The 771411-nt window shown below is 59.5% G+C and carries 732 protein-coding genes, 8 tRNA genes, 2 pseudogenes and 3 riboswitches (1 of these 745 cut by a window edge); of the genes and pseudogenes, 344 read left to right on the top strand and 398 right to left on the bottom strand.

Annotated elements, in window-relative coordinates; all coding sequences use genetic code 11:
* Positions 1-97 precede the first annotated feature (97 nt).
* Positions 98-409 (top strand): hypothetical protein, encoded by a 312-nt coding sequence (locus AACL53_RS08285; RefSeq protein ID WP_339084021.1) that lies wholly within the window; start codon positions 98-100, stop codon positions 407-409.
* A gap of 3 nt (positions 410-412) precedes the next feature.
* Here AACL53_RS08285 and AACL53_RS08280 read toward each other — a convergent pair whose 3' ends face one another.
* The 4 genes from AACL53_RS08280 to AACL53_RS08265 all read right to left on the bottom strand — a co-directional run bounded on the left by AACL53_RS08280 (position 413) and on the right by AACL53_RS08265 (position 5875).
* Positions 413-1867: an aminotransferase class V-fold PLP-dependent enzyme gene (locus AACL53_RS08280; RefSeq protein WP_339084020.1), complete on the bottom strand. Its 1455-nt coding sequence runs from the start codon at positions 1865-1867 to the stop codon at positions 413-415.
* On the bottom strand, positions 1864-3402 hold the full coding sequence (locus tag AACL53_RS08275) for a hypothetical protein (protein ID WP_339084019.1): 1539 nt from the start codon (positions 3400-3402) through the stop codon (positions 1864-1866). The genes AACL53_RS08280 and AACL53_RS08275 overlap by 4 nt, the downstream gene beginning before the upstream one ends.
* 25 nt (positions 3403-3427) lie before the next feature.
* Positions 3428-4666, bottom strand: coding sequence for a RimK family alpha-L-glutamate ligase (locus AACL53_RS08270; RefSeq protein ID WP_339084018.1), 1239 nt, complete (start codon positions 4664-4666; stop codon positions 3428-3430).
* A gap of 216 nt (positions 4667-4882) precedes the next feature.
* Positions 4883-5875: a VacJ family lipoprotein gene (locus AACL53_RS08265; RefSeq protein WP_339084017.1), complete on the bottom strand. Its 993-nt coding sequence runs from the start codon at positions 5873-5875 to the stop codon at positions 4883-4885.
* A 485-nt stretch (positions 5876-6360) separates the two neighbouring features.
* On the opposite strand from AACL53_RS08265, the gene AACL53_RS08260 reads away from it, so the two are divergent.
* Together AACL53_RS08260 and AACL53_RS08255 are read left to right on the top strand one after the other, a co-directional pair.
* Complete coding sequence (locus AACL53_RS08260) at positions 6361-6774, top strand: hypothetical protein (RefSeq protein ID WP_339084016.1); 414 nt, start codon at positions 6361-6363, stop codon at positions 6772-6774.
* 172 nt (positions 6775-6946) lie between these two features.
* Positions 6947-8086, top strand: coding sequence for a GNAT family N-acetyltransferase (locus tag AACL53_RS08255; protein WP_339084015.1), 1140 nt, complete (start codon positions 6947-6949; stop codon positions 8084-8086).
* A 30-nt stretch (positions 8087-8116) separates the two neighbouring features.
* On the opposite strand, the gene AACL53_RS08250 is transcribed toward AACL53_RS08255, so the two are convergent.
* Positions 8117-9328 carry an NAD(P)/FAD-dependent oxidoreductase gene (locus AACL53_RS08250; protein ID WP_339084014.1) on the bottom strand — a complete coding sequence of 404 codons (1212 nt, stop codon included), beginning with the start codon at positions 9326-9328 and terminating at the stop codon, positions 8117-8119.
* A 362-nt stretch (positions 9329-9690) separates the two neighbouring features.
* Here AACL53_RS08250 and AACL53_RS08245 point away from each other — a divergent pair, with 362 nt between their 5' ends.
* On the top strand, positions 9691-10887 hold the full coding sequence (locus AACL53_RS08245; protein WP_339084013.1) for a glycosyltransferase: 1197 nt from the start codon (positions 9691-9693) through the stop codon (positions 10885-10887).
* Between the two features lie 13 nt (positions 10888-10900).
* Here AACL53_RS08245 and AACL53_RS08240 read toward each other — a convergent pair whose 3' ends face one another.
* The gene (locus AACL53_RS08240) at positions 10901-12334 is read right to left on the bottom strand and encodes a lipopolysaccharide biosynthesis protein (RefSeq protein WP_339084012.1); all 1434 of its coding nucleotides are present in this window, start codon (positions 12332-12334) and stop codon (positions 10901-10903) included.
* 124 nt (positions 12335-12458) lie between these two features.
* Here AACL53_RS08240 and AACL53_RS08235 point away from each other — a divergent pair, with 124 nt between their 5' ends.
* Both AACL53_RS08235 and AACL53_RS08230 read left to right on the top strand, forming a co-directional pair.
* Positions 12459-13670, top strand: a complete 1212-nt coding sequence (locus AACL53_RS08235; RefSeq protein ID WP_339084011.1) for a glycosyltransferase — start codon at positions 12459-12461, stop codon at positions 13668-13670.
* Positions 13671-13673: 3 nt separating this feature from the next.
* Positions 13674-14486, top strand: coding sequence for a polysaccharide deacetylase family protein (locus AACL53_RS08230; RefSeq protein WP_339084010.1), 813 nt, complete (start codon positions 13674-13676; stop codon positions 14484-14486).
* An 8-nt stretch (positions 14487-14494) separates the two neighbouring features.
* Here the strand turns inward: AACL53_RS08230 and AACL53_RS08225 are convergent, their stop codons facing one another.
* From AACL53_RS08225 to eno, 6 genes are all read right to left on the bottom strand, one after another.
* Positions 14495-15832, bottom strand: coding sequence for an O-antigen ligase (locus AACL53_RS08225; RefSeq protein WP_339084009.1), 1338 nt, complete (start codon positions 15830-15832; stop codon positions 14495-14497).
* Between the two features lie 17 nt (positions 15833-15849).
* Positions 15850-16887, bottom strand: coding sequence for a glycoside hydrolase family 5 protein (locus AACL53_RS08220; protein ID WP_339084008.1), 1038 nt, complete (start codon positions 16885-16887; stop codon positions 15850-15852).
* Positions 16877-19216, bottom strand: a complete 2340-nt coding sequence (locus AACL53_RS08215; RefSeq protein ID WP_339084007.1) for an exopolysaccharide transport family protein — start codon at positions 19214-19216, stop codon at positions 16877-16879. The genes AACL53_RS08220 and AACL53_RS08215 overlap by 11 nt, the downstream gene beginning before the upstream one ends.
* Before the next feature lie 162 nt (positions 19217-19378).
* Entirely contained in the window at positions 19379-19891 is a 513-nt protein-coding gene (locus AACL53_RS08210; protein ID WP_339084005.1) for a hypothetical protein, read from the bottom strand.
* Between the two features lie 94 nt (positions 19892-19985).
* Positions 19986-20285, bottom strand: a complete 300-nt coding sequence (locus tag AACL53_RS08205; RefSeq protein WP_339084004.1) for a hypothetical protein — start codon at positions 20283-20285, stop codon at positions 19986-19988.
* A gap of 544 nt (positions 20286-20829) precedes the next feature.
* Complete coding sequence (gene eno, locus AACL53_RS08200; protein ID WP_339084003.1) at positions 20830-22116, bottom strand: phosphopyruvate hydratase; 1287 nt, start codon at positions 22114-22116, stop codon at positions 20830-20832.
* Between the two features lie 290 nt (positions 22117-22406).
* Here eno and queC point away from each other — a divergent pair, with 290 nt between their 5' ends.
* Entirely contained in the window at positions 22407-23120 is a 714-nt protein-coding gene (gene queC / locus AACL53_RS08195) for a 7-cyano-7-deazaguanine synthase QueC (RefSeq protein ID WP_339084002.1), read from the top strand.
* 12 nt (positions 23121-23132) lie between these two features.
* On the opposite strand, the pseudogene AACL53_RS08190 reads toward queC, so the two are convergent.
* A pseudogene (locus tag AACL53_RS08190) lies at positions 23133-23249 on the bottom strand (PaaI family thioesterase); the annotation flags it as partial.
* A gap of 97 nt (positions 23250-23346) precedes the next feature.
* On the opposite strand from AACL53_RS08190, the gene queE reads away from it, so the two are divergent.
* The 3 genes from queE to queF all read left to right on the top strand — a co-directional run bounded on the left by queE (position 23347) and on the right by queF (position 24917).
* On the top strand, positions 23347-23976 hold the full coding sequence (gene queE, locus AACL53_RS08185; protein WP_339084001.1) for a 7-carboxy-7-deazaguanine synthase: 630 nt from the start codon (positions 23347-23349) through the stop codon (positions 23974-23976).
* Positions 23977-24062: 86 nt separating this feature from the next.
* The gene (locus tag AACL53_RS08180; protein ID WP_339084000.1) at positions 24063-24449 is read left to right on the top strand and encodes a 6-carboxytetrahydropterin synthase; all 387 of its coding nucleotides are present in this window, start codon (positions 24063-24065) and stop codon (positions 24447-24449) included.
* Positions 24450-24455: 6 nt separating this feature from the next.
* A complete protein-coding gene (gene queF / locus AACL53_RS08175) occupies positions 24456-24917 on the top strand; it encodes a preQ(1) synthase (protein WP_339083999.1) in 462 nt (153 codons plus the stop codon).
* Between the two features lie 47 nt (positions 24918-24964).
* On the opposite strand, the gene AACL53_RS08170 is transcribed toward queF, so the two are convergent.
* From AACL53_RS08170 to AACL53_RS08160, 3 genes are all read right to left on the bottom strand, one after another.
* Positions 24965-25246: a hypothetical protein gene (locus AACL53_RS08170; protein WP_339083998.1), complete on the bottom strand. Its 282-nt coding sequence runs from the start codon at positions 25244-25246 to the stop codon at positions 24965-24967.
* 151 nt (positions 25247-25397) lie between these two features.
* On the bottom strand, positions 25398-26321 hold the full coding sequence (locus tag AACL53_RS08165; RefSeq protein ID WP_339083997.1) for a pirin family protein: 924 nt from the start codon (positions 26319-26321) through the stop codon (positions 25398-25400).
* 77 nt (positions 26322-26398) lie between these two features.
* Entirely contained in the window at positions 26399-26857 is a 459-nt protein-coding gene (locus tag AACL53_RS08160) for a thiol-disulfide oxidoreductase DCC family protein (RefSeq protein WP_339086914.1), read from the bottom strand.
* Between the two features lie 182 nt (positions 26858-27039).
* Between AACL53_RS08160 and AACL53_RS08155 the strand changes: the two genes are divergently transcribed.
* The 3 genes from AACL53_RS08155 to AACL53_RS08145 all read left to right on the top strand — a co-directional run bounded on the left by AACL53_RS08155 (position 27040) and on the right by AACL53_RS08145 (position 28803).
* Positions 27040-27465, top strand: coding sequence for a lysozyme inhibitor LprI family protein (locus tag AACL53_RS08155; RefSeq protein WP_339083996.1), 426 nt, complete (start codon positions 27040-27042; stop codon positions 27463-27465).
* 228 nt (positions 27466-27693) lie between these two features.
* Positions 27694-28188 carry a DUF992 domain-containing protein gene (locus tag AACL53_RS08150; RefSeq protein ID WP_339083995.1) on the top strand — a complete coding sequence of 165 codons (495 nt, stop codon included), beginning with the start codon at positions 27694-27696 and terminating at the stop codon, positions 28186-28188.
* Positions 28189-28395: 207 nt separating this feature from the next.
* Positions 28396-28803, top strand: a complete 408-nt coding sequence (locus AACL53_RS08145; protein WP_339083994.1) for a hypothetical protein — start codon at positions 28396-28398, stop codon at positions 28801-28803.
* 6 nt (positions 28804-28809) lie between these two features.
* Here AACL53_RS08145 and AACL53_RS08140 read toward each other — a convergent pair whose 3' ends face one another.
* The 3 genes from AACL53_RS08140 to speB form a co-directional block, all read right to left on the bottom strand.
* Positions 28810-29529, bottom strand: a complete 720-nt coding sequence (locus tag AACL53_RS08140) for a ParB-like protein (RefSeq protein ID WP_339083993.1) — start codon at positions 29527-29529, stop codon at positions 28810-28812.
* Between the two features lie 103 nt (positions 29530-29632).
* On the bottom strand, positions 29633-29944 hold the full coding sequence (locus AACL53_RS08135) for a hypothetical protein (protein ID WP_339083992.1): 312 nt from the start codon (positions 29942-29944) through the stop codon (positions 29633-29635).
* 102 nt (positions 29945-30046) lie between these two features.
* Positions 30047-31102: an agmatinase gene (speB, locus tag AACL53_RS08130; protein WP_339083991.1), complete on the bottom strand. Its 1056-nt coding sequence runs from the start codon at positions 31100-31102 to the stop codon at positions 30047-30049.
* 220 nt (positions 31103-31322) lie between these two features.
* On the opposite strand from speB, the gene AACL53_RS08125 reads away from it, so the two are divergent.
* Positions 31323-31619: a hypothetical protein gene (locus AACL53_RS08125; RefSeq protein ID WP_339083990.1), complete on the top strand. Its 297-nt coding sequence runs from the start codon at positions 31323-31325 to the stop codon at positions 31617-31619.
* 154 nt (positions 31620-31773) lie between these two features.
* Here the strand turns inward: AACL53_RS08125 and AACL53_RS08120 are convergent, their stop codons facing one another.
* Entirely contained in the window at positions 31774-32019 is a 246-nt protein-coding gene (locus AACL53_RS08120) for a hypothetical protein (RefSeq protein ID WP_339083989.1), read from the bottom strand.
* 138 nt (positions 32020-32157) lie between these two features.
* Between AACL53_RS08120 and AACL53_RS08115 the strand changes: the two genes are divergently transcribed.
* Positions 32158-32505 carry a DMT family protein gene (locus AACL53_RS08115; RefSeq protein ID WP_339083988.1) on the top strand — a complete coding sequence of 116 codons (348 nt, stop codon included), beginning with the start codon at positions 32158-32160 and terminating at the stop codon, positions 32503-32505.
* Positions 32506-32532: 27 nt separating this feature from the next.
* Here AACL53_RS08115 and AACL53_RS08110 read toward each other — a convergent pair whose 3' ends face one another.
* Positions 32533-33474 (bottom strand): hypothetical protein, encoded by a 942-nt coding sequence (locus AACL53_RS08110; RefSeq protein ID WP_339083987.1) that lies wholly within the window; start codon positions 33472-33474, stop codon positions 32533-32535.
* Between the two features lie 344 nt (positions 33475-33818).
* Here AACL53_RS08110 and AACL53_RS08105 point away from each other — a divergent pair, with 344 nt between their 5' ends.
* Positions 33819-34190 carry a YidB family protein gene (locus AACL53_RS08105; RefSeq protein ID WP_339083985.1) on the top strand — a complete coding sequence of 124 codons (372 nt, stop codon included), beginning with the start codon at positions 33819-33821 and terminating at the stop codon, positions 34188-34190.
* Positions 34191-34228: 38 nt separating this feature from the next.
* On the opposite strand, the gene AACL53_RS08100 is transcribed toward AACL53_RS08105, so the two are convergent.
* Entirely contained in the window at positions 34229-35851 is a 1623-nt protein-coding gene (locus AACL53_RS08100) for an isovaleryl-CoA dehydrogenase (protein ID WP_339083984.1), read from the bottom strand.
* A gap of 190 nt (positions 35852-36041) precedes the next feature.
* Between AACL53_RS08100 and AACL53_RS08095 the strand changes: the two genes are divergently transcribed.
* The 3 genes from AACL53_RS08095 to hspQ all read left to right on the top strand — a co-directional run bounded on the left by AACL53_RS08095 (position 36042) and on the right by hspQ (position 38201).
* A complete protein-coding gene (locus AACL53_RS08095; protein ID WP_339083983.1) occupies positions 36042-36314 on the top strand; it encodes a hypothetical protein in 273 nt (90 codons plus the stop codon).
* A 439-nt stretch (positions 36315-36753) separates the two neighbouring features.
* Positions 36754-37815: a CoA ester lyase gene (locus AACL53_RS08090; RefSeq protein ID WP_339083982.1), complete on the top strand. Its 1062-nt coding sequence runs from the start codon at positions 36754-36756 to the stop codon at positions 37813-37815.
* Between the two features lie 53 nt (positions 37816-37868).
* Positions 37869-38201, top strand: coding sequence for a heat shock protein HspQ (gene hspQ, locus AACL53_RS08085; RefSeq protein WP_339083981.1), 333 nt, complete (start codon positions 37869-37871; stop codon positions 38199-38201).
* Between the two features lie 76 nt (positions 38202-38277).
* On the opposite strand, the gene AACL53_RS08080 is transcribed toward hspQ, so the two are convergent.
* Positions 38278-39150 carry an invasion associated locus B family protein gene (locus tag AACL53_RS08080; protein WP_339083980.1) on the bottom strand — a complete coding sequence of 291 codons (873 nt, stop codon included), beginning with the start codon at positions 39148-39150 and terminating at the stop codon, positions 38278-38280.
* Positions 39151-39496: 346 nt separating this feature from the next.
* Between AACL53_RS08080 and AACL53_RS08075 the strand changes: the two genes are divergently transcribed.
* Both AACL53_RS08075 and AACL53_RS08070 read left to right on the top strand, forming a co-directional pair.
* The gene (locus AACL53_RS08075; protein WP_339083979.1) at positions 39497-41287 is read left to right on the top strand and encodes an extracellular solute-binding protein; all 1791 of its coding nucleotides are present in this window, start codon (positions 39497-39499) and stop codon (positions 41285-41287) included.
* On the top strand, positions 41284-42825 hold the full coding sequence (locus AACL53_RS08070; RefSeq protein ID WP_339083978.1) for a class I adenylate-forming enzyme family protein: 1542 nt from the start codon (positions 41284-41286) through the stop codon (positions 42823-42825). The genes AACL53_RS08075 and AACL53_RS08070 overlap by 4 nt, the downstream gene beginning before the upstream one ends.
* 139 nt (positions 42826-42964) lie before the next feature.
* Here AACL53_RS08070 and mfd read toward each other — a convergent pair whose 3' ends face one another.
* Together mfd and AACL53_RS08060 are read right to left on the bottom strand one after the other, a co-directional pair.
* Positions 42965-46450, bottom strand: coding sequence for a transcription-repair coupling factor (gene mfd / locus AACL53_RS08065; RefSeq protein ID WP_339083977.1), 3486 nt, complete (start codon positions 46448-46450; stop codon positions 42965-42967).
* Positions 46451-46460: 10 nt separating this feature from the next.
* Positions 46461-46817 (bottom strand): succinate dehydrogenase assembly factor 2, encoded by a 357-nt coding sequence (locus AACL53_RS08060; RefSeq protein WP_339083976.1) that lies wholly within the window; start codon positions 46815-46817, stop codon positions 46461-46463.
* Positions 46818-46936: 119 nt separating this feature from the next.
* Between AACL53_RS08060 and recG the strand changes: the two genes are divergently transcribed.
* The gene (gene recG / locus AACL53_RS08055) at positions 46937-49051 is read left to right on the top strand and encodes an ATP-dependent DNA helicase RecG (RefSeq protein WP_339083975.1); all 2115 of its coding nucleotides are present in this window, start codon (positions 46937-46939) and stop codon (positions 49049-49051) included.
* An 8-nt stretch (positions 49052-49059) separates the two neighbouring features.
* Here recG and AACL53_RS08050 read toward each other — a convergent pair whose 3' ends face one another.
* From AACL53_RS08050 to glmU, 4 genes are all read right to left on the bottom strand, one after another.
* Complete coding sequence (locus AACL53_RS08050) at positions 49060-49884, bottom strand: DUF502 domain-containing protein (RefSeq protein WP_092869250.1); 825 nt, start codon at positions 49882-49884, stop codon at positions 49060-49062.
* Positions 49885-49928: 44 nt separating this feature from the next.
* Positions 49929-51245, bottom strand: a complete 1317-nt coding sequence (locus AACL53_RS08045; protein WP_339083973.1) for an SPOR domain-containing protein — start codon at positions 51243-51245, stop codon at positions 49929-49931.
* 119 nt (positions 51246-51364) lie between these two features.
* The gene (glmS, locus tag AACL53_RS08040; protein WP_339083972.1) at positions 51365-53185 is read right to left on the bottom strand and encodes a glutamine--fructose-6-phosphate transaminase (isomerizing); all 1821 of its coding nucleotides are present in this window, start codon (positions 53183-53185) and stop codon (positions 51365-51367) included.
* 139 nt (positions 53186-53324) lie between these two features.
* The gene (glmU, locus tag AACL53_RS08035) at positions 53325-54689 is read right to left on the bottom strand and encodes a bifunctional UDP-N-acetylglucosamine diphosphorylase/glucosamine-1-phosphate N-acetyltransferase GlmU (protein WP_339083971.1); all 1365 of its coding nucleotides are present in this window, start codon (positions 54687-54689) and stop codon (positions 53325-53327) included.
* A gap of 365 nt (positions 54690-55054) precedes the next feature.
* On the opposite strand from glmU, the gene AACL53_RS08030 reads away from it, so the two are divergent.
* On the top strand, positions 55055-55921 hold the full coding sequence (locus tag AACL53_RS08030; RefSeq protein ID WP_339083970.1) for an SPOR domain-containing protein: 867 nt from the start codon (positions 55055-55057) through the stop codon (positions 55919-55921).
* A 127-nt stretch (positions 55922-56048) separates the two neighbouring features.
* Here the strand turns inward: AACL53_RS08030 and AACL53_RS08025 are convergent, their stop codons facing one another.
* Both AACL53_RS08025 and AACL53_RS08020 read right to left on the bottom strand, forming a co-directional pair.
* On the bottom strand, positions 56049-57002 hold the full coding sequence (locus AACL53_RS08025; RefSeq protein WP_339083968.1) for a neutral zinc metallopeptidase: 954 nt from the start codon (positions 57000-57002) through the stop codon (positions 56049-56051).
* A gap of 141 nt (positions 57003-57143) precedes the next feature.
* The gene (locus AACL53_RS08020) at positions 57144-58586 is read right to left on the bottom strand and encodes a malonyl-CoA decarboxylase (protein ID WP_339083967.1); all 1443 of its coding nucleotides are present in this window, start codon (positions 58584-58586) and stop codon (positions 57144-57146) included.
* A gap of 86 nt (positions 58587-58672) precedes the next feature.
* On the opposite strand from AACL53_RS08020, the gene AACL53_RS08015 reads away from it, so the two are divergent.
* From AACL53_RS08015 to AACL53_RS08005, 3 genes are all read left to right on the top strand, one after another.
* Positions 58673-59170: a hypothetical protein gene (locus tag AACL53_RS08015; RefSeq protein ID WP_339083966.1), complete on the top strand. Its 498-nt coding sequence runs from the start codon at positions 58673-58675 to the stop codon at positions 59168-59170.
* A 397-nt stretch (positions 59171-59567) separates the two neighbouring features.
* Positions 59568-61016, top strand: a complete 1449-nt coding sequence (locus tag AACL53_RS08010; protein WP_339083965.1) for a YcjX family protein — start codon at positions 59568-59570, stop codon at positions 61014-61016.
* Positions 61013-62050, top strand: coding sequence for a YcjF family protein (locus AACL53_RS08005; RefSeq protein ID WP_339083964.1), 1038 nt, complete (start codon positions 61013-61015; stop codon positions 62048-62050). Before AACL53_RS08010 ends, AACL53_RS08005 begins: the two co-directional genes overlap by 4 nt.
* Positions 62051-62071: 21 nt before the next feature.
* Here AACL53_RS08005 and mdoH read toward each other — a convergent pair whose 3' ends face one another.
* Together mdoH and AACL53_RS07995 are read right to left on the bottom strand one after the other, a co-directional pair.
* Positions 62072-64045: a glucans biosynthesis glucosyltransferase MdoH gene (gene mdoH / locus AACL53_RS08000; RefSeq protein ID WP_339083963.1), complete on the bottom strand. Its 1974-nt coding sequence runs from the start codon at positions 64043-64045 to the stop codon at positions 62072-62074.
* Positions 64030-65619 (bottom strand): glucan biosynthesis protein G, encoded by a 1590-nt coding sequence (locus AACL53_RS07995; protein WP_339083962.1) that lies wholly within the window; start codon positions 65617-65619, stop codon positions 64030-64032. The genes mdoH and AACL53_RS07995 overlap by 16 nt, the downstream gene beginning before the upstream one ends.
* Before the next feature lie 750 nt (positions 65620-66369).
* On the opposite strand from AACL53_RS07995, the gene AACL53_RS07990 reads away from it, so the two are divergent.
* From AACL53_RS07990 to AACL53_RS07965, 6 genes are all read left to right on the top strand, one after another.
* Complete coding sequence (locus tag AACL53_RS07990; protein ID WP_339083961.1) at positions 66370-67671, top strand: porin; 1302 nt, start codon at positions 66370-66372, stop codon at positions 67669-67671.
* A gap of 388 nt (positions 67672-68059) precedes the next feature.
* The gene (locus tag AACL53_RS07985) at positions 68060-69385 is read left to right on the top strand and encodes a porin (protein ID WP_339083960.1); all 1326 of its coding nucleotides are present in this window, start codon (positions 68060-68062) and stop codon (positions 69383-69385) included.
* A gap of 109 nt (positions 69386-69494) precedes the next feature.
* Positions 69495-70670 carry a VWA domain-containing protein gene (locus tag AACL53_RS07980; RefSeq protein WP_339083959.1) on the top strand — a complete coding sequence of 392 codons (1176 nt, stop codon included), beginning with the start codon at positions 69495-69497 and terminating at the stop codon, positions 70668-70670.
* A gap of 163 nt (positions 70671-70833) precedes the next feature.
* Entirely contained in the window at positions 70834-71361 is a 528-nt protein-coding gene (locus AACL53_RS07975; RefSeq protein ID WP_339083958.1) for a hypothetical protein, read from the top strand.
* 33 nt (positions 71362-71394) lie between these two features.
* Positions 71395-71775, top strand: coding sequence for an ABC transporter permease (locus AACL53_RS07970; protein WP_339083957.1), 381 nt, complete (start codon positions 71395-71397; stop codon positions 71773-71775).
* A gap of 110 nt (positions 71776-71885) precedes the next feature.
* Complete coding sequence (locus AACL53_RS07965; RefSeq protein WP_339083956.1) at positions 71886-73136, top strand: GNAT family N-acetyltransferase; 1251 nt, start codon at positions 71886-71888, stop codon at positions 73134-73136.
* A gap of 4 nt (positions 73137-73140) precedes the next feature.
* Here AACL53_RS07965 and AACL53_RS07960 read toward each other — a convergent pair whose 3' ends face one another.
* The 3 genes from AACL53_RS07960 to AACL53_RS07950 form a co-directional block, all read right to left on the bottom strand.
* Positions 73141-74223 carry an NAD(P)/FAD-dependent oxidoreductase gene (locus AACL53_RS07960; RefSeq protein ID WP_339083955.1) on the bottom strand — a complete coding sequence of 361 codons (1083 nt, stop codon included), beginning with the start codon at positions 74221-74223 and terminating at the stop codon, positions 73141-73143.
* Between the two features lie 30 nt (positions 74224-74253).
* Positions 74254-74574, bottom strand: a complete 321-nt coding sequence (locus tag AACL53_RS07955; protein WP_045837936.1) for a 2Fe-2S iron-sulfur cluster-binding protein — start codon at positions 74572-74574, stop codon at positions 74254-74256.
* A 159-nt stretch (positions 74575-74733) separates the two neighbouring features.
* A complete protein-coding gene (locus AACL53_RS07950; RefSeq protein ID WP_339083954.1) occupies positions 74734-75129 on the bottom strand; it encodes an Hpt domain-containing protein in 396 nt (131 codons plus the stop codon).
* A 378-nt stretch (positions 75130-75507) separates the two neighbouring features.
* Between AACL53_RS07950 and AACL53_RS07945 the strand changes: the two genes are divergently transcribed.
* Together AACL53_RS07945 and dgcA are read left to right on the top strand one after the other, a co-directional pair.
* Entirely contained in the window at positions 75508-78270 is a 2763-nt protein-coding gene (locus AACL53_RS07945; protein ID WP_339083953.1) for a hypothetical protein, read from the top strand.
* Between the two features lie 65 nt (positions 78271-78335).
* Entirely contained in the window at positions 78336-79313 is a 978-nt protein-coding gene (gene dgcA / locus AACL53_RS07940; protein ID WP_339083952.1) for an N-acetyl-D-Glu racemase DgcA, read from the top strand.
* A 10-nt stretch (positions 79314-79323) separates the two neighbouring features.
* Here the strand turns inward: dgcA and AACL53_RS07935 are convergent, their stop codons facing one another.
* Positions 79324-80535, bottom strand: coding sequence for an MFS transporter (locus AACL53_RS07935; protein ID WP_339083951.1), 1212 nt, complete (start codon positions 80533-80535; stop codon positions 79324-79326).
* 157 nt (positions 80536-80692) lie between these two features.
* On the opposite strand from AACL53_RS07935, the gene AACL53_RS07930 reads away from it, so the two are divergent.
* Positions 80693-81241: a hypothetical protein gene (locus tag AACL53_RS07930; RefSeq protein ID WP_339083950.1), complete on the top strand. Its 549-nt coding sequence runs from the start codon at positions 80693-80695 to the stop codon at positions 81239-81241.
* 84 nt (positions 81242-81325) lie between these two features.
* On the opposite strand, the gene AACL53_RS07925 is transcribed toward AACL53_RS07930, so the two are convergent.
* The 10 genes from AACL53_RS07925 to AACL53_RS07880 form a co-directional block, all read right to left on the bottom strand.
* Positions 81326-82564 (bottom strand): OmpP1/FadL family transporter, encoded by a 1239-nt coding sequence (locus tag AACL53_RS07925; protein WP_339083949.1) that lies wholly within the window; start codon positions 82562-82564, stop codon positions 81326-81328.
* A gap of 387 nt (positions 82565-82951) precedes the next feature.
* The gene (gene thiD / locus AACL53_RS07920; RefSeq protein WP_339086912.1) at positions 82952-83767 is read right to left on the bottom strand and encodes a bifunctional hydroxymethylpyrimidine kinase/phosphomethylpyrimidine kinase; all 816 of its coding nucleotides are present in this window, start codon (positions 83765-83767) and stop codon (positions 82952-82954) included.
* 56 nt (positions 83768-83823) lie between these two features.
* Positions 83824-84621, bottom strand: coding sequence for a cytochrome c biogenesis CcdA family protein (locus AACL53_RS07915; protein ID WP_339083948.1), 798 nt, complete (start codon positions 84619-84621; stop codon positions 83824-83826).
* A gap of 47 nt (positions 84622-84668) precedes the next feature.
* Positions 84669-85868: a phosphoglycerate kinase gene (locus tag AACL53_RS07910; protein ID WP_339083947.1), complete on the bottom strand. Its 1200-nt coding sequence runs from the start codon at positions 85866-85868 to the stop codon at positions 84669-84671.
* Between the two features lie 41 nt (positions 85869-85909).
* Positions 85910-87922: a transketolase gene (tkt, locus tag AACL53_RS07905; RefSeq protein ID WP_339083946.1), complete on the bottom strand. Its 2013-nt coding sequence runs from the start codon at positions 87920-87922 to the stop codon at positions 85910-85912.
* A 160-nt stretch (positions 87923-88082) separates the two neighbouring features.
* Complete coding sequence (locus AACL53_RS07900; RefSeq protein WP_339083945.1) at positions 88083-89942, bottom strand: monovalent cation:proton antiporter-2 (CPA2) family protein; 1860 nt, start codon at positions 89940-89942, stop codon at positions 88083-88085.
* A 241-nt stretch (positions 89943-90183) separates the two neighbouring features.
* Entirely contained in the window at positions 90184-90780 is a 597-nt protein-coding gene (locus AACL53_RS07895; protein ID WP_339083944.1) for a PQQ-dependent catabolism-associated CXXCW motif protein, read from the bottom strand.
* 111 nt (positions 90781-90891) lie between these two features.
* Positions 90892-91812 carry a substrate-binding domain-containing protein gene (locus tag AACL53_RS07890; RefSeq protein ID WP_339083943.1) on the bottom strand — a complete coding sequence of 307 codons (921 nt, stop codon included), beginning with the start codon at positions 91810-91812 and terminating at the stop codon, positions 90892-90894.
* Between the two features lie 185 nt (positions 91813-91997).
* On the bottom strand, positions 91998-92819 hold the full coding sequence (locus tag AACL53_RS07885; protein WP_339083942.1) for a c-type cytochrome, methanol metabolism-related: 822 nt from the start codon (positions 92817-92819) through the stop codon (positions 91998-92000).
* Positions 92820-93083: 264 nt separating this feature from the next.
* Positions 93084-94904: a methanol/ethanol family PQQ-dependent dehydrogenase gene (locus tag AACL53_RS07880; RefSeq protein WP_339083941.1), complete on the bottom strand. Its 1821-nt coding sequence runs from the start codon at positions 94902-94904 to the stop codon at positions 93084-93086.
* Between the two features lie 445 nt (positions 94905-95349).
* Between AACL53_RS07880 and AACL53_RS07875 the strand changes: the two genes are divergently transcribed.
* Complete coding sequence (locus tag AACL53_RS07875; protein WP_339083940.1) at positions 95350-96318, top strand: quinoprotein relay system zinc metallohydrolase 2; 969 nt, start codon at positions 95350-95352, stop codon at positions 96316-96318.
* A gap of 110 nt (positions 96319-96428) precedes the next feature.
* Here the strand turns inward: AACL53_RS07875 and AACL53_RS07870 are convergent, their stop codons facing one another.
* From AACL53_RS07870 to AACL53_RS07855, 4 genes are all read right to left on the bottom strand, one after another.
* Positions 96429-96800 (bottom strand): hypothetical protein, encoded by a 372-nt coding sequence (locus AACL53_RS07870; protein WP_339083939.1) that lies wholly within the window; start codon positions 96798-96800, stop codon positions 96429-96431.
* Positions 96797-97486 carry a hypothetical protein gene (locus AACL53_RS07865; RefSeq protein ID WP_339083938.1) on the bottom strand — a complete coding sequence of 230 codons (690 nt, stop codon included), beginning with the start codon at positions 97484-97486 and terminating at the stop codon, positions 96797-96799. The genes AACL53_RS07870 and AACL53_RS07865 overlap by 4 nt, the downstream gene beginning before the upstream one ends.
* Positions 97487-97724: 238 nt before the next feature.
* Positions 97725-98654 carry a beta-propeller fold lactonase family protein gene (locus AACL53_RS07860; protein WP_339086911.1) on the bottom strand — a complete coding sequence of 310 codons (930 nt, stop codon included), beginning with the start codon at positions 98652-98654 and terminating at the stop codon, positions 97725-97727.
* 46 nt (positions 98655-98700) lie between these two features.
* The gene (locus AACL53_RS07855; RefSeq protein ID WP_339083936.1) at positions 98701-99243 is read right to left on the bottom strand and encodes an SRPBCC family protein; all 543 of its coding nucleotides are present in this window, start codon (positions 99241-99243) and stop codon (positions 98701-98703) included.
* Between the two features lie 356 nt (positions 99244-99599).
* Here AACL53_RS07855 and AACL53_RS07850 point away from each other — a divergent pair, with 356 nt between their 5' ends.
* The 5 genes from AACL53_RS07850 to AACL53_RS07830 all read left to right on the top strand — a co-directional run bounded on the left by AACL53_RS07850 (position 99600) and on the right by AACL53_RS07830 (position 104459).
* A complete protein-coding gene (locus AACL53_RS07850; RefSeq protein ID WP_339083934.1) occupies positions 99600-100751 on the top strand; it encodes a formylmethanofuran dehydrogenase in 1152 nt (383 codons plus the stop codon).
* A 19-nt stretch (positions 100752-100770) separates the two neighbouring features.
* Positions 100771-102435, top strand: a complete 1665-nt coding sequence (locus AACL53_RS07845; protein ID WP_339083933.1) for a formylmethanofuran dehydrogenase subunit A — start codon at positions 100771-100773, stop codon at positions 102433-102435.
* The gene (gene fhcD, locus AACL53_RS07840; RefSeq protein WP_339083932.1) at positions 102432-103337 is read left to right on the top strand and encodes a formylmethanofuran--tetrahydromethanopterin N-formyltransferase; all 906 of its coding nucleotides are present in this window, start codon (positions 102432-102434) and stop codon (positions 103335-103337) included. The genes AACL53_RS07845 and fhcD overlap by 4 nt, the downstream gene beginning before the upstream one ends.
* Positions 103337-104149: a formylmethanofuran dehydrogenase subunit C gene (locus AACL53_RS07835; protein WP_339083931.1), complete on the top strand. Its 813-nt coding sequence runs from the start codon at positions 103337-103339 to the stop codon at positions 104147-104149. Before fhcD ends, AACL53_RS07835 begins: the two co-directional genes overlap by 1 nt.
* 109 nt (positions 104150-104258) lie before the next feature.
* Positions 104259-104459 (top strand): hypothetical protein, encoded by a 201-nt coding sequence (locus AACL53_RS07830; protein ID WP_339083930.1) that lies wholly within the window; start codon positions 104259-104261, stop codon positions 104457-104459.
* A 19-nt stretch (positions 104460-104478) separates the two neighbouring features.
* On the opposite strand, the gene AACL53_RS07825 is transcribed toward AACL53_RS07830, so the two are convergent.
* The 3 genes from AACL53_RS07825 to AACL53_RS07815 all read right to left on the bottom strand — a co-directional run bounded on the left by AACL53_RS07825 (position 104479) and on the right by AACL53_RS07815 (position 108179).
* Positions 104479-105276 (bottom strand): DUF1194 domain-containing protein, encoded by a 798-nt coding sequence (locus AACL53_RS07825; RefSeq protein ID WP_339083929.1) that lies wholly within the window; start codon positions 105274-105276, stop codon positions 104479-104481.
* A 124-nt stretch (positions 105277-105400) separates the two neighbouring features.
* Complete coding sequence (locus tag AACL53_RS07820; protein WP_339083928.1) at positions 105401-106684, bottom strand: O-antigen ligase; 1284 nt, start codon at positions 106682-106684, stop codon at positions 105401-105403.
* Positions 106674-108179: an undecaprenyl-phosphate glucose phosphotransferase gene (locus AACL53_RS07815; protein ID WP_339083927.1), complete on the bottom strand. Its 1506-nt coding sequence runs from the start codon at positions 108177-108179 to the stop codon at positions 106674-106676. Before AACL53_RS07815 ends, AACL53_RS07820 begins: the two co-directional genes overlap by 11 nt.
* A 391-nt stretch (positions 108180-108570) precedes the next feature.
* Here AACL53_RS07815 and AACL53_RS07810 point away from each other — a divergent pair, with 391 nt between their 5' ends.
* The 3 genes from AACL53_RS07810 (at position 108571) to AACL53_RS07800 (ending at position 111134) form a co-directional block, all read left to right on the top strand.
* On the top strand, positions 108571-108945 hold the full coding sequence (locus AACL53_RS07810; RefSeq protein ID WP_339083926.1) for a hypothetical protein: 375 nt from the start codon (positions 108571-108573) through the stop codon (positions 108943-108945).
* A 235-nt stretch (positions 108946-109180) separates the two neighbouring features.
* On the top strand, positions 109181-110836 hold the full coding sequence (locus AACL53_RS07805) for a L,D-transpeptidase family protein (RefSeq protein WP_339083925.1): 1656 nt from the start codon (positions 109181-109183) through the stop codon (positions 110834-110836).
* Between the two features lie 124 nt (positions 110837-110960).
* Positions 110961-111134: a hypothetical protein gene (locus AACL53_RS07800; RefSeq protein WP_339083924.1), complete on the top strand. Its 174-nt coding sequence runs from the start codon at positions 110961-110963 to the stop codon at positions 111132-111134.
* A 24-nt stretch (positions 111135-111158) separates the two neighbouring features.
* Here AACL53_RS07800 and AACL53_RS07795 read toward each other — a convergent pair whose 3' ends face one another.
* The gene (locus AACL53_RS07795) at positions 111159-111740 is read right to left on the bottom strand and encodes an N-acetyltransferase (protein WP_339083923.1); all 582 of its coding nucleotides are present in this window, start codon (positions 111738-111740) and stop codon (positions 111159-111161) included.
* Between the two features lie 399 nt (positions 111741-112139).
* Here AACL53_RS07795 and AACL53_RS07790 point away from each other — a divergent pair, with 399 nt between their 5' ends.
* On the top strand, positions 112140-113021 hold the full coding sequence (locus AACL53_RS07790; protein WP_339083922.1) for an HlyD family secretion protein: 882 nt from the start codon (positions 112140-112142) through the stop codon (positions 113019-113021).
* A 28-nt stretch (positions 113022-113049) separates the two neighbouring features.
* A complete protein-coding gene (locus AACL53_RS07785; RefSeq protein WP_339083921.1) occupies positions 113050-114555 on the top strand; it encodes a DHA2 family efflux MFS transporter permease subunit in 1506 nt (501 codons plus the stop codon).
* A 10-nt stretch (positions 114556-114565) separates the two neighbouring features.
* Here the strand turns inward: AACL53_RS07785 and AACL53_RS07780 are convergent, their stop codons facing one another.
* The 10 genes from AACL53_RS07780 to AACL53_RS07735 all read right to left on the bottom strand — a co-directional run bounded on the left by AACL53_RS07780 (position 114566) and on the right by AACL53_RS07735 (position 126290).
* Complete coding sequence (locus AACL53_RS07780; protein ID WP_339083920.1) at positions 114566-115627, bottom strand: aminotransferase class I/II-fold pyridoxal phosphate-dependent enzyme; 1062 nt, start codon at positions 115625-115627, stop codon at positions 114566-114568.
* 954 nt (positions 115628-116581) lie between these two features.
* Positions 116582-117208: a HupE/UreJ family protein gene (locus tag AACL53_RS07775; protein WP_339083919.1), complete on the bottom strand. Its 627-nt coding sequence runs from the start codon at positions 117206-117208 to the stop codon at positions 116582-116584.
* Between the two features lie 11 nt (positions 117209-117219).
* Positions 117220-118347: an agmatinase family protein gene (locus AACL53_RS07770; protein ID WP_339086910.1), complete on the bottom strand. Its 1128-nt coding sequence runs from the start codon at positions 118345-118347 to the stop codon at positions 117220-117222.
* Positions 118348-118790: 443 nt separating this feature from the next.
* Positions 118791-120419, bottom strand: a complete 1629-nt coding sequence (locus AACL53_RS07765) for an APC family permease (RefSeq protein WP_339083918.1) — start codon at positions 120417-120419, stop codon at positions 118791-118793.
* A gap of 206 nt (positions 120420-120625) precedes the next feature.
* On the bottom strand, positions 120626-121576 hold the full coding sequence (locus AACL53_RS07760; protein WP_339083917.1) for a LysR family transcriptional regulator: 951 nt from the start codon (positions 121574-121576) through the stop codon (positions 120626-120628).
* 469 nt (positions 121577-122045) lie between these two features.
* Entirely contained in the window at positions 122046-122543 is a 498-nt protein-coding gene (locus tag AACL53_RS07755) for a c-type cytochrome (RefSeq protein ID WP_339083916.1), read from the bottom strand.
* Positions 122544-122582: 39 nt separating this feature from the next.
* Positions 122583-124376, bottom strand: coding sequence for a PQQ-dependent dehydrogenase, methanol/ethanol family (locus tag AACL53_RS07750; protein ID WP_339083915.1), 1794 nt, complete (start codon positions 124374-124376; stop codon positions 122583-122585).
* A gap of 187 nt (positions 124377-124563) precedes the next feature.
* Positions 124564-125046 carry an inorganic phosphate transporter gene (locus tag AACL53_RS07745; protein ID WP_339083914.1) on the bottom strand — a complete coding sequence of 161 codons (483 nt, stop codon included), beginning with the start codon at positions 125044-125046 and terminating at the stop codon, positions 124564-124566.
* 516 nt (positions 125047-125562) lie between these two features.
* Positions 125563-125865: a hypothetical protein gene (locus tag AACL53_RS07740; protein WP_339083913.1), complete on the bottom strand. Its 303-nt coding sequence runs from the start codon at positions 125863-125865 to the stop codon at positions 125563-125565.
* 340 nt (positions 125866-126205) lie between these two features.
* Positions 126206-126290, bottom strand: a tRNA-Tyr gene (locus AACL53_RS07735).
* A gap of 112 nt (positions 126291-126402) precedes the next feature.
* Here AACL53_RS07735 and rlmB point away from each other — a divergent pair.
* Positions 126403-127335 carry a 23S rRNA (guanosine(2251)-2'-O)-methyltransferase RlmB gene (gene rlmB / locus AACL53_RS07730; protein WP_339083912.1) on the top strand — a complete coding sequence of 311 codons (933 nt, stop codon included), beginning with the start codon at positions 126403-126405 and terminating at the stop codon, positions 127333-127335.
* A gap of 82 nt (positions 127336-127417) precedes the next feature.
* Here the strand turns inward: rlmB and AACL53_RS07725 are convergent, their stop codons facing one another.
* From AACL53_RS07725 to AACL53_RS07715, 3 genes are all read right to left on the bottom strand, one after another.
* On the bottom strand, positions 127418-127744 hold the full coding sequence (locus AACL53_RS07725) for a hypothetical protein (RefSeq protein WP_339083911.1): 327 nt from the start codon (positions 127742-127744) through the stop codon (positions 127418-127420).
* A 311-nt stretch (positions 127745-128055) separates the two neighbouring features.
* On the bottom strand, positions 128056-128388 hold the full coding sequence (locus AACL53_RS07720) for a hypothetical protein (protein ID WP_339083910.1): 333 nt from the start codon (positions 128386-128388) through the stop codon (positions 128056-128058).
* Between the two features lie 164 nt (positions 128389-128552).
* The gene (locus tag AACL53_RS07715) at positions 128553-129956 is read right to left on the bottom strand and encodes an exopolysaccharide biosynthesis polyprenyl glycosylphosphotransferase (RefSeq protein WP_339083909.1); all 1404 of its coding nucleotides are present in this window, start codon (positions 129954-129956) and stop codon (positions 128553-128555) included.
* Positions 129957-130437: 481 nt separating this feature from the next.
* Here AACL53_RS07715 and AACL53_RS07710 point away from each other — a divergent pair, with 481 nt between their 5' ends.
* A complete protein-coding gene (locus AACL53_RS07710; RefSeq protein WP_339083908.1) occupies positions 130438-131274 on the top strand; it encodes a WecB/TagA/CpsF family glycosyltransferase in 837 nt (278 codons plus the stop codon).
* 11 nt (positions 131275-131285) lie between these two features.
* On the opposite strand, the gene AACL53_RS07705 is transcribed toward AACL53_RS07710, so the two are convergent.
* A complete protein-coding gene (locus AACL53_RS07705) occupies positions 131286-131474 on the bottom strand; it encodes a hypothetical protein (RefSeq protein WP_339083907.1) in 189 nt (62 codons plus the stop codon).
* Positions 131475-131913: 439 nt separating this feature from the next.
* Between AACL53_RS07705 and AACL53_RS07700 the strand changes: the two genes are divergently transcribed.
* The 4 genes from AACL53_RS07700 to AACL53_RS07685 all read left to right on the top strand — a co-directional run bounded on the left by AACL53_RS07700 (position 131914) and on the right by AACL53_RS07685 (position 135397).
* Positions 131914-132210 (top strand): hypothetical protein, encoded by a 297-nt coding sequence (locus AACL53_RS07700; protein WP_339083906.1) that lies wholly within the window; start codon positions 131914-131916, stop codon positions 132208-132210.
* Between the two features lie 208 nt (positions 132211-132418).
* A tRNA-Thr gene (locus AACL53_RS07695) sits at positions 132419-132493 on the top strand.
* Positions 132494-132816: 323 nt separating this feature from the next.
* Positions 132817-134037: a TonB-dependent receptor plug domain-containing protein gene (locus AACL53_RS07690; protein ID WP_339083905.1), complete on the top strand. Its 1221-nt coding sequence runs from the start codon at positions 132817-132819 to the stop codon at positions 134035-134037.
* Positions 134038-134047: 10 nt separating this feature from the next.
* Positions 134048-135397, top strand: coding sequence for a TonB-dependent receptor (locus tag AACL53_RS07685; protein WP_339083904.1), 1350 nt, complete (start codon positions 134048-134050; stop codon positions 135395-135397).
* 810 nt (positions 135398-136207) lie between these two features.
* On the opposite strand, the gene AACL53_RS07680 is transcribed toward AACL53_RS07685, so the two are convergent.
* The 5 genes from AACL53_RS07680 to AACL53_RS07660 form a co-directional block, all read right to left on the bottom strand.
* On the bottom strand, positions 136208-136564 hold the full coding sequence (locus AACL53_RS07680; protein WP_339083903.1) for a heavy metal-binding domain-containing protein: 357 nt from the start codon (positions 136562-136564) through the stop codon (positions 136208-136210).
* A gap of 214 nt (positions 136565-136778) precedes the next feature.
* Positions 136779-137225 carry a cupin domain-containing protein gene (locus AACL53_RS07675; RefSeq protein WP_339083902.1) on the bottom strand — a complete coding sequence of 149 codons (447 nt, stop codon included), beginning with the start codon at positions 137223-137225 and terminating at the stop codon, positions 136779-136781.
* A 504-nt stretch (positions 137226-137729) separates the two neighbouring features.
* On the bottom strand, positions 137730-138179 hold the full coding sequence (locus tag AACL53_RS07670; protein WP_339083901.1) for a DUF1810 domain-containing protein: 450 nt from the start codon (positions 138177-138179) through the stop codon (positions 137730-137732).
* Positions 138180-138352: 173 nt separating this feature from the next.
* Positions 138353-139258 carry an MBL fold metallo-hydrolase gene (locus AACL53_RS07665; protein ID WP_339083900.1) on the bottom strand — a complete coding sequence of 302 codons (906 nt, stop codon included), beginning with the start codon at positions 139256-139258 and terminating at the stop codon, positions 138353-138355.
* A gap of 47 nt (positions 139259-139305) precedes the next feature.
* Positions 139306-139998: a TetR/AcrR family transcriptional regulator gene (locus AACL53_RS07660; protein WP_339083899.1), complete on the bottom strand. Its 693-nt coding sequence runs from the start codon at positions 139996-139998 to the stop codon at positions 139306-139308.
* 225 nt (positions 139999-140223) lie between these two features.
* On the opposite strand from AACL53_RS07660, the gene AACL53_RS07655 reads away from it, so the two are divergent.
* The 6 genes from AACL53_RS07655 (at position 140224) to AACL53_RS07630 (ending at position 145753) form a co-directional block, all read left to right on the top strand.
* The gene (locus tag AACL53_RS07655; protein ID WP_339083898.1) at positions 140224-141108 is read left to right on the top strand and encodes an ABC transporter permease; all 885 of its coding nucleotides are present in this window, start codon (positions 140224-140226) and stop codon (positions 141106-141108) included.
* 4 nt (positions 141109-141112) lie between these two features.
* Positions 141113-141943, top strand: a complete 831-nt coding sequence (locus tag AACL53_RS07650) for an ABC transporter ATP-binding protein (RefSeq protein WP_339083897.1) — start codon at positions 141113-141115, stop codon at positions 141941-141943.
* A 35-nt stretch (positions 141944-141978) separates the two neighbouring features.
* Positions 141979-142989, top strand: coding sequence for an ABC transporter substrate-binding protein (locus AACL53_RS07645; RefSeq protein WP_339083896.1), 1011 nt, complete (start codon positions 141979-141981; stop codon positions 142987-142989).
* Between the two features lie 109 nt (positions 142990-143098).
* Positions 143099-144460, top strand: coding sequence for a type III glutamate--ammonia ligase (glnT, locus tag AACL53_RS07640; protein WP_339083895.1), 1362 nt, complete (start codon positions 143099-143101; stop codon positions 144458-144460).
* Positions 144461-144470: 10 nt separating this feature from the next.
* Positions 144471-145238 carry a creatininase family protein gene (locus tag AACL53_RS07635; RefSeq protein ID WP_339083894.1) on the top strand — a complete coding sequence of 256 codons (768 nt, stop codon included), beginning with the start codon at positions 144471-144473 and terminating at the stop codon, positions 145236-145238.
* Between the two features lie 233 nt (positions 145239-145471).
* The gene (locus AACL53_RS07630; RefSeq protein WP_092869337.1) at positions 145472-145753 is read left to right on the top strand and encodes a hypothetical protein; all 282 of its coding nucleotides are present in this window, start codon (positions 145472-145474) and stop codon (positions 145751-145753) included.
* Positions 145754-145827: 74 nt separating this feature from the next.
* Here the strand turns inward: AACL53_RS07630 and AACL53_RS07625 are convergent, their stop codons facing one another.
* Positions 145828-146145 carry a hypothetical protein gene (locus AACL53_RS07625; protein WP_339083893.1) on the bottom strand — a complete coding sequence of 106 codons (318 nt, stop codon included), beginning with the start codon at positions 146143-146145 and terminating at the stop codon, positions 145828-145830.
* A gap of 151 nt (positions 146146-146296) precedes the next feature.
* Positions 146297-146370, bottom strand: a tRNA-Gly gene (locus tag AACL53_RS07620).
* Between the two features lie 258 nt (positions 146371-146628).
* On the opposite strand from AACL53_RS07620, the gene AACL53_RS07615 reads away from it, so the two are divergent.
* The gene (locus AACL53_RS07615) at positions 146629-148320 is read left to right on the top strand and encodes an OFA family MFS transporter (protein WP_339083892.1); all 1692 of its coding nucleotides are present in this window, start codon (positions 146629-146631) and stop codon (positions 148318-148320) included.
* Between the two features lie 225 nt (positions 148321-148545).
* Here AACL53_RS07615 and AACL53_RS07610 read toward each other — a convergent pair whose 3' ends face one another.
* Positions 148546-148851, bottom strand: a complete 306-nt coding sequence (locus AACL53_RS07610; protein ID WP_339083891.1) for an ETC complex I subunit — start codon at positions 148849-148851, stop codon at positions 148546-148548.
* A gap of 243 nt (positions 148852-149094) precedes the next feature.
* On the bottom strand, positions 149095-149385 hold the full coding sequence (locus AACL53_RS07605) for a hypothetical protein (RefSeq protein WP_339083890.1): 291 nt from the start codon (positions 149383-149385) through the stop codon (positions 149095-149097).
* 393 nt (positions 149386-149778) lie between these two features.
* On the opposite strand from AACL53_RS07605, the gene AACL53_RS07600 reads away from it, so the two are divergent.
* From AACL53_RS07600 to AACL53_RS07590, 3 genes are all read left to right on the top strand, one after another.
* Positions 149779-150825, top strand: a complete 1047-nt coding sequence (locus AACL53_RS07600) for an FkbM family methyltransferase (RefSeq protein ID WP_339083889.1) — start codon at positions 149779-149781, stop codon at positions 150823-150825.
* 343 nt (positions 150826-151168) lie between these two features.
* Positions 151169-151402 carry a hypothetical protein gene (locus AACL53_RS07595; RefSeq protein WP_339083888.1) on the top strand — a complete coding sequence of 78 codons (234 nt, stop codon included), beginning with the start codon at positions 151169-151171 and terminating at the stop codon, positions 151400-151402.
* Complete coding sequence (locus tag AACL53_RS07590) at positions 151377-152066, top strand: YceI family protein (protein WP_339083887.1); 690 nt, start codon at positions 151377-151379, stop codon at positions 152064-152066. Before AACL53_RS07595 ends, AACL53_RS07590 begins: the two co-directional genes overlap by 26 nt.
* 85 nt (positions 152067-152151) lie before the next feature.
* On the opposite strand, the gene AACL53_RS07585 is transcribed toward AACL53_RS07590, so the two are convergent.
* On the bottom strand, positions 152152-153843 hold the full coding sequence (locus AACL53_RS07585; protein ID WP_339083886.1) for a hypothetical protein: 1692 nt from the start codon (positions 153841-153843) through the stop codon (positions 152152-152154).
* Between the two features lie 126 nt (positions 153844-153969).
* Positions 153970-155853 (bottom strand): multiheme c-type cytochrome, encoded by a 1884-nt coding sequence (locus AACL53_RS07580; RefSeq protein WP_339083885.1) that lies wholly within the window; start codon positions 155851-155853, stop codon positions 153970-153972.
* 484 nt (positions 155854-156337) lie between these two features.
* Here AACL53_RS07580 and AACL53_RS07575 point away from each other — a divergent pair, with 484 nt between their 5' ends.
* From AACL53_RS07575 to AACL53_RS07555, 5 genes are all read left to right on the top strand, one after another.
* Positions 156338-157414, top strand: coding sequence for a 2Fe-2S iron-sulfur cluster-binding protein (locus tag AACL53_RS07575; RefSeq protein WP_339083884.1), 1077 nt, complete (start codon positions 156338-156340; stop codon positions 157412-157414).
* A 28-nt stretch (positions 157415-157442) separates the two neighbouring features.
* Positions 157443-158501 (top strand): cytochrome c family protein, encoded by a 1059-nt coding sequence (locus tag AACL53_RS07570; RefSeq protein WP_339083883.1) that lies wholly within the window; start codon positions 157443-157445, stop codon positions 158499-158501.
* A gap of 112 nt (positions 158502-158613) precedes the next feature.
* Positions 158614-159483 (top strand): hypothetical protein, encoded by an 870-nt coding sequence (locus AACL53_RS07565; RefSeq protein WP_339083882.1) that lies wholly within the window; start codon positions 158614-158616, stop codon positions 159481-159483.
* Positions 159483-161876 (top strand): hypothetical protein, encoded by a 2394-nt coding sequence (locus AACL53_RS07560; protein WP_339083881.1) that lies wholly within the window; start codon positions 159483-159485, stop codon positions 161874-161876. Before AACL53_RS07565 ends, AACL53_RS07560 begins: the two co-directional genes overlap by 1 nt.
* Positions 161877-162019: 143 nt before the next feature.
* On the top strand, positions 162020-162916 hold the full coding sequence (locus AACL53_RS07555) for a tetratricopeptide repeat protein (protein ID WP_339083880.1): 897 nt from the start codon (positions 162020-162022) through the stop codon (positions 162914-162916).
* A gap of 143 nt (positions 162917-163059) precedes the next feature.
* On the opposite strand, the gene AACL53_RS07550 is transcribed toward AACL53_RS07555, so the two are convergent.
* The 6 genes from AACL53_RS07550 to AACL53_RS07525 all read right to left on the bottom strand — a co-directional run bounded on the left by AACL53_RS07550 (position 163060) and on the right by AACL53_RS07525 (position 171887).
* On the bottom strand, positions 163060-163350 hold the full coding sequence (locus AACL53_RS07550) for a hypothetical protein (protein WP_339083879.1): 291 nt from the start codon (positions 163348-163350) through the stop codon (positions 163060-163062).
* Between the two features lie 811 nt (positions 163351-164161).
* Entirely contained in the window at positions 164162-165286 is a 1125-nt protein-coding gene (locus AACL53_RS07545; protein ID WP_339083878.1) for a ribonucleotide-diphosphate reductase subunit beta, read from the bottom strand.
* 26 nt (positions 165287-165312) lie between these two features.
* On the bottom strand, positions 165313-168171 hold the full coding sequence (locus AACL53_RS07540; protein WP_339083877.1) for a ribonucleoside-diphosphate reductase subunit alpha: 2859 nt from the start codon (positions 168169-168171) through the stop codon (positions 165313-165315).
* 102 nt (positions 168172-168273) lie between these two features.
* Positions 168274-168494: riboswitch (cobalamin riboswitch) on the bottom strand.
* A gap of 95 nt (positions 168495-168589) precedes the next feature.
* Positions 168590-169774 carry a 2-methylcitrate synthase gene (prpC, locus tag AACL53_RS07535; RefSeq protein ID WP_339083876.1) on the bottom strand — a complete coding sequence of 395 codons (1185 nt, stop codon included), beginning with the start codon at positions 169772-169774 and terminating at the stop codon, positions 168590-168592.
* A gap of 173 nt (positions 169775-169947) precedes the next feature.
* Entirely contained in the window at positions 169948-170445 is a 498-nt protein-coding gene (gene rraA / locus AACL53_RS07530) for a ribonuclease E activity regulator RraA (RefSeq protein WP_339083875.1), read from the bottom strand.
* Positions 170446-170468: 23 nt separating this feature from the next.
* Positions 170469-171887: a short-chain fatty acyl-CoA regulator family protein gene (locus AACL53_RS07525; RefSeq protein WP_339083874.1), complete on the bottom strand. Its 1419-nt coding sequence runs from the start codon at positions 171885-171887 to the stop codon at positions 170469-170471.
* A gap of 150 nt (positions 171888-172037) precedes the next feature.
* Between AACL53_RS07525 and aceA the strand changes: the two genes are divergently transcribed.
* The 10 genes from aceA (at position 172038) to AACL53_RS07475 (ending at position 183314) form a co-directional block, all read left to right on the top strand.
* Complete coding sequence (gene aceA, locus AACL53_RS07520) at positions 172038-173327, top strand: isocitrate lyase (protein ID WP_339086908.1); 1290 nt, start codon at positions 172038-172040, stop codon at positions 173325-173327.
* Between the two features lie 40 nt (positions 173328-173367).
* Entirely contained in the window at positions 173368-173610 is a 243-nt protein-coding gene (locus tag AACL53_RS07515) for a hypothetical protein (RefSeq protein WP_339083873.1), read from the top strand.
* A gap of 4 nt (positions 173611-173614) precedes the next feature.
* Positions 173615-173989, top strand: a complete 375-nt coding sequence (locus AACL53_RS07510; protein ID WP_339083872.1) for an acyl-CoA thioesterase — start codon at positions 173615-173617, stop codon at positions 173987-173989.
* A gap of 42 nt (positions 173990-174031) precedes the next feature.
* On the top strand, positions 174032-176392 hold the full coding sequence (metE, locus tag AACL53_RS07505) for a 5-methyltetrahydropteroyltriglutamate--homocysteine S-methyltransferase (RefSeq protein WP_339083871.1): 2361 nt from the start codon (positions 174032-174034) through the stop codon (positions 176390-176392).
* Between the two features lie 74 nt (positions 176393-176466).
* Positions 176467-177069 carry an NAD(P)H-dependent oxidoreductase gene (locus AACL53_RS07500; protein ID WP_339083870.1) on the top strand — a complete coding sequence of 201 codons (603 nt, stop codon included), beginning with the start codon at positions 176467-176469 and terminating at the stop codon, positions 177067-177069.
* Between the two features lie 106 nt (positions 177070-177175).
* Positions 177176-177375, top strand: a riboswitch (cobalamin riboswitch).
* Positions 177376-177783: 408 nt separating this feature from the next.
* Positions 177784-179844 (top strand): TonB-dependent receptor, encoded by a 2061-nt coding sequence (locus AACL53_RS07495; RefSeq protein WP_339083869.1) that lies wholly within the window; start codon positions 177784-177786, stop codon positions 179842-179844.
* 54 nt (positions 179845-179898) lie between these two features.
* Complete coding sequence (locus AACL53_RS07490; RefSeq protein WP_339083868.1) at positions 179899-181398, top strand: PepSY domain-containing protein; 1500 nt, start codon at positions 179899-179901, stop codon at positions 181396-181398.
* 698 nt (positions 181399-182096) lie between these two features.
* A complete protein-coding gene (locus AACL53_RS07485; protein ID WP_339083867.1) occupies positions 182097-182360 on the top strand; it encodes a hypothetical protein in 264 nt (87 codons plus the stop codon).
* A gap of 251 nt (positions 182361-182611) precedes the next feature.
* The gene (locus AACL53_RS07480) at positions 182612-182776 is read left to right on the top strand and encodes a hypothetical protein (RefSeq protein ID WP_339083866.1); all 165 of its coding nucleotides are present in this window, start codon (positions 182612-182614) and stop codon (positions 182774-182776) included.
* A 76-nt stretch (positions 182777-182852) separates the two neighbouring features.
* On the top strand, positions 182853-183314 hold the full coding sequence (locus AACL53_RS07475) for a hypothetical protein (protein ID WP_339083865.1): 462 nt from the start codon (positions 182853-182855) through the stop codon (positions 183312-183314).
* Between the two features lie 111 nt (positions 183315-183425).
* On the opposite strand, the gene AACL53_RS07470 is transcribed toward AACL53_RS07475, so the two are convergent.
* The 7 genes from AACL53_RS07470 to AACL53_RS07440 form a co-directional block, all read right to left on the bottom strand.
* A complete protein-coding gene (locus AACL53_RS07470) occupies positions 183426-183689 on the bottom strand; it encodes a hypothetical protein (RefSeq protein ID WP_339083864.1) in 264 nt (87 codons plus the stop codon).
* Between the two features lie 42 nt (positions 183690-183731).
* Positions 183732-185312 (bottom strand): hypothetical protein, encoded by a 1581-nt coding sequence (locus AACL53_RS07465; protein ID WP_339083863.1) that lies wholly within the window; start codon positions 185310-185312, stop codon positions 183732-183734.
* 180 nt (positions 185313-185492) lie between these two features.
* Positions 185493-185738: a hypothetical protein gene (locus AACL53_RS07460; RefSeq protein ID WP_339083862.1), complete on the bottom strand. Its 246-nt coding sequence runs from the start codon at positions 185736-185738 to the stop codon at positions 185493-185495.
* Positions 185735-186541: a lysozyme gene (locus AACL53_RS07455; RefSeq protein WP_339083861.1), complete on the bottom strand. Its 807-nt coding sequence runs from the start codon at positions 186539-186541 to the stop codon at positions 185735-185737. The genes AACL53_RS07460 and AACL53_RS07455 overlap by 4 nt, the downstream gene beginning before the upstream one ends.
* Complete coding sequence (locus AACL53_RS07450; RefSeq protein ID WP_339083860.1) at positions 186538-186909, bottom strand: hypothetical protein; 372 nt, start codon at positions 186907-186909, stop codon at positions 186538-186540. Before AACL53_RS07450 ends, AACL53_RS07455 begins: the two co-directional genes overlap by 4 nt.
* Positions 186896-187195, bottom strand: coding sequence for a hypothetical protein (locus tag AACL53_RS07445; RefSeq protein ID WP_339083859.1), 300 nt, complete (start codon positions 187193-187195; stop codon positions 186896-186898). The genes AACL53_RS07450 and AACL53_RS07445 overlap by 14 nt, the downstream gene beginning before the upstream one ends.
* Positions 187196-187209: 14 nt before the next feature.
* A complete protein-coding gene (locus AACL53_RS07440) occupies positions 187210-188568 on the bottom strand; it encodes a DUF2793 domain-containing protein (RefSeq protein WP_339083858.1) in 1359 nt (452 codons plus the stop codon).
* A 16-nt stretch (positions 188569-188584) separates the two neighbouring features.
* Here AACL53_RS07440 and AACL53_RS07435 point away from each other — a divergent pair, with 16 nt between their 5' ends.
* Positions 188585-188755, top strand: a complete 171-nt coding sequence (locus AACL53_RS07435) for a hypothetical protein (RefSeq protein WP_339083856.1) — start codon at positions 188585-188587, stop codon at positions 188753-188755.
* Between the two features lie 2 nt (positions 188756-188757).
* Here the strand turns inward: AACL53_RS07435 and AACL53_RS07430 are convergent, their stop codons facing one another.
* From AACL53_RS07430 to AACL53_RS07330, 21 genes are read right to left on the bottom strand one after another with little or no spacing between them, the layout of a single operon-like run.
* The gene (locus tag AACL53_RS07430; protein ID WP_339083855.1) at positions 188758-190419 is read right to left on the bottom strand and encodes a hypothetical protein; all 1662 of its coding nucleotides are present in this window, start codon (positions 190417-190419) and stop codon (positions 188758-188760) included.
* Positions 190416-191819, bottom strand: a complete 1404-nt coding sequence (locus AACL53_RS07425) for a hypothetical protein (RefSeq protein ID WP_339083854.1) — start codon at positions 191817-191819, stop codon at positions 190416-190418. Before AACL53_RS07425 ends, AACL53_RS07430 begins: the two co-directional genes overlap by 4 nt.
* Position 191820: 1 nt before the next feature.
* Positions 191821-192444 (bottom strand): hypothetical protein, encoded by a 624-nt coding sequence (locus tag AACL53_RS07420; protein WP_339083853.1) that lies wholly within the window; start codon positions 192442-192444, stop codon positions 191821-191823.
* Between the two features lie 31 nt (positions 192445-192475).
* The gene (locus AACL53_RS07415; protein WP_339083852.1) at positions 192476-193120 is read right to left on the bottom strand and encodes a hypothetical protein; all 645 of its coding nucleotides are present in this window, start codon (positions 193118-193120) and stop codon (positions 192476-192478) included.
* Positions 193117-193572: a transporter gene (locus tag AACL53_RS07410; protein WP_339083851.1), complete on the bottom strand. Its 456-nt coding sequence runs from the start codon at positions 193570-193572 to the stop codon at positions 193117-193119. Before AACL53_RS07410 ends, AACL53_RS07415 begins: the two co-directional genes overlap by 4 nt.
* A complete protein-coding gene (locus AACL53_RS07405; RefSeq protein WP_339083850.1) occupies positions 193572-195014 on the bottom strand; it encodes a hypothetical protein in 1443 nt (480 codons plus the stop codon). The genes AACL53_RS07410 and AACL53_RS07405 overlap by 1 nt, the downstream gene beginning before the upstream one ends.
* A complete protein-coding gene (locus AACL53_RS07400) occupies positions 195011-195244 on the bottom strand; it encodes a hypothetical protein (RefSeq protein ID WP_339083849.1) in 234 nt (77 codons plus the stop codon). The genes AACL53_RS07405 and AACL53_RS07400 overlap by 4 nt, the downstream gene beginning before the upstream one ends.
* Before the next feature lie 10 nt (positions 195245-195254).
* Positions 195255-195845 (bottom strand): hypothetical protein, encoded by a 591-nt coding sequence (locus AACL53_RS07395; protein WP_339083848.1) that lies wholly within the window; start codon positions 195843-195845, stop codon positions 195255-195257.
* Positions 195829-196035, bottom strand: coding sequence for a hypothetical protein (locus AACL53_RS07390; protein ID WP_339083847.1), 207 nt, complete (start codon positions 196033-196035; stop codon positions 195829-195831). The genes AACL53_RS07395 and AACL53_RS07390 overlap by 17 nt, the downstream gene beginning before the upstream one ends.
* A gap of 59 nt (positions 196036-196094) precedes the next feature.
* A complete protein-coding gene (locus tag AACL53_RS07385) occupies positions 196095-197342 on the bottom strand; it encodes a P22 phage major capsid protein family protein (protein WP_339083846.1) in 1248 nt (415 codons plus the stop codon).
* Between the two features lie 31 nt (positions 197343-197373).
* Positions 197374-198222, bottom strand: coding sequence for a hypothetical protein (locus AACL53_RS07380; RefSeq protein WP_339083845.1), 849 nt, complete (start codon positions 198220-198222; stop codon positions 197374-197376).
* Between the two features lie 38 nt (positions 198223-198260).
* Positions 198261-200288, bottom strand: a complete 2028-nt coding sequence (locus AACL53_RS07375) for a portal protein (RefSeq protein WP_339083844.1) — start codon at positions 200286-200288, stop codon at positions 198261-198263.
* Positions 200288-200566, bottom strand: a complete 279-nt coding sequence (locus AACL53_RS07370; protein WP_339083843.1) for a hypothetical protein — start codon at positions 200564-200566, stop codon at positions 200288-200290. The genes AACL53_RS07375 and AACL53_RS07370 overlap by 1 nt, the downstream gene beginning before the upstream one ends.
* Positions 200563-200688: a hypothetical protein gene (locus AACL53_RS07365; RefSeq protein ID WP_339083842.1), complete on the bottom strand. Its 126-nt coding sequence runs from the start codon at positions 200686-200688 to the stop codon at positions 200563-200565. Before AACL53_RS07365 ends, AACL53_RS07370 begins: the two co-directional genes overlap by 4 nt.
* A 15-nt stretch (positions 200689-200703) precedes the next feature.
* On the bottom strand, positions 200704-202125 hold the full coding sequence (locus AACL53_RS07360; protein WP_339083841.1) for a hypothetical protein: 1422 nt from the start codon (positions 202123-202125) through the stop codon (positions 200704-200706).
* Entirely contained in the window at positions 202064-202480 is a 417-nt protein-coding gene (locus tag AACL53_RS07355) for a DUF5681 domain-containing protein (protein ID WP_339083840.1), read from the bottom strand. The genes AACL53_RS07360 and AACL53_RS07355 overlap by 62 nt, the downstream gene beginning before the upstream one ends.
* Positions 202481-202485: 5 nt before the next feature.
* Entirely contained in the window at positions 202486-204318 is a 1833-nt protein-coding gene (locus AACL53_RS07350; protein WP_339083839.1) for a hypothetical protein, read from the bottom strand.
* A 3-nt stretch (positions 204319-204321) separates the two neighbouring features.
* On the bottom strand, positions 204322-204708 hold the full coding sequence (locus AACL53_RS07345; RefSeq protein ID WP_339083838.1) for a hypothetical protein: 387 nt from the start codon (positions 204706-204708) through the stop codon (positions 204322-204324).
* Entirely contained in the window at positions 204701-204862 is a 162-nt protein-coding gene (locus AACL53_RS07340) for a hypothetical protein (protein ID WP_339083837.1), read from the bottom strand. The genes AACL53_RS07345 and AACL53_RS07340 overlap by 8 nt, the downstream gene beginning before the upstream one ends.
* Entirely contained in the window at positions 204862-205023 is a 162-nt protein-coding gene (locus tag AACL53_RS07335) for a hypothetical protein (protein WP_339083836.1), read from the bottom strand. The genes AACL53_RS07340 and AACL53_RS07335 overlap by 1 nt, the downstream gene beginning before the upstream one ends.
* The gene (locus AACL53_RS07330; RefSeq protein ID WP_339083835.1) at positions 205023-206093 is read right to left on the bottom strand and encodes a hypothetical protein; all 1071 of its coding nucleotides are present in this window, start codon (positions 206091-206093) and stop codon (positions 205023-205025) included. The genes AACL53_RS07335 and AACL53_RS07330 overlap by 1 nt, the downstream gene beginning before the upstream one ends.
* Before the next feature lie 388 nt (positions 206094-206481).
* On the opposite strand from AACL53_RS07330, the gene AACL53_RS07325 reads away from it, so the two are divergent.
* On the top strand, positions 206482-207096 hold the full coding sequence (locus AACL53_RS07325) for a hypothetical protein (protein ID WP_339083834.1): 615 nt from the start codon (positions 206482-206484) through the stop codon (positions 207094-207096).
* A 3-nt stretch (positions 207097-207099) separates the two neighbouring features.
* Here AACL53_RS07325 and AACL53_RS07320 read toward each other — a convergent pair whose 3' ends face one another.
* Complete coding sequence (locus AACL53_RS07320; RefSeq protein ID WP_339083833.1) at positions 207100-207399, bottom strand: hypothetical protein; 300 nt, start codon at positions 207397-207399, stop codon at positions 207100-207102.
* A 298-nt stretch (positions 207400-207697) separates the two neighbouring features.
* Between AACL53_RS07320 and AACL53_RS07315 the strand changes: the two genes are divergently transcribed.
* Positions 207698-207859 (top strand): hypothetical protein, encoded by a 162-nt coding sequence (locus tag AACL53_RS07315; protein ID WP_339083832.1) that lies wholly within the window; start codon positions 207698-207700, stop codon positions 207857-207859.
* A 65-nt stretch (positions 207860-207924) separates the two neighbouring features.
* Here AACL53_RS07315 and AACL53_RS07310 read toward each other — a convergent pair whose 3' ends face one another.
* Positions 207925-208230, bottom strand: coding sequence for a hypothetical protein (locus tag AACL53_RS07310; protein WP_339083831.1), 306 nt, complete (start codon positions 208228-208230; stop codon positions 207925-207927).
* 269 nt (positions 208231-208499) lie between these two features.
* Here AACL53_RS07310 and AACL53_RS07305 point away from each other — a divergent pair, with 269 nt between their 5' ends.
* The gene (locus AACL53_RS07305) at positions 208500-208703 is read left to right on the top strand and encodes a hypothetical protein (RefSeq protein WP_339083830.1); all 204 of its coding nucleotides are present in this window, start codon (positions 208500-208502) and stop codon (positions 208701-208703) included.
* 136 nt (positions 208704-208839) lie between these two features.
* Here AACL53_RS07305 and AACL53_RS07300 read toward each other — a convergent pair whose 3' ends face one another.
* The 8 genes from AACL53_RS07300 to AACL53_RS07265 all read right to left on the bottom strand — a co-directional run bounded on the left by AACL53_RS07300 (position 208840) and on the right by AACL53_RS07265 (position 212090).
* Positions 208840-208977, bottom strand: coding sequence for a hypothetical protein (locus AACL53_RS07300; RefSeq protein ID WP_339083829.1), 138 nt, complete (start codon positions 208975-208977; stop codon positions 208840-208842).
* 1 nt (position 208978) lies between these two features.
* Positions 208979-209146 carry a hypothetical protein gene (locus AACL53_RS07295; RefSeq protein WP_339083828.1) on the bottom strand — a complete coding sequence of 56 codons (168 nt, stop codon included), beginning with the start codon at positions 209144-209146 and terminating at the stop codon, positions 208979-208981.
* Positions 209143-209295, bottom strand: a complete 153-nt coding sequence (locus AACL53_RS07290) for a hypothetical protein (RefSeq protein WP_339083827.1) — start codon at positions 209293-209295, stop codon at positions 209143-209145. Before AACL53_RS07290 ends, AACL53_RS07295 begins: the two co-directional genes overlap by 4 nt.
* On the bottom strand, positions 209292-209564 hold the full coding sequence (locus AACL53_RS07285; protein ID WP_339083826.1) for a hypothetical protein: 273 nt from the start codon (positions 209562-209564) through the stop codon (positions 209292-209294). The genes AACL53_RS07290 and AACL53_RS07285 overlap by 4 nt, the downstream gene beginning before the upstream one ends.
* A gap of 169 nt (positions 209565-209733) precedes the next feature.
* On the bottom strand, positions 209734-210357 hold the full coding sequence (locus AACL53_RS07280) for a hypothetical protein (protein ID WP_339083825.1): 624 nt from the start codon (positions 210355-210357) through the stop codon (positions 209734-209736).
* Positions 210350-211240 (bottom strand): hypothetical protein, encoded by an 891-nt coding sequence (locus AACL53_RS07275; protein WP_339083824.1) that lies wholly within the window; start codon positions 211238-211240, stop codon positions 210350-210352. Before AACL53_RS07275 ends, AACL53_RS07280 begins: the two co-directional genes overlap by 8 nt.
* A 64-nt stretch (positions 211241-211304) precedes the next feature.
* The gene (locus AACL53_RS07270) at positions 211305-211658 is read right to left on the bottom strand and encodes a hypothetical protein (RefSeq protein ID WP_339083823.1); all 354 of its coding nucleotides are present in this window, start codon (positions 211656-211658) and stop codon (positions 211305-211307) included.
* Between the two features lie 204 nt (positions 211659-211862).
* The gene (locus tag AACL53_RS07265; RefSeq protein WP_339083822.1) at positions 211863-212090 is read right to left on the bottom strand and encodes a hypothetical protein; all 228 of its coding nucleotides are present in this window, start codon (positions 212088-212090) and stop codon (positions 211863-211865) included.
* 85 nt (positions 212091-212175) lie between these two features.
* On the opposite strand from AACL53_RS07265, the gene AACL53_RS07260 reads away from it, so the two are divergent.
* Positions 212176-212757 (top strand): hypothetical protein, encoded by a 582-nt coding sequence (locus tag AACL53_RS07260; protein WP_339083821.1) that lies wholly within the window; start codon positions 212176-212178, stop codon positions 212755-212757.
* Here the strand turns inward: AACL53_RS07260 and AACL53_RS07255 are convergent.
* Positions 212735-213208, bottom strand: coding sequence for a hypothetical protein (locus tag AACL53_RS07255; protein ID WP_339083820.1), 474 nt, complete (start codon positions 213206-213208; stop codon positions 212735-212737). The genes AACL53_RS07260 and AACL53_RS07255 overlap by 23 nt on opposite strands.
* 46 nt (positions 213209-213254) lie before the next feature.
* Here AACL53_RS07255 and AACL53_RS07250 point away from each other — a divergent pair, with 46 nt between their 5' ends.
* The 19 genes from AACL53_RS07250 (at position 213255) to AACL53_RS07160 (ending at position 222655) form a co-directional block, all read left to right on the top strand.
* Positions 213255-213524, top strand: a complete 270-nt coding sequence (locus AACL53_RS07250; protein WP_339083819.1) for a hypothetical protein — start codon at positions 213255-213257, stop codon at positions 213522-213524.
* Positions 213521-213919, top strand: coding sequence for a hypothetical protein (locus AACL53_RS07245; RefSeq protein WP_339083818.1), 399 nt, complete (start codon positions 213521-213523; stop codon positions 213917-213919). Before AACL53_RS07250 ends, AACL53_RS07245 begins: the two co-directional genes overlap by 4 nt.
* Positions 213920-214119: 200 nt before the next feature.
* Entirely contained in the window at positions 214120-214260 is a 141-nt protein-coding gene (locus AACL53_RS07240; protein WP_339083817.1) for a hypothetical protein, read from the top strand.
* Between the two features lie 94 nt (positions 214261-214354).
* Positions 214355-214825, top strand: a complete 471-nt coding sequence (locus AACL53_RS07235; protein ID WP_339083816.1) for a hypothetical protein — start codon at positions 214355-214357, stop codon at positions 214823-214825.
* Positions 214819-215274 carry a hypothetical protein gene (locus AACL53_RS07230; RefSeq protein WP_339083815.1) on the top strand — a complete coding sequence of 152 codons (456 nt, stop codon included), beginning with the start codon at positions 214819-214821 and terminating at the stop codon, positions 215272-215274. Before AACL53_RS07235 ends, AACL53_RS07230 begins: the two co-directional genes overlap by 7 nt.
* Entirely contained in the window at positions 215271-215648 is a 378-nt protein-coding gene (locus AACL53_RS07225; protein WP_339083814.1) for a hypothetical protein, read from the top strand. The genes AACL53_RS07230 and AACL53_RS07225 overlap by 4 nt, the downstream gene beginning before the upstream one ends.
* Positions 215645-216253 (top strand): hypothetical protein, encoded by a 609-nt coding sequence (locus AACL53_RS07220; RefSeq protein WP_339083813.1) that lies wholly within the window; start codon positions 215645-215647, stop codon positions 216251-216253. Before AACL53_RS07225 ends, AACL53_RS07220 begins: the two co-directional genes overlap by 4 nt.
* Entirely contained in the window at positions 216250-216435 is a 186-nt protein-coding gene (locus tag AACL53_RS07215; protein ID WP_339083812.1) for a hypothetical protein, read from the top strand. Before AACL53_RS07220 ends, AACL53_RS07215 begins: the two co-directional genes overlap by 4 nt.
* Entirely contained in the window at positions 216432-216773 is a 342-nt protein-coding gene (locus tag AACL53_RS07210; RefSeq protein WP_339083811.1) for an HNH endonuclease, read from the top strand. The genes AACL53_RS07215 and AACL53_RS07210 overlap by 4 nt, the downstream gene beginning before the upstream one ends.
* 34 nt (positions 216774-216807) lie before the next feature.
* Positions 216808-217458 carry a hypothetical protein gene (locus tag AACL53_RS07205; RefSeq protein ID WP_339083810.1) on the top strand — a complete coding sequence of 217 codons (651 nt, stop codon included), beginning with the start codon at positions 216808-216810 and terminating at the stop codon, positions 217456-217458.
* Positions 217459-217687: 229 nt separating this feature from the next.
* Positions 217688-218080, top strand: coding sequence for a hypothetical protein (locus AACL53_RS07200; protein ID WP_339083809.1), 393 nt, complete (start codon positions 217688-217690; stop codon positions 218078-218080).
* A 5-nt stretch (positions 218081-218085) separates the two neighbouring features.
* A complete protein-coding gene (locus AACL53_RS07195; protein ID WP_339083808.1) occupies positions 218086-218376 on the top strand; it encodes a hypothetical protein in 291 nt (96 codons plus the stop codon).
* Positions 218373-218996: a hypothetical protein gene (locus AACL53_RS07190; protein WP_339083807.1), complete on the top strand. Its 624-nt coding sequence runs from the start codon at positions 218373-218375 to the stop codon at positions 218994-218996. Before AACL53_RS07195 ends, AACL53_RS07190 begins: the two co-directional genes overlap by 4 nt.
* A 3-nt stretch (positions 218997-218999) precedes the next feature.
* A complete protein-coding gene (locus AACL53_RS07185) occupies positions 219000-219245 on the top strand; it encodes a hypothetical protein (RefSeq protein ID WP_339083806.1) in 246 nt (81 codons plus the stop codon).
* A 290-nt stretch (positions 219246-219535) separates the two neighbouring features.
* A complete protein-coding gene (locus tag AACL53_RS07180; RefSeq protein WP_339083805.1) occupies positions 219536-219865 on the top strand; it encodes a hypothetical protein in 330 nt (109 codons plus the stop codon).
* A gap of 110 nt (positions 219866-219975) precedes the next feature.
* A complete protein-coding gene (locus AACL53_RS07175; protein WP_339083804.1) occupies positions 219976-220245 on the top strand; it encodes a hypothetical protein in 270 nt (89 codons plus the stop codon).
* A 12-nt stretch (positions 220246-220257) separates the two neighbouring features.
* On the top strand, positions 220258-220692 hold the full coding sequence (locus tag AACL53_RS07170; protein ID WP_339083803.1) for a hypothetical protein: 435 nt from the start codon (positions 220258-220260) through the stop codon (positions 220690-220692).
* 2 nt (positions 220693-220694) lie between these two features.
* Positions 220695-221117 (top strand): hypothetical protein, encoded by a 423-nt coding sequence (locus AACL53_RS07165; protein ID WP_339083802.1) that lies wholly within the window; start codon positions 220695-220697, stop codon positions 221115-221117.
* Between the two features lie 440 nt (positions 221118-221557).
* A complete protein-coding gene (locus AACL53_RS07160) occupies positions 221558-222655 on the top strand; it encodes a tyrosine-type recombinase/integrase (protein ID WP_339083801.1) in 1098 nt (365 codons plus the stop codon).
* Here AACL53_RS07160 and AACL53_RS07155 read toward each other — a convergent pair.
* From AACL53_RS07155 to AACL53_RS07145, 3 genes are all read right to left on the bottom strand, one after another.
* Positions 222656-222732: transfer RNA gene (locus AACL53_RS07155), tRNA-Pro, on the bottom strand.
* Between the two features lie 75 nt (positions 222733-222807).
* Positions 222808-223329: a DUF192 domain-containing protein gene (locus AACL53_RS07150; protein ID WP_339083800.1), complete on the bottom strand. Its 522-nt coding sequence runs from the start codon at positions 223327-223329 to the stop codon at positions 222808-222810.
* A 22-nt stretch (positions 223330-223351) separates the two neighbouring features.
* Positions 223352-223951, bottom strand: a complete 600-nt coding sequence (locus tag AACL53_RS07145) for a cold-shock protein (RefSeq protein ID WP_339083799.1) — start codon at positions 223949-223951, stop codon at positions 223352-223354.
* A 585-nt stretch (positions 223952-224536) separates the two neighbouring features.
* Here AACL53_RS07145 and gloA point away from each other — a divergent pair.
* The 7 genes from gloA (at position 224537) to AACL53_RS07110 (ending at position 231710) form a co-directional block, all read left to right on the top strand.
* On the top strand, positions 224537-224977 hold the full coding sequence (gene gloA, locus AACL53_RS07140; protein WP_339083798.1) for a lactoylglutathione lyase: 441 nt from the start codon (positions 224537-224539) through the stop codon (positions 224975-224977).
* The gene (locus AACL53_RS07135) at positions 224971-226206 is read left to right on the top strand and encodes a TIGR03862 family flavoprotein (RefSeq protein WP_339083797.1); all 1236 of its coding nucleotides are present in this window, start codon (positions 224971-224973) and stop codon (positions 226204-226206) included. The genes gloA and AACL53_RS07135 overlap by 7 nt, the downstream gene beginning before the upstream one ends.
* A 171-nt stretch (positions 226207-226377) precedes the next feature.
* Positions 226378-227082 carry a sulfotransferase family 2 domain-containing protein gene (locus tag AACL53_RS07130; protein ID WP_339083796.1) on the top strand — a complete coding sequence of 235 codons (705 nt, stop codon included), beginning with the start codon at positions 226378-226380 and terminating at the stop codon, positions 227080-227082.
* Positions 227083-227499: 417 nt separating this feature from the next.
* The gene (locus AACL53_RS07125) at positions 227500-228309 is read left to right on the top strand and encodes a phosphoadenylyl-sulfate reductase (RefSeq protein ID WP_339083795.1); all 810 of its coding nucleotides are present in this window, start codon (positions 227500-227502) and stop codon (positions 228307-228309) included.
* The gene (gene cysD / locus AACL53_RS07120) at positions 228306-229211 is read left to right on the top strand and encodes a sulfate adenylyltransferase subunit CysD (RefSeq protein ID WP_339083794.1); all 906 of its coding nucleotides are present in this window, start codon (positions 228306-228308) and stop codon (positions 229209-229211) included. The genes AACL53_RS07125 and cysD overlap by 4 nt, the downstream gene beginning before the upstream one ends.
* Complete coding sequence (locus AACL53_RS07115) at positions 229211-230746, top strand: GTP-binding protein (protein ID WP_339083793.1); 1536 nt, start codon at positions 229211-229213, stop codon at positions 230744-230746. Before cysD ends, AACL53_RS07115 begins: the two co-directional genes overlap by 1 nt.
* A gap of 163 nt (positions 230747-230909) precedes the next feature.
* Complete coding sequence (locus tag AACL53_RS07110; RefSeq protein WP_339083792.1) at positions 230910-231710, top strand: sulfite exporter TauE/SafE family protein; 801 nt, start codon at positions 230910-230912, stop codon at positions 231708-231710.
* Between the two features lie 601 nt (positions 231711-232311).
* Here AACL53_RS07110 and AACL53_RS07105 read toward each other — a convergent pair.
* Together AACL53_RS07105 and AACL53_RS07100 are read right to left on the bottom strand one after the other, a co-directional pair.
* Positions 232312-234033, bottom strand: a pseudogene (locus AACL53_RS07105) (NADPH-dependent assimilatory sulfite reductase hemoprotein subunit); the annotation flags it as partial.
* A 68-nt stretch (positions 234034-234101) separates the two neighbouring features.
* Positions 234102-235886, bottom strand: coding sequence for a sulfite reductase flavoprotein subunit alpha (locus AACL53_RS07100; RefSeq protein ID WP_339083791.1), 1785 nt, complete (start codon positions 235884-235886; stop codon positions 234102-234104).
* A gap of 575 nt (positions 235887-236461) precedes the next feature.
* On the opposite strand from AACL53_RS07100, the gene pqqA (AACL53_RS07095) reads away from it, so the two are divergent.
* The 6 genes from pqqA (AACL53_RS07095) to AACL53_RS07070 all read left to right on the top strand — a co-directional run bounded on the left by pqqA (AACL53_RS07095) (position 236462) and on the right by AACL53_RS07070 (position 240466).
* Complete coding sequence (pqqA, locus tag AACL53_RS07095) at positions 236462-236551, top strand: pyrroloquinoline quinone precursor peptide PqqA (protein WP_041921595.1); 90 nt, start codon at positions 236462-236464, stop codon at positions 236549-236551.
* Positions 236552-236695: 144 nt separating this feature from the next.
* Positions 236696-237628 carry a pyrroloquinoline quinone biosynthesis protein PqqB gene (gene pqqB, locus AACL53_RS07090; protein WP_339083790.1) on the top strand — a complete coding sequence of 311 codons (933 nt, stop codon included), beginning with the start codon at positions 236696-236698 and terminating at the stop codon, positions 237626-237628.
* Entirely contained in the window at positions 237625-238407 is a 783-nt protein-coding gene (gene pqqC / locus AACL53_RS07085; RefSeq protein ID WP_339083789.1) for a pyrroloquinoline-quinone synthase PqqC, read from the top strand. The genes pqqB and pqqC overlap by 4 nt, the downstream gene beginning before the upstream one ends.
* Positions 238404-238706: a pyrroloquinoline quinone biosynthesis peptide chaperone PqqD gene (gene pqqD / locus AACL53_RS07080; RefSeq protein ID WP_339083788.1), complete on the top strand. Its 303-nt coding sequence runs from the start codon at positions 238404-238406 to the stop codon at positions 238704-238706. Before pqqC ends, pqqD begins: the two co-directional genes overlap by 4 nt.
* Positions 238707-238735: 29 nt before the next feature.
* Positions 238736-239896, top strand: a complete 1161-nt coding sequence (gene pqqE / locus AACL53_RS07075; protein ID WP_339083787.1) for a pyrroloquinoline quinone biosynthesis protein PqqE — start codon at positions 238736-238738, stop codon at positions 239894-239896.
* A gap of 213 nt (positions 239897-240109) precedes the next feature.
* The gene (locus AACL53_RS07070) at positions 240110-240466 is read left to right on the top strand and encodes a cytochrome c family protein (RefSeq protein WP_339083786.1); all 357 of its coding nucleotides are present in this window, start codon (positions 240110-240112) and stop codon (positions 240464-240466) included.
* Between the two features lie 80 nt (positions 240467-240546).
* Here AACL53_RS07070 and folK read toward each other — a convergent pair whose 3' ends face one another.
* Positions 240547-241074, bottom strand: a complete 528-nt coding sequence (gene folK / locus AACL53_RS07065) for a 2-amino-4-hydroxy-6-hydroxymethyldihydropteridine diphosphokinase (RefSeq protein ID WP_339083785.1) — start codon at positions 241072-241074, stop codon at positions 240547-240549.
* A gap of 24 nt (positions 241075-241098) precedes the next feature.
* The gene (locus AACL53_RS07060) at positions 241099-241476 is read right to left on the bottom strand and encodes a 4a-hydroxytetrahydrobiopterin dehydratase (RefSeq protein WP_339083784.1); all 378 of its coding nucleotides are present in this window, start codon (positions 241474-241476) and stop codon (positions 241099-241101) included.
* A gap of 114 nt (positions 241477-241590) precedes the next feature.
* On the opposite strand from AACL53_RS07060, the gene AACL53_RS07055 reads away from it, so the two are divergent.
* From AACL53_RS07055 to fae (AACL53_RS07025), 7 genes are all read left to right on the top strand, one after another.
* Complete coding sequence (locus AACL53_RS07055) at positions 241591-242595, top strand: beta-ribofuranosylaminobenzene 5'-phosphate synthase family protein (RefSeq protein WP_339083783.1); 1005 nt, start codon at positions 241591-241593, stop codon at positions 242593-242595.
* Between the two features lie 5 nt (positions 242596-242600).
* A complete protein-coding gene (locus AACL53_RS07050; protein ID WP_339083782.1) occupies positions 242601-243506 on the top strand; it encodes an NAD(P)-dependent methylenetetrahydromethanopterin dehydrogenase in 906 nt (301 codons plus the stop codon).
* A 10-nt stretch (positions 243507-243516) separates the two neighbouring features.
* Complete coding sequence (locus AACL53_RS07045; protein WP_339083781.1) at positions 243517-244647, top strand: ATP-grasp domain-containing protein; 1131 nt, start codon at positions 243517-243519, stop codon at positions 244645-244647.
* A gap of 14 nt (positions 244648-244661) precedes the next feature.
* On the top strand, positions 244662-245621 hold the full coding sequence (gene mch, locus AACL53_RS07040; RefSeq protein WP_339083780.1) for a methenyltetrahydromethanopterin cyclohydrolase: 960 nt from the start codon (positions 244662-244664) through the stop codon (positions 245619-245621).
* Positions 245605-246576 carry a RimK family alpha-L-glutamate ligase gene (locus AACL53_RS07035; RefSeq protein ID WP_339083779.1) on the top strand — a complete coding sequence of 324 codons (972 nt, stop codon included), beginning with the start codon at positions 245605-245607 and terminating at the stop codon, positions 246574-246576. Before mch ends, AACL53_RS07035 begins: the two co-directional genes overlap by 17 nt.
* Positions 246573-247436, top strand: a complete 864-nt coding sequence (locus AACL53_RS07030) for a triphosphoribosyl-dephospho-CoA synthase (protein ID WP_339083778.1) — start codon at positions 246573-246575, stop codon at positions 247434-247436. Before AACL53_RS07035 ends, AACL53_RS07030 begins: the two co-directional genes overlap by 4 nt.
* 230 nt (positions 247437-247666) lie before the next feature.
* Positions 247667-248179 (top strand): formaldehyde-activating enzyme, encoded by a 513-nt coding sequence (gene fae, locus AACL53_RS07025; RefSeq protein ID WP_339083777.1) that lies wholly within the window; start codon positions 247667-247669, stop codon positions 248177-248179.
* Positions 248180-248365: 186 nt separating this feature from the next.
* Here fae (AACL53_RS07025) and AACL53_RS07020 read toward each other — a convergent pair whose 3' ends face one another.
* Positions 248366-249073: a HisA/HisF-related TIM barrel protein gene (locus AACL53_RS07020; RefSeq protein WP_339083776.1), complete on the bottom strand. Its 708-nt coding sequence runs from the start codon at positions 249071-249073 to the stop codon at positions 248366-248368.
* A 59-nt stretch (positions 249074-249132) separates the two neighbouring features.
* On the opposite strand from AACL53_RS07020, the gene AACL53_RS07015 reads away from it, so the two are divergent.
* The gene (locus tag AACL53_RS07015) at positions 249133-250143 is read left to right on the top strand and encodes a hydantoinase/oxoprolinase family protein (RefSeq protein ID WP_339083775.1); all 1011 of its coding nucleotides are present in this window, start codon (positions 249133-249135) and stop codon (positions 250141-250143) included.
* Between the two features lie 54 nt (positions 250144-250197).
* Here the strand turns inward: AACL53_RS07015 and AACL53_RS07010 are convergent, their stop codons facing one another.
* The 10 genes from AACL53_RS07010 to AACL53_RS06965 all read right to left on the bottom strand — a co-directional run bounded on the left by AACL53_RS07010 (position 250198) and on the right by AACL53_RS06965 (position 257236).
* Positions 250198-250497, bottom strand: a complete 300-nt coding sequence (locus tag AACL53_RS07010; protein ID WP_339083774.1) for a hypothetical protein — start codon at positions 250495-250497, stop codon at positions 250198-250200.
* 116 nt (positions 250498-250613) lie between these two features.
* Positions 250614-251852 (bottom strand): SAM-dependent methyltransferase, encoded by a 1239-nt coding sequence (locus AACL53_RS07005; protein WP_339083773.1) that lies wholly within the window; start codon positions 251850-251852, stop codon positions 250614-250616.
* Positions 251792-252373 (bottom strand): DUF447 domain-containing protein, encoded by a 582-nt coding sequence (locus tag AACL53_RS07000; RefSeq protein ID WP_339083772.1) that lies wholly within the window; start codon positions 252371-252373, stop codon positions 251792-251794. Before AACL53_RS07000 ends, AACL53_RS07005 begins: the two co-directional genes overlap by 61 nt.
* Positions 252373-252987, bottom strand: coding sequence for a uridylate kinase (locus AACL53_RS06995; protein ID WP_339083771.1), 615 nt, complete (start codon positions 252985-252987; stop codon positions 252373-252375). Before AACL53_RS06995 ends, AACL53_RS07000 begins: the two co-directional genes overlap by 1 nt.
* A complete protein-coding gene (locus AACL53_RS06990; RefSeq protein WP_339083770.1) occupies positions 252980-253435 on the bottom strand; it encodes a dihydroneopterin aldolase in 456 nt (151 codons plus the stop codon). Before AACL53_RS06990 ends, AACL53_RS06995 begins: the two co-directional genes overlap by 8 nt.
* Complete coding sequence (locus tag AACL53_RS06985) at positions 253432-254169, bottom strand: (5-formylfuran-3-yl)methyl phosphate synthase (protein WP_339083769.1); 738 nt, start codon at positions 254167-254169, stop codon at positions 253432-253434. The genes AACL53_RS06990 and AACL53_RS06985 overlap by 4 nt, the downstream gene beginning before the upstream one ends.
* A gap of 35 nt (positions 254170-254204) precedes the next feature.
* Positions 254205-254963 carry an ABC transporter ATP-binding protein gene (locus AACL53_RS06980; RefSeq protein WP_339083768.1) on the bottom strand — a complete coding sequence of 253 codons (759 nt, stop codon included), beginning with the start codon at positions 254961-254963 and terminating at the stop codon, positions 254205-254207.
* Complete coding sequence (locus AACL53_RS06975; protein WP_339083767.1) at positions 254951-255763, bottom strand: ABC transporter permease; 813 nt, start codon at positions 255761-255763, stop codon at positions 254951-254953. The genes AACL53_RS06980 and AACL53_RS06975 overlap by 13 nt, the downstream gene beginning before the upstream one ends.
* The gene (locus AACL53_RS06970) at positions 255726-256712 is read right to left on the bottom strand and encodes an ABC transporter substrate-binding protein (protein ID WP_339083766.1); all 987 of its coding nucleotides are present in this window, start codon (positions 256710-256712) and stop codon (positions 255726-255728) included. The genes AACL53_RS06975 and AACL53_RS06970 overlap by 38 nt, the downstream gene beginning before the upstream one ends.
* Positions 256709-257236, bottom strand: a complete 528-nt coding sequence (locus AACL53_RS06965) for a DUF3280 domain-containing protein (protein WP_339083765.1) — start codon at positions 257234-257236, stop codon at positions 256709-256711. Before AACL53_RS06965 ends, AACL53_RS06970 begins: the two co-directional genes overlap by 4 nt.
* Positions 257237-257566: 330 nt before the next feature.
* Between AACL53_RS06965 and AACL53_RS06960 the strand changes: the two genes are divergently transcribed.
* The 6 genes from AACL53_RS06960 (at position 257567) to AACL53_RS06935 (ending at position 262822) form a co-directional block, all read left to right on the top strand.
* Positions 257567-258802, top strand: a complete 1236-nt coding sequence (locus AACL53_RS06960) for an ABC transporter substrate-binding protein (protein WP_339083764.1) — start codon at positions 257567-257569, stop codon at positions 258800-258802.
* Positions 258803-258915: 113 nt separating this feature from the next.
* A complete protein-coding gene (locus AACL53_RS06955; protein ID WP_339086907.1) occupies positions 258916-259854 on the top strand; it encodes a PQQ-dependent catabolism-associated beta-propeller protein in 939 nt (312 codons plus the stop codon).
* Positions 259855-259915: 61 nt separating this feature from the next.
* Positions 259916-260695 carry an ABC transporter ATP-binding protein gene (locus AACL53_RS06950; RefSeq protein ID WP_339086906.1) on the top strand — a complete coding sequence of 260 codons (780 nt, stop codon included), beginning with the start codon at positions 259916-259918 and terminating at the stop codon, positions 260693-260695.
* A complete protein-coding gene (locus AACL53_RS06945; protein WP_339083763.1) occupies positions 260695-261714 on the top strand; it encodes an ABC transporter permease in 1020 nt (339 codons plus the stop codon). Before AACL53_RS06950 ends, AACL53_RS06945 begins: the two co-directional genes overlap by 1 nt.
* 8 nt (positions 261715-261722) lie before the next feature.
* Positions 261723-262388, top strand: a complete 666-nt coding sequence (locus AACL53_RS06940; RefSeq protein ID WP_339083762.1) for a hypothetical protein — start codon at positions 261723-261725, stop codon at positions 262386-262388.
* 197 nt (positions 262389-262585) lie between these two features.
* Entirely contained in the window at positions 262586-262822 is a 237-nt protein-coding gene (locus AACL53_RS06935; protein WP_339083761.1) for a hypothetical protein, read from the top strand.
* A 301-nt stretch (positions 262823-263123) separates the two neighbouring features.
* Here the strand turns inward: AACL53_RS06935 and kdsA are convergent, their stop codons facing one another.
* Together kdsA and pqqA (AACL53_RS06925) are read right to left on the bottom strand one after the other, a co-directional pair.
* Complete coding sequence (kdsA, locus tag AACL53_RS06930; RefSeq protein ID WP_339083760.1) at positions 263124-263990, bottom strand: 3-deoxy-8-phosphooctulonate synthase; 867 nt, start codon at positions 263988-263990, stop codon at positions 263124-263126.
* A gap of 111 nt (positions 263991-264101) precedes the next feature.
* Positions 264102-264191, bottom strand: coding sequence for a pyrroloquinoline quinone precursor peptide PqqA (gene pqqA, locus AACL53_RS06925; protein ID WP_045836478.1), 90 nt, complete (start codon positions 264189-264191; stop codon positions 264102-264104).
* A 363-nt stretch (positions 264192-264554) separates the two neighbouring features.
* Here pqqA (AACL53_RS06925) and AACL53_RS06920 point away from each other — a divergent pair, with 363 nt between their 5' ends.
* A complete protein-coding gene (locus tag AACL53_RS06920; RefSeq protein ID WP_339083759.1) occupies positions 264555-264794 on the top strand; it encodes a hypothetical protein in 240 nt (79 codons plus the stop codon).
* An 85-nt stretch (positions 264795-264879) separates the two neighbouring features.
* On the opposite strand, the gene AACL53_RS06915 is transcribed toward AACL53_RS06920, so the two are convergent.
* Positions 264880-265371 (bottom strand): polymer-forming cytoskeletal protein, encoded by a 492-nt coding sequence (locus AACL53_RS06915; RefSeq protein WP_339083758.1) that lies wholly within the window; start codon positions 265369-265371, stop codon positions 264880-264882.
* 137 nt (positions 265372-265508) lie between these two features.
* Between AACL53_RS06915 and AACL53_RS06910 the strand changes: the two genes are divergently transcribed.
* Positions 265509-266735 (top strand): hypothetical protein, encoded by a 1227-nt coding sequence (locus AACL53_RS06910; protein ID WP_339083757.1) that lies wholly within the window; start codon positions 265509-265511, stop codon positions 266733-266735.
* On the opposite strand, the gene AACL53_RS06905 is transcribed toward AACL53_RS06910, so the two are convergent.
* From AACL53_RS06905 to tpiA, 5 genes are all read right to left on the bottom strand, one after another.
* Positions 266732-268360 (bottom strand): CTP synthase, encoded by a 1629-nt coding sequence (locus AACL53_RS06905; protein WP_339083756.1) that lies wholly within the window; start codon positions 268358-268360, stop codon positions 266732-266734. The genes AACL53_RS06910 and AACL53_RS06905 overlap by 4 nt on opposite strands.
* Before the next feature lie 105 nt (positions 268361-268465).
* Positions 268466-269047, bottom strand: coding sequence for a hypothetical protein (locus AACL53_RS06900; RefSeq protein ID WP_339083755.1), 582 nt, complete (start codon positions 269045-269047; stop codon positions 268466-268468).
* Positions 269048-269147: 100 nt separating this feature from the next.
* Positions 269148-269531 (bottom strand): preprotein translocase subunit SecG, encoded by a 384-nt coding sequence (gene secG, locus AACL53_RS06895; protein WP_339083754.1) that lies wholly within the window; start codon positions 269529-269531, stop codon positions 269148-269150.
* A gap of 156 nt (positions 269532-269687) precedes the next feature.
* Positions 269688-270443, bottom strand: coding sequence for a hypothetical protein (locus AACL53_RS06890; protein ID WP_339083753.1), 756 nt, complete (start codon positions 270441-270443; stop codon positions 269688-269690).
* A complete protein-coding gene (gene tpiA, locus AACL53_RS06885) occupies positions 270443-271219 on the bottom strand; it encodes a triose-phosphate isomerase (RefSeq protein WP_339083752.1) in 777 nt (258 codons plus the stop codon). The genes AACL53_RS06890 and tpiA overlap by 1 nt, the downstream gene beginning before the upstream one ends.
* A 218-nt stretch (positions 271220-271437) precedes the next feature.
* Between tpiA and AACL53_RS06880 the strand changes: the two genes are divergently transcribed.
* The gene (locus AACL53_RS06880; protein WP_339083751.1) at positions 271438-273327 is read left to right on the top strand and encodes a SurA N-terminal domain-containing protein; all 1890 of its coding nucleotides are present in this window, start codon (positions 271438-271440) and stop codon (positions 273325-273327) included.
* A gap of 64 nt (positions 273328-273391) precedes the next feature.
* The gene (trpE, locus tag AACL53_RS06875) at positions 273392-274912 is read left to right on the top strand and encodes an anthranilate synthase component I (RefSeq protein ID WP_339086904.1); all 1521 of its coding nucleotides are present in this window, start codon (positions 273392-273394) and stop codon (positions 274910-274912) included.
* 17 nt (positions 274913-274929) lie between these two features.
* Here the strand turns inward: trpE and AACL53_RS06870 are convergent, their stop codons facing one another.
* Positions 274930-275325: a hypothetical protein gene (locus AACL53_RS06870; RefSeq protein ID WP_339083750.1), complete on the bottom strand. Its 396-nt coding sequence runs from the start codon at positions 275323-275325 to the stop codon at positions 274930-274932.
* Between the two features lie 110 nt (positions 275326-275435).
* Here AACL53_RS06870 and AACL53_RS06865 point away from each other — a divergent pair, with 110 nt between their 5' ends.
* The 7 genes from AACL53_RS06865 (at position 275436) to AACL53_RS06835 (ending at position 281235) form a co-directional block, all read left to right on the top strand.
* Entirely contained in the window at positions 275436-275948 is a 513-nt protein-coding gene (locus AACL53_RS06865; protein ID WP_339083749.1) for a histidine phosphatase family protein, read from the top strand.
* Positions 275949-276076: 128 nt separating this feature from the next.
* Positions 276077-276673, top strand: coding sequence for an aminodeoxychorismate/anthranilate synthase component II (locus tag AACL53_RS06860; RefSeq protein ID WP_339083748.1), 597 nt, complete (start codon positions 276077-276079; stop codon positions 276671-276673).
* A 54-nt stretch (positions 276674-276727) separates the two neighbouring features.
* Entirely contained in the window at positions 276728-277726 is a 999-nt protein-coding gene (trpD, locus tag AACL53_RS06855; protein WP_339086902.1) for an anthranilate phosphoribosyltransferase, read from the top strand.
* A gap of 3 nt (positions 277727-277729) precedes the next feature.
* Positions 277730-278533 (top strand): indole-3-glycerol phosphate synthase TrpC, encoded by an 804-nt coding sequence (gene trpC, locus AACL53_RS06850; RefSeq protein WP_339083747.1) that lies wholly within the window; start codon positions 277730-277732, stop codon positions 278531-278533.
* Complete coding sequence (moaC, locus tag AACL53_RS06845) at positions 278530-279006, top strand: cyclic pyranopterin monophosphate synthase MoaC (protein WP_339083746.1); 477 nt, start codon at positions 278530-278532, stop codon at positions 279004-279006. The genes trpC and moaC overlap by 4 nt, the downstream gene beginning before the upstream one ends.
* 47 nt (positions 279007-279053) lie before the next feature.
* On the top strand, positions 279054-280265 hold the full coding sequence (gene glp / locus AACL53_RS06840; RefSeq protein ID WP_339083745.1) for a gephyrin-like molybdotransferase Glp: 1212 nt from the start codon (positions 279054-279056) through the stop codon (positions 280263-280265).
* A gap of 130 nt (positions 280266-280395) precedes the next feature.
* On the top strand, positions 280396-281235 hold the full coding sequence (locus AACL53_RS06835; RefSeq protein ID WP_339083744.1) for a transglutaminase family protein: 840 nt from the start codon (positions 280396-280398) through the stop codon (positions 281233-281235).
* Positions 281236-281259: 24 nt separating this feature from the next.
* Here AACL53_RS06835 and efp read toward each other — a convergent pair whose 3' ends face one another.
* Positions 281260-281829, bottom strand: a complete 570-nt coding sequence (efp, locus tag AACL53_RS06830; protein WP_339083743.1) for an elongation factor P — start codon at positions 281827-281829, stop codon at positions 281260-281262.
* Positions 281830-281980: 151 nt separating this feature from the next.
* Here efp and epmA point away from each other — a divergent pair, with 151 nt between their 5' ends.
* The 7 genes from epmA (at position 281981) to AACL53_RS06795 (ending at position 288816) form a co-directional block, all read left to right on the top strand.
* Positions 281981-283033: an EF-P lysine aminoacylase EpmA gene (gene epmA, locus AACL53_RS06825; protein ID WP_339083742.1), complete on the top strand. Its 1053-nt coding sequence runs from the start codon at positions 281981-281983 to the stop codon at positions 283031-283033.
* 6 nt (positions 283034-283039) lie between these two features.
* Positions 283040-283516, top strand: coding sequence for a GFA family protein (locus AACL53_RS06820; protein ID WP_339083741.1), 477 nt, complete (start codon positions 283040-283042; stop codon positions 283514-283516).
* On the top strand, positions 283513-284583 hold the full coding sequence (locus tag AACL53_RS06815) for a lysine-2,3-aminomutase-like protein (RefSeq protein ID WP_339083740.1): 1071 nt from the start codon (positions 283513-283515) through the stop codon (positions 284581-284583). The genes AACL53_RS06820 and AACL53_RS06815 overlap by 4 nt, the downstream gene beginning before the upstream one ends.
* Positions 284584-284729: 146 nt before the next feature.
* Positions 284730-286877 (top strand): molybdopterin-dependent oxidoreductase, encoded by a 2148-nt coding sequence (locus AACL53_RS06810; RefSeq protein ID WP_339083739.1) that lies wholly within the window; start codon positions 284730-284732, stop codon positions 286875-286877.
* Between the two features lie 196 nt (positions 286878-287073).
* Positions 287074-287460, top strand: a complete 387-nt coding sequence (locus AACL53_RS06805) for a DUF3307 domain-containing protein (protein WP_339083738.1) — start codon at positions 287074-287076, stop codon at positions 287458-287460.
* Between the two features lie 160 nt (positions 287461-287620).
* A complete protein-coding gene (locus AACL53_RS06800; protein WP_339083737.1) occupies positions 287621-288178 on the top strand; it encodes a sigma-70 family RNA polymerase sigma factor in 558 nt (185 codons plus the stop codon).
* Positions 288175-288816: an NrsF family protein gene (locus tag AACL53_RS06795; protein ID WP_339083736.1), complete on the top strand. Its 642-nt coding sequence runs from the start codon at positions 288175-288177 to the stop codon at positions 288814-288816. Before AACL53_RS06800 ends, AACL53_RS06795 begins: the two co-directional genes overlap by 4 nt.
* Before the next feature lie 10 nt (positions 288817-288826).
* Here the strand turns inward: AACL53_RS06795 and AACL53_RS06790 are convergent, their stop codons facing one another.
* From AACL53_RS06790 to AACL53_RS06770, 5 genes are all read right to left on the bottom strand, one after another.
* Positions 288827-290104, bottom strand: coding sequence for an FAD-binding oxidoreductase (locus tag AACL53_RS06790; protein WP_339083735.1), 1278 nt, complete (start codon positions 290102-290104; stop codon positions 288827-288829).
* Between the two features lie 55 nt (positions 290105-290159).
* Positions 290160-290984 (bottom strand): ABC transporter permease, encoded by an 825-nt coding sequence (locus AACL53_RS06785; RefSeq protein ID WP_339083734.1) that lies wholly within the window; start codon positions 290982-290984, stop codon positions 290160-290162.
* Positions 290981-291883 carry an ABC transporter permease subunit gene (locus tag AACL53_RS06780; RefSeq protein ID WP_339083733.1) on the bottom strand — a complete coding sequence of 301 codons (903 nt, stop codon included), beginning with the start codon at positions 291881-291883 and terminating at the stop codon, positions 290981-290983. The genes AACL53_RS06785 and AACL53_RS06780 overlap by 4 nt, the downstream gene beginning before the upstream one ends.
* A 9-nt stretch (positions 291884-291892) precedes the next feature.
* Positions 291893-293089 carry an ABC transporter ATP-binding protein gene (locus AACL53_RS06775; RefSeq protein WP_339083732.1) on the bottom strand — a complete coding sequence of 399 codons (1197 nt, stop codon included), beginning with the start codon at positions 293087-293089 and terminating at the stop codon, positions 291893-291895.
* A gap of 97 nt (positions 293090-293186) precedes the next feature.
* Positions 293187-294296 (bottom strand): polyamine ABC transporter substrate-binding protein, encoded by a 1110-nt coding sequence (locus AACL53_RS06770; RefSeq protein ID WP_339083731.1) that lies wholly within the window; start codon positions 294294-294296, stop codon positions 293187-293189.
* A 483-nt stretch (positions 294297-294779) separates the two neighbouring features.
* Here AACL53_RS06770 and AACL53_RS06765 point away from each other — a divergent pair, with 483 nt between their 5' ends.
* The 7 genes from AACL53_RS06765 (at position 294780) to AACL53_RS06735 (ending at position 305546) form a co-directional block, all read left to right on the top strand.
* Positions 294780-296180, top strand: coding sequence for a glutamine synthetase family protein (locus AACL53_RS06765; protein WP_339086900.1), 1401 nt, complete (start codon positions 294780-294782; stop codon positions 296178-296180).
* Positions 296181-296506: 326 nt separating this feature from the next.
* Positions 296507-297628 carry a response regulator gene (locus AACL53_RS06760; RefSeq protein ID WP_339083730.1) on the top strand — a complete coding sequence of 374 codons (1122 nt, stop codon included), beginning with the start codon at positions 296507-296509 and terminating at the stop codon, positions 297626-297628.
* A gap of 138 nt (positions 297629-297766) precedes the next feature.
* A complete protein-coding gene (locus AACL53_RS06755) occupies positions 297767-299164 on the top strand; it encodes a class I SAM-dependent methyltransferase (protein ID WP_339083729.1) in 1398 nt (465 codons plus the stop codon).
* A 4-nt stretch (positions 299165-299168) separates the two neighbouring features.
* Complete coding sequence (locus tag AACL53_RS06750; protein ID WP_339083728.1) at positions 299169-301808, top strand: ATP-binding protein; 2640 nt, start codon at positions 299169-299171, stop codon at positions 301806-301808.
* Positions 301789-303039 (top strand): response regulator, encoded by a 1251-nt coding sequence (locus AACL53_RS06745; RefSeq protein ID WP_339083727.1) that lies wholly within the window; start codon positions 301789-301791, stop codon positions 303037-303039. Before AACL53_RS06750 ends, AACL53_RS06745 begins: the two co-directional genes overlap by 20 nt.
* 559 nt (positions 303040-303598) lie before the next feature.
* Complete coding sequence (locus AACL53_RS06740; RefSeq protein ID WP_339083726.1) at positions 303599-305020, top strand: coniferyl aldehyde dehydrogenase; 1422 nt, start codon at positions 303599-303601, stop codon at positions 305018-305020.
* Between the two features lie 85 nt (positions 305021-305105).
* Positions 305106-305546: a diacylglycerol kinase gene (locus AACL53_RS06735; RefSeq protein ID WP_339083725.1), complete on the top strand. Its 441-nt coding sequence runs from the start codon at positions 305106-305108 to the stop codon at positions 305544-305546.
* Between the two features lie 94 nt (positions 305547-305640).
* Here the strand turns inward: AACL53_RS06735 and AACL53_RS06730 are convergent, their stop codons facing one another.
* The 3 genes from AACL53_RS06730 to AACL53_RS06720 all read right to left on the bottom strand — a co-directional run bounded on the left by AACL53_RS06730 (position 305641) and on the right by AACL53_RS06720 (position 310034).
* Positions 305641-305874, bottom strand: coding sequence for a general stress protein (locus tag AACL53_RS06730; protein WP_339083724.1), 234 nt, complete (start codon positions 305872-305874; stop codon positions 305641-305643).
* Between the two features lie 309 nt (positions 305875-306183).
* Positions 306184-306870 carry a DUF2076 domain-containing protein gene (locus AACL53_RS06725; protein ID WP_339083723.1) on the bottom strand — a complete coding sequence of 229 codons (687 nt, stop codon included), beginning with the start codon at positions 306868-306870 and terminating at the stop codon, positions 306184-306186.
* 626 nt (positions 306871-307496) lie between these two features.
* Entirely contained in the window at positions 307497-310034 is a 2538-nt protein-coding gene (locus tag AACL53_RS06720; protein ID WP_339083722.1) for a TonB-dependent receptor, read from the bottom strand.
* A gap of 609 nt (positions 310035-310643) precedes the next feature.
* Here AACL53_RS06720 and AACL53_RS06715 point away from each other — a divergent pair.
* The 3 genes from AACL53_RS06715 (at position 310644) to AACL53_RS06705 (ending at position 312894) form a co-directional block, all read left to right on the top strand.
* Positions 310644-311621, top strand: a complete 978-nt coding sequence (locus AACL53_RS06715) for a polysaccharide pyruvyl transferase family protein (RefSeq protein WP_339083721.1) — start codon at positions 310644-310646, stop codon at positions 311619-311621.
* 166 nt (positions 311622-311787) lie between these two features.
* Positions 311788-312309, top strand: a complete 522-nt coding sequence (locus AACL53_RS06710; protein WP_339083720.1) for an MOSC domain-containing protein — start codon at positions 311788-311790, stop codon at positions 312307-312309.
* 222 nt (positions 312310-312531) lie between these two features.
* Complete coding sequence (locus AACL53_RS06705) at positions 312532-312894, top strand: hypothetical protein (protein ID WP_339083719.1); 363 nt, start codon at positions 312532-312534, stop codon at positions 312892-312894.
* Positions 312895-312996: 102 nt separating this feature from the next.
* Here the strand turns inward: AACL53_RS06705 and AACL53_RS06700 are convergent, their stop codons facing one another.
* On the bottom strand, positions 312997-313302 hold the full coding sequence (locus tag AACL53_RS06700) for a hypothetical protein (RefSeq protein WP_339083718.1): 306 nt from the start codon (positions 313300-313302) through the stop codon (positions 312997-312999).
* Between the two features lie 646 nt (positions 313303-313948).
* Here AACL53_RS06700 and AACL53_RS06695 point away from each other — a divergent pair.
* The 8 genes from AACL53_RS06695 (at position 313949) to AACL53_RS06660 (ending at position 322763) form a co-directional block, all read left to right on the top strand.
* Positions 313949-315415 (top strand): tetratricopeptide repeat protein, encoded by a 1467-nt coding sequence (locus AACL53_RS06695; RefSeq protein ID WP_339083717.1) that lies wholly within the window; start codon positions 313949-313951, stop codon positions 315413-315415.
* Positions 315416-315469: 54 nt separating this feature from the next.
* Positions 315470-316786 carry an NtaA/DmoA family FMN-dependent monooxygenase gene (locus tag AACL53_RS06690; RefSeq protein WP_339083716.1) on the top strand — a complete coding sequence of 439 codons (1317 nt, stop codon included), beginning with the start codon at positions 315470-315472 and terminating at the stop codon, positions 316784-316786.
* Positions 316787-316831: 45 nt separating this feature from the next.
* Positions 316832-317896, top strand: a complete 1065-nt coding sequence (locus AACL53_RS06685; protein ID WP_339083715.1) for a putative urea ABC transporter substrate-binding protein — start codon at positions 316832-316834, stop codon at positions 317894-317896.
* Between the two features lie 10 nt (positions 317897-317906).
* Entirely contained in the window at positions 317907-318728 is an 822-nt protein-coding gene (locus AACL53_RS06680) for an ABC transporter permease subunit (RefSeq protein WP_339083714.1), read from the top strand.
* A complete protein-coding gene (locus AACL53_RS06675; RefSeq protein ID WP_339083713.1) occupies positions 318725-319498 on the top strand; it encodes an ABC transporter ATP-binding protein in 774 nt (257 codons plus the stop codon). The genes AACL53_RS06680 and AACL53_RS06675 overlap by 4 nt, the downstream gene beginning before the upstream one ends.
* A 96-nt stretch (positions 319499-319594) precedes the next feature.
* Positions 319595-320995, top strand: coding sequence for a selenium-binding protein SBP56-related protein (locus tag AACL53_RS06670; protein ID WP_339083712.1), 1401 nt, complete (start codon positions 319595-319597; stop codon positions 320993-320995).
* Positions 320996-321001: 6 nt separating this feature from the next.
* Positions 321002-321661, top strand: coding sequence for a hypothetical protein (locus AACL53_RS06665; protein WP_339083711.1), 660 nt, complete (start codon positions 321002-321004; stop codon positions 321659-321661).
* Between the two features lie 217 nt (positions 321662-321878).
* Positions 321879-322763 (top strand): glycosyltransferase family 2 protein, encoded by an 885-nt coding sequence (locus tag AACL53_RS06660; protein WP_339083710.1) that lies wholly within the window; start codon positions 321879-321881, stop codon positions 322761-322763.
* Positions 322764-322808: 45 nt separating this feature from the next.
* On the opposite strand, the gene AACL53_RS06655 is transcribed toward AACL53_RS06660, so the two are convergent.
* Positions 322809-324770 (bottom strand): glycoside hydrolase family 5 protein, encoded by a 1962-nt coding sequence (locus AACL53_RS06655; protein ID WP_339083709.1) that lies wholly within the window; start codon positions 324768-324770, stop codon positions 322809-322811.
* A gap of 294 nt (positions 324771-325064) precedes the next feature.
* Here AACL53_RS06655 and AACL53_RS06650 point away from each other — a divergent pair, with 294 nt between their 5' ends.
* A complete protein-coding gene (locus AACL53_RS06650; protein ID WP_339083708.1) occupies positions 325065-326060 on the top strand; it encodes a glycosyltransferase family 2 protein in 996 nt (331 codons plus the stop codon).
* A gap of 30 nt (positions 326061-326090) precedes the next feature.
* Here the strand turns inward: AACL53_RS06650 and AACL53_RS06645 are convergent, their stop codons facing one another.
* Positions 326091-327161, bottom strand: coding sequence for a glycosyltransferase family 4 protein (locus AACL53_RS06645; protein ID WP_339083707.1), 1071 nt, complete (start codon positions 327159-327161; stop codon positions 326091-326093).
* A gap of 607 nt (positions 327162-327768) precedes the next feature.
* Here AACL53_RS06645 and AACL53_RS06640 point away from each other — a divergent pair.
* Genes AACL53_RS06640 through AACL53_RS06630 form a run of 3 tightly spaced genes read left to right on the top strand, consistent with a single transcriptional unit; the run spans position 327769 to position 331414 of the window.
* Positions 327769-328482 (top strand): sugar transferase, encoded by a 714-nt coding sequence (locus AACL53_RS06640; RefSeq protein ID WP_339083706.1) that lies wholly within the window; start codon positions 327769-327771, stop codon positions 328480-328482.
* A gap of 41 nt (positions 328483-328523) precedes the next feature.
* Positions 328524-330191 carry a hypothetical protein gene (locus AACL53_RS06635; RefSeq protein ID WP_339083705.1) on the top strand — a complete coding sequence of 556 codons (1668 nt, stop codon included), beginning with the start codon at positions 328524-328526 and terminating at the stop codon, positions 330189-330191.
* A 2-nt stretch (positions 330192-330193) separates the two neighbouring features.
* Positions 330194-331414 (top strand): polysaccharide biosynthesis/export family protein, encoded by a 1221-nt coding sequence (locus AACL53_RS06630; RefSeq protein WP_339083704.1) that lies wholly within the window; start codon positions 330194-330196, stop codon positions 331412-331414.
* Between the two features lie 21 nt (positions 331415-331435).
* Here AACL53_RS06630 and AACL53_RS06625 read toward each other — a convergent pair whose 3' ends face one another.
* Genes AACL53_RS06625 through AACL53_RS06615 form a run of 3 tightly spaced genes read right to left on the bottom strand, consistent with a single transcriptional unit; the run spans position 331436 to position 334600 of the window.
* Positions 331436-332704 carry a hypothetical protein gene (locus tag AACL53_RS06625; RefSeq protein WP_339083703.1) on the bottom strand — a complete coding sequence of 423 codons (1269 nt, stop codon included), beginning with the start codon at positions 332702-332704 and terminating at the stop codon, positions 331436-331438.
* Positions 332694-333470: a WecB/TagA/CpsF family glycosyltransferase gene (locus AACL53_RS06620; RefSeq protein WP_339083702.1), complete on the bottom strand. Its 777-nt coding sequence runs from the start codon at positions 333468-333470 to the stop codon at positions 332694-332696. The genes AACL53_RS06625 and AACL53_RS06620 overlap by 11 nt, the downstream gene beginning before the upstream one ends.
* Positions 333471-333487: 17 nt before the next feature.
* The gene (locus AACL53_RS06615; RefSeq protein ID WP_339083700.1) at positions 333488-334600 is read right to left on the bottom strand and encodes a glycosyltransferase family 4 protein; all 1113 of its coding nucleotides are present in this window, start codon (positions 334598-334600) and stop codon (positions 333488-333490) included.
* A gap of 322 nt (positions 334601-334922) precedes the next feature.
* On the opposite strand from AACL53_RS06615, the gene AACL53_RS06610 reads away from it, so the two are divergent.
* Positions 334923-336233, top strand: coding sequence for a lipopolysaccharide biosynthesis protein (locus AACL53_RS06610; protein WP_339083699.1), 1311 nt, complete (start codon positions 334923-334925; stop codon positions 336231-336233).
* Between the two features lie 160 nt (positions 336234-336393).
* Entirely contained in the window at positions 336394-337134 is a 741-nt protein-coding gene (locus AACL53_RS06605; protein WP_339083698.1) for an adenosylcobinamide amidohydrolase, read from the top strand.
* 3 nt (positions 337135-337137) lie between these two features.
* Here AACL53_RS06605 and AACL53_RS06600 read toward each other — a convergent pair whose 3' ends face one another.
* The 3 genes from AACL53_RS06600 to AACL53_RS06590 all read right to left on the bottom strand — a co-directional run bounded on the left by AACL53_RS06600 (position 337138) and on the right by AACL53_RS06590 (position 341128).
* Positions 337138-337689: a hypothetical protein gene (locus AACL53_RS06600; RefSeq protein ID WP_339083697.1), complete on the bottom strand. Its 552-nt coding sequence runs from the start codon at positions 337687-337689 to the stop codon at positions 337138-337140.
* An 82-nt stretch (positions 337690-337771) separates the two neighbouring features.
* A complete protein-coding gene (locus AACL53_RS06595) occupies positions 337772-339820 on the bottom strand; it encodes a TonB-dependent siderophore receptor (protein ID WP_339083696.1) in 2049 nt (682 codons plus the stop codon).
* Between the two features lie 241 nt (positions 339821-340061).
* A riboswitch (cobalamin riboswitch) is annotated at positions 340062-340288 on the bottom strand.
* 111 nt (positions 340289-340399) lie between these two features.
* The gene (locus AACL53_RS06590) at positions 340400-341128 is read right to left on the bottom strand and encodes an HWE histidine kinase domain-containing protein (protein WP_339083695.1); all 729 of its coding nucleotides are present in this window, start codon (positions 341126-341128) and stop codon (positions 340400-340402) included.
* A 364-nt stretch (positions 341129-341492) separates the two neighbouring features.
* Here AACL53_RS06590 and AACL53_RS06585 point away from each other — a divergent pair, with 364 nt between their 5' ends.
* Complete coding sequence (locus AACL53_RS06585) at positions 341493-342320, top strand: LssY C-terminal domain-containing protein (protein ID WP_339083694.1); 828 nt, start codon at positions 341493-341495, stop codon at positions 342318-342320.
* A 209-nt stretch (positions 342321-342529) separates the two neighbouring features.
* Here AACL53_RS06585 and AACL53_RS06580 read toward each other — a convergent pair whose 3' ends face one another.
* A complete protein-coding gene (locus AACL53_RS06580; protein ID WP_339083693.1) occupies positions 342530-346258 on the bottom strand; it encodes an autotransporter outer membrane beta-barrel domain-containing protein in 3729 nt (1242 codons plus the stop codon).
* A 480-nt stretch (positions 346259-346738) separates the two neighbouring features.
* Between AACL53_RS06580 and AACL53_RS06575 the strand changes: the two genes are divergently transcribed.
* Both AACL53_RS06575 and AACL53_RS06570 read left to right on the top strand, forming a co-directional pair.
* Positions 346739-347539, top strand: a complete 801-nt coding sequence (locus AACL53_RS06575; RefSeq protein WP_339083692.1) for a pentapeptide repeat-containing protein — start codon at positions 346739-346741, stop codon at positions 347537-347539.
* A 787-nt stretch (positions 347540-348326) separates the two neighbouring features.
* Complete coding sequence (locus AACL53_RS06570) at positions 348327-348782, top strand: c-type cytochrome (RefSeq protein WP_339083691.1); 456 nt, start codon at positions 348327-348329, stop codon at positions 348780-348782.
* Positions 348783-348839: 57 nt separating this feature from the next.
* Here AACL53_RS06570 and AACL53_RS06565 read toward each other — a convergent pair whose 3' ends face one another.
* Positions 348840-349289: a host attachment protein gene (locus tag AACL53_RS06565; RefSeq protein ID WP_339083690.1), complete on the bottom strand. Its 450-nt coding sequence runs from the start codon at positions 349287-349289 to the stop codon at positions 348840-348842.
* 37 nt (positions 349290-349326) lie between these two features.
* Complete coding sequence (locus tag AACL53_RS06560) at positions 349327-349860, bottom strand: hypothetical protein (protein ID WP_339083689.1); 534 nt, start codon at positions 349858-349860, stop codon at positions 349327-349329.
* Between the two features lie 188 nt (positions 349861-350048).
* Here AACL53_RS06560 and AACL53_RS06555 point away from each other — a divergent pair, with 188 nt between their 5' ends.
* Positions 350049-351959, top strand: a complete 1911-nt coding sequence (locus AACL53_RS06555; protein ID WP_339083688.1) for a PAS domain-containing sensor histidine kinase — start codon at positions 350049-350051, stop codon at positions 351957-351959.
* Between the two features lie 4 nt (positions 351960-351963).
* On the opposite strand, the gene AACL53_RS06550 is transcribed toward AACL53_RS06555, so the two are convergent.
* Positions 351964-352680 (bottom strand): response regulator, encoded by a 717-nt coding sequence (locus AACL53_RS06550; protein WP_339083687.1) that lies wholly within the window; start codon positions 352678-352680, stop codon positions 351964-351966.
* 126 nt (positions 352681-352806) lie between these two features.
* Between AACL53_RS06550 and AACL53_RS06545 the strand changes: the two genes are divergently transcribed.
* The 3 genes from AACL53_RS06545 (at position 352807) to AACL53_RS06535 (ending at position 354827) form a co-directional block, all read left to right on the top strand.
* Complete coding sequence (locus AACL53_RS06545; protein WP_339083686.1) at positions 352807-353493, top strand: Crp/Fnr family transcriptional regulator; 687 nt, start codon at positions 352807-352809, stop codon at positions 353491-353493.
* A 90-nt stretch (positions 353494-353583) separates the two neighbouring features.
* The gene (locus AACL53_RS06540) at positions 353584-354402 is read left to right on the top strand and encodes a universal stress protein (RefSeq protein ID WP_339083685.1); all 819 of its coding nucleotides are present in this window, start codon (positions 353584-353586) and stop codon (positions 354400-354402) included.
* 68 nt (positions 354403-354470) lie between these two features.
* On the top strand, positions 354471-354827 hold the full coding sequence (locus AACL53_RS06535; protein WP_339083683.1) for a cytochrome c: 357 nt from the start codon (positions 354471-354473) through the stop codon (positions 354825-354827).
* 34 nt (positions 354828-354861) lie between these two features.
* On the opposite strand, the gene AACL53_RS06530 is transcribed toward AACL53_RS06535, so the two are convergent.
* Together AACL53_RS06530 and AACL53_RS06525 are read right to left on the bottom strand one after the other, a co-directional pair.
* Positions 354862-355926, bottom strand: a complete 1065-nt coding sequence (locus AACL53_RS06530) for an ABC transporter ATP-binding protein (RefSeq protein WP_339083682.1) — start codon at positions 355924-355926, stop codon at positions 354862-354864.
* 41 nt (positions 355927-355967) lie between these two features.
* A complete protein-coding gene (locus tag AACL53_RS06525) occupies positions 355968-357269 on the bottom strand; it encodes an ABC transporter substrate-binding protein (protein WP_339083681.1) in 1302 nt (433 codons plus the stop codon).
* Between the two features lie 127 nt (positions 357270-357396).
* Here AACL53_RS06525 and AACL53_RS06520 point away from each other — a divergent pair, with 127 nt between their 5' ends.
* From AACL53_RS06520 to AACL53_RS06490, 7 genes are all read left to right on the top strand, one after another.
* Entirely contained in the window at positions 357397-358170 is a 774-nt protein-coding gene (locus AACL53_RS06520; RefSeq protein WP_339083680.1) for a DeoR/GlpR family DNA-binding transcription regulator, read from the top strand.
* A gap of 58 nt (positions 358171-358228) precedes the next feature.
* Complete coding sequence (locus tag AACL53_RS06515; RefSeq protein WP_339083679.1) at positions 358229-359059, top strand: sugar ABC transporter permease; 831 nt, start codon at positions 358229-358231, stop codon at positions 359057-359059.
* Positions 359049-359879, top strand: coding sequence for a carbohydrate ABC transporter permease (locus AACL53_RS06510; protein WP_339083678.1), 831 nt, complete (start codon positions 359049-359051; stop codon positions 359877-359879). The genes AACL53_RS06515 and AACL53_RS06510 overlap by 11 nt, the downstream gene beginning before the upstream one ends.
* Positions 359876-360688, top strand: a complete 813-nt coding sequence (locus AACL53_RS06505; RefSeq protein ID WP_339083676.1) for a choline kinase family protein — start codon at positions 359876-359878, stop codon at positions 360686-360688. Before AACL53_RS06510 ends, AACL53_RS06505 begins: the two co-directional genes overlap by 4 nt.
* Positions 360685-362064 carry an NAD(P)/FAD-dependent oxidoreductase gene (locus AACL53_RS06500; protein ID WP_339083674.1) on the top strand — a complete coding sequence of 460 codons (1380 nt, stop codon included), beginning with the start codon at positions 360685-360687 and terminating at the stop codon, positions 362062-362064. The genes AACL53_RS06505 and AACL53_RS06500 overlap by 4 nt, the downstream gene beginning before the upstream one ends.
* Positions 362061-363170, top strand: a complete 1110-nt coding sequence (locus tag AACL53_RS06495; RefSeq protein ID WP_339083672.1) for an NAD(P)/FAD-dependent oxidoreductase — start codon at positions 362061-362063, stop codon at positions 363168-363170. The genes AACL53_RS06500 and AACL53_RS06495 overlap by 4 nt, the downstream gene beginning before the upstream one ends.
* A 159-nt stretch (positions 363171-363329) precedes the next feature.
* Positions 363330-363596, top strand: coding sequence for an acyl carrier protein (locus tag AACL53_RS06490; protein WP_339083670.1), 267 nt, complete (start codon positions 363330-363332; stop codon positions 363594-363596).
* A 7-nt stretch (positions 363597-363603) separates the two neighbouring features.
* On the opposite strand, the gene AACL53_RS06485 is transcribed toward AACL53_RS06490, so the two are convergent.
* Positions 363604-364542, bottom strand: coding sequence for a hypothetical protein (locus tag AACL53_RS06485; RefSeq protein WP_339083668.1), 939 nt, complete (start codon positions 364540-364542; stop codon positions 363604-363606).
* Between the two features lie 125 nt (positions 364543-364667).
* Here AACL53_RS06485 and AACL53_RS06480 point away from each other — a divergent pair, with 125 nt between their 5' ends.
* Positions 364668-365888 carry a hypothetical protein gene (locus tag AACL53_RS06480; protein ID WP_339083666.1) on the top strand — a complete coding sequence of 407 codons (1221 nt, stop codon included), beginning with the start codon at positions 364668-364670 and terminating at the stop codon, positions 365886-365888.
* A complete protein-coding gene (locus AACL53_RS06475; RefSeq protein ID WP_339083664.1) occupies positions 365885-366781 on the top strand; it encodes a hypothetical protein in 897 nt (298 codons plus the stop codon). Before AACL53_RS06480 ends, AACL53_RS06475 begins: the two co-directional genes overlap by 4 nt.
* Here AACL53_RS06475 and AACL53_RS06470 read toward each other — a convergent pair.
* From AACL53_RS06470 to AACL53_RS06445, 6 genes are all read right to left on the bottom strand, one after another.
* Positions 366753-368432 (bottom strand): FAD-dependent oxidoreductase, encoded by a 1680-nt coding sequence (locus tag AACL53_RS06470; protein ID WP_339083662.1) that lies wholly within the window; start codon positions 368430-368432, stop codon positions 366753-366755. The two genes, AACL53_RS06475 and AACL53_RS06470, sit on opposite strands and share 29 nt — an antisense overlap.
* Before the next feature lie 70 nt (positions 368433-368502).
* Positions 368503-369492, bottom strand: coding sequence for an alpha/beta fold hydrolase (locus AACL53_RS06465; RefSeq protein ID WP_339083660.1), 990 nt, complete (start codon positions 369490-369492; stop codon positions 368503-368505).
* Between the two features lie 34 nt (positions 369493-369526).
* Positions 369527-370330, bottom strand: a complete 804-nt coding sequence (locus AACL53_RS06460; protein WP_339083658.1) for an anti-sigma factor — start codon at positions 370328-370330, stop codon at positions 369527-369529.
* Positions 370327-370869 carry a sigma-70 family RNA polymerase sigma factor gene (locus tag AACL53_RS06455; protein WP_339086899.1) on the bottom strand — a complete coding sequence of 181 codons (543 nt, stop codon included), beginning with the start codon at positions 370867-370869 and terminating at the stop codon, positions 370327-370329. The genes AACL53_RS06460 and AACL53_RS06455 overlap by 4 nt, the downstream gene beginning before the upstream one ends.
* Before the next feature lie 29 nt (positions 370870-370898).
* On the bottom strand, positions 370899-371282 hold the full coding sequence (locus tag AACL53_RS06450; protein ID WP_339083656.1) for a cytochrome c family protein: 384 nt from the start codon (positions 371280-371282) through the stop codon (positions 370899-370901).
* A 4-nt stretch (positions 371283-371286) separates the two neighbouring features.
* Positions 371287-372231 (bottom strand): metallophosphoesterase, encoded by a 945-nt coding sequence (locus tag AACL53_RS06445; RefSeq protein WP_339083654.1) that lies wholly within the window; start codon positions 372229-372231, stop codon positions 371287-371289.
* A gap of 406 nt (positions 372232-372637) precedes the next feature.
* On the opposite strand from AACL53_RS06445, the gene AACL53_RS06440 reads away from it, so the two are divergent.
* The 3 genes from AACL53_RS06440 (at position 372638) to AACL53_RS06430 (ending at position 378516) form a co-directional block, all read left to right on the top strand.
* Positions 372638-373195, top strand: a complete 558-nt coding sequence (locus AACL53_RS06440) for a cytochrome P460 family protein (protein ID WP_339083652.1) — start codon at positions 372638-372640, stop codon at positions 373193-373195.
* 860 nt (positions 373196-374055) lie between these two features.
* The gene (locus AACL53_RS06435; RefSeq protein ID WP_339083650.1) at positions 374056-376296 is read left to right on the top strand and encodes a polysaccharide pyruvyl transferase family protein; all 2241 of its coding nucleotides are present in this window, start codon (positions 374056-374058) and stop codon (positions 376294-376296) included.
* Positions 376297-376314: 18 nt separating this feature from the next.
* Entirely contained in the window at positions 376315-378516 is a 2202-nt protein-coding gene (locus tag AACL53_RS06430) for a hypothetical protein (protein WP_339083648.1), read from the top strand.
* A 66-nt stretch (positions 378517-378582) separates the two neighbouring features.
* On the opposite strand, the gene AACL53_RS06425 is transcribed toward AACL53_RS06430, so the two are convergent.
* The 15 genes from AACL53_RS06425 to AACL53_RS06355 form a co-directional block, all read right to left on the bottom strand.
* The gene (locus AACL53_RS06425; protein WP_339083646.1) at positions 378583-381675 is read right to left on the bottom strand and encodes a N,N-dimethylformamidase beta subunit family domain-containing protein; all 3093 of its coding nucleotides are present in this window, start codon (positions 381673-381675) and stop codon (positions 378583-378585) included.
* 99 nt (positions 381676-381774) lie between these two features.
* Positions 381775-383580, bottom strand: coding sequence for an HlyD family type I secretion periplasmic adaptor subunit (locus AACL53_RS06420; RefSeq protein WP_339083644.1), 1806 nt, complete (start codon positions 383578-383580; stop codon positions 381775-381777).
* Entirely contained in the window at positions 383581-385872 is a 2292-nt protein-coding gene (locus AACL53_RS06415) for a type I secretion system permease/ATPase (RefSeq protein WP_339083642.1), read from the bottom strand.
* Positions 385873-386318: 446 nt separating this feature from the next.
* Complete coding sequence (locus AACL53_RS06410) at positions 386319-387032, bottom strand: acyl-CoA acyltransferase (RefSeq protein WP_339083640.1); 714 nt, start codon at positions 387030-387032, stop codon at positions 386319-386321.
* Positions 387033-387260: 228 nt separating this feature from the next.
* A complete protein-coding gene (locus tag AACL53_RS06405; protein WP_339083638.1) occupies positions 387261-388031 on the bottom strand; it encodes a class I SAM-dependent methyltransferase in 771 nt (256 codons plus the stop codon).
* Positions 388032-388095: 64 nt separating this feature from the next.
* Positions 388096-389310: a cellulase family glycosylhydrolase gene (locus tag AACL53_RS06400; RefSeq protein ID WP_339083636.1), complete on the bottom strand. Its 1215-nt coding sequence runs from the start codon at positions 389308-389310 to the stop codon at positions 388096-388098.
* Positions 389311-389320: 10 nt separating this feature from the next.
* Entirely contained in the window at positions 389321-390625 is a 1305-nt protein-coding gene (locus tag AACL53_RS06395; RefSeq protein WP_339083634.1) for a lipopolysaccharide biosynthesis protein, read from the bottom strand.
* Positions 390622-391596 (bottom strand): glycosyltransferase family 2 protein, encoded by a 975-nt coding sequence (locus AACL53_RS06390; protein ID WP_339083632.1) that lies wholly within the window; start codon positions 391594-391596, stop codon positions 390622-390624. The genes AACL53_RS06395 and AACL53_RS06390 overlap by 4 nt, the downstream gene beginning before the upstream one ends.
* The gene (locus tag AACL53_RS06385; RefSeq protein ID WP_339083630.1) at positions 391583-393166 is read right to left on the bottom strand and encodes a hypothetical protein; all 1584 of its coding nucleotides are present in this window, start codon (positions 393164-393166) and stop codon (positions 391583-391585) included. The genes AACL53_RS06390 and AACL53_RS06385 overlap by 14 nt, the downstream gene beginning before the upstream one ends.
* Entirely contained in the window at positions 393163-394404 is a 1242-nt protein-coding gene (locus tag AACL53_RS06380; protein ID WP_339083628.1) for a glycosyltransferase family 4 protein, read from the bottom strand. The genes AACL53_RS06385 and AACL53_RS06380 overlap by 4 nt, the downstream gene beginning before the upstream one ends.
* Positions 394404-395207, bottom strand: coding sequence for a DUF1616 domain-containing protein (locus tag AACL53_RS06375; RefSeq protein WP_339083626.1), 804 nt, complete (start codon positions 395205-395207; stop codon positions 394404-394406). The genes AACL53_RS06380 and AACL53_RS06375 overlap by 1 nt, the downstream gene beginning before the upstream one ends.
* On the bottom strand, positions 395197-397134 hold the full coding sequence (locus tag AACL53_RS06370) for a hypothetical protein (protein ID WP_339083624.1): 1938 nt from the start codon (positions 397132-397134) through the stop codon (positions 395197-395199). Before AACL53_RS06370 ends, AACL53_RS06375 begins: the two co-directional genes overlap by 11 nt.
* Positions 397131-398264 (bottom strand): glycosyltransferase family 4 protein, encoded by a 1134-nt coding sequence (locus AACL53_RS06365; RefSeq protein WP_339083622.1) that lies wholly within the window; start codon positions 398262-398264, stop codon positions 397131-397133. Before AACL53_RS06365 ends, AACL53_RS06370 begins: the two co-directional genes overlap by 4 nt.
* 28 nt (positions 398265-398292) lie before the next feature.
* Positions 398293-399093 (bottom strand): glycosyltransferase family 2 protein, encoded by an 801-nt coding sequence (locus AACL53_RS06360; protein WP_339083620.1) that lies wholly within the window; start codon positions 399091-399093, stop codon positions 398293-398295.
* Between the two features lie 47 nt (positions 399094-399140).
* Complete coding sequence (locus AACL53_RS06355) at positions 399141-400454, bottom strand: SLBB domain-containing protein (protein ID WP_339083618.1); 1314 nt, start codon at positions 400452-400454, stop codon at positions 399141-399143.
* A gap of 900 nt (positions 400455-401354) precedes the next feature.
* On the opposite strand from AACL53_RS06355, the gene cydD reads away from it, so the two are divergent.
* From cydD to AACL53_RS06325, 6 genes are all read left to right on the top strand, one after another.
* A complete protein-coding gene (gene cydD, locus AACL53_RS06350) occupies positions 401355-403019 on the top strand; it encodes a thiol reductant ABC exporter subunit CydD (protein ID WP_339083616.1) in 1665 nt (554 codons plus the stop codon).
* Positions 403016-404704 carry a thiol reductant ABC exporter subunit CydC gene (gene cydC, locus AACL53_RS06345; RefSeq protein WP_339083614.1) on the top strand — a complete coding sequence of 563 codons (1689 nt, stop codon included), beginning with the start codon at positions 403016-403018 and terminating at the stop codon, positions 404702-404704. The genes cydD and cydC overlap by 4 nt, the downstream gene beginning before the upstream one ends.
* Before the next feature lie 75 nt (positions 404705-404779).
* Positions 404780-406357 (top strand): cytochrome ubiquinol oxidase subunit I, encoded by a 1578-nt coding sequence (locus AACL53_RS06340; protein WP_339083612.1) that lies wholly within the window; start codon positions 404780-404782, stop codon positions 406355-406357.
* 4 nt (positions 406358-406361) lie between these two features.
* On the top strand, positions 406362-407519 hold the full coding sequence (gene cydB, locus AACL53_RS06335) for a cytochrome d ubiquinol oxidase subunit II (RefSeq protein ID WP_339083610.1): 1158 nt from the start codon (positions 406362-406364) through the stop codon (positions 407517-407519).
* A 24-nt stretch (positions 407520-407543) separates the two neighbouring features.
* The gene (gene cydX / locus AACL53_RS06330; protein ID WP_339083608.1) at positions 407544-407687 is read left to right on the top strand and encodes a cytochrome bd-I oxidase subunit CydX; all 144 of its coding nucleotides are present in this window, start codon (positions 407544-407546) and stop codon (positions 407685-407687) included.
* 289 nt (positions 407688-407976) lie between these two features.
* Positions 407977-410475: an EAL domain-containing protein gene (locus tag AACL53_RS06325; RefSeq protein WP_339083606.1), complete on the top strand. Its 2499-nt coding sequence runs from the start codon at positions 407977-407979 to the stop codon at positions 410473-410475.
* 642 nt (positions 410476-411117) lie between these two features.
* On the opposite strand, the gene AACL53_RS06320 is transcribed toward AACL53_RS06325, so the two are convergent.
* Entirely contained in the window at positions 411118-411582 is a 465-nt protein-coding gene (locus AACL53_RS06320; protein ID WP_339083604.1) for an SRPBCC family protein, read from the bottom strand.
* A gap of 133 nt (positions 411583-411715) precedes the next feature.
* On the opposite strand from AACL53_RS06320, the gene AACL53_RS06315 reads away from it, so the two are divergent.
* The 4 genes from AACL53_RS06315 to AACL53_RS06300 all read left to right on the top strand — a co-directional run bounded on the left by AACL53_RS06315 (position 411716) and on the right by AACL53_RS06300 (position 414274).
* Complete coding sequence (locus AACL53_RS06315; protein WP_339083602.1) at positions 411716-412105, top strand: YciI family protein; 390 nt, start codon at positions 411716-411718, stop codon at positions 412103-412105.
* A gap of 1 nt (position 412106) precedes the next feature.
* Positions 412107-413360, top strand: coding sequence for an RNA polymerase sigma factor (locus tag AACL53_RS06310; protein WP_339083599.1), 1254 nt, complete (start codon positions 412107-412109; stop codon positions 413358-413360).
* 70 nt (positions 413361-413430) lie between these two features.
* Positions 413431-413841 carry a glyoxalase/bleomycin resistance/extradiol dioxygenase family protein gene (locus AACL53_RS06305; protein ID WP_339083597.1) on the top strand — a complete coding sequence of 137 codons (411 nt, stop codon included), beginning with the start codon at positions 413431-413433 and terminating at the stop codon, positions 413839-413841.
* 79 nt (positions 413842-413920) lie between these two features.
* Positions 413921-414274 (top strand): hypothetical protein, encoded by a 354-nt coding sequence (locus tag AACL53_RS06300; RefSeq protein WP_339083595.1) that lies wholly within the window; start codon positions 413921-413923, stop codon positions 414272-414274.
* A 37-nt stretch (positions 414275-414311) separates the two neighbouring features.
* On the opposite strand, the gene AACL53_RS06295 is transcribed toward AACL53_RS06300, so the two are convergent.
* The 4 genes from AACL53_RS06295 to AACL53_RS06280 form a co-directional block, all read right to left on the bottom strand.
* On the bottom strand, positions 414312-414638 hold the full coding sequence (locus tag AACL53_RS06295) for a plastocyanin/azurin family copper-binding protein (RefSeq protein ID WP_339083593.1): 327 nt from the start codon (positions 414636-414638) through the stop codon (positions 414312-414314).
* A gap of 12 nt (positions 414639-414650) precedes the next feature.
* Positions 414651-415178 (bottom strand): DUF4142 domain-containing protein, encoded by a 528-nt coding sequence (locus tag AACL53_RS06290; RefSeq protein ID WP_339083591.1) that lies wholly within the window; start codon positions 415176-415178, stop codon positions 414651-414653.
* A gap of 85 nt (positions 415179-415263) precedes the next feature.
* Positions 415264-415962 carry an RNA polymerase sigma factor gene (locus AACL53_RS06285; RefSeq protein WP_339083589.1) on the bottom strand — a complete coding sequence of 233 codons (699 nt, stop codon included), beginning with the start codon at positions 415960-415962 and terminating at the stop codon, positions 415264-415266.
* 106 nt (positions 415963-416068) lie between these two features.
* The gene (locus AACL53_RS06280) at positions 416069-416518 is read right to left on the bottom strand and encodes a group III truncated hemoglobin (protein ID WP_339083587.1); all 450 of its coding nucleotides are present in this window, start codon (positions 416516-416518) and stop codon (positions 416069-416071) included.
* 98 nt (positions 416519-416616) lie between these two features.
* Between AACL53_RS06280 and AACL53_RS06275 the strand changes: the two genes are divergently transcribed.
* The 3 genes from AACL53_RS06275 to AACL53_RS06265 are packed head-to-tail and all read left to right on the top strand — an operon-like array spanning position 416617 to position 418462.
* Positions 416617-417066, top strand: a complete 450-nt coding sequence (locus AACL53_RS06275) for an Rrf2 family transcriptional regulator (RefSeq protein WP_339083584.1) — start codon at positions 416617-416619, stop codon at positions 417064-417066.
* An 11-nt stretch (positions 417067-417077) separates the two neighbouring features.
* The gene (locus AACL53_RS06270) at positions 417078-418049 is read left to right on the top strand and encodes a nitronate monooxygenase family protein (RefSeq protein ID WP_339083582.1); all 972 of its coding nucleotides are present in this window, start codon (positions 417078-417080) and stop codon (positions 418047-418049) included.
* Positions 418050-418054: 5 nt separating this feature from the next.
* Positions 418055-418462, top strand: a complete 408-nt coding sequence (locus AACL53_RS06265) for a group II truncated hemoglobin (protein ID WP_339083580.1) — start codon at positions 418055-418057, stop codon at positions 418460-418462.
* A 101-nt stretch (positions 418463-418563) separates the two neighbouring features.
* Here the strand turns inward: AACL53_RS06265 and AACL53_RS06260 are convergent, their stop codons facing one another.
* The 5 genes from AACL53_RS06260 to AACL53_RS06240 all read right to left on the bottom strand — a co-directional run bounded on the left by AACL53_RS06260 (position 418564) and on the right by AACL53_RS06240 (position 423228).
* Positions 418564-419187 carry a HupE/UreJ family protein gene (locus tag AACL53_RS06260; protein WP_339083578.1) on the bottom strand — a complete coding sequence of 208 codons (624 nt, stop codon included), beginning with the start codon at positions 419185-419187 and terminating at the stop codon, positions 418564-418566.
* An 11-nt stretch (positions 419188-419198) separates the two neighbouring features.
* Positions 419199-420326, bottom strand: coding sequence for an agmatinase family protein (locus AACL53_RS06255; protein WP_339086898.1), 1128 nt, complete (start codon positions 420324-420326; stop codon positions 419199-419201).
* A 165-nt stretch (positions 420327-420491) separates the two neighbouring features.
* Positions 420492-421637 carry an ABC transporter substrate-binding protein gene (locus AACL53_RS06250; protein WP_339083576.1) on the bottom strand — a complete coding sequence of 382 codons (1146 nt, stop codon included), beginning with the start codon at positions 421635-421637 and terminating at the stop codon, positions 420492-420494.
* A gap of 60 nt (positions 421638-421697) precedes the next feature.
* Entirely contained in the window at positions 421698-422504 is an 807-nt protein-coding gene (locus tag AACL53_RS06245; protein WP_339083574.1) for an ABC transporter ATP-binding protein, read from the bottom strand.
* Position 422505: 1 nt separating this feature from the next.
* On the bottom strand, positions 422506-423228 hold the full coding sequence (locus AACL53_RS06240) for an ABC transporter permease (protein WP_339083572.1): 723 nt from the start codon (positions 423226-423228) through the stop codon (positions 422506-422508).
* A gap of 10 nt (positions 423229-423238) precedes the next feature.
* Between AACL53_RS06240 and AACL53_RS06235 the strand changes: the two genes are divergently transcribed.
* The gene (locus AACL53_RS06235) at positions 423239-423601 is read left to right on the top strand and encodes a hypothetical protein (protein WP_339083571.1); all 363 of its coding nucleotides are present in this window, start codon (positions 423239-423241) and stop codon (positions 423599-423601) included.
* 17 nt (positions 423602-423618) lie between these two features.
* Here AACL53_RS06235 and AACL53_RS06230 read toward each other — a convergent pair whose 3' ends face one another.
* The 3 genes from AACL53_RS06230 to AACL53_RS06220 all read right to left on the bottom strand — a co-directional run bounded on the left by AACL53_RS06230 (position 423619) and on the right by AACL53_RS06220 (position 427525).
* On the bottom strand, positions 423619-424587 hold the full coding sequence (locus AACL53_RS06230; protein ID WP_339083569.1) for a LysR family transcriptional regulator: 969 nt from the start codon (positions 424585-424587) through the stop codon (positions 423619-423621).
* Positions 424588-424787: 200 nt separating this feature from the next.
* Complete coding sequence (folD, locus tag AACL53_RS06225) at positions 424788-425699, bottom strand: bifunctional methylenetetrahydrofolate dehydrogenase/methenyltetrahydrofolate cyclohydrolase FolD (RefSeq protein ID WP_339083567.1); 912 nt, start codon at positions 425697-425699, stop codon at positions 424788-424790.
* A gap of 149 nt (positions 425700-425848) precedes the next feature.
* Positions 425849-427525: a formate--tetrahydrofolate ligase gene (locus AACL53_RS06220; protein WP_339083565.1), complete on the bottom strand. Its 1677-nt coding sequence runs from the start codon at positions 427523-427525 to the stop codon at positions 425849-425851.
* Between the two features lie 506 nt (positions 427526-428031).
* Here AACL53_RS06220 and AACL53_RS06215 point away from each other — a divergent pair.
* The gene (locus tag AACL53_RS06215; protein ID WP_339083563.1) at positions 428032-428661 is read left to right on the top strand and encodes a flavodoxin family protein; all 630 of its coding nucleotides are present in this window, start codon (positions 428032-428034) and stop codon (positions 428659-428661) included.
* A 4-nt stretch (positions 428662-428665) separates the two neighbouring features.
* Here the strand turns inward: AACL53_RS06215 and AACL53_RS06210 are convergent, their stop codons facing one another.
* Entirely contained in the window at positions 428666-429529 is an 864-nt protein-coding gene (locus tag AACL53_RS06210) for a DMT family transporter (protein WP_339083561.1), read from the bottom strand.
* A 101-nt stretch (positions 429530-429630) separates the two neighbouring features.
* Between AACL53_RS06210 and AACL53_RS06205 the strand changes: the two genes are divergently transcribed.
* The 4 genes from AACL53_RS06205 to AACL53_RS06190 all read left to right on the top strand — a co-directional run bounded on the left by AACL53_RS06205 (position 429631) and on the right by AACL53_RS06190 (position 433709).
* Positions 429631-430548 carry a LysR family transcriptional regulator gene (locus AACL53_RS06205; protein ID WP_339083559.1) on the top strand — a complete coding sequence of 306 codons (918 nt, stop codon included), beginning with the start codon at positions 429631-429633 and terminating at the stop codon, positions 430546-430548.
* Between the two features lie 191 nt (positions 430549-430739).
* Entirely contained in the window at positions 430740-431660 is a 921-nt protein-coding gene (locus tag AACL53_RS06200) for a LysR family transcriptional regulator (protein WP_339083557.1), read from the top strand.
* Positions 431661-431904: 244 nt separating this feature from the next.
* The gene (locus AACL53_RS06195) at positions 431905-433104 is read left to right on the top strand and encodes an NAD-dependent formate dehydrogenase (RefSeq protein ID WP_339083555.1); all 1200 of its coding nucleotides are present in this window, start codon (positions 431905-431907) and stop codon (positions 433102-433104) included.
* 65 nt (positions 433105-433169) lie between these two features.
* Complete coding sequence (locus AACL53_RS06190) at positions 433170-433709, top strand: HPP family protein (RefSeq protein WP_339083553.1); 540 nt, start codon at positions 433170-433172, stop codon at positions 433707-433709.
* Between the two features lie 19 nt (positions 433710-433728).
* Here the strand turns inward: AACL53_RS06190 and AACL53_RS06185 are convergent, their stop codons facing one another.
* From AACL53_RS06185 to AACL53_RS06155, 7 genes are all read right to left on the bottom strand, one after another.
* Positions 433729-435945 (bottom strand): family 2A encapsulin nanocompartment cargo protein cysteine desulfurase, encoded by a 2217-nt coding sequence (locus AACL53_RS06185; protein ID WP_339083551.1) that lies wholly within the window; start codon positions 435943-435945, stop codon positions 433729-433731.
* On the bottom strand, positions 435932-436843 hold the full coding sequence (locus AACL53_RS06180; RefSeq protein WP_339083549.1) for a family 2A encapsulin nanocompartment shell protein: 912 nt from the start codon (positions 436841-436843) through the stop codon (positions 435932-435934). The genes AACL53_RS06185 and AACL53_RS06180 overlap by 14 nt, the downstream gene beginning before the upstream one ends.
* A 92-nt stretch (positions 436844-436935) precedes the next feature.
* Positions 436936-437922 carry a serine O-acetyltransferase EpsC gene (gene epsC, locus AACL53_RS06175; protein WP_339083547.1) on the bottom strand — a complete coding sequence of 329 codons (987 nt, stop codon included), beginning with the start codon at positions 437920-437922 and terminating at the stop codon, positions 436936-436938.
* A 167-nt stretch (positions 437923-438089) separates the two neighbouring features.
* Positions 438090-439139 carry a cysteine synthase A gene (locus AACL53_RS06170; protein WP_339083545.1) on the bottom strand — a complete coding sequence of 350 codons (1050 nt, stop codon included), beginning with the start codon at positions 439137-439139 and terminating at the stop codon, positions 438090-438092.
* Between the two features lie 289 nt (positions 439140-439428).
* Entirely contained in the window at positions 439429-440151 is a 723-nt protein-coding gene (locus tag AACL53_RS06165) for an HAD family hydrolase (RefSeq protein WP_339083543.1), read from the bottom strand.
* An 80-nt stretch (positions 440152-440231) separates the two neighbouring features.
* Positions 440232-441539, bottom strand: coding sequence for a glycosyltransferase (locus AACL53_RS06160; RefSeq protein ID WP_339083541.1), 1308 nt, complete (start codon positions 441537-441539; stop codon positions 440232-440234).
* Between the two features lie 54 nt (positions 441540-441593).
* Positions 441594-442478 carry a polysaccharide pyruvyl transferase family protein gene (locus AACL53_RS06155; RefSeq protein WP_339083539.1) on the bottom strand — a complete coding sequence of 295 codons (885 nt, stop codon included), beginning with the start codon at positions 442476-442478 and terminating at the stop codon, positions 441594-441596.
* A gap of 87 nt (positions 442479-442565) precedes the next feature.
* Between AACL53_RS06155 and AACL53_RS06150 the strand changes: the two genes are divergently transcribed.
* Positions 442566-443636: a hypothetical protein gene (locus AACL53_RS06150; RefSeq protein WP_339083537.1), complete on the top strand. Its 1071-nt coding sequence runs from the start codon at positions 442566-442568 to the stop codon at positions 443634-443636.
* 390 nt (positions 443637-444026) lie between these two features.
* The gene (locus AACL53_RS06145) at positions 444027-444608 is read left to right on the top strand and encodes a hypothetical protein (protein WP_339083535.1); all 582 of its coding nucleotides are present in this window, start codon (positions 444027-444029) and stop codon (positions 444606-444608) included.
* Positions 444609-444682: 74 nt separating this feature from the next.
* Here AACL53_RS06145 and AACL53_RS06140 read toward each other — a convergent pair whose 3' ends face one another.
* From AACL53_RS06140 to AACL53_RS06120, 5 genes are all read right to left on the bottom strand, one after another.
* Positions 444683-445735 carry a phenylacetaldoxime dehydratase family protein gene (locus tag AACL53_RS06140; protein WP_339083533.1) on the bottom strand — a complete coding sequence of 351 codons (1053 nt, stop codon included), beginning with the start codon at positions 445733-445735 and terminating at the stop codon, positions 444683-444685.
* Between the two features lie 314 nt (positions 445736-446049).
* Complete coding sequence (locus AACL53_RS06135) at positions 446050-447729, bottom strand: globin-coupled sensor protein (RefSeq protein WP_339083531.1); 1680 nt, start codon at positions 447727-447729, stop codon at positions 446050-446052.
* 476 nt (positions 447730-448205) lie between these two features.
* Positions 448206-448463 (bottom strand): EF-hand domain-containing protein, encoded by a 258-nt coding sequence (locus AACL53_RS06130; RefSeq protein WP_339083529.1) that lies wholly within the window; start codon positions 448461-448463, stop codon positions 448206-448208.
* A 267-nt stretch (positions 448464-448730) separates the two neighbouring features.
* Positions 448731-450083, bottom strand: coding sequence for an NADP-specific glutamate dehydrogenase (gene gdhA, locus AACL53_RS06125; RefSeq protein WP_339083527.1), 1353 nt, complete (start codon positions 450081-450083; stop codon positions 448731-448733).
* A 240-nt stretch (positions 450084-450323) separates the two neighbouring features.
* Positions 450324-450977 carry an SDR family NAD(P)-dependent oxidoreductase gene (locus AACL53_RS06120; RefSeq protein WP_339083525.1) on the bottom strand — a complete coding sequence of 218 codons (654 nt, stop codon included), beginning with the start codon at positions 450975-450977 and terminating at the stop codon, positions 450324-450326.
* 146 nt (positions 450978-451123) lie between these two features.
* On the opposite strand from AACL53_RS06120, the gene AACL53_RS06115 reads away from it, so the two are divergent.
* The 3 genes from AACL53_RS06115 (at position 451124) to AACL53_RS06105 (ending at position 452416) form a co-directional block, all read left to right on the top strand.
* Entirely contained in the window at positions 451124-451783 is a 660-nt protein-coding gene (locus AACL53_RS06115; RefSeq protein WP_339083523.1) for a LysR family transcriptional regulator, read from the top strand.
* Entirely contained in the window at positions 451770-452000 is a 231-nt protein-coding gene (locus AACL53_RS06110) for a hypothetical protein (protein WP_339083521.1), read from the top strand. Before AACL53_RS06115 ends, AACL53_RS06110 begins: the two co-directional genes overlap by 14 nt.
* Positions 452001-452092: 92 nt before the next feature.
* On the top strand, positions 452093-452416 hold the full coding sequence (locus AACL53_RS06105) for a hypothetical protein (RefSeq protein ID WP_339083519.1): 324 nt from the start codon (positions 452093-452095) through the stop codon (positions 452414-452416).
* Between the two features lie 328 nt (positions 452417-452744).
* Here AACL53_RS06105 and AACL53_RS06100 read toward each other — a convergent pair whose 3' ends face one another.
* The 4 genes from AACL53_RS06100 to AACL53_RS06085 form a co-directional block, all read right to left on the bottom strand.
* Positions 452745-453365, bottom strand: a complete 621-nt coding sequence (locus AACL53_RS06100; RefSeq protein WP_339083517.1) for a c-type cytochrome — start codon at positions 453363-453365, stop codon at positions 452745-452747.
* A 410-nt stretch (positions 453366-453775) separates the two neighbouring features.
* Positions 453776-454486, bottom strand: a complete 711-nt coding sequence (locus AACL53_RS06095; protein WP_339083515.1) for a type 1 glutamine amidotransferase domain-containing protein — start codon at positions 454484-454486, stop codon at positions 453776-453778.
* A 275-nt stretch (positions 454487-454761) separates the two neighbouring features.
* Complete coding sequence (locus AACL53_RS06090; RefSeq protein ID WP_339086896.1) at positions 454762-455394, bottom strand: uracil-DNA glycosylase family protein; 633 nt, start codon at positions 455392-455394, stop codon at positions 454762-454764.
* Between the two features lie 149 nt (positions 455395-455543).
* Positions 455544-455918: a DUF488 domain-containing protein gene (locus AACL53_RS06085; protein ID WP_339083513.1), complete on the bottom strand. Its 375-nt coding sequence runs from the start codon at positions 455916-455918 to the stop codon at positions 455544-455546.
* A gap of 295 nt (positions 455919-456213) precedes the next feature.
* Between AACL53_RS06085 and dinB the strand changes: the two genes are divergently transcribed.
* The 3 genes from dinB (at position 456214) to AACL53_RS06070 (ending at position 460939) form a co-directional block, all read left to right on the top strand.
* Positions 456214-457299, top strand: a complete 1086-nt coding sequence (gene dinB, locus AACL53_RS06080) for a DNA polymerase IV (RefSeq protein ID WP_339083511.1) — start codon at positions 456214-456216, stop codon at positions 457297-457299.
* Positions 457300-457538: 239 nt separating this feature from the next.
* Positions 457539-458486, top strand: a complete 948-nt coding sequence (locus AACL53_RS06075) for a PepSY-associated TM helix domain-containing protein (protein ID WP_339083509.1) — start codon at positions 457539-457541, stop codon at positions 458484-458486.
* 128 nt (positions 458487-458614) lie between these two features.
* Positions 458615-460939 carry a TonB-dependent siderophore receptor gene (locus AACL53_RS06070; RefSeq protein WP_339083507.1) on the top strand — a complete coding sequence of 775 codons (2325 nt, stop codon included), beginning with the start codon at positions 458615-458617 and terminating at the stop codon, positions 460937-460939.
* A 132-nt stretch (positions 460940-461071) separates the two neighbouring features.
* On the opposite strand, the gene AACL53_RS06065 is transcribed toward AACL53_RS06070, so the two are convergent.
* Positions 461072-461230, bottom strand: a complete 159-nt coding sequence (locus tag AACL53_RS06065; protein WP_339083505.1) for a hypothetical protein — start codon at positions 461228-461230, stop codon at positions 461072-461074.
* A 284-nt stretch (positions 461231-461514) separates the two neighbouring features.
* Here AACL53_RS06065 and AACL53_RS06060 point away from each other — a divergent pair, with 284 nt between their 5' ends.
* From AACL53_RS06060 to AACL53_RS06050, 3 genes are all read left to right on the top strand, one after another.
* On the top strand, positions 461515-462021 hold the full coding sequence (locus AACL53_RS06060; RefSeq protein WP_339083503.1) for an MBL fold metallo-hydrolase: 507 nt from the start codon (positions 461515-461517) through the stop codon (positions 462019-462021).
* Between the two features lie 29 nt (positions 462022-462050).
* Positions 462051-462944 (top strand): alpha/beta hydrolase, encoded by an 894-nt coding sequence (locus AACL53_RS06055; protein ID WP_339086894.1) that lies wholly within the window; start codon positions 462051-462053, stop codon positions 462942-462944.
* Positions 462945-463074: 130 nt separating this feature from the next.
* Entirely contained in the window at positions 463075-463350 is a 276-nt protein-coding gene (locus AACL53_RS06050) for an SH3-like domain-containing protein (RefSeq protein WP_339083501.1), read from the top strand.
* Between the two features lie 81 nt (positions 463351-463431).
* On the opposite strand, the gene AACL53_RS06045 is transcribed toward AACL53_RS06050, so the two are convergent.
* Entirely contained in the window at positions 463432-465405 is a 1974-nt protein-coding gene (locus AACL53_RS06045; protein WP_339083499.1) for a right-handed parallel beta-helix repeat-containing protein, read from the bottom strand.
* 389 nt (positions 465406-465794) lie between these two features.
* Between AACL53_RS06045 and AACL53_RS06040 the strand changes: the two genes are divergently transcribed.
* Positions 465795-466760 carry an AraC family transcriptional regulator gene (locus AACL53_RS06040; RefSeq protein ID WP_339083497.1) on the top strand — a complete coding sequence of 322 codons (966 nt, stop codon included), beginning with the start codon at positions 465795-465797 and terminating at the stop codon, positions 466758-466760.
* Between the two features lie 552 nt (positions 466761-467312).
* Positions 467313-467939, top strand: coding sequence for a DUF2092 domain-containing protein (locus AACL53_RS06035; RefSeq protein WP_339083495.1), 627 nt, complete (start codon positions 467313-467315; stop codon positions 467937-467939).
* A gap of 9 nt (positions 467940-467948) precedes the next feature.
* Here AACL53_RS06035 and AACL53_RS06030 read toward each other — a convergent pair whose 3' ends face one another.
* From AACL53_RS06030 to sulP, 5 genes are all read right to left on the bottom strand, one after another.
* Positions 467949-471128 (bottom strand): efflux RND transporter permease subunit, encoded by a 3180-nt coding sequence (locus AACL53_RS06030; protein ID WP_339083493.1) that lies wholly within the window; start codon positions 471126-471128, stop codon positions 467949-467951.
* A gap of 4 nt (positions 471129-471132) precedes the next feature.
* On the bottom strand, positions 471133-472254 hold the full coding sequence (locus tag AACL53_RS06025; RefSeq protein WP_339083491.1) for an efflux RND transporter periplasmic adaptor subunit: 1122 nt from the start codon (positions 472252-472254) through the stop codon (positions 471133-471135).
* Between the two features lie 47 nt (positions 472255-472301).
* Positions 472302-473126 (bottom strand): polyphosphate kinase 2, encoded by an 825-nt coding sequence (gene ppk2, locus AACL53_RS06020; protein ID WP_339083489.1) that lies wholly within the window; start codon positions 473124-473126, stop codon positions 472302-472304.
* A gap of 149 nt (positions 473127-473275) precedes the next feature.
* A complete protein-coding gene (gene cax / locus AACL53_RS06015; RefSeq protein ID WP_339083487.1) occupies positions 473276-474337 on the bottom strand; it encodes a calcium/proton exchanger in 1062 nt (353 codons plus the stop codon).
* Positions 474338-474362: 25 nt separating this feature from the next.
* A complete protein-coding gene (gene sulP / locus AACL53_RS06010) occupies positions 474363-476150 on the bottom strand; it encodes a SulP family inorganic anion transporter (RefSeq protein WP_339083485.1) in 1788 nt (595 codons plus the stop codon).
* Positions 476151-476866: 716 nt separating this feature from the next.
* Between sulP and AACL53_RS06005 the strand changes: the two genes are divergently transcribed.
* The gene (locus tag AACL53_RS06005; protein ID WP_339083483.1) at positions 476867-477262 is read left to right on the top strand and encodes a hypothetical protein; all 396 of its coding nucleotides are present in this window, start codon (positions 476867-476869) and stop codon (positions 477260-477262) included.
* 512 nt (positions 477263-477774) lie between these two features.
* Here AACL53_RS06005 and AACL53_RS06000 read toward each other — a convergent pair.
* From AACL53_RS06000 to AACL53_RS05970, 7 genes are all read right to left on the bottom strand, one after another.
* Positions 477775-477850: transfer RNA gene (locus tag AACL53_RS06000), tRNA-Lys, on the bottom strand.
* A 196-nt stretch (positions 477851-478046) separates the two neighbouring features.
* On the bottom strand, positions 478047-479183 hold the full coding sequence (rodA, locus tag AACL53_RS05995; protein ID WP_339083481.1) for a rod shape-determining protein RodA: 1137 nt from the start codon (positions 479181-479183) through the stop codon (positions 478047-478049).
* Positions 479180-480970 carry a penicillin-binding protein 2 gene (gene mrdA, locus AACL53_RS05990; protein ID WP_339083479.1) on the bottom strand — a complete coding sequence of 597 codons (1791 nt, stop codon included), beginning with the start codon at positions 480968-480970 and terminating at the stop codon, positions 479180-479182. The genes rodA and mrdA overlap by 4 nt, the downstream gene beginning before the upstream one ends.
* Positions 480967-481482 carry a rod shape-determining protein MreD gene (mreD, locus tag AACL53_RS05985; protein WP_339083477.1) on the bottom strand — a complete coding sequence of 172 codons (516 nt, stop codon included), beginning with the start codon at positions 481480-481482 and terminating at the stop codon, positions 480967-480969. Before mreD ends, mrdA begins: the two co-directional genes overlap by 4 nt.
* Positions 481479-482399: a rod shape-determining protein MreC gene (gene mreC, locus AACL53_RS05980; protein ID WP_339083475.1), complete on the bottom strand. Its 921-nt coding sequence runs from the start codon at positions 482397-482399 to the stop codon at positions 481479-481481. The genes mreD and mreC overlap by 4 nt, the downstream gene beginning before the upstream one ends.
* Positions 482400-482438: 39 nt before the next feature.
* Positions 482439-483479, bottom strand: a complete 1041-nt coding sequence (locus AACL53_RS05975; protein ID WP_339083473.1) for a rod shape-determining protein — start codon at positions 483477-483479, stop codon at positions 482439-482441.
* Positions 483480-483681: 202 nt separating this feature from the next.
* A complete protein-coding gene (locus AACL53_RS05970) occupies positions 483682-485253 on the bottom strand; it encodes a 2-isopropylmalate synthase (protein WP_339083471.1) in 1572 nt (523 codons plus the stop codon).
* 463 nt (positions 485254-485716) lie between these two features.
* Here AACL53_RS05970 and AACL53_RS05965 point away from each other — a divergent pair, with 463 nt between their 5' ends.
* A complete protein-coding gene (locus AACL53_RS05965; RefSeq protein ID WP_339083470.1) occupies positions 485717-486283 on the top strand; it encodes a cytochrome b in 567 nt (188 codons plus the stop codon).
* Between the two features lie 4 nt (positions 486284-486287).
* Here the strand turns inward: AACL53_RS05965 and AACL53_RS05960 are convergent, their stop codons facing one another.
* The 3 genes from AACL53_RS05960 to ilvC all read right to left on the bottom strand — a co-directional run bounded on the left by AACL53_RS05960 (position 486288) and on the right by ilvC (position 489715).
* Positions 486288-487199, bottom strand: coding sequence for a PhzF family phenazine biosynthesis protein (locus AACL53_RS05960; protein ID WP_339083468.1), 912 nt, complete (start codon positions 487197-487199; stop codon positions 486288-486290).
* A gap of 141 nt (positions 487200-487340) precedes the next feature.
* Positions 487341-488084: an NUDIX hydrolase gene (locus tag AACL53_RS05955; RefSeq protein ID WP_339083466.1), complete on the bottom strand. Its 744-nt coding sequence runs from the start codon at positions 488082-488084 to the stop codon at positions 487341-487343.
* A 611-nt stretch (positions 488085-488695) separates the two neighbouring features.
* On the bottom strand, positions 488696-489715 hold the full coding sequence (gene ilvC / locus AACL53_RS05950) for a ketol-acid reductoisomerase (RefSeq protein ID WP_339083464.1): 1020 nt from the start codon (positions 489713-489715) through the stop codon (positions 488696-488698).
* 269 nt (positions 489716-489984) lie between these two features.
* Here ilvC and AACL53_RS05945 point away from each other — a divergent pair, with 269 nt between their 5' ends.
* Positions 489985-490467 (top strand): DUF1190 domain-containing protein, encoded by a 483-nt coding sequence (locus tag AACL53_RS05945; protein WP_339083461.1) that lies wholly within the window; start codon positions 489985-489987, stop codon positions 490465-490467.
* 17 nt (positions 490468-490484) lie between these two features.
* Here AACL53_RS05945 and AACL53_RS05940 read toward each other — a convergent pair whose 3' ends face one another.
* The 8 genes from AACL53_RS05940 to AACL53_RS05905 all read right to left on the bottom strand — a co-directional run bounded on the left by AACL53_RS05940 (position 490485) and on the right by AACL53_RS05905 (position 498218).
* The gene (locus AACL53_RS05940) at positions 490485-491090 is read right to left on the bottom strand and encodes a LysE family translocator (RefSeq protein WP_339083459.1); all 606 of its coding nucleotides are present in this window, start codon (positions 491088-491090) and stop codon (positions 490485-490487) included.
* 81 nt (positions 491091-491171) lie between these two features.
* Positions 491172-491717 carry an acetolactate synthase small subunit gene (gene ilvN, locus AACL53_RS05935; RefSeq protein WP_339083457.1) on the bottom strand — a complete coding sequence of 182 codons (546 nt, stop codon included), beginning with the start codon at positions 491715-491717 and terminating at the stop codon, positions 491172-491174.
* A gap of 34 nt (positions 491718-491751) precedes the next feature.
* Positions 491752-492426 carry a glutathione S-transferase family protein gene (locus tag AACL53_RS05930; RefSeq protein ID WP_339083455.1) on the bottom strand — a complete coding sequence of 225 codons (675 nt, stop codon included), beginning with the start codon at positions 492424-492426 and terminating at the stop codon, positions 491752-491754.
* A 5-nt stretch (positions 492427-492431) separates the two neighbouring features.
* The gene (locus AACL53_RS05925) at positions 492432-492920 is read right to left on the bottom strand and encodes a hypothetical protein (RefSeq protein WP_339083453.1); all 489 of its coding nucleotides are present in this window, start codon (positions 492918-492920) and stop codon (positions 492432-492434) included.
* Between the two features lie 50 nt (positions 492921-492970).
* Positions 492971-494737, bottom strand: a complete 1767-nt coding sequence (locus AACL53_RS05920; RefSeq protein ID WP_339083451.1) for an acetolactate synthase 3 large subunit — start codon at positions 494735-494737, stop codon at positions 492971-492973.
* Between the two features lie 82 nt (positions 494738-494819).
* Complete coding sequence (miaA, locus tag AACL53_RS05915; protein WP_339083449.1) at positions 494820-495758, bottom strand: tRNA (adenosine(37)-N6)-dimethylallyltransferase MiaA; 939 nt, start codon at positions 495756-495758, stop codon at positions 494820-494822.
* An 81-nt stretch (positions 495759-495839) separates the two neighbouring features.
* Positions 495840-497162 (bottom strand): carbohydrate porin, encoded by a 1323-nt coding sequence (locus AACL53_RS05910; RefSeq protein WP_339083447.1) that lies wholly within the window; start codon positions 497160-497162, stop codon positions 495840-495842.
* Positions 497163-497423: 261 nt separating this feature from the next.
* Entirely contained in the window at positions 497424-498218 is a 795-nt protein-coding gene (locus AACL53_RS05905; RefSeq protein WP_339083444.1) for a hypothetical protein, read from the bottom strand.
* Between the two features lie 269 nt (positions 498219-498487).
* Between AACL53_RS05905 and AACL53_RS05900 the strand changes: the two genes are divergently transcribed.
* Positions 498488-498673, top strand: coding sequence for a hypothetical protein (locus tag AACL53_RS05900; RefSeq protein WP_339083442.1), 186 nt, complete (start codon positions 498488-498490; stop codon positions 498671-498673).
* A 31-nt stretch (positions 498674-498704) separates the two neighbouring features.
* Here AACL53_RS05900 and AACL53_RS05895 read toward each other — a convergent pair whose 3' ends face one another.
* Entirely contained in the window at positions 498705-500612 is a 1908-nt protein-coding gene (locus AACL53_RS05895) for an ABC transporter ATP-binding protein/permease (RefSeq protein WP_339083440.1), read from the bottom strand.
* Between the two features lie 42 nt (positions 500613-500654).
* The gene (locus AACL53_RS05890) at positions 500655-502331 is read right to left on the bottom strand and encodes a LysM peptidoglycan-binding domain-containing protein (protein ID WP_339083438.1); all 1677 of its coding nucleotides are present in this window, start codon (positions 502329-502331) and stop codon (positions 500655-500657) included.
* 196 nt (positions 502332-502527) lie between these two features.
* On the opposite strand from AACL53_RS05890, the gene AACL53_RS05885 reads away from it, so the two are divergent.
* Entirely contained in the window at positions 502528-503181 is a 654-nt protein-coding gene (locus AACL53_RS05885; protein WP_339083436.1) for a TIGR00730 family Rossman fold protein, read from the top strand.
* Positions 503182-503197: 16 nt separating this feature from the next.
* Here the strand turns inward: AACL53_RS05885 and AACL53_RS05880 are convergent, their stop codons facing one another.
* On the bottom strand, positions 503198-505207 hold the full coding sequence (locus AACL53_RS05880) for an acyltransferase family protein (RefSeq protein WP_339083434.1): 2010 nt from the start codon (positions 505205-505207) through the stop codon (positions 503198-503200).
* A 149-nt stretch (positions 505208-505356) separates the two neighbouring features.
* Between AACL53_RS05880 and meaB the strand changes: the two genes are divergently transcribed.
* Both meaB and AACL53_RS05870 read left to right on the top strand, forming a co-directional pair.
* Positions 505357-506331, top strand: coding sequence for a methylmalonyl Co-A mutase-associated GTPase MeaB (gene meaB / locus AACL53_RS05875; protein ID WP_339083431.1), 975 nt, complete (start codon positions 505357-505359; stop codon positions 506329-506331).
* 127 nt (positions 506332-506458) lie between these two features.
* Positions 506459-506839: a hypothetical protein gene (locus tag AACL53_RS05870; RefSeq protein WP_339083429.1), complete on the top strand. Its 381-nt coding sequence runs from the start codon at positions 506459-506461 to the stop codon at positions 506837-506839.
* Between the two features lie 156 nt (positions 506840-506995).
* Here the strand turns inward: AACL53_RS05870 and AACL53_RS05865 are convergent, their stop codons facing one another.
* Together AACL53_RS05865 and AACL53_RS05860 are read right to left on the bottom strand one after the other, a co-directional pair.
* On the bottom strand, positions 506996-507997 hold the full coding sequence (locus AACL53_RS05865; RefSeq protein WP_339083427.1) for a magnesium transporter CorA family protein: 1002 nt from the start codon (positions 507995-507997) through the stop codon (positions 506996-506998).
* Positions 507998-508229: 232 nt separating this feature from the next.
* Entirely contained in the window at positions 508230-509630 is a 1401-nt protein-coding gene (locus tag AACL53_RS05860) for an APC family permease (protein ID WP_339083425.1), read from the bottom strand.
* A 395-nt stretch (positions 509631-510025) separates the two neighbouring features.
* Here AACL53_RS05860 and AACL53_RS05855 point away from each other — a divergent pair, with 395 nt between their 5' ends.
* Positions 510026-510268, top strand: coding sequence for a CDGSH iron-sulfur domain-containing protein (locus AACL53_RS05855; protein WP_339083423.1), 243 nt, complete (start codon positions 510026-510028; stop codon positions 510266-510268).
* A 186-nt stretch (positions 510269-510454) separates the two neighbouring features.
* Here AACL53_RS05855 and AACL53_RS05850 read toward each other — a convergent pair whose 3' ends face one another.
* Positions 510455-510688: a hypothetical protein gene (locus AACL53_RS05850; protein ID WP_339083421.1), complete on the bottom strand. Its 234-nt coding sequence runs from the start codon at positions 510686-510688 to the stop codon at positions 510455-510457.
* 408 nt (positions 510689-511096) lie between these two features.
* Between AACL53_RS05850 and purB the strand changes: the two genes are divergently transcribed.
* From purB to AACL53_RS05825, 5 genes are all read left to right on the top strand, one after another.
* Positions 511097-512404 (top strand): adenylosuccinate lyase, encoded by a 1308-nt coding sequence (gene purB / locus AACL53_RS05845; RefSeq protein WP_339083419.1) that lies wholly within the window; start codon positions 511097-511099, stop codon positions 512402-512404.
* Between the two features lie 101 nt (positions 512405-512505).
* Positions 512506-513276: a phosphatase PAP2 family protein gene (locus AACL53_RS05840; protein WP_339083417.1), complete on the top strand. Its 771-nt coding sequence runs from the start codon at positions 512506-512508 to the stop codon at positions 513274-513276.
* A gap of 17 nt (positions 513277-513293) precedes the next feature.
* Positions 513294-514172 (top strand): phosphatase PAP2 family protein, encoded by an 879-nt coding sequence (locus tag AACL53_RS05835; protein ID WP_339083415.1) that lies wholly within the window; start codon positions 513294-513296, stop codon positions 514170-514172.
* Positions 514166-515335: a glycosyltransferase family 2 protein gene (locus tag AACL53_RS05830; RefSeq protein ID WP_339083413.1), complete on the top strand. Its 1170-nt coding sequence runs from the start codon at positions 514166-514168 to the stop codon at positions 515333-515335. Before AACL53_RS05835 ends, AACL53_RS05830 begins: the two co-directional genes overlap by 7 nt.
* Entirely contained in the window at positions 515332-516861 is a 1530-nt protein-coding gene (locus tag AACL53_RS05825; RefSeq protein WP_339083411.1) for a glycosyltransferase family 39 protein, read from the top strand. The genes AACL53_RS05830 and AACL53_RS05825 overlap by 4 nt, the downstream gene beginning before the upstream one ends.
* Before the next feature lie 72 nt (positions 516862-516933).
* On the opposite strand, the gene AACL53_RS05820 is transcribed toward AACL53_RS05825, so the two are convergent.
* Positions 516934-517422 carry a ferritin-like domain-containing protein gene (locus tag AACL53_RS05820; RefSeq protein ID WP_339083409.1) on the bottom strand — a complete coding sequence of 163 codons (489 nt, stop codon included), beginning with the start codon at positions 517420-517422 and terminating at the stop codon, positions 516934-516936.
* A 203-nt stretch (positions 517423-517625) separates the two neighbouring features.
* Here AACL53_RS05820 and AACL53_RS05815 point away from each other — a divergent pair, with 203 nt between their 5' ends.
* Complete coding sequence (locus AACL53_RS05815; protein ID WP_339083407.1) at positions 517626-518210, top strand: alpha/beta hydrolase; 585 nt, start codon at positions 517626-517628, stop codon at positions 518208-518210.
* A gap of 61 nt (positions 518211-518271) precedes the next feature.
* Here AACL53_RS05815 and AACL53_RS05810 read toward each other — a convergent pair whose 3' ends face one another.
* A complete protein-coding gene (locus AACL53_RS05810) occupies positions 518272-518598 on the bottom strand; it encodes a DUF1476 domain-containing protein (protein ID WP_339083405.1) in 327 nt (108 codons plus the stop codon).
* 377 nt (positions 518599-518975) lie between these two features.
* On the opposite strand from AACL53_RS05810, the gene purC reads away from it, so the two are divergent.
* From purC to AACL53_RS05785, 5 genes are all read left to right on the top strand, one after another.
* Complete coding sequence (gene purC, locus AACL53_RS05805) at positions 518976-519791, top strand: phosphoribosylaminoimidazolesuccinocarboxamide synthase (RefSeq protein ID WP_339083403.1); 816 nt, start codon at positions 518976-518978, stop codon at positions 519789-519791.
* Between the two features lie 59 nt (positions 519792-519850).
* A complete protein-coding gene (gene purS, locus AACL53_RS05800) occupies positions 519851-520090 on the top strand; it encodes a phosphoribosylformylglycinamidine synthase subunit PurS (protein WP_092866429.1) in 240 nt (79 codons plus the stop codon).
* 3 nt (positions 520091-520093) lie between these two features.
* Entirely contained in the window at positions 520094-520543 is a 450-nt protein-coding gene (locus AACL53_RS05795; protein WP_339083398.1) for a hypothetical protein, read from the top strand.
* A gap of 85 nt (positions 520544-520628) precedes the next feature.
* Positions 520629-521333, top strand: a complete 705-nt coding sequence (gene purQ / locus AACL53_RS05790) for a phosphoribosylformylglycinamidine synthase subunit PurQ (RefSeq protein ID WP_339083396.1) — start codon at positions 520629-520631, stop codon at positions 521331-521333.
* A 424-nt stretch (positions 521334-521757) separates the two neighbouring features.
* Complete coding sequence (locus tag AACL53_RS05785; protein WP_339083394.1) at positions 521758-522009, top strand: hypothetical protein; 252 nt, start codon at positions 521758-521760, stop codon at positions 522007-522009.
* A gap of 446 nt (positions 522010-522455) precedes the next feature.
* Here AACL53_RS05785 and AACL53_RS05780 read toward each other — a convergent pair whose 3' ends face one another.
* The gene (locus AACL53_RS05780) at positions 522456-522845 is read right to left on the bottom strand and encodes a hypothetical protein (RefSeq protein WP_339083392.1); all 390 of its coding nucleotides are present in this window, start codon (positions 522843-522845) and stop codon (positions 522456-522458) included.
* Between the two features lie 586 nt (positions 522846-523431).
* On the opposite strand from AACL53_RS05780, the gene AACL53_RS05775 reads away from it, so the two are divergent.
* The 4 genes from AACL53_RS05775 to AACL53_RS05760 all read left to right on the top strand — a co-directional run bounded on the left by AACL53_RS05775 (position 523432) and on the right by AACL53_RS05760 (position 527111).
* Entirely contained in the window at positions 523432-523845 is a 414-nt protein-coding gene (locus AACL53_RS05775; protein WP_339083390.1) for a DUF305 domain-containing protein, read from the top strand.
* 213 nt (positions 523846-524058) lie between these two features.
* A complete protein-coding gene (purL, locus tag AACL53_RS05770) occupies positions 524059-526287 on the top strand; it encodes a phosphoribosylformylglycinamidine synthase subunit PurL (protein WP_339083388.1) in 2229 nt (742 codons plus the stop codon).
* Between the two features lie 25 nt (positions 526288-526312).
* Positions 526313-526540, top strand: a complete 228-nt coding sequence (locus AACL53_RS05765; protein WP_339083386.1) for a hypothetical protein — start codon at positions 526313-526315, stop codon at positions 526538-526540.
* 136 nt (positions 526541-526676) lie between these two features.
* On the top strand, positions 526677-527111 hold the full coding sequence (locus AACL53_RS05760; RefSeq protein ID WP_339086893.1) for an FKBP-type peptidyl-prolyl cis-trans isomerase: 435 nt from the start codon (positions 526677-526679) through the stop codon (positions 527109-527111).
* A 108-nt stretch (positions 527112-527219) separates the two neighbouring features.
* On the opposite strand, the gene AACL53_RS05755 is transcribed toward AACL53_RS05760, so the two are convergent.
* The 4 genes from AACL53_RS05755 to AACL53_RS05740 all read right to left on the bottom strand — a co-directional run bounded on the left by AACL53_RS05755 (position 527220) and on the right by AACL53_RS05740 (position 529485).
* Positions 527220-528005, bottom strand: coding sequence for a glycosyltransferase family 2 protein (locus AACL53_RS05755; protein WP_339083384.1), 786 nt, complete (start codon positions 528003-528005; stop codon positions 527220-527222).
* 168 nt (positions 528006-528173) lie between these two features.
* Positions 528174-528446, bottom strand: coding sequence for a hypothetical protein (locus AACL53_RS05750; protein WP_339083382.1), 273 nt, complete (start codon positions 528444-528446; stop codon positions 528174-528176).
* A gap of 21 nt (positions 528447-528467) precedes the next feature.
* Entirely contained in the window at positions 528468-528782 is a 315-nt protein-coding gene (locus AACL53_RS05745) for a hypothetical protein (RefSeq protein WP_339083380.1), read from the bottom strand.
* Positions 528783-529191: 409 nt separating this feature from the next.
* Complete coding sequence (locus AACL53_RS05740) at positions 529192-529485, bottom strand: hypothetical protein (protein ID WP_339083378.1); 294 nt, start codon at positions 529483-529485, stop codon at positions 529192-529194.
* Between the two features lie 151 nt (positions 529486-529636).
* Here AACL53_RS05740 and AACL53_RS05735 point away from each other — a divergent pair, with 151 nt between their 5' ends.
* Positions 529637-530629, top strand: coding sequence for a DUF2147 domain-containing protein (locus AACL53_RS05735; RefSeq protein WP_339083376.1), 993 nt, complete (start codon positions 529637-529639; stop codon positions 530627-530629).
* Positions 530630-530791: 162 nt separating this feature from the next.
* Here AACL53_RS05735 and pqqA (AACL53_RS05730) read toward each other — a convergent pair whose 3' ends face one another.
* On the bottom strand, positions 530792-530881 hold the full coding sequence (pqqA, locus tag AACL53_RS05730; protein WP_015598411.1) for a pyrroloquinoline quinone precursor peptide PqqA: 90 nt from the start codon (positions 530879-530881) through the stop codon (positions 530792-530794).
* Between the two features lie 194 nt (positions 530882-531075).
* On the opposite strand from pqqA (AACL53_RS05730), the gene AACL53_RS05725 reads away from it, so the two are divergent.
* Both AACL53_RS05725 and grxD read left to right on the top strand, forming a co-directional pair.
* Positions 531076-531312, top strand: a complete 237-nt coding sequence (locus tag AACL53_RS05725; RefSeq protein WP_339083369.1) for a BolA family transcriptional regulator — start codon at positions 531076-531078, stop codon at positions 531310-531312.
* Positions 531313-531394: 82 nt separating this feature from the next.
* Positions 531395-531739 carry a Grx4 family monothiol glutaredoxin gene (grxD, locus tag AACL53_RS05720; protein ID WP_339083367.1) on the top strand — a complete coding sequence of 115 codons (345 nt, stop codon included), beginning with the start codon at positions 531395-531397 and terminating at the stop codon, positions 531737-531739.
* Positions 531740-531800: 61 nt separating this feature from the next.
* Here the strand turns inward: grxD and AACL53_RS05715 are convergent, their stop codons facing one another.
* Positions 531801-532907, bottom strand: coding sequence for a P1 family peptidase (locus AACL53_RS05715; protein ID WP_339083365.1), 1107 nt, complete (start codon positions 532905-532907; stop codon positions 531801-531803).
* 147 nt (positions 532908-533054) lie between these two features.
* Here AACL53_RS05715 and AACL53_RS05710 point away from each other — a divergent pair, with 147 nt between their 5' ends.
* Together AACL53_RS05710 and AACL53_RS05705 are read left to right on the top strand one after the other, a co-directional pair.
* Positions 533055-534158 (top strand): paraquat-inducible protein A, encoded by a 1104-nt coding sequence (locus AACL53_RS05710; RefSeq protein WP_339083363.1) that lies wholly within the window; start codon positions 533055-533057, stop codon positions 534156-534158.
* A 115-nt stretch (positions 534159-534273) separates the two neighbouring features.
* A complete protein-coding gene (locus AACL53_RS05705; RefSeq protein ID WP_339083361.1) occupies positions 534274-534915 on the top strand; it encodes a glutathione S-transferase family protein in 642 nt (213 codons plus the stop codon).
* 221 nt (positions 534916-535136) lie between these two features.
* Here AACL53_RS05705 and AACL53_RS05700 read toward each other — a convergent pair whose 3' ends face one another.
* The 4 genes from AACL53_RS05700 to AACL53_RS05685 form a co-directional block, all read right to left on the bottom strand.
* Positions 535137-536855, bottom strand: a complete 1719-nt coding sequence (locus AACL53_RS05700) for an MFS transporter (RefSeq protein ID WP_339083359.1) — start codon at positions 536853-536855, stop codon at positions 535137-535139.
* Between the two features lie 278 nt (positions 536856-537133).
* Positions 537134-537751 (bottom strand): 30S ribosomal protein S4, encoded by a 618-nt coding sequence (gene rpsD / locus AACL53_RS05695; RefSeq protein WP_092865383.1) that lies wholly within the window; start codon positions 537749-537751, stop codon positions 537134-537136.
* Between the two features lie 209 nt (positions 537752-537960).
* Positions 537961-538602: a hypothetical protein gene (locus AACL53_RS05690; RefSeq protein ID WP_339083357.1), complete on the bottom strand. Its 642-nt coding sequence runs from the start codon at positions 538600-538602 to the stop codon at positions 537961-537963.
* Positions 538603-538746: 144 nt separating this feature from the next.
* Entirely contained in the window at positions 538747-540027 is a 1281-nt protein-coding gene (locus AACL53_RS05685; RefSeq protein ID WP_339083355.1) for an RNA methyltransferase, read from the bottom strand.
* A 204-nt stretch (positions 540028-540231) separates the two neighbouring features.
* Between AACL53_RS05685 and AACL53_RS05680 the strand changes: the two genes are divergently transcribed.
* Together AACL53_RS05680 and AACL53_RS05675 are read left to right on the top strand one after the other, a co-directional pair.
* Positions 540232-541452, top strand: a complete 1221-nt coding sequence (locus AACL53_RS05680) for an NADP-dependent isocitrate dehydrogenase (protein ID WP_339083353.1) — start codon at positions 540232-540234, stop codon at positions 541450-541452.
* A gap of 271 nt (positions 541453-541723) precedes the next feature.
* On the top strand, positions 541724-542086 hold the full coding sequence (locus AACL53_RS05675; protein ID WP_339083351.1) for a nuclear transport factor 2 family protein: 363 nt from the start codon (positions 541724-541726) through the stop codon (positions 542084-542086).
* 190 nt (positions 542087-542276) lie between these two features.
* Here AACL53_RS05675 and AACL53_RS05670 read toward each other — a convergent pair whose 3' ends face one another.
* From AACL53_RS05670 to recA, 5 genes are all read right to left on the bottom strand, one after another.
* Complete coding sequence (locus AACL53_RS05670; RefSeq protein WP_339083349.1) at positions 542277-543341, bottom strand: calcium-binding protein; 1065 nt, start codon at positions 543339-543341, stop codon at positions 542277-542279.
* A 350-nt stretch (positions 543342-543691) separates the two neighbouring features.
* Positions 543692-544180, bottom strand: a complete 489-nt coding sequence (locus AACL53_RS05665; RefSeq protein WP_339083347.1) for a hypothetical protein — start codon at positions 544178-544180, stop codon at positions 543692-543694.
* 122 nt (positions 544181-544302) lie between these two features.
* On the bottom strand, positions 544303-545025 hold the full coding sequence (locus AACL53_RS05660) for a class I SAM-dependent methyltransferase (RefSeq protein ID WP_339083345.1): 723 nt from the start codon (positions 545023-545025) through the stop codon (positions 544303-544305).
* A 19-nt stretch (positions 545026-545044) separates the two neighbouring features.
* Positions 545045-547759: an alanine--tRNA ligase gene (alaS, locus tag AACL53_RS05655; RefSeq protein ID WP_339083343.1), complete on the bottom strand. Its 2715-nt coding sequence runs from the start codon at positions 547757-547759 to the stop codon at positions 545045-545047.
* 284 nt (positions 547760-548043) lie between these two features.
* Positions 548044-549180 (bottom strand): recombinase RecA, encoded by a 1137-nt coding sequence (gene recA / locus AACL53_RS05650; protein WP_339083341.1) that lies wholly within the window; start codon positions 549178-549180, stop codon positions 548044-548046.
* Positions 549181-549394: 214 nt separating this feature from the next.
* Between recA and AACL53_RS05645 the strand changes: the two genes are divergently transcribed.
* Positions 549395-549922, top strand: coding sequence for a hypothetical protein (locus AACL53_RS05645; protein ID WP_339083338.1), 528 nt, complete (start codon positions 549395-549397; stop codon positions 549920-549922).
* A 142-nt stretch (positions 549923-550064) separates the two neighbouring features.
* Positions 550065-550637 (top strand): formaldehyde-activating enzyme, encoded by a 573-nt coding sequence (gene fae, locus AACL53_RS05640; RefSeq protein ID WP_339083336.1) that lies wholly within the window; start codon positions 550065-550067, stop codon positions 550635-550637.
* Positions 550638-551632: 995 nt separating this feature from the next.
* On the opposite strand, the gene AACL53_RS05635 is transcribed toward fae (AACL53_RS05640), so the two are convergent.
* Positions 551633-554194: an ATP-binding protein gene (locus AACL53_RS05635; RefSeq protein ID WP_339083334.1), complete on the bottom strand. Its 2562-nt coding sequence runs from the start codon at positions 554192-554194 to the stop codon at positions 551633-551635.
* A gap of 217 nt (positions 554195-554411) precedes the next feature.
* Here AACL53_RS05635 and AACL53_RS05630 point away from each other — a divergent pair, with 217 nt between their 5' ends.
* Positions 554412-554801, top strand: a complete 390-nt coding sequence (locus AACL53_RS05630) for a hypothetical protein (RefSeq protein WP_339087028.1) — start codon at positions 554412-554414, stop codon at positions 554799-554801.
* Positions 554802-554807: 6 nt separating this feature from the next.
* Here the strand turns inward: AACL53_RS05630 and AACL53_RS05625 are convergent, their stop codons facing one another.
* Together AACL53_RS05625 and dksA are read right to left on the bottom strand one after the other, a co-directional pair.
* Entirely contained in the window at positions 554808-555083 is a 276-nt protein-coding gene (locus tag AACL53_RS05625; RefSeq protein ID WP_339083332.1) for a hypothetical protein, read from the bottom strand.
* Positions 555084-555191: 108 nt separating this feature from the next.
* Positions 555192-555629, bottom strand: coding sequence for an RNA polymerase-binding protein DksA (gene dksA, locus AACL53_RS05620; protein ID WP_339086892.1), 438 nt, complete (start codon positions 555627-555629; stop codon positions 555192-555194).
* A gap of 611 nt (positions 555630-556240) precedes the next feature.
* Between dksA and AACL53_RS05615 the strand changes: the two genes are divergently transcribed.
* The 3 genes from AACL53_RS05615 to asnB all read left to right on the top strand — a co-directional run bounded on the left by AACL53_RS05615 (position 556241) and on the right by asnB (position 559870).
* Entirely contained in the window at positions 556241-557086 is an 846-nt protein-coding gene (locus AACL53_RS05615) for a MoxR family ATPase (RefSeq protein ID WP_339083330.1), read from the top strand.
* A gap of 179 nt (positions 557087-557265) precedes the next feature.
* Positions 557266-557517, top strand: coding sequence for a hypothetical protein (locus AACL53_RS05610; protein WP_339083328.1), 252 nt, complete (start codon positions 557266-557268; stop codon positions 557515-557517).
* Between the two features lie 313 nt (positions 557518-557830).
* Positions 557831-559870, top strand: a complete 2040-nt coding sequence (gene asnB, locus AACL53_RS05605) for an asparagine synthase (glutamine-hydrolyzing) (protein WP_339083326.1) — start codon at positions 557831-557833, stop codon at positions 559868-559870.
* A gap of 25 nt (positions 559871-559895) precedes the next feature.
* Here the strand turns inward: asnB and AACL53_RS05600 are convergent, their stop codons facing one another.
* Positions 559896-560582: a TetR/AcrR family transcriptional regulator gene (locus AACL53_RS05600; RefSeq protein WP_339083324.1), complete on the bottom strand. Its 687-nt coding sequence runs from the start codon at positions 560580-560582 to the stop codon at positions 559896-559898.
* A 154-nt stretch (positions 560583-560736) separates the two neighbouring features.
* Here AACL53_RS05600 and AACL53_RS05595 point away from each other — a divergent pair, with 154 nt between their 5' ends.
* Both AACL53_RS05595 and AACL53_RS05590 read left to right on the top strand, forming a co-directional pair.
* Positions 560737-562020, top strand: coding sequence for an HlyD family secretion protein (locus AACL53_RS05595; RefSeq protein WP_339083322.1), 1284 nt, complete (start codon positions 560737-560739; stop codon positions 562018-562020).
* A 26-nt stretch (positions 562021-562046) separates the two neighbouring features.
* On the top strand, positions 562047-563633 hold the full coding sequence (locus tag AACL53_RS05590) for a DHA2 family efflux MFS transporter permease subunit (protein WP_339083320.1): 1587 nt from the start codon (positions 562047-562049) through the stop codon (positions 563631-563633).
* 21 nt (positions 563634-563654) lie between these two features.
* Here AACL53_RS05590 and AACL53_RS05585 read toward each other — a convergent pair whose 3' ends face one another.
* Positions 563655-564869 carry an MFS transporter gene (locus AACL53_RS05585; protein ID WP_339083318.1) on the bottom strand — a complete coding sequence of 405 codons (1215 nt, stop codon included), beginning with the start codon at positions 564867-564869 and terminating at the stop codon, positions 563655-563657.
* A gap of 341 nt (positions 564870-565210) precedes the next feature.
* On the opposite strand from AACL53_RS05585, the gene AACL53_RS05580 reads away from it, so the two are divergent.
* A complete protein-coding gene (locus AACL53_RS05580; RefSeq protein WP_339083316.1) occupies positions 565211-565609 on the top strand; it encodes a hypothetical protein in 399 nt (132 codons plus the stop codon).
* Positions 565610-565992: 383 nt separating this feature from the next.
* A complete protein-coding gene (locus AACL53_RS05575; protein WP_339083314.1) occupies positions 565993-569043 on the top strand; it encodes an EAL domain-containing protein in 3051 nt (1016 codons plus the stop codon).
* Between the two features lie 308 nt (positions 569044-569351).
* Here AACL53_RS05575 and AACL53_RS05570 read toward each other — a convergent pair whose 3' ends face one another.
* Positions 569352-569720, bottom strand: a complete 369-nt coding sequence (locus AACL53_RS05570; protein ID WP_339083312.1) for a hypothetical protein — start codon at positions 569718-569720, stop codon at positions 569352-569354.
* Between the two features lie 218 nt (positions 569721-569938).
* Positions 569939-570217, bottom strand: coding sequence for a hypothetical protein (locus AACL53_RS05565; protein WP_339083310.1), 279 nt, complete (start codon positions 570215-570217; stop codon positions 569939-569941).
* A 107-nt stretch (positions 570218-570324) separates the two neighbouring features.
* Here AACL53_RS05565 and AACL53_RS05560 point away from each other — a divergent pair, with 107 nt between their 5' ends.
* The 4 genes from AACL53_RS05560 to AACL53_RS05545 all read left to right on the top strand — a co-directional run bounded on the left by AACL53_RS05560 (position 570325) and on the right by AACL53_RS05545 (position 572961).
* Positions 570325-570609, top strand: coding sequence for a hypothetical protein (locus tag AACL53_RS05560; RefSeq protein WP_339083308.1), 285 nt, complete (start codon positions 570325-570327; stop codon positions 570607-570609).
* A 310-nt stretch (positions 570610-570919) separates the two neighbouring features.
* Positions 570920-571723 carry an SPFH domain-containing protein gene (locus AACL53_RS05555; RefSeq protein ID WP_339083306.1) on the top strand — a complete coding sequence of 268 codons (804 nt, stop codon included), beginning with the start codon at positions 570920-570922 and terminating at the stop codon, positions 571721-571723.
* Positions 571724-571834: 111 nt separating this feature from the next.
* Positions 571835-572113 (top strand): hypothetical protein, encoded by a 279-nt coding sequence (locus AACL53_RS05550; protein WP_339083304.1) that lies wholly within the window; start codon positions 571835-571837, stop codon positions 572111-572113.
* A gap of 257 nt (positions 572114-572370) precedes the next feature.
* A complete protein-coding gene (locus tag AACL53_RS05545; protein ID WP_339083302.1) occupies positions 572371-572961 on the top strand; it encodes an NADPH-dependent FMN reductase in 591 nt (196 codons plus the stop codon).
* Positions 572962-573056: 95 nt separating this feature from the next.
* Here AACL53_RS05545 and AACL53_RS05540 read toward each other — a convergent pair whose 3' ends face one another.
* The 5 genes from AACL53_RS05540 to AACL53_RS05520 all read right to left on the bottom strand — a co-directional run bounded on the left by AACL53_RS05540 (position 573057) and on the right by AACL53_RS05520 (position 580839).
* The gene (locus AACL53_RS05540) at positions 573057-574427 is read right to left on the bottom strand and encodes a hypothetical protein (protein WP_339083300.1); all 1371 of its coding nucleotides are present in this window, start codon (positions 574425-574427) and stop codon (positions 573057-573059) included.
* Positions 574428-574463: 36 nt separating this feature from the next.
* On the bottom strand, positions 574464-575504 hold the full coding sequence (locus AACL53_RS05535; RefSeq protein WP_339083298.1) for a hypothetical protein: 1041 nt from the start codon (positions 575502-575504) through the stop codon (positions 574464-574466).
* Positions 575501-577540, bottom strand: a complete 2040-nt coding sequence (locus AACL53_RS05530) for a hypothetical protein (protein WP_339083296.1) — start codon at positions 577538-577540, stop codon at positions 575501-575503. The genes AACL53_RS05535 and AACL53_RS05530 overlap by 4 nt, the downstream gene beginning before the upstream one ends.
* 15 nt (positions 577541-577555) lie before the next feature.
* Positions 577556-580171 carry a glycosyltransferase gene (locus AACL53_RS05525; protein ID WP_339083294.1) on the bottom strand — a complete coding sequence of 872 codons (2616 nt, stop codon included), beginning with the start codon at positions 580169-580171 and terminating at the stop codon, positions 577556-577558.
* A 593-nt stretch (positions 580172-580764) separates the two neighbouring features.
* Positions 580765-580839: transfer RNA gene (locus AACL53_RS05520), tRNA-Lys, on the bottom strand.
* 285 nt (positions 580840-581124) lie between these two features.
* Here AACL53_RS05520 and AACL53_RS05515 point away from each other — a divergent pair.
* Positions 581125-581322, top strand: a complete 198-nt coding sequence (locus AACL53_RS05515; RefSeq protein ID WP_092865326.1) for a hypothetical protein — start codon at positions 581125-581127, stop codon at positions 581320-581322.
* Between the two features lie 124 nt (positions 581323-581446).
* Positions 581447-582349: a DMT family transporter gene (locus tag AACL53_RS05510; RefSeq protein ID WP_339083292.1), complete on the top strand. Its 903-nt coding sequence runs from the start codon at positions 581447-581449 to the stop codon at positions 582347-582349.
* Here the strand turns inward: AACL53_RS05510 and tgt are convergent.
* The 10 genes from tgt to AACL53_RS05460 all read right to left on the bottom strand — a co-directional run bounded on the left by tgt (position 582318) and on the right by AACL53_RS05460 (position 589883).
* The gene (tgt, locus tag AACL53_RS05505; RefSeq protein WP_339083290.1) at positions 582318-583508 is read right to left on the bottom strand and encodes a tRNA guanosine(34) transglycosylase Tgt; all 1191 of its coding nucleotides are present in this window, start codon (positions 583506-583508) and stop codon (positions 582318-582320) included. The genes AACL53_RS05510 and tgt overlap by 32 nt on opposite strands.
* Before the next feature lie 75 nt (positions 583509-583583).
* Positions 583584-584759, bottom strand: coding sequence for an alpha/beta fold hydrolase (locus AACL53_RS05500; RefSeq protein ID WP_339083288.1), 1176 nt, complete (start codon positions 584757-584759; stop codon positions 583584-583586).
* Positions 584760-584844: 85 nt separating this feature from the next.
* Positions 584845-585945 carry a tRNA preQ1(34) S-adenosylmethionine ribosyltransferase-isomerase QueA gene (queA, locus tag AACL53_RS05495; protein WP_339083286.1) on the bottom strand — a complete coding sequence of 367 codons (1101 nt, stop codon included), beginning with the start codon at positions 585943-585945 and terminating at the stop codon, positions 584845-584847.
* Positions 585946-585967: 22 nt separating this feature from the next.
* Entirely contained in the window at positions 585968-586375 is a 408-nt protein-coding gene (locus tag AACL53_RS05490) for a DUF423 domain-containing protein (protein ID WP_339083284.1), read from the bottom strand.
* Entirely contained in the window at positions 586375-586842 is a 468-nt protein-coding gene (locus AACL53_RS05485) for a peptidylprolyl isomerase (protein ID WP_339086891.1), read from the bottom strand. The genes AACL53_RS05490 and AACL53_RS05485 overlap by 1 nt, the downstream gene beginning before the upstream one ends.
* Before the next feature lie 150 nt (positions 586843-586992).
* Positions 586993-587532, bottom strand: coding sequence for a peptidylprolyl isomerase (locus tag AACL53_RS05480; protein ID WP_339083282.1), 540 nt, complete (start codon positions 587530-587532; stop codon positions 586993-586995).
* Between the two features lie 140 nt (positions 587533-587672).
* Entirely contained in the window at positions 587673-588074 is a 402-nt protein-coding gene (locus AACL53_RS05475; RefSeq protein ID WP_339083280.1) for an MGMT family protein, read from the bottom strand.
* A 9-nt stretch (positions 588075-588083) separates the two neighbouring features.
* A complete protein-coding gene (gene coaD, locus AACL53_RS05470; protein ID WP_339083278.1) occupies positions 588084-588587 on the bottom strand; it encodes a pantetheine-phosphate adenylyltransferase in 504 nt (167 codons plus the stop codon).
* Between the two features lie 157 nt (positions 588588-588744).
* Complete coding sequence (locus AACL53_RS05465) at positions 588745-589143, bottom strand: cytochrome c family protein (protein ID WP_339083276.1); 399 nt, start codon at positions 589141-589143, stop codon at positions 588745-588747.
* Positions 589144-589289: 146 nt separating this feature from the next.
* Positions 589290-589883 (bottom strand): PRC-barrel domain-containing protein, encoded by a 594-nt coding sequence (locus AACL53_RS05460; RefSeq protein ID WP_339083274.1) that lies wholly within the window; start codon positions 589881-589883, stop codon positions 589290-589292.
* 323 nt (positions 589884-590206) lie between these two features.
* Here AACL53_RS05460 and gyrA point away from each other — a divergent pair, with 323 nt between their 5' ends.
* Positions 590207-592951 carry a DNA gyrase subunit A gene (gyrA, locus tag AACL53_RS05455; RefSeq protein ID WP_339083271.1) on the top strand — a complete coding sequence of 915 codons (2745 nt, stop codon included), beginning with the start codon at positions 590207-590209 and terminating at the stop codon, positions 592949-592951.
* Between the two features lie 212 nt (positions 592952-593163).
* Here the strand turns inward: gyrA and AACL53_RS05450 are convergent, their stop codons facing one another.
* Positions 593164-593916 (bottom strand): Crp/Fnr family transcriptional regulator, encoded by a 753-nt coding sequence (locus tag AACL53_RS05450; protein ID WP_339083270.1) that lies wholly within the window; start codon positions 593914-593916, stop codon positions 593164-593166.
* Between the two features lie 261 nt (positions 593917-594177).
* Here AACL53_RS05450 and AACL53_RS05445 point away from each other — a divergent pair, with 261 nt between their 5' ends.
* The gene (locus AACL53_RS05445; RefSeq protein ID WP_339083268.1) at positions 594178-594858 is read left to right on the top strand and encodes an OmpW family protein; all 681 of its coding nucleotides are present in this window, start codon (positions 594178-594180) and stop codon (positions 594856-594858) included.
* Positions 594859-595017: 159 nt separating this feature from the next.
* A complete protein-coding gene (locus AACL53_RS05440) occupies positions 595018-596001 on the top strand; it encodes a cation diffusion facilitator family transporter (protein WP_339083266.1) in 984 nt (327 codons plus the stop codon).
* A gap of 285 nt (positions 596002-596286) precedes the next feature.
* On the opposite strand, the gene AACL53_RS05435 is transcribed toward AACL53_RS05440, so the two are convergent.
* On the bottom strand, positions 596287-596808 hold the full coding sequence (locus AACL53_RS05435) for a single-stranded DNA-binding protein (protein WP_339083264.1): 522 nt from the start codon (positions 596806-596808) through the stop codon (positions 596287-596289).
* Between the two features lie 448 nt (positions 596809-597256).
* Between AACL53_RS05435 and AACL53_RS05430 the strand changes: the two genes are divergently transcribed.
* Both AACL53_RS05430 and AACL53_RS05425 read left to right on the top strand, forming a co-directional pair.
* Positions 597257-597625, top strand: a complete 369-nt coding sequence (locus AACL53_RS05430; RefSeq protein WP_092865282.1) for a YkgJ family cysteine cluster protein — start codon at positions 597257-597259, stop codon at positions 597623-597625.
* Between the two features lie 642 nt (positions 597626-598267).
* Positions 598268-598660 carry a GFA family protein gene (locus AACL53_RS05425; protein WP_339083261.1) on the top strand — a complete coding sequence of 131 codons (393 nt, stop codon included), beginning with the start codon at positions 598268-598270 and terminating at the stop codon, positions 598658-598660.
* Positions 598661-598679: 19 nt separating this feature from the next.
* Here AACL53_RS05425 and AACL53_RS05420 read toward each other — a convergent pair whose 3' ends face one another.
* Both AACL53_RS05420 and AACL53_RS05415 read right to left on the bottom strand, forming a co-directional pair.
* A complete protein-coding gene (locus AACL53_RS05420; RefSeq protein ID WP_339083259.1) occupies positions 598680-600230 on the bottom strand; it encodes a DHA2 family efflux MFS transporter permease subunit in 1551 nt (516 codons plus the stop codon).
* On the bottom strand, positions 600230-601273 hold the full coding sequence (locus AACL53_RS05415; RefSeq protein WP_339086890.1) for an HlyD family secretion protein: 1044 nt from the start codon (positions 601271-601273) through the stop codon (positions 600230-600232). Before AACL53_RS05415 ends, AACL53_RS05420 begins: the two co-directional genes overlap by 1 nt.
* 619 nt (positions 601274-601892) lie before the next feature.
* Here AACL53_RS05415 and AACL53_RS05410 point away from each other — a divergent pair.
* Positions 601893-602510 carry an AAA family ATPase gene (locus tag AACL53_RS05410; RefSeq protein WP_339083257.1) on the top strand — a complete coding sequence of 206 codons (618 nt, stop codon included), beginning with the start codon at positions 601893-601895 and terminating at the stop codon, positions 602508-602510.
* Here AACL53_RS05410 and AACL53_RS05405 read toward each other — a convergent pair.
* On the bottom strand, positions 602503-603120 hold the full coding sequence (locus AACL53_RS05405; RefSeq protein WP_339083255.1) for a hypothetical protein: 618 nt from the start codon (positions 603118-603120) through the stop codon (positions 602503-602505). The two genes, AACL53_RS05410 and AACL53_RS05405, sit on opposite strands and share 8 nt — an antisense overlap.
* A 314-nt stretch (positions 603121-603434) precedes the next feature.
* On the opposite strand from AACL53_RS05405, the gene uvrA reads away from it, so the two are divergent.
* Positions 603435-606353 carry an excinuclease ABC subunit UvrA gene (gene uvrA, locus AACL53_RS05400; RefSeq protein WP_339086889.1) on the top strand — a complete coding sequence of 973 codons (2919 nt, stop codon included), beginning with the start codon at positions 603435-603437 and terminating at the stop codon, positions 606351-606353.
* Positions 606354-606512: 159 nt separating this feature from the next.
* Here the strand turns inward: uvrA and AACL53_RS05395 are convergent, their stop codons facing one another.
* Positions 606513-608606, bottom strand: a complete 2094-nt coding sequence (locus AACL53_RS05395; RefSeq protein ID WP_339083253.1) for an AAA family ATPase — start codon at positions 608604-608606, stop codon at positions 606513-606515.
* 1369 nt (positions 608607-609975) lie between these two features.
* Between AACL53_RS05395 and AACL53_RS05390 the strand changes: the two genes are divergently transcribed.
* On the top strand, positions 609976-610455 hold the full coding sequence (locus AACL53_RS05390; protein ID WP_339083251.1) for a VOC family protein: 480 nt from the start codon (positions 609976-609978) through the stop codon (positions 610453-610455).
* Between the two features lie 59 nt (positions 610456-610514).
* Here AACL53_RS05390 and AACL53_RS05385 read toward each other — a convergent pair whose 3' ends face one another.
* The 3 genes from AACL53_RS05385 to AACL53_RS05375 form a co-directional block, all read right to left on the bottom strand.
* Positions 610515-610745 carry a hypothetical protein gene (locus AACL53_RS05385; RefSeq protein ID WP_339083249.1) on the bottom strand — a complete coding sequence of 77 codons (231 nt, stop codon included), beginning with the start codon at positions 610743-610745 and terminating at the stop codon, positions 610515-610517.
* A gap of 150 nt (positions 610746-610895) precedes the next feature.
* Positions 610896-611180, bottom strand: a complete 285-nt coding sequence (locus tag AACL53_RS05380) for a hypothetical protein (RefSeq protein ID WP_339086888.1) — start codon at positions 611178-611180, stop codon at positions 610896-610898.
* 239 nt (positions 611181-611419) lie between these two features.
* Positions 611420-611650: a hypothetical protein gene (locus AACL53_RS05375; RefSeq protein ID WP_339083248.1), complete on the bottom strand. Its 231-nt coding sequence runs from the start codon at positions 611648-611650 to the stop codon at positions 611420-611422.
* 127 nt (positions 611651-611777) lie between these two features.
* Here AACL53_RS05375 and AACL53_RS05370 point away from each other — a divergent pair, with 127 nt between their 5' ends.
* Complete coding sequence (locus AACL53_RS05370; RefSeq protein ID WP_339083246.1) at positions 611778-612158, top strand: hypothetical protein; 381 nt, start codon at positions 611778-611780, stop codon at positions 612156-612158.
* Between the two features lie 23 nt (positions 612159-612181).
* On the opposite strand, the gene AACL53_RS05365 is transcribed toward AACL53_RS05370, so the two are convergent.
* Positions 612182-612508 (bottom strand): cytochrome c, encoded by a 327-nt coding sequence (locus AACL53_RS05365; protein WP_339083244.1) that lies wholly within the window; start codon positions 612506-612508, stop codon positions 612182-612184.
* Positions 612509-612809: 301 nt separating this feature from the next.
* Here AACL53_RS05365 and AACL53_RS05360 point away from each other — a divergent pair, with 301 nt between their 5' ends.
* Both AACL53_RS05360 and AACL53_RS05355 read left to right on the top strand, forming a co-directional pair.
* Positions 612810-613982, top strand: coding sequence for a serine hydrolase (locus AACL53_RS05360; protein WP_339083242.1), 1173 nt, complete (start codon positions 612810-612812; stop codon positions 613980-613982).
* Between the two features lie 132 nt (positions 613983-614114).
* A complete protein-coding gene (locus tag AACL53_RS05355) occupies positions 614115-614309 on the top strand; it encodes a hypothetical protein (RefSeq protein WP_339083240.1) in 195 nt (64 codons plus the stop codon).
* A gap of 64 nt (positions 614310-614373) precedes the next feature.
* On the opposite strand, the gene AACL53_RS05350 is transcribed toward AACL53_RS05355, so the two are convergent.
* Positions 614374-614661, bottom strand: a complete 288-nt coding sequence (locus tag AACL53_RS05350; protein ID WP_339083238.1) for a hypothetical protein — start codon at positions 614659-614661, stop codon at positions 614374-614376.
* A 198-nt stretch (positions 614662-614859) separates the two neighbouring features.
* Here AACL53_RS05350 and AACL53_RS05345 point away from each other — a divergent pair, with 198 nt between their 5' ends.
* The 3 genes from AACL53_RS05345 (at position 614860) to AACL53_RS05335 (ending at position 617173) form a co-directional block, all read left to right on the top strand.
* Positions 614860-615213, top strand: a complete 354-nt coding sequence (locus tag AACL53_RS05345) for a polymer-forming cytoskeletal protein (protein ID WP_339083236.1) — start codon at positions 614860-614862, stop codon at positions 615211-615213.
* Positions 615214-615378: 165 nt separating this feature from the next.
* On the top strand, positions 615379-616086 hold the full coding sequence (locus AACL53_RS05340) for a carbonic anhydrase family protein (protein WP_339083233.1): 708 nt from the start codon (positions 615379-615381) through the stop codon (positions 616084-616086).
* 241 nt (positions 616087-616327) lie between these two features.
* Positions 616328-617173 carry an SDR family NAD(P)-dependent oxidoreductase gene (locus AACL53_RS05335; protein WP_339083231.1) on the top strand — a complete coding sequence of 282 codons (846 nt, stop codon included), beginning with the start codon at positions 616328-616330 and terminating at the stop codon, positions 617171-617173.
* Between the two features lie 68 nt (positions 617174-617241).
* Here the strand turns inward: AACL53_RS05335 and AACL53_RS05330 are convergent, their stop codons facing one another.
* From AACL53_RS05330 to AACL53_RS05310, 5 genes are all read right to left on the bottom strand, one after another.
* Entirely contained in the window at positions 617242-617502 is a 261-nt protein-coding gene (locus AACL53_RS05330) for a hypothetical protein (protein ID WP_339083229.1), read from the bottom strand.
* A gap of 302 nt (positions 617503-617804) precedes the next feature.
* Positions 617805-619040, bottom strand: coding sequence for a diguanylate cyclase (locus AACL53_RS05325; RefSeq protein WP_339083227.1), 1236 nt, complete (start codon positions 619038-619040; stop codon positions 617805-617807).
* 331 nt (positions 619041-619371) lie between these two features.
* Positions 619372-620643, bottom strand: coding sequence for an MFS transporter (locus AACL53_RS05320; RefSeq protein ID WP_339083225.1), 1272 nt, complete (start codon positions 620641-620643; stop codon positions 619372-619374).
* Positions 620644-620687: 44 nt separating this feature from the next.
* On the bottom strand, positions 620688-620975 hold the full coding sequence (locus AACL53_RS05315) for a hypothetical protein (protein ID WP_339083223.1): 288 nt from the start codon (positions 620973-620975) through the stop codon (positions 620688-620690).
* A 20-nt stretch (positions 620976-620995) separates the two neighbouring features.
* Entirely contained in the window at positions 620996-621598 is a 603-nt protein-coding gene (locus AACL53_RS05310; protein WP_339083221.1) for a hypothetical protein, read from the bottom strand.
* Between the two features lie 190 nt (positions 621599-621788).
* On the opposite strand from AACL53_RS05310, the gene AACL53_RS05305 reads away from it, so the two are divergent.
* Together AACL53_RS05305 and AACL53_RS05300 are read left to right on the top strand one after the other, a co-directional pair.
* Positions 621789-621920, top strand: coding sequence for a hypothetical protein (locus AACL53_RS05305; RefSeq protein ID WP_339083219.1), 132 nt, complete (start codon positions 621789-621791; stop codon positions 621918-621920).
* 198 nt (positions 621921-622118) lie between these two features.
* Positions 622119-622241: a hypothetical protein gene (locus AACL53_RS05300; protein WP_339083217.1), complete on the top strand. Its 123-nt coding sequence runs from the start codon at positions 622119-622121 to the stop codon at positions 622239-622241.
* 82 nt (positions 622242-622323) lie between these two features.
* On the opposite strand, the gene AACL53_RS05295 is transcribed toward AACL53_RS05300, so the two are convergent.
* On the bottom strand, positions 622324-623361 hold the full coding sequence (locus AACL53_RS05295; RefSeq protein WP_339083216.1) for an energy transducer TonB: 1038 nt from the start codon (positions 623359-623361) through the stop codon (positions 622324-622326).
* Between the two features lie 220 nt (positions 623362-623581).
* Between AACL53_RS05295 and AACL53_RS05290 the strand changes: the two genes are divergently transcribed.
* Positions 623582-624436, top strand: coding sequence for a DUF72 domain-containing protein (locus tag AACL53_RS05290; RefSeq protein ID WP_339083214.1), 855 nt, complete (start codon positions 623582-623584; stop codon positions 624434-624436).
* A 106-nt stretch (positions 624437-624542) separates the two neighbouring features.
* Here AACL53_RS05290 and msrB read toward each other — a convergent pair whose 3' ends face one another.
* Entirely contained in the window at positions 624543-624980 is a 438-nt protein-coding gene (msrB, locus tag AACL53_RS05285) for a peptide-methionine (R)-S-oxide reductase MsrB (protein ID WP_339083212.1), read from the bottom strand.
* A 625-nt stretch (positions 624981-625605) separates the two neighbouring features.
* Here msrB and AACL53_RS05280 point away from each other — a divergent pair.
* Positions 625606-625890, top strand: a complete 285-nt coding sequence (locus AACL53_RS05280; RefSeq protein ID WP_092865184.1) for a hypothetical protein — start codon at positions 625606-625608, stop codon at positions 625888-625890.
* A gap of 98 nt (positions 625891-625988) precedes the next feature.
* Here AACL53_RS05280 and AACL53_RS05275 read toward each other — a convergent pair whose 3' ends face one another.
* On the bottom strand, positions 625989-626426 hold the full coding sequence (locus AACL53_RS05275) for a hypothetical protein (RefSeq protein WP_339083209.1): 438 nt from the start codon (positions 626424-626426) through the stop codon (positions 625989-625991).
* A gap of 304 nt (positions 626427-626730) precedes the next feature.
* Here AACL53_RS05275 and AACL53_RS05270 point away from each other — a divergent pair, with 304 nt between their 5' ends.
* Positions 626731-627201 carry a hypothetical protein gene (locus tag AACL53_RS05270; protein ID WP_339083207.1) on the top strand — a complete coding sequence of 157 codons (471 nt, stop codon included), beginning with the start codon at positions 626731-626733 and terminating at the stop codon, positions 627199-627201.
* A gap of 4 nt (positions 627202-627205) precedes the next feature.
* Here the strand turns inward: AACL53_RS05270 and AACL53_RS05265 are convergent, their stop codons facing one another.
* Positions 627206-627487, bottom strand: coding sequence for a hypothetical protein (locus tag AACL53_RS05265; RefSeq protein ID WP_339083205.1), 282 nt, complete (start codon positions 627485-627487; stop codon positions 627206-627208).
* Positions 627488-627671: 184 nt separating this feature from the next.
* On the opposite strand from AACL53_RS05265, the gene AACL53_RS05260 reads away from it, so the two are divergent.
* Both AACL53_RS05260 and AACL53_RS05255 read left to right on the top strand, forming a co-directional pair.
* Positions 627672-628082, top strand: coding sequence for a thioesterase family protein (locus tag AACL53_RS05260; RefSeq protein ID WP_339083203.1), 411 nt, complete (start codon positions 627672-627674; stop codon positions 628080-628082).
* Between the two features lie 80 nt (positions 628083-628162).
* Positions 628163-629368 carry a DUF1134 domain-containing protein gene (locus tag AACL53_RS05255; protein WP_339083201.1) on the top strand — a complete coding sequence of 402 codons (1206 nt, stop codon included), beginning with the start codon at positions 628163-628165 and terminating at the stop codon, positions 629366-629368.
* A 63-nt stretch (positions 629369-629431) separates the two neighbouring features.
* Here AACL53_RS05255 and AACL53_RS05250 read toward each other — a convergent pair whose 3' ends face one another.
* The 3 genes from AACL53_RS05250 to AACL53_RS05240 all read right to left on the bottom strand — a co-directional run bounded on the left by AACL53_RS05250 (position 629432) and on the right by AACL53_RS05240 (position 633678).
* Positions 629432-630292: a L,D-transpeptidase gene (locus AACL53_RS05250; RefSeq protein WP_339083199.1), complete on the bottom strand. Its 861-nt coding sequence runs from the start codon at positions 630290-630292 to the stop codon at positions 629432-629434.
* A gap of 207 nt (positions 630293-630499) precedes the next feature.
* The gene (locus AACL53_RS05245) at positions 630500-631966 is read right to left on the bottom strand and encodes a deoxyribodipyrimidine photo-lyase (RefSeq protein ID WP_339083197.1); all 1467 of its coding nucleotides are present in this window, start codon (positions 631964-631966) and stop codon (positions 630500-630502) included.
* Positions 631967-632001: 35 nt separating this feature from the next.
* On the bottom strand, positions 632002-633678 hold the full coding sequence (locus AACL53_RS05240) for a tetratricopeptide repeat protein (protein ID WP_339083195.1): 1677 nt from the start codon (positions 633676-633678) through the stop codon (positions 632002-632004).
* A 181-nt stretch (positions 633679-633859) separates the two neighbouring features.
* Between AACL53_RS05240 and AACL53_RS05235 the strand changes: the two genes are divergently transcribed.
* On the top strand, positions 633860-634420 hold the full coding sequence (locus tag AACL53_RS05235) for a thioesterase family protein (protein ID WP_339083193.1): 561 nt from the start codon (positions 633860-633862) through the stop codon (positions 634418-634420).
* Here AACL53_RS05235 and AACL53_RS05230 read toward each other — a convergent pair.
* Positions 634417-635982 carry an NAD(P)H-hydrate dehydratase gene (locus AACL53_RS05230; protein WP_339083191.1) on the bottom strand — a complete coding sequence of 522 codons (1566 nt, stop codon included), beginning with the start codon at positions 635980-635982 and terminating at the stop codon, positions 634417-634419. The two genes, AACL53_RS05235 and AACL53_RS05230, sit on opposite strands and share 4 nt — an antisense overlap.
* A 305-nt stretch (positions 635983-636287) precedes the next feature.
* Here AACL53_RS05230 and AACL53_RS05225 point away from each other — a divergent pair, with 305 nt between their 5' ends.
* Together AACL53_RS05225 and glnA are read left to right on the top strand one after the other, a co-directional pair.
* Positions 636288-636626, top strand: a complete 339-nt coding sequence (locus tag AACL53_RS05225) for a P-II family nitrogen regulator (protein ID WP_045838054.1) — start codon at positions 636288-636290, stop codon at positions 636624-636626.
* A gap of 101 nt (positions 636627-636727) precedes the next feature.
* Complete coding sequence (glnA, locus tag AACL53_RS05220; RefSeq protein WP_339083187.1) at positions 636728-638137, top strand: type I glutamate--ammonia ligase; 1410 nt, start codon at positions 636728-636730, stop codon at positions 638135-638137.
* Positions 638138-638203: 66 nt separating this feature from the next.
* On the opposite strand, the gene AACL53_RS05215 is transcribed toward glnA, so the two are convergent.
* Positions 638204-638512, bottom strand: a complete 309-nt coding sequence (locus AACL53_RS05215) for a hypothetical protein (RefSeq protein ID WP_339083185.1) — start codon at positions 638510-638512, stop codon at positions 638204-638206.
* A 69-nt stretch (positions 638513-638581) separates the two neighbouring features.
* Positions 638582-639778 carry an MFS transporter gene (locus AACL53_RS05210; protein WP_339083183.1) on the bottom strand — a complete coding sequence of 399 codons (1197 nt, stop codon included), beginning with the start codon at positions 639776-639778 and terminating at the stop codon, positions 638582-638584.
* A gap of 79 nt (positions 639779-639857) precedes the next feature.
* Between AACL53_RS05210 and AACL53_RS05205 the strand changes: the two genes are divergently transcribed.
* Entirely contained in the window at positions 639858-640544 is a 687-nt protein-coding gene (locus AACL53_RS05205) for a TetR/AcrR family transcriptional regulator (RefSeq protein ID WP_339083181.1), read from the top strand.
* A gap of 5 nt (positions 640545-640549) precedes the next feature.
* On the opposite strand, the gene AACL53_RS05200 is transcribed toward AACL53_RS05205, so the two are convergent.
* From AACL53_RS05200 to AACL53_RS05190, 3 genes are read right to left on the bottom strand one after another with little or no spacing between them, the layout of a single operon-like run.
* Positions 640550-641656 carry a pyridoxal phosphate-dependent aminotransferase gene (locus AACL53_RS05200; protein ID WP_339083179.1) on the bottom strand — a complete coding sequence of 369 codons (1107 nt, stop codon included), beginning with the start codon at positions 641654-641656 and terminating at the stop codon, positions 640550-640552.
* 26 nt (positions 641657-641682) lie between these two features.
* Positions 641683-642120 carry a DUF1489 family protein gene (locus tag AACL53_RS05195; protein WP_339083177.1) on the bottom strand — a complete coding sequence of 146 codons (438 nt, stop codon included), beginning with the start codon at positions 642118-642120 and terminating at the stop codon, positions 641683-641685.
* A 56-nt stretch (positions 642121-642176) separates the two neighbouring features.
* Positions 642177-642719 carry a hypothetical protein gene (locus AACL53_RS05190; RefSeq protein WP_339083175.1) on the bottom strand — a complete coding sequence of 181 codons (543 nt, stop codon included), beginning with the start codon at positions 642717-642719 and terminating at the stop codon, positions 642177-642179.
* Between the two features lie 69 nt (positions 642720-642788).
* On the opposite strand from AACL53_RS05190, the gene AACL53_RS05185 reads away from it, so the two are divergent.
* From AACL53_RS05185 to AACL53_RS05165, 5 genes are all read left to right on the top strand, one after another.
* Entirely contained in the window at positions 642789-643247 is a 459-nt protein-coding gene (locus AACL53_RS05185; protein ID WP_339083173.1) for a hypothetical protein, read from the top strand.
* A 51-nt stretch (positions 643248-643298) separates the two neighbouring features.
* Entirely contained in the window at positions 643299-643784 is a 486-nt protein-coding gene (locus AACL53_RS05180; RefSeq protein ID WP_339083170.1) for an isoprenylcysteine carboxylmethyltransferase family protein, read from the top strand.
* Positions 643785-643797: 13 nt separating this feature from the next.
* Positions 643798-644535: a hypothetical protein gene (locus AACL53_RS05175; RefSeq protein ID WP_339083168.1), complete on the top strand. Its 738-nt coding sequence runs from the start codon at positions 643798-643800 to the stop codon at positions 644533-644535.
* Between the two features lie 95 nt (positions 644536-644630).
* The gene (locus AACL53_RS05170; RefSeq protein ID WP_339083166.1) at positions 644631-645971 is read left to right on the top strand and encodes a hypothetical protein; all 1341 of its coding nucleotides are present in this window, start codon (positions 644631-644633) and stop codon (positions 645969-645971) included.
* An 81-nt stretch (positions 645972-646052) separates the two neighbouring features.
* A complete protein-coding gene (locus tag AACL53_RS05165; protein WP_339083164.1) occupies positions 646053-647066 on the top strand; it encodes a DUF6232 family protein in 1014 nt (337 codons plus the stop codon).
* 8 nt (positions 647067-647074) lie between these two features.
* Here the strand turns inward: AACL53_RS05165 and AACL53_RS05160 are convergent, their stop codons facing one another.
* A complete protein-coding gene (locus AACL53_RS05160) occupies positions 647075-647515 on the bottom strand; it encodes a GNAT family N-acetyltransferase (RefSeq protein WP_339083162.1) in 441 nt (146 codons plus the stop codon).
* Positions 647516-647754: 239 nt separating this feature from the next.
* On the opposite strand from AACL53_RS05160, the gene AACL53_RS05155 reads away from it, so the two are divergent.
* Positions 647755-648864 carry a polysaccharide deacetylase family protein gene (locus tag AACL53_RS05155; RefSeq protein WP_339083160.1) on the top strand — a complete coding sequence of 370 codons (1110 nt, stop codon included), beginning with the start codon at positions 647755-647757 and terminating at the stop codon, positions 648862-648864.
* A 111-nt stretch (positions 648865-648975) separates the two neighbouring features.
* Here the strand turns inward: AACL53_RS05155 and AACL53_RS05150 are convergent, their stop codons facing one another.
* Positions 648976-649536, bottom strand: a complete 561-nt coding sequence (locus AACL53_RS05150; protein WP_339083158.1) for a DUF1269 domain-containing protein — start codon at positions 649534-649536, stop codon at positions 648976-648978.
* Positions 649537-649863: 327 nt separating this feature from the next.
* On the opposite strand from AACL53_RS05150, the gene AACL53_RS05145 reads away from it, so the two are divergent.
* Complete coding sequence (locus AACL53_RS05145; RefSeq protein WP_339083156.1) at positions 649864-651384, top strand: Do family serine endopeptidase; 1521 nt, start codon at positions 649864-649866, stop codon at positions 651382-651384.
* A 151-nt stretch (positions 651385-651535) separates the two neighbouring features.
* Here the strand turns inward: AACL53_RS05145 and AACL53_RS05140 are convergent.
* Positions 651536-651622, bottom strand: a tRNA-Leu gene (locus AACL53_RS05140).
* Positions 651623-651874: 252 nt separating this feature from the next.
* Between AACL53_RS05140 and lipB the strand changes: the two genes are divergently transcribed.
* A complete protein-coding gene (gene lipB / locus AACL53_RS05135) occupies positions 651875-652582 on the top strand; it encodes a lipoyl(octanoyl) transferase LipB (protein ID WP_339083154.1) in 708 nt (235 codons plus the stop codon).
* 105 nt (positions 652583-652687) lie between these two features.
* Here lipB and AACL53_RS05130 read toward each other — a convergent pair whose 3' ends face one another.
* The gene (locus AACL53_RS05130; RefSeq protein WP_339083152.1) at positions 652688-653068 is read right to left on the bottom strand and encodes a hypothetical protein; all 381 of its coding nucleotides are present in this window, start codon (positions 653066-653068) and stop codon (positions 652688-652690) included.
* 242 nt (positions 653069-653310) lie between these two features.
* Between AACL53_RS05130 and AACL53_RS05125 the strand changes: the two genes are divergently transcribed.
* Positions 653311-654159: a LysR family transcriptional regulator gene (locus tag AACL53_RS05125; RefSeq protein ID WP_339083150.1), complete on the top strand. Its 849-nt coding sequence runs from the start codon at positions 653311-653313 to the stop codon at positions 654157-654159.
* A 157-nt stretch (positions 654160-654316) separates the two neighbouring features.
* On the opposite strand, the gene AACL53_RS05120 is transcribed toward AACL53_RS05125, so the two are convergent.
* The 11 genes from AACL53_RS05120 to rpoZ form a co-directional block, all read right to left on the bottom strand.
* A complete protein-coding gene (locus AACL53_RS05120; RefSeq protein ID WP_339083148.1) occupies positions 654317-656335 on the bottom strand; it encodes an acetyl/propionyl/methylcrotonyl-CoA carboxylase subunit alpha in 2019 nt (672 codons plus the stop codon).
* A gap of 215 nt (positions 656336-656550) precedes the next feature.
* Positions 656551-657528, bottom strand: a complete 978-nt coding sequence (locus AACL53_RS05115; RefSeq protein WP_339083146.1) for a hypothetical protein — start codon at positions 657526-657528, stop codon at positions 656551-656553.
* A 639-nt stretch (positions 657529-658167) separates the two neighbouring features.
* Positions 658168-658887: a DNA repair protein RecO gene (gene recO, locus AACL53_RS05110; protein WP_339083144.1), complete on the bottom strand. Its 720-nt coding sequence runs from the start codon at positions 658885-658887 to the stop codon at positions 658168-658170.
* A gap of 21 nt (positions 658888-658908) precedes the next feature.
* On the bottom strand, positions 658909-659847 hold the full coding sequence (era, locus tag AACL53_RS05105) for a GTPase Era (protein ID WP_339083142.1): 939 nt from the start codon (positions 659845-659847) through the stop codon (positions 658909-658911).
* Positions 659840-660547 (bottom strand): ribonuclease III, encoded by a 708-nt coding sequence (rnc, locus tag AACL53_RS05100; protein WP_339083140.1) that lies wholly within the window; start codon positions 660545-660547, stop codon positions 659840-659842. The genes era and rnc overlap by 8 nt, the downstream gene beginning before the upstream one ends.
* 21 nt (positions 660548-660568) lie before the next feature.
* Complete coding sequence (gene lepB, locus AACL53_RS05095; RefSeq protein WP_339083138.1) at positions 660569-661327, bottom strand: signal peptidase I; 759 nt, start codon at positions 661325-661327, stop codon at positions 660569-660571.
* A 199-nt stretch (positions 661328-661526) separates the two neighbouring features.
* Complete coding sequence (gene acpS / locus AACL53_RS05090; RefSeq protein ID WP_339083136.1) at positions 661527-661943, bottom strand: holo-ACP synthase; 417 nt, start codon at positions 661941-661943, stop codon at positions 661527-661529.
* Positions 661940-662755, bottom strand: a complete 816-nt coding sequence (locus AACL53_RS05085; protein WP_339083134.1) for a pyridoxine 5'-phosphate synthase — start codon at positions 662753-662755, stop codon at positions 661940-661942. The genes acpS and AACL53_RS05085 overlap by 4 nt, the downstream gene beginning before the upstream one ends.
* 49 nt (positions 662756-662804) lie before the next feature.
* Positions 662805-663359 (bottom strand): DUF2062 domain-containing protein, encoded by a 555-nt coding sequence (locus AACL53_RS05080; protein WP_339083132.1) that lies wholly within the window; start codon positions 663357-663359, stop codon positions 662805-662807.
* Between the two features lie 56 nt (positions 663360-663415).
* A complete protein-coding gene (locus AACL53_RS05075) occupies positions 663416-665641 on the bottom strand; it encodes a bifunctional (p)ppGpp synthetase/guanosine-3',5'-bis(diphosphate) 3'-pyrophosphohydrolase (protein WP_339083130.1) in 2226 nt (741 codons plus the stop codon).
* 101 nt (positions 665642-665742) lie between these two features.
* Complete coding sequence (gene rpoZ / locus AACL53_RS05070) at positions 665743-666207, bottom strand: DNA-directed RNA polymerase subunit omega (RefSeq protein ID WP_339083127.1); 465 nt, start codon at positions 666205-666207, stop codon at positions 665743-665745.
* A gap of 391 nt (positions 666208-666598) precedes the next feature.
* Here rpoZ and AACL53_RS05065 point away from each other — a divergent pair, with 391 nt between their 5' ends.
* Positions 666599-667240: an NYN domain-containing protein gene (locus AACL53_RS05065; protein ID WP_339083125.1), complete on the top strand. Its 642-nt coding sequence runs from the start codon at positions 666599-666601 to the stop codon at positions 667238-667240.
* A gap of 45 nt (positions 667241-667285) precedes the next feature.
* A complete protein-coding gene (locus tag AACL53_RS05060) occupies positions 667286-667933 on the top strand; it encodes a uracil-DNA glycosylase (protein ID WP_339083123.1) in 648 nt (215 codons plus the stop codon).
* Here AACL53_RS05060 and AACL53_RS05055 read toward each other — a convergent pair.
* Genes AACL53_RS05055 through dapA form a run of 3 tightly spaced genes read right to left on the bottom strand, consistent with a single transcriptional unit; the run spans position 667914 to position 669877 of the window.
* Complete coding sequence (locus AACL53_RS05055) at positions 667914-668471, bottom strand: peroxiredoxin (RefSeq protein WP_339083121.1); 558 nt, start codon at positions 668469-668471, stop codon at positions 667914-667916. The genes AACL53_RS05060 and AACL53_RS05055 overlap by 20 nt on opposite strands.
* An 18-nt stretch (positions 668472-668489) precedes the next feature.
* A complete protein-coding gene (gene smpB, locus AACL53_RS05050) occupies positions 668490-668963 on the bottom strand; it encodes an SsrA-binding protein SmpB (protein WP_339083119.1) in 474 nt (157 codons plus the stop codon).
* 23 nt (positions 668964-668986) lie between these two features.
* Positions 668987-669877: a 4-hydroxy-tetrahydrodipicolinate synthase gene (dapA, locus tag AACL53_RS05045; protein ID WP_339083117.1), complete on the bottom strand. Its 891-nt coding sequence runs from the start codon at positions 669875-669877 to the stop codon at positions 668987-668989.
* A 283-nt stretch (positions 669878-670160) separates the two neighbouring features.
* Here dapA and AACL53_RS05040 point away from each other — a divergent pair, with 283 nt between their 5' ends.
* Both AACL53_RS05040 and AACL53_RS05035 read left to right on the top strand, forming a co-directional pair.
* Entirely contained in the window at positions 670161-672368 is a 2208-nt protein-coding gene (locus AACL53_RS05040; protein WP_339083115.1) for a transglycosylase SLT domain-containing protein, read from the top strand.
* 30 nt (positions 672369-672398) lie between these two features.
* Positions 672399-673382 carry an alpha/beta fold hydrolase gene (locus AACL53_RS05035; RefSeq protein ID WP_339083113.1) on the top strand — a complete coding sequence of 328 codons (984 nt, stop codon included), beginning with the start codon at positions 672399-672401 and terminating at the stop codon, positions 673380-673382.
* Here the strand turns inward: AACL53_RS05035 and AACL53_RS05030 are convergent.
* From AACL53_RS05030 to AACL53_RS05000, 7 genes are all read right to left on the bottom strand, one after another.
* Positions 673322-675163, bottom strand: coding sequence for a hypothetical protein (locus tag AACL53_RS05030; RefSeq protein WP_339083111.1), 1842 nt, complete (start codon positions 675161-675163; stop codon positions 673322-673324). The genes AACL53_RS05035 and AACL53_RS05030 overlap by 61 nt on opposite strands.
* Before the next feature lie 187 nt (positions 675164-675350).
* Entirely contained in the window at positions 675351-677453 is a 2103-nt protein-coding gene (locus tag AACL53_RS05025) for an OmpA family protein (RefSeq protein WP_339083109.1), read from the bottom strand.
* Between the two features lie 405 nt (positions 677454-677858).
* Positions 677859-678881, bottom strand: coding sequence for a siroheme synthase (locus AACL53_RS05020; protein ID WP_339083107.1), 1023 nt, complete (start codon positions 678879-678881; stop codon positions 677859-677861).
* Between the two features lie 146 nt (positions 678882-679027).
* A complete protein-coding gene (locus AACL53_RS05015; protein WP_339083105.1) occupies positions 679028-680362 on the bottom strand; it encodes a cytochrome c in 1335 nt (444 codons plus the stop codon).
* A complete protein-coding gene (locus AACL53_RS05010; protein ID WP_339083103.1) occupies positions 680359-682512 on the bottom strand; it encodes a xanthine dehydrogenase family protein molybdopterin-binding subunit in 2154 nt (717 codons plus the stop codon). The genes AACL53_RS05015 and AACL53_RS05010 overlap by 4 nt, the downstream gene beginning before the upstream one ends.
* Before the next feature lie 11 nt (positions 682513-682523).
* Positions 682524-682976 carry a (2Fe-2S)-binding protein gene (locus AACL53_RS05005; RefSeq protein ID WP_339083101.1) on the bottom strand — a complete coding sequence of 151 codons (453 nt, stop codon included), beginning with the start codon at positions 682974-682976 and terminating at the stop codon, positions 682524-682526.
* A gap of 165 nt (positions 682977-683141) precedes the next feature.
* A complete protein-coding gene (locus tag AACL53_RS05000) occupies positions 683142-684065 on the bottom strand; it encodes an alpha/beta fold hydrolase (protein ID WP_339083099.1) in 924 nt (307 codons plus the stop codon).
* A gap of 403 nt (positions 684066-684468) precedes the next feature.
* On the opposite strand from AACL53_RS05000, the gene AACL53_RS04995 reads away from it, so the two are divergent.
* The 4 genes from AACL53_RS04995 (at position 684469) to AACL53_RS04980 (ending at position 688463) form a co-directional block, all read left to right on the top strand.
* Complete coding sequence (locus tag AACL53_RS04995) at positions 684469-685134, top strand: DedA family protein (protein WP_339083097.1); 666 nt, start codon at positions 684469-684471, stop codon at positions 685132-685134.
* Positions 685135-685326: 192 nt separating this feature from the next.
* Positions 685327-686787, top strand: coding sequence for a phenylacetate--CoA ligase family protein (locus AACL53_RS04990; RefSeq protein ID WP_339083095.1), 1461 nt, complete (start codon positions 685327-685329; stop codon positions 686785-686787).
* Between the two features lie 94 nt (positions 686788-686881).
* Positions 686882-687151: a hypothetical protein gene (locus AACL53_RS04985; protein ID WP_339083093.1), complete on the top strand. Its 270-nt coding sequence runs from the start codon at positions 686882-686884 to the stop codon at positions 687149-687151.
* Positions 687152-687455: 304 nt separating this feature from the next.
* Positions 687456-688463 (top strand): NAD(P)-dependent alcohol dehydrogenase, encoded by a 1008-nt coding sequence (locus tag AACL53_RS04980; RefSeq protein ID WP_339083091.1) that lies wholly within the window; start codon positions 687456-687458, stop codon positions 688461-688463.
* On the opposite strand, the gene AACL53_RS04975 is transcribed toward AACL53_RS04980, so the two are convergent.
* From AACL53_RS04975 to ccoN, 9 genes are read right to left on the bottom strand one after another with little or no spacing between them, the layout of a single operon-like run.
* Positions 688460-689155 (bottom strand): sulfite exporter TauE/SafE family protein, encoded by a 696-nt coding sequence (locus AACL53_RS04975; protein ID WP_339083089.1) that lies wholly within the window; start codon positions 689153-689155, stop codon positions 688460-688462. The genes AACL53_RS04980 and AACL53_RS04975 overlap by 4 nt on opposite strands.
* Entirely contained in the window at positions 689148-689333 is a 186-nt protein-coding gene (ccoS, locus tag AACL53_RS04970) for a cbb3-type cytochrome oxidase assembly protein CcoS (protein ID WP_339083087.1), read from the bottom strand. The genes AACL53_RS04975 and ccoS overlap by 8 nt, the downstream gene beginning before the upstream one ends.
* Positions 689330-691525, bottom strand: coding sequence for a heavy metal translocating P-type ATPase (locus AACL53_RS04965; RefSeq protein WP_339083085.1), 2196 nt, complete (start codon positions 691523-691525; stop codon positions 689330-689332). The genes ccoS and AACL53_RS04965 overlap by 4 nt, the downstream gene beginning before the upstream one ends.
* Positions 691510-691998: a FixH family protein gene (locus AACL53_RS04960; RefSeq protein ID WP_339083083.1), complete on the bottom strand. Its 489-nt coding sequence runs from the start codon at positions 691996-691998 to the stop codon at positions 691510-691512. Before AACL53_RS04960 ends, AACL53_RS04965 begins: the two co-directional genes overlap by 16 nt.
* Positions 691995-693464, bottom strand: a complete 1470-nt coding sequence (ccoG, locus tag AACL53_RS04955; protein ID WP_339083081.1) for a cytochrome c oxidase accessory protein CcoG — start codon at positions 693462-693464, stop codon at positions 691995-691997. Before ccoG ends, AACL53_RS04960 begins: the two co-directional genes overlap by 4 nt.
* Before the next feature lie 5 nt (positions 693465-693469).
* The gene (gene ccoP / locus AACL53_RS04950) at positions 693470-694393 is read right to left on the bottom strand and encodes a cytochrome-c oxidase, cbb3-type subunit III (protein ID WP_339083079.1); all 924 of its coding nucleotides are present in this window, start codon (positions 694391-694393) and stop codon (positions 693470-693472) included.
* Positions 694390-694599 (bottom strand): cbb3-type cytochrome c oxidase subunit 3, encoded by a 210-nt coding sequence (locus tag AACL53_RS04945; RefSeq protein WP_339083077.1) that lies wholly within the window; start codon positions 694597-694599, stop codon positions 694390-694392. Before AACL53_RS04945 ends, ccoP begins: the two co-directional genes overlap by 4 nt.
* Entirely contained in the window at positions 694580-695317 is a 738-nt protein-coding gene (gene ccoO / locus AACL53_RS04940) for a cytochrome-c oxidase, cbb3-type subunit II (RefSeq protein WP_339083075.1), read from the bottom strand. Before ccoO ends, AACL53_RS04945 begins: the two co-directional genes overlap by 20 nt.
* A gap of 14 nt (positions 695318-695331) precedes the next feature.
* Positions 695332-696996: a cytochrome-c oxidase, cbb3-type subunit I gene (ccoN, locus tag AACL53_RS04935; RefSeq protein ID WP_339083073.1), complete on the bottom strand. Its 1665-nt coding sequence runs from the start codon at positions 696994-696996 to the stop codon at positions 695332-695334.
* A gap of 146 nt (positions 696997-697142) precedes the next feature.
* Between ccoN and AACL53_RS04930 the strand changes: the two genes are divergently transcribed.
* Positions 697143-697775 carry a hemerythrin domain-containing protein gene (locus AACL53_RS04930; protein ID WP_339083071.1) on the top strand — a complete coding sequence of 211 codons (633 nt, stop codon included), beginning with the start codon at positions 697143-697145 and terminating at the stop codon, positions 697773-697775.
* A gap of 4 nt (positions 697776-697779) precedes the next feature.
* On the top strand, positions 697780-699114 hold the full coding sequence (gene hemN / locus AACL53_RS04925) for an oxygen-independent coproporphyrinogen III oxidase (protein WP_339083069.1): 1335 nt from the start codon (positions 697780-697782) through the stop codon (positions 699112-699114).
* Positions 699115-699204: 90 nt separating this feature from the next.
* Here the strand turns inward: hemN and AACL53_RS04920 are convergent, their stop codons facing one another.
* The 5 genes from AACL53_RS04920 to AACL53_RS04900 form a co-directional block, all read right to left on the bottom strand.
* Positions 699205-700749, bottom strand: coding sequence for a glycosyltransferase family 39 protein (locus AACL53_RS04920; protein WP_339083067.1), 1545 nt, complete (start codon positions 700747-700749; stop codon positions 699205-699207).
* Positions 700750-700893: 144 nt separating this feature from the next.
* Positions 700894-701262, bottom strand: a complete 369-nt coding sequence (locus AACL53_RS04915) for a hypothetical protein (protein ID WP_339083065.1) — start codon at positions 701260-701262, stop codon at positions 700894-700896.
* Complete coding sequence (locus AACL53_RS04910; RefSeq protein ID WP_339083063.1) at positions 701255-701950, bottom strand: class I SAM-dependent methyltransferase; 696 nt, start codon at positions 701948-701950, stop codon at positions 701255-701257. Before AACL53_RS04910 ends, AACL53_RS04915 begins: the two co-directional genes overlap by 8 nt.
* Positions 701910-702953, bottom strand: a complete 1044-nt coding sequence (locus AACL53_RS04905; protein ID WP_339083061.1) for a glycosyltransferase family 2 protein — start codon at positions 702951-702953, stop codon at positions 701910-701912. The genes AACL53_RS04910 and AACL53_RS04905 overlap by 41 nt, the downstream gene beginning before the upstream one ends.
* A 374-nt stretch (positions 702954-703327) precedes the next feature.
* Positions 703328-703419 (bottom strand) — tRNA-Ser (locus tag AACL53_RS04900).
* A gap of 183 nt (positions 703420-703602) precedes the next feature.
* Here AACL53_RS04900 and AACL53_RS04895 point away from each other — a divergent pair.
* Entirely contained in the window at positions 703603-704208 is a 606-nt protein-coding gene (locus tag AACL53_RS04895; RefSeq protein ID WP_339083059.1) for a hypothetical protein, read from the top strand.
* 46 nt (positions 704209-704254) lie between these two features.
* Here the strand turns inward: AACL53_RS04895 and AACL53_RS04890 are convergent, their stop codons facing one another.
* Positions 704255-704524: a sel1 repeat family protein gene (locus tag AACL53_RS04890; RefSeq protein WP_339083057.1), complete on the bottom strand. Its 270-nt coding sequence runs from the start codon at positions 704522-704524 to the stop codon at positions 704255-704257.
* 405 nt (positions 704525-704929) lie between these two features.
* Here AACL53_RS04890 and AACL53_RS04885 point away from each other — a divergent pair, with 405 nt between their 5' ends.
* Entirely contained in the window at positions 704930-705199 is a 270-nt protein-coding gene (locus tag AACL53_RS04885) for a hypothetical protein (protein WP_339083055.1), read from the top strand.
* Positions 705200-705218: 19 nt separating this feature from the next.
* On the opposite strand, the gene AACL53_RS04880 is transcribed toward AACL53_RS04885, so the two are convergent.
* A complete protein-coding gene (locus tag AACL53_RS04880) occupies positions 705219-705863 on the bottom strand; it encodes a glutathione S-transferase family protein (RefSeq protein WP_339083053.1) in 645 nt (214 codons plus the stop codon).
* An 8-nt stretch (positions 705864-705871) separates the two neighbouring features.
* A complete protein-coding gene (locus AACL53_RS04875) occupies positions 705872-706840 on the bottom strand; it encodes a quinone oxidoreductase (RefSeq protein WP_339083051.1) in 969 nt (322 codons plus the stop codon).
* A 157-nt stretch (positions 706841-706997) separates the two neighbouring features.
* Here AACL53_RS04875 and AACL53_RS04870 point away from each other — a divergent pair, with 157 nt between their 5' ends.
* From AACL53_RS04870 to AACL53_RS04850, 5 genes are all read left to right on the top strand, one after another.
* Entirely contained in the window at positions 706998-707456 is a 459-nt protein-coding gene (locus AACL53_RS04870) for a hypothetical protein (protein WP_339083049.1), read from the top strand.
* 108 nt (positions 707457-707564) lie between these two features.
* Complete coding sequence (locus tag AACL53_RS04865; RefSeq protein WP_339083047.1) at positions 707565-708095, top strand: DedA family protein; 531 nt, start codon at positions 707565-707567, stop codon at positions 708093-708095.
* Positions 708096-708231: 136 nt separating this feature from the next.
* The gene (locus AACL53_RS04860) at positions 708232-708396 is read left to right on the top strand and encodes a hypothetical protein (RefSeq protein WP_339083045.1); all 165 of its coding nucleotides are present in this window, start codon (positions 708232-708234) and stop codon (positions 708394-708396) included.
* 64 nt (positions 708397-708460) lie between these two features.
* Entirely contained in the window at positions 708461-709828 is a 1368-nt protein-coding gene (locus tag AACL53_RS04855) for a cytochrome P450 (RefSeq protein ID WP_339083043.1), read from the top strand.
* Positions 709829-709998: 170 nt separating this feature from the next.
* On the top strand, positions 709999-710145 hold the full coding sequence (locus tag AACL53_RS04850; RefSeq protein WP_177228041.1) for a hypothetical protein: 147 nt from the start codon (positions 709999-710001) through the stop codon (positions 710143-710145).
* A gap of 27 nt (positions 710146-710172) precedes the next feature.
* Here AACL53_RS04850 and gatB read toward each other — a convergent pair whose 3' ends face one another.
* The 5 genes from gatB to gatC are packed head-to-tail and all read right to left on the bottom strand — an operon-like array spanning position 710173 to position 714094.
* On the bottom strand, positions 710173-711654 hold the full coding sequence (gene gatB / locus AACL53_RS04845) for an Asp-tRNA(Asn)/Glu-tRNA(Gln) amidotransferase subunit GatB (RefSeq protein ID WP_339083040.1): 1482 nt from the start codon (positions 711652-711654) through the stop codon (positions 710173-710175).
* Positions 711651-711959: a hypothetical protein gene (locus AACL53_RS04840; protein WP_339083038.1), complete on the bottom strand. Its 309-nt coding sequence runs from the start codon at positions 711957-711959 to the stop codon at positions 711651-711653. Before AACL53_RS04840 ends, gatB begins: the two co-directional genes overlap by 4 nt.
* Positions 711952-712266, bottom strand: coding sequence for a chorismate mutase (locus tag AACL53_RS04835; RefSeq protein WP_339083036.1), 315 nt, complete (start codon positions 712264-712266; stop codon positions 711952-711954). Before AACL53_RS04835 ends, AACL53_RS04840 begins: the two co-directional genes overlap by 8 nt.
* Positions 712267-712303: 37 nt before the next feature.
* Positions 712304-713803, bottom strand: a complete 1500-nt coding sequence (gene gatA / locus AACL53_RS04830; protein WP_339083035.1) for an Asp-tRNA(Asn)/Glu-tRNA(Gln) amidotransferase subunit GatA — start codon at positions 713801-713803, stop codon at positions 712304-712306.
* A 3-nt stretch (positions 713804-713806) separates the two neighbouring features.
* Positions 713807-714094, bottom strand: coding sequence for an Asp-tRNA(Asn)/Glu-tRNA(Gln) amidotransferase subunit GatC (gatC, locus tag AACL53_RS04825; RefSeq protein WP_339083034.1), 288 nt, complete (start codon positions 714092-714094; stop codon positions 713807-713809).
* Positions 714095-714298: 204 nt separating this feature from the next.
* On the opposite strand from gatC, the gene ruvX reads away from it, so the two are divergent.
* The 5 genes from ruvX to dprA all read left to right on the top strand — a co-directional run bounded on the left by ruvX (position 714299) and on the right by dprA (position 719104).
* On the top strand, positions 714299-714793 hold the full coding sequence (ruvX, locus tag AACL53_RS04820) for a Holliday junction resolvase RuvX (protein WP_339083033.1): 495 nt from the start codon (positions 714299-714301) through the stop codon (positions 714791-714793).
* Positions 714794-714946: 153 nt separating this feature from the next.
* Positions 714947-715921, top strand: coding sequence for an aspartate carbamoyltransferase catalytic subunit (locus tag AACL53_RS04815; protein ID WP_339083032.1), 975 nt, complete (start codon positions 714947-714949; stop codon positions 715919-715921).
* Entirely contained in the window at positions 715918-717249 is a 1332-nt protein-coding gene (locus AACL53_RS04810; protein ID WP_339083030.1) for a dihydroorotase, read from the top strand. The genes AACL53_RS04815 and AACL53_RS04810 overlap by 4 nt, the downstream gene beginning before the upstream one ends.
* Positions 717250-717300: 51 nt before the next feature.
* Entirely contained in the window at positions 717301-717933 is a 633-nt protein-coding gene (gene plsY / locus AACL53_RS04805; protein ID WP_339083028.1) for a glycerol-3-phosphate 1-O-acyltransferase PlsY, read from the top strand.
* On the top strand, positions 717917-719104 hold the full coding sequence (gene dprA / locus AACL53_RS04800; protein WP_339083026.1) for a DNA-processing protein DprA: 1188 nt from the start codon (positions 717917-717919) through the stop codon (positions 719102-719104). Before plsY ends, dprA begins: the two co-directional genes overlap by 17 nt.
* Here dprA and AACL53_RS04795 read toward each other — a convergent pair.
* Positions 719101-719424, bottom strand: coding sequence for a hypothetical protein (locus tag AACL53_RS04795; protein WP_339083024.1), 324 nt, complete (start codon positions 719422-719424; stop codon positions 719101-719103). The genes dprA and AACL53_RS04795 overlap by 4 nt on opposite strands.
* Positions 719425-719511: 87 nt before the next feature.
* Here AACL53_RS04795 and topA point away from each other — a divergent pair, with 87 nt between their 5' ends.
* The 5 genes from topA (at position 719512) to rpmG (ending at position 726041) form a co-directional block, all read left to right on the top strand.
* Positions 719512-722280 (top strand): type I DNA topoisomerase, encoded by a 2769-nt coding sequence (gene topA, locus AACL53_RS04790; RefSeq protein ID WP_339083022.1) that lies wholly within the window; start codon positions 719512-719514, stop codon positions 722278-722280.
* Between the two features lie 20 nt (positions 722281-722300).
* Positions 722301-724571, top strand: a complete 2271-nt coding sequence (gene rnr / locus AACL53_RS04785) for a ribonuclease R (protein WP_339083020.1) — start codon at positions 722301-722303, stop codon at positions 724569-724571.
* A 59-nt stretch (positions 724572-724630) separates the two neighbouring features.
* Positions 724631-725083, top strand: a complete 453-nt coding sequence (locus AACL53_RS04780; RefSeq protein ID WP_339086886.1) for a DUF983 domain-containing protein — start codon at positions 724631-724633, stop codon at positions 725081-725083.
* Between the two features lie 13 nt (positions 725084-725096).
* Entirely contained in the window at positions 725097-725798 is a 702-nt protein-coding gene (locus tag AACL53_RS04775) for an NUDIX hydrolase (protein WP_339083018.1), read from the top strand.
* Positions 725799-725873: 75 nt separating this feature from the next.
* Positions 725874-726041 carry a 50S ribosomal protein L33 gene (gene rpmG / locus AACL53_RS04770; RefSeq protein WP_045836778.1) on the top strand — a complete coding sequence of 56 codons (168 nt, stop codon included), beginning with the start codon at positions 725874-725876 and terminating at the stop codon, positions 726039-726041.
* Between the two features lie 579 nt (positions 726042-726620).
* On the opposite strand, the gene AACL53_RS04765 is transcribed toward rpmG, so the two are convergent.
* Positions 726621-727991 carry a PleD family two-component system response regulator gene (locus AACL53_RS04765; protein WP_339083014.1) on the bottom strand — a complete coding sequence of 457 codons (1371 nt, stop codon included), beginning with the start codon at positions 727989-727991 and terminating at the stop codon, positions 726621-726623.
* A 23-nt stretch (positions 727992-728014) separates the two neighbouring features.
* Positions 728015-728449 (bottom strand): response regulator, encoded by a 435-nt coding sequence (locus tag AACL53_RS04760; protein WP_339083012.1) that lies wholly within the window; start codon positions 728447-728449, stop codon positions 728015-728017.
* 117 nt (positions 728450-728566) lie between these two features.
* Here AACL53_RS04760 and AACL53_RS04755 point away from each other — a divergent pair, with 117 nt between their 5' ends.
* Positions 728567-728863, top strand: coding sequence for a DUF3572 domain-containing protein (locus AACL53_RS04755; protein WP_339083010.1), 297 nt, complete (start codon positions 728567-728569; stop codon positions 728861-728863).
* Between the two features lie 39 nt (positions 728864-728902).
* Here the strand turns inward: AACL53_RS04755 and AACL53_RS04750 are convergent, their stop codons facing one another.
* Entirely contained in the window at positions 728903-729772 is an 870-nt protein-coding gene (locus AACL53_RS04750) for a cell envelope integrity EipB family protein (RefSeq protein ID WP_339083008.1), read from the bottom strand.
* 126 nt (positions 729773-729898) lie between these two features.
* Between AACL53_RS04750 and AACL53_RS04745 the strand changes: the two genes are divergently transcribed.
* The 4 genes from AACL53_RS04745 to AACL53_RS04730 all read left to right on the top strand — a co-directional run bounded on the left by AACL53_RS04745 (position 729899) and on the right by AACL53_RS04730 (position 732875).
* Positions 729899-730360, top strand: coding sequence for a RidA family protein (locus tag AACL53_RS04745; RefSeq protein ID WP_339083006.1), 462 nt, complete (start codon positions 729899-729901; stop codon positions 730358-730360).
* 4 nt (positions 730361-730364) lie between these two features.
* Positions 730365-731114: a glycerophosphodiester phosphodiesterase family protein gene (locus AACL53_RS04740; protein WP_339083004.1), complete on the top strand. Its 750-nt coding sequence runs from the start codon at positions 730365-730367 to the stop codon at positions 731112-731114.
* A gap of 114 nt (positions 731115-731228) precedes the next feature.
* Complete coding sequence (locus AACL53_RS04735; RefSeq protein ID WP_339083001.1) at positions 731229-732401, top strand: GNAT family N-acetyltransferase; 1173 nt, start codon at positions 731229-731231, stop codon at positions 732399-732401.
* Between the two features lie 54 nt (positions 732402-732455).
* Positions 732456-732875: an HIT family protein gene (locus AACL53_RS04730; RefSeq protein ID WP_339082999.1), complete on the top strand. Its 420-nt coding sequence runs from the start codon at positions 732456-732458 to the stop codon at positions 732873-732875.
* 48 nt (positions 732876-732923) lie between these two features.
* On the opposite strand, the gene AACL53_RS04725 is transcribed toward AACL53_RS04730, so the two are convergent.
* The 4 genes from AACL53_RS04725 to clpS form a co-directional block, all read right to left on the bottom strand.
* Complete coding sequence (locus AACL53_RS04725) at positions 732924-733604, bottom strand: GNAT family N-acetyltransferase (RefSeq protein ID WP_339082997.1); 681 nt, start codon at positions 733602-733604, stop codon at positions 732924-732926.
* A gap of 183 nt (positions 733605-733787) precedes the next feature.
* Positions 733788-734015, bottom strand: a complete 228-nt coding sequence (locus tag AACL53_RS04720; RefSeq protein WP_339082995.1) for a hypothetical protein — start codon at positions 734013-734015, stop codon at positions 733788-733790.
* 82 nt (positions 734016-734097) lie between these two features.
* On the bottom strand, positions 734098-736554 hold the full coding sequence (clpA, locus tag AACL53_RS04715; RefSeq protein WP_339082993.1) for an ATP-dependent Clp protease ATP-binding subunit ClpA: 2457 nt from the start codon (positions 736552-736554) through the stop codon (positions 734098-734100).
* A gap of 7 nt (positions 736555-736561) precedes the next feature.
* A complete protein-coding gene (gene clpS / locus AACL53_RS04710) occupies positions 736562-736915 on the bottom strand; it encodes an ATP-dependent Clp protease adapter ClpS (RefSeq protein ID WP_092866355.1) in 354 nt (117 codons plus the stop codon).
* A gap of 823 nt (positions 736916-737738) precedes the next feature.
* Here clpS and AACL53_RS04705 point away from each other — a divergent pair.
* Complete coding sequence (locus tag AACL53_RS04705; RefSeq protein ID WP_339082991.1) at positions 737739-739469, top strand: serine hydrolase; 1731 nt, start codon at positions 737739-737741, stop codon at positions 739467-739469.
* 108 nt (positions 739470-739577) lie between these two features.
* Entirely contained in the window at positions 739578-739916 is a 339-nt protein-coding gene (locus AACL53_RS04700) for a cupin domain-containing protein (protein WP_339086884.1), read from the top strand.
* 53 nt (positions 739917-739969) lie between these two features.
* On the opposite strand, the gene putA is transcribed toward AACL53_RS04700, so the two are convergent.
* Positions 739970-743152, bottom strand: coding sequence for a bifunctional proline dehydrogenase/L-glutamate gamma-semialdehyde dehydrogenase PutA (putA, locus tag AACL53_RS04695; RefSeq protein ID WP_339082989.1), 3183 nt, complete (start codon positions 743150-743152; stop codon positions 739970-739972).
* Positions 743153-743318: 166 nt separating this feature from the next.
* On the opposite strand from putA, the gene panC reads away from it, so the two are divergent.
* On the top strand, positions 743319-744170 hold the full coding sequence (gene panC / locus AACL53_RS04690; RefSeq protein WP_339082987.1) for a pantoate--beta-alanine ligase: 852 nt from the start codon (positions 743319-743321) through the stop codon (positions 744168-744170).
* A gap of 170 nt (positions 744171-744340) precedes the next feature.
* Positions 744341-746350 carry a DNA topoisomerase IV subunit B gene (parE, locus tag AACL53_RS04685; protein ID WP_339082985.1) on the top strand — a complete coding sequence of 670 codons (2010 nt, stop codon included), beginning with the start codon at positions 744341-744343 and terminating at the stop codon, positions 746348-746350.
* Between the two features lie 57 nt (positions 746351-746407).
* On the opposite strand, the gene AACL53_RS04680 is transcribed toward parE, so the two are convergent.
* Positions 746408-747817 carry a fatty acid desaturase gene (locus AACL53_RS04680; protein WP_339082983.1) on the bottom strand — a complete coding sequence of 470 codons (1410 nt, stop codon included), beginning with the start codon at positions 747815-747817 and terminating at the stop codon, positions 746408-746410.
* A 370-nt stretch (positions 747818-748187) separates the two neighbouring features.
* On the opposite strand from AACL53_RS04680, the gene AACL53_RS04675 reads away from it, so the two are divergent.
* Positions 748188-748865 (top strand): aquaporin, encoded by a 678-nt coding sequence (locus AACL53_RS04675; protein WP_339082981.1) that lies wholly within the window; start codon positions 748188-748190, stop codon positions 748863-748865.
* A 298-nt stretch (positions 748866-749163) separates the two neighbouring features.
* On the top strand, positions 749164-751032 hold the full coding sequence (locus AACL53_RS04670; protein ID WP_339082979.1) for a DEAD/DEAH box helicase: 1869 nt from the start codon (positions 749164-749166) through the stop codon (positions 751030-751032).
* A 9-nt stretch (positions 751033-751041) separates the two neighbouring features.
* On the opposite strand, the gene AACL53_RS04665 is transcribed toward AACL53_RS04670, so the two are convergent.
* The 7 genes from AACL53_RS04665 to AACL53_RS04635 all read right to left on the bottom strand — a co-directional run bounded on the left by AACL53_RS04665 (position 751042) and on the right by AACL53_RS04635 (position 756137).
* Positions 751042-751458: a TfoX/Sxy family protein gene (locus AACL53_RS04665; protein WP_339082977.1), complete on the bottom strand. Its 417-nt coding sequence runs from the start codon at positions 751456-751458 to the stop codon at positions 751042-751044.
* Positions 751459-751490: 32 nt separating this feature from the next.
* Positions 751491-751847, bottom strand: coding sequence for an iron-sulfur cluster assembly accessory protein (locus tag AACL53_RS04660; protein WP_339082975.1), 357 nt, complete (start codon positions 751845-751847; stop codon positions 751491-751493).
* Positions 751848-751952: 105 nt separating this feature from the next.
* Positions 751953-752273, bottom strand: a complete 321-nt coding sequence (locus AACL53_RS04655; RefSeq protein WP_339086882.1) for an SUF system Fe-S cluster assembly protein — start codon at positions 752271-752273, stop codon at positions 751953-751955.
* A 185-nt stretch (positions 752274-752458) separates the two neighbouring features.
* Complete coding sequence (locus AACL53_RS04650) at positions 752459-753742, bottom strand: cysteine desulfurase (RefSeq protein WP_339082973.1); 1284 nt, start codon at positions 753740-753742, stop codon at positions 752459-752461.
* Between the two features lie 4 nt (positions 753743-753746).
* Complete coding sequence (gene sufD, locus AACL53_RS04645) at positions 753747-755084, bottom strand: Fe-S cluster assembly protein SufD (protein WP_339082971.1); 1338 nt, start codon at positions 755082-755084, stop codon at positions 753747-753749.
* A gap of 1 nt (position 755085) precedes the next feature.
* The gene (gene sufC / locus AACL53_RS04640) at positions 755086-755841 is read right to left on the bottom strand and encodes a Fe-S cluster assembly ATPase SufC (RefSeq protein WP_339082969.1); all 756 of its coding nucleotides are present in this window, start codon (positions 755839-755841) and stop codon (positions 755086-755088) included.
* Positions 755842-755855: 14 nt separating this feature from the next.
* Positions 755856-756137: a hypothetical protein gene (locus tag AACL53_RS04635; protein WP_339082967.1), complete on the bottom strand. Its 282-nt coding sequence runs from the start codon at positions 756135-756137 to the stop codon at positions 755856-755858.
* A gap of 206 nt (positions 756138-756343) precedes the next feature.
* Between AACL53_RS04635 and AACL53_RS04630 the strand changes: the two genes are divergently transcribed.
* A complete protein-coding gene (locus AACL53_RS04630) occupies positions 756344-756751 on the top strand; it encodes a hypothetical protein (protein ID WP_339082965.1) in 408 nt (135 codons plus the stop codon).
* A 116-nt stretch (positions 756752-756867) separates the two neighbouring features.
* Here the strand turns inward: AACL53_RS04630 and sufB are convergent, their stop codons facing one another.
* The gene (gene sufB, locus AACL53_RS04625) at positions 756868-758337 is read right to left on the bottom strand and encodes a Fe-S cluster assembly protein SufB (protein WP_339082963.1); all 1470 of its coding nucleotides are present in this window, start codon (positions 758335-758337) and stop codon (positions 756868-756870) included.
* Between the two features lie 53 nt (positions 758338-758390).
* A complete protein-coding gene (locus AACL53_RS04620; protein ID WP_339082961.1) occupies positions 758391-759962 on the bottom strand; it encodes an aminotransferase class V-fold PLP-dependent enzyme in 1572 nt (523 codons plus the stop codon).
* A 301-nt stretch (positions 759963-760263) separates the two neighbouring features.
* Here AACL53_RS04620 and AACL53_RS04615 point away from each other — a divergent pair, with 301 nt between their 5' ends.
* On the top strand, positions 760264-761046 hold the full coding sequence (locus tag AACL53_RS04615) for an alpha/beta hydrolase (RefSeq protein ID WP_339082959.1): 783 nt from the start codon (positions 760264-760266) through the stop codon (positions 761044-761046).
* Between the two features lie 56 nt (positions 761047-761102).
* Here AACL53_RS04615 and AACL53_RS04610 read toward each other — a convergent pair whose 3' ends face one another.
* Positions 761103-762224, bottom strand: a complete 1122-nt coding sequence (locus tag AACL53_RS04610) for an anhydro-N-acetylmuramic acid kinase (protein WP_339082958.1) — start codon at positions 762222-762224, stop codon at positions 761103-761105.
* Positions 762225-762313: 89 nt separating this feature from the next.
* On the opposite strand from AACL53_RS04610, the gene tyrS reads away from it, so the two are divergent.
* Positions 762314-763573: a tyrosine--tRNA ligase gene (gene tyrS, locus AACL53_RS04605; protein WP_339082956.1), complete on the top strand. Its 1260-nt coding sequence runs from the start codon at positions 762314-762316 to the stop codon at positions 763571-763573.
* A 7-nt stretch (positions 763574-763580) separates the two neighbouring features.
* Here the strand turns inward: tyrS and AACL53_RS04600 are convergent, their stop codons facing one another.
* On the bottom strand, positions 763581-767381 hold the full coding sequence (locus AACL53_RS04600; RefSeq protein ID WP_339082954.1) for an AsmA-like C-terminal region-containing protein: 3801 nt from the start codon (positions 767379-767381) through the stop codon (positions 763581-763583).
* A 167-nt stretch (positions 767382-767548) separates the two neighbouring features.
* On the opposite strand from AACL53_RS04600, the gene AACL53_RS04595 reads away from it, so the two are divergent.
* Positions 767549-768016 (top strand): peroxiredoxin, encoded by a 468-nt coding sequence (locus tag AACL53_RS04595; protein WP_339082952.1) that lies wholly within the window; start codon positions 767549-767551, stop codon positions 768014-768016.
* Between the two features lie 236 nt (positions 768017-768252).
* Positions 768253-768777, top strand: a complete 525-nt coding sequence (locus AACL53_RS04590; RefSeq protein WP_339082950.1) for a polymer-forming cytoskeletal protein — start codon at positions 768253-768255, stop codon at positions 768775-768777.
* Positions 768778-768841: 64 nt separating this feature from the next.
* On the opposite strand, the gene AACL53_RS04585 is transcribed toward AACL53_RS04590, so the two are convergent.
* Positions 768842-771097 (bottom strand): ATP-binding protein, encoded by a 2256-nt coding sequence (locus AACL53_RS04585; protein ID WP_339082949.1) that lies wholly within the window; start codon positions 771095-771097, stop codon positions 768842-768844.
* Positions 771094-771411, bottom strand: the 3' portion of a protein-coding gene (locus AACL53_RS04580) for a metallophosphoesterase (protein WP_339082947.1). The gene runs 852 nt beyond the window's last position; the window shows 318 of its 1170 coding nt (coding positions 853-1170); its start codon lies beyond the right edge, outside the window; it ends in the stop codon at positions 771094-771096. The genes AACL53_RS04585 and AACL53_RS04580 overlap by 4 nt, the downstream gene beginning before the upstream one ends.

Below are 771411 nucleotides of genomic sequence, written 5' to 3'. Positions count from 1 at the left end.
TTCGGCCTGACCCTCGCCATCATATGCTTGATGACGCTCGCTTGGGTCGTGTTTGCGCTGTTCCATTGATCGGCTTCCCGGGGACAATTTCTCATCAATGAAAACGCTTATCGCGCTCGCTGCATTCGCGGCTGTGGGTCTCACTGCATCATCCGCGTCGGCCGCGGATTTCGGTGGCAGCTACCCGCCGCCGGACGACGCCTACTTTGAAGAGGTCTTGCCGCCCCCGGTCATCATCTCGCAGCCTTACAACAATCTTTACGAGGCAAACGGCTTCATCTACGCGTCGCCGTATCCGCTTCCCTACTTTGGCCTGTTTCCGAATTGGCGCCGGCCTTATGGCGCGGTCGAAGTCAATTCGCGCGCCCGCTGGGATGCTCGCAGAGGGCGCCAACCCCGCCGTTGGTAGTACCTAAGCTTCGCTCGCCAAGCCGCTAATCGCGTCCATAAACTGATCGACATCGGCGCGCGTCGTCCGGTGATTGAATATCGCGCAGCGGATCACGAGTTCCCCATCGATCGTCGTCCAGGAAGGCGCGGCCGTCCCGGCTTCCTGAAGATCCATCACGAGTTGGCGGTTCACCTCGCTGCTTCCGCCTTTAACACCGAAGCAGACGATGTTGAGAGCGACCGTATGCTTCAGCTCGAAGATCGGGCTCTGTCTCACCTGCTCCGCAAGATAGCTTGCCAGCTCGCAGGTGTGGAGGATGGCGTCGCCAATCCGCGCCGTACCTAACGTTTCGATTGTCATCCACGTCTTGAGCGCTCGGAACCCGCGCGAGAGATCGGGGCCAAGGTCGCACGGCCAAGTTTCGCCTGCCGCGAGTCCCCTCTCCCCGCGTTGGAGATAAGCAGCGGATTCGGCAAAGGCTTGCCTATGCGCCGCGCCGTCTTTCACGAGCAGGAAACCGGCCTCGTAGGGAACGTGACCCCACTTATGAAAATCGAGCGCCACCGAGTCCGACATCTCAATTCCCGCACAGACGTGCCGAAGCGGCGGCGCGAAAATCGACAGCGCGCCGATTGCGCCATCGACGTGAAACCATAGCTTTTCTTCCGATGCGACCCGAGCAATGTCCGCAAGCGGATCGATCGCCCCGGTGTTCACAGTTCCGGCAGTCGCAACCACAAGGAACGGCAAAAATCCCCGAGCCCGATCGACTGTGATTGAAGCCTTCAAAGCTTCAGGCCGAAGCCTCCCCGCGGCATCGACCTCGATCCTCCGCAAATTCGCCGATCCGATGCCCGAAAGTTGCATCGCCTGCGCTATGCAGCTGTGAGCCTCGGCCGACGTGTAGGCGACGAGCTGACCGTCCGCGCTTCTGAGACCCGTCTCTCGGCTCTTGGGCCCCATCGCGTTGACCTTGGCGATGGTGACCGCCAGAAAATTCGCCATCGACGAGCCCGTGAGCAGCAACCCGCTCGCGCCGTCCGAATACCCGAACGCCTCGGCCATCCAGCGAACGATCTGACGTTCGACCTCGATGCCGATGTGGTCCCGGCCACCGCAATTCATGTTCAAACCGGCAGCCACCATGTCCGCCACCATGCCGACCGGTGTGCCCGCGCCCTGCGCCCAACCCATGAAGCGCGGATGCAAATTGCCGGAGGCGAACGGCAACACCTGCGTTCGGACGTCCGCGAGAACGTCGCTCAGATCTCGCGGGCTGACCGGCAACGAACGAGCGAACCGATCGCGCGTTTCATCGGGCATCGGCTGCCAGACGGCACTCTCTCTGATGGTTTGGACATGCGTGATGACGTCGTCCAGCGCAGCGTGAGCGAGCCGGCGAAATTCTGCCCAGTCGGCCGGATCGAGATCGCGCGATCGACCGGCAGGACAAGTCTCGCCGTCCGGGCCGGTCATGCGCTTCCGGGATGCCGGCGGATACCCGACCACTTCGCGAAGACCGTATCGAGATCGGCCTCGATGGGCTTGAACGCGTCCTGCAGAGATTGACCCGAAGCCATACGAGCGGCGACACCGGCAATATCAGTCGCCGACGCTCCAACGCGAAGCGCTACACGGGGGCCGATACGCACGGCTTGGCCGATATGGCAAATGGGTCCACCGGCAGCACTTCTCAGCGCCACCTGATCGACCTGCGCTTCATCGAAGGACGCGAAGCCCCCGCTGCCGCCGAGAACCGTCAGCGGAACGATGCCACGCGACGCCAGATATGCGCCCTCATCGTCCGGATGGAGCGCGATGCCCTTGATATCCGTTACACGAGCGATGACGGCGTCGACGAAGTGCTGTTTGATCTGAGCTTGAAACATTTCATGGACGGCTGCGTAAGGCGCAAGGTTCGCGAGCGCCGCCACCCATCGCAAGCTGAGCCCGATATTCATTTCCGATTTGAAACCGAAATCGGTCCGTTGACGAAGGGACGCCGGCCAATCCTGCGCCGCTGTGTATTCTGCGAGACCGGCCGGAATATTCCGGCACTGAGCCAGTTCGTCAGCGATTACAGCCGGGATCAACAAAGCGCCAGAAAAAGGCGGACCTCCAGCGAGCTTTGAACCCGTCACGGCAACGAGAAAACCGTCCTTCAGATCCTGCCGCAGCTGACTGATGGGACAACGCAGCTGGCAAGCATCGATGAGAATGCGCACGCGGCCGGGTGCGGCTGCCGCAAGCTGGCGCGCCGCTTCCCTCGATACGCCTTCCAATCCCGTCTTCGAAGTATCGAGCACGTGCACGAGAACATCGTGCCCGCGCCTCAATTCCTGTTCGGCGAGTTCAGCGACGGCGTAATCAATCGCCTCCCGCGTACGTTGCGCGCCCGTTTCATTTCGGATCGGAACCGTCCGGACCTCGATGCGACCCGCCGACAGCCCCTCGAGAAGCTCGCCGTTATCGACAGCGCGGCCGAGCGCGGTCAGATCTGAAAAATGACGGCCCGCCGCTGCAAGCGGAATTCCGTTTCCGGTCTCGTCAGGCGCGATGAAGATGTTGGTGATGGGCCGCGCCGACAGCCCCGCGACGAGGCTGAGCGCAAGAATTTCCGCGTCCGTTCCCGATGCCGCCAGAATCACCTCGGCGTCCGCCACGGCAAGGCTGCGGCGAACCCCATCGCGCACGTCGTCGAACCATTCGTCGTATGGAATTGGAGTAACCGCATCCGTGCCGACGAGACGCTTCAGTGCGCGGTCGGCAGCAGCGTATCCGTCTGCCGATACGTTGCTTGCCGTCGTCGACGAGAATGAGATTTCGTCGCTCGCAGGTTTTGTCAGCGTCCCGTAGCGGTTGCGGCCGGTCGCGGCATCGGACCAAATACGTCTGTCGCCACCGCTTCCGAGCAATAGCGAAACAGAGGAAAGCGGCTGCCCTGCGTTCGTATCGGAAACAGAGCCAGTGTTCGCAAACCCGTTGTGAAAAGTGCGCAACGTCGCGACCATCAAAATCTCCGGAAGTGATTGTCGCTCATGCCGCGCTGATCATTTTGGGTTGGATGCGCCGTTGCAGCGCATTTTCGAACGCATCGAACAGCTTGCTCATCGCCTGCTTTTTGTAGGGAAACGTAACGTCTGAATCCATCGAGTGAACGATCATGGCGACGTCGGCTTCAAACAACAGGAGGCGGCCATCGGGAAGCTCCGCGCAATCGATCGCGAAATAATCCAAGCCCAACCGTCTATGCAGCGCGTCGAACGCGACCGCATGGCGAGCCGCGAAATCGCTATCGAAATCGCGCATCCACGCCGCCTCTTCGGCACGCCGATCCGCATATTTGGCCATGCCTGCACTGAGGTAGTGCACCATCCAATGATCGGAAACGGCGAGATGACTGGCGTATGCCTTGCCGTCGATGAATGCGATTCGCTGCTTCCGGAATTTGCCGTCCGGCCCGCTGTAGTCGATGAAAGGCGCGATATAATACTCAGCCTCCGATTGGCCATCGAGGTAGCGGCTGAGTTCTTCTTCGTTCGTGATTTTTTCCATGGATTTGCCGGCGTGCGTTCCGACAGGCCGCACGATGATCGGATAATCCATCCCGCCGGGCGGAAATTGACGCGCCGCTATTTGCTCGAGCGTATTGCGCGAGACGCCGACTGTCGGAGGCGCCAAGATCGACGGCTCGTCGACGAAGCTCTCCGCGACACCATCCCGAGTGAGCGCCACGATCCGCAACGGCGCATTGTTCATGATGGGCATCGCCCACCCGATCAGGAGCCGTTCGAGCCTCTGAAGGACAGGCCGATTGGCCGGAGACTCGCCGATAGCGACGAACGCCACATCGTGATCGGGCACGCCCGAAAGATCTTTCGTACCGGCGTCGACATAGTGCAGCAAAACGTTCGCGTCCGAAGCCTCCAGAAGAAACTCGATCGGCGTGTTGGCCATGAAGTCACCAGCAGTCACGAAAACGAGAATTCTCGGCCCCGTCCCTCGCCCATTGCGGATGTGAAAAGTCCGGCGAATGTCGAGCGCCGCTGTCTGCGCAAGCACCGCCTTATCGGGCTGGCCCAACGTGTACAAAATCGTTGAAAGGTCGAGGAACGCGGCAGCGTCGTTCGCGTCCGCGGTCACACGCGCCAACAGGTCGTTCCAAATCGGCGTAATGTCTCGTCCTTCATAAAGATGACGAACCAGCGGAGCCTTGCCGATGATGAGCGGCTGCTCATTTTCGTCGTCGACCTGAGCAATTGCTCTTTTCAACATATCGCACCTTGCCACGGAGGCTCGCGTCGGACCGCGCGCAGGAACGCCGAAAACGTTCGCGCAAGCAGCTCGATTCCTGGCGTCCAATTTCTGTGCGTGGCCTTGTGCCAATCTGACGGCGCGACCCGACGCGGCAAATAACCGTCGACGGCCAAGCGCGATTCGTTATTGCGTCAACGTGAATGCATCAATGGAAATGACGTGTCGTGATTCCGATCACCGCGCGACCGGCGCTTCCGCCGGCACCGGCGGCCCGATGATCACCATGGTGCCGGTGGCGGGACTTGCGGTCTTGGACGCATCGACGACTCGCCGCACTTCCAGCATCGTCGGCGACGACACGAGCACGGTCACAGGCTCGATTGCGTTCGGATCCGGCGCGGGCGGCGTGCTCGTCAGAGCGCTCGTATCCAATGCTTCCTGCAGTTCCGCCTGACGCTTCTGATCCGTCACGCTTCTGAGCATCGTATAGAAGTCGAGCGAACTGTCCTCGAGCGTCTCCATATCCTGTGCTTTGCTGAGATTGGTGAGCGGGCTCGACACGGTTCCCGCCACACCGACGGCATTTGTCACGGGTTGAACGTCTTCAATGAAATCCGCGACGCTCTTCATCGACAAAAGCGATGCGGGGAGGAACGCACCCGAATCCAACTGAGCCGCAAACTCGATAGTACTGCCCATCGCGTCTCTGACGTTTGTCGGACCGACGATCGGCAGCACCAGGTAGCTGCTGTCACGATACCCCCAGACATACATGGTCTGGCCGAAATCGCCCGACTGGCGATCGAGACCTTGCGTCGCCGCAACGTCGAACAGGCCGCCAATTCCGAGCGTCGAATTCAAAGCGAAACGTCCGAACGTGGTTGCGGCCGCCTGCGGACGGAGCTGCAGAATGTCGTTCGCAAACACCATCGGCTCAGAAAGGTTCGTCGAGAAGGCTTCGACCCGGTCGCGCACCGCCTGGGGAACGTTCTCGTTGTAAGCTTTGGCTGCGGGATAGAGAACGGCGTGATTGAATTTCTGATTGTTGTCGAAGACGGCGCGGTTGAACGCTTCGTTCGGATCCGAAATCGCCTTCGGCTCTTCGTCTTTTTCGGGCGATGCGAGATATTGGGCAGACGGCAAAGACGGCGCCGAACCGGCGCACGCGGACAATCCCGCGGCGACCAGCATGCTGCCGGTCAAATTGAAGATTGCACGAAACTTCACGTTCCGAATTCCCCCTGCCCCACGCCCCCGCTGAGCCCGGCAAATTTATCGGAACTATTTCTGGGAATCTAGTTGCTCGGCCCCCGGCATCGAACAGCGTCCACTTTTTTCAATCCCGGGATTGCTCCGGGACCACAGACGAGCCGGGCTGTCTGCCTGAGCATTTCGAAACTGTATGAATTCGCCGACCCAAGGTTGTGTCCGAGCACAACAGCGCCAGAATCACTGATGTAAATCATAGGCCTCGCCCCGTCGCCCGGAAATGCCGCTGAGCGCCATAAGACGCTGCGCGAATCTCGCAAACCTCGTCTGCGCCTGGCGCTAGGTGGCTCGCCACCGGCCCGTCCTATTTGCCATGTCTAATACGCCGCGATCGATAGCGGCCCTTCAAACATCGCCGAACGCCGCATTTCGCAAATATTCCGCCTGCGCTACTTTTGCGAAACGCGACTCGCTCGACCACGAATGCTCAGACGCGGAATTTGATGCCGACACACCCTCCCACGAACCGTCTTCGCCTAGCCGCCCTTGCGGGCGTCGCGTTGATTTACGGCCTCATCGGGTTGCCCGCAGAAAGTTCGGCGAAGCACCACAAAGCTCCGGATCAATCATCCGGCGATCCTTGCGCCGAGCCGACAGCATTCGTCCAGCAGCATATCGCAAAAATAAAGCAGCTGCAGGGTTCGCTTGAACTGGGTTCCGACAACCTCGTCGGCTGGATCCAGCATCTGGAAGGGCAGAAAAACCTCGATCCCGATAAGGTCGCAAAATTGGCGGAACTGCGCCGCGACGCCGATCGCGTCAATGAATTGCTCCGCGCGGGTGGATGCAAATCCATCGACATCGACAACGAGTTGAGCCCGGCTCACGCAACCAGCAGCGTATCGCCGTCAAAATGACGAGCCTGCGCCTGGCGACGCTCAAATTGTGGTGCTCTCGAGCGAGCCGCTAGCAGAACGTTAGTTTTTGAATGACATAAATTCTTCCTGCGAGACAGCGGGCTGGCATCCATTGTGCAACCTTCGGACGGCGCGGTTCGCCGTGTCGTATCCCCTCGCCCCGGATTTACTCGTGACCGCTGCCACCAATCCAAATTTCACCATCGAAATCGCCTCGACCTGGAGTTCCATTTCCGATCGCTGGCAGGCGCTTGAACGGCACGCATTTGCATCGCCCTTTCAAACGGCCCATTGGATCGGAAATTGGTACGAATCCTTCACGGCCACCGGCATCGAACCCGTCATCGTCTGTGTTGTAGAGCGAAGTTCCGGCCGTGACCTCATGATGATCCCGCTCATGCGGCACTCTCAGAGCGGGATCAGGCGGATCGAATTCGCCGATCTATGGATTACGGACTACAACGCCCCCCTCGCGCGCTCGGACTACGATTTTCGGGGCTTTACCGACGACATTTGGCCGGCCATTCTGCGAGCGCTTCCGCCGGCGGACGTCCTGACGCTGCAAAAAATGCCATTGTCGCTAGGCTCTAACGTCAACCCCATGACGACGCTTTCCGGCATCGGAAGCAGTGATCTGAGCGGCCATATCGTATCGCTCGGCGACGATTGGAACGAATACCTGTCGACGCTCAGTAAATCCGCGCGCCGGGAACTGCGCCGCCGCGCAACCAAGTTCACTAACGAGAACGGAGGGCGGCTGCGACGCATCACGAACAACGATGAGGCGGTGGAAGCCCTCCAAGTGCTCCAGGAACAACAAACCTCGCGCTTGGCCGCCCGCGGCGCCAAGCATGTGTTCAATGAACCGGTCTACCAAGAGTTCTATCGCCGTCAGCTTTTGCGTGGTCTCGTGACCGGGCACGCGGTGATGTTCGTACTCGCGGCTGATGCCGAAATCGTCGCGACATTCTTCGCCCTCAAGAATAACGATCACACCACGCTCATACGGATGAGCCAGTCGCAAGATCCCTCATGGCGGCCGCTCGGATTGGGCAAGATGATCATACATCAGGCTCTCGAAGCGCTGCATTCCGAAGGCTGCCGTACCTTTGATCTGTCGGTGGGCGCGCACCGGTATAAGGACGAGTTCGGCGTTTCGCCCGTGCCGATGGCGGAATTGACGACACCGCTGAGTTTGCGCGGCACGCCCTTCATCGCTCGCAGAAAAGCCATCGCCTATATTTCGCGGAAGCCCAAACTGATGGCGCTCGCGCGCTCGATTGCCGATAGGCTCCCGCGCATTGCGTCGTAAGTCTCGGCCAGAAGCTATTCGGTCAAGACGCTATTGGATCAAAAATGCCGACAGCAGGCTCAATCGCTCCCCGAGAGAAGCTTCCATGATGTTGAAGCGAGATCGCAGAACCGTTTTGATGCGCCGCAGATCCCAGCTCAGGCTCCGGTCGGTCGCGAATTTGCGCGCATAATGGGCTGCATAAGTCGCATGATCATCAACCGACGTCTTCCGGCGATCGTCGTAGAATGACGCGAGTTTGCTCCGGCTCATGCCGGGCGCCGCAAGCCAATCGTCGATGTGCTCCGACAAACGCGCGACGTCGTTCATGCACCGGGTCAATCCCGTGCCGGTCGCAGGGCATGACGTCTGAAACGCATCGCCGATCAAAACAACGCCGTGCTGACGGTGGTTCGCCACACGATCGAGGTCGATCATTCTGATCCGAACGCCATCGGTCACCTCGAACGATCCGAGAAATTTCTCGAGCCCAGGCATTGCACTGTAAAGCGCCGAAATCGGATCGTTTCTGATCTCGGCGACAAACGTATCCTGATAGCCGTGATAGGTGAAGAGATTGGCGCGCATCACGTCGCCCATCGGAAACAGCGTGATGTAGGCAATGCTGCTTTCAAGGCGCTCGCTGTAATACGTCAGCGCCGGAAAATTGAATTTCTGTCCTGCACCTGGTCGCACCGAAAAGCCGACGCAGAGCGAGTGATGATGATGAACAGTATCGAGCGCCATTCCGAGGTTTTGACGTAGTCCCTGCGCCAGCCCGGTCGCCAGCACGACGAGACGCGTCGAAAGCGTTTCGCCATTGGCGAGTTCGATGATCTGTGTCTCTTCGCCGTTACGAATCTTTGCAACCCGCTCGTTGATGAACCGCACGCGTCCGGGAAGGTTCGACCGCAACGAATTGATGAAGTCCTGATAGCTGAAGCCGTATTCGGTCGTTTTACGCAGCTCCTGAATGTTGCCGGGCCGCACGACCAGCATCCGGTCGACGCGCGTTGAAATCTGCTTCAGGAGGTCGAGAAGTTGAAGTTGCTTGATCAGCTCGAGTTGGTCGTCGACAATTTTTTCGCAGCGAAATTCCGGAGGATGTTTGGCACGCATGTCGACAAGCGTGACGGAAATTCCTCGCCGCGCCAGAACGATCGCAGCCATCGAACCGGCGGCGCCCGCACCGATGATCGTGACGTCGGAGACGGAATGGTCGCCTTCCTCCGCTGGCTCCCGCGCAGCGGCGATGTCGAACATTGGCACTAGCGGTCACCCGAGACAGGAAGTGCCGTTTCAAATTGAACACTGTTCCAAATCGGAACGCGATACTGCGAAATTCGGTCAATCCGGCCGGCGTCTGGAGAGGACTGAGATGATGGTTGGAGAGACACGGGGGTTACACGAAGCTCCGATGTAGTGTCGCGAAGGCACGTGACGCTAAGCAAGGACAGCGCCAACTCTCATTCACGGCCTCTCCTGTGGCGACTGCGCATCTCCTGCTCTCGAATGATCCAGAGTCCGCAGAGTTGCCGCCCCAACGCATGCCGATTGGCTGCTGGTTTGCAACGGCATGCCCCAACGAACCAAAAAGCATGGCCTGCCGAGGGGGAGCACCACCGTTGCAACAAACCAAGTTCCAGTTTGGGGCATCGCGAAAGAATTTGTTAACCGACGCGCGTCTCGCGACGGCGGGCGCAACTGCTCATCCGGAAGAAGACATTCGACGGCTTGAGCCGCGCTCCGCACAACATGGCCGAAGCGGCAGCAGAATTTCCGTCTTGCAACTCGTTCACAGCAACGAAGGCGGCGGCGTCGAAGCGCTCGCCCAGATGATCTCGGACGGACTTCAAAGCGGCGGCGCCCGCGTCGAGACGCGCTTCATTTACCCCGGCATCAGCGCCACCACCGCTCAGAAGCTGCGCGGCATTGCAGGCGCGATCATGACAATCGCGAGGACGAGGCCCGACACGCTTATCGCCTATCAATCGACGGCGTCTGTCATCGTCGGCCTCATTGGAGCTCTCGTCGGCTGCAAACGGCGTATCGTGCACCAAACCGCGATGCCGGAAGAAATTCACCCCGCAGTCCGCCTGCTCGATGCAGCCATGGGGTCGGCGGGGCTCTACAGCGTCAACATCGCGAACTCCGCCGCAACCGAGCACGCCTTCCGTCATTATCCGCAGCGCTACCGCAGAAATCTGCGCAGGATCGATCACGGCCTAGATGCACCAAAAGCACGTCACCCCCGCGCCGAAGTCTTGCCTCGACATGCCATTCCGGACGACGGCCTGCTGCTTCTGAACGCCGGCAGACTTTGCGATCAGAAGGGCCAGCACCAGATCGTTCGCGCTCTGACCCATGTGACCGGCGCCCGGCTTATCCTTGCGGGCGGCGGACCGAACGAGAACGACCTACGCGAACAGGCACGCTCGCTTGGAGTTGCAGATCGAATCCACTTCTTGGGAATTGTCTCTCGGGAGACACTCGGCGATCTTCTCGGCGCCGTCGACGTGTTCGTGTTTCCGTCCAAATGGGAAACGTTCGGGCTTGCGGCGGTGGAAGCAGCGATGGCCGGCGTAGCGATTGTTGCAGCAGACCTTCCGGTCTTGCGCGAAGTCCTCTCCGTCGGCGGCAGCGAACCCGTAAGCTTCATCGACCCCGATGACACGCTGGCATTCGCCGCAGCGATCGGAGCCCAACGCCCGCGAACGCAAACAAACGCCGATCTCGATAAGTTCGCTCAGGCAATCCGCGCCAAATATTCGCGCGGCCGGATGCTCGCCGCCTATAACGAACTGGTCGTTGCAGCCAAATAGCGCCGCGCGGCTCTTAGACCAATCGGATAGCGGCAAGCTTGCGGAGCGTGAGTTGCCGCGTCCAGACGCCGATACCGAAGATATCGTACAACGCGATCACGAGGCACGCCCCAAGGCCGAGTGCAGCAAGCTTAAGCGCCAATATCACCACATGAGCCGCTGGCAGCAGATCAGCGGTATCGGCCAGGAACGCCGCGGCTGCTGCAATGCCAGCAATGCCGAAAAGATCGAGAATGGGAAGCGGCATGGCTTGCCACCGTCGCGCCGCGAGTGCCGCAACGAGACAACCCGCTCCCTGCGCCGCGAGCATGGCCAAAGCCGCGCCGGCCGCACCATGAGATGGAATGAGCAGAAGCGCCGTTGCGGCACCCGCAGCCACTGTCGCAGTCGAAGCATAGAGTTCGGCCGATGAGCTCTCCAGGAAATAGATCGCCTGCCCGAAGTAGAACGCCCGGAAAACGTAAAGGGCCGTCGCCAACGTAAAGATTGGAACCAGAGACGCGGCGGCCTCGGCGTAAGCCTCGCCGAAAAGCACGTGGACCAAGTCGGGCGCAAAGCACAGAATAAAGGCCGATCCAAAGGCCGTTATGAACGAATACGCGCGGAACGCTTCCGTTAAAATGAGCCTCGTTCGCGCGCTGTCGCCATCGCTCGCGGCGCGTTTTGCGTGCGGCATGTAAGATCCGGCAACCGCCTCGGATACCACGACGAGGCTTTGCTTAATGAGATCGCTGACCGCGCCATACGGACCGACCGCCCCGACGCTGTCGAATTTTGCGAGAAGCAATCGATCGCCGCTTTGTCCGGCGGCATTGATGCCGAAAGCCAGGATCAGCGGCGAGCCGTACTTCAAATATTGACGCGCAATACCGGCGGAGAACTTCTCTCTAACCGCCGGCCAACCCTCGCGGATCAAAGGCGCCGCCGCCAAAACGTTAGCGAGCGCAACGCCGGCTGCAAGGCCCGTCGCGGTTCCCGTTAACGCGAAGGCGACCGCCCCGCCGACCGGAACGAAAAGCGCCCGAAGAAGCACGGCGACCCCAACCAGTTCCACCTTCAGGCGCGCACGTGAGATCTCATAGAACGTCTCGAATACAGCGAGGCCGACCGTCGGCAGGACGGTGCCCGCCACAGCATCGCGGCTGAAGATGCCCGCCCAAACGGTCAAGCCCCCTATGACGGCGACCAAACCGACCAAAACAGACATCGTGCGAATGAACGTGCCGACGATCGAAAGCGAATGGTCCGCCGTATAGACGGCAAAAAACGACATCCTGAGCCATTGAATGGCGAAGCCGTAAATGATGTACGCCGAAGCGAGGTAGAGAAGATAAGCGCCGAACGTCTCGGGCCCTGCAAGACGCGCAAAGAGGGCGACCGAAAGCAAGTTGAGCGCCGCAGCAAACACTCGCGAACCGATGTAGATCACAGCGTGGCGCAAAATCATTACGGGAAAGCCTTACTGCACCACTGAACAACTGCCCGATTTTGGGACACGTCTCGTTTTCTTTTTCGACGGACCGCGCCCAATCGTTGTCGATTCAGGCACGCTTTTGGCATGGACCGTCCCCATGATGCTTCATGGGACAAACCGGAAATCCACTTTCCATGCCAACCTCGCAGGCGATGTTGGCCAAGCGACTGACACCGCGGACGCCGATGCGATCGAGGCCGTGACCTCTCGACCGCACGTCGCATTCTTCATCCGTGCACTCCACGGCGGAGGCGCTCAGCGCGACGCCATCTTGTTGGCGAACAGCCTTTTCGAAACGGGCATCGAGGTCAGCATTCTCACGCTCGTTCCCGAAGGCCGGCTGAGGCAGTTCGTGGCGGACGGCGTCCGCATTGTTCACGTCTCCGCGAAGCGCCTCGCAACGGCAGTCATCCCTCTCAGCAACGCGATCCGCCAGTTGCGGCCGACGGTGCTCTTCAGTTCTGAAGCCGCCCCCAACGTCGCGGCGTTCGCCGCCACCCGATTGCTCTCGCCGAAAACACGCCCGCGCCTCGTGCTGCGCGAAGTGACAGCGCCCTCGATTGCGAAAGACCTCGACCCGTATCTTCAGAACCGCCTCGCCTTCCGCGCCGCCGGATACGTCTACAGTCGCGCCGATCGCGTCCTCACCTTGACGGAAGGCGCTCGCCGCGACCTCATCTTGAATTTCGGCGTACCGGCCGAACGGATCAGCGTCATGACATCGAACGCTGTCATCGATCCACCGACGGCTGCGCGGTTGGCACTCGGAAAAGAAACCCCCGAAACGCGCGAAAAAGGTTTGCTCGTCGCGATTGGCCGCCTGTCACCCGAAAAAGACCATCTGACATTGATCGAAGCATTCGCCGATCTCGTGAAGCGCGTGCCCTCGCGCCTCGTCATTGTCGGCGAAGGCCCGATGCGTCCGACGCTCGAAGACATCATCGCGCGCCTTGAACTCGAAGATCGCGTAACGCTCACGGGCGCAACAAACGATCCATTCGAATGGCTTCTGAAGGCCAACGTGCTCGTCAGCTCGTCGAAGTTCGAAGGGCTCGGCAACGTGCTGATCGAAGCTCTCGCCTGCGGCACCGCCGTCGTTTCAACCGATTGCCCTTATGGACCTCGGGAAGTTCTCGAAGGCGGTCGCCTCGGCGGCCTCGTGCCGGTCGGCGATACGAAAGCGCTCTCGACCGCGATCGAGCTTGCTCTCAATACGCCGACTGACAGAGCTGCGCTGAGACGCGCCGCCGAACAGCATACCACGCGACAAGCAGCGGCATATCTCATCTCCAATCTGGAACTCGGGTGAACCATGGACGGCATCAACGCGATCGGCAGACCGGTTCAAGGAAGTCGCGCCGAACTAACACCGAAGCGCGTTACGGGCCTTTGTGCCAGCGCCTCGCGCTATCTCGCGCGTATCGTGCCGACGAAGCCGATCTTCGCGAAAAACACCCATCCGATCGTGAGTTTCACCTTCGACGATGCACCGGATTCCGCTCGGACGAATGGTGCGCGGATCCTTGATCGCTATGGCATACGTGGAACCTACTACATCGCGCCCGGTATCTGCGGAAACCGAGACGAGCATTGGACCGTCATCGACAAGCGCGACGTCGGGGCGCTCGCCCGCGCAGGCCACGAAATCGGCTGCCACACGTACAACCACGTCAAAGTGCAGAGCTTGACGCGATCCGCCCTCGCACGCGAAACGCAACAGTGCTTCAATGCCCTTCGCGACATTTGCGGCAACGCAGTGAGCAAAAATTTCGCCTATCCATTCGGGAATGTTTCGTTCCCGCGGAAGTTCGACCTCGACAAAACGTTCAGCAGCTGCCGCAGCATCTACTGTGGTTTGAACTCGGGCCTGATCGATCTGGCGATGCTTCGATCAGTAGAACTGTATGATCGAACGAGCACCGAGCAATCCATCAACGCAATTCTCGACCAGGCGATCGCGACAAACGCATGGGTCATTTTCTATACCCACGACGTGACGCCCAGTCCAAGCTGGATCGGCTGCTCCCCCGCTCATCTCGAAATGGCAGTGAAGGCAGCAATGGCGCGCGGAATTCCATGCCTGTCGGTCGACGAAGCCTTGCACGGCATCGGCGTTCGCGCCTGACCGGAAGATCAGCGGCGATCCTCTTTGGCGACGGGGAAACGCGCAAGCAGATGCATCCCGACAATCGCCATCAGAGCCATGAACCAGACCGGATTGTTGCGCGAGACGAGCACGGTCTCCAGCGACGCTGTGAAGAGGACGTAGATCCACAGCCTCAGGAAATAGCGCACGAGAGCCGGATTGTTCGACAATCGTGATGCAACCCCGAAGTCCCGCAGCGGAACATAGATCACGGCGATCAGCAGCAAAGCCAAACCGGGAATGCCGAATTGAAGCGCCGCTTCGAGATAGCTGTTGTGAGAATCCGTTCCGAGTTCTTCGACCCAGCCCGAAATATCCTCCGGTTCCGCCGGCAGCTTGTCACGGTACATGAGCTCGTTCGTCCGCCACGGCCCCGTAAGCCCGTAGCCGAAAATCGGATGCTCGGCCGTCTGCTCGAGAGAGAAGCGCCAAAGATCCGTTCGCCCCGTGAAGGTGGCATCCGGAAGCACGAGGGCGACGAGTGATCTGATCGGACCCGGCCAGCTCGATCCGACCGTTGCAACGTTCAGAAAAACAAGCGGCAGCAGGACGAGGACGGCGCGAAACCAACCACTCCGCGCCCGGTAGACCAGCGCCGCTAGGAAGAGCGTAAACGGCACCAGCGCAATCGACGTCTTCGACACCGAGAACAGCAGGAACACAGACGCCGCGCCGACGATCAGCCAGCCGGCCCAAGTCTTGCCGGCCTCAGTGATGAATAACCCCGAGAAGATGAGGACGACCATCATTGCCCCAGCTTCATTCTTGTGACTGAAGAACCCGCGCCAGTTGCCCGCGAGTTCCCTCTCCAAGGTGTCGCCCGTCGAGTGGATGGAAAGCGACGGGAGAAACGCAACGCCCACGTAGCAAAGAACGAGCACGGCGAAAGCCGCGATCGCGAGTTGATTTGCGAACTGACGCGGGCTCTGTGGCAGTCCCACGGCCATCGCCGCAATCGTCATCGAGATGACCTCGAATAGGCCGCGCTTCAAACCCGTCGCAGGATCGCCAGAGACCATATTCGTGATCAGCAGCCAAACCATGAACGCAACAAACGGAAACGCCGCGACGTTGCGGAAGTGGTTCGGCTTCGTAGCGAGCGTAAAGCCGGCCAACACGATGAACAGCAGCGGGAAGGCAATCTGATTGGCGATATTTCCGCCCTCGAGCGGCCCGGCGAGATCGGCGCCCGAGCGGTCATGGAACGGCTCGAACGAAATCCAATAGACAAGCAGCACGACGAGCAAAAGGAATGGACGAAAGACGCGCACGAGATCGCTGGCATCCGGTGCAGCAGCGCCAACTTCCCCCTTTATCGATGCCATCTTTGTTCGCTCTCGGATCAAGTCTCGGGACGCCACGAACGCGCCAGATAGTCTTTGACGAACGCGCCGTACTCGGTCGTTGAGACACCATCCGGCGCGAGCATCCTCGGGGTCGCCCCGGAAGAGAAGCACCACGCCATTGAATGCAGCTTAAGGGGTTCTAGAATATCGCGCGTGAACGGAATGCCGAAGTCTTCCGGCGTGCCCCTGATTACACCATCCCCGTCCCTGCTGAAGCCCCACTCGGTGACGACGACAGGTTTGACGGCCGGAAGACCGTCGAGGCTATCCGGCCAGCGTGAAGCGACGCCGCGGTCTTCATTCGGATAGCAATGCCAGGAATAGATGACCCGCTCGTCATCGATCAGGTCCTTCGCAACGCCCTTGAGATCGTGGGCCCACCGCCCGCCCGCAACGATGAGGATCGCGTCGGATCGCGATCTGATTTCGTTGATCAGGCGCACCCACAGCGCTTTGAGAACCGGCCAATGTTCACCGGTGCTTCGCCACAACTTGCCGTCGTAAACCGGTTCATTCCAGAGTTCGAAAAGAACACCAGGATCTTTGCCGAAACGCGCAGACACTCGCCGCCAAAAATCCAGAGCCAGCACATCATCGGAAGCGAATGCGTCAAGCGGCAGACCCCAACTGGGATCGACCGGCTCCGCGTACCGCCCGGGAAAGCCGATCACATGCCAATCGATAATAACGAAAAGTCCAGCGGCTCGTGCAGCGGTCACATCGCGCTCGAGCACTGCGAGTGTATGCTGTCGGTCGTGACGCCAATGTCCGGGATGAACGCTGATCCGCACGGCGGTCGAGCGCCAATCGCGGGCAAGCACTTCATAATCGCCAATGGGTCGTTCGCCGCGCACGTACACCGGGTCACCGACGCCGACACCCAGCAAACGAATGGGACGGCCGCCGAAACGGAGCTGATTGCCCGCGACGTCGAACCTCGATTGATCACCCGCGCGCGCCAACTTCGATGCCGGAAAAGCGCCAGCAGCGGCCACCCCGGCGATGAACCTGCGGCGGCTAAGCTCAGACGGCATGCGCAGCGACCGCCGCAGTAGGGCTTGCGAGCCCCTTTGCCGTGAGGATCGCGCCGCAGAGACGCGGCATATCCTTCGTCAGGCCATCAACGCCGGTGTCGAACGCGACGGTGTCGTTGGGCCGATTGGATGAAACGAAAAGTACTTGGTTCGCGGCATCGAGATCCCGCGACAAGGCATCGGCCCTCGCATCGATGATGACCACATCGTAGGATCGCTTAGCTTCATCCAGCGACGCGAGGATCGAAGAAGCATCTGGGTTGTCGACGATGAGGAGATCGAGGTTCGAATCTCGGGTCTTGCTGATCTTCCCTCTCGCCGCCTGAGCTGTGCTTGCGCTCAACGCGCCATCGGCGACCAGCAAGCGGGTAAGTCCGGGTGTCCGCACGTCACCGTCAACGATTAAAACTTTTTGGCCTTCCGCGACACACGCGTGCGCGAAGGCAAGCGCGATGACAGGCTTTATCGGCACGCCATGATTGGAGACGAACCAAACCGTCCGCACCGCATCGGAACTCGCTCGGCCGCCGAGGTAAGCGTGGAGCGTCCGGATGTGATCGGCGAACGCCGTATCCGGCGAGACCGCAGCAATGCGCGCGAGCGATGCCATTGCCGAAGTGCCGTCGCGTAGCCACACCGTCTGCGCCGCACGCGAAGCGGCGCGCATGTCGCTGACCAACCGGCGAGGCGACAGCGGAGCCACGTCATTGTCTTTGGAAACGCCGTTGCTCGCTCTGACGAGTGTAGGCGCCCTCACGGCCCCTCTGGAGATTTCGTCGGCACTGGCGTCAACGGCCACCTCGACCTTGCTCACGGTTTGAGCGTTTTGCGTTGTATTTAGCGAAGCTTCCTTATCCCGCTCGCGTGCTGACCGCAACGTGCTGTCGCTGCTGGCTCCCGGCGCACCTGCGGTGTTGGGCGCCTCGAAAAGGCCTCGCACCAAAGGAAGCAAGATGGCCGCGGCCGCCAATGTCTGCCCGATCAGGAAGCCGAGGATCGCCAGGACGACACCGCGAGGCGGAAACACGCGCGCCGGAAGCGGCATCGCTGACGAGATGATGCGCACGTTCGTCGTGTTGAGCCGCGACTGCTCGCGCGTCTCGCGCGATCGCGCGACCGACTGCTGATAAAGGCTCTGCGTAACCTCGAAATTGCGCTCCAATTCGCGCAACTCGATTTGTGCCTTCGCCGCCTCGTTCATTTCGCCTTTGAGACGTTGAACAGTATCCGCCAACGATTGCTCATTGGCCTTGGCTCGTTCGTAGTCATGGCGGATGCTCCCGAGGACGCGAAGGATCTCGCGGTCCATTTCGGACCTGACGGCGCGCTCCTGTTGAGCCATCGTCACCATCACGGGATGTTTCGGCATCAATTGCGCGGCAAACCGGGCACGCTCTGCCGAAACTGTCGCGAGCTGCTTTTTCAAATTGATCAACGTCTGCGAAGCCATGATCTCCGGTATCGACTCGGGCGTCGCGCGCGATGTTTGAATATCATCGATCTGCGCTTTGATGCGGTCCGTCGCGGCCCGTGCCAGAGCCAACTGATTGTTCGCATCGGTCAGCTGCTGTTCGACGACGAGTTTGCCGCTTGCGAGGCCAAGGTCGTTCGCCGCCTTGTAGGCAGCAATTTTTTCTTCCGCGGCGTTGACCTGTTCCTTCATCGCCATGAGGCCCGAATCCAGAGCCTCTGCAGCACCCTCATTGCTGGACGAACGATATTGCGCCTGATCCTCGAGATAGGCGGCGATGATGGCGTCGGCTATGCGCGCCGACTTACTCGGATCGTTTGAGCTGACTGACAGCTCGATGACAAACGTCCGCTCCGGTCTCTTGACGCCGATCCGCTGCAGCAACGTCTGCAGGGCCGCAGTTTCTCGATCGCCCTTCGGCTCGGAACTCAAATACCCGGCGAGCCCGGGCAATGCGGTCGTCAAAACGTTGCCTTGGGTGCCATTGAACTCCGGGTCATTTTGAAGAGCCAAGGCCTTGATGGCTCGTTTTAGAACACTGTTCGACGACAGCACCTGAACCTGGCTCTCGACAACCGTGATGCCGGAATCGGACTCGCCGGCTCGTGGCATGACCTCCTTATCGAGGAGGCGAAGGTCCCGCGGATCAACGAGAAGCTCGGCCGTGGCGACGTACCGGTGCGGAACGAACTTTGAAAGCGTCACGGCAAAACCGGCGCCTAAAAGCCCGCAAATCAGCAGGAAAAGCTTACGCCGCCAAAGTGCTGCGAAAATGTCTGCGGCATCGATCCCGCGCTTCGTCGACGGCGCGGCGAGCCGATCCTGAACGGCCTCGGCATGAGGTTTATCCAAAAACACGTCTATCTCCGCCCGCATCTCGTCATGAAAAAGCGACCCACCCCGGCCCTATCGAGCCGGGGGGACCGCCGATAACGAGCAAACGACATGCCAGCGGCTGACATGATTAATATCGATTAACGAATTGACCCCAAGACCACGGGGTCTCCGTATGAAAGCCAGCTAGCGGCTGCCACCGTGCGACCCGCCCGACGAACTGCTGCCCGAGCCCGATGCAGCCCCGGTGCGCGCAGACCCGGCAGCCGATGATCCTGGCGCCGGAAGCCCGGCGCCGGATGTCCCCGTGCTCACGCCGTTATTCGATGGAGCACCACGCAGGATCATATTGTAGGAGCTTCCGGACGAGCCGGAGGCCTGCCCGCTCGCGTCCGGATTTTTCCGGATCGCTCCGCTCACGCCATCATCGATCTGAAGACGTTGCGAGTTGGGAGCAGCCGGATCGATACGCTTTGTTTCCACCGGTGCGCCGAAACTTCCGGGAGCCTCAGTCGACGTGCGGGAATTTTGTTGAAGTGCGCGCTCCGCGTCGCGCGCATTCTGTTGCGTCACGCTTTGCTGAATTCGCATGCTCTCGGGGAGCGATTGATCCGCTGACTGAGCCGTTGCCGCCTGAGCCCATGAAACCGTCACGCTCGCGATGAGCAGCGTCGCGGCCAATGCCATATCAACGCGCATTCCCGGAAATCCTTTCTTCAAAAGAGCACGGGGCCCCGCCGACCGTTTTAACCTATGAAAAAAGGCCCCGGAATCCGGGGCCTTCAAGTCGCTTTTACTTAGACGTATCGCCGGGCTTCTTATTGGACGGGCCGTTAGTGCTGTCCTGCGCACCCTTCACACCAGTCGCGTCCTGGGAAGGTGACATGCCCTGTTCGCCAGTGCCGGCGCCGCTGTTAGAAGTGTTGCCGTTCGCGTCCATCGCGGGACCATTTTTCCCGCCCGGGTCACCCTTGACGCCGGGCCCCGAACTCTGCGGCGAGCTCGGCTGGTTATCCGTGGACGTATCAGCTGCGATTGCCGGCGCAGCACCGAACAGCGCTGCGAACGCGCATGCCGCAATGAATTTCTTCATGGGGTTTCCATCCTTTGGTTTCTTCGTTGCCAAGGTGAAACGAATCCGTCCGCATCGTGTTCCGCTGCTGCGACACGAGCCCCAATCACATTCAGGAAATCAGTCTTCGCCGCGCAGCACGCGCCGGACGAGGCGATAGAGGAACCAACCGGCAAAAAACGGCGCAGCAAGAATGAGTACAACCAGATCCGACGCCAGACCGACGCCGCGGCGAAGCAAGGCCCACGCTTTGGATTTCGGCGGCTCAGGAAATTCGCCGGGAATATACTCGCCCGTTGGCCGCGGCGGCTCGACGTTTTGCCCGGACGCTCGGCGCTGTACCCAAGCACGGCGGCGGAAATCATTGATCCTCCGCGCGTGACTCGCCCCGCGGAAAGAAACTGGTCTCGTTTGACGCATCACGTTCACACTCATGGGAACGAAACGCGCGGAACGTAGTAGCGTTCCGGCGTCACATTACCGCGAGGAAAAGCAATAAAAAGCCATATTAACGGGCTTGAGAGCGACAGCTCGCACAACGAGCTGCCACCTCATTAGGGCTCCGCTATCGCGACGTGCGCTTCAGGATCGACCGGCCCGCATAAACTGCGACGGCGCCGAGTTCTTCTTCGATCCGGATGAGCTGGTTGTATTTCGCCAAACGGTCAGAGCGCGACAACGATCCAGTCTTGATCTGACCGCAGTTCGTCGCGACCGCGAGATCGGCGATCGTCGAGTCTTCCGTTTCGCCCGAACGATGCGACATGACTGCGGAGTACCCAGCGCGCTGCGCCATGCTCACAGCGTCCAGCGTCTCCGACAATGAGCCGATCTGGTTGACCTTCACGAGGATCGAGTTCGCGATGCCTTTCTCGATACCTTCGGCGAGGCGCTCCGTATTCGTCACGAAGAGATCGTCGCCAACCAGCTGAACGCGCTTGCCGATGAGGTCGGTCAAGATTTTCCATCCGGCCCAATCGTCCTCGGCCATACCGTCCTCGATCGAGATGATCGGAAAACGGTTCACGAGATCTTCGAGATATTTGGCGTTGCTGGCGCTGTCGAGCGACTTGCCTTCGCCGGCGAGCTGATACTTCCCGTTCTTATAATATTCGGTCGAGGCGCAATCGAGCGCCAGCATCACGTCGTCGCCCGGCTTGTAACCGGCCTTCTCGATCGATTTCATGATGAAGGTGAGAGCTTCGTCGGCGCTCTTCAGGTTCGGTGCGAAGCCACCCTCGTCTCCGACCGAAGTATTATGGCCAGCGTCCTTGAGGTTCTTCTTCAAGGTGTGGAAGATTTCAGCGCCAATGCGGATGGCGTCCGCGCATGACTCGGCCGCAACGGGCATGATCATGAATTCTTGAATGTCGATCGGATTGTCGGCGTGAGCTCCGCCGTTGATGATGTTCATCATCGGCACGGGAAGAATGTGCGCGTTGACGCCGCCGATATAGCGATAGAGTGGAAGATCGTTCGAACGCGCGGCTGCCTTCGCGACGGCAAGTGAGACGCCGAGAATGGCATTGGCGCCAAGGCGGCTCTTGTTGTCCGTTCCATCGAGCTGAAGCAACGCCGCGTCGATCCCACGCTGCTCTTCGGCATCCATGCCCGAAAGCGCATCGAAGATCTCGCCATTGACGGCATCGACTGCTTTCCAGACGCCCTTGCCCTGGTAGCGCCCGTTGTCCCCGTCCCTGAGCTCGATCGCTTCATGAGCCCCGGTCGACGCACCCGACGGTACGGCCGCGCGTCCCTCTGATCCGTCTTCGAGAAGCACATCTACTTCGACCGTCGGATTGCCTCTGCTGTCGAGGATTTCGCGGCCGATGATGTCGACGATAGCGGTCATGTGCGTTCCTGGTGTTGGATCTTGTGTCGGGAAGGGGCGTTTTCGGGAGTTTCGCGCCCGGTTATTAAACCCTAATGTCGGTGCAGCAAAGTCCCGCTGGGCGGTCTGCGACTACCCTATGGGCCAGGTGACTGTCGAGAACTGTCAGCGAGATCGACTGAGATAACGTGTTCGACGATAAAAGAGAAACACACCCGAGATGCCCGGGTTGCGCTAAATAAGCGGTCCCGGAGGGTTTTCATCCCAACTCGGCGCCATCCACAGCCCTTCTGAGAAAGTTTAGTCACCCCGTGCCGGAAACTTCTGCTCTTGTTCTTTTTTCGGGTGGCCAGGACTCGACTGTATGCCTGGCCTGGGCGCTTGATCGGTATGATCGCGTCGAAACCGTCGGATTCAGCTACGGCCAGCGCCACAGCGTCGAACTCGAGCAGCGCGACATCATACGCTCGAAGCTCGCGCACCTCGGTGCCGCCGGACGGCGGCTCGGCGGCGATACGGTCCTCGAGTTGCCCGCCCTCCAAAGCATCAGCGATACCGCGCTCACCCGCGAGACGGAAATTACGTTTGCGGCCACCGGATTGCCGACGACGTTCGTGCCGGGGCGCAACCTACTATTCCTGACCTACGCCGCCGCACTCGGATACCGGCGCGGTATCGCCACACTCGTCGGCGGCATGTGCGAGACGGACTTCTCCGGCTATCCCGATTGCCGCAATGATACGATACAGGCGATGGCACAGTCCTTGTCGTTAGGACTGGCGACACCCGTCGCCATCGAAACCCCGCTGATGTTCATCGACAAGGCCGGAACTTGGGAACTGGCTTCGAAGCTCGGTGGCGACGACCTGATCCAGATCATCCTTGAAGACACCCACACCTGCTACTTGGGCGACCGCACGAACCGTCATGAGTGGGGCTATGGCTGCGGGGCGTGCCCGGCTTGCGATCTTCGCGCCAAAGGCTGGACCGAATGGCGGACGCGCGCAAATCGCGAATTGTCTTAGAGCGGGAAGATCTCAGAACGGGTAGATCAGGCACGTCGTCGTCGCGTGCGCGATGAGCTTGCCTTTGGTGTCCGTCAATCGCCCTTCGGCCGCCGCACCCCGTCGTCACCCGCGGGACAGCAGCGTTCCGGCGCGACCGAGCCGAAACAGCGACAGGATCGCGGTTCGGTCACCATCTGCCCCGGCCGGACTTGACTTGCACGCGGCGCTTCGTAGGTATCCCAGCATGTATGCGATCAAGGAGATTTTCTACACGCTGCAAGGCGAAGGCGCGAACGCCGGCACGCCCGCCGTGTTCTGCCGATTTGCGGGTTGCAACCTGTGGACCGGGCGCGAGCAGGACCGCGCCAAGGCCGTCTGCCAGTTCTGCGATACGGATTTCGTCGGCATGGACGGAGAAGGCGGCGGACGCTTCGAGACGGCAGCCGCCCTCGCGGACGCCTGCCGGCGAGCGGCGCCTCAGTCAAACCATTCGATACTCGTGGTTCTGACCGGCGGAGAACCGATGCTGCAGGTCGACCAGCAGCTGGTCGACGCGCTCCACGCGCAGGGATTCAGGATCGCCATCGAAACCAACGGCACCCTTCCGGTCCTTGAAACGATCGATTGGATCTGCGTCTCGCCAAAAGTTGGCTCCGACCTGAAGCAGCGCCACGGCCACGAGTTGAAGCTCGTCTTCCCGCAAGAAGGCGGCGACCCGGCCCGGTATCTCGAACTCGACTTCGAGGAACGCTTTCTCCAGCCGATGGACGGGCCCGACCAACACGCCAACACGCTTGCGGCCATCGCTTACTGCAAAGCCAATCCGGCATGGCGTCTGTCCGTCCAAACCCATAAAATTCTCGGAATCCCTTAACGAATGGGCCTTCCGCGCCGGTTTGGCGCGGTTTGAGCCCCCCGGCGGGGGTGGCGCCTCGGGGCGAAATCCCGTAAGGAGCGGCCATGCAAATCTACAAGGAATTCAGGTTCGAGGCGGCCCACTTCCTGCCGTCGGCTGCACCCGGCACGCCGAATGCACGCGTGCACGGACACTCGTTTCGCGCGCGCATCGTCGTCGAAGGCGAACCCGGCCCCGCGACCGGCTACATCTTCCATTTCGACGAATTGTCCGCAGCACTCCGCGAAACGGAAGACGCACTCGATCATCGCATGTTGAACGATATCGACGGTCTGGCCGCGCCGACCCTCGAACGCATCGCCGTGTGGATCTGGAACCGGCTTTCGAACCGCATCCCCGGCCTTTGCCAAGTCGAAGTCCATCGGGATAGCTGCAGCGAAGGTTGTATATATCGCGGACCTTCGCCCGAAGCACGTTTGGCTGCGGAGTAACCGACAATGGCAGCGGAAAAGCCGGGCGCAACTCAGCTCGGCAAGCAAGTCGGGATACCGGATAGTCCAGAGACGGCTCAGCTCGATCGCGTCGCCAATCCCCACGTTGATACGAATTACTTAGCGCGCTTCACCGCTCCCGAATTCACGTCACTCTGTCCGGTAACGGGCCAGCCCGACTTTGCACATCTCGTCATCGACTATGTGCCGGGCGCGTGGCTGCTCGAAAGCAAATCGCTGAAACTCTATCTCGCGTCGTTCCGCAATCACGGCGCCTTCCATGAAGACTGCACCGTTGCGATCGGCAAACGCATTGCGAACCTCATCGAACCGAAGTTCCTGAGGATCGGCGGCTACTGGTACCCGCGCGGCGGCATACCGATTGACGTCTTCTGGCAGACGGGAACGCCCCCGAAAGACGTATGGCTGCCGGATCAAGGCGTGCAGCCTTACAGAGGACGGGGCTAAGCCCGTCCCCTATAACGATTTCCGGTCAGCCCGAACGGCCGAACGAATTACCAGCGATTGCGGTGGTGGTGGCGCCAGTAACGGTGATGGCGATAATAGGGGCGATAGTACCCATATCCGTAATACGGACGATAATAGCGCCGCCCATAATAGTGGTTGTGGCGATGGCGCCAACGACGATAGTGCGTCTTCTCTACGACACTGTTGCCGCTCTTCGCAGCCGATTCAACGGCCGCAAGACTGCCGCCGCCGATTGCAGCGGCTTGAGCTCCGGTCGCGGCAAAGCCGATCCCGAGTCCCAGCGCCACTGCCAAAAGTAGATTTCGCATTTCGGTCTCCCAAGCTATTGCCTCCCAGTAATTCGCAATTGCGATTTCTGGTTCCGGCTTTTGAACTTTAGGAGTCGAAGACTGAACGGCAGCTGTACGGCGCACGCAATCTCCGGTGGCGAATTGGAATGAATTACGGCGAAATCAGGGATTAGCGATTTTCGGGGAGCGGAATAAATTCCGTTTCATCGCCTGGAACGATTGCAAAGCGGCCCTGCCGCCAATCCTCTTTGGCGCTGTCGATGCGCTCTTGCGAGCTTGAAACGAAATTCCACCAGATATGCCGCGGTCCATCCATCGGCTCACCACCGAGCAGCATCAGCCGCGCATTCGTTTCCGCGAGAATTGAAATGCGATCGCCGGGCTTGAATACGAGGAGCTGACCTCCCTCGAATGTCTGGCCGCCGATATCGACGCGCCCCGACGCGAGATAGACGGCACGTTCGTCGTAATCCGGATCGAGCGGCAGAATAGCCCCCGGCGCCAGAACGGCCTCTGCATAAAAGCAGTCATGCGGAAATGCGGCGGGCGACGTCTCACCATAAAGACTGCCGACGATGAGCCGAACGCGCTTCCCCTCGCCTTCGAGCCTCGGCAGCGCGCTCACGTCATGATGCGCAAAGGCCGGAGCGCTCTCCTCGTGAGATTTCGGAAGAGCCATCCATGCTTGAATTCCAAACATATCCTGACCGGACATTCGCGTGTCGGGAGCCGTTCGCTCGGAATGCACGATGCCGCGCCCCGCAGTCATCAGGTTGACTTCGCCAGGACGGATCGCAAGCGACGACCCGAGGCTGTCCCGATGCATCATCTCGCCTTCGAAAAGATAGGTGACGGTCGCAAGCCCGATGTGGGGGTGGGGTCTGACGTCGATCCCTTGCCCGGATAGAAATTGCGCCGGGCCCATCTGATCGAAAAAAATGAACGGCCCGATCATTTGTCGCTGCGCCGACGGCAGCGCGCGCCGCACTTCGAATCCGCCAAGATCGCGAGCGCGTGGCACGATGACTTGCTCGATCGCGTCGCAAGACCTGCAATCGCCCGGAATGGGATCGTTATCCTTGAGCCAACTCATCGAGCGTCTCCTCTGCTTTGCCGATCATGGCGGTAACGATCACCTGCCGCAACCGGCAGCGATCCATGTCGAGCAATCTATGTAACCAGAAATCGCAACTTCTCGGCGACACTCGGACGCCTGCATGTATCACGACTGCCGAACCACCTGAGCCGGTTCCGCTGAACCCAATCGTAAATCGGGTCGCCGATGGCACTGGGAATAATCTGGCCCGCGAACCCCAATCCACGCCAGGGTTGAGGCAGCGTCTGCGCTGCAGCCAACACGCCCGCCCATTTCGTGTAAGGCCGCCCCTGGCTCAACACCATGAAGGTATCGAATGCCTCCGCGTCGAGGTTGTAATGGCGGTAAAGAGCGGCCGGCAGCGCGTCCTGGATCACCGCGAATTGGCTTTGGCCGCCCGGATCGCGATCGAGCATCCACTGCACGCCGCTCGAACAGAGAACGCAAAGACCATCGAAAATGATCAACGGCCGGCTGTCGTCAAAGTTCGGAACCGCCGGATCATCGCGGTAGCTATAGGCCGTGAAGGGCATCACGGATCATGTCCTCTCAAATTCATGACCGGTCTATGAAGGCGGAGAGCTGACGCAATCATGAAGCAAATTGGGTTTCCGTCCCAATGCTGAATTGTTCCGGATAAAAGCCTATCGGCGTGGACGCGCGCCGCGTACAAATTTGCACACACTATACTCAGCGCCACTTGGAGTTCAGAACGATGCCCCGCCGTGCCGCACACATCCCTTGCCTTCTCCTCTCTCTCGGCCTCGCAAGCCTATGGCTCACCAGACCCGCCGTCGCCGAAATCAATTGCGCCGACGCTGGAACGACGGTGGAATTGAACTTCTGCGCCGACAAAGACTATCAAGCAGCCGATAAAGCTCTCAACGCCGCCTACGCAAATGCGGTTGATTACATCCGAACGCGCGGCGACGACGAAAAGCCCTACGACACGGCGAGCTTCGAGAAAGCGATGCGCAACGCTCAACGCGCCTGGGTCGCATATCGCGATGCCGACTGCAAAGACCTCGTGGCCCAGGAGTGGTCAGGCGGCACCGGCGCGACGGCGGCAATCCTCGGATGCATGACACAAAAGACCGTCCAGCGGACCAAAGAACTCAAAGACCGGTATTCGGAGCACTGAGAGGGCGCACTGAACGCGGCTCAAGACGTACCCCAGGACAGCCGTTCACCATATCCTTCACCCGCGCGTGACTGTAACCGCGCGAACTGCCACCGAACCGTCGCTTTGGGACTTTAGACCTCCGCGACTGCAGGGGGCCTGAACGTCACGCATGTGCAGAGTTTTTGTCCTTATGTGCACGCGCCCGGACATGCCCGCGCGCGACAGTCGATGTCGGGAGAAAAGACCATGATTTCATCACCCCCAATTGCACGCGTTCTTGCCGGATGCGCAGCATTCGCCGCGATGGCCGCAACGCCGCTTTCGCCATCCATCGCCGCGCCGAAAATCGCGGTCGGCACTTTGACCTGCTACGGCAAGGGTGGCGTCGGGCTCATTTTCGGCTCGAAGCAAAACCTGCGGTGCAATTTCGAAACGCCGATCAGCGGGCGCACCTATCGTTACGCCGCAACGATCACCAAAGTCGGGATCGACATTGGCGTCAAAGGCGATAGCACCCTCGTCTGGACGGTTCTCGGACCGACGACGGATATCCCGAGCGAAGCTCTCGAAGGAAGTTACGGCGGCGTCACCGCGGGCGCCGCAGTCGGCATCGGCGCCAGCGCCAACGCACTCGTCGGTGGCTCGAGCCAGTCCATCATCCTCCAGCCTGTGAGCGTCGAGGGACAGACTGGCCTGAACCTTTCCGCTGGGGTCGCCGGCTTGACGATCTTCAAGCCATAAGTCCGAGCCGACCAGAACAACGGCGCGCTGCAATTCGACATGCAGCGCGCATAACTCCCCCCGATAATCATCAGTCGGCTGATATTTTGCGCTCAGGAAATTGCTGAGCCTTGCGCACCACTTAGCTCGCATTCCGAGCATAACGTCATCACTTTTTGGCCATGAGAATCGCACGGTATCGGACCTCTAAGCCGCGAGGAGATAACCATGGCCGCACTATCCAAAAACGTCGAAGAAATGCTGATGCGCCTTGCGGATAATGCGCGCACCGAACAGGATTTCGTGATGACGTTGTCCGACGCGATCCGCCGCGTCGACGAGCAGTTGCTGCGTGACGTTCGCAACGTCGCGATCCAGCACGAACTACGCCGCGAAGCCATTCTCGGAGAACTGCAGGATCTTGCTTCGCGGCTTTGCGCTCTTCCTGTACGCACGCCGATCCAGCCGGTTACCGCGATTGATCAGCAGGGCTATCAGCAGCAGGAACCAGGCCATCAAGCACGCGCCGAAATCGAGGCCGCGTTGAATGGTCAGACCGGAGCCGATTGGCGCCAGGCCGCGCAGAATATGCACGACGAGTTCGAGTTCACCTTCAACGGTCAGCAGCGGCACTAGGCGAGCTTACCGCCCAATATATCCGGGCATCCGCACGGCCTCACGAGAGGCAGAGAGGCGCATGGCGTGTCTATGCGCGTACTCGAAATCACGGCGCACGGTCACCCTCGGAATGCGCGCCCGGAAAAAATCGGCCCATCGAAATTCCTCAAAGGGCTTGCCCGATTTTGCAAAGCCGCCGGCTTTGCGAACGGACCAAGCGAGGTCGCGATAGGGATCGGCGCGCAATTCCTTCAACGTCTCGGGAAGTTTTGACGGGCACACCGGTTGCCCGTGCGCATCGTAAGGGTGCAACAGCCCGAGCGTTGTCATCTGCCGCAGGAAGCGCTTGCGCGGCAGATGCGAGAGATCGGCGACCACATCGATCCATGCCTCTTCCACGTCGCTCTTCAAAAGCGCCAGGCTCAAGTGATGATGATCGATGATGAAAAAATCTTCGCCGGGGCCGAGCACGGCAGGTATCGGACGCTCCTCGAGAAAACATTTGAGCTTCCGTCGGCTTCTCGCGCGCCGTTCGACTTTTTCTCGCTTGGCCGCAACGGCCCGCATTCCCACCGCCATTTGCGTCGGACGCAAGTCCTCGATGGCAACCTGAACGAGCTTGGATTTGCTGCGCGTATGAACGCCAGAACGTGGCAACCGCACTTGGAAGCCCTGGGCGAGACGCAAATCGGAAGCCGGTTCAGACCAAAGATCAAGCGGCGGCATGACTTCCCACAAAGCCAACTAAACACCGCTCAACGTTTTCGCCTTTATGGTTAAGATTTGATTTAGGATATCCAATATCTCAGCCGCGAACGCGACCGGATGAGCAAATTTTGCGAAAGACTTACTTCGCCGCAGTCTTCGATCCGCCGCGCCGCCGCGAAACTTCTGCAACCGAAACTTCGCCAGCCGCAACCAATGCATCGACACAGCCCTTCGAGAGACCAACGCCGACCGCGCGCATGCACGATCTGACCTGCGGGCTGTTCGGACTGTAAGCGCTGCAATGCGCGTAATAATCGCTGGCGCACGCCATTTGTACGCGCAGGCTGACGGCCGAGGCCGTGCCCGCCATCAGCGTGACGCTGGCGAGAGCGAGGGCCGGCGCGAGAACAGCGCGGAAAGCATTCCGGGGGATCACAACAAGAGTAGTCATTGCAGGTCTCCATCTCTTCTAGCGGCAAGCCCCTATGGGCCGTTGTCGCGAGAAGAAATAGCGTGTCTCGGGATGCTTCCGCTGTTCCGGCGGGAACCGGCCTTACATTCGGTTCAGCTGCCCTACCCGTGCGTCATCGCGTTTGGGTACGCCGCGGCCCGGCCACGGATAGACGTCCGCCTGCGCCCCGTTTTTGCGAGCCAGCCGGCACGCCTGCTCATACACGACAGTTGCCGCAGCAAGCGCCGTGATGCCTCCATGATCGTAGGCGGGCGCCACTTCGACGACATCGCATCCGATGATCCGAAGATCGTCGAGACCGCGAAGCATGGCGAGCAGTTCGCGCGGCGTGAGTCCGCCGATCACGGGTGTGCCGGTGCCGGGCGCAAAGGCCGGATCGAGGCAATCGATGTCGACGGTCAGATAGCAGGGAGAATCCCCCGCAAGTGCCTTCACCATCGCAACGATCTCACTCGGCCCTCTATCAGCGACGGCGAGGCTATCGAAAATGTTCATGCCCATCGGATCGTCGACCCAGGTTCGAATACCGATCTGCGATGACGTCTTGGGATCGATCAGGCCATCGTGAATGGCTTGCGCGAACATCGTGCCGTGATTGATCTCGACTGAACCGTCAGGCCCGGTGCGCGGCGTCCACGTATCTGGATGAGCGTCGAAATGAATGAGCGTCAGCGGCCCGTGTATCCGGGCATGAGCTTTGAGCAGCGGATAGCTGACGAAATGATCGCCGCCGAGAGCGCACAAGAATGCGCCGGCCGCAACGACATCGAATGCAGCGGCTTCGATCGCCGCAGGGATCGTTTGCGGAAACCCGAAGTCGAGCAAAGCATCGCCCAGATCGACAATCCTGACGTGCGATAACGGATCGAAACCGCCGGGGTATGCTTTCAGCTCGGCGAGCTGAGCGGACGCAGATCTCACCGCATCGGGCCCGAGCCGCGCGCCCGGCCTGTTCGACGTTGCGATGTCGAGCGGAATGCCGAGAATTGCGAAATCGCCCGCCCGCGCCCGGTCGACGCGTGGCGCCCGCAAAAAAGTGTGGGTGCCGGAATAAGTTTGTTCGGAAGCGATGGAGGAAGGAGACAGCGCGCTGAGCTTATGCTGCGCGCGCACGCCGGATGTAGCGCCGGAAAGCATGACGACCTCGATTGTTGCGATGTCGTCCGGCCGACACCTTCACAACCAACCGGGCAATCCCGGCGCCTCCGTTTCGCGGCTCTCCCCAGGATGCCGATCCAAATGCCGCAGTCAAGCCCCCGAAAACCGAGAGGAAACGCCTCGTCAGGACGCACGCAATGAACCTGAACCCTTTCCGCGCGTTACCACCTTCGACGATCACACAACCGGGCGTGAAACCATGTCAAAACTTGTACAGCTGACCACTGAAAGGGCTGCACGAACCGAGCGCGACGCGGAGCTTCTGCGCGAAGACCTTTTCGACAAGTGCAACTCCGCAGTCGACGGACTGGGAAACAACGTCGCGGGATTTGCACTGATCGTTTGGGGTAAGGATGGCGACATGCGGACGGCATATAATGCCGCTCATGGACCTATTGGACCGGGTCTCGTTCCAACACTCGCAGCCGACGCATTGAACCGTCATGTCGCGGTCATGCTGGCGAAAAAGGAAGAACCGGACGACTCTGCAAGCTGAAACAACCGTCCGCAGAACAAAGAAAACCCAGAGCCAGGGCTCCGGGTTTGCGTTTTGAGGTTAGTGCAGGAAGCCGAACAGATGCAGGCCGATGATCACGACCAGCGGAACGCCTGCGAGCCAAAGAATTACGTCACGTGCCATGATGCTCTCCTCAATGTTTGATCGACGGGGGAATACCGGTTTCGGGCGACTGCTCTGAACGGCCTTCCGCGGATGAATCGTAAGCACGCACAAGGTTCAGCAATTCATCGAGATGTTGTCGGGCCTCAGCCAAATGTTGCTTGGCTTCCTCGCGGCGAAGTATCACCCCGTCCCGCGCAGCGCCGCGCAATTCATTTTCAAGATCCCAAAGGGTCTTTAGAACCTTGGGAACAGTCTCCCTGATGTTTTCCGGCATCGCAGCCTCGCCAGTTTCAACTGCTCCCTGAACGCGTCTCATCGAATTCCGGTTCCGCTTTTGCCTTTAGGCCGTGCGGCGGTTATTTGAGGATGGGCGCTACCTATCAGGCGCAATCAATTCGGACCCTCGAGCAACATGATCCCACAAGCAGTATTACCCATCGTCCTCCTGACGATGTCGAACGTCTTCATGACCTTCGCTTGGTACGGCCATCTGAAATTCACCAACAAACCGCTTTGGATTGTTGTGATCGTCAGTTGGGGAATTGCATTTTTCGAATATTGTCTCGCCGTCCCCGCAAATCGCTACGGAGTGGCGGTCTATTCGCCAGCGCAACTGAAGACGATGCAGGAGGTTATCACCCTGATCGTATTCGCGGGTTTTTCGGCGACCTATCTAGGCCAGCCGATCACGATCAATCAGGGAGTCGGGTTTGGCTTTATCGCGCTCGGAGCGTTTTTCGTCTTCAAGGCGCCGTTGTGAGCCAAGACCCCCACAACCGAGACGCCGTTACCTGATCGGCACAGAGAGCTGGAACTTGCTGCTCAGGCTTTGCGGCTCAGCTGTCATTCCGACATTGTCGACGTCTGCCGTAACGCTCAGCGAGTAGGCGTCGGGCTTGGTGTAGGTCACGCCGGCACCGGCCGACGCCGCGTCGAATGACGTATCCGCCGCATCCTTCCGGCTCGTCGATAAATCGAAGGCCCGCTTGTAGGTGACGAACGGCTCGAGCGTCGTTCCACCTTCGAGCGAGAACGAGTGATTGATCTTCGGCGCGAGGATGACGGAACTCTTTTGAGCAGCCCCTGTGCTCGCCGCGAATTCGCTGTTCCCCGCCTGCCATTCGGTACGCGCGTCCAGGCTCAGCATCGGCGCTGCCTGCATCGTGACGTAAGCAGACGCCTTCTGATCCTGCTCGACGCCCGTCGCCGGCGAGGAACGAGCATCGCCTTTCTCCAACGACACGCCGACACTCGTCGCTCTGTTGATCTTGTAGTCCGCCCCGAAACCGACGCGCGAGGAATGCGATTCCGATCCATTGTAGCCGCTAAGATCGATGTTGCTCCAAACATCAATCGGAGTATTTGGCCCGGAGCCCGCTTTGGGAAGCTTCACCGCGTAAGCATCTGCAGCCGCGTAGTCCGGCCTTTGCACGGATACGGTCCGCGCATTGTAATCGCGCAATGTGCCTAAGCTCGTGCGAACCGAAACACTGCCATCGTTGGCGTTGAACTTGGATGGAATGGTGCCTTTGCTCAGCGCGATCCACGGCATGCCGTCCGACGCAGCAGGAGCCGACGCGAGCGGCAAGCCCTGCTCTGCAAGGGCCGTATCCAAATCGAACTCGAGTTCGTCGTCGCAAGCCGTAAAATCGGGTTCCGTGGTCGTCGACTGCACCTCGACGCAATCCTCGGCACGAGCCTCGGGAGCGAGGCAGAAAAGAAGTGCCAAGCATGCAATACTCGCACGCGCGGCACCGCTCTCGCAGATGAATCGAATGTGTTTGATGATCATAGTCGCCTGTTAGCTATGAACTTTGATCATGATATGGCGAAGCATCTGAATCGTCCACCGTCGTCGCCGTTCGGTGCCGTCATAGATCTTTCTGGCTGACATCCCTGCATTTACGGCCCTGTCACGTGAGCCTAGTATCTGCGTGCTCAGGTCACACGAACGCCGGTTAACAGCCGGAGATGCGTGATGCATGGGTGACGCCCGCCACGTCGCGGACGCCCTGGACAGAGGTCAAAAAGCAATCACGCTGGATGACGAGTCGAAAAGAGAAAGGGCAGACCATGAGCTGGAGCGATACACTCAAGGGAGTTGTCGGAAACATCGTCGGACAAGCCGAGCAAGGAGCCTTGCCGGACATCCTGAAGGGCGTCCTCGGAACCGAAGGCCTCCAGTCGATCCTCACGAAACTTCAAGACGCGGGCTTCGGAGCTCAGGTCTCGTCATGGTTGGACAAGAACAAAAGCAATCTGCCGATCACGCCTGAACAAATTCAAGCCGCCCTCGGCGACGAACATGTTCAGCAGATCGCGAGATCTCTCGGAATTCCCGTGGATACGATCCTCGCCGGCATGGCGAAGATGCTCCCTGAGATCGCAAGCGCCGCGGGCCCCGCCGCCGATCCCAATACGACTCCCGATCCCAAGTCCGGCTGAGAGTTCACAACTCCAGCATTCGCTTAATCCGACGCTTATCAACGGAACGCTGGGGCCGCCCGGTCGACGATGGCCCTCGCGTTGGTGCCGGCGGGAAGAAGACCGAACGCTCCACCGTCACCTGCCAATCGCGTAGCACAAAACGCATCCGAAACGTCCGCTGACGAATAGCGAATGAGCAACGCCGCCTGTAACGCGAGGACGAGATCGCGGACGAACGAACGCGCTCCCGCTTCATCCAGCTGCTTCGCTTCCTTTTGTAGTCGGACGAGGTGCGCCCTGAGCCGCGGATCAGCCGTCGCAGGTTCGACGACCTCATCCAGAAGCATCGCGACAGCGGCGGGCGTCCGCGTCAGCGCGCGCAACACGTCGAGACACATGACATTCCCCGAGCCCTCCCAAATCGAATTGAGCGGCGTTTCCCGATAAATGCGGGCCAGATTGAACTCTTCGACGTAGCCGTTCCCCCCGAGCACCTCCATCGCTTCGGCGGCAAAAGCCGGACCGCGTTTGCAAATCCAGAATTTCGCGGCCGGCGTCACGACGCGGCGAAACGCCAACGCCGCCTCATCGTCCTCGTCATACGCCCGGGCCAACCGCATCGTCAGAACGGTTGCGGCCTCTGATTCCACTGCGAGGTCGGCCAGAACGGACGTCATGAGAGGCTGATCAATCAGCACTTTCTGAAATGCGCGGCGATAGCGCGCGTGATGTACTGCCTGCGCCAGACCTTGCCGCATCAGGCCCGAGGTGCCGATTGCGCAATCGAGGCGCGTGTAATTGCCCATTTCGATGATTGTGGGAATTCCGCGGCCTTCCTCGCCGACGAGTTCCCCATGCGCACCATCGAGTTCGACCTCGCTCGACGCGTTCGAGCGGTTCCCGAGCTTGTCCTTGAGGCGGCGAATATGGATTGCATTCTTTTTGCCCTCCGGCGTCCACCTCGGCACCAGGAAGCAGCTCGGCCCGGCTCCTGTCTGCGCGAGGATCAGGAACGCATCCGACATCGGCGCCGACATGAACCATTTGTGCCCGTTGATCCGATAGAATTGGCGGTGCACCTCACTAGCGTACGGGATGGCGCGCGTGACGTTCGCACGTAAATCCGATCCGCCCTGATTTTCGGTCATCCCCATACCAATCAGCGCGGACGTCTTCTCAGGCGCTGGCTTGAAGCTCGGATCGTATGCACGCGAATAAATACGCGGGAGCCATTCGGCTGCGAGCGGCGGCGAATGCGAGAGCGTCGCAACGGCCGCGTACGTCATCGAGACAGGGCAGTAAACGCCGCTTTCGATCTGGGCCAGCATGTAGCAACCGGCGGCGCGGGCGACATGCGCGCCCTTTCGCGGTTCGACCCATGGGCCGGAATGCAGCCCGGCATTCAACGCGAGGCCCAGCAGTGTGTGCCAGCTGCCGTGAAACTCGACCTCGTCGATCCTGTGACCGAACCGGTCGAACGATTTGAGAACGGGCGGATTGCGATTGGCGTCCGCCCCGGCGCCGATCATCCCGGCGGTGCCGAGCAGCCTTCCGAGCGTTGAAAGATCGTCCAATGCCCAGCCCGCGTTCTCGCGGAACAGGGCCTCGCGGAGGACGGGATCGCTCGACAAGAGATCGTAGTTCTCGAGCGGCGGCGGCTGATTGGTGACTTCGATCATCGATGCACCATTGAAATGCTTGCAGCGTGCCGCGCCTTAGCGCCGCTATCCGGACGTTGCATTTGTCGGCGCTCTTACGGTCGATTTCAAGCCGCGGCACGACAGCGGAGCAGAAGGCAGAGGCCGGCCTGGAATAAAATTCGCGGTCCTCGAGTCTCAACTGACGACAACAAAGTCAGGAGACGACGCGATGATCAGGAATTTTCTATTTTCCATGCTGACTGCCGCTCTGGTTCTGCCTGCGGCGGCAAACGCACGCATTCTTTGCGATGGCGCATTCCAGGTGTTGCCGACCGGTCAACTTTCTACGCCGTACTGCCAAGATGAAGACTTGGCGCGGCGGGCACAGAGCCAAGGCGTCAAGGTCTCGGGCGATGCAGTTCGTCGACACCCGAGCCTGAAGGCCAGCCTTTGCGCGGGATCGCAGGAGTCGGCGGCGTGCGCGAGTTCTTCCAATGACTGAGGACACCCGAAATATCAGGGAGCTTACGAGAAATTGGCACAGCGGGGGCGATGAGTTTGCCTGTTGTCCTGACTTGTGCGAGCGCAACGCTCGCACAAGTCCAGATGGCTCGCCACGTCCTGAGTTTGGATGCCGCCATGGACACTGCGAACGATGCAATCTAGCTCAGCTGGAGAAGCCTTTGCCGTCGGAGGACTAAGGCACCCCCCCACGCCGGACCGGTCGATCAGAACCCGCCTGCGGAGCGCGCCAATGCGCCGTTTCTTTCTTCGGATCGACGGCACCTGGTTCCGGCGCGCGAACATGGATCCCGCGCGGGCGGCCGGCGCCCCGGGCGTATCGCCCGCGCCAACGAGAAACTCTGTCCCGTTGACACAGGGACATCGACCCCACAAAGGTGGCGGCCTCTCTTCCAAGCCTTTGAATAGGATAGCTGCCGATGGCTTCGACGCGCACACCCGCCAAGCATTTCTCGCCCCTCGCCATCGGCGCTCCGGAACCCTTCCGGGCCCTTCCCGTCACGCTCGAGCGCATGATCCACTTCGTGCCGCCGCATAACGAGAAGATCCGGGCCAAGATCAAGGAACTGGCGTCCCAGGTCGACGTGGTCCTCGGCAACCTCGAGGACGCGGTGCCCGTCGATCAGAAGGAAAACGCTCGCAAAGGCTTCATCCAGATGGTCCGTGAAAACGATTTCGGATCGACCGGCGTTTGGACGCGCATCAACTGCCTCAACTCGCCCTGGATGCTCGACGACGTCACCGAGATCGTCGCCAGCGTCGGCAACAAGCTCGACGTCATCATGCTGCCGAAGGTCGAAGGACCTTGGGACATCCACTATCTCGATCAGCTTCTGGCCCAGCTTGAAGCGAAGCACGGCGTCAAGAAGCCGATACTGATCCACGCCATTCTCGAGACGGCCGAGGGCGTGAACAATGTCGAGGCGATCGCAGCCGCCTCTCCGCGTATGCACGGTATGAGCCTCGGCCCGGCCGATCTCGCAGCCTCGCGCGGCATGAAAACGACCCGCGTCGGCGGCGGCCATCCCGATTACGGCGTCCTCGCGGACGCACAGAAGGATAACCCCGGCGCAGCGCGCGCCTTCTACCAGCAAGACCTTTGGCATTACACGGTCGGCAAGATGGTCGACGCTTGCCTCGCCTACGGTCTGAAGCCGTTCTACGGCCCGTTCGGAGACTTCTCGGATCTCGCCGCCTGCGAGGCCCAGTTCCGGAATGCATTTCTGCAGGGTTGCCTCGGCGCCTGGTCGCTGCACCCGTCACAGATCGAAATCGCCAAGCGCGTGTTCTCGCCGGATCCGGCGGAGGTCAAATTCGCGAAGCGCATCATCGACGCCATGCCCGACGGAACGGGCGCCGTCATGCTCGACGGCAAGATGCAGGACGACGCGACCTGGAAACAGGCCAAGGTCATCGTCGATCTTGCAAAGATCGTCGCATCAAAGGACCCGGAGCGTGCGGCGCTTTACGGCGCGCTCTAGTCTCCGTTGTTGGACTTGCGTCGCGACCTTCGCCGCCACACATTAAAAACGCCATGAACGATATCAAACACGCCAAGTTCTCGATCGGCCAGGTGGTCCGGCATCGGCTCTATCCATTTCGCGGACTGATCTTCGATATCGATCCGGAGTTTGCAAACACCGAGGAGTGGTGGCTATCCATCCCCGAGGAAGTCAGGCCCCGGAAAGATCAGCCCTACTATCATCTGTATGCAGAAAACGCCGAAACGACCTATCTCGCATACGTCTCGGAACAGAACCTGCTGCTGGACGACAATGCCGCCCCGCTCCGTCACCCCGACATTGGTGAGCGTTTCATCAAGGACGGCAATGGCGGCTATCGCCTTCGTCCCGGCTCAACGAACTAGATCAGCAAAACGCCGATAAAAAAAACCGCCCCGGATTTTCATCCGGGGCGGCTCAAAACTTGAAAACCAGAAGACCTTACTGCTTCGGCTTGGCAGGTGCCGCTGCCGGCGCCTTCGTCGAGCTGGTCGTGGTCGGAGGAGCGCCCGGCGCATCGAGCGGCAGGTTCTTCAGCTGGTCTTCCTTCCACTTCTCGGCCATCTGCGCCTGACGCTGACGGATCTGCTGCATCAGCTGGCTGCGCGCCTCGGCATACTTCTTGTTGTCGACCGGAGGTCCAGCGGCAGCTTCGTTATAGCCATCGAGAGGAACCGGGAAGCCGATAGGCTGTGCTGCGGCGTTCATCGCCAGCACCATCAGTCCGCCGCCCTTCGACATCTGGGCGAGGATATCGGGCGTAGCTTCCGTCTCGGCCGTGCACCCAGCCGGATGGCAAAGCGCATAATGAAGTTCGATGGGCTTCAATGCCTTCTCATCGATCTTCTCGTTCTTGGACGCAGCCGCCCACTGTTCTTTCGTATAGATCGCAGCGCGGACACCCGGAGGGATCGCCATCCCGAGCGGCACCATGATCATCAGAGATTTCTTGTCGGAGCCTTCGACTTCGCGAATGGCCGCCGAAACGAGAACCATTCCGGTGTTGCCGTCGAGACGCTCATGGTGCGTGAGGCAGAGAGACTTCTCTTCCTTCACTTCCTTGCCGTCTGCGCCCTTCTTTTCGATAGGCGCTTTCTCGCAAAGCTTCACCCAGGCGCTCTTGGGAGAAGCAGCCGCCGCTCCGTTGACTGCAGGCGCTCCTGCCGCCGGGGCAGCAGCAGCCGGCTGAGCTTTCTTCGGTGCAGCCGGTTTTGCTGCATCTTGGGCCCAAGCGGGCGCAGCGGACATCACCGCCGCAACCGCTACGGCCGATACGAGCGCCCTGCCGCCCGCGCGCAATAGTGCGTTTGCCATCAACCTAAAAATCCTCGCTTTATTCGTTGTGCCGGCCTCACCGGCGCCTACCCCTAAGTTCATCGCCGTGCGTCAAAAGCTCGCCACCAAGCCTGCGCAGACCCGGCACTGTACTGCCGATCCGGCGCCGAGTAAGGCTCGGATTACGGCAATCACGTGACCGCGGTCCAGCACAATTGGGGGCCGCAGTTCGCTATCTGCCATCGTTGCTCGTCGGCCACTGCGACAAGCTGGACAGCCCCCGCTCGGCCCCGTTAGAAGACCTGAAGTCGCGCTGGCCGTTAGCGCCACACTGCCGGGATTATCGCGTAGTAACAAGCCGGTGAAAGCATTTCAGGTACCGGCAATGTCCTTCGGGAAGTTTATCCTCATTTTCTGGGTAGTGTTGACGGCGGGCCTCCCGGCCGTGGCCGCTCCGCAGACCTCAATCGCACTTCATGGCGCCCCGGCACTCGGTGATGGCTTTAAGGCCTTTCCCTACGTGAACCCGCAGGCCTCGAAAGGCGGCACGCTGACCTTGGGTGTGCTGGGCTCCTACGAGAGCGTGAACCCCCTGATCGTGCAGGGAACGCCCGCGTCAGGCATCCGGGAATTCGTCGTCGAAGCGTTGATGGCGCGCAGCCTCGACGAACCGTTCACGCTCTACGGCCTCTTGGCCGATTCAATCGACGTCGCCGACGACCGCAAATCCGTGACCTTCACGATCAATCCCGCGGCGCGCTTTTCCGACCGTCAGCCGGTGACCCCGGAAGACGTCGTAAAATCGTTCGCGCTGCTCAAAGAAAAAGGCCGCCCGAACCACCGAACCTATTTTGCAAAAGTCACCGGAGCCGAGAAAGTCGGCGAGCGCGGCGTCAAGTTCACGTTTCAGGATGCAACCGACCGCGAGCTACCGCTGATCCTCGGCCTGATGCCGGTTTTCGCTGCCCGCGACATGACGCCGGAACAATTCGAAACCGCCGGCATGAAACCCCTCCTCGGCTCCGGCCCCTATACGGTTTCAAACATCGATGCGGGAAGATCGATCAGTTTTCGCCGCGATCCCGACTATTGGGGCAAAGACCTTCCCGTCAATCGCGGCCGCTTCAATTTCGACGATATCCGCTTCGACTATTTCCGCGACGCCTCTGTCATGTTCGAAGCCTTCAAGTCCGGCAACATCGATTTGAGGCTCGAAGACGACCCAGGCCGTTGGGCTGGCGGCTACGACATCCCGCCTGTCCACGACGGCCGCATCGTCAAAGCTGAATTCGACATCGGCCTCCCGGCCGGCATGACGGCATTCGTCTTCAACACGCGCCGCCCGATCTTCGCAGACCAGCGCGTGCGCCGCGCCCTGATGATGCTCTTCGACTTCGAATGGAGCAATCGGGTCCTTTACAACGGCCTGTTCAAGCGGACCGAGAGCTATTTCGAACGCTCGTATCTGGCGTCGACCGGCCACCCGGCGGATGCTCGGGAACGCGCGCTTCTCGCACCCTTCCCGGACGCCGTCCGGCCGGAATTCATGGAGGGCACGTACCGGTTTCCGGCGAGCGACGGCAGCGGCCAAAACCGGCAGAACCAAAAAGCGGCCTTTGCGCTGCTGACGGAAGCGGGCCTCGTTCTCAAGGATGGCCGCTTGATCGACCCCAAGACCGGCAAGCAACTCGCATTCGAAATTCTGGCGAACAGCAACGCGCAGGAAGCCCTGCTGCTGAGCTACGCGCGCAGTCTTGCGCCGCTCGGCATCGCCGTCCGAGTGCGCGTCGTCGACAGCGCCCAATATCAACAGCGCCTGTCGAGCTTCGATTTCGACATGATCCAGAATTCGTGGCCTTCGTCGCTTTCGCCTGGCAACGAGCAGCTGTTCCGATGGTCGGCCAAGACGGCGGATTCCAACGGTTCTTATAATTTCGCGGGCGTCCGCAACCCCGCGGCCGACGCCATGATCGAGAGCATGCTGGCGGCCGACAGCGAGACCGATTTCGTATCGTCCGTCCGCGCCCTCGATCGCGTACTGCTTTCGGGTGACTACGTCGTTCCCCTGTTTTATACGCCGCGGCAGTGGGTTGCCTTCTGGGCGCGTCTCAAGCATCCGGATAAGACGCCGATCTTCGGATATGCCGTCGATACGTGGTGGATCGAGGGAAAATGACATCGAGCTCCAGCAATCCGTTCAACATGGCGAAATACGCCATTGGTGGAGCCGCGCAGCAAACCCCTGCTAAGACCGCCCTTCTCGTCTGCGATACCCGCAATCCTGAAAGCCCTTTGGAAACATGGTCGTTCGCAGAGATCGAGGATGCCATTCTTCGTCTCTCAGCCGGACTGGCCGCACACGGACTGAAGCCCGGCGAACGCGTTGCGATCCGCCTCGGAAATTCGAGCCAATCAGCACTTCTGTTCTTCGCGGCCATCGCCGGCGGCTTCGTCGCGTTGCCGCTTTCCGATCAGTTGACCGCTCCCGAACTCAAGGCGCTGCTTGAGGATAGCGGCGCCTCGGCCATCGCAACGTCGGAACCGTTGACGGTCGGCATCGCCCCCGGCGTCAGGGAGTTCTCAGCCGAGGATATCGGGTGCCTCATCCGCACCTCCGGGCGCGCCGAGTATGCAGCGACCAATGCGGACGATCCGGCCTTCCTGATCTATACGTCGGGCACGACCGCGAAGCCCAAAGGTGTTCTGCACGCCCATCGCTCGGCCTTGGGACGCAGTCCCATGTATCAAGGCTGGTTCGGCATCACCGCTGATGACCGAATGCTCCACGCCGGCGCGTTCAACTGGACGTTCACGCTCGGTGTCGGTCTGACCGACCCATGGGCGAACGGCGCGACAGCCATCGTTTGCACCGGAGAGAAATCGCCCGAGCTTTGGCCGGCTATCATTGCGGCAACGGGAGCGACACTTTTCGCGGCCGTTCCCGGCGTATTCCGTCAGATATTGAAGTACGCTCGCCCGACACCTAGCTCTCTCGGGCAATTGCGTCACGGCCTGATGGCCGGAGAAACGCCACCGCCCACTCTCGTCGAAGATTGGACCAAATCAACGGGCCTGCCGCTCTACGAAGCGCTCGGCATGAGCGAAATATCGACGTACATCTCGACCGGACCCGACGTTCCATATCGTCCGGGAGCCGTCGGCAAGGCTCAACCTGGACGGCGCGTCGCGATCATCCCTGCCGACGAAGCGAACGGAAACGATCCTCTTCCTCCGGGACAGGAAGGTCTGATCGCCGTCCACCGTTCCGACCCGGGTATGATGCTCGGCTATTGGAACCGCCCCGCAGAAGAAGGTGAAGTGTTCCGCAGCGAGTGGTTTGTCGGCGGCGATCTGGGTTCCCTCGACGCCGATGGCTACATCACGCACCTCGGCCGCGTGAATGAGCTGATGAACGCGGGCGGCTATCGCGTCTCGCCGCTCGAGATCGAATCCGCGCTCGCACCATGCCCCGGCGTCGCCGAAGTCGCGTGCACTGAAATCCGCGTCAAAAGCGGCGTTTCGATCATCGGCGCCTTCGTGGTTCCGAGTGAGGGCGCACCGAAGAATGCCGCGGCGGTCAAGGCATTCGCCAGCGAACACCTCGCCGCCTACAAGGTCCCGCGTGAAATCGTTTTCATCGACCGGCTCCCGCGGACACCCAATGGCAAGGTGCAGCGCAAGGCCCTCGCTCCGCTGCTCATCGATTCGAAGTAGGCTCGGCCATCAATGCTCGTCATCCCGGCGAAGGCCGGGATCCGTCCAAGACAACCGCGAACACGTCGAACCAAAATGCTTGGGCGGATGCCCGCCTACGCGGGCATGACGGTGCGTGAAGAGGCTTAGACAAGCGAGGCTAAGCCGCCTTCTTCGTTTTCGCCGCGATGTCGGCGAACTGCTGGACGACCGCCCTTACGCCCTTCAACCGCATCTCGGGCAAATCCCAGTCGGAGCGATAGACGAGGCGCTGATCCGGCTGAACCTTGAGTGCCCCACGTGAATTCTGCACGAATGCGATGAGCCCTTCCGGGTTCGCGAACTTCGCCTTGTGCAGCGTGATGACGGCGCCCTTCGGCCCCGCATCGACCTTCGCGATGCCTGCCATGCGGCAAAGACCCTTGATCTCCATGACGTCGAGAAGATGCTCGACCTCGGGTGGCAGCGGACCGAACCGGTCGACGAGCTCCGCGGCAAAAGCGTCGATCTCGGACCGCTTCTCCAAACTCGACAGTCGCCGGTAAAGGCCGAGCCGAAGTTGTAGATCCGCAACATAAGGCTCCGGAATCATGATCGACGTGCCGAGCTGGATCTCCGGGCTCCACTTGTCGTCGGCTTCGAGATCGCCACCCTTCATTGCTGAAACGGCCTCTTCCAGCATCGACTGGTAGAGTTCGAAACCGACTTCCTTGATGTGGCCGGACTGCTCTTCGCCGAGAAGATTGCCGCCGCCGCGAATATCGAGATCGTGCGAGGCAAGCGAGAATCCCGCACCAAGCGTATCGAGCGACTGCAGAACCTTGAGGCGCTTTTCCGCGCCTTCGGTGAGCTTCTGTCCCGGCGGCGTCGTTATGTAGGCATAAGCCCGCGTCTTCGATCGGCCGACGCGGCCGCGAAGCTGATAGAGCTGCGCCAAGCCGAACATATCGGCGCGGTGAACGATCAGCGTATTCGCGTTCGGAACATCGAGACCGGACTCGACGATCGCCGTCGAAAGCAGAATGTCGTACTTGCCCTCGTAGAAGGCAGTCATCACGTCCTCGAGCTCCGTCGGCGTCATCTGGCCCGTCGCGCGCGCGAAGACGAGATCGGGCACGGCCTCACGCAGGAACTCCGACATCTCATCGAGATCGGAAATCCGCGGCGCCACGTAATACGTCTGCCCGCCACGGAAACGCTCGCGCCGCAGCGCTTCTTTCAGAATGACCGGATCGAACGGCGAGATGAACGTCCGCACCGCCAAGCGGTCGACCGGTGGCGTGGTGATCAGCGAAAGCTCGCGCACGCCAGTCAAGGCAAGTTGCAGCGTACGCGGGATCGGCGTCGCAGACAGCGTCAGCACATGCACGTCTTCGCGCATCTTCTTCAGGCGTTCTTTGTGATTGACGCCGAAGTGCTGCTCTTCGTCGATGATCAGAAGGCCGAGCCGCGCGAACTCGATCGATTTGCCGAGCAAAGCATGCGTGCCGACCACGATATCGATATCGCCGGATTTCACTCCGGCCTTCACTTCGGCCAGCTCCTTCGTCCCGACCATGCGCGACGCCTGCGCGATCTTCACGGGCAGGCCCTGGAACCGCTGTGTGAACGTGCGGAAATGTTGCCTCGCAAGGAGCGTCGTCGGAACCACGACCGCAACCTGCAAGCCGTTCATAGCCGCGACGAACGCCGCGCGAATGGCGACTTCCGTCTTCCCGAAGCCGACGTCGCCGCAGACGAGCCGGTCCATCGGCTTGCCCGATGCGAGATCGCCGAGCACCGCATCGATGCTGGCCGCCTGATCCTCCGTCTCCTCATACGGAAACCGCGCAACGAACTCGTCGTAAGCGCCTGTTGGCGGAACGAGTACCGGAGCTTCCCGCAACGCTCGGAGCGCCGCGATCTTGATGAGCTCGTTCGCGATCTCGCGAAGACGTTTCTTGAGCTTCGCCTTGCGGGTCTGCCAGCCGACGCCACCGAGACGGTCGAGCTGCGCGTCGCCTTCGTCGGCGCCGTAACGTGTCAGAAGCTCAATGTTCTCGACAGGCAGGAACAGCTTGTCGCCGCCGGCATATTGCAGTTCGAGGCAGTCGTGCGGCGCGCCGAGCGCCGTGATGGTCTGCAAGCCCGCGAACCGGCCGATGCCGTGATCGCTGTGAACGACGAGATCGCCGACCGAGAGGCTCGTGGCTTCCGTCAGAACGTCTGCCGCCTTGCGGGCGCGACGGCGCTGGCGCACCAGCCGGTCGCCCAGAATGTCCTGCTCGGCAACGACGGCGAAATCGGGTGTCTCGAAACCTTCCTCGATGCCGAACACCGCGAACGCCGTCTGACCCGGCGGAAGTGCCAGCACTTCCGCGAAGTTCTCGACCTTCACGGCGTTCTCCAGGCCATGATCTTCGAGGAGCGTAATCAGGCGTTCGCGCGCCCCCGGCGTCCAGGCCGCAAGAATGACCCTGCGGTTTTCCGCGTGAACGCGCCGGATATGAGCCACCGCCGCATCGAAGACGTTCGCGTCGGGATTGGCGCGTTCGGCAGCGAACGTTCGCCCGCGCTTGCCGTGCATCGAATAGACGTTCGTCGCACCGGGCTCGTCGAAGGGCGTCAGACGTGAGACCGTTCGCGAGCCGAGTCCGGCCGCCCAATCCTTGGCGTCGAGAAACATCTGGTCGGGCGGCACGGGCTTGTAAGGCGGTGCTCCAAATCGCTGGCCCTCGAGTGAATCGACACGCGCCTCGTAGTGTTCGCGGATCTGCTCGAACCGCTGCTCGATCGCTTCGTCATCATGATAATCGAAACTGATGCCGACGCCCGGCAGATAGTCGAAGAGCGTCTCGAGGCTCGGATGAAAGAACGGCAGCCAGTGCTCCTGGCCGACGTAACGCCGGCCGCTGCTGACCGCTTCATAAAGCGGATCATCGCCCGTATTGCCGCCAAAGAGCGCGACGTAGCGCGTCCGGAACAACGCCGTCGCCGCTTCCCCGAAGGCGACTTCGCTGACCGGCATCAGCGAAAATTTCGGAACCGGCTTCAGCGAGCGTTGCGTTTCCGCGTCGAAGGCCTTGATGGACTCGAGCGTATCGCCGAAGAAATCGAGACGGATCGGGTTGCTCCGCCCAGGCGGATAAAGATCGATGATACCGCCGCGCTGCGCATATTCGCCGGGTTCCATGACCGTGCTCGACCGGTCGTAGCCGTAGGATTCGAGCCGCTTGATCAGATCGGCCGGATCGAGCCGCGTCGCCGGCGCGATCGTCTTGACGGCGCCACGAATGAAACTCCGCGGCGGCAGGCGCTGCAAAATCGCATTGATGGTCGTCAGCACCAGCGTCGGCTTTTTACGCCCGCCGACGGCAAGCTTTCCGAGCGCCGTGATCCGCTTCGACACGATTTCCGGATTGGGGCTCGTCCGGTCGTAAGGAACGGTATCCCACGACGGAAACGGCACGATGGCGATGTCGGGAGCAAAAAAGGCTACCGCCGCCTGAAGCTCGTCGAGCCGGCGGTCGTCGCGCGCGATGTGGAGGTGAAGGCCGGGCTGGTCGCCGGTGCGCGCAGCCTTCGTGATATCGGCGACGACGCGGCCGTCAAAACCTTCCGGAACACCCGAAAATACGGCGCGAGAGCTGTGCACTTTTGTTGTCATCTAATGCGTCTTATCTCGTCTCTGCCGTAAGGCCATGGAAGGCCCGAATATCGTTCAGCAGGTCCTCGAATTCGATGCCGCTGTAACCCTGGCCGGAGAAGATCCACTGCTGGAGTGAGGGATCGGGAATTGTCATGAAACGCTCGAAGCGCTCGATCTGTTCAGGAGTATAGGAGGGAAGCCGGTCATCGGCATAGCGCCCGACCAGCACGTCCATTTCCTTGGTGCCGCGGTGGTGAGCGCGATAAGACGCACGCCGCCTCTTCGCCTCGAGATCGTCCGTCATATGAAGTCCGGGTTGCATGGCAATGGTAAAAGCGTCGGCAGCAGCTTGACTGAGCGCCGGACGGCCGTCACGGTGCGCCATTCGCGAAGGGTTCCTATACCGCCCACTGCTCCCCGCGCCTAGCGCACCCGGCGATGCTTATTGCCGCGACCAACGGTAGCGGCCCCGCGACACCTGCCAACGGCGAGCCTAATTCTACGATGCGACCAGCCTTTCTCAATCCGCTTTTCGCGTCGGCGCAAACCCTGGCCGGGATCGGCCCGCGCCTCATTCTGCTTTTGAAAAAATGTCTGGCCTTACCGCCGGGCGTTTCCGAGCCTCGTGTCATCGATGTGCTGTGGCACATGCCGACCGGCGTGATCGACCGGCGCAGCCAGCCCCAGCTCGCAGCAGCCGTCCCCGGAACCATCGTCACGCTCGAACTGAGAGTGCTGAAACACAAGCCCTCGCCGCGAGGAAATACCAAAGCCCCGTACAAGGTGACGTGCGAAGACGACACGGGCCGCATCGACCTGATCTTCTTCCACGCCGAGCATAAATTCATCGAGCGTCAGCTGCCCGAAGGCGAAATCCGCTACGTCTCAGGCCGCATCGAACGCTACGGCGAGCGGCTTCAGATGTCGCATCCCGATTACATCGTCTCGCCGGAAGCCCGTCACGAGATGCCGTTGCTCGAGCCAGTCTATCCGCTGACTGCAGGGCTCTCCGGAAAGATCGCGCTCAAAGCTGCGCGCCAGGCCGTCGAACGCGTTCCTGAACTTCCCGAATGGCAGGAAACGAGCTGGCTCGAAGCGCGCTACTGGCCGAAATTCAACGAAGCGGTCGTCCGCGTCCATCGGCCGGGCGAGGCGCAAGACGTCTCTAACGGCGCCATGTTCTGGCAACGCCTCGCCTATGATGAACTCCTCGCGGGTCAGCTCGCGTTCGCGCTCGTACGGCGAAACCTGAAGACGGAACGCGGACGGCGCCTGTCGGGCAACGGCAAAATTCGCGCGAAGATCGCAGCCGCACTCCCGTTTTCGCTCACCGGATCGCAAACGGGCGCGCTCGCCGAAATCACCGATGACCTCGCAGCGCCCCACCGGATGCTGCGTCTGCTCCAGGGCGACGTCGGCTCCGGCAAAACCGTGGTCGCATTGATGAGCATGGCCGTCGCCGTTGAGGCTGGTGCGCAAGCCGCGTTGATGGCTCCGACCGAAGTGCTCGCCCGCCAGCATATCGAAACCATCGCGCCGCTTGCCGACGCGGCAGGCCTCCGGATCGCCCTGCTCACGGGACGCGAAAAAGGCAAAGCCCGCGACGCCGTGATATCGCGCCTCGCGACCGGCGAGATCGACATCCTGATCGGAACGCACGCGCTCTTTCAATCGGACGTGCAGTTCAAAGACCTCGCCGTCGCGGTCATCGACGAGCAGCACCGCTTCGGCGTTCACCAGCGCATGGCGCTGCAATCCAAAGGATCGAACGGCGACACAAACGTCCTCGTGATGACAGCGACGCCCATTCCGCGGACGCTTTTGATGACGCACTACGGCGATCTCGACGTATCGAAGCTCACGGAAAAACCAGCCGGACGCAAACCCGTCGTCACCAAAGCGGTGCCGCTGGAATTGCTGGAACGCCTGATCGATCGCGTTCGCGTCCAGCTCGAAGAAGGCGCGCAGGTCTACTGGGTCTGCCCGCTGATCGAAACGTCCGAAATTTCGGATCTCGCCGCCGCGGAAGAACGGTTCGCATATCTCCGCCAGATCTTCGGCGACAGCGTCGGCCTGTTGCACGGCGGACTGACGGGCAAGGAGAAGGACGAGACGATGTCGGCATTCGCCGCCGGCCATCTGAGAATTCTCGTCGCGACGACCGTCATCGAAGTCGGCGTCAACGTTCCGAATGCCAACATCATGGTGATCGAGCACGCCGAGCGCTTCGGCTTGGCCCAGCTTCACCAGCTGCGCGGCCGCGTCGGCCGCGGCACGCGTGAATCGTTCTGCATGCTGCTCTACAAAGCGCCGCTCGGTGAAACCGCCGAAGCGCGATTGAAGATGATGGAAGAGACCGAGGACGGCTTCAAGATCGCGGAGAAGGATCTCGAACTTCGCGGCGGCGGCGAAATCCTGGGAGCTCGCCAGAGCGGCGCGCCGGGCTTCCGGATTGCAGAGGTTCCCGGCCGGGACGCGCTGCTCGAAGCCGCCCGCGACGACGCCGAACTCATTCTTCAGAAAGATCCAAACCTCGTCTCACCGCGTGGTCAGGCACTCAGAACACTGCTCTATCTCTTCGAATGCGATGAAGCGGTTCGCCTGTTTCGCGCAGCCTAGTCAGAAGGCTAAGCAGCAGGCTTGTCGCTGCCCAAACGGAAACGCGACGCCTTCTTCTCCGCCGCCGCAAGCCGTTTCATTTTCTCCGCGACGTCCGGCATGACGATGCCGCCCGAAAGAACGATCTTCGCTGCTTCCTCGACGGTCATCGATAGAAACACCACGTTCGCCCGCGGCACGAAGCAGATGAACCCAGTCGGCGGCACAATGCCGGTCGGCATGAAAACGGTGAGAAGATCTTCGGCGCCGCCCGGCTTCGCGTCTTTGATCTCGCCCGTCGTCTCGCCCGTGACGAACACGAGGCTCCAGATTTCCTTCGACGGGAATTCGATCATCCCGACCTTTTGAAAACTGGAATTCGGTCCGGTCGTCGAGATGACGCTCTCGAAAATCTGCTTCAGCGCCCCATAGACGTTGCGCACGATCGGCGTGCGCGACATCATGAGTTCGCCCGAGGAGACGAGCGTCCGCCCGAGCAGGTTGGCAGCGAGCGCGCCGATCAGCGTCAGCCCGACGATGGCAATGACGAGACCAAGCCCCGGCAACGGAAACGGCAGGTACGTATCGGGATTAAAGGTCGTCGGCAGCAGCGGCTTGATCCAGGCGTCAATCCAATGGATGACACCCCACATGATCCAAAGCGTGATCGTGACGGGGCCGACGATGACGAGACCGGTCAGAAAAGCGTTGCGGATCCGCGATCCGAGTCGCCATCCCGTTTTGCCGTCATCGCTAACCAGCCGCTTGAGCCCAGCGGTCAGCTGTGCATCCGTCTTCGCGTCGGCGCCCAAAGAACTGCGAGGGCCGGGGTCGTGAGCAGACGGTGGGGCCATTCTCTCCTACTCGAGCTGATAGCCCGATGGAGACCGGGCGAGCCTCAGTTTGTCACGACCAGACAATCAAGGCCACTGCTTCGAAGTTTGTTGCAGAGACCGCGCGGCTCTTCCTGCGAAGCATAGCCCCCGATCCGCACGCGATAAAACGTCCCCATGCTGCCGATGACGGCCTCATCGACGGTCGGCACGTGATTGGAAAGTTCGGGGCCATGCTGGGCGATGAGGTTCTGCGCCAATGCCTCGGCATCTGCCCGCGACCTGAGAGCAGCGATATGAATCTTATACTTGCCCTTCGTCGCGACGGACTTTGGGTTGGTCTCGGCCGCGAGCGCAATTTTCGTGGGCTTAGCGGCAGCACCCGGCGCGACGACCGTCGCGTTGCTCCAACTCGACGTTTCGGGAGCGCCGGATGTTGAGGCCGTTGTCACCGCTTCACTACTCGCAGGCGGAGCTGCCGCAGGCGTCGATCCACCCCCGAACATGTTGGAGAAAAAGCCCGTGACGTTGCCGGGTATGGCGCTGACAGTCTGCCCGAACGAAGACCCGCCAGACGGCGGCGGCGCCGGGCTAGCGTCTGACGGCGAAGCAATCGATTGAAAGCTCGAACTCTCTCCCGCTGCGGTAGCACGAGCGCGCGCCGCATCCATCGCGGCCTCGCTGTTGGCGTCCTGCCGCGTAATCGTCGCCGACGTGCCGTCTCCGGAGCTCGCACCACCCTGGCTGCCGGCCGCTTCGGCAATCGCCGCAGCGGAAAGCCCGGCCGAACCGGCATTGGGCCCCGGCGCTGGATTTGCGACGACCTTAGCGCCCGGAGCGCCGGCTGCCGGCTTTGCGGCCGCGATGACGCGCTGATCCGGCGTGCTGCCCGTGTCTTCGAGGCCCGCCATGCGATAGGCTTCCGAGCGCTCCGCAATCGCCGACTTTTGGTCGCTCGGGCTGAGCCCGTTCTTCAACCAGATCGCGCTTGTGAGGTCCGAAATAGCGAGGCCGGGCTTGTTATCTCGTTTGTAGGCAAGGCCGCGGGTATAAAGGGCTTTCGCCATTTCGGAGGCCGAAAGCACGCCCGCCTTGACGGCAATCGTCAGCTGGCCGATCGCATTTTGGTGACGGCCGGCGGCATATTCCTTGAGCCCGGCATCGTAAGCCTTTTTCGCGGCCGCGATGGCCACGGCCTTCTGTTCGGCGTCACTGTCGCCGCCACCGCTTTGGCCAGCTTTCGGCCCCTGCGTCGCCTGGCTTGCGGACTTTGCTTTGGCAGCTTCGCCCGCGGATGGCCAGCTGGCGAGGCCGCCGGCAAATACGCACGTCACGATGGCAGCGAGCGCCATGGGGCGCGCCAACGCCTGGAACTGCGTCATTGTACGTACCTTCCCCAATGGTCACGTTCTAGATTGCGCAACCTCCCCTCAAGGTATTGCAATCATTTGAACGAGGCAAATTGTGGGCCCCCGCCCTCTTATACCGGCTTTTTTGCCGGTTATTCCACCGTGACGGACTTCGCCAGATTTCGCGGCTGATCGACGTCCGTACCCATCAATACCGCCGTCTGGTAGGCGATGAGCTGAGTCGGCACAGCATAAATCATTGGCGCAACAAAAGTGTCGACGCTCGGCATTTGGATGTGGGCAGCGAGTTTACAACCAGCTTTTTCAGGCGCCGCGTCCGAAATGAGGATCACCTGGCCCCCGCGAGCCGCCACCTCCTGCAAATTGGACACCGTCTTCTCGAAGAGATCGTCCTCGGGAGCGACCACGACGACCGGCACGGTTTCATCGATCAGCGCGATAGGACCGTGCTTCAGCTCGCCTGCGGCGTAGCCCTCGGCATGTATATACGAGATCTCCTTGAGCTTCAGCGCACCTTCCAGAGCGATCGGGAAACTCGAACCGCGGCCCAGATAGAGAACGTCACGGGCCTTGGCGAGTTCGTGAGCAACCGCGATGAAAGACTCGTCGTTCTTCAAAATCGAAGCAATGTGACGGGGCACCTCCATCAACGATGTGACGAGCGCCATTTCCTGTTCGACCGTGATCTTGTCACGTGCCCGGGCGATTGCGATCGCCAAGCAAGCGAGCACGGCAAGCTGGCACGTGAATGCCTTCGTCGAAGCGACCCCGATTTCCGGCCCCGCCAGCGTTGGCAGCGCCGTGTGCGATTCACGCGCAATCGTCGAGGTGCGAACGTTGACGATGGAGGCGATGCGTTGGTCATTGGCCTTCGCATAGCGAAGCGTCGCCAGCGTATCGGCCGTTTCCCCTGACTGCGAGACGAACACCGCGAGACCGTGCTCGGGCAACGGCGTTTCGCGGTAACGCATTTCCGACGCGACATCGATGTCGACCGGCAATCGCGCGTAACGCTCGATCCAGTATTTGGCGACGAGCCCGGCATAATAAGCCGTGCCGCACGCTGATATCGTAACGCGGCTGATTTTCGAGAGATCGACGCCCAAATCCGGAAAACGCACGCGCGCCGTCGTCATATCGAGGTAGTTCGCGAGCGTGTGCGAAATGACTTCCGGCTGCTCGTGAATTTCCTTCGCCATGAAGTGGCGATAGTTGCCCTTATCGATCAAAAGAGCGCTCGCTACGGCTTTGACGAGTGGGCGCTCCACGCGCTCACCATCAAGATTGAAGATCTCGGCGCCCGAGCGGTGCAGAACCGCCCAATCGCCCTCTTCAAGATAAGTGATAGCGTCCGTGAACGGCGCAAGCGCGATGGCGTCCGAACCGAGGTACATCTCGCCCGAGCCGTGGCCGATGGCGAGCGGCGAACCCTTGCGGGCCGCGATCATCAAATCGTCCTCGCCCGCGAAAATGATGCCGAGCGCAAAAGCGCCCTCCAGATGCTGCAGGGCATTACGAACGGCGGCGACAGGCTCCGCACCCTGATCCATTTCGTCCGTGATCAGGTGGACGACGGCTTCGGTGTCCGTATCGGTCTCGAATTTGTGTCCCTTGGCCTCGAGACGCGCCCTGAGCTCGCGGAAATTCTCGATTATGCCGTTGTGCACGACCGAGACCTTAGCCGTCATATGCGGGTGCGCGTTGCGCTCCGTCGGACGGCCGTGCGTCGCCCAGCGCGTATGGCCGATGCCGGTGCGGCCCGCGAGCGGCTCCGAGATCAGCCGCTTTTCCAAGTTCCGTAGCTTGCCCTCGGCGCGGCGGCGATCGATAGCGCCGCCCTCGACCGTTGCGATGCCCGCCGAATCATAGCCCCGGTATTCGAGCCTCCGCAGGGCGTCGACCAGATTGGTCGAAACCGATGATTTTCCGAGAATTCCTACGATCCCACACATTGGATCGGCTCCCCCAAAGAAGGTTCCCCCAAATCGAACGATGGGGGCGGTTAACAATCATCTCAAGTCACAGAGTGTTTCAGACGAACGCACTCTTTGTGTCCTGTCGCTCTCGGCAAAGTCCCGGCGTGGTTAACAATCATTTTTTTTGAGCGGCTTTTCGGCGAGACATCACCGCCCGAAATTTCTCGGCCCACCCCGGCCGCTCTTCTTGCGCGCTCCGTTCGATCGCCAGAGCACCCGGGCTGACGTTCTTGGTAATGACGCTACCTGAACCGATATACGCGCCCGCGCCGATTTTGACGGGCGCAACGAGCGACGTATTTGAACCGATGAAGGCCCCGTCGCCAATCTCGGTCTTCTCTTTGTTGTAACCGTCATAATTGCAGAAGATCGTGCCCGCGCCGATGTTTGCACCGGCCCCAACGCTCCCGTCGCCGAGATAGGAGAGGTGGTTGGCCTTCGCGCCCTCGCCGAGGGTCACATTCTTGACCTCGACAAAATTTCCGATGTGAGCGTTCGCCCCGATCCGGGCACCGGGCCGGAAGCGGGCGAACGGTCCGATTCGCGCCCCCTTCCCGATCGTCGCGCCTTCGATGTGGCAAAAACCTAGGATCTGAACGCCCTCTTCCACCGTCACGCCCGCAGCAAAGATCACGTTGGGCTCGATCGAGACATCGGACGCGATTCGCGTGTCGAAATTCAACCAGACAGTCTCCGGCGCGATCATCGTTACGCCGTCGCGCATGAACGCCGAACGGGCGCGCGCCTGCCAAATTCCTTCCGCGACAGCCAGTTGTTCCCGCGTATTGACGCCGAGAACATCGCTCTCGTCGCACTCGACGACAGTAGCCTTGAGCCCCTGCTGACGCGCAATCTCGATCGCGTCGGTCAAATAGTATTCGCCCTTTGCGTTGGCGCTACCGATCCGCGACAGAAGTTCGGAGAGCCGCGGCACCCGGAATGCCATGACGCCCGAATTGCAGAGCCCGATGGCCCGCTCGGCCTCGGTCGCATCCTGCTCCTCGCGTATCCCTGTCAGCGCGCCATGATCGTCGATCAGAAGCCGGCCGTAACCGGTTGGATTATTCGGCCTGAAACCGAGAACGGCAATGTTCGCGCCCGAATCGAGGGCTGCGCGTAGCCGCGCGATGACCTCACCCCGGACGAGCGGCGTATCGGCGAAGAGAACGACGACGTCACCACCATCCTGCTCATCGAGAGCGGGCTTGGCGGCGAGCACCGCGTCCGCGGTCCCGAGTTGGGCCAATTGCTCGAACATCCGCGCGCCGGGAACCACCCGCACCGCTTCCGCCCCGACGGCATTCATTCCGGGCCCGGCAACGACGGCAATCTTGCCGCCCTCGATGCGTGATGCCGTGGTCAAGACATGCGCCAGCATCGACTGCCCCGCAATCGTGTGAAGCACCTTCGGCAGGGACGACTTCATGCGCGTGCCCTTGCCCGCAGCTAGCACGACGAAGAGACAGGGCCGGACACTCATGGAAAACCTTGCTTTGTCATTGCAATGAGCCGAAGGGCGAGCGCCGACGCCGTGCGTTCCCCCGATTGCCCATCATGCCATACCGCCAGCGATCCATCGGGGGCAAGTACTGCTCGAAGTATCGATTTGCCCGACAGCGACGGGACGCCTCATGCATCGTTGCGGATAGCTCTTTGTTAAAGAGTTCCCGAAGGATAGGTGGCTCGCGACAACTCTGCATTCGTCCACAGGTTCTAGCGCCGAACACACGCGCTGGCATTGCGGCAATCGCACACCGGACCCAACCTCATCCACACGGTGAAAACGATTCGGGGCAAACGGACCGGCATGCGGACCGGCCCCTAAGGCATCAGGACGAAAGACCAATGACCAAGACTGCAAGCGACAAGCCGATGCGCAGGAACACCGGTGCCACGCCATATGCAGCGATATGGTTCACTCTGGGGGCCGCCGGCCTCGGCTATCTCTGCATAGCGTTTCTGGCGCCGCACATCCTCCCCGACTTTTCGGGTGGCCGCGTCGCCGAACGCATGCTGAGCGAAACGCAAGTGATGAAGGTGTCGGCCGACGTCGACAGTCTCAAATCATCGCTCGAAAAACTTCAGATCGAGGTCGACAGCGTGAAGGCGAACGCCGTCGCTCATCAGACGCAAACCGATCAGCTGAGCGCGCACCTCGCCGCGCTGGACGAGAAGGTTCGCGGCCAAGACACGGCGAAGACGGCGTCAGCCGCTCCGCTGCCACCGCCGACGCCCGACGTACCGGACTTCGCCTCGGGCGCGTCACAAGCGCAAGCTGTAGCCGACGGACCGCCACCCACCAAGGTCATCAACGCGGCTCCCCAGGTCGGCCCGAAAGTTGGGCCGCCAGTCGGCGCGCCGATCGTGACGGGCAGCATCTCGAAGAGCACGCAGACGGCAAATGCGGGTGATGCGATCAGCTTCGGCCCGGCCGTCGTAAAGCCGGCGCCGAAACCGGTCGGAATTCAGATCGCCACGGATTCCTCCGTCGACGGCCTGCGGATTACCTGGAGTGCACTTGCCCAGGTACACGCCGAGCAACTCGGAACACTGAGCCCGCGCTATGCCGACCTCGGGACTGCAGCAAACCCGAGCTTTGGACTGATTGCAGGCCCGATCAAATCGAAGGCCGATGCGAAGAAACTCTGCAAGGAACTCGCGGCCCAATCGGTCAGCTGCAAGATCAGCGACTTCAAGGGCGCCGAGCTATAAGAGCCGCTTGATGACGGACGGGATTGCGTTCGGCAATCCCGTCCTCCGGCTCATTTAATATGAGCCCGCGCAATATGTGCACGCGCCAGTCAGATTATTCTGCAGCGAGACCGCCACTCACTCGCTTTCACGGGCTGGAGGTATTGAACGTGTCGCAGGCGTCCATCTTGCCGGATTCCAGACCAGCTTTGAACCAGCGAACGCGTTGCGCGGCCGACCCGTGCGTAAACGCATCGGGGACCACACGGCCCGTCATCTTCTTTTGAATCATGTCGTCGCCGATCTGCGATGCAGCGTTGAGCGCGTCTTCGACGTCACCCGGCTGCAGGCGCTTCTTCATCTGATCGTTGAGATTGGCCCAGACGCCCGCAAGGCAATCAGCCTGTAGCTCGGTGCGAACCTGAATCTGGTTGGCGGTTGCTTCGTCGTCGGCCCGCTCTTTGAGCTTTTGAACCTGGTCGAGGATCCCGAGCTGCTTCTGCACGTGATGGCCGACCTCGTGCGCAATAACGTACGCCTGCGCGAAATCCCCGCTGACGTTGAACTTCCGCTTCAGCTCGTCATAGAACGCGAGATCGATGTAGACCTTCTGATCGAGCGGGCAATAAAACGGCCCCATCGCCGCCTGCCCTGCGCCGCAGGCCGTGCGGGTAATTCCCGTATAGAGAACGAGAGGCGGATCCGGATAATCCCGCCCGAAGCTCTTGAAAACCGACGTCCACACATCCTCGGTATCGGCAAGCACGCGTTTGACGAAGACCGCTTCTGCGTCGTTGCCCGCCGCCTGCTTCTGCGGCGAACCCGGAAGCCCAGGAATGTCGGCAGGCGAACGCGACGGCCGATCCGAATGCGGCATCTGCGGCATGCCGATCTGTCCATTGGTACCAAGCAGAACGTCGAGTGGGTTGATGCCGAACAGCAGCAAAACGGCGCCGATGATCAGCAACGACGTGATACTGAAACCACCCCTGCCCCCGAGAGGGATTTGAATGCCGCCACCGGGAAATTGAAAACCGCCGCCGCCTTGACCGCGCCGATCCTCTACGTTGCTGCTTTCACGGTCGTCCTGATCGTAGCGCATGTCAGCCTCAAAAAATGACGAAGCATCGCGGCTCGGGGCGCACAGCCTCAACGGGTGCGCCGGCCGCAATCCAATGCCGCATACTGCACGCGCGAGAGGCCTTTACAAGGTTCGTGTAGAGTCGATCCGAAACGATATCCGCTACGGCTTGGTTTCCTCCGGACGGCCCTTTTTTGCCTTCCCCGTACCCGGTAAGGCGAGAAGATCCGGCATCGTCGAAAGCCCCTTGGGCTTGGCCACCGGTTTCAATTGGGATCGAACGGCGCGTGATGCCGCTACCGTGCCATCGTAAGCGTACGCCTCATGATTGCGTTCGATCTCGGCCAGATCGTACCGGTAGTTGACCATCAGGCCGTGCGCCTCGCGGAGCCCCTTCTCGGACGGGTCCGCCAGCCAATTCAACCGCTCGAGCCGCGCGCCGTTGCCAAGATGAAAGCGCGCGACCTGATCGACAGGCCGATCGTCGCTCGACCGGGCGACAAGAAAATAATGCGCCGCGAGGCCCATCAGCGCCGACTTGAGCTCGTCCGTTCCAGGTGCGTCTTTCGCCGCCTCCTCGACCCAACGCGGGTCGCGCAACCGCGATAGAGCCTGCCGGTCCGCGGCCGATATGGGCACGTCGCTTCCGCCCGCGAGCGCCCGGTCAACCCAGCGCGCGAAGCTTGGAACCGGAGAAAGCGTAACGAACGTCTTGAGACTCGCCACATCCCGCGCGAGATCCTCGACCACCTGTTTCAAGAGGAAGTTGCCGAACGAAATGCCTTTGAGGCCTTCCTGGCAGTTGGAAATCGAATAGAAGACCGCGGTCGTCGGCGGCGCATCGTCCTCCGAGCGGCGCCCGTCGAGCACGGTCGCGATGGCGTCCGGCATGTCGCGCATCAAGGCGACCTCGACGAAGATCAACGGTTCGTCGACCAGCGCCGGATGGAAAAAGGCGAAGCAGCGCCGATCCTTGGGATCGAGACGGCGGCGCAAATCATCCCACCCGCGGATCTCATGCACCGCTTCGTATTCGATGATCTTCTCGAGAATAGCCGCCGGCGTCTGCCAGTCGATGCGGCGAAGAACGAGGAAACCCCGGTTGAACCACGACGTCAAAAGCCTCTCGAGGTCGGAATCGACGGCAGCGAGCGCTTCGTCCGACTTGATGTGGCGAACGAGATCGCTACGCAGCGCGACGATTTCCGCGGTCGCTCCAGCCGCCAGATTCAAGCGGCGGAAGAACTCGAGCCGCGGGCTGTATGAAGCCTTCTGCAGCTTTGCGAGCGTCTTGTCACACGGGTAATCGAGATAGGCTCTGGCGGCGTCCGCGACCTGCACGGGATTGGGTTGTAGATCGTCAGCGAGAAACCGGAAGAACTGCAGCCGTTCCTCACTTGTCGCTTTCTTGAGCTGATTGAGAAGCTGGCGAGCAATCGCCACGCCGGAAGCTTCACCTCGTCCCGACATCAGCGCCCGCGACAGAACCTCGATCGATTCTCCGCCGGCCTCGCCGAACAGCGCTTTCGGCAGCAGCGCACGGCCCTGCTCGGCAACCGCTGCCATCAATTCCTGAAAGAAAGAAACGTTCACGCGTTCGGCCATGGATGGGGAGAGCTCCTGGATCGTTAACGTTTGCTTAACCGTATCGAACGAGCATCCCGTCGTTACTTGTATAGGGCATTTTCGTTATGGATGATCGCTTTTCAACCGTCTGGCCGGCGTCGAGCCTCGACTCGGCGAAGAACGACACCGGGCGGGTCGCATTCTGCGGGCCATATGTCCTATCCGCGATTACAGGCTTCGGCATCGCCAAGATCGAGGACGTCATTCGCGAAGGCCGCGAGTTGCCGCCGCACCGAAAACCTGTCGTCAAAGGAACCTACGCCGACGAGGTTGAAGCTGCCCTTTCCTATTTCGGCTACCGCATGGAGCTCAAGGAAAGCCACATGCATCGCGCCCGCAAGGAACGCCCGACGTTCTGGACCTGGATGCAGAAGCCGCGGAACGCCTGGGCCTATTACATTCTGGCGATCCATAAGGGCAAAGAAGGGCACTGGATCCTCGTGAAGGGCGTTAAGATGTGCGACACCTTCACCGAAGGCAAATGGACCTTCGTCGTCGATGGCCCGCATCGCGGCTGCCGCATCATGGAAGTTTTCGAAGTCCGAAAGGCCCACGACGCCTGAGCCCGGGCAAGCGCAAAGACGGGCAGCAACGCATCCTCTCGCCATCGGTCAGATGAACGCGCGACGAATGAACGTTGGCTGAACTCCTGCTTCACGGCCTATTCAATCCCTGAGCCTATTCTGGGGCCCAACACGAGTTGTGAACCAGACTGAGGGAGAGAGGTCCGTGGCTGAGTTTCTTCGATCGAGCGCCATCATGTTGATGGCCGTCGTTGTGCTGGCGGCAGGCGTCGCCGTCGTTTTTTACGGTTGAGCCTTTTGCAGATGAGCGGCTTTCGCGGATTAGCCGCTCCAACCCACCGGGCTCGTCCCGGAAGCGCCTTGTCGACGCCCGCAAGTTACGCCACTTAAAGGGGGCTTTCCGCTCCCTTTCTCTTTGGCTCATGCGCGGCACCACTTGGCAGAGATCTCCTATTCCGAACTTCTGAGAGACGCGCAGGCGCGTTTCGCCGATTACCTGACGCCGTCGGTGCGTCTCGGCGTGACCGGACTATCGCGCGCCGGCAAGACGGTTTTCATCACCGCTCTCGTTCGCAATCTCGTTGCGGGAGGACGCCTGCCGTTCTTCGCGCCCGACGCAGAGCGCCGCATCGTCCGCGCCTACCTGGAGCCACAGCCCGACGACAGCGTTCCCCGCTTCGACTACGAAGCCCACCTCGCTGATCTCTTGTCCTCTCCGCCATCATGGCCTGAGAGCACGAAACGCATTTCGGAATTGCGGGTCACCATCGAATATCGCTCGGCTTACGCCCTGAAGCGCGCCATCGGCCTTTCGAAGCTGCACGTCGACATTGTCGATTATCCCGGCGAATGGCTCATCGACTTGCCGCTTCTCGAGCAGGACTACCGCGCATTTTCGAATGAAGCACTGGGCTTCGCCAGTGCGCCATCGCGCGCCGAATTCGCGAAACCCTTTCTCGGTTTCCTCGCCGGCACCGACCCCGCCGCAGCGGAAGACGAGCAGATCGCCATGACGGGCGCCAAGCTCTTCACCGCCTACTTGCGCGCAGCGCGCGACAGCGGCGCACAATCGACGCTCGCCCCCGGCCGCTTCCTGCTGCCCGGCGAATTGGAAGGCTCTCCTCTTCTGACGTTCTTTCCGATGCCGCTCGCGTCGGACGAGCGGCTGCCGCGCGGATCGCTCGCGGCGATGATGGCGCGCCGCTTCGAAAGCTATAAGTCGTCCGTCGTCAAACCGTTCTTCAACGATCACTTCGCGCGCCTCGACCGCCAGATCGTGCTGATCGACGTTTTGACGGCCCTTCATCGCGGCGCCGAAGCCGTGGGTGATCTCGAACACGCCATGACCGACATCCTGAAGGCCTTCCGGCCCGGTGCCAATTCGTGGCTCTCGATGTTTCTCGGGCGCAAGATCGATCGCGTCCTCTTCGCTGCGACGAAGGCCGATCATCTTCCCGCTTCAAGCCACGACCGCCTCGAAGCCCTCTTGAAAGCAATCGTCGACGACGCCGTCACGCGCGCCCAAACCGAAGGCGCCGGCGTTCACGCATTGGCCCTCTCGGCCCTGCGTGCGACGCGCGAGGCGACGGCCAAACAAGGCGGAGAAATTCTGCCCTGCCTTCGCGGCACGCCGATCAAAGGCGAGCGGATCGGCGGCGTCACCTTCGATGGCGTCAAGGAAGCAGCAATTTTCCCCGGCGACCTCCCGGCCGATCCGGCAGCCGCCCTCAACGCGGCGCGACATGCGAAGTCCGCGTCCCTCGAACTTGTCCGCTTTGCCCCGCCCAAGCTCGTCGACACGCTTTCCGATGGCAAGACGGCCGCGTTTCCGCATATCAGATTGGACCGCGCGCTCGATTTCCTGATTTCGGATTATCTCGCATGACATTCGAGAACGATCAGCCGCCGCCGAGAAAGCCCCGCGTCTTTACGCTCGACGATATCGCCGACGAACCGGAACTCGACGAAGCCGTCTCCGGCGGCGGCGCGGTCACATCCAGACGCGCCTCCGTTCCCGCACGGCGCCTGACGGTGGGTGATATCAACCGCGGCTTCCGTTTCGGCAGCATTCTCTTTTCCGCGATGGCGGCCCTCGCGTCGTTGGCCGCAGGCGTGTGGTTCACGCGGTTCGTCTCAATCGCGCTCGAACGTCAAGACTGGGTCGGCTGGGTCGCATTCGGGTTGATGACGATCATCGCTCTGGCGCTGCTCGGCATCGTATTGCGCGAGCTCTTGGGTTTCCGCCGGCTCGCACGGCTTGCGAAACTCCGCGCGCTTGTCCGCGACACCATTGCGAAATCCAACCTTCCGGGTGAGCGGAAGGCCGTCGCCGCGCTTCTCGCTCACTACCGGGGTCGCCCGGATCTGGCGTGGGGCTTAGCGCGCGTAAAGGACCATACTGGCGACGTGCTCGAACCGGGCGAGTTGCTGCGTCTGGCAGACCGCGAACTTCTCCGCCCCATCGATGGCGAAAGCCGGCGTGTCATCCTGAAATCAGCGAAACGCGTCGCGACCGTAACCGCGCTGTCCCCGATCATGTGGATCGCCATGGGCTTCGTCCTCGTCGAGAATGTTCGGATGTTCCGCGCGCTCGCAGGGCTCTACGGCGGCCGGCCGGGCGTCCTCGGCGCGCTACGCCTCGCCCGACTCGTCGTCGGCCACATCATCGCGACCGGCGGCATCGCGATGACTGACGATCTTCTTGGCCAGTTCGTCGGCCAGGACGTGTTGCGAAGGTTGTCGCGGCGACTTGGAGAAGGCGCGTTCAACGGCGCTTTGACCTCCCGCCTCGGGGTCGTCGCCGTCGAGGTGATCCGTCCTCTTCCCTATCTCGATGCCGAACCGCTGCGGGTCCGCGAAATCTTCAATGAGTTGCTGCGATCGCTGCGCGGATCCGACAAGTCTGAGGAACAAGTCTGAGAAGTAAGACGCGCCCCTCTACTACGCCGCGGCCGCGTCCGGCTGCTGCGTCAAGCCATTTGGCATCGCGATCTTACGCGCCCAATCGCGCGACCGGTGGCCGGCGTCGACGAGCACCGCCGGCGGCTTCCGGTCTTCATTCGTCGCGAGCGCCCATCGCTCGAAGGCTCCCGCCCTCAACGACGTCAGCCAGCTGACGGGACCCGCCAGAACGAGCCCCAGAATCACCGGTGACATCCAGGCGAGCAATGCGGGCGATACGGTCCAGGCAATCGCGCCGACGATGCCGCCGATCGCCGTGTGCCAGCGCGCGAACCACATCGCATCGTCGAAAGTCAGTGCGCCGTCGCTACGCTTCTGCGCGTTCCAGCCCGAATCGCGCCCTGCCAGAATTTCAGCCGCGCCGACCGTCTGCGTCACCATGAAGATCGGCGCAATCAGCACCGAGTAGACCGTCTCGACCAAAACTCCGATCGTCACGCGGATCGCCCCGAAGAAAGTCCCTTCCCGCCGCGCCTGCTGCCAGGCGAGCAACAGACCGAGCGCTTTCGGCAGCAGCACGACGATCATGGTCGCCATGAAGAGACGCAAGGCAGCGCCCGGATCGATGGTCGGCCAGATCGGGAAAAGAGTCTTATCGTCCCGGAAATAGCTCGGGATCATCTGCTGGCCCTGGAGCGCCAGCACGACGCCGACGATGAGCGACATCGCCCATACGCCCGAGATCAGGTACGAGGCCGCTCCCATGCCGAGGTGCAGACGGCCCATTGGCGTCAGACCCGGCTGCGAGACGATGGCCAGATGCTGCAGGTTGCCCTGGGCCCAGCGCCGGTCCCGCGCAACCACGTCGATTATGTTGGGTGGCATCCCCTCGTAGGAACCTTCGAGCGACGGCATCATGTGCACGCCGTAGCCGGCGCGCTGAAGCAGCACGGCCTCGACGAAATCGTGGCTCATGATATGGCCGCCGAACGGCTTGCGGCCAGGAAGCTCCGGCAGCCCGGCAGCCTCGGCGAACGCGGCCGTACGAATGATGGCGTTATGGCCCCAATAGTTGCCCTGGTCGCGATGCCAGAACGCGAGGCCCGCCGCAACCGATGGACCGTACGTGTTGGAGGCGAATTGCTGAAGACGCTGTAGCAGAGTCTCGCCGCCGACGAGTCGCGGCACAGTCTGAATGAGACCGGCCTTGGGATCGGCTTCCATAGCCGCGGCGAGCGAAACCAGAGTTCCACCCGACATGACGCTGTCGCCGTCGAGAATGATGAACGACTCATACGCGGCGCCGAACCGCTCGACCCAGTCGGCGATGTTGCCGGCTTTGCGCCCGGTGTTTTTGATGCGGCGCCGATAATAGATCGATGCGATCTCGTCGAGTTGCCCGCTGAGAGCACGATAGACCGCCGCTTCCTTTGCGCCGTCCTCATCTCCGCGCGTATCGGAGAGGATGAAAACATCGAAATTCTGATTCCGACCGAGGTGCTCGAGCTCCCGCACCATCGCTTCGACGGCGCCCGCAATCCGCGCCGGATCCTCATGATAGACCGGAAACAGCAGCGCGGTTCGCGACGTCAAAGGTGACGTCGGGAGCGGCGGCTCGATGGAGTCTGGCCTATCGCCCGTGAAGAGCGGAAGAAAACCGAGAGCAGCACTCAAGCTGCCGATCGCAATCCATCCGAAGGCGATCGTCGAAAGAATCAGAAAGAGGAACTGAACCGGCGTGATGACGACGAACGACAGGATGCTGAAGAGCTCCTGCGCGAAAGCTGCCGTCAGCACCGCGGCGCCGGCGAAGATCGCCGTGCGAGGCACCCAATATCCCCGCCGCCTGATTTCGGCGACCACCTCAACCGGCTTCGCGAAATCCTGGATAGGCATGTCGAGCGGCGCCGAATGTGGCAAATGCCGCCACGGACCGGCGTCGCGACGATGACTGGAATGGGGAGATGCGGGAAGCACCTCGCCGATGAAGTTCTCGTTTACGGCTTCGTCCATCGATAGAGCCAAGTCTCCGAAACCGCCTGATCGCCTGCCTTCAACACACAACGTAGCTCGACGAGTTGGCTGTCGCCGGGCGCCAGTTCGAACGTCACTCGAACACCAGAGATTTCGAGATTCCGCTGGACAGAAACGTTGGAAACCTTGCCCGCGCTCGCCGAGAGGTCGACAGCGGGCAAGTCCTTCGCATCTTTGACCAAAGGTCCTGTCAAATCGATGACGAAGACGATACTGCCTGGCTTTTTCCCCGCTCCAACCCGCGTCTTGACGACGCGGGCGCCCGACCACGACGTCGGCACATCGGGACCCCAATAGATTTTGTAGTTGAAGAGATGCGGGCCGCCGGCGGCGAGTCCCTTCGATGGCTTCCAGTAGACCGCAATGTTGTCGTGGATCTCATCCTCGATCGGAATCTCGATGAGTTCGACGGAACCGTCGCCCCACGGTCCTTGAGGTTCCACCCACACCGACGGGCGCCGTTCGTAACGGCTCTCGAGGTCTTCGTAGTTGTGAAACGAACGATCCCGCTGCCAAAGCCCGAATCCCTGCGGATCTTTGTCCATGAAAGCGCTGAGTTGTAGCGTCTTGGGATTATTGAGAGGACGCCAGAGCCGCTCGCCGCTGCCATTCACCAGCGCAAGCCCCTCGCTGTCGTGGACGGCTGGACGGAAGTCTTCGGTCCGCCGTTGGCTCGACTGCCCGTGGAAAAACATGCTCGTCAAAGGGCCGATGCCGACATGACTGAGCGCCACTCGCGGATACAAAGTCGCTTCGACATCCATAACCGTCGTCTCTCCGGGTGCGATCGCAAACCGGTAAGCGCCGGTCGTAGATTGACTGTCGAGCAACGCATGGACGACGATTTCGGTTGCGAGCGGTTTCGGTCTTTCGATCCAGAAGCTTCGAAAGAACGGAAACTCTTCGCCTGCCGGCTGCGCGGTGTTGAGAGCTAAGCCTCTTGCGGAAGCGCCATAATTCTCTCCCCGCCCAACGGCACGCAGATAGCTCGCGCCCTGGAAAACCGTATATTCTTCGAAAGCGTCAGCACGGTTGATCGGGCCGTGAATCCGAAATCCCGAAAATCCGAATGGCGCGGCATCCGGCCCGGGACCGATGAGCGGACCGAAGGAAAACATGTTGCTGTCGGCGACGAGACGAGTCGCCTTGCCGTTCTCGACGACCCAGAGATCGACAGGAACATCGTACAGCCACCCCATCGCGAACGGCTGAACCTGAAAGCCGAGATGCTCTCCCTTCCAGATCGCTTTCTCCGGACGAAACCGGATGTCTCTATATTGATCATACGAGAGCTTGTTGAAGGGCGCCGGTAGAGCGTCCATGGTCGGTTTGGAAAACGGCTGATCTGCCAGCCTCTTCGCTTCGGCCTTCAACGTGGTCTGCCCGAACGCCATGCCCTGAGGGCTTGGTTGTGCCTGTGCCGGCGCTGGCGCGGATTCCCCTTCGGCGTGAGACTCAGTGACTGCCAGGGCCAACTTAGCGAGCCCAAGGGCAAAACTTCCCGCCACCGCCCTTTCGAGCAATGCGCGGCGATCAACGAAATTACCTGTCATTTCCGATATCAGCCAACCCCTGCGGTGCGTAAGTACCGCCCTCTCGCTGTTCACAAGCGCCCCCGGCGGCCGGTCTCAAAAATGGGGTAGCCGACGATTGTGGCAGATTTTCCACGCAAGCCCTCGACGCCTGTGACTTTCACGTTGAGGATAATTAGGTCGACACTCACTTTTCAACCGGTCTTACACTGCCCGAAATGGTTATTTCGGAAACGGAATTTCCCTTTTAACTTTAATGCACTAAGCCGTTTTCGAATGGCGGAATTAGCCCGAATCACCCCCGACTCACTGATGCAACCCACACACAGTCAAAATCTCTTTTTAGAATACTCTTGGCGTACCCAAAGTGCTCCACTAATCAAGCACCGTAGATCGGATCGTCTTTATGATAATGCTTGTGCTCGGCGCACACGTTGCAGCGTTTTAAAATTGCAACCGCTTGCTTGCCCAACAAAATCAATTCGTCCGAAATTCGGTTCACGAGTGACCATCGTGTGGCAACTTCAGCGCTCGTGACCTTTCAGTCACAATCCCACGCCATTCCACCGCCAACACGTCTAATCCTGTTCACGGACGGAAACGGATCTGCTTATAGATACGGCCTGAGCGGCAATTCGGGGGGAAGCCCGTACGCCGCTGAAGACGGGTTTGAGGACGGTTAACAATAAGCACTACGTGAAGAAGAGTGTTGGGCTGAACAGTCTGTTCCGTCCGTCATTCCTCAAGTCGAAGCAGACGGGAGCTAAATTCATGAACAAATATCGTCTGAGTGCGCTGGTAGCAGCAGGCCTGGTTGCAGGTGGCCTGTCGGCTGGCAGTGCATCTGCGGCTGATCTCGGGGGGAACTGCTGCGCAGACCTCGAGGAGCGGATCGCAGAACTAGAAGCAACGACGGCCCGTAAGGGTAACCGCAAGGTTTCTCTCACGGTCTCTGGCTGGGTTGGCCAGCAGGTTATGTTCTGGGACGACGGTCGCGAGTCCAATGCGTACGTCACAGATCTCGGCTCGACGCTCGCCAGCCACGTGAAGTTCACGGGCCAGGCGACCATCCTTCCGGGCTGGACGGCTGGTTACGTTCTGCACCTCGAAGCCACTGGCTCCGATAGCTTGACGACCAATCAGGACCGGGCAGATGGCCCCAACGCTCTGACTAACACGCCAAACGGCGTCAGCACGCTGCAGTCGTTCTGGTTCCTCAAGAGTGACCAGCTCGGCAAGGTCTCGGTCGGTAAGCAGTCCGACGCGGCCGACAACTCCGCAATCCTTGTTGACGGCTCGGGCTCGCTCGTTCCGGCCAACTGGGTCGCGTTCGACGTCAACAGCTTCGGTATCCGTCAGAAAGACGGCGATCTGTTCGGGCACTGGGGCGGTGCTTACTGCCAAGGTGGCGGCGGCGCTTGGGGTGACTGCGCGGGCGTTCCTCGCAACACCGTTCGTTACGACTCACCGACGTTTGGCGGCTTCTCTGTGTCGGCATCGTGGGGCGAAGACGACATCTGGGCCGTCACGACGCGTTACGCTGGCGAATGGGCTGACTTCAAGGTTGCTGGCGTAGCATCGTACTTCGAAAGCACCGACGAAGGCATCAACTTCATCAACAACTCGACCTATCGCTACTTCCAAGCTGGTGCATATGTTGAACACGTCCCGACGGGCTTGTTTGCATACGGCGCATACGGCCATGGCGATTACGATGTCGACGCCGGTTCGAACGAGACATGGTACGGCAAGGCAGGTATCCGTCAGCGTTGGAACCCGCTTGGCCACACCGTTCTCTACGGCGAGTATGAGAACGTTAAGGGCTCCGGTATCTTCTCTCAGTCGGCGATCGCTGGCGTTGCCCAGGACATCTTGAACGACGGCGGTCCTCAGAGCGGTTCAACACGCGATCGCACTCAGGTCTGGGGCGCGGGTATCGTCCAGGAAATCGACGCGGCTGCCATGTCGATGTGGATCAAGTATCGTCACCTTGATTACGAAGATAACAACACTGAAGGCACGCGCTACGACAACTTCCAGTACGTCGGTGTAGGTGCTCTGATCAACTACTGATCCGACCACCACATTCCAGAAATAGGAAGGCCGCCCAATTTGGGCGGCCTTTTTTTGTGTCTCACAATTTCGCCGCTGTGGCATAGACGCAACAAGCACATGTTGCGATCCGATCATTGCCGAATTCACCAACGCTCTGTTTTAAAGCTCGGATTTTCGTCCGCACTCGGACAATTGAATTAAATGAGGTTTTCTTGCACCTGCCAAGAATAAACCTGCGAATCGCAAACCTGAATTGTTGCGCAGTCGCGAATCGCTAATCTCCCCCTCAAGCGGCGAAGTCACTTGCCGGTGTCCCGCAACGGGCTCCTCCATCAGTGGCCGACTGCGGCAAACGCCGAAGTACCGCGTCCAGGACTAGAAGTGCTGAAGACGGGAGAAGGGTGAAATGACGAAATTTCGGGTAGGCGCTCTGGTCGCTGCAGGCGTCCTCGCTGGCGGTCTCGCCACGAGCGCCTCTGCTGCGGACCTAGGCGGCAACTGCTGCGCAGATCTCGAGGAGCGAATCGCAGAACTAGAAGCAACCACGGCGCGGAAGGGCAACCGCAAGGTCTCACTCACGGTCTCCGGCTGGGTCGGCCAGCAGGTCATGTGGTGGGACGACGGCCGTGAGACGAATACATACGTCACTGACCTTGGTTCGACGATTGCCAGCCACGTGAAGTTCACGGGCCAGGCAACAATTCTTCCGGGTTGGTACGCTGGTTACGTTCTACATCTCGAAGCTGTCGGCTCAGATAGCTTGACGACAAGTCAGAACGTCGTCGACGGTCCGAACGCTCTGCTCAGGCCCGCCACGGTCAATGGCGTCAGCACGCTGCAGTCGTTCTGGTTCGTCAAGAGCGATCAGCTGGGTAAGGTCTCGGTCGGTAAACAGTCAGACGCGGCCGATAACTCGGCAATCCTCGTTGACGGTTCGGGCACTCTCGTTCCCGCCAACTGGGTGGCCTTCGACTACAATAGCTTTTTTATCCGCGAAAAGGGTTCGGGCTCTCTGTCGCCCGCGGTCTGGGGTGGCAATTACTGCCAGAGCTGGGGCGGTGCTTTGGGTGACTGCGCGGGCGTCCCGCGTAACGTCGTTCGCTACGACTCGCCGACCTTCGGGGGCTTCTCTGTATCCGCATCGTGGGGTGAGGACGACCTCTGGGCCATCACCGGTCGCTACGCTGGCGAATGGAACAGCATCAAGGTTGCAGCCGTCGCGTCCTATTCCGAAAGCACCGACGAGCTGTGCTGCAACACATCTAGCGGTTTCGTCGTCCTGAATAACACACAGCAGTACTTCCAGGCTGGTGGGTACGCCGAGCACGTTCCGACCGGCTTGTGGATCTACGGCGCCTACGGTCACAATGACTACGACGATCCGACGAACTTGACCGGCAGCAGAGGCCAGTCCGAAACCTGGTACCTGAAGGGTGGCATCCGCCAGCGCTGGAACCCGCTGGGTCACACCATCCTCTACGGCGAGTATGAGCACGCTCACGGTGAAGGCATCTTCGCTTCGTCGGGTGTCGATGGTTTCACCGCTCTCGGGGACTTCAGCGCTGCGAATAAGGACACCACCAAATTATGGGGCCTCGGTATCGTCCAGGAGATCGACGCTGCAGCAATGTCGATGTGGATCAAGTATCGTCATCTCGAATATGATGACAACAGCGATATTAGGTTCGACGACTTCCAATACGTATCGTTCGGCGCTCTAATCAACTACTGATCTCCCGCCGTAACTACTCAATACGAGAAGCCGCCCACTGGGCGGCTTCTTCGCGTTTTGGGCCCCTTGGCGCATTGTCCCGGCGCGCAAAAGTGCTTATTTCTCTAACATGTTCGAGACTTTCTTCACTGAGCTCCGCTCAGCCAAACTTCCGGTGACGCTGAAAGAATACCTGACGCTGCTCGAGGCTGTCGGCACCGGTATCGCAGGCGGCCGCGTCGAGGATTTCTACTATCTCTCCCGCGCAACCCTCGTGAAGGACGAACGCAACCTCGATCGCTTCGACCAGATCTTCGCGCACGTATTCAAAGGCATCGACCTTTTGCCCGAAGCAATCGAAGCTGAAATCCCCGAGGAATGGCTCCGCCGTATCAGCACGCTGCACCTCTCCGAAGAGGACAAAAAGAAGATCGACGCGCTCGGCGGCTGGGACAAAATCATGGAGGAGCTGAAGAAGCGCCTCGCCGAACAGAAAGAACGTCACCAGGGCGGCAACAAGTGGATCGGCACCGGCGGGACGTCGCCCTACGGCGCATACGGATATAATCCCGCCGGCATTCGCATCGGTCAGCACGAGAGCCGGCACCGCCGCGCCATCAAGGTTTGGGATAAGCGCGAATTCAAGGATCTCGCCGGCACTGCCGAAATCGGCACGCGCACCATCAAGGTCGCGCTTCGCCGCCTACGCCAATTCGCACGTTCCGGAGCCGCTTCCGAACTCGATCTCGATGGCACGATCCGCGGCACCGCCGAGAAGGGCTATCTCGACGTTCGTCTCCGCCCCGAGCGGCACAACACCGTAAAGCTTCTGATGTTCTTCGATAACGGCGGCTCGATGGACGATCATGTGCGCGAAGTCGAAGACCTGTTCTCCGCGGCGCGCGCGGAGTTCAAGCATCTCGAATATTATTACTTCCACAATTGCCTCTATGAAGGCGTCTGGAAAGACAACGCCCGACGATACACCAACAAGATCGACACCTGGCAGGTGCTCCACACCTACCCTGCCGACTACAAGGTCATCTTCATCGGCGATGCCTCGATGAGCCCCTACGAAATCACGGTTCCCGGCGGCTCGGTGGAGCATATGAACGAAGAGCCCGGAGCCGTCTGGCTGAAAAGGGTCGCCGATATCTACAAGCACGCCATTTGGCTGAACCCCGTCGACGAACGGCATTGGGACTGGACGCCATCCATTGGTATCGTGCGGCAGCTCCTCGACGGCCGAATGTTTCCCCTGACACTCGACGGTCTCGATGCCGGAATGCGTGCGTTGATGCGTTAAGAACGCTGTTCGGACGTACTTTGGTGCGTAAAGTTGCGACGGGCCTATCGAGTTGTGCCACAAACAATTAGGCTCCGAATGTGGCTAACTCGATTCTAATTATTGACCTTGGGCTTGGCCTGGGGACAATGGCTTAGAAATCCGGGGTGGGGGGAACATCCCAATGAAACACGTCAAAATCTTTCTCGTAGCTGTGTCGACTGCGGCCCTTGGGGGCTGCGGCGCATCGCTGCCGAGCCTATCGACCGGCTCCCTATTGGGAGGCGGCTCGAAAGCGGCTGCAGAAAACGCCAATCCAAACGATCCGGTCGCGCGAACGATGGATGTTGCAGCGACATCGGCTCGCGCCCTCAAGTGCGGATATAATTTCGATCCAGCGAAACTTAAAAATCAGTTCCTGTCGTCCGAGGCTGCCGCCAATCCTCCGGATGCCGCGAAGCTCACGCAGGTTTACGACACGGCTTTCAACGGTGTCTCCAAGTCACTTGCCGAAAAAGGCGCAGATTATTGTTCGGAACTGAAAGTCGCGAAGATCAAACTCGCGCTGACGCGTCATCTTGCAGGTGACTACACGCCCTCGCCGCCCGAACCCGTCGAGGAAGAAGGACTGCTCAGTGGCTGGGGCGGCGGCGGCGGTTCGAACAGTTCTGACGAGGGCGGCGCCCGCATGAAGCAAGTCTTCGAGAACTGAGACGAACCAATCCTCTGATCTCGAAATCGCGCTTTGACGGATGTTCGCGTGCAGCAGATCCTCTGGGCCGAAATCGTCATCAAAGGTATCGCTGGGTTCGTACTTTTGATCGTTCCGCTCTCGGCACTCGCAATTGCCGGACTTGCGCGACCTGCCACCGGACTATGGCCTCGCCTCGTCGGCGCTCTTTCGGTGGCTATCGCGGCCAGCATCTGGATCGGCCTGGAGTATCCGGCGAGCCGCGGATCGGTTGGCCCGGCGGCACTCGTTCCGATCAATCTTTTATCGGCAGCCGTATTCATCGCAGCGCTGGTAATGGGAACCGCAGCCCCCACACGGCGTGGCAAAGTCCTCATCGCCGCGAGCGCTATTTTATTGATTGTACTGGCATTTCTCGAAATCGCACACGCGTAAGGACATCGGTCAGAATTGCGCGTAACGCTCATCTAACGTTTGCCCGTTACACCGTCAGAAGGAAATCCTGAAACAGCGGGCCCGCCCCGCCACCGAGATCGCGCTGGCCCATGATGACCACTGCCGCCCGCACGCTGACGTCTTTCGAGCGGCCAGCCATCGAGAAATCCCGCGCCGTCGCGGCCGTGCATCCAACGTTTTGCGAATTTGATCTCATAACGGATCGTGCGGCGTTCGATGCTCTCGAAACAGAGTGGAATGATCTCTTCGCGAAATCCGGCAAGCCGACGAACGTATTTCAAACCTTCAATTTCTGCTGGCACTGGGCCAATCATTATCTGCAAGAGCGAGACGGCCGGCCGAGTCCCCTGAAACTTCTGATCATCACAGCGCGCCGCGACGATCGCCTCATCATGGTGTTCCCTCTCGTTTCCGAGCGCATGCGCGGGATTACGCAAGTCTTCTGGATGGGAGGATCTGCAAGCCAATACGGCGACGCCCTCATCGAGAACGTTCCGGATAAAGATGCGATCCTGCGCACTGCCTTCGATTTACTGCGCACGCAATCCGGTGCCGACATCCTCCGCCTACGCCGCGTCCGCGACGACGCGAACGTCACTCCGCTGATGAACGAACTGGGCGCAACGGCCGCCGAACGCCTGGTCGCGCCCTACATGGATCTGACGTCGGCTGCGGATTTCCCCGCCTTCGAACAACGCTATTCGAGCAAGACCCGAAAGAACCGCCGCCGTCTCTTCCGCCGGCTCGAAGAAAAAGGCCCGATGCAATTTCTCCGCCTCCGTGGCGGAGAGGAAGCACGTCAACTTGCCGTCGAGGCTGTCGCACTCAAATCCGAGTGGCTCAAATCCCGCGGCCTGCTGTCGAACGCAATCGCCGATCGGCGCTTGGCGGATCTATTCGCCGATCTAGCCGAAGGCAAGACGAAACCGGCCGGATGCATCGTCTCGGCTCTCAAATCGAACGGCCAGATCGCGGCACTCGAAGTATCCTTTGCCTGCAAAGCGCGCATCGCGATGCATTTGATCGCCTTCAATCTCGAGTACGAAAAATCCGGCGCCGGTGTTTTGCTTCTCGAGCAGAGTCTGAAGGACGGATACGCTGAAGGCCTCGAAGCCTGCGATATGCTGGCCCCGGGCGACGACTACAAATTCGATTGGTGCGAGAAGGCAGATTCCGTCGTTGATTGGGTGATGCCGCTCACGCTCAGGGGCGAAATCTACGCAAGGGTCTACCTTGGATTTCTCCGCGCACGCATCAAGACCGCGCTCAAAAAGCTGCCGAAACCGTTGCGGCAGCTCATGCGCGACGGCGCGAAAATCGCGGCCGTCGCTGAGAAATAACGCGTTATTTTACGCCGAGCTTCTTCTGCAGGCTCGATGACGACGTCGTGTACTGGAACAGCAGCTTCTTGTCCGGATAGACGATCTTATGAGCGGCCTGCGCCATCAGCGCACCCTCATGGAAGCCCGACAGGATGAGCTTCAGCTTACCCGGATACGTGTTGATATCGCCGATGGCGAAGATGCCGTGTTCGCTCGTCTCAAAACGCTCGGTATCGACGGCAATGAGGTTCTCATGAAGATTGAGCCCCCAGTTGGCAACCGGCCCGAGCTTCATGGTCAACCCGAAGAAGGGAAGCATGGCCGAGCAGGCAATACGCTCCGTGCCTGACGCAGTCTTGACGTCGAGCGCCGTCAGTTGACCGTTCGAACCTTCAAGCGCGGTGACCTGACCGATCATCAGACGGACGCTCGCTTCCTCGACGAGCTTGCGCATCTTCTCGACCGAATGCGGCGCCGCGCGGAATTCGTCGCGACGATGGATCAGCGTCAAGCTCTTGGCAACCGGCGCGAGATTGAGCGTCCAGTCGAGAGCACTGTCGCCGCCGCCGACGATGACGATATCGTGCCCGCGCATCGTTTCGATTTTGCGCACAGAGTAGAAGACCGATTTGCCTTCATACTCTTCGATGCCGTTGAGCGGCGGCCGCTTCGGCGTGAACGATCCACCACCCGCAGCGACGACGACTACTTTAGCCAGGAACTCGGTTCCGGCGTCGGTCGTGAGACGGAAGCGGCCGTCCGCCTCGCGGCTCAGGCCGTCGATGCGCTCGTTGAAATGGAACTGCGGACCGAAAGGCTTGATCTGCTCCATCAGCCGGTCGGTCAATTCCTGCCCTGTAACGACCGGAAGCGCCGGCACGTCATAGATCGGCTTCTCGGGATAAAGCTCCGCGCACTGCCCGCCGGGACGGTCCAGGATATCGATGACGTGCGTCTTGATATCGAGAAGACCCAATTCGAAAACGGCGAAGAGGCCACACGGTCCCGCACCGATAACGACGGCATCGGTTTCAATCGGCCCGGACGTTTCAGACGCTTCGGAGATGTCGGAAACTTCGAGCGCGGCGGAAGTAGTCTCGATCATTGCGATCGTCCGTTTTAAAATGAGGATGCGTCAGAACTGCTTCGCCGGTACGCGGACGACGAGACCGTCGAGAGCGTCCGTGATCTTGATCTGGCAGCAGAGCCGGCTGCCTTCGCGGACATCGAACGCGAAATCCAGCATGTCCTCTTCCATGTCGGCAGCTTTGCCGGTTTTGTCCCGCCAAGCTTCGTCCACGTAGACGTGACACGTCGCGCAAGCGCAGGCGCCGCCGCACTCAGCCTCGATCCCCGCAATGTCGTTAAGCTTAGCAGCTTCCATGACGGTCAAACCGTTTTCCGCCTCCACCGTTTGACTCTCGCCGTCGGGTTGGATGAACGTTATTTTCGTCATGGTTGCGTGCGCGTCCTTGTGGCTTGAAAAGGCTGCCATTCGGCAGGTTCGAGCGAATTGGGTTGATTAGCTAGCGCGCACACTTAGATCGACGCCGCTTCTATTTCAAGCCGAACGGGCGCGCGTCCCTGCGACGCGCAAATGCTGTTGCCCCGATGCTTAAGCTAATTTGCTGGATTGGTGGAAAAACGTACTGGCCTCGGATGCCGCAGCTTCCAGTTTGGATATCGCGTCCGAGCACGCTTCGGGCTCGACGCTGCAAACAAGTGCCTCAGCTTGCTGGGCCAATCGCGCTATCCGCCATGCCCCGACCGCCCGGCTCGAGCCCTTGAGGGTATGCGCGGCCATCTTCCAGTCACGCTCGGTAGCGGCCGACCTGAGAGCCGCTATCGTCTCAGGGAGTTGCGCAAGGAAAAGCCCGAGAACCTCGTCTTCCAGCGCTTTATCCCCAAGCGTGTAGCGCCGCAAATGGTCGAGATCGACCGGCAATTCGTTCGAACAGCCCTGGTTTTCCGGGGCCTGAAGGTCGAACGCGCGAGCCGGTCGGATATCCATGATACGCATTCCGATGCACTTAGCATTGCTGCGGTCATAGCTTCGCCATGCCCGACCTTTGAATAATCATGGTCGCAAATGCGCAATAACTCTGAGTAAAGCGGGCCGCGGTGTTTCAGCCATCGTCGTAAACCGCTACTTAACCTACTGGCGTGAGGCCGCAGGGGTTGTCCGGGCGACCCCGCGGCCGCAATCCGGCCGCAATGCGCACCTCAAACTCGCTAAGTCTCTTAGATGCATAGACATTCCGTATGGTTAACCATGTGTTTCCATTTTGTAACCAATTAAAAATCTTATAGGGTGCGAAATGGGAGTTCCGGTGGGCCTGAAGCGCACGGGCTTGTGTCGCGTACCGGATCGAGTGGGGGGCATTGCGCAATGTCGCAGGATCAGATTGCGAAGCTCATGGCTATCGGCGGCAGGACGCAGCCGGCATCGACGGAGCCTACCTTGAGCGCTCCCGACGGTTTGCGCCAAGCAACCGCTCAGCCCGCCGGGCAAGCATCGATCCAAAAGGGCTCCATCGATACGCCTCTCGCGCTTCCCCCGCCGCTCCTCGGCGACGATCAGCAGCGCTCTGCGGCAACGGCACAGCCGAAGGCCGACAACGAAGCCGCCAGCGATGATGCCCCTTCCCGCCGCGTTGCGCGCCGTCGCCCCGCAGGCCCCGTACGCGGAAAGATCGCGGCCAACGACGACGTCCCGAGCATCGGCGGCCTGATCTACGCGCTTGAGCAAAAGCCCTCGAGCAAAGTCTTCCGCTTCGCCGCCATCGGCAGCGCCGTCTGGGCGGTCGTCGGACTGACCGTCGGCGCACTGACGATGGCACCCGGTTGGCAGGCAGGCGAAGCCTTCTCATCGCTGCTGCTGCAGCCGGCGACGTTCTACACCATCACGGCCATTGTCGCGCCAATCGGAATTATCTGGCTGCTGGCTCTGCTGAACTGGCACATCGCGTCGCTCGCGCTCAAATCCGCGACGATGAGCGAAGTCGCGATCCGCCTCGCAGAACCCGACAGAACCGCCGAGCAATCGATCGCGAGCCTCGGCCAAGCGGTCCGCCGCCAAGTCTCGTTCATGAACGACGCCGTATCGCGAGCACTCGGCCGTGCAGGCGAACTCGAAGCCCTCGTCCACAACCACGTCGCGGAACTCGAGCGCTCCTATGAGCACAATGAGCGCCGCATCCGCGAGTTGATCAACGAGCTCGGCGGAGAACGTCATGCGCTTCTCGATACGTCTACCAACGTCACCGAAACGCTGAAAACGCTCGGAACCGAAATCCCGACGCTCATCGAAAAGCTTTCGCAGCAGCAGCTGACGCTGCGCGGCATCATTTCGAACGCGGGCGAAAATCTCGCCAACCTCGAAGGATCCTTGGCAACCGCGACGGGCCGCTTCGAAAACGCCGTCGGATCGCGCACGCTGCAACTGCAGTCCGTCCTCGAAGACTACACATCGGCATTCTCGACTGCCCTCGGCGCCCGCACCGAACAGATGCGCGTAACGTTCGACGGCTATATGCAGACGCTCGATACCACGCTCGGCAATCGCACCGAGAATTTGCAGACCGTGTTCGAGGAATACGCCCGCGCACTCGATACGACACTTTCAAACCGCGCCCAGGCGCTCGACGGCCAGCTCGTCGAACGCACGCGGTCTCTCGATGAAGCCTTCCAGCGGCGGCTCGAACTCTTCGACGATCAGATCATGCGCTCGACGACGGCAATCGATCACGCGGTCAGCGAGAAGGCCTCCCTGCTCACCAATGCACTCGAACTGCACTCCCGCACATTCCGCGATACGATTGCCCATCAGGCAGCCGAACTCGACGATTCCGTGATGAACGGCATCAACGCCGTGCGCCGCACCAGCGAGAACATCACGCGCCAGACGATGAAGGCCATCGACGGACTCTCCAAACAGTCCGGCGTCCTGCAAAACGTCGCCGAAAATCTGTTCTCGCAAATTCATGGCGTCACCGATCGCTTCGAGAACCAGGGCCAGCAGATTCTCAACGCCGCGAACGTGCTCGACAGCGCGAACAGCAAAATCGAAACGACACTGCAGTCGCGGCACGCTGAACTCTCGCACACACTCGACCGCCTCTCCGGCAAGGCCGACGAATTCGGACGGACCATCGCCGGATACTCGACGAACCTCGAAGGCTCGTTCTCGAATATCGAACTCAAGGCGAGAGCCATCGCCGAAGAGCTCCGCGACAGCGCCGAGAACCGCTCGCGCGCACTCATGGCCGAACTCGACCGCGTCAAGCACGAGACGGAAGCCCAGGGTGACCGGGCGCTCTCCGACTTGAGAAACCGCTTCCAGAACGTATCGGGCGAACTCTCGCGGGAATTCGAAAACCTGACCACCCGCTTGTCGTCGGCATCCGACGAAACGCGCCTGCGCGCGGCGGAAGCGGCAGCGACCCTTGCCCGCGAGCAGGCCCGTATCCGCGAGGAAGCCGCACGCCTGCCGGCGAGCACGCGCGAAACCGCGGAATCCATGCGCCGCGCGCTGCAGGATCAGTTGCGCGCGATCGAACAGCTGACGCAGATTTCCCAGCGCGCCAACGCGCCGCGCGAAATCATCCGGCCGGATCTGGCCCGCCACGACCCGGCTCCGGCCCGCCTCGGCGGATCGTTGACCTCATCCCTCGTTCAGCAGGAAAGCGCACCGAGCCGCGGCAGAGGCGCATCACAGCAGGAAGTACGCGAAGGATGGTCGCTGGGCGATCTATTGGCCCGCGCCTCTCACGAGGACGAGGCGCCCGCACAGGCCCCGGAGCCACCGCCTGCACCCGCTCCCGTTCGCCTCGACGTCGGCATGATCGCGCGCGCGCTCGACCAGGCAACGGCAGGCGCCATTTGGAATCGCATCCGTGCGGGCCAGCGCAACGTCCTGGTACGCAGCATCTATGCGCCGGAAGCACGAACGCTCTTTGACGAGATCTCGACGCGCGTCAAAACCGATAACGATCTTGCCCAGTCGATTTTCCGTTATCTGTCCGACTTCGAACGCATCATCAAGGAAGCGGAAGCCCGCGACACATCCGGCCGAACGGCGCAAACACATCTCGTTTCGGAAACCGGCCGGGTATATCTGTTCCTCGCCCACGCCGCCGGCCGCATCCGGTAGCGGGCTTGCCTTTCTCCTTCGATCACCCGATGTCGGTACGATCGATGCCAATCTGGCGATGACCGATGACCGCGCTGACCATTGAAGCCCGAGCCGAAGTCTGGCCGCTTCGGGAAGCTTTCATCATTTCACGCGGCGCCAGAACGGCCGCCGAGGTCGTCGTCGTCGAAGTCTCCGACGGCACGCATCGGGGTCGCGGCGAAGCGGTGCCCTATACCCGGTATGGCGAAAGCGTCGCCGGCGTACTCGAAGCCATCCGTTCATTGGCCGGCCGCGTTTCGACCCGCACCGATCTCGCGCAGCACGTCAATCCTGGCGCGGCACTCAACGCGCTCGACTGCGCATTCTGGGATCTCGAAAGCAAGCGCATCGGCATCCGCGCGTCGAGGCTCGCCGGCCTCGCGCCGCCAGAGGCGAAAGTAACGGCGTTTACGATCAGCCTCGATACGCCGGAGACGATGGCGGACAAGGCAGCGCGCGTGCCGAACCTTTCGCTTCTGAAACTCAAACTTGGCGGTGAAGGCGACGACAGCCGCATGCGGGCAGTTCGTGCTGCCCGTCCCGATGCGCGCCTCCTCGTCGACGCGAATGAAGCATGGACAGCCGAAACGGTTCAGCATCTCGTGTCCGTCGCCGCCGAGTGCGGCATCGAGTTGATCGAGCAGCCGCTTCCCGCTGACAGTGACGAACCCTTACGCCGCATCCAGCGTGCGGTTCCGATCTGTGCCGATGAGAGCGTACATACGGCCACCGACATTCCGCGCCTCGCCGGCCTTTATGATGCGGTCAACGTGAAGCTCGATAAGGCCGGCGGATTGACCGGCGCGATCAGCCTCGTGCGGGCTGCTCAACGGCAGAACTTCAAGATCATGATCGGCTCGATGGTCGCGACCTCGCTTGCCGTCGCCCCTGCGATGCTGCTCGCCTCCGAAGCCGATTGGATCGATCTCGACGGTCCTCTGCTTCTCGCACGCGATCGAGAATTCGGAATGCGGGTAGAAAACGGGATCATGTATCCCCCCGAGCCGCAACTCTGGGGCTGAGTTCGCGCGGTTACGCGGTTTCCACTTTCGCCGCGCCGAACACCGTGCCCTTGCGCGACTTGACGAGCCATAGTCCGGCGGCAAGCGAGATCATCGAAATGGCAACCATCGCGAGATACGACATCGATCCGCCACGCGCGTAAGCCCAGCCCGCGATCAGCGTCGAACAACCCATCGCGACCCCGGAAGACATCGTCGCATAAAGCGCCTGTGCCGTACCCTGCTTCTCCCGATCGACCGTATTGTGGATGAAATGGATCGCACCGATGTGCGTCGCGCCGTACGTCAAGCCATGCAGGATTTGCAGCGGCAGCAGCACGGCGAGAGGCGGATCGAACGCCATCACGAGCCAGCGCACGATCGCAGCGGCAGCACCGGCTGCAATCAATTGCGCTGCGCCGAATCGCTGAATGACGGAACCGGAAACCGAAAACAGCAAAACCTCGGCAAAGACACCGATGGCCCAGAGACTTCCGCTCCACGCGGCCGAAAGACCTTGCTGGCTCCAGATCAAAATGCCGAAGGTGTAGAACGCGGCATGGGACGCGATCGCAAGCCCCGCCGCAACTAGGAAAACGAGGAACGCCCTCTGCCTCAGCAAATCGCGAAGCGCCTCGCCTTGCCAAAGCGGCACCGAGGGCTTCGCTGGCACGACCGGCCGGTCTTCCGCTGGCAAGAAGTGACCCGCAAGGACCGTCAACCCGCAGCCGAAAGCAATCAACCAAACACCGGCGCCACCTCCGAATGCATTGATGACCACCCCACCGGCGAAAGAGGCAGCGACGAACGACAAGGAACCCCAGAGACGCACACGGCCATAATGAAGCCCCCGTTGGCGCATGCCGTTCACCGCAATCGTCTCGATCAACGGCATGATCGTCGAGTTGCACAGCATGAGGAGCGTCGCGAAGATAAGAATGCCGCCGAAGGATCGGGAGGCAGCAAGCGCCAGCACGAACCCCAAAGTGAGCCAGGCGAGAATGATCAGGTATCTTCGGTGAGCACCCTCGCGATCGGCCGCCATGGCGATCACCGGGGTGACGAACAGGCGAAGAAAGAGAGGCGTCGCGACGATGACGCTGATCTCGGCGGGTGATAGCCCACGCCAGTCCAGCCAGACCGGCATGAAGGGCACGTTCATTCCGTAAACGACGAACAGCGCCGCGTAGAACAACGCGACCGGCACCGCGAAGCTCCACCTCGCGTGTGTGACCGCGCCCATACCTCGGTCCCTCATGCTCAAATGCTCACGTCACCGTATAAGGCCGAACTGCTCAGCATGATCTCTAAGTTCCGTTCGGTTCACCCGGAGGTTGTGTCTACGCCGTGCGAGAATCGCGTAACCCATTAAGCTGATTTTTGCGGAGCACAATACGGCCATGCAGGCTCTTCCCTCGGTCATCCCAAGCGACACCGAAACCGAATACCGGGCTATCGAAACGACGCTGCTGGAAACCGCCCGCGGACGCTGGTTTTTGGCGGAGCACGGACGCCGCGCGCGCCGGCTCGACAGCGCTCTGCTCGAAGACGCGATCAAACGTCTGCAAAGCTCCCTGCGCGAACCGCCTGCCCTTCTCGGCCAGCTCAAGGCGGAAATTGAAGCGATTAAGGAGAAGATGGCGGAAACGCGGGCTGCACTGCTCGCGAGACCTGCGGTCGACGAAAGCATTCTGCCGTCGCACGCAATCCTGAAGGCTGCGGAAGATATTCACGACATTGCCTGGTCGCTTCAGGCTAATCCGTTCGATCCGAAGGGCTGCGAGGAAATCGCACGCAACGCCGGCCGGCTTTACGCGATGAGCCAATCTCAGGCCGCCCAATCGAACCGCGTCGTTTCAGCGGCAAGCGCGCTCGAAACATCCGCGAACAAGCTCGAAGGCATTCTCGAAAGCATCATGCACGAACTGAAAGTCGACGACGCCGCATAAGCCTTTCTTCGATCCGCAGACACCAAAAAACCGGGCTCGTTGGGCCCGGTTTTTTTTATTCTTATTCTTAGATGAAGTCGCCGCCTACCACTTCGTGCGCACGCCGACCGAGAAGAGATCGATCGATGCCTGGGCCGTTCCGATGTATGGCCCGGGTCCGATCGCTGGCTCCAGGTTGACACCGCCATCCTGGACAAAAATGTGTGAGTACCCCGCATCGAGTGTTATGGAATCGCTCCACTTGTAGCTAGCACCGATGCTCAACCAAACGCGATTGTTATCCGGTATTTGAACGAGCCTGCCGGTGGCATCATCGATGGGCGACATCTCGTAAGCGACACCGCTGCGAAGTGTGAGCAGCGGAGAATAATCGTATTCACCGCCGACCGAGAAGAACCAGCCATCCTTCCAATTCGCATCAAGCGCCAAAGAACCGATGGGCGTCGAAAGCGGAAGATCCTTGAACCTGCTCCAGTTCGTCCATTGGGCGGTGCCCAGAAGCCGCGTCGTCGGCGTCATGACCTGCCGCAAGCTCAACGTCACGATATCAGGGAGATTCAACGTCCCGACTGCAGGCACATTTGTCCCGCCAGTGAGCAGCGCCGAATGAAAGGTGCCTTCGAGATCATGCGTCATCTGCGAGCGATAACCGAGGCCGATGGTCGTGCCATCTCTGGGCTCGAGTGTAATGCCGGCCGTGCCGCCGAACGCCCAATCGGTGCCGCCGAATTGGGCTATACCTGGACCCGCGGGATCACGGAATTGCACCTTCGCTTGGGCCCATTCGATCTGCACACCGGCACCGATCGTGATACCCGGCGCGATACGGTACGCAATCGTCGGATTGGCGTTCACCGTGAGGAGCTTGCTGGTGACGCCCAAGTACGAGCCGGGGTAACCGACATTATCGGGCTTCGACGCTAAGCCGAACGGCGAGTTGATTGCGATGCCGAGCCAAACATCTTTCGAAATCTGATAGGCGCCATAGCTCGCGCTTGTCGTCGCGTCGATGCCGATGTTGCCGCTGCTGCCCGGACCGTGTGGCGAGCTTGTAATGTCGACATTGGCGTACGGCAAAATCAGCGTGTAGGACGATTCCGAATTCAGCCCCGGAAACTGCGCCGTAGCTGCTGGGTTCCAGAACATCGAACCGAGGCTGCCGCCAGCCGCCGCGCCTGCCGAAGCCGACCCGAGAAAGACAGTAGACTGCTCATGAATGTCGAAACCGCCCGCCGACGCCGCGCTCGACCAAGTCGCAGCAGCAACTGCGCCAATGACTGCGAGATGGAGCGGTTTCCCTGCTCTCTTTTTTGAGTGTCGCATGTACTTGCCCCCGACGCCTCAGACGGCGTTTACCCTAGTCCTCACAATACTTGTATCTTTGCCTACCTCCACGCGGGGAAACACTCAACGGGATCGAAACCTCTCTCCTGTGCCACTTGAGCAACAAGAACAGCGGCAACAAAAAACCGGCCCGCCGTAGGCGGACCGGTTCTTGCCAAGCCCCGTTTCAATCCCTCGAAACTTAGCTTGGCGCTCCCCCCGGAGTCTGTGAACGGCGTTATGCCAAACTCGCGCGCAAGCTGCCAAAGTCCTAGATGGGGCGCAAGCCTTGACGCTCCCCCTGACGTGCGAGTCGAAGCGCTTAGATGCTCGCTCGCAACAGGCCTTGAAGGCGCGACTAGGAAGTACGCGCCCCGAATGGAGAAGCTACGCTTTCCTCAGCGCAAAATTATGGTCGACCGGCCCGTTGCCTTTGCCGATATGCATCTGTGCACCGGCAAACAACGCATGCCAGACGAAGAGCTTTGCGTTTTCCACTGCGTCTCGCATCGATTTCCCCTGCGCGAGGCCGGCAGCTATCGCCGCCGATAACGTGCAACCCGTGCCGTGCGAATTCCGCGTCGCGACGCGCGGCCGGCGAAAAACATGATGCTCTTGTCCGTCGAAGAAAACATCCACGGCTTCCGCCCCAGTTCCATGACCGCCTTTGAGAAGCACCGCGGCGCAACCGAATTTCATCAACGCTTCGGCTTGCACGCGCATATCTGCTTCGGTCTCAGCCAGCGGACCATCGAGTAATCGGCTGGCTTCAGGAATGTTCGGCGTAATCAGGCGAGCCCTCGGAAGCAACGCACCGCGTACCGCGTCGATGGCATCGGGCGAGAGAAGAACATCCCCGCTCGTCGCGACCATGACCGGATCGACGATCACGGGCACAGCCGGAACATCCGCGAGAAGGCGCGCGATCGTTTCCACGGTCGCTGCGTCGCCGAGCATTCCTGTTTTGATGGCCGACACGACGAGATCGGAAACAACCGAGCGAAACTGCGCCGCAATGAAGTCGAGTGATATCGGAAAAACGCCCGTCACTCCGAGCGTGTTCTGCGCCGTCAACGCCGTGATGACAGTCGCACCGTAGATTCCGAAAGCGGAAAACGTTTTCAGATCGGCCTGAATACCGGCGCCCCCGGAAGGATCGGACCCAGCGATGGTAAGCGCGATCGGAACAGTCTCGGCGGCCATCATCTTCATTCCAATGGCTTCATTTGATTAGCTGGGTGACGAGCTGGGGTCCCGCGTCAGGGCGTTCCCTTTTTCAAAATCTCCGAACTGAGATCAGAGGGCGTGACCAGGGACTCAATTCTGCCCAGCGCAGGGAAGTTCTCGATCATCCATTGGCTGAACCAGTTCTGTGCACCAAACACGAACAGCAGGCCCGTTACGACCAGCAGCAGCCCCATGACTTTTTCGAGCGTTGCGAAATGGCGCTTGAACCGCTTCATGAACCCGAGGAAGGGCCGTATCGCGATAGCGGCAAGGATGAACGGGATACCGAGACCGAGCGAATAGGCGAGAAGCAGACTGACGCCAGCCGAGAGGTTCGACTCGCTCGCGGCAAGCGTCAGAACCGTCGCAAGCACCGGTCCGATGCACGGCGTCCACCCGAATGCGAACGCGAGCCCCATGACGTAGGCGCTGAGGAAGCTCGATTCCTTTGCGGCGGTCGAATATCGCGCTTCATTGTAGAAAAGATGGATGCGGAAAATTCCGAGGAAGTGCAGACCGAACAGAATGATGACGATACCGGCAAGCGTACCGAGCGACGCGCGATAAGAGAGCAGCACCTGACCGATCGAACTCGCTCCGGCGCCCAGGCTGACGAATATCGTCGTGAACCCCAGGACGAAAAACACCGCGGAAATGACGACGCGCATCCATACGGCGCGGTCTATCTTTTCGTCGCCCGTTAGCTGATCGAGCGTCGTCCCGCCGATATAACCGAGATAGGGCGGCACGAGCGGCAGCACACACGGCGACAGGAAGCTCGCGAGACCCGCCAGAGCTACGCCGAGATAGATATGAGCATCTGCGAGCATTACAGCCTACTTCCTAACGCTTGGCTCTCTCGCGGGCCGATCAGCCGTCAGCGCGCGAGCGCCGCGACGCCTGGCAATTCGCGGCCCTCGAGCCATTCCAGGAAAGCACCACCCGCGGTCGAGACATAGGTGAAATCGTCCGCCACACCGGCCGAATTCAAAGCCGCGACCGTATCTCCGCCGCCGGCGACCGAAACGAGCTTTCCTGCTTTCGTCAATTGAGCGGCAGCGCGGGCCAGCGCAAACGTACCCTCGCCGAAAGGCGCAATTTCGAACGCTCCGAGCGGGCCGTTCCAAAGCAGCGTTTTGGTGTGATCGAGGAGTTCACTGGTGCGCGCAACGGATTTCGGACCGACGTCGAGGATCATCGCATCGCATGGCACGCTATCGATCGGAACGATCTCACTAGCAGCGCCTTCCTTGAATTCGCGCGCAACGACCGCATCGACCGGCAGCACGATTTCGCAGCCCTTCTGCTTCGCGGCAGCCATGATGTCTCGCGCGGTGGCATGAAACTCCGGTTCAGCAAGAGATTTGCCGACGGCCACGCCCAGCGCTTGGAGAAACGTGTTCGCCATGCCGCCGCCGATAATCAGGCTGTCGACCTTCGCAACGAGGTTCGTCAAAACCGGAATTTTCGTCGAAACCTTGGCGCCGCCGACGACCGCAGCTGTCGGCCGTTGGGGCTTTTCGAGTGCGGTTCTGAGGGCGTTGATCTCTTCCATGAGAAGCGGCCCGGCGTATGACGGAAGAAAATGCGTCAATCCTTCGGTCGACGCATGCGCGCGGTGAGCACACGAAAACGCATCACCCACGAAGATGTCGCCAAGCTTCGCAAGCTCTCCCGCGAAGGCCGGATCGTTCTTCTCTTCGCCCTTGTGAAAACGCAGGTTCTCGAGAAGCGCGACATCGCCGTTCTTCAGCTTGCCGACGGCACTCGCGGCTTCCGCACCGATGCTGTCGCCGCCGAATGCAACCGGCCGCCCGAGCAGGCGCTGCATCATCTCGGCGACAGGCTTCAACGATAGCTCGGCTTCAGGACCATTCCTCGGCCGTCCAAAGTGCGAGATCACGATGACCTTCGCGCCACGATTGGCCAGGGCATTGATGCCGGGCAGCAGCCGCTCCAGGCGCGTCGCGTCCGTAACTTTCCCGTCTCTCACCGGAACGTTGAGATCGGCTCGAACGATAACCCGTTTACCTTCGACGTCGATCCCATCCGTCGTCTTCAGCTTGTCGAGGTTCATTCCGCGTCCATTCCGGTATCAAATGCGTGTTTGTCAGCTCGTCATGCGGATTTCGAAATCGCGCCGCGCGCCGCTTCTGCTACGTGCGAAGCGGTGATGCCGAAATGCTCATAGAGCTTGCCGGCGGGCGCCGACGCGCCGAAACCATGCATGCCGATGAAGACGTCGGACGGATTGCGAAGCCATTCGTACCACGACTGTGCGGTGGCCGCCTCGACTGCAATCCGCGGCACGTCGCCAAGGACTTCGCGTTGATAGGCCTCAGACTGAGCGCGGAAGAGTTCGAACGACGGCATCGAGACGACGGCGGCCTTGATGCCATCCTTTGCGAGAGCCGCAGCCGCTTCGACCGCGAGGCCAACCTCGGAGCCGGTGGCGAGCAACGTCACGTCGCGCTTGCCTTCTGGGGCCTTCAAAACATACGCGCCCTTCGCGCTGAGGTTTTCAGCGCCGACAGCACGAAGATTTGGAACCGCTTGCCGCGACAGGGCAAGAACCGACGGCGCCGCTTCGGACGCAATCGCAAGCTCCCAGCACTCTGCCGTTTCGACGCCGTCAGCCGGACGAAACACATTCACGTTCGGGATCGCGCGGAGCGAACTCAGGGTCTCCACGGGCTGATGCGTCGGCCCGTCTTCACCAAGCCCGATGGAGTCGTGCGTCAGCACGTAAAGCACGCGCTGCTGCATCAAAGCCGAGAGACGAATGGAAGGACGGCAGTAATCCGCGAAAACGAGGAACGTCCCGCCGTACGGAATGAACGACCCTGAGAGCGCGAGCCCGTTCATCGCCGCGGCCATGCCGTGCTCGCGAACGCCGTAATGGATGTAATTGCCTGAGAAGTTCTCGGGCGTCACGGAGTTGTGTTGCTTCGTCCGCGTGCCGTTCGATCCCGAGAGATCAGCGGATCCACCGATCAATTCCGGCAGAACCGGCACGAGCCGCTCGATCGTCAACTGCGACCAGACACGCGTCGCGCGTTTTGCGGTATCGCTCGTGAAAGCGGCCTTCGCCTCTGCAATCGCCTTCGCAACGACGGCTTTCGTATCGCGCCCCGCGATCAGTGCGTTCGCTTCCGGGCTCGCAGCGGATACGCGCTTTGCCCACTCGGCGCGGGACTTCTCGTGCGCCCGGCCAACACCGCGCCAGGCGGCGAGGATGTGATCAGGAACCTCGAACGGCCCATACGGCCAGCCGAGCTTCTCGCGCGTATTCTTGATCTCCTCGGCGCCAAGCGGTTCGCCGTGAGCGGACGATTTACCGGCCTTGTTCGGCGAGCCGTATCCGATCTGCGTCTTGCAGGCGATGAGCCACGGCTTCGACGGATCGGCCTTGGCCGCTTTGATCGCCGCCGAGACGGCCGCCGCATCGTGGCCGTCTACCTTCGCCGTGTGCCAGCCCGAAGCTTCGAAGCGCTTCACTTCGCTATCTGAGACCGAGAGGCTCGTGGCGCCGTCGATGGTGATCGAGTTATCGTCCCAGAGCACAATCAGCTTGCCGAGCTTCAGATGCCCAGCGAGCGAAATGGCTTCCTGGCTGATGCCTTCCATCAGGCATCCGTCACCGGCGATGACGTACGTATGATAGTCGATGAGTTCGGAGCCGACGCGCGCCGCGAGCAAACGTTCCGACAGCGCCATACCGACGGCGTTGGCGAGCCCCTGCCCGAGCGGGCCCGTCGTCGTCTCAATTCCGGGTGCGTGGCCATATTCGGGATGACCCGCGGTCTTCGAACCGAATTGACGGAAGTTCTTGATCTCCTCGATCGTCATGCCGGGGTAGCCGGTCAGATAGAGGAGTGAATAGAGAAGCATTGACCCGTGACCGGCCGACAGGACAAATCGATCGCGGTTCGGCCATTCGGGCGCACTCGAATCGAACTTCAGCGCTTCGGTGAACAAAACGGTCGCGACATCGGCCATGCCCATGGGCATCCCGGGATGACCGGAATTGGCCGCCTGAACGGCATCCATCGCCAGGGCGCGGATGGCGTTGGCCATTTCCCCGAGGCTTGCTGCCGGCGCCGTGTCGGCCTTGATCTGGGCTTTACTCATTCGATTGGTGAATCCGTTTTCTTGAGCGCCGCTGGCGCCGCCGTAAGGTCGAGGGGACATTTACCGGGGGATTACGGCCCCGTCTACCGCAGCGAGACCCCTGGTGCACGGCAAAAACCGCCCCCCCGGACCCAATCCCGGAGGGGACCAAGTGTCACGCTTAAGGGTCGATGACGTCGGCCTTGGCCTTGGCGTCACGGGAACCCTTGCCCTCACGCTGGCCCTTCTCGGCGTGGGCGAGCTTTGCCTCTTCGACCTCGTCCTCGCGGAATAGCTTATCGAGCATCGCCTGCGACGTGCGCGCCCGCTCCAGAAGCTTCTCGACGTCTGACGACAGCTTGTAGTCTTCGTTGAGACGTCGCTCGTCATGATCCCGGAAGGTCTTGACGATGCGGCTCGCGACCCGTTCGGAATATCCGAGACCAAGCATCAACGATCGTGTCAGATCCAAAGAGGCCAAAAAGGTCTCGCGCCGGATCGCTGCAACGCCGAGGTCGAGCAACCGGTACGCGTGCATGCGGTCGCGCGCACGCGCGTAGATCGGCACGTGCGGATACTGCTTCTTGACGTATTCCGCCGCACGCATTGAGGCTTCGACGTCGTCGATCGCGAGCACGAACGCTCGCGCCTTGTCCATCTGCGCGGCCTCCAGCACCTCGGGCCGGCTGGCATCACCGAAGAAGGCCTTGTTGCCGAAGCGTCTGACGAAGTCCACCTGCTCCACGCTGATGTCCAGCGCCGTGAAAGGAATACCTTTCGCGCGCAGCACGCGGGCCGTGATCTGTCCGAACCGTCCAAACCCGGCGATCACGACGTGTCCGTCGTTTTCCGGCAACGTATCGAAGGGGCGCGTCGGCGCCTTCGCCTTCGCCGAAAGCCTGCGGTCGAGCAGCAGCAGCACCGGCGTCATCGCCATCGACAACGTGACGACAACCGCGAGAATTTGCGATGGGTTACCGCCGAGAACGCCGGCCGCTTGCCCGACCGACAGCAACACGAACGCAAACTCGCCGCCTTGCGACAGGGCAAACGCCAACCGGCGCGCAGGTCCGGCCTCAAGTCCCTGCCAACGCCCCAACAGGAACAGAACGATCGCCTTGACGACGATTAGCGTCAGCGTCAGCGATATGATCAGCACCGGCTCGGCGACCAGAAGTCCAAGGTTCAGCGACATGCCGATTGCCGTGAAGAAGATCCCGAGCAGCAGGCCTTCGAAGGGACCGATGTCGGCCTCGAGCTCATGGCGATAACTGCTCTCGGCAAGCAGAGCACCCGCAATAAAAGCGCCGAGCGACGCCGATAGGCCGACGGCTTCCATGATCAGCGTGACGCCGACGACCGTCAGAAGCGCGGCCGCCGTCATGGCCTCCTTCACGCGCGACAACGCGACGAGACGCAAAAAGCCGTCAAGCACGTAACGCCCGACGACGACGACCAGAACGATTGTGCCGAGCCCCTTGGCGAACGCAAAGTAATCGATGACCGGCACCGCCTTGGCAGCCGTCACCGCGAAATAGGGCGCAAGCGCAATCAGCGGAATGGCGGCAAGATCCTGGAACAAAAGCACCGAGAAACCGAGCCGGCCGTGGCGGGTCGAAAGTTCGTTGTTCTCTTCGAGCACCTGAAGAGCAAAGGCCGTCGACGAAAGCGCTAGAGCCGCGCCCGCAAACAGCGAAGGCTGCCACTGGCTTCCGAAAAACAGCATGCCAACGAACGCGAGAGCGACCGAGGTGATTGCCACCTGCAATGTGCCGATGCCGAAGATGGCCTGGCGCATTGCCCAAAGTCGCTTGGGGCGCAGCTCCAATCCGATCAAAAACAGCAGGAGAACAACGCCGAATTCCGCAAAGTGCAAAACTTGCTGCGCGTCATGCTCTGAGAAGAGCCGCCCGACGCCGTATGGCCCGAGGAGAACACCCGCGACCAGATAGCCAAGAACAGCGGCGATACCGAAAAATCGCGCGAGCGGCGCGGCTAGCGCCAAGGCGGCCAGAAGGATCGCCAGTTCGTTAAGTGTCACTCTATCCCCGCTTCTCTGGATGAGAGATTGCGTTCTGCGCGAAATCTACACCGCGCTGCGCAATACACCACCCCGTCGCCTCGTATAACAACCCGCAACCGGATCGCACCCGAAGCCGTTAACATCCGATCCACCTCGAAACGGTGGCACCGGGGTGGCAACCGGTGCGACACATTGCGATCAAATTGACTTCACGGCGCCGGCGATTGCAGCAAGAGCCCGCCTCGGCGCTGCTCGAAGCTCAAGGCAATGGGTGAGCGTCGACGACGAGGCCGCCGGCTTCCTGCCAGCCGTCGCTGCCGTCGCGATACCAATCGACGTTGGTATATCCGTAGCTCAATGCGCGCTTTGCGGCGTTCCAGCTCATCCAGCAATTCTTCAGGCAGAAAAAGACGAGCGGTTTCGTCTTATCGCCCTTCGACAGCATCTCGAGGTTTCGTTGAAAATAGCGAGCCGCATCTACCGACAGAACGCCGTAGCCGACGTTCGGAAGCCATACGGCGTCTTCGATTGTCATGTGCGACGTGTCCCGCCAGATCGTACCGGCAGGCAGGCCCTCCGGTTTCGGCGCATGCGGATAGACGTCGATGAAAACGGCAGTCTTCGCAGTCCAGATTTTCATTGCCTCGCTGTCGGACAGCACCGTCGCGCCTTTGAGCGTCAGTGGAACGGGCTTGCGATAATTGTCCGTCCGGTAGGACTGAGGCTCAGGCGGCGCCTCGCCGATGGGTGCAGGACCGGAAACATCCTCTTCCGCCGACACGGCGAGGGTGCCTGCAACCGGCATCCAAAGCGCTGCAGTAACGATCAACGCGACGATCATCAGCGCGCGAGGCATCAGCATCTTTGACGGGAAACTTTCAAATTGCCCGGAGTAAGGGAGTAAGAAGTGGAACGATCGGGAAGCGGCGAATAAATCCGCCGCTTCCGAGTTGGCGTCTCGCGTCTTTTAAGGCGTAGTCGGCGCCGGAGCCGGCTCAGCCGAAGCCGACGTTCGGGGCTTTGTGATCATCTCTGTCGACGTATCGTCATCGACCAACAGCGGCACGCCGTAATCGAGCAGCACCTTGTCGATATCGCCCTGCCGTTTGCGAATGACGTCGTTGAGCTGTCGCTTCCAGGCATCGTCGCCGTTACGCACACCCATCGTAATGCGGAATGCGATTCTGGCTGCACCGGAGTCTTTGACAAGAGGAATGACAACGAGCGGCTCGCCGTCCCGCGACGCCCAGTAAGCAGCGATCGGCCCCCACAAAATTCCAGCGTCGACTTCGCCTTTGCGAATGTCGTTGATCATGTCTTCAGCGGGGTTTGCGTAGCGGCGATCGACCATCAACGGGTAGCCGTGCACGTTGGACATCAGCCCGTACTTTGCAGCGAGCGTTGCCCCTGCCGAGGCCTGCTGGGCGCCGATTCTCTTGCCCTGGAGGCGAGGATCGGCGAGCGAGTCGACGCCGTCGAGTCCGGTGCCTTTCTTGTAGATGAGCGCCGACGTCGAACGGTAGATCGCGTTCGTGTTCAGCACCATGTCATCGCCCTGCCCCCATCCGATGACGAGATCGCATCGTTTGGCGCCAAGTGTCATGCGAACGAAGCCCGTTGCCTTGGGAAACCAAGTATAGACGACCGGAAGCTTCAGCTCCTCGCCGATGATGTTGGCGATCTTGTTTTCAAAGCCCTCCCCCTTGTCGTTCGAGAACGGGAGATCGGCCGGATCGGCGCAAACGCGAAGCTGTTGCCTGTTGACCAGATCTGCCTTCGGCACGTCGGCGGCGTTTGAACGAACGGGAAAAGCAAATATCGAAACGGTAATTCCCAGAGCCAATGCAGGCGCTGAAAAGAATGAAACGCTGAGCGCTTGTTTCCTCACGTTGATAACCTTTTTGTTATAGCGGCGTGAACGTCGCGGCTCCCGATATGGAGGGGGGGCACGTCGCAATCGCGACCCGCCCCCCTGAATCTTCTCAATGACCTAATTTACTGTCAGCCCGGAGCGACGCCGACGCGCTCCAGACTAACAATTATATGATGAGGACTGGATGAAATTCCAGATCCTCAGCCCGTGCATTCTTCCGCAGCCTTTTTGGCTTCGGGCGAGATATCTTCACGGCCATTCGGACGGCCGGCAGGCATACCCGTGTGGCTGTCGATCGAGTTCTGCGAACGTGCCTTGATGTACGTGTAGATATCGTCGATGTAGCACATGATGTTCTTGTCTTCGCCGAACGCCGGCATGACATATTCCGTACCGGCGCGGTTGACGACGCGGCCGCTCGAGACCGTCCCGATGAACGTATTGTAATCCATCGTCTTCAGGCTGTCGGCAAGCGATGGAGCGAAGGTGCTGCCGAGAGCATTCGGGCCATGGCAAACGTGGCAGGCATCGTGATACCGGCGGAAGCCGTTCCAAGTGCCCCAGTCGACCGTGTAGTCCTTCGTGACAACCGGCACGGGATCGCCGTCCTTGTTGCGATAACGGCCATCTTCGAACTTGATGCCTTCGCTCTTGGCGAGTTCGCTGACCGGATTCGGAAAGACGGCATCACCATCAGGCTTACGCGATCCAGGGGGGGCTTCCTCCGCGGGAGCGGCAGCGTCGGCGGCCGGAGCAGCAGCGGGTTCAGCTTGCGCGACCTGCTCCGGCTGAGCCGGGGCCGGCGCGGCAGGTGCTTCTGCCTTCTTCTCGGGCTCGGCGGCGGGCGTCGCGGCAGCCTCAGGCTTGGCTTCTGGCGCCGGAGCAGCTTCCGTTGTCTGAGCCGGTGCGGGTGTCGAAGCGGCAGCCTTTTCTTCGGGCTTGTTCTGCTCCTGGCAAGCAGCAGCTCCGGCAGCGGCACAAGCCACCAGCGCGAATGCCAATCTCTTACTGAACTTGTTCACGATGTTCCTCTTCATCCTGTCGTTTGAATCGCGTGGGTCACCACCGCACTGACCGTTCCTAAATCCGTCTTAATGAGATCGTGGATGGTGAGCCGCCGTTCGCCGAACGCTTCCTGCTTCTTGCGCCGCGTTCCAGGGCGAAAGAATATCGCCACTTGTCGCGCCGTTCTTTTGAAAAGCCAGGGTTGGCTGATGTGTGGCCGCACGGCAAAGAGCCGGCGCAGGTTTCCCTGCACCGGCTCCCCTATTTCTAAGGCGAGCGCCCTATGGGAGAGCGAACACGGTGAGCGAGCCACCAAGGTTCGTGTACTCAGAGAGGCCAGCGTAGCCACCGACTGCACCGAGACCATCGGTCGGGTTCGTCAAGCCAGCAGCAAGACCGATACCGGCCCAACCACCAACGCCCGAGAACACTGCAACGTACTGCTTACCGCCGTGGCTGTAAGTCATAGCGTTGCCGATGATGCCCGACGGCGTCTTGAACTTGAAGAGCTCCTTGCCATCCTTCTGATCGACGGCTTTGAAGTAGCCCTCGAGCGTGCCGTAGAAGGCAACGCCGCCAGCGGTGGTCAGAGCGCCCGACCATACCGAGAACTGCTCAGGCTTCGACCATACGATCTTGCCCTTTGTGCCGTCCCAAGCAATGAAGTTACCCATACGCTTCGGTTCATCCGGACCCGGGAACATGGAGAGCGTGGCGCCAACGTAAGGCTGACCAGCCGTGTACGAAACCTTGAAGGGTTCGTAGTCCATGCAAACGTGGTTGGTCGGAACGTAGAACAAGCCGGTCAGCTTCGAGTACGAAGCAGGCTGCTGGTCCTTAGAGCCGAGAGCTGCAGGGCAAACGCCCTTCGTGTTGAAGTCTGCGCCGTTCTTGAACGTCGAGTACTTCGCAACGCGGATCGGACGGCCGTAGTCCTTGGAGGACTTGTCCATGTCGATGCCGGTTGCCCAGTTCGTGGCGAGGTCATACTTCTCAGCGACGAGAAGCTCACCCGTTGCACGATCCCAGGTATAGCCGAAGCCGTTACGGTCGAAGTGAGTTGCCGTTTTACGCTTCGTGCCATCGAAATCGAGTTCAGCAAGGATCGGCTCGTTGATGCCGTCATAGTCCCACTCGTCGAACGGCGTCATCTGGTATGCCCACTTGGCCACACCGGTGTCGACGTCACGAGCGAACATGGTCATCGACCACTTCTGGTCGATCGGCTTGCCATCCGGTCCCGCACGCTGTGCAGGGTTCCAGGTAGATGGGTTGCCCGTCCCGTAGTAGATCAGGTTGAGTTCAGGATCGAAGGCCATGTAGCCCCAGGTCGAACCGCCACCGATCTTCCACTGATCGCCGTTCCAGGTCTTGAGCGAGGAGTCCTTGCCGACCGGCTTGCCGAGCGACGTGGTCTTCTCGGGATCAACGAGGATGTCAGAATCCGGGCCCATCGAGTAGGCGCGCCAGACCTTCTTACCACTGTTGATGTCGTAGGCAGTCACGTGGCAACGAACGCCGAACTCAGCGCCCGAGATACCGATGATGACCTTGTCCTTCGTGACGAGCGGAGCACCTGTGCCCGTTTCGCCCTTCTTGGGATCGCCGTCGATCACCTTCCACAGTTCCTTACCGGTCTTCGCGTCGAGAGCGACGAGAGCGGTGTCGGCCTGATGGAGGAAGATCTTGCCTTCGGCATACTGCACGCCACGGTTAACCGTGTCACAGCACATCACGGGGATGACCGAGGGGTCCTGCTTCGGCGTATACTTCCAGATGATCTTCTGCTCGTCGGCGAGGTTCAAAGCGAACACAATGTTCGGGAACGCCGAGTGAAGGTACATCGTGTCACCGATAACGAGCGGGCCGCCTTCGTGACCACGAAGAACGCCCGTCGAGAACGTCCACGCCACTTTCAGCTGACCAACGTTTTCAGTGTTGATCTGGTCCAGGGTCGAATACCGCGTACCGGCATAATCGCCGGACTGCTGGGCCCAGTTATTCGGATCGCTCGACAACTTGGACACGTCATCGTTCGCCCAGACGGGCGCCGAGAACGCGGCTGTTGCGAGCAAACCGTATGCGAATGCACTTTTGCGCATCGCGCTTCCTCCATTTTGAGAAAAGTCTTGCCACGCTTGCAAGTCGAACTCGAGGACTGCCGATATCTCCCGGCTCCGATCTCAGGAATTGCGGGATTTTCTCCCGTCTTTGCCCCGTCGGAGAAGGAGTGCTTCACGAAACCGTGTAGGAACCGGTAGTCCTCGTGAACGAGGCGCATGTAGACACTTTTTTTTTCAGGCCGCAACACGAAGTGCGACGATCATTCCGCTGCGGCAAATTAGGACAACACCTCTGACCCAAATTATCCCTTTATTCACGGGAAGAAATTGCAATGCACAAAAAATGCTGCGGTGCACGTCAAGTTGTTATTGACGCGTAAAAATTGGGCGTAGCGATTACGAATTTGCGCACTTTCGAGAAAAGTCGCTGGCCGAACGTGGTTTAAGACCATCGATGTTGCACGATTTCAGAGGTCAGGCCTGAATGTCCAAAATTTCGCCTTTGAATGCAAAACCTTCCCGGAAAGAGTTCCTGCGCGGTGTGACCTTGGCGGCGCTCCTGCCGCTACTACCGCGCGTTTCCCAGGCTGAAGCCGAGCAAATCGGCGTCATTGAGATCGCCCCCGGAGTTTTCGTTCACGTCGGCAAATATGAATTGGTTAACAAGGAGAACCGCGGAAATATTTCAAATGCCATCTGCATTGTCGGTACTTCGGCCGTCGCCGTGATCGACACGAGCGGCTCCTACGCGGCCGGTAAGGATCTTCATGAGGCTATCTCGAAGATCACTAAGACGCCCATTCGCTACGTCATCAACACCCACATGCATCCCGATCATGTTCTGGGGAACGCCGCCTTCAAATCGGCAGGGTGCGAGTTCGTCGGCCACCACAAGCTTCCCGCAGCTCTCTATGCCCGCAAGGACAGCTATCTGACGAACACACGTCAGCGCATCGGCGATGAAGCTTTTGCCGGCACCGAAATCATTCCGCCGAGCTTGCTCGTGACCGACACGCTCGAACTCGATCTCGGCGGCCGGACACTGACGCTCAAAGCGCGACCAACGGCGCACACCGACAACGACCTGACGATCTTTGATTCAGCAACCGGCACATTTTTTCTCGGCGATCTTCTTTTCTCAAATCATGTTCCGACGCTCGACGGGTCACTCGTCGGGTGGATCAATCTCATTCCAGCACTGATGCAGGAAAAAGCCGATCGCGCCGTTCCCGGCCACGGACCAGACACGATGCCCTGGCCCGATGCGATCAAGCCCGTAGAACGCTATCTCAAAGTTCTGGCGAGCGACGTTCGCAAGATGATCAAGGACGGCAACACGATCGAGCAAGCCGTCGCGACGGCCGGGCAGTCGGAACGGGGCAATTGGGCATTATTCGACGAGCATCACCCGCGCAACGTCACCGCCGCCTTCACAGAACTCGAATGGGAATGAAATCTCTTCCGCGCTCGGCGGCCGGCTCGCGGAACGCGAGTCGCCGGGCGCAAACGTGAAAAGCGCGCCGGGCGGCCGGCTCCCCGGAGGGGAGTCGCCCGGCGCAAATATTAAAAGCAGCGCAACTCGCCTTCGACTTGCGCGCGCCGCAGATTCTTCACCTTTTCCTGGAATTCCGGCGCGTGCGTCCAGGCGACGTTTTCTCCGCCCTTCAGACCGACGGACAACAACGTCTCCGCCTCCTCATATTCGGCGTACGGCAAAATGGCCGCGATTTCATCGATCGAGCACGAGCACTTGTCGAGGTTGGTGCGATTCTGGCCGTTGACCGCCATGCACGCATAAACATAATCGGCGCGCGCCGTTGTTGGGTAATCGTTGGGCGGTAATTCCTGCGCCGCGACGGGCGAACCCACGGCAGAAATCATAACAGCCGCCACGAAAAGCCCGCTGAATACGAGGTTCGAGAAGCCCTTCATCATTTTACCTCTCCTACACCTTCAAGCGTCGTCGTCTCTTCCAGCGTCGGCGAGTTCTTGTCCGTATTGTTGTACTCGGCCGTCATCTTCGCGAAGTAACCGGGGATCTTGTCCGACAGCGCTATCGTAAACGTCGCGCCCTCGAAACCTCTCATCTTTGCGCGCGCGGGGTCGTTTGCGAACGGCGTCGCGGTTACGCGAAAACCTTCGACCGTCTGGCCCTTATAGACGATCGTTGCCGGAGCAATCGTTGCGCCGTCGCCGAGATACCGACTGAACATGCCCTTGAGATATGCACTGTCCCCACCTGCCAGCTCGCGGAAATGCGCAACTGCATTGTCGAGATAGATGATGAGCATCGGATTGCCGTCCATGTCGGTGATCCGTTGCGGCTCGCGGGCTCTATCCCCCGAGTACATCTTGACCAGAACATTCTTTTTGCCGGGCGCGCCGTCGCTTTCCACCTTCACGACAATGTCATCGGCGTAGCCCTCGCCGAGGGCCTTGGGATTGGAAGGCTTGCGCTCGAACTTGTATACAAGGTCGGTACCCGGAGCGACCGCAGCAATGTGCGGCCGGTCGAACAGGATTTCGGCCGGCTTCGGCGCCTCGGCCGCAACGCTTACTGCACTCAGGCAAGTGACCGCGAACGCCGCAAGACCGGCTTTGCGGAAGGGAAAATTGAACATGGGGGGCGATCCTCCAGATCGTCTATGCGAAACTTTTTTCCCGGCTGTGTAGCGGGACAACGGCAGCTTGACCAGAAGCGTTGCGAATTTCAGTCAATGACGCGGGCCACGGACCGAATGCAAGGCATTCCGAAGGATGCCGGAAGATCGGAAAGTCTCAACTTACAAGGCAGTAACCCGAGCGTTTATCGCCCAACGCGGCCCAGGCCGTCAGCACCGAGCTTTCAATCCCAAGCCATTATCGTATGAATTTGCCGAACGCCCGAGGCCCGGCGCCGACCGCGGCCTTGCCCGTTATGGCGAGACTTTGGGAATCGATGCGCAGAAGAACGTCGTCACCCCAGCAGGCCACATAGACGTTCGCTCCGTCCGCGTCCGGCTCGATGCCTTCGGGATGATCACAAGCCTCGATCCGCTTGATGGGTTGCAGCGTCGACTGGTCGAACACGGTGACGGTCCCGCCGTACTGATCCGTGACGAACCCCCTCCCCTGGGCCAAGGCGACCGCGTAAGGACGCCGCCCCGCTACCACACGGCCGATCACCTTTCTGGTGGCGATCTCGATCACGGTGACGTCGTCACTCTTGACGTTGGCGGTGAACGCCCTCTGGCCCGCAGCGTCGATCGTGATGCCGAAGGGACGGCTACCGACATCGACCGACGCTAGCCGCGTCCGCGTCCCGATATCGACAATTGAAACGGCGTCGCTATCGCGATCGGCGGATAGGAGCAAACGCCCATCCGGCGTCACAGCGAGCCCCGACGGAGATTGCCCGACGGCAATTTCGCCTGAGACAGAGAGTGTCCCGGCATCGACGACGATCACCTTATGCGCGTACCAATCAGCCACATAGACTTCGGGCCGGGTCGGATGCGCCGCGATCCCGAGGGGCGCGCCGCCGAGAACGAGACGCCGCTTGATCGCGCGCGAAACGGCGTCGATCTCGATCAGCTCTTTTCCGTCCGGTGCGGTGACGTAAGCCGTCGCCTTGTCGGGGGAAAGAGCAATGCCGGCGGGTTTGCCGCCGGCATGAATGCGCCCAGTCTCTTTCATCGTCGTGAGATCGACGAACGAGACGCTATCGGAAGGTTGCCCCGTTACGATCGCCTCGTGCGCAGCGACCGCCCCGCACAGCCCGGCCAGCGCGAACACGATGAGTGCTGGCAGGAAAAGACCGAGCTTTCGTCGAACCCGCGAGGCCTTCAATCGTCCCTCAGCTTCCGCCTTCAATCTTCTTCTTCAACGCCGCGAGGGTCGAGGTGTAGAGATCGGTGATGGCCTTGAGCGCAACTTCGTCGGAAAGCTCCGGCGGCGGGTCGTTAAGCATATAGCCGCGGTAGAACGCACCCTTCCATTCGACCGTCGTCTTGTCGCCGTTCGCAGTCACCGTAATGCGCGAGGAGTAATCGTTGATCGGCAGGACCTTCACGTCGACCTTGGTGATTTCGTACCCGTAGGATTTGTCCTCGGCGTCATACTTATCGAGCTGTTCCTCGACCGTGCCACCGCTCTGGAGCGTCAGCGTGCGGGTCGCGCCGACGTCGTTGCCCCCCTTGCCCTCGGTCTTGGCGACGGCGGGGATCCAGCTCGCATCCTGGAAATTGCCGATCACGGCCCAGACCTTATCGGCAGGCGCATTGATCTCGACGGACTCAACCACTTTCTGGCGCGACGGCCCGTGCGCCCATGCGGCGCCGGTCAGAGCCAGCGGCACGAGGCCGAAGATCGTGGCGGCGATCAGCAACCGTTTGAGCATACATTTCCTCCGGAAATTATTGGTGCGTTGGGCAGGTCCTTGGCCCGGGATCGAGCGGCGGGACAATAGGCAGGTTCATCGTCAACGGAAAGACGGCAAAATGTGTCGCATTCAATCTGTACGTTCGGCACGCTTGACCGCCCCGGTAACGTTGTCTTACCTGCGGCCGCGTGCTTTGGTCGAATCCCGCCGGTTGCGAGACCAGGGACCATGAGGAGCAGGATTTGGAATCCGAAAAGTCGAGTCACGGCGCAAACCACTATCAGAACGTCGCCTGTCCTTTTTGCGGCATTCTTTGCGACGATCTTGAGATCGGCCCTTCGAGTGAAGGGCTTAAAGTCTTAAAAAACGGCTGCGTGAAATCAGTAGCGGGCTTCGAACGAAAGCTCGCGGAACCGTCTCCGCAAGTCGACGGAAAAGATGTGTCGCTGGACGAGGCCATAGCAGCCGCGGCCCGTCTCATCCGTGAAAGCCGCCTGCCGATCTTTGGTGGCCTCGCGACCGACGTCGAAGGCGTCCGCGCGATCATGGCCCTCGCAGAGAAGGGCGGCGGCGTCGTCGACCATGCGCTGAGCGACGCCCAGTACCGCAATTTCAAGGTACTGCAGACCTCCGGCTGGGTGATGACGACGCTCACCGAGGCGCGCAACCGCGCCGATCTCTTCATTATCGCCGGCAGCGACGTCCACAAACTTCATCCGCGTTTCTTCGAACGCATCGTGTGCAACGAAGCCTCGATGTTCTCCGATAATCCCCCGAAGCGAACGGTCGTGTTTCTCGGCGAAGGCCTCGATCAGTCTGCCGTTAAGGGCAAGCGCATCGGCGAAGTCCTGACGCTTCCGGTGAAACCCGATCGCATCGGCGAAATTTTCGATGCCATGCGTGCGCAGAACAAAGGCGCGACGATCACCGGCGACAACATCGGCGGCCTGCCGCGCGCAACCGTCGAAGATCTTCTCGAGCGTTGCAAGGCCGCGAGCTACGGCGTCGTCGTATGGGCACCGCCGAGCCTCAGCTTCGCGAACGCCGACTTGACGGTCCAGGCGGTCTCCGAGTTCGTCAAAGACATCAACCTGACATCGCGCTTCGCGGGTCTCGCCCTCGGCGGCAACGAAGGCGCCGTTTCGGCGGGCGCCGTTTGCGGCTGGCAGTCCGGTTTTCCGCTGCGCGTCTCGTTCGCGAGCGGCAAGCCCGACTACGATTCAGAGCGCTATGCGATGAGCCGCATGCTCTACGCCAAGGAAAGCGACCTGCTCCTGTGGCTCGCTTCGCTCACACCTGACCTTTCTCCGCCGGATACGGATATTCCGATGATCCTTCTCGGCACGCCGTCGATCAAGCCCGCGCGGACTCCGAAGGTCTACATTCCCGTCGGCACACCCGGCGTCGATCATGCGGGCATCATGGTGCGCGTCGACAACGTCGTATCGCTGCCATTGCGCAAGCTCCGGCAGTCGACACTGCCTCGCGCCGCCGACGTACTCGAAAAAATTGAAGCTGCCCTCTAGGCCCAATACGAGACCGAGAATGCTCATCAAGCTCACTGGCGGCAAAGTCTACGACCCGGCGAACGGGGTCGACGGCGAAGTTCGCGACATCTTCATTGAGAACGGCCGCATCGTCTCTCCTGAGCCGACCGCCAAGGTCGATCAGGAATACCCCTTGCACGGCCGGGTCATAATGGCGGGCGGCATCGATCCCCATTCCCATATCGGCGGCGGCAAGATGACGATCGCCCGCATGATGCTCCCCGAGGATCACATCGGCAACGAAGTGGCGCGCACGGAATTGACGCGCGCCGGCGTCGGCCACGCCGTGCCGTCGACGATGACGACCGGCTATCGCTACGCCGAGATGGGATACACGGCCGCTTTCGAGCCTGCCATGTTGCCCGCGAACGCCCGGCAAGCGCACATGGAAATGGGCGATACGTCGATCATCGACAAGGGCGCCTTCGTCATGCTGGGATCGGACGACTTCTTCCTGCGCCAGCTCGCCGGCAAAGCCGATTTCGCAGCGATCAAGGACTACATCGCCTGGACGATGCACGCCGCGCAGGCGATCGCCGTCAAGGTCGTGAATCCGGGCGGCATCAGCGCTTTCAAGTTCAATCAGCGCAAGCTCGATCTCGATGAGAAGCACGTCCATTACGGCGTCACCCCGCGCGACATCATCGTGACGCTGGCCCGCGGTCTGCACGAGCTGGGCGTCGTGCATCCCCTGCACATTCACGGCTGCAACCTCGGCATACCGGGCGGCTACGAGACGACGCTTGATACGATCAAGGGCGCGGAAGGCCTGCCGATCCATCTCACGCACATTCAGTTCCACAGCTACGGCACCGAAGGCGACCTGAAGTTTTCATCCGCCGCCGCCCCGATCGCCGAAGCCGTCAACGCCAACAAGAACGTGTCGTGCGACGTCGGCCAGGTCATGTTCGGCCAGACGTGCACGGCCTCCGGCGACTCGATGCGCCAGTTCGTCAACACCCGTTCCGCCGATCCGAAGAAATGGGTCGTGATGGATATCGAGTGCGACGCGGGCTGCGGTGTCGTTCCCTTCAAGTATCGCGACAAGAGCTTCGTCAACGCGCTGCAGTGGGCCATCGGCCTCGAACTGTTCCTGCTCGTCAACGATCCGTGGCGCCTGTTCCTGACGACGGACCATCCGAACGGCGGACCGTTCACTTGGTACCCGCATCTCATCCGGCTGCTGATGGACAAGGAGTTCCGCCGCGACCGGATGCAGACGATCAATCAGGACGCGCTGAAGTATTCGACGCTCGCCTCGCTCGACCGCGAATATTCGCTCTACGAAATCGCAATCATGACGCGCGCCGGCCCGGCTCGCAGCCTCGGCCTTCACGATCGCGGTCATCTGGGCGTCGGCGCTTGGGCGGACATCACCGTCTACGACGACAATCCCGATCGCGAGGCGATGTTCACGACGCCGGAACTTCTGTTCAAGAACGGCGAACTGATCGTGCGCAACGGCAAGATCGTCAAGGTCGTCAACGGCGGAACGCACGTCATGCGCCCGTCCTACGATCCGGGCATCGAGAAGTCTTTGAAGAGCTACTTCGAAGATTATCATACGGTGCGCATGGAGAACTTCCGCTTATCCGATGATGAAATCGTCAACGGCGGCCGCGGCTCGCTGATCATCCAACCGACCAGGGCACGCGCAGCATGAGCAAGACGGTCAACGGCGTCGCCATCGACGATACCTTCGCCGAAGCTTTTGGCATGAGCGGAACCGGCATCATCATCACCGCCGATACGCTGAAATGGGCACGCATCGCAGCAACCGTCGCGACAGGCTTCGGCACGTCGGTGATCGGCTGCGGCGCTGAATGCGGCATCGACAAGGAATTGTCGCCCGACGAAACGCCCGACGGCCGCCCCGGCGTCCGCATCCTTATCTTCGGATTTTCGCCCGACTCGCTCGTTCCGCAAATCCGCAACCGCATCGGCCAGTGCGTTCTGACGAGCCCCGGCTCCGCCTGCTTCGCCGGCCTGAAGTCCGATAAGTCCATCGGTCTCGGCAAGGGACCGCGGCTGTTCGGCGACGGGTTTCAAACGGCAAAAAAACTCGGCGGCACTCGCTACTGGCGCGTTCCCGTCATGGACGGCGAGTTCGTGATTGAAGAGGACACCGGCCTGACGACCGACGCCGTCGGCGGCGGCAACATGCTGATCCTCGGCACCGACCGCGCCGGACTTCTCGAAACCGCGGAAGCCGCGGTCGACGCGATCGCCAAGGTCGATGACGTCATCACGCCCTTCCCCGGCGGCATCGTACGCTCGGGCTCGAAGGTCGGCGCGAAATACGCAGGCATGTTTGCATCGACGAACGACGCCTTCTGTCCGACGCTTCGCGGCACGGTCAAGAAGACCGAGCTGGCGCCCGACACGCTCGCGGTCCTCGAAATCGTCATTGACGGCCTGACGTCCAAAGCCGTCGCCGACGCCATGCGTGTCGGCCTGAAGGCCGTCACCGACATCGGGGCGAAACGCGGCGTCACGCGCATCACTGCCGGCAACTACGGCGGCAAGCTCGGCCAGCATCACTATCATCTGAAGGATCTGATCTGATGAGCGGCCTCACGCTGCGCCTCAAGGCGCCCGCGAACGAGCGGATGACGCTCAAGGACATCACGCCCTCGAAGCTCGCCGTTCTGTCGTCGCATGAAATCGCACGCCTGAACGTTGGTATCGAAAAAGGCGGCGTTGCCCTCGCCGACGCATTCGATATTTCAGGAACCCCTGGCGACGTCCTCACCATCGAAGGCGCAACGCCGACCCTCGATTTCGTCGCTTTCGGTCTCGACAGCGGCACCATCCGCGTGATCGGCGACGTCGGTCACTATGCCGGCCGCAAGATGACCGGCGGCAAACTCGAAGTGCATGGCAGCGCAGGCTCGCATCTGGCGTCCGGCGCGACCGGCGGCATGATCCATGTCCTGGGCAACGCCGGCGATAATCTTGGCGGCATCGTTTCCGGAGACCGCTTCGGCCTGATGGGCGGCATCACCGTCGTTGAAGGAAATATCGGCGCCCGCGCCGGAGAAAAGATGCGCAGAGGTACCGTTGTCGTCCGTGGCAAGACGGGTGTAGGTACGGGCACGAGAATGATCGGCGGCACCATCTGGGCTGAGGGTGGGCTCGGTCCGGAGCCTGGCCTGATGATGCGGCGTGGCACGCTGATCGCTCCTTCGGTCGACAGCCTGCTTCCGACATTCGTCGATACCGGCAAACACGATCTCGTGATCGTGCGGGTAATATCGCGCTACCTGAAAGCTGCCCTCGGTCAGCTTGCACCGAAGCCTATGCCATTGTTCGTACAGAAGATTGGCGGCGACACGGCGACGATCGGGCGGGGCGAAATCCTGTTGCCCGCCGCCTGACGCGGCGTTTTGCAAACTATTTTGCAAGGAAGTGCGTCTGAAACAAATCCCCGGCACCTAGCGTCAGCGTACTGTCAAGTATCGCTGACATGCAATCCGGGAATTCGCCATGCTTGCAATCGTTCTATCCGCCTGCCTTACGAACGATCCGAATGTTTGCCGGGACTACAAGATCCCGATCGATGCCAACATCGACGCGATGACGTGCATGGCCGAGGCCCCGCCGCACTTCGCGAAATGGGCCGAGGAACATCCCGGCTGGCAGGTCACCCGGTGGCGCTGCGCCCCCGCAACCGAAAACGACATCTGAACTTCGAACGGCTAACGAGCTATCGGGCCAGATTTGTCATCGAGTTTGTCATCGTATAGCTGGGTGAAGCGAGACCGCTCACCTCGATGACGAATTTTTGCCGGATGGCTCGTTCGAAATCGCTATAGCCCTGGGCAGGCAGCACGAAACTGCCTGGCCCGCCCATGACGTGCTCGCGATACCACTGCTCGAGCGGAGGCGGCCCGCCCGGAACGGCTTTCGGCAACAGCGCTGAATCTTCCGGCGTGTCGAGCAGGATCGGCAAACCGTTGATCGTGACACCGTTGGCCACGAGCTCGTCGCGCACGGTTTCAATCGGCTCATCGGCGTTGCAGTTGTCGGGACCGTCTCCCGACACGTCGATGATGATGCGGGCAGCCTTCGCCGGAACTTGCGGAACGATCTTGTCGTTCGCCGACCGCAGCATGCGGGTCATGCAGGTGAACTCGCCGCCTTGCCGCTGCAGCGAACGAACCCGCTTTGCCGCCGCCAACGCATCGGCCTTGTTAGCGATCCTGATCCAGGGAATGACGAAGGACGGCGTGTCCGCCCACGTGACCATCGAGAACAGGATACCGCCCGCTGATCCCCCAGTAATCGCCTCGATCACACCGGGGTCTTCGAGCGCCTTGGCGATCCCTTCCATCTGCAGCCGGTAACGGGCGTCGTCGACGGAATTCGAGACATCGACGGAAACGACCAGGGCTGTATCGACGGGCGGTCCCTCCTGCGCTCGCACGGTGAGACAGCCAAGCAGGAAGGCACCGGCGGCCATGAATGCGGCAATCGCCGCACGCCGCTGTTTAAGGATGCTCAAAATGGAGAGAACTCCTGGTCGACGGGCACGGCACCAGATGCCGAACCTATAGGCAATACGTAGCAAACGGATTTTTTCCCGCCAAGCCAGCGATTACCGCGAACCGGCACGAGCGTGCACACGGCTAAGCCTCGATGTCATCGGCCCGCTGTCGCGGGTCAGTCGCGGAAGGAGTTGCATCCGCCAGCCCCCAAATCAATCCGGCCATAAGGAAGAAGTGCCGCCAGTGATCGCTATCGATGACGAACCCTTCGAAGGCCAACCCCGCGAATGACGCGAAGGCGATCACAGCCGGTCCCTGAAGACGCGTCCTTTGCAGCGCCGTGCGAAACCCCAGATAGAGCGTCGCCGCCACCGTCATGATGTAGATCAGGCCGCCAAGCCACCCGGCATTCAGAAACTGGGTGAGATAAACGTTATGCGGTTCCTCGTGGTGATAAGTATCGCGGAACGTATGCGTCCCGATCCCGAAGGGATGCTCGACGATCAGCGCACGCGCCTTTTGCTGCCCTCCGAAACGCCCGTTCGGACCCTCGTCGTAACTCTGATCGAGGTTGGCGCGCTGACTGAGCAGGTCGCGAACCTGGTCGATTTGTGTTGCAACCGCAAGCGCGCTCATCAAACCGACGAAGCCGATGATGGTGACTTTCCCGAAGCGATTGAAATCCGAGCTGCGCCGCGACCGAAAGAGAACGATGCCGATCAAGATGAAAACGGAAAGTATCGTCGACACCCAGGCGCCGCGGGAAAAGCTGATGAGCAAGCCGATGACGAGCGGCAATGCAACGGCGGCCGCCATGAGCGCGTGCGTCGGCCGTCCCCGCAACATTACCCAAACGACGCTGACGATCGCAGGCGCTACCGCCGCGCCATAGACGTTCGGATCTTTGAAGGTGCCACGCGCGCGGTCGTAGTTTGTGAAGAGGTCGTATGTTGAAGGAATGAGGCGAAAGTACCCGGCGAACGCCGCTGCTGTGGCGATGAGACAGGCCGCGACGTAGCAGACGAGCACGAGCTTCGCCCGCGGCTCTGGGTCCTTCGCGATATAGCCCGCGATCACGAACGCGCCCGTTGCGAGAAACAGCGTGACGAGCTGATGCACGAAAGCGGTCTGGAAGGTCGTGGAAAGCATCGTCCCGGCAAAGCCCAGCGCGAAGAGCGCGATCCACGCAGAATAATTGACGAATGCCGCGTTGCCGAATTTCAGCACATGCAGAACCGGCAGAAGGCCGATGACCATCACCATCAAGCCGTCGGCGACCGCAGGCTCCGAGAAAACGATCGTGCTGAGCATCGTCGCAATCGCAACGAGCACGCCCGCGAGCGTGCTCGCCCGAATGCTGAGCGAAATCGGAGCCGCAGGAGCAAGGAGCGGCGCTGTTTCGGCTGCTTCGGCGCTAGTAGGCATTCTTCCCCGTCAGCAGCGAGACCGGCGTCATCGCGATGATGTAGAGATCGAACAGAACCGACCAGTTGTCGATGTAATAGAGATCGTGCTCGACACGGCGGACAAGCTTCTCGTGGGTATCCGTCTCGCCGCGCCAGCCGTTGATTTGCGCCCAGCCCGTGACGCCCGGTTTCATCCGATGGCGAGCGAAATAGCCCTGCACGACGTTTTCATAGAGATCGCGCTCGGCCTTGGCGCCCGTCGCGTGCGGCCGAGGCCCAACGAGCGACATCTCCCCTTTCACCACATTGATGAGCTGTGGGAGTTCGTCGAGGCTCGTGCGCCGAATGAAGCGGCCAACCGGCGTCACGCGCGGATCGCCCCGCGTTACTTGTTTGCTGGCTGTCGCATCCTCCATCTCGACGTACATCGAGCGGAACTTCAACACTTCGATCAGCTCACTGTTGAAGCCATAGCGTTTCTGGCGAAAGAATATCGGACCCTTACTATCGAGCCGCACGGCAAGCGCAACGAGCGCCATGACCGGCGAAACGAGCAGCAGCAGTAGTGCTGCGAGCACACGATCCTCGACGTTCTTGAGAACCCTGTCCCAGTCGCTCAGCGGCTTATCCATCACCGCCAGCATCGGCACCCGCCCAATGAAACTGTAGGCGCGGGAATTGAGACGGAGCTTCGAGTTCAACGCGGAAATCCGCACGTCCACTTGCAGCGTGAAAAGCTTGTACAGGATCTGCATCAGCCGTTCTTCGGCGCGCGTCGGAACGGTGACGATGAGCAAGTCGACGCCAGCGTCGCGGCAGAAATCGGTGAGCGTCTCGAAAGTCCCGAGCCGCGCGATGCCGCCATAGCTCCCCGCAGCGCGCGCGTCCTGCCGGTCGTCGAATACGCCGAGGATGCGCATGTGATTTGTCGGATCCGCGGAAAGCTCGCGGATGAGATCCTCCGCATCCTGCCCGCCGCCGACGATGACCGTCCGCCGGACCAGACTTCCGGTGCGCGTCAGCCTGTCTATCGTCCACGCGGCGAGCGAGCGAACGAAGCAAAGAAATACGGCCGACAATTCCATCCACGCCGCAATCTCGCGTGGCGCGACCTCATCGTGATCGAACAGAAACGCAACGCCCGAGATTCCAAGCGCGACGGCGCCGAGCGACGTCAGCACCTTCAGGGCTTGGGACGTGAACCCGCGAAGCGACGGAATGGAATAGGACCATTGACGGCGCAGCACGTAGACCGCCAGCATCGCAACCAATGTCGTCGCAGCAAAGCTCCGCCACGATGGCTCGAAGGGATTTCCGAGCAGGGCATTCGCGAGCGGCCACGCGACAACGATCGACACGAGATCGGCGATCGTCACCGCCAGAAGGAGTTTAGGCCGCGAGGCGCTGCCGAGCCTGTCGAAAAAGAGTGACTTGGCCCAAGCGGCCGCGCGCTCCCATCGGGGATCGGCGTTTTCGAGGATGATATGGGAGGAGGAATCCGACTTCTGGGGCATCTGCGGAAGGGCACCTTGGAATGGAATTTAATTCCATAGAGGCGCTCAGATGAGGCGACGGTAAACGTCGTCCAGTCGGGCCCGAGATTGATGACTTCAACCCGCAATAGGGTCAACAACGAGTTGTCCGCCGTCCCGTGATGGCGCGAACCGGCAGGCCTCTTCCTGCCCCTCAGCATATTTTGCACCGCTCGCGCTGTTCCCGGGGGAACACATCGCGCAATGCCCGCTCGGTTAAAATAGGGTTAACGGCGATGATGTCCCGTTCTTCCGGTACGCAAATGCGACGCGACCCCTCGTGACGCCTCAGGTCACGACCCTGATCGAGCCCGCATTCCCCGTCCATGTACGGCATTCAGGCCGAATGCCTTTGCACACCAAGGAGAGCACCATGTCTAAAAAGCTGCTTTCTCTATTTGCCGGCGGAGCGCTTGCGCTCTCGGTGGCAGCCTATGGCGCGGCAGCTGCGCCGATCAACCCAGGCGGCTTTTCCCGTTCGACGAGCCGCCTGGAGATACCGGTCCGCTCCGGCGGGGGCGGAATGCATGGGGGCTTTGGAGGCATGCACGCCGGTCACATGATGGGCGGACCACGCTTCGCGGGCCCTTCCAGCCATCGACACATCGCCGACCGTCACCGGCATCACCATAACCGCTTCTTCTTTGCCGGTTACCCCTACTATTACTATGATGACGGCTATGACGACGATTACGATGGAAGCTGCTGGTGGAGCCGTTCGCATCGGCGCTGGATCTGCGGCGACTGACGACCGAAACTCGTAATCAAGTCATCACGATAGGCCCTCAACACTCAACGCTTGTTGAGGGTCTTTGCTTGATTTTTATGCGCGAGCCCGGTGATCCGAGCAATACGGAGGGCTATTGAAACGAAACGTCCACGATGACATCAATCGTGGAGCATGCGCTAATCAATGCTCAACCATCTTCAGACTACGCTGCACTCTCTCATTTCCGCCCGCCAGCATACTCAAGGTCTGTAAAATGTACCGCCTGCTCTCCGAGCGACAGCGCCCCCTGACGGGCCTTGCCATGATGGCGCTGATTGCACTGGCATCGAGTTCGACGATCGATAGCGCCGAAGCCGCAAGCCGCCGATCGCGCAATATCGACGACGTATCGCAGGATACTTTGACCGGCCAGCCAATGATGGCGATCGTGTCCCTCAAGGATCAGCGGGTCAGCATTTACGACGCTGCGGGCGGGGTCATGCGCGCGCCGGTTTCAAGCGGGCGAACGGGCTACGAGACCCCGGTCGGCACCTACAGCGTTCTTCAAAAAGAAGAGGAGCACTATTCGAACGTCTACGATGACGCGTCGATGCACTTCATGCAACGCATCACGTGGTCAGGCGTAGCGCTTCACGCAGGCGCTCTTCCGGGCTACCCGGCATCGCATGGATGCGTCCGGATGCCGGACGGCTTCGCCCAGCGCCTCTTTCCGCTGACCAAGATCGGCATGCGCGTGATCGTTGCCTACGACGACGTCGCGCCTGTCGAGATTTCCCACCCGATGTTGCTGAAGCCCACGCCGCCGCCTGCCATCGAGTCTGCTGTCGCGATCCCGATGTCGTACTATGACCAGGACAGCGACGATAGCGCGAGCCCGTTTGAACCCGACGTGAAGCGTTGGCCGGCGCGCAAAGCCCAACTCGAAGCCCTGAAAGCTATTGCAGCCGGCAAGCGGATTGAAGCCGATGCCGCAAATGCCCAGGCCGACGAGATGAAGCAGATCGTCGACGAAAAGAAAGAACCTCGCGACAAAGCCGCCAAGATTGTCCGCAAAGCCGAAGCCGCAAAAAAGTCCGCCGACGATCGAGTTGCAAAGGCTGACAAAGGACTGGCGGCCGCAAAGTCCCCCAAAGCCACCAAGAATTGGGAAGACACGAAGGCGAAAGCGACGAAAGCCGCCGAAGAAGCCGCGGCCAAATTGGCTGTCGCGGCAGCCAATTTGAAAGCGGCCGAAGACGAATTTCAGGCGGCCGAGAAACAAGCCGCGCCCTCTGAAGCCGCAAGAGCCATCGCGGTCGCTGCCGCAGACGACGCCAAGCACAAGACGCAACCGGTTTCGATATTCATCAGCCTCAAGACGCAACGGCTCTATGTGCGCCAAGGCTACGAGCCCGTATTCGAAGCCCCTGTCACAATCAGCGAGCCCGATCGGCCGATCGGCACGCACATCTATACCGCCGTCGAATATACGAACGACGGCAAGGATCTGCGCTGGCACGCGGTGACGTTGGAGCACAAGGAAGCCGATTACGCCTACAACGACGACGACCGCCTCCAGCAGACGAGCGATGCCGTCAACAACACGCCCCAGACCGACCTTGCCAAAGCCGCCGCCGCGCTGGACCGGGTCACAATTTCGCCGGAAGTCATCGCGCGCTTTTCCGAGGTCGCCTGGCCCGGCTCATCGCTTATTATTTCCGATGAGCCGATGAGCAAAGAAACGAACAAGGCGACGGACTTCATCGTACTTGTTAGCACCGAACCTCAAGGCGGCATCAAAAAGCGGCCGAAGCAGTTCTTCCCGTCCGACAACTTCTATCGCGATAGCTCCGACGATTACTATTACGGCTACGACCGTTACGGACGGCGGGCATATCCACGGCAGAAGTCTTTCTTCGGCTGGTGGTGATGCGCGGGGAGGCCCCCTCCCCGCCGCTTTTTCAGCAACGAAAGATGCGCAGGAAGCCCTGGCTTCCTTGAAAATGCCGCGAGGACGTTATTGCTTCCGAACAATCGAATTCGGAGGATCCGTCATGAATGCGCAACCACGCCTTGCAAGCGACATCTCGACACTCGGAGTGATCGAGCAATTGCGCGACGCGCTGAAATACGCCGACAGCGAGCTTCAGCGCCGCTGCGTCATCTCGAGCAAAGTTCGGGAAGCCCTGAGCGTCGCCGAGCGCTTTCTCGCAAACGCCGGACCCTGAAGCGCCGCGATCCGGCCCCGAAGCTCAGTCAAGCGGCAGACCGCACACCCACTTGAACCGGGAAACGAGCGCGTGGAAATAGGTGCGCACCGTCTCCCTGACGGCGCGCCTGGGCGTGGCGCCGTCGAACAGCTCCTCGAATTCGAAGCGTGGCCTGAGACCAAGCCGGTGTCTGTGCGGATAATAAAAAACCAGCACCGGCGACCGGCGCCACCAGACCTTGAACTCAGCGTCTGACATTTGCCGCGGCGACACCGGCCACAGCAGCCCTCCGGCTTGGATCATGTCGGCCGAAATCAAGTCATAAACGGCAGTCGCTATACCCTTCCGCTGAAATGATTTCTGCACCTCGGCTTTTGTGATGACCGCGATACCGTTGACCATGCGGCCCACCTCGCAAAATCCAACGGCCTCCTCGCCGATCACAGCCGACAGTTCCGTGCGGAAAATGCGATACGACATCCCGGCGTCCGTCAGAGCCCGTCGCAGGAAGAACACGCGACCGCTTTTCGTCGTCAGCGGAACGATGGGATGATCGAGTACCCGCGCCCGCAAGAGCGTCTCCGCCTCCATCGGATCGAAGTCCGATTTAGCCTGCTGCGCCATCAATCTCGAGTAAGAGGCTTCGGCTTTCTGTAATCGCTCGGGCACGACCACCACCTAGCTATCCGGATACTTCTCCAAGAAGAATTCGGCAGAAGGAGTTAACAAGCGCCCAATTCTGCCCCATGCCAAAGCGCCGAAATGTGAAGCACACCGCATTTATTGATCCAGTAGCGGAAAACCCGGAGTTTACGCTGCGCATGCGCCGCATTCCGGACTGGGAGTTCAGCCGGTAAGCCATCGGTGAGAATTGCTATCGGGCGGGTGATGTCATCGTGATATTTCAGTCGCCCGCACGGCAGGCTGCAAGTATAGAGCCTGCAGCCGTTCGTTCCGTCCAGCCTTGATGGCAACCTTAAGGGGTCATGGAAGTTGCAGCCTACGAATAAGCGGAAAAAATCCATGCAGGATCGATTGCAAGAGAAGAAGCCGTTGACCAGTGCTGTCCAGAACAGCGCCCCGGCATCCGCACGTGAGCCGCTTCTTTCCAAGCGTGCGCTTTCCGTCATCGGTACACTCGCCCTCATTGGTCTGATCGTCGCCGGATATTTCTACTGGCAACATTCGACACTTTATCCCTCGACGGATAATGCGCAGGTCCAGGCCAACATCGTCCAGATAACTCCGCTCGTCAGCGGGCTCGTGACAGAGGTCAAAGTCGAACCCTTTGCGTCCGTGAAATCCGGCGACGTTCTGGTTCAGCTGGACCCCGCACCCTACGAGTCGGCGCTAAAACTGGCACAGTCGCGCCTCACCGTCGCGCAACAGCAGCCGACCGGAACCGGCCCACAGGCAGTCGCCGCGAAGGCGAACGTCGAGCAAGCGCAATTGGCCGTCGATCAGGCCCGTCTCGATCTCGATCATGCCACCATCAAAGCCCCCGTCGACGGAACCGTCGGCAAGGTCCGCACGCAACCGGGCGAACTCGCCAAAGCCGGCATGCCCCTCTTCCCGCTCGTCGATACGGCGCATTGGTGGGTCGATGCGAATTTCAAGGAAACTGATCTTGCCCGCATCAAGGTGGGCCAAACCGCCAATATCACCGTTGACGCGTTCCCGTCACTGAAGTTCACCGGCAAGGTCGAGGCCATCAGCCGGGCCAGCAATGCCGCGTTCTCACTGATGCCGTCCGAGAACGCCACAGGCAGCTGGGTAAAAGTCGTCCAGCGGTTCCCCGTGCGCATCGGACTGACGCTTCGTCCGGACGATCCCCCGATCGGCGTCGGCGCTTCGGCATCCGTGACGGTCGACACTGCCGGAGAAAGTGACAGTGGCGGCAAGTGATCAAGTAGTGGATCCGGCAAGCCTGCCGATGACAGACAGGCTCCTGACTTCGCTCGCCGTTCTTCTTGCCGTTCTCATGGTCATACTCGACATGACCGTGGTGAATGTCGCGTTGCCCGAATTGATGGGCGCTCTCGGTGCCACACCCGATCAGATCACGTGGGTATTGACGTCCTACATCGTCGCCGAAGCGATCGTCATCCCGATGAGCGGCTTTCTGGCCGAACGGTTCGGGAGAAAGCGCGTTCTCATCATCAGCGTCGCGGGCTTCGTCGTCGCGTCGATGCTCTGCGGCCAGGCCCGCACGCTCTTTCAGATGGTGTTGTTCCGCCTCCTCCAGGGTGCCTTCGGTGCGAGCGTCATTCCCCTGTCCCAAGCAACGATGGTCGACAGCTTCGATGCGCAAAGCCGCGGCAAGGCGATGGCCGTTTGGGGGATCGGCGTACTTCTCGGGCCCATCATGGGTCCGACGGTCGGCGGGTTCATCACCGATCATCTGGGCTGGCCGTGGGTATTCTACATCAATCTGCCGATCGGGATCGTCAACCTCGCGCTTCTCGTCGCCTACCTCAGACCGACGAAGCCGATCCGCATACCTATCGATTGGTTGGGCGCCGCCCTTTTGGCGATCGGTATCGGCAGCCTTCAGATGCTGCTTGATCGCGGCAACGTCGAAGACTGGCTGCAATCGAACCTGATCGTCATCTTGGCTCTCATATCGATCGTTTGCATCACGACCTTCGTCTACAGAAGCTTCAATCGGCCGGACGCGGTCCTCCAGCTCAGCCTGCTGAAGGATCGAAACCTCGCCACATCGACGTTTCTCATCATGGCGTTCGGCGTCGGAATGCTGAGCACCATCGCGCTGCAGCCGCTCTTTCTGGAGCACCTTCTCGGCTATCCCGCGAGCACGGCAGGGCTCGTGATGGCTCCGCGCGGCATCGCCGTGATGTCGGGAATGATCATCGTCGCCGCGCTGATCTCGCATATCGATTCACGCTGGCTCGTATTCCTCGGCCTCGTGTTGTCTGCCGGCGGCACGTACGTCACGACGACGACGTATAATCTCGACATCGACAAATTCTGGATCATCGCGCCGACCATCGTTCAAGGCATCGGCATGGGCATGATATTTGTGCCCCTTTCGACGCTCGCCTATCAGACCTTGCCGAAGAGCGCCTCGGATCAAGCCGCAAGCATCTTCAACATCGCACGAACCATCGGGGGCTCCGTCGGCATCGCGATCGCCGCAACGATTTTGACCCGCACGGCGCACCAGAACTGGCAATCGCTCGGCGGCGCGATGGACCCCTACAATCCCGCAATGCGCACCTGGCTCGAAGCGACCGGCGTCGCGCCGTCCAGCCCGCTTGCACAGCAAATGCTCGGCGCTGAGCTCATGCGTCAGTCGATGATGATCGGGTTCGTTGAAGCCTTTGGCTTCATCACGCTGAGCTTCCTCATTCTGATCCCGTTCGTGCTTCTGCTGAAGGACACCGGCGCCGGCTCGCCCTACGCCGTGGAAGGGAAATGAGCGCGGCTGATTATCGGCTCAATGCTTCCGCGCAGGATTGAAGTTCATCGACGGAGTGTTCCGACGAAATGAAAAATCTCAACCGGCCCGCGTTGATCCGCACGCCGGGATAGATGATCGGTGACGGGTTGAAGCCCTGCTCATACATGCGCTCCAGAAGCTTGCCTGTATTCTTCACTGATCCGACAATGATGGGGACCATTCCAACCCCGATGCTCGTCCCCGTATCGAACCCGCGCGCGCGGCAGTCTCTGAAAAACAGCTGGCAATTATCATGGAGGCGCTGAACACGCTCCCGCTCACTTTTGAGAATGCGCAGGCTTGCGAGTGCCGCGGCGGTCATTGCGGGGGGAAGGCTCACCGAATAGACGAAAGCCGGTGACGAATATTTGAGAATTTCGATCAGTTCCGCATTGCCAGCAATAAACCCGCCGCAGGACGCGAGGGACTTGCTCAGAGTGCCCATGAAAACGTCGATTTTCCTTGCATCAACTCCGGTATATTCCGCGACGCCCCGGCCGCTTTCGCCCAGAACCCCGACGCCGTGGGCATCATCGACCATCAACCAACAGCCGAACTTCTCTTTGATCTCGATGAGGCTGGAAAGATCGACACAATCGCCCTCGGTCGAATAAAGCCCCTCGATGATAATCAATACGTTTCTGAAGCTGTCGCGATTTCGGAGAAGTAGCCGAACAAGCGATTCCAAATTGTTGTGCTTGAAAGTCTTTATTTCAGCGCCGGATAGCCGTGCGCCGACGATGGCACTGTTGTGCACGAACTCATCATGAATAACGAGGTCACCCTTGCTCACAAGCGTGGCGATTGTTGACACGTTGGCGGCGTGCCCGCTCACAAACATCAGCGAATTTTCGAAGCCGAAAAACTCCGCAAGCTCCGCTTCGAGCTGCTGATGCATGTCCAGGCTTCCCGAGATCATGCGGCTTGCCGATATACAGGAACCAAACGCGTCGATGGCACTTCGCGCCGCCGACAGAACTTCGGGATGATTACTCAGGCCGAGATAATCGCACCACCCGAAGTTTACGAGCTGTCGTCCCTCAATGGTCACCAACCTCTTCGAACGGCTTTCCTGAATCTTGAAGAAAGGATTTTCTATCCCCCAGGACTGCGCCAACATTTTATATTGCCGGATCGACCGAGATCGTGACGACTCGGAAAATGCAGCGGCCTCTCGATAGCCGAACCTTTGAGCTTTTTGGAAACCAAAGGCGGGTCTCAAGGCGCGAGTGGTATTCGATGCCATGGGCTTGACCTTTCCATCCTGCAAGAAAGGATGCGCACCTGCGTTAATCCGTCCGAGGATCGATCTCGATGCATGGCTCATTCCCCATTGTGGGCGGAGGGCGTCGCTCGAGATCGCGCAGCTATCATAAATATACAACGGCCCGGACAAGCGACGGTGCCCCTCCTTGCGGGCCAATTCAGTGTCGCCAGTTGAACTAGCTGAATGGCCTACCCGCTTCGCCGGGTGAGGAGGAATCCGAGCGAACACGGCCGATCCTATCCGAACGATCGATCTTTGCCGATGAGTACCGTGAGTTTCTTCGAGGACGAAAAACTGCGGGTTCAGCGCTTCCCCGTGAAGTTCGGCTAGGGGATCGTGACCCGTTTCGCTCTCGCCCCCCTCGCTGACGTGAAGATCGGTCTCGAACAATGAGCGAGATCCGTGAACGCGCCGGCGCGGCGATCACGGGCGGACGCTCTCTCGATTATTTTTTATCGGCGCCGCGAGCGCGCTGGCGGCGAGTTCCGGAAACACTTCCGCGAACGGCCGCGCGCTTGCCGGTTGCTCGGAAGAAAGCCGCTTGAAAATGGCTGGGAGCGTCGGCTCCCAGCCCAGTTCGCGCACATCACTCGTTGCACAAACGACTTCTTGAGCAACCGAAGACTTGTCGAGGCTCACTCAAACGTTGGTTGTTGCCTCGTATCGACAATTGCCGCATCAGGAAGCGGTGACATCTGCAGACGCAATTTAATTCCGCGCCCGCGACAACTACAAACACTAGGCTGCCAGAAGCCCCATTAATAGGGATATTCCAGCAATCGTCCCGAAGCTGCCCGCAATCTTATTCAAAAGGCTCGATTGCGCTGCGCCGAGGCGATTGAAGCTGGCCCCGAGAGCGAGTCCAGAAGCGTGAAGCAGGGCCGTCGCGACGACAAAGCCAACTGCGTACGGCAAGAATGCAATGGCGAGGCCTGCACCTTCATTGCCGTGCGCGTGCCCGTGGAAAAGTGCAAAGGTTCCGACAAGCGTCATCGCCGCAACGGTTGGCAGGCGCACACCAAGAGCGATTGCCATGCTCATGACGACAACTGAAAGGCCGATGCCAGCCTCGACCATGGGCAGCGGCCACCCATAGTAACCCAACACGCCGCCGAAGATCATTGTGCCGACAAATGCCAATGGTACGAGCCAAAGCGCCCGTCCGCCAAGCTTCGCTGCATAAAGGCCGACCGCCACCATTGCGATGATATGGTCGATGCCGCTCATCGGATGCAGAAAGCCCTGACTGAACGTGTGGACCGCACCGAGCCCGACGTGAGCCGAGGCTGGAGCGGCCGCAACCACCATCAGGATCGAGCCCGCGCCGATGGCCTTTAGAACGTTTTGCACGCGTGAATGTCTCATCGTACGCCCTCCTATTTCATGACTTTGCTGCGATGGCCGAGCTTGCCATTCGCCACCAGAGTTCCAAGCACATCGAGCACGACCCGGCAGGCGAGCTGCGCGGTGTTGTCGTTGACGTCGTACGGCGGCGACACCTCGACGACTTCCATGCCGCATAAGCCTTCGGCTGCGATCGTGTGGATCATCTCGAAAGCTTCGCGCGGCAGCAGCCCGCCGGGCTCCGGCGAACCGGTGCCGGGTGCAAACCCCGGATCGATCGAGTCGATATCGAACGACAGGTAGACCGCCTTGCAGCCTTCCCAGGCCATCTCGAGCGCAATTTCGGCGGCCTTCTTCGGGCCGAAATGCTGCACGTCGTGCATCGTCAGCACGCTCGTTCCGCGGCGCTTCGCAACCGCCGTTCCCGGACGATTGCCGTACCAGCCGCCGATGCCGATCTGCACGAGATTCTTCGGATGGCAGTTGGGCAAACCGACATCGTGCATGTGGCTATGGTCGCGATGCGAGGTGTGCGTTCCCTCGTTCGTCGTCCAGAACCAAGGCGTCGTGTGCATACGCTCATCCATATCCTTCTCTTGGATATCGATGTGCCGGTCGATGTGGATGATGCCGACATTGCCGTCGATATGCGGAGCAATGCCCCGCACGTTGGGGAAGCCCAAGCTGTGATCGCCGCCGCAGATGATCGGGAAAACGCCCGACGTGTAAATGTGCGAAACGGCCTTCGTCACCTGGTCGAACGTCTTCTCGATGTTGCCCGGAATGACGAAGATGTCGCCGGCGTCGCAGAGATCGAGTTCCTCATAGATATCGACACCGCCATCGAACCAGTAGCCGTCGTAGAGCGCCGAGATCCGGCGAACGGCTTGCGGCCCAAAGCGCGTACCGGGCCTGTAGGTCGTCGCCGAGTCGAAGGGCGCGCCGACAAAAGCCGCCTGGTAGTCGCCGATCTTGCGGATGTCTTCGCAGTACGGCGCCTTCATGAAGGTATTGATGCCGGCGAACGCCGGCTGATGGCCACGGCTGAACAACGAGATGTTGCGATCGACGACGGATGAGGCCGCCTCGAGCCCGTACTGAAGTGATCGAGACACTTCTTCGTCCTGCTTGATCTGGGAGATGCGAGACAACGTCTCCATGCTCTTCGCGCCATGCGTATCTTCGCGTTTCACCCCATGTAGATGATGTCTGTGCTTGTGGTGGCCGCCGCCATCACCACTCTTCCTATCGTCGGTCATTTCGTGTTCCCTTCGAAACAAGTTGTGACGATAAGGATTCCGCAAATCGCAAATTATAAACACTCTCGAAATATCAATCGAAAGCATTGCTTATTTCAATGGATGGAACTCCCGCAAACGCGCATCCATCGACATCGCAAAGACCTTGCGCAGCTCTAGAGCGAGTAGGCTTGCCGACAGAGCAATCTCCTCTGCCGCTCTCAAAAATGACTGCGATTATTCAACTGCTGCGCAATGAGGCGTGCGGCGCCCTGAAGTTTGCTCCTCGAATATCCGCGAAATCGGATGGCGAGGTGCCATGGTTCTTAGCCGCGGCACCTCACCGATTTCTGACTCACTGATCGTCAAGGTTGATTGTAAGCCGCCAGTAGGTGTCCGGCGTAGATCGTCAAACCGCCAGCAAGTAACGTTATGTAAGGCAACAGGCCGGCGCGACGAGCGATTGGCTTGCCTCTTTCCTCCAGGTCATCTTGCATCCAACGCGGGAAACTCCCCCCGTCGGTCACATAATGGCGGTAGGCAAAAATGGGGATGATACCAGCAACGATAACAAGACTGGTCAGTAGAACGCGCTGCCCCCAGAAGTCCGCACCCCAACCCATGATGAGAAGATTGAGGAAGCCACAGCCTGCGCCTACGGCCAGCAGCCAAGCCGGTGCACGATAAGGCCGCTCTTGGTTTGGGCGATCAATGCGATGAAGCCATCCGGCCTGCAGATTGAGGAACACGAAGACCATATAGGTCGTGTTAGCGAGGACGATGAGAAAAACGTAATCCGATATCGACAGAAGCGCAGCGTTGAACACGAGGTCCGTCCACATCGCCGCTACTGGAGCACCGTGACCATTGACCCGCGAGAGATACTTGGGCAGCCAACCATCGTGGGAACCTTGATAGAGCGTGCGTGATGAGCCGGCCATCGCGGTCATCACCACCAGACAGATCGATAATGTCAACGTTGCGATGACGATATTGCCCAGGATGGGTCCTGCACCGATCATCTGGGTCATCACTTTGCCCACACCGGTGCCATCGTAAATTGCTGGGTCGAGAAGACCGTTGAGGCCCAGATATCCTTGAAATGCGATGGGAACGAGCGTGTAGAACGCGATGCATAGCAGGCCAGAATACACCAGCGCCCGAACAGTATCGTATCCCGGGTTCTTAAACTCGCTCACATAGCAAACCGCCGTCTCGAATGGATAGGTTGACCACGCTGCCAGCAACAGACAGGCCATCAAAGTCGTGATTCCAACCATGTCCCAGGCGCCATTTACTGGCTGTCCGGAGGCGTTTTGGATAAGAGGCACAAAGGGCGTGAAGTTTTCCGAACGCACGTCACCCGTGATCAGCGGCACGATCCCAATCAGCAAAAGCGGCAGCAGCACAGCGACGGCGACAATCATCTGCACACGCGCCGCTTTTAAAATTCCGCGATGTTGAATCGCGAAAACTGTGAGCATCAACGCCAAACCGAGAAAAAAAGTCGCGTTGAGTCGGACAACGACACCGTCTTTAATGAAGTTCAGATCGAATAATGTGATCTGCCAAGTTCTGATTACAGAATCAGCGGGAAACAGCAGATTTAGGACGTAGCCTGCGGCAAGTCCTGAACCGATCGCGAGAACGGGCGACCAAGAGAACCAGTTTGCCCAAACAGAAATTGGCCCTAGCATTTTGCCATAGGGAACCCAGGCAATGGCACCGTAGACGGAGGCTCCGCCGGACTTTTTCGGAAAAAGGCCCGAGATTTCCGCATAAGTAAAACACTGGACAAAGCCGATGAGCATCGACAGCATCCATACAGCGGACGAGATATTGCCCGCGGCGGATGCAACGGCGCCGATAGAGAACAGCACCAGCACCGGCGTGCCGGACGCAATCCAAAACGCATGCTTCCAATTCAATGTGCGGCGCATCGTGCCCGTAGATTCGGACACTTCCGGTGCGGCCGTTAATGCCATCTCCGACATCCCGTCTCCCTATATGTTCTTTTTTTGACGGACCCGCACCTCGACGCACAAGATGCAAAGACCCGCAATAGGAGATCATAGGGACGCGGCCTAGTGACCTCCCTTCAAACTATTTTATGCATTGAGTAGGCCGATGCTTGTCCGGGAAGGTCGGATAGGAACGCGCCCGGCAAATCTGAATTCTATCGCTCGCAAGTAACGCTGAACTAGGGATTCTCGTCCTTTTGCTCGGACAAGATTTGAGCGCCGTGCTTGAGCTTCCGGCCCACTTCTTCCATGAAGATTTCGGTCACAAGCCGCTTCGGCGCATGCTTGTTTGAAACCGCATAGATATCGCATCCGGTGCCCAACGATTTAGGAGTCAGGGGACGAAGAGTTCCCTTTTTCACGTCTCCTGCAGCCATACGTTCAGGGAGCAGACAAACTCCCAATCCGAGAACGGCGAGCCGCTTTGCCTCTTCCAGATTGGGCGTTGACGCTGCAATGCGTTTCCCAAGCCCGTGGCGCAACCTATAATTGGCCAGAGCGTCCGGCTCATCGGCCCCCGTTAAAATCAACGGCTCGTCTGACAAAGACTCGACGGAATCAACCGAAGTCCCGAAAAGGTGATGGCGCTTCCCGCAATACACTAAATGCACTTCACGCGTCAGAAACTCGTATCGCAGCTCTGTGTGTTTCGTATGAACCGCAGTGATACCTACATCAACCTCGTTTCGAAGCACTGCCAAAGACACCGTTTCCCATGGAGCCACTTTGATCTGGAGTTCAACAAGTGGACATAACGTGCTGTATGCGACCAGAAGCTTATCAAATTTCGCGTCGATGAAGTTGCTAATGGTAGAGAGTCGAAGTCGACCCCGAAGGTCGCTCGATGCATTATCGAAGCTGTCCGGAATGCGGTCAAACTTCGCATAAACTTCGCTCACGCAGTCGTACAGAATCCGTCCCTCATCAGTCAGCTCGAAACCGGCAGGCCCGCGATGGCACAGGGTTTTGCCGAGTTGCTTTTCAAGCCTTTGGAGGGCGAGGCTAAGCGTGGACTGCTTTCTCCATAAGACGTTTGCAGCGGATGACACGCCATTCGCTTCCACGATGCCGTAGAATATTTTGAGGAGATTCCAATCCAGATCTAGACAAAAGTTTTGACGCAATGTCATGCCGGCCTCCTGCGATACCACCGTCCCCGTTCGTGCAAGAGGGATCCGTAAGGCGCGTCGACAAAATGTCCGATGACGGGACGGTTCAGCTCGGTCCCCCGAAGGATGCGGAATTTTAAATCGGCCACGCCGTAGCGTCGCAAACTAGCCGGCATCGTTCGCTCCCGCGATAAGCAGGAGGCTAGCCAATCGGCCAATGCATAAACGCGCAACACCGCCATCTCCAAGTTGAGATGGGGTCGTCCCCGGGAATTGTATGGGAGTGACGCTAGCCGTCTAGCGCCTCACTTTTGTAACAACATCAAAGCCGCCGCGCAACCGTTGCGTCTTGGTCTCGAGGCTGGAAGACGAAAAACTGAACGCGGAGCCGATGAAATTGCGAGCAAAGAAGCGTGCGCGTCGTGGCTAAACGCACGGCTTTGAGGTCGTAGCTCTAGAGCAGCAGCCTTTCAAAGCATCATTTCTCGCATTATTTCCCAACCCAGGATTCCGTTGGCTCGTCGTCGGGAACGGGAAGGGATTTGAGATAAGTCACGACTGTCCATACGTCGTCAGCGGACATCAGTCCGCCAAACGCAGGCATACCTTTCGGTCTGCCGAAATAGATCGTCTGAAAAAGTTCATCCTCTTCGCCGCCATAACGCCAGCGCCCGTCAGCGAGACTAGGAGCGGCGAAACCAGTCGCTCCTCCACCGTGACATCCGTCACAGTTCATGGCCGAAAACATCTGCTCGCCAGCCGCCGCAACCTTACTGTTGCCGGAAAAAGGATTGACGAGCTTTCCTCCCACGGGCGGCGCCCCGCCGGCTGCAATATGAGATTCGTATCGGATTGCCGGCGGGATGTTTTCCGACGTGCCGGATTGAGCCTTGGGCGCTTTTTCGTCAGCGGCCGTCGCTAAACCAATCTGTATTGCGAACAAAGCCATCGCCCCCGCAGCGACGACCGGTGCGATTGTCTTATTCATAGCTTTCTCCCGGTTCAATCGCATCGCGCGACCACCGCGTCAAAGACCGAATATCCAAACGATTCCGCCGTGACTCGTATGGCGTGCGAGGTCCGGCATGAAGTCGGCGGGCGGGCGCACGTCGGTAGCATCAGCTGAGGTATCATTGGCAAATAAAGCCAAGTCTCCGCCGATACCGGCATAAACCGCGACGTATTGCTTACCGTCAGGGCCGCGATAAGTGATCGGGTTGCCGACAATGCCCGAGCCGATTTTAAACCTCGACAGCACTTCACCCGTCTTGGCGTTTACGGATTTGAACCAACCGTCGAGCGTCCCGTAAAAAGCGACGTCACCGGCTGTCACGAGCGCGCCGCTCCATGAAAGAAACTCTTCTTTCGTTTCCCAAACCCGCTTGCCGCTCCCCGCATCCCAAGCAATGAACCCGCCGAGGTTCTTACCTGCGGGCCCGACATGGTAGGGCGTGTTTCCGCCGATGAATGGCGTGCCGGCGAAGCGCGCCGCCGGCGTCGCTGCATAATCCATGCAGAGATTATTGACCGACGTGAAGAACAACCCGAGCTTCGGCGAATAGGCAGGCGGAGCTGCAGGGCTGACCCCGCCTTCAAGGCTCGGACACACGTTTTTAACGAGGCCCTTCGAGGCCCCCGTCTGCTTATCCGCAACGAACGCGGGACGCCCTGTCGCTAGGTCGACACTTGTCGCCCAATTCACATCGACGTACGGCTTTGCCGACAGCAATTCTCCCGTTGCACGGTCGAGCGTATATTGAAAACCGTTCTTGTTGAATTGGACCAATACCTTTCTCTGCTGACCTTCAATAGCCAAGTCGGCGAGAACCACCGCCGAAGTTGCGTCATAGTCCCAGCCGTCGTGTGGTGTGACTTGATAGGCCCAGATCAGCGATCCGTCGGACGGTCGGCGCGCGATTATGCTGGCGGTCCAATTATTGTCTCCCAATCGCTGTTCGGCGTTATAGGGGGAAGGATTGCCAGACCCGTAATAGAGCAGGTCGAGTTCGGGGTCGTACGAAATCCAGCCCCAGACGGGCCCACCGCCCGTTTGCCAAGTGTCACCATCCCAGCTCTTGGTGCCGATATTTTCTGCGTCCTTGACGTAGTGCGGCTTGAATGTTCCCGGCTTCGCCAACATGTCGGAATCCGGTCCCATGTTGTGCCCGGTCCAGACGATTTCTCCCGTTTTTGTGTCTAGTCCTTTGAGCCACCCGTAAATCCCGAACTCCCCGCCCGAAGCACCGACGATGACACGATCTTTGATCACAAGAGGAGCCATCGGCGTTGTTTCGCCTTGCCCCATATCGGCGATCTTCGTCTTCCAAATCTCTTTGCCGGTTTCCGCGTCGATGCAGACCGTGTGTCCATCAAGCAAATTGTAAATAATCCGTCCGTCCACAAACGACGCTCCACGATTGATGGAATCGCAGCACGCAACGCCAAGCGCATTTGAGCTGATTGCCGGACGGTATTTCCACTTCAGCGGGTAGCCGTCTTTCGTCAAATCGAAAGCGTAGAGAACGTTGGGATAGGGGGTCACGACGTACATCGTGTTGTTGACGACAAGGGGCTGCCCTTGGTGGCCGCCGAGAACGCCAGTAGAAAATGTCCACACCGGATGCAGACCCTTGGCATTGTCGGAGGTTATGTCCGTCAGCTCGCTGTAGCGAGTTGAAGCATAATTTTTACCCGGCAGTGTCCATTGACCATCATCGGCTGATCGCGCGTTCGTCGAAAATCCAATAACAGCCGAAGCGAAAAACGTTATCAATCCGAAAAATGCAGCTGTGAGCCGGGCAGTTCGATACGTGATGGTCATGACAACCTCATCAACGATCAACACCCTACCACGACGCTAGGCGTGTTGCTTCAGCAGGTCAACGAACAGGCTTTGCGCGCGTTCACGCGGCACGCAAATTTAATTACTCGCAGGGAACGTAAAATTGAAAATAAGCCAAACATCTTTCTAAAGCAGGTGTGTCGTTCCCCGCTGACGAGGACGCTGTCTATGCCGCCAAAAGTGCACTCCCTTGGGAGGGGGAAGAGGTCGAGAGCCGACAACCCGTCGCGCGTTTAGGCGGCGCGTGTCGCGTGGTCAGCGCAGGGTCGTTCCGGGTGAAGCGAATGATCATCACACCGATCAAGAAGGAAACCAGACCACCCAGCAAAAGAGAAAGTCGTAGGCCCAAAATCACCTTCGACCAGCATTGGCATTCAAGCGCTTCCCACCCACCTCCGGCAAATGCTGCCCCCGCCAAGCCTGCGAGAAGAGCGTGTGACTTGCCGATCGGCAATCCAGCCCAAGCCGCGAAAGCACCAGAGGCAATGATACTAGGCATCGCTGCCGTGATGGCGTGAAGTGTGATGGCGCTCGGGTCGACAATGCCGACGCCAACCGTTGCTGCCACTGCCGTGCCAGACATTGCACCGGCCATGTTCATGATCACCGCCATGACGACGGCAGCGCGCGGCGACAGAGCGAAGCCCATGCGCGACGAATTTCAGGTAAGTCTTTTCTAGGATTTGTTCTCGCGATGCTTGATCGGTTTCACTCGAACGCGAAGTGGCTTTTCAGAGCCGGAGTGGTGAATGCCAATTTAAAGGAATTCAGCGCGTGAATGTTCTTCGATCTCTGAAGTTTGCAAAGCTAGGCCGACAAACGATGTGCCGGGTTCCAGAACATGGGGCACGATGTTTCCCTGCGTGCCATTGGTGTTGATTATGCCTTGGAAGACAGAACGGCCGCGAATTCTCTGAAACCAATTTGCGTAGCCGTCGACGAATGAGTGCGTGACGGTGCAGGTGAGATGACCACGATTGTCGACGTTGAGAGAAATCCAACGCTAGCCACCACCCGAGAAGCCGGGACCGACAAGTAAGGCGTCGGTCATGACACGACCAGACAGCAGAACGCCTGCTCCACTTGTAGACATCCCAAAGCAGTACGCCCGTCGCCACGACAGCGGCGTATGTCGCGATGATATCGGTGGGCGTCATGTGGCGCCTCAATCAAGAGCCGCCGCTGGGGCAAACAGTCGTTCGAATTCTATCTGGTCACCCACCAGTAAACTTGTCACTGCTGCCGGGACGGTCGCTTTCTCGTAGCCGGGGAAGAGGTGTTTGCAGGCTTCCGGCAGAAGAAGATAGACGTGCTCGGTCTTGAAGGGCTCACCATCCAGAGTGACCATCAAAACCTTCCGGTAGTCGTCAGTCCCATTCGAAGCGAGAGACATCATCATCGCTACGAAACGATCCTCATCAGCCGACCAGTGCGCGCCAAATGGAAACGTCTTGGTGAGCCAAATCATTCCGCACCATTTGATAGGGACGCCAGCACCCGTAGATTTCCTACAGACGCGCACGAGGATGGGCAGAATTCCGATTCGAGCGGCTCACCCCGCGCCGTTCCACAGTCGGAGCCGACAGGGCGAAAAGCTCAAGCATTGGGAACGCCTTACGAGTGCGGCTTCACATAACCGCAAAAAACCTCACTAAAAGCAATCCGTATCCCGACGTTCCTATTCTCGTTCCTATTCGTGATCGCCGCTCAGGCCCCATTGACCGTAAAGCGAAAACTCAAATGAACCAGACAAGCTGCAGATTTTCAGTAATCTTTTGGACGCCTGCGGATACGGGCAGATGGGAGGTTGGTGGAGAGGGCTGGATTCGAACCAGCGTAGGCGAAGCCAACGGATTTACAGTCCGTCCCCTTTAGCCACTCGGGCACCTCTCCCCAGGCCGGTATTTCGCGGCCGTAGAAATGAAAGCGCCCTGCCAACCGGGCAGGGCCTTCGCTCCGCGTTATCTTCATGGGGGCCTTTCATGTCAATCGGAAAAGCGGCAATGTGCGCTTCGGCCCCCATCCCGTTGCCGAACTGGGTATCCCGAGCGGGCCGATAGCGATTAATTTTTCGAGGCAAGCCCTGCAGAAACCACGATTCAACAAGCCGTGGCGCGATAAGAAGCGCTCGAGCGACTTTTCATCTCGCCCCGGCGGACGGCCAGAAAATAGCCGAGGAAACGATCGAGGGTACGCCCGCGGCCACACTGAGAACGAGGACGGCCCGATTCGGCTGTTCGGGCTCCATGCGGTCGAAGCGGCGCTGAAGAACCCAGCGCGCAAGGTCCTGCGCGCGCTTTTGACCGAAAACGCCGAGCGCCGCCTCCTGGAGGCCGTCGGCAAGATCGAACTGCCGATCGAGCGTGTGTCACCGCGTGACCTCGATAAGCTCCTGGGCGCCGATACCGTCCACCAGGGGGCCGCCATCGACGTCGACCCGCTGCCCGAGCCCGACTGGCACGATCTCGCCGAAGCCGCAGGCGGACGCCCCCTCATCGTTCTCGATCAGGTGACGGACCCGCACAACGTCGGCGCAATCTTGAGGTCGTCGGCCGTCTTCGGTGCCAGTGGCCTGGTCATGACGCGCCGGCATAGCCCTCCCCTCAACGGGGTACTCGCCAAGTCCGCGTCCGGCGCGCTCGAACTCGTTCCCGTCGCCCTCGTCGCCAATCTCTCGCAGGCTCTCGCTGAGCTGAAGGAGGCGGGCTTCGCCGTCATCGGCCTCGACAGCGGCGGCGAGCAACGCATCGAGACCCTCGACTGGTCACAGCCGACGGCGCTGGTGATGGGCTCTGAAGGCAAAGGGCTACGCGAGCTGACCCGCAAGACCTGCGACAGCCTCGCCCACATCACGACCGACGATACGCTCGCCAGCCTCAACGTCTCGAACGCGGCCGCGATAGCACTTCACACGGCGCTGCTCGCCCGGAAGAAATAAAAGCCGAAAATGAAAGCTCAAAAATGAAAACGGCCGGCGCGTTCCCGCGCCAGCCGCTAATTCTCAACCGAACTGATCCGGCCTAATCGCAGATCAGCGGCCGTTCGCAGAGATATCGTCCGCCGCGGCAGACCGTATCGCCGAAGTCGTTTTCAAAGCACCGGCGCCCGGACCAGCGGCACTCTTCGCGGCCACGGTAGCAACGGCCCTCGTCATAGCGCGAATAATAGCGGCGGTCATAATCACGGGAAGCCGCAGCGGCGCCCAGAATGCCAAGGCCAATGATGCCGGCAGCGACACCAACGCCAACGCCTGAGCCCCGGCGAGCCTGCGCCTCTGGAGCGACGGCAAGCATCATTGAAGTCGCGACGGCAAGCGCCATCATCGCGTTACCAATTCTTTTCATCATGGGTTGTATCCCCTCACCAAATTACTCGAACGCCTGCATGTCCCGCTAGCAGGGGGATATTCTCAAAATACCAATGAACATGTTCTGAACGAGCACTGCGAATACTCCGCACGAGCACCCACGCATGCTTTCGCGGTAAATCAATGGGGCCGGAACGTCACAAAATAAGAACCCAACAGACACAGACGAAAACGCCCAGTTCGAACTCGGACCGGGCGCTTCAAATGCTCATGGGATCTGACGATGTCGACCCAAGGCCAAGCCGGCGGCTGGGTCCGCGCAGCGGATTAGCGGGCGCCAACCGAGCGAGATTACCAGTCGCCGCGACGATGGCCACGGTAGTGCAAGCGATGCCATTCGACGTGATGATACCGCCGGTTCGGCGCGCCCCAGGAGGCGTAATAGGGCGGCAACGGCCCCTTGAAGCGCTTGATGATGGGGGGACCCCACTCGCCGGAGTTGTAATAGGGATAGTAGCCGCGCGGATCGTAATAATACGAGTAATAGTTCTCAAGCGCCGGATTGGGACGGTAGACGTGCGGCCGAAGATCGGGGCTGTCCAAACCCCACGCCGCCACCTCGCCAGTCGGCACTGCAGTAGCCGCAACAAGCGCGGCGAGCGCCATCAAGGATTTAAAGCGCATTGGGTGACCTCCCCCTGTGGGTTCCAGCTGCCTTCGCGGAACACTACGCAAAAGGTCCGAGAATCGTTGCCCAGAGTATCTTAAGATCGGTTGAAGACCATCCGCCGAAGTCTCCGCAGTGCGGAATCCGCCGCCCCCGTTACATCTCTGCAAGACCCCCGAAACTACCGCGCGTTGCGCTTGGCCTTCGGCGAGATCAACGTGAGCAAGAGAATGTAGAGGTCGAAACCAACCGAACAATTGTCGATGTAATAGAGATCGTGATCGACGCGCTGCCGCATCGCCTCCTCCGTGCGGGTCTCGCCGCGGAAGCCATTGACCTGCGCCCATCCCGTGATGCCGGGCTTCACGTTCAGCCGCCTGGGGTAGCGTTCGATATGTCTCTCGAAATAGCGGTCGTGCGCGACGGCATGCGGCCGCGGACCGACGAGCGACATTTCGCCCTTGAGAACATTGATGAGCTGGGGAAGCTCGTCGAGAGACGTCCGCCTCAGGATATTCCCGAGAGCCGTCACGCGACCATCGTTTTCCGTCGCCTGAACGATCACGTCGCCGTCGTCGAGAGACGTCATCGTACGAAACTTCCAGATCTGGAATTCCGCGGTGTTGTATCCGCGCCGCCGCTGTTTGAAGAACACCGGTCCACGGCTATCCAACTTGATCAGGACCGCGATCACCGCGAACAGCGGGCTGAGAAGAGTGAGCGCGACACCCGCAGCCACCATATCGAACCAGCGCTTCGTGGCAGCTTCCAGCGGTCCGAGGGGTGGCCTTGTCAAAGAGATGGTCGTGGTTTCGCCGAAACGCTCGATGCGTGCGTCCTTGAACCCGCGCACGAAGCCGCTCGTGCTCAAGTGGAGAGCGACGGGCAGAACACTGAAAGCATTGACGGCCCGCTCCAGGAACTGGCTGCGCACGAGCTCGTGCGAAATGATGACGTCTTCGACGCCGAGCATTCGCGCCTTTGCGATGGCCGCATCCAGAACGGCGTCGATCTCATTGGGCTCTTGCGCAAGATTGGGAACAGTCGTCCGCGCGATGACCCAGAACCCCGCCGCAGCGCCGTTGATCTCTCTTTCGAGCGCGGAGACGTCGCTGTCCGTCGCCACGATCATCACCTTCCGCCAGCGAATCCAGCCGCGCGACATGATGTGAACCGCGGCGCGGCTGAGCGCCGAATTGAACAACAGCACACTGGCAAGCCCCGATACGAAAAAGACAGCCAGCCACCCGTGCGAAAACTCTTTCGTGCTGTTCGTCAGAAAACCGATGACCGCGAGACCAATGAACACGAGGCTCCACGTCAGAAAAACGCGCCCAGGGCTACGTCGTCCCTCCAGCAGCACCTCGATGGCGTATTCGTCGCGAATGAGAAACGCCAGACTGTAGCCGAGCCCCGCGAGGATCCCGGCCGCCGCGTAAGTTTGGCCGAAGCCGGCCTCGCCATTGACCACCCAGTCGTAGGACATCCCGGTCGCGATCGCGATCAGCACGATGCCGGCAAGCTCGGTTAAAAAAGCTGCCGCACGGAAACCCGATTGCGTCAGAGCAAATCGCGAGAACCTCATGAGGTTCGGCGAAGCAAGTTGTCGAACAGTTCCAAGCACTGAGAAGCGTCCTGTCACACCGGCAGGCAAAGCCAAACGTCCCGCCGCATGACAACAATGCATTTGCCGGGCCGTTGCGGCGCGGCATGCGGTTTCCCTTCGAGCAATGCCCGATGAAGTCCGCAGCAGCTCAATGGTTGCAGAAACATCAAAGTGCCAAAAAACCTCGTGAAATCCGTCTATTGCGAGAGGTTTATGCGGCTCTTAACCGGATTGCGCGGGCGTCCCGGAAAACATCACGGCACTCGGCTCTTTCAACGAGCGCTCCTCGGACGGAGCGTTTGGAAGCGCGGCGCGCATGCCGTGCAATATCGGGACGACCGGCAACAAAATGGAACAGATCGGCTCCGCGATCCCCGCCGACCGCGCCCGGTTTTCGCGAGGCACGGGAATTGCTCCGGCACTGCCCTCAGGGACATGACAGCCGGATCAGAGATACGAAGTGCAACAGAAGAATACCGCCGCCCGCGCATTGGTGGATCTGCAATCCGAGCGCATCGCAGAACCGCCGAGCCCGCCCCTCGCACACGTTGGCGGCTGGCCGATCAACACGCCCGACATGGATACGGCGATTGCCGCGGTCATCAAGCGAGCGAAAGCGAGAGAAGCCTTCACCGTCTTCACTTTGAATCTCGATCATCTCGTGAAACTTCGCAGCAACGAACGATTTCGCCTGGCTTATCGCGAGGCGGACATCGTCACGGCCGACGGAGCGCCGGTCGCTTGGCTCGCGCGCATGCAAGACCGCAGCATCGTTCGCGCCACCGGCTCCGACATGCTCTTGCCGTTGCTCGATGCGGCCGCAGACACACATCTGCCCGTATTTCTTTTTGGTTCGACGGAAGATGTCCTGGCGAAGGCCGCGCACGAAATCGCCGACCATACCGACGGACTTCTGAAAATCGCAGGCATGCTATCTCCCTCTCGCGCATTCGATCCGGAGGGCGCGGAGGCTGACCGCGCTATCGAAGCCATTAGAAGGTCGGGAGCCCGCATCTGCATTGTCGCCCTCGGCGCGCCGAAGCAGGAAATCTTTTCCGCACGCGCCCGCGCCAAAGGATTGGCGTGCGGCATGGTCTGCGCAGGAGCGTCCCTCGACTTCCTTGCTGGCGCGCAAGTACGGGCGCCAAAACTGTTCCGCAAACTCGGCTTCGAATGGATCTGGAGGCTAGCGACGAACCCGCGCCGCCTTGCGAAGCGATACATCGAATGCGCAATCGTGCTCGCGGGCCTCGTCATCGCCGGACGGCGCCTTCCGCGGCAGAGATCCGGAGCGTGATCTGATCTAAATCAGTTCGGCGAAAGAGCTGGCAACGGCGGATGACGATTGTCCCCGCGCCGGTTTCGCGGCCGTACATACATGATGGTCGCCGCTGGACACTTGGCCTTCAGTTTGAGCGCGGCCACGAGGGCATCGTCACCGTCGATGAGGACATGCCCGAGCTTTCCTTCCGACTTGAAACCCACGGTGAACTGCATGCCCTTACCTCCTCTCGTCAGCTTGATTGTACCACGTTCCGAACTAGCTTCGCACTGCCGGTCTGAACAGGAAGCAAAGCATCGCACAACCGCTTGATTTTCTTCGGCAAGCGGCCCCTCCGCAATTGCAATCCGCCTGCTTTGCCGCTCTAAAAGCGCGGCTGTGCCGATTTCGCCGAACTGATCGATCTGGTTCGCGGCAAAATTCTTCTTCGGTCGAATGGGGCGATTGCCGACAGCGATGGGTTCGATTCGATGCTGTTGAAATCGATGTGCTCATAGTCGACGCCAAGAATGATGCTCTGCGTCAGTGTCCAATTCGGAATGAGTTGATATTCCGCGCACGTATCCCGTATGGCGTCAGTCAGGTTCATAACGGAACCAAAGAGAACCTAGCGCGTTGAGGCAGGTTCGTTATGTGGAAATCGGGAGAACAACCTTGGGTATCAAAAGCATCGCGCTGTCGGCGGTGGCTGCGTCGATAATTTCGGCGACATCTGCATCGGCAATCACAGTAGGTGCACCTGCACATGTCGCAGCTTCAACTGCGATCCAGCACGTCGACTACCGGAACGATCACGGAAACGTTCACGGCAAAAATTACGGGAAAAAGCCCTACTATCATAAGCGGCACCGCAAGGGTCCTCCCCATGGGTGGCATCGCTATAACAAGCGCCCTGGCGACTGGAGCCGTCGTGGTTGCATGGCGATCGGACCGGTCTGGTGGTGCCCGTGAGGGCTCGCTTCCAACGGTAAGCAGAGGAAGCAGAGAGCGATCTCTGCTTCTTTTTTTGTCCGATCGGCCCGCGTCACCGGAGATGCGGCAGGGCGCTTGCACACCACCCTCCCCGTCGAGTATCAAGCGCCTGCGCGACGTCAGACATCTCCTGACACGACGCAGCCAAAATGACGCGCCCGCCCGGGCGACGCCGTAACGTTGGCAAGCCGGCTTAGCACAGTGGTAGTGCACCTGATTTGTAATCAGGGGGTCGTAGGTTCAAATCCTACAGCCGGCACCAGTGATTTCAATAATTCAGGCTGCTCTCCGAAATTGCCGAAAATGGCTTTGAACCGACGAGTGCGATTTGCGTCGTCGTACGCTGAACGGCTGACGTTCGTTCTGTCGGGATTTTTTCCCGATTAACATCAGCCGTTTTCCTGCATCGGCTCGAAAGTAGCAATTCCGCAACACCTTCAATCGGAACAAGTTCTGCAGGGTGCCGGGAAGATTGACCTAATATGCTCAAGAACTTTTCCTGATACTGGGAACAAGAGTCGCGATTGCCGGGTCACTGCCGAGGCAATGGTCCAGTGATACGGCTCCTGGAGCAGGGGGTCGTTGATGTCAACGCGCATGGTCACCATGGCGCCAGCAGTGGCGCTCGCATGCGTGATGTTCGGATCATCCGCCGTTCTGGCTCAAGACACTGGCGGGGCAACGACGACCGCCAATCCTCCGAGCAGCCAGACGCCCCCCGCACAAGCGCCATCGGCCGGATCACCGGCTTCGCAATCGACAACGCCAGGACAAGCCGCCGCTCCGGGCACGACGTTGCCGGATGTGGAAGTGATTCAGCAACAACCCAAAGCCCAACCCAAGCCCGTCAAGCAGGCCGCCAAACCAAAGAGCGAGCCGACCACGCCACTGCCTCCGCCAAGCCCAGCCGCGATCGAAGCGGCTGAGCCATCTCAGATAAAGATGTCCCCTGTCGTGGGAAGCGAAATTCCTCTCGAAAAAGTTCCGAACGGCGTCGCCAGCACGACGGCAGCGGATATTCAACGCACTGGCGCGGTGACCGCTCAGGACGTTTTGCAAGCACGCGTGCCTGGCGTGATCGTCAGCGACCTGCAGGGCAATGAGTTTCAAACCGATGTGCAATATCGTGGATTTTCATCCTCGCCTGTCAACGGTGTGCCGCAAGGCTTAGCCGTCTATCAAAACGGCGTCCGCATCAACGAGGCGTTCGGCGACATCGTCAATTGGGATTTCCTGCCATCGAACGCCGTTTCCAGCATGACGGTGATGGGCAGCAACCCGGTGTTCGGATTGAACGCCATCGGCGGTGCGATCAGCGTCGACATGCGAGACGGCTTCAATTTCCAGGGCGCGGAATTCGACGTTCGCGGCGGTTCGTTCGGGCGCATCCAAGGCTCGGGAGCGGCCGGCGCGCAAAGCGGCAACTGGGCCATGTTCATTGCGGCCGAGGACATCAATGACAACGGCTGGCGCCAATTTTCACCCGCCGAAGTTCACCGCATGTACGCCGACCTCGGATTCAAGAATCGTGAGGCCGAGTTCCATGTCAATTTCACTGGCGCCGATAACTTCGTTGGCGCTGTAACAGCTGCGCCCGTTGAATTGCTCGATGAGGGCTGGAATCGCGTCTATACCAATCCGCAGACCACCCAGAACGACATGGAGATGGTCTCGATCAATGGGTCCGTGAAGGCAACGAATACGCTCACGTTCTCCGGCGTCGCCGTATTACCGCCATTTCCAGCAGGCCCATACCGACGGCAATATTTTGGAGTTGGAGGCGTGCGGCAACGTTCTTTGTCTTGATGGCGAACCGTTGACCTCCACAAGCGGTCCGGTGCCTTCGTCCGTCGGCGGCGGCGCTCCGTTGGGATCGCTGGATCGGACATCTCAAAATGCCGACAGTTTCGGCGGGTCGCTGCAGGCTGTCGAAAAAGCAAAGCTTTTCGACCACAACAACCAGTTCCTGATCGGCGGCAGCATCGATCACGGTCATGTCGCTTACGGGGCAAGGAGTAGCCTTGGCGCATTCGGACCGGACTTCACCATCTCGCCTCTTGGCATCGACTTGACGGGGCCGGATGATATCTCGCCACGCAGTCTGACGACGACCAACGATTATTACGGCGTCTATTTCACCGATACCTTTGACGTCACTGATCGGCTCAGCCTGACTGTCGGCGGACGCTATAATTTCGCAAGAGTGACTTTGGAAGACAAAACCGGCGACGATCCGTTCTTGAACGGGTCGCATACGTATCAGCGCTTCAACCCAATGGGCGGCCTAACCTACCAGCTGTCAAAAGGGCTGACCTTTTACACGAGCTACGCCGAGGCTAACCGCGCACCGACGCCGGCAGAACTTGCTTGCGCCGACCCTGACAATCCATGCCTCATCGAGAGCTTCCTTACCGGCGATCCTCCGCTGAAACAGGTGGTGTCGCGTACGGGCGAAGTCGGATTCCGCGGCGAAACGTCAAACGCGCTGAGGACCGACAAGATCGACTGGAGCTTCGGACTCTTCAGAACGCTCAATCAAGACGATATCATTAGCGTTGCCTCCCCGACGTCCGGACGTGGCTTCTTCCAAAATGCCGGCGACACGCTGCGTCAAGGCATTGAAGCTTCGATCAGCTACCAGACGCAGCGACTGTTCCTCTATGCAAACTATGCGTTCATCGATCCGACATTTCAGTCGTCGCTGGAACTCGCGTCGCCGAACAACCCATCACCCGACGTTGTGCCCTGCTCCGGCGATGCGACCGAGAACTGCATCAATGTGCGTCCGGGCGACAGGCTCCCTGGCGTACCTCGCCACCGCTTCAAAGCGGGGTTTGATTATTGGCTGACGCCGAAATGGAAATTCGGTTCGGACCTCGTCGCGGCAAGCGATCAGGTCTTCTTCGGTGACGAGTCGAACCTGAACAAACCACTGGCAGGATATGCGCAGGTCAACCTTCACACGTCATATGACATCACCAATCACATCCAGATTTATGGGTTGATCAACAATCTCTTCGACCACCACTACGGAACTTTCGGAAACTATTTCGACACGGAGGAAGGCTCCGAAGCCTCTCTCGGCACGATCGATTTCACCGACGCACGAACCATCGTCCCCGCAATGCCATTCGCGGCTTACGGCGGCATGAAGCTCAAGTTTTAGGGTCGCGTCCAGAATTCCGATGAAGGTGATGCGTGGCCAACGCAGGAGTTAATCAGCGTGCGACGCATCATCACCACAACCTCGCTTGTCGCAAATGCTACACGAAAATGTCGTTTGATGTGGCGTGAGGGGGGATGGTTCGGCGCGAGAATATTTAGTGTTTAATTGATTTAAAGGTAGCCCATTCAATGTCTCTCCCAACCACCTCCGTAATTATCGTGTCTACGCCTGGCTGCGTTCCCCACATCAGAAACGCGCTTCTCGATAACGGAGCCACAGCCCACGTCTTCAACACCTATGCCGCTGCATTGACGCTGCTGCGACGGAAGAAAATTGATACCGTTGTGATTGAGTTCGCTCGCGACACAGCCACCGTCGATTTCTGCGAAGCCGTACGGTCTCTAAATGTACCGTTGGTCTACGCTTCGCCGCCCGCGAACTGAGACATCAAGGTCGGCCACCCGATAGTGGCCGGCTTAAATCTCGGAGCCTCGGATGATAACCGGAGCAAAGACGCCGGTTACTCGGCGAGCTCCGCGCTATCGAGCAACCTCGCTGCTTCGTGTATGTTTCTCAATTGAGAAGCCGTTGGTCCACTTTAACAGCAGAAGGATCGAACCCGGCAAAGTTATCCACAGAAGTTGACAGTTTGTCAGTTGAACGTGACAGCACGAGGCATTACAGCAATCAGCATACTGTATTAATATTTCGGCACGTGTCTATATTGCAGACAGGGGGTATCTTTTTAGATATCCCCTTTTGGCTGATCTGAAAGCTCCAGACAAACCAACCGCCCCGCTGGTAGGTTTCCTATTCTAGATACTTCACGGCCAAGCCCGTCCCACTCACGCTGCCCCAGTCCCACAGCCCCATTGGTGCGTCATCGTACTTGACGTTGATTACGGCATCGGCGCCCAAGGCCAACGCCTGTTTTTGCATTTCCCAGCGAACATTGTTTGAGTCTGCGTAGGCGTATTGTGGATGGCCCTTCTTGATCGAAACGGCGAGCGCTTTGATGACCTTGTATTTCCGCGATGGGCTGCCCTCGACAATCTGAATTTTATCAGCCGCGGTTTGACCGATCGAAGCCAGACCGGCGCATCCCGCGGAAAGAAAAACAACCAGTCCAGTCGCGGCTAAACCAGCAGCCAACGTGCGTCGCATCATTCCCCCCCCAAATTCTCCGGGAAAGAATTAGCACGAGGATAAGGCGGCCGGAATTGACGCCGCCTCCGGATGATCCGCCACCTCACGGATTGATCGCACTTGTGACACGGCAAACACAAATTCCGCCGCAAACGGAACCAACAGCCGCCTGCGAGCGAGGCCGGAGTGCAGGCCCAACCCGCTGTCTTCAGACAGAATTCAACCGTGCAGTTGATCAATCACGATCGTCTCGACGATCGCTTCTGTTACGTGGATCGTCGTTGGGATCCAAATATTCCAGACCCAGCGGACCGACGGCCGTTACCTGAGTGACGTATTCACCGGATTTTGCCCAATGAAAGTGAGATGTGTCACCGGGTAGAACAACGACGCTGCCAGGCGGATAGGCTTGCAACTTGTCGTCGTCGAATTGGTCACCGAGGCCTATGTAAAAAATACCCGAGATGACCGTGTAGACTCGGTCCTCCGGATGCCGATGCGGCATCAGCTTTATGCCGGATGGGACCTTCACCCTTATCACGTACGGCGCTGCCTCCGCAGGCTGCCCAACGACGACAGCAAGCCGGACCGATAACGGAAACGCCGCGAAAGGCTTCCAGTCGATATCTTCAGGCAGCGTCGCTTTGAATTCGCTCTGTCCTGGCTGGTGGGTCCGGCCCATTGCAGCCTCCGGCGTTTGCTACTGTTCTCGCACGATCGCTCTTCACACAAGAAAGACTCGCGGTGATAAAGATAATCTAAAAGCGGGCTTTCTCTATTGATGCAAACATTGGAGCGCGCTCCGCGTGCCCCACTGCCGTCTCGGATCGCCAAGTGTCAACGTGAGGATCAACGAGCCTGACCGAAATAGCCTTGGGGTTGGTCGACCATGGACGAGCACCTTTACGGAGATTTTCCCCGGAACAGCTCGAACTCTCGCCGGACCTATCGGCATCCCTCAACGCCTGGGCGGATGCCTCCACTTCGTCATTGAACGGTAATGATCCCTATGGTCGGATGAGCAGCATCGAACCCATCAGGCCGAGGCGCGGCCTCTCGCTCTTCGCATCGCGAGGGAGCGACCCGATCTCAAGGTCTACGTGGCAGACAGCGCAGGCGATTTTGTCGAGGTCCAATCCAATCCCTAGGAAGAGTCTGAGCGATGCCGCGCCACTCAGCCTGCTCATCATCCTGCGTCTCTGCTTATTTTACCCAGAAGCGCGAGTGTCTTTCGGTCGGGCCCGTTGCAGAACGTATAGAGCGCACGCGCGTAGATACTCTCGTGACTCGTCACCGACGCGAACAGCGTCATCGACGAATGGAACTTTAGATTGTCGGGCGTGCCCAGAATATCGATCAGAGATTTGTCTCTGTGATCGAGCATGAGGGCCGTCACCTGAGCAAGGCGCGGCCCGAGGACCGGATGGCCAATGTAGGCCAAAGCTTCCTCATAACTTCCAATGCCGAATTTCTCCGACATAGCGCTTGAGCCGAGCCCGCGCAGCTGCGGAAAAACGTACCACATCCAGTGCGACTGCTTTTTGCCGGCTGCGAGCTCCCTGACCGCACGCGCGAAACTGTCCGCTTGAGCATTGACGAACCGTTCGAGGTCGAAGGGATCGGCGCGAGTCTCCATTTACGGTCCCCAACGAAAGCATGGCAAACAGCAGCTCGAGGATTCCTCCAATCGGCTCTATAATGACAATATTATCGGAGATCTGCAAAAGCTCGCATTTTTCTACATCAACCCCGCACGCGACGATCATCCACGCGCGAAACATAAGTAGACGGCCGACCTTGCTTCCGGCGTCAGCCGCCTGCCCGTGTTAACGCCCGAACCTTCGCAATGTTCGTCCGATGAACAGCCTCATAAGGTTCGAAATAGCTGATCGCACCATCCGCCAATGGCTCGGCGAGAAAAGCTTTGAGAGGCAGCACCGCGAGATGGTCGTCCTCCCCGGCCGCGATCAGACGTTCGACATAAATGCGCGTCGCGTCGATCAAACCAGCATCGTAGCCCGCCCCAAGAATACGTTCGGGCGCACCGTGGTTCGGAAGAATGCGCGAGAAATCCCAAGTCGCCAGCTCTGCTAGCCCATCAAGATGCTGCACCAGACGGTCAGGCTCGTCGACATACGTGACCGTATCTTCGAGCGTGTCCCCGGCGAGCAATGTCCCGTCTCCTGGCAAGCACATCGCGACGCCGTCACGGCTGTGAATATCGAGCGGCCGCAATTCGATTCCGACATCGCCGCAGCTCAAATCAAATCCGCCGGAGAACGTCGTCGTCGGCAGAACGAGCGGTGATATTCCCGGCAACCCATCGAGCGTTCCGTCCTCGATCGCTTTCTTCTTATCGATCAGCAAACGCGCGGTTTCCTCGCACGCGATAATTTCACAGTCATCAAAAACTGCGTTGCCCGCGACGTGATCCAGATGCCAATGGCTCAGCACAACTCGGATATCGCGAACACCGCGAGCTTCGAGCTCCTGCCTGATGGCCCGTGCATGCGCGAGAGAAAGATGCGTATCGTAAACAACCGCCGACGCGCCATCGACAACCGCATAGCTGCAAATGCCAAGCGCGTAACCGCCGTCATCGAGCCAATTCGGCTCAGACGAATGGTAGCGCCTGCCCGGCACGCGGCCATCATAGAAGGCAACCAGATTCTTGCCGAGTTGCAGTACCCTCAGCGTCTCAGGCACTGTCTCCATCGGTCCCTCTCCATCATGCAACAGCGAGTTACCTATGCGCAGAACGCTCACTTTTTCCGCTTCAAATGCGTATTCAAGAACGACCGGAGCTCTCCAATCGCGACGATCGGGTCGAAATCCTTCAGTATCATCGCACGCGCACAAACGCCGTCGAGAAAAGTCGAGATGAAGCTCGCCGTCTCTTCGACATCGACATTGCGGAAATCGCCCCGCGCAATGCCCGCGGCAAGCGCCGCCTTCAACACATCCCTTTCGTCAAGATAGAACCGCCTTATCGCCTCGTCGATTCGCACGTTGCGTTTCGATATCTTGGCATAGTCGATAGCGATCTTGATGAGATTCGATATCGTTCTGTACTCCTTCACGTGAATATCGAGCCACCCGTAGATGATGTCGCGAGGACGCTCCAAGCCTTCCCGCGACAAGCGAAACTGCTCGAACGCCCTTTCCACGGCAAGAGTTACGGCACGGCGGAACAGCTCTTCCTTGCTTCCGAAATAATAATAGATCAGCGCGGGATTGAAGCCGGTCGCATCTGCGATGTCCTTCGTCGTGACCAATGAAAACCCGCGATCGGCAAAAAGATCGAGCGCAACCGCGCAGATCTTCTTCTCCGCATCGGGTGAAGCAACATCGAATCTCGGACGTCCTGCGCGAACAACGCGCTGTTGGCTCGGCGCTTTTGACGCCGGTTTCCGACGTTTCCGCGCGGTAGCCGGCGAACTGCTTTCAGTGCTCAACGTCGAGTCTCCCTCGATCTCAATTATTCCGACGTTCCTATCAAACTCAAACGCCCGGTGTCAGCCCTGCCTCAAGAATGTGCGCGCTGGTGCAAAGATTGTTCGAAAATGCTGCACTTTACACGGCACAAACACTTGCCCCCGGATATTAATCCCACGTTTAATTAGGGAAGCTCAAGCGCAACTTTGGCAGCAGACAAACCAATTGCCCGTGAGCCCCGATTGATGAGCGTTTCAACGACACGGACAATTTGGATGGATGCTTCGCCTCTGAAACTTGAAGCCCAGCCGGCAACCAAGGTTGCAAGCGAACGCTCCAGAGCAAAGCGTCAGTGGTCTCTGCGCGGCACACTGACGAGCCGCCAATATGCGCTTTACGCTTTCCTCGGCGTTGCCACGCCGATCCTTTTATGGGCATTCGTCAACGAAGCCGGCATCGTGCCGAAAATGTTCATGCCGGGGCCGCTCGACGTTCTCAAGCGCTTCTGGTCGTGGATCGCGAATGAAGGATTCGCCGGCGATCTCACGATCAGTGTCCAACGCGTTTCGCTCGGCTTTCTCGCATCTCTCCTTGTCGCGCTTCCGCTCGGGCTCGTTGCCGGCACGTTCAAACCGGCCGAAGCGTTCCTCGAACCGGCCATGGATTTCATCCGGTACATGCCGGCCGTCGCATTCGTTCCACTGATGATGCTGTGGTGCGGCGTCGGCGAGAATTCGAAAATCGCAATCATCTTCGTCGGCACCTTCTTCCAAATGGTGCTGATGTTTGCCGATGACGTTCGCAAAGTGCCGATGCAGCAGATAGAGGCGGCCCAGACGATGGGCGGCACGCGGCGGGAAATTCTGTACAAGGTCATCTTGCCCTCCGCCGCACCGGCACTTCTGACGACCTGCCGCATCACCCTTGGATGGGCGTGGACGTATCTGGTGGTCGCCGAAATCGTCGCCGCCAACTCCGGCCTCGGCTACGCGGTGCTCAAGGCCCAACGCTTTCTGCAAACGGACAAGATCTTTGCAGGCCTGATCGTCATCGGCTTTCTCGGCCTGATCCAGGATCAGCTTCTCCGCGCCCTCCACCACGCTCTCTTCCCTTACCTGCGGAGGCAATAGGCGAATGACCAACGCCATCGAGATCAAGCACGTCTTCAAAAGCTTCGACGGAAAGCGAGGCCGCAACCTCGTCCTCGACGACGTGAGCCTGTCGATAGCAGCCGGAACGTTCGTCACGATCGTCGGCGCGTCGGGCTGCGGAAAATCAACGCTCCTGAGGATCGTTGCGGGCCTCGAGTCCGCCGATGACGGCATCGTTCTCGTCGGCGGCAAAGAGATTGACGGCCCGGGCGTCGATCGCGCCATGGTGTTTCAGGACTACAGCCTCTTCCCGTGGCTGACGGTTGAACAGAATGTCCTTTTCAGCCGCCGTCTCGGCGCCAATAAATACGACAATCTCGCGCTCGAGCGCGACGCTGAAGAAAAGCGCGCGGCGTCGCTCATCTCGCTCGTCGGCCTATCCGCATCCCAGGATCTTTATCCCTCGCAACTTTCGGGCGGCATGCGTCAGCGCATCGCGATCGCGCGCGCGCTCATGTCGAAGCCGTCGATCATACTGATGGACGAACCGTTCGGTGCGCTCGATGCGCAGACCCGCGAGGTCATGCAGGATCTCGTACTGGACGTCGTCGAGCAGGAGGGCACGACGATCATGTTCGTGACCCACGACGTCGAGGAAGCTCTCTATCTCGGCACGCAAGTGGTGCTCATGTCACCGCATCCCGGCCGGATCGACACGATCTATGACGTGCCGCTGCCGGACAAGCGCGACGCGGACATGCGCGTCGACCCCAAGTTTCTCAAGCTCAAGCGGACCGTGATGGACCGGATCCGCGAGACGGTTGGCCTGTCGCTCGACAGGTCTGCATCGCGAAGCGTGGAAGCCGGTGCATGACGCCCGGCGGCCTTAACGGAGGAGTATCAGAGACCATGCGTAGGCTTTTGTCACGGCTACGGACTGTTGGAATAGGCAGCGCATTGGCGTTGGCCGGAATGGCGTCCATGCACGCGAGTTCGGCCCGCGCCGAAGAGGTCAACCTCGCGACGGTCGCTTGGATCGGCTATGCGCCATTCTACGTCGCCGCCGAAAAGAACATGTTCGAGAAATACGGCATCAAAGTCGCTCTCAAGGACTTCGCCGACCCCGCACTCATTCCGGCCGCGCTTCAGAGCGGCGGCATTCAAGGCGCGATGTACACCTACGATCAGGTGATCAATCTCGTCGCCAACGGCAACGCCTATCGCGTCGTGATGCCGATCGACTATTCCAACGGCGCCGATGCAATCCTCGCCGAGAAGTCGATCAAGTCGTTGGCCGACCTCAAGGGTAAGAAAGTCGCCTACCCATTTGCAACGTGCGACAACCTTCTCGTCGCTTATGCCTTGCAGCAGGCGGGCTTGACCGAAGCCGATGTCGAAGGCCTCGACACGACACCCGAAAGCGTTGCCGCGGCCTTGATCGGCGGCGCGGTTGCGGGAGCGACCTACGAACCCAACGTCAGCAAAATTTTGAAGCTCGACGCCAACGGCGGCTATCACGCGCTCTACACGTCGGCGTCCGCTCCCGGTCTGATCACCGACGTCCTCTACTTCTCGGCCGACTACATCGACAAAAATCCGAAGACCGTCGATGCCGTGATCAAGGGCTACATCGACGGAATGGCGTTTCTCAAGGAGCATCCCGACGAAGCCTACGCGATCGTTGCGAAATACTTCTCGACATCGGTCGATGACGTGAAGGAACAGGCGAAGGGCGCTTATAATATTCCGGTCGCCGAGATGGCCGGATACTTCGCTCCGCGCGACGATGCAAAATCGCTCTTCACGTCGGGCAAGTTGATCGCTGACGTGCTCATCAAGCGCAACCAGATCAAGGCGGCGCCGAAGGTCGAGGACACCTTCGACGCGAAATTCGTCAGCGCCCTCGTCGCCGCGAAATAACGAACGATCAAACGAACGAACCGGCGCGACTTACGTATGGCCATCGGCTTTGCCGCGCCGGCTCGACACGCCCCTCAAAGCCAAAACGAACATCGGAGACGATAAGAAAATGGACGCCGTCGTCAACAAAGGGCGCACGCCGCTTGAAGATCAGCTCGTATCGAAAGGCGTGAAATATCTGCTCGCCAGCTACGTCGACATGCATGGCGTGTCGAAGGGCAAGGCTGTGCCGGTATCGCACCTCGACCGGATGCTCGGCGGATCGGAGCTATGCACGGGCGCCGCTCTCGAAGGCATCCCGCAGGATGTGAGCGACGAAGAAGTGGCAGCCCACCCCGACGCCGCCTCGTGCACCGTCCTTCCCTGGAAGGACGACATTGCCTGGTTCGCAAGCGACCTCTGGTGCCGGGGCCAACCCTTCGAAGCGTGCAGCCGCAATATCCTGAAGCGCGCGCTCGCAAAAGCCGACGCCATGGGATACGGCATGAACCTCGGCATGGAAGCCGAATTCTTTGTGCTGAAAGACGACCCAGCGCTCGGGTTCAAGCCGCTATCGGATCGCAAGCATCTCGAAAAGCCCGCCTACGACGTCACGCGCACGCTCGACAACATGGATTGGATCGGCGAACTCGTCGACGCCATGAACGGCCTCGGCTGGGACGTCTACAGCTTCGACCACGAAGACGGCATCGGACAGTTCGAAATCGACTTCCGCTATTTCGATGCGCTCTCGATGGCGGACAAGTTCGTGTTCTTCCGTCTCATGGCCCACGAGATCGCCCGCAAGCACGGCGGCTTCGCAACCTTCATGCCGAAGCCCTACGCGGACCGCGCAGGCAGCGGCGCGCATTTCAACATGTCGCTCTCGGATAAGAAGACGGGCAAGAACCTGTTCGCAGATCCGGCCGATCCGCGCGGCTGCGGCCTTTCCAAGCTCGGCTATCAGTTCCTCGCCGGCGTCATGAAACATCTCCCCGCGATCTGCGCCGTCGTTGCGCCGACCGTGAACAGCTACAAGCGCCTCGTCTTGAAGGGTTCGATGTCGGGCTTCACATGGGCGCCGGTTTGGGCCTGCTACGGCAACAACAACCGCACCAACACGCTGCGCATTCCGCAGGGCGGCGGCCGCGTCGAGTTGCGGGCCGCAGACAGCGCCTGCAATCCCTATCTCGGTGCCGCGCTCGTCCTCGCTGCGGGTCTGGAAGGCATCACGAACGAAATGGATCCGGGCGATCCGCACACCGAAAACATGTATCTCAAGAGCGAAGCCGAACTCAAAGCGATGGGCATCCATCATCTCCCGCGCACGCTCGACGAAGCGGTCTCCGCCTTCGACGCCGATCCATTGAGCGAAGCCGTGTTCGGCGCCGCGATGAAGAAGACGTGGGTCGACTACAAGCGTGACGAGTGGCTGAGCTACCTCAATCACGTCTCCGACTGGGAACGCGCCCGCTACCTGAAGTTCTACTGAAGGCGCGCCGATGAATTGGGCGGAAAGAACCTGGACCGAATTGCCGGGCGACTTGGCGAATGCCAGCCACGCGGCAATTCTACCCGTAGGCGCGACCGAGCAGCACGGACCGCATCTCGGCACAGGCATGGACTACGTTTTGGCGGACCGTCTCTGCCAGAAAGTTGCAGAGCGGACGAGCGTTCCGATGCTCCCCGTTCTGCCCTACGGTTGCTCCATCGGTCATAGCCGCCGCTGGCCCGGTACGATCGCCCTTCAGCCGATAACGCTGATCAATATCGTGAAGGAGATCGGCGACTGGGCCTATCACAGCGGCGTGCTGCGGCTCTTCATCGTCAACAGTCACGTGACGAACGCCGCGCCGCTCAGATGCGCTCTGGAAATGCTTCGAGCCGAGCACGACGATATGATGATCGCGCTCATCAACACGGCGACGATCAGCGACCGGGTGCGCGCCGCGCATTTTGCTGACGGTGACGACTGGCACGCGAACGCCGCCGAGACGTCGCTCATGCTCGCGGCGGCTCCCGAAATCGCGAGGCCCGATTTGATCGCAAGCTCGGATGATCCAGATCGCACAGACGGCCTCGTCTTTTCACACCCGGTGAACAGAACGAGTCTCAACGGCGTCACGGGAAAACCGAGCCTCGCGAACGTCGAACAGGGACGCGAGCTTTTCACCTGGATGGTCGAAGACCTTGCCGCGATCATAGAGCGAGGCAAATCCGAGCGGCCGCCGATTGACGCGTCTTATTTCGGCTGTCCGGCCAGGAGTTGATCGGACGAATTGATCGCCCGGCTTGATTGGCCGAGAGTGGCGACATGGGCACCCCCCGCCGCCACATACCTCCTCGCTTCTGAAGGGGCGTGCGCCGCTTTCTCCGCCATGCTAGCCTCGCGTGGGCGGCCGAGTTCTCTCTCAGATGATGACAACATCAGGCGCCTGAATGGGCCGGATTGCTTCGAAAGAACAAAGCCGCTGGCTCGTCCTTTCGAAACCAGGAGGGTGGTATGCCGAACTTTGGAATTCCTCGCCGGGTCGCGTCGGATTTCAAGGCCGAATCCGTGTCCGTCAACTGGAGACGCGGCCTGTTTCGAGTCTGGATGCTGATCTCGGCAGGCTGGATCATGGGATGGACGATCTACCTTATACTCGAAGGCGTCCAAGGCAGCCTGAGCACGAGGGGCGATTTCATCGAAGTCCCGATATTGCTCTTCGCCCCGCCGATTGCGCTTTGGCTATTCGGCTTGGCCGCCGCCTGGGCGATCCGCGGATTCGAAGTCGAGAGATAAAAACCGCGGCGCCCAATCCACGACGTCGCAGCGACGAACGAATTAGGAAATCTGGCCGGCGCCAGCCGGCGCGATCACGTGGCGTCGGATTGCGCGCGTGCGTGGTCGGGCGAACCTTTCGTCTTCCAGAACCGGTGAGCGCGCGCTTCCTCGTTGTCGCTCTTTGTGAGCGTCAAATGCTCTGCGAGTGCTTTCGAATCCTTGATGACGTCTTCCCAGGTCAGGTCGGCAGCCTGCAACATTTCCGAAGCCTTCAACGCCGCCGACGACCGCTCGCCTTCATTGGGAGAGGCGAGCATTGCGCAGAGTTTCATGAAGCGGGAAACGTCGAGAGCAACGGGACGCCGCTCGGCCGAACCGACGGATTGACTGCGACGACGCCACTTGGCCATGTCACCCTCTGAAAGCCGCGCCTCAAGTCTCAGGCGTACCCAAAGTCTTGTACTCTGCGTTTCGCGAGCTTGGTAGTCACTTGCGCGACGCCCCGCGAAACAGCTGAGGTTCTCATACGCCTTTGAATTTGTGAAAGAATGTTGGCGATGTTGGAGCGGGTGATGGGAATCGAACCCACGTATTCAGCTTGGAAGGCTGCTGCTCTACCATTGAGCTACACCCGCGCCGCGGCGAATTCCGGGTTTTGTAGCGAATTTTTTCTGATCCGCAACGGCCTTTGACGAGGGCCACGATGTTGACCACACCTTGACCGACCGCCCTCTACCATCAGGGCCACGGCAAAACGCTGTCATAACGGACAAGATTCAGCCTCCGGCTTGCACAATAGCACGCGACCCGTGTTGATTGTGTCGCGCCCCCCATGCAAAAAAGGCGGCAAAAAAAGAAGCGACGAACTGCCGTATAATTTTGGGGGAACAACGATGACAGTAACGAGCCCGGCGGATGCGTCCGCTCCCGGTTTGCTTGATCGAGAACGTATCGTCGCGAAGGCCGGCTTCAATCGCTGGCTCGTCCCGCCAGCGGCTCTGGCCATCCATCTCTGCATCGGCATGGCCTACGGCTTCTCGGTTTTTTGGAAGCCGCTGCAATCAGCGCTCCTCGGCGCCGACGGCAAACCTCTCCCGGAATGCTCCGCCGGTGCAGTCACCTTCAGCGAGAAGGCGGCAGGCACGCTCAAAGCCCTCTCCGCCACCGACTGCAATTGGAGCCAGTTCGATCTCGGCTGGATGTTCACATTCTTCTTCGTCCTGCTCGGCGTCTCCGCCGCTATCTGGGGCGGGTGGCTTGAACGGGCGGGCCCGCGCAAAGCAGGCGTCGTCGCGGCAATCTGCTGGTGCGGCGGTCTCGTCATTTCCGCCTTCGGCGTCCACCAGCATCAGCTGTGGCTGATGTGGCTCGGCGCCGGCGTCATCGGCGGCGTCGGCCTCGGACTGGGTTACATCTCGCCGGTATCGACGCTGATCAAATGGTTCCCCGACCGTCGCGGCATGGCAACTGGCCTCGCCATCATGGGCTTCGGCGGCGGCGCAATGATCGGCTCGCCGCTCGCCACGCTTCTCATGAGCCACTTCAAGACGGCAAGCGATCCCGGCGTCTGGCAGACGTTCCTCGTCATGGCCGCCATCTATGCCGTGTTCATGCTCATCGGAGCGTTTGCCTATCGCCTGCCGCCGGCCGGATGGAAGCCGGAAGGCTGGGCCCCGCCGGCGTCGACGAACGCAATGATCACGTCAAACCAGGTCCATCTCGCCAACGCGCACAAGACGCCCCAGTTCTGGCTTTTGTGGCTGGTGCTCTGCCTCAACGTTTCGGCCGGTATCGGCATCATCGGGGCCGCGTCTCCCATGTTGCAGGAAACCTTCGGCGGCGCCTTGATCGGTCACCCCGAACTTGCATTCGCCGATGTCAAAAAGGACGCCGCTCTCGCAGCTCAAGCTGCGGGCGTCGCGGCCGGATTCGTCGGCCTCATCTCGCTCTTCAACATCTTCGGGCGAATTGCGTGGGCTTCTTCGTCGGACGCGCTCGGCCGGAAGCAGACTTACTTCATCTTCTTCGTGCTCGGAGCGGCCCTCTACGCGCTCGCGACGCAAGCGGCCGAATGGAAGTCGCTGGCGCTCTTCGTCGCCTGCTTCTGCATCATTGCGTCGATGTACGGCGGCGGCTTTGCGACGATACCTGCCTACCTCGCTGACATGTTCGGCACTCAGTTCGTCGGCGCCATACACGGCCGTCTCCTCACCGCGTGGTCGACAGCCGGCATCGTGGGTCCCGTGATCGTCAACTACCTGCACGACACCCGGCAAGCTGAGGGCATTCCTGCCGATCAGATCTATGGACCCATATTCTACGTGCTGGCCGGGCTGTTGGTCGTTGGCTTCATCGCCAACCTGCTCGTGCGTCCGGTTAATGCGAAATGGAACATGACGGACGCCGAGATCGCCGAAGAACGCGCCAAACTGCATGAGAAGGGCGGCGCCAAAGCCTCCGGCTCGTTCGGCATCGGCAAGGGCGGCATCGATGCGAAGGCCGTGCCGTTCTGGCTCCTCGTCCTGATCCCGCTCGGCTGGGGAATCTGGATCACGGTGCAGAAAACCGTCGCACTATTTGGCTAGAAGCTTAGTTGGCGCGTGCGGCCTGCTCACCGAAGGCAGGTTGCATGCGCCATCAAAGTTGATTGGTTCGAGCGCCCGCCACGTAGCCGCGCCAGGCAGCCGACTCCGCGCAACGGAATCGCCGGCGCCAAACGTCGAAAACGCCAAAAATCTGATTAGCTCAGAAGCCGCCACAAAGCCGCGCCGGCGGCCGGCTCGCGGAACGCGAGTCGCCGGCGCCAAACATCAGTGCGTCCAGTTCGTCGTCCGGCCGTAGCGGAAGTTATCGGCGTAGGCCTTGCGGATCGGCTTGCGCGGCTTCGGCTCCGTCAACGTGTAGGCAAGCCCGGCGCGCGTCGCATACGCAATCGCCTCTTCCTTGGTGTCGAACTCGAGCCGTACCTGCGATTGCATATCGCGAGAACTCGTCCAGCCCATCAGCGGATCAATATCGCGCGGGCTCGCCGGTCCGAACTCGAGCACCCACTCCTTAGTGCGCGCTTCTCCCGACTGCATGGCAGTCTTGGCGGGCTTGAAGATCCGTGCCGTCATGGTGGCTCCGCATGGAAATCGACGATTGACCGGGGCAACCTCAAACGAACACGTGAGAAAGGCCCAGACTGCCGCTTGCCTGCCGAACCCACCTTGGAAGGTCGACGGCTGGCAAACGTCAGATGTGCCATTTAGCATTTTGAATTGAGGTTTTCGACCCCAATTTCGGACGACGACATCCTGCCGCTCCAGGGCCCCCGGACCGGAAAAAAGCCGTCTCGGCTGAGGATCTCAGATGCCCGCTTATTTGATCTGGTTCTTTTCCTCAGTGGTGATCGACTGACTAGGACCCGTCTGCGAAGAATCCGGCAGCACATCAGGAGACGCCGAATTGTTCATCTGGTTCTTTTCCTGTTGTGGAATCGACTGACTGGGCCCTGTCTGCGATGAATCCGGCAGCACATCAGGAGCCGCCGAATTATTCATCTGGTTCTTCTCCTGCTGCTCAACGGACTGCGCGTACACCGGTGAGACGCCAAGCAGTGCAACGGCGACCAACATCGCCAACACCCTATGCTTGCTGATGATCGTCATGAAATGTGCCTCCAAAAATCAATTATCTTCATGGATTCCGCGACATCAAAAACGAGCATCCCTTTGAACGCTCAAAGCGATCCGGTCGACATTTTGTCAGGATCGAACCACCGTTCTACCGGCCGGCCGTTGACGGAAGCTCTCGAAAACTCCGACAAGACGTCTCGAACTGGATGATTTACTCCGCACTCGGCATAGGCCGGCCGGCTGGTCCCGCGTCGAGGGAATCGAGACGGCGCAATATTGCGCCCGCACCTACGCTCGTGGTTGCAGAATGCTCGCGTTCGACGAGCGAAGCTGGTGCAGGCGAAGCAAAGCCTGTCTAAAGCTAATCCGACGCTGGCCGGCTGCCACTCAATTGGCGAGCCCAACCGCGGCGCGCACGGGGGACCAATGGAACTGACTTATGCTCAAAACATGGAGGATTATCATCTTTGGCAGGCGCTAGGGCGCAAGACTTCGGGATTCTATATCGACATCGGCGCAGGACACCCTGTCGCGGACAGCGTTTCGTTCTGGTTTTATGAGCGCGGATGGCGAGGCATCTGCGTTGAGCCTCAGCCGCATCTTGCTGCCCTCTATGGTCAGATCCGCCCCCGGGACGCCATACTGGAGGCCCTCGTTGGCGACCACAGCGGCGAAATGGATTTCTACGTCGTGAACCGGCTACACGCCCTCTCCACTACGGTAAAATCTCACGCAGAAGCTGCAGCAAAATTTGGCGCGAGCCATCGCACGGTGTCGATGCCGGTCGTAACTCTGGCCCAGTTATGCGAGCGCTACGGCGTTACAGAGATCGACTTCCTCAAGATCGACGTTGAAGGCGCCGAGGCCAACGTTCTGGCCGGCAATGATTGGAACCGCTTTCGTCCCAAGGTGATCGTAGCCGAGGCGGTGTCGCCCGCAAATGGCGCACCTTCCTGGCTCGAATGGGAGCCCAAACTCCTGGCGCAAGGTTACGTGTTCACCCTTTTCGACACTCTAAATCGCTTCTACGTCGCGCAAGAGGCAAAGGACGCGCTCGCAGCCGCCCCCCGCGAGCGAGCTCAATGGGATGCCGTGCCACACCTCTATCAAGTGGGCCGCGCTCCTGAGTATGCCGGCCATCCCGACAACGACCTGGCCAGCGAGCTGACCCACGGATTTTGGGCCAGTCTACCTTCGATCGATAAGCGTCACCTTGCGTCGCTGCTCGCCCGCGGCCGTGGGATCACAGATCCGGTCGAGGTTGGTCAACTCGTCATCGACCTTGAAACAGATCTGATGCGTGCCGCTCTCGGGCGCATCGCCTGCGGATACGATGGTGGTCAGCTCTGGCCGATAACTTCCGACGAAAAAAGCTCCCGCATAGCCAAGTTGCAGTCGTCGGTCACGGCGCGGCTACGTTCAGCGCGCATTCGTTTGGCAGCGAAGAAGCGGCACCTCACGCAAGAAGCATGATCCATGTGAAGCACCGCGGAAATCATGACATGAAATGTGATCTCCGCCCGCTTTCGCACGTGTCGCGCCCCGGATTCATTCCGCCACCCCAATAAATTCGGTATTTGCCGGCGGCCAATAGCGCCCATTGAAGCATTGATTCAAAGAGAATGAGTATTTCTCGAACCCAATTTCGCCATTCCTCAATCGAATTGTGCAATTGGGGAAATCGAAGGACGGGATTGGCGCACCTTATTTATTGGATTCGCCGTTTGGAATAATTGCGCCGACTGCCGACTCATATTGACCCTCGGCGCCTTCACGACGCCGTCCCGCGCCGCGTACGAGACCGGAAGAAAGCACGATGGCGACTACAATTATCGGATTGATCGTCGTGTTGCTGTACCCCCTCGTCTTGTCGGCCATTGCCTGGATTATTTTCAGAGCCGCAATCACCGGCAGAGACGGCATTTCTGAAGTCGTTGAAGCCTTGATCCATACAAATGGGCTCGGGGAACGCGCAAAGCGCGCCACAGGCTTCTCCCAGAATACAAACGGCGAAAGGCCACTCAATGAAAAAACCGCGTCGCGGCAATGACGGTCACCCAAGAAATGCTGAAATTCAAGACAAATCGGGCGACCGCGAAATCTCAGAGGGTGAGAAGCCGCTCAAAGCGCCGCCCTCATTGCGAATGGCATGTCTCGCACTGCTTGTTGCAGAGCTGACAGTCGCCGGCGCATCGGCCGCCCACGCCCGTCGCTTTGAATTCGACCAGCGCCGAACCGAGGTTCGCTTCGCTTATAAAATGGCTTACGCGACACACCGCGGCCGCTTCACCAAGGTTAGCGGTACGCTCGACTTTGACGAAGCCGCTCCAGGAAAGAGCAAGGTCAACGCCTCGATCTCCGCTGCGAGCCTCACGACCGGCGAAGACTTCATCGACAACGAGTTGAGAGGGGCGGATTTTTTCAACGTCGAGCGCTCGCCCGTCATCGCCTTCAAGAGCGTCGGCGTCCGAACAGGCTCCCAAACCGCCGCAGAGGTTTTGGGCGAGATCACGGTCAACGGCATCACCAAGCCGGTAACACTCCAAGTCAGCATCGAGTCACACGACGATCCCGCACTGAAGTACGACGCCGGCGCACGCAGATTTATCGCCAAGACACGCATTCAACGCAGCGCATTCAACATGACGAACTACCAAGCGATGGTCGACGATGACGTCGACATCGAGATCGACGCCATCGTCCGGCCGAGATAAGACGGCAGACGTTCCGGCCCCAGTTCAGCAACAATCCGAACAGCTTTCGCCGTCGTCCCCGACGGCGAAAGCTTTTGGCCGTTGCTCAGAACTTGCTGCGCAGCTCCGTACGGAACCCGAAATTATCTTCGGCGCCTTCTTGGATCTGATAGGTCGCATCGGCGCGGAACAGCCACGACCGGGTGAGCGGGATCTGATAGCGAGCGCCGAAGCCGTACTGCGCGCCCTTGGCACCGATATTGTCATTCTCGAAGGGCTGCACCGTCGCCACCTCGAAGACGAGCTGCTGATCCAGATTGAAGAGATACTGCACGCCGAGCGCGCCACCAAAGGTATTGGAGGCGGTGTCGTCGAGCTTCGGATAGCCCGTCAGCGCGTCGGTCTCGAAGTTGATGCCGACGTTCTTCAGTATGCCCGCGTTGTTGCCATCGACCAGCGGCTCGGGATTCCCGGCCCCGATAAAGAAGTTCGCATAGGGAAGAAGCGTGCTCGGCAAAGATGTGATCAAACTGTTCTCTGAAATCAAAGCAACGCCGTCGCCATTTCCGTGCCCATCCTCCCCGAAGTTCGCGAACACGCGGGTCGAGTTTGAGATCGTGTTGGCATAGCGCCGGGTATACGCGGCCGTCAGGAAGTGTTGCTCGACGCCGGCCTGAACACCGGTGCCCTGCAGAAAGCCATAACCCGCTTCGACATAGCCGTTGAAAGCGTCGGCGAAGGTCGTGACGCCGAAGAGGTTGGCATTGTTGTTGTCCACCTTGCCGTTGGCTTTGACGAAGCTCGCGTTGTCGATGTTATCGAAGCCGGCGAAGAAGGTGACGTCGAAGTTGGAGAGACCAAGCGCCGCCGAATTCCGCGCAGGCAGCGTCACCGCACCGCCGAGGATCGCGTCGTTCGCCCAGATCCCGTTCTGCAGGAACAGCGGGAAGAGACCGACGGTGAAAGGCAGGTCGAACCCGGCATGCTGTCCGGTCATGCCGGAATAGATGGAGCCCGCATCACCCTCGAAGTACAGAACCTGTGGAGTGAAATCGAACTCACCGTTGAACTTCTGATCGCCATCGCGACCGCCAAACTCAAAGCGAGTGAACTTTGCGTTGCCATCCTGAAGCGGCGTGAAGAACGCATGTATGCGCTCCGTTGCGGTAAGCTTGAAATCGACGTCGAGATTCAACCGCGTCGCAACCTGCGCGATATCCTTGCCGTTATTGCGATTGTAAGCGATCGCTGTCCGCCAATCCCCGTAGACGGAGAGCCCCGGAAGCAGCGGGTTCAATTTCCCGAAGATTGTGCTGCTCTCATCGTATATTCCCGAGGTGTATTGCTCGCGGCCTAATTCGAGCAGCGGGCGCGGCGGCTCGATGGCGGTTTTGCCGCCATATATGTCGGACTGTTCTTTGGCGTCGTACTTGTGCGCGTACTGCGGATCGGAGCGGAAGGCGCCTTCGGTCGATTTTTCTTTCTTGCGAGCTTTGGCTTTTTTGCCGTCTTCTTTTGCCGCGTTCGATTTGTCGGCGTCGTCGACATTCGCTCCGAGGTACTGCTTCGGAACGACAGTCTCGTTTTCGCGTTTCCCTACGGACTGGGAAGCGGCGGCAGACTCGCTGGACAAAGCCGTAATCCAGTTCTCGTCTTTGCCGGCCTCGGCGCCACTTTCACGGGGTTCGGTTTTTGCGGTCGTGCCTGACATCGTCAGATAGCTTCCGGCCATCAGAACAATTGCAGCAGTCGTCACACTCGTTCGGTATCGAAGGTTGCCCTTCGCATCGCAAGTCATATGGAAGCTCCCACATCATGCCCCTGGCTCGTGCGTTCGAGTTTCAGGAGGCTTCAGAGAGGCTTCGGACCCGCTATTTTGGTGCCCATGGCGGGACCAAATCCGAAACACTCGGCTCTTTGATTTTTATCCTTTCACGTCGACATCGACGGCGAAGTCATGGAAGTTCATGATCCGCTCATTCATGCTCTGCTCCATGGCCTTGGTGGCTCCGACGAAGCGCATGAAATAGATAGGCTCGGCACGGCTACGCATGCGGAAGGCAAGGCGGTATTTGCCAGACTTTTTGATCAATTTTCCCGGCACCGAATATTTGGCCACCCTCTCCCCTAGCGGCGCCATTGAATGGTTCTCCATGCGCACGAGCGGCGGATGATTGAGAACCGTAGTCGGGATTTGCGGCGGCCGAAGCTGCGGAAGTGGATCGATGTCGAAGTTTACCGGCAGGTACATCTCCCGGTCGGTGCCCTTGACATTGGTCGTGAGAAACTTGGTCTGAAAATTCACCAGCATTTGATCCGTGTCGATGCGGCCGGCTGCTACGTCGAGACTATGTAGATCCGCCATGTCCCCGTTGCTGTCGACGTAACCCGACTCCCAGATGTTCTTCCCATCGGGATCGACGAGGGCGACATTGACCCAAAGCTGCGGTTGCGCGCCGAGCGAGCCCGAAGGCAGGTTGTGCCCCGTATTGATGTTCTTGATCTTGTAGGAGAACGCCAGCTCTGCACCGATCCGCGGCGTGCCTTCGAAGTAGGGACCGTCGACCTTGCTGCTGTTCTCCATCACCTCACGCCTGAGCTTGTCACGCTCGTCGAGCTTCTTCAGATTTTCATCGATGATCTCACGGGCATCTTCGCGATCGCTCGCATCGGCCCATCGCTTTGGAAAATTGACCTTGATCTTTCCAGCCGCAACCTTGTCTTCGAACTTGCGGCTACCCCAACCGGCGCGCCAGTCGAACTCCAGCCAGTCCTTGATACTCGTGGTCTGCGCCTTCGTGTTGTGCGGGAAAATACCAGGGTGCGCGATAGAATAACCCGGACCGATAAACCGGTGGTTTGCATGCTTGCGCCCGGGGTTGACCTCTTTGCCGCCGACGATCGCAGAAGGCGCGGTCGCATAGCCGTCCGGCTTTCCCGGAGTCTTGCCCATGTGGCAATCCTGACAGCTGACGCCGGCTTTACGTGCCGGGCTGTCGCGATATTGATCCCAGACGATTTCCAACTTGATGCCGAGGTTGACTGCAACCTGGTGGCAGCTGACGCAGAACTCCGACTTGGTGATCTGATCGTTGGTAATCATGCCCGCGTGAATGTCGTTGCCGCGCCCGTCGGCACCCGTTTTGACCGAGTAGGTATCCTTATTGGCGAGAACGTCTTTGATGACGCTCTTTTCGCCGCTGCCATATACAGGCTCGTAGATTTTTCCGGGCTCGATCCGGCGCTCACCGTTGACCTTGCCGTACTGTTCCTTGACCCGGTGACAGGTGATGCAGGTTACACCCTCACGCGAGATCTGACTGCGCTTCCAGAGTGGCGCTTCGCGGGCTTCGCCGAGCTGCGTGCCGACCTGTTGATGGCATCGAACGCAAAAGGTGCCGACCGTTCCTTGAGTGAGCGATTGGAACTTCTGCTCGAACTTGTGGAACATCGGAGATATCGACGCATAGGCATGCTGCGACGACGACCACTCTTCATAAATTTGCTTGTGACATCCACCGCATTGCGCGGCAGTGGGATATAGAGACTCGTCGACGCCCTGGCCGCTATGCGGATCGGACTTGGACTTTACGATCTCGATGCTCGTCGCTTTGGCGGCCTGGCCTCCGCCGGCTGCTTCGCCATTCTGAGCGAATTTCTGTTCGGAACGGCTCTGTTGAGTTTGACTTGCTGTCTCGGCTAAAGCGCGAGATCCTGCGACGGCATCTTGCCGAGAGAACATTGCGCAGACCAGCATCGTGCCCGCCCATGCGCAGGCAAGCAGTGAAACACGCGAAACTTGTACCATCGCCCCCAGTCCAGACTGCCCATACCCCTGGGCAGAACTCAAAATTGCATGATCGCGCGAAATGCAGTCCGATTTATGCGATCCCCCGTCGAAAACAAATCAATACACAAAACGGGGCAGCGATATGGCCGGATTAAATGGCGAGCCAAATTGGCTATGGTTAATTCGGAATCGAAAAAACATTTCCATTCCACTCGATACAAATATTAAAGGAATTATGCTCTTCTAAATGATTACGAACGCCGCACACAACCCTAGGAAACGGCAGCAACTTTCCAAGAAGTGGATTGTTGTCGCGGGGAGCAAAACAGGCTCATTCGCGGGCGCAATGCTTAATGCATAATTCGAGTTTATGGAGCGAAATATTTCGCCTTCAATCCATGTTTCATTTTATTCGATCCGCCGTGGGTCATTGTCTAACCATAATAGCTGGATAGCTCCCAATTCCGAATTGCTTGAAACGGCACGAATTGCAGGACAGGTGATGGCAAAAAGCCATAACATTACGATCGATGGAAAAAGCTTTGAGGCACGCCCTGGTGAGTTGCTGCTCGACGCAGCTCTGAATAACGGCATCGACCTGCCTTACGATTGCCGCGCCGGACACTGCGGCACATGCTGCGTTCGGCTGATTTCCGGCGACGTGGAGGGCGGAGAAGGCGCCGAGCCAAGCATCGTTCATGCGTGCCAGTGCCGCATCGCCAGTAACGCGGTCGTGGAGAGCAATCGCCAGACAAATATTCGAACCGTCGAAGGCGTGTTGAGTTCACTGCGCCCTCTGTCGGCCGAGGTGATCGAGGTCGGCATCAAGACGGATCGCGCGCTGCCGCATCATGCTGGTCAATATGCGCAGGTGTGCTTCAGGGGCTATCCGCGTCGTCCCTTCAGCATTACGCATCCGCTCTGCGGCGATCCCAACAAGAGCTCCATCTGGTTTCATGTCCGGCGCATGGACGGCGGCCGCGTTACGTCATCGCTCGGCAAGCGCATCACGCCGGGACACCGGGTGACTTTGACCGGGCCGTACGGCTCGGCACATCTGCGGCCCAATCTGGAAGGCCGCCTCATTCTCGTCGCCACCAATACCGGCTTCGCGCCGATCTGGTCCATCGCCGTCGCCGCTTTGCGAGAGAAGCCGGAGCGAAGGATGATGATCATCGCCGGCGGCCGCACTGTCGAGTCTCTATATATGGGCCAAGCCCTCGTGAAGCTCGCACGTTTTCCCAATGTCCTCGTCGTGCCCGTCTGTAGTGCGCCGCAGGCTTTGCCGAACGCCATCATGCCCGGCCGGCCGACCGACTATCTGCCGCGACTGTTGCCGACCGATGTTCTCTACGCCTGCGGCGCGCCGGGGATGGTCGAGTCAGTCAAATCCATCGCCGCGCACGTTGGTGCGACCTGCCATGCAGATCCTTTCCTACCCAACGCCGATGGCGCGAGCGAAGGCGGCGTTCTGACCCGGGCGATGAAACGGCTTGCTGTGCCCCTCGGTCGCCCGCTGCGCAAAGCCGATTTCGATCGCTCCCGCGACCTCGCGATCACACTCGATACGAGCGCGTAGGCTCGCCGAAGCAAGGCTCGACAGCACTGTGGTTTCAGATCGTTTGAGTTTCAGTCCCTCGCATTTCGGCACACGGCGCCTCTCTCGCCTCGCCTGCTTTCTCTCCGGCTCGCTGATCATGTTTTTTGTCGCGTGCGGTGCGGCAGCATCCGATCCCGCCCAGGTCGTCGGGCCGAATGCCTGCGCCGAGTGTCACAAGCAGGAGACCGAAGCCTGGAAGACAACGCATCATTTCAAAACGTTTCGAGATCTTCCGCGCAACGCCGAGGCGAAGAAAATCGCGGACAAAATGGGAGTGAGACGCATCAAATCGGAAGGGCTGTGCGTCACCTGTCATTTCACGGTTCAGCAGAAGGACGATGGCAAAGAGCCGGTCGCGGGCATCTCCTGCGAATCTTGCCACAGCGCCGGCAAAGATTGGATCAAAGTTCACAGCGGCTACAGCGGCAAGACCGCAAAGACAGAGACGAAAGCCGAGGCGGCGGCGCGCTGGAAACTCGCCAATTCCAAAGGAATGATAGGGACCAGCGCGATCTATCAGCTGGCGAAGAACTGCTACGGCTGCCACGTCGTGCCGCAAGAAGAACTCGTGAATAAAGGCGGCCATCGCGCCGGCAGCGCCTTCGATCTGGTGTCCTGGTCGCAGGGTGAGGTCCGCCACAACACTTGGTATTCCAAGGGCAAGGACAACGCTGCCGCGAACGCGACGCGCAAGCGGATGCTCTATCTTATCGGCCTTGGCGTTGAACTCGAGACTTCATTGCGCGCCGTCGCAAAGGCGACGGTTAGAAAGCCCTATGCGTTCTTCATGGCCGAGCGGGTCGACCGGGTACGAAAGCAACTTGCCGCTGCGGCGAAAGCTGCGCCGAACGTGCCCGAAATCGCCAAGTTGATCGAATATGCACATTCGGCATCGCTGAAGCTCAACAACGAGCGCCTGCTGACCGCTGCTGCCGACAGCGTTTCCAAGCTGCTCACGGGCCTCACCGAAAAATACGACGGCAGCACAATGGCCGGGCTCGATGCGCTCATTCCGGGACCGGAAAAGTACGTGGGGAAGGTGAGGCCACCGAGTGCAATCAATTGATCGGGTCGCGATGCCGACAGCAGCTGTCTGACACGCACGATGGGGGAACGACGATGAATAATCTTGGCGGGCCGCCTTGAAATTGCTGGCGCGGCGCGCGGCAAACGTGTCGATGGGAGCACGCTCTCCGGGCCCGACGCGAGGGGGCAGCGGCCAGACAATCACTGCGATACTGATCGTTGCCATCTCCGGCGGCCTATTCTGGCTTGTCCAAATCTACACCGATGCACTTCGCGATCCACGCTATCTCGACGGCTGGCTGCTGGCTGGTGGAATGAGCTTGCAGCTCTTCTTTCACGTCGCCACCAAAACGGGCAGGCTTCCGCCAAAATCCATCATGCGGTGGCGGACGTTCCATATTTTTGTGGGCTACCTGCTGGTCGCGGCATTCCTTTCCCATTCAAATTTCGCCCTTCCGAACTCTGTTTTCGATTGGGCGTTGTGGTCCGGCTTCATGCTCGTGACTCTGAGCGGCCTTTTCGGTACCTATCTGGCTTGGTCGCTTAAAGCCAAGAGCCGCGTCGACGAGCGCGTAGGCTATGATCGCATTCCCGTTCGCGTCGCTGAACTCGCGCGCGATGTGAAAGCGATCGTGGCAATGCCCGATCCGTCGGCCGACGCGATCGCCTTGCCCGCGGCGCCTTATGATGCCTGGATAACCGATCTCTACACCAACCACTTGCGGGATTTTTTCGAGGGCCCGCGCAATTTCTCGTCCCACCTGATCGCTTCGCAACGCCCACTCAAGCGGCTCATCGACGAACTCAACCACCTCGCTCCCTACGTTGACGCCCAGGGCCAGGAAAGGCTTTCCAGAATCTGGAACCTCGTAGCCGAAAAGGACGCCCTTGATTTCGCGCGCGTCCATTTCGGGCTTACCAGGGCCTGGCTATTTGTACATGTGCCCGTCACCTACGGGCTGCTCGTCCTCTCGGTGCTGCACGTCCTCGTCGTCTACTCATACGCGTCGGGGGCTCTGTGATGTGGCGCTTTTTCTGGCCGCTAGAGAGCCACAGTCCGAAGCCTCCGAGCTTCCGGCGCGACCGCATCGCGCTGCTCGTGGCACTGATCACGGCGGCTTCCACGTTCACCGCCTACTTTCTCTCGAAGGGCACGCAGTTGCTCATGCCCGGGCCGCTGACGAGCGCTCACGCTTCGATTGAAAATTGCTCTTCGTGTCACAGCAAAGGCGGCGACGGAAAGTTGAGTTGGATTCACGGCCTTGTCGCCGGCAACCCGATTGATGATAGCAAGGCCTGCATCACCTGCCACAAGATGCCGGCAACGGCTTTTTTCCCACACGGCGCTTCGGCCAATGTGCTGTTAGCCAGCACCAAACGGCTGACCAAGATTGCTGCGTCGACGCCCGAGCCGCTATCGGCTCGCGCACAAAACGCCGCCTTCCCATCCCACGATGTCGTCTCACCCGGCCTCACTTGCGCAACCTGCCACCAGGAGCACAAAGGCGCCAATTTCAAACTGGGCAAGATCTCCAACGAGCAGTGTCGCTCGTGCCATGTCGTAAAGTTCGATAGCTTCGACGGCCATCACCCGCAATTCGAAAACTATCCGTTCGATCGCCGCACGCGGATCGTCTACGATCATGCGAGCCATTTCGATAAACACTTTCCAGAAGTCGCGAAGAAGGATGCGGCGAAGCGTATTCCGGACTCCTGCTCGACCTGTCACGACAGCCAGAAGGACAGGAGGATCATGGCGGTCGCGCCATTCGAGAAGACCTGCACCGGCTGCCATCTCGATCAGATCACAGGGAAGGAACGGGCGACAGGCCCGAAAGGTATTGCCTTCCTCGCGCTCCCTGGCCTCGACCTGGAAACCCTGAAGAAGCGCAACGCCGCAATTGGCGAATGGCCGGAGGCGTCCGAAGCCGGGCTAACACCCTTCATGAAGGTGATGATCAGCCGGACCGAGAAGGGCCGTGCGCTTATCAAGACCGTTGACAAATTGAACCTCCAGGATCTGACCAACGCAAGCGACGATCAGATCACGGCCGTGAAGGATCTCACCTGGGAGATCAAGCGGCTGCTTTATTCGCTTATCTCCGGCAAGGCTTCGGACGTTCTCGGCGACCTCAACATCGGCAGCGGCGGAAAGCTGAGTGCGTCTCTCGTTGCCGATCTGACCGCGAGCATACCGCGTGATGTCGTCGTCGGTGCCCAGCAGCAATGGCTGCCCAATCTTGCGAGAGAAATCACCGGCGGTCCGGTGACCTCCGACCCGCAACCCGCCGTCAATGATCCCGAACCAAGCAATTCGAGCGCGGCGACAACCGAGGAGCCTGCTGCCGCGGACGCGCCGGCGGCTTCGGACCAACCTCAGGCATCGACCGAGGCTGACGAAAAAACTGACGAGAAAGAGGCGCCGAGCGAAAATGCCAGCGGCACCAAATACGATCCGCCCGCATGCCTCATGCGCGTTCTTGGTCAGTGCCTCATGCCCGCAGGACAGGAGAAGAAAGCTTCGGGGGCCGATGCTCAAGGAGCCGCCGGAAAGGACGACAGCGCAAATGCGAAATCGAACGGCGGCAAGGAGAAACGCGCCGCCGGCAGCCTGCCCGAACCGATGAGAGCAGGTTTGCAGGACGCACGTCCGGCGGAGAATGCTCAAGTCGCCGGCGACAAAGCGACGAGCCAATCTGACGACCTGCTCCGACCCACGGAGGAAGAGCTTCGCGAAATGAAGTCCCGCGGCAATGACCGCGGCAGAGCGCCAGAGCCTCGCGCAATTCCGTCGCAACCGGACACAGCCTCTGCGTCTCCGGCGAAGACCGCGCCTGTGATCAGCATAGAAAGCAATATCGATCCGGAAAGCTGGGCCGAATACGGCGGTTGGTACCGGCAGGATTATGCGATTTTCTATCGCCCGGCAGGTCACAAGGACAAATTCATCTACTCATGGCTCTTCCTGACCGGCCCGCAGGCGCCGAAGGGTGACCGAGGCCCCGCAGCAGCCGTCTTCGATTTCCTGACGAGCAAAGACGCTCAAGGGTCCTGCACGAAATGCCACAGCGTGGACGACAATCAAGGCAAGGGCCGCGTGGTCAACTTCTCACCGTCATCGGCTGAGACGAAACTCGGACGCTTCACGACTTTCATCCATGAGCCGCATCTCGGCGTCATGCAAAATCGCGGCTGCCTGACCTGCCATAGCCTCGACAAGAGCCGCCCCTACCTGAAGAGCTACGAACAGGGCAATCCGCATAGCTTTGCCTCCAACTTTGGGGCCGTGAACAAGGACCTTTGCCAGAGCTGTCACACCGCCAAAAAGGTGCGCCAAGACTGCCTCACCTGCCACAAGTATCATGTGAATGGCGTGATCACCCCGATCATGCAGACGAAAATCCCGATGCAGTAGCGCCGAGCGTTCTACTCCGATCAAGCCGATGAAGATGAAACATCGGCGCGGGGTTCATCATCTTTTGTCGCGCAAAACCATTGTGCTGATGCCTCATTTTGCGACCCATTCCTCGGCGAAAAAGCACTTCACGAGGATGGGACATGACACAGCACTACATGATGGTCGCCACTGGGACAGCCGCAACGCTGCTGGCGACGGCGCTACTTGTCTTGCGCGTTAGACTGCATGGTCACCGGCCGGCAGTAGCGCTCGTCAGACGGTGGATCGCGACAAGCCTTCCCTCATCCGGTCTCGTATTGCTTCCGCTCGCTGCTATCGCCGCCGTCTGTTTTGCAAGCGTCGCGCAGAATGAGTTGAACTCGTCTAGCGTTGGAACAGCCATAAGTGATACGCAGTCTGCACCGCATTCGGCATTCGCCTCTGATGATGGCTCGGATACGTCGCAAGCATTGGACTCTCTTCGCGCGTATGCGAACGCGATAGACGCAAATCCGGAATCGGCGGCAGCTCAGTCGCCCGCCTCCAACGCGGTCGAGTTGCCTGACGTCGATACGATGATCGTGAAGCTCGTGACGAGGCTCGAACAAGATCCGAACGATGTGAACGGTTGGAAAACGCTCGGATGGTCTTACCTCAATACCGATAAGCCAGACGATGCGGCTAAAGCCTACGAAACAGCCCTGAAGCTCGACCCCGGCAATGAGGAAATCAAGAAGGCCCTCGAGCAAGCAAAGTCGGCACAGATCGCGGCAAGCAATTCGCCGTCCGCTTCAGCATCAGAGCCAGTGGCAGGGGACACCGCTTCTCAGCGTGACGACATGATCCACGGCATGGTCGACAAGCTCGCAGCACGGCTCGAAACCAATCCAAACGACGAGAACGGCTGGCTGCGTCTTATGAGTTCGCGCATGACCCTTGGCGAGAAGGATGCTGCAAAAGCAGCACTGACGAAAGCCCTCGCGGCCTTTGCAAACGACGCCGGCGCAAAGACCCGCCTGACCTCCGCGGCGCGCGAACTCGGCATCGGCACCGAATAGACGACGAGCGAGCGCGCCGGGCAAACCTTGCCCAGCGCCTGGCACCAATCGAAGAGCATCGTCTGTCCGCCCTTGAACCCCAGCTTCTTGAAGTCCAATTCGAACCGCGTCTCTTCGAAAGACAGAGACGGAGATTGGGACGATCAGCGCTTCTTTTTTCGAAGGTCGAGATAATAAAGATCCAGCCCGTAGATCTCTTTTCGGCGCGAGTTCAGCTGCGCGATGAGAGCAATCATCGAGGCCGTGTTGAAGAGCAGCACAAGCCCGCCTGAAATCGCAAGAGCGAGATTGACTTCATCGGAAAACCCCCAGACGCGCATTTCGTAGAAAATGAACCCGTAAAGCGCCCACAGCACAACGACACTGACTAGGGACCAATTCCGATCTGCAGCGAATTCGCGCTCAATTCGGGGATCTTCCTCGGGTGGTTTCAAGATAACCTCCACGGTTGATTATTAATTGTGTGAGGGACTTAAAAACAATCGTCATCAAATGAAGGGCGTTCGTGCACTGAAAGCAAGCGAAAGGGTTTTGTAATTTTCGGCGAATTGCATCGCCGTCCGGGAAGGAAGGGTCTCTTGCAACGCAAGTTCGAGATTAACGTATACAGATCAAATCTTCTAGGCATATTTCACAAAGAATCGCCCTAGAGTTGAGCGGCGGGCACCGGTAGGGCGCACACTGTATGCCTTCAAAACCATGCGCACACGCATCGCGAGTCGCTTGTTGGATCTTACATATAACGAAATTACTGAGCAAATTGGTTAAAGGATTCCGGCAGCAGTTTCATACCCTTACGACGGCTCCATCGAGCGGCATTGTTATATTTTCGTTCTGGGATCTTATCTCGACGTCGAAGCGCTGCGATACGCACGTCGCTTGATCATCTACCCGTAAATCCGCAGTGTTGTTTTGAGTTGAACTTTCGGCGCAATTTCAGCGACTACAGGATCCTCAGAGTGCCAAAGGATGCTTGTCGCCTCAATGCCGTGAAAGTCTCTCGACGTTACAACAATCGACCTGCGCTGTCGCAAGCACTTATCGATCTCGTCAACGTCCGGGATCGGCGTCGGGTAAGTCCGATTTCCGTTAGGCAGTATGACGCTCATGGCCGACAAGTCCTCCTCCAGAGATGTACGTGAAATCAAGAGCCAGTTGTTCGATCGAGCAACTTTTGCATAGTCGCCGGTCACTGCAAACTTTCATCCGCAGTGACCGTTTTGCAGACAGCTAGAGCCAGGCAGCTCATTCCCAGCTCAGCGCTCCGCCGTTCTGATATTCGATGACGCGTGTTTCGAAGAAATTTTTCTCCTTCTTCAGATCCATCGCTTCCGACATCCACGGAAACGGGTTTTCCCGTTCCTTGAACACCGGCATAAGGCCAAGCTGTGCGCAACGGCGGTTGGCGATGAATTCCATATACTGTTCCGTCAGCGCGGCGTTGAGACCGAGAAGGCCGGTCGGCATCGTATCCCGGCCGTAAGCGGCTTCGAGACCGGCGGCATCGTGGAGCATCTGACGAATTTCATCCTGAAACGCCTTCGTCCAGAGGTCGGGATTTTCAGCCTTGATCTGGTTGATGACGTCGATACCGAAGTTGAGATGAATGCTCTCGTCGCGCAGGATGTACTGATACTGCTCGGCGATGCCCACCATCTTGTTGCGCCGTCCCAGCGACAGGATTTGAGCAAAGCCAGTGTAAAACCACATCCCTTCGAAGACGACGTAGAACGCGACGAGATCGCGAAGGAACGCCTGATCCGTTTCCTTCGTGCCGGTCTTGAAAGCCGGATCTTCCAGATGCTTGGTGTACGCCAGCGCCCAGGCGGCCTTGTCCGTGATCGAAGGAATTTCCCGGTACATATTGAAGAGTTCGCCTTCATCGAGGCCGAGACTTTCAACGATGTACTGGAAGGTGTGGGTATGCACCGCTTCCTCGAAAGACTGCCGCAAGAGATATTGCCGGCACTCCGGATTGGTGAGGTGGCGATAGATTGCCAGCACGATGTTGTTGGCGACGAGCGATTCCGATGCCGCGAAGAAACCGAGGTTGCGCTTGACCATGCGGCGCTCGTCCTCCGTCAAGCCATCCTTGGCTTTCCAGAGCGCGATGTCGGCCTGCATCGACACTTCGGTCGGCATCCAATGATTGTTGCAGCCAGCCAGATATTTCTCCCACGCCCAGCGATACTTGAGCGGAAGGAGCTGATTGACGTCGGCGTGGGCGTTGATCATCGCCTTGTCATCGACGCGTACGCGGCCGCCATGACGATCGATATTGCCGAGGCCGGTCGCAACTTCCGGATCAATGATCGGGTGAGGTTTGCGGACCGACGGCGAATGGGCGGCTGGCTCTGACCAGTCGAGCATGAGATGTCTCCGTTTCTAGAATTTCCTTACTGGCAGGCTTCGCAAGTCTGATCGTCGATCGAGCAGGCTTTGCCTTCGGCCGGCGACGAAAGCAAAACCGGGCTAGCGACTGCGTTGAGCTTGCCGTCCGTACGCTTGAGCGTCGACTTCTCGACGTGCGTGGCCGATTGGGCCCGCAGATAATAGGTGGTCTTGAGGCCACGCTCCCATGCAAGGCGATAAAGTGCATCGAGTTTACGCCCATTCGGCGCCGCGAGGTACAGATTGAGCGATTGGCCCTGGTCAATCCATTTCTGCCTCCGCGCAGCCGCATCCACGAGCCAATGGGCATCGACTTCGAAGGCTGTCGCATAAAGCTCTTTGAGATCGTCCGGGACCCGGTCGATAGTGCCGAGCGAGCCATCGAAGTACTTGAGGTCCGACACCATCACCTCGTCCCAAAGACCGCGCGCCTTGAGATCGCGAACCAGGAACGCATTCACGACCGTGAAGTCGCCCGACATGTTGGACTTGACGTAAAGGTTGCGGAATGTCGGTTCGATCGACTGCGCGACACCACAGATGTTCGAGATCGTCGCGGTCGGCGCGATCGCCATGACGTTGGAATTGCGCATTCCAGTCGTCCTCACGCGGTCGCGCAGTGCAGCCCAGTCCAGAGTAGCGGACGCGTCGAGCCGAAGGTCTGCGCCTCGCGCGTCGCTGAGAATGCCAATCGAATCGATCGGCAGAATGGCCCTGCTCCACAGAGAGCCTTCGAACGACGGATACCTGCCACGTTCCGCGGCGAGATCAACCGACGCCGAAATGGCATCATAGCTGATCGCCTCCATGCTGCTATCGGCAAACGCTACGGCATCATCCGAGCCATAAGGAATGCGAAGCGCATGCAGCGCATCCTGGAACCCCATGAGCCCAAGACCGACGGGACGATGACGAAGGTTCGAGCGCCGCGCTTCCGGGATCGTGTAGAAATTGATGTCGATGACATTGTCGAGCATGCGCATCGCCGTCTTCACGGTGCGGGCGAGCTTGTCGTGATCCAGACCTTGCGGCGTGACATGCGCGGCGAGGTTGATCGAACCCAGGTTGCAGACTGCGACCTCGTCGTTCGAGGTGTTGAGCGTGATTTCCGTGCAAAGGTTCGACGAGTGCACGACACCGCAATGCTGCTGAGGCGAGCGTAGGTTGCAGGGGTCCTTGAACGTGATCCACGGGTGGCCCGTCTCGAAGAGCATCGTCAGCATCCGCCGCCAAAGATCGACCGCGCGAACGCGCCGCGCAATCTTCATCTCCATGCGTTCGGCCTTCTTCTCATACTCTTCGTAACGCGCCGCGAACGCTGTGCCGTAGAGATCGTGCAGGTCAGGAACCTCGTCGGGCGAGAACAGCGTCCAGGGTCCGTCTTCTGCGACGCGCTTCATGAAGAGATCCGGGATCCAGTGAGCCGTGTTCATGTCGTGCGTTCGCCGGCGGTCGTCACCGGTATTCTTCCGGAGATCCAGAAACTCTTCGATGTCGATGTGCCACGTTTCGAGATAAGCGCAGACCGCACCTTTGCGCTTGCCGCCCTGATTGACCGCGATCGCGGTGTCGTTGGCGACTTTCAGGAACGGCACGACTCCCTGGCTTTCGCCGTTTGTGCCTTTGATGTGGGCGCCGAGGCCGCGCACGCGCGTCCAGTCATTGCCGAGGCCGCCTGAGTATTTGGCGAGAAGCGCGTTGTCCTTAATGGACTTGAAGATGCCGTCGAGATCGTCCGGCACCGTCGTCAGGAAGCACGAAGACAATTGCGGACGCGGGGTTCCGGAATTGAAAAGCGTCGGCGTGGAGCACATGAAGTCGAACGACGAGATGAGATCATAGAAGGCGATGGCCTTCTCCTCGCGGTCGATCTCACGCATCGCGAGGCCCATGGCGACGCGCATGAAGAAGGCTTGCGGCAGCTCGAAGCGGATACCGTTCGTCTGCAAGAAATAGCGATCGTACAGCGTTTGAAGGCCAAGATACTGGAAGATGCCGTCGCGCTCTGGCTTCAACGCGCGCCCAAGACGCGCCAGATCGAACCGCGCCAGTTCCGGATCGAGCAGTTCGGCCACGATGCCTTTCGCGACCAATGCCGAGAAGTACTCGGGATAGCGTGCCCCCATCTCCGATTGACGCGCCGAGTCTTCCCGACCCCTCACGAACGACAGTGCCTCGCTGCGCAACCGATCCATGAGCAATCGCGCCGCGACGAATGTGTAGTTCGGCTCTGTTTCGATGAGGGTGCGCGCGGCGAGCACCGGCGCTTCCGCCAACTCATCGACCGTAATTCCGTCGTAGAGATTGCGTTGGCTTTCGGAAAGCACGGACTCTGCGGTCACATCCGGCAAGCCATCGCAGGCTTCGACAATCAGCAGGCGCAGCCGGTCTATGTTGAGCGGAGACAGACGGCCGTCCCTTGCCTTGACGTTCATCGGCGAAACGGCAGCGACCTTCACAAGTTCAGCAGACGTTGCGCGTTCGCGCGCGCGCTCTTCGCGATAAAGGACGTAAGCTCGCGCAACTTTGTGGTTTTCGCTGCGCATCAGCGCAAGCTCGACCTGATCCTGGATCTCTTCGATATGGAACGTGCGGCCCTGAGCGCCGCGGCGCGTCAACGCCGAAACGATCTGCTCAGTCAATTCCTCGACGGTCTCGTGAACGCGCCGCGATGTAGCCGCGCGCCCCCCTTCAACGGCGAGGAATGCCTTGGTGAGCGCCACGGTGATCTTGCTGGCGTCGAATAGCGTGACGCCGCCGCTGCGCCGGATGACCTGGAACAGCTGTTCCGTCGAGGCCTTCGGTGCGCCGATGCCTGAAACGTGATTGGATTGAGAGCTTCGTGCTTGGAGTACGATAGACATCGGCAAACCCCTGAAAAAAGGGGGCTTGGGCCGCATGGTACGCGCATTCATCCGCGCGCAATGGCGGGATGAACCAATCCATCAGGACACCCCGCCCGAGGACGTGAAAACACCATCACAGGCAGGTCTCCTGACTCGCGGGTCGCTGCTCTCTGTCTGGCCTTCCCGACACGCGAAGCATCAGTGACCTTTATCCGACAGGAACTCGCCGCTCACAGTTGCGGGGGCAGTCCCGGGATTGCACCGCTCGAAAAGCGATGCGCACCGGGTTCCCTCTTAGCGCTGAATGTTGAAATCCAGCGACCTATGATGTCCTCATAAAGACAGATTCCAATGGGCATGCGCAATATGTGGTGGCGCGAATTCTAAAGTTACCCCAGGTGTTGTTGCGCTTCTCCAATGGCAAGACGTCGCGCACTCAGGCGGCGCGCCAGCGGGCCGGCATCCCGCGCTCGGAAAGCGAGACGAAGACACGGCTTTCCGGGCCGACGTAGTCGGCGGTCGGACGAATGATCTTGTTGTCCTCGCGCTGCTCGATGATGTGAGCGCTCCAGCCGGCTATGCGGGCCATTGCGAAAATCGGCGTGAACATCGAGGCCGGGATACCCAGAAGATCGTAAAGCACGGCGCTATACCAATCCACATTGGCGAACATGTTCTTGGAGTCGGCCATCACGACCTCGATCCGTTCGGCGATGGACATCACTTTGTGATCGTTCGAGCGATCGGCCAGTTCATTCGCCAACGTACGCAGGACTTCAGTGCGCGGGTCCGAAATCCGATACACCGGATGGCCAAACCCCATCACGACCTGCTTGTTGGCCACCCGCTCGCGCACATCGACCTCGGCTTCGTCCGCCGTTCTATAGCGCGTGATGACCTCATACGCGGCCTGATTGGCGCCGCCATGCTTGGTGCCACGCAGCGCACCGATGGCTCCGCTGATTGCGGAATAGAAATCAGAGCCCGTCGCCGCAATCGAGCGCGCGGTGAACGTCGATGCGTTGAACTCATGTTCGCCGTAAAGCACCAGTGAAGCCTGTAGCGCGCGGACTTGGTGGTGGTGCGACGCCCGTCCGTGCAACAGCGTGAGGAAATGCCCGGCGACGGTGTCATCATCCGTCTCGACGTCGATGCTGCGGCCGCTGCCCGAGAAATGATACCAATAGAGCAGCATCGAGGGCGCCGATGCAATCAGGCGATCAGCGATAGCGCGCGCGTTCTCGGCCTTTTGATCTGGCGATTCCGGAAAGACGCATCCGAGCGCCGACACGCCAGTGCGCAAGACATCCATCGGGTGCGCGGCGGCGGGCAGAGCTTCGAGGGCGCGCCTCGCGGCGAGCGGAAAATTGCGCTGAGCGCGCAATTTCCTCTGGTACGTCGCGAGCTCTTCCGCCGATGGCAGCGTGCCGTAAATGAGAAGGTGCGCCACCTCTTCGAACGAGCAGCCCATCGCCAGGTCACGAACGTCATAGCCGCGATACCTGAGGTGATCGCCGCCGGGGATGACCGAGGATACGGCGGTCGATCCGGCAACGACCCCCGAGAGCGCAACCGACTTTTTCTGAGCCGGTCTTTCAAGGTTAGCGAGATCAGAAGCCATCGATGTTCTCCAAGAGCTGTCGTGACGTTCGGCAAAATTGCCCGCCGCAAGCACCCCGCGGCGCTTGCGTTCCACGAAGTATCAAGGGACAGCGGCAATTTACGAAAGCGCTGAAAATGCGAAGATTTGCGAAGCCGGCTCGGTGAATCGGCAAACGGGAGAAAAGCGAACGCTCACTTCGCTATCAGTTCTTCGCCTTGCTCAGGCGCTAGAATGACGACGCCGTCCTCGTCGCCGATGACCATATCGCCAGCGTTTATCGCTGTACCCGCGATGGTTATTGGAATGTCGCGCGTGCCTTCATCACGGCGGGTCGAACGGCGTGGCGTCGCGCCGAGCGCCTTGATGGCAATATTCAATGTCTTCAACACGGCGATATCGCGTACGCACCCGCTTATGACGATACCTTCCCAGCCGTTGGCGACCGCATCCCTCGCAATCATGTCGCCCAACAACGCGCAACGTTTGCTCGCACCGCCATCGACGACAAGAACCTTGCCGTGACCGGGAGAAGCGAGCGTCTCCTTGATACGCGAGTTATCTTCGAAACATTTGATCGTGACGGCGGAACCGCGAAAGCGCGTTCTGCTGCCGAAATCGAGGAGATTGGGCCCTAATACGCGCGCCTCGTCACCGAAACGATCACTGATATCGGTCGTCGCTGAAAGCATCGTAATCTCTCGATGGGCAAGAACTAGATAACAGGATATGGCGTAAAAGGCCTCTCATTCTCATCCACTGCGGTTCGACGCCCGATGGGAGGGAACGCACGCTGCGGACAATTCGGCCGCTCGCACACCTTGCAGCCGGCGCCGATCGGAACTGCCGCATCCGCATCAGAAAGATCCAGGCCTTTCGCATAAACAAGGCGGCCCGCGTGGCTCAAGTCGCAGCCAAGACCGATCGCAAAGGTTTTGACGGGTGTCCCGTAACCGCCGTGTCCGCGCGAGACGGTGCGGGCAATCCAAAGATAGGTCCGCCCGTCCGGCATTCGCGCAAGCTGGGTCAGAATGCGCCCCGGTGTCGAGAAGGCCTCATAGACATTCCACAGCGGACAAGACCCGCCGACTCGCGAGAAATGGAAATCGGTCGCCGACTGACGTTTTGAAATGTTTCCGGCGCGATCGACGCGGACGAAGAAAAAAGGTACGCCGCGCGCTTCCGGACGCTGCAATGCACTGAGACGATGGCAAACCGTTTCAAAGCCGACGCCGAACCTTTGGCCAAGCAGATCGATATCGTATCGCAATGTTTCTGCCGTTTCGAGAAACGGCTTGTACGGCATCGACAGCGCGCCGGCGAAGTGGTTCGCGAGGCCAATGCGCGCCAGGCGCAAAGTCTCTTCGCTTCCCGACGCCGCATCCTCGGCGAGCGCATCGAGGACATCTCCCATCTCGATGAAGGCAAGCTGTGTTGCCATCTCGAAAGCCTGTTGTCCGGGTGTGAGGTTTGCCGCAAGTTCGAGCGTTCGCTGGGCGCGATGGAACCGCCGCTGTGGTGAAAGTGCATCCATCGCGGGCGCAACGATGACGTCAACACTGTGCTTGGCGCGAAGATAATCCTTGAGCCCGGACGCCACGTCGCCGATGACAAGCTTCGCCCGACCAAACAATTTCTCGGCGGCTTCGTCCAACTCCGCGATGTAATTGTGATGAGCGTAGAAATAATCACGCACCTGTTCGTAGGGCATCAGAGGTGCAGGCTCGATGTCGCTCGCCTCAAGTCCAAAACGTGACGCAAGCGCATCGGCTCGCTCGGATGCCTGCTGGCCGCGCGTGTGGAGAGCGACAAGCGCCCGCCCAATAGCCGGCATGTTCGATGCAATCTCGCGAATTTCCGTCAACGCGATCTGTTCGCCAAGTCCCGGATCTGCCAGCACCTCTTTCAGGTCGGCAATCAAGCGCGCCTCTTCGTCTTCCGAGAAAAGCTGCACATCGACGCCGAACACGGCGTTGATCTTGAGCAGGATCGGAACCGTCAGCGGCCGCTGATTTTTTTCGAGCTGATTGAGATAGCTCGGAGAGAGTTCCAGCGCCCGCGCCAACGCGACCTGCGTCAGGCCACGCTCCTCACGCAGCCGCTTCAAGCGGACGCCCATGAAGGCTTTTCTCATGCGAGCCTCCGCATTCGCAAAATTTGCAAATTCGCATCCATTGCCTTGCAAATCTCCACAAATTCAGGCGTTTCGCGCGCTTCCGGAATGCGGATATTGCGAACATCGGATCATTTGGCAAGCGAGGATCAAGCCATGAATACGTCGGAAATGATTCAACTCGGGATCGACGCCGCCCCCGACCGGTTCAATGGCATCGAGCGTCCATACTCAATTGATGACGTCAAAAAGCTGCGAGGCTCCGTTCCGATCCGTCACACGCTCGCTGACATCGCCGCCAAGCGCCTGTGGCATCTTTTGAATGCGGAGCCCTACGTCCATGCGCTTGGTGCCGTCACCGGCAATCAGGCGATGCAGATGGTGCGAGCCGGTCTGAAGGCCATTTACCTCTCCGGATGGCAGGTCGCGGCCGACGCCAACACAGCGAGCGCCATGTATCCGGATCAAAGCCTCTATCCGGCGAACGCTGGGCCGGAGCTGGCCCGTCGCATCAATCGGACGCTTCAGCGCGCCGATCAGATCGAGCACATGGAAGGCAAATCCAGCGTCGCCACTTGGTTCGCACCCATCGTCGCCGACGCCGAAGCAGGCTTTGGCGGCCCGCTGAACTCCTTTGAGATCATGAAGGCTTATATCGAGGCCGGTGTCGCCGGCGTTCATTTCGAGGATCAGCTCGCGTCAGAGAAAAAGTGCGGCCACCTTGGCGGCAAAGTCTTAATCCCGACAGCAGCGCACATTCGCAATCTTGTCGCTGCCAGGCTTGCGGCCGACGTCATGGGCGTAGCAACCCTCATCATCGCGCGAACGGATGCGGAATCTGCGAAGCTGATCACCTCCGACATCGACGAACGCGACCGCGAATTCATCGTCAAAGGCGAGCGCACGCCGGAAGGCTTCTACACATTGCGCAACGGCGTCGACGCCTGCATTGCGCGCGGCTTGGCATATGCGCCCTACGCGGATCTGTTATGGTGGGAGACGTCCACGCCGAACCTCGCCGATGCCCGCCGTTTCGCCGAAGCGATTCATGCGAAGTTCCCCGGCAAGAAGCTCGCTTATAACTGCTCGCCATCCTTTAACTGGCAGAAAAAACTCGATCCCACGACCATCGCAAAGTTCCAGAGCGAACTCGGCGCCATGGGTTACAAGTTCCAGTTCGTCACGCTCGCCGGATTCCATCAGCTGAACTACGGCATGTTCGAATTGGCTCGCGGCTATCGCGACCGCGGCATGGCTGCTTATTCCCAACTCCAGCAGGCGGAATTTGCAAGCGAAGCCGAAGGCTACACGGCAACACGGCATCAGCGCGAGGTCGGCACGGGCTATTTCGATGCCGTTTCACTTGCCATCACGGGCGGCAAATCTTCGACGACCGCGATGTCGGAATCGACCGAAACGGCGCAATTCCATACCGAGCGAATCCTGCCGGCTGCGGAATAGCGCAGCCTTTCGCCCCAACAAAACCCGAGAGAGCCATCCCGTGAAAACCGCAGAAGTGATCAATATGCCTGAGCCATTCAACGGTCCGAAAGCCCCTGACGTCGACGTGGCGATCCGCAAGGTGGCCGATACGGTTCATCGCCTCAACTTGCAAATCCATCAAGCAGTGGATGCGGGAGCGTCGATTGAACTGATGCGAGTTCACCGAGTTCACAACGGTCGTGGGCAATGGGGCGATCAGATGATCCCTATCGTCAAGCTCGTCGAACGCTCCAAGGACTGAGCAAATGATACCCGATCCCGCCGAGACGCGCTTTGTCGAGATCGTGTTTCCCGAGCAGGCCAACCATTACGGCACGCTGTTCGGGGGCACGGCCTTGAACCTGATGAGCAAGGCGGCAGCCATCGCCGCCGCCCGGCGCGCCGGCGGCAGCGTGGTGATGGCGCGATCGGACCGCGTCGATTTCCATATGCCGGTCGCCGTCGGTCAGCTCGTCGAGTTAGTGGCGCGCGTCGAACGGGTCGGCCGCACTTCGATGACGGTCAAGGTCGACGTGATCGCCGAAACGCTCGGCAAGTCGGACGGGAAGCTCGCCATGAGAGGCAGCTTCGAGATGGTCGCAATTGATGAAGACGGCCGCCCGATCGCGATCGACCGCTAAAACGCCGCTGAATTTCACCTACTCCCGAAAGGCACGCATACGATGGTTCAATCCGCAAACCTTGGCTTCCCCCGCATTGGCCTCAAGCGCGAGCTGAAAAAGGCGACGGAATCCTACTGGAAAGGCGAGATCGATTACGTGACGCTCCGCAAGACCGGAGCAGAGCTTCGTGAGCGTCATTGGCGTCTGCAACGGGACGCCGGAATTGAGATTGTTCCGTCGAACGATTTCTCCTTCTACGACCAAGTCCTCGACACCACCGCGATGGTCGGAGCCATACCCCCGCGATATCGCTCCAGCGCCGCTGCGAACGGCGGGCGAATTGCCTTGTCCGTGCGCACCGCGAATGCCTACGCGATGATGGCCGATGTTGCCGAAGCCGCCGAAAGCCTTGGCTCAGTCGATCTCGATACCTACTTCGCCATGGCGCGAGGGTCCGCCGTCGCTCCCGCGATGGAAATGACGAAATGGTTCGATACCAATTATCATTACATCGTGCCCGAGTTCTACGAGGGTCAGGAATTTCGTCTTGCATCGCGCAAGCCCATTGATGAATTCAAGGAAGCCAAAGCGCTTGGCATCCACACGCGTCCGGTTTTGATCGGACCCGTGACCTATCTTTCTCTTGGGAAGGCAAAGTGTCCCGATCTTGAGCCGCTCACGCTTCTTGATCGTCTGCTTCCTGTCTACGGCGACGTACTTGCAGCTCTCGCAGATGCGGGTGCCGACTGGGTGCAAATCGACGAGCCGATACTTGCGCTCGATTTGACCGATGCACAGCGCAACGCACTCGGCGCGGCCTATCAAGCCCTCGCCGGCAGCCGCGTGAAGATTCTCCTCGCGACCTATTTCGAAAAGCTCGGCGATAATTTGTCACTCGCGGCCTCGCTGCCTGTGCAAGGCCTTCATGTCGATCTCGTACGCGCGCCCGAGCAACTCGATACCGTACTGTCCGTCTGGCCGCGCACGCGAGTCCTTTCGCTTGGCGTCGTCGATGGCCGGAACATCTGGCGCGCCGATCTCAGCGAGGCATTCAAGCTCGCCGAAAAGGCGATCACATCACGCGGCCGCGACAATCTACAGATTGCGCCATCATGCTCGTTGCTGCACGCGCCCGTCGATCTCGCTACCGAAACCAAACTCGACGCCGACTTGAAATCCTGGCTCGCTTTCGCAAAGCAAAAGCTTTTGGAGATCGAGGTGCTGACGCGTGCCGCGAGCCAGTGCAGGTCAGCCGCCGCCGAGGCCTTCGATGCGAGCGACGCCGCTGTGAAGTCACGTTCGACATCGCCTCGCGTTCACGATGCCAATGTTGCGGCGCGGCTAGCGGCCGTCACGCCACGAGATGCGCAGCGATCAAGCCCGTATGCCGCACGGCACGATACGCAACGGAAGCGACTTTCGCTGCCAAAATTCCCGACAACGACGATCGGATCATTCCCTCAAACCGAGGAGGTTCGCAAAGCCCGGGCGGCACATCGGCGCGGCGATCTCGTTGACACCGCCTACGATACGTTTTTGCGCGAGGCGACCGAGAAGGCCATCCGCATCCAGGAAGAGCTAGACATCGACGTGCTCGTTCACGGCGAGTTCGAGCGCAACGATATGGTTGAATATTTCGGCGAGCAACTTTCCGGATTTGCATTCACCCAGAACGCATGGGTGCAGTCCTACGGCACGCGCTATGTAAAGCCGCCGGTCATTTTTGGCGACGTCTCCCGCCCGAAGCCAATGACCGTCGGCTGGTCGGCTTACGCCCAGTCGCTCACGAACAAACCTGTCAAGGGCATGCTGACAGGTCCGGTGACGATCCTACAATGGTCGTTCGTACGCGACGATCAACCTCGTTCGGTGACGTGCAGGCAAATTGCACTCGCGATCCGCGACGAGGTTGCCGATCTCGAAAAAGTCGGGATCGGAATTATCCAGATCGACGAGCCCGCACTACGCGAAGGCCTGCCGCTAAGGCGCGCGCATTGGGATGCTTATCTCCGCTGGGCGGTCGAGTGCTTTCGACTGGCAGCAGGCGGCGCGGCCGACCAGACGCAAATTCACACCCATATGTGCTACTGCGAGTTCAATGACATTATGCCAGCGATCGCTGCACTCGACGCCGACGTCATCTCGATCGAAACCTCGCGGTCGCAGATGGAATTACTCGAAGCGTTCTCGGATTTCCGGTATCCGAACGAGATCGGCCCTGGGGTGTACGACATCCACTCACCCCGCTGTCCCCATGTCCACGATATGACGGACCTGATCGGCAAAGCGCGCGCTCATCTCGTACCCGAGCAGATTTGGATCAATCCTGATTGCGGCCTCAAGACCCGAAAGTGGGAAGAAGTGCTGCCTGCGCTCAAGAATATGGTTGAAGCAGCCAAGACGATGCGCGAAAGCGCGTAGACAGAAACTCATGCCCTGCGGATCGAGACCGATCCTTCTGTCTCTATCCGCACGGCTTCCAATTGACGGACGCTATGACTGGTTCCCCAAGCACCTGCCTTCTTGTGACGTGTCACCCGGAGCCAAACAGTCTTTGCGGGCAGATTGCGGAACGCGCAATCGCGGCGCTTGCAGCACGGAACACGACGGCCGTCGTCAATGATCTCTATCGTTTGAACTTCAACCCCGTAACCTCGGGACACGAGTTTTCATCTTATCCATCCGGCGGCATTCCTGAAGATATTCGTAGGCTCGTTACAGATCTCCAGTCGGCACACGAATTGATTTTCATTTTGCCCATTTGGATGTTCGCAATTCCGGCGATGCTGAAGGGCTATTTCGACCGCGTCTGGCGCCCGGATGTGGCATTCACCTTCGACGGCCAAAACCTTCAGCCGCTGCTCAGGAGCATTACGCGCATGACCGTCATCGTCACGCATGGGCGAAGCGAAGCCGAAACGAATGCCACAGGCGATGGTAGTCGCGTGTTTTTCGAAAGTTCGCTGCCAGCGCTATTGCCGAACTTGGCGAGCAACGAGCGCTTCGATTTTTATGCGCTCGACGATGGCGATTCCGGCGCTGTAACTCGGCAACTGAACCAGCTCATGGATTTTATATCTCAGGGCTATAAAGCCTAAGCGACCGCTCACAGAGTCAAATCAGCGCTGACCAACAAACATTGTGTCGTTGCGAGCACATATGTTTCCAATTCGGACTCAATCGATTGACTCGGTCAGCCAAGTAGAGAATTTAAACCGTGTCGGTTCCCGCAAGGGATCAATAGGGAATGCGGTGCTGGCACAATGCCAAATGCCGCGGCTGCCCCCGCAACTGTAAGCGGCGAGCCCTCGACCCCAATGCCACTGGAACACCATTTCCGGGAAGGCTGGTCGAGACGCTAGGACCCGCGAGCCAGGAGACCTGCCGACAGTCGTGGTCACACGCGAGCACGCATCAGACGGGGTGTTCTGATCGTTGACGACTTGAGTGCAGAACAGCACTCGGGACGGCTTCGTTCGCGGTGACGTGCCACAACCGTCGACCGCGCAGGATCTATGTCAAATCTCATTGTCGAATTGCCGCCCCAGCGGGCCGCGAATTCACGTCGTTTCGTCGTCTCCACACGCGTCAGCCTGTTCGCCCTAGCGATGACTTCGAGCTCGCTCGCGCTGTGCGCTCAAGAGGCAAAACCTTCGGAAAACTCGCAAAATCCTGGCAATTTGCCGCCCATCACGGTGCTCGGTGGACAAGAGTCGACCACGTCTTCAAAGAAAAAGAAGAAGACCTTATCGCAACAAAAGCAGACTGGTGAAGGGAAACAGGGCGCCACGGATACACCCGCGGAGCCGGTGGTGGATCCCGCACGAACCGGCGTCAACACACCGACCAAGCCTGGGCTCAATCTCAACGTGCCGACAACTGCCGGCAGCAGGCTTGATCTAACACCACTCGAAACTCCGGCCAGTGTTTCTGTGATCTCAGGCGAGATGGCCCGCGACCGCGGCCAGGACACGGTGACGGATGCGATAACCCATAATGCGCCGGGATTCAGCAGTGTCGCCAATCCGGTCTATGGGCAAGCCTTTGCGAGCCGCGGCTATCAGGGCAACGGGTCCGTCGTGCGCTTGTATGACGGAACGCGCATATCGCCCGGCCGCGGCAACGTTACATTTCCGTTCAACATGTGGTCCGTCGATCGCATCGAAGTGTTGCACGGACCCGCCTCCGTTCTTTACGGTGAAGGCGCGATTGGCGGCGTTATCAACGTTGTTCCGAAAAAGCCGATTACGACAGGCTTTGAGAATGAAGCGCAGGTCTACGTCGACTCGAACATGACGCGGCGCCTGTCACTCGACAGCGCGGGTCCGTTGAACGAAGCGCTCTCCTATCGCTTCGACGTGAGCGGCGACGCTTCGGAAGGCTGGGTCGATCTCGGGCATTCAGAAAACTTCGGGATTTCCGGCGCGTTGAGGCTGCAGGCCGCGCCGAATCTCGTGTTCACTCTTTCAACGGACTACGGCGATCAGAAGCCGATGCGCTACTTCGGAACGCCGTTCCGGGACGGCGAAATCGACGAAAGCCTGCGCGAGAAGAACTACAACGTCTACGACAGCCGCATTCGGTTCAAGGACAATTTCACCCAGTTCAAGACCGAGTACACGCCGAGCTCCGCGCTGTCGTTCCGCAATATCGCGTATATATCGAGCAGCAATCGCGAATGGCGCAACGCGGAAGACTACTTCCTCAATCCGGTCACCGGCGACGTCGACCGCAGCGGTTATATCCATATCGTTCAACAGCAGGATCAGATCGGATCGCGAAGCGACGCAACGTTGCGAACCCGTGTGCTCGGATTCGCCAATGAATCCGTGGTCGGGGTTGACGTGACGCGAACGCGCTTCGGATATGCCAACTACATTCCGTTCGAGTCCAACTCGCTCGATCCCTATCATTTCGACCGCGGTCTCTTCCCGAACCCCAATCAGCTCGACCCGAAATACAAGTCCGAGCTGACCGAGTATGGCGTATTCGCGGAAAACCGCATTCATCTTCTCGACAACCTGACCGTCGTCGGCGGTGTCCGCTTTGACGCGCCAACAATCGAACGCGAAGACGTCAGCCTTAGCCAGAGTTTCGAAAAGACTTTTGGCGCCCTTGGGTGGCGCGTCGGCGCGGTCTTTGAGCCGGTGAAAAACTTCGCGATCTACGGGCAATATTCGGTTGCGTCAGACCCGATCAACGTACCGCTGCTCGATCTGGCGAAGAACTTCGCGAATTTCAACCTCACAACGGGCAACCAGATTGAAGTTGGAGTGAAGCAATCGTTCTGGAACGGAAGGGGCGAATGGACGCTCGCTGGATATCGTATCGAGAAAAACGATCTTATCGTGCTCGACGCTTCCTATCAGTTTCAGCAGATCGGCCAACAGTCGTCGTACGGCGTCGAAGCATCGGGCGGACTTGAACTTGGGTATGGGTGGCGAGTCGATGCAAACGCGGCGTGGCTGAAAGCTCAGTATGACGATTTCCAGTACATCGATTTCTCAACGTTCGCGGTGACCGACTACAGCGGCAAAACGCCGATCCTTATCCCTGAACAAACAGCCAATCTCTGGCTGACCTGGGCGTTCGCGCGTGGCTGGCAGGCCAGCGGCGGCCTGCAGTATATCGGGTCGTCGTTCGAGAACTTTGACAACACAGTGAAACGCCCCGCCTACACGATCGTCAACGCCGGCCTGCAGTGGAAACCGACAGATTGGACGACAATCGATTTCCGCGTGCAGAACGTGTTCGATAAGGTCTACGCACAATACCTGAAGTACGACGACCCGGCTTCGGGCGGTTACGGTGGCCTGCAAGGCTATCTCGGCCAACCCCGCACGTTCTCCGGCGCGATGACCGTCAAGTTCTGATTTGGCTGGTGGCGCGAGCCACCACCCACTTCCGGTGCAAGAGGAAGTCGCCCCATGACCGGAGAAGCCACCAACGCTTCATCTCCAGTAATCAAAATCGGCCTACGCTGGTTGAGCATCCTGCACCGCTGGGTCGGCGTTGCCGCGTGTCTTCTCTGCGTGATGTGGTTCACGTCCGGCCTCGTGATGATGTACGTCCCCTATCCGGCCTGGACGGATGCCGATCGCGTGGCAACGCTCCATCCATTAGACGCTTCGCGTATCGCGGTGACGCCCGGCAATGCGTTCGAGACAGCGAATGTGCCAAGCCTCCCCGCCCTCTTCCGATTGGAGATGTGGGGAAGCGAGCCTGTCTATCGTATTGCGGGCATTACGACGTCCGTCGCTGTCTCGGCTCTCGATGGCAAACTCATCAATGCCGTGAGCGTCGAAGACGCAAGATCACATCTTGCCGAGATGTTTCCCGGACAAGCTATTCGCTACGAGGACACTGTCGATCGCGATCAGTGGACCACGACGTCGACCTTCAACATCCATCGCCCTCTTTATCTTTTTGTGCTCGATGACGGCGCCGGGACGGAGATTTACGTCTCCTCGCACACCGGTGAGATCGTCCAGAGGACGACACGATCTACGCGGTTCTGGAATTATCTCGGCTCAATCCCGCACTGGATTTACTTCACAGCCATTCGCTCGAACGGCGAGCTTTGGCGCCAGGTTGTCATGTGGCTGTCAGGCCCGGTGATCATCGTCGCCGTCGCTGGATTATGGCTCGGTATCGTCCGTCTCCGCGTGTTGCAACGTTATGCACACGGCCGCATCACACCCTTCCGAGGCTGGTTGAAATGGCATCATCTCTCCGGCTTGATCGGTGGCCTTTTCTTGACCACCTGGATCGCGACAGGTTGGCTGTCGGTCGGTCCATTCGGTCTGTTCAGCACGCTGCCGCCGTTGTTCGGAAACATTCCGTCGTACTACGCCGACCAGCCTGAGCCGTTTCGCCTAACGATCGCGCAACTTCGTGGTCTTCTTCCCGCTGGAGCAAAGGACGTTTCGTTCAGCTGGCTTGGAAATGAGCCCATTGCCGTAGTGAGCGATGGGAAACACCGCACAGTGGCGCGCGGATCAGACGGCGCACCGCTCGCTCTTGGCGATAATCAGATCGCGCACGCGGCACAGCGGCTACTGCCAGAAAGCCGGATCGTTCTTCGCGAGCGACTGGAAGAGGAAGACGTCTACTGGTATTCGCATCGCATCGTTCGGCAATTTCCGGTTCTCCGCGTCGGCTTCGACGATCCCGGCTCGACCTGGGTGCATCTCGATCCAGCAAACGGAAAAATCCTCTCGATCCAGGATCGCAGCCAGAGAACGTACCGGTGGGTCTTCAATCTATTTCATGATTTCGACTTGCCGATCCTTCTGCACAACCGTCCCTTGTGGGACCTTATAATGTGGTCTCTTATTTCTGCAGGTCTCGTCATATCAGTTACGGGTACGGTTATCGGCTGGCGAGTAATTCGAAAGCAGGTTAGCGGACAAAGACCGTCGGGCTAGTCCGCAAGCGGCGCGCTTCGTCGAAGTCCTCATTCCATCCTGTATTTTATCTCGGCGTCGCGCCGGCGAGAGAAGAGCTTGGTTGCATAGCCATGGAGTTGTGTCGGTCACCCAAGAGAAGACAGACGCTCGGGTTTGGATTCCGATCCATCGTGCGCTTGCCCAGATACTGGCAGAGGTACCCCGCCGGTCGATCTACATCGCGACTAACTCGCATGGCACCCCATGGACCCAGGATGGCTTCAGGACGTCATGGGGCCGAGTTCTTGAAAGGATGGCGCTCCCGGAACGGCTGGCCTTCCGCGGGCTCCGGAAAAGCGCGGTGGTGATGCTGCTGGAGGCTGGATGCACAACGGCCGAGGTAGCATCGATCACAGGCCAGAGCTTTGAGATGGTCGAACACTACGCCCGAGAGGTCAGCCAGAGAAGACTGGCGGTGGTTGCGATCGCGAAGTGGGAGAACGCAGAGCGAACCGAATTTGTACAACAAGACCGCTCATCTTGTACAACGCACCCGGGCGCCGAACAGCAAGTCTCTGAAAAGATTGGTCGGGGCGACATGATTCGAACACGCGACCCTCTGCTCCCAAAGCAGATGAATTGGACCTATGATCTTGGAAATCTTGTAGAAAGTGTTTGCACCGGGTCCGGAACGCATTGAGACTCTTTAGGGAACTTGCAAACACTAGAAGTGGCCCATGACCCTCACCGCCAAGCGCACCATAGGCGACCTCGAAAATCAGCTGACTAAGAATTGGAGAAGGACGGTCGCCATGGAAAGCACCGAGAATTGGGCGATTAACGCGCCGGGATTTTGGGGGAGCATTAAACAGCTGACGTGCTGTGGGAAGTGCGGCGAGCTTCTGCGCGGTGGACGCGATAAGCCGCGCAGAGTGGCTGACATGTTCAAGCCCACAATGCACTTCCTCTGCGATGGCTGTTACGACGGCCTACCGGAATAACCAGTGAACCTCAACGCCAAGAAAACAGTCGGTGATCTGATAACGAGCGGTCGCATCCTCTACATTGAGTGCAAATCAGATCGTGATTACCCGTGCCTTCCAAAACGAGTTGTTGATCTCTCTGGGTTCCCTAGAGAGCTACCCTGGGAAGAGATCGCAAATCGGTATGTGTTCCGGTGTGAGCAATGCGGGAAGACGAAGGTGCGATTGTTTTTGGAAATTGAACGAGAGTGGAAAAGGAGACTGAGGCGATGACGGCAGAGGAAGCAATGGCAAAGCTCAAGCAAGCTCAGGAGACCGGGGACACTGAGAGGGCGCACGCTGATGCTGACGACGTCCTGTGCGAATTGTTGCGCTCTCTCGGATATGAGAACGTCGTGGCCGAATGGGAGAAGGTCGATAAGTGGTACGCATAATTCAGACATCTGACCTTCTCACCGCCCTAACCACCCTCCGACCCTATCTAGAAAATGGAAAAGGAGAATTGTGATCATGACCAATAAAGCAGGCGGTTGGGGATATGTCCCGGCAGGTGGCAGCGGCAGAGTCAGCAGCGGTGGCGGGTCGTCGCTTGACCCTAAAGTGCCTTGGTCTGAAGCCGCTTATAGGATGGAGGCGGAAGAGGCGGCCAAGCTTGGGGTAGTCCAAGCAACCGATCTCCCTGGCGGCAATGGCCAGTTAAGTGTCGTTTACGGTGGGATCTGTGGGGGACAGGGCGGCATTCGCAATGCCAGTGGTGGCAACGGCGGGACCGGTTTTGCTTACCTGATCGATCCGAACCTTGAACCAGAAACGCGTGACATCATGCGCGCGATGGGAGGTCGTCAGCCGACAACTTCGGAGTGGGCGTACCTTTTTGACAAGTCTTGGCGTGGCGGGGCGATGGATCCGGATATAGTTGAGAAGATGAGGATGGCGCACAATCTAGCGATAGCGGGCTTTCGGCGGCCGTAAAGAAGAAGAGCTAAAGGCTATCAGTGACGTGCTGGATGCGATGTCAGGTGCTCAGGCTCCAAACGATCTGCCACCCGACATAGGCGCAGGTCATAAAGCTGAACGCCCATCCTAGTGACCAGACCCAGTGGCGCCGAGAAACTGGAGCCACGTTATTTTTCCGAGCAAGGCCAGGAGCAGAGCGATCGCGCCAGGTAGGAAACTCGCGAGGTCCTTCACTTCGAACCGGGGGCGCTCCGGCTTCCGCTCCATAAGGGTTTCCACGAGAGTTTCCGTGCTCGAAATCCGCCCCTCGTGGTTGAGGAGCACCCCAGGCACATCCATCTCTGTTCCGTTGAACGGCTTGGGCGATGAGCCCGTCCAATCTCGTTTCATAGTTCATGGTCTTTCGTCCGGGTTGGGGACGCATGCACGCGGTTAGTAATTGAAGAAAGAATTTCTCGGGTCGTTTTGATCTTGTGAGAGGGCATTGCCCCAGAGGGATGGCGTGGGGCCGCCGCTGTAAAGCTGCTGATCTCCGCGCCACTTGTGGAGGGTGTCCACAAGGTTGTCATCGAAGACGACGTAGTTGTGAGAGGCGGTCCCGCCCTCCCGCGACCCCGAGTCGAGATAGCGGACGCCCGGAATGCCCGCCTCCTTCATGGCGCTCGCCATTGCGGGTTTATCTCGAAAGGACGCCATCAGGTACGGCGCATTGTAATCCGCGAAGCTGCGTGCTGCGTTCGCTTTACTTCGAGCTTCTTCCATATAGGTAAGGGCGTCGGCCTCCGTTCTAAAGCCGCCACTCGAACCGCCGGGTGTTTTGACATAAAAGCCGTCCCCGCTAGGATAGGCGTGGCTGCTGTACATATCTCGAATTGCTGCCGTGACCGGCTCCGACATCAGAGCATTCCGGACGCTCTCCGGCTGCTCGCTCAGTGCCTTATCGAGATCCATGAATTGATCTGGATTTGTAGCGACGCGCGCCTGATACAGATAGCCCGGGTCATCTCCCGATAGCGCGGCCTGATATTCCTTTGCAACGCTAGGATGCTCCGCGAAGTAGAGGCCGTGGCCGAACGCTTGATTGCCCTCTCCGGTCCCGATCTTAGACAGATCGAACTTATCGAAGTCATGCGGCGAACCATGCCAAACATCAAAGCCCGGTCTCTCCGCCCCAGCAACAGCAGCACCTAGTATTGAAGGCTTACCGGTGTCGGAGAAGAGGGTTTCTCCGGTGAGTGGGGAAGTGACGGTGCCGGGTTTAGTGGCAATGTAGGACGGGCCTACGCCTTCGCCGAGCATGGCATTGTGGTATTTAATGCCGTCGATGCCATGATCATTGAGAGCTTGGAGAAATTCCGCCTTCTGAGCCTCATGCGGGGCGGACAGCACGCGGTCCTCAAGCCCAGCATATTGCGGATAAAGCCCCTCGATTGTTCGCGCCACCTTCCACGGTTGCCAAGTGTATTGATCTGGCAATTCCACCGGGTTCTGAAAGTGCAGATCTGCGGGATAGACAGTCCCTTCATTGCCCTCTCGATCCGAACGACGTAGTGCAAAGTTGTTTGCCTGCTCAGGAGTGCCGAAATGGGGGCCGATATCCTTTGAAAGCGCAGCGTCGAACTTGTCTCCGGTGATCGGAGCACCCGTCCCGTGATACGCTCGGATTGCAGTTGGCGTCTCAGGCAACGCATGAGCCGCTGCGCTCTCTACCGTCGCTCCAGCCCCACGCGTTGCATTCCCTCCAAAGAGAGATTCAATCAGCGTTGCCGTATCATGCTGGTTATCGAGGTTCTCAGGGTTTGGGATACCGAGCCTTCCGTCGTCAAATCTTGAGTTTTGACCAAGCCGCATGAGGGCGTTGATGGGCTCCTGAATCATTCCAGGCATGGCGAAGCCGAGATGCTCTCCCTGCCCGTCTGCGTTCGGATAGGTCCCGAAGGGCAACATCGACATGCGGTATGTCGGGTCACTTTCTTCAGGGTGGTATTGGTCGAGAAGTTGGCGGGGGATCATTCCTGGCATCTAGCGCCTCACGGATAAATGGATGCTGTCTGCTTGGGCGCCGGGCATATCGCGAGATACGCCTTGTTGTGGGCGACCACCGCGCGCTGCGTTGGTTCGGTGTCTTTCTTCGACCAACCGATCGGGCCAAATGACTTGCACCCGGAATCGACCGGCACCGATGCGCAGCCGCTAATCCCGGCGGAACTGATCATTAAGCCGATCAGCAGGAACGCTCTCGACAGACTTGCGTGCGGCAGTAGCTTTCTCGACATTTTGCGTGGTCCGTTGTTCGATCTTCGCCAATACGCGGGACTCGCCTTTCTTTTCGTAGTGCCATGCAAACCCAAGCCATGCGCCGGCCAGCGCTGCACAGATGCCGCCCGCAACCGCAGCACGGCCCCAGAGCGTGCCAAAGAACGTGATGAGCCCGATCATGATGGGGTTCCTTGTTTGCTCGGCAGGTAATGGCACAGGAACCAGTAGAGGCCACCGGCCGCGACCGCTCCGCCCAGGAGGTACGGCCAGTCAGCAAGCGAGAACGCCCACATGCTGAGTTCGTGAGAGCCGCGGGCGACGCTACGGACGCGGTTGCCGGTCGAGAGCGCCTGCTCTGCTGTTCCAACGGGATCGGTCGATGCGACCTGAGAGACCGCTGCTACCGCAGACCCGGCGAGCACCGCGACCTTGGAACGGGAAGGCTTCTCTTTGCTCTCTGACACGGTCTGCGGCATCGACGGTTTAGACGGCGCTGAGACGGGCTTCTGAAACAGGGATGCTTCCGACGCGCGCCGCTGCACCAGTCCGTCGACGACTCCACCACCAGCCTTGTTCCAAAGGTGGAAGGCCTTGGCAGCGCCTACACGGTCACCCTTGTTGAGACGAGAGAGAACGCTCGAGGTCGAGAACCCCGGCTTCTCACCCTTCCCCTTCCCACCAATCCCGATGTTGTACGCAAGCGAAACGAGCGCATCGAATTCGTTCTGGGTCATCGGCACCGTGACGAGCCGGGTCACCGCGTCTTCGAACTTCGAAAGCTCTTTGCTGAAAGCGTCTTCGGCCTGCTGACGGGACCAAATCATCCCCATCTTCACGCCCTCGGTGCAGCCCCAGCCTATTGTGGGAACATCGAGCTTGCCGTGATAGACGCGCTGGTAAGCCTTGCAGGAGCCATCAGGAAGAGGATCGTGATAGCCCTCGTATCCCTGGATACGCTCGCGGCCGGAATCGCTGATCTTCATCCCTGCTTATCCCCAATGCCTTCAGTCACCTGTGCGATGGCTGCTGCGGTATTCCGTTTGATCTCGACAAAGGTTTTCTCGTGCTTGTCGTGGAGATCCGCATGTTCAAGGATCTGCTCTTTGACCCTTGCGATGTCGTCGAGGACGGGTTGCAGATCGACGGGCTCGTGCTCCGGGATCGGGCCGGTTGCGAGCTGCTTGATCTCTTTGACCTCTCGTGCGCGGACCTGGGCTGAAATCTCCCGCGCCTGGGCTTCCGTGATCTCTACAGATCCTTCCGGCATCAGATGTTTAATGCCGTGCACCGCACGGGGCTCACCGTCTTCGCCAAGCTCCGCGTACCAGCCCATCTCTTCAGGTTCTCTCATAGGCGTCCCACATCCTTTGTTCGTCGATTGCTTGTGCGGCAGTCTCGCAAATCCAGATCGGACCGCCGTTGGCTGACCTTCTCCAAGCGTTCCGATGCGTGCGATCCGTTGGGATCTCATCCACGTCGACGATCGCGATGGCCGTCCCGAGATGGCGACAATCCCGCTCCGCGATGAATTCGATGGCCTCTCGCCGCCCCGCTGCGAGACGGTGAAACAGCAGCAACCCGATGAATTCCTCAGCCGGGCACGTGATCGCAACGCCTCCTGTCGGAAGCGTCGTCAAGATCCTCTCCCGCGTCATAGATCGCCAAAGAGGATGAAGCTGTAGCCGGTCGACGGGTCTCTATGCGAACCGTTCGAGGCGATCATGTTTTCAACCCGGACAGACGTCGTGGTGATGGCCGTGACGCGGCACGGGCCGAGATCGGTTCCGGTCGTGTCGAATGTAACCACCTGAGGAATCGCAACGCCAGCCGCAGACAGCGTGATCGAGAGGTTGACCGTCGCATCACCGGTGCCGTTGTCGGTCACGCTCGTCACGCCAAAGCTCGAATTCGAAACGATGTCGGCTGAGTTGCCGAATCTGGCCCCGGCCTTGGCGACGCCAGGATGAAATTTCATCCGGTTGGGCGTGACGGTAGTGGTGGTGGAGGAGGCCGCCTCCATATCCGCCTGGACGGCATTCTGCTGGATGCCTGGCGCGCTATCGGTTGCGCTGTCGATCGTCCAAGTCGAAGTGATGTACGTATACCGGCGGTTCTCACCCTGAACCCATGCGATCCACCCGCAGTTTGAATAGGGTGTGAAGTTCACCCAGGCGGCGCCGGTATAAAGCGCGAGATCACCCGTCGCGAACGACGACCACGATCCGCCCGTACCGGTGAGGAGATAAATCTGCCCCGCAGAGGGTGAGCCGGGCGACGCCGCCAACCTAGAAACGACCGGAATGACACCCTGGGCATTCACGAGGAATGGCGGCGTATGGGACGACACGCGCCAATTGCCGCCATCGGATTCGAGTTCGATGTCTTCGCCATTGAGCGAGAGAACATATTGACCGCCGAAGGATTTGGATCCTTCCGAAATGGTCTGGCCTGACCCTGACGCGACGACGATGATAACCCGGTTTGCCGACCCGGCGTGCTGGATCTTGATCCCCCAGCCCGCCGCCGAAACGTTGCCAGTTCCTGTGCCCGGAACGGCGGATGGCAAGGTGATCGTGACGTTGCCGCTCGAGCAGTTGACGGGGAAGATCGTATTCTGATCGGTCTGGAGGACGGTGTAGTTCAGGGACTTGGTAACGACGGGAAAGAGCGCCGTAACAGCGACATTGACCGACGCCGCGGAAACAACGGCGCCCGGCCTATTGTCCTTGGTTTCGATGACGACACCGCTGGCATCGGTAATCACAGCCTTATAGGAGGCCGTGCCCACGAAAATATCTGTCTTTGCTGAACCATCCGAGGTCGGACACCCAAGCGCATCTGTAACGACGGATGTTCCGAGCGGGACGGTGAGATCCTTGTCCGCAAATACCGGCTGCGGATTGGTTGTCCCAGCATCGAAGAATGCTATGGTTGCACCGGAGATCGGCGCACCGGTTGCAGAGTCGGTTAATCTGTAACCAGGGGGAAATACCGCTACCGAGTCTGCCATGGGATGGGGGTCCTAGATGTTCGATCGAATCGCAGAGGCTCTCGGAAGGGCTCTGGGGTACGCCGTGCTCGCGGGGCTCGCGTGGTATTCCTTGGCGCCGTTCTTTGAGGCGCCGGCAGAGTTTCAGAAAGGCCTGATCAGTGGGCTGGTGATCGCCTACGTCGCGTCACTGATATTCAAAGCCTGATCTCAATGACCTGGCCGGAGATTGCCGTTCTCGTCGTAACGGGGACCGATGCCGCCTCTCAGGCTGTTCTGCGGCCGGCCTGCGAGCGCGTTCACGATGTAACCAGCCTTCACCGCATCCGGGATGTATTGCGCCGCTGGCATCAGGGCATTTCCCACGCGGCCGCCGGCGTAGGCTGCTTCTCCTACCAGTCGTGGCGAAAAGAACGGAAGAGCGGCTAACGTTCCTGGGTTTGCAAGGGCCGGCAGACCGTGCATCGCTACGCCGCCCCCTCCGATACCGATAGCACCCAGTTTCGCTAGCCCGCGCGGCGTTGGCGAGCTCAGCGATTGCCCTGCCAACGCGTTTGGCAAATCCGGCTCATATTGAGCGAGATCGTCCAGCAGCCTGGTGCGCTCTCCGTAGTTGGTATTGACGTTGTTGCGCGTCGTAGATTGGAGCTTGCGGAGAGCCGTGTCGGTGCTGGCCTTCTCCCCGAGCGAGAAGGTCTTGGTCAGCTCATCGATCTTATCGGAGGCTGTCGCATAACCCTTCATCGCCGCCGCATATTCCGGCGCCTGTTCTACAATGGATGATTTGGTCGCGTTATAGACGCTATCTGCGACCCGTCTCTCTAACGTTCCCGGCTTGGTTGTCTGCCGGATTTCTCCGATGGCTTGTTTCAGAGCGTCGACGCCCTCAACCGATCGGTACTTCCGAGCAGCTTCGACCCATTCCGGCCCCTTCGCCTGCATCGCTTCACTGCCCCAGCCGCCGCCCCATTCGTCGATCTTGGACCTAATTTTGTTGAGCGTTTCGGCCGCGGCGTCGCTTTTCGAGAGGCCGTTGAAATAGACCATATCGTGCGCCTTCGTGACGGCGTCATCGATAGGTTTGTAGCTCAGGATGTACCCGTATTTATCGCCTTCATCGATGGCATCCATGTTCTTGCGATACGCCGCTCCTCGGTCACGGCGCATCTGCCCGACCGCGTTCTGCGCCATATCGACGGTATCCGACATCGGAACGTTGCCGCGCATGTTGTCGGTGAATGTCGTGTTCCCTTCGTACCCCGCGCGCGCGGCTTGACGAATAGGAGCCGCCCCAACGCCCGTCGTCTCGCCAATAACGGGCGCGATCACCCGGTCGCCCACGTTGGAAACGACCTTGCTCGCGAGGTTTACCGGGTTCGTAACCCGTGCCGCATCCCCCACCGCATTCGCCGCTCGCGTCGCGCCAGGAAGGCGTGCGAGCACGCCTTCCCCGCCCGTCAGGATGGTTGAAAGATCCATCGCTACGCCCGCCGGATCGGTCGCCAGCGTATGCTTGAAGTTCTCCACCCCGCCGTAACGGTCCTTGAAGAAATCGATGACACCGTTCAGGGCTTGCTCGCGCTGTGCCTTGGCCTCGGGATCTTGTGGAACACCGACGGCGCCGGCAGCTTTCGAAACCGCGCCCTTGCCGACGTCATAGAGGCCCTGTGCCGTATCGATCGGATGCATGACGGTGTGGGCAATCCCGGCCGCCATGTTATAGGCTGAGCCAGGCAAGTTGCTGATCGCCTGTCCGGCGACGCTCCCCCATGACATGGGCTCGCCGCTCTCGGGATGAAACTGCGACCATGGCCCATCGGCTTTGGGATCGGCAGCCGGCGCGTCCTGAAAGGCTTCCCAGGGTCCGGTCATTGCACGGGCTCCCAACTGTTCCGATCACCCGGGTTGCCACCCTTGAAGCGAAAGCCGTCGCGAACTTCCCCGGGCTGCGGAACCGTGGCGCGGGGGGCGCCGCTCGCCGCCGGCTGCTCGGGTTCTGCATCGGGGTTCCATTTTTTCCAGGTCTTCTGCGCCTTCGACGACAACAGCTTCACCGGATCGGCCGTCGTCCCCATCCCCTTGCTGTATTGCTCGCCGACGGAATCGATGCGGCTGGCCAGCAGGTTCACCGCTGTTTTTACTGTCTGCTTCAGAGCGGCCGGCGAGGCCTTCGGGTCGATCAGCTTTTCCCACTCCTGCACTTCCGTCAAAGAGCCGCCTGTTCCCTTGAACGCGCGCGTCAGTTCCTCGACGACGGCGTTTCTGGCGGTGTTGAAAGCAGCAAGCCTCTTGGCGCGATCTGCATTGACACCCGACGTGGCGTTGGTCGCGGCATTGACCGCCGTATAATCCGAATTGTCGAGGCCATCGATTGCGTGGTCGAGTTCGTCCAAATGCCCGATCGCGGTGTTAAACGACGTGATGTTCTGTGCGCTCTTGCCTGACGTGAAATCGTTCCGCGTCTTCGCGCGAGCGTTATAGTTCACAGCGTCGAACGTTGGGTCGTACTGGCTGATGTGCGTCATCATCTGCTGCCAGTAGGGCGTTTTCAGCGCGAAGCCGCCCGGGATCGGAATGCGTCCTTCCGCGATCGCCTTGACCTGATCGGCCATCGGCTTCGGTAGGGTTTTGAGATAGTCCTCTCCCGACGCGCCTTGCGGGGTTGGCTGCAAGGGTTGCCCGGTTGCCGCCTGCTGCTGCGGTAGGCCGCCGTTCGGCTTGGTAAGATCGACCACGCCGTAGGTCGGCTGACCGTAGACATCGCGTCCGACGGTCGTGAACTGCTTGCCGCGCATGGCGTTCTCACCTTCGGCGCCAGCGATCTGCGCATTGCGCAACCGGACATCCTGAGGGTTCTGATACCCTTGCGCTTCTGAGGTGATGAACTTCAGGGCGTTGTCGGTATCGTTTGGATCGATGCCGTGCTTCGTCAGGGCGCTCCCGAATTCCGGGTGGGAGTCGAACATGGCCTTAGCCATCGTCGCGCGCGCGGTCGGGTCTGGATTACCTGCAATCGTCTGTGCCCATCCTCCGTAGGCCTTGGCTAGGTTCTGCTCGTACTCGAGGCCGGAGTTCTTCAGCTGAGCGGCCGTCGTCTGCTTTTGCAGGCCGAGAGATTCATCCGCGCGCTGGCTCGCCTTTTGTTCGAGCCCGAACTGCCTGTCCGCATTGCCTTGGGCACGCCAGCCATCGAGCGCATTATTGACCGGAGAGAAGTCGACGAGCGCGTTGCGGATCTGCGGCGCGGCGAGCGGAGCGAAGTAGTTGGCCAAGTTAACGCCCTCCCTGCGCTGCGGTCGTACCGGTATAGCCGCCAGAGAGTGCGTTCATCGGATTGACGAACCTTGACGCTGTCCCGAGCACGCCTAGGATGTTGTTCAGACCTGTGTTCCGGTTGGCCGCGAGTGCATTGCCATACTGAATGGCCTGATTGGCCTTCGTCGCGCCGTAGCCGTAAGCGTTGTCGCCCTGCCCTTGCAGAACGCCTGCTTTTGCACCGGTTGCCTGAAGGCCTTGCGCTCCGAGACCGGCATAACGATCCAGAGCATTGCCGTAGTTGGCATAGAGCTGGCGTTGACCCGCGAGAGCCGCTGCGCCCGAGCCATTGAGGCCCCGCGCGTTCATGCTTTTGAGAACGTTGTTTGAATCTTGCGCGAACTGTCCCGACCACAAGGGATCGGAGGTTATCGTGTTCTGTGCACCGGCTCTCGCTTCGTCACCGTTGAGCCCGAGCGCGTTGCCATAGAAGGTGTTCGCGGCCTGGCCAGTCTGGACATAGGGATCGTATGAACCCGCGGCTTGATCGTAATAGCCCTGCGACTGGTTGTAACCGTTATCGAGAGCGGTCGTGGCTTGTCTGTTAGCGCGGGAGATGTCCCGTGCCTGATCAGAGCCCATGAATGACCCGAAAAAGCCCATGTGAATTGTCCTATCTGAAGGAAGCGGAGAGACCGAAGCAGCCGTTGGCCGAACGCGTGACCGTGACGCTCAACGGCGACTGCGCTCCCGTGGCGGTGTACGTCGCGACTGTGTGGCTGATGGAGGAAATGGTAGTGTCGAGCTGTTCGGTCATGCCGGTCCAAACGAAGGTCCCGGACGTATTGAATGTTGCGTATCCAAAGGCGACGCCATTCGCAGCGACGTTGAGGCTGAGATCTGCTGTCGGCGAGCTCGCGCCCGAATACACGCCATTGGTAGCTGTCGGCGTCGTGCTCAACAGATCGTAGGCTGCTGCGACTGCGATGAAGACGTCGCCCGAAGCATTTGACGTGGTGACGATCGTCGCCGTGGTTCCTGTCGGAACGTTGAGCGCGAATAAACGGAGATGGGTCGCAGTCCCGAGACTGAACGACGCCACGAGGGTCGCAGCATTACCGCCGATCGTGCAGCTAAACGTGGTGGATGTCGAAGAATATCGTGCGAGTACGAGAACGGTCCGCGTCGGCGACGCCGCTCCGATCGACTTGCCTGTGAACGTATGCGTCGTGACAGCGCCAGCATCTTGACCGTTATCGGTATAGACGATGCTCGGGATCGCCCCGCTGTAGACAATTGACCTGCGGCGAACACTCACGTGCGCGTAATCCACAACACCAGCCGAAGCCGGTTGCAGGCACTGTTGGAACTGATCGTCACCTTCGTCGTATTCCCCGCAGCGACGACGTTTGCCGACGTTCGCGGCTGGCTTTGCAGAGAGGTCGAAACGCTATTAGCTGTGCCGCCGAGCGCCGTTGTCCCGATCTTGACGGTTGCTGTGCAGGAACCCGAGGCGCAATAGCTATCGACCTGCGTGATCGTATAACCATAAGGCGCGTTGATCTCGATCGGATAGTCTTGGTTCTGCGGGTACTCTATCGAGACGTCGATGGCTTCTTGCGAGGCCTGAACGACACCGAGGCCCGACAGAGCGGCCGCGGCACCTTGATAGAGCGATTGCAGGAACTGATAACCTGCCGTCGATAGACCGCCTTCCTTGGTCGTAAACCCTTGTGGGGTTGGAAGCGGGTTGACCTTTGGCAGAGCCATCAGACTGTATTCTTCTCAATATCGGCGCTACACTGATAAAGCGCGCGCGCGACTTTCGCCGACCACGAGGCTCGATACACTCGGCCATTCGGACCCGCTTGTCCCAATCGCATCAGCGGCTGAATGCGTTTGAGCTTCGAGCCCTGTTGTCCGAGGCTGATCGTTCGCGGTGTCTTGAACGTGTTGCCGTCGTCGTCCGACCAGTCGACAATCATCTCCGGGTCGACGTCTTGCGGCCGTCCCTGACCCGATCCCACATTGCGTTCTGCATCGATATAAAGCGCGTGATGCGTCGTCTTGTAGGGAAAGGCATGGACCGGCGGCAGAACGACGGTCGAGATCAGCGGATCGCCCGCATCGTCGAAAAACGCCGGGCTCATTTCATAGAGGATCGGCCGGTCTGCATCGCCTGCGATGAGCTTTTCTCCGAGCTGCACCACGAACGACACCCGCCAGTCCGGGCGCCCGTTGGTCTGTCTCTTATGCCAGACCGGCTCGCCGAATTTAGCGCTCACCGTGGTATCGTAGACCCAGGTCCAATCCGGGCAGGTTATCTTGTAGAACGTGTGCCCGTTTGAAACCCAGGACGTGGCGTTGATCTTCGAGGGGTCTTCGACCGATTGAATGTCCCGCTCGACTGCCGCCGTGGAAATTCTCTGTGCGTCATAGCCCTGTCCGAGCATACGTACGGTCCGGTCATGGGCCACCCAGCAAAGGGATTGTTCAACCGTTGCAAGAGAGTTCGAAGCGCCTGGCAGCATGCCGATTTCAAGGACCGGGCCACGTGTGTAGGCGAAATCCGCATTGCCGACATCGGACCAGATTTCCGTTGAGCGCTCACCGAACAGCATGACATTGCCCTGCATGGCGCCGACCCTGACGAGAGAGTCAGGATTGGAATCCGCCGTTGCTACGTCAAGACCGTCCCAGTTCGCCGCGTCGTCTATTGAGCCGATAGCCCACTGCGACAGCGCGCTCGAGATGACGAAATACCCGTCAGAGAAATCCATCGTGATGGCGGCGAGAAAATCCGGATCCGTGATCTGCGAGAGAACACCAGCCCTCGAATAGTACCCAAGCCCACCGCAGACGACCATGACATCAGGCGGGACACGGCGATTGCGCTGGATAAACACCGGCGCTGCGATATCGATGTTCATGGACCCGATAAGGGTGTCTGTGCCGTTCAGTTGGAACGTATGCAGCTGGGTTCCGCAAACGAAGTAGAGAACGCCGTCGACGGCGATGCCCGCCCGGCATCCACCGTTACCTCCCTGCACCTGCAAAAGACCCTGCAGGCCATCAGAGGCATAGATCGCCCACGGGACTTTGCCTTCCTTGCCGATCTCCTCGACGTAGCAGTTCAGAAGCTGAGCCGAGCCGCCCTGCTTGAACCGTGCCGGGTTCGATTTGTTGGTGAGGGAGAGCGGGACGATGCTCATGCTTGAGAACCGGCCTCATCGGCGGCAATTGCGGCCCGGAGTTCATCGGCACGCGCCGCCCATGCTCGTTTCCAAGAAGCAAGGTCGTCTTCAGGGTTTTTAGAGGCTTCTAGATCCAAAATTCTTTCATCCGGAAAACGCAATACCTGCACTCCAGACTCCAATGTTAATGATTGGGTTTGTTCCGCCCTCGCAAGCTGACCGTCCCAATCTTCGGAAAACCGGCTCATCCTAACTCCCTCAGTTCACCGTGATCAGGTAATCGTTGCGCGTGCCGTCGACACGCCGCCAGACCCAGACGACGGTCCCGTCCGTAATGCTGTCTCCAGTGCCGCTTGGGCCGCCGGACGAAGCAGACATGCCGGCCGTCGTGCATTCGTAAATGTTGAAGCCGTTAGAGACCGTCTCTCTCAGCGAATACGATTTGTTCGCCCGCCATACGGGTACCGGCAACGAACTGCGCCCGAGCAGATAGCCGCTGGCAATGCTCGTCGTTACTCTCAGCGACCTATCGAACGTCGACTGAGGAACAGCGAAGAAAGCCCCCTGTAACGCCGCCCAGCCGTTAGCCGCATCTCGCATCAAGACCGGCCCCGGCGACTTGCCGAAGTCCTCTGCCAAGCGAACGGCAAGCAATGCGATGATGCCCTGCTCGAACCGCTTGTCCAATGGGAGTGTATCGCCGGAAAGCCCGTCCGCTTCCCAGGACGCAATCATCGCATTGAGCGCGTCAATCGAGTCCGCGAGATCGGGGGCAGCCGGGGTTTCACCCGCACCGATCACGTTGATGCGCTTCAGCGCCTTGGTGGCGATCTCAGTTGCCGTCGACATTGCCGTCCTCGGCTACGGTTTCAGCTGCTTTTTTCGCGCTCGGCTTCTTTTTCTCGACAGGCGCCGCCACTTCCTCGAGCTCATATGGCGCGTCTTTCCAGCCTTCACCTTCCGGAATTTCTTCCGGGGAATTGAACAGTCGCGCTTCCGTGCCGCGGTACATGAAAACGCGGGTGTCTTTGTCGCTCATTCGATGGGTCTCCGGTTGCGTGAAAAAGGGAGGCAGAAAACCCGCCTCCCTCTCGTTCATCAGGTGCCGGACAAGCGCGTGATCAATCGGGGATCGATCAGCTTGCGCCCATAGAGGCAGTCCAGTCGCCATTTGGAGATGTCGTTCGTCCCGTCGTAGACCGGGATGACGCGAACGCTCATGCCCTTGTAGGACTCACGCGCGGCACCATAGGCGCCCGGAGGCATATCCATCGGCACCATTGCCAGAGCCATCGCGGTCTTGTGATATGCCAGGTTCTGCCGACAGGGCGTCGATGGCGTTCCGAGGAACGTCAGGGCCGCGTTGTCGGCCGGCGCCGCGTTCACGGTCTGGTATGGTCCCGACGTAATGATGGGCGGGGAAACAGACATCGTCAGATTGCCAGAGCCATCGGACGAACCGTCGGCGTTGACGACGAACTGCTGCAGGATGTTGGTTGCAGCCTTCGTCTTCGGGTTGACCATGTAGACGTTGGCGATCGTGAACACGTCGCCCTGCTTGACGCGAGCAGCCGCAGCCGCCGTCCAGCCATCGGTGATGAGCGACGACGCCCACGTGTTCTTGGCCGTGTCGTAGGTCACGTTCTGCGACGCGCCATTGACCAGCGGAGTGCCGCCCAGCGGGCCGACCGTGTGCGTCGGCGTCAGCTGGCTCATCATTGTCGGCATGCCGCAAAGATCGCCGACAACCCCGTCGCGCACAGCTGAATTGACGATGCCGGGATTGTAGAACGCGGTGTTCGCGCCGAGCACCCCGTAGTAGTCGTTCGGGCAGAGCACGTTGGTACGGCCGTCCGACGGGGCAGCCATCTCATCGAGACGTTCTGCGCCCTTCGTGAAACCAAGGAACGTCGTCAGACGCGTGCCCGGCGTGCCAACCCAGTTATATGCGCCGCGATAGGCCTGAGTCAGAACGTCATTAGTGATGTAGTTGATCAGGTTCGACATGGCCGGCTTGATGACACGTTCGGCGACGTCGGTGCTGCTGTTGAGCAGGAGGGTAAGCTCAGTCGACGTAAACTGGAAGTCGACGCCGACTTGCTGGTCGACGGTCAACGGCACCGTGCCTTCGATGACGTCCTGCACCGAGAGTGTAGCGCCGGATCGAACGGTGAAATCCGCAGGGCGCCGGATGTTGATCGTGGCGCCCTTCATATAGCCGTTGACCCTTTGATCGAACTCGCTTTCGTGAGCCCGATAGAAGGTCTTGAAGACTTCGAGATTGTTCTCGAGCATCGCAAGCGATTGCTTGGCAATAACGCTCGCGACGACAGCTGTGTTCGCCATTGTAGGTCTGTCCTATGAGGAGAGGCTCCGCTTAGCGGATGAGGCCGGCCTTCCTGAGCGCGGCCTGCACGTCCGCAACACCGGACTTCGCGGCATCGAAGCCCAACGGGCTTACGCCACCGGCGAGGATCGGTGCGGGTTTGGGAGCGGTTGAAACGGTTTTGGCAGCGGGAGCACTGAGGCGTGCTTCGATGCGGCCAAGTTCGCGTTCTGCTAAGCGCGGAGACGTCTTAGAAAGCCTGTCGAGTTCATGAGCTACGTCTGGATGAGAGCCGAGATAGTAGGCAACTTCGCCGCCCTTGTCGGAGTCATAGATAAAGTCGGCAACCTGCTGTGAAATCGGAACGCTCATCACCTTTTGTTCGAAGTCAGGAATCTTGGCCGTCATCTCTTCTTTGATGACAGACCATAACTGCTGATCAGCAACAGCCTTGGCGTTCTGAACCTGCTGATACTGGACCTTATGGTCTTCGATTTGGTGTGAGCGCTGCCGTGCAGCTACTTTTTCTGCAAGCAGATCGTCGGGGTCAGTGATCTGAGAAGGATCGACTTTTTGCTGTGAAAGCCGCTGTACTTCGGAAATGAGAAACGCTTCCCGACGCCTGCTTTCGTCTCTATCACGCTTCATCTGACGGTAGCGTTCAGCGCTGCGCTCTTTGAGTGCAGTGAGCTTATCGGCCGCCGCCTTTTCCTGGGCTTCATCAAGCCCGGTTTGCTCTGTCTTCTCGATGCCAGCGGGCTTTTCAGCCTGCGGAGATACTGATTCGTCTGCGCTTGGTGCAACCGTTTCCGCCGGTGCCGCGGGAATATTCGTGATCGAAGGGTTCGTGACTGATTCCGACATTCCCGCTGTCGGCGCGGAGGTAGCGACGTCTGCCATGGTTTTCCCATTAAAAAACCCGCCTAATTGGCGGGGTGTTAGGTTCCAGCGTTGGCCTCTGCGCGAGGCTGCGGCGGTGGTTCTTTCAACTTCTTGAGCTTCAACGCGTTATCGATGTGGACGCCACGCAACTTCTCTTCTTCCGCTTGTGTGCGGAACTGTTCGGCCTCGGCCCTGGATTTCTCCTGCTCCAGCTTGAACTGACCGGCCTGTTGTTCCATCTGCATGGCCTGTTCGTGGGCCTGCTGCTGTTGCTCCATCGCCTGCTGTTGAGCCTGCTCTTCCGGACTCGGCTGCGGCGGTGGCGGCGGCTGTTGTCCCGGCTGAGGGCCGCCCTGTTGGTTCTGCTGTTCGAGCGCGAGAATGGGCGGTGGCAATAGCGTATGGAGACGCTCGGCGAGTTCGTCCGCTTGATCGATATCGAGGTTCTTGGCGATGATATCGCCTGCGACCTGCCAGATGGCCGGGTTCGATTGCGTCAACGCCATCAGGGTCTGTGCTGTTTGCGCCTTCCTGGATGCGAAGTTCTGACCGAGGATGACGCGCACCGAATTGAACGACATTTTCGCGACGTCGTTGTGGACCATCTCTTCGCCCCCGTAACTCATCAGGGGCTGATTGATCTTGACGGACTTCTCCTTTGCGGCGCCCGACTTGATCTTGATCGTGCGAGCAGTGTCATAAACTTTAGGAATCATGTCGAGCAGAACCCGGCCGAGATGCTCCAGCCCGTGTTCGAGGTTGTCGACGTAGTGGAACGTCGCTTGATCGCCCTGCTGCACGCGCTGGCCGATCGCGACGCCGGAGGTCTCGTTCGATTTGGCGCCGAGAGCGGCATCATAAATGCCTGTCGTTGCCTTCATGTCGTCAGCCATCATCTGGCCGAACTGAACGAATCCGGTTGGGAAAGCCGGAGGTTCCAAGCGTATCGGCCGACCGCCATCTGGTGCACCCTGCACAACGTCGTAGGGCAGATATGGCGTCGGCACGCGGTTGGTGTTGTCCCAGACCGATTTGTAATTCTTGATCGCGCTAGCAACGACCGCATATGGGGCATTGGGTTGTTGCCCGAGCAATTCCGCTGCCTTCGACATAAAGTAGTTGTGGAGTTTCTGCGGCTCTCGCTGGAACCGGATCAGACCGTGCCGATAAACGCCCCGTTCGAGCGGTATTTCCGCGCCGATAACGGGAATGAGCGGAATCCATTTCGAGGGGAAGGCAACCGGCTCTTCGAGGATCTCGTTGCCCGAGACCAAGTTCATCTCGACCGTATAGCCGTCGACCTCGCGCACGTTGACGACGATGCCCATTTCCTGGAGCATCTTCAGCTGGCTGCGGCCCTCATCGGTGATTTCTACAGCTCGGCCGTCTTTCAACTGCGCCAGGGTCTTCTTTGCGGGCTTGCGGCGCCAGTATTCTGCAACGCGCACGCTGTTGTTCTGCGACCACCCCATGGCCCGCGTCTGGGAGCCGCCGGCTGATGGAACTTCGAATCCTTCGGTCGACTTGCCGGGCCATTTCTTCTTGAACGCCTCGAGCGGCCACATCTCAGAGACGAGGCACCAGTTCATGTCGCTGCGATCAGGTTCCCGGGAAGAGGGATCGGGATAAACCGACATCGGATTGAAAATCCGCTTGATCAGGATTTCCTGGTCGAAGCTGTCGTCCGAGAGATAGTCGGTCGCGACCCGCCACCAGCCAATACCGCAGGCAACCATGTGTTCCACCGCGTTCGCGTACACATGCGCCGCAGATGAGTTGTACTGAATGCGCCGGATCAGGCCGTCCGCCAGCTCCGCCATGTCGGAGTTGTCATCGCTGTCTGGCTCAACCTTGATCGTCGGCATGTTCTGCCGGATCGGGTTGGCGACCTGGCGAATGAACTGCCCGGAACGATTGATGGTGATGGTCGGGCGGCCGGCGCGCTCTTCGCGTTCCGCGTCCGACCATTGGTAACCTGCCACGAACGACAGGTCCGCGTTGGCTTCCTCGCGATTGCTTCGATCGTGCTGAAACGACAGATCGAGGGCGTCGCGGGCCTCTTTGACGATATCTGTATCGGACATCAGTCTGCCTTCGGCCCCTTGCGGATCTTCAGAAATTTCGTGAACGGATCGACGATGTCCATGAACGACCCGTTCTTGGTGTGCTGAATGACATCGCCGGGCTTGAGCTTTGGCGTGACGCCTTCACGGTCGAGCTTCATCACCACTTCGCCGATCGTGTCGTTGTTCGCGTCATAGGTTGGGATGACGGCCACCTCGACACCGTTGCGGATTTGGATTTCCGCGTTCGGATGCGAGAGCTTGATGATCTCGAAGCGCTCGGGCGTGATGGTCTTCATGCGCGCTCCATCCATGTGATAAGCGCCTTCACCCTATCGCGAAGGCGAAGCGTGGCGCCGAGATTGACTCGCTTGCCATCAATGCCCTTGAGCGATTTGGCGATGAAACGATCGAGCTTCATACAAATTTTCCTTGCTCAAACCCACGGCGATGCATTGGGGCCTGGCTTGCCGAACGTCCAATCGACTGCCCTTTGATCCGGGAACGGCAGTCCGTTCGGGTAAAGATCAAACACGCGCGCCAAGCTATCGAGCATGTCGTCGTGCAGCCCGACCGGGAAGGCCTTGTATTCTTCCTCAATGAACGAGGTGATCAGATCGCGCGCCACGCCCTGATAATCGGTGCGATAGAGCTTCTTCGGTAGCCAGATGCGGCCCTGGTCGAAGTAGGGCATCAGCCGGCGAATGCGGTCATTCTTCGGCATCGGGCCGCCAAGCTCAGTGATGTTGAAGCGGTAATTGGTCCGCTCCATCTCCGAGTGCATGAACTCGACGTCGGCCATCATGCCGTATTTTTCGTAGCCGACATCGTTCGGCTTGTACTTCTTGTGCAGATCGAACAGTGCCGCGGCGCGCTGCTTCAGATTGAGCCGATCGCGAATGAGATCGAGGCAATAGACGTTCTGATCGCCGTTGAAGCCAAGAACCCAGATCGAAGTGTAATCGCTCGACTTTTTCTTCTCGCTCGCGGCGTCCGCCAAGATGCAGACGTTCTGACCCTCGCGCTGCGTGTTCTCGTATTGCCTCAGCCATTCGACCTTGAAGGCCTGTGTCTCGTCGGCTTTCGGGTTCTGCAGCATCTGGCAGCCGAATGTGTAGGGCCCCATGTCGCGGTACTTCTCGTCGAGCTTGGCGCGCGTCAGCAGCACCGGCTCGCCATCGATCGTCCCATCCTTCGTCGCAGCGTGAATCCGGGGCTCGACACCGCGATCCATGATCGTCTTGTAGGTGTCATTGAAATGGTAGCGCGTGCCGATGTAGCGCGTGCGTGCCGTTTCGGATCCGAGGTTGCGTGACAGTTCCCAGGCCTCCGTCACTTTGGCGATCATGTCGGGCGTCGTCACGCTCTCGCGGGTCACGACGTCGTCGTAGACCATCAGCTTGTAGTGTTTGGACGTCGGCTGACCGTCGACCAGGCCCCAGGCCTCAATCGTCGCTTCTTTCGGGTTCGACTTGCGCTTGACCGTCAGGCCTTCGTCTTCCGACCACTTCGGGCTTTCGGCGCCCGGGTTGGCATAGAGGATGTCGGGGAAGAGGCTTTGGAGCAGCTTGTTCGTTTCGAACTCGCGCTTGATCTGGCGCAAGAAGGCTTTGGCGATAGGACGCGTGTGCGAGAAGATGCCGACCGTGATCTCCGGATCGAGCAAGATCTCGCGAATGGTGTTTGCCATCGTGATGATGGTCGATTTGTAGTGACCTCGAGCCCAGAGATCCAAACGATTGTCGGGGTCGGCTTGGATTTCACGGCAGCGGAGAAAGATCCAATCGCGGTCGGCGTCAGTGCGTTTGAGCCCGTAGACCAGAAGGAAGAACAGATCCGTCTGGCAGAGACCCCGCATGATCGGGGCCGCTTCCTTCTTCGGCAAACGCGCTAAGAAATTCAGCAACCGCGTGTAGTCCGTCCGCGAGGTCGGCAACTGAGCTGTCGGCTTTGACATCGACTTGTTTCGGAAGAACCTTTGCTATGACGTTGAGGTAGACATCGGGCTTGTCTGCACGGCAGGCGGTAATCGCTGCGACGCCACCTGCTTTGAAGTCTTCATAGAGCGCCTTGAGAAAGGCCTCCTCGAGCTTGTTACGAGAACCTTTCGGCCGGCCGTTAGGGTTCGGACTCTTGCCCGCTTCCCACTTGAATTTCTCCAATTCGCGGGGGAGCTGTTTTTTAGGTGTAGAAACACCTTTCGTAATCGCCATTGTTCCTAAGCCGTTATCTGCTTTGATGCTGATGATGGGGTGGTGATGTCGGTGTTGTCCGAAACGTCCGTCGTGATCTGATTTCCCGGGGCTGATCCTGATGTGATCTGCACTCCGGTGCTTCTCGATGTCGTGATGTACTTGCCGCCAGCGTTCGGGGTCGTGATGTAGCGAAACCGAGCCCAGATGATTGCGACTAGGCCCGTTGCTGTGATACGGACCGTCTGCGCCATGCCCTTGACGAAGCTGACCGCGGCCGTCGATCCGAGGACGATGACCTTCAGAGCTTGGCGTCGAACCGAAACAGTTCCAACTGCCGTCAACGCGATCATGACCACCCGGCCGGCACGAACCGTGAGGCTGACTGCGCCGGATGCTGTTCTCGTGATCGTCTTTCCGGCGCGCTTTAGGACACTGACTGTTCCTGTCGAAGCAATCGAGCGAAGCGTTGCAATGGCCTTCCGAACAGAGACCGTCCCGGTGCTCGACGGCGATACGATCTTGCCTATGCCTCTCGGGCCTTGCGTGACAGAGCCCGTAGACGATGGACTGATGATCTTTCCAGCGCGGCGGATAAATGAAGCGGTTCCACTTGCAGCAATCGAAATGGTTTGAAGCAGCGCGCGGCCCGCTGCAACCGTGACACTGCCCGTAGAACTTATGCCACCAATGAGACGGGCAACGGTCTTTCTGAAAGACGGCGTTCCGGTCGAAGTGATCGAGGCTGTTTTTTGAGCGGCTTTCGTGATGCTGGCCGTACCCGTTGCGCTTCGGCTGACGGTCTTTCCGGCGCTCTTGATGATGACCAGTGTTGCAGTCGAAGTGATGTTGACGCCTTGCGAATACTGAATGTTCGTAAGCGGCGTGTAGGTGATGATGATGAGGCCCTGACGTCCGGAACCTCCCGAGGCATTGCCTGAAATGCCATTGTTATTAGCCCCGCCTCCGCCGCCAGCGCCATAAAGGCCGCCATTGCCGCCTGTTATGTTACCAGCGTTTCCATAGTTCCCGCCGCCACCGCCACCAGATCCGTGCGTGGCATCCCATTCGGTGCCTGCGTTGCCAGCGCCGCCACTACTCGCACCGCCCGTGCCGCCAGAGGTACCGTCGCCCCGGCCACCGGCCGTGGATGTTGCAGCAGTCGAACTGTTGGTGCCATTCACGCCAGCCGCGTTGGGACCAGCAGCGCCACCGCCGCCCGTGGCGGTGGCGACGTTTGCGGTCACATCTCCGCCGTTGCCGCCACTGAACTTCGTTGCGCCGACGCCAGAGGCCGATGCGCCGCCCGATCCGCCGCTGAGCGAAGCGCCTGACGATGCTGTGCCGCCGTTGCCGCCACCTTTCGCAAGGAGCGTGCCGGACGAGACGAACCACGTATCCCCGGCAGCGGCACCGACGGTGTAGGACGTCGTTCCTCCCGGGGTCAGACCCGAGATTGTACTAGCGCTATAGCCACCGCCGCCGCCACCAGTCGCGCGAGCGACACTCGTTCTTAAGCCGCCACCGTTGCCGCCGCCGCCAAGACACTCAACCGTGTTGACGCTGTTGTTCCAATCGCTCGGAACCGGCCAGGTGTTAGCGCCCGTTGTCGCGAGAAAGACAACAGTCGCGAGGGCGAATGGTTCGTGGCGCTTGCCGTTGGTCGAGACGACGCTTTGCCGGACCGTCAGCGCCCCGGACTTATCGAGGCTATAGGATGTCTCAATCGTCTGCGTGAGGCCGAGAACGGCTACGGCAGAAATGTAGAGAAGCGGACGCCCTTTGCGCTTAAGCTTCTGGGTTAGATCCGGAATCGAGCGCGGCAGGTATTCCCATTGGCCCTTGGGCTCGAAGGCCATGCGTCACGAGAACTGCAGCTTGACTGTGAAGGCGATGGAATCTCCAGACGCAAGGTTGATCACCGAGAAATCACCGTAGAGCCCCATGTTGCCGCCTGTTGGAGGCGAGCCGGATCCAGCTGCATCGTGCACGCCGACTTCGGTAATGGCGCGTGAACCTGCTGCGGTGATCGTGCCGACGATCTGGGCCGTGTCATTGGTGACTGAGGTCGTCACGCTCGACATCGTGCCCGCAACGCGCGCTTCCGTCGTGGTCGAGGTCGAGTTGACCGTGGTGCTTGCGGCCGTCTGACCGGAGCCGACGCCCCATTGCAGGTATTTCAAGGCGTTGGCGGTGACGAGCGCAGCTGCTGCTGCTGCCTTACCCGCGTTCGTGAATACGCTAGCCATTGAGCAACTCCTTCAAGCGCCAGAGCCAGCGGCGAAGCGGGTTTTTATGGAAGTAGGAGATCGTTCCGAGATCCTCGCGCGAACCGTCAGCACGAATGACGACGGCCTGGATCTGAGCTTCCTTGACGTTGCTCGAGGCGGTGATGCTGCCCATCAAACCCCCTGCAACAGCCAGCCGGCGAGCCCAATTTCCCACCACGCGTGATTGAAGGGAATGTTCGCTCCGAAGAAGACAGCAAGGCCCACGATGATGAGGACCTTGCCAAGAAGCTGTGTGATGGGCCGAATGGGGGCCAGAGAGGCGTTGAGGTCCATCAGGCGAATGCTCCGTCTTGGAAGCCGAGCTTCTTCAAGGCCTCGACCCGGTTAGACGCCAGCTTTCGCGACTGTTCCTGTTGGCGCTTCAGAGCTTCCGCTCCGTGCGGATCGATGATCGTCGTGTGGTTGTTGATCACCTGATGGTCGGACCAGGAAGGCAAGGGACGGAACGACATGGCCGCCGTCACCCAATGGAAGAAGAAGCCGACCCGGCGCCAGTTGATCCAGGGTTTCTTGACCATCTTCCGAGCCTCTTCGTTGGCCAGAAGAATGCCGCCAAGGATCAGAATGGCCTGCACGAGGCCGGGAAACGTCATGCTGTCGATCTGGCGGGCTTCCGCCTTGTTGCCGGTGTAGTTGGCAAGGAACAAGATTGCAGGGCTGTCCTCAGAGACGACGGCTTTTGCGGTCTTGCGCTCTTCGCGAACCTGCTTCAGCTGGGCTGCAGCTACCTTGCGTTCCTCGATTAGTGTCAGAGAGTTCGTCGCGTTCGACTTGTTGGCGACAGCAGAGGCGTAATCCGAGCACCAAGCGCGGGTTTTCGGACCCTTGGGGGCGCGGCATTCGTCCGTTGCAGTCCACCACTTATGCGCCTTGAAGTTCTCGATCTTGGCGTCATAGGCGTCAGCGGTTTCGACCGGGGCGAGCTTCAGCCGGGCGTCAAGGTCTTCCAGCTTACGAGTGAGCTCGCGTTCGGTCTTGGCGCTATCGTCGTAGGTGTTGAACGCGGTCTGCTGAACAGCGGAGTTTTCATCCTGGTTCAGGGCCGACGTCGAGAAGTTCGTGTAGAGCGTGCCGCCCGAGCAGATGCAGCCAAGCAAGGCCCAGGTGAACATCGAGCCAGCGCGGCGCTCATGGAAGGCCATCGCAGCGTTATGCCAGGAGAGGATTTCACCGATGACGACACAGACGAGGCCGAGCGCGATTGCGGGCACCAGATACCAGTGCGCGGCGCGCGCGACGCCAAGGTCCACGGCATAGCAGACAGCGGCGAAGATCGCGCCACCCACCATGATCTTCGCAAGGCGAAGCGACAGGGTGTCGGGCTGTTTCACGGTTTCGGACATGGGGGTGTTCTCCTTCACGGGGGAGGAAGGTGATTCATTTTCAATCGGTTACGATATGGAAACCCCTCAGCCCGCGCGTCTCAGGAGAGGATATTGGGCGGGAGCACAGCTTCGTCGTCCCATCCCGCTGGGGAGGAAATCGAAGGCTGAGGGGATTTCGGAAATGAAAAAGGCCCCACGCATTGGGGGCCTAGAAAACGTGGCTGTCCTCTGTTCGCAGGAACGCCACCATACATGAAGCACTGACTGATTTGTTAACGCGATACAAGAGGGTAGTTTGCGGAAGTTCGCAGCAAATTGAGAAAGAGAGTCCTTCTGGCCACGCCGGTAGAATTGGGGTTATGCTGCGCACGGTTCAAAGCGCCGGAGAGCGTTGATCGGGGGCAGCGTGTCAGACAGGAAATTCGCAAGCTTCGGCTATGACTGTCGTGCTGGCTTTCAGATACGCCGCTATTTCGGGAAAGAGAAATGCGCGCCGACGATCTTTGATCGGCAGGTGACGCCTCCGGATGCGATCTGCGCTTATCTCGACAATGACTTCGAGGGCATGTTTGAGGCCGGGGATGTCGAGAGGGTCGGCGGCTATCTGTTCAACATGCGCTACGGGGTCCGGTACTCCCACGAGGTGGAGGATGCGTTCAAGGTTGGATATGAGGCTGGCGCTGCTGAGCACGAGCGCCTGTGCCAACTCACCCGCGAAGCTCTCCTCGGAACAGTGCCGCTGCTCTTAGTCATCCATAAAACAAAAGCCTTCAGACGGCCTGAGGACCTCGGTCGCAAGGTCGGAAACTATTCAACTGCGCATGAGGTCCTCGTTATCGAGGATGCCAGCCCTGTTCCCCCTGGGCAGGCTGCATGGCGGGGCAATAACGACTTCTGGGATTTAGTTTTGGCACCCTACGGTGAAAAGCTGCACGTCTCTCCGTGGGCGACCCAGACGAAGCGCCTTAAGCGGCACTTCAAGCGCTTTATGGGCGGGAGCCGCAATAAGTGGGAGGGTTAGGGGTCAGTTGTCTTCAACCAATTCAACGTCGTTAGGCTCTGTCCAAAATTTCTCGCCACCCTTCGACAAATGGTGCCGAGTCCAGAAGACCTGATAATCTTTCGCAGGAATTTTCGGGTCGCGGACCTCAACAATGGTCATTATGGCTCCAGCACTCCACGCCCACTCTTTTCTCTCTAGCGTGCGAACCTTCTGGCCGACACGCCAGAAGTCCGGCAAAGGCCGATCATTAAAGGCCTCGCTCCTGAGAAGCCGCGCTTCGGCTTCGAGGGCGGCCGCTTTACTAAGCTTGTCCTCGTTCATTTCCGCCCCTTCTTTTCCGATGCCCGTTCGATGAGCCGCCGGATCATTTCCGCGCGCGAGGGCAAGTCATCCTCTTGTTTTCTCAGTTGATCCAACGCTGCGAGCGCCTGCGTCGAGATCCGAACAGCGATCTGGGTATCCTGTGTCATGGGGATATACATGCATTAAATTGCATCCCATGTCAATTATCTGCTTGACGCATCCCATGGGATGCAATACATACATAAACGAGGCCCGCAACGGTCACTACCCGCGGCGAGCCTCTTGAACCGAACCTTATCAGAGAAGGAACGATCCCATGGACTACCTAGCATTTTTCGTACTGCTCGCAATCCTCGCACTCTTCATCATCGGCGGTGGCCTGTTGATGCTGGCCGCACTCTTCGAAGACGTCGTCGTACGACCAATCACCGAGGACGAGTTCTCAAGATACCTCTCTCGTCCTCCAAACTCGATCTAGAATTCCTCACGGTGTCTCTGCAGGACATAGGTTAGTTGGAAGGGCGGCTTTAGGGTCGCCCTTTTTCAGTTTCCAAAGTTTTTCCCCAGCCACACACCAAATGCCAAAACGCCAAGCGTGGCAGGAATTAAAAAAGTGAATGGTATAAACACTTGTGGCTCCTTGGTTGACTGGCTCCCCTCCCGGAGTTGCACCGGGAGCCTGACAGATTGACGGTCTATCTGGCGCCTCTCAGGGTCGCCCTTTTTGTTTGCGTCATTGTCATTGGCAGCGATCTTGTTTGGGTTCTTAGGATCGTACTTGTCCTTCCAATCGCCCTTCTGGGCAGGAACGCCGCGCAGTCGAAGCAGAATTTCATCGTTGGAGTTCACTTCGCAAACCCCCAATGAAACGCTAGCCGCTCAAGCCCTAGCGATACCAGCATCAGCCCTTGTGACCGCGCTATCGTTTTCGTCCCAACAGCGCGCCACTTCCGGCCGATCGATGCTAGGTCTTCGGTCTCTTGCAATAGGCACTGTAACGCCAGCCATTCCCTCGGGAGAAGCTCCAGACGGGCTCTTTCCACCATCTGGGCATGATAGGACCGGGGGTATTCAAGACGCTCTCCTGAGCCTCCTGTTTCGTCTGAGAGGCGCACGTCATGCCCCTGCGCGCCGTACCAGTGCTGTTCGAGCTTTTCTGCGGCCCGGAACTGAAAGTATTCGATCTCGCTGCGGCGGTAGAGCTGATCGAAGAGGGCGAGCTTTCTCCAGGCACGCCGATCTGTTTGCTGATCGACCTGGGGCGGCTCGTAAGTGGCTCTGCGAAGCTGTTCGCGAGTTGGGGAAAGCGCGTCTTCCATTAGGCCTTACCTTTTTTCACAACGCGCACTTTCTTACTGGTCCGCTGTTTTATTTTCTGGCTCGCATCCAAGCCGAACCCTGGAATCTTCTCTATCTTTCCAGACTTTGATATGCGGTAGCCTTTGATGGATTTGGTGGTCATCGCGCAATTGCCGCGGCGATGATGATGACCCAAAGCGTCGTCCACCCTGGATGCTTCGCTAGAAAGTCGCCTATGGTCATGCTGCCCTCACCTTCTTCGCTCTGATCACGGTACTTGAGCGCCTTCTCGCTCATCTCAATTTGTGGCCGCCAAGAACCCCGCAAAACCGAACCCGAAATAAAGCGGGATGAATAACCAGAACGCGAGGCTGCTCTGCGTATCCAAGCCGAGAAGCCAGCACAGCAGTATCCACGATAGACAGCCGCAAAGACCGCCGAGGAAAATTCCTGCAATTGCCCTCATGCTGCCCTCCGTCTGCGTGGCCTGATCACGTACTTAAACAGCGCGATCTCAACGTCGCTTTCCTTAAGCTCCATCTTCTTCGCAATGTCGAAGCTGTCCTGGCCTTTTCTCCAGCGGTAGGAGATCTCGAATATCTGTTCGTTGGTCATGCTCGGATGAGATCCGGTAGATGCTCGTCTGCTTCTTCCTCGGTGAGGTCTGCATCCAGACGAATTTTGTAGCGGGTGATCATGACGGCTGGCCCGTTGGGCGTGCGCATGCGCCAACACGGATGCCCCTTATGGCTCGCGTCGATCTGCCCTTCTTTCGTCCACACGTTCCTCTCCCGGTTCACGAACTCCATCAGCACATACGTCCCTGGGAGAAGCTCTTGGCCGGGAATATGCTGTATCCAATCTGTCCACGCGTATTCCGTCATGCTGCCTCCTTCTTCGCAAAATCCAGGAACCGAATTTCCTGCGTGTGCCAATGTCTCTCAACGGAGAGCCCGCAATACTTGCAGGTCTCACGATCCCAAGCCCCTGGACAGTTCTCGTCCGTGACTTCCATGTCGTGCATCGAGAAAACTCTGCAGAGAAAGCGGCGGATCATGCTGCGCGGCCCCTCACCTGAAATGATTTTGGATCATTGAGATAAGCGCGGAGTTCTGCGTCCGAGCGAACCCGGCCGTGAACGACCTCACCGAGGAACGCGCGCATGCGGAGCATGCTGTCGCCTAGATCGTTCAGCGCCGCGTGCAGCCGGGAGCCCTTTTCCTTCTCAATCGAGTTGCGGGCGTAAGCCTCGTCGAAAGCTTTCGCTTCCGCGATGCATGCTCCGATCTCGCGGTCCATCGGCAAGCGCCGGTGCTTGCGGCAGAACGTGTGCAGCGCGAACACCCAGCCCTCTTCGGCAGCACGCTTCCCCAAGCCGCTGCGAATGAGCTCATCGGCCTTGGCGATCGCTTCAGGCGTCCATTCTGGGTACTTAGGCGGCGTCGGCTTGTGGTCGATCCCCATCTCTCGCGCATCGGCACAGGCCGTAAGCAGTTCGGAGACGCTCGGGAACCGGTTCCCACGATGCGTGCGCAAAACGATGTCGGCAGCTTTGTCGAGCTCTGAACGGGAATAATTTTTGACGAGATTGTCCATCTCGTCGAACCAAGCCTTCGGATCGTCGGTATCCGGCTTGCCGTACATCACGGCCAAGCGCGCCACGAGGTGGTTAGCCATTGAGCGTTTCCCCCCTTGCCATAGCGAGAAATTCGCTGCGCTTCCTGCGCTCTTCGTCGAACCATGTGGGGGCTTGCTGCGCCCGGGTTGCTGGGCGTTCTTTTGCCGTCCGGCAGTAGCCGTAGAACGCCTTGTGCGTCAGCGCGCGAACCTTGCCATCAGCGTGGTCCGCCTTGAGCTCGGCGAAGGCATCGCGAACGATCGTCGGCCCGTAGATCCGGCATGCTTCGGCGATCGATTTGTGGGCAGCTGGGTAGTCGGGCGCCCAAGGGTTCAGCCAATGGGCCATGCTTTCGACGATCAATCCCGTCGAACCATTCAAACCCGAAATTTCGTTCGGCCCGCCCGCAGCAACAGAACTAGTATCTGCTATCTGGCAAGAATCTAGATTGGTAGTATTGGTATTACTGGTAAGAGTCTGGTTAGGCTCTGGTTGTTGACTGGTTAAGCTCTGGTTATTTGACTGGCCGCGCTCTGGTTGAGCTGTCTGGTATTTCTCGTAATTGCAAATGGTTGCGATATTGGCGAAGTGGCCGTTGCTCTGGTTGATTTCGAGCATGCCGTCTTCACATAACCGGAGCACGAAGGTGCGGACCTTCTGCTCCGTCCAGCCCCATTTTTCAGCGAGAAACTTGCGCCCGATGAGGACCTGGCCGCGCTCAAGAACGAGCCGCGCGCCCTTGTGATTTATTTCGCGTGCTTTCCAAGCCGCATTCGCTATCAGCCACATCCATGCCGAGCGGCGGTCATATGGCCCGAAATTAAGAGATGGATGCTCGAACATTTCCACAGATGTTCTGATCCAACGAGTCTTTATTTCGCCACGCAAATCAGTGAGATTCAAATCATTGACCGGTTTTGAGTTTGTCGCGTCGCTGGTCATTCAAGTGCCCCCAAGAATTAGCGTCTGACCTGGATCTCGATTAGCCCTCGGAGATCCAGGTCTTTTAGTTTGCGGATTGGGATTGCTCGGCTTTGCGGGCGTGGTAATACCGGAGAGAACTGATGCGCTTGCGCTCGCGGTACTCCGGATCATTCTGGTAGCGCTTGCGACTATGTTCGCGCTCGTACTCTCGATATTCCGGGTCGGTCGCGCGTCTCTCGCGCTTGTAATCCCGCATCCACGCTCTTCGTTCGGCCTTGTGCGCCTCATCATAGCGGCGCTGGACTTCCCGCCCGTTTCCGAACGCCCGCGCCTTCGTCGCCCGAACGTATCCATCCTTGCACCCGAGCTTCTTCGCGATCTGCTGCGGATTGAGCCCCTTCTCTAGGAGCTTTAGGACTTGGTCTTTCGTTGCCATGCTTCCCTCAGTCAGAAATGGCCGGAGCGGTGTGAAAGCTCCGGCCGCAGTTGCAGTTGTTTAGGGACGCACACGGCAGGCGACAGGACTGGGGCACCTCACCCTCACGCGCCGAGGGGAAGACATAAAACGGCGCGCAAAGGCTCCTGTCGCCAGCGGTAAGCGCTGACAGGACGCTAGAAACGCAACGCTTACTGATGAATGCTAGGCGGCGCGGGCCTCAGCCCGACGCTTAGGGTTTGCAGGGGGCTTCCACCCCCTCATGAAGTCTCGGAGTTTCTGTGCGGTCTCGGTGCGCACGTCACCGCCAGCCCTCAGCCGCTTGACCAAAGCCGGATCGTTCATGGCAAGCAGGCCGAACCGCGACGCGGCGAGACCGGACTTGTCAATGAAACTCTCGATGTCCTGCAGAAGCTTCTGTCGTTCGCTCATGACCAACAGATATTTGGAAATATCCAACTGTGCAACTGGAAATTTCCAACGGGACGGGTAATCTGTGGATCAGTAAAAGAAGGCCATGGAAATATGGCGCCAAAGAATTCTGGATCGGATTCAAGAGCTAGGCCTGGACGATCAAGAGGTCGTCAGAAGGTCAAAGGTCAATCGATCCTTCATGACTGCATTCCGAAACGGAACCGTGCCGTCGATAGAGAATTTGCAGAAAGTCGCGCGCGCGGTGCGCCTCGAACTTTCGAATCTCTTTCAAGATGAAAAAAAACAGAGTATAACTTTGGAAGTAGTGTACGAAATTCTAGGTGGGGAAATGTGGGCACCCGCTCGACACGCGTCGAGGGAGTTTCCGCTGAGCGTACTTGATGAAGATCTTGTCTCCCTCGAAGTGACTACAGATCAGTACAGAAGTCGGGGCTATCGCCTGGGAGACATTCTGTCAGGACCTAAGCAATCAAGAAACTTCCATAATCTCATCGGTCTGGACTGCATCGTAGAGTCGAAAGACGGAAAAAGGTACTTCAAGATTCTGGGGAAGCGTGATGCCAAGGGCAACTACACGCTTCGCTCGTTTGAACCTGAAGGTGAAGAATTGTCCGGCGTCGAACTAAAGTGGATCGCGCCGATCAAGATGATTTTCCGGAATTGATACGGCGATGGATCCTCGAGATAGAGACCTCGACAATCCTCGCCACCGGCATGATGCACTGCTCGACGAATTTCGATGGGTGCGCGAAAGCATCCGCGAGAAGAAGATATTTCTTGAAGTATTTTTCGGCGCGCTCGCTGCCGGAATAGTCCTCCACTACCTCATTCGCTTTCTTCCCTAGTCCGCCTGCACCGCGAATGCAGGGCGGACAACGTTTTGCACAGAGAGTTGGAAATTTCCAAATTTCATGTTGACGCGTTGGAAATTTCCAATTAACAAGTTGGACATCAGCACGGACGAGACGCTTCGCAAAGGTTCCCACTCTTCCACGCTGATCCTGCTGCTGCAGGAGCCAATAACGGCCCCTCATGATGAGGATACCCACCTGCAGCAGCAGCTTCCAGAATTCAGATCTCGGCGCGGGGTCGAGAGGGGAGGAACCGGCAGGCATCCAGACTTCGGCCTGCCGGTTTCAAAACTCAAAGAGGGCAAAGCAGATGACCGATACAGCTTTTACGCCGGGGCCTTGGAAGTGGGACGCTGGCGATGTCGGGCAAGACTACGCCGTCCCTTACTGCGACGTGTACGCCGACGACAGAGATGCAGTCATCGCTTCGGTGAGCAACCCCGATGACGCTCCACTCATCGCAGCGGCTCCTGATCTCTATGAGGCACTGAAAGCTCTTGATGACCGCGGGCACACGATGGCGACTTGGGAATTAGCCAAGCGCGCTCTCGCCAAAGCCCGTGGGGAGGTCTCCCAATGACCTGCGGTGTGATCCCTATCGAGCGTCTTCCGGTTGAAAACGATTACGCCGTTACCTTCGAATTCGAAGAAGTCGGCATCGACGATCACGGCGCGGAAGTCGGCTTGTATTCCGGCGTTGCGCATATCGATCAAGACGGTGCCGTAGTTGGGCTGATGCTCGACGCATACGCGACAGACAAGACGAACCCTCTCGGGCGGCCAAAACAAATCCTCAGGTATTACCCGGTTCCATTGCGGAACAAGCAGCTGTCAAGCTTGGCCGAGTTTCGAGCGCGCGGCATCGCGGACGCCCTCGAAAAGGGTTTCCCAGTCGAGGGCGTCCGCGGGAAGGTCGACAACTGGCACGTCTCTATTGCAGAGAGCGGATGGGAACAGAGGGAAGCTGCGGAATGATCACCTTCCTCCTCACCATCATCTGCGTGGCTTTGGTGTTCGGCCTCGCACGTTTCGTCGACGGTCTCATGCGAAGCGACGACGACTGATGGACCCGGTCCAAGTGTATCTGTTCGAAGCGTGCCGGTGTGAAGAGCTTGCGCAGCAGTGTTGGCGCGAGAGCAAAGATAGTTTGGCTCGATTTTGGTGGAGAGTTCGGGATGAAAAATACGCAGACGTGCGCCGCGACCGCGAGAAGCGACAACGACAGGCCGAATGTGAGGCTCGCATTGTTCTTCTGCTTCGCGGTTCTCGCAGTGGGCGTGGTGTTCATGATGCCGAGTGGAATAGCGGGAGGATAGATGGATCGAAGGCTACTCGAAGCAATAGGACTGGCAATCGTAGCGAGTAGTCCGGTGATCTTGGCGCTGATTTGGATTTGGTTTGGGGGATGAGATGAGCGAAGCCATTGGCATCACAGACGACGACATTTTCGAGGGCATAAAGAGAGATGTTCTTGGTCCCGCCTACTTCGCTTCACAGCGCGTGGTTCAGCGCTATGTGGAGCACTTCAAAGCGGAGCAGTTCCAGCCGCTGATCGATGACATCACCAAAACGGCAACGGACAAGATCCGCGAGACCATTTGGGATGACGTTCAAACGTTCTTGCTTTCGGACGTAGAAAGCAACCTGCAAGGGGCGATGTGGCGTCAGATCGACGACAGCGTGGAAGCTCTACTCGGCGGCAAAGAGTGGGCGCTGAATCGGTATGCCCTTCGCGACCGGTATGACTCTGGAGCGATCCGAGAAGCCGTCGCCAAGCATATCCCGCTGGAGCTTCAGGAAAAGCGCGTTGCCGATCTCGAAGCTGAAAATAAGCGGCTTCGCGACGATCTCGAATTCTATCGGAGGGCTCGGTCATGCTGAACAAACTTCTCGGCCGCACCGAAGGCCATCAAGCACAAGGCGCAAGCTGGCGAGACGCCGTTCCAAACGCAGAGAAGACAGAACCTCCAGCTGGATTGCTCGCCTCTGTCAGAAAGCTTCCACTCGACGTAGCTGCGAAATCCGCCAAGCGCGCGAATGATCGGCTGACGACGGCTGAAGCTGAACTGATGCGCGCCGAAATCGCTCTCGAGCAAGTCCGCAAGGAAAACCAAGAGCGGGAAGACCTCCATCTTTCCTACGTCGAGAAGCGCGCCAACGCGGTGACGCTCGCGGCGGAAGAGCTTGGGAAAGCCCAGATGCATTTCCTTCGTGAGGCTCAAGACTGCGGAGCCTTAGAGCGCACAGGACCATTGGTCGATCTGTTGAACGGCTTACGCGAGACGAAAGACGACGACAAGGTTCCGACGGTACGAGTCGACATCGAATGAGAACGCCAACGCCGCTCGATCAGCAACTGGCGTGGTGGCGCGCAAATCAAACGGGGGCCGTGCACACCGATGGTCCGGAATGCGGGTACTTCAAAAGGAGACTGGAAGCATGGAGCAAGATCTGGATTCCGGCTCGCATCTATCTGAGCCAGGAGATCGACTGGACAACGGGGGAGCTAACGGAGCCCGAAAGGTTCCGGCTCGAAACCCGCGGGCGCGTGCTGACCGACCATTGGGAGATATGGGAGGCGTGGCTGAGGCTCCGTCCAGTGACGATGGACGAGTGGAAGTGGCTGACAGCGCGGCAAGCACTCAGAAATGGAAGTCAGACGACAGCGTTTATCTCCGACTGGCAAGAGCACAATCTGATGTGAAGGTCATCACGCTTGACGCCGACATAAAGGGCAAGACGAAAGACGGCGCGTCCTTCTCCTATAAAGGCGTGTCGTCGGCGCAGGTCGTGACGTTTGCCAAGTCGGCGCTTCTAGCGAACGGCATCGTCTTCTATCCCGTGATGAAGCGCGATGGGGTGCAGGTGACCGGCAACAAGACGGCGGTCTACATCGACGGCCACTTCGTATCGGTTGACGACGGCGAAGATCGTATCGTCACTGGGGCGTGGGGCGCCGGCACGGACTTCAACGACAAGGACTACTCCAAGGCCTTCACGAACGCGGTGAAGAACTGTCTGGCCAAGATGCTGGGCATGTCAACGCTTGAAGACGACAGCGCCGAAGCAACGCCGCATGAGCCCGAACACAAGCCGCGCGCCATCAAGAACGCTGAAGCTCTGACCGACGTTGTGATCAAGTCGTGGGCTGACAACTACAAGGCTGCGCTCGATAGCTGCAAGACGGCAAAGCAATTGCACCAACTCCGCGCCGACAACGCCCACATGATGAAGAACCCGGGCGTTCCTCAGGTCACGAAAGATTACTTCCTCGACAAGATTGAAGCCTTGGAAGGAACGCTCGAATGACCGTCGAATACGTCCGAGCAATTGCTCTCGTGGTGGCATTCGTTCTCGCGTGGATCATCATTGCGAAGTGGATTTCACAGCCGGTTGGCCATCCTCTGAACCAGTTCGATATACGCAAAGAAGTACGCTTTCAGGTGATCGACGTCGACGATGAGATTGAAAAACAGCGGGGTTGGAGATGAGCCGTCAGGAGTTCTCCAAGAAAGTGAAGCTGGCGGCATGGCAGCGAAGCGGCGGCATTTGCGAATGCGGCTGTGGCGTCAAGATCATCGCTGGGGACGGCCCGGAATACGATCACATCAAAGAGGACACGATTGGCGGCGAGCCGACGCTTGAGAACTGCCGTGTGATGCGCAAGCGCTGCCACGATGCGAAGACTCGCAAGCGCCGGCCGGAGATCGACAAGACGCGTAGCGGATTTGAGAAGCGCATCAACGCTCGCAAGAAGTCCCGTCCCATACCCGGCTCAAAGGCAAGTGGCTGGAAACATAAAGCCAATGGCGATTGGGTAAAGCGATGACGGGTGAAGCACCAATAGGGGAACGGACGGGGATATGAGCACGAGGCGGCCAAAAGCATTGGATCTCTTTTGCTGTGCCGGCGGAGCCTCAGAGGGGCTGCACCGCGCGGGTTTCGATGTCATCGGTGTGGATATCGAGCCGCAGCCGCACTACCCCTTCCCTTTCATTCAGGCAGACGCGACGGCAATCAACGTCCGTGGCTTTGATTTCATTTGGGCATCGCCACCGTGCCAAGCCTACACGCTCTGCCAGCGCATTCAAGACAACGAGCACCCGGATCTTATCGCGCCGACGCGGGCCATTCTAAAAGCATCCGGCATTCCGTACTGCATAGAGAATGTCGTCGGAGCGCCGCTCATCAACCCAATCGAACTCTGCGGCGCGATGTTTGGCTTACGCACCTACAGGCACAGGCTGTTTGAGTGCTCTTGGCCCATCACGGCGCCACCGCACCCGGAACACGTCGCACCGCTCCGCAAGATGGGACGGCCCGTTCGGGACGGTGAATTCATCCACGTCGTCGGGAACTTCAGCGGTGTGCAGCTCGCCCGCGATGCGATGGGCATTCAATGGATGCCGCGCGACAAATTACGCGAAGCCATTCCGCCGGCGTTCTCCGCCTACATCGCGCGCGACGCGCTCTACACCTGTATCCGCAAAGAGATCTTCGAAAACATCGAATGAAAAGGAACGTGACGCCTATGACGCTCCGTGAATTCTCCCTGCTGGCAGCAGAGAAAGCGCTCGCGGACGAGACGTCAACGATCTTCGATTACCAAAAAGCTGTTGATGCTTGGCGGCTCTGGGAGCGCGGAAGGGAGACGGAATATGAAAACTGATCTCGCGGGCCACGCCATGTGCTTCTTCGAAACCATGAACGCTCCTGCTCTCGCTCTTACTACTGGAGGACGAAATGGTTCATTCTTCTGAATCACCCGAGGCAACGACCTCACGGTCATCGGACCAGCCTGCTGCTGAGCTTTCAATCAGCGTACGTCGCTATGACCTTCCAACTGGCCCGTTCTATATCGCGACATCTCACGATTTACGGGGCGCTACAGGGACCGGTCATACGCTTCGTGAGGCCGTCGGAGAGTTTACAGCCTGCCTGCCAGATCTCTGGTCAGTGATGTCCGACGATGTTCGGTCCGGCAAGCCGCCGACAGAGCAATTCAAAGCGTATGAGCGACTGCTGACGAACGGTGACCGTGAGTTCGAAGAGCCAAGCGACGCTGTCAGCATGAACCAACCTTCCCTCTCAAAAGAGAAGGAAGCTCTATCTCAGTCATCAGAAGGAGCGCTCTAGCAGCCATGGCAGAGCCCATTTCAGATGAAGAGCGCATTATTGCCGCCGCTGTGAAGATTGGCGACGTGGCGCTAAGTATGCCGCCACCCGCGCGACACTGGACGATCATCAACACGCTTTGCGGCACGCTTGATAAGCCGGATGCCACGCGGTACGCGCAGCCGGATGACCAGGGCTTCCTGACCGACCAAGGGCGCTTTGTGTCTCGCGTCGAAGCCCTTGGCATTGCGTGGGCCGCCGGACAACTCAAGAAGGCTCCAACGATGCGGGAACTTTACACGGAGGATCTGTGGTGAGCACCATGGCTGAGACAGTGCTGCAACCAGCGGAACTCGTAGCGCTCCTGAGAAAGAGCGTGGGTCTGGCGCGAGAAGCGGGATGTCTCGGAATTTCTGAGATGGAGTTGCAAGCCGCCGACCTTATCGACTCGCTCATCAAAGAGAGAGATGAAGCGAGGGCAACCATTAACCCGGTGCGAGTTGCAGAGCCGATTATCGTCGAAGGCGAAGGCCAAGCTGACGACGTAGGCCGAACAGGGAGTGACGACTCTCCCGACCGGGCCCCAATGACCGAACTTCAAGCCGCCCTTACGCAGCTTCAGTCCGAGAGAGACAAGCTGATCAAAGAACGAGATGAACAATACGACGGCATATGCTGCCGCGACGAGGCAATCAGGCTTGTCAAGGCTCACAAAACCGAATTGGCAGCCGCCCTCACGAAAGCACTCGCAGAAAGAGACGCGCTGCTAGAGGTGGTGAAGCCGTTTGCAGATCTGGCCGAACAGTACCGCGATGATGTGCCCGACAGCTTAGGCTTCGGGAGCGTCAACGCGCATCCGTTTGAGGATTTCTCGCTCGCCGATCTCCGCAAAGCCCGCGATGTACGCAATGAGATTGATGCTGGGAAGGGGAAGTGAATTATGGACACGATTTCTGTAACTCTGAACATTCCAAATTCGCCGTTTGCGACGACGCAGGAGTGGTGTGACGCGATCGTGCAAAACATCTCTGTCTGCTCAGCGCGAGGCGACATGATTACGACGCAGTCCCTTTCGCGGCTGCTGGGGCTCCTGAACACGGCGGCGGCGTACCAAGTTCAAGTCTATCCGCATAGTTCAGCAGGTGCTTCACCCCTCCCCACTTCAGGAGAGAACAAAGATGCCTGAGACCGTGGAATACAGCGAGGGCGTTTGCAGCGACGGTGCCGCGATCCTTCGTAACGGGGAGCCGATCGCAATCCCCGACATTCTATCAGCGCTTGAAGACCGTGACCGTCTATCAGCAAGAGTGGAAGAGCTGCAGACTGCGATGCTCATAAAGGTCCGCGGAGACAACGAGTGCGGGGTTCTTCTCGGGAGACTGCCGTGTGCGGGCCCATCGTGGGACAGCAACGTATGTGGCTGCGCGATTGAAGCGCGATCCTATCTCACTCCCAGTAAGAATAAGGAATAAGGGAATGGTTCATTCTTCTGAATCACTTGCGGACCCGACCTCACGGTCATCTGACCTTTACCGCAAGTTGAACGGTCGCAAGATTTCGATGACACTTGAGTTCATTGAGGAGGGCGGGATCGCGCGATGGGTGGCTGACGGGAAAATTATCGGAACACGCGTCAACGTCTTCATGTGGATGTCCGATCTAGATCAGTTCAAGGAGCAAGTGGAGGCCCAAATCCTTTTGCTTCTGGATGTAGAGGCCGAAGCTAAAGCGGTCAAAGAGCGGCGCTCAAAACTATCTCTAGTGAATTTGAACCATGCTTCGCCCCTGGCGGCCGAGGAAGCATGAGAGGGAACCACCAGCGCCTGGCAAACAACTCCTCGTACGGCGTGCGGGGATGTGGCTACCCGAAAGGATGCCGAGCGGCGCTGGTGGCCTTTATTTTCTGAGGAGAGGCTATGGCTGACAAATTCGATGAGATGGCTCAGATCGCTGGCAAAGCGGGAGGCCTAGACGAAGCGCAATGGTCCGGGCTTGCCCACATTCTGCGGTCAGTTGCGCGCGACGCCATCAAAGAATGCGACAACGCGATGGTTGAGACCGCCATGGACGACCGCTCTCGGCGCGCTGCTCGGAAGGCCATCAAAGCGCTTCTCGCCTCACTCGGAAGCCTAGGTGACCGTTCTGACGAACCCGAGAGCGACCCTGCTCACATGAACCAAATATGAAGGAATAAGGTAATGGTTCATTCTTCTGAATCACTTGCGGACTCGACCTCACGGTCACCTGACTTCCCGCAATTTACTCCGGGACCTTGGTCCTGGGATAGCGGCGAACTGGTCGCCGATGGCGGGTTCCTCGTCTTAGGCGCTGGTCTGGCTAAGAATGGTGCCAGCTACGTGTCGGTGAAAGACGAAGACAAGCCAATCATCGCAGCGGCTCCAGATCTCTATGAGGCGCTGGAGGCGTTGGTGCTCACCGTCATCGGATACGAGCGCATTAACAACCTCGCTCCGAACCCTGGTCGGAAATACTGCTGGGACGCCACTGAGCGCGCCATTGCAGCTCTCGCGAAAGCTAATCCGCCGTCGATCGGTGACCGTGACGTAGAACCCGAGCGTCCCGCTGCTCACATGAACCAAATCCCTTCCTCAACAGACCTAAAGGGAGAGTGAGAATGACTGATAATATCAAAATGTTCGCCGCCGGTATCGGATCATTCGCGGAGGGCGAGCTAGAGCGCCGCGAATTTGTCGGGGTCAGGCAACCGAATGGCGACAAGCGCCTCGTTTGCGGAACGCCGGAATGGGAAGCCGTAAACAAATGGCGCGACGCCGTCGAGGCGGAGATCGTGGCGCGCCTTCAGCCGTCGAAAGACGCTGAGATCACCGCGCTCCGTTCTCAACTCTCCACCATCCGTACAGAGACCATAGAGATGTGCGCGAAAGTGGCGGAGTCCAACCGCTCGCTCTGGCAAGAGTTTGCTGACAGAGCAATTGCGGAAGGCCGCCTCGACGACCACGGCCCGTATGCTTATCAAGCAGACGCTTGCGATGCTGTCGCCAAGTCCATCCGAGCACTGTCTCAGGGAGAGAAGTGATGAACTGCGCTTGCGAGACCGCGCCTGATAGCGGCGAAATTCTGAAGATTTGCGACGCCCATTTCAAACTGATGGAAGCGTCTACGGCCTCCACCATAGAGATGTGCGCGAAAGTGGCGGAGACGATGAAGAGCGGGCCAGTCTATTTCGTTGAAGGTAGACCCAATGCAGGAGTCGTGGTCGGGGGCGATCACATAGCGGCGGCCATCCGAGCCCTGTCAAAGACACAAGAGGTAGGGAAGTGACCTGGCCTGATTATTTGAAAAAGGAGACGCTCGCCCGCCGGCTCGATCTGGAGCCCGGCGCGGTTGACCAATACGTTAAGCGCGGCCTGCTTCCCGTGCCGCACAAAGTTGGGGAAGCATTGCTGTTTTGCTGGGCTGAGGTGGACTCTTATCTGAGGGGCGGCAAGACTGCCGATTCTGTGACCGATGATCCATATGACGCTGGAGCCCGTCGTGCCGCCCAAGCTGCCGCCGCACGTCGTACAGGTCAAAAACAAGGTGGGAAGGCCCTACCTGTACCTCATGAAGTTCCGGGGGACCCCGCGCGCCGAGAAGGCCATTAGGCTTCCGGACGACCCAAAGTCCTCCGAGTTCTGGGCGGAATATGCCAGGGCCATGCAGCTGCCGCCGGCAGCGAAGAAATCCGATACGTTCGAAGACCTTGTCGGCGCATGGCACGCCTCTCCGGAATGGCGGCAGCTTTCGGAGAAGACCAAGATCGATTGGAAGCGCTATAGCGAGCGCATCAAGGCGTCGTGGGGAGAACTACAGGTTCGGGGGATCGGGCCGCCAAACGTCCTGACGCTCCGCGATCTCTACGCCGACACGCCGGCCTCTGCCAACAATCTCATCCGCTGCCTCTCCGCAATGCTGGCATGGTCAGTGCCGCGGGGCTGGCGCCTGGACAATCCATGTCGCGAGATAAAACCCCTCAAGGGCGGCTCTGAGTATGCCCCCTGGCCGTGGGAGGCGATCAAAGAGGCGGAGGACAGGCTTCGAGAGGATCTTTGGCAGGTCGCTGCTTTGGCGCTCTACACCGGCCAGCGCGAGGACGACGTGCTTTCCATGCTGAAGACATCGATTCACGCCAACGTCATCAGCGTGCGTCAGGAAAAAACCGACAAGCAGCTTTGGATACCGATTCATCGGGATCTGAAGCCGATCATCGAAAAGGCCTTGGCGCGTTCTCCAAAAACGTCGCTGACGATCCTGACGAACACACTCGGCCGGCCGTGGACGGCAGATGGCTTTCGAACGTCATGGGGGAAAAATAAGCCGCCGCTGGTGAAGAAGCGCGGGCTTGTGTTCCACGGGCTCAGAAAGTCCTCCGTGGTGATGCTGCTCGAGGCCGGTTGCTCAGATGCCGAAGTTTCCTCGATCACCGGACAGAGCCGAGAGATGGTCGAGCACTATGCGAAACAGGTCAATCAGGCCCGCTTGGCGGCGTCGGCAATCCTCAAGTGGGAGAACGCCTCGGAAACGGAAATTGCAAACACCGTTGCAAACACCGTACCTTCGAAACGAGCTAAGTAGTGGTCGGGGCGACATGATTCGAACACGCGACCCTCTGCTCCCAAAGCAGATGCTCTACCAGGCTGAGCTACGCCCCGACTTGGGCCATCATCTGCCGCTTTCGCCCGCTAAGGTCAAGTCGGGGCTTGTGAAAGGAGTGCGGCATCCCGCTTTCATGGCCGGGCCGCACCAGAAAAAATCGGATAACGCACTTTGTCGCCGGCTTTAATGCCGAGCCGCGACGCCGTACCTCCCGCAATTTCCAGAACGGCGAGCACGGTAGCACCGGACGAGATCACGCGATCCGACAGCGGCTCAGCACCCTCCTCGATCCGCGCAATCGTACCGTCAGCACGAATGAAAAGCATATCGAGCGGGATGTACGTGTTGCGCATCCACATCTGCAAACCGCGCTCGGCCGGATAGGGAAAGAGCATGCCCTCGCCGTCCCCGAGCGACGTGCGGAACATGAGCCCCAGCGCCTTCTCCTGTTCCGTCGACGCGACCTCGATCGCAAACGGATGCTCGGCCCCGTCTTGAGCGGAAACGATCGTCAACTTGTCCTGACGCATTTTAGCGTATGCGGCCGGAACGAGATCAATCAACCGGTTGAGGCCTGGGAAGCTCGCCGCAAACATGGGCAGCAAAATAAAAAGGGCCACGCAAATCGCGGCCCCCTTCGTTGAACTCGACATGACTGTCGCCATTGTTCCCACGTCAGTTACGGGACGGCAGCCCCGTCGGCACACCGTCCGGCCTGAGTTCCGCAGCCATGCAGCCCTTAGATCCATATCCCCAGCGGACTTGGACGATCTGGCCCGGCCGTAGCTCAGTGAAGCCGAAGCGGCGCAACGTTTCCATGTGGCAGAAGATATCGGGTGTGCCCTCGCCGCGGGTCAGGAACCCGAAACCGCGTACCCGATTGAACCATTTCACGTAAGCACGGCACCAATCGCTTTCCGGCTGCACAATGACGTGGGTGCGTTGCGGAAGCTGCGACGGATGGATAGCCGAACTTTCGTCCATACTGAGAATGCGAAATGCCTGCATGCCTTTTGGCCTGCGCAGAACTTCGCAGTGAAGGCGCGCGCCTTCGTAAGCGGTTTGAAATCCACCGGCTCGGAGGCAGGTGACGTGCAGAAGTATGTCCGGCAGACCATTGTCAGGAACAATGAAGCCGTAGCCTTTCGAAGCATCGAACCATTTGATTGTTCCGGCGACCTCGAAAACTTCGGCCGCCGCGTCGTCGAGCGCCTCGGGACCAATCGGACCCGGTTCAAAATATTCTGAAAGCCCGGGACGTTTAATATCCCCCATACTTGCTTACCCCGCGTGTACTGTGCGTCAAACGATAACGAGCATTCCGCGGTTGTCGTCCTCGCGTCCGTTCTGGAAGAGCCCTCTTCAGAAGCGAACGCTGAAACGCAACTGCGCAACGGCGTAAACCATAACACTGGCTCTGCCCGGAACTAGGGGCAATATTTTGGCCACTCCCCCTTGACCGCGAGTTGTGGTGCCTCAATCCACATCGTTTGTCACACATTAAGCCAATGAAAACGTGCAAAAAAACGTTGTCGCGATTCATCCCCAGTTTCGATTGCGTGCGGAGTTTGGTGCAGAATTCCTCCACATGCGTTCATAAGTTTTGCACCGCGAATCATCCCGAGGTGATTCGCTCATCTCGCCTTGATTCCCATGAGCTTCCGAGATGCAGTCGCCCATGAAGAAGCGAAAGTCTTCAATGCTCATCCACAGTTACGCAAAAACGCGGGATAAGGCGACTCGGTGCCGCGAGACGTTTAGAGCCGCACTGTGGCACAGCTGCAGCGCCTGCATTCCGGCGCGCGAACTTTGCCACTGACGACTTGCAGCAACATCAGAATTTCGAAGGAAAGGGGACCGATGCGCTACTTGGACACGATGGTTCGCATCAAGGAGATCGCGCCGAGCCTGAAGTTCTACTGCGATGCTCTAGGGTTGAAAGAAATCCGTCGCATGGACAGTGAGAAGGGCCGCTTCACGTTGATCTTCCTCGCGGCGCCGGAGGACGAAGCCCGCGCCGTGAGCGAAAAGGCGCCGATGCTCGAGCTCACCTATAACTGGGACCCCGAAGACTACGATGCGGGCCGCCACTTCGGCCACATCGCCTTTCAGGTGGACGACATCTACGCGACCTGCGAGCGGCTCCGGGCGGCCGGCGTCACGATCAACAGGCCGCCGCGCGACGGACACATGGCGTTCGTCCGCTCGCCCGACCTCGTCTCGATCGAGCTTTTGCAGAAGGGCGCACCCCTGCCCCCGACTGAACCGTGGTCATCCATGCCGAATACCGGGACATGGTGAGCACCTCAGCCGCCCCCCGTGACGTCGCTGTCATCGGTGCGGGACCCGCCGGTCTCTATGCCGCCGAGATCATCGCGAATGCCGGACATCGCGTCACCGTTTACGAGCGCATGCCGACGCCCGCCCGCAAATTCCTGCTCGCCGGGCGCGGCGGACTGAACCTCACGCACAGCGAACCGCTCGAAAATTTCCTGACGCGGTACGGGACCGAGTCAGAAAACGTTCGCGCCATGGTCGAAAGCTTTCCGCCTGCGAGCCTCATCGAATGGGCGAACGGGCTCGGCGCTGACGCATTCATTGGTTCGAGCGGCCGCGTCTTCCCCCGCGCGATGAAAGCCTCTCCTCTTTTGCGCGCATGGCTGCGCCGTCTGGGCGAGCTCGGCGTCGCGATCAAAACGAGGCACCGCTGGATCGGCTTCACGCCCGAGCGCGGTCTCCTTTTTGAAACGCCGGAAGGAACCGTCACGGCGACGCCTGATGCAACGCTCTTCGCGCTCGGAGGTGGAAGCTGGCCGAAGCTCGGCTCGGACGCGCTCTGGGCCGGGACGTTCAGCGCGGCCGGCATCCAGGTAACGCCGCTTGCTCCCGCCAATTGTGGCGTGCGCATAGCATGGTCCGAGATCTTCAAATCACGCTTCGAAGGCGCCGCGTTGAAGCGCATCGCGCTCACATGCGCGGGTGTCACGTCGCGGGGCGAAGCCATCGTAACCAGCGACGGCCTCGAAGGCGGAGCGATTTACGCGCTCATACCGCACATCCGCTCTGCGCTACGCACTGAAAGAAGCGTAACGCTCTCGATCGACCTGAAGCCCGATGTCGACCGGTCCGTTTTGGCCGAACGGCTCACCAAACCGCGCGGCAAGGAAACGCTGACGAACTTTCTGCGTAAGGCAGCTCATCTCGATCCGGCCGCGCTCGCCCTCATTCGCGAAGCGGGCGCAAGCCTTCCCGATGGAGGCGACGCTCTGGCGGCCCGCATCAAGTCAGTTCCGCTCTCGGTCGTCGGCGTTGCCGGCATAGAGCGCGCCATCTCCACCGCCGGCGGCATCGACTGGGCCGCCATCGACGATGACATGATGATCAAGACGCGCCCGGGCTTGTTCGCTGCCGGCGAGATGCTCGACTGGGAAGCACCGACCGGGGGCTATCTGCTGCAGGCAACATTCGCAACCGCGACGCGGGCGGCAAATGGATTGGTCGCTTGGCTCGCACGAGATGGCGCTCGTTAGAACGCTCTCCCGCCTGGAAAGGGAACATCCGGTGCTATGGCGGCGCGATCGCCCATCGTACCGAAGGCCGGCCCAAGCACGAAGCGCCTATCGATCTTGCCATTCGCGGGTCAAGACTTTAACCGATCCCGACACACGCAGAGTATCCGGGAAGCACACGGGATATCTTCAATGATCGTTTCACACGCTCGACGCTTCATATTCGTCAAGACCAGCAAGACTGCCGGCACAAGTGTCGAGATATCCCTTTCTGAGCTTTGTGGACCCGACGACATCATCGCGCCGGCGAGAGAATCCAAGGATCCCAAATACCCGTCCTACCGGGCCCGCAATCTTGTGATTCCCCTTCATCGCGCTGCGTACGTCTCGCTGCCGATTCCGCCGCTCACCCCCGTCGCCAAACACTTTCGGTTTCGCAAGACTTTCTACGAACACATGCCCGCCGTCCGAGTACGGCGCGCGCTGCCCAAATCGGTCTGGGACAACTATTTCAAGTTCACCATCGTTCGTAATCCATACGACCGGGCACTGAGCCAATACTTCTGGAACAATCGAAAGACCGGCACCCACACCAAGGAAACGATCAACGAGTATATTTTGGAGAAGTCGAGTCCTTCCGTGCTGACCAACTGGTTCATGTACGCGTCACGCGGCAAAGTGCTGGTGGACCATTTCATCCGCTACGAGGAGCTGGAGAGCGGCTTTCAAACGATATTGTCTCGATTGGGCATCGACGAACCGCTCGCACTACCAAACGCTAAGGGCGGCGTGCGTCCGAATGAAATCCATTATCGAGAAGTTATCAGCCCTGCGGCCCGGCAGCATATTGAACGAAATGCACGCGCCGAACTGGACCTCTTTGACTATGCGTGGTGATTGAAAAGCGAAGCGATTACCCGTGCCCCCGGACCGGGCGCTCTCCCAAGAAGCGAACGGACACTCGTTCGGTCGGGCGTGCCGGCTTTGGAGGCGGGTCTTCCGCCTCGAGACGCGGCAGGCGCAGCCCTCGGAGGTTACGACACGAAGCTGTAATCCCTCCACGACGCCGGCGCTGCTCTGGCGGCGCGCGCCTCCAGACGATAACCCGCCCCCTTTCGCCCCGGATCCCGACCAGAATAGAGCCCCCCGGCACGGTCTGTCGCAGGGCTTAACGCATCCGGGTTCTACGGACCTCGACGGCGACAAAAACGTCTTCCAGCCTTAGATCCCGGAATAATATCCTATTCTTATTTGCGAAAATGGCTTCTCAGGGGAATGATTTACCCCTATGTATCGCAGCACTGGAGGCCTTCCATGACGCTGTTCGAAGCAACCCCGTCCGCTCCTGGCGGACCGGCAAGTAATGATCATTCCGCGCCGCAGCATGCGGTTGCGGCCGACCTTGACGCGAAACTCGCGAGCTTGGCGACGCTCGAGGAGCGTCTCGCCGCGATCCGTGCGGCCATCGACGGCACGATCGCATTCTCGACCAGTCTCGGCATCGAGGATCAGGCGATTACGCACGCCGTGGCGACGACGGCGACGGACATCGACATTTTCACCCTCGATACCGGCCGGCACTTCCCCGAGACGCTCGACACACTGTTCGAAACCGAAGGTAAGTACGGCATCAAAATCCGCGTAATGTTTCCGGACTCTGCCGAAGTCGAAGAGCTCGTGTCGAACGACGGCATCTACGGCTTCCGCTATTCAGTCGAAGCGCGGAAAGCCTGCTGCGAAATACGCAAGGTCCGCCCGCTCAATCGCGCGCTCGAAGGCGCAGCCGCCTGGCTGACCGGCCTCCGCCGCGAGCAATCGCAAGGCCGCTCGCACGTGCACTTCGCCAGCTACGACGCCGGCGCCAAACTCATCAAGCTGAACCCCATCGCCGATTGGACGCTAGCTCAGCTCGAAGACTACGTGGCGGGGAACAAAATTCCCGTCAACGCACTCCACGCCCAAGGCTTCCCGTCGATCGGTTGTCAGCCGTGCACGCGCGCCATCAAGCCCGGCGAAGACATTCGCGCCGGTCGCTGGTGGTGGGAAAACGAGAACGGTAAGGAGTGCGGACTTCACACGCAGTCCGAAGACCCCGGCTTTGAACCAAAGGACCGCGCCGCATGACGGCATCGCCTTCACATCTTGATCTACTCGAATCCGAGAGCATCCACATTTTCCGCGAGGCGGCGGCGCAGTTCCGCAAGCCCGTGCTGATGTATTCGATTGGCAAGGATTCAACCGTTCTCCTGCATCTCGCGCGGAAGGCATTCTTCCCGCAAGCCGTGCCTTTCCCGCTGCTTCACGTCGATACGACGTGGAAGTTCCGGGATATGATCGCATTCCGCGATCGCACGGCCCGTGAACTCGGATTGAACCTGATCGTCCACACCAACGAGGAAGGCATCAAGCGCGGGATCAATCCGATCGATCACGCGCCCTCGATCCACACCGACGTGCTGAAGACGCAGGCTTTGAAGCAGGCACTCGACAAGTACGGCTTCGATGCTGCGTTCGGGGGCGCCCGCCGCGACGAAGAAGCAAGCCGTGCCAAAGAGCGCGTCTTCTCGTTTCGAGCCTCGGGCCACCGCTGGGACCCGCGCAGACAACGCCCCGAGATGTGGCACCTGTTGAACGGCCGTCTCGGAACCGGAGAGACCGTCCGCGTCTTCCCGATGTCGAATTGGACCGAAAAGGACGTCTGGCGCTACATCCTCCGCGAGAAGCTCGAGGTCGTGCCGCTCTATTACGCCGCCGAGAGACCGACGATCGTCCGCAACGGACAAATCCTGATGCAGGACGACCATCGTCTCCAGCCGCGAGACGGTGAAAAAGTCGAGATGCGAAAGATCCGCTTCCGCACCCTCGGCGATTATCCTCTCACCGCCGCCGTCGAGTCTGACGCTGATACGATCGAAGCCGTCGTTGCGGAAACGATCAACGCGCAGACTTCGGAACGCCAGGGCCGCTTGATCGATCACGATCAGGTCGGCGCAATGGAAAAGAAGAAGCAGGAAGGCTATTTCTGATGTCGGTGCACGCACTGCATAAAACGGAAGCCGCGCAAAAGGCTGCGCCCCGTCTCGAAGTCGTGCCCAATCTCGTGCACGAGCTTGGCGGCATTACGCATCTTCTCACCTGCGGCTCCGTCGACGACGGCAAATCGACCTTGATCGGCCGGCTGCTCTGGGATGCGTCCGATCTCTACGAGGATCAGCGCGAGAACGTTCGCCGCTCGGGCCGCAAGGCCGCGGGCACCGATCTTCCCGATTTCTCGATGCTGCTGGACGGCCTCGTCGCCGAGCGCGAGCAAGGCATAACGATCGATATCGCCTGGAAGTATTTCGATACCGAAACGCGCCGTTTCGTCATCATCGATTCCCCCGGTCACGAGCAATACACGCGCAACATGGCATCGGGCGCGTCCCATGCCGACGTCGCGATCGTGCTCGTCGATGCGCGCTCGGGCGTGAAGAAGCAAACGAAACGCCACACGGCGATCCTCGATCTCGTCGGCGTGAAGCACGTCGTGCTCGCTGTAAACAAGATGGACCTCGTCGGCTGGTCGGAAGACGTGTTCCGCAAAATCGAGGCCGACTTCCGCACGCTGTGCTGGAAATTCAATTTCTGGGACGCAACCGCGATCCCGCTGTCCGCCGTCTTTGGCGATAACGTCTCGGCGGCCTCAGATAATATGTCCTGGTACTCGGGCCCGACGCTGATCCAGCACCTGGAGAAAACGCCGAGCCGTGTCAGCGAAGCAGGTTCCGTCTTCCGCTTTCCCGTACAGACCGTCCTGCGCGACGGCCAGGATTTCCGCGGCCTTGCCGGCACGGTCACGTCAGGCTCGGTGAAAATCGGCGACGTCGTGGTCGATGCCCTGAGCAACGCCAGCGGTAAGGTCATCCGCATCGCGACGATGAACGGCGACCTTCCAAGCGCCTCCGCCGGTCAGGCCGTCGCCCTTCAGCTCGACGTCGATATCGACGTGTCGCGCGGCGCCGTGCTGTCCGCGCCCGAGATGCGCCCCGTAGCGGCGCAAACGGTCGAAGCTCGCTTCGTCTGGCTCTCGGAAGATCCATTCAGCCCCACGGCTGGCTACCTCTTGCGAACGTCGACCGACCTCATCCCGATCTCCAACATCGAGATCAAGGCACTCCTCGATCTCGAAACGATGGCGTCGCGTCCAGCTCGTAGCTGCAGCGCGAACGATATCGCGATCGCGAAAATTTCGCTCGGCCGCGCGGCCTCAATCGACGTCTTCTCCGAGACGCCGGAGACCGGAACGCTGTTGCTCGTTGATTCCGTCACCGGCGCAACGATGGCCGGTGGCATCGCGACATCCGTCAACGCCAAGGCAGAACAACCGGCCGAGGGTCATTTCGTGTTGAAGCGCGATATGCTCGCAAACGGCCTCAATCGCGACCTGTCGATGAGTTCGAGCGATCGCGAAGAGTTCATGCGCCGCGCCAACGAGGTTGCGATCCTTCTACGCTCGGCTGGCGTCTCCGTGGCGATCGAACCGCCGCCTCCAGTCGACGACGGGATGGACCCGGGACTCTAAGCCCCCGACACCTACATAGCTTCGCGCACGGCGGCCGGAACGCGAGTCGCCGCGCGCAAACAAACCTCCGCGGATAACGCTCCGTCATAAAGACGAGAAATCCGCAATTGCAGATCGGGGTGATCTCGCGTAGGTCAATCCGTCAACCGCACGACGGAATCCCATGCCCGAATTCGATTTGCAAACCCTGTGGCCAATGGTGATTACGGGCGGCTTCGTCGTCGGCTTCCTCGTCGGGATGACGGGCGTCGGCGCGGGCTCGCTGATGACTCCGTTCTTGATTACGAACATCGGTGTGCCGCCCGCCCTGGCTGTCGGCACGGACTTGCTGTTTGCCTCGATCACCAAGGCGTCGGCCACCTGGCCTCATCACAATTTCGGAAACGTCAATTGGCGCCTTGTCGGCTGGCTCGCATTGGGCAGCGTTCCGGGCTCCGTCGCGATGCTTATCGTTCTGCACCTTCTCAATCCCGACACTGCGGCGCTTGCTCATTTCATCAAGCAGGCGCTCGTCGCGGCACTTGTGCTGAGTTCGATCGCGATCCTGATCTATCCGTTCGTCGTTCGCGGCCATGCGAACGCGGGCGAACCGGCGGAGATCAAAGTCCGCCGCTTGCCGACGCTGCTGCTCGGCCTGACGCTGGGCTCGATCGTAACGCTGACGTCGGTCGGCGCAGGCGCCATCGGCGTCGTCGTCTTGACGCTGCTCTATCCGATGCTCCGCACACGCCGCCTGATCGGCACCGACATCGTGCACGCAGTGCCGCTGACGCTCGTATCGGGCCTCGGCCACATGTCGATCGGGAACACGAGTTTCGCGCTGTTGGGATTGCTTCTCGTCGGCTCGATTCCAGGCATCGCGCTCGGATCGCGCCTGACCGGGGTTCTACCCGATCAGCTGCTGCGCATCTTCCTGGCGGTGATCCTCTGCTTCGCCGCCTACCAGCTCTCGCTGAAGCTCTAAAAATTCAGTGCCTCCCTGTCATCCTCGGGCTTGTCCCGAGGATCCATTTATCCCCAAACGCCGCAGTCCGCGGCGCGATGGATCCTCGGCCTAAAGCCGAGGATGACATTGTGTGAGACAATTGTGAGATCCTCGAACGCGCATCGCTTCGCTCGCGCGCTCGAGGATGACGAAGAAAACCAAACCAGCTTCACGTCGGCGTGCATTCTGCGCGACTGGTTGCTGCGCTACCAACTCTACAGAAACTAAAGTCGGCCGGGAAAAGCCCCCACAGAACGTCATCCCCGCGCAGGCGGGGATCCGTCCAGGCTTCTGTTCTTCGCCATTCAGGCTTGGATGGATCCCGGCCTTCGCCGGGGGATGCCGGAGTTGGCGAATTCGCGTCGTCGTTACTTCTGTATCATCCACGCAGAGACGCGGAGTAGCTGCGCATTGCCGCCGCGCGCCGACGAGCTGCACGCCGATGACGCGTAGACATACCTACCCAAGCAACGTCATCCCCGCGCAGGCGGGGATCCCACCAAGCTTCTGTTCTTCGCTATTCAGGCTTGGATGGATCCCGGCCTTCGCCGGGATGCCGAAAGAAACGGTTTAGTGCCCCTCAAACCAGCTTCACATCCGCGTGGAATTGGTTGCCGGCCGGCGTGATCGCCACGGCGCCATGCCGGATCGCGAAGTCGCCGAAGTGCTCGCCCTTCTCCCGCTCTTTCGAATAGGCGATGAAGAGCGGTTCGAGCAGCGAAACGATGCGCTGCTTGTCGACATCCTGCGCGTAAAGCTTCGAGAGCCGCGAACCGTTGAACGCTGCGCCGAGGTAAAGGTTGTAAAGCCCCGGATTGCGGCCGACGAGGCCGATCTCGGCAAGATACGGCCGCGCGCAGCCATTCGGGCAACCCGTCATGCGAATGACGATGTCGTCGTCGTTGAGACCGGCCTTGTCGAGACTTTCCTCGAGCGCGGTAACGAGATCCGGAAGAAAACGCTCCGCTTCCGCCAATGCCAAACCGCACGTCGGCAGCGCAACGCACGACATCGCATTGCGCCGAAGTCCCGACGATACGTCGAGTGAAACGCCGTGAGATTTGAAGATCGCTTCGATCTTGGTTTTCGCTTTCGCCGTCGCGTTGGAGAGTATGACGTTCTGGTTGGCCGTGCAGACGAAATCGCAGATGCCGAGTTCGGCGATCTCGCGCAGCGCCGTCCGCAACGCATAGCCGGGGCGATCCTTGATGCGGCCGTTCTCGACGAAGAGCGTCAGATGCCACGCCTTCTCCGAACCCTTCTTCGCATCGACCGTTTGCCGCCAGCCGATCTTGTCGCCCGTTCCGGTTAACTTGAACGGTTTCGGTTTCTCGAACTTGAACCCGAGACGCTTTTCGACTTCTTCACGGAAATTATCGAGCCCGCGATCTTCGATCGTATATTTCAGCCGCGCCCGCGCGCGGTTCTCGCGATTACCCCAGTCGCGCTGAACGGTGACGACCTTTTCGGCAACGTCGATCGCCTGCTCCGGCTTGCAGAAGCCGAGCAGATCAGCAGCGCGCGGGAAGGTGTTGAGATCGCCGTGCGTCATGCCCATGCCGCCGCCGACGGTCACGTTCCAGCCGACGAGTTCGCCCTTCTCGACGATGGCGATATAGCCGAGGTCGTGCGCGTAAATGTCGACGTCGTTATCCGGCGGCACCGCCACGACGACCTTGAACTTACGCGGCAGGTAATGAACGCCGTAGATCGGCTCCTCGTCCTTCTTCGCGGGCCGCGACGCATCCTCGACCTTCTCGCCGTCGAGCCAGATCTCGTGGTAAGCGCCCGTTCTGGGAAGCAAGTGCTCGCTGATCGCCTTGCCGAGATCGTAGGCTTGCCGGTGCGCCTTCGACAGATGCGGATTGGCGGCCGTCATCACGTTGCGATTGACGTCGCCGCAAGCAGCCAGCGTATCGAGGCAGATGTCGTTGAACGACTGCATCGTGCGCTTGAGGTTCGACTTGATGACGCCGTGAAACTGGAATGTTTCGCGCGTCGTCAGCCGCATCGTGCCGTTCGCATACGTGCTCGCGATGGTATCGAGGCCGATCCACTGCTTCGCCGTCACGACGCCCCCCGGAATGCGCAGGCGGATCATGAAGGAGTAAGCCTTCTCGAGCTTCTTCTTTCCCCGCTCGCCGCGAACGTCGCGATCGTCCTGAATGTAGGAGCCGTGGAACTTGATCAGCTGCTGATCGTCTTCCGCGATGGCGCCTGTTTCGACTTTGAGCAGCCCCTCAGCCAGCGTACCGCGCAGCTGATGACTGTGCTCTTTGATAATCTCGTTCTTCGAACGCTTGTCGGTCATTTCGTATTCCCCGGCTCCCTTCAGCCTCGGCGGCCGCGAAGGGATTTCGTGCAATTGAATTAGTAGATGTCGCGTTGATAGCGACCGGCTTTCGTCAGCTCCTTGAGCTTCGCGCGGCCCGCCTCTTCATCGCCCTTCAGCGGCTCGGCCAGAACCTTGACGAGCATCGCATCGACGTCCTTCGCCATGCCCTTCTCGTCGCCGCAGACGTAAATGTGTGCGCCTTCCTGCAGCCAAGCATTGATGTCCGTGCGCCGCTCCCAAATGCGATGCTGGACATAGATCTTTTCCGGCTGATCGCGAGAGAATGCAACATCGATCCGAGTGAGATCGCCCGACGCGAGATAGTCCTGCCACTCGAGCTGATACAGGAAATCGTTGGTGAAGTTCCGCTCGCCGAAAAAGAGCCAGCTCTTACCTTTGGCGCCGTCGGCGATCCGCTCTTCGACGAAGCCGCGATACGGCGCAACGCCGGTTCCCGCGCCGATCATGATGATCGGTGTATGCCCGTCGGCCGGCAGACGGAAATGCCGGTTCGGCTTGACGTAGATGCGGCCCGTCTGGCCGATCTTGCGGCGCTCGCCGAGGAACGTCGAAGCGACGCCCTTACGCTCACGGCCATGCGATTGCCAGCGAACCGCGCCGACGAGAAGATGCGCTTCACCCGGATGCGCTTTGAGGCTCGACGCGACCGAGTAGAGCCGTCCCGGCAACGGCCGCAACAGACTTGTAAGTTGTTCCGGCGTGAGCTTCTCCGGGTATGCCAGGAAAAGGTCGATGAGCTGCCGGTCGGACGCAAACTTCGGATAAGCCTCGCCCTCGAGCAGCGCCTTGACGTCGGCGCGGCCGGTCAGCTTCGCGTAGTTCTCGACGGCCGCTCGCGACAGCGTCGTCACGTCGAATGACTTTTGCACCTTCAAGAGCAGCGCGGCATCCGAGCCGAGCCCGACCGTTTGCAGAAGATCGTCGACGAGAGCCGGATCGTTCTCCGGCAGCAGGCCGATCGCGTCTCCCGGCTGATAGGTGAATGCGGGATCCTCGAACGTAAATTCCGTGTGCCACGTCTCGCGCGTCGAGCCGCTGCCGTTCAAATTGACGAGCGCCGAGATCTCGGCTTCGAGAGGCTGCTCCGCGGTGAATTTCGGTTCGTCATCGTCGGCCTGCGGGAAGGCGCCGCCGAAATCGACATGCACGACCGTACCGCCGGCCGCCTGCGTGTCTTCCGGCGCCAGTTTGGCGAGCGCACCTTCCGTCCACTCGGCAGCCTTCTTGGCATAGTCGAGATCGAGATCGACGCGATCAAACGTCCGCACACCGCCCAATTCCTCGAGCCGCTGATCGATAGCTTTTCCGGTCGCGCAAAACTGCGTGTAGGCCGTATCGCCCAGCGCCAGAACCGCAAAGCGGACGCCGTCGATGCGCGGCGCAGCATCGCTCATCAGCGCTTGATAGAAATCGACGGCCCGGGCGGGCGGATCGCCCTCGCCCCAGGTCGCTGCGTACACGACGATGTTCTTCGCCTTGGCAAGCAGCGCCATGTCGGCGTCGGCCATATCGAAGACCTTGGCATCGAGGCCGTGCTTCTGGGCGGCTTTCTTTGCCTTCGTTGCGAGGGCCTCTGAGTTACCGCTTTCGCTCGCATAGAGAATAGTGAGCGGCGCGCGCGGCTTGGATGCCGGCACCACCTGGGCAACACCACCACTTTGCGCGGCCTCGAAACCCGCAAAAAAGCCGGCAAGCCACGAACGCTGCTGCGGAGTTGTCCGCGCAACCACTTTGTTCAACAGTTCGATGTCTTCCGGCAGAAAAGGCGCGTTGCGCGGAAGCAGTGGGGTCGCGGTCACTAAATGCTCTCCTCGTCAGGGTATCAGCCCGGCGTTCAAAGGCGCGGACGTAGCGCGCCTCCGGGCTCCGGAAAAGCCCAAACATGCCAGCCGGCCCCGGGAGCCGGTCATGCATTCTAAAAGATCAATCCTTAACACCCGACCGAGAAAGCCGGACGTCACGCCGCCAAGCCCGATTCCATACGATATTGTAGGACAATTTTCTACGCACCTGCGGCATTTCAACCGAAGATAAGAATAATTTTCTAATATCCCAGATCCAGTCGGCAAAAAATCGGGGTCGTGGATCGTCCGCCGAAATGCACGCACATCTGGCGAGCAGGAGGTCCAAATTCCACAACGGCTCCCACCCCCCAGGCGCCCGTCAATTCGATCACACGCAGACGTGAAGCGCATTGATTTGAAAAGAAGACCCGGAACATGATCTACATCAGTGGACAGCGGCAACCAGCCTTGACTTTGGTCAGCTGATCCGCAGATTGGAGCGGCACGACAAAAGTGCCTGCACCGATCTGGTGGGCCCTCGGCGGGGTCTGCAAAGAACGTAAGCAGTTTACCGCTTTGGAGGAAACACTATGAAGATTTGGACCAAGCCCGCAGTGCGCGAGCAGGAAGTTGGCCTCGAGGTTACGAGCTACCTGCCGGCCGAGATCGACCTCATCTAACCGATGAAGTCTTCGGTCTCGCAAGGTTTGTGAGACACCGGCGCGGCGGTCGATGTATCATCGGCCGCCGCGGCCGTTTCATATCGAATAATTGAGAGCGCTTCCGGCTTCGGCGATCCGTCGGCGCAACCACGTTCAGCTCACATGATCATCAAAGTACTCGGGTCCGCCGCTGGGGGCGGATTCCCGCAATGGAATTGCAATGGCTTTCACTCATCCAGCGTGAGGGCCGGCGTAGCGGGATATAAGGCAAGGCTGCAATCGTCTCTCGCCGTCAGTGCTGACGGCTCGAATTGGGTATTGCTCAACGCCTCGCCCGACATCCGCCAGCAGATCAACGAAACGCCGGAACTGCAGCCTGCGAAGGCGGGCGCACTGCGCAATTCGCCGATCAAGGCCGTCGTCCTGACGAACGCCGACGTCGACCACATCACCGGCCTCTTGAGCCTCCGCGAAGGCCAGCCCTTCTCGATCTACGCCGCAGACCGCGTTCTGGCGACGCTGGACTCCAATAGCGTTTTCGAAGTGCTGGCCCGGGACAAGGTTTCCCGCAACACCTTCGCGCTCGACCAGCCGACGCGCCTCGAAGGCGCCGGCGTCGACACCGGCCTCGTCGTGGAAGCCTTCGCCGTACCCGGCAAAGTCGCGCTCTTTCTGGAGAAGGGCGACGCCGGCAACAATTTCGGCAGCCGCGACGGCGACACCATCGGCCTCAAAGTCACCGATGCAAAAACCGGGAAATCGTTTTTCTACATCCCAGGCGTCGCCGAGATCGACCCGCCGCTCGCTGACAAAATCCGCGGCGCTGATTTGATTTTCTTGGACGGCACACTCTTCACTGACGATGAAATGCTGACCCAGGGCCTGCTGAACAAGACGGGCAAGCGCATGGGCCATATCTCGGTCTCCGGCCCCGAAGGGTCGATTTCGGCATTGCGACAGCTCAATGTGAAACGCCGGATCTACGTGCACATCAACAATTCCAACCCAATCCTGGACGAGAACTCAGAAGCCCGTAAAGTTGTCGACGCCGCCGGATGGGAAGTCGGCTTCGACGGCATGGAGGTCCGCTTATGAACCCTGTCAGCCTCGAAAAGAAAAACGCCGAACGCCGTGAAAACGAGCCGCCGATGTCGCCCGCGGAATTTGAAGCCGCGATCCGCGCCGTTGGACCGGAGCGCTATCACGACCTGCACCCCTTTCATCACCTGCTGCACGGGGGCAAACTCAATCGCGGCCAGGTCCAAGCCTGGGCCTTGAACCGCTTCTGCTACCAATCCGCGGTGCCACGCAAGGATGCGGCCCTCATCAGCCGCGCCTACGATCGCGAGCTGCGCCGGGAATGGACGCATCGCATTCTCGACCACGACGGCCTTCCGCCGGACGAGCCGGGCGGCATCGAGCGCTGGCTGATTTTGACGGACGGTCTCGGTCTCGATCGTGAATATGTGATCTCGCGGCGCGGCGCGCTCCCTGCCACCATTTTCGCCGTCGAGGCCTACGTCACGTTCGTCCGCGAGCAGCCGTTGACGATCGCCGTCGCATCGTCGCTGACCGAACTCTTCGCGCCGAAGATCCATAAAGAGCGGATCGCCGGCATGCTCGAGAACTACGATTTCATCGACGACAAGGTGATGACCTACTTCAAGCGCCGCCTGACCCAGGCGCCGCGCGACGCCGACTTCGCGCTGCAGTACATCCTGAAGAATGCCAAGACGCGCGACGAACAGGAAGCCTGCGTCGACGCCGTGCGTTTCAAATGTAACGTGCTTTGGGTGCAGCTCGATGCGCTCCACCATGCTTACATTGATGGACACATTCCACCCGGCGCATTCCGGCCAGAGGCTGATCGATGAGCGGCGAAGCACATCGCACACGTGTGATCATAGTGCCGGCTTCAAAGCCGGCGCTGCCACCCCACATTAAGTTACGGCACGATCCCGGCCGGGGTCGCTGGCACGTGCTCGCGCCTGAACGCGTCTTCGAGCCCGACCCGATCGCTATCGAAATCTTGAAGCGTTGTGATGGCGTGAACTCGGTCGAACAGATCGCGTCGGAGCTTGCGAAAGAGTACAACGCGCCACTGCAGGAAATACTCGCAGACACGATATCCATGCTCCAGGAGCTTTCGGATAAGGGCGTGATCAGAGCCTAAGAACTCGGGACAAAACGGAGCTGACGTCAATGAACGAAGTAGCACCGATGGAGCAGTTCTCCGAGAAGCCCCTGGTTGAGGCTTGCGCCCGCGCGCCGGTCGGCCTGCTTGCTGAGCTGACTCACCGCTGCCCGCTGCAGTGCCCTTACTGCTCGAACCCGCTCGAACTCGACCGGGTCAACAGCGAGCTGACGACCGCCGAGTGGCAGGACGTCATGCGCCAGGCTGCCGACCTCGGCATCCTGCAAATCCATTTGTCCGGCGGCGAACCGACCGTTCGCAAGGATCTCGAAGACATCGTCGAGGTTGCAGCGAAGGCCGGTCTTTACACCAACCTCATCACCGCCGGTGTGACGCTCACCCGCGACCGCCTGAAACGTCTGAAGGAACTAGGGCTCGACCACGTCCAGCTCTCGATCCAGGACGTCGACGAAGCGAACGCCGAAAAGATTTCTGCCTACAAGAACGGCCTCGCCAAGAAGCGCGAAGTCGGCAAGTGGGTGCGCGAATTCGAAATGCCGCTCACCATCAACGCCCCGATACATCGCCACAATATCGAGAACCTGCCGAACATCATCAATTTCGCCGTCGAGATGGGCGCCGGCCGCATCGAAGTGGCAAATATCCAATACTACGCCTGGGCGTTGAAGAACCGCGCGAGCCTTATGCCGACGCGGGCGCAAGTCTTGAAGAGCGCCGAAATCGTCGAAGAAGCCAAAGAGCGCCTGAAGGGCATCATGGTTTTCGATTTCGTCGTACCGGACTACTACGCCAAGACGCCGAAGCCCTGCATGGGTGGCTGGGGCCGTGGCGTCATGAACGTGACGCCGCAGGGCCGCGTCCTCCCCTGCCATGCTGCAGAATCGGTACCGGGTCTCGAGTTCGACAACGTCAAAGACCGGCGACTGGCCGACATCTGGCTACACGGCCAGGCGTTCGAAAAATATCGCGGCACCAGCTGGATGAAGGAACCTTGCCGGGGCTGCCCGCGCGCGGAAATCGATTTTGGCGGCTGCCGCTGCCAGGCGATGGCCTTTACCGGCGATCCGACGAACACCGATCCGGCCTGCAAGCTCTCGCCTCATCACCTGGCGTTCGTTGCCGCCGCTGAGGCCGAAAGCGGCGTCGCCAATCCTCCCCCGTTCGTCTACCGCCGCATGAGCCCCGCCAAGGCGACCGCTGCCGAGTAGGAACCGGTCAGTAACTGCCAGCGAGCAATGTTCATTTAACCGAGCCTGAGCCCGCGCACGCAGTGCAGCGAAATCGCACGGAATTTTTTTTATGCCGGTGCGGCATTCTGTTCGGTCGCGGTTCAGAAAAAAAATGGCAACTTCCTGCCACTGAGCTATGAGTTGGAGCGTTTCTAAAAAATGCCGCTCAGGCGAAACGGGAAGGAAAACGAAATGCGCAAGTGGGTTCTGGCGATTGCAATGATCGCAGCAGTACCGACCGCTGCCATGTCCGCCGATGCGGATGCCGGCAAGACGGTCTTCAATAAGTGCAAGGCCTGCCACCAGGTCGACAAGAACGGCGTCGGCCCGCACCTCGGCAGCGTCGTCGGCCGTGCTGCTGGAAGCCTGCCGGACTACAACTATTCGGATGCGCTGAAGAAGTCCGGGATCACCTGGGATGAAGCCGCGCTCGACAAGTGGCTGCAGGGTCCCGCCAAGGACGTCCCCGGCACCAAGATGATCTTCGCCGGCATCAAGGATGAAGGCGACCGCGCCAACCTCATCGAATATCTCAAGACGCTGAAGTAATCAGAATTCGTCGTCTGAGTTCCGTTTAGTAGAAAGCGCAGCGAAGATCAGTTTCTTCGCTGCGCTTTTCTTTTGGTTCATCACGGCTGAACCGCTTCGACTTCGCTTGCGTCGAGCTTCTCCAGCATCGCATCGATCGACCGGCCGTTGAGCCTCAGCTCCGGCGCGACATCCTTGAGCGGCACCAGCACGAACGCGCGCTCGGCGATGAGCGGATGCGGAACGGCAAGGTCCGGGTCCGCTATGGCAAGGTCCTTGAATGTCAGGATATCGACGTCGATGACGCGCGGTCCCCATCGGATGGTGCGCACGCGTCCCATATCGTTTTCGACCGCTTGGCAGCGCTTGAGCAGCTCATGCGGCGACAGGGTCGTTTGGATTGCAATGCACGCATTGATGAACCAATCCTGATCCGTGACGCCCCACGGAGCCGATCGATAAAGCTTCGATCGCGAGACAAGCCGGATTGATCCGTCGGCCGTGAGCCGGCGGATCGCTTCCTCGATATTTTCAATGCGATTGCCGAGGTTCGTACCGAGCGCCAAAACGGCATCGGACGCGCCGGAAGACCCTCGCAGCTCCGCTTGCGGACGCTCGGCGTTCGTCATTGAAGTTGCCTCCGGCCGCTAGGTTCAGTCGTACTTGATGTACGCGAACCGCATGTCGCCCTGGGGCGTGCCTTCGAGGCCTTTGCCTTCTTTGCCCGGCTGCCAGTGCACGACATCCTCGATCTTTTTGGCGAGCTCGAGATCCTTCGAGGTGATGCCCTTGGCCGCATGGTTCATCAGACGAACCTCGACCCAAGCATAGGACAGCGTCATATCCGGGTGATGCCACGCCGCTTCGGCGAGATGGCCGACGGTGTTGACGACCATGAGCGTGCCCTTCCAGCTCGCTGTCTTGTATGTGCGGCGTATCCAGCCGTTCTCGAGCTTCCAGGTCGGAAGGTTGGCGGCCAGCCAAGCATTGACATCGGCATCGGCCATCGGTTTTTCGCGTTCTGCACTCATCTTGCCCTCGACCTCCAATTATCGGACAACTCGCTTCTTTAAATCCTACCGCCGCCGCAACCGCTAAACAATCAAACGGATGCCTCCGGCGGCTATCAGAAAGGACCGTCTTACGTGAGGCCTTTTCCGGCAACCTCTGCCGCGATCCGCGTCACGGCTCCCGCGCGACTGCACCTTGGCTTCCTCGATTTGAACGGGGGACTAGGCCGGCGCTACGGAAGCATTGGCTTGAGCATCGACCGACCGAGCACCCAGCTCACGCTAACGAAAGCCGGTCACCATTCGGCCACCGGCCCCGAAAGCCAGCGAGCCGTTGCCCTTCTCCGTAAATTCGCCGGTGAGGACTCGGATAAGAACCAGGACAACGGCTACGCCATAACTGTTTCAGAAGCCATCCCCGCACATGCGGGCCTCGGATCGGGAACGCAACTCGCCCTCGCTGTCGGCGCGGCAGTGGCGCGGATGGAGGGGCGCGAACTTTCAGCGGCAGACCTCGCGGCCCTGGGCGATCGCGGAGCACGTTCCGGTATCGGGCTCGAGGCATTCCGGTCAGGCGGCTTCATCATCGACGGCGGCAAAGGCAAAGAAGACAGGCCCCCGCCCCTGACGCTGCGTTCCGACTTCCCGGCGGAATGGCGGGTGATGCTCATCCTGGACCCACGCGATGCAGGCGTCTCCGGGGAAGCCGAGACCACGGCATTTGCCGGGCTCCCCCCCTTTTCCGAAGCGAGCGCGGCGCACATCTGCCGTTTGGTCCTGATGAAACTTGTGCCCGGGTTGAAAGAGGAAGACCTCGGCGCGTTCGGCTCGGCGCTGACGGAAATTCAGGAAATCGTCGGCGGCCATTTCGCGACGAAACAGGGCGGTAGCCCATGGACAAGTGAAGCTGTCGGACATCTCGCAGCGCGAATGGGAGAACTGGGTGCAACCGGCATCGGACAAAGCTCCTGGGGTCCGACCGGGTTCGCCTTCGTCGAGAGCCAGAAAGCGGCAGAACGCCTCTATCATTCTTTATACGAAGACGCTAAAGGCCTCGGGCTCGAAATCCAAATTGCACAAGGCCGCAATTCCGGCGCCATCATAGAAACGCTGCGAAATTCCCAACGTACGGAGCAATAAATCAAATGAGCGACGCCACACCTATTCTGCATATGCTCGCGCCGCAGAAGCACATGAGCCCCTTCGACGTGAACATGGCGGCCGACGCTGGCTACAAGGTGATCGTTCCCTACATCAACGTTGAATTGGGCGAAGTAACTGGCCTGATCCAGGACGCGATTTTCTCGCGCCCCCCGAATTACGGCGTGCGCACCGGATTCTTCATGGGCGGCAAGGATGCGATCCTCGCGCTCGACATGCTCGACGCAGCGAAGAAGGCGATGGTTCCGCCGTTCGAATGCTCGGTTTTCGCCGACCCGGCAGGCTCGTTCACGACCGCGGCCGCGATGGTCGCTTGCGTCGAGAAGCTCCTGAAGGACAAGTTCAATAGGGACTGGAAGGGCGTCAAGGTTGCGGTCTTCGGCGCAACCGGCGTTGTCGGATTTGCTTCGTCCATCATCTCCGCCCTTGAAGGCGCCGACGTCCAGCTCGTCGCCCACCGCGGCGTCGAGCGCGTCATCAAGAGCGCCGAGATTTCGAAGGCCCGCTTCGGCGTCGACCTGAAGGCCGTCCCCGGCGAAACCGACGCGCAAAAGGCTGAGATCATCGCCAATGCCGATGTGATCTTCGCAGCAGCTGCAGCCGGCGTTCAGGTCGTATCCAAGGAGCACAAGCAGCTCGCCAAGAACCTGAAGGTCATCGCCGACGTCAACGCCGTGCCGCCCGCAGGCGTCGAAGGCATGGAGCTTTTCATGAACGGCGAGAAGCTCCCCGGTTGCGACGCGCTCGGCGTCGGCCCGCTCGCGATCGGCGACATCAAGTACAAATGCGAATCGGGCCTGTTCAAGCAGATGATCGATTCCGACAAGCCGCTCGTGCTCGACTTCCGCGATGCCTACACCTTCGCGAAGAAGCTCGTCGGACTGGCTTGAGGCTTAGGGCTTGAGCGGCGAAACGGTCCTCATCGCCGCGTTTTCCGGGCGGAGCCTCGCGCAATCCGCCCGGCGCGCCGGTTATAGACCGCTCGTCGCCGATGCCTTCGGCGATCTCGATACACAAGACGCCGCCGAGGACTTTCGCGTTCTCGACGGCGCCATGCAAACCGGCTTCCGCACGAAGCCGCTGATTGCAGCACTGGACGACCTTTCCCGATCTGCATCTACCAAGCCGATCGGCCTGGTCCTGGGTTCGGGCTTCGAGGATAAGCCTCGTCTCGTCGCAGCCCTCGCAAGCCGGTTCAATCTCCTCGGCTCCGGCGCCGCGACCTACAAAGCCTGCAAGGACCCGCAGAGCTTCTTCGGGGTTCTCGACAGGCTCGGTATCCCGCATCCCGAAACGCAAACGTCTCCACCTGCCGATACGGCCGGCTGGATCACGAAGCGGGTTGGCGGCAGCGGCGGCCGCCATATTCGGCATGCCAATGCCCAATCCATCGCGCGTCCGCGTCGCTACTTTCAGAAGCTTCTAAAAGGCGAGAGAATCTCGGCATGTTTCGTGGGCAACAACCGTGCCTCATGGACATACCTAAGCCGGCAGTGGTGCGCGCCCGCAAGAGGTGCCGAATTCCGGTATGGAGGCGCCGTAACGCTGCCACCTAGCCCCTCTGCCCCAGAACACCAGAAGGCTCTCGAATATACGGGCCGCGTAGCCAGCGAACTTGGTCTCAAAGGCGTTGCTTCGTTCGACTATATCGTTGCGAACAATGAGCTTTGGCTTCTTGAGGTCAATCCTCGACCAGGGGCCACTTTCGATATTTTCGATGACGCCGATGGCCATCTTTTTCAGGATCATGTTGATGCGGTAAACGGTTCACGGCTCCAATACCGTGACGCTTTCGACACTCAGGAAAAAGCCGCCGCCATCCTGCACGCCGATCGCTGGCCCATCTTTCTGAATGATATTGCATGGCCGGACTGGGCTGCCGACCGGGGCCCACCCGGAACGTTCATCCCCCTCGGCGCCCCCTTGGCGACGGCTTTCGCCGAGGCTCCGACGGCTGATGCGGCAGAAGCGCTCGCCCGTAAACGCTTGGCGGAACTTGAAGACCTGATATACGGACACGCCAAATCCTGACCGCGGAGTTCCCAATGGTAAAGCAGCCCAGCGTCTCGGCACGCGCAGCAAAGCTCGTCGACGAAATCGTTGCCGATGCCGACGCACTCCGCATCTCCGTGTCGAAAGGCAGCCTCGGCGAACGCCTCATCGATATGGGCGCGAACGTCGTCGGCGGACTTGAAGCCGGCCGCCGTCTCGGCGAAGTCTGCATGGGCGGGCTCGGCACCGTCGCATTCACGCAATCGTCCGGCCTCAAGAATTGGCCGCTCGGCGTCGTCGTATCGTCGAACAATCCGGTCATTGCCTGCCTCGCCAGCCAGTACGCCGGTTGGACGATCAGCGACGAAGCCTCGGGCTTCTTCGCGCTTGGCTCAGGACCGGCGCGAGCCCTGTCGCGCGTCGAAGACTTGTACAAAGAACTCGGTTACGTCGACCACCATCCGCAGGCGACGCTTGTCATCGAGGGCGATAAGGCGCCGCCTTCGGCAGTCATCGCGAAACTGTCGACAGGCTGCGGCATCGATCCGACCGGCTTGACCATCATGTACGCGACGACCTGGAGCCTTGCAGGCACCGTACAGATCGCAGCCCGCGTTCTCGAGGTCGCGATCCATAAAGCCCACGCTCTGCACTTCCCTCTCGAGAATATCCTCGACGGCACGGGCACGACGCCGATCGCGCCGCCGATTCCCGATTTCGTCAAGGCGATGGGGCGCACCAACGATGCGATCATCTATGGTGGCCGCATCCATCTCTTCGTCAAAGGTCCCGACACCGATGCGAAGCGGCTTGCAGAGAACCTGCCGTCGAGCACGTGCGGCGCCTATGGCAAACCGTTCGCCGAGATCTTCGCCGACGTTAACGGCGACTTCTATAAGATCGACCCGATGCTGTTCTCACCCGCTCAGGTGATCGTCTCTAACGTCGAGACGGGCAATTCCTTCCGCGCAGGCGAGCTGGCGCCGGAGATCGTCGATGCGAGCTTCCGCTGAGGCAAAGCCTGATCCTTTGCCAGGCCCAGGCGATGGGCTTCACCTCGCCCTTCTGATCGAGGAAGGGCGGGGCGAATGGCACGCGCGCCGCATCGTGCGCTCGCTCGAAGCCATGGGCGCGCGCGTCACGGTTTCCTCGCTTCCCCATTGCGCCTTCGACACCGGGCTCGAAAGCGGCATCGATATTCCGGGCTTCAAAGGCCGCTTGCCCGACGGCGTTTTCGTCCGCTCGATCTCGGCGGGCACGCTGGAACAGATCACCTTCCGGTTGGGCCTCTTGCATGCGCTGCGCGAAAGCGGCGTACGCGTCTGGAACGATGCGCGCGCCATCGAGCGCTGCGTGGATAAATCGCAAACCACGTTTCTTCTGCACAAGAACGGCATCCCGACACCGCGCACGCGCGTCTGCGAAACGCTTCCTCATGCGCTCGAATACACCGAAGGGCTCGACCGCCCGCTCGTCGTGAAGCCGATCTTCGGCAGCCAGGGCAAAGGCATCGGCAAAATCGAGCAGCAGAGCGAATTGCCTGCGCCCGAGACTGTCGATCAGATGTACTACATGCAGGATTACGTCGCGCCGAAGGATGGCCTTTTCGAAGATTGGCGCGTTCTCGCGACGAGGCATCGCGTTGTCGCGGCGATGACGCGCCGCGGCACCAATTGGGTGACGAACATTCATCAAGGAGGCAAGGCCCGCGTCCATCTCCCCGACGCCGAAATGACCAGCATCTCGATGGCGGCGATGCGCGCCGTCGATGCCGATTACGCCGGCATCGATCTCATTCGAACGGCCGATGGCGAGCTGCAGGTGTTGGAAGTCAATTCCAATCCAGCATGGCGCGGCCTGCAAGGCGTGGCCGACGTCAACATCGCATGGGCCATCGCCGAGGACTTCTTGAACACCGTCCTCGCGCACCGCGCGGCGTCGGGTATTCCCGTCGCTGTTGAAACATGAGCGGGCCGCGTCAACCGGCCGAGATAACCGCGGCCTTCCTCGACGCTTGCCACGCCGAACTCAACGCGTTGAAGCCCGGCAATGTCCATCGCCATTCCGCCGGGCACGGCATGGAGGTGTTCCATTTCGAGCAGGCGGCGAAAGCCGCAGCGGGTCCGATAGCCGATCCCGCACTGAGCGTCGGCAAGCGCATCCTCCGCGCGACTGAGGCGAGCGTTGCCGCGACCGGCATGAATACCAACCTCGGCATCGTGCTTCTTTGCGCGCCGCTCGCAAAGGCTGCGAGCGAAACGACGTTCGACGTCGGTCTGCGCCGCCGCCTCGGCAATATTCTTTCAGCCCTCGATGTAGCGGACGCCGACGACGCGTTCGAAGCAATCCGCATCGCCAATCCCGCGGGCCTCGGCGCAGTCAGTGAGGGCGACGTTCGCGCTGAAGCAAACCGGCTCACTCTTATTGCCGCAATGCACATTGCCGCCGAACGCGATCGCATCGCGAACGCCTATGTGAACGTCTTCGCAGACGTTTTCGATTTCGCTTTGCCCGCGCTCCACGCGGCGCGCGCAGCACCAGGAGCCGACCCGGCCCTTTCGATAACGACGTTGCATATGTCGTTGCTGGCCGAGGTCCCCGATACGCACATCACGCGGAAATACGGTCTTGAAACCGCTCTCGATGTGCAGCGCGAAGCACACGCGCTCAAGTCGAGCTGGTTTCCTGTTGCAACTGCGAAATCACTGTCCGCCCTTCTGGATTTTGACGCAAAGTTGAAACAGAGCCGTCTCAATCCGGGTACCACTGCTGATTTTGTAGTCACGACCCTTTTCGCCGACGCGTTAATCGAGCGGAAACACTCCTGAATGCCGCCGCGCCCCATTTTAAGGGCTTGTCTCGCTCGTTGACCTAGGGCAATACAGGCGCCGTGTCCGCATTCGATGCGGGCCGATCCATTGTGCCTGACGCTGGTACTCATGACACCAGGGCGCCGACGTGCTTGGATATCATCGCCAGAGCAACACAGCGAATTCCCGACTTTTGACGGGGGAGCGTTGGTGCTCATATCGTTTATTTCGTGGGAGGAACCCCCCTAATGGCCAAAATCAATAAAGTCATGGTCGGCGAGTCGCTCGTCGGTGACGGCAACGAAGTCGCTCACATCGACCTCATCATCGGACCGCGCGGTTCGGCTGCTGAGACGGCGTTCTGCAACGCCCTGACGAACAACAAGGACGGCTTCACGACGCTTCTCGCCGTGATCGCGCCGAACCTCGCCTGCAAGCCGAACACGATCCTTTACAACAAGGTCACGATCAAGGACGCCCGCCAGGCCGTTCAGATGTTCGGACCGGCTCAGTACGGCGTTGCAAAGGCCGTTCAGGACTCGGTTGCTGAAGGCGTCATCCCGGCTGCTGAAGCTGATGATCTCTACATCTGCGTTGGCGTGTTCATCCACTGGGAAGCTGCCGACGACGCCAAGATCCAGGACTACAACTACCGCGCCGTGAAGGAATCGATCGCACGCGCTGTTGCAGGCAAGCCGACGGCTGCCGAAGCAACCGCTCAGCGTAACTCGGCTCAGCATCCGTTCGCTGCGAAGGCTTGAAGCGGAAACCGTCCTCAGCAGGTCGAAAACAAAAATAATACTGCCCCTCCCATGAAGGGGGGTCTGCTGCAGCGATTGGGTAGACTGCTCTCGGGCCGTTACAGCGGTTAGCAACTGAGACGAAGCCGAGGCCGCAACTTGGCTTCGAACTCAGCTGGAGCGGCTGCTGCAATTCCGGACTGGACATCACCGGCCGGCGACTTCCTTGAGGTCGCCGGCCGAAATTTTTCCCGAATGCAATGCCGAAGAGACGAGCGCGCCTTTGACGCCGATCTTTCGGAGCACCTCGAGATCTTCGCGATTTCGAACGCCACCAGCCGCATAGACGCGGCGCCCGCCCGCGCGCGACACGATATCCGTAAGCTTTTGGAAATCGGGACCTGCGTTCGCGCCAACGCGATCGAGCGTCATGACGATGACCCGCGAGGGCCAAAGCGACGAATCGGTCAGCAGCGTCTCCGGCCCCATGAATTCGTCGTGCCTGAAATCAAGAGACAGGATCGTGCGCCCCGGCGCTTCGGCTGCGATGTCGCTCCAGACGCGCGCCGTCTCGACGCTTTCCGAACCGACCACGAGTGTTGAAACAGGTGCGGCAAGCACCGCTCGGGCAGCGCCGCGCGATCCCGTGCCCGCGTCGATCCAGATCTCGACGCCCGGCAGAACATGGCTGAGGGCCTGAACGAGGTGCTTGTCGCGGCCCCGCCCCTCGATGCCGTCGAGATCGGCTAAGTAAAGTCTGCGGAACGTAAAAAGCTTAGCGAGGCCCCGCGCCAGATCTACAGGATCCGATGACGCCGCAATCGGCGTTTCGATGGGCCGATAGGCCGAGCGCTCCCCCTTGACCGCACGAACAACCTGCCCGTGCGCGACATCGATAACCGGAATTACGTCCACTGCTTGCCTCCTCGGGCCCTCAGTGTATCACGAGCAGCGATATTGAAGCGAAGGCCCAAATGACGAAGGTCACAATCGGCTTGGACGTTGGCGGCGCGCACCTCAAGGCCGCACGCTTGGAGGACGGCCGCGTCGTCTCCGTGCGTCAGATCCCCTGCCCGCTTTGGGAAGGTTTGGATCGGCTCGACCAAGCCCTCCACGACGCCGCCACGATCATCGAAGGGCATACCCTCTGCGCGATCACGATGACCGGCGAGCTGACCGAGATTTTCGAAAGTCGCGAAGCCGGTGTTCTCGCGATCGTCGAAAGGCTGCGCGAACGCCTCAACGGAGAGCTTCGCTTTTTCATGGGCCTCAAAGGCTTCGCCGCGCCGCAAGCGGCCATCGGTGATCCGCTATCCGTCGCGTCGGCAAATTTCATTGCAACCGCCGAACTCGTCGCCCGCCTCCGCCCGAAGTCACTTCTCATCGACATGGGATCGACGACGACCGACATCATCGCTTGTGATCGCCCGTTGGGCCTCACCGATGCTGAACGCCTGCAGACAGGCGAACTGGTCTATACGGGACTGACGCGAACACCCGTCGCCTCCATCGCAAACCGCGCGCCGCTCGCGGGCCAGTGGCAAGGTCTCGCACGCGATGGCTTCGCAACGATGGCCGACGTGCGCCGCATCCTCGGTGATCTGCCGGATGACGTCGATCAGCATCCAACGGCTGATGGGCGCGGAAAAACTCAGGAAGAAAGTCTCGTCCGCTTTGCCCGCGGATTCGGTCGCGACGTCGAAATGCGCCACCTGCCGACTTGGCAGGTTTCTGCCGCCTATCTGTCGGAACGGCAGCTGCGATCGATCCACGACGGCGTGCTGCAAGTCCTGTCGCGCCCGAGCGGCGAAGTGCGCTCCGTCGTGCTCGCCGGCATCGGCGCATCGCACGCGGAAAAAATCGCAACCCGATTGCAGCTTCCTGCATTCGCATTCGGCATGCTCATCGATGCCAGAGACGATCAGCGAGAGTGGGCGACGCGCTGCGCACCAGCCGTTGCCGTAGCACTTCTTCTGCACAAATAAATTCGGCCGCAACGGATGCCGTCGCGGCCGAAAAAAATATCAGTGGCGAATGTCTCAGCCGCGGTCGCGACGGAGCCGCACGAGGTCGAACGAACCGCTTTCGAGTTCCAGATCGTAAACGTGCCCGTTCGCGCGCTTGGCATCGTCGATCTTCCAATAGCCATGCGACCAGCGGATTTTGCCCCATTGGACGAAGCCCATGTGCTGCAGCCTCTCCGCAACGACCGCCGGATCTTCGCGGACCTCATCGCGCGCGCTTGCAGGAAGTGCCACGGCCACACTGATAGCGGCAACGGCCGAAGCGAGCCGCACGATACGGGAGACGTCAATCATCGAGTTCTGCCTTCTTTTCATGAATTCACTCTGGGGGTCCCGAGCATCAAACATATGAAGCCCGGATGAGTTCCCTCTATACGCATTCCACGTCAGTGAGCAACAAATGAGGCGTGCAATAAAATCGCAGCGGGAAACTACTCGACATCCTTGAGTTGTGACTCGAGATGTTGCGTCGAAAAACCGGTAGTATTCTTCAACGCCTGATACTGTTCGCGCGCCGATACCCGATCCACGTGAGAAGATCTGACGGCCGCAATCAGAATATTCTTTGACGTATGTTCAGTCGAAACGAATTCGATCAACTTGACTTTATAACCAGACGATTCAAGCAGCAGCGCTCGCGCTGCATCCGTCACGAGATCCGCCTGACGTTGCTTCAGAAGCGGATATTTTATGAGCCCGAGCAACCCTTCGCCCGTGTCTTTGATTTGCGGCGCTATTTCATGCTGGCAGCAAGGCGCGGAGAGAATGAGCGCGGCGTTCCCGCGAACCCCAAGCGCCATTGCGTCATCCGTCGCAGTATCGCAAGCATGCAGCGCGATGATGATATCGATGCCGGCGCGCGAGATCCGCGACGCTTCTTCAGCAACGAACGTCAATCCGCCGAAACCGAGCTCTCGGGCAAGATCATTACAGAACGCGACGAGTTCAGCGCGCATCTCAATACCCGCCATCTCGCAACCGTAGCCGAGTTGCGTCGTCAGATAATCGTAGAACGCGAAAGTCAGATATCCTTTGCCGGAACCGATATCGACGACCTTGAGCGGCGCATCTTTTTTGAGATCGCTTTCCTTGATCAGTTCGTCCGCAATCTCGATGAACCGGCAAATCTGACGATACTTGCCCTGCATCGACGGCTTGATACGGCCCTCGCTGTCCGCGACCTGCAAAGCCTTGAGATACGGCCTGTCGGGCGGAACGAGATATGCCTTCTTGCGATCGTGCGACGCGGGCTCTGCCGCTTTCAGCGTCGCTTTTCCGCTCGCCAAATGCGGGACACCCTTGCGGCTGTAGTCGAGGCGAACGTCCCGCGCCGTCGAGAAGAGCGTGGCGCTCATATAGGTTTCGCCGATCGACGAACCGATCGTTCGCAAGCCCTCGTCGATTTTATAGGTCTTTGTTTCGTCTTTGCGCGGAAAGCTCGTGACGAGCTTCAGATGCGGCACATCCTTCAGCGTCACGATCGTCGCAATCGCTTTGCTTGCTTCGCCTTTTCCCCGAAATTTTCCGAGCGTGAGCTTGGCGAACGATCCGTTCTCGATCGCATCGCCACAAGCCTTGATGAACGCGCCTTTGACGTCGCCGTCGGGCTTCATGACGTCGACTTGTCGAACCGTGCCTGACGCCACGCCGAAACCTTTTCCATCAGCCATTCCCATGCCTCTTCTTCGCGCGGGCCGGCGGTCTTCGAAATTGCGATTTCGAGATACTTCAATTCGCCTTCGATCTTCTCCGGCGGCAACATGTTGAGCCGCGTCGTCAGCACGGCGAGTTCGATGACCGCCGCTTGCGCACGATTGAATCCCTGCCACGCCTTATGCATTTCCTCGTCCACGATGGAGCAAAGAAACCGCGGCCGCTGTTCATCCTCGACGATCTTCTCGACCTTCAGTTCCCAATGCGAGACGCAATCAGCGAGCCTGTCGCCTTTGATGGTTCGCGTCGGCAATAGCGGCCATATTTTGCGTCCCGTCACGGCCCCCGCAAAAACGCGAACGTCGTCCGTATGGCTCGCTGCCGCGACAGGATTGCTGCGGAGATTGTCGAGCGTGGTCGACGGCCGGAACGGCGCAATGATCCAATACGTCCCGTCGTCGATCAGGCCGAGAGGAGCGATATGTGCTTCACCTTCGGCGTTGAAGGTCGTCACGATCGTTTCGACGATACGCGGCATCAGTCGGCTCCTTCGCCAGCCAGGATTGCGGCCAAAGCCGCATCATCCGCCGGCCCGAAAATGGACCACGAAACCCCAGCCCGCGCAACGATATCGGGAAAAAGCGCATCGACCACACCCTTCAGCGCAAGTTCCTCAGCGGAAAGATCTTCCGCAACGTCGACGGACTTCAGCAGAATGAGCGGCGCGTCCAGAAGTTCGGCGAGACGCACTGCGAGACTATCCGAAGTGGCGGACCAGTCGGCTGAGATCGCCTCGTCGTCGCCGATCATGCGAAGTGGCGCCCAGACCGGAATCTGTCCATCCATGATGCAGTCCGAGATTTCGTCGACCGAGTGCGCGACTTTCAAACCCGGGCGCTGAGATACGATCCATTCCGCCATCTGCTCCATGGCAAGCATCGCAAGTCGATGAGCGACAGCGTCCGTGAAGTCGATCTCACGTTGCAAACTGCGCACGGCATCCGCGAACGGGCCGCCCCCGGGCACGATGACGATCGGTATCTGCGCCCCGCTGAGCGTCGCCAGGGTCTCGCCGAGACGCCCCGTCTCCGCAAGGCTTCCGCCGACTTTGATGACGAGCGGGCTAATACCGTTTTTGCGGCCCTCAGCCACGCCCGAACTCGCGCGCGGCGGCTCTCGTCGCCGGCCGAATGATCTCGACGCCTCTCAACGGCCCCCGTTCGAGTTTCTCGAGAACGACGCGAACCGCAACGACACGTCTGTCCGCGAGCACCTGAGCCGCAATGCGCTCGGCAAATGTTTCGACGAGATTGATGTGGCCGCCGCGCGCGAGGGCGACGATCATGTCGATGATGTCGGCATACGACGGAACTTCCGCCATCTCGTCTTCGACGCTGAAGACGTCCTTGTCCAAACGCGCTTCGACCGTGAAGCGAACCTTCTGCGTCACGCCCTGCTCTTCCGCATAGACGCCGACGTTGCAGTCGACGACGTAATCGCGAACGAAGATGGAATCGCCAAGCTCGCGCACGTCTGCAGATGCCTTCTTGAGTGCCACTGAACCAGTCTCGTCGGCCTTTGCAGGCTTCTTATCTTTCATGCCGCTGACGTCTCCGATGATACCTTTGCGAGCCGAGCCTGATCGATAGCGCGCCGCACCTGAACGACCCGCCCCGCTTCGACGGCGCCTTTGCGCCCCGAGGGACACAGCGCGCCGCGGAACCCCAGCATATCGGGTTCGAGCCCTGTGAGCCCGGCGATATCGCTTTCCCTGAGAGATCCCGCGAGTCCGGCGAACAAATCGTTAGCGCGCGCCGCGCGGAGGAATTGCGTCAACTGGCGAACGGAAAGAATCGATGTCAAACTGCCGGCCGCCTTGTCGGCGGTATCGAGCATCACGCCCGAGAACCCGGCACGCCGAAGCACCGGCAGAACGTCGAGGTCTGGAGCGCGATCCGCCATCAGCACGGCAACGAGCTGCGCCCGGGACGAACACGCGGCGCCAGCCGCCGAGATCGCCTCGCGCGGATCCTCGTCTCCGAAGAAGCCGATCTTCACGACGTCGACGCCCGTCTCAGCCATCGCAATCGCCGCCGCGCTCATAACTTGAGGATCGGACGGCAGGTCGCCGACCGTCGCGCTGACCGGAAGCCGGCCGCCGATGCGACTGACGATCTCGCGAACGGTCGAAGCGGGCAGCGCGCCGAGCGCGCCCGACGCCGGGTCCTTGCAATCGATGATGTCCGCGCCGCCAGCCAGCGCGATCTCCGCCTCGTCCGCGTTCGTCACACTGGCGAGAAAGGCGGGTCTGCCTCGTCTCAAACCTTCAATCATTCCGTCATTCCGAGATTGGTCCGCCATCGGCCATTCTAGGCGGCGAAGATGCGGTTCTGCTCCGCAAGCACGGCAGCACGGTCATGGCGCTGCGCCTCGGTCAGATCAATGGTCACATCCTGAACGACACTCGCCTTTCCGGGCGCCAAGCGCAAGATGCGCGTTCCGAGCTGAATTGCCTCGGTCCGGTCGTGGGTAACGAAGATCACGGTCGTCGGATGGCTATGCCAAAGTTCCAGCAACAGATCCCGGAGGCTCTGAGCGGTCTGCTCGTCGAGCGATACAAACGGCTCGTCCATCAGCAGGATTTCCGGTTCCAGGATGAAACCGCGAGCCAGCGCCGCCCGGCGCTGCATCCCGAGCGATAGCCGCTCCGGATAGGCATTCATGGCCTGTCCGAGCCCCACGCGCTCGAGCATGGCTGCGATCCGCGATTGCCTCGGATCGCCGTCAGGGAGTGCCAGGGAAATGTTTTCGTAAACCGTGCGCCAAGGCAAGAGCCGAGGTGTTTGAAAGATGAACGCCAAGCGGTCCCGCGCAGGCCCGAGATCGACGCTGCCGTCGTAATCCCTGTCGAGACCCGCCATGATGTTGAGCAACGTCGACTTCCCGCATCCCGAGGGCCCGGTGATGACCAGGAACGAGCGGGCCGCGACCTCGAATGAAATGTCTTTCAACACCAGCTGCGCAGCGCGATCGCCGACTGGCGGAAAGACCTTGCGGTGGATCGAAACGCTGATCGGCGCCGCGCCGGTGACGCCGATTTCGCGGTTTGCCACGTTCAACGACGCCATGCGCTCACCCGTGCCTGCAATGGTTGCAACAGCAGAAATTCAATGGCCTGCACGATCAGGATGAAAGCCAGCGCATAAGCCAGGATCGTGCTGACATCGAATTCCTGGAAAGCGATGCTCAAACGGTAACCGACACCGCTCGACCGTCCGAACGCTTCGACGACGAGCACGATCTTCCAGACGAGCGAAAGACCGGAACGCGCCGACGCCGCGAAGAACGGCGCAAGTTGCGGCAGCGTCACGTGGCGCAGCGTCTTCCACCAGCCGAATTTGTAGATCTTGGCCATCTCGTCGAGATCTTTGGAAAGGCTACGCGCACCTTCCCGCATGTTCACGGCGACGTTCGGAATTTTATTGAGCGCAACGGCGGTGATCGCGGCGATATCAGTCAGGCCGAACCAGATATAGCAAAGCGTGATCGTCACGAGAGCCGGCAGATTGAGGAAAAGGATCAGCCACGCGTCGAAGAACTTGTCCGCCGTCTTGAAGCGGCCCAGCGCCAGCCCGATCGCGGTCCCAATGAACATCGAAACGACGAAGGCCACGGCGACGCGGGCAAGCGTGGCCGACGTATTGATCCAGAGATCCCCACTCGCGCTCTCGCGCCAGAGAACGTCGAAAACCGCGATCGGCGTCGGCAGGTATTTGTTCTGAACGTAGACCGCGATGAGTTGCCAAAGCACGGCCAGCGCGAACAGCGAGCCCGCCATCCAAGCGAGCCGCTCCAGCGCAGCCGTAAAGCCCAAAGGCGCGGCGATCGGCTTAGGTGTGGAAAAGATTCTGGTCGAAATGGGTGCCATCGCCAACGAGTTCCGTATCGCCGAGTTCAATGAGAAGATCCGTCAGCTTCTTTGCTGCCGCCGTTTCCGCTACTCCCCACGATCCCGTAATGCCCGACCGATAGTAATCCCGGATCGCGATGAGTTCCGCGTCCGATGCGGGCTTGATCAATGGCCGAAGCCGCTGCCAGGCATCATCGGACGAAGCCAACACATGGTTGGCATCCGCTACGGCGGCAAGCAGCTTATCGACCGGAACGCTGTTGTCGCGAACCTGCTTCTCCGACCAGATGAAACCGACGAGCGGCGGCGTCGGCGTGACGTCCAGACCTTTGACGACGTCGGCCATCGTCAGCAGCTGGTGTGCGCCTTCTGCCTGAAGCCGCGCTGCGTAAGTCCAGAAGTTCAAGACCGCATCGAGGCGGCCGTTCCTGAATTCTTCCGTTACCAGCGGAGCCGCCCCGAAGACAGGCTCGGCAATGCTGGCAATGTCTTTGCCGAGCGTCTTGCGCGAGTAAGCGCGCAGCAAGATCCAGCTCTTGTCGATGCCTGTGCCGGCGACGCCTATCTTTTTTCCCTCGAGATCGGCGAGCGATTTGATCGGACCGTCTTCGCGGACCATGACGCTGCCGAGAGCCGACGAATAAGGTGCGAATTTGAGATCACCTCCCTTCGCCCGCTGCCTGAGCGCCCACGTCCAATCGCTGACGATGACGTCCGCGGCGTGCGAGAGGAGCGCGACTGGCGCCGCCTGATTGTTCGAAACCTCGACGACCTGCAAATTGAGATCGTGCTTCTTGTCGATCCCTTCCCACCGAATCGTATCGATCAGCCAGCTCACCGAGCCGAACTTCACCGACGTCAGCCGCACTCGCACCGCAGCGGAAGCGGCGGCGAGCCGCGGCAGCAGCGTCGCGGCGGCGAATGCCGAGCCTGTTGTGAGAACACTGCGGCGAGTGAGCTTCGTCATTTCGGCTGAGCCTCGACGTTGAACCTGTTTCTCCAGAGATAGCGAAGCCCGTGCAGCCAGAGTTCGTCGGTGTTGCCGTTGATCGCAGCCGACATCGTTTTGGTCAGCGCGCCGGTATTCGCGTCGCGCGCGATAATCTGCAAGCTGAGCAATGCATCCGAAACCTTGTCGACGTAACCCGTCACGGCGATGTCTGCGCCCGCGTCTTTGGCAATCGGAACTTCGCAGCCGTTGCACTGATGAAACGGCGACGCGGTGTCGATGGCCTTGGCTTGGGGGGCCAGGTCGATGATCGAATACTTCCCATCCTTCGTCATTAACGCTTTCAGTTCCTCAGCCACGAGCTTGAGCCGCCGCAGATCCTCTGGGTTGTACTGGGGAACGATCTCGCCATCCTGCTGGGCATCATGGAAATCGAAGGGAAAGACAGCTGCTTTCGTCGTATTGGCCGTCGTATTGGCGTAGGCAGGAACGGCGATAAGAACCGGTACGGAAAGGCATAAGATCCACTTAAGCATGCGCATGGACTGTCATTTCCAAGTTATTGAGCGAACTCAGACTTCAAGGTGGATTTTGCGCCCGGCCGAAGCGCATAACCTTAGGTGCCCGTTTCCCCCCAATGATTGCAAGAGGTTCCGGCCCGCTTTGCCACGCACGCCCGGTCACAAACGCGCGAGGCGGGAGCCGCCAGCTTGACAACTGGGGCGGCCACCCCTTTTTAGCAACATAGTAACACTTGCGCCCCGCGCTGACGGGGCGCGGGCTAAACGCCGATCGGAGTTGGAACATTGGCATTCCCATATACCGGCGCCACCACAGCATCCCCGCGCCAAAGGACCTGGAAGGCGGCCTGCGTGGCCCTCGCGCTTACAGCAGCCTTTGCGCTCCCCGCCCGCGCCGAGAACCCCAGCGCGCAAGAGGCGCCTAAGCCGGCGCCTATCCCGATCCCGACGACGCAACCTCAGGGCGTAAATATTAAAATTCTTTACGTTAAAGAGAACCGCCAGAAAGAGCTTCCGCTCTCTCTGCTCGACCAGCCGAATCCCGATGACGGCATCGCCGGCGCCAAGCTTGGCGTCGCGGATAACAACACGACCGGCCGCTTCCTCAATCAGACATTCACGATGGACGTCCTCGAGGGCGACATCGACGAGTTGATCAAGGGCGCCACCGAGAAGCTCTCAGGCGGTGACAGCTTCATTATCGCCGACGTCGAACCCGATTCCTTGCTGAAGTTGTCCGATGCGTTGGCGGGCAAACCCGCTCAGATTTTCAACGTCGGCAACCCCGACGACCGTCTGCGTGAGGAAGACTGCCGGCCCAACGTGATGCACACGGCGCCGACCCGCACGATGCTGGCCGACGCGCTCACTCAATATCTCGTATGGAAACGCTGGCCAAACTGGCTGCTCGTCGTCGGACCGAGCCCTAAAGATCAGCTTCTCGCCGACGCCTATCGCCGGTCCGCGAAGAAATTCGGCGCCAAGATCGTCGAGGAACGCCAGTTCAAGATCGATACCGGCAACCGCCGCGCCGATGGCGGATACGAACAAATCCAGCAGCAGATCCCGCAGTTCATGCAGGGAGCCAAGGATCACGACGTCGTCTTGGTCGCCGACGAGGACGAAGTGTTTGCCGACTATTTCCCCTATCGCACATGGGTTCCTCGCCCCATCGCCGGCTCGGCAGGTCTCGTACCGTCGAGTTGGCACCCGGCACTCGAGTTGTGGGGCGGAACCCAGTTCCAGAATCGCTTCAAGAAACTCACAGGCCGCATCATGCGCCCGATCGATTACGACGCATGGGTCGCGACGCGCGCGGTCGGAGAAGCCGCATCGAGAAAGCAGACGAGCGACTTCAAAACGCTCCGCGATTTCATGCATTCGCCGAACTTCGACGTCGCCGCCTTCAAGGGCGTCGCCACGAGCTTCCGCGCCTGGAACGGCCAATTCCGCGAACCGCTACTCGTTTCGACGCCGAAGCACCTCGTCAGCGTCTCGCCGCAGCAGGGCTTCCTTCATCAGTTCAGCGTGCTCGACACGCTGGGCATCGATAAACCGGAGACAAAGTGCAAGGCCTATACGCAATGATCCGATCCGCGCCGCCAGCCCGGCAAACCTTCACACCGTTTAGACGCTTCCATCTGGAGACGAGAATGTCCCGATTTGCTCAAGCATTGCCTGTGTTTGTCGCGGCCGCCGCGATGACGTCGTTCGGCGCAACAGCCGCCAACGCCTATACGGCCTACATAACGAACGAGAAGGACAACAGCCTCTCCGTCATCGACACCGATAAGCTCGAAGTCATCAAGACCGTGAAGATCGGTCAGCGGCCCCGCGGCATCGTGATGTCCAAAGACGGCAAGTGGGTCATCGTCTGCACGAGCGATGACAACGACGTCAAAGTCTACGATGCCAAGACGCTCGAATTCGTCAAATCGCTTCCATCCGGCCCGGATCCCGAGCTGCTGACGCTCCACCCGGACGGCAAAAGGCTCTACATCGCCAACGAAGACGACAACCTCGTAACGGTCGTCGACATCGAAACGTCCAAGGTCGTGACCGAAATTCCCGTCGGCGTCGAACCCGAAGGGATGGGCATGAGCCCGGATGGCAAGGTGCTCGTCAACACGTCCGAAACGACGAACATGGCCCACTTCATCGACACCGAGAACCACAAGACGTTCGACAACGTTCTGGTCGACAGCCGTCCCCGCGTCGCGATGTTCAACACGGCACAGACGCAGCTCTGGGTTTCCTCCGAGGTCGGCGGCACCGTGGCGGTCATCAACCCGGCTGACCGCAAGCTCATCACCAAGATCAATTTTGAAATCCCCGGCGTGGAAAAGGAAGCGATCCAGCCCGTCGGTATCCGCATTACTAAGGACGGCAAGTTCGCGTTCATCGCCCTCGGGCCGGCAAACCGCGTGGCGGTCGTCGATACATCGACCTTCAAAGTCCTGAAGTACATTCTTGTTGGCCAGCGCGTCTGGCAGATGTACTTCACGCCAGATGATAAACTTTTGCTGACGACCAATGGCGCATCGAACGATGTGACCGTAATCGACGTTGCCAGTCAGAAGGCGATCAAATCGATAAAGGTCGGGCGCTATCCCTGGGGCGTCGTGGTCTCGCCGGATTGATCGTTACGAAGTTCGAACGACGGGCGTGACCGCCAGGCGCAAACGAAAGGCAATGACGACGATGGCATCGACAGCCGAGACTGAAGCTGAAAGAACGCCGGCCCTCGTCGTCAACGGCGTCAGCCATAGTTTCGGCGACAGGAAGGTCCTCGACCGCGTCTCGTTGACAGTCGATCAAGGTGCATTCGTCGTGCTCCTCGGTCTTAACGGCGCGGGGAAGTCGACCCTCTTTTCGCTGATCACGCGCCTCTACGACAATATCAGCGGCGAGATAACCATTCGTGGTTTCGACGTCCGCAGACGGCCGTCGCAGGCATTGCAGCGCCTCGGTGTCGTCTTCCAAAGCCGGACGCTCGATATCGACCTGACCCTGATGCAGAACCTCAAATACCACGCAGCGCTTCATGGCTTTGCGGGACGGACGGCAACCGAGCGCGCGCATCAGGCGCTCGCACTTGTCGGCCTCGCCGATCGCGCCTCCGAGAAAGTTCGCGCGCTCTCCGGCGGGCAGCTCCGCCGCGTCGAGATTGCTCGCTCGATGATGCACCATCCCGATCTGCTGCTGCTCGACGAAGCAACTGTCGGACTTGATCTCGGCTCGCGCGAAACTGTCATGAAAATTGTGCGCGATCTCGTTGCGCGCGAACGTCTCGGTGTCCTCTGGGCAACCCATCTGATGGACGAGGTCTTACCCACCGACCAGGTCGTCATACTTCACAAGGGCGTCGTTCTCTACAATGGACCCGTTCCCCAGCTCTTGAAGCTCACAGGCACGTCGAGCGTGCGCGAAGCCTTCCGCAGCGTCACCGGGACGAAGAGCACGATCGAGGAGGCCGCCTGATGGCATCGCAAGCGGTCACGACCAGATCGGAAAACCTCGGCCTCGCTTACCACGAAAGCGACGCCGACGCCCGCCGGCGCCTCGGCATTGCGGGCTACTGGGCCTGCTTCAACGGCATCGTCCGGCGCGAAATCCTTCGCTACCTTCATCAACGCGAGCGGTTTCTCTCCGCACTCGTGCGCCCGCTGATCTGGCTCTTCATTTTTGCAGCAGGCTTCCGGCAGACGCTCGGTGTCTCGATCATTCCGCCGTACGAGACCTACGTCCTCTACGAAGAATACATCGCACCCGGCCTGATCGCGATGATCCTGCTTTTCAATGCGATGCAATCGTCGCTTTCGATGGTTTATGACCGCGAAACAGGCACGATGCGTACGCTTCTCGTCAGCCCCTTCCCGCGGTCGTTCCTGTTGCTGTCGAAACTTCTCGGAGGCGTCTCGGTTGCGTTGCTGCAAGCTTACGCCTTCATGCTCGTTGCTTGGTTCTGGGGCATTCAGCCGCCGCCGATCGCCGAAGTGAAGCTCTTCACGTTCTACGATCCGCCGAGTTGGGCGGGCGACGTCATCCCCAAGATGGCGGACCCGATCGTCACCTCGCTCTTTTCCATTCCCGCGTTCATCCAGCCCTTTGCAGGCTACATCACGGTCATTCCCGCGATCATCCTCGCCGGCCTTATGCTTGGCTCGCTCGCGCTCTTCATGTCGTCTGTCATCAAGCAGCTCGAAAACTTCGCGGGTGTGATGAACTTCGTCATCTTCCCGATGTTCTTCGCCTCGTCCGCGTTGTACCCGCTCTGGCGCATTCGCGAGGCCAGCCCCCCGCTTTTCGAAATCTGCCGTCTCAACCCGTTCACCTATGCGGTGGAAATGATCCGCTTTGGGCTTTATGGACAAGTCGATACGGTTTCGCTCGCCGTTGTCCTGGGTTGCACGATCGTCTTCCTTGCGGCAGCGGTTTTTGCCTACAATCCGTCCAAGGGGTTGATCGCTCGGCGCGGCGGCCCTGGCGGCTCAGCTTGAGGTTGGAAATGAAAATGATCGGACATGTTCTTCGTCGCGCCGGCTTGCAGATCGCCACAGCCCTTGCACTTGCGCCTTTCACCCTGGTGGCTGCTCCAGCATTCGCGGACGAGGCGCCGAAAGCCGAATGGCCCTGCGTTTACCGCAAGGTCCCGGTGTTGACCGCCGCAACAATTTGGGATGGCCCTGCGATCACCGATACATCGTCATGGCGCAAGGACGAGACCATCAGAAAGCTCTCGCAATACCTCGTCTCTCGCCGCGTGAAGGAGCCCGAGGCCGAAGCTGCCGTGAAGAAGTTCGCGGCCGGCCTATCCGCCGATACCCGCGACGCCAAGCTGACGGAGCTCTTCTCCGCCGTGCTCACGCGGACCAACGAGGATCGCAAGGTCGTCATGTCGGGCATTGAGCGCTTCCATAAGCGCCAGCTCGAGCGCGCCAAGGAAATCGAGAAGGAAGGCATCGATCTCCCCCCCGCGGGCGATTTCGGCGCAACGGACGCTCCGGCGGGCGAGATCTCCCAGCTTTCAAGCAAGGAAGAAAAATACAAGTGGGAGGTGCGCACCTTCCAGGAGAAGCAGGCGAACATTCCTATCGCCTGCGAGATCCCTCAGCTGATCGATGAGCGGGCAGGCGCCCTCGCGAGAGCGATACGTGCCGAGATGAAGAGCTGAGGCCGGCCGGCGCACGGCGCGCGAAAAACTCAGGACCGACAAAAATAATCTTTACGCGTCGTTAGCCTTAACGCGTCCTTAACCAAGGTTGACATACTCTCAACGCATCGGGTTTCGCCGCCGGCCTCTCCCCGGTCCGAAGCCACACTGCAAGTGGAAGTGTCGTCATCTCTGGTCTCGCGTTTGTGAGGTTGACCATGCACTACGAACTTGTTTCGCGTGCCCTTGCCTATGCCTCCTGCATTTCGACAATGAGCCTGCTTATGACGTCGATGGCGATTGCAGCCATCAACGTTGGCAGAACGCACCCCGCCTTCTGCCAGCCCAATGCCTGCGTCGCCGGCATTCGAGTTGGTACGGAAGCTCAATTCGGTGCTCTGACGAGCCGCGCCCATGTCGCAACGCTGGCGGCGAAGTTCTGGCGCGTCAGCTAGAAGAAGTCGAAATCTCAAAAAATACACTCGGCGAAGCACGGTACCGTCCATGCGGGTAGCGGAATTGCGCCTTGGCGAGTGCGAAGCGAAGTGAAGTGAAGTGAAGTGAAGAAAAGTCGAGCGATCCACGATCACGCACTGCCGTCCGTGCGCACGGACTGAAATGAATTCACGAAGCCTACAGTCGAATCTACGCTTTACGCTTGCCAAGTCGGAAATGCCGAAGCTCCCGGCCTGCATTATGTCGACTTAAACCCGGAAGCTTCGATCTGAGAAATATGTCGATCGATATGAGCGCGAGTCAGGCCTGGCTCGCGCTCTTTCGCTGTTTGACGACTTGGTCGATCGCCTGCAGCTCCGAAACGAGCCCGGCGAAATCCTTGAGCGCCACCATGTTCGGCCCGTCCGAAGGCGCCCTGTCCGGATCCTGATGCGTCTCGATGAAAAGCCCCGCGACGCCGACAGCAACGGCTGCGCGCGCCAGCACCGGCACGAAGCGGCGATCGCCACCCGACGACGTTCCCTGCCCGCCGGGCTGCTGCACAGCGTGGGTGGCATCGAAAATAACCGGCGCCCCGGTCTCGGCCATCTGCGGCAGGCCCCGCATGTCGACGACGAGCGTGTTGTATCCAAAGCTCGAACCCCGCTCCGTGACGAGCACGTTTGGATTGCCGGAGCCCGTCACCTTGGCGACCACGTTCTTCATGTCCCAGGGCGCGAGGAACTGCCCCTTCTTGATCTTGACCACCCGGCCCGTCTTGGCCGCCGCAATCAGAAGATCGGTCTGGCGGCAAAGAAAAGCCGGGATCTGGAGCACATCGACGACTTCGGCCACCGCAGCGCACTGCCCGGCCTCGTGAACGTCGGTTACGACCGGAACCCCATATTTTTCGCGAATTTCAGCAAAAACGGGCAGAGCCGCCTCGAGCCCCATGCCGCGACGGCCGGTCAACGACGTGCGGTTGGCCTTATCGAATGACGATTTGTAGACGAGCCCGAAACCCAGTTTCTGGGCTATTTCGGTTAAGGCCGCCGCCATCTCGAGGGCGTGGGCGCGGCTTTCCATCTGACAGGGCCCCGCCAAGATCGCGATTGGCGCATCGTTGGCGAAAAGCACGTCACGAGCACGGACGTGGGCGGCAGGCTTAAGGATTTCATGCTGGGTCATGGCGCGATTTATAGCGTCGCCGGGCTCTGGCCGCGACCCCCTAGGTCCGCTGTACCCAAACAAAAACGGCGGCCCATGGCCGCCGTTCAGAAACCCGAAGGTTCGAATTCTTTAGATGAGGTCGATCTCAGCCGGCAGATAGCTGGTGACTTCGAGACCAACTTCTTGCTCGCGAACTGCAGGCTTCATCCAGACTTTCATATGCGTCCTCCTCGGATTTCTACAGGTTGCTCCTGTTGAATGCTTAGTTACCGAAACAACCCCTCAATTACCAATCTCTTTTCGCTAACGCGGTTCAAACTTTTCGTGATCGAAACGACGAATTGTTATATCATTTCAATTGGAAATGCTCGATTGCTCGCAATTCTTGAGTGGCACTGTCCGCATGTATGCGTCCGGGTACGGACGACTGTGCCTCCAAAGCTTCAGTCGGAAACCGGCGCCCCTGCTCCACGGTGGCTTGTCGCTTTACTCGGCTTTTCACGTGCTAAGCCAAATTTGCAAGCCGCGACTCGGGGCGCGCGCGCATAGGCGGCATAACAAAAGCTCGTGGAGACCACCCAGATGCAAATACTTGAAACCTACCCTTGGATTGAGCCCGTTCTGATCGGCGCAGCGATCGTGTTCGTGCTGGACCTGATCGGCAATCTCATCTCGTTTTCGAACCGCGTGCTGAACGCGCTCGCAACGGCAATCGTCTTCGCAATCGTGTTCGGCGGATTGCTTTACACCGGCGTCCTCCGGCTCGACGTAAGGACCGAGACCACGACGACAACGTCCGCACCGGCGACGACCACGCCATAAGGACCGCAACGCGTATCCACGTTTGCAGGCCATCAGAATCCCGGCGCGTGACGCCGGGATTTTTGTTTTCAGCGGCGATTGCCGTTTACGATAAGTCGGGCGTGACTTCGCTCGCGTCCTTCGCCTTCTTGACGCTACCTTCGAAGTGAGCGCCGTCAGCGACGGTAAGCCGCTCCTGAATGATGTCCGCCTCGACGACGGAATGTTCGTGCAGAATGACGTTCGAACCCTTGAGCTCGCCCTTTACGCCGCCCTGTATGGCGATAGTGCGTGCAGTGATGACACCTTTTACGTGCGCGCCGTCATCGACGGTAACCGTTTCTCCGTGCACGTCGCCTTCGATGTGACCTTGTATCAGCAGCGAACCTTTGGTTTTCAGGATAAGCTGCTCGCCGTATATTGAAATATCGGGCCCGAGAATGGATGTCGGCCTGTCGGGTGATGCGGGCTGATAGCTCGGAGCCGCGGCATTGGACACGACACCGATTGGCCCGGAGAACCGCGGTGGCGGTGTTGATATTGCGCCCGGTTTTGCAGCGTCCGCACGCGTCTCTGCTCGTGAATCTCGACTGAACATAAGAACCCCCAGAGATTGATCACTTTGAACACAAGAAAAGAGCCGGTCCCGCTTAACTATGAGGGACACGCGATTGCAGCGGCACGAGGGCACACCACAAGGAAAAGCAAAGGGGGAAATCTCCGATGAAACGTCCGATGACAGTTCTAGCTCGCAATTTGCGCGCAACCATTTGCGCGTTATCGGCGGTCACAATGATCGCGCTGCCCCAAGGCAGCATCGCCCAGGCACAGACGGCCGATCTGACTCAAAAGATCAGCGAGTATCGCGAGAAACTCGCCGAATACACGAAGGCGCGCGCGGCCTATGAAGTGGTCGCGGGTCCTTACTGGGCGGCGATAGGGGAAAAACGCGCCGAGCGTGCCGCCAAGCGGCGCAACAAAGAACGAACTACGCTCGACGATTACGTTCTCGCGCAACCACCCGTCTATTCAGGCCCGCCGAAACCTGAAGATCCGGAACAGCGCCGCATCGGCGAAGAGTATATGCCGGTTGTCGCGGACTTCCTGAAGAACGCCGAAGAGCACTTCGGCTTTGTCCCGGAGCGTCCCGCGGGCGATGATCAATACAGGCATGCATATGCGCAGCTCGCGTTAGCCGCAGGCCTGACGCCCGAGCAGTGCGTGAAGATCTACGCGTTCGAATCGACCGGGAACGGCGGATATGACATTCAAGCAGGCCTGGAGTACGGCCTGCCGCACGAACGCGCGATCTCGACAGCGCTCGGCTATAACCAGCTGCTGGCAACCAACAGCATCTCACTCCTTGCAGAAGTCGGCGATAAATTTGTTGCCGCCCTGCATGAAAAAGCTGAAGCGGCGGACGGCGAACGCCGCGTTGTGCTGCAGAAAAAAATTGCGACGCTGAAAAAGATGATCGCGTTCAGCCATACCGTGCCCAACCAATGGAGCGAGCATGCCAAGCTCGCCGAAACGCCCAAAGGCCTCGGAGTTCATGCGATCATTCTGGATATCGACATCAGCCCGCTATTGCAGGTCGAAAAGCTGCTGACGTCCGTCAACTACGCCAAGCGCCTAGGCTTTGCGAAGCCGCTAAAGGCCGCCGAACTCGAGATGATGAACCTGACAGGAGACGGCTCAGGCTTCGACATGGTCACGATGTCGGAAGAGATGAGAAAGAAAATCCCGACATCGAATTTTTTCCAGCGGCGGGGCTACGAGCGCAACCAGATTGCAATCACGAACAATACGGTGGCTCAGCTCATCGCGGCGACCGATACCAAAATGCAATCGGAAGCCCAGCTGAATGGAGCGCGCGCGCTGGCAGCTGCGTTCGAGGTATTCAGCGAAACCGCTGACGAAACCAGCCGAGGCGGCGCGCGCCTCGGCTCGACCGGTAACTAAACGAGCCGCGACTGCTCCACTGCGGCCGCGATGAAACTCGCGAAGAGGGGATGCGGATCGAACGGCCGTGACTTCAGCTCGGGGTGATACTGCACGCCGATGAACCACGGATGGGCGGGATACTCGATCGTCTCGGGCAGAAGTCCGTCCGGCGATACGCCCGCGAACCGGAGCCCAGCGCGTTCGAGATCGGCGCGATAGCGCATGTTGACCTCGTACCGATGACGATGACGCTCCGAGATATGCGTCGAGTTATAGATCTTGGCGATGTGGCTGCCTTCGGCGAGAGACGCATCGTAGGCCCCCAGCCGCATCGTACCGCCGAGCTGACCGTCCTGACGGCGCTGCTCGAGTTCGTTGCCGCGCATCCACTCCGTCATCATCGCGACGACGGGCTCGCTCGCTTCGCCGAATTCGGTCGAGCTTGCATCCTTGATGCCCGCCAGATTTCGCGCCGCTTCGAGACACGCCATCTGCATGCCGAAGCAAATGCCGAAATAGGGAACACGACGCTCGCGCGCGAACTTCGCAGCGAGAATTTTGCCTTCCGATCCACGCTCGCCGAATCCGCCCGGCACAAGAATGCCGTTGAGGCCTTCGAGATAGGGCGCGGGGTCCTCGCGTTCGAAGATCTCGCTCTCGATCCATTCGAGCTTGACCTTGACGCGATTGGCAAGACCGCCGTGAACCAGGGCTTCGTTCAACGACTTATAGGCGTCCTTGAGTCCGGTATATTTGCCGACGATCGCGATCGTCACCTCGCCTTCGGGCTGCGCGATACCGCGCGAGATCGTTTCCCAGCGAATGAGATCGGGCTTCGGCGCGCCGGTGATCCCGAACGCGGCGAGCACTTCGCGATCGAGCCCCTCGCGGTGATAGGCGAGCGGCACATCGTAGATCGACGCAACGTCGAGCGCCTGGATAACGGCCTCGGGGCGCACGTTGCAGAACAGCGCGATCTTCTTGCGCTCTCCGACCGGAATTTCGCGATCCGACCGGCACAGCAGAATGTCGGGTTGAATACCGATGGAGCGCAGCTCTTTGACGGAGTGCTGAGTCGGCTTGGTCTTGAGTTCACCCGCCGACGGAATGTACGGCATCAACGTCAGATGGATGAATACGGATGCCCCGCGCGGAAGCTCGTTGCCGAGCTGCCGGATGGCTTCGAAGAACGGCAGGCCTTCGATGTCGCCGACCGTGCCGCCGATCTCGACCAGCACGAAGTCGACATCCTCGTTGCCCGACAGGACGAAGTTCTTGATCGCGTCGGTCACGTGCGGAATGACCTGCACGGTTCCGCCGAGATAATCGCCTCGTCGTTCCTTGGCGAGAATGTCCTGATAGATGCGCCCCGTCGTGACGTTGTCCGACTGTTTCGCCGGAACGCCAGTGAAGCGCTCGTAATGACCAAGGTCGAGGTCCGTCTCCGCACCGTCGTCGGTGACGAACACTTCGCCGTGTTGATAGGGGCTCATGGTCCCGGGATCGACATTCAGGTAGGGATCAAGTTTCTTGAGCCGTACTGAATAGCCGCGCGCTTGGAGAAGCGCGCCAAGGGCTGCGGACGCGAGGCCTTTGCCGAGGGAGGAGACCACGCCGCCGGTGATGAAGATATACCGCTGCATGGGCCTTGGTTCTGGCACAGCCGACCCCGGATTCGGAAGCGGCTTTTTTGCACCTTCACCAAACGAAAACGTCGCAAGGCTCAGACCGTGCCGGAAGTCGGCCCCTTAAAGGGGTCTGCCGCACTGCTGTGAAACCTCTTGCGTTGCAGCAGCCTGCACGTCCGGAGCCACTGTTTCCGTAGCAAGTTGCGCCTTCAGCGCGTCTGCCGTCTCACGCGTGTTGCGCGCCGCCGGTGCGATCCCGTCGCGACCATAGGTAACGTCGATCGCGACGATGCGCAGATCGGTCGGCTTGATGGCGACCTGTTGACCCTTCTCGGTCATCTTCGTCTTTCCGCACTTGAATGACGTCTGCGCGGGCGTCGATGTGAAGGTCTTCTGATGCTGCTGGGCGCCGTAGTCTGCGGCGGCCGCCAACGCGATCTTCTCGAGCCGGTCGGACGGCGTTCCCGGAGAACCCGCCGCCGTCACGTGAATGCTGCCATCTGCATTGTTCGAAATACTGTATCCGGCCGGCGCGAACAAATTCGCGGCCTGATAATTGGTGACCGACCCCGTCGTCAGATCACCGAGGGTCGCGCCGCAACCGCCGAGCTGAACAAGCGCTCCGGCCCCCACGGCAAGCGCGGACAAACGCGATGCGTGGCGGCGGAAGCCCCCACGACGGATCGACCTGAAGTCAGCCATGACGGTCCCCCATTTGTTCCCATTTTTGCAGGGAACAGGCTGGGGGTCCAGCCGCCCGGGGCCTCAGACCCCGGTGGCGCACATGATTCCTGTCTATCGACTACTGATTCTGAGGGACGAGTGGCGCACGGGGCGCGTCGAGCTTGTCCAGGATGCCGCCACGTCCGGGCTCTCCCTTCGGCGCTACTCCGCCGGCTGCCGGAACCTGCGTTCCGCTGGCCGGAGCCTTCACACCGTCGAACACCGACCCGCGCGGGGCGTTGTGATTGGCGAGGATCGTCAGCAAAATGCTCGTTGCGAAGAAAGCCGCAGCAAGGCCCGCAGTCGTCCGGGTCAGCAGGTTGGCCGTTCCGCGACCGGTCAGGAAGCCGCCACCACCACCGCCGCCGATGCCGAGCGCTCCGCCCTCGGATTTCTGCAAAAGCACAACAGCGACAAGCGCCGTGGCGATCATCAAATGGATAACGAGCAGTACGGTGGCCATAGAATTTGATCCGGATTGAGCGGGCAGCAAGCCCAGCAAGCGTGCGCCTATACACTAGCCTGTCGCGATGAACCAGCCCCGATGACCGGCCTTTTGCGATGGTGGTTCGGCCGCGGACGTTAACCCGCTTTACTTCGGGAGGGGTTTTGAGCGCATTCAAGGTTCCGAGTGCGGCAAAACCACCGTCTCCCCGAAACCGAACGAGGGCAACGAGGGTTCCGGCACGAACGACGAATGAGCGTCCGACGCCGTCTCGGCCGGCCGGGGGTCTCCGCGATAGGCGTCATGGACGATGACAGGCGGCGCGGGAGCCGGCGTTTCCTGAGAGACCTTCGGTTTCGCGGGCTTATCGGGCCCAGACCCAGGAGCGGTCTTGGAAGGCCCGGGCTTGAAAGAATCGTCGTTCTCGGCCTTTGGCTCAGGCGGCTTTGCTTTCTTGTGCGTCGCCTTTTTCGGCCCGTCCTTTTGTATCGCGTCCTTTTTCGCTGGCGAAGCAGACTTCTGCGGGGCAGCCTTCTCCGACCCGGGTTTCGGAGGGTCGTTCGCAACAGGCGCGGTCGGATCGGCGTCGGAATTGAGTTCGATACGCGCAGCCGCCTCGCTCGCCCGTTCCGCCTCGGCCGAAAGCTTGGCGTCGCGGCAGCCGAATTTCACCTGCTCGTCGAGTTGAATGAAATGCTCGATCTCGCGCAGCCGGTCCGCCGACAGATTGGCCTTCGCCCATTGCGGGCCTTTGCTCATGTCGTCGAGAATACCCGACGCGCGGAACTTGATCTGCTCCAGCCTGAGCGCGGTGCATGTCTCGGGATCGACTTTAGGCTGCGTCGCCCATGCACTGTATGAAGCAGCGATCGGCGCGCAAAAAAGCGGCGCGAGTGCCAGAGCGACAGCGTGGCGAAAAGGTAGTGGCATCACGGAGTCTCGTATGCGCGAACTATGGCGAGAAAATCGCGTGCCTTGAGGCTCGCGCCGCCGACGAGCGCTCCATTGACGTTTTCAACAGACATTAGCGTCGCCGCGTTGTCGGGCTTAACCGAACCGCCGTAGAGGATCCGCATGTGCGCGCCTTCCGGTCCGATGAGATCCACGAGATCACGGCGAATGGCAGCATGTACGATTTTAACATCGTCGGGCGTCGGCGTAAGCCCCGTGCCGATCGCCCAGACCGGCTCATAGGCGACGACCGTATTGTCCGCCGTCGACGCCTCGGGCATCGACCCCTTGAGTTGCCGCGACACCACATCGAGCGTCGCACCGGCGGCCCGCTCTTCCTGAGTTTCGCCGATACATACGATCGCAACGAGCCCGGCCCGGTGCGCAGCTTCCGCCTTCGCCCTCACCTGGTCGCTCGTTTCACCATGATCCGCGCGCCGCTCCGAATGGCCGACGATCACGGCCGACGCACCCGCGTCCTTCAGCATCTCGGCCGAAATGTCGCCGGTATGAGCGCCGCTCGCCTTGGCATGACAATCCTGCCCAGCGAGCAAAAGGGGACGTGCTCCGAGACCCGACGCAAATCCGGCGACAAGCGTCGCAGGAGGGGCAATCATGACATCGGCCGCGACGGACGCCAGCGGCCCGAGTAGGGCGTCACCGACGGCCTGAACCTCGCCGAAGCTCGCTCTCAGGCCGTTCATCTTCCAATTTCCAGCAACAAGAGGCCGAATTTCGCGCCGATAATTCACCATCCCGTCCCTCTTTTTGCGGACGCGAACACGCTTTTCGGGCGCCCGCCGTCGTGAACACTCCGTAACCTCATCCCGGTCGCCCTTGCAATCCGAAACGGCCTGCGCTTCATATCACGCCATCGCCCCGTTCATCGCGGGGCGGTTCGTCATCTGAAGCTCGTTGACCTTACGCCCTCCCGCGGCAGCGTCACGCTTCCATCAACGGGACGTCTTTACCTATGCTCGAAGCTCTAAGACGCGGCGCCCAGACGCGGGTCGCCAAGCTGCTGTTCGGATTGCTCGTGCTGAGCTTTGGCATCTGGGGCGTCCATGATGTGTTCCGTGGCTGGGGACGTGGAGCCGTGGCCCATGTGGGCAGCACCGCCATTTCGGATGAAGAGTTTCGCCGCGCCTATCAGAACGAGCTCGACCGGGTTTCTCAGCAGGCTCGCCAGCGAATCACCGCTGAGCAGGGCCGCGCGTTCGGTCTCGACAAAAGAGTTCTAGCCCAGCTCATCAGCGGCGCCGCAGTCGAAGCGCATGGCCAGCAGCTTGGTCTCGCCCTCTCCGACCAGACTCTCGTCGAAGGCATCCAGTCCGATCCCGACTTCCAGATCGACGGCAAATTCTCGAAACAGAATTTCGACGCCCTGCTTCGCCAGATCGGGATGACCGAACGCGGCTTCCTGGACCTTCGCCGCAAGGATGAGCTGAGAGCCGCGATCATCAGATCGTTCGTAACCGGCCAGACCGTGCCGAAACCGCTCTTCGATCTCATGCATGCCTACAATGACGAGAAGCGCGTCATCGAGTGGGTCAAGATCGATCCGGAAGCTGTCACCGTCGCTGAAGCGACGGATGAAAAGCTCAAGGAACTCTACGAAAAGGACAAGTCGAAATACATGACGCCCGAGTACCGCAAGGTGCAGGTGCTCACGCTCAGCGTCGATGACTTGAAGAACCACGTCACGATCACCGACGAAGATATTCAGAAGTCCTACGAAGCGACCAAAGAGACCTACAACAAGCCCGAGGAGCGGCGCATTCAGCAGATCGCCTTCAAGGACAAGGCGACGGCGGAAGCGGCCCTCAAAGAACTCCGCGACGGCAAGAAGTCTTTCGGCGACGTCGCGAAGGAAGCCGGCGCCAAGGATACCGACGTCGACCTCGGCTTGGTGACGAAGAAATCACTGATCGACCCGAAGATCGCGGATGTCGCCTTCTCGCTCGAAAAGGACAAATATTCCGACGTCGTCGAAGGCCGCTTCGCGACAGTCATCCTGCGCGTCACGCAAATCGATCCGGGCATCACCCGCACATTGGCCGACGTCAAGGATCAGGTGCGCGATAAGCTCGCGACAGAAAAAGCCAAGTCAGAGCTGCAGAACAAGCACGACGAAATCGAAGACAACCGCATCGCCGGCAAAACATTGACGGAGATCGCGGAGGCATCGAAGCTCACCTTCAAGGAAATCCCGGCAACGGATGCAACCGGTCTCTCGCCGGAGGGCAAGCCCGTGATGGAAACGCCCGACCTTCGCAAGATCGTCACGCGCGTATTCGCTCCCGACAACAGCTCGGACGACACGGCGATCGAGCTCTCGGACGGCGGTTATGCCTGGATCAACGTTCTCTCGAACGATGCCCCGAAGCAGAAGCCGTTCGACACGGTCAAGGATCAAGTAAAGGACAACTATATCGCGTCCGAGCGTCACCGCCTGCTCGAAGAGCTGGCAAAGAAACTCGTAGATCGCATCAACGCCGGCGAGCCGATGACGGCACTCGAAGCCGAGGCGAAAAACAAGGTCGAGAAAACCGACCCGCTGACGCGCAAGACCATACCGCAGAGCCTTTCGGAAGCCGTCGTCGCGCAGGCGTTCGCACTGCCTAAGGGTAAAGCAGGCCATGGAGCGTCGCCCGATCAGACGACAGCAATCGTCTTCCGTGTTGCCGATGTCATCGCGGCGCCCGAACCGTCCCTCACCGAAACGGATCAGTTGATGCGTCAGCTCAATGCCGAACTCGCAAACCAGACGCTCACCGAATACACTGAAGCGCTCAAAAAGCGCCTCGGCACGACGGTGAATGCGGCCGAAATGAATGCCGCTCTCGGCCTCAGCGAAGAGTGAGAGCAACGTGACCGCCTCAACGGCATCGCCGGCATCGGCCAATTCTGACACGACTCGAGCGGACATCTTCCCCGCGATCGATCAGTTCGCAAAAACCTACGATGACGGCACGGCCCAGGTCGTCTGGACGCGCCTCATCGCAGATCTCGAAACGCCGGTGTCCGCCTACTTGAAGCTCGGCGAGCGTCGCGCCATGAGCTTCCTGTTGGAATCGGTCGAAGGCGGGTCCGCACGCGGACGCTACTCCGTCATCGGCTTCGCACCGGACCTGATCTGGAGAGCGAACGGCAACACGGCGGAAATCAATCGAACTCCGGACGTCGCTCCGGAAGCGTTTACGGCCGACGACAGCCCGGCGCTGGAATCGCTGCGCAAGCTTCTGGCCGATAGCGCGATCTCTCTGCCTGAGGCCCTGCCGCCGATGGCGGCCGGCATCTTCGGCTACATGGGCTACGACACGGTTCGGCTGATCGAAAAGCTACCCGAGATGAAGCCGGACGCTCTCGGCGTTCCGGATGCCATCCTGATCCGGCCGACGCTGATGCTCATCTTCGACAACGTCAAGGATGAGATGACGCTCGTGACGCCGGTCCGGCCCCGCGAGAACGTCTCCGCCGCCGACGCCTACGGCGAAGCGCTCGCGCGCATTGAGAAGACGATTCATGCTCTCGAGACGCCGCTACCGCTCGCCTCTTCGGCGCCTCAGCAAAACCACGCGCTTCCCGAGCCGCAATCGAACACCACGCCCGCCGACTATATGGCGATGGTCACGAAGGCGAAGGAATACATCAAAGCCGGCGACATCTTTCAGGTCGTACTTTCGCAGCGTTTCTCCGCACCGTTTGCGCTCCCCTCATTCGCGCTCTATCGCGCGTTGCGGCGGCTCAATCCGTCGCCGTTTCTATTCCATCTCGATTTCGGCAGCTTCCAGCTCGTCGGCTCGTCGCCCGAAATTCTCGTCCGCGCCCGCGACGGCGTCGTCACCATCCGGCCCATCGCCGGTACCGCGCCGCGCGGCGGGACCGACGCGGAAGACAAGGCGTTGGCAGCGAAGCTCCTCGCCGATCCCAAGGAGCGCTCCGAGCATCTGATGCTGCTCGACCTCGGCCGCAACGACGTCGGACGTGTCTCAGAACCCGGCAGCGTTACCGTCACCGATAAATTCGTCATCGAACGCTACAGCCACGTCATGCACATCGTTTCGAATGTGATCGGCAAGCTCGATGAAAAAAATCACGACGCGATCGACGCCCTGATGGCGGGCTTCCCCGCTGGAACGGTGTCGGGCGCGCCGAAAGTGCGCGCCATGGAGATCATCGCCGAATTCGAAAAGGCGAAACGCGGCCCCTATGCGGGCTGCGTCGGCTACTTCTCGGCGAATGGCGAGATGGACACCTGCATCGTCCTGCGCACGGCGATCCTGAAGGACGGCATGATCCATGTGCAGGCGGGCGCCGGCATCGTGCACGACAGCATTCCCGAAAACGAACAGCAGGAATGCATCAATAAGGCGAAAGCCGTGGTGCGTGCCGCCGAAGAAGCCGTTCGCTTCGCCTCGCGCTCATCCAACCTCGCTCGATCGTAGAACGGCGCTCGCGCCGCTCAGCGAACCTTCGTCGTTTCGGCACGCCAGCGCTTTGCCCATGCCCGCCGCCATGGCGACCATTTCGGCCGCCACAGAAGGCTGATGACACTGTGCCAGACCGCGTAGATCGGTAACCAGAAGAGCACGCGGATCGGCAAGACACCGAGCGCGAACGCCACGCGCTGCATACGTTTCGATGCCGCGGCCCCGTATTTCTGACTTCGCGCCTTCACCCACGCCCGGACCGTCTCCTGGCCAAGAACGCGCTCGGCGGCACGCAGCGCAATGAACGCCACGACCGCGAACGGCAGCAGCAGCCACAACACGATCCATAGAACTTGCGTGAAAACCCACCAGACGATGCTGATGAGAATGGCAAGAATCCAAAAAAACGGCGCCAGTAGATAATCCATTGCGGATGGACCTTGTCATCGCGCCAGCGCGAATCTATGGCCTATCGCTTAACGGCATCCATGACCTGCTGTAAGGTCCCTTCGTCCCGCAACGCCAGCCCAAGGCCGCAATGCTTTCTCTCGCCCTCCTCCGCCACGCGAAATCAAGCTGGGACGCGAAGGACATCGACGATTTCGACCGCGCCTTGAATGACCGGGGGCGCGCCGCCGCGCCAGTCATGGGGGGCGTTCTGAAGGAACTCCATTTCGCCCCCGAGCAGATCCTTTGCTCCCCCGCCAAGCGGACCCGCGAGACGCTGTCGCTGATCACCCCATACGTCAAAGACGCCGAGGTCACATTCGACGATCAGTTGTATCTAACGGGCCCGGACACTCTATTAGCGCGCCTGAAGACCGTGCCCGTCGGCATCCAGCGCGTATTGATGATCGGTCACAACCCGGGAATGCACGGCCTCGCCCTGATGCTGGCGGGCACGGGCGACGCCAAGTCGATATCGCGTTTGGAAGATAAGTTTCCGACTGCTGCCCTGGCGACCTTTACCTTCCCGCAAGTCACTTGGCGCGATTTGACGCCGGCCTCCGGCCACCTCGAAGCTTTTATTACGCCACGGGACCGCAGCTGAAACGCCGGAACGCCGTCCCGCGTTGAAACAAGCCGCCTGGGGGCCATATTTTCCGTGTCGCGGTGCGTCCGGCGTCTGCTAGAAGGGCGTTGTCCGCTATGATGCGCGCCGGCAGACTAAGGGCCAATATGCTGATCCTGATCGATAACTACGATAGCTTCACCTACAATCTCGTCCATTATCTGGGTGAGCTGGGCGCCGAAAGCGTCGTCATTCGCAACGACAAGGTTTCAGCCGACGAAGTGCTCGCGAAGAAGCCGCAAGCGATCGTCTTGTCACCGGGGCCGTGCACGCCGAACGAAGCCGGCGTCTGCCTCGACCTCATCAAGAAAGCCGGCCCGACAATCCCGCTGCTGGGCGTCTGCCTCGGCCATCAGGCGATCGGACAAGCCTACGGCGGCGACGTCATTCGCGCCCCATCGCCGATGCACGGCAAGCTGTCGACGATCTCCAACACCGGCAAAGGCATCTTCAAGGGTCTGCCGAAACGCTTCGAGATCACGCGCTATCATTCGCTCATCGTCGACCGCGCGACGCTTCCCGACTGCCTGGAGGTCACGGCCGAAACCGACGATGGAATCATCATGGGGCTGCAGCACAAGACGCACCCCGTCCATGGCGTTCAGTTCCATCCTGAAAGCATCGCCTCCGAGCAGGGGCACGCGCTCCTTGCCAATTTCCTTTCGCTCGCAGGCTTCACGCCGAAAAGCCGTAAGGCGGCCTAAACTGTGACAACCACCACAACAGTCGCCAACCCCGCCCGCGAACTGAAGCATCTGATGAACCGCATCGCCGAAGGGGAAACCCTCGGCGACGACGGCATGCAGCAGGCGCTCGATCTTCTGATGTCCGGCATTGCCCCGCCCGTCGCGATGGGTGCATTCCTGATGGGCGTTCGCGTTCGCGGCGAAACGACGGAAGAAATCACGGGCGCCGCCAAGTTCGTGCGTGGCCGGATGACGACGGTCGATGCCCCGCCCGGCGCCATCGACATCGTCGGTACCGGCGGCGATAGCAGCGGCACTTACAATATTTCGACTGCTGCAACGTTCGTCGCAGCCGGAGCCGGCGCGATCGTCGCCAAGCACGGCAACCGCGCCGTAACCTCGCTTTCCGGTGCGTCCGACGTTCTCTCCGCACTCGGCGTCAAGCTCGACGTGCCGCCCGTCATCGTCTCACAGGCGATTGCCGACGCGGGAGTGGGCTTCCTGTGGGCCCCGCTCTATCATCCAACATTCAAGATGTGGGCGCCGATCCGCGCCGACCTCGGCCTCCGGACGATCTTCAATCTGCTCGGACCTCTCTGCAATCCCGCTCGCGTGACGCGTCAGGTCCTCGGCGTCTACGATCGTAAGCTCGTCGAACCGATCGCGGAAGTTCTGCGCCAGCTCGGCTCAACTCATGCCTGGGTCGTCCACGGCGCCGACGGCATGGACGAACTGACGACGACGGGCGCGACCCACGTCGCCGAATTGAAGGACGGCGATATCTTCGCCTTCGATCTGACGCCCGAAGATGCGGGTCTCGAACGCGCAAGCATCGAAGCGCTGAAGGGCGGTGACGCAGCCACCAACGCGGCCGCCATTCACGCGCTTCTCCAGGGCGAAACGGGCCCCTATCGCGACATCGTCGTTCTGAACACGGCAGCGGCCCTCATCGTCGCCGGCAAGGCCGACGGGCTGCCGGATGGCATCGCGAAAGCCGAATTGTCTATCGATAGCGGCCGCGCCGCCCGCGCGCTCGACCGCCTGGTCGCCGTCACCAACGAACGAGTTTAAGAGATGGCCGACATCCTCGACAAAATCACCGCCTACAAGCGCGAAGAGATCGCTCGCGCCAAGACGCTGAAACCGCTGCGCGTCATTGCCGAGTACGCGCGCTCGGCGCCGAAGGTCCGCTCGTTCGCCGGCGCCATCGAAGCGAAGCTTCAGCAAAAGCAACCCGCGCTGATCGCCGAAATCAAAAAGGCATCGCCGTCGAAAGGCCTGATCCGCGCCGACTTCGACCCGCCCGCCCTCGCCAAAGCCTATGAAGCCGGCGGCGCCGCCTGCCTTTCAGTGCTGACCGACCGGCCATCCTTTCAAGGCGCACCCGAGTTCTTGACGGCGGCGCGCGAGGCGACATCGCTTCCCGTGTTGCGCAAGGATTTCATGATCGACACCTACCAGGTCGCCGAGGCACGCGCCTGGGGCGCCGACTGCATCTTGATCATCCTCGCCGAGGTCGACGATGCGACGGCTCACGACCTCGCGGCCGCTGCACTGGACTGGGGCATGGATGCCATCGCCGAAGTCCACGACGCGGAGGAACTGGAACGCGCGCTAAAACTCGATTGCCGCCTCATCGGCATCAACAATCGCAACCTCAAGACCTTTGATGTAAAACTCGAGACCGCGGAACAGCTCGCCCCGCAGATTCCCGCCGGCAGAATCGTCGTCGGCGAAAGCGGGATCTTCACCAGCGCCGACATCGCTCGCCTCTCCAAAGTCGGCGTCGGCACGTTCCTCGTCGGCGAAAGCCTGATGCGGCAAGCCGATGTGACCGCCGCGACGAAGGCCCTGCTCCAACCGGCGGCAGTGTCATGAGCAAGCTCTCCCACATCAACGAAAAGGGCGAAGCCCGGATGGTCGATGTCTCGGAAAAGTCCGTCACGGCGCGCCGCGCTGTGGCCGAGGGCTTTATCGCGATGCGGCTCGCCACGTTGGAACTCATTGAAAAGGGCGAGGCGCACAAAGGCGACGTGATCGGCACCGCGCGCCTAGCTGGCATCATGGCAGCCAAGCGCACCCACGAGCTTATCCCCCTTTGCCACCCTCTCCAGCTCACCAAAGCAACCGTCGACTTCGAGCTCTCCCAGGATCCGCCCGGCGTCCGCGTGTTGGCGGAGGTAAAGGTTTCGAGCCAAACGGGCGTCGAGATGGAGGCATTGACGGCCGTGTCGGTCGCCTGCCTGACGCTTTACGACATGCTCAAAGCCGCCGACAAATCGATGACGATCAACGGCGTCCGCCTGATCGCGAAGGACGGCGGCAAATCGGGTGTCTACCGTGCCGGCTAGAGCGTTCGCGATGAAAAAAGATTCGCGTTCCGGAGGCGCCTGACACCATGTCACTGCTGCCCGTCGCCGAGGCGCTGAAGCGCATTCTGGGTGTCGCGACGACACTGGAGAGTGAGAACGTTCACCTGCTCCAGGCGCGAGGCCGCACGCTCGCGGCGCCGGTCATTTCAAAACTCGACAATCCGCCGTTCGATGCCTCCGCGATGGATGGCTACGCCGTCCGCGCAGACGACGTAGCAAACGTTCCCGCCTACCTCACGGTAATCGGAGAGGCTGGCGCGGGCCGGCCGTTCACCCGCGCGATTGGCAAAGGCGAAGCCGTACGCATCTTCACAGGCGGCCGCATACCGGAAGGCGCCGATGCCGTCGTCATTCAAGAAAACGTCGACGCATCGGGAACGGCAATTACCGTGCGCGAGACCGCGGCCCGCGGCGCCAACATCAGACCCAATGGCGAGGACTTCAGGACCGGCGACATCCTTCTTGAAACAGGAAGATGCCTGACCGCGCGCGACGTGCTGATCGGCGCATCGTCGGGTCACGCCGAGCTTCCGGTCGTGCGCAAACCGGTCGTCGCCATCGTATCGACAGGCGATGAGCTTGTGCCGCCGGGAAGCCCCCTCGGACCAGGCCAGATTTCTGCTTCCAATGCCTACGGCCTCGCGGCCGTCGTCGAAGCCGCCGGCGCAGAAGCCCGCTTCCTCGGAATTGCGCGCGATACCTTCGCGTCCCTCGACGACCGCATCGCGGCCTCCGATGGCGCCGACATCCTGGTGACGAGCGGCGGCGCATCCGTCGGCGATCACGATCTCGTCCGGCCGGCGCTCGAAAAGGCAGGTGCGAAGCTTGATTTCTATAAAATTGCGATGCGCCCGGGGAAGCCGCTGTTCTTCGGATCTCGCATCCCGAACGGCAAGACCCAATTCTGCCTCGGCCTTCCGGGAAACCCTGTTTCCGCTATGATCTGCGCACGGGTATTTCTCGTGCCGCTCATCGGCCGGCTGCTCGGACGGGAAACCCCGTTCCAAGCGGTAACAGCCGTGCTCGCCGAACCCCTGCCCGCCAACGGCCCTCGCGAGCACTACATGCGCGGACTATTGGATACGAGCGAGATCCCCCCGCGTGTTGTGGCGTTCAAAAGTCAGGACAGCGGACTGATCAAATCCTTGCAGCGTGCGGATTGTCTCGTCGTAATTCCAGCGAACGCGCCCACTCAGCCCGTTGGCGCCGCGGTGAAAGTGCTGAAGCTCGATATCTGATGCTTTAATAGGCACGCGTCCCAATCGGACACCCGCATTCCCGCGAATCCGCGCGATTTCATCTCTTCCGGGAACATTCGAGCCGAGCGTCGCGTTTTTCGGGCTCATCTGTTGGGCCGAGGCACCGTATATGCTTATTCACGTTGGTTACGATATCGGTCTGCAACTTAATGCGCCGACGCCGCTTTTATTGCTTCTCGACGTCCATCCAAGCCGCCGCCGCGACATCATCTACGAAAACGCGCTGAACATCCCTGACATCCCCATCGAGCGTGGACTCGATCTCTATGGAAACCGGACGCAGCGGCTCGTCGCGCCCGCGGGGCATTTGAAACTCAGCTATCGTGCCGTTGTTCGCGATCCCGGCGTTCTCGAAGAGACGCCGTTCAATGCCCGCGAAATTCCGGTACCCGACCTTCCGAACTACGCGATGCACTACTTGAGCGGCAGTCGTTATTGCGAAACCGACGAACTGACGCCGATCGCGTGGCAACTCTTCGGCAACATTCCCCCTGGATACGCGCGCGTCAAAGCCATCTGCGAATTCGTTCACAACCACATCAAGTTCGATTACCAGGCCGCCCGCTCAACACGCACGGCGGCCGAAGCGTACAAGGAAGGAATGGGTGTCTGCCGCGACTTCGCGCATCTCGCCATCGCCTTCTGCCGCTGCCTGAACATTCCGGCGGCCTACGTCAACGGCTTCCTCGGCGACATCGGCGTGCCTCCCGATCCCGCGCCGATGGACTTCAGCGCCTGGTTCGAAGCCTACATCGATCATCGCTGGGTGACGTTCGATGCGCGCCACAACGCGCCGCGCATCGGTCGCGTCGTCATCGCGCGCGGACGCGACGCCGCGGACGTCGCCATGATCACATCTTTCGGTCAGCACTATCTGGGTGAATTCAAAGTCGTATGTGAAGAAGTCGCCCCGCAACGCGCGGAGCAACTGACGTCTCACGCGGCCTGATATCGATAGGCCGAACCCGTCGAATTAGTCTTTCGCCCGTTCGACGTACGAACCGTCAGCCGTCATGACGACGACACGCGTACCAGCGCCGATGTGCGGCGGCACCATCACGCGGGCGCCGTTCGAAAGCTTCGCAGGCTTATAGGAGGATGAGGCTGTCTGGCCCTTGACGACGGGGTCGGCCTCGACGATTTCAAACGTCACGCGCTGCGGCAGCTCGATGGAAATCGGGTTGCCTTCATGCAGCGATACGAGGCACGTCATGCCTTCCTGCAGCCACTGGCCTTGGTCGCCCACCACGTCCTTGTTGATGGCGATCTGGTCGAAGGTCTCGGGCTGCATGAAGTTGTAGCCCATGTCGTCTTCGTAGAGGAAATTGTAGTCCTTTTCATCGAGATAGGCGCGCTCGACCTGGTCGGTCGTGCGATAGCGCTCAACAAGCTTCACGCCGTCAGCGATGCGGCGCAGTTCGAGATGGGTTACGGGGGTGCCCTTGCCCGGATGGATGTTTTCGGCGTGCATCACGACGGCAAGCCTGCCATCGAGATCGAGCACGTTGCCTTTACGGACCGAGCTTGCAATAACCTTCACCACGTAACGTCTCCGATCTCAAAATTCATGCGCTACGGCCGCCACATGGGCGGCCGGCCGGCGGAAGCCTTCAGGGATTCTGTCGCGTCTCATACCCGCTTAGTCAGTTGCCGCCAAGTGCGGCAACCCTGTGCTTAACCCTCAATTTGTCAGCATGTCGCAACTTTCCTCCTGGTGGAGACCTGATCGCCATGCCGACCGCAGGCCTTTTCTCATTGGCCGGGGCCGGATCAAGTCCGCGATAAGAAATTGGTTTCTTTCGCAGGGGTTCCTCGAAGTCGAACCGGGCCTGTTGCAGGTTTCACCCGGCAACGAGACACATCTGCACGCCTTCAGGACCGAGCTTATCGGAACCGATCTCTCGCGCCGGGACCTCTATCTCCATACCTCGCCCGAGTTCGCGATGAAGAAACTCTTGGCAGCTGGCGAGACGAAGATTTTCGCTTTCTCCCCGGTCTTTCGCAACCGCGAGCGGGGCAGCCTGCATTCGCCCGAATTCACGATGCTGGAATGGTACCGGGCGAACGAGCCGTACGAAACTTTGTGGGCGGATTGCCAGGCGATCCTCGATATCGCGGCGGAGACGACGAAGCGCACAGAGTGGTCGTTTCGCGGCAAGCCGTGCGATATGACCAAGCGCTACGACAGGACGACGCTTTATCAGGCATTTGCTCAGTTTGCCGAAATTCCGCTGCACGAGACGACGAGTGCAACGTCGGTCGATCGCGCCAAGCTTGCGGGCCTCGCGAAAGCCCAAGGCATTCGAGTCGGCGAGGACGACACGTGGTCGGATATTTTCAGCCGCGTACTGGTTGAAAAGATCGAGCCTGGACTTGGACTCTACCGGCCGGAGATCCTGTGCGAGTATCCGATAGCGGAAGCCGCGCTGGCCCGGCCGAACGCAGAAGATCCAGCGGTGGCCGAGCGCTTCGAACTCTACGTCTGCGGCGTCGAGCTGGCGAACGGCTTCGGCGAATTGACGGACGCCGCCGAACAGCGCCGCCGCTTTGAAACCTGGATGGCCGACAAGCAGCGCATATATGGCGAGCACTATCCGCTGGATGAGGATTTCCTCGCAGCGCTCGCCGAGATGCCACCGGCTTCCGGCTGCGCCCTCGGCTTCGACCGGCTGGCTATGTTGGCGACCGGCGCCGAGCGCGTCGATCAAGTGATCTGGACGCCTATGGCCGACGCCGAAAGGAGCTAGTGACCGATGCCCACGAGCGACGAGAAAACCGGCGGATGCCAGTGCGGAGCGATCCGCTTCCGTGTCGAGGGCGACCTCGGCGACGCCTCCGTGTGCCACTGCCGGATGTGCCAGAAGGCATTCGGCGCCTTTTATGCTCCTCTGGTTAGCGTACGTGACGCCAAACTCGTTTGGACGCGCGGAACGCCGGCAAAATTCCAGTCGTCGAATGCGGTGTTGCGCGGCTTCTGCGCCAACTGCGGTACGCCACTCACCTATGAAGCACCCGACGGCGTCGCTGTGGCCATCGGAACCTTCGACGATCCGGCTAGTATCGTGCCGAAAGTGCAGTGGGGCGTCGAAGCCAAGCTGCCGTTTGCGGATACCATTCCGGGCCTTCCGCAGCACGATACGCTTGCCGACACGAACGCGGCGCCATTTCTGAAGACCCTCGTTTCCTATCAGCACCCGGATCACGACACGGATGTTTGGCCGCCGAAATGACGCTTATCGAAAAGAAGCTCACGTCGATTGACGATCTGATCGCGGCAGAACTCGTCTCGCCAAGCGACCGCGATGCGCTGACGGCAGTCTCCGCTCGTTATGCCATCGCCCTGACGCCGGTCATCGCCAACCTGATCGACCCCAGCGACAGCGACGACCCGATCGCTCGCCAGTTCATCCCCAGCGCCAAAGAACTCGAAACGCATCCGCGCGAAGAAGCCGATCCGATCGGAGACCACCTCAAAAGCCCGGCGCATGGCATCGTGCACCGGTATGCGGATCGCGTGCTGCTGAAGATTGCGAGCGTCTGTCCGGTCTACTGCCGCTTCTGCTTCCGCCGCGAAATGGTCGGACCGAGCAATGGCGAAGCGCTCTCGTCAACCGACCTCGCCTCGGCGCTCGACTACATCGCCGCAAATCCCAAAATCTGGGAAGTCATTCTGACGGGAGGCGATCCGTTTATCCTCTCGCCGCGCCGCATCGAGGACGTCACCGCAGCATTGTCGGTGATCCCTCACGTCAGAATCTTGCGCTGGCACACGCGCGTCCCCGTCGCGGATCCCGCCCGCGTGACGGACGATCTCATCGCCGCACTGAAAACGACGACCAAAACCGTCTTCGTCGGAATTCATACGAACCACGCCCGCGAGCTTGAAGGACCCGCAAGCGACGCCATTGCCCGGCTTGTCGACGCCGGAATTCCGCTCGTCAGCCAGACCGTCCTGCTGAAAGGCGTCAACGATAACGTTGACGCGCTCGAAGCTCTGATGCGCCGCCTCGTCGAATTACGGGTAAAGCCGTACTACCTCCATCACGGCGACCTCGCGCCCGGAACCGCGCACTTTCGAACGACCATCGCCGAAGGACGCGCGCTGATGGCCGAATTGCGTCGGCGGATTTCAGGGCTGGCGTTGCCGACGTACGTGCTCGACCTGCCGGGTGCCTTCGGCAAGGTCCCGATCGAACGCCACGCCACAACGGCGGACGACGGCGTCAGTGTTTTCACCGACCGCGAAGGCAGGACGCACCGCTACGAAGATGCCTGCGCCGCCCCCGACGCGCCCTGATTGCCTTAGATCGGCGGGCACCATGCCCGGCCATGAACTGACCGGCCCATAATCAGTTCTTTCGATTGGACGCCTCGCGGTTTCGATGCCAGATTGTCACACTAGAACAGGCCGGAAAACGGCTGGCATCCACTGGGAGGAAGTGAATGAACGACGAACCGGCCCGCGAAAAGTTTTTCGGCGCTTGCCCGCACGATTGCCCGGACACCTGCGCGATGATCTACGAAGTCCAGGATGGCCGGCTGGTCGAGGTGCGCGGCAACAAAGAACATCCGATGACGCGCGGCGGCCTGTGCGTAAAGCTCAAGGACTTTGCAGAGCACCACGTCAACCCGGACCGGCTGATGTATCCGCTCCGCCGCGTCGGCCCGAAGGGTTCGGGACCGAATGGCGGCAACATTTTCGAGCGCATCACCTGGGACGAAGCGATCTCCGAGATCGGCACCCGCTGGCGCGAAATCATCGCGCAGTACGGCGCGCAGGCGATCATGCCGCAAAGCTATCTCGGCAACATGGGCCTCGTGCAGGGCATCAACTCAGGCGATCCATTCTTCAATCGTCTCGGCTCGACCGTCAACGAGAAGACCTATTGCACGTCGGGCTCGTCGACGGCGTGGCTTCTGACGCATGGTCCGACGGGCGGCGTCGATCCAGAAAGCTTCGTACACTGCAAGTACATCGTGATCTGGGCTTGCAATTCGATCTCGACCAACCTGCATCATTGGCCCTTCGTGCTCGAAGCGCAGAAGCGTGGCGCCAAGGTCGTCGTCGTCGACTCCTATAAATCCCGCACGGCGAAAGCCGCCGACTGGCACATCTGCCCCAAGCCCGGGACAGACGGAGCACTGGCTCTCGGCATCATCAATTCAATGGTCGAGCAGGGACTGATCGACCAGGATTACGTCGACAATCACACGCACGGCTTCCCCGAGCTCAAAGCCCGCGCAGCCGAATTTCCCCTCGACTACGTCGAGAGCGTCACCGGCGTCAAAGCTGCCGACATCGCCAAGTTCGCCCGCGAATTTGCGACCTCGCAGCCGTCCGCCATCCGCATCGGCGTCGCTATCGAACGCTCGGCCGGCGGCGCACAAGCGGCGCGTGCCGTCTACGCAATTCCGGCAGTTTGCGGCTCGTGGCGTCACGTCGGCGGCGGCATGCTGCAATTGCCGCTGTGGGACTTCCCAGTCGATTGGGTGAAGGCCGCACGGCCCGACTGGATCAAGCCCGGCACGCGCGTCGTCAACAATCTCCGGCTCGGCCAGGCGCTGAACGGAGAGATGAAGCTCGATCCGCCGATCAAGAGCATGTTCGTCTTCTGCACCAACCCCGTCAGTCAATCACCCGAGACCAACAAGATCGTCGAAGGCCTATTGCGCGAAGACCTGTTCACGGTCGTTGCCGAGCACTTCATCACCGACACGGCGAAATATGCCGACATCATCCTGCCGTCCGCCATGGCCGGCGAAGCCGAAGACATGATGTGGTCCTGGGGCCACTTCTATTTCACGTACAATGAAAAGGCCATCGACCCGCCCGGCGAATGCAAGCCGACGAGCGACATGTGGCGGTTGCTCGCCAAGGAGATGGGCTTCGACGACCCGGTCTTCAAAATGACCGACAGCGAGCTGTGCGCTGAATACATCAACTGGACCGACCCCAAGATGGGCGGCGTCGACATGGAGTACTTCAAGAAGCACGGGTATTACAAAATCGATGTCGGCTCCGCGGATACGCGCACGCCGCACAGCGAGGGCAAGTTCCCGACTCCATCCGGCAAAGTCGAACTGCTGCTGCACGACGCGAAGAACTTCGTCGCCGGGCCGTTCCGTGCCATGTACGAAGGCGAACAAGACGGCACGCCGATTGATCCGCTGCCCGGCTACGTGCCGGTTCGTGAATCGCCTGAGACCAACCCGGAGCTGGCAAAGCGCTATCCGCTGAACATCATCTCACCGAAGAGCCACGCCTTCCTGAACTCGTGCTACGCCAACGAGCCGCACAAGATCAAACTCCAAGGCGAGCAGTTCGTGATGATTTCGCCGGTCGATGCCGCCAAGCGCAACATCCGGGAAGGCGACCCTGTGCGCGTGCAGAACGAGCGCGGCGACTTCGAAGGCGTCGCGCGTGTGACGGACGACGTCACGCCCGGCATCGTCGTTGCGACGCTCGGCTATTGGCGGTCCCTCAACCGGTCTGACGGGTCCGTCAACTCCATCTCGTCGGACGCGTGGAGCGGCCTCGGCCGGGCACCAACGTTCTCGGACAATCTGGTCGAAGTTCATCGCGTCAACTGAGGCGGCGCACACGCCACCGTCGACGAAGCTCTGAGGTCTGCACGGCCAAGGTTGTGCAGACCTCTTGTTCCCTAGGTGACATCCCGCGGGGCTACATTGCGCTATAACCGGCCCGGGGAAGCAGGTTGACGACCTGACAGGAGCCTCCGGAACGTCCGGGCGCTCCGGTCGTCCGCCACGCAGGCGATGGAAGCTCATGTCACCCGTTCACGCGGCGCTCGCCGCGATCACATATCTGCTCGTCAAGCACGCGATCGCCGACTTCATCCTCCAGACGGACCAGATCTTCCGCCAAAAGGGATCTTACGGTGCGCCCGGCGGGCTATGGCACGCGCTCATCCATATCCTATTGACGGCGCCGGTCTTTTTGCTTTTCCCAGGCGGCGGTCGAGGCCTCGCGGCGGTGCTTCTCGCGGGAGAATTCATCGTTCACTATCATATTGACTGGACGAAAGAGCAGATCGTCCGCCGCGAAGGATGGACGCCGAAAGACAAATATTTCTGGTGGGCTCTCGGCATCGACCAGCTGCTGCACGGCCTCACTTACGTCGTCATCCTTTGGATTTGGCTCCCCGCCGCCTAACCAGCGCCTTTATGCCCATCTTGCGCAGCATGTCGCGGCTCTGCCATATGCGGCAGGACGAGCGGACTGGCGCACCAATCCGCACACCCCGTTAATATTATTTCTCGCGCGATGTAACATTCCTCCACCGGCCGCCGAAGACAACTGAGAAGGCGTAAATTTGGACCGAAAGGCTCGAGACGCTGAGTGGACGGCTTTGATGCGCGCCGCAATCGCGGGCGATCAGGCAGCCTATCGCCACTTGCTCTCCGAGCTTTCGCAGGTGTTGAGAGGCGTCGTCCGCCGGGGCTTCGCAGGCGTCGGCGTGCCGGCGAGCGAGGTGGAGGACGTGGTGCAGGACGTACTGCTGGCAATCCATTTGAAAAGACACACATGGGACCAGACGTTGCCGCTCGGCCCTTGGGTGATGGCCATCGCGCGCAACAAGATGATCGACGATCTGCGCCGGCGTGGACGGCGACCCGAAGTTCCGGTCGATCTGAGCGAGTTCGACTTCGAGGGCGAAGACCAGCAAGCCTCCATCGATGCCCATGATGTGGAGCGCGTCCTCGGCCGCCTCTCCGACAAGAACCGCGATATCGTTCAGTCGATCAGCATCGACGGGCAATCGGCGCGGGACGTCGCCGAGCGCCTTGGGATGAGTGAAGTGGCCGTTCGCGTTGCCTTGCACCGAAGCCTGAAGGCGCTGGCGGATACCTATCAAGAGAAGAAATTATGAAGACCGACGACCTCATCAATGCCATTGCCGCCGATGCCAAAAGCGTCGAGCCGCCGATTGCGCAGACGGTCGCCTTGGCTGTCGGCGTCGGCGCTCTGATCTCGGCCCTGCTCTTTCTCTCGGTGCTCGGCATCCGGGACAATTTCTCGGAATCGATGGTGTCCTCGCTTCGCTTCGTCTTCAAATTCGTGCTGACGCTGAGCTTGGCAATTCCCGCCTACGTTCTCGTTCGCGGACTGTCGCGGCCGGATTTCCAGCCCGGAAAGAAACTGTGGCTGCTGGCCCTCGCCCCGGCGCTCCTTTTGATCGGCATTGGGCTCGAGCTTCTCTCGGTGCCGTCTGACGAATGGCACGCGCGGATGATCGGCCACAATTCGGTAGCGTGCCTCATCGTCATTCCGCTTCTGTCGCTGGCGCCGCTAGCTGCGGTTCTTTACGCGCTTCGCTGCGGCGCGCCGGCCAACCCGGCGATTGCAGGCGCCGTGGGCGGATTGCTTTCGGCAGGTATCGCGGCAACGCTCTATGCCAGCCACTGCCCTGACGACAGCCCGCTGTTTCTCGCGGCTTGGTACACGATCGGCATCGTTTTGATGACCGGTCTCGGCGCGCTGATCGGATCGCGCATTCTGCGCTGGTGAGCCGCGCGGCCTAAACCAGATCGCGAATGCGGTAGTACAGCATCCCCAGCGCCAGCATGTAATTGCCCGCGACCTCGCTGAGCGGCAGCCGGATGTGCTTGATCCGATCGAACAGATCGAACTGCTCCGTCTGCCCGCAAATCGCGTCTGAAACGATTTCGGCCGCGATGTGCGTCGCGTTCACGCCATGCCCCGAATACCCCTGGAGATAATAGAGGTTCGGCTCGAGCCGCCCGATGGCCGGCACGCGGTTGACGACGATGGCAATCGTTCCGCCCCATGCGTACTCGACCCGCACGTCTTTCAACTGCGGAAAAACCTCGACCATACGCGGACGCATGACGGCTGCGATATCCGGTGGATCGCGATTGGTATAGTTGCAGCGACCGCCGAACAGCATGCGCCGATCGGCCGACATCCGGTAATAATCGAGAACGACGTTGCTGTCGGCCACCGCGAGATTCTGCGGATCGACCGTCGCCATCTCTGCTCCGGTCAAAGGCTCGGTGGCAATGATGTAGCTGCCGGCTGGCAGCATCAGCCCTTTGAGTCCCCGCTGCCCGAAACGATTGAAAATCTCGCCGCCGATGACGACGGTCTGAGCTTCGACCCGGCCGCGCTCGGTCTGAACCCAGGGCTTCGCGCCGCCCCCGAGGCTGATGACAGCGGAATTTTCGAAGATCCGCGCACCGAGCGCCGCCGCGGCATTGGCTTCACCCCGGCAGAGATTGAGCGGATGCAGGTGGCCGCTGCGCCGGTCGATGTAGCCACCGTAATATGACGTTGTCCCGAGCACGCTCGGCATCGCGTCGGCTTCGACGATCTCGAGCCCACCGCCGTCACCATCTTTGATGCGTTCCTCGACGTAGTCCCGCATGTGAGACATATGCCGGGGACGCGCGGCGACTTCCATCCAGCCGTACTTCAGATCGCAGGCGATGCCGTACTTCGCGATCCGGCCCTCGATGATCTCGTGACCGCGGTAACGAATTTCGCGAACGAGCTTCGCGCCCGCTGCGCCGAGCTGTTGCTTGATCGTCGCTTCGCCGCTGATGCCCCCGATCATCTGGCCGCCGTTGCGCCCCGATGCCCCCCAGCCGATGCGCTTGGCTTCGAGCAGCACCACGGACCGGCCACGCTCGGCCATCGTCAGCGCCGTGGCGACGCCCGAGAAGCCGCCGCCGATAACGCACACATCCGCCTTGATCGTACCTTCGAGCGCCGGATAGCGCGTCTGGTCGTTTGCCGTCGCGGCGTAGTACGAGCGTATGTAATCTGGATCGGTCACGATAGGCCGCTGCTTAGCGCGCCGGGCGACGAAACACAAATCCCGTGTGACATCCTCAGCCCGCAGCTCCGAAGGCCTTGCGCCGTTCTCGTTCCGCACGGTCCGTCTGGCGCTTCGTAACGTAGGAGGCCAAGAGCAGCCCGATTGTGACAATGCCGATGAGGATTGTCGATATGGCGTTAATCTCCGGCGTCACGCCGAGCCGAACCTGACTATAGATCTTCATCGGCAGCGTCGTCGCCCCGGGACCCGTCGCGAAGCTTGAGATCACGAGATCATCGAGTGATAGCGTGAATGACAGCAACCATGCCGAGATCACGGAGGGCGCGATGATCGGCAACGTCACCTGGAAGAAGGTGTTGATCGGCGTTGCACCTAAATCCATCGCCGCCTCTTCCACGGATTTGTCGAAGTCCTGAAGGCGCGCCTGCACGACGACTGCCGCATAGCACATCGTGAAGGTGATATGCGCCATCGTAATGGTCCAAAAGCCACGGTCGAATCCCATGGCGACGAACAACAGAAGCAGCGACAGACCGATGATGACTTCCGGCATGACGAGAGGGGCGAAGATCATGCCCGAGAAAAGCGTGCGGCCCGGGAAACGCCCCATCCGCACCAGCGTGATCGCAGCGAGCGTGCCAAGAACCGTCGAAACCGTCGCAGACACGAGCCCCACGCGGATCGTCACCCAGGCGGCATCCTTCAAAGCCTGATTTTCGAGAAGCGCGCTGTACCACTTCGTTGACCAGCCCGCCCATACCGTGACGAGCTTCGACTCATTGAAGCTGAATATCACCAGGAGAAGGATCGGAATGTAAAGGAACGCGAAGCCGAACGTGATTGACGTCAGATTGAACCAGGAGAAGTTTTTATTCATCGCCCGCTCTCCCGCTCGATCTGCTGCTGGCGCTGGAAGAGTACAATCGGGATTGTCAACACTAGCAACAGAATGACCGCCACTGCGGACGCAAGGGGCCAGTCACGGTTGTTGAAGAATTCGTTCCACAGCGTCTTGCCGATCATCAAGGTATCGGACCCGCCCAACAGATCCGGGATCACGAACTCGCCGACGGCTGGAATGAAAACGAGAAGGCAGCCCGCGAAGACGCCGGGCAACGATAGCGGAAAAGTGATTTGCCAGAAGGCCCGCCACGGACGCGAGCCGAGATCCTGAGCCGCTTCGAGCAATGCCGGATTGATTTTTTCGAGGCTCGCATAGAGCGGCAATATCATGAACGGCAGATACGAATAGACGATGCCGATATAGACCGCCGTCGTCGTGTTCATGATCTGCAGCGGCTCGCTGATGATGCCGAGCTTCATCAGGAACATTGTGAGGAACCCTTCCGGCTTCAGGATCGCGATCCAGGCATAAATGCGGATGAGGAACGACGTCCAGAACGGGAGGATGACGAGCATCATCAGCGTTGGCTGCCAAGCCCGCGGCGCCCGCGCCATGCCATACGCCATCGGATAAGCGACGAGCAGCGTCAGAACAGTCGATATCGCCGCAATCTTCAAGCTCGACAGGTAGGCGTTGACGTAAAGCGGATCGCCGAAAATGAAGGTGTAATTCTCGAAGTCGAGCTGCGAGATGAACTTCCGGATGCCCTCTGACCAACTGAACGTCGGCGTGTAGGGCGGAATGGCCGTCGCGACGTCCGAAAGCGAAAGCTTGAAGACAATGAAGAACGGAATGAGGAAGAAGACGAGCAGCCACAAATATGGCGCCCCGATTACATACCAGCGTCCGAGGCTATTGCCCTTTGCACTCATTTGTCTGCCTCAACCCGTCAGAACCACGCCAGCATCGATCGGCCAGTCCAGCCAGACACTGTCTTCCCAGCTGATCGACCGCTCGACGGTATGCGCTGCGTTGGCACGCAATGCCGTAACGCGTTCCCCCGGAGCGGTGCGGACATGATAATGGGAAATTGATCCGAGATACCCGATGTCCTCGACTTTGCCGGGAATGGCGTTGACCGCGCTCGCTGGCTGCTCATGCGCGATGCGGATCTTCTCCGGCCGGAGCGCCAGGCACACCTGCTGACCGACCGACACCGGCTCGGAACTTCGTGTTTTGAATTGATAGCCGTCCTTCGCATTGATCTCGATGCAGCCGTCACCGATCGCCGAGACGGTTCCCTCAAAGACATTCACGTCCCCGATGAAGCCTGCGATGTAGCGGGTCTTCGGATTCTCATAGATTTCGCCGGGCGTCGCGACCTGAACCAGAACACCCTTTTCCATGACGGCAATCCGGCTCGCGACCGTCATCGCCTCTTCCTGATCGTGGGTCACGATGATGAAAGTCGTGCCTGTGGTTTCCTGAATGCGCATCAGTTCGAATTGGGCCTGCTGGCGCAGCTTCTTGTCGAGTGCGCCGAGCGGCTCGTCGAGCAGAACGATCCGGGGCTTCTTGGCAATTGCCCGCGCGAGGGCGACGCGTTGTTGCTGTCCGCCCGACAGCTGATTGGGTTTGCGTTTGGCGAATTGCCGAAGCTCCAGCATGTCCATGGCTTCTTCGACGCGTTCGGCAATCAGGTTTTTGGGCATGCCCTCCTGGCGGAGCCCGAAACCGATGTTGCCTTCGACCGTCATGTGCGGAAAAAGCGCGTACGACTGGAACATCATGTTCACAGGTCGCTGATAGGGAGGCAGGTCCGTAATGTCTTGTCCCGCGACGATCGTCTTCCCTTGCGTCGGTCGCTCGAAACCGGCGAGCATTCTGAGAAGCGTACTCTTTCCGCAGCCCGACGGCCCGAGCAACGCGAAGAACTCTCTCTCATAAATGTCGAGCGTCACATCGTTGACGGCGACGAAGTCATCGAACCTCTTCGTTATTCCCTCGAAGCGGACGATCGGCGGCAGACTCGGGTTCTTCCACGGAGCAAATCCGGACTGGGGTGCGGCGGTGCGAGGTCCCGCACGCTGCGAAGAGGCAGTGTTCGCCTGTGAATCGCGTGCAGTTACGACAGTCATGATCAACTTCCCTGGAGCGTTCGCGTTTGCAGTCCGAGGCCGATGCCGAGTGTAAAAAGAAAAAACCGCGCCAGGTTTTTGCTGGCGCGGTTTTTGATTATTGCCCTGTCGTGATCCGGGTCCACATTCGGGTTACGAGCCGTTGCGTTTTGTTGTCCCAAGCGGTCTTCACGTAGAGCTTCTTGAATGTCTCGGGGTCAGGATAGACAGCCGGGTTCTTCAGAACACTCTCGTCGATATCCTTCTGCGAGGCAAGGTTTCCGTTGGCGTATTGAATGAAGTTCGACGCCTTCGCCATCACTTCCGGCCGGTTGAGATAGTTAAGGAAAATGTGAGCCTCCTCGACATCCTTGGCATCCGCTGGGATGGCCATCATGTCGAACCACATCTGCGTACCTTCCTTCGGAATATGGTACTTCACCACCTGGCCGTTCTTGGCATCGGCCGCACGTGTACCTGCCTGAAGGATATCGCCAGACCAGCCGAGCGCCATACAGATGTCGCCGTTGGCGAGCGCGTTGATGTATTCCGAAGAATGGAATTTCTTGATGAACGGCCGGATCTTCATCATCACTTCCTCGGCCTTCTTGAAGTCCTCTTCCTTAGTGGTGTTGGGATCGATGCCCAGGTAGTTGAGCACCACTGGAAGAACGTCTTCCGGTGAATCGAGCACGTAAATTCCGCAATCCTTGAACTTGGCGGCGATCTCAGGTTTGAAGATGATGTCGAGAGAATCGACCGGCGCGTCCGGCATGCGTTCCTTGATCTTGGCTTCGTTGTAGCCGACGCCGGTCGTGCCCCACATCCAGTTCATTGCGTACTGATTGTCCGGATCATACTGGGCAACCCGGTTGTACACTTCGGGCCACGCATTTGCGAAGTTCGGGATCTTGGACTTGTCGAGCTTCTGGAAGACCCCCGCTTTGATCTGACGCGAAAGGAACGATCCCGTCGGCACGACGACGTCATACCCGCTGCCGCCCGCCAAGAGCTTCGTTTCCAGAACTTCGTTGCTATCGAAAACGTCGTAGACGACCTTGATGCCTGTCTCTTTCGTGAAGTCCGTCAGGATCTCCGGGTCGATATAATCCGACCAGTTGTAGACCTTGACGACCCGGTCGGCTGCATAAGCCCCCGCACCGGCCAGCGTAACCGCAGCCGCAACAATGCCTGCGGCGCAACGCACCACTTTTCCTACAGTCAACATTGGAATTCCTCCAGAACCCGTCGTAACCAGGAACGCTCGAAAAGAGCGGTTCAGCCCCAAATCGCCGCTCTCATCGGCGTTTTGCTAAACATCGAACATTGTGCTCAATTTATTTGAGGAGCACAACGGACCAATGTAGAAAGATTGAAGCAATCGGCACCAGCATAACCAGTAAAAACCAGCAAACTAAACTGCGCGTTCTTTGAGCACGTGCCGCCCGATCGAACAGAGTTATGGTTTATCTAAATGGGCAACTCGGACTATGCTGCGCCGCCCTATTGAGGTTCTACCACCGACCAGTTTAACTCAGCTGGCGTTCTGAACTCCAAACACCGACATGTGTGATGATGCCTGAAGCAATGCGCAGCGCTTGGCCGGCGGCTTGGCTCGTACGGCCTTCGGAGCCGTGAAGCATTCCACTAGACGCTACCAATCGAGACGCGCCACATGGAAACGAAGAAACCAAAATTCTCAGGTGCCCTTATGACTGCCCCACCCGCACGCATGCTGAACGAAGATAGCGACTTCGGCGCAGGCTCCACACCCGAAGCGCTTCGCGATTGGCTTCGCCAGCACCGCATCGAAGAAATTGACTGCGCCGTTCCCGACATTGCAGGCGTTGCACGCGGCAAGACGATGCCCGCCGAGAAGTTCGTGAAACTCGATGCGGTCCACCTCCCGATTTCGATCTTCCATCAGACGATTACAGGCGACTACGTCGGCTTCGAAGAGGACGGTCAGGAACTCTATGCCGAAAGCGATCTGATGATGGTGCCGGATCTTTCGACCATCCGGCCAGCGCCATGGGCCTCAAGTCCAACGGCCCAGGTCATTCATGACGCCCAATGGCAGAGCGGCGACCCTGTCGAGATCGCGCCTCGCAACGTTCTGAAACGCATCGTCGATCTCTACGCGAAAGAAGGCTGGGTGCCGGTCGTCGCGCCCGAACTCGAATTCTATCTGACGAAGACCAACCCCGATCCCGACTATCCGCTCGAACCGCCGATGGGCCGCTCGGGCCGCCCGGGCGCCGGTCGCCAAGCCTATAGCCTCGGCGCCGTCGACGAATACGATAAGATCGTCGACGACATCTACGAGTTCGCCGAGCGGCAGTATCTCAAGATCGATACGATCATTCAGGAAGGCGGCGCAGCCCAGCTCGAGATCAACCTCCTGCACGGTGATCCGGTCGATCTCGCCGATCAGGTCTTCCTCTTCAAGCGGACCATTCGCGAAGCGGCATTTGCGCAGAATTGCTACGCGACGTTCATGGCCAAGCCCCTCGCCAATCAGCCGGGCAGCGCCATGCACGTCCATCAAAGCGTCGTTGATGCGAAGACGGGCAAGAACATCTTCACGCAGCCGAATGGCGAACCGAGCAAGCTGTTCTTCAATTTCCTCGCCGGTCAGCAGGCGTACCTCCCGGCCGCGATGTGCCTCATCGCACCCTACGTCAATTCCTATCGCCGGCTCGTGCCGAATGGCGCCGCGCCGATCAACGTCGAATGGGGATATGACAACCGCTCCGCCGGATTGCGGGTGCCGATCTCACCGACTGCAGCGCGGCGCGTGGAAAATCGCCTCGCCGGCGCCGATTCAAATCCCTATGTCGCGCTCGCAGCCAGCCTCGCTTGCGGCTATCTCGGAATGAAGAACGAACTCGAGCCGCGCCAAGCTGTCGTCGGCAACGCCTATCGAAACGACCACCAGCTGCCGCGCGGCCTGCTTGAAGCGCTGACCGACTTCGAAGAGAACACCGCGCTCCACGACATCCTCGGCAAACGCTTTTGCCACGTGTACCTCGCATTGAAGCGCAGCGAGTTCGAGGAATTCATGCGCGTCATCAGCCCTTGGGAGCGCGAGCATCTTCTCCTGAGCGTTTGATCTGAGTCGGCTCTCGGCCCCTTCGGATCGAGCTTCGACCATCCTCAACGAACGGCGGCCGGGTTTCTCCCCCCGGCCGCGCAGAGGCGAGCGGCATTAACCGCATGCGGACGATCCGCCAACGTCACACCCCGCAAAATCGCGATTTTGTCTCTTTATATTAAGCTCGGTTAGGACTTTTTAATCCTGCGTTCAAACAAATCTTCAATTTTCCACCAATGCTCGATTGATTCCAAATATTGCTGAGCAAAAGTCATATGGCAGACAAGCGGACTCGCATGCGCTCTCTAGCGCGTGGCTCGAGGCAGGTGACGGATTTTTTCTTGATGACGTTAAAGGCTGAAACTTTGGCTCATAAAGCAAACGAAACCATTCTGTTCGTCGACGACGAGCCGCTCTCGCTGAAATACTTCAAAAGCTCGGTTGGAAAGTATGCCAACGTCGTAACGGCGAGCAGCCCCGAAGCGGCAATGCATATCCTGGAGCAGGCCGGCAACGACATTTCGGTTGTCGTGAGCGACGAGCGTATGCCGCGCGAGAGCGGCGTCTCATTCCTGAGCGAAGTCCGCAAATCATGGCCGTCCACCGTCCGCGTGCTGACGAGCGCCTACGCCAACATCGATAACCTGCAGCACGCGATCAATGACGCTGCGATCTATCGCTTCGTGCCGAAGCCCTGGAATCTCGACGAATTATGCACGGCGATGCAGGATGCCCTCCACGTCGAGCGCTCGGCCGCCGCCATATCGGAACCCGTGCTCGGCCCGGCCACGGGGGGAGATGCGGAGAGCGCTAACATCGCGCTCCTCGCCATTCTTGCGGCCGGCCTCGAAGCGCCGCTGAAATCGCTCGATACCGAAGCACTCCAAATAGCTCAGTTGAGCCGGCCGAACTCTTTGGAAGCCGCGCCATCGGTTACTTCGTATCTCGGATCCTGGGGATCCCGGTTGAGGCTTGGAAAGATGAATGCATCCGCCATGCAAATCCGCCGGGACGTCGAGCACTGCAAGTCGTTGGCAAAGTCCATCGGCAACCTTGCTCGCAGCCTCTCGGACCCGGCCGCCGCGCAGTCATCGTCGATGGGCGATACCCTTTCCGAAGTCGTCGAGCAGGCTGTGATCTGCCCCTCTGGGACAACCCTCGCCAACCTCGCCACCGGTCAAGACTTCACCTATCGCGTCCCGCGTGAAATCATGAAGTTCGTGCTGGCCAATTTGCTACGCGGCTCAATGAAGTCCAACACTTTCCCGGGAGTGGAATTAGTTTCCGGTGCCGAACATAACGAGGTTCGAATCGTTTCGACCTTGGACTGCGAACCAGCGCCATTGGAAAATAATCAGTGGCGAACGGTCCGGTGTGCCCTATGGGCATTTGGAGGCGAACTCCTGTCCACAACTGACAATAGTTTGAGCACAACCACCCTCACCGTGTGCCTTCCGAAGGCATAAATCGCCAGGATGTATCTCCAAGGCTCTGATAATTCAAAATCATCTAAACGCTTTCTAAATACCGCAGCGCCAAACTGAACCACTGTGATAACCTTTTATTATCCACAGTCGGCGTAGTTCAGTCATGGAGCTGTCCCCTTGCGCATCGAACGAGATATTGATCGCACGGTCTCATTCCGGAGCAGCCAGGGAACTGTTTTCCGCGGTACCCTGAGTAAGCTCTCAAGACGCAATATTGTCTTCGAGATCTACAATCCATTTTCGCCCGTCCAGATGAGTGAGGTCCTGAGCGATCTCAAGGTGAGGCGCGGCAAGAACCTCGTCTATCAAGGCGACGCGGTCGTAACCGGCATCGTCACAACAAGCATTTTGGTGGTCGTTTCCGCGACGCTGGTAAATCAGTGGTCGGCCGTTGACGCGATCATCTCGGACCCGGCCGGACTTGGATCCGAAGTCGGCCGTTTCGTCGATGAATGGGACCGGGCCAATAAACTCCAGCCGAACTATCAGCTGAAAGTCGCCGACCTCCGATCGTTTCTGAGCGACTTGAGCTTTTGGCTGGACCAGGTCGACCTGGCAGTCGAAGGTGAGCCGGGCGCCAACCACACCGTCCTCGACACAGCCAGATTTGAAGAAATCAAAGCGCCCGTGATGCCGCGTCTGACGCAGCTCTTCCTCGAACTCGAGGAAGCCTGCCGCCAGCTCGACGTCGACGAAGTTGAAAATCACAAGCAACTTGCCCAGCGCGACCTACTGCCGCTCATGATGGCCTCGCCCTTCTTCAATCGCGTCTATTCCAAGCCTCTCGGCTATGCGGGCGACTATGAGATGGTGAACATGATGTTCCGCAAGGAGCGCCGTGGAAAGACGACCTATGGCCAGATCATTAATGACTGGTTGCTGAACGGAGGACCGCCCGAGGCCCACCGTAACCGCATCTACATGCTCGGGAAAATGCTCGACAAAGCGGCGGAAGACGCGGCCGCAGCGGACAAGAAGGTCCGCATCCTGAACGTCGGCTGCGGTCCGGTCCAGGAACTCCAGCTCTTCCTCGCGAAGAACAAGGAAGCCCATCGCTTCTCATTTGATCTTCTTGATTTTAATGCCGAAACCCTCGCCTACGCCAAACGCCAGATCGAGGTGGCGACCGCCGGCAGCGAAGAACCGCCCAATGTCACGTACATCCTGAAGACGGTGCAGGATCTCCTGCGTCAAGCCATTGAGCTGCCGGAGAATTCCAAGACCTACGACATCATCTATTGCGCCGGCCTCTTCGATTACCTGTCCGATCGTGTTTGCACCAAACTGGTACGCCTCTTCCACCAGTGGTGCGAGCCAGGCGGACGCGTGATCGTTACAAATGTCCACTCGTCAAACCCTGTGAAAGGTTTGATGGAGCATATTATGGAGTGGCATCTGGTGATGCGTGACGAGTCGGATATGGTCCGGCTCGCGCCTGATCTTGGGCCACTAAAGATTTATACAGATGAGACGGGTATCAACGTCTTTCTGGAGATAGATAAACCACCCGTTTGACTGCATGGATGACAAGAGCGACTTACGGCACGCCTTCGAGGCTGAGGAGCAAGAGCTTCGGCTAAGGCAGTCGAAAGTCGCTTGTATCCTCGGCATTGTGTTGATCCCGGCAGGGATCACGCTCGATAGCATCAGCTATTCCGGGCAGTTCAATACCTTGCTTGCGATTCGGCTCGTCGCGGCGGGCCTGATCGCGGTCATTTATGCTCTGCACTTCTGGGACAGGACGGCAGCTCACGTTCGCTATCTGACGATGGCGGGCCTGCTGATCGCCGTCGCCTCGATAGCGGTGATGATCGGCATCACCGACGGAGCAAATTCGACCTATTACAACGGCCTCTTCCTCATCCTCTTTGCGGTCGGCGTTCTGGCGCCGATGCAGCCCTTCGAAGCCGCACTTTTGTGCGTCTCGACGCTCGGAATTTACATCATCGCGTGCTTGCAGGTGTCCTCCGACGCGGACACGACGAAGACCTTGATGAACAATCTTTATTTTCTTGTGCTCACCTGCATCATTTCGGTCACCGCCGTTCATTTCAATTACCGCCGCCGCTTCAACGAATTCCGCTTGAAGTTCAAGCTCGCATCTCAGCACCAGGAGCTGTCGGCGCTCGACCGTCTGAAATCGCAGTTCTTCGCCAACGTCAGCCACGAGTTGAGAACGCCGCTGACACTCATTCTGGCGCCGGTCGAACGGCTGAAAATCGACGTCGCGGGCTTGGGCCCATCGGCCGAGCAATTGCTGGATGTCATCGAGAACAATGCGCTTCGGCTCCTGCGTCTTGTGAATGACATTCTGAGCCTGATCCGCCTCGAGGAAGGCCGCGCCACGCTATCGAAGAAGCCAGTCGATATGGCGCACTTCCTGAAGCACACGGCCGCTTCGATGAAGCATCTCGCCACACTGAAGGGCGTGAACCTCGAGCTACAGGAACCGACCGGCGACCTGCTGATCAACGCCGATCCCGACGCCCTCGAGAAGATCGTCAGCAACGTCATCGCCAACGCGATCAAGTTTACGCCGCCTGAAGGTCGCATCGATATTTCCGCCCATCGCGAAGAAGAGATGGTGACGGTCACGATCTCTGACACCGGCATCGGTATCCCGGCTGAGCAGCTTCCTCATATTTTCGATCGCTTCTATCAGGTCGACGGCTCCGCGACCCGCCGCCATCAGGGCCTGGGTTTAGGCCTCGCCCTGGTCCGCGAATTGATCACGCGTCATGGCGGCACCGTCACCGCAACGAGCAATGCAGGCCACGGCACGACATTCGTTTTACGTTTTCCTCATGCCCTGCAGGTTACCCAATCAGAGATGAGCAATTCCGAAGAAAAGCCGGACGGGCTTGCCGACGACCCATTGCGCACCTTCGATCGCAAAGCATCGGCCCGCGCCATCATGATCACCGATAACGCGGCCTCCGCGATAGGGCAGATGAGCGACCCCCAAGCCAAGGATGAACGCATCGATCTCCCGCTCCTCCTCGTTGTCGACGACGAGCCGGATATGCGCCGCTATCTGGCTTCGATGCTGCGCGAGAACTATCGCATCATCGAGGCGCCCGACGGCATCACCGCGCTCGATAAAGCCAAGGAACAGAAGCCCGATCTGATTTTGCTCGACGTCATGCTGCCGGGCGTCACGGGGCTGGAGGTCTGCCGCTCTCTCAAGGAAAGAGCCGAGACGCGCGGCATCAAAATTATCATCCTGACGGCGCGAGCCGACGAGGAAGCCAAGATTACCGCGCTGAAGCATGGCGCCGACGACTTCCTGATAAAGCCGTTCAGCGGCCTGGAAGTCCGCTCGCGCATAGCCAATCTGATCAGGGCTTCAAAGCTCGAAACCGACCTTTACAGGACGAACGCGGAACTGAAACAAAGCCTGCAGCAATTGCGGGAAACTGAGGCAGCCCTGGTTCAAAACGCGCGTCTCAGCGCCCTTGGGACGATGGCCGCCGGCCTGTTGCACGAAATCGGCAACCCGCTGAACTTTATGGGAACGGCGCTGCAATTGGCTGCCCGCGACCCAACCATTCAAGCCGATCCCGACACCGCGGATACGCTGAAGGACATCCACGCGGGCTATGAGCGCATTCACCGCGTCGTAACCGATCTCAGAGGCTTCACCGCGCCGCATCGGCCCGAGCACCCGCGGCCGTTCCACATCGAATCGGCAATCGACCACTCGCTTCGTTTCACGGCGCATATCCAGAAGGGAATAACGATTACGAGGAATATCGCGGCCGATGGGCTTGTCGTCGGCTCGCAGTCGACGATCGCTCAGGTTCTCGTCAACCTCATCGTCAACGCGGTCGCCGCGGTCCGTTCCGTCGAAGAAGAGCGCAAACCTGAAATTACGATTACGTCATTCGTTGAGGGTGACGAACTGATTGTCTCGGTAAAAGACAACGGCACCGGCATCGACCCGAAAATTCAAACCCAGATTTTTGATCCATTTTTCTCCACGAAGGACGTGGGTGAAGGCATGGGATTGGGCTTGGCAGTCAGCCATCGGATAATAGCGAATCATGGTGGTTCACTGACTGTTAAGAGTAGTCTTGGAGAGTGGACCGAGTTCCGTTTCAACCTCCCGATATCGTCGGACAAAGAGAACCAGGTCTTCCATGGAGTCGTTTCGCACTGATCAGCCGGTCGAGATCCTGATCGTCGACGACGAGCCGCAGGCCGTCAAATATTTCAAGAAAGCCTTCGGCACGCGATATGACGTGCTAACCGCAACGAGCGCGGACGAAGCTGAAACCCTCATTCTCTCCGGCAACCACAACATCGCGCTGGTGATTTCCGACCAGCGCATGCCCGGGCGCAGCGGCGTCAGTCTCCTGAACCGCATCCGTAACGAGCGTCCCGACATCATTCGCATGTTGACGACCGCATATGCCGATCTCGATAGCGCAATCGACGCCGTCAACAAGGGCGAGATCCTCCGCTACATTTCGAAGCCCTGGGACCTCCGCGTGCTCGAAGCCGAAATCGAACAGGCGATCACCTTCTATCTGCTGAAAAACGAATACGACATGCTCCTGCGCGACAAGCTCAGCGCGTTGCATCGCACCCTTTTGCGTGATCGCATGAACGACCTTGCGATGCTGTCGGGCCTGCTGCCCTACAACAACGCTCCGCTCACGATGTATCACTATTTGAAGGATGCGATCGCCGAAACGGCCTGGCGGCCGTCGGCTCAGAAGGCATGGTCGCAGCTCCGCATCAGAGACCACTGGCGAATTCCCGTTGAGGAAACGCAGCGCGCCATCGAACTTTCCGAAGTGCTGACGACGCCGCCCCTGTTGGCGGACGCCCATCCGAGCGAAGTCGATCTCGTCGCCATGCTGACGGGCTGTGCCGACGAGATCAACCGCGAACTCGGCGGCCAACAGGTGGTGATCCATGCGAACCAGCCGCAACTAGCCGTATCCGCCGATCCCGCCGCGATACGCGAGATCATCACGCGTCTGATGGACCCTATGAGCCAGTGGGCTGCAGCCGGCAGCGTGCTGCTCGTCAATGTCTCACGCGACACGCTCGATGATGACACGCCAGGCGTTGCCATTCAGTTCGAGCTCCGCAATTGCGAGCCCCAGCGCTCGATGCAGGATAGCGTGTTGTTCACGCCGCCGCTGCACACCGCCCCCAAGCGTGCGAGCGACTATCTGAAGGCCTCGCTCGCGATCGGCCACATCGGCGGCACGATCAGTTCGCCCCCCATGGAAAACGGCTACAAGCAGATCCACGTTGCGCTTCCGGCACGCGCCAAGGCGGCCACCAAGAAGATCAACGCCCTTCCCCAGCAGTGGCTGCAGGATCTGAGCGACGAATACGAAAAGTGGGTGCTGGGCACGCTCGAAATGGCGGCTTGAGCGACTGAGCCCTACGCGAAATAAATCTCGCGTAAGGGTCTGATCCCCGGCCAAAACGGCCGTGAATTCGCCCGCCTGTTGGCCGCGCGTCAAAATGCCAACCATGACCGATAACACCGCAACGAAGCTTCGCGACCCGGGGCTCGGGCGGTTCCCGTCGATCTCAAAAACGGACTGTGAGTTCCGCGGTGCGACGGGTTCCCGCGCATGACCTCAGGCAGACCAATCGCCTGGTTGCGCGCGGATCCACGTCTTTCCAGTGCAAGCGCCGCATTGAGGTCTTCTTCGAGGCGAGGATAGCCCTGTGGCCGGAGATGGGCGAGCAACGCCGCTTCGCTGGAAAGCGGCATAGGGTGGATTGTCACCCCTTCCCGTCTCGAAGCACGTCTTGCGCGTTTTTCTCAACGTAGGCGCTTGAGATTGCCGCGATGGTATGGTCGTTCGGGCGCTGCACGCACGGAAGGAACCAAAGTTGCTGGAATTGGCATGTGTTGACACGGAAAACATCACGCGGCGTCACCGCGAATGCTTCGCCGCGTCCACATCTGGAGGTTGCTGAATGACGGCCCACGTTTCAGTCAAGGACGACGACTTCCTGCTGACAGGCTTCCTGAGCAGGCAGCGCGCCGCGTTCCTCAAGGATGGGCCGCCGACTGCCGCGCAACGGCGGGCAGATCTGCTCAAACTGAAGACCGCATTGCAGAAACGGCGAACGGCCTTCGAAGCGGCCGTCAGTAAAGACTTCGGCTACCGGTCTGCCTACGAAACCCGGATCATGGAAGTCACGCCGGTCATTCAGACGATCAATTACCTCCGCCGCAACCTGACGAAATGGATGCGTCCCGAGCGCCGCCGCGTGGCAATCCACTTCCTGCCCGGCCGAGCCCGCGTCGTTTATCAGCCGCTCGGCGTCGTCGGGATCATCTCGCCCTGGAATTATCCGCTGTCGCTCGCCCTTACGCCGCTCGCCACGGCAATCGCGGCAGGCAATCGCGCCATTCTGAAGCCGTCCGAGTTGACGCCCGCGACCAGCGAACTCCTCAAATCGATGTTGCGCGAGATTTTCCCTGAGGAGCAGGTCGCCGTCGTCACCGGCGGACCCGAGATCGGCGCCGCGTTCTCGCGCTTGCCCTTCGATCATCTCGTCTTCACCGGCAGCACCAATGTCGGTCGCTCGGTGATGAAGGAAGCCGCGGAAAATCTAGTTCCTGTCACGCTCGAGCTTGGCGGCAAATCTCCAGCCTTGATCGGCCCGGACGCCGATATCGATGCCGCAGCCGTCAGCGTCGCCTACGGAAAGCTCGCGAATGCCGGGCAAACCTGCATCGCCCCCGACTACGTCCTGGTGCACGAAAAGGACGTGGGCACCTTCGTGGCGTCATACGACGCGACCGCCCACAAATTCTATCCGCAAGGAGCAACCGACCGGAATTACACCTCCATCGTCAACGCCAAGCATTACAGCCGCATTCAGAAGCTGATCGACGATGCGAAGGAAAAAGGCGCCAAGGTTATTGAAGTCGCGAATGACGGCACAGCCGATCCACGCAAGCTTGCACCCGTCATCGTGCTCAATGTCACCGACGACATGGCCATCATGCAGCAGGAAATCTTCGGGCCGGCTCTCCCGATCATGACCTACCGCACCTTTGACGAAGCGATCGGATACATAAACCGCAAGCCTCGGCCGCTGGCGCTCTATTATTTCGGCCAGAACAGCGACGATCGCCAAAAGGTCCTGACGCGGACGACCTCCGGCAACGTCACGATCAACGATACCCTCATGCATTACGTTCAGGACGACCTGCCGTTCGGCGGCATCGGAATGGCAGGCATGGGCGCGTATCACGGGATCGAGGGCTTCAAATCGCTCAGCCATGCGAAAGGCGTCTTCGAGCAGAGCAAGTGGAACCTCGCGCGGATCCTGCACCCGCCATTCAACAAAACGACCGATAAGGTCATCCGCTATTTTCAGCGGTGACTTTCCGCACCAAATCGCATGTATTCGGCCGCCGTCAATCACCACGGTCCAACGGCGAAACTAGAAAAGAAAAAAAGGAATTCGAATGCAGCAAACAGTGGTCAGGGTCATCTGCGCGATCGGACAGTCCGGTCAGCTTGGCCTCAATGGAGAGCTGCCGTGGGAAGGCAACCGCGACCCTGAATACGTGGCCGACGTCGCCCGATTTTTCGACATCACACGAGGCCACGTCCTAATGGCCGGAGCCAAGACCATTGGAGCTGTCCCCGATTTCGCTCGCACGGATCGCACGCTCTTCGTTTTGCGGTCGCACATGGACCCAGAAGAGACGCTCAAACAATTTGCGGGCCGTGTCGTTTTTATCGGCGGTGGCCCGCCGGTGTGGGACGTCTATGCGCGCTTCGTCAGCCACTGGGACGTAACGCGCCTACCCTACGACGGCCCTGCGGACCGGTGGTTCAATCCCAAATGGTTGACGGCATCGGCCCGTGCCGAAGGCGGTTGCCACCCCAATCCTTCCCTCTAAGCCGGCCTTCCATTCGAAAGCCAAAGGCCGGATGCGCAGAACGCGTCCGGCCTGAGAGTGCTGGGTGAACTAAAGGCAGGTTATTATTCTGCCGCTAGTGCTGTCCGCCTTTGCGGCCGGCTTCGGCCGCTCGCCGGGGGTCATTCCGGAAGTTACCGCCACTCTCGTGGCCGCCTTTTCTTCCGGCCTGAGACGCAAGTTCATGATTCCGCGAAAAGCTGCGCTCATTGTCCGGAACGCTTGCGCCGCCCTTGCGGGCAATCTCACGCTGCTTGTCGGCATCCATGGATGCAAAGCCGCGCTTTGATGTTCTGTCCTCTTGCGCCATTTGAAAATTACCTTCTTCAGTGAAAAATCTTCGCTTCAAAAATTCGCCTCGAAAATCGAGACAATCCGAATTGCCCATAAATTGGCGCCGGCCCATTTGGGACCCGGTCGTCACAAGACAACTGAAGGAAGAACCTCGCCTTCTCGGGTCGGTTCCGACAATTCTCGCCGTCGGCACATGACGTTTTGGAAAGAAATTTCACGAAGCGCAGCTTGGCGCACCTCGAGAGGCGAACCGCCTGAGCCGGTCCCTTCGCGAGCGCGCTGCCTCCTCGGCCTGTGATTCAAGCCGAGGGCGAGGATCGATCAATCAGACGTCGAAGTCGTCGCTGCCCCAATCGTAGTTGCCATCATCCTGGGCATCTTGCATCTCGTCTTGCGCGGCATCGTCAGCCGCCAAGTCTTGCTTCGCTTGATCGGCATCGTCGCGGGCGTCCTGCGCCTGGTCCTGAAGGTTATCGATCGTCTTCTGATCGGCCGCACTCGTGGCATCACCACCGGCATAGGCACGCCCGCCACCAAAGAGGCTGCGGATTCCATCGGCGAGGAAAACACCACCGGCAACACCAGCCGCGGTCGTTAACGCCGAGGAAAGAAACCCTCCGCCACCGCGAGCCTGCGCGGGAGAACCCCACGGACTATTGGCCGATGGACCGGTGCCTGGGGCCGCCACGGGATCCGGCGCCTGCTGCGGTGCAGACGACGGCGCATACCGGCTGCCGCTCTGCGGCACCGACGAGCCACCGAGAAAACTTCCACCGCGTCCGGTAGACTGGGGTTGCCGCGCCGCAGCTTCCAACTCTCGCATACGGGCTTCAGCGCGCTCGAGAGCCTGCTGCTGAACAATCACTGTCTGGGCGAGGTAGTATGGCGCATCTGGAGACCGCCTGATGAGATCCTGGATAAGCCATTCCGCTTCCTGATCTTTCTCGCCGCCATCAAAATTGCGGAGGCGCGCAAACAAATCTTCGATGAGCTGCTTCTCTTGCGCGTTCATGAGGCTAGCCTCCTTATGGGATTGGACGCCGGTGTCGACCGTTCAGAACCGCATGTAAGAACAGAACGGAAAAGTGACATGGGGCCCGAGATTAATTTTTCGCTGGAATTGCGTACAGCCGCAGCGGCTTCCGCGATCCGTCAGGGGGCGTACGCCCGTTTCATGTCGGTGGATCGACGCTTGGTGAACGGCCGCGAGAATGCCACCCGGAGGCCACCCCCTGCATCGGCTATTCGCACTAGCTAAAAAGCCCGGCACAGCACGAGTCCGTAACCGCCGGACCTTTACCCGCCCGGCTCGGCCTAGGCCGGATGGCTGATTCATCCCTGAGCAAAAGTCCTATAGCTCTACCCGCACAGTCTCCGGGAGAACGGCCATGGATAAAGTCGCCCTAAGCGCCCTACTCGTGCTCAACGTTGCAATCTTGGTGGTCGTCCATCAATTGGCCCACGGCCCCCTCTTCTAAGCTTCAAACTTCCCTCTCCTGCTGACCGCCATTTGCGTGCCTGTCACACGGGACAGGGCGAGCTGGCGTAATCGCGTCCCGCATTTGAGAGAGGCGCAAAAAAACAAAAGCAGCCGTGAGGCTGCTTTTGCTTTTCGAGATGTTGCAGTCGGGAGAGCGTTTAGAATTTTACCTTTATGCCACCGTACGCCGCGAACGGGATGGCCGGCACGACGGTCCGCGGGTTGTTCTCGTCGAACTCGATCCCGGTTACGTCCTCGAGTTCGTTGGTTTCGTCCACGTTGAAGTAGGTCCCGTAGAGCGAGTAGCGCTTGTCCGTCAGGTTCTCGATCAATCCGTAAACCTGGATGTGATCCGTCACGTCGTAGGACGTGTGCAAGTTGACCTTGGCGTAACCCGCCAGCGGCCGCGAGAGGTTAGCCTGATCCTCGAAGAAGAACTGCGAGCTTGCGGCGATCAGGTCAGCACCGAACTTCCACTTCGGCGTCATCCAGTAATCGAAACCTGTCTTGAACGTGTGGGCCGGAATGCCCGCAAGGCGATCGCCCTTATGAATGGCGGTGCAGTTTCCGGTGTCCCCACCCTCCGGATCGTCAGGGCACGGGAAGACGCCGGGACCGTCCGGATGGTTGGGAGCCGGGAAGAACGGAATCCCGGATTGGAACGTGGCGTCGTTATAGGTGTAGTTCGCGTACGCAAAAAGGCGCTTCGAACGATAGGCAAGGTTCGCCTCCACGCCTTGGCGCAAAGTCGTGCCGACGTTTTGGAAGTAACCGCGGCCTGTCGCAGTGGAGGCAGCGCTCATGATGTCGTCAGAGTTCTCAGTGCGGAACAGGCCGACGCCCCAATCCCACTGCGATCCGTTCCAGTTATTGACCGTACCCCGCAAACCGGTTTCCCACGTGCGAGAGACGACCTGCTTCAACGGCGGATCGGATGTCAGGAAGCTCTCGATCAGGCACGGGTTCTCAGGATCGGAGCAAGCGATCTCCGCCGCCGTCGGCGCGCGGTTGGCTTCCGAATAACCGCCGTACCAATTCAAAGCTGGGTTGAACGTATAGGTCAGGCCGGCTGACGGGTTGAAGCGGCTATACTTGTTGACGCCATTGAGCTTGTTCAACTCTTCGTTGTCGGGATCGCCGGCATTTTCAAGCTCGATGCGCGCGTAGTTGAAACGGCCGCCGACCGTCAACGCCAGCTTATCCGTTATATTGAACGTATCGACGAAGAAAGCTCCGAAATAATCGTTCGTCGTCGACAGCGCACGCGGGAAGAGGTCATCGTTCGTCATGATGACGCCCTGACCGTCGACAACGAATTTCGGCTGCATGAAGCCGAGTTCGCTTTTCGCCGTGTAGGCCACTCTGCCGCGATCGTAGCTGGTGCCGATCACGAACTGGTTTTCGTGACCGAAGAGCCGCGCCTTCTCGGTGGCCTGAAGGCTGATACCAGCGCCGTCAGCATTCTGCGACGTCTGGTCGATCGAGGCGTAAGCGACGCCAGTCTGGAACGGGATCGCATCGCCTGTGGCGGCATTAAACACCTCTTCCCCGCCTGAGCAGAGGTTTCCGCCGCAGTTACTCGGGTCTTCGAACAGGTTGCCGTCCAAGTGGCTCTGTTTGAAATGGCGATAGTACGTTGCACCCGAGAAGGTGAGCGTGTCGGTCGCCTTGACCTTTCCGTTCACCGAGTACATCTGCATCTCGTTGTCAGTCGTTTGCGGCGACGTGAACGTCAAATTCCTGCCCATTTCGAGCAGCTGCTCGGGCGCCGCGGCCGTCACGCCAACGTGGTTGTCCGCGCCGGTGAAATTGAAGTGAAACTCTGCGCCGTCGCCTTTGACGCCGAGGTCGAAGTAACCTCTGCGGACTTCAGCGTCGGAGAAGTCGCGGAACCCATCGTCGTTGATGGCCTCAAATGCTCCGTAGACACCCCAGTTGCCTTTGTTCAACCCGGCTTCGGTCGAGACCTGCTTACGGCCGAACGAACCAAAGCGCGTGTCGATCTCCGCGCCCTGGTAGTTGAAGCCGTCCTTCATATCGATGACTACAGCACCACCGAGCGCGTTGAGACCGAAGACGGGATTGCCGGTCACCACCGCAACGTTGTTGATCGCATTCGACGGCAGGAAGTCCCAGTTGACGATATCACCGAAGGCTTCGTTGATCCGAACGCCGTTCTGATAGACCGCGAGCCCCTGCGGGACGCCGTTCACCGGCGAAGCCTCGAAACCACGGAATTGAATGTTGGTCTGGAACTGGTTGCCTTGCAGGTCGCCGATGATCACGCCGGGGATCTGGCTCTGAAGCGCTTCCTGAATGATAACCGTTCCGTCTCTCTTGATATCGGCGGAATTGACCTGGAAGACGCTGCCCGGAACCTTGTTGACCGGAATTTCACTGCCACCCATCGGCGACATCTTCACGGAACTTGCTTCAGTCTGCTCAGCGAAATCTTCTGAGACCACCGGCGTTGCAACGACGGGCGCTGCGGCCGCAGGTTTCTTTGCCTGCTTGACGGGCTTCGGCTTGGGCGCCTGCTTTTCTTGAATGACCTGAACTTCAGGAAGCGTCTCGTTTGCTGCCGGCGGAGGTGTCGCCGATCCCGCGTTCCCCGCGTCCTGTGCGACGGCAAAACTCCCGCCACCGCCAATCAAAAGTGCCACGGCCGCAGCCGAAGCAAGCAATTCACGAGTCATTTCCCCAAACTTCCCATTTTCTTGGCGCTGCGTCGAACTGCCTGCCAAAGCATTTAGCCGCCGCGCGACTCCCCCATGGTCGACTCTGACCATTATGCCCGGACCAGGGAAAAGGTTTTTATCAGGTTGGGTCAATCCATGGATCGGCCGGAGTTTTTCCCGGGAATGCCTCTTCCTGAGCCCCCGTGGTATTGTTGCAACGAAATATCCACAATCGGGAAAAAGTCCCTGCCGAGCCGGGAACTATCGTGGCAGCTGCACCTCGAGTTCCCGCCTCCCCCTGCGGATAAGCCGGCAGATCAAATGCGCCGCGATACCCGTTTTCCTGATGTGACCCGAGATCATCGCGAGCGGTGTGGCGATCTCAATTGCTGACCGCAGTTTCCAGCGACGGAAGTGCTAGCCCCACCTTCAAGGACGAAAGGACTTGAGCTTCGGCGTTCATCGCAATTTTCCACACCTTCCCCATGCGCACCCCTCGCAATGATTGAGAGGAAGCGGATAAAAGCTCATCTCCATTCCAGCGCTGCCGCCGGAAATTTTTCGCGCGTCGCAAACAGTCTTGATGATCGAGACACGAAAGGTCTCGGCCGTCCGCATGTGAGATCTATGACAGACGTAATGGTCTCGCTTCGAGACGACATGGAGCGTTTTTTGGCGGAGTTCAGCGGCAGGAAAGTGCTTCTGATTCCGAACGAGGGTAACGGCGGCGACTGCCTGATCCTGGCATCGACTATCGCCGCAATGTCCAAAGCATCGATTGACGTGCAAGTCGTCGATGATGGCGCGGATTTCAAAAATCAAACGGTATTCCTGGGCGGCGGCGGAAACCTCGTCGGCATCTACGGAGGCATGCGTCGCTCGATCAAAGCGTGCCGCGACCAAGCCGCCCGCATCGTCCTTCTCCCGCATACCGTCAGAGCCAATGAAAAATTGCTCAAGAGCCTCGACGGCCGCACGACGATCTGGTGCCGCGACAAGAGATCGTTCGACCATGTCAGCCACACCAATCCGAAGATTGATTGCCGGCTGACGCATGACATGGCGTTTCACTGCGACGTTGAAGACTTTTTGAGCGATCCAGAATTCAACGCTTTGGGATCGCCGCTTCTGGATGCCAGCCTGCGACGCGCCGGCGTCAGCCTCGATCAACTGTCCCGATTGCCGCTTGTTCGATTTATGCGCACCGACAAAGAATCCGCGGCGTCGAGAATGGACAGCGACCTCGATGTATCGAAAGTGTTCACCGGTGTCGCCGACGTCGAGACGTCAAAGCTTCGCGCCTGGTGCTTTTTGAAAACGATCTCAGCCGCAAGGCAGGTCACGACAGACCGGCTGCATGTGGCGATCGCTTGCGCTCTGCTCCGCAAGGAGTGCGAACTCGTCGATAATTCCTACAGCAAGAACAGAGAAATATATGCGTTCAGCCTTGAGCGCTTTCCATCGATCTCCTTTTGGAGAACCGCAGGTCCGAAAATAGCTGATCGACCGTCCGGTAAAAAGCCGCTGCTCGCAAGGTTGGACAAATATCGCCGCCGGCTAACGCGCTATTGTGCTTTGGCTGACGCTCAGAGCGCTTCAGCGTGAGACGCCCCTCGACCGCAGCCTTCCGGATTCGGGCGCACCAATTGAGCGCTGAGGAAGCCACCGCGCACCACGTTTCGACTTGCATCTGCCCGGCCTACGAATAACTATCGACCAATCTCACGCACAGAGCCTCCTTGGTCCTTCGTTCGAGAACTGCGGCCACCCAATGACCGAACCGACCTCTCCGCCGCCACCTCAGTCCGTGTTGGCAAAGTTGCTGGCCGGACCGGTCGGCCCGGGAGAACTCGTCTGGATAGGACTTCGCCCATCACGTAACGCGCCCATGATCACGCCAACTACGGCGAACTTGATTTCGCAACGGGGCATCGAGGGCGACCGCTACCGCACCGAACGTAACGGACCGCGTCAGGTCACGCTTATCGCCGCGGAAGATATCGCAGCGATCGCGTCGTTCCTCGGTAAGGAGGCTGTGGTTCCAGAACTGCTGCGCCGAAACCTTGTTACCCGCAGCATCAACCTGATCGCCCTCAAAGGTTGTAGCTTCCGCATCGGATCGACGACGCTGGAAACAACCGGCGAGTGCGCACCCTGCAGTCAAATGGAAGCGAACCTCGGGCCGGGTGGTTACAATGCCGTTCGTGGTCGCGGCGGACTGACTGCAAGGATCGTCGAGGGCGGCAAGATTCGGATCGGCGACAGCATCGAGCGGCTCGATCGCATCGCTTGAGCATCGAGCGCGGCGCCGCCGGATGATTCAAATTTTATTCTAGATTTCGGGCAGCTTTAAAGCTCCGAACGAGCAAGTAGGCGAGGCACGTTAGCCATTGCATAGCTTTCTCCGGGCCAATGCTCCGGCCATCGCAAACCCAATCTAATATTTCACACCCGCTTAAGGGTTCGGCTGATGTTGTGAAGTACGTTGCGTCATTACACTTTCGGAAAATCCCAAGTGCCTCTCCCCTCCGCGAATTTACTGTTCCGCAAATCCACGTCTTCTCCGGCGAACGCCGCAGCTCTTCTGGGCATGGGCATCGTCGTCGCGGGTCTCGTCAGCCTGTTCCTGCCGTCGCACGAAGACAGGATGGTCACGACGGCGAAGCGCCAAGTTCTGAACCAGCTCTCCTATCCATCTGGAGCTGTCTTTGCTCAAGTCCGCGTGGCCGAGGAGCGAGTTCGCTCATGGACGTCGCATGTCGTCCAAGGTTGCGTAAAAGAGCGCAACCCGACCAGCGAATACCCCATGTGGCGGGGGTTTTCCGTTGAAGGCGACGAGGTGAGCTTTCGATCGCTTTATTGCCCGTTCCTCCCCTGATCGGTCGCCGGCGCAAGAGGGAATCGATACCAATAAAAAAGCGGCAGAAGCGCTTGCGCGTCCCTGCCGCTCCATCAGGCCAATTGGCCTCCCGCAAAACCTTTATCGCCAGCGGCTATCGCCGCGCCAGTCGCGCCTGTCGTTCCAGCCGTAACGGTCGCGATCCCTCTCGAACCGGTGATCGCCACGCCAGTGTCGGCGCCAGCCTTCGTTGCCGTAGCCCCACCGCCGGTCGTGACGCCACCACGGACGGCGGCCTTCGTAATACCCGCCATCATGGACATGTTGGACGGATGAGCCGTTACGATAGATCTTGTTGCCCACTGCGAAGTCCGCCTTTGCCTCGGCCATGCCTCCGAACGTCATCAGGGCAACCGCGACCGGCAAAAGTGCAAGAGTGCGTTTCATGACTTTGTCTCCCTCAAGCGCGCTCAATGCAGCTTGATTGGAGGTCATTCAACACGATCGTGCCGGAACCGATGCTGAACGGACGGTTCAACCACCGTTAGGAACCGCGCCGCAAACTCGCCATCATCGGTACGGAGAGCGCACGCCCCGCCTCGTCGCGTTCAATGAATTGGAATGTTCGAGAGGGGCAAAGAATCAGGGCCGAAGAACGCCACCGTAGGCGACCTCCGCCCACGTATTTCAGAAATTCATATGAGCTTAGACGCATTCGTGCGGTTGCAAGGCGCGAATGAACTTTGAGCCAGCCTGACCTCCGGCGCAACGCGGCGTGCACGGAAGACAATGATGCAAACATCGATCTAAGCTTAGAAATTCTATTCAGTTCTCACATTCGTTTCTCGTGGGTAAATCAACTTCTGTTTTTGAACGCAGCGGTGTGGAAGTTGACAGATGATCTAAATCGGCCGCCGCAAAGGTGCTGCCCAAGTTCCTGGTGCACCAGCGCACTTTGTATCGCGGAACGCATTTTCCGCTAAGGCAGATCGCACAAATCACAAGACGCGTTTCACGACGCATTCTCCCGGACGTCGCCTGCGACGACCGAAGGATTCCCGCGCGTAAGGAACTTGAAGAAAAGAGAACGACTATGGAAATCGACCAACAAGGACTGGCGCTCACCGGTGCGACCGAGAAGGGCGCAGCGCTTTTTCGCAGCGCTCTCCACGAATTGGTCTACTTCAAATCCTCGGTTCTTTCGACGCTCGACAAGACGATCGAGGAAAATCCAGGCTTCGCCCTTCCCTATTTCGCAAGGGCCTATCTCGATCTCTTCATGACGGAACCCCAGTTCGCCGAGCGCGCGAAGAACACGCTGGAAGACCTCAAGACGAAGGTCGATATCGAAAAACTGCCGAGCCGAGAGCGGCATCACGCGGCGGCAATCGAGGCATGGATTGGCGGCGATCTACGAAAATCCGCGCGCATTCTCGATCGGCTCGGCCTCGATGAACCACGCGATATTCTGGCGCTCCGCATCGGACACGAGCTGGATTTCTTCGCCGGCAATAAACGAAGTTTGCGCGATCGAATCGCACGCCAGCTGATCGCATGGACCCCATCGGATCCTCACTATGGCATCGTGCAGGGATGCTACGCCTTCGGTCTTGAAGAAAACGGCCAGTTCGAACGGGCCGAAGAGCATGGCTTGATTGCGCTGAGCGTTCGCCCCGACGATGTTTGGGCGCTACACGCCGTAACGCACAGCTTCGAGATGCGCGGCGCAATCGCCGACGGCCTTCGCTTCATGAACGAGCGCAGCGGCGATTGGGAGGAAGGCAATCTCTTCAGCGCGCACAATTGGTGGCACAAGTCGCTGTTCAACACCGATATCGGCAACTACGCGGCCGCATTCGAAATCTATGACAAGGCCATCTTCAACCAGGGCTCGCCGAAGATCGCCCTCGTCCTGCTCGATGCATCGTCATTGTTGTGGCGCCTTCATCTTCAGCGGGTTCCTGTCGCGGATCGCTTTGCCGAACTCGCCGATGCCTGGGATGCGCTGACGTCGGCCCCCTTCTACGTCTTCAACGATGTGCATGCGATCATGGCCTACGTCGGCAGCGGCCGGATCGACGACGCGCGCGCAGTGGTACGCCGACTCGAGCAATACGTCGCCGACGGCCATCAAGGCACGAACAATTATCACAACACGGTTCGCGTCGGTCTCCCGCTCGCGAGAGCCCTCGTGGCTTTCGGCGAAGACCGCTACGAAACGGCCCTCGATCTCCTTTACGACGTGCGCGAAAACGCGATCGAATTCGGCGGCTCCGAAGCCCAGCGCGATGCAATCGATCGGACGCTGCTTGAGGCGGCGATCAGAAGCGGCAGATCCAACTTGGCCGCAGCGCTCGCGTCGGAACGCGTCAACCTCAATCCGAACAATCCGTACAACTGGTCGAAAATGGCCGAAGCGCTTCGCCTGTCGCAAGCTCTTGAGCGTGCCGGCGAAAGCGATGCCCGATCGCTATCACTGAAGGATGACGTCTTGCGGAAACTCAATTGGCGAGAACCGCGAAGCGGCGCCGCCTCGACCGCCTGCCCTTTCCAGCACTGACGCAACAACAACACTCCCCACCTTTCTCCAAAAGTCAAAAAGGACGAACGCTCCGTGTCATCTAAGAAATTCCACCTGGGTTGGTTCACGAACTTCACCGCCGACGAGTGGAACGAACCATTCTCGAACGGCGGCAATTCCTGGGACGGCAAGTTTCACATCGAGATGGCTCAATCTCTCGATCGCGCGGGCTTCGACTTCATCATGCTTGAGGACAAGCTCGCTATTCCCGAAGCCTACGGCGGCAGTTTTGAGGTGTACCTGAAGCACGCCCTCGGCATGGCGCCGAAGCATGATCCGGTCCCACTCGCGACCTTGCTCGCGGCATCCACCAAAAATCTCGGTGTCGTCGCGACCATGTCCACGCTCGGCTATCCGCCATTCCTCCTGGCACGCCTGTGCTCGACCGTCGACCACTTGGCCGGCGGACGCTTCGGCTGGAACATCGTGACGAGCGCCGAGAACGCCGCCGCGCAGAACTTCGGCCTGGATCGCTTGCCGCCCAGAGAGGAGCGTTACGAACGAGCTCACGAATACATGGACCTCGTCTTCAAGCTTTTCGATTCCTGGGAAGACGGCGCCATCATTCGCGACCGCGCATCGGGAACCTACGCCGACTTCAAGAAGGTCCACAAGATCGACTTCGAGGGCAAATACTTCAAATCACGCGGCCCCTTGAACACCGCGCGGTCGCCGCAAGGCCGCCCGACACTACTTCAAGCCGGCGGATCGCCAACGGGCCGCGACTTCGCGGCACGATACGCCGACGCCATCATTGCAGTCAGCGGCGGCGTCGCGGGGATGAAAGAATACCGCGACGACATCCGCGCGCGCGCCAAGAAGCACGGACGCAACCCCGATGACATCAAAGTGATGTTCCTCGTAACGCCCGTGCTCGGAGAAACAGAACGCGAAGCCCGCGACCGGCACGAGCGCATCACAGAAGCCCCGGGCTTCATCGAGCAGAACCTCGCATTGATCTCCGCCATCACCGACATCGACTTCAAGAAGTTCGATCTCGACAAGCCTTTGCCTGAGCGTCTCGTCACGAACGGCGAGCAGGGTTCGCTCGACATGTTCCAGCAATGGGGCACCAGCAAAAACCTACGCCAGCTTGTCGTCGAGGCCTCCGGCGGCATCTGCGCCTCGATCGAACTTGTCGGAACGCCCGATCAGGTTGCCGATCAAATGGGCGAAGCAATGGAGCAAGTCGGCGGCGACGGCTTTTTGATCACAACACCGAGCCTCTCCACCAATCGCCGGCATATCGCCGAAGTGACGGACGGTCTCGTACCAGCCCTGCAACGCAGGGGCCTCGTCCGCGACGGCTACACTCACAAGACGCTGCGCGACAACCTGCGAGCATTCTGAACCATCAACCCGAACCTTCTCGCTAACCCCTCACGAGGAACTGTCATGAAACGAACCATACTAGCCGCCATTCTGGCATTTGCAGCGCTCCTGCAAGCCGGCACTCAATCCGTTCACGCAGCCGAAAAGCCGACATTCAAGGTCGGCTGGATCGTCTTCACACCCTGGATGCCCTGGGGATACGCGCAGCAGAGCGGCGTCCTGAAGAAGTGGGCAGACAAGTACAACGTCAACATCGAGCTCGTGCAGCTCAATGACTATGTCGAGTCGCTCAATCAATATTCAGCTGGCGGACTCGACGGCGTCCTCGGAAGCATCGCTGACGTCTATTCCATTCCCGTTGCCAACGGCGTCGACACGACGATCTTCCCCATCGATTATTCGAACGGCGCCGATGCCGTCATTTTGAAGGGCAAGGACAAGCTCGCCGACATCAAGGGACAGACCGTCAATCTCGTCGAGTTCTCGGTATCCCACTATTTGCTCGATCGTGCGCTCGAAACCGGCAATCTGAAGCACGACGACGTCAAGCGCGTGAATACGTCGGACGCAGATTTCGTGGCAGCCTATAAGAGCCCTGACGTCTCCGCGATCGTCGCATGGAACCCGCAAGTCGAGCAGATTCAAAGCTCCGGCGACGCCCACATCGTGTTCGACTCGTCCAAGATCAACGGCGAAATCTTCGAGTCCATCCTCCTGCGCACGAGCAAGCTCAAGGAAAATCCCGGAGTCGCCAAAGCCCTCCTCGGCGCATGGTACGAAACAGTCGGCATCATCAACGGCACGTCACCGGAGCGCGCTGACGTCATCAAAGCGCTTGCGACCGCTTCGGCGACCGACGTTGCAGGCTACGAGCAGCAGCTCAAATCCGTCGTCATCTTCTCGGACGCGAAGGCCGCACTCGCATTCGCGGAAAGGCCGGAAACCAAGGATACGCTCATCCGCGTTCGCGATTTTGCCCATCGCTACAGTCTTCTCGGCAAGGACGTGAAAGATGCGAACGCGATCGGCATCGAACTGCCGAACGGCGAAATCGTCGGAGATTCCAAGAATGTTCTGCTGCGCTTCGACAGGTCCGTCTTGGAACTCGCTGCAGCCGGCAAACTCTAAGCAGCATCACATGGCCCGCTTACTGAACACGAAGCCGTCTCAAGGGCTCACCATTGCCCTCGGGACGGCGCCGTTCCTAGCCGTCGCGACCGTCTACGCAATAGCGTCGGCGGAGCGGCTGCTGGTCAACGCCCGCGACAACCTCTTGCCGTCGCTTCAATCCATGTTCGCAGGACTGGAGCGCGTCGGCTTCGTGACCGATCCAGTCTCCGGCCACTTGGTCTTCCTCACCGACACGCTGGCGAGCCTCGAACGGTTGGGCATCGGACTTGGAATTGCTGCCGCAATCGGACTCATCATCGGCTTGGCTGTTGGCCTCATTCCGATCGCGCGCGCCACGCTTGCGCCATTCATCTCCGTGCTATCGATCATCCCGCCGATTACGCTTCTGCCCATATTGTTCATCGCGTTCGGCTTGGGCGACGTCTCGAAGATCATCCTGATCGTGATCGGAATCACGCCGTTTATTGCCCGGGACATCGCATCACGAACGCAAGAAATTCCGGAGGAAATGCTGATCAAGGCACAGACCCTTTACGGGTCCACATGGCTGATCACGCTCCACGTTGTGCTGCCGCAAATCTTTCCGCGCCTTCTCGAAAGCATTCGTCTGAGCCTCGGGCCGGCATGGCTCTTCGTGTTGTCCGGCGAAGCGATCGCCGCGCAAAGCGGCCTTGGCTACCGCATTTTTCTCGTCCGGCGATATATGGCGATGGACGTCATCATCCCTTACGTCATCTGGATCGGCATTTTGGCATTTACGTTGGACCTCGCGTTACGGTGGGGTGCGAAGCGGCTCTCCCCCTGGTCACAACCTGGAAACACACGATGAGCCAGATTTCCGTCCGCAATTTGAATGTCGTCATCGACAATCATCCCGTCCTGTCAGACGTCAACCTCGACGTCGCGAGCGGCGAGTTCTGCGTCGTCACCGGCCCGTCGGGAAGCGGAAAGACGACGTTTATTCGCCTGCTCCTCAGCCAGCTTCGCCCCAGCGCCGGAGAAATCACGATCGACGGCGCGCCAATCTCACCCTTCCCCGCTCCCGATCGCGGAGTCGTGTTTCAGGACTACTCGGTCTTTCCGCACAAGACAGCGCTGCAGAACGTTCTTGTCGGTCCGCAATTCAAACGCTCGCGGTTTCTCGGTCGCATCTTCGGTGAAGAGCGCAAGAAGCTCGTCGACGAGGCAAAACAGGCGCTCGCCGATGTCGGCCTCGAACAGGCTGCATCGAAATATCCCAGCCAACTGTCGGGCGGGATGCGCCAGCGTTTAGCTATCGCTCAAGCTCTCATCTGCCGGCCAAAGGTATTGCTACTCGATGAGCCTTTCGGTGCTTTGGATCCCGAAACGCGCGCGCAACTGCATCGCGTCGTTCTCCGGCTTTGGCGTGAAAGCCGCACGACGATCGTCATGGTGACACACGATCTCGCCGAGGCTCGCACGCTCGCAACGCGGCTCGTATCCTTTGGATTTGCCCCGGGCGGGGGCGGAACCATCGCGTCTGATGGATCTCCTGAAGCCGCCTCGACTGTCGTCACATCCTTTACGGAAAAGAGAGGCAGTCAGACAAACCGGCAGAAAAAACGCAAATACCGTTAGTCGAAATCCCGCATATTCTACGCAATTTCCGCTGACAGAGCCCGAGCATCCGCGCTCACATAGGCATGGAGATTTTCAATTGAACGGAGACCGACGATGGTCCAGAGACCCGATCCAACATTTCACGCATCTCCGAAGCTCGCGAGCGAAGCCCCGCCAGAGAAGTTCGCCTACACCCTGCTTCTCAGTCCAGACTTCTCCAAGCCTGACGCGCTAGCAATTGTCGACGTCGATCCCTCGTCCGCGCAGTATGGAAAAATCGTACACACAGTGACGATGCCGAACAAAGGCGATGAGTTCCACCATTTCGGCTGGAACGCGTGCTCCTCGGCACTGTCGCCGCTCACGGGCCACGCATTTCTCGAGAGACGATACCTTATCATCCCGGGGCTCCGGTCGTCGCGGCTTTACATCATTGATACCAAGCCACATCCGACCCAGGCGAAAATTCACAAGATCATCGAGCCGGAAGAGATCTTCCATAAAACCGGCTATTCGCGCCCTCATACCGTGCATTGCGGACCGGATGGCATCTACGTCAGCACGCTTGGCGGCGCAGGTCCTGACGGCACAGATGGACCGCCAGGCATCTTCATCCTCGACTGCGAGACCTTCGACGTACTCGGCCGTTGGGAGATCGATCGCGGACCGCAGCTTCTGCATTATGATTTCTGGTGGAATCTGCCGCGCGACTACATGGTGAGCAGCGAGTGGGGTCTGCCGCCGCAATTTGAAAACGGCATCGTTCCGGAAGACCTGCTTGCCAACAAATACGGCCATCACGTTCACTTCTGGAATCTGCGCGCACGCCGCAACGTTCAAACCATCGATCTCGGCGCCAACCACCAAATGGCGCTCGAAGTGCGCCCAGCTCATGATCCCGCGCGCGAATATGGCTTCCTCGGTGTCGTCGTCGATACGACGAACCTCGAGGGATCGATTTGGACGTGGTGGCGGGAAGGCTCGGAGTTCCGCATCGAAAAGACCGCGACGATTCCGGCTGAACCGGCCGATCCGTCATTGTTGCCGCCGCTTCTGAAAGGCTTTGGCGCCGTGCCGCCACTAATAACGGACATCGACCTCTCGCTGGACGATAAGTTCCTTTATGTTGCATGCTGGGGCACTGGCGAGCTTCGCCAATATGATGTCACCGAACCGCGCAAACCGAAGCTTGTCGGCAGCCTGCACGCCGGAGGCATCGTTCGGAAAGCCGCTTTGCCCGATGGGACGGCCTTCGCGGGCGGACCGCAAATGCTTGAAATCAGTCGCGACGGAAAACGCGTCTACGTTACGAATTCGCTCTATTCGACGTGGGATGATCAATTCTATCCCGAGGGCGTGCCGGGAGCCATGGCGCTCGTCAACGTCAATCCGGCCGGCGGCATCGCCTTCGATAAAGCGTTCCGGGTGGCGGTGCCCGATGGATATCGCACACACCAAGTGCGGCTCGAAGGCGGCGATTGCTCGACCGACTCTTTCTGCTATTCGTCGGCTTGATTGACGATGGATAACGGCTGGAACACCGCACTCTGGCTCGCGGTTATTGCGAGCGGAGTTTATCACGGGCTCAACCCCGGCATGGGTTGGCCGCTCGCGGTGGCGGCCGGATTGATGGAACGCAGGCCGTCCGCGCTCTTTGGCGCACTGGCGCCAATCGCCGGTGGCCACTTCCTAGCGATGGGCGTCATTTTATTGCCCTTCGGCATGTTGACGGCTCTGCAGTACTGGAACCATGAGATCCGCCTCGCGGCGGCCTTGATCGTCATCGGCGTCGGCATTCTGCTGCTCGTCTATCGCCGCCATCCGCGCATGCTCGCCCGCATCCCGCCGGCAGAGCTCGGTCTCTGGTCATTTGCCATCGCTGTTGCACACGGGGCCGGCTTGATGCTGGTGCCGATGTACCTCGGGCTCTGCACGACCAAGCCGTCGTCACTGATGGACCACGACGACGCGATATCGATTGTTGCGAACAACCTCGGACTAGCCATCCTTGTCTCGGCCGTGCACGCTATCGCTATGATCGCGGCCGGCGGAGTCGTCGCATGGGCCGTATATCGCTATTTCGGCTTGCAGATGCTCTCCAAAGCCTGGATCAATCTCGACGCCTTTTGGGCGGGAAGCCTGATCGCGGTCGGACTTGTCGCCGTCGCCGGATCCATTTGAGGCGATCGCTCAACGTTGCACCAATTTTGAAGCAACGAGACTCCAACCGGTCCTTAAGATTGATGTCATTTATTAAGCGCGGCGCACGTCCCGCAACGATGAACGACATCTTCGGCTAACTGCCGGTTGTTCTGTCTAGTAGCAACGAACTATGCTTGAGTTGGGTTGAAGCAGATCTCGCAGACCTCATTTCTTTGCCAGCGTAACGGAAAAGCTGATGATGGCAACCGATGCACCGCAAGCGGTTCTTCTTACACTTATCGTCTGCACTTTGGGCCGCGTGAAGCCGCTCGAGCGCCTGTTGCAATCATTGAACGCGCAAACGCGCAAGAACTTTGAAGTCATTATCGTCGATCAAAATCCCGAAGGATTCCTGGACACGACGATCCAGAAATTTCCCGCACTCCGCATAAGACATTTGCGCTCGCGGCCGGGCCTTTCTCGGGCGAGAAACGTCGGCCTCGCCGCGAGTTCGGGCCGGTATGTCGGATTTCCCGATGATGACGTCTGGTATCGGCCGACAGTCGTCGAAGAAGTGCTGGACACGTTTCGGAGGAATTCGAAGCTGAACATCATCACGGGCCGGTCCATCGACCCAGAAGGGCACGACGTAACGGTCATGCTGTCCGAGGAAGCACTGATAACGCGCGAAAACATTTTCGAGGCCGGCAACTCCAATACGATTTTCATCGAACGCATGCTCGCGCAATCGCTGAACTTCGATGAAGGACTGGGCCTCGGCGCAGCAAGCGACTTCCAGTCGGGCGAAGAAACGGACTTTCTGCTGCGTGCCCTCGGCAAGGGAGCGGCCGGATGGTATTTCCCGGAACTCACGATATTCCACGACCCGATCGACGATGGCGCCCCTATCGCCGAAAGAGCCCGCAGAACCACCGCCTATGCGCGAGGCTTCGGCTACCTCATTCGCAAGTATCGCTACCCGCCGCCCTACATATTGGGAAAAATTGCGAAAACCTCCCTCCGAGGCGCTTGGTGCGTCGCGACCGGGGATCTCGCGGGGGCCCGCCTTAGAATAGCTTGGGCCAACGGGGTCCTCTACGGCTACACCAGAGGCAGACCCGCATTCCCCGTTCACAAGTAAAGACCCGCATTCCGCCATCCCGTCGCAAGCCGCGCCCAACGACCGTCAGCGCGGAATATACTTTTTCAGTTGGTCGAGCATCGGTGGTGGTGTGCCACCTGGGAAGGGTCGCGGCTCGACAAGATAGGGGTAATTTTTATCCCACCAAGGGCCGGCGGCCCAATACGTGAAACCTATGTAGCCTCCCTCGGAAGGCGTCGCCATCGCGCTCTTCCAACTGCTGAGCATATCCTCGCCCTCGTGGAGACAAAGGAAATTATTGGCCCACCCGGCCTCGCCGATGATGCCCTGCATCTTGTATTTCTTCAGCCACGTTGTGAACGGATCGAGACGACTCGAGCCGCTGAACGGCATGCAGAAGGAGGACGTTCCGGAAGAATCCACGTCAAGGTATTGATGAGCTTCAACGGCAAAGTTGTTGAGCGGATCGTACGCCTTGAGAACCTGCACGCTATTGTCCGATGAATCCCACGAGTGCGCGCCGTCCCAATAGGAACCTTGAAAAACAATCTTGTTCGGAGCGCCGGCATCCCGAATGGCCAAAGCGATTGTGTTCGCCGTCTTTATCCACTCGAGCGCCGTCTGCTCGTGCGGCTCGTTCATCAGACCGAACCAGATGTACGGGTTGTTCTTGAAATGCACGGAGAGTTTTGCCCAGAGCGCCGCCAACCCCTGGTTGGATACGCCGTTCGAGCCCGCCAGGCCCATACCCTTGCCGTCGTCGCTATAATACGATCCGTAATTATGCATATCCAAGATGCAGACAATCTCGTTTCGCGCGCACCGTGATGCCACGCGGCCGAGTTCCTGCAGATCCTGTTGGCGAAGTTCGCCTTGCGGGCCGGACTGAATATTTTGAAACTTGAAGGGAATGCGGAGGATCTTGAATCCCTGCTCCTTGGACCAGTCGATCCGCGCATTTTCCGGATAGACGTAATCCTTGTTGAACGTACTGCCCTGACCAAATTCACCGCTCGCCATATTCACGCCCATTGCGGGCTTCGCCGGAGGCAATGCCCAGTCCCCGAGATGAACGCCCGCCCGGCCGGCATCGATTTCCCCGGTCTCGTTATCTTTGAGACCCAGAACAAAATCTCCGGATTTAGGATCGTCGCGCGCGGTCAGCGTGAATTTTATGGGAAACTTCGTTTGAGCATCCACGGTCAACACGCCGCTCGCAGGATCGTACGTTCCCGGCGGCACCGCTGCAGCAATCGCATCTACGATCTGGCCCTGAAACGCAGCCGCATTCACCGTACTGCTCGGATCAATCCCGATGCGAATTTTGGTCGGCTTCTTGATAGCGGCACCGCTTTCATGAATCTCGAATGTCACGCTCTCACCCGCAGCAATCGCCGGAACGGAACGCAAAAGTGACCATCGGACTGCGCGATCGTCACCACCTGCAAAGCGTGGGCCTTCGGTAATGAGCTTGAAGGTTGATGAGTCATGAATGGTGGCCGGATTGACCGACCCGGCCGCGATGATGAAATCGATTTGCTCCTGTTTCCCCGGTGCCCAGGAAGCGGCATCACTGCCCGTGAAATTCCGCCCGCGCGAAAACTTGAACGGGAAATTCAATTCATAGGTGCCCGCGGACAGGCGATATTGAAAATCATGAGATGTTATAGGCTCAAGTGACACACCCGGCCGCGATGAAAGAGCCTTTTGCGCGACCACGTCATAGGACTCTTCCAACAGATTGTCGTCACTCGCCACACCCGAAACTTGCATTTGAACCGTTTGGCCATCGGCCACACGGCAGGCCATCAGATGGATATTGAATCGATCACCCTCTTCCAAGACGAGAGGATCGGAACCAATGATATAAACGCCATCCTTCTTGCCCCGGCAAAAATCATCCGGCGACGTATCGCCTTGTGTGTCTTTGGCGGCGAGGTCGTCTGCGGCGGCGAACGTCCGCGAAGAGAACCCGCCCGCCGTGGCGAAAGGAGCTATCACGAGCGCCATCACGACAACGGAAGGCAGCTTAAGACATATAAACATCGATCGCTCCCAGAGCATCTGCTGTCAACGGCGCCGCAACGATTGTCGCGCGGGCTTCTGGCGAAAACGGAATCGCTCCCTATGCTAACGAACGCGGTGAAACAGCCACAACACCTACTCCTGCTTCTGAGGGAAGTTCCCGCCAACGCGCCTGAAGCAATTGTCCGTACTGCGCCGTATATGCGTCATTGATTCTGAGCAGCCGACCCGGCCTGATGGTCGTCGAAGCTAGCGAGACACCTGAGCGCCCCGAGAACCCTGCCGCACGTTGCCGCAAACGAATTGGAGCATCGAATGCCAGATCCGGTCAGTGTGTGTATCCCGACCTACGAACGGCCTCGGCTCCTGCAGGCTGCAATTCACTCATGCGTAACGCAAGCCTACCGGCCGTTGCGCATCGTCATTGGCGACGATTCCCGTACGAACGAAACCAATGATATGCTAAATGCCCTCGAAGTTCCCGACGGTGTGAACATCGAGTATTTGCCGAGGGCCGCGATCGCGTCACAACGCGATAACATCATAAGGTTGTTCAATCACGTCACCACGCCGCACGTCTCGTTGCTACACGACGACGACATGTTCGCACCGGGCGGAATGGACCTCGCAATCAAGGCCGCCTGCGAAAACCCGTCGGCGATTGGCGCCTTCGGAGTCCAGGAAATTATCGACGCGAACGGAGCGCTACAGCCCGCGGAGACGGAGCGTTTCAATAAAACGTATCTTAGAACCGCAGAGTATTTGGACCGCATTCACAGCGTTTGGTTTTCAGTTCTATCACTGCAATTACCGAGCAACGGCTTCTTGCTGAGGACCGATCTTGCGAAACGCGCGGCGATGTCGTTGCCGGCTGACCCTGGCTCTGCAGTTGACGTGGCCTTTGCCCTGCGATTAGCGGAGCTGAGCGGCGACGCATCGCTCTTCCTCACCTCCAGCGTAACGCATCGCTATCGGCTGACGCCGGGAGCCGAAACCGAACGCCTCGATCATCTTCCGATTTACACATTTTTGCGAGAGATCAATGTTCCCGCCGCTTACAAGGAACTTCAAAGGCAGCGCTTGGCGATTTTCTTAGTTGCGGCCATCAACGAACGGCTCAGTCGCGGAGACGTGCAAACGGCTCGCGAATTGATACTTTCGAACGACTATCCGGCGGAGCGGCGGTGGCGACCGATGGGCATCTTTCACACAGCTGCAGCGCACCTGAGATTGCCGCCGGCTATCGTTCGCCTGCCCTATGCGATCAGCCGCAAACGGCGATTTGCCCGCCAAACTGCCGTAAAGACCTGAAAAGCACTCTCTACAGTCGGACCACAAAAGCTACGAACCGTTGCGGCGAACCAAAGCGTCCAGCGCCAGGGCGTAAGTATGTCGACCAAGATATGACAGGAATTCAGTCTTTGCCTCGCGCGCCCGCTTGATTGAACCGGCGGGATCGCTTCTCACTTTTTGAAGTTCGCGCGCGGCAGCTTCCACGGACGGTTCCGCCCAAACGGTGTCGGATACGCCGTAATAAGCCGGATCGTCATCGGCAAACGCAATGAGTTTGTACGCAACGGCCGACAGCTTGTCTGGAGAGCAGAAATCAACATTCCCGGACCAGCCCGTCGCAATAACGGGAACCTCCATAAGTATCGCCTCTGCGATCGTCAGCCCAAAACCTTCCGAGCGATGCAGCGAGATGTAGACGTCGGCAGAGCAATAAAGTTCGGCGAGTTGTTCATCCGACCAGACTTGATCGATGACGCTCATATTCCGGCTCTCGCCGATCTCGCTCTTGATGATAGCGAGATCTTGCGGATAGCGCTTGCCCTGCGATGTCTTCAGAACAAGCTCGACACCATCTTCATCGCCGAACGCTGCTCTAAACCCGCGTATGACCGCGAGCGGATTCTTCCTTTCGAAGGAGGAACCCAAATTGAAAATGGAAAGAACCCGGAAAGGCCCGTCTTTCGGCTTCGAACGAGCCACATTGCCCATGTCCAGCTGAATGGGATGAGGCACCGTAAGCACCGGCTTCGTCGTGTAGCGCTGTATCGTTCGTTGACAGAAACGGCTCGGAACCATGAACGCATCGACGAACCGCATGGCGTCGATCCAGTCCTTCGGCAGACACTCGAGTTCCCATGCCCAGTACGCAATGTTGTACGAATTGTAGTAGGAGCGGAGCCCTGCCGTGATGATCCCCGGCAGCAGCATCGGCGCGTTCAAATGAAATATCGAAACATTTGTTTGAAGGTCGGGAGAACCACGATGATACGTTACATCATCCCTGCTCGAGTAAAATCCCGAGACGTCGCTGGTCGAAATTTCGCAGCCATAATTCTCAAGCTGCTGAATGCAAAGCCGCGCCGAACGGCCGAGGCCGGAGGCCGATGATAGAAGTCCCACGACCTTGATCTTCGTAGGCGGAACCCGAAGAGAACCACGCGAAGGCGGCATGATCCTCGGCAAAATATGCCGGCGGGCGAAGCGGACCGGCTTTCTGAACAGTTCGGTTCGCACGAGCACTCACCGTAAAACTGAATCAAATAAGCGCCAGTGAATCGCAATGCAGGAAAATTATGAGAAAGCGTAATGTCTCAGAACCGATCCACCAACTTAAGACGTACGCGGACAAAAAGACGCATTAGCCGAGCTTTCACTTCTTTAGTTGATAGCTTAGGTTTTTGCGGTGCAACCGTGAACCGCCGCCGAAACGCCGAAAGCGGAGAACGATTTTTCTTATTTAGAAAATAGCAGCGCGACGAAAAGCCAGACAACGAGCGACACGCCTCCGACGAATAGAAGCCCAAGCAATCGGGCTCTTCCCCTGCTGATCTGAGCAGGAGCCAACGTATTGGCAGCATCGGCAGTTGAACGAATATGTTCCTGCGTCGGATCGTTTTTTTGTTCGCCAGAATTGACCGACGATTGAGTGGAATTCATTTTTTCTAATGCCTGAGCAGATCTCAGATCTGCGCTGAGTTATAATTTATTTGGATTTGGAGGAGCGTGCATGCATTTCCGCACTGTCTCTGACACCGAAACAATTCTTCTTAACGATCAATTTCAACACCGTGAGCTTGCCATCTCCGCAGAGCCCGGAGTGCGTGCTCTGCTTCATGTGCGCGCCCATAAGGCCAATAACGCTTTCTCGAAGCGCTCATTGGATATCATTGTATCGGGCGCGTTGCTAGCGTTTCTGGCGCCTGGTCTCCTTCTGATCGGGCTCCTCATACGCCTCGAATCCGATGGACCTGCGGTGTTTCATCAAAAGCGCTTCGGCCGGAATGGCAAGGTTTTCACATTAATGAAGTTTCGCAGCATGAAGGTGCAGGAGTCGGACGGCGCATTCATTCAAGCACGAAGCGCAGATCCGCGCGTCACCACTCTTGGCCGATGGCTTCGTCGAACCAGCATTGATGAGCTGCCCCAGCTGTTCAACGTGTTGATGGGTGACATGTCGTTGGTTGGCCCTCGTCCTCACGCCCTTGCGATGGACCAGCATTACGCCCGTATCATTCCCCGCTATTCAGATCGACTTCTGGTTCGACCTGGTCTGACCGGGCTGGCTCAGATCTCCGGCCTGCGCGGCCCCACGAATACCATCGAAGATATTTCGATGCGCGTAAATCGCGATCGCGCCTATGTACGGCGCTGGTCGTTCATGTTGGACCTCAAAATTTTGGCGCGCACGCCTCTTGCCCTGTTCGGACCAAACGCTCTCTGACCAAGCACTGCCCGAGCACTCGGCCATAGAAAGGCGCTTTGATGCTTGTTCGGAACCACGATGCGCGAAGGGCGACCGCCCATTCCAGCCAATTTCTTTGGGATACCATCTCGCGCCACCGAACTATTCTGATTGCTTTCCCGGCACTCTTTCTCGCGATGGCTGCAGTCTACGTATCGATGAGAGGATCGAGCTATACTGCAGCGTCTCGATTGGGCATCGACAATCGGATTCTTCAATTCAATCCCCAGGAAGCCATCCTCCCGACATCGTCGATCAGTTCTCCATTGCTGCAGAGCCAGGTCGCGATCCTACTGTCCGATAAAATCGCCCGCGATGCGATGAAAGCATTGGACCTTACCAACGACCCTGAATTCCTGCCGAAAAGCTCCGCGTCAGAAACAGAGCAAAAGAGGGAAGCCCAGGTCCTCGATAAACTACAAAGCAAGATACACGCGAGCCGCATCGGCGAAAGCTATCTGATTGACGTGCGCGCAACGTCGGTCGATCCGGTTAAGGCTGCGAAGATCACGAATGCAGTGGTCAAGGCATATCTCGACGATCAGGCGAATTCGAACGCCGATGTCGCGAACGCCGTCAGCCCGTGGCTGCGCAGCAAGGTCGCGTCACTCGGAACAACGGCTCGCGTCGTGAGCGAAGCAACGCCGCCCTTGAAAAGAGACCAACTTCCGGACGGGTTTATCCTTGCCCTCGGGCTCGCATCGGGATTGGTCTTCGGCTTCACGTTGGCGTTTACACTCGACTGGTTCGACAATCGGATAACAACGCGCGAGGCCGTTGAACGGGTGTGTGACGCGGAATGCTTCGGCATGCTGCCCTGCATGAAAAAAACGCCATGGTACTCGAAACTGGCATCACGCAAGCGGTCACCACGCACAAACCGCCAAACCGTCGAAGCGGATCCGTCCCTCCTTTGGGCGATAAACAATCCGCAAAGTCACTTCGTTCATGCGCTGAGAAATACCCGGGCAGCTATTCTCGAGCACAAAGACAGCAATCCCATCATTATTGGCATTACTTCTCCTTCGTCCGGCGAAGGCAAATCGGTAGTGGCAGCCAATCTTGCGAGACTTATGGCGGTCGCAAATCAGAAAGTCCTTCTGGTCGACGCGGATCCATATAGCGCCGGCCTTACCGCATTGCTTTCCCCTGGAGCTGTCGACGGATTGGCCCAAGCGCTCGATGGCCGCAATCTGCCGGACTTACTTTGGACATGCGAGCAGACCGGCCTCGAATTTCTGCCAAACCCGCCGAGCGAGAACGGCTCACGCCCCGGCTGCTTGCTGAGCGCGACGAACGAAAAATTCTTCAATGAACTGGCGCGTGAGTACAACAGGATCTTCATCGACCTGCCGCCCCTTGATCCGGTTCCAGACGTCCGTGAGGCCCAGCCGATTGTGCACGGAATGCTGCTCGTCATCGAATGGAATAAGACTTCAGCCAAACAACTAGCGATGATCTTGGATTCAGCAGGCCCGGTGAGATCAAAGCTAATCGGGGTTCTCCTCAATAAAGCCGGCGACAAAATGTTTCGTCGGCAGCGTTCGCCGATGCAATCCCATGCATCAGCCCTAACGAAAAAGAAGTTCAATCCGTCGTCGAGAGGCCTCGGAATGGAGCCACCCGGAGACAACGTCGGAAAGGGTACTCCAACAGTCCCTGATATTGAATGGACAGCGGGAGAATGAAAATGCCGAACACCCTCATGCGTGCTTTATTTGGCCTGACGTTGCTTCTCACCGCACTACCTGCAACGCCGCTATTCGCATCGGATTACGCCCTCGACACGGGCGACAAAGTTCGCATTGCCGTTCACGACTGGCCGGACCTCTCGGGGGAATTCAACGTCACCGCGACCGGAACGATCTTCCTGCCGCTGGTCGGTGAAGTTCCGGTCAAGGGCCTCACCGCTGCGCAGGTTGCGACCAAGGTCGCAACAGAGTTACAGCGGCGGCAGAAGTTGAACGACCTTCCGAGCGCGACAACGGAAATCGTCATTTTCCGCCCGTTTTATGTCCTCGGCGATGTGCAAAGCCCAGGAGCTTTTCCCTTCCAACCGGGCCTGACCGTTATGCAGGCCGTCAGCGTGGCCGGTGGATACTATCGCCTCGTTGACGTCGCATCGTTGCGTCTCGAGCGCGACGCGATAGCCGCGAAAGGCGATATCGAAGTATTGCAGACACGCATGAAACAACTCAGCGCCCGCCAGATAAGATTGGCAGCAGAACAAAGCGGCGCAAAAGATTTGGTCTTTCCGCCCGAATGGAACAAATTGGACAGCGCCTCGCCTGAGGCCCGCCTCGTAGCTGAGGAACGAGGTATCTTCGCGACGAACAACGACAGCTTCGAACAGCGCAAGTCGACGTTCGATCGCTTCCACGAAATCTACGAAGGCGAGGTCACTTCGATTAAAGCGCAAATCGAGAGCGAACGGGAGCAATATCGCTCAGTGCAAGATGAACTCGCAAGCGTCACAGGGCTCGTGGCACAAGGCTTGACCCAGAAACCCCGCAAGCAATTGCTTGAGCGCACGCTCGCGCAGGTGTCAGGAAATATCCAGGGCATGAACACGCTCGTCTTGCAGGCACAGCAGAACATCAGCCAGACCGAGCAAGCAAAACTCGATTTGCTGGTTCAACGAGCCGAACGCATCAATCGAGACACCCAGGCAACCCGCGCCGAAATAGATAATACGAAAGCAAAAATTGCGACTGCCAAGAGATTGGCCTTCGAAGCTCAAGTGGCGACGCCGGACAGCCTGCTGCGCACAACCAAGGAGCACTTCACGATTGCGAAGCAAGGTCAAGGCGAAGCAATACCGGTGAACGCGGGAACGCCGCTCGAACCCGGCGACGTGTTGACAGTCGAGCGCTCACAGTCCCCAGAGCCGACCGAATCCGCCCAAAACTAAACAGGAGAACCAATCACTAAGCTAATCGCCAGCCGCACAATCTTCAGGCATCGGCCTGATCGCCGCTCCATACAAGAACCATAGAAACGCGGCGGATTTGATTGAAAAGAGCGAATAGCTGACAAGAAGATTAAGCCCGATAAAAAGGGCGACCGCATGTGTTGCACGCCGAATGCGGAGCCGAAGTTCCAGGTCCGGAGCATGGTCGCTGGCCACGAGCGTCGTGAACAACCAGACGAAACATCCCCCGAGCGCCGTTTGCGTAACGATCAGGTAAGTCAATCCGCTATCGAGATTGTCGCCGATCTGGCTCCATTGGGCCATACCGAGCACATCGTAAAAATCGAGATTTCCCGCAAGCGCCATCGTTTTCGCGACGCGACCGCCGAAGTCGTCGCTCAGAGGATCTGGCTGAAATGCGTAAACCCCGATCGCGCCGAGTGTCACGATCACCGGCAAATAGAACACGGATGCGCGCGAAGGCAGCTTGGAAGCGAGCGGCACACAAATCAGAATAAGGACCGAAGTGATTGTCGCAAAACGCCCATCGCAGGCAACCAGCAGAAAAACCGTGGAGACGATGAGCCAGGCCCGCATGATCAGCGAAAGGGTCGGCCAGAAGCAGAGCAGCAAAATGACGATGGTGCAAACGTAATTGCCGAGCGAAACCGGCTCGAGAAATATCGACGACACCCGGTGAATATCGACAAAGGAAAAAAAACGTTCACCCGGCCGTGTCGCACTGACGAAAAGAGACGAATCCGAGTTCCAGAAGTCGTTAGCCGCAAAGTTCCGGGAATTTATATAGTAACTTCTGACATCAAAGATGTCCGAGAAGAGGTCAGGATTTGCGACCTCCAGGAGAGCAAAGAAAACAACAATGAATTGCAACTTGGAAAACAACGATACCGGATTGCGCGAATATCGCAGACCGAGCATCACGAAGACCGGTATCGACAGCACGTCGCGGATATTCTTTGCAACCAATTCATCTCTAAACAGGCTTACGACCAGGCCGATGCCAATGAACAGACACATGAGCGCAAGCCAAGGGCGATCATGAGGCGTGAGCGTTAATACCAGAAGAAGGGTGCTGCAGAAAAATATCAACAACTCCGCTGCGATAACCTCCCCATTCGTCACGGCGGTAACGTGTGCATTGATGGCTGCGAGTACCGCGTTGAACGCTAGAGTTGCGATCATGATTGAGGCAATTAGCCTATCGACGGCTTCTCGCGTCAGCACGGCCGATGGAATATCTACATGCGGATCATACCGCTCATAATTCACGCCTCAGGCTCCCCCAGGGTGAAGAGATCTTGACGCGATCGAACGCAACGGCCGCAAGGAAATATAAGACCTCGATTGTGTATCGCCGCCACAGCCGCGACGGTTCCTGAGTTATCCGGAATAGCCATTCGCACTTTGCTTTCTGCAGCCAGCGGGGCGGTCGATTTACGCGCCCGGTTTCGACATCGAGATAACCTCCGACACCCAGAGCAAGAACGCCGCAAGCCGAGACCTTCTCCGACATCCAATGTTCCTGCTTCGGATTCCCAAGCGCAACGAGCACAACCTTTGCATGCGCGCGCTTGATCGCGTCTACAGCCACATCTGGGTTATCGCAGTACCCGTCGCACACGCCGCATATTTCGGATTGGTATTTCTGACGGAGGATCTCAGCGGCGCGACTGACGACCGCCGGACGAGAACCATATAAAAACACCGGCGTCCGATTAGGCAGTCTCTTCAGCAGCTCCGGCGTTAAATCCGTGCCATTTAAATTCTCGGGAAACCGCTCGCCGTACAGAACGCGCAAAGCAATATCGACCCCGATACCATCATTCAAAACGAGCATTCCATCGAGCTGACGCCGAAGCAGCGGGTCCCGCCGCGCCTTCAACAACAAGTTTGCGTTCGCAAACGCCACGTTTATGGGTCGGGAGTTCCGGAGCCCATCGACAATAATGTCCAGAGCTTCGGACTTGCTGAGGATCGCGACCGGAACACCAAATATTTCTCGGCGAGGGATCTGTGGCAAAGCGCTTTGCGACATCCTGACTCTCCTCGGCGTTAAACCTTCCCGGCAAGAACATCCTGGTAGGTGGCTTCAATTCGAGCGGCGGCGGGAGGCCACGCGCATCCCAACGCAAAACGGCGCGCGCGTTCTCGATCTCGAATATTCTGTGTCTTCTCCCACTGGAGAAATCGCTCGGCTGAAATTTCAGGATCGGAAAAATCAAGCAGCAAACCAGTCGCTGAACGCTCGAAAATCTCTTCAAAAGCAGAATTCTTTTGCATGACCGGCAACAGCCCGGCCGACATTCCCTCGACCTGCACCAATCCGTAGCCTTCATACTGCGACGCTGACACCGTGAACCCGCAATCCTTGATCAACGCCTGAAGTTCGGCGCGATCGAGATACCCAAGACAATGAATGTTGCCGGTCAATTTCGCAGCGCGAATACTTACGTTCAAACGCTCCATATCGCCGGCCGTTCCTGGCCCGACGATGAAAAGCTTTCTCTTGCTATCCGCTCTAATCAGGTGCGCAAAAAACGGAATAAGACGATCGACGGATTTGTTTTCGGCAATCCGGCCCCAATAAATTAGGTGATGACCACCTGAGTAAAGCCAAGGAAACGGCTCGACGGGGTTCGGCAACACCTCAGACTGGATGCCTATCTCTTCAAGCTTCCTCTGATCGTTTCGGCTTACTGCAAAAATCTTCTTCACCTGCGACAGCGTCACCCGCGAAATTGTCTTGAAGTAGAAATTCTTCGCCTTGTCGAACTTGTGCGTGTGAAAAAAGAGGCCGTGGGAGGTCACAATCAGCGGCGGAACGCCAAGCCTCCTGTAGATGCTGATGAGATCGGTGAATTGGTCCAGAGAGTGCAGATGAATCAAATCATATCTGCGCAATAATTTCGGCGATAGGAATGGAATAAAAAAGCGGCTGAAGCCGACGTATCGCACACGCACGACAATCGCGCGATTGACCCGCTGCACCTTCTTCAATTTGCGCGACGTGCCAAACAAGCGGTCCAGGGTTAAGACCGTGACGCGCGAGGAGCTGGACTGCTTCTCGACAAGTTGCCTTACATATTCCTCCAGACCTCCGACCGATGGGGGGTACTGGCGCACAACATGCAGCACGCGAAGTGGCGGCTTTGAGTAGGCATCCATGGCAGCTACTCGCTTAGATGACTACGAAACGCGCTGCCCACCGGCAATCAACGTAACTCCCCAAAAAACGAATGTAACCGTGCACAGCTGACGCAGGGCTTTGAGACATTCGATCACTACGCCAAGAATAGACCGCATACGAATCGTTAGCGAAGCGTCACTGCGCGAAGCCCAACTATCGATGCGAGCAGCGCTCAAATGTCCCGTTGCCCATTCGGCCTACGCGCACTTTCATCAATGCACACAGATCAAGCATCACGGCGATGTTCACTCATCCGGTAGGCCATAGGCTTCTCAACCCAACGGCGCAGCAGGGCAGCACATGGGCACCGCGAAATATTCGTCTTTCGCAGAGTGGAAGCTGCTAGCAACCTACCTTTCTCGAGAGCGAATAGAGCAATCGACCGCACTATTCATGCGGATATGCGGCGCGGGGCTCGGCTATATCATCATCGCGCTTGCGGCTCGCGCCACGACCACGAACGGCTTTAGCGATTTTATTCTGCTGATGTCGTCGGCAGCACTTTTTGGCGGCGTCGCAACCATCGGCCAAGAGTCGATTTTGTTGCGCGACTTGCCCCTCGTAGTCGCACAGGGAAATCACGGGTTTCGCCCGCTATTGAAACGGAGCTTGATCATTGCGGGCGCAGGGCTGCTGTTTTTCGCAGCTGTGGGGATGCTCTACGGCTACCACTCGCTTCGGTCTTCGGACTTTGAAATTCTTGGCCTACTCGGCGGCCTCGTTGTCATGAGCGGATTGAACGAGCTCAACTTCGCAATTCAGCGGGGATGCGGACACACGTTGCCCGCGGTGTTCGTAAAGGAAATCGCCTGGAAGCTGATCTTGGCGGCGGGACTGGTGGTCATCGTTTTCCGCAACACTCATCCCAGCGCCACGCTCTTGGGTTGGCTGCTTCTGACGGGGTATGTCGTCCCTATCGCAATATCGGCGCTGTTTGTGGCTCGTGCCTGGCACCGAACTCCGAAAGGCGATCCCGCCGCGCTATTGGATTATCCGAAGCCGAGCGGCCTTGCGTTCTTTGCGCTCAATTTCATCAGCCAAGCGGGAACGCAAATCGACATTCTGGTACTCGGCATAATGTCTTCCGTGTCAAGCGTCGAGCTGGGCGCCTACTACGCAGCCCAGAGGACAATTCAGATCCTGTACCTGCTGCCCTATGGAGCTGCGATCACCAGCGCGCCGCTCATTCCATTGGCATATAGCGAACGAAATCCCCGCGAGATCGTGAGGCTGTCGCGACAGATCTCTCGGGGCGTTGGCTCGATAGTCGTGTTCTTGTCGGTTGTCTTGTTGATTTTACGCACCGAGATCATGTCGATATTCCGCCCTGAATTCTCGGAATACGCGATCCTTCTTCCAGTACTTGCGCTCGGGCCCCTGGTATCCGCAATCGGAGGCTTGCATAGCCTCGTCGCTCCGATGTGCGGGATGGAGCGCGAATACTCACGCGCGCGCATCTGCATTATCGCCGCCGGAACAGCCGCCAAGATCGTTCTCGCAAGCCAAGGGCTTCTTCTCGGGATAGCTCTGTTCAACGCGTTCGAGGCGATCGTCACCGCCGCAGTCGGAGTGCTGATGGCCCGCCAGCGTCTCGGCGTTTGGATCGTCTAGCGGCGTTAAATCACGACACCGCACGGCGTAGAGACATCTCGACGCTTGGCAACGGCTGGAACCATGGCTAATCCAACGCAAGGCACGGTGCGATCCTGCGGTGGAAATCTCGCATTCGCACAGGCGGACAATTCGCATAGACCCCGAGGTACGATAGTCGATGAGGCGAATAGAGGATGCGTCCGGACGCGTCACCGGAATGTACGCCGCGGACCCTCCAAGCCTTCCTTTTGCCCTCTCGCACAAACAGCGGTTCCTGCTCGCGAGCTTCCATGAGCCTCAGCAAATGCTGAGTTGGTCACTCACAAGGCCGGGATTTCAAATTGCTCGGCAAGTGGCCTGGATCGAAATCCGTGATGCCGATTTACCTGCCGATCAGGATGCCGAGCAGATCATTGTCAGCCGCATCGCGAAAGCCGGGCTGGGCGAAGCAGTCTCGCTCATCACGTCGCGCGACGTAAGCAGGCATCACATGTCGCAAGCCGCGGTTGAGGACAACGTCGCGACGTGCGTCACCACCGTCGGGCTCTCGAATGGGGAGAGAATTGGCCAGCGGTTCGCCGCAGCACGGACGAGCGTAGGTACGATCAACACGATGGTGCATCTATCAAAGCCGCTTTCCGAAGCGGCATTGATCGAGGCGATCACGATCGTAGCTGAAGCACGAACGGCCGCTATTCTCGACGCTGGCGTGCGCCGATCCGGCGTGGCAATTACGGGAACCGGCACCGACTGCATCGTCGTGGCGGCACCCCTTGGCGGCTCCGAGCGGTTTGCAGGTATGCATACGGCCGTCGGCGAAGCTATCGGAGCGGCAGTTTACGAGGCAATGCGCGACGGCATAACCACATGGCTCCAGGATATGGAGGCCATGCAGCTCGCCGCCAGCGCAGAAGGCTAGGATTTAAGCTGTTGCCGGGACCGCATCTTCAGACCGGATCAACGAAATCGCGACCGCTGCACGATGCAGCAGAAGCAAACCCGCGAACGATGCGAGATTGATCATCAAGACGCGTTCCACAACCGCCGCAGAAAACGCCTCATCCGAAGATCCGACAACAAATCCTGCTCCGTAAAGCGTCGCCTCGTATGCCGCGAAGGCTGCGAGAAACGCGCCGGCGAGAACGAGTGGCGATGAGCCCGTAGCGATCGAGACGACGCGCGTTCCCAGGAACGCAACAATGCTTGCAACGCCGATTGCAGCGCCCCAAGCGAATGAGTCCGCGGTCATCGGATAGGCGAGAATTCCATAACCGACGACCTGATTCGCGAGCCAAGCCACCACGACCAGCGCGACGCCTTCACCGCTCTTCATTTTCGTCCCTGCGAGCGCGGCAACGGCCGCGAGCGGCGCAGCGCACGCAAAAGCCAAGCTGCCGCCGATGCTGAGCGCGGCGATCAACGCGATCCAAAGCACGGTCGCGGTGTTGTCATTGGTGATCGTCTTCAAGGTCATTCGATGTCTCCTGATTTGTTAAATATTAGCACAGAAGCAGGTCAAGGCGAGAGGGCGCGTAACGGCCCCCTCGCCCCAATTTTCAGTTCGTGAACCGAAGACCGGCATAAGCACCAATCCCCGTGCCTTCGAAGCCGTTCGGATTTTCGTAGTGTTTGTCGAAGACATTGTCGATCCGCCCGAAGAGGCTGATGCCATCTCGGAGCCTGTAATCGGCCGCCACGTTGACGAGTGTGAAGCCCGGCAGAGTGACATTGGCGTAGGTCGAGCGATCAATGTCGGCCGCCTCACCGATGTAGACCAGCGACGCGGTCAGCAAGAGCGGGTCATAGGGCGTCCAGCCGGCCGACAAGCTCGCCTTGTTGCGCGGACGGCGAAGGAGCTGCTTGTGCGTGTCTTCGTTGGTTGCTTCCGTATAGGTATAGTCCGCCCGTACGCGAAGGCTCTCAGTGATGTCAGCCGACGCAAAGACTTCGACGCCCGATGTCTTCGCCTTTCCGACATGCACATAGGTTGTGAAGTCATCACTCGAAGTAATTAGGTTCGTGATGTCGTTATAGAAGTACGTCGCACCGAATTGAGCCCGGCCTTTGAAGATGGACTGCTCGAACCCGGCATCCATACCGAGGCTTTCCTCGGGCGCAAGGTCGGGATTGCCGTGGGACCACGGTGAAACCATGAATCGTTGATAGAGCGTAGGCGCTTTGAATGCAGTCCCGACGCTGCCTTTCAGTTTTGTGCCCGTCGCTTCGATCAAGTAAGCTGGTGCGACGCGCCACGTCGTATGACCTCCGAAGTTTTCGTTGTCATCATAGCGCACGTTGCTGACGAGGAAGAAGTTCCGGAAGATTTCGGATTGCAGCTCCACGAAAGCAGCGCGGTTCCATTCTTCGGCGGACAACGGTCCATTCCCGTCCCTATTGTCGAGCTGTTCGTTTTGATGCTCGGCTCCCGTGACGATCGTATATCCAGGCGCCACGCGAAGAACGCTGCGCCAATCGTATTTCACCCGTTCACCGTCATTGGCGCTTCGGCCCCACGTGGGATCGTAGTTGTCCGTCTGCAGGTTGGCATAGTTGATGCCAAAGTAGTTGGTCAGGTTGCCGCCGAGCGCCCTCCACACGACCTCGCCACGCGTATAAAACCGATCGTAATCCGAGCGCGACAGACTCGAATTGGGGTGGCTCGGAAAGCCGGAGTCGTCACCGGTGAAATGTAACGTGGCATCCGTATAGCGGGCCGCGAAATTCACCGTGACGTCTTTTGTCAGGTCAACGCCGATCTTCGTCGAATACGTCCAGTTATCGTAACGGTTGCTGTGGCGCGCCTCGCCTGGCAACAGAAGATCGAACGGCGTAACCGGTGTATCGTCGGCCCGAAAATGCGAAACGTTGAATGAGTAGTTGTAGCGATCCGCTCCTCCGCTGATGCTCGTCGCCTGATTGAACGTGCCGAATGAGCCGCCTTCGATCATGCCGGTGGCCTTGGCCGGTCCTTTTCCCGCTTTGGTATTGATGACGATGACGCCGCCCAACGCATCCGCGCCGTAAAGGCCGCTCTGCGGGCCACGCAGAACTTCTATGCGCTCGATGTCCGTCGTCAGCATTTGACCGAAATCGAAAGAGCGATTGGGATTACTGGGATCGCTGACGTCGATGCCGTCGATCAAAACCTTCGTGTGATTTGAGTTTGTGCCGCGCATGAAGACAGACGTAACTCCGCCGGGACCGCCCGTTTGCACGACGTTGAGGCCCGGCACGCTTTTCAGCACGTCTGGCAGCGTGCGGCGCTGCTGCGCTTGGATTTCTTTTGATGTGATGACCGTAACCGAGCTTGCAATCTGCTCGACCGGCGAGGCGATGCCGGTCGGCGAAACAGCCACATCGGAATTATCGGCGTCACGTGCCGTACCTGCAGTCCCGCCGCCGGAATTCTGAGGTGTCGAGCTTTGTTGAGCGGCAGTCGGCGCCTTCCTCTTCGCCTGGGGATCCTCGGTTGATGTAACCGTGACTTCCGGGAGATCGGTAAGCGGCGCAGTAGATACCTGAGCGCTGGCTTCGATCGCGGAAAGTGATGAGATTGTAGAGAGTATGGCTGCACTCGCGGTGCGGCGCATGAAGACACGTTGCATGAAGATCCCCCGTCGCATGACGTAAGGGTGGATCGCTCCTCAAGGCGTACCGGCAAAGGCTCAGTGGATATACGCGCACGTCTTCGTTCACGGCTCCCCAGGGACTCGTGTTCAAACTGACGTTCGCGCGCAGAATTTTATCCGCTCAGCGCAGCGACCTGCATGACCTGACGTGGCTCCCCACCGGTTGACACATCAGCCGCCTCTACGGGTTTCCGCTCTTCCGCGCCCCACGCACGGGAGATGGGCAGCTTGTGATGGCAGGTCTCCTGACTTGCGGCTCAAGCGTCTTCTCCGACCTTCCCGAGGGCCTCCAGAATGAGGCCGTCAGTGGTATAACCGGAGCGGACTCGCCGCTTACAGTTGCGGGGGCAGTCTCGGCATTGACACCAAAGGTGTCGCACCGCGTTCCCATTTTCACCATCCGCGCGACTTGACGCGAATGGAACCGTCACATCGCCATAAGCACACAATGGACGATAACGAGTCAATGCCGAAAAACTGCCACACTCGGCAGAAAGCGGAGCGCCAGTGCGGGACGCTTCCGAGAAGAAAATGCGCCAGCAAATTCGAGGCGGATCATTTCTCGATTGATGCGATAGGAACCTGAACCGTGCAAACGACGCCGGACGGCTCAAAGGCGAGCTTCGCCCGTTCGTCGCGGAACAAACTTTGCTCGATCAAGCGTGAACCAAAACTTCGGCGCGTGGGAGCTCTCACAGTTGGGCCGCCCTGTTCCTTCCAAATCAGGCTCAACGATTGTTGGGCCGTATCGCCTTCCGCCACGATGGAAACCGTCCCCGTCGCGCTGGAAAGTGCGCCGTACTTCGTCGCGTTGGTGCACAATTCGTTCAGCATCAATGCAAGTGGTTGAACGGCCAAGGCCGTAACTTCGACATCGGGAATTCGAATTGTGAATCGCCCATGATCCTGAACATCAAACGGCTCGATCGCCGCTTTCACGATGGAAATTAAGGGTGTCGGTCCCCAGCTTGTTTCCAACAAAAGACGGTGCGCGCTGCTCAATGCCGTCAAACGATGCCGGATTGCGTCGCCGGCTTCTTTCAAGCTTTGAGCGCTGCTGATGCTTTGGGACGCAATCGCTTGGGTCACCGCCAGCGTGTTTTGAACGCGATGGTAGAGTTCTTCCATCAGCAGAGAATGTAATTTTGCCGCAACATCCTGTTCAGCAGAATGCAAGCCAGCCTCGATCAGCAAGCGCCGAAGGTCCGCATTCTCAAATTTCAGACGGAACTCTTCATCGGAAATTTTTGGGCCCCCCGTGCCACGCAAACCATGCTCGACCATCGACTTGCAAACCAGCCAGAAGACTACGGAACGCGATCCGATCTCTCAAATTAAGCCTGTACCGTATAGTAACATCGGAGCGGCCGCTACAGTCTTACTTAAGTGTGTTGAAGGCTAAGTGCTTGGTCGGACGCGGTGACCGGGCCTTAACAGACCTCGATCCAGCAGCTGCGGTCAGTGTCACGAGAAGCGGTCATGCACTTGCCACCACGCCAGCGACATTAAAGGAAGCGGTTAAGGAAGACGCTATTAGCCGCCGGAATCAATCTCGGAAAAGTTTACGACTTGCATCCCTTATTTGCGCGTCGAATTAGTGATCGCTACGCATGTAACCTGGGGAGCCATTGTCGGGAGAGAATAGAATATGCGGTTAGCAATTCGCATGTTGCAGCGGATAGCTATTTTCGGCCTCGGCGTTCTGAGCGTCTGGCTGATCGTGGACGTCTTCGAACTGGTGGACCGGCGGCTGCCTTGGATCCTCGCCGTAAGCGCCACTTACGTCATCGGCGCGTACCTCATTCTCCCACGCGCGGTTCGCATGGGCCTGAAAATTCTTCAGCGCCAGCACGTGCCGAGTTTCACGATCACGGGAGATGGCCTGCCAGGCGACCCCGTGAACTTGGCATTGGCCGGCACCGCGGCTCAGCTCCGTGCAGCGTTCGCGGCTGCAGGTTGGGTGGAAGCGGATCGGCTGGATATCGCCAGCTCGTGGCGAATGGCTCGCGCTTTCGTCCTCAACACGCCATACCCGACCGCGCCATTCAGCACGCTTTATCTTTTTGGGCGAGGCCAGGACATCGGATTTCAAAAAGCGATCGATAACAGCCCGCGCAAGCGGCACCATGTCCGCTTCTGGGCACAAAACCTCACGGATGCCGAGACGAACTGGAACTCAGCCGCCTTCTGGCTGAACGACGAGCGCCCGGCGGACGATGAGCACGCGCTCTGGGTGGGAGCCGGCACCAAGGATACCGGCCTATCTTTGACGCGCATGACGTTTCAGATGACGCACGCGACCGACTCCGACACCAACGCCGAACGCAATTTCATCGTCGAGGAATTGAGCAAGCGCGGCGTCATCGGAAAAGTGACCAACTATAAAACCGGCGACGAGCTGATCACGAAGCACGTGAACCACTACGTCACCGACGGCGATGTCGCGGTCGCCGAACTCGAAGCTCCGGCAAGTTGATTGGCTTTCAGGGCCGCCCTCAGTCGCCGTCTTCGCCCCCTGCCCCCCGACAAGTTGACGCCTATCCTGGCGAAATCGGAATTGAATCTGAGCCGCCGGGCGCCACTCGAACGAGATGCGGCGAGACGCGTGTGCGGAGAACAAAAAAGGGGACCGCGAATTAACGCGATCCCCCAGCCTCATTGACCGAGCCTCTAGTGAGGCCTGGATTAGAAGTGAACGTCGATACGGGCCGAACCGATGTGCGCCAAGTAATCTTCGCGAACGTTGGCGTCGTAGTTCAGTTCGAACGTCGATTCCGCACTGATCTGAGCGAGCATACCGACGCCGAGTCCTGCGGTGTCACGTCCGACCGCCGGTCCCCCGGCCGCAAAGGTGCCGCCGCCAGCCGCAAAGCTAGCCGTGACGTTCTGAGCGTCGTCGGCAAATTCATGCAGCCACAGAGCGCGGCCTTGAATGACGGTATCGTTCGCAATTGGAACGAGCGCTTTTAGACCGAGGCCTGACACTAGCGAGTCGTTATCCTGGCTGCCGACGTTGAGCGCCATGCCGCCATCGCTGCTCTCCGTATAGCCATTCTGGTGAAGCCGCGAATACGTCAGCGATGCGACGGGCGTAAGGATCGTGCTAGCGAAACGCATAGGAGCACCGATTTCGACCGAGGCGTTGAATTGACCGCCGTCATGGCTGCCCTCTGCCTTATCTGAGAACGGAATGGTCAGCACACGCGTGGTGTCGTAATCATTCCAAGTGAAGCCCGTGCGCGCCGACGCGTACCATCCGGCTCCCTTGACCGCACCGTAGGCTTGGATCAGGTAGCTGTCGATTTCCGTATGGTTCTGCGAAGTATCCCCGTCGCCGTTGATCCGGGTATTCGCGTAGCCGCCGGCAACACCGACGCGAACTCCTGGTGAGATCCAGTTGTCGTAGCCGGCAAGCGCGCCGTAGATGCGGGCATCATAGCCGTCGACTTGCTCGCGCCCGTTTTGATTGAGTCCGGCGCCAAACGCTTGGCCCCAGAGTGCTGCACTGCGCGGCGCAACGAAGTCATCATCGTCCTTGAGACCACCACCGAGGTTTGAACGGTTCGGGTCAGATGGCTGCTTCATGCCGAGCCCGGAAGGTCCGGATGCAAAGGACGGGGCTCCGCCGGTGGCTCCAACCGCGTTGAGGCGCATATCGATGTGCTGCCCAACCGCGCTGTTGAGCGCAATCGCTGCTTGCTGGGTTGCGAAGTTCGTTTCAGGTGCAAGCTGATTGCCGGCCTTCTTTACGTCGTCCTCCTCCTCGACGCCGAGAAGTGCGACGCCAAGCTCGCTATCGAACCCAAGGAGAGCGTTGATGGCGCTCGCCCCCGGTTTGGACATGCCCTCGATGTCGTTGGCATCGACCCGATCGGCGGTGATGACCAAGTTATTGGAGACGACGCTGGCGTCCCAATGCAGCAGGGCAGTCTCGGCGACCTCGGGCAGACCTGTGATTCCGGTCGTCGTGGTTGCGATCGTGAACTCCTCACCGGACCAAACAACGCGCTCGAGGTTCGCGACAACGGTCGCGTCGTCATCGGCATTCAGGTGTCCGGTGATGGCGAGAACGCCATTACCGCTGTTCGTGATCGTCGTCGCAAGCTTCGAGTCGTCGTCAAGCGTGACGTTACCGATGACATGAAGCGTCTTGTCGGCGACGTCGATCGTGCCCTTGTTCAGGACGTTGCCCTGAATTGTGCCGGTGCCCTTTAGCGTGCCGTCCTCACCGATATTGGTGATCGGCGTCTTGAGGATTCCTTCGACGTTCAGTGTACCGGCGTCGATGTTTGCAGCAGACAGGAACTCGAACGTCTTGCCGAAGGCGAAGGTCCAGTTCGGGCCGCCGGACGCCGCCGGTGCATCATCATCGTCGTCATCGTCACCGCCGCCTGCATCCTCACTGGCGGCAAGATTCAGGGTTGTGAACTTCGATACGTCGCCACGCAGCGTGCCGGTGCCCTCTAGATTGAGGATGTTGTTGCCGGCGCCCGTCGTGGCGGTGATGTTGCCGGTCGCGGTGTTTACTGAACCGTCGTCCTTGCGGCCGAAACCGTCGTCGACGAGAGTGACAGTGTTCTTCGCGCCTGCAACGTCCTTGATCAGGATGTTGCCGTCGAATTTACCGCTGTTCTCAATGCTGTTGTCGCTGGCAACGGTCTTATTGATCGTTTGCGAACCGTACACGCCATTGGTGATCGTGCTAGTCGCGTTCGTGATGGTGAGATTGCCGGTAAAGCTGCCGCTGTTCTCGAACTCGAACGTCTTGTCGCCGCGGATCGTGAAACCGGTGCCCTGACTGGTGTTGTTCGAGGGCCCCGGGTTATCGTCGTCCCCCGCAAGGACCGTAACGACGGAACCCGAAACGGTGCCGTAAGTCGTGTCTCTCTGATCGACGTCGATATTGCCGACGATTTTGCCTTCGTTCTCGAGTTCGTGCTCGCCGTTGCTGTACCAGAAGTTGCCGATAATGACGCCAGACGCCTTGTTCTCGATCTCGCTGTTGGCCTGGCCGGTATGGCTATTGATGAGCAATCTGCTGTCAACGGATCCGATGCCCGAAGTGCTCAATGCATACCAGCGCAGCGCATTGCCGTTGACGGAGAGAATATCGCCGTGGACGGTGCCGTAGTTCGTGAATTCAAGCTCGCGGATTCCACCACCGTTCGAAACCGAGGCGATTGCGTATCCCTTGCTGTAATCGGTTCCGCCCGCCGATGACACGTGCTCGATGGTGCCGTAGTTGGTGATGCTCTGCTCTTCGGCGCGAAGATAGAGGGCGCCGGTGTAGTCACCCTTGCCCTGAATAAGCCCGCCGGCGCGGTTATTGACGGTGATCGATTGCGCCTCTTCTTCCGAATATACGCCGGTGACAAGCGCGACGTTCTGCGCGCTGAACCCTGGCCAATTGGCCTCCGTTGCCGTCGGTGCCGCTGTCGCCGACACCGCAGCGAGCGTTAGCGCCGTCGTGCGTTCGGCAATGATCTTGCCTGAGTTTTCGATTGTGAGGCTCGTGACCTGACCGCCGGCTTCGACGGCGGTCGTCGTGCCGATGCCGTCGTGCGTGGCCTTGATCGTTCCGTTCGCGTTGTTCTGAATGAGATAGGTTCCGGCAACAGACGTGGTCACACCTTTGACCGTTCCGGTATTGGACCCCGATGTGATGGTCGGCGACGCACCTGTCTGGTTGGCAGTGATCTCAGCGCCCTTGATGCTGCTCGAAATCAAGCCGTTATTGATGATGACGTTATTGTACGCGACCCCGTTAACGGTGGTGGTGGCGCCGTAGTTGGAAACGATCGAATAACGCTGATCGCCGGTACCGTTGAGGTTACTCGGCACGACCCCCGCGACCGTCACCGTATTATTAACGGTGTCGACGGACTGGATCACATACGATTGGGCGGCTGTGAAATCATCGCCGTCGTAGGACCCCAAGATGATCGATTGATTGACCCACGCCGTGTTGACCGTCGGGCCAAGTTTTATCGTGGTCGTTGTGGCGCCGGGAGTCACGCTGTTGAACGTCGTCCCGTTGCCTGCGTTTATGGTTGATGCGCCCATCACGACGGCGGTGTGATTTCGTCCGGTGCCGCCGTTGATGATCCGGTCGTTTGTAACGGTGCCATTGTTGATGAGCTCACGTCCGTGCCCGTCGAATTGCAGCAGCACATTGCTGCCCGACGCCTTCGTCGTGGTGTCCACGTAGGTCGTATTATCGTCGACGGTCAAATTGGCGCTGCCAGGGGAGGCATTGTTGCAAAGCACGGTGATCGCGTTCGAATTCGGCGAAGCGACAGATCCGGCGCAAGCGGCAAGAGCCTGCTGCGACACACCCATGCTGAGCGCGGTCGCTAGGGAAGCAAGTATCAATTGCGCAGCAGGGCGCCTCAAAACATGGTTCGCTGAAGACATGACTTCCCCCTCCCGCCGGGCGACCCCGGATGGCCATTGTTGATTGATATTTTTTGAGTGGTTCCGGCTACGGCCCGTCAGGCCGTCACGGAGCTAGAACTTGCGACGTTTGCCTGCGTCGATACATACTAGGACCCACTGATGTACTTTTAACGCTCTGTTCATATCTGCCGGTCTGGGCGGCGAGATATAGGACTAATTCCCAGAAGTGAAATAACCCCGCGAATGTCTTTTAGCGTTGCCACTTTGTTACAGCGGACTAAAACCTTGCCCGTGCGCTAAAGCGTTGATCCCCGGCAGATGAGGCAAGCGGATGTCGGCTAATGGCTCCGAAAGGACATCCTCCGCGGCCGCCTGTGTTGAGGGATGATTTTTGGTCTTGAGCCGCCCTTGTAAGAGCCCAGGGCGAGTGCGTACATATTTTCAGTGCAGCGTCCGAGATGCGGTCATCCGATCGCTCGTGCTGTCCCGATGGTCTCGATGTTGAAATTCATCGCTGCGAGCTGCGCAGCAATCTTGACGATAGCCAGCGTACCGCCGGGTGTGGTCGCTCAAGACATGACCGGCCTCGACACGACTTCTCCCGCCTTTACGAAATCGGAGATGACGAGAGCGGATATCGAATCCGGCCTGACCAAGCTTTCCGGCTCCGAAGTTCTCGATCTCAGCGGCAAAAGTCTGAACGGCCTTGACCTCTCAGGCATGGACCTCAGGCGCACCAAGTTGCAGTCCGCGAGAATCAACAACGTCAATTTCAAAGGAGCCAACCTCGAAGGCGTCGTACTTGATCAAGCCTGGGCTCTGAAATCCAATCTGACAGGGGCCAAGCTTAAAGGATCGAGCCTTTTTGCAACGCAGTTCGGTGGGTCAAAACTTGACGGCGCCGATTTCACGAACGCCCATGTCGCGGCGGATTTCAGCAATGCCAGCGTTACGGATGCAAAGTTCGATGGAGCGGATCTGTCGGCCGACGAAAAAAACCAATCGATGGGACTTATGCGGGGTGCCTTCAAGAGCGCCAATCTTGATGGATCATCGTTCAAAGGCGCCAATATGGCTCGCGTCATGATGGAGTTTGCCTCACTCCGGGGAGTTGACCTGACAAACGCCAACTTGAGAAAAGCGGAGCTTGCCGCAAGTGATTTAACTGACGCAAATGTTCGGGGTGCAAATTTCGACGGCGCAGACGTCGACAGCGCTCGGATCGGCCACCTCATTAATGCCCATGAAGCTAAGAATTTCGACAAGTTGAAAAATGCCGATCGGAGCGTGCGCGACTGAACGCAGTCGATGAGCGCCCCTTCAACCGTACACGACCCTGATGATTGGCATGAGATGGGCGGATGCCATCCAGCGGATCAGTTCCCGACTGCGCAAAACTATGGCTTGGGTTGGTGCAACGACATTATATATGCTGCGACGTCGCCAAGCTCCTTCCGCGTAAGATGAGCGTTCGGCATTGATCCATGAGAATTAAGCAACCAATTCGATATGCGCTCGACTGATTGGTCATGAATGTTGGAAATCGCTACGAAGCTCGGCACATCCGCGTTCACAGCCGAGTTAGGCTGATCTCCGATCAAATGACAGTTCGTGCATAGCGCACGAGCAACGGCGCGCCCGTTTTCGGGATCTGGCTTCTTCGCTTGTATCGCGCCGGGTTGCTGCACGGGCTCGTTTTCGTTGGATTGACCATTGGCCAGAGACGTGAACGCACAAGCCGCGGCGGTAATCGCCAATAGACGGGCAGCAATAGGGGCTGGCTGTTTGATGGGCCTGACGCGCCAAGTGACGGTTTGATCGGACATAGGCACGTCGAGATCTCCACGGGTTTAAGTCAAATGAAGCCCTAGCGCGGCGCGGCTCATTAGCAATTGACGTGGCGCAATCGACAGATTGCCGATCCGAAATTCTTCGGCCAAGTTTTCAAGAATGCCGAATGAAACACATATTGTAAAATCCGGACCGTCGAATTCACCTCATCGCGTACATGCCCCGAACATTCTCCTCTGCGCGTTCCAACTTTTTGGTAAGCCACTGCAGCGGCCACTGAGCCGGAGGTAAGACGATGGCGATCATCGCCCCTGCGAAAGCCAAGCGAGCCAACGCTGCAATCATCATTGGCACACTCTCCATACTCGTCGCGACGGCGTCCGCAACGGCCCTCGGTGCGAAAGCGCCGGCAACGACGGAAGCATCTTTGGGGCAACTTTTGTTTGCCGGACATTGTGCCCAATGCCACGGCGCGGACGGGAAAGGGCACGGGCCGATTGCCGATGTGCTCAAGGTTGCGCCGTCCGACTTGACGACGATCAGCAAGCGCTCCGGCGGAAACTTCCCGGCCGAGCGCATTGTCGAAACCATTCGTTATGGGGGCGATGTCACCGCCCATGGTACGCGCGACATGCCGATCTGGGGCAAAGTATTTAGCGTCCAAGGCGGTGGCGGCAAACGCGGAGGCGCGTTCTCCCGGCAAGCCGTAATTCAGCTGAAAGACTACCTGGAATCCATTCAGCAGCGCTAAACTGGAAGCGGCCGCTGCCGCGCCGGATTTGGCGCATTCAAAAGGCTTATCTAACGCCTATAGGTAAACAACATTTTCGAGGTGGGAAGCGATGTCGCCGTTAGGTACCTTCGTCAGGTCCTTGTCGACCTCGGCGATCACCTTCGAGGCAACTTCCGTTGCCAAGCGCTTGCGGAGATAGCCAAGCATTGTAGGTGGCGCCACGATCACGAGCCTGTCAAAAGCGTTGATCTCCACGTACTGGCGCAGGTGATCGGCAAGCTGATCGGCGAACTGAACCTCCAGAGAATCGTGCGGGTCGCTTCTGGGTTCGATGGCGTGCCGCGTGTAGCCGACCGATTCATGAACCCGCCCTGGTTCTGCTCTTCCCAAAAGATGGCTCGGCGGAATATGCAGCCGGGTTTCCGTTCCCGCCACTTCATGAAGGCCATGCCCCTTGCCGAGGGCCTCAAGCATCCGCGCATGAGCGCCGTCTGCGATAAGGATCCAGGTACGTGTCGGCTTCATTTCCGCAAATTCCCTGAAGCTCAAAAATTTTCCGGACTCAACTGTCTAGTCCAAGCCCAGCAAACGGCAACGGATTGGCCGCGGCCCATTCGAGATAAGTTTTGCGTTCGATCGGAGCAATGGCCTCTCGCAAGACCGGCAGAAGTAAAACGTGTTCCGCCTCGATATGATCCCGCCTGCGTTCAGAAACATGCCGCAAAAGATACGCCAACGTATCGCTTGCCGCCCCGCAAGACACCGCGCCGCGAAACGTCTCCACCAGTTCATCATTGGCGAAACGGATTTCGCTGTGCTGACGATCAAATAGCGCCGCGCATCCCCATTGCCCCTCTCCCCGCCGGCGCTTGAGAAGCGGGCAAATCACTTCGTCTTGAAAGCGGACATGCCCTAGCCAAGCTGCGTTGAATATTTCAATGAGGCGTTGAGTGAGATTGTGGTCGGCTGTTTTCGGTAGTCCGTCCGCGAGCGCGAGCAGCCCACGGCAAACTTCGAGTTGTAGGGCATGGTCAGCAAGAAACCTTGCCCCAGGATGGTCCTCGTCGAAGTATGATGTTCCTGTTTGTTCGGCCAAGGGCTTAAAGGCTCCAGTTTCGGAGCCCATTTTGCGGCGACTGCGCCCTTCGGACCTTGATCGAGATCAGTTCTGAGCCGCCGCACGCCGAATATTTTGCGACGCTCTGATCCGGCGTCGTCAGCTGGATTGCCGATTGCCGAGGCAGTAAGGTGCAGATCAGCCAAGCAATAATTTCAAGGTCATCAATGCTCCAGGCGATTCTGGATTCCGCGGTTTCCGCCATCCTGGCGATCGACGACACCGGCCGTATCCAAAGCGTCAATCCGGCGACGGAAGTGATGTTTGGCTACCGCGCCGATGAAATGCTCAACCAAAATATCAAAATGCTGATGCCCGAGCCCTATCGCACGGAGCACGACGATTATATCGGCCGCCATGTCAAGACAGGAGAGAAGCGCATCATCGGCATCGGCCGCGAAGTCAAAGGCCAACGGAAGAACGGCAGCATCTTCCCGATCCATTTGGCCGTCAGCGAATTCATGGTCGACGGCCGGCGCTTCTTCTCCGGCATCATCAACGATCTCAGCGACCGCGCCAAGCTGCAGGATGAGGTGGATCGTCAGTCACGTCTGTTCGAGACGGTTTTCGAGCACGTTCCCGAAGCTCTCGTCATCTCGTCCCCCGACGGAAAGATCCTTCTCTTCAACCCCGCTGCAACGAAAATATTCGGGTACGACGAGGCCGAAGCGACCGGTATGGAATGGGCCAGTTTGTTTGGAGATCCCGAAAGGCTTCCCCAGATCGAATTCGATATTTCTCGATCGATTGAGCGAGCGCCGGATCTCAATCTCTCCGTGCTGTTACGCCGTAAAGACGGCAGCACTTTTCCGGCGGAAGGGATATTTACTCAGGTCGCCGATCAACATGCGAGACCGAGTGTCCGGGTGAGCGTCTTCCGGGACGTCACGGAAACGCTCAAAAACAAAGAGGCGGCCGTCAAATCGCAACGTCTTGAAGCCATCGGACAGCTCACCGGCGGCATCGCTCACGACTTCAACAATCTGCTCACGATCATCTCGGGCAACCTCGAGCTTCTCGAAGAGCAGCCTTTGAGCGAGCAAGATCGTGAACTTCTTGATCGGGCAGCACGAGCGGCGGATTCTGGTGCGCGGCTCACAAAGCGCCTCTTAACCTTCGCACGCCGGCGCCATCTCGCACCCGCGGTCATCAACTTGAACGACCAAGTGCGCACCATGACGGAACTGCTCCGTCGCACGCTCGGCGACATGATCGAGCTCCGCACCCAATTCGCGTCGCCGCTATGGCTCGTCCGCGCCGACGCCGGGGAAGTCGAAGCGGCCGTCTTGAACCTCGCCATCAACGCACGCGATGCGATGCCGGAAGGTGGCACCTTGGCCGTCCGGACAGATAATGTCGTCCTCCAGGAAGGAGAGATCGGCATCGAGGATTCTCTCAGAGCCGGAGACTATGTGCGCATTTCCGTTTCCGACAACGGTATTGGCATGAGCAAGGATGTTTTGAGCCGCGTGTTCGAACCCTTTTTCACGACCAAGTCGATAGGACGCGGCACAGGCCTTGGCCTCAGCACGATCTATGGTTTCATCAAGCAGTCGAACGGCAATATCACGATCAACAGCGAGCCGGGCGCCGGCACGACCGTAAATATGTATTTGCCCCGTTGCGACGAAGAGGCCGCGCAGCACGACGAAACGTTATCTCTCGCAACGGAACCACATGCGAACGGCGAATGCATCCTGGTCGTCGAGGACAACCGCGACGTTCGCCAGTTGACCGTAAACCGCCTCAAGCGACTCGGTTATGATACGGTCGAGTGTGCGAGCGGCGTCGAGGCGAAGGCCGCACTTGAAAGCGGACAACAGGTCAGCGCAGTATTCACCGATATCATTATGCCGGGCGGAATGACCGGTATTGAACTCGCGACCTGGATCTCGGCCCGACTGCCGGATCTCCCGGTCATTTTAACGACAGGCTTCGCCGATGAAGCAGCCGGCAAGGGCGAAGCCGACACCTTCTGGCCAATTCTGCGCAAGCCATATACGCAGAAACAGCTCGCCAGCATGTTGCGCGCAACGATCGATAAGAAGGCCGCCCGCCAAGCATCGCTGCGTGACTGACAGCCTAAGCGGTCCGGCGAACGTCGCTCGCGAACATATACCCGACCCCGCGGATCGATTTGATGTGCTCGGCATCCGTCTCGTCGTCGATTTTTCGGCGCAACCGGCTGACGAGCGCGTCGATCGAGCGATCGAGTGGCGAGTAATCGTGCCCCTTGAGGAGATCCATAATTTCGTCTCGCGACAGCACCCGGTGCGCGTGCCGCACGAAGAGCTCGAGCAAATTGAATTCAGCTGTCGTCAGCTCGCGACGCTCGTTCAATTGCCCCTTGAGTTCACGGCTTGTTATGTCGAGCGTCCAACTGCCGAAACGGAAGACTTCATGCGCGGATGCCGGTCGGGCGGCCGGCGCACTGCCGCCCTCCCTCCGTCTCAACACCGCGCGCACGCGCGCCAGAACCTCACGCGGACTGAACGGCTTCGCAATGTAATCGTCGGCGCCGACCTCCAGCCCGACGATGCGATCGACCGTATCGCCCTTGCCTGAAAGCATCACGATCGGCACGTCGCAGGACGCCCGGATTTCTCGCGCGAGGCTTAGACCATCATCGCGGCCGAGCGTCAGATCCAACGTTATGAGGCTGATGGTGCCGCGCTCCAGCGCAGCACGAGCGTTCAGGGCGTCAGGCGCTTCAATGACGTCGTAACCTTCCCGCTCGAAGCACGTCTTGAGCAAGCTTCGGATCTCGGGATCATCATCGACAACGAGTATTTCGGTCACAACGCGGGTTTCCAAACGTCAGTCGGTTACAAACTATTACAATTGATTACACTGAGCGCAAATGCCCGGCACGTTAATCCTGTCATATGCCCTCAACGGGACGACGGGTAGAAGGATACACGGGACATGTTTAGCGCGCCACAAACCGAGCAGACCACGAGCTTCAAAACCGCTCGGAGATCGCCTAACCGCCAGCCCGTTGAAGGTCTCGACGGCTTCCATTCAGGGACCGTGCGGCGCATCGAGGCGAAAGAGCATGTCTTTTGCGAGGGAGACCCGCGGACGCACGTCTATCGTATCGAAGACGGTGTGATTGCTCTGTCAAAGGTCCTGAGCGACGGCCGCCGCCAGATTATCGACTTTGCCTATCCCGGCGATTACATCGGCCTCGGAATGTTCGGCGACCACGTTTTCGACGCGCAAGCCACCTGCGCTTGCAAGGTCAAGTGTCTGCCGACATCGCAGCTCGAACATGATGCGGCGCGCGATCCGGCCCTCGCCTTTCGGCTCTATAACGCCGTTTCAGCAGAACTCTCGGCCGCGCGCCGGCTGCTCGTCAGTGTCGGTCAGGGCACCGCAATGGAACGAATTGCTTCGTTTCTTATCGAATTGAAGGGCCGCGGCGGCCACGCAGAAGAAGATCTTATTAACCTGCCGATGCGTCGCTCCGATATTGCCGATCTGCTCGGCTTGACGATCGAGACGGTCAGCCGCACGCTGACGAAACTTAGGATGATGCGCGTCATCGAGATTCAAAATGGAAATGACGTTCGCATTCTTGATGCCAATCGTCTTGAAGAGATCGCCGGCTGATGGAAGATAAGCTGCTGCTTCTGCCTGGCTACAGCCGAAATATTGCGAGCTGGAGTTTTCACTATGCCATACCGGACGATGCTGCTGCACTTGAACGACGAAAAGCGCGTCCCACACCTTATAAGGACGGCCGCCACTTTAGCGCGTAATGGCGGAGCGCATATCATCGGCCTTTACGTGATGCCGTCGGCTACTCCCCCGCCTGATCTCGTGGGCCCATTTGCAGTGACGTGGATGGAAGATCAGCTTGCCAGCTATCGTGAACAGGAACGGCGTATCAAGCTAGTTTTTGATGCCAAGATCAAACAAGCGGACAACATCACGCACGAATGGCGAACAGACGATTCAAGCTTCGATGCTAATGTTGCCGATGCCGTCATTGATCATGCACGCACAGCCGATTTAGTCATCGTTAGTCAGGGAGGACAAAATCCCTGGATTGACGACGTCCCGGAACGCGTCGCGCTCGAAAGCGGCCGGCCCACTCTCGTCGTTCCGCAGGAAGGTGAGTTTGAGCAAATAGGCAAAGACGTCACCATCGCCTGGAAGCCGACCAAAGAAGCCGCACGCGCTGCATTCGATGCATTGCCGATTCTGACAAACGCTCAGCGCGTTCGCATTTTGACGGTGACGGAGAACGGCGACACCCCATCCGACGGAAGCAACCGAACATCAAGCGATGAACTCGCTTCCTCGCTGTTGCGCCACGGCGTTCATGCTGAGACCGAAACGGTTGCTCAGGATGATCTGTCCGTTGCCAATCGGCTTCTGGTGCATACGCGGCGCACGTATCAAGATCTCATTGTCATGGGTATCTACGGGCATTCAAGATTTCGAGAGTTCATTTTGGGCGGCGTCTCGCGAGATGTCCTGCAACATACAAAGGTGCCGGTGTTACTTGCCCATTAGCGCACCTCTAGCGAATGCGACGCGACTTGTTCGGGATCACCGCGCTTCTCATTTTGATGGGTAAAATCATGACGAGCAGAGTCTCAACCGGGACAAAATCGCATTACGTGCTTGCCATGACCCTGGCGCTCTTCACACCGGCAAAGGCACACGCGGGGGAGCCCGGCAACGCCGACATCGGGCGCATATTCGCGTTGGATCATTGCTCAGAATGCCACGCCGTCAAGGAAAATGAGGTGCTATCGCCGAATGCCGGCGCACCCAGTTTCACAAGCGTGGCAAATACATCGGGAATGACGGGCCTCGCGCTTTCGGCATGGCTGGATACCGCTCATCCGACAATGCCGAACTTCATCCTTTCGAAGCAAAACCGCGATGACGTGATCGCCTACATTATCAGCTTGAAACGCCAAGCATCTCAGTGATGGCTTATGCGCATCGCCCCGCTTGTCGCGCACATCAATCGAAGCGTGCACCGGCCTCATTGAAGTAGCAGACGTCTTCAAGCGGAAAGCAAACGTCGATCGCCTGCCCTGGCTCCAAGTTGTTGTCCCGCCACTCGGTCAAGGCGACGATCCTGCTGCCCGCCGTCTCGAGGTCGACCATCATCGATGCGCCCAGCGGCTGGAGCGATAGAATTTTCGCCGTGAACGCGAAGCCGCTAGCTGATCTGGAGCCGAGGCGCACGTTCTCTGGCCTGCATCCGATCAAGGCGGCGCGTCCGGCAGATCGAAGAACGTGTTCTCTGCGGCCGGAAAAATCCTGCCCAATGATAGGCTGTCCAATTTCCGCTGCCGGCACGAGGTTCATGCCGGGGCTTCCGACGAAGCCAGCGACGAACGTATTCGCCGGCTTCTTGTAGACCTCCTTCGCCGTCCCGATCTGCTGAATGACCCCTTCGTGCATGACGACGATGCGCTGCGCCATCGTCATCGCCTCCACCTGATCGTGGGTCACATAGACGATTGTCTTACGGACGTCCGCATGAAACCGGATCAGCTCCGAGCGCACGCCTTCACGCATGTTCGCGTCGAGATTTGATAGGGGCTCGTCGAATAGAAAAATGCGGGGCTCACGGATGATTGCGCGGCCCAGCGCCACGCGTTGGCGCTGCCCGCCTGACAATTGCTTCGGCTTCCGCTGAAGCAACGCCGTGAGTCCGAGCAAGGCCGCGACCTTCTTGACCTTGGCGTCGATGACGCCGGAAGCCTCACCGCGGACCTTGAGCGGGAATCCCAAATTGTGCGCGACGCTGAGATGGGGATAGAGCGCATAGCTCTGGAACACCATCGCAACGTCGCGTTCGCTGGCGCGCGTGTGCGTCACGTCCTGTCCGGAAATGACGATTTCACCGCTCGTTACCTCCTCGAGTCCGGCAATGATCCGCATCAGAGTTGTCTTGCCGCAACCCGACGGTCCGAGCAGCACAGTGAATTCGCCGCTTCGAATGGTAAGATCGAGTTCAGGCAGGACGACCAAATCGCCGAAGCGTTTGGTGACCTTACGGAGGACAATGTCGGTCATGGAGGTATCTTGATACATGCGCTATCCGATTTTCTGGGCGCTCACTTCTGATACTTGAGCTGCTTCAGCAAATCATCGAGGCTACTGTGCGCGGCGTTCATCGCCTCTTCCGAATTCTTTTTACCGACCCATGCCGCAGAGATCTGATCATAGACAGTCCGTTGCATCTCGACATATTCCGCGAGATCGGCCGTCAGAGGCAGAAGAACCTCGGCAGTCTTGATAGGCGCCAGGAACGGATAGCGCGCGAGCCACTTCGCATTGTCGTAGACTTGCGTGCGGTAGGCTCCGGGCGCACCGTTTTCCAGCATGATCTCTTGACCTTCGTCGCTCGTGACGAAACTGATGAACTGGTAAGCGAGATCCGGTTCCTGAGCCTTGGCACTGATGGCAATCTGGAATCCGCCGAGGTAGTCGCGGCGCGGGCCATCGAGCGTCTCGCGCGGAGGCAACGCATAACCCACCTTGCCAATAACCTTGCTGGTGGCTGGAGTTTCGATGTCTGAGAAGAAGGAGTACCAATTGATGTGCATGGCCGCTTGGCCCTGCGCAAAGGCATTGATGGCCTCGGCGTAACCCATCGCAGCAGCACCCGGCGCCGTGTAAGGCTTGATCTCGAGCCAACGGTCGAGTGCCTTTTTGCCATTACCCTCGTGCGCGACCGTCGACTTGAAATCTTTGTCCCACACGAACTGGTTGGCGTTCGGCGGCATTTTCAGTCCAGCCAAACGGACCGTCCATTCCGAATAGGCGCCGTCTTGCTCGGCTGGCATGGTCGCGACGCCGTAAACTTCAGACTCTGGCGCGTTGAGCTTGGCGGCATAGTCCCGGAATTGGTCCCATGTTTTCGGAGGCTCGGTGAGGCCCGCTTTTTCAAGCAGATCTTTTCGGTAACCAAGCACCTCGATGAAGAAATCGACCGGCGCCGCGTAGTGTTTGCCGTCGAAGACGTTGTAGCTGTCGACAATGCCCGGGAAAAACCCCTTCCAATCGATTTTCGTCGAGGCCTTCGCCTCGAGCGGCTCGAAAGGCTGCACCCAATTGTTTTTCACGAAGATCGGTAGCCAGATGCAGTCCAGCACCATGATGTCGTATTCGTCGGAGCCGGCAGTGCCGAGCAACACTTCTTTGTTATAGGCATCGGCGTATGGCAGCTGATCGATCTTCACTTCAATTCCGGTGCGCTGCTTGAACACGTCGGCAGCCGCCTTCATCGCCGATCCGTACGCTTCGCCCGTCGCAATAACGCGGATCTCTTTCGCCTCGGCAGAACTCAGGGGCGAAAACGCGAGAACGCCCGCCAGTGCCGTCGCAGCCAGTCCGATGCCCCGATTCCACATCATGATCTTTCCGTCCTCCGTTGCCGAAATCTCCGCCCCGAGACGAGAGACTAATGGCAATCAATCACAAAACGCAATAGAATGATTGTTAGTGATTGACTTCCCCGCATGGAGTGAGCGACTTTTCATCATGAAATGCGACAAGCGAAACCCCTCCGGACGACGCGCAGAACTCCTTCGACTGATGCTGGCTCGCGAAACCGTATCGGTGGAGGAGCTTTGCGTAATCCTGTCCGCGTCGCCAGCCACGATACGCCGCGATCTCGCAGCACTCGAAGCCGATGGCGCGCTGTCACGAACCCACGGCGGCGCGGCGCTTCAAGACGTGCGCATGGCCGACCAGGATTTTGCCCAGCGCGAATTGCAGGACATCGAGGAAAAGCAGCGCATCGCTGAGGCCGTTGTCCGCCTCATCCCGCCGAAAAGCACGCTCTTTATGAATGATGGCTCCACGATCATGGCGGTCGCAAGAGCAATCGTGTCCGCGGGAACTGAATTATTCGTGGCGACGCCAGCCGTGAATGTTGCGACGAAGCTCGCGGAAAATCGGGCCGTCACCTCGTGTTTGCTTGGCGGCTTCGTCCGAACGACGTCGCTTGCAACGAGCGGTCACTTCACCGAAGCAATGACGGCTCAAATCAACGCAGACTTCGCCATCATCTCCGCGGACGCCGTGAGCGTCGAATGTGGATTGGCATTTGCCGATCCGCACGACGCGGGGCTTGCGCAGAAAATGATGAGCCAGTCCAAAGCGACGATCGTCGTGGCGACGGCTCGCAAACTGAATGCCCGCGAGCGCGTAACGGCGGTTCCGTTGTCGAAAATTTCCAAACTCATCACAGGCCCGTCGGCATCAGTTCGCGAACTGGTCGCCACCGGACTGCGCGTCATCGAGACCAAGTAACGTCATGTCCAGGCCAGCAATCAAACGATCCAATGACGCGTGGAAAGGAATGGCGTTCTTGGCGCCAGCGCTCCTTTTCATTACCGCGCTCACCATTTACCCGCTCTTCTATTCTCTTTGGGCGAGCTTCACCGACCTGCGTTTGACAAGCCCTGTTTGGCGCTATGTGGGGTTTGAAACATACTGGCTCTCGCTCACGAACGATATCTTTCGACATTCGCTTGCCGTCACTGCTGTCTTTCTTGTCACGGCGGTCGGATTGGAGTTTGTGGTCGGCTTTGCGCTCGCGCTGTCGTTCAAGAAAATGCGCGGCCAGCACCCGATCATGCGCGCGCTACTGATGCTTCCTGTTATGGCAACGCCCGTGAGTGTTGGACTCATTTGGAAGCTGATGCTCAACAGCGATTTCGGCATCATTGTTCATGCGGGTTCGGCGATTGGACTCGGCGACGTGCACTGGCTCTCGGACACGACGATGGCGGTCGTCTCCATCATCGCAATGGACGTATGGCAATGGACGCCCTTCATGTTCCTCATCCTTTTGGCGGGTCTCGAAGGCCTCCCCGCAGATTTGTTCGAAGCCGCTGAGATCGACGGAGCAAAACGCCGGCACGTGCTCTTCGGCATCACGCTCCCGCTGATGGCCCCGATCATCGCCGTCGCCTTGGTATTCCGTCTCATGTTCGCAATCGCGACCTTCGACAGCGTATTTGTGCTGACCAAAGGCGGCCCCGCACTGTCGACGGACCTCATGACACTCTTCATTCAGCGCGAAGGACTTATGAACCTCAACGTCGCATCCGCGTCGGCCGCGTCCTTCTTGGTCCTGATCGTTGCGTTTGTCGTGATCAGGGTTCTATTCAAGAAAGGCTTCGCCGGTGCGCACTAAAAGTAAGCTCGGTGCCGAGTGGCTGATGATTGCAGCCAACGTCATGCTCGTGGCTTTGTTTCTATTCCCGCTCGCATGGATGGTTCTGGGCTCGTTCAAGTCCGATGCCGATCTGCTGTCTCCAAGCCCGGTCTGGTTCTTCAATCCCACCTTGGATCACTGGCGATTCATCCTGGCCAACTGGGCTGTCGAACGCCATCTCGCCAACAGTGTCATTATCAGCGTGGCGACAACGCTTCTTACCTTGCTGCTCGCCCTACCCGCGGCATACGGGCTCTCTCGCTTTCCTGTCTGGCGCAAGGATGCCGTCACCTACAATCTGCTCAGCCTCAAGATGATCCCGCCGATCGCATCGATCGTGCCGTTGTTCGTCCTCCTGAGACAGGTCGGATTGTACGACACGTATCTGGTGCTGATCCTTCTCAACACGTCGTTTCAACTGCCCTTCGCCATCTTGGTGATGAAGTCGTTCGTCGACGAAATTCCCCGCGAGATAGACGAAGCGGCAAGTGTCGACGGATGCAGCCCGTTTGGCATTCTTTGGCGCACGATCCTGCCGCTATCGGTTTCAGGGCTCGTCTGCATCGGCCTGTTCGTCTTCATATTCACTTGGAACGAATTTCTGATCGCGAACACGATGGTTGGCGGCAAGCTGCGGCCCTTGCCGCCGGTGGTCGGGCTGGCCCTTACCCATCGCGGCATTCTCTGGGGACCCGCACTGGCGCTCGGCACAGTCGTCCTGGTTCCCGTCTTCTTTCTTGCATTCTCCCTGTCGCGTTACATGGCGCGCGGTCTGACTTTTGGCGCGGTGAAGGGATGAGCGAAATCGAAATGTTAGAAGCGCTGCCGCTCTGGTCGGCGCCGCCGCGTATTGCGCCTATTACGGGAGGCCGCACGAACCGGAACTTCGCGGTTCACGACGGCGAACGCTCATACTTTGCGCGCATCGGCGAAGACTTGCCGCATCACCGGATCGACCGGCAGATTGAGCGTCACGCCGTGACGCTTGCGGCCGCTGCAGAGATAACGCCGCCACTCGTTTATGCGCGCGATGGGCTGCTCGTAACCGGCTTCATTGACGGTACGACACTCCACAAACACCAAATCGAGGATCGTCATCTCGTGGCGATCGCGGCGCTGTTGCGTCGCCTGCACCAGATTCCCGCGGAAGGTCTGCCCGCATTCTCGCCGAGAGACGCCGCACTGCTTTATCTGGATATGCTTCCAGACTCTTGTCTCGCAATCGAACGTCGGCACCTCGCAACGAGGCTTTCGGCGATGCCCGCAGGCGAACCGCTTTGCCTCGTCCACGCCGATCTGATCCCCGAAAATTTCATCGAAAGCGCCGGCGTCCTGCAAGTCGTCGACTGGGAATACGCGGGCCGCGGCGCGCCTGAAACGGATCTTGCATCTGTCATCGCGAATTTCGATCTCGATGAGCGCCGGACCTCAACACTCCTGGACGCCTATGGCTCCTATTCACTCGGTCTACTGGCTGCAATGCGCGAAGCGCAGATCATACGCGAATATCTTTGGTGCCTCGTTCAGGCGCGGCACACGGACGAGCTTGGAGATTTGATCGAATACACGAGCCTTTGCCGGCAGCGCCTGCTGGAGATCGGACTATGACATCCGACTTCGATATCGTTGTGATCGGCGCAGGAGTCGTCGGCACCGCCATCGCGCGCGATCTTTCGCGATTTAAGCTCAAGGTCGCATTACTCGAAGCGCGACCCGATTTCGGAGATGAATCGAGCAAAGGCAACTCGGCGCTGATGACGTCGGGCATAGAGATCGCTCCCGATAGCCTGGAGTATCGCCTGGTTCAGCGCGGCTATGCCCGCTATCTCGAGGAAGCACCGGCTCTCGGTTTGCCGATGCGCAAAGTCGGCGCGCTGACTCTCGCCTGGAGCGATGAGCAGTGCGCGATCCTCGAAGAAGAATTCGAGCGAGTTCGCGCGCTTGGGCACCAAGATTTTCACAGGCTGGAGTCCGCCGAAATCTACGACCGCTGGCCGAATTTCGGCCCCGGGATTCGGCTGGCTCTGTGGGCTCCCGAAGAAGGGATTGCCGATCCATTCTCGACTCCTTACGCCTACGTCCTGGACGCGGTCACGAACGGCGTCGAGTTCCATCATTCTTGGCCGGTTCAGTCTGTCGATCGCCTCCAGAATGGCTGGGCCCTGCACAGCGAACGCAGGAACGTCGTTCGCGCGAGGCTGGTGATCAATGCGTCCGGCCTGCGTGCCGACATCGTCGAAGCGCTAGCGGGGTACAATGATTTTGAGATGCGCCCCCGGCGTGGCCAATATCTGGTGCTCGACAAAGCCGCGCGCGCGATTCACGACGTGATCGCGATGCCGACCCCCACGCCCAAGGGTCGCGGCATCCTCATCTCTCCGACGATTTTCGGCAACGTCATTGTCGGGCCGACAGCCGAAGACGTGGATGATCGCGACGACCGCGCAACGACCGTTGACGGCATAAAGCTCCTCAAGGAAGCGATGGCGACCATGGTTCCGGGCCTCACAGCCATCCCGGTGAACACGGCCTATGCCGGCATGCGACCTGCCACGAACTACAGCGATTATCGGATCATTCCGCGCTTCGATCACGACTGGCTCACAGTTGCCGGTATTCGATCGACGGGCTTTTCCGGCGCACTCGGCATCGCCGAGCATGTCATTGGCCTGATCGTTCCGCACGTTTTCGATGTCAGCCACAAAGACAGTCACAGGCCCGTCAGCGTGCCGGACTTGTCGGAACCGTCAAACCGATTGCGGAAGAACGGCGAGCGCAGCGGCGCCGATCCTGCCTACGCCGAAATGCTCTGCCACTGCGAGTGTATCAGCGTTGGCGAGGTCCGCGATGCCCTCGCGTCTCCCGTCCCTCCGCAAACGATCAAAGGATTGAAGCGGCGCACCCGCGCGATGTTTGGCAGATGCCAGGGCTTCTACTGCGGAGCACGCGTGCAAGCGATGTTCGACGAAAGATCGAAACCATGACAGCGGCAATCGGAAATCCGCGCGTCTTGATTGTCGGAGCCGGACCCGCGGGCTTGGCAGCCGCGGCTGAACTCACTCGTTCAGGCATAAGCGACGTGCTCGTTATCGATCGCGACGACAGCCCGGGCGGCTTGCCCCGCTTCTGTCACCACCCGGGCTTCGGGCTCGAGTATGCCCGCTGGCCATATTCCGGCCCAGCGTTTGCAAGGAAAATGCTGGGACAGCTTCAAGGCACGCCTGTGCGGATCAGCATGGGCACGACGTTGCTCTCACTCGAGAACGGGCCGGTATGCGAGGTGATGGGGCCCGAGTTCGGCTATGCCCGACTGGAGCCTCAGGTCGTCATTGTCGCCACAGGCATCCGCGAAGCCAATCGGGGCAACCGCGTCGTGCCAGGTGTGCGGCCGCCGCAAGGCATCCTGACAACCGGCCTGCTCCAGCAATTGGTACATCGAAATGTAAGGCTGCCATCCTCATTGCGGCGCCTCGTCGTTGTTGGAACCGAGCACGTGTCTTTCTCCGCTATTCTGACGGCACGGCACGCCGGCATCCGCGTCGTTGCATTGGTTGGCGCCGAGGAAAGTGTGCAATCCTACGCTGCAGCGGGTTGGCTTGCCCGGGCGCTCGGGATCGGCATCCGTTTAAACAGCGAGATCGCTGCAATCGTCGGCACCAGTGAACGCGTCGAAGCTGTGAGGATTCGGCAAGGCGGTGTCACACGCTATATTGCTTGCGATGGCGTCCTCTTCTCAGCCGGATGGATCCCCGAGACAGTGGCGCTCGCGAAGGGGCCGATGTTGATCGACCCCCTGACCAAAGGACCGATCGTCGATCAGGCCATGCGCACGAGCCTTCCCGGTGTTTTCGCAGCTGGAAACGTTCTCCGTGGGGTCGAGACGAGCGGCTTCGCGGCCCTCGAAGGCAAGCGCGCCGGAGCCATGGCCGCTCTGGCTATTGCTGGGAAAATCCCGACCGAACAAGCCCGCGGACCAAGAAAGATCGCCAAAACGCGCGTTCCGCAGCATTGGGATCATTCACTCTCCGAACCGTCGGGACTTGCCCATCATTGGCGGCCCGCCCGATTTCGAAACGCCTACGAGCGGTAAATCCTTCGAAATTCGCCGCAAGCGCACGTCGCGCACAGAAAGTCTGTGAACATCCCAGCTCGCAGCTGCGGTTAGCCCGCACTGTTGCACAAATATCCCTTGTGCTCCCCCTCCTCACAAATCAATGCTCCGCACTCAGATCAAGTTCAGCGGGGGCAGATGAACCCAGACGTAATCTCTGTAGTGATCGACAAATTGCGGAAGTTGAGCCCAGAAAAGGCTTCAGACTTAACCGTGACGAATGCCCAATTCATAACGCTACGATCACTGGATCTCGACAGCCTCGATACGTTGCAGCTCGCCATGGATATCGAGGATGCGCTCGGGATGAACATCGAGATCGTCAACTTCCCAAATACGTTGACGATAGCACAGCTTTCGGAACACCTCGCCGAGATGAAAGCAGGGCTCCGCCAACCAGCGTAGATTTGCTTCAGGTCAGCGCAATATGAATTTGCACTGGCATCAGGAATGGGTCGTCGTGAGGACTCATCGTGATCGTGAGAGGTTCCGCCCTCAGATCACTTTGAGAAAACGTCTCAACCACAAGCCCCCACACCTTTTCCGAAATCGACTTTCCCAAACACGTGTGCGCTCCGAATCCAAACAGAGCACGCGTGTTCTCCTCGCTCGAATACTCTGCACTCTGCGTCAAGCACCTCACCCGCTCACCCGGACGAAACTCGAAGTTGGCGACGACCGCTGCTTCATTTCCACAAATTCGATCCACGAAACGAAGCGAGCTTGATGGATAGAGTTGCGGCCAAACGAGATCGCGCATGCGCGCTCCGGGATTTTCTTTAAAAATCTCGTAGAGCGACAAGCTCAATGTCCCGACAAACGGCCTCGCCCCCAATGCAGCGAGACAGAGAAGGATAAGCCGGTCATCCCCTTCTTCCGGATCTGCGCTTAGATAATCTCCGATTCTATCGCTGATCCTGATTCTTTCCCGTATGGATAAGATCGGACTGAACAGAGCCGGAATCTCTTCGACGAGGTCTAGTGTTTCGCTGTTCCTCGGCACAATGGACGCGGAAATCGCCCGCCATAGCGGCCGAGAAAATTCCTCGACCAATTCTATCCGCGTATTTTGGCGGAAGACCCGCTCGAATAGGATAGCCAGAATTTCCCGACTGGAGGAAAATTGGCAATCCTTGGTTTTTGAGATCTGCTTGGCCATGGCCTTGCGGACTCTCTGATGAACGTCACCATCGATAAATACGGGCAAGCAATCTAACAATTTGATGGCTGACGAAAAATCGAGGTGCGTCCGCTCCGCCAGCTCGCGGTAGCGATTTGCCATGGAGTAGGTGCCGAAATCTGGAGACAGGATGATCGCCTTCGCAATCGCTGCATCCTGCACAGATTTCATGTCACGACTTCCCCAAGCCTGTATCTATTTCGGGCAAGATAGCGAAAGGGTTTACGAAGTAAACGGGATAGAATAGGACTGCGTCACTCGCGCAAAATTTTGTAAGCCCTCCAATTATCCGTCGAATGACCAACAATCAGCATCCTATCGATGTCGAAGTCATCGAGACATATTACGGGGCCGTGCTGAAAAGCCGGGTCGGTGAAATCAACGTAACGACAAGTCATCCGGAAAAACGCAACCGCGAGGCGATGACCGATTTTGCGGCCTGGTATTTCCTCCCCGTTGGCATGCGGCTCAACGCGGCTCTTCGCATCGAGGGGCGCGGCACCCGTCAGACGGTTGCGAACTTTCGTAGGATTAGCGAGATTTGGCAGTCGTGGCTGCCCGGCCATTTCTACGCAACCGACGTGAGCTTCGCCGAGTTGAACTCGAGGCCAACGGACGTTTCACATCAAAATCCGGGCCGCGATCTTCTCTATTTTTCCGGAGGACTCGACGCCGCCTATACCGCACTGGCGCGCCTCCGAGATGGCCGCCGCCAGGACCTTCTGACCATTCACGGCATGGATTACAGCCTGAGCGACACGGCGGGTTTCGAGGCGCTGCTTGGGAAGACACGGGCATTCGCGGAAGAACTCTCCGACACGCGCATCGTGGTCAAAACGGATGCCTATGCGCTTTACAACAAGTTGAAAGTCAATTTGAAGCGGCATCATTTGAGTCACGTTTTTGCGTTGGCCGGAGCAGGTTTTTTTCACTCCAGCACCTATCAAAATCTCATCCTCGCGGCTGACGAACGCCTTGATGGACAGTTTCTGCATTTTCCGTGGGGAACGAACTCGGCAACCGATCATCTCTTTGACGACGGGCGGACGAAGTTGATCACAGCCGACGACAATTTAACGCGAAGTGAAAAGCTTGAATTGATCCTGAACTCCAAGACAGCGCTGAACTCCCTCGCCTTCTGCTGGAACCGGAAGATACAGCCAGAGAATTGCGGGCATTGCCGGAAATGCCTCCTGACAAAGATGATGTTTTTGGCAGCCACGGGTTCTGTCCCCGACATCTTCCAGAACCAATCGATCCCGTCCGACTGGGCAACGCGCCTTCGCTACCGGGACCCTGCCGGCTTTCATGCGGTTCAAGAGATTTTTAATTCCGCATTGGCACTCGGACATACTCGCAAGATCCCGAACTTCACCAAGACGTACGAGGACGTTTTCGGCTTTTACCGGCGGCTGAGAGCCATTCAGGAGTCGAAGTTTGTCGCCTACAATAGCAGGTGGATGAGATCTGCCATCAATAAATTGGCGTCGATCGGAAAGGTCTATCGGCCTCGATGAACACTCGCAAAAATCTCAAAATCGATTTGAAGGACCTGCGATTTCTCGTACGAAATCTTGGAATTTTCGCATTCTTGGTCCGCAACCACAGCAAACCGGCCGACGTGCTTTTCAAAGTTGCCTGGAAAAAACTTGATCGGAGTGGCTCTGCCCTAGCCGCCAATAATTTCCGGCAAATTCCGGCTCGGAACATTCAGCACCGCAAATTACGTCAGGTCTTCAAACATTTGTTCCCAGGCTTTTCACCGGAAATCACCCTTTCCGATCCCAGCATAATCAACGAACTGCGCTCTCGCCAATCCATCATCGCGATGATCCATACGCAAGGCGAGTACGCGATCCTCGCGGCTTTGGACCGGGCCGGCTTACGAAGCGCGATGATCACAGCATCCCCAATCAACAACACGAGGCTGGCTAATTACGGTGTGAGAAACGCGCCTCTCAACATATTGAGAACGTCTTCGACATTCGTCGAGGCTCGTGCTGCTTTGCGTGATGGCTACACGCTGGTATGCGACGTCGATTATGTGCCCGACAAAAAGAGTGCGAACGCAGATCGCTACATCTCCACACCCCTCTTCGATTTTCAGCGGCTCGTGAGGGCAGATCTGTACTTCGCCCACATTCGCATCGGTGAGGAAGGTGAAATGGAATGTGTCGTCGAGCGCGCGCCCGGCAACGACAATCTCAATGGGTCAGTAGCTCTCACCGCCGCCCAATTCATCGAATTCATCGACAAGCTTCAAGACAAGCCATCGAAACTCAAGGTGGGCGATTGGTCGACGCACATGGGCCCAAAGTCCGGAAGCCGTCAGCACGGTCAGGCCTCGGCTTCTGTCTCCAAGAAGGCTCCGAGCGCTTCGACTATACAATCGCGGGGCGAACATGATTGACCGAGGCAAGATAGGTATGAAGCGCGGCAACAACTTGCGCTCCCTCACCCACTCCCGCCGCCACGCGTTTGATTGAACCTGCGCGAATATCGCCTATAGCGAACACTCCGGCAACGCTCGTTTCCAAAAGGCTCGCACCGTTGCCGGCCGCTGCGCCGGTTAGAACAAATCCCTTCGGATCGAGGCGTACGCCAGACCCCGACAGCCAATCCGACTCTGGGTCAGCTCCGATAAAGAGAAAGAGATGATGTATTTCGCGGCGAACGTCTTCTCCTTTCGCGGTTCTCCAATGGATCGCATCGAGAACACCATCGCGTCCTTCGAGGCGCGTAACCTCTGCCTGCGTCTGCACGTCAACGTTCGCAAGACCACGAATGCGTTCCACCAAATATTGGGACATGCTCCGGGAGATGTCGCCACCACGCGCGAGCAGCCAGACTTTGGCCGCCCGGCTCGCTAGGTAAACCACGGCTTGCCCTGCCGAATTTCCGGCGCCGACCAGAACGACTTCCTGTTTGGAACAAAGCCGGCCTTCAACGGGCGACGCCCAGTAATGGACACCGCTCCCCTCGAACTCGTCGACATTCTGCACGTCCAGGTGCCGGTACCGAACTCCGCCAGCAAGAACCACGGCGCGCGCGGTGACACGCTCGTCATCTTTCATCGTGAGAATGAAGCCGCGTTGATCCGGGTTGTTGCTGGATTCCAGTCCCACGACTTGGGTTGGAATTGCAAATTCAGCTCCGAACTTCTGCGCCTGATTGTAGGCGCGTGCCATCAACGCCATGCCCGTGATGCCGGTCGGAAAGCCGAGATAGTTTTCGATGCGAGCCGAGGCACCGGCCTGCCCGCCAAACGATCGGCAATCGAGCACGAGAACCGACAATCCCTCCGACGCTGCGTAAACAGCGGCTGCCATTCCCGCGGGCCCGGCGCCAACAACAGCCACATCGTAAACGCGCGTTGCATCGATGGGCCCGACGAGACCGATGCAGCGGGCAAGTGCCGTCTCGGACGGATTTTGAAGAAGTTGACCGCCAGGACAGAGAACAATCGGCAGCGTGTCACCCTCAACATGAAACCGTTCGATAAGAGCGCGCGCCTCGGCATCGGTCGTGGGATCGAGCCACAAATGGGGGTGACCATTGCGCCCCAGAAAATTCTGGAGACGCAGCACATCGCTGTTGTCGGCGGGCCCGACGATAACAGGACCGCCTCCACCGGTTTCGAGCAAGCCGACGCGGCGCAAGATAAGCGCCCGCATAATGCGCTCGCCGAGCTCGGCTTCCGCGATGAGCAATGCCTGAAGTTTCTGAGGCCCGACAATCAGCGCCTCGACTTCGTTCTTTGCGCGCGCATCGACCAAGGATGGCCGGCCGGAGAGCTGAGCAAGCTCGCCCAAGAACGACCCCGGCCCATGCGTGACAATCGGTACGCGGTGACCGTTCGTATCATGCTGCGTGACGTCGACTTTGCCGCTCAGGATGATCGCCAAACCGGCGCTGACTTTTCCAATTTCCGCGAGGGCATCACCGGTGTTGAACGACTTGAGATTGCCGAACCGGCGGAGACGGTCGATCTCCTGAGGTGCCAGCACGGGGAACATCTGTTCGCGGCGCTTCGCAATGATAGACTGCGTTTCTGATGACATCCCTACTCGCACTCCCACGTCTCGTCGACATGAACGTTATGGGCTTGTCCGGCTGAGTGCCCGGACAAAACTACAGAGCATCAAGCTTTTGCCTGGCGAGGAACGTGCGCATCAGAGCCGCTATCTGGTCTACCGCCTCGTCAAGCGCGAAGTGTCCGGCATCGAGGATGTGGATCTCCGCATCGGGCACATCTTGCGCGTACGCCGTCGCCCCTGCAACCGCGAATGAAGGATCGTATTTGCCCCACACGACAAGCATGGGGGGCTTATATTGGCGCAGCCACGCCTGCCAGCGTGAATATGAGGCCACGTTGTTCCGGTAATCATAAAACAGATCCGCCTGAATCTTGGCTTGGCCGGGCCGTGACAGCGCCGCGAATTCCTCAGCCCAGATGTCGGGATTGTAGCGCTCGATGTGGGGACTCGTGCCGACGTGGCGTTGCCTGCAGGCATCGAGCGACGTGAAGCTCGAGATGAAGTCCCCCTCATGCGCCGCACGGTTCTTCCAATAGGCCTTTCGATCCACCCATATCGGTCCAAGCCCCGCTTCGTGCGCCACGGCATTTTGGACGATCATCGCCTGAACGCGTTCCGGGTGAGCGACCGCAAGCCGGAAACCGACGGGGCCGCCATAATCCTGCATAAATAGCACGTACTTCTTAAGGCCCAGCGCCTCGATGAAACCCTCAATGACGCTGGCTTCATGATCAAAAGTGTAGGCGAAGGCCGATGCCGGCGGAGCGTCGCTTAGCCCGAAGCCGGGATAATCCGGTGCAACGATGTGGTAGCGATCGGCGAGCAATGGAATAAGCGTATCGAACATCCGCGACGATGATGGAAACCCATGCAAGAGCAGCAACGCCGGTGCGTGACGCGGACCAGCTTCGCGATAGAATATCTTCACGCCATCCACCGCGAGCGTTTGATAGGTCGTAGTTGCGGAGGTCGAGGGCGAAGACAAGGACTGAGCCTGAGTTCCGTCGCTGACTAGGATCAACGTAGCTGCGACCGCGACAAGCGATCGCTTTAGTATCGTCAGAATTCCATCAATGTCCGGCATCGCCAATAGCAATTTTTGAGTAATCTTCAATCGATCAGCTACCGGGCGTCGCCTCGCGCCAACGCGAGACGAATTCACGAAGTTCGGCTTCCGGCAAATCCGACACGGCAAAATACTCGAAATCCCGGCCGAACCAACGGATCACGGAGTATCCGTCCTTGGTCGTCTGAAGCGCCGGAGAGGTGCTCGACATTTGCCCGGGGCGCGGTACCGCTACCACACTGATGATATGGGCGCGACGCTGGTAGACGAGAACGGGAACGGGCTTTCCGTCAACGATTTCCACGCGCCCGCCAGCAAGCGGAAAGCCTGCTCCGGCCAAATCGACGACCTGGGGCGAAAGGGCGAGCTTGCTGTCGAACCATGGCTTGACGGTATGCCTGTCGCTCGAGGCGATATCGAAGGGCTGAGCCGCCAATAACGCGCGCTGATGATCGGCAACAATGGCCGCAATTTCGTTCGCACCGGAGTTCTGACGCAGAACTCCATACATGCCACCAGCCGTGATAGCCGCAGCGACAACGGCAGCGGCAGCCATCTGACGCCAATCGTATGTTCGAGATGGCCGCGACGGCAGCGCTACGACAACCTCCCGCGACGGCTCGGCAATTGCCGCGATACGCCGCTTGAAGTCATCCGATGCGCGCTGCGCCATGAGATGAGACGCCAGCGTGCTGCGCAATTCGGCAATCCGGTCGTGCTCGGCCCGCAGAGCTGGATCGGCCGCCAGACGCCGCTCGACGTCTAATGCCGAAGCGGCATCGAGTTCGTCGTCGAGATAAGCATTCAACAGAATGAGGGACTCTTCCCGGGAAGACCATGACGAAGGCTTGATCATGCTGCACCAGCCTTTCCCTCACCCGCCATGCCGATGCGTTGAATAAGCGAACTCCGCGCGCGCGCCAATCGCGACATGACGGTGCCGACCGGTATGGATAAGGCCTTCGATATCTCCCGGTAACTCAGATCTTCGATCTCTCTCAGTACCAGAACCTCGCGATAGGCAAGCGGCAATGCCGCGATAGCGTTCTCCAATTGCGCGGCATCGGCTTTCCTTATCAAAATCGCTTCGGGCGATGCCTGTGGTTCAGCCATCTCAAGCCCAGCCTGTTCTAAAAGTCCCGCGTCATCCGTAGTCGTGATGGCCTTCGGCCGGTTCTTTGCCATCCAGCTGAAAGCGGTGTTGCGAACAATGGCGAGAAGCCAAGCCCGCGCGTTGGCATTTTGGACCGAGGCGATGGCGCCGAAAGCCCTGAGACAAGCCTCCTGAACGACATCTTCGGCATCGGCGGCATTCCCGGTCAGCCAACGCGCGAGAGACAACGCATCGTCGACGTACGGGAGCACCGCCTCGCTAAATCGTTGCCGTTCGTCCATCACGCCTCGCATGATTGCGCGGTCTGGCACTACTTCGCCCGTTCTTTCAAATACTCGATAACGTCGGCTCGATCTTGGGCGCCATCGAGGTGAAAGAACATTTTCGAACCTGGCACGAGCTTTTGCGGATCCGTAAGCCATCGGTCGAGGCTGTCCTGATCCCAGGTAATACCCGATTTCTTGAGGGGAGCGGAATAGCTGTAATCGGGAACCGAGCCAGCCTTTCTGCCGAATACGCCCCGATGTTTCGGGCCGACATCGTTGGTGTCGAGCGAATGACAGTCCTGGCAGCTTTGGTAAATTTGCTCGCCGTGAGCGGCATCTGCGGCCGCGCGAGCGGCAGGCATAAGGAAGATCATTCCCGATGCGGCGACAGCGAACCCCGCCGCCGCGCGTATCATCTCGAGTTTCATCGCACTACTCCGCCAACGACGTATCGGTTATCGCGAGCGGCGAGTCCGTTCTCTTAAAGGCGACGTTGGTTATACCGAGCACGCTGCGGAGCTTCTCCGCCGGCACGACCATCGGGCCCGGCGAAGGCGCCGTTCCGGGCGCCGGCTGCGGAAACGCCGTCGAACGCGCAGTGTGAAACGTGATGTTCCCTTCGACCTTCTGCATCAGCTGATGAATGTGGCCATTGAGGACGGTCACCGACCCGAAGCGCTTGAGGTAACCAAGTGCGATCGCTGCATCATCGGTGCCCCATCCCCAGTTCGGATAGACGGACCAGAGCGGGATGTGCGCAAAAATGACGATCGGCGTCGACGACTTGAGCGGACGAAGGTCGTCCTCGAGCCATTCGAGCTGCTCGTTGCCGAGATAGCCGAGGCCGAATTGCTTCAAGTTCACGACGTTGTTCAATCCGATGAAGTGCACGCCGTTGTCGTCGAAACTGTACCAGCCTCCGCCTTTCGTGCCCTTACCGTACCGTTCGAGATAGGCTCTCTCTGTTGCTTCGTCCGTGATGTCGTGTTCGCCGGGCACGTAATGCACATCGACGCCCGTGCTGCCGATAACTTGGTTTGCGAGGTCAAATTCCGCGGGCTTCGCACTGTGCGTGATGTCGCCCGTATGCAGCATGAATGTGGGCTTCGCGGGCAGGGCATCGATCCGGGCAATAGCCTCCTTGAGCGTATCGAGCGCGTGCGGATTGGCGGGCTTGTTGAACCCAACATGACTGTCTGAAATCTGCAGGAACGTGAATCCACTCGTCGCAGCCGCAGCGGCCTCGGCGGCATCAAGCAACGACAACGATGTCGGAACACCGCCCGCAACCGTCCAAAATACACCCGTCCCCGCCCAGATCATGCATTCCAGCGCATGCCGCCGGCTTACGCCCTCGTCGTCCTTGCTGTCGCTCATGACTATACCTTTCCAAAGGTCCGCGACTTGGCGGGTCGAAAGGGTAGACTCGAGGGACGAGCCGTTTATTCCCAGGCGGGTCAAAAAAATGAAGGCTCCCACTTCTCGCGAGTTGGAAGTAGCAAAATTAGAACAACTCAGCACGCAAACCATGCTCCGGAAAGGCCGCGTTACCGAAGCCTGCGCTATTGAGGTAGCCAATTTTAAAAACAAAGTGAAAGGAGCAATTTGGATCCATCGCACAGACGGCGGGTCTATGGATTCTGAAGTCACGGAATGACACAGTGGCCGCTATGAGCGGCAGATAATCGTCTTCGGTGTGGCGAACCTACACCAAATCAACCGCTCAACGAACGTATTCTCGATAACCAGCGCTGGAACGTCACTGACTTCCAAGGGGTAATCCATGCATGTAAGTCAATCGTTGCCGATCGCGGTTCTCGCGGCTTCGCTAACACTCGTCGGCGGGCTGGCAATTGCCGCCCACGATAAGTATACGGTGAGCGTCCCCAACGGGCTCGCATTCTCCGAGTTCAGAGGATACGAAGATTGGGCCGCCGTCTCCGTCAGTCACACGGAAGGTGCTATTGCTGTCATCCTAGCCAACCCCGTAATGATCGAGGCCTACAAGGCCGGAATTCCCGAAAACGGCAAGCCCTTCCCTGACGGCTCCAAGATCGCAAAAATCCATTGGAAGCCGGAAAAGAGTACGGAAGCCCCCGGTCCAACAACGGTGGGCGGCGCCCAGCAAAACGTTGACTTCATCGAGAAGGATAGCAAGCGCTTCGCCGATAGCGGCGGATGGGGATACGCCGCTTTTATATACGACGCCAAATCTGACAGTTTCACACCCGCGACCGTCGAAGATCAGCCGCCACAGGAAAACGACGCAAAGTGCGGCTTTGCCTGCCATACGATCGTTTCAGCGAAAGATTACATCTTCACGGCATACGGAAAGCGCTGACAGGGCTCAGCCTCACTCTGTTTGGCGGAAAGATCAGACCGGCAAGTGATCCAATTCCTACTCGCCGACAGCAGCACGAGCGAGCATCTTGATCGCGTCGTCACGCGCTCGAGCGTCCCTCGAAAGCGCATCCATGACGTCCGTCCAAGACAACTCGATCCAACCGCCAAACTTTCGCTTCGCTACAAAAACTTGACCGGTGTCTTTCCGCTTAACCAGCGCCAGTCTTCTCTCCGCGGAAGCAACATCCTCCCACAGAAGTACAGAACACCATCTCGACCCACCGGCGCAGTCGACCACAACTTCGCCGTTACCCTCCACAATTCGAGGTTCGCTCATCTTCCGTTCCTCCACTCAGGGATCGCAGTGAACTCAACGCCTGGTGATAAATATCGGATCGCACACAAGCCCTGCCCTCACGCGGTTTGAACTCGATTGGCAACCGAGACGCTCAGCATGTCCGCGGATATTCAAGCCTCAGACCATAAGGGTCTTTTGTGGATAACCATATCGCGACCATCTGATTAAACCAGATAGCAACTGTTCGACCCGGCCCGCGCTGTGCTGTGATTGGCAGCATTCATCTCACAGGGCACTGCATTTTCAGCCACCTCTGACTTTTAATTCACGTCCATTTTTGTTTCATCGGGCGCCGATATTGGGAGCCGTTCATGCGTCACAGAACAAGAATTCATTGGCACGCGACGATCCGCACATATGACTTGGCGGGTTTGACCACTTCCTGGCTCTCAATCGCGATCTGAAAGAAACGCGATCTCCGGTCGTCGCTCAGACCTTACCCGACAATTTCCATTTCAACTTCCTATGGAGCTCGGCTCCAAGAGAATCCTCTGCAAGATATGAAACAAATTCACTTCGAAGTTCCGGGCTCGGTCCAGCAGCGAGCGCTTTTGCTCGGCCATTTTTCAACGGTCGGAGACATTCAATGCCTTCAGTTTGTAAAGCGGTGTCTCGCGAACGCTGGACTACGCTACGACGTCTCGGCCTTTGGAGCCGACGTTCGCAGCGAGCTTACGGGTTCCATCAGTCCGGCAATGGCAGAGCCGCGTTCCTACACTCATCTCGTCATCGTCTGCGGTCCCTGCTGGCCCGGGCTGCTTCAGAACCACAATTTCGATATCGACCAATACGGGCACTGCAAACGCATCGGCATCAATCTGACGATGGTGGAACCGCTCGCGAGGTGGAACCCATTCGATGTTCTGCTCGAGCGCGACTCCGATGCCGCTACGCGGCCGGACCTAACCTTTATGGTCGGTACGGAAAAGGTTCCGGTGTTGGGCCGCTGTATCATCAAGAGCCAGCACGAGTATGGCGCCAGGCAGAGACACGCAAAAGTCATCGACCGCATAAACGATTTAATCGAACGGCACGGATTGCCGGTTTTCGATGTCGATACGCGGTGGCCGAAAGCGTCCAACGCGGGCGGCATTGCATCGCCTGAAGGCGTCAGCGCGCTCATCGGCGTTGTCGATACGTTGATTACAAATCGATTGCACGGACTTGTATTCGCACTTCAAAACGGCGTGCCTGTCATTGCTGTCGACTCTGTTGCAGGCGGCGACAAAGTCACCGCGCAAGCTAGGGTCCTTGAATGGCCGGTATGCTTGCAAGCTGATGAAGCAACGCCAGAAGCGATGGATGCGGCGTTGAACTGGTGTCTAACGGCCGATGCTCGTGCTGCAGTGCTGCACTCACGGGATATGGCTCGGCGCCTTCTAGACGGCATCGAACTTCAAATTTCCGAGATGCTCGCGCCAATCGATCATCCGATGACCATCGGCTCAGAAGAGATCGTCCGTTTGCGAACATTATGTCATCTTCCCGGCCGAGCGCCACCTACGGAAAAGCCAACATCTGCGAAACCGAAGTTCAAAGCATTTGGCATCGGTGACGTCGTAAACCAGAGCTGGATAGATCCTAAACAACAGCAGATCGCCAGCAGAGCAGCAGACCAACCCTCGGCGGACCGACGTTCTCTACTTCGCGAACTCGTTGGACTTGTAGGCAAACCGCAGCCTACCGAACCAGCCGAAGAGAATGAAAATAAGCGCGAGACGACGAGTCCCCGGCAATTGTCTTCAGAGATCGAGTTCGACGCCGACGGCGACTGTCGCTACGCGCAAAACGACCGGGGCTTCGCGCGCGTCGCTCATATCTTTCATCAGAATTGGCACGGGATACGTTCCGCCGCCGGCGTGCAGCCGGGTCACAAAGTGGCGATCCCTTTGCAGCGCCCCCTCAGCAAGGGCGATTTGATGAAACTCGTTATGCAGCTCGAAGAATGGGGCATCCAGAAAGCTGTGTTTCATGGCTTCTCGGATGCAGCCGAGCGCGCGCTCCGGATGGTGCGAGCGGCTGGGATCGAATGCTACCTCGTCTGGCACGGAAATCTGAGCCAACTTGCGTGGAAGCCCGAAGCTCAATTTTTCGAGCGCGCCATGACGGTCTGCCGGACCGGCATCATCCGGCGTGCGCACATGATGAAGTCCGGAATGGGCATGGTGTTCCCGCGGAGCTACGAACCAATGCTCCTCAACTGCCCGCCTTCAACGAACCGGCGCCGGCTGGTCCCGGCTTTTTCCGGAAACCGCAAGATTGCTCTGGTGCCGGCATTTCCCGATATCCGCAAGAACTTGCACTCCAGTCTCCTCGGAGCTGCGCTATCGAGCTCGATTCAAGAAATTATCCACTACGGAAAAATTCAATGTGGCATGCCCGAGACCGCAAGATGCAAAAGGGTGCCGTACACGGGTCACCACAACCACATCTCATTCCTGCACGACGTCGACGTTAGCGTAAATGTAACGACGATCGATTGCCATCCGATGGTCGACATGGAAGCGCTTGGCGCAGGAGCAATGGCGCTTTCGGGCCCGCTGTTTCTCGACGCTCTCACAGAGCATCCGTTTACGGTGCTCAGCGCTATCGCAAACCCCTTCAATGTGCGAGAAATCGGAAAGCGCCTCGATCACCTCAGCTCGATGAACAATCCAGAGCTGCAGGCAATCATTTCAGATTACGCACGGGAAATTACTCGCGTTTCAAGAAAGCGTTATGCTGAATTTCTCAACCTTTAATTTTCAAGAGATCGCCTTATGGCCATTCGCGTCTGCATTGCAACGTTCGAACTCAAGTATTTTACATCCGGCGGCATCGGAGTTCTGGTTCATAATCTTCTCAAGACTTACGGCGGCAATCCCGATCTCGAATTTTCGATTCTCTGGTACGGCGAGAAGGCGTTGAGCGAGGGATTGTTCCGCCGCGTCCACCCTGCATGTCAATTCTTCGACGCCAGAGAGTGGACCTCTCGAGGATCTGCCGAAGATATCAGCTATCCGCCCGCCGACGCCTTCATGTTGGCCCGTCACGGCCAATCCGCCGAACTGATGAAAGCGCTTCGTGCCATCGAACAACAATCCGGGCCCTTCGATGTGATCGAATTTCCTGACTTTGGCGGCGTGGCACTTGCCACGCTGCAGGAAAAGTTGATGGGTCGCGCCTTCGCGCGCTCAACGATTGCAGTACGAATCCACAGCACCGAAGCTGTTCTACGCAGCCGCGACCACCGGCCAGCGCATTGTGGAAATTTGGTAATTGCCGATATCGAGCGGAAAGCACTTTCCGACGCCGACATCGTCATTGGTCACCTTCAACCGATCATTGACGATGTCGCTTCGCATTTTGGCTTCAACGAAGCATGGAAGCAAAAAGCGATCGTTGAAACGCCGCCGGTGCTGTTGGAATCCGATGAACGCGAAGAGAGCGCCAAATTCACTGAGAACACCCCTCTCGTGTTCACCAGCAAGATACAGTGGGTGAAACGAGCGCACGTATTCATCAATGCCGCCGTCGGCTTCATGGACTCCACCCCGGAATATCAAGGCGACGCATTATTACTGGCGCATATCGTCAACGACGAACTGTACCGCCATTGTGAAAACCTGATTCCGGACCATCTCAAAGCGCGAATCAAGGTTCTGGACAATCTGCATAACGCCATCCGGGAAGAAACCATTTCCAATTCAGTCGCGATATTCCCCGCTGCCTACGAGAGCTTCTGTCTCGCGGCATACGAAGCCAATCTCTTGGGTGCACTCGTCGTTCTCAACAACGATAATCCTGCCTTCGGCCCTAAGACGCCGTGGGTGAATGGAACCCTTTGCGAGAAGTTCGATGGTAGTGCCCACGACCTTATCGGCCTGCTTCAAGATATGTGGTCACGCCGGCACGGACTGAAGCATGAGCGGGTAGCATTAAAGCCAGCCTCCGCGCCATATTGGATGAATACCGCGATACGCAGCTCATCCCGGCCGTCCGACGCTGAGCCGAACCGGCTATCGATCATCGTTGCGACAAGCGATGAGTATGGCGATCCGATGGATACGGTATATTCGGCGCTTCAGGTGGAAGGACTGAACGTCGAAGTTATCTTCGCATGTGATTGCCGACCATCTGCACCCGAACGAGCCGCGGTCTTTGAACGTCTGAGAGCGTCGTCGCTCGTTTCCGACGGGACGGTCAAAATCGTAGAGCTCGGCTTTCGAGGCGGCCCCGCGGCACTCTGCAATCTGGGGCTCCGCAGCGCCAAGAATGAGACCGTTGCATTTTGCAGATCCGGTACGTCGATCGACGCGGCATTTCTGGTCGATGCCGTAGAGGCCCTGAAGTCCCAACCCGATTTTGACTTCGTGATTCCGCAACTGATTTTCGAGAAGCTGCCGTCGGAACCGGAGGTTCTGTATCCTGATAGAGTTCGCTTAGGAGAGGCTCTTAATACCGGGGTGGTGGCCAATCTCTTCGGCACCATCGAAATGGTGGGACGCCGCGCAGCGATCGAAGCAATCGGCTTCGATGAGTCTTTGGACCGAAACGTGGATTGGGATTTCCATATGCGCGCCTGCGCGAGCGGGCATCGCTACATCGTAAGCAATCGGATTGAAGCTCGCGTCGAGCTATTCCCGGATGCGACGCCCATAAGCTTCAGAAGTCATATCGATGCGGTTCTCGCCAAACACGAGATGTACTCGGCCGGCGGAAAGGTAACGCTTGCGGCAGCACTCGATGCGACCGACTTGAGCTACAAAGCTTGGAAAGGAGCAGGCGAAAATGATGGAGCTGAGCCCGATATTTCGGCTCTAAATTCCGTGCTGATCTCTCGACGGCCAATCTCCTATTACTTCCACGAACGAAGGCCTTGGTGGAAGATTGCGCTCAAAAATCCAAACAAACCTGTGCGGTGGCTGCTGCTGCGGGAAATGCAAGCGCGAGTGCGAAATCGACCGCAGCGGAGCAATTGAGACATCGCTGGGCTTAGGGCCGCCGGATACGAAGCCGGCAGCCCATCACCCGATTGAGAGGCACGGTTATACGCGGCTGACGATTTGCGTAGTCGACGTACTGCTCACAACAATGCTGTCAACGCCCGTCCCGTTGACATCGGCCACACCACGGAAATCCTGAGCAGGCGAGTATCCCTCGTTAGACCCGTAAGCATGCCAGCTGTCGCTGATCGCAAAAGTGACATGTCCCGTCGTGGGGTCCGTAGTCGGACGCGCAACAAAAGTGTAATCCGCTCCGAAGCCGATGATATCGACCTCACCCTTGTTGTAAATGTCGCCTAACACACGCGTGTCGAGCCCTGCGCTCCACCCTTGCTGCGTACCGAAGTTTGCCATGGCAAGGTAGGCGGCGCCGAACGCACCGCTTCCATCGGCATTTGGCTGCTGACCGAGAGATACCCAAACACCCGCGTCACCAAAAGCAACGACGTCAAGCCGTCCGTCTCCGTTGATGTCGGCAAGAATGCGAACCGACGATGACGTATCCCATCCCTGGTCTCGCCCGAAATCGATATTCGTGCCGGTAGAGCCCTTCTGTATGGCACCGAGCGAGTAAACCTGTGACCCCGCAGTCGCACCGGCGGTAAACTGGCCGTAGGCGTATTCTAGTCCGGTCGGTCCCATTCCGACAAAGTCAGCAATTCCGTCGTTGTTCAGGTCGATCATGTTGCCGCGGTAATCGCGGAATGTTTGGATATCCAACGTGCTGTCCCATCCCGATGCGCCGCCGAGCGTTTGCGAACCCGCTGCGATGTAGCTTGCCGGGGGCGTCACCGTTGGATTGAATGCCTGCTGTCCAACCCAAAGACCAGACACACCAAACCCCACAATTGAGGCGTAGGCATCGGTAGTAGAGAGGAAGGCGACATCCACGCCGTATGTTTGCGTCCAACCTTGGGCAAGCCCGAAGTTATTAAAGACCTTTGACGACGTTGCCGCGCCCGAACCAGTAACAGAAGCGTAATGAAACCCGTCCGCGCCGACGGCCCAAAGCGTATCGAAGTGATCGGTCGGAGAACTCGAGAGGTTTCCAACAAAATCGATCCCGCGCTGGTTCGCCGCCGTGTAGCCTTGAGCGATTGTGAAGTCATTGGCCAAGGCTGTGAGATTCGTCGAGAAGCTCGCGCCGCCGTTGTATTGCGAGGCGTCCCCAAGTGAAGCCGTAGCATAAACAGTTGAAGTACCGAATCCGATGAGATCGGCGCGGCCGTCGCCATTGAAATCGGCAAGCGTGCGCATTGTGCCCACGGTTGCCCATCCCTGCGATACGCCGAAATTGCCGTAGAAATCGGTAATCTGGAAATTGGGGCTGAGCAGTGGATGCGCTAGATTGGCAACATCGTCCACCGAGCGCGCCAAAATGGTATAGGAACCCGTCACCGAGGGAGTCCACGCATAGGTCCAGCTGACACTCGCGGCGGCGGCTGCAAAATTCGCTTCGTGCCACGTATTGCCGCCGTCGGTCGATACTTCTACGCCCGCAACGACGCCACCACCCTGATCCGTTGCCGTACCGGTGATCGTGGCGAGCTGACCTGCAACGAACTGCGCCGCAGTGTTCGTTGATATGACCGTCGTCGGCGGCAGGAAGTCTGTCGATTGCGAGGCCAAGGCCAAGCTCGAATCCAGAGATTGCGGCTGAATTCCCTCTTGAGCGAGAAGATTGACCATCGCCTGCTGAAAGGCCGGATCGGCTGGCGCATCCGTTGGCGACCCATCCGGCCCGGGCGTATGTAAGGACGAGAGGGACCAAGACCACATGATGCTTCCAGCAGCAAATACCAGAGCGCCGCTGGGCGCACGATACATGGTCAGATTATGAGTCGCGGTTCCCGTGATCAGTCCCGAGATGACGTAGGCATTACTCAGCGCATCGGTCGTCACCGTTGTGGAGGACAGAGGCACCAGCCCCGCAGGACTAAATCCGTTGTTCGCCACCTCACTTGAGGTGGCGTTGACGTCCCATTCATATCCTAGGTAGTCGCTCGCACTTGTATATGTTTGGCCAGGTTGGAGATTAGCGACATCCGTGTTTTTCCAGATGTTGAGCTGAGCATACTTATAGGGCACCGTGATTGGATTGAGCGGCGTGTTGTGATCCCAATCCACGTAGTACATTTGGCCGGAAAGTGCGTTCTCGGGAATGAGCCCGCCCGCAGGATCCCGTGTCTCTCCGGTCCATACGCCATCGGGATTCTGCAATCCCGTGGATGACGTTTTATAAGTCACAAGGGTGCGATTGGGATCTCCACTGCCGTCGATGCTCGGAAGAAGCTCGGTCGTCCAATAGCTCTCGTCGCCACTCCAAAAATTGAGACTTACGCCCGCGTCGCGGGCCGCCCGCACGTTGTTCTGCTGCTGTAAAGTCCAATATTCATCGTGTCCGACTGACAAAAATGCCTTGTGGTTGAGCAAGAGGCTGCCGTTCGTCGCCGTGTCGATGCCGGATTGATAGCTGACGTCGTAACCGTTCTTCTCAAGGAAATAGATCGCCGGCAGTTCCTCTCCGAAAACGAAATCCCAAGGTCCGGACGCGGTCGTGTCGTCAGGCCCTGCGGGAGTTTGAATCGGCCGGTTGTAGCTGATGTTCTGCGCCGTATCGGTATAGAAACTTCCGCCGCCCCAGGCATTGTAAGCTTGCCAGGTCTCGTCGGACGTTTGAAAGATGATGTCGGACGTGCTCGCATTGTTCGTCACGACGAACGGAATGATATTTTCGCCATCCGTTCCGTCCAGCCGGGTCAATTTCGCGATGTAAACGCCGGATGTCGCATCGGTTGGGACATTCCAAGAATCCGTGACGCTCCAGTTGCCAGCGTCAATGTTGCCGGTCGTCGGGTCGGTCAATGGTGCCGGCTGATTTACGGCCGAAGCCGCCTGATGCACCATCGACGTTACGAGGGTGGCCCCATCACCGCCATAGTACCCAAGGCGATAGATGTCGATCCGATAATCGTTGGAGTCGGTGTTGATTTTGAAATCAACGGTACTCCCCAAATTCGTACTCATCGAGGTGGTGAACCCCTCGATACTCGAGCTTGCAGCACCCGGCTGCAGCATCCATTCGCTTTGGGGAGCCCCCGGCTTCTCATTCTCAAGTACAATTGCGTTCGACATAGGACACCTTCAAAATTTTTGAAAAAATCATTCTGATTACTGAGCTATGATATTTTATTCCGAACTTTCTTATTCACGTTTATTGAGAACCCAATTCGATTAGCGTTCCTGCAGCGAAGCCGATTGAATTTCGCGAAGCGGAGACAACACGTAGTCGATGGCCCGGCGCTGCCCCGTCTTGACCTCGGCACTCACCGACATCCCGGGTCGCAGCCGAACTTTCTCTCCGTCGACATCGATTGTTTCCTGCGAGATCGTTATTCTAGCTGGAAACGCGAGCGTTTCTGCTGTCGCGGCATTGGCTGAAGTGGGAGCCCCTTGCGGCCGCGTCAGGCTCGCGGCGTCGCTTAGATTCGCAGCCGTTTTTTGATCAACGCCGTCATGCGAGATGGTGGTGACGGTGCCGTCGAGCGTCCCATATCGCGTGAATGGGAACGCATCGATCTTGATAGTCACGGGTTGTCCCACCTTCACGAAGCCGATGTCGCGATTAAGGATCATGGCTTCGATTTCGATTGGAGCATCATCCGGCACAATCGTCATGAGCGATTGCCCGCTCGACACGACCTGTCCAACCGTCGTAACGGAAAGTTGCTGAACCATTCCGTCGATGGGTGCCGTTAGCCTCGTCTGCGTCTCTTTCACGGTCGCTTTGATGAGATCCTGCACTAGCCCGTCACGCTTGCGCTGAGCGTCAGCGAGCTTGGCAGTTTGCTCTGCAACGAATTGCGCAATGGTTTCGCCAATTTTGGCCTTGGCAGAATTCTTGGCCGCCTCGACTTCGATGAGCTCACCCTGATCGCTCGCGAGATTTGTCTTTTCCCGCTCATATTCCTGCAACGCGTCGAGGACCCTTGCGCGGTATCCTCCGCTCTGAGAGTCGATCTCATTTCGCACGTCCACGCGCTCCTTCAATACGGCGAGCAAACTGTTCCGGGCAGCGACCGTCATCGTCGTGTGATCGTAACGCGCAACCGCCTCTCTCAACTGTGCTTCAAGGCTGTCGCGCGTCGAAACCAAGTGAGCGACTTCGGCCGCGAGGACGTGCTCTTCCCGCTTGCGCAGAACGTCGCCGACGCCCTCGTCGAAAGGAATAGGTCGCAACAAGAGAGAGTCGCTGCGTGCGATTGCGACGGCGACCTCGCGCCGCGCGATTTCTGCTCGCGTGGCCTGAAGCTCCAATGCTTGCGCTGTTCTATCCGCTGTCGTCTCGGTGGGATCGAGCTCGATGAGAAGATCACCTGCCTTGACGTGACTGCCGTTTTCAACGTGCATCGCGATGACTTTACCCGGCAGCAACGGCTGAACGATTTTTGAGCCGCCTCGGGGCTGAATCTTTCCACTCGCCGTCGCATAAATATCGAGATGGCCGAAATACGACCAAGCCAGCACGGATGAAAAGCCGAGACAAATGAACCACAGCAAGGCGACGACGATCGGCGACGGCGGAGTTTCAACAAGCTCGAGCGCCGCCGGCAGAAACTCTCGATGTGCCGCCTCCATTCGCTGGCGCGCGGCCGCAGGGGCGACAATGGCGCGGTCTTTGACAGCGGGCCGGAAACCGACTTTAGAGAGGAACCCCGCAATCGCCCCGCCTGCGCCACTGAACGGATTGCGCGACGCCAAGAAAAGTATTCCAGAGAAAAGAGCGAGCGCCACCGGAACCGAAACGAGCAGCTCGACGAACGCCAACACCAATGGCTCCCCATTGAGCACGTCGCCCGTGTTGCGAGCCGATGCCACGACGGTGGACGGAACGTCCATCCACCAGCCCATAACGGATGGATCTGCAGGGCGTCCGCCCCAAGCGCCACCTGCAAAATATAAGAAGAGTTGATGAGTAATGCCGAGGGTGCCGGCGAACAACGACAAGCACCCGATCCATCGGACAGCGCGTGCTTTCACTTAAGCCTCCATCGTCGAAAACTGAAGTTTATGAAGGGTCGCGTAAGCGCCGCCGACGCGCTTGCGAAGTTCAACGGGCGAGCCGTCCTCGACAATGCAGCCATCTTTGACAACGATAATTCTTTCGCAGCACTGCACCGCCGCCAGTCGATGTGCGATGACGATGACGGTGCGCCCCTTCGTCATTTCGCGCATATTCGCCCGAATGATCTGCTCGCTCTCGTAGTCGAGCGCGCTCGTCGCTTCATCGAGTATCAGGATGCGTGGCTGAGTGACCAAGGCTCGCGCAATCGCGATGCGCTGCCGCTGCCCTCCGGACAGGTTGGCACCGCGTTCCTCGATCAATGTGTCGTAGCCGAGAGGCAGCTTCGAAATGAACTCGTCAGCGCCCGCGAGCTTCGCCGCAGATATGATCGCACTGCGCGGCAACGCCGGATTGGCAAGCGCGATGTTGTCGTGGATCGAACGGTTGAACAAAAGATTTTCTTGCAGGACGACCCCGATCTGACGCCGTAACCAGCTAGTGTCGACGTGCCCGATATCGATGCCGTCTAAGAAAATCTGCCCGCGCTCAGGACGGTATAGCCTTTGAACCAATTTCGTCAGTGTCGATTTTCCGGACCCCGAAGGACCTACGATCCCGATGACCTGGCCCTCCGGAATTTCGATATTGATATCCCGCAGCACATCACTGCCGTCTGGCGAATAGCGGAAACTGACGTCGCTGAACTTGATGGCGCCCCGCAAAGGCGCGAGACTCGCGCACGCCTGAGGTTTATTCTCCACCGGACTTCTCAGAATATCGCCGAGCCGGTCGACCGAAATATGAACCTGCTGGAAGTCTTGCCAAAGTTGCGACAGCCGAAGTATCGGCGCGATAGCCTGATTCATGATCATCGTGAAGGCAACCAACGCACCGATGCTCATATCCCCGTTCATCACTGCACGCGCGCCAAATAGGATGACAAAGGCGGTTGTAGCCTTGCCCACATACTGGATCGCGTTCTGCCCAAGGTTGCTTAAAGTCACTGCCTTGAATGAAGTGCGAACGTAGGAAGCAAGTTTCTCTTCCCACTCATTGCCCAAGGTAGGCTCGATTGAAGCCGCCTTGAGCGTCTGCATCCCGACGATGGATTCAACCAGAAACTGCTGACTGGCCGCGCCGCAGTTGAAACGCTCGTCGATCCGCTGGCGCAGTATAGGCCTCACCACAACGGCAATCACCACATAGAAAGGGATCGACGCCAATACGATTGCTGCAAGCAGCGGCGAGTAGCAGAACAGGACCGAAATAAAAATGACGGCAAACAGCGAGTCGATGATCGACGACAGCCCTTGGCCGGTAAGGAACGACCGTATCGTCTCGAGTTCACGGATGCGAGCAACAGTCTGGCCCGTCGGGCGCGTTTCAAAATATGAGAGCGGCAGGCGTAGAAGATGATCGAACAACCGCGCTCCGAGCTCGACATCAATCCGGCTTGTCGTGTGGTTGAGAGCGTAGGAACGCAAATATTGCAGCGTCACGTCGAACGCACCCAGCAAAACTAGGCCTCCAACAATGACCAACAGCGTCGACTCGCCTTTGTAAGGGAGAACCTTGTCGATGATCACCTGAAAGAACAGGGGCGTGATCAATGCGAAGAGCTGGATGAATAAGGAAGCTGCCAGCACATGAGAGAGCGGACGGCGATACCGCCAGATCGAGGCGAGAAACCAGCGATAATTGAACGCCGCCGGACTTATGCCCGCGCCGGCCAAGCGACGCCGCAGAAGGATGATCTCTCCCACCCAGCATTCGGCCAGAGCGGCCGCGTCTGCTACCTTCGCTGCGCGCGTGATTGGGGATACGAGCCGGTACCGCCCGTCGGGAAGCCGATTGGAAAGAACGATATACTGGCCGTCGTTCAACCGCAAAACTGCCGGCAGTGGCACGGCATTCAGGCGATCGATATTCTGATGCTTCAGAATTTTCGACTTCAGTCCGATTTTTTGAGCGCCCCGGACGATGTCCTCGCTACCGCAATGCTTCCCGTAAATGCCGAGCAAATGAGCTATTTGCTCGGGCTGAGCCGCTATCCTGTAATGCGCGGCTATCGCAGCCAACGCCCAAAGGCCGCTCGCCGACGAGGACGGTACAATTGAATTTGCAGCATTGGCTCCCGCTTCATCGCGGTTGAGGTAGGCAACATTGGCTGAAGTCTTCGGGACGTTAGAATTCTGCGCGGCCGCCCCATCCCGCCCCAGATCGCGTTCCCCTGGGAGGCCACTGGCCTCCGCTGATGCACTCAACATGGAATGCCCCCTTAAATTGAGAAAAAAAATCGGCCTCTTCTAGCTTAGGTCTAAAAACAAACGCCCTCGCGCAGTGCAATTTTCCAATGAATGCAACAAAACTCGCGACTTCGCGTCGGCCATTACCGCCGCGCTGAAGTACCGATGAGCAGATCTACTTATTCGAGAACAGCAACCTGAGCGGCTGCGAAATATGCGAACCAAAATCCGGGCGTGCTGTGAATTTCAATCAACCGCAAAAGGCGGCTTACACTCATAAATATTTTTTGACACATGAAATTGCGATGATTGTTTTATCCACCAAGCGTGAAAGAAGCATTAATGTTGATTCAATATACCAACATTCTCTAACAGGCCGCATTTCGGCCCAAAGAAGAATCAATTCCATTTGCGCATTTATTTTTCCAGAATTCGGCGCACGCCCCGACCACCGATCCAACACCTTTTTATTCCGCGCGGGATCCGCTGACATAATCGCCGAAGAAGGCCAGCTCACTATAGGCCAAGTCGCCAAGTCGCGGGGCCCTCTGCCCTTTAAAAAACTTCGGCTTGTTATCCATAAAATGCCCGATCAATCCCTTGATGGGGCCATTGCAATCGATCGCCAGAAGCGGGATGCCGCGCTTGAGAAGATGCCGACCGATCGACCCTGCGTATTTGATGATGTCAGAAGGCTGTCGGCAGTAAATCAACTGCGCATAGGACACATATTGCCTGCGCCTCAAGAACACGAACGGAAGTGCTATATCACCCGTTTCGCACACGAGACTGATACACCCGTAATTGCTGTGATCGGCCAGCAACGCAGCATCCGCGGCCGAAAGCTTTGAGCCCCCTGAATTGTAATCGGCATAATCCCAGATGCGTGCATGTGCGCGAGTAGGGCTCGCCGCCGCAACGGCCAAGAAATGTCCTCTGCAGTAAGGCGCGAACCCCAGATGATCGAGAACAGGACGCGTGCCGGCGCCGGGTGTTGGATTAAAATAAATGACGTCGTTGAATTTGGCTGCTTGGCGCGCCAACCGGAAGCCTTGGCCACGAAATTCCGGCTCCACATACCAACTTGACGTGCTGCAACGAATCTCGACTTGCGGATCGACGGGGACAGCGGTGAAAATTGTGAAAATGCAGCCGACGACACGGCCTTTGCTTTCCAACATCCATCCAAATCTTGGAAAGCCTCCGGGCCAGGGTCGATCGGCTAGACGTTGACAGACTCCTTTCCAAACTGCGCGATCGTAAGTTGGGAAACCTTTCGCAAGAAGGTCCGCAACCCCCTCGAGATCTGCTTCGTCGATTTCCCGGCAAATGGCTCTGGTGAATGGCGCGTTATCGTTCATGATCGTAATGAAGATCCCCGGTATAAAATTTAAAAACGAAATTATAATTTACAACGGCTTGCGGAATGCGAACTGCCAAGCCCATGGAAGTATCCCAAGTCGCGAATGAATGGCCGCGAGCCAATGCACCGATTTTGGTATCGCGCGCACCGAGTAGTTGAAATTCCGGACAGCAATGACCTCAAAGCCGCACGCCTGCGCTCTTCGTTTAAGATCGTTCATCGAGACGCTGAAAAAATGCGCCTTCTCGAAATCCCAACCCGTGGGCGTCAACCGCCAATACACGCGCTGAAGCGATCGCGGCAATACACCAAGGAACGGCAGGCGACTGTGCGACTCGATGGGAAAGTACGGATTAGGCAATTGTCCGACAAGAATTCCCCCTGGCGTCAAACAGCGGTAGATCTCCGCTAGTGTCGCCGCGCGCAGTGTAGGCGGCACATGCTCGTAGACATTCGCAAAGGTAACGCAGTCGAAGTGATCATCTGGAAAAGCCAGCTGGTGGCCGAACCCTGGATAGAGACGCGCGCCGTTGCGGGAAATTTTGCTTTCGGGAATATCCGGATCGATGCCCGACCAGCGGAGATTCAACCCTTCGCCATAACGATCTGTCAGCTCGCCCGACATACAGCCGACGTCCAGGGCATTGTCGGTCCTGGCAAGGCGATACCGCCGAATGAGCTGGTTCAACGAAGCCGACAACTCGTCGTTGCGCGCCGCCCACTCATCCCTGGACTGAAGAAGACCTGTGCCTCTTAAGGCGTCGATCTCTTGGCGCGTGCCGCGTGGATTACCGTTTACAGTATGTTCTATCGTCATAAGATACTCGCAGTATTACTGATCAGAATGATTCAAAAAATTCGCCGCGACAAACGTCATGAGCTTATTTGGTTGATGGATCTTGAATTGAAAAAGAAAGAGTGGGCTTCGAAATTTGCCGTACGGCTGCCGCCTGCATAAGGCGCCACAGCGGACTATCATCATTGTGAATATCGAACCCGTCGACCGAGTCGTCCGGATACTTCCCGCTGTCCTGCCGCGAAACAAGACGCCAGACCATCCAGCCGGAGCAGTCTTGGTTCTGATAGATCGTATTCAGCCAGTTTTGGTAGACGCCGATCTGGTTCTCGTGAACCCTGGACCAACCAAACTCCTCGAGCAGCACAGGCTTGTTGTATCTCGCGCCGATCGCGCAGAAGGCGTTGATGCGTTCGTTCATCTCGGCGGGAGTTATGTCGTTGAAACGCGGATAACCGTGCCAAGTACCGAAATCAATGCCATCGGTTTGGAGATCAAAGAAATCACCGTTTGAATTGCCGTGACCACTCGCGAGCAAGTGATTGCGATCTTGCGATTTCACGAACAGAGCCATATCGGCCAACCACAATCGGAGAAGTGGAATCGGATGAATGTCCGGTTCGTTCATCAGCTCCCACGCAAAGATGGTCGGATCGTCCGCATAACGTTTGCCGTTGATACTATTCACCCGCGTGATGACTGCCCGCACCCAGTTCTTGTAGTCGGCGGTTGTCCGCTGGTCCTTCGCAAAGAATGTGTAAGTGTCGTCGCTGCCGTACCAAGCACGCATCTGTTGGGCGCCGCCCGTGTATGACCAGAAATCAAGAAACGCCAAGATAACCTTGAGGTCCCGCTTGCGAGCCTCCTCCAGAAGAAAGTCGATGCGGTGCATCCCGTTCGGGCCATCGTTGATCGCCATCCGGGATTGTGTCGCATCCCAATAGAGCATGTAGACGCCGTGCACCCCGAGATTGCTCGTCTCAGCCGTGCTTTTCCAATCCCAAATGGCCGGCACTTTGTTGTCGAGCGATCCTATGACCGGCTGAATGAATGTCCGTATGACATTGGCGTGCATCGCGACCGCGTCATCAAGAACGTCGATCACCTCCTGCCGCGATCCGTAAGGAAGATAGTGATTGTTGACGCCGGCGACATAGAAAGGAACCCCATCGGCAACGAAATGAGTTCCGCTACTAGTTACGAATGGGGACCGATCCACGCCGTAAGAAAGGTGGGCCGGCAGCAGCAAAAGCGCTGAAACAACCAGTGCCACCAGACCGAAAATTGCGCGCCATCGCATGATCGTCACCTCAACTCTGCACCACTGGCGGGCCGAACCGCGCGTTCCAGCCTGCAGCGTTGATGATCGCGGGAAGCTGCACGAGCGATTGCAGCGTAACGGCCACCAGCCAAAGGGCCGTGAGGCCAAACAGACCGGCGCTCAAGCCGCCGACAACGACGGCGACGATTTCAATAAGCGCCCCAGCGAACATCATGAGAGCAGCCGTCGTCATTCGACGCTGCAATCGCATGACGGCGATATAGTGATACTTGATCATGATCGGCAGCAAACTGAAACCCAGCCAATCCAAGCCTGCGCCGGCAATCGCAGGATACCGTGGATTGAAAAAGCCTAGAATCGGGTTCAAGAACAAATAACAGGCAACCCCGCCCAAAAACCCAAAAATCGCCGACAATCCCAACGAAAACCGCAAACGCTGCGCTGCTGTATCGGGATCGGAGGACGACGTCGCGAAAAGCGCGGTGCCAACAGCTGCAGGCACAAGCATCGCCGCCTGCAGCAACATCCATGCCGCATAAAAGACCGCGTTGACGGTCGGAGACAAAACCACGGTCACAAGAAATGGCAACGCGATCGAAGGGCCGAGTGCGCCAATATTGAGAATGTGATGGCCGAGGATGTCAGCGGTATAGGTTCTAAGCCCGGCAAAATCAGGCCACGCGAGCAGTTCGCGATGATAAACGGCATAACCGAGAGTACAGCCGAGAGAGGCGGCAAGCGCCGCAATCCAAACAGCTACAATTGCTGATGCTTGAGGTGCCAAGGAATATGAAAGCACAAGAAAAAGCAGCAGCAAGCGCAGCAACGAAAAGACGATTTCACGCAACATACGGGCCCAGCTCGCAAGCAACCCGATGGCGGCTCCATCGGCTGTAATTGCGATCGCTGTCGCGACCACTCCCGCAAGAAACACAAGGCTGTGGCTGCTCAGCATCGATTGAAGTTGCGGAGACAGCCAACCGCTGCAACCGATAAAAATACAACCCACCGCTAAGCTCGTCAGAGCACCGCACAATATGGCTGCAGTTATTAATCCGTACACACCACGCCCGGAGTCGGGGCGCCCCATCAAAAGTGTGCCAAGGCTAAATTCACCGCAGAAAGCCATGAGGTTCATCACCGAAATCGTCGCGGCAGCAAGTCCCTGTCGTTCAGGAGAAAGGATGCGCGCCGTCCAGACCCAAAACACAAAGCCCATCAGGGCGCTCGCAGCAGCCGCAACAGTCAGAAAGCCGGCATTCGTCAAGAGTGTCTGGTTCACGATCAGATCGCTTTTTAGTCGTGGCATCCAGAAGCGGAGCAGTCTTCTCATCGGGTCTCTCCTGACCCGCGCAGAGCAAGCTGATGCGCGAAACGACCGGCCTTGCCAAATCCCATTCCGCGCACGTAGCCAATTAATGTCGCGATGAAGCCGACGACGATGGCACTAGCCCGGCCGAAGCCTCCGACGTCACCGCGGAAGAATGAAGATATTCCGCGTAGAACCCCGCGCGGAAGAACACTCGTGACATACCGTCGTTCGGTTGAAAGCGCCGCCGACGGTTGTGCGACCGCCGCAAGTGCGGCCTTTGATTTGCCTTCCGCAAAACACCTGCGAATGAAATAGCCCACTGTCAGGCGTTCATTGCCGACGAGATGAAAAGCACAAGGCTTTGCATCGAAGATAAACGCGCTGCCTGGAAAGGCCGCCCCGGCGCGGATGCAAAGCTCTGTTTCTTCGCAGCCCATCGGAAGCCGGCCGCTGCCCCGGCCAAGACGTTGATTAAAACCGCCGACGCGGCTGAACACATCGCGCCGAACGCACATGGCAGCACCGATGAGATTCCTCACAGCTCCGGGCCGCATGCCTTCGTAGGTGCACCCCACGACCCAAAGAAACTCGTCCGGAAACCAGAAAGGTCTGATCCCTTGCCATCGCGGCACGATTCGACTCGTAACGCCCAAAGTCTTGCCGCTGCCGAAATGCTTCAGGGCTTCACGGACCCAATCCGGTTCGAGTACGGCATCGTCGTCGAGGAATAGCAGCAGGTCCCCTTTCGCAAGGGCGACTCCGGTATTGCGGGCGCCGGATAACCCCTGATCCTGGTTATTGGGAACGACAGTGACGCCTCGGAGCGATTCTCCGAGACGCCTTTCCAGTTCGGCGTTGTGGTCGACGACGATCAGAGTTTCTAGTACGAGACAGCTCTGAGATCGGACCGAGTCGACCGCTTCGAAGATAGCGTCCCAACGCTTTTCGGAGTGGACGCAAATGATCACGGAGACGCTATCACGCGCTGACATTCGCGGACTCCTGACCGGTTCGATGCGCAGAAGCCCCGCCGCCAACCGAATTTAATTTCGGCGTCGCGACCGGCAGAAAATTCAAATCGATCGCATCGTCTGAAGGAGCGCCGTAGACGTCTATCGCCTCAATGTTGCCGCTGCGGTTATAGGTGTGAGCGCCGCGGAATGATCTGGCGTCTTTAGGCGACAACTTCGCAATTTCGACTTGCCGGAACGGCCTGTCGAGAGGCAGGCAGAATTGGCACCAAACGATGCCGCCACCATACAGCCTCGAACAATCTTGCGTCGGACGGTAGAGAGCGCCACCGACGCTGACGATGTGGCCGGCCGGACGTGACGTCCGCGCATCGATGGCCAGCGGCTGCTGCCCCCACGGCCGCCAAGGGCCGTGCAGCGTCGGCGCGTGATAAAGACAGAGACGGTCGGATGGCGATCCAGTCCCTTCGCACGACGTAAAGATCAGCCAATAGCCTGTCTGGTCACGGCAAAGCGTTGGATCGGATGCGGCGACATCGATTAGGGTCGCTTCATGCGTCCACTTGAAAGGAAATGCCTCACAACGATAGAGCGAGATGCGGTTGCTGGCACCGGACTCCGGAATCATCCACCATCGGCCGCCGTCAGCGAATACCATCGGATACGAGAGATGATGCGACTCTTCGATGATGGGGCGCGCCACGCCATTGGGATCGTCGAGATCGATGACCGATATAATTCCGCGCCCCGTGGCGTAAGGATACTCTTCACAAAATAGCCACGAGCGACCGCCGGAAACGATGGGAAATGGATCGGCGAGAAAACGCTGCCCGTCATCGGCCAACCGGCTATAACTCAGCGACGCTCTGCCCCCATCAATCTCCAACGGCTGATTGCCGACGTGTCGCCAACCGATCATCCATCGGTCGCCACCGCGGGCAAGCATATCGAGCCGCCGCAAAAGACGTTTCGCAAGAGTAACTGCTGCATGCCGAACAAGTTCTGGAGTGTTGCTCGTTCGGCAGAGATCAATGTTCTTCAATCCGGAGGGCCGCGTGCTCGCAGGCGTGCAGCGCCAAGCCAAAAGATCAATCATCCGCGCGCACGCATTGTCGATTGTCTTGCCGATGATCGTCGGAAGTTCAGTTTCAACGGCATACCCATTCGCATGCGAGCGTTCGCCGGAACTCTCCACGCCGATCATGACTTCTTGGCCGTCCAGGATGGCGTGAACGGCGCCCACTTCGCTTTGAAAGCCATTGAACACCGGATAAATATAGCGTGCGCCAGTGGGCGCTGAAGATGCGTCTCCATCGACCCGCAAGACGATGTCGAATTTTTCACTGACATCGTCAGTACGCCGGATCCCATCGAATGATTTATCGACGACGACAGCGGTCAGCAGCGACCTTGCGGCAATGCCGTAGACCAGACGCTCGAAAGCCAATGTCGTCACAATAAGAGCGGGAAGTGATGCACCTCCTTCGCTAACGAAAATTGCGACCTCGTGTTGTTCGTGAACCAACCGCATCGCAAGCAGGTTGTGCCACTCGCGTGCGCACCTATGGCCGATGACAAGGCAGATTTTCACCGTCGCGCCTCCGCAAATTGCGAAGGCCTCGAACCCTCGTAGATTCGTTCGATGCGCGGAATGATGGCATCGGGCATGTAACCTTCGGAGTGCACTAGGCTCGCTGCACCCATCCGCTCGCGAAGATCACGCTTCTGCAACATGGCGAGCAAGGCGCCATGCAACGCATCGATGTCACCAGGGGGAACAAGGATGCCGGTCTTGCCATCGATCACCGTCTCCGACAGGCCACCCGTGTGGCTGGCAACGACCGGCTTCCCGAAAGCATTGGCCTCCATGACAACAGTCCCGCAGGTTTCGAGCCCCTCCGACGGCACGACACCAAAAAGGCATCGGCTCCAGGCGTGCAGCACGGCGGCATGCGGCCAGCTCTCGAGAAGGGTGACGTTACCCGGCAGATCCGTTGGCGTATCCTTGCAGCGCCGGCCGATCAGCACGAGCGGAGGCGCTCCTCGCATCCGTCCATACGCCGCAAGCAGCGTGTGAATGCCTTTTAGGCGCGTCAGGTCACCAACGAAAAGCAAAAAGTCTGATTTCGGGAGCTTAGCGAGATGCGCATCTTGCCCATCACAGAGTCTCGTTACGTCATTTGAGATGAAGGTCGGAATGACTTCGTATTGATCACGTTCGGAATCGAGCCCGCATCGCAACGCAACGGCATGACTGACCGGAATGAAGGCGTCGACTTGACCGAGCCCGGATTTGCCGAGCGAGGAATTCATCAGCCACGTCACGGCGCCTTTGAGATTGCCGTAGTGCTCGCCGGCACAAGGCAGGCATTTGAATGTCGAAGGCCCGCCACAAGGGACGCCCGCGTGGATCATATTCTTCTTGGCGCACACACTGCTGTAATCGTGAAGCGTCACCACCAACCGCTTCTTGTAAATCCTTTGTAGCGGCAGATAGGAATGGAGCAGCCAGTTATGCGCGTGCACGACATCGGGATTTTCCGCGCGCACAACGCGATTGAGACGAAACGTCAATTCGGGGTCGGGAAAGGGTGGAGCATGCCGCCGCTGACCCTCCGTGAAAAGAACGGCATTTCGCTGGAGCATACCCTCTAAGCGGTAGATCTTGACGCCGCAGACGATATCGAAGTCAGGCTGGTCACCATGCTTGATGGTGGCGACGCTCACGTCGTGTCCACGGTGAACGAGAGCTTCGCTCAAGACTTTGACGTGGCGCTCCTCGCCTCCAATAATCGGCGGGAAAAACTGGCTGAGCATGAGAATTCGCATCAGCGCGCTCCCTCGATGTCCGGCCGTTCGTCAGCGCCGTTTATGTCGCTGACATGCACAAGCTTCGCCCCGGCGGTAGACGGAATTGAAGCCCACACGCGCTGCATGACAGCTGCCGGTTCAGCGTGTTTGTAAAGACGTGCAGTGAAACGCTGTTCGACGGACGCATTCCGCATAATCGGCAACTGAATATCGCGCTGCCAGGTCGCTCCGGCTGCAAGCGGGATATCATTCCAAGACGCAATAACCGCGTTAGGCGAGACGACTTCCAAATCGTAACGCATCGCGCTCTGCTCTTGGTTCGTGATGCCGAGGCAATAGGTTGGCGCGGTTTGCGTCGGCACCATCCACAATTCGGTAAAATGAAATTCTCTATGCTGCCTATATCCGACGCCCGACAGCAACACCGCCGAAACCGCAAGCAAAGAACCAAAGGTCAAGGAGAGCTTCTGCGCGCCGCTCAACACCGGCAACGGCGCCGGCTCGGACGCGCACCATTTTGCAAACGGCAGCATGAAGAGAGTCAATCCACCAAGCCCAAGAGACCAACCGGCAACATTCATCATGTGACCCACATGCAAGATGAAGCCGATGAGCACCGTGACCGCGAGGCTGACGCCGACGGCGAAAACCAGCCGTTCCAAATCCAAAGGCTCTCCGGGAAACGCGACTTTGGTGGCAACATAGCCTGGGACTAGAAGAACCATCGGGACTGCGACAAGCACGCGGACGGCATCGGGTAGAAACGACGACGCGAGAAGCAAAACGGCAAGCATCGCACATAAGGCCGCTTTAGGGGGCATCGGTGCTGTCCCGGGCTTGAGCAACGTTGATGATTGACTGGTAGCCGTTGTCGAAAACGCGGCTAATTCCGGCGACATTGTTGAACTTGAAGAGGACCTGTGGATCCGGCGGCTCCCGATAAACCGGGCCGGGATCGAAATAGAAGCCCATCAACGGCAGCTGTTCGGTCAACCTGAAGTCGAGAAGAAAATAATCGACCGAGGCTTCACGAATGGCCTCACGCTCGAGTGGCCCAAACTTTGGCGAAAATTCCACGTCTCCAAGATCCTGCTTGTCGTAAAGCAAAGTAACGACCTGCTGTCCGCCGTAAGCCGCCAATAGCAATCGGTTCGTACGGTCCGAAAAAAAGCGATTACGGGTTCCGAGCCACTGACGAGTCCACGTTGCAGCGCTTATCGCCATAGGCTCGACTGATGCGGAATCGGCGGAGACGCGATAGCGGGGACTGCCGAGGATGTAATTGCCGCTGCCGCTGAAGATGCCGCCGATCACGATGATCGTCATGGCTGTGCCGATGAGACCGGACCGCAACCTGCTTCGCGAATCTTTCTGCCAGAACGTCACGATACCGATGGCGACGACGATGCCGACGCCGAGGAATGCGAATGGTCCGATGCGATTGCCGATTTCCCAACCGGCGCGCGTCATCCGCAGCATGATGCTGATCGGATACGCAAACGTCACCAGCGTCAGAATGACGAGCCTGCTACTGTCCCATTTGAGAAAGCCTCGCCAATCCGTTGGAAACTTATCCCACAGAACGGGCACTCCGGCCCGAGCCAAAGCGCGAAAGAAACTCGTTGCCAATCCGGCGCATAGCAAGACTACCGAAAGAACCGTCGTTACCCGCAGCCAAAGAGGAGCCGTGGTTCCATCTTCGGCGACAAACGGAATTCGGCCCCCTTCAAAAGATAGGAAGCGCGAGGCTTCCGATATGGCATGGCCGAAAACAGGTCCAAGATAGTCTTCGCTTGGATTTCCAGTCCAAACGCTCCAGCCGAAAGAAAAAATCAGGGCAGCAACCGGCATCGCAATCACGTGACCGAAAGACCGCGTCGACTTGCGTCGTGCAACCTCGAAAGCCGCCATCCCAGTCAACAGGAATGCCGTAATGAACGCGGTGAGATGGTGCGTGACAGCAAGCCCGCCAAGTACGGGAAGAGCGACAATGGAGAAGCACCGCCAACTGGCAGTCTTTCCCATGCGGTTATCAACCAGCAACGCGATGACCATGAAAAGCAGCGCTAAGCTTCCGTAGGAAAACGTCGTGTCGAAAAATGCGAAGCTTGATGCCCCCATGTAAACCAGCACACCGAGCGACCCGACCCGCGACGAACCGGAGAGCCGTTCATAGAAAAGAAATAGGCAGATGACGAAAATCATTCGACAAACGAACATCAACAGTTGCCCGCAGACGAAAATCGAGAGTGTCGTTAACTCCGACAACGCCGTCGCGATGATCTCGAGACCTGGATAGACCGGCGAAATGGGCAATAGCGGGTTCGGCGTGAAGAGCTTTCCCGTCCTCATAATGTCGTTAGCCGTGGCCCAATGAAGAAACGCGTCGTGGTCAACAAACGAAATTGGTTCATGGATGAGACGGAGGCAGAACAGTCCGACAGCGGCGAGCAAAATCGTCGCTATTCGTTCCGCTCGCGGAACGCCTGGCCAGACCATCCGGCATGCAATCGGAAAGATGAGCGCTGCAATTGACGCGTAAAACATCGCCGATGCGAACGAAAATTCGCGCCGATTGGCTTCGGCGGCCGCGGCCGCGACCACAATCGTTACACCCGACCATAAGGCGAGAGCGGGGAACCAACCCCAATCGCTATGCACCTCGCTGGCAAATTCATCCGGATATTCCACATCCGCGGAAAACAACGGTCGCGCCAAGCGGAACACGGACTGCAGCCGGCCTTTCATCTCGCCTCACATGGGGTTGAGAAGCGAGGCGCTTCCGGGCGCTCTGCTAACAGAGCTTTATAGATGTTCTCCAGAGTCGCCGTGCATTCATCCCAAGTCGAAAGCTCGAGCGACCTGAGCGTCGGCTTGATATCCATAGCATTCGACATCGCTGCAGCGATTGCCTCGGGCCTCGCGTCAAGAGGAACGGCGTACGCGAGAGACCGGTCGGCAAGCTCGCGCAGTCCCGACGTCGCGGTCACGAGAACGGTCTTGTTTAGGGAGAGCGCTTCGATCACGGCAACGGGATGAGCTTCGTAAGCGCTAAAAAGTACAGTCAGGCGCGCCTGCGCCAGAAGGGTCGCCATGGCGCAACGGTCCGATGCCGGAATAGAACCGATAGTCACATGGTCATCCAGGCCAAGCCGGTGGATGCGCTGTCGCAATGCGCGTTCGTATGGACCCGTCCCGACGATTTGCAGTCGCGCCTTAGGGCGTGCGCGCAACAGATACGGCATCGCGTCGATCGCTCGATGGTGGCCTTTGTACCGTTCCAGCCGGCCGATCGAAAGTATCAGATTTTCGTCTTTCTCCACGTCTGGCGAAGGTAACGACGCGTTGAGATTGGCTCCATTCGGCACCACCAGGAACTTGTCGGCTGGAAGCGACATCGTATCAGCGAAATGTTCAACTTCGAATCTCGAAACAGCAATGTATCGCTGGGCCGGCCGCGCCAAAGGGGCAATCATCCGCGCCTGGATATGGCGCAAGCGGTTGCGCAACGTTGAAGAGTGCCCGCCACTATGGAACGACAAGACAAATGGAATCGCATGACGTCGCGCGGCCCACATCGCGAAGGGCGCGAAGAATGTATGATAGCCTTGAACGTGAATGACATCGCATTCCGATTTTCCGATGACGCGAGGGAGACCCGGCGCAAATTGCCAATCGCGGGATTTCGGCCAGCTGCGAACTCGTATAATATCGACACCCGCAGTATATTCGTGCTCGGGTAGTGCACCACCCGGATTGGCGGTCACCACTGAGACAGCATGCCCACGCTTGACGAGGCGCGTCGCAACTTCATGAACGTGCATTTCGGTGCCGCCCGCGAACGGTAAGTAACGAGCCGCGACCATCAAAATACGCATTGCCGGCCCCGCAGTCTGCCCTAAGCTATCAGGATTTCAAAAAGCCGTTTACGGACGACGGCGCGTTTTGGTGAGTTATCGAAGGTTGCCGGCGGAACATCTCTTTCATAATTGTCCAGAGCACACGAAATCCGTCGGTAAATGCATTGAGATTGCTTTGCCCATGCACCCGGTTTTTTTCGAAGGAGGGAATTTCGACAATCTTCACACCGGATCTGAGCGCACTGAGATTCAAAGCGGTCTCAATCTCGAAGCCGTCGCAGGCGATATTCAGCAGCGGCAAATGCCTTTTCCAGAAGGCATTGTATCCATAACAAAGATCCGAAAATCCGGAGCCATACAGCACGCGAACAATATGCGTGAGCGCCCAATTGCCCGACATCCTGAAAATTGACATGTCCTCGGTGCCGCCGCCTTGGATAAAGCGTGAGCCCTTAACGAAGTCGGCGCCCGACATCAAAGCGGCAACGAACAGAATCAATTCGTCGGCGTTCATCGAGCCATCGGCGTCGATGGATACGATTATGTCGCCAGTCGCGGCGCCGAAGCCCGCTCTGAGTGCAGCACCCTTTCCCTTCTTCGGCTCTTCAAGAATGCGAACCCCATGATGCAATGAGAGCGCGACCTCGCGGGTGTTGTCGGTGGATCGGCCATCGACAATGATGATTTCGTGAACCCATGCAGGCATTTTGGCGAAGACAATCGGAAGATTGTTGGCTTCATTCAGCGTCGGCATGACGACACTGACCTTGGGAATATCGAGCTTACCTCCGGGAAACCTAAGCGGAGCGTCGGCGACAGCCTGAGAATGAATGGCGGCGATATTCAAGGATCCGACTCCATGAACGCGGAAGGTAGGAGAAATGGCGAAGAGCTTTACATCGGGGATTTGCTGGCCGGCGGATTGACCAGCACACGGACAAGATCGCCGGGATTGACGGATTCCATCCCTGTCGCATTGATCACTTGCCGGTTTGTCCTCGGCCCCCGAACAATCTGGAACATCGTCGCACCATCAGTGCCATCGTCATTGATCGCCAACGCCGTTCGCATCGCATCGAGCGCACCGCTACTGGCGGACGTCGTGCTGGATGCCTCGGCGATCTGGGACTGCAGATCCACGATCTGCTGCTGTAGATCGATTTTTGTTTGGTTCTCGAATGTCAGCTTGTCTTTTTCCAGTTGCGAAACCTTCGCCTCGGCGGCGTGAAGAGCGACCGACGTTTCCTGGACACGCGCCTTCGAATCACCGAGATCGGCAGCGACTTGCGACCGGAATGGACGGCCGATTTTGTCGCCAAGACTGTCTAAATCGGCGAGTCTTTGTGTTCTGACTGAAATGCCGGATTCGACCTGATCCCGAAGCTTCTGATGGCTTTCCAATTCGTCGCGCGCCGACTGCAGAGACGCAGCAAGGTTAGCCGCCTGAGCTTGGCTATTGCGCAGTGCTAATTGGCGCACAGAGTTCTCCGATGCGATGAGGCTGAAAGCCTCGCTGTCGTTACACAGCTGCAGCAGATTTCGAGAAGGAGCAGCCGTTATCCCGTCGCGCTCGGCTTTGAGGACATCCAACTTAGCCCAAAGCCTCTTCAGGCGGTCGCCAGTCTTTTGCTTCGTCTCGACTTCACGGATCGCCTGCAGCATGTGGTCGAGATCGACTGATGTACGTTCAAAACCGCCTGCCAGTGCAACGACATGAAATACCGTCAGACCTTCCGTGAATTTATAGTAGCCCGGCTTTTTCACCGGACCGACGACATAGACAGGCCGGCGATTGATCGTCACGCTCATGAATGCAAAGCGGCCGACGAGTTGTTCGAAGGCTTTCTTCGCATCTTCTTCGAATTCAGCAACGGAACGCTTGGCTACTGGAAAGGCGCCGAGAAGCGGCACGATGACGGTGCCGTCTTCGTGAACTTCATACTCCCCGGACAACTCCGTGCGTTGCTGAAAGCTGATTGCAGGTCTCTTGGAAAAGCTTCGCGCCGACCATTTGTCTTCCTCATTGATCAGCCGCTCATAAAACGCGACCTGCAGCGTGTCGCCGACCGAAATCAAGGAATTGTCGCCGGGTCGAGTTACGGGTTGTGCCGGCGGCTCCCACCGATCAAGGATCGCTGGTGTTGTTACCGCGGCAAGCTCGTCCGTGCTGCTGAGGCTCGGCGCCTTGCTGCTGGCAGCCGACCGCACCAGGCCCGGCTCGATAAATTTTGGATACGCAATCCACGCGAAAACAGTGAGGAAAACCAGAGGAAACATCAGATTGAATAATGACGACGCTCGACGCACAACGCTCAGCAGCATATTCAATACCTGTTCAGGCTTTGGACAGTGAACGAAAACGACGTCGCAACTGGCAGCACTGCGGGCGATCTTAAGAGACCGAAATGCTTCTGCTAATTGCTTGACCTACTTGCCGTGTTCGCGCTGCTGTCGTTTCTGACAGGAGCCGCCTTGCCAATTCCGATGCGCTGAATAGAAAGTAAATTGCAGGCGATTGAGATTGGGAGAAACGGTCCTTCGCCGACGCCAATTGCGAATTGAGCAGGATAGCAATCGGCTGGCCTCAAACTCGGTGCTATATTCCGTTCATAATTGCGCCGTTGATTTTGCGATTCGTCATCTTCGAGAGCTTTTGAGGCTTCTTCAACAGCGCCACATATGTCGATGGATTCCTTCCACCAATCGACACGCACGGAGCAGTTATCAACGCCGCGAGAAATACCGGCGTTTGGCTCAAGACTTCAGCGCGAATAGCTCCAGCACAATTCTCGCCGAAGGTGCGGCGTACGCACTCCTCAGCGGCGGCCTAATAACTGCCGCTACAGATTTAAGGTCCAATCCTTATTGAGCTGTTGGCCGTTAGGCGAGCGCCACGGCGAGAGGCCCTCGATCCGATTCCGATGGGCGCGCCAAAACGCGATCAGAAAAACTCTTGCAGTTATCCTCCTCAAAGATGCTGCCTCCCGAAGCCTGATCCCCATTGATATTGGTCAATGCTCGGGACCCGGGTATGTTGAATTGATCCGGCCGGGAAGATTCGGCCAATGGCGCTGCTTGCCGCCGTGGCCCGTGGGGAGAACTTGAGAGGTGTCAGGTCCTTTGGACATCGCCACGAACAAAGCAAGCGCAGCACTTCAGATCGCAGCATCGTTACTGTGGCTGCCTCAGGCGGCGTTGATCGCCATCGCGATCGGCGACATTGCAAACGCTGCTGGTTCTGAGCGCATCGGCTGGCTTGCCCTTAGTGTTCTCGTTGTCGGAATATTGAGGGCCTTTTTTGAGAGCACGGGCAGCCGCATAGCGTTCCGTGCGGCGCGCGCGGCCGTGACGACATCCAGAAATGGTGTGATCGCCGCACTCGCTGCTCACTCCCCACTCGATCAAACGCGTCCGGCGTCTGGTCGTGCCGCGAGCGTCCTCGTTGAACAGGCCGAGATGATCGTGCCTTATCTCGCCCGCTTCGAAATCGCGAGAATTCGAGCGGTTTTCGTACCGGTCGCCATCTTTGTATCTGTCCTGCCGCTCTCTTGGGCGGCAGCTTTTGTGCTGCTCATTGCTGCACCTCTCATCCCGATTTTCATGGCTCTGATTGGCTGGCGCGCCCAGCAAGCGAGCGAAGCCCAGCTCATCGAAGCGGGCGGCATGAACGCATTTCTGCTCGACCGGCTGCGTGGCATCGCGACCATCCGCTCCCTCGACGCTGTTGACGTGACAGCACGCAGGCTTCGTGCCGACGCCGAAAGCTTGCGCAAACGGACGATGGCTGTTCTCAAAATCGCATTTCTATCATCGGCCGTTCTCGAGCTTTTTTCGGCTCTCGGCGTTGCGATGGTCGCTGTCTACGTCGGATTTCACCTGCTCGGACAATTGGATTTTGGCACCTGGGGCGCGCCCTTGAGCTTGAGCGAAGGACTGTTCATTCTCCTTCTTGCACCTGCTTTCTTCGAGCCTCTGCGTGAACTTTCGTCCGCCTGGCACGACCGCGCCGCGGGCCGCGCCGCCCGCGATGAACTCACGCGCCTCGCCACAGCGAGTGGACCCAGAATGCTCGGCAGCGATTGTGACGTTCAACAGACCGCGCACGTTGAGCGCCGCGCGCCCGCCGTTCAGATCATGAACTTGAGCTTCCGATATCCGGGAAGCGAAACGCCCGTCTTCGATCGCTTCAACCTTTCGGTCGCGCCGGGCGAACATGTGGCACTGCTAGGCCCGAGCGGCTCAGGCAAGTCGACGCTTCTCGCGCTGTTGGCTGGCCTTATACCTACGACGTCCGGCGCAATCTCGATCGGGGGCTGTCCGCTCTCCGACGAAACCGCTGCCAGTTTAAGGAAAAGCATCGCTTGGATTGGCCAGCGGCCGCACGTCTTTGCGGGAACGCTTGCCAGCAATATCACCCTTGGGCGGCCCAGCGATCCGGAGAAAATTGCAAGCGCGTTGCACTTTGCGAGGCTCGATGAAATCGCCATGGTGCGCGGGTTGAACACCGTGGGTGAAAACGGCATCGGACTTTCCGGTGGCGAAGCACTGCGTCTCGCGCTCGCACGTATCGCGGCAAGCGACAATATCGCCCTCATCCTCGGCGATGAGCCGACCGCGCATCTCGATGCCGATACGACGCAAGAAATAACGGACAATCTGTTGACCCTAGCGCGCAACAAGACGCTCATCGTGGCGACCCACGACCTGAGACTTGCGGCACGCATGGATCGGATCGTCGACTTCCGGCGCTTACGCCTGGAGAAGGCGGCATGACCCGGACCTTCGACGACCTGAAACCCGTACTCGAACTTTTTCGGCACGGACCGCGCAGAAAGCTTCTCCTCGGGTTGCTGATCAGCGCCGCGACCATTCTGAGCGGCATCGCTTTGCTCGGGCTCTCGGGTTGGTTCATCACCGCGACGGCAATCGCCGGTATGAGCGCAGCAACAGCGCTCGCATTCGACGTCTTTTCTCCGTCGGCTGGCATTCGTTTCTTCGCGCTAGCACGAACGGCGAGTCGATACGGCGAGCGCCTGATTACTCATGATGCGACGCTCGGCACTCTTGCCGAACTGCGCGAGCATCTTTTCCGGGGTTCGTCCGAAAGGCGTGCCGCGGAAGAACTGCGCATGCGTCCGGCGAAGCTTCTCTTTCGCATCACGCAGGATGTCGACGCGCTGGATTCCCTTTACTTGCGCGTCCTCGTGCCATTGGGCGCGGGGCTTGCAGCCGCTTTGGCCATCGGCATCGCTCTCGGGCTTCTTCATCCGATCGTCGGATTTGCCGCCGGCGCCTTTCTCGTTGCGACAGGCCTCGCGGTTCCCCTTCTCGCCGCACACGCCGCTGAGCGCCCTGCCCGACGCCGTGCTCATGCGCTCGAAGCGCTGCGCTCACGCGTGATCGATCTTGTCTCCGGCCAAACGGAACTCGTCATGGCCGGGCGGTTGACGGCTCAACGCGGAAAGATTGCCGACGCCGACCGAAAACTCGCCGACGCCGACGATCGGCTGAATTTCGTCGAAACAGCAGTTGCAGCTGCGTTCGGAATGGCGAACGCCATTCTCATCGCGGCGATGCTTCTCGTCGTTACCGCGCTCGCAGAATCCGGCAACATCAACGCTCCGGTTGCGTCCTTTGCCGTCCTTATTGTTGTCGCCGCACTTGAACCATTCGCTGCTTTGCGTCGTGGCGCGATTGAACTCGGCCGGACGCGGCTCGCCGCCCGACGCATCGGCCCGCGTCTTTCGACCGAGGCGTCTCCCAAGCGTTCCGATTCGCCCGGTGGTATTGCCGTAAGCTTCGATCATGTGTCTGTCCGGCACGAACACGCGCCTCAGTTGCTGATCCGCGGGCTTTCGATGTCACTTCGGAGCGGCGAGCGGTTGGCTCTCATCGGAGAGAGCGGAGCCGGAAAGTCGACGCTGTTGGGAGTAATTGCCGGCGAGATCCCGATTGAGAACGGCAAGGTCGAAAGCGTTCCCGGAACTTTTCTGACCCAGCGCACAGAGCTCTTCGCGGATTCGCTGCGTGACAATTTACGTCTCGCTGATCCCAAGGCGGACGATAGCCGGATTTTTCAGGCTCTCACCGCGGCCGGATTGGGCGCCTACATCGCGGGGCTGCCGAAAGGTCTCGATACGCGGCTTGGCGAAGGCGGCCTCGGACTTTCCGGTGGAGAAGGGCGCCGTCTCGCTCTTGCGCGCCTCTTCCTTCGCGACACGCCGCTTTGGCTTTTGGATGAGCCAACCGAAGGTCTTGATGGCGCAACAGCTCGCGACGTCATTGCGCGCCTCAAGGCCAACGCGAACGGCCGCACGCTCGTCATTGCGACACACATCCAGCGGGAAGCCGAAATCGCAGACCGGTTGCTGATCATGAATCGAGGGCACGTCGTTGCGAGCCCGCGACGCGGCGAGGCGGCTTTCGAACCGGCGCTCGCAGCGTTGCGACAAGATTGAAAGAATAGAACCAGCGGCGTCCGTTCGGCGCCGCCAATACGGAAGGGGACCGGTCGTAGGCCGGAAGAAAAGAAGATGGAACTCGACATCGTGGCGCTGTCGCGCCTGCAATTCGCGGTAACCGCACTTTATCATTTTCTATTCGTGCCGTTGACGCTTGGTCTTTCCGTCCTCCTCGCCATCATGGAAACGGTCTACGTGATGACCGGCAGAACCATCTGGCGGCAGATGACGAAGTTCTGGGGCACGTTGTTCGGCATCAACTTCGTTCTGGGCGTTGCGACCGGCCTCGTCATGGAATTTCAGTTCGGCATGAACTGGAGCTACTACAGCCACTACGTCGGCGACATATTCGGCGCACCGCTCGCCATCGAAGGGCTGATGGCATTCTTCCTCGAAGCAACGTTCGTCGGCCTTTTCTTTTTCGGCTGGGACAGGCTTTCGAAGGTCGGGCATCTGATGGCGACGTGGGCCGTCGCAATAGGCTCCAACTTGTCGGCGCTTTGGATATTGATTGCCAACGGCTGGATGCAGAACCCGGTCGGCTCGGCGTTCAATCCGCAAACGATGCGAATGGAGGTCACGGACTTTTTCGAGGTGGTGTTCAACCCGGTCGCGCAAGCGAAGTTTGTGCATACGGTTTCGGCCGGCTACGTCACCGCTTCCATATTCGTCCTCGGTGTATCCGCTTGGTACTTATACAATCGGCGTTACGTCGATCTCGCCAAGCGCTCGATGACGGTCGCGGCATCGTTCGGGCTCGCATCTGCCCTGTCCGTCGTCGTCCTCGGCGATGAAAGCGGCTACCTGTCGACGGAGCACCAGAAGATGAAACTGGCTGCGATCGAGGCGATGTGGAAAACCGAACCCGCGCCGGCCGCGTTCACCCTTTTTGGATTCCCCGATCAGGAATCACGTGAAACCCACTTCGCCGTGCACGTCCCCTGGGTGATGGGCTTGATCGGCACCCGGTCGCTGACGACCCAAATTCCCGGCATCGAAGATCTTGTCGAGCACGCAAAGGTTCGTATCCGGCAAGGCATTTCCGCTTACGACGCCGTCCAGCAAATCCGCGCGGCGAGCGATCAGTCGGCTGTTCCGCAAGCGGCACGCGACGCGCTCGCGAAAGACGGCCGCGATCTCGGCTACGCACTACTCTTGAAGCGGTATGTCGACGATCCGCGCAAGGCGACGGACGCTCAGATCGATCAAGCGGCATGGGATACGGTTCCGAGCGTTCCTACCCTCTTCTGGTCGTTCCGCACCATGGTCGGTCTCGGCTTCTTCTTCATTCTGCTGACGGGCACTTTCTTCTACCTGTCCGCGCGGCGTAGGCTCGATCATTACCCGTGGCTTCTGCGGCTGGCCGTATTTGCCATACCGCTCCCATGGATCGCCGCCGAACTCGGATGGGTCGTCGCGGAATTCGGCCGGCAACCTTGGATCATCGAAGGAATTCTGCCGACAGCGGCAGCCGTTTCGAGCCTCGGCGCAATGACCGTTCTCCTGACGCTGCTCGGTTTCATCGTCATCTATACCGTCCTCTTCATCATCGAGATGGGTCTTATGCTGCGCGCCATTCAAAGCGGACCCAAACCTGATGATGAGCCCGAAGCCGTTCTCGTTCCCCCTTCACTCATCGCTGCGGAATAGACAAATGATCCTCCACCAACTCATCGATTACGAAACCCTCCGCATCATCTGGTGGCTTCTTCTCGGCGTGCTCCTGATCGCATTTGCAGTCACCGACGGCTTCGATCTCGGCACTGCTACGCTGTTGCCGTTCGTAGGAAAAACCGACCTTGAACGCCGTGTCGTCATCAACAGCATCGGTCCGACGTGGGAGGGCAATCAGGTCTGGTTGATCCTCGCCGGCGGCGCGATCTTCGCGGCCTGGCCGCCGCTCTACGCTGTTTCGTTTTCCGGTTTCTATCTCGCGATGTTCGCGATCCTCTTCGCCCTTATCCTGCGGCCGGTAGGATTCAAGTACCGGTCGAAGCGAGAAGACGCGACCTGGCGCACCGCCTGGGACTGGGCGCTGTTCGTGGGAGGCGCAGTACCGTCGCTGATTTTTGGCGTTGCCGTCGGCAACGTCCTGCAAGGCGTCCCTTTTCACTTCAACGATGAATTGCGCATCTTCTACGAAGGAACGACGCTGTTCGAGCTGCTCAATCCATTCGCCTTACTCTGCGGATTTCTGTCGGTTGCAATGCTCGTTATGCACGGTTCGGCGTGGCTCGCTTTGAAAACCAAAGGTGTCGTGGCGGATCGCTCCCGAGCCTACGGGAAAATCGCAGCCCTCGCGACCGTCCTCCTCTTCGTCCTTGGCGGCGTTGCGCTTTGGGCCGGAATTGACGGTTATCACATCACGAGCACGGTGAACCCGCTCGGACCGTCGAATCCTTTGGCGAAAACGGCCGCCAAAGTGCCCCGCGCATGGTTCGATAATTACGGTTCGTACCCCTGGATGATGCTCGCTCCATTGTTTGGCATCGCCGGCGCAGCTGCAGCGTTCGTCTTCATGGGCGCGCGCCGGGAGATCGCTGCGATCCTTGCGACGTCGCTTTCGATCTTCGGCATTATCGCGACGGTCGGGCTCTCGATGTTCCCGTTCATCCTGCCGTCGTCCATCGATCCGCGATCGAGCCTGACGGTCTGGGATTCCTCATCGAGCCACATGACGCTTTTTATCATGCTTGTGGTCGCGGTGATCTTCGTGCCGACCGTCATCGCCTACACGACCTGGGTTTATCACGTGATGTGGGGCAAGGTTGACGAAAAGGCGATCCGCGATGAACGCGGCCACGCGTACTGAGACCAACGAAAGGAGAGATTGATCATGTGGTATTTCGCTTGGCTGCTCGGTCTGCCGCTCGCCGCCGCCTTCGCCGTGCTCAATGCGATGTGGTACGAGCTGATGGAGGACGCTGCTGCGGCCCGCACCCGCCCAGCGCTACCCGCTAGCAGCGGTAAAAGAAAGTAGAACGCCTCACGTTTTCGGGGGCGCTGCCGTCAGCGGAAAAACCTTCAGCGACCCTCACAGCTGAGCGAATGCATAAGTCGCATTTGCTCAGCCCGCGGCTCAACGGCGTGATTTTCACAAGGCGTTTATTCTGCCTTCGGCTGACCCAACTCGACGCTTTTGCCTGTGACGCAACGACTGTCATAAAACAGTCATACGAGAACCGGAATACTTCATTCTTTCAATGCATTAGTAAATCCAAAACACTTTTTGCCTAATGGCGTACCGAGGCCACCGGTACATTCATGCCATGAAATTCGCGACCACCTTTTCTTTCGGCATCGCTGCAAAAGCTGCGTTGCTCATCGTCACCCTCGGCGCGCTATCTGCATTCGCAAATTGGTATGTGCTGCACAGCGCGCAAAGCCTCGATCACGTCAATCGGACAATGGTCGAACGCGTAGCACCTGCCCGCCTCGCATTGGCAGAAGCCAAGGCCGCTTTGAATAATGTCGGCCTGGCAGCCTACAAAAGCATGGCCGCCTCGGAACCAGAGGCCGCCCGCGCGGCAAGCAACGAGATCGCCAATCAAATCGCCGCGGTGCGTCAGTGGCTGCACGCGGTTTCCGACTATTTCCCGGCGCGCACCCAAGATAGCGATGCAATCCGAGACAAGCTCCGGCACGTCGAAGCGACCGCACGTCAGATCCGTGACGCGATACAGTCTGGCGACAAACAGCGTCGCATCGATGAGATGCTTGATCTCCGCTTTGAGGCGGCACTCGACGACACGCTTGCACAGATGAACCGGCTCACGAACATTCTGGGTGGCGAATCTCGAGAAACCCTGGCGGACGCGCAGAACGAACAGGTGCGGGAATTGCGTATCATTATCGCAGCACTGGCAATGGGCACTTTCCTCATCGTCATGCTGGCACTTGCGCTCGCACATTATTCCGTAGCTCACCCCTTGCGGCAGCTTACTGAAACGGCGTTGCGCATTCGCGAGGGCGGCGCGCGTACTTTTGCACACGGCGATCGCACCCTCGGGCGCGCCGACGAGATCGGCACGCTCGCGCGCTCCTTCCAATCGATGATCGCCAAACTCGCGACCGCGCAGGAAACCTTGGCTGTTCAGTACGCACGCGTCGACGCCGCGATCAACAACCTGCCGCAAGGTCTCTGCATGTTCGACGCCGAACAGAATCTGATCGTCTGCAACCGCCGTTATGCGGAGCTCTATGAATTAAAGCCCGAACACACCGTTACCGGCACACCGCTTCGTACTATTTTGGAGGCTCGCCACGCGAACGGCCGCTTTCCCCAGGCCGAAGGCTTCTCCGTCGAGGACCGCATAGCGGCGGTTCGGGAACGTAAGCCCATCTACACAGTCGACGAGCTCGCAGGTGGCCAGTTCATCGCGATCTCCCATCAGCCCATGCTCGATGGTGGCTCGGTTGCTATTCACGAGGACATCACGGAGCGACGGGAGATCGACGCCAAGATCGCCCATATGGCCCATCACGATGCTCTGACCGATCTGCCCAACAGGCTGCGCTTTCGCCAGGCAATGGAAATCGCGCTCAAAGAAATCGGGCACGGACGTAGCGTCTCAATCTTGTGTCTCGACCTTGATCACTTCAAAACCGTCAATGACACATTGGGCCACCCCATTGGCGATGCATTGCTTCAGGCAGTGGCAGACCGATTGCGTGCATGCGTCAGGAAGCACGACCTCGTCGCGCGCCTCGGAGGCGACGAATTCGCCATCGTGCAAATAGACGCGGACCAACCTCTCGGCGCCACGATCCTGGCTCAGCGCATCATTGCAGAATTGAGCGCACCCTTTGAAGTGCTCGGTCACCAAGTTGTCGTCGGCGTGAGTATCGGCATCGCAATGGCGCCGGGAGATGGAGAAACCGCTGACCAGCTGATCAAAAATGCTGACATGGCCATGTATAAAGCCAAGGAGGCTGGCCGCGCGACCTATCACTTCTTCGAGCCCGGAATGGACGCCAAATTGCAAGAACGCCGCGCGCTCGAGGTCGATCTTCGCCAGGCAATCGAAATGGACGAACTCGAGCTTTACTATCAACCTTTGATACGTCTCGAAACCAATGAGATCAGCGGCTTCGAAGCGCTCGTCCGCTGGCAGCACCCGACTCGAGGAACGGTCTCGCCTGCAGATTTCATCCCGCTCGCCGAAGAAACCGGCCTTATCGGAACCATCGGAAACTGGGTCTTGAACCGCGCTTGTGCCGACGCGACGGCGTGGCCGTCTCACATTAAGGTCGCTGTCAATCTCTCGCCTTTGCAATTCAAGAATAACGCGCTCGTGCATCAGGTGACCGCTGCATTGGGGAATTCCGGGCTCTCGGGGCACAGGCTCGAACTCGAAATTACCGAAACGGTCATGCTGCATGATACCGATGCGACGATCGCGATGCTCAACGATCTGCGTGCGCTCGGCGTTCGCATTTCGATGGATGACTTCGGCACGGGCTATTCGAGCCTCGGCTACCTGCGCAAATTTCCGTTCGACAAAATCAAGATCGACCGGTCGTTCATACAGGATCTCTCGGCCAATCCGGATTCGATCGCCATCGTGCGAGCGGTTGCAAACATTGGAAGCGCCCTTGGCATGGCAACCACTGCCGAGGGCGTCGAAACGGAAGCGGAACTTGCGCAGCTTCGCCGCGAAGGTTGCACCGAGGTTCAAGGCTATCTTTTTAGCAAGCCCCGGCCGGCGAAAGAAATTCATTCACTGTTGGCACGGCAGACAAGCGCGTTACAGCAGTTGGCAGTTTGATCCCAAATGCCTGAGCGATCGTAACGCGCGCCTGACACCTAATGCCACCGAATGCACGTACCTCCGTGCCAACGTCGGCACCTGCGGACTTCACGGCGGGCATGGCGAATAGTGGTCCGCGCAACGCAAATGCCATTGACGCGCACCCGGCCCGGGCCGCATCCCGAGCGCACTTGCATGATCACACCGTCCGGCTGATGAAGCGGCGAGATCGGCAGCGCATGCGCAGAGGTTGCGACGGCCAAAGAGAAGGCAACAGCGAACAACCTGATCATGTTCATTTCTCCACGTCGTGCAATTCTCGAACGCAATCGAGCCTATTGCTCGACTGGCTCAGCCACCTGTTGGCTCAACGCCGGCGGGTGGCTGCAAGGGCAGGACACTCCTCAACCGCCGAAGCGAGCAAGCGGAAGAATGCACTATGGTGATCGCATTCCTTGCGAGGCTGCTGGGCTTTGAGGCGACTGGACTTGTGTTTTCTCACCGCTCGTTAAGTCTGCGAGCTTGCACGAGCATCCTTCAGCGCCTGTATATCGATCTTGGTCATCCCCATCATGGCAGCCATCACCTTGCCGCCGTTCGGACCGCTGATCAGGTCGGGCAGACCCGCATAGTTGATCTGTCATGACAGTCCGAAGCCTCCTAGAGCGTTCGTGCCAAAGCTTCGAGCTGATCGGTGCATTGGCCCCAGCCCTTATGAAAACCCATTTCCTCATGCTTTTTCTTGTCGGCCTCCGACCAGTGGCGCACGGTCGCGACGTAGCGTGTCTTGTCTCCCTCAGGCTCGAAGGTGATGACCGCCACCATGAAAGGCTGCCCGTCGCGCGGTTGCCAATTGCCGGTGAAGGCATCCGTGAAGCTGAGCTTCCGGTTAGCGACCACTTCCAGATACTGGCCGGTGTTGGGCATGTCCTGGCCTTCCGGGCTCCGCATCGTGATGCTGCTGGCGCCGCCAGGCCGCACATCGAGCCGGGCTTCCGGTGTCGTCCAGGGTTTAGGCGCGAACCATTGCTTCAAGAGGTCGGCTTCCGTCCAGCAACGGAAAAGTTTGTCCGCGGGCGCGTCGAGCAACCGGATAAGAACGAGATCATACGTGTCTTTTGTCATGTTACCTCCAGCTTTGGACACTAGGACGCCGAGCGATTAGTCGGTCCGACATCACGATGAGAATTTATTTTTTCGCCCTCCTGTCGGGACAGGGCATAGTGAGCCGTCCTCGGGAAGCTACAAAGGAAACGCCATGCTCTACACCCTGCTTTGTTACAACAAGGAAGATGTCGTCTGGTCTTGGAGCAAGGAGGAAGACGATGCGGTCATGAACCGCCTGAATGCGGTCCATGAAAGACTCGTGAAGGAAGGCAAGCTCGGCCCTGCCCTGCGTCTGTTGCCGACCACTGCCGCGACGACCCTCCGCGGACCCGATATGGTCATCGATGGCCCCTTCGCCGAAACGAAAGAGCAGCTGCTCGGCTTCTACGTGATTGACGTCCCGGACCTTGACGCTGCCCTCGCAATCGCGCGCGAGCTTTCCGCCGCTAACCCGACGAGTGTGTACGAGATCCGCCCCGTTGCCTTGTATCTCCCTGAAGCACGGCCCAACGCACCCAAGGATCGCATCAAGGCTTATTGAAATGAACGAGGTGATCCATGACCCGGCCTGGATTCATGGCGCGCTGACCGCCGCCAGGCCTCAGGCAGTCGCGGCGCTGCTACGCTATTTCCGCGACATGGACATCGCCGAAGAGGCATACCAGGAAGCCTGCTTGCGCGCGCTGAAAAGCTGGCCGCAGAATGGTCCGCCCCGCGATCCGACTGCGTGGCTGATCCTGGTCGGGCGCAACGCAGCGCTCGACGGTGCGCGCAAACGCAACCGCGATGTCGAACTCCCATCCCACGATATCATCTCAAACCTCGAAGACGCCGAGGCGCCGCTGATTGATCGGCTGGACGGTTCGCACTATCGCGATGATGTACTCAGACTGTTGTTTATCTGCTGTCACCCTGAGCTTCCGGCGACGCAGCAGATCGCGTTGGCATTACGCATCGTCTCGGGCCTGACCGTGCCCCAGATCGCTCGCGCCTTCCTCGTAAGCGATGCAGCGATGGAACAGCGCATCACGCGCGCAAAAGCCCGCATCGCGAAAGCCGATGTGCCCTTCGAGGCGCCCGGTCCCGTCGAACGGTCAGAGCGGCTTGCGGCGGTTGCCGCCATGATCTACCTATTGTTCAACGAAGGATATTCGGCGGGAAACGATCCAGACCGCGCGCCGCTGTGCGACGAGGCGATCCGGCTGGCGCGACTGCTCCTGCGCCTCTTCCAGACAGAGCCGGAAATCATGGGCCTCATCGCGCTGATGCTGTTGCAGCAGTCGCGGTTGCCGGCGCGCTTTGATGAATCCGGCGAAGCCGTCCTGCTCGAAGATCAAGACCGCTCGCGTTGGAACGCCAAGCTGATCAGCGAAGGATTGGCTCTGATCGACAAGGCGATGCGTCACAACCGTCCGGGTCCTTACCAGGTTCAGGCTGCCATTGCCGCAATACACGCCCGGGCCGCCACTGCCGCCGATACCGAATGGATTGGAATAGATGGACTCTATGCGGCGCTTGAACGGATGCAGCCCTCGCCGGTCATCACGTTGAACCGCGCCGTAGCGACTGCAAAGTTGCATGGCCCGGAAGCCGGACTTGCCATGATCGCACCATTGGAAAAGGCATTATCCGGATATTTTCATTATTTCGGCGCACGCGGCGCGTTCCTATTGCAGCTTGGACGCACAAGTGAAGCACGCGCCGATTTCGACCGCGCCATCGCACTTGCTGGAACCCCCGCGCAAGCCGCCCACATTCGCCGTCACCTCGATCGGCTGATGCAGGAACGGAAATAAAATTTCACGAAACGGTGTCGGATCGGCGCCTGTACGTCCGTCCTAGAGACGCAGCACACGGAGGTTTTTCATGTCCGACTATCCGCACCCGCAGGTCAAAGGTGGTGCCGTTTGTTATCTTTCCGTCGACGGCGCCGTGAAAGCCGTTGAGTTCTACAAGAAGGCGTTCGGCGCCGAAGTTGCATGGGTGATGCCGCCCGATGAGAAGGGCCGCACCATGCACGCCCATCTCTACATCAACAACGCGTCGGTCATGATGAGCGATTGCTATCCCGAGCACGGCCACCCTTGGGTCCCGCCCGCGGGCTTCAGCGTCATGCTCAAGGTAGACGACGCCGACGCCTGGTATGATCGCGCCGTCGACGCCGGCTGCACCGCCATAATGCCCGTCGACAATATGTTCTGGGGCGATCGCTACGGTCAGTTGAAGGATCCGTTCGGCGTCCTCTGGGCGGTCAACGGTCCCGTGAAAAAGGAATAACATAGAGCGACAGCGGATGTTCGACGGATCGATAGATGCCTGAACATCCGCACCGAAATCCAATCATTGGAGTGTCGATATGAAAACCTTTCTCGCCATATTCCTCGGCAGTGCGGAAGCGATGGACGCGTGGAAAAAACTACCGGAAGCAGAGCGCGAGCAGCGGGGGAAGGCCGGCATCGAGGCCTGGCACAAATGGGTCTCAGACCACAAAGACGCGATCGCGGAAATGGGTTCCCCACTCGGCAAAACGAAGCGTACGGACAAGAACGGCGTTTCTGATACGCGCAACGAATTGGGTGCATGGACGCTTGTGAAAGCGAATTCGCAGCAAGAAGCCGCCGAATTGTTTCTCAACCACCCGCATTTCATGATTTTCCCGGGCGATCGGGTGGAAGTGATGGAGTGCTTGCCTATCCCTGAGAAGCAATGAGCCGTGAGCAAGGTCTGAGCACCGCGAGCCATCCTCTTCACCGATCGGCGCTGACTTGTATCGTTCCTGTCATCCCGGGATGGACACGACAGAAATATGTGATCGTCGCAGCGTGATCGAGCGGCACCTGCCCCGACTTTCCAGCCGGAACCATGACATCCCACTCTCCACTCTTCGCGGTTGCGGTGTGATCGATGAAATCCTCGTTCACCCACTCAATTTTGTCGCCGACCTTCACCGTGATCTCTGCGGGAACAAATGCGAGATCATTGATCTTGACTTGCACAACCTCTCCCGCCGGCGCCGGTACGGCCAAAGCTTGCGCCAAGACAATCAAGGCCGCACGGCGCCAAACGGACCGCATAAGATACTCCTTTCAATGAAGCGTATTCGCGAGGTGCTCTGCGTGCTCCATGTGGCCGGTGAATATTTTGAGGCCGGTCTGTAGCAGGCTCTTGAGTTCACCGTTATCCGCCGACGGAATGAGGGTGGATTGAAGCGCACCGTTGACAGTCTTGTGATACGCGACTTCGTTGTCGACGTAACTCTTGTCGAAGTCCGGACCCGATAGCTTCGCCAGTTCCACCTGCTTTTCACCCGATTGTTCAACCAGACCTTTGCTGGTGTCGTTGTCTTCGGGCGTGACGCCGAGCTTCTTCACAAGAGCCAGAGCCTTATCGTTCACAGCTTGGTGGTCCCGCACCATGTCGCTCGCAAACGCGCGAACGTCCGCGTTTTTGGATTTCTTCAATGCCAGCTGGGCTGCTTTGATATCGAGGTCGCCGGCCGTATAGGCGATGTGAGCGATCTGCGCGTCTGATGGCTTGTCGGCTCCATGAACGGGCGCCGCCGCCGCCGCTAATACGATAGCTGCGGCGATGCCGCTGATCTCAATCATTCGCATCTTGAAAACCTCCGGGACTGTCTCGCCGTGAGTGGCATGTCGACGTCACGAAGGATTTGATGCCATCCTTTGACAAAGGTTCCCGTTATCGGGAGCCTGGCAGGAGTTGTTTGATGACGGTATTTGTAAGTCTCTCGCAGCGCTTGCCTTGGAACGGAAAAACATCGCTGAAGAGCGAGTCCATATGTTCGGCAAGTGCGGACTTTAGAAGACGGCGGGCGCGATGCAGCCTTGTTTTCACCGTCTCGGTGCGAAGCCCCAACAGCTCAGCGGTCTCCTCTATGCTCATTTCCTCTATGACGCGCGCGATGAGAACAGTGCGAAAATCTTCCGGAAGTTCGTCGATCGCCCGTTCCAGTAGATGACAGAGTTCTCTTTGAGCCATGGTGCGCTCGGGATCTATGGATGGATGACCGGATAGCGGGAACGGAATGACCTCGCCTTGGGCTCGGGCGTGGGGAGGATCGATCGCCGAACTTGGAATTTCGGAGCGGCGGCGAAGATGCTGCAAAGCCTGGTTCAGGACGATGCGTGTCAGCCACGTCGAAAGAGACGATCCCCCGCGGAATTCCGGTAGGGCCGAAAATGCGCGAAGATAGCTCTCCTGCAGAACATCCTCGGCTGCGCCGTCGTCGCGCACGACACTCCGCGCGACGCGGTAGAGACGGCGGTTGTTCGCCTGGACGATGGCACGTATTGCGGATTCGTCTCGTCCCACGGCGCGGCGAATAAGATCGGCTTCCCCGTCGTCCCCCCTGCCGTCCTCGACATGCGATAGGACCATCAGCGACATCTCCGTACGTTCGACAACATATCAGAGATTAGATGGCCCGGATTTGCAAAGGTTCCCGGGGCCCGAAGCAATTCTCGACGGCGTGAACGGCGTTACCTCATTCTGAAGTTTGTGCAGCGCGTTCTCGCGGCATGTGGAGAACGGAATCGTCGCCCCGATGTAAGCTTATGCCCATCTGCAGCGACTCGGCGATCCGCGCAGCCCGATCAACGAAGAGTGAAGCCGCAGTAGGCGGACAAACGGCCGTCGCTGTCTTGCCAAAGAGATCGAGCCATCGCGCGAAATGCGCTTTGGAGATTTCCTCGATGGCGAGATGCGCGGGCATCGGCCGCCCTTTATAGCTCCCCGTCATCAGAACGACCGACGACCAGAACGCCCGCAACTTTACGAGATGATCATCCCAATCTTTGATGCGCGCCTCGAATACCGGTCCAAGAACTTCGTCACGGCGAACAGCCGCATAAAAGCGATCGACGAGCATACCGATCATCTCCTCGTCGACACCGGCATTGAGCCCGGGCGCCTTCGGATGTGGTGGTCGTTGCATAACAGATACCTTGCGCGAATTGTTCTATAAGATGTATGATGCATACATCTTTCGTCAAGCGGGCAATGTCGACCCTCTCTTTTTATCGCGGAAACCCCATGCGACTGACCGCTTTGGCTGACTATTCACTACGCGTCCTCATGTACCTTGGAACCAATCCGGACAGGCTTGCGACGATTGACGAGATCGCTGATGCGTATGGGATTTCTTCAAATCATCTGATGAAGGTCGTGCATCGGCTGGGCCAGCTCGGCTTCGTCGAAACGCAGCGGGGTCGAGGTGGCGGACTACGCCTCGGCAAACCGTCGGGCGAAGTGACGCTAGGCGAAGTTGTTCGTGCGGTCGAAGAGGACTTCGAGCTCGTCGAATGCTTCGGCGCCGGGAATACCTGCCTCATTTCTGATGTGTGTCGCTTGAAGCGCGTCCTTCGCCGCGCGTTGGAGGCCTATTTTGAGGTCCTCGACGACTGGACGCTGGCCGACATCGTCGCTAACCGCAAGGCTCTCCTCGGCGTTCTCGGCAACGCTGATCAAATCGACCGCCGATAGAGGATACGACAGTGCTCAAAACACGCCTGACTGAACGGCTAAAGTTGCGCCACCCGATTATCTCCGCGCCAATGGCATTTGCAGCCGGTGGACGCCTCGCTGCGACTGTCTCGGCAGCCGGAGGTCTCGGCCTCATCGGTGGCGGATATGGCGATGCGGACTGGATCACCGAAGAGTTCCGCGCCACCGGAAATCAACGGGTCGGATGCGGCTTCATCACTTGGTCCTTGCGCAAACAACCGGCGCTACTCGATCTGGTCCTCAGCAAAAATCCAACGGCGATCTTTCTCTCTTTCGACGATCCGGCGCCGCTCGCAAACCGCATCAAAGAACGCGGCGTCACGTTGATCTGTCAAATCCAGGCGCGCCGCGATGCTGAAAGGGCACTCGCGTGCGGCGCCGACGTCATCGTCGCGCAGGGTTCGGAAGCTGGCGGTCACGGGGAAAGGCGCGGGACGTTCAGCCTTGTGCCTGAAGTCGCGGATTTGATTGCAAAAGAATCGCCGGACACACTTCTATGCGCGGCTGGCGGCATTGGAGATGGACGAGGACTAGCGGCGGCGCTCATGTTGGGTGCCGACGGCGTTCTGATCGGCTCGCGACTTTGGGCTTCGCAAGAAGCCAATGTCGGTCAACGCATGCACGCCGCCGCGCTAGCGGCAACTGGCGACGATACCATTCGCTCGCAAGTCATGGATCTGGCCCGCAAACTGAATTGGCCCTCGCGATACACCGCTCGGGTGCTCAAGAACCGGTTCATCGAACGTTGGCATGGGCGTGAGCCGGAACTGCTGACCGTTGCCGACCAAGAGGCTGCCAAATATCGCAAAGCATGGGCCGATGGCGATCCGGAGGACAGCAACACCTTCGTGGGCGAAGTCGTCGGTTTGATCCACGACATCGAGCCGGCGTCGAATATCATCGAACGTATCGTGCGTGAAGCGGAGGAGCTTCTGCGGTCGAAATCAAAGCAACTGGGATGAGATCGATGGTTGTATCGCTGTACGAACAGATGGGAGGCGCAAGCCGGGTACAGAAGCTCGTCGACGTCTTCTACGACATTGTGGAAACGGAACCGGAAGGCGAAATTTTACACCTGCTGCATCTCAGAGGACACGGCGTTGCACATTCGCGAATTGAGCAGTTCAATTTCCTTTCCGGCTTCTTGGGCGGGCCGAAACTCTATGTCGAAAAATACGGTCACTCCGATGTTCGCGAAATGCACCGCCACGTCGAAATCGGAACTGCGGAAAAAGACGTCTGGCTTCTCTGCATGTCGAAAGCGATTGATCGGGTCGGAATAGCGCCCGACATCGGAGCCACGTTGATGAAACATTTTCGCGTTGTAGCGAACGCGCTCGAAAATCAGAGTGCAAAAATGAGGTGCATGCCCTGAGGCCAGTCCTCAAAAAATAAAAACGACCGCCCACGCGGCCGTGGCCACTATTGAAAATGAGGCAAGTCTCCATCGAGACTTGCCTCGTTTTGAATGCCGTCTCAGCTCATCAACCCGAGAAGCAGAGACGCGCCCGCCACCGCGCCGATTACACCTGTTGCTCTCTTGAGCGCTAGCGCGAGCGATGGCTTCAGCTGATCGAGACAGACGCTCGAGGCCATTCCCGAAATGTGCAGGAGCGCCGTCGCGACAACGAATCCCGCAGCATAGGGAAGGAATGCGAAGCCGAGCCCAGCTCCCTCGTTACCATGAGCGTGACCATGGAAAACAGCGAACAGCCCAACCGCCGCCATCGCAATGACGGTCGGCGGTCGAACGCCGACGGCCACTGCCAAGCTCAAGGCAACGACGGACAAGCCGATACCTTGTTCGACCATTGGCAGCGGCCAACCCTCATAGCCGAGCCAGCCGCCAAACATCATCGCCGCGACGAATGCCGTAGGCACGAGCCAGCGCCCTGCCCCTCCCACGTTCATTGCAAAGAAACCGACGGCCACCATTGCGATGATATGGTCGATGCCGCTCATCGGATGCAGAAAGCCCTGACTGAACGTGTGGACCGCACCGAGCCCGACGTGAGCCGAGGCTGGAGCGGCCGCAACCACCATCAGGATCGAGCCCGCGCCGATGGCCTTTAGAACGTTTTGCACGCGTGAATGTCTCATCGTACGCCCTCCTATTTCATGACTTTGCTGCGATGGCCGAGCTTGCCATTCGCCACCAGAGTTCCAAGCACATCGAGCACGACCCGGCAGGCGAGCTGCGCGGTGTTGTCGTTGACGTCGTACGGCGGCGACACCTCGACGACTTCCATGCCGCATAGGCCTTCCGCTGCTATCGTATGAATCATCTCGAAAGCTTCGCGCGGCAGCAGCCCGCCGGGCTCCGGCGAACCGGTGCCGGGTGCAAACCCCGGATCGATCGAGTCGATATCGAACGACAGGTAGACCGCCTTGCAGCCTTCCCAGGCCATCTCGAGCGCAATTTCGGCGGCCTTCTTCGGGCCGAAATGCTGCACGTCGTGCATCGTCAGCACGCTCGTTCCGCGGCGCTTCGCAACCGCCGTTCCCGGACGATTGCCGTACCAGCCGCCGATGCCGATCTGCACGAGATTCTTCGGATGGCAGTTGGGCAAACCGACATCGTGCATGTGGCTATGGTCGCGATGCGAGGCGTGCGTTCCCTCGTTCGTCGTCCAGAACCAAGGCGTCGTATGCATGCGCTCATCCATATCCTTCTCTTGGATATCGATGTGCCGGTCGATGTGGATGATGCCGACGTTGCCGTCGATGTGCGGAGCAATGCCCCGCACGTTGGGGAAGCCCAAGCTGTGATCGCCGCCGCAGATGATCGGGAAGACGCCCGACGTGTAAATGTGCGAAACGGCCTTCGTCACCTGGTCGAACGTCTTCTCGATGTTGCCCGGAATGACGAAGATGTCGCCGGCATCGCAAAGATCGAGTTCCTCATAGATATCGACACCGCCGTCGAACCAGTAGCCGTCGTAGAGCGCCGAGATCCGGCGAACCGCTTGCGGCCCAAAGCGCGTACCGGGCCTGTAGGTCGTCGCCGAGTCGAATGGCGCGCCGACAAAAGCCGCCTGGTAGTCGCCGATCTTGCGGATGTCCTCGCAGTACGGCGCCTTCATGAAGGTATTGATCCCGGCGAACGCCGGCTGATGGCCACGGCTGAACAACGAGATGTTGCGATCGACGACGGATGAGGCCGCCTCAAGCCCATACTGAAGTGATCGAGACACTTCTTCGCCCTGCTTGATCTGGGAGATGCGAGACAACGTCTCCATGCTCTTCGCGCCATGCGTATCTTCGCGCCGGACGCCATGCGAGTGGCCGTGACGATGCGTATGGGGATGGTCGTGATCGTGATCTTTAGGACTGCGCGCCATTTCGGAATGACCTTTACTGTTTAGTTATGCAGACAATCGCGGAGTTGATGGGTCCTGCCGTCACTACTGAGGACCGAGCCGGCCGATCCATTTGTTCGACGGGTACTTGGCCGCAAAGCCGTCCGCCGCGAGCGCGGAGAGGATCGATGAATCGAACGCCTCGCGCGATTTCACCTTCTTCTGGGAAACGCCGGCGGCGAGATACGTGTCGCTGAATAGATCCCAGGTCGCTTCCGCATAACCGGCAGCGCAATCGGGCCCGTTAAACAGCGAACCCCAGCCTTTGCCATCAGGAGCGCGAGGAGCTTCCTCAGGCAGGCTTTCGCAAAGAGGTTTGCCGCCCTGCAGGCCAAGTGCACCCATGTTCTGGTTGATGTTGAGCATGATCGCGCCGTACTGATTGAGCTTCACGTCGGCAACGGGCCACGAAAGACCGGCGGCGACGATCGCATCACCTTCCTCCGGGTTCTCCTTCCACCAGTTGACCGCCTCGAACCACGCGCGAAGCAGCTCCTTGGCGACCGCCGGCTTCTCGGCGAGCCATGCTTCGTTGCAGGCGATGGCATCGGATATGAGCCCGCGTTCCCAAGTGCGATCCGTAAGGCTCGATTTGAATATCTTGGCTCCATCGCGCTTCAAGGATTGGGCGGCGAACGGATCGTAGTTGACGTCGATGTCCGTGCCGCCGCTGGCGAAAGCAGCAGCGCTTTCCTGGGGAAGCATGACCGCGTGGTGCAGCTCCTTCATGTCGATGCCGGCCCTCTTGAGGGTCAGCAGCATCCACATATGATTGAGAAATCCGTAGTCGGCGCCAAACTTCTTACCCTTGAAATCTTCAACAGAATTGATGTCCTTCGTGACCACCATCTTGTCGAGGCCGTAGGACATATCCGAGAACGCGACGACCTTGACCGGCAGGTCGCCCGCGCGCGCCAACACCATGCTGTCCATGGTGTTGTTCATGCATTGGACCTGGCCTGACGTAATGGCCGCATTCTTTTCGGTTATGCCCTCAATGATTTTGACGTCGAGATCGATATCCTTGGCGAGGCCTTTCGCCTTGACGATGTACCAGGGCGCATAAGGCGAGAACGATATGATCGCCACGCTGACTTTTTCTGCTGCGCTCGCCCGAGGCGCGGCCACTGGCGCCGCAGTCGCCAGCAACCCGAGAGCGAGAAACGTGTTCGTAAACGACTTGTTTTTCATTTTATGCCGTCTCCTGAACGATCTTCGATCCTTTGGATTCACGTCGTCGAAGCTGATTGGCTATTTGATTTCCTCGCGCATCATCGCAAAGAGCTGACGCTCGAGCTCCGCATACCCCGGCAGTTCCAGCAGCTCTTCTTTCTGCTTGATGCGCCGTCCGCCTTTGAAAGTGAGCGGAATATCGGCTTTGATGCGGCCTGGCTGCCGGCTGAAGAAAATGATGCGATCAGCCAGATAGATGGCTTCCTCGATGTCGTGCGTGATTGCGACGACCGTCTTCTTCTCACGCTCGATCAACTCGATCATGAGTTCCTGCATCTCCCAACGCACCTGTGCGTCCAACGCGCCGAAAGGCTCATCCATCAGGATGATCGCCGGGTTCTGCGCCAGCGTTCGAGCGAGAGCGACGCGTTGCTTCATGCCTCCGGACAAACTGCGCGGATAGGTGTCCGCAAACTTCTCGAGATGTACGAGCTTGAGAAAATTCATCGTGCGTTCGCGGCGTTCTGCAGCCGGAACCTTGAGAATTTTCATGCCGTATTCGACGTTCTGCATGGCGGTGAGCCAGGGGAACGACGTATAGGCTTGGAAGATCATGCCGCGATCGGGACCAGGTCCCTGCACGTTCTTGCCGAAAACTTCCAGCCGTCCGCGTGTGGGATATTCGAGCCCCGCGATGATCCGCAGCATCGTCGTCTTTCCGCACCCTGACGGCCCGACGAACGCTGTGATTTGGTTCTCCTGCAGCTCGAACGACACGTCGTCGAGCGCCTTGAACGACCCGCCCAGATACTCCTTGCTGATGCGGGACGCCTTGAGGGGTGGAACGGTTGTCACCGGCGTAAAATCCTTTGCGACGATGTTCATGTTACGACCTCCGCTCGACGTTCCACGGGAACAGCGCGCGGCAAATGCCCCGGAAAATGAGATCTGTGAGAAGCCCCAGTGCACCGATGGTAACGATGCCCGCCATGATCACGTCGACGTTGAGAAAACGTCCGGCACGCATCATCACGGCGCCAATGCCATCCTGCGCTCCGACGATTTCGGCGATGACGAGATACGTCCAGCTCACCGCAACCATGTTGCGCATGGAATCGAAGATCGCTGGAAGAGCTGCCGGCACCACGATGCCTGTGAGAATGGTGCGGCGTGATGCGCCCATCGTCAGTCCAGCTTCCACAAACTCCTTCTGGATGGCGGTCGTATTGTCCAGCACCAGCGAGATCAGGAAGAAGATGACGCCGATGAAGAGCAGCGCAATCTTCGCTTGATCGGTCGGACCAAACCAAACGAGGAGGAGCGGAATGAACGAAGCGGCAGGCAGATATCGCCAGGCCGTCAGCGTCGGATTCAAGAGAGCGCGAACGTTGCCGAAACTTCCCATCAGAATGCCGATCGGCACAGCAATCGCGGAAGCTGCCAGGAAGCTGACGAAAATTCGCCAACAGCTCACCGAGACGTCATGCAGGAAGTTGCGCTCGGCGAACAAGACATAAAGGGCGGAGCCCACCTCGCCGATGGACGGAAAGAACTTGCGGGCCGATGCCGGCGTCAGATAGTGGCCGAACTCCCACACACCAAGGAACAACAACGCTCCGATGCACGCCAACACCGAAGCCCGCTGCGCGCTCGGCTGCCTTCGAAATTCGAGGAATCTTTCTTTCGGCGGAATATATATTGGCGCGGCTTCGGTGTTCCCACTCGGCAAATTTTGTTGCGAGAAAGACGAAGCGTCGCGCGATTTCGACATCGCACCTTCCAAGGCTCTACCTCCCGACAAAGTCTGCAAAATCTATGTTTTGCTCGATCTAAGTTGTCGTGAGGAAGGTAACGGCGCAGGACTGTTTTATAAAACGTCCAAAATTCAAATGGAAAGCATTGACAGCACCTATGCTGCAGCGCGAACGCGATCTAGCACTGGCTGCGCACTCAATCCGCGTGCCTATTTGAATCCGGCGTAGATCGGCCTGGACTTTAGCTAGTCAATCGCGTCGTCAGCGCTGACGAGTGAGCGAACCCGCTTTGCTTCGCAGATTATCGCTTTCAACTCTTCGATGAACAAGATGTGCGCCGTGTGCCAAGGCCGGTCTGGATTCGAGATGATAAATATCTCCATGGCCGGCGCGTTGCGCCTGCCTAGCAGCGGCCACAGTCGGCCCGAGGAAACATCGGGTGCTGCATAACCATCGGGTAGGAAGCAAAGCCCAACTCCCAGGATTGCCAGTCGGCGCGCCTCTTCGAGATGCTGAGAAATTCCAGAAACCTTTTGCCCAATTCCGTATTTGAGCCGAAAATCTGAGAGCTGGTCGGGTTCATCGGCGCCTGTCAGGATGAAAGGTTCTTGCGCCAGTGCTTTAGGATCGAGAATTTTCTGACCATAGAGGCGATGACCGCGCCCGCAATAGGGACGATGCGTCTCGCGAAACAACGGATGATAGATGAGGTCGGCGCGTTTGCTGCGCGATGGCGCGACGCCGATGTCGATCTCCTTCCGAAGCAGCGCATTGATGACATCCGACCAGCTGGCCACATCGACGATCAGTTCGACATTCGGACACTTCCTGTGAAACGACATGATGACGTCATCGAGAATTTCGCTGACGACATTGCTGATCATTTTGATGCGCACTGGGCCGCTGACAGTGTTGAGCGTGTCAGCCATCGCATCCGGAATGCCGCGAATCAGCGACTTCAGCTTCATGCATGTGTTGGCGAGCGCCCGGCCCTCGTCGGTCAGCTCGAAACCGCTCGGGCCGCGTTCGCAGAGACGCACATTGAGATGACCTTCGAGACGCTGCAGTGCGAGACTTATGGAGGGTTGCTTGCGACGCAAAAGCTCCGCCGCCGCTGTGACGCCGCCGGTTTCAGCAATGATGCAGAAGATCTTGAATAGATTCCAATCGAGATTCCGGAAAAAATCATCGTGCCGAGTGTTGTTCGAAGACATATTGCACCGCGGTAAGAACACCCAAAAGATCGCGCGCGGAAAGATGGCCTTCCCCACAGGAACACTAAGTGACTTCGACGGCGAGTTGCAAGCTTAGGCTGAAGACGAATGTTTGTGCAGAGCAGTGTGGCCCTCGCCGAAGGCGCGTGATCGCATGCGCCCGCTCAGGTATTTACGCGGCCATGTTTGGCGCGCTTAGCTCAAACGCCCGATGTCGCAGCACAAGTGGAACGGCCAAGCATAGGCTGATGACCGGCGGCATTCAGAGAGCGCTCGGCCGAGTTGATCGTGTTGACGAGCAGCATGGTCACCGTCATGGGGCCGACACCGCCCGGAACGGGCGTGATCATCGATGCGCGTCGGCTCACACCTTCAAAATCGCAATCACCCACCAGCTGACCGTTCGCCAGGCGATTGATGCCGACATCGATGACGACCGCGCCCGACTTGACCATCGGCGCCGTTATGAGATTGGGATACCCCGCCGCCACGATCAGAATGTCGGCAAGAATGGTGAATTGTGCGAGATCGCGTGTCTTCGCGTGACAAACCGAAACCGTCGCCTCGCGCTGCATCAACATCAGCGCCATCGGCTTGCCGACAATGTTGCTCGCACCGACAACGACCGCGTTGCGACCGGAAACCTCGACGCCCGCACTATCGAGCATCAGCATGACGCCGTAAGGCGTGCACGGCGGGAACACCGTATCGCCGATGACCAAGCCACCGACGTTGTAGAGATGAAAACCGTCGACATCCTTCTCCTGATCGATGGCGCCGAGCACCGCCTTGACGTCGAAATGTTTCGGCAGTGGCAGCTGCACCAGGATTCCGTTGATCGACGGGTTGGCGCTGAGCTCTGCAATTTTGTCGATGACGGCTGACTGCTCTACGTCGGCCGGAAACAGAAACTTGCGAGAATCGATGCCGACGTCAGCGCAGGCCTGTATTTTCTTTCGCACATACACGGCCGACGCCGGGTCTTCTCCGACCATGATGACGGCAAGGCCCGGTGACACACCAAATTTCTTTTTGAGAACGTCAACCCGTTGCCGGCACTCTTGACGAACACCAGCTGCCACGGCCTTACCGTCGATAATTTTGGCTGTCATTGTGTTGCTCGCTGAAGTGTTGCTGCGCTCTCAGAAGACTCCTCGAACGCGTTGGTAGAAATTTGATCGAGGCATTTCGAGCGCGTCCGGCGCATCATATTTTGTTGGCGCCGGCGACTCCCAACTGGGAGAGCCGCCAGCGGCTACTGTTAGAACAGTCCCTGGATCTGGCCCTTGTCGTCGAGGCGGATCGAGTCGGCGGATGGAACCTTCGGCAGGCCCGGCATCGTCATGATCTCACCCGTGACGACGACGATGAACTCGGCGCCGGCGGAGAGTCTGAGCTCGCGGATCGGCACGATGTGGCCCGTCGGCGCGCCGCGCTTCGAGGCGTCGGTCGAGAACGAGTACTGCGTCTTCGCCATGCACACCGGGAAGTGCCCGAAGCCCGCGGCTTCCAGATCCTTGAACTGATTTTCGACGCTCGCATCGCAGGAGATGTCGGCGGCGCGATAGATTTCCGTCGCGATCGTCTTCACCTTGTCGCGCAGCTTCATGTCGTCGGGATAGAGCGGCTTGAAGTTCGCCTTGCCTTCGTCGATCACCTTGACGACGTGATGCGCCAGCCCCTCCGTGCCCTTGCCGCCATCGGCCCAGTGCGTGCACAGGAACGCCTTCGTGCCCATGCTTTCGGCCGCTTTCTGAACCTCGGCGATTTCAGCGTCGGTGTCGGTGATGAACTTGTTGACCGCGACGACCGCCGGCACGCCGAACTTGTTGACGTTCTCGATGTGCCGCTTGAGGTTTTCGCAGCCCTTGGCGACCGCTGCCGCGTTCTCGGCCTTGAGATCATCCTTGGCGATGCCGCCGTGCATCTTCAGCGCGCGGACGGTGGCGACGATGACGACGACGGACGGCGCGATGCCGGCCTTGCGGCACTTGATGTCGAAGAACTTCTCGGCACCCAAGTCGGCGCCGAAACCGGCTTCGGTCACGACGTAATCGGCAAGTTTCATCGCCGTTTTCGTCGCCAGCACCGAGTTGCAGCCATGCGCGATGTTGGCGAACGGACCGCCGTGGATGAACACCGGGTTGTTCTCGAGCGTCTGCACCAGGTTCGGCTGCAAGGCGTCCTTCAAGAGCACCGTCATGGCGCCGTCGGCCTTCAAGTCGCGAGCGCGGATCGGCTTCTTATCGCGCGTGTAGGCGACGACGATGTTGCCGAGACGGTTCTCGAGATCCTTCAGATCCTTCGACAGGCAGAGGATCGCCATGACCTCGGAGGCGACGGTGATATCGAAGCCGTCCTCGCGCGGGAAGCCGTTCGAAACACCGCCCAAGGAATTGACGATCGAGCGCAGCGCGCGATCGTTCATGTCGAGCACGCGCTTCCAGCCGATGCGCCGCTGGTCGATGCCCAGCGCGTTGCCCCAGTAGATGTGGTTGTCGATCAACGCCGACAGCAGATTGTGGGCGCTCGTGATCGCATGGAAGTCGCCGGTGAAGTGGAGGTTGATGTCCTCCATCGGCACGACCTGGGCGTAGCCGCCGCCCGCCGCGCCGCCCTTGACGCCGAAGCATGGCCCGAGCGACGGTTCGCGCAGCGCCGCGATCGCCTTCTTGCCGATGTGGTTCAAGCCGTCGCTGAGACCGACGGTCGTCGTCGTCTTGCCCTCGCCCGCCGGCGTCGGACTGATGGCGGTTACAAGGATGACCTTGCCGTCGCTGAAACTTTCAATGTCTTTGAGATAGTCGGACGAAATTTTGGCCTTGGTCCACCCATAAGGAATGAGTGCGTGCGATGGAACGCCGACCTTGGCGGCAACCTCCGCGATGGGCTTAATCTTTGCTTCGCGTGCAATTTCGATATCGGACTTCACGGACATGCTGATGCTTCCCCTCAGGACGCGAAAACACTGAGCAATCCGCGCAGGCGAAGGCCCGCTGTCCGAATTGGCGGCGATTTGCGCGACTCCACTTTCCGGGAACGTCTACTATCACGAAACTTTCGTTCCCTCCAAGCAACTTTCGATGGGGGGGCCAATATTCCCGACATTTAGGGACTTGCATCGGTCAGCGTGACCCGTAGTTCGGTGCCCTCTCTGCCCGTCGAGTTTGAATTTTTAGCGCGTAATTAATCCAGGCTACGTGAACCCAGCCCTCGGTTAAGGCCAGCACCTCACTGTCGGCGCCAGGCAGATAGCTCACACGATCGCTCACGGGCAGCCGGTTGCTAACGTTCCACCGGCCCTTCGAAGCCCCCGCGCGTTTACGCACACGTTAGACCAAAGGAAAGCTTTCGCTGCTGGCAATCCGTCGATCGACGCGCTAACCGAAAACTGCCTTCTTGTCGGCCGGCAACGCTGCCGGCTTTCTTCTGAGGAACCGATTAATGAGAGCACTCATTCTGTCATCTAGTCCGCGACGGAACGGAAACTCGGCCACTCTTGCGGCGGCCGTTCGCGATGGCATCGTCGAAGCAGGACATGACGCCGAGCTCGTTTATGCCAGTGATTTTTTGGCATCGTTCCTGCACGACTGCCGGCAATGCCGCAAACCCGACGGCACATGCGCCATCGACGATGGATTTGGGCCGGTGTTCCTTGAATCCTACTTGCCGGCCGACGGCTTCATCGCCGCGACACCCATTTACTGGTACGGCGTTTCCGCTCAACTCAAGGCCTTCTTCGACCGCACGTTCTGCTACTACGCGGCTTCCTATCCACGATCCGCGGACGTTATCGAGGGGATGAAGAACAAGCGCATCGGACTAGTGCTTAATTCGGAAGAGACCTTTCCGATGGTGTCGGGTGGTATCGTCAGCCAGATTCAAGAGTTTTCGCGTTATACGCGCTCGACCTTCGTCGGAGTTGTTCACGGCTACGGCAATTCGCGCGGTGAGGTTACGCGCGATCCCGGCGATCCGGTCGGATCCGCGCGCCGCTTCGGACGCGAATTCTTTACTCGTCATGCCACTGACTATCAAATCGACACGCCGCGCTCGGGACGGGTGTGGGGATGAGCCGCTAGCCCGATCCGGAAAGTACGGCCGTTCCCGCCGCGATCATCGCGACGGCGAGCCACTGCTGGTCGCTAACGGGTTCCTTCAGGACGAACTTCGCCAGCACAACGGTCACGACGCTGAAGGTCGAAGCGACAACCATTGTGATGTGTGGGCTGGCGGTCGTCGAGCCCGCAAGAAATGCGACGTATCCGAGCGTTTCGAGAAGCCCCTGCGCACCGACAAACGGAATCCAGGCACGCGGAATGGCCATGCGCCGACGCTGCAGCGCAAGGATGACACCTACCAGAAGAAAACCGCTCAATCGGCCAAGCCACAACGTCTGCAGTCCGCCGATCATCTGAGCCGACGCTTGGCCCGTCGTAACGAGGGCGACGTAGGCGAGGCAAGCACCGAGCGCGATGAGGACCGTCTTGCGTAGCTCCTTGCCGTCAGTCGCCGCAAATTGAGGATGCGCTTCCGCGCTTCTGGCGATGAGGATGCCGCCCACGATAATGACGCCCATCGCCGCCCACTGGTACGATGTAGGCCGAAGACCCATCGCCACGTTGACGACGAGCACGAAGGCCGGATGCGCCGCAACGATCGGAGCCACGATCGCAACCGGTCCACGCGCCAATCCCGCGTAGAGGAGCATGCACATGGTGGCGACGCTCAAACCGTGCACGACGGCGAGACCGCATCCGGCGGGCGTCCAAACGAGCTTCTCGGCGCTGACGGCGATCCATACCGACGACGTCATCACGCCGACAAGCAGCACAAAGGCATACGTCAACGGCGCGCCGAGCGCGCGTGAGCTGAAGCGGGCCATGAAATCCGCGAGCCCGACACTTGCTGCGCACGCCAAGCCGAATAAAACTGAGTTCATCGGATGCAGGACATCGTATCATGACGATCACCGCACCAGCCCGGGCGGCGTGCATCCCGCGCGTCGCCGGTCTGCGCTTCTCCTGAAATGAGGACACCGCCATGGCCAAGAGCATCGCTTCCTTCTCGCGAAATCTTGACTGGAACCTTCTGAAGACGTTCCACGAGATCGCGCAGTCCGGAGGCATCAGCCGGGCAAGCGGAGCGCTCAGTCGCAAGCAGCCGGCCTTGAGCTTGGCGCTCAAGCGCCTCGAATCGCAGCTGGGCGTCAAGCTCTGCGAACGGGGACCGAGCGGCTTCGCGCTGACGGACGAAGGCATGCTGATCGCGGACTCCTGCGGGTCGATCAACGGACTTGTGCAGCAGTTGCCGAGAAAGGTTTCCAAGGCGGGCGACAGTGTCGCCGGGCGCGTCTCTATCCAAGTTGTTTCCTGTCTGGTGTGCGACCGCCTCGACAGCGCCATTTCGCGGTTCCACGGCAGTCACCCCAAGGCTGAGATCATTATCGATATCAAGACGGGGGATTCGGTTGCGGGCGCGCTCCTGCGCGACGAAATCGACATCGGCGTGGCCCCCGCGAGCGCTCCGCGCAGCGACCTCAAATATGATTTTCTGTTTGATGAGGCGCACCGGCCATACGTAGGCCCGGCACACCGCCTGTTCGGCCGGACGTTCGACGATCCGGGCGCTCTCGCAGCGGAAGCCTTCATCTTGACTGGCGCCGACGAACCGGACGCCTTGACCGAGTTCCGAACCCGTCATGGCCTCGGCCGCGTCGTTGCTGGGCTGTCGGAGCATCTCGACGCTGCCAAGCGGTTGGCCCTGTTGAACGTCGGCATTTGCTTTCTGCCCGAGAAATTCGCGGAGCCCGATGTGCAGGCCGGCCGGCTTTGGCCCGTCCTACGAGAGAGCGAGCGGCCGTCATCACCGGTTTTCATAATCACCAACCCGCGCGCGCCGAGAAAACTCGCGCGCCAGTTGCTGCTGTCGGAAATCAGCGGCTCGCTCGAAACCCATTAGATCTCGAAATATCATTGCGTGCCTGCGCGGACCGGCACCTTGTCGTGCGCCGCACCATTAATTCCACCAATGCTGTGGATTGAAATTTTGGATCTTTCGCACCGCTGGGGTAACCGCGGTCGCCACATAGCGCTGGCATCGAGATAGCGGAACAGCTATATCGATACTTTCGGGATGCGATGGGCTGAGCCGTGTTCGTTCGACAGATGAGTTACCTGGTCGCCTTGGCGCGTGAAAAGCATTTCGGGCGCGCGGCGGAGCGTTGCCACGTCACGCAGAGCACGTTGTCGTCCGGCCTAAAGGCGCTGGAACGCGAACTCGATATGCGCCTCGTGATCCGCGAGCCGAGATTTATAGGGCTGACTCCCGAGGGCGAGCGCGTGGTCGAATGGGCATCGCAAATCATCTCCGACTACGAAAGCCTCAAACAGGATGTCGAAGGACTTCGTGAAGGGCTGAAGGGAACATTGCGGCTGGGCGTTGTGCCAGCCGCGATGCCGGCCGTCGCCAAGCTGACTTCGCCGTTCTGCACGAAATATCCTCATGTGGCGATCGACATTGAATCGATGTCATCCGTGCAGATTCAAAGCGCCCTCGACAAGTTCGAGATCGACGCCGGCCTGACGTATCTCGACAATGAACCTCTTTCCAACGTCCGCAGAAAGCCGCTGTATCGCGAACACTACCTTTTTGTGACGCACAGAGATAATCCACTCGCTCAGAGCGATGTGGTCACCTGGCGGGGAGCGGTAAACGAAAATCTCTGCCTGCTGCAAGAGAGCATGCAGAACCGGCGCGTTCTGCACAACATCACCCGTTCGTTGGGTTTGAAGCTGTCGCCGACCATTACGTCGAATTCCTTCCTAGCCGTCTGCTCGCACGTCTGCAGCGGAGAATGGTCGAGCATCATCCCGCACACGTTTTCCTATATTTTTGCAGGATGCAATGAATTGGCGCTGATCGACCTGATCGAACCGGTACACAGCCAAGCCATAGGCCTCGTCGCCTCTGATCGCGATCCGCTAACGCCACTGGCCCACGCATTGATGCGCTGCGCCGACCGGCTCGACCTTGAAGCGCAGCTCAGCCTTAAGTCGCTTCATAACGTTTGATCGACGGCATCAATCAGCCATCAAATACCATTCGTTTGACCCAAAACGGTGCTGCCTCGACATTCCGCGTGCCCCGGCAAACGAAAGGCTTCCACAGAGAGCCAGCTGTCAGGGCGAGGAAGCGCGAGGAGCGACGCCGGTCGGCGAAGGCCACGAAACGTCTCACCTCCATGACTATATGTCATTCGTCCGGTGCCCCCTGACGAAGCGCCGCCTCATGGCCAATTCCATGAAGGAGATCAACATGGCTAAAATCGTATGTGTCCTCTATGACGATCCCGTCGACGGCTACCCCAAATCCTACGCCCGCGACGACATCCCGAAGATCACGAAATATCCGGATGGCCAGACCACGCCGACACCGTCGGCCATCGATTTCAGACCCGGCGCGCTGCTCGGCAGCGTCTCAGGCGAACTCGGCCTGCGGAAATTCCTTGAAGCCGCCGGTCACACGCTTGTCGTGACGAGCGACAAGGACGGAGCGAACTCCAAGCTCGACCAGGAGCTGCACGACGCGGAAATCGTCATCTCGCAGCCATTCTGGCCGGCGTACATGACCGCCGAACGCATAGCCAAGGCTCCCAAACTCAAGATGATCGTGACCGCTGGCATCGGCTCCGATCACACCGATTTGCAAGCTGCCATGGACCGCAACATCACGGTCGCGGAAGTCACTTATTGCAACAGCAATAGCGTGGCCGAGCATGTCGTGATGCAGATGCTCGCACTCGTCCGCAACTACATCCCCTCCTACAATTGGGTGATCAAGGGCGGCTGGAACATCGCGGATTGCGTATCGCGCTCCTACGACATCGAAGGCATGCACATCGGCACCGTTGCAGCCGGCCGCATCGGCCTCCGCGTTCTACGTCTGCTGAAGCCCTACGACGTCCACCTGCACTACATGGATCGCCATCGTCTGCCCGAGGCGGTCGAGAAAGAGCTCAACCTCACTCACCACACCAGCCTCGAAAGCCTGACCAAGGTCTGCGACGTGGTGACGTTGAACTGCCCGCTGCATCCCGAAACCGAGCACATGATCAACGATAAGTCGCTCAAGAACTTCAAGCGCGGCGCTTATCTGGTCAACACGGCGCGCGGCAAGCTCTGCGATCGCGACGCCATCGTTCGCGCACTCGAAAGCGGGCAGCTCGCTGGCTACGCGGGCGACGTGTGGTTCCCGCAGCCCGCGCCGCAGGATCATCCGTGGCGCACCATGCCTCATCACGGCATGACGCCCCACATCTCGGGCACATCCCTCTCGGCACAGACTCGCTATGCAGCCGGTACGCGTGAGATCCTCGAGTGCTACTTCGCAGGGAAGCCGATCCGCAACGAGTATCTCGTCGTGCAGGGCGGCAAGCTCGCGGGCGTCGGCGCCCATTCCTACAGCGCCGGCAACGCGACGAGCGGCTCGGAAGAGGCCGCGAAGTTCAAGAAATAACGAACTCCAGTCGCCGAAGCACCCGTTCTGCTTCGGCGACTCCTCGCCTTGCCCTCGTGGATGTAATGACCCCAATCGATTCCGACGTAAAACCGGCATCTTCGCGGAGCCGTGCCGCCGCTTGGCTGCTCGTGAGACCATGGCGCCTAGCGGCATTCGCGGGCTTGGGCGCCTTTCTTACGATCCTGCTGCTGACGATAGCAAACGCGGCAGACGTTGCGCCGCTGCTCATCGCACCCTTCGGAGCGAGTTGCGCACTGGTCTTCGGTGCGCCCGCGAGCCCGCTGGCTCGGCCGTACAATGTCGTGGGTGGACACCTTATCGCGGCAGCATGCGGACTTCTTGTCATGACATGCATCGGATCATCGCCGATAGCGATCGCACTTGGCGTCGGCATCGCAATTTCTGCGATGCTCCTGACGGACACGCTTCATCCGCCGGCCGGCGCGAACCCAATCGTCATCACGTTCGCGCATTCGGGATGGACGTTTTTAATCGCACCCATCCTGATTGGCGCAGCCTTCATCGTGATCTGCGGCTGGGCATACCATCGCCTCCTCACCGGCCATTCCTATAGGCTCAACCATTTGCGGCGCACCCAATAAGAGCCTTGCCGAAAACCGGTCAGAGCCGCGTCAAACCAGTCTCAGCTTGTATGTCCTTTAGCGCGCCAACCAGCACGTCGATTTCACCGCACGTATTGTAGAACGCGAACGACGGCCGGACCGTCGTCTCCTGGCCGAAGCGTCTCAGGATCGGCTGTGCGCAGTGATGCCCGGAACGCACCGCGATCCCATACTTGTTGAGACGCGACCCGATCTCTTCGCTGGGTATGCCTTTCAACGTCAGCGAGATCACGCTCGCCTTTTCGGGCGCGGTCCCGATGATCCTGAGACCTGGGATCTGCAGAAGCCGCTCCGTCGCATAAACGAGCAACTTGTGCTCGTAGTCGGCGATGTTTTGGAGCCCGATGCGTTCGACGTAATCGATCGCTGCACCCAAACCGACGGCGTCGGCGATATTGCCAGTGCCCGCCTCGAACCGCTGCGGCGACTTGTGGAACTCGACCCGATCGAAGGTCACATCACGGATCATGTTGCCGCCGGTCTGATAGGGCGGCAGCGAGTCCATCAGCGCCTTCTTGCCGTAGAGAACGCCGATACCTGTCGGGGCGAAGATCTTGTGGCCGGAGAAGACGAAGAAGTCGGCGTCGAGGTCCTGCACATCGACTTTCATGTGCGAAACCGACTGCGCGCCGTCGATAAGCACGCGAGCGCCGACGCGATGCGCCATTTCGACAATTGTCTTGGCCGGCGTGATCGTACCGAGCGCGTTCGATACCTGGGTGAACGCGACCAGCTTGGTCCGGCTATTCAGCAGCTTCCCGAACTCATCGAGCAACAGCGCGCCGCAATCATCGACCGGCGCAACCCTGAGCTTGGCACCCTTTGCCAAGCATAGCTGCTGCCACGGTACGATGTTGGCATGATGCTCGAGATTGGTGACGACGATTTCGTCGCCGGCCCCGATATGCTGCTGTCCGAACGTAGCGGCGACGAGATTGATCGCTTCCGTCGCGCCGCGCGTGAAGATGATCTCTTCAGCCGATCCAGCACCGAGAAAACGCGCGACTTTCGAGCGGGCGCCTTCGTAGGCGTCGGTCGCGCGAGCGGCAAGCTCATGCGCCGCCCGGTGAATGTTCGAGTTTTCGTGCTCATAGAAATATTTGAGCCGCTCGATGACCGATTTGGGCTTTTGAGTCGTCGCCGCGTTGTCGAACCAGATGAGCGGACGGCCGTTGACCGTCTCATTCAGAATAGGAAAATCGCGGCGAACGCCGTCGACATCGAAACCGATGCCACCCGACGCTGGCAGACGGGCAGGTGCAGTCGCCCCCGGAACGCTGATACCGCTCGCTGACGACTCTCGGCCATCCAGAAAATAAAATCCCGATCCAGCATCCGCGCCGCGACTCTGCGCATGCGGCTCAGCTCCGAGCGGAGCCAAGAGCGATCTGAGCTCGGCTTCAAACGGAAGTGCGATGCGGTCGTACTGACGGATCGAACCGCCCGAATGCGGCGTCTCAATTCCCGTATGATTGGAGAGCACCTGCGGCGGCGGCGTCGCCGGCGGAGGTTGCGGAGGCGAAGTCTGGGAGATCCCAGGGAGCGCATCTGCCGAGCGCGATGTTTCCGGTCGAGCCGGTATGTCCCTAGAGCCGCCGAAGCCGGAAAGCGATGGCCCGGCATCGACGCTAGATGGCAACAACGGATCTGGTGTTCGCGTCAGGGTGTCGACACCCTTGAGATCGATGACCGAGACATCGCGCGTCGAAACCGGAACGGCAGTCGCTGGCGCGTCGATGCCTGGCGCTGATTGAGCAACGGCTTGACCGGCCGCTTCCGCCGGAGACGCTTCGAAGCCGGGCAGCGAAGGCCCGGAAAGGGCGCTCGAAAGCGGCGAAGGAATAGCGGCACCAACCAGACTGTCGAATGCGCGATCATCAATCGCGGAGCGATCGAACGGTGACCCAATCGCAGCCGTCGGCAACGCGCCCGGAACTCCGGTCGACGGCACAGATGACGTGGCAGCCGCCGCGGCGTGCGGCGCTGACGACCCGGCGACCTCAGCCGGCGAAGCGCCGAACCCAGGCAACGACGGCCCTGCGGATACCGGAAACGATTGCCCCGGCAGCGCCGCATAGAACTGGTTGGCGAGCTTCGTCAGAGTCGCGATGTCCGGAAGCCCTGCTGGCGGTTGAACGCCGCCGCTGGGATCACGCGCCGCTGCCGCCAAAGCATCGAGGTCGGCAGCACCCGATCCGAGATTAGCTATAGACATGATACTTGCCCACCTCGACGTTCTCCAGAACTCCCAGCGCGTCGTCCGTCAGGACGGCGAGCGAGCAATAGAGCGAGACGAGATAGGAGGCGATCGCCTGATCATTGATGCCCATGAAGCGGACGGAAAGACCCTTGGTCAGTTCGCCCGGCAGCCCCGGCTGGAAGAGACCGACGACGCCCTGCTTGGCTTCACCGGTTCTGATCAGAAGAATGTTGGTTTTTCCGCCCTTCACCTCGAGCTTGTCGGAGGGAATGAGCGGGATGCCGCGCCACGTTAGGAAGGGCGATCCGAATAGAGTGACTGTCGGCGGCGGCACACCGCGGCGGGTGCATTCGCGTCCGAACGCTGCGATCGCCTGCGGATGCGCGAGGAAGAACGCAGGCTCCTTCCAAACTTTCGCAATCAGCTCGTCGAGATCGTCAGGTGTCGGCGGGCCCGAGCGCGTTTTGATCTTCTGCGAGGCCGCAGCATGAGCAAGGAGGCCGTACTCCTTATTATTGATGAGTTCGCTCTCCTGGCGCTCCTTCACCGTCTCGATCGTCAGGCGAAGCTGCTCTTTGATCTGGTTGTGAGGAACGCTGTAGAGATCGGAAACGCGCGTATGAATATCGAGAACCGTCTGCACAGCGCTCAAAAGATACTCGCGCGGATTCTCGATGTAATCGACGTAGGTTTGCGGCAGAACGCGCTCATCCCGTACCGAGCATGCCACTTCGACGCTGTCCGCATCGCGCACTTTGTTGACGCGATATATGCCCGCTTCGACCGGTACCCAGCTCAGAAAGTGCACCAGCCAACGCGGCGTGATGCTCGACATTTGCGGTACGGTCTTGGTCGCATTGGCTAATTGCCGTGCCGCAATATCGCCTAGCGCCGTTTGGGTTTCGTCTGCCATGGCATCCCCATCTCTGCTATATTAGAGCGCGAAATTTCGTCAGCACGCTTATCTGTAGAAATTCCGAACTGGTCAACGATGTTATATTGGAATTAGATACCTGATCCGTGGTCAAACGTTTCAGTGCGTGCCAGCGCCTGCACGATCGTGCTGTTTGGCGGAACGCTACGCGTCAGCCAGATATTGCCGCCGATGGATGAGCCCCTGCCGATCGTGATCCGACCGAGGATGGTCGCACCGGCGTAGATGACGACGTCGTCCTCGACGATCGGATGGCGAGGCTCGCCTTTCACCAGCGCGCCCCCTTCGTCGACGGAGAACCGTTTCGCTCCAAGCGTCACCGCCTGATAAATCCGCACGCGTTGACCGATGACGGCGGTCTCGCCGATCACGACACCGGTGCCGTGATCGATGAAGAAGCTCCCGCCGATCTTCGCGCCCGGATGAATGTCGATGCCGGTTTGTGAATGCGCGAGTTCGGCGATAATGCGCGCAACGACCGGCGAACCGAGAAGATGCAGCGCGTGCGCAACGCGATGATGCACAATGGCTTTGATACCCGGGAAACTCAACAGAACTTCTTCTGTGCTCTTTGCGGACGGGTCGCCTTCGTACGCGGCGCGAATGTCGCTTTCCAGCAGCTCATAGACTTGCGGTAGTCCGCGTGAGAACGCAGTTACGATCTCCTCGGCGGAAAGCGAACTCTCGTGCGAAGCCCGCGCTTCATCGACGAAAGCATGCTCGCGCCGAACCTGATCGAGCAAGATATGCAGTGCCGCATTCAGCGTGTTGCCGACAAAGAACGCGATGCCTTCGTCGCTATGATCGAACGCACCTGCGTGACGCGGAAACAGCGACGCATAGATGCCCTGTATGGCTTGTTGAAGTTTCTCGGGACTGGGTAGCGGCGCGCGGCGATTGCCCGCTTGGAGCACTCTTTTGCTCCGCCCCCTCGCCTCCCTGAGTTCGGAAACGATGGTATCGATATTCCAAGGCGCAACAGGTTCTTCCGTGTTCGAATCGCTTGAAAGCAGACGGGGGCCGGCCGCAAGAAGATCATTTACCACGATCGAAACCATCAGAAATTTGTGCGGATCATCAGTCGTCCAGAATGTTAGATTTTCGCGGCGTCATAACGAACAAAGAATAACTGCTTTGCTTATGACCGCGGGAAGATAGGGCGACAGACGCGCAAACGCGCCTTTCCACGCACACTGTGTGCACGCCGGAATTAGGTGTCGAGACCTCAACCCGGCAGGAAAACGTCGGGAACATCCAGTTGCTCTGCCGCGAGCCAAGCTGGCACCGGCAACCCCTTCGCCCGCAGGAATTCGGCGTTGAAGAGCTTCGACTGGTAGCGCATTCCGTGATCGCAGAGGATCGTCACGATCGTGTGGCCTGGCCCCAAGCTCTTGGCCAAACGAATGGCGCCCGCAATGTTCACGCCCGTGGAAGCCCCGACGCAAATCCCTTCCGCTTCGAGCAGGCGATGCGTTATGGCGACGGCCTCGTCGTCCGGAATTTGATAAGCTTCGTCGGGCGTGAAACCTTCGAGATTGCGCGTGATCCGGCCCTGCCCGATGCCTTCGGTGATCGATGTACCTTCGGCTTTGAGCACGCCGGATGTGTAATAAGAATAGAGCGCCGCTCCCGGCGGATCAGCAAGCGCGACCTTGACGGCTTTGCTCTTGTTCCGGAGGCCGAGCGCGATACCGGCCAGCGTCCCCCCGGTTCCGACGGAGGCAACGAAACCGTCGATCTTCCCACCGGTCTGCTGCCAAATCTCCTGGGCCGTCGTTCGCGCGTGGCCGTCGCGGTTTGCAGGATTGTCGAACTGATTGGCCCAGCAAGCGCCATTGGGCTCGCGAGCGGCAATCGCCTCGGCGAGGCGACGCGAATAGTGCACGTAGTTGTTGGGATTTGCATAGGGAACCGCCGGCACCTCGACGAGCGTCGCTCCCAGGATGCGGAGCGCCGCCTTCTTCTCAGCCGACTGCGTATCGGGAATGACGATCACGCTGCGCAGGCCATAATGCTTGCCGACCAGCGTCAATCCAATTCCCGTGTTGCCAGCGGTGCCTTCGACAATGACGCCCCCGCGCGCAACCGCGCCCCGGGCCAACGCGTCCTCGATCAGGAATACTGCAGCCCTGTCCTTCACGGATTGGCCGGGATTCATGAACTCGGCCTTGCCGAGAATGGTGCAGCCTGTCTGCTCCGAGGCCTCTTGCAAACGCACCAATGGCGTGTTGCCGACGGCATCGACGATATTCGATAGAACTGGCGCGTCGTTCATTCTCGCAAACCCCCAGACAGCGGAGAGTCGCGCGGGAGACGCACGATCTCAGCGAACATGGGGCTTGCAAAAGACCAAGCGCTCCCACCGCGGACTCATTACCTCTGTCCGGTGCGGCCAACAATTGGGTGGGCCGGAATTTGGTATGATGTCTGTGGGTCGCGGTGACGCAGAGATCGACGGAAATCGCGACTGACGCGATCCCGGATCTCAGATCTTGGCTATTCGACCGTTGGATCACCTGAGGCGAAAGCTGCGGCCTGCATTGAGCGTTCCGGCCGCAGCCTCGTCAGGGCACCGCACTTCGTTCATTCAGGACGTTGGTGAGGTCGAGAATGCTATCGATCACGATATCCGCATGCGGCTCGAGATCGGCGCGACGGGACGGACCGGTCAACACCCCGACGCAAAGCCCAAAACCCGCGCGCCGGCCCATTTCAAGATCGTGGGTTGAATCTCCGATGATCGCGCAAGCGGAAGGCTCGAGACCGACGACCTCAGCGAACGCCAATCCCATTCCAGGTTCAGGCTTCGCACCATGTCCGCTATCGCATCCGACGCGGAATTCGAACATCTCGAGTAGCCCCCCGAAGCGCCCGAGCGATGCTTCGAGACCATCGAACGTATCGTTCGTCGCCAGCCCCAATCGGTATCCCGAAGAACCCAATCTTGTGAGTTCCTCCGTCGCGCCATCGATCAACGTCGCGTACTTGGCGCCGCCCTCGCGAAAATTCCGCGCAATGATTTCGAGAAGATTTGGAGGCGCGCGCTCTTTCAAAAATGCTGCAAAACTCACGGCGAGCTCGCTGGCATCAGCCCCGACCAGCACCGCTCCGGGCGTCACGAAATCGGTGTCCGGATCGTGGCCGCTCGCACGCAGCAGCTCCGCGGCAAGATCGGCGTCCCCACCCGCTGCGTCGAGGGCCATCATCCGATTGATGGGCACCCACGTCCTGTAGAAATCCAGAATTGTGCCATCTTTATCGAAAAGGAGACCTTTGATCTGGCCCATCGACTGTTCAACCCTGCCCTGTGGTGGAGTTCAATGATCGTCGCGTTATAGATCGCGAATTCGCTTTTTGCCTGCGAAAACTATGCCGGAGGCGTCGCCGCCGACATTCGCTTTGCCTCAAATTCAATCCGCATGCTCCCGTCCAGATCGAGATCGTTCAAGACGCCAATCATCGAATTGGCGAAAGCGTCACGACTAAAGAGAGCGCGATACAATCTAATGCTGGCCTCTCGAAGCGGCTCCGGATTTTCTAGTGCTTCCTGGGCAGCGCGAGCGAATTCGCCTGCCGATGAATAAGCCGACAGCCCGGAATTTCGAACCGCTTCGTTCGGCAAACCACGAAAAGCCGCAGCGGTCCCCACCATCGGCAGTCCCACTGAAGTTGCCTCGACCGTTTTGATCGAAACTCCTCTGCCGCTGATCATCGGCACCAAGATGCAGCGTGCCGAAAGATATTCATCGATGACGCCCCCTACTTCCCCTGCGAAAAACCGCCTGTAACGATTGAACAAATCGGGGCGCTTCGCTTCTACGAGTCGATCGACCTTCCCGGCGATCCGCAGCGAAGGCTTGGGTTCGTTGAAATTTGGGTACACCTCTTCGAGGAGCCATTCGACGGCTTCACTATTGGCAATGTGGTTCGATCCAACGAATAAAAAATCGACACGCTTCTCACGAGAACGATCTATTCCGAGGTCGGTTTGATCAGGAGCACACGGCACGATTGCGATTTGCCGTACAGCCGGCAGGCGTCGCTGAAAGAATCCGAGGTCGTCGTGAGACACGTGAATAAGGTATTGAGCAACCGAGAGCGCTCGAACTTCGGTGTCTTCCAGATCCTCGAGGCGATCCGCCCGCTTGGTAAAAGGATTGACGACCGAATTGTCCGACAGGATGTGACTTTGAACGTCATGCGTAACGACACACAAAGGTACGTTTCGTTTCGCCACCTCATCCTTTATTCGTTTCGCCAACTCCAAAGTGTAGATATGGTTCGCCAAAATCAGTCGCACATCGGCAGCACGAAGATCCTCCCGCAGTTCATCGGTCAAAACCACCTTCTCGGATAAGCTCATCCGCCAATTCAGGGCGTTTAACTTTTTCCAGCGTGCTGCCAGGTTTCCGAATAGACCTCTTCGCCTAACCGGCCTTTCGAAGGAAGCGATCGCGATTGCATCGGCGTTCAAGTCCGCCGACTGCTGCTTGAACTGGTCCCAAACCGGGTCCGACAGGGTTTGCTTGGCTGCATAGGGGCAGGCCACGAAGAAAACGATCCAGCCGATGGATTTGAAGAAGGCGACCTGCTCCTCCATCACTTTCCCTGACCCCGTGCGCAACCAAGGAAGGCCGGTGATGACGACGGCGGGCCTTTGCACGTCACTACTCATCCTTCGGCTCCTGCAGGCCCCGCGCGAATGCTCTGGAAACGGAACAATAGAACATCATCCAAAAAACCGCCCCAAGATCCCATTCCTCGTTGCCGTTCGTGATTTTACGCGCCCAAATTTTGCGTCGAAAGCATCCGCAGCATTCCAAACCTCACTCCGAACAGGGCCAATTTTGTTCATGCACTTCAAAATGCGTGATCGAGGTAACACAATCAGGTGCTTCGATATTGAGGCATACCAAGCCTCCCCGTCTCTCGCGTTTCCGTGGAACTGAACAAACTCAGGATGTAGGCCGACACCGGACGCCCAGTCGTACCATTTGGGGTGGCAGTCCACATAATCTTGTTTGAAAAATGCAAAAGGCACTCCAAATGCGTAGGCGACGACCGCCGCGTGCAACGCTCCTGCGAGCACGAATTCAGCAGCTGCTATTTTTTGCACGATCTCCATGAGATCAGAATGCGAGCGAGTAATCGCCGAAACCTTCTCATCGCATCCGACGGCCGAAGCTATAAAATCGTTTCGCGCGGGGTCGAGAACGTGCGGTATAAAAATGCGCTCGCCCGATTTTGGAGTGCGCTCCACCAGGAGCGGAACAATGATTGCCGGGTCACCAATCACCTCTACTGATTGCCCGGCGCGCCTGAGTATCTTCTGGCTGAGCAAGCCCCGGCATCCCAGGAATATGGATCTTCGTGCGTTCAGTCGGGAAATTTTCTCGCCACGGGTACCACAGCCGACGAAGCAAGGTGTTGTGTCCGCCTTGAGCGCTTCATCAATACACCAGTCGTCAATTACAGACCCCAACAGATAATAGGTCTGCTTTTTCGATGTTTGAATGGATTGCCAAACGTCATCGGCGAAAATTTCGCCGAGAAGGACGGCAAGATGATCGCCAAAATTGTGCTCCCTCTCACCAGGCTTCCATTCGTAGAGCAATTTGAACCTTCCCAAAACTATAGTTAGAACACGTAGATACTCCTCGCGTTCTTCGTATCCTGGATGTCGGCCCGAAAAGGAGCAAGGATGATTCCATCCAGACAGCTAAGCGCCCCGTCAACGCAGCCGGATGGATGGCACACGACCGAGTTCGCCGGCGTCGAACTCGCGATCAGGGGACAACGCACGGCTCCCTCTATTTCGGCATTCGTACCGATCGCATTGCTTCTTGCCGCGCGCGAGGGCGGAAGTATTCATGTGGATGCAGCGCTAACTGAGACGCAGTTGGCAAGGCTCAACTGCGAGTTCTCTCCATTTGTCGCAGATTTCTTTGACGGCAAAGAGTGCCGGATATCGGCAGCGGCCATCGAAACGGGGGCAATCCCTCCCGGTCAGTCCGCACTGATGTTCAGCGCCGGCGTAGATTCATTCTACACTTTGCAGAAGCTTGGATCCTTGGCAATAACTCCGGATATGCTGCTCAACATTCACGCGGGCGCCCACGACGACAACATATCGACCTGGCATCGTCGTCTCGACAATATCCGGAGTGTTGCAGCGACCCTCGATATCCCGGTCGAAACAGTTGAAACGAATTTTCATTGTGCCTACCCGGAAGCGCACGTGAAGTGCCACACCATCCGCAACATCGCAGCCGCAATTTCCTTGGAAGGCATTTCGTCAATCTACTACTCGTCCGCTTACAAATTGAGCGAGCTCGCCTATGACAAGGCCAAGAAACACGCTCTGGCATATATCGACCCCGTCATCATGCGCTCGTTCTTGCCGTCCGGATTTGAAGCGATCTACGTGGGGTGGGAAGCCGATCGCCTGGAAAAAACGCAGGCCATTTGTAACTTTCCGCTAGCGTTTGATCATCTTGATGTCTGCACAGACCAAGCCTACCAGGCCGATCGATCTAAGACGGAACCCATCAATTGCGGACGTTGCAATAAATGCATTCGAACACAGATTGAAATTGAAGCATGCGGATCGCTGGACCGCTTCGCAAAGGTATTCGGGCTAGACAATTGGGTCAGACACCGCGGCAAAGCAATCAAAACTCTTGCGAGGTCCACCGATCCCATCGACCGAAACGCCGTTCGACTGCTTCACAAAGACCGCACACAGACCGGCTTCAGGCGTTGGTTCAGCTAGAACCCGCTTGCGGGACGCAAGCCTCGATAAGGCATCCGAACATAGCATGAAGTGCGCACGGCCGATGATGCGCTCGACAGTGCCGGCCAATGGACCGCTGTCTTGACACCCTCGCGGCTCAAGCATCTAATCTTCGTTATTTGAGAAGCGACCGCCTCGCTGGCTCGTTGATTGAATGCCAAGGTTCGCCGAGCTGAAGCAGCCTCGGGACTGACGAGAAAACGCTCAAACGCCAGGCAGCGGCATCTTGCAATGATGCTCGAACATTCTTCGCCTAGCCTCCATCGCTAAAATTCGGAGCGAGGGCCGCCATCTGCGTCGCACCCGGAAAGTTGTAGCAAAAAGCTTCGATCGATCGCACGCGGTCCTATTCGAACAGAGAGACGTGCCATGATGGGCGATCAAAATGAGAGCATCGAAATCCGGGTTGATAAGATCTCGCAGCTTTTCGATTCACTTGACCCGTTCCCTTTTCGTGAGCGGGACCTCGATAGTCATGCGGAAGAATACATCGTGGGTTGGGCTCGTGAGCTTCCCAACGACAAGCCAATTCGGATCGTCATCCACGTACCCGCAAGCGAGCTCAAGAGCGAGCACGCGAAGGAACTCAATGATTCGTTGCACCGATATTTTGAATATCGAGCTGCAGTGATTGGTCGCGAACTCAAGCAGCTTTTTAGCATTGGCCGGAAGTCAGCGCTGATCGGCGCGGCGGTGCTCGCAATTTGTATTCTTGGTGCGCAGGTCGTTCCCAAGACACTCGGAACAGGCAACATCAGCATTTACCTAAGGGAGAATTTGTACATCCTTGGCTGGGTTGCGAACTGGAAGCCACTCGAAATTTTCTTATACGATTGGTGGCCGATTGCCAAACGGCGCAATCTCTATCGACGCCTGAGTGGGGCAAATGTTCAGCTAAAGGCTGCCGAAACGGCGTCGCGCCAACCCTCTGAGGTTGCGCCCTATCGCTGAGGATCTTTTTGAACTCCGGCAGCCCGCAGGTGGAGGCCGGTGACGCTTTCCAGAACCACCGGCCTCGTTCGCCGTCATACGGCGCGCAACAATCCGGTCTTCGGATGGCAGTTGATGTATTCGTAATACTGGTTTGCCGCGTCGAATATCGAGACCTCGTGATAGAGCGTGAGGTTCTTGAATTTCTTGGCGAGGCGGTTGAACGTCACAAATATCTGCAGATGCGTATGGTGCGATTCCGCCCACTGCTCGAGATTGGTGATTGAACGCCAAAGGCTGTATCCGAAGCCCTTCTCCAGAGGGTTCCCGTTCTCGTCCATGTGATGGAGATAGCGGTTGCAATAGCAGCCAGATTCGAGGCCGTCGTCGCGCAGGTAGTTCATACCTTCGTGAAGAACGGGTTCGATGTCTTCGAACCAAGTGCGCCGCTCTTCACCTTCCGTCAAACTCCAGTCCTCGCCCGAGCGGATGAGCGCCACGTTCTGATGTCCGCCCACGATGACACGGCCGCCGAGGGCCGGCGTTCCTTCCTTCACTGTGAGGCTTCCCGACGGGTCCAAAGTATCGGTCTGCGACAACGGCAAACGGTCGCGCATCGATCCCCAATAACCGTGCTCGATGATAGGTTCGCTCATGCCGCCCAGCAAAATACTGACGCCTTCGAGCGGCCCGTGCTCATGCGTGAAAATGGTCTCGAACTGCTCCATGCGTGGGCGGAGCACTTCGCGGAAATAGCCGACGCCTTCCTTGAGACGATCGTCAGAAGCCCACCAATTTGAAATAACCGGGCTCTCATTCCACTTATCGTAGCTTGTCGGGTCGATCCAATATGCGACGGCGATCAAATTCAGATGGCCCTCACCATCGATGAACTGGACGAGATCGTGCCGGGCCGGCCCGTCAGGTTGTTTGAAGCTCTGAAGGATGTTCTGAAACGCAGCGCACGCGCGCCCTTTCATCTCGTCGCCTTTTGATTGCACGCCGAGGTAAGCCATGACGAGGTGTCGAACGGATTCCTCACCGCGCGCCGAATACATCGGAACTGGCGGATTCCAGCTGTCGCTCACCCGGCGCGTTCGCGTGCGCGGGCATCTCAGATGGCTCGGAATCGAAGAGTCTAAAGGCATTTGTTCCTCCCGGCTTTTTTGTGGTAACGCGGACATCGATATAGCACGCAAACTATATCACATTGCACCAAAGCGTCCGACTGTCGATCGAAGGCATCATTGAGGAACGCCAACTCACGCCAGCACGCCCGATGCCTACCTAAGACACTCGAAGGAAAATTGCCTAAGCATATGGGGGGCGCCAGGGCACGTTGCCCGCATCGGCCGGGCACGAAGCCCGGCCCCGTAAAGGACTTCCCGACTAGGCAGAGATCGCCCGACAGAGGTCACGCAACGGACTGAAAATGGCTACGCAGACCCTGCGTGCATCGTTCTCAGAACTCTTCCCACTCTGGCTTTTCGTCAGCGGAGGCGGCAGGCCGGGGCGGCGCACTCTTTTTGCCGGACGACTGCAGCAGCTTCGGCGTGATCTTGGAAGCCATGCGATCCGCGGTCTTACGAAGCGACGCGACGCCGCTTTCCCCTAGGTTGAACTCGTTGACGAGCCGAGAGAGTTGGCCGGTCTCCTGGCCGAGACTGTGACAGGCAGCTGTCGTCTCTTCCACCATGGCGGCATTCTGTTGAGTGGTCTGATCGAGATCGTTGATCGCAATGTTGACCTGTGCCAGCCCCGTTGCCTGTTGTTCGGCTGCCTGGGCAATGGACAAGATCATCCCGTTGATGCTCGTCACGTGCGAAATGATTTGCTCGAGCGTCGCCCCGCTATCGGAGACGAAGCGTACGCCATGATCCACTTGCTCGCTCGAGCGAGAGATCAGTGACTTGATTTGCTTCGCCGCTTCTGCGGATCGCTGTGCCAGCGCCCGGACTTCCGACGCGACGACCGCGAACCCCCGCCCAGCATCGCCAGCGCGCGCCGCCTCGACGCCCGCGTTGAGGGCCAACAGGTTTGTCTGGAAAGCAATTTCGTCGATCACGCCGATGATTTTCGCTATTTCCTTCGAGGAAATCTCGATGTCGGCCATGGCATCCATCGCATCGCCAACGACTTTTCGGCTGGCCTCCGCGGCGCTTTTCGCCGTGGCGGCCACATCGCGGGCCTGGGCCGATTCGCCCGCTGTTTTCGTTACGATTGTCGTAATCTCCGCCAGCGCTGCAGCGGTTTCTTCCAGGCTTGCCGCTTGCTGCTCGGTGCGTCGCGACAGGTCATCGGCCGCCGAGGAAATCTCCGTGGTGCCGGACACCATTGCATTGGCACTTGCAGCGACGTGTTGCAGCGCCGTTTCAAACTGCTCCACAGCCGAGTCGAACTCACGTTGCACACCCTGATAGGCGACGGGAAGGTCGTGGGCGATGCGTGAGGTCAAATCCTTATTGGCGAGCTTCGCAATAGCCGTGCTCATGGCTGTCAAGACGGCCGTGCGTTCGCTGTTCGCCGCTTCCTCCCGAGCTTTTCTCTCGGCTTCCCTCTGCGCTTCCCCCTCACGCGCGCGTGCTGCTTCGAGTGCCACCTCCTTTTCGAGCTTCGATCGCGCTGCTTCCGCGGCTTCGACGTATATGGAAATCGAGAGTTCCATATCCAGCATCATGGCCTTCACCAACGCGCCAAGGCATTGGCCAATGTCTTCAGGTCCCTTTCTTTGGCGCCCGAACGAGAAGCCCTTTTGCCACGTGTCGTTGAGAATGGATTTGATGAGGTGCTGAACGACAATCGCATAGCCGCCGATGTACCAGCGCGGCTCAAGGCCGATACGCGCATGAGCCTCGCCGACCCTGCGGACATTGGCGAAATACTGCTCATCGAATCTTGCCGCGGTTATCGACTCCCAATGGGCGATCTGGGCGCTCTTCGCGGCATTCATGTGCGCCGAATTCTTGAAGAATTTGCGGGTTTCGGGCGTTTCTTGAATGGTGCGATAGAACTGATCTAGGACAACCGGAAGCTCCCTGTCGATAATGTCTTTGATGCTGCGGATGCTCGCGCATTGATCGCTGTCGAGCCCGATGAAGGCGAGGCGATCATTCAGTCTGGCGTTGCGCGTTTCATTTTCCATCGTTGTGCCTTGTAATCCCAACCGGGGCGCTATCGGCCCATGCACCGCGAACAGAAAACGAATCGCGTGTCGGGATCTATACCGCACGGATGATGGAATTATTCATTCGCGTATGGAAAAATTGAACGCTGTCACTCGCGATAGGCATCTGACCAACGACTGCGCGCTCGGCACATCAATCGCGCCGATCGTGGCGTGTGACGTCCGCCTCGTCGCCTCCCCGCCGCCTTTCGCGCGAGATCATGCTCGCCGGTTCGTACACAGCTCGACAATCGCCAAGGAGAAGCGATGAGCGATACCTTCAATTGACACAGATCAATGTCTCATGCGTTACGCCGCCGGTACTACCGAGCCGCGACGCGTTCCCTCATCATGACGTCGCTGTACGTGCATCGAAAGAAGCGAAAATCAACGGCGATCGACGCGAGCGTTCCACGCGCCGATCGGAAAAAAGCGCTTATTGCAATTCTGCCAGGCTATTTTTTAATCACCAAGCCGTTCGCGCAGCCAGCCTTGAACTCCTCCCAATTGATCGAGCCGTCTTTGTCGGTGTCGAGCTGCACGAAGCTCTTGATGAACGGCTTCGCCTGATCTGGACTGAGGTTATGCCCCCCGGCCTTCTTCCAGACGTCCGCGCACTCGTCTTCACCCAACGGTGTCTGCGCTTCCGCCCGCACGACCGCGCCGGCAGTGCAGAACAGCACGGCCAAGAAAACGATGAGGGATTTTCCCATACAAAACTCTCCTACCTAGATGAGTGCGCGTGAAATGCCTGAGCGCACGTCTTCCAAGTAGATGCCGCGAATGGACGCCGCGCATTAGCGTTGTCGGATCGTGATTGCCATTTTCAAAGAATGAGACAAACGAATTAGATCAAATTCTACGTGCCAAGTATCGGCGGAGACCGCTCATCGAGTCATGATCCGAACGGCATCAGGGTAGCATCGCAGCTCCGGACGCGGAAAGCGTCCGGAGCGATCTCGAACTACAGCGCGTGCCGATTACACAACGCCAAGGGCGCGCATTGCCTCCGCGACCCTGATGAAGCCAGTGACGTTCGCACCGAGAACGTAGTTTCCAGGCGAGCCGTACAATTCCGCCATTTCCGCGCAGCGGTCATGGATGCCATTCATGATGTTGGCGAGACGCTGTTCAGTCGCCTCGAATGTCCAGGAATCGCGCGAAGCGTTCTGCTGCATTTCAAGCGCGCTAGTCGCGACGCCGCCGGCATTCGCCGCCTTGCCGGGCGCAAACAGCACGTTCCCCTCCATGAACACGCGGACGGCTTCAGGTGTGCAGGGCATGTTGGCGCCCTCTCCGACAGCGATCACCCCGTTCTTCACGAGCGTCCGCGCGTCTTGTGCGGTCAGCTCGTTCTGGGTTGCGGAGGGCATCGCGATATCGGCCGGAACATCCCAGATCTGCCCACCCGGAACGTAGATCGCCCCAGCGCCGCGCGCCGCGGCGTAATCGGCAACGCGTCCTCGCTTCTTTTCCTTGATTTCCTTAAGGAGGTCGAGATCGATACCCGCGCCGCCGTTTTCGTCGACCACGTAACCGTGGGAATCTGAGCACGCAATCACACGGCCGCCGAGCTTGCGGACCTTTTCGATCGTGTAGATGGCAACGTTACCCGCGCCAGAGACGATGACGTTCTTGCCCTCGAAACCTTGCTTCCGCGTGCCGAGCATGCGTTCGACGAAATAGACGGCGCCGTATCCCGTGGCTTCTGTGCGCACCCGTGATCCGCCCCACGTCATGCCTTTGCCCGTGAGAACGCCAGACTCGTAGCGATTCGTTATGCGCTTGTACTGGCCGAACATGTAGCCGATCTCTCGCTGACCGACGCCGATGTCGCCGGCCGGAACGTCAGTGTATTCTCCGAGATGGCGCCAGAGCTCCGTCATGAACGACTGACAAAAGCGCATGATCTCTTGCTCGGAGCGTCCCTTGGGATCGAAGTCCGAGCCGCCCTTGCCGCCGCCGATGGGCATGCCCGTCAGCGCGTTCTTGAAGACCTGCTCGAAGCCGAGGAATTTGACCGTGCCGAGCAACACGCTGGGATGGAAGCGCAAGCCGCCTTTGAATGGGCCGAGCGCCGAGTTGAACTGAACGCGGAAGCCCCGATTGATCTGCACCTTCCCCTTGTCGTCAACCCAAGGCACCCGGAAGATGATTTGCCGCTCCGGCTCGCAAATGCGCTCGATCAGCGCCCCTTCGGCATAATCGGGATGTTTAGCGATGACAGCACCGAGGCTATCGAGAACCTCGCGTACTGCCTGGTGAAATTCGTCCTCGCCAGGGTTGCGGCGCAGAACATCAGCAAAAATCGGTTCAAGCTTTTCATCGAGCATTTCTTGTTTTTCTTTCGCGACTGCATTTCGGGAGATGGACCGAACAACGGGCTTACGTGGGCTCAGCTCAGGTCCGACCGCGTCATATATCCGGAAATGCCGAAAGTCATCGAAGAAACGGGCGTAGGGTTTAATATTCCATCGAGCCAGGCTTCGAAATTTGTATGGAGCGACAGGACGTCACCTCCAGCACGAGGACAGTGACGTCCGCCACAATGAAATGGTGGATCAGATCGCGGATCAACCCTTGTATATTGCCTCCACTGTCCACGCCCCTTTTGGCTGGCTGTGAAGCTTCCAGAACTCTTCTGCTACAGCTTGCGCGTCCTTCGATCCCGGATTGACGAATGCTGCAACGGTGACGGTTGCAACGTGGACGCCTTTCGCCTTCAAGTTCTCGAACAACCCGTGTGCCAGCGCACGAATCCCTGCTTTGCCAATGCTGAGCGACAGATATTCAGGGCTCGGCTCGAGCGCGAAGCCGCCGCCGGTCAGTAGAATTGATCCCGAACCCCGTGTGCCCATTTTCGCCGCGACAGCTTGAGCCGCAACGAGCGCGCCTCCAATGTTCACGGCCAAATCGCTGTTGAACGAGTCCCGCGGCTGTTCGGCGATCGTCGCCTTGCGCATGGAAGCGGCGTTGTAGTGCAGGACATCGATCGCGCCAAATTCCTTTTCCACCTCCGCGATCAGAGAGACAACGCTCGCCGGATCGCTTGCGTCTACCAAGCGAGCATCAGCGTCATGGCCGTTGGCTTTCAATTGCTTGGCGAGTTCTTCCACCTTGGCTTTGTTTCTGCCGCTCAAGACAACCCGGAACCCCTCCTTGGCAAACCGCTCGGCTGTGGCGAAGCCCATCCCTGGACCGGCTCCGATGCTGACGAAAGTCTTCATGGCTTAAACTCCTGGAATTTCTGGTGATGGTGAGATAAGCCCAAAACAAGTTCGGGATAATCAGGCCTCGGCGCATTTCATTGTTGCACACCATGCAGGAAAGTCGCGAACCAGCCAGGCTAGAACAGCTGGAAGCTTTCGCGGCCGTGGCGGAGACAGGGAGCTTCACGACGGCCGCACGCAAGCTGGGTCGTGATGCGTCCGTCATTTCGCGGCGGCTCAGTCAGCTCGAGGAGCAGCTAGGCATCCGCTTGATGTCTCGCACGACGAGACGGGTGACGCTGACCGAAGCCGGCAAACTCTACTACAGACGCATTCAGGTCATCCTCGACGAACTCGCTCAAGCGAACCGCGAAGCAAGTGACATAGCCACCAGCCCGCAAGGCGTCTTGAGGATCTCTCTGCCTGTTACATTCGGCCGCCAATGGATCGCGCCTCTCCTTCCGGCGTTTCTCAAGCAACACCCGCAAATTCGGATCGACGCTCATTTCTCCGACCGCCGCGTCGATCTCGTCGCAGATGGATTTGATATCGCCATTCGCGTGGGCACACTGCGCGACAGCTCACTGACGGTCCGGAAAATTGCCTCATACCGGTATGTGATGGCGGCCGCCCCAAGCTATCTCGCCAAGCGCGGCACGCCTCGCACGCCAGAAAGCTTGGCTAAACACGATTGCTTAGGATTTTCAGGACACGCCGCTTGGCCTGACTGGCTTCTCATGAAGGACGGCAAGCGCAGGACAGTGCATCCTACTGGGCCCCCTCGTGGCGGACAATTCGGAAGCGGTGCTGATGGCGGCGATTGAAGGACTTGGGATCATCTACACGGCCGATTGGCTCGCAGGCCCTGCTATCCACGCCGGAAAACTCGTTGAGGTCTTGCCCGGATGGGGCGGACGCGGCGATGACGGAGTCTATGCAGTCCTGCCCCCAGGGCATTTGGTGCCGACCAAAACGAGGCTTTTCGTTGAGGAAATTTCCAAAGCCATCAAAGCTGGATGGGGCACTGGGAAGCGCAAATAGCGGCCGTTCGCTTGGCGCTTGTCTTCTGTTTCACCGGCAAATGACGCCCCGGAGAGAGTTCTCCCCGGAGCGTCGAACGATTGCTGCGCGCTATGTACCGCTCAGCGACGGCCGTCGAAATCGCCGAGACGGTTGAAGCAATCCTGAAGTTGTTCGGACCGGCCCCGCTGCTCATCAGCGACCACGCGACGGGGCGTCCACCGGCACCACATGAAATGGGGTCTCAAATCGCGATCCCAGCGCGGGCCGCGAAATCCGCACCTAAAGCGTTCGTTGGCATCTGCTTGAACCTGCGCGATACGGGCGTAGACTTCACAATTGGCCCGCTTGCCTTCGACGTCTCCCTGCCGGTCATTCGGACCGAACTTGAAGGAAAAGCCACGATCATCGAGACGGAGAGTTTGAGCTTCGGCTGATACCGCCGATACAAGAAGAGCGGCCGCGGCCAAACCAATCGGGAAAATGCGCATCATGTCACCTCAGTTGCAGTTCTGGGCGCTGATTATCGGCCGATTGTGTCCACCTGATTGCGCCCGAATGGCCAATACTTGTCACGGTCACATCTGGCAACCCCGTGAGATGGCCAATTTCAGCTCGTTCACCGCGCAAACTTACGCGCGCGGACGAGCATTAAGTTCCTTACGCATCGGACTAGGTGTGTCTGACCTAAGCGAACGGCATGGAAATCACGCCGCCCATCGGAAGCCGCCACCAACGCGTCAGAATGAAGACCACCCGAGGTGATCAGTGAGGCTGATCACTATGGGCGGGGAGCTGCAGAGCTGCCAGATACGCCCCCAGCGCCTTGATATCCGCTTCATCGATGGACTTCATCAAGGCGACCATGCCGAGATAAGTCTTGCGGTCGCCGGTATGGAAATCCGTCATCGTCTTGACCAGGTATTCGTCCTGCTGGCCGGCAAGACGCGGCCTCACCATATCGCCCTGATAGTGCTCCTGGTGACAGCCCCGGCAATTCAACGGATTAAGGATTGCGCGGGCCTTGGCCTTTACATCATCCGGCACGGGTGGCTGCTGCAGATCCGGCCACGCCAGTTTCGAGAAGTGCGTCGCAAGCGCTTCCATGTCCGCCTTGCTGAGCGCCTCGACCATAGGGCTCATCTGCTCATTCACACGGTGCCCCCGTTTGAAATCGAGAAGCTGGTTCAGCAGGTAGGAGCGGTTCTGTCCCCAGATGTTCGGGATTGTCTTGTCGATCGGAACGCCGTTCTCGCCGTGGCAACCCGCGCAACCCGTTGCGAGCTCATCTAACGTTTGGGCGACCGCGGGAGCGGGTTGAAAAACGGCGAAACATCCGATCGCCAAAATGCCGATAAGAAACACGCCTGCGGTGAGCCTTGTCATCGAATCCTCCTGAATATTCGCAAGGAAGCCCATCGCTCGAAGCAAAGTCTCCGAGCGGCACAGGTTATTCCCTATCGTGCGGTGGGAGTTCTGATGTCGTCTACTTAGCTTTCTTTGGCCAATCCTAGACAGCAATCAAAAGGAATGGCGAGCATTCTGCAAGAGCGAACTTTCGGAATTTCGGCAAGCTTTGTCGCCTTGCCGTCACGGACGGTGGAGAATTCGCTTCGCACGCGGGGCAATAAATTCGGGACGAAGCTTTGACCTATCCCCCTTGGAGGGACCCGGCTGGGAGCATCGCAATTTGCTCCAAAAAAACCGGATCATGAAACGCGCCGATCAGAAACGACCGGCAATCTTCGACGCGTTTCCATCAACCAGCGTCCGCATTCCTTCATTCAATGGCCACATCATGATTTCGCAGGTGCAGTCGCCTTGCGGTGCTCGGCTATTTCGGCGAGGAGAACATTGGCTGCCGGACCCGAAGAACTGGGATTCTGTCCCGTCGTCAGCAGGCCGTCGGTCACGACGTGAGATGTCCAGTTCGCTTTCTTCGAAAAGACGGCGCCCAGCTTCAACATTTCATCTTCGACCAAGAAGGGCACGACTTTCGTGAGACCGACTGCTTCCTCTTCACCATCGGTAAAGCCCGTAACTTCCTTGCCCTCTACGAAAACCCTGCCGTCCGGTGTTTTGACATGACGCAGCGCTCCGGTGGAATGACAGACCACAGCTATCGGTTTGCCGGCGGCAAGGAAGGATTCTATCAACTTGATGGAGTGCTTGTCTTCGGCGAGATCCCACATTGGGCCATGACCGCCCGGATAGAAAACGCTGTCGAAGTCTTCTTGTCTGACGCTGTCGAGACGAACGGTTTTGTCGAGCTGAGCCTCAGCGGCCGCGTCCTTCTCGAACCGGCGTGTCAACTCAGTTCGGAATTCAGGTTCGTTGCTCTTAGGGTCAAGCGGTGGCCGGCCGCCCTTCGGAGATGCAAGGGTGATCTCAGCTCCAGAGTCCTTGAATACGTAATAGGGAGCAGCAAGCTCTTCGAGCCAAAAGCCGGTCTTGCGGCCGGTATTGCCGAGAGTGTCGTGCGAGGTTATCACCATCAGAACCTTCATCTGTCGCTCCTTCTCGCTCGGTCGGCACAATGAATAGTTTCGCAACGGCTTCTGGCGCGTCTCTACAAATCCCAATCAATTACACTTAGGCGTCGACGGGACCGAAGTATCGGCGGCGGCAGATGGCGTCCCGAAAAATTAAGCGGCGTACTCTCGAGGCATTCTAATGCCAACCCAGTTTCGTCGGCGACGCCTGCTCCCGCATGAAGAATTTGGCAGGCATTTAATACGATCTCACACGATGACCTGCAGACGAAAGTGGCTTCACATCGTCTTCATTTGAGCAGGCGACGCACGTCTGCGCGCAGCACGGGGAGCAGATCCGCGTCGAACCACGGATTGCGTTCAAGCCATTTGTTGTTGTGCCACGATGGATGCGGCAGCGGAATTCTGCGCAATGACGGATCAGCGTCGTAAACATCACGCCATTGCTGCACCGTCTGATTGACGCCCTGCTTCGCCGCCTCCTGGCCGAGATGCCATCGTTGAGCGTAGCCGCCGATGATCACGAGCAGCTTCACACTCGGCAACTGCGCGAACAATGCCGCTCGCCAAATCTCCGCGCACTCCCGGCGGGGCGGCAGGTCACTGCCGTCGGGCCTCAATCCCGGAAAGCAAAATCCCATCCCGATGATCGCGATCTTGGAGGAATCGTAGAACGCGACCTCATCAATACCGAGCCACTGCCTCAACCTGACGCCAGATGGATCATCAAACGGACGGCCGCTTTTATGGACGCGCGTTCCGGGAGCTTGGCCAGCGATGCAGATGCGCGACGTCTTCGAAATCTGGAGGATGGGACGCGGTTCGTGGCCCAACGGCTTCCCATAGCGGGGATTATCACGGCAGATCCGGCACGCGCGGATCGACCTCACCAACCCGCCGAGTGCGTTGGCGTGAGACGACAGTGTCTCGACCGGGACGATCGTTGATTTAGGCACGTGTTGGGCGTCCTCAAACCCGCGCGCCAGGCTCAGGCAGCGTTAACCTGAGAGACGACTGGCCTGCGCGCTTGGCACCTCAACGGGCAATTATCTGAATAGCGGTTCGACAACACTTAGGCATTCCGTCCGAGCAGGACGTCCTTCAGGACGACCGCATCATTGTGGTCCTCGTCACGTGCGCTGTAAACGAGGGTGACCGTATGCGACTTGGCCAGCGCACGAATGTGCTTCAGGATATCTGCGTGTTCTCGAAGCTCGGCTCGGTAGCGGCGCTGAAATTCCTCCCAGCGTGCCGGATCGTGGCCGAACCATTTCCGGAGTTCCGTGCTCGGCGCAATATCTTTTTCCCACTCGGCGAGCGAAGCTTTTTCTTTACTGACCCCGCGAGGCCAAAGCCGATCGACGAGTATCCGAACGCCGTCGGAAGGCGCGGGCGGTTCGTAGGCGCGTTTCAAACGCAGATGCGATGCTGGAAAAGATGCGGTCATGAGACGCTCCCTTGAAGCAGACTGTGCGGCAATGGCGCGCCGCCCACTCATTTTGGTAGCATAGCTGATTATCGTCCGTTGCCGGACTGTTTAGTCGCAGTAACAGTAAGGACCGCGTTTTAGTCTTCCTTGCTTGGCCGTCCAGCCTGCCGCCAGACGAGGTAAAAATATGCTGCATCCCCTGATCGCATTTGCGCGAGGGGCGAGCGCGCGTCTATGCAAAAAAATGCGGACGCCCGCTCCCGCCGACACCAAGACGGCGGCCGGTGTACATGGATTGTGCTAGACTTCCACCATGAGCGAAATCGCCATTCGTAAAATCATTCATGTCGACATGGACGCCTTCTATGCCTCGGTCGAGCAGCGGGACAATCCCGAGCTTCGCGGCAAGCCGGTCGCCGTCGGCTATGGTGCCAAACGCGGCGTCGTCGCGGCCGCGAGTTATGAAGCACGCCCGTTCGGCGTGCGCTCCGCCATGCCCTCGACGACGGCGCTGCGGCAATGTCCCGATCTCATCTTCGTGCCGCCGCGGTTCGAGGTCTATCGCGCCGTCTCGCGCCAGATCAGGGAAATCTTCGCCGAGTACACGCCGCTCATCGAACCGCTTTCGCTCGACGAAGCCTATCTCGACGTCACGAAGAATTTGCGCGGCTTGCCGACGGCTTCCGACACCGCCTCGGAGATTCGCGATCGCATTTTCGCTGAGACCGGGCTGACTGCCTCCGCAGGGATCTCCTATAACAAATTTCTCGCCAAGCTCGCCTCCGACATGCGCAAGCCGAATGGGCAGTTCGTCATTCCGCCCCAGCGCGGCGCGAACTTCATTGAAAGCTTGCCGGTCAAGAAGTTTCACGGCGTGGGACCGGTTACGGCTGATAAACTCAACGGGCTCGGCATCCACACCGGTGCCGATCTTCGCGCGCAAAGTCTTGAATTCCTGCAGCAGCATTTCGGTAAATCCGGCGCCTGGTATTACGCCATCGCGCGCGGCGAAGACGACCGGCCCGTCGAGCCCAACCGGCCAAGAAAGTCGTCGGGCTCCGAAACCACCTTTGCGGTGGATCGCATCCTTCCCGCGGAGATCGAAGCCGGAATCCTCGAAATGGTCGATGAAGTCTGGGCCTGGTGCGAGAAGAACCAAAGCTTCGGCGCGACGGTCACCGTTAAAATAAAATACGCGGATTTCACGATCATCACCCGCAGCCGCACTGTTACGGGAACTGTGGCAACGCGCGATCGGCTTCACGATATCAGCTTATCGCTTGTGCGATCCGTCTATCCGGTCACGACCGGCATTCGTTTGGTTGGCGTCGCTGTTTCCAAATTTGCATCCGACACCGACGACCAGCTTGATCTCGCTTTAGATGCGAAGCACAGCTAGAAGTGCGGGCTTGTCGGGCACATCAGAGTCGACATTTCTCCGGAGATGTATCCGCCTGATCAAGCGGCACGCGATGCCGCTTTTCAAGCAATCCAATCGCGTGGCTGAACGGCAAAGACTCCGCTGGATAAGAGCGCTCTATTTGCTGTAGAAAACACGAAGCAAGCCTCAAGCGCGTGCGGAAGTGCGGCTGACCAGCTTCCCCTACGCCCTGTCAACACCAAAAGAATCCGAGTCTGATGTTGCTGAAAGCCTGGACACTCCGCCTCCACCGATGGTTGGCGCTCATTTTTGCCTTGCCGTTGATGATCATCTTTTTGACGGGCCTCATCCTGGCATTCGAACCCGCGATCGTGGCTTCGACGCTGAAGCCGAACGTTGTCGACGCGACCAAAATCGAAGCGGCTCTCGCCAAGCATGATCCGGAAGGGACCGTAGACCGCATCTTTGTTCACGGTCATCTCGGTACGCTTGTTCTCCGCGACCGTGGCGGTACGGAAATCGATCTTGAGACCGGCGAGATCGCTAGCCAACCGAGCACCACGCTTGCCGTGTATTCGCTGGCGCGCTGGATTCACAAAACATTGCTGCTCGACGACGGCGGCTGGGGCGTGACCATCACCACCATCGCGATGCTCTCTCTGGTTGTGATCGGAATCGTGATGGGCACCAGACCATTGCGCAACACGGTCAGCGGCTGGCACACGGCATCCGCATGGACTGCCCTGCCGCTCGTCCTCATTGCGCCGCTCACCGGGCTGGCAATGCTTTATAAGGTGACGTTTTCCGGACCGGAGCCGTTTATTGCGGCCGACGCTGCGCCGCGCTCGCTCATCGAAGCGCTGCGCATTGTTGCACGCGACCGAGATCTGGCGAAGCTCTTGACCTTGCGCCTGAGAAAAAGCGGTGCCGAAGCGCGATTCATCGAAGACGGCGAATACCGCAACTACGCAGTTTCGACGGGCGGTCTCGTTGTCAAGCCGCGCAATTGGCCGAAGCTGCTTCATGAAGGCAATTGGGCGGGTGTCTGGTCCGCTTCCGCCAATGCGGTGACCTCGCTGGTTCTGATTCTGTTGCTTTCGACGGGACTTCTTTTGTGGTCGCGACGCCGGCTGAGGCGCCGCCGGCCATCACGCGGCGCCGTGAAATCCGATCCGAGCCCCCGGGAAAAAATCCTCGTCAATTAATCAGCACACATGCACATATGTGACACTTTTGTGCCACCACGGTCCGCATGTTTCGTTTTTTTGTATACAATCTTGTAAGCTTGTGTTCGGCATGATGTTTATCCCTCACATTTTTGAGGGGAAACGGAATGACTTGGGACGTGCGTGTTCACTCGGCTTGTGCGGCGCTGGCTTTGGCAGGCTCTTTCACGGTTGCCGATGCGCAAGAAGAAGGAACGGCGCTCCCGCCTGTCACCGTTACCGCAACCGAACAAGAAATCCCCGGGAAGAAAGCAGCAAGCAAAAAGGCAAAGGCGTCCCAAAACGCTTCGGCTCCTTCGTCTCAAGCGCCTGCAACGCAACCATCGGAGTCCCAGTCCACAACTTCGGCCACTGCTTCCGGTAACGCGGTCAGTAATGCCGCGGTCGACGCGCTCGCGCTCCGTTCCGAGGCTCCGAACGCCACCGTCGTGATCGAAGGCGCGCAGCTGCAGCAATATAACAATTTGAGCATCGGCGACGCCGTGCGACGGCTTCCGGGCGTGACGTTCCCAGGCGTCAATCGCTCACGCGATATCAAGCTCCGCGGCATAGGCAAAGAATACACGCAGGTTCTGCTCGACGGACGTCCGCTCCTCGACGGCGATTCGAGCCGAAACATGGAAGTTGACCGTATTCCGGCAACCTTCATAGAGCGGATCGAAATCACGCGCAGCCCGCTGGCCAGCATGCGTTCGGAGGGTGCCGCCGGCACCGTAAACATCATAACCCGCCGCGATTTCGGCCCATCCGGCGGACAGATTACGGTCGGCTCCGGCCACGTCGAAGGCAACGGGACGCCCGGCGAAATTTCGGCCTGGAATGGCGGACAAGTTGGGGCTCTTCGCTATTTCATCGGCGGCGGATATCAGCGCCGTCTGGTTCAGGAAAGCTCGAGCGAGTTCGTTTTCAGCACGAACGGGACGACGCCCAGGGGCGGCAACCTTGTCGACCAGCATCGGAAGTTCGACGAATATACGTTCCTGTCTCGCTTCGAACTCGCTATCGACCCCGCTAACACGATCGTTTTCTCACCGACCTATCTACGCACGAATGAATTTCGCGACCAGCACACGCTCCGGCTGAACAACAACCAAGAGTCGGCCAATCGCGACACGCACGAAATACGTCACCGCATCCGCGAAACATACGGCAGCTATCTTGAATGGCAGCACGCATTCAGCGGGGTTTCAAGCTCAAGCGTCTTCTTCGATTATCAGCGCGGACGCGAGGACACGACGAGAGAATCCACGCAAACGAGTTTGCCTGGCGGCTCGCCGGTCGTGCAGGCCCCGCGCTTCGTTCCCATAGACCTCGAACGCATCGCTTCCGGCGGCTCTGTCACGACGCGCGTCCACGGCCATGAACTCGAAGCCGGACTCGGCTGGGCACAGACGCAGCGCGCCGAGAACGAGGTGCGCGGTCTGACCAACGTTCCGCTTCCGGAGCGCAACTACGAGATCAGCGAAGCAATTTATCACGCCTACGTCAGCGATGCGTTTTCGGTTTTCGGACATGACAAGCTGACGCTCGGTCTGCGGTTCGAGTACAGCATCACCGAAACGATAGATTTTGCGAAGACCCGCTTCGACAACGATGCAGCGGATTTGAATCCGTCCATCCAATACAAGCTCGCGGTGGCTCCAGACCTCGACTTCCGGTTGGGCGTCGCTCGGACGCTGCGCCGTCCCGATCTGCGCGACCTCACACCGACCGTCGTCACCGGAAGCGGAACGATTGCCGATCCGGATCAGCGCGGCAATCCCGGCATCTCGCCGGAAAAGATATGGGGCTTGGATGTCGGCACCGATTTCTTCCTCTTCCAGCGATCGGGACTTTTGTCGGCCAATTTATTTGCGCGTTCTTTCGAGGACAAGATCGAGAGAACCCTGACGCAGGAAGGTGGATCCCCGCGCTGGATCTCGACGCCGCGTAACGCCGGCGACGGCGAGCTCTACGGCGTGGAACTCGAGGGCCGTCTGCCGATGCAGATGATCGGGCTTCCGGATCTGACGCTATGGGCCAACGGAACGGCGATGAAGTCGGAACTCACCGATCAGCAGACGGGTCAGACGCGCCGCTTTTCGGAGCAGCCGGACCTGATCACGAACATCGGCGCCGACTACTACGTGCGCGCTTGGGCAACGACGTTCGGGTTGGGCTACAACCGCACTTACGCATATGACCAGAACATAGAGCAGGTGAACGGCACGAGCCAGCATACGAGCTTCTCAAATCTCGATCGCTTGGATGCTTCGGCACGCATCTCGCTCGATGAGCACGTCGTTCTGACTTTGTCGGCCAGCAATCTCCTTCGCGCCGACGACGATCGCACGTTGACGACTCGCGATTCTGGCGGGACGATCACGGCTCGGACGCACAGCATCGAGCCGTCACCTTCGATCTATTACGCTCGCCTGTCGTACGGCTGGTAAGAACGATTGACCGCCAAAGATGAGGCACAGAAAATTTGCGCACGGTCCTGGGATCGTGCGCAAATTTTGTTTCCGATGCGCTTTTCAAATGTCCAGCGGCGTCAGGCCGCGCGACTGCCGCCCGCGTCGGTATCACTCGCCGTTCGGCTGACCGAGCCGGGCGCGGAGGCGTGGCACCGCCCAGTCGATGAAGGCCCTCAGCTTTAACGGCACGAGACGCCGCGACGCCTCTGAAAGCTTCCCGCCTCGACGATCGACATGAAGACGGACATCGCGTTCCAGGCGATCCATAGGCGCGCGTTTTCCAGTTATCGAAAACGATGTCTCGAATTTAGCGGATTACTGAAAGAGTTGCGGAACTTCATCGTCATTACGATGCGACGAAGTCACTGACCGTGCCGATTGGCAAGGGTCTGGGTGACAAGCAAGCAGCAGATTCGGAATTTCCGCCCGGGAATTATTCCGACGAACATGTTAGAACCGCTCGCTCTTGCCGAGGATACCCAGGAAATGTGCGTAAACCAAATCCGACGTATGCGTTGCGCAATTCCTCAGCATTCCGCATAGAACCCATTATGGATCGAGCTAACATCTCGAGACACGGCTTTTGCCTGTGCTGCATTGGAGCGGCACAGGCGGGTCTGGCTGGGTGGCTGACGCCACGCGCGGCTTATGCCGTCGTCAGCCTGATCAAGGACAGCGCCGCTGTCGCAGCCATTACTGTTCACCATCTCCGCGGCAATGTCAGCGTTCTGGAAGGCTCGGGCGGGAACGTCGCCGTGCTGACCGGCCCAGACGGAAAAGTTCTTATCGACGCCGGCATTCGAGTGTCGCAATCCCAGATGACGAAGGCGCTCGACGCTCTCAGCACCGATCCCATCACGCATCTCATCAATACGCATTGGCATTTCGACGACGCCGACGGCAACGAGTGGCTGCACGCGGCCGGTGCCAAGATCACCGCCCACGAAAGGATTTTTCACTCGACTGGTCTACGAGGGCGTCTGAAACGCCCGCGGGTTCAATTCCGACAAGGAGTGACGCCATGCACGTGCGAGCCAGCCGCCACCGAGCCTGGATGACGCTATCCGCCCTTTTGTTCGCGGCCGGGATGGCTGCAGCCGCCACGCCCGTGACCCACTACCGTACCGCCGACGTCGACGGCGTCAGCATCTTCTATCGCGAGGCCGGTCCCGCCGATGCGCCCGTCGTGCTGTTGCTGCACGGATTTCCAACGTCTTCTCACATGTTCCGCAACCTCATCCCGGCCCTCGCCGACCGCTATCACGTCATTGCACCGGATTATCCGGGATTCGGCGAAAGCGCTGCGCCCGATCATAAGCAATTCGCCTACACGTTTGCCCACTATGCCGATCTCATGGACGGCTTGGTCGCCAAGCTCGGCGTTCAGCAGTACGCGCTCTATCTGATGGATTACGGCGCACCCGTCGGCTACAGGCTTGCGATCAAGCATCCGGAACGCGTCACGGCGCTCGTCATCCAGAACGGCAACGCCTACGAGGAGGGCCTCAAGAAATTCTGGGACCCGATCAAGGCCTATTGGGCCGATGGCTCCGACGCGCACCGGGAGGCGCTGAGCTTTCTCGTGAAACCGGAGACAACGAAATTTCAGTACACCGACGGTGTCAGCGATGTGACGCGCATAGACCCCGATAATTGGGGCCACGATCAGCCCCTCCTCGATCGGCCGGGCAATAAGGATATCCAGCTTGATCTGTTTCTGGATTACGGGACGAACGTGCCTCTCTATCCGACGTTTCAAGAATTCTTTCGGGAGCGGCAGCCACCGGCGCTGATCGTCTGGGGAAAGAACGACACGATCTTTCCAGCCGACGGCGCCTATCCCTACAAGCGGGATCTACCGAAGGTCGAGTTTCATCTGCTGGACACCGGCCACTTCGCGCTCGAGGACAAAGCAGATGAAATGGTCCCCCTGATCCATGACTTCCTCGATCGCAATCTTGCTCCGAAGGGAGGCCCGTGAGGAACGGCATGCATGCAACCTTGATGACCGCAATGGCCGCCTGATTGCATCTTTTCTTTTATGAATGACTGACGCTCGACAAATCCCTGACCCCTATTCCCGCCGACGCGCTTCTTAGAAGGTGACAGCGATGACGCGATCCTCTCCCGATCCCACGCACATCGTAACCGCGTTCGGCGAGAAGCCGATTTTCAAGCCTGGCGACCCGATCCGCATCGCTGACAGGTCGCCCATCGGACATTATCGGGTGCCCCGCTACCTGCGCAGAAAGCTCGGGCGTATCAATGCCGTGATCGAGCCGGCCTTCATCGACAACAAGGAAGAAGGCTTCGGAAGGTCACAAGTGATCGCTAGCAATCACTCGTTTTACAAAATTTCTCGCTCCATGAATTCCGCTGATGCGTAACAATCGGAAATCCGACCAGTGAAGGCCATTGAAGCACCTGTCGCGCCGACGAGCACCGCCCTCGCAAGGGCGGCGCTCGCGCTACGGGCAAGCCCCATTGTTGCTGAACTGAACCGTCATGCCGGGGTTGGCGCCCGGAGTGATTGCTCCGCAAGGGTTGTTGGCGGTGAGACTGTTGCCCGATCCTGAGAACGCGTTGCCGCTGCCGGACAGGTAGATCGCCGATCCGTTGACGAACGAGTTGAACGCGTTGTTGCCGATCGTTCCGCCATTGTTGTTGAGAAGAAGGATGCCGCCAGATCCAAGGCTTCCTGTGATCGTGTTTCCGACGATGGAAATCTGCGTATTGCCATTGGCGAACGACATGCCGGAGGCACTCGCGATCGTGTTATTGCTGATGGTTATATCGGTGTTCGAGTCATTGAAGACGAACGAGCTCGCTCCATTGGTATCGGTGATATGGTTGTTGGTGATTTTAATGCCGGAGTTGTTGTCGAAAAAGCTTACAGCAGACCTCGTATGTTCGAATGTGTTGCCATCGATTGTAATATCGCTGCCGCCGCTCCCAAAGCGAATGCCCGTGTTGATGCCGGTGAAGTAATTATTCATGGCCGACGCGTGAGTGGCGTTCGATGCGAAACTCACTGCAAATTGACCGCCGAGGTTCGTGAAAGTGTTGTTGCTCACGTACATGTTCTGCTGGCCATTGCTTGCTGCGCCGATGCCGTAGTTCAGGGAGCCGGCGCCAACGCCGCCACCTTGGATATCGAGGCCTGCAATGTGCGTGTTACTGCCAATGTACAATACGGCGGAGCTGTTCGCGTTGACCAACGTCGCTTGCTGGCCGGGTGCGGTGAAGTCGGCGATTGTCCCGGTCGTGCGCCCCTTGAGCTGGATTGTACCCCCGCCGCCGACCAACGTCTGATCGGCCTCCAAGATCTGATGTCCAGTCGGAGCCAGCGTATTCGTGATGGCCCCCGATCCGCCCTGAGCGATGATCAGGGTGTTGGCGCCCTGGGCGGCTGATACGGTCGTTACGCCGCCAGCGATCGTCCCGTCGACGATTGCCACCTTGTCGAGTTGGACATGCGTTGCCGCATCGTCGACGGCCTCCGTCGCAAGCGTGTTGGTTGTCGAGGAGTTCGTTTTGATACTCGACACGATTTCCGTGTCGCGCCTCAGCCCTTCCGACATGCGTCGCTCCTGCGGGCTGAGCGAGGCAAGGCTTGGAGCACCGTCGAGCGGTATCCGAAACCGGGCGCCCGCCTCCAGGCGGTCACCGCGTACGTCGTCCGAGGAGTACCCGGTCTCGAGGGTGAGTCTCGAGCCTGGCGCAGCGGCAATCACGTCATTGAATCGCAACTCGGCGCGCAGCTTTGGGCCTACAATAGCCTTGTCGGCATCGTCATTATCGAAATAGAAGCCGCCGCCGTAGACGCGCAAATCCAGCTTCGCCGGATCGAGTTTCAGCGCCTCCACCGGCAGGCGCATGCCGATCTCCGCATCGATGCCGCCCATGGCGTATTCGAACTGGCTCGAGGTGACTGTCTCGACTCCGGTCTGCATCATGATGCTCGAGCCGCTGAGCAGTATTGTGGGCACGCCGCCACTCGAAGAGCTGAAGCTTCCGAGATCGTTGCTGGCATTCAATGGCATGTAGCCATTGATCCGGGCGTCCCAGTTATTGGATAGCATTTCAATGCCGCCGGCGACTCGATGGAACGTGCTGCCTGAGTCAGTGTTGCCGACGTCGTAGCCACCCCAAAAACCTAGGTTCCAGCCGTCGCCGTACATGTGGCGGTAGCCGAGCGCAAAGTTGCCACCCTGCTGGCTTTCCTCGAACAGCTGGCCGCGCGCTTCTCCAAAAAAGACCGACGTCGGCGATTGCATGAACGGCACCCACAGCGTCGCCTCGCCTCGCGCCTCATCCTTATTGGAGTAAGAGGCGCCGCCATCGATCCAGCTTCCCCATTTCTGCGGCTCCTCTCCGGCTTCTAGTCCAGTTGCTGAACAGAGGAGGAGCGCCAGAGCGGACGAGACGATCTTCAGCGACATAAACTTTCCTTCGTGTTTCGGTCACGCATGAGCACATCGCCCGCAAACTGCCGAGCGTCGCGACCGTCGTCTTGGGCTGTGCTGCCAGAGCTGTGCTGGCGGCGACAGCGGGAACAACCATTTGGGCACTGTGGCATTGATGGCACGCGCTCGAAGAGGGCGGGCCGCACCCTGCCTTGACGGCAGGCATCCGTCGGACTGGCTGCTGGGACTGGACTGGCGCGACAATGTCATGCCTCTCGCGACAAGACGTCGGGATGCTATCGGGCCGTGGCGTGGCCATGGATATCGTCCGCACAACGAAGATGCGCGATTGGTCACATTCTGCTCGCGGACGGTTGCGCCAACGCTATAAGGACAGCCCGCACTGATCGTCTTGGAAAGTCTCTATGCAGATCCTCGTGTTTGATGCCGCCGATCTGCCTGGTGACGAGTGCTTGCGTAAAGAGCGCTGGATAGATTCACTTGCCTCTAGCTACGTCAGGCTGCGCGCAGATGCGAAGCCGAACGTTCCATTCAGGGGCCAGCTTGAGATTATGCAGTTGGAGGCGACTGCTGTCGGGCGCATCAGGGGCACCGTGCAAACGATTGCAAGGACGGAAGCTGATGTTGCCGCTGAGAATACCGATAACGCGGTGCTCCTGCTCAACACGGGCAAAGAGCAGATGCTCGTCGAACAGAAGAACAAAAGCATCGTTTGCACGCCAGGCGAGGCGGTCCTGATCGAGCAATGCGCGCCCTCGCTCATTGCGGCAGGCGCCAACCAGTTTTGTAACTTTGTGGCGGTTCAAATGCCGCGCCAACATCTCGGACGCCATGCTCGCCGGATTGAAGATCGCTTCTTGATCCCGATCTCCGGCTCGGCATTGGCTTTGACGCGCGCTTACGTCGATACGCTTCTCGACAATTCCAATTCACTTCAGGGGGACGTTGTCCGATTTGCTCCGAGCCATATGGCCGAACTCATCGCTGCGGCCGCAGCACCGGGAACCATGTGCGAGGACGGGTCGGCTGCGAACTCTCGCGCTCTCGTCCGTCTTCGAGCAATCAAGGCCGATATTCGAGATAACATCGGCGCGAAAGATCTATCGATCGCTGCCATCGCTGTGCGCCATCGCCTCAACGCCCGCTATGTGCAGCGGCTTTTCGAGGCGGAGGCAACAACGTTCTCAGAGTTTACACTTACGGAGCGCCTGATGCGCGCCCACAAGTTGTTGGTGGAAGCTCCTTACCAACATCTCAAGGTAAGCGAGATCGCCTACAGTTCTGGCTTTTCCGATCTCTCGTATTTTAACCGTGCCTTCCGGCGACGCTTTGGCAAGACACCTTCGGATGTGCGCAATGACCGGGAATAACGAGCCGCGTGGAAGAGTGATTGTCGCGGTAAAATCCCGTCACTCCTGACCGGACAACACGCTTTGTTCGTCGCGATCGTGCCTCCGAGATCTGCAACAAGTCTTCCCGCGCTTCGCCCGGCGTCCGTGAGTGCGCAACGCAGAACTCGACACTGGCTGTGTGTTGCGAGCCCCCTCAGCCTACCCTGCGAGTTTTGGGAGACCACCTTCCGCCCACGAAGAAAAACAGGCTGTCCGGGGCCCGCAAGGACTTCTGACTCGAAGTGAATGGATTTACTAAGTCACTCGATCGTGACGCAACAACATCGATCCGTTTGACTAGAGGCAAGGCGCGGCTGAGAGTGAAAGAAGACGGGCGGGCTACTGCATATCCCTAGTGAGGCTGATATGAAGTGGACTATTATTTGCTCGAAATTCTCTGCAATTCGATTTCTCACATTGCTGTTCTCCTTTAGCGTGTTTCCGATCGCCATCTGTCCCGCGCAAAGCGCGACACCGCAATCTGCTGCGCAACAAGCGAAAGCGGATGACACAAGGGCAGTTTTCAAAAGGTTGAACGACTACCTGAGAAGCAGCGACGTTCAGTTCCAGACGTCCTACGATTCGCGCAACACGTCGCTTGGAGCTTCTCGAGGCACGGCTAGGTTTTACGTAGCGCGTCCAAACCTGCTCAGAGTCGAGCTCTCCGGAACGGGCTTTTCCTATGTGATCGTATCGGACGGAACGATCTTCACAATTTACGACGAGAAAAAGCGAAAATACGCGCAGCTTCCGGCGCCGGAAAAGCCGATTCAGGCGGTAAACCTATTTACCGGCTTGGCCGTCTTTGAAGCGCAGGTCCTTCGATTTCTCGGCGCAGTTAGTGATGTCGCAAATGGCGACCCAAGCGTCAGAACCGATGTCGGCGGATCGGAACGCGTTCAGGATACGCAATGCAATCGATACAGCATCGGATATGCATCCGACCGAGATGCGGACAAATGGGACGTTTGGCTTGATAATAGCGGTGTCCCGCTTCCCTGTAAGACGGTGTTAATGAGCCAGAACAACGGGAGTGTGCAGACAAACCTGTACGATTGGACGAACGGTCGATCTCCGCCGGATGCCTTCACGTTCAACCCACCGGCCGGAAGCACGAAGGTCAGCATCGGTGATTTGGATATGCGGCCGCCATACTGAGGCGCATTCCTAACCTTGCGTCGGCACACCATTTTGGCGCTGCGCCATTCCATTGCCCTCACCCTCGACGCGAGGACGAGAGCCCGGCCGGAGGCGCTCACGCAGCGCTTGAAATGTGACGTAGAGAGACGGTATCGCGAAAATGCCGATGACGGACGCGAATATCATTCCACCGAATACCGGCGTTCCGACGTCTCGTCGCGCAAGTTCCGAAGCGCCTGTTGCGATGACCAGCGGTAGCAGGCCCAGTATGAAGGCCAAGGACGTCATCATCACCGGCCGGAACCGCAACCTGCTGCCTTCGGTGGCGGCCTCGCTGAGAGCGACGCCGCGTTCTCTTTGATCCTTGGCAAACTCGACAATCAGAATACCGTTCTTGGCGGCAAGACCGATCAGCACCACCATTCCGATCTGGCCATAGAGGTCGAGGGTCAGACCGCCGATGACGATCGCCGCAAAAGCCCCAAAGACACCGATGCTGACAGACAGCAGAACCGGAACTGGAATGATCCAGCTTTCGTACAGCGCGACGAGGAACAAATAAGCAAATAGCAGCGCAAACCCGAGAATGATCGGCGTTTTTCCCTCGGCGCGCTTCTGCTGAAATGCCGTGTCGGTCCATTCGCCTGCGTAGCCCTCAGGCAGCGTGCGCGCAGCAACCTCCTCCATGGCGTTGAGGGCTTGTCCGGATGAAACGCCCGGCGCGGGGCTACCCTGAACAGTCGCTGCTCGGACATTATTGTAGCGAATGATCGCCGGCGGGCCGATGACGGGGCGAACCTCCAATAGACTACGCATCGAAATCATTTCGCCTTTCGCGTTCCGCACATTGATCCGGTATATATCACTCACGCTCGTTCGATCTGAGGCATCCGCCTGCACTTGGACTTGCCACGTCCGTCCATAGAGATTCATGTTGTTGACGAAATATCCGCCGAGCGAAGCCTGCAGCGCTTGGAACACGTCGCTTAGCGACACGCCGAGAACCTGCACCTTGTCTCTGTCGATTTCGAGATACAGCGAGGGATTGGTCGCTGAATAGGTGCTGAACACGCGAGACAGTTTCGGATCTTGATTGGCGGCGACGAGCAGGCCGCGCATTACCTGCGCCAATGCTTTCGGGTCACCGCCGCGCAGGTCCTTCAGCACGTACGTAAAGCCGCCGCCGGACCCAAGGCCAATGATCGGCGGGGGTGCCAAAGGCACGACGGTACCGCCGACCAGTTCTCTAAATTTCGGTCCGAGCCGGGCGATAAGCGCGTTCACGCCCTGCGAACGATCCTCCCGCTCCGAAAACGGCTTGAGCGTAACCACCATAAAGCCGGCGTTTGCCTGCGAATAGTTGTCGATGAAATTGAGGCCGATAACCGAGGTGACATCTTCGACCGCCGGCTCCCCCTTCAGAATCGCTTCCGCGCGCTTCATGATGTCCGTGGTGCGAACGACCGAGGCGCCGCCGGGAAGCTGAGCAATGACGAACAGCGCACCTTGGTCGTCCTCTGGTAGGAAGCCGGTTGGCGTTATCTTCGCCAGGCCGACGATTCCGGCGAGCGCAACGGCAACAAGGACCAAGCCGATCAGGGAGATCCGCAGCATGCGTGCAACGGCGGCGCCATAGGCGTCTCTGATATAGTCGATCCCTCTCATCGCTGCGCCGATGAGCCCTCTTCGAGGTCCATGGTGCGGCTTCAGCAGAATGCCGCACAAGGCGGGCGAAAGCGTTAGTGCGTTGATTGCGGAGAGAAACATCGATACCGCGATCGTCACCGCAAATTGACGAAACAGCTCGCCCGAAATTCCCGGAATGAACGCCACCGGCACGAACACGGAAAGCAGCACGAGCGTGATTGCTATGATCGGCGCCGTGATTTCTGTCATGGCGAGCTTCGTCGCCTCGGCGCTCGACAGTTCGGGGCGCTCCTCCATCACGCGCTCGACGTTCTCAACCACGACGATCGCGTCGTCGACGACGATACCGATCGCCAGCACCACAGCGAGCAACGACACGGTGTTTGCGGAATATCCGATTGCGAGCAGAACGATGAATGCGCCAATCAAACTGACGGGCACCGCGAGAGTCGGTATCAACGTTGCCCGGATGCTGCCGAGGAAGAGATAGACAACGATGACCACCAGAATAAAGGCTTCGATCAGCGTCTTTTGCACTTCGTGAATAGTCTCAGTTACGAACTCGGTGGGATCGTAGGTGACTTTCCAGACCAGATCCGGCGGAAATCTCTTCTCTGCGTCCGTTAGCTTCGCACGGACTTCCTTCAGGGTTGCGATCGCGTTGGCGCCGGGGGCCTGGTAGATGGCGATCACCGCTGCGGGCGAACCATTGAAAAGCGTTTCGCGATCAAGGTTGGCTGCGCCGAGTTCGAGGCGAGCGACGTCACCAAGCCGCAATACCGAACCGTCCGGATTCGTCCGCAACACGATCTTCTCGAAATCCGAAACGTTGTTGAGGCGTCCCTTTGTCTGGATATTGAGTTGTAGCTGTTGCTCGTTGGAGATCGGACGCGCGCCGATACGCCCGACAGCGGCTTGAAGGTTTTGCGCGTGGATCGCGTTTATAATATCGCCGGTCGTAAGGTTCAGACCGGTGAGCCGGTCAGTCCGAACCCAAGCACGCATGGCATAATCCTGGGGCCCCCAAAGCGTCGCGTCACCGACACCGGGCGTACTTTTGATCTTGTCGAGAAGATTGATCGTCACATAGTTGGAGAGAAATAGCGGGTCATAGGTATGCTTCGGGGAGTAGACCGCCAAGACACCAAGGAGTGCGGACGACTTTTTCTTTACCGAAACTCCCTGCCGTTGCACCTCCGGCGGCAAGCTGGAAAGCGCGACTTGGACTCTATTATTGACGTTGACCGTGTTGATATCGGGATTGGTGCCTATCTCGAACGAGCAGATGAGCGTGTAGCTGCCGTCATCGCCGCTCACGCTCTTCATGTAGATCATCTTGTCGACGCCGACGACCTGCGCCTCGATGGGCTGAGCAACAGTTGCGTCGACGACTGACGAATTGGCGCCGGGATATGTGGTCGTGACCTGCACCTGCGGCGGAACGATATCGGGATACTGGGCGACCGGTATCGCATATAGAGCGAGCGCACCGGCGATTGTGGTGACTATGGCAATGACGATTGCCAGACGGGGACGGTCGACAAACAGCGCGGACAGCATCGGGTTAACTCCGATCGGCGGTTCCGGGCAAAGGCGTTGCGATGACCGATGATCCCGGACGGACCGACTGCAAGCCCTCCACAATCACCTTTTCTCCGCCCGATAGGCCTTCATCGACTATGATGTCGCTTCCACTCTCGCTGCCCGTTTTGATCCGCCGGACGGATGCTTTGCCGTCATCGACGACGAAGACGTAAACACCTTGCTGGTCTGCAATGAGAGCAGCCTGGGGGACAACGACTTTTTCCTTAGGCTCGCTGGCTTGAATGGCAACGCGCACCAGTTGTCCGTCTATCAACGCGCCGGTTGGATTGGGAAACTTGGCGCGCACGAGAACAGTGTCGGTCGAGCGATTGACCGTGACGTCCACAAAATCGATGGTACCAACGTGGTCATATGTACGGAGATCGGCGAAGCGCAAAGTCGCCTTCAGTTGCGTGACGTCGAGTCGGCGCCCGCTCTCCTGTACACGTAAAAATTCCCGTTGGCTGACGGGAAACGTTACGTACATCGGATCTTGACTGACGATGACCGTCAGTGGACCGCTATCGGGGCTGACGACATTTCCTTTGGTGACACTCGTCCGGCCGATTTTTCCGGCGATCGGCGCTGTGATGTCGGTGTACCCAAGGTTGATCTTGGCCGTATCGAGAGCCGCTTGGTTGACGAGAATGGTACCCTTGGCTTGGTCGTCCGATGCAAGCGCCTGGTCTCGCGCGACGGCGGTGCCGGCGTTTTTCTCGTAGAGTTCGCTCGCTCGTTTGAGCTGAACCTCACTCAAAACCTTTGCGGCTTTGCTGCGCTCCAACGCCCCCGCAGATTCATTCACCGCTGCTTTGAAGAGCCCGCTCTCGATGCGATAGAGAGGAGCACCAACTTTGACCATGTCGCCTTCTTTAAATTGAACCGCTTCCAAGTATCCCGTAATTCGCGCTCTAATCTCGACACGGTCGATCGCTTCGACGCGCCCCACAAAATCGAGGGCGGATGATACGGGTTTGCGCTCAGCGGTCGCTACGCCGACGGAAATTTTTTCCGGTTCGCCTTGTTGTGCTTGAGCTTGTTGTGCATCTGCCTGTGAGGCCGCCACGCACAAGACCACGACCACGAGATTTGCAAGGCGCATTTCGGCCTCCCTTAATTTTTCACCGACCGATGTCGGATGCTGCTCAACTAATGCGGCTCGGGAATAAATTTGAAGGGATATGCATCGCCGGAATCGCCAACATGCCTCTTCGGCAGCTTGACCTTGTCACGCTTTATTTCGACATAAGGAATTCGGCTCAGAAGGTGTTCGATAATGTTCAGCCGCGTTCGTCTTTTGTCATCCGATCGCGCCACATACCACGGCGCCCAGGATGTATCGGTCGCCGAGAACATCTCATCTCTGGCATGGGAATAGTCGTCCCAGTGGGTGTAGGATTTCAGATCCATCTTTGAGAGCTTCCAGATCTTTCGACCATCATCGATGCGCTCCTCGAGCCGCTTCGTTTGCTCGTCAGGACTTACCTCAAGCCAGTATTTGATGAGGACGACGCCGGAGTCGACAATCGCCTTTTCCACTTCCGGCACGATCGTAAGGAAGCGTTTCGCCTGTTCCTCAGTACAGAAGCCCATCACGCGCTCGACGCCTGCGCGATTGTACCAACTGCGATCGAAGATCACGATCTCGCCGCCCGCTGGAAGGTGAGGCAGATAGCGCTGAATGTACATTTGCGTCTTCTCGCGCTCCGTTGGGGCGGGAAGCGCGACCACGCGAAAGATGCGCGGACTTACCCTTGCTGTTATAGCTTTTATGGTGCCGCCTTTGCCGGCTCCATCGCGTCCCTCAAATACGACGCAGATCTTCTGGCCTTTGTGTCGAACCCATTCCTGTAACTTCACGAGTTCGACGTGAAGCTTCTCAAGCTCGCGCTCGTAGTCCTTGCGCTTGAGTTTTTTAGTGCCTGACGTCAGTTCTTCGGAAGTGTGAGCTTTAGCGTCTTTGCCGTGTTCCATTTGAGTCCTCAGCCAAACCGAGTGCCCAACCGTCGCCAATTCCAAGCCCTAGCCGATTGTGGCTGATAAGAGCCGCGCTTGAAACAACTCTTCAAGTTCCTCGCTATTAATTCGCTATTGCGCCGCGGAAGCGCATGAGAAGCGGCCGCCTAAGCTTGCGGAGTTAGATAGAAGGCAAGGCCGAGTATCAGGTAAACGGCGAGTAGTTGAACGCCCTTTAACCAATCTGACCGGCCGTCGCTTGCGACCTGCCCCGTAATCACTACCGCTACAAACACAGCGAGCAGCAAGCCCTTCCCGAACAGGAGATCCATAGGCTGTGGTCCAACAAGCAAGCTTGCCAGAACGAGGACAGGTGCCACGAAGAGTGCAACTTGAATGCTTGATCCGATCGCAATCGATAAGCTGAGGTCCATGCGGTTCCTTACAGCTGCGGTAATGGCTGTCGAATGCTCGGCAGCATTTCCAATTATGGCGATGACGAACACACCAACGAAAATGTTGCTCAGTCCGAACGCGTGCGCAGTCGGCTCGACCGTGCCAACGAGGATCTCGCTCAGCCAAGCAATTGCAACGGTGCAAGCAGCCAGGACTAAGATCGATCGTGGGAGCGTCCACGATTGCGCTTGCTCGGCGTTCTCCGAGGCCTTCGCGCCAAGAAAGAACGTCGGATGAGTCCATAAGGAGAATACGAGAAACATGGCGTAGACAGCCAAAAGCACGAGAGATATCGAGATACTCAGTGCTCGCTCGCCTCCGGCATACCTCTCTCCTACCAGAACACTGTAGGCGGCCGGAATGACGAGCGCGATGACCGCCAAGGTCAGCATCGTCGCCTCGGCGCGGCCGCCGGCAAGATTGAAATGCTGCTCGCGATGGCGCAGGCCGCCAGCCAGCATGGCCGCGCCAAGCACAAGAAGGATATTTCCGACGATTGATCCGACGATCGTCGCCTTGACGACGTCATGAAGTCCGGCACGCAAGGCGGCGAGAGAAATGATCAGCTCCGCCGCGTTGCCGAATGTCGCATTGAGCAGCCCTCCAACACCTTCGCCGGACCGGTCCGCAAGCTGCTCGGTGGCCCGCCCGAGCCATCCCGCCAAGGGAAGTATAGCGATCGCCGCCGAAGCGAAGATCGGCGCATAATGGCCCGGAGCGAAGTGGTTAAGCGCGATTGCGACGGGGCCGAAGACCAGCAACCAATTCGGCATCGATTGTCTCCGTGGTTCGCGACGGTCATGGACGCCTGTCCTCCCAATCGACCCAGTCAACAGGATGAGTGTCCAGGTAGGCGCTGACGGCTGCGCCGACGGTTGGGAAGAACGACTGCTCACCGAGTGTTGTGAGCAATCCGAAACGCTTCAACTTGTCTTTGACGGGGTCTTTCAGCTCCGCAAATAAAAGCTCTATGCCTGCCTCTCGCAAGGTGCTGTCGAGTTCCGCCACCACGTCCGCCGCGGTGACGTCGACGCTTGTTACCGGCTCCGCGGCAACGACGACCCACTTCACCGGCGTAGGCGAATTCTCGACGGAGGCAATCACACTTTGCTGAAACAGCTCGGCGTTTGCGAAGAACAAGGGCGCGTCCCACCGGAAGAGCACAAGACCGGGCACCTGCCGTGCCTGCGGGTAACGATCAATGTCGTGATAACCTTTGACGCCTTCCGCTCGGCCGAGAATAGCGAAGTGGGGCCGCCAGGCATCCCAGAGGAATTCGATGACGGCCACGATCACAGCGAGGGCGATTCCCTGGATGGCACCGAACACGGCGACCCCAGCAAAGCACAGCATCGACAGCCAGAACTCCCATTTCTGCATGCGATAAATGCGGATCAAATCGTGGACCTCGATCAGTCCAATCGCCGACGCGATGACGACCGCGGCAAGCGCGCTCATCGGCAGGTGCTGCAGCAAATTCGGCGCCGCCATGATGAGTAGGGCCACCGCAATCGCTCCCACGACGCCCGTCATCTGCGTCTTTGCGCCAGCCGCCTCTGCGACCGGGGTGCGGGAAGAACTACTGCTGACTGGAAAGCCCTGAAAAAACCCGGTTGCGAAGTTGGCTGCTCCGAGGCCGATGAGTTCCTGATTGGGATTGACGTATGTTCGTGTACGCGCAGCGTAGGCGCGCGACAGGACGCTCGTATCGGCGAAGGAAATGAGAGCGACGGCGAGGCCGCCGGACAGAACTGCTGTAAAATCTGCCGTAGTGATCCAAGGCACCGCGAACGCCGGCAGACCTTGCGGTAATGGGCCGAGAACCGATACGCCTGCTTTTTCGGACAAGCTGAAGATTCCCACGACGGCAGTCGCGCCGATGACGGCGATCAATATTCCCGGGACGATCTTCAATCGCTTGAGAATGAAGATCGTCGCCAGGGTTACGGCTCCGACACCGAAGGCAACCCAGTTCACTCGTCCGTTGATTATGCCGCTACCGATCGCCCAGAGGTCGCGTAGGGGACCAACGCCTTCGACCGAAAAGCCCAACAATTTTGGTACTTGGCTGAGCAGCACCGTCAAGGCGATGCCGTTCATGTAGCCGTAGCGTATTGGCTTCGAAAGAAGCTCCGTCACAAAGCCGAGCTTTGCCAATCCCGCTCCGATGCAAACAATGCCGGAGACGATGGCCATCGCACTCGCAAGGGCCACCGCGCGCATTGAATCGCCCGCCGATAGCGGCAGCACGACAGCAAGAATGACGGCGGCGAGCGATGAATCCGGCCCAAGCACAAGAATGCGGCTTGGGCCAAAGACGGCATACACGAGCAATGGGATGATGGTCGCGTATAACCCATAAATGCCGGGCACGCCCGACGCGACAGCATAGGCAATACCGACAGGCACCAGCATCGTGGTGAGGACCAAGCCAGCCACGATGTCATGCCGCAGCCAAGCGGCATCGTACTCCTGCAGCATTCGAACGCCGGGAAGCCAACGCTTCAGGCCGGACTGATAAACGGCGTCGTGCGGACGCGATAAGCGACCTTTTCCGGATGCGGGCGCGGGCGGATCAATGTGCATCTCTGGCGCCCTGAAAGGGCAGTCCAACAATCGCTTTGCAAACTGCTATTTCACAATTGCGCTGTTGAGCAGCGGCCGCAAGAGAGAGAGAGAGAGAGATCTTCGTTGCGCTTCTCACCCATCTTGCAATGCACAGCAAATCACGCTCGCGCTATCGCTTGATCGGGCAGCTGAACAAGATCCCTCGCTCGTCCATTACTCTTTGTACTGCATTTTAATCAATCGATTGTGAATAGCATTCGGGGACGGAACCCGTTTCAGAATGGGATCGACAAGTAGCTCGACTGCAATGCGGATAAAGCGGGAGCGGCCCGTCATGGCTGACCAACTTCGTTAATTGTGAGATCGCGCCGAGTTTTGATCTACACACTATCCTGTTAGCGATTTATCACACTCCTAATCTTGATTTCGATCGACGTCGGCATATGCTTCAAACAGTTCGCATGCAGGCTGATTAATTACTGATCAATTGGAGTAACGGGACATGGCAGATCCGACGATCTCAGCCGTCCGAACTCAAGCAACACGTGACCTCTCGACTTCGCCCACGAGACGCGGACCTTTTCGTACGATGCTTGGCAGCGGAGCATTCTCTTTCTCCATATGCTTGCAAGCGGTGAGAAGTTTGAAGCACCACGAAAAAAGCAGCTTTCCGCCTGCCGATGACAGAAGGAGAAGAAAGCATGCCTGGACTGTTGCGACCTGAAGATCTGCAGATGATCGCCTCCGACGCGGAAATGGAAGAGCTGAAGCGCGAGCAAAAACTCAGCCAGAGCAAGAAACAGCAACAGCGCGAACTGCGCGAAGCCTTCATGTCGCGTAAAGTCGCGCCTGAGGCGATCGAGCGCATAAACAACGCCGTGCGCATCGCAGCTCAAAACGGACATCATCACCTACAGGTGATTACGTTTCCGTCGAACTACTGTAGCGACGGCGGTCGACGCATTAACACAGCGGATCCCGAATGGCCGACGTCGCTAACCGGCTTCGCCAAGGATGCATTCGAATTCTACGATGAACAATTGCGGCCACTGGGGTACAAGCTTCGTGCAGAAATCGTAAGTTTTCCGGGTGGAATGCCGGGCGAGGTGGCGCTCTCCCTCGTGTGGTAACCGTTCTAATTCGAGCGAGAGCAATCCCCACCAACCTGGCTCGCCAGATAGGCTAGATCTATGAACTGATCTGCGTGGCGACGCAGCTAGTCGGCAACCAGAATGTAACCACCTACCTGCCTCCCACGGGGCAATTGAGGCTATCTCGCACTCCATATTTCAGCGCGAGATCGATCGGCCATCGGTCGACGCCGAGAGGGTCGAGCGTTCGCATGATTTCCGACAACGTGAATGGAGCCAGAGAAAGTTGTGCGAACATAATGATGGGCCCGCCGCCGATGACCGAGCGGCGGCGGCCGACGCTCTCGAAGGCCTAGACGATAGAGTTGCTGCTCCGGGCGGCTGCGCCGGAATTGTGACCTGATGTCAGCTAATGGCTCGTTGCGGACATCGACAACGGAAAATCATTCCGTCTGATTTCGGATAGAAGGCTGACGTGTCGGATCGACATTTCGAGAGCCAGCTGCAAACGTACAACGTATCGCGAAAATCTCGCCGATATTTCTGATATTTGGTGGGTGATCACGGGCTCGAACCGTGGACCCGCTGATTAAGAGTCAGCTGCTCTACCAACTGAGCTAATCACCCGTACCAATGACCGGCCTAACGAAGGGAGCCGAAGCTCCAAAGGACGGCGAAGGGGCCCGAATGCGGGCCCCTTCGGTGGAGCGAATAGCATCGGCCAGGGGCGCTGTCCACCCCCCTCCTCAAACTATAACAGCCGTTTGAAATAAACGCCGATTTTGCGGGGGGCGAAAGCACTCCATCGGCTCGGGCGCCGCGCTCAGCGCCGGTCGGCCCGGCCATGGACGTAGGCAGACATCGCCAACCCGAGACCGAGCATCAGCGTCGTCATCGATGTGCCGCCGTACGAGACGAGCGGAAGCGGTATGCCGACGACAGGAACGAGCCCGGTGACCATGGCGAGATTGAAGAAGACGTAGAGGAAAAATGTCGTCGCCGACCCGGCAATGGCGAGGCGCGCGAAACGGTTCTCGCACCGCTGCGCCATGATCATCATCATCAGAATGAGCAGGGCGTAAATGGCGATCAAAGCCAGCATCCCCTTGAAGCCCCACTCTTCGCCGATGATGCTCGCGATGAAATCGGTATGTTTCTCCGGCACGAAGTCGAGCTGGCTCTGCGTGCCCTGCATGAAGCCCTTGCCCGCAACGCCCCCCGCGCCCAGCGCGATCTTCGATTGCGTGATGTGATAGCCCGAACCCAGCGGGTCCATGCCGGGATTGATGAAAACTTCGACGCGGCGCTTCTGGTAGTCGTGCATTCCCGACCAGATCACCGGCAGAGAGGCAATGGCGATCAACCCGCCGAGCGCGAAATAGCGAAGCGGAACACCCGCGAGAAACATCAGCGCCAAGCCAAGCGCAATGAACAGGCAAGCCGATCCGAGATCGGGCTGCTGCATCGTCAAAAACACCGGCACCCCGATCATCGCCAGCGGCACCAGAACATACTGAGGCTTCCCAAATTTCTCGGGCGGAAGCTGAAAATAAAAACGCGCGAGAGCTGCAACAAGGGCGAGTTTCATAAGCTCCGACGGTTGGAACGAGATTGGACCAACGTCGATCCATCGCTTCGCGCCGAGCGCCTCCGAGCCGACAAACGGCACGAGAGCCAACATTGCGAGCGCCGCGAGATACGCCGGATAAGCGAGCTTCATCCACACATCGAGGCGAACGGTCGCCATGGCGACGACGATGCCAAGCATGACGAGAAAACGCAGCGTATGCCGTTCCGCCCACGGCTGAAACGAGCCGCCGGAAACGGAATAAAGCGTCGCCGTGCCAATACCCGCGAGCAGGCACGCCGTCAGAAGCACGGGCCAGTGAATGCGCCACAGCTTGTCGCTGAGGCGCAGCGGCCGGCTCGTGCTCCAAGTGGAGAACAACGCATCCATCATCCGGCCTTCCCGGTGTTGTCACCCGTGGGGAAAACGCCGCCTTGCGGAGACTTGCCGCCGGCATGATCCGCGCGATCGACGGCGAAGTTCAGAATATCGCGCGCGAGAAGTGCCGCCGACGCGTTGCCGCGCTCGACAACGGTTGCGATGGCATATCGCGGCGCCTCCGCCGGCTCATAGCCGATGAAAATCTTCGATGCCCCGGCCTTCCCGGCAACGACCGGCCTCCCCGCGCCGAGCTTGGCTTCTTCCGCACTCCCGCCCTGCTCGTTGACGGCGGCGGCCATACCCTGACGAATGGCGTCGAAATGCGCCTCACCGAAATTGAGTGGCACGAACTGGGATATGCCGTCGCGCTTCTCGAGCACGGGAACGACACTCCGCCCCGAAGCAATCCGCGCCGTCATCACGGCAAGCTGCAACGGCGTCGCCTGCACGTAGCCCTGTCCAACGCCGGTCAGCACCGTCTCGCCGCCGAGCCAAGCCGAACTGAGATTTCCCCGCTTCCAATCGGGATCCGGAACAAGCCCGGACTTCTCCTCGCTGAGCCCGAAGTTCCACATCGCACCAAGCCCCAGCGCCCGTGCCGCAACCGAGAGCCGCGCGATGCCTAAGCGGGCGGCCACTTCGCAGAAGAACACTTCGCAAGACGAACTGATCGCTTCATGGAGAGAGAGACTTCCATGCCCGCCCCGCTTCGAACAGCGGTACACGTCTCCGCGATATTCGTATTCACCGTCGCAGACGATGCGTTCGCTCGGCGACAGAACACCGGCTTCGAGCGCGGCGAGCGCCGTCACGACAACGAAGGTTGAACCGGGCGCGTACTGACCAGCGACAGCACGATTGAGAAGCGGTTTGTCTTCCGACTGCGCGAGCTTCTGCCAGTCGGCAACTGTTATTCCCCCCGCGATCGCTCCCGGGTCGAACCCCGGAGCGGAAGCCATGACGACGATCCCGCCCGTTTGAATATCGAGCAGCACCGCAGCCGCCGCAGAGCCCGCGCCCTGCAGCCGGTCGCCCACCAGCCGCTGAAGTTCGGAATCGATCGTCAGCGTCACATCGCGGCCCGCGACGGGATCGACCGTATCGAGATTGCGGACGGCACGTCCGCGCGCATCGACTTCGACTTTCTGCGTCCCGCCCGTGCCGCGGAGGTCGCCATCGAACCCCAATTCGGCGCCGCTTTTGCCGATGCGCATTTCCGGCAGTCTTGCGACGGCATCATCGTCGATCGTGAACCGCTCGACGCTGCCGACAAACCCCACGACATGACAGAGCGCAGCCCCGCCAAGATAACGGCGCCGCAATACGAATTCGGTGTTGATGCCGGGAAGGCTCGGCGCGGCGAGATTGAGGTGCGCCACCTGCTCGAAACTCAAATCCGATGCGACGGTCGTCGGAACGCTCCGCCCCTGCTTCCGCGCGCGAGCGACGATCTTCGCGATCTCATCGTCCGTAAGCGGCAGAATACGGCTGACGCGCCGTAGAACGCCGCCAACATTCTTTGCGACTGCCGGCGTGATGGTAACGCGAAAAACTTGCTCGTTGTCGGCGAGCACGTGTCCGGTGCGATCGAGAATGCGCCCGCGCTTGGGCGCCACGACCTGTAGATTGAGACGGTTATTCTCCGCGAGCGGCCCATAACGGTGAGCGCCCATCACCTGCAGATCGAACAGCCTCCAACCGACCAGACCCAAGGCCGCTGCTTGCACGCCGCCGAGCAGCAGGCTTCGCCGCGTGAATTGATCCAGTTGCCGTGGGGCCCGATCGGAGGTGTCCGTCATCCGCTGCCTCGAGTGAGACGGATACCTCGCGCCGGCTTGGACACCGATCGGATAAGGCCGAGCACCGGAAAAATCAGAAGCGCAGCGAAAATCGCGACAATCGCGCTCCGCGCATAGGGCGCCCAATCAAGCATTTGCAGAAAATAGAGGGAGGCCAATAGCCAGGCGAAAGCGGTCACCAGCCCGATCGCGCCGGCGAGAAGGGCCATTCTTCCGAGTGCGCTATCGACCCTCACGCGCGAGGCGAATAGCGCGACGGCGTAGGCGAAAAGATAAACGAGCGCCCAATACCCGAGAGGACCTTGCGTCAACACGTCGAGCGTCAAGCCGGTGAGAAAGACCACCCACTCCGGCAGCCACGCATCCGCGTCGAGCGTCCACCGGTAAATCGCGATGACGGGCAAGAGCGGCAGCACGAAACGATCTTCAGCCGCCAGTCCCCATGGCAGCACGGCCGCGAGCGTCAGCACCACGACGGAAATGACCGGCATCAGAAAGCGAAGCCACATCATTTTGGTTTCCCTGCCGGCGCAGTGACGTTGCTGGCTTCCCCCGCCGCCCTGCGGTTCGCCAGATCGTCCGTGAGGTCGCGGAACGGATCGGCGTAGAAGAGCACGCTCACGTAATCCAAACGGTCGAGGTCGGCGCGCAATTGGACGCGCGGGTCCGAGAGATTTCCCGCGACCGTTCCGAGGCGAAGACCGGCGGGAAATAATCCGCCCGTGCCCGACGTCGCGACATCGTCGCCGATGGCAATGTTGGCGCCTTCCGGCACGTAGATGATCTTCGGACGGGAACTGTTATCTCCGGCAAGAATTCCGCGGACGGCGTTGGGGCCGATCTGAACGGGAATTCGGCTGTTGAGATCTGTCGCAAGCAGCACGCGAGCAACGTTCTGACTGGCGTCGACGATACGTCCCACGAGTCCGTCGGCGTTGATGACCGGATAGCCCTCTTTGACGTGTCGCGATCGCCCCGCATCGATCGTTACGCTGCGCCCGAACGCGCCGCTCGAGTCCGCGATGACGCGGCTCGTTACGAAATCGAGCTTCTGCTCCGGGACAACCTTCGCCAATGCTTCGAGATCGGCAACCTTCGCTTCGAGTTGTCGCGCCCGCCACTTCCAGTTCTCGAGCTTTTGATTCTCTTGCCTGAGGCGCGCGAGTTCGTTTCCGAGGTCGACGTGCGTCGATATCGATCGTCCGATTTCGCGAATCGGCTCGGCTGGTATCATCGCGCCTTGCAGAACCGGCGTCAGCCAGGACTGAGCCCGCCAGCGGACGTCGCCGATCATCCCGTGGTCGAGCCGGCTGAGCAACATTAAGCCCGCGGCGACGAACACAAGAAGCAGCAGCACGGGCCGCGCGCGCTTTCCCGCTGCGCTATCGCCGCGCCGCAGAAAAAGCTTGTCGTCCTTCAGCCGGGCCATGACAATTCGTCCGCTGCTCTCGACCTGCGCTGGCGCAGGTCAAGGCCTGATCAAAAGATGCTCGCGTTCCTTGAGCGAGCGCAATATCGCAGCCGTCCCCGCAATGACGCATTGCTCCGGCAGCTCGGGTAAATGAACCTTGACGCCGATCCTGCGTTCCAGTTCCTCGTCGAGCTTGGCGAGCTTGGCGCCCCCGCCCGAAAGGTGAATACCGCGCTCGCAAATATCCGTCGAAATTTCCGCCGGCAGATCCTCAATTCCGTGCTGGATGAATTCGGCGATCTGCTCGACCGTTCCTTCCAGCGCCTCCGCAATATCGTGCGGCCCGAGAACGACCGTCTTCGCCTTCCCCTCCCTGATCTCCCGGCCGCGAATAAAAATTTCGGCAGTTTCGCCGTTGATGATGCGCGACGCCGAACCCGCCTCGATCTTGATGCGCTCGGCATTCGCTTCGCCGATCACCAGTTGATGCTTGCGCCTGACGTAACGGACGATGGCATCGTCCATCGCCGTGCCGCCGCAGCGGATCGAGCGCGCCTGCACCACGCCGCCGAGAGACAGAACCGCGATGTCCGTCGTCCCGCCGCCGATATCGACCACCATCGATCCCTTGGGCTCATCGATCGGCAATCCCGCCCCGATCGCCGCCGCGACAGGCTCCTCGACGAGAAATACCTTTCGCGCCCCGGCCGACAGCGCCGTCTCGTAGACAGCGCGCCGCTCCACCGGCGTCGCGCCGGCCGGCACACAAATCAAAATCCGCGGGCGAACGAATTCGATAAGCGACTTCGTGCGCCCGATGAACTGACGCAGCATTTCCTCGGTCGCGACGAAATCGGCAATCACGCCGTCGCGCAGCGGCCTTATCGTCTCGATGCTTTCCGGAGTCCGGCCGAGCATCTGCTTAGCCTTCTCGCCTACCGCCAGCACATCGCGGACGCCGCCGCGCGAACGAATGGCGACGACGGACGGCTCGTTGATGATGACGCCGCGACCCTCGACGTAAACGAGAGTGTTCGCAGTGCCGAGATCAATCGCAATGTTATCGGGAAGTACGCTGCCGAAGCCTAAACCGAACATTCGCGAACCTGGCCTAATCTGATGCCGCCCAGCTTATGGTGTGGAAGGCGTTATACAAGATGGCCGGCCTGTCCAAAGCAAGGCTCTCGCGTGATTGGTAACTGGCTGCGGCTTTCGTTGTTATACAGACAAACGGGCGCGGGTAGCGCACATTGCTGCACGCTACCGCAGTTAAAAGTTAAGCGAAAATCTGCTAATTCGCCTAAATTGCCTGCTGAGCCTGGGCGGTTTTCTGCCGCTTCACGACAAGCTTATTCAGCGCGGCGACAAAAGCCCGGGCGGACGCAACAAGCGTATCGGGATCGGCGGCGCGCCCCGTGGAAACGCGGCCATCCTCCTCGAGACGCACCGAAACCTCGGCTTGCGCGTCGGTACCCTCCGTCACCGCGTGCACCTGATAGAGATCGAGGCGCGCGTTATGCGGAAAGAGCTGCCGGATCGCGTTGAAAGTTGCATCAACCGGTCCGTTGCCGATGCTCTGCACCGTCTTCGACTGCCCGTCGATGTCGAGCGTCAGCGTCGCCGATTGCGGCCCCATCGTCCCCGCGATCACGGTCAAAGCCGTGACCTTTACCCGGTCGTTCATGTGCGCCATGCCGTCGTCGACCAAGGCTTCGATATCCTCGTCGTAGACATGCTTTTTGCGATCGGCGAGCGCCTTAAAGCGATTGAAGGCATCCTCCATCGCATTGTCGCCGAGCGTATAGCCGAGCTCTTTCAGCTTCGACTTGAACGCCGCCCGCCCCGAGTGCTTGCCCATGACCAGCGATGATTTTCCAACGCCGACGGACTCCGGCGTCATGATCTCGTAGGTCTCGGTATTCTTCAAAACGCCGTCCTGATGAATGCCGCTCTCGTGCGCGAAAGCGTTCCGGCCGACGATCGCCTTGTTGTACTGCACCGGGAAATTCGTCACCGCCGAAACGAGCTTCGAAGCCCGCGCCAGCATCTCGGACTGAATGCCCGTGCTGTACGGCATGAGATCGTGGCGCGTGCGGACAGCCATGACGATCTCTTCCAAAGCGGCGTTGCCTGCCCGCTCGCCGAGACCGTTGATCGTGCATTCGATCTGTCGTGCACCTGCGCGAACGCCCGCGAGCGAGTTGGCGACGGCCAGTCCCAAATCGTCGTGGCAATGGGTCGAGATGACGACCTTGTCCATGCCGGGAACGCGCGTCTTCAGCATCGTGATGAGGTCGAAATACTCTTCTGGCAACGCATAGCCGACCGTATCGGGAATGTTGATCGTCGTGGCGCCGGCCTTGATCGCCGCTTCGACGACCCGGCAGAGATAATCATGCTCGGTGCGCGTCGCGTCCATCGCACTCCACTCGACGTCGTCGGTGTAGCCGCGTGCCCGCGTCACCGACGCGACGACACGCTCGTGCACCTGCTCCTGAGTGAGCTGCAGCTGATGCTGGCGGTGGAGCGGCGAAGTCCCGATGAACGTATGAATGCGACCGCGTTTTGCGTGCTTGATCGCTTCGCCCGCCCGGTCGATGTCGTTGAAGTTCGCGCGAGCAAGGCCGCAGATGACTGACTGCTTGGCGAGCTTGGCGATCTCGGTCACCGCCTCGAAGTCGCCTTCCGATGCGATCGGAAAACCTGCCTCGATAACGTCGACGCCCATCTCGTCGAGAAGCTCCGCAACCTGCAGCTTCTCCTCGAACGTCATCGTGGCGCCGGGGCACTGCTCGCCGTCGCGCAAGGTTGTATCAAAAATGATAATCTTGTCTTCGTCGCGCTTCGGCGCGGCTTTGGTCGGGGAGGTCATCGCTTTTCATCCTTTGCCGGGCGACCCTTGGGTCTGCCGCGATCGCTATCGAGCTCGATTGGTGACCGTCTCATCCCCTGGGCACAAACCCGGCGACGGCCGGGTGTCATGCGGCCCAGGGGCCGATAAGGTGAAGAGCCGAAAGCAGGAGATGAGGCGCGATCGTGCCGCCGTGCGCGAAAGCGCCGGAATCAAACACAAAATCAGCAGCAATGTCCGTCGCGCGCGCCATGAAGGCAGACAATCCAGCGAGTTGGCCGAACGATCCGGCCGAACAATTCAGTCCGCGCTGAATAGCCGATCTGGCTCCCCAAAATCAAGCCGTTCGACCGTCGCGCCCCTCAGCCCCGGCAAAAACCCGCGGTCTGCGGCAATTTTCATTGCCGCCCAACGGAGAATGGCCGCAAAACCCGTTCAGGGGCTGCCATACCGGCAAACGTCCATTTTCGGGGGAGACGATCGCGTGACTACAGCCATAGAGCCATCTACGCGGGCAACCACCTATCCGCCGGGCCTCATCGCGCTCCACTGGATCACGGCACTCGTGTTCATCGGCATTTTCGCCGCCGTCGAGCTGCACGAGTTCTATCCAAAGGGCGACCCGACCCGCGACCTGCTGATGCTTGTCCACAAATCGCTGGGGCTCACGATCCTGTTCCTGGTCGTCCTCCGCATCTTCATCCGGAGCCGCAACCCGGCGCCGTCGATCATTCCCGTGCCCCCGGCATGGCAGACGGCGATCGCCCACAGCACCCATGCGGCACTCTATGCGGCGATGATCGCGATGCCGCTGCTCGGCTGGCTGATGTCGAATGCCGCCGGCCGCCCGGCGCCCTTTTTCGGGTTAGAGCTCCCCTTCATCATCGGCGAGAACAAAGATCTCGCGCGCACCCTCAAAGAGGTGCACGAGTTCATCGGCAGCGCGCTCTATTACGTCATCGGCCTGCACGCGATTGCAGCGCTCGCACATCACCACGTGTTCAGGGACAACACGCTTCACCGCATGTTGCCGCTGGCGACGCGCAAATAAGAGATCAGATCTGGAGTGTGCCCTCGGCGACGCGCACGGCATAACCGCCGATCCGCACACCGTCGAGCTTGCCGCGCGCGATCGTCATCGTCAGCGAGATCGCGCTCGGACGCCCCATTTCGAACCCCTGCTCGATGCCGCGCTTATGCACGCCGTCGGGCAGGGCGTCGAATTCCTGGATGACGTAGGCGAAGCTTGCCGCCGCCGACCCGGTCGCCGGATCTTCGCCAATGCCGACGTCCGGCGCAAACATCCGCGTATGGAACGCCGATTGCCCGCGAACACACTGGCGCGTGTAGAGATAAGCCCCGTTGACACCGCGATCGGTGAACGCCCGCGCCCAATGCTGAGGCGCAATCCTCACCTTCGCCATGGCTTCGAGGTTCGACACCGGCACGAACGCAAACGACGGTACGCTCTGCACGAGCGTGGGCTTATGGTTTTCAAAAGCGATCTCGTTGGGATTGAGCCCCACAGCCGCCGCGATCTGCTCCGGCTCCGACATGATTTCCGGAACGCAGTTGAGCTTCGGAGCGTCGAATTCGCCAAATGATGCCCCGCCCCTGCGCATGCGAATGCCGACGCGCAGGCTGCCGATCTCTTCCTCGAGCGCGATGATCGCGTCGCTCTCGCCGTTCCCGAGCAGCGCGCGAAGCTCGGCCAACAGCACTGCCGTGCCGATCGTCGGATGACCTGCGAACGGCAGCTCCCGGCTCGGCGTAAAAATGCGGATGCGGGCCATATGCCCAGGCGTCGTCGTCGCCAACACGAAGACCGTCTCGGAGAGGTTGAACTCCCGAGCGATCGTCTGCATTTCGGTGGCGCTCAGGCGGTCGGCGCCAAGCACGACCGCGAGCGGATTGCCGCCGAAAGGCCGTTCCGTAAAAACGTCCAGGACATGATACGTGAGCGCCATCGTGCGCCTTACTCCCCGCTGCTTCGTCTGCCGTCAGCTTGCCGCGCGCGAGTATAGACCTTGAGCGTCAACGCGAGCGGGCGGAACCATGCGGCAAGCCTCAGCCGCAGCCAAGCCCTTTTTTATTTGCGTCGAACACCCTCAGCGCGCGGCGAAAAGCGCCTCCATCGTCGCCCGCGTCGAAGGCAGCATGTTGAGGCGCTCGATATCGTCGTGATTGGCGACGGGAATAATCGTTTGCAGCTCGGGATCGTCACACGTCGCGTTGTGTTCCTCGACAAGGCGCACAAGCTCGACTGTCGGCACTGGCGCAGAAAAACGAACCGCGAATGACATCTGCGTATCCGACCGCGTGACGATGAAGCCGTCCTCCCTTTGAACGAGCTTCGCGACGTCCCCCATCTCTTCCGCTATCTCGCGTTCGATGCTCCGTGTGATGTCGATCGTTCCGTCAGGAAGCACATCGCGTTCGTCGATAAAGCCCGAAGGCAGACACGCGAACCCGTAGTTCACGTTGCCCGGCATCTGTTGGCCGAGCAGGTACTCGCCGTCCGAGGACCGGATGAGCGCCGACCCAAATCCGTCGAGAACGCCCGCTTCGGGAAAGCCGAGCATGCGCCAGTAGAGATAGCTCTTGAATTCCGTGCGCGTCAGCGTTGCGTGAAGCACGCCGTCGACGAACCGTACACTGTCGATCAGATGCACGATGCCGTTGAAGTACGCAGGGTTCGCTTTCGTCGCCGCCTGCCAATGCGCATCGATCTCAGCTGAATGCTCTTGCGCGAAAGGCCAAGCTTCGCCTGAGAGCCTTAACGAGCAATTCGAAACGGTTTTAACGCCGTTGGCGAAAGGAAAGCCGGCATTCGGCATCGCGCGCGCTATCACGTGAGCGCCACCGCGAAACGAGATGTGCGAGCATGCGAGACACAAATAAGTCTCTCTCTGACTAGAACTCGCACGGGCAATTTCAGCTCCCTTTCAAATGCTCGAAGCACAAATATGTTCGGCATTTATCGATGTGAATTCCAATTGCACAAAAACGTTCTAGCCTTGGGTTCAGCCAAGTTTCGTCATGACCCGGCCAAGATTCGGCACGCATATGACACTCACGACAGCGTCGCTGGGGGGCGACAGTCAAGATCTCCCAGCACCTCTTAGCCGGTTTCAGCATCCTGGTGTTGCACCAGGTTTCATTGCGGCGAGGTGTGATGATGGATCACCTGCCGCCCGATGGAAAACCATCGGGCTCACGCAGCGGCCGCGCTGCGTCAGAGCCCCTTTAAATCCGAAGAAGCCGCGCAAGCGGCAGAATCGGAAACGGGCGGCAGAGGTCCCCGCTCCTCTGCCGCCCGCGTTAGTCCCAGTCGATTGTCCGAAAGGTCAGTTGGCTGGATTTGACGTAGACCGCCCGCGCTGCCGCACGTTAACCCTCCCCAAAGCGCAGTAGTGCGGGCGGTTTCCGCTGTGGGAAACCCGCCCGTCAGCCGCTGACGCGATCAGTTCTTGCCCTTATCGACGAGCTTGTTCTTCGAGATCCAGGGCATCATCGCGCGCAGCTTCGCGCCGACTTCCTCGATCTGATGGCTATCGTTCAAGCGGCGCGTCGCCTTGAAGTTCGGCTGCCCCGCCTTGCACTCGAGCATCCAGTCGCGCGTGAAGCGGCCCGTCTGAATGTCGGCAAGAACGCGCTTCATCTCGGCCTTCGTCTCGGGCGTGATGATTCTCGGACCCGTCTTGTACTCACCGTACTCGGCCGTGTTCGAGATCGAGTAGTTCATGTTGGCAATGCCGCCCTCATAGATGAGGTCGACGATCAACTTCACTTCGTGCAGGCATTCGAAGTACGCCATCTCCGGCGCGTAGCCCGCTTCGACGAGCGTCTCGAAGCCGGCGCGGATCATCTCGACGAGACCGCCGCAAAGCACGGCCTGTTCGCCGAAGAGATCCGTCTCGCATTCTTCGCGGAACGTCGTCTCGATCACGCCCGAACGGCCGCCGCCGATTGCAGACGCATAAGAAAGAAAGAGATCGTGCGCGTTGCCGCTCTTGTCCTGATGGACAGCGATCAGGCACGGCACGCCGCCGCCCTTCTGATATTCGCCGCGCACCGTGTGACCGGGGCCCTTCGGCGCGACCATGCCGACGTCGAGATCCGCGCGCGGCTCGATCAGATTGAAATGGACGTTGAGGCCGTGCGCGAAAAGAAGCGCTGCGCCCTTCTTCATGTTCGGCTCGAGCTGCTCTTTATAGATTTCGGCCTGCAGTTCGTCCGGTGTCAGCATCATGATGACATCGGCCCACTTGGCCGCATCCGCGACTTCCATGACCTTGAGACCGGCCTGCTCGGCCTTCTGTGCCGAACCCGAACCCTTACGCAGCGCAATGACGATGTCCTTGACGCCCGAATCCTTGAGGTTCAGCGCGTGCGCGTGGCCCTGGCTGCCATAGCCGACGACCGCGACTTTTTTTGATTTGATAAGGTTGATGTCGGCATCACGATCGTAATAGACGCGCATGGGCGGCCTCTCGGGTTCCCCGGTCGATATCGACAGTCGGGCTGGGTTGAAAGCAAGGGGCCCAGATCCGCTTGGAACCGGTCGCCCTGAAATCTGGGCGGAACCTACAGAGATCGGGATAAGGATTCAACGGGCCGGGGTGCTACCGACTGCCCTAGCTCGAATATTTCTCCGCCCCTTTTTCTCGTCGCCCCGTGCAACAATTAACCGAACCCTAACTGGGAAAAGCGCAGATTCGCGATATCAGACGCCCAATTCGGACCCGCCCCATGCGAACGATCGCATTATTCGGAACTTTGTCTGCCGCTGTAGCACTTGCCGGTTGCGGCAACAGCGCGGCGCCGGCTAGCCCGAAGGCACAGGCCGAAACGGGGATCTTCATTTCCTCCGGAGATTGCGCCGGCCGCCAGAAGCTCACCATCGATGAGTGCGGACAGGCGATCGATAAGGCGGTTGCGCTGCATCAGAGCCGCGCACCGTCCTACAACTCCCTCTCCGCCTGTGCGGCCGCCGAAGGCCCGGACCGCTGTGCAAAGGGCGTCGACGGCAATTACCAGCCGAAACTCCAGGCATTTTTGATTACGTTCAGCCAGCCGCCGAGCGCGATGCCGCTTTACGCGACGTCGGACGGCTCGTCGGGGTTCAAGGGGCTCGACAAGCAGAATTTTGGACTGAAAGATGAGCGAAACACTTTCTCGGAATCGGCCGAGGCGTTGGCACACGAGAACGCCCGGCTTGCCAAGAAGAGCTGACGCGCGGCGTCAATCTCTCAAATCATTTCGTGGACGAGCGGCCACAGGGACGCAACGAGCGCAACGGCCATCGCCACGTTGAAAATCCGCATCGATCTCTCGTCCGTCAGCAGCGGCCTGAGCGACGTGCCGAAGAATGCCCACGTCGTGGCCGAGATCAGCGAGACCGCCAGAAAGATTGCGGTCAGCACCGCTGCGTCGAACCAAAGGCTGTCCGGCGAAACGAAGTTGGCGGCAACGCTCAACGCCACCATCCACCCCTTCGGATTGACCCACTGAAAGAGCGCCGCTTCAAAAAACGTCATCGGCCGCGCTTCTGCCGTGACGATTGGGTTGCTCGTGCCGGCCGTCGCGATGCGCCACGCGAGCCACAGCAGATACCCGATGCTCGCGACCCGCAACGTCGTAAAAAGTGCTGGAAATAAAAGGAATACGCGCCCGACACCCAGTGCGACGGCCAGGATCATGATCGTAAATCCGATCACCACACCCCAGACATGCGGACGCGTTCGCTTGAAGCCGAAGTTGACGCCGGATGTCAGCAGCATCGTGTTGTTCGGCCCAGGCGTCATCGCCGAGACGAATGCAAACGTCACGAGCGACAGAATGAGGTGCTGAGACAAATGCTGCGGCAGCGCGGCGAACCGTCTGCCCCCTCTTGGATTAGGACATCACGGGGCTTGTCGCGCCATTGACCGTAAAGATCAGGCGCCGGCGCCCCGCCCGATGGCCGCAATGCCGGTACGCGAAACTTCGACGAGCCCAAGCTCCGACATCAGCTGAATGAACGTCTCGATCTTCGACGGCTTGCCCGTAACCTCGAAAACGAAATGTTCGATCGACGTATCGACGACCTTGGAGCGGAAGATCTCGGCCAGCCGCAAAGCTTCGATGCGCTTGTCGCCCTTGCCCGCGACCTTCACGAGCGCGAGTTCCCGTTCGATGGAACCGCCCTCTTCCGTCAGATCGCGCACCCGGTGAACCGGAACGAGTCGCTCGAGCTGATGCTTGATCTGCTGCAGCACCGCCGGCGTGCCGCTCGTGATCACGGTAATACGCGACAAGCGCTTCTCGTGCTCGACCTCGGTCACGGTTAGGGAATCGATATTGTAGCCGCGGCCCGCAAAAAGACCGATGACCCGCGCCAGCACGCCCGGCTCGTTATCGACGACGACCGAGAGCGTGCGCGATACGATCTCCTGCGATCTGAGGACGCTCGGCGGCGGCATTTGCTTCGTTAGGTCGGACATCGTCGGTCTCTTGGGTGTCGGGTGAAACTTTGAATCAGATGAAGCTTTCGACCGGCGTGTGGCCGGCCGAATATTCCGGAATGCGCCACGGCTCGATCAGCGCTGCCGCCCGCCACTCCTTGAAAGCGGGATGGGCGAGAACGGCATCCATATAGGCTCGCGTCGCCTCGCGCACGGGAATTTGATAGGTGTCGAAGCGCGTGACGACGGGCGCATACATCGCATCGGCAGCAGAGAACGCACCGTAGAGAAAAGGTTGGCTGCCCGCAAAGCGATTGCGCGCTTCAGACCAGATATCTTCGATGCGATCGATGCACGCCTGCAGCGGTTCGGTTAACGGCGGCGTCGCAAAACGCGCGCCGAGATGCATTGGGCATCCCTGCCTCAGCGCCTGAAATCCGGCATGCATTTCGTGCGAAATCGCGCGTGCGTGCGCCCGGGCTTTGGCATCGCGCGGCCAGATCGGAAGCTCGGGGAATTTCTCCGCCAGATATTCGATGATGGCGAGACTTTCCCAAACCGACACGTCGCCGTCGACCAGCGCCGGCACTTTGCCCGACGGCGAATATTCGAGCACGAGGCTGCGGCTCTCGGGCGTCCGCAAAGGAATGATGATTTCTTCGAACGGGACGTTGAAAGCCGACAGCAGCAGCCACGGCCTGAGCGACCACGACGAGTAAAGCTTGTTGGCAATGACGAGCTTCAGCATTGTTGCTAACGGCCGCTCGCCTTGCCGGGCTCGGCAGCGCTCTCCGGCTCGCCCGGCTTCTTCGGTGGGAAGATCGACTTCAGGAAGATCGGCATGCCATTCGTATCGACCATCTTCTTGAAGTTCTCGGCATCCTTGACCGAAATATTATACTGCTTGAACGTGGCGACGAACCGCTGCCCCATGCCACGCGCGATGTCTTCCGGCGCCGGCGTGCCCATGCGGACGCGCTCGGCTTGCGGAATGCGCGCATAGATCTGCGCCAGCACTTGGCTGTGCATGTAGTCCTGCGCCATGCACGACTCGAGGCCCGCCGAATAGTTGCTGGCGAGCGTTTGCGTCCGGTAGCAGGCGTCGAGGAACTTCAACACGCCTTGAGAACCTTCGCGGCGATGCAGTTCGGCAAGGCGCTTTGCGGCGTCCTTGATGTTGGCGGCGTGGTCCCAAGTTTCCTTGGCCGCCGACGCCTGCGGCATGGAAACAAGGGTCGCCATGCAAATGGCGGCCACAATGCTACCGATCCCGAAGCCAGAGCCCCCGCTTCTCAAACCAGTACCTTTCCTGCGTCGTCGATGGCCCGCTCGACTTCTTCGTCGGTAATGTTCTCGCCGAGCAGCATCTCGTTGTGGCCCTTGCCCGATGGGATCATCGGGAAGCAGTTCGCGAGCTTGGCGACGCGGCAATCGAAAATCACCGGGCCGTCCGTATTGATCATCTCTTTGATCGCATCGTCGAGATCGGCCGGATGCTCGCAACGCATGCCCTTCCAGCCATAGGCTTCGGCAAGCTTCACGAAATCCGGAAGCGCCTCGGTATAGCTCTCCGACAAGCGGTTGCCGTGCAGCAACTGCTGCCACTGGCGCACCATGCCCATGTACTCATTGTTCATGATGAAAACTTTGATCGGCAGGCGGTATTGGACTGCAGTTGAGCACTCCTGAATATTCATCAGGATCGATGCGTCGCCGGCGACATCGATGACGAGCGACCGCGGATGCGCAAGCTGCACGCCGATCGCAGCAGGCAATCCATATCCCATCGTGCCTAGCCCTCCGGACGTCATCCAGTGATTGGGCTCCTCGAACTGGAGGAATTGCGCCGCCCACATCTGATGCTGGCCGACTTCGGTCGTGAAGAACGTATCGCGATTCTTCGTCAGCTCCTGCAGACGCTGACATGCGTACTGGGGCATGATGATGTCTTTGGAGTTCTTATACGCAAGCGATTTTTTCGCGCGCCAGCCATCGATCTGCTTCCACCAGGCCTTATGCGCCGCCTTGTCGAGGGCCGGCGCTTTCGCCTTCCAGATCCGCAGCATGTCTTCGAGAACGTAGGCGCAATCGCCGACGATCGGCACATCGACCATGATGTTCTTGTTGATCGACGACGGATCGATATCGACGTGGATCTTCTTCGATCCCGGCGAAAACGCATCGACACGGCCGGTAATGCGGTCATCGAAGCGCGCGCCGATGTTGATCATCACGTCGCAATCGTGCATCGCGAGATTGGCTTCGTACGTCCCGTGCATGCCGAGCATGCCGAGCCACTGCTTGTCGGATGCGGGATACGCGCCGAGGCCCATCAGCGTCGACGTGATCGGATAGCCCGTCAGCCGCACGAACTCGCGCAACAGCTGGCTCGCCTTCGGACCCCCGTTGATGATGCCGCCGCCGGTATAGAACACCGGCCTTTTGGCATTGGCGATGAGATCCACCGCTTCGCGCACGGCCGCTTGTTCCGGCTTCAACTTCGGCCGGTAGGTCTTATGCTGAATATTCGACGGGCCGACGTAGTTGCCGAGCGCAAACTGCACGTCTTTCGGAATGTCGACGACGACGGGACCCGGACGGCCCGTACGCGCGATGTAGAACGCCTCATGCAGGATCCGCGCGAGGTCGTTGACGCTTTTGACGAGCGTGTTGTGCTTGGTGCACGGCCGCGTGATGCCCACGGTATCGCATTCCTGAAAGGCATCGTTGCCGATCAGATGCGTCGCGACTTGGCCCGTGATGCACACGAGCGGAATGGAATCCATCAGGGCGTCCGTCAGGCCCGTCACGGCATTGGTCGCGCCCGGCCCCGACGTCACGAGGCAGACGCCGACCTTGCCAGTCGACCGCGCATAGCCTTCGGCCGAGTGCAGCGCCCCGCCTTCCTGGCGAACGAGAATGTGCCGGATCTTCTCCTGCTTGAAGATCTCGTCGTAGATCGGAAGGACGGCGCCGCCCGGATACCCGAAGATCAGCTCGACGCCCTGATCGGCGAGAGCCTGCAAAACGATTTCGGCGCCGGTCATCGTGCGTGCCATGAATAACTCCTTCGCCGGCAAAAGCCTGCAGGCGGTTTCAAAGGTCGGGGGAAAGTAGGGGTCCGAGCCTAATTGGTCAACGCTAACCCTGAATAAATGCGAAAATATCGCGCAATGAACTTGCCGTTTCTTTCGTTGTAACGCCAGTCCACGTAATCATATTTCTCTTGAGCCAAGTTTCCTGGCGTTTGATGTACTGCCGCGTCTCGGCTTTTGCCAGTTCCCGCGCCTCGTCCTCGCTGATCTCACCCGCAACGAGCCGCAAAAGCGGCCGGACGCCGATCGCCCGCATTGCCGGAAGATCCGGATCGAGTCGCAGAAGCGACAGGACCAGCGCCTCGTCGAGCGCCCCCTCCCGCATCATCCGATCGAAACGAGCATCAGCCCGCGCATGGAGTTCCGCCCGGTCGCCGGAAACCGCGAAGCGAACCGCCTCGGCTTCATCGATCACCGGCTCGCCCCGCAATGATTGCCACTCGGCGAGCGACCGCCCGGTCGATTGGATCACCTCGAGCGCCCGTACGATCCGTTGCGTATCGGTCGGAGCCAGGCGCCTTGCCATGGCCGGATCGACCCGCTGAAGCTCGCCGTGCAAGGCTCCCGCGCCCCGCTCCTCGCCCGCCCTGCGCCAGTAGTCGCGAACGTCGGCGGCGATGTCGGGTATGGGCGAAAGCCCCTCGATCAGCGCCTTGAAATAGAGCCCCGTGCCCCCGACGATGACCGGACGCCGCCCCTCGCTCCGCGCCTTGGCGATAGCCCCCGCCGCATCGCGGACGAAACGCCCCGCGGAATAGGCTTCCCCCGCCGGCACGAACCCGTAGAGCGCATGCGGAACACGAGCCTCTTCTTCCTCCGTTGGCCGCGCCGAGAGAACGCGCAGCTCCCGATAGACCTGCATGCTGTCTGCGTTGATGATCTCGCCGCCAACATGCTCGGCAATCGCCATCGCGAGCGCAGACTTGCCGCTCGCCGTCGGCCCCGCGATCAAAATAGGCTTTGAGTGATTTTGCGCTGCGCTCATGAAAAGGCCTCCTAGCGCACCCATCGGGGTGGCGCTAGGAGGCCAAAGTCAAATCGGCGATTTGAAAGCCCGAAGTCAGGCTCAGTAATTCAGAGTGGTCCTGACGCCGACCACTGCCGCATTGGGGATTGGCTTGAAATCATCGACATCGCTGCCAACCCGGCCGCCGGGATTCCAGATGTATTGGAAGTCAGGCGAAATGGAGAAGCCGGGACGGATCTTCGCGAGATAGTTGAGTTCGATAACGGACTCGTAATTCGAGATGACGTTCGAGGCGAACTCGCTGGTCGGATCGGCCTGTGCCTGGCTCAGCTTGCTCGAGATGTGCCCGTAGCCGAACGCTGCGCCGAAGGCATCTTCCTTGCGCCCTGGCACAAAGCCCGTGAAGACGATGCCCGTGTCGACATACGTATCAATCAGGTTCTGCTTATCGGGGCTACCCGAAAGCCGCACGAACGCGTTGATCGCCTTATCGTCCGCACCCTTCCAGATCTGCTGATCGATGATGCCGTAGATTCCCGAGCTGGTGTCGAGAACGTCAGGATCAAGAAACTCGGTCGCATAGTGGTTGAACTGCTTCCAGCCGCCGAGCTTGAACGTGCCCGGAAGACCGACGTCGTACTTAAACTGCGCTTCAATCATCAGCAGCGGCGCATCCTGAAGACGGAATTCAACGCCGTGATTGTTGTCCTTTTGCGGGTTGTCCGCAAAAGGATTGGCCGGGCTGCCGTTGAAAACGGCGGCCAGAATGTTGAGATTATCGGTCGGCGCGTACTGCACGCGGACACCCAGCGAAGCCAGCGGATATCCAGGTCCGCCCGCCGCTTGATCCGCAGCGGTAATGCCGGGCCATCCGAACGTGCCGTTGATGAACTGCGAAGCCGTATCGCTGATGAAGAATTCGGTATCGGCGGCGATCGAACCAACCTTCACCTTCAACTTATCCTCGAGCAGCGACTGCTCCAGCCACAGTTCATCCAGGCGGAACGTCTCGTAGCCCTCGATATTGCTGACCGCGAAAATGTTGCCGACGCGCTCGGTAGAAGCACCGATGCCGTGGATGTAGAAGCCGTTGGCATGGATGGTGGCGCCTTTCCAGCCCACAAGCTTCTCGAGGTCGATGTCGGTGTGGACATCGAAACGGCCGTCGAAATTCGAGCCCTGCGAGTTGCCGCCCGATGCAACGTTCCAGTATTCGCCGATCCAGTTGACGCCATACGTAATGCCGCGGCTCGCGAATGCGGCGCGCACCGGATCGTTCCAGTCCTTCGCGATCGAATCTTCTGGGACGCCAGTAATCGACGCCTCTTCGGCCCGCGCCTCAGTACACATGACCCCGGTTGCCGCGGTCAGCGTGCCCAACGCCAAAACCGGCAGAAGGCCGGACGAAACTCTCAATCGCATCGGTTTACCCCCAAGAAGTCAACGCCGGCACATAAACAGGCCACGCGCGAACCCCACCCCCTCGAACCCTGCCGCGGGCTGGACTCCGATTCAGAAGAAGATACTTGACCACTCTCGTCAACATTGGATCGCGGAAATGCTATGAGCGCAACATTCTCGGGTCATGCGCTGTTGCCCATTTGCCATTGTTTTTGTCCGGACACCGAACGACAGTGCCGAGAGAACCATCTCCGGATGCGCTCAGCCTCAAACAACCCCGAATCATTTTATCGAAAGATCGCGCTCAGCGGGTGGCTTTCCGGCAAACGGCAACTCACGTCCAGTCCATCGCCGCCATAGATCCGAAGCGCGCGGGCGGAGCCCCTTCCAGGCCTTTTGGATATTCGCCACGATCCGCGCTTTGACGATGCGCCCGTACCGCCAGACCCACGACGCCCGTATCTGCGCGAACAGCGCATCCTTCCACGGCATCAGCCAATTGAAGCCACGGGCGAACCAGCCGATCTGCATGAGCGACGGCTTCGTCAGAATGAATATCCGCGCAAGAATGGCCGTCGAAGCCAGCTTCGCGCCGATGAACAACAGCGTCGCCGTCGCGAAATGGCCGTTGGCGAGCAGCCATACGGCGACGAACTTCAGCGGCAGCAGCAGGGATGTCGGCAGCGCCAGCGCGACGAGCGCCGCATAAGGCGGCAGCCCGGCGATGAAGCGCTCCATAGCCGCGATTGGCGCGAATTTCGCGAGCCGGCCGATAAGCTCGGAAAGCGGACGCCATCCCCATTCCTCGAAGAGGATGATCAGCGCCACGGCGACGTTGAGGGCGGCGATCAAAGGCCCCCGCACGATCGACCAGAAGGTCCTCAGAAGCTCGCGCATGGTCCAGAGCGCAATGACCGACGCGCGCCAGATCGCACCCAGAACCCGCCCTGCCGTCTCCCTGAATTCCTGTCCGTCCAAGCGTCCAAATCCTTGCAAAAAACCGGACATGCCGGCCGAAAGGCCGAATTTAACACCCGATGATGAAGCGGGGATAAGTTTTGCCGGAATTGGTGCCAAGGCCCCGCTCGCGACAGGCTCTTGCCCAAAGCCCGGGTCAACTCGCCGCCCAAAAAAGACCTGCACGTCCATTTCCGATATTGATTACTTTTTTTGTATAGAATAGGATCTAGCACTAGAGCTAAGCCACACGCTTCCCAGAACGGCTAAAGGCTGAACTCGCAACTAGCCCCGAGATGGCTCTCCCGGCCCCTATCTCGGGGCTAGTTTTTTGCCGAAACTTGCGGTCACTCTTCCCCGTCACGGGGACGAACGCGAGATTTCGGCCAATGGCATTTTTACTGGAAGAGCAGCGGCACGACGTATTCCGGGCCACGGGACAGCACACCTATCTCGGCAACGGTGACGTGTTCGTCCCGCGCTCGCTGGCGATCCGTTTCACAACGCGCGACGAAGCCGAGACGAAGCGGAAAAAACTCCCCCGTCCCGACGGCTGGAAAGTCGTCGAAGACTAACTCACTCGCTGATCATAGCCGCCGCTCGGCTCTACGCCGGCTCGCCGGCTTCTTCGAGCGCATGCGCAAGCTCTTCGCGCGCCTTCTCGGCCTGCCGCTGACGCGCCCATAGGCTCGCGTAAAGCCCGTTCTTCGCGATCAGCTCGCCGTGCGTCCCCTGCTCCGCGACGCGCCCCGCCTCCAGGACCAGAATGCTGTCCGCATGGATGATCGTCGACAAACGGTGCGCGATGACGACCGTCGTCCGGTCTTTCGAAACGCGGTCCAGCGCGTCCTGAATTTCCCGTTCCGTATGGCTGTCGAGCGCGCTTGTCGCCTCGTCGAGCAACAGGATCGGCGGCGCTTTCAAAATCGTACGCGCAATCGCGACGCGCTGCTTCTCGCCGCCCGAGAGCTTGAGCCCCCGCTCGCCGACCATCGTGTTGTATCCGTCAGGAAGCGCGCGAACGAAATCGTCGATCTGCGCGAGCTTGGCAGCCGAATAGACTTCCGCGTCCGTAGCATCGGCCCGGCCGTACTTGATGTTGTAGAAAATCGTGTCGTTGAACAGCACCGTATCCTGCGGCACGACACCGATGGCAGCCCGCAACGAATGCTGCGTCACGTCTCGAATATTCTGGCCGTCGATCGTGATCCGGCCACCCGTCACGTCGTAGAAACGCAGAAGCAGCCGCGCGACGGTCGACTTTCCGGCACCCGATGGCCCGACGATGGCGACCATCTTGCCCGCCGGCACATCGAACGAAACGTCCTTTAAAATCACCCGCTCCGGATCGTACGCGAAGCCGACGTGATCGAACCGGATCGCTCCGCCCGACACCTTGAGTTCCTTCGCACCGGGCTTATCGGCGACCTCGGGATTCTGCTCGAGCACTTCCATCATGCGCTCGATGTCGGTCAGCCCCTGTTTGATCTCGCGATACACCATGCCCATGAAGTTGAGCGGCATGAAGAGTTGCAGCATCAGCAGGTTGACCATCGCGAAATGGCCAACCGTATCCTTGCCGGCCACGATGTCCGTCGCTGACATCACGAGACAGATCGTCAGCGCAATGGTGAAAATGACCGCCTGGCCGGAGTTCAAAACCGCGAGCGACGTGTAGGTCTTGATGCTCGCTTTCTCGTAAGCGGCCATCGACTTGTCGTAGCGCGCGGCTTCTCGCCCCTCAGCGCCGAAGTATTTCACGGTCTCGTAATTGAGAAGACTGTCGATCGCCTTCGTGTTGGCGTCCGTGTCGCTCTCGTTCATCGCCCGGCGGATCGAAAGCCGCCAGTTCGTCGCCTTTACCGTGAACCACAGGTAGGCGGCGATCATCAGCACGATGGTCACGATGTAGCGCCAGTCGAACTCGTAAGCGCAGACCGCGATGATCATCAGAAATTCGACGATGGTCGGAATGAGCGTCATCAGCGCCATGCGGCTGATGTTCTCGATCCCCGTCCGGCCGCGCTCCAGAACGCGTGTCAGTCCGCCTGTCTTGCGTTCGAGGTGGAACCGCAGTGACAGCCGATGCATATGCTCGAATGTCGACAGCGCAAGCTTTCTGACCGCATGCATTGCAACGCGCGCGAACATGCCCTCGCGGACCTGTACGAGCAGCGACATCACGATCCGCGCAATGCCGTAAAGAATGGTTGCGAGCACCGGCGCGCCGATGAGCCAGGGCAGTGTCTGGCTGCTCGACACGTGGCCGCCGGTCGACGCGACGAGCGCATCCGTCGCCCACTTGAGCGTGAACGGCACCGTAACCGTCACGCCCTTGGCAATGACGATAATGGCGAACGACCAGATGACCGTCCGCTTGAGGTCCGGCCGGTCCTCGGGCCAAACATAGGGCCAGAGAGCTTTCAGAACCCGAGACGTCTCGGCGGATGGGGTAATGCGCGCCAGCAATCCATCGCGGACCGCCGCGCACCAATTGACAAAGGCGCTTTGCATTGGGCTTCAGATAGGATCACGCGGCGCGAAAGTCCATCACAGTTACAGCCTGGGCAGATAAAGCCGCTCGCACGGATGGATCAGGTTGGGGTTGCGGATAACGTCCTGGTTCGCGCGGTAAATCCGGCGGAAATACCAACCGTCGTGATAGTGCCGAAGGGCAATGAGCCACAGGTTGTCGCCGCGTGCGACCGTATAGCGGCCGGGCAGCAAAACCTTGTGGCCCGCAAGCCGGCAGCGGCCCTGCCGCGGTTGCCTGACCCAGCGCTTCACGACCGGACCACTATGCGCCGATTGACTGGCCCCACCGTTGACTGAGCGACCGGTCGAGCGATTGCTCGCCTGCCTGTGAACGCGGGCATGATGGCGCGGCTTGCGCGCTGCCACTTTGCCATCGCTTTCGCCGGAGAATTTACCTTCGACTCTCTTCGCGGGCTGCGCGCCACTGACCGACGGTTGCTCGGTCGCGCTCGGCGCAGCCGCGACGTCGGTCTCGTCCTTATCCTCGTCCTCGACCATCGCCTGCTTGGTCGGAGCCGCCGTCTGGGCGGCGAGTGCCTGCTTGGCTTCCGCGTCTTTCTTGGCGGCCACTTCCGCCGCGCGTTCTTTTTCTGCAGCCTCGCTTGCGGCAGCGATCTTTGCCCGGGCCTCAGCCTCCTGAGCGGCCGCAGCCTTGGCGGCTTCCTCATCCGCCGGCCGCTTCGCTTCCGCTGCCTTTGCCTTTGCCTCTTCCACACCCTTGGCTTCTTCAGCCGCCCTGGCTTCTTCCGCAGCCTTGGCTGCCTCGGCTTCTCTCAAGGCTTGCTGCTTGGCTTCCGCCGCTCTTTGAGCAGCAGCCGCTTCAGCCGCCTGCCTTTCGGCGATCTCTCGCTCTTTTGCCGCCGCAGCAGCTTTCTCAGCAGCCTCCTTGGCTGCCGCATCCTCGGCCGCTTTTAGCTTCGCAGCTTTCTCCGCCTCGGCGACCCGAAGTTCAGCCTGCCGCCTTTGCTCCTCCGTGCGGCGCTTTTCTTCCGTCGCTTTCCGCTCCTCGTCGAGACGAGCGACTTCCGCTTCGCGCGCCTTGGCTTCCTCCGCGGCCTTCGCGGCGGCATCGGACAGTTCGCGCTGATGCTTGGCCTCAGCCTCGGCCGCCAGTTTGGCCTGCGCTGTATTGATCGCCTCTTCCGCGCGTGCCGCAGCAGCCGCTGCGTCCTCGCCCTTTACCTCTTCGACGTTGCGGGCGATCGCATCGCCCGCGACTGCCGACGGCGTCGACAACCGGCGAATGATCGTCGATTGAAATTCGCGATTGGCGCGCGCCAGCCAGTCTTGCACGCGATCGGCAATCCCAAGCTCCTTCGGCGCCCACACGCTCCGAGCGAGATTGCTGTCCGTCTCGGACGAAACGTCGGCATCGGAGGGATCAGCCTCGGGCGGCCATACATCTATCTCCCGCGCATCCGAGCTTGCCGGTGCTTCGGGCGGCGTTGAAGCGTCCTCGGCCAGCACGGGAAGCCGATCTTCGGCATCGAGCGTATCTTCGCTATCGATCGCGACCGGTGGAAACTCGCTGGCGATGATGACAGTTGTACCACTGGACGCCGAATCTCCCCGATCGATGGCGGCCCCGAGCGGCAGCGGCAGCAGCCCGGCAAGGACGAGAAGCGCGGCGACGGCGCCAGCCCGCGCGCTTACGATCGCGGTTTTCTTCGCGGAAACCGTGGCTTCGTCATTTTTCATAACATCGCCTTTTAACTCGACTATGAACTAAGCACACGTGTCACGCTCTCGCCAAGCCCAACAGCTACGACGGCGCGAAAATTCCTCTTGAACAGACCGCGGCCCCGCAAAAGCGGCATGCGTCCTATTCATGCTCTGGCGGCCCGGCAGCGAACCCCCAAATACTGATGCTACATCGTTTGAGAATGGACCGAGAATGAATGAAATGACAAAAATGGCCGGCACACCGGCAAGCGATAATAATTCCACACCCCCCTCAAAAATCGAAGGCGTCTGCGTTTATTGCGGCTCCGGGAAGGGACTGAACACTGCTTACACGGTAGCTGCGAGAAAGCTCGGCAAGTCGCTCGCCGACAACGGCATCCGCCTGATCTACGGCGGCGGCAGCCTCGGCCTGATGGGCGAGGTCGCTCGCTCCGCGCTCGGCGCCGGCGGCAAGGTCACGGGCATCATCCCGGAATTCCTCGGCAACCGCGAGTTGATGCTGAGAGACGTCGACGAGCTGATCGTCGTCGAGAACATGCACACGCGCAAGCAGCTGATGTTTGATCGCGCCGACGCATTTGTGGCGCTTCCCGGCGGCGTCGGCACGCTCGAGGAACTCGTCGAGCAGTTGACATGGTCCCAGCTCGGCCGTCACGCGAAGCCGATCGTCATCGCCAACATCGACGGGTTCTGGAATCAGTTCCTGAAGCTTCTCGATCACATGAAGCAGGAGACCTTCATACGCGACGGTCTCGACGTGCGCTTTACCGTTGTCGATAAGGCCGAAGACATCCTCCCCGCGATCCTCAAAGCCGCGAAGCCGCAAAAACCTGCAACCGAGGAAAACGTGCTGAAAAAATTCTGACGAAACAAAGGGACGGCTAAGACTTCGCCGCGTCGTGGAAAAGCTCGTCGAACATACTTGAGAGCGCCTCCACTCCGTCTGGCGAAAGATGACCGTCATCCGAATACATGGCTTTGCCATTGATGCTGTAATGGCAAGCGTACGGATCGCACAGGCTGAGGTGCGGATAGATGACACGGACGTGAGGGATTGTCGCTAGCTGTGCCAGCAAGGGAAGAACGAGACGCTCATCCTCGGCAAACTCCCGCAACGTCAGTTCCGGAGGTAGAGGCAGGTCCCACGCGATATGGCGTGCCATAGCTGGGCCAACAGAGAATTTCTGGCTCGGAATCGGCCCCACCAGGACGACTTCTTTGTTTTGCGCGACGAGGCGGCTCACGACCTGTTCAAGTACGCCGGCGAAAACTGAGCCATCCGCGCGCACGCTCTTCCCGTGCACGACGGGATTTCCGCTGCCATCGCGCACCGTGCTGTTCACGAATGCCGACCATCGCGCCATAAGAATGACACGCCGAATACCAGGCTCACTGATGGCTTTGAAAATAGCATCGTTGTGAGGCCGGCACTTCTCGTTCGCCAAGCGCCGGTAGAACGTGACTCCAAGCAGCGGAGGGCATCCCGGGGCCGCCGCTATGACTGCGCCTTGGCCAGTCTTGCTATAAAAGGTGATAAAGCCCGGGACGAGCGCCTGGGCGAAACTGTCACCCCACAAGACTGTGTCGGGCGTGCTGCCATCGTTGCCGATGAGATAGGTATCGTGCGTCCACCCTGGCTGGCGCTTCAATCCAAGCACCCGCCCCGAAACCGTTCTCCTGAACTGCATCGCTTCGATCGCAGCCGGCCAGCTTTGCAGCCAGTGCGGACGAACGATGATGACGGCAGATGCCCCAACGAGCGTTAGGACAGCGGTGGCTCCAGCGCCGAAAACCGTTTTTGTCGAAATAACGCCGGAGCGCCGGAAGGGCTCCTCGATAAAACGCCAAGACAAGGCCCCGAGACAGACGCTCGCTAGGGCAAGGCCTATACGCGCGTCCGTCGCGTGCGGTGCTCCGGCTGCGAAGACATCCGGAAAACGATATTGACAGAGCACCAGCAATGGCCAGTGCAAGAGATAGATGGAATAGGAAATCAGCCCAATCCCAATCATCGGAGACGACGAGAGCAGCCGCGCCACGAACGACTTTTGGGGCGTCATGCCGGAATGAATGATAAGAGCAGCCCCCAAACAGAGCGGCACTGCTGCCAGTCCGGGAAACAGCGTATCATCATCGTAAAAGAAATAGCTGAAGGCAATTAGCAACACGCCCGTTCCCGCTTCGGCCTCGATTGCCCAGCGGCGCGACGGCGGCGGCAGAGCAGCAAAAGCAAGCAACGTCCCAATCCCTAACTCCCAAGCCCGACCGAAGGTCGAGAAAAAGGCGGGTTCACGTGCGCGCATACCACTGAAGCCGCTGTACGCGAGTGAAAGCACCACAACCGCCAACAACAGCGGCAACAGGCATTTTCTTGCGAACTTAAAGAGCAGGAGGAGCGTCAGCGGAAACACGATATAGAACTGCTCCTCGACACCAAGCGACCATGTGTGGAGAAGCGGCTTTTCAGTCGCCGCGCCGTCGAAATAGCCGTTGCGGCTCTGGAAATAAAAATTCGATACGGAAAGAACGGCTGCGAGCAGACTGCGGCCATAATTCTTGAAGTCTAGCGGAAAAAGAATGAGCAAGGCCGCGATCGTCGTCACCGAAAGGCAGACAACGAGAGCCGGCAATATTCTGCGGATGCGCCGCACGTAGAAATTGACAAGCGAGAAGGTTTCAGCCTCGAGGTCGTTCTTTATTATTCCAGCGATGAGAAAGCCGGATATCACGAAGAAGACATCGACGCCGCCGTATCCGCCTGGAACGCCAAGCCCGAAGTGATAGCCCAGCACGCCTAGAACCGCCACGGCGCGCAGACCATCGATGTCGGCGCGATGCGCTTTGGTAGATAACAGCGCGGACTGAAAAATCCCTCGGCCCTTGTCCAACACCTTGACCCTTCCCCAACTTCCCCGATTAGACGTTTGCATAGAGTTCCGGATGGGAACAGCTCGAAAACGGCTTGCTTGTGTGGATAGCGGGAAGCGATGCACTCCGACTGCCCTGTTGCGCCGGAGCCGCTTCCCTTCTATCAGCGCGTATGGCCAAAACGACCGCAGATCCGCTCCCGCCAGTTGCCCGCATCCCAGCCGCCGACATCGCGAGCTATGTTGACCGCATGCGCGCGGGCGAACGCCGCGCCATCGCAACGGTGATCACCGAGCTCGAGCGGCTGTCTGAAGCCGCGCCCGGCCTGCTTCAGGCACTGCAGCCCCATCTCGGACATGCGCTCGTCGTCGGCTTTACAGGCCCGCCGGGCGCCGGAAAATCGACGCTCGTCAACGCCGTCATCGCGCATCTGAGACAGCACGGACGGACCGTCGGCGTCATCGCCGTCGATCCGTCGAGCCCGATCTCGGGCGGCGCCATACTCGGCGATCGCATCCGCATGACGGCGGCATTGGATGACGACGGCGTCTTCGTACGCTCACTCGCGTCGCGCGGTTATCTCGGCGGCTTGTCACCCGCAGCCGTCCGCATCATCGACGCACTCGACGGCGCGGGCTTCGATATCGTGCTGCTGGAAACCGTCGGCACCGGACAGAACGAAGTCGACGTCGCGGAAGTTGCCGATATTCGCGTCGTCATCGCCGCGCCTGGAATGGGTGATGACATTCAGGCGATGAAGTCCGGCCTTTTGGAAATCGCCGACATCATCGTCGTCAACAAAGCCGATCGCCCCGGCGCTGAACAAACGATGCAGCAACTTGTCGGCGCGCTGTCCATCCGCGCGATGGCAGCTGAAAAAGTCCCCGTGCTGAAGACGAGCGCGTTGAGCGGCGATGGCGTTCCCGCACTCGTCGAAGCGTTCGACGAACTCGGCACGCGCGTCGCAGCCGATGGCGCAATCAAGAGAAGGCGTCGCAGGGCTCGCTATTTGATCGCCCGCGCGGCCGCCGACATCGTCGCCGCACGCATCAAGTCCGGTGGCAAGGAAGGCCTCGATCCGCTCGCGGATGCCGTTCTCTCGGGCACGATGACGCCGGACAAGGCAGCACGCCGCTTGCTCGAATAGTGAATCGGGCCATCTCGGCAACAATCCGCGCCCGATCTTTACTTTTTCCACAGGCTCGTTTCGCAGCACACGCATCAATTTGCTAAAGCGTCCCGTATCGAATTTTCCGATTTCGAGACGGGGGTAAATGAACATGCGACGAGGCGCACTCGCCGGGTTGGCGACAGTAGCGATCATGGCTTCGGTCGGTCAGGCCGCAGCCGACAATCTCACTGGCATCGAACTGCGCGGGCTACTCGCTGGACGGACGATTTACATCTCCGCGCCGTTCGGATCGGTTCCCATACGCTACAATCCCGGTGGCACGATGAGCGCCAAATCAAAAGCGATGGCCGTCCTGTCTGGCGGCATCAGCGAAGACCGCGGAACCTGGCGCATTTCCGGCAACCAGTTCTGCCAGCGCTGGAACCTCTGGCAGGCTGGCCGCGAGCAATGCTTCTCCGTCACGCGCACAGGCTCGACGCTTCGTTGGGCCAGCAACGACGGCATGACCGGAACCGCGCACTAAGTATTTTTCGTCATCCTCGAACGCGTGAGCGCAGCGATGCGCGTTCGGGGATCCAGCGTAAGTAGTGCCGAAGGCACGATACTGAGTCTGCGACGAGTCTAACGCTGGATCCCCGGCCACCGACGCGGCCTTGCCGCGCTCGGCCGAGGATGACGACTAAAGCCACCTGCGCCGCTTGAAATAGAGATACGGCAGGATCGCCGATACGACCATCATGCCCAGCGCGAACGGATAGCCGAGGCCCCACCGGAGTTCAGGAATATCCGCGAAGTTCATGCCGTAGATGGAAGCGACGAGCGTCGGCGGCAGAAACACCACCGCCGCGACCGAGAAGATCTTGATGATCTGGTTCTGCTGCAGATTGATGAGCCCGAGCGTCGCGTCGAGCAGGAAATTGACTTTGCTTGACAGGAACGTCGCCTGATCCGTCAACGCGACCACGTCCCGATACAAAACCTTGCTGCGCGCCTTCGCGTCCTTCGTGACCTTCTTGTCCTGCTGATCGACGCTGGTGTGATAGGTCAGCACGCGGTTGATGCTGACGAGACTTTCGCGGACCTTGGTCAACAGATCGCCGTCCTGACCGATCCTCTCGATCGCCGCCTGCAGGTCGTCGCTGGAAGGTGATGCCTTTTCCTTCCCCTTCCCGCCTTTACGAAAGACTTGCCGCGAAACTTGATCGATCCCCGTCCCGACGCGCTCGAGAGCATCCGCCATACGATCGAGCAGCGCTTCGATCAGGCCCATCATGATCTGCTCGCCGTTCCCGACCGGCACCGCATTGGAACGCTGCGCGCGCACGACGAAATTGGCGAAGGCCTTGGGTTCCGCATAGCGAACGGTCACGAGCGTGGTGCCCTTGAGCACGAACGTGATCGGCGTGTTGATCGGCTCGTCGCTTTCAAGCTGAGACGCCGCCGTCAGCGTCATGAACTCGGCGCCGTCTTCCTGATAGAGGCGGGCGGAGACTTCGATCTCCTGCATCTCCTCCCGCGTCGGCAGCGAAATTCCGAGCAGCTGCTCGACGTAGCGGTTGTCCTGGGGAGCCGGATTGTAGAGATCGATCCAAAACGGAAGATCGATCACCCCAGCATCGACCTCAATACCTTCCTGCGCCAAAACGAGATGCGAATTTTCGCGGCGATAGCTGCGCAGCATGTAGAGCCCTTCCGTTCACGGCCGCCGCGCAGCCGTCCAAGCGGCCTGTATCAGGCGAGCTGGCGGGATACGGGCGAAATCGAAGTATCGCTTCGACTGTCGCAGTCCATTTGTGTTGATCCTCGTATCCGGGCCGACGGAAGAGCAGGCATGCTTTCAGGCGACCGCGGTCGGGCGGGAACCTACTCTCGCGCTTTGTCTTTTTCCAGGGGGATCTTGAGGGTTAATCGGCCTATGCCACCGCGAGCCGGCTGTGCCTGATGGAATACGCGAAGTAGATGACGAGCCCGAGCGCCAGCCAGACGATGAAACGCAGGTGCGTTTCGAACGGCAGGAACGCGATCAGCGCGCCGCAGGAAAGGATGCCGAGCACAGGAATGATGAGGCCGCCTGGCATCTTGAAGGGCCGCGGCAGATCCGGATGCGACATCCTGAGCGCGATCACGCCGGCGCACACGAGGACGAACGCCGCAAGCGTCCCGATGTTCACGAGTTCGGCAAGAATGCCGAGCGGCAGGAAGCCGGCCATGATGGCCATGACGAAGCCGACGATCACCGTCGTGCGAACGGGCGTGTGCGTACGGCGGTTCACCACGGAAAAATATGGCGGGAGCAGTCCATCTCGCGACACGCCGACGATGATGCGCGTCAGGGCGTAGTAGAGGACGAGCATGACGGTCGTCAGCCCCGTGATGACGCCTGCGGCGACCAACGCCGAAGCCCAGTTGTACCCGATCTTTTGAAGCGCGAACGCAACGGGCGAGGACACATTGAGTTCGGTGTAATTGACGATGCCGGTCAGCACGCCCGAAACGACGATGTAGATGATCGTGCAGAAGATCAGCGAGCCTACGAGGCCTCGCGGCACGTCACGTTGCGGGTCCCGGGCCTCTTCGACCGCAGTCGATACCGCATCGAAGCCGACGTAGGCGAAGAAGACGAGCGACGCACCCGCCAGAATGCCGACCGGCCGGCCTTCCGCATTGTGGTCGAACCAGCCGAACGGCGCGAACGGCGTCCAGTTCTCTGGGTGGATATTGAAAATCGCGACGGCCAGAAAAATCGCGATCGTCCCAAGCTTCACCGCGACCATCGCCGCATTGACCCGCGCCGTCTCCTTCACCCCGATGATCAGCATGATCATCAACAGGAAGACGATGCCGAACGCAGGAAGGTTCACGATCCCGCCCGCAAAGGGTCCCTTCGTGAGCTCCGGCGGCAGCCCGACGCCGACGGCCGTCAGCGCGTTGTTGAAATAGCCCGACCAGCCATTGGCGACAGCCGCAACCGACACGCCATATTCCAGGATGAGGTCCCAGGCGATGATCCAGGCGATGAGTTCACCGAAGGCCGCGTAACTGTAGCCGTAGGCGCTGCCGCAACCGCCGACGCTGGAAGCAAGTTCGGCATAGGACAGTGCCGCAAATCCGCACGCCAATCCCGCGACGACGAAGGACATCACGACGGCTGGGCCGGACTGCGTTGCCGCAGCTACCCCGGTCAGGACGAAAATACCGGTTCCGATGATCGCGCCGATGCCCAGCAGCGTCAGATCGAGCGCGCTCAAGACCCGCTTCATGCCGAAGTCCGAGTCGTCGTAGGCGACAGACTTCTTACGAAAGAGATCGGCCATGCGCGGCTCCCTCATGATCTGGACGTCTTTGGTCACAGGACATTTTGGCGCTGGATGACCTTCCCTGCTCGGACGGCAATTCCCCCGCCGCCACGCCCGTCAGGACTCCACACGCTTCTTTGCGACCTTCGCCCAGCCGTTTCCCGATGTCTAGGATGCCGTTGCCAAAAAATGTTGCCCGCCCACTTGTTAGGCAGAGCGCCGCGAAACAGCGACGCCGGTTTGCTGAGCAGATCAGCACGAGCCCTTGCCCGGCGCACCTAAACCCGATAGCGAGTCAAAAAACGAGGGGCTGCACCAGCTCGGTTCATCGTGCCGAATTAAGTTGCCAAGCTCAGCGAGCCAGTTCGGCGGACCAGTTCAGCGAGCCAGTCGAAGCGAGATGGAGTACGACGATGTCTGACGACGCCGTAGTCGCCCAAACCGGGCCCTATCAGGTCGATCTCACAGAGGGCCAGGAATATTGGTATTGCCGCTGCGGCAGGTCCAAGACCCAGCCCTTTTGCGACGGCTCGCACGAAGGCACGTCCTTTGAACCGATGCGGTTCGTCCCGGACCACACGGGCACCTTTAACCTCTGTGGCTGCAAGGCGACCGACGACGAACCCTATTGCGACGGCACCCATAACGTCTTGTAACAACCGAGCAACAACAGGTGGCCTCTCCGGCACCTTGCGGAGAAGGCTGAGCGCTTCCGCCACATAAAAAAAAGGCCGCCTCGCGCCAGATTGCGCAAGCCGACCTGATGACACCAAGGCCAATGAGATGAGGCTGAAATGCCGGTATTCCCGGCTTTTCTATTCAGCGGAATTAGAGGCCCAGGATTAGCGACCCTGAGAAGCGAGCATGCATTCCGTCATTAGCCGTCTTTCCAGCTTCGTTAATACGTCCGGAATATCCCGCCCTGAATCCCGAAACTCTGTGATTCGCTCTTTCACAAGCGCGTAGCATTGGCGCGGATCGTCTTCCGATTGTTCCATCTGATGGACCAATTCAGCCAGTTCCCCGCTGCCCATCTGTTGCGACATGTTCTTCAAGTCTCCCGCTGTGGTTTTCATCGTGGAGTTCGAACGGGGGTCCAATGTTGCCACCCGGGAAGAGCTCCTCGACTCACTTACATCCTTGGGTATTTCTATGTAGGCCCACCCGTACGCGAATAGAATGCGCTAATTCGAACGTAGACCGACGAATTTTGCGAGTGTGGCGGAACTGCCCTGAATAATACCTGAACAAAAAACAGAAATGCCCCGCCTCGTAATGGAGAAACTACGCCAGCTGTTCGTGGCGATTAACTGGCGAGAATTAGAATATCGCTTCACGAATTGTTGCAAAAGCGTTGGGTGCAGAGCAGCAAAACACTCCTGCTTAAGCGAAGTCTTGCTACCTAGCCTCGAAATAGGCTCCGGCGATTGATGCGCAGTGGCCCGTCTGCTACGCCTCCCGCGTTGCATCAAGGATTTAGCTCTATGATACCCCGCTATTCACGACCCGAGATGACGCGCATCTGGGAGCCCGAAACACGTTTCCGCATCTGGTTCGAGATCGAAGCTCACGCCGCGACCGCCAGCGCCCAAATCGGCATAATCCCCGAGGCTGCGGCAAAAAACATCTGGGAAAAAGGTTCGGCCGCGACCTTCGACGTCGCCCGCATTGATGAGATAGAGGCGGTTACGAAACACGATGTGATCGCCTTTTTGACGCACCTCGCCGAGCACGTCGGCCCGGACGCACGCTTCATCCATCAGGGAATGACCTCGTCCGACGTGCTGGACACTTGCTTGAACGTCCAATTGGTGCGCGCCGCCGATCTTTTGATAGCGGACCTCGACCGCCTTCTCGCCGCTCTCAAGACCCGCGCGTTCGAATATAAGGATGCGATCACCATAGGTCGCAGCCACGGCATCCATGCCGAGCCGACCACCTTCGGCGTCAAGCTCGCCTACGCCTATGCGGAATTCGAGCGCGCGCGCGAGCGCATGATCGCCGCCCGGAAGGAAGTCGCGACGTGCGCCATCTCTGGCGCGGTCGGAACCTTCGCCAACGTCGATCCACGGATCGAGGAATACGTCGCCGAGAAGATGGGGCTCGTTCCCGAACCCGTGTCGACGCAAATCATTCCGCGCGACCGTCACGCGATGTACTTCGCCACACTCGGCGTCGTCGCCTCGAGCATCGAGCGCCTCGCAACCGAGATCCGCCATCTGCAGCGGACGGAAGTGCTCGAAGCGGAAGAATATTTCTCGCCGGGCCAGAAGGGCTCGTCGGCGATGCCGCACAAGCGCAACCCCGTGCTCTCGGAAAACCTGACGGGTCTCGCCCGGATGGTTCGCGCCTACGCGCTCCCCGCCATGGAAAATGTCGCCCTCTGGCACGAACGGGACATCTCGCATTCAAGCGTCGAGCGGATGATCGGACCTGACGCGACGGTAACGCTCGACTTTGCCTTGGCGCGCCTCGCCGGCGTCATCGAAAAGCTGGTCGTCTATCCGGAGACGATGAAGCGGAACATGGAAAAGCTCGGCGGCTTGCACAATTCCCAGCGCGTGTTGCTGGCTTTGACCCAGGCTGGCGTCAGCCGCGAGGACGCCTACGCGCTCGTCCAGCGCAACGCCATGAAGACGTGGGAATTGGGCAAGGATTTCTTGACCGAGCTCAAGTCCGACAAGGACGTGACCGCCAAGGTGCCCGCCGCAGCACTCGAGGCGATGTTCGACATCGACTATCACACCGCCCACGTCGACACGATTTTCCGGCGCGTCTTCGGCAGCGCCTGAACCCGTCCGTCGACACCGTCACCGATGTGTAACGAAACTGACGTGCCACTGCCATCTCGACTGCCGATAGGCTTCCGATCGAGATATGTCGGGGTGGTGGGATGTCGGCGCCGGGCTTTGCTTTCGGGACGGAAGAGCGCCACGACGGTGATGCGGCTGAAGAACAGCCCGTCATCGGCGCTATCAGCCTGATCAAGTGCGCCCTCGCTGTTGGCGCCCTTGCGTTCGCGGTATTCAGCGTGGCGCCCGGAATAGACCTCGCGATCGCGCGTCTCTTCTACGCCGGAAACGGCCAGTTCATCGGCAACCAGCTGGCTATGTTCGGAATGCTGCGCTTCACCTTCAGCGGCCTGTTCTATCTGACGTGCGCGGTGACCGCCGTCGGCCTGGTCATCACCGCGCGGACTGCCGCCAAATGGCTCGGCTTGGGGCTACGGAAATGGCTCTTCATTGCCGTCTGCCTCCTGACCGGCCCCCTGGTCGTCGCCAACATAGGCTTCAAGGATCATTGGGGCCGCGCCCGCCCCCGAGACGTCGTCGAATTTGCAGGCAGCAAGGCATTCACCGCGCCCTTCCCTGCCTCGAACCAGTGCAATTACAATTGCTCGTTCGTTTCGGGAGAGGCCTCGTCCGTGTTCATGGTGCTGTTTGTTGCTGCACTGCTGTTCAAATCCCTGTCGCGCAACTTTGTCACACTGGGCATCCTGCTCGGCGGCCTCGCCGGTCTGACGCGAATGGCTCAAGGCGGACATTTTCTATCCGACGTCATCTTCGCCGGCGTGCTGATGGCGTTGACCGGTGCAAGCTTGCAACTCCTTTTCGACACATTGGAGTCCGAGCGTAAAAATTCAATCGAACCGAGTTCGGCGTAAGTGACCGGCACGGTCGAATGCTGCTACGTGACATCCGGAAAGCGGAAGTCCAACCGAGCCTCGGGCGGAAAGCTTTGAGTCCGATGGGAATAATGATGGCGGCAGAGCCGCAGGCCGAGTTCGGTACGCGAGAAAAAAGCCGGAACGTCGCGTTGCTTCTCTGGGGCGCCGCGATCGTCGGTGTCATCGCCGGCATCGTCTTCACCGCGTTCCCGGAAATCGACATGAAGACGGCGGCGCTTTTCTATGAAGGCAACGGCGTTTTCTCCGGCAAAGGCGGTGGCGGCATCTTTTACGGTAAGTCGTCGACCGCAGCCGACCTCATCCGTTTTGTGCTCTTTCTGGCTTTCGTCGGCGTCGGTATCGTCACCGCTTGTGGACTAGCCACGACCGTCCTTCGCGGTCGCGCGTTTCTCGGTTTCACTGCCCCGAAATGGCTCTTTCTGGCCGCGTGCCTCGTCATCGGACCGGGCGTCGTCAGTAACGCCGTCCTGAAAGATAACTGGGGTCGCGCGCGGCCCGTTCACCTCGCCGATTTCGGCGGCAACAAAACATATTCACCCCCGCTTTTCCCATCCAATCAGTGCGAGAAGAATTGTTCGTTCGTCGCGGGTGAGGCATCGATGGCCTACGCAACGTTCTTCGCCGCTGCATTTCTCTTCGCGGGGCTGGGCACCAGACTCATTTGCGCCGGCGTCCTCGCGGGGCTGTTCTCGGGCGCGGTGCGCATGTCGCAAGGCGCGCATTTTCTATCCGACGTTGTCTTTGCGGGCGTGGTCATGGCCGCAACCGTGGCCGCCATCTACCTGCTGTTCGATCTCATTGCGCGGACAGGCGGCGGAACCGATCCAGCGACCGGACCGCCAAACCCGCTGGCCCGATGGTGCTCATGGTAACGTCCGAACTTGAAGCCGGATCTCAAAACTCCGATACCGTGATCTCACCCTCCGTATCGCGTGGCGTGATCGCCAATTCCCGGCCGCGCCTCTCCGTCATCGTGCCGACCTATTGCGAAGCGGGCAACATCGCCGCCATGATCGCGGCTCTCGATGCGTCCCTCACCGGCATCAGGTGGGAAGTCATCTTCGTCGACGACGACAGCCCCGATGGCACGATGCGCGTCATCCGGTCTCTCGGCGAAAGCGACGACCGCGTGCGCGCCATGCGCAGAGTTGGCCGCCGTGGTTTGGCGGGCGCCGTGATCGAAGGGATGCTCGCGTCCGGTGCCGACATCGTGGCTGTCGTCGATGCCGATCTCCAGCACGATGAAAAACTGCTCCCGCGCATGTTGAGCGAGATTGAAAGCGGCGAAGCCGACCTCGTCATCGGCACGCGCTACAGCCAGTCGGGCGAAGCCCGCGACGGCTTTTCGACCGCTCGCCGCCTATCGAGCGAGCTTGCAACGCGCCTCTCGAACCTCCTCCTCCGGACGAACGTCAGCGATCCGATGAGCGGCTTCTTCATGATCAGACGGGAACTCGTCGACACGATCGCTCCGAACCTTTCCCCTGGCGGATTCAAACTGCTGCTCGACATTCTGGCGTCCGCGCCTGCCGGCATCCGCGTCCGCGAGATACCTTACGTGTTCCGCCCGCGCCGGGTCGGAAAGTCGAAGCTCGACGGCCTCGTGATTGCCGATTTCGTGGGTCTGCTCCTGTCCAAGCTCGCGGGCAATTGGGTGCCTCCGCGGTTCTTTCTGTTCGCGCTTGTCGGAACGCTGGGCCTCGTCATCCACCTCTTCGCGCTCAGAAGCGCCATCGTCATTGCCGACGCGAGCTTCAATACGGCCCAGATCTTCGCGTCTTTCGTTGCCATGACGTTCAACTTCTTCCTGAACAACGTGCTGACGTTCCGCGATCGCCGCCTCAGCGGTTTCCAGGCGATCAAAGGCCTGCTGATCTTCTATGCCGTGTGCAGCGTCGGCGCGCTCGCCAACATCGGCGTCGCCGATCTCGTCTATAGCCACGACACGACATGGTGGCGTGCCGGCATCGCAGGCGCACTGATGGCGGCCGTCTTCAATTACGCGGTCAGCTCTGCATTCACCTGGCGCCGATGACGGCTAGCCTCATCACCCCCGAAGCGGCAACCCGGCCTGCGAGCCCCAAACCCGCGCATTCAAAGCCGCCGCTCGACAACCGGACAGCCAACAGCATCCTTCTGGCAGCCGTCCTCGCGCTCACCGCCATTCGCCTCGCGCTCGCAAGCGCCATCGGGCTCGTCGATGACGAAGCCTATTATCGGATCTGGTCGCTTGGCGCCTCGCTCTCCTATCTCGATCACCCGCCGATGGTCGCGTGGATCATCGGCGCCGGCCGCGCGCTTGCCGGAGATACGTATCTCGGCATTCGCCTCCTCGCGCCGCTCATCGTCGCGCTCGGCGCGGCTGTCCTTTGGCGAACGGCATATCTCCTCTACGGACCGGAAATCGCGAGGCGCGCGGTTTGGATCATGCTGGCGATGCCGCTGCTCGCGGTCGGCGGCATCATCGTCACGCCGGATCTGCCTTCGGTGCTTTTCGCGGGGCTCGTCGTCTGGGCGCTCGCAGAACTCGACCGGAGCCAGAATGCCAAATGGTGGCTGGCCATCGGCCTGTTCGCAGGCCTCGGCTTTCTGTCGAAATATACGAACTTGTTTCTCGGCGGCACGATCCTGGTCTGGCTGATCGCGGCGCCCGAGAACCGCAAATGGTTCCGCGCCCCCGAACTTTGGATCGGCGGCGTCATCGCGGGCATCGTCGCGAGCCCCGTATTCATCTGGAACGCACAACACGACTGGGCGTCCTTCACGAAGCAATTCGGTCGCGTCGCACATAGCGGCTCGGGCGGACTGAACTACCTCCTCGAATTCATCGGCACATTCATCGCGCTTGCGAGCCCGGTGATCGCCGTTCTCGCCATTTGGGGCCTCGTCAAGGTCACGCGCGCGGCATACGTCAGCCGCGGCCGGAGCCGCCCCGATGTGCTGCTGGCATCGGCCATCCTCCCGATGCTGATCTACTTTACCGCTCACGCGCTGCACGACCGCGTGCAGGGCAATTGGCCCGCACCGCTCTATCCCTCTCTCGCGATCTGCGCGGCGCTCGCACTCGATGCCGTGGCACCCAAATGGCGGCTCACGACATTCCTCGCAGCCCTCGGCCTTGGCTTCACGATGACGGCCGGCATCTACGCCCACGCGCTTCATCCATTGGTGGCGGCCGCGAAGGACCCGACCGAACAGATGCGCGGCTGGCCTGCGTTCGCTGACGCCATCGAATCAAAGCGCCGCGAGGCGGGTGCCGGGTGGGTCGCGACGTCGAGCTACGCGACGACCGGCCAGATTGCGATGGGGCTCAAGGGAAGAAGCGAAGTCGCGCAGCTCGATCAGCGCATTCGCTATGAATTTCTGGCGCCGCTTCCGGCGTCGGTGCTCGCCAAACCTGCTCTCTACGTCGAACTCGAGAGACGCCTCGATCTCCCTCTGATGCGCGAGAAATTCCGCAAGATCGAACCGCTCGGAACGCTGACACGCGCTAACGGCAGCCCCAACGGCGCGACGTACGTCGTCTACCTGCTCTCCGATCCGCCCGCGCCGCCGCTGTGACGCGGCGACGTTCGACGGACGTAAGCGCCGGCGAACCGGATGGTTACGGCCGCCGGCACTGAGACCCAAAACCTACGCGGCTTCCTTGTTAAGACGGGTTTCGGCAAGCTTCGTCAGCTTGTCGTCGGCGCCGTACTCTTCCTTCAAGGTCTTCTCCAGGATCGTCACGACGTCCTTGTGGCCCAACAGCTTGGCCCACGAGACGAGCGTGCCGTAGCGGGTGATCTCGTAATGCTCTGCCGCCTGACCGGCGGCGATCATCGCCGCGTCGCGCGTATCGGGATCCTTGATCTCCGTCATCAGCTCTTCGCCTTCTTCGAGAATGCCCTTGATGGCCGGACACTCGGTTGCCTTGGGCTTTCGGCCGAGAGCTTTGAACACTTCATCGAGACGGGCGATCTGCTCTTTCGTCTCTTCGGCGTGTGTCGTGAAAAGCTTGGCGAGCTGCGGCGAATCCGCGGTCTTTGCCATCTTCGGCAGCGCCTTAACGAGCTTGTTCTCGGCGTAGTAAATATCTTCCAGCGTGTGGTTGAACAGGTCTTCCAGGTTTGTGATTTTCATGTGGAGCGTCTCCTCAGACTGCGGACAGTGCGTACTCGCCAACGCCCCGCCCCGCCTGCGGTTCCATCTTGCAAAGCTCCGCCGCATAGCAGCCCTCAGGCCGCTCTCCGCGGAAAATCGGGTTCAATAAAACCGCGGCCTTCCACTCTTGACGCTCTGCCGCTCTTCCCTCAATCGGCGCTGTCGGTTAATCAGATTTCCGCATGAAAACATCGGAAGTCGACATTCTCATCGTACCCGGCTGGCAGGACTCCGGCCCCGACCACTGGCAGAGTCGCTGGGAACGAAACCTTAGAACGGCGCGCCGGGTCATCCAGCAGGACTGGGATAATCCCGACGTCGAGACCTGGGGCGACCGCATGGCGAAATTCGCGGGCGGCGCAACGCAGCCCGTCGTGGTCGTCGCTCATTCGGTCGGTGTAGCCGCCGTTGCCCTTGCAGCCGACAAGCTGAAGCGGAACCGCGTCATCGGCGCGTTCCTTGTCGCGCCCGCCGATCTCGATCATGCCCATTTCTGGCCCGACACCGGAGGCCAGCGCTGGCCGCCAGAGAAAGGCACGCGCGGTTTTGAAACGATGCCGGAACGGCGTTTGCCGTTTCCTTCGCACGTCGTCGTCGCGAACAATGATCTCTATTGCAGCTTTGCGCGGGCCGAACATCTCGCCGGAAAATGGGGCGCCACGTTGAGCGACGCGGGCGAAAGCGGCCATATCAATATAGAGTCCGGCCACGGTCCATGGCCGGAAGGGCTGCTGCAGTTTGGTCAGTTTTTGAAGAAGCTCGGATAAAATTGCGTCGCGCCCGGCGGCCGGCTCCGCGGAGCGGAGTCGCCGGGCGCAACAAAAACCTTCAGCTCTTCGCCGATTCGATGTCGCTCACGGCCTTCGCCAAGGCTTCCGACATGAAGGCGCGGATCTCGGTGTCCGAAACAGCGATGCCCTTCGCCTCTAGATCGCCTTTCACCTTCCGGAAGACATCGTCATCACCCGCCTCGACGAGATCGGCTTTGCGAACTTCCTTCACGTAAGCTTCGAGCGCGTCTCCTGCGAGACCGAGCTTTGCACCGGCCCACTCCGCAATCGCCTTGTTGCGACGAGATTCGGCGCGGAAGCGCAGATCTTCGTCATGGGCAAACTTGCTCTCGTATCCCCGCTCGCGGTTGTCGAAAGTCGTCATGGTTCATCTCCTCGTCCGGGCTGCCAGCCGGTGTGGACTTTTGGTTGTATCGACAGCGATTGCACGCTGTGCGGGTAGTGCAGACGTTCGCCAAACGCATATCTAAGGCCAGGGTTACCGCGCGCCCTGAGCTAAATCAACGGCTTGGCTGCCGGTCACCATAAGAGGTGCTGCGGCTCATGGTCTACATTGTGTCGCCCCCCTCCTTCGGCTAGTGTCCGCCCAAGACATCCGAGCGCGAAAGGTGCGCCGCTTCTTTCCCGACATGAAGAAAACACGTTGGAAATTCAAGGCGTCAGCGTCCGTGTACGAACTCGTGAAAAGATCCGTGTATCGCAATGAGTGAGAGCAAGCTGTTGATCCTCAGAGGTCCAGGAATGAACAAGCGTCGGCGAATTTACGAGGGCAAAGCAAAGGTCCTCTATGAGGGTCCCGAACCGGGCACCCTCATTCAACACTTCAAGGACGACGCAACCGCCTTCAACGCAAAGAAACATGCGTTGATCGAGGGCAAGGGCGTTCTGAACAATCGTATCTCCGAGTACATTTTTACCAAACTCGGCGAGATCGGCGTGCCTACACATTTCATCAAGCGTCTCAACATGCGCGAGCAGTTGATCCGCGAGGTCGAGATCGTGCCGCTCGAAGTCGTCGTGCGCAACGTTGCTGCTGGCTCGTTGTCGACGCGCCTCGGCCTTGAAGAAGGCTCGCAGCTTCCGCGCTCGATCATCGAGTTCTATTACAAGAAGGACGACCTGAACGATCCGATGGTCTCGGAAGAGCACATCACGGCGTTCGGTTGGGCAACGCCGCAAGAGATCGACGAGATCATGCAGCTCGCGCTGCGGATCAACGACTTCTTGGTCGGTCTTTTCCTCGGCATCGGCATCCGCCTCGTCGACTTCAAGGTTGAGTTCGGCCGCCTCTACGACAACGAGCAGATCCGCCTCGTCCTCGCTGACGAGATCAGCCCTGACTGCTGCCGCCTGTGGGACATTCAGTCGGGCGACAAGCTCGACAAGGACCGCTTCCGGCGGGATCTCGGCGGCGTTCTCGAAGCCTATCAGGAAGTGGCTCGCCGCCTCGGCGTCCTGACCGAGACACCGCGTCCGCGCGGTGCGGGTCCGGTACTCGTCGCCTCGAACACACCTCTCAACGGTCCGGTCACGCCCGTAAACGGCAAGCCGAACTAACGAACTGACACTCTGTTCTCTCTCCCTGCTTCGCGCGGGGAGAGAGAATAAAGGACGCCATGAAAGCCCACATCAAAATCACATTGAAGAACGGCGTGCTCGATCCCCAGGGCAAAGCCATCGAAGGCGCAGTCAAGGGATTAGGCATCACGGGCGTCGGTGACGTCCGTCAGGGCAAGTACATCGAGGTCGATCTTGCCGAGAGCGACCCGGCGAAGGCGAAAGCCATCGTCGAGCAGATGTGCAAGGACCTGCTGGCCAACACGGTCATCGAGAACTACAGCTACGAAATCGGTTGAGCGATGGCGCCAAGGTCGCGGATAGCGCTTGCCTTGGTCGCGCTCTGGCCTTGGCCTGCGCTCGCTGAGCCCGCTCCCCCGCCGCCCGATCTCGATTGCAAAATCGGGTTCGAGGCGCTCCGCAACTGGGCCACTTGGCTTCCCGGAGCCGAACGGCAAAGCGCAGGCGGCAAGAACGTCATCGCAGTCGCGGTGCCGGACGTGTGGCGCGTCGAGATCTCCTTCACCGAGCCGGGCCAAGTCGGCCACCCGGCGGTCGTCCTGCGCAAGTTCGTGAAGCAGGTGACGGGCGTGTGGACGGCCCAGAGTAAGGCCTGCGGCTATGGCGATCAGGCTCAGTTTGGGGACCTGATGGCTAGCATGAAGGCAATGGACAAGACTCTGACCGACGCTTCGCGCGACGAAGTCGAGCGGAAAGTGATAGAACTCTCGCCCTTGGGCGGAACGCCCTGAATGAAGACTGGGACAGCGCTGCAGGTGGACACCGAAGCCGAGTCCCACTACTTATCGTTATCCTTCATATCTTGGATCTGTCCGAATGCTCCGCGCTTCCGTCATCGTTTTCCCGGGATCGAACTGCGATCGTGACGTCCAGACCGCGATTGAGCGGGTGACGGGCTTCGCCCCGAAGATGATCTGGCATGGCGACGCCAGCGTTCCCTCCTCCGATGTCATCGTGCTGCCCGGCGGCTTCTCCTACGGCGACTATCTTCGCTGCGGCGCAATGGCCGCGCATTCGCCGATCATGAAGGATGTCGTCGCCAAGGCGAACGCCGGCACGCCCGTCATCGGTATTTGCAACGGCTTCCAGATCCTCTGCGAGTCGGGCTTGCTTCCCGGCGCACTTCTTCGCAATGCATCGCTGCACTTCATCTGCCGCGACGTGTTCCTGAAGGTCGAGAACGATCAGACGTTCTTCACGAAGTGCTATCGCAAAGGCGAAGTGATCAAGGTTCCGATCGCGCACGGTGAAGGCAATTACTTTGCCGACAGCGAAACGCTCGACCGGCTCGAAGGCGAAGGCCGCGTGGCTTTCCGCTATGCCAACGAGGCAGGTGAAACGACGCCCGAGAGCTGCCCGAACGGCGCCCAGCGCAACATCGCGGGCATCGTCAACGAGACGGGCCGCGTGCTCGGCATGATGCCCCATCCCGAACGCCTCTACGAAAAAGCCCTCGGCGGCACGGACGGCCGTCGCGTCTTCGAAAGCATGCTGCTCTCCACGCTCGAAGCCGCCGCCTGATCGAGTAGTCGCGCGAGGATCGCACACACTCCGTCATGCCGGCGGAGGCCGGCACCCAGTTCAGCGACCCACAATCGTCATGTTGATGTCCGGCTGCATCCCGGCCTGCGCCGGGATGACTGATGTCATCCTCGGCTTTATGCCGAGGATCCATCGTGCAGCAGCACCCGTTTGATGAATGGATCCTCGGGCCGAGCCCGAGGATGACAACTTTGCGCTACGCCGCTCCATTGTGATCATTTCGTGGCATTTGCGATTACCCTCTTGGCCGCCGCGGCCACCCTTCCCATCTGATTGATGATTGCGGGGCCGGGCCCCTCTGGCAGCGCCATAACGGTGCTGCGATGTCGGACCGCATCGGGTGTGCCCGGTGCTGACTCGAATTGCCCCGGACATACCTCCAGTTCGATCCGGAGGAAAATTCATGTCCCGACGTTTTATGACTCTTCTCGAACGCATCAGCCGCGTTCGTGAAATGATCGAGCGCGAGCAGCGGTCGAACGCAGCGAGCCCCGTACGGCTCATCCGCATGAAGCAGCTCTATCTCAGCCTTTCCGAGAAGCTTCGCGGGCTGACGAAGCAGCAGCTCATCAGGATGGCATCGGCGCCGCGCTTTAGGTCCGAACGGATCTTCCACTCCGCGCACTCGGCCCCGGCCTATCCGGGCCGCTGGTAACGTCCTGCGAGCAAGCAACAAAAAAGGGGCCCTTGAGGCCCCTTTTCCATGCAGTCGAACAATCCGCTCAGCGGATGTTCCCGCGCCGCTGATATTTGTGAGAGTCTGCATACGCAGAACTCATCGAGCTAAATACAGCGAACACGAAGGCCTTCATAACATCACCTGTCTGGAGCTAACCGGCTGGGCTCAATCCCAAACCGGGTCCCGGGATAAGGCTCCCGGGTCGCCTCTTCTACGGTGTAGATATGTGATCCGCGTGACGTTCGCCAGGGGGCAAATGGCAGGTCTCTTATGCGCGCCGCACAATACACGGAAAACAATAAAATCGTTTGCAATTACATAGCGTTAGCAGATCGAAAAAAAGAGGGCGGGAGTTGTAGCCCCCGCCCCAACTCGATCAGTTTGCAAGCGTGGACTTGAAACCGGCGAGGAACTCTTCTGATTTATTTCGCAACTGCGCTATACGCGAACTGCTGAACGGGTTGTATGGTCATCGTTGACGCGCCGGTGGCACATGCGAACGCAACCGATCCTTTCAGAGCGTCGACCTGCGCCGATGTGCCTTCCCGAACCGTCAAATTGACTCGCACCGGCTCCGACGCCGACTTGTCGGATTCGGAATAAGGATCCGCCAACATGAGCGTCAGATGGCAGGAACCGCCGGCATTCTTGTAATAGCCAACCGCACGCTTCTGCCCGACCGCCAATGTGATGCCCTTAAGCGGCTCAACGCGATACCCGGTTGCCTCGTCAGCAGACGATACGTTGGCACCAGGCAGCAAAGCCAAGCCCGAGAGAAGCACAATGCCCGTAAGTTTTGCGGAAAGTGTCATGACAGGATCTCCACTGTCCAAGAGCGTCCGAGTTCAAATCCGCGCACAATTGTCTGGACGTGACGTCGTCGCTGGAGACCACAGATAAGGTACTGACTCCCCGCAAAAAATCCCCAGACTGCGCAATTCCGAACTGCGAGTTTTGCAGCGCGGAACGGTCACAGCCCGGACGGGTAGGACGGAAAGTGCCACATCCAACGCGCGCAGAAGAATTGTCAAATTCGAAATCGCGGAGTTGCGATGTGCCTTACGCCCACCAGATAAATCGCGTCCCCTCCGCCTTCGCGCACCACGCTTCCCGAGAGGAATGGCGATGAAAAATATCGCGGTCCTGATTTGCTCAGGCCTCGTTTCCAACTCGCCCGCAGTCGCCGGAGAAAAGAGCAAGAGATCGCCGGCATGAATGCCTGGCTCGCCAAGCATTAGAAGTAATAGCTGCGCATCGTCACCGCCCGGCGCTGAGCGGCCGCGTGCCTCCAATCCGCGCAAAATTCGGATCAAATGCGAGGGTCCAGATTTCAAGATCCCCAACGCGGGTAAGATAGCGCTGTGAGCTTCCAGCGTCTTGTGCTCGAAAGGAAGGCTCATGAAAAAATTCACAGCTATGAAAAACTTCACAGCTCTGACTTGCCTGGGCCTCGCTCCCGTTCCGCGCGCCATGACTGCGGAAAGGGTGAAAAAAGACAAAGCCCTCAAAATGGATACGGCAGCCGCCATTACGGCGCCGCCTGCCGCAAGCGCACTGGCCACCGCGATCTACAAAATGGACGAGGCGATGCACGCGTTGACCTACACGGGCAATCCCGACATCGACTTCGTCAGCAATCTGATTCCGCACCACCAAGGCGCGTTGGACATGGCCAGGGCGGAACTCGAGTACGGCACCGATCCCAAAATCAGGAAGCTGGCTCAGAGCATCATCAGGTCCCAGGACAAGCAGATCGCCGAGATACGGGGCTGGCTCGCCAGGCACAGCCAGGCCGTGAACCGGGTCAACTGAGGCCGATAGGCCCTCTTATCGTTGGATTTTTAGCCGGAAAGGCCAAATGAAACGGCTGACCGCCGATAGGGCTGGGCGGCCGCCTCACCTCCCGCTATGAGGGCGCTGGCGTTATCGCGACGTTTGGCCGTTGGGCCTGCCCGACCGCGAAGGCGACAAACCGTTCCCGAGCCCATATAAGCGGACGCAATCCGAGCGCCCGACGAGATCCTTATGACCGATACGACTACGCGAAAGATCACCCCTCAAGTCGTTGCCGAGCACGGCCTCAAGCCTGACGAATACGAGCGATTGCTCGAAATTCTCGGCCGCGAGCCGCTGATCTGCGAGCTTGGCATCTTTTCGGTGATGTGGAGCGAGCACTGCTCGTATAAATCCTCGCGCGTGTGGCTGAAAACCCTGCCGACGAGCGGCCCGAAAGTGATCCAGGGCCCCGGCGAGAACGCGGGCGTCGTCGATCTCGGAGATGGCGATGCCGTCGTCTTCAAGATGGAAAGCCACAACCACCCATCCTACATCGAGCCGTTCCAGGGCGCGGCGACCGGCGTCGGCGGCATCATGCGCGACGTCTTCACGATGGGCGCACGGCCCGTCGCCAACATGAACGCGCTGCGCTTCGGCGCGCCGGACCATCCAAAAACCCGCCACCTCGTCGGCGGCGTCGTCGCCGGCATCGCGCACTACGGCAACTGCACCGGCGTTCCGACCATTGGCGGCGAGACGAACTTCGACGAAGGCTACAACAACAACATCCTCGTCAACGCCATGTGCGTCGGCCTCGCGAAGACGGACAAGATTTTCTATTCGGCCGCGAAGGGCGTCGGTCTGCCGGTCGTCTACGTCGGCTCGAAAACGGGCCGCGACGGCATCCACGGCGCCACGATGGCCTCCGCCGAGTTCGACGAGAAGAGCGATGAGAAGCGCCCGACCGTTCAAGTCGGCGACCCCTTCACCGAAAAACTGCTGATCGAAGCCTGCCTCGAACTGATGGCGACGGACAGTATCATCGCCATCCAGGATATGGGCGCGGCCGGCCTCACCTCGTCGACATCGGAAATGGCCGACAAGGGCGGCGTCGGCATCGAACTCGATCTCGATCTCGTTCCCCAGCGCGAAACCGGCATGACCGCTTACGAGATGATGCTCTCGGAAAGCCAAGAGCGCATGCTGATGATCCTGAAGCCCGAGCGCCAGGAAGAGGCGAAAGCCATCTTCACCAAATGGGGCCTCGACTTCGCCGTCATCGGCCAGACGACCGACACCCAGCGCATGGTCATCAAGCACAAGGGCAAGATCGAAGCCGATCTTCCCGTGCCTGTGCTCGCGAACTCCGCGCCGATGTACAAGCGCCCCTACCTCGAGCCGAAGAAGCCTTCGAAAATTCTCCCCGAATGGGTGCCCGCGCCGAACTCGATCCTCGGCACGCTGAAGGATCTGATGGGCGGCCCCGCTCTCGCATCGCGCCGCTGGATCTGGGAACAGTACGACCACATGGTGATGGGCGACACGGTCGGCCGCCCGGGTGGCGACGCAGGCGTCGTCCGCGTCCATGGAACGAAGAAGGGCATCGCCGTCGCTTGTGACGTGACGCCCCGCTACGTCACCGCCGATCCCGAGGAAGGCACCAAGCAGGCCGTCGTCGAAACCTGGCGAAACCTGACGGCCGTCGGCGCCGACCCCCTCGCGATCACCGACAACATGAACTTCGCCAATCCTGAGCGGCCCGAGATCATGGGCCAGTTCGTGGCGAGCGTGCGCGGCATGGCCGAAGCCTGCACCGCGCTCGACTATCCGGTCGTCTCCGGCAACGTCTCGCTCTACAACGAAACGAACGGCGTCGGCATTCCCCCGACCCCTGCGATCGGCGGCGTCGGCCTCGTGCCGGATTGGACGAAGATCGCCGATATTCGCCTGAAGAGCGAAGGCAATATGTTGATCGTGATCGGCCGCGAGGAAGGACACCTCGGCCAGTCGCTCTATCAGAAGCATGCAACCGGCAAATTCGATGGCGCCCCGCCGCCCGTCGATCTCCAGGACGAGATCAAGGCCGGACGCCTGATCCGCACGCTGATCCGCGAAGGCCGCGTCCTTGCCGTTCACGATTGCGCCGACGGTGGCCTTCTCGTTGCCGTCGCCGAGATGGCGCTCGCAGGCGCCAACAACGGCCTCGGCGTCGAACTCTATCCCTATGAAGGCAAGCTCCCGGCACACGCCATCTGGTTCGGCGAAGACCAGGGCCGCTACGTCGTGGAAGTGACGCCGCAGAAGGCCGAGGAAGTCTTGGAGCGCGCACGCCTTCTCGAATTGCCCGCACGCATCGTCGGCCGCGTCAGTGGCGATGCCATCGGCCTCAAGGGCGAGAAGCCCTTGCCACTATCGGAACTTCGCAGCGCGCACGAAGGCTTCCTGCCGAAGCTCATGCAGAGCGAGCTTGGCGTGTAAACACACGACGAAAAAGGCGGTTTCAATGGCGAGCGACAGCGATCCGCAATCCGCACAGGAATTGAGCGAGATCAAAGGGGCGCTCGACGTCCTTTTCACCTTGCGCGAAGAATTCGCGACCTGGGTCGAGGAAGCGCAGAACGAAGACCGCAAGGAAGAACTCGACAACGTCTACCAGCACGTGCTGGCGATGGAGGCGGAATATCATCGCCGTCTCGAGGCCATCCTGAATAAAGCCAAGCCGTCAGTTTAACGCTGAACTTTCTGCAACGGATGTCTCGAGTTGGCACTGGATGTTCGCCGCTGAAGGACGCCCAACTGCAAACAAGAGACGCCATCCAGGCCGGCACCAAGAAGGAACCCAAATGCGCCACGCTCGCTTTCCGGCCATGATGGCCATTGCCGCAGCTTTCGCTCTCTCCAGTGCAATCCTTCCCAATCAACACGCAATCGCTGAACCACAAGGATCGACAATGACCACCACCCCCTCCGGCCTGCAATTCGAAGACACAGTCGTCGGCACCGGCGCCTCGCCCCAAACGGGACAGACGTGCGTCATGCACTACACGGGCTGGCTTTATAAGGACGGCGAAAAGGTCAACAAGTTCGACTCGTCTCTCGATCGCGGCAGCCCATTTGAATTCCCGATTGGAACAGGCCGCGTCATCAAGGGTTGGGACGAAGGCGTCGCTTCGATGAAGGTCGGCGGCAAGCGCACGCTCATCATTCCGGCCGCGTTGGGATACGGCGCACGCGGCGCAGGCGGGGTCATTCCGCCCAACGCGACTCTGATCTTCGACGTCGAGTTGCTCGATATCAAATAATGCCTTCGGCGAGAGTAGGCGAAAGATCGTCAACTCTCGCTTTCATCCCGCCGGCGCCCCGCGGCAGATTTATCTGCGTGCTGCGCAAATATTTCGAACGCGAGGCGTTCAAGCGGGCGCGAGCTGCCCATAACCTTGATAGGTCGCGAGCTTCGCGATGATCTCGCTCTGATCCCTGCATCGCGGCCGGTGATAGCGATCGATGTTGCCTAAGTATTTCTCGCGCGTGACCGTGTTGGGATGATCGTTGCCGTGGGTTCGGATTTCCTCCGGGCTCATCTTTGTTTGGATCTGCAGTTTCCGCGCGATGCCGTCCTCGTTGAGAACGGAATATCCGTAGTAGAAAATCGCCAAGTCGCTAAGCGTCGGGCTTTGATAAAAATGCCTCCCGCCCCGTTCCGGGTACCGCGCCGAGAAGTTATGAAGACTGCGGCTCGCTCTCAAGCCGAGATTTAGCTTTCTGAAAGATTTGGGATCATCCTCGTAATAGCCGAAGGTCGCCTGCTCGTGCAGCGGACGGCCGTATACGGGCGCCGGGCCGTTCATCGGATCGACAAAGACGTAATTGCCGATGAAATGCCGTGTCGGCGCGATGACTTTGTCCAGCTGCTGGAAATTGCCGTAGAGAAATTCCGTGACATTGAGCGCCATGCGCCACGACCGGCACGTCCGTTCGTAATCCTCGACTTCACGATCGATGCAGGCACTGTCGAAATAGGCATTCCGCGTGGTGTGAATTTCCCACTTGGGACAGAACGTCTTGATCAGTTCACGGCTTGCATCTGTCGAATTGTAGTCGATCATGATGCCGTGGTCGAAGACGCGCCGGTGGTGATCGAGCCACCACGGCAGCATGTATTCCTCATTGAAGAAATGGCAGATGACCGTCCGCATTTTGCACCGAGCAATGAAGTATTTTCGCGAGCGCCCTTGCTCCGTTCACTCCAATGAAGATTTGACGCCGGATGTTAGGTTGATTCGGGTACGCCCTGAAGTGGGAGCAGAAGCATAGGCCCAAGTATCGGTTCAGCGATCGCCCGCTGGTCGAAACCGGGATGAAATCTACGCCGCTCGCCGCCGCGCTTTCCCGCGGTACCGGTAAATCAAACCCGGCAGGACGATGAATTCACCGGCTTTCAAAGCGTCCTGATCGAACTGACCATCGCAACGGCGCGGCGCAACGCCGGAATAGACGAAGAGACGGCCGAATTCGTCACGAACGAACTCCGAGAAATCGCGTCCATCGAGCCTGCCGATGATCGGGCCCTGAAACTCTGTATTGGGAAGGATGCAATATTCGAGAAGCAGCTGCGCGCGACGCTGGCTGACGAGCATGCGGGATGTCCTTTGCGAAAGTTATTTCTTGCCGCCAAGCTCCGCTGGCGGCGCGCCCTTGAACGGCTGGGATTTCGAATGGCGGGAAAGTTCGTCGAAACAGGCAAGCCGCGCGCTCTCCGGCTGGACCGACGAGCAATCGCTCATGTCGTTGGGCCCGACCCTCGAAGCACTGTTCATGACCAACACGATGCCGAGCGCTGCGAAGGCCCCGATGAGAAGCGCGAAAATGAGCGCCGCCTGCCGGTCGTGGCGCTCCTTCTCCTTCATGCGTTGCTCCGCTTCGCTGGTGAAGCGACTTTGAAAATCGGCGTGTTTACGAAAATCGAAGGACATTACCATTCAACGCTCCTGCAGCGGATCGGATGCAAGATCAACGTAGGATGTCGCGCATAAAGATTCGACGGGTGCGCGAGAACGAAAATATAAGCATCCCATAAGCGCAACTTGAGCATCGTCCGGAACCGGCACAGGCGCCTCACCGAACGCCCAGGAATGCGGGACAATGCGATGCACACATCACATTAAACGCCATCGCGAATTTTCAGTTCTCGACAGAACGATTGGTCACGAACGCCAAGCGAAGCTTCGCTTGGAATAGAGCCTGATATCGAAGCTCGCTCGCACAAACAGAAAAGGAAGCGACGCTCCGCGCTCGCCTCCCTCCTGACTTCAACAATGGTTACGAAAAAAACGCCGGGTACCCTGTCAGTACATGTCAGTACCGGCGTTTCGCCATCGCGCGCTATTTCCGCGCGCCTGGGTTCTGATCCATCTCCTCGCGCGAAAGAGAACTGTCGGCCGGCTTCGCGTTCGGCATGTCGGTCCTGCCAGTATTATCGCTGTTGACGCCCGGCTGATGCTGCATTTGACCTTCCGAAAGACTGCCCGAGTTGGGCTTGGCTGTCGGCATGGCCGTCGAACCACCGCCCGAAATGCCCGGATTATCCTTCATTTCCTTCGTCGATAGGTCGTCTGCGGCGAACACAACCGAGGCCGATAGCACAAGCATCGTCGCAGCCAGAAATGGCTTCATCATCGGGAAATCTCCTGTTTTGAAAGCTTAAACCGCGCTCCAATGCGAGAAATTGAAGCGCCGAGCGCATAGTGCGACCGGTCGACGCTTTAACGGGCGCCGGTGTTTTTCGGTCTCTCACAATCCGTTACGTTAGCGGCTGGAAGATCGTTTCATGCCCATTCGGGAAATTCCGTACAACGATACCGAAATATTGGCGTCCGATCCGAAACGGGTTGTCTCCTCCGGAACAGCGTTCCTGGAAGGTTTAAGGCACAAAGGCCCGAGAGATGAAACGAACCAGATCATTCACCAAAGGGATCATGTCATGCGCGCAGGGAAATACATCGCATCGGCGTTCGTCGCCTTTTTAGCGCCTGTCGTCTCCGGAAGCGCATCGGCAGCTTCCGACCCAACCGGCATCTGGTTGAATGATACCGGCCGCGGTGCGGTCGAGATCAAGCATTGCGGCGACTTGCTTTGCGGCAATGTCGTTTGGGTCCAATCGGCAACGGACGCGGATGGATGCGGCAAGCAAATCATCGGCGATGTCGCCCCCGTCGGCGGCGGCCGCTGGGACAACGGATGGATCTATTCGCCGGAACGCGGCCGCAAGTACAATGTCGAGCTGACCCCGCTCGAAAACGGTGACCTCAAGGTCCTCGGTTACGCGGGCATGAAATTCCTGTCGAAGACGATGATCTGGAAACGCGCGCCGCAAGATTTGCAGCTCTGCGGTGAGCCCGGTAATCAGCCCGGCAATCAGAGCGATGCAAAGGCCAATACCCCCGCAGCCAAGAAACCCGATGTCGCGACCGCTGCATTAGCTCAGCCCGCGGCCCCTGTTGCACCGAAGGCTGCGCCGACCGAAGGACCGTCCACTGCAGTAAAGGAAGCGAGCGCCGAGCCGACTTCGCCTGCACCTGCTGCGGATACGCACAAATCCGATGAAATGAAAGCGCCCGCGCCGTCGTCATCTGACGCGACGGCCGATACGGCAAATAATGACACCGCCGGCAACGAGGGCAAAGCTGACGACATCGGCGGCGCGCTTGGCAAAATGAAGATTGGAGACTTGCAGCTGGACAAGGTCCTTACGCGCACCAAATCCGGAAAATGCAAGCTCGATCTTCCCTGGGTGAAGGTCACCATCGATTGCGAGCAGTAGGCTCGCAGAAGCCGAGGCGTTCCCCCCTCCTCGGCCAAAGAGAGACACCCGCTGCGTCTGACTGCAGCGGGTGTCTCTGCATTCCTGAGATATCCGCGCACAAAAAAAACGCGACGGCAGATTTCCTGCCGCCGCGCTCGAATTCAAATACGCAGTATCGACTTAGATCAGGTCGATCTCAGCCGGAAGGTACGACGTAACTTCCAGGCCGACTTCCTGCTCGCGAACTGCGGGCTTGGTCCAGGTCTTCATGGTGTCCTCCATTAGACTTCGGGAACTTGACGTCCCCAATAACAAGAAGATAGCTACGCTCCTTGATAACGTCCAATCGCAATCGCGTGACAATTCGATAAGATTGGCTGATCACATGCCTTGCCCTAACTGATCGAACGGGGCAAAGATTGCTGAGCGAAACCACCCCCCGCTACGAACCGGAGTTTACGTAAATGCCAATGCCAGCGGCCGACATCGAACGGATGATAAAAACCCGTTTTCCCGACGCCCAGATCGCGCTCAAGGATTTGGCAGGCGATAACGACCACTGGGCAGCGCACGTCGTCTCAGCCGCCTTCAAAGGCAAAAGCCGCGTTCAGCAGCACCAGATGGTCTATGACGCCCTGGGCGGCAATATGGGCGGCGTTCTGCACGCCCTGCAGCTTACCACCGCGCTGCCGCCCGATTGACTAAACAGCCTGTCTCGCCCACATCTCGAAACGAAGCGGGTGCGCCGTTTGGGCTGCCCCGGCACCAATAAGGAGCCTCAGGATGGCCTCTGATCCCGTCAAGGATACCATCGCAAAAACGATCGCCGATAACGACGTCGTATTGTTCATGAAGGGTACAAAGCAGTTTCCGCAGTGCGGTTTCTCGGCGACCGCCGTAAAGATCCTCGAGCATCTGGGCGTGCCGTTCAAGGACGTGAACGTTCTCGACGATTCGGGCATTCGCGACGGCATCAAGACGTTCTCGAACTGGCCGACAATTCCGCAACTCTACGTCAAGGGCGAGTTCGTCGGCGGCTGCGATATCATGCGCGAAATGTACTCCGCGGGTGAGCTCCACGACCTCATCTGCGAGAAGGGCATTCCCCACTCGCACCAGCACGCCTAGGCTTTCTGGCGACGCCGGATCACGTTGCGATCCCGGCCTTACGATCAAAGCGCTCGCTGCTTCATCCAAGCACGAGCGCTTTTAGTTTTTCAGCGTCGATCGCCTCGACGATCCGGCCGTGCTTGCCGGTCGTCGTCTCCGCGCCGAGCATCGCATTCAGCACAGCCTCTTCGACGCTCTCCACGACGGCGAGATAAAGGCCATCCAGATCGTCGTTGCTGACGGCCGTGAACGACAGCGCCGGCGGCTCCGGCAGCGGGCCCGGATCGTTGGCCGTCGAGAACGCCAGGAAAATATCGCCCGAGCTGTTGCCGGACGGCGTTCCGCCTCGGCCGATGCCGATCGCTGCACGCCGCGCCAGCCGTTCGAGTTGACCGGGCAACAGGGGTGCGTCGGTCGCGATGATGACGATGATCGAACCCCGTTCCACGTTATGGCAGCGACGCCCCGGCAAGGCGTCGCCTACCGGCTTGCCGCAGACCGTCAGCCACGGCCGGATGCCGTGATTGGCCTGCACGAGCACACCGACTGTATGCTCTCCGAGACGCGTCGCCGTGCGCCGCGAGGCCGTTCCCGTTCCGCCCTTGAATTCATACGCAATCATTCCAGCCCCGCCGCCGACGCAACCTTCGGCGACCGGCCCGGAAAGCGCCCCATCGATCGCGGCCAGCACGTGCTCTTCGCTGACGTGAAAGCCTGCGATGTCGCTCAGATACCCGTCATAGGTCTCGGCAGCGACCGGAAGCGCCCAAAGAGCCTCTCCGAGCGCAGGAAAGCGCTTTGCCATCCATTTCAGCGTGGCGTGATGCGCAAGACCGACCGAAAACGTATTCGTGATCGTGATCGGCCCGGTGAACCACCCCGCATCGCGCACCCAGTGGGCGCCCGTCATCTCGCCGTTGCCGTTCATCGAGAAGACGCCCGCCCAGACGGGGTGCAAGAGATCTCCCGGCGCGCGCGGCAGGATCGCGGTGATGCCCGTATGGACGGTACCCCCATTGTTACGAAGCGTCGTGAAGCCGACGGTCACCCCGCCGACGTCCGTAACGGCATTCAGCGGCCCCGTAACACCCGGCATCGGCAATTCGAGGCCGCGCGCTCGTGGACGCCCGTCGGGCGTATGCGTCGCCGGATCGAAATTCCCCGGCGAACGATCTCTCTCAGCCATGCACTGTCCTCCCCGTTACGCGAGAACTGTTGTAGCGCTTCAGCCCGCGTCCGGCTTGACCCGTCGCTGTCTCAATTTTGCCGAACGGAAGTGCTGCCTCGCGAGAATGGCGGAACGGCTCTCCGTAGCCGCAACAGGAGCCGGATTGTGCGAGGCAAGTGGTTGGGCGGCACGCGCTTCATTCTCTCGCTGACGATCTTGACCGCCAGCGTCTGTCTCGCGCTCGGCATTACGATGCCGATCCTGAAGCTCACGACCTTCTCGTTCTGGACGACGGAGCATTCGCTGCTCTCGACTGTCGGCGTCCTGCTGCACGACGGCCAGACGTTCCTCGGACTGATCGTCCTGATCTTCTCGATTCTATTGCCGGTAACGAAACTTCTCTACCTGCTGCTCGTCTCGACCTTGCCCCCGGCTGAGATCGTTCGCCATCAAGGCCGGCTGCGCGCGCTCGAATGGCTCGGCAAATGGTCGATGCACGACGTGCTGGTGCTCGCCCTCACGATTTTCTTCATCAAGAGCCAGGGCGTCTACGATGCCTCGAGCCTCAACGGCGTCTACTTCTTCACGGCGGCCGTCATGCTGATGATCCTCTCTTACGCGTGGATACGAACCGATGGGATGGCCGCGGCACCCGAACTCGTCCCCGTATTGCCTCAGCCCGACATCGGCCAAGTGACGAGGACATCCGGCTGGCGCAACTTCGCGCTGAGCTTCCTGATCATTCTCGCGACCGTATTCTTCGCGCTCGGTCTCATATTGCCGACGATCCGCTTCACGACCGTCTACGTCTGGACGAACGAGCATTCGATCCTGACGATCATGTACGCGCTCTTCGAGAACAACGAATATTTCCTCTGCGCCATCGTGTTCGCTGTATCCGTGTTCTTCCCGTTCCTGAAGCTCTTCTATCTGCTGACGCTGATTACCGCGCACGACATGCCGGATGATTTCCGCCGAAAGTCGTTCGCAACGATGGAATGGATCGGCCGCTATTCGATGACCGACGTCATGGTGCTGGCGCTGATGATCTTCTACGTCAACTCGTCGGGCTATACGGAAGCCCGCGTGCTGCCGGGCGTCTATTTCTTCGCGGCCTCGGCATTGATGACGATCCTGGCGTACGGATGGGCCAACGCCGAGCCGCCCTCCGGCCGCCGTCGCCGCAAACGCAGGCCCGATGGCGGCCCGGCCATCGCGCCAAATCCCGGCGTCGCGATCGCCCGCCGCCGAGGATGGAAAACCATCTGAGCAGATCGTTCGCTATCTTGGATCGAACGAGCGAGGCCTGGATATGTCTCGCCCAATCCCGCTATATCGTTGCCGCCCGCGCGACGGGCAGATCGATTGATGAGCGAAACAAGCAATGCTGAAAGTCTGGGGACGCCGAAACTCGTTGAACGTCCAAAAAGTCATGTGGCTCGTCGGAGAATTGAACCTCTCGCACGAGCACATCGCGGCGGGCGGTGACTTCGGGAAACTCGACACACCTGCATACCTCGCCATGAACCCTCACGGTCGCATTCCCACAATCGACGACGAGGGACATGCCGTTTGGGAATCTCACGCCATTCTTCGCTACCTGGCGGCGCGCTACGGCAAAGACCGCTTCTGGTCTGACGATGCCTTTGAACGCTCCAATTACGAACGCTGGATGGATTGGTCGGCAACGACATTGCAGCCGGCTTTCCTCAATGACGTGTTTTGGGCCTTCTACCGCACGCCCGACGCGGAAAGAGACTGGTCGATAATCAATCGCGGTGTCGAGCAAAGCGCGAAGCATTTTGGGCTTCTCGATCGCTGGCTGCAGGGAAAAGAGCACATGCTCGGCGAGAGCCTGAGCCTTGCCGACATTACGACAGGCGCTCTTCTCTTCCGCTACTACGGCATCGAAATCGAGCGCCCGAGCCTTCCGAACGTCGAAGCGTGGTATGAACGGCTGAAAGCCCGCCCTGCCTACCGCGAGCACGTCATGGTGGCGTTCAACGATCTTTACGGCAAACGCTGAACGTCGAGCACCAACGGTTATCCTCGGCCGTCAAACGTCATCCCCGCGCAGGCGGGGATCTGTCCAAGCATCCATTCATCGCAAGTATCCGGCCTGGATGGATCCCGGCCTTCGCCGGGATGATGGAGAGAGAGAGATCGCGCCACTCGCGGAAGTGCGTAAACAAAAAAGGCCGCCAGCGAGGGCGGCCTTTTGATTTTCAACGCGCATCGGCGCTCGCGTCAGATCGTATGGATGTCGCGATCCTTCGTTTCCGGAATGAACAGGAAGCCGATCACGGCCGTCGCCGCCGCAACCACGATCGGGTACCAGAGGCCGTAGTAGATGTCCCCTGTCGCGGCGACCATCGCGAAGGCGGTGGCGGGCAACAGGCCGCCGAACCACCCATTGCCGATGTGATAAGGCAATGACATCGAGGTGTAGCGAATCTTGGTCGGAAAGAGTTCGACCAGCGCTGCCGCGATCGGCCCGTAGACCATGGTGACATAGAGCACCAGGATGAACAGGATACCGATCACGGTGCCGGCCTGAGGGTTGAAGATGTCGACAGGACTGGACAACTTCACGATGCTTGCATCCCCCGCCGTCGGATAGCCCGCTTCGGTGATCGCCTGACTTCCGACCGTGATCTTGTCCTTCGGATCGCCGACGGCTTTCTCAAGGTCGGCGGCAGCAATTTCTTTGCCCGCAATCGCAACCTTGGCCGGCTGACCAGCCGGTCCAGCCTCGGTCGTGTACTTGACCGACGCCTTTGCGAGCCAGTCGCGAGCCTTATCGCAAGCGGTCGTATATTTGCGCGTGCCGACGGGGTTGAACAGCGAGCCGCACTCGGCTGGGTCAGCTACGACCTTCACCTGCCCCGTCTCGATCGCATGAGCGAGCGCCGGATTGGCCGTCTCGGCAAGGAGCTTGAAGAGAGGGAAATATGTGAGAGCGGCGATCAGGCAGCCGGCGAGGATGACTGGCTTGCGGCCGATCTTGTCCGACAGCCACCCGAAGAACACGAAGAAAAGCGTGCCGAGCAAGAGCGACCACGCGATCAGGAGGTTCGCGGTGTAGCCGTCGACCTTGAGGATGCTCTGCAGGAAGAACAGCGCGTAGAATTGGCCTGTGTACCAAACGACGCCCTGGCCGGCGACTAGGCCGAGCAGCGCTAAGAGAACGTACTTGTTGTTGGGATAGTGCAAGAAGCTTTCGGTCAGCGGTGCCTTCGAGCCCTTGCCCTCCTCCTTCATCTTCTTGAAGGCCGGCGATTCCGACAGCGACAGACGGATCCAGACCGAGACCCCGAGCAAAAGGATCGAGACGAGGAACGGAATGCGCCAGCCCCATTCCTTGAATGCATCCTCGCCGACGATGGTACGGACCGCAAGGATGACGATGAGCGACAGGAATAGGCCGAGCGTCGCCGTCGTCTGTATCCAGCTCGTATACAAGCCGCGCCGTCCGGTCGGAGCGTGCTCGGCAACGTATGTCGCCGCGCCGCCGTACTCGCCGCCGAGCGCCAAGCCCTGCAGCAGACGAAGCGCGATCAGAATGATCGGCGCCGCGATGCCGATCGACGCTGCACTCGGCAACAAGCCGACGACGAAGGTCGACAGGCCCATGATCAGGATCGTTACGAGGAAGGTGTTTTTCCGCCCGACGAGATCGCCAATCCGTCCGAAGATGATGGCGCCGAACGGCCGGACGATGAAGCCGGCAGCGAACGCGAGCAGAGCGAAGATGTTGCGCGTCGATTCATTGTAGATGAAGTTGCCCGCCGGATCCTTCAGCGAGAAGAACTGCGCGGCGATTATGGTCGCAAGCGAGCCGTAAAGGTAGAAGTCGTACCACTCGAAAACCGTGCCGAGCGAAGACGCGAAAATGACCTTTCGTTCCGGCCCGGTAATGCCTGTCGTCTGTCGATCGGCGAGAGTCCCCGTTTCGACGCTTGCCATGTGCACTTCCCCCCAAGAGAGCATCGTTTTTATGAACGCACTCTACGCACATAGCGGGTCGAGAGCGAATGACTGTTCCTCATAAGGAAATGACGAACAGAGCTATGTCGATGAGGGTTTGGATTGCGCGACACAGCAAAAAAGGCCGCCTCAACGGCAGCCTTTTCAAATTCACAAAACACTTCGGCCGACGGCCGTGAGCCCGACCGGGCGACGGCGCGAGCGCCGCCCCCGCGGAGCTGGCCCGCGCCTTCGCGCGGAACAGCCAGCGTGAGCGATTAGCGCGAATAGAATTCGACGACGAGGTTCGGTTCCATCTGGACCGGATACGGCACGTCGCTCAGTGCCGGAACGCGCGTCAGCGATGCCGTCATCTTGCTGTGGTCGACGTTGATGTAATCCGGCAGATCGCGCTCGGCGCTCTTGATCGCTTCGAGAACGAGAGCAAGCTGCTTCGCCTTCTCGCGAACTTCGACGACATCGCCGATCTTGAGCCGGTAGCTCGGAACGGTGACGCGCTTGCCGTTGACGGTCACGTGGCCGTGGCTGACGAACTGGCGAGCGGCGAACACCGTCGGCACGAACTTGGCGCGGTAGACGAGCGCGTCGAGGCGGCGCTCGAGAAGGCCGATCAGGTGCTCCGACGTCGAACCCTTGAGGCGCGAAGCTTCATCGTAAGCCGCACGGAACTGACGCTCCGAAATCGATGCGTAATAACCTTTGAGCTTCTGCTTGGCCTTGAGCTGCTGACCGAAATCGGAAAGCTTGCCCGAGCGGCGCTCGCCATGCTGGCCGGGACGGCTCTCGCGGCGGTTGAGCGGGCTCTTCGGACGGCCCCAGATGTTCTCGCCGAGGCGGCGGTCGATCTTATGCTTGGCGCGAACGCGCTTAGTCATCTTCTAGCACTCCATGAGTTATGGCACGGTTCTGTTGAACCGTGACTTTGGAGCGCCCCCTCCTCATCCCTCAACTTGAGGGCCGACAGGCATGGACCTTCGACAGTCCCGCCACGGGTGCGCACAAATCAAACGCGGGCCCCGAAGGACCCGCGAAGAAGACAGGGTTTACCGGCGTCCGGCCGCCTCGTCAACGGCCTATCTGCCGCTTATTTCTTATCGATCGTCGTTTCCGTGACCGAAGTCGACCCGGTTGCGACAGGAGCGCCCGGAGCCGGGGCCGCAGGCGGCGCGGCGGCCGCGAAATTCGGCGGCGGGCTGGCGGCGACGTAAGCCGCAATCATTTCCTTAACCTTCTTGCGCTGCTCGTCCGAGCACGTCTGAGCGGGCGATTTCTTCTCGTCGACGACGACTTCCTTGTCGCCCTCCTTCTCGACGAGCTTGATCCGCCCGGTCAAAAGCATGACCGTCGTCAGGTGCAACTGGCTGATATAGACCAGATTTTGCTGGGTCCACTTCTTCTTGGCCTCTTCCCGGCGCATCATGGCCCGGTGATTGAGCACCTGATCGTCACGCAGATCGCAGATCTGGGCGTGAGCCGAAAGCCGGCCGGCCTTGATCACGTCGCGGGCGACGTCGAGCGGAACCTCGACTTCAGCCTTCTTCGTTTTGTCGATCACGATGACCGACCCATCAGGCTTGGAGAATTGCTGCGGCGTAAGCGACCACGCATACTCCATAAATGATCTCACAGCATGCTCGCTGAGCTCCTGCGCGCCAGCGGGCACCACCGTACCCATAAGCGACAACGCCATCGCACCCGCAAACACTGCCCCCGCCCTCGTGTTCATCCACATCTCCAGTAGCGCCTCTTCGATTTTCTTTTTTAGTGAATGCGAAATCCAGGCGCGGCCCTTGCAGTGGCCACGTTGCATATTGCCAGTAGACTATCGACTTGGCATCGCTCGGCCCAAAACTTGGCTATATGAAGGCACCTACTCCCCCTGTTTTCGGGCCCTTCCTTTGCCCTGTGAAAGCGTGGCAACTATGCCACGAAGGGTGCGGACTTCCTGCTCTGTCGCATTGAGCCTCGTCAAGAGTGTACGCAGATTTTGTGACACTGCAGATCTGCGATGGGCGGGATTGAAGAACCCGTTGGCCTCGAGCTCGCGCTCCAAATGTTCAAATAAACCAAACAGTTCTTCCTTCGTGGCCGGCCGGTCCCGTCCCATGTAGAGCCCCTCGCTGAGAGGCTTCTCGTAGGTTGTAACCCGGCCAAGACTTCGCCCGGCGTCGCTGCGCATCCATTCGTATCCCGTCAGCAGCACCGCCTGCGCCAGGTTGAGAGAAGCGAAACGAGAATTTACTGGAATCATGATGAATGCGTCGGCCACCGCGACCTCGTTCGTCTCGAGACCGTTACGCTCGCGCCCGAACAGCACCCCACACCGCTCGCCGCGGCCGATCCGCTTCCGCATTTCGACGATAGCCTGCTCCGGCGTCAGAACGGGTTTGCGAAGATCCCGCTGGCGCGCCGTCGTGGCCCCGACCCAGTTCAGATCGGCGATACTCTCTTCCAGCGTTCCGTACGCCCGCGCATCGTCGATGATGTAGTTCGCGCCCGACGCCGCGATCCGCGCTTTTTCATTCGGCCAGCCGTCACGCGGGCTGACGAGGCGCAGATCGTCGAGCCCGAAGTTCGCGCAGGCGCGGGCCACCATCCCGATGTTATCAGCGAGTTGTGGCTCCATCAGAATGACGGACGGCGTCTCGCCTTCACCCGCAACGGGCTCGCCCCGCATATGCGCGCGCCGCAACCCATGCCGCAGCTTGCGAATGACGCGGCGCGCCCAAAACCAGTAATTTTCGCCCGACCACTGCTTGGAAAGCGTTTCGAGGCACGGCGTCGTAACCGTCTCCGTCCCCTCACCCTTGAGGCGAACGCGGCCATCGCCGACGATCACCTCCTTCTTGCTGAGGATGAACTGATCGAGCGTCTCGATCCCCAGCGCCTCAGTGCGCCGTTTGCAGCCCGGGCACGACACGTTGTCGGCAACGCATCGAAGCCCGGCGCAATACTGCAGCACAGGCTCGAGCGTTTCGCGGTCGAGACCTGGGATAGCGAGCGCTGCGAGCCCCTGGTCGATCGACGCGGAATGGCAGGCGTGCACGACCTCGGCGACCGGAGTGTCCCCAGGACCGATCACAGGTACGCCGCCCCCGATGCGGATCTCGGGCGCAGCCTCGTTTTTCATTGTTTCGGTTTCGACGTTCAATGACGCCTCCGCGCGCCTCAAGTGCTTGCCGTTGTTGGCGTACAATTAGGCGGGATCGCGCCCAACATCCACGCTTCTTTTCGCTTCGAACTTGAACCAATCCGAGATCTGCCGCACGACTGCGGCGAAGGTTCACTTCGTGAGCCGCGACCGTGTCGTTATGGTCTTAATTTCCAGCTTCCATTCTTCTTCGCGAGACATCCCATGCAAAAAATCAAGGTTGAAGGCACCGTCGTCGAACTCGACGGCGACGAGATGACCCGCATTATCTGGAAGCTGATCAAGGACAAACTGATACACCCCTACCTCGACGTTAATCTCGAATACTACGATCTGAGCGTCGAAAACCGCGACAAGACCAGCGACCAGGTGACGATCGACGCCGGCAACGCCATCAAGAAGCATGGCGTCGGCATCAAATGCGCGACGATCACGCCCGACGAAGCGCGCGTCAAAGAATTCGGCCTGAAGGAAATGTGGAAGAGCCCTAACGGCACGATCCGCAACATCCTGGGCGGCGTCATCTTCCGCGAGCCGATCATCTGCAAGAACGTGCCGCGCCTCGTCCCCGGCTGGACCCAGCCGATCATCGTCGGCCGCCACGCGTTCGGCGACCAGTATAAGGCGACCGATTTCAAGTTCCCCGGCAAGGGCGTGCTGACGATCAAGTTCGTCGGCGAGGACGGAACGGTGATCGAGAAGGAAGTCTTCAAGGCGCCGGACGCAGGCGTCGCGCTCGCGATGTACAATCTCGATGAATCGATCCGCGACTTCGCGCGCGCCTCGCTCAATTACGGCCTCTCGCGCAACTATCCCGTTTACCTGTCGACGAAGAACACGATCCTCAAAGCCTACGACGGCCGCTTCAAGGACATCTTCCAAGAAGTCTACGAGGCGGAGTTCAAAGCCGAATTCACGAAGCGCAAGCTCACCTACGAGCATCGCCTCATCGACGACATGGTGGCGAGCGCGCTCAAGTGGTCGGGCGGTTACGTCTGGGCGTGCAAGAACTACGACGGCGACGTTCAGTCCGATACGGTTGCCCAGGGCTTCGGTTCGCTCGGCCTCATGACGAGCGTGCTGATGACGCCGGACGGCAAGACCGTCGAAGCGGAGGCAGCCCACGGCACCGTCACGCGGCATTACCGCGAGCATGAGAAGGGCAAGGAAACGTCGACCAATTCGATCGCGTCGATCTTCGCCTGGACGCGCGGCCTCGGACACCGCGCCAAGCTCGACGGCAACGAAAAGCTACTGAACTTCTGCAAGACGCTCGAACGCGTCTGCATTCAGACTGTCGAGTCGGGCTACATGACGAAGGACTTGGCGCTCCTCGTCGGCCCCGATCAAAAATGGCTGTCGACGACCGGCTTCCTACAAAAGGTCGACGCCAACCTCAAAGCGGCGATGGCGAAGACAGCATAGGCAGACGCCTTGCCGGCAATTTGAGCGCGAACTGTCCGCGCCATCAGCGACGATCGCATCGTCGTTCTCTATGACCGGCATGCGCCATGTCGGCCACATATGGCTCGCGGGGCACTAATAGCCGCCGCGCGAGTTATTCCTTCCATTCCACCGGCGGCAATTCGTGGAGATCCACGCCGAAGCGGGATCGGAGCCGTTCTCATCAGGCGAGAGCACGGAACCGGCCAATAGAATGCATTGTTTGAATTCACGTGAAGACAAGGAGAAATCGATGACAAGCGAAGTAGCGAATAAAGCTGCCAAGTGGGACGACACATTCAACAAAGGAGACACGGCGACCCTCGGCGGTTTTTACGCTCCCGATGCTTTGGTCATTCCCGCTGGCGGCGCGCCGGTCAAAGGCCCTGAAGCGATCGGCAACTTCTTCAAGGATCTTCGAGCCAACGGCTTCTCCGATCACAAGATCGCCGTCGATAACGTCATCGAAAACGGCGACACGCTGATTGCCAGCGGCAAGTGGCAGCTGAACGGACCGGGCGAGAACGGAGCGTCAAAGCAGTACGGCGGCAACTGGGTGAATGTCGTCAAACGCAATGGCAGTGATTTCCAGATCCTCCTCCACACCTGGAATTGAGGAAGCCTCTGCGCCGCCCGCGCAAATTCAAGTTGTCATCCTCGGGCTCGTCCCGAGGATCCATCAAGCACCAGGCGCGAGTTGAAAAAGAAAGGCTCAACTCCGTCATCAGGGCCGAAGACCGGAATCCACGGCAACGATCCGCATACGTTCGCTCGCGGTTCGCTCCGAACGGTCAGAGCGGCATTACCTACATAGGAATCGGCCGAGGATCGCCGAAAAGCGCATCGGTGTAGGCATGCACTTCCTTCAGCGTCGCAAATTTCGCTGGTGTTACGTCGATGGCGGAGCCGTCCTCGAAGGCCAACTTCGCGGAGGCGTTATATCTGACTTGCACCGTAATCGCGTCATCTGAGCCCTTGAACGAAACGGTGACCTTATCCGTGTCGCGGGTTACCGTGACATCGTCGGCGCTGTAGCCTTTGATATTGATCGTGGCGCTATCCTTGGCATTGGCGTAACCTCGGCCAACACCGATAGTGTCTTGCCCATCGCCTTTATTGAAGATGACGGTATTGCCGTCACCTATCAGCCGGATCGTGTCGTTGCCGGTCCCGCCGATCACCGTGGAGTTGCCGTTGACCTGGATGTAATCGTCCCCGTCCCCGCCATCGACAGTCGCGTTGTCAAAGGTCGAATTTTGCTCACTACGCCTACTGCTGACGACAAGGGTGTCGTTTCCGGCGCCACCCTTGATCGTCGAGTTGCCGAGTGTGACAACGAAATCGTCGCCATCGCCGGCGTCGACTGTCGAATAGTCGTAGGTACGGATTTCGTCATTGCCGGCACCGCCATCAACCGCAGCGTGATCGTAGACGTGCACCCAGTCATCTCCGTCACCAGCATCGATCGTCGAGTGGTCGTAGGCGCGCAAGATATCATTCCCACCCCCGGAATGGATCGTCGCGTATTTCTGAACCGAGGTATAGTCATTGCCGTCGCCGGAATAGATCGTGACATGGTTCAGGGCCGCGAGAGCCGCATTCACATCCTCTGTGGGAGTCGTGGCATTATCTCCAGCGGTGACCGAGGTCTTCGCTGAGCCATATCTGGAAAGATCGATCGTGCCACCTTGTTCGTTGAGGATGGCGACGACCTTCTCAGCCGCCTGCTTGCTGGCGTTGCTGACAATCTCCAACGGGTGGAAGGCAGTTCCCTGCCCGCTGACAGCCGGGTCCGGTGCGGCTCCCTTGGAGCTATTCATGCGCTGAAGGATGGAAAGAGCCGTGGAAGCGGTGCCTTGGATCGGCGTCATGGTGAAATCTCTTAAATAAATGGAATTTCCGCTCCGGCGCGCGGACTCGGTGCGCCGCTTCATTCCTCTTGCTTCAGCTATTATGCTTAATGACCCATTAACATCTCGCTAACTACAACCGTCCACCGACGATCCGCCCTCGTCGTGGAGCAAAACCTCCCACCGTCGGCCACATATTCAAAGTGTCATCCTCGGGCTTGTCCCGAGGACACATCAAGCAGCAGAAATGAGTTGAACCGTGGGGGGATCCCTCGGCCCAAAGCCGAAGATGATATTGAGTTGGTGGCACCTTGTGCTTCACCCCCGTTGTCATCCCTGCGAAAGCCGGGAGCCACGGCTCGCGGAAAAAATTACTTCTTCTGAGCCGCGATCTGCTGATCGACCTCGGCCTGCATCTTCGCCGTCATCACGTTGAAGTCGTTCTGCAGCTTGGCGCACGCCTCTTGCTTGCCGTCGCAAACGACCTTCATCTGCACTGTGAGGGCATCCCCCTCGTGCACCACCTTGCGGCAGACAGCGGCGGGATAAGCGGGATTGTGCTTGGTCGTGAACGTGTACATCACGGTCGCGTTCTTCGGATCGTCGCTGAAAGCGGTATACAGATCGCTCGTATAAACATTCTGCAAACCAGCCTTCGACGAATAGCGCGTGATCAATTCTTCGGCCTTACCGGAAGCGTCGCCGCAAAACTCTGTCGCAGCCGACATCGTCGGACCCGCTGAGGGCGCCGGTGTCGCCGGCAGCTTGACGATGGGGTCGTCTGCGAGCGCGGGAAGCGCGAACGCCAAAGCCGCGACGGTGATTGGAGCCAGCAGTCTGAAAGAACGCGTGCGAACCATGAGAAAGTGCTCCTCGGCAGGAAGAATGCGGCGCGTATATACCGAATATTCCCGATGGTCATCAGTGAATTACAGGAAAGGTAGATGCGTTTCGCACCGCAGCATCATCGCTCGCAATCCTCTCAAGCCGCGGGCTTCTCCCATTCCATGATGTGAAAATAAGGAACGCGGCGGCATCGCTCGGCGACTTCTGGATCGCCGCCAGTCGGAGAAGGCTCCGCGAAATGGCGCAAGATCAATCCATGATCGAGGAAGAGCGACATGTATGTGCTGAGCGGCCGGTGCCAATTGCGAATTTCGATCCCGCGCCAGGCGACCCACTCCGCCCGCTCTTCGAGATAGTTGTCGATACAGAACCGCCGTCGCCCATCCGCATCCGTCGTCCAGCCGTCGATCGCTGCCGTGCTGAAACTCGTGAGATTGGCGATGAGAAGCGTTCCGCCGGGTCGCAAAGCCTCGATGAACCGCGATGCCGCGCGCGAGATATCGGCGATGTCGATCAGCGTCAGATAACAGACGACGAGATCGAACGAAGCCGGCGGCTCGTTCAACTCTTCGGCACGGCAGATGCGGTAGGCTCCATCCGGATCGAGTTCCAACGCCCGCGCAACGAGGGCTGCAGTCGGATCGATCCCGAGCGGCCGGATACCTTCATTTCGCAGCATTCGGCAGAAGCGGCCTTCGCCACAGCCGACGTCCAGCGCCGTTTTGAAGCCGCGGCCCTTGACGCGGCCGAGCATTGGCGCATCGAGAACGAATTGACGGCCGAAATCCCCGCCATCCCCGAGCGACGCGATCCAGGCCGCGGCGGAAGAGTCCCATCCATCGCCGTTCGTGTTGCTCATAGCTTCCTACGGCGAGGCGTTACGCGGCCGAAGCCTGTCCCGCGAGCCGCGCCTCGATCGCTTTCAGCGCATCTCCCGCCTTAGCGCCATCCGGACCACCGGCCTGCGCCATGTCGGGACGTCCGCCACCGCCCTTGCCGCCAAGCGCTTCCGCGCCCGCTTTGACGAGGTCGACCGCGCTCCACGTCTTGACGAGATCGTCAGTGACGCCGACCGCGAGCCCCGCTTTGCCGTCTTCCGTCACGCCGACGACGGCAACGATGCCGGAGCCGACCTGCTTCTTTCCGTCGTCGATCAGTCCGCGCAGATCTTTGGGGTTGAGGCCCTGAACCGTACGCGCCAGCAGCTTCACGTTGCCGATACTGCGAATAGCTTCGCCGTTGGCTGCCGCGCCAGCGCCAGCGCCGCCGCCTCCGAGCGCGATCTGCCGCTTCGCATCCGCCAGCTGCTTCTCGAGTGCCTTGCGCTCTTCGACCAGATGCTTCAGCCGCTCGACCAGATCTTCGGGCCGCGTCTTCAGAACACTCGCAGCTTCCTTCACGCGCGCATCCTGCTCGTCGAGGTAGGCACGGGCGCCTTCACCCGTCAGCGCCTCGAGCCGCCGCACACCGGCAGCACTTCCGCTCTCGGCGACAACGCGGATGAGACCGATGTCGCCCGTGCGCGATACATGCGTGCCGCCGCACAGCTCGACCGACCATGCCTTGTTGGCGCCGGGGCGCGTCGATCCCATCGACACGACGCGAACTTCCTCGCCGTACTTTTCGCCGAAGAGCGCCATCGCGCCCGTCGCGCGCGCGTCGTCGATGTTCATCAGCCGGGTGACCACCGGCGTGTTCTCGAGCAGCACTGCGTTCGCGATATCCTCGACCGCCTTCACTTCTTCCGCCGACATCGGCTTCGTGTGCGAGAAGTCGAAGCGCAAACGATCGGGCGAAACGAGCGAGCCCTTCTGCGCAACGTGCGTGCCGAGCACCTGCCGCAAAGCTTCATGCAGAAGATGCGTCGCCGAATGGTTGGCCCGCGTCGCCGACCGCCGCGCGTGATCGACCTCCAGCTCCACGGCGTCGCCCGCCTTGAAGCTCCCCTTCTCGACCTTGCCGAAGTGCACGAACAAATCGCCGAGCTTCTTCTGCGTATCCGTCACGCGGAAGATTGCGCCCTTGGGGCCTTTCACGAGCCCCTGGTCGCCGAGCTGGCCGCCGCTTTCGCCGTAGAACGGCGTCTGGTTGAAGATCAGCGCGCCTTCTTCGCCGGCTTTCAATTCCGTCGCCTCGGAACGGCCCGAAACGAGTGCGGTGATGATGCCTTCAGCCGTCTCCGTATCGTAGCCGAGGAATTCCGTGGCGCCGGTCTTGTCCTTGATCTCGAACCACTGGCCTTCGGTCGCAGCCTCGCCCGAACCCTTCCAGGCGGCGCGCGCTGCATCCTTTTGCTTCTTCATCGCTTCGTCGAACGCCGCCGTATCGACAGTGATGCCGCGCGGCTTCAGCGCGTCTTCGGTCAGATCGAGCGGAAAACCGTAGGTATCGTAGAGCTTGAACGCGACATCGCCGGGAAACACCGCACCCTTTTTGAGGTTGCCCGAGCTTTCGCCGAGCAGCTTGAGACCGTTGTCGAGCGTGCGCTTGAACTTCGACTCTTCGAGCTTGAGCGTCTCGCTGATCAGCGGCTGCGCGCGTACCAGTTCGGGGTAAGCATCCCCCATCTCGCGAACGAGCGCGGGGACGAGGTGATACATCAGAGGTTCGACGCAGCCCATCTGATGCGCGTAGCGCATGGCGCGGCGCATGATGCGGCGGAGCACGTATCCGCGGCCCTCGTTTGACGGCAGCACCCCGTCAGCGATCAGGAAGCTCGTCGAGCGAAGATGATCGGCGATGACGCGTTGCGCGACATGGCGGAATTCGGGACCCGCCTCGCCGCCGCTCTCCTTCGCACCGGCCTTGGCAGCTTCCTGGCGAATGGCGTGGATGAGATTCTGAAAGAGATCGATATCGTAGTTGTCGTGCTTGCCTTGCAGCACCGCCGCGACGCGCTCGAGCCCCATGCCCGTGTCGATCGACGGCTTCGGCAGCGCGACGCGGTCTCCCGGAGCGCGTTGCTCAAACTGCATGAACACGAGATTCCAGATCTCGATGAAGCGATCGCCGTCCTGATCGGCTGAGCCCGGAGGCCCCCCCGGAATCTTGTCGCCATGATCGAAGAAAATTTCCGAGCACGGGCCGCACGGCCCCGTGTCGCCCATCTGCCAGAAGTTGTCGCTCGTCGGGATGCGAATGATCCGGCTGTCCGAGAAGCCCGAGATCTTCTTCCAGATCGCGTAGGCTTCGTCGTCGGTATGATAGATCGTGACGAGCAGCCGCTTCTTGTCGAGGCCGAAGTCCTTCGTCAGCAAATTCCAGGCAAGCTCGATCGCGCGCTCTTTGAAGTAGTCGCCGAACGAGAAGTTGCCGAGCATCTCGAAGAACGTGTGATGGCGCGCCGTATAGCCGACGTTGTCGAGGTCGTTGTGCTTGCCGCCCGCGCGCACGCATTTCTGCGATGACGTGGCGCGAGGAATGGCGCGCGTCTCCTGACCGGTGAAGACGTTCTTGAACTGCACCATGCCGGCGTTCGTGAACATGAGCGTCGGATCGTTGCGCGGCACGAGCGGCGACGACGGCACGATCTCGTGCCCGTTCTTTCCAAAGAAATCGAGAAACGAAGCGCGGATTTCGCTGACGCCGGCCATATGGTGCTTTCGAGCCTGATATTGAGAGTGAATTTGCTCCGAGAACGCGCCTCGGAACGGCTTAAGGCCGCCGTTGTAGCGGCGGCCTCTGAACGTGTCCAGAAAAGGCGATAGCGGACTGAATGACGCGAGGCGCGGCATTTTCAGAACGCCCGGCGCCCGTCAAAAACCCGCCTGCCAGCCCCCTCGGGTGTCCGATCCTCGGGCTGATCCGAGGATCGGTTCACCGGTGGGCGACAGCCGCGCACAGCAACCTCGGCCGGAAGCAGCCGATCGTCGCCTCCTTAGCGCTTCGCCTTGGCGACCTTCTTGCCAGACTCCTCATCGGGGAGAACCCCGTCCTCGTCCGGCTCTTCCCCGTCATCCTCACCAACACCCGGATCGGCGAGCATCTTCTCGACGATGAGCCCGGCATTGGCGCGGATAGCCCGCTCCAACTCGGCCGCCGCCTTCGGATTGTCTTTGAGATAGGTCTTCGCGTTCTCGCGGCCCTGGCCGATACGGTCGCCGTTATAGGAAAGCCAAGCGCCCGATTTCTCGACGAGCCCGGCCTTGACGCCGAGATCGATCAGCTCACCGACCTTCGAGATGCCTTCGCCATACATGATGTCGAACTCGACCTGCTTGAAGGGCGGAGCCACCTTGTTCTTGACGACCTTGACGCGCGTCTGGTTGCCGACGGTTTCCTCGCGTTCCTTGATCTGCCCGATGCGGCGTATATCGAGACGAACGGACGCATAGAACTTCAGCGCATTGCCGCCCGTCGTCGTCTCCGGATTGCCGAACATGACGCCGATCTTCATGCGGATCTGGTTGATGAAAATCACCATCGTGTTCGACTTCGAGATCGAACCCGTCAGCTTGCGCAGTGCCTGGCTCATCAGACGCGCCTGAAGGCCCGGCAGGCTATCGCCCATCTCGCCTTCGAGCTCGGCCTTCGGCGTCAGCGCCGCAACCGAGTCGACGACGAGCACGTCGACGGCGCCTGAGCGCACGAGCGTATCGGCGATTTCCAACGCCTGCTCGCCGGTATCGGGCTGCGAAATCAACAGCTCCTCGACCTTCACGCCGAGCTTCTTCGCGTAGCCCGGATCGATCGCGTGTTCAGCGTCGACAAACGCGCAAATGCCGCCCTTCTTCTGAGCTTCAGCGACGACCTGCAAAGCCAGCGTCGTCTTACCCGACGATTCAGGCCCATAGATCTCGATGATGCGTCCCTTCGGCAATCCGCCGATACCGAGCGCAATATCGAGACCGAGCGACCCCGTCGAGATCGCCTCGATGTCGAGCTTGTCATGGGCGCCGAGCCGCATGATCGACCCCTTGCCAAAGGCCTTGTCGATCTGCGCGAGTGCCTGCTCTAGCGCCTGCTTCTTATCCATTTTGCCCCCTTCGAGCACAGTCCAGTCCGGCCGTTCCATCGTGTCACCCTCAATCCCTATGGCAAGCGCCCCACGCCATCAATTAAGGATCTGTGTACTTGATTTGTTCCGAATCTGTCAATCTCGTTTTGTTCTCAAAGCCCGCGAACGCGGAGCCTTGAATTCTATTAGCGCTACACCTGTAACCGGTGAAACAGCGCCACTTGTCGCCACGGCGCAATCTCCTGTGCATGTTCAAGCCAAGGAGGCTCCCGTGCTCAAGATTTCTGCCACGTTCCTCGCCGCTGTCGTAGCCGCCAGCGCATTCGCGTCGACTGCCGAAGCGCGCATGGGTGGCGGCGGCCATTTTGCCATGTTCCTCCTTCGCGCCGGAGCCCACGCTGCCGAGCAGAACGCCTGGGAGCAGCAGCGCCGTCGCCGCTACGAAGCAGCCTGCGCAAGAGAGCGCCGCATTGCCGAAGCCCGGCAGGCTGCGGCCGCCGCAGCCGCGGCAAAACGGGCGCGCCTTATAGCGCTCGAGAAAAGAGAAGCTCAGAAGCTCGCAGCCGCCAAGGCGGCTGAGGCCACTAAGCTGACGGCCGCCGCAGAGAGGACGACAGTGCTGAAAAAGAGCGACCGTCTGCCGGAAACGGCTTCTGTGACGTCACAAGACGAACCCTCGAAATCGGCCCCGAAAACGGCGACCGTCGCAACGACGGAGGAGGCGACCCCCGTTGCCGCCAATACCTGCCGCAGATACTCGGCCGCCGCTGACGGCCTTGTCGACACGCCCTGCGAATAAACAGGCGTTCTGGATCAATTCGCAACCTTCGGCGCGCCATAACTGGAACTTATGGCGCGTCCACCTGCGCTCTGGGGTATCTCGATATCCGCGTCTAAAACCGGCGCCATAACGATAATCCGAAGCACAAGGTGAACACGTAATGAGCAGTCCTACTTCCCGCCCCGCATCAGGGCGTTTCGGCATTCGCGTCGGCGAAGCCCTTGTTGCAGGCGGCCCTCCCGGAACGGCGGCTGAACCCGAAGTTGCGATCGGTGAGATGGATGGGCCGTTCGGCACCGCGTTTGCGACCCTCCTCGGCGATCAGGTCAAAGGCCACACCCGCGTCCTGTCGCTTCTCAACACCGACGTCATGGTGCGCCCGCCGACGATCTGCGTCAGCAAGGTGACCGTCGACAACGAGCGTTATACGAGCATCCTGATGGGCACCGTCCAATACGCGACCGCGATGGGCGTGCTCGATGCCGTGCGTTCGGGAGATCTGCCGAAAGACAAGGTCGACGACCTCGGCATCATCGTTTCAGTCTGGCTCCATCCTTCGGTCGCCACGATCGAGAAGCTCGACCACAAAGTTCTATTCGACATTCACCGCAAGGCGACCTCGCTCGCCATCCATAAGGCGATGAACTACCAGCCTTCGATCGATTGGCTGCTCGAGAACCAGGACAAGATCATCCACAAATACTTCGAGCGCGGTCTGAAGGGCGAGATCTAAGACAACTCTTCGCGCCGGGCGGCCGGCTCCCCGTAGGGGAGTCGCCCGGCGCAACCGACAACCTAGGTCGCTTCCCGTCAGACAGCGGACGAGTGCGGTTGGCCGATCCCGTATCCGGAATGGGCCATAACCAGCCGTGAGCAACCGCAATAAATTTCTCGGGTGCTGTGTGGCCGCTGGCTCTCCCCTAGCTCATACTCGTTAGTCTTGGATACAGGTCGTGCCCATGGAGGTGCCAGGCCAACTGCATGGGGTACAACGCCTACGACGCGACTTAACTGAAGCGGTCGCCCCACCAACTTGCCCGACCGGTTATCGCGTGCGGACGTTTGCCGCTGACGATGCGCCGACGGTTCACCGCCTACTTGAGGTCGGCTACGCTCTAGGCGGAGGCTGCGTTGGGGCATTTGAAGAGTGGTGGCCCAGCCTTCGAGACGACGACGAGTTTGCCCCCGACCTTTGTTTCGTCGCTGTCAATGGGCGGCAGGACATTGTGGGAGTCGGCCAATGCTGGACCAGTGCCTTCATCAAAGACTTGGTTGTCCATCCGCTAGTGCGTCGGCGCGGCATCGCGACGGCACTGCTGAGGAGGGTATTTTGGGAATTTCGGCATCGGGGCGCGAGGCACGTCGATTTGAAAGTTCAGGTGGACAATTCTACGGGAGCGGTCCGCTTGTATAAAGAACTGGGAATGCGGGAAGTAGCGCTCGACGGATCGTGAGGGCTTTGGTTGGGTCGAACGTCACTTTTCTATGACACGCCCTCATTGTTGAATTCCGCCAAATGATGCTTTCGTGTTGCCATGCCGATGTGGGCGTATAGCGCAACCGCTTGACCGCCAACTGCTGCAATGGGTCGAAAGCGAAGCACGTTCACCTTTCCGAGAATGTCCGCTTAAGCCCAAAAAGCGGACCCGAAGTGGTGTTCGCGAATGGGGAGTGTGAGGCTGTCGGCTCAGTATGCGGAGCCAATTTCCGCTACGACAAGTTCACGGCTCACTTCGCCAGCTCGTCCTTCACCTTGGCCGCAAGCTGCGGCAGCGAGAACGGCTTCGGCAGGAACGCGAAATCGTCCGAGCCCATCGTCTCGCGGAAGGCTTCATTCGGATAACCCGAGACGAAGATCACCTTGATCGACGGATTGCGCTTTCTGAGTTCCTTGAAGAGCGCGGGACCGTCCATCTCCGGCATGACGACGTCGGACACGACGATGTCGATCTCGCCTTCGTTGGCGGCCATCAGCTCGAGAGCCTCCAAGCCGTCCGCGGCTTCGATCACCTGATACCCCTGCCGCCGTAGCGCCCGCGTTGCGAAGTGCCGGACATCCGGTTCATCTTCGACGAGAAGCACGCGGCCCGTGCCCGTCAGATCGGTCGCCGTAAGCTGCTTCTTGGCGGCGGCTATCGTTTGCGGAAGAACGGTTTCGACGTCCTCGCCGTCTTCGACGAAGTAACGGGGCAGGAACACCTTGAATGTCGTGCCCTTGCCGATCTCGCTCTCAGGCTGAATGAAACCGCCCGACTGCTTGACGATGCCGTAGACCGACGCGAGGCCAAGGCCCGTGCCCTTACCAACGCCCTTCGTCGTGAAGAAGGGCTCGAAGATTTTCTCCATGACCTCCGGCGCCATGCCGGTGCCGGTGTCCGCAACTTCGATCACGACGTACTCGCCGGGGGTGAAGCCCGGCACGCCGCTCATCTTCTGGCTTTCGCGCTCAGGCACATTGCGCGTCTTGATCGTCAGCTTGCCGCCGTTCGGCATGGCATCGCGCGCATTGCGGACGAGGTTCAAGACGACTTGATAGAGCTGATTGCTGTCGGCCTTCACGTACCAAAGATCACGCTCGGCCTGGATCTTCAGATCGATCTTCTCGCCGACCTGCGTTTTGAGAACCGGCATCATCTCTGACGTCACATCGCCGACGTCGACGACGGTCACCTGCTGCGTCTGCTTGCGCGAGAAGCCGAGAAGGCCCGCGACGAGGCTCGCAGCGCGGTTCGCCGCCGACTGGATATTCTTGATATCCCGATACGCCGCATCGCTCGGCCGGTGCGTTTGCAGCAGAAGATCGGAGAAGCCGATGATCGCCGTCAGCACGTTGTTGAAGTCGTGCGCGATACCGCCGGCGAGGTTGCCGACCGCTTCCATCTTCTGAGCCTGCGCGACGCGGCCTTCGAGCACCTTCTGCTCGGTCGCGTCCATCACATAGAGCGCGGCTGCCGCTCCGCCTTGCACGGCGGCCAACGGCGACATGTAGATGCGGCGCGTGAATTCGCGTTGCGCGCCAGCCGTGATTTCGATCGGCTGAATGTTGCCGCGGCCGGTGAGAGCTTCGCCAAGTCCCGCTTCGATGCGAAGACGCTCTTCGGGGTCCGCGGTGCGGCACAGCGCTTCCGCCGCCAGCACGTCCTGCGCCGGCTTGCCGTCGAGAACCATCCGCATGAACGCGGTGTTGCAATTGGCGATCCGGCCTTCGGCATCGAGCGCGGCAATGCCGAACGGCGCCGATTGGAAAAATTGCGACGCGCGCACATCCTGCTGTCCGCGATCGACGAGGCCGGCCGTCTGCCGGTTGATCGCCGTGATCGTGAAGCCGAGTTCGGACTGATCGCCGACGGGCTCGACGAGCAACGTGAGCGCGACGATTCGGCCGTCCTGGCGCGTCAAATCGAGATCGATGACGCGCTGATCGGCTTCCGGAATGGTCGCCATCAGCTTGAGCAGACGCAGACCTTCCGTGCCCGCTAGCTCCGCGAGGCCGAGATTGCGCACGCGCAAGGCGCCCGTCGGATAGCCGAGCCATTGTTCGAACGCGGCGTTGACATGCAGGATCGCACCACCGACGGACGACACCCACATGAAACCGGCCGGCATCGCGTCAAACGCGGCGAGAGAAGCCTCGAGTTTCTCGATGCGCTGAGCTTCACGGCTCTTTTCGCTCGAAACATCGATGATCTGCCACGATACCAGTCGCTGACGCGGCGAAAGATCGGAGGATGATTCATCGGACGGCGTAAACGGACGCACGATGATGCGGACCCATGACGGGCGGCCCGCAACGCTCGGCCGCAATCGAACATCTTCGCGCCGCGCTTCGCCGCGCTCCGCCGCCCGCGTCAACTGGAAGTATGCCTGCGTTCCTTCCACATCGCCCGTGAGCAAAGTCTCGAGCGCTGAAAAAGGCCCCGCCTCATGCCGTCCGAGAATGCGCTCGACGGCAGCGTTCGCGTAAAGAACCGTGCCGTCGGCATTGGCGATGATTTGCGGCTCGTCGTGAGCGTCGATTGCGGCTTTGAGGAAATCCGCTGGCGTCGAGCGTGCGCCGAGCCTGATATGCCCCGCAGCGATCCCGAAAAGCATGAAAATGCCGAACATCGCCAAAAGCGCGATGATCGTCAAAAGCAACGGCTCGCCCGAGCCGCTGGCCAGCAGCCCGAACAAAAGTGAGCCACCCGCGGCGGCGACAATGATAATAGGGAGGAAACCGCCGAACCCTTCCGCTGAGTTCAGCGGATCGATCGGGGCGGCATCGGTCCTCAACGCCTCGCGATCCTTCATGGACAGAGAATCTAGCTGATTCTCGAAAATCGAGACGTCGGACTGGGGCATGGACATGGAACTCAAACGCAACTGCAACTGTACCGCAACGGTGCGGCGATTTTCGCTTGCATAAGACTTCGCTTAAGAGAGTTAACATGCAGTCAACTCGGGGCTATCGAAGCCTTGAAGTTCGAAAGATATCGGCACAAACGGCAATCCGGCGGCGAGGCAAATAATGGAAACCTATATTTTCTGGACGGTCTTGCTGGCCGTCGTCGCTGTGCTCTGCGCGGGGGCGGCCGTGTTCGTCCGCGCTTATCTTACAGGAACTGCGCCGTCGGCCCTTTTGTTTCGGCCAAAAGGCGAGCGCCGCCTCGATGTTGTAGATCAAGCCAGCGTTGATAGCCGCCGCAAGCTCGTCCTTATCCGGCGGGACGACGTCGAGCATTTGATAATGATCGGTGGCCCCGTCGATGTCGTCATAGAGACGGGAATCAATTCCTCGAGCGGGCGCCCTGCAACCGCAACGCCGGACGAAGCGGTGGCGGCACCGGTGCGCCGAGCCCCGATTTTCAGCCGCAGTTCTGAACCGGCGGAGCACTTTTCCCCGCCGCCCAAACTTTAATTTCAATTAGCGCGATTGGTCAACGTCGCCGAAATCGGCCATCGTGAGCTTGCTGAGATCAAACCGCCGCGTTTCGCTTGCAACGGGGCCGCCAACCGCCTTGGCGCGATTGGTCACGAGACTCGCCGGTGATATCTTCCAGCCGGCCGGATTGGCTTCCCGCAGCGGATGTGCCGCAACGGCAGCTTTCAAGGGCTCGGCCTCGACCGGATTGAATTGCGGTAGGCCGCCTGTCGCGGCCGCGATAACGGCGGACAACACGAAAGTAATACGAGCGCTCACGACGCAACCTCATCCTGACGCCTGCACGGCACGAGGTTGAATGTGAGCCGAAACCTTTAACGAGCCGTGAAGGACCGTTCGTTTTCGAAACGGCGGCCAACCGCGAGCCTATTCCTCGCGATAGACCTTCTCGCGCCGCTCGTGGCGCTCCTGCGCTTCGACCGACAGAGTTGCGATCGGGCGCGCATCGAGGCGCTTCAGACCGATCGGTTCCCCGGTATCCTCGCAATAGCCATACGAGCCGTCCTCGATCCGGCCCAGCGCCGCTTCGATCTTGGAAATGAGCTTGCGCTGACGATCGCGCGTTCTGAGTTCCGTGGCCCGATCCGTTTCCGACGTAGCGCGATCCGCAAGATCCGCGTGCTGCGTTGAATCTTCGTGCAAGATCGCCAGCGTTTCTCGAGTCTGACGAAGAATCTCATCCTTCCAGTCGAGCAGGCGCTTTCGGAAATAAGCCTTGTGCATGTCATTCATGAACGGCTCATTCTCCGAAGGCTTGTAGCCCGGCGGGAGAACGATATCTGCAATCTTCACGCGTGCAGCCATCTTGGTGCTTGTACCCTCTGACTTTTTCGGCGCTGCCGGCTTTGCGGCCGCCAATGTTCGTGCCGGCGCACTCGCCTGGCTCGGCTTCTGAGGCGCCGGCTTACTAACGACCGGAACGGTATTCCCCGTCGGAGCCTTAGTCTGCGTTACCTTCGCGGCAGTCTTTGCCGCCTTGGCTTTTGACGTAGCAGGCTTTTTTACCTGAGCGGCCTTTGCTGCGCTCGCTAAAATTTTGTCATTCTTCGCCGGAGGCCCGGCTTTCGCGACAGGCTTCTTGGCGACCGTCTTAGGCTTCGCCGTCTTCGTTCCGGTTGCCTTGCTCATCGTCCGCCTCTCCAGAGGCTGCGTTCGCTCGAGCTGATAGTCCTCCGCTGAAAAAAGTCGACCCTGACTCGGCCTCTTTCGGCCGATCCTTATCTATGGGTGAGGCCCCCCGAGTCAAGCTCGCTACGAAGCCATACTAAATTTGATAGATATAGCTTTACTTCAATGATTACAGGCACTTATAGTGATATGACGACTTCCTCAGCAATCAGCCTTTAACAGATCCTTGCTGAGGAGTGCGCTTCAGTCACCTTGCTCCACGCTCCTCAGGCCCCCTAGACACCCTCATGAACTTCGAAGGCACCTCCTCCTACGTCGCCACGCCCGACCTCAAGATCGCGGTCAACGCCGCGATCCGGCTCGAGCGGCCGCTCCTCATCAAGGGCGAGCCCGGCACGGGTAAATCGGTCCTCGCGACGGAGGTCGCGAAGGCCCTCGATGCCCCGTTGATCGAATGGCACATCAAATCGACGACGAAAGCGCAGCAAGGTCTTTACGAATATGATGCCGTTTCGCGGCTGCGAGATGGTCAGCTCGGCGATGAGCGCGTCAAGAATATCGCCAACTATATCAAACGCGGCAAACTGTGGGACGCATTCGAAGCGCCGAAACGCAGTGTGCTGCTGATCGACGAAATCGACAAAGCCGACATCGAATTCCCCAACGATCTTCTGCAAGAACTCGATCGCATGGAATTCTTCGTCTACGAGACGGGCGAGACGATCAAAGCCAAGACGCGTCCCGTGGTGCTCATCACCTCGAACAACGAGAAAGAGCTGCCGGACGCATTTCTCCGCCGGTGCTTCTTTCATTTCATCAAATTCCCCGACGCCGAGACGATGCGCCGGATCGTCGATGTGCATTTCCCGGGCCTGAAGAATCGTCTCGTCAACGATGCCCTGCGGGTGTTCTACGAACTTCGCGACGTGCCGGGCCTGAAGAAAAAGCCTTCCACATCCGAGCTTCTCGACTGGTTGAAGCTCCTCTTGCACGAGGACATCGACCCCGCATTACTGAACGAGAAAGATCCGAGAAAGCTTGTTCCGCCACTGGCCGGCGCCTTGATCAAGAACGAACAGGATACTCATCTCCTCGAACGCCTTGCGTTCATGACGCGCCGCCGCAACGAGTAGCTTAACGGCGGCCGAACGCTTAACTTCAATTACCCCTCACACAGAACATTCGCCTTTAACGCCGGATTCACGACCTTTTCTATTGCCTTGATTTCTCTTTCCGGTTGCGCCCCAATGAATGCGCAGCACGCAAATGCTTGCTATAAAAAAATGGATGCGCATGAAAGGGAGAAGTCAAAATGAGGAAAGTTCTCGTCGCCTTGAGTGTGATTAGTGCTCTCGGACTTATCGCCTGCGACAATTCCAAGGAAAAAGCCGAGGCCGACAAGGCTGCGACCGAAGCGAAGGCCGCTGCTGACAAAGCCGCTGCTGACACGAAGGCGGCTGCCGATAAGGCTGCAGAAGACGCCAAGGCCGCAGCCGATAAAGCCGCCGCCGATGCGAAGGCTGCTGCCGACAAGGCGATCGAGCCCGCCAAGCCTAATCCGTAATGCCCAAGTGCTCGCGGGCACCACCCCGCGAGCACCTCAGGCAACGTCACGCGGCTGACGCAATACAGCGATCCAGCCGCTTTTTTGAAGGAAACAATTATCGAAAATGCCGGGCGACGCGCGTATTTGTCGCGAACGGTAACCACCATTGCGAGCCCTTGTGGCCATATAGGTTTCGGCGAGCCAATCCATTACGATTGGGGCAGTCGCAGAAGCGGTAGCGTCTCAGGTTCCGGCGGAGCGGGACGGCGTCGCACTTTTCATCCCTCGTCAGCAGCCCAGATGGCCCTGCGAGAACCGTTGGATAATTTCTATGTGTGGTATTTTCGGAATAATCGACCTTAAGGGCAGGCGCTCCGTTCCGCTGTCCGTCTTGAAACGCGCAGCCGACGCGATGCTTCATCGCGGCCCCGACGAAGACGGCTATCTGCAACGTCCCGGATTTGGATTCGCTTCGCGCCGTCTCAGCATCGTCGGCCTTGCCGACGGCCAGCAGCCTGTTTTCAACGAAGACAAGCAGATCACGGCGATCTTCAACGGCGAGATTTTCGATCACGACGATTGGCGCCAGGATCTGAGAACTCGCGGCCACGTCTTGAAGACGCACTGCGATACCGAAATTTTCCCGCACATGTGGGAAGAGTTCGCAGAAGACATGTTCGCCAAGCTCAACGGCCAGTTCGCCGTTGCCCTCGCCGATGAGCGCAAGCAGAAATTCATCCTTGCGCGCGACCGCTTCGGCATCTGCCCCCTCTTCTGGACGCGCACGACACGGTTTGGCAGCGACTGGCTGATCTTCGGTTCCGAAATCAAGACGATCCTCGCGACCGGAATGGTCGAACCGAAGCCCGACCGGCGCGGTGTCGATGCCGTCTTTAATTTCTTGGCTGTGCCCGGACCGTTCAGCTGCTTCGAAGGCATCAACATTCTGCCTCCGGGCAAATTCTTGACGATCTCGCGCGGCCGCAGCGGCGAAGACGCAACGATCAGCGAGCGCACTTACTGGGAAATGGATTTCCCGGCTGCGGGTCAAGAAGCGCGCGGACAGAACGAGAAGAAACTCGTCGATGAATTCGAAAGCGTTCTCTACGAGGCTGTGAAGCGGCGGCTGCGCGCGGATGTTCCCGTTGCCTCGTACCTCTCGGGCGGCGTCGACTCGAGCACCGTCGTCGCGATGGCGAAGGATATTCTCGGCGCCGCTCCGGCAACATTCACCGTCAAGATCCGCGACCCGAAGCTCGACGAAACCGAGCAGGCCGCAATCATTTCGAAGCACCTTTCCGCCGATCCCTACATCGTGCCTTGCGGATCGGACGACATCGTCGCGAACTACCAGAAATTGCTCGTCGCCACCGAAGCGCCCGTGACGGACACCTCGTGCACCGCGCTGATGATGCTCGCCGGCAAAGTGAAAGAACGCGGCTTCAAAGTCGCGCTGACGGGCGAAGGCTCCGACGAATGGCTCGCCGGCTATCCCTGGTACAAGTTCGATCGCATCTTCGATTGGATGGGCCAAGCGTCAGGCGGCATCGCACCTCAGCTCGCCGAGAAATTCTTATATCGCTGGCTCGGCTGCAGCGATGAGACCATCGCTTATTTTGTCCGCAACGCAGAGTCGTCGGGCGGCATGCACGCATTCCAGCGATTCTACAGTCTTCTCGGCGCGTCGCGCCTCCGCTTCTACAGCGCGAGCATGCGCGCGAAATTGGGCAACCACGATCCCTACGCGGCAATCGAGGCCGACATGTCGCGCGCGAAGACCTGGGATCCCGTCAATCGCGGCGTCTACTGGGCCGGAAAAATCCATCTGCCCGGACAGCTTCTGAGCCTCAAGGGCGATCGCATCGCCATGAGCCAGTCCGTCGAAATGCGCTATCCGTTCCTCGACAACAACGTCTTTGATTTCCTCGCCGGCATCGATCCGAAGTGGAAGTTCAAGGGCCTCACCGAGAAGTATCTTCTTCGCCGCGTCGCCGAAAAGTGGCTGCCGAAATCGGTCGCATGGCGGCCGAAAGGCATGTTCCGCGCGCCGCTCGACGGCTTCTTCCTCCAGCAGCGCCTGCCGTATGTCGACGAACTCTTGAGCGATGCCTCGATCAAGAAAGCCGGATATTTCGATCCTGAATCCGTGCGTGAGTGGAGGGGGAAATATCAGGGACTGTCGCCCTGGGGATATCAACGCAGCTCCGCCGAACTTGGGCTCGTTGCCGTGCTCGCGACGCAGCTTTGGCACCACACCTACATCGACCCGACGCTCGCCAATCTTCCAGGCTGGCGGACGATCGCAGGTGTTCCAACCGCCGAGCCCCGCGACCTCGACTTCGCCGAGAGCATGCCAGCCCTTGCGAGCTAACACACTCGGGAAGTGAAAGTTCGGTCTAGCGCTGGCCGCGCGGCCGGTAGCCCGCCGTCATGATAGCGATGGCGGACGCGACGTTCTTTTCAATCTCGGCACGCGTCGGCGGCTCCGTGATCGCACCATAAAGCCGTGGGCGGATAATCGAGGCCTGTATCAGTTCCAGGAACTGCGTGGCGGCAAAATAAGTGTCTGCAATTTCGAGCCGCCCCGCCGCAACGTGGAGATCGAGATATTTGCCGAGCGCGGTTGCGACTCGCTTCGGTCCACGTTCGAAGAACTCGGTTCCGACCTCGGGCATCCGTTCGGCGACACCGATGACGATCCGATGCGCGGCGACGACGAACGGCTCGGACATGATCGTCAACACCTCGACGCCGAATTCCGTCAGAACGGTTTCAAACGGCTTCCCGGTATCGAGCAACGAGAGGATCTCGGAAATGTTGCGATCGCGTCGCTCGGCGCAGATCGCAGTGAAAAGATGCTCTTTGTCCTGGAAATAGACGTAGAGCGTCGCCTTTGAGACACGCGCCTCGCGAGCGACGTCGCTCATGCTCGAAGCATCGAAACCCGCTGTCGAAAATATCCGGCCTGCGCCCTCCAAAATTTGGCGGCGCTTCTGCGGATCGGTTCCCGCTGCAGGGCGACCGCCACGCCGGTCTTCTCTCGCTGGTTCTGGGGTCAAATGCGCAGCTTCCATGTCTGTCATCCTTATACCTTCTGAACTCGTGGTTCAGTACTCATACAATTAAATCGAACCAAACGGTTCAGTTTCATCTTGATCATCACCCATCTGCGTTGTATGTCAAGCCATCAACTGAACCGACTGGTTCAATTCAGCGGTTTGAAGGGACTTAGGTACTATGGGTGGGAATTCGAATAGTCGTCTGGCGCTCCGCCCCAGACAGAATGAGACCGGAGACACCGCATCGGGCGTCGATGAACGGTCGCCCGCAGGCTCCAGCCTGAGCGCGCATGCCCCGAAGCAGGCGGCAAAAGCCGACACCGCTCCGACGTCCGAGCAGCCCCACGCGCGCGAATCGAAATCCGAAACCACGGCGACGGCCGGCCCCGCGAAACCGGCATCCCGCCGCAAGCCGATCTTCCTCGGCATCGGCGCGCTCGCGCTCATGGGCGTCACCTACTTCGCTTATGAATACCTCACCGTCGGCCGCTTCCTCGTCTCGACGGACGACGCCTACGTCGGCGCCTACATGGCGATCATTTCGCCGAAGATCCCGGCCATCGTTGCTGAAGTTCCCGTCGTCGACAATCAACAGGTGAAGGAAGGCCAGACGCTCGTGCAGCTGGACGACGGCGACTACCGCTTGGCGCTCGAGCAGGCCCAGTCCAAGCTCGCGACACAGCTCGCCGCCATCAAAACTTTCGATGCGCAGATAAAAGCGGCGGAAGCTTCCGGCGAACAAGCCCGCGCGCAACTCGACTCCGCGAAAGCCAACGTCGTCAAAACCGTCGCTGACTTCAAACGCACGGACGCATTGACCGCCAAGGATTACGCGACGAAAGCATCGCTCGATGCCGCCACCGCCGCGCGCGATTCCGCCTACGCGCAAGTCAAAGCCAACGAAGCCGCAATTCAATCCGCCGACGCCAACGTCGCCCTCCTTCACGCCCAGCGCGATCAGGCCGAGAAGGTCGCGAAGGAATTGCAGGTCGCAGTCGATCAGGCCGCACGCGATCTCTCCTTCACCGTCATCCGCGCGCCCTTCGATGGCGTCATCGGCAATCGCGGTGTTCAGGTCGGAGATTATGTGACGCCGGGCAAACGCCTCGCCGCGGTCGTGCCGCTCGACAAGGTCTTCGTCGATGCCAACTTCAAGGAAACGCAGCTTCCCGAGATCGTCCCGGGTCAAACCGCGACGGTGCGCGTGGACGCTTTGAACGGCGAAACTTTGAAGGGCACCGTCGAAGGTGTCTCGCCCGCATCGGGCTCCCAGTTCTCGCTGCTGCCGCCTGAGAACGCCACGGGCAACTTTACAAAAATCGTTCAGCGCGTACCGGTTCGCATCACTATTCCCGCGGCGGCCGCGCACAACAAATTGCGCCCCGGTCTCTCCGTCGTCGTCAGCGTCGATACGCGGACGACACCGAAAGACGTGAGTCCCGATCAAGCCGCGCTGCGATAGCTTCCGGCAAAAGGCGGCGCCAAGCCATGGCCGATTTGACCCTATCGCCCGATGAACCGGAGAAGCTCGAATGGATCGGCGTCACGCCGCGCCAGCTCGCGGGCTTCCTCGCCATGGTCTTCGGCATGTTCATGGCGATCCTCGACATTCAGATCGTCTCGGCGTCGCTGAGCGAAATCCAGGCGGGCCTCTCGGCAAGCTCTGACGAGATTCCGTGGGTCCAGACGGCCTATCTCATCGCCGAAGTGGTGATGATCCCGCTGTCGGGCTTCCTCGCACGCGCCCTCTCGACGCGGGTGCTCTTCTTTACGGCCGCAGTCGGCTTCACGGCCGCGAGCGCCCTCTGCGCCACCGCGACGACGATCGACCAGATGATCCTCTATCGTGCGATCCAGGGCTTCATCGGCGGCGGCATGATCCCGAGCGTCTTTGCGGTCGCGTTCACGCTGTTTCCGCCGTCGAAGCGCAATATCGTTTCGCCCATGATCGGCTTGGTCGCGACGCTGGCGCCAACGATAGGACCGACCGTCGGCGGCTATCTCACCGACGCCTTCTCATGGCACTGGCTGTTTCTCATCAACGTCGGCCCCGGCATCCTTGTCGCCATCGCCGTCTACTTCCTCGTCGACTTCGACAAGCCGAACCATGCCCTCTTCAACCGCTTCGATTACGTCGGCCTCATCGCGATGGCGATGTTCCTCGGTTCGCTCGAATACGTGCTCGAGGAAGGCCCCCGTTACGACTGGTTCGACGACCAGACCATCGCAACCTTCGGCGTTCTGACCGTCATCGGAGCCGTCGTCTTCTTTTGGCGCGCCCTCACGGCGAAGGAACCGATTGTCGAACTCAGGGCTTTCAAGAACCGGAACTTCGCATTCGGTTCGGCTTTCAGCTTTACGATGGGCATAGGCCTCTACGGCCTGACATACGTCTACCCGGTGTATCTCGGCCAGATCCGCGGCTACAGCTCCCTCATGATCGGCGAGACGATGTTCGTCACCGGCGTCGCGATGTTTCTAACCGCCCCGATCAGCGGACGCCTCTCAAACATCCTCGATCCACGCATCATGATGTTGATCGGCTTCATCGGCTTTGCGAGCGGAACCTACATTGCGAGCGGCATCACCTCGGACTGGGATTTCTGGGAGTTGCTGCTTCCGCAGGTCCTGCGCGGTTCCTCGCTCATGCTGTGCATGGTGCCGATCAACAACCTCTCGCTCGGCACGCTGCCACACGACCAGCTGAAGAACGCCTCCGGCCTCTTCAACCTGACGCGCAACCTCGGCGGCGCCGTCGGCCTGGCAATCATCAATACACTCCTCAACAAGCGTCTCGATCTGCATCTCGCACGCTTGCACGAGCAGGTCTCGTGGGGACATCCTGCCGCTGAAGATCAGCTTTCGAGCATGCAGCAAACCTTCTCGAACGCGATGCAGGCCGACGGCGATATGGCGGCGCTGAAGAAGCTAGCGATGATGGTGCGCATGCAGGCAAACGTGCTGTCGTTTGCCGATCTTTTCCTGGTGCTGACCGTGCTATTCGCGTCCGCCGCGCTCTTCACGCTGCTCATGCGGAAACCCGAAGCGGTCCCGAGCGGCGCCGGAGGCCACTGAAGAACACTAACGCCGAACGGGTCACGCTCGCCGCTTGCCGTCGGTGAGAAGCGAAAGCGCCCAGAAGAACAAGCCGCCGATCGCAAGCACCACGCCGACCCAACCGGTCGACGTCCAGCCGTATCCGCCCGCGATGGCCATGCCCCCGAGCCACGGGCCTAGGGCATTCGCCGTATTGAACGCACTGTGATTGAGAGCGGCAGCGAGCGTCTGCGCTTCTCCGGCGACGTCCATCAAGCGCGTCTGCAGTGCGGTTCCAAGCCCGCCTCCGCAGCCGATCATGAACACCACAAGTGTCACCGCATAAATGTTGCCGGCCCCAAATGGGAAGAGCGCCAGCGACACCAAACTCCAAAGCAACAGCCCACCGACCGTCGGCATCAGGGCCCGATCCGCGAGCCGGCCGGTGACGTACGTGCCGACTGTCATGCCGGCGCCGAAGAAGACGAGCACGATCGGCACCACGTAGGACGGAACGTGCGTGACGTCCGTCAGCGTCGACGAGAGATACGAATAGACGGCGAACATGCCGCCGAAGCCGATGGCGCCGATAGCAAGCGTTAGCCACACCTGCGGCCGCTTCAGCGCGCCAAGCTCGCGCAGCATGCTGGCTTCCTTTATCGGCTGGTCCGCCGGCACATAGAACCAAATGAGCGAAACCGTCAGAGCAGCAAGAACGCCGACGATCCCGAAACCCGAACGCCAGCCGAGCGCCTGCCCGATCCACGTCGCAACGGGAACACCGATCACCGTCGCAATCGTAAGACCGATGAGCACGCGGCCAACGGCCTGCGACCGGGCGTTCGCCGGAACGAGTGACGCCGCAACCAGCATCGCGACACCGAAGTAAGCACCGTGCGGTACACCACTGAGAAACCGAAAGGCGACCATCGAGCCATACGTCGGCGCAAGCGCTGTCATCACATTCAAGACGGCAAAGACCGTCATCAACGTTAGCAGCAACATTCGCCGCGACCATTTCGCAGCGAGTACGGCAATGACGGGAGCCCCCACGACGACGCCGAGAGCGTAGGCGCTGATGGCGTATCCGGCATCGGGCTCGGAAATTCCGAACGTCGCCGCGAAATACGGCAACAGGCTCATCGCCGCGAACTCGGTCGTGCCGATTGCGAAGCCGCCCATCGCCAGCGCGAAATGTACGAGATTGACCTGACGAGGGGTCAGCTTCGCGCGCGTCGTCTGCACGCTGTCAAAAGCATCCGCCCTCACGTCCATGTACCAGCCTCTTCCTGTCAGGTTTCGCTGCATCGCAGAAATGCGATGGCATAGGTAACTAATGGCCTATGTTACGGAATTTGTTCCACGTCGAGAGCCTAGCCCTCGTCATTTTGCAACAGCGAACTGCCGCACGCTCATAGCTCCGCGCTCATCCCGCGTGATTGCGGACGCGGCCGCCGTCGCTGCGACGGAACGCCCGCCCTCGCAACACGAACCTGTTCCACGCGGAACAGCGGCGCCAGCCCCGCCGCATCACACGAGATCATCCGCACCCTTGGGCCAACCGGCTCGGGCGTTCCGGCAAATTCTCGCGTTCGAACAAATTCAGGGAGACGGCGATGGAATTGAAGCGAACCAAATTAACAGGCCGCACGTGTGTCGTTCTTTCACTTGTCGCGATCGCGCATCCGGCATGGGCAGTCGATCGCCCGAACAACAAACTTGGAATCTCCGCCCCCGTCGCGAAGGCCAGTCTGCGGAGAGCGACACTCGGCAAGACGAAGCAGTTGCCAATCCTGACAACGGGCAACCTCCGAAACCTCAACAACCGCAGCCGATCACAGAGGCCGACACTGGTCCAACAAGCGCTCGCAATGGCATCCACCGCACGCGCCGGTAAATCTGGATCTGAAGCCGAAGCCCTCCTCGATCAGCGGACATCATGGCGCTCGCGCTTCACATCGCCATCCATGAAAGACGCAATCGGCAAACTCCGCGAGGCCGCCGGCTTTCGCTGAACATAAAGCACTGTAAGACTAGGCGCTGAGGCGATCCGCATCTCTCTTGGGTCGTGCCGCAAAAAACCGCGGCACGGCCATGCTTGATCCCGCGCCATCAATTAACAAAATTAATTCCTTAGGCTTTCGCATCTCCGATTTCGCCCCCCCAATTGCCGATTGGCGATTTATCCAGCCCGAATCGAATCTAATTGCTGCCCCGCAATATCCGCCTTGACCCTAAATTAATGATATCGCTTCAGCTTAACTCAAGATTGGAACAAGTGACGGAGACTGCTGAATTAATTGGCATTTCTGCCTGCTAATTAGGCGCTGCGCTGATCCGATTTGGAATGGGAATATCGCGCCGATCTTCGGCTCGACGGGGGATGAGAGCTTTAGACATGTTTGATAGCGGAGACCGCTTTCGCTCATTCTCGCAGTTGAGAAAGCTATATGCAGCAGACAACGACGGCCTTGCTCGCGCGCTCGCCGTGGCGATCATATTCGGCGTCGTCTCCTATCTGTCTATTGCCTATACCCAGAACGTCGATGGCATAGCGACCGTCTGGCCGGCGAATGGGATAACGCTCGCCGCAGTCATCCTGGCGAAACGGCCGTGGCGCCGGCACCAAATTCTGTTTCTTTGTTTTATTGCAAATATCATCGCCAACATCTTCGCGCATCGCGAACTCGCGACAAACATCGGCTTCGCGCTGACAAATACGCTCGAGACCTATGTTGCATTCCGCCTAATCAACTTCAAAGAATCGAAGCCCTCCGAATTCCGCAGCCTCCGCTTCCTGATGTCGTTCTCAATCGCCGCCATGGCAAGTTCGGCCATCGCGGCGATAGCGGCGGCCTTTATCGCCGCGGCGACGTACGAAGCCGTCACACTCCATGTGTTCACGTCCTGGTTCTTCGCGGACTTGCTGGGCTTGTTGACTGTCACTCCGGCGATCGTCCGCCTTCGTCTGGCCCGCACGACGCCCTCGTCGACGGCATCGAGCTGGGAAACGTGCGCACTCTTCACGGCCCTCGCGATGACGATGGTTCTGGTTGTCGGCCTGCCTGAGCGATACCTCGCCTTCCTCATTATGCCGGTGCTCGTGCTGATCGCCTGTCGCCTCGGACCCAACGCGACGTCGGCCGCGACGTTGCTGATGTCGGCTGCCGTGCTCGCATGCACCGCGTTAGGCCTTCAAAGCGGCCAGCAGGTCTCGGAGCTGGCTGTGTTGACAGATGTCCAGATGACGCAGCTTCTGATCCTCACTGCTTTTCTCACGGTCATGCCGCTCGCCGAAACAATCGATTCACAGTCGCGCCTTCAGGAGCGCCTCTCGGCGGAAATCGCTCTGCGCGATGGCTTGAACGATCACCTTCAGACCCAGGAACAGGCCATTTCCGAGCAGAAGGCCGAGCTTGAGAAGATGCACAACCGGTTGAAGGAGGCGATTGAAATCCTCCCCGAAGGCATCGTCATCCTCGACGCCGACAACCGGTATGTCGCCTGGAACAAAAAGTATGCTCAGATTTATCATCGGGCCATCGATACGATCGTCGTCGGAGGCAGCCTCGAAGAAGCGGTGCGCATCGGCCTCGAGCGCCAGATGTATCCCGAGGCTTTCGGCCGCGAAGAAGCCTGGCTCGCCGAGCGTCTGAAGAACCTTCGCACACCAGCCCTTCCGCACGAGCAGCTTCTCGACGATGGCCGTTGCTATCTGATCGAGGAATGCCGGACCAGCGAGGGCGGCCTGATCAGCCTGCGCATCGACATCACCGAGATGAAGCAGCGCGAAGCATCGATCCGGCTGCTGTTCGAGAACAACCCTTTGCCGATGTTCGTCGTCAGCCGGGACCAGATGGCCATACTCGCGGTCAACAACGCTGCGGCTTCTCACTACGGCTACACCCGCCGGGATTTCTCGCGTCTGTCGCTACGGGAAATTCAGAGTGGCGACCTTATTTTACCGCTCGAAAGCAACGTGCAGCATATTGGTCAGACCGACGAGCCGCAGTCGTTCAAGCATTACCGCCGCGACGGACGCTCGATGGAAGTCGAAGTCTACGTCCGACCGCTCGTGCATGAGGGCCGCGATGCTCTTTTGATCGCGGCCATCGATGTGACCGAACGCCGGAAGGCGGATCGCAAGGCGGCCTACATGGCCCGCCACGACGCGTTGACGTCCCTCCCCAACCGCCATTTGCTTGCCGAGCGCATGCAGCTCGCGATGGCTCGGGCGAAACGCGGCGACCGCATGGCGCTTCTCTTGCTCGACCTCGACAATTTCAAAGTCGTGAACGACACGCTCGGCCACGCCGCCGGCGACGAACTATTGCAGGTCATGGCCGACCGCCTCACCAAGACGCTGCGCGAAACCGATACCGTGGCGCGTCTCGGCGGCGACGAATTCGCGGTGTTGATTGTCGATCTCGATCATCCGTCGAGCGCGACGAAACTGGCCGAACGGCTGATCAGCATCCTCAGCGAACCCGTACGCATCGGCACAAAGGACGTCATCTGCGGAGGCAGCGTCGGCATTGCGATGGCCCCGGATCATAGCTGTGATCCGATCGAACTCTTCCGCCTCGCCGACCTCGCGCTCTATGCAGCCAAAGAAGATCAAAGAGGCACCTACCGGCTTTTCGAGCGCGAACTCGACGCCAAGGTCAAGGCGCGCAATCTTCTCGAAACCGAGGTGCGCGACGCGATCAACAACAACGAATTCGAGATCCACTATCAGCCGATTTTCTGCGTACAGACGATGAGAGCCGTCGGAGCCGAAGCGCTGCTTCGCTGGAGGCATCCCCGCCTCGGCCTTGCCTCACCCGCCGACTTCATTCCCATCGCCGAGGAAATCGGCATGATCGCCGATCTCGGCGCGAAAGTCCTGCGCCAGGCATGCAAGGAAGCGATGGCGTGGCCCGACCAGACGAGCGTCTCCGTCAACGTCAGCGCCATTGAGCTCGAAGCCGAAAGCTTCGTCGACACCGTCAAGACGGCTCTGGCCGAATCCGGCTTGCCGAGCCACCGCCTCATAATTGAAGTCACTGAATCGACCATTATGAAGGACGTGCAGCTCGCGACCCATATTCTTCGGCAGGTCTGCGATCTCGGCGTGGAAATCGCGATGGACGATTTCGGCACGGGCTACTCCTCCCTCAGCTCGCTGACCAAGGTCCCCTTCCAGAAGATCAAGATCGACCGGTCCTTCGTCCGCGATCTCGCGATCTCGATGGAAGCCCGCGCCATTCTTTCGACCATCGTCGAGCTGGCGCGAACCCTCGGCATGCGGACGACGGCCGAAGGCGTCGAAACGGCCGAGCAGTTCGAAATCGTCAAGGACTACGGCTGCACGTTGGCGCAAGGCTTCCTGTTTCAGAAGGCGCAGCCCTCCGACGTCATACGGGAAATTCTCCGCGCTGAACCGGACACCCGGCAGAATGCCGCCTGACACCGGAAACGGTGTCGAAAAATGAACGACTGATCTGAACACCGATTTTCATGCCACGACAGAGTCAGGCCCCATTCATCTGGCGCGATTTTTTTGACGGCCTATCAGCCAAACGGATGATATCAAGCCGCGTTTGTCGCTGCTACGAATACCGTATTGCATCTACCTATGTATTCTAGCGTACGATTGCACGAAGGCCGCCCTAGGCAGAGTCTTATGACAATGCCAAAGGCGGCCTTCTTGATTTCATCGGCGACTTTTACGAATGCGCCATCGAGCCGGATCGGCTGCCTCGCAGCAATCTCAACTCAATTGCCGGAGTGCCCGTTTCTCTCGACGGCAGCGTTGAGAGCCGTCGCGCTTGAATGGACCGCTACACGGCGCGTGCTGCAGTTGGCGCGAGCAATATAAACCTTCACGCCGTCCGCCCTCACACCGGCGACGGCATCGCCCGAAATCACGGAAGCCGCGATACGCTCGCAGACATCGCGAGACATCCACTGAGTCTGCAGATCGCCATTGGCGAGCGTTGCAACGAGCAGCGAACGGTTGTCGAGGACGACGGGAGTTTCACGGGATCCGGGATGTTCCGGCTTTACCGGAAGGCTCGCCGTCCCGCCTGCAGACGCAACAAGAACGACGGAGGCAATGACCTTAGACGCCGTAGAACCCAACATCACATACTCCCCTTACTCAAAGCGCACTAAGCAGCATGGGAGGCTGGCATCCGCCAACCACGCGGCCGTCGGATTCCCACACAAATCGAATAGTGCACAGGCTCCTGTGTAAAACCTGGCGGCATACCGGCCGCGTTCCAACATGACGCGCGCGAGCGGACGCAAAGAAAAGCCCGGCCTCTTCCGAGACCGGGCAATTCATTCATGCGTGCGTGGCGCTAGTCGCAGTAGCGATATCCATGGCGCCAGTAGCAACCGCCGTATGAATCAGCGGCCGCGGCACCAACGATCGCGGCCCCGATACCCAGCGCAATCCATTGGCCATTGTGCCAATAGCCACGGCCGCGATGATGACCGTAACGGCCACGATCATATCCGCCGTGAGCGTAATGCCGGCCGCCGTATCCGTGACGCGGACCTGCATCGGCCGTCGTGGCGATCGTTGCGAGCGGCAGAGCCGATGCCAGCGCGGCAGCAATGCCAATATATTTTCTCATCGTGTTCCTCCAACTTTGCGGGATGCACCCGCGCGTTCTTAACCGACCAACGCGCGCGAACCCGATTTGGTTGCAAACCGCGCGTTGCGTCGTGCTGGATTTCGCATATGGAGGCGATTAAAGAGCCATTTCAGATGGCTATAGGTCACCGCGGTATCGGCGCCGAATTGCAATCCATTCATCCGATATTCATAACCCGCTGTGGCTTATTCGTGATCGATTTTTTCCAACTAGCCATTTGCGGGAATGTGCTCGGAAAGATGCCGCGTCTCAGTACCGGCGGTACTGCCCGGGATAGTAAGGCCGGTAAGGCCGACCATTATTGCACGCCCAACTTCGCGTACCGCTCGTACAGCCATACCGTTGAAGCAATTCAGCATCGCGAGCGCTGATCGGGCCACCTGCACGCGCATTGGCGCGAGCGCCCTCTAACTCTGCGGCTTCCCCACCGCCCCCGGCATAGGCCGGAACCGCTGCCGCAAGCGTGGCCATTCCTGCTGCTATCGCTATCAATCGAGACATCGCATGACCTCCAGGCTTCAGAAAGCATAAGTCGGAAGTCGCTCCAAGAATTCAAGCTCCGCGCCGGACGACAAAATCTTCCCGGACGGGCCTGCCATGGTGATATCGTAAACAAACGATCCTCACGCAGACAGTTTTTGGGTTGCGCATCGCGGCTATGCCGCCAAAGGAGATCGGAAAATGTTTGGACCTGTCATCCCGATCGTATTGCTCATTTACGTTCTCGTATGCTTGCGGATCCTTCGCCAATACGAGCGAGGTGTCGTTTTTGCGCTCGGCAAATTCGCAGGCGTTCGAGGGCCCGGGCTGATTTTCCTTTTGACCCCGTTTCAAACGATGACGCGCGTTTCGCTCCGCACCGTCACGATGCAAATTCCGTCACAAAAAATCATCACCAAGGACAACGTTTCGATCGATATCGCGGCCGTCGCCTACTACCATATTTCAGATCCCGAGAAGGCAGTCATCGCGATCGAGAATGTCTACGAGGCCATCAATCAGATCAGCCAGACGACCGTCCGGAATGTCGTCGGCCGTTTCTCGCTCGATCAGCTCTTGGCACAAACGACGGACGTCAACGAGCTGATCAAGGAAGTCATCGACACGCACACCGTGCCCTGGGGTACAGTGGTCACGGCAGTCGAAATCAAGGACATCTTCCTTCCTGACAACATGCAGCGCGCGATGGCGAAGGAAGCCGAAGCGGAACGCGAGCGCCGCGCCAAGATCGTCGCCGCCGAAGGCGAATTCCAGGCCGCAATGAGGCTCGGCGAAGCCGCCGACATCATCACCCAGCATCCGGTCGCTCTGCAATTGCGAACGCTGCAGACGATGGCCGAGATCGCGACCGAGAAGAATTCGACCATCATCTTCCCAGCACAGTTCATGACCACGGTCCAAGAGGCACTGGCGACTTTGAAGCCGGCGCCCAAACCCGAAGAGGTGCTCGCGCGGCCCAACGGCGATGACGCGAAGCCGATGTGAACGTTTCTCTCTCGCCGCACTGCGATGAAAGCGACTTAGATCGAACAGGCTATTGAACCCGCAGCCGACATCTCGCAATCATAGGTGCGCCCTCATACGGGAGGTTCCGCCATGGCAATGAATGTTTGGAAAGCCTTCGGAATCGGCGCGAGCATTTGTGGTTTGCTCGCCGTTGCCGTCGTTGCCGAAGAAGCCAAAATCGAGCCGCACCCAGCCACAGTGCCGTCTGCCGATGCCCAGGCGGAAGCGTCAGCCGCGTCTGGGGGACTCGTCACTTACAAAGACCACGCCATCATCCCGCACGGCAAGTGCGACTACTTCCATCAGAGAGCGTTGGATAGCAACGAACTCAAATGGTGGGCGCGATACAGGTACTGCGAAAGCGGTTAGCCGGTGGCGCGAGACATTGCCTGATAGGGATTAAAGGCCGCCGCTCAGAAGCCGTTCCAGAGCGCAGTCCGAAGAGGTGCTCGCGCGGCGCAACGGCGATCATGCGAAGCCGATGTGAAATCACGCACGAGAAACGCAGCCAAGGATCGACAACGGCACGGAACTCGGAGCACCCGCTCCAAGTTGCCCGAGACCGCACGCCGGCTGGGCGGCCGCACCGGTTGAGCGCAAAGCGTTGATCGCAAGGAGAAGGCTTTATGACGGATCGCATCCTCGTCTTCTACGGTTCCTATCGAAGCGACCGGATGGGCATCCGCCTTGCAGACTTCATCGTCTCCGAACTCCGCGCCCGCGGCGCCGACGTCGAGTTCATCGACGCCAAGGCGGTCGGCCTGCCGATACTCGATCGGATGTACAAAGAATATAAGCCCGGGTCAGCGCCGTCCGCGATGGAAGAACTCGCGAAGAAAATCAAAGCGGCCCACGCCTTCGTCTTCGTGACGGGAGAATACAATTGGGGAATGCAGCCGGGTTTAAAGAATCTCACCGACCATTTCCTGGAGGAGTGGTATTGGCGTCCGGCGGCGATAGCCAGCTATTCCGCAGGCCGGATTGCTGGCGCAAGATCGAGTTTCACCTGGCACGGCACACTGTCGGAGATGGGAATGGTCGTCATCTCTTCGACCCTCGCGGTTGGCCCGATTGCCCAGACGCTGAACGATAAAGGCGAGCCCATCGGCGAGCCGGGAGCCGCGCTCAAAAAAGCGTTCCCGCGGTTTGCCGATGACCTCGCATGGTGGACAGAAGCCGCCCGGAGCCAGCGCGCCCACAAACAACCACCCTATTGATCTGCGATCGAAACGCTACTGACGGCCCCCCGAGCCGTGACGCCCAGGCGCCATACGCCCTTCGCTTCGTCCGAGATTAGCCGCGAGTCTTCCGATTACTGTTGCCGGATCGTCTTGGTGGGCGTTGCGCCGTTAACGGAAAAAAAGCGACCCTGGGAATCCGCGTAAATTCCCGTCGCGACTTCGTCTGCACACTCCCGGCACTCCACCAGGATCGCGTGTAGATCATGCCGGTTCGGTATAGCTTTGGGCGGTATCACGAGCTGCACCTCATGCGCTTGCGCTATGAGGCTTAGCCCTCCGACAGCCAAGGCGCTCGCGTCGCATCCACGCTTCTCAATCGCATCGAGAGAACACTCGTGCCAAGTATTCGGGTCGGCCTTGTAGGCGTACGACACCTTCCGCAATTCACCGACACCGGCATTCGGAAAGAGCTTGATGAGCAAGTGCGGATACGTCACAGCACCGCCCTCAAAGAGGTACTGAGAGACGACGACGTCGCTTTTGGACGATGTACCGAATATGTGATCGGCTACTTTTCTCTGTCTCTTTTTTAGGGTGCAGGATAGCTCCCGCAATTCTATTTGCTTGCTTAAAGCTGCCTCTCCGTGGAGTTCGAATATGGTCGAACAAAACTTGGGGTATAGGCGAAGAAATTGCTGCATCGAAACGTCCAGATAAGCCGGAGGCGTAACCGCGGCAACGATATCTTCGATGTAGCGGTAATAGGAGTGAATGCTGCTGGCGATGAGCTCCGTCAGATCCTTTGCATAAGGGCCCCAATCCGCATCGGGTCCGGAAGAGAGATAAGCGGCCAGATGCTCGAGCTTGGGTCCATGAAAATGCAGAACCGAGATGGACCGGTTGAAGCCAAAAAACGGTCGCCAGTTCAAGCCCGCCGGCAAGGGATCGAACTTCTCACGGAAAAACGCATTGAAGAGTGGCTCGTCCATCCCCGGAAGGAACTTGAACAGATTGCTTTGACAAAATGCGAAGAATTCGTCTTCAACCGAACGAAACCGTTCGACGTTGAAATAAAGAACCCCGCTGTTGAATAGATCGGTCTCGCTGAGCAGCTGCCTCGGACCTGCCGAGAAAAAGTCTGGCTTAAGTTCCGACGTCTGTGGGTCGCAAAAGAAGAAGACGTCGCAGTCGGTATAAAACGCGTGCTCGTCGCCGGCCGCAATGCGGGGGACCTCCGCGCGCAGAAAAGCGCCCTTTCCGTGGATCGGATAGTTCGACGTGCGGTGCGCGTTTTCAATGATGTCCGCCAAGCGTGAACGCGAGATGATCACCTCGACGTCCAACGCCTTCAACCGGCCGACGAGCGGATCGTCCGCGGGGCCGTCGAAGAGACAGACCGGATGCAGGCTCGTGTTTTTACGCGCGCTCTGTACTGCAAGCTCCGCCCATGCACCAATTTCGCGATTGGCGCCGAACGCGTCCAGGCAAAAGTACCACTTCAATGCGTCTCTCCAACGAACGGCCGAGGGGCAATCGCTCTAGCCTGCAGACCCGGATGTGAGCCCCTGAGCCTGGAGCCACGCGTAGTAGGATTCTCCGGCCGTCGAAAACGGATGCGGAAAGTGGTGCTGAAGATCCGGGCGGTTTCGGTAAAGCTCCCGCGCGTACTGGGGGATTCTTTCCCCGTTATCGTACTGTGCGTAGTGCCACCATCTTTCAGGTATTCTCGTGTCGGTCCAGCTCGCAACCGCGCGCTTGTACCAGGCCCAGATTTCAAAGACCTCGAAACTGTCGCCGGCATATCGCATCGTCGCGGTATCGCCGACCTCGCCGAGCTTCGTGAAATGATAGAATTTGAGCGGCTCACCGTTCACCTTGATCGCTCCATCGACGTCGATGGTCACACGCCGACGATTGAGATTCCAGCTGGCAACGTTGTAACCGGGGTCGCGAACGATGCCCAACTCGCTGAAGAATGCGGGAGCTAGATCGCACCATTTTTGATCAACAAAAAGGCCGCTTACCGGATCGGAGAAGCAGAACCTCGTAAGGCGATCCTCCCACCATTCTGCGAAGCGGTCACCTTCAGCGTCGCTGCGGACTGCAAGAAACCCCAGGTTGAAAGTGCCGTGCTTCAGCGAGCCGAATTCGTTATCGCGGATGGAGCTTTCGGTAACCGCGGGCTCGAGCTGGTGTGGCGTAAGAAGCGTCGAGTACCGGTCGAGCCCATCGACGATCGAAGTCATCGGACCGAAAACAGCAACGTCCGGATCGAGGTAGATGACCTTGTCATACTGCTGCAGCAGCTGGCGAAGCGCTCGCCCCTTCACAGCGGTGCAGGCCTCGACGAGGTCGTGCTTGAACAGCCACGCCGGAGTTGCCGACCCGAATAATTCATCGCCCCAAACGATCTCGTCGAATGGCACGGTCTCTGGGTCGAACGTGTATCCGCCCGGTTCGCGATCGGTAATCACCGCGCACATGATCCAGTCGGGATGATAGCGCTTCACCGAAGCAGCGAGAACGGCGGCTTTCGCCAGATAGCTGAACGTGAAACTCGTGAAGCAACAGATAGTCATTGGACCTCACCGAACAGTTCGCGCACGAAACAACGGAAATCCAACCTTCCCCGGTGCGGTTCGATTTTCCCCCGGTGTCGTTCGAAGAACCCGTTGTTCAGGTGTTCGAGCAGCTCGTGCTCGTCGGCCAGAACCATTCCTAAAGACTTGTCGGCGGCCATTCTTGCAACATTCCCGGAATCGCGATTGGTGACAACGTAAGCACCGGCGGCAGCAGCCTCATAGGCAGCGAAGCAGAACGTTTCAGGACAGAGAGACCAGACGATCGCGTAATCGATCTCGTGCGCCGCGAGCGCATCGCTCATGGCAGACCGGTCTTCCAGCGACACGCTGACCGTGACTTGCTCGATCTGGGACTCGCCGATGTCGGCCATTCCGAAATAGTAGAACTGATAATTCTGATGAGTGCATCCGGCATCGGCGAGCATTTTGAAAACGGGCCAGCCCTTGTGCACCGTCGGGCTACCAATGAAAGCGAATTTTATCGGCTTAGTGGCATCTCGCGTCGGCGCAGGACTGCTCGCTAAGGCGCAATGCGGGTGCACGATCGCCCGTCCCTGAAAAAGATGCGACGCCTTTTTCCAGAGATCCAGGGTAGCGTCGGACGGAGACACGACCGTAAATCTCGCTCTCTCGAACATCGCCGTAAATCGGCTAATGTGCTCGCGCCGGCTATCGCCGTATTTGCAAATCGAACAGGCTTGCGAATCCGGAGATGGCGCACCGCAGTACGTGATGTCGTTCCGCAGCAGGTTGTAGCCCGGACAAACGGAGAAGAAATCGTGCAGCCAAAAGTACGTTTGGCTGTCGGGTACGGCATCTGCGAGCGCGAGAACCATCTCAGTCGTGAGACCGTGCATGGCGTGCACGAAAACGGCGGCCTTCGTGAAGCTGGTTGCCACCGGTTCAATGGCCGCGATCAGATTGGCCGCTGTCGTGACGCCGATCACCTCACCGTTCAAAACCAATCGAACCAACTGAGCCGACCAGTTCTCGGAAGCCGCCAGAATCGGCAGCGGTTGAACCGGATGAATGTTCAGATATGAGCAGCCGAGAGCTAGACACTCTTGCTGCTCTTGCCTCACGCACAGCTGAACGCCGCCCATGCCTTCGATGTAATTGTCGTGACTCAACGAAATCGCGATGCGGCCGTGCGTGCGTTCCGCAGACGATGAAATTATCTGCGCGAGCGCGGCTGACGATTTCGGCAGGTATGGCCTCGAAGGAATTGTCCAGGCGGAAACGACTTCCGGCAACGAACGCATCGTCCTCAGATAGCGCGTGCGGAACCCGCCCGGCAATGCAGGAGACCGTCCTTCCCGCCTACCGCTTCCGATGTAGTGGTAGAAGGGATTCAAATTCGCGGCAACGACATCAGGGTTCGCCAGCATGTAGTCGCTCGTCGAAAAATCCGCACGAGGATTTCGTCCCTCACGCCAACCGTTCGTGATGTAATGCGCTATCGGATCGAAATCTTTATTCGCCTCCTTGACGCGTGCGATGTCGCGGTTCGTACCGAGGTAGTACTCACAATCGAATTCCTTGGCGATAACCTCATAGACAAGGTCCGACGCCGATCCGGCGCTCCGCTTCTTCAGACTTGGCGATAATCCCTTCCGTCTGCCGATCGTCAGGAAGTGAAAAAAGGGATTGATCCCAGACATCGAAACATCCGGGTTCGACTGAACATAATATTCGGTCGAGAAATCGGCGTTGGGGTCGCGCCCCTCTTTCCAACCCATTTCCAGGTAATGGTCTAGCGCATCGAAGGCGACTGCCGATGCCGCAACCGCGCGAACATCATCGTAGCGATCCAGGTAATACGTAGTGTCGAATTCCGAGGCTATCACCTCGCGCACGAGGCGCTGGACCGACACCGCATCCGATCCGCCTTCGTCACCGCTGATCGCAGCCCGCTGCAAGTCCACCACGCGACGCCGGTACTTCCTGCGTTTATCGCGCCTTCGCGGATGGCGAAGAGCAGCTATCAGCCTCGACCACTTACGCGAACGCTCTAATCCCTGAAAAGTGACCATTTCCTGCCCGTCGAATTATGCACTTAACTGCGATGGTACGATGTTCGAAACCAACAGATCGTTGAGGGACGCCGGCTCCGTCATCAGCGACAGCGGAAGCAAGACGTGCCTTGCGTCGCTCGCGAGCCTTTCGGCCGGAGCGCCGAGGTCGAACGCATAGACCGGGAACCCCGCCGAAAGCGCGATCGACAGCGTGTAGCAATACGTTTCCGGGCACACCGACGGCATCAGAACGACATGCGCGTTCTGGCGCTCGAGTATCGAGATGACCTCGTGTTCTTCGTAGCGTCCCGTAACTTTCAAATTTGGTGGCAACGTTTGGACGTCGAGATCCGTGTAGCCGACCACGACGAATTCGAGCGGTAAGGAACGCCGCAAGGCGTCTCGCGCGCATTCGAGCAAAAGGTTGGAACCTTTGTGCGGACCGATAGCGCCGATGACGGCGACCTTCACGGGGCCATCCGTATATGTCCGCGCGATCCCGGATTGCGTCTGACGGTCTTCCGGATGCGGCTCGACCCGGATTTCGACATCTGGAAAATACTTGCGCACCCGCCGCCGCGTATCTTCCGAAGGCGCAACGACGCTCCGGCTAGCGAGCAGGAACCGGTGATAGATCTCTCGCCAGGCGCGAATGTTTGTCAGGAAAAACCTGTCGGCATCCGGATGGATGCTTCTGAGCCTGTCGGGTTTGGCCAAAAGACAACGGTCGCACGCCGCGACGCCAGGCTCGCCGCAATACACGCCGCTCTGATCGATGAGCGTGATCTGCGGACAGATCGCGGTGTAGTCGTGCAGGTGGACATCATAGGAGACGCCGGTCGAATCTTTGAGCCGCCGGAGCTTTTCGAACAGCGAGACGGACCATCCGGCGGTGCTGTGCACCTCGATCCTGGTTACGTTCAACTCGACGAGCAGAGCAGCGAACGCCCCCTCATCGGCATCCAGGTCGAAACTCGGAATGTTAGGCAGGTCGAGGCCCGCTCCGCCCCGGTGCAGCTGAATGCCTTTGCCGCCGTTGTCGGGATACGCCGCCAAGATTGCTTCGCCCGATGGCAAGCGCGCGGACCGGTCGCGAAGAAACTTTTCAACGCCTCCGCCGAGCGCGTGGGTAAACACCAACGTCAGAGCGGCCGGAGCCTGGCGTAGCATGCGGGCCACATCGAGCTTCGTCCGGTAAATGCGGGCCGGATCACGCTCGATAAACTTGCCGACGACCTTTTGATAATCGGGGTATTTCTTCGTCAGTGTACGGATTGCTTTTTGCTTGAGCGTCTTTTCTCTTGTTCCGAAAGACCCCGACCCCGAGTGGAAAACAAAAACATCCAGCGCGTGCTTATTGGAAAATCCTAATTCTTTCACCCTCAGACAGAAATCATTCTCCTCGCCATAACCCACCCCAAACAATTCGAAATCGAAATAACCGGCGCTATCGAGCGCCGCGCGGGTGATATACATGCAGAATCCCACGCCCGTCGGCACTTCAAGAGATCGGCCATTGTTCACGACGGCGGCCAATTGATCCAATTCCGCGAATTCAATTTCCAGAGCCGCGGGATTGGAAGCGCAGAACGTCGGATAGCTGCAAATCTCGCCATTGTTGGTGAAGGGCGTCACCGTCCCGACCTTGGCACCATTCGCATGACCGCGAAGCCGGTCGATCCAGTGATTGAAAACCAACGTATCGCTGTTGAGGATGATGACGTCCCGGCTCGACCGGCTCATCCCGCGATTGACCGTTTTTACGAAACCGAGATTCACCTCGTTCTCGATGAGCGTGATGAGACCCATGGCCCTAAGGCGAGTGAGCGCCTCGCTAAGCCTCTCGTCCGGCGAAGCATCGTTGATGACCACCAGCTCGAACGCCGTTTGGTTCGTGGCTGAGAGCACCGACGCAATGCAAGCCAACGTATCGGAATATCCCTTGAACACGGGGATAACCACATCGACAACGGCAGCACCGCTCGCCTGCTCCGCGCGTCCGCCTGTGGTGCTGAGTATCTCTTCGAAAACGCTCCACGCCGGTTCCTTGGGACAATAGGCCGGTCCCGCAGACGTATTGTTCGCTTGCCTCAGAAAATGCTTCAGGAGCGCGCCGCCCGCAGCACTAACATCAGGATTTGAAAGGCGATAAGCCGCCGGGTCGAACTTTTGCGACGGCCTTCGGTTCTCCTTCTCACCGACGCGGATGTAGTGGAGCAGCGGATTGAGACCGCTGGCATACACGTCAGGATTGGTTTTCAAGTAGTAGACAGTATCGAACGCGCGGTTGGGCTTCCGCCCCTCGAAAGCTCCGCACAAAATGTAGTGGGCCACGGGTTCAATTCGGGAAGCGCGAACGTCGTCGTATTGTTGCAAATACCAATCACGATCAAAGAGACCGGACCGCTCCAAAGTTCTGCATGTCTTCGCGAGTTTGCTCTTGCCGAATGTCCGAGCCAGCGTCCCAAGTGCGCTTCGCCGCCGGACTGCGAGGTTACTCTTCAGCACGTACTGCATCAATGTCGATGCTTTGAAGTCAGATAGGCGAAGCTCCTCGGAGAGGGAACTTCGTTCGATCTGCGAAAGCGCAGACCGGTCTTCGATGTGGGAAAATATCAGTCGAGGATTGCCCTCATCGTCGCCCCTCACAATAGAATTCCACCCTCGGTTTATCGGATTAACCGCGCTGACCTCAATTAGGCGGTGGCCTGCGTGATTGCCTTCAGGTCGTCATCACTGCGAAGGACCTCGAGCACACATCGACGTCCATATGAACTTTGGGAAATCGGTGGGTTTCATAGCCGTCAATCCCGGCTAGGCAGCAAGCGCGCCGTCTCAATTAGCTAATTGAAATTGCCGATGAGCGCCCCCACGGACCGCGCTTACGAGTCCCGGGAAGAGAAGTAAACACACAACCACAAAGCGTCAACGATCAATTCCGTTCCCTCCAAAACGGCGCTATTCAAATCGCATTCGTGTTTGAATTGCATCATTCAACGGTTTATGCGCTGCCGGAATCCAAACGGCTGCATCTCGGAATCTTGCATGGCAGACACATGCGAATTCCGGTGTCGTGCGACCGTGGAACGAATTATTGGGGCGCAACAAATAAACGGGACACCGATTGTCAGGCCGCGGCCCGCGCCTCTTTCAATTTCGAAATGCCTTGCGTGCAACTTTGGAAGGATCAGCTCTTTGGCGATCCGTTCCTTCCGGCAGGCGAACGAAGTTATTGATGTTGGTGGTGAGCCCGGTTGGGATCGAACCAACGACCCTCTGATTAAAAGTCAGATGCTCTACCGCTGAGCTACGGGCCCTTTTTAACACACCAAATCAATAACTTGGACGAAAGCATTTCGTCCGGCGCCATTCCGGCCCATGCCTCGCCGCACCCCTTTGAAGGATGCGCCGCGTCGCGCGCCGAAGCGAGCTTATAGAAACGGTGCTCGGAACCCGCAACCCTCATTCCACCAGCTCTTCTGACGGATGGTCGCAGCCCTGCATAAACGTGGGTGGCTCGCGCTCGGCTTGAGCGGTATATCTCCCCGAAGAAGTCGCCTCGCCTTTTCGGCGCGCGCGACCGGTATCGAGCAGGAATTGCCATGGCTGACCCCGAAGCCCTCGCCGAAATTGAACAGCGCATCGCGATCATCCGCGACAATCTTCGCGAGCTTGTCGAACAGGCCGCCGGCTATTCAGGCGCAGCCGATGACGAACTCAATTCCGATCGGATCGCAACCCAGCAAGCTCAACTCGACGCCCTTCTCAAGGAGCGAGACGCCCTGCTCAAGAAAAAGTAGCCCTCACTCCGGCGCACGACTCATCGAAAGATATAAGCCGCCATCCCTCCCGCTAATCCGCAGCGCGCCGCCGGCCTCCTTCTATGGCCCCGTGCTCGCCCCCCGCTATTGAAGCTTCGCAAACATGCCCGATCGGCTAAAGGCCATTCTCTTGATGTGTATGGCGGTGACGCTGTTCGCCTGCCTCGACACGTCAGCAAAGTATCTCTGCACGACGACGGCAATTCCCGTTTCGCAGATCGTCTGGCTGCGCTTTGCGGGACAGGTCTTGTGTATGGCGCTGGTGCTTGGCCCGACGACGATCCCGAGATTGTTGAAAACGAAAAATCTCACACTTCAGCTGACCCGGTCGACGCTGATGCTCGTGACGACCATCGCCAATTTCATTGCAGTGACCTATCTGCGGCTCGACCAGACACTTTCGATCACGTTCTTGACGCCGCTGATCGTTGCGGCACTTGCCGTCCCTCTGCTCGGCGAACACATCGGCTGGCATCGCGCCGCGGCCATTTTCGTCGGATTCCTCGGTGTTTTGGTCGTTGTGCGGCCGGGCGTCAGCACCGTGCATCCCGCATTCATTGCGGCGTTTCTCTCGACGCTCGCTTATTCGGTAATGATTATCGTCACGCGCCGCCTTTCCGAGTTCGACACCTCGCTCGTGACGCTGTTCTACGGAACCGTTGTCGGAACCATCGCCACTGCCCCGTTCGCCATCAGCGAATGGCTATGGCCGGACAACATTTCGACGTGGGTTCTGCTGTTGGCGCTCGGCGCACTCGGCGGCGGCGGTCACTATCTGATCATCAAGGCATACAAGTTCGCGCCGGTCTCGGCCGTGACGCCGTTTCTCTATTTCGAGCTCATCAGCATGATCACGCTGAGCTACCTCGTGTTCGGCGATCAGCCGGATCGGTGGAGCTTTGCCGGATCGCTGGTCATCGTCACGTCGGGACTTTACCTGATCCATCGCGAACGCATCGCGCACCGGGAGAGCCTTATGGCTCTTGAGCCGGTGGAGCAACGGTGATGCGCGCCTTCGTCTCTGCGGCCCAAGCGTCGAAGCGGCCATCGTCGATCGCCGAGCGCATCGCCGCCATCAGGTCCTGATAGAAGACGGTGTTGACCCACGACAGGATCATCGCGCCGAGATATTCGCCCGACTTGATCAGGTGATGAATGTAGGCGCGTGAATACTCGCGCGCTGCCGGACACGAGCTTGCTTCGTCGAGTGGAGACGGATCCTCGGCATGCTTGGCATTACGCATGTTGACCGGACCGTTCCACGTAAAGGCATAGCCGTGGCGGCCGTTTCTTGTCGGCATCACGCAATCGAACATGTCGACGCCGAGCCGCACGGATTCGATGAGGTCGAGCGGCGTCCCGACGCCCATCAGATAGCGCGGCTTGTTAAGCGGCAAATGCGGCAGCGTCTCGCCGAGCGTCGCGATCATGGCCTCATGCCCCTCGCCGACCGCGAGCCCGCCGACCGCGTAACCGGGAAAATCCATCGCGACCAGCGCTTCCGCCGACCTCCGGCGAAGCTCTACGTCCGTTCCGCCTTGCACGATGGCGAACAGCGCTTGCCCCGGCCCCGCGCCGCCTGACGCGAGTTGCATCTCGAAGGCGCCTTTCGACCGCTCGGCCCAGCGAAGCGACAATTCCATCGCACGCTCGACCTCTTTTCGCTCGGCCGGAAGCTCGATGCATTCGTCGAACTGCATCTGAATGTCGGAACCGAGCAGACACTGAATCTCGATCGAACGTTCCGGCGACAGCATGTGCCGCGAGCCGTCGATATGGGATTGGAAGGCGACGCCCTCTTCCGTGATCTTGCGGATCTTGCCGAGGCTCATCACCTGGAAGCCGCCCGAGTCGGTGAGAATAGGCTTCTCCCAGCGCATGAACTTGTGCAGGCCGCCGAGCTTCGCGACGCGCTCCGCGCCCGGGCGCAGCATCAGATGATAGGTGTTGCCGAGCAGGATATCGGCGCCCGCGTCGCGCACTTGCTCCGGGTAAAGAGCCTTCACAGTCGCGACAGTGCCCACCGGCATGAACGCGGGCGTGCGGATCACACCGCGCGGCGTAACGATCTCGCCGCGGCGCGCGCTGCCGTCTTGTCGCAAAAGGCGATAGCCGAATGCCGGCGAGGGTTTCTCAGTCACGTGTTCGGGTGTCGCGACGTTCATTGATCTCAATTCAAAAAGCAACGGCCGCCGGCAAGGCGATTGATCCCCGGCCGGCGGCAACGCTGAATGTTTCTCTTACTTCTCGATCTTCTCAACGACGCCCTTGCCAGGCTCGACGATGAGCTTGCTGAAGTTCGGCGCCGCATCGCTATGCACCAGATCCATCGTCGGCGCGCCCGTCGTGATGAAGGCGTTGATATCCTTCGCCACGGTCTCGGCCGCCGACCATTGAATATTGTGGCCGATGTCGCTCTCCTGCGCTCCGGATGCCGGCAGCGGGAGCTTGCCATATTCCTTCCAGTAGAACGTTAATCCCGACTTGGCGGCTGCCGCCTTGAGGGCCGCTTTGATCTCGTCCTGATCTTTCGCCAGATAGATGCTGTCCTGCGTCGCCCACATGACGAGGGTCGGGACCGACATGCTCTCTAGTCGCGCGGTATTGTCCTGCGCGAGAAGCCCTTTCGTCGCGCCGATCCATGTGCCGAGCTTCGTCTTTGCCGTCTCCGGCGTGTAAGGCTCCAGGAACGACGCTTCTGCGGCCGGATCGATGGTCCAGTTTGCCGCAATCCATTCGCTCGCCTTCGGGTCGGCATCCAGCGGCGTCAACTCATAGACATCGGCGGGAAACGCCTTGCCCTGCGCCTCCAAGGATTTCTTCCAAGCGCCCTCGATTGTCTGATTGAGAACGAAATCGCCCAGCGCGGCGTTGCCGACGCTCTTGGCGCCCGTGGCGTTCAAGATTGCATGACCGACCATTTCCGGGTGCGTGAGCGCAATCTCTTGCACCACGAACGAACCCATCGAATGTCCGGCGAGATCGGCTTTGTGAATGCCCTTCTCGTCCATGAAGGCAATCACGTCGCCGGCGAGGTCCGATATGCGATAGCAGGCCTCGGGCGCCGGGGCACAAATCTTGGCATCCGGCATGCTGCTCTGGCCATGGCCGCGCAGATCGACCGCAATGATGCGCAGCTTGGGATCGAGCTTGTGCAGCGCGTCCATCGCCAGCATCCAGGACCGCGCACTGTCCGTCAAACCGTGGATGAGAATGACGGGCTTGCCGTCGGCTGGCCCGACCTCGACGTACGCCATGTCGATGCCCGTCGGCAGCTTTTGCACGCAGCGCGGAACATTGACCGAAGTGCAAGCCTCGTCGGCCTTTGCAACGTCCGCTGAGAGAGAAATGAATGGCGCCGCCGCGAGCCAAGCGCATGCCGCGAAGGCCCGTGTAATGCCGGTTCTCGATGTCATGGGAACACCCAGCTGTCTGTTGACGCGACGCAATGAGCGGCTTCGACCGGATCGCGCGGTCTTCCTCGCAGCCGGTTCAGCTATATCAGCCGGGCGTGCGGAATAGAAGCGAAGCGTCGCCGTAGGAATAGAACCGGTAGCCCGAGCGGATCGCATGGCCGTAGGCTGCGCGCATGGTGCCGAGCCCCGCGAACGCCGACACGAGCATGAAGAGCGTCGAGCGCGGCAGATGGAAATTGGTCATCAAAATATCGATGGCCTTGAAGCGATAGCCCGGCGTTATGAAGATCGCAGTTTCACCCGACCAGGGCGCGATTGCGCCATCGTCCTTCGCCGCGCTTTCGAGAAGACGGAGCGACGTCGTGCCGACGGCGACGATCCGCCCGCCGCGTGCCCGCACATCGTTGAGCGCCGCCGCCGTTTCCGCCGATACCTCGCCCCATTCGGAGTGCATCACGTGTGCGTCGGTATCGTCCGCCTTGACGGGAAGAAACGTGCCGGCCCCAACATGCAACGTCACGAAATGGCGCGAGATCCCCCGCGCATCGAGCGCCGCCAGCAGCTCTGGCGTGAAATGCAGGCCGGCCGTCGGCGCCGCAACCGCGCCCTCCTTGCGGGCGTAGATCGTCTGATAGCTCTCACGATCTCGAACGTCGCTCTCCCGCTTCAGCGCGATATAAGGCGGCAACGGCATCAGCCCCACGGCCTTGACCGCGTCGTCGAGCGCCGCGCCAGTGAGATCGAACGCAAGTTCGACCTCTCCCGCTTCGCCCTTCGCTGCGACCGTCGCGTCGAGCGCACCGAGCATGCAGCTATCCTGGTCGTGGCCGAAATGCACGCGATCGCCAGCCTCGAGACGTTTCGCCGGACGCGCGAATGCCCGCCACGAATTTTCGCCCGTCCGCTTCGTCAGATTGAAATCGACCTTCGCCCGCGTCTCGCCGCGAATGCGGACGCCGGAAAGCGCCGCCGGAATAACCTTCGTATCGTTGAAGACGAGAGCATCGCCCGGACGCAGCAGGCTCGGCAAATCGCGAACGCTCTGATCGCCAAGATCCGCGTCGTCACGCGCGCAACTGCCTTGAACCGGATGCACGACGAGGAGACGCGCAGCATCTCGCGGCTCCGCGGGATAAAGCGCGATGGCGCTGTCGGGCAATTCGAAATCGAAAAGATCGGTACGCATCAAAAGACTTTGGATAAGCAGCTCAGCGCTTGGCGAGCGCCTCTGCAATGGCGAGAAGAGCGACGAGCAGCCAGCTGAGGATCATCAAGCTCCCGCCAACGGGCGCCAGCATCTGATACGTCGCGTCGTTCGTGAACGTATGAAACGCGATCTCGCCGGTGAAGAGCGAAGCAGCAAAGAGCATCAGAAGCGCTGTCGCACTCCAGAGCTTCCGCCAGGCCGCACGCAGCGCCACGGCAAAAATGCCCACCGACGCAGCAGCGTGCAGCGTCAGCATATTCGCCGCCGTTCCGAGCGCCGGACTGTCGACTTTATGCGCTGCCGCCGCGGCAAGCCCGACGCCCGCGGCACCCGCCAGACCGGCCCATACAAGAATGAGAAAAGGCGCGCTTGAGAGCGCGCCTTGACCGTTGTTGCCGATGTCGCGCATCAGGCTGCATCCGCCGCGACGCGAACCTTCACCATCTTGTCCGGGTTCTGCGGCGGCTCGCCCTTGGCGATCTTGTCGACGTTGTCCATGCCGTCGATCACCTTGCCCCAGACCGTATACTGCTTGTCCAGGAACGTCGCGTCATCGAAGCAGATGAAGAACTGGCTGTTCGCCGAATTGGGGTTCGCCGATCGCGCCATCGAGCAAACGCCGCGCACGTGCGGCTCGGCGTTGAACTCGGCCGGCAGGTTAGGCAGATCCGAGCTGCCGGTTCCGCGTCCCTGCGGACAGCCGGTCTGCGCCATGAAGCCGGGGATCACGCGGTGAAAAACGATGCCGTCGTAGAAGCCGTTGCGAGCCAGCGTTTTGATGCGCTCGACGTGCTGCGGCGCGAGATCGGGGCGCAGCTCGATCGTGACGGGCCCTTTCGTTGTCTCGATGACGAGCGTGTTTTCCGGATCTTTGATTTCGGCCATGAGACCATCCTTTCTTGTTATTTCCTCTCCCCGTTGGCGGGGAGAGGGCTAGGGTGAGGGGCGGAAAAACCGAGCCGATGGCCGCCCCTCACCCCAACCCTCTCCCCATCGCCAAGTGGCAATGGGAAGAGCGAGTTTCAATTATTGCACGTAGACTTTCTGCATGACGTCCGGGTTGGTTACCGTTCCGGAACCCGGTGCGCCGCGCTTGATCAGATCGACGAACTGCATGCCTTCGACCACCTGGCCGAAAATCGTGTAGCTGCCCTTCAGGCTCGCGCAGCCGATGCTATTGAAGCAGATGAAGAACTGGCTGTTCGCGGAGTTCGGGTCGGACGTGCGCGCCATTGCGACAGTCCCCCGCTTGAACTCTTCATTCGAGAACTCGGCCGGAAGATCGGGAAGCTTCGAGCCGCCAGCGCCCGTTCCCGTCGGATCGCCGGTCTGGGCCATGAAGTCGTCCATGACGCGATGCCATTTGATGCCGTTGTAGAAACCCTGGTTGGCGAGCGTCGTGATCTGCTCGACGGTCTTCGGCGCGAGATCGGGCCTCAGCTGAATGACGACCTTGCCGTTCTTGAGCTCGATGACGAGCTTGTCACCGGCGGCGCGCGCCGGCATGTCGCCGAACGCGGTCATTGCGAGCAACGACGCGAGAATTACCGAAAGAAGTCTGGCCATTGGCGCTCCTCGTGGATTTATGATTTCGCCGGCGTTTCCATTTGCCGATCACGGCCATCCGATGTGGCGGCGGGCAGTGTTGCCGCCCTTATGGCGATTTGACGGCTGACCCGCAAGTGACCGCTTGGCCGGCCTGCACGCTACGGCCGGAGCTTCATGCCCCGCGAGCGGCCCGCAGGCTTGCCGTCCGGTGGCGGAGGCTCCACCCGGGACGCTTTTAATAATGACGCGTCGTCGAGCGTCGCCAGCAGATGCCGGGCAAGATCCTGCACGATGCCCGCCGGAGAAACCATCACCCCTTCGCGAACGAGCCTCGCGAACTGCTGATCGCGATGCGGACCACGGCCAATGCCGCCGCCTTTCGCAACAACCCGGTGCCACGGAACGATGTCGCGTTCATCTTCGGAAAGCTGCGACAGCATCGTGACGGCGAGAGGCGCTGGAATGCCGGTCTCCGCCGCGAGGCACTCCGCCGTCGTAACGCGCCCCACTGGAATTTTGCGAAGAAGCGTCAGCAGCTCGGCTTTTGATCGTAAGGCCATGACGTCGGCCTATCGCGTTTTCGGCCCTTTTGCCTTGAGACGCTTCAGCACGGCTTTCGACACGAAAGGCGACGGATCGCCCCCCATCGACGCGACGGCGCGAACGAGGTTCGCAGCGATATGCCGGACGGACGGCGAAGCCGCCACGTAGACGGTCTGGATCTCCGGCGCCATCTCGCCGTTCATGCCCGCCATCTGCATTTCGTAATCGAAGTCGGTGCCGTCGCGAAGGCCGCGGATAATGATCGACGCCTCGTTGGCACGCGCCGCCTCGACGGCAAGCCCCGAGAATGTAACGATCGCGATCTCCGTCTTCGTCGCCTCGGCGATGGAGCGCACTTCATCTTCGAGCATCGCCACGCGCTCGGCTTCGTCGAACATCGGAGCCTTGCCTGGATTGACGCCGATGCCGATGACGAGCTTGTCCAGAAGGCCCGCCGCGCGTCGGATCACGTCCGTATGCCCGAGCGTCACGGGATCAAAAGAACCGGAATAGAAGCCGATGCGGATCATGGGAGCCTTCGCAATTCAGGAAACTCCTGAATAGCGTCGGCCGTGCGAATTGCCCAGAGGGATCGGTAGGAAACGCGAAGACTTTAACCGGTAGGATGAACGAACGGGCCACCCAGACGCTCGACGCGCCAATTCCCGCGCTGCCGGAATAACGGCCTCAATCCGGATTCGATTTCAGGAAATCCACGATATCCTTGCGCGTCTTGATGTCGGAAATCCCCGTAAACGGCTTCATATTGTTGTTCGGCACGACCCCGTCCGGATTGGCAATGAACTTGTCGAGCGTGCCCTCATCCCAAGTGATTTTGGCTTCCCTCATCGCGGCCGAATAATTGAAGCCTTCGACAGCACCAGCCTTTCGCCCGACGACGCCATGAAGGCTCGGCCCCAGGCGGTTATCGTTTTTCTTCCACGAATGGCATGTCCGGCAGTTGTTATTGAACACTTCGGCGCCCGAAGTGCCCGTGGCATCGTTTGCAATATCGGAATCGGCCGCAAATGCCGCTGGAGCGAAAGCAACGGACAGCGCGCCTAGTCCGATAAGAAGAATACGCACGGGACCTCCTCCCATGGCGATAAGGAATTCGCCGGGTAAATTTCTTTTTGAAGCGGTTCTTGAGCATTTAACGCAAAAAACCCCGGCAGCGTTCCCACCGGGGTTTTCATCAAAGCAATGTTCGAATGTTTTGAGCGCGCGCGCCGTCAGTTGGCCTTCGGCGGGTCCGATGGATGCGTCGCGTCTTTTGCCTTGTCGAGAGCTTCGCGAGCCTCCTCCTTGGCTTTTTCGAGTGCAGGCCCTGCCGCCTCCTTTGCGGATTCGTAGGCTTCCTTCGCGGCTTCCTTGGCCTTTTCGTAAGCCGGGCCCGACTTGTCGCGAATCTCCTCGCTCTTATCGGCTGCGCGTTGCAGCCAGCCGATCGGCGGATGGGCGCGCTTGTAGGCAGGCGCAGCGTTAAGCGAGTCGATCGTCGCCGATGGCATCGTGACGTTGATCTTGCCGCCGGCGGCTTCGATGCCGAGCGACGGCAGGCTGACGGCGACCTTCTTCTCGCCGACGCCAAGCAATCCACCGACGCCGATGATCACGCCGACGATCCTGTTATCGCTATCGACGACGAGGTCTTCGACGTCGCCGATGATCTTGCCGTCCTGGTCGTGAACGTTCGCTCCGAGCAGACGGTCCTTGGCGAGATATTCCGTCGGCTTCTGTTCGGCGAAAAACGTTTCGTCGGCGAGTGCCGGCATCGCGCCGGCGATCAGCGCGCCAAGCGCCAGAGCCATGATCTTGGGAGTCATTTGCATGTCCTTTTGGGGTAACGGGCGGGCTCGATAAGGTGCCGCGCCGCCCGCGCTGGCGAGCGAATCTGTCGCCACCCGCGCGGGGCTCAGCCTGTAGATCCCGAGTATGTCTGCAGCAAGTCGTCCACATGTTCTGATCCGGGCGCCGGGTGCCCATGCAATGCATTGTTTTGACGAGGTTTTTTCGGCCGTTGAGGGGCCGTGGCACGACGCCGCGCGAGTGGCTTTCACAATTCATTTCTGCTAGAGTATAGCTACGATTTTTGCACCGGCCGCCGGCGCATCCAGCCCGCCCGATTTTACCCCAGAAAGAGCTCACTTTGACCGACAGAAGCGACGACGACCAACCGGCTGGCCGCGAGCCGAGCGATATCCGTCCGATCTTGATTTCGGACGAGATGAAACGCTCTTATCTCGACTATGCGATGAGCGTCATCATCAGCCGCGCGCTGCCCGACGTGCGCGATGGTCTGAAGCCTGTGCACCGGCGCATCCTCTTCGCGATGAACGAGCTTGGGCTCGACTGGAACAAGAAGTACGTCAAGTCGGCGCGCATCGTCGGCGAGGTGATGGGCAAATACCATCCCCACGGCAACCTCGCGATCTACGACGCCCTCGTTCGCCTCGCGCAGGACTTTTCCGTCCGCGTTCCGCTCGTCGACGGCCAGGGTAACTTCGGCTCCATCGACGGCGATCCTCCGGCAGCCGAGCGCTACACCGAATCCCGTCTCGCCAAAGTCGCGACATACCTTCTCGACGATCTCGAAAACGATACGATCGATTTCAAGGACAACTACGACGGCCAGCTGAAAGAGCCGTCCGTCCTGCCCGCGAAGTTTCCGAACCTGCTCGTCAACGGTGCAGGCGGCATCGCCGTCGGCATGGCGACGAACATCCCGCCGCACAACTTGGGCGAAGTCATCGACGCCTGTATCGCCGAACTCGAAAATCCCGAGATAACGATCGACGAACTTGCCCAGATCATTCAAGGGCCGGACTTCCCGACGGCCGGCATCATCCTCGGCCGCGGCGGCATTCTCTCCGCCTATCACAAGGGGCGCGGCTCGATCATCATGCGCGCCCGCGTTACCACCGAGAATATCCGCAAGGATCGAGAAGCTCTGATCGTCTCGGAAATTCCCTATCAGGTCAACAAACGGACGCTGATCGAGAAGATCGCCGACCTCGTGCGCGACAAGAAGATCGAGGGCATCTCCGACCTTTGGGACGAATCGAATCGCGAAGGCATCCGCATCGTCATCGAATTGAAGCGCGACGCCGTCGCCGATGTCGTCCTGAACAATCTCTATAAATACTCCGACTTGCAGACGACGTTTGGCGCCAACATGCTGGCGATCAACGGCGGCCGCCCCGAAAGCCTCAATCTCAAGGACTTCATCGTTGCGTTCACCCACTTCCGCCAGGAAGTCGTGACCCGGCGGATCAAACACCTTCTCAACAAAGCGCGCGATCGCGCCCACGTTCTCGTCGGTCTCGCAATCGCCGTCGCCAACATCGACGAAGTCATCAAGCTCATCCGCCACTCGGCATCTCCCGCCGAGGCGAAAGAAGGATTGATGGCCCGGGACTGGCCCGCGAGAGATATGATACCGCTGGTCCAGCTCATCGCCGATCCGCGCCATACCGTTTCTTCCGATGGCACCTACCGCCTCTCCGAGGAGCAAGCGAAAGCGATTCTCGAATTGCGGCTGGCACGCCTCACCGCTCTCGGCCGGGACGAAATCGCCGATGAATTGAACAAGATCGCGACCGAGATCAGGGAATACCTGGAAATCCTCGCCTCGCGCGCCCGCGTCGTCGATATCGTCAAGGGCGAGCTGACTTCGATCAGAGACGAATTCGCGACGCCGCGTAAAACCGAGATCATGGATTTCGACGGCGACGTCGATGACGAAGATCTGATCCAGCGCGAAGATTGCGTCGTCACCGTTAGCCACAAGGGCTACATCAAGCGGGTGCCTCTCGCGGCCTATCGCGCACAGAGACGCGGCGGCAAAGGCCGCTCCGGCATGTCGACGCGTGATGAGGATTTCGTCACCCAGCTTTTCGTAACGTCGACGCATACGCCCGTGCTGTTCTTCTCATCGCGCGGCATGTGCTACCGCATGAAGGTCTGGCGCCTCCCCGCCGCATCTCCACAATCGCCCGGCAAGGCGCTCGTCAACCTCCTGCCGTTGGCAGAAGGCGAAGTCATCACGTCGATCCTGCCGCTGCCGGAGGATTCCGCCACCTGGGGCGAGCTGGAGCTGATCTTCGCGACGCTGTCCGGCAACGTGCGGCGCAACGCGCTCGCCGACTTCGAGAGCATCAACCGCAACGGCAAGATTGCGATGAAGCTCGACGAGGGCGATCGCATCGTGCAGGTCGCCATCGCCAAGCCGGACCAGGACGTCCTGCTCACGAGCGCGGAAGGCCAATGCGTCCGCTTCCTCATCAGCGATGAAATCCGTCTCTTCAAGGGACGCGACTCGACGGGCGTGCGGGGCATCAGGCTGGCCGACGGCGACGAAGTGATTTCGATGGCCATCCTCGACCACTTCGATGCCTCCGCCGAAGAACGCGCCGCGTACCTGAAGCAGGCGAGCGCACTGCGCCGTTCGGAGGAAGCCGAAGACGCCGAGACTGTGCCGGAAGCGGACGCGGAGGAAGTGAGCGCTGACGCCGTGACGCTGAGCCCCGAACGTTTCGCTGCCATGCAAGCGGCCGAGCAGTTCGTGCTGACCGTTTCGATCAGAGGCTTCGGAAAGCGCTCGTCATCGTTCGAGTTCCGTACGTCGGGACGCGGCGGCAAAGGCATCGTCGCGATGGTTGTCAACGATCGCAACGGCCGCCTGCTCGCATCGTTCCCGATCGGCGGCAACGATCAGATCATGCTTGTCACCGACGGCGGTCAGCTGATCCGCTGCCCCGTGCACGACATCCGCATCGCCGGACGCAACACTCAGGGTGTTCGCATCTTCAAGACGGACGCCGATGAAAAGGTCGTTTCCGTCGAGCGGATCCCAGAGGACGAGGAAGAAGCGCAGGAAGCCGTCACGGAGTGAAATTCACCATCACTCTGACGTCATCCCGTAGAGCTCGGCGAAGGCGGAGTTCATCTGTATCAACGTCATCCCGGCGTAGGCCGGGATCTATCCAAGCCTGAAATTTGCGAAGAACTTCTGTTTGGACGGATCCCCGCCTTGGCGGGGATGACGTGGTGTGAGAGTTTTACTGCCTCGGGCATAAGCGTGAGCCGAAACGAAGAATTTGTCCGTCACCGAGTAGTGAGCACCGGCTTTCCCGCTTCGTGCAACTTGATGATCGCTTCGCTGAGCGGACATTTTGCGGCGAGCGCCGACCAGTCGCGCACTGATATTTGGAAGCGGCCTCGACGCTCGATGATCTTCGCTGCGGCGAGCGCCGAGAATGTGCGCGAAACCGTATCGGCATTGAGCGAAAGATAATCGGCGATGCTGTAGCGCGACAGCGGCAGCTCGAATGAGATCGACCGGCCGGACGGAATTCCGAGCCGGGTTCCGCTCTCCACGAGGAATGCCGCTACCCTCTCTTCCGAATTCAGCGCCGCCATCGCCGCCGCGTGCATCTGCTGTCGGGCATTCTGAGCGTTGAGACGCAGAAAGATCGTCTGCCAGAGCCGGTTGTCGCCGATCGATTCTTCGGCAAACGCCGTCGTCGTGATCTTCCAGAATTCGGCTGACCGTTGCGACTTCAGCGCAAGCCCGGGCAGCGGCGCCTGAAGTTCGGGAACGACGACGTCACCGGGATAGAGCAGCGCAGTGATGACGCGAACGCCGGAAACAACCGCGCATTCGATTCCGACCACGCCTTTGGCGACGACGTAGACGAAGCCGCTGCCAAGCGCCGCAAGCGCGCAGCAATTGCCAAGGCGCACGAACTGCGCGCGCCCTTGAAGTCTCATCAATGGCATTAGATCCGCATCGGCTCTGACGCGCTCGCCGGCGCGTTCACCGCTTCTCAAGGCGGAGTTGTAGGCCATCATGGACATGCAGCTATCTACTCCGGGGCGTTCGGCTTCTTGATTGGCCGTTATCGACCGGACGAGCGGAGCGGCATTTGATGTGAATCAATAAATGCCGTGTCGCGCGTGTCACAGACATCGAGATCGCGGCATCGATCTGACGCCGGTCAGAAGACAGCGTCCAAGGCCTCTGTGCGCCCTGCAGCGACGCACCGATAACTCCCAAAGAGACCGTTGAGTCGACAAATGTCTCGGCGGGACAGCAGGAACTCTGAGGGGAGCCGACGGATGCGAAGAGTGGGAATAGTTGTACTTCTGGCGCTAGGGCTATCGCTGAACGTCGCCAAGGCAAACGCCGGCGACTATAGCGGCGACACGCTGGTGCGCGTTCAAGGTACGCTCGTCGCGCCGGACTCGAGTGCGAAGGTCAATATAGATCCGGGTGCAGATGCCCACGTCAGCACCGAGTGGATACCGACCCTGACGCTCACCCACTTCTTCACGAAAAACGTCGCTGCCGAACTCTTTTGCTGCTTTGGGCGCTTCGACGCTAAGGGCGAAGGCAATCTCAAAGGTGCAGACCTCGGCAGCTTCTGGGTCTTCCCGCCGATCCTGACGCTCCAATATCATTTCGATCCCATCGGCGGCCTCAAGCCCTACGTCGGCGCGGGCGTTCAGTACATCCACTACTTCGACGGCGGCCGAAGTGATCTTGGCGGCGCCAAAATCAGCCTCGACGATTCCTGGGGTTTTGCCCTGCAAGGCGGCATCGACGTCGAAATCGGCCGGGGCTGGTACCTCAACGCCGACATCAAGAAAGTCTGGCTCGATACGGATGCGTCGTGGAAAGACACCGCCGTCAAGGCCGACGTCACCGTCGACCCGCTCATCGTATCCGTCGGCGTCGGCTACCGCTTCAACTTGGCGGACCTCCTCGGCTCTCGGGCAGCCCCTGCCCCGCTCAAATAGCGCTCGCGCGCCGACCGCGCGATCGCTCGCCTTGAGGCCTGGAGAAATCCGGGCCTCTTTTTTGTGCGTGCACGACGCATGCGTTTGAACGGCCTGGACGCTCCAGCCGCCTTTCAGCTAGGGATGGGATAGGGCTCAAAAACGAGGAGACCGAAAAGAGTGGAAGCAGGCGGATCGAAAGGCGTTATTTTCGTCGCGTTCGCGTGCAATCTCGGCATTGCGATCGCGAAGTTCCTGGCAGCTGCCTGGACGCAGTCCTCGGCGATGCTCTCGGAAGCGATCCACTCCGTCGTCGATACCTCGAACCAGCTCCTCCTGCTTCTCGGCATCAACCGCGCAAAGCTGCCGCCGGATGCGCAGCATCCCTTCGGCCACGGCAAGGAAATCTACTTCTGGAGCTTCATCGTCGCGATGGTGCTCTTCTCTCTTGGCGCCGGGGTCGCGATCTACGAAGGCGTCGATAAAGTCCTCCACCCGCATCCGCTCCAGAACGTTTTCATCCTTTACGCCGTGCTCGTCGTTGCGATGCTGCTCGAAGGCTATTCGACCGTGAAGGCTGTCGGTGAATTCAATAAGAGACGCCGGTCATCCGGACAGGGCTTCGTTGTGGCGCTGCGAGCCTCGAAAGACCCGACGCTCTTCGCGATCGTGCTCGAAGACCTGGCAGCGATGATCGGCTTGACGATTGCGCTTCTCGGAACAATGGCGGCGCATCTCGGCGGCTACGATTGGGCCGATGGCGTCGCCTCGATCTTGATCGGTTGCGTGCTCGCCTGCGTCGCGATCTTCATGTCGAGCGAAATCCGCTCGCTCATCGTCGGCGAAGCGGCATCCCGCCCCGTTCAAACCGGCATACGCGAAATCATCGAAACGGAAACGGGACCCGGCAAACCGATCCGTAAGATCAACGAGATTCGGACGATGCACCTCGCACCCCAGGACATCCTGGTGACGGCGAGCGTCGATTTCGATGATTGGGTAAGCGCGAGGACGGTCGAGGACGTGACGGCGCGACTGCGGACGGCGATCAAATCAAGCTACCCGGACGTGCATAATCTCTACATCGAGGTGCAGTCGGAGCAGACTTTCGCAGCGAGCAAGAACGCGTCTCATGTCCAAGTCGTTGGCAGCGCCGCCCACTAATACGCAGAACGCTGCGATTCCGCCAACGACTGTCCCTCTGTCCGAAACCTTCGCCCATCGCGGCGGCGCCGCAGGGAATTGAATACGGCGGCGACTAAACACCCGCGCAGGCGCCAATTCAAAACACACCCGCGTGACAAACAAACCCGCGTGATGATCGGCTCATCCACGCCGCGCCAAGCCGCGCGCGTGGCGGCAGGGCTCCCTTCAGGGAGTCGCCACGCGCAAACTCAAACTTCCGCACTTGGCGGCCGGCTCCCCGGAGGGGAGTCGCCAAGTGCAAACTTAAAACGGAATCTCGTCGTCGATTGCCTTGTCGAAGCCGCCCTTCGGAGCGCCGGTCTTGGCGACGCGACGTGTCTCGCCACCGCCTGAGCTCGACGAGCCGAAGCCGCCGTCGTTACCGTAATCAGCGCCGCTCTCCTGCATCCCGACCGATGCGCCACGGCCACCACCGGCGCCATCAAGCATCGTCAGCGCGCCGTTGAAGCCCTGAATGACGACTTCCGTCGAATACTTCTCGGCGCCGCTTTGATCGGTCCACTTGCGCGTCTGCAGCGCGCCCTCGATGTAGAGCTTCGCGCCCTTCTTGACGTACTGCTCGATGACCTTGCAAAGCGGCTCGCTGAAAACGACGACGCGATGCCACTCGGTCTTTTCCTTGCGTTCGCCGGTTGCCTTGTCGCGCCACGTATCGCTCGTCGCGATGCTCAAGTTGGCGATCGGGCGGCCGTCTTGCGTGCGGCGGATCTCAGGGTCCTTGCCGACATTGCCAACCAGAATGACCTTATTGACCGACCCTGCCATTCGTTCGTCTCCTTAAATAAAATGCGACGACCGCCAGACCGCAAACGCGATGGCCGCCAGACCGCAGCGCCGACGGAGTTTCTACACGCCAGCACCAATTGAGTTGCATCGACACGCCGCTCAAGGAAGCGGAATCTCTCCGCCGACATTAAAGGCTCGTCGACCGGCGTTCTTCCAATCATTTACCGTTGTCCACGGCCTTAGCGTCTGAAGTCTGGACGCCCATCAAACAGCGGCTCGTTCTCCAATTGTTCTATATAGGAAACCGCCCCATCCCCGCAAGTGGGGTCGTGCAGAGCCTCACAGTGACACTGCGAATCCTCACCCCGCGCCCCCGCTGCCAAATTGTGTTGCGGTGCCCGGAATGTCTTCTTGACTGACATGCAGCATCGTCTAGGCCGTTGTAGATAATAGCGCGAGCGCGCGCCCTCGGAGCACCACGCCGCAAATGGCTCACTACAATTGCCTCAACTGTCCGGGATATTGCTGTTCGTATCCGGTTATCGCGCTGAACAAGCGCGACGTCGAACGCCTCGCCAAGCATTTCACGCTGAAATACGAAACAGCGAAACGGCGCTTCACGCGCGAAGGCCACGGCCACAAATATCTGATGCGTCGCAAGGGCGATAAAATCTACGGCCGCATCTGCCAGTTCTTCGACACCAAGGAACGCCGCTGCACGATCTATAAGGCGCGACCAGCCGCTTGCCGCGATTATCCGGGCCACGGCCGCTGCGGATATTACGATTTCCTGATGCACGAGCGCCGCTGCCAGAACGACCCGACGTTCGCCGCGATCACCAATCATAAAGACTAATTTGTTTGCGCGTGGCGACTCGCGAAAACATCCCGCGCATGGCGGCCGGCTCCCCGGAGGGGAGTCGCCATGCGCAAACAAACAAGCTCACCACGCGCGATCAACAAAAATAAAACCCCGCCGGATCCTCGGATCACGCGCGGGGTTCTAACCTTCGATGGATGGCCCAGATTATAACCGGACCTTGATTGAGGATGCGGTTTCGCCGCCCTCACGAATAATCCAAATTGTTGTGGAAACAGCCCAGCCAAGCGCGGCCAAGTTCTCGAGAGCGCTCACCTTAGCTGCTGACCTCGCGAACGTCCTCGAGGTCTCGTCTGATAACCCGGTGGAGTCATCTCCTCTCCTCGCAAGATTGCGCCGTCACGCCTGCTACCTACCGTGTCAGTTCGGGGCCCTTACGCGCTCACGAACAGACACGGCTCGCCTTCCAAACCGCAGCTCATCGGCCCATCGGCCGAGACGCATTTACCGGAACGGTCAGCGAAAGCAGCACCGTCACACTACAAATGTGTGCCTCAAAGCTCTTGTCGTCAACCCGTCACAAAGCGGAAATCGATCACAATATCGCCCCCGCATATTTCCTCTGTTATGCAGTCGCATTGGCGTCAGGACTGAAATCAACAACGAAAGACGACAACGATGACAACAAAGAAAAGCGGCGGTTGCCTCTGTAAAAGCGTGCGTTTTGAAGTCAACGGTACGCTCAGTCCCATTCTGGCATGCCACTGCTCGCAATGCGCCAAAACGAGCGGTAACTTTGCGGCAATGACGAGCACCGCGGCCGGCAACGTTGCGATGTTGTCCGACGAAGGCCTGCGCTGGTTTCAATCGTCCGAGACGGGCAACAGGGGCTTCTGCGCACTCTGCGGCAGCAATCTGTTCTGGAAGCAAACGGATGCCCCCGACATCTACATCACAGCCGGAACACTCGACCAACCGACGGACCTCAAGATCGGCGGGCACATCTTCGTCGCGTCGAAATCCGACTACTACGACATCACCGACGGCTTGCCGCAAAAAGACGAGTGGTGACGATTGGCTGGCGGGCGCGTCACGTCGCGCGCTCCTGGGCCCCAGCGGGATGCGCCTTCACAGGCTTCGTATGGCGCAGCAGGAACACGAGCGGCATCGACAGGATGGCCAGGTACATCATGAGCCGGAAATTATCTTCATAACCGATGTTCTGCGCCTGAGCGTTGACCAGCTCATTGACGATCGCTTTGCCCTTCTCAGTATGCAGATCGATGACCGAACCCAGATCTTGAACGCCGCGGCTGTAAGGAGAGATGTGACCCGCGAGGTCCGAATGCATGATGTCCGAATTTCGGGTCAACAGAAATGACGTCACCGAGATGCCGACACTCGATCCGACATTGCGCATCAGGTTGAAGAAACCGGTCCCTTGCGCGTTGAGCGCATCCGGCAACGTCGCGAAAGCCACCGTACTCAGGGGCACGAAGACGAAGCCGAGACCGAACCCCTGGATGATCCCGGTCTTGACGATCGCCGCTTGCGAGATATCCGCGGTGAACTGGCTCATCTGATAGAGCGAGAGGGCGGTCATGGCCAGGCCGGCGAGCAGCAGATATTTGCTGTCCACGACGGTCATCAGCCGTCCAACCAACACCATCGCCACCATTGTGCCGAGGCCCCGTGGCGCAAGCACCAATCCGGCCGTCAACACCGGATAGTTCAACAGATTTTCGAGGTAGGGCGAGAGCAGCGACAGCGTCGCGAACAGCACCGCGCCGACGATGAAAATCAACACATTCCCCATCACGAAATTGCGGTCGACGAACAATCGGCCGTCGAGGAACGCTTTTCGCGCCGTCGCCGTGTGGACGATGAAGAGATAGAAGCCGAGAATGGCGAGGGCGAATTCGATTTTGATTTCCGTCGACGAAAACCAGTCCAGCTGCTGGCCACGGTCGAGGAAAAGCTGCAGCGCACCGATCCCGAGGCCTAGCGTTCCAAAGCCCATCCAATCGAGCTTTGCGGAGGGCATCTTGTCCCTCTCGGCCAGAAAGAACCAACTCAGCACAAACGTCAGGATTCCGAACGGCACGTTGACGTAAAACACCCAGCGCCAGTTGTAATTCTGGGTCAGCCAGCCACCGAGCGTCGGACCAAGGATCGGCCCGAGCATCACGCCGACGCCGAAAATCGCCATCGCCTGTCCCCGCTGAGAGAGCGGATAGCTGTCGAGCAGAACAGCCTGAGACAGCGGTACGAGCGGCGCACCGAACACGCCTTGCAGCAAACGGTAACTGACCATCTCGCTGATGTTGGTGGCGGTCCCGCACAGCATCGAGAAAATGATGAAGCCTGCGATACAGGTGAGAAACACCGGGCGGCGGCCGAAACGCGCGTCGAGCCAACCCGTCGCCGGGGTCATGATCGCAGCCGCGACGATGTAGGAGGTAAGCACCCATTCGATCTGATATTCGGTCGTCGCAAGACTGCCCTTCATGTACGGCAGCGCAACGTTGGCGATCGTCGAATCCAGCGCCTCCATTAGCGCCGCGATCATCACGCAAACAGTTACGAGGGTACGCATCGAACCCGTCAGCGGTGTGGGTGCTGTCGCGGCGACGCCCGTCATCAGCTGAATCCCACCAACCCAGTCAGGTCACGCCACAGCGTGCGAAGTGTGCGGTGATAGCCGGTATCGATCGAGACCGTCGCGCTGGCGCCGTCGCGCATCACGACGTTCGGGTCGGGCTTCGTGACGACGAGCCGGACCGGCATGCGCTGCACGACCTTGACCCAGTTGCCCGACGCATTCTGAGCTGGGATCAACGCAAACACGGATCCGCTTGCCGGCGTGATGCTTTGAACTTTCGCCTGCAGCGTCTGCCCCGGATAGGAATCGAGAACGATCGTCGCCGGATCTCCAACTTTGATGTGCGTGAGATCCGTTTCCTTGATGTTCGCATCGACCCAGGTATCGGAACCGATCAACGAGAAGGCCGCCGCCCCAACGGTCAGATAACTTCCCGGCTGGATGTTCTCGACCCTCGTTGCCGTACCGGCGAAGGGCGCAAGGATACGGGTCAGACGCACATTGCGCTCAGCCAGAGCGACCTTGGCTTTCGCCGCCAGATAGCTGGCGTGCTGTTCGATGGGTAGTCCGATGTTGCCGCCGAGGTCCGCCAGAGTGGACGCGGCACTGGATTCTGCCGCACGGACCGACTGCTGGGCGACGCGCAGCGCCTTCTGCGCCTGATCGAACTGCGCCTCCGTTGCCACGGCATCCTTCACGAGCGCACTGATGCGCTCGAATTCCTGTTTGGCATAGACGACATCGGCCTTCGACTGGTCCACGTCCGCTAGATTTTGTTTGTACGTCGCGACGCGTCCCCTCAGCGTCTGGCTGACGGTCGCTAGGTTGGCATTGGCCTCATCCAGCGTGATCTGAAACGGCTCCGGATCGATCACGAACAGCAGCTGACCTTCCTTCACTAGTTCGTTCGGCCCGACGGCCACCCGGCTCACTTGGCCCGCGACCTGCGGATTGATGGTGACATTGGCGGCGTGGACGTAGGAATCTTCCTCGCTCACATACGTCCCGCCGGTCAGATAAAGCCAAAGCCCGATGCCGATGGCGACGAGCGGCCCCAGGATCAGCAATGTACGACGTATCACCGGATGCTTCGGCTTTGTGTCGTCATCCGCGACGCGTTTGGCTTTGAGATCGGTCGAGCTCACAACGGCGCTCCAGCGGTCGCTCCTCCAAGGACGCTTCCCATCCGGCGCGTCGCGATGGCAGTGTCAGCGCCACTGCAGCCTGGCTTCCGCCTCGAGATCGCGGAACACAGCGACGCGCAAATCTTCGTTGCTGCAAAGGAACGCCGGCCCCAGCCATTTCGAAGCGAGCGGGGGAAAAAGCGATGTCCCAACGAACCAGTATCAGCCCGGGACCCTTGCAGGATGACTGCCTGAGTTGCTCGCTATTTGCTAAAACGATCGCCAACTTCGCGGCGCCCCGCCAAGTCCGTCGTCCCGCCGAGCGGAACCACGCCGGCTTCGCTTGTCATCCTGGCCGCGGCGCCGCGCCGGAACCCAGATTCCGCGCCGTCGGAACGGCCGCCGCGACGGGAACCGCGAGCACGAGCAACTTGACGACTCAAACGGTCCGGTTCATCGGGTGCGCAATATTCGGCAGAGACAGAGCTTCGCTCATTGATATGCCATCCCGATAGCGACGCCAGAACTTGGCGGCTCGCATCGACCCAAAGCGAAACTTAGGAGCAACCTGAAAGCAATGCCTCTGTTCCTAATCACTGGCCATAGCGGAACAGGTAAATCGACGCTCGCCGCCGAGTTGTCGCGGCGCGGATTCCTCACGATCGACGCCGACCTCGATCAGACCCTTATGCAGTGGAGATGTCTGAAAACAAAGAAGGCCATCTCAATACCAGAGCGCCCCTTCGATTTCAGCAAACACCAGACTTTCTGGAATGAGGAGATAATGGAACGATGGCTTCGCTCACCGAAGCCGAGATTTATCTGCGGGATTAGCGGCAACATAGAAACGTACCTCCCGCGCTTCGAGAATATTTTCGTGCTTGAAGCGTCCGAAGCCACGGCGCGAGGACGCATCCTTTCCAGGGCCGACAACCTTTTCGGGAAAGACGCGATCGAATGGCAAGCGATTGTCTCAGCGCGGAAGAAATGGAACCCCTGGTACACCCATAGGCACACGGTACTGAACGCCGAAAGTCCCGTTGAGGATCTTGCCGGACAGATCATCGAAACACTTCCGTCGTTGGCGCGTTTCGATGCCTATTTCAGGCGGACGAAGTCCGCGCCGCGGGCATTCGCTTTTTTAGCTGCGCATGTTGCAGCAACAATTGCGGAACCTGCGTTGTGCCTTACCTGATCGGACACGCCTTATCGCAAGGCACAGTCTCGCTCTTCTCGACCGAGCCACGGAAAATGGAAACCGTTTCCTTCACGCATTGTCCGCCCGATTGAACCACGCGGACGATGTTGTCGCCAGCCTTGCCCTGGCAAAGCACGGCGGCATCCTGCGCGACTTCGAACGGCTGAACGCTCGACGGCTGCCCCTCATCGGCGAAGGCGCGCGATATCAGAAGATTGACAAGGCTTCCCGATCTCGACGCCGGCTTCGGCAACTGCTCGAATGCGATCCACTCGTAGTTCACTTGCCCGCCAGGGCTCTTCACCCGGATCGAGATATCGCCGGTCTTTGCACATGAGCCGACATCCACCCGCGCATTGCCTTGCGCCGACAACGAACGGTAGTCGATCTTGCAATCGAAATTCTTCTCCAGCAGCTTGGCTTGCGCCAGCCGGTGATCGACCTGATTGAACGGCACGTCGTTCTTCCACGAGAAATAGAGATTGCGCGCCGTCGGAACGGCAGCTGCAACGGAAACCGCAAGCACGAGCAGCTTGACGACCGAAACGGTCCGGTTCACGGGATGCGCGGGGTGCGCAAAATTCAGCAGAGATGGAGCTTCGCTCATTGATATGCCCTCCCGGTAGCGACGCGCACTTGGTTTCGGCGAGCCTTACAGTGCCGTCAAGGCTGAATGCTGACGGCTTGCTGACAGACCCGTGAACGGACCACCCAGGAGGGGCGTTATCCCGGAGGCCCGGCGAACATTCCCCGCGGCCCACGAAAGCTTCGAAAGCGACCTAAAGCCTTGAAATCCCGATGCCCGCGTATCATCTGTGAGCGCTTGCTCCGGTCGCATTGCCGCCCCAGCCCCCCTCGGGTAGACGTTACCTCATGAAATCACCTGCGAAAAAGCCGCCCGCCCGCGCCGGGTCCGAATTGATGAAGACGATCCACGTGCGTGGCGCACGTGAACACAATTTGAAAAACGTCGATCTCGAGATCCCGCGTGACGCGCTGGTCGTCTTTACGGGGCTCTCGGGGTCGGGAAAGTCGTCCCTGGCGTTCGATACGATCTACGCCGAGGGCCAGCGCCGCTACGTCGAAAGCCTGTCGGCCTACGCCCGCCAGTTCCTCGAGATGATGCAGAAGCCGGACGTCGATCACATCGACGGCCTGTCGCCCGCCATCTCGATCGAGCAGAAGACGACTTCGAAAAATCCCCGCTCGACCGTCGGCACGGTCACCGAGATCTACGACTATCTGCGCCTGCTGTTCGCGCGCGTTGGCGTTCCGTATTCGCCCGCGACCGGGCTCCCCATCGAAAGCCAGACCGTCGCGCAGATGGTCGACCGCGTGCTAGCGCTCCCTGAGGGCACCCGCCTTCTGATCCTCGCGCCGGTCGTGCGCGGCCGCAAAGGCGAATACAAGAAGGAAATCGCCGAGTGGCAGAAGAAGGGCTACCAACGCGTCAAGATCAACGGCACCGTCTACGACATCGGTGACGCGCCGAAGCTCGACAAGAAGTACAAGCACGACATCGACGTCGTCGTCGATCGCATCGTCGTCAAGAAAGACTTAGGCAGCCGCCTCGCCGATTCCTTCGAGCAATCTCTGAAACTCGCCGACGGCCTCGCCATCGCCGAATACGTCGACAAGCCGCTCTCGAAGTCCGAGACCGAAGGCGCGAACAAGTCGAAGAATGACACGCACGAGCGGATCATCTTTTCCTCCCGCTTCGCCTGCCCCGTCTCCGGCTTCACGATCGACGAAATCGAGCCCCGGCTCTTCTCGTTCAACGCCCCCGCGGGCGCCTGCCCGGTCTGCGACGGCCTCGGCTCCGAACTCCGCTTCGAACCCGACCTCGTCGTGCCCGACGGGTCCCTCTCACTCGAAAAGGGTGCGATCTATCCCTGGGCGAAGACCGGCGTCTCGTCTCCCTATTACGAGCAGACGCTCGAGAGTTTGGCGAAGCACTACAAGATTTCGATGAAGACGCCGTGGGAGCGGCTGCCGAAGCACGTGCAGCTCGCAATCCTCTTCGGCTCGGGCGACGAAGACATCGTCTTCACCTACTGGGACGGCACGCGCAATTACTCGACCGAGAAGCCCTTCGAAGGCGTCATCGGCAACATCGCGCGCCGCTTCAAGGAAACGGATAGCGACTGGGTCCGCGAAGAGCTGTCGCGCTATCAGGCGGCGCACCCGTGCGAAGGCTGCGGCGGCTACCGGCTGAAGCCGCAAGCGCTCGCCGTGAAAATCGGCGGCAAGCACATCGGCGAAGTCTGCGATCTCTCGATCAAGACCGCCAACGACTGGTTCGCGGAAATCCCGAAGACCTTCACGAAGCAGCAATCCGAAATCGCGACGCGCATTCAGAAGGAAATCCGCGACCGCCTGAAATTCCTGAACGACGTCGGCCTGACGTATCTCACGATGTCCCGCGCATCCGGCACGCTCTCCGGCGGCGAAAGCCAGCGCATCCGCCTCGCGTCGCAGATCGGCTCGGGCCTGACGGGCGTGCTCTACGTCCTCGACGAGCCGTCGATCGGCCTCCACCAACGCGACAACGACCGCCTTCTGGATACGCTGAAGCACCTCAGAGACATCGGCAACACCGTCATCGTCGTCGAGCACGACGAGGACGCGATCATGCACGCCGATTACGTCGTCGACGTCGGACCGGGAGCGGGCATCCACGGCGGCCGCATCGTCGCGCAAGGCAGCCCGCAGGACGTCATGGACAATCCGGCGAGCCTCACCGGCGAATACCTGTCGGGCGTCCGCTACGTGCCGATCCCGAAGAAGCGCCGCGCCCCCGATAAATCGAAAATGCTGACCGTCACCGGCGCGCGCGAGAACAACCTGAAGGACGTCACGGCCTCGATCCCCGTCGGCCTCTTCACGTGCATCACCGGCGTCTCCGGCGGCGGAAAATCGACGCTGCTGATCGACACGCTCTTCAAGGCCGTCGCGAGGAAGCTCAACAACGCCAAGGAGCACCCGGGCGAGCACGACAAGATCACCGGCATCGAGCACTTCGACAAGATCATCGACATCGACCAGAGCCCGATCGGACGCACGCCGCGCTCGAACCCCGCGACCTACACGGGCGCCTTCACGCCGATACGCGAATGGTTCGCCGGCCTCCCGGAAGCGAAAACGCGCGGCTACGAGCCGGGACGCTTCTCCTTCAACGTCAAGGGCGGACGCTGCGAAGTCTGCCAGGGCGACGGCGTCATCAAGATCGAGATGCACTTCCTGCCCGACGTCTACGTCACGTGCGAGGAATGCAAGGGCAAGCGCTACAATCGCGAGACGCTCGCCGTTACCTTCAAGGAGAAGTCCATCGCCGACGTGCTCGACATGACGGTCGAGGAAGGCGCAGAGTTCTTCAAGGCCGTGCCGTCGATACGCGACAAGCTCGAAACGCTCGCGCGCGTCGGCTTGGGTTACATCCACATTGGCCAGCAGGCGACGACGCTATCGGGCGGCGAGGCGCAGCGCATCAAGCTGTCGAAGGAACTGTCGCGCCGCGCGACGGGACGCACGCTCTACATCCTCGACGAGCCGACGACCGGCCTCCACTTCCACGACGTCGCGAAGCTCCTCGAGGTGCTGCACGAGCTGGCCGACGCGGGCAACACCGTCGTCGTCATCGAGCACAACCTCGAAGTCATCAAGACGGCGGACTGGGTCATCGACCTCGGCCCGGAAGGCGGCGACGGCGGCGGCACCATCGTCGCGGCCGGCACCCCCGAAGACGTCGCCAAGACCAAGGAAAGCTACACGGGGCAATACCTGAAGCCGGTGCTGGCGCGAAAACCCAAGCCCGCAAACAAAAAGCTGGCGGCCGAGTAACTTACCCTCCCCCTTGCGGGGAGGAGAGTGGGAGCACACCACAGCACTTTACGCGCGCACCCTCTAGAACTCCTTTAATGCCCATCCGGAAACAAGCAGTCGGGGCTTCCCGATTGAACTTCGTTCTGACGTGTAGCCTCGGAAAGAAAAAAGCCAGACCTAATCCGCGGCAATACGATCGATAATTTTTTTCATTCCTATGGGTTTTCGACCGAGTTCGCCCATTCGAGTTACTATGAGATTCCGAAACACCTCATATCCGACTGTGATGCCTTCCAGTGCAACGAATTGTTTCAATATCTCTCTGCCCGGCAGCGTCCCTTTCCAAGAACCGTCCGCAAAGCTCTGTTCGAACTGATTTCTGAACTCCTGCTCCTTATTTATCAGCTCTTTCTCCGACAGATTGGCAGAAAGCATCGCTTGAATTCTTGTTACCGATCGTTCCACGGCCGCATGCAAGTCGCGACCGATGGTGAGAGTGTTAGGAGGAAAACCGAGGTCGATGGAAGATAACAACTTGGAATTGGCAAAAGATCTAATTGAATGCTGAAGCATGCCTGGAACTGCGAGACGCGCAGCGTTTTCTAGGCTCGTTGCCACAGCATTGACATCGAAGTGCTTTTTCAGATCCAGAGACTTAAGAACATCACTAATTACGTCTTCTTGCAGCAGATAGTTTTCTATGTGGTATACATCCCACACAAACCTAGTAAGCCCTTTCGAACCTTCCACTTCGCCATCACTGTCTCGATCAACGATAGAATAAAATTTCGTGGGCAAATCACCATTCAAATATGCGCGTTCGAGAACTTCGTGGAGTGCCTTAACGCGGGTCTTGTTTGCCCCAGATATCAAGTTGATGCCACGCAATTCCTCCCGGAATAAGACGCTCGCAAGCGTCTTATCGAAATCAGAATTTCCGCCACCTTCGAATAGAAGGCCTTTGCCGCCTGGCCGGTATGCTGCTAGGTCTCCCACAAGATCTGCGAGAACCAATTCGATATCCTCTTTTATACTCAACGGGCGAAGCTGACCTGACGCATTAGCATCCGAACCGCAGGGCAACATGTGATAGACATTGAACCCGGGCTTTCCAACAGCTTCCCTAATAAGGGCATCTGAGTGAGTAACGAGCCACAACTGGTTCTGAAGTGCCTCTCCGAGATGTTTGCGATAAAATTCAGGCAGCCCTCGTATCAATCTCGGATTTAAATGCAGTTCGGGCTCATCAAGCAGTATGATGGAGTTAAGGGGCGCAGAACTTCTTATTCGCAAATATCCATAGAGAATTTCCTTCTCGCCCGAACTTAATTCGTCCAAATCGTGAACGGCCCCACTTGGCGTAACAACCGGAAAAGAAAGGCTGCCTTCAGGAGTCGGCTGAGGTCCGAGAAATTTCTTTTCCGGAAAGAACGCTTCGAAAAGCTCTTTCAACGTTTGCGAAAGGGATGCAGAATCGCCCGCCCGGGCGATTGCTTTCTCGGCCAGCAGCTCTTTTATAAAGTTGCCAGCCATCTCGCTTTTCACGTTGTTGTACTTGTTGTTATAATTATAAAGCGTATGCTGTCCCTGCTGCTGATTGGATTGTTCCAGACTTAGATTTATTCCCTGAACAATCTCCCGCCCATAATGTCGTTGTGCGCCATGGAAATCGATAACACCGAGGTAACGAGGCCTGTAGTTGGCAAACAGAACCGATAGCAATCGGCAGTTTTGGATAGAAATATTTCCATTTGGGAATATCTCTATTTTTCCTAGCAATTCCGGGAGCATTAGCTCATTTTGAAGCGCTGGAAGCTCAGCTTTCACGCGAGCCGTAACCTCGGGCTGGCGCTCTCTAAATTGGTTTGCAAAAAGCGCTTTTTGATAACCGCCCCACTGGAAGGCCTCAGGCAAAAGCGTCTGCCAAATCGTAGTTTCTAATAGCTCAGCAGCATTCGCATTCACATACGCCTTTTCTGAATCTCGCAGCCGAAAATAGCATTCTATGACGAGCGACTTGCGAATGTCGTTAAATAGTCCACTGAGGTTTCGCGCGCCGCCGTGAAGCTGAATTGCAAACTCACCGAAGAATTGTTGCCATTCGTTTTGCTGGTACCCCCCGTACGAGCTCTTAAGAAGCCGAATAGCGTCGAAAATACACGACTTGCCAGATCCATTTTGGCCCGCGATAATAACAGTGTCGCCTAAATTTCGGGCCTCTAGACGACTAATTCCGCGAAAGTTATTGATTAGAAGAGTATCGATTTTCATTGCTTCCCCATCCGGCCCAATTCCTCGATCGCGCAAAGCTTTCTATCAATCTGCATAGAGGAGCCGTGGAAATTTCAAAGGGCTGAAGCTAACTTGGGACAATCGCCACAAAAAAACTTATCCCCGCTCTCTCGCCTTCCCCGATAATCCCCTCACCCATCCGGCAAGGGCATCGCGCGAGAAGTCTCGATGGCGCTCCAAATAGATGCCCACACGCATCCGCGCGTCGCGCGGCGCTCGGATGGGGCAGCCTCACCCGCAAGCCCTTACTTGTCTGCTTCTCACCCAAATCGGGCACGCATCGATGGCCCTGCGGTGCGCCTCATAAATCGCACTGCGGGAAATATCTGTGCCGGCAACGGTCCTTTGCTTGGCAACCGCCAAGCACTCGACTACCGTTCGAGGTGATTTGTCCGCACGGGGGGTTGCAATGCAGGTTTTCAAGTTAGGCTTCGTGGCCGCAGTCATGGTGGGCGCACTTTCGGCGATGGCTCAGGCAGCCGAATGTACGAAGGTCGGGGCCATTGGCGATAACGTCACCCACGATCTGGCAGTTCTGTTCTCCACAAACGCACTTAAGAATACGATCGCCGGGCGAGGACTTATAGGGAAGGGGCCCGTGAAAACCACCTGCACCGGCTCGGGGATGATTGAGTGTCACTCCTCGCAGATAGCCTGCAAGGGCGGGACGCCCGCATCCTGCTTAGGCGCCTGGCTTTGCTTCTGAACTCGGAGTTAGACGTGGACTCGTGATGCTTTGGGCCACTTTTGGCCCGAAGCAGACCACTTAACCCCGCGCTCTCAATTTGCACCCAGCGCCTTCTACCTCCGCCACAAAAAAACTTATCCCCGCTCTCTCGCCTTCCCCGATAATCCCCTCACCCATCCGGCAAGGGCATCGCGCGAGGCGTCGCGCGGCGCTCGGATGGGGCAGCCTCACCCGCTCGCGGAACGCGCGCGATGCGGACAAGGCGGAAGGCAGGCCCGCACGGCATGAGAGAAACCGTGTGCGGACCATCCCGCTTCCTTAAGTGACCTGCCGGAACCCTGTTCTTTGGCTGTCACGGAGCGGACCGGTTCCGAAACGAACCTTGCGAAGACCCTACGCCGCGGAACCCGTCCGCTTCGTGCTTTTTTGGTTGGCGCAACCGACTCGCGTTCCGCGAGCCGGCCGGTTGCGCACACCTGGGGCTTCGTTCTTCGCGCTTCAGTCATCCTCGAAAGAAGCAACATTCCCGCGCCTTCCGGCCAGCTCGCCGGAGGCGAGTCGGAAGGCGCCAACAAAAGATGTCGGAACCGGCCGGGTGAGACCGTCTTAAGAAAACCAAGCGCTTGCGCAAAGTGAGACGTCGTCAGGGAGGATAAACGCATGACCAAGCCCAAGAACACGATTTGCGTCTGGTACGATAAGGACGCCGAAGCCGCCGCACACTTCTATGCCAAGACCTTCCCCGACAGCGCCGTCGGCGCCATCACTCGCGCGCCGGGCGACTACCCGTCCGGCAAGAAGGGCGACGTTCTTGTGGTCGAATTCACCGTCGCCGGCATCCCGTGCATGGGCCTCAACGGTGGCCCTGAGATAAAGCACAACATAGCTTTCTCGTTTCAGATCGCGACCGACGATCAGGAGGAAACCGACCGCTATTGGAATGCCATCGTCGGCAACGGCGGTAAGGAGAACGCGTGCGGGTGGTGCAGCGATAAATGGGGCGTCAACTGGCAGATCACGCCGCGCGTATTGACCGAGGCACTGGCAGTCGGCGGCGACGAAGCAAAGCGCGCCTTCGAAGCCATGATGACCATGCGGAAAATCGACGTCGCCGCGATTGAAAAGGCCCGCCGCGGCTGACATACCCCCCGCCCACGGCGGCCGGCGCGCGGAACGCGCGTCGCCGTGGGATTCGCGAATTAATACCCGCCGTTCTGAATATGGCGATGCCGGCCGCTCTGAATGTCAGGGCTGCTGCTCGTGCCCCATCTGCGCAGCATCGCGCGTTCGCGCGGCGACAAAGGCGATCCCGTTCGCGCCTTTGCGCGAGCCGCCTCGACACTGGAAATGGTATCCGCATGAACCATTGGAGCGAAGAACGATGCCAAGATCAACGCTGCGCCCGCAGCAGCTGCCCAATTCCGTTTCATCACTGAACTCCTCATCGCATATCCCGCTTGATAGCGTTGCCAACTCGAACGGCTCGCGACCGTTCCAACGAAACGGTCGGGCCGCCGGGCACAAAAAAGAAAAGCGGCGGACCAGAGGCCCGCCGCGCATATCGGTCGAATTCGATGCAATTAGTAACCGTACGGTCCGTAATATCCGCGCGGACCAACGTACACGCTGACGCCCGGACCATCATAGCCGTAGCTGTTGTCGTATCCACGATAGCCGCGCCAGGAATCGTCGTTGCCGCCGTAGCGGCGCAGCTGCTCGCGATCCTGGCGGTTCAAATATCTGCCCTGGCGCTCCTTCGCACGCGCACCTTCGACGCCGGCGATCGAGTCCGCCTGCGCCATAGGGGCAACGACTGCCACCATCAATGCGGCCGCTGCCGCAGCCGTCCAATTCCGTTTCGTCATTGCGCTCACTGTGTCTCTCCGACTGTTCGGTTAAGCAGGCGTTGACATGCCCGCGCATACTGTTGGGAACGCGATGCGCCCGCCCCTGTTCCGATCACCCGGGCGGCGGAAAGACACACCAGCGATGCGGAACGACTATCTCCCCGCATTTGCGCGAGAAATTACCGGCGGAGCAATCGCCATCCGGCTCGGAACCTCGCCGCCATTTCATTGAAAATGAGCGATCATCTGTCGTCGCACTATCTATATCCGCGCTCCGCGGCATGGCGACGGGCCCGGCGATACTCGAAATCACGGTCGCCGCCGCGCCAGGTCTCGTGCTGGCCACTGAACCGCTCCGCGGGGTAAAGGTACCGGTGCTGATACGCCTTAGCACGCGCGGCGCTTGCAGCCGTCTCCGCCTGCGCCGCCGGCGCAACAAACACGACGATTAACAGTGCACCCGCCAAAAGCTGCAAATTCCATCTCATCACTGAACTCCTTGTCGTATCTATCAGCCACGGCTAATCAGGCGGCTGAAATGCCTTCGCCAACCGTTCATGCAAGGCCATTTGGGCACTACTGGCAGAAAAGACAGACCTCAGGGGGAGAACAACGATGTCCGGATTAGCAAGCCGCTTCTTCGCATCCGCGCTGATTTACGCCGTGCTCGGCATGACGCTGGGCCTCGTGATGGGCATGACGGAAGACCATTCTCAAATGCCGACGCACGCGCACATTCTCGTCGTGGGCTGGGTCAGCTTCGCGCTATTCGGATTTTTCTATCATCTCTTCCCCGCCGCAGCTAAGAGCCGCCTCGCAGCCGCCCATTTCTGGCTGGCCGAGGCGAGCCTGCTGGTCATGCTAGCCGGCCTCGTCCAGATCTTCATGGGACGCACCGAAGCGGGTCAGCCTTTCGCTGCGGCAGGCTCCACCGGACTGTTGGCGTCGATGATCCTTTTCGCGATCGTCGCCTGGCCGTCCGTGCGCCGCGCCTAAGGCAAACTCATGAGCGTAACGCGCTATTTGGCGTTCTCTTTCGCCTTCAGGCTGTTGAGGTAAGTCACGATCGCGTTGACCTCATCCGCCTCGAAGGTGAATTCCGGCATGTCCGGATGCCCGGAGACGATCCCCTCGGCGAGCGATTCCTCGAGGTCCTCCACAGGATAGCGCTCGACGACGTCGCGGAACGGCGGCGCCTGCGGATGCGGGCTGGCACCCGTCAGTCCGAGCGCATGGCATCGCGCGCAATTCTTCTCGAGGATAGCCAGACCTTTTGCGGCAGCGTCATCATCATCCGGCGGCGCGGCGAAGCCCGGCGCCGCCGCGGCAAGCGTGCCGAGCGCCATCACGATGATCCGGATACAATTGCGAAGATTTCCCATGCCTGCCCCCTGTTTGCCCCTCTGTCAGGTTGCGTTGCGCTTTGTCGAGGTGACCCTAACCGCGTCGCGCCCGACACATATTGATCTTAGACAATCCAAATAAGACCACGCCGCATATCCAAGGCCGTTTCTGGCATCCCTCGCGTTTAAGATACCGTCGGAAGATGTCGTCTTAACCGGCGCTAAACCAAACCCCGATCGGATCGGCCGTCGACCGGGACAGCGTGCAGCATTCCGAGCTATCGTCACAAAAAACGGGTGTTTCATGCGCGTCATTTTCACCGTCCTCGCCATGCTCATCGCCTTGAATTGCACAGGCCCCGCGCTCGCCGACGAGAACCTCAACACGATCCTCGATCCCATCCGCACCAAATATCAGTTGCCGGCCCTCGCAGCAGCGGTGGTGAAGGATGGAAAGCTCGTCGCGGACGGCGCGGTCGGTGTCCGGGTTTCCGGCAGGGACGCGCCGGTGACGGTCGACGATCGCTTCCACCTCGGTTCCGAAACAAAGGCGATGACGGCGACGCTCGCGGGCATGCTGGTCGATGAAGGCAAGCTCCGCTGGGACTCAACCGTCAGCGAGGTGCTAGGCCCCGTCATCCCCGGTCTACGGCCGAAATTTGGCGCCATCACGCTGCGCGAGCTTCTCTCGCACACAGGCGGCGTGGCGGCTGACAACGAAGAGATCGGCAGGCTCTACTTCGACGCGGACGCGCACGACCACTCGCTCACCGATTGGCGCTTGCGAATGATCAAGGAGTGGGGCTCGAGGCACGATCCCAGCTTCGGAAATTCGGGCAAATTTCAGTACGCGAACCTCGGCTATGTCATCGCCGGCGCGATGATCGAGAAGGCTTCCGGCAAGCCTTGGGAGCGGCTGATGTTCGAGCGCATTTATAAGCCGCTCGACCTCAAGACCGCGGGCCTCGGCGCGCAAGCGACGTTCGGCGAATACGACGCTCCGGTCGGCCACCGCGTCGACGACAGGGGCAAGGTGACCCCATTTCCCTGGGGCCAACCGGCGGATCTTCCAAGTTCCCTCGGCCCCGCCGGGCTCGCGCACATGAGCATCAAGGATTTCGCGACCTGGGCCGGATGGAACGCAGGCGAAGGCAAGCGCGGACCGGCGCTCGTCAAGCCGGAGACACTGAAGCGCATCCATCAGCCGGTCGTTGACATGGAGATCAAGAACCCGAAGCCCGGCACACCGAAGACCGGATCCTACGCACTCGGCTGGGGTCTGTCCAAGTTCGACTGGTCAGATAAACCGCTGCTGACGCACAACGGCTCGAACGGCATGAACTTCGCGTCCGTCATTGTTGATGTCGATCGTGACTTGGCGATTGTTGTGGCGACAAATATCGCCGGTCCCAGAGCCGATCCCGCCACGCTGGAGGTGATGAAGACGCTCTATGCGAAATATACGCGAAGTATGTGAAGGACAGGGCGCGTGCTGAACGAAGATAACAGCCGAATGCGGACAAACGTCCCGATCTAAGATAGAAACGTCCCGCCGTTACGCATCGACGGGTCGCCTCGCAATATTCCTCAGCCATCTCGGACCCACGCCATGTTCCACCTCCCCTTCTGGCAGCGGCTTCTCATCACCGTCATTGCCATGCTGTTCGTGAGTTGGATTGCCGGCCGCGTGTGGCTCGCCATTCTCAACTTCCCGTTGCCGAGCTACATCGGAGGATTCGTCGGCGGCCTGACCGCTCTGCCGGTATGGGAATTCCTGAAGCGGATTAGACCACGCGAGGCCTAGCGGGCAGCCGGCAACAGTCGCGAGACGCGACATGGAACCGGACCGCCGCTTGTTAGCAAAATTTCTAATCCCGAAGCACCGAGCGGATCTGCTCTTCGTATTGCTTCACCGCCTCGAGAGCCCGCGTTTTCATCACAGGATCTGACCCCTCTTTCGAGGTGAAGCCCTCGATTGCCGCGCGCGCGTTGGACACGATCGTGGTGGCGGATGCCTGCGGGTTCATCTCGCGGCTGGCGATTTTCTGCAGGAGCTGCGTGAGGATGACGCCCGTGGCGAGCGACAGCCCCGAGAGCTCGGCGATCTCGCGCTTCAGGTCCGCGATTGCCGCGTTCGTATTGGTGTTGTCCGCCATGGCTATCAAGACTCCTTTTAGTGCCGGTTTCCGGGCGGTTGCTAATACGATTGGCTGCGAACGCGCAAGCGGAGTTGCAAAGCGCCGCAAAAACAATTTGAGGCCAGACGTCACATCGTTCAGTCAGGCCCGAAATTCGCCACCAATCTTTCCAAAAGTACCCATGCGGAAAACGGCATCAGCTATGGGGCGATATCAATGATCGAGCGAAAGCCGGGAAACATCGGCCGCACGCTTTCCATTCCACGCACCGCGACGATTGAAGGCGGCGTAGATTACCCTGGACCCGTCGTCATCGATGGGACCGTCCTCGGCGACGTTAATTGCCTCTCGCTCATTGTCACAGAACGCGGCGTGATCGAAGGAACGATCAAATCCGAGGAAGTGACCGTGATGGGCGAGGTTACGGGCGAGATTTTCGCAAACCTGCTGACGCTCAAGGCCGCCTGCTCGGTCAACGCTGACATCGTGCACAAGCGGCTATTGCTGGAAAACGGCTCGTTCTTTGAAGGCAAATCGCGCCGCCACACCGACCCGCTGCGATTGCTATAGCGCCCGCAGGCAGTCGGCTCGACCAAACCGGTCGGCACTTAAGCTCACTCCGACAAAAAAAGGCACTCACCTCCCGCCGCGAACTGGTGCATACAGTGCTTCGGGGCAGCGGCGCACCGTTCAAGCTTTGCGGGCTGATTCCTCTGCGAACCAAGGGGGATGGCCATGTTTTCACGTCGCCAGTTCTGCCGCAGCGGAGCTATCGCTGCGAGCCTGCTTACACTCGACCGGGCCTTTGCTGCGGGACAGTGCGAGGCGTTTACGAAAGCCCGCCAGGCGGCGATCACGCCCGATGAAGCCTTGGCGGGTCTGAAAGCTGGAAACCAACGCTTCGTCTCCGGGAAGACGCTGAATTGCAATCTCCTGAAGCAAGTACACGCCACGGCAACCGGGCAATACCCGGCGTCCATCGTGATCGGATGCATTGATTCCCGCGTTCCCCCTGAACTCGTGTTCGATCAGCGGATAGGCGACATTTTCAGCGCCCGCGTCGCTGGCAACGTCGTCAACGACGATATCATCGGCAGCTCGGAGTTCGCGACCAAGCTCGCAGGCGCCAAACTGATTGTCGTGCTCGGCCACAGCGAATGCGGCGCCGTTAAAGGCGCGATCGACGGCGCCAAACTTGGCATGTTGACGGAGCTGCTGGCAAAGATCGCCCCCGCCGTTGATGCCAACAAGGATGCGCCGGGAGAACACACGGCGAAGAACGATGATTTCGTCCAGCGCGTGGCCATCTCGAATGCCAAACTCGGCGCCGAGAATCTCACGAAAAAGGGCAGCGTCCTCGCCGATCTCGTCTCCGCAAACGAGCTGAAAATCGTCTCCGCGATGCATGACATCGCAAGCGGCCGCGTCACATTTCTCGACTGAGGCCGGCGACTGAGCCAGCCGTCGCGCCGGGGAGTCGGCCGCTTCACACCCAACCTGTGAGCCGGCGGGTCCACAGCCAGGGCGTTTCGCGACCGACACCGCGACGCGGAAGCCAGTGAGCCGGACTTGAGCACGTGTGCGGCGCGGGAATCTGTTCCCCAGGTAACAGCGCGACCTCGCCCCCGACCCGTTGCTGACGTAATCTCTTGGACGACACGAACCCGCGAGAGGTGTTTCGATCATGCCAACAGTTCTCGTCACCGGAACGTCGTCCGGCTTCGGTCTGGTGACGGTTGTCGAGCTTGCAAAACGCGGTTGGGACGTTGTCGCCACCATGCGCGACCTCGCAAAACGCAACGAGCTCGACCGTGCGTTGGCTGCCGCGGGAGCGGGCTCTAACGTCCGGATCGAACAGCTCGACGTAACCGATCCGCAGTCTATCGACCGCGCGGTCACGAGCCTCGGCCTCCCTGATCACCCTCTCGATGCCGTCGTCCATAACGCCGGCGTCGCTGTCGGCGGCGTGTTCGAGGATCTGGACGAACGACACGTGCGCCATGTGATGGAGGTGAATTTTTTTGGCGTGCTGGCGCTAACGAAGCGCTTGCTACCGGCGTTCCGCGCTCAGCGGCACGGGCGGATCGTCATCATCTCGAGCGAGGCCGCATTCTCTGGCCAGCCAGCCACATCACCATACGCCGCATCCAAATGGGCGATCGAAGGATGGGCGGAGTCCCTCGCCTACGAGGTCGAGCACTTCAATATCGATATTATATTGATCGAGCCTGGAGCGTACAAAACGAGCATCTGGGAAAGTTCGCCGCGCGTCTTCCCAAAGACGAGCCCCTACCTTCCCATGCTGCAGCATCTCGAGGTTGTGGTAGACGCGTATGTTGCAAAATCTGCCCGGGACCCGACAGAGGTCGCCAAAGCCGTCGCCAATGCTCTGGAGACCAAGCGGCCCAGGTTTCGCTATCCGGTCGGGCCGACGGCGAAATTCATGCACTTCGCGCGTGGCAAATTGCCGAGCACGCTCGTGCGTAAAATCTTCAATCGGTTTTTTTCTTTGAATAAGGTCCGCTGGTGATCAGGGCACAGCAATCCGCCGCCCGCTGACAGCAGGCGGCGGTCGTCGGATATATTCGAACCGGCTCACTATTGGTGTTCGCGCTTGTAAAGCTCGATGTCGGCCTGCGTGACCTCGCTCGACTTGCCGAGCGCATGAATGCAACTCTCCGTCAGCATTTTGCGATGTTCGCGCATGCACTGCCTCGCGGCTTCCGAGCCGACCTTGTGCTGGCTGCAATAGGCTGCGTAGTCGGAACTGCACGCATCCTTGACAGCTTGGCTCACCGCGAAAGCACTACCGGACGACAAAACAAGCGTCACCGCCGCAAAAATTGCGAGCCTCTGCATCTTCGATCTTCCTTCAAAACTATTCCCCAGAGGCAACGCAAATGACGTGACGTTGTTCCGCGGTCAATAGCGACAAACAGAAACGCAACATGGCAAGAGAGATGTGAAGAAAATCGCACGCGTCATGCGCATGTCAGAAATCGACTGATGCATGAAGAATGCGCATATGCATGCATTGAAGTTTAGCAAGACGCCGCGAAGGCAGCACAAGCCGGTTAGCTATCTCGCATCGTAGTTAGGCAGTTCCTTCGAATTCAATTCGATGCAAAGGGCGGCCTGGACTTATCGGCGCAAGGAGAATTTCACTTCGAACGAAGTTTGCGATCCGGCATCTCGACGATATCTGCGCTCGGCAGACGTGGCGCAACCTGATTGCGCCCGTTGCGCTTCGCCGCGTATAGCGCGGTGTCCGCAGCGGCAATGATAACGCCCACTCGGATGTCGCGGCTCACAACGGCGGACGCGGCGCCCATGCTGACCGTCACGACTTCGCCCAATGGCAGCGCAGGATGTGGAATTGCGGCGTCTTCGATCGCGCGCCTGATGCGCTCCGAAATTCTGACGGCGGTTGCAAGATCTATCCCGCGCAGAACGAGAATGAATTCTTCCCCGCCGAACCGGAACGCCGCATCGACGTAATCGCGAAGCTCACTCTGAATGATGCCGGCGACGCGCTTCAGGCATACATCGCCAGCCTGATGACCTGCGGTGTCGTTGAATGACTTGAAGCGGTCGATATCGAGCAGCACGATGGCGAGTTCCTGCCCGGCAGCCTTGCTCTGGTTGCAAGCCTCGATCACTTCGTCGAGCGAGCGGCGGTTGAGAAGACCGGTCAACGGATCGCGACGGGTCTCGAGGTCGAGATCGCGGCGCTGCAGACGTCCGCGCAGAGACAGCAGAAAGTTCATCCGCATCTCACGTTCGAGCACGTACGAGGCGAAGATCGACAGAACGACGGCACAGCCGAAAACGGCATTCGACGATATCTGATATTCCAGGGGATAGGCGGGAAGCATCGCCAAGGCGGCGGCGTGGATTGCAAAACACCCGAGACACGCCGCGACCGCGTACCAAAAGCGGACCCTCTCAACCATCGTCACGAAAAGCAGGATCAGGATGATGACTTGGTGCTGGGCATCGTGGTGCTGACCGTGCGTGACTTGCATCAAATAGAAGTTGCTCCCCGCTCCAAGGATGACGGAGCCTCCCACCACGAGCAATTCGCGCACGGCAACGGGGGGATTGAAGTAGAGAGCTGCGATTATGAGCAATGCGATCGGCGTAACGACCCCGAGACGCATCCACACCGCTATTTCAAAAGTATCCGGCGCCGTCAGCCGGTCCGATATCAAAAACAGATTGTAGAGTACGATGCCGAATAAGCCGCCGATCGCGAGTTTCCGGCACCGCTCGGCAGCGCCTTCGCGTTCGAATGCGGCCTCGAGCCGCCGGGGGAACATCAATAACGGGAAGCCAGAGTCGATCGTCCGCTCGACGATCGTCGAGTCGATACCGGCAGGGATAGATTCACCCGTCACTCGGTCCACCACACGCAAAACTCTGCCCGGTTCATCATCATGAGCAAAACCGACGTTAAAACCGGCGCATTAATAGGAGGTACACAGATGAGCTAAGCCTGGAAGCATACGAGCGCCCGGCGCTCTCATTTTAGAAATATCGGAACTTAGCTGAAGCCGGTTCAGAATTGGGCTCGCCGACGGCCCCAAAAACTTATGATGTTTTTCAATATGTTGAGAAAAACCCCAACGTCGCGTTCCGCTCCGACCGCCGCGGCCGCTTCCACTTATAGCTGTTCAGATTACATCGGCGTAACCGCAGGGTATTTTTGGAATAATGCTTGCGCGAAGCTTAAGGCCCTGAGCGAGCCACAGCTTCATCAACCCGGGTGTTGGTGGATTGCTGCCGCCGCCCTGCCGGCTTGACCATCAAAAGTAGAAGACCCGCTACCAGGATCATTCCGCTCGCATACTGAAACGTTGCGCTGAACGGAACCTGCTGCTCCTTCAACCGACCCCCGACATATGTCATGACACCACCCGCTGTCGTCCCGGCGAAATTGAGAAGCCCGTATGCCGTGGCTCGAAAGCGAAAATCGACGACCGTGCACGCGGCCGGCATCAGATTCGCATCGAGAAACCCTTGCGACATGCCCGCGACGACGATGCAGCCGAGAATGACAGGAACATATTCAACGGCTCCCATGAGAAAGAGACACGGCGCCGCAATGATAAATCCGATGGCCGGGACAAGCGCGCGTGCCCGCACGTTCCAGCCCGCCCACCAGTCGGAAAGATTGCTCGCAATCAGCATTCCGAAGAACGCCGCGCCGTTGAACGTCATCGGACCATAAACGCCCGCCCACGCCGGATCGACACCGAGTTCCGCGCGGAAGAATTCTGCAAGCCAATTCCGTACCGGCCAATAGGCGGCGCCATCGAGCACGTTCATCGCGAGGAGCAGCAGAAAACCCGGCGTCGACAGCAGCGTCGAGAACGCGGCGCCGCCCTTCGAAGGAACGTCCACATCCTCAGGCGCCGCCGACTGCATGCCGTCGGACGAAGCCGGGAAAATGATCGTCAGCAAAAGCGCGTACGCGACGCCGATGGCTCCGATAACGAGAAAGACCGCGCGCCAGCCGAACGCTTCCGCCATGAAGCCGCCGAGGCCCCCGAGCACCGATCCAGCGTAAACCCCGCTGAGATGCAAACCCGTTGCCCGGCTACGTGTCGGTCCGCGGTGATATTCGACGATCAACGCCACGGCGGCAGGCATGTAGAAGGCTTCGCTGACCCCAAGCGTCGCGCGCGCAAGAAGCATGCCTTCGAATGAACTGACGAGCCCGCTCGCAACCGTGGCGACCGACCAGACAACGAGACTGGTCAAAATGACGGGCTTCTTACCGACACGGTCGGCAACGTAGCCCGCGACGGGAGAAAAGATTCCGTAGACCCAAAGAAAGACGGAGGACAACAGGCCGAATTTCTCGTCACCCAGGCGAAGATCGGCCTTGATCGGACCGGGCATCGTCACAACGAGCTGCCGGTCGAGATAATTGAGCAGCGCGACAGCCCACAGCATGCCGACAATCGCCCACGCTACGCGGCTTGCTTTTGCTGTCATTCCCCACGCCCAAGACCCCTGAGCGACTTACGCCGAAGCCGCCCTTACCGCAACCGGTAGCAGTTATGAAACACGCGGGGGGATCGCGTGACGTCGTAGCCGGCGAGGCATTGGACGAGATAATTTTCGTTGGGCTTCTTGAACAGAATGAAGGTCGACCGGTTGTCGAAATTGCTGGCGTAGCCCGCGATCTCCCAGCCCGACTTCAGGAGCTCTTCAATTGATCCGGCGGATTCTTCCGAGATGGCATCGGCGTAGGCCGCAGTAGCAGACACGACCGGCGCGATCAGAATTCCCGCAATCAATGCGGCGCACGTCATCCGAGCAAACATTGAACATCCTCCCGGCCAAGTCAGCCGTCGGAAGCAAATACCGGGGGGAGCCCCGGGCTCCGGCCACCCAAGGGTAGCATATTGAGGCCAAGCAATCCCGCGACCGCGATTTGCCATGGGATCAATAAGACCGCGCCGCTGTCATATGTATTCGTCATCGGCAACAACAAGCCGAGAACAGCACCAGCAGCGACAACGCTGACGCAAGCGAGCTTGGTTCTTAGCGAAGGCACGTGAAAAGCCGCTCCGGTCCAAGTTATCCCGGCGCCGACAGCACCAGCGACGAAGCCCGCAACGTAGGACTTCAGCGCACTGGGCCCTGTTGCCTCGAACAACGGCCCATCGATCTGGATCGCGACGTTGACCGCCGCTTCCCACGCAATCCACGTTGTCAGGACGGCAGTGAGCGCGCCGGCGACGGATGCCACGCTGCTGGAAATCTGGCCAAAGCCCCAGACGCCAAAACCCACGACCAGGCCGAACCACAGTCCGGTGAGAACGAGGTAGATGGCCGGGTGCGGAGCCGCGCCGTAATTGCCGCCGATCAGCGTGCTGCCGGCCAGCCCGGACAACAATCCGAGAACAGATAGAATGAAGGCGGGATGGCGAAGACGCGCTGACATGCAGAGCACTCGCGACGATGAGAACGGATCGGATTAAACCGGGCCACAATGGCTGGAGCATGGTCGAGAGAAGGCGGACGCCGTTTATTCAGCGCACTTGGTAACCTGGGAACAACCTTAATCGACTAGACGTTAGTCGACTGCACTCATTCATCTTACCCACCGCAGTCAGCACACCGGGAGAAGACCAATGAAAGTCGCCGCTCTTGGAATATGCATTGCCGCGTTGATGCTTGGAGCCTGCCGTCGCGAGGCGCCGGAATACACACCGATGAAGCTCGGTGGACCAGCATCGGTTTCTCAAGACGCTCCGCAGCGCTAATCGCATTTTGAAATCGCATAATGCAGCGCCGGCGCCACGCGTTCAGCGTATCGTCGACGCTGCTTCACTTTGACTATTGAGACCAAGCCTGAGTCGAACTTACCCTTGTCTCAACGTCTGAAGAAACTTTTCGAGGTCACGCACAAGTTGGATCGACGGCGGATCATTCGCTGCATCGATGAACGATTTGGAGCGATCATGACGGAAAAGACCGACGCTATCTTCCTCCTTGCTCTCCTCATCTTGACGATTGTCGGCTTGGCCGTTTCGTCGGCCACGCACGCAGCGGACACAAGCTTCCCGACCGAATATCCTCGCTGATCAAATCTTATTGCATCGCATGACTGGACGCACGAGCGGTGCTCCGCGCTTCGGCGTCAAACCGCACGACGAATGAACGATCTCAGTCGTAAATATAGGTGACCATGAACGTGCGGTCGGCGAGATTGGAACCGGCAGGCGGTATCGGATAGCTCGTCTGCTTGGCGGCAAACACAACGTCCTGACTGAGCGACGGATCCTTCGCGCCGGACAGCAGCTTCACCTCAACTACGTTCCCGCTTTCCGAAAGCAAAATCCGGACCGTCACGCGGCCGAGCGCCCCCGTGAGCTGCGGCATCGTCTGTTGCAACGCGCGGATAACCGCCCGGGCAAACGCATCATTGAGGCCCGATCGCGTGATGCCGGGCGGCCGCTGGAATGCGGCTCCGCCCCCGCCGCCGAATGACGGCGCCATCGGTGTCGAAAGATCGAGAGCCGCCAGGTTCTTCTTTTGCGGCTTCGCGGGCGGCTTGGACGCCGACTTGCTGGGTGTCGGCTTTTTGGCTTCTGGCTTGGTTTCGGGCTTAGCCTCCGGCTTCGGCGTCGGCTTATCGCTGCTCTGCATCTTCGAAGGATCTTCCGTCTCCAGCGAGAAGAGCTCCGGAGGGATGCTTTCCGGACTGACTTCTTCCGGCTTGGCCGCGGCCTCCTGAGTGGGCTTCACCGGATCAGGCTCCGCTACTTCCTCCGGCATATCCGGAGGCGTTTCCGGCTGCGGCTTCTCCTGCTGTTGCGGCGGAGGGGGAGGCTGCTCAGGCTGGGGCTGTTGCTTGGCTTCTTCCGGCTTCGGAGTTGGAACCGGCTGCGGCGGCGGCTGAGCTTCCTGCGTGGGCGCCTGCGGACCGGGAGGCGGCGTCACCGGCTCGTCAGCCATCGCGCGGCTCTTGAGATCGGCTTCCGTAACCAGCGAAACGCTGATCGCATCGTCGGCGCCTTTTTCGCTGCCCAGACGCTTGGCGTGGCCATTGTTGGCGGCGCTTATGAAAAACGAAGCGTGTAAGAGCGCAGCGCATGCGAGCGCGATGTAGAAATTTCTCTCGCGATTCGACGCGCCCGTGCCCCAGCGCGCGAAGCCCGCAACAGAAAGACCAGCCGTTTGCGCCACATCCTCGGCAGTCATGTTTCTAAGTTTGATCCCAACGGTAGCAAATTACTCTTCTTGCCCCGGCCCGAACCAGGAATGATAATTGATCGGCGGAAAAACGCCGAGATGGCATATCCGCGAATATCTTTGATGCGCCCCGAGGTCGCGGGAAAAACCGTTCCATCCAAACTAGGCGATTCGCTGGACCCGATGATCGACGTTCCTTACATCGAGAAAACGGCACGGGCCTCGCACGATGCCCCGTAAAAGCGCAACCGCCAGTACCCGCGCCAGTATCCGCGCCGGTATCGGCGGATGGACGTTCGAACCGTGGCGCGGCGTATTCTACCCCGATGGCCTTCCCCATTCAAAAGAGCTGCCATACGCCAGCCACCATCTCGCCACGATTGAGGTCAACGGCACCTACTACCGCACACAAAAACCGGCGACGTTCGCAAGCTGGGCCAAGGAAAGTCCCGATAATTTTGTCTTTTCCTTGAAAGGGCCCCGCTACACGACGAACCGCCGCGTCTTGGCGGAGGCGGGGGATTCGATCTTGCGTTTCATCGATTCCGGCATAACCGAACTTGGAACGAAGCTCGGGCCCCTGCTCTGGCAATTCGCACCGACAAAAAAGTTCGACGAAGCAGACTTCGGTGCCTTCCTCGATCTCTTGCCCGCGAAGATCGGCGGGCTCAATTTGAGACATGCCGTGGAACCGCGCCATCCCTCATTCTGCACGCCCGAATTCATAGAACTCGCGCGGAAGAAATCAGTCGCCATCGTCTTCGCCGATCACGCGACTTACCCCGCGATCGCCGACGTCACGGCCGATTTTGTTTACGCGCGGCTGCAGAAAGGCAATGACACGATCCCGACGGCATACAAGCCGAAGGCGCTCGCCGAGTGGGCCGAACGCGCGAAGGTGTGGGCATCCGGCAGCGTACCGCAAGATATTCCGGTGATCGATCCGAAGAACAAGCCCCCGCAGAAACCGCGCGACGTCTTCGTCTACTTCATTCACGAAGGCAAAGTCCGCGCCCCGGCCGCCGCCATGGCCTTTCAAGAGCTGGTCTCGCCCGCAGGCAAAGTAGGAAAGCCTCGGGCCTGATCCTGATGGTCGCTTACTTGGCTCTCTGGATCCGCGCGACAAGGAAAGTTCGCCGGCACGAACACGAGGACACGCACACGTAAGCGGGAAGAAATGCCCCCGGGCTTTACTTCTTACCCGTCGCTTCGGTTCCACCGGCGCTGCCGTCGCCAGCCTCGTCGAGATTGAGGCACACGGAGTTGATGCAATAACGCTTGCCGCTCTCGGTCGGGCCATCGTCAAAAACGTGGCCGAGATGCGAGCCGCAACGCGCACATGTAATCTCGGTGCGAACCATGCCGTGCGTGGTGTCGGTATGATATTCGACCGCGCCGGGAATCGCCTCGTCGAACGACGGCCAACCCGTGCCTGAGTCGAATTTCGCGTCCGACGAGAACAGCGGGTTGCCGCACGCCGCGCACGTAAACGTGCCGTCGCTGTCGACTTCCAGATACTCGCCTGTGAATGGCGGCTCGGTACCCTTTTCACGCAGCACCCGATACTGCTCGGGCGACAATCGCTTCCGCCACTCAGACTCGTCCATCGGCATCGTTTTCTTGTCCATGCGTCCTATATCGTCCAACCACTGTTGACCTTCAAGTGCATACGCTTGGACGTTGGCCGCCGTTACCGGCGGGCTCGCCAATCCGGGCGGCGAACGTAGAAAGGTCTGTCCGGAGGCGGTGTCGCGAAACAGGGGCGCGAATAACAGCCGCTCGGCCAACCCCACCGGTCCATGAGATCCGCATTTTCAGGCGTCAGTCGACCGGAGCGGTACTCCGCACGTGCGTGCTCGACGTCAAATATCGAATCCCCGCTGGCGGCGGCATTCGAAAGCAGCACCGGAAGCACCAACGCGGTCGCGATACGAACAGCGGTCCTCATAGCTCACCCATTCACCTTGTTGTTTATCAGCGCGAATGCCCCCTCGTTGCGAGCATCGCAATGAATCTAGCGCGACCGCCGCAAGCCCCGCTGCCGCAAGCCGAAACATGGTGAGCATTTCGTTTCGCCGCGAGGTTACAGGCGATGAAAACATCAGAATTGGCATAAGCCCGCCGCCGGCGAACATCGGCAAACGCCTCGCCTATGCCACGTTGAGGGAGCGAATCTGGTAAATAGGGAGAATAAATCCGGGGCTCCGTGGCGATCGCCGTGCCCCCTTCGCCGAAACTCAAGAGGAGCACATAATGTCGGACCGGACCCAACTCGCCATTGGACGCAATTCGATATCCGTACCTCGAATGACGAAAAGGCTCGTTGAAGCCGTCATCGCAACAGGACTGACATCGCTGGTCGCGTTCGCCATTTTGGTATTGAACAACGTGCTGACGAACCGCGGCGGATGGCTCGAAGGGTTCGATGTCTGGCGCGCGTTCATGCGTCAGCCGGCAATCCTGGGAACGATGTTCCTGACAGCGCTCGTCACCGTGATGTTCCTCACTTGGCAGCGCGACCGCCTCACGAAGCGCTGAGACCGGCCGCACAATCGTCAGAAAACAAAAACGGCGAGATAAAATCTCGCCGTTACCGTTTCAGGAGAATTGTTCGTCAAGAGAAGCTGCGGCGTTGATTACTTCTTCAACGACGCGTTGCACTGGCTGTAATAGCCACCGCCCTTCTGGATCCACTTGAGCCCACCATTGCCGTTGTTCGCCTTGTTGGCCCTGTATTGATCGAGGCAGGTGTGCATCCGGGCCTTGCCCGCCGTCTCCTTGGAATATTTTGTGTCGATTGCCTTGGGGAAGACAGCAGAGCCGCCTGAGGCCGGAGCTGTCGTCTCGGTTTTGGCTGCGGGCTTCTCCTCGGTCGTTGCCGGAGCAGCCGCCTCGCCACCCGCGCATTCCTTCTTCCGGAATTCGTTCCAGGTCTCGCCGTTCAAAGTGCCGGCAGACTTCGCTGCCTGGTACTTCACGCTGCATTCTTTGGTCGAAAGTGCAAAGCTCGGGCTCGCGCCCACGGCAACGAATGTCGCGAACACTGCTGCCGAAACCAGAAAGCGTGACGTCATCTGAATTCTCCTTGGACGGCGCTATAAAGAAGCCGGCCCGCAAAAAACTATATCCCTGCCCGGCAGCAAAGATAAAGACGGGTGTTGCGCATTCGCATGCCCGGCGACGATATAAGCGTTCGGCGATACTGCGGAAATGCGGATTCGGGTCTACTTACTAAAAAGTATAGGCGTAGCCCTCATTTTCGGACGAAGGGAAACTGGTCGAGCCTGAGCTGAGCTGAGCTGAGGCGTTCCCTTACCGGCATGGGGATCAGGTGCGGAACACCATAAACTTGCCGATACAATCGGCGTGGAGGAAGCGATGTCCCTTGGGCGTCAAAAGGGCCTGGGATCTCTAATCGGTGCGATAGCGGCGAGCATGGCCTTTGGGAGCATGGTCTGGGGGAGCACGTCCTGGGAAGCGGCTGCCGCCGAGCCTCCCGAGGACATCGTGGGCACCACCCGCGCAGCCGTTGCGACCGCCCGCTTGACGCCGCGAGACACGGGGTCCCGCTACGGTCAGGCGTTGGGCGCCTCTGAACTCTGCACGGGTGCGAAGGTAACCGACAAAGCGTCAGCGCTCCCCGCCCTCTACGCGGACGCCGAGCTCGAGGAATTCAAGGCGCAGCAAAAGAAGATTTACGACGCCTGGATCAGGGTCAAACATTGCGTTCGGGAGGAAGATCCGAACCAGTGCAAGGTCATCATCGATGAAAGCTGCGCGGCAGCCTTGACGGAAATCGGCCCCAAGGGCACGGCCTTCCCGGGATTGTTGGAATTTTCCCGGCCTTGATAGGCTATCGCCGGAACAAAACGCATGCGCTCTCGACAACGGCCCAAAACATTAGAACAGCGGCTAAAGCCGGAAGCGTGATATTGCCGAGCGCCCCAGTCATCGACAGGCTGGACAACCACGGGCCAAGGTCAACGCCGAACGCAAAGCAAGCGTTTCTCGCAGCGTCATTGATCTCGCATCCGGCGACCAGCGCGAGGAGAGCGGCCCCGGCAATGCCGGCGAATGGCGCGAGAGCCAGCACCATCGAAAATGCGATCACGAACCAGCGAAAGCGGTGAAGCACGCGTCTCCCCTGAGGTCAGACAGAACCCTTCTAATCACCGCCGCATCTTGAGCGCGCGACGGAGCGTTGTGCATCGCATCGGCCAAACGAGGTTAACGTCGCATATAGCCTATCATTCATCCTCCCTATTGATCTGGCAGATTTCGCACCTTATGGCCTGCAGGGTGAATAGGAGCGGGCTGAAATGGCTGATTTATCATCGTTGAAGGTGGGCCTTGAAGGATCGGCGAGCGCCCTTGTCACTGAAGAGCGCCTCGCGACGAAGGTCGGCAGCGGTGACGTCCCCGTCTTCGCAAGTCCGATGCTCATAGCCTTGATGGAGGCAGCAGCCGTCGACTGTCTAGACGGGCATCTGCCGGATGATCACCAGAGCCTGGGCGTCCATCTCAACGTAGCGCATACTGCTCCGACCCCGATCGGCTTCACCGTTACAGCGAAAGCAACCTTAAAAGCGGTCGACGGACGCAAGCTGACCTTCGATGTCTCTGCCAGCGACGGGGCCGAACAGATTGGATCCGGCGTGCACACGCGAATTGTCGTCGACACTCCTCGGTTCATGGCGCGTCTCGCCGCCAAATCTCTGCCACGACGTTAGAGGAAGCCTGCAGCCCCCGTTCCGCTCGCGCTAGTCGTTTTGAGTGCGCCGCACGGCAACACCACCGGAGTTTCTGACTTATGCGATTGTTGCCAGCTCTCTTTGCTCTTGCCGCCTCGCTGGCTGTCGCCGGACAGGCCGCGGCTGCTGAGCCCTGCACCACGAAAGATTTCGCGGCCGCAATCGACCAATCGGGAGCGAGCCTCAGAACGCTGACGCTTGAGGCGCAGCCCAAACTTCAGGAACGGATGCAACGCTATCGGGCCGCTCTCAACCTCAGCGACACCGATTACGAAAACGTGGCCCTGGACGCGATCCAGGACGCGACGCTCGATGACCTCGACCAGAAGAGCAGCGCGCTGTTGCTGCGCGTGGATTCGCTCGGCCGCGTGCCAGAGGGCGTACAGCCCGATTGCGCGAAGCTGCAGGAATTGCACGCCGCCGCCGACGAGCTGAATACGGTCATCAAGAGCAAGTCCGACTACATGCTGAAGCGCCTCGATGAGAAGATCGCCGAGGCCCAGCGTAACGCCCAGCCCCAAAAGCCCGTCGCCTCGGCCGCGCCCGCCGCGCCTTCGAAGCCGGTTCAGAATACGCCGCAAAGTCCGGCACCGAGCGCTGCGCCAAAAGCCAAAAAGAGCCCGCCGCCCGAAGTCGCAGCGAAAGCGGCTCCAGCGCCGTCGGAAGGCTGGACCGCGAGCACGAAGCCCAATAATGCGAGCGGGCCGCCGGTCGTCGCCATGACGCAGCCGAATGAAGGACTGCCGTTCCCGCCCCCGGCTCCCCTACCTCCGGCGGAAGGCGGCTATACGATCGATGAAATCCGCGACGCGACGCGAGGCTTCTTCGGCACGGTGTCGACGAGCCTTGCGGGCGTCATCGAACATGCCTTCAAGCAGTACGGACGCCCGACAGCTTACGTGCTCGGAATAGAGGGCGGCGGAGCATTCCTGGCCGGCCTCCGCTTTGGTCAGGGCAACCTTTTCATGCGCTCGCAGCCCGTCGTCAAAAAAGTCTATTGGCACGGGCCCTCGCTCGGCACCGACTTTGGCGCCTCCGGGTCGAGGACGCTTTTCCTCATTTACAATATGGACGATCCGGCTGCGCTGTATCGCAACTTCACTGGGATCGACGGCTCGGCATATTTCGTCGGAGGCGTCGGACTGACTGTTCTCAAGGGCGGACCGGTCATCATGGCGCCGATCCGCTCCGGCGTGGGCATGCGCCTCGGCGCAAACGTCGGATATCTGGGCTTCACCGAAAAGCCGACTTGGAACCCGTTCTGAAGTCCACAAAAGAAAAGGCCCGGAAACACCGGGCCTTTTCTTTTTGAGAAGTCGCATCGCCTCTCAATTGGCGTAACCGTACGTGTTGTAATATTTTTTCGGCCGGGCCGGGACTTTGTAGACGTACTCGCCATTGTTCTTCCGGTAGACCTTCGTCGGCACGCCATCGATGTAGACGTAGGCGTATCCCTTATGATCTTTCTTTTTCACGGGCGGCGCGTCGTAGGATGAATCGGCGCTGCCCCAGCTGTTGCCCCAGAACCAACCGCCCTGATTGCTATTTGCAACGTCGACCTCCCGGCGCTCCCGTTCCCGGCGGCTCGCCACGGCGCCATCACGCCAGTTCGGGCGTCCGTGAACGCTGACGCGCGTCAGCTGCAGCCCGTGGCGCTGGACAAGATTGTAAAAGGTCTTCGCATTCCCAGGCGCAAGCCGGATGCAGCCGTGTGAAGCCGGCGCGCCGAGCGAGCCGACGTGAGACGTGCCATGAACGGCCACGCCGCCATTTATAAAAACGGCATGAGGCATCGGCGCATTATCGTATTTGCGCGAATACCACATTTTGGAGGTCCATTCCGGGCGGAAGTTTCCGGTCGGAGTAGGAAATTGCGCGGTGCCTGACGAGATCGCCCAGGTGTAGAGATGGTCTCCGTTGACCGAAACGCTCATCGTCTGTCGATTAAGATCGACCGACGCGGTCAGCGTCGGCGGCGGCAACGGCTGCGGCTTTGCAGCGACAGGCGCCGGCTGCTTTGCGGCTTCCGGAGCGGCGGCTTTGCTCGCGTCCCCGAAGAACATCGTCGTGCCAGACTGGGTTTCGGTGGTCTTCGCTGCAGGAGCGTCGGTTCCCGACGGCTCAGCGAGCACCCCAACCGAAGGAACGGCAGCGAAAACAACCGCCGCCAACACAAATGCCCGCAACATCACAACTCCCTACGCAAACGCGACAAGCTTCTTCACACCACGATAATATCCCGAAAGATGCTGAACCGTTAAGAAAATCGCGAATAGATCGCGTCTCATCAAGCCCGGAAATTCAAATAGATTACGAATGTGTTTCTTATATCGCGCTGAGCATTTCACGTCTTATCGCCGCCTTTAACCGATAACGGCTTGAAACCACTCCAATACTCAGTCGAGATTTTCTTTTTTCGAAGTGGACTTTATTTGCTCATAGGCTTGCAAAGCGCGAACGCGTGCATGGGCATGGTCGACGAGCGGCCGAGGATATGACTTTCCGAGCACAACTCCAGCCTGCGCCAGGGTCTCTGCACTCACCGTCCAAGGCTTATGAATTGCATCTGCGGCTAAATCTGCGAGTTCTGGCACCCAGCGCCGCACATATTCGCCATTCTGATCGAACTTCTCGCCCTGCAATACGGGATTAAAAATTCGGAAATACGGCGCTGCATCAGCCCCGCAACCAGCAACCCACTGCCAGCTCGCGGAATTGTTCGCGAGATCCGCATCGACGAGCGTATCCCAGAACCACGCTTCTCCCGCCGTCCACGGAATAAGCAGATGCTTGACGAGAAATGACGCAACGATCATCCGTGCGCGATTGTGCATGTAGCCCGTGGCCCATAACTCACGCATTCCCGCATCGACGATGGGATAGCCGGTATTTCCGCGCTGCCACGCCTTCAATTGCCCGGCATCTCCGAGCCAGGGAAATTTCGCGAATTCCTCGCGAAGCGGCTCCTCGGGCAATTTCGGAAAATGAAAAAGCAGCGAATAAGAAAACTCGCGCCATACGAGTTCTCGCATAAAGGTCTCGATCGATTGATCGTTCGCGCTCTTTCCGCGTGCCGCGTCGGCTGCCGCCCGCCAGCAGGCAGCAGGTGAGATCTCTCCGAAAGCCAAATGCGGCGAGAGGCGCGACGTGCCGTCCTTATCGAGGTGATTGCGATCTATCGCGTAGGTTGCGAGGCCCGTCTTCGTAAATTCCGCCAGACGCGCGCGCGCTCCGCTCTCTCCCGGCTGCCAGGTCTTTTCGAGCCCACCCGACCAATCGGGTTTCGTCGGGAAAAGTTGCCAGTCGCGAAGATCGTCTGATCTCGGCGCTCGCGAAGGCGCCTTGATCCGATCCGGCGCGGCCAACGCTCTCGGCAGCGTCAGATCCTTCGTGAATGCCCGCCAGAATGGCGTGAAAACCTGATAGGCGCCGCCGGTCTTCGTGCGCACCTCTTCAGGCTGCCTCAGCAGGCGCCCGCCGTACCGCTTGAACGCGACGCCCGCATCATCGAAAGCCAGCTTCAACTGATCTTCCAGCGCAACCGCTGACGGCTCATAGCTTCGCGTGAAATAGACAGCCGTCGCTCCGGTCTCTTCAACGACGCGCTTCAGTTCGCGTGCGACCGCGCCACGACGCAGGATCAGCTTTCCGCCGCAAGCAGCGATATCACGGCCGAATGCCTCGATTGTTTTGCCGAGCCACCACCGCGACGCTCCGCCAAGCGCCCACCGGCCAGGTGTTTCATCGTCGAGAATGTAAAGCGGAATAACCGGAGAACCTGTCGCAACAGCGGCATTCAACGCCGGATGATCGCGCAGCCGAAAGTCATTGCGAAGCCAGACGATGACGGGCGCGCTATTCATCTATCGCAATCTCGGTGTCCGTGACGGATCCAACATCAGTTCCCGAACAACAGATCGAATATGGTTTTCGGCTTCGATCGCCGTTGCGAACCGGCATCGCCCGCTTGCCCGGTGCCATAAGGGCGCCGCTGACCGGCGACCGCGACGTTGACGGGACGAAGCTGATATTGGTCCGTTGCGCCATCGACGCTCGCGACCTGCAGGGTATCGCCATCCCACGTCCAGTTGGCCACCCGGTTGCCCAGCCGGTCCGGTTCGATCGCGATGACCTTTGCCGAAGTGATGTCGATGATCGCCGCAAGCTCGGCATCCTCGAAGCCGCCTTTGACCGCCACCCGGCCACCGGAAAACCGGAGTATCCCGTAGCTGGCGTAGGGCGCCGGCTTGACCTCCCAAGCGAGCAGTTTCGGAAGTCCTGTCCCGGTCATCTCGAGCGGAACGCGTATCTGCGGATACTCTTCGCTCGTCGCGACGTAATCCTTTCCGCTCAGGACAACGTGCCATTTTCCGAGATCGAGCGAAGGCTCAGGCTTGTCGTCCGCATCGTCGGCGGGCGCGCCCAGCCGCTTCAGCGCGTCTGCCGCGAAACGCCAGCTCGGGCGTAATTGCAGCACGCGGCGGAGATCCGTAATCGCGGTGTCGGCGGCCCCGTTTGCTTCCTCGATCTCACCGCGCGCCCAAAGCGCTTCCGGCGAGTTGGCATCGAGCTTGATCGCCGTTTGCACGTCCTTGGCGCCAATGTCCGCCTGGCTGTTTTGCTTGTAGACGAAAGCGCGGAACGCGAATGCAACCGGCGAACGCGGATCGAGTTCAATCGCGCGGTTGAGGTCGGCATAAGCGTCATCCGACGCCTCTGCTAAGCCGTTGGCGAGACCGCGCCCCTCGTAGGCCGCGCTGGATTTTCCGTCGAGCTCGATGGCGCGCGAAAAATCCTTGATCGCCGACGCGGTATTGCCGTCGAGCAGATACGCATAGCCGCGAACGACATAGAGCTCGCTGTTTCCGACGTCGAAAGCGACGGCGCGCGAGAGATCTTCGATCGCCTCTTCCCGCTGCGCCACCGACATGCGTGCCTCGGCACGGTTTCGATAGGCAGAGGCAAAACGAGCGTCCGAATTTACCGCGCGTGAAAAATCGCGGATCGCTGCGTGCGGCTTTCCGGCTGCGAGGTAAGCGAGGCCCCGGCCCGACAGCGGCGGCGCACTCGCCGGCATCAGCTCAATGGCCTTGGTGAAATCGAGAATGGCATCACCGGTTTTACCGGCCTTCATTTTCGCATTGCCGCGGTTCGAATAGGCGGCCGCGTATCCCGGCGCCAGAACGATCGCGCGATCGAAATCCTTCAGCGCTTCGCCGTACTGCCCGAGCGCCAACAAGAGATTGCCGCGATTGTTGTAAGCCACGGGGTATTCAGGAAAGAGCTCGACCGCGCGATTGTAGTCTTCGAGCGCCAGCTTGGTTTCGCCGAGCCGCACGTTGGCAACGCCACGGTCATTGAGGATCGTAGCGCGCCGATCGTTGGCAAGGCCCGTATCTTTCAGCGCTTCCGTATAGGTTGTAACGGCTTTCGCGACATCGCCACGAACGAGCTGAGCCGCGCCCTCTTCGACCTGCGACGGCCCCGAAACACCATCGGCCGCATGCGCCGGCCCCATCGCCAGCGGCGAAGCCAATGCAACGAATACCGACGCCGCGCGAAAGCCCCTTTTCATTATCTGAGCCAAATTCCTTTTGGGTGCCTTGGACCGCGATTCACATCTTACACAACGTAGGGTGCCATTGTGACCCTCGGCCGGGCAATGGCGAATTCCGCTCGCGGCTTCCCGTCCTGTTGACGCATACGTAAAAGCTGCCGTAGGAGGCCCTGGTGCGAGTTGCTCCGGAGACCCGCCGATGAACCTTTGGTTCAGACTGATATGGGTTCTGCTGACGGCGCGCAGCCGCGGCCACCTCGACATACCGCGTCAGACATCCGTGCTTCAATTTCGGGTCTGGCTGCACGACCTCGACATCTCCGCCCATATGAATAACGGCCGCTATCTCACGATGATGGATCTCGGCCGTCTCGACGTCATGGTGCGTTCCGGCCTCTGGCGTCAGGTGCTGAACCACCGCTGGACGCCAATCGCCAGCGCCATCACGATCCGCTTTCAGCGTGAACTGAGACCGTTTCAGAAGTTCCGGCTCGAAACGCGCCTGCTCTGCTGGGACGCGGCGCTTGTCGTGATGGAGCAGACGTTCGTCATCGACGGTGGCAAGCGCGACGGCCAGGCCGCCGCTCGCGCTCTCTTCAAAGGCGGCCTCTACGATCGGAAGGAACGAAAGTTCGTAGAGATCGCCCGGCTGATGGCGCTCCTCGGCGTCTCGGAAGTGAGCCCTCCCTCAACGCCCGAGGTCGAAGCCTTCCTGCACGCTGACGACCAGCTCAAACAAGCCGGCCGGGTGACCGGCTAACGTCGCCCCCTCGGCTTCTCCGCATGAAGTTTCTGCAGAACCTTGGGCAAAAGGTCCGGAAGATCTTCGGCAATGAGGCCGATCCCGAAAGCGCTGGCTGCCTCACCGTGCAGCCAGACGGCCGCCGACGCCGCTTCGAACGCCGGCATGCGCTGCGCCAATAGCCCCGTAACGAAACCGGCAAGCACGTCGCCCGAGCCCGCCGTCGCCAGCCACGGCGGAGCATTCGAATTGATGATGGCGCGGCCGTCGGGCGCGGCGATGACCGTATCCGTGCCCTTGAGAATGACGACGGCCCCTGACAGCGCAGCCGCCGTCCGCGCGCGATCAACTTTGGAACCAGGAAGCCCACCGAAGAGCCGTTTGAACTCACCTTCATGCGGCGTCATCACGACGGGCGCGTCTCGCCCTTTGATCGCGTCGAACAGCGTGGACGGCTGAGCCGGGCCACGATCACCGTTGCGCGCAAGAAATCCCATGCTCGCCTCGGCACGATCTCCGCTGTCCTCCGGATCCGCGAACGACGTGAGCGCATCGGCATCGAGCACCACCGACGCCGATGACTTCAGGATTGCTAAAACATCGGCCGCTGTCTCCGGTCCAACGGACGCCCCCGGACCGATCAGAACGGCATTGCGTCGCTGGTCGCGCAGGAAGTCCGAAAGCGCCACGGCGCCCGACACCGAGCGAACCATGATCGATGTGACCTGCGTCGCAATGATCGCGGTTGCAGTCGAATTGCCGACAAGCGTGACAACGCCCGCACCGGCTCTCAGCGCGCCCCGCGCACCAAGTCGCGCAGCGCCTGTTTGCAGCGCCGGCCCCGACACGATGACCGCATGACCTCGGTCGAACTTATGACCTCCGTCCGTCGGCCAATTGAAATCTGAGATCCAGAGCCGAGGCGCATTCTCATGCAAGCGGGGCTTCAGGGTTTCGAGCACGGTTTCGGGGATGCCGATGTCCGCAACGGTGACTTCGCCGCAAAGGTCGCGTCCCGGCATCAAAAGATGCCCCGGCTTCTTACGGAAGAACGTGACCGTCCGTCGCGCCTTGATGGCGACGCCCCTCACCTCGCCGCTGGCCCCGTCGACGCCGCTCGGCACATCGACGGCAAGCACCGGCAACCCGCTGGCGTTGACCGCCTCGATCAATTCAGCCGCATCGCCCTCGATCGGGCGCGAAAGACCGGCTCCAAAAAGCGCATCGATAACGAGATACATGCTCTGCAGAGCATCGGGCGTTGCGGGCCGAATGGGCAATGGCCAGCGCCGGGCCATCTCGGCGGCGTCGCCTTTCAAAGCGGACTTCTCGCCGAGCAGGAACACACGAACATCGAAGCCGTGATCGCGCAAAAGCTTGGCAGCCACGAACCCGTCGCCGCCATTGTTCCCCGGCCCGCAAAGGACCGCGATGCGCGTGTCAGGCCCGCGCGTCATCAGCGCTGCTACGTCCGCGACCGCTTTACCGGCCCGCGCCATAAGGTCTAGGCTCGCCGTGCCCCCCGCCTCCGTTAAGCGATCGGCTTCCCCCGTTTCCGCGGGCGTCAACAATTCATTCATGTCATGTTCCTGGTGCGAGCCTGAAAGGCGAGACGGGGAGCGCCGCGACCTGCCTTTAAATTCAGCGTTTGTTGGTTTGAGACAGAAATGGGCAACGAACTCGCCGGAAAATTATACATCCGGCATCAAATTTAGGCGTATTAAGCGCTCGGCGACGAACTCCGAAGCCGAAACTACACGCTAAGCTGCTGACATATGTGACGTTTTTCAAAAACACCACAGGTGGCACGGCCTCTGCTAGCCTTGGGGCCACTGGGCAAGCGTGAGTTTCCACCGACATGCTGTCCACGATTCAAGGGGCGAAAATGAAAAAGATCGAAGCGATTATAAAGCCCTTCAAGCTCGATGAAGTAAAAGAAGCGCTACAAGAAATCGGCTTGCAAGGCATCACCGTCATCGAGGCAAAAGGGTTCGGCCGCCAGAAGGGCCACACTGAACTTTACCGGGGTGCCGAATATGTCGTCGACTTCCTGCCGAAGGTGAAGATTGAGGTGGTTTTGAGCGACGACATGCTGGACAAGGCTGTCGAGTCCATCCAAAAGGCCGCGAAGACAGGCCGGATCGGCGACGGTAAGATCTTTATCTCGTCCATCGAAGACGCTATTCGCATCCGCACCGGTGAATCCGGGCGAGATGCCATCTAAACCGAACTTTGAAAAAGCTGACCACGCCTAAACTGGCCTTTGTCGGCCCAACAAACGGCCATGCGTGAGTTGTAACGAAACGCCTAGACAGGGGAGTGTCTATGAAAAACGCGAGTGACGTCCTGAAGTTCATCAAGGACAAGGAAGCCAAGTTCGTGGACTTTCGATTCACGGACACCAAAGGCAAGATGCAGCACGTCACCGCCGACGTCAGTTGCGTCGACGATAGTATCTTCACCGACGGTTACGCCTTCGACGGCTCCTCGATCGCCGGATGGAAGTCGATCGAAGCCTCCGACATGACGTTGATGCCGGATCCGGCAACGGCACATATCGACCCCTTCTTTGCTCAGACGACCGTCGCGATATTCTGCGACGTGCTCGAGCCCTCGACCGGCCAGCCCTATGAGCGCGATCCGCGCTCGGTCGCCAAGAAGGCCGAAGCCTACATGATGTCGCTCGGGATCGGCGACAAAGTCTACTTCGGCCCGGAAGCCGAATTCTTCATCTTTGACGACGTGCGGTTCTCGACCGACATGTACTCGGTCGGCTTCGAGATCGACTCGAGCGAACTGCCGACGAATACCAGCGCAGACATCGAGACCGGCAACCTCGGCCATCGCCCCCGCGTAAAGGGCGGCTACTTCCCCGTCCCCCCGATCGACAGCGCCCAGGACATCCGTTCCGAGATGCTTTCGGTCCTCTCGGAGATGGGCGTCGCCGTCGAAAAGCATCACCACGAAGTTGCGGCCGCCCAGCACGAGCTCGGCGTCAAGTTCGGCCCGATGATCACGATGGCCGATCACATGCAGATCTATAAGTACGTCGTGCACAACGTCGCTCAGGCCTACGGCAAGACGGCGACGTTCATGCCGAAGCCTGTCTATGGCGACAACGGCTCGGGCATGCACGTCCACCAGTCGATCTGGAAGGGCAGCACGCCGATGTTCGCGGGCGACAAGTACGCAGACCTCTCGCAGATGTGCCTCTACTACATCGGCGGCATCCTGAAGCACGCGAAGGCCATCAACGCCTTCACCAACCCGCTGACCAACTCCTACAAGCGTTTGGTCCCGGGCTTCGAAGCCCCCGTGCTGCTCGCCTATTCGGCGCGTAACCGCTCGGCATCGTGCCGCATTCCGCACGTCACGAGCCCGAAGGCGAAGCGCATCGAAATCCGCTTCCCGGATCCCGGCGCGAACCCCTACCTCGCCTTCACGGCGATGCTGATGGCCGGCCTCGACGGCATTCAGAACAAGATCGATCCGGGCCCCGCCATGGACAAGAACCTCTACGACTTGCCCCCGGCCGAGCTTGCCAAGATCCCGACCGTCGCGGCCTCGCTTCGCGAAGCCCTCGACAGCCTCGACAAGGATCGGGACTTCCTGAAAGCCGGCGGCGTCATGAACGACGACATGATCGACGCCTACATCGCGCTGCGCATGGAAGAGAACATGCGCTACGAGATGACGCCGCACCCGGTCGAGTACGACATGTACTATTCGGTCTAAGGACTGCTCGGCAGTTTGGAATACAAAGAGGCGGCTCGAAAGGGCCGCCTCTTTTCTATTGTGCGCTCAATAGAAAATCAGGACCCCGCCGCACACGGCGATCAGCGCGTAATAGAAAAACCTCTGCTCGCGAACGAGGAACCACGTCACGACACGGCGTGGAATGTCGGACCAGTTACAGCGGCCAACCGCGCCCAGCGTCAGCCCGAGCACCAGTCCGATAATAAGGGAATTGAACTCAAGCCCCTCGGTCAGGGAGCGCACGCTCTCGGGAACATGCCCCGAAAACCAAGGCAGAAGCGCAAAGAAAGCGGCGACCGTCATCGCGCCGAATGCAAGTACGGAAAAAAACGACAGGATGGACCGCACGATCATGGTCGAACTCGGAGAAAATCAGCAACGCTGAACCTTGCACGAGGCTAGCGTGGAGACGCGAATAAACCGTTAACCATGATCCAGCGCCTCGACCGCCCATCGGCGTTCCATACGATTGAAGACGAGCAGGGCGATACCGGTAATGACCATCGTCACGATAACGATGGTGACAAAGCCCTGGACGGCATCGTCCATCATCGCCATGCCGGCGCCAATCGGACCGACGAGAGCTCCGAGCTGGTACATGATGATGAATGCTGCGTTCACGGCCGCGAGGCCACTCGCCGATACCCGTTCGCCAATAAGCGCGAGGCCGAGCGCATAGAAGCCGAGAATAACGCCGCCCATGAGAAAGGCGATCACGTACCCGGCCAGCGGATTGGTGAGTGCAAGCGGCAGCGCGAGAGCCAGCGCAATGAAAAGAACCACCGATACGACCATCATGGCGAAGCGGGAGACGCGGTCCGACAACCAGCCGACCGGATACTGCAGCACGATGCCGCCGACCGTCGTAACGGTAAGCAAAGCCAGCGCCGGATACTGAGACCAGCCTGCGGCGAGCGCCACGTTCGGGATCAACGAAAGAACGGTGATCTCGGAAAAGCCGCCGACGAACGCAGCAACCATCGCCACCGGAGCCCAGCGAAAAGCAGCAGCGACGTTGAGGTTGGTATCGTGCTCGACCATCGGGGCGAGCTTCCGCCCGATCATGACCGGGAACCCGGAAAGACCCGTCACGACCGCTGCGGCGAGAAATGGCCATGGCCCATGGAGACCAAGTGCCTGCAACAAAACGGGTCCGATCGCATAGCCCGTGAAAAAGACCATTGCATAAACTGCGATAATCCGTCCGCGCGTCTCCTCGCGCGTAACCGCATTGATCCACGTCTCGCCAACGAGCCACGGCATTGCAAAGCCGGCACTCATGAGAACACGGATCGCAATCCAGGCCCAGGGCGATTGAAAGAGAGCGAGCGCCAAGAAGCCGAGAGCACCGATCAGGCATCCGCCGACGATTGAGCCAACCGGTCCGAACTTGGCGATCAAGCGGGGCGCGAATGGAAGCGCCAAGAGGATTGCAAAAGGCGGAGCCGCCCCTGCAAGTCCGATCATCCAGCTCGGCTGACCCCACACCTCGAAGGTCAGCGAGGTAAGCGGAAAGCCTATGCCGAATGAAATACCGGTACCGAACGAAGTCGAGCACACGGCTGCGATGCTCAGCAGCCTTTGACGCTCGGTAATTCCGTCATCGATCGCAGACGTCATGTCCCTCGTTGCCCGTTAATTTCAACAACGTTGGAATAATGCTTGACTTGCCGGTCCGCAAGGGCAAATTTCAACAGTGATGAAACCAAAGCACACCCGTGGCAAAAGAGGGCTTCTCGAAGCTGACCTCGTTCGCGCCTCGCTCATGGAAGTTGAGCGCGGTGGCCTGGAGGGATTCGGCCTTCGATGTGCCGCGCGGGCAATTGGCTGCGACGTTGCGACATTGAGTTACCGCTTCGGCTCTAAGGAGGGCCTGGAACGCGCCATTGCTCATCGGTTGCACGAAGAGGTCGCCGCCCCTAAATCGCAATTGAGATGGCAGGCTCGCCTCACCGGGCTGGCGAATGCATATCGGCAGGTTGCCAAGCGTTATCCAAACGCCTTCCCGTTGTTGCTCCGCTTCTGGACGACCGGACCGCGCGACATGCAAATAAGCGAAGAATGGCATCAGGCTCTTTATGACGCAGGCCTGCGCGAGGCCGATATTCCACCGGTCGCATGTGCGACGTACGCAGCCGTACTCGGCGTCTGCTCAGGAGAGATCGGCGGTTTGCTCGACAAACCCAGCGTCGCAACTCTGAGAGAAATTGAAGGGCAGAGCGATCTGCCGCTTACAAAGAAGCTGTTGCCGATTTTTGCCGACCTCAGCGACGACGAGGTTTTTGATACCATGATCGGCATCCTCATATCGGGCATCGAAACTCGGGCAGCAAAACAAGGCGTGCGGAAGCAGAAGCCGCGAGTTCGGAAACCCAAGGATTCCTGATGACGTCAGGCGTGCACTGAAGCCAGCACGTCCGTTAAAGCATCGGCGAAAATTTCGAGATCTTCATCCTGACCGCACGAAATGCGGATGAAGTGTTCCAATCCCTTCGCGACCGGCTTCCTGACGAAGACGTCCCTATCCAATAGGCCGGCAAGCACGCGCGCCGCGAACGCGCCGTCCGCTCCGCAGTCGACGGCGACAAAGCTCGCGGCCGAGGGAAGCGCCGAAAGTCCGTTCGCCTCCGCGATTGTCCTGATCCGCCCTCGCGACGCTGCAATCTGCGCGACGGCGACTTTAAGATAATCCTGATCGCGGAACGCGGCATGAGCGCCAAGCTGCCCCACGCGATTGATCCCGTAGTGATTGCGAACCTTGTCGAAGGCTTCAATGGTGCTCCGCTCCCCAACCGCATAGCCGATCCGAGCGCCCGCAAGCCCGTAAGCCTTCGAGAACGTCCGATACCGGATGACCTGAGGATTTGAAACGTCGATCGCCGGAGACGTTGGCTCGGGTGCGGTATCGCAATAGGCTTCATCGAGAACGAGCAGCGTTTCGGGAGGAAGCTCCGCAATGAACGCCGCAATGTCGCCGGCCGTCCACCATGTCCCCATCGGACTATTCGGATTGGACACATAAATCAGCGGCGCGCAAACGGTCTTGGCCGTTTCGATGAGCCGGGGAACGTCCTCGCGAAACGCGCGCATGGGCACGGCATGCACCTTTCCCCCATGCGCCAGAACGTGAAAATTGAAAGTCGGATAGGCGCCGTCGGTCGTGACGACAGGACTGCCCGGCGTCAGAAACAAAGCGCATGTGAGACCGAGAAGCCCGTCGATTCCCTCGCCGACCACGACGCACTCGACCGGCACACCGTGGTAAGCGGCGATTGCCGAGCGCAGTTCATAACTCTCGGGATCGGAGTACTTCCAATTTTCGCCCGCCGCCTCACGCATGGCCGCGACGGCGAGCGGCGACGGTCCGAATACGCTTTCGTTGGCGCCAAGCCTGGCGCGAAAAGGACGCCCTCGCGCGCGCTCCATCGCTTCGGGACCGACAAACGGTACGAGTTTCGGCAGTGCTGCAACTGTCGGCGTGAAAGGGGGACGGTACATGGACGGCTCGAATTATGGTTCGATGTTCAGATCAGGCACAAGTCGGCGAGCTTCTTACGCATATCTGCAGGCATCGATGCAATCTGATCGCTTTTGCCCGGTGTGAGATCAGGAGGAGCGTCGTCCGCGCTGAGATACCGCCAGCCTTGGAAAGCGCGACGGGGGGTGGGGCGGACGGGAATGAGCGGCGGCGCGAAGAGCAGAAGACAGCACGGCGTGCCGTCGTCCTTGGTGCCATCTTCAAAGCCGACGAGCTGCTGCCGCACGAGAATGACGCCCTTCATGACCCAGTAGATCGAACCGCCGTCGAGCAATTCGGTCGTTCGTTTCGGCGATTGGAACGTTCGATGATAAACGCAGCGCTTGCCGTCGTGGGTCTTATAGGGACGATGTTCGGTCTGCCAGGCGACCAGATCCTCGATCGTGCTGGCGCCGACGCAGAGCTTGACGAGGTGCAATGTCATGGGAACCGTTTTTGCACCAGGACAGGGTGAACGGCAACGGGACGATCCGCATCCGCTCAGGGCTTAGGAACGCAACTTCCGGCGTACTGGGCGAAAACCGGCTGGCCGAAAAGGCCAAAGTGCCGCGAATGCACGGCCGGAAATTTCCCGGTCGCAGGGTCGCGGTCATAAATGGTCGTAAGATTGAGAAAGCCCTCGTTCACGACCTCTAGGAAATGATTGGCGTTTATCGCCCGTACAATTTTGAGACTGGCGGCTGTGCGCCCATCGAGAATAAGCGACGCCGACTGATGCTCGAGATCGATGCTTCCGATTTCGAACGTCAAGTCTTTTGGCGGAGCGGCTTGATACTTACCGGCATCGTAGGTCCAGGCGTAACCGTTGTCGAAATCGCACGTGACATGCCCCGGTATGTTCTCCTGAGCGAAAGCCGCCGCCGGGCTCGCCAAAAGCGACACGATCAAAGTTCCAATCCGGCAATTCAGCATTGCAATATTCCGTTTCGCAAGAAGTCCCCCAACCGGCATTCGGAAAACGCCGGGAATCGTAGCAACCTGAACGCGGCCGTCGTCGATGCCGCAGTCGGGTGTCGTCTGCACTCGCGGTTTGCCTTCAGACCGCCGCGGATATGGTATGGGCTGCGATCCTAACCTTTATGGCGTGAGGCGATGCGACCCAAAGCTTTATTTATCCTGCTTTCATTGGCGATGGCGTTGCCGTCTGCCGCCCATGCCAAGAAGCAGAAACCGGATACGCCGGACGACAAGCTCAATTGCAAACAGATTTCAGGCCGGATGCAAGTGCGCATTCTGCAACTCCGCGGTTTCGCCGATCGGAAGCAGGCCTCGGGCTTGGCGCGCGGCATACAGGCGGGCATGGCGGCGACGTTCGGTAATCTCTCGCACGGCACCGACCCGCAAGGCGCTTACGCCGAGGATATCAAGTCCCTCCAGGCGTACAATCAGCGCCTCGTCGCGATGGGTTGCAAGAGCTACGACCTCGACTCGGAACTCAACAAGACAGACCTGCTCGCAACTCCGTCGCCGACCATTCCCGCGCCGAAAAAGAAGAAGACCCCCGCTGCCGCTCACCCCGCAGCCGCACCGGCGCCCGCGGCAACGAACTGAGGTCCATTACGTCCGGCTGACCAAGGCGGCATTTGGCGATAAGCTAGCCGCATGACTGACCGTGACTCTGCTTCCTCCCCTGTGGGAACCGTCATCCCTTGGCCTCCGCTGCTTCTGGCCGGCGCAATCGCGCTCGGCTGGACGCTGACGATTGTGGCGCCGTTGCCATGGCCTGGGATCGATGACGCACCCGCGCACTGGCTTGGCCTCACCTTCGGAATTCTCGGAATTTTATTGATCGTCTTTGCATTCAGGGCGCTCGCGGCAAATCGAACGACGATGCTGCCGCACAAAGCCCCGACGGTGCTCGTGACGACGGGCCCCTACGTCCGGTTCCGCAATCCGATCTACCTTGGCGAAGTCTTGCTCCTCCTTTATGGAGCCGAGATCACCAAATCGATCTGGTTCGTCGTGGCCGCGGCGCTGTTCGCCGTTCTGGTGACGGCGCTGCAAATCATTCCGGAGGAGCGCCACCTGGAAACGATCTTTGGCGACGCGTATACCGACTATAAATCCCGCACGCGGCGCTGGATTTGATATCTGACCCGCCATGAGCACCGATCTCGCCGAAAAGGAACGTGAGTTCATAGCCGCGCTCGCCGAGGACACGGGCCGCGACCTTCCCGGCTGGATGGCGGCGATCGGCGAAACCGGCCTGACCCAACGCAACGACATCATCGATTGGCTTCGTCACCAGGGCTTTCAGTTCCAGTGGGCCTCGTGGCTCGAGCGCATTCACCACAACGATGGTCAGCTCATTTATGCTGACACTGGCGGCCAGATGCGAACGACGAACCGCCAACCGTCGCCCAGGAACGCGGTGAGAGATGCGGCGAGAGACGCAAGGAGCGATGCAACCGAAGAACCACCTGCCCGCGCACGGCCATTCCGCGATTGGAAGCCTCAACCACCGCCGCCTCCTGTGGCGCCAACACCGCCGCCAGTGATCGGCGACCCGATCCAGAACCTCCTGAGCGACGCCAAAGGCTTGCGGCCACTTGCCGAGCATGTTCTCCGCGAAGTCGGCCGCGCCGTCCCGGCGACCGAATTTGCAGCGACAGCCACATTTGTCATGATGTCCGCCCCCACCCCCTTCGCCGCGTTGCATGCCGGGCCAAAAAAACTGCGTCTTTACGCAAATTTTGGACCTGCGGGCGTCAATCGCAGCATACCCGCGGAACCGGCGAACAAAAGCGCCCCGCCGTTCCGGGAGATGCTGGTGCTGGACGATGTCCGCAACGTCGACGAGGACTTCCAGCGCCTGATCCGCGCGGCGGCGGCTCGATAACATTGGCGAGCCCCCCGTTCGATTGCATCTACCGTGTACGTCGGGCACCATTGATTTGCCGGAATTTTCGCGCCATTGCGGCTGTGGAGGCGTCGATGTCGGCAAAGCAGGGACCCGCAAGGGCTCGATATCTCGCGATTATTTTGATGCTTGGGCTGTCGAGCGGCGTTAACGCCCAGACCGCGAAGCGCGACGCCATTGCCGATTGGCTGAAGACGGTCGAAGGCAAGACCGCGGCGGAAGCTCCCGAAAACGCACTCGATCCCACTAAAAAATCGACGAAGCCCGCGATGCCCACGCCGCCCGCAGCGATCGCCGATCCGCGCGATGGCGATCCCCAGTACGAGCAGGCCAAGGCGCTGATGACCGCGATTGACGCGATCCTGAGGGATGCTGCAACGACGCGGGTGGGCGCGAGTAAACTGCCGAGCCGCGACGAATTCATCATTCCTCCCTTCTGGAAGGAGACGCGCGAAGATCGCAACGCCAAGGTTCGCGATCTCCTCGATGCCGCCCTTGCGATCGTCACCAACGCGCCAGTCGTCGAAGTGCAAAAGCGGGTGGAAGTCCTACGTCACAACATCCGGGAACTCGAGGACGCGAACGTCAAGCTGAAGGAGAAGCAGCTCGTTGCGCCCAAAGACGCGACGCTCCCCGGCATCCTGAATGACACGGTCGCCTCGATCGAAGACCAGATCACGGAGAACAAAAAAAGGATCGAAGCAAACCACGCCGAGATCAAAAGCCAAAAATCCGAGATCGCTTCGGCTCTGAAGAACTCCGGCATCGATCTCGCTCCGGATCAAGTCGATCTGTTGCTCGACAGCGTGCTCTCGGGCGATCTCGTTCGCCTCGTTGCCGTATTCAACGCGGCGAAAATGATCGACGGGCAACTGGCAAAGCTGATCGGCACGACGGGTGATAACATGGAGGCGGCCCGGCGCTATTTCGCCATGCACGCCGCCCTCTTTGCGATGCTGGTCCAGGCGCAAGACGCGACCATCACGAAAATCGACACGCAGTATCTGCCGAAACTCGACGCCATCATCGCCGATATCGCAGCCGCGCGTACCCGGACAGGCGAATTGATGAAAGCCGAAAATCGGCCCGACCAGCAGCGCGCACTCGAGTCCAACCGCGCGAGCCAGCAGGTCGCCGATGAAGCGGCAAAAGCATACAAGCGCTATCTGCAGCAGCAGCGCGAACAGATTGCCGGAGCGCGCCTCAAGGCGACGCACGACCTGAAGATCGCGGACAACACCTATGAGACGGTGGAAGCGAGCGTGCAGCTTCGAAATTTGATTCGCGAAAGCTCGACATCGTTCGAAGCAATTCAGAAACTCGAAGCCCCAAGCTTCGAGCAAATCTTCAAAAGCGATGAGTTGCGTAGGGAATTCGAAGATTTGACGCGCAAACTCGACGTCCCCGCAAGCTGAAAAGCCTGTGTAACCGGGCGCCGAGGCTTCTGTTTCCGTGCCGCATCGACTATGTTCCCGCTCGGACTATTACGTTGTCCCATGATCAGGCATGCGATGGTGTTTTCGGGACAGATTAGAGAGAGCGCGGCGGCAACGAAGACGTTCGCGTCGCTGCGTGTCGACCACCGCGTGCTGTCGACGCCGACGCGAACGATCGCGATCTCCAACATTTCGACGATCAGCGTTGGAACGCACGTCACCGCGCGGCCGACGGCGCTCTTCTGGCTGCTCGCGGCATTGTTCCTCCTGATGACTTTGGGTTCGATGCGGCCGGATGTCTCATGGGGTCCGCTGACGCCCACCGGCGCAACGGTGGTACTTGGTTTCATTGCACTAGCATTCGCGGGCCTCGCGGTTCGCCCCGAAGATAAAACGCACTATCTGCTGATCTCTTCGAACGATGGGATCCTCTCGCGATTTTCCGCGCCCGACCGCTCTATTCTCGAAGAAGTCCGCAGCATCCTCACCGAGAAGATCAACCGCAACGACGAGTCGATGACGTTCAGCGTCAACTTCGAGCGAGGCCAGATCGAAAATCTCGGGCCCGCTCACTCCGGCGGCCACGCACCGGGCCAACAACACGTGACGACCGGCGGCCGCCCCGCCCAGCCAGGCAATAGCGGCGCCGCTCCGGACCGAAATTCACAGCCTGCCGCTCAGAGACCGCGCCCGGGTCCCGCCCAAGGTCCCGCAGAAATTTCCGGCCCCGCGCCTCGCCCGCAACAGCAGCCGCAGGCGCAGCCCCAGCGCGGCCAACCGGCACTGTCGCCGGCGTTGAACGGAGCGGCGGCGCCCAGCCAATCGGCCGACGCGTTCATCGATTACACCGGCGTCCTTCCAGCAATCGTCGAAATGCACCGCTTCTATGCGCGTCAGGCGGGCACCCAGCATCTCGAGCAACGCCTGTCCGAACTCGAGTTGCTCATGCGTGCCGGAACGCCGACCTCGGCACAAAAAGTCAGGTTGCGCGAGCTTTCCGGCGAGATGTCCCAAATTCTCGGAGCCTATCCGCAAGCCGTCGAACTCTTCGACCACATCGACGGCCTCGTCTGACGAACGGCCTATCGCCGGTACTGGACGAACTCCGTCAGCTGACCGACGCGGTCGTAAAGCTTGCGAGCCGTCGCATTGTCGTCCTGGGTCGCCCAATACGTCCGGTCCGCACCGCGGCGATCCGCTTCCGCGTACGTCGCCGCGATCAGCGCCTGGCCGACACCCTGCCCGCGCACGTCTGACGCGACGAAGAGATCTTCAAGATAGCAATACCAGGTGGGCGACCAAGTCGACCGATGGAAGACGATAGCCGCAAGGCCGACCGCGCGCCCCTCGGCGTCGCGAGCAATCAGCGCCATCATGTTATCCTCTCGGGCGAGAAGACGGCGCCACGTCAGCGCGATGACATCCTTGGGCACGCTCGCCTTGTAGAAAGCGATGTAATCCCGAAAGAGCATTAGCCACTCTTGCTCGTCGCTCGCCACCACCGGCATGACGCTGACCGCCATCTGCTGCACCTTCCAATTTAACGTTTCTGTGACGCGGATTGCCTCTATGCAGCACGCGGCACGCGATGTCAGCCGCCCTGCACAACCGCAGTCCTGCCTGCCATTTAAACGGCCCGCCCGTTATCGCGGCTATTCAGTAACAGAAGAAAAGCGATCGATGGCCCGTAATGCCCATTCCTTGAACATTGATGTGCTCGCCCGTACAAGTGCAGCTTCGTTCTGGGCACGAAGCGAGAAAGATGCGGCAACCTTCGATTTACATTGCGGCCTTGGCGTCGCTTTTGGCGTTTGCAGCGTACAATCCGCTTTCGGCCGAGTTCGAAGCCGGCGACTCCGTTAAGTTGGACGCCTGCGCCGGTGATACGACGCGCTTGGGTGTCTCGCGCGTCGTCGAAATCGACCCGGCAGCGGGCGGCGATATCGGCGGCGACTACCGGGGCGCTCAACAGCTGCTCAACGATGGCGAAGTCGTCCTCACGTTCGACGACGGTCCGGCGCGATCGGTGACGAAGCCCATTCTCAAAGCGCTCGCCGACCAATGCACCAAAGCGACCTTCTTCATGGTCGGCCAGATGGCCCTCTCCGATCCCGCGATGGTTCGGGAAGTAGCGGCTGCAGGCCACACCGTCGGCACGCATACGTGGTCGCATAAGAATCTCCGCGCCGTCTCGCTGGCCAAAGCCCAGCAGGAAATCGAAGCTTCGATTTCGACGGTATCGTTGGCCAAGGGAGCACCCGTCGCGCCGCTTTTCCGCTTTCCCTATCTGAACGGAACCAAGCAGACCTCGGGTTATCTCAAGGACCGGGATATCGGAGCGATCTGGGTCGACGTCGACTCCAAGGACTACCTGACGCGCAGCCCGAAAGTTGTCGAGCAACGCATCCTTGCCCAGCTTGCGAAGACCAAGAAGGGCATCATTTTGATGCACGATATTCACGCGTGGACGGCCGCCATGCTCCCCGATTTATTGAAGGAACTTCAGCAGCGCGGCTTCAAGGTCGTCCACTTCGTACCCAAGGGGCAGATCGAGACGATCGCGTCCTATGACGACGCGGCCCTTAAGGCCATCGCTGCAAAGTCCGCAAAAAAGGCCGCAAATCCGATCGCGGCGCGCTCGATTGTATGGCCGATGTCGCCTGCGCCTACGCCGTCGGAGGAAACAGACGTCGCCGCAATGGCACCGCCTGGATCGAAGCACAAAGCGTCCCGCTACAAGAAAATCTCGACCAAGCCGTCGATTTCGGACGGTCTATCGGGCGAAACTTCGGAAGCTCCGGCGTCTGCTGCCAAAACCAAAAAGGGCAGCAAGCCGAAGGAACCGGATTTGCCCTGGTCGTTCTTCAATTGACCCTACGCTAGCCGCAGCACCATCGCTCACGCGGATCTGCCCGATGCGCGGGACGGTCCCATGGTGCGCGACGCGCTTCAAGTGCAACCCGACAAGCGGCTGCCATGGAAATTAGGACGTCGGATTTGGATTCGGCGGCTGGGCGCCCTCCATGGGCATTGTTGGCGACCCTTCCGAAGGCGGCGGCAAGTGAGCGGAAATTGCCTCTCGCAGAGCTTGCTCCTTCGTATGATCGAGCGACGTCTGCAGCAGCTCGCCGCCCGTGCCTCTGATCGCCTCCAACACCTTGTCTTCCGTCATCTTCCGGATTTCGACAAACAGGGCGGCACTTCCAGGCTTAAGCTTGGACGCGAGCTGCTTCATGAAGTCGTCGTTGATGCCATAGTCGGCCAGTGCCCCGCCCAGCGCTCCGGAGGCGACGCCGACCGCCGCGCCCAATAGCGGCATCAGAAAGATCAGGCCGACCAGGGTGCCCCAAAAGCCGCCGGTTACAGCGCCCGCCGCCGTCGTGTTCAAGAGCTGATTGAGCTTCACCTTGCCGTCTTCACGCCTCACCGCGATGACTGCATCGCCGATCGACAGCAGATACTGATTTTGAAGATCGAGAAGCTTCGCGCGCATTTCCTCGGCTTTCGCCTCGGTCGGATAAACGATAACGATCAGATCGGACATGGCGTTCTCTCCAGCGTTGATGGGCGTGCTGATCTTGCGCCGAACGATCCAACTTCATTGCCAAGGAAATAGATCAAATTGGACGATGTCGGCTTGCCCGGTTCAGGCGGCAACCATCGCAGGTCAGTAACCATCGCATCTGCATGAACGTTCCGGCCGTCCCGGTGTTCGCGAAGCGCGCCGCCGCATCACCATTGCTTTCTGAATTTTAAGGCGTTGGACGGCTTCCGGAAAGATTGGCGCAGGCAAATTCAGGGTTCCCCCCGATGCGCCTGAACGCGCACGTCCCTCATTGCATCAGGCCTCATTTATTTAGGAACGACCAAGATGAATGACACGGCAAGCACCCCCAAAGTGAAGGGCATAATCGCTTCCCACAAACGAACGCTGGCAGCCTGCGCCGCAATTATCGCCGCGCTCGGCACGACCGCGGTCTTTGCCAATAATAGCAACCTGCCAGGCTCTTCAATGCTGACGCCGGTCGCGAACCTCAGCGCATCCACGTCCACTGACCAAGGCGAGCCGGGCTTCGCTAACCTCGTCGAGCGCGTGAAGCCCGCGGTCGTTTCCGTGTTCGTCAAATCGGAACGGATCGATGACGTCGCAGATGCGGCGGGACAGGACGACGGAGACAATCCGCTTCAGGGTCTGCCCTTCGACTTCCGTCAACCCGATCCGCAGTCGGAACAGGGCAATACCGAGCCACGCAAGCATCTGATGCAAGCGCAGGGCTCCGGCTTCTTCATTTCCGCAGACGGCTATATGATTACAAACAATCATGTCGTGGATCACGCCAAGACCGTCGAGATCGCGATGGAGGACGGAAAGCGCTACCAGGCGAAGGTTGCCGGCACCGACCCGAAAACGGATATCGCCCTTCTGAAAGTTGAGGGATCATCCGACTTCCCGTACGTGCGGTTTGCCTCGCAGGCGCCGCGCATCGGTGACTGGGTTGTGGCGATGGGCAATCCGTTTGGCCTCGGCGGCACCGTCACCGCCGGCATCGTGTCCGCCAATGGACGCGACATCGGCGCCGGTCCCTACGATGATTTCATTCAGATCGACGCCCCGATCAATAACGGCAATTCGGGCGGCCCGACCTTCAACCAGAAGGGCGAAGTCGTCGGCGTGAACACCGCCATATTTTCACCCTCCGGAGGCTCAGTCGGCATCGCCTTCGACATCCCCGCCGAAACCGCAAAACGCGTTTCCGAACAGCTCAAATCATCGGGTCAGGTCGTACGCGGTTGGATTGGCGTATCGATCCAGCCGGTGACGGCCGATATCGCCGACAGCCTCGGCCTGAAGGAGGCGAGAGGCGCCTTGGTTGACGAGCCGCAAGACGGTGGCCCGGCGCTTTCGGCCGGCCTCAAGTCTCGGGACGTGATCGTTTCCGTAGATGGAAGGCCGATCAAGGATGGACGCGACCTAGCCCGCACGATCGCCGCCATCCCGCCCGGAAAAACTGTCAGCATAGCCCTCATTCGCGACGGGCACGATAAAACTATCGACCTGACTGTCGCGGCCTATCCGAGCGGCAAGACGGCGGAGCTAGCGCCGCCCGCGGGCAGCGATACGAAGCTTGGCATGACGCTCGCGCCAGCCAATCAGGTGGAAGGCGCAGGCCCCGACGGAGCCGTCGTGGTGACCATCGATCCCGACGGCAAAGCTGCCGATAAGGGCATCCAGAAAGGCGACATCATCCTCTCGGTCGGAGGTAAGGCCGTATCGGGCCCGCATGATGTGACGAAGGCGCTACAGGACGCCAGGAAGCAGAGCAAGCGCGCTGTTCTGATGCAGTTGAAGACGGCTCAGGGCAATCGCTACGTCGCCATGCCGACCGCTTAAAGACCCAGCGCGTTAACGTTGGAGGCGGAAAGCGATTCACCACTCCACCGGAGGAGCATCGGCACAAAAAAAAACGGAGCCCGCCCGCCAATAGTTGGCGGACGGCTCCGTATTGAAGCCTTGCTCAAGTACGTAAGCACTTGAAAATTAATGGTGCGGTTGAAAGGACTCGAACCTTCACGCCGTTTCCAGCGCTACCACCTCAAGGTAGTGCGTCTACCAATTCCGCCACAACCGCAGTTCAGACCCGTAAGATCTGGAATTCGCGAAGGGCTTTGGCGCTGCCCCGTCCCGCGAAGACGCCGACGTAACAGAGCCCTACCACAAACGCAAGCGGCAGTTTGACAGGATCGTGTCGAACTCATCGGATCGGACTCACTCTATATAATGAGCAGGTCACGATAGGCTCCGCGTCGAGCCATCGAAACAGCGGTCGTTTCGCCCATTTTCGCGGGTCCCCGTCGTCAATGAAGCATCCAGATTGACGCCGATGCCATCCAAAATATCGATTGCAAACTCGTCTGCCGCCGTCGATTGGACCGTTAGCAATGGCTACGTCGAATATGATCGTGCCCTCGACATCATGGCGCGACGGACGGCAGCGATCCGGGAGGGCCGAGCGAAGGAACTGGTCTGGCTCTTGGAACATCCGCCGCTCTACACGGCCGGCACGGGTGCGAAGGAAAAAGACCTTCTGAATTCCGGCTCGCTCCCTGTTTATCAAACGAACCGCGGCGGTCAGTTCACCTATCACGGCCCGGGTCAGCGCGTGGCCTATGTCATGCTTGACCTCGAAACGCGCGGCCGCGACATCCGCGAGTTTATCACCCATCTGGAAACATGGCTGATCAACACGCTCGCCGAGTTCAACGTGACGGGTGAAACCCGGCGTGACCGCGTCGGCATCTGGGTGAGACGGCCGTCAAAGGGCGAAATGATCGAGGACAAGATCGCCGCGATCGGCCTGCGCGTCAGTCGCTGGGTATCGAGCCACGGCATTGCCCTCAACGTCGACCCGGATCTCTCCCAGTTTAGCGGGATCGTCCCGTGCGGCATCCGCGATCATGGCGTGACAAGCTTGGCGGACCTCGGCTTACCCGTGACGCTTTATGATGTCGACGTCGCACTACGCGGAAGTTTTCAACAGATTTTCGGACCGACGAAGCTCGTTGAGCCGGGCAAAGCGCTGAAAATCTAGTCTGAAAGCGGGCGATCGGCCCTCGATCGCGGCTCCACAAAAGAAAAAGGCGCCTGCATCCGATGGGGACACAAGCGCCAAACAGGCGATGCCGCAACCTTTTCTCTACCTTATCTTCCTCTCTCCCGCTTTCGAGGCGCTGCCAGCGGGCGGCGCGAGCCCCTTTTCGGGAGAATCGTAGTAGAGAAATCCCTCTTCGACCGAGACGCTTTCCGAACCTTCGAGTTCGTACTCGGCATTCACACTATCGTTAAGGCGGATGATGCAGCTCTTCTGACAGACCCCGTCGATCACCTTACCTACTGGCAGAATCTCATCTTGGTGAGATGAGCCCTGGGTGATGGTGAGCTTGACCTCGTTATCACCTCGGTTGGTAATCGTGGCTGCTGCAGAAGCAGCCGAGGTCATAAGAAGAACTGCGATCGCGCTAGCCGTAAGAGCCAGAAGGTCAAAACGGCCGCTCCTGCGATCGCGGCAGAAATTCATTACTTCTTCTTCTTAGCTGCCTTCTTGGCAGGGGCCTTCTTGGCGGCTTTCTTTGCAGCTTTAGCCATTTTGAATCGTCCTTCCGTTTGATCGTTGACAGACGCACGTCTGTCGACCCGACTCGAGTCAGGTCGACTTGACATTGATAAGATTCAAGACAATGCACAAACGAAATTTGACGTTTGGTGATATCGGAAATTTCGATAGATGAGTTTTCCACGCCTCGATGAGGATCACACGCGATGGACGTCAATCTCGCTCGCACTTTTCTCGTCGTCGCTGAGACTGGAAGCTTCGTCGACACCGCACGCAAACTGAACATTACCCAATCAACCGTCTCCGCACGCATCAAAGGCCTCGAAGACCTGTTGGGACGGCCACTTTTCACACGTTCCAAGTCCGGCGCGGAACTCACCGGCGCCGGCGAACTCTTCCAGAAGCATGCGCTCGCGATGGTCCGCGTTTGGCAGCAGGCTCAACTGCAGGTCTCGCTCGCCGATCAGCATCCCGAGCACGTCTCAGTTGGCGCACCGATGAGCCTTTGGGGTGGATTCCTGTTGAAATGGGTCACGGGACTGAGGGTTCAGATCCCCGGCATCGCCGTTTCCGCGACTGCCGGCTCGTCGCCGATATTGAGCCAACGCTTGATAGAAGGGACGCTCGATCTCGCGATCATGTATCGGCCGTCGCCTCCCCCGGGCCTGACCATCGAACACCTGTTTGACGAAGAGTTTGTTTTGGTTTCCTCAGCGAAACCGTCAGCGCGGCGGGGAGTTAACGACTATCTGCTCGTCGATTGGGGCGCCGATTTCTTGCAGGATCACGCGGCCGCATTTCCGGAGCACGCCAACCCCGCGATCAGCCTCGATCTCGGACCGATGGGCCTAGATTATCTTCTGGCGAACGAGTGCTCGGGGTATTTTCCGGCGCGCATGGTGCGCAAACTGATCGCGCGCGGCCGGGTGAGAGAACCCAAACGCTCGAGAAAATTCGTTTACCCGGTCTATATGGTCTATCCCGAAACGCGGAACGAAGAGGCTTACGAGCCTATTCTGCGGGGATTGAGGCGAGCGGCCGCGAAGCTCGGCTGATCGTTATCTCTCTTTTTGCCTAGCGGCCGGCTCCCAACAGGGGAGTCTCTTCCTGGCGGCCGGCATCGCCAACGCGAAATGCCGCTAGGCACAGTGTGATCTCTTCTCAGGCGGCAGGCCCCGCAGACGCGGGCCCGCCGGCCCCATATTGAAAAACTCAGGCGAACTCGAGGATGACCGCGTCGACGGCGAGGCTGTCGCCGGGCTTCGCCGCAACCTTTTTCACTTTGCCGTCGCGCTCGGCCTTCAAGATGTTCTCCATCTTCATGGCCTCTACGATCGCCAGATTGTCTCCTGCCTTGACCTCTTGGCCCTCGGAAACATTCACGGCCTTCACCAAACCCGGCATCGGACACAGCAGGAACTTCGACATGTCGGCCGCAACCTTGACCGGCATCAGCGCGGCAAGCTCGGCCTCGCGCTGCGTGTAAACGTACGTCGGCGCCTGAATGCCACGATAGGAAAGCGTCAGGCCGTTGGAAATTGGACGTACCTGAACGGCGACATCCGCCCCGTCGACCGTACCAAACCAGACGGGTTCGCCCGGCCACCACTCCGACGTGATCTCCATCGTCTTCGTCGGTTGGCCGTCGCCGTCGAGGATCGACACGTAGTAAGGACCAGGAATCGCGCCCAGAACTTCGAGCTCGACCTCCGCCGATCCGATCCTGACGATACGGCGCTTGGCAAAGTTGACCGAGTGTCCCGACATCTGATCCGTGATATCGCGGCGGCGCGTATTGCCGAGATGATCGATCGTCCCCGCGACCGCGGCGAGCGTGACCAGATCATTGCCTTCGGGCGCACGAGGCACAAACCCTTCCGGGTATTCTTCCTTGATGAAGCCCGTTGAAATCTTGCCGGAGCGCCAGCGCGGATGCTGCATCATCGCCGAGACGAACGGCACGTTATGCTGAATGCCGTCAATATAGAACGCATCGAGAGCGGCCGCTTGCGCGTCGATCGCCTCTTCGCGGGTCGGCGCATGCGTGACAAGTTTCGCGATCATCGGGTCATAGTACATCGAGATCTCGCCGCCCTCGAAGACGCCGGTGTCGTTCCGAACCGTGACGCCGTCCTTGCTGCCTTCAGCCGGAGGACGGTACTTAACCAAACGGCCGATCGAAGGCAGGAAATTCCGGAATGGATCTTCAGCGTAGACCCGGCTTTCGACGGCCCAGCCCTTGAGCTTGATGTCCGCCTGCTTGAACGGAAGCGTCTCGCCTGCCGCCACCCGGATCATCTGCTCGACGAGGTCGACGCCGGTCACGAGCTCCGTCACCGGATGTTCGACCTGGAGACGCGTGTTCATTTCAAGAAAATAGAACGAGCGGTCCTGGCCGGCGACGAATTCGACGGTGCCGGCGCTGTCGTAACCGACGGCCTTCGAGAGGGCGACGGCCTGCTCGCCCATCGCCTTCCGGGTCTTCTCGTCAAGCAACGGCGACGGCGCTTCCTCGAGGACCTTCTGGTTACGGCGCTGAATGGAGCATTCGCGCTCGCCGAGATAAACGACATTGCCGTGCTTATCGCCCAGCACCTGAATTTCGATGTGACGAGGGTTCTCGATGAACTTCTCGACGAAGCAACGGTCGTCTCCGAACGACGACTTGGCCTCGGAACGGGCAAGCTCGAAACCTTCCGCCGCTTCTTTTGCGTCGTAGGCGATGCGCATACCCTTGCCACCGCCACCCGCGGAGGCCTTGATCATGACCGGATAGCCGATCTGGTTCGCGATCTCGACCGCGTGCTTGGCATCCTTGATTTCGCCCATGTAGCCGGGGACGGTCGAGACCTTGGCGGCGGCGGCCGCCTTCTTGCTCTCGATCTTGTCGCCCATCGCAGCGATGGCTCTGGGATTGGGCCCGATGAAGACGATGCCGTTTTTTTGAAGCTCGACCGGAAACGCCTCGCGCTCCGAGAGAAATCCGTAGCCCGGATGAACCGCCTCGGCGCCCGTCGCTTTGCAGGCCGCGATGATCTTATCCATCAGCAAGTAGGACTGATTGGCGGGCGCGGGACCGATATGGACGGCCTCGTCCGCCATTTCGACGTGAAGGGCGTCTCGATCGGCATCCGAATAGACCGCGACCGTCTTGATGCCCATTTTGCGCGCCGACTTGATAACGCGGCAGGCGATTTCACCGCGATTGGCAATCAGAATTTTCTTGAACATCGGCGGGTCCCGGTCCTTCCCGTAAGCACTTTCAAGTGCCTCAGCTTGTCGCAAGGCAACACGCCCTTCTAGAGGGTGTGGAAGGCGTCGTAAACACGCCACGAGTAGGCCGATGCCACTAGCTGTGCGATCCGCTGCCGCACGCCTAAAGATCGTGGGCGGCGGCCGTTCACCTGGGCGGTGGGGCCGTCGCTGAAGAGAGGCGGGTTAACGCCTCAGGCCGCGTCGCCGAGTCGGCAGACGGCCTCGGTGAGAACAGGGTGAATCCGCGGGCTTTCGTGATTCAAATAAGAGACCAGCGCCTTCTCGCTCGGGCTCAAGCGGCCGTCGCGGCCGAGACGGCTGACGAGCCAAGTCGCCTCCGCTTCGGTGATTTCCTCATGCGTGATGATCTCGATGCGCTGATGCTCGAGCCGGGCCAGCGCCCGCTCCTCTACCGTCTGATCGTGATAGGCGTCCTGCACCGAAGCCAAGTTCGACTGCACCATCGAAAGGAGTGCGGCGAGAACGGACGTCTGCTCTTCCGGCTCCTCGAGGGTCGCTTCCTGCCGAAGCGCCTCCTCGCGCGAGGGAACGGCATAGCCGGATGCCGCCATCATGACGTTCGCGATGGCCTTCACGAAGAGATCGGTCCATGCGGGATTGGGCGCGGACGCCGAAATCGCTTCGTCGATATCGAATAGAACGTCGGCCTCGGCGCGCGTCACCGCGACGTTCCCATCACCCGCGAAGGCGTAAAGGATGCGGCGGAGAAGATCGACCTCGCCTTCGCTGATGGTGCGGGCCTCGATAGCTTTGCCATCGCGCAGCGGACCCGCCCCGTCGACGACAGCATGCTTCACCTGCTCCAACGCGAACTTGACGAGACTGACCGGCGCCCAGCGCGCCTTGTCGAGGACATTGACGATAAGTTCGAGTTCCGTCTTCGTATCGATCTTCCCGTCTCTGGAAACGCGATCGATCAGCCAACGACCGTTGTCGGCCGTGATATAGCCGCGCGGCGCTTCCTGATAGACGATATAATCGGTGATGGCCTCGATGAAGAATTCGGGCCATTCGGGGTGATACGCATGGCAAGCGTTGTTCAGCGCAAAGATAATTTCCGCTTCATCCGCCGAGATGATGCCATCATCATAAAAGACGCGCCGCAAATGCAAAATATCGGTCAACCCGATCGTTTGACGCTTTAACATCTCGTTTATCGGCAACGACCGCAGCCCACTCATCGAATGCCCCCACACCCAGGCCAACTACATGGTGAGAAGCGTAGGTCGTGATACTTAATTGCGACTTAAGAGCCGCACGAAATTGAACATCCAAAAGGGCCGTCGATGGCACTGTGGCGCGGTCATCACAGAAAGCTAAAGACGTTCGGGGGCCGCAGCTCCCCGCTGCGACCCCCGTAACCTCCCGTCATGCTCCCGCGTGCGCGACGGGTAAGTTTCGAAAAGAATTATCTACACCTCAGAATGAATGGTTGCTGAAGGCTCTCTCGGCTCCTCTCGGACTCTCGCGTCCGGCGGCCGGCTCCCCGCAGGGGGAGTTGCCGGACGCAACCAAAAAATCATCGAAATAATAAAGCCCGTCCGGAAGGGGGGATTTCCGAACGGGCTCATCCGGCTGAGTGCGGTTCTGGGCGCACGTGGCCAGTGGAATTGCTCCTGCCGGCAGTAGGCAAAATCCTCCGCGGCGCGGTCGCTTGCCGCAAAGCCGCGTGATCCCGCAATCACTTCGCTTCGCAGTTGTTAGAAGAACGAATGCGTCCCGGACATCCGTCGCCGCGGCGATTGAATAAGCGTCGGTGACCGCGAAAAAATTCCCACGACCGAACTTCAGGCCGCAAGCTGTGACACGAGCCGCGCGCGCGATTGCGGGAGCGTTTCTCCCCGCGGGAGCAGAAGATGCTTTTCGATGAAATGCCCGGTGAGCGCGAACCCGAGACTGACGTCCTGCGTCGTCACCGCGCCGGATCGCTGTTTCGTCAGGAACTGAGGAAGCGCCAGAAGCTTATCGCGATAGGGTTCGCCCGCCGATGCCGAGACGGCGCGACCGGACTTCGGCGAAACGTAGATAAGCTGATCGTTGCTCCCCGTTGCCGCGCACTGACTGAGATCGAGGCCGAAGCCCAGCTCATCGAGGAGCGCCATCTCCCATCTGACGAGCAGCGCCGGCCACACGGTCGCATCATTGAGAAAGCCGAGAACGAAAAGCGTGATCTCGTAGAGATTGGGATGCGGATCGCGCTCAGGCAGAAGCCGCGTGAGGGTCGTGATGGAAGAAAGCGCCATCAATGCCTGCGCGTCGTCCATAGCCTCGGCGGCGAAGGCGCGGCGCATCTCGACGCTCATGGTGCCGAGCTGGTCCACGAGACGCGCCTTCCACTCCGCATCGATGTGGTTGCCCGGCTGAAGAACGGGACGCAGCCGTCGCGAGCGGCCGCCGTGCACGAGCCCCATGTGCCGACCATGAGCTCTCGTCCATAAATCGACGATCGCGGCTGTCTCGCCGTGGGGCTTTACCGAAAGAACAATGCCTTCATCGGACCATTGCATATGGACTCAGGTACCGGCGCCTTACGATTTGGGGAAAGGCAGACCCATTTCCCGATAACGCTCAGGGTCGCTTTCCCAGTTCTCACGCACTTTGACGAATAGGAACAGATGCACCCGGTGGCCAGCCATCTCCTCGATCGCATGCCGCGCCGTGCTCGATATTTTCTTGATCGTATCGCCGCCCTTGCCGAGCACGATCTTCTTCTGGCTGTCGCGTTCGACGTAAATCGTCTGTTCGACGCGCGCCGAGCCGTCCTTCAGGCTCTTCCAGTCCGTAGTCTCGACCGTTGTCGTATACGGCAGCTCCTGATGCAGGAAGCGATAGACGCTTTCACGCGTCATCTCAGCCGCTTGCGTCCGCATTGGCACGTCGGTGACATCGTCTTCCGAATAGTGCCACGGACCCGGAGGTACGAGATTTGCGAGATAAGTCCGCAGATCCTTGATGCCCTGACCTTCCGTCGCCGAGATCATGAAAATACGGTCGGGAGCAAGCTGCTCATCGACCATTTTCGCCAGCGACAAGAGCCTAGGTTTGTCATCCACGCGGTCAATCTTGTTCAAGATGACGATCTTCGGCATCCGAGCCGATTTGAGCCGTTCGATAATGCCCTTCACATCGTCGTCCATGCCGGCTGCCGCATCGATGACGAGCAGCACCGCATCGGCATCTTCGAGCCCGCCCCACGCCGCGTCCACCATCGCGCGATCCAATCGGCGCTTCGGATTGAAGATACCGGCCGTATCTATGAAGATGATCTGGCTGTTCCCTTCCATCGCGATACCGCGAATGGGAGCCCGGGTCGTTTGAACTTTATGCGAGACGATCGCGACCTTGGCGCCGACGAGCGCGTTGACGAGCGTCGACTTGCCGGCATTCGTCGGCCCAATGACGGCAACGAATCCGCATCGCCGGTCACCGGCGTCGAGCGGCGCTGAACCTGTAGTATTTTTAGACATCGCCTATGCGCGCTCCTACGCCTTCTCGGGTTAGCAGTGCAGTTGCTGCGGCCTGCTCAGCAATGCGCTTCGATGCCCCCTCGCCCTGTGCGGGCGCCTTACCGGCGATCAAGACTTCGGCCGTAAATCGAGGCGCGTGATCCGGCCCATTGCGCGCGACAACCGTATATCGAGGGAGTGCCAGCCCCTGGCCCTGCGCCCATTCCTGCAAAGCCGATTTAGCATCGACCGACACTTCCGGAACGAGTTCGGATTGCTCCCGCCAGAGCCGGTGGACGACGCCGCGCGCCTTCTCGAACCCGCCGTCGATGAACACCGCGCCGAGGAGGGCTTCCGCGGCATCGGCAAGGATGGTTGTTTTGTTTCGGCCGCCACTGTCGGCTTCGCTTTCCGAAAGAATGAGATGGTCGCCGAGCCCGATGTTGCGAGCGACCTTGGCACAGGCCTCCCCGCGGACGAGGCGATTGTAACGGCGGGCGAGTTCGCCCTCGCTCGCGTCGGGATACTGCCCGTTGAGCGCCTCCGCGATCGCAAGACCCAGAACGCGATCGCCGATGAATTCCAAGCGTTCGTTGTCGAACCGGGCAACTTTTCCGCCGCGAACGCTCGCGTGCGTCAGCGCACGCTCCAGGAGCGCGGGATCCTTGAACTTATATCCCAGTTTGGTTTCGAGTTCTTTGAACTTCCGAGGTCTTAGCATGGCGCAAATGCCGCGTGGCGGTCACCGCACGAGAGTGAAGAACCTGTCCCAGCGGATGTCAAACGGCCAGGTCCAAGGCGCGTACCACCGGAAGGCATCGGGCTCATCGACTTTGGCGGAGAAGAAGATGATCTCGGCACGACCGATAAAATTCTCATAAGGGACGAACCCGACTGCGCTTCGAACACGACTGTCGGTGGAATTGTCGCGATTGTCACCCATCATGAAGAAGTGACCCTCAGGAACCTTGTAGACTCCCGTGTTGTCATAGGGTCCATTCGGGTCGCTATCGAGGACTTTGTACTTCACGCCATTCGGAAGTGTCTCCTCAAACACCGGAATGGTCCGCTCCCGGCCCTCCTCGAACGTCGTGAATTCGCCCGCGGGCTCCTTCGGAATGGCGGCACCGTTAATGAAGAGCTGGCCGTTCTTCATCTGAATTTCGTCACCCGGCAGCCCGATGACCCGCTTGATGTAGTCGGTCGAATTATCCCGCGGCAGCTTGAAGACGGCAACATCGCCCCGCTTCGGTTCGGCGCCGAAAATCCGTCCTTCGAAGATGTTGGGACTGAACGGGAACGAAAACTTGCTGTACCCGTAGGATAGCTTCGAAACAAAAAGATAATCGCCGATCAGCAGCGTTTCTTTCATCGAGCCCGAGGGGATATTGAACGGCTGATAAAAGAAGATGCGGACGAACATCGCAATGGCGAGTGCTTCGACGACGATGACGAGTGTTTCAAACCAACTCGATCTCGACGTCTTAATACCAACGCTCATCCGCAGGCTCCTCTGGGCCGCCAGGCGGCATTGGCCGGGGCTCGCTTAATGTTAGGCGGTCCGCTATAGCGAGTTTGCCCCTGAGCCGCAACGACGGCTACAAACCTGACAAAAACGTAAGGAATAACAGCAACTCGACGCTGCCGGACCACCCATGTAGCTTAGCGCGTCCAAGACGTTTATAGCCGCGGCGAAATGGTCAGTCGCGTTGATTTTCCTGATCTCTTACCGCGGAAATAATCACGATGGCTTGGGCCATCGGATATTCGTCGGTCAAAGTGACATCAATGCGGGCCGTGAAGCCCGTCGGTATCAATCGCGCGAGCTGATCGGCCGCGCCCCCCGTGAGCGCCAATGTCGGACGCCCGGACAAGGTATTCACAACGCCGATGTCCTTGAGATGCACACCGTAGCGAAATCCGGTCCCGAGAGCCTTCGAAGCGGCCTCCTTTGCCGCGAACCGCTTTGCGAAAGTTCGAGCCGAATGCGCCCGTGAGAATGCCTTCCGGCGCTCTTCCGCCGTGAATACACGGTTGAGGAAACGATCGCCAAAGCGCGCGATCGTTCGCTCGATCCGCCGGATATCACAAAGATCGTTGCCGATCCCTATGATCATCCCGCTCCCCGCAGGGAGAGCGCTTCTCGCGCCTCATCCATCAGGACGCGCATGCGCCGAACGGCCATGGAAAGGCCGCCGAAGATCGCCTCCCCGATCAGGAAATGCCCGATATTCAGCTCGACGATTTCCGGGATGCGCGCAATCGGCTGCACCGTGTTGTAGGTGAGGCCATGCCCGGCGTGGACCTCGAGCCCGGCCGAGGCTGCTGCTTGCGCCGCTTTCTTATGCCGCTCGAGTTCGCGAGCGACGCCAGCCGCATCGTGGTCGAGAGCGAGATGGCAATATTTGCCGGTATGAAGCTCGACAATGTCGGCGCCGACTGCCGACGCTGCCTCGATCGTCTTGAGATCGGGCTCGATGAACAACGATACCCGAATGCCGGCATCCTTGAGTTTGGCAATCAATGGCTCGAGAGATTTCGCCGATCCTTTGACGTCGAGGCCGCCCTCCGTCGTTCGCTCCTCGCGCCTTTCCGGCACAAGACAGCACGCGTTCGGCACATGCCGCAACGCGATCTCCAGCATCTCGTCCGTCGCGGCCATTTCCAGATTGAGCGGCCGCGTCAGCTCGTTCTTGAGCCGCGTAATGTCGCTATCTGAAATGTGCCGGCGATCTTCGCGCAGATGCGCGGTAATGCCGTCGGCGCTTCCTTCGATCGCGAGGTGAGCCGCACGCAGCGGATCAGGATGAACACCCCCGCGCGCATTTCTGAGCGTCGCGACATGATCGATATTCACGCCGAGCCGCAACGCGCGAGCGGGCGTCGTCTTCGATTGACCTGTTTCCGGGAGCTTACGGTTAGCCGCCACGTGCTTTTGCCACCAATGTTGAGGAAAGAACTGCCCTGCCGCCGATAGGTCAGTGGAGCCTGCGGTGCCGTTGGAAAACGCGCACCGCTCGCCGTGTAGGATAGTAGCTAAACACCGCCGCTATCAAGCCGACGAGAAGACCACCGACGATCATCGGCTCGACGATCGGAGACAGATAATCGACGGCCGTATTAAGCGTCTCCGGCGAAGGAGCGCTCAACGTCGCGCCGAGCGCGTTGGCCGTATCGGTAAAATGATCGGCCGCGTAGGCTGGATCCTGACCGAGAAGAAGCGCCCCCGCGAAATACGACCCGCTCCAGATAGCCGGCCAACTCAGGGGATTGCCGACAAAGGTCCCAAGTATCGCGGCGGGCATACTGACACGGAGGACGAAGGCGAGCGCAAAGGCGAGAATGGTCTGGATGCCGAGAAACGGAGTAAAGGCGCTGAAAACGCCGATTGCGAAGCCGAGCGCCACCTGATGCGGCGTCGCGCGAAGAAGAAGTACTCGCCGCCAGAAGAACCGGATTTTCGCGCGCACGGCAGCTGTATTGATCAGCCTGGGACCGTCGCGCTCTCCCGATGCTGTAAGTTTCTCGCTCAACCCACAACGATCCTATCGACTCTACCGAAATCAAGTATCCAAACGCATAGAATAGCTCACTCGAACAGCCGTTCCACCTTCGCAACTGCGGATTTCGCCCTGAGTCCGGCGACGATGTGGTTCAAATGCACCAAATCGAAAACCTCGAGCTCGATATGCATCACCGTGAAGTCTGCAGCACGGCGCGCCATCTTGATATTGTCGATATTGCCACCCGTCTCGCCGATCACCTTGGCGATTTCCGCCAGTGAACCGGGCGCGTTGACCGCGGTGACGCTAATTCGGGCCGGAAAGCGCTGCGGACGCTCGGGATCGACGTCCCAGGTCACGTCGATCCAATGCTCTTCTTCGTATTCCTTCAGACGTGGTGAATGGATCTGAAAGACGCGAATCCCCTCGCCGGGAGCCATGACGCCGACGATCCGGTCGCCCGGAACCGCGCCTCCGGGCTCGAACGCAACCGGCAACTCCTGGCTCGGACCGCCGATCGAAACCGCGGTGGTATTGTCGATCTCGGCCGTGCGGAACTTGAGGCTGTTGACCTTTTCGATATTGAACCAGCCTTCCTGGTCCCGGGCGCGGCCAAAGCGCCGTGTCGGCTTATAGCCTTCGTCTCCCGGTGCATGCCCTTGCGGCAGGATGGCTGCAACCACGTCTTGAAGCGGAATATCGTTCCGGCCGACCGCCGCCAGTAGATCGTCGGCAGTCTTGAAGCCGATCTTCGGCGCCGCGGCCTTAACCTTCTCTTCCGAGTAATCGACCTCGAGTCCGGCAAGCGTGGAATTGACAAGCTGCCGCCCGAGTTCGACGAAACGCCGCCGTTCAGCTTCGCGCGCCGCTCTTCGTATCGCCGCCCGCGCACGCCCGGTAACGGCGAAGGCCTCCCACGCGGCCGGCCGGATGTGCCCCTTCGATGTTTCGATGACGACTTCGTCGCCGTTCCGCAGATGCGTATCGATGGGAACATGCCGGCCGTTGATGTAGGCGGCGATCGCCTCGTTGCCGATGTCCGTGTGCACCGCATATGCGAAGTCGAGTGGCGTCGCCCCGCGCGGCAGCGCGATGAGCCGCCCCTTCGGGGTGAAGCAAAAAACCTGATCGTGAAAAAGCTCGAGCTTCGTATGCTCGAGGAATTCTTCCGGGTTCGCAGCTTCGAGCAGCGAAGAAATCATCACGCGGAGGCGGCCATAGGGGCTGTCGTCTCCGTCTATGCCGCCCTCGAACTCATGACCGTTCACGAGGCCGTGCTGCTGATCCTTGTAGAGCGCGTGAGCCGCGACGCCGAACTCGGCAATATGCTGCATGTCGGACGTGCGGATTTGCAGCTCGACTCGCTGATGACGGGGACCATAAACGGTCGTGTGAATCGACTGATAATTGTTGCGCTTCGGAGCCGATATATAATCCTTGAAGCGGCCGGGCACTGTGCTCCATGTCGTGTGCACGATGCCGAGCACCCGGTAACAGTCTTCGATCGAACTCACGAGTACCCGGAAGCCATAGATGTCCGAGAGTTGCTCGAGGCTGATCTGCTTATGCTTCATCTTGCTCCAGATGGCATAAGGCTTCTTTTCTCTCCCGAACGTCTCGGCCTTGATGCCGGCGTCGAGGCACTTCCGCGCGATAGCTTGACGGATCTCTTCGACGAGCCCGCGATTGCGCTCGCGCATCTCCGCGAGCTTTTCGGTGAGCGCGTCATAGGCTTCGGGATGCAGCCAGCGAAAAGCGTGATCCTCGAGTTCCTCACGGAGCGTCTGCATACCCATCATGCCGGCGAGCGGCGCGTAGATATCGAGCGTCTCCTCCGAATTGCGCCGGCGGCTCTCGGGCTTCATGTGCTCGAGCGTTCGCATGTTGTGCAAACGGTCGGCGAGCTTGACGAGAAGCACACGGATGTCGCTTGAGATCGCGATGAGGAGCTTGCGGAAGTTTTCCGCCTGTTCCGCTTTTTTGGAAACGAGATCGAGGCGCTTGATCTTCGTCAGGCCGTCGACGAGGCTGCCGATCTCCGGCCCGAACATCTGATCGATTTCGGTTCGCGTCGCATCCGTATCCTCGATCACATCATGAAGCAGCGCCGTCGCAATGGTTGCGTCGTCGAGCTTCAGATCGGTGAGAATGGCCGCCACTTCCAGCGGATGCGAAAAATAGGGCGCGCCCGACGCACGCTTCTGATGGCCGTGCGCCTTCATGGCATAGACGTAGGCGCGATTGAGAAGCGCCTCGTCCGCCTTTGGATCGTACTTGAGAACCCGCTCGACGAGTTCGTATTGCCGCATCATGACCCGCCGCACTCCTTCAGTGCGCAAGCGTAACCGAAGACGCAGCACACATTAAAGTGGATCAGTGCGAGCGTGATGTCGCGACGCTGGTGAAAAGAGTATTAGCGGGAACGATCGCGCGGATCGCGGTCCCGTTCGCGCGAACCCGAACCCGAACCTGATCCCGATCCGATATTGGCCGAAGGCTCCAAGGGCGTCATGCTCTCCAAGCCGCGAAGAAGCTGCTCTTCCGTCATGACGTCGACCTGCGTATCGGACGAAAGATCGTCACGGCCCAGCATCGGCGCGCGGCGCTCCGGCGGCAGCAACGGTGCTGCGACGGCTTCCGGCTCGTCGACTTCGGTATTTTTCTGAATCGACGAAATCAGCGTTTCGCGCATGTCGTCGGGCGACAGCGTTCGCTCTGCGATTTCGCGCAATGCGATAACCGGATTCTTGTCGTCATCGGGGGCGATCGTGATCGCGCTGCCGTTGGTGATTGCCCGCGCGCGGTGCGCTGCGAGGAGGACCAATTCAAATCTATTCGGAATCTTGTCGACGCAATCTTCGACGGTGACGCGAGCCATGGGCAGAACCTTCCCTTGGTAAAACTGGCACGTTGTAGGGCATTATAGGGCGCAAACAGCCGATCGGACCGCCTTCCAGCGCCACGCTGATGCCTCTTTGCCACGAAATTGTGGATTAAGCAAGTAGTACACGGGAGAAGCAAAAGCAAAATTGCTCACCCGGTAGTATTCCAACTCGATCGGGTTTAAATAGACTAATTGTCACAATTGTTGACTGGCATTCACATCTGGTAACCGTTAGGAAAGCAGAGTTCTACACCGTAGATGCCTGAACCTGCCGTAATTGCCTAAGTCCTTGTAGCCGATTAGAGAATCGGGCTGTTGAAGCCCCTTCCAGCGAGATTACTGGACACTGTTTAGTTCGCACCGTTCCGCTTTTAGGAAACAAGAAATGCATTTTTATCCGACCGAACGAGTTGCCCTCTTCATCGACGGCGCGAACCTCTATGCGACCGCCAAGTCTTTAGGCTTCGACATTGACTACAAGCGCCTCCTCGGACTTTTCCGGCAGAAGGGCCAGCTCGTACGGGCCCTCTATTATACGGCCCTCGCCGAAGAGCAGGAATATTCATCGATCCGTCCGCTGATCGATTGGTTGGACTACAACGGCTTTTCGATGGTGACAAAGCCGACGAAGGAATTCACCGACGCCACCGGCCGTCGGAAGATCAAAGGCAACATGGATATCGAGCTGGCTGTCGATGCCATGCGTCTGTCCGATAACCTTGATCACATCGTTATTTTCTCGGGCGACGGCGATTTCCGCAGCCTCGTCGCAGCGCTGCAGCAAAAGGGCAAGCGCGTAAGCGTCGTCTCGACCCTTCAAACGCAGCCGCCGATGGTTGCCGATGAGTTGCGCCGTCAAGCTGACCAGTTCGTCGACTTGGCCGATCTTGAAGACCAGGTTGGGCGCTCCCAGAGCGGCGGACCCGCCGGTCGTTCGCCACGCCAATATACGGCTCGCGCTCCGCTTTCTCCTGCGCGCGACTCCAACTACCTCGGAGACGATGACCTCGCGGAAGAAGAAGTCTAAGAACTTTTTCTTCCACACGAGCATCGACGCATGGCGGCCGGGGCAATGGGCAAGATAGTCTTTGGGCCCGAGCCTCCTCCAAAGTGCACGCGCTGCCCGCGGCTCGTCGCCTACCGCAAAGAAAACGAGATCCAGGAACCTAAGTGGTTCAACGGAGCGGTGCCGTCCTTTGGCACTCCCCATGCCCGTTTGCTGATCGTCGGCCTGGCGCCCGGACGAAACGGCGCCAACCGCACGGGACGACCATTCACCGGCGATTACGCCGGCGATCTCCTCTATCAAACGCTGCTCGAATTCGGCTTCGCCAAGGGCAAGTACGATGCTCGCCCCGACGACGGGCTGAAGCTGATCGACTGCATGATAACGAATGCGGTGCGCTGCGTGCCGCCACAGAACAAGCCGGAGCCGAGTGAAATCACCAATTGCCGCCCCTTCTTCGAGGCTCGCTTGGCAAATTTACCGAAATTGAAAGTGATCCTGGCTCTCGGTCGTATAGCCCACGATCAAACGCTGACAACGCTTGCGAAACGAAAGACGCTCCACCCGTTTGCCCACGGAGCGCGCCACGAGCTGAGCCCCGATTGCGTCCTCTACGACAGCTTCCATTGCTCGCGCTACAATACGAACACGCGCCGTCTGACGACCGAGATGTTCCGATCGGTTTTTGCGGAGATCAGGCGCGAGCTGGCCTGAGTGATGCCAGCAATTCCTGCGCGTGCGTTGCGGGCGCTTGCACCGGATAGATGACGCGATAGATCACTCCGTTGCGAATGATCATCGTCAGACGTTTGAGATACGTCGCTCCGCCCGTCTCGAAGCGCGGCAGCTTCAGCGCATCGGCGAACGCCAACGTCTCGTCGCTGAGCAGAAGATACGGGATACCGGCCCGCATCGCAAAAGCCTGCTGGCCCTCAGGCGATTGACTGCTGAGCCCAAAGATCTCGTAGCCGAGAAGTTCGAACTCCTCATGAGCATCGCGAAAACCTTCGGCCTCCGGCGTCGATCCGTGCGCTCCCGGAATGATGTCCCAATCCGGCGGGTTGGCGACACCCGGCGTCCCCGTCATCGGATAAACGAAAACGACGGCTCGCTCCTGATATCGGGCGAGATTGACGCTCGCCCCTCGCGTCGCCGTGAGCGCGACATCGGGAAGTCGCGTCCCCGCGATCAGGTGCTTTGCGGCCCCGTCGTCCTCAGGAAACGGAAAATTCGGAGTTTCAACTGGCGGCACGCTGTTGATCCATCGACTTCAGCCCTTTTCTCGCATCAGGCGTGCCTTCTGACGATTCCAATCGCGCTTGGCCGCATCCTGACGCTTGTCCGCGTGGTTCTTGCCTTCCGCCAAACCGATCTTGACCTTCGCCCGGCCCTTCTCGTTGAAATAAAGTTCGAGCGGAACGAGCGTCATTCCTTTTCGTTCGATCGCAATGCCGATTTTGTGAATCTCGGTCGCATGCATGAGAAGACGCCGTTTGCGGCGCGGCTCATGCGGGAAAAGCGCGGCTCCCGGATATTCGGCAATGTAGCTGTTGATCAGCCATACTCCGCCATCCTCAACCGACGCGTAGCTCTCCGCGATATTCGACTGACCACGGCGAAGAGATTTCACTTCCGACCCTAGAAGCTGGATGCCCGCTTCCCAGCTATCGGTAATGAAATACTCGTGCCGCGCCTTGCGGTTCTCGGCGACCAGCGTGGTGCCGTCGTCGCGTTTCGAAGCCATCGATCAATTCTTTCCGGCAGCCGTCACTCGGCGGCTTTTGCGTCGAGGAGATCGAGGCGCAGCAGGACTGCGTCTATCGCCCGGCGGCTCGCCTCGGAGACAGGAACCATGGGGAGGCGCATATCCGGCGTCCCGAATCCCAGCCGCGAAACGGCATACTTTACGGGCGCCGGGTTCGTCTCGATGAAGAGAACTTCATGCAGCGGCATCAACCGGTCCTGCAGCGCCAGCGCTTTCTTGAAGTCTCCGGCCATGCACGCATTTTGAAACTCGGCGCAGAGCCGCGGCGCAACGTTCGAGGCAACCGAAATGCAGCCATGACCGCCATGCGCCATGAAGGCGAGCGCCGTCGCGTCTTCGCCCGAGAGCTGGCAAAACTCGGTTCCCAGTGCAGCACGCGTCTGCGACGGGCGGGCGAGGTTCGCCGTCGCATCCTTGACGCCGACGACATTCTTCAACTCGAAACAACGCGCCATGGTTGCGACCGACATGTCGACGACCGACCGGCTCGGAATGTTGTAGATGACGATCGGTATATTGATAGCGTCGTTGATCGCCTTGAAGTGCTGATAGAGGCCTTCCTGGCTCGGCTTGTTGTAGTAAGGCGTAACGATGAGCACGCCGTCCGCTCCAACTTCCTCGGCATATTGCGAAAGCTCGACAGCCTCATCGGTCGAGTTGGAACCCGTACCGGCAATTACGGGAACGCGCTTCTTCGCGGCTTCGACGGCGAGCTCTATGACGCGCTTATGTTCATCGTGATCGAGCGTTGGGCTTTCACCTGTCGTTCCGACAGGCACGAGACCGTGCGTACCCTCGCTGATCTGCCAATCGATGAACCGCGTAAACGCAGCTTCGTCCACCTTCCCGTTACGAAAAGGCGTAATGAGTGCCGTAATTGAACCTTTGAACATGCCGTCGCCTTAACTTGAAAAGACCGTGACGAACACCGCTCGATGCTGCGCCTTGGCCTTGCTCGGGAAAATCTACGTGGAAAGACTCATGCCGTTATGGCCATGGGTCACTCTCTCGCCGCACGCGCGTGCCACCTCGTACGGATTGAACCGCTTGCTTCAATCGCCATGTCTCCGCTTAATACGGTCTAACGTTGCTGATGAGGCAAGCGGCGCGACATTAGGCGCTCGGAAAGCCCGCCGCAAGATCGGCCGGGTGGGGCGTTCCATCCTAAAGGAAGCGATGCACCTAACCCCCAATCATACAATACTAATCGGCTCGCTTTCGCGCGCTCTGCCGAAATTCGCGACGGCCTTCGCGATCCTTGGGTTTGCCCTCGCGAGCGCGTCCGCCGGAGCCGAATCGGCGCTGAAACCCGTGCCTCCCCCGCAGCTCCTGCCGGCCGAAAAGGACCAGCTCCGGAAATTCGACGCGGCCCTCGCGCCACTTTTATCGATCTCCCCTGATTCGGGAGACGTCGAAGCCCTCCGCCAGGCGCTAGCCGCGGTGCGCGCTAACGACGGCGGCCGCTTTGCAGAAGCGAAAGAAAAAATTAACGACCCTGTAGTCCGCAAGCTCGCTGATTGGATGCGCTTGCGGTCCGGCCTCGGCGAACCCCAGGACTATCGGAAGTTCTTAAAGGACAATCCGGATTGGCCAGACCGGCCAACACTGACCCAGCGCTTCGAAGAAGCGCTGTTCAAGCACGGCGGCAGCGCGGCGAACATCAAGAGCTACTACCAAAATGGCATGCCCCAGACCGGCGCGGGATATGCGGCCTTAGCCTCGGCCAATCTCGCCGACGGTAAAACGGAAGAAGCCCGAAAACTAGCCGCGCAGGCATGGCGCGATATGAGCATTCCTCCGTCATTGGAAAACGGCTTTCTCGATCGCTTCGGCAGTTTGCTGTCGCCCGCCGATCACAAATGGCGTTTCGACCGGCTGGTGACGGACGACGTCCGCTACGCGGGAAATCGCGCCGACCGCGTCGCTCTCGCCCACCGCCTCATTCCGCTTCTGCCAGAGAGCGAGCGCAAAAGAGCCACAGCGCGCCTTGCCGTATTCAATCGGTCGTCGAATGCGCAGGCACTGATGAATGCTCTTCCCCCCGGCAGTCGCGACGACACGGGTCTCGCCTTTCATAAAGCGCAACTTTTGCGGAAAGCCGGAAAAACCGAGGAAGCTGCGGCAATCATCCTCGCCATTCCACCCAACCCGGACAAAATAGCAGCGCTTGACGAATGGTGGTCCGAACGGCGCGAGCTTGCCTATGGCGCGCTAAAGCTCGGCAATGCCAAACTCGCCTATAATCTCGTCAAGGAGGCGGGCCCCCTATCGGTCAATCCGCGCAAAGATCAGACGTTCTTGGCCGGGTGGATCGCGTTCCGATATCTCAATAAGCCCGATGTTGCTCAGCGGCACTTCAAGGATATGGCGGCGGCAGCCGACGGTCCTTTGAGCCGCGCCAAGGCAGCCTATTGGCTCGGCCGTGTTGCCGACGCTCGCGGCGATAAGCCGGAGGCAGTGAAGCAGTACCGAGTGGCCGCGAAGAACCCGGATACCTTCCACGGCTTGCTCTCAATGCAGATGCTCGAGCCGAACCGTTCGAGCCTCGAGGTGTCGCCGCCCGCCTACCCGGCGGCCGATCAAATTCAAAAGCTCTTGTCGTCCGACGCAGCAAGAGCCTTGGTCATCGCGCGCAAGGCCAATCTCCAGCGGGAAGTTACCCGCACGCTGCTGGCCGGCCTTCGCAACTCGGCGAACACCGAAGCCGAAGTCGCAATGGTGGCCTATCTCGCGGATGCTCTGGGCGATCCGCAGATGTCGCTGCGCATTTCCAAGGTTGCTATTGGCAAGGGTCAAAACCTGCTGACCTACGGGTATCCGCTGAAACCCTTCCCGGGTTACGCGCCGTTGCGGGCACCGCCCGAGCTTCCGCTACTGCTCGGCATCGCGCGCCAGGAAACCGAATTCGATTTTCAAACTGTTTCGGGCGCAGGCGCCAAGGGGCTCTTGCAGGTGATGACGCCGACGGCGCATCACGTATGCCGCGACTACAAGATCAAATGTGCGATCCCTCGCCTCCTTTCGGACCCCCCGTACAATGTGATGATCGCCTCCGCCTATATCGCCGATCGCATGGATGACTTTGGCGGCTCATATGTGCTGGGCCTTGCAGGCTACAACGCCGGACCCGGACGAGCCCGGCAGTGGATCCGGGAAAACGGCGACCCGCGCGATCCCAACGTCGATACCATCGACTGGATCGAACGCATCCCGATCACCGAGACGCGGGAATACGTCACGAAGGTTTTGGCGAACATCCAGATCTACCGGGCCCGGCTCGGCATGAAAAATCCGCTTCGGTTGAAGCAGGATCTCCTGCGCGATCGCGGCGACACGAAAATGCCGGGCGACACCCAAGGCGTCGCTGAAAACAACGACGGTTGAAACATTCAGGACAAAGGCGACGGCACACGAATGGCGACCGGACAAGAATTCGAGGAAATCTACTTCACCTGCCGCGACGGGCTGCGCCTCTATGGCCGGCATTACCGGCCGCAAACTCTATCGCGCGCGCGTCCCGTGCTTTGCCTCGCTGGCTTGACGCGCAACAGCCGCGATTTTCATGACGTTGCCATCGCCTTGAGCCGAGTCGCCATACCTCGCGACGTCTTCACGCTCGACACGCGCGGACGCGGCCTTTCCGACCACGACGCCAATTGGAAGAACTACGCCGTGCCGATCGAGACGCAGGACGTCATCGATTTCCTGACGATGCTCGGTCTGCATAACGTCGGCGTCATCGGCACCTCGCGAGGCGGCCTCGTCAGCATGGTGTTGGCGGCCGTCCAGCCGTCGTTGATCGGAGCGGTCGTGTTGAACGACATCGGCCCCGTCATCGATGCGGAAGGCTTGGCCCGCATAGCGGGCTACGTCGGCCGCGTTCCGCTCGCGAAGAATTGGGAAGACGCAACGCGCATCGTCGGCGATCTCTTTCGCCACGACTTTCCCAAGATGACGGATAAGGATTTCGAAGCCGTCGCCCGCCAGCTCTTCAATGAACGGAAGGGCAAGCCCGCGCGAGGATACGATCCAAAATTGGCGAATTGTTTATCCGTTCTCGACGGCCCGATACCGGAGCTATGGCCGCAGTTCGAAGCAATGAAGCGCGTCCCGGTGCTCGTCATCCGTGGTGCGAATACCGACCTTCTCTCGGAAAAGACGGTCGAAGAAATGCGCCAGCGCCATCCCCGGCTCAAATCCCTCACCGTTCCCGATGAAGGCCACGCGCCGCTATTGCGGGATGCGCCGACAATATCGGCAATCGCATCGTTTTTCGCCGAGACGGACGAACCGCGTGACGGAGCGCGTTATGGAACGCTATCGCGCAGCGATTTTGGTCACGTCTCGCGGCTGGTATCGACCTCGCCCCTGTCGACGCGCCGCGAAAATTCGGTCTGACCGCCGCTCGCCAGGATGCGCGCCTGCTCGACCCAGTTCTCGCGTTCGATCCGGCCCTTGAATTCGAGGCTTCGGCTGATGCGATCGATGTCGCCGCTCGTCCAGTTGGCGATCTGGTCGTAAGTGCCGACGCCTAAGGCGTTCAGCCGCTTCTCGATCAAGACGCCGATGCCACGGATGCGCTTGAGATCATCGTGCGATCCATCGGCGTCGCTCTGTGGCTGTGCGCTTTCTTCAGCCTCGGCGTCGGCGTCGGCGTCAGCTTCGGCTTTGGGCTCTGTTTTGACGACCGGAGCCGGCGCTGCGGCGCCGTTCCTCTCCCTGATCGCATCCGTGATCCTCGCCGGGATCGAGATCTTCGGATCGACCTTGGAGAGCGGCGAAATCGGCTCGATGGGCTTCAAGCCGCGCGTCACGCTGGCGGACGCAGCGGCGATTGCGGCAGCAGCAGCAGCGGCCATTTCCGCGACCGACCGCCCCTGGCTCGCAGCAGCCACACCTGACAAATCCGTCCGCTCTTGCCGGCTCGGCGGCGACGCCGGGTTGCCGCCATCCGCCTCGGCCTTTTGCCCGCGATCGTTATCCGAGGTGGACTTGGGTGCGGTAGCCGCAGCACTCGACTTGAGCGCCGCCAAACGGTTGCGCGAATAATACGTCTCCCCGCCCTTGGCGAGAATTTGCGCCTGCTCGACCCATTGCTCGCGATCGATCCGGCCGGGAATTTGCAGGTCTTGCCCATACCGTTTGACGTCGGCCTGAGTCCACGCCGCCATGTCTTCGAAATAGTTGACGCCTGCTGCCTTCAGCCTCTGTTCGATGTCGCTGTCGATCGCGCGAATACGCTGAAAGTCGTCCCCACCCTCGACGGCCTTCGAGACCGGCGGAGCGACGATTTTAGGCGCGGGTGCGGGTGCCGGCTCTGGCACTCGTTCCGGCTCCGGTTCCGGCTCCGGTTGCAACTCGGGCTTGATCGCGGCTGGCGTCTCCGCTTTCGACACCGGCGCATCGGAATATCCGAGAATCGGCGATTCGAGCGGCACATCGTCCATTGCCACTTCCGCAGGCTCGGCCGCGGCCTCTGCCGGCGCTTCCGTCTTCTCCTGCTCGACGTTCTTTCGAGAGAACGCGCCCGGCATCATGACGGAAGCAGCCGCTGCAGCCTTCGCGGCGGCCACAGCGCCGGCAGCAGCAGCAGTCGTCGCGTCACGCAATCTCGCGGCAAGACCGCCGGGCCGTTCCGTTTTCGTGACAGGCTCAGGTTCCGGTTCAGGCAGCGAAGGCGGCGCTGCGTCCGCGATCACCTCCGGAACTTCCGGCTCGAGTTCAGGCGGCGCCACAGGCTCCGGCGGCTTCGGCTGATAAATCCCCGTTACGGGCTTCAACACCGAGGGACGCAATTCGACGATTGCGCGCCGGGGAACACCTTCGTTGGCATCCGGCCCGATCAGCGCCCGCAAGAAACGCGAAGGGTCGAGCACCTTCGGAGCGGGCCGCGGCTCCGGCCGCCGCAAGACGTCGATCTTAGGCTGCACGGGATCGATCGCCCGCGGCGCGACCACAGGCTGCGGCATCCGAGGCGCCACGCGGCCACGAACGGGCGGCGGCGATGGCGACATCACCGGCGGACGAACAGGCACCTCGAGCTGCACCGGCGCCAAGACACCTTCGGGCAGATCTGCAGACGAGCCGAGGGCCACCCTCTTCACAAGGCAAGCAACGAACGCCCCCGCAAAATACGACGCGAGCAAAAGCAGGAATGTCTGCAACAGGAGGTACGTCATTTCCTACCTAATCGGATGCCCAACAATTCGCCCTGTACTTTCTTCAGCACGTCCAAGTTCGGCCCCTCAGGACTTCTTGGCGCCGCACGATATCCACCCGGCGACGAGCCCCAGCGCAAATGCTGCTGCCATCCACCAGATCAATTTCAGGAAGAGATAATCCATGATTGCTTTCCCGGCGTTCGTCTCAGTTGACCCGGACGGTGAATTCGATACGGCGATTTTTGGCACGGCCTGCGTCCGTAGAATTGTCGCCGATCGGCCGCGTTGCGCCGTAGCCGATCGTCGTCAGGCGGCGCCCATCGACGCCGTTTAGTGAAAGAAAATCCGCGACCGCGCGCGCCCGGCGATCGGCGAGCCGCGAATTGCGCTCATCCGTCCCCTCGGCGTCCGTGTGCCCTTCGATCTGAATGCTGAAGTTCGGACACTCATTCGCGATCTGAGCGAGATCCTTCAGCGTCTGCGTGCTGTCGGGCGTCAAGTCCGCCTTCGCTCGCTCGAAGTTGATCGTGCCCTTGGCTGTCGTCTGGCGCATCAGCGTCTGGCAACTGTCGGCTGCCTTCTCGTCGACCGACATGATCGTGATTTCATCGCGGCTTTTGAAGCCCGGCGGCAAATCCGTCGACAGAACGCTGCGGATATCATTAGCGACTTGCTCGCTCTCCGCCGCTCCCTTGATAACGAGTTCCTTGCCTGAAATCGTAACTTCGCCATTGCGCAACCGCGCCATCTCTTCGAGGCCGAGATGCGCCGCCGACGACCAAGGCTCAGATGCGGCGCCGACGATCTTCATGTTGTCGGTGACGTTCGACCCCGCATAGAGCTGCTGTGCGATCTCGACGAGACGCAAGCGCGACGCATCATCCGGAGCCTCGCCGCCGATCGTCACCATGCCGTTGGCTTCGCGGGTCGCCTTCCACGTGAGGTCAGTCTTCAGCTGGCCCGTGAATGCGATATTCGTCGTCGTTTCGCACGTCTGGCCCGCGGCGGCCTTGACATCGCCCGGAACCGATTGCGAGGCCGCATAATCGTCGGTCTCACCCGAAACCACGAGCCGGCGATCGGTGAGGATGGATTTGCCTTTCTTGAGACGCGGCAACGACGCAAGGCCCGCGACGACGCACTGCTGCCACCCGTCGGGCGCGCCAGGAGCCACCTGCGATTTGTCGTTCAGCTGCCGCCCGGGAAACCGCGCCTTCACCGCATCGATGAGCGCCGCCCGCGCCGCTTCGCTCGGCATCATGCCGACGAGATCGAGGCTAGCACCTTCGTTCACGATGCCCATCACATAGCCGCCGCCCGGCACGACGATATCCGGCTTCGCAAAGCGGACTTGGTCGATGATCCGGAAGTTTTGCGGCACCTGGAGCTTCAACGTCTTTTTGACGGCCGAAGCGATCTGCTCGTCGGCTGCCTCGCCCGAGAAGGTCAGCTCGCGATCGGCGATCGAAGCCTCGCCCAGCCGAAGTTGCGCCAGCTGTTCAAGCGCAATCGAAGCCGCCTTGCCCCATCCATCGGGAGCACCGGCAGCAATATCCGTGCGGTCGGAGATCGACATTGTAGAAAACAGCGATTTCGTGCGCGCGCCGAGCTTCTCCCGCTCTTCATCGGAAGGCGCAAAACCTGAGACCGCGATCCCCGAGCCGCTCTTCTTTATCGACCATACGAAGGGCCGGGCGATGGGCAGCGCGATATCTTCATGCGCAAGGCCGACACCGGCCGGTCGCCGTGTTGCGAGCGCCGCCTTGATCTCCCGATAAGCGGCCGATGACTTCGCCTCGCCCTTGATCGACAAATTGAGATTGGCGAGTTCCGCCTCGCCGCGCTTCAACCCGGAAAGGCTGCGCACGCTGAAGACAGCTCCCGTAAGCCACTGGCGCCGGTCGATCGAGCCACGCGCCAAGCGCATCTCGTCGGCAACTTCGCTACCCGGAAAGGCGCTGCGGGCAGCGTCGATAAGCTCCCGTCTCGCGTCCTCCGACGGAACGTTTCCCGCGAGCCGCACGGGGCCGCTGCCTGGCGAAATAACCGACCAGCGGTAGTCCGCAACGCTGTCGATGAGTTCGGATCTGTCGCTGGCGACACGGACGCCCCAGACGTTCTCCAATGAGGCAAGTGCCTTGTCCGGATCGCGCTCTTCCGGTGCCTTCCCCATCAGCACGACATCGCGGCCGACGAAGCGAAGGCTGGCCCAATCGAAACCCGCGCGGTTCAGCGCTTCGCCCGAGCGATGGGCGAGATCGGACTCGATACCATCATGTTCGAGTTGGACGGCAACCCAAGTCAACATTGCAATCGGGACGAGTCCCAAAAGCCAATATGATGGATTGCAGCGCATGCGCAGGCGACTCCGAATATTTACAGACGACGAAAGGGAGCGGACGAGCAAAACCCATTGGTGGGAAGCGATGCGCTAACCCGCCAACGTGGCCTACTCTGATCCGAACGGATCCCCTCGGCCCAAGTATAGACAAGTGGGAACGCCATTCCAAGCCGCGCCGAGCTCATGCAGCGTCCGCTAACCATCTGAGAGAAAAAGAAATCTTTCGCCCCCTGCGGAAGCGATCACAGCCTGTGGCTCAAGTACCGCTTAATACTTTTTACTGGCACCCCTTCGCGGCAACGGCGTGGCGACAGGGCCGGACTTACAAAACTGCCAGTGGATGGCGGGAGGCCCCTTGAGACCTGACACACGCTAAGGAGCGTAGCCCGGAGGAAGGACAACCACCGAAAGGCCTGCAGCTCGCAATGCCCCGGCCCCGTCCGCCTCCCCGCGCGCCTCAACCGCCATGCGCATTCTGATCCGCACGACGCGGCCGCCTTGGGCACTCGCCGCCACCATGTTGTCGATAACGGCCTGAGCATCTTGTGCCCGTGCGTCGACCGGATATCTCCGGGCTTCGCGGCGGGCGAACTCCATCACGGCAGCCGGAACGTTGTCGTCGAAGAATATATGATCGGCGCCGCGCAGCGTTCTGACGGCTCCAAGTGTCAGGCCTTCCGCTCCGCCCGAGCCGATTTCGATGATGACGACCGGGTGGCGGCGGTCTTCAGCCGCAACATCGCCCATCAATTGATCGAGATCGGCCGGCGTCGGTCCGCGATCGGCATTGAGTATCGCGAAGTCCGTGAACCGCTGCCAGAAGCGCCGCTTCTTCTCCATGGTGTCGCCGGGGCGATCGCTATCGCGCCGTAAAGCGCGCGCAGCCTCGGCCCAGCTTTTGAAGCTTTCCGGCAGCAGCCCTTCGATGAGCGAGCGGATCGCCTGGCCGAAGATGGGCGCGGCGCCATCCGTCGAGATCCCGACGACCAGGGGTGAACGATTGACGATCGCGCCAAACTGAAAATCACAGAATGCCGGACGATCGACGATGTTGACAGGCACGCCGGCTGCGCGGGCGGCAGACGCAAATTCGGCGGCCTCCGCATCGTCGCCCAATGCGCCGACAGCGAGCGCCGCGGATCTCAGATCCTCCGGCGTCCATCGGCGATCCTTCAAGACAAGCCGGCCGTTGGGTGGCGACGCTGCCAGTTCCCGAAAACCTTCGGCAAAGCGCTCCGCGAAAACTTCGACGTTTGCGCCCGTCGCCGACAGAAGCTCGGCCTTCCAGAGCGACGGCTCACCTCCGCCCGCCAGAACGACACGCTTGCCGTCAAGCTTGAAGAAAACGGGGAGCACCGCCAGCGCCGCGATGCGGTGGGCAACAGGATCGGACACGCTCTGTCTTTCGTCTTGCATTGAGGATCACACGCGCCACAACCCGGCGCCGAAGAGATGCCGGAAGGCTCCCGTGTTCCTATCGGCCGGACGCGGAACGAACAAGACTCTACGAGCGTAACCAGCGCGGACGCCCGGAAAGCGGCCTACTGCGACGCCTGCTGGCCGATTTTGACCACGTCTTGCGCCGTAATATTGGACTTCGCGGCACCGAAACGCGCGGTGACGTAGTTGACGACCGCGGCAATCTCCTCCGGCGAATACGCCTTGCCGAATGCCGGCATCGTAACCTCGCCGTCGGGCGAGTGGCGGGTCACGCCCCAGATCACGGCTTGCGCGACATTCCTCGCGCTCGGATCGTTGATCGCGCGGCCACCCACGAAATTCGCGTACGATCGAACGGGGCTCTCACCCGACCATCCGTGACAGGACGCGCAGGCACCCGCGAAAATCATTGCCCCGCGCTCGTTTTCGGAAATCTCATGCGCTTTCGGAAACGCCGAGGCCAGCGTCGTTTTGGGGACCGGAAGCTCCGGGTCGGAAATCGGCGGAATTGTTTTCAAATACGTCACGAGCGCTTTGATGTCTTCCGGCTCCAAATGCATCAGGCTCATGTCGATGGCCTCGCCCATAGGTCCGGAAGCTGTCCCGAAGCCTTCCACGTGGCCATGCGCGAGAAACTTCGCAGTCGTGTCCGCGTCCCAGCTGCCGATGCCGGTCTCATTGTCTTGCGTTATGTTGTAGGCCTTCCACCCGGCCGTCACCGCGCCCGCGAATTTTTTGCGGTTATTGAGCGCCTGCAAGAGATTGCGCGGCGTATGGCACTCACCGCAATGACCCAGCGCTTCGGCGAGATAGGCGCCGCGATTCCATTCTGCGCTTTGTTTCGGATCGGGCCGGAACCTCTCGTCGCTATTGTAGAGGAGCGACCAGAACACCATCCCCCAACGTTGATTGAATGGGAAAGCAAGTGTGTTCGGCGGGGCCTCGCGACGGACCGGGGCAAGGCTGAACAGATAGGCCTTGATCGCCAGCACATCGTCATCGGTCAGCATCGTATAAGATGTGTAGGGAAATGCCGGATAAAGGCGCGACCCGTCGGGTGCGATCCCCTTATGCACGGCCTTCAGGAAATCGGCATCGGTCCAATTGCCGATGCCCGTTTCCTTATCGGGTGTGATGTTCGGCGAGTAGAGCGTGCCGAACGGAAGATTGAAAGCGAGGCCGCCCGAATAAGGTTCGCCGCCCTTGGCCGTATGACACGCCTCGCAATCGGCCGCGCGCGTCAGATACTTTCCGCGCGAAACGAGATCGTCTTTTGCCAGCTTCGCCGGAACGCCCGTCGGATCGCCGTCCTTGTAATCGGAAAGGGCGACCGAGCCACCCTTTGCAAAAGCCATCGGCCCCGGCACGTAGATTATCCAGACCGCGGCGATGAGTATGATAACGGCGAGAAGCGCCAACCAATACGATCGCTTCATGCCGGCTTTCTCCCCGCGAGCGCGTCGCGGTCGATGGGCAACCTTCGCAATCGAACCCCTGTCGCCGCGAAAAGCGCATTCGTAAGCGCTGGCGGTGCGGCGGTCGTTCCCGTTTCGCCGATTCCCCCGGGATACTCCGTGCTGGAGATCAGATGCACCTCGATTTTCGGTGCCTCATTGATCCGCAACATCCGGTAGTCATGGAAGTTGCTCTGCTCGACGCGTCCCTTCGCGATCGTTATCTCGCCGAACAACGCCGCTGTCAGACCGAAAATGAGTCCGCCTTCGAGCTGAGCGACGATGGTGTCGGGATTGACAGGGAGACCGGTATCGACAGCCGAAACGAACCGGCGCACGCGAACTTCGCCGTTCTCATCGACTTCCGCCTCGCAAACGGTCGCAATGAAGCTACCGAACGCCGTTTGAGCGGAGATGCCTCTCGCGGTGCGCGCAGGAAGTGCACCACCCCAGCCGGACTTCGACGCAGCCAGCTGAACGGCAGCCTTGAGGCGCGGCGTAGCGTCGAGCATGTTGAGCCGATACGCGACGGGGTCCGCGCCGGCCCGGTGGGCGAGTTCATCGATGAAACTTTCGCTCGCGAAGAAATTGTTGTTCGGCCCGACTCCGCGCCAGAACCCCGTCGGAACCGCCGGCGCCTCCGCCCGAACGTACTCCACTCGTACGTTGGGAACGCCGTACGGGTTATCGGTCGCGCCGTCGACGGCGTCGATATCGATGCCTTTCTGAAAGGCCGGAGGCAGCCAGCGGGCAATGATCGCCGCGCCTGTGATCCGCTGTGTCCAGCCGGTGACCTTGCCGTCCTTCACGCTCGCAGCGAGCGCGTCGTGGTAGACTGGCCGGTAGACATCGTGCTGCATGTCCTCTTCACGCCGCCAAATGACCTTCACTGGCCCCTCGACGTGCTGAGCAATCAGCGCGGCTTTGACCGCCATATCGGGCTCGAGCCGTCGACCGAACCCGCCACCGATCAGGAAATTGTGCACCGTCACTTTTTCGGTCGGCAATCCGAGCGCTTTGGCGACCTCCGACTGAACGCGTGCGATAACCTGCGTTCCGGTCCAGACCTCACAGGCGTCTTTCGTGAAGTGGACGGTGCAGTTGAGCGGCTCCATGGTCGCGTGGGCGAGAAACGGCAGTTCGTAGACCGCTTCGTATCGATCGCCGGCGGCGAAAGCGGCTTTGACATCGCCCTGCTCTTTGGCGACGACGCCCCCGCCCTTGCTGGCATTCCGCAAAGCATCCCAGACTTCGGCAGACCCAATCGCAACGTTCGGTCCCTCGTCCCACGTGATGTCCAGCGCATCGAGGCCCTGCATCGCAGTCCACGTCGAGTCGCCGACCACGGCGATAAGATCATCGAGCACGACGACCTGACGAACGCCCTTTATGGCCTTGGCCTTGGTGTCGTCGACGCGCCCGACTTTGCCGCCGAATACCGGACATTCCGCGATCGTTGCAAACTGAACGCCAGCCGGCATCACGTCGATGCCATACTGGGCTGTACCGTTGGCCTTCTCCGGCGTGTCCTTGCGCTTGATCGGCTTGCCGATCAGCGTGAAGTCTTTGAGCGGCTTGAGCGGCGGATCGCTGGGCGGCTTCTGCGTTGCCGCTTGCGCGGCGAGTGCTCCAAAGCCGAACTTACGCCCGCTTGCATCGTGGATCACCTCGCTATTCGAAGCCCGGCAACTCGAGGGGTCAACCTTCCATTGCTGCGCGGCCGCACCAATGAGCATTGCTCGCGCGGCAGCGCCCGCCTTGCGAAGAGGCATCCAAAAAGCGCGCACCGACGTCGAACCGCCGGTCGCTTGAATATGAAAGACCGGATTGGCGTAAAGCTTCTCGTCCGGCGGCGCGTGCTCCAGAACGACTTTATTGAAATCGGCGTCGAGTTCGTCCGCCAGGATCATCCCGAGGCTCGTATAAATCCCTTGCCCCATCTCGACTTGCGGCATGACGAGCGTCACGACATCGTCGTTGCCGACGCGAATGAACCCATTGGGCGCAAACCTCTCATCTGCCGCGCGCGCAATCGGCAGCCGAAAACTGAGGAGCAAAACGCCTGCAGCTCCCGCCTTGAGAAGATCGCGGCGAGAAAGGGGGTTTGGCTCGGAGGCTAGGTTTGTCCGCATAGGAACCTCCGTCATGCAGCTGCAGCTTTTTTGATCGCCGCGCGAATGCGGACGTAGGTGCCGCAGCGGCAGATATTCCCAGCCATCGCCGCGTCTATGTCGTCATCACTGGGATTGGCCGTATGGGCAAGCAGTGCGGCCGCCGACATGATCTGCCCGGACTGGCAATATCCGCACTGGATGACCTCGAGATCCAGCCATGCCTTCTGAACCTTGGCACCGGCACCCGTCGCGCCGATGCCTTCGATTGTCGTAATCGCGCGTCCGCCGACGGAACCGATCGGCAGCTGACACGAGCGCACCGGCTCGCCGTCGACATGAACGGTGCAGGCTCCGCACTGGGCGATGCCGCATCCGAACTTCGTGCCTGTCATTCCAAGCAAATCGCGGAGCGCCCACAGAAGAGGCGTGTCGGGGGAAGTATCAACGTCTCTGGACTGACCGTTGATTTTCAGAGAGATCATCACGTGCTCCCTGCCTTTGAATGATCAAGGCATTTCTTGCCGGCGGAAATCGCACGATGCCGCGCGACATCCCTCAAGTTTACACTTTTATATTACAGATGTAATCCAAACGATCAAAGCGATGAAAAAGCCGGAATAATTGGGGTTCTCCTACCACCGATATAGTCAGGCGGCATGATCGCTACGCATTCTTTGATGCGCGCTACTCTCTGCCTTCGACAAATACGAAACGATCGTTCGAGCGACTGGCGGCGCAAAGAGGATATTGCGATGCCCGAAGCCCGCATACGGCAGCAATTCCGCACCATCAGTTTCCGAAACGATCTCTTCGGCACATCGAAACGAAACCTCGTGATCCTCGCGGTCATGCACGACAAGGGCTTCGCACCCCGTCGACCGCAAAAGCTTGACGACGGTGAAGCTGTTGAGCGAGCGCCCTGATATGCGCTCCAGCCGCGCCTCGAACGCGCGCCGCCCCGCGCCATCGAGACCCCACCGCTCCGCAAACTCACCCGTAACTTCCGGAAGCCTATTCGGACTGGCAACGAGAACGATACGCGGCGTCGCAAGGGCATGAGGCATCGGCCGTTGCCCCTCGACCGCAACAAGCGAGATCATGCCGCCGAACGAATGCGCAACGATTGCGCTGAGCGGGCCGAACTGGCGGCCAATGATTGCGGTCGCTCGCGCACATTCGATGAGATTGGTCGAACGTTCGCTGCTGAGCCCATGCGCCGGCAGATCGAACAGGACGACGCGATATCCCGCCCGCCTTATCGGCTCGGCAAGAGCCGTCATAAATGAAGCTTCGCCGGTCCACCCGTGCACGACGAGCACGGTGCCCAACGCAACTCTGCGGTCCGGCTCGAAGATATAGGTTTGAATATCGGCGACCGGGGTCACAATCCGGCGCCAGTGGGCATTGCGCAAATGAAACCGGGCACGCTGCGCGAGCTGCAAATGGTTGGCAGCGCGGTAATACGACAATTCCGGCGTGCAAAAGAGCCGAAAAGCCGCGTCGCCGGCGATGCCAGCAGGAAGACGCGACATCGACCGTCCGGCCCATGCTTTTTTAGGCACCCAGATCATTCTTTATTTCTGAAATCGGAGTTCCAAATGCGCAAGACCGCCGCCCGATCAATTTACCGCAATGGTTGACAGCATGTTGCACCGCTTCTTTGATCGGCCAAACAGGTCCATATGACTTGTTAATACGGCGATAACCTTCAATAGGTTCCACCGTCAGCTTCGATGCGAGGCGACGCACACTGAAATAAAGTACGCTGTTCATGTTCGGCAAATTGGTTGAAGGCGAAGGCGGGGGCGTTCCTGAGGTAGCCGGTCGTGCGCCCGCGTCACGGCCTGTGCGGTATTCCGCCGATGCAGCGCTCGTCCGCGGTCCCCCAGTCTTGATTATCGGCACAATGATCCTCCATTAGCTGACCACTCACCTCGACGGCCTTTTGCCCAGCCCCCCAAAAAGGAACGGCCATTGATATCGCCAGCAGAGTTGCATCATCTTTTTGAAACGTACGGCATCTGGACCGTCGCCATCATCGTCGGTCTCGAAAGCTTGGGCATTCCGTTGCCGGGCGAGGCGGTGCTGATCATCGCCTCTATCTATGCGGCAACTCACGATGGCAATATTGCCATGGTCATAGCGGCGGCAACCATCGGCGCGATCGTCGGCGACAACATCGGCTATCTCATCGGCCGAGAATTCGGTTATCCGCTGGTTTTGAAATTCGGCTCCTATCTCGGCTTGACCGAAGGCCGCATAAAGCTCGGTCAATTCCTTTTCCAGAAACACGGCGGCAAGGTCGTATTCTTCGGACGTTTTTTTGCCGTTCTTCGGTTCCTCGCAGCCTTATTGGCCGGCATCAATCGCTTGGCGTGGCCGAGGTTTCTTGTGGCCAACGCGCTCGGAGGCCTCGTTTGGGCGAGCATCGTCGGTTTGTCCGCCTACACCTTAGGACGCAGCATTCACGAGGTTCAGGGGCCACTCGGGGTCGTCGCGATCGTGATCGCAATTGGAATAATGCTCGCAATCTTCATTTACCTGAAGCGCCATGAAGCGGAACTTCAGGCCGAGGCGGAGGCTTCTCTACCCGGCCCACTCCCTGGTTTTCGCACGGGAGGACCGCCGACCGCCGGCTGAGCGCCTAAAAAACGATCTCAAAATCAACAGAACCCGACCCAAACAGATCGGAGTAATATCCTTGAATAATCAGGATGGAGCAGACATTTCGATTTACCGGCCATTAGCGCCTGACAAACAATGTTGCCCGCTTTTCGCCCGGGTTAGACGCGTATCAATGATCTCTGGAACCATCTCGAAGGCATATCTCATATGAGAGGATTTCTCGCCGCCGCTTACGATCAACTGAAGCTGGCGCTTGCTATCCGTTCTCTCCTGCCCCCGCGTCCGGGCGACCTCGCTGCCCGCGCAAAGGCCAAGGAAGAGCGGTTCCGTCACTTGTTGCAATACGCCTATGACAATTCCCCGTATTATCGAAAGAAGTTCCAGGGGATCGATCTGAGAACCTGCGCCATTACTGATCTTCCAACCCTCACGAAGGTCGAGATGATGGCGAACCTCGACGACATCTTCACCGATCGCGATCTTCGCCGCGCCGACCTTGAACGCTTCATGTTGGACCCGGCCAATATCGGCGCCTACTTCAAAGACAAATTCGCCGTCTGTCATACCTCGGGAAGCCAGGGCCAACCGGCGATCATCGTTCAAGACAAGCCCGCGATTTTGACGACCTTTGCCGCCCAGTTCGCACGCGGCAAGAAATTGAGCCGGCGGTTTCTGCCCCACCTCCAGCGCCTGTTCAATCCGGCGCGCTTCTCGATCATCACGCAAAAGCCGGGGTTCTATCCAAGCAGTACGTTCTTCAATTATTTCCCCGAGCGCGCCCGCCGCTTCCTCAAGGTGCAGCGTCTCTCGGTATTCGATCCGGCCGACGTGCTTGTCGCGAAGTTGAATGAATTTCAGCCGAACTTCATCACCGGCTACACGAGCTCGCTCGAGACGATCACGCGCGAGCTCCAAGCGGGCCGCCTGAAGGGTCCCCGCGATCTCGAGCAAATGATGAACATCAGCGAGCCGCTCCCCGAACCCATCGCGCAACGCGTGGAAAAAGCCTTCGGAGTACACATTACGAACGTGTACAGCATGGCCGAATGCATGGCCCTCACCTGCGGATGCCAAACGACCCACGGAAGCCACCTCAACGACGAACTCGCGTTCCTCGAAGTCATCGACGCAAACGGCAAGCCCGTTCCGAACGGCACGCAGGGAAGCAAGGTGCTTCTCACGAACCTGTACAATTTGGCCCAGCCCATCATCCGCTATGAGATCGACGATCTCGTCACAATCAGCGCGACACCGTGCGATTGCGGAAGTCTCCTGCCGCTCGTCAAGGCCGTCCAAGGACGATCGAAGGATCAATTCTGGGTTAACATCAACGGCGAGATCCGCGATCTTCCGTATTACGTTTTTCTTCTCGCCCTCCATAACGAGACGAGGTTGGCCGAGCATCAATTTCTCCAGACCGGCGTTAACCGGTTCGTTCTGCGCGCCGCACCCTTGCCCGGCGAAACGCTATCCGCCGAGAAGCTCCGACAATACATCCAACAGTCGGTGACGGCGGAGGGTCTTGCGAATGTCATCCACTTCGACATTGAACTGGTGGATCGCATTCTACCCGAGGAATCCGGAAAGGTCCGTCGCGCAAAGAACATGTTCGGTCCCCCGCCGGCATCGCCTGAGCTTGAAGGACGGCCAGCTGCCGAAGTCCGCTGAGAGAAGCGCGGCCCCGTCGCACCGCTCTCTTGCGAGGAACCGCAGCTGACAAATCCAGTTGAACAGGTGCGGCTTTCTTTGCGGAGTATCAGTCATGACCAGAAAAATGCTGAAGATCGTCGACGGTCCCGATAAGCCTGCGTTGCGGTGTGCATTGGCATATCCAGATAGCGAGCAGGTTCACTTCATTCTTGAGGGTGACGCGACAGACGCAACGATTGCGCGCATCGAAGATCAGGCGGAGGGTTTTACTTTCGAGATCAACGGCTGGCTAACGACAGGCGTTCACAAAGGCGAAACGTTCCTGGGGATTTACAGTGTGGAGACGCGATCCGGGCAGATCGCTCTTGGCATCGGCGCTTAATCTCGTGGGGGGCCGCCTAAACCGCGCGGCCCTTTTCAATCCCCTGCTTAGTCTGCCGATTTCGTGAAAAATTCGATTTGTGGCGGGCTCACTGAATAACCTGCGCGATAACCTGCGCGCGGGGGCCATCCTCGGCTGACAGTTCGCTTTTTAATCCATTGCATCCGGCCGCCCCGCCGGAAAACGCATCCCGAACCTAAAGCCGTATTCTCCGAGCGCTCGACAACTTGACACAATACGATAAGAGATCGACGCGCCTGCGCGATCGCGAGCGGACGGCTTATGAGAAGACAGGACATGTGAAATGAAAGCGATCAAAATCACCGGCCCCGGCGGACTGAACGACCTTGCCCTCGTCGATCTTCCGGATCCGGGGAAAGCCGGGCCTGGCGAAATCCGCGTACGCATTCATGCCAATTCACTCAACTATCACGACTACCTCGTCGTTTCCGGAAAATGGAAGGCGGCCGACGGACGAATTCCGATGTCCGACGGCGCAGGCGTCGTCGAGGACGTTGGCGAAGGCGTAACGGAATTCAAAGTCGGCGACCAGGTCGTGTCATGCTTTTTCCCTCTTTGGCAGGATGGCCCACCTCCGGTCGACAATTTCGCCTCGACCCCGGGTGACGGCATCGATGGCTATGCGCGGGAAGCCGTCGTTCGACCGGCGAACTGGTTCACCCACGTGCCGAAAGGCTACAGCCACGCCGAAGCGGCGACACTCACAACCGCCGGGCTGTCGGCATGGCGCGCGCTCGTGGTCGACTACCATCTGAAAGCCGGAGACACCGTTCTCGTTCAGGGCACCGGCGGCGTCTCGGTTTTCGCGCTGCAGATCGCCAAGGCGATGGGCGCAGAGGTGATCGTCACGTCGTCTTCCGACGAGAAGCTTCAGCGCGCGCGCGCGCTCGGCGCCGATCACCTGATCAACTACAAGTCCGTGCCGCAATGGAGCGAGCGCGTTCGTGAACTTACGGGAGGGCGCGGCGTCGATCACATCGTCGAAGTCGGCGGCCCGGGCACGCTACCGCAATCCATCGCATCGGTCGCAATCGGCGGACACATCGCGTTGATCGGTGTGCTCACCGGCCTCACCGGCGACGTGCCGACTGCCCTGCTTATGGCGAGGCAGGCGCGCCTCCAGGGCCTTATCGTCGGCAGCAGGCGAGAGCAAATTGAATTCATACGCGCACTTGACGCAACAGGCATACACCCTGTGATCGACCGCAGCTTTAGCCTCGCGGAAATTGCCGATGCGTTCCGGCTTCAAGAAGAGGCCCGTCACTTCGGTAAGATCTGCCTGGAATTCTAACGGCTGACCGCACACAGCACACTGGCGAAATGCTGCGGAAAGTAGACGATGGCGACACCGGCTGACATGAGCGTACCACCAGCCAAAAGATTGAGCTTCGTGCCCCCTGCACGCCGGTTGAGCCATGAGATCCCGTAAGCTGATGCGATTACCGCCGGCACGGTGCCGGCGCCGAAACCGAGCATGAAAGTCGCGCCTTGCGCGCCCGTGCGCGTCAGAGTTGCCAGCAACGCCGCGCCGTAAACCATCGGACAGGCATTGAGCCCCCAAACGACGCCGAGCATGACGGGGGCTAAGTATCGGCTCTGACCGGCAGGACGCAGCAGCGAGTTTACCCCGGATGCAAGAACCTCCATGCCATGATCGATGAAGGCCAGCCTCGGCATCAGCCCGGCGAGCACCAGCCCCATCCATAACAGCGACGCGCCCGCCGCCCATTGCAGCACGATCGGGCCCTGCATCGGCATACGAGACAGGACATCACCGCCGAAAGCTCCGGCCGCGGCACCGATTGCCGTGTAAGTCAAAATGCGCCCGGCCTGCATCAGTACGAGATTGAGATTTCTATCTCCGGAAGTTTTCGCGCCGAGCAGCAGGTTCGCTCCGCAGGCAATGCCACCACACATCGCGCCGCAATGGAACGCGCTGGCAAGCCCGACGGCAATACCGCTGACGAAGCTCTCGCTAAACATCGTCGGCTCGGCTCCGATCCGATTCCGTCGCCATGCGATCGTTATCATCGCTGATCGCGCGCCACTTGGCGCCTTCGAGATCGTCGAATTGACCGCTGCGAAGCGCCCAGAGGAAGGCGGCGAGCCCCATCATGCCGAGCGTCAGCGCCGCGGGAATGAGCCAGGCAAGCGACGTCATGCCGATGCTCCGACGTTTGGAAGGCGCAAGGCCTTCGTGCGAAGACGAAGCGCGTTTGCCGTGACCATGATCGACGATCCCGACATGGCGAGCGCGGCAATCAAAGGCGTCACGTAGCCCGCCATCGCGAGCGGCACGAAAATCGAATTGTAGAGAATTGCGATCGCAAAGTTCTGCAACGCTAAGCGGCGTGCAGCCTTGGCGACCGACAGCGTCTCTATGACCGGCCGAAGAACCTCGCCTTGAAAAACGGCGTCCGCCGTTGTCTGCGCGATGTCGATGGCGGATGCCGGTGACAACGAGGCATGTCCGGCAGCAAGCGCCGGCGCATCGTTGAGACCGTCGCCGACCATCAGCGTCTTGTATCCTCGCGCCTTCAAGATTTCGATCGCCTCCAGCTTCTGGTCTGGACGAACCTCGGCAGTCCAATCCTTGATCCCGCAAGCCGTAGCCGTTTGCGCGACGGCGGCGCGCCGGTCTCCGGATAACAACCTAACGAGATATCCTGCGCGCCGGAGTTCAGAAACGCACGCGGCCGCGTCCGTCCGTAGTTCATCCACGAAGTTGAAGCCGACAGCGGGTTTGCATTCGGCCGCGTACCAGATCGACGCGTTGCGATCCTCGACACCGGCCCAGGCGGCCGACCCGACCTTCTCCTCGAAGCCCATTGACGTCGTGACGAGCCCCGAACCCGGAACTTCTTCGACGCCCTCAACGGCGCGCGTTTGAATGCCCTCCGCACGTGCAGCCTTGGCCAACGCTTGCGCGAAGGGATGCATGCTCATCCCTGCAATAGACCCTGCCCGGCCCAGTGAAGTCACATCGACACCATCGCTCGTCTCGAGCCGCAACTCTCCCGTCGTCAGAGTTCCCGTCTTGTCGAAAACGACGCAATCGATTTCGGCGAGACGTTCGAGCCCGTCAGGAGCTTTGACAATTACGCCTTTGCTGAACAGACGGCTCATCGCAGCGACCTGCACGGCGGGCACGGCGAGAGCCAAGGCGCACGGGCACGTAATGATGAGAACGGCGATCGCGTGCGTGAGAGATTGATCCCACGGTGCGCCGACCATCATCCATGCGGCGAACGTGAGCAGTCCGAGCACATGGACTGCGGGCGCGTAAATCTGCGAGGCGCGATCGGCAAGCCGGACATAACGACCGCGGCTTTGCTCGGCGTTGAGCATCAAGCGGCCGATTTCGCTCAGGAGAGTGCTGTCTTCCGCGGCAGTAATGCGCACGCGCAGGGTGCCGGCACAATTGATCGTCCCCGCATAAACGTTATCGCCGATGGAAACGGCACGCGGCCGCGTTTCGCCGCTGATCAGACTCTCGTCGATATCGCTCTGGCCGGAGATCACCTGCCCGTCACCAGCAACGCGCTCGCCCGCGGCGACGGCGATGATCATGCCCGGCTTGAGCGTGCTCGCAAGCACGAGCTTGGTTGATTGATCCGGGGCGACGAGTGTCGCGTTCGTCGCCCTGAGCCCCATCAGGTTCTCGGCCGCTCCGCGCGCCTTGATCCGCATGCGTTCATCAAGCACTCTGCCGATCAGCAAAAAGAACAAGAGTGTCGTCGCCGCATCGAAGTAGATCTGCTCCGAACCGCGCATTGTCTGAAACAGACTCATGCCCGTCGCCAGCAGCACGCCGAGCGAAATAGGCACATCCATGTTGAGGCGCCGGGATCTCAGTGCCGCAAATGCCGACTTGAAGAAGGGTTGACCCGCGTAAGCGACGGCCGGCAGCGCGATGAGCGCCGATACCCAATGGAACAGATCCATGAGGGAACTGTCCATGTCGCTGACCTCTCCGGACCAGACCGCCACGGAAAGCATCATGATGTTCCCGGCCGCAAAACCGGCAACACCGAGACGAGGGAGAAGCTCGCTCACACGCGCGGCCTGCTCAGTCTCTGCATTCGCGATCAGGGCCGAAGCCCGAAATCCAGCTTGCTCGAGAGCCGCCGTCAGGTCGATCGTAGAGCTGAGAGACGGGTCGACCACGACGGTTACGCGCTTGGTCGTCAGGTTCGCGCGGGCCGCCTCGACGCCACGCAGCGCGCGCAGCGTATTTTCAACCGAACGGATGCAGTTCCCACAAACGATGCCCGGGACCGAAAGCACGATGGTCTGCCGCGCCTCTACGCCCGGCGCCTGCGCGGCGAGCCCGGCGTCTAGGGCTGCTTCCATATCCGTTCCCTCGATCTGTAAACGACCTTGTCCTTCTCCGCAGCGGTGACGGAAAGCGTCCACGTGCCTTCCGAAAGTCCTGGAATGTCGGCGGCGTAAGTCCCGTTCCCCGTGGGCACCAAGTCAAAACGGCGATCGAATATGTCCGTTGTCGCGCGACCGATTTCCGCCTTCACGAGCAACCCGTCGATGGGTTGCCGGTTCTCATCCGTCAAAGCAATTGCAAGGCGGCCGGTCTTGGAATCGAGCGTCCGGCTCTCATGCCACCCGAGCCGGTTCTGATCCGCTTCTTCCTGGAGCGTGCGATTGTAGGCCACGCCTTTGCGATAGGCGTCGGCGGTGTCGCCGCTGAACGTGAAGACGGCTTTGGTGATCAAAACCGCATCCACGGCCGCCACGGTCAAAAAGAACCCGGCCAGCATAGCGAAGACATGCCACCCGCGAAGCGAACCTTTCGATACTGCAACGCTCATGACGGACTCCTGAATGTCGTGGCGCGTGATGCCGTCTCGCCGCTCTCCAAATCCTGGAGTTCGATCGTCACGGGCTCGGCATCAGACCTCAGTTCTTTCCTTTGGGCGCCCGAGACCATGAGGAAGACTTTGACGGCTCTGACTTCCGATGGGCCGACTTCAATCATCGGGTCCGTGCCGTCGAACTCCACGAACTTCGGCTGAAGCTCGACCGGCCCAATGAAGCGCAATTTGAAGTGCCGTGCCCGCTCGACCTTGTTCGCGATCTTGATCATGTAGCCGTTGCGCAGTCCGCCGTCGCTTAACACGACGAAAAACGGATTGCGATCCTGGATGACAGTGAACTCGAAGTCGGCACGATTGAGCAGCGACCATCCCATAAGAGACGTCACAAGCGTGATCATCGCCGAATAAAGGATCGTACGCGGACGTATGATCCGCCAGCCCTCGCGCGGCGAGCTCGTGGCGTTGGAAAGGTTGCCGATAGTCGTATAGGCGATGAGTTCGCGCGGCCGGCCGACGCGATCCATGATCTCGTTGCACGCATCGATGCAGAGCGCACACTGGATACATTCGAGCTGCGATCCGTCGCGAATGTCGATGCCCATCGGACAGACCGCAACGCAGGCCTTGCAGTCGATGCAATCGCCGCGGCCATCCCACGTCGTGCCCGTCTTGTGGGCGCCGCGCGGCTCGCCCCGAAGCTCGCGATAGGAAATGAGAAGCGAATCGCGATCGACCATCGCGCCCTGAATGCGTGGCCAAGGACACATGTAAATGCAGACCTGCTCACGGGCGAGCCCACCAAGCAGATAAGTCGTCAGCGTGAACAGTCCAAGGAAGAAATAGGCGACGGTCGGTGCCGTACCGTGCATCAGTTCAATGGCAAGTGTCGGCGCATCACCGAAATAGAAGACGAGCGCACCGCCCGTTGCGACAGCAATCGCCAGCCACGACAGATGAGTTATCGATTTCTTCCAGATCTTTTCGAATGTCCACGGCTGGGCATCGAGGCGCAACTGCGCATTGCGATCGCCTTGCCAGAAACGCTCGACGGCAATCATCAGGTCCGTCCAGACCGTTTGCGGGCAAGCGTATCCGCACCACATCCGGCCGGCGATCGAGGTGACGAGAAAGAGGGCCAGCGCTCCGAGAACAAGGAGCCCGGTGACGTAGTAGAATTCTTGCGCCCAGATTTCGATGGGACCGAACAACAGGCGCTGATTGGCGAAGTCGAACAGGATGGCCTGATCCGGCAAGCCCTCCCCGCGATTCCACCGCAACCACGGCACGACGTAGTAGATGGCGAGCGTAACCGCCATCACGATCCACTTGATGCCGCGAAAGGGTCCGTGCGCACGCTTTGGATAGATTTTCTTTCGCGGCACGTAGTCCGACTGCCGCGGAGGCGGCGGCGTTGGCCGCCCCTCGTCTCCTCCGGTCAGAAACTTATTCGGTCGGTCCATCGTGTTCATTTCGGCTTGTCCGCGCCTGCCGCGGGAGCGGAGGCACTCGCAGCATCAGCTTGCCCTCCACCGAGGGAATAGACAAAGAGCGTCAGCATTTTTACCGCGACCGGATCGAGACGCTCGGACCACGCCGGCATCGCGCCACCACGGCCGGTTCGGATGCTCTGCATCACAGCCTCTTGCGAGCTTCCGTAAAGCCAAATGGCGTCCGTCAGGTTGGGCGCGCCCATATCCTGATTGCCTTTGCCGTGATCGCCGTGGCACGCGGCACAGTTGTCGGCAAAAATCTGCGCGCCTCTCTTTGCCGCTTCTTGATCGACGTCGAGATGCGAGAACGAGCGGACGAAATTTGCGGCGTCTCGGATCTGCGCCTCATCGAGAATCTTGTCGGTTCCGAAGTGGGGCATCGAGCTGTCGTGTGCGTTCGGATTGCCGTTTCTTATGCCGAAGGAGATGGTCGTATGGATTTTTTCGAGATCGCCGCCCCAAAGCCAATCGTCATCGTTGAGGTTGGGATAGCCGATGCCGCCCTGCGCCCCGCGCCCGTGGCAACCGGCGCAATTCTCGCCGAACAGCGCCGCACCGCCCGCAATCGAGAACTGAAACAGCTCGTCGTTCTTGCGAATATCGGCGAGCGGCATCTCGGCGATCTGCGTGCGATATTTCGCATGGCCTGATTTCCACGCCTCGATATCTCGCTGCACCTGATCGCGCTGGCTGTAGTTCAGTACGCCTTTCGTGTAGCCGTTGATCGTCGGCCACGCGGGATACACGATCCAATACCCGATGGCCCACACGATCGAGACATAGAAGGTATAGAGCCACCATCTGGGCAGCGGCTTATTGAGCTCGTAGATGTCGCCATCCCAAACATGTCCGGTCGTCTCGACACCTGTCACTTCGTCGATTTTTTTGTGATGGCTCATCGTTTATCCTCATCGGCCGGGAGCATATCGGCGCGAAACGGGATTTCCGAAGCCGCCACGAACTTGGCTTTGTTGCTTCTGCGAAAGGCGTAGATGTATGCCGCGACCATGATGCTGGCAAAAATAGCGAGCGACACAATCTGCGTGACCATTTGAATGTCTTCGTAGGCCAAGGCCGAACTCCCCTTATCGAAGGTTTGGACCACTCGCGTCGAACTTCGTGAAGTCGACGAGCGTGCCGAGCATTTGCAGATAGGCGATGACGGCATCGAGTTCCGTGGGCTCGACGTTCTCCCCCGGCGACTGACCATCGAACTTACGCACCTGCGCCTTCGGGTAGCGCGCGACGAGCGCCTTTGCTTCTTTGGTGTCGGGCGATATCTGCGCGACGACATCCTTACCCGCATCCGCAATCATTTCGTCGCTATAAGGAACGCCAAGGTCCTTCAACGCCTTCATGCGCTTCGAAATGTTCGAGTAATCGAGAAGCGTGCGGTCGAGAAACCCATAGCCCGGCATGATGGAAGCAGGCACGACCGACCGCGGATCGCGCATATGCTCGACATGCCAGGCGTCCGAATACTTGCCGCCGACGCGCGCAAGATCCGGCCCCGTTCGCTTCGAACCCCACTGGAACGGATGGTCGTACATGCTTTCCGCAGCCAGAGAGTAGTGGCCGTAGCGCTCGACCTCGTCACGCAGCGAGCGGATCATTTGGCTGTGACAGTTGTAGCAGCCCTCGCGCACGTAGATGTCGCGGCCGGCAAGCTCGAGCGGCGAATAGGGCCGCATGCCCTGCACCTTCTCGATCGTCGACTGCACGTAGAACAGCGGCGCGATCTCGACGATGCCGCCGATCGAAACGACAATCAGCGCACCGATCAGAAGTATAATCGAGTTTCGCTCAAAAATGGCGTGATTCACGACTGTCGCTCCTGTTATTCGGCTGGCATTGCGACGACGCCGGGACGCAGCTCAGGCGCTGCCGCGACCGTCGGCTGATCACGGACGTCGACCGGTTGATCGCCCCGGATCGTGCGCCAGACGTTGTAGGCCATGATCAACCCGCCGAGCAGGAACAGCGCACCACCGGCCGCGCGAATGACATACGGCCAGTGCATCGCCTCGACGGTTTCGATGAACGAGTATTTGAGGAAGCCGAGGCGGTCGTAGGCACGCCACATGAGCCCCTGCGTAATCCCCGCAACCCACATCGACGAGATGTAGAGAACGATGCCGATCATCGCGAGCCAGAAGTGCCACTCGACGAGCTTCATCGAGTACAGGCCTTGCCGCTTCCACAGCCATGGCACCAGACAGTAGACGGCGCCGAACGAGATCATGCCAACCCAGCCGAGCGCGCCGGAATGGACGTGTCCGATCGTCCAATCTGTGTAATGCGAAAGCGAGTTGACTTCCTTGATGGACATCAGCGGCCCTTCGAACGTCGACATTCCGTAGAACGCCACGCTGACGACGAGCAGACGAATGACTGGATCAGTTCTGAGCTTGTCCCACGCACCGGAAAGCGTCATGAGGCCGTTGATCATTCCTCCCCACGACGGCATCCAAAGCATGATCGAGAACGTCATACCGAGCGTCTGCGCCCATTCGGGAAGCGCGGTGTAGTGGAGGTGGTGCGGTCCCGCCCAGATGTAGAGGAAGATCAGCGACCAGAAGTGCACGATCGACAAGCGATAGGAATAGACCGGCCGTTCGGCGCGCTTCGGAATGAAGTAGTACATAATGCCGAGAAACCCGGCAGTCAGAAAGAAGCCAACGGCGTTGTGCCCGTACCACCATTGCGTCATGGCGCCCTGAACACCGGGAAAGAGCGGATAGCTCAGCGTTCCGAGAAACGACACGGGCAGCGCCAGGTTATTGACGATGTGCAGCATCGCGACGGTGACAATGAAGCCCAGGAAGAACCAGTTCGCGACGTAGATGTGCGGCTCTTGGCGACCCTTCAGCGTACCGAGAAATACGAGGAGATAGGCGACCCATACGACCGTCAGCAATATGTCGGTGTACCATTCGGGCTCCGCATACTCCTTCCCTTGCGTCACACCCATCAAGTAGCCGGTCGCCGCGATGACGATGAAAAGCTGATACCCCCAGACGACGAACCACGGCGCCCATTTGCCTGGGAGCCGTGCTTGGCTCGTCCGCTGAACGACATAAAGTGAGGTCGCGATGAGAGCATTGCCGCCGAACGCGAAAATAACGGCCGAGGTGTGAACGGGCCGCAGGCGCCCGAAATTGGTCCACGGCAAATCAAGGTTCAGCGCCGGAAACGAAAGTTGCCAAGCGAGGATGTCGCCAACGAGAAATCCGACGACACCCCAGAAAACGCACGCGACCGTCGCAACGCGAATCGGACCGTCGAAGTAGCCGGAACGCTTCTCCTGTCGGAGGTTCGTCGGATGCGTTGCAACGTAGAAGCCGGCCGCTACCGCCGAAGCCAACACCATGAGCCCATGGAGCCGAAGGATCTCCTCCTCTCCAGCAAGCGCGAACACAAGACCGACCGCGCCGATGATGACCGCGCTTATCAGCGCCAGCGTATCGCTGAGCCCAGAGCGCTCGTCCAATACGTCCTGCAAAGCTGCCTCCCCATCCCAATACGGGACGCACAATCGGATAACGGGCAGCCGACAACCTTGATCTAAGTCATGTTCGAAACGGAGGGCGGCGCTAGAAATACCGCATCGCTGAAATGCGGCCTCACGTTTTTCGAGGGGGTTCACTCATGACGGATGCCAGACCCGCAAATCGACTCGATGATTCTGGCGTCTGCCGGACGCCACATCCCCTGGAGATTATTGAGGAAGAGCACGCCCTGCAGTTGGAGTTGTGCGCTCTTCTGGAAAGTATCGCCGATAGCCTGCCGGCCAAGCTCGAGCCAGCGTTGGCAGTGATCGCGATCTCTATTCTGAAGGGAAGCGTGAAAGCGCACACGAAATTCGAGGAAGACGCGCTTTTCCCGATTCTCAAAGGGCGGCTGTCGCCGAACGACACTGTCGTTCAGGCACTGGCGTCCCTCAGCCAGCAACACGACTGCAACCAAGACATCGCAGACGAACTTGTCGAGGCGCTAACGAACGCGATGCAAAGCAGCGCTCCACAGAATCCGGAGACGCTCGGCGACATTCTTCGCGGTTATTTGGAAAACCAGCGCGACCATATCGCATGGGAAGAAAGCGTCGTTTTGCCAGCCGCCCGCAAAGCGCTGACCGTTGAAGACCTCGCACGCCTTCAGGAATGGATCATGACGAGCGACCATCCCCGTTGCATCAGAATTCCGCTGCTGACGCTCAGAGCCGGCACATCGTCATCGTCAATCTGCATCAAATGCCCCTCCTCGCTCGGACAGGAGAAATAGCGGGATGTCTCCAGATTTCGTGCGCCGCATGAGCACTCCCGTTCCACGATATACGAGCTATCCGACCGCCGCTCAGTTTCGCAATACGGTCGGCGCTCAGGACTTCGCAGCAGCTCTGACCAAATTGGCGGACGACACGCCGTTTTCGCTCTACGTGCATGTGCCGTTCTGCAAGAAGCTGTGCTGGTACTGCGGCTGCAATATGAAGGTTGCGCGCACCAAGGAGCCGGTCGTCCGCTATTTGAAAGCGCTCGAAGCCGAATTGCTGGCCCTCGCACGGCTTGGGCTCGCCAAGCACAAGATTTCATATATGCATTGGGGCGGCGGCTCGCCCAACATCCTGACCGGCGATCAGATTTTGGCATTGGCTACGCGCATTCGTGACTCTTTCGAGATTGAGGCCAACGCCGAATTCGCCGTCGAGATCGACCCGCGCGAGTCAAGCGATTCTCTTGCGCGGGCGCTGAAGCGCGCAGGCGTCAATCGTGTATCGATTGGGGTCCAGGATTTCGACCCTGCTGTTCAGGCCGCCATCAATCGGCTGCAGTCGTTCGAAGTGACGTCGGCCTGCATAGAGAGTTTGCGGGATGCAGGGATCGACAAGATCAACGTCGATCTCGTCTATGGATTGCCGCTGCAGACCCGATCTGGAATAGAGTCGACCGTCGAGCAGGTTATTTCGCTGCGGCCAAATCGGGTCGCGCTATTTGGATATGCACACCTGCCAACGCGCTTCGCACACCAATCGATTATTGATTCCAAGACGCTCCCCGACAGCGTCGAACGCTTTGCCCAGTCCCAAAGAGCCGCGCGCATCCTCAACGCCGCCGGATACGTCCAGGTCGGCATCGATCATTACGCCATGAAGGACGATCCCTTGGCGCGCGGACCCGTTCGCCGCAACTTTCAAGGATATACGACAGATACGTCGGAAACCCTTGTCGGCATCGGGGCGTCGGCCATCTCCAGCCTCGGCAGCGCCTATTTTCAGAACGTGTCGTCTCCGGCCGAATATGAAGAGCGTATTGCCGCGACGGGGTTCGCCACGACAAGAGGCGTCAAGCTGACGGACGAAGATTGCGTTCGACGCTACGTCATCGCGAAATTGATGTGCGACTTCCGCTTTTCCGAATCCGACATCCGCGAGCGCTTCGGAGCGGTAGCATCGCGCGTCATTCTGGAAGGCCGAGAGATGGTCGAGGCAGACACCGCAGGTCTTCTAGTGAAGGACGACAGCGGTTTCGTAGTGACACCCCGCGGCCAGCCATTTGTGAGAAGCATTGCGGCGTGCTTCGATACTTATCTCGACTCTGAAACGCGCTATTCGTCCGCGGTCTAGACGCTGCTCAGAGGCGCCCTCTTTGCAAGGTCGCCTGCAGACAGCTCACGACCCTGAGCTGCTGCAAACTCGAAGATGCGATCACAAATCTTAAGGCGTCGCAGTTTTGTAAACCGAGTAATCCGAATTTCGGAAAACTTCCGTGACGCTCTTATCTTCTCTCAGCAGCCCGTCCAGGGGAACGTCGACGTAGCCTTGCCGCAAAATCAGCACTGCGAAGGTGGCGTTTCTTTTTCGCATCCATGGCTCGAATGGCTTGGGAAGCTCAGTCAAAGCCGAGTCCAGAGCGCACCCCGGATGACCGGTAAAATACACAACGGCGCGCGGCTTGGACGAGCAGATAACGTCTCCTGTCGTGGTGTGCGTCTTCAGCCAGTCGAATAATTCTACCGTCTTTGAATCGCTTGTGTCGTCAGCATTTACGCCATGAGCGATGGCCGTCCCTGCGCGCATGTCCTTAACAACCGACAAAAGCAAGCAAGAATAAACAACGAGCCCCAAAACGGATACCCGCCGGTAGTCGTTGTGACCCGTCGTCGATGCCCTGAAAAGGAGCACCAAAGGGCTAAGAATGAAAACACATAGCGCCGGCAAGAGCGGCAAGAGGTATCGCGATCCTCCCGTCCAAGGGGTCACGACAAGCATACCCAAGTAGCAAGCAGTAAACGCCGCAAGTACGAAGTCCTTCTTCGTGTACACCAGCCATCCGCAACCGAATGCGGCCATGATCAAAACCGGCCAAACGGGGACACCGGTGTACCAGAAGAAAAGAATCCATAGATTTTTGTATTCATCGATCAGCCGCGAGTAGATCAACGAAATGATGGTTTCAACAAAACCCAGCTTGGACAATTGGAAGTAAGAAATAACGAGCGATAAATTCGAGGGACTATCGGAATGGAACGCGACGATGCTTGCCACGAATGCCAGAAGAGCAGTCGCTGCGAGTATCGCATAACCACGCATGTGGCTCCGGTCCACGAATGCGCCTGCTGCCGCTGCCAAAACGACCGCGGGAATCAAGGGTAGGCCAGCGGGCCGAAGCAGGAGCGCGAACCAGATGGCGCAACCTAGGAAGAATGCGTGTGTGGCGAATGCCGTGCCGGATTTAATCCGGCGCGCCGCTTCAATGTAGAAATAGAGCGCCGTCGCGGTCGCGGCCGCGAAAGGCACATCCGACAATATCGATTGTTGAGCGTAGTAATAGAATGGAACAAGAAAAAGGATTACGGGAACAAGCAGTGCCGCGACGCCACCAAGAACACGTTCGCATATTTTTGTCGTACTCAGAACGACAATTCCATAGGCCAAAATATTGATCGTCTTTAGCTTCAGGAAATTTGCACCAAAAAGCCAGATGCCCGCAGCAAGAATAAGCGGAAATCCTGGCGGAACGATTATGCCGGTCACGAGGGTCTCGTATCCTCGCCCCTTTAGAATATTTTCCGCCAACAACAGGTAGAGAGCATAATCGTCTCCCCAGCTGTGGCCAGACTGTAGCCCCGCGAACGCGTAAGCAAAAAAAGCCGCAAAGCAACAGATAAAGAAAATTCCACGGAGCCGATCGTTGCTCAGTCGAGACTTGATTGAATTCCAGCGGGCATCGAGCGGAAGAACAAGGGCTTCTTTTTTCACGTCACCACAACTTCATTTGAGTTTTCAGGGACAAACTTGCGCGAGGACAACTTGCAGCGCGAACAAACTAGAAGGCAACCAACACCATACATGGCGCGATTGGGAGCCAGCTCTCCCAGCGTCGCTCGAATGCCGACAGCGAAATCATTTAATCGTCACCACGACGATCCCGCCGATAATCATCAAGGCACCGATGAAAAAGAATTTCGGGAGCGGCTCGCCAAAGAATACGACGCCGGCAAGCGGTACAATTAGAAATGCCATGGCGTTGAAGATGTAAGCAACTGAGAGCGGGGTTGTCCGCAGAGCCTGGATCCAGGCGATCGTCGAGAGGACATAGAGGCCTAGCGCCAACGCCACCAAGATGATCGGGAAGAGGTTATCGAGAGCGATCCGGACGAGAGTTCGCCCTTCGTCAATATGCAGTTGCTGCGCAGCATACTTGAAGATTATTTGGCCAACGGCGATCACAAGCACTGCGCCGGAAATCAATATGTAATCGCGGTTAAACATAGAAATTGCCAGCATAGATAAGGTTGATGTCGGCCAAGGGCACGCGCATCGGCCACCACGTGACCTCTCTCTTCGGGAAATGATACTTCAGGACATGATGCAGATTGAAGATCGAGTTTATGTGCTCGCGCGCCATGTAGTAGTCATACGGCAAGCCCGCTTTTTCCGCCTGTCTGCGGGGCCCCAGATAACGCCCCATCCGCCATGCCCAGCCAGGATCGCACGGCAGAATCAATGACAGCACGCCGCCGGGCTTGAGAACACGTACCCATTCTTGAATGACGCGATGAGGAAAGGGCACGTGCTCCAGGACGTGTGTCGCGATCAGCCGGTCGAAGCTGCAATCTTCAAAAGGAAGCGAGCTTCCATCGAGTTTAAGTAGCCCGACATTCGGGCGAAGGGACCGCGATTTGGCCGCCGAATTGAGCACCGTTTGATCGAAATCTGAAGCAATGTATTGTTCGAAGCGGTGTCTGACAAACGGCAGGTGCGCCAGCGTGCCTGCGCCTACTTCCAGCACTCGTGGAAAGCACTTTTCAGGACCGAACGACTTTTCAAGCAGAGCATGAGAGTTTTTGAGGACTGAAGCGGAAAGGCCACGCTCGTAGTTTGATCGCTCGTAATTTTCGAGCCACTTTGCCACGAGATCATCGTAATCCGGTAATGCGCGGAAATTCTTCGCCATCATTCTCGTTCTGCCAGTGTCGAAGAGGCTTCAGGGTTTTTGCCGACGCTTTAAGCCTGAGATGAAGCGTCGTCCGCGGCACTGATTGGATGTCGAAGTTCAAAAAGGCAAGAAGTAACTGCGCACCGATAATAATCGGAAGTCCTGCCACCATGACGGTACCGGCGGATGCGGGCTCGCTGATGCCCCAGTGTAACAGACCGAAAATCAGACCGAACTTCATTAGCACGATGCCCAACACCAGTTCGAGTGAGGCCACACTGAAATTGCGTATGAAATAGTTATAGAAAATCCGCTTGGCGAAGTTCTTTAGATGGGCATAAGCGAAGCGCGGAATTTCGCGGTGAGGCTTCATTTGGCTCACTTCGTCCGCATAATAAGAATGCATCGGAATGTCGACTACACGGCCACCGAGGATGTTTAGACGGAACAATAAATCGGACTCGAAAAAGTACCGCTTCGCGATTTTCTCCAGCGGCAGAAGGTCGATAAGGCTCGCATGTATTGCCACGTAGCCGTTTGTCGGATCCAAGACATGCCAATAGCCTGTCGATATTTTTGCCATGAACGACAGGCCGGCGTTACCGATAAGCCTGCCGAGCGGCATGGAGGAGAGCCCCTCTGGCTCGAAGAACCGGTTTCCCTTCGAATAATCAGCCTCGCCCTTTTTGATAATGTCGACGAAGCTAGGTATGAGCGCTGGATCCATCTGGCCGTCGCCATCTATTTTGACAATGATGTCTGCGCCGTCCTCCGCGGCCTGCCGCATGCCCGTCAACGTGGATCCGCCGACGCCAATATTGATTTTGTTGAAGATGAATTTCACGCGAGGATCCCGACATCTCTCTTGCACGAAACGTCCCGTTCCGTCGGGGCAATGGTCATCAACGAGATAAATACTTGATACTTCTGGACCGATCCGCTCGATTACTTTGAGAATGTGGGCGGTGACACAATAACTCGGAATGACGACCGCGACTTTTTCCGGGATACAAGAGTTCTGCATCTATGATGGCCGATCTTCAAATATCTGAGTAGTCCACTAAGCTTCAGAAAGGTACCGCACACCACCCGAGAATGCTTTGCATTATCGCTGTCGGTAGTTAGCAGGTCTCTTTTTGCTCGGAAAGATGTCGGCGAAGCGATCCCGGCCATCATCAATCGGCCCGCATCAGGGCTGCCCGGACATAGGATCCGGCGGCCACCCGCAAAGCTGAAGCATTCGGCGCGAAAGTTTGCGTCTCCAATCAGGTGCCGCTGTCCAGAACGACAACCTCTTTGACGCGGTGCTTTGGACTGCGAACAGCAGCTGACACGTACGGACAGCAACGCATCGCAAAATACAGAATTAAGACGTGGGTCAAGGATGGGCCAATGCTATGGCGGAGACGCAGGGATTCGAACCCTGGATACGCTTTAGGGCGTATGACGATTTAGCAAACCGTTGCCTTCAGCCACTCGGCCACGTCTCCCCAAATCAATGGGCAAGTGCCCCTATAGAGGCCACGGCAGCGCAATGCAAGACGCGACCCGAGAATGCACAGGCGTGATGTGGAGCATCGCTGGCCGTCGCCGCAAAGTCGTCCTAGTGTCCTGAAAGCAATACTTCTCCATTGGTAACGGGCTGAGCCGTGCACTCTTGCTTCAAAATACAGTTGAGTATCTGGGTTTCGGCGCTTCTGGGGTCGGCTGCAGCTAACGCGACCGAACTCTGCGTCAAATGCTCAGCCCCCGAGGCGAGCTATGCCTGCGTCGTCAACGGCATGTCGAATGCCACGATAGACACGGTGGCCAAGCTCTACTGCATCACGGCGCTCGCGAAGGCAGGGGCTCACGAGAGCTGCTCGGTAGACCGGACAGTGACCGCACCGTGCCCTGGCGAACGGAGGGAGCTTCCCGTTCCGGCGGCTCTGGACAGTCAAGGGACCGAAGACCAGCCGCAAACCGATACGCCTCCCGGCTTGGCGAAGCCAAACGAAGGTGCAGCCGCGACAACGCCCGAAGAGTCCCATGCGCCGGGGACGCTGGCAAATCCGGCCGAAGCGCCGCACGATCAGCCCAATGGCGCGCCAGCGAACGCGCAGCCGCCTAAAACCGTGCAGGAAATGGTCGAGAAAAGCACCGGACTGAGCGATACCCAGAAGTCCGCTAACGAAGCCGCAAAATCGGCAAGCACCGCACTCGGAAAAGCAGGAGCAGCAGTCGGCGGCGCCGCCAAGAGTTCTTGGAAGTGCCTCTCATCGTTCTTCACGAACTGCTGACACCGCACAAAAGCGATGCCGCACCCGATGCGTCACATGGTCGACGTCAATGGACGGAGACCAGCCACTCACGGGCCAGCTTCTGTGCTTTGATGATGTCGGCCTTGCTCATGTCGGTTGCGACTTCCGACCGATAGCGCTTCGCCTCGTCGTTGCCTTTGCTCGCCGCGATATTGAACCACTTATGAGCTTGAACGAGATCGACGGCTCCGTCGCGTCCCGTGCAGCAACTGAGACCGAGCTCGAAAAAGGCATCCGACTGGTCGCCCTGAGCCGAGTAATCCATTTGACGCGACAACACGTCCATACGTGCCATGTGAAAACACTCCAACAGCCGCCATCGCGCTCTTCATGTCGTAAGGCGGCTAAGCCATGCGCTCGCAATAGATGAACGCACCCGAACCATGGCAGCCGTTGGATGAAAACTCGTAAAAGGCCGAACAAATTTGCTTTAACAACAGGCTAAAATTGCCTTACGCAGCGCTAATTTTCGACCCGGTCCGGAACACTTTGTCCGAAGTGCGACGACTGGTGATTAGACAGTAAGAAGGGTTGCCACCCTTTCCTAACCATGCTTCAAAAAGGTGGCCGCGGCGCGTCAATCGAACGACGGGGTTTGAATGTTCAGCCGGGGTTCAGCCGCGTGCTGGTAACCTTAAATTCTGGGCCGGAAATCGGCTTTGAGGAGGGTTCGGGCTGCTCGCAGTCTGAGTGAGGGATTATGGATCAATCGGTAGTCTGCCGCTCGTTGGCGGCTGCAGGGTTTCTATTGCTTGCAGGTTGCGCACAGCAAGGATCACACCCCGCCTACATCGGATTGTCGGATCTGTCCGGCGACGACTTCTTGGGAAATTCCATGACCGCCCATTCCGGCGAGACATCCGAAGCACTTCGGCACGTCCAGTCGAACAAGGTGCTAAGTGCGATGGCGTTCCAAAAAGTAACCGGACGAACAGTCGATCCTGAAAGCCTCGTCGGTCGCAGCGAATAATTGCCGATCCATCCACCGCTCATACTTTCTTCACAGCCAAACCCTTGATGACTGCCGGTCGCTGACCGATGTCTCCGAGCCACCGCTCGACATTCGGGTATTTGCCGATGTCCTGCCCCAGCTTCTCCCAGATCCGCACCCACGTGAAACTCGTGATGTCCGCGATAGAATATTTCCCCGCGATATAGGGCCGATCGCTCAGCCGCTTGTCCAACACGCCGAATAGCCGTTCGACCTCTTTCGTATAGCGATCGATCGCGAAGGGAATTTTCTCCGGCGCAAAGGTGCGGAAGTAATTGCACTGCCCAGCCATTGGACCGAGGCCTGTCGCACTCCAGAATAGCCATTGATCGACTTCGGCCTTCGCTCGCTCGCTGGACGGATAGAACGCACCGAACTTCCGGCCGAGGTATTGGAGAATGGCCCCCGATTCAAAAAGCGCGAGTGGCTGACCATCAGGACCATCGGGATCGACGATGGCTGGAATCTTATTGTTGGGCGAGATTGCCAGGAATTCGGGCGCTAACTGCTCGCCCTTGCCGATATCGACGAACGTCACCTCGTAAGGCACGCCAAGTTCCTCGAGCATGATCGAAATCTTCAAGCCATTGGGCGTCGGCCAAAAATGGAGCGCGATCGGCTCTTCGTCTCCGTCGTCCAGCATATCACTCCTTAGGGCATGAGAATGATCGAACCCGTCGTGCGCCGGGCCTCGAGATCGCGATGCGCATCGGCGGCGCGGCTCAACGGGTATCGATGATTGATGGCGATCCGAATCTGTTTGCTGAGCACCATCTCGAACAGTTCTGAAGCGTTGTCCTCAAGATCCCTAGAAGTTGCCGTATAAGCCAAAAGCGTCGGGCGCGTGGCGAAAAGAGACCCTTTCAGCGCCGTCAGCGGGAAAGGCGGCACGGCCCCTGACGAGTTGCCGAACGACACCCAAAGCCCCCTGGGCTTCAGGCAATCGAGCGACTGCGGAAAGGTGTCCTTGCCGATGGAGTCGTACACGACATCGCAGCCATTCCCGTTGGTGTACTCGCGCACCCCGCTGACGAAATCATCCCGCGTTGTATTGATCGTATACGTGCAGCCGTTCTCCATCGCGAGCGCGGCTTTCTCGTCCGAGCTGACGGTTCCGATGATCGTGGCGCCGAGAGCATGCGCCCACTGGCATGCGATGAGACCGACGCCGCCCGCAGCGGCATGCAGCAGCATCGTCGTCTCGGGTCCGACGCGGTACGTTTCACGCAGCAGGTAGCGAACGGTCATGCCTCGCAGCAGCATTGCTGCGGCGGTGTCGTAGTCGATGCCGTCTGGCAACTTCACGAGCCGTTCGGCCCGCACGGCGCGAACCTCGGCGTAGCCTCCGATGGAGCCGGCGTAAGCAGCTCTGTCGCCGACCTTGAACCGGCTGACGCCGGGACCGACGCCAATCACATCGCCCGCTCCTTCCGAACCGATGATGGCTGGCAAGCTCGGAAGCTTGTAGAGACCGTTCCGATGATAGACATCGATGAAGTTGACGCCGATAGCGCGTTGCCGAAGCAGCACTTCGCCCGGCGACGGATCAGCAACGGGCACCTCCTCGTAGACGAGCGCTTCCGGCCCCCCGTTGGCGTGCACCCGAACCGCAAATGGCATGTCGAAGGCTCCTCTCGGATGATCTCTGGTCTAGAGATGCCGTTCCGCGGCGAATCCCGCTAGTGGCTTGACACGGGCCACATCTTAGACCCCCGTTCGCCACGAGCCTGCCACGCTGGCTTTCTACCGCCAGAGGGAAACGAAAACGGAAATTACCTTGAATCATTTCGAACATGCGCTGCACACCAGAAGATCGAATGCCGCCTTGGCGCTTCTGCTCGCGACTTTCGCGGCGGCTGGCTGTGCCGGCAATGAAGCCGCATTGGGCGATCCGGCACGTGGATTGAAATGCGTCGACGACAGTAACGTCTGCATCAGTCAGCGCAAAATGGTCTACGATTCATACATGACCGACCCTTCCCGCGCTTGGGTGAAACAACCCGCTGGCCCTCACGAATATGCCTCCGGCGTGCGTCTCATGGCGTTCAGCAGAAAGCGCAAGGAACTGAATTGCAACGAGTTGGCGCACGGCAAGGCGGAGGCCGACCGGGGCCCATCCGCCCTCAGTGGAGGTGCTTACGTCGGATTGACCACAGGACAAGTTGCACGCGCCGCGATGCTCTCGCGCGAAGTTTCGCGTGAACTTGCACAAGAAATCGCCCGCCGGTGCCGCTAGACTTGAACCTGCGATTTGGCTTCTTATTTGGCCGTCACAGGGCACACGACCGCCAGCCGCTCCGGCTCGCACGCTGACAAGAACCTCCAAAATGAAAGTCGCGACGAAATGAGCGTGCAGGACTTTGTCAATGCGATCGTAGAGTTCGTGAAGGCCAACGACGACTGGGCAGTGCCCATCGCATTTGCGGTCGCATTTCTCGAAAGCTTCTGTTTTCTATCGATCATCTGGCCGGGCACCGCGATTTTGATCGGGATTTCCGCCCTGCTGGCTAAAAGCGGCGTAGGGCTCGACATTCTTTGGCCAGCGATCGTCGCTGCCAGTATCGGCGGCACCCTCGGTTACGCGGTTTCCTATTGGATCGGCCGCTACTACAAAGACAACATCCACCAGATCTGGCCCTTTAATCGCAAACCGGATTTGGTGGAGCGCGGCGAGGCTTTTTTTGCGAAATGGGGTGCGCTTGGCGTGTTTTTTGGGCACTTCTTCGGCCCCGTCCGCGCGGTCATCCCGGTCGTTGCAGGCATGTACTCAATGCCGCAATGGCAATTTCAGCTGGTCAACGTTCTATCGGCCGCAATCTGGGCGGCCGGCGTCATCGCACCCACCTATTTTGGCTTGAGCTACTTCCTGGAATAACCGCGAATGCAAGCATTCGGCCCGTAAAATGACGGCCGTACTTGCACGAACTGACGCGATCCCGTAGAGGATCGCCCAACTGTTGCGCCAGGGCGCAGCGTCGAATCCCTACATTCCACCTCTCGAGGCCTGTTTCATGTCTAAGACGTCGCTCAAGAATATTCAAAAGCAGAAGAAAAAGGCCAAGCGCACCATTCCGCGTGCGCCGCAGACCCGTATTCAGGGCAACACGGCCGGCGTCCGCACCCGCCTGAAGAAGCTTGCAGGCCAGGCCCGCGCGAAGAAGGCAGCATCGGCCTAGATAGAGGCGCAGTCGCTCACTACGTTCTCTGTCTGCCGGCGTGAATGGTGACGTGAGTAACGACATGACGACGACTGCGTTCTACCCGCCGACGGTCACGCCGTCCGCGCGCGCGCTGCCCCTACTTCCCTTCCTGGGCCGCTTTGTCCGCAATCCTTTGCGGGCAATTCCGCGCGCCGTCTACCATCAGCCCATCGTAACCTACGGCAGCAAGCGCCCGCTGATAGCTTGGGTTACGGGTCCGGCGCTCGTCGAAAATATCCTTCTCAAAAACGCCGAGCAGTTTCCGAAAACGCGGCTCGATCGTCGCGTCCTGAAGCCGATCATCGGGAACGGGCTCTTGACCGCGCAGGGCGAGAGCTGGCGCTGGCAGCGTAAAGTCGCAAGCCCGCCTTTCAGACATGCCGAGCTTCTTGGCTATGTGCCGACAATGGTCGACGCCGCCGTCGATTGCGTGATGCACTGGCGGTCGCGCGGTTCGAGCCCCTTCGTCACCAACGTCGAAGAAGACCTGACGGATACGACGTTCGCCATCATTGCCCGAACGATCTTGGCAGGCGTCAGCACGCGCGAGGGCGACGCCATAAAGCGTGCGGGCCGCGCCTATCTCGATCCGATCTCCTGGGAAGTCGCGGCGTCGCTTCTGCAGCTACCCGAGACCCTTTGGCATCCAGGCAAGCGCCGCATGCGGCGAGCCGCTGTGGAATTGCGGGCAATCGTCGGAAATCTCGTCGCCCAGCGCCGCGCGGACGGCTCGACCGGTTCCGACCTCGTCGCGCGCATGCTGGCAGCGAAGGATCCCGATACCGGCGAACCGATGTCGGACGAAATGATCGCCGATAACCTCGCGACGTTTCTGTTCGCCGGCCACGAAACAACGGCGAAGGCCTTGACCTGGACGCTCTACGTTTTGGCACGCGCGCCGGAATGGCAAACCCGTGTACGCGAAGAACTAGATGCCGTGATCGGCTCGGGCCCCGTCGATGCCGCGGCGATCGCCAAGCTGCCCGTCACGTCGCGCGTTTTGAAAGAGGTCATGCGCCTCTATCCGTCGGCACCCGTCATGACCCGCGTCAACGCCGAAGACGTAGACATCGGAGGGATTTTCCTTCCCAAACCCACGCTGATCGTCATCCCCATCTTTGCAATTCATCGCCACAGATCGCTCTGGCAAGATCCCGATCGCTTCGACCCGGACCGGTTTCTGCCCGAGAACGAAGCGCGCTACCCCCGCACCCAATTCATGCCCTTCGGATACGGACAGCGCGTCTGCATAGGCTCTTCCTTCGCCATGCTCGAAGCGACCGCAATTCTCGCGACGCTGCTGCGGAACGTCCGCTTTGAATGGGACGGACGGCACCTGCCGGAGCCCGTGAGCCGCGTCACACTTCGCCCGAAAGGCGGCATGCCGTTGATCGTTCGGCCCCTGTAGCGGACTAGATCCGAGGGCCATGCCGGGCAAACGCCGTTAACTCCGCGTTTACCACGAGTTACCGGATCGCAAATATCGTCGTGCCATTTGTCGGGAAAGCATGAGCGGAGCTTCAAACTCTTCTTGCTATGTTTTGCCGCATCGGAACACCAGCCTCCAAGGAGAGGCAAATGACAACGACAAAAATCGCTTACGGGTTTGCAGCCGTCGTGCCGTTCGGCTTCGTCCTCTTGGCATGCATCGGCATCACGCACGTCGTCCTCGTCGGCCTGCGCGAACGAAAGGCGAGACGCCTCGCCCTTCAGAAAGCGTTCTGACGACCTGCCCAGCGCTGCAAAAGGCCGTCAGATTCCGAGCTTGGCTTTCAGGATGTCGTTGACGGCCGCAGGGTTTGCCTTGCCGCCGGTCGACTTCATCACCTGACCGACAAACCAGCCCAGCATCGATGGCTTGGCCTTCGCTTGTTCGACCTTTTCCGGATTGGCCGCGATGATGGCGTCGACGGCCTGCTCGATGGCGCCGGTGTCGGTCACCTGCTTCATGCCACGCTTGTCGACGATCTCGGCCGGATCGCCGCCTTCGGTCCAAACGATCTCGAAAAGATCCTTGGCGATCTTCCCCGAGATGGCGTTCGAGCCGATGAGATCAACGATGGCGCCGAGCTGAGCTGCCGAAACTGGCGAATCCTCGATTGCCTTGCCTTCTTTGTTCAAGCGCCCGAACAGCTCGTTGATCACCCAGTTCGCGGCAACCTTGCCATCGCGACCTTCCGCGACCTTCTCGAAATAATCGGCGGATGCCCGCTCCGCGACGAGCACGTCAGCGTCATAGGCAGAAAGTCCGAAGCTCTCGATGAAGCGCGCGCGCTTCTCGTCGGGGAGTTCCGGCAGCTTCGATTTCAGCTCTTCGACATACTCGTTCGAGAACTCGAGCGGCAGAAGGTCGGGATCGGGGAAGTAGCGATAGTCGTGCGCTTCCTCTTTCGACCGCATCGAACGGGTCTCGCCCTTCGCGGCATCAAAGAGACGCGTTTCCTGATCGATCTTCCCGCCGTCTTCGATGATGTCGATCTGGCGCCGCGCCTCGTATTCGATCGCCTGACCGATGAAGCGGATGGAATTGACGTTCTTGATCTCGCAGCGCGTGCCGAGCTTGTCGCCAGGCTTCCTCACCGAAACGTTGACGTCGGCGCGCAAGTTGCCCTTGTCCATATCGCCGTCGGACGTGCCGAGATAACGCAAGATACTGCGCATCTTCGTAACGTAGGCCTGCGCCTGCTTCGACGACCTGAGATCGGGCTTCGAGACGATTTCCATCAACGCGACGCCCGAACGGTTGAGGTCGACGTAGGAGTAATCGGGATGCTGATCGTGGAGCGACTTGCCCGCATCCTGCTCGAGATGCAGCCGCTCGACACCGATGGTCAGCGTCTCGCCATCGACCGAGATCTCGACTTCGCCTTCGCCGACGATCGGCTGCTTGTACTGCGAGATCTGGTAGCCCTGCGGAAGGTCCGGATAGAAATAGTTCTTACGGTCGAAAACGCTCTTCGTATTGATCTGAGCCTTGAGACCGAGACCGGTGCGAATGGCCTGCGCCACGCACTCGCGATTGATCACGGGCAGCATGCCGGGCATGGCGGCGTCGACCAGCGAGACGTGGCTGTTCGGCGGCGCGCCGAACCCCGTCGAAGATCCTGAAAAGAGCTTCGAATTCGACGCGACCTGAGCATGCACTTCGAGGCCGATGATGACTTCCCAGTCACCTGTCGCGCCCTCGATGTAGTTTTTGGACTTCGGCTTTTCAGCGATTTTCTGAGAGTTCATTTCTGGCCTCCAGTCGATCCCTTGGTGGCATAACCGACGCCGGCGTAAACGAGGCCTGCAATGAGCGACGTTGTGAAAACGCCGGCGATTGCGCGGCCGAGCGTCGGCGCGTCCCAAAGGCGCAAGAATGTTACCACGTAGAGCAACGCCGCTCCGGCGGCCGCGCCTGCAAAAGCCGCGAGCATGATTTTGGCTTTCTCATCCGCGCGACGCCCAAGCATGAAGGCGACGATGATCGTTGCGGGATTGAGCACGCCGTAAAGAAAAACTTCAATCAGCGGCACGTCGGGCTGGAAATCAGGCACCGTCTACTCCCGACTTTTGGGTATCGTTTTGGACTTGTCTCAACTTTTCTTCTTCGAACTGGACAAACCAGCCGATCATGTTCCGCCACTGTGCGCCGACCATCTCGACCATCTCGGGTGGCAAACCCTTCTCCGCGGCTTGGGCCTTGACGCGATCGATCACCTGCTGAATGCGCCAGGGAACGACGGCGCCTTCGCGCGACGACATTTTGAGCTGCCATGCGCGGTCGACGTAGCCGAAGCGCTCTGCGATGAGATCGACCAGAGCCGCATCGATGCGATCGATTTCAGTGCGCACCTGGGACATGTCTGCGCATTCCCACGGCCGTTTCGGATCCATGATGTCAGCCCTTCATCCACCAAGCGTCCGGCACGGATAGGCGGCCGGCTGCATCCTCGATAACCTGAGCAGTTCGAAACAGCGTCTCCTCGTCGAACGGCTTGCCGATCAGCTGCAGCCCGAGCGGCGTTCCTTCCGATGAGAGACCGCCCGGAACCGACATGCCCGGCAGCCCTGCCATGTTCACGGTGACCGTGAAGATGTCTTCAAGATACATGGCGAGCGGATCGCCGGTCTTCTCGCCGAATGCGAATGCCGGCGACGGTGTCGTCGGCGTCAGGACAACGTCAACCTTGTTCCAAGCGTCGTCGAAATCGCGCTTGATCAGCGTCCGAACCTTCTGTGCCTTGAGATAATAAGCGTCGTAGTAGCCCGCCGAAAGAACGTACGTGCCGATCAGTATCCGGCGGCGCACTTCCTTGCCGAAGCCCTGGTGTCGGGTATTCTCGTAGGTATCGATCAGATTGTCGCCGTTGACGCGTAGGCCGTAACGCACGCCGTCGTAACGCGCGAGGTTCGATGAACACTCGGCCGGAGCCACGATGTAATAGGCCGGCAACGCATATTTCGTGTGCGGCAGCGAGATGTCGTGGATCGTCGCGCCCGCCGACTTGAGCCAGGCGATCCCGTCGTCCCAGAGCTTCTGGATCTCGGGCGACATGCCCTCGACGCGATACTCCCTCGGGATGCCGACCCTGAGACCTTTGACGCCTTTGCCAAGCACCGCTTCGTAATCGGGAACAGGCGCGTCGACCGATGTCGTATCCTTAGGATCGTGGCTCGCCATGGCCTTGAGCATGATCGCAGCATCGCGCACGGTCTTGCCGATGGGACCGGCCTGATCGAGAGACGAAGCAAACGCGACGATGCCCCAGCGCGAGCAGCGGCCGTAGGTCGGCTTTATGCCGACCGTGCCGGTAAGCGCGGCAGGCTGCCGGATCGAGCCGCCCGTGTCCGTTGCCGTCGCAGCTAAACAGAGGCCTGCGGCAACAGCCGCCGAAGAACCGCCCGATGAGCCGCCCGGAACGAGCTTGTCGGTCGACAGCTTGCCGTCCTTGCCCTTGCGCCGCCAGGGACTGACGACGTTACCGAAAGCGCTCGTCTCGTTCGACGAACCCATCGCGAACTCATCGTTATTGAGCTTGCCGAGCATGACCGCACCGGCATCCCACAAATTCTGTCCGACGGTCGATTCGTAGGTCGGACTGAACTCGCCGAGGATATTCGAGCACGCCGTCGTGCGGATGCCGCGCGTACAGAAAAGATCCTTGTTGCCGATCGGCAGGCCTTCGAGCGGACGAGCGTTGCCGGCCGCAAGCCGCTTGTCGCTATCCTTGGCCTGCACGCGTGCGTGCTCCGGCGTCTGCAGAACGTAAGCATTCAGCGCAGGGTTGGCTTTCTCGATCGCTGAAATGAACGCGTCGGTCAGCTCGAGCGCCGAGAACGTCTTTTTCGCCAAGCCGTCGCGGGCCTCGGCCATAGTCAATTTTGTAAGATCCGTCACCAGCTACTCCACGACCTTCGGCACCACGAAGAAATTGTCCTCGGCGAGCGGCGCGTTCGCCACGATCTGCTCTGCGATCTCGCCGTCGGTGACGACATCGTCCCGCATCTTGAGCTTCTGCGCGACGACACGCGTCATGGGCTCGACGTTGCTCGTATCGACCTCGTCGAGTTGCGCCACCCAGTCGAGGATGCCCGAGAGTTCTTTCTCGAGTCCCTTGGCTTCAGTATCGCTGATTTTGATCCGGGCGAGGCGCGCGATACGGCGAACGGTCGCTTCGTCGACCTGCATGGAAAGTTCCCTTCAAGGAAATCGGGGGATGTTGCGAAGCTCTCTTACCCGCCCTCCCCGCTTCAATGCAACCGGCGGTACTATCTGACGGACCCTCAGTGGGTTAAACCGACGGGCAAGGGCGGCGAATGATGCCAATTTGCCGCCGAAGCTGATAGAGGCAGCTTTGCAATCCTCCCCTTACACATATTCAGGTATCCCCTAATGAACCAATCGGTCGCCCCAGCGATACCGGGCCGCACCACGGAAGATCAGCACGAATTCCGCGCTATCGAGGCTGGACGCCTCATCGGCATCGATGCGGGCACCAAAACGCTGGGCCTCGCCCTGTCGGACGTGCGGCGCACGATCGCCTCTCCCCTCGAAACGATCCGCAGGACCAAGTTTACGGCCGACGCGGTCCGCCTATTCGCCCTGATCGCGGAGCACGGCGTCGCTGGGCTGGTACTGGGTCTCCCCCGCAATATGGACGGGACGGAGGGTCCGCGCGCACAGGCGACGCGGGCGCTTGCTCGCAATCTCAATAAAATGTCGCCGCTGCCCATACTGCTCTGGGACGAACGGCTGACGACCGCAGAAGCTCAACGAATGTTGATCGACGCCGATCAGACGCGCAAACGCCGCGCCGAGGTGATCGACAAGCTGGCCGCCACCATCATCCTCCAAAGCGCGCTCGATCGCCTGAATAACAAGGACTAATCGGCCACGGGAGAACGACCCGGCGCGACGCCCTGCCTCGCCTCGCGACGATCCGCACCTGGATCGCACTTCACGCGCTGTTAAGCCCCTTTGGGATTGATGTCGTTCCCCTGCTTGCGGCCCCGCAAGACTCCCCCTATAGAAACGCCTTTAATGACATCCAAATCGAATACCAATGCGCTGAAAGTTTTTCCGCGCCGCCACCTGCTGACCTGCGAGGGTCTGTCGGCTAACGAAATCAATTTCTTGCTCGACCTCGCGGACAAGAATGCGGATCACATCCGCAATAACGGCCGCAAGCGCGACGTCCTCGCCGGCCGAACGATCATCAACCTCTTCTTCGAATCGTCGACGCGAACCCAAGCCTCGTTCGAAATGGCGGGGAAGCGGTTGAGCGCCGACGTGATGAACATGAACGTCGCGACGTCGTCGGTCACGAAGGGCGAGACGCTCATCGATACCGCCGTGACGCTGAACGCGATGCGCCCGGACATCATCGTCGTCCGCCATCATGCAGCGGGTGCGGTCGAGCTTCTGTCTCAGAAGGTCGATTGCTCTGTCATCAACGCCGGCGACGGCGCGCACCAGCATCCGACGCAGGCCCTTCTCGACGCACTGACCATCCGCCGGGCCAAAGGCCGTATCGCCGGTCTGACGGTCGCGATCTGCGGCGACATCGTCCACTCGCGGGTCGCCAGATCCAATATCAACGTCTTGAATGCGCTCGGCGCCCGCGTGCGGCTCATCGCGCCGACGACCTTGCTGCCGTCATCTCCGGAGCGCCTCGGCTGCGAAGTCTTCACCGACATGTGGAAAGGGATCGAAGGCGTCGACATCGTCATGATGCTCCGCCTCCAACGCGAACGGATGGACGCTTCATACGTCCCCTCGACCCGCGAATTCTTCCATTTCTTCGGGCTCGATCACGAGAAGCTGGCCCGCGCCAAACCCGACGCCCTCGTCATGCATCCCGGTCCGATGAACCGCGGCGTAGAAATCGCCTCGACCGTCGCCGACCATTCCAAAAGTGTTATCCGCGAACAGGTTGAAATGGGCGTTGCCGTCAGAATGGCCGTACTCGAAGCGCTATCGGCGCACCTTCCGGGCTTCGCGGAGGACGCCCGATGAGAAAGCCGATCGAAAAGCCGAAGAGCCTCGGCACCGCCACTGTCTTCATCAACGCCCGCCTCGTCGATCCGGCTTCGAACCGCGATGAGCCTGGCGGACTTCTCGTCAAAGACGGCATGATCGTCGACCTCGGCGCACATCTGAGGCGCAACGCTCCAGAAGGGGCGAACGTGATCGATTGCAAAGGCAATGTCTTGGCGCCCGGCCTGATCGACACGCAGGTCTTCACGGGCGAACCCGGCTACGAGCACCGCGAGACGCTCAAGACGGCAAGTCATGCCGCCGCGGCCGGTGGCGTCACCACGATCGTCGTCATGCCCGACACGAACCCGGTGATCGACCAGGTCGCGCTCGTCGATTTCATCCAGCGCCGCGCCCGCGACAACGCCCTGGTGCACGTCCAGACAATGGCTGCAATGACGAAGGGCCTGCAGGGCGAGGAAATGACCGAGATCGGTCTTCTGAAGCGCGCGGGAGCGATCGGGTTTTCGAACGGCAAATCGAGTGTCATCAATACCCGCGTCATGCGCAATATCCTGAGCTACGCCAAGGACTTCAACGCACTCGTCGTCCACCACACGGAGGACCCTTACCTCTCCAGCGGCTCTATGAACTCAGGCGAAGTCGCCTCCCGCCTCGGACTGCCCGGCATATCCAAAATCGCCGAGACGATCATGCTGGAACGGGACGTTCGCCTCGTCGAAATGACAGGCGGCCGCTACCACGCCGCAACGATCAGCTGTCAGGAAAGCCTCGATGTCGTCAAAAGCGCCAAGGCGAAAAAGCTGCCCGTCAGTTGCGGTGTCTCGATCAATCACCTGACACTCAATGAAAACGATATCGGGCCGTATCGCACATTCTTCAAAATGCGTCCTCCGTTGCGCAAGGAAGAAGATCGCGTCGCGATGGTGCAGGGGGTCGCCAACGGCGATATCGACGTCATCGTATCGAGCCATGACCCGCAGGACGCCGACACCAAGCGCCGTCCATTCGCCGAAGCCGCAGATGGCGCCGTCGGACTCGAAACGCTGCTTTCCGCAGCGCTTCGCCTCGTCCATTCCGGAGACATCACGCTCTCGGCAATGCTGAAAGCGATGACCATCAATCCTGCACGGCTCTTGGGGTTGCACTCGGGGCGCCTCGCTAAGGGCTCCATCGCCGATCTGGTGTTGTTCGATCCGGGCGAACCTTGGGTCGTCGACAAGGACCGCCTGCGGTCCCGTTCGAAGAACACACCCTTCGACGAAGCCAAAATGCAGGGACGCGTGCTGAGGACGATGGTTGCCGGGCAAACGGTCTACGAATACGCTGGCGTCGAACGCACGTAGACCTTCCTCTCCCCTGCCACCCCAGCGGACCTTGCGAAAAAGATTTAGGCCATGAGCTCCTTGTTACCTTTGGCAGTGCTGACGGACAGCGGCTCGCCGCTTGCAATCGCGCTCGCACTGCTCATCGGATACGTGCTGGGATCGATCCCGTTCGGCCTGCTCCTCACCCGTGCTGCGGGGCTTGGTGACATCCGCAGCATCGGCTCCGGCAATATCGGCGCGACCAATGTTCTGCGAACCGGCAACAAAGGTCTCGCCGCGGCGACACTTCTTCTCGACGCCGCGAAGGGTGCCGTCGCCGTGCTCATTGCGAGACATTTTCTGGGCGAGACGCCCGCGATGCTCGCAGGTCTAGCAGCCTTCATCGGCCACATCTTTCCCGTCTGGCTCGGATTTAAAGGTGGCAAGGGCGTCGCGACATACCTCGGCGTCTTGATTGCGCTCGCATGGCAATGCGCCGCCGTCTTTGCCGTGCTTTGGTTGTCTGTCGCTGCACTGACGCGAATATCTTCTCTCGCGGCAATCGTCGCCACGGTCGCCGCGCCCGTCGCCGCGTGGATATCGGGAGACTCCGTTCTGGCGACGGTTGTCACACTTATGAGCCTCATCGTTCTCGTCAAGCATCGCGCCAACATCGAACGCCTGATCGCGGGAGAGGAGCCGAGCATTGGCTCCAAGCCCTGACGAGCCGCACCTTTTCCGTCCAGCGCCGTTGCCGACGGCAGAGCTTTCCGATGAGGAGAGACTGGCCTGTCTGAGGTTGATCAGATCTGAGAACGTCGGACCGGTAACCTTCCGTGATCTCATCAATCACTACGGCGGCGCCACGAAAGCGCTCGAAGCCCTGCCCGCACTTTCCCGGCGAGGCGGCTCCGGCCGGACGATCCGGATCTGCCCGCAAGCCGACGCGGAGCGCGAACTCGAAGCAGCCCGGCGGATAAGCGCGACGCCCCTCTTCACGATTGAGCCGAACTATCCGGCTCTTCTCGCCCGTATCGAAGCCCCGCCGCCGATGCTCTACATCAAAGGCAATCATGAGCTTCTGAACGTTCCGGCAGTCGCGATCGTCGGATCGCGGCAATGCTCGGCGGCCGGCGTACAGCTGACCCGCCTCTTCGCGGGCCAGCTCGCAGAAGCTGGCTTCGTCATTGTCTCCGGCCTCGCGCGCGGCATCGATCGGGCCGCGCATGAGACGACGTTGAAAAGCGGCACCGTCGCCGTTGTCGCCGGCGGCATAGATTGGATCTATCCGCCCGAACATGCCGAATTGCAGGCTCGCATCGGAAATGAAGGCTGCCTGGTCACCGAGCGCCCGCCGGGCCTACAGCCAAGGGACAAGGACTTTCCGCGCCGAAACCGGATCATCGCAGGGCTGGTCAATGGCGTCGTCATCGTGGAGGCCGCGGCGCGTTCCGGTACCCTCGTAACGGCCCGCTACGCCAATGACCTCGGCCGTGAGGTCTTCGCCATCCCCGGGCATCCTCTGGATCCCCGCGCCGAAGGCACAAACCGCCTGATCAAGCAGGGTGCAACGCTCGTCACCGAAGCCGCGGAGGTGGTAGAAATTCTTCGCCCCATCCTGGGCCTCGAAGAACGCCGTTACGATTATGCGCTGCCCGTGGAGCCGCCGGCAGCCGAACCAGCCTCAGCGAAACCGTCGGCGCCGGAGCTGGCCCCGGAAGACGTCTCGAAAGCCGTCCTCTCGGCACTCGGACCAGCCCCCGTCACCGTCGACGCCATCGCGCGCAACGCCGGTTTGACAATCCAAGCGGTTCAAATTGCCCTCCTTGAGCTCGATCTCGGAGGCCGGATCGAGCGGCAGGGACATAGCCTCGTCGCACTGAAAGCCGTCTAGCCTTGATGGCGATCCGTCTCGCGCCGCGCCTCGGCATGCGAAATCGCCAGCATGCGGGATAATTTTCGGCACCCCTCACGCTCGGCCATGAGCTGTAATTCGCCTAACAAATCAGCAAGATATTCTAGGTGCTCTCGCCTCTCGCCGCCTTGCCGGCCGAAATGTCCGCTATCCTGCAACGCTTCCATCGCCCTTGAGAAATGATCTGCAGATTCCATATCCTTAATGTATAGCATTCTAATTATGGTAGCAACAATAATAAATATACAATCTATAGTCGTAACAACCTGGGATTTGACAGCGCTGCGGCGATCAACCATGTTCCGGCCCCGCCGCGAGGCGGCGAATGAAGGCCGCTTACCCGTCGACCCGGCGGACAGAGCGCGGCCTAGGAGCGAAACCGCCAGATGAACGTCGTCATCGTCGAATCCGCCGCTAAGGCCAAGACGATCAATAAATATTTGGGCTCAGGCTACAAGGTCATCGCGTCCTACGGGCACGTGCGCGACCTGCCTGCGAAGGACGGCTCTGTCGAGCCCGACCAAGATTTCGCGATGCACTGGGAAGTGGATCCGAAGTCCCAGAAGATCATGCGCGAGATCGCCGACGCGCTCAAAAAAGCCGACAAACTGATCCTCGCGACCGACCCTGATCGCGAAGGCGAAGCCATTTCCTGGCACATCCTCCAAATTCTCAATCAGAAAAAGGCTCTGAATAAGAATACCGAGGTTGAGCGGGTCGCCTTCAACGCCATCACCAAGCAATCGATCCTCGCCGCGCTCAAGGAGCCGCGCAAGATCGACGAACCCCTGGTTGACGCCTATTTGGCGCGCCGCGCCCTCGATTATCTCGTCGGCTTTACGCTCTCCCCCGTGCTCTGGCGGAAGCTGCCCGGCTCCCGGTCGGCCGGCCGCGTGCAGTCCGTCGCCCTACGTCTCGTCTGCGACCGCGAGGCCGAGATCGAGGCCTTCAAAACCGACGAATACTGGACGATCGAGGCGCTCCTCTCGACTGCCAAGGGCGAAGACGTCAGATCCCGCCTTGTCGCCATCGATGGAACGACGCTCAAGAAGCTCGACATCAAGGACGAAGCGACGGCGACTGCCATCAGGAAAGCGCTGATCGGCCAGAATTTCCGCGTCGCGTCGGTCGAGAAGAAAGCCACGAAGCGCAATCCCTTCCCGCCGTTTACGACGTCGACATTGCAGATGGACGCGTCTCGTAAGCTTGGCTTCTCAGCGAAGCAGACGATGCAGATTGCCCAGCGCCTCTATGAAGGTGTCGATATCGGCGGCGAGACCGTCGGCCTCATCACCTATATGCGAACGGACGGCGTCCAGATCGTGCCGGAAGCGGTCGGCCATATCCGCGACGTGATTTCTGCCGAGTACGGCAAGAACTACACGCCCTTCGCACGCGAATACAAAACCAAGGCCAAGAACGCCCAGGAAGCGCACGAGGCCATCCGCCCGACCGACCCGCGCCGCAAGCCCGATCAGGTTCGCAAATACCTCGAAAAGGATCAGGCCGCTCTTTATGATCTGATCTGGAAGCGCGCCATCTCGAGCCAGATGGCCCCTGCCGATATCGAGCAGACGGCTGCCGAGATCGAGGTCAAGGGTGCCGACGGCAAGGCCTATGGCATGCGGGCGAACGGCTCCGTCCTCATGTTCGACGGCTTCCTCAAGGTCTACGAGGAAGGCCGCGACGACCGCGTTCTTACGATCCCAAAGGGCAAGGATGATCCGGCCGACGACGATAGCGAGAATCGCCGTCTTCCGGCGCTCGCCGTTGGCGATCAGCTAAAAGATAAAGAAGTCAGCGCCGACCAGCACTTCACGCAGCCCCCGCCCCGCTTCTCGGAAGCGACGCTGGTGAAGCGGATGGAAGAGCTCGGCATCGGCCGGCCGTCGACCTATGCGTCGACGATGGCCGTGCTCGTCGACCGTGATTACGTCCGCATTGAAAAGAAGCGTCTCGTCCCCGAGGACAAAGGACGCCTCGTCATCGCGTTCCTCGAAAGTTTCTTCAAGAAATACGTCGAATTCGACTTCACAGCCGAGCTCGAGGAAAAACTCGATCTCATCTCCAACAACGAACTTGCCTACAAGGACGTGCTGCGTGACTTCTGGCGCGACTTCATGGCGGCCGTCGGAGAGATCAAGGATCTTCGCGTCGGCGACGTTCTCGAAGCGTTGAACGAAATGCTTGGGCCGCACGTCTTCCCCGACAAAGGAGACGGCAGCGATCCGCGCCTTTGCCCGAAGTGCGGATCAGGACGCCTGAGCCTCAAGATTTCCGGCAAGTACGGCGCCTTCATCGGCTGCGGAAACTATCCGGAGTGCAACTATACGCGGCAGCTGACCCAGTCCGCCGACGGCGACGCGAACGCGCTCGACGGCAAGGTCCTCGGATATAATGACGAAGGCGTTGCGGTCACGCTGCGTACCGGCCGGTTCGGACCCTATATCCAGCTCGGCGAGGCGGCAGGCGACGAGAAGCCGAAGCGATCGAGCATCCCGAAGGGCATCGACGCAGCGACCCTTGATTTCGAAAAGGCTCTGCAGCTCCTGTCGCTTCCGCGCGAAGTAGGTCAGCATCCCGACGAAGGCGGCGCGATCACCGCAGGTCTCGGCCGGTTCGGGCCGTTCATTGTCCACGAGAACGACGGAGCCAAAACCTACGTCAATCTCGAAAGCATCGAGGACGTATTGACCATCGGCCTCAACCGGGCCGTCACGCTGATTGCTGAAAAGCGCGCAGGCGGCGGCAAGAGCCGCTTCCAGCGGAACGCACCGAAGGTTCTGAAAGATCTCGGCGCGCATCCGAGCGAAGGCGGCGCTGTGCAAGTGCTCGAGGGCCGTTACGGGCCCTACGTCACGCACAACAAAGTCAACGCCACGGTGCCGCGCGCGAAGGACCCGGCATCCCTCACGATGGATGAGGCGGTGTCGCTTCTGGCCGAGCGCGTCGCCAACGGCGGCGGCAAGAAGTCGAAGCCGGCACGCGCCGCGAAGCCGAAGGCGACGAAAGCGGCAAAGCCGGATAAAGCAGAATCGGCGGCGCCCGTTGAACGCAAGGCTGCCAAGCCTGCGGCTGCAAAGAAACCCGCAGCTGCAAAAAAACCGGCGAAAGCCGCCGCTCCCGCAAAGAAACTCGCTAGGGCTAAGGCCTGATCGCAAACACGAGGCGCCAGGTGGCCCGCAAATCTAAAGTGACGCGAGCTCCTGCAAATGGCGGACTTCCGAGCAAAGAGCAGATCCTCGACTTTCTGAATTCCGCTCAGGGGAAGGCCGGAAAGCGCGAGATCGCGCGCGCCTTCGGCGTCGGTGGCGGCGCCCGCATCGCATTGAAGCGTCTGCTCGCCGAAATGTCGGAAGAAGGCACGCTCGCGGGCGACAAAAAGCACATGCGTGAGAAGGGCAAACTGCCGCCCACCACGACGCTTGAAGTCACCGGCCGCGACAAGGACGGCGATCTCATCGCCAAGCCGCTGCACTGGGAAGAAGACGACGGCAAGCGGCCGATCGTTCGCATGCTGACCGGTCACGGCCGCGACGTCGAGATCGGCATCGGCGATCACGTCCTGGCGCGCCTCGAAAAGCTCCCGCGCGGCAGCGGAGCCGCATCCTACGAAGCAACCCCGATCAAGAAGCTGCCGCGCGAGAAGCGCCGTCTTCTCGGAATCTACCGCGCATCGAACCGCGGTGGCGGCACCATCGAGCCGATCGATCGGAAAGAATTGAAGAGCTGGCAAATTCTGCCCGACGATACCGGCGGCGCCAGCGACGGCGATCTCGTTCGCTTCCAATTGAACCGCCGCGGACGGTTCGCAACGCCCCGCGCCGAGATCGTCGAAAGCCTTGGCAACCCCGACGATCAGCGAAAGATCTCGCTGATCGCCATTCATGCTCACGGCATCCCGGAAGATTTCCCCGAGTCGGTCATTCAGGAATGCGAGACGCTTCTGGCGCCGACCATGAAAGGCCGCACCGATCTTCGCGACATTCAACTCCTCACCATCGATCCGATGGATGCCCGCGATCATGACGACGCCGTGCACGCGGCGCCGGATACGGACGGAAAAAACTCAGGTGGCTTCGTCGTAACGGTCGCCATTGCCGACGTCGCTCATTACATCCGCCCCGGCTCGAAGCTCGACCGCGAAGCGCAACTCCGTGGCAACTCCGTCTATTTCCCTGACCGCGTCGTGCCGATGCTGCCGGAGAAAATATCGAACGATCTTTGTTCGCTACGTGAACTCGAAGAGCGCCCGACGCTCGCCGTCCGCATGGTGTTCGACAAGCACGGCGAGAAGCGCAGCCATACCTTCCTGCGCGCCATGATGAAATCGGCCGCCAAACTTTCGTATCAGGAAGCGCAGGCCGCCATCGACGGCGACCCGTCGGAAAAATGCCAGCCTCTCATGGAGACCGCGCTGAAGCCGCTGTGGGCGGCTTACGAAGCCGTCGCCAAGGCGCGCGACAAGCGTGGGCCTCTCGACCTCGATTTGCCAGAGCGCAAAATCCTTCTCAATGCCGAAGGCAAAGTCGATCGGGTCGTGACGCCTCAGCGATTAGAGGCGCATCGCCTGATCGAAGAGTTCATGATCCAGGCGAACGTTGCAGCCGCCGAGACGCTCGAGGAAAAACGCCTCCCGCTCGTCTATCGCGTCCATGACGCGCCGAGCCCCGAGAAACTGAAGGGCCTCAGGGACTTTCTCGAAACGCTCGACATGAAAGTCCCGCACGCCGGTGCGCTGAAGCCGGAAGCTTTCAATCGCGTCCTCGAGCAGGCGAAGGATCTGCCCGTTCCCGATCTCATCAACGAAGTGATCCTCCGCTCGCAATCGCAGGCCGAATACAATCCGAAGAACATCGGGCATTTCGGTCTGAACCTCGTCCGCTACGCGCACTTCACATCTCCGATCCGCCGCTATGCCGATTTGATCGTGCATCGCGCACTGATCCGCGCGCTCGGTCTCGGTTCCGATGGACTGAGCGACGACGAAATCCCGCGCCTCGCGAGCATCGCGAAGGCAATCTCGGATACCGAGCGTCGCGCCATGTCCGCCGAGCGTGAAACGACCGATCGTCTGATCGCCGCTCACCTTGCCGACAAGGTCGGCGCGACGTTCCATGGCCGCATCGCCGGCGTCACGCGGTCCGGTCTCTTCGTGAAACTCAAGGATACCGGAGCCGACGGCTACATTCCGATTTCCAGTCTCGGCAACGATTACTACCACCACGTCGAGGCGGCTCACGCTTTGGTCGGCGCCCGTTCCGGTACAGGCTATCGGCTCGGCGATACGGTCGAGGTTCGACTGCTGGAGGCAATCCCCTCCGCCGGTGCGCTACGATTTGAAATGCTGACCGAGCCGACCAAGGGAAATTTCGCCTCGAAGACGATCGGCAATCGCAACGCTCGACCGCGAAAGTCGCACAAATTCCGGGGCCGGGGTCGATAACGCCGCAGAAAGACGCCCGCGCCCTTGACCATCGCATCGCGACGCCCCATCAAATGCTCATGCTCGATACCGCAGGCAACATCCCCGTCGCAAACGATGGCACAGATCGAAATGTCTGGCGGGCATTGGGCCGCGGCTGGAATCAGAAGTGCCCGAGCTGCGGCGAGGGAAAGCTTTACGGCAAATATCTGAAGGTCAATGACCTCTGCCCGGCTTGCGGAACTGAACTTTTCCATCAGCGCGCTGACGACGCTCCGCCCTATTTCGTCATGACGATCACTGCGCACGTCATCGTCGCGGGCATCATCATTGTCGAGCGTCTCTATTCACCGCCGACGTGGGTCCAGCTTGCGATCTGGATGCCCGCGCTCGTGCTGCTGAGCTTATGGCTGTTGCCGCGCGTGAAGGGATCACTCGTCGGATATCAGTGGGCCCTTCGCATGCATGGCTTCGGAGGCCCGAATTCGGACGAGCCCGAAGAATGGCCGCCGTCACCGCCCGCCGCCTCCTGACAGCCCGGTCGAGATGTCTGAAACATCGAGCGACCAACTGACTGAGACGCCGATCCGCGACGCAGCGTGCCTCGTCGTCGTCGACACGTCGGGGCCTGAACCCACACTTCTGATGGGACGCCGCCACGCCAGCCAAATCTTTCTCCCCGACAAATGGGTTTTTCCCGGCGGTCGCGTGGAGGAAGACGATCGGGCACTCGCCGATCGGTTCGCGGGCGCTTTCATGCCGGCGAACCTGGCACACGCAATCAAGCCCTTCGCGCTGGCAGCCGTTCGCGAACTCTGTGAGGAAACCGGTCTTGTTATTGGCACGAAGAGCCTATTCGTGCATCAGAGCGCGGCCTGGGAGGCTTTTGCAGCCTCAGGGCATAGCCCATCCCCCGCCGAGCTGCTGCCGTTTGCGCGCGCCATTACGCCGCCCGGACGCGTCCGCCGCTACGACACTTGGTTTTTCGTGGCGAAGGCGAATGCCGTCTCTGGGAATTTTACGCCGCCCGACGGCGAGCTGCTCGATCTGGGTTGGTTTACCATTTCGAAGGCCGCCGATCTTGACCTGCCGCGAATCACCAAACATGTGCTCGACGACGTCGCAGCGCTTCTTCGGGACGATCCGGAATTGATCGGCACACGCGAATTCCTGCCGTTCTATTATTCGGCCGGATCCGCCTATCGTCGCGATCTAATATCCTGTAAAGTCGCACCTCCGCCGCCTTGACACGGCATAGTTCGCGCGTATGTTGCGCGCTTCCTCGCCAAGGTTCATTGGCGCTTTCACTTAGGGCCAAGATCGATGGCGAAACCCGTTACACAAAAAATCAAATTGCTCTCGTCTGCCGGCACCGGCTTCTTCTACGTCACGAAGAAGAACCCGCGCACGTCGACCGAAAAGCTCGTATTCAAGAAGTACGATCCGGTCGTGCGCAAGCACGTGGAATTCAAGGAAACCAAGATCAAGTAGGCGCGTTAAACGCCGGCCTACTCTGGTTTGTTTTTGAAAAAATCGATGTACTGAAGGGACCCTGGCTGAAAGCGGCCAGGGCCTAAAGCAAACTCGGCAGCGGGGTAAATCGTTCCGAGACAGCTTCGCGACCCTGGCCACAACCGGGCGAGGTTCAAAGAGGGCGTTGTTCCTCACCCAGCTTCGCGATCGACCCTCTGCAACCGTTCGAGGAGGCCACTCGTGTGGTCGCTCGGTTCGATCATACCCACTCTATCAGGCTATGCGGCGGGCCCAATAGCGCGGGATTTCTCGGTCGCCATCCAAACAGCATGCTGCAGGCTTCGCGACCAATAAATCTGACGTAATGTTCGTGTTATCCCCACGTCGTTATCGAAATTGGTGCCAGAATACAGTGCAGAAAGCAACAACTGCTTTACTGTGTCACCAGCGCAACGATTCGACGGAAACGGCAGCATTTCGTCGGCTGACTAAACGCTCGTAAATAAAGCGAAAATTGGCCTGGGATCGGCAACGCTCACAACGTTGCATCGGCACAATTGCGCAACAGCAACGACCCCGTTGTCCCGAAAGTCTCTGTTACGCCGCATCGGCGACGACCCGGTTTCGTCCGCGCCTTTTGGCGATGTAGAGCGCGCAATCCGCACGCTTGAACATTGTCTCGGGTGTGTCGTCAGACGTTTCCAGCGTGCCGATCCCGACGCTCGCCGTCACGCGGATGCTTCTGCCGTCGCCGATCGCAAATTCATCGGATGCCACGCATGCGCGCAATCGCTCGCCGACCTGGTAGGCGTGCGTGAGATCAGTGTCCGGCATGATGATAACGAACTCTTCGCCGCCGAGCCGGCACGCAAGATCGATCCCGCGCGTGTTCCGCCGAAGGCGTACAGAAAACTCTCTGAGCACGGCATCGCCGACGTCGTGACCGTACGTGTCGTTGACGTTCTTGAAATGGTCGATGTCGGCAACGAGCATCGACAGGTTGCGGCCGGTGCGGACCGCTTCCGAGACCAATGTTCGAAGATGCCCTTCCATGTAGCGGCGATTATGAAGCCCCGTCAGCGAGTCGGTGATGGCCTGCTCGACGCTCTCAGCGAGGCGATGCCGTAGGAAATCCGAATGCCGCTTCCGCTTGATCTGGGTCTTCACGCGCGCGAGCAGCTCGTGCCGGTCGATCGGACGCATCAGATAGTCGTTAACGCCCATATCGAGCCCGCGGAGCAAGCGCGCCTCGTCCCCCGGCTCGACCAGCATGATGACCGGCAGATGCCGTGTACGCTCGAGCGAACGCACTTGCGAGCAAAGCCTCAAGCCGTCGGCGTCCTGCAACGACAAACTCACGATCAGAAGATCGAAATTGCCCCCCGCGAGGCGCACCAGCGCGGTCTGCGCATCGCGCTCCGCGCAGGCGTCGTTGGCTTTGGATAGAACTTCGAGAAGGCGTGCCGCCGAACGGGGATGGTCGTCGACCAGCATGACCCGGCCCGATCTCGCGGAAAGCGCCCGTGCGAGCGAGCCATCGTCCGGAATGCCCATGTCCTTGCCGGTCGAGGCACGCATGATCATTTCGTCGTTCAGCATCTTGAGACGCGCGAGATTTTTCACGCGCGTAACGAGTGCGATGTCATCGACGGGCTTGGTGAGGAAATCGTCGGCGCCGCTTTCGAGGCCAAGGACCTTATCGGACGGCTGATCGAGTGCCGTGACCATGACGACGGGAATGTGATGGGTCGCGTGACTGCCCTTGATGCGCCGGCACACCTCGAACCCGTCCATGCCGGGCATCATGACGTCGAGCAGCACGACATCGATGCTTTCGCGCGCCAAAATATCGAGAGCCTGCTGCCCGCTGTTGGCGGTGAGAACTTCGAAATACTCCGCCTGCAGCCTCGCCTCGAGAAGCTTCACATTGGCAAGAATATCATCGACGACGAGTACGCGGGCTGTCATGGATCACAAAATCTGGATACGAACTACGGCTTCGACGGGCCGATGAACTTTCGAACGGTTTCGAGAAACGCCATCACCGAAATCGGCTTCGAAATGTAAGCTTCGCAACCACCTGACCGGATCCTTTCCTCGTCCCCCTTCATCGCGAAAGCCGTTACTGCGACGATCGGAATTTCGCGGAGACTGTCATCGTCCTTCAGCCATCTCGTCACCTCGAGGCCGGAAACTTCAGGCAACTGGATGTCCATCAAGATCAGATCGGGACGGTGCTTGCGCGCGAGTTCGAGCGCGTCGAAGCCATTTCGCGTCTGGATCGTCTTGTAGCCGTGCGCAACGAGGAGATCGTTGAAGAGCTTCATATTGAGCTCATTGTCTTCGACGATCAGGACAGATCGCACCGTTGGCCGCGGCTCAGGCACGCGACGCTCGACGTTCGTTCCGGATTCCTGATACGTCATTAAACCGCCCACTCTCCATCGCGGTCATTTTGCAGCGATTCTCACCCAAACCCTGGGGCATCTTTGCCTCGAAAGCCGTAACCAACAGTTAACATCAGCCTACGCATAGGAAACGCAATGCTTCGGTCCAGATCAAAACCTATGACTAAGGATGATGCGGAGGCCGTAGCGTTGCAGGTGCTGGCATTCCTGCTCGCCGACCCAAATCAAACTTCGCGTTTTCTTTCATTGACTGGGCTTTCACCTGACGATCTTCGAGGCGTTGCCAGTTCGCGCGAGCTGCAAGCAGCAATGTTCGACTACATTCTTTCAGACGAAGGACTGTTGCTGTCGTTCTGCCAGGAAGCCGGCATCGATCCAGCGATCATGGGCCCGGCCCATCAACTCCTCACAGGACCAATCGATTTCTCATAATCGCATCGGCCGCGAAGCCGCGATTGGATTACGAACTGGCTAATGCGCGTCCTTCGTTTCCGGGCACTTACCGGGCGTCAGCGCCGTCAGCTCCTTGAGTTCACCCTTGATGGAGAACTCACCGTAATCAATCTTCAGATTGCTCGTGACGCCATTCTCGAAATAGCGAAACGATAACTCATAGGACGGCGTTTGATCGCTCTTGTCCTTGCCGGCCTCAAAATAACTGATCGTCATTGGCCAAGAATCGACGCTCGCCAGAATGTCCGCACCTTTGAAGGAAGCTGGGACAGTCTTAGTGCTTCTGTCGAACTTTTTGCCAATGACAGTATTCGTCAAATAATATTTCTCGCCTTGCTCCGACCCGTCGTAGAGATTGGCCGCAAACATCTTCAAACCGCTTTTAGCCGCCTGGACGAGCGTCGAAGCGTGCTGCATCGGAAAATAAATATCGGTCGGCAACGACACGCGTTTTTTCGCGGGCTTTACGAGATCGACGCCGACGACCGGCATCGCACCTTTCGAACGCGCTGCATCCCCTTGGCTCGCGTCTGCGAGCTTATCGTTCTGATATTGCGTCGAAGAAAACCTGAGCTTCTTCGCGTCTGCCTCTTCCCAGCTCGAGTTCCTGAGATCGCTGAGCGTCTCGGTCCCTTCCTGGTTCGTCATCACCGTCACGAAACGCATGTTCTGCGTATAGCCGTCACACTGCGAGCCGCTGAGTTCATAAACCATCCGGCCGGCAACGCCCGTCACGCCCGAGCCCGCCGTTGAGTCTCCCATCGAAAGCTCGTAGACCGCTCGATGTGGGGCAAATGGGATAAGATCGGCTGCAGCCGCCGGCGCAACCGGCATCTGACCGGCAAGAACAAGAAGCGCGATCGTGACATAGCCTTCACGCACTATCATTGGGCTTACTCGCTCTCCAGGCCGGTTTACTTAAAACTGCTGCAGTCTAGTTCGCAGATAAAGCGTTGCAAAGAGGCGCTAGCACGGCACAAGCTGCACCGAAATCTAACTATGGGTAATATGCCAATGACAACAGTCGAGCAAAGGCTTTCCGAATTGGGCCTTAAACTCCCCGAAGCGCCTCAACCCGTCGCCAATTACGTGCCTTTTCTCATTTCCGGTGACCAGCTCTTCATTTCGGGACAGGTCGCCAAGGATGCGGCCTGCCGCGTGCTGGCAGGTAAGCTTGGAGCCGGCGTATCCATCGAGGACGGGCAGGAAGCCGCCCGGCAATCCGCGCTCAGCTTGCTGGCACAAGCGAAAGCCGCTCTCGGCGATCTCGAACGCGTTGTGCAGGTCTTGAGGCTGACGGGCTTTGTCGCCGCGACGCCAGAATTCGTCGATCATCCGAAGATCATCAATGGCGCATCCGACCTTCTCGTCGCCGTGCTCGGCGACGCCGGACGGCACACGAGATCCGCTGTCGGCGTCTCGAGCCTGCCGCTCGGCACGTGCGTCGAAATCGATGCGATCCTGAAAATCCGTTGACGCCATGCTCGACCGCGCAGCGTTTCTTCGACCGATCGCTCACCGCGGCCTGCATGACGCGAAGCGCGGGATCATCGAGAATACCGGCCCCGCTTTTGACGCCGCAATTGCAGCTGGCTACGGCATCGAATGCGATCTGCGGCCCATCAGAGGCGGCGTCCCGGTCGTCTTTCACGATGAGACGTTGAACCGGCTCGTAGACGGACGGGGCCCCCTCTCGGCCGTCAAGGAACGTGATCTCGGATCGCATCGCTATCGTGTCGGAGGCGAGACGATCCTGACGCTCGCCGGCTTGCTGGACCTGGTCGGTGGGCGTGTCCCGTTGCTGATCGAGATCAAAAGCGAATGGGACCCGCCGGACCGCGAGTTCATCGCCAGCATCGCGAGGCTCGTCTCCGAGTATCGCGGCCCCGTTGCCCTGATGTCGTTCGATCCGGACGTGATGATTGCAGTGCGGAGCTTGGCTCCAGACGTCCCGCGCGGGATCGTTTCGGGTAGTTACGCGGGCGCCGGTTGGTGGTCGCGCAAGATCAAAAGAAAGCGAGCGACTGCCCTTCGGGGCCTGCTCGAGTCGGGCCCAGTCGCGCCGGACTTTTATGCCTACCAGGTCGATGCCCTGCCGACACCGGTAACGGAATACGTGCGCCGCGTCTTGGGCCTGCCGCTCTTCACGTGGACAGTGCGCACGCCGAAACAGCGGCGCATCGCCGAAGCACACGCCGACGCCATGATATTTGAGGGCTTTCATCCCTAACGATTGGACGGCCGTTCTAGATCACCGCAACCAGCGCGCATCTGCCCTGCCCTTTGTCGCTTTGCGACAGCAAAGGAGTTGCATAGACTTGGGACATACTCAGCAGCGGTAAAGATGCCGACATTTCCCGACACGGCCGTGAAACTCGCCCCGTCGATCGCAGCGATCGACGCAGCGCAATGGGATGCCTGCGCCAATCCTGATCCGGCGAACTTCAATCCTTTCGTTTCTCACGCCTTCCTTAACGCGCTTGAGGAATCGCACGCAGTCGGAATCAAGAGCGGTTGGCTGCCGCGCCATCTCGTCATCGAAGACGAGACCGGATCGATTACAGCAGCCGCGCCCGCCTATCTGAAATCGCACAGCCAGGGTGAGTACGTATTCGATCACGGCTGGGCCGATGCCTACGCCCAGGCAGGTGGACGCTATTATCCGAAGCTCCAGATGTCGGTGCCGTTTACGCCCGTCCCTGGCCCGCGCCTGCTCGTGAAGCCAGGTGCAAAGTCCTTCTCCGACGAGCAGATGCTAGCCGCTGCAGCGATTGAGGTTGCTCGCCTCGGCGGCCTATCGTCAGTGCACCTGACATTTCTCGACCGAGAGGTCGCCGCGCGCCTGCGCGCCCTCGGCTTCCTGACGCGAATTGGCCAGCAGTTCCATTGGCAGAACCAGGACTACGGCTCCTTCGACGATTTTCTTGGCACCCTGGCATCGCGCAAGCGCAAGGCGATGAGAAAAGAGCGCCAGGCGGCATTGGCGCACGGCATAGAGATCGAGCATGTCGCCGGCAGAGCCATCGGCGAAGCTCACTGGGACGCGATGTTCAAGTTCTACATGGACACCGGAAACCGTAAGTGGGGCCGGCCCTATCTCAATCGCACCTTCTTCTCGCTCCTCGGTCAAGCGATGCCCGAGCGGTGCCTGCTGGTCTTCGCGAAGCGGCATGGAAGCTACATCGCAGGCGCCTTGAACCTCATCGGCGGCGATTGCCTTTACGGCCGCTACTGGGGCGCCATCGAGCACCACCCGGCGCTCCACTTCGAGGTCTGCTACTATCAGGCGATCGATTATGCCATCGAGCACCGGCTCCCGCGCGTCGAAGCCGGCGCCCAAGGCGAGCATAAGCTCGCACGCGGCTATCTACCGGTCGAAACGTACTCCGCGCACTGGCTCGCCGACCCCGCGCTCGAACGCGCCGTGGAGCGCTTCCTCAACCAGGAGCGCCAAGCCGTGACCCGGTTCAATGCCGACTTGACCGAGATGGGCCCCTATCGCAAAGACGAAGCCTGAAGCGGCGCCCAGTCGAAGGCCGCCGCATAGTCATATTAAGCCGAGCGGAACACCATGTCGTACGACGCAAACAACATCTTCGCGAAGATCCTGCGCGGCGAAATTCCGTGCCACAAAGTCTACGAGGATGCCGATGCGATCGTCTTCATGGACGTGATGCCCCAGTCGCCGGGTCACACGTTGATCCTCCCGAAGGCTCAGTCCCGCAATCTTCTCGATGCCGACCCGGCGGTGCTGGCGAAGATCATTCCACTCGTTCAGAAGGTCGCCGTCGCCGCGAAATCCGCCTTCAATGCCGACGGAGTCAGCATCGCACAATTCAATGAAACGGCGGGCGGCCAGACGGTCTTTCACCTGCATTTCCACGTCATACCCCGCTACGAAGGTAAGCCGCTGCACATCCACGCGCGGAGCATGGAAGAAGGTTCCGTGCTGGCCGCTAACGCCGAAAAACTGAAGGCTGCGCTCGCCTGAAAATTCCGCGCCGAGATTGCCGGTTTGTCGTCGAGCAGTTTCCGCCCCTTATTCAAGCGCAGCGGCGGCCCTCAATCGCGCCCGCTGCCGTCCAGCCTCGTCAAAGTTTTCCGGCGCCAGCCAATCCTCGTAGGCCGCTTTAATGGCCGGCCATTCCTTGTCCAGCATTGAAAACCAGGCGGTGTCCCGGTTGGCTCCTTTGGCCACCATGTGCTGACGGAATAGGCCCTCGTAGGTGAAACCGAAGCGGCGCGCGGCGCGCTTGGATGGCTCGTTATCGTTGTGGCATTTCCATTCGAAACGGCGATAGCCAAGAACCTCGAAAATATGCGCCGCGAAGAGGTAGAGCGCTTCAGTAGCAACGCGCGTGCGCGCAATCGCCGGCCCCCAAAGGATCGATCCGATCTCGATAACGCCGTGGGCCGGTTCGATGCGCATCAAGGCCTGCCGCCCGGCAGCGCGGCCGCTCGTCTTATCAACCACCGCCCAGAACATTGGGTCTTGGCTTTGCGACATCGTATCGAGCCATGGCCGCAAATCGGCGCTTGTCGCTGGCGGCGGTTCGAAGAGATAGCGAAAACGCTCTTCAGCCCCGCGAGCAGCCGATTGTCCGAACAACGCATCTCCGTGCCGTGCCGGATCTAGCGGTTCGAGCCGCGTGTAGCGACCGTCCATGACAACGCGCGTCGGACGCGGGCGGCGCGTCCAGCAGGAAAGATCATGGCCCATGCTCCCGTGCTTTCTTTCGATTTTTCATAGATGGATGGATCACTATCTCTTGGCGCATACACCAAACCACAGCCGCCCGGAAGGCCAGCATGGCGGCACGCCATCCGCACCAAACATCGAGCATGAGGACATAAGAAAACGCGCCGGACGATCTGCCGTCGCGTTTCAATCGTGCGAGGACGGCTAACCGGCAGTCAAACGCCGCAAGGCGCGGCTGCCACCCCACACCACCAAAACCGCAGCGATGATCATCGCAAGCGTCGCGGCCGTGCTTGCCGTAAATTCGTTCGCAGCGATGCTATCGACTGCAATCATCGACCCGGCAACGACGCAGATCAGGATGGGCGCCACCCAGCGGGTTCCGAGCCAGCCGAAAATTCCCGCGAGAAGCAAAGCGGTAAGCCAGATCATGCGACCACGCTGGCCTTCAGGCCATCATAACGGCTTCGGCACATAAAGAAACGGCACGACCCGAAGGTCGTGCCGCTGAACTTTACTCTTCTCGTTTCTTGCGCGGCACGCTTGGCACCGCACCGGACCCGTTGGGCTTCTCACCCTTCTCCTTCGGCCCGGGCAACGCCTTCTTCGGCGTCGCATCCGCAAGAACCGGCTGCGGAAGATCCTCGTCGTCATCCGTCTCTTCGTCTTCCGGCGTCTTGGCCTTCTTCGAAGGATCGAGCGGCAGGAAGTCGAAGGCCAAAGTCCGGTCGGGGCCTTTGCCGGAGACCAGAACCTTCACCGTTCCGCCGTTCTCGAGCTTGCCGAACAGCAGCTCTTCAGCCAGCGGCTTCTTGATGTATTCCTGGATGACGCGAGACAACGGCCGCGCGCCGAACTTCTCGTCGTAACCCTTCTCGGCGAGCCACCGTGTCGCCTCATCCGACAGTTCGATCGAAACGCTGCGATCTGCGAGCTGTGCTTCGAGCTGGAAGATGAACTTCTCGACGACCTGCGCGATGATCTCGGGCGACAGACCCGCGAACGGAACAATGGCGTCGAGACGGTTGCGGAACTCCGGAGTGAACAGCTTCGTCACTGCTTCCGCATCCTCGCCTTCCCGCTTCTGACGGTTGAAGCCCATCGGCGGCTTGGCCATGTCGGACGCGCCCGCGTTCGTCGTCATGATGAGAACGACGTTGCGGAAATCGACCGACTTGCCGTTGTGGTCCGTGAGCTTGCCGTGGTCCATCACCTGCAGGAGGATGTTGAACAGATCCGGATGCGCCTTCTCGATTTCGTCGAGCAGCAGCACCGAGTGCGGATGCTGATCGATGCCATCGGTCAGCAGGCCACCCTGATCGAACCCGACGTACCCCGGAGGCGCGCCGATCAAACGCGAAACCGTGTGCTTCTCCATGTATTCCGACATGTCGAAGCGCAGCAGCTCGACGCCCATCAGGTTGGCGAGCTGCTTGGCGACTTCCGTTTTGCCGACGCCCGTGGGACCGGAGAACAGATAGCAACCGATCGGCTTCTCGGGCTCGCGCAGGCCGGCACGCGCCAGCTTGATCGCGCTCGAAAGAGCTTCGATCGCCTTGTCCTGACCGAACACCAACCGCTTCAGATCGCGTCCGATATGAGCGATGACTTCGGCATCGCTCTTCGTGACGGTTTTCGGCGGAATCCGCGCCATGACGGCAACGGTGGCCTCGATCTCCTTCGTGGTGATCTTCTTCTTCCGCTTGTTTTCCGGAACAAGCATCTGCGAAGCGCCGGTCTCGTCGATCACGTCGATCGCCTTGTCCGGCAGCTTCCTGTCGTGGATGTACCGGGCCGACAGCTCGACCGCGGCCTTGATGGCTTCGTTCGTGTACTTGATCTTGTGATAATCCTCGAAGACCGACTTCAGGCCTTTGAGAATCTCGATCGCATCCTCGACAGTCGGCTCCTTCACATCGATCTTCTGGAACCGGCGCACGAGTGCCCGATCCTTCTCGAAGTGCTGCCGGTACTCTTTGTACGTCGTCGAACCGATGCAGCGGAGCGTACCGGACTGCAGTGCAGGCTTCAGCAGATTCGAAGCGTCCATAGCTCCGCCCGAAGTCGCACCCGCGCCGATCACGGTGTGGATTTCGTCGATGAAGAGAACCGCGCCGGGGAACGCTTCGACTTCCTTCATAACGGCCTTCAACCGCTCCTCGAAATCACCGCGATAGCGGGTTCCAGCGAGGAGCGCGCCCATGTCGAGCGCAAAGATCGTTGCGCCCTTCAGAACGTCGGGCACCTGACCGCCGACGATCTTGCGAGCCAACCCTTCGGCAATTGCCGTTTTACCGACGCCCGGGTCGCCGACGAAGAGCGGATTGTTCTTCTGGCGGCGGCAGAGCACCTGCACGGTGCGCATAACCTCCTGCTCGCGGCCGATCAACGGATCGATCTTGCCGTCGCGGGCTTTCTTGTTGAGGTTCACGCAATACGTGTTGAGCGCATCGCCTGGCTTCTTCTCTTCACCCTCGGTTGCGTTCACGTCGTCATCGACTCCACGAACGGTCCGCGGCTCAAACATGCCGGGCCGCTTTGCAATCCCATGAGCAATGTATTGAACAGCATCGAAGCGTGTCATTTCCTGCTCTTGCAGGAAATACGCCGCGTGGCTTTCGCGTTCCGAGAAAATGCCGACGAGCACGTTGGCGCCCGTAACCTCCTCCCGGCCCGACGTCTGGACGTGGACGATCGCCCTCTGAACGACCCGTTGGAACGAATTCGTCGGGTGAGCGTCGCGCGCTGATTTCGACACGATCGGCTTCAGCTCGGTGTCGAGATATTCGATCAATCGGGCACGCAATTGCTCGATGTCGACGGAACAGGCCCGCATAACGGCAGCAGCGTCACGATCGTCGACGAGCGCGAGCAATAAATGCTCAAGCGTCGCAAACTCGTGGTGGCGGACGTTTGCATACTGCACAGCGCGGTGCAGCGAGGCTTCAAGATTTTTGGAGAGCGATGTCAATCGAGTCCTACTCTTTCTCCATGGTGCACTGTAGAGGGTGGCCATGCTGCCGTGAAAAGTCCATCACCTGCGTCACCTTTGTTTCGGCGACCTCGTAAGTATACACCCCGCAAATCCCGACTCCTTTGTGGTGAACATGGAGCATGATGCGGGTCGCATCCTCCTGTCCCTTGTTGAAGAAGCGTTGCAGCACCAGAACCACGAACTCCATCGGCGTGAAGTCGTCGTTCAACAGGAGAACCTTATATAGGTTCGGCTTCTTCGTTTTTGGACGGGTCTTGGTGACGATACCTGTTTTCGACTCGCCATCGCCGTCATCGCGACGCGGCCCATCGGGCGGGTCGTCCTTGTTCGCGGCCATGCGGTGGGCCGCCAACGAGGGAATAAGTTGCACCGTCTTCATCGCGTGCCTCGGGGAAAACCCGAATCCGTCGGATGTTCCAAAGCTATCCCGCATCGGGTGCATGTTGGAGGCAGAATAGTAACGCCCGCTTCCCCAAATGCGTGCCCAGCGGGGCACTCGTCTTTCTCGCCAAATGTTCAAGCTAACACCCGTCTCCATCAAGCACGTAATATAGGCACGCTGACGAACAAAAAATAGAACGAGCCGAGTGACGCATCTGGCATTTCCAACAATTGAATGACGAAACTCCCTTCAAGTTCCGGTTTGCCTGAACGGCGACCGATGTCAGGCCCGGCGCTCCGCCCGGAGTGCAGGGCTTTCCCCAGCATCACGCCGAACCTCAGGTTGAACTCCCGCCTTGCCCCCGGCCTTGAAGTCTGCCGAGTCCACGAACAGGCTCCTAAGCTTGCCCTCCGAACGCGGGCTTGGCGAGCGAAATTGAGACAGCGCGATAGGGAATTTTTACCGCGTTCTTTAACCCTGCTGCAGTCCTCGGACCATACACTTCCCCGAGCATCTCTGCGGGCGCCGAAAAATTCGGGGGCGCCCAAAAGGTGCCCAAAAACAGTGCTCTGCTTTCATCGTTGACTGCGGGGCCTTCCACGGGAGCCTTTAACGCCAACCCGTGGATTAGGGTTGTCAAAACAACCGCTCAGCACGAGCGGCAGAGGGAATTAGCGTCTTGTTGCGACGAGCGTTGGCCTATGCGCCGGCTTTTGCAGTTGTGTTTGGTGTGTTCCTGGGAAGCGCAAGCGCCGCCGGGGGGAATCGCCACGCAGCTTTGATTCTTGATGCCAATACGGGCACCGTCCTGCACGACGCGGACGGCGATGCGCTCCGGCATCCGGCATCTCTCACGAAGATGATGACCCTTTATATGACCTTCGAGACGCTCCAGTCTGGGCGCCTGAAGATGTCCGACCGGCTGACGATCTCCACGGCAGCCGCCAGTGTCGCACCCTCGAAGCTCGACCTCGCCCCAGGCGAGCAAATCACGGTCTCTGACGCCATCAGGGCCGTCATCACAAAATCCGCCAACGACATCGCCGTAGCGCTCGCCGAGAAGGTCGGCGGCTCGGAGGCCAATTTCGTTCGCCTGATGAATGCCCGTGCCCGTGAGATCGGCATGTCTAAGACGCATTTCGAGAATGCCTCGGGCCTCCCAAACAACGCTCAGGTAACGACCGCTCGAGATATGGCGACGCTTGCCCTGCGTCTGCAGGACGATTTTCCGTCCTATTACCCGCTCTTCGCCACCCGCACATTCGCGTATGGAGGCAAAAACTTCCGCAATCACAATACGATGCTGAACAATTTCGCAGGCATCGACGGGATCAAAACCGGCTACACGCGCGCCTCGGGCTTCAATCTCGTGACCTCGTGGCGCCGGGGCGACCACCATCTCATCGGTGTCGTCTTCGGCGGTGACACCGCCGCCGAGCGAAATGCCGAAATGCGGGTTCTTCTGACGCGGATGGCCTCGCGGGCCTCAGCTCAGAAGACCCGAAAGCCCACGCAATTCGCACGCCTGAAGAACGAGCCCAAGGCAGCGCAACGCCCTGTCGACCGCAAGCCGCGGCCGACCGAGGTTGCAGAAGCAGCGCCCCCTGCCCCCCGGCAGCAGCCGAGCGCCGAGCCTTCTTCGGCTGCAGAGCCTGAAACGCCAGTCCAAATCTTCAAGGTTCGCGCCGTGCCCATGGTGCCGAAAGCACGCCCCGCCCCGTCATCCCCGGAAGAAACAACCGACATGGAAGCGTCGGATCGCAGACCCGACCGCAACACGCCGCCACCGCGTGGCACCTCCACGAGGTCCGACCTCGTTCGTGTGGCTGACGACACCGCCAGCCACAATCCGGCAGGTCAGGATACTCCAGCTGAGGACATAGTCCTTCGTCCCTTCGCACCCGCCAACCTCGCGGGGTCCGACCGCGGAGCAGGCATGCCGGCTCCGAACGAAATGCCCTCGACGGCGAGCCGTCAGACCGGCGGCACTCAGCTCGCAATGCTGAACGCTTCGGACGCTGAGCCCTACCGTGCGACAGCTGCAATCGCAGAAGCCCCAGCAGCGTCTCCAGCAGCTTCACCAGCAGCCGACGCGAAGCCCATCACCCGGACGAAGCAGAAGAGTGCGAGCACCGGGTCGCATGCCGCACCCGTGATCCGTGGACTGCCGCCGTCCACGCTTGGCGCACAGGCAAGCGCGATCCACCTGGCTTCCACCCAAGGAAGCTACGAGCCAAGGAACGCCGGCAAGAAAGCCGCCGGTGGCCGGTACACTGTGCAAATCGGCGCCTATGGCTCGATTGACGATGCGCAGCGTGCCCTCACGAACGTTCAAGGCCGTGCAGGCAAACTTCTCGCCGGCATCCCCACGGTCACGCATCCCGCCCAGAAAGACGGCCGCCAAGTCTTTCGTGCGCGCTTCACCGGCTTTGACGCAGACCGGGCGACAACCACCTGCAACGCCCTTCGCCGGCAATCCGTCGATTGCTTCGTGATGGCGGGCGACTGACGACGCTTAGCCATCACAGGCTTGCCCACCGAAGCGGGCGCGTCGTACCGTTGCGGACAATCCGTCAACGAAGGTTCATCCGTGTCCGCCAATCCAGAATTTCCGAAGCTGATCCTCTTTCAGGGCAATCTGCCCGCTCCCGAAGTTTACCGCCCGGCGGCCGAGCGCATCACGGCCGGCGATCCGGTTCAAAGCGCGCAGAACTTGTTTCAAAGCGCGGACGGCCGCTTCAACAGCGGCATCTGGAGCAGCGAGCCGGGAACCTGGCGCGTCGTTTTCTCAGAAAGTGAATTCTGCCACCTTCTCGAAGGCGTCATCGTCGTCCGAGGCGACGACGGCTCCGAGGCGACTTTCCGCGCAGGCGACGCATTCCTGACACCCGCAGGCTTCACGGGCACGTGGGAAATCGTTGAACCCGCCAAGAAATTTTATGCGTTTTACGAATAGCGACCGCGCTGGCGGCAGGCCCGCAAATGTGGGCCGCCGACCCCAAAGTCGAACTACCCCTTCCCGCTGAGCAACGTGTAGTTGCCGCCGGTCGCGGTAATGTCCGTCGCCCGCACGCGCTCGGTCGCAAACCGCGCCAGATAGTTGGGACCGCCCGCTTTGGGACCGGTGCCCGAAAGCCCCTCACCCCCGAAAGGCTGAACGCCGACGACGGCGCCGATCTGATTGCGGTTGACGTAAAGATTGCCGACCCGGGCATTCTCCGCGACGTAATCTGCAACGCTCTCGATACGGCTATGCAGGCCGAGCGTCAGCCCGTGCCCGGTCGTATTCAGCGCCGCAACGACCTTATCCAAATGCCCGCGCTCGTACCGGATCATATGGAGGATCGGCCCGAACACTTCATGGTCGAGTTTGCTCAGGCGATCGATTTCATAGAGCGACGGCGTGACGTAGGTCCCAGCGCGGCACGCTTCCGGCATCGCCAGATCGATGATCTCGCGACCCTCGCGCTGCATGCGGACTTTATGGCTCTCCAGAGCATCCTGCGCCGTTTCATCGATAACGGGACCGATGTCCGTCGCATAATCGAGCGGATCGCCTACATCGAGCGCCTCGATGGCGCCCGCCAGCATTGAGCGGATACGCGGCGCGTTGTCGTCCTGCACGAAAAGAACGCGGGCCGCCGAGCAGCGCTGGCCGGCGCTATCGAAAGCCGACCGCACCGCGTCGCGGACAACCTGCTCGGGAAGAGCCGACGAATCCGCGATCATGGCATTGATGCCGCCCGTCTCCGCAATGAACGGCACGATCGCGCCGCGACGATCGGCGAGCGCCCGCTGAATGGCCCAAGCGGTTTCGTTGGAGCCGGTGAACGCTACACCCTGAATGCGCGCATCTTTGACGATGGCCTCTCCGAGCTTGCCGCCGCCCGTTACGAGATGCAGCACATCGCGAGGCACACCAGCCTCTTGCAGCAGCTTCACCGCAAGAAATCCCGCGATTGGCGTCTGCTCGGCTGGCTTCGCGATGACGGCGTTGCCGGCCGCGAGCGCCGCCGCGACTTGCCCCGTAAAGATCGCGATGGGGAAATTCCACGGCGAAATGCACGCAAACACGCCGCGGCCTCTGAGCGACAGCGTGTTTTCCTCGCCCGTCGGACCTTTGAGCACAACCGGATCGGAAAAGAGCCGCCGCGCCTCGATCGCGTAGTAGCGAAGATAATCGACCGCCTCGCGAACCTCCGACTGCGCGGCCTCGATCGTTTTCCCCGCCTCGCGAACGAGCGCGGCCATCAAAACCGCGCGATCCCTTTCGAAAAGTTCGGCCGCAGCTTCCAGAATGCGTGCGCGCTCCGCCGCATCCGTTTTCTCCCAGCGCGGCGCGCTATTCACCGCCGAGAAAATCGCATCCTCGAGATGCTGCGGCGTTGCGAGCCGCACCGTACCAATACGATCGCGATGATCGTGCGGCGATAAAGAGATCGCGGCCGCATCGCCGCCGGCCGTGACCGTGCCGTTGACGATAGGCCCAGCCAAAAAGGGAGCCTTCAGAATCTTCGCGATGTCCGCTTGAATGCCATCGCGTACGCTCGCCTGCACCAGCGCCAATCCAGCGCTGTTCTTCCGCTCGGGCAGAAAGATATCCCGCGGCCGCGTGATCAGCTTGACGCGCTCGCCCGAGGTGAACTCCCGATCGGCGATCTCGACCGGATCGGCGATGATTTCGGAAATTGACATTTCCTCATCGCCCAGCCGGTTGACGAACGATGTGTTGGCGCCGTTTTCGAGTAAGCGGCGCACGAGATAGCCGAGCAAATCTTCATGCCCGCCGACGGGCGCGTAGATCCGGCATGCTCGGCCGAACTTGCCCTCGCCGATGACCTGTTCGTAGAGCGCTTCACCCATGCCGTGCAGCCGCTGATATTCGAATTCGACCGCGCCGCCCGCAACCGACGCCGCCGCGATCGTGTGCGCGTTGTGGGTCGCAAACTGCGGATAGAATGCTGCGGAATCGGAGATCAGCAGCCGCATTGCCGCTAGATAGGAAACGTCCGTATGCAGCTTTCGCGTGAAAACCGGATAATCCTCGAAGCCGCGCTCCTGCGCCCATTTGATTTCGCTGTCCCAGTAGGCGCCCTTGACGAGGCGCACCGGGATACGCTTGCCGGTCTTCTCGCTGAGACGGCGCAGCCAGCGGAGCATCGGGATGGCCCGCTTGCCGTAAGCCTGCACGGCGATGCCGAGACCGTTCCATCCCTCGAGGTGCGGACTGACGAGCGTTTCGCCGAAGAGATCCGCGGTGATATCGAGCCGGTCCTGCTCTTCCGCGTCGACGGTCAAACCCAAGCCTTTCGCCCGGGCTGCACGCGCGAGCGTCAGGAGCAGCGGCGCAAGCTCGGCCCTGAGACGATGTTCCTTGCCGGGCTCGAAACGCGGATGAAGCGCTGAAAGCTTCACCGAGATGGACGGCCGGTCGAAAATCGCATCCGCATGCGGCGTCGCAAAAGGCCCGGCATCCGCGCCGACCGCATCGATCGCCGCCATGTAACGTTGAAAATAGCGCTCCGCATCCTGCTTGGATCGGGCTGTCTCTCCGAGCATATCGTAGGAGAACCGGTAGCCCTTTTCCGCGAATGCTCGCGACCGCGATAGCGCTGCCTCGATCGTCGAGCCGAGCACGAACTGCTCGCCGAGAAGCCGCACGGCCTGGCGAATGGCGAGCCGGATAGTTCCCTCGCCCGAGCGCGCCACGAGGCGCTTCATCGCCTGCAGAGGGTTTGCGCCCTTGGCTTCCCTGAGCCGCATGATGCGGCCCGTCAGCATCAAGCCCCAAGTCGAAGCGTTGACAAAGAGGCTCTCCGAATGCCCGCGATGCTTCTCCCACGCGCCGCCGGAAATTTTGTCTGCGATGAAAGCGTTGGCCGTCTCGGCGTCCGGAATGCGCAAGAGCGCCTCGGCGAGGCACATCAGGATCACGCCTTCGTCCGTCGCCAAGCCGTATTCGTGCATGAACGCATCGACACCGGCGTGGCTCGCCTTGTCCGCCCGCGCCGCATGCACGAGCCGCCGCGCCACGTCCGCGGTCCGCCGCCGCTCGTCCTCGGTGAAGAGCGCGCGTTCGATCAGAGCACCGACGAGCCGCGGCTCGTCCATGAGATACTGCGCGGCGAACTCGTCCCGTGACGGGAGACCCCGTTGTGTCACGCTATCCTCGCGCCGCAATGTCGCGACCATAATGTTCTCGCTGATAAAAGGCGCTCACAGCGATTCGCCCAGCGCCAATATTAGCAGATTGAGGGGCCTGCGCCTGCGGCTGAAAAAACGGCCATCAGCTTGTCCACTTGACGACTTGCCCGTAATCCCTGCACCACTGCCCTGCAATCTCATCTGGGCCTCAGCTTTGTCCGAAATCATCAAAGTCGTCCGCAATCTGCGCGACCTCCGAAAAGCCGCCTCGAAATGGCGCCAGCGTGGCCAGACGATCGCCCTCGTGCCGACGATGGGCGCGCTACACGCCGGCCATCTTACGCTCGTCAAGCTTGCCAGGAAGAAGGCCGACAAGGTCGTCGTTTCGATCTTTGTCAACCCCACGCAGTTCGGGCCAGCCGAAGATCTCTCGCGTTACCCGCGCGACGAGGCTGGCGACCTGATAAAGCTCGCCGATGCCGACGCCAATCTCGTTTGGGTGCCGACTGTCGAGGAAATGTATCCGGAGGGATTTTCCGCAGGTGTCCGCGCCGGGAGCGCTGCCAAGGATCTCGACGGCGCGTTCCGTCCAAACCACTTCGACGGCGTGGCGACGGTATGCACGAAGCTCTTCAACCAGGTCACGCCCGACATCGCGATTTTCGGCGAAAAAGATTATCAGCAGCTCGCCGTGCTGCGACAGGTCGTCGGCGATCTCAACATCCCCGTGAAGCTGATCGGCGGAGCGACCAAGCGTGACATCGACGGGCTGGCGCTTTCATCCCGCAATGCCTATCTGAGCGATGCCGAACGCAAGATTGCCCCCGCACTATACGCCGTGATTTCCTCGCTCGCCGAAGATGTTGCAAATGGCGAGGACGTGCCGACCGGCATCTCCAACGCCAAGCGCAAGCTGATCGCAGCCGGGTTTGCGAGAATTGACTATATCGAGGTCCGCGACGCAGAAACGCTGGCCGTGCCGCCTGCGGCAGACGGGCGGGCGCTGCGCGTCCTGGCCGCTGTTTGGCTCGGCAAGACGCGATTGATCGATAACGTCGCAGTCTAAGGCATTTGGCGCGTTGCAGTGCCGCCACAAGTCGCAAACGCGATGGTGGCATGACCCCGGCTCAGGCTATAAGAAGCCCTCAAGATTCGCTTCAGCGGCTTCTGCTGTCGGGCGTCCCGCCGCTTCTTTCCGAACGTTTGGGTCACGCCACAGACGATCAAGGGCCGCAGATGAGCCGATCTCAAACCGACCTCTTTCCGGAATTCGATAACGAAATGACTGAAAAATCGTCACGTGCACGCAAGCCTGCCGAAACGGGCGCCTATAGCGAGCACGACATCGAAGTGCTCGAAGGCCTGGAGCCCGTACGTCGCCGCCCTGGCATGTACATCGGCGGCACTGACGAAAAGGCCATGCACCACCTCTTCGCCGAGGTGATCGATAACTCGATGGACGAAGCCGTCGCCGGCCACGCGACGTGGATCGAGGTCGAACTTTCGGCCGACGGCTTCCTGACCGTCACCGACAACGGCCGCGGCATCCCCATCGGCCCGCACCCCAAATACAAGAACAAAAGCGCGCTCGAAGTCGTGCTGACGGTGCTGCACGCTGGCGGCAAGTTCGATTCGAAAGCCTACAACACGTCCGGCGGTTTGCACGGCGTCGGCGTCTCCGTCGTCAACGCACTGTCTGAAACGCTCGAAGTCCAGGTGGCGCGCGACCAGCAGCTCTATCGCATGGTCTTCTCGCGCGGCGAGCCCCAGACCAAGCTCGAGAAGCTTGGCTCGATCATGAATCGGCGCGGCACCAAAGTGCGCTTCAAGCCGGACGAGAAGATCTTCGGCAAAGGCTGTGCGTTCAAGGCCGCCCGCCTGATGAAAATGGCCCGTTCGAAGGCCTACCTTTTCGGCGGCGTCGAAATCCGCTGGAAGTGCGATCCCGAACTCATCAAGGACGAAACCCCAGCCGAAGCGGTGTTCCACTTCCCCGGCGGTCTGAGCGACTACCTGACGTCGTCGATCGAGGGACAGGCGCGCGTCACCAAGGACATCTTTTCGGGCCGGGTCGAGAAGGAAGCCGGTCACGGATCGGTCGAATGGGCTGTGGCCTGGATTGCCGACGAGGATGGCTTCTCATCCTCCTACTGCAACACCATCCCCACGGCCGAAGGCGGCACGCACGAGAACGGCCTGCGTCAGGCGTTGTACAAGGGCCTCCGGGCCTATGGCGAACTCGTCAACGTCAAGAAAGCAATTCAGATCACGTCGGAAGACGTGATGGGCACGGCGGCGTCGATGCTGTCGGTCTTCATTCGCGAACCCGAATTCCAAGGGCAGACGAAGGACAAGCTCGCGTCCGTCGAAGCAACCAAGATCGTCGAAACAGCCGTTCGCGACGCCTTCGATCACTGGCTCGCCGATAGCCCGCAACAGGCGACGAAACTGCTCGAGTGGACCATCGAGCAGTCCGAAGAGCGCTTGAAGCGCCGCCGCGAGAAAGAGGTCGGCCGCCAATCCGCCACGCGAAAATTGCGCCTCCCCGGCAAGCTTGCCGACTGCTCGATCCAGCAGGCCGCAGGCACGGAAATCTTCATCGTTGAAGGTGACTCGGCCGGCGGCAGCGCCAAGAGCGCGCGCGATCGCGAAACCCAGGCGATCCTGCCGCTGCGCGGCAAAATCCTGAACGTCGCCAACGCGTCCTCGGCGAAGCTGTCACAAAACCAGCTGCTCGCTGATCTCATTCAGGCACTCGGCGTCGGCACCGGCACCAAATATCGCGACGAGGATCTGCGCTACGAGCGCGTGATCATCATGACGGACGCCGACGTTGACGGCGCCCACATCGCCTCGCTGCTGATCACCTTCTTCTATCAGGAAACGCCGGAACTCGTTGAAAACGGCCACCTGTTTCTGGCCGTTCCGCCGCTCTACAAAATCTCCGACAAGAGCGACGTTGCCTATGCGCGCAACGAAGCGCATCGCGACGAACTTATCGCCACGCGCTTCAAGGGCCGGAAGCCGAAAGTTACGCGCTTCAAAGGTCTCGGCGAGATGGACTTCAAGGATCTCAAAGAGACGACGATGGACAAGAAGCGGCGGACGCTTCTGCGCGTCGGCATCAGCGAAGACGCGCGTGGCGGATTGGGCGACGTCGTCAACGCGCTGATGGGCTCGAAGCCCGAAGCGCGCTACCGCTTCATCCAGGAACACGCCGCTTTCGCGAAGGACCTGGACATCTAAGACGAAACGATAGGCTGGCAGCTTGAACGAGGGGAGCGCAAACGCTCCTCTCGTTTTTTATGTACCGTCGCGCAGAGACGCTTCACTCTCGCGCGAAATGGCAGCAGCGCCGCTCACCTTTGCGTATTCGAGCGTATCGGTATCGACGTAGACGTTACCGCCCGCCTCCGGCGCGTACTTTTCACCCAGAACCTCGATGACTGTCGGATTGCGATCGTCGGCGTTGCCATGCGGCGAGTTGAAGTAGCCCTCAACGACGATCCCCTTGTCTCGGTATTCGGGATCCTGAAGCAGCAGCTCGTGCAAGCCCTTGAGCTTGTAGTGGGGCACCGAGGCGAAGACGTGGTGCGGGAGGTGATAATCCATGCCGAACGGAAACACCGCGTAACGAATGAACGGGTTGACCAGGAACACCCGAGTATTCGTGTAACGTCCGCGATCGGCATTTCCGTGCTGCACCCACTGGCGCATGATCATGAAGAGCGGGAACGCCGTGAACAAAGGCAGGATCCAAAGCAGACCGAAATACGCCCACGCGGGGCCCCAGCCCGCGACTTCGATCCCCGTGAGCGCGGAGTATAGGATCGCCATGAAGAGGATGCGGCTGATGTTCGTCGTCCGATGGGAGATCACCGTCTCGACGTGCGCATGCGGCAGCTTCTCCTCATCGAGAAAATAGAAGTACGCAACAGCCGCGGCCGTCATCACGCCAAGCGCAGGGAAAGCCCACGCGCCATGACCCAACTTGATGAGCGTGACCGCAGCGGCAGGCGCCGACACGGCGTAAATGACGCCCATCAGCGTCGGCAGCCGTTCGCCCTTGTGCTCGCGGTCCATATACGGGTTGTTGTCGGTGCCGAGCGCGCTGTAGCGGGCACGCACGATCATGTAGCGGAAGAGGTTCGGCAGCCAAAGCTGCTTCCCGAGTTCCTTCAGCATCTCGAAATGAGTGATCGGGAAGTCGAGATCATGACCGCTTTCATTGAGCTGGGCCCAATCGGGATCGCGGAGCGGGTCGTTAATGAATTGGTGATGCGCGAGATGGTGCAGCCGGTATTGGAACGTCGACGTGTAGATCGGAAACCCGCCGAGCCAATCGGATACCAGTTCATTCAGCGTCTTATTTTCGAAGAGGATGAAGTGGGTACCCTCGTGGATGACGCCACCGAACTGGTGTTGCGATGCACCGATCACAGCGATGCACAGCAGCGTCATGGGGATATTCCACCACCACCCGAGACCTGCCTCCGCGACCGCGCCGTAGCTCCAAATGGTCAAGCCGATCGATAGAGCGATGACGAGGTAGACAAACGCGATATGGCGGAAGTTCGTGTAGTTGTCCCGCTTCTTCAGATCTCGGATGGCATCACCGCGGCGGACGCCTTTCGGACGTGCTTCACCACTCGTCGCGGCTCCGCGAATCGTCAGACTGGCGTCACTCACCGAAGAATTAGCACTTCCAGCCATCGATCGAGATCCTCGCGAATTTCAGCGGCGCTCGCGTATCTCTAACCTGAGAATCACGTCGCACTAGGCGACGCCATCGACTTTTAGCGAACCTGCGTGTCGGACCGGTATCTGCGCCCCCGACAAATATCTACGGCACTGATTATTGATCCAAAAGTCATTTTCGCTGATACGACAAATAAGCCCTTCTCTGCCCAATACAATTTGTGACCGCTTTTCGCGGCTGACCGATTGCTCACGCCTCGCTACCAATCAAAACTGGCTGCAGCGATTCGTCCGTGGCTCATCCTCGTCCACGATCGCCGTACAGGTCGCGGCTCACATCAGGCGCCGCGATAAGAAAATCGAGGGAAGACAAGGAGCTTTTGGAATGAAGATACGGGCGCTCGCCGCCGAAACATTCGGCACATTTATGCTAATGTCGGCCATCCTCGGCTCGGCATTTTACTCCTTCGGAGCCCCAGCGGGGGCCGCAGGCATTATCGGCGTAGCCTTCTGCATCGGCATAACCGTCATGGTGACCGCTTTCGCTATCGGTCATGTGTCAGGCGGACATTACAATCCGGCCGTAACGCTTGGTCTCGTTGCAGGCGGGCGTTTCAACATTGGAACAGCAGTCTTCTACATTCTGGCGCAGCTCATCGGAGCATGCGCCGCGTGCGGAATCTTCTCGCTCGTCGGGCACACCAGCCCAACCTTCGCGGCCAACGGCTACGGCGAACTCTCGATGCTCAAGGCGACCCTGTCCGAGGTCTTCATTCTTGAGACTGTGCTGACCGCATTTTTCCTCGTTGTCATCATGGGCGTAACCAGGCCGAATGGACCTGCCCTTCTTGCCCCCGCGGCCATCGGTCTGGCCCTGACCGCGATCCACATCATGTCGATCCCAATCTCCAATACGTCGGTCAACCCTGCCCGAAGCTTCGGACCGGCGGTCTATGCCGGTGGGGAGCCCCTGTCGCAGGTCTGGGTGTTCTTTGCCGCCCCCATCCTCGGTGGCATTATTGGTGGCCTATTCGGAAGGTGGCTGCTAAAGGCCGACGCGTAATGCCGATATCCTGGGCAAGCGGCCGAATTCGCTCATCCTTTCCTCGCCTGTGACACAACCCCGCGGGTTCAGAGGCCTAAACCGGCGAGTTTCCCTTGCGCCAGGCCGAGATGTATGCGAGCACGCGAATGTGCCGGAGCGCAGGGGATCGATTTGCGCATTTTTTAAATGCTTTTTGATCCGCACTCCTATTTCGGCTTAGGTCCTTTCGGCACCCGTTCCCCCTGCGCTCTTGAAAGACTGTCTGACGCTGCGTTGCGCCGGACCATCCGAGCTGTGCAGATGGAGATACTGACTTTTGGAAACCAAGACGTTCGCTGACCTAGGGCTTTCGCCCAAGGTTCAAGCGGCCATAACGGCTGCGGGTTACGCAAACCCCACCCCGATTCAAGCCGCCGCCATCCCGGTTGCCGTAACCGGTCGAGACGTGCTCGGCATCGCCCAGACGGGCACAGGAAAAACGGCTTCGTTCGTTCTCCCGATGATCACGCGCCTCGAAACCGGCCGCGCGCGGGCTCGGATGCCCCGTTCGCTGATCCTCGCTCCGACCCGAGAGCTTGCTGCCCAGGTCGCGCAGAGTTTCGAAAAATACGGTGTAAATCACAAGCTGCAGGTCGCGCTCCTCATCGGCGGCGTTTCGATGGACGACCAGGTCAAGAAGCTTGATCGTGGCGTCGACGTTCTGATCGCGACCCCGGGCCGGCTTCTCGACCATTTCGGGCGTGGCCGCGTCATGCTGATGGGCGTCGAGATCCTCGTCATCGACGAAGCCGACCGCATGCTCGACATGGGCTTCATTCCGGACATCGAGAAAATCTGCAAGCTTCTGCCGCCACGGCGCCAGACGCTCTTCTTCTCGGCAACGATGCCGCCGGAGATCACGCGGCTCGTCAATCAGTTCCTGAACGATCCCGAGCGGATCGAAGTCGCAAAGCCCGCGACGACCGCGAAGACCATCACGCAGCGCTTCGTCTATTGCTCGAACGGCGAAGACTGGGCGAAGCGCGACGTCCTGCGCAATTTGATCCGCGACGGCAACGTCAAGAACGCCATCATCTTCTGCAACCGCAAGCGTGACGTCGCCGTCCTCTTCAAATCGCTGACAAAGCACGGATTCAACGCCGGCGCGCTTCACGGCGATATGGATCAGGCGAGCCGCATGGAAACCCTCGACAAATTTCGTTCGGGCGACATCATGCTGCTCGCTGCGTCCGATGTTGCGGCGCGCGGCCTCGACATCCCGGAAGTGTCCCACGTCTTCAACTTCGACCTCCCCTGGGCCGCAGACGATTACGTGCATCGCATCGGCAGAACCGGACGCGCCGGTCACGAAGGCCATTCGATTTCGCTCGTAAGCCCGGACGACCTGAAGTTCGTAAAGGACATCGAAAAGGTCACCGCCGAAACCGCTGTCTGGCTCGGCGATCCGCCGACCGAAGAGGATATCGCAGGCGCCGGCAAACGCCGCCGCGGTCGCGGTGGACGCGGCCAAAGCTCGGGCCCCGATAAATCACGGAGACCTCCGCAGGCAGCCCAACGAGCTAGCCGCCCGCCGGAACACCGGGAACATAAAGACCGCGGACCCGAGCGTCGGGAACCACCCGAGCACATCGCTCACCAGCCGGAGTACGAGCACGCTCAGCCGGGGCATGCGGAGCCGATGGAGCAACCGCACCGCCCGGAGCGCCAGGAGCGCAAACGCACGCCTCGCCCGGAGAGAGCGCCACAACCGCAATCCGACCAGCCACGGCCCCAACACGCAAGATCCGAGCGCTCGAGATCATCGGAGCATTCACGATCCGAGCAACCGAGGCCTGAGAACCAGAGATCTGAGAACCGGAGATCGGAAAACTCGAGATCTGATCAGCCAAGCGTTGATCACCCAAGATCCGAGCACGTACGGGCCGAACATCCTCGCCGGTCCACAGAACCGGGACGCCGGCCTCAGCGTCCGAAACCCGCTCCCGATGCGTGGACGGACGAACCCGCACCCGCGCGACAGGCACGCCATGCCCATGAGCGGCCGGAGAAGCGGGAAGCGGCGAGAGAAGCGCCCCGTAAGCAGCAGCCCTCTCACAAGGGTGATGAGCGCTTGGGCTTTGCCGAGAACGTGCCCGCGTTCATGCGTAAGCCACCGCGTCCGATGAAAGTCCCGGGACGCGGCTGAAGCTAACGTTCAGCGTTTATTCTTCGGCTTCGCAATTCGTTTCGCCGGCCTCGCCTTCACGGCGCGTGCCGGCGTAACTTTGCGCTTTGGCTGCGAAGCCGCATGCTTCGCCGCCGCGACCGACCCGGATGCCCAGTCTCGTAACTCCTCCGCATCGTCGAGGAGTCGATCGGGAAGTAGCCAATAGGAATGCAGTTCCGCGCGGCCGTTCTTCGTCATGTACGAGAACGCGCGCGAGCCTTCGGCCGCGAACCTCGGCCGTGTCTCGTCCGACGTCTTGAGATAGATCGCACCGTCGTCGATGATCGCGAAGAAGATGCCGTCCAGATAAACGCCGACGCCGCCAAACATGCACCGCCCGCGAACCGAGCCCGCACGGCTCAGCGCATCCTTCAGAATTTCGAGAATTTCGTCATTGGCGGACATGATCGACCGTCATGCCCGCACCCGCGTTCTCATTAAGCTGCGGGGGGAGCAAATCCAGCGGGCGTTGCAGGTTCAAGATTGACGCTCTCGCCGCAACCGCACGCGCTCTTCTGGTTCGGGTTATTGAACACGAACTGCGAAGAAAGCTTATCGGTCTTGTAGTCCATCTCGGTGCCGAGCAGATACATCATCGCCGCCGGATCGATCAAGACGACAGCGCCCTTTTCCTCGATGATCTCATCGAACTTCCCGATCTCTTCAGCCCACGTCATGGTGTATTCCATGCCCGCACAGCCGCCCTTCTTCACCCCGATCTTGAGGGCTTTGACGCCGGGCTTCTGCGCAATGAGCGCGGAAACGCGCGCCGCGGCGGCGTCGGTCAGGGTCATAACTTTTGGCATCATTCTAAGCGAGGGCACGCGGGCCTCCGTATGTGCGAGTCGTGGCTACAGCCACATGATATAGGAATTCGGCGCTCAAATGCGAGGTCGTCCTCAAAACATGCCGACAGCGAGTCGCGCTTCATCCGACATCCGGCTCTGATCCCAAGGCGGATCGAACACGATGGCGACTTTCGTCTGCGCGACGCCCGGGACCGCGTTGACGGCATTTTCAACCCAAATCGGCATTTCGCCGGCAACCGGGCATCCGGGAGCCGTTAAGGTCATGTTGATCGCAACATTGCGATCGTCGTCGATCTCGACCTTGTAGATCAACCCCAGCTCGTAGATGTCGGCAGGAATCTCGGGATCGTAAACGGTCTTCAGTGCGGCGACGATGTCGTTCGTCAGCCGCTCGACCTCTTCCGGCGGCAGCGCGGTCGCCGCAGCCGTCGCCTCTTGATCGGTCGTCTTTTGCTCATCCGACGTCGCAATTTCCGGCACGGGGTCCAGAGCGCCGCCACCATCCGGAGGCGACGTCGGCGGCGCGTCGAGCGCTTCAACCGCATGCTTCACGGCTGCCCGGTCTTCAATCTGCTTCCCGTCCATGCGGAAGCTCCTCAGGTAAAAAGGTCATGGGCTTTGGTAAGCGCTACGATCAGCGCATCCGCCTCGGCCTTTGTGTTGTACAACGCGAAAGACGCGCGGCAGGTTGCGGTAACCCCAAGCCGCTCCATCAGAGGCTGCGCGCAGTGATGGCCGGCGCGAATAGCCACGCCCGACCGGTCGATGATCGTCGAAACGTCGTGCGGATGTAGGCCATCCACTGTGAATGAAAAGATCGAACCTTTTCCCGGCGCAGTCCCGTAAAGCTTCAGCCACGGCAATTCCGCCAGGCGTTCCGCCGCGTAAACGCCAAGCTCCGCTTCGTAGAGCGAAATCTTTTCGCGGCCGATCTGCATCATGTAGTTGAGCGCAGCGCCGAGCCCGATGGCTTCGACGATAGCGGGAGTACCCGCTTCGAACCGGTGCGGTGCCTGGTTGTACGTCACGTTGTCGAGCGTTACGGACTCGATCATATCGCCGCCGCCCTCGTAAGGCGGCATGGCTGCGAGGTGTTGGCGCTTTGCATAAAGCACACCGATACCCGTCGGCCCGTACGTCTTGTGCCCTGTGAAAACATAAAAATCGGCATCGAGATCGCGAACGTCGACGCCCATGTGCACGGCCGCCTGACTGCCGTCGACGAGAACCGGCACGCCCTTCGCGTGCGCAATCCGAATGATCTCCTTCACCGGATTGATCGTGCCGAGCACGTTCGACATATGCGTAACGGCGACAAGCTTGGTGCGCTTCGTGATCAGGGCGTCGAGCTTTTCGAGGATCAGCTCGCCGCTATCCGTCATCGGCGCCCATTTCAGAACGGCGCCCTTCCGCTCGCGCAGAAAGTGCCAGGGCACGATGTTGGCGTGATGCTCCATGATCGTGATGAGGATCTCGTCGCCCTCGCCGATCCGGGGTTCGCCGAACGAACGCGCAACGAGATTGATCGCGCTCGTCGCGTTGCGCGTGAAGATGATTTCGTCCTGGTACTCGGCATTGAGAAAGCGGCGCACGGTTTCCCGCGCCGCCTCATAGTGCTCCGTCGCGGTATTCGAGAGATAGTGCAGCCCGCGATGCACGTTCGCGTACTCGAAGCGATAGGCGTGATCCATCGCCTCGATGACGGAGAGCGGCTTCTGCGCCGATGCGCCATTGTCGAGATAGACGAGCGGACGATCGTTCACCTCCCGAAAGAGGATCGGAAAGTCGGCCCGAATGCTTTCGACGTCATAAGGCGCCGCCGTCAGCCCCGCGTGCGAGGCCGTGCTTCTCGCTACATCAATCGACGTTTCGCGTCCCATATGCCTATCCGCGTGGCGAGCGGCCGAGCCACTGCATCGCATACGATGCAAGCGCCTCTCTGAGCCCCTCGTGCTCGACCTTGTCGAGCGCCTCACCAATGAAGGATTCGATCATCAGCGCGCGGGCTTCCTTCTCAGGAATTCCCCGCGAGCGGCAGTAGAAGAGAAGATCGGAATCGAGTTCCGCACTCGTCGTACCATGACCGCAAACGACATCGTCGGCGTAAATTTCGAGTTCGGGCTTTGAATCGAACTCCGAGTCTTCGGACAGCATCAAAGCTTGCGACATCTGCTTGCCGTCCGTCTTCTGCGCGTCGGGCCGAACGATCACCTTGCCTTGGAACACACCGCGGCCGTGACCGTCGAGAACGCCCTTGAACAGCTCCCGGCTTTCACAACGCGGCACCGCATGATCGACGACGAGCGTGTTGTCGACGTGCTCGGAATGCCGCGCCAGATACGCACCCGAAAGATCGAGCTTGCCGCCTTCGCCGTTGAAGCGAATGTTGGCGCCATGCCGTGCAAAGCCGAGGTTCGACGAAAATTGGAAGCCGCGATAGGTTGCATCGGCTGCGAGCGTTACCTCGCAATTCGAAAGATGCAGCGACTTGCCTTCATCGACCGCTGACCTGACGTGATTGAGCGTCGCGCCCTTCCCGACCGACACTTCCGCGAGGGCGTTGAGATGCGCGTCACGAACAGCTCCCGGCAGCACGACATTTGCTTCGACGATGGTCGCGCTGGCGCCTTCGCCGACCGTGATCAAATTCCGGACGGTAACGGCGTTCGCCTCAGAGCCCGCACGAACGAAAACGATCAGCAGCGGCTTGGCGACCGACGCGCCCTTGGCGACGTCCACGATGGCGCCGTCGGTCATGAAAGCCGTGTTGAGCGCCTCGATGGCGTCTCCGCCCTCCGGCGTCGAAGCCAGGCTGACAACCGCCTCTTCTGACGCCGACTGAAGCGCCTTCCCGATGGTCGAGATCGCCAATCCCTTGGCATCCGCGATATCGCTGAGGTCTGCACGATGGTGGCCGTTCACGAACACGATGCGATGCGCGTCGACGTGAGCCAACGGCCCGAGCGCAACGATGAGTTCGCCGATGCTCAGCGGAGTCTTATCCTCGACGGCGGCAGGCAGCACCTCTTTCAGGTTGGCGCGCAGATCCGTGTATTTCCACTCTTCGATCCGCCGGTGCGGAAGCCCGAGACCGCCGAACGTGCCGATTGCGTCCGCACGGCGCGCCTTCACCGCCGCGCTGCCCGGAAGCTTCGCAGCGGCCGCCTCGAAGCTCTCCGAGATGGCCTGCTCCGCCTTGGTCTTCATGACTGCTACGTTCATTTCAGGCTGCCTTATGCGAATATTCTGCGTAGCCGGATTTCTCGAGTTCGAGCGCAAGTTCCTTGCCGCCCGTCTTCTGGATGCGCCCGTCCGCGAGCACGTGCACCTTGTCCGGCACGATGTAATTCAAGAGCCGCTGATAGTGCGTGATCACGAGGAACGCACGATCGGGCGAACGAAGCGCGTTGACGCCTTCCGAGACGATCCGCAGCGCATCGATGTCGAGCCCTGAATCCGTTTCGTCGAGCACGCACAAAGTCGGCTCCAGAAGTCCCATCTGCAGGATTTCCGAGCGCTTCTTTTCGCCGCCCGAGAACCCGACGTTGACCGGACGCTTCAACATATCGATGTCGATATTGAGCTTCTCGCCCTTCTCCTTCGCAAGCTTCAGGAAGGCAGGCGTCGTCAGCTCGGCTTCGCCGCGCTTCTTGCGAACGGAGTTGAGCGCCGTGCGGAGAAACGTCAGACCGGCCACACCCGGAATTTCCATCGGATATTGGAACGCAAGGAACACGCCCTTTGCGGCGCGTTCGTCCGGCTCCATGTCGAGGATGGACTCGCCATTCCACAGGATGTCGCCGTCAGTGACTTCATAACCGTCGCGCCCCGCGAGCACATACGCGAGCGTCGACTTGCCGGAACCATTCGGCCCCATGATGGCGTGCACTTCACCCTTCGGCACCGTCAGCGAAAGCCCCTTGAGGATCATGCGATCCTCATCCGCGAGCTTTACGTGCAGGTTTTTGATCTCAAGCATCTCAGCAACCGTTCCTATAAACTTCCGTTTGAATTCTTACCCCAGCGCCAACCCCACTCCCCGTTCGTCTTCGATCTCGCAAACAACGAAAAGAGGACGATGACGGCGAACGCGAGCGCCAAACCTAAACCGGCTTCCAAAAGCGAATACGGAGCACCGCCGGGAACCGGCAAAACGAAAAGCCGGAGAACCGCGAACAGCGCCAACACCAAAACCGCTGTCGAAGCCCAGCCCTTCCAATTGATCGGCGTCGCGCCGTAGCCGTAGCTCTTCGGCTTGAACCAATAGTCGGTCATAGCCTCACCTCGACGTTCTCACCCTGGCCGCTGTCCCGTTCGCTGTTTCCCACCGACCACAGCCCTACGGGCAATCGATTTTCGGACGTTGACGGAAAAAACGGGACCATGCAGCACTGTGCCCGGTATCGAGGGAAAGAATTCGAACCACGCTCCGGGTAGCCGCCCGCGAGAATTGAAGCCGAACCAAAGGGAGCGACACAAGAATGAAAATCACTTTCGCCGTCCTGGGCCTTGCAACGATGATCACCCACTCCGCCCAAGCTGGCGAGCTTTACATCATCTCCCGATGCGCACCGATCCAAATCTTGACCGGCTGGAAAACCGACCCCTTTGGCTCGTCTAGTCCCGTTTTCGTCAACGGCAAGCTCGTTGGAAACCTGAAAATCTGCGACGCGCTCCGCACCAACGTAGGCGCCGGCAATCACAACGTTCGGGTCAAGCTCGCTGGAAAAAGCGACTACGGAATTTCGAGCGACGCTGGAATGAGCGTCGCCGCTGCCGCTGCCCCCGTCTACGTGGTTATGACGAACAATAACTTTACCTCGGCTTATGTCGTGAACAGCGAAGAAGGACGACAGCACCTCGCGAACGTGCGGCAGGCCAACAAATAGGAAACCCTCCCCGCCTTCGCGTCCCGGAAACTCGTCGAATTGATGCAGGCAAGCGACCGCCGGCTCCGGCAACGGAGCCAGTGGCAACGTTCCCAAATTATGAGCCAGCGTTCCGGTCATCCCACGCTTCCTTCAAGCGAGATGCCAATCAACTTCTGCGACTCGGCCATGAACTCCATCGGCAGCTGCTGCAGCACATCGCGGACGAAGCCGTTGACGACGAGCGCGACCGCCTCCTCCGACGAAAGTCCGCGCTGACGGCAGTAGAACAGCATGTCGTCCGAGATCTTCGACGTGGTCGCCTCGTGCTCGAAGTGCGCGCTCGAATTCTTCGCTTCGATGTAAGGCACGGTGTGCGCGCCGCACTTGTCGCCGATGAGCAGCGAGTCGCAGTTCGTGAAGTTGCGAACACCCGTCGCCTTCCGATGCGCCGACACGAGACCGCGATAGGTATTCTGCGAATAACCCGCCGCGATACCCTTCGAGATGATGCGGCTCGACGAATTCTTGCCGAGGTGGATCATCTTCGTTCCGCTGTCGACCTGCTGATAGCCGTTCGAAACGGCGATAGAATAGAACTCGCCGCGGGAATAGTCGCCGCGCAGAATGCAGCTCGGATATTTCCACGTGATGGCGGAGCCGGTTTCCACCTGCGTCCACGAGATCTTCGAATGATGACCGCGGCAATCCCCGCGCTTCGTCACGAAGTTATAGATGCCGCCCTTGCCTTGGGCGTCGCCCGGATACCAGTTCTGCACCGTCGAATATTTGATCTCGGCATCATCGAGCGCCACAAGCTCGACGACCGCTGCGTGCAGCTGATTTTCGTCGCGCATCGGCGCGGTGCAGCCTTCGAGATAGGAAACGTACGCGCCGCGATCGGCGATGATCAGCGTGCGCTCGAATTGTCCCGTCTGCTTCGCATTGATGCGGAAATACGTCGAAAGCTCCATCGGGCAGCGCACACCCTCCGGCACGTACACGAACGAGCCGTCGGAAAACACTGCCGAGTTCAGCGATGCGTAATAGTTGTCCGACTGCGGCACAACCGAGCCCAGATACTTCTTCACGAGTTCGGGGTGCTCGCGCACCGCTTCCGAGATCGAGCAGAAAATCACGCCCGCTTTCTTCAGCTCGTCCTTGAACGTCGTGACGACCGAGACGCTGTCGAACACGGCATCGACCGCGACGCGCGACGACGTCACGCCGGCGAGAATTTCCTGCTCCTTGAGCGGAATCCCGAGCTTCTTATAGGTCTCCAGCAACTCCGGATCGACCTCGGCGAGGCTCTTCGGCCCCTCGGTCGATTTCGGCGCCGAGTAGTAATAAAGGTCCTGAAAATCGATCTTCGGATAATGCACCTTCGCCCACGTGGGCTCGGTCATCGCTTTCCAGCGGGTAAACGCCTCGAGCCTCCAATTCAGAAGCCACTCGGGTTCGCCCTTCTTGGCCGAGATGTAGCGCACGGTCGATTCATCGAGGCCCTTTGGAGCCCGAACGCTATCGATCACCGTCTCGAAACCGTACTTGTACTGGTCGACATCGATCTTCCGAACGTGATCGATCGTCTCCTGAACAGCAGCCATTTCTTCGTCTCTCTTTCAACGCCGCCAACCGGCGGCCCTTCAACTAAATGTCGTTACGCAGCGAGCGCCGGCGCCCCTGCGATCGTCGTCCATGCAGCCAGAAATGCCGCGATATCGTCCTTCGTCGTCGCCGGTCCGAGACTGATGCGGATAGTGCCAGCGGCAATGTCGTGACCGAGGCCCATCGCTTCGAGAACGTGGCTCGCGCCGACTTTGCCGGACGAGCAAGCCGATCCGGCGCTTACAGCGATTCCGGCGAGATCCAACCTGATGACCAGCGTCTCGGCGAGCTTCCCCGGAAGCGCCAGTGCCGTCGTATTTCCGAGGCGCTCTGCGCCTTCGCCGATGATCACGACATCGGGACTGATACGCTTTACGTCGGCCTCGAGTCCATCCCGCAAGGCTCGGATGGCCTCCGCAGCCTGCAAGTCGCGAAGCGCGGCTTCTGCCGCTGCGCCAAATCCGGCGATGGCCGCGACGTTCTCTGTACCCGCCCGCCGCCGCCGTTCCTGCCCGCCGCCCCGAAGTAAGGGGACAAGATCTATATGGTCGCGAATGACCAGGGCGCCAATACCTTTAGGCCCGCCCAATTTGTGCGCGGAAAGCGCCAGCGTATCGACACCGAGTGCGGCGAAATCGATCGCCATCCGGCCGGCCGCCTGCACAGCATCCGTGTGCACACTGAGCCCATGCGATCGCGCCAGCTCGGTCATTTCCGCGACAGGCTGAACGACGCCGGTTTCATTGTTGGCAAGCTGGAGTGCGAGAAGCGACGGACCCGCAAAGCCCCGCGGTAATACCTGCTCGGTGACGTCTTTGACGCTCACCACACCGTTCCGGTCGACCGGCATCATGATGATTTCGCAGTGCGCAGAACGGACCGGCGCGAGAACGGAATCGTGCTCGACGCCGCTCGTCAAAATCGACGCCCACGGCTGCCCGATTGCCCAGTTGTTGGCTTCGGTCGCACCGCTCGTGAAAACAATCTCGGACGGCTTAGCGCCGATCAGACGCGCGACGCTTTCGCGCGCGCCCTCGACGACCGCGCGAGCGCGACGTCCTTCCGCATGAACCGATGAAGAATTGCCGACGACGTCGAGCGCCGCGATCATCGCAGCCTTTGCCTCCGGCCGAAGCGGCGCCGTGGCATTGTAATCGAGGTATGTTCGTTTTCCCGCCGGCCGCGCGGCAGCGGCCGCGAATATCGGCCGCGACGAATATCGCCCGCCCGTAATGACGTCGGCGAGATTGACGGAGGACAGGAACTGCTCCGTCGACTCACTCAGCGCGCTCCAAAGCCAATGCGTGACACAAGGTGTCGCGGTAGAACAGCGCGGATCGTTATGCGAGCACCGGGTGAACCGTGTGTCTTCCTCGACCGCATCCATGACCGCAGCAATGGAGATATCCGCGGCAGGCTTGGAAAGCCGGTAACCGCCGGACCGGCCGCGGGCGCTTTCGACGAGGCCGGCGCGGCGAAGTGGCACGAAAAGTTGCTCGAGATACGCAAGCGGCAGGCTCTGCCGCTCTGCGACGACCGATAGCGCTATGGCGCCTTCATCGGCATGCCCGGCGAGATCGGCCATGGCCATGACCGCGTAGCGGCCTTTGGTCGTCAATTCCACGTTTCTAATCTCCGGACTATCGCCGCCCCAAGTGGCGACGGAATCCAAACCTTGCGTCCGGCACCCCGGACTGTGCTAAGAGAGCCGCCCTGATCCAATGCCTTTTGTAAACGAGCCAGGACCCAGTATTTCGAACTGTTCTAAAGTTATGGAAATCCTGAGCGCCGGAGTCAAGGATTGAGATTCGACCCACAAGGATTTGATCGCCCGGAGGCCATCCATTGGCTTCCCCAGTCGCTGTGAAGCCAATCGCCTGAACCCAATCAGAACCCAATCACCCGAAAAAACCGAGTAATCTCCAATGCCCGAACTTATTATCAATGGCCCAGGCGGACGCCTGGAAGCCCGGTACCATCACGAAAGCAACGGCGACAGCCCGATCGCGCTGATTTTGCATCCCCATCCCCAATTCGGGGGCACGATGAACAATCAGGTCGTCTATTCGCTCTACCACACCTTTGCCGCACGTGGATTTTCCGTGCTGCGGTTCAATTTCCGCGGCGTAGGTCGCAGCCAGGGCGTCTGGGATGGCGGCCCGGGTGAGCTTGCCGATGCGGCATCCGCTCTCGACTGGCTCCAGCAGGTCAAGCCCGACGCCAAGACGTGCTGGATCGCCGGCGTGTCGTTCGGAACGTGGATTGCCATGCAGCTGCTGATGCGGCGCCCCGAGGTCGATGGCTTCATCTGCGTCGCCCCGCCGTCCAATCTCTATGACTTCTCCTTCCTCGCGCCCTGCCCCTCTTCGGGCCTGATCATCAATGGCGACATCGATCGCGTCGTCCCGACGGCGTCGGTCGCCGAAATGGCCGCAAAGGTTAAGGTGCAAAAGGGCATCAAGATCACGCATGAGGTCGTGCCCGGCGCCAACCACTTCTTCGAGAACAAGACCGAAGAACTCGGCAACATCGTCGGCAGCTATCTCGATGACCGGATGATCCAGTTCGAGCAGGATCGCGAACGCAACAAGGAACGCGAGCGCGAACGCGAGCGGGAGCGCCAGCGCCAGCGCGAACTCGAGCGGATGGAAACCCAGAGCACCCCGGCCGCCGCGGCTGCCTCCGAGGACGACAGCGACGACGAATAAGTTCGTCGCAGAGCTTCTCGAAATTCCGGCCTTCTCGGCCTTCTGGTGCCAACTTTCTAATGAATCACATGAGCGGTGGGGTCTGCGCGCAGCCCCCCGCTCATCGGCTCGGCAACGCCCGTCGTTCCGGGATACGTGATCGGCAAACCGCGGATTGAGCGAACCGCCAGATAGGCCCACGCTTCCGCTTCCAAACTGTCGCCATCGAGCTCCACGGTCTCTGCGGGAACAACCGCATTTTGAACCTGCTCGGCAAGCATCCGCATGATCGCACGGTTCTTGCGGCCGCCCCCCGCAATGATCCAAAGCTCGGGCTCGGCTGGCATGTGCTCGCGCGCTCTGGCGATGGCGCGCGCCGTGAAGGCCGCAAGCGTCGCCGCCCCGTCCTCGACCGAGAGATCGTCGACCAGATCCGTCGAGAACGTATTCCGGTCGAGCGATTTCGGCGGCGGCTCAGTGAAGTAGCCATGGCTTAGAAAATTCCGAACGGCTTCTTCGTCCACGTTGCCGTTCGAAGCGGTTGCTCCGCCGGAATCGAGATGCGCGCCGGTTTTCCGCGCCATCCAATCGTCGAGCAACGCGTTGCCCGGCCCCGTATCGAACGCCAGCAGATTGCCGTCGCGGCCGATCCACGTCACGTTCGCAACGCCGCCGATGTTGACGACCGCGACCGGCCGTTGCGGCAGCTTTGACGTGAGCGCGCGATGGTAAACCGGAACGAGGGGCGCGCCTTGCCCGCCCGCGTCGACGTCGGCAGCGCGGAGATCGTAGACGACGGGACACCGCGTAAAATTGGCCAAGAGCTCTCCGAGCCCGAGTTGCACGGTCAAGCCCGCCTCAGGCTTGTGAAGGACGGTTTGGCCGTGAAAACCGATGACGTCGACCGACGCCCCATCGATCTCGGTATCCCTGAAAAACTGGCTGACGGCGACAGCATGACGCTCGGTCAGGGCCCGCTCGGCCTCCGCCAGCGAGTGATTGCGATGGTCCCGCGACTCGAGACCTCCAGCGTCAGCAATCGCGTTGATGAGCAGGCGCCGCATGGCGTCGTCATAGGGATAGGTCCGCGCCTGGCCGCGGCGAACAATGTCCTCCCCGTCCGTTTCGAGAAGGGCTACGTCAACGCCATCGAGCGACGTGCCGCTCATCAGCCCAATCGCCCGCATCAACTTGCCCATAGGCACCTTCCCGTGCATGGTGTCGCCCGCCCGCGACACGGCTCGATTAGAGCAGCCCGCGGCCACCCAAGCGGAAGCCAATAATAACGATGTCGACACCGAAATCCGAATTTCTCAAGATTATGACCGAGCGCGGCTTTGTTCACCAGAGCTCGGATATCGAGGGCCTTGATAAATTGGCGAGCGAGGGCCGCCTCGTCGCCTATGTCGGCTACGATTGCACCGCGCCATCGCTGCATATCGGCCATCTCTTGTCGATCATGATGCTCCGCTGGATGCAGACATCCGGCGCCGGCAAGCCGATCGCCCTGATGGGTGGCGGCACCACGCGCATCGGCGATCCGTCTGGCAAGGACGAGACGCGCGTATTGCGCACGGTCGAAGAGATCGAAGCCAACAAAGAGAGCATCAAGCAGGTCTTTGCTGGATTCCTGCGCTTCGGCGATCAGAAGACCGATGCACTGATGGTCGACAACGCCGAATGGCTGGCGCCGCTGAATTATATCGGCTTCCTGCGCGACGTCGGCCGCCACTTCTCCGTCAACCGCATGCTGACGATGGACAGCGCAAAGCTGCGCCTCGAGCGCGACCAAGAGCTGTCGTTCATCGAATTCAATTACATGCTGCTTCAGGCCTACGACTTTGTGGAACTCAACCGCCGCTATGGCTGCAACTTGCAGATGGGCGGATCGGACCAGTGGGGCAACATCGTCACCGGCATCGACCTTGGCCGCCGGATGGGCGTCAAGGAGCAGCTCTACGCCTTGACCTGTCCGCTGCTGACGACCGCATCCGGCGCGAAAATGGGCAAGACCGCCGCCGGCGCCGTCTGGCTGAACGAAGCCCAGCTTTCCGCCTACGATTACTGGCAGTTTTGGCGAAACACGGAAGACGCGGACGTCGGGCGCTTCCTGAAGCTTTTCACATTCCTGCCGCTCGACGAAATCGCCAAGCTCGAGAGCCTTTCGGGTTCAGGCATCAACGAAGCAAAGAAAGTTCTGGCGACGGAAGCAACCGCTCTTCTGCACGGCCGCGAAAAGGCTGAGGCCGCAGCCGAGACCGCGCGCAAAACGTTCGAGCAAGGAACGCTCGCGGATGATCTGCCAACGATCGAAATACCCCGCGCCGATTTGGATGCCGGGCTTGGCGTTCTGACGGCGTTCGTGAAAGCGGGCCTTGTAGCGTCGAACAGCGAAGCCCGCCGGCAAGTTCAAGGCGGCGGCCTGAAGGTCAACGATGAAGCCGTGACGAGTGACAAGGCGACCGTCGGCACCGCCGACGCCAGCGCGAACGGTGTTATCAAGCTTTCGCTCGGAAAAAAGAAGCACGTGCTTCTGAAACCGGTCTAAGCGCCGCTCAGTGGTTGGTCGTCGTCGATGACCAACCGTCGACCGCCTCAGCCTCCTTCGGAGCGGTCTTCTTTGCCTTGGCCTGCGCTGGCGCCGCAGTCTTTGCTTTCGGCTTTGGCTTGTCGCCCCCATCAGAGGGAACGGGGGGAGCCGCGCGCACTCGGTCCTCGACCGGCTTTTGCGGTGCCCGGTCTTCGCGCACCTGAATGGTCGGATCCATCGACGTCATCTGGAATATGTCCCGGAATATTCCAGGCGCGACGAGAGAGAACGGGTTGACGATGACCTGCGGGTCGGAAGTCGGCCCCTGAACGGCAAATGTCATTCCGACGATTCCCTCGCCCTGCGAGCCCGATAAGATTTGTCCAAGCAGCGGAATGTCGCCGAGCGCGCCGTTCAAACCCTGCAACGGAATGTAGGTGCCGCCGATGTTTACGCGCTTCGTCCTGAAATCGACCTTGCCGCGAAGCGTTGCGCCGAGCATCGGCCCTTTGAGATAGGATTCCTGCAGCACGAACTGACCGTACCCGACCGAGAACGGCGCGCGCATCCGCGCGAAATCGAAAACCTCGCGCGTAACTTTGCGGTTGCCGCCGATTGCCGGACGCCCCTCATCAGCGCTGCTGACGACTTCGGTAACGATCGGATCTCCGAGAACCCTGAAATTGTCGACAACGAGAACGCCGGTCTTTTCCGCGGGCCCAGCGCCGTCGAGCCCGACTTCGAGCTGCATCTTCCCGCCCGTCATATTGGGATAGAAGTTCACGAGCTTCATCACCTGGCCCGCGTCGCTCGAGGTAACGACCAATCGCCTGCCGCCTTGACCTTGATCGAGTTTCGCGACGAGCAATGCGCCGCCATCGAGCGTGCCCTTGGCATCGAGGCTCGCGAGATCTCCGTTGCGCATTTCGATCGCCATCTTGAGATTGCGCAACGAAACGTCGGAGCTACCGATGACGTTCGCGAGGTCGACGGTAACGTGCGCGCCAGGCGACGACGCCTTATCCTTTCGGTCAGGACCGTCGCCGACGCTGAATAGCGAACGGAAGAAATTTCGCGCGTCGAAATTCGATCCGGCGATTTTGATCGTCCAAATGTCCTCCTTGCTGCGCGATCCACTCATGTCGAGCCGCGAGATGACGTTCAGATTGACCCCAGGAAAATCGAATTCCTTGACCTTGTTGTCGGTGCCGATGACGATCCGCCCATCGGCGGCGATATCGTCGCTGATGACCTTGAAATTCTGCAATTCCGTATCGCGACCCGGGCTGCTGACGATATCCGCGTCAAGGCTCGCCGCCCGGCCCGCAGGCTTGCGCCATTGCAAATGTTCGAATGTAAGCTCCGACTCCGTCAAATCGGCATGTAACTTGATCGCAGGCTCTGGCCGATCACCCTTCTGCAACGAAATTTCGACCGGGACGACACCGTGAACGAGGTTGTTGATGTCGAGGCCGAGCTGCGTGCGATCCGTTTCGTCCAGCTTCGCGACGATCTTGACCGGCGGCTGCTGCCCCGCATCCGGACCGAGTAGCCGCTGTCCGACGACCTTCGCCGGAATGCCGTTGATAAGCAGATCGCCCTTTGCGTCAAGCGACGTGTCGGTGAGCGTGAGATCGAGAGTAAAACCTTGAACATCGAAGCGGCCGGCGACTTTGCCGAAGCGCCCGTCGGATACGCGCGCTTTGCCCGTAATGGTCATGTCGTCGCCGGTCACGCCGGGCACGAACGGCAGCTTGATCACAAGCTGGGCGTCGACCTTGCCTTCACCGGCCTTCGGCAATGGCGAAGCATCCCGTATGGCCCGGACAGGAAGCTGTTCCATGGCTTCAAGGAAAGGAGCAAGATCCCCGACTGCTGAAAAGCCGATCTCGCCATTCGTGCGGGGCGCCAGGATATCGTCCGTAGTCAAACGGCCGTTCTTGAGCGGCAGCTGCCCGCCGCTAGGCAATGTGACCGCGCCTTCGGGCACGGTGATGTCGAGCACATTGTCGTTGATGCGGATCGATGCGCTCGGCGCCGTGATCGCCTGCATTCCCGGCAACGGCGTGAACACCGCGTTACTCGCCTCGAAACTCGCACCGACGCGCTCTAGCTCCGTCGAAACGGAGCCGGGTTCCATGCCACCCACGTTGCTGTTCGTGAACCGAAGAGCTCCACCCTTGAAGTCGACAGCCGATACGTTCTTGCCAACCCAGTCGCGCGTCCCGGTCGCCACTGCACGCGGCCATAGCGCCTTGAGCGTCGCAAGGGGCATCGGTGAAACGGCGAACTCAGCCGACATACTCTGACCTTGTGGTCCCGCCTGCGTCGTCGCCTTGATCGTCGCCTCGCCGCCCCCACCCGCGAGGCGGAATTCGGTAAGATCGATGAAGCCCCTCCGGGGTATGATCGTGCCGCGCGCCGACCAGGTGTCGATGGTGACCGGAGGCACATTGAATTCCGCCGCCTCGAAAACACCATTCTTGCCGTCGAGCGCGAAAAGCCATTGCGGCGGATCCGTTCCTTTCGAAACGTCGGTCATGTTCCCGGTGAACATCATTGTGCCATCGGCCCATTTCACCGGGCTCGGCTGCAGCTCCCAATGCCGGGCCTTGCCATCGAACGTCAGTTTGAAGAGACCGGCCGTGACCTCCATCGGGTGGACCAGATGCGGAAGCCGCACGCGCCCTTGTCCCACTTCGACGGCAAGTTCGCCGCTTTCGATATCGCCGACGCTCGAAAGCTCGATAGTGGCATCGCCCGAAACCGGAAATTCGAAGTTGCCGAGCAAGGCGAGCGGCGGCGCCGCGGCTGCGAGCGTCGATGGAACGAGGTCGCGGATCGTCGCCTTCACATCGAGCTTGCCGGTTTGAACGCTTTCGTCCGTCAGGAACGATACGGACCAAGCCCCCCTCGGAGACGCGACGGTCGCGCGGCCGGAGATGACGCTACGCCGCTCGGCGTGATTGAAATCAACGCTCGCCTCGTCAATGCGCCATGAGCTGCGCTGCCCCTCGTAGTCGACGACGACAGTCGCGTTTGAAAGGCCGAATTCCGTCAGATACGAAGTCGCGTCGAGGCGCTTTCTGGCGCGGCGGGACGACTCGCTCAGCATCTTCGCCAGATTGACTTTTGTTCCCGCTTCGATAGCCGAGCGCGGAGGAACGACCGTTGTTCCTGGGTTGGCGACAGGCGGCGGCGCGGCAGGCGTGCTGCCATCCGGACGCACCGGCGTCGGCTTCGGGATCGCCCGCTCGAAAACAAATCCGGATTTCTCGGAATAGGCGAGCGCGATGATCGGATCGATGAGTTCGATGCGCGCCGGAACAATGCGCCCGCGCGCCAGCGCCGCCATCGAGATATTTACGGCGGCAAGCGGCGACGAGAGCACGACATCGCCGCCCTGCTCGAGCACGCTCACGTCTCTCAACCGGAATTCCAACTCGCTGTTTGGTCCGAGCCTGAGTTCGGCGCCGTCGATCTTCACCGAGCTCGTAACGAGTTCCGCGTTGATGCCGCGCTCGATCGGCGAGACGACGAAGTCAAAAGCGATAGGACCGTGCTTCAGCCGTACGTAGAGCAGGCCGGTCGCCATCATCGCGAGCAACGTCAACGGCACGACGCAATAAAAGAGAACGCGGCAGCCGCTTAAGAAATGCCGGAGACCGGCAGACGCCGCCCCTTCTTCTTCGTCAGCCAATGCAGGGGCGGGCGGAGCCGTCGCCACGCGCTGCGAAACAGCAGTTCGTGACACGGCATTTAGCTGCGCGCTTTGATCGGCGTCGCGCCGATTTGGAGGGCGCCCGCCGGTTGCCAGTTTCGTCAACGCTGCTCCCCAAAAACCCCGCGGGCCATACCGGCCCGACCCCTCGTGCTGTCGCCCGGAACGGACAAAAAAAGCTTTCAAAAAGAAAGTCTAAATCTGTCTGGCCTCCGCTCGCTCGACGTGCCAGCTACAGTGCGGAAAAGCGACAAAAGAAAGGCACGTTCAAGATGATCGAGGATGGAAAGAAGGCCCCTGATTTTAGCTTGCCTGATGACATCGGTGGAGAGGTTCGGCTTTCCAAATTGAAGGGCCGCCTGGTCGTCCTGTATTTCTATCCGAAGGACGACACTTCGGGTTGTACGCAGGAGGCAAAAGACTTCTCCTGCCTCGCCGGGGAATTCGCCGCCGCCGGAGCCGACGTCATCGGCATCTCTCCCGATAGCCCAAAGAGCCATCAGAAATTCAAAACCAAACATGACCTGTCGGTCCGGCTGCTCGCCGACGAGCAGAAGGAGACCGCGATCGCCTATGGCGTTTGGGTCGAGAAATCGATGTACGGCCGGAAATACATGGGCGTCGAACGATCGACCTTTCTCATCGACAAATCGGGAAAACTTCTCCGCAGCTGGCGCAAAGTCCGCGTTCCGGGGCATGCCGAAGAGGTCCTGGAGACGGTTAAAGCGCTCAAATCCTGATCAAAACGGTGCGAATGCGGGCACCGTTGATCTTCCGCCACACTTCTCCACCAAGAATAGGCCATCTGCAGCAATGCAGAGAGTTTCCGGTGGAAATTGTTACGCTCCACGGTGGATTGGGCCGCCAAAAATGCTACCCGAATCAAACGCGCTCGCCGCACGTTTGAATAATGTAATGCGTTGAGGCCGCTTCGGGCGCGGGTCGTTGCTTATGTTGTGTTAGAGGGGAAGACCATATGTTGCCTAATTTTCGCCGTACCGAGGCCGTTTCGCAGCCGACCGCCTCTGCCGCTGAAGCGAGCGCCGCACCGGCCTTCCAGCCGCGCCCCTTTCTGACCGTACCCCGCGCTGCCACGACCGAAGGACCCAAATCCGTTTCGGTGATTGGTACGGACCTGACCATAACCGGCAATCTCATCTGCAAGGGCGAAGTCCAAGTCGACGGCATCGTCGAGGGTGACATCCAAGGCAGCAACGTCGTCGTCGGCGAACACGCGACGGTCACCGGCAGCATCTCCGGTGAAGAAGTTATCGTCCGCGGCCACGTCGTCGGATCGGTACGCGGACGGCGCGTCATGCTGCAGACGACCAGCCAGGTCGAAGGCGATATTTTCCACCAGTCGCTGTCCATCGAGCAGGGCGCTCTCTTCGAAGGCAAGTCGCGCCGCACCAAGGAAGACCCGCGTACGATCGCGGCTCCGAAATCCGAGCCTATCGGCTTCGTCGTGCCGCCAAGGCTGCCGCCCGAACTTCCGAATTAATACCCGTCACTACCGACTAAACCCTCTCAAACCCCCCAAGGCCTTTCCCCCTAAAGGCCTTAACTCACCTTTCCGGCCGCCAGTTTGTAACTGTGAGTCGACGGCCGGGAAGGATTTCGAAAGCTCTCTCGCGACACGTCAGAACGATGATCTGCGGAACGCTGCTGGCGGCTGCAAGCTCCCCGCATACGGCCGCAAGACGCGCATCGTCCGAATAGGCCAGCGGATCGTCGACCACGAGAGGCACGCCCCGCCCGCTTTCGGCGAGTATTTCCGCAAACGTCAGGCGCACCAGGATCGAGAGCTGCTCGCGCGTGCCGTCGGAAAGCGCGGTGACGTTCTCGGCCCCTGCCGCACGCCGTAAGGCGTCGACAGCGAAGTCATCGCGGAATGTCAGCTCCGACGTCCCGAACACCCGTTCGAGATGCCGGCTGAGCCGCCGTGAGATCGGGGCCGAATAAGCTGCCTTCGCTTGGGCTTCGATAGCGGCGAGCGTCCGCTCCAAAAGCCGCAACGCTTCCGCCTCATGGCGAAGTCTCTGCGCCTCGGCTTCGGCGCGCTCGAGTTCGCCCTCGCGAGCCGCAAGTTCGCCCGCCCGGCCGCTTTCGTCGCTCGCCTGCTGCGCGCCCTTTGCGTGCGCAAGCCCATCCCGCAGGCGGACGATCTCGTTTCTGCGATTTTCTTCGGTCTTTCGGGCCGCAGCGATTGCGCCGTCGAGCTTGCGGAAGTCGTCATCGTCCATCGCCTGCGCGCTAAGCGCGTTGAACGTGAGACGAGCGTCCATGGCGACCGACTTCAGACGTTCGACGTCAGCTTCCGACGATGAGGCTTGATCTACAGCCGCCACCTCCGCCTCGATCTGCCTTATGTCGCTCGCGAGCACTTCCACCCCGCGTGGCGCGAGATCGGAGAACCGAGCGCGGACCGCGCCGAGATCCGCCTGCTTCTTCGTGCGTGCCCCAGCCCGTTCGCGCGCTTGTTCGGCTGTCGCAACGCCGATGCGCCTCAGCACGTCCTCGATTTCCCGCGTCGCCGCTTCGCTCTTCGCGCGAAGCTCCGCGCCGCGTGCAGCCTGCGCCGTCGAAATCGAAATCGCGGCGATCCCCGGAATGCGAATTTCGAGCGGCTCGACGACCGCGAAACTGCGGCTCTCTTGAAGCGGTGACCCGCCGATTTCGATACGCCCCCGGCCACCCTCTTCGACCGCGATATCGACCGTTGCGGCGTGCCCTGAAAGCTCCGCTTCGGCGACGGCACGTTCCTGTTCGAGAACGCCGAGCCGATCAATCACGCGCGGAAGCGCCGGATCGGCTTCGATCTCCGATGCCCACGTCGCAATCTGCCGGCTGAGTTCGAGTGCCGTGGCGTAGCCGGCGCGCTTCTGATCGAGCGATTCAGCCAATTTCTTGCGCGACGCCAGTGCGCCGAGCGCAGTGGCGTGTTCCGCTTCCCGCGCGCGCATTGCCTCCCGCGCAAGGTCCCGCTGAGACCGTGTTTCGATGGCCGCCGCACGCCGCGCCTCTAGTGCCACAGTCCCGGCACCAGATGCGTTCGATTGCGCCTCGGCTTCCAGCTCGCCGAGCCGCCTCGTCATCTCCACGATATCGTTGAGCCGCTGCTCTGCGGCCTGCGCGATGACGCGCGTCTCGTCGCGCTCCTTTTTGGCGTCGTCGCGAAGCTGCTGCGCGACGTAAAGCGGTCCGTCCTTCTTGATCCCGGCTCTCGACGGTGTCAGCAGCAGATCGAGCGCACGCTTGGTTCGATCGCGCACACCCTCGAAAGCCGCGTCGAATGCGGCCGTTTCGATTTCGCGGCCGATCACGTCCCTGAGAATGGCCCTCTCGCCGCGATCCTTCACTTTGCCAGCGGAATCAATGTCGGGCTCGGGCAGCGATAACGTCTGCTTCTGACGAACCCAGACCAAGCCGAAGCTCCCGGGAAGGTCGCTGCTTCTGCCGGTCAACTCAGCAAGGCGCTCTTCGGCCTCGGCGTTGCGCGCGATGATCGCCGCGGAATCGAGATCGCTCAAAAGGGCGCTCGCTCCCCGTCCGAATTGCTTGCGAATGCGCCAACGGCGATCCTGTGCTTCGAAGTCGACTTCGACCAGGGGCTCGCCTCCCCCGTACGGCCGCATCGCCTCAAGCGCGCCGCCGCTCACTTTGTGGCGCGTGAGAAATGCCGCTTCGAGCGCGTGGAACATCGTCGACTTTCCCATCTCGTTGGGTCCGCAGAGAACGTTCACGCCGTCGCTGAATGTTTCGATGGCAACCGGCTCGCCAAATCGTCTGAAAGCCGCGACGCGAAGGGCAAGGATCTTCACGGACCTGCCTCGCGCCGGCCTTCAGCCGCGAAGCCCGCCAGCCGAAGCAGCGCCGTTGCGGCAGCGTCTCGCTCCGGATTTGCCGGATCGGAACTCACCTGAGCCAGATGTCGTGCCGCGTCCAATAGCGACCCCGCAAGACCGAGGCTCTCGAAATCCGTCGAGCCGGACGTAACCGTCAGCGCTTTGTCGTCGATTTCGAACCGGCGCAGCCGCGCCGACCATTCTTCCCGCCACACATCGAGCGCCGCGCGATCCGCAAGCGAAAGATGACCGCCAAGAGCAAGCCGAAGCAAGGTCTTGCCGAGCGTCGG

Origin of the sequence: Hyphomicrobium sp. ghe19 (assembly GCF_902712875.1) — a bacterium.
In the GTDB taxonomy this organism is placed as follows: Bacteria; Pseudomonadota; Alphaproteobacteria; order Rhizobiales; family Hyphomicrobiaceae; genus Hyphomicrobium_B.
The sequence above is the reverse complement of the archived record's forward strand: the minus strand, read 5'-3'. Positions and strand labels throughout refer to the sequence as shown.

Coding starts and splice junctions, on each gene's coding strand:
- AACL53_RS06545 (WP_339083686.1), top strand. CDS start 352,807: ATGTTTAGCGCGCCACAAACCGAGCAGACCACGAGCTTCAAAACCGCT.
- AACL53_RS07845 (WP_339083933.1), top strand. CDS start 100,771: ATGCTCATCAAGCTCACTGGCGGCAAAGTCTACGACCCGGCGAACGGG.
- pqqB (WP_339083790.1), top strand. CDS start 236,696: ATGATCATCAAAGTACTCGGGTCCGCCGCTGGGGGCGGATTCCCGCAA.
- AACL53_RS06450 (WP_339083656.1), bottom strand. CDS start 371,282: ATGAAACTCGAGATGATACGCGCGGCGGCGGGGTTCGCTGTCGCCGCA.
- AACL53_RS07750 (WP_339083915.1), bottom strand. CDS start 124,376: ATGACCATCACGTATCGAACTGCCCGGCTCACAGCTGCATTTTTCGGA.
- AACL53_RS05210 (WP_339083183.1), bottom strand. CDS start 639,778: ATGACGTCTGCGATCGATGACGGAATTACCGAGCGTCAAAGGCTGCTG.
- cydC (WP_339083614.1), top strand. CDS start 403,016: ATGACCCGGACCTTCGACGACCTGAAACCCGTACTCGAACTTTTTCGG.
- hspQ (WP_339083981.1), top strand. CDS start 37,869: ATGAACGATATCAAACACGCCAAGTTCTCGATCGGCCAGGTGGTCCGG.
- thiD (WP_339086912.1), bottom strand. CDS start 83,767: ATGGCCGCCGAGACTGTTCCGATCGCGCTTACCATCGCTGGGTCCGAT.
- AACL53_RS04735 (WP_339083001.1), top strand. CDS start 731,229: ATGCCGACATTTCCCGACACGGCCGTGAAACTCGCCCCGTCGATCGCA.
- AACL53_RS06455 (WP_339086899.1), bottom strand. CDS start 370,869: ATGGACGAACGGCAACGATTTAGCGAGGCGGTGCTCCCGTACGTCGAC.
- AACL53_RS05635 (WP_339083334.1), bottom strand. CDS start 554,194: ATGAAGGATCGCGAGGCGTTGAGGACCGATGCCGCCCCGATCGATCCG.
- AACL53_RS05920 (WP_339083451.1), bottom strand. CDS start 494,737: ATGGCACGCACGATGACCGGCGCCGAAATCGTTTTGCAGGCTCTCGCC.
- AACL53_RS05855 (WP_339083423.1), top strand. CDS start 510,026: ATGTCTGACGACGCCGTAGTCGCCCAAACCGGGCCCTATCAGGTCGAT.
- AACL53_RS07480 (WP_339083866.1), top strand. CDS start 182,612: ATGACGGCAGAGGAAGCAATGGCAAAGCTCAAGCAAGCTCAGGAGACC.
- AACL53_RS08030 (WP_339083970.1), top strand. CDS start 55,055: ATGACCAAGACTGCAAGCGACAAGCCGATGCGCAGGAACACCGGTGCC.
- AACL53_RS05385 (WP_339083249.1), bottom strand. CDS start 610,745: ATGAAACGGAATTGGGCAGCTGCTGCGGGCGCAGCGTTGATCTTGGCA.
- AACL53_RS07855 (WP_339083936.1), bottom strand. CDS start 99,243: ATGCTCAAACGGTTGCTGATCGCCGCCACGATCTTCGGCCTCGTGCCG.
- AACL53_RS07110 (WP_339083792.1), top strand. CDS start 230,910: ATGCCCGAATTCGATTTGCAAACCCTGTGGCCAATGGTGATTACGGGC.
- AACL53_RS06575 (WP_339083692.1), top strand. CDS start 346,739: ATGTTGAAATTCATCGCTGCGAGCTGCGCAGCAATCTTGACGATAGCC.
- AACL53_RS07400 (WP_339083849.1), bottom strand. CDS start 195,244: ATGAGCCGGTTTTCCGAAGATTGGGACGGTCAGCTTGCGAGGGCGGAA.
- AACL53_RS06965 (WP_339083765.1), bottom strand. CDS start 257,236: ATGCGCATGCTTAAGTGGATCTTATGCCTTTCCGTACCGGTTCTTATC.
- AACL53_RS08015 (WP_339083966.1), top strand. CDS start 58,673: ATGGATGATCGCTTTTCAACCGTCTGGCCGGCGTCGAGCCTCGACTCG.
- AACL53_RS05925 (WP_339083453.1), bottom strand. CDS start 492,920: ATGGCGACCCTTGTTTCCATGCCGCAGGCGTCGGCGGCCAAGGAAACT.
- AACL53_RS04680 (WP_339082983.1), bottom strand. CDS start 747,817: ATGGCTGGAAGTGCTAATTCTTCGGTGAGTGACGCCAGTCTGACGATT.
- AACL53_RS07410 (WP_339083851.1), bottom strand. CDS start 193,572: ATGGCTCTGCCAAAGGTCAACCCGCTTCCAACCCCACAAGGGTTTACG.
- AACL53_RS05445 (WP_339083268.1), top strand. CDS start 594,178: ATGCGAAGAGTGGGAATAGTTGTACTTCTGGCGCTAGGGCTATCGCTG.
- AACL53_RS04730 (WP_339082999.1), top strand. CDS start 732,456: ATGTCGTACGACGCAAACAACATCTTCGCGAAGATCCTGCGCGGCGAA.
- glnA (WP_339083187.1), top strand. CDS start 636,728: ATGAAAAACGCGAGTGACGTCCTGAAGTTCATCAAGGACAAGGAAGCC.
- AACL53_RS08075 (WP_339083979.1), top strand. CDS start 39,497: ATGTCCTTCGGGAAGTTTATCCTCATTTTCTGGGTAGTGTTGACGGCG.
- AACL53_RS06810 (WP_339083739.1), top strand. CDS start 284,730: ATGAACGACGAACCGGCCCGCGAAAAGTTTTTCGGCGCTTGCCCGCAC.
- AACL53_RS04810 (WP_339083030.1), top strand. CDS start 715,918: ATGAGAAAGCCGATCGAAAAGCCGAAGAGCCTCGGCACCGCCACTGTC.
- AACL53_RS06095 (WP_339083515.1), bottom strand. CDS start 454,486: ATGAAGGTTCTGATGGTGATAACCTCGCACGACACTCTCGGCAATACC.
- AACL53_RS05760 (WP_339086893.1), top strand. CDS start 526,677: ATGATGGCCATTGCCGCAGCTTTCGCTCTCTCCAGTGCAATCCTTCCC.
- AACL53_RS08165 (WP_339083997.1), bottom strand. CDS start 26,321: ATGAGTTGGCTCAAGGATAACGATCCCATTCCGGGCGATTGCAGGTCT.
- gdhA (WP_339083527.1), bottom strand. CDS start 450,083: ATGCTCGATGAAAAGCTTGAACCGATTTTTGCTGATGTTCTGCGCCGC.
- AACL53_RS05870 (WP_339083429.1), top strand. CDS start 506,459: ATGAACATGCGACGAGGCGCACTCGCCGGGTTGGCGACAGTAGCGATC.
- AACL53_RS06410 (WP_339083640.1), bottom strand. CDS start 387,032: ATGTTGGAAAGCAAAGGCCGTGTCGTCGGCTGCATTTTCACAATTTTC.
- AACL53_RS08060 (WP_339083976.1), bottom strand. CDS start 46,817: ATGGCGCACCGTGACGGCCGTCCGGCGCTCAGTCAAGCTGCTGCCGAC.
- msrB (WP_339083212.1), bottom strand. CDS start 624,980: ATGGACAAGAAAACGATGCCGATGGACGAGTCTGAGTGGCGGAAGCGA.
- AACL53_RS04930 (WP_339083071.1), top strand. CDS start 697,143: ATGACGGATGCCAGACCCGCAAATCGACTCGATGATTCTGGCGTCTGC.
- AACL53_RS06565 (WP_339083690.1), bottom strand. CDS start 349,289: ATGAAGCCGACACGTACCTGGATCCTTATCGCAGACGGCGCTCATGCG.
- AACL53_RS07555 (WP_339083880.1), top strand. CDS start 162,020: ATGACACAGCACTACATGATGGTCGCCACTGGGACAGCCGCAACGCTG.
- AACL53_RS07635 (WP_339083894.1), top strand. CDS start 144,471: ATGAATTGGGCGGAAAGAACCTGGACCGAATTGCCGGGCGACTTGGCG.
- AACL53_RS05675 (WP_339083351.1), top strand. CDS start 541,724: ATGACAAGCGAAGTAGCGAATAAAGCTGCCAAGTGGGACGACACATTC.
- AACL53_RS06300 (WP_339083595.1), top strand. CDS start 413,921: ATGAAAACCTTTCTCGCCATATTCCTCGGCAGTGCGGAAGCGATGGAC.
- AACL53_RS05365 (WP_339083244.1), bottom strand. CDS start 612,508: ATGGCGCTCGGCACGCTTGCCGCGGCGGCGCCGGGCTTCGCCGCGCCG.
- AACL53_RS07005 (WP_339083773.1), bottom strand. CDS start 251,852: ATGGCTGATGGAAAAGGTTTCGGCGTGGCGTCAGGCACGGTTCGACAA.
- AACL53_RS06910 (WP_339083757.1), top strand. CDS start 265,509: ATGACAGTTCTAGCTCGCAATTTGCGCGCAACCATTTGCGCGTTATCG.
- AACL53_RS05795 (WP_339083398.1), top strand. CDS start 520,094: ATGGCGCCAAGGTCGCGGATAGCGCTTGCCTTGGTCGCGCTCTGGCCT.
- AACL53_RS07070 (WP_339083786.1), top strand. CDS start 240,110: ATGCGCAAGTGGGTTCTGGCGATTGCAATGATCGCAGCAGTACCGACC.
- AACL53_RS07705 (WP_339083907.1), bottom strand. CDS start 131,474: ATGCAGTTCACCGTGGGTTTCAAGTCGGAAGGAAAGCTCGGGCATGTC.
- secG (WP_339083754.1), bottom strand. CDS start 269,531: ATGGCCACCGTACTGCTCGTTATCCATTTGATGATCGCCACGGCGCTT.
- era (WP_339083142.1), bottom strand. CDS start 659,847: ATGTCTAAAAATACTACAGGTTCAGCGCCGCTCGACGCCGGTGACCGG.
- AACL53_RS05460 (WP_339083274.1), bottom strand. CDS start 589,883: ATGACTCCCAAGATCATGGCTCTGGCGCTTGGCGCGCTGATCGCCGGC.
- AACL53_RS07335 (WP_339083836.1), bottom strand. CDS start 205,023: ATGGACCTCAACGCCTCTCTGGCCCCCATTCGGCCCATCACACAGCTT.
- AACL53_RS06130 (WP_339083529.1), bottom strand. CDS start 448,463: ATGGGAAAATCCCTCATCGTTTTCTTGGCCGTGCTGTTCTGCACTGCC.
- AACL53_RS06670 (WP_339083712.1), top strand. CDS start 319,595: ATGGTCCAGAGACCCGATCCAACATTTCACGCATCTCCGAAGCTCGCG.
- AACL53_RS05165 (WP_339083164.1), top strand. CDS start 646,053: ATGATCAGGCATGCGATGGTGTTTTCGGGACAGATTAGAGAGAGCGCG.
- AACL53_RS05945 (WP_339083461.1), top strand. CDS start 489,985: ATGCGAACGATCGCATTATTCGGAACTTTGTCTGCCGCTGTAGCACTT.
- AACL53_RS08070 (WP_339083978.1), top strand. CDS start 41,284: ATGACATCGAGCTCCAGCAATCCGTTCAACATGGCGAAATACGCCATT.
- AACL53_RS07225 (WP_339083814.1), top strand. CDS start 215,271: ATGAGAACGCCAACGCCGCTCGATCAGCAACTGGCGTGGTGGCGCGCA.
- AACL53_RS05565 (WP_339083310.1), bottom strand. CDS start 570,217: ATGAGAAAATATATTGGCATTGCTGCCGCGCTGGCATCGGCTCTGCCG.
- AACL53_RS07895 (WP_339083944.1), bottom strand. CDS start 90,780: ATGCCTCGCGCGCTGATGATCGTCGCGTTGATCGTTACTGCAGCGCTT.
- rpoZ (WP_339083127.1), bottom strand. CDS start 666,207: ATGGCTCGCGTCACCGTCGAAGATTGCGTCGACAAGATTCCGAATAGA.
- AACL53_RS04665 (WP_339082977.1), bottom strand. CDS start 751,458: ATGTCCGCCAATGACGAAATTCTCGAAATTCTGAAGGATGCGCTGAGC.
- AACL53_RS07610 (WP_339083891.1), bottom strand. CDS start 148,851: ATGACGGCACGGATCTTCAAGCCCGCCAAGACTGCCATGCAGTCGGGA.
- AACL53_RS05865 (WP_339083427.1), bottom strand. CDS start 507,997: ATGCTGCGCAGCTATCGCCGCGAAAATTCGCATCTCGTTTTGGCGCAG.
- AACL53_RS06765 (WP_339086900.1), top strand. CDS start 294,780: ATGACTGCCCCACCCGCACGCATGCTGAACGAAGATAGCGACTTCGGC.
- clpS (WP_092866355.1), bottom strand. CDS start 736,915: ATGGCCGCGAACAAGGACGACCCGCCCGATGGGCCGCGTCGCGATGAC.
- AACL53_RS07405 (WP_339083850.1), bottom strand. CDS start 195,014: ATGAGCATCGTCCCGCTCTCCCTCACCAACAAATCGAACCCGGCACGG.
- AACL53_RS06720 (WP_339083722.1), bottom strand. CDS start 310,034: ATGACTCGTGAATTGCTTGCTTCGGCTGCGGCCGTGGCACTTTTGATT.
- AACL53_RS08150 (WP_339083995.1), top strand. CDS start 27,694: ATGATTTCATCACCCCCAATTGCACGCGTTCTTGCCGGATGCGCAGCA.
- AACL53_RS08270 (WP_339084018.1), bottom strand. CDS start 4,666: ATGTTGAAAAGAGCAATTGCTCAGGTCGACGACGAAAATGAGCAGCCG.
- AACL53_RS06440 (WP_339083652.1), top strand. CDS start 372,638: ATGCATGTAAGTCAATCGTTGCCGATCGCGGTTCTCGCGGCTTCGCTA.
- AACL53_RS08045 (WP_339083973.1), bottom strand. CDS start 51,245: ATGACGCAGTTCCAGGCGTTGGCGCGCCCCATGGCGCTCGCTGCCATC.
- AACL53_RS08105 (WP_339083985.1), top strand. CDS start 33,819: ATGAGCTGGAGCGATACACTCAAGGGAGTTGTCGGAAACATCGTCGGA.
- AACL53_RS05205 (WP_339083181.1), top strand. CDS start 639,858: ATGAAACCAAAGCACACCCGTGGCAAAAGAGGGCTTCTCGAAGCTGAC.
- AACL53_RS05405 (WP_339083255.1), bottom strand. CDS start 603,120: ATGAGCGAAGCTCCATCTCTGCTGAATTTTGCGCACCCCGCGCATCCC.
- AACL53_RS07990 (WP_339083961.1), top strand. CDS start 66,370: ATGAACAAATATCGTCTGAGTGCGCTGGTAGCAGCAGGCCTGGTTGCA.
- AACL53_RS07760 (WP_339083917.1), bottom strand. CDS start 121,576: ATGACATTGCGTCAAAACTTTTGTCTAGATCTGGATTGGAATCTCCTC.
- recO (WP_339083144.1), bottom strand. CDS start 658,887: ATGCAATGGTCCGATGAAGGCATTGTTCTTTCGGTAAAGCCCCACGGC.
- AACL53_RS06710 (WP_339083720.1), top strand. CDS start 311,788: ATGACCGAACCGACCTCTCCGCCGCCACCTCAGTCCGTGTTGGCAAAG.
- AACL53_RS06680 (WP_339083714.1), top strand. CDS start 317,907: ATGGCCCGCTTACTGAACACGAAGCCGTCTCAAGGGCTCACCATTGCC.
- AACL53_RS07645 (WP_339083896.1), top strand. CDS start 141,979: ATGCGTAGGCTTTTGTCACGGCTACGGACTGTTGGAATAGGCAGCGCA.
- AACL53_RS06215 (WP_339083563.1), top strand. CDS start 428,032: ATGAGAGCACTCATTCTGTCATCTAGTCCGCGACGGAACGGAAACTCG.
- AACL53_RS06890 (WP_339083753.1), bottom strand. CDS start 270,443: ATGCCACTACCTTTTCGCCACGCTGTCGCTCTGGCACTCGCGCCGCTT.
- AACL53_RS07035 (WP_339083779.1), top strand. CDS start 245,605: ATGCGAGCTTCCGCTGAGGCAAAGCCTGATCCTTTGCCAGGCCCAGGC.
- AACL53_RS07935 (WP_339083951.1), bottom strand. CDS start 80,535: ATGGGCGCGGTCACACACGCGAGGTGGAGCTTCGCGGTGCCGGTCGCG.
- AACL53_RS08205 (WP_339084004.1), bottom strand. CDS start 20,285: ATGAAGAAATTCATTGCGGCATGCGCGTTCGCAGCGCTGTTCGGTGCT.
- AACL53_RS08080 (WP_339083980.1), bottom strand. CDS start 39,150: ATGGCAAACGCACTATTGCGCGCGGGCGGCAGGGCGCTCGTATCGGCC.
- AACL53_RS06380 (WP_339083628.1), bottom strand. CDS start 394,404: ATGCGAATTCTCATGCTCAGCCAGTTTTTCCCGCCGATTATTGGAGGC.
- AACL53_RS07880 (WP_339083941.1), bottom strand. CDS start 94,904: ATGCGCAAAAGTGCATTCGCATACGGTTTGCTCGCAACAGCCGCGTTC.
- AACL53_RS07245 (WP_339083818.1), top strand. CDS start 213,521: ATGACCTGCGGTGTGATCCCTATCGAGCGTCTTCCGGTTGAAAACGAT.
- AACL53_RS06500 (WP_339083674.1), top strand. CDS start 360,685: ATGACATCCGACTTCGATATCGTTGTGATCGGCGCAGGAGTCGTCGGC.
- AACL53_RS06285 (WP_339083589.1), bottom strand. CDS start 415,962: ATGGTCCTATCGCATGTCGAGGACGGCAGGGGGGACGACGGGGAAGCC.
- plsY (WP_339083028.1), top strand. CDS start 717,301: ATGAGCTCCTTGTTACCTTTGGCAGTGCTGACGGACAGCGGCTCGCCG.
- AACL53_RS05350 (WP_339083238.1), bottom strand. CDS start 614,661: ATGGCGGACAACACCAATACGAACGCGGCAATCGCGGACCTGAAGCGC.
- AACL53_RS04860 (WP_339083045.1), top strand. CDS start 708,232: ATGTCTAAGACGTCGCTCAAGAATATTCAAAAGCAGAAGAAAAAGGCC.
- AACL53_RS07745 (WP_339083914.1), bottom strand. CDS start 125,046: ATGGGCTTCGCTCTGTCGCCGCGCGCTGCCGTCGTCATGGCGGTGATC.
- AACL53_RS05475 (WP_339083280.1), bottom strand. CDS start 588,074: ATGGCCTTACGATCAAAAGCCGAGCTGCTGACGCTTCTTCGCAAAATT.
- AACL53_RS05075 (WP_339083130.1), bottom strand. CDS start 665,641: ATGATGCGGCAATACGAACTCGTCGAGCGGGTTCTCAAGTACGATCCA.
- AACL53_RS05150 (WP_339083158.1), bottom strand. CDS start 649,536: ATGTCCGATCTGATCGTTATCGTTTATCCGACCGAGGCGAAAGCCGAG.
- AACL53_RS06880 (WP_339083751.1), top strand. CDS start 271,438: ATGCTCGAAGCTCTAAGACGCGGCGCCCAGACGCGGGTCGCCAAGCTG.
- cax (WP_339083487.1), bottom strand. CDS start 474,337: ATGCCGAATTGGTTGCTGGTCTTCGGCCCCGTCGCAATCGCGCTTAAC.
- AACL53_RS07725 (WP_339083911.1), bottom strand. CDS start 127,744: ATGATGAAAAGAATTGGTAACGCGATGATGGCGCTTGCCGTCGCGACT.
- AACL53_RS05160 (WP_339083162.1), bottom strand. CDS start 647,515: ATGGCGGTCAGCGTCATGCCGGTGGTGGCGAGCGACGAGCAAGAGTGG.
- meaB (WP_339083431.1), top strand. CDS start 505,357: ATGGCCAAAACGACCGCAGATCCGCTCCCGCCAGTTGCCCGCATCCCA.
- AACL53_RS07380 (WP_339083845.1), bottom strand. CDS start 198,222: ATGGCAGACGTCGCTACCTCCGCGCCGACAGCGGGAATGTCGGAATCA.
- AACL53_RS06740 (WP_339083726.1), top strand. CDS start 303,599: ATGACGGCCCACGTTTCAGTCAAGGACGACGACTTCCTGCTGACAGGC.
- AACL53_RS06505 (WP_339083676.1), top strand. CDS start 359,876: ATGAGCGAAATCGAAATGTTAGAAGCGCTGCCGCTCTGGTCGGCGCCG.
- AACL53_RS07230 (WP_339083815.1), top strand. CDS start 214,819: ATGCTGAACAAACTTCTCGGCCGCACCGAAGGCCATCAAGCACAAGGC.
- hemN (WP_339083069.1), top strand. CDS start 697,780: ATGTCTCCAGATTTCGTGCGCCGCATGAGCACTCCCGTTCCACGATAT.
- AACL53_RS07865 (WP_339083938.1), bottom strand. CDS start 97,486: ATGTTCAATTTTCCCTTCCGCAAAGCCGGTCTTGCGGCGTTCGCGGTC.
- AACL53_RS08005 (WP_339083964.1), top strand. CDS start 61,013: ATGACATTCGAGAACGATCAGCCGCCGCCGAGAAAGCCCCGCGTCTTT.
- AACL53_RS07295 (WP_339083828.1), bottom strand. CDS start 209,146: ATGAGGGCAATTGCAGGAATTTTCCTCGGCGGTCTTTGCGGCTGTCTA.
- AACL53_RS08285 (WP_339084021.1), top strand. CDS start 98: ATGAAAACGCTTATCGCGCTCGCTGCATTCGCGGCTGTGGGTCTCACT.
- AACL53_RS04815 (WP_339083032.1), top strand. CDS start 714,947: ATGACATCCAAATCGAATACCAATGCGCTGAAAGTTTTTCCGCGCCGC.
- mreC (WP_339083475.1), bottom strand. CDS start 482,399: ATGGCCCGGCTGAAGGACGACAAGCTTTTTCTGCGGCGCGGCGATAGC.
- purC (WP_339083403.1), top strand. CDS start 518,976: ATGAACAAGCGTCGGCGAATTTACGAGGGCAAAGCAAAGGTCCTCTAT.
- AACL53_RS04755 (WP_339083010.1), top strand. CDS start 728,567: ATGCTTCGGTCCAGATCAAAACCTATGACTAAGGATGATGCGGAGGCC.
- AACL53_RS05435 (WP_339083264.1), bottom strand. CDS start 596,808: ATGGCAGGGTCGGTCAATAAGGTCATTCTGGTTGGCAATGTCGGCAAG.
- gloA (WP_339083798.1), top strand. CDS start 224,537: ATGCGCTACTTGGACACGATGGTTCGCATCAAGGAGATCGCGCCGAGC.
- AACL53_RS06695 (WP_339083717.1), top strand. CDS start 313,949: ATGGAAATCGACCAACAAGGACTGGCGCTCACCGGTGCGACCGAGAAG.
- AACL53_RS06305 (WP_339083597.1), top strand. CDS start 413,431: ATGTCCGACTATCCGCACCCGCAGGTCAAAGGTGGTGCCGTTTGTTAT.
- AACL53_RS04630 (WP_339082965.1), top strand. CDS start 756,344: ATGAAAATCACTTTCGCCGTCCTGGGCCTTGCAACGATGATCACCCAC.
- AACL53_RS06040 (WP_339083497.1), top strand. CDS start 465,795: ATGCAGATCCTCGTGTTTGATGCCGCCGATCTGCCTGGTGACGAGTGC.
- AACL53_RS05785 (WP_339083394.1), top strand. CDS start 521,758: ATGTCCCGACGTTTTATGACTCTTCTCGAACGCATCAGCCGCGTTCGT.
- AACL53_RS07680 (WP_339083903.1), bottom strand. CDS start 136,564: ATGATGCGACGCACGTTGGCTGCTGGTTTAGCCGCGACTGGACTGGTT.
- AACL53_RS06005 (WP_339083483.1), top strand. CDS start 476,867: ATGATCGCCTCCGACGCGGAAATGGAAGAGCTGAAGCGCGAGCAAAAA.
- fhcD (WP_339083932.1), top strand. CDS start 102,432: ATGAGCAAGACGGTCAACGGCGTCGCCATCGACGATACCTTCGCCGAA.
- AACL53_RS07875 (WP_339083940.1), top strand. CDS start 95,350: ATGTCCAAAATTTCGCCTTTGAATGCAAAACCTTCCCGGAAAGAGTTC.
- AACL53_RS08095 (WP_339083983.1), top strand. CDS start 36,042: ATGATCAGGAATTTTCTATTTTCCATGCTGACTGCCGCTCTGGTTCTG.
- pqqA (WP_045836478.1), bottom strand. CDS start 264,191: ATGAAAGTCTGGATGAAGCCTGCAGTTCGCGAGCAAGAAGTTGGTCTC.
- AACL53_RS05330 (WP_339083229.1), bottom strand. CDS start 617,502: ATGCAGAGGCTCGCAATTTTTGCGGCGGTGACGCTTGTTTTGTCGTCC.
- tgt (WP_339083290.1), bottom strand. CDS start 583,508: ATGAACGTCGCGACACCCGAACACGTGACTGAGAAACCCTCGCCGGCA.
- AACL53_RS08125 (WP_339083990.1), top strand. CDS start 31,323: ATGTCAAAACTTGTACAGCTGACCACTGAAAGGGCTGCACGAACCGAG.
- AACL53_RS05295 (WP_339083216.1), bottom strand. CDS start 623,361: ATGACTGCCGAGGATGTGGCGCAAACGGCTGGTCTTTCTGTTGCGGGC.
- AACL53_RS08260 (WP_339084016.1), top strand. CDS start 6,361: ATGCCGACACACCCTCCCACGAACCGTCTTCGCCTAGCCGCCCTTGCG.
- AACL53_RS07060 (WP_339083784.1), bottom strand. CDS start 241,476: ATGAGTGCAGAACGCGAAAAACCGATGGCCGATGCCGATGTCAATGCT.
- AACL53_RS05035 (WP_339083113.1), top strand. CDS start 672,399: ATGGCGACCGGACAAGAATTCGAGGAAATCTACTTCACCTGCCGCGAC.
- AACL53_RS06295 (WP_339083593.1), bottom strand. CDS start 414,638: ATGCGGTCCGTTTGGCGCCGTGCGGCCTTGATTGTCTTGGCGCAAGCT.
- AACL53_RS07315 (WP_339083832.1), top strand. CDS start 207,698: ATGGACTACCTAGCATTTTTCGTACTGCTCGCAATCCTCGCACTCTTC.
- AACL53_RS07765 (WP_339083918.1), bottom strand. CDS start 120,419: ATGTCGGAGATGGCATTAACGGCCGCACCGGAAGTGTCCGAATCTACG.
- AACL53_RS05180 (WP_339083170.1), top strand. CDS start 643,299: ATGACTGACCGTGACTCTGCTTCCTCCCCTGTGGGAACCGTCATCCCT.
- AACL53_RS06050 (WP_339083501.1), top strand. CDS start 463,075: ATGACGCGATCCTCTCCCGATCCCACGCACATCGTAACCGCGTTCGGC.
- AACL53_RS05680 (WP_339083353.1), top strand. CDS start 540,232: ATGCAAAAAATCAAGGTTGAAGGCACCGTCGTCGAACTCGACGGCGAC.
- AACL53_RS07870 (WP_339083939.1), bottom strand. CDS start 96,800: ATGATGAAGGGCTTCTCGAACCTCGTATTCAGCGGGCTTTTCGTGGCG.
- AACL53_RS07930 (WP_339083950.1), top strand. CDS start 80,693: ATGCAGGCTCTTCCCTCGGTCATCCCAAGCGACACCGAAACCGAATAC.
- AACL53_RS06060 (WP_339083503.1), top strand. CDS start 461,515: ATGGATCGAGCTAACATCTCGAGACACGGCTTTTGCCTGTGCTGCATT.
- AACL53_RS05430 (WP_092865282.1), top strand. CDS start 597,257: ATGGCTCACTACAATTGCCTCAACTGTCCGGGATATTGCTGTTCGTAT.
- AACL53_RS07605 (WP_339083890.1), bottom strand. CDS start 149,385: ATGACGATCATCAGCAAGCATAGGGTGTTGGCGATGTTGGTCGCCGTT.
- AACL53_RS06055 (WP_339086894.1), top strand. CDS start 462,051: ATGGCTGCAGCCGCCACGCCCGTGACCCACTACCGTACCGCCGACGTC.
- AACL53_RS07170 (WP_339083803.1), top strand. CDS start 220,258: ATGGTTCATTCTTCTGAATCACTTGCGGACTCGACCTCACGGTCACCT.
- fae (WP_339083336.1), top strand. CDS start 550,065: ATGAGCAGTCCTACTTCCCGCCCCGCATCAGGGCGTTTCGGCATTCGC.
- AACL53_RS05240 (WP_339083195.1), bottom strand. CDS start 633,678: ATGAAAAGGGGCTTTCGCGCGGCGTCGGTATTCGTTGCATTGGCTTCG.
- AACL53_RS05010 (WP_339083103.1), bottom strand. CDS start 682,512: ATGCGGACAAACCTAGCCTCCGAGCCAAACCCCCTTTCTCGCCGCGAT.
- AACL53_RS06530 (WP_339083682.1), bottom strand. CDS start 355,926: ATGACCGACATTGTCCTCCGTAAGGTCACCAAACGCTTCGGCGATTTG.
- AACL53_RS06600 (WP_339083697.1), bottom strand. CDS start 337,689: ATGACCTTGAAGACGATCACCAATGACAACACCGCGACCGTGCTTTGG.
- AACL53_RS04760 (WP_339083012.1), bottom strand. CDS start 728,449: ATGACGTATCAGGAATCCGGAACGAACGTCGAGCGTCGCGTGCCTGAG.
- AACL53_RS07630 (WP_092869337.1), top strand. CDS start 145,472: ATGCCGAACTTTGGAATTCCTCGCCGGGTCGCGTCGGATTTCAAGGCC.
- prpC (WP_339083876.1), bottom strand. CDS start 169,774: ATGGCTTCTGATCTCGCTAACCTTGAAAGACCGGCTCAGAAAAAGTCG.
- AACL53_RS06150 (WP_339083537.1), top strand. CDS start 442,566: ATGATTCCATCCAGACAGCTAAGCGCCCCGTCAACGCAGCCGGATGGA.
- AACL53_RS07375 (WP_339083844.1), bottom strand. CDS start 200,288: ATGTCCGATACAGATATCGTCAAAGAGGCCCGCGACGCCCTCGATCTG.
- AACL53_RS07925 (WP_339083949.1), bottom strand. CDS start 82,564: ATGCGACACTCAAAAAAGAGAGCAGGGAAACCGCTCCATCTCGCAGTC.
- AACL53_RS05145 (WP_339083156.1), top strand. CDS start 649,864: ATGAATGACACGGCAAGCACCCCCAAAGTGAAGGGCATAATCGCTTCC.
- AACL53_RS07740 (WP_339083913.1), bottom strand. CDS start 125,865: ATGATTTGGCTCACCAAGACGTTTCCATTTGGCGCGCACTGGTCGGCT.
- pqqA (WP_041921595.1), top strand. CDS start 236,462: ATGAAGATTTGGACCAAGCCCGCAGTGCGCGAGCAGGAAGTTGGCCTC.
- AACL53_RS06615 (WP_339083700.1), bottom strand. CDS start 334,600: ATGGATGCCTACTCAAAGCCGCCACTTCGCGTGCTGCATGTTGTGCGC.
- AACL53_RS06725 (WP_339083723.1), bottom strand. CDS start 306,870: ATGAACGCGCAAGAGAAGCAGCTCATCGAAGATTTGTTTGCGCGCCTC.
- glmU (WP_339083971.1), bottom strand. CDS start 54,689: ATGAGTGTCCGGCCCTGTCTCTTCGTCGTGCTAGCTGCGGGCAAGGGC.
- AACL53_RS06065 (WP_339083505.1), bottom strand. CDS start 461,230: ATGGATCGCCTGGAACGCGATGTCCGTCTTCATGTCGATCGTCGAGGC.
- AACL53_RS04775 (WP_339083018.1), top strand. CDS start 725,097: ATGTCTGAAACATCGAGCGACCAACTGACTGAGACGCCGATCCGCGAC.
- AACL53_RS07600 (WP_339083889.1), top strand. CDS start 149,779: ATGGAACTGACTTATGCTCAAAACATGGAGGATTATCATCTTTGGCAG.
- AACL53_RS04780 (WP_339086886.1), top strand. CDS start 724,631: ATGCTCGATACCGCAGGCAACATCCCCGTCGCAAACGATGGCACAGAT.
- AACL53_RS05155 (WP_339083160.1), top strand. CDS start 647,755: ATGCGGCAACCTTCGATTTACATTGCGGCCTTGGCGTCGCTTTTGGCG.
- AACL53_RS05775 (WP_339083390.1), top strand. CDS start 523,432: ATGAAAAAATTCACAGCTATGAAAAACTTCACAGCTCTGACTTGCCTG.
- AACL53_RS07775 (WP_339083919.1), bottom strand. CDS start 117,208: ATGAGACATTCACGCGTGCAAAACGTTCTAAAGGCCATCGGCGCGGGC.
- AACL53_RS06580 (WP_339083693.1), bottom strand. CDS start 346,258: ATGTCTTCAGCGAACCATGTTTTGAGGCGCCCTGCTGCGCAATTGATA.
- AACL53_RS05600 (WP_339083324.1), bottom strand. CDS start 560,582: ATGACAGACATGGAAGCTGCGCATTTGACCCCAGAACCAGCGAGAGAA.
- pqqC (WP_339083789.1), top strand. CDS start 237,625: ATGAACCCTGTCAGCCTCGAAAAGAAAAACGCCGAACGCCGTGAAAAC.
- AACL53_RS08225 (WP_339084009.1), bottom strand. CDS start 15,832: ATGGCATCGATAAAGGGGGAAGTTGGCGCTGCTGCACCGGATGCCAGC.
- AACL53_RS06445 (WP_339083654.1), bottom strand. CDS start 372,231: ATGAGCGACAGCAAGGACGACGAGGGCGTAAGCCGGCGGCATGCGCTG.
- AACL53_RS05500 (WP_339083288.1), bottom strand. CDS start 584,759: ATGACATCGAGAACCGGCATTACACGGGCCTTCGCGGCATGCGCTTGG.
- AACL53_RS05900 (WP_339083442.1), top strand. CDS start 498,488: ATGGCATTTTTACTGGAAGAGCAGCGGCACGACGTATTCCGGGCCACG.
- queF (WP_339083999.1), top strand. CDS start 24,456: ATGGCAGCGGAAAAGCCGGGCGCAACTCAGCTCGGCAAGCAAGTCGGG.
- tpiA (WP_339083752.1), bottom strand. CDS start 271,219: ATGGTGAATTATCGGCGCGAAATTCGGCCTCTTGTTGCTGGAAATTGG.
- AACL53_RS05910 (WP_339083447.1), bottom strand. CDS start 497,162: ATGCGATTGAGAGTTTCGTCCGGCCTTCTGCCGGTTTTGGCGTTGGGC.
- AACL53_RS05280 (WP_092865184.1), top strand. CDS start 625,606: ATGTCGGACCGGACCCAACTCGCCATTGGACGCAATTCGATATCCGTA.
- AACL53_RS04615 (WP_339082959.1), top strand. CDS start 760,264: ATGCCCGAACTTATTATCAATGGCCCAGGCGGACGCCTGGAAGCCCGG.
- AACL53_RS05835 (WP_339083415.1), top strand. CDS start 513,294: ATGCTGCTACGTGACATCCGGAAAGCGGAAGTCCAACCGAGCCTCGGG.
- AACL53_RS05510 (WP_339083292.1), top strand. CDS start 581,447: ATGCCCGATCGGCTAAAGGCCATTCTCTTGATGTGTATGGCGGTGACG.
- AACL53_RS08275 (WP_339084019.1), bottom strand. CDS start 3,402: ATGGTCGCGACGTTGCGCACTTTTCACAACGGGTTTGCGAACACTGGC.
- AACL53_RS08155 (WP_339083996.1), top strand. CDS start 27,040: ATGCCCCGCCGTGCCGCACACATCCCTTGCCTTCTCCTCTCTCTCGGC.
- AACL53_RS05185 (WP_339083173.1), top strand. CDS start 642,789: ATGCGACCCAAAGCTTTATTTATCCTGCTTTCATTGGCGATGGCGTTG.
- AACL53_RS04915 (WP_339083065.1), bottom strand. CDS start 701,262: ATGTTTAACCGCGATTACATATTGATTTCCGGCGCAGTGCTTGTGATC.
- recG (WP_339083975.1), top strand. CDS start 46,937: ATGCGACCAGCCTTTCTCAATCCGCTTTTCGCGTCGGCGCAAACCCTG.
- AACL53_RS06675 (WP_339083713.1), top strand. CDS start 318,725: ATGAGCCAGATTTCCGTCCGCAATTTGAATGTCGTCATCGACAATCAT.
- rnc (WP_339083140.1), bottom strand. CDS start 660,547: ATGCTAAGACCTCGGAAGTTCAAAGAACTCGAAACCAAACTGGGATAT.
- AACL53_RS06520 (WP_339083680.1), top strand. CDS start 357,397: ATGAAATGCGACAAGCGAAACCCCTCCGGACGACGCGCAGAACTCCTT.
- AACL53_RS07755 (WP_339083916.1), bottom strand. CDS start 122,543: ATGAATAAGACAATCGCACCGGTCGTCGCTGCGGGGGCGATGGCTTTG.
- smpB (WP_339083119.1), bottom strand. CDS start 668,963: ATGGCTTCGAAACGCGACGACGGCACCACGCTGGTCGCCGAGAACCGC.
- AACL53_RS07370 (WP_339083843.1), bottom strand. CDS start 200,566: ATGAAGACCATCACGCCCGAGCGCTTCGAGATCATCAAGCTCTCGCAT.
- AACL53_RS06815 (WP_339083740.1), top strand. CDS start 283,513: ATGACGCTTATCGAAAAGAAGCTCACGTCGATTGACGATCTGATCGCG.
- lipB (WP_339083154.1), top strand. CDS start 651,875: ATGCCATCCAAAATATCGATTGCAAACTCGTCTGCCGCCGTCGATTGG.
- AACL53_RS07690 (WP_339083905.1), top strand. CDS start 132,817: ATGTCAACGCGCATGGTCACCATGGCGCCAGCAGTGGCGCTCGCATGC.
- AACL53_RS05810 (WP_339083405.1), bottom strand. CDS start 518,598: ATGACGACTTTCGACAACCGCGAGCGGGGATACGAGAGCAAGTTTGCC.
- AACL53_RS05575 (WP_339083314.1), top strand. CDS start 565,993: ATGTTTGATAGCGGAGACCGCTTTCGCTCATTCTCGCAGTTGAGAAAG.
- AACL53_RS08250 (WP_339084014.1), bottom strand. CDS start 9,328: ATGTTCGACATCGCCGCTGCGCGGGAGCCAGCGGAGGAAGGCGACCAT.
- mdoH (WP_339083963.1), bottom strand. CDS start 64,045: ATGGACGAAGCCGTAAACGAGAACTTCATCGGCGAGGTGCTTCCCGCA.
- AACL53_RS05820 (WP_339083409.1), bottom strand. CDS start 517,422: ATGAAAATCACAAACCTGGAAGACCTGTTCAACCACACGCTGGAAGAT.
- AACL53_RS04855 (WP_339083043.1), top strand. CDS start 708,461: ATGACGACGACTGCGTTCTACCCGCCGACGGTCACGCCGTCCGCGCGC.
- AACL53_RS07525 (WP_339083874.1), bottom strand. CDS start 171,887: ATGAGAAAAGCCTTCATGGGCGTCCGCTTGAAGCGGCTGCGTGAGGAG.
- ccoP (WP_339083079.1), bottom strand. CDS start 694,393: ATGAGCCATCACAAAAAAATCGACGAAGTGACAGGTGTCGAGACGACC.
- AACL53_RS04975 (WP_339083089.1), bottom strand. CDS start 689,155: ATGTTTAGCGAGAGCTTCGTCAGCGGTATTGCCGTCGGGCTTGCCAGC.
- AACL53_RS06315 (WP_339083602.1), top strand. CDS start 411,716: ATGCTCTACACCCTGCTTTGTTACAACAAGGAAGATGTCGTCTGGTCT.
- mrdA (WP_339083479.1), bottom strand. CDS start 480,970: ATGACGGACACCTCCGATCGGGCCCCACGGCAACTGGATCAATTCACG.
- AACL53_RS07475 (WP_339083865.1), top strand. CDS start 182,853: ATGACCAATAAAGCAGGCGGTTGGGGATATGTCCCGGCAGGTGGCAGC.
- AACL53_RS06395 (WP_339083634.1), bottom strand. CDS start 390,625: ATGAGAAGACTGCTCCGCTTCTGGATGCCACGACTAAAAAGCGATCTG.
- AACL53_RS07345 (WP_339083838.1), bottom strand. CDS start 204,708: ATGGCTAGCGTATTCACGAACGCGGGTAAGGCAGCAGCAGCAGCTGCG.
- AACL53_RS07945 (WP_339083953.1), top strand. CDS start 75,508: ATGTCGCAGGATCAGATTGCGAAGCTCATGGCTATCGGCGGCAGGACG.
- AACL53_RS07260 (WP_339083821.1), top strand. CDS start 212,176: ATGGAAATATGGCGCCAAAGAATTCTGGATCGGATTCAAGAGCTAGGC.
- AACL53_RS06135 (WP_339083531.1), bottom strand. CDS start 447,729: ATGGAAAATGAAACGCGCAACGCCAGACTGAATGATCGCCTCGCCTTC.
- grxD (WP_339083367.1), top strand. CDS start 531,395: ATGGCCTCTGATCCCGTCAAGGATACCATCGCAAAAACGATCGCCGAT.
- AACL53_RS07915 (WP_339083948.1), bottom strand. CDS start 84,621: ATGCTCGCAGATGCTCATATCTATCTCGGCGTAGCTCTGGCGGGTCTC.
- AACL53_RS05320 (WP_339083225.1), bottom strand. CDS start 620,643: ATGACAGCAAAAGCAAGCCGCGTAGCGTGGGCGATTGTCGGCATGCTG.
- AACL53_RS07590 (WP_339083887.1), top strand. CDS start 151,377: ATGAAAAAACCGCGTCGCGGCAATGACGGTCACCCAAGAAATGCTGAA.
- ccoS (WP_339083087.1), bottom strand. CDS start 689,333: ATGACGTCGCTTGCCTGGCTCATTCCCGCGGCGCTGACGCTCGGCATG.
- AACL53_RS06955 (WP_339086907.1), top strand. CDS start 258,916: ATGACGTCGTTCGGCGCAACAGCCGCCAACGCCTATACGGCCTACATA.
- AACL53_RS06110 (WP_339083521.1), top strand. CDS start 451,770: ATGGCGGCGATTGAAGGACTTGGGATCATCTACACGGCCGATTGGCTC.
- AACL53_RS06635 (WP_339083705.1), top strand. CDS start 328,524: ATGCTTGTTCGGAACCACGATGCGCGAAGGGCGACCGCCCATTCCAGC.
- AACL53_RS06860 (WP_339083748.1), top strand. CDS start 276,077: ATGCTGATCCTGATCGATAACTACGATAGCTTCACCTACAATCTCGTC.
- AACL53_RS06255 (WP_339086898.1), bottom strand. CDS start 420,326: ATGGAGACGTTGTCTCGCATCTCCCAGATCAAGCAGGGCGAAGAAGTG.
- AACL53_RS06370 (WP_339083624.1), bottom strand. CDS start 397,134: ATGAAAGGCCGGCTGCAGTCCGTGTTCCGCTTGGCGCGACCGTTGTTT.
- AACL53_RS04745 (WP_339083006.1), top strand. CDS start 729,899: ATGACAACAGTCGAGCAAAGGCTTTCCGAATTGGGCCTTAAACTCCCC.
- AACL53_RS04985 (WP_339083093.1), top strand. CDS start 686,882: ATGACCAGAAAAATGCTGAAGATCGTCGACGGTCCCGATAAGCCTGCG.
- AACL53_RS06535 (WP_339083683.1), top strand. CDS start 354,471: ATGACGAGCAGAGTCTCAACCGGGACAAAATCGCATTACGTGCTTGCC.
- AACL53_RS06100 (WP_339083517.1), bottom strand. CDS start 453,365: ATGACAAGGCTCACCGCAGGCGTGTTTCTTATCGGCATTTTGGCGATC.
- AACL53_RS05595 (WP_339083322.1), top strand. CDS start 560,737: ATGGGTGGGAATTCGAATAGTCGTCTGGCGCTCCGCCCCAGACAGAAT.
- AACL53_RS06940 (WP_339083762.1), top strand. CDS start 261,723: ATGAAAATGATCGGACATGTTCTTCGTCGCGCCGGCTTGCAGATCGCC.
- gatC (WP_339083034.1), bottom strand. CDS start 714,094: ATGCAGGTCGACGAAGCGACCGTTCGCCGTATCGCGCGCCTCGCCCGG.
- AACL53_RS05345 (WP_339083236.1), top strand. CDS start 614,860: ATGATCGAGCGAAAGCCGGGAAACATCGGCCGCACGCTTTCCATTCCA.
- AACL53_RS06970 (WP_339083766.1), bottom strand. CDS start 256,712: ATGACGAAGCTCACTCGCCGCAGTGTTCTCACAACAGGCTCGGCATTC.
- AACL53_RS07470 (WP_339083864.1), bottom strand. CDS start 183,689: ATGAAACGAGATTGGACGGGCTCATCGCCCAAGCCGTTCAACGGAACA.
- AACL53_RS06180 (WP_339083549.1), bottom strand. CDS start 436,843: ATGGCAGACGAAACCCAAACGGCGCTAGGCGATATTGCGGCACGGCAA.
- AACL53_RS06490 (WP_339083670.1), top strand. CDS start 363,330: ATGAACCCAGACGTAATCTCTGTAGTGATCGACAAATTGCGGAAGTTG.
- AACL53_RS05535 (WP_339083298.1), bottom strand. CDS start 575,504: ATGACTATCTGTTGCTTCACGAGTTTCACGTTCAGCTATCTGGCGAAA.
- AACL53_RS06220 (WP_339083565.1), bottom strand. CDS start 427,525: ATGTCCGTGAAGTCCGATATCGAAATTGCACGCGAAGCAAAGATTAAG.
- AACL53_RS05970 (WP_339083471.1), bottom strand. CDS start 485,253: ATGACCTCCCCGACCAAAGCCGCGCCGAAGCGCGACGAAGACAAGATT.
- AACL53_RS06775 (WP_339083732.1), bottom strand. CDS start 293,089: ATGACTGTCGTAACTGCACGCGATTCACAGGCGAACACTGCCTCTTCG.
- AACL53_RS06280 (WP_339083587.1), bottom strand. CDS start 416,518: ATGCAACGACCACCACATCCGAAGGCGCCCGGGCTCAATGCCGGTGTC.
- AACL53_RS07015 (WP_339083775.1), top strand. CDS start 249,133: ATGACGAAGGTCACAATCGGCTTGGACGTTGGCGGCGCGCACCTCAAG.
- AACL53_RS07980 (WP_339083959.1), top strand. CDS start 69,495: ATGTTCGAGACTTTCTTCACTGAGCTCCGCTCAGCCAAACTTCCGGTG.
- AACL53_RS07795 (WP_339083923.1), bottom strand. CDS start 111,740: ATGGCGCAGCAGGCTAAATCGGACTTCGATCCGATGGAGGCGGAGACG.
- AACL53_RS07565 (WP_339083882.1), top strand. CDS start 158,614: ATGGGAGCACGCTCTCCGGGCCCGACGCGAGGGGGCAGCGGCCAGACA.
- cysD (WP_339083794.1), top strand. CDS start 228,306: ATGACGGCATCGCCTTCACATCTTGATCTACTCGAATCCGAGAGCATC.
- AACL53_RS07360 (WP_339083841.1), bottom strand. CDS start 202,125: ATGCGGGGTCTCTGCCAGACGGATCTGTTCTTCCTTCTGGTCTACGGG.
- AACL53_RS06365 (WP_339083622.1), bottom strand. CDS start 398,264: ATGCGTATTTTGATGGTCGCGGCTCGTTACTTACCGTTCGCGGGCGGC.
- AACL53_RS05270 (WP_339083207.1), top strand. CDS start 626,731: ATGTCCCTTGGGCGTCAAAAGGGCCTGGGATCTCTAATCGGTGCGATA.
- AACL53_RS05195 (WP_339083177.1), bottom strand. CDS start 642,120: ATGACATTGCACCTCGTCAAGCTCTGCGTCGGCGCCAGCACGATCGAG.
- AACL53_RS08160 (WP_339086914.1), bottom strand. CDS start 26,857: ATGCCCTTCACGGCCTATAGCTACCGCGATGATCCGGCGGTTCCGAAC.
- AACL53_RS07255 (WP_339083820.1), bottom strand. CDS start 213,208: ATGCCTGCCGGTTCCTCCCCTCTCGACCCCGCGCCGAGATCTGAATTC.
- AACL53_RS05335 (WP_339083231.1), top strand. CDS start 616,328: ATGCCAACAGTTCTCGTCACCGGAACGTCGTCCGGCTTCGGTCTGGTG.
- tyrS (WP_339082956.1), top strand. CDS start 762,314: ATGTCGACACCGAAATCCGAATTTCTCAAGATTATGACCGAGCGCGGC.
- pqqA (WP_015598411.1), bottom strand. CDS start 530,881: ATGAAGACCTGGACCAAGCCCGCAGTTCGCGAGCAGGAAGTCGGCCTG.
- AACL53_RS06585 (WP_339083694.1), top strand. CDS start 341,493: ATGCGGTTAGCAATTCGCATGTTGCAGCGGATAGCTATTTTCGGCCTC.
- AACL53_RS05885 (WP_339083436.1), top strand. CDS start 502,528: ATGAATGAAATGACAAAAATGGCCGGCACACCGGCAAGCGATAATAAT.
- AACL53_RS06465 (WP_339083660.1), bottom strand. CDS start 369,492: ATGCCGGACATTGATGGAATTCTGACGATACTAAAGCGATCGCTTGTC.
- sufC (WP_339082969.1), bottom strand. CDS start 755,841: ATGCTTGAGATCAAAAACCTGCACGTAAAGCTCGCGGATGAGGATCGC.
- AACL53_RS08100 (WP_339083984.1), bottom strand. CDS start 35,851: ATGATCGAAGTCACCAATCAGCCGCCGCCGCTCGAGAACTACGATCTC.
- AACL53_RS07030 (WP_339083778.1), top strand. CDS start 246,573: ATGAGCGGGCCGCGTCAACCGGCCGAGATAACCGCGGCCTTCCTCGAC.
- AACL53_RS07435 (WP_339083856.1), top strand. CDS start 188,585: ATGTTCGATCGAATCGCAGAGGCTCTCGGAAGGGCTCTGGGGTACGCC.
- AACL53_RS05930 (WP_339083455.1), bottom strand. CDS start 492,426: ATGCTGAAGCTCGTCATTGCCAACAAGCTTTACTCGTCGTGGTCGCTC.
- AACL53_RS05560 (WP_339083308.1), top strand. CDS start 570,325: ATGGAGGCGATTAAAGAGCCATTTCAGATGGCTATAGGTCACCGCGGT.
- AACL53_RS06935 (WP_339083761.1), top strand. CDS start 262,586: ATGCACTACGAACTTGTTTCGCGTGCCCTTGCCTATGCCTCCTGCATT.
- AACL53_RS07450 (WP_339083860.1), bottom strand. CDS start 186,909: ATGAGAGAACCTGAAGAGATGGGCTGGTACGCGGAGCTTGGCGAAGAC.
- AACL53_RS06495 (WP_339083672.1), top strand. CDS start 362,061: ATGACAGCGGCAATCGGAAATCCGCGCGTCTTGATTGTCGGAGCCGGA.
- AACL53_RS05615 (WP_339083330.1), top strand. CDS start 556,241: ATGAACTTCGAAGGCACCTCCTCCTACGTCGCCACGCCCGACCTCAAG.
- AACL53_RS04635 (WP_339082967.1), bottom strand. CDS start 756,137: ATGACCGACTATTGGTTCAAGCCGAAGAGCTACGGCTACGGCGCGACG.
- kdsA (WP_339083760.1), bottom strand. CDS start 263,990: ATGACCCAGCATGAAATCCTTAAGCCTGCCGCCCACGTCCGTGCTCGT.
- AACL53_RS04875 (WP_339083051.1), bottom strand. CDS start 706,840: ATGCCATTTGCGGTTCGGGTGCACGCCAACGGGGGGCCGGAAGCGCTC.
- mch (WP_339083780.1), top strand. CDS start 244,662: ATGGTAAAGCAGCCCAGCGTCTCGGCACGCGCAGCAAAGCTCGTCGAC.
- purB (WP_339083419.1), top strand. CDS start 511,097: ATGATACCCCGCTATTCACGACCCGAGATGACGCGCATCTGGGAGCCC.
- AACL53_RS06475 (WP_339083664.1), top strand. CDS start 365,885: ATGAACACTCGCAAAAATCTCAAAATCGATTTGAAGGACCTGCGATTT.
- AACL53_RS05060 (WP_339083123.1), top strand. CDS start 667,286: ATGGGCAAGATAGTCTTTGGGCCCGAGCCTCCTCCAAAGTGCACGCGC.
- AACL53_RS06730 (WP_339083724.1), bottom strand. CDS start 305,874: ATGGCGCAAGAGGACAGAACATCAAAGCGCGGCTTTGCATCCATGGAT.
- AACL53_RS05585 (WP_339083318.1), bottom strand. CDS start 564,869: ATGGACGTGAGGGCGGATGCTTTTGACAGCGTGCAGACGACGCGCGCG.
- miaA (WP_339083449.1), bottom strand. CDS start 495,758: ATGAGCGCAGCGCAAAATCACTCAAAGCCTATTTTGATCGCGGGGCCG.
- AACL53_RS06265 (WP_339083580.1), top strand. CDS start 418,055: ATGGTTGTATCGCTGTACGAACAGATGGGAGGCGCAAGCCGGGTACAG.
- AACL53_RS06120 (WP_339083525.1), bottom strand. CDS start 450,977: ATGAAGACTTTCGTCAGCATCGGAGCCGGTCCAGGGATGGGCTTCGCC.
- AACL53_RS07385 (WP_339083846.1), bottom strand. CDS start 197,342: ATGGCGAACACAGCTGTCGTCGCGAGCGTTATTGCCAAGCAATCGCTT.
- rpmG (WP_045836778.1), top strand. CDS start 725,874: ATGGCGAAACCCGTTACACAAAAAATCAAATTGCTCTCGTCTGCCGGC.
- moaC (WP_339083746.1), top strand. CDS start 278,530: ATGAGCAAGCTCTCCCACATCAACGAAAAGGGCGAAGCCCGGATGGTC.
- purL (WP_339083388.1), top strand. CDS start 524,059: ATGACCGATACGACTACGCGAAAGATCACCCCTCAAGTCGTTGCCGAG.
- gatB (WP_339083040.1), bottom strand. CDS start 711,654: ATGAACTCTCAGAAAATCGCTGAAAAGCCGAAGTCCAAAAACTACATC.
- AACL53_RS06470 (WP_339083662.1), bottom strand. CDS start 368,432: ATGTCATCAGAAACGCAGTCTATCATTGCGAAGCGCCGCGAACAGATG.
- glnT (WP_339083895.1), top strand. CDS start 143,099: ATGGACGCCGTCGTCAACAAAGGGCGCACGCCGCTTGAAGATCAGCTC.
- AACL53_RS06735 (WP_339083725.1), top strand. CDS start 305,106: ATGCAGCAAACAGTGGTCAGGGTCATCTGCGCGATCGGACAGTCCGGT.
- AACL53_RS07440 (WP_339083858.1), bottom strand. CDS start 188,568: ATGGCAGACTCGGTAGCGGTATTTCCCCCTGGTTACAGATTAACCGAC.
- AACL53_RS07420 (WP_339083853.1), bottom strand. CDS start 192,444: ATGGGCTCTGATCAGGCACGGGACATCTCCCGCGCTAACAGACAAGCC.
- AACL53_RS06030 (WP_339083493.1), bottom strand. CDS start 471,128: ATGCTGTCCGCGCTGTTTGTCGACCGTCCCCGTCTGGCAATCGTCATT.
- AACL53_RS05590 (WP_339083320.1), top strand. CDS start 562,047: ATGGCCGATTTGACCCTATCGCCCGATGAACCGGAGAAGCTCGAATGG.
- AACL53_RS06170 (WP_339083545.1), bottom strand. CDS start 439,139: ATGAACGACGCGCCAGTTCTATCGAATATCGTCGATGCCGTCGGCAAC.
- tkt (WP_339083946.1), bottom strand. CDS start 87,922: ATGAGTAAAGCCCAGATCAAGGCCGACACGGCGCCGGCAGCAAGCCTC.
- AACL53_RS06415 (WP_339083642.1), bottom strand. CDS start 385,872: ATGTTGAGTGCATCAGCGGAGGCCAGTGGCCTCCCAGGGGAACGCGAT.
- folK (WP_339083785.1), bottom strand. CDS start 241,074: ATGACGAACGCCGAGCGTCCGCAAGCGGAGCTGCGAGGGTCTTCCGGC.
- AACL53_RS06715 (WP_339083721.1), top strand. CDS start 310,644: ATGACAGACGTAATGGTCTCGCTTCGAGACGACATGGAGCGTTTTTTG.
- AACL53_RS05515 (WP_092865326.1), top strand. CDS start 581,125: ATGGCTGACCCCGAAGCCCTCGCCGAAATTGAACAGCGCATCGCGATC.
- AACL53_RS05375 (WP_339083248.1), bottom strand. CDS start 611,650: ATGAGATGGAATTTGCAGCTTTTGGCGGGTGCACTGTTAATCGTCGTG.
- AACL53_RS06140 (WP_339083533.1), bottom strand. CDS start 445,735: ATGCCTTTAGACTCTTCGATTCCGAGCCATCTGAGATGCCCGCGCACG.
- AACL53_RS04750 (WP_339083008.1), bottom strand. CDS start 729,772: ATGATAGTGCGTGAAGGCTATGTCACGATCGCGCTTCTTGTTCTTGCC.
- AACL53_RS07560 (WP_339083881.1), top strand. CDS start 159,483: ATGTGGCGCTTTTTCTGGCCGCTAGAGAGCCACAGTCCGAAGCCTCCG.
- lepB (WP_339083138.1), bottom strand. CDS start 661,327: ATGAGCGTTGGTATTAAGACGTCGAGATCGAGTTGGTTTGAAACACTC.
- AACL53_RS06340 (WP_339083612.1), top strand. CDS start 404,780: ATGGAACTCGACATCGTGGCGCTGTCGCGCCTGCAATTCGCGGTAACC.
- AACL53_RS06945 (WP_339083763.1), top strand. CDS start 260,695: ATGGCATCGCAAGCGGTCACGACCAGATCGGAAAACCTCGGCCTCGCT.
- AACL53_RS07670 (WP_339083901.1), bottom strand. CDS start 138,179: ATGGAGACTCGCGCCGATCCCTTCGACCTCGAACGGTTCGTCAATGCT.
- dapA (WP_339083117.1), bottom strand. CDS start 669,877: ATGTTCAAAGGTTCAATTACGGCACTCATTACGCCTTTTCGTAACGGG.
- AACL53_RS06985 (WP_339083769.1), bottom strand. CDS start 254,169: ATGATTGAAGGTTTGAGACGAGGCAGACCCGCCTTTCTCGCCAGTGTG.
- AACL53_RS07175 (WP_339083804.1), top strand. CDS start 219,976: ATGGCTGACAAATTCGATGAGATGGCTCAGATCGCTGGCAAAGCGGGA.
- AACL53_RS07275 (WP_339083824.1), bottom strand. CDS start 211,240: ATGACCAGCGACGCGACAAACTCAAAACCGGTCAATGATTTGAATCTC.
- AACL53_RS06160 (WP_339083541.1), bottom strand. CDS start 441,539: ATGAGTAGTGACGTGCAAAGGCCCGCCGTCGTCATCACCGGCCTTCCT.
- AACL53_RS06865 (WP_339083749.1), top strand. CDS start 275,436: ATGCTTTCTCTCGCCCTCCTCCGCCACGCGAAATCAAGCTGGGACGCG.
- AACL53_RS05545 (WP_339083302.1), top strand. CDS start 572,371: ATGACGGATCGCATCCTCGTCTTCTACGGTTCCTATCGAAGCGACCGG.
- AACL53_RS07180 (WP_339083805.1), top strand. CDS start 219,536: ATGGTTCATTCTTCTGAATCACTTGCGGACCCGACCTCACGGTCATCT.
- AACL53_RS07910 (WP_339083947.1), bottom strand. CDS start 85,868: ATGAACCTCGACAAGCTGAAGACGACGGATGGGATCGACGTCGAAGGT.
- AACL53_RS07580 (WP_339083885.1), bottom strand. CDS start 155,853: ATGGTACAAGTTTCGCGTGTTTCACTGCTTGCCTGCGCATGGGCGGGC.
- AACL53_RS08170 (WP_339083998.1), bottom strand. CDS start 25,246: ATGCGAAATCTACTTTTGGCAGTGGCGCTGGGACTCGGGATCGGCTTT.
- asnB (WP_339083326.1), top strand. CDS start 557,831: ATGTGTGGTATTTTCGGAATAATCGACCTTAAGGGCAGGCGCTCCGTT.
- AACL53_RS06460 (WP_339083658.1), bottom strand. CDS start 370,330: ATGATCAAGCCTTCGTCATGGTCTTCCCGGGAAGAGTCCCTCATTCTG.
- AACL53_RS07395 (WP_339083848.1), bottom strand. CDS start 195,845: ATGTCGACGGCAACTGAGATCGCCACCAAGGCGCTGAAGCGCATCAAC.
- AACL53_RS08220 (WP_339084008.1), bottom strand. CDS start 16,887: ATGCCGTCTGAGCTTAGCCGCCGCAGGTTCATCGCCGGGGTGGCCGCT.
- AACL53_RS07330 (WP_339083835.1), bottom strand. CDS start 206,093: ATGTCCGAAACCGTGAAACAGCCCGACACCCTGTCGCTTCGCCTTGCG.
- AACL53_RS07215 (WP_339083812.1), top strand. CDS start 216,250: ATGACCGTCGAATACGTCCGAGCAATTGCTCTCGTGGTGGCATTCGTT.
- AACL53_RS06400 (WP_339083636.1), bottom strand. CDS start 389,310: ATGCGATGGCGCGCAATTTTCGGTCTGGTGGCACTGGTTGTTTCAGCG.
- AACL53_RS05705 (WP_339083361.1), top strand. CDS start 534,274: ATGCTGAAAGTCTGGGGACGCCGAAACTCGTTGAACGTCCAAAAAGTC.
- AACL53_RS07050 (WP_339083782.1), top strand. CDS start 242,601: ATGAGCGACGCCACACCTATTCTGCATATGCTCGCGCCGCAGAAGCAC.
- AACL53_RS05040 (WP_339083115.1), top strand. CDS start 670,161: ATGCACCTAACCCCCAATCATACAATACTAATCGGCTCGCTTTCGCGC.
- AACL53_RS06185 (WP_339083551.1), bottom strand. CDS start 435,945: ATGTCTATAGCTAATCTCGGATCGGGTGCTGCCGACCTCGATGCTTTG.
- AACL53_RS06785 (WP_339083734.1), bottom strand. CDS start 290,984: ATGAATAAAAACTTCTCCTGGTTCAATCTGACGTCAATCACGTTCGGC.
- AACL53_RS06610 (WP_339083699.1), top strand. CDS start 334,923: ATGGGCACCGCGAAATATTCGTCTTTCGCAGAGTGGAAGCTGCTAGCA.
- putA (WP_339082989.1), bottom strand. CDS start 743,152: ATGGTCGCGACATTGCGGCGCGAGGATAGCGTGACACAACGGGGTCTC.
- AACL53_RS06480 (WP_339083666.1), top strand. CDS start 364,668: ATGACCAACAATCAGCATCCTATCGATGTCGAAGTCATCGAGACATAT.
- AACL53_RS04960 (WP_339083083.1), bottom strand. CDS start 691,998: ATGAGCGTTGCAGTATCGAAAGGTTCGCTTCGCGGGTGGCATGTCTTC.
- AACL53_RS07615 (WP_339083892.1), top strand. CDS start 146,629: ATGACAGTAACGAGCCCGGCGGATGCGTCCGCTCCCGGTTTGCTTGAT.
- AACL53_RS07130 (WP_339083796.1), top strand. CDS start 226,378: ATGATCGTTTCACACGCTCGACGCTTCATATTCGTCAAGACCAGCAAG.
- AACL53_RS05390 (WP_339083251.1), top strand. CDS start 609,976: ATGACCAAGCCCAAGAACACGATTTGCGTCTGGTACGATAAGGACGCC.
- AACL53_RS08135 (WP_339083992.1), bottom strand. CDS start 29,944: ATGACTACTCTTGTTGTGATCCCCCGGAATGCTTTCCGCGCTGTTCTC.
- fae (WP_339083777.1), top strand. CDS start 247,667: ATGGCCAAAATCAATAAAGTCATGGTCGGCGAGTCGCTCGTCGGTGAC.
- AACL53_RS08210 (WP_339084005.1), bottom strand. CDS start 19,891: ATGCGCGTTGATATGGCATTGGCCGCGACGCTGCTCATCGCGAGCGTG.
- AACL53_RS05260 (WP_339083203.1), top strand. CDS start 627,672: ATGGCTGATTTATCATCGTTGAAGGTGGGCCTTGAAGGATCGGCGAGC.
- AACL53_RS06750 (WP_339083728.1), top strand. CDS start 299,169: ATGGATGACAAGAGCGACTTACGGCACGCCTTCGAGGCTGAGGAGCAA.
- AACL53_RS08230 (WP_339084010.1), top strand. CDS start 13,674: ATGGACGGCATCAACGCGATCGGCAGACCGGTTCAAGGAAGTCGCGCC.
- AACL53_RS06205 (WP_339083559.1), top strand. CDS start 429,631: ATGGCCAAGAGCATCGCTTCCTTCTCGCGAAATCTTGACTGGAACCTT.
- AACL53_RS05665 (WP_339083347.1), bottom strand. CDS start 544,180: ATGGTTCGCACGCGTTCTTTCAGACTGCTGGCTCCAATCACCGTCGCG.
- AACL53_RS06655 (WP_339083709.1), bottom strand. CDS start 324,770: ATGTTTATATGTCTTAAGCTGCCTTCCGTTGTCGTGATGGCGCTCGTG.
- AACL53_RS07975 (WP_339083958.1), top strand. CDS start 70,834: ATGAAACACGTCAAAATCTTTCTCGTAGCTGTGTCGACTGCGGCCCTT.
- AACL53_RS06990 (WP_339083770.1), bottom strand. CDS start 253,435: ATGAAAGATAAGAAGCCTGCAAAGGCCGACGAGACTGGTTCAGTGGCA.
- AACL53_RS08235 (WP_339084011.1), top strand. CDS start 12,459: ATGATGCTTCATGGGACAAACCGGAAATCCACTTTCCATGCCAACCTC.
- AACL53_RS08050 (WP_092869250.1), bottom strand. CDS start 49,884: ATGGCCCCACCGTCTGCTCACGACCCCGGCCCTCGCAGTTCTTTGGGC.
- AACL53_RS07810 (WP_339083926.1), top strand. CDS start 108,571: ATGTCTAAAAAGCTGCTTTCTCTATTTGCCGGCGGAGCGCTTGCGCTC.
- AACL53_RS04610 (WP_339082958.1), bottom strand. CDS start 762,224: ATGGGCAAGTTGATGCGGGCGATTGGGCTGATGAGCGGCACGTCGCTC.
- AACL53_RS06660 (WP_339083710.1), top strand. CDS start 321,879: ATGATGGCAACCGATGCACCGCAAGCGGTTCTTCTTACACTTATCGTC.
- AACL53_RS06085 (WP_339083513.1), bottom strand. CDS start 455,918: ATGACCGCATCTTTTCCAGCATCGCATCTGCGTTTGAAACGCGCCTAC.
- AACL53_RS04720 (WP_339082995.1), bottom strand. CDS start 734,015: ATGATCTGGCTTACCGCTTTGCTTCTCGCGGGAATTTTCGGCTGGCTC.
- AACL53_RS05480 (WP_339083282.1), bottom strand. CDS start 587,532: ATGGCCAGACTTCTTTCGGTAATTCTCGCGTCGTTGCTCGCAATGACC.
- AACL53_RS05850 (WP_339083421.1), bottom strand. CDS start 510,688: ATGAAAACCACAGCGGGAGACTTGAAGAACATGTCGCAACAGATGGGC.
- AACL53_RS04595 (WP_339082952.1), top strand. CDS start 767,549: ATGATCGAGGATGGAAAGAAGGCCCCTGATTTTAGCTTGCCTGATGAC.
- AACL53_RS05815 (WP_339083407.1), top strand. CDS start 517,626: ATGAAAACATCGGAAGTCGACATTCTCATCGTACCCGGCTGGCAGGAC.
- trpC (WP_339083747.1), top strand. CDS start 277,730: ATGGCCGACATCCTCGACAAAATCACCGCCTACAAGCGCGAAGAGATC.
- AACL53_RS07305 (WP_339083830.1), top strand. CDS start 208,500: ATGCCCCTGCGCGCCGTACCAGTGCTGTTCGAGCTTTTCTGCGGCCCG.
- AACL53_RS05410 (WP_339083257.1), top strand. CDS start 601,893: ATGCCTCTGTTCCTAATCACTGGCCATAGCGGAACAGGTAAATCGACG.
- AACL53_RS06105 (WP_339083519.1), top strand. CDS start 452,093: ATGTACCGCTCAGCGACGGCCGTCGAAATCGCCGAGACGGTTGAAGCA.
- AACL53_RS08090 (WP_339083982.1), top strand. CDS start 36,754: ATGGCTTCGACGCGCACACCCGCCAAGCATTTCTCGCCCCTCGCCATC.
- AACL53_RS07625 (WP_339083893.1), bottom strand. CDS start 146,145: ATGGCCAAGTGGCGTCGTCGCAGTCAATCCGTCGGTTCGGCCGAGCGG.
- AACL53_RS07350 (WP_339083839.1), bottom strand. CDS start 204,318: ATGGCCTTCGAGCCCAAGGGCCAATGGGAATACCTGCCGCGCTCGATT.
- AACL53_RS05175 (WP_339083168.1), top strand. CDS start 643,798: ATGAGCACCGATCTCGCCGAAAAGGAACGTGAGTTCATAGCCGCGCTC.
- AACL53_RS07300 (WP_339083829.1), bottom strand. CDS start 208,977: ATGAGCGAGAAGGCGCTCAAGTACCGTGATCAGAGCGAAGAAGGTGAG.
- AACL53_RS05890 (WP_339083438.1), bottom strand. CDS start 502,331: ATGAAAAATGACGAAGCCACGGTTTCCGCGAAGAAAACCGCGATCGTA.
- AACL53_RS05750 (WP_339083382.1), bottom strand. CDS start 528,446: ATGCTCGTCAGCCAGCGTCGCGCGCAGCTGCTTCTCGAATATTGCATC.
- speB (WP_339083991.1), bottom strand. CDS start 31,102: ATGCTTTCCGGCGCTACATCCGGCGTGCGCGCGCAGCATAAGCTCAGC.
- AACL53_RS07285 (WP_339083826.1), bottom strand. CDS start 209,564: ATGACGGAATACGCGTGGACAGATTGGATACAGCATATTCCCGGCCAA.
- AACL53_RS06975 (WP_339083767.1), bottom strand. CDS start 255,763: ATGGCACCCATTTCGACCAGAATCTTTTCCACACCTAAGCCGATCGCC.
- AACL53_RS07465 (WP_339083863.1), bottom strand. CDS start 185,312: ATGATCCCCCGCCAACTTCTCGACCAATACCACCCTGAAGAAAGTGAC.
- AACL53_RS07500 (WP_339083870.1), top strand. CDS start 176,467: ATGACTGGTTCCCCAAGCACCTGCCTTCTTGTGACGTGTCACCCGGAG.
- AACL53_RS08280 (WP_339084020.1), bottom strand. CDS start 1,867: ATGACCGGCCCGGACGGCGAGACTTGTCCTGCCGGTCGATCGCGCGAT.
- AACL53_RS07820 (WP_339083928.1), bottom strand. CDS start 106,684: ATGCCTACTAGCGCCGAAGCAGCCGAAACAGCGCCGCTCCTTGCTCCT.
- AACL53_RS07265 (WP_339083822.1), bottom strand. CDS start 212,090: ATGAGCGAACGACAGAAGCTTCTGCAGGACATCGAGAGTTTCATTGAC.
- AACL53_RS07720 (WP_339083910.1), bottom strand. CDS start 128,388: ATGCGCTTTAAATCCTTGATGGCGCTCGCCGCGCTTGTTGCGGCTACT.
- pqqD (WP_339083788.1), top strand. CDS start 238,404: ATGAGCGGCGAAGCACATCGCACACGTGTGATCATAGTGCCGGCTTCA.
- AACL53_RS07545 (WP_339083878.1), bottom strand. CDS start 165,286: ATGCTCGACTGGTCAGAGCCAGCCGCCCATTCGCCGTCGGTCCGCAAA.
- AACL53_RS05355 (WP_339083240.1), top strand. CDS start 614,115: ATGTTCCACCTCCCCTTCTGGCAGCGGCTTCTCATCACCGTCATTGCC.
- AACL53_RS04910 (WP_339083063.1), bottom strand. CDS start 701,950: ATGATGGCGAAGAATTTCCGCGCATTACCGGATTACGATGATCTCGTG.
- AACL53_RS07830 (WP_339083930.1), top strand. CDS start 104,259: ATGCTTGCAATCGTTCTATCCGCCTGCCTTACGAACGATCCGAATGTT.
- rraA (WP_339083875.1), bottom strand. CDS start 170,445: ATGCTTTCAGCGACGACCGATATCAGTGATCGTTTCGGTGACGAGGCG.
- AACL53_RS05840 (WP_339083417.1), top strand. CDS start 512,506: ATGTCGGCGCCGGGCTTTGCTTTCGGGACGGAAGAGCGCCACGACGGT.
- AACL53_RS05200 (WP_339083179.1), bottom strand. CDS start 641,656: ATGTACCGTCCCCCTTTCACGCCGACAGTTGCAGCACTGCCGAAACTC.
- AACL53_RS07340 (WP_339083837.1), bottom strand. CDS start 204,862: ATGGGCAGCATCACCGCCTCGAGCAACGTCAAGGAAGCTCAGATCCAG.
- AACL53_RS05550 (WP_339083304.1), top strand. CDS start 571,835: ATGGCAATGAATGTTTGGAAAGCCTTCGGAATCGGCGCGAGCATTTGT.
- AACL53_RS07715 (WP_339083909.1), bottom strand. CDS start 129,956: ATGAGGTTCTCGCGATTTGCTCTGACGCAATCGGGTTTCCGTGCGGCA.
- AACL53_RS05310 (WP_339083221.1), bottom strand. CDS start 621,598: ATGTCAGCGCGTCTTCGCCATCCCGCCTTCATTCTATCTGTTCTCGGA.
- AACL53_RS07430 (WP_339083855.1), bottom strand. CDS start 190,419: ATGACCGGACCCTGGGAAGCCTTTCAGGACGCGCCGGCTGCCGATCCC.
- parE (WP_339082985.1), top strand. CDS start 744,341: ATGAGCCGATCTCAAACCGACCTCTTTCCGGAATTCGATAACGAAATG.
- epsC (WP_339083547.1), bottom strand. CDS start 437,922: ATGGTTTCGATCGTGGTAAATGATCTTCTTGCGGCCGGCCCCCGTCTG.
- AACL53_RS05305 (WP_339083219.1), top strand. CDS start 621,789: ATGAAAGTCGCCGCTCTTGGAATATGCATTGCCGCGTTGATGCTTGGA.
- AACL53_RS04795 (WP_339083024.1), bottom strand. CDS start 719,424: ATGGTTGATCGCCGCAGCGCTGTCAAATCCCAGGTTGTTACGACTATA.
- AACL53_RS07595 (WP_339083888.1), top strand. CDS start 151,169: ATGGCGACTACAATTATCGGATTGATCGTCGTGTTGCTGTACCCCCTC.
- AACL53_RS05225 (WP_045838054.1), top strand. CDS start 636,288: ATGAAAAAGATCGAAGCGATTATAAAGCCCTTCAAGCTCGATGAAGTA.
- AACL53_RS05370 (WP_339083246.1), top strand. CDS start 611,778: ATGTCCGGATTAGCAAGCCGCTTCTTCGCATCCGCGCTGATTTACGCC.
- AACL53_RS07250 (WP_339083819.1), top strand. CDS start 213,255: ATGACCGATACAGCTTTTACGCCGGGGCCTTGGAAGTGGGACGCTGGC.
- AACL53_RS06795 (WP_339083736.1), top strand. CDS start 288,175: ATGAAGACCGACGACCTCATCAATGCCATTGCCGCCGATGCCAAAAGC.
- AACL53_RS06570 (WP_339083691.1), top strand. CDS start 348,327: ATGGCGATCATCGCCCCTGCGAAAGCCAAGCGAGCCAACGCTGCAATC.
- AACL53_RS06555 (WP_339083688.1), top strand. CDS start 350,049: ATGCTCCAGGCGATTCTGGATTCCGCGGTTTCCGCCATCCTGGCGATC.
- AACL53_RS07010 (WP_339083774.1), bottom strand. CDS start 250,497: ATGAAAAGAAGGCAGAACTCGATGATTGACGTCTCCCGTATCGTGCGG.
- pqqE (WP_339083787.1), top strand. CDS start 238,736: ATGAACGAAGTAGCACCGATGGAGCAGTTCTCCGAGAAGCCCCTGGTT.
- AACL53_RS05660 (WP_339083345.1), bottom strand. CDS start 545,025: ATGAGCAACACGAACGGCGATGGATGGGACTCTTCCGCCGCGGCCTGG.
- AACL53_RS06805 (WP_339083738.1), top strand. CDS start 287,074: ATGTCACCCGTTCACGCGGCGCTCGCCGCGATCACATATCTGCTCGTC.
- AACL53_RS07135 (WP_339083797.1), top strand. CDS start 224,971: ATGGTGAGCACCTCAGCCGCCCCCCGTGACGTCGCTGTCATCGGTGCG.
- folD (WP_339083567.1), bottom strand. CDS start 425,699: ATGACAGCCAAAATTATCGACGGTAAGGCCGTGGCAGCTGGTGTTCGT.
- recA (WP_339083341.1), bottom strand. CDS start 549,180: ATGGAACGGCCGGACTGGACTGTGCTCGAAGGGGGCAAAATGGATAAG.
- AACL53_RS07390 (WP_339083847.1), bottom strand. CDS start 196,035: ATGAGCGACAAAGACACCCGCGTTTTCATGTACCGCGGCACGGAAGCG.
- cydX (WP_339083608.1), top strand. CDS start 407,544: ATGTGGTATTTCGCTTGGCTGCTCGGTCTGCCGCTCGCCGCCGCCTTC.
- AACL53_RS07365 (WP_339083842.1), bottom strand. CDS start 200,688: ATGAAGCTCGATCGTTTCATCGCCAAATCGCTCAAGGGCATTGATGGC.
- AACL53_RS04890 (WP_339083057.1), bottom strand. CDS start 704,524: ATGGCACGTATGGACGTGTTGTCGCGTCAAATGGATTACTCGGCTCAG.
- AACL53_RS05250 (WP_339083199.1), bottom strand. CDS start 630,292: ATGTTGCGGGCATTTGTGTTGGCGGCGGTTGTTTTCGCTGCCGTTCCT.
- AACL53_RS05425 (WP_339083261.1), top strand. CDS start 598,268: ATGACAACAAAGAAAAGCGGCGGTTGCCTCTGTAAAAGCGTGCGTTTT.
- AACL53_RS06915 (WP_339083758.1), bottom strand. CDS start 265,371: ATGTTCAGTCGAGATTCACGAGCAGAGACGCGTGCGGACGCTGCAAAA.
- AACL53_RS07585 (WP_339083886.1), bottom strand. CDS start 153,843: ATGACTTGCGATGCGAAGGGCAACCTTCGATACCGAACGAGTGTGACG.
- AACL53_RS05420 (WP_339083259.1), bottom strand. CDS start 600,230: ATGACGGGCGTCGCCGCGACAGCACCCACACCGCTGACGGGTTCGATG.
- AACL53_RS06390 (WP_339083632.1), bottom strand. CDS start 391,596: ATGTCAGCGCGTGATAGCGTCTCCGTGATCATTTGCGTCCACTCCGAA.
- AACL53_RS07235 (WP_339083816.1), top strand. CDS start 214,355: ATGAGCGAAGCCATTGGCATCACAGACGACGACATTTTCGAGGGCATA.
- AACL53_RS05490 (WP_339083284.1), bottom strand. CDS start 586,375: ATGCGCGACATCGGCAACAACGGTCAAGGCGCGCTCTCAAGCGCGCCT.
- AACL53_RS05065 (WP_339083125.1), top strand. CDS start 666,599: ATGCATTTTTATCCGACCGAACGAGTTGCCCTCTTCATCGACGGCGCG.
- mreD (WP_339083477.1), bottom strand. CDS start 481,482: ATGATGTGGCTTCGCTTTCTGATGCCGGTCATTTCCGTCGTGGTGCTG.
- AACL53_RS06145 (WP_339083535.1), top strand. CDS start 444,027: ATGATGGGCGATCAAAATGAGAGCATCGAAATCCGGGTTGATAAGATC.
- AACL53_RS07290 (WP_339083827.1), bottom strand. CDS start 209,295: ATGACCAACGAACAGATATTCGAGATCTCCTACCGCTGGAGAAAAGGC.
- AACL53_RS07655 (WP_339083898.1), top strand. CDS start 140,224: ATGAGCGTTTCAACGACACGGACAATTTGGATGGATGCTTCGCCTCTG.
- AACL53_RS04980 (WP_339083091.1), top strand. CDS start 687,456: ATGAAAGCGATCAAAATCACCGGCCCCGGCGGACTGAACGACCTTGCC.
- AACL53_RS06525 (WP_339083681.1), bottom strand. CDS start 357,269: ATGATGTGGAATCGGGGCATCGGACTGGCTGCGACGGCACTGGCGGGC.
- AACL53_RS07955 (WP_045837936.1), bottom strand. CDS start 74,574: ATGACGAAAATAACGTTCATCCAACCCGACGGCGAGAGTCAAACGGTG.
- AACL53_RS06275 (WP_339083584.1), top strand. CDS start 416,617: ATGCGACTGACCGCTTTGGCTGACTATTCACTACGCGTCCTCATGTAC.
- AACL53_RS06870 (WP_339083750.1), bottom strand. CDS start 275,325: ATGGATTATCTACTGGCGCCGTTTTTTTGGATTCTTGCCATTCTCATC.
- AACL53_RS06745 (WP_339083727.1), top strand. CDS start 301,789: ATGGAGTCGTTTCGCACTGATCAGCCGGTCGAGATCCTGATCGTCGAC.
- sulP (WP_339083485.1), bottom strand. CDS start 476,150: ATGCACATTGATCCGCCCGCGCCCGCATCCGGAAAAGGTCGCTTATCG.
- AACL53_RS05755 (WP_339083384.1), bottom strand. CDS start 528,005: ATGCGGACGGTCATCTGCCATTTCTTCAATGAGGAATACATGCTGCCG.
- AACL53_RS05825 (WP_339083411.1), top strand. CDS start 515,332: ATGACGGCTAGCCTCATCACCCCCGAAGCGGCAACCCGGCCTGCGAGC.
- AACL53_RS06685 (WP_339083715.1), top strand. CDS start 316,832: ATGAAACGAACCATACTAGCCGCCATTCTGGCATTTGCAGCGCTCCTG.
- AACL53_RS04990 (WP_339083095.1), top strand. CDS start 685,327: ATGAGAGGATTTCTCGCCGCCGCTTACGATCAACTGAAGCTGGCGCTT.
- AACL53_RS06980 (WP_339083768.1), bottom strand. CDS start 254,963: ATGGCGTCGTTGAACGTGGCAAACCGCGAAATCGGCGTCACCGGCGCG.
- AACL53_RS06665 (WP_339083711.1), top strand. CDS start 321,002: ATGGATAACGGCTGGAACACCGCACTCTGGCTCGCGGTTATTGCGAGC.
- AACL53_RS05170 (WP_339083166.1), top strand. CDS start 644,631: ATGTCGGCAAAGCAGGGACCCGCAAGGGCTCGATATCTCGCGATTATT.
- AACL53_RS06195 (WP_339083555.1), top strand. CDS start 431,905: ATGGCTAAAATCGTATGTGTCCTCTATGACGATCCCGTCGACGGCTAC.
- queA (WP_339083286.1), bottom strand. CDS start 585,945: ATGCGTACCGATCTTTTCGATTTCGAATTGCCCGACAGCGCCATCGCG.
- AACL53_RS04725 (WP_339082997.1), bottom strand. CDS start 733,604: ATGGGCCATGATCTTTCCTGCTGGACGCGCCGCCCGCGTCCGACGCGC.
- AACL53_RS07280 (WP_339083825.1), bottom strand. CDS start 210,357: ATGGCTAACCACCTCGTGGCGCGCTTGGCCGTGATGTACGGCAAGCCG.
- AACL53_RS07485 (WP_339083867.1), top strand. CDS start 182,097: ATGACCCTCACCGCCAAGCGCACCATAGGCGACCTCGAAAATCAGCTG.
- trpD (WP_339086902.1), top strand. CDS start 276,728: ATGAACCGCATCGCCGAAGGGGAAACCCTCGGCGACGACGGCATGCAG.
- AACL53_RS07355 (WP_339083840.1), bottom strand. CDS start 202,480: ATGGCGATTACGAAAGGTGTTTCTACACCTAAAAAACAGCTCCCCCGC.
- AACL53_RS06245 (WP_339083574.1), bottom strand. CDS start 422,504: ATGAACATCGTCGCAAAGGATTTTACGCCGGTGACAACCGTTCCACCC.
- AACL53_RS06640 (WP_339083706.1), top strand. CDS start 327,769: ATGCATTTCCGCACTGTCTCTGACACCGAAACAATTCTTCTTAACGAT.
- AACL53_RS04765 (WP_339083014.1), bottom strand. CDS start 727,991: ATGACAGCCCGCGTACTCGTCGTCGATGATATTCTTGCCAATGTGAAG.
- AACL53_RS04965 (WP_339083085.1), bottom strand. CDS start 691,525: ATGGAAGCAGCCCTAGACGCCGGGCTCGCCGCGCAGGCGCCGGGCGTA.
- AACL53_RS06430 (WP_339083648.1), top strand. CDS start 376,315: ATGGCCATTCGCGTCTGCATTGCAACGTTCGAACTCAAGTATTTTACA.
- AACL53_RS06250 (WP_339083576.1), bottom strand. CDS start 421,637: ATGAAAAACAAGTCGTTTACGAACACGTTTCTCGCTCTCGGGTTGCTG.
- alaS (WP_339083343.1), bottom strand. CDS start 547,759: ATGGCCGGCGTCAGCGAAATCCGCGCTTCGTTTCTCGATTTCTTTGGA.
- coaD (WP_339083278.1), bottom strand. CDS start 588,587: ATGATCCGCATCGGCTTCTATTCCGGTTCTTTTGATCCCGTGACGCTC.
- AACL53_RS05450 (WP_339083270.1), bottom strand. CDS start 593,916: ATGTCCATGATGGCCTACAACTCCGCCTTGAGAAGCGGTGAACGCGCC.
- AACL53_RS05275 (WP_339083209.1), bottom strand. CDS start 626,426: ATGACGTCACGCTTTCTGGTTTCGGCAGCAGTGTTCGCGACATTCGTT.
- AACL53_RS08145 (WP_339083994.1), top strand. CDS start 28,396: ATGGCCGCACTATCCAAAAACGTCGAAGAAATGCTGATGCGCCTTGCG.
- AACL53_RS06310 (WP_339083599.1), top strand. CDS start 412,107: ATGAACGAGGTGATCCATGACCCGGCCTGGATTCATGGCGCGCTGACC.
- AACL53_RS04740 (WP_339083004.1), top strand. CDS start 730,365: ATGCTCGACCGCGCAGCGTTTCTTCGACCGATCGCTCACCGCGGCCTG.
- AACL53_RS07320 (WP_339083833.1), bottom strand. CDS start 207,399: ATGAACGAGGACAAGCTTAGTAAAGCGGCCGCCCTCGAAGCCGAAGCG.
- AACL53_RS05780 (WP_339083392.1), bottom strand. CDS start 522,845: ATGACACTTTCCGCAAAACTTACGGGCATTGTGCTTCTCTCGGGCTTG.
- AACL53_RS04675 (WP_339082981.1), top strand. CDS start 748,188: ATGAAGATACGGGCGCTCGCCGCCGAAACATTCGGCACATTTATGCTA.
- AACL53_RS05290 (WP_339083214.1), top strand. CDS start 623,582: ATGCCCCGTAAAAGCGCAACCGCCAGTACCCGCGCCAGTATCCGCGCC.
- AACL53_RS05340 (WP_339083233.1), top strand. CDS start 615,379: ATGTTTTCACGTCGCCAGTTCTGCCGCAGCGGAGCTATCGCTGCGAGC.
- AACL53_RS06070 (WP_339083507.1), top strand. CDS start 458,615: ATGACTTGGGACGTGCGTGTTCACTCGGCTTGTGCGGCGCTGGCTTTG.
- AACL53_RS07575 (WP_339083884.1), top strand. CDS start 156,338: ATGGCAAAAAGCCATAACATTACGATCGATGGAAAAAGCTTTGAGGCA.
- AACL53_RS05360 (WP_339083242.1), top strand. CDS start 612,810: ATGCGCGTCATTTTCACCGTCCTCGCCATGCTCATCGCCTTGAATTGC.
- AACL53_RS05570 (WP_339083312.1), bottom strand. CDS start 569,720: ATGTTGGGTTCTACGGCGTCTAAGGTCATTGCCTCCGTCGTTCTTGTT.
- AACL53_RS06900 (WP_339083755.1), bottom strand. CDS start 269,047: ATGGCTGACTTCAGGTCGATCCGTCGTGGGGGCTTCCGCCGCCACGCA.
- AACL53_RS05000 (WP_339083099.1), bottom strand. CDS start 684,065: ATGATCTGGGTGCCTAAAAAAGCATGGGCCGGACGGTCGATGTCGCGT.
- AACL53_RS08025 (WP_339083968.1), bottom strand. CDS start 57,002: ATGCGCTACGATCAGGACGACCGTGAAAGCAGCAACGTAGAGGATCGG.
- AACL53_RS05765 (WP_339083386.1), top strand. CDS start 526,313: ATGGCGAGCGACAGCGATCCGCAATCCGCACAGGAATTGAGCGAGATC.
- AACL53_RS05960 (WP_339083468.1), bottom strand. CDS start 487,199: ATGGCGCTCACGTATCATGTCCTGGACGTTTTTACGGAACGGCCTTTC.
- AACL53_RS07270 (WP_339083823.1), bottom strand. CDS start 211,658: ATGGCAACGAAAGACCAAGTCCTAAAGCTCCTAGAGAAGGGGCTCAAT.
- AACL53_RS07195 (WP_339083808.1), top strand. CDS start 218,086: ATGGCAGAGCCCATTTCAGATGAAGAGCGCATTATTGCCGCCGCTGTG.
- AACL53_RS08240 (WP_339084012.1), bottom strand. CDS start 12,334: ATGATTTTGCGCCACGCTGTGATCTACATCGGTTCGCGAGTGTTTGCT.
- eno (WP_339084003.1), bottom strand. CDS start 22,116: ATGACCGCTATCGTCGACATCATCGGCCGCGAAATCCTCGACAGCAGA.
- AACL53_RS06190 (WP_339083553.1), top strand. CDS start 433,170: ATGACCCCAATCGATTCCGACGTAAAACCGGCATCTTCGCGGAGCCGT.
- AACL53_RS07995 (WP_339083962.1), bottom strand. CDS start 65,619: ATGACAGGTAATTTCGTTGATCGCCGCGCATTGCTCGAAAGGGCGGTG.
- AACL53_RS05025 (WP_339083109.1), bottom strand. CDS start 677,453: ATGTTGACTTGGGTTGCCGTCCAACTCGAACATGATGGTATCGAGTCC.
- AACL53_RS06700 (WP_339083718.1), bottom strand. CDS start 313,302: ATGAAACGCACTCTTGCACTTTTGCCGGTCGCGGTTGCCCTGATGACG.
- epmA (WP_339083742.1), top strand. CDS start 281,981: ATGTCGCAACTTTCCTCCTGGTGGAGACCTGATCGCCATGCCGACCGC.
- AACL53_RS07510 (WP_339083872.1), top strand. CDS start 173,615: ATGATACCCGATCCCGCCGAGACGCGCTTTGTCGAGATCGTGTTTCCC.
- AACL53_RS05230 (WP_339083191.1), bottom strand. CDS start 635,982: ATGAATGAATTGTTGACGCCCGCGGAAACGGGGGAAGCCGATCGCTTA.
- rodA (WP_339083481.1), bottom strand. CDS start 479,183: ATGATGGATGCGTTGTTCTCCACTTGGAGCACGAGCCGGCCGCTGCGC.
- AACL53_RS04905 (WP_339083061.1), bottom strand. CDS start 702,953: ATGCAGAACTCTTGTATCCCGGAAAAAGTCGCGGTCGTCATTCCGAGT.
- purQ (WP_339083396.1), top strand. CDS start 520,629: ATGCTCCGCGCTTCCGTCATCGTTTTCCCGGGATCGAACTGCGATCGT.
- AACL53_RS07165 (WP_339083802.1), top strand. CDS start 220,695: ATGACTGATAATATCAAAATGTTCGCCGCCGGTATCGGATCATTCGCG.
- AACL53_RS08120 (WP_339083989.1), bottom strand. CDS start 32,019: ATGCCGGAAAACATCAGGGAGACTGTTCCCAAGGTTCTAAAGACCCTT.
- AACL53_RS07460 (WP_339083862.1), bottom strand. CDS start 185,738: ATGATCGGGCTCATCACGTTCTTTGGCACGCTCTGGGGCCGTGCTGCG.
- AACL53_RS05130 (WP_339083152.1), bottom strand. CDS start 653,068: ATGAATTTCTGCCGCGATCGCAGGAGCGGCCGTTTTGACCTTCTGGCT.
- AACL53_RS05975 (WP_339083473.1), bottom strand. CDS start 483,479: ATGTTCGGTTTAGGCTTCGGCAGCGTACTTCCCGATAACATTGCGATT.
- AACL53_RS06595 (WP_339083696.1), bottom strand. CDS start 339,820: ATGCAACGTGTCTTCATGCGCCGCACCGCGAGTGCAGCCATACTCTCT.
- AACL53_RS05860 (WP_339083425.1), bottom strand. CDS start 509,630: ATGGCCGATCTCTTTCGTAAGAAGTCTGTCGCCTACGACGACTCGGAC.
- AACL53_RS07150 (WP_339083800.1), bottom strand. CDS start 223,329: ATGTCGAGTTCAACGAAGGGGGCCGCGATTTGCGTGGCCCTTTTTATT.
- AACL53_RS04650 (WP_339082973.1), bottom strand. CDS start 753,742: ATGGGACGCGAAACGTCGATTGATGTAGCGAGAAGCACGGCCTCGCAC.
- AACL53_RS05255 (WP_339083201.1), top strand. CDS start 628,163: ATGCGATTGTTGCCAGCTCTCTTTGCTCTTGCCGCCTCGCTGGCTGTC.
- AACL53_RS06405 (WP_339083638.1), bottom strand. CDS start 388,031: ATGACGATAGAACATACTGTAAACGGTAATCCACGCGGCACGCGCCAA.
- AACL53_RS05745 (WP_339083380.1), bottom strand. CDS start 528,782: ATGTCCTTCGATTTTCGTAAACACGCCGATTTTCAAAGTCGCTTCACC.
- AACL53_RS07835 (WP_339083931.1), top strand. CDS start 103,337: ATGAGCGGCCTCACGCTGCGCCTCAAGGCGCCCGCGAACGAGCGGATG.
- AACL53_RS06920 (WP_339083759.1), top strand. CDS start 264,555: ATGCAAATACTTGAAACCTACCCTTGGATTGAGCCCGTTCTGATCGGC.
- purS (WP_092866429.1), top strand. CDS start 519,851: ATGAAAGCCCACATCAAAATCACATTGAAGAACGGCGTGCTCGATCCC.
- AACL53_RS06950 (WP_339086906.1), top strand. CDS start 259,916: ATGGCATCGACAGCCGAGACTGAAGCTGAAAGAACGCCGGCCCTCGTC.
- AACL53_RS07210 (WP_339083811.1), top strand. CDS start 216,432: ATGAGCCGTCAGGAGTTCTCCAAGAAAGTGAAGCTGGCGGCATGGCAG.
- AACL53_RS07665 (WP_339083900.1), bottom strand. CDS start 139,258: ATGGAGACAGTGCCTGAGACGCTGAGGGTACTGCAACTCGGCAAGAAT.
- AACL53_RS06165 (WP_339083543.1), bottom strand. CDS start 440,151: ATGGGCCAGATCAAAGGTCTCCTTTTCGATAAAGATGGCACAATTCTG.
- AACL53_RS07790 (WP_339083922.1), top strand. CDS start 112,140: ATGCAGGATCGATTGCAAGAGAAGAAGCCGTTGACCAGTGCTGTCCAG.
- AACL53_RS05300 (WP_339083217.1), top strand. CDS start 622,119: ATGACGGAAAAGACCGACGCTATCTTCCTCCTTGCTCTCCTCATCTTG.
- AACL53_RS06320 (WP_339083604.1), bottom strand. CDS start 411,582: ATGACAAAAGACACGTATGATCTCGTTCTTATCCGGTTGCTCGACGCG.
- AACL53_RS05315 (WP_339083223.1), bottom strand. CDS start 620,975: ATGTTTGCTCGGATGACGTGCGCCGCATTGATTGCGGGAATTCTGATC.
- AACL53_RS07950 (WP_339083954.1), bottom strand. CDS start 75,129: ATGGATATCCGACCGGCTCGCGCGTTCGACCTTCAGGCCCCGGAAAAC.
- AACL53_RS07490 (WP_339083868.1), top strand. CDS start 179,899: ATGACCGGAGAAGCCACCAACGCTTCATCTCCAGTAATCAAAATCGGC.
- AACL53_RS05380 (WP_339086888.1), bottom strand. CDS start 611,180: ATGACGAAACGGAATTGGACGGCTGCGGCAGCGGCCGCATTGATGGTG.
- glp (WP_339083745.1), top strand. CDS start 279,054: ATGTCACTGCTGCCCGTCGCCGAGGCGCTGAAGCGCATTCTGGGTGTC.
- sufD (WP_339082971.1), bottom strand. CDS start 755,084: ATGAACGTAGCAGTCATGAAGACCAAGGCGGAGCAGGCCATCTCGGAG.
- ilvN (WP_339083457.1), bottom strand. CDS start 491,717: ATGTCCGACCTAACGAAGCAAATGCCGCCGCCGAGCGTCCTCAGATCG.
- AACL53_RS08020 (WP_339083967.1), bottom strand. CDS start 58,586: ATGGCCGAACGCGTGAACGTTTCTTTCTTTCAGGAATTGATGGCAGCG.
- AACL53_RS04885 (WP_339083055.1), top strand. CDS start 704,930: ATGGATCAATCGGTAGTCTGCCGCTCGTTGGCGGCTGCAGGGTTTCTA.
- AACL53_RS06650 (WP_339083708.1), top strand. CDS start 325,065: ATGCCAGATCCGGTCAGTGTGTGTATCCCGACCTACGAACGGCCTCGG.
- metE (WP_339083871.1), top strand. CDS start 174,032: ATGGTTCAATCCGCAAACCTTGGCTTCCCCCGCATTGGCCTCAAGCGC.
- AACL53_RS08180 (WP_339084000.1), top strand. CDS start 24,063: ATGCAAATCTACAAGGAATTCAGGTTCGAGGCGGCCCACTTCCTGCCG.
- AACL53_RS05735 (WP_339083376.1), top strand. CDS start 529,637: ATGCCCATTCGGGAAATTCCGTACAACGATACCGAAATATTGGCGTCC.
- aceA (WP_339086908.1), top strand. CDS start 172,038: ATGATTCAACTCGGGATCGACGCCGCCCCCGACCGGTTCAATGGCATC.
- AACL53_RS07965 (WP_339083956.1), top strand. CDS start 71,886: ATGATGACCACTGCCGCCCGCACGCTGACGTCTTTCGAGCGGCCAGCC.
- AACL53_RS07815 (WP_339083927.1), bottom strand. CDS start 108,179: ATGCCCCAGAAGTCGGATTCCTCCTCCCATATCATCCTCGAAAACGCC.
- rpsD (WP_092865383.1), bottom strand. CDS start 537,751: ATGACTAAGCGCGTTCGCGCCAAGCATAAGATCGACCGCCGCCTCGGC.
- AACL53_RS04850 (WP_177228041.1), top strand. CDS start 709,999: ATGACAACGACAAAAATCGCTTACGGGTTTGCAGCCGTCGTGCCGTTC.
- AACL53_RS05580 (WP_339083316.1), top strand. CDS start 565,211: ATGGAATTGAAGCGAACCAAATTAACAGGCCGCACGTGTGTCGTTCTT.
- AACL53_RS06290 (WP_339083591.1), bottom strand. CDS start 415,178: ATGCGAATGATTGAGATCAGCGGCATCGCCGCAGCTATCGTATTAGCG.
- AACL53_RS05740 (WP_339083378.1), bottom strand. CDS start 529,485: ATGATGAAGCCATTTCTGGCTGCGACGATGCTTGTGCTATCGGCCTCG.
- AACL53_RS08115 (WP_339083988.1), top strand. CDS start 32,158: ATGATCCCACAAGCAGTATTACCCATCGTCCTCCTGACGATGTCGAAC.
- AACL53_RS06075 (WP_339083509.1), top strand. CDS start 457,539: ATGTTGCTGAAAGCCTGGACACTCCGCCTCCACCGATGGTTGGCGCTC.
- ppk2 (WP_339083489.1), bottom strand. CDS start 473,126: ATGGAACACGGCAAAGACGCTAAAGCTCACACTTCCGAAGAACTGACG.
- mfd (WP_339083977.1), bottom strand. CDS start 46,450: ATGACAACAAAAGTGCACAGCTCTCGCGCCGTATTTTCGGGTGTTCCG.
- AACL53_RS05670 (WP_339083349.1), bottom strand. CDS start 543,341: ATGACGCCGATCCAAGGCACCGCTTCCACGGCTCTTTCCATCCTTCAG.
- AACL53_RS05395 (WP_339083253.1), bottom strand. CDS start 608,606: ATGAAAATCGATACTCTTCTAATCAATAACTTTCGCGGAATTAGTCGT.
- ruvX (WP_339083033.1), top strand. CDS start 714,299: ATGAACCAATCGGTCGCCCCAGCGATACCGGGCCGCACCACGGAAGAT.
- AACL53_RS06835 (WP_339083744.1), top strand. CDS start 280,396: ATGCTTATTCACGTTGGTTACGATATCGGTCTGCAACTTAATGCGCCG.
- AACL53_RS06260 (WP_339083578.1), bottom strand. CDS start 419,187: ATGAGACATTCACGCGTGCAAAACGTTCTAAAGGCCATCGGCGCGGGC.
- AACL53_RS05610 (WP_339083328.1), top strand. CDS start 557,266: ATGAGGAAAGTTCTCGTCGCCTTGAGTGTGATTAGTGCTCTCGGACTT.
- AACL53_RS05245 (WP_339083197.1), bottom strand. CDS start 631,966: ATGAATAGCGCGCCCGTCATCGTCTGGCTTCGCAATGACTTTCGGCTG.
- AACL53_RS06770 (WP_339083731.1), bottom strand. CDS start 294,296: ATGTTGACTGTAGGAAAAGTGGTGCGTTGCGCCGCAGGCATTGTTGCG.
- AACL53_RS06905 (WP_339083756.1), bottom strand. CDS start 268,360: ATGCAGCGGTATATCTTCATCACCGGCGGCGTGGTCTCCTCCCTCGGC.
- dksA (WP_339086892.1), bottom strand. CDS start 555,629: ATGGCTGCACGCGTGAAGATTGCAGATATCGTTCTCCCGCCGGGCTAC.
- AACL53_RS07125 (WP_339083795.1), top strand. CDS start 227,500: ATGACGCTGTTCGAAGCAACCCCGTCCGCTCCTGGCGGACCGGCAAGT.
- AACL53_RS05530 (WP_339083296.1), bottom strand. CDS start 577,540: ATGGTCACTTTTCAGGGATTAGAGCGTTCGCGTAAGTGGTCGAGGCTG.
- acpS (WP_339083136.1), bottom strand. CDS start 661,943: ATGATCATAGGGATCGGCAACGATCTTTGTGATATCCGGCGGATCGAG.
- AACL53_RS06485 (WP_339083668.1), bottom strand. CDS start 364,542: ATGAAATCTGTGCAGGATGCAGCGATTGCGAAGGCGATCATCCTGTCT.
- AACL53_RS06780 (WP_339083733.1), bottom strand. CDS start 291,883: ATGAGTGCAAAGGGCAATAGCCTCGGACGCTGGTATGTAATCGGGGCG.
- AACL53_RS05895 (WP_339083440.1), bottom strand. CDS start 500,612: ATGCAAAGCGCCTTTGTCAATTGGTGCGCGGCGGTCCGCGATGGATTG.
- AACL53_RS06375 (WP_339083626.1), bottom strand. CDS start 395,207: ATGCCCCCTAAAGCGGCCTTATGTGCGATGCTTGCCGTTTTGCTTCTC.
- uvrA (WP_339086889.1), top strand. CDS start 603,435: ATGAAGACGATCCACGTGCGTGGCGCACGTGAACACAATTTGAAAAAC.
- AACL53_RS04660 (WP_339082975.1), bottom strand. CDS start 751,847: ATGACCCTGACCGACGCCGCCGCGGCGCGCGTTTCCGCGCTCATTGCG.
- AACL53_RS05005 (WP_339083101.1), bottom strand. CDS start 682,976: ATGATCTCTCTGAAAATCAACGGTCAGTCCAGAGACGTTGATACTTCC.
- AACL53_RS05015 (WP_339083105.1), bottom strand. CDS start 680,362: ATGAAGCGATCGTATTGGTTGGCGCTTCTCGCCGTTATCATACTCATC.
- AACL53_RS04835 (WP_339083036.1), bottom strand. CDS start 712,266: ATGTCCCAGGTGCGCACTGAAATCGATCGCATCGATGCGGCTCTGGTC.
- AACL53_RS05125 (WP_339083150.1), top strand. CDS start 653,311: ATGGACGTCAATCTCGCTCGCACTTTTCTCGTCGTCGCTGAGACTGGA.
- glmS (WP_339083972.1), bottom strand. CDS start 53,185: ATGTGTGGGATCGTAGGAATTCTCGGAAAATCATCGGTTTCGACCAAT.
- AACL53_RS07455 (WP_339083861.1), bottom strand. CDS start 186,541: ATGAAGATCAGCGATTCCGGCCGCGAGCGTATCCAGGGATACGAGGGC.
- AACL53_RS07540 (WP_339083877.1), bottom strand. CDS start 168,171: ATGTCTATCGTACTCCAAGCACGAAGCTCTCAATCCAATCACGTTTCA.
- AACL53_RS06425 (WP_339083646.1), bottom strand. CDS start 381,675: ATGTCGAACGCAATTGTACTTGAGAATGAGAAGCCGGGGGCTCCCCAA.
- AACL53_RS07650 (WP_339083897.1), top strand. CDS start 141,113: ATGACCAACGCCATCGAGATCAAGCACGTCTTCAAAAGCTTCGACGGA.
- AACL53_RS05700 (WP_339083359.1), bottom strand. CDS start 536,855: ATGGCAAGCGTCGAAACGGGGACTCTCGCCGATCGACAGACGACAGGC.
- AACL53_RS07145 (WP_339083799.1), bottom strand. CDS start 223,951: ATGGGGGATATTAAACGTCCCGGGCTTTCAGAATATTTTGAACCGGGT.
- AACL53_RS06630 (WP_339083704.1), top strand. CDS start 330,194: ATGCCGAACACCCTCATGCGTGCTTTATTTGGCCTGACGTTGCTTCTC.
- AACL53_RS07200 (WP_339083809.1), top strand. CDS start 217,688: ATGGTTCATTCTTCTGAATCACCCGAGGCAACGACCTCACGGTCATCG.
- AACL53_RS05630 (WP_339087028.1), top strand. CDS start 554,412: ATGGAAACCTATATTTTCTGGACGGTCTTGCTGGCCGTCGTCGCTGTG.
- dgcA (WP_339083952.1), top strand. CDS start 78,336: ATGACCGCGCTGACCATTGAAGCCCGAGCCGAAGTCTGGCCGCTTCGG.
- AACL53_RS07185 (WP_339083806.1), top strand. CDS start 219,000: ATGGACACGATTTCTGTAACTCTGAACATTCCAAATTCGCCGTTTGCG.
- AACL53_RS07160 (WP_339083801.1), top strand. CDS start 221,558: ATGACGCTGGAGCCCGTCGTGCCGCCCAAGCTGCCGCCGCACGTCGTA.
- AACL53_RS05115 (WP_339083146.1), bottom strand. CDS start 657,528: ATGTTAAAGCGTCAAACGATCGGGTTGACCGATATTTTGCATTTGCGG.
- AACL53_RS05690 (WP_339083357.1), bottom strand. CDS start 538,602: ATGAACACGAGGGCGGGGGCAGTGTTTGCGGGTGCGATGGCGTTGTCG.
- AACL53_RS06045 (WP_339083499.1), bottom strand. CDS start 465,405: ATGTCGCTGAAGATCGTCTCGTCCGCTCTGGCGCTCCTCCTCTGTTCA.
- AACL53_RS05120 (WP_339083148.1), bottom strand. CDS start 656,335: ATGTTCAAGAAAATTCTGATTGCCAATCGCGGTGAAATCGCCTGCCGC.
- AACL53_RS07000 (WP_339083772.1), bottom strand. CDS start 252,373: ATGCCGCGTATCGTCGAAACGATCGTGACGACCTTCAACGCCGAAGGT.
- AACL53_RS05725 (WP_339083369.1), top strand. CDS start 531,076: ATGCCAATGCCAGCGGCCGACATCGAACGGATGATAAAAACCCGTTTT.
- AACL53_RS06820 (WP_339083741.1), top strand. CDS start 283,040: ATGCCCACGAGCGACGAGAAAACCGGCGGATGCCAGTGCGGAGCGATC.
- AACL53_RS05715 (WP_339083365.1), bottom strand. CDS start 532,907: ATGGCTGAGAGAGATCGTTCGCCGGGGAATTTCGATCCGGCGACGCAT.
- sufB (WP_339082963.1), bottom strand. CDS start 758,337: ATGGCTGCTGTTCAGGAGACGATCGATCACGTTCGGAAGATCGATGTC.
- AACL53_RS06235 (WP_339083571.1), top strand. CDS start 423,239: ATGCACGCCAACACCGAAGCCCGCTGCGCGCTCGGCTGCCTTCGAAAT.
- AACL53_RS05830 (WP_339083413.1), top strand. CDS start 514,166: ATGGTAACGTCCGAACTTGAAGCCGGATCTCAAAACTCCGATACCGTG.
- AACL53_RS07770 (WP_339086910.1), bottom strand. CDS start 118,347: ATGGAGACGTTGTCTCGCATCTCCCAGATCAAGCAGGACGAAGAAGTG.
- AACL53_RS07805 (WP_339083925.1), top strand. CDS start 109,181: ATGTACCGCCTGCTCTCCGAGCGACAGCGCCCCCTGACGGGCCTTGCC.
- AACL53_RS06025 (WP_339083491.1), bottom strand. CDS start 472,254: ATGCGCCTTGCAAATCTCGTGGTCGTGGTCTTGTGCGTGGCGGCCTCA.
- AACL53_RS05215 (WP_339083185.1), bottom strand. CDS start 638,512: ATGATCGTGCGGTCCATCCTGTCGTTTTTTTCCGTACTTGCATTCGGC.
- AACL53_RS04590 (WP_339082950.1), top strand. CDS start 768,253: ATGTTGCCTAATTTTCGCCGTACCGAGGCCGTTTCGCAGCCGACCGCC.
- ilvC (WP_339083464.1), bottom strand. CDS start 489,715: ATGCGCGTCTATTACGATCGTGATGCCGACATCAACCTTATCAAATCA.
- AACL53_RS07960 (WP_339083955.1), bottom strand. CDS start 74,223: ATGATCGAGACTACTTCCGCCGCGCTCGAAGTTTCCGACATCTCCGAA.
- topA (WP_339083022.1), top strand. CDS start 719,512: ATGAACGTCGTCATCGTCGAATCCGCCGCTAAGGCCAAGACGATCAAT.
- AACL53_RS07205 (WP_339083810.1), top strand. CDS start 216,808: ATGAGCACGAGGCGGCCAAAAGCATTGGATCTCTTTTGCTGTGCCGGC.
- AACL53_RS05555 (WP_339083306.1), top strand. CDS start 570,920: ATGTTTGGACCTGTCATCCCGATCGTATTGCTCATTTACGTTCTCGTA.
- AACL53_RS06620 (WP_339083702.1), bottom strand. CDS start 333,470: ATGTCGCAAAGCGCTTTGCCACAGATCCCTCGCCGAGAAATATTTGGT.
- AACL53_RS06230 (WP_339083569.1), bottom strand. CDS start 424,587: ATGTCTTCGAACAACACTCGGCACGATGATTTTTTCCGGAATCTCGAT.
- cydB (WP_339083610.1), top strand. CDS start 406,362: ATGATCCTCCACCAACTCATCGATTACGAAACCCTCCGCATCATCTGG.
- AACL53_RS05235 (WP_339083193.1), top strand. CDS start 633,860: ATGAACCTTTGGTTCAGACTGATATGGGTTCTGCTGACGGCGCGCAGC.
- AACL53_RS04880 (WP_339083053.1), bottom strand. CDS start 705,863: ATGCTGGACGACGGAGACGAAGAGCCGATCGCGCTCCATTTTTGGCCG.
- AACL53_RS07115 (WP_339083793.1), top strand. CDS start 229,211: ATGTCGGTGCACGCACTGCATAAAACGGAAGCCGCGCAAAAGGCTGCG.
- AACL53_RS07985 (WP_339083960.1), top strand. CDS start 68,060: ATGACGAAATTTCGGGTAGGCGCTCTGGTCGCTGCAGGCGTCCTCGCT.
- AACL53_RS06605 (WP_339083698.1), top strand. CDS start 336,394: ATGAGGCGAATAGAGGATGCGTCCGGACGCGTCACCGGAATGTACGCC.
- AACL53_RS07800 (WP_339083924.1), top strand. CDS start 110,961: ATGAATGCGCAACCACGCCTTGCAAGCGACATCTCGACACTCGGAGTG.
- AACL53_RS07240 (WP_339083817.1), top strand. CDS start 214,120: ATGAAAAATACGCAGACGTGCGCCGCGACCGCGAGAAGCGACAACGAC.
- AACL53_RS06435 (WP_339083650.1), top strand. CDS start 374,056: ATGAAACAAATTCACTTCGAAGTTCCGGGCTCGGTCCAGCAGCGAGCG.
- AACL53_RS06590 (WP_339083695.1), bottom strand. CDS start 341,128: ATGGTCGAGCATGGTTTGCGTGGCACGGGGGGCCCAAAAATTTCCGAT.
- queE (WP_339084001.1), top strand. CDS start 23,347: ATGTATGCGATCAAGGAGATTTTCTACACGCTGCAAGGCGAAGGCGCG.
- AACL53_RS07675 (WP_339083902.1), bottom strand. CDS start 137,225: ATGGGCCGGACCCACCAGCCAGGACAGAGCGAATTCAAAGCGACGCTG.
- AACL53_RS06760 (WP_339083730.1), top strand. CDS start 296,507: ATGACGTTAAAGGCTGAAACTTTGGCTCATAAAGCAAACGAAACCATT.
- AACL53_RS05030 (WP_339083111.1), bottom strand. CDS start 675,163: ATGACGTACCTCCTGTTGCAGACATTCCTGCTTTTGCTCGCGTCGTAT.
- AACL53_RS04865 (WP_339083047.1), top strand. CDS start 707,565: ATGAGCGTGCAGGACTTTGTCAATGCGATCGTAGAGTTCGTGAAGGCC.
- AACL53_RS07785 (WP_339083921.1), top strand. CDS start 113,050: ATGACAGACAGGCTCCTGACTTCGCTCGCCGTTCTTCTTGCCGTTCTC.
- dinB (WP_339083511.1), top strand. CDS start 456,214: ATGAGCGAAATCGCCATTCGTAAAATCATTCATGTCGACATGGACGCC.
- AACL53_RS06325 (WP_339083606.1), top strand. CDS start 407,977: ATGAAATTCGCGACCACCTTTTCTTTCGGCATCGCTGCAAAAGCTGCG.
- AACL53_RS06210 (WP_339083561.1), bottom strand. CDS start 429,529: ATGAACTCAGTTTTATTCGGCTTGGCGTGCGCAGCAAGTGTCGGGCTC.
- ccoG (WP_339083081.1), bottom strand. CDS start 693,464: ATGGACCGACCGAATAAGTTTCTGACCGGAGGAGACGAGGGGCGGCCA.